Origin of the sequence: Kribbella sp. NBC_01505 (assembly GCF_045040285.1) — a bacterium.
Taxonomy (GTDB): domain Bacteria; phylum Actinomycetota; class Actinomycetes; order Propionibacteriales; family Kribbellaceae; genus Kribbella.
The window spans coordinates 4,599,622-5,514,084 of record NZ_CP109425.1 but is presented as its reverse complement, the minus strand read 5'-3'; the positions used below and the strand labels follow the sequence as shown (position 1 = coordinate 5,514,084).

853 protein-coding genes, 1 tRNA gene, 7 pseudogenes and 2 riboswitches (1 of these 863 only partly in view) are annotated in these 914,463 nt (G+C 67.3%); of the genes and pseudogenes, 358 read left to right on the top strand and 503 right to left on the bottom strand.

Going from position 1 to position 914,463, the window contains the following annotated elements:
* The 3 genes from OG474_RS26080 to mtrA form a co-directional block, all read right to left on the bottom strand.
* Positions 1–1,525 carry the 5' portion of an LpqB family beta-propeller domain-containing protein gene (locus OG474_RS26080; protein ID WP_405056193.1) on the bottom strand. 257 nt of this gene lie to the left of the window's left edge, so only the first 1,525 of its 1,782 coding nucleotides appear in the window; its start codon is at positions 1,523–1,525; its stop codon lies beyond the left edge, outside the window.
* Positions 1,522–3,204 carry an MtrAB system histidine kinase MtrB gene (gene mtrB, locus OG474_RS26075; protein WP_405056192.1) on the bottom strand — a complete coding sequence of 561 codons (1,683 nt, stop codon included), beginning with the start codon at positions 3,202–3,204 and terminating at the stop codon, positions 1,522–1,524. Before mtrB ends, OG474_RS26080 begins: the two co-directional genes overlap by 4 nt.
* 89 nt (positions 3,205–3,293) lie before the next feature.
* Positions 3,294–3,971, bottom strand: coding sequence for an MtrAB system response regulator MtrA (gene mtrA / locus OG474_RS26070; protein ID WP_141859693.1), 678 nt, complete (start codon positions 3,969–3,971; stop codon positions 3,294–3,296).
* Between the two features lie 222 nt (positions 3,972–4,193).
* Here mtrA and OG474_RS26065 point away from each other — a divergent pair, with 222 nt between their 5' ends.
* The 5 genes from OG474_RS26065 to OG474_RS26045 are packed head-to-tail and all read left to right on the top strand — an operon-like array spanning position 4,194 to position 9,247.
* On the top strand, positions 4,194–5,210 hold the full coding sequence (locus OG474_RS26065) for a hypothetical protein (RefSeq protein WP_405056191.1): 1,017 nt from the start codon (positions 4,194–4,196) through the stop codon (positions 5,208–5,210).
* Complete coding sequence (locus tag OG474_RS26060; RefSeq protein WP_405056190.1) at positions 5,207–5,839, top strand: DUF4129 domain-containing protein; 633 nt, start codon at positions 5,207–5,209, stop codon at positions 5,837–5,839. Before OG474_RS26065 ends, OG474_RS26060 begins: the two co-directional genes overlap by 4 nt.
* The gene (locus tag OG474_RS26055; protein ID WP_405056189.1) at positions 5,839–6,987 is read left to right on the top strand and encodes a DUF4350 domain-containing protein; all 1,149 of its coding nucleotides are present in this window, start codon (positions 5,839–5,841) and stop codon (positions 6,985–6,987) included. Before OG474_RS26060 ends, OG474_RS26055 begins: the two co-directional genes overlap by 1 nt.
* Complete coding sequence (locus OG474_RS26050; RefSeq protein ID WP_405056188.1) at positions 6,984–7,955, top strand: AAA family ATPase; 972 nt, start codon at positions 6,984–6,986, stop codon at positions 7,953–7,955. The genes OG474_RS26055 and OG474_RS26050 overlap by 4 nt, the downstream gene beginning before the upstream one ends.
* Positions 7,955–9,247, top strand: coding sequence for a DUF58 domain-containing protein (locus OG474_RS26045; RefSeq protein ID WP_405056187.1), 1,293 nt, complete (start codon positions 7,955–7,957; stop codon positions 9,245–9,247). The genes OG474_RS26050 and OG474_RS26045 overlap by 1 nt, the downstream gene beginning before the upstream one ends.
* Before the next feature lie 262 nt (positions 9,248–9,509).
* Here OG474_RS26045 and OG474_RS26040 read toward each other — a convergent pair whose 3' ends face one another.
* From OG474_RS26040 to OG474_RS26030, 3 genes are read right to left on the bottom strand one after another with little or no spacing between them, the layout of a single operon-like run.
* Positions 9,510–10,178, bottom strand: coding sequence for an aminoglycoside phosphotransferase family protein (locus OG474_RS26040; RefSeq protein ID WP_405056186.1), 669 nt, complete (start codon positions 10,176–10,178; stop codon positions 9,510–9,512).
* Entirely contained in the window at positions 10,179–10,979 is an 801-nt protein-coding gene (locus OG474_RS26035) for a VOC family protein (protein ID WP_405056185.1), read from the bottom strand.
* The gene (locus tag OG474_RS26030; protein WP_405056184.1) at positions 10,979–11,311 is read right to left on the bottom strand and encodes an ArsR/SmtB family transcription factor; all 333 of its coding nucleotides are present in this window, start codon (positions 11,309–11,311) and stop codon (positions 10,979–10,981) included. The genes OG474_RS26035 and OG474_RS26030 overlap by 1 nt, the downstream gene beginning before the upstream one ends.
* 73 nt (positions 11,312–11,384) lie before the next feature.
* Here OG474_RS26030 and OG474_RS26025 point away from each other — a divergent pair, with 73 nt between their 5' ends.
* Positions 11,385–11,636 (top strand): amphi-Trp domain-containing protein, encoded by a 252-nt coding sequence (locus tag OG474_RS26025; RefSeq protein WP_405056183.1) that lies wholly within the window; start codon positions 11,385–11,387, stop codon positions 11,634–11,636.
* Between the two features lie 18 nt (positions 11,637–11,654).
* Here the strand turns inward: OG474_RS26025 and OG474_RS26020 are convergent, their stop codons facing one another.
* Genes OG474_RS26020 through OG474_RS26000 form a run of 5 tightly spaced genes read right to left on the bottom strand, consistent with a single transcriptional unit; the run spans position 11,655 to position 17,224 of the window.
* Positions 11,655–12,590 (bottom strand): ABC transporter ATP-binding protein, encoded by a 936-nt coding sequence (locus tag OG474_RS26020; protein WP_405056182.1) that lies wholly within the window; start codon positions 12,588–12,590, stop codon positions 11,655–11,657.
* Positions 12,584–13,534: an ABC transporter ATP-binding protein gene (locus tag OG474_RS26015; protein ID WP_405056181.1), complete on the bottom strand. Its 951-nt coding sequence runs from the start codon at positions 13,532–13,534 to the stop codon at positions 12,584–12,586. Before OG474_RS26015 ends, OG474_RS26020 begins: the two co-directional genes overlap by 7 nt.
* The gene (locus tag OG474_RS26010; protein ID WP_405056180.1) at positions 13,534–14,418 is read right to left on the bottom strand and encodes an ABC transporter permease; all 885 of its coding nucleotides are present in this window, start codon (positions 14,416–14,418) and stop codon (positions 13,534–13,536) included. The genes OG474_RS26015 and OG474_RS26010 overlap by 1 nt, the downstream gene beginning before the upstream one ends.
* Entirely contained in the window at positions 14,415–15,434 is a 1,020-nt protein-coding gene (locus OG474_RS26005) for an ABC transporter permease (protein WP_405056179.1), read from the bottom strand. The genes OG474_RS26010 and OG474_RS26005 overlap by 4 nt, the downstream gene beginning before the upstream one ends.
* A complete protein-coding gene (locus tag OG474_RS26000) occupies positions 15,431–17,224 on the bottom strand; it encodes an ABC transporter substrate-binding protein (RefSeq protein WP_405064615.1) in 1,794 nt (597 codons plus the stop codon). The genes OG474_RS26005 and OG474_RS26000 overlap by 4 nt, the downstream gene beginning before the upstream one ends.
* 163 nt (positions 17,225–17,387) lie before the next feature.
* On the opposite strand from OG474_RS26000, the gene OG474_RS25995 reads away from it, so the two are divergent.
* From OG474_RS25995 to OG474_RS25980, 4 genes are all read left to right on the top strand, one after another.
* On the top strand, positions 17,388–17,981 hold the full coding sequence (locus OG474_RS25995; RefSeq protein ID WP_405056178.1) for a TetR/AcrR family transcriptional regulator: 594 nt from the start codon (positions 17,388–17,390) through the stop codon (positions 17,979–17,981).
* On the top strand, positions 17,981–18,880 hold the full coding sequence (locus OG474_RS25990; RefSeq protein WP_405056177.1) for an ATP-binding cassette domain-containing protein: 900 nt from the start codon (positions 17,981–17,983) through the stop codon (positions 18,878–18,880). Before OG474_RS25995 ends, OG474_RS25990 begins: the two co-directional genes overlap by 1 nt.
* Positions 18,877–20,466: an ABC transporter permease gene (locus OG474_RS25985; protein WP_405056176.1), complete on the top strand. Its 1,590-nt coding sequence runs from the start codon at positions 18,877–18,879 to the stop codon at positions 20,464–20,466. Before OG474_RS25990 ends, OG474_RS25985 begins: the two co-directional genes overlap by 4 nt.
* Positions 20,467–21,255: 789 nt before the next feature.
* Entirely contained in the window at positions 21,256–21,972 is a 717-nt protein-coding gene (locus OG474_RS25980; RefSeq protein ID WP_405056175.1) for a DUF899 family protein, read from the top strand.
* Here OG474_RS25980 and OG474_RS25975 read toward each other — a convergent pair.
* Both OG474_RS25975 and OG474_RS25970 read right to left on the bottom strand, forming a co-directional pair.
* The gene (locus OG474_RS25975; RefSeq protein WP_405056174.1) at positions 21,969–22,736 is read right to left on the bottom strand and encodes a DUF1206 domain-containing protein; all 768 of its coding nucleotides are present in this window, start codon (positions 22,734–22,736) and stop codon (positions 21,969–21,971) included. The two genes, OG474_RS25980 and OG474_RS25975, sit on opposite strands and share 4 nt — an antisense overlap.
* A gap of 51 nt (positions 22,737–22,787) precedes the next feature.
* Entirely contained in the window at positions 22,788–23,777 is a 990-nt protein-coding gene (locus OG474_RS25970; protein ID WP_405056173.1) for a stage II sporulation protein M, read from the bottom strand.
* A gap of 82 nt (positions 23,778–23,859) precedes the next feature.
* Here OG474_RS25970 and OG474_RS25965 point away from each other — a divergent pair, with 82 nt between their 5' ends.
* The 3 genes from OG474_RS25965 to OG474_RS25955 all read left to right on the top strand — a co-directional run bounded on the left by OG474_RS25965 (position 23,860) and on the right by OG474_RS25955 (position 26,326).
* Positions 23,860–24,822: an RDD family protein gene (locus OG474_RS25965; RefSeq protein WP_405056172.1), complete on the top strand. Its 963-nt coding sequence runs from the start codon at positions 23,860–23,862 to the stop codon at positions 24,820–24,822.
* Between the two features lie 77 nt (positions 24,823–24,899).
* Positions 24,900–25,649 carry a methyltransferase domain-containing protein gene (locus OG474_RS25960; RefSeq protein WP_405056171.1) on the top strand — a complete coding sequence of 250 codons (750 nt, stop codon included), beginning with the start codon at positions 24,900–24,902 and terminating at the stop codon, positions 25,647–25,649.
* A 56-nt stretch (positions 25,650–25,705) separates the two neighbouring features.
* Positions 25,706–26,326: a hypothetical protein gene (locus OG474_RS25955; RefSeq protein ID WP_405056170.1), complete on the top strand. Its 621-nt coding sequence runs from the start codon at positions 25,706–25,708 to the stop codon at positions 26,324–26,326.
* Positions 26,327–26,381: 55 nt separating this feature from the next.
* On the opposite strand, the gene ahcY is transcribed toward OG474_RS25955, so the two are convergent.
* On the bottom strand, positions 26,382–27,818 hold the full coding sequence (gene ahcY, locus OG474_RS25950) for an adenosylhomocysteinase (RefSeq protein ID WP_405056169.1): 1,437 nt from the start codon (positions 27,816–27,818) through the stop codon (positions 26,382–26,384).
* A gap of 122 nt (positions 27,819–27,940) precedes the next feature.
* Here ahcY and OG474_RS25945 point away from each other — a divergent pair, with 122 nt between their 5' ends.
* The gene (locus OG474_RS25945; RefSeq protein WP_355461807.1) at positions 27,941–28,300 is read left to right on the top strand and encodes a MerR family transcriptional regulator; all 360 of its coding nucleotides are present in this window, start codon (positions 27,941–27,943) and stop codon (positions 28,298–28,300) included.
* On the opposite strand, the gene OG474_RS25940 is transcribed toward OG474_RS25945, so the two are convergent.
* From OG474_RS25940 to OG474_RS25900, 9 genes are all read right to left on the bottom strand, one after another.
* Positions 28,297–29,256 (bottom strand): cation diffusion facilitator family transporter, encoded by a 960-nt coding sequence (locus OG474_RS25940; RefSeq protein WP_405056168.1) that lies wholly within the window; start codon positions 29,254–29,256, stop codon positions 28,297–28,299. The two genes, OG474_RS25945 and OG474_RS25940, sit on opposite strands and share 4 nt — an antisense overlap.
* A 30-nt stretch (positions 29,257–29,286) precedes the next feature.
* Positions 29,287–30,456: a mannose-6-phosphate isomerase, class I gene (manA, locus tag OG474_RS25935; RefSeq protein ID WP_405056167.1), complete on the bottom strand. Its 1,170-nt coding sequence runs from the start codon at positions 30,454–30,456 to the stop codon at positions 29,287–29,289.
* Entirely contained in the window at positions 30,450–31,526 is a 1,077-nt protein-coding gene (locus tag OG474_RS25930; RefSeq protein WP_405056166.1) for an SIS domain-containing protein, read from the bottom strand. The genes manA and OG474_RS25930 overlap by 7 nt, the downstream gene beginning before the upstream one ends.
* Positions 31,523–31,729, bottom strand: coding sequence for a Trm112 family protein (locus OG474_RS25925; RefSeq protein WP_132174184.1), 207 nt, complete (start codon positions 31,727–31,729; stop codon positions 31,523–31,525). The genes OG474_RS25930 and OG474_RS25925 overlap by 4 nt, the downstream gene beginning before the upstream one ends.
* Positions 31,729–33,102 carry a phosphomannomutase/phosphoglucomutase gene (locus OG474_RS25920; protein ID WP_405056165.1) on the bottom strand — a complete coding sequence of 458 codons (1,374 nt, stop codon included), beginning with the start codon at positions 33,100–33,102 and terminating at the stop codon, positions 31,729–31,731. Before OG474_RS25920 ends, OG474_RS25925 begins: the two co-directional genes overlap by 1 nt.
* 37 nt (positions 33,103–33,139) lie before the next feature.
* A complete protein-coding gene (locus OG474_RS25915) occupies positions 33,140–33,559 on the bottom strand; it encodes a hypothetical protein (protein ID WP_405056164.1) in 420 nt (139 codons plus the stop codon).
* Positions 33,541–34,284 (bottom strand): ThuA domain-containing protein, encoded by a 744-nt coding sequence (locus OG474_RS25910; RefSeq protein ID WP_405056163.1) that lies wholly within the window; start codon positions 34,282–34,284, stop codon positions 33,541–33,543. Before OG474_RS25910 ends, OG474_RS25915 begins: the two co-directional genes overlap by 19 nt.
* On the bottom strand, positions 34,277–35,365 hold the full coding sequence (locus tag OG474_RS25905) for a Gfo/Idh/MocA family protein (RefSeq protein WP_405056162.1): 1,089 nt from the start codon (positions 35,363–35,365) through the stop codon (positions 34,277–34,279). The genes OG474_RS25910 and OG474_RS25905 overlap by 8 nt, the downstream gene beginning before the upstream one ends.
* Positions 35,366–35,471: 106 nt before the next feature.
* Positions 35,472–35,918 carry a metallopeptidase family protein gene (locus OG474_RS25900; RefSeq protein WP_405056161.1) on the bottom strand — a complete coding sequence of 149 codons (447 nt, stop codon included), beginning with the start codon at positions 35,916–35,918 and terminating at the stop codon, positions 35,472–35,474.
* A gap of 31 nt (positions 35,919–35,949) precedes the next feature.
* Here OG474_RS25900 and OG474_RS25895 point away from each other — a divergent pair, with 31 nt between their 5' ends.
* The gene (locus OG474_RS25895) at positions 35,950–36,321 is read left to right on the top strand and encodes a DUF3499 domain-containing protein (RefSeq protein ID WP_405056160.1); all 372 of its coding nucleotides are present in this window, start codon (positions 35,950–35,952) and stop codon (positions 36,319–36,321) included.
* Positions 36,322–36,329: 8 nt separating this feature from the next.
* On the opposite strand, the gene OG474_RS25890 is transcribed toward OG474_RS25895, so the two are convergent.
* From OG474_RS25890 to OG474_RS25875, 4 genes are all read right to left on the bottom strand, one after another.
* Complete coding sequence (locus tag OG474_RS25890) at positions 36,330–37,805, bottom strand: DUF5719 family protein (RefSeq protein WP_405056159.1); 1,476 nt, start codon at positions 37,803–37,805, stop codon at positions 36,330–36,332.
* Positions 37,802–40,714 carry a glycosyltransferase gene (locus OG474_RS25885; RefSeq protein ID WP_405056158.1) on the bottom strand — a complete coding sequence of 971 codons (2,913 nt, stop codon included), beginning with the start codon at positions 40,712–40,714 and terminating at the stop codon, positions 37,802–37,804. Before OG474_RS25885 ends, OG474_RS25890 begins: the two co-directional genes overlap by 4 nt.
* 189 nt (positions 40,715–40,903) lie before the next feature.
* On the bottom strand, positions 40,904–41,155 hold the full coding sequence (locus OG474_RS25880) for a WhiB family transcriptional regulator (protein WP_203589828.1): 252 nt from the start codon (positions 41,153–41,155) through the stop codon (positions 40,904–40,906).
* 357 nt (positions 41,156–41,512) lie between these two features.
* On the bottom strand, positions 41,513–42,733 hold the full coding sequence (locus tag OG474_RS25875) for a hypothetical protein (protein WP_405056157.1): 1,221 nt from the start codon (positions 42,731–42,733) through the stop codon (positions 41,513–41,515).
* Between the two features lie 114 nt (positions 42,734–42,847).
* On the opposite strand from OG474_RS25875, the gene cofD reads away from it, so the two are divergent.
* The 3 genes from cofD to OG474_RS25860 all read left to right on the top strand — a co-directional run bounded on the left by cofD (position 42,848) and on the right by OG474_RS25860 (position 45,603).
* The gene (cofD, locus tag OG474_RS25870; RefSeq protein WP_405056156.1) at positions 42,848–43,825 is read left to right on the top strand and encodes a 2-phospho-L-lactate transferase; all 978 of its coding nucleotides are present in this window, start codon (positions 42,848–42,850) and stop codon (positions 43,823–43,825) included.
* A complete protein-coding gene (locus OG474_RS25865) occupies positions 43,822–44,796 on the top strand; it encodes a coenzyme F420-0:L-glutamate ligase (protein ID WP_405056155.1) in 975 nt (324 codons plus the stop codon). Before cofD ends, OG474_RS25865 begins: the two co-directional genes overlap by 4 nt.
* A 126-nt stretch (positions 44,797–44,922) precedes the next feature.
* Positions 44,923–45,603 (top strand): DUF3105 domain-containing protein, encoded by a 681-nt coding sequence (locus OG474_RS25860; protein ID WP_405056154.1) that lies wholly within the window; start codon positions 44,923–44,925, stop codon positions 45,601–45,603.
* 56 nt (positions 45,604–45,659) lie between these two features.
* Here the strand turns inward: OG474_RS25860 and OG474_RS25855 are convergent, their stop codons facing one another.
* The 5 genes from OG474_RS25855 to OG474_RS25835 form a co-directional block, all read right to left on the bottom strand.
* Complete coding sequence (locus tag OG474_RS25855; RefSeq protein ID WP_405056153.1) at positions 45,660–46,895, bottom strand: hypothetical protein; 1,236 nt, start codon at positions 46,893–46,895, stop codon at positions 45,660–45,662.
* A gap of 87 nt (positions 46,896–46,982) precedes the next feature.
* Entirely contained in the window at positions 46,983–48,050 is a 1,068-nt protein-coding gene (locus OG474_RS25850) for an NAD(+)/NADH kinase (protein ID WP_405056152.1), read from the bottom strand.
* 1,529 nt (positions 48,051–49,579) lie between these two features.
* Positions 49,580–49,867 (bottom strand): DUF2470 domain-containing protein, encoded by a 288-nt coding sequence (locus OG474_RS25845; RefSeq protein ID WP_405056151.1) that lies wholly within the window; start codon positions 49,865–49,867, stop codon positions 49,580–49,582.
* Positions 49,864–53,073, bottom strand: coding sequence for an HtaA domain-containing protein (locus OG474_RS25840; RefSeq protein ID WP_405056150.1), 3,210 nt, complete (start codon positions 53,071–53,073; stop codon positions 49,864–49,866). The genes OG474_RS25845 and OG474_RS25840 overlap by 4 nt, the downstream gene beginning before the upstream one ends.
* Positions 53,070–53,804, bottom strand: a complete 735-nt coding sequence (locus OG474_RS25835; RefSeq protein WP_405056149.1) for a hypothetical protein — start codon at positions 53,802–53,804, stop codon at positions 53,070–53,072. Before OG474_RS25835 ends, OG474_RS25840 begins: the two co-directional genes overlap by 4 nt.
* Positions 53,805–53,895: 91 nt before the next feature.
* On the opposite strand from OG474_RS25835, the gene OG474_RS25830 reads away from it, so the two are divergent.
* Genes OG474_RS25830 through OG474_RS25815 form a run of 4 tightly spaced genes read left to right on the top strand, consistent with a single transcriptional unit; the run spans position 53,896 to position 57,558 of the window.
* Positions 53,896–54,582, top strand: a complete 687-nt coding sequence (locus OG474_RS25830; protein ID WP_405056148.1) for a heme oxygenase (biliverdin-producing) — start codon at positions 53,896–53,898, stop codon at positions 54,580–54,582.
* On the top strand, positions 54,579–55,724 hold the full coding sequence (locus OG474_RS25825) for a hemin ABC transporter substrate-binding protein (RefSeq protein ID WP_405056147.1): 1,146 nt from the start codon (positions 54,579–54,581) through the stop codon (positions 55,722–55,724). The genes OG474_RS25830 and OG474_RS25825 overlap by 4 nt, the downstream gene beginning before the upstream one ends.
* Positions 55,721–56,758 (top strand): FecCD family ABC transporter permease, encoded by a 1,038-nt coding sequence (locus tag OG474_RS25820; RefSeq protein ID WP_405056146.1) that lies wholly within the window; start codon positions 55,721–55,723, stop codon positions 56,756–56,758. Before OG474_RS25825 ends, OG474_RS25820 begins: the two co-directional genes overlap by 4 nt.
* Positions 56,759–56,796: 38 nt before the next feature.
* Positions 56,797–57,558: a heme ABC transporter ATP-binding protein gene (locus tag OG474_RS25815; protein WP_405064614.1), complete on the top strand. Its 762-nt coding sequence runs from the start codon at positions 56,797–56,799 to the stop codon at positions 57,556–57,558.
* Here the strand turns inward: OG474_RS25815 and OG474_RS25810 are convergent.
* The 4 genes from OG474_RS25810 to OG474_RS25795 form a co-directional block, all read right to left on the bottom strand.
* Positions 57,479–58,591, bottom strand: a complete 1,113-nt coding sequence (locus OG474_RS25810; RefSeq protein ID WP_405056145.1) for a hemolysin family protein — start codon at positions 58,589–58,591, stop codon at positions 57,479–57,481. The two genes, OG474_RS25815 and OG474_RS25810, sit on opposite strands and share 80 nt — an antisense overlap.
* Positions 58,588–59,925: a hemolysin family protein gene (locus OG474_RS25805; protein WP_405056144.1), complete on the bottom strand. Its 1,338-nt coding sequence runs from the start codon at positions 59,923–59,925 to the stop codon at positions 58,588–58,590. Before OG474_RS25805 ends, OG474_RS25810 begins: the two co-directional genes overlap by 4 nt.
* An 86-nt stretch (positions 59,926–60,011) precedes the next feature.
* Positions 60,012–60,956 carry a siderophore-interacting protein gene (locus tag OG474_RS25800; RefSeq protein WP_405056143.1) on the bottom strand — a complete coding sequence of 315 codons (945 nt, stop codon included), beginning with the start codon at positions 60,954–60,956 and terminating at the stop codon, positions 60,012–60,014.
* Positions 60,957–60,966: 10 nt separating this feature from the next.
* A complete protein-coding gene (locus tag OG474_RS25795) occupies positions 60,967–61,185 on the bottom strand; it encodes a twin-arginine translocase TatA/TatE family subunit (RefSeq protein ID WP_405056142.1) in 219 nt (72 codons plus the stop codon).
* A gap of 66 nt (positions 61,186–61,251) precedes the next feature.
* Here OG474_RS25795 and OG474_RS25790 point away from each other — a divergent pair, with 66 nt between their 5' ends.
* Together OG474_RS25790 and OG474_RS25785 are read left to right on the top strand one after the other, a co-directional pair.
* Positions 61,252–61,932: a TIGR03089 family protein gene (locus OG474_RS25790; protein ID WP_405056141.1), complete on the top strand. Its 681-nt coding sequence runs from the start codon at positions 61,252–61,254 to the stop codon at positions 61,930–61,932.
* A 4-nt stretch (positions 61,933–61,936) separates the two neighbouring features.
* Positions 61,937–62,716: an SDR family NAD(P)-dependent oxidoreductase gene (locus OG474_RS25785; protein ID WP_405056140.1), complete on the top strand. Its 780-nt coding sequence runs from the start codon at positions 61,937–61,939 to the stop codon at positions 62,714–62,716.
* On the opposite strand, the gene OG474_RS25780 is transcribed toward OG474_RS25785, so the two are convergent.
* The 5 genes from OG474_RS25780 to OG474_RS25760 all read right to left on the bottom strand — a co-directional run bounded on the left by OG474_RS25780 (position 62,713) and on the right by OG474_RS25760 (position 68,222).
* A complete protein-coding gene (locus tag OG474_RS25780; RefSeq protein WP_405056139.1) occupies positions 62,713–63,057 on the bottom strand; it encodes a hypothetical protein in 345 nt (114 codons plus the stop codon). The two genes, OG474_RS25785 and OG474_RS25780, sit on opposite strands and share 4 nt — an antisense overlap.
* Positions 63,058–63,100: 43 nt before the next feature.
* The gene (galE, locus tag OG474_RS25775) at positions 63,101–64,057 is read right to left on the bottom strand and encodes a UDP-glucose 4-epimerase GalE (protein WP_405056138.1); all 957 of its coding nucleotides are present in this window, start codon (positions 64,055–64,057) and stop codon (positions 63,101–63,103) included.
* 457 nt (positions 64,058–64,514) lie between these two features.
* Entirely contained in the window at positions 64,515–65,135 is a 621-nt protein-coding gene (locus OG474_RS25770; RefSeq protein ID WP_405056137.1) for a class I SAM-dependent methyltransferase, read from the bottom strand.
* Positions 65,136–65,192: 57 nt separating this feature from the next.
* Positions 65,193–67,283, bottom strand: a complete 2,091-nt coding sequence (locus OG474_RS25765) for a spermidine synthase (protein ID WP_405056136.1) — start codon at positions 67,281–67,283, stop codon at positions 65,193–65,195.
* Positions 67,284–67,367: 84 nt separating this feature from the next.
* A complete protein-coding gene (locus tag OG474_RS25760; protein WP_405056135.1) occupies positions 67,368–68,222 on the bottom strand; it encodes a serine protease in 855 nt (284 codons plus the stop codon).
* Between the two features lie 294 nt (positions 68,223–68,516).
* Here OG474_RS25760 and OG474_RS25755 point away from each other — a divergent pair, with 294 nt between their 5' ends.
* Positions 68,517–69,983 (top strand): LCP family protein, encoded by a 1,467-nt coding sequence (locus OG474_RS25755; protein WP_405056134.1) that lies wholly within the window; start codon positions 68,517–68,519, stop codon positions 69,981–69,983.
* Positions 69,984–69,989: 6 nt separating this feature from the next.
* On the top strand, positions 69,990–70,994 hold the full coding sequence (locus OG474_RS25750; RefSeq protein ID WP_405056133.1) for a glycosyltransferase family 2 protein: 1,005 nt from the start codon (positions 69,990–69,992) through the stop codon (positions 70,992–70,994).
* Between the two features lie 95 nt (positions 70,995–71,089).
* On the opposite strand, the gene OG474_RS25745 is transcribed toward OG474_RS25750, so the two are convergent.
* On the bottom strand, positions 71,090–71,791 hold the full coding sequence (locus tag OG474_RS25745) for a tyrosine-protein phosphatase (RefSeq protein ID WP_405056132.1): 702 nt from the start codon (positions 71,789–71,791) through the stop codon (positions 71,090–71,092).
* Positions 71,792–71,811: 20 nt separating this feature from the next.
* Between OG474_RS25745 and OG474_RS25740 the strand changes: the two genes are divergently transcribed.
* On the top strand, positions 71,812–72,567 hold the full coding sequence (locus tag OG474_RS25740) for a S1 family peptidase (RefSeq protein ID WP_405056131.1): 756 nt from the start codon (positions 71,812–71,814) through the stop codon (positions 72,565–72,567).
* Here the strand turns inward: OG474_RS25740 and OG474_RS25735 are convergent.
* Genes OG474_RS25735 through OG474_RS25725 form a run of 3 tightly spaced genes read right to left on the bottom strand, consistent with a single transcriptional unit; the run spans position 72,564 to position 74,218 of the window.
* Entirely contained in the window at positions 72,564–73,211 is a 648-nt protein-coding gene (locus tag OG474_RS25735; protein ID WP_405056130.1) for a hypothetical protein, read from the bottom strand. The two genes, OG474_RS25740 and OG474_RS25735, sit on opposite strands and share 4 nt — an antisense overlap.
* An 18-nt stretch (positions 73,212–73,229) precedes the next feature.
* Positions 73,230–73,541: an AzlD domain-containing protein gene (locus OG474_RS25730; protein ID WP_405056129.1), complete on the bottom strand. Its 312-nt coding sequence runs from the start codon at positions 73,539–73,541 to the stop codon at positions 73,230–73,232.
* The gene (locus tag OG474_RS25725) at positions 73,538–74,218 is read right to left on the bottom strand and encodes an AzlC family ABC transporter permease (RefSeq protein WP_405056128.1); all 681 of its coding nucleotides are present in this window, start codon (positions 74,216–74,218) and stop codon (positions 73,538–73,540) included. Before OG474_RS25725 ends, OG474_RS25730 begins: the two co-directional genes overlap by 4 nt.
* Positions 74,219–74,272: 54 nt before the next feature.
* Here OG474_RS25725 and OG474_RS25720 point away from each other — a divergent pair, with 54 nt between their 5' ends.
* Positions 74,273–74,842: a helix-turn-helix domain-containing protein gene (locus tag OG474_RS25720; RefSeq protein WP_405056127.1), complete on the top strand. Its 570-nt coding sequence runs from the start codon at positions 74,273–74,275 to the stop codon at positions 74,840–74,842.
* Positions 74,843–74,884: 42 nt separating this feature from the next.
* Here the strand turns inward: OG474_RS25720 and OG474_RS25715 are convergent, their stop codons facing one another.
* Complete coding sequence (locus OG474_RS25715) at positions 74,885–75,715, bottom strand: SAM-dependent methyltransferase (RefSeq protein ID WP_405056126.1); 831 nt, start codon at positions 75,713–75,715, stop codon at positions 74,885–74,887.
* 210 nt (positions 75,716–75,925) lie between these two features.
* Between OG474_RS25715 and OG474_RS25710 the strand changes: the two genes are divergently transcribed.
* Positions 75,926–76,762, top strand: a complete 837-nt coding sequence (locus tag OG474_RS25710; RefSeq protein WP_405064613.1) for a helix-turn-helix domain-containing protein — start codon at positions 75,926–75,928, stop codon at positions 76,760–76,762.
* Here the strand turns inward: OG474_RS25710 and OG474_RS25705 are convergent.
* Positions 76,759–77,247: a winged helix-turn-helix transcriptional regulator gene (locus OG474_RS25705; protein ID WP_405056125.1), complete on the bottom strand. Its 489-nt coding sequence runs from the start codon at positions 77,245–77,247 to the stop codon at positions 76,759–76,761. The two genes, OG474_RS25710 and OG474_RS25705, sit on opposite strands and share 4 nt — an antisense overlap.
* Positions 77,248–77,320: 73 nt before the next feature.
* Here OG474_RS25705 and OG474_RS25700 point away from each other — a divergent pair.
* Positions 77,321–77,692, top strand: a pseudogene (locus tag OG474_RS25700) (GNAT family N-acetyltransferase); the annotation flags it as partial.
* A gap of 81 nt (positions 77,693–77,773) precedes the next feature.
* Here the strand turns inward: OG474_RS25700 and OG474_RS25695 are convergent.
* From OG474_RS25695 to OG474_RS25665, 7 genes are all read right to left on the bottom strand, one after another.
* The gene (locus tag OG474_RS25695; protein ID WP_405056124.1) at positions 77,774–78,883 is read right to left on the bottom strand and encodes an epoxide hydrolase family protein; all 1,110 of its coding nucleotides are present in this window, start codon (positions 78,881–78,883) and stop codon (positions 77,774–77,776) included.
* Between the two features lie 89 nt (positions 78,884–78,972).
* Entirely contained in the window at positions 78,973–79,146 is a 174-nt protein-coding gene (locus tag OG474_RS25690; RefSeq protein ID WP_405056123.1) for a hypothetical protein, read from the bottom strand.
* Positions 79,147–79,883: 737 nt separating this feature from the next.
* Positions 79,884–80,078 (bottom strand): ferredoxin, encoded by a 195-nt coding sequence (locus OG474_RS25685; protein WP_405056122.1) that lies wholly within the window; start codon positions 80,076–80,078, stop codon positions 79,884–79,886.
* A 21-nt stretch (positions 80,079–80,099) separates the two neighbouring features.
* On the bottom strand, positions 80,100–81,311 hold the full coding sequence (locus OG474_RS25680) for a cytochrome P450 (protein WP_405056121.1): 1,212 nt from the start codon (positions 81,309–81,311) through the stop codon (positions 80,100–80,102).
* A 112-nt stretch (positions 81,312–81,423) separates the two neighbouring features.
* Positions 81,424–82,653 carry an NAD(P)/FAD-dependent oxidoreductase gene (locus OG474_RS25675; protein ID WP_405056120.1) on the bottom strand — a complete coding sequence of 410 codons (1,230 nt, stop codon included), beginning with the start codon at positions 82,651–82,653 and terminating at the stop codon, positions 81,424–81,426.
* Positions 82,654–82,726: 73 nt separating this feature from the next.
* The gene (locus OG474_RS25670) at positions 82,727–83,374 is read right to left on the bottom strand and encodes a TetR/AcrR family transcriptional regulator (RefSeq protein ID WP_405056119.1); all 648 of its coding nucleotides are present in this window, start codon (positions 83,372–83,374) and stop codon (positions 82,727–82,729) included.
* Complete coding sequence (locus OG474_RS25665) at positions 83,374–84,564, bottom strand: cytochrome P450 (protein WP_405056118.1); 1,191 nt, start codon at positions 84,562–84,564, stop codon at positions 83,374–83,376. The genes OG474_RS25670 and OG474_RS25665 overlap by 1 nt, the downstream gene beginning before the upstream one ends.
* Before the next feature lie 127 nt (positions 84,565–84,691).
* Between OG474_RS25665 and OG474_RS25660 the strand changes: the two genes are divergently transcribed.
* Positions 84,692–86,131, top strand: a complete 1,440-nt coding sequence (locus tag OG474_RS25660) for an MFS transporter (RefSeq protein ID WP_405056117.1) — start codon at positions 84,692–84,694, stop codon at positions 86,129–86,131.
* Positions 86,132–86,461: 330 nt separating this feature from the next.
* On the opposite strand, the gene OG474_RS25655 is transcribed toward OG474_RS25660, so the two are convergent.
* The gene (locus OG474_RS25655; RefSeq protein ID WP_405056116.1) at positions 86,462–87,046 is read right to left on the bottom strand and encodes a dienelactone hydrolase family protein; all 585 of its coding nucleotides are present in this window, start codon (positions 87,044–87,046) and stop codon (positions 86,462–86,464) included.
* A 57-nt stretch (positions 87,047–87,103) separates the two neighbouring features.
* Between OG474_RS25655 and OG474_RS25650 the strand changes: the two genes are divergently transcribed.
* The 3 genes from OG474_RS25650 to OG474_RS25640 are packed head-to-tail and all read left to right on the top strand — an operon-like array spanning position 87,104 to position 89,103.
* Positions 87,104–87,679: an ArsR/SmtB family transcription factor gene (locus OG474_RS25650; RefSeq protein WP_405056115.1), complete on the top strand. Its 576-nt coding sequence runs from the start codon at positions 87,104–87,106 to the stop codon at positions 87,677–87,679.
* Positions 87,680–87,688: 9 nt separating this feature from the next.
* Complete coding sequence (locus OG474_RS25645) at positions 87,689–88,609, top strand: aldo/keto reductase family oxidoreductase (protein ID WP_405056114.1); 921 nt, start codon at positions 87,689–87,691, stop codon at positions 88,607–88,609.
* Positions 88,610–88,629: 20 nt separating this feature from the next.
* Positions 88,630–89,103 (top strand): hypothetical protein, encoded by a 474-nt coding sequence (locus tag OG474_RS25640; RefSeq protein ID WP_405056113.1) that lies wholly within the window; start codon positions 88,630–88,632, stop codon positions 89,101–89,103.
* On the opposite strand, the gene OG474_RS25635 is transcribed toward OG474_RS25640, so the two are convergent.
* Complete coding sequence (locus OG474_RS25635; RefSeq protein WP_405056112.1) at positions 89,054–89,611, bottom strand: hypothetical protein; 558 nt, start codon at positions 89,609–89,611, stop codon at positions 89,054–89,056. The two genes, OG474_RS25640 and OG474_RS25635, sit on opposite strands and share 50 nt — an antisense overlap.
* Positions 89,612–89,916: 305 nt before the next feature.
* Here OG474_RS25635 and OG474_RS25630 point away from each other — a divergent pair, with 305 nt between their 5' ends.
* Positions 89,917–90,288, top strand: coding sequence for an MmpS family transport accessory protein (locus OG474_RS25630; protein ID WP_405056111.1), 372 nt, complete (start codon positions 89,917–89,919; stop codon positions 90,286–90,288).
* A gap of 95 nt (positions 90,289–90,383) precedes the next feature.
* Here OG474_RS25630 and OG474_RS25625 read toward each other — a convergent pair whose 3' ends face one another.
* Genes OG474_RS25625 through OG474_RS25615 form a run of 3 tightly spaced genes read right to left on the bottom strand, consistent with a single transcriptional unit; the run spans position 90,384 to position 91,694 of the window.
* Positions 90,384–90,974 carry a TIGR03086 family metal-binding protein gene (locus OG474_RS25625; RefSeq protein WP_405056110.1) on the bottom strand — a complete coding sequence of 197 codons (591 nt, stop codon included), beginning with the start codon at positions 90,972–90,974 and terminating at the stop codon, positions 90,384–90,386.
* Complete coding sequence (locus tag OG474_RS25620) at positions 90,974–91,393, bottom strand: SRPBCC domain-containing protein (protein WP_405056109.1); 420 nt, start codon at positions 91,391–91,393, stop codon at positions 90,974–90,976. The genes OG474_RS25625 and OG474_RS25620 overlap by 1 nt, the downstream gene beginning before the upstream one ends.
* Positions 91,386–91,694, bottom strand: coding sequence for an ArsR/SmtB family transcription factor (locus tag OG474_RS25615; protein ID WP_405056108.1), 309 nt, complete (start codon positions 91,692–91,694; stop codon positions 91,386–91,388). The genes OG474_RS25620 and OG474_RS25615 overlap by 8 nt, the downstream gene beginning before the upstream one ends.
* Before the next feature lie 205 nt (positions 91,695–91,899).
* On the opposite strand from OG474_RS25615, the gene OG474_RS25610 reads away from it, so the two are divergent.
* On the top strand, positions 91,900–92,271 hold the full coding sequence (locus OG474_RS25610; protein WP_405056107.1) for an MmpS family transport accessory protein: 372 nt from the start codon (positions 91,900–91,902) through the stop codon (positions 92,269–92,271).
* Positions 92,272–92,329: 58 nt separating this feature from the next.
* Here the strand turns inward: OG474_RS25610 and OG474_RS25605 are convergent, their stop codons facing one another.
* Complete coding sequence (locus tag OG474_RS25605; protein WP_405056106.1) at positions 92,330–92,791, bottom strand: MarR family winged helix-turn-helix transcriptional regulator; 462 nt, start codon at positions 92,789–92,791, stop codon at positions 92,330–92,332.
* 56 nt (positions 92,792–92,847) lie between these two features.
* Between OG474_RS25605 and OG474_RS25600 the strand changes: the two genes are divergently transcribed.
* Genes OG474_RS25600 through OG474_RS25590 form a run of 3 tightly spaced genes read left to right on the top strand, consistent with a single transcriptional unit; the run spans position 92,848 to position 95,116 of the window.
* Positions 92,848–93,771 carry a glutamate-cysteine ligase family protein gene (locus tag OG474_RS25600; protein ID WP_405056105.1) on the top strand — a complete coding sequence of 308 codons (924 nt, stop codon included), beginning with the start codon at positions 92,848–92,850 and terminating at the stop codon, positions 93,769–93,771.
* Positions 93,768–94,727 carry a hypothetical protein gene (locus OG474_RS25595; protein WP_405056104.1) on the top strand — a complete coding sequence of 320 codons (960 nt, stop codon included), beginning with the start codon at positions 93,768–93,770 and terminating at the stop codon, positions 94,725–94,727. Before OG474_RS25600 ends, OG474_RS25595 begins: the two co-directional genes overlap by 4 nt.
* Positions 94,724–95,116 carry an MAPEG family protein gene (locus OG474_RS25590; RefSeq protein WP_405056103.1) on the top strand — a complete coding sequence of 131 codons (393 nt, stop codon included), beginning with the start codon at positions 94,724–94,726 and terminating at the stop codon, positions 95,114–95,116. The genes OG474_RS25595 and OG474_RS25590 overlap by 4 nt, the downstream gene beginning before the upstream one ends.
* 1,006 nt (positions 95,117–96,122) lie before the next feature.
* Here OG474_RS25590 and OG474_RS25585 read toward each other — a convergent pair.
* The 6 genes from OG474_RS25585 to pcaH are packed head-to-tail and all read right to left on the bottom strand — an operon-like array spanning position 96,123 to position 100,881.
* The gene (locus OG474_RS25585) at positions 96,123–97,304 is read right to left on the bottom strand and encodes a 4-hydroxybenzoate 3-monooxygenase (RefSeq protein ID WP_405056102.1); all 1,182 of its coding nucleotides are present in this window, start codon (positions 97,302–97,304) and stop codon (positions 96,123–96,125) included.
* Entirely contained in the window at positions 97,297–97,674 is a 378-nt protein-coding gene (pcaC, locus tag OG474_RS25580; RefSeq protein ID WP_405056101.1) for a 4-carboxymuconolactone decarboxylase, read from the bottom strand. Before pcaC ends, OG474_RS25585 begins: the two co-directional genes overlap by 8 nt.
* Positions 97,671–98,435: an alpha/beta fold hydrolase gene (locus OG474_RS25575; RefSeq protein ID WP_405056100.1), complete on the bottom strand. Its 765-nt coding sequence runs from the start codon at positions 98,433–98,435 to the stop codon at positions 97,671–97,673. Before OG474_RS25575 ends, pcaC begins: the two co-directional genes overlap by 4 nt.
* The gene (locus OG474_RS25570) at positions 98,428–99,600 is read right to left on the bottom strand and encodes a lyase family protein (RefSeq protein ID WP_405056099.1); all 1,173 of its coding nucleotides are present in this window, start codon (positions 99,598–99,600) and stop codon (positions 98,428–98,430) included. Before OG474_RS25570 ends, OG474_RS25575 begins: the two co-directional genes overlap by 8 nt.
* Complete coding sequence (gene pcaG / locus OG474_RS25565) at positions 99,597–100,139, bottom strand: protocatechuate 3,4-dioxygenase subunit alpha (protein WP_405056098.1); 543 nt, start codon at positions 100,137–100,139, stop codon at positions 99,597–99,599. Before pcaG ends, OG474_RS25570 begins: the two co-directional genes overlap by 4 nt.
* The gene (gene pcaH / locus OG474_RS25560) at positions 100,132–100,881 is read right to left on the bottom strand and encodes a protocatechuate 3,4-dioxygenase subunit beta (RefSeq protein ID WP_405056097.1); all 750 of its coding nucleotides are present in this window, start codon (positions 100,879–100,881) and stop codon (positions 100,132–100,134) included. Before pcaH ends, pcaG begins: the two co-directional genes overlap by 8 nt.
* 69 nt (positions 100,882–100,950) lie before the next feature.
* Between pcaH and OG474_RS25555 the strand changes: the two genes are divergently transcribed.
* Positions 100,951–101,709 (top strand): IclR family transcriptional regulator, encoded by a 759-nt coding sequence (locus OG474_RS25555; protein WP_405056096.1) that lies wholly within the window; start codon positions 100,951–100,953, stop codon positions 101,707–101,709.
* On the opposite strand, the gene OG474_RS25550 is transcribed toward OG474_RS25555, so the two are convergent.
* Positions 101,710–103,173: a benzaldehyde dehydrogenase gene (locus tag OG474_RS25550; protein WP_405056095.1), complete on the bottom strand. Its 1,464-nt coding sequence runs from the start codon at positions 103,171–103,173 to the stop codon at positions 101,710–101,712.
* Between the two features lie 68 nt (positions 103,174–103,241).
* Positions 103,242–104,159, bottom strand: coding sequence for a LysR family transcriptional regulator (locus OG474_RS25545; RefSeq protein WP_405056094.1), 918 nt, complete (start codon positions 104,157–104,159; stop codon positions 103,242–103,244).
* Positions 104,160–104,213: 54 nt separating this feature from the next.
* Here OG474_RS25545 and OG474_RS25540 point away from each other — a divergent pair, with 54 nt between their 5' ends.
* The 9 genes from OG474_RS25540 (at position 104,214) to OG474_RS25500 (ending at position 115,849) form a co-directional block, all read left to right on the top strand.
* On the top strand, positions 104,214–105,161 hold the full coding sequence (locus OG474_RS25540) for a DMT family transporter (RefSeq protein ID WP_405056093.1): 948 nt from the start codon (positions 104,214–104,216) through the stop codon (positions 105,159–105,161).
* Positions 105,158–106,252, top strand: a complete 1,095-nt coding sequence (locus tag OG474_RS25535) for a hypothetical protein (RefSeq protein ID WP_405056092.1) — start codon at positions 105,158–105,160, stop codon at positions 106,250–106,252. Before OG474_RS25540 ends, OG474_RS25535 begins: the two co-directional genes overlap by 4 nt.
* Before the next feature lie 49 nt (positions 106,253–106,301).
* Positions 106,302–107,396, top strand: coding sequence for a hypothetical protein (locus OG474_RS25530; RefSeq protein ID WP_405056091.1), 1,095 nt, complete (start codon positions 106,302–106,304; stop codon positions 107,394–107,396).
* Between the two features lie 44 nt (positions 107,397–107,440).
* Entirely contained in the window at positions 107,441–107,920 is a 480-nt protein-coding gene (locus OG474_RS25525) for a pyridoxamine 5'-phosphate oxidase (protein WP_405056090.1), read from the top strand.
* Positions 107,917–108,564, top strand: coding sequence for a DsbA family protein (locus tag OG474_RS25520; RefSeq protein WP_405056089.1), 648 nt, complete (start codon positions 107,917–107,919; stop codon positions 108,562–108,564). Before OG474_RS25525 ends, OG474_RS25520 begins: the two co-directional genes overlap by 4 nt.
* On the top strand, positions 108,561–109,265 hold the full coding sequence (locus OG474_RS25515) for an MBL fold metallo-hydrolase (RefSeq protein WP_405056088.1): 705 nt from the start codon (positions 108,561–108,563) through the stop codon (positions 109,263–109,265). The genes OG474_RS25520 and OG474_RS25515 overlap by 4 nt, the downstream gene beginning before the upstream one ends.
* A 939-nt stretch (positions 109,266–110,204) precedes the next feature.
* Positions 110,205–111,077: a bile acid:sodium symporter family protein gene (locus OG474_RS25510; protein ID WP_405056087.1), complete on the top strand. Its 873-nt coding sequence runs from the start codon at positions 110,205–110,207 to the stop codon at positions 111,075–111,077.
* 141 nt (positions 111,078–111,218) lie between these two features.
* Positions 111,219–115,262: an RICIN domain-containing protein gene (locus tag OG474_RS25505; RefSeq protein WP_405056086.1), complete on the top strand. Its 4,044-nt coding sequence runs from the start codon at positions 111,219–111,221 to the stop codon at positions 115,260–115,262.
* A 20-nt stretch (positions 115,263–115,282) separates the two neighbouring features.
* Positions 115,283–115,849 (top strand): hypothetical protein, encoded by a 567-nt coding sequence (locus tag OG474_RS25500; RefSeq protein WP_405056085.1) that lies wholly within the window; start codon positions 115,283–115,285, stop codon positions 115,847–115,849.
* A gap of 9 nt (positions 115,850–115,858) precedes the next feature.
* Here the strand turns inward: OG474_RS25500 and OG474_RS25495 are convergent, their stop codons facing one another.
* The gene (locus OG474_RS25495; RefSeq protein ID WP_405056084.1) at positions 115,859–116,704 is read right to left on the bottom strand and encodes a GNAT family N-acetyltransferase; all 846 of its coding nucleotides are present in this window, start codon (positions 116,702–116,704) and stop codon (positions 115,859–115,861) included.
* A gap of 77 nt (positions 116,705–116,781) precedes the next feature.
* On the opposite strand from OG474_RS25495, the gene OG474_RS25490 reads away from it, so the two are divergent.
* Positions 116,782–117,729 carry an RNA polymerase sigma factor gene (locus tag OG474_RS25490; RefSeq protein WP_405056083.1) on the top strand — a complete coding sequence of 316 codons (948 nt, stop codon included), beginning with the start codon at positions 116,782–116,784 and terminating at the stop codon, positions 117,727–117,729.
* 9 nt (positions 117,730–117,738) lie between these two features.
* Here the strand turns inward: OG474_RS25490 and OG474_RS25485 are convergent, their stop codons facing one another.
* Both OG474_RS25485 and OG474_RS25480 read right to left on the bottom strand, forming a co-directional pair.
* Positions 117,739–118,080, bottom strand: a complete 342-nt coding sequence (locus OG474_RS25485; protein ID WP_405056082.1) for a MerR family transcriptional regulator — start codon at positions 118,078–118,080, stop codon at positions 117,739–117,741.
* A 536-nt stretch (positions 118,081–118,616) separates the two neighbouring features.
* Positions 118,617–119,228, bottom strand: coding sequence for a TetR/AcrR family transcriptional regulator (locus OG474_RS25480; RefSeq protein ID WP_405056081.1), 612 nt, complete (start codon positions 119,226–119,228; stop codon positions 118,617–118,619).
* Between the two features lie 47 nt (positions 119,229–119,275).
* Between OG474_RS25480 and OG474_RS25475 the strand changes: the two genes are divergently transcribed.
* Together OG474_RS25475 and OG474_RS25470 are read left to right on the top strand one after the other, a co-directional pair.
* Positions 119,276–120,718, top strand: coding sequence for an MFS transporter (locus tag OG474_RS25475; RefSeq protein ID WP_405056080.1), 1,443 nt, complete (start codon positions 119,276–119,278; stop codon positions 120,716–120,718).
* A complete protein-coding gene (locus OG474_RS25470) occupies positions 120,715–121,848 on the top strand; it encodes an SGNH/GDSL hydrolase family protein (RefSeq protein WP_405056079.1) in 1,134 nt (377 codons plus the stop codon). The genes OG474_RS25475 and OG474_RS25470 overlap by 4 nt, the downstream gene beginning before the upstream one ends.
* Before the next feature lie 71 nt (positions 121,849–121,919).
* Here the strand turns inward: OG474_RS25470 and OG474_RS25465 are convergent, their stop codons facing one another.
* Together OG474_RS25465 and OG474_RS25460 are read right to left on the bottom strand one after the other, a co-directional pair.
* A complete protein-coding gene (locus OG474_RS25465) occupies positions 121,920–122,765 on the bottom strand; it encodes a VC0807 family protein (RefSeq protein WP_405056078.1) in 846 nt (281 codons plus the stop codon).
* Positions 122,758–123,807 (bottom strand): FAD-dependent oxidoreductase, encoded by a 1,050-nt coding sequence (locus OG474_RS25460; RefSeq protein WP_405056077.1) that lies wholly within the window; start codon positions 123,805–123,807, stop codon positions 122,758–122,760. The genes OG474_RS25465 and OG474_RS25460 overlap by 8 nt, the downstream gene beginning before the upstream one ends.
* 73 nt (positions 123,808–123,880) lie before the next feature.
* Between OG474_RS25460 and OG474_RS25455 the strand changes: the two genes are divergently transcribed.
* Complete coding sequence (locus OG474_RS25455) at positions 123,881–124,354, top strand: MarR family winged helix-turn-helix transcriptional regulator (protein WP_405056076.1); 474 nt, start codon at positions 123,881–123,883, stop codon at positions 124,352–124,354.
* Here OG474_RS25455 and OG474_RS25450 read toward each other — a convergent pair.
* Both OG474_RS25450 and OG474_RS25445 read right to left on the bottom strand, forming a co-directional pair.
* Positions 124,335–125,207: a hypothetical protein gene (locus tag OG474_RS25450; RefSeq protein WP_405056075.1), complete on the bottom strand. Its 873-nt coding sequence runs from the start codon at positions 125,205–125,207 to the stop codon at positions 124,335–124,337. The genes OG474_RS25455 and OG474_RS25450 overlap by 20 nt on opposite strands.
* Positions 125,207–125,620: a hypothetical protein gene (locus OG474_RS25445; RefSeq protein WP_405056074.1), complete on the bottom strand. Its 414-nt coding sequence runs from the start codon at positions 125,618–125,620 to the stop codon at positions 125,207–125,209. The genes OG474_RS25450 and OG474_RS25445 overlap by 1 nt, the downstream gene beginning before the upstream one ends.
* Positions 125,621–125,754: 134 nt before the next feature.
* Here OG474_RS25445 and OG474_RS25440 point away from each other — a divergent pair, with 134 nt between their 5' ends.
* Positions 125,755–126,729, top strand: a complete 975-nt coding sequence (locus OG474_RS25440; RefSeq protein ID WP_405056073.1) for an ArsR/SmtB family transcription factor — start codon at positions 125,755–125,757, stop codon at positions 126,727–126,729.
* Here the strand turns inward: OG474_RS25440 and OG474_RS25435 are convergent.
* Positions 126,719–127,057: a DUF2809 domain-containing protein gene (locus OG474_RS25435; protein ID WP_405056072.1), complete on the bottom strand. Its 339-nt coding sequence runs from the start codon at positions 127,055–127,057 to the stop codon at positions 126,719–126,721. The genes OG474_RS25440 and OG474_RS25435 overlap by 11 nt on opposite strands.
* 20 nt (positions 127,058–127,077) lie before the next feature.
* Positions 127,078–127,407 carry a hypothetical protein gene (locus tag OG474_RS25430; protein WP_405056071.1) on the bottom strand — a complete coding sequence of 110 codons (330 nt, stop codon included), beginning with the start codon at positions 127,405–127,407 and terminating at the stop codon, positions 127,078–127,080.
* 195 nt (positions 127,408–127,602) lie between these two features.
* Between OG474_RS25430 and OG474_RS25425 the strand changes: the two genes are divergently transcribed.
* Positions 127,603–127,770 (top strand): hypothetical protein, encoded by a 168-nt coding sequence (locus OG474_RS25425; protein WP_405056070.1) that lies wholly within the window; start codon positions 127,603–127,605, stop codon positions 127,768–127,770.
* On the opposite strand, the gene OG474_RS25420 is transcribed toward OG474_RS25425, so the two are convergent.
* Positions 127,767–127,916, bottom strand: a complete 150-nt coding sequence (locus OG474_RS25420) for a hypothetical protein (protein ID WP_405064687.1) — start codon at positions 127,914–127,916, stop codon at positions 127,767–127,769. The two genes, OG474_RS25425 and OG474_RS25420, sit on opposite strands and share 4 nt — an antisense overlap.
* Before the next feature lie 573 nt (positions 127,917–128,489).
* Between OG474_RS25420 and OG474_RS25415 the strand changes: the two genes are divergently transcribed.
* From OG474_RS25415 to OG474_RS25405, 3 genes are all read left to right on the top strand, one after another.
* Positions 128,490–129,587, top strand: a complete 1,098-nt coding sequence (locus tag OG474_RS25415) for a winged helix-turn-helix domain-containing protein (protein ID WP_405056069.1) — start codon at positions 128,490–128,492, stop codon at positions 129,585–129,587.
* Positions 129,588–129,834: 247 nt separating this feature from the next.
* Positions 129,835–130,167, top strand: coding sequence for a sigma factor-like helix-turn-helix DNA-binding protein (locus OG474_RS25410; RefSeq protein WP_405056068.1), 333 nt, complete (start codon positions 129,835–129,837; stop codon positions 130,165–130,167).
* A 49-nt stretch (positions 130,168–130,216) separates the two neighbouring features.
* Positions 130,217–132,664 carry a tetratricopeptide repeat protein gene (locus OG474_RS25405; RefSeq protein ID WP_405056067.1) on the top strand — a complete coding sequence of 816 codons (2,448 nt, stop codon included), beginning with the start codon at positions 130,217–130,219 and terminating at the stop codon, positions 132,662–132,664.
* A gap of 166 nt (positions 132,665–132,830) precedes the next feature.
* Here OG474_RS25405 and OG474_RS25400 read toward each other — a convergent pair whose 3' ends face one another.
* Entirely contained in the window at positions 132,831–133,586 is a 756-nt protein-coding gene (locus tag OG474_RS25400) for a tyrosine-type recombinase/integrase (protein ID WP_405056066.1), read from the bottom strand.
* Between the two features lie 1,108 nt (positions 133,587–134,694).
* Here OG474_RS25400 and OG474_RS25395 point away from each other — a divergent pair.
* Together OG474_RS25395 and OG474_RS25390 are read left to right on the top strand one after the other, a co-directional pair.
* A complete protein-coding gene (locus OG474_RS25395) occupies positions 134,695–135,354 on the top strand; it encodes a reverse transcriptase domain-containing protein (RefSeq protein ID WP_405056065.1) in 660 nt (219 codons plus the stop codon).
* Positions 135,355–135,495: 141 nt separating this feature from the next.
* A pseudogene (locus OG474_RS25390) lies at positions 135,496–136,336 on the top strand (IS1634 family transposase); the annotation flags it as partial.
* 208 nt (positions 136,337–136,544) lie between these two features.
* On the opposite strand, the gene OG474_RS25385 reads toward OG474_RS25390, so the two are convergent.
* Entirely contained in the window at positions 136,545–136,769 is a 225-nt protein-coding gene (locus OG474_RS25385) for a hypothetical protein (protein WP_405056064.1), read from the bottom strand.
* A 12-nt stretch (positions 136,770–136,781) separates the two neighbouring features.
* Positions 136,782–143,285, bottom strand: coding sequence for a DUF6531 domain-containing protein (locus OG474_RS25380; protein WP_405056063.1), 6,504 nt, complete (start codon positions 143,283–143,285; stop codon positions 136,782–136,784).
* A gap of 886 nt (positions 143,286–144,171) precedes the next feature.
* On the opposite strand from OG474_RS25380, the gene OG474_RS25375 reads away from it, so the two are divergent.
* From OG474_RS25375 to OG474_RS25360, 4 genes are all read left to right on the top strand, one after another.
* Positions 144,172–144,768, top strand: a complete 597-nt coding sequence (locus OG474_RS25375) for a hypothetical protein (RefSeq protein ID WP_405056062.1) — start codon at positions 144,172–144,174, stop codon at positions 144,766–144,768.
* Positions 144,769–144,925: 157 nt separating this feature from the next.
* Positions 144,926–145,999: an IS630 family transposase gene (locus OG474_RS25370; RefSeq protein ID WP_405056061.1), complete on the top strand. Its 1,074-nt coding sequence runs from the start codon at positions 144,926–144,928 to the stop codon at positions 145,997–145,999.
* Positions 146,000–146,086: 87 nt separating this feature from the next.
* Positions 146,087–146,956, top strand: a complete 870-nt coding sequence (locus tag OG474_RS25365) for a tyrosine-type recombinase/integrase (RefSeq protein WP_405056060.1) — start codon at positions 146,087–146,089, stop codon at positions 146,954–146,956.
* Positions 146,944–147,411, top strand: a complete 468-nt coding sequence (locus OG474_RS25360) for a tyrosine-type recombinase/integrase (RefSeq protein WP_405056059.1) — start codon at positions 146,944–146,946, stop codon at positions 147,409–147,411. The genes OG474_RS25365 and OG474_RS25360 overlap by 13 nt, the downstream gene beginning before the upstream one ends.
* Before the next feature lie 15 nt (positions 147,412–147,426).
* Here the strand turns inward: OG474_RS25360 and OG474_RS25355 are convergent, their stop codons facing one another.
* Positions 147,427–148,590 (bottom strand): acyl-CoA dehydrogenase family protein, encoded by a 1,164-nt coding sequence (locus OG474_RS25355; protein WP_405056058.1) that lies wholly within the window; start codon positions 148,588–148,590, stop codon positions 147,427–147,429.
* A 135-nt stretch (positions 148,591–148,725) separates the two neighbouring features.
* Here OG474_RS25355 and OG474_RS25350 point away from each other — a divergent pair, with 135 nt between their 5' ends.
* Positions 148,726–150,063 (top strand): UDP-glucose dehydrogenase family protein, encoded by a 1,338-nt coding sequence (locus tag OG474_RS25350; RefSeq protein WP_405056057.1) that lies wholly within the window; start codon positions 148,726–148,728, stop codon positions 150,061–150,063.
* A 133-nt stretch (positions 150,064–150,196) separates the two neighbouring features.
* Here OG474_RS25350 and OG474_RS25345 read toward each other — a convergent pair whose 3' ends face one another.
* The 3 genes from OG474_RS25345 to OG474_RS25335 all read right to left on the bottom strand — a co-directional run bounded on the left by OG474_RS25345 (position 150,197) and on the right by OG474_RS25335 (position 153,173).
* Complete coding sequence (locus OG474_RS25345) at positions 150,197–151,414, bottom strand: MFS transporter (RefSeq protein ID WP_405056056.1); 1,218 nt, start codon at positions 151,412–151,414, stop codon at positions 150,197–150,199.
* A 75-nt stretch (positions 151,415–151,489) separates the two neighbouring features.
* Positions 151,490–151,975 carry a 5-(carboxyamino)imidazole ribonucleotide mutase gene (gene purE / locus OG474_RS25340; RefSeq protein WP_405064612.1) on the bottom strand — a complete coding sequence of 162 codons (486 nt, stop codon included), beginning with the start codon at positions 151,973–151,975 and terminating at the stop codon, positions 151,490–151,492.
* A 25-nt stretch (positions 151,976–152,000) separates the two neighbouring features.
* Entirely contained in the window at positions 152,001–153,173 is a 1,173-nt protein-coding gene (locus OG474_RS25335) for a 5-(carboxyamino)imidazole ribonucleotide synthase (RefSeq protein WP_405056055.1), read from the bottom strand.
* A gap of 143 nt (positions 153,174–153,316) precedes the next feature.
* Between OG474_RS25335 and OG474_RS25330 the strand changes: the two genes are divergently transcribed.
* Entirely contained in the window at positions 153,317–153,874 is a 558-nt protein-coding gene (locus OG474_RS25330; protein WP_405056054.1) for a GtrA family protein, read from the top strand.
* Between the two features lie 111 nt (positions 153,875–153,985).
* Complete coding sequence (locus tag OG474_RS25325; RefSeq protein ID WP_405056053.1) at positions 153,986–156,001, top strand: endo-beta-N-acetylglucosaminidase; 2,016 nt, start codon at positions 153,986–153,988, stop codon at positions 155,999–156,001.
* Here the strand turns inward: OG474_RS25325 and OG474_RS25320 are convergent.
* A complete protein-coding gene (locus OG474_RS25320; RefSeq protein ID WP_405056052.1) occupies positions 155,991–157,427 on the bottom strand; it encodes an MFS transporter in 1,437 nt (478 codons plus the stop codon). The two genes, OG474_RS25325 and OG474_RS25320, sit on opposite strands and share 11 nt — an antisense overlap.
* Before the next feature lie 151 nt (positions 157,428–157,578).
* Entirely contained in the window at positions 157,579–158,181 is a 603-nt protein-coding gene (locus tag OG474_RS25315) for a PH domain-containing protein (protein WP_405056051.1), read from the bottom strand.
* Between the two features lie 109 nt (positions 158,182–158,290).
* Between OG474_RS25315 and OG474_RS25310 the strand changes: the two genes are divergently transcribed.
* A complete protein-coding gene (locus OG474_RS25310) occupies positions 158,291–159,685 on the top strand; it encodes an OFA family MFS transporter (RefSeq protein WP_405056050.1) in 1,395 nt (464 codons plus the stop codon).
* Between the two features lie 100 nt (positions 159,686–159,785).
* Here OG474_RS25310 and OG474_RS25305 read toward each other — a convergent pair whose 3' ends face one another.
* From OG474_RS25305 to OG474_RS25295, 3 genes are all read right to left on the bottom strand, one after another.
* Entirely contained in the window at positions 159,786–160,583 is a 798-nt protein-coding gene (locus OG474_RS25305) for a biotin--[acetyl-CoA-carboxylase] ligase (RefSeq protein WP_405056049.1), read from the bottom strand.
* Complete coding sequence (locus tag OG474_RS25300) at positions 160,583–163,210, bottom strand: phosphoenolpyruvate carboxylase (RefSeq protein ID WP_405056048.1); 2,628 nt, start codon at positions 163,208–163,210, stop codon at positions 160,583–160,585. The genes OG474_RS25305 and OG474_RS25300 overlap by 1 nt, the downstream gene beginning before the upstream one ends.
* Positions 163,211–163,310: 100 nt before the next feature.
* Positions 163,311–163,937 carry a TetR/AcrR family transcriptional regulator gene (locus tag OG474_RS25295; RefSeq protein WP_405056047.1) on the bottom strand — a complete coding sequence of 209 codons (627 nt, stop codon included), beginning with the start codon at positions 163,935–163,937 and terminating at the stop codon, positions 163,311–163,313.
* Between the two features lie 71 nt (positions 163,938–164,008).
* On the opposite strand from OG474_RS25295, the gene OG474_RS25290 reads away from it, so the two are divergent.
* The 4 genes from OG474_RS25290 (at position 164,009) to OG474_RS25275 (ending at position 166,758) form a co-directional block, all read left to right on the top strand.
* Positions 164,009–164,479, top strand: a complete 471-nt coding sequence (locus OG474_RS25290) for an SCP2 sterol-binding domain-containing protein (protein ID WP_405056046.1) — start codon at positions 164,009–164,011, stop codon at positions 164,477–164,479.
* A 170-nt stretch (positions 164,480–164,649) separates the two neighbouring features.
* Entirely contained in the window at positions 164,650–166,227 is a 1,578-nt protein-coding gene (locus OG474_RS25285; RefSeq protein WP_405056045.1) for an acyl-CoA carboxylase subunit beta, read from the top strand.
* Between the two features lie 11 nt (positions 166,228–166,238).
* Positions 166,239–166,433 (top strand): acyl-CoA carboxylase subunit epsilon, encoded by a 195-nt coding sequence (locus OG474_RS25280; RefSeq protein ID WP_405056044.1) that lies wholly within the window; start codon positions 166,239–166,241, stop codon positions 166,431–166,433.
* 82 nt (positions 166,434–166,515) lie between these two features.
* The gene (locus OG474_RS25275; RefSeq protein WP_405056043.1) at positions 166,516–166,758 is read left to right on the top strand and encodes a hypothetical protein; all 243 of its coding nucleotides are present in this window, start codon (positions 166,516–166,518) and stop codon (positions 166,756–166,758) included.
* Here the strand turns inward: OG474_RS25275 and OG474_RS25270 are convergent.
* The 4 genes from OG474_RS25270 to OG474_RS25255 are packed head-to-tail and all read right to left on the bottom strand — an operon-like array spanning position 166,755 to position 171,445.
* Entirely contained in the window at positions 166,755–167,945 is a 1,191-nt protein-coding gene (locus OG474_RS25270) for a Maf family nucleotide pyrophosphatase (RefSeq protein WP_405056042.1), read from the bottom strand. The genes OG474_RS25275 and OG474_RS25270 overlap by 4 nt on opposite strands.
* Positions 167,942–169,627 (bottom strand): DUF885 domain-containing protein, encoded by a 1,686-nt coding sequence (locus tag OG474_RS25265; protein ID WP_405056041.1) that lies wholly within the window; start codon positions 169,625–169,627, stop codon positions 167,942–167,944. Before OG474_RS25265 ends, OG474_RS25270 begins: the two co-directional genes overlap by 4 nt.
* Before the next feature lie 47 nt (positions 169,628–169,674).
* Positions 169,675–170,004 carry an MmcQ/YjbR family DNA-binding protein gene (locus OG474_RS25260; RefSeq protein ID WP_405056040.1) on the bottom strand — a complete coding sequence of 110 codons (330 nt, stop codon included), beginning with the start codon at positions 170,002–170,004 and terminating at the stop codon, positions 169,675–169,677.
* A 16-nt stretch (positions 170,005–170,020) separates the two neighbouring features.
* On the bottom strand, positions 170,021–171,445 hold the full coding sequence (locus tag OG474_RS25255; RefSeq protein ID WP_405056039.1) for a DHA2 family efflux MFS transporter permease subunit: 1,425 nt from the start codon (positions 171,443–171,445) through the stop codon (positions 170,021–170,023).
* Between the two features lie 222 nt (positions 171,446–171,667).
* Between OG474_RS25255 and OG474_RS25250 the strand changes: the two genes are divergently transcribed.
* Both OG474_RS25250 and OG474_RS25245 read left to right on the top strand, forming a co-directional pair.
* Positions 171,668–173,269, top strand: a complete 1,602-nt coding sequence (locus OG474_RS25250; RefSeq protein WP_405056038.1) for a hypothetical protein — start codon at positions 171,668–171,670, stop codon at positions 173,267–173,269.
* Positions 173,270–173,333: 64 nt separating this feature from the next.
* On the top strand, positions 173,334–173,882 hold the full coding sequence (locus OG474_RS25245; RefSeq protein WP_405056037.1) for a TetR/AcrR family transcriptional regulator: 549 nt from the start codon (positions 173,334–173,336) through the stop codon (positions 173,880–173,882).
* A 4-nt stretch (positions 173,883–173,886) separates the two neighbouring features.
* Here OG474_RS25245 and OG474_RS25240 read toward each other — a convergent pair whose 3' ends face one another.
* The 7 genes from OG474_RS25240 to OG474_RS25210 form a co-directional block, all read right to left on the bottom strand.
* Positions 173,887–174,435 carry a hypothetical protein gene (locus OG474_RS25240; protein WP_405056036.1) on the bottom strand — a complete coding sequence of 183 codons (549 nt, stop codon included), beginning with the start codon at positions 174,433–174,435 and terminating at the stop codon, positions 173,887–173,889.
* Positions 174,432–175,763, bottom strand: coding sequence for a DUF58 domain-containing protein (locus OG474_RS25235; RefSeq protein WP_405056035.1), 1,332 nt, complete (start codon positions 175,761–175,763; stop codon positions 174,432–174,434). Before OG474_RS25235 ends, OG474_RS25240 begins: the two co-directional genes overlap by 4 nt.
* Before the next feature lie 19 nt (positions 175,764–175,782).
* Positions 175,783–176,805 carry an AAA family ATPase gene (locus OG474_RS25230; protein WP_405056034.1) on the bottom strand — a complete coding sequence of 341 codons (1,023 nt, stop codon included), beginning with the start codon at positions 176,803–176,805 and terminating at the stop codon, positions 175,783–175,785.
* Positions 176,806–176,811: 6 nt separating this feature from the next.
* Positions 176,812–177,396: a hypothetical protein gene (locus tag OG474_RS25225; RefSeq protein WP_405056033.1), complete on the bottom strand. Its 585-nt coding sequence runs from the start codon at positions 177,394–177,396 to the stop codon at positions 176,812–176,814.
* A complete protein-coding gene (locus OG474_RS25220) occupies positions 177,393–178,169 on the bottom strand; it encodes a DUF4129 domain-containing protein (protein ID WP_405056032.1) in 777 nt (258 codons plus the stop codon). The genes OG474_RS25225 and OG474_RS25220 overlap by 4 nt, the downstream gene beginning before the upstream one ends.
* 351 nt (positions 178,170–178,520) lie before the next feature.
* Positions 178,521–179,936 (bottom strand): proprotein convertase P-domain-containing protein, encoded by a 1,416-nt coding sequence (locus OG474_RS25215; protein WP_405056031.1) that lies wholly within the window; start codon positions 179,934–179,936, stop codon positions 178,521–178,523.
* Between the two features lie 104 nt (positions 179,937–180,040).
* Entirely contained in the window at positions 180,041–180,955 is a 915-nt protein-coding gene (locus OG474_RS25210; protein WP_405056030.1) for an XRE family transcriptional regulator, read from the bottom strand.
* Between the two features lie 169 nt (positions 180,956–181,124).
* Here OG474_RS25210 and OG474_RS25205 point away from each other — a divergent pair, with 169 nt between their 5' ends.
* Entirely contained in the window at positions 181,125–182,204 is a 1,080-nt protein-coding gene (locus tag OG474_RS25205; protein WP_405056029.1) for a CobW family GTP-binding protein, read from the top strand.
* Here the strand turns inward: OG474_RS25205 and OG474_RS25200 are convergent.
* From OG474_RS25200 to OG474_RS25185, 4 genes are all read right to left on the bottom strand, one after another.
* Positions 182,193–182,876 (bottom strand): maleylpyruvate isomerase N-terminal domain-containing protein, encoded by a 684-nt coding sequence (locus tag OG474_RS25200; RefSeq protein ID WP_405056028.1) that lies wholly within the window; start codon positions 182,874–182,876, stop codon positions 182,193–182,195. The genes OG474_RS25205 and OG474_RS25200 overlap by 12 nt on opposite strands.
* A gap of 57 nt (positions 182,877–182,933) precedes the next feature.
* On the bottom strand, positions 182,934–183,686 hold the full coding sequence (locus OG474_RS25195) for an HpcH/HpaI aldolase/citrate lyase family protein (protein ID WP_405056027.1): 753 nt from the start codon (positions 183,684–183,686) through the stop codon (positions 182,934–182,936).
* A 10-nt stretch (positions 183,687–183,696) separates the two neighbouring features.
* Entirely contained in the window at positions 183,697–185,226 is a 1,530-nt protein-coding gene (locus OG474_RS25190; RefSeq protein WP_405056026.1) for an acyl-CoA carboxylase subunit beta, read from the bottom strand.
* Positions 185,227–185,349: 123 nt separating this feature from the next.
* A complete protein-coding gene (locus OG474_RS25185) occupies positions 185,350–186,513 on the bottom strand; it encodes an acyl-CoA dehydrogenase family protein (RefSeq protein WP_405056025.1) in 1,164 nt (387 codons plus the stop codon).
* Positions 186,514–186,581: 68 nt separating this feature from the next.
* Here OG474_RS25185 and OG474_RS25180 point away from each other — a divergent pair, with 68 nt between their 5' ends.
* Positions 186,582–186,986, top strand: coding sequence for a MerR family DNA-binding transcriptional regulator (locus tag OG474_RS25180; protein WP_405056024.1), 405 nt, complete (start codon positions 186,582–186,584; stop codon positions 186,984–186,986).
* 913 nt (positions 186,987–187,899) lie between these two features.
* Here the strand turns inward: OG474_RS25180 and OG474_RS25175 are convergent.
* Both OG474_RS25175 and OG474_RS25170 read right to left on the bottom strand, forming a co-directional pair.
* On the bottom strand, positions 187,900–188,040 hold the full coding sequence (locus OG474_RS25175) for a hypothetical protein (RefSeq protein WP_405056023.1): 141 nt from the start codon (positions 188,038–188,040) through the stop codon (positions 187,900–187,902).
* Positions 188,041–188,207: 167 nt separating this feature from the next.
* A complete protein-coding gene (locus tag OG474_RS25170; RefSeq protein ID WP_405056022.1) occupies positions 188,208–188,675 on the bottom strand; it encodes a MarR family winged helix-turn-helix transcriptional regulator in 468 nt (155 codons plus the stop codon).
* A gap of 80 nt (positions 188,676–188,755) precedes the next feature.
* On the opposite strand from OG474_RS25170, the gene wrbA reads away from it, so the two are divergent.
* Together wrbA and OG474_RS25160 are read left to right on the top strand one after the other, a co-directional pair.
* Positions 188,756–189,436: an NAD(P)H:quinone oxidoreductase gene (gene wrbA / locus OG474_RS25165; protein WP_405056020.1), complete on the top strand. Its 681-nt coding sequence runs from the start codon at positions 188,756–188,758 to the stop codon at positions 189,434–189,436.
* Positions 189,437–189,465: 29 nt separating this feature from the next.
* A complete protein-coding gene (locus OG474_RS25160; protein ID WP_405056019.1) occupies positions 189,466–190,881 on the top strand; it encodes an MFS transporter in 1,416 nt (471 codons plus the stop codon).
* Between the two features lie 37 nt (positions 190,882–190,918).
* Here the strand turns inward: OG474_RS25160 and OG474_RS25155 are convergent, their stop codons facing one another.
* The 6 genes from OG474_RS25155 to OG474_RS25130 form a co-directional block, all read right to left on the bottom strand.
* Positions 190,919–191,602, bottom strand: a complete 684-nt coding sequence (locus OG474_RS25155) for a sirohydrochlorin chelatase (protein ID WP_405056018.1) — start codon at positions 191,600–191,602, stop codon at positions 190,919–190,921.
* A 112-nt stretch (positions 191,603–191,714) separates the two neighbouring features.
* Complete coding sequence (locus OG474_RS25150; protein ID WP_405056017.1) at positions 191,715–192,848, bottom strand: uroporphyrinogen-III synthase; 1,134 nt, start codon at positions 192,846–192,848, stop codon at positions 191,715–191,717.
* Positions 192,838–193,185, bottom strand: coding sequence for a nitrite reductase small subunit NirD (gene nirD, locus OG474_RS25145; protein WP_405056016.1), 348 nt, complete (start codon positions 193,183–193,185; stop codon positions 192,838–192,840). Before nirD ends, OG474_RS25150 begins: the two co-directional genes overlap by 11 nt.
* Positions 193,182–197,072: a nitrite reductase large subunit NirB gene (gene nirB, locus OG474_RS25140; RefSeq protein ID WP_405056015.1), complete on the bottom strand. Its 3,891-nt coding sequence runs from the start codon at positions 197,070–197,072 to the stop codon at positions 193,182–193,184. The genes nirD and nirB overlap by 4 nt, the downstream gene beginning before the upstream one ends.
* Complete coding sequence (locus OG474_RS25135) at positions 197,069–199,159, bottom strand: molybdopterin oxidoreductase family protein (protein ID WP_405056014.1); 2,091 nt, start codon at positions 199,157–199,159, stop codon at positions 197,069–197,071. The genes nirB and OG474_RS25135 overlap by 4 nt, the downstream gene beginning before the upstream one ends.
* A complete protein-coding gene (locus tag OG474_RS25130; RefSeq protein WP_405056013.1) occupies positions 199,156–200,523 on the bottom strand; it encodes an MFS transporter in 1,368 nt (455 codons plus the stop codon). Before OG474_RS25130 ends, OG474_RS25135 begins: the two co-directional genes overlap by 4 nt.
* 171 nt (positions 200,524–200,694) lie before the next feature.
* Between OG474_RS25130 and OG474_RS25125 the strand changes: the two genes are divergently transcribed.
* Together OG474_RS25125 and OG474_RS25120 are read left to right on the top strand one after the other, a co-directional pair.
* Entirely contained in the window at positions 200,695–202,839 is a 2,145-nt protein-coding gene (locus OG474_RS25125) for an MMPL family transporter (protein ID WP_405056012.1), read from the top strand.
* 96 nt (positions 202,840–202,935) lie between these two features.
* Positions 202,936–203,367, top strand: a complete 432-nt coding sequence (locus OG474_RS25120; protein WP_405056011.1) for a YdeI/OmpD-associated family protein — start codon at positions 202,936–202,938, stop codon at positions 203,365–203,367.
* Here OG474_RS25120 and OG474_RS25115 read toward each other — a convergent pair.
* Positions 203,364–203,834 carry a polyketide cyclase gene (locus OG474_RS25115; protein ID WP_405056010.1) on the bottom strand — a complete coding sequence of 157 codons (471 nt, stop codon included), beginning with the start codon at positions 203,832–203,834 and terminating at the stop codon, positions 203,364–203,366. The two genes, OG474_RS25120 and OG474_RS25115, sit on opposite strands and share 4 nt — an antisense overlap.
* Positions 203,831–206,551, bottom strand: coding sequence for a glycosyltransferase (locus OG474_RS25110; protein WP_405056009.1), 2,721 nt, complete (start codon positions 206,549–206,551; stop codon positions 203,831–203,833). Before OG474_RS25110 ends, OG474_RS25115 begins: the two co-directional genes overlap by 4 nt.
* 269 nt (positions 206,552–206,820) lie before the next feature.
* Between OG474_RS25110 and OG474_RS25105 the strand changes: the two genes are divergently transcribed.
* Entirely contained in the window at positions 206,821–208,257 is a 1,437-nt protein-coding gene (locus tag OG474_RS25105) for an Nramp family divalent metal transporter (RefSeq protein WP_405056008.1), read from the top strand.
* Here OG474_RS25105 and OG474_RS25100 read toward each other — a convergent pair.
* The 3 genes from OG474_RS25100 to OG474_RS25090 are packed head-to-tail and all read right to left on the bottom strand — an operon-like array spanning position 208,186 to position 213,896.
* Positions 208,186–210,588: an NB-ARC domain-containing protein gene (locus tag OG474_RS25100; RefSeq protein ID WP_405056007.1), complete on the bottom strand. Its 2,403-nt coding sequence runs from the start codon at positions 210,586–210,588 to the stop codon at positions 208,186–208,188. The genes OG474_RS25105 and OG474_RS25100 overlap by 72 nt on opposite strands.
* A 58-nt stretch (positions 210,589–210,646) precedes the next feature.
* On the bottom strand, positions 210,647–212,980 hold the full coding sequence (locus tag OG474_RS25095; RefSeq protein ID WP_405056006.1) for an NB-ARC domain-containing protein: 2,334 nt from the start codon (positions 212,978–212,980) through the stop codon (positions 210,647–210,649).
* Positions 212,973–213,896 (bottom strand): SMP-30/gluconolactonase/LRE family protein, encoded by a 924-nt coding sequence (locus OG474_RS25090; RefSeq protein ID WP_405056005.1) that lies wholly within the window; start codon positions 213,894–213,896, stop codon positions 212,973–212,975. Before OG474_RS25090 ends, OG474_RS25095 begins: the two co-directional genes overlap by 8 nt.
* A gap of 245 nt (positions 213,897–214,141) precedes the next feature.
* Between OG474_RS25090 and OG474_RS25085 the strand changes: the two genes are divergently transcribed.
* Entirely contained in the window at positions 214,142–215,905 is a 1,764-nt protein-coding gene (locus OG474_RS25085; protein WP_405064611.1) for an acetyl/propionyl/methylcrotonyl-CoA carboxylase subunit alpha, read from the top strand.
* On the opposite strand, the gene OG474_RS25080 is transcribed toward OG474_RS25085, so the two are convergent.
* Complete coding sequence (locus tag OG474_RS25080; RefSeq protein ID WP_405056004.1) at positions 215,906–216,292, bottom strand: hypothetical protein; 387 nt, start codon at positions 216,290–216,292, stop codon at positions 215,906–215,908.
* A 1,019-nt stretch (positions 216,293–217,311) separates the two neighbouring features.
* On the opposite strand from OG474_RS25080, the gene OG474_RS25075 reads away from it, so the two are divergent.
* Positions 217,312–218,661: a serine hydrolase domain-containing protein gene (locus OG474_RS25075; RefSeq protein WP_405056003.1), complete on the top strand. Its 1,350-nt coding sequence runs from the start codon at positions 217,312–217,314 to the stop codon at positions 218,659–218,661.
* 129 nt (positions 218,662–218,790) lie between these two features.
* On the top strand, positions 218,791–219,669 hold the full coding sequence (locus OG474_RS25070) for a peptidylprolyl isomerase (protein ID WP_405056002.1): 879 nt from the start codon (positions 218,791–218,793) through the stop codon (positions 219,667–219,669).
* 62 nt (positions 219,670–219,731) lie between these two features.
* Here OG474_RS25070 and OG474_RS25065 read toward each other — a convergent pair whose 3' ends face one another.
* From OG474_RS25065 to OG474_RS25055, 3 genes are all read right to left on the bottom strand, one after another.
* On the bottom strand, positions 219,732–220,883 hold the full coding sequence (locus OG474_RS25065; protein WP_405056001.1) for a glycoside hydrolase family 76 protein: 1,152 nt from the start codon (positions 220,881–220,883) through the stop codon (positions 219,732–219,734).
* A 93-nt stretch (positions 220,884–220,976) separates the two neighbouring features.
* On the bottom strand, positions 220,977–222,197 hold the full coding sequence (locus OG474_RS25060) for a SpoIID/LytB domain-containing protein (RefSeq protein WP_405056000.1): 1,221 nt from the start codon (positions 222,195–222,197) through the stop codon (positions 220,977–220,979).
* On the bottom strand, positions 222,194–223,750 hold the full coding sequence (locus OG474_RS25055; RefSeq protein WP_405055999.1) for an N-acetylmuramoyl-L-alanine amidase: 1,557 nt from the start codon (positions 223,748–223,750) through the stop codon (positions 222,194–222,196). Before OG474_RS25055 ends, OG474_RS25060 begins: the two co-directional genes overlap by 4 nt.
* A gap of 163 nt (positions 223,751–223,913) precedes the next feature.
* On the opposite strand from OG474_RS25055, the gene OG474_RS25050 reads away from it, so the two are divergent.
* The gene (locus tag OG474_RS25050; RefSeq protein ID WP_405055998.1) at positions 223,914–224,753 is read left to right on the top strand and encodes a hypothetical protein; all 840 of its coding nucleotides are present in this window, start codon (positions 223,914–223,916) and stop codon (positions 224,751–224,753) included.
* A gap of 121 nt (positions 224,754–224,874) precedes the next feature.
* Here OG474_RS25050 and OG474_RS25045 read toward each other — a convergent pair whose 3' ends face one another.
* From OG474_RS25045 to OG474_RS25035, 3 genes are all read right to left on the bottom strand, one after another.
* The gene (locus tag OG474_RS25045) at positions 224,875–225,057 is read right to left on the bottom strand and encodes a hypothetical protein (RefSeq protein ID WP_405055997.1); all 183 of its coding nucleotides are present in this window, start codon (positions 225,055–225,057) and stop codon (positions 224,875–224,877) included.
* Positions 225,058–225,135: 78 nt separating this feature from the next.
* Positions 225,136–229,230 carry a S8 family serine peptidase gene (locus OG474_RS25040; protein ID WP_405055996.1) on the bottom strand — a complete coding sequence of 1,365 codons (4,095 nt, stop codon included), beginning with the start codon at positions 229,228–229,230 and terminating at the stop codon, positions 225,136–225,138.
* Positions 229,231–229,478: 248 nt separating this feature from the next.
* Positions 229,479–230,858: an NAD(P)H-quinone dehydrogenase gene (locus tag OG474_RS25035; RefSeq protein WP_405055995.1), complete on the bottom strand. Its 1,380-nt coding sequence runs from the start codon at positions 230,856–230,858 to the stop codon at positions 229,479–229,481.
* A 31-nt stretch (positions 230,859–230,889) separates the two neighbouring features.
* On the opposite strand from OG474_RS25035, the gene OG474_RS25030 reads away from it, so the two are divergent.
* Positions 230,890–231,351, top strand: a complete 462-nt coding sequence (locus OG474_RS25030; RefSeq protein WP_405055994.1) for a gamma-glutamylcyclotransferase — start codon at positions 230,890–230,892, stop codon at positions 231,349–231,351.
* Between the two features lie 125 nt (positions 231,352–231,476).
* Entirely contained in the window at positions 231,477–233,105 is a 1,629-nt protein-coding gene (locus tag OG474_RS25025) for a phospho-sugar mutase (RefSeq protein WP_405055993.1), read from the top strand.
* 10 nt (positions 233,106–233,115) lie between these two features.
* Here the strand turns inward: OG474_RS25025 and OG474_RS25020 are convergent, their stop codons facing one another.
* The 4 genes from OG474_RS25020 to OG474_RS25005 form a co-directional block, all read right to left on the bottom strand.
* Entirely contained in the window at positions 233,116–233,562 is a 447-nt protein-coding gene (locus OG474_RS25020) for a hypothetical protein (RefSeq protein WP_405055992.1), read from the bottom strand.
* A gap of 214 nt (positions 233,563–233,776) precedes the next feature.
* The gene (locus OG474_RS25015; RefSeq protein ID WP_405055991.1) at positions 233,777–234,655 is read right to left on the bottom strand and encodes a neutral zinc metallopeptidase; all 879 of its coding nucleotides are present in this window, start codon (positions 234,653–234,655) and stop codon (positions 233,777–233,779) included.
* 124 nt (positions 234,656–234,779) lie between these two features.
* On the bottom strand, positions 234,780–235,676 hold the full coding sequence (locus OG474_RS25010) for an alpha/beta hydrolase (protein WP_405055990.1): 897 nt from the start codon (positions 235,674–235,676) through the stop codon (positions 234,780–234,782).
* A 5-nt stretch (positions 235,677–235,681) separates the two neighbouring features.
* On the bottom strand, positions 235,682–236,242 hold the full coding sequence (locus OG474_RS25005; protein ID WP_405055989.1) for a PH domain-containing protein: 561 nt from the start codon (positions 236,240–236,242) through the stop codon (positions 235,682–235,684).
* Positions 236,243–236,448: 206 nt separating this feature from the next.
* Between OG474_RS25005 and deoC the strand changes: the two genes are divergently transcribed.
* Genes deoC through OG474_RS24990 form a run of 3 tightly spaced genes read left to right on the top strand, consistent with a single transcriptional unit; the run spans position 236,449 to position 239,711 of the window.
* The gene (deoC, locus tag OG474_RS25000; RefSeq protein ID WP_405055988.1) at positions 236,449–237,405 is read left to right on the top strand and encodes a deoxyribose-phosphate aldolase; all 957 of its coding nucleotides are present in this window, start codon (positions 236,449–236,451) and stop codon (positions 237,403–237,405) included.
* Positions 237,406–237,409: 4 nt separating this feature from the next.
* Positions 237,410–238,846: an aldehyde dehydrogenase family protein gene (locus tag OG474_RS24995; RefSeq protein ID WP_405055987.1), complete on the top strand. Its 1,437-nt coding sequence runs from the start codon at positions 237,410–237,412 to the stop codon at positions 238,844–238,846.
* The gene (locus OG474_RS24990; RefSeq protein WP_405055986.1) at positions 238,836–239,711 is read left to right on the top strand and encodes an aldehyde dehydrogenase family protein; all 876 of its coding nucleotides are present in this window, start codon (positions 238,836–238,838) and stop codon (positions 239,709–239,711) included. Before OG474_RS24995 ends, OG474_RS24990 begins: the two co-directional genes overlap by 11 nt.
* 4 nt (positions 239,712–239,715) lie before the next feature.
* On the opposite strand, the gene OG474_RS24985 is transcribed toward OG474_RS24990, so the two are convergent.
* The 3 genes from OG474_RS24985 to OG474_RS24975 form a co-directional block, all read right to left on the bottom strand.
* Positions 239,716–240,240 carry an RICIN domain-containing protein gene (locus OG474_RS24985; protein ID WP_405055985.1) on the bottom strand — a complete coding sequence of 175 codons (525 nt, stop codon included), beginning with the start codon at positions 240,238–240,240 and terminating at the stop codon, positions 239,716–239,718.
* A 474-nt stretch (positions 240,241–240,714) separates the two neighbouring features.
* A complete protein-coding gene (locus OG474_RS24980; protein WP_405055984.1) occupies positions 240,715–241,335 on the bottom strand; it encodes a hypothetical protein in 621 nt (206 codons plus the stop codon).
* A 44-nt stretch (positions 241,336–241,379) separates the two neighbouring features.
* Positions 241,380–242,396: a serine/threonine-protein kinase gene (locus tag OG474_RS24975; protein WP_405055983.1), complete on the bottom strand. Its 1,017-nt coding sequence runs from the start codon at positions 242,394–242,396 to the stop codon at positions 241,380–241,382.
* Between the two features lie 58 nt (positions 242,397–242,454).
* Between OG474_RS24975 and OG474_RS24970 the strand changes: the two genes are divergently transcribed.
* Entirely contained in the window at positions 242,455–242,991 is a 537-nt protein-coding gene (locus OG474_RS24970) for an RNA polymerase sigma factor (RefSeq protein WP_405055982.1), read from the top strand.
* A gap of 5 nt (positions 242,992–242,996) precedes the next feature.
* Here the strand turns inward: OG474_RS24970 and OG474_RS24965 are convergent, their stop codons facing one another.
* Genes OG474_RS24965 through OG474_RS24950 form a run of 4 tightly spaced genes read right to left on the bottom strand, consistent with a single transcriptional unit; the run spans position 242,997 to position 248,328 of the window.
* Positions 242,997–244,346, bottom strand: a complete 1,350-nt coding sequence (locus OG474_RS24965; RefSeq protein WP_405055981.1) for a peptidase S37 — start codon at positions 244,344–244,346, stop codon at positions 242,997–242,999.
* 56 nt (positions 244,347–244,402) lie between these two features.
* Entirely contained in the window at positions 244,403–246,844 is a 2,442-nt protein-coding gene (gene pepN, locus OG474_RS24960; RefSeq protein WP_405055980.1) for an aminopeptidase N, read from the bottom strand.
* Positions 246,845–246,854: 10 nt separating this feature from the next.
* Positions 246,855–247,220 (bottom strand): hypothetical protein, encoded by a 366-nt coding sequence (locus OG474_RS24955; protein ID WP_405055979.1) that lies wholly within the window; start codon positions 247,218–247,220, stop codon positions 246,855–246,857.
* Positions 247,221–247,230: 10 nt separating this feature from the next.
* Positions 247,231–248,328 (bottom strand): FAD-dependent oxidoreductase, encoded by a 1,098-nt coding sequence (locus tag OG474_RS24950; RefSeq protein WP_405055978.1) that lies wholly within the window; start codon positions 248,326–248,328, stop codon positions 247,231–247,233.
* Positions 248,329–248,397: 69 nt separating this feature from the next.
* Between OG474_RS24950 and OG474_RS24945 the strand changes: the two genes are divergently transcribed.
* Positions 248,398–249,096, top strand: a complete 699-nt coding sequence (locus OG474_RS24945) for a TetR/AcrR family transcriptional regulator (RefSeq protein WP_405055977.1) — start codon at positions 248,398–248,400, stop codon at positions 249,094–249,096.
* Here OG474_RS24945 and OG474_RS24940 read toward each other — a convergent pair.
* On the bottom strand, positions 249,090–249,965 hold the full coding sequence (locus tag OG474_RS24940) for a LysR family transcriptional regulator (RefSeq protein ID WP_405055976.1): 876 nt from the start codon (positions 249,963–249,965) through the stop codon (positions 249,090–249,092). The genes OG474_RS24945 and OG474_RS24940 overlap by 7 nt on opposite strands.
* Positions 249,966–250,053: 88 nt before the next feature.
* On the opposite strand from OG474_RS24940, the gene OG474_RS24935 reads away from it, so the two are divergent.
* Both OG474_RS24935 and OG474_RS24930 read left to right on the top strand, forming a co-directional pair.
* On the top strand, positions 250,054–250,791 hold the full coding sequence (locus OG474_RS24935; RefSeq protein WP_405064610.1) for a sulfite exporter TauE/SafE family protein: 738 nt from the start codon (positions 250,054–250,056) through the stop codon (positions 250,789–250,791).
* Positions 250,788–251,051 (top strand): hypothetical protein, encoded by a 264-nt coding sequence (locus OG474_RS24930; RefSeq protein WP_405055975.1) that lies wholly within the window; start codon positions 250,788–250,790, stop codon positions 251,049–251,051. Before OG474_RS24935 ends, OG474_RS24930 begins: the two co-directional genes overlap by 4 nt.
* On the opposite strand, the gene OG474_RS24925 is transcribed toward OG474_RS24930, so the two are convergent.
* From OG474_RS24925 to OG474_RS24900, 6 genes are all read right to left on the bottom strand, one after another.
* Positions 251,039–251,506 carry a YkvA family protein gene (locus OG474_RS24925; RefSeq protein WP_405055974.1) on the bottom strand — a complete coding sequence of 156 codons (468 nt, stop codon included), beginning with the start codon at positions 251,504–251,506 and terminating at the stop codon, positions 251,039–251,041. The two genes, OG474_RS24930 and OG474_RS24925, sit on opposite strands and share 13 nt — an antisense overlap.
* A 1,051-nt stretch (positions 251,507–252,557) precedes the next feature.
* Positions 252,558–253,277, bottom strand: coding sequence for a S1C family serine protease (locus tag OG474_RS24920; protein ID WP_405055973.1), 720 nt, complete (start codon positions 253,275–253,277; stop codon positions 252,558–252,560).
* Positions 253,278–253,544: 267 nt separating this feature from the next.
* Complete coding sequence (locus OG474_RS24915) at positions 253,545–254,483, bottom strand: VWA domain-containing protein (protein WP_405055972.1); 939 nt, start codon at positions 254,481–254,483, stop codon at positions 253,545–253,547.
* Positions 254,480–255,502, bottom strand: a complete 1,023-nt coding sequence (locus OG474_RS24910; RefSeq protein WP_405055971.1) for a DUF58 domain-containing protein — start codon at positions 255,500–255,502, stop codon at positions 254,480–254,482. The genes OG474_RS24915 and OG474_RS24910 overlap by 4 nt, the downstream gene beginning before the upstream one ends.
* On the bottom strand, positions 255,502–256,533 hold the full coding sequence (locus tag OG474_RS24905) for an AAA family ATPase (RefSeq protein ID WP_405055970.1): 1,032 nt from the start codon (positions 256,531–256,533) through the stop codon (positions 255,502–255,504). Before OG474_RS24905 ends, OG474_RS24910 begins: the two co-directional genes overlap by 1 nt.
* On the bottom strand, positions 256,530–256,937 hold the full coding sequence (locus tag OG474_RS24900; RefSeq protein ID WP_405055969.1) for a hypothetical protein: 408 nt from the start codon (positions 256,935–256,937) through the stop codon (positions 256,530–256,532). Before OG474_RS24900 ends, OG474_RS24905 begins: the two co-directional genes overlap by 4 nt.
* Positions 256,938–257,062: 125 nt before the next feature.
* Between OG474_RS24900 and OG474_RS24895 the strand changes: the two genes are divergently transcribed.
* Both OG474_RS24895 and OG474_RS24890 read left to right on the top strand, forming a co-directional pair.
* On the top strand, positions 257,063–257,758 hold the full coding sequence (locus OG474_RS24895; protein ID WP_405055968.1) for a response regulator transcription factor: 696 nt from the start codon (positions 257,063–257,065) through the stop codon (positions 257,756–257,758).
* Positions 257,755–259,011, top strand: coding sequence for a sensor histidine kinase (locus tag OG474_RS24890; RefSeq protein WP_405055967.1), 1,257 nt, complete (start codon positions 257,755–257,757; stop codon positions 259,009–259,011). Before OG474_RS24895 ends, OG474_RS24890 begins: the two co-directional genes overlap by 4 nt.
* A gap of 125 nt (positions 259,012–259,136) precedes the next feature.
* Here OG474_RS24890 and OG474_RS24885 read toward each other — a convergent pair whose 3' ends face one another.
* The 8 genes and pseudogenes from OG474_RS24885 to OG474_RS24850 form a co-directional block, all read right to left on the bottom strand.
* A complete protein-coding gene (locus OG474_RS24885) occupies positions 259,137–259,559 on the bottom strand; it encodes a DUF3592 domain-containing protein (protein WP_405055966.1) in 423 nt (140 codons plus the stop codon).
* A 20-nt stretch (positions 259,560–259,579) separates the two neighbouring features.
* The gene (locus tag OG474_RS24880; RefSeq protein ID WP_405064609.1) at positions 259,580–259,993 is read right to left on the bottom strand and encodes a DUF3592 domain-containing protein; all 414 of its coding nucleotides are present in this window, start codon (positions 259,991–259,993) and stop codon (positions 259,580–259,582) included.
* Positions 259,994–260,066: 73 nt separating this feature from the next.
* Positions 260,067–260,441: pseudogene (locus tag OG474_RS24875) on the bottom strand (DUF3592 domain-containing protein); the annotation flags it as partial.
* 87 nt (positions 260,442–260,528) lie between these two features.
* Positions 260,529–261,968, bottom strand: a complete 1,440-nt coding sequence (locus tag OG474_RS24870; RefSeq protein WP_405055965.1) for an FGGY family carbohydrate kinase — start codon at positions 261,966–261,968, stop codon at positions 260,529–260,531.
* A gap of 136 nt (positions 261,969–262,104) precedes the next feature.
* Complete coding sequence (locus OG474_RS24865; protein ID WP_405055964.1) at positions 262,105–263,571, bottom strand: mannitol dehydrogenase family protein; 1,467 nt, start codon at positions 263,569–263,571, stop codon at positions 262,105–262,107.
* Positions 263,568–264,413, bottom strand: a complete 846-nt coding sequence (locus tag OG474_RS24860; protein ID WP_405055963.1) for a carbohydrate ABC transporter permease — start codon at positions 264,411–264,413, stop codon at positions 263,568–263,570. Before OG474_RS24860 ends, OG474_RS24865 begins: the two co-directional genes overlap by 4 nt.
* Positions 264,410–265,360 carry a carbohydrate ABC transporter permease gene (locus tag OG474_RS24855; protein WP_405055962.1) on the bottom strand — a complete coding sequence of 317 codons (951 nt, stop codon included), beginning with the start codon at positions 265,358–265,360 and terminating at the stop codon, positions 264,410–264,412. The genes OG474_RS24860 and OG474_RS24855 overlap by 4 nt, the downstream gene beginning before the upstream one ends.
* 12 nt (positions 265,361–265,372) lie before the next feature.
* Positions 265,373–266,752 (bottom strand): ABC transporter substrate-binding protein, encoded by a 1,380-nt coding sequence (locus OG474_RS24850; protein ID WP_405055961.1) that lies wholly within the window; start codon positions 266,750–266,752, stop codon positions 265,373–265,375.
* 151 nt (positions 266,753–266,903) lie between these two features.
* On the opposite strand from OG474_RS24850, the gene OG474_RS24845 reads away from it, so the two are divergent.
* From OG474_RS24845 to OG474_RS24825, 5 genes are all read left to right on the top strand, one after another.
* Positions 266,904–267,857 carry a sugar-binding transcriptional regulator gene (locus OG474_RS24845; RefSeq protein WP_405055960.1) on the top strand — a complete coding sequence of 318 codons (954 nt, stop codon included), beginning with the start codon at positions 266,904–266,906 and terminating at the stop codon, positions 267,855–267,857.
* A 14-nt stretch (positions 267,858–267,871) separates the two neighbouring features.
* Positions 267,872–268,651 (top strand): phosphotransferase, encoded by a 780-nt coding sequence (locus tag OG474_RS24840; RefSeq protein WP_405055959.1) that lies wholly within the window; start codon positions 267,872–267,874, stop codon positions 268,649–268,651.
* Positions 268,652–268,881: 230 nt separating this feature from the next.
* A complete protein-coding gene (locus OG474_RS24835) occupies positions 268,882–269,487 on the top strand; it encodes a uridine kinase (RefSeq protein WP_405055958.1) in 606 nt (201 codons plus the stop codon).
* A 144-nt stretch (positions 269,488–269,631) separates the two neighbouring features.
* Entirely contained in the window at positions 269,632–270,252 is a 621-nt protein-coding gene (locus tag OG474_RS24830; protein WP_405055957.1) for a hypothetical protein, read from the top strand.
* Positions 270,253–270,498: 246 nt separating this feature from the next.
* Positions 270,499–270,729, top strand: a complete 231-nt coding sequence (locus OG474_RS24825) for a hypothetical protein (protein ID WP_405055956.1) — start codon at positions 270,499–270,501, stop codon at positions 270,727–270,729.
* On the opposite strand, the gene OG474_RS24820 is transcribed toward OG474_RS24825, so the two are convergent.
* The 13 genes from OG474_RS24820 to OG474_RS24760 all read right to left on the bottom strand — a co-directional run bounded on the left by OG474_RS24820 (position 270,677) and on the right by OG474_RS24760 (position 281,495).
* Positions 270,677–273,493 carry a BTAD domain-containing putative transcriptional regulator gene (locus OG474_RS24820; RefSeq protein ID WP_405055955.1) on the bottom strand — a complete coding sequence of 939 codons (2,817 nt, stop codon included), beginning with the start codon at positions 273,491–273,493 and terminating at the stop codon, positions 270,677–270,679. The two genes, OG474_RS24825 and OG474_RS24820, sit on opposite strands and share 53 nt — an antisense overlap.
* Before the next feature lie 12 nt (positions 273,494–273,505).
* The gene (locus tag OG474_RS24815; RefSeq protein ID WP_405055954.1) at positions 273,506–273,940 is read right to left on the bottom strand and encodes a pilus assembly protein TadG-related protein; all 435 of its coding nucleotides are present in this window, start codon (positions 273,938–273,940) and stop codon (positions 273,506–273,508) included.
* Positions 273,937–274,377, bottom strand: a complete 441-nt coding sequence (locus tag OG474_RS24810; protein ID WP_405055953.1) for a TadE/TadG family type IV pilus assembly protein — start codon at positions 274,375–274,377, stop codon at positions 273,937–273,939. The genes OG474_RS24815 and OG474_RS24810 overlap by 4 nt, the downstream gene beginning before the upstream one ends.
* On the bottom strand, positions 274,364–274,750 hold the full coding sequence (locus OG474_RS24805; protein WP_405055952.1) for a TadE/TadG family type IV pilus assembly protein: 387 nt from the start codon (positions 274,748–274,750) through the stop codon (positions 274,364–274,366). The genes OG474_RS24810 and OG474_RS24805 overlap by 14 nt, the downstream gene beginning before the upstream one ends.
* A gap of 22 nt (positions 274,751–274,772) precedes the next feature.
* A complete protein-coding gene (locus OG474_RS24800) occupies positions 274,773–274,979 on the bottom strand; it encodes a Flp family type IVb pilin (RefSeq protein WP_405055951.1) in 207 nt (68 codons plus the stop codon).
* 23 nt (positions 274,980–275,002) lie between these two features.
* Complete coding sequence (locus OG474_RS24795) at positions 275,003–275,920, bottom strand: type II secretion system F family protein (RefSeq protein WP_405055950.1); 918 nt, start codon at positions 275,918–275,920, stop codon at positions 275,003–275,005.
* Positions 275,917–276,798 carry a type II secretion system F family protein gene (locus tag OG474_RS24790; RefSeq protein ID WP_405055949.1) on the bottom strand — a complete coding sequence of 294 codons (882 nt, stop codon included), beginning with the start codon at positions 276,796–276,798 and terminating at the stop codon, positions 275,917–275,919. The genes OG474_RS24795 and OG474_RS24790 overlap by 4 nt, the downstream gene beginning before the upstream one ends.
* Positions 276,795–278,102, bottom strand: coding sequence for a CpaF family protein (locus OG474_RS24785; protein WP_405055948.1), 1,308 nt, complete (start codon positions 278,100–278,102; stop codon positions 276,795–276,797). The genes OG474_RS24790 and OG474_RS24785 overlap by 4 nt, the downstream gene beginning before the upstream one ends.
* Positions 278,102–278,896: a hypothetical protein gene (locus tag OG474_RS24780; RefSeq protein ID WP_405055947.1), complete on the bottom strand. Its 795-nt coding sequence runs from the start codon at positions 278,894–278,896 to the stop codon at positions 278,102–278,104. Before OG474_RS24780 ends, OG474_RS24785 begins: the two co-directional genes overlap by 1 nt.
* Positions 278,896–279,618: a hypothetical protein gene (locus tag OG474_RS24775; RefSeq protein WP_405055946.1), complete on the bottom strand. Its 723-nt coding sequence runs from the start codon at positions 279,616–279,618 to the stop codon at positions 278,896–278,898. The genes OG474_RS24780 and OG474_RS24775 overlap by 1 nt, the downstream gene beginning before the upstream one ends.
* A 290-nt stretch (positions 279,619–279,908) precedes the next feature.
* A complete protein-coding gene (locus OG474_RS24770) occupies positions 279,909–280,355 on the bottom strand; it encodes a hypothetical protein (RefSeq protein ID WP_405055945.1) in 447 nt (148 codons plus the stop codon).
* Between the two features lie 31 nt (positions 280,356–280,386).
* Positions 280,387–280,998, bottom strand: coding sequence for a hypothetical protein (locus OG474_RS24765; protein ID WP_405055944.1), 612 nt, complete (start codon positions 280,996–280,998; stop codon positions 280,387–280,389).
* A gap of 38 nt (positions 280,999–281,036) precedes the next feature.
* A complete protein-coding gene (locus tag OG474_RS24760; RefSeq protein WP_405055943.1) occupies positions 281,037–281,495 on the bottom strand; it encodes a hypothetical protein in 459 nt (152 codons plus the stop codon).
* A 96-nt stretch (positions 281,496–281,591) separates the two neighbouring features.
* Here OG474_RS24760 and OG474_RS24755 point away from each other — a divergent pair, with 96 nt between their 5' ends.
* Positions 281,592–283,226 carry an IS1634 family transposase gene (locus OG474_RS24755; protein ID WP_405055942.1) on the top strand — a complete coding sequence of 545 codons (1,635 nt, stop codon included), beginning with the start codon at positions 281,592–281,594 and terminating at the stop codon, positions 283,224–283,226.
* Positions 283,227–283,399: 173 nt separating this feature from the next.
* Here OG474_RS24755 and OG474_RS24750 read toward each other — a convergent pair whose 3' ends face one another.
* From OG474_RS24750 to OG474_RS24725, 6 genes are all read right to left on the bottom strand, one after another.
* Positions 283,400–283,834 (bottom strand): hypothetical protein, encoded by a 435-nt coding sequence (locus OG474_RS24750; protein WP_405055941.1) that lies wholly within the window; start codon positions 283,832–283,834, stop codon positions 283,400–283,402.
* Positions 283,835–283,842: 8 nt separating this feature from the next.
* Complete coding sequence (locus tag OG474_RS24745) at positions 283,843–284,337, bottom strand: SMI1/KNR4 family protein (RefSeq protein WP_405055940.1); 495 nt, start codon at positions 284,335–284,337, stop codon at positions 283,843–283,845.
* Between the two features lie 36 nt (positions 284,338–284,373).
* The gene (locus tag OG474_RS24740) at positions 284,374–285,024 is read right to left on the bottom strand and encodes an SUKH-4 family immunity protein (RefSeq protein ID WP_405055939.1); all 651 of its coding nucleotides are present in this window, start codon (positions 285,022–285,024) and stop codon (positions 284,374–284,376) included.
* 137 nt (positions 285,025–285,161) lie between these two features.
* Positions 285,162–285,596 carry a hypothetical protein gene (locus OG474_RS24735; RefSeq protein ID WP_405055938.1) on the bottom strand — a complete coding sequence of 145 codons (435 nt, stop codon included), beginning with the start codon at positions 285,594–285,596 and terminating at the stop codon, positions 285,162–285,164.
* A gap of 66 nt (positions 285,597–285,662) precedes the next feature.
* Positions 285,663–285,809: a hypothetical protein gene (locus tag OG474_RS24730; RefSeq protein WP_405055937.1), complete on the bottom strand. Its 147-nt coding sequence runs from the start codon at positions 285,807–285,809 to the stop codon at positions 285,663–285,665.
* 201 nt (positions 285,810–286,010) lie between these two features.
* The gene (locus tag OG474_RS24725) at positions 286,011–286,478 is read right to left on the bottom strand and encodes a hypothetical protein (RefSeq protein ID WP_405055936.1); all 468 of its coding nucleotides are present in this window, start codon (positions 286,476–286,478) and stop codon (positions 286,011–286,013) included.
* A gap of 193 nt (positions 286,479–286,671) precedes the next feature.
* Between OG474_RS24725 and OG474_RS24720 the strand changes: the two genes are divergently transcribed.
* Both OG474_RS24720 and OG474_RS24715 read left to right on the top strand, forming a co-directional pair.
* Positions 286,672–287,613 carry a hypothetical protein gene (locus OG474_RS24720; RefSeq protein WP_405055935.1) on the top strand — a complete coding sequence of 314 codons (942 nt, stop codon included), beginning with the start codon at positions 286,672–286,674 and terminating at the stop codon, positions 287,611–287,613.
* A 200-nt stretch (positions 287,614–287,813) separates the two neighbouring features.
* On the top strand, positions 287,814–288,083 hold the full coding sequence (locus OG474_RS24715) for a hypothetical protein (RefSeq protein ID WP_405055934.1): 270 nt from the start codon (positions 287,814–287,816) through the stop codon (positions 288,081–288,083).
* Between the two features lie 79 nt (positions 288,084–288,162).
* Here OG474_RS24715 and OG474_RS24710 read toward each other — a convergent pair whose 3' ends face one another.
* The 10 genes from OG474_RS24710 to OG474_RS24665 all read right to left on the bottom strand — a co-directional run bounded on the left by OG474_RS24710 (position 288,163) and on the right by OG474_RS24665 (position 299,910).
* Complete coding sequence (locus OG474_RS24710) at positions 288,163–292,695, bottom strand: FtsK/SpoIIIE domain-containing protein (protein WP_405055933.1); 4,533 nt, start codon at positions 292,693–292,695, stop codon at positions 288,163–288,165.
* 645 nt (positions 292,696–293,340) lie between these two features.
* Positions 293,341–293,796, bottom strand: a complete 456-nt coding sequence (locus OG474_RS24705) for a hypothetical protein (RefSeq protein ID WP_405055932.1) — start codon at positions 293,794–293,796, stop codon at positions 293,341–293,343.
* A gap of 5 nt (positions 293,797–293,801) precedes the next feature.
* Positions 293,802–294,317 (bottom strand): hypothetical protein, encoded by a 516-nt coding sequence (locus tag OG474_RS24700; protein WP_405055931.1) that lies wholly within the window; start codon positions 294,315–294,317, stop codon positions 293,802–293,804.
* Between the two features lie 75 nt (positions 294,318–294,392).
* Positions 294,393–295,010, bottom strand: a complete 618-nt coding sequence (locus OG474_RS24695) for a hypothetical protein (RefSeq protein ID WP_405055930.1) — start codon at positions 295,008–295,010, stop codon at positions 294,393–294,395.
* Positions 295,011–295,018: 8 nt separating this feature from the next.
* The gene (locus OG474_RS24690) at positions 295,019–297,181 is read right to left on the bottom strand and encodes a DUF6571 family protein (RefSeq protein ID WP_405055929.1); all 2,163 of its coding nucleotides are present in this window, start codon (positions 297,179–297,181) and stop codon (positions 295,019–295,021) included.
* A 28-nt stretch (positions 297,182–297,209) separates the two neighbouring features.
* On the bottom strand, positions 297,210–297,500 hold the full coding sequence (locus tag OG474_RS24685) for a hypothetical protein (protein ID WP_405055928.1): 291 nt from the start codon (positions 297,498–297,500) through the stop codon (positions 297,210–297,212).
* Positions 297,501–297,622: 122 nt separating this feature from the next.
* Positions 297,623–297,940, bottom strand: coding sequence for a hypothetical protein (locus tag OG474_RS24680; RefSeq protein WP_405055927.1), 318 nt, complete (start codon positions 297,938–297,940; stop codon positions 297,623–297,625).
* On the bottom strand, positions 297,937–298,212 hold the full coding sequence (locus OG474_RS24675; RefSeq protein WP_405055926.1) for a hypothetical protein: 276 nt from the start codon (positions 298,210–298,212) through the stop codon (positions 297,937–297,939). Before OG474_RS24675 ends, OG474_RS24680 begins: the two co-directional genes overlap by 4 nt.
* Complete coding sequence (locus OG474_RS24670) at positions 298,202–299,602, bottom strand: C2 family cysteine protease (protein WP_405055925.1); 1,401 nt, start codon at positions 299,600–299,602, stop codon at positions 298,202–298,204. The genes OG474_RS24675 and OG474_RS24670 overlap by 11 nt, the downstream gene beginning before the upstream one ends.
* Positions 299,599–299,910, bottom strand: coding sequence for a hypothetical protein (locus OG474_RS24665; RefSeq protein WP_405055924.1), 312 nt, complete (start codon positions 299,908–299,910; stop codon positions 299,599–299,601). The genes OG474_RS24670 and OG474_RS24665 overlap by 4 nt, the downstream gene beginning before the upstream one ends.
* Positions 299,911–300,104: 194 nt before the next feature.
* Here OG474_RS24665 and OG474_RS24660 point away from each other — a divergent pair, with 194 nt between their 5' ends.
* Together OG474_RS24660 and OG474_RS24655 are read left to right on the top strand one after the other, a co-directional pair.
* Entirely contained in the window at positions 300,105–300,419 is a 315-nt protein-coding gene (locus tag OG474_RS24660) for a hypothetical protein (RefSeq protein ID WP_405055922.1), read from the top strand.
* Positions 300,419–302,377 carry a hypothetical protein gene (locus OG474_RS24655; protein WP_405055921.1) on the top strand — a complete coding sequence of 653 codons (1,959 nt, stop codon included), beginning with the start codon at positions 300,419–300,421 and terminating at the stop codon, positions 302,375–302,377. The genes OG474_RS24660 and OG474_RS24655 overlap by 1 nt, the downstream gene beginning before the upstream one ends.
* 8 nt (positions 302,378–302,385) lie before the next feature.
* Here the strand turns inward: OG474_RS24655 and OG474_RS24650 are convergent, their stop codons facing one another.
* From OG474_RS24650 to OG474_RS24560, 19 genes are all read right to left on the bottom strand, one after another.
* Positions 302,386–302,868, bottom strand: coding sequence for a hypothetical protein (locus tag OG474_RS24650; protein WP_405055920.1), 483 nt, complete (start codon positions 302,866–302,868; stop codon positions 302,386–302,388).
* 58 nt (positions 302,869–302,926) lie between these two features.
* Positions 302,927–303,379 (bottom strand): hypothetical protein, encoded by a 453-nt coding sequence (locus OG474_RS24645; protein ID WP_405055919.1) that lies wholly within the window; start codon positions 303,377–303,379, stop codon positions 302,927–302,929.
* An 86-nt stretch (positions 303,380–303,465) separates the two neighbouring features.
* Entirely contained in the window at positions 303,466–303,951 is a 486-nt protein-coding gene (locus OG474_RS24640) for a hypothetical protein (RefSeq protein WP_405055918.1), read from the bottom strand.
* A gap of 86 nt (positions 303,952–304,037) precedes the next feature.
* Positions 304,038–304,403, bottom strand: a complete 366-nt coding sequence (locus OG474_RS24635) for a hypothetical protein (protein ID WP_405055917.1) — start codon at positions 304,401–304,403, stop codon at positions 304,038–304,040.
* A complete protein-coding gene (locus tag OG474_RS24630; RefSeq protein WP_405055916.1) occupies positions 304,400–304,645 on the bottom strand; it encodes a hypothetical protein in 246 nt (81 codons plus the stop codon). The genes OG474_RS24635 and OG474_RS24630 overlap by 4 nt, the downstream gene beginning before the upstream one ends.
* Before the next feature lie 2 nt (positions 304,646–304,647).
* On the bottom strand, positions 304,648–306,144 hold the full coding sequence (locus tag OG474_RS24625; RefSeq protein ID WP_405055915.1) for a C2 family cysteine protease: 1,497 nt from the start codon (positions 306,142–306,144) through the stop codon (positions 304,648–304,650).
* Between the two features lie 7 nt (positions 306,145–306,151).
* Positions 306,152–306,457, bottom strand: a complete 306-nt coding sequence (locus OG474_RS24620; RefSeq protein ID WP_405055914.1) for a hypothetical protein — start codon at positions 306,455–306,457, stop codon at positions 306,152–306,154.
* 59 nt (positions 306,458–306,516) lie between these two features.
* Positions 306,517–307,146, bottom strand: coding sequence for a hypothetical protein (locus OG474_RS24615; protein WP_405055913.1), 630 nt, complete (start codon positions 307,144–307,146; stop codon positions 306,517–306,519).
* 167 nt (positions 307,147–307,313) lie between these two features.
* Complete coding sequence (locus OG474_RS24610; RefSeq protein ID WP_405055912.1) at positions 307,314–308,309, bottom strand: hypothetical protein; 996 nt, start codon at positions 308,307–308,309, stop codon at positions 307,314–307,316.
* Positions 308,303–308,914, bottom strand: coding sequence for a hypothetical protein (locus OG474_RS24605; RefSeq protein ID WP_405055911.1), 612 nt, complete (start codon positions 308,912–308,914; stop codon positions 308,303–308,305). The genes OG474_RS24610 and OG474_RS24605 overlap by 7 nt, the downstream gene beginning before the upstream one ends.
* A gap of 279 nt (positions 308,915–309,193) precedes the next feature.
* The gene (locus tag OG474_RS24600) at positions 309,194–310,150 is read right to left on the bottom strand and encodes a hypothetical protein (RefSeq protein ID WP_405055910.1); all 957 of its coding nucleotides are present in this window, start codon (positions 310,148–310,150) and stop codon (positions 309,194–309,196) included.
* A complete protein-coding gene (locus tag OG474_RS24595; RefSeq protein WP_405055909.1) occupies positions 310,144–310,776 on the bottom strand; it encodes a hypothetical protein in 633 nt (210 codons plus the stop codon). Before OG474_RS24595 ends, OG474_RS24600 begins: the two co-directional genes overlap by 7 nt.
* Before the next feature lie 160 nt (positions 310,777–310,936).
* Positions 310,937–311,572 (bottom strand): hypothetical protein, encoded by a 636-nt coding sequence (locus OG474_RS24590; protein ID WP_405055908.1) that lies wholly within the window; start codon positions 311,570–311,572, stop codon positions 310,937–310,939.
* A gap of 111 nt (positions 311,573–311,683) precedes the next feature.
* Positions 311,684–312,964 (bottom strand): thymidine phosphorylase, encoded by a 1,281-nt coding sequence (locus OG474_RS24585; RefSeq protein ID WP_405055907.1) that lies wholly within the window; start codon positions 312,962–312,964, stop codon positions 311,684–311,686.
* Positions 312,961–313,359, bottom strand: a complete 399-nt coding sequence (locus OG474_RS24580) for a cytidine deaminase (protein ID WP_405055906.1) — start codon at positions 313,357–313,359, stop codon at positions 312,961–312,963. The genes OG474_RS24585 and OG474_RS24580 overlap by 4 nt, the downstream gene beginning before the upstream one ends.
* A 4-nt stretch (positions 313,360–313,363) precedes the next feature.
* Complete coding sequence (locus OG474_RS24575; protein WP_405055905.1) at positions 313,364–314,626, bottom strand: ABC transporter permease; 1,263 nt, start codon at positions 314,624–314,626, stop codon at positions 313,364–313,366.
* Positions 314,623–315,735, bottom strand: a complete 1,113-nt coding sequence (locus OG474_RS24570; protein ID WP_405055904.1) for an ABC transporter permease — start codon at positions 315,733–315,735, stop codon at positions 314,623–314,625. Before OG474_RS24570 ends, OG474_RS24575 begins: the two co-directional genes overlap by 4 nt.
* Positions 315,735–317,264 (bottom strand): ABC transporter ATP-binding protein, encoded by a 1,530-nt coding sequence (locus OG474_RS24565; RefSeq protein WP_405055903.1) that lies wholly within the window; start codon positions 317,262–317,264, stop codon positions 315,735–315,737. Before OG474_RS24565 ends, OG474_RS24570 begins: the two co-directional genes overlap by 1 nt.
* Before the next feature lie 97 nt (positions 317,265–317,361).
* Positions 317,362–318,420, bottom strand: a complete 1,059-nt coding sequence (locus OG474_RS24560; RefSeq protein ID WP_405055902.1) for a BMP family protein — start codon at positions 318,418–318,420, stop codon at positions 317,362–317,364.
* A 234-nt stretch (positions 318,421–318,654) separates the two neighbouring features.
* Between OG474_RS24560 and OG474_RS24555 the strand changes: the two genes are divergently transcribed.
* A complete protein-coding gene (locus OG474_RS24555; RefSeq protein ID WP_405055901.1) occupies positions 318,655–319,842 on the top strand; it encodes an amidohydrolase in 1,188 nt (395 codons plus the stop codon).
* A 53-nt stretch (positions 319,843–319,895) separates the two neighbouring features.
* Here the strand turns inward: OG474_RS24555 and OG474_RS24550 are convergent, their stop codons facing one another.
* From OG474_RS24550 to OG474_RS24535, 4 genes are all read right to left on the bottom strand, one after another.
* A complete protein-coding gene (locus tag OG474_RS24550) occupies positions 319,896–320,915 on the bottom strand; it encodes a hypothetical protein (protein WP_405055900.1) in 1,020 nt (339 codons plus the stop codon).
* A gap of 79 nt (positions 320,916–320,994) precedes the next feature.
* The gene (locus OG474_RS24545) at positions 320,995–321,645 is read right to left on the bottom strand and encodes a hypothetical protein (RefSeq protein ID WP_405055899.1); all 651 of its coding nucleotides are present in this window, start codon (positions 321,643–321,645) and stop codon (positions 320,995–320,997) included.
* Between the two features lie 119 nt (positions 321,646–321,764).
* Entirely contained in the window at positions 321,765–322,778 is a 1,014-nt protein-coding gene (locus OG474_RS24540; RefSeq protein WP_405055898.1) for a hypothetical protein, read from the bottom strand.
* 78 nt (positions 322,779–322,856) lie between these two features.
* Complete coding sequence (locus OG474_RS24535; RefSeq protein ID WP_405055897.1) at positions 322,857–323,486, bottom strand: hypothetical protein; 630 nt, start codon at positions 323,484–323,486, stop codon at positions 322,857–322,859.
* A 150-nt stretch (positions 323,487–323,636) separates the two neighbouring features.
* Here OG474_RS24535 and OG474_RS24530 point away from each other — a divergent pair, with 150 nt between their 5' ends.
* The gene (locus OG474_RS24530) at positions 323,637–324,140 is read left to right on the top strand and encodes a hypothetical protein (RefSeq protein ID WP_405055896.1); all 504 of its coding nucleotides are present in this window, start codon (positions 323,637–323,639) and stop codon (positions 324,138–324,140) included.
* A 115-nt stretch (positions 324,141–324,255) separates the two neighbouring features.
* Entirely contained in the window at positions 324,256–324,570 is a 315-nt protein-coding gene (locus OG474_RS24525) for a hypothetical protein (RefSeq protein ID WP_405055895.1), read from the top strand.
* 19 nt (positions 324,571–324,589) lie between these two features.
* Here OG474_RS24525 and OG474_RS24520 read toward each other — a convergent pair whose 3' ends face one another.
* The 4 genes from OG474_RS24520 to OG474_RS24505 are packed head-to-tail and all read right to left on the bottom strand — an operon-like array spanning position 324,590 to position 327,216.
* A complete protein-coding gene (locus tag OG474_RS24520) occupies positions 324,590–325,375 on the bottom strand; it encodes a hypothetical protein (RefSeq protein ID WP_405055894.1) in 786 nt (261 codons plus the stop codon).
* Positions 325,372–325,839 (bottom strand): hypothetical protein, encoded by a 468-nt coding sequence (locus tag OG474_RS24515; protein WP_405055893.1) that lies wholly within the window; start codon positions 325,837–325,839, stop codon positions 325,372–325,374. Before OG474_RS24515 ends, OG474_RS24520 begins: the two co-directional genes overlap by 4 nt.
* On the bottom strand, positions 325,836–326,198 hold the full coding sequence (locus tag OG474_RS24510; RefSeq protein WP_405055892.1) for a hypothetical protein: 363 nt from the start codon (positions 326,196–326,198) through the stop codon (positions 325,836–325,838). The genes OG474_RS24515 and OG474_RS24510 overlap by 4 nt, the downstream gene beginning before the upstream one ends.
* A 28-nt stretch (positions 326,199–326,226) precedes the next feature.
* A complete protein-coding gene (locus OG474_RS24505) occupies positions 326,227–327,216 on the bottom strand; it encodes a hypothetical protein (protein WP_405055891.1) in 990 nt (329 codons plus the stop codon).
* Between the two features lie 64 nt (positions 327,217–327,280).
* Between OG474_RS24505 and OG474_RS24500 the strand changes: the two genes are divergently transcribed.
* Together OG474_RS24500 and OG474_RS24495 are read left to right on the top strand one after the other, a co-directional pair.
* On the top strand, positions 327,281–327,565 hold the full coding sequence (locus OG474_RS24500) for a hypothetical protein (RefSeq protein ID WP_405055890.1): 285 nt from the start codon (positions 327,281–327,283) through the stop codon (positions 327,563–327,565).
* Positions 327,562–327,942 carry a PIN domain-containing protein gene (locus OG474_RS24495; RefSeq protein ID WP_405055889.1) on the top strand — a complete coding sequence of 127 codons (381 nt, stop codon included), beginning with the start codon at positions 327,562–327,564 and terminating at the stop codon, positions 327,940–327,942. The genes OG474_RS24500 and OG474_RS24495 overlap by 4 nt, the downstream gene beginning before the upstream one ends.
* A 49-nt stretch (positions 327,943–327,991) precedes the next feature.
* Here the strand turns inward: OG474_RS24495 and OG474_RS24490 are convergent, their stop codons facing one another.
* Entirely contained in the window at positions 327,992–329,572 is a 1,581-nt protein-coding gene (locus OG474_RS24490; protein WP_405055888.1) for a methylmalonyl-CoA mutase, read from the bottom strand.
* Between the two features lie 119 nt (positions 329,573–329,691).
* Here OG474_RS24490 and OG474_RS24485 point away from each other — a divergent pair, with 119 nt between their 5' ends.
* Both OG474_RS24485 and OG474_RS24480 read left to right on the top strand, forming a co-directional pair.
* The gene (locus OG474_RS24485; protein ID WP_405055887.1) at positions 329,692–329,922 is read left to right on the top strand and encodes an AbrB/MazE/SpoVT family DNA-binding domain-containing protein; all 231 of its coding nucleotides are present in this window, start codon (positions 329,692–329,694) and stop codon (positions 329,920–329,922) included.
* Entirely contained in the window at positions 329,909–330,349 is a 441-nt protein-coding gene (locus tag OG474_RS24480) for a type II toxin-antitoxin system VapC family toxin (protein WP_405055886.1), read from the top strand. The genes OG474_RS24485 and OG474_RS24480 overlap by 14 nt, the downstream gene beginning before the upstream one ends.
* An 11-nt stretch (positions 330,350–330,360) precedes the next feature.
* Here the strand turns inward: OG474_RS24480 and OG474_RS24475 are convergent, their stop codons facing one another.
* Genes OG474_RS24475 through OG474_RS24460 form a run of 4 tightly spaced genes read right to left on the bottom strand, consistent with a single transcriptional unit; the run spans position 330,361 to position 334,535 of the window.
* Entirely contained in the window at positions 330,361–330,795 is a 435-nt protein-coding gene (locus OG474_RS24475) for a type II toxin-antitoxin system VapC family toxin (protein ID WP_405055885.1), read from the bottom strand.
* Positions 330,796–331,089, bottom strand: a complete 294-nt coding sequence (locus tag OG474_RS24470; RefSeq protein ID WP_405055884.1) for a toxin-antitoxin system HicB family antitoxin — start codon at positions 331,087–331,089, stop codon at positions 330,796–330,798.
* 60 nt (positions 331,090–331,149) lie between these two features.
* The gene (locus tag OG474_RS24465) at positions 331,150–331,623 is read right to left on the bottom strand and encodes a hypothetical protein (protein ID WP_405055883.1); all 474 of its coding nucleotides are present in this window, start codon (positions 331,621–331,623) and stop codon (positions 331,150–331,152) included.
* Positions 331,611–334,535, bottom strand: a complete 2,925-nt coding sequence (locus tag OG474_RS24460) for a hypothetical protein (protein WP_405055882.1) — start codon at positions 334,533–334,535, stop codon at positions 331,611–331,613. The genes OG474_RS24465 and OG474_RS24460 overlap by 13 nt, the downstream gene beginning before the upstream one ends.
* A 300-nt stretch (positions 334,536–334,835) precedes the next feature.
* Here OG474_RS24460 and OG474_RS24455 point away from each other — a divergent pair, with 300 nt between their 5' ends.
* Both OG474_RS24455 and OG474_RS24450 read left to right on the top strand, forming a co-directional pair.
* Positions 334,836–335,960 (top strand): glycosyltransferase family 4 protein, encoded by a 1,125-nt coding sequence (locus OG474_RS24455; protein ID WP_405055881.1) that lies wholly within the window; start codon positions 334,836–334,838, stop codon positions 335,958–335,960.
* On the top strand, positions 335,957–337,186 hold the full coding sequence (locus OG474_RS24450) for a glycosyltransferase (protein WP_405055880.1): 1,230 nt from the start codon (positions 335,957–335,959) through the stop codon (positions 337,184–337,186). Before OG474_RS24455 ends, OG474_RS24450 begins: the two co-directional genes overlap by 4 nt.
* Positions 337,187–337,298: 112 nt before the next feature.
* On the opposite strand, the gene OG474_RS24445 is transcribed toward OG474_RS24450, so the two are convergent.
* Entirely contained in the window at positions 337,299–338,114 is an 816-nt protein-coding gene (locus tag OG474_RS24445; RefSeq protein ID WP_405055879.1) for a hydrolase, read from the bottom strand.
* Positions 338,115–338,439: 325 nt separating this feature from the next.
* Here OG474_RS24445 and sdhC point away from each other — a divergent pair, with 325 nt between their 5' ends.
* Genes sdhC through OG474_RS24425 form a run of 4 tightly spaced genes read left to right on the top strand, consistent with a single transcriptional unit; the run spans position 338,440 to position 341,691 of the window.
* Complete coding sequence (sdhC, locus tag OG474_RS24440; protein WP_380106187.1) at positions 338,440–338,772, top strand: succinate dehydrogenase, cytochrome b556 subunit; 333 nt, start codon at positions 338,440–338,442, stop codon at positions 338,770–338,772.
* Between the two features lie 4 nt (positions 338,773–338,776).
* Positions 338,777–339,232 carry a succinate dehydrogenase hydrophobic membrane anchor subunit gene (locus tag OG474_RS24435; RefSeq protein ID WP_132173142.1) on the top strand — a complete coding sequence of 152 codons (456 nt, stop codon included), beginning with the start codon at positions 338,777–338,779 and terminating at the stop codon, positions 339,230–339,232.
* A gap of 12 nt (positions 339,233–339,244) precedes the next feature.
* Positions 339,245–340,987: a succinate dehydrogenase flavoprotein subunit gene (gene sdhA / locus OG474_RS24430; RefSeq protein ID WP_405055878.1), complete on the top strand. Its 1,743-nt coding sequence runs from the start codon at positions 339,245–339,247 to the stop codon at positions 340,985–340,987.
* Positions 340,987–341,691 (top strand): succinate dehydrogenase iron-sulfur subunit, encoded by a 705-nt coding sequence (locus tag OG474_RS24425; RefSeq protein WP_405055877.1) that lies wholly within the window; start codon positions 340,987–340,989, stop codon positions 341,689–341,691. Before sdhA ends, OG474_RS24425 begins: the two co-directional genes overlap by 1 nt.
* A 244-nt stretch (positions 341,692–341,935) precedes the next feature.
* Here the strand turns inward: OG474_RS24425 and OG474_RS24420 are convergent, their stop codons facing one another.
* On the bottom strand, positions 341,936–342,973 hold the full coding sequence (locus OG474_RS24420) for a hypothetical protein (RefSeq protein WP_405055876.1): 1,038 nt from the start codon (positions 342,971–342,973) through the stop codon (positions 341,936–341,938).
* Positions 342,974–343,084: 111 nt separating this feature from the next.
* Here OG474_RS24420 and OG474_RS24415 point away from each other — a divergent pair, with 111 nt between their 5' ends.
* On the top strand, positions 343,085–343,576 hold the full coding sequence (locus OG474_RS24415) for an RNA polymerase sigma factor (protein ID WP_405055875.1): 492 nt from the start codon (positions 343,085–343,087) through the stop codon (positions 343,574–343,576).
* Positions 343,569–344,795, top strand: a complete 1,227-nt coding sequence (locus OG474_RS24410; protein ID WP_405055874.1) for a hypothetical protein — start codon at positions 343,569–343,571, stop codon at positions 344,793–344,795. The genes OG474_RS24415 and OG474_RS24410 overlap by 8 nt, the downstream gene beginning before the upstream one ends.
* Here OG474_RS24410 and OG474_RS24405 read toward each other — a convergent pair.
* The 6 genes from OG474_RS24405 to OG474_RS24380 are packed head-to-tail and all read right to left on the bottom strand — an operon-like array spanning position 344,792 to position 358,611.
* Positions 344,792–346,711, bottom strand: coding sequence for an SWIM zinc finger family protein (locus OG474_RS24405; protein ID WP_405055873.1), 1,920 nt, complete (start codon positions 346,709–346,711; stop codon positions 344,792–344,794). The genes OG474_RS24410 and OG474_RS24405 overlap by 4 nt on opposite strands.
* Positions 346,708–347,916: a VWA domain-containing protein gene (locus tag OG474_RS24400; RefSeq protein WP_405055872.1), complete on the bottom strand. Its 1,209-nt coding sequence runs from the start codon at positions 347,914–347,916 to the stop codon at positions 346,708–346,710. Before OG474_RS24400 ends, OG474_RS24405 begins: the two co-directional genes overlap by 4 nt.
* Positions 347,913–350,324, bottom strand: coding sequence for a DUF5682 family protein (locus tag OG474_RS24395; RefSeq protein WP_405055871.1), 2,412 nt, complete (start codon positions 350,322–350,324; stop codon positions 347,913–347,915). Before OG474_RS24395 ends, OG474_RS24400 begins: the two co-directional genes overlap by 4 nt.
* Before the next feature lie 10 nt (positions 350,325–350,334).
* Positions 350,335–351,429: an AAA family ATPase gene (locus tag OG474_RS24390; RefSeq protein ID WP_405055870.1), complete on the bottom strand. Its 1,095-nt coding sequence runs from the start codon at positions 351,427–351,429 to the stop codon at positions 350,335–350,337.
* Positions 351,429–355,013 carry a DUF4132 domain-containing protein gene (locus OG474_RS24385; RefSeq protein WP_405055869.1) on the bottom strand — a complete coding sequence of 1,195 codons (3,585 nt, stop codon included), beginning with the start codon at positions 355,011–355,013 and terminating at the stop codon, positions 351,429–351,431. Before OG474_RS24385 ends, OG474_RS24390 begins: the two co-directional genes overlap by 1 nt.
* A gap of 28 nt (positions 355,014–355,041) precedes the next feature.
* The gene (locus OG474_RS24380; RefSeq protein WP_405055868.1) at positions 355,042–358,611 is read right to left on the bottom strand and encodes a DUF4132 domain-containing protein; all 3,570 of its coding nucleotides are present in this window, start codon (positions 358,609–358,611) and stop codon (positions 355,042–355,044) included.
* Positions 358,612–358,994: 383 nt separating this feature from the next.
* Between OG474_RS24380 and OG474_RS24375 the strand changes: the two genes are divergently transcribed.
* Entirely contained in the window at positions 358,995–359,297 is a 303-nt protein-coding gene (locus OG474_RS24375) for a hypothetical protein (protein WP_405055867.1), read from the top strand.
* Here the strand turns inward: OG474_RS24375 and OG474_RS24370 are convergent.
* The 11 genes from OG474_RS24370 to OG474_RS24320 form a co-directional block, all read right to left on the bottom strand.
* Entirely contained in the window at positions 359,294–360,121 is an 828-nt protein-coding gene (locus tag OG474_RS24370; RefSeq protein ID WP_405055866.1) for a M55 family metallopeptidase, read from the bottom strand. The two genes, OG474_RS24375 and OG474_RS24370, sit on opposite strands and share 4 nt — an antisense overlap.
* The gene (locus OG474_RS24365) at positions 360,118–360,339 is read right to left on the bottom strand and encodes an SCO4848 family membrane protein (protein ID WP_405055865.1); all 222 of its coding nucleotides are present in this window, start codon (positions 360,337–360,339) and stop codon (positions 360,118–360,120) included. Before OG474_RS24365 ends, OG474_RS24370 begins: the two co-directional genes overlap by 4 nt.
* A 22-nt stretch (positions 360,340–360,361) precedes the next feature.
* A complete protein-coding gene (locus OG474_RS24360) occupies positions 360,362–363,118 on the bottom strand; it encodes an AAA family ATPase (RefSeq protein ID WP_405055864.1) in 2,757 nt (918 codons plus the stop codon).
* A 235-nt stretch (positions 363,119–363,353) separates the two neighbouring features.
* Positions 363,354–364,874, bottom strand: a complete 1,521-nt coding sequence (locus OG474_RS24355; protein WP_405055863.1) for an amino acid permease — start codon at positions 364,872–364,874, stop codon at positions 363,354–363,356.
* An 86-nt stretch (positions 364,875–364,960) separates the two neighbouring features.
* Positions 364,961–365,680, bottom strand: coding sequence for a FadR/GntR family transcriptional regulator (locus OG474_RS24350; protein WP_405055862.1), 720 nt, complete (start codon positions 365,678–365,680; stop codon positions 364,961–364,963).
* A 175-nt stretch (positions 365,681–365,855) separates the two neighbouring features.
* Entirely contained in the window at positions 365,856–366,635 is a 780-nt protein-coding gene (locus OG474_RS24345) for a 3-oxoacyl-ACP reductase (protein ID WP_405055861.1), read from the bottom strand.
* Positions 366,636–367,970, bottom strand: coding sequence for an aldehyde dehydrogenase family protein (locus OG474_RS24340; protein WP_405055860.1), 1,335 nt, complete (start codon positions 367,968–367,970; stop codon positions 366,636–366,638). It abuts the gene before it with no gap.
* On the bottom strand, positions 367,967–368,686 hold the full coding sequence (locus OG474_RS24335) for a gamma-glutamyl-gamma-aminobutyrate hydrolase family protein (protein ID WP_405055859.1): 720 nt from the start codon (positions 368,684–368,686) through the stop codon (positions 367,967–367,969). The genes OG474_RS24340 and OG474_RS24335 overlap by 4 nt, the downstream gene beginning before the upstream one ends.
* The gene (locus OG474_RS24330) at positions 368,667–370,022 is read right to left on the bottom strand and encodes a glutamine synthetase family protein (RefSeq protein WP_405055858.1); all 1,356 of its coding nucleotides are present in this window, start codon (positions 370,020–370,022) and stop codon (positions 368,667–368,669) included. Before OG474_RS24330 ends, OG474_RS24335 begins: the two co-directional genes overlap by 20 nt.
* Before the next feature lie 60 nt (positions 370,023–370,082).
* Positions 370,083–370,835 carry a BPL-N domain-containing protein gene (locus tag OG474_RS24325; RefSeq protein ID WP_405055857.1) on the bottom strand — a complete coding sequence of 251 codons (753 nt, stop codon included), beginning with the start codon at positions 370,833–370,835 and terminating at the stop codon, positions 370,083–370,085.
* Between the two features lie 78 nt (positions 370,836–370,913).
* The gene (locus OG474_RS24320; RefSeq protein WP_405055856.1) at positions 370,914–371,330 is read right to left on the bottom strand and encodes a hypothetical protein; all 417 of its coding nucleotides are present in this window, start codon (positions 371,328–371,330) and stop codon (positions 370,914–370,916) included.
* Positions 371,331–372,280: 950 nt separating this feature from the next.
* Between OG474_RS24320 and OG474_RS24315 the strand changes: the two genes are divergently transcribed.
* Positions 372,281–373,222, top strand: coding sequence for a zinc metalloprotease (locus OG474_RS24315; protein ID WP_405055855.1), 942 nt, complete (start codon positions 372,281–372,283; stop codon positions 373,220–373,222).
* 55 nt (positions 373,223–373,277) lie between these two features.
* Complete coding sequence (locus tag OG474_RS24310; RefSeq protein ID WP_405055854.1) at positions 373,278–374,381, top strand: D-alanyl-D-alanine carboxypeptidase family protein; 1,104 nt, start codon at positions 373,278–373,280, stop codon at positions 374,379–374,381.
* Positions 374,382–374,430: 49 nt separating this feature from the next.
* On the opposite strand, the gene OG474_RS24305 is transcribed toward OG474_RS24310, so the two are convergent.
* From OG474_RS24305 to trpS, 3 genes are read right to left on the bottom strand one after another with little or no spacing between them, the layout of a single operon-like run.
* Complete coding sequence (locus tag OG474_RS24305) at positions 374,431–375,501, bottom strand: YihY/virulence factor BrkB family protein (RefSeq protein WP_405055853.1); 1,071 nt, start codon at positions 375,499–375,501, stop codon at positions 374,431–374,433.
* Positions 375,502–375,530: 29 nt separating this feature from the next.
* Positions 375,531–376,043: a 2'-5' RNA ligase family protein gene (locus OG474_RS24300; protein WP_405055852.1), complete on the bottom strand. Its 513-nt coding sequence runs from the start codon at positions 376,041–376,043 to the stop codon at positions 375,531–375,533.
* Positions 376,043–377,092, bottom strand: a complete 1,050-nt coding sequence (gene trpS, locus OG474_RS24295) for a tryptophan--tRNA ligase (protein ID WP_405055851.1) — start codon at positions 377,090–377,092, stop codon at positions 376,043–376,045. The genes OG474_RS24300 and trpS overlap by 1 nt, the downstream gene beginning before the upstream one ends.
* A 71-nt stretch (positions 377,093–377,163) precedes the next feature.
* Here trpS and OG474_RS24290 point away from each other — a divergent pair, with 71 nt between their 5' ends.
* Complete coding sequence (locus OG474_RS24290) at positions 377,164–377,715, top strand: alpha/beta hydrolase (RefSeq protein ID WP_405055850.1); 552 nt, start codon at positions 377,164–377,166, stop codon at positions 377,713–377,715.
* On the opposite strand, the gene OG474_RS24285 is transcribed toward OG474_RS24290, so the two are convergent.
* The 7 genes from OG474_RS24285 to OG474_RS24255 all read right to left on the bottom strand — a co-directional run bounded on the left by OG474_RS24285 (position 377,712) and on the right by OG474_RS24255 (position 384,662).
* Positions 377,712–378,743, bottom strand: a complete 1,032-nt coding sequence (locus tag OG474_RS24285) for an iron-siderophore ABC transporter substrate-binding protein (RefSeq protein WP_405055849.1) — start codon at positions 378,741–378,743, stop codon at positions 377,712–377,714. The genes OG474_RS24290 and OG474_RS24285 overlap by 4 nt on opposite strands.
* A 46-nt stretch (positions 378,744–378,789) precedes the next feature.
* Positions 378,790–379,617, bottom strand: a complete 828-nt coding sequence (locus OG474_RS24280; protein ID WP_405055848.1) for a carbohydrate ABC transporter permease — start codon at positions 379,615–379,617, stop codon at positions 378,790–378,792.
* 4 nt (positions 379,618–379,621) lie between these two features.
* On the bottom strand, positions 379,622–380,455 hold the full coding sequence (locus OG474_RS24275; protein ID WP_405055847.1) for a carbohydrate ABC transporter permease: 834 nt from the start codon (positions 380,453–380,455) through the stop codon (positions 379,622–379,624).
* Between the two features lie 82 nt (positions 380,456–380,537).
* Positions 380,538–381,425 carry a carbohydrate ABC transporter permease gene (locus OG474_RS24270; protein WP_405055846.1) on the bottom strand — a complete coding sequence of 296 codons (888 nt, stop codon included), beginning with the start codon at positions 381,423–381,425 and terminating at the stop codon, positions 380,538–380,540.
* Positions 381,422–382,420 carry a carbohydrate ABC transporter permease gene (locus OG474_RS24265; RefSeq protein WP_405055845.1) on the bottom strand — a complete coding sequence of 333 codons (999 nt, stop codon included), beginning with the start codon at positions 382,418–382,420 and terminating at the stop codon, positions 381,422–381,424. The genes OG474_RS24270 and OG474_RS24265 overlap by 4 nt, the downstream gene beginning before the upstream one ends.
* A gap of 2 nt (positions 382,421–382,422) precedes the next feature.
* Positions 382,423–383,838, bottom strand: coding sequence for an N-acetylglucosamine/diacetylchitobiose ABC transporter substrate-binding protein (ngcE, locus tag OG474_RS24260; protein ID WP_405055844.1), 1,416 nt, complete (start codon positions 383,836–383,838; stop codon positions 382,423–382,425).
* Between the two features lie 23 nt (positions 383,839–383,861).
* Positions 383,862–384,662 (bottom strand): sugar isomerase domain-containing protein, encoded by an 801-nt coding sequence (locus tag OG474_RS24255; protein ID WP_405055843.1) that lies wholly within the window; start codon positions 384,660–384,662, stop codon positions 383,862–383,864.
* A 207-nt stretch (positions 384,663–384,869) separates the two neighbouring features.
* On the opposite strand from OG474_RS24255, the gene OG474_RS24250 reads away from it, so the two are divergent.
* The 4 genes from OG474_RS24250 (at position 384,870) to OG474_RS24235 (ending at position 389,382) form a co-directional block, all read left to right on the top strand.
* Complete coding sequence (locus OG474_RS24250) at positions 384,870–385,907, top strand: N-acetylglucosamine kinase (RefSeq protein ID WP_405055842.1); 1,038 nt, start codon at positions 384,870–384,872, stop codon at positions 385,905–385,907.
* A gap of 245 nt (positions 385,908–386,152) precedes the next feature.
* Entirely contained in the window at positions 386,153–386,686 is a 534-nt protein-coding gene (locus OG474_RS24245; protein ID WP_405055841.1) for a dienelactone hydrolase family protein, read from the top strand.
* An 849-nt stretch (positions 386,687–387,535) separates the two neighbouring features.
* Positions 387,536–388,123: an ArsR/SmtB family transcription factor gene (locus tag OG474_RS24240; RefSeq protein ID WP_405055840.1), complete on the top strand. Its 588-nt coding sequence runs from the start codon at positions 387,536–387,538 to the stop codon at positions 388,121–388,123.
* Positions 388,120–389,382: an MFS transporter gene (locus tag OG474_RS24235; RefSeq protein WP_405055839.1), complete on the top strand. Its 1,263-nt coding sequence runs from the start codon at positions 388,120–388,122 to the stop codon at positions 389,380–389,382. The genes OG474_RS24240 and OG474_RS24235 overlap by 4 nt, the downstream gene beginning before the upstream one ends.
* Here the strand turns inward: OG474_RS24235 and OG474_RS24230 are convergent.
* The gene (locus tag OG474_RS24230) at positions 389,324–390,652 is read right to left on the bottom strand and encodes a hemolysin family protein (RefSeq protein ID WP_405055838.1); all 1,329 of its coding nucleotides are present in this window, start codon (positions 390,650–390,652) and stop codon (positions 389,324–389,326) included. The two genes, OG474_RS24235 and OG474_RS24230, sit on opposite strands and share 59 nt — an antisense overlap.
* 332 nt (positions 390,653–390,984) lie before the next feature.
* Between OG474_RS24230 and galT the strand changes: the two genes are divergently transcribed.
* The 3 genes from galT (at position 390,985) to OG474_RS24215 (ending at position 394,073) form a co-directional block, all read left to right on the top strand.
* Positions 390,985–392,034 (top strand): galactose-1-phosphate uridylyltransferase, encoded by a 1,050-nt coding sequence (gene galT / locus OG474_RS24225; protein WP_405055837.1) that lies wholly within the window; start codon positions 390,985–390,987, stop codon positions 392,032–392,034.
* On the top strand, positions 392,031–393,161 hold the full coding sequence (galK, locus tag OG474_RS24220) for a galactokinase (protein WP_405055836.1): 1,131 nt from the start codon (positions 392,031–392,033) through the stop codon (positions 393,159–393,161). Before galT ends, galK begins: the two co-directional genes overlap by 4 nt.
* Positions 393,162–393,275: 114 nt before the next feature.
* Complete coding sequence (locus tag OG474_RS24215) at positions 393,276–394,073, top strand: M23 family metallopeptidase (protein ID WP_405055835.1); 798 nt, start codon at positions 393,276–393,278, stop codon at positions 394,071–394,073.
* Positions 394,074–395,645: 1,572 nt separating this feature from the next.
* On the opposite strand, the gene OG474_RS24210 is transcribed toward OG474_RS24215, so the two are convergent.
* Positions 395,646–396,458 (bottom strand): DeoR/GlpR family DNA-binding transcription regulator, encoded by an 813-nt coding sequence (locus tag OG474_RS24210; protein WP_405055834.1) that lies wholly within the window; start codon positions 396,456–396,458, stop codon positions 395,646–395,648.
* 78 nt (positions 396,459–396,536) lie between these two features.
* Between OG474_RS24210 and OG474_RS24205 the strand changes: the two genes are divergently transcribed.
* The 6 genes from OG474_RS24205 (at position 396,537) to OG474_RS24180 (ending at position 402,912) form a co-directional block, all read left to right on the top strand.
* The gene (locus OG474_RS24205; RefSeq protein WP_405055833.1) at positions 396,537–397,667 is read left to right on the top strand and encodes a GNAT family N-acetyltransferase; all 1,131 of its coding nucleotides are present in this window, start codon (positions 396,537–396,539) and stop codon (positions 397,665–397,667) included.
* A gap of 91 nt (positions 397,668–397,758) precedes the next feature.
* Positions 397,759–398,418, top strand: a complete 660-nt coding sequence (locus OG474_RS24200; protein WP_405055832.1) for a GNAT family N-acetyltransferase — start codon at positions 397,759–397,761, stop codon at positions 398,416–398,418.
* A gap of 85 nt (positions 398,419–398,503) precedes the next feature.
* Positions 398,504–399,301 (top strand): CAP domain-containing protein, encoded by a 798-nt coding sequence (locus OG474_RS24195; RefSeq protein ID WP_405055831.1) that lies wholly within the window; start codon positions 398,504–398,506, stop codon positions 399,299–399,301.
* Positions 399,302–399,482: 181 nt separating this feature from the next.
* The gene (locus OG474_RS24190) at positions 399,483–400,445 is read left to right on the top strand and encodes a CAP domain-containing protein (RefSeq protein ID WP_405055830.1); all 963 of its coding nucleotides are present in this window, start codon (positions 399,483–399,485) and stop codon (positions 400,443–400,445) included.
* Positions 400,446–400,656: 211 nt separating this feature from the next.
* On the top strand, positions 400,657–402,342 hold the full coding sequence (locus tag OG474_RS24185; protein WP_405055829.1) for a hypothetical protein: 1,686 nt from the start codon (positions 400,657–400,659) through the stop codon (positions 402,340–402,342).
* A gap of 303 nt (positions 402,343–402,645) precedes the next feature.
* Positions 402,646–402,912: a hypothetical protein gene (locus OG474_RS24180; RefSeq protein ID WP_405055828.1), complete on the top strand. Its 267-nt coding sequence runs from the start codon at positions 402,646–402,648 to the stop codon at positions 402,910–402,912.
* Here OG474_RS24180 and OG474_RS24175 read toward each other — a convergent pair.
* Complete coding sequence (locus tag OG474_RS24175; protein ID WP_405055827.1) at positions 402,909–403,856, bottom strand: GlxA family transcriptional regulator; 948 nt, start codon at positions 403,854–403,856, stop codon at positions 402,909–402,911. The two genes, OG474_RS24180 and OG474_RS24175, sit on opposite strands and share 4 nt — an antisense overlap.
* A gap of 71 nt (positions 403,857–403,927) precedes the next feature.
* Between OG474_RS24175 and OG474_RS24170 the strand changes: the two genes are divergently transcribed.
* A complete protein-coding gene (locus OG474_RS24170) occupies positions 403,928–404,674 on the top strand; it encodes an MBL fold metallo-hydrolase (RefSeq protein WP_405055826.1) in 747 nt (248 codons plus the stop codon).
* On the opposite strand, the gene OG474_RS24165 is transcribed toward OG474_RS24170, so the two are convergent.
* Together OG474_RS24165 and OG474_RS24160 are read right to left on the bottom strand one after the other, a co-directional pair.
* Positions 404,671–405,867 carry a M1 family metallopeptidase gene (locus tag OG474_RS24165; protein ID WP_405055825.1) on the bottom strand — a complete coding sequence of 399 codons (1,197 nt, stop codon included), beginning with the start codon at positions 405,865–405,867 and terminating at the stop codon, positions 404,671–404,673. The genes OG474_RS24170 and OG474_RS24165 overlap by 4 nt on opposite strands.
* Positions 405,868–405,923: 56 nt before the next feature.
* On the bottom strand, positions 405,924–406,784 hold the full coding sequence (locus tag OG474_RS24160) for an MOSC domain-containing protein (RefSeq protein ID WP_405055824.1): 861 nt from the start codon (positions 406,782–406,784) through the stop codon (positions 405,924–405,926).
* Positions 406,785–406,858: 74 nt separating this feature from the next.
* Here OG474_RS24160 and OG474_RS24155 point away from each other — a divergent pair, with 74 nt between their 5' ends.
* Positions 406,859–407,347 (top strand): helix-turn-helix domain-containing protein, encoded by a 489-nt coding sequence (locus OG474_RS24155; RefSeq protein WP_405055823.1) that lies wholly within the window; start codon positions 406,859–406,861, stop codon positions 407,345–407,347.
* Here OG474_RS24155 and OG474_RS24150 read toward each other — a convergent pair.
* From OG474_RS24150 to OG474_RS24140, 3 genes are all read right to left on the bottom strand, one after another.
* Complete coding sequence (locus OG474_RS24150) at positions 407,316–413,102, bottom strand: hypothetical protein (RefSeq protein ID WP_405055822.1); 5,787 nt, start codon at positions 413,100–413,102, stop codon at positions 407,316–407,318. The two genes, OG474_RS24155 and OG474_RS24150, sit on opposite strands and share 32 nt — an antisense overlap.
* A gap of 86 nt (positions 413,103–413,188) precedes the next feature.
* Positions 413,189–413,995 carry a spermidine synthase gene (locus OG474_RS24145; protein WP_405055821.1) on the bottom strand — a complete coding sequence of 269 codons (807 nt, stop codon included), beginning with the start codon at positions 413,993–413,995 and terminating at the stop codon, positions 413,189–413,191.
* 16 nt (positions 413,996–414,011) lie between these two features.
* A complete protein-coding gene (locus tag OG474_RS24140) occupies positions 414,012–415,148 on the bottom strand; it encodes a glycerophosphodiester phosphodiesterase (protein WP_405055820.1) in 1,137 nt (378 codons plus the stop codon).
* A gap of 325 nt (positions 415,149–415,473) precedes the next feature.
* Between OG474_RS24140 and OG474_RS24135 the strand changes: the two genes are divergently transcribed.
* Entirely contained in the window at positions 415,474–416,463 is a 990-nt protein-coding gene (locus tag OG474_RS24135) for a malate dehydrogenase (protein ID WP_405055819.1), read from the top strand.
* Positions 416,464–416,586: 123 nt separating this feature from the next.
* On the opposite strand, the gene OG474_RS24130 is transcribed toward OG474_RS24135, so the two are convergent.
* The 8 genes from OG474_RS24130 to OG474_RS24095 all read right to left on the bottom strand — a co-directional run bounded on the left by OG474_RS24130 (position 416,587) and on the right by OG474_RS24095 (position 439,069).
* The gene (locus OG474_RS24130) at positions 416,587–419,865 is read right to left on the bottom strand and encodes a S8 family serine peptidase (RefSeq protein WP_405055818.1); all 3,279 of its coding nucleotides are present in this window, start codon (positions 419,863–419,865) and stop codon (positions 416,587–416,589) included.
* Between the two features lie 246 nt (positions 419,866–420,111).
* The gene (locus tag OG474_RS24125) at positions 420,112–423,372 is read right to left on the bottom strand and encodes a S8 family serine peptidase (RefSeq protein WP_405055817.1); all 3,261 of its coding nucleotides are present in this window, start codon (positions 423,370–423,372) and stop codon (positions 420,112–420,114) included.
* A gap of 122 nt (positions 423,373–423,494) precedes the next feature.
* Positions 423,495–426,800: a S8 family serine peptidase gene (locus tag OG474_RS24120; protein ID WP_405055816.1), complete on the bottom strand. Its 3,306-nt coding sequence runs from the start codon at positions 426,798–426,800 to the stop codon at positions 423,495–423,497.
* A gap of 174 nt (positions 426,801–426,974) precedes the next feature.
* Complete coding sequence (locus OG474_RS24115) at positions 426,975–430,322, bottom strand: S8 family serine peptidase (RefSeq protein ID WP_405055815.1); 3,348 nt, start codon at positions 430,320–430,322, stop codon at positions 426,975–426,977.
* 196 nt (positions 430,323–430,518) lie between these two features.
* A complete protein-coding gene (locus OG474_RS24110; protein ID WP_405055814.1) occupies positions 430,519–433,776 on the bottom strand; it encodes a S8 family serine peptidase in 3,258 nt (1,085 codons plus the stop codon).
* Positions 433,777–433,943: 167 nt separating this feature from the next.
* Complete coding sequence (locus OG474_RS24105) at positions 433,944–437,282, bottom strand: S8 family peptidase (RefSeq protein WP_405055813.1); 3,339 nt, start codon at positions 437,280–437,282, stop codon at positions 433,944–433,946.
* A 156-nt stretch (positions 437,283–437,438) separates the two neighbouring features.
* On the bottom strand, positions 437,439–438,149 hold the full coding sequence (locus tag OG474_RS24100; RefSeq protein ID WP_405055812.1) for a transporter substrate-binding domain-containing protein: 711 nt from the start codon (positions 438,147–438,149) through the stop codon (positions 437,439–437,441).
* A 53-nt stretch (positions 438,150–438,202) separates the two neighbouring features.
* Complete coding sequence (locus OG474_RS24095) at positions 438,203–439,069, bottom strand: LysR family transcriptional regulator (protein WP_405055811.1); 867 nt, start codon at positions 439,067–439,069, stop codon at positions 438,203–438,205.
* 130 nt (positions 439,070–439,199) lie between these two features.
* On the opposite strand from OG474_RS24095, the gene OG474_RS24090 reads away from it, so the two are divergent.
* Positions 439,200–440,108: an SDR family oxidoreductase gene (locus OG474_RS24090; RefSeq protein WP_405055810.1), complete on the top strand. Its 909-nt coding sequence runs from the start codon at positions 439,200–439,202 to the stop codon at positions 440,106–440,108.
* Here OG474_RS24090 and OG474_RS24085 read toward each other — a convergent pair.
* A complete protein-coding gene (locus OG474_RS24085) occupies positions 440,083–441,345 on the bottom strand; it encodes a hypothetical protein (RefSeq protein ID WP_405055809.1) in 1,263 nt (420 codons plus the stop codon). The two genes, OG474_RS24090 and OG474_RS24085, sit on opposite strands and share 26 nt — an antisense overlap.
* Before the next feature lie 143 nt (positions 441,346–441,488).
* Here OG474_RS24085 and OG474_RS24080 point away from each other — a divergent pair, with 143 nt between their 5' ends.
* Positions 441,489–442,763, top strand: a complete 1,275-nt coding sequence (locus OG474_RS24080) for a glycoside hydrolase family 18 protein (protein ID WP_405055808.1) — start codon at positions 441,489–441,491, stop codon at positions 442,761–442,763.
* Positions 442,764–443,426, top strand: coding sequence for a phosphotransferase (locus OG474_RS24075; protein ID WP_405055807.1), 663 nt, complete (start codon positions 442,764–442,766; stop codon positions 443,424–443,426).
* 4 nt (positions 443,427–443,430) lie between these two features.
* Here the strand turns inward: OG474_RS24075 and OG474_RS24070 are convergent, their stop codons facing one another.
* Together OG474_RS24070 and OG474_RS24065 are read right to left on the bottom strand one after the other, a co-directional pair.
* Positions 443,431–444,444 (bottom strand): hypothetical protein, encoded by a 1,014-nt coding sequence (locus OG474_RS24070; protein WP_405055806.1) that lies wholly within the window; start codon positions 444,442–444,444, stop codon positions 443,431–443,433.
* Between the two features lie 129 nt (positions 444,445–444,573).
* Positions 444,574–445,218 (bottom strand): TetR/AcrR family transcriptional regulator, encoded by a 645-nt coding sequence (locus OG474_RS24065; RefSeq protein ID WP_405055805.1) that lies wholly within the window; start codon positions 445,216–445,218, stop codon positions 444,574–444,576.
* Positions 445,219–445,295: 77 nt separating this feature from the next.
* On the opposite strand from OG474_RS24065, the gene OG474_RS24060 reads away from it, so the two are divergent.
* Positions 445,296–445,727, top strand: a complete 432-nt coding sequence (locus tag OG474_RS24060) for a VOC family protein (RefSeq protein ID WP_405055804.1) — start codon at positions 445,296–445,298, stop codon at positions 445,725–445,727.
* Positions 445,728–445,768: 41 nt separating this feature from the next.
* Here the strand turns inward: OG474_RS24060 and OG474_RS24055 are convergent, their stop codons facing one another.
* Positions 445,769–446,371 carry a hypothetical protein gene (locus tag OG474_RS24055; RefSeq protein ID WP_405055803.1) on the bottom strand — a complete coding sequence of 201 codons (603 nt, stop codon included), beginning with the start codon at positions 446,369–446,371 and terminating at the stop codon, positions 445,769–445,771.
* 559 nt (positions 446,372–446,930) lie between these two features.
* Between OG474_RS24055 and OG474_RS24050 the strand changes: the two genes are divergently transcribed.
* Positions 446,931–447,506 carry an HD family hydrolase gene (locus tag OG474_RS24050; protein ID WP_405055802.1) on the top strand — a complete coding sequence of 192 codons (576 nt, stop codon included), beginning with the start codon at positions 446,931–446,933 and terminating at the stop codon, positions 447,504–447,506.
* Positions 447,507–447,528: 22 nt separating this feature from the next.
* Here the strand turns inward: OG474_RS24050 and OG474_RS24045 are convergent, their stop codons facing one another.
* Positions 447,529–447,834 carry a pirin-like C-terminal cupin domain-containing protein gene (locus OG474_RS24045; protein WP_405055801.1) on the bottom strand — a complete coding sequence of 102 codons (306 nt, stop codon included), beginning with the start codon at positions 447,832–447,834 and terminating at the stop codon, positions 447,529–447,531.
* Positions 447,835–448,070: 236 nt separating this feature from the next.
* Here OG474_RS24045 and OG474_RS24040 point away from each other — a divergent pair, with 236 nt between their 5' ends.
* Entirely contained in the window at positions 448,071–449,636 is a 1,566-nt protein-coding gene (locus tag OG474_RS24040) for an ABC-F family ATP-binding cassette domain-containing protein (protein ID WP_405055800.1), read from the top strand.
* 19 nt (positions 449,637–449,655) lie between these two features.
* Here OG474_RS24040 and OG474_RS24035 read toward each other — a convergent pair whose 3' ends face one another.
* Positions 449,656–450,192, bottom strand: coding sequence for an RICIN domain-containing protein (locus OG474_RS24035; protein ID WP_405055799.1), 537 nt, complete (start codon positions 450,190–450,192; stop codon positions 449,656–449,658).
* Between the two features lie 141 nt (positions 450,193–450,333).
* On the opposite strand from OG474_RS24035, the gene OG474_RS24030 reads away from it, so the two are divergent.
* Positions 450,334–451,194, top strand: coding sequence for a bifunctional methylenetetrahydrofolate dehydrogenase/methenyltetrahydrofolate cyclohydrolase (locus OG474_RS24030; protein WP_405055798.1), 861 nt, complete (start codon positions 450,334–450,336; stop codon positions 451,192–451,194).
* 7 nt (positions 451,195–451,201) lie between these two features.
* A complete protein-coding gene (locus tag OG474_RS24025; RefSeq protein WP_405055797.1) occupies positions 451,202–451,474 on the top strand; it encodes a DUF3017 domain-containing protein in 273 nt (90 codons plus the stop codon).
* A 13-nt stretch (positions 451,475–451,487) separates the two neighbouring features.
* Here the strand turns inward: OG474_RS24025 and OG474_RS24020 are convergent, their stop codons facing one another.
* Positions 451,488–452,411 carry an alpha/beta hydrolase family protein gene (locus OG474_RS24020; RefSeq protein WP_405055796.1) on the bottom strand — a complete coding sequence of 308 codons (924 nt, stop codon included), beginning with the start codon at positions 452,409–452,411 and terminating at the stop codon, positions 451,488–451,490.
* 631 nt (positions 452,412–453,042) lie between these two features.
* Here OG474_RS24020 and OG474_RS24015 point away from each other — a divergent pair.
* A complete protein-coding gene (locus OG474_RS24015) occupies positions 453,043–453,723 on the top strand; it encodes a hypothetical protein (RefSeq protein WP_405055795.1) in 681 nt (226 codons plus the stop codon).
* Positions 453,724–453,784: 61 nt separating this feature from the next.
* Here the strand turns inward: OG474_RS24015 and OG474_RS24010 are convergent, their stop codons facing one another.
* Positions 453,785–454,081: a chorismate mutase gene (locus OG474_RS24010; RefSeq protein WP_405055794.1), complete on the bottom strand. Its 297-nt coding sequence runs from the start codon at positions 454,079–454,081 to the stop codon at positions 453,785–453,787.
* A gap of 103 nt (positions 454,082–454,184) precedes the next feature.
* On the opposite strand from OG474_RS24010, the gene OG474_RS24005 reads away from it, so the two are divergent.
* Positions 454,185–455,030, top strand: coding sequence for a transglutaminase-like domain-containing protein (locus OG474_RS24005; protein WP_405055793.1), 846 nt, complete (start codon positions 454,185–454,187; stop codon positions 455,028–455,030).
* On the opposite strand, the gene OG474_RS24000 is transcribed toward OG474_RS24005, so the two are convergent.
* From OG474_RS24000 to OG474_RS23970, 7 genes are all read right to left on the bottom strand, one after another.
* Positions 455,020–455,487, bottom strand: a complete 468-nt coding sequence (locus tag OG474_RS24000) for an HIT family protein (RefSeq protein WP_405055792.1) — start codon at positions 455,485–455,487, stop codon at positions 455,020–455,022. The genes OG474_RS24005 and OG474_RS24000 overlap by 11 nt on opposite strands.
* On the bottom strand, positions 455,477–455,824 hold the full coding sequence (locus OG474_RS23995; RefSeq protein WP_405064608.1) for an RNHCP domain-containing protein: 348 nt from the start codon (positions 455,822–455,824) through the stop codon (positions 455,477–455,479). The genes OG474_RS24000 and OG474_RS23995 overlap by 11 nt, the downstream gene beginning before the upstream one ends.
* 414 nt (positions 455,825–456,238) lie before the next feature.
* Positions 456,239–456,781, bottom strand: coding sequence for a DUF1707 domain-containing protein (locus OG474_RS23990; protein ID WP_405055791.1), 543 nt, complete (start codon positions 456,779–456,781; stop codon positions 456,239–456,241).
* 26 nt (positions 456,782–456,807) lie between these two features.
* On the bottom strand, positions 456,808–457,197 hold the full coding sequence (locus tag OG474_RS23985; RefSeq protein ID WP_405055790.1) for a hypothetical protein: 390 nt from the start codon (positions 457,195–457,197) through the stop codon (positions 456,808–456,810).
* Positions 457,198–458,632: 1,435 nt separating this feature from the next.
* Positions 458,633–460,192: a bifunctional phosphoribosylaminoimidazolecarboxamide formyltransferase/IMP cyclohydrolase gene (gene purH / locus OG474_RS23980; RefSeq protein WP_405055789.1), complete on the bottom strand. Its 1,560-nt coding sequence runs from the start codon at positions 460,190–460,192 to the stop codon at positions 458,633–458,635.
* Positions 460,189–460,836 (bottom strand): phosphoribosylglycinamide formyltransferase, encoded by a 648-nt coding sequence (gene purN / locus OG474_RS23975; protein WP_405055788.1) that lies wholly within the window; start codon positions 460,834–460,836, stop codon positions 460,189–460,191. Before purN ends, purH begins: the two co-directional genes overlap by 4 nt.
* A gap of 10 nt (positions 460,837–460,846) precedes the next feature.
* Positions 460,847–462,097 (bottom strand): DUF6350 family protein, encoded by a 1,251-nt coding sequence (locus OG474_RS23970; protein WP_405055787.1) that lies wholly within the window; start codon positions 462,095–462,097, stop codon positions 460,847–460,849.
* Positions 462,098–462,271: 174 nt separating this feature from the next.
* Between OG474_RS23970 and OG474_RS23965 the strand changes: the two genes are divergently transcribed.
* A complete protein-coding gene (locus OG474_RS23965) occupies positions 462,272–463,609 on the top strand; it encodes a hypothetical protein (protein WP_405055786.1) in 1,338 nt (445 codons plus the stop codon).
* On the opposite strand, the gene OG474_RS23960 is transcribed toward OG474_RS23965, so the two are convergent.
* From OG474_RS23960 to sucC, 3 genes are all read right to left on the bottom strand, one after another.
* Positions 463,600–464,187 carry a hypothetical protein gene (locus tag OG474_RS23960; RefSeq protein ID WP_405055785.1) on the bottom strand — a complete coding sequence of 196 codons (588 nt, stop codon included), beginning with the start codon at positions 464,185–464,187 and terminating at the stop codon, positions 463,600–463,602. The genes OG474_RS23965 and OG474_RS23960 overlap by 10 nt on opposite strands.
* Before the next feature lie 70 nt (positions 464,188–464,257).
* Positions 464,258–465,148, bottom strand: a complete 891-nt coding sequence (gene sucD, locus OG474_RS23955; RefSeq protein WP_405055784.1) for a succinate--CoA ligase subunit alpha — start codon at positions 465,146–465,148, stop codon at positions 464,258–464,260.
* A gap of 12 nt (positions 465,149–465,160) precedes the next feature.
* The gene (sucC, locus tag OG474_RS23950) at positions 465,161–466,336 is read right to left on the bottom strand and encodes an ADP-forming succinate--CoA ligase subunit beta (protein ID WP_405055783.1); all 1,176 of its coding nucleotides are present in this window, start codon (positions 466,334–466,336) and stop codon (positions 465,161–465,163) included.
* A gap of 196 nt (positions 466,337–466,532) precedes the next feature.
* Between sucC and OG474_RS23945 the strand changes: the two genes are divergently transcribed.
* Both OG474_RS23945 and OG474_RS23940 read left to right on the top strand, forming a co-directional pair.
* Positions 466,533–468,167, top strand: coding sequence for a glycoside hydrolase family 13 protein (locus OG474_RS23945; RefSeq protein WP_405055782.1), 1,635 nt, complete (start codon positions 466,533–466,535; stop codon positions 468,165–468,167).
* 96 nt (positions 468,168–468,263) lie between these two features.
* On the top strand, positions 468,264–468,740 hold the full coding sequence (locus tag OG474_RS23940; RefSeq protein ID WP_405055781.1) for a hypothetical protein: 477 nt from the start codon (positions 468,264–468,266) through the stop codon (positions 468,738–468,740).
* 58 nt (positions 468,741–468,798) lie between these two features.
* On the opposite strand, the gene OG474_RS23935 is transcribed toward OG474_RS23940, so the two are convergent.
* The 4 genes from OG474_RS23935 to OG474_RS23920 all read right to left on the bottom strand — a co-directional run bounded on the left by OG474_RS23935 (position 468,799) and on the right by OG474_RS23920 (position 472,692).
* Positions 468,799–469,677: a carbohydrate ABC transporter permease gene (locus tag OG474_RS23935; RefSeq protein WP_405055780.1), complete on the bottom strand. Its 879-nt coding sequence runs from the start codon at positions 469,675–469,677 to the stop codon at positions 468,799–468,801.
* Entirely contained in the window at positions 469,674–470,657 is a 984-nt protein-coding gene (locus OG474_RS23930; RefSeq protein ID WP_405055779.1) for a carbohydrate ABC transporter permease, read from the bottom strand. Before OG474_RS23930 ends, OG474_RS23935 begins: the two co-directional genes overlap by 4 nt.
* Before the next feature lie 93 nt (positions 470,658–470,750).
* The gene (locus OG474_RS23925; protein ID WP_405055778.1) at positions 470,751–472,073 is read right to left on the bottom strand and encodes an ABC transporter substrate-binding protein; all 1,323 of its coding nucleotides are present in this window, start codon (positions 472,071–472,073) and stop codon (positions 470,751–470,753) included.
* Between the two features lie 199 nt (positions 472,074–472,272).
* Complete coding sequence (locus OG474_RS23920) at positions 472,273–472,692, bottom strand: cobalamin B12-binding domain-containing protein (protein ID WP_132409647.1); 420 nt, start codon at positions 472,690–472,692, stop codon at positions 472,273–472,275.
* 166 nt (positions 472,693–472,858) lie between these two features.
* Between OG474_RS23920 and OG474_RS23915 the strand changes: the two genes are divergently transcribed.
* The 3 genes from OG474_RS23915 (at position 472,859) to OG474_RS23905 (ending at position 476,163) form a co-directional block, all read left to right on the top strand.
* Positions 472,859–473,710, top strand: coding sequence for an esterase/lipase family protein (locus OG474_RS23915; protein WP_405055777.1), 852 nt, complete (start codon positions 472,859–472,861; stop codon positions 473,708–473,710).
* A gap of 219 nt (positions 473,711–473,929) precedes the next feature.
* Entirely contained in the window at positions 473,930–474,811 is an 882-nt protein-coding gene (locus tag OG474_RS23910) for a M23 family metallopeptidase (RefSeq protein WP_405055776.1), read from the top strand.
* A 68-nt stretch (positions 474,812–474,879) separates the two neighbouring features.
* Positions 474,880–476,163, top strand: coding sequence for a lanthionine synthetase LanC family protein (locus tag OG474_RS23905; protein ID WP_405055775.1), 1,284 nt, complete (start codon positions 474,880–474,882; stop codon positions 476,161–476,163).
* 1,228 nt (positions 476,164–477,391) lie between these two features.
* On the opposite strand, the gene OG474_RS23900 is transcribed toward OG474_RS23905, so the two are convergent.
* Entirely contained in the window at positions 477,392–478,171 is a 780-nt protein-coding gene (locus tag OG474_RS23900) for a hypothetical protein (RefSeq protein ID WP_405055774.1), read from the bottom strand.
* A 29-nt stretch (positions 478,172–478,200) separates the two neighbouring features.
* On the opposite strand from OG474_RS23900, the gene OG474_RS23895 reads away from it, so the two are divergent.
* The gene (locus tag OG474_RS23895) at positions 478,201–479,193 is read left to right on the top strand and encodes an alpha/beta hydrolase family protein (RefSeq protein ID WP_405055773.1); all 993 of its coding nucleotides are present in this window, start codon (positions 478,201–478,203) and stop codon (positions 479,191–479,193) included.
* A 34-nt stretch (positions 479,194–479,227) separates the two neighbouring features.
* Here OG474_RS23895 and OG474_RS23890 read toward each other — a convergent pair whose 3' ends face one another.
* The 3 genes from OG474_RS23890 to OG474_RS23880 all read right to left on the bottom strand — a co-directional run bounded on the left by OG474_RS23890 (position 479,228) and on the right by OG474_RS23880 (position 482,635).
* On the bottom strand, positions 479,228–479,791 hold the full coding sequence (locus OG474_RS23890) for a hypothetical protein (protein ID WP_405055772.1): 564 nt from the start codon (positions 479,789–479,791) through the stop codon (positions 479,228–479,230).
* Positions 479,792–479,878: 87 nt separating this feature from the next.
* Positions 479,879–482,206, bottom strand: a complete 2,328-nt coding sequence (pcrA, locus tag OG474_RS23885) for a DNA helicase PcrA (RefSeq protein ID WP_405055771.1) — start codon at positions 482,204–482,206, stop codon at positions 479,879–479,881.
* A gap of 51 nt (positions 482,207–482,257) precedes the next feature.
* Positions 482,258–482,635, bottom strand: coding sequence for a hypothetical protein (locus tag OG474_RS23880; RefSeq protein WP_405055770.1), 378 nt, complete (start codon positions 482,633–482,635; stop codon positions 482,258–482,260).
* 98 nt (positions 482,636–482,733) lie between these two features.
* On the opposite strand from OG474_RS23880, the gene OG474_RS23875 reads away from it, so the two are divergent.
* Together OG474_RS23875 and OG474_RS23870 are read left to right on the top strand one after the other, a co-directional pair.
* Entirely contained in the window at positions 482,734–483,330 is a 597-nt protein-coding gene (locus OG474_RS23875) for a ClpP family protease (RefSeq protein ID WP_405055769.1), read from the top strand.
* Positions 483,327–483,935 carry a ClpP family protease gene (locus OG474_RS23870; protein WP_405055768.1) on the top strand — a complete coding sequence of 203 codons (609 nt, stop codon included), beginning with the start codon at positions 483,327–483,329 and terminating at the stop codon, positions 483,933–483,935. Before OG474_RS23875 ends, OG474_RS23870 begins: the two co-directional genes overlap by 4 nt.
* On the opposite strand, the gene OG474_RS23865 is transcribed toward OG474_RS23870, so the two are convergent.
* Positions 483,932–484,894 (bottom strand): serine hydrolase domain-containing protein, encoded by a 963-nt coding sequence (locus OG474_RS23865; RefSeq protein WP_405055767.1) that lies wholly within the window; start codon positions 484,892–484,894, stop codon positions 483,932–483,934. The genes OG474_RS23870 and OG474_RS23865 overlap by 4 nt on opposite strands.
* Before the next feature lie 39 nt (positions 484,895–484,933).
* On the opposite strand from OG474_RS23865, the gene OG474_RS23860 reads away from it, so the two are divergent.
* On the top strand, positions 484,934–485,659 hold the full coding sequence (locus tag OG474_RS23860; protein WP_405055766.1) for a PIG-L deacetylase family protein: 726 nt from the start codon (positions 484,934–484,936) through the stop codon (positions 485,657–485,659).
* A gap of 41 nt (positions 485,660–485,700) precedes the next feature.
* Complete coding sequence (locus OG474_RS23855) at positions 485,701–486,426, top strand: alpha/beta fold hydrolase (RefSeq protein ID WP_405055765.1); 726 nt, start codon at positions 485,701–485,703, stop codon at positions 486,424–486,426.
* Here the strand turns inward: OG474_RS23855 and OG474_RS23850 are convergent.
* The 3 genes from OG474_RS23850 to rpmF all read right to left on the bottom strand — a co-directional run bounded on the left by OG474_RS23850 (position 486,423) and on the right by rpmF (position 488,550).
* Positions 486,423–486,905 (bottom strand): hypothetical protein, encoded by a 483-nt coding sequence (locus tag OG474_RS23850; RefSeq protein WP_405055764.1) that lies wholly within the window; start codon positions 486,903–486,905, stop codon positions 486,423–486,425. The genes OG474_RS23855 and OG474_RS23850 overlap by 4 nt on opposite strands.
* Before the next feature lie 55 nt (positions 486,906–486,960).
* A complete protein-coding gene (locus tag OG474_RS23845) occupies positions 486,961–488,286 on the bottom strand; it encodes an aminopeptidase C (RefSeq protein ID WP_405055763.1) in 1,326 nt (441 codons plus the stop codon).
* A 102-nt stretch (positions 488,287–488,388) separates the two neighbouring features.
* Entirely contained in the window at positions 488,389–488,550 is a 162-nt protein-coding gene (rpmF, locus tag OG474_RS23840) for a 50S ribosomal protein L32 (RefSeq protein ID WP_405055762.1), read from the bottom strand.
* 50 nt (positions 488,551–488,600) lie between these two features.
* Between rpmF and rpsR the strand changes: the two genes are divergently transcribed.
* A complete protein-coding gene (gene rpsR / locus OG474_RS23835; RefSeq protein ID WP_405055761.1) occupies positions 488,601–488,843 on the top strand; it encodes a 30S ribosomal protein S18 in 243 nt (80 codons plus the stop codon).
* Here the strand turns inward: rpsR and OG474_RS23830 are convergent.
* Positions 488,814–490,049, bottom strand: coding sequence for an MFS transporter (locus OG474_RS23830; RefSeq protein WP_405055760.1), 1,236 nt, complete (start codon positions 490,047–490,049; stop codon positions 488,814–488,816). The genes rpsR and OG474_RS23830 overlap by 30 nt on opposite strands.
* A gap of 191 nt (positions 490,050–490,240) precedes the next feature.
* Between OG474_RS23830 and OG474_RS23825 the strand changes: the two genes are divergently transcribed.
* The 3 genes from OG474_RS23825 to OG474_RS23815 all read left to right on the top strand — a co-directional run bounded on the left by OG474_RS23825 (position 490,241) and on the right by OG474_RS23815 (position 494,206).
* On the top strand, positions 490,241–491,599 hold the full coding sequence (locus tag OG474_RS23825; protein WP_405055759.1) for a phenylacetate--CoA ligase family protein: 1,359 nt from the start codon (positions 490,241–490,243) through the stop codon (positions 491,597–491,599).
* Between the two features lie 148 nt (positions 491,600–491,747).
* Positions 491,748–492,974: an L-tyrosine/L-tryptophan isonitrile synthase family protein gene (locus OG474_RS23820; RefSeq protein WP_405055758.1), complete on the top strand. Its 1,227-nt coding sequence runs from the start codon at positions 491,748–491,750 to the stop codon at positions 492,972–492,974.
* A complete protein-coding gene (locus OG474_RS23815; RefSeq protein ID WP_405055757.1) occupies positions 492,971–494,206 on the top strand; it encodes an MFS transporter in 1,236 nt (411 codons plus the stop codon). Before OG474_RS23820 ends, OG474_RS23815 begins: the two co-directional genes overlap by 4 nt.
* On the opposite strand, the gene OG474_RS23810 is transcribed toward OG474_RS23815, so the two are convergent.
* Both OG474_RS23810 and OG474_RS23805 read right to left on the bottom strand, forming a co-directional pair.
* Positions 494,172–494,813, bottom strand: coding sequence for a response regulator transcription factor (locus OG474_RS23810; RefSeq protein WP_355461239.1), 642 nt, complete (start codon positions 494,811–494,813; stop codon positions 494,172–494,174). The genes OG474_RS23815 and OG474_RS23810 overlap by 35 nt on opposite strands.
* Positions 494,810–496,300: a PspC domain-containing protein gene (locus OG474_RS23805; protein ID WP_405055756.1), complete on the bottom strand. Its 1,491-nt coding sequence runs from the start codon at positions 496,298–496,300 to the stop codon at positions 494,810–494,812. Before OG474_RS23805 ends, OG474_RS23810 begins: the two co-directional genes overlap by 4 nt.
* A 183-nt stretch (positions 496,301–496,483) precedes the next feature.
* Between OG474_RS23805 and OG474_RS23800 the strand changes: the two genes are divergently transcribed.
* From OG474_RS23800 to OG474_RS23760, 9 genes are all read left to right on the top strand, one after another.
* Positions 496,484–497,770 carry a PspC domain-containing protein gene (locus tag OG474_RS23800; RefSeq protein WP_405055755.1) on the top strand — a complete coding sequence of 429 codons (1,287 nt, stop codon included), beginning with the start codon at positions 496,484–496,486 and terminating at the stop codon, positions 497,768–497,770.
* The gene (locus OG474_RS23795; RefSeq protein ID WP_132172970.1) at positions 497,767–497,946 is read left to right on the top strand and encodes a hypothetical protein; all 180 of its coding nucleotides are present in this window, start codon (positions 497,767–497,769) and stop codon (positions 497,944–497,946) included. Before OG474_RS23800 ends, OG474_RS23795 begins: the two co-directional genes overlap by 4 nt.
* 112 nt (positions 497,947–498,058) lie before the next feature.
* Positions 498,059–498,259 (top strand): cold-shock protein, encoded by a 201-nt coding sequence (locus OG474_RS23790; protein WP_132410129.1) that lies wholly within the window; start codon positions 498,059–498,061, stop codon positions 498,257–498,259.
* A 65-nt stretch (positions 498,260–498,324) separates the two neighbouring features.
* Positions 498,325–499,476, top strand: a complete 1,152-nt coding sequence (locus OG474_RS23785; RefSeq protein ID WP_405055754.1) for an L-histidine N(alpha)-methyltransferase — start codon at positions 498,325–498,327, stop codon at positions 499,474–499,476.
* A gap of 6 nt (positions 499,477–499,482) precedes the next feature.
* Positions 499,483–500,061 (top strand): hypothetical protein, encoded by a 579-nt coding sequence (locus OG474_RS23780; protein WP_405055753.1) that lies wholly within the window; start codon positions 499,483–499,485, stop codon positions 500,059–500,061.
* A gap of 127 nt (positions 500,062–500,188) precedes the next feature.
* Positions 500,189–502,204 carry a hypothetical protein gene (locus OG474_RS23775; protein ID WP_405055752.1) on the top strand — a complete coding sequence of 672 codons (2,016 nt, stop codon included), beginning with the start codon at positions 500,189–500,191 and terminating at the stop codon, positions 502,202–502,204.
* Positions 502,205–502,270: 66 nt separating this feature from the next.
* Positions 502,271–503,527, top strand: a complete 1,257-nt coding sequence (locus tag OG474_RS23770; protein ID WP_405055751.1) for an extracellular solute-binding protein — start codon at positions 502,271–502,273, stop codon at positions 503,525–503,527.
* Entirely contained in the window at positions 503,524–504,456 is a 933-nt protein-coding gene (locus tag OG474_RS23765; protein ID WP_405055750.1) for a carbohydrate ABC transporter permease, read from the top strand. The genes OG474_RS23770 and OG474_RS23765 overlap by 4 nt, the downstream gene beginning before the upstream one ends.
* On the top strand, positions 504,456–505,334 hold the full coding sequence (locus tag OG474_RS23760) for a carbohydrate ABC transporter permease (RefSeq protein WP_405055749.1): 879 nt from the start codon (positions 504,456–504,458) through the stop codon (positions 505,332–505,334). Before OG474_RS23765 ends, OG474_RS23760 begins: the two co-directional genes overlap by 1 nt.
* A 120-nt stretch (positions 505,335–505,454) precedes the next feature.
* Here OG474_RS23760 and OG474_RS23755 read toward each other — a convergent pair.
* The 3 genes and pseudogenes from OG474_RS23755 to OG474_RS23745 all read right to left on the bottom strand — a co-directional run bounded on the left by OG474_RS23755 (position 505,455) and on the right by OG474_RS23745 (position 508,365).
* Positions 505,455–506,313, bottom strand: a pseudogene (locus tag OG474_RS23755) (serine hydrolase domain-containing protein).
* 796 nt (positions 506,314–507,109) lie between these two features.
* The gene (locus tag OG474_RS23750) at positions 507,110–507,532 is read right to left on the bottom strand and encodes a nucleoside deaminase (RefSeq protein ID WP_405055748.1); all 423 of its coding nucleotides are present in this window, start codon (positions 507,530–507,532) and stop codon (positions 507,110–507,112) included.
* Positions 507,529–508,365 carry a TIGR03619 family F420-dependent LLM class oxidoreductase gene (locus OG474_RS23745; protein WP_405055747.1) on the bottom strand — a complete coding sequence of 279 codons (837 nt, stop codon included), beginning with the start codon at positions 508,363–508,365 and terminating at the stop codon, positions 507,529–507,531. The genes OG474_RS23750 and OG474_RS23745 overlap by 4 nt, the downstream gene beginning before the upstream one ends.
* Positions 508,366–508,458: 93 nt before the next feature.
* Between OG474_RS23745 and OG474_RS23740 the strand changes: the two genes are divergently transcribed.
* Positions 508,459–508,908 (top strand): Lrp/AsnC family transcriptional regulator, encoded by a 450-nt coding sequence (locus tag OG474_RS23740; protein ID WP_405055746.1) that lies wholly within the window; start codon positions 508,459–508,461, stop codon positions 508,906–508,908.
* Here OG474_RS23740 and OG474_RS23735 read toward each other — a convergent pair.
* Positions 508,901–509,866: an LLM class flavin-dependent oxidoreductase gene (locus tag OG474_RS23735; RefSeq protein WP_405055745.1), complete on the bottom strand. Its 966-nt coding sequence runs from the start codon at positions 509,864–509,866 to the stop codon at positions 508,901–508,903. The genes OG474_RS23740 and OG474_RS23735 overlap by 8 nt on opposite strands.
* A gap of 117 nt (positions 509,867–509,983) precedes the next feature.
* Here OG474_RS23735 and OG474_RS23730 point away from each other — a divergent pair, with 117 nt between their 5' ends.
* From OG474_RS23730 to OG474_RS23720, 3 genes are all read left to right on the top strand, one after another.
* A complete protein-coding gene (locus OG474_RS23730; RefSeq protein WP_405055744.1) occupies positions 509,984–511,102 on the top strand; it encodes a mandelate racemase/muconate lactonizing enzyme family protein in 1,119 nt (372 codons plus the stop codon).
* 8 nt (positions 511,103–511,110) lie between these two features.
* The gene (locus OG474_RS23725; protein WP_405055743.1) at positions 511,111–512,067 is read left to right on the top strand and encodes a dihydrodipicolinate synthase family protein; all 957 of its coding nucleotides are present in this window, start codon (positions 511,111–511,113) and stop codon (positions 512,065–512,067) included.
* 160 nt (positions 512,068–512,227) lie between these two features.
* A complete protein-coding gene (locus OG474_RS23720; RefSeq protein ID WP_405055742.1) occupies positions 512,228–513,451 on the top strand; it encodes a hypothetical protein in 1,224 nt (407 codons plus the stop codon).
* A gap of 59 nt (positions 513,452–513,510) precedes the next feature.
* Here OG474_RS23720 and OG474_RS23715 read toward each other — a convergent pair whose 3' ends face one another.
* On the bottom strand, positions 513,511–514,503 hold the full coding sequence (locus OG474_RS23715; protein WP_405055741.1) for an alcohol dehydrogenase catalytic domain-containing protein: 993 nt from the start codon (positions 514,501–514,503) through the stop codon (positions 513,511–513,513).
* 27 nt (positions 514,504–514,530) lie between these two features.
* Here OG474_RS23715 and OG474_RS23710 point away from each other — a divergent pair, with 27 nt between their 5' ends.
* Positions 514,531–515,046 (top strand): restriction endonuclease, encoded by a 516-nt coding sequence (locus OG474_RS23710; protein WP_405055740.1) that lies wholly within the window; start codon positions 514,531–514,533, stop codon positions 515,044–515,046.
* 19 nt (positions 515,047–515,065) lie between these two features.
* On the opposite strand, the gene OG474_RS23705 is transcribed toward OG474_RS23710, so the two are convergent.
* The 6 genes from OG474_RS23705 to OG474_RS23680 form a co-directional block, all read right to left on the bottom strand.
* Positions 515,066–515,446, bottom strand: a complete 381-nt coding sequence (locus tag OG474_RS23705) for a VOC family protein (RefSeq protein WP_405055739.1) — start codon at positions 515,444–515,446, stop codon at positions 515,066–515,068.
* Between the two features lie 46 nt (positions 515,447–515,492).
* Complete coding sequence (locus tag OG474_RS23700) at positions 515,493–515,768, bottom strand: ubiquitin-like small modifier protein 1 (protein WP_405055738.1); 276 nt, start codon at positions 515,766–515,768, stop codon at positions 515,493–515,495.
* Positions 515,765–517,027 (bottom strand): threonine synthase, encoded by a 1,263-nt coding sequence (thrC, locus tag OG474_RS23695; protein ID WP_405055737.1) that lies wholly within the window; start codon positions 517,025–517,027, stop codon positions 515,765–515,767. Before thrC ends, OG474_RS23700 begins: the two co-directional genes overlap by 4 nt.
* A gap of 13 nt (positions 517,028–517,040) precedes the next feature.
* A riboswitch (SAM riboswitch) is annotated at positions 517,041–517,184 on the bottom strand.
* Positions 517,185–517,248: 64 nt separating this feature from the next.
* A complete protein-coding gene (locus tag OG474_RS23690; protein ID WP_405055736.1) occupies positions 517,249–518,472 on the bottom strand; it encodes a cation:proton antiporter in 1,224 nt (407 codons plus the stop codon).
* Positions 518,473–518,491: 19 nt separating this feature from the next.
* On the bottom strand, positions 518,492–519,430 hold the full coding sequence (locus OG474_RS23685; protein ID WP_405055735.1) for a DNA-3-methyladenine glycosylase family protein: 939 nt from the start codon (positions 519,428–519,430) through the stop codon (positions 518,492–518,494).
* 38 nt (positions 519,431–519,468) lie between these two features.
* Positions 519,469–520,632 (bottom strand): Fic family protein, encoded by a 1,164-nt coding sequence (locus OG474_RS23680; RefSeq protein ID WP_405055734.1) that lies wholly within the window; start codon positions 520,630–520,632, stop codon positions 519,469–519,471.
* A 115-nt stretch (positions 520,633–520,747) separates the two neighbouring features.
* On the opposite strand from OG474_RS23680, the gene OG474_RS23675 reads away from it, so the two are divergent.
* Positions 520,748–521,215: a hypothetical protein gene (locus OG474_RS23675; protein ID WP_405055733.1), complete on the top strand. Its 468-nt coding sequence runs from the start codon at positions 520,748–520,750 to the stop codon at positions 521,213–521,215.
* On the opposite strand, the gene otsB is transcribed toward OG474_RS23675, so the two are convergent.
* The 3 genes from otsB to OG474_RS23660 are packed head-to-tail and all read right to left on the bottom strand — an operon-like array spanning position 521,181 to position 522,945.
* Complete coding sequence (otsB, locus tag OG474_RS23670; protein ID WP_405055732.1) at positions 521,181–522,014, bottom strand: trehalose-phosphatase; 834 nt, start codon at positions 522,012–522,014, stop codon at positions 521,181–521,183. The genes OG474_RS23675 and otsB overlap by 35 nt on opposite strands.
* Positions 522,011–522,634, bottom strand: a complete 624-nt coding sequence (locus OG474_RS23665) for a LytR C-terminal domain-containing protein (protein WP_405055731.1) — start codon at positions 522,632–522,634, stop codon at positions 522,011–522,013. The genes otsB and OG474_RS23665 overlap by 4 nt, the downstream gene beginning before the upstream one ends.
* A 2-nt stretch (positions 522,635–522,636) precedes the next feature.
* Positions 522,637–522,945, bottom strand: coding sequence for a DUF3263 domain-containing protein (locus tag OG474_RS23660; protein ID WP_405055730.1), 309 nt, complete (start codon positions 522,943–522,945; stop codon positions 522,637–522,639).
* Positions 522,946–523,181: 236 nt separating this feature from the next.
* Between OG474_RS23660 and OG474_RS23655 the strand changes: the two genes are divergently transcribed.
* The 6 genes from OG474_RS23655 to OG474_RS23630 all read left to right on the top strand — a co-directional run bounded on the left by OG474_RS23655 (position 523,182) and on the right by OG474_RS23630 (position 530,394).
* Positions 523,182–524,585, top strand: coding sequence for an amidase (locus OG474_RS23655; RefSeq protein WP_405055729.1), 1,404 nt, complete (start codon positions 523,182–523,184; stop codon positions 524,583–524,585).
* Positions 524,576–525,574 carry a Gfo/Idh/MocA family protein gene (locus OG474_RS23650; protein WP_405055728.1) on the top strand — a complete coding sequence of 333 codons (999 nt, stop codon included), beginning with the start codon at positions 524,576–524,578 and terminating at the stop codon, positions 525,572–525,574. The genes OG474_RS23655 and OG474_RS23650 overlap by 10 nt, the downstream gene beginning before the upstream one ends.
* 8 nt (positions 525,575–525,582) lie before the next feature.
* Entirely contained in the window at positions 525,583–526,980 is a 1,398-nt protein-coding gene (locus OG474_RS23645) for a trehalose-6-phosphate synthase (protein ID WP_405055727.1), read from the top strand.
* A complete protein-coding gene (locus OG474_RS23640) occupies positions 526,967–528,391 on the top strand; it encodes an FGGY family carbohydrate kinase (protein ID WP_405055726.1) in 1,425 nt (474 codons plus the stop codon). Before OG474_RS23645 ends, OG474_RS23640 begins: the two co-directional genes overlap by 14 nt.
* Before the next feature lie 8 nt (positions 528,392–528,399).
* Entirely contained in the window at positions 528,400–528,717 is a 318-nt protein-coding gene (locus OG474_RS23635; protein ID WP_405055725.1) for a hypothetical protein, read from the top strand.
* Positions 528,718–528,828: 111 nt separating this feature from the next.
* A complete protein-coding gene (locus OG474_RS23630; protein ID WP_405055724.1) occupies positions 528,829–530,394 on the top strand; it encodes an alpha/beta hydrolase in 1,566 nt (521 codons plus the stop codon).
* Here the strand turns inward: OG474_RS23630 and OG474_RS23625 are convergent, their stop codons facing one another.
* From OG474_RS23625 to OG474_RS23605, 5 genes are all read right to left on the bottom strand, one after another.
* Positions 530,395–530,637, bottom strand: coding sequence for a hypothetical protein (locus OG474_RS23625; RefSeq protein ID WP_405055723.1), 243 nt, complete (start codon positions 530,635–530,637; stop codon positions 530,395–530,397).
* Positions 530,634–531,251 carry a nucleotidyltransferase domain-containing protein gene (locus tag OG474_RS23620; protein ID WP_405055722.1) on the bottom strand — a complete coding sequence of 206 codons (618 nt, stop codon included), beginning with the start codon at positions 531,249–531,251 and terminating at the stop codon, positions 530,634–530,636. The genes OG474_RS23625 and OG474_RS23620 overlap by 4 nt, the downstream gene beginning before the upstream one ends.
* A 120-nt stretch (positions 531,252–531,371) precedes the next feature.
* Positions 531,372–531,944, bottom strand: a complete 573-nt coding sequence (locus OG474_RS23615) for a DUF1990 family protein (protein WP_405055721.1) — start codon at positions 531,942–531,944, stop codon at positions 531,372–531,374.
* A 4-nt stretch (positions 531,945–531,948) separates the two neighbouring features.
* Entirely contained in the window at positions 531,949–532,959 is a 1,011-nt protein-coding gene (locus OG474_RS23610; RefSeq protein ID WP_405055720.1) for an LCP family protein, read from the bottom strand.
* Between the two features lie 82 nt (positions 532,960–533,041).
* Positions 533,042–533,926: a helix-turn-helix domain-containing protein gene (locus OG474_RS23605; RefSeq protein ID WP_405055719.1), complete on the bottom strand. Its 885-nt coding sequence runs from the start codon at positions 533,924–533,926 to the stop codon at positions 533,042–533,044.
* Here OG474_RS23605 and OG474_RS23600 point away from each other — a divergent pair.
* The gene (locus tag OG474_RS23600) at positions 533,917–534,696 is read left to right on the top strand and encodes a phytanoyl-CoA dioxygenase family protein (RefSeq protein ID WP_405055718.1); all 780 of its coding nucleotides are present in this window, start codon (positions 533,917–533,919) and stop codon (positions 534,694–534,696) included. The genes OG474_RS23605 and OG474_RS23600 overlap by 10 nt on opposite strands.
* Positions 534,697–534,790: 94 nt before the next feature.
* The gene (locus tag OG474_RS23595; RefSeq protein WP_405055717.1) at positions 534,791–535,084 is read left to right on the top strand and encodes an HU family DNA-binding protein; all 294 of its coding nucleotides are present in this window, start codon (positions 534,791–534,793) and stop codon (positions 535,082–535,084) included.
* Positions 535,085–535,090: 6 nt separating this feature from the next.
* Here the strand turns inward: OG474_RS23595 and OG474_RS23590 are convergent, their stop codons facing one another.
* Positions 535,091–536,092 carry an SMP-30/gluconolactonase/LRE family protein gene (locus OG474_RS23590; protein ID WP_405055716.1) on the bottom strand — a complete coding sequence of 334 codons (1,002 nt, stop codon included), beginning with the start codon at positions 536,090–536,092 and terminating at the stop codon, positions 535,091–535,093.
* A 128-nt stretch (positions 536,093–536,220) separates the two neighbouring features.
* On the opposite strand from OG474_RS23590, the gene OG474_RS23585 reads away from it, so the two are divergent.
* From OG474_RS23585 to OG474_RS23575, 3 genes are read left to right on the top strand one after another with little or no spacing between them, the layout of a single operon-like run.
* Entirely contained in the window at positions 536,221–538,167 is a 1,947-nt protein-coding gene (locus tag OG474_RS23585) for a M13 family metallopeptidase (protein ID WP_405055715.1), read from the top strand.
* Positions 538,164–539,018 (top strand): helix-turn-helix domain-containing protein, encoded by an 855-nt coding sequence (locus tag OG474_RS23580; RefSeq protein WP_405055714.1) that lies wholly within the window; start codon positions 538,164–538,166, stop codon positions 539,016–539,018. Before OG474_RS23585 ends, OG474_RS23580 begins: the two co-directional genes overlap by 4 nt.
* A 10-nt stretch (positions 539,019–539,028) precedes the next feature.
* Positions 539,029–539,724: an SDR family NAD(P)-dependent oxidoreductase gene (locus OG474_RS23575; RefSeq protein WP_405055713.1), complete on the top strand. Its 696-nt coding sequence runs from the start codon at positions 539,029–539,031 to the stop codon at positions 539,722–539,724.
* Between the two features lie 8 nt (positions 539,725–539,732).
* On the opposite strand, the gene OG474_RS23570 is transcribed toward OG474_RS23575, so the two are convergent.
* Positions 539,733–541,181, bottom strand: a complete 1,449-nt coding sequence (locus tag OG474_RS23570; RefSeq protein WP_405055712.1) for an aminopeptidase P family protein — start codon at positions 541,179–541,181, stop codon at positions 539,733–539,735.
* A 691-nt stretch (positions 541,182–541,872) separates the two neighbouring features.
* Here OG474_RS23570 and OG474_RS23565 point away from each other — a divergent pair.
* The 7 genes from OG474_RS23565 (at position 541,873) to OG474_RS23535 (ending at position 547,009) form a co-directional block, all read left to right on the top strand.
* Entirely contained in the window at positions 541,873–542,481 is a 609-nt protein-coding gene (locus tag OG474_RS23565; protein WP_405055711.1) for a histidine phosphatase family protein, read from the top strand.
* 1 nt (position 542,482) lies between these two features.
* The gene (locus OG474_RS23560) at positions 542,483–543,172 is read left to right on the top strand and encodes a uracil-DNA glycosylase (RefSeq protein ID WP_405055710.1); all 690 of its coding nucleotides are present in this window, start codon (positions 542,483–542,485) and stop codon (positions 543,170–543,172) included.
* 36 nt (positions 543,173–543,208) lie between these two features.
* A complete protein-coding gene (locus OG474_RS23555) occupies positions 543,209–544,075 on the top strand; it encodes a cyclase family protein (RefSeq protein ID WP_405055709.1) in 867 nt (288 codons plus the stop codon).
* A 13-nt stretch (positions 544,076–544,088) separates the two neighbouring features.
* A complete protein-coding gene (locus OG474_RS23550; RefSeq protein WP_405055708.1) occupies positions 544,089–544,265 on the top strand; it encodes a hypothetical protein in 177 nt (58 codons plus the stop codon).
* A 96-nt stretch (positions 544,266–544,361) separates the two neighbouring features.
* Positions 544,362–545,063 (top strand): DUF969 domain-containing protein, encoded by a 702-nt coding sequence (locus OG474_RS23545; RefSeq protein ID WP_405055707.1) that lies wholly within the window; start codon positions 544,362–544,364, stop codon positions 545,061–545,063.
* Complete coding sequence (locus tag OG474_RS23540; RefSeq protein WP_405055706.1) at positions 545,060–546,031, top strand: DUF979 domain-containing protein; 972 nt, start codon at positions 545,060–545,062, stop codon at positions 546,029–546,031. The genes OG474_RS23545 and OG474_RS23540 overlap by 4 nt, the downstream gene beginning before the upstream one ends.
* Positions 546,032–546,043: 12 nt before the next feature.
* Positions 546,044–547,009 (top strand): DUF2891 family protein, encoded by a 966-nt coding sequence (locus OG474_RS23535; RefSeq protein ID WP_405055705.1) that lies wholly within the window; start codon positions 546,044–546,046, stop codon positions 547,007–547,009.
* Here the strand turns inward: OG474_RS23535 and OG474_RS23530 are convergent.
* The gene (locus OG474_RS23530; protein ID WP_405055704.1) at positions 546,957–548,744 is read right to left on the bottom strand and encodes an ABC transporter ATP-binding protein; all 1,788 of its coding nucleotides are present in this window, start codon (positions 548,742–548,744) and stop codon (positions 546,957–546,959) included. The two genes, OG474_RS23535 and OG474_RS23530, sit on opposite strands and share 53 nt — an antisense overlap.
* Positions 548,741–550,345 carry an ABC transporter transmembrane domain-containing protein gene (locus OG474_RS23525; RefSeq protein WP_405064607.1) on the bottom strand — a complete coding sequence of 535 codons (1,605 nt, stop codon included), beginning with the start codon at positions 550,343–550,345 and terminating at the stop codon, positions 548,741–548,743. The genes OG474_RS23530 and OG474_RS23525 overlap by 4 nt, the downstream gene beginning before the upstream one ends.
* 207 nt (positions 550,346–550,552) lie before the next feature.
* On the opposite strand from OG474_RS23525, the gene OG474_RS23520 reads away from it, so the two are divergent.
* The 6 genes from OG474_RS23520 to OG474_RS23495 are packed head-to-tail and all read left to right on the top strand — an operon-like array spanning position 550,553 to position 557,198.
* Positions 550,553–551,743, top strand: coding sequence for an ROK family transcriptional regulator (locus OG474_RS23520; protein WP_405055703.1), 1,191 nt, complete (start codon positions 550,553–550,555; stop codon positions 551,741–551,743).
* A gap of 11 nt (positions 551,744–551,754) precedes the next feature.
* Positions 551,755–553,083, top strand: coding sequence for an ABC transporter substrate-binding protein (locus tag OG474_RS23515; protein WP_405055702.1), 1,329 nt, complete (start codon positions 551,755–551,757; stop codon positions 553,081–553,083).
* On the top strand, positions 553,083–554,030 hold the full coding sequence (locus OG474_RS23510; RefSeq protein ID WP_405055701.1) for a carbohydrate ABC transporter permease: 948 nt from the start codon (positions 553,083–553,085) through the stop codon (positions 554,028–554,030). The genes OG474_RS23515 and OG474_RS23510 overlap by 1 nt, the downstream gene beginning before the upstream one ends.
* An 11-nt stretch (positions 554,031–554,041) precedes the next feature.
* Complete coding sequence (locus tag OG474_RS23505) at positions 554,042–554,944, top strand: carbohydrate ABC transporter permease (protein WP_405064524.1); 903 nt, start codon at positions 554,042–554,044, stop codon at positions 554,942–554,944.
* On the top strand, positions 554,941–556,197 hold the full coding sequence (locus tag OG474_RS23500; protein ID WP_405064523.1) for a 6-phospho-beta-glucosidase: 1,257 nt from the start codon (positions 554,941–554,943) through the stop codon (positions 556,195–556,197). The genes OG474_RS23505 and OG474_RS23500 overlap by 4 nt, the downstream gene beginning before the upstream one ends.
* Complete coding sequence (locus OG474_RS23495) at positions 556,194–557,198, top strand: N-acetylglucosamine kinase (protein WP_405064522.1); 1,005 nt, start codon at positions 556,194–556,196, stop codon at positions 557,196–557,198. Before OG474_RS23500 ends, OG474_RS23495 begins: the two co-directional genes overlap by 4 nt.
* A 57-nt stretch (positions 557,199–557,255) precedes the next feature.
* Here OG474_RS23495 and OG474_RS23490 read toward each other — a convergent pair whose 3' ends face one another.
* The gene (locus OG474_RS23490; protein WP_405064521.1) at positions 557,256–558,119 is read right to left on the bottom strand and encodes a hypothetical protein; all 864 of its coding nucleotides are present in this window, start codon (positions 558,117–558,119) and stop codon (positions 557,256–557,258) included.
* Between the two features lie 256 nt (positions 558,120–558,375).
* Here OG474_RS23490 and OG474_RS23485 point away from each other — a divergent pair, with 256 nt between their 5' ends.
* Positions 558,376–558,909, top strand: a complete 534-nt coding sequence (locus OG474_RS23485) for a hypothetical protein (RefSeq protein ID WP_405064520.1) — start codon at positions 558,376–558,378, stop codon at positions 558,907–558,909.
* 66 nt (positions 558,910–558,975) lie between these two features.
* Here the strand turns inward: OG474_RS23485 and OG474_RS23480 are convergent, their stop codons facing one another.
* Positions 558,976–559,806 (bottom strand): mechanosensitive ion channel family protein, encoded by an 831-nt coding sequence (locus tag OG474_RS23480; protein ID WP_405064519.1) that lies wholly within the window; start codon positions 559,804–559,806, stop codon positions 558,976–558,978.
* Between the two features lie 126 nt (positions 559,807–559,932).
* Between OG474_RS23480 and OG474_RS23475 the strand changes: the two genes are divergently transcribed.
* A complete protein-coding gene (locus OG474_RS23475) occupies positions 559,933–560,391 on the top strand; it encodes a GNAT family N-acetyltransferase (protein ID WP_405064518.1) in 459 nt (152 codons plus the stop codon).
* Here OG474_RS23475 and OG474_RS23470 read toward each other — a convergent pair.
* From OG474_RS23470 to OG474_RS23450, 5 genes are all read right to left on the bottom strand, one after another.
* Complete coding sequence (locus tag OG474_RS23470) at positions 560,384–561,100, bottom strand: neutral zinc metallopeptidase (RefSeq protein ID WP_405064517.1); 717 nt, start codon at positions 561,098–561,100, stop codon at positions 560,384–560,386. The two genes, OG474_RS23475 and OG474_RS23470, sit on opposite strands and share 8 nt — an antisense overlap.
* 104 nt (positions 561,101–561,204) lie before the next feature.
* Complete coding sequence (locus OG474_RS23465) at positions 561,205–562,128, bottom strand: neutral zinc metallopeptidase (protein ID WP_405064516.1); 924 nt, start codon at positions 562,126–562,128, stop codon at positions 561,205–561,207.
* Positions 562,128–563,024, bottom strand: coding sequence for a neutral zinc metallopeptidase (locus OG474_RS23460; protein WP_405064515.1), 897 nt, complete (start codon positions 563,022–563,024; stop codon positions 562,128–562,130). The genes OG474_RS23465 and OG474_RS23460 overlap by 1 nt, the downstream gene beginning before the upstream one ends.
* A complete protein-coding gene (locus tag OG474_RS23455) occupies positions 563,024–564,328 on the bottom strand; it encodes a neutral zinc metallopeptidase (RefSeq protein WP_405064514.1) in 1,305 nt (434 codons plus the stop codon). Before OG474_RS23455 ends, OG474_RS23460 begins: the two co-directional genes overlap by 1 nt.
* 28 nt (positions 564,329–564,356) lie before the next feature.
* Complete coding sequence (locus tag OG474_RS23450) at positions 564,357–565,559, bottom strand: neutral zinc metallopeptidase (RefSeq protein WP_405064513.1); 1,203 nt, start codon at positions 565,557–565,559, stop codon at positions 564,357–564,359.
* 248 nt (positions 565,560–565,807) lie between these two features.
* Between OG474_RS23450 and OG474_RS23445 the strand changes: the two genes are divergently transcribed.
* Positions 565,808–566,230, top strand: a complete 423-nt coding sequence (locus tag OG474_RS23445; RefSeq protein ID WP_405064512.1) for a hypothetical protein — start codon at positions 565,808–565,810, stop codon at positions 566,228–566,230.
* A 112-nt stretch (positions 566,231–566,342) separates the two neighbouring features.
* On the opposite strand, the gene OG474_RS23440 is transcribed toward OG474_RS23445, so the two are convergent.
* Positions 566,343–566,789: a class E sortase gene (locus tag OG474_RS23440; RefSeq protein WP_405064511.1), complete on the bottom strand. Its 447-nt coding sequence runs from the start codon at positions 566,787–566,789 to the stop codon at positions 566,343–566,345.
* Between the two features lie 4 nt (positions 566,790–566,793).
* On the opposite strand from OG474_RS23440, the gene OG474_RS23435 reads away from it, so the two are divergent.
* On the top strand, positions 566,794–567,051 hold the full coding sequence (locus OG474_RS23435) for a hypothetical protein (RefSeq protein WP_405064510.1): 258 nt from the start codon (positions 566,794–566,796) through the stop codon (positions 567,049–567,051).
* Positions 567,052–567,127: 76 nt separating this feature from the next.
* Here the strand turns inward: OG474_RS23435 and OG474_RS23430 are convergent, their stop codons facing one another.
* From OG474_RS23430 to OG474_RS23380, 11 genes are all read right to left on the bottom strand, one after another.
* On the bottom strand, positions 567,128–567,694 hold the full coding sequence (locus OG474_RS23430) for a peptidase inhibitor family I36 protein (RefSeq protein ID WP_405064509.1): 567 nt from the start codon (positions 567,692–567,694) through the stop codon (positions 567,128–567,130).
* A gap of 119 nt (positions 567,695–567,813) precedes the next feature.
* The gene (locus OG474_RS23425; RefSeq protein WP_405064508.1) at positions 567,814–568,323 is read right to left on the bottom strand and encodes a molybdenum cofactor biosysynthesis protein; all 510 of its coding nucleotides are present in this window, start codon (positions 568,321–568,323) and stop codon (positions 567,814–567,816) included.
* Complete coding sequence (locus OG474_RS23420; protein ID WP_405064507.1) at positions 568,320–569,099, bottom strand: phosphotransferase; 780 nt, start codon at positions 569,097–569,099, stop codon at positions 568,320–568,322. The genes OG474_RS23425 and OG474_RS23420 overlap by 4 nt, the downstream gene beginning before the upstream one ends.
* Positions 569,063–570,061: a LacI family DNA-binding transcriptional regulator gene (locus OG474_RS23415; RefSeq protein WP_405064506.1), complete on the bottom strand. Its 999-nt coding sequence runs from the start codon at positions 570,059–570,061 to the stop codon at positions 569,063–569,065. The genes OG474_RS23420 and OG474_RS23415 overlap by 37 nt, the downstream gene beginning before the upstream one ends.
* 55 nt (positions 570,062–570,116) lie before the next feature.
* Positions 570,117–570,992 (bottom strand): carbohydrate ABC transporter permease, encoded by an 876-nt coding sequence (locus tag OG474_RS23410; protein WP_405064505.1) that lies wholly within the window; start codon positions 570,990–570,992, stop codon positions 570,117–570,119.
* Positions 570,989–571,906, bottom strand: a complete 918-nt coding sequence (locus tag OG474_RS23405) for an ABC transporter permease (RefSeq protein WP_405064504.1) — start codon at positions 571,904–571,906, stop codon at positions 570,989–570,991. The genes OG474_RS23410 and OG474_RS23405 overlap by 4 nt, the downstream gene beginning before the upstream one ends.
* Positions 571,903–573,522, bottom strand: a complete 1,620-nt coding sequence (locus OG474_RS23400) for a sugar ABC transporter substrate-binding protein (protein WP_405064503.1) — start codon at positions 573,520–573,522, stop codon at positions 571,903–571,905. The genes OG474_RS23405 and OG474_RS23400 overlap by 4 nt, the downstream gene beginning before the upstream one ends.
* Positions 573,523–573,688: 166 nt before the next feature.
* Positions 573,689–574,534, bottom strand: coding sequence for a DUF11 domain-containing protein (locus tag OG474_RS23395; RefSeq protein ID WP_405064502.1), 846 nt, complete (start codon positions 574,532–574,534; stop codon positions 573,689–573,691).
* A 109-nt stretch (positions 574,535–574,643) separates the two neighbouring features.
* Complete coding sequence (locus OG474_RS23390; RefSeq protein ID WP_405064501.1) at positions 574,644–575,195, bottom strand: RNA polymerase sigma factor; 552 nt, start codon at positions 575,193–575,195, stop codon at positions 574,644–574,646.
* 275 nt (positions 575,196–575,470) lie between these two features.
* Positions 575,471–576,211 (bottom strand): TrmH family RNA methyltransferase, encoded by a 741-nt coding sequence (locus OG474_RS23385; RefSeq protein WP_405064500.1) that lies wholly within the window; start codon positions 576,209–576,211, stop codon positions 575,471–575,473.
* 9 nt (positions 576,212–576,220) lie between these two features.
* Entirely contained in the window at positions 576,221–576,514 is a 294-nt protein-coding gene (locus OG474_RS23380) for a DUF4287 domain-containing protein (protein WP_405064499.1), read from the bottom strand.
* A gap of 124 nt (positions 576,515–576,638) precedes the next feature.
* On the opposite strand from OG474_RS23380, the gene OG474_RS23375 reads away from it, so the two are divergent.
* The gene (locus OG474_RS23375; protein WP_405064498.1) at positions 576,639–577,805 is read left to right on the top strand and encodes an MFS transporter; all 1,167 of its coding nucleotides are present in this window, start codon (positions 576,639–576,641) and stop codon (positions 577,803–577,805) included.
* 19 nt (positions 577,806–577,824) lie between these two features.
* Positions 577,825–577,900 (top strand) — tRNA-Thr (locus OG474_RS23370).
* Between the two features lie 219 nt (positions 577,901–578,119).
* Here the strand turns inward: OG474_RS23370 and OG474_RS23365 are convergent.
* Positions 578,120–578,587 (bottom strand): hypothetical protein, encoded by a 468-nt coding sequence (locus tag OG474_RS23365; protein ID WP_405064497.1) that lies wholly within the window; start codon positions 578,585–578,587, stop codon positions 578,120–578,122.
* A 226-nt stretch (positions 578,588–578,813) separates the two neighbouring features.
* On the opposite strand from OG474_RS23365, the gene OG474_RS23360 reads away from it, so the two are divergent.
* Positions 578,814–579,095, top strand: coding sequence for a type II toxin-antitoxin system Phd/YefM family antitoxin (locus tag OG474_RS23360; protein WP_405064496.1), 282 nt, complete (start codon positions 578,814–578,816; stop codon positions 579,093–579,095).
* On the top strand, positions 579,092–579,343 hold the full coding sequence (locus tag OG474_RS23355; RefSeq protein ID WP_405064495.1) for a type II toxin-antitoxin system RelE/ParE family toxin: 252 nt from the start codon (positions 579,092–579,094) through the stop codon (positions 579,341–579,343). The genes OG474_RS23360 and OG474_RS23355 overlap by 4 nt, the downstream gene beginning before the upstream one ends.
* Before the next feature lie 109 nt (positions 579,344–579,452).
* Here the strand turns inward: OG474_RS23355 and OG474_RS23350 are convergent, their stop codons facing one another.
* The 3 genes from OG474_RS23350 to OG474_RS23340 form a co-directional block, all read right to left on the bottom strand.
* Positions 579,453–580,034 carry a hypothetical protein gene (locus OG474_RS23350; RefSeq protein WP_405064494.1) on the bottom strand — a complete coding sequence of 194 codons (582 nt, stop codon included), beginning with the start codon at positions 580,032–580,034 and terminating at the stop codon, positions 579,453–579,455.
* A gap of 163 nt (positions 580,035–580,197) precedes the next feature.
* On the bottom strand, positions 580,198–580,605 hold the full coding sequence (locus OG474_RS23345) for a hypothetical protein (RefSeq protein WP_405064493.1): 408 nt from the start codon (positions 580,603–580,605) through the stop codon (positions 580,198–580,200).
* A gap of 27 nt (positions 580,606–580,632) precedes the next feature.
* Complete coding sequence (locus tag OG474_RS23340; protein WP_405064492.1) at positions 580,633–581,274, bottom strand: hypothetical protein; 642 nt, start codon at positions 581,272–581,274, stop codon at positions 580,633–580,635.
* A gap of 219 nt (positions 581,275–581,493) precedes the next feature.
* Here OG474_RS23340 and OG474_RS23335 point away from each other — a divergent pair, with 219 nt between their 5' ends.
* From OG474_RS23335 to OG474_RS23325, 3 genes are read left to right on the top strand one after another with little or no spacing between them, the layout of a single operon-like run.
* Positions 581,494–582,201 carry a class E sortase gene (locus tag OG474_RS23335; protein ID WP_405064491.1) on the top strand — a complete coding sequence of 236 codons (708 nt, stop codon included), beginning with the start codon at positions 581,494–581,496 and terminating at the stop codon, positions 582,199–582,201.
* Positions 582,202–582,219: 18 nt separating this feature from the next.
* Positions 582,220–582,879, top strand: coding sequence for a ferritin-like domain-containing protein (locus OG474_RS23330; RefSeq protein ID WP_405059597.1), 660 nt, complete (start codon positions 582,220–582,222; stop codon positions 582,877–582,879).
* A gap of 12 nt (positions 582,880–582,891) precedes the next feature.
* Positions 582,892–583,521 carry a ferritin-like domain-containing protein gene (locus OG474_RS23325; protein ID WP_405059598.1) on the top strand — a complete coding sequence of 210 codons (630 nt, stop codon included), beginning with the start codon at positions 582,892–582,894 and terminating at the stop codon, positions 583,519–583,521.
* A gap of 47 nt (positions 583,522–583,568) precedes the next feature.
* On the opposite strand, the gene OG474_RS23320 is transcribed toward OG474_RS23325, so the two are convergent.
* Together OG474_RS23320 and OG474_RS23315 are read right to left on the bottom strand one after the other, a co-directional pair.
* Entirely contained in the window at positions 583,569–584,300 is a 732-nt protein-coding gene (locus tag OG474_RS23320; protein ID WP_405064490.1) for a GAF and ANTAR domain-containing protein, read from the bottom strand.
* Positions 584,301–584,348: 48 nt separating this feature from the next.
* On the bottom strand, positions 584,349–585,077 hold the full coding sequence (locus tag OG474_RS23315; protein WP_405064489.1) for a GAF and ANTAR domain-containing protein: 729 nt from the start codon (positions 585,075–585,077) through the stop codon (positions 584,349–584,351).
* Between the two features lie 353 nt (positions 585,078–585,430).
* Here OG474_RS23315 and OG474_RS23310 point away from each other — a divergent pair, with 353 nt between their 5' ends.
* Positions 585,431–586,504, top strand: a complete 1,074-nt coding sequence (locus tag OG474_RS23310; protein WP_405064488.1) for a fatty acid desaturase family protein — start codon at positions 585,431–585,433, stop codon at positions 586,502–586,504.
* A 189-nt stretch (positions 586,505–586,693) separates the two neighbouring features.
* Here the strand turns inward: OG474_RS23310 and OG474_RS23305 are convergent, their stop codons facing one another.
* Positions 586,694–587,431, bottom strand: coding sequence for a GAF and ANTAR domain-containing protein (locus tag OG474_RS23305; protein WP_405064487.1), 738 nt, complete (start codon positions 587,429–587,431; stop codon positions 586,694–586,696).
* 79 nt (positions 587,432–587,510) lie between these two features.
* Between OG474_RS23305 and OG474_RS23300 the strand changes: the two genes are divergently transcribed.
* Together OG474_RS23300 and OG474_RS23295 are read left to right on the top strand one after the other, a co-directional pair.
* Entirely contained in the window at positions 587,511–587,705 is a 195-nt protein-coding gene (locus OG474_RS23300) for an ANTAR domain-containing protein (RefSeq protein WP_405064486.1), read from the top strand.
* A 48-nt stretch (positions 587,706–587,753) separates the two neighbouring features.
* Positions 587,754–588,452, top strand: coding sequence for a hypothetical protein (locus tag OG474_RS23295; protein WP_405064485.1), 699 nt, complete (start codon positions 587,754–587,756; stop codon positions 588,450–588,452).
* A gap of 27 nt (positions 588,453–588,479) precedes the next feature.
* Here OG474_RS23295 and OG474_RS23290 read toward each other — a convergent pair whose 3' ends face one another.
* The gene (locus OG474_RS23290; protein ID WP_405064484.1) at positions 588,480–589,079 is read right to left on the bottom strand and encodes a TetR/AcrR family transcriptional regulator; all 600 of its coding nucleotides are present in this window, start codon (positions 589,077–589,079) and stop codon (positions 588,480–588,482) included.
* A 109-nt stretch (positions 589,080–589,188) separates the two neighbouring features.
* Here OG474_RS23290 and OG474_RS23285 point away from each other — a divergent pair, with 109 nt between their 5' ends.
* From OG474_RS23285 to OG474_RS23275, 3 genes are read left to right on the top strand one after another with little or no spacing between them, the layout of a single operon-like run.
* Positions 589,189–590,616, top strand: a complete 1,428-nt coding sequence (locus OG474_RS23285) for an FAD-dependent monooxygenase (protein ID WP_405064483.1) — start codon at positions 589,189–589,191, stop codon at positions 590,614–590,616.
* Positions 590,617–590,628: 12 nt separating this feature from the next.
* Complete coding sequence (locus OG474_RS23280; protein ID WP_405064482.1) at positions 590,629–591,876, top strand: amidohydrolase family protein; 1,248 nt, start codon at positions 590,629–590,631, stop codon at positions 591,874–591,876.
* A 2-nt stretch (positions 591,877–591,878) separates the two neighbouring features.
* A complete protein-coding gene (locus OG474_RS23275; RefSeq protein WP_405064481.1) occupies positions 591,879–592,637 on the top strand; it encodes an antibiotic biosynthesis monooxygenase in 759 nt (252 codons plus the stop codon).
* Between the two features lie 5 nt (positions 592,638–592,642).
* On the opposite strand, the gene OG474_RS23270 is transcribed toward OG474_RS23275, so the two are convergent.
* Complete coding sequence (locus OG474_RS23270) at positions 592,643–593,251, bottom strand: TetR/AcrR family transcriptional regulator (protein WP_405064480.1); 609 nt, start codon at positions 593,249–593,251, stop codon at positions 592,643–592,645.
* Positions 593,252–593,365: 114 nt separating this feature from the next.
* Between OG474_RS23270 and OG474_RS23265 the strand changes: the two genes are divergently transcribed.
* Genes OG474_RS23265 through OG474_RS23255 form a run of 3 tightly spaced genes read left to right on the top strand, consistent with a single transcriptional unit; the run spans position 593,366 to position 596,288 of the window.
* Positions 593,366–594,574 carry an MFS transporter gene (locus OG474_RS23265; RefSeq protein ID WP_405064479.1) on the top strand — a complete coding sequence of 403 codons (1,209 nt, stop codon included), beginning with the start codon at positions 593,366–593,368 and terminating at the stop codon, positions 594,572–594,574.
* Positions 594,571–595,359, top strand: a complete 789-nt coding sequence (locus tag OG474_RS23260) for a cyclase family protein (protein ID WP_405064478.1) — start codon at positions 594,571–594,573, stop codon at positions 595,357–595,359. The genes OG474_RS23265 and OG474_RS23260 overlap by 4 nt, the downstream gene beginning before the upstream one ends.
* Positions 595,356–596,288: a fumarylacetoacetate hydrolase family protein gene (locus OG474_RS23255; protein WP_405064477.1), complete on the top strand. Its 933-nt coding sequence runs from the start codon at positions 595,356–595,358 to the stop codon at positions 596,286–596,288. The genes OG474_RS23260 and OG474_RS23255 overlap by 4 nt, the downstream gene beginning before the upstream one ends.
* A 171-nt stretch (positions 596,289–596,459) precedes the next feature.
* On the opposite strand, the gene OG474_RS23250 is transcribed toward OG474_RS23255, so the two are convergent.
* Positions 596,460–597,035, bottom strand: coding sequence for a TetR/AcrR family transcriptional regulator (locus OG474_RS23250; protein WP_405064476.1), 576 nt, complete (start codon positions 597,033–597,035; stop codon positions 596,460–596,462).
* A gap of 53 nt (positions 597,036–597,088) precedes the next feature.
* Between OG474_RS23250 and OG474_RS23245 the strand changes: the two genes are divergently transcribed.
* Complete coding sequence (locus tag OG474_RS23245; RefSeq protein WP_405064475.1) at positions 597,089–597,421, top strand: EthD domain-containing protein; 333 nt, start codon at positions 597,089–597,091, stop codon at positions 597,419–597,421.
* Here the strand turns inward: OG474_RS23245 and OG474_RS23240 are convergent.
* Positions 597,418–597,885 (bottom strand): cupin domain-containing protein, encoded by a 468-nt coding sequence (locus OG474_RS23240; RefSeq protein WP_405064474.1) that lies wholly within the window; start codon positions 597,883–597,885, stop codon positions 597,418–597,420. The two genes, OG474_RS23245 and OG474_RS23240, sit on opposite strands and share 4 nt — an antisense overlap.
* Positions 597,886–598,010: 125 nt before the next feature.
* Between OG474_RS23240 and OG474_RS23235 the strand changes: the two genes are divergently transcribed.
* Entirely contained in the window at positions 598,011–598,967 is a 957-nt protein-coding gene (locus OG474_RS23235; protein ID WP_405064473.1) for an AraC family transcriptional regulator, read from the top strand.
* Here the strand turns inward: OG474_RS23235 and OG474_RS23230 are convergent, their stop codons facing one another.
* Positions 598,968–599,330: a nuclear transport factor 2 family protein gene (locus tag OG474_RS23230; protein WP_405064472.1), complete on the bottom strand. Its 363-nt coding sequence runs from the start codon at positions 599,328–599,330 to the stop codon at positions 598,968–598,970.
* A 116-nt stretch (positions 599,331–599,446) separates the two neighbouring features.
* Here OG474_RS23230 and OG474_RS23225 point away from each other — a divergent pair, with 116 nt between their 5' ends.
* A complete protein-coding gene (locus OG474_RS23225; RefSeq protein ID WP_405064471.1) occupies positions 599,447–600,256 on the top strand; it encodes a helix-turn-helix transcriptional regulator in 810 nt (269 codons plus the stop codon).
* A gap of 5 nt (positions 600,257–600,261) precedes the next feature.
* On the opposite strand, the gene OG474_RS23220 is transcribed toward OG474_RS23225, so the two are convergent.
* Positions 600,262–601,065 (bottom strand): SDR family NAD(P)-dependent oxidoreductase, encoded by an 804-nt coding sequence (locus OG474_RS23220; RefSeq protein WP_405064470.1) that lies wholly within the window; start codon positions 601,063–601,065, stop codon positions 600,262–600,264.
* A complete protein-coding gene (locus OG474_RS23215) occupies positions 601,062–601,529 on the bottom strand; it encodes a nuclear transport factor 2 family protein (protein ID WP_405064469.1) in 468 nt (155 codons plus the stop codon). The genes OG474_RS23220 and OG474_RS23215 overlap by 4 nt, the downstream gene beginning before the upstream one ends.
* A gap of 114 nt (positions 601,530–601,643) precedes the next feature.
* On the opposite strand from OG474_RS23215, the gene OG474_RS23210 reads away from it, so the two are divergent.
* Positions 601,644–603,059 (top strand): aldehyde dehydrogenase family protein, encoded by a 1,416-nt coding sequence (locus tag OG474_RS23210; RefSeq protein ID WP_405064468.1) that lies wholly within the window; start codon positions 601,644–601,646, stop codon positions 603,057–603,059.
* 12 nt (positions 603,060–603,071) lie between these two features.
* On the opposite strand, the gene OG474_RS23205 is transcribed toward OG474_RS23210, so the two are convergent.
* Both OG474_RS23205 and OG474_RS23200 read right to left on the bottom strand, forming a co-directional pair.
* Positions 603,072–603,896: an SDR family NAD(P)-dependent oxidoreductase gene (locus tag OG474_RS23205; protein WP_405064467.1), complete on the bottom strand. Its 825-nt coding sequence runs from the start codon at positions 603,894–603,896 to the stop codon at positions 603,072–603,074.
* Positions 603,897–603,985: 89 nt separating this feature from the next.
* Entirely contained in the window at positions 603,986–604,393 is a 408-nt protein-coding gene (locus OG474_RS23200) for a hypothetical protein (RefSeq protein WP_405064466.1), read from the bottom strand.
* Positions 604,394–604,497: 104 nt separating this feature from the next.
* On the opposite strand from OG474_RS23200, the gene OG474_RS23195 reads away from it, so the two are divergent.
* The 4 genes from OG474_RS23195 (at position 604,498) to OG474_RS23180 (ending at position 607,534) form a co-directional block, all read left to right on the top strand.
* Entirely contained in the window at positions 604,498–605,616 is a 1,119-nt protein-coding gene (locus OG474_RS23195; RefSeq protein ID WP_405064465.1) for an FAD-dependent monooxygenase, read from the top strand.
* Positions 605,609–606,385 carry an alpha/beta fold hydrolase gene (locus OG474_RS23190; protein WP_405064464.1) on the top strand — a complete coding sequence of 259 codons (777 nt, stop codon included), beginning with the start codon at positions 605,609–605,611 and terminating at the stop codon, positions 606,383–606,385. Before OG474_RS23195 ends, OG474_RS23190 begins: the two co-directional genes overlap by 8 nt.
* A 17-nt stretch (positions 606,386–606,402) precedes the next feature.
* Positions 606,403–607,101 carry a GntR family transcriptional regulator gene (locus OG474_RS23185; RefSeq protein WP_405064463.1) on the top strand — a complete coding sequence of 233 codons (699 nt, stop codon included), beginning with the start codon at positions 606,403–606,405 and terminating at the stop codon, positions 607,099–607,101.
* Between the two features lie 133 nt (positions 607,102–607,234).
* Positions 607,235–607,534 carry a hypothetical protein gene (locus tag OG474_RS23180; protein WP_405064462.1) on the top strand — a complete coding sequence of 100 codons (300 nt, stop codon included), beginning with the start codon at positions 607,235–607,237 and terminating at the stop codon, positions 607,532–607,534.
* On the opposite strand, the gene OG474_RS23175 is transcribed toward OG474_RS23180, so the two are convergent.
* The gene (locus tag OG474_RS23175) at positions 607,503–608,192 is read right to left on the bottom strand and encodes a TetR/AcrR family transcriptional regulator (protein WP_405064461.1); all 690 of its coding nucleotides are present in this window, start codon (positions 608,190–608,192) and stop codon (positions 607,503–607,505) included. The genes OG474_RS23180 and OG474_RS23175 overlap by 32 nt on opposite strands.
* A 183-nt stretch (positions 608,193–608,375) precedes the next feature.
* Between OG474_RS23175 and OG474_RS23170 the strand changes: the two genes are divergently transcribed.
* Complete coding sequence (locus OG474_RS23170) at positions 608,376–608,585, top strand: three-helix bundle dimerization domain-containing protein (protein ID WP_405059619.1); 210 nt, start codon at positions 608,376–608,378, stop codon at positions 608,583–608,585.
* A gap of 24 nt (positions 608,586–608,609) precedes the next feature.
* Complete coding sequence (locus OG474_RS23165) at positions 608,610–609,464, top strand: haloalkane dehalogenase (protein WP_405064460.1); 855 nt, start codon at positions 608,610–608,612, stop codon at positions 609,462–609,464.
* Between the two features lie 53 nt (positions 609,465–609,517).
* Here OG474_RS23165 and OG474_RS23160 read toward each other — a convergent pair whose 3' ends face one another.
* The 6 genes from OG474_RS23160 to OG474_RS23135 all read right to left on the bottom strand — a co-directional run bounded on the left by OG474_RS23160 (position 609,518) and on the right by OG474_RS23135 (position 614,080).
* Positions 609,518–609,751 carry a hypothetical protein gene (locus tag OG474_RS23160; protein ID WP_405064459.1) on the bottom strand — a complete coding sequence of 78 codons (234 nt, stop codon included), beginning with the start codon at positions 609,749–609,751 and terminating at the stop codon, positions 609,518–609,520.
* Between the two features lie 115 nt (positions 609,752–609,866).
* Positions 609,867–610,883 (bottom strand): DUF4241 domain-containing protein, encoded by a 1,017-nt coding sequence (locus OG474_RS23155; protein ID WP_405064458.1) that lies wholly within the window; start codon positions 610,881–610,883, stop codon positions 609,867–609,869.
* 32 nt (positions 610,884–610,915) lie between these two features.
* Positions 610,916–611,497, bottom strand: a complete 582-nt coding sequence (locus OG474_RS23150) for a TetR/AcrR family transcriptional regulator (protein WP_405064457.1) — start codon at positions 611,495–611,497, stop codon at positions 610,916–610,918.
* Positions 611,498–611,561: 64 nt separating this feature from the next.
* On the bottom strand, positions 611,562–612,458 hold the full coding sequence (locus OG474_RS23145; RefSeq protein WP_405064456.1) for an alpha/beta hydrolase: 897 nt from the start codon (positions 612,456–612,458) through the stop codon (positions 611,562–611,564).
* Positions 612,459–612,553: 95 nt separating this feature from the next.
* The gene (locus OG474_RS23140; RefSeq protein WP_405064455.1) at positions 612,554–613,015 is read right to left on the bottom strand and encodes a cupin domain-containing protein; all 462 of its coding nucleotides are present in this window, start codon (positions 613,013–613,015) and stop codon (positions 612,554–612,556) included.
* Positions 613,016–613,111: 96 nt separating this feature from the next.
* On the bottom strand, positions 613,112–614,080 hold the full coding sequence (locus OG474_RS23135) for an SDR family NAD(P)-dependent oxidoreductase (protein WP_405064454.1): 969 nt from the start codon (positions 614,078–614,080) through the stop codon (positions 613,112–613,114).
* 63 nt (positions 614,081–614,143) lie between these two features.
* On the opposite strand from OG474_RS23135, the gene OG474_RS23130 reads away from it, so the two are divergent.
* The gene (locus OG474_RS23130; RefSeq protein ID WP_405064453.1) at positions 614,144–614,686 is read left to right on the top strand and encodes a TetR/AcrR family transcriptional regulator; all 543 of its coding nucleotides are present in this window, start codon (positions 614,144–614,146) and stop codon (positions 614,684–614,686) included.
* Between the two features lie 33 nt (positions 614,687–614,719).
* On the opposite strand, the gene OG474_RS23125 is transcribed toward OG474_RS23130, so the two are convergent.
* Positions 614,720–615,439, bottom strand: a complete 720-nt coding sequence (locus tag OG474_RS23125) for an alpha/beta hydrolase (protein ID WP_405064452.1) — start codon at positions 615,437–615,439, stop codon at positions 614,720–614,722.
* 136 nt (positions 615,440–615,575) lie between these two features.
* Here OG474_RS23125 and OG474_RS23120 point away from each other — a divergent pair, with 136 nt between their 5' ends.
* The gene (locus tag OG474_RS23120) at positions 615,576–616,025 is read left to right on the top strand and encodes a MarR family winged helix-turn-helix transcriptional regulator (RefSeq protein ID WP_405064451.1); all 450 of its coding nucleotides are present in this window, start codon (positions 615,576–615,578) and stop codon (positions 616,023–616,025) included.
* Between the two features lie 133 nt (positions 616,026–616,158).
* Here the strand turns inward: OG474_RS23120 and OG474_RS23115 are convergent, their stop codons facing one another.
* On the bottom strand, positions 616,159–616,638 hold the full coding sequence (locus OG474_RS23115) for a MarR family winged helix-turn-helix transcriptional regulator (RefSeq protein WP_405064450.1): 480 nt from the start codon (positions 616,636–616,638) through the stop codon (positions 616,159–616,161).
* Positions 616,639–616,727: 89 nt separating this feature from the next.
* Between OG474_RS23115 and OG474_RS23110 the strand changes: the two genes are divergently transcribed.
* The 3 genes from OG474_RS23110 to OG474_RS23100 are packed head-to-tail and all read left to right on the top strand — an operon-like array spanning position 616,728 to position 619,062.
* Positions 616,728–617,666, top strand: a complete 939-nt coding sequence (locus tag OG474_RS23110) for an alpha/beta fold hydrolase (RefSeq protein WP_405064449.1) — start codon at positions 616,728–616,730, stop codon at positions 617,664–617,666.
* A gap of 53 nt (positions 617,667–617,719) precedes the next feature.
* Positions 617,720–618,559, top strand: coding sequence for an MBL fold metallo-hydrolase (locus OG474_RS23105; RefSeq protein ID WP_405064448.1), 840 nt, complete (start codon positions 617,720–617,722; stop codon positions 618,557–618,559).
* A complete protein-coding gene (locus tag OG474_RS23100) occupies positions 618,556–619,062 on the top strand; it encodes a CGNR zinc finger domain-containing protein (RefSeq protein ID WP_405064447.1) in 507 nt (168 codons plus the stop codon). Before OG474_RS23105 ends, OG474_RS23100 begins: the two co-directional genes overlap by 4 nt.
* Before the next feature lie 21 nt (positions 619,063–619,083).
* Here the strand turns inward: OG474_RS23100 and OG474_RS23095 are convergent, their stop codons facing one another.
* The gene (locus tag OG474_RS23095) at positions 619,084–620,157 is read right to left on the bottom strand and encodes a saccharopine dehydrogenase NADP-binding domain-containing protein (protein ID WP_405064446.1); all 1,074 of its coding nucleotides are present in this window, start codon (positions 620,155–620,157) and stop codon (positions 619,084–619,086) included.
* Positions 620,158–620,236: 79 nt separating this feature from the next.
* Here OG474_RS23095 and OG474_RS23090 point away from each other — a divergent pair, with 79 nt between their 5' ends.
* The gene (locus OG474_RS23090) at positions 620,237–620,800 is read left to right on the top strand and encodes a TetR/AcrR family transcriptional regulator (protein ID WP_405064445.1); all 564 of its coding nucleotides are present in this window, start codon (positions 620,237–620,239) and stop codon (positions 620,798–620,800) included.
* Positions 620,801–620,897: 97 nt separating this feature from the next.
* Here the strand turns inward: OG474_RS23090 and OG474_RS23085 are convergent, their stop codons facing one another.
* The 3 genes from OG474_RS23085 to OG474_RS23075 form a co-directional block, all read right to left on the bottom strand.
* Positions 620,898–621,029 (bottom strand): hypothetical protein, encoded by a 132-nt coding sequence (locus OG474_RS23085; protein WP_405064444.1) that lies wholly within the window; start codon positions 621,027–621,029, stop codon positions 620,898–620,900.
* Between the two features lie 149 nt (positions 621,030–621,178).
* Positions 621,179–621,931: a hypothetical protein gene (locus tag OG474_RS23080; protein ID WP_405064443.1), complete on the bottom strand. Its 753-nt coding sequence runs from the start codon at positions 621,929–621,931 to the stop codon at positions 621,179–621,181.
* Between the two features lie 85 nt (positions 621,932–622,016).
* Positions 622,017–622,886, bottom strand: a complete 870-nt coding sequence (locus OG474_RS23075) for a metallophosphoesterase family protein (RefSeq protein WP_405064442.1) — start codon at positions 622,884–622,886, stop codon at positions 622,017–622,019.
* 245 nt (positions 622,887–623,131) lie between these two features.
* On the opposite strand from OG474_RS23075, the gene OG474_RS23070 reads away from it, so the two are divergent.
* The gene (locus OG474_RS23070; protein ID WP_405064441.1) at positions 623,132–624,742 is read left to right on the top strand and encodes a glycosyl hydrolase family 28 protein; all 1,611 of its coding nucleotides are present in this window, start codon (positions 623,132–623,134) and stop codon (positions 624,740–624,742) included.
* Here OG474_RS23070 and OG474_RS23065 read toward each other — a convergent pair.
* From OG474_RS23065 to OG474_RS23025, 9 genes are all read right to left on the bottom strand, one after another.
* Entirely contained in the window at positions 624,732–625,730 is a 999-nt protein-coding gene (locus tag OG474_RS23065) for an alpha/beta hydrolase family protein (protein WP_405064440.1), read from the bottom strand. The genes OG474_RS23070 and OG474_RS23065 overlap by 11 nt on opposite strands.
* A gap of 64 nt (positions 625,731–625,794) precedes the next feature.
* A complete protein-coding gene (locus OG474_RS23060; protein WP_405064439.1) occupies positions 625,795–627,303 on the bottom strand; it encodes a glycosyl hydrolase family 28-related protein in 1,509 nt (502 codons plus the stop codon).
* Positions 627,300–628,181, bottom strand: a complete 882-nt coding sequence (locus OG474_RS23055) for a 2-hydroxy-3-oxopropionate reductase (RefSeq protein WP_405064438.1) — start codon at positions 628,179–628,181, stop codon at positions 627,300–627,302. The genes OG474_RS23060 and OG474_RS23055 overlap by 4 nt, the downstream gene beginning before the upstream one ends.
* Entirely contained in the window at positions 628,178–628,822 is a 645-nt protein-coding gene (locus tag OG474_RS23050; protein WP_405064437.1) for a bifunctional 4-hydroxy-2-oxoglutarate aldolase/2-dehydro-3-deoxy-phosphogluconate aldolase, read from the bottom strand. Before OG474_RS23050 ends, OG474_RS23055 begins: the two co-directional genes overlap by 4 nt.
* Positions 628,819–629,952, bottom strand: coding sequence for a hypothetical protein (locus OG474_RS23045; protein ID WP_405064436.1), 1,134 nt, complete (start codon positions 629,950–629,952; stop codon positions 628,819–628,821). The genes OG474_RS23050 and OG474_RS23045 overlap by 4 nt, the downstream gene beginning before the upstream one ends.
* Positions 629,952–631,172: an enolase C-terminal domain-like protein gene (locus tag OG474_RS23040; protein WP_405064435.1), complete on the bottom strand. Its 1,221-nt coding sequence runs from the start codon at positions 631,170–631,172 to the stop codon at positions 629,952–629,954. Before OG474_RS23040 ends, OG474_RS23045 begins: the two co-directional genes overlap by 1 nt.
* Positions 631,173–631,179: 7 nt before the next feature.
* Positions 631,180–632,052, bottom strand: a complete 873-nt coding sequence (locus OG474_RS23035; RefSeq protein ID WP_405064434.1) for a carbohydrate ABC transporter permease — start codon at positions 632,050–632,052, stop codon at positions 631,180–631,182.
* Positions 632,049–632,888, bottom strand: a complete 840-nt coding sequence (locus OG474_RS23030) for a carbohydrate ABC transporter permease (protein ID WP_405064433.1) — start codon at positions 632,886–632,888, stop codon at positions 632,049–632,051. The genes OG474_RS23035 and OG474_RS23030 overlap by 4 nt, the downstream gene beginning before the upstream one ends.
* 62 nt (positions 632,889–632,950) lie before the next feature.
* On the bottom strand, positions 632,951–634,270 hold the full coding sequence (locus OG474_RS23025) for an ABC transporter substrate-binding protein (RefSeq protein ID WP_405064432.1): 1,320 nt from the start codon (positions 634,268–634,270) through the stop codon (positions 632,951–632,953).
* Positions 634,271–634,451: 181 nt separating this feature from the next.
* Here OG474_RS23025 and OG474_RS23020 point away from each other — a divergent pair, with 181 nt between their 5' ends.
* Together OG474_RS23020 and OG474_RS23015 are read left to right on the top strand one after the other, a co-directional pair.
* Positions 634,452–635,240: an NAD-dependent epimerase/dehydratase family protein gene (locus OG474_RS23020; RefSeq protein ID WP_405064431.1), complete on the top strand. Its 789-nt coding sequence runs from the start codon at positions 634,452–634,454 to the stop codon at positions 635,238–635,240.
* Positions 635,237–636,013, top strand: a complete 777-nt coding sequence (locus tag OG474_RS23015) for an IclR family transcriptional regulator (RefSeq protein WP_405064430.1) — start codon at positions 635,237–635,239, stop codon at positions 636,011–636,013. Before OG474_RS23020 ends, OG474_RS23015 begins: the two co-directional genes overlap by 4 nt.
* Before the next feature lie 219 nt (positions 636,014–636,232).
* Here OG474_RS23015 and OG474_RS23010 read toward each other — a convergent pair whose 3' ends face one another.
* The 10 genes from OG474_RS23010 to OG474_RS22965 all read right to left on the bottom strand — a co-directional run bounded on the left by OG474_RS23010 (position 636,233) and on the right by OG474_RS22965 (position 644,568).
* The gene (locus OG474_RS23010; RefSeq protein WP_405064429.1) at positions 636,233–637,528 is read right to left on the bottom strand and encodes an MFS transporter; all 1,296 of its coding nucleotides are present in this window, start codon (positions 637,526–637,528) and stop codon (positions 636,233–636,235) included.
* Positions 637,518–638,909 carry a sulfatase-like hydrolase/transferase gene (locus OG474_RS23005; RefSeq protein ID WP_405064428.1) on the bottom strand — a complete coding sequence of 464 codons (1,392 nt, stop codon included), beginning with the start codon at positions 638,907–638,909 and terminating at the stop codon, positions 637,518–637,520. The genes OG474_RS23010 and OG474_RS23005 overlap by 11 nt, the downstream gene beginning before the upstream one ends.
* Positions 638,910–638,996: 87 nt before the next feature.
* Positions 638,997–639,875 carry a LysR substrate-binding domain-containing protein gene (locus OG474_RS23000; protein ID WP_405064427.1) on the bottom strand — a complete coding sequence of 293 codons (879 nt, stop codon included), beginning with the start codon at positions 639,873–639,875 and terminating at the stop codon, positions 638,997–638,999.
* A 24-nt stretch (positions 639,876–639,899) separates the two neighbouring features.
* Entirely contained in the window at positions 639,900–641,096 is a 1,197-nt protein-coding gene (locus OG474_RS22995) for a putative glycoside hydrolase (protein ID WP_405064426.1), read from the bottom strand.
* A 216-nt stretch (positions 641,097–641,312) separates the two neighbouring features.
* Positions 641,313–642,122, bottom strand: a complete 810-nt coding sequence (locus tag OG474_RS22990) for a hypothetical protein (RefSeq protein ID WP_405064425.1) — start codon at positions 642,120–642,122, stop codon at positions 641,313–641,315.
* On the bottom strand, positions 642,119–642,619 hold the full coding sequence (locus tag OG474_RS22985) for a SigE family RNA polymerase sigma factor (protein ID WP_405064424.1): 501 nt from the start codon (positions 642,617–642,619) through the stop codon (positions 642,119–642,121). Before OG474_RS22985 ends, OG474_RS22990 begins: the two co-directional genes overlap by 4 nt.
* A gap of 70 nt (positions 642,620–642,689) precedes the next feature.
* Complete coding sequence (locus OG474_RS22980) at positions 642,690–643,076, bottom strand: hypothetical protein (RefSeq protein ID WP_405064423.1); 387 nt, start codon at positions 643,074–643,076, stop codon at positions 642,690–642,692.
* A 10-nt stretch (positions 643,077–643,086) separates the two neighbouring features.
* Positions 643,087–643,380 (bottom strand): DUF1330 domain-containing protein, encoded by a 294-nt coding sequence (locus OG474_RS22975; RefSeq protein ID WP_405064422.1) that lies wholly within the window; start codon positions 643,378–643,380, stop codon positions 643,087–643,089.
* A 45-nt stretch (positions 643,381–643,425) separates the two neighbouring features.
* On the bottom strand, positions 643,426–643,896 hold the full coding sequence (locus OG474_RS22970) for a nitroreductase family deazaflavin-dependent oxidoreductase (protein WP_405064421.1): 471 nt from the start codon (positions 643,894–643,896) through the stop codon (positions 643,426–643,428).
* Between the two features lie 9 nt (positions 643,897–643,905).
* Entirely contained in the window at positions 643,906–644,568 is a 663-nt protein-coding gene (locus tag OG474_RS22965; RefSeq protein WP_405064420.1) for a nitroreductase family protein, read from the bottom strand.
* A 67-nt stretch (positions 644,569–644,635) separates the two neighbouring features.
* Here OG474_RS22965 and OG474_RS22960 point away from each other — a divergent pair, with 67 nt between their 5' ends.
* Together OG474_RS22960 and OG474_RS22955 are read left to right on the top strand one after the other, a co-directional pair.
* Positions 644,636–645,013 (top strand): winged helix-turn-helix transcriptional regulator, encoded by a 378-nt coding sequence (locus OG474_RS22960; protein ID WP_405064419.1) that lies wholly within the window; start codon positions 644,636–644,638, stop codon positions 645,011–645,013.
* A 99-nt stretch (positions 645,014–645,112) separates the two neighbouring features.
* Positions 645,113–646,531 (top strand): MDR family MFS transporter, encoded by a 1,419-nt coding sequence (locus tag OG474_RS22955; protein ID WP_405064418.1) that lies wholly within the window; start codon positions 645,113–645,115, stop codon positions 646,529–646,531.
* Between the two features lie 6 nt (positions 646,532–646,537).
* Here OG474_RS22955 and OG474_RS22950 read toward each other — a convergent pair whose 3' ends face one another.
* The 6 genes from OG474_RS22950 to OG474_RS22925 all read right to left on the bottom strand — a co-directional run bounded on the left by OG474_RS22950 (position 646,538) and on the right by OG474_RS22925 (position 655,274).
* Entirely contained in the window at positions 646,538–647,350 is an 813-nt protein-coding gene (locus tag OG474_RS22950) for a hypothetical protein (RefSeq protein ID WP_405064417.1), read from the bottom strand.
* Positions 647,347–648,018, bottom strand: a complete 672-nt coding sequence (locus OG474_RS22945) for a hypothetical protein (RefSeq protein WP_405064416.1) — start codon at positions 648,016–648,018, stop codon at positions 647,347–647,349. The genes OG474_RS22950 and OG474_RS22945 overlap by 4 nt, the downstream gene beginning before the upstream one ends.
* Positions 648,019–648,109: 91 nt before the next feature.
* Positions 648,110–648,376, bottom strand: a complete 267-nt coding sequence (locus OG474_RS22940; protein ID WP_405064415.1) for a hypothetical protein — start codon at positions 648,374–648,376, stop codon at positions 648,110–648,112.
* Positions 648,377–648,713: 337 nt separating this feature from the next.
* Entirely contained in the window at positions 648,714–650,276 is a 1,563-nt protein-coding gene (locus tag OG474_RS22935; protein ID WP_405064414.1) for an OmpL47-type beta-barrel domain-containing protein, read from the bottom strand.
* 9 nt (positions 650,277–650,285) lie between these two features.
* The gene (locus OG474_RS22930) at positions 650,286–654,266 is read right to left on the bottom strand and encodes a ThuA domain-containing protein (RefSeq protein ID WP_405064413.1); all 3,981 of its coding nucleotides are present in this window, start codon (positions 654,264–654,266) and stop codon (positions 650,286–650,288) included.
* A gap of 9 nt (positions 654,267–654,275) precedes the next feature.
* Positions 654,276–655,274, bottom strand: a complete 999-nt coding sequence (locus OG474_RS22925; protein WP_405064412.1) for a multicopper oxidase domain-containing protein — start codon at positions 655,272–655,274, stop codon at positions 654,276–654,278.
* 479 nt (positions 655,275–655,753) lie between these two features.
* On the opposite strand from OG474_RS22925, the gene OG474_RS22920 reads away from it, so the two are divergent.
* The 4 genes from OG474_RS22920 (at position 655,754) to OG474_RS22905 (ending at position 658,703) form a co-directional block, all read left to right on the top strand.
* Positions 655,754–656,638 carry a hypothetical protein gene (locus OG474_RS22920; protein ID WP_405064411.1) on the top strand — a complete coding sequence of 295 codons (885 nt, stop codon included), beginning with the start codon at positions 655,754–655,756 and terminating at the stop codon, positions 656,636–656,638.
* Positions 656,635–657,237, top strand: coding sequence for an AAA family ATPase (locus tag OG474_RS22915; protein WP_405064410.1), 603 nt, complete (start codon positions 656,635–656,637; stop codon positions 657,235–657,237). The genes OG474_RS22920 and OG474_RS22915 overlap by 4 nt, the downstream gene beginning before the upstream one ends.
* Positions 657,238–657,414: 177 nt before the next feature.
* Positions 657,415–658,326 carry a hypothetical protein gene (locus OG474_RS22910; RefSeq protein WP_405064409.1) on the top strand — a complete coding sequence of 304 codons (912 nt, stop codon included), beginning with the start codon at positions 657,415–657,417 and terminating at the stop codon, positions 658,324–658,326.
* Entirely contained in the window at positions 658,326–658,703 is a 378-nt protein-coding gene (locus tag OG474_RS22905) for an ASCH domain-containing protein (protein ID WP_405064408.1), read from the top strand. Before OG474_RS22910 ends, OG474_RS22905 begins: the two co-directional genes overlap by 1 nt.
* On the opposite strand, the gene OG474_RS22900 is transcribed toward OG474_RS22905, so the two are convergent.
* Positions 658,700–660,034 carry a M1 family metallopeptidase gene (locus tag OG474_RS22900; protein ID WP_405064407.1) on the bottom strand — a complete coding sequence of 445 codons (1,335 nt, stop codon included), beginning with the start codon at positions 660,032–660,034 and terminating at the stop codon, positions 658,700–658,702. The genes OG474_RS22905 and OG474_RS22900 overlap by 4 nt on opposite strands.
* Before the next feature lie 154 nt (positions 660,035–660,188).
* On the opposite strand from OG474_RS22900, the gene OG474_RS22895 reads away from it, so the two are divergent.
* The 3 genes from OG474_RS22895 to OG474_RS22885 all read left to right on the top strand — a co-directional run bounded on the left by OG474_RS22895 (position 660,189) and on the right by OG474_RS22885 (position 662,946).
* A complete protein-coding gene (locus tag OG474_RS22895) occupies positions 660,189–661,121 on the top strand; it encodes a glutamate ABC transporter substrate-binding protein (RefSeq protein WP_405064406.1) in 933 nt (310 codons plus the stop codon).
* 39 nt (positions 661,122–661,160) lie between these two features.
* Positions 661,161–661,805, top strand: coding sequence for a nitroreductase family protein (locus OG474_RS22890; protein ID WP_405064405.1), 645 nt, complete (start codon positions 661,161–661,163; stop codon positions 661,803–661,805).
* Positions 661,806–661,908: 103 nt separating this feature from the next.
* Positions 661,909–662,946 carry a hypothetical protein gene (locus tag OG474_RS22885; RefSeq protein WP_405064404.1) on the top strand — a complete coding sequence of 346 codons (1,038 nt, stop codon included), beginning with the start codon at positions 661,909–661,911 and terminating at the stop codon, positions 662,944–662,946.
* 53 nt (positions 662,947–662,999) lie between these two features.
* Here OG474_RS22885 and OG474_RS22880 read toward each other — a convergent pair whose 3' ends face one another.
* Positions 663,000–663,827, bottom strand: coding sequence for a family 16 glycosylhydrolase (locus OG474_RS22880; protein ID WP_405064403.1), 828 nt, complete (start codon positions 663,825–663,827; stop codon positions 663,000–663,002).
* A gap of 179 nt (positions 663,828–664,006) precedes the next feature.
* Between OG474_RS22880 and OG474_RS22875 the strand changes: the two genes are divergently transcribed.
* From OG474_RS22875 to OG474_RS22860, 4 genes are all read left to right on the top strand, one after another.
* Entirely contained in the window at positions 664,007–664,864 is an 858-nt protein-coding gene (locus tag OG474_RS22875; RefSeq protein ID WP_405064402.1) for a family 16 glycosylhydrolase, read from the top strand.
* Between the two features lie 25 nt (positions 664,865–664,889).
* Positions 664,890–665,651: a GntR family transcriptional regulator gene (locus OG474_RS22870; RefSeq protein WP_405064401.1), complete on the top strand. Its 762-nt coding sequence runs from the start codon at positions 664,890–664,892 to the stop codon at positions 665,649–665,651.
* Between the two features lie 86 nt (positions 665,652–665,737).
* Positions 665,738–666,427: an HNH endonuclease family protein gene (locus OG474_RS22865; protein WP_405064400.1), complete on the top strand. Its 690-nt coding sequence runs from the start codon at positions 665,738–665,740 to the stop codon at positions 666,425–666,427.
* 79 nt (positions 666,428–666,506) lie between these two features.
* Positions 666,507–668,654, top strand: coding sequence for a discoidin domain-containing protein (locus OG474_RS22860; protein ID WP_405064399.1), 2,148 nt, complete (start codon positions 666,507–666,509; stop codon positions 668,652–668,654).
* On the opposite strand, the gene OG474_RS22855 is transcribed toward OG474_RS22860, so the two are convergent.
* Entirely contained in the window at positions 668,626–669,543 is a 918-nt protein-coding gene (locus tag OG474_RS22855; RefSeq protein ID WP_405064398.1) for a helix-turn-helix domain-containing protein, read from the bottom strand. The genes OG474_RS22860 and OG474_RS22855 overlap by 29 nt on opposite strands.
* A 64-nt stretch (positions 669,544–669,607) precedes the next feature.
* Between OG474_RS22855 and OG474_RS22850 the strand changes: the two genes are divergently transcribed.
* Genes OG474_RS22850 through OG474_RS22830 form a run of 5 tightly spaced genes read left to right on the top strand, consistent with a single transcriptional unit; the run spans position 669,608 to position 674,874 of the window.
* Positions 669,608–670,942 carry a glycoside hydrolase family 36 protein gene (locus tag OG474_RS22850; RefSeq protein ID WP_405064397.1) on the top strand — a complete coding sequence of 445 codons (1,335 nt, stop codon included), beginning with the start codon at positions 669,608–669,610 and terminating at the stop codon, positions 670,940–670,942.
* The gene (locus tag OG474_RS22845) at positions 670,935–671,846 is read left to right on the top strand and encodes a carbohydrate ABC transporter permease (RefSeq protein WP_405064396.1); all 912 of its coding nucleotides are present in this window, start codon (positions 670,935–670,937) and stop codon (positions 671,844–671,846) included. Before OG474_RS22850 ends, OG474_RS22845 begins: the two co-directional genes overlap by 8 nt.
* A 10-nt stretch (positions 671,847–671,856) precedes the next feature.
* A complete protein-coding gene (locus OG474_RS22840) occupies positions 671,857–672,669 on the top strand; it encodes a carbohydrate ABC transporter permease (RefSeq protein ID WP_405064395.1) in 813 nt (270 codons plus the stop codon).
* 10 nt (positions 672,670–672,679) lie between these two features.
* Positions 672,680–673,957: an ABC transporter substrate-binding protein gene (locus OG474_RS22835; RefSeq protein ID WP_405064394.1), complete on the top strand. Its 1,278-nt coding sequence runs from the start codon at positions 672,680–672,682 to the stop codon at positions 673,955–673,957.
* Positions 673,954–674,874 carry a phytanoyl-CoA dioxygenase family protein gene (locus tag OG474_RS22830; protein ID WP_405064393.1) on the top strand — a complete coding sequence of 307 codons (921 nt, stop codon included), beginning with the start codon at positions 673,954–673,956 and terminating at the stop codon, positions 674,872–674,874. Before OG474_RS22835 ends, OG474_RS22830 begins: the two co-directional genes overlap by 4 nt.
* Here the strand turns inward: OG474_RS22830 and OG474_RS22825 are convergent.
* The gene (locus OG474_RS22825) at positions 674,862–675,278 is read right to left on the bottom strand and encodes a hypothetical protein (protein WP_405064392.1); all 417 of its coding nucleotides are present in this window, start codon (positions 675,276–675,278) and stop codon (positions 674,862–674,864) included. The genes OG474_RS22830 and OG474_RS22825 overlap by 13 nt on opposite strands.
* Before the next feature lie 1,083 nt (positions 675,279–676,361).
* Here OG474_RS22825 and OG474_RS22820 point away from each other — a divergent pair.
* Positions 676,362–677,369 (top strand): alpha/beta hydrolase, encoded by a 1,008-nt coding sequence (locus tag OG474_RS22820; protein ID WP_405064391.1) that lies wholly within the window; start codon positions 676,362–676,364, stop codon positions 677,367–677,369.
* Positions 677,370–677,377: 8 nt separating this feature from the next.
* Here OG474_RS22820 and OG474_RS22815 read toward each other — a convergent pair whose 3' ends face one another.
* Both OG474_RS22815 and OG474_RS22810 read right to left on the bottom strand, forming a co-directional pair.
* The gene (locus OG474_RS22815; protein ID WP_405064390.1) at positions 677,378–678,106 is read right to left on the bottom strand and encodes a hypothetical protein; all 729 of its coding nucleotides are present in this window, start codon (positions 678,104–678,106) and stop codon (positions 677,378–677,380) included.
* A gap of 57 nt (positions 678,107–678,163) precedes the next feature.
* Complete coding sequence (locus OG474_RS22810; protein WP_405064389.1) at positions 678,164–679,036, bottom strand: NAD(P)-dependent oxidoreductase; 873 nt, start codon at positions 679,034–679,036, stop codon at positions 678,164–678,166.
* A 74-nt stretch (positions 679,037–679,110) separates the two neighbouring features.
* Between OG474_RS22810 and OG474_RS22805 the strand changes: the two genes are divergently transcribed.
* Entirely contained in the window at positions 679,111–679,671 is a 561-nt protein-coding gene (locus OG474_RS22805) for a TetR/AcrR family transcriptional regulator (protein WP_405064388.1), read from the top strand.
* Here the strand turns inward: OG474_RS22805 and OG474_RS22800 are convergent.
* Complete coding sequence (locus OG474_RS22800; protein ID WP_405064387.1) at positions 679,661–680,821, bottom strand: FAD-dependent monooxygenase; 1,161 nt, start codon at positions 680,819–680,821, stop codon at positions 679,661–679,663. The two genes, OG474_RS22805 and OG474_RS22800, sit on opposite strands and share 11 nt — an antisense overlap.
* A 108-nt stretch (positions 680,822–680,929) precedes the next feature.
* Complete coding sequence (locus OG474_RS22795) at positions 680,930–681,400, bottom strand: hypothetical protein (RefSeq protein ID WP_405064386.1); 471 nt, start codon at positions 681,398–681,400, stop codon at positions 680,930–680,932.
* 90 nt (positions 681,401–681,490) lie between these two features.
* Here OG474_RS22795 and OG474_RS22790 point away from each other — a divergent pair, with 90 nt between their 5' ends.
* A complete protein-coding gene (locus OG474_RS22790) occupies positions 681,491–681,991 on the top strand; it encodes a hypothetical protein (RefSeq protein WP_405064385.1) in 501 nt (166 codons plus the stop codon).
* Positions 681,988–682,503: a hypothetical protein gene (locus OG474_RS22785; RefSeq protein WP_405064384.1), complete on the top strand. Its 516-nt coding sequence runs from the start codon at positions 681,988–681,990 to the stop codon at positions 682,501–682,503. Before OG474_RS22790 ends, OG474_RS22785 begins: the two co-directional genes overlap by 4 nt.
* Here OG474_RS22785 and OG474_RS22780 read toward each other — a convergent pair.
* Both OG474_RS22780 and OG474_RS22775 read right to left on the bottom strand, forming a co-directional pair.
* The gene (locus OG474_RS22780) at positions 682,465–683,013 is read right to left on the bottom strand and encodes a hypothetical protein (protein ID WP_405064383.1); all 549 of its coding nucleotides are present in this window, start codon (positions 683,011–683,013) and stop codon (positions 682,465–682,467) included. The genes OG474_RS22785 and OG474_RS22780 overlap by 39 nt on opposite strands.
* Before the next feature lie 18 nt (positions 683,014–683,031).
* Entirely contained in the window at positions 683,032–683,400 is a 369-nt protein-coding gene (locus tag OG474_RS22775; RefSeq protein ID WP_405064382.1) for a hypothetical protein, read from the bottom strand.
* A gap of 160 nt (positions 683,401–683,560) precedes the next feature.
* Here OG474_RS22775 and OG474_RS22770 point away from each other — a divergent pair, with 160 nt between their 5' ends.
* Genes OG474_RS22770 through OG474_RS22755 form a run of 4 tightly spaced genes read left to right on the top strand, consistent with a single transcriptional unit; the run spans position 683,561 to position 691,501 of the window.
* Positions 683,561–685,303, top strand: a complete 1,743-nt coding sequence (locus OG474_RS22770; protein WP_405064381.1) for a sensor histidine kinase — start codon at positions 683,561–683,563, stop codon at positions 685,301–685,303.
* Positions 685,294–685,947, top strand: a complete 654-nt coding sequence (locus tag OG474_RS22765) for a response regulator (protein ID WP_405064380.1) — start codon at positions 685,294–685,296, stop codon at positions 685,945–685,947. The genes OG474_RS22770 and OG474_RS22765 overlap by 10 nt, the downstream gene beginning before the upstream one ends.
* On the top strand, positions 685,947–690,614 hold the full coding sequence (locus OG474_RS22760; RefSeq protein ID WP_405064379.1) for a hypothetical protein: 4,668 nt from the start codon (positions 685,947–685,949) through the stop codon (positions 690,612–690,614). The genes OG474_RS22765 and OG474_RS22760 overlap by 1 nt, the downstream gene beginning before the upstream one ends.
* The gene (locus OG474_RS22755) at positions 690,611–691,501 is read left to right on the top strand and encodes a prenyltransferase/squalene oxidase repeat-containing protein (protein WP_405064378.1); all 891 of its coding nucleotides are present in this window, start codon (positions 690,611–690,613) and stop codon (positions 691,499–691,501) included. Before OG474_RS22760 ends, OG474_RS22755 begins: the two co-directional genes overlap by 4 nt.
* Positions 691,502–691,873: 372 nt before the next feature.
* Here the strand turns inward: OG474_RS22755 and OG474_RS22750 are convergent, their stop codons facing one another.
* The 7 genes from OG474_RS22750 to mmsA all read right to left on the bottom strand — a co-directional run bounded on the left by OG474_RS22750 (position 691,874) and on the right by mmsA (position 699,841).
* Positions 691,874–692,185: a hypothetical protein gene (locus OG474_RS22750; protein WP_405064377.1), complete on the bottom strand. Its 312-nt coding sequence runs from the start codon at positions 692,183–692,185 to the stop codon at positions 691,874–691,876.
* A 436-nt stretch (positions 692,186–692,621) separates the two neighbouring features.
* A complete protein-coding gene (locus tag OG474_RS22745) occupies positions 692,622–693,152 on the bottom strand; it encodes a hypothetical protein (protein ID WP_405064376.1) in 531 nt (176 codons plus the stop codon).
* Positions 693,153–693,343: 191 nt separating this feature from the next.
* The gene (locus OG474_RS22740; RefSeq protein ID WP_405064375.1) at positions 693,344–694,462 is read right to left on the bottom strand and encodes an alpha/beta hydrolase family protein; all 1,119 of its coding nucleotides are present in this window, start codon (positions 694,460–694,462) and stop codon (positions 693,344–693,346) included.
* A gap of 46 nt (positions 694,463–694,508) precedes the next feature.
* Entirely contained in the window at positions 694,509–695,705 is a 1,197-nt protein-coding gene (locus tag OG474_RS22735) for an alpha/beta hydrolase-fold protein (RefSeq protein ID WP_405064374.1), read from the bottom strand.
* A 120-nt stretch (positions 695,706–695,825) separates the two neighbouring features.
* Positions 695,826–696,935: a substrate-binding domain-containing protein gene (locus OG474_RS22730; RefSeq protein ID WP_405064373.1), complete on the bottom strand. Its 1,110-nt coding sequence runs from the start codon at positions 696,933–696,935 to the stop codon at positions 695,826–695,828.
* A gap of 57 nt (positions 696,936–696,992) precedes the next feature.
* Positions 696,993–698,291: a multiple monosaccharide ABC transporter permease gene (gene mmsB / locus OG474_RS22725; RefSeq protein WP_405064372.1), complete on the bottom strand. Its 1,299-nt coding sequence runs from the start codon at positions 698,289–698,291 to the stop codon at positions 696,993–696,995.
* Positions 698,291–699,841 (bottom strand): multiple monosaccharide ABC transporter ATP-binding protein, encoded by a 1,551-nt coding sequence (gene mmsA / locus OG474_RS22720; protein ID WP_405064371.1) that lies wholly within the window; start codon positions 699,839–699,841, stop codon positions 698,291–698,293. The genes mmsB and mmsA overlap by 1 nt, the downstream gene beginning before the upstream one ends.
* 120 nt (positions 699,842–699,961) lie before the next feature.
* Here mmsA and OG474_RS22715 point away from each other — a divergent pair, with 120 nt between their 5' ends.
* Together OG474_RS22715 and OG474_RS22710 are read left to right on the top strand one after the other, a co-directional pair.
* Complete coding sequence (locus OG474_RS22715) at positions 699,962–701,200, top strand: ROK family protein (protein WP_405064370.1); 1,239 nt, start codon at positions 699,962–699,964, stop codon at positions 701,198–701,200.
* A gap of 188 nt (positions 701,201–701,388) precedes the next feature.
* Positions 701,389–702,270 (top strand): BTAD domain-containing putative transcriptional regulator, encoded by an 882-nt coding sequence (locus OG474_RS22710; protein WP_405064369.1) that lies wholly within the window; start codon positions 701,389–701,391, stop codon positions 702,268–702,270.
* A gap of 1 nt (position 702,271) precedes the next feature.
* On the opposite strand, the gene OG474_RS22705 is transcribed toward OG474_RS22710, so the two are convergent.
* A complete protein-coding gene (locus tag OG474_RS22705) occupies positions 702,272–702,532 on the bottom strand; it encodes a hypothetical protein (protein ID WP_405064368.1) in 261 nt (86 codons plus the stop codon).
* A gap of 371 nt (positions 702,533–702,903) precedes the next feature.
* Between OG474_RS22705 and OG474_RS22700 the strand changes: the two genes are divergently transcribed.
* A complete protein-coding gene (locus OG474_RS22700; RefSeq protein WP_405064367.1) occupies positions 702,904–703,440 on the top strand; it encodes a hypothetical protein in 537 nt (178 codons plus the stop codon).
* 59 nt (positions 703,441–703,499) lie between these two features.
* On the opposite strand, the gene OG474_RS22695 is transcribed toward OG474_RS22700, so the two are convergent.
* The 4 genes and pseudogenes from OG474_RS22695 to OG474_RS22680 all read right to left on the bottom strand — a co-directional run bounded on the left by OG474_RS22695 (position 703,500) and on the right by OG474_RS22680 (position 707,795).
* Complete coding sequence (locus tag OG474_RS22695) at positions 703,500–705,545, bottom strand: ATP-binding protein (protein ID WP_405064606.1); 2,046 nt, start codon at positions 705,543–705,545, stop codon at positions 703,500–703,502.
* A 72-nt stretch (positions 705,546–705,617) separates the two neighbouring features.
* A pseudogene (locus OG474_RS22690) lies at positions 705,618–706,307 on the bottom strand (BTAD domain-containing putative transcriptional regulator); the annotation flags it as partial.
* A gap of 107 nt (positions 706,308–706,414) precedes the next feature.
* Complete coding sequence (locus OG474_RS22685; RefSeq protein WP_405064366.1) at positions 706,415–706,858, bottom strand: hypothetical protein; 444 nt, start codon at positions 706,856–706,858, stop codon at positions 706,415–706,417.
* A 49-nt stretch (positions 706,859–706,907) separates the two neighbouring features.
* Positions 706,908–707,795: a hypothetical protein gene (locus OG474_RS22680; protein ID WP_405064365.1), complete on the bottom strand. Its 888-nt coding sequence runs from the start codon at positions 707,793–707,795 to the stop codon at positions 706,908–706,910.
* A gap of 299 nt (positions 707,796–708,094) precedes the next feature.
* Between OG474_RS22680 and OG474_RS22675 the strand changes: the two genes are divergently transcribed.
* Positions 708,095–709,042, top strand: coding sequence for a bacteriocin fulvocin C-related protein (locus tag OG474_RS22675; protein WP_405064364.1), 948 nt, complete (start codon positions 708,095–708,097; stop codon positions 709,040–709,042).
* Between the two features lie 77 nt (positions 709,043–709,119).
* On the opposite strand, the gene OG474_RS22670 is transcribed toward OG474_RS22675, so the two are convergent.
* The 5 genes from OG474_RS22670 to OG474_RS22650 all read right to left on the bottom strand — a co-directional run bounded on the left by OG474_RS22670 (position 709,120) and on the right by OG474_RS22650 (position 714,382).
* Positions 709,120–709,536: a hypothetical protein gene (locus OG474_RS22670; protein ID WP_405064363.1), complete on the bottom strand. Its 417-nt coding sequence runs from the start codon at positions 709,534–709,536 to the stop codon at positions 709,120–709,122.
* Between the two features lie 26 nt (positions 709,537–709,562).
* Positions 709,563–709,919 (bottom strand): hypothetical protein, encoded by a 357-nt coding sequence (locus OG474_RS22665; protein ID WP_405064362.1) that lies wholly within the window; start codon positions 709,917–709,919, stop codon positions 709,563–709,565.
* A gap of 74 nt (positions 709,920–709,993) precedes the next feature.
* Positions 709,994–712,768: a BTAD domain-containing putative transcriptional regulator gene (locus OG474_RS22660; RefSeq protein WP_405064361.1), complete on the bottom strand. Its 2,775-nt coding sequence runs from the start codon at positions 712,766–712,768 to the stop codon at positions 709,994–709,996.
* A 187-nt stretch (positions 712,769–712,955) separates the two neighbouring features.
* Positions 712,956–713,876 (bottom strand): hypothetical protein, encoded by a 921-nt coding sequence (locus OG474_RS22655; RefSeq protein ID WP_405064360.1) that lies wholly within the window; start codon positions 713,874–713,876, stop codon positions 712,956–712,958.
* Between the two features lie 131 nt (positions 713,877–714,007).
* Positions 714,008–714,382, bottom strand: a complete 375-nt coding sequence (locus tag OG474_RS22650) for a hypothetical protein (RefSeq protein ID WP_405064359.1) — start codon at positions 714,380–714,382, stop codon at positions 714,008–714,010.
* 250 nt (positions 714,383–714,632) lie between these two features.
* Here OG474_RS22650 and OG474_RS22645 point away from each other — a divergent pair, with 250 nt between their 5' ends.
* From OG474_RS22645 to OG474_RS22635, 3 genes are all read left to right on the top strand, one after another.
* Complete coding sequence (locus tag OG474_RS22645; protein WP_405064358.1) at positions 714,633–717,392, top strand: BTAD domain-containing putative transcriptional regulator; 2,760 nt, start codon at positions 714,633–714,635, stop codon at positions 717,390–717,392.
* 202 nt (positions 717,393–717,594) lie between these two features.
* On the top strand, positions 717,595–718,689 hold the full coding sequence (locus OG474_RS22640; RefSeq protein ID WP_405064357.1) for a hypothetical protein: 1,095 nt from the start codon (positions 717,595–717,597) through the stop codon (positions 718,687–718,689).
* Positions 718,686–719,807, top strand: a complete 1,122-nt coding sequence (locus tag OG474_RS22635) for a hypothetical protein (RefSeq protein WP_405064356.1) — start codon at positions 718,686–718,688, stop codon at positions 719,805–719,807. Before OG474_RS22640 ends, OG474_RS22635 begins: the two co-directional genes overlap by 4 nt.
* Before the next feature lie 8 nt (positions 719,808–719,815).
* Here OG474_RS22635 and OG474_RS22630 read toward each other — a convergent pair whose 3' ends face one another.
* A complete protein-coding gene (locus OG474_RS22630; protein WP_405064355.1) occupies positions 719,816–720,418 on the bottom strand; it encodes a DUF642 domain-containing protein in 603 nt (200 codons plus the stop codon).
* A gap of 235 nt (positions 720,419–720,653) precedes the next feature.
* A complete protein-coding gene (locus tag OG474_RS22625; RefSeq protein WP_405064354.1) occupies positions 720,654–721,583 on the bottom strand; it encodes a hypothetical protein in 930 nt (309 codons plus the stop codon).
* Positions 721,584–721,940: 357 nt separating this feature from the next.
* Here OG474_RS22625 and OG474_RS22620 point away from each other — a divergent pair.
* Positions 721,941–723,576 (top strand): annotated as a pseudogene (locus OG474_RS22620) (IS1634 family transposase).
* A 163-nt stretch (positions 723,577–723,739) separates the two neighbouring features.
* On the opposite strand, the gene OG474_RS22615 reads toward OG474_RS22620, so the two are convergent.
* The 6 genes from OG474_RS22615 to OG474_RS22590 form a co-directional block, all read right to left on the bottom strand.
* Entirely contained in the window at positions 723,740–724,030 is a 291-nt protein-coding gene (locus tag OG474_RS22615; protein WP_405064353.1) for a hypothetical protein, read from the bottom strand.
* Positions 724,031–724,341: 311 nt separating this feature from the next.
* Positions 724,342–724,686: a hypothetical protein gene (locus OG474_RS22610; RefSeq protein WP_405064352.1), complete on the bottom strand. Its 345-nt coding sequence runs from the start codon at positions 724,684–724,686 to the stop codon at positions 724,342–724,344.
* A 15-nt stretch (positions 724,687–724,701) separates the two neighbouring features.
* Positions 724,702–726,378 (bottom strand): hypothetical protein, encoded by a 1,677-nt coding sequence (locus OG474_RS22605; protein WP_405064351.1) that lies wholly within the window; start codon positions 726,376–726,378, stop codon positions 724,702–724,704.
* On the bottom strand, positions 726,362–728,929 hold the full coding sequence (locus OG474_RS22600) for an ATP-binding protein (protein ID WP_405064350.1): 2,568 nt from the start codon (positions 728,927–728,929) through the stop codon (positions 726,362–726,364). The genes OG474_RS22605 and OG474_RS22600 overlap by 17 nt, the downstream gene beginning before the upstream one ends.
* A 101-nt stretch (positions 728,930–729,030) precedes the next feature.
* Entirely contained in the window at positions 729,031–730,854 is a 1,824-nt protein-coding gene (locus OG474_RS22595; RefSeq protein WP_405064349.1) for a hypothetical protein, read from the bottom strand.
* Positions 730,847–731,470, bottom strand: a complete 624-nt coding sequence (locus OG474_RS22590) for a hypothetical protein (RefSeq protein WP_405064348.1) — start codon at positions 731,468–731,470, stop codon at positions 730,847–730,849. The genes OG474_RS22595 and OG474_RS22590 overlap by 8 nt, the downstream gene beginning before the upstream one ends.
* 193 nt (positions 731,471–731,663) lie before the next feature.
* On the opposite strand from OG474_RS22590, the gene OG474_RS22585 reads away from it, so the two are divergent.
* On the top strand, positions 731,664–732,692 hold the full coding sequence (locus OG474_RS22585; protein ID WP_405064347.1) for an NAD-dependent epimerase/dehydratase family protein: 1,029 nt from the start codon (positions 731,664–731,666) through the stop codon (positions 732,690–732,692).
* On the opposite strand, the gene OG474_RS22580 is transcribed toward OG474_RS22585, so the two are convergent.
* On the bottom strand, positions 732,678–733,991 hold the full coding sequence (locus tag OG474_RS22580) for a hypothetical protein (protein ID WP_405064346.1): 1,314 nt from the start codon (positions 733,989–733,991) through the stop codon (positions 732,678–732,680). The two genes, OG474_RS22585 and OG474_RS22580, sit on opposite strands and share 15 nt — an antisense overlap.
* 340 nt (positions 733,992–734,331) lie before the next feature.
* Here OG474_RS22580 and OG474_RS22575 point away from each other — a divergent pair, with 340 nt between their 5' ends.
* From OG474_RS22575 to OG474_RS22555, 5 genes are all read left to right on the top strand, one after another.
* The gene (locus OG474_RS22575; protein WP_405064345.1) at positions 734,332–734,793 is read left to right on the top strand and encodes a hypothetical protein; all 462 of its coding nucleotides are present in this window, start codon (positions 734,332–734,334) and stop codon (positions 734,791–734,793) included.
* Positions 734,794–734,999: 206 nt separating this feature from the next.
* Positions 735,000–735,269, top strand: a complete 270-nt coding sequence (gene tgmA / locus OG474_RS22570; RefSeq protein ID WP_405064344.1) for a putative ATP-grasp-modified RiPP — start codon at positions 735,000–735,002, stop codon at positions 735,267–735,269.
* A complete protein-coding gene (gene tgmB, locus OG474_RS22565) occupies positions 735,269–736,246 on the top strand; it encodes an ATP-grasp ribosomal peptide maturase (protein ID WP_405064343.1) in 978 nt (325 codons plus the stop codon). Before tgmA ends, tgmB begins: the two co-directional genes overlap by 1 nt.
* Positions 736,177–737,424 (top strand): ATP-grasp peptide maturase system methyltransferase, encoded by a 1,248-nt coding sequence (gene tgmC, locus OG474_RS22560; RefSeq protein ID WP_405064342.1) that lies wholly within the window; start codon positions 736,177–736,179, stop codon positions 737,422–737,424. Before tgmB ends, tgmC begins: the two co-directional genes overlap by 70 nt.
* Positions 737,425–737,541: 117 nt before the next feature.
* Positions 737,542–738,084, top strand: coding sequence for a GNAT family N-acetyltransferase (locus tag OG474_RS22555; protein ID WP_405064341.1), 543 nt, complete (start codon positions 737,542–737,544; stop codon positions 738,082–738,084).
* On the opposite strand, the pseudogene OG474_RS22550 reads toward OG474_RS22555, so the two are convergent.
* Positions 738,081–739,716 (bottom strand): annotated as a pseudogene (locus OG474_RS22550) (IS1634 family transposase). The gene OG474_RS22555 and the pseudogene OG474_RS22550 overlap by 4 nt on opposite strands.
* Before the next feature lie 96 nt (positions 739,717–739,812).
* Here OG474_RS22550 and OG474_RS22545 point away from each other — a divergent pair.
* Positions 739,813–739,962 (top strand): hypothetical protein, encoded by a 150-nt coding sequence (locus OG474_RS22545; RefSeq protein ID WP_405064340.1) that lies wholly within the window; start codon positions 739,813–739,815, stop codon positions 739,960–739,962.
* A gap of 69 nt (positions 739,963–740,031) precedes the next feature.
* Here the strand turns inward: OG474_RS22545 and OG474_RS22540 are convergent, their stop codons facing one another.
* The 3 genes from OG474_RS22540 to OG474_RS22530 form a co-directional block, all read right to left on the bottom strand.
* Positions 740,032–743,352, bottom strand: coding sequence for a type ISP restriction/modification enzyme (locus OG474_RS22540; RefSeq protein WP_405064339.1), 3,321 nt, complete (start codon positions 743,350–743,352; stop codon positions 740,032–740,034).
* 499 nt (positions 743,353–743,851) lie between these two features.
* Positions 743,852–744,331, bottom strand: a complete 480-nt coding sequence (locus tag OG474_RS22535) for a hypothetical protein (RefSeq protein WP_405064338.1) — start codon at positions 744,329–744,331, stop codon at positions 743,852–743,854.
* A gap of 601 nt (positions 744,332–744,932) precedes the next feature.
* Positions 744,933–745,514: a TetR/AcrR family transcriptional regulator gene (locus tag OG474_RS22530; protein WP_405064337.1), complete on the bottom strand. Its 582-nt coding sequence runs from the start codon at positions 745,512–745,514 to the stop codon at positions 744,933–744,935.
* A 75-nt stretch (positions 745,515–745,589) separates the two neighbouring features.
* On the opposite strand from OG474_RS22530, the gene OG474_RS22525 reads away from it, so the two are divergent.
* Positions 745,590–746,258 carry an alpha/beta fold hydrolase gene (locus OG474_RS22525; RefSeq protein WP_405064336.1) on the top strand — a complete coding sequence of 223 codons (669 nt, stop codon included), beginning with the start codon at positions 745,590–745,592 and terminating at the stop codon, positions 746,256–746,258.
* On the top strand, positions 746,255–746,566 hold the full coding sequence (locus tag OG474_RS22520) for a hypothetical protein (protein WP_405064335.1): 312 nt from the start codon (positions 746,255–746,257) through the stop codon (positions 746,564–746,566). Before OG474_RS22525 ends, OG474_RS22520 begins: the two co-directional genes overlap by 4 nt.
* 27 nt (positions 746,567–746,593) lie before the next feature.
* Here the strand turns inward: OG474_RS22520 and OG474_RS22515 are convergent, their stop codons facing one another.
* Positions 746,594–748,867 carry a hypothetical protein gene (locus OG474_RS22515; RefSeq protein WP_405064334.1) on the bottom strand — a complete coding sequence of 758 codons (2,274 nt, stop codon included), beginning with the start codon at positions 748,865–748,867 and terminating at the stop codon, positions 746,594–746,596.
* A 161-nt stretch (positions 748,868–749,028) separates the two neighbouring features.
* Between OG474_RS22515 and OG474_RS22510 the strand changes: the two genes are divergently transcribed.
* On the top strand, positions 749,029–749,766 hold the full coding sequence (locus tag OG474_RS22510) for a hypothetical protein (protein ID WP_405064333.1): 738 nt from the start codon (positions 749,029–749,031) through the stop codon (positions 749,764–749,766).
* Positions 749,767–749,769: 3 nt separating this feature from the next.
* Here OG474_RS22510 and OG474_RS22505 read toward each other — a convergent pair whose 3' ends face one another.
* From OG474_RS22505 to OG474_RS22495, 3 genes are read right to left on the bottom strand one after another with little or no spacing between them, the layout of a single operon-like run.
* Entirely contained in the window at positions 749,770–750,729 is a 960-nt protein-coding gene (locus tag OG474_RS22505; protein ID WP_405064332.1) for an isopenicillin N synthase family dioxygenase, read from the bottom strand.
* Complete coding sequence (locus OG474_RS22500; protein WP_405064331.1) at positions 750,726–751,172, bottom strand: nucleoside deaminase; 447 nt, start codon at positions 751,170–751,172, stop codon at positions 750,726–750,728. The genes OG474_RS22505 and OG474_RS22500 overlap by 4 nt, the downstream gene beginning before the upstream one ends.
* The gene (locus OG474_RS22495; protein WP_405064330.1) at positions 751,169–752,569 is read right to left on the bottom strand and encodes a purine-cytosine permease family protein; all 1,401 of its coding nucleotides are present in this window, start codon (positions 752,567–752,569) and stop codon (positions 751,169–751,171) included. The genes OG474_RS22500 and OG474_RS22495 overlap by 4 nt, the downstream gene beginning before the upstream one ends.
* A gap of 138 nt (positions 752,570–752,707) precedes the next feature.
* On the opposite strand from OG474_RS22495, the gene OG474_RS22490 reads away from it, so the two are divergent.
* Complete coding sequence (locus OG474_RS22490; protein WP_405064329.1) at positions 752,708–753,799, top strand: MFS transporter; 1,092 nt, start codon at positions 752,708–752,710, stop codon at positions 753,797–753,799.
* Here the strand turns inward: OG474_RS22490 and OG474_RS22485 are convergent.
* Positions 753,768–754,349 carry a TetR/AcrR family transcriptional regulator gene (locus OG474_RS22485; RefSeq protein WP_405064328.1) on the bottom strand — a complete coding sequence of 194 codons (582 nt, stop codon included), beginning with the start codon at positions 754,347–754,349 and terminating at the stop codon, positions 753,768–753,770. The two genes, OG474_RS22490 and OG474_RS22485, sit on opposite strands and share 32 nt — an antisense overlap.
* A gap of 80 nt (positions 754,350–754,429) precedes the next feature.
* Between OG474_RS22485 and OG474_RS22480 the strand changes: the two genes are divergently transcribed.
* From OG474_RS22480 to OG474_RS22465, 4 genes are all read left to right on the top strand, one after another.
* On the top strand, positions 754,430–755,563 hold the full coding sequence (locus tag OG474_RS22480) for a serine hydrolase domain-containing protein (protein ID WP_405064327.1): 1,134 nt from the start codon (positions 754,430–754,432) through the stop codon (positions 755,561–755,563).
* Between the two features lie 40 nt (positions 755,564–755,603).
* Positions 755,604–756,482, top strand: coding sequence for an alpha/beta fold hydrolase (locus OG474_RS22475; RefSeq protein WP_405064326.1), 879 nt, complete (start codon positions 755,604–755,606; stop codon positions 756,480–756,482).
* A gap of 103 nt (positions 756,483–756,585) precedes the next feature.
* A complete protein-coding gene (locus tag OG474_RS22470) occupies positions 756,586–756,882 on the top strand; it encodes a hypothetical protein (RefSeq protein WP_405064696.1) in 297 nt (98 codons plus the stop codon).
* The gene (locus tag OG474_RS22465; protein ID WP_405064325.1) at positions 756,803–757,087 is read left to right on the top strand and encodes an enoyl-CoA hydratase-related protein; all 285 of its coding nucleotides are present in this window, start codon (positions 756,803–756,805) and stop codon (positions 757,085–757,087) included. Before OG474_RS22470 ends, OG474_RS22465 begins: the two co-directional genes overlap by 80 nt.
* 174 nt (positions 757,088–757,261) lie before the next feature.
* On the opposite strand, the gene OG474_RS22460 is transcribed toward OG474_RS22465, so the two are convergent.
* Entirely contained in the window at positions 757,262–758,665 is a 1,404-nt protein-coding gene (locus tag OG474_RS22460) for an MFS transporter (RefSeq protein WP_405064324.1), read from the bottom strand.
* 70 nt (positions 758,666–758,735) lie between these two features.
* On the opposite strand from OG474_RS22460, the gene OG474_RS22455 reads away from it, so the two are divergent.
* Entirely contained in the window at positions 758,736–759,344 is a 609-nt protein-coding gene (locus OG474_RS22455) for a TetR/AcrR family transcriptional regulator (RefSeq protein ID WP_405064323.1), read from the top strand.
* 82 nt (positions 759,345–759,426) lie between these two features.
* Here OG474_RS22455 and OG474_RS22450 read toward each other — a convergent pair whose 3' ends face one another.
* From OG474_RS22450 to OG474_RS22415, 8 genes are all read right to left on the bottom strand, one after another.
* Positions 759,427–759,903, bottom strand: coding sequence for a DUF3039 domain-containing protein (locus OG474_RS22450; protein WP_405064322.1), 477 nt, complete (start codon positions 759,901–759,903; stop codon positions 759,427–759,429).
* 421 nt (positions 759,904–760,324) lie between these two features.
* Positions 760,325–760,723 (bottom strand): excisionase family DNA-binding protein, encoded by a 399-nt coding sequence (locus tag OG474_RS22445; protein ID WP_405064321.1) that lies wholly within the window; start codon positions 760,721–760,723, stop codon positions 760,325–760,327.
* A gap of 136 nt (positions 760,724–760,859) precedes the next feature.
* A complete protein-coding gene (locus OG474_RS22440) occupies positions 760,860–761,675 on the bottom strand; it encodes a bifunctional allantoicase/(S)-ureidoglycine aminohydrolase (protein ID WP_405064320.1) in 816 nt (271 codons plus the stop codon).
* Positions 761,672–763,006: an allantoinase AllB gene (gene allB, locus OG474_RS22435; RefSeq protein ID WP_405064319.1), complete on the bottom strand. Its 1,335-nt coding sequence runs from the start codon at positions 763,004–763,006 to the stop codon at positions 761,672–761,674. Before allB ends, OG474_RS22440 begins: the two co-directional genes overlap by 4 nt.
* Positions 763,003–764,085 (bottom strand): glycerate kinase, encoded by a 1,083-nt coding sequence (locus tag OG474_RS22430; RefSeq protein WP_405064318.1) that lies wholly within the window; start codon positions 764,083–764,085, stop codon positions 763,003–763,005. Before OG474_RS22430 ends, allB begins: the two co-directional genes overlap by 4 nt.
* Positions 764,085–765,854, bottom strand: coding sequence for a glyoxylate carboligase (gene gcl / locus OG474_RS22425; protein WP_405064317.1), 1,770 nt, complete (start codon positions 765,852–765,854; stop codon positions 764,085–764,087). The genes OG474_RS22430 and gcl overlap by 1 nt, the downstream gene beginning before the upstream one ends.
* Positions 765,854–766,753, bottom strand: a complete 900-nt coding sequence (locus OG474_RS22420; RefSeq protein ID WP_405064316.1) for a 2-hydroxy-3-oxopropionate reductase — start codon at positions 766,751–766,753, stop codon at positions 765,854–765,856. The genes gcl and OG474_RS22420 overlap by 1 nt, the downstream gene beginning before the upstream one ends.
* 23 nt (positions 766,754–766,776) lie before the next feature.
* The gene (locus OG474_RS22415) at positions 766,777–767,577 is read right to left on the bottom strand and encodes a hydroxypyruvate isomerase family protein (RefSeq protein ID WP_405064315.1); all 801 of its coding nucleotides are present in this window, start codon (positions 767,575–767,577) and stop codon (positions 766,777–766,779) included.
* 178 nt (positions 767,578–767,755) lie between these two features.
* Between OG474_RS22415 and OG474_RS22410 the strand changes: the two genes are divergently transcribed.
* From OG474_RS22410 to OG474_RS22385, 6 genes are all read left to right on the top strand, one after another.
* Positions 767,756–769,288 (top strand): PucR family transcriptional regulator, encoded by a 1,533-nt coding sequence (locus OG474_RS22410; protein ID WP_405064314.1) that lies wholly within the window; start codon positions 767,756–767,758, stop codon positions 769,286–769,288.
* A gap of 120 nt (positions 769,289–769,408) precedes the next feature.
* A complete protein-coding gene (gene uraD, locus OG474_RS22405) occupies positions 769,409–771,319 on the top strand; it encodes a 2-oxo-4-hydroxy-4-carboxy-5-ureidoimidazoline decarboxylase (protein ID WP_405064313.1) in 1,911 nt (636 codons plus the stop codon).
* Positions 771,316–772,737, top strand: a complete 1,422-nt coding sequence (locus tag OG474_RS22400; protein WP_405064312.1) for a xanthine dehydrogenase small subunit — start codon at positions 771,316–771,318, stop codon at positions 772,735–772,737. The genes uraD (OG474_RS22405) and OG474_RS22400 overlap by 4 nt, the downstream gene beginning before the upstream one ends.
* Positions 772,734–775,073, top strand: coding sequence for a xanthine dehydrogenase molybdopterin binding subunit (gene xdhB, locus OG474_RS22395; protein WP_405064311.1), 2,340 nt, complete (start codon positions 772,734–772,736; stop codon positions 775,071–775,073). The genes OG474_RS22400 and xdhB overlap by 4 nt, the downstream gene beginning before the upstream one ends.
* A complete protein-coding gene (gene xdhC / locus OG474_RS22390; RefSeq protein ID WP_405064310.1) occupies positions 775,061–775,897 on the top strand; it encodes a xanthine dehydrogenase accessory protein XdhC in 837 nt (278 codons plus the stop codon). Before xdhB ends, xdhC begins: the two co-directional genes overlap by 13 nt.
* A complete protein-coding gene (locus tag OG474_RS22385) occupies positions 775,894–777,174 on the top strand; it encodes a guanine deaminase (RefSeq protein ID WP_405064309.1) in 1,281 nt (426 codons plus the stop codon). The genes xdhC and OG474_RS22385 overlap by 4 nt, the downstream gene beginning before the upstream one ends.
* Before the next feature lie 1,146 nt (positions 777,175–778,320).
* Here the strand turns inward: OG474_RS22385 and OG474_RS22380 are convergent.
* From OG474_RS22380 to OG474_RS22350, 7 genes are read right to left on the bottom strand one after another with little or no spacing between them, the layout of a single operon-like run.
* Positions 778,321–779,691, bottom strand: coding sequence for an 8-oxoguanine deaminase (locus OG474_RS22380; RefSeq protein ID WP_405064308.1), 1,371 nt, complete (start codon positions 779,689–779,691; stop codon positions 778,321–778,323).
* Entirely contained in the window at positions 779,664–780,569 is a 906-nt protein-coding gene (gene pucL, locus OG474_RS22375; RefSeq protein WP_405064307.1) for a factor-independent urate hydroxylase, read from the bottom strand. The genes OG474_RS22380 and pucL overlap by 28 nt, the downstream gene beginning before the upstream one ends.
* A 4-nt stretch (positions 780,570–780,573) precedes the next feature.
* Positions 780,574–780,879 carry a hydroxyisourate hydrolase gene (uraH, locus tag OG474_RS22370; protein WP_405064306.1) on the bottom strand — a complete coding sequence of 102 codons (306 nt, stop codon included), beginning with the start codon at positions 780,877–780,879 and terminating at the stop codon, positions 780,574–780,576.
* On the bottom strand, positions 780,876–781,445 hold the full coding sequence (gene uraD, locus OG474_RS22365) for a 2-oxo-4-hydroxy-4-carboxy-5-ureidoimidazoline decarboxylase (protein WP_405064305.1): 570 nt from the start codon (positions 781,443–781,445) through the stop codon (positions 780,876–780,878). The genes uraH and uraD (OG474_RS22365) overlap by 4 nt, the downstream gene beginning before the upstream one ends.
* A gap of 49 nt (positions 781,446–781,494) precedes the next feature.
* Positions 781,495–781,854 carry a helix-turn-helix domain-containing protein gene (locus tag OG474_RS22360; protein ID WP_405064304.1) on the bottom strand — a complete coding sequence of 120 codons (360 nt, stop codon included), beginning with the start codon at positions 781,852–781,854 and terminating at the stop codon, positions 781,495–781,497.
* Positions 781,847–782,086, bottom strand: coding sequence for a thiamine-binding protein (locus OG474_RS22355; RefSeq protein WP_405064303.1), 240 nt, complete (start codon positions 782,084–782,086; stop codon positions 781,847–781,849). Before OG474_RS22355 ends, OG474_RS22360 begins: the two co-directional genes overlap by 8 nt.
* Positions 782,087–782,095: 9 nt before the next feature.
* On the bottom strand, positions 782,096–783,268 hold the full coding sequence (locus OG474_RS22350; protein ID WP_405064302.1) for a DUF6986 family protein: 1,173 nt from the start codon (positions 783,266–783,268) through the stop codon (positions 782,096–782,098).
* A 130-nt stretch (positions 783,269–783,398) separates the two neighbouring features.
* Between OG474_RS22350 and OG474_RS22345 the strand changes: the two genes are divergently transcribed.
* The 4 genes from OG474_RS22345 (at position 783,399) to OG474_RS22330 (ending at position 785,913) form a co-directional block, all read left to right on the top strand.
* Positions 783,399–784,160, top strand: a complete 762-nt coding sequence (locus OG474_RS22345; protein ID WP_405064301.1) for an IclR family transcriptional regulator — start codon at positions 783,399–783,401, stop codon at positions 784,158–784,160.
* Positions 784,161–784,255: 95 nt separating this feature from the next.
* Positions 784,256–785,092 carry a class I SAM-dependent methyltransferase gene (locus OG474_RS22340; protein WP_405064300.1) on the top strand — a complete coding sequence of 279 codons (837 nt, stop codon included), beginning with the start codon at positions 784,256–784,258 and terminating at the stop codon, positions 785,090–785,092.
* Between the two features lie 73 nt (positions 785,093–785,165).
* A complete protein-coding gene (locus tag OG474_RS22335) occupies positions 785,166–785,720 on the top strand; it encodes a GNAT family N-acetyltransferase (protein ID WP_405064299.1) in 555 nt (184 codons plus the stop codon).
* Between the two features lie 10 nt (positions 785,721–785,730).
* The gene (locus tag OG474_RS22330) at positions 785,731–785,913 is read left to right on the top strand and encodes a hypothetical protein (protein ID WP_405064298.1); all 183 of its coding nucleotides are present in this window, start codon (positions 785,731–785,733) and stop codon (positions 785,911–785,913) included.
* Between the two features lie 105 nt (positions 785,914–786,018).
* On the opposite strand, the gene OG474_RS22325 is transcribed toward OG474_RS22330, so the two are convergent.
* The gene (locus OG474_RS22325) at positions 786,019–787,686 is read right to left on the bottom strand and encodes a DUF222 domain-containing protein (RefSeq protein ID WP_405064297.1); all 1,668 of its coding nucleotides are present in this window, start codon (positions 787,684–787,686) and stop codon (positions 786,019–786,021) included.
* A gap of 1,339 nt (positions 787,687–789,025) precedes the next feature.
* On the bottom strand, positions 789,026–791,176 hold the full coding sequence (locus tag OG474_RS22320; RefSeq protein WP_405064296.1) for an MMPL family transporter: 2,151 nt from the start codon (positions 791,174–791,176) through the stop codon (positions 789,026–789,028).
* Positions 791,177–791,257: 81 nt separating this feature from the next.
* Between OG474_RS22320 and OG474_RS22315 the strand changes: the two genes are divergently transcribed.
* Positions 791,258–791,575: a PadR family transcriptional regulator gene (locus OG474_RS22315; RefSeq protein ID WP_405064295.1), complete on the top strand. Its 318-nt coding sequence runs from the start codon at positions 791,258–791,260 to the stop codon at positions 791,573–791,575.
* Here OG474_RS22315 and OG474_RS22310 read toward each other — a convergent pair.
* Positions 791,572–792,222 (bottom strand): permease prefix domain 1-containing protein, encoded by a 651-nt coding sequence (locus OG474_RS22310; protein WP_405064294.1) that lies wholly within the window; start codon positions 792,220–792,222, stop codon positions 791,572–791,574. The two genes, OG474_RS22315 and OG474_RS22310, sit on opposite strands and share 4 nt — an antisense overlap.
* Before the next feature lie 62 nt (positions 792,223–792,284).
* Entirely contained in the window at positions 792,285–793,646 is a 1,362-nt protein-coding gene (locus OG474_RS22305; RefSeq protein ID WP_405064605.1) for a gluconate:H+ symporter, read from the bottom strand.
* Positions 793,647–794,025: 379 nt separating this feature from the next.
* On the opposite strand from OG474_RS22305, the gene OG474_RS22300 reads away from it, so the two are divergent.
* Positions 794,026–795,501 (top strand): carboxylesterase/lipase family protein, encoded by a 1,476-nt coding sequence (locus OG474_RS22300; protein ID WP_405064293.1) that lies wholly within the window; start codon positions 794,026–794,028, stop codon positions 795,499–795,501.
* On the opposite strand, the gene OG474_RS22295 is transcribed toward OG474_RS22300, so the two are convergent.
* On the bottom strand, positions 795,473–798,262 hold the full coding sequence (locus tag OG474_RS22295; protein WP_405064292.1) for a BTAD domain-containing putative transcriptional regulator: 2,790 nt from the start codon (positions 798,260–798,262) through the stop codon (positions 795,473–795,475). The two genes, OG474_RS22300 and OG474_RS22295, sit on opposite strands and share 29 nt — an antisense overlap.
* 408 nt (positions 798,263–798,670) lie before the next feature.
* Between OG474_RS22295 and OG474_RS22290 the strand changes: the two genes are divergently transcribed.
* The 6 genes from OG474_RS22290 to OG474_RS22265 all read left to right on the top strand — a co-directional run bounded on the left by OG474_RS22290 (position 798,671) and on the right by OG474_RS22265 (position 802,483).
* Complete coding sequence (locus OG474_RS22290) at positions 798,671–798,946, top strand: alpha/beta fold hydrolase (protein ID WP_405064291.1); 276 nt, start codon at positions 798,671–798,673, stop codon at positions 798,944–798,946.
* A 131-nt stretch (positions 798,947–799,077) separates the two neighbouring features.
* Positions 799,078–799,572, top strand: a complete 495-nt coding sequence (locus OG474_RS22285; protein WP_405064290.1) for a SigE family RNA polymerase sigma factor — start codon at positions 799,078–799,080, stop codon at positions 799,570–799,572.
* Between the two features lie 20 nt (positions 799,573–799,592).
* Positions 799,593–800,357, top strand: a complete 765-nt coding sequence (locus tag OG474_RS22280; RefSeq protein WP_405064289.1) for a hypothetical protein — start codon at positions 799,593–799,595, stop codon at positions 800,355–800,357.
* On the top strand, positions 800,354–801,430 hold the full coding sequence (locus OG474_RS22275; protein WP_405064288.1) for a hypothetical protein: 1,077 nt from the start codon (positions 800,354–800,356) through the stop codon (positions 801,428–801,430). Before OG474_RS22280 ends, OG474_RS22275 begins: the two co-directional genes overlap by 4 nt.
* Positions 801,431–801,513: 83 nt before the next feature.
* Positions 801,514–801,687, top strand: coding sequence for a CsbD family protein (locus OG474_RS22270; RefSeq protein ID WP_405064287.1), 174 nt, complete (start codon positions 801,514–801,516; stop codon positions 801,685–801,687).
* Between the two features lie 292 nt (positions 801,688–801,979).
* Positions 801,980–802,483, top strand: coding sequence for a sigma-70 family RNA polymerase sigma factor (locus OG474_RS22265; RefSeq protein WP_405064286.1), 504 nt, complete (start codon positions 801,980–801,982; stop codon positions 802,481–802,483).
* Positions 802,484–802,548: 65 nt separating this feature from the next.
* Here OG474_RS22265 and OG474_RS22260 read toward each other — a convergent pair whose 3' ends face one another.
* Together OG474_RS22260 and OG474_RS22255 are read right to left on the bottom strand one after the other, a co-directional pair.
* Positions 802,549–804,117 (bottom strand): molybdopterin-dependent oxidoreductase, encoded by a 1,569-nt coding sequence (locus OG474_RS22260; protein WP_405064285.1) that lies wholly within the window; start codon positions 804,115–804,117, stop codon positions 802,549–802,551.
* 286 nt (positions 804,118–804,403) lie between these two features.
* Positions 804,404–805,285 (bottom strand): LysR family transcriptional regulator, encoded by an 882-nt coding sequence (locus OG474_RS22255; RefSeq protein ID WP_405064284.1) that lies wholly within the window; start codon positions 805,283–805,285, stop codon positions 804,404–804,406.
* 83 nt (positions 805,286–805,368) lie between these two features.
* Between OG474_RS22255 and OG474_RS22250 the strand changes: the two genes are divergently transcribed.
* Positions 805,369–806,256, top strand: a complete 888-nt coding sequence (locus tag OG474_RS22250; protein WP_405064283.1) for an MBL fold metallo-hydrolase — start codon at positions 805,369–805,371, stop codon at positions 806,254–806,256.
* Here the strand turns inward: OG474_RS22250 and OG474_RS22245 are convergent.
* A complete protein-coding gene (locus tag OG474_RS22245; protein WP_405064282.1) occupies positions 806,253–807,932 on the bottom strand; it encodes a right-handed parallel beta-helix repeat-containing protein in 1,680 nt (559 codons plus the stop codon). The two genes, OG474_RS22250 and OG474_RS22245, sit on opposite strands and share 4 nt — an antisense overlap.
* A gap of 293 nt (positions 807,933–808,225) precedes the next feature.
* Between OG474_RS22245 and OG474_RS22240 the strand changes: the two genes are divergently transcribed.
* From OG474_RS22240 to OG474_RS22230, 3 genes are all read left to right on the top strand, one after another.
* A complete protein-coding gene (locus tag OG474_RS22240) occupies positions 808,226–810,424 on the top strand; it encodes a right-handed parallel beta-helix repeat-containing protein (protein ID WP_405064281.1) in 2,199 nt (732 codons plus the stop codon).
* A 72-nt stretch (positions 810,425–810,496) separates the two neighbouring features.
* Complete coding sequence (locus OG474_RS22235) at positions 810,497–811,726, top strand: MFS transporter (protein ID WP_405064280.1); 1,230 nt, start codon at positions 810,497–810,499, stop codon at positions 811,724–811,726.
* A 253-nt stretch (positions 811,727–811,979) separates the two neighbouring features.
* The gene (locus OG474_RS22230; RefSeq protein ID WP_405064279.1) at positions 811,980–813,197 is read left to right on the top strand and encodes a hypothetical protein; all 1,218 of its coding nucleotides are present in this window, start codon (positions 811,980–811,982) and stop codon (positions 813,195–813,197) included.
* A 1,260-nt stretch (positions 813,198–814,457) separates the two neighbouring features.
* On the opposite strand, the gene OG474_RS22225 is transcribed toward OG474_RS22230, so the two are convergent.
* Together OG474_RS22225 and OG474_RS22220 are read right to left on the bottom strand one after the other, a co-directional pair.
* Positions 814,458–815,573 (bottom strand): acyl-CoA dehydrogenase family protein, encoded by a 1,116-nt coding sequence (locus OG474_RS22225; RefSeq protein WP_405064278.1) that lies wholly within the window; start codon positions 815,571–815,573, stop codon positions 814,458–814,460.
* Between the two features lies 1 nt (position 815,574).
* Positions 815,575–816,642: an acyl-CoA dehydrogenase family protein gene (locus OG474_RS22220; RefSeq protein ID WP_405064277.1), complete on the bottom strand. Its 1,068-nt coding sequence runs from the start codon at positions 816,640–816,642 to the stop codon at positions 815,575–815,577.
* A 336-nt stretch (positions 816,643–816,978) separates the two neighbouring features.
* Here OG474_RS22220 and OG474_RS22215 point away from each other — a divergent pair, with 336 nt between their 5' ends.
* Genes OG474_RS22215 through OG474_RS22170 form a run of 10 tightly spaced genes read left to right on the top strand, consistent with a single transcriptional unit; the run spans position 816,979 to position 826,439 of the window.
* Entirely contained in the window at positions 816,979–818,133 is a 1,155-nt protein-coding gene (locus OG474_RS22215; RefSeq protein WP_405064276.1) for a hypothetical protein, read from the top strand.
* A gap of 31 nt (positions 818,134–818,164) precedes the next feature.
* Positions 818,165–818,350: a hypothetical protein gene (locus tag OG474_RS22210; protein WP_405064275.1), complete on the top strand. Its 186-nt coding sequence runs from the start codon at positions 818,165–818,167 to the stop codon at positions 818,348–818,350.
* Between the two features lies 1 nt (position 818,351).
* A complete protein-coding gene (locus OG474_RS22205) occupies positions 818,352–819,206 on the top strand; it encodes a RimK family alpha-L-glutamate ligase (protein ID WP_405064274.1) in 855 nt (284 codons plus the stop codon).
* Positions 819,203–820,258, top strand: a complete 1,056-nt coding sequence (gene argC / locus OG474_RS22200; RefSeq protein WP_405064273.1) for an N-acetyl-gamma-glutamyl-phosphate reductase — start codon at positions 819,203–819,205, stop codon at positions 820,256–820,258. Before OG474_RS22205 ends, argC begins: the two co-directional genes overlap by 4 nt.
* Positions 820,255–821,046, top strand: a complete 792-nt coding sequence (locus tag OG474_RS22195) for a hypothetical protein (RefSeq protein WP_405064272.1) — start codon at positions 820,255–820,257, stop codon at positions 821,044–821,046. The genes argC and OG474_RS22195 overlap by 4 nt, the downstream gene beginning before the upstream one ends.
* A 2-nt stretch (positions 821,047–821,048) precedes the next feature.
* Complete coding sequence (locus OG474_RS22190; RefSeq protein WP_405064271.1) at positions 821,049–821,612, top strand: glutamine amidotransferase-related protein; 564 nt, start codon at positions 821,049–821,051, stop codon at positions 821,610–821,612.
* Between the two features lie 34 nt (positions 821,613–821,646).
* Positions 821,647–822,756: a Glu/Leu/Phe/Val dehydrogenase dimerization domain-containing protein gene (locus tag OG474_RS22185; RefSeq protein ID WP_405064270.1), complete on the top strand. Its 1,110-nt coding sequence runs from the start codon at positions 821,647–821,649 to the stop codon at positions 822,754–822,756.
* Positions 822,753–824,291, top strand: a complete 1,539-nt coding sequence (locus OG474_RS22180) for an AMP-binding protein (protein ID WP_405064269.1) — start codon at positions 822,753–822,755, stop codon at positions 824,289–824,291. The genes OG474_RS22185 and OG474_RS22180 overlap by 4 nt, the downstream gene beginning before the upstream one ends.
* A complete protein-coding gene (locus OG474_RS22175; protein WP_405064268.1) occupies positions 824,288–825,532 on the top strand; it encodes a pyridoxal phosphate-dependent aminotransferase in 1,245 nt (414 codons plus the stop codon). The genes OG474_RS22180 and OG474_RS22175 overlap by 4 nt, the downstream gene beginning before the upstream one ends.
* Positions 825,507–826,439, top strand: coding sequence for a hypothetical protein (locus OG474_RS22170; RefSeq protein WP_405064267.1), 933 nt, complete (start codon positions 825,507–825,509; stop codon positions 826,437–826,439). The genes OG474_RS22175 and OG474_RS22170 overlap by 26 nt, the downstream gene beginning before the upstream one ends.
* Here the strand turns inward: OG474_RS22170 and OG474_RS22165 are convergent.
* The gene (locus OG474_RS22165; RefSeq protein WP_405064266.1) at positions 826,382–826,795 is read right to left on the bottom strand and encodes a MerR family transcriptional regulator; all 414 of its coding nucleotides are present in this window, start codon (positions 826,793–826,795) and stop codon (positions 826,382–826,384) included. The genes OG474_RS22170 and OG474_RS22165 overlap by 58 nt on opposite strands.
* 67 nt (positions 826,796–826,862) lie before the next feature.
* Between OG474_RS22165 and OG474_RS22160 the strand changes: the two genes are divergently transcribed.
* On the top strand, positions 826,863–828,065 hold the full coding sequence (locus OG474_RS22160; RefSeq protein WP_405064265.1) for an MFS transporter: 1,203 nt from the start codon (positions 826,863–826,865) through the stop codon (positions 828,063–828,065).
* Between the two features lie 72 nt (positions 828,066–828,137).
* Here the strand turns inward: OG474_RS22160 and OG474_RS22155 are convergent, their stop codons facing one another.
* The 3 genes from OG474_RS22155 to OG474_RS22145 form a co-directional block, all read right to left on the bottom strand.
* Entirely contained in the window at positions 828,138–828,812 is a 675-nt protein-coding gene (locus OG474_RS22155; protein ID WP_405064264.1) for a response regulator transcription factor, read from the bottom strand.
* Positions 828,813–829,102: 290 nt separating this feature from the next.
* Positions 829,103–829,870: an SDR family NAD(P)-dependent oxidoreductase gene (locus tag OG474_RS22150; RefSeq protein WP_405064263.1), complete on the bottom strand. Its 768-nt coding sequence runs from the start codon at positions 829,868–829,870 to the stop codon at positions 829,103–829,105.
* Positions 829,863–830,480, bottom strand: a complete 618-nt coding sequence (locus OG474_RS22145) for a ScbR family autoregulator-binding transcription factor (protein ID WP_405064262.1) — start codon at positions 830,478–830,480, stop codon at positions 829,863–829,865. Before OG474_RS22145 ends, OG474_RS22150 begins: the two co-directional genes overlap by 8 nt.
* A gap of 136 nt (positions 830,481–830,616) precedes the next feature.
* Here OG474_RS22145 and OG474_RS22140 point away from each other — a divergent pair, with 136 nt between their 5' ends.
* Entirely contained in the window at positions 830,617–831,540 is a 924-nt protein-coding gene (locus OG474_RS22140) for a ScbA/BarX family gamma-butyrolactone biosynthesis protein (RefSeq protein WP_405064261.1), read from the top strand.
* Positions 831,541–832,274: 734 nt separating this feature from the next.
* Here the strand turns inward: OG474_RS22140 and OG474_RS22135 are convergent.
* From OG474_RS22135 to OG474_RS22110, 6 genes are all read right to left on the bottom strand, one after another.
* The gene (locus tag OG474_RS22135; RefSeq protein ID WP_405064260.1) at positions 832,275–833,837 is read right to left on the bottom strand and encodes an allophanate hydrolase; all 1,563 of its coding nucleotides are present in this window, start codon (positions 833,835–833,837) and stop codon (positions 832,275–832,277) included.
* Positions 833,834–835,756 (bottom strand): 5-oxoprolinase/urea amidolyase family protein, encoded by a 1,923-nt coding sequence (locus tag OG474_RS22130; protein WP_405064259.1) that lies wholly within the window; start codon positions 835,754–835,756, stop codon positions 833,834–833,836. Before OG474_RS22130 ends, OG474_RS22135 begins: the two co-directional genes overlap by 4 nt.
* 2 nt (positions 835,757–835,758) lie before the next feature.
* Entirely contained in the window at positions 835,759–836,358 is a 600-nt protein-coding gene (locus OG474_RS22125) for an urea amidolyase associated protein UAAP2 (protein ID WP_405064258.1), read from the bottom strand.
* Positions 836,355–836,939, bottom strand: a complete 585-nt coding sequence (locus tag OG474_RS22120; protein ID WP_405064257.1) for a DUF1989 domain-containing protein — start codon at positions 836,937–836,939, stop codon at positions 836,355–836,357. Before OG474_RS22120 ends, OG474_RS22125 begins: the two co-directional genes overlap by 4 nt.
* On the bottom strand, positions 836,936–838,456 hold the full coding sequence (locus OG474_RS22115; protein ID WP_405064256.1) for an amino acid permease: 1,521 nt from the start codon (positions 838,454–838,456) through the stop codon (positions 836,936–836,938). Before OG474_RS22115 ends, OG474_RS22120 begins: the two co-directional genes overlap by 4 nt.
* A gap of 52 nt (positions 838,457–838,508) precedes the next feature.
* Positions 838,509–838,612: riboswitch (guanidine-I (ykkC/yxkD leader) on the bottom strand.
* Positions 838,613–838,715: 103 nt separating this feature from the next.
* Positions 838,716–840,170, bottom strand: a complete 1,455-nt coding sequence (locus OG474_RS22110; RefSeq protein ID WP_405064255.1) for a tannase/feruloyl esterase family alpha/beta hydrolase — start codon at positions 840,168–840,170, stop codon at positions 838,716–838,718.
* 51 nt (positions 840,171–840,221) lie between these two features.
* Between OG474_RS22110 and OG474_RS22105 the strand changes: the two genes are divergently transcribed.
* Positions 840,222–841,067, top strand: a complete 846-nt coding sequence (locus OG474_RS22105) for a helix-turn-helix transcriptional regulator (protein WP_405064254.1) — start codon at positions 840,222–840,224, stop codon at positions 841,065–841,067.
* On the opposite strand, the gene OG474_RS22100 is transcribed toward OG474_RS22105, so the two are convergent.
* Genes OG474_RS22100 through OG474_RS22090 form a run of 3 tightly spaced genes read right to left on the bottom strand, consistent with a single transcriptional unit; the run spans position 841,068 to position 844,938 of the window.
* Positions 841,068–841,892 carry a hypothetical protein gene (locus OG474_RS22100; protein ID WP_405064253.1) on the bottom strand — a complete coding sequence of 275 codons (825 nt, stop codon included), beginning with the start codon at positions 841,890–841,892 and terminating at the stop codon, positions 841,068–841,070.
* Entirely contained in the window at positions 841,889–843,709 is a 1,821-nt protein-coding gene (locus OG474_RS22095) for an AMP-dependent synthetase/ligase (protein WP_405064252.1), read from the bottom strand. Before OG474_RS22095 ends, OG474_RS22100 begins: the two co-directional genes overlap by 4 nt.
* A 20-nt stretch (positions 843,710–843,729) precedes the next feature.
* Positions 843,730–844,938 carry an alpha/beta fold hydrolase gene (locus OG474_RS22090; RefSeq protein WP_405064251.1) on the bottom strand — a complete coding sequence of 403 codons (1,209 nt, stop codon included), beginning with the start codon at positions 844,936–844,938 and terminating at the stop codon, positions 843,730–843,732.
* A 149-nt stretch (positions 844,939–845,087) separates the two neighbouring features.
* Here OG474_RS22090 and OG474_RS22085 point away from each other — a divergent pair, with 149 nt between their 5' ends.
* Together OG474_RS22085 and OG474_RS22080 are read left to right on the top strand one after the other, a co-directional pair.
* Positions 845,088–845,717: a TetR/AcrR family transcriptional regulator gene (locus OG474_RS22085; protein WP_405064250.1), complete on the top strand. Its 630-nt coding sequence runs from the start codon at positions 845,088–845,090 to the stop codon at positions 845,715–845,717.
* A gap of 878 nt (positions 845,718–846,595) precedes the next feature.
* The gene (locus OG474_RS22080; protein ID WP_405064249.1) at positions 846,596–847,132 is read left to right on the top strand and encodes a DUF664 domain-containing protein; all 537 of its coding nucleotides are present in this window, start codon (positions 846,596–846,598) and stop codon (positions 847,130–847,132) included.
* A 9-nt stretch (positions 847,133–847,141) separates the two neighbouring features.
* Here OG474_RS22080 and OG474_RS22075 read toward each other — a convergent pair whose 3' ends face one another.
* From OG474_RS22075 to OG474_RS22040, 8 genes are all read right to left on the bottom strand, one after another.
* Positions 847,142–848,095, bottom strand: coding sequence for a ferritin-like domain-containing protein (locus OG474_RS22075; protein ID WP_405064248.1), 954 nt, complete (start codon positions 848,093–848,095; stop codon positions 847,142–847,144).
* 907 nt (positions 848,096–849,002) lie between these two features.
* Positions 849,003–850,013: a hypothetical protein gene (locus tag OG474_RS22070; protein WP_405064247.1), complete on the bottom strand. Its 1,011-nt coding sequence runs from the start codon at positions 850,011–850,013 to the stop codon at positions 849,003–849,005.
* Between the two features lie 50 nt (positions 850,014–850,063).
* Positions 850,064–850,684 (bottom strand): class I SAM-dependent methyltransferase, encoded by a 621-nt coding sequence (locus OG474_RS22065; RefSeq protein ID WP_405064246.1) that lies wholly within the window; start codon positions 850,682–850,684, stop codon positions 850,064–850,066.
* Positions 850,685–850,693: 9 nt separating this feature from the next.
* Positions 850,694–852,019, bottom strand: coding sequence for an MFS transporter (locus tag OG474_RS22060; RefSeq protein ID WP_405064245.1), 1,326 nt, complete (start codon positions 852,017–852,019; stop codon positions 850,694–850,696).
* 176 nt (positions 852,020–852,195) lie between these two features.
* A complete protein-coding gene (locus tag OG474_RS22055; RefSeq protein ID WP_405064244.1) occupies positions 852,196–852,576 on the bottom strand; it encodes a hypothetical protein in 381 nt (126 codons plus the stop codon).
* 44 nt (positions 852,577–852,620) lie between these two features.
* Complete coding sequence (locus tag OG474_RS22050) at positions 852,621–852,962, bottom strand: hypothetical protein (protein ID WP_405064243.1); 342 nt, start codon at positions 852,960–852,962, stop codon at positions 852,621–852,623.
* The gene (locus OG474_RS22045; protein WP_405064242.1) at positions 852,959–853,408 is read right to left on the bottom strand and encodes a VOC family protein; all 450 of its coding nucleotides are present in this window, start codon (positions 853,406–853,408) and stop codon (positions 852,959–852,961) included. Before OG474_RS22045 ends, OG474_RS22050 begins: the two co-directional genes overlap by 4 nt.
* 10 nt (positions 853,409–853,418) lie before the next feature.
* On the bottom strand, positions 853,419–853,643 hold the full coding sequence (locus OG474_RS22040) for a hypothetical protein (RefSeq protein ID WP_405064241.1): 225 nt from the start codon (positions 853,641–853,643) through the stop codon (positions 853,419–853,421).
* 101 nt (positions 853,644–853,744) lie between these two features.
* Between OG474_RS22040 and OG474_RS22035 the strand changes: the two genes are divergently transcribed.
* Positions 853,745–855,466, top strand: a complete 1,722-nt coding sequence (locus OG474_RS22035; RefSeq protein WP_405064240.1) for a BCCT family transporter — start codon at positions 853,745–853,747, stop codon at positions 855,464–855,466.
* On the opposite strand, the gene OG474_RS22030 is transcribed toward OG474_RS22035, so the two are convergent.
* Positions 855,453–856,133 (bottom strand): TetR/AcrR family transcriptional regulator, encoded by a 681-nt coding sequence (locus OG474_RS22030; protein WP_405064239.1) that lies wholly within the window; start codon positions 856,131–856,133, stop codon positions 855,453–855,455. The genes OG474_RS22035 and OG474_RS22030 overlap by 14 nt on opposite strands.
* 107 nt (positions 856,134–856,240) lie before the next feature.
* On the opposite strand from OG474_RS22030, the gene OG474_RS22025 reads away from it, so the two are divergent.
* The 3 genes from OG474_RS22025 (at position 856,241) to OG474_RS22015 (ending at position 860,039) form a co-directional block, all read left to right on the top strand.
* Entirely contained in the window at positions 856,241–857,017 is a 777-nt protein-coding gene (locus OG474_RS22025; RefSeq protein WP_405064238.1) for an alpha/beta fold hydrolase, read from the top strand.
* Between the two features lie 110 nt (positions 857,018–857,127).
* A complete protein-coding gene (locus OG474_RS22020) occupies positions 857,128–857,496 on the top strand; it encodes a hypothetical protein (RefSeq protein ID WP_405064237.1) in 369 nt (122 codons plus the stop codon).
* Between the two features lie 332 nt (positions 857,497–857,828).
* Positions 857,829–860,039, top strand: a complete 2,211-nt coding sequence (locus OG474_RS22015) for a carbohydrate-binding protein (protein ID WP_405064236.1) — start codon at positions 857,829–857,831, stop codon at positions 860,037–860,039.
* Positions 860,040–860,088: 49 nt separating this feature from the next.
* Here OG474_RS22015 and OG474_RS22010 read toward each other — a convergent pair whose 3' ends face one another.
* The 7 genes from OG474_RS22010 to OG474_RS21980 form a co-directional block, all read right to left on the bottom strand.
* The gene (locus OG474_RS22010; RefSeq protein ID WP_405064235.1) at positions 860,089–860,874 is read right to left on the bottom strand and encodes an NPP1 family protein; all 786 of its coding nucleotides are present in this window, start codon (positions 860,872–860,874) and stop codon (positions 860,089–860,091) included.
* Between the two features lie 94 nt (positions 860,875–860,968).
* Positions 860,969–861,778 carry an NPP1 family protein gene (locus OG474_RS22005; protein ID WP_405064234.1) on the bottom strand — a complete coding sequence of 270 codons (810 nt, stop codon included), beginning with the start codon at positions 861,776–861,778 and terminating at the stop codon, positions 860,969–860,971.
* Positions 861,779–861,863: 85 nt separating this feature from the next.
* On the bottom strand, positions 861,864–864,290 hold the full coding sequence (locus tag OG474_RS22000) for a carbohydrate-binding protein (RefSeq protein WP_405064233.1): 2,427 nt from the start codon (positions 864,288–864,290) through the stop codon (positions 861,864–861,866).
* An 82-nt stretch (positions 864,291–864,372) separates the two neighbouring features.
* Positions 864,373–865,248, bottom strand: coding sequence for a carbohydrate ABC transporter permease (locus tag OG474_RS21995; RefSeq protein WP_405064232.1), 876 nt, complete (start codon positions 865,246–865,248; stop codon positions 864,373–864,375).
* Complete coding sequence (locus tag OG474_RS21990) at positions 865,245–866,132, bottom strand: carbohydrate ABC transporter permease (RefSeq protein WP_405064231.1); 888 nt, start codon at positions 866,130–866,132, stop codon at positions 865,245–865,247. Before OG474_RS21990 ends, OG474_RS21995 begins: the two co-directional genes overlap by 4 nt.
* A gap of 3 nt (positions 866,133–866,135) precedes the next feature.
* On the bottom strand, positions 866,136–867,485 hold the full coding sequence (locus OG474_RS21985; RefSeq protein ID WP_405064230.1) for an ABC transporter substrate-binding protein: 1,350 nt from the start codon (positions 867,483–867,485) through the stop codon (positions 866,136–866,138).
* Entirely contained in the window at positions 867,482–869,065 is a 1,584-nt protein-coding gene (locus tag OG474_RS21980) for a glycoside hydrolase family 13 protein (protein WP_405064229.1), read from the bottom strand. The genes OG474_RS21985 and OG474_RS21980 overlap by 4 nt, the downstream gene beginning before the upstream one ends.
* Positions 869,066–869,160: 95 nt before the next feature.
* Between OG474_RS21980 and OG474_RS21975 the strand changes: the two genes are divergently transcribed.
* Entirely contained in the window at positions 869,161–870,180 is a 1,020-nt protein-coding gene (locus tag OG474_RS21975; protein ID WP_405064228.1) for a LacI family DNA-binding transcriptional regulator, read from the top strand.
* 955 nt (positions 870,181–871,135) lie between these two features.
* Here the strand turns inward: OG474_RS21975 and OG474_RS21970 are convergent.
* The gene (locus OG474_RS21970) at positions 871,136–872,419 is read right to left on the bottom strand and encodes an ABC transporter ATP-binding protein (protein ID WP_405064227.1); all 1,284 of its coding nucleotides are present in this window, start codon (positions 872,417–872,419) and stop codon (positions 871,136–871,138) included.
* 137 nt (positions 872,420–872,556) lie between these two features.
* Complete coding sequence (locus tag OG474_RS21965; RefSeq protein WP_405064226.1) at positions 872,557–873,459, bottom strand: GTP-binding protein LepA; 903 nt, start codon at positions 873,457–873,459, stop codon at positions 872,557–872,559.
* A 446-nt stretch (positions 873,460–873,905) separates the two neighbouring features.
* Between OG474_RS21965 and OG474_RS21960 the strand changes: the two genes are divergently transcribed.
* Entirely contained in the window at positions 873,906–875,357 is a 1,452-nt protein-coding gene (locus tag OG474_RS21960) for a flavin monoamine oxidase family protein (RefSeq protein ID WP_405064225.1), read from the top strand.
* A 1-nt stretch (position 875,358) separates the two neighbouring features.
* On the opposite strand, the gene OG474_RS21955 is transcribed toward OG474_RS21960, so the two are convergent.
* On the bottom strand, positions 875,359–876,531 hold the full coding sequence (locus OG474_RS21955) for an aminoglycoside phosphotransferase family protein (protein ID WP_405064224.1): 1,173 nt from the start codon (positions 876,529–876,531) through the stop codon (positions 875,359–875,361).
* 289 nt (positions 876,532–876,820) lie between these two features.
* Between OG474_RS21955 and OG474_RS21950 the strand changes: the two genes are divergently transcribed.
* Together OG474_RS21950 and OG474_RS21945 are read left to right on the top strand one after the other, a co-directional pair.
* Positions 876,821–879,781, top strand: coding sequence for a PQQ-dependent sugar dehydrogenase (locus tag OG474_RS21950; protein WP_405064223.1), 2,961 nt, complete (start codon positions 876,821–876,823; stop codon positions 879,779–879,781).
* Positions 879,782–879,888: 107 nt separating this feature from the next.
* Positions 879,889–881,196, top strand: a complete 1,308-nt coding sequence (locus OG474_RS21945; protein ID WP_405064222.1) for an esterase-like activity of phytase family protein — start codon at positions 879,889–879,891, stop codon at positions 881,194–881,196.
* A 15-nt stretch (positions 881,197–881,211) separates the two neighbouring features.
* Here OG474_RS21945 and OG474_RS21940 read toward each other — a convergent pair whose 3' ends face one another.
* Both OG474_RS21940 and OG474_RS21935 read right to left on the bottom strand, forming a co-directional pair.
* Positions 881,212–881,574 carry a cupin domain-containing protein gene (locus tag OG474_RS21940; RefSeq protein ID WP_405064221.1) on the bottom strand — a complete coding sequence of 121 codons (363 nt, stop codon included), beginning with the start codon at positions 881,572–881,574 and terminating at the stop codon, positions 881,212–881,214.
* A gap of 173 nt (positions 881,575–881,747) precedes the next feature.
* On the bottom strand, positions 881,748–882,269 hold the full coding sequence (locus OG474_RS21935) for a gamma carbonic anhydrase family protein (protein ID WP_405064220.1): 522 nt from the start codon (positions 882,267–882,269) through the stop codon (positions 881,748–881,750).
* A 90-nt stretch (positions 882,270–882,359) separates the two neighbouring features.
* On the opposite strand from OG474_RS21935, the gene OG474_RS21930 reads away from it, so the two are divergent.
* Positions 882,360–883,949: a sensor histidine kinase gene (locus OG474_RS21930; RefSeq protein WP_405064219.1), complete on the top strand. Its 1,590-nt coding sequence runs from the start codon at positions 882,360–882,362 to the stop codon at positions 883,947–883,949.
* 14 nt (positions 883,950–883,963) lie between these two features.
* Positions 883,964–884,623 carry a response regulator gene (locus OG474_RS21925; RefSeq protein WP_405064218.1) on the top strand — a complete coding sequence of 220 codons (660 nt, stop codon included), beginning with the start codon at positions 883,964–883,966 and terminating at the stop codon, positions 884,621–884,623.
* A gap of 36 nt (positions 884,624–884,659) precedes the next feature.
* Here the strand turns inward: OG474_RS21925 and OG474_RS21920 are convergent, their stop codons facing one another.
* Positions 884,660–885,472 (bottom strand): ABC transporter permease, encoded by an 813-nt coding sequence (locus OG474_RS21920; protein WP_405064217.1) that lies wholly within the window; start codon positions 885,470–885,472, stop codon positions 884,660–884,662.
* A gap of 5 nt (positions 885,473–885,477) precedes the next feature.
* Positions 885,478–886,431, bottom strand: a complete 954-nt coding sequence (locus tag OG474_RS21915) for an ABC transporter ATP-binding protein (protein WP_405064216.1) — start codon at positions 886,429–886,431, stop codon at positions 885,478–885,480.
* A gap of 170 nt (positions 886,432–886,601) precedes the next feature.
* Here OG474_RS21915 and OG474_RS21910 point away from each other — a divergent pair, with 170 nt between their 5' ends.
* Together OG474_RS21910 and OG474_RS21905 are read left to right on the top strand one after the other, a co-directional pair.
* Positions 886,602–887,054, top strand: a complete 453-nt coding sequence (locus tag OG474_RS21910) for an EVE domain-containing protein (protein ID WP_405064215.1) — start codon at positions 886,602–886,604, stop codon at positions 887,052–887,054.
* A 28-nt stretch (positions 887,055–887,082) separates the two neighbouring features.
* Positions 887,083–887,250 carry a hypothetical protein gene (locus tag OG474_RS21905; protein WP_405064214.1) on the top strand — a complete coding sequence of 56 codons (168 nt, stop codon included), beginning with the start codon at positions 887,083–887,085 and terminating at the stop codon, positions 887,248–887,250.
* A 49-nt stretch (positions 887,251–887,299) separates the two neighbouring features.
* Here the strand turns inward: OG474_RS21905 and OG474_RS21900 are convergent, their stop codons facing one another.
* The gene (locus tag OG474_RS21900) at positions 887,300–887,650 is read right to left on the bottom strand and encodes a hypothetical protein (RefSeq protein WP_405064213.1); all 351 of its coding nucleotides are present in this window, start codon (positions 887,648–887,650) and stop codon (positions 887,300–887,302) included.
* A 145-nt stretch (positions 887,651–887,795) separates the two neighbouring features.
* Between OG474_RS21900 and OG474_RS21895 the strand changes: the two genes are divergently transcribed.
* Entirely contained in the window at positions 887,796–889,082 is a 1,287-nt protein-coding gene (locus OG474_RS21895) for a winged helix-turn-helix domain-containing protein (protein ID WP_405064212.1), read from the top strand.
* 219 nt (positions 889,083–889,301) lie between these two features.
* On the opposite strand, the gene OG474_RS21890 is transcribed toward OG474_RS21895, so the two are convergent.
* From OG474_RS21890 to OG474_RS21875, 4 genes are read right to left on the bottom strand one after another with little or no spacing between them, the layout of a single operon-like run.
* Positions 889,302–890,531 carry an MFS transporter gene (locus tag OG474_RS21890; RefSeq protein ID WP_405064211.1) on the bottom strand — a complete coding sequence of 410 codons (1,230 nt, stop codon included), beginning with the start codon at positions 890,529–890,531 and terminating at the stop codon, positions 889,302–889,304.
* Entirely contained in the window at positions 890,528–891,892 is a 1,365-nt protein-coding gene (locus OG474_RS21885; protein ID WP_405064210.1) for a GH1 family beta-glucosidase, read from the bottom strand. Before OG474_RS21885 ends, OG474_RS21890 begins: the two co-directional genes overlap by 4 nt.
* A complete protein-coding gene (locus OG474_RS21880; protein WP_405064209.1) occupies positions 891,882–892,493 on the bottom strand; it encodes a YbjQ family protein in 612 nt (203 codons plus the stop codon). The genes OG474_RS21885 and OG474_RS21880 overlap by 11 nt, the downstream gene beginning before the upstream one ends.
* Before the next feature lie 15 nt (positions 892,494–892,508).
* Positions 892,509–895,619, bottom strand: coding sequence for a penicillin acylase family protein (locus OG474_RS21875; protein WP_405064208.1), 3,111 nt, complete (start codon positions 895,617–895,619; stop codon positions 892,509–892,511).
* 182 nt (positions 895,620–895,801) lie between these two features.
* Between OG474_RS21875 and OG474_RS21870 the strand changes: the two genes are divergently transcribed.
* Positions 895,802–896,890 (top strand): aminotransferase class V-fold PLP-dependent enzyme, encoded by a 1,089-nt coding sequence (locus tag OG474_RS21870; RefSeq protein WP_405064207.1) that lies wholly within the window; start codon positions 895,802–895,804, stop codon positions 896,888–896,890.
* 45 nt (positions 896,891–896,935) lie between these two features.
* Here OG474_RS21870 and OG474_RS21865 read toward each other — a convergent pair whose 3' ends face one another.
* A complete protein-coding gene (locus tag OG474_RS21865) occupies positions 896,936–899,254 on the bottom strand; it encodes a DEAD/DEAH box helicase (RefSeq protein WP_405064206.1) in 2,319 nt (772 codons plus the stop codon).
* A 348-nt stretch (positions 899,255–899,602) separates the two neighbouring features.
* Between OG474_RS21865 and soxR the strand changes: the two genes are divergently transcribed.
* Positions 899,603–900,076, top strand: coding sequence for a redox-sensitive transcriptional activator SoxR (gene soxR, locus OG474_RS21860; protein ID WP_405064205.1), 474 nt, complete (start codon positions 899,603–899,605; stop codon positions 900,074–900,076).
* On the opposite strand, the gene OG474_RS21855 is transcribed toward soxR, so the two are convergent.
* The gene (locus tag OG474_RS21855) at positions 900,077–900,601 is read right to left on the bottom strand and encodes a hypothetical protein (RefSeq protein WP_405064204.1); all 525 of its coding nucleotides are present in this window, start codon (positions 900,599–900,601) and stop codon (positions 900,077–900,079) included. It abuts the gene before it with no gap.
* A gap of 233 nt (positions 900,602–900,834) precedes the next feature.
* Here OG474_RS21855 and snpA point away from each other — a divergent pair, with 233 nt between their 5' ends.
* From snpA to OG474_RS21835, 4 genes are all read left to right on the top strand, one after another.
* On the top strand, positions 900,835–901,497 hold the full coding sequence (snpA, locus tag OG474_RS21850; RefSeq protein WP_405064203.1) for a snapalysin: 663 nt from the start codon (positions 900,835–900,837) through the stop codon (positions 901,495–901,497).
* 73 nt (positions 901,498–901,570) lie between these two features.
* Complete coding sequence (locus tag OG474_RS21845; RefSeq protein ID WP_405064202.1) at positions 901,571–902,179, top strand: nitroreductase family protein; 609 nt, start codon at positions 901,571–901,573, stop codon at positions 902,177–902,179.
* A gap of 685 nt (positions 902,180–902,864) precedes the next feature.
* On the top strand, positions 902,865–903,383 hold the full coding sequence (locus tag OG474_RS21840; RefSeq protein ID WP_405064201.1) for a hypothetical protein: 519 nt from the start codon (positions 902,865–902,867) through the stop codon (positions 903,381–903,383).
* Between the two features lies 1 nt (position 903,384).
* On the top strand, positions 903,385–903,900 hold the full coding sequence (locus OG474_RS21835; protein ID WP_405064200.1) for a hypothetical protein: 516 nt from the start codon (positions 903,385–903,387) through the stop codon (positions 903,898–903,900).
* Here OG474_RS21835 and OG474_RS21830 read toward each other — a convergent pair.
* Complete coding sequence (locus tag OG474_RS21830; RefSeq protein ID WP_405064199.1) at positions 903,897–904,916, bottom strand: LacI family DNA-binding transcriptional regulator; 1,020 nt, start codon at positions 904,914–904,916, stop codon at positions 903,897–903,899. The genes OG474_RS21835 and OG474_RS21830 overlap by 4 nt on opposite strands.
* A 300-nt stretch (positions 904,917–905,216) precedes the next feature.
* On the opposite strand from OG474_RS21830, the gene OG474_RS21825 reads away from it, so the two are divergent.
* A complete protein-coding gene (locus tag OG474_RS21825; protein ID WP_391542196.1) occupies positions 905,217–906,296 on the top strand; it encodes an ABC transporter ATP-binding protein in 1,080 nt (359 codons plus the stop codon).
* A 78-nt stretch (positions 906,297–906,374) separates the two neighbouring features.
* Positions 906,375–907,019: a DUF402 domain-containing protein gene (locus tag OG474_RS21820; protein ID WP_405064198.1), complete on the top strand. Its 645-nt coding sequence runs from the start codon at positions 906,375–906,377 to the stop codon at positions 907,017–907,019.
* A gap of 519 nt (positions 907,020–907,538) precedes the next feature.
* Here the strand turns inward: OG474_RS21820 and OG474_RS21815 are convergent.
* Together OG474_RS21815 and OG474_RS21810 are read right to left on the bottom strand one after the other, a co-directional pair.
* Positions 907,539–908,522 (bottom strand): ABC transporter permease subunit, encoded by a 984-nt coding sequence (locus OG474_RS21815; protein ID WP_405064197.1) that lies wholly within the window; start codon positions 908,520–908,522, stop codon positions 907,539–907,541.
* Complete coding sequence (locus tag OG474_RS21810) at positions 908,519–909,442, bottom strand: ATP-binding cassette domain-containing protein (RefSeq protein ID WP_405064196.1); 924 nt, start codon at positions 909,440–909,442, stop codon at positions 908,519–908,521. The genes OG474_RS21815 and OG474_RS21810 overlap by 4 nt, the downstream gene beginning before the upstream one ends.
* A 151-nt stretch (positions 909,443–909,593) precedes the next feature.
* Here OG474_RS21810 and OG474_RS21805 point away from each other — a divergent pair, with 151 nt between their 5' ends.
* The 6 genes from OG474_RS21805 to OG474_RS21780 all read left to right on the top strand — a co-directional run bounded on the left by OG474_RS21805 (position 909,594) and on the right by OG474_RS21780 (position 914,310).
* A complete protein-coding gene (locus OG474_RS21805; RefSeq protein ID WP_405064195.1) occupies positions 909,594–910,064 on the top strand; it encodes a DUF1348 family protein in 471 nt (156 codons plus the stop codon).
* A gap of 115 nt (positions 910,065–910,179) precedes the next feature.
* A complete protein-coding gene (locus OG474_RS21800; protein ID WP_405064194.1) occupies positions 910,180–910,500 on the top strand; it encodes a metal-sensitive transcriptional regulator in 321 nt (106 codons plus the stop codon).
* 23 nt (positions 910,501–910,523) lie between these two features.
* On the top strand, positions 910,524–910,742 hold the full coding sequence (locus tag OG474_RS21795) for a heavy-metal-associated domain-containing protein (protein WP_405064193.1): 219 nt from the start codon (positions 910,524–910,526) through the stop codon (positions 910,740–910,742).
* Entirely contained in the window at positions 910,739–911,710 is a 972-nt protein-coding gene (locus OG474_RS21790; RefSeq protein ID WP_405064192.1) for a hypothetical protein, read from the top strand. Before OG474_RS21795 ends, OG474_RS21790 begins: the two co-directional genes overlap by 4 nt.
* Positions 911,711–911,726: 16 nt before the next feature.
* Positions 911,727–913,937 (top strand): heavy metal translocating P-type ATPase, encoded by a 2,211-nt coding sequence (locus OG474_RS21785; RefSeq protein WP_405064191.1) that lies wholly within the window; start codon positions 911,727–911,729, stop codon positions 913,935–913,937.
* Between the two features lie 97 nt (positions 913,938–914,034).
* Positions 914,035–914,310 (top strand): helix-turn-helix domain-containing protein, encoded by a 276-nt coding sequence (locus OG474_RS21780; RefSeq protein ID WP_405064190.1) that lies wholly within the window; start codon positions 914,035–914,037, stop codon positions 914,308–914,310.
* Positions 914,311–914,463 lie beyond the last annotated feature (153 nt).

The window sequence follows — 914,463 nt, the reverse complement described above, 5'->3', positions numbered from 1 at the left end:
GAACGCCCTTCTTGGACCAGGCCGCGTCGGTGATCGCGGTGAGTGGGACGTGCAGGTCACGCAGCTCGTCGAGCTTCAGACCCTTGCCGTCCGCGGTGGGCTGGATGGTGGCGGTCTGAACCGTGTTCTGGTGCGTCTTGGCAGACTTCAGCACCAGGAGCGCGCGGACGCCGTCCGGCGCCATCCGCAGCACCTGCGGTACGTCGCCGTGGAAGTTGACCGGCACCGTCTGGACCACGCCGTCGCCGGTGCGCACCCGGAGCCGCGGGACCGCGCTGTCGGCCCGGTCCAGGATCCACAGGTTGTCCAGGTTGTCGTAGCTCGGCCGCAGCACCCGGCCCTCGACGGGGATCCGCTTCGGCTCCTCCTGCTTCTTCTTCTCACCGGGATCGACCTTCGCGTAGACGACGACCCGCTTGCCGTTCTCCGTGGTGACGATCGCTCCGGAGTCGCCCCGCAGATTCACGGCGAACGACTTGGCGTCGTACCCGTAGAGCCAGCTCGAGTTGAGCTCGCGGGCCGCTTGCTCGGAGGCACCGTCCAGCCCTTCGACGCGTTGCACCTTGCCGCTCAGCAGGCCGTACAGGATCGTGGACGCGGCCGTCGTCGCGGCCGGATCGAACTGGCTGACCGCGGAGAACTGGATCACGCCCGGGTTGTCCGGCAGCAGCGGTGCGCCGTTGACGGTGATCTTGACCTTCAGACTGATCTGGTTCAGCGTCCAGACGATCTGAGCCGCGAGCTTGAGCCGGTCGGCCTCCACCAGCTGCCCGGGCACGTCGTTGAGCGCCACGGTCGCCTCACCGAGCTCGACCGGGACGGACACCTGGATGGCGGTGCCCGGAGGCGCGATCGAGACGACGCCGTTGCCGAGCCGCTTCGTCGGGCCTCTCAGCAGCTCCTGGATCAGCTTGGTCGCTGCCTGTCCGGCGGACAGGTTGTTCAGCGGCAGGTAGACCGGGTCCGGGACCAGGGTGTCGCGATCGCGGGAGAAGAAGTACAGGTCGCGCGAGGTCAGCTTGGTCGCCACCTGGTTGCTGCCCAGCAGCACGCCCGGGGGCACCGAGTCGACCCGCCACTGGCCGTTCACCTTGAGCATCTTGAAGGTGAAGCCGAGCTTCTCCTTCTGCTTGGCCGGCAGCCACTCGCCACGGTCGTCGATGCCGGCGATCCGCGTCGCGGTCAGCACGAAGGTGGCGTCGTCACCCTTCACCAGATCGTCGCCCTGGTCGTAGACGGTGGTCCCGGACTCGGGCTTCCACTTCGCCGCGGCCTGCGGAGTCAAGTACAGCCGGGCCTTCTCGAAGCCTTTCCGGGAGTCCGACATCGCCTCGAGGAACCCGTCCACGATCACATCCGCCTTGGCACCCTCACGCGGCGGCTTCGCCTCGACACCGACGCCACCGGGGTCCAGAGCCAGGCCCTCCCGGTTGCTGTTGCGGATCGTGCCCTTGGTCGGCACGGTCGCGCATCCGGTCACCAGCAGCATCCCCGCCAGCAACACCACCAGCAGACGACGCCTCACAGCTCCTCACCACCCGTCAGCTTCTGGTACGGCGCTCCGACGTCGACGAGCGACTTCTCCGTGATGACCCGTACGGCGTCGGCCGGGCGGGCCGGAAGCGGTGAGCCGGCCAGTGACACGTCGGGGCGCCGCGGCAGGGTGAGCCGGAAGTACGCACCCTCACCGGGTGAACCCCAGGCGTCCAGTCGGCCGCCGTGCAGCCGGGCGTCCTCCAGTGCGATCGACAGACCCAGCCCTGTGCCGCCAGTGGTCCGGGCCCGGGCTGGATCGGCCCGCCAGAACCGGCTGAACACCATCTCGGCCTCATCCGTGCGGAAGCCGACACCATGGTCCCGGACGGCGACCGCGGCCGCGTCGTCGTCGTACGCGGTGCTGATCAGGAGCGGCAGGCCCTCGCTGTGCTCGATCGCGTTACCAATCAGGTTGCGCAGGATGCGCTCGATCCTGCGGGCGTCCACCTGGGCGCGGCACTGCTCCGGCATCGCCAGCTGCACCTCGCAGCCCTTGCGTTCCAGCAGGGTCTCGAAGTTCTCCAGGACGCGGTGCACGATGTCCCGCAGGTCCACGTCCTCCAGATCCAGGGCGGCCGCGCCGGCGTCGAACCTGCTGATCTCCAGCAGGTCCGCGAGCAGCTCCTCGAACCGGTTGAGCTCGTTCTGCAACAGCTCGACCGAACGGCGGCTCATCGGATCGAACTGGTCGCGCGTCTCGTGCAGGAGGTCAGCGGCCATCCGGACCGTGGTCAGCGGCGTCCGCAGCTCGTGCGAGACGTCGGAGACGAAGCGGCGCTGCAGACGGGACAGGTCCTCGAGCCGGCGGATCTGTCGCTGCAGGTTGCTCGCCATCTTGTTGAACGAGACCGCCAGCCGGGCCAGGTCGTCGGTACCGCGGACCTGCATCCGCTCCTCGAGCTTGCCGGCCGCGAGCCGCTCAGCGATCCGCCGTGCCATCCGGACCGGCGTGACCACCTGGCGAGTGACCAGCCAGGCCACCGCACCGAGCAGAACGACCAGCAGCAGTCCGGCAGTGACCAGTGCCTGCTGCACGACGTTCAGCGTCTCCTGCTGCGCGGTGAGCGGGAAGAGGAAGTACACGGCGTACCGGTCGCCGGTGCTGGTGACCCGCAACTGCGAGCCGATGACCAGACCCGGTGCGCTGGTGTTGTCCTTGTACTTGATCACTGTGTAGGTGTCGTAGAGCTTGGCCTCGCTGACGTTGACCGACGAGACCAGTGCCTGCGGCAGTGAGTCGCTGTCGACCAGTCCGGTGTAGCGGATCGCGTTCGAGCCGCTGTTGCCGATCGGCACCAGCAGCACGTCGTACAGACCCGGGCGGTTGGTGCCGAGGACCAGCTCGGACAGCCGCTGGTTGATCGTGGTCGGGTCGGCCGCGTTCAGCGTGGAGGTCAGCGACGTCAGCTGCGCGACCGCCTCGGCCTGCGCACTGTCGCGCCGGGACTCCAGCACGCCGTCGGTGACCTGGCTCATCATCACCCAGCCGACCAGGAGCAGCACGACGGTCGACATCAGCAGGGTGCCGGTGACGATCCGGGCCTGGATGGAACGCCGCCAGATGTCCGGCCAGTACTTCGGGTGCGTCCGCCAGAGCGGCTGTGGGTAGGCATGCCACTCAGCCGCGGCGGATGTCGGCTCCAGCTCGGTACCGCGCGGCTCGGCCACCTCCTGCTCGGGCGGGGCCGACTGATCCGGCCCCGCCGGCGCGGCGGGGTCGGAGACAGCCTGCGACTCTTGGTCGCGTCCGTACTCGATCAGTCCGCACCGGCCTTGTATCCGACACCGCGGACCGTCACGACGATCTCCGGGTGCTCAGGGTCCTTCTCGATCTTGGAGCGCAGCCGCTGGACGTGCACGTTGACCAGCCGGGTGTCGGCCGCGTGCCGGTAGCCCCAGACCTGCTCCAGCAGCACCTCGCGGGTGAACACCTGCCAGGGCTTGGAGGCGAGGCAGACCAGCAGGTCGAACTCCAGCGGGGTCAGCTGGATGGTCTCCCCGGCCCGCTTCACCGAGTGCCCGGCGACGTCGATGGTCAGGTCGCCGATGGTCAGCGACTCCGGCCCCGGCTCGTCCATCCGGCGCAGGCGGGCCCGGATCCGGGCCACCAGCTCCTTCGGCTTGAACGGCTTGACCACGTAGTCGTCGGCCCCGGACTCCAGGCCGAGCACCACGTCGACGGTGTCGCTCTTGGCGGTCAGCATCACGATCGGCACGCCGGACTCGGCCCGGATCGCCCGGCAGACGTCGATCCCGTCCATCCCGGGCAGCATCAGGTCGAGCAGCAGCAGGTCCGGCTTGAACTCCCGGAACGCTGGTACCGCTTTGTCACCGGTCGCGCACAAATAGGTGTCGTACCCCTCGTTGCGCAGCACAATGCTGAGCATCTCCGACAACGCTGTGTCGTCGTCGACGATGAGAATGCGGCCCCGCATTGTCCGGTTACCATCTGCCACGCGCTGCTCCTTGCCGTCCGACTCGTCGTGCGCCCGGTGCATGCCGTCCGTACGCACTACGGATAGTGTCCCATTCCCTGGGTAGTGCACACGCCGGATCGCCGATTGACCCCGGTTTGGGCTGTGATCATGGTGCACAGCCCGACCGCGCGACAACTCGGGGTGCATCCACAGGGCAGCACAGGGCGAGGGGAGGCGGACGTGAGCGACGACATCAGGCTGCACGAGGACGCTGCGGCCGAGCCGCTGCGCCCGTGGCTGCCGGCCGACCTGCTCGACAACGCGGCCCGGACCATCTCGGACAACAAGACCATCATGCTGGGCCTCCCGGTGCTCGCCGCGATCGCCCTGCTGGCCGTCCAGGCCGCGCTGACCGAGGTCGCCGTACCGGGTGGGATCAGTGGGTTCTTCGGTGCGGAGGATCCGTTCGAGCAGGCCGGTGGGGCCTTACTTCTCACGTACGGCGTTCAGCTGGTTCTGTTCGCTGTCGTCTCCAGCACTCTGGCCGGCATCATCGCGCTGGCCGCGGTGCGCAGCCAGCTGGGTCACCGGGTCAGTGCACGTGGGCTGCTCCGGCTGGTCCGGCCTGCACTGCCGGCGCTGTCCGCTGTGGGGCTGCTGCAGTCGCTGTCCTTCCTGGTGCTGATCGGAGGCTGGCTGCTGGCCGTGTTCGGGATCGGTGCGGGCGCGGAGTCCGCGATCTCAGGTGCTGTGGCCGGTGCGGTCGCCGTAGTGCTGATGCTGCTCGGCGGTCTGCTGGTGCTGATCTTCGGTATCCGGTTGGTGCTGGCCGGGACAGTGGTGCTGATGGAAGGCAAGCACGCGCCGGACATCGGGCTGTACATCCCGGCCCGGGTGGGCATCTGGGGTGCACTGCGGCGGTCCTGGCAGCTGGTGCGCGGCAAGTTCTGGCGGGTGTTCGGCATCCTGATCTTCGCGAGCGTGGTGGTCAACATCGTCAGCTACGCCCTCCAGTTCGGAGTCACGACTCTGGTGATCACGGTCGGCTCCTGGGCCGACTCCAGCGAGAGCACTGGTGGCACTGTGATCGCCATCGTGGTCGGAGCGGCAGCCGGTATCGCGACGGTGCTGACTCTGATCGCCAGTCTGGCCTTCATGTCCGCCGTGCAGGCTCTTGTCTACCTGGATCTGCGGATCCGGCGTGAGGGCCTCGACCTGTGGATGCGTCCGTCCCTGCGCCCGGGAGGTGCCGCGTGATCTTCGCCGAACCGCCGGTCGACGTACTGCGCGACCAGGCCGCCCGCGAGGCCGCGGAGGAGCTGTCGAAGTCCGCCTACCGGCAGTCGGGTGGCTCTCTGATCGAGCGAGCCCTCGGCAAGCTCGTCGACTGGATCTCCGATCTGCTGGGCGGCGTCACCGGCTCCTCCCCCAACGGCCATGCCGGACTGGCCATGCTGGCCGCACTGATTGCCCTGATCATCGTTGTGGTGCTGTGGCGAGCCGGAGTGCTCCGGACCAGCAAGCGCGGCAAGCAGCAGCAGTCCGTCTTCGACACCTCGCGGCCGCGGACCGCTGCGGAGTACCGGGCGCAGGCTGAGAAGGAGGCCGCGACCGGCGACTTCACCCTTGCGGTCCGCAGCCGGTTCCGGGCCTGCGTGGCCGAGCTGGTCGAGCGGACTGTCCTGGACGATCGCGCCGGGCGGACGGCGTACGAGGTGGTCGCGGATGCTGGGCGCGCGGCGCCGACACTGCGCGACGTGCTACAGCCGGCCGCACTGGCCTTCACCGAGGTTGTCTATGGCAACCGTCCGGGCAACCCGACCCGGTACGCCGTGGTCGTGGCTGCCGACGATGCCGCTCGAGTCGCTCGCATCAAGGTGGCTTGATGAGCACGAGTGTGCCGGTTGGGCGGGGTGCTGCGGAGAGCTGGCGTGCGCTGCGGAAGCCGCTGCTGATCACGGGCATCGTCGTACTGGTGTCGCTGGTCGTGCTGATCTTCAGCACTGCGAGTACGTCGGGTCCGTTCAGCCCGGACTCGACTGAGCGGGACGGCGCCCGGGCGTTGTCTAACCTGCTGAAGAACCATGGCGTGAATGTGCAGGGGACGGAGGTCCTCTCCACTGCTGCGCAGTCCGGTGCGGGCAAGGCGCTGCTGATCGGGCCGAACGGTTCGCTGGATCGCGCCGACTGGCAGCGGATCGCGGACGCCGGCTGGAGTCACCTGATCCTGATCCGCCCCAGTCCCCGTGAGCTGGAGGTGCTGGCGCCGGGGGTCAAGAGCACCGGCCAGGTGCTCGTCTCGGACAGCCGAGAGCCCGACTGCGACCTGCCGGCCGCAGTGAAGGCCGGGACCGTGACAGCCGGCGGTACGTCGTACTCCGCGCCGCAGGGTGCAACGACCTGCTACGGCGACGGAATCAACCACACCGTGATCAGGATCGAGACCGGCGGCCGGACTGTCGATGTGATCGGCACGTCGCGGTCCTTCACCAACAGCGAGCTTGCGGACGACGGCAACGCCGCACTGGCGCTCAACCTGATCGGCACGCACCAGAGCCTGACCTGGTACCTGCCGCAGTGGGAAAGCAGCGGTGCGGACGACGAGGGTGGTGACGGACCGCCCCTGGTCCCGCCGGATGTCCGCTACATCGGTTGGGCGCTGGCCTTCGCCGTACTGGTGGTTGCGATCTGGCGGGGGCGCCGGCTCGGGCCTGTCGTGGTGGAGCGGTTGCCGGTGATCGTGCATGCCGCGGAGACCACTGAGGGACGTGCGCGGCTGTATCGCCGGTCGCGGGCTCGTGACCGTGCTGCGGCGGCGCTGCGGGAGTCGGCACTCGCCCAACTACACAAGGCGCACGGCATCCCGCGTCGGGCCGAGCCGGGCGCAGTGGTCGCCACGCTGGCCGCCCGGACCGGGTGGGATCCGAACACGCTGTACGAAACGCTCTACGGCATGCCACCGCTCGACGACGCCGCTCTGTTGAACTTGTCCGACGCACTAGACGTACTCATGCAGGAGGTACGACACCCGTGACCACTACTGAGGTCAGCGCCGACCAGGCCAGGCAGGCGCTGGTCGCACTGCGGACCGAGATCGGCAAGGCGGTCGTCGGGCAGGAGACGGCGGTCACCGCGCTGGTGCTGGCGCTGCTCTGCCGTGGCCACGTGCTGCTGGAAGGCGTGCCTGGTACGGCGAAGACGCTGATGGTGCGGGCACTGTCGATGGCGATGCGGCTGGACACCAAGCGGGTGCAGTTCACCCCGGACCTGATGCCGGGTGACGTGACCGGGTCGCTGGTGTACGACGCGAAGACGAGTGAGTTCGAGTTCCGGCCCGGCCCGGTGTTCACCAACATCATGCTGGCGGACGAGATCAACCGGACGCCTCCGAAGACGCAGGCCGCGTTGCTGGAGGCGATGGAGGAGCGGCAGGTCACCGTCGACGGTGTCTCGCGGAAGCTGCCGGTGCCGTTCGTGGTCGCGGCGACGCAGAACCCGATCGAGTATGAGGGAACGTATCCGCTGCCGGAGGCGCAGTTGGACCGGTTCCTGCTGAAGGTGACGCTGGACATGCCGCCGCGCGACGCCGAGATCGCCGTACTGGCTCGGCATGCGCAGGGGTTCGACCCGCGTGACCTCGAGGCGGCCGGACTGAAGCCGGTGGCTGGTCCTGAGGACCTGCTGGCCGGACAGAACGCCGTACGGCGAGTGGCTGTGCGGGAGGACGTGCTGGCGTATGTCGTCGACCTGTGCCGCGCGACCCGGCAGTCGCCGTCGTTGCAGCTCGGTGTGTCGCCGCGTGGCGCTACTGCGCTGCTGCACGTCTCGCGGGCGTGGGCCTGGCTGTCTGGTCGGGACTACGTGATTCCGGATGACGTGAAGGCCATGGCGCGTCCTTGCCTGCGGCACCGAGTGCAGGTGCGGCCGGAGGCTGAGCTCGAAGGCGTCAGCGCGGACGCGGTGCTGGAGAGCGTCCTCGCGACCGTGCCCGTGCCACGCTGATGGTTCTCACAGGCAGGGCCGGGCTGCTGGCTGGTCTCGGGGTGGTGTTCGTCGCCCTGGTGATGCCGAGCTGGTCTGGCGTCGGTGTGGTGATGGCTGTGGTCTTTCTGGTGTGCCTGGTGGACCTGTTGCTGGCTGGGTCGCCGCGGCGGCTGCAGCTCAGTCGCGAGGGCGATACCGCCGTACGGCTTGGTGAGCCGGCTGCTGTTCAGCTACTGGTGACCAATCCGGGTCGGCGGGTCCGCGGGCTGCTGCGGGATGCCTGGCCGCCGTCGGCCGGCGTACTGGATCCTCCGCACAAGCTCGACCTGCCATCTGGTGAGCGGCGGCGGCTGACGACGCATCTGGTGCCGACACGACGTGGAGACCGCCATGCGGATCGAGTGACGGTCCGGTCGATCGGTCCGCTCGGTTTTGCCGGTAGGCAGAGCGGCCATCACGTGGCGTGGACTGTGCGCGCGCTACCGCCGTTCAACAGCCGCAAGCACCTGCCGTCGCGGTTGGCGCGCCTGCGTGAGCTGGATGGGCGCACTGCGTTGCTGGTGCGTGGGCAGGGCACCGAGTTCGACTCCCTGCGGGACTACGTGCCTGGTGATGACGTGCGCAGCATCGACTGGCGAGCCACCGCCCGCCGCGGCACCGTCGTACTGCGGACATGGCGGCCCGAACGCGATCGCCAGGTAGCCATCGTCATCGACTCCGGCCGCATGTCGGCCGGCCGCGTGGGTGACGCGCCTCGCCTCGACCACGCGATGGACGCGGCCCTGCTGCTCGCCGCACTCGCCACTCGCGCAGGTGACCGAGTCTCCTTGCTGGCCTGCGATTCCGCCGTACGAGCCGACGTACGACGCCCTGCGCCTGAAGACGTCCTCCCCTCCTTCGTGAACGCCCTGGCCAACGTGGACGCCGAGCTGGTGCAGACCGACTTCCGAGTCGTCGTCTCCCAGGTCCTGGAGCGCCTAGGCCAACGCTCCCTGGTAGTCCTCCTCACCGGCCTGGACCCCGCCGTCATCGAGGAGTCGCTCCTACCCGTCATCGGCCCGCTCCTGAAGCGTCACACCATCGTCCTGGCCTCAGTAGCCGACCCCCGCCTGACAGAGCTCGAATCCACCCGCACCGACCTCATCGAGGTCTACAACGCCGCCTCCGCCGCCCGAACCCGCCTCGACCGAGACCGCGTCACCGCAGTCCTCACCCGAGCCGGCGTCACCGTAGTAGACGAAAACCCAGACCAAATAGCCCCCGCCCTGGCCGACACCTACCTAGCCCTCAAAAAAGCCGGCCGCCTGTAGTCCTCCCGCCGTAAGAAACCCTTTACAGCAACACAGCAGTAGAGGATTCCCCACACCACCGACAGAGCCACCCCCCCATGCAGTCTTCTGGGCTAACGTCCGAAGGACCGGAGGGGCCCGTCTCCGGATCGTCGGACGTTGTGAAGCAGCGATCGCTAACGTCCGAAGGACCGGAGGGGCCTGTCTCCGGATCGTCGGACGTTGTGTGGTGGGCTGGATCGCGGCGCATCGGTAGGCAGCTGGCCGGGCTTCAGCGCGCGGGTCAGCGGAGGTGCGCGGTGAAGGTGTTGCGGTGGGTGGTGGTGAAGTCGTGTTCGCGGCGGGACCAGGCGATGCGGTCGGCGCGTTGGGTGGGGGTGACTGGGGCGGAGGTTTCGGTCCAGAAGCGGGTGTTGCGGGATTGGCGTTCGAGGATGGCGTCGACCAGGGCCTCGCGTTGGGGTGGGGTTGCGGCGTAGGCGTCGGCCAGGACTCGGACTTGGGCGGCTTGGCGGGCCGGGTCGTTGTGTTTGGAGGCTATGCACCAGGTCCAGGCTGCGTAGCCGAGGTCTTCGAGGGGGCTGCCGGGTTCGGCGGTGTCGAAGTCGATCAGGGCGACCGGGAGGTTGTCGCGGAAGACGGTGTTGTTGGGGCCTGGGTCGTGGTGGCAGATGACTCGGGTGGGGGTGATGCGGGTGGCGTCGTGGAAGGCACGGAGGAGTACGCCGAAGGCTGCGAGCTGCTCGTCCTGCCAGCGCTGGAAGGGGCCCACCTCCCCTTCTAGGTAGGAGAGGATGTCGCGACCTTCGGTGTCCTGGCCCAGATAGCGGGGTGCGCCGGTGAAGCCGCGGGCTTCGAGTAGGCGGAGCAGATCGGGGGTCCCAGGGGACGCGGGGCGTCGTACGGTGTCACCGATCCGTACGACGCCTGGGGTGATGCGGCCGGGCTGCATCTACTGGGTGGGGCGGGCCTGGGCGAAGGTCCAGTGGTGGCCTTCGAGGTCTTCGGTCTCGTAGCGGCGGTAGCCGTGCTGGTGGATCTCGCTGAGGATCTTGGCGCCGGACTGCTGGCTGTGGGCGAAGTGGGCGTCCAGGTCGTCGACGTAGATCCAGGTGCTGTGGTCGTGCTGGGGTGGGCGGCTGTCGGTACGGCGGAAGAGCAGGAGGCTGCGGTCGCCCACGTTCAGCTCGACCCAGCCCGGAGTGGTGCCTTCGGCGGGGATGCTGGTCCAGGAGTCGAGGCCGAAGAAGGTGTGCAGCCAGCGAGCGGCAGCGGCCGGGTCTTCGTAGTACAGGGCGACTGCGAGGCGGTCGAGCTCGCGGGGCGTGCTGGGCGCGGTGGCGCGGCGGGCGATCCACTGCGGGACCCAGTTGATGACGTTCGTCCAGAAGTAGAAGGCCTTCTCGCCACCAGCCACGAGAGCCTGTACGACGGTGACCCGCGTGCTGTCACCGAGGGCGGCGAAGGTGATGCGGGTTTCGGTGTCGTCGACGGAGCTGCGGTAGGCGAAGAGCGAGCCTGGCTCCCAGTCGGTGATCCGGCCGAGCTCCAGAACGTCATCGGGCAGCGAGTACACCTCGAGAAGGCGGCCGCCGACACCTGGCTCGATCTGCATGGCCGTGGCGCGGGCAGCGTCGAAGAAGTTGATCGGGCCGCGAACCCACCACAGATCGATCTCTTCGGTGAAGATCTGGAAGGCGGTCGCCGGGTCGACCGGGACCTCGACGGTGGCTGTCGCTGATGGTGCGGTCATCACAACTCCTTCTTCTCGACATGACGTTTGAAGGCGCCCAGCTGGTCGCGCCAATGCGCCTGGACCTGGTCCAGCCAGGCCTGTACGGCGACCACGGGCTCGGGGTTGAGGCGGAAGAGCCGGACCCGGGCATCGTCAGGAACGCGCTCGTCGGCAACCAGGCCGGCCTCGAGCAGGATCCGCAGATGCCGGCTCATCGCCGGCGACGACGAACCGGTCGCGACGGCCAACTGACCGGCCCGCCGCGGACCTTCGCCGAGCAGCTGGACCACCTGCCGCCGGGTCGGATCGGCGAGCACTTCGAAGAACCGGTCGACCTGATCTTCCACCATGCCGCAATAGTTCTACTATCTGTTAACTATTGTCAACCGCTCGAAGAACCCCGGACACGGTTGGATGGACCCCATGAGTGAGAGAGATGTCGAGAAGGACTACACGGTCGCCGAGTTCGCCGCCAAGCTCCGCCGGCTGGCCGATGCCCTGGAGGCGGGCAAGCCGTTCCGGATCCAGATCGCCGGAGAGCGCTTCACCGTCCCGAAGAACGCCGCGATCAGCGTCGAGCACGAGCGCTCCGAGGACGAGGAAGAGGTCGAGTTCCAGCTGAAGTGGAGCCTCGCCGACGCCGACGAGGAGCCCGAGGACGACGACGAGGTGTGAGGTACGGCGTCGTACCGGTCAGCTGATCGAGTTGACCGGTACGACGTGGCACGCGACCTGCGCATCGCTAGCAGCCGGCAGAACAGGCAACGAGACCGAGCGGCAGGCGTCGACACCGTTGCCAGCGGCCACCAATTGGCAGCGCGGGTGAAAGCGGCAGCCGGAGGGGATGTGTGTCGGGTCCGGCGGCTCACCGGTCAGGATGATGCGCTCGGGGGATTCGGGCAGGACCGACAGCAGGGCTTGCGTGTAGGGGTGCTGCGGGTTCGTGAGCACGTCCTCGGTGCGGCCGGACTCGACGATCCGGCCGAGGTACATGACCGCGACCCGGTCGGCGATGTTCCAGGCCAGTCCCAGGTCGTGGGTGACGACCAGCGCACCGAGACCCAGGTCGTCCCGCAGCCGGAGCAGTAGCGCGAGAATCTCGCCGCGGATCGAGGCGTCCAGGGAGGCGACCGGTTCGTCGGCGATCAGGATCTTCGGGTCCAAAGCGAGTGCACCGGCGATCACCACCCGCTGGCGTTGGCCACCGGACAGCTCATGCGGGTAGCGCTGGAAGAACCGCTCCGGCGGCCGCAGCCCCGCGCGGGCGAGCGCCGAAGTGACGACCGCCTCCTCATCAGGCAGCTTGTGGATCCGCGGGCCCTCGGCAACAGCTTCATAGACGGTATGGCGTGGATTCAGCGACCCCGTCGGATCCTGCAGCACGAGCTGGACCTGACGGCGGAAGGCGCGTAACGCCCGACCGGAGTAGTTCAGCGGCCGGCCGTCGTACGAAATAGTGCCGGACAGCGGCCGCTCGAGGCCGAGGAAAGTCCGGGCGAGCGTGGTCTTGCCGCAGCCGGATTCCCCTACCAGGGCGACGATCTCGCCCGCGCCGACCGAGAGGTTCACCCCGTCGACAGCGCGCGCACCGCCACCGAACTCCACCGCCACGTTCGTTGCCTCTAGCATGTTTCCTCCACCAGCACACAGGCCGCGTGACGATCAGGTCCGGCTGGGTGGAGCTCGACCGGAGTGGTCGAACACGAGTCCAACGCGACTGGGCAGCGGGGATGAAACGCACATCCACCGGGCAGATCCGAAGGATCAGGCGGGTCGCCGGCCAGGCCGCGCGGCGCCAGCCGGGAGGCCGGATCGCCGACAGTTGGGAAGGCAGCGGAGAGGGCTTTGCTGTAAGGGTGCTGGAAAGCCGAGTCGGACGGACCGGTCTCCACGAGACGGCCGGCGTACATGACAGCCAACCGGTCGCAGACGTCCGCCAGGACGGACAGGTCGTGCGAGATCATCAGCAGTGAGATCCCATGCGATGCGATCAGCTGGCGGATCAGCGTCAGCACCTGCGCCTGCACCATCAGGTCCAGCGCGGTCGTCGGCTCGTCCGCGATGATCAGCTGCGGCGAACACGCCAAAGCCATCGCAATCATCACTCGTTGCCGTTGGCCACCGCTCAGCTCATGCGGATAGCTCCGCGCCCGCCAGGCCGGCAATCCGACCTGCTCCAGGAGCTCCGCCACTCGCGAGCGAGCTTCGGCCGCCGACGCCAGCCGATGCACCAGCAACGGCTCGGCGATCTGCTCGCCAATCCGCCGTACCGGGTTGAGGCCGTGCTGTGCGCCCTGGAAGACGATCGACGCGGACGACCACCGGACCGCACGCAGCCGGCCCCACTTCATCGCCACGACATCCTCGCCGCCCAGCAGGATCCGCCCCTCCAGCTGGGCCGTCCGTGGCAACAATCGCAGCAAGGACAGCGCGATCGTCGACTTCCCGGACCCTGACTCCCCCGCCAGCCCGACAGCCTCGCCTACCGCCACCGACAACGACACATCCCGTACGGCGTGTACGTCGCCGCCGGCCAACCGGTAGGTCACCGACAACCCATCGAGTTCCAGCATCACGCCGCCCGGGTTCGGAGTCGCGGATTGAGCACAGTCTCCAAAGCTCTTCCACACAAGGTGAAAGCCATCACCACGATCACGATGCAGAGGCCCGGGATGAGGATGTACCACCAGGCGCCGGCGGTCGCCGCACCCCAGTCGTACGAACCGCGCAGCATCGTGCCCCACGAGGTCTTGTTCGCGCTCACCCCGAGGAACGCCAGCGTGGACTCGGTAACAATCGCGCTCGCCACCTCCAGCGTCGTACTTGCCAACAGCAACGGTGCGACGCTCGGCAGCACGTGGCGGGTGGTGATGTGCCAGTGGCCGGCGCCGAGGGCGAGTGAGCGTTCGATGTACGGGCGGGCCTCGACCGCGAGCGTCTGCGCCCGGATCAGCCGAGCCGTCGACGGCCACGACGTCACTCCGATCGCGATCACGATGGTCGCCGTACTGCCGCCGAGAATCGCAGCCAGCACCAACGCGGTGACCAGCGACGGCAACACCAGGAACCAGTCGGTCACCCGCAGCACGATCGCGCCGGCCCAGCCGCGGAAGTGGCCGGCCGCAATCCCCAGCACGGTCCCGATCACCATGCTCAGCAGGGCTGCGAGGAATCCGATCAGTAACGAGGTCCGCGAACCCCACCAGATCATCAGCAGCACCGAGCGCCCGGACTCATCGGTCCCGAGCGGGTAGTCCACGCTCGGCGGCGCCATCTTCGCGCCAGTACCTGACACCACATTGGTGACGCCCGCGTCGATGAACAGCGGCGCGATCAAGGCCAGTATGACCGCCACCACTAGTACGACGAGACCAATCATTCCGGCCTTGTGCGCGCGGAAGTCCCGCCAAAAACGTTCCACCGAACGCTGCCGCCGTACCCAAGTAACACTACTCATACTGACCTCACCCGCGGATCGAGCACGTGATAAATCACGTCAGCCATGGTGTTCATCAGAATCACCGAAACCGTGATCAGCAGGAACGTCCCCTGCATCAGCGTGAAGTCCGGCACCCGGATCGCTTGATAGAACAGCTGCCCGAGCCCCGGCCAGCTGAAGATCGCCTCGACCGTCACCGCGCCCCCGACCACGAACCCGATCCGCATGAATACCAACGTGACCGTCGGCAGCAACGCGTTCGGTACGGCGTGCCGCCGCCGGATGTCGTCGTCCTTCAGCCCCTTGGCCCGGGCGGTCGTGATGTAGTCCTGCTCGACCTCGTCCAGCACCGACGACCGCATCACCAGCAGGTACTGGGCATAGACCACGGCAACCAACGTCAGACACGGCAACACCATGTGCTGGGCGACATCGAGCACGTAGCCGAACCCGTCCGGCGCATCGACGCTCGAGATCCCTCGCGTCGGGAACAACCCCGGGATCGGACCGATGCCTGCGGCAAACACCATCAGCAGCAACAGCCCGAGCCAGAACGTCGGCACCGACCACAACACCAACGACACCGCGGTGGAGAACCGGTCGAACCGCGAACCCGGCTTCCACCCGGCCCGCGCACCCTGCCAGATCCCGAGACTGACCGCCATCACCAGCGCGGTCCCGGTGAGCAGCAGCGTCGGCCCGATCCGCTCACCGATCAGATCGAGCACCGGCCGCTTGTACTCGTACGACGTCCCGAGGTCGAACCGCAGCGTCTGCCCGACGAAGTGCAGGAACTGCTCGGGAATCGACTTGTCCAGCCCCAGCCGGGCGCGCTCCAGATCAAGCTGCTCCGGCGTCATGTTCCGCCCCTGCGCCAGCGCTCGGACCGGGTCGCCCGGCAGCATCCGGAACAGGAAGAACGTCGCCACGACCACCATCGCGATGCTCAGCAGTGCCCCGCCGATCTTGGTCGCCGCGTACCGCAGCAACCCATGACGCGCCGGGGCAGCCTCAACCTCTGCGACAACTGTCATTCGCGCTCGTCAGCAGCACCTTGACGCCGCCGCGCCAGCACGAACCCACCAAGAGCCAGTACGACGACCGCTCCCGCGATGCCCGCGATGAGCCCGGTGTTGGAGCCGCTGCCGGATTCCGCCGAACCGCTCTTCGTCACCGCCTCGACGGTGTAGAACGGCCAGTAGCCGCTGCCGCCGTACAGGATGCCCTTGTCCTCGGGGATCGGCGTGATGGAGGCGATCCGGTCCTTGCGGTAGCCCTCGAGGTCGTTCGGGTAGTAGAGCGCGATCACCGGCGCGTCGACGTACAGGCGCTCTTCCATCTTCTTGATCAGCTCGGCGCGCTTGGGCCGGTCGAGTTCCTTCTGCTGCTGCTTGTAGAGATCCTCGTACTGCGGGTCGCAGTAGAACGACTCGGTGCCGCCGCCCTGGCCGGAGGCGGTCGGCCGCCGGCTGCACAGGTGGGTGCCGAGCACCTCTTCCGGATCCGGGTTGACCGACCAGCCGCTGATCGCGATGTCGAACAGCGCCGTCACCCCGGTCTCCTCGGTGAACTTGCTGGAGTCGAGGCGGCGCGGGGTCAGCTGGATCCCGAGCTCCTTGAACCAGCCGGCCAGGTACTCCGCGAGCTTCTCCTCGCTCGGCGCATCGGTGTGGATGCTGAACCGGAACTGCAGTTTCCGCGAACCGTCCGGCATCGTCCGGATGCCGTCGGCACCCTTCTTGTAGCCGGCGTCGTCGAGGATCTGGTTGGCCTTGGAGGCGTCGTACGTGATCTTCTCCGCACCCGTGGCTTCCCAGAAGAAGCTCTTGTACAGCGGCGGCACGACCGAGCCGTCGGCGACCCGAGCGAGCCCGCTCTGGGTCTCGTCGACGAGCTTCTGCTTGTCGATCGCGTAGTGCAGCGCCTGCCGCACCCGCGGGTCCTTCAACGCCGGGTGCCCGTCACCGATCGGCTTGTTGTCGCTGGTGGTCGCGCCGTGGTTGATCTGCAGGTACGTCGCGCGCCGGCCCTCGGCGTTCCACTGGACGATGTTGCTGTCGCTCTTCAGCGACTCGAAGTCCGGCGGCGAGAGGCGGCCGATCAGGTCGATGTCGCCCTTCTTCAGCCCGACGATCGAGGCGGCCGGGTTGTCGTAGAAGATCATCTGCAGCTCGTCGATCTTCGGCGCACCCCGCCAGTAGTCCGGGTTGGGCGCGAGCCGGACGAACTGGTCCTTCTTGTACTCGACCACGCGGTACGGACCGCTGCCGACGATCGGGACCTGGTCGTTCTCGTACTTCGCGATGTCCGGGACCTTCTCCCAGATGTGCTTGGGCACGATCGCGACCGGGATGTCGAGCATCGACGCCTGCGGCGCCTTCAGCTTGATGGTCAGGTCCTGCCCGCTGGCGGTGACACTGGCGAAGTTCTCGACCGCCGGCCCGTTACCGGCCTTGGCCGCGTCGTCGGTCATCATCTTGTTGAACGTCCAGGCCGCGTCGTCCGCGGTGATCGGCCGACCGTCGGACCACTTCGCCGTACGGATCTTGAAGGTCCACGTCAGCCCGTCCGGCGACGTCGTCCAGGACTCGGCCAGGTCCGGGCTGGGCTGCAGGGTCTTGGAGTCCGGCACGGTCAGGAACGCGTACATCAGGCGCTGCAACGAGCCCGACACCAGCCGGACCGCCAGGAACGGGTTCATCGAGTCGACCGCCTGAGTGACTCCGATCTTGACCACCTTCCGCGGCGGGTCGGCGGCATACGCCGTCCCCGGCAGGCTCAACAACGCGATCGCCGCGAGCACCGCGAGACATTTCCTGATCATCCCCACGCCCTCTGCCCTCAGTGGTGTTTGGGAAGACACCACACCAGCAAGCGCTGTCCTGGTCAATGAAGTACGAACCTTTGTCACACATACGTCATCAACTTTCGGCTTGACTACACACTTGTGTAGTGCTCTACTCGATCGTGTAGCCAAGGAGGACGGAATGAAGGACGATCTGACCGCGCGGGCCCGGATCCGGGACGCGGCGATCAAGCTGTTCACCGAGCGCGGGATCGAGGGCGCCTCGATCCGCGACATCGCCACCGAGGCCGGGGTCTCGTCGGGCCTGGTCCGGCACCACTTCGGGTCGAAGGAGGCGCTCCGCGACGCCTGCGACGAGTACGCCCTCGGCCGGATGTTCGAGCTCGGCCGCGAGCTCGTCGACGAGCAGGGCCTGGAGAACGTCAGCGTCGCGACGGTCCAACCGGTCGCGTTCCCGCTGCAGACGTACCTGGTCCGCTCGATGATGGACGGCTCGTCGACCGCCTCCGCGATGTTCCTGCAGACGGTCGAGTACGGCGAGCAATGGGCCAAGACGCACGGGGTCGTCACCGACGACTTCCGGGCCTGGTCCGCGGTGATCACGGCGATGAAGCTCGGCGTCTACGTGCTCCGCGAGCAGCTCGAGCTCGCCCTCGGCGAGGACCTCGCCTCCCCCTCCGGCTATTCCCGGCTGAACCGGGCGTTCGTCGACATTTTTTCCCAGCCTCTGCTCACCCCCGAGCAAGCGGCCAACCTGAGAAAGGGCAACCACTGATGTCCGCTGCGGCGATCCACACCGAAGGCCTGGTCAAGACCTTCGGGCGCACCCGCGCACTGGACGGCCTCGACCTGACCGTCCGCACCGGAGAGGTGCACGGCTTCCTCGGCCCGAACGGCGCCGGCAAGACCACCACGATCCGCATCCTGCTCGGCATGACCCGCCGTACCGACGGAACCGCACGCCTGCTCGGCGGCGACCCGTGGTCGGACGCGACCGCGCTGCATCGACGGCTCGCCTATGTGCCCGGCGATGTGACGCTGTGGCCGAACCTGTCCGGCGGCGAAGCGATCGACTTGCTCGGCCGGATGCGCGGCGGTCTCGACAAGGAACGCAAGGCCGAGCTGCTGGAGCGCTTCGATCTGGACCCGCGGAAGAAGGCCCGCACGTACTCGAAGGGCAACCGGCAGAAGGTCGCCCTGGTCGCCGCGTTCGCCTCGGATGTCGAGCTCCTCCTCCTCGACGAGCCCACCTCGGGGTTGGACCCGCTGATGGAGGAGGTCTTCCGCGAGGTCGTGCAGGAGATCAGCGCGGGCGAAGGAAAGACCGTGCTGCTCTCCAGCCACATCCTGTCCGAGGTCGAGGCGCTGTGTGAACGCGTCACGATCATCCGGGCCGGCCGCGCAGTCGAGAGCGGAACGTTGTCCGGCCTGCGGCATCTGACCCGGACCTCCATCACCGCCGAGCTGGCCGGGCCTCCGAACGGTCTGGCCGCGTTGACCAGCGTACACGACCTGCGCGTCGAGGACGGGCTGGTGCGATTCGACGTCGACACCGAGGAGATCAACGCCGTACTGCGTCAGCTCGTCGATGTCGGTGTGCACAGCCTGGTCAGCCAGCCGCCGACGCTGGAGGAGCTCTTCCTGCGCCTGTACGAACCGGAGGCGGCCCGATGACGACACTGACTGGTACCGGTGGATTGATCCGGTTGATCCTGCGCCGCGATCGCGTCGTGTTGCCGCTCTGGATCCTTGCCCTGGCAGTGATCCCGATGAGTTTCGTCAGCACGTACGGCGAGCTGTTCCCGACCGCCGAAGCACGCCGCAGCTACGCGAACAACGCCGGATTCATCACCCTGTACGGCGAACTGTCCGGGAGCAGCCTCGGTGAGTTCGTCACGTGGCGGCTCGGGTTCGTGCCCTTGATGGTCGGCCTGATCACCCTCCTGACGGTGATCCGACACACCCGGGTCGAGGAGGAGACCGGCCGTTCCGAGCTGCTCGGTTCCAGCGTGGTCGGCCGCCACGCCGGTCTCGCCGCCGCGCTGATCACGACCTGCGGTGCGGTCCTCCTGGTCGGCGTACTGGTTGCCCTGGGCATGCACAGCCAGGACCAGCCCTGGGCCGGCTCGGCCGCCCTCGGACTCGAATTCGCGGGTACCGGCTGGCTGTTCGCCGCGATCGGCGCGATTGCCGCCCAGCTGACGGCGAGCGCCGGCACCGCCCGCGGGATCGCGATCGCGGCCCTCGGGGCATCGTTCGTCCTGCGTGCCGCCGGGGACACCAGCGCCCACACCGACGGCCCGTTGGCCTGGCTCACCTGGCTGTCCCCGGTCGGCTGGGCCCAGCGCATCCACCCGTACGGCGCCAACCGCTGGTGGCTCGGTGGATTGGTGCTCGCGGCAACCGTCGTACTGATCCTGATCGCGGTCCGGCTCGCCGTACGGCGTGATGTCGGCTCCGGGCTGCTCCCCGCCCGGCTCGGTCCCGCCGAAGGCACGATCGGATCGCCGTGGGGCCTGGCCTGGCGACTGCACCGCGGACTGCTCACCGCGTGGACCTCGGCGTTTCTCTTGCTGGGCTTGCTGTTCGGCGGCGTGGCCGAGGGGGTCGGCGACATGATGCGCGACGATCCGAAGATCCAGGAGATGTTCCAGCGGATGGGTGGTGCAGCCGGGCTGATCGACTCGTTCCTGGTCGGCGTCATGACCATCACCGGACTGATCGCGTCGGCGTACGCGGTCCAGGCGACCCTGCGCTTGCGTGCCGAGGAGATCAGCGGTCGCGCCGAACCAGTCCTCGCAACCGCAACCAGCCGCCTGCAATGGGCCGCGAGCCACCTGGTCTTCAGCCTGCTCGGCCCAGCCATCGCCCTCTTCGCCTCCGGCGCAGCCGCCGGACTCGCCTACGGCATGGCAGTCAACGACGTCGGCACCCAACTCCCCCGCCTGATCGCCGCCGCCCTCATCCAACTCCCAGCCGTCTGGCTCCTCGCCGCCCTGACCCTGACCATCTTCGGCCTCATTCCCCGAGCCTCCCAAGCAGCCTGGGCCGGCCCCACCATCTGCCTCCTCATCGGCCTCGTCGGCGCCGGCGTCAAAATCGCCCCCTGGCTCACCGACATCTCCCCCTTCACCCATCTCCCCCACCTCCCCGGCGGCCCCACCCCTCTGGCTCCGGTGGTCGTCCTCCTCCTGATCACCGCCGTCCTAGCAGCCACCGGCCTAACCACCCTCCGCCACCGAGACCTCCCCACCACCTAACCCCCGCCGCGCCCGGTACGACGGCACGCGGCGACCTCATGGGGCTGCTCCGCCGCAGGTATGGGTGGTACCGAGTCGGAACGGCTGTACGGCGTGGTGCTGCACGGTGACGTCAGTCGCGCCGGCCACAACCCGGGGGTGCGCCCACCCGGTGGGGGCCGTGGACAGGTAATACCTTGTTCACGCCCACCGGCTCCTGTTCAAGCCCCCTGCATCCGCTCCGAAACCTGCAACCGACGGCACCGCGGGAACCGGCCTGTGTTCTCGGACCGCAACCGCAACCCGTCAGCCGTGGACAACGGGAACGCGGGAACCGGCCTCGCCAGCCACCGCGGCGGCCCGCCATGCTGTCTTTCAGATCGGCCGGTCGCGGCGAGCAACCACAGCGCACGTCCCCGACCGAGTCCTTTCGCCTGCACCCCGTCTCGCGGCGGATCTGTGCCACTGACCAACTCACTCCGGCGAGGGTTTCCGGGCGGCGGTTGAGCGTGGCGAGGTGGACCCGGCGGAGGTTGGTCAGTGGTGGCGGTCCGCGGAGCCAGGGCAGCGGGGCGTCGTTTCAGGTGGCCGCGCAGGTGCAGGCGCAGGGTGCCCCGCTATCCGGTGGATTTTGGGGCCCCGGCGACGAAAATCCACCGGCTAACGAACGCGGGCAAGCGAAAGCGCGCAGGGAGGTCGGGGCAGCTGCTGGTGGCCTGCGCTCTTGAACCGCAACCAAAGCCCGGCGGGGGTGGGGTGTCAAGGATGGGGTACTGGCTTCGACGTTCCTTGTGAGTGAGAGGAGACGTGATGAGTGACTTGTTGCCGCCGGTGAGTGACCGGGCGGGGTTTCAGGGTGAGTTGGACGAGTTGCGGGTTCGGGAGAAGGCGCACAGTCGGGAGGCTGATGCGATCGCGGCTGCGCGCCGGCGGTTGCCGATGGTTGAGGTGGATGCCGGGATCACGGTGACCGGGGCCGAGGGTCCGGTGACGCTGCTCGAGACGTTCGAGGGGCGGAAGCAGCTGATCGCGTACTACTACATGTGGCACGACGGGCATCCGGCCGCCGAGCAGTGTCCGGGGTGCACGTGGTGCAACGGGGCGGTGGGTGAGCTGTCCTACCTGCATTCGCGCGACATCACGTACGCCGTGTTCTGCCAGGGCCCGTACGACGAGAGCCGCCGGTACCGGGACTTCATGGGCTGGACGATGCCGTGGTACTCGTCGATCGACTCCCGCGACAAACTGCTGGAAGGCAGGAACCTCGGGCAGATGTACCTGGTCTGCTACCTGCGCGACGGCGACCGCGTCTTCGAGACGTACTGGACGACGTTGCGTGGTGTCGAGGTGATGGACAACGGCTACCACCTGATGGACCTCACCGTGTACGGGCGCCAAGAGGGCCACGAGGACTCACCGGCCGGCTGGCCGCAGGAGTGGGCGAAGGCCGAACACATCCTGAAGGCCGACGGCCGTCCGATCGCCCAGTGGTCACGCATCGAAGCCGGGCGACCGGACAAGCTCTAGACCCGAGCGTTCCGGGACCAGACGAAGCAGTAGGCACCGAAGGCCGCGATGCCGAGTGCGAGCACGGTCAGCAGGATCGACCCGAAGGGTTGTTCCTTGATCGTGTGCAACGCGGCGTCGAGACCGCCGGCCTTGTCCGGTTCGTAGCTGATCGCGGCCCAGCCGAAGAGCACGCCGACCACCACGAACGCGACACCCTTGGCTGCGTAGCCGATGCGACCGAGCAGGATGGTCGTGTCGGAGACGCCGCCGACCAGGTCCTCGGTGAACTTCTTGGTGTACGCCTTGTGCAGTTGGCGAATGCCGATCGCGACCACGGCCAGGCCCAGCACGACGATCAGCACTCGACCGAGTCCGTGTTCCATCACGCGCGCCGACAGCGTCTTCTGCTGGTTGGTGCTCGAACTACCGGAGCCGATCGCGACCCTCACCGCGCTGACGCCGAGGACCAGGTAGACGACGGCACGACCTGCCGACGACAACCGCTTCTTGGTGTCGAGGTCGCCGTACGCGAGGTCGATGACTTTCCAGAGGACCAGTGCGAACAGACCGATCGCGACGATCCAGAGCAGGACGCCACCGAATGGCTTACCGGCCAGCTCCTGCAACGCGCCTTGCTGGGATGCCTCCTGCGACGACTGGCCCCACGCCAGCTGGAGTGCGATCCATGCGATCAGCAGGTGCACGACGCCGTACGCGATCAGGCCGACCGTGACGGCGACGCCGTACCACTTGCTGTGTCTGACTTCCTGGGCGGATCTCATTGTGATCCAGTGCCCAGCGACAAACGACGACCGGGGCGGGGAAGGCATATGTCAAGTGGCGATCGGTGCAACTGCATCGGCCTCTTCGACGTCACCGGTCTCGCCTGCGCGAGCGGCGCGGCGGCCGAGGATAAAGACGTACAGGAAGAAGGCGGTCTCGGCCAGGATGCCGATGCTGATCCGCACCGGTGCGGGCAGGAACGGCGTCACGAACGCTTCGATCACGCCGGTCACCAACAGGATCGCGGCGATCCCGATCGCCATCCCCATGGTGGCGCGGCCGGTCTGGGCGAGCGCCTGCATGCGCGTCCGCGCGCCCGGGACGATCCACGACCAGCCAAGACGCAGACCGGCCGCGGAGGCTATGAAGACCGCGGTCAGTTCGAGCAGGCCGTGCGGAGTGATCAGGCTGAAGAACAGGCCGCCCTTGTCGTGGCCGATCATCAGACCGGCGCTGACACCCAGGTTGAGCGCGTTCTCCCAGAGGATGAAGATCGACGGGATCAACAGAATGCCCAGTGCGAGTACGGCGGCGCTCAGCGTGGCGTTGTTGATCCAGACATGCAGGGCGAAGTCCTGGGCCGGGTTCTCGGAGTAGTACGACTCGAAGTCGTGGTCGACCAGCTGCTGGATCTGAGCCGGTGCGGCGATCGAGTCGATCACCTCAGGGTGCGCCAGGATCCGCCACGCCGACCAGGCCGCCACCATGTAGAAGAGCAGGCCGATGGTCAGCCACCAGCGCCTGGTGACGTAGAGCGCGGCCGGGAAGCTCACCAGGAAGTATCTGGAGATGTCGCGCCAGACCGGAGCCTGCGCGCCGGTAACAGCACCTCTGGCATCAGCGATCAGCCCGGAGAGCCGTCCGATCGACACCGGGTCCGCACCGGCCGCTCTGAGCGCGGAGAGATGCGTGCCGACGCGCTGATACAGCGTGACGAGCTCCTCCGCCTCAGCACCGGTCAATCGCCGCTGCCGACGAGTCAGGTAAGCCAAGCGGTCCCACTGCGGCTGATGCACCGAAACGAACGCCTCGACGTCCACAACACACACCTCCTCCCCGGAATGGCTCCTTGCGCTGGCAGACTAGCCCGACTGAGTGTCTATGGAGGAGGGGGGCGGCAGAGTGTCTCAACTGGTCACTGGGGAAGCGGTCGTCCTCCAGGTGCGGATCGCGCGGATGCCGACGCGAGCACTGGCCTGTGCGATCGACGTGATCATCCAGGGGATCGTGCTGAGCGGCGTCATCGGGCTGATGTTCGGTTTCCTGTTCAGCGGGCAGTCGAGTGAGGCACTGGCCGCTGCGCTGGTGACGATCGTCGTACTGCTCGTTGTGGTCGGCTACCGACTGGTGATGGAGACGCTCACTCGTGGGCGGACGGTCGGCAAGATGATCCTCGGGCTCAAGGTCGTCCGCGACGACGGCTCGTCGATCCGGTTCCGGCATGCGCTGGTGCGGACGCTGATGTGGTTCTTCGTCGATTTCGCGCCGTGGTTCGCGGCCAGCCCGGGCATCGTAGCCAGCCTGATGAACAAGCAGGGCAAGCGAATCGGCGACATGGTCGCGGGCACCGTGGTGATCCGCGAACGCCACCAGTCGATGGCCTCCCCGCCGCTCTTCGTCCCCGCACACCTCGTGGCCTGGGCGCAGTCGCTCGAGCTCTCACAACTCCCCGATGAGCTCGCGAACACCGCCCGCGACTACCTGGCCCGCTTCACCGAGCTCCAGCCCGCCGCCCGCGCCGCTCTCGGCGAAACGCTCGCCCATCGCATCGCCCAACTCACTGCGCCCGCACCGCCGAGCCCGATGATCGCCCCGGCGTTCCTCTCCGCGGTCCTGGCCGAGCGCCGTCGCCGCGAGCTCATCCGCCTCGCCGTGAAGCGCCCCGCGACCACCGGCCCGTTTGCCCCCGCGGTCAACCAGTACGCCGTACCGGCCGGTCCCTTCATCCCACCCAGCCCGTACGGCGTTCTGCCGCCGGCGCCCGTACCGACCTTCGCCCCGCCTCCGCCGGCGCACGAAACCACGCCGGCCACCCACAACGCCCAGGGCTGGGCCACCCCAGGCAGCAACCAGTCCGGCTGGTAATCAGTTTTCGGCCGCCCAACGCCGAATAGCTCCCGTCCAACGCCCAGAGCCCGCGAAGCGTGGGTAGTGTTGCGACCATGTCGCATTTGGTGGAGTGGGATGCATGGTCGGCGCGGTGGGATGCCCAGCAGGCGGGCTACCTGCCGGATCGGGAGCAGCAGTTCGCGTTGATGCTGACGGTGGTGGAGCGGGTCGTCGGTCCCCCGGGGCGGTTCGTGGACCTCGCCTGTGGGCCCGGTGCGATCTCGGCCCGGGCGCTCGCGCGGTTCCCCGCGGCCGAGGTGATCGGGGTCGATCTGGATCCGTTCCTGCTGGAGATGGCGCGGCAGACGGTCGCCGGAGCGCGGTTCGCGGCAGCGGATCTGCGCGAGCCCGGCTGGGACGACGTACTGGGTGATGGCCCGGTCGACGCGGTGTGTTCGGCGACCGCCTTGCACTATCTCGCCCCCAGCGACCTGGCCGAGGTGGCGCAGGTGCTGGCCCGCCGGATCCGGCCGGGTGGCGTGTTCCTGAACGCCGACACGATGCGGCTCGGTCCGAGCGAGGTGCCGCAGCTGGATGCAATCGCCGTTCAGTTGCGTGATGAGATCTGGAACGCGTCGCACGCGTCCGGGATCGAGGACTGGCAGGCCTGGTGGACCGCGGCCGGCGAGGAGCCCGCATTCGCCGAGCTGCTCGCGCAACGTGCCCAGCTCGTCATCAACCGGCCGAAGCAGCGCGAGATCACCCTGACCGACACCCTCGAGTCCTTCCGCAAGGCCGGGTTCGCCGAGGTCGCCGTACTGGGTCAGGTAGCCGACAAGCACCTCTTCGCCGCCATCCGCTGAGGCAACTTGCTGCCAGCCGGTCAGAGGCCGGTACGGCGGCCTCTAGCGTCGACGGCATGAGTCTGAGCATGAGAGTCTTCGCCGTCCAGCTGGACATGCTGCACGACGCCGTCGGCTCGCGGGACGAGAAGCTGGTCCAAAGGATCAGCCGGTACTCCGCCGAGGCGTGGTCCTCCGAGGACGACTACTGGAGCGACGAGATCGCCGACGGAGCACCGACCAGCAGCGCGGCGCTGCGCGCCGTGATCGACGGCGGACCGTTCGACGAGCACTACGGCCACCGCTACCGATGGGCGTACCAGAACATCTGCGAGTTCCTGTTCGCCGATTACGGCATGAGCGACGAGTACTTCAGCGGATTCCGCAGCGGCTGGCTCGAGGACGTCGGCAAGGGTCTCGAGCAGCTCGGCATCACCACGGCCCAACTGAGCAATCTCGTCTACCTGGGGAGTCCGGCGCTCCTGCCCGGTTCTGAGGGCCTGCAGTCCGGCGAGTGGGACAACGCCACCTGCCGGGCCGGGCTCGATCAATGGCATGCCTCCACGCCGGAGCAGCGTGCCGCGCTCCACCCCGAGGTCCTCGGCGCGGTCGTGAACTGTGTGGGCTGGATGGCCGAGGTGGTAGCCCTCAGCGACCAACTGTCGGAGGAGTACGGCGTCGCCGCCTTCTTCGGCTGAAGGCGGCACAGCGGAAGGGCCGCACCAATCGGTGCGGCCCTTCGCTGTGGGGGGATCAGTAGCGGTAGTGCTCAGCCTTGTACGGGCCTTCGACCGGTACGCCGAGGTAGGACGACTGCTCCTTGGTGAGCTCGGTGAGCTTCACGCCGAGCGCCTCCAGGTGCAGGCGGGCGACCATCTCGTCGAGGTGCTTGGGGAGCACGTAGACCTCGGTCGGGTAGTCGGCCGTGCGGACGAAGAGCTCGATCTGCGCGAGCACCTGGTTGGTGAAGGAGTTCGACATCACGAACGACGGGTGCCCGGTGGCGTTGCCCAGGTTCAGCAGCCGGCCCTCGGACAGGATGATGATCGTGTGACCGTCCGGGAAGCGGAACTCGTCGACCTGCGGCTTGATGTTGATCCGCTCGATGCCGGCGGTCTTGTACAGGCCGGCCATGTCGATCTCGTTGTCGAAGTGACCGATGTTGCCGACGATCGCCTGGTGCTTCATCTGCGCCATGTGGTCGGCGGTGATGACGTCCTTGTTACCGGTCGTGGTGACGAAGATGTCGACGATCCCGACCACCTCGTCGAGCGTGGTGACCTGGTAGCCGTCCATCGCGGCCTGCAGCGCGCAGATCGGGTCGATCTCGGTGACGATGACGCGGGCGCCCTGGCCGCGCAGCGACTCCGCACAGCCCTTGCCGACGTCGCCGTACCCGGCGACGAGTGCGACCTTGCCGCCGATCAGGACGTCGGTGGCGCGGTTGATGCCGTCGATCAGCGAGTGCCGGCAGCCGTACTTGTTGTCGAACTTCGACTTGGTGACCGAGTCGTTGACGTTGATCGCCGGGAAGAGCAGCGCGCCGGCCTTGTGCATCTCGTAGAGCCGGTGCACGCCGGTGGTGGTCTCCTCGGTGACCCCCTTGATGCCCTGGCCGATACCGGTCCACAGCTGACCGTCCTCGGCCAGCGTGCGGGTCAGCACGGTCAGGACGACGGCGTACTCCTCGGAGTCCGCGGTCGACGGGTCCGGGACGACGCCGGCCTTCTCGAACTCGGTGCCCTTGTGGACGAGCATGGTGGCGTCGCCACCGTCGTCGAGGATCATGTTCGGACCCTCGGCGCCCGGCCAGCGCAGCGCCTGCTCGGTGCACCACCAGTACTCCTCCAGCGTCTCGCCCTTCCAGGCGAAGACGGGGACACCGGCGGGGTTGTCGACCGTGCCCTCGGGCCCGACGACGACGGCCGCGGCAGCGTGGTCCTGGGTGGAGAAGATGTTGCAGGAGACCCAGCGAACCTCGGCACCGAGGACGGTCAGCGTCTCGATCAGCACCGCGGTCTGGATCGTCATGTGCAGCGAACCCATGATCCGCGCACCGGCCAGCGGCTTGCTCTCGCCGTACTGGGCACGCATCGCCATCAGACCGGGCATCTCGTGCTCGGCCAGCCGGATCTCCTTGCGGCCGAACTCGGCCAGCCCGAGGTCCGCCACCTTGTAGTCGAACGTCATCCTGCTCCCCTGAATACCTAGGTAAGTGCTGCCTGACTTCCCTGCCTGAGCCTAGAGGGCCCAGCACCGGGGTTTGATCCGTTCACGGGCGTTTTTGACACCGAAATGTCAAGATTGGCGTTATGCGCATCACCGAAGCCGCCAAACGCCTGGGCACGACCCCCCGGATGCTGCGCTATCGGGAGGCCCTCGGCCTGCTCCCGCACTCCCGTTCGGGCCAGACCGCCCAGCGTCAGTACGACGACCGCGACCTCGCTGCCGTCCAGCTGGCCCTCGACCTCGAGCGCCGGTACGACGTCACGCCGGCCGCCCTGGCCTTCGCCCTCCGAGCCCTCGCGGAACCGTCGGTAGCCGCCGACCTCCGCAACCTCGGCTACCGCACCGGCCGCCTCACCACCCCACCGACCCAGTCCCAGATCGACCGGGAGCGGGCCCTCCAATGGCTGGGCCGCTCCGGCGTCCTGCCACCCAGACCGCGCTAGTGCGAGGGCGCTTCCGGTACGGCGGGGCGCTCGTCAGGGGTGTAGTTCTCGTGGAAGATGTCAGGCTCCAGGTAGATGTGGACCGACATCGGCTCGGCGGCGCGGATGGCGCGCTCGGCGGCGTTGATGGTTTCGGCGACCGCCGCGCTGTCGGCGGTCGAGTCGACGCCGAGCTTGGCGGCGACGAGGATCTCCTCGGGGCCGAGGTGCAGGGTCTTGATGTGGATCAGGCGCTGGACACCCGGGGTGCTCTCGATCGCGTCGACGATCTTCTGCTGCGCCTCGCGGGTCGCGGACTCGCCGAGCAGCAGCGACTTCATCTCGATCGCCAGGAAGATCGCGACGCAGACCAGCAGCGCGCCGATCGCCATCGACCCGAGGCCGTCGAAGACACCGTTGCCGGTGATCAGGGTCAGCACGACGCCGATCAGCGCGAGCACCAGACCGGTGAGCGCGGCGAAGTCCTCGAGCAGGATGACCGGCAGCTCGGGCGAGCGGGCCTGGCGGATGAACTTGGGCCACGAGATGTGCCCACGGATCTTGTTCGCCTCGACGATCGCCGTCCGGAACGACAGCGACTCCATCACGATCGCGGCCACCAGGACGGCGACCGGCACCCACTTCCAGTGGTCGATGCCGTGCGGGTCGTGGATCTTGTGCCAGCCCTCGTAGAGCGCGAACAACCCACCGACGCTGAACAGCACGATCGCGACGATGAACGAGTAGACGTACCGCTCGCGTCCGAACCCGAACTGGTGCAGCTCGTCGGCCTCGCGCTTGGCCCGCTTGCTACCGACCAGCAGCAGCACCTGGTTGCCGGCATCGGCGAGCGAGTGGATCGCCTCGGCCAGCATCGAGGCCGACTGGGTCAGCCCCCAGGCAGCGAACTTGGTGATCGCGATCCCCGTGTTCGCCAGCAGGGCCGCGACCACGGCCTTGTTTCCGCCACCAGCCATGGTTGTTCAGGTCCTCCTGGTAAATAAGGATCAAGGCACAGTTATTGGCACCAGCACGACGAACGCCGTGCCGGAACCACGCAGGTTACAGGGTCCCTCGGGTCCAGCCGCGAACGCGGACTGTCCGGCGGACAACGTCACACCGTCATAGGTGCCCCCGGCACCGACTTCGACCGTTCCGTCCACACAGCAGACGATTCGCGGCCCGGACCCGGTGACCGTTTGTTCACCGCCGTCGAGATCGACCCGCCGGACGGCGAAGTACTCGCACCCGGTCTCGTAGACACCGTCGGTTGCGGTGAACACCGGGTTGTCCAGGGGCTCGAAGTCGACGACCGACACGAGCTCCGGCACATCGACGTACTTGCTCGTCAATCCACCGCGCAGCACGTTGTCCGAGTTCGCCATCACCTCGAAGCCGAGCCCGTGCAGATACGCATGCACGTTGCCGGCCGGCAGGTAGACAGCCTCGAACCGCTCCAGCCGCACGCGGTTCAGGAGCAGCGCCGCCAGCACACCTGGGTCGTCGGGGAAGTCCGCACACAACTTCGCCAGCGTCTCGACCTCGAGCTTGTACGTCGAACCGTCGTACTGCGCGCAGGCCTCGCCCAGCGCGGACACCAGCGGCCGGATCGAATCCCGGTCGTTGCTCATGAAGTCCGTGAAGGCTTCCTGCAGCTTGCCGTTGCGCAGTTGCTCGGTCAGCCCATCAAGGCCCACCGGCGACAGCGCCTCCAGCAACGCAACGGTCGCCGGCAACGGCCGGAAGCCGACCAGCGCGTCGAACGGCTCGAGCGCAATCAGGATCTCCGGCTTCGGCCAGGCGTCCTTGTAGTTCCGGTCCGGGGCGTTCCGCGGAATGCCGGCAGCCTCGTCCCGCGCATACCCGTCGATCGCCTGCTCCCGCGAAGGGTGCGCCTGGATCGACAACGGCTGCCCGGCCGCCAACAGCTTGGCCAGGAACGGGAAGCGGCCCTCGAACTCCTCGGCCGTCTTCACACCCAGTACGTCGGATGCGCCGGCCGCGACCACGTCGTACAGGGTGTCGCCGGACGGGAGCACGGACGGCGCCGACTCGTGCGCGCCCATCCACATCTCCGCCTGGGGCTTGCCGTCCGACTCGACGCCGAGCAACTGTGCCAGAGCGGTCGTCGATCCCCACGCGTAGTCGCGGATGGTGTTCTGCAGCCGAACTACCACGCCGGGTCCTCCGAGGGGATACCTGGCTCGGCCGGTGCGTCATCAACCGCAGTGCCGTAGCGGCCAAGGCCAATGCCCAGGTACGCCGCGGCATACCGGCCGTGCTGGGTCAAAGCGGCGTACCGGGCGATGTCCGTCCCGTCGGCCTGCTTCACCACGTGCACGCGCACCTCGTGGCGCTCGGCCTTGAGCGCCAGCTTGTTGCGGGTCTCGATGACCGAGTCATCGGCCAGACCGTCGTCCAGAATGATCAGTGCGGGTCGCAGCTCGTCGCCCTGGTCGAACGGGTCGGCGAACAGGTCACGCGGCGGCTGGTTGAGCACCGGCAACAGGTGACCGGCATCTGCGGCCAGCGCGGGTCGGCCACTGGCCAGCCGCAGCGCCTCGACCACACGGCGCGCAGCACGCGCAGCCAGCACCGAGCCACCCCACACCAGCGGCAGAGAGTCGGCCAGAACCAGCGCGAACTCCTTGCCCGGGTTGGACGACACGTCGTTGTTCGGCGAGCAGGCAATCGCTACGTCGTCGAGCATGGCGGCGACGGACTTGCCGTCCACGACCGGCCCGAGCTCCATCTGGTGCAGCCCCTGCAGTACGGCGACCGCAGCGGCCAGCTGGTCATCGGACTGCGACGGCAGCCGGATCGTATGGCGCAGACCGGCCGATGCGATCGCAACCGGCGAGTCCTCCGGGCTGGCGACCATCAGACCGCACCCGCGACGCGCAGCCTCGGCAGCGGCCGACACCGCGTCGTTGTCCTCGGACTGTCCACCCAGCACGATCACCAGGTCGAGCGGACCGGCCCACCCCGGCAGACCCGGACCGGGCCACGCCACGAACGGCACCGGGCAGACCGGCTCCAGGACCGCACGGACCAGCCGCGCGTCCCGACCGGCAGCGACAATGGCGCGCGGCCGGAAGCCGTCGGAGTCCAGCGAGGACAGTACGTCGTCCGCCGCCTCCAGCTCGGCCCGCACGCGCGCACCAGCCATGGCCAGCCGCCGCAGCAAGTGATCGGTCGCCTGCAGTGCGGCCGGGTCATCCAGACGATTGTCGTCGAAGGCTGTCATGCCTGGTCCGCGGTCTCCTCGGTGCGGGTGTCCCGTGCCTCGTCGATCAGCAGCACCGGGATGTCGTCACGCACCGGGTAGGCCAGCGCGCAGCCCGTGTTGGTGCAGACCAGCTCGTTCGCCTCGTCGTCCACCCGGAACTCCGAGCGGCACTTCGGGCAGACCAGGATGCTCAGCAGGTCCGGGTCCAGATTGACTGCCATCAGTTCTTCCCCTTGATCAGAGCCAGCACTTCGTCACGGACGCGTTCCATCGTGGGGCGGTCCGCCGCTTCCACGTTCAGCCGCAGCAGCGGCTCCGTGTTCGAGACACGGACGTTGAACCACCACTGTGGCGCGGACACGGTCAGACCGTCCAGGTGGTCGACGCTGATGTCGGCCTGGCCGCCGTACGTGTCCTCGATCGCGGCGACTATGGCAGCCGCGTCGTCCACCTTGTTGTTCAGCTCGCCGGAGGCGACATAGCGCTCGTAGACGGCGAACAGCTCACTGGCCGGCTTGTCCTGCTCACCCAGCGCGGCCAGCACGTGCAGTGCGGCCAGCATGCCGGTGTCGGCCCGCCAGAAGTCCCGGAAGTAGTAGTGCGCCGAGTGCTCGCCGCCGAACACGGCGTCGGTCTCGGCCATCTTCTCCTTGATGTTGGAGTGCCCGACCCGCGTCCGCACCGGCACACCGCCGTGCTCGGTGACCAGCTCCGGCACCGCCTTGGAGGTGATCAGGTTGTAGAGGATCGTCGCGCCGGGATTCTTGGCCAGCTCCCGGACCGCGACCGCGCCGGTGATCGCGCTCGGCGAGACCGGGTCGCCCTTCTCGTCGATCACGAAGCAGCGGTCCGCGTCCCCGTCGAAGGCCAGCCCGAGGTCGGCCCCGATCTCGCGGACCTTCGCCTGCAGGTCGACCAGGTTCTTCGGGTCGAGCGGGTTCGCCTCGTGGTTCGGGAAGCTGCCGTCCAGCTCGAAGTACATCGGGACGATCTCGACCGGGCCGGTGGCGAAGACGGCCGGCACGGTGTGCCCGCCCATCCCGTTGCCGGCGTCGACGATCACCTTGAGCGGCCGGATCCTGGTCAGGTCGACCAGGTCGTGCAGATGATCGGCGTACGCGGTGAGCAGGTCCTTCTCGCGGATCTTGCCCGGAACGGCGGTGCTCGCCGGCCCGTCGACGAGCGCCTTCGCGACCAGGTCTGCGATGTCGCGCAGCCCGGAGTCCGCACCGACCGGCGCGGCACCGGCACGGCACATCTTGATGCCGTTGTACTGCGCCGGGTTGTGGCTCGCGGTGAACATCGCGCCGGGCAGGTTCAGCCGGCCGGAAGCGAAGTACAGCTGGTCGGTCGAGGCGAGCCCGATGTTGATCACGTCGGCCCCGGTGCCGGCCACGCCCTCGGCGAACGCAGCCGCGAGCGCCGGGCTGGACGGCCGCATGTCGTACCCGACCACGACCGCACCGGAACCCGCGAGCACATCCAGGACCTCGACGAACGCCGCCCCGGTCGCCCGGGCCACCGACTCGTCGAACTGGTCCGGGACGACCCCGCGAACGTCGTACGCCTTGAAGATCGCCGCAACGTCAACCATGCGTGGACCCTATCCGGCCCAACGTCAAAGCTGTATTTCAGCCCTCACCGAGCCATTCCGTCAGCTCCCGCACCGGGTTGTAGATCGCCACCACCTGCCGCCCGCCCTGTACGCCGTACTTGCGAGCCAGCTCCAGCGCCTCGTCCCGGGACGAGGACCGGGTGATCAGGTCGAGGTAGCACAGCTGGGTCGCCGGGTTGATCCAAGCGCCGAACTGGATGACCTCGCCGTCGAACAGGTCCTGGTGCTCCTGAACGAAGGCCAGGATCGAGCCGGCCAGGTCCTCCAGCGGGAGGATCCTGGTCAGCTCGGGGTACCGCGGGAAGTGCCAACTGTCGTGCACCGGAGTGATCGAGAGCCGGGTGATGTCGGCGGTGACGCCACCGGTGGCGCGGGTGGCCGCGGCCAGCCGGTGGGTGAAGCCGGGCAGCTGTGCCTTCAGCTGCGCTCGTACCAACCGGTCTCGCCGCGGTGATGCACCTCGGGCAGCTGGCGGGGACTCGTGGGGGCTGCCCAGCCGACTGCGTTGGCGATGACTTGCTGGACGTCGGACTGGTGGTAGGTGGGGAACTCCTGGTCGCCGGGGCGGAAGTAGAAGACCCGGCCCTGGCCGCGGCGGTAGGTGCAGCCGGAGCGGAAGACCTCGCCGCCGGAGAACGAGCTGATGAAGACCAGTTCGTCGGGCTGCGGGATGTCGAACAGCTCGCCGTACATCTCCTCGCGGTCGATGATCAACGGGTGCGGGATGCCGCGCGCGATCGGGTGGCCGGGGGCGACCGTCCAGATCAGCTCGCGGTCGTTCTCGGCGCGCCAGTCGAGCGAGCAGGTGGTGCCCATCAGCTTGACGAAGATCTTGCTGAAGTGCGCGGAGTGCAGTGCGATCAGGCCCATCCCGGACAGCACATGCTTCTGCACCCGGTCGACCACCGCGTCGTCGACCTGGTCGTGCGCGGCGTGCCCCCACCAGGTGAGTACGTCGGTCTCCGCCAGCACCTCCTCGGTCAGACCGTGCTCGTCCTGCTGCAGCCACGCCGTACGGACAACGACGTCCTGGCCGAGCTTGTCCCGCAGCGCCGACGCGATCGTCTCGTGCATCGTGTCCGGGTAGAGCTTGCGGACTGTCTCGTCGCGGCTCTCGTGGACGTTCTCGCCCCAGACCGTGACGCGGATCGGATCAGTCATGGAGTACAACCTCTCGTCCTGCCTTCGCCGAGGCGTAGCAAGCGTCGATGACCTCGGTCCGGAGGAGCGCCTCCGAGCCGTTCTGACCTTCCCAGTCGCCACTGCGGACGATCCGGACGAACTCCCGCACCACTGCGCGGTGTCCGAGCCCCGGACCGGTCGCGGGTCGCACCTCGGCCGGGATACCGGCGACGTCGGTGTAGATCCGCAGCGTGTCCTCGTTCGTGTAGTTCTGGACGTCGATCTTCGCGCCGCCCTCGGTGCCGAACAGCTCGATGCCGAAGTTGTCCCCCGGCGCCCGGTAGGTCGCCCAGCTGGTCTCCAGCTGCAGGGCGCCGCCACCTTCGAGTCGCAGGTACGCCGTCGCCAGGTCCTCGACCTCGAACTTCGAACCGAGCGTGTCGACGACCGGTCGCTCCGTACTGTGCACGCTGCCCCGGCCGCGCGGGCCGAGCTCGGCGAACGTGTTCGCCGACACCGTGGTCACCTGCGGCTCGCCCAGCAGGTGCAGCGCCATATCGAGGATGTGGACGCCCAGGTCGATCAGCGGACCGCCACCGGACAGCTCGCGGTTGGTGAACCAGCCGCCCATGCCCGGGATGCCGTTGCGGCGCATCCAGTGCGCCTTGGCGTAGTAGATGCGGCCGAGCTGGCCCTCGTCGATCTGGTGCTTGAGCGCTGCGACGTCACCGCGCTCACGGTGGTTGAAGACGACCTTGAGCACCCGACCGGCCTTCTTCGAGGCCGCGACCATCGCGGTACCCTCGGCCACCGTCCTGGACAGCGGCTTCTCCGACAGCACGTGCAGGCCCTTCTCCAGCGCGGCGAGCGCGATCGGGGCGTGCAGCTGCGTCGGCGTACCGATGCTGACCGCGTCCAGGCCTTCCGTCTGGAGCAGGTCCTCCCATTTCTCATACAGGTGCGGTACGCCGTGCTTCTCGCCCAGACTGGTCAGGATGTCCTTCTCCAGCCCGGCCAGCGCGATCACCTCGACATCCGGCAGCTCGGAGAACGCCTCCAGTGCGGTGCGTCCTGCAAACCCCAGCCCGACTACTCCGACACGCAGCTTTTGATCGTTCACAGCAACGATCCTCCCCGGCAATCCTGGTCACGCCAAGGTGCTTTCCACACTACGGAACAAGATCGAACACATTCCCACCGAGTGTCGCAGCGTAGGAAGGGGTGATTCAGTCCTCGTCGGCGTCGAACTCCGGGTCGATCTGCTCCGGCGACAGCGCCAGTACGTCGGCCAGCTCGAGCACCAGCGCGGATCGGACCAGCCAGGCCAGCCCGGCCGCGGACCGCTCGGCCCGCAGCTCGATCGGTCGCCGGAAGACCACGATCCGGTACGGCTCGTGCGACGTACCGCCGGTCGCGTGGGTGAGCGGGATCTCGGTGGCGTCGAGCTCGAGGTTCGGCACGTCCTCGATCGCGAACTCGACCCGGGCGACCACCTGCGGAAGCCGCTTCTCGAGCCGCGTCACCTCGATCGCGACCACCTCGTCGAACTGGGCAGCGGCCGAGCGCTGCAGCGGCAGACCACGCGGCGCGAAGGAGCTCGGCCGGCTGATCGGTCCGAGCATGCCGCGGCCATGGCGGTCGATGTGCCTGCGATGACGGCGAGCCTCGGTCACGCGCTCAGCCTAGTGGGGGTAACGTCTTGACGTGAGCATCGCCAGGATCTGTTCGCGCGCCGCCTGTCATCAACCGGCCGTTTCGACGCTCACCTACGTCTACGCCGACTCGACCTGTGTCATCGGTCCACTCGCGACGTACGCCGAACCGCACTGTTACGACCTCTGCGCCGACCACGCCGACCGTCTGACCGCTCCGAACGGCTGGGAAGTCATCCGGCTCGCTCCGGACCCGGCCGCGGCCGGACCGTCGACGGACGACCTGGAGGCGCTGGCCAACGCGGTCCGTGAGGCTGCGCGGCCGCTGCCCAGGCGTGAGCCGGGTGCAGACGTCCCGGGCGCGCCGGTCGAGGTGACCCGCCGCGGTCACCTGCGGATGCTGCGTGACCCCGACGGCAACTAACTAGCTGACTAGCGCAGCGCCGACCGGACGTCGGGCTGCGCGCCCAGCTGGGCCCGGAACACCAGTGAGGTGTTCAGCGGCCAGGCAGCCACCTGCGGCGTGTCGTCACTCTTGGCTGCGGGCATCAGCGTGACTCCGGCGACTACTGTCCCGCGCGTCTGCTCAACCGTCAGATACGTCGGACCGGCCGCGGCCTTCATGGGGATCTGAGTCGTCGCACCAGCGACCACGTCCACCGTGCGACTCGCCAGCGACTTGCCCGCCGCGTCCCGCAGGTCGACCTTCACACTCGACGCCTTGCCCGGCGCGGTCAACTGCAGGACAGCCGGCTGCTTATGGGCAGGCAGCACCAGGTACGCCGGTCCGGTCAGCGGCTCGCCCGCGCTCATCGACGCGAAGTCCGAACCACCCTTGTCGGTCATCCGCAACGACGCGACCACCGGCTGGTCCGACGCCAGGCTGATCCCACTCGCGTCGCCATGCAGCACAGCCTCGAGTTTGATCGAGCTGACCGCGCCCGCGGGCAGCCGAACCGTCTCGAGGCCGGCCGGCTTGAACGGACCGTTCGGCCCGTTCACCGTCAGGCTGATCGTCGCCTGCAGGTCGGTCGGGTTCGCCAGCACCAGCGTGCGCAGGCCGGTGCCGGGCGCTGCGCCCGGCACGGAAACCTTGGTCGCCGGTGCGGGCGCGGGAGCGATCCAGTCCACCCCTGCCGGAGTCTTGTTGGCCTTGCTCGCGTAGTCCCGCAGCGCCGGAGCCACCCGGCCACCGGTCGACTCCACATGCAGAGCCAGATCCTTCTGGCTGCGGGCGGCCTGCTCGAGGAACAGCTCGTACGTCGACCGGGCCGGGATCACCAGTCCGCGCGCGGACGGCACATCCAGCCGGCCTTTGTTCGAGTAGATGGTCACGTTCACCGCGGCGTTGACGCTGTCCAGGTTCGTCAGCGTGAGCACATCCCGGCGATCGGCCGCCGTCGAGGCACCGACGAACCAGAAGTCCGAACCAGGCAGCTGGCACGGCGCACTGGCCATTCCGGCGTTCACACCGGTGGTGGCGACCGTCGTGCTGGTCCCCACCGCACCGGCCGCAAGCGGACCGGTGCCACGAATCGACAGAGTCTGGGGCTTGCTGGTCGCCGTACTGGATCCGATCTTGCCGCGGACCAACAGCGAACCGACCGGATCAGCAGTGGACGCCAACGGGATGATCGACAGCGGGCTCTCGTCGCCGCTAGCGGTCGGCGTGCCTTCCGGCAGGGCCGGCGCCACGCCGTTCACCACGGCGGTCTGCTTGTCACCGGTCAGCGCCGGACAGGCCAGCGCGGTCCGGTTGACCACAGTGCGGGCCGGAGTCTGCGATGCGGCCTCCGGACCCACCTTCGGCTGCTTCGGGTGCGTGACGACCCCCAGTCCACCGACCACGGCCATCGCCAGCACACAGGCGCCGAGCCGGATGCGCGGATCCGACAGCATGCTGCTCATCGGTCCCTCCTAGCGTGGGTGCCCTGCGGTACGGCGACCGTCCGGCGGACTGTCGGCAAGCAGAAGATCAGAGCGATGATCCACGCGATCAGACCGAGGATGCGCCACAGGGTGTGCGTGACCTCGCTCAGCGGGGACTTGCCGGCACCAGCCGACCGGTCCACCAGCCAGGAGGCATCGCCTTCGTTCGCACTGGCTCGTGTGAGTCCTGGCAACGAGTCGAGCGTCGACTGCAGAGTCGCGTCTACCGGCGCCGGTAGATAGACATAGTCAACGGCCAGCGCGGCCAGCTGACGTCCTTCTTCACCGGAGCCGCCACCGCCCAGCGTCGACAGCACATCGGTGATCGGCTTGATCTGCTCCGGCTTCGGCGCAGCCTCGACCGAACCCATCCGCGGTCCGCCGTCCTTGACGAGCGAATACCGCATCGGGCTGCCGGCGACCTTCCGCACAACCAGGATCGAGTCGTTCGTCGGGGGGCCCTGTGCCGACACCAAGTAGGCCGGGAGGTCCTGAACCGGGCCACGCCACAGCGGACCGTCCGAACCGCGCACCAGCCAGAAGCCACCGGTCACGATCGTCGTCACCAGCGCAATGCCGAGCACTGCCTGGATGACAATCTCACTGGTCTTGCCGACCGAGTCCCACGCCACTGTGACCGCAACAACCCAGCCTGCGGTCATCAGGAACATCAGCGGACCACTGCCGCCACCCAATCGGCTTGCGACGAGTGTCCCGACCAGTCCGGCCAGAGTCGCGAACCAACCGAGCAGTTCGTAGCGCTGCCGCGACTCACGCAGCAGACTGACCAGAGCCACCAAGATCAGCGGTACGGCGAACCACCACGGCGTCGGACCGCCGATCGGCGTACCGGTCAGCAGATGCGGCAGGCTGTCGCCCGGCCCGATCGCAGTGGTCGGCTGACCACCCGCCTCCTGCCCAAGCAGCGACGGATGCAGCACCAGCTGGATCGTCCACGGCAGAACAAGAACGAGACCGAGCACGACCGAGAAGACCATCTGACGGCCCTGTCGACGCCAGCCCAGGCCCAGAACACCACCGACCACCAGAGTGACCGCGACCAGTAGGCCGAGCGCCGGAGTGAACGCGAACAGGATCGCCTGGCAGATACCGGCGAACCAAGCGGCCCGCCAACTGCCCTGGATGATGACACGACGTCGCCGCGCCACGGTGTGGACAGCAGCACCGAGCAGGGGCAGCACGATCGCTGCCACCACGGTCCCGAGCCGGCCCTGCGTGATCGCGCCGTTCGTGAAGACTGCGAGCCCGTACGCCGATGCGCCCCAGGCGCGGGCACCACGGTTGACGATGAATGCCCGCAGCAACGCCCACGCGGCCAGCGCCGACAGTGGGATCGCACCGAGCAGCAGAACGTTCACTGCGCCCGATGGCCCGAACATGACGGTGGAGAAGGCCCAGAACTGTGCCAGCCAAGCAGGCGGCGTCACACCCTCTGGTGCGGACGCTGCGGCATGCCAGAGTGCAGCAAGGTTCTCGTGCGCGGGCAGCAGCAGGTTGGAGCGCAGCACACCGCTGCCGATCAGACTGCGACCCGCGATGAACGTCCCGAGTGCCAGCACGACCCAAGCGACCAGGAACGGACGCCGCATCAACTGCCGGCGCCAGCGAGGCTGGTCGACAGCTACGCGAGCCGTGGACTTCGCACGGCGCGCAGTGGTGACGACCTGCTCTTCCGGCTCGTCCGCCCAGGCTTCACGGATCCGCTCGGAGATGGTGCTGGTGGTCTCCTCCAGGTTGTGCCGCAAAGCGTGCACCGACCGGGAGAACAAACCCTTGATCTCGTCGTACGGGACGCGGTCCAGATTGCGGCGGTCCTTGCGGGCCTGCGTCCAGCCACCGGCCAGCAGCGTGCCGAGCAGTGCTGTCCACTCGTCGACCGCACCGGATGGCGTCTTGCCGATCAGGAACCAGGCCGAGCGCATGATCGTGCCGAGCAGGAACCTGAGGATCAGCAGCGGCAACAGCTTGCCAGGAGCATTCGCCAGGACGGTGTAGTACGCGTGGGCGCGGTCCAGTTGATAGGCGTGCCGACGGGTGCCCGCCAGCGCGCGCTCACCGGTCGCGGCGGCCTGCGCGTGGTAGACGACCGCATCCGGCGCCACGGCGACCTGGAAGCCGGCCCGGCTCGCGCGCCAGCCGAAGTCGATGTCGTCGCGGAACATCGGCAGCCGCGGGTCGAAACCCTTCAGCGACTCCCAGACATCGCGACGGACGAGCATGCCGGCCGAGCTCACCGCCAGCACGTTGCGCGGCTGGTCGTGCTGGCCCTGGTCGAGCTCGCCGTTCTCGATACCGGTGTCGCGGCGTCCGCCGAGCGACGTGGTGACGCCGACCTCGAGCAGGTCCCGGTCCCGCGGCCAGAGCCGGAGCTTCGGGCCCCAGATACCGACCTCCGGGGCGATGGTGGCCTGGAGCAACAACTTCTCCAGCGCCTTCGGGGCGGGTGCGCAGTCGTCGTGGAGCAGCCAGAGCCACTCGACCACCGGCATGTGCGCGTCGTCGCCGTACGGCCCGTACGGCGACGGGATCGGCGCGAACCCGACCGTCTCGACGCCACGGGCGACCGCCGTACCGAATCCGGTGCGGGCGGAGACGCTGACCACGGGCTCGACGCCGGGCATCGACGCGAGCAGCTCGGCGGTCTCGTCGGTGGAGCCGGTGTCGACCGCGATCAGGCGGTCGGGGCGTGGGTTCAGTGCCCACAGCGCCTCGGACAGTCGCGGCAGCCAGGCGGCACCTTCGTGCCCGACCACCACCGCGGTCACGACATGGCGGACCCGCGGGCGACCCATCGGGTCGTCGATGTGATCGGTGGGGAAGTCGACAGAGTCGAAGAACTCCCAGCCGGCCGGAGCTTCTTGTTCCATGCGGAGCTGTGACACCTCAGTGGTTACGGACGGTCTGGGTCACCATACAGCCGCTGGGGTAGCGGCCTGAAAAGCCAACTCCAAAGCCGTCGAACACTCGCCGGAACGCCGCGGGCCCCGGTGACAGGTGGTCCCCCGGGGCCTCGCGGAAAGTTCGTGTGAGGTTGTGTAGTTGCGGGCTTCAGCCGCTCAGACGGCCTTCTTCTTCAGCTTGCGGCGCTCCCGCTCCGACAGACCGCCCCAAATTCCGAAGCGCTCGTCGTTGTGGAGTGCGTACTCCAGGCACTCACCGCGGACGTCACACCCGAGGCAGACCTTCTTCGCCTCGCGGGTGGAACCGCCCTTCTCCGGGAAGAAAGCCTCTGGATCGGTCTGGGCACACAGTGCCCGTTCCTGCCAGTTCGGCTCCTCCTCGATCGCCTCACCGTCGACAATCGCCAGTAGCTCTGTCACGGTACGACCTCCTCGACCCTGTTCGTTCCCCTGTACATGTGAGTTTGCGGTTCACATGCCTGACCTCGACCGTCCTGCACTCAGCGACGGTCCCCGATACCGAGTGTCAACGAACGACACGGTTGAAATTACATTCCTGCAATGCACGAAAGTCAAGCCGTGGTCTGCTATTGGCATCATCCGCAACATGGCTGCAAAACAACGAGAGGCCTGTGTACACAGGCCTCTCGTGTTCATGTGCTACGTGCTGAAACTCGATGAAGTTGTTTTGTCAACAGAGTCTGGTAAGGGCTTGCACCCTGGGACTGCACGAAATAACGCAGCCAGCACAGCGATCCTGAAAGATCAGGACGGCTGCGACCACCAGCCCTGCTGGCCCTGCTGCTGACCCTGGTCGTCCTTGTCGGTCTCCGAAACTCGCGGCTCGACGCGGGTTTCGTCGGCTACCGGCTCGGCGGCCGGCGGCTGCTCGGCAGCTGCCGGCTCAGCGGCCGGAGCGTCCTCAGCGGGCCAGGACTGCTCACCGGACTGCCAGGTCGGCTGGCCCTCCGGCTGCGCCTGCTGCTGCTCGGCCTGACCGGACGGCCACTCCTGCTGCGGGTAGTCCTGACCGGACCACTGCTGCTGGCTGCCATCGTTCCACTGGGAAGCCTGGGGCTGCTGCTCCCACTGGTTGCCCTGAGCTTCCTGGCCACTCCACTGCTGCTGCTGGCCTTCCGAGCTCCACTGCTGGGTCGGCTCGGTGCCCGGCTGCGCACCGGCGGACCAGGCCTGCTCGGCCGGCTGCTGCGGGGTCTCGGCGTCGCCGGCAGACCAGGTCGGCTGCTGCTGCTCGCCCTGGTTCCAGCTCTGCTCCTGCGGCCACTGCTGCTCGCCCTGAGCAGCCCCGTAACCGGCTACAGCACCGCCCGCGGCACCAGCGGCCGCACCTGCACCGGCTGCTGCGCCATAACCGCCGTACTGGCCGCCCTGCTGCTGGCCCTGCTCGAACTGGCCCTGCTGCGGGTACTGACCGGGCTGACCGTACTGGCCGCCCTGCTGCCCGAACTGCTGCGGCTGCTGCTGCCCGTACTGGTTCCCGTACTGACCCTGCGGGGCGAACTGGCCCGGCTTCGGCGCACGCACCGTCGCGGGCAGACCCTGGAAGGTGGTGAAGATGTAGTACCCGACGACGCCGTACAGGGCGAGGCTCCCGAGCGACCACAGGAAGTTGACGACTGTCAGGCCGCCGGAGACGTCGGCCCCGAAGACGGCGAAGGCCGCGATCAGTCCGATCAGCACGGCCACCCCGGTGATCGCGAGAGCGGCGGTGGTGACGAGCCGGGCGTTCGTCGTACGCTCACCCGCTTCGTTGACCAGCCATACCGATCCGGCCAGGCTGAGCAGTAGCACCAGGCCGCTGACTTCGGTCGGCGCGAGACGACCTTGCGCGCGCAGGGCGTTGGTCGTGAAGGTGCTGTCGCCGACGAACAGCAGGATCAGGACCGCCAGCACGGACAGGGCGGCAAAGGCGAGCAGGATGTACGCGACCGGCTCTCTGAGCTTCTTGGTTGCGTCGGTGACCACGAGGGCTCCTCGGGATGTTGGGGGCCGTACAACTGAGCTGTGCGGATGTTCGGACCCACCGCAGCATAGTCGTGCGGTGGCTCGGCGCATTGACGACTCGTGCAGACTCTTCCCATGCGATTGACAGTGCTGGCCGGCGGCGTCGGTGGATCCACCTTCATCCGCGGGCTGTTGAAGGCCCGCCCGGACGCCGAGATCACCGTGGTGGGGAACACCGCCGACGACATCACTCTGTTCGGGCTGCGCGTCTGCCCGGACCTGGACACCGTGATGTACACGCTCGGCGACGGCATCTCGAAGGAACGTGGTTGGGGTCGTGAGGACGAGACCTGGGTGATCAAGGAGGAGCTCGCCGAGTACGGCGTGGAGCCCACCTGGTTCGGGCTGGGCGACCGGGACGTGGCCACCCACCTGGTCCGGACCCAGATGCTGGACGCCGGCTACGGCCTGTCCGCGGTCACCGAAGCACTCTGCCAGCGGTGGAAGCTGCCGGTCCGGCTGCTGCCGATGAGCGACGACCGGGTCGAGACGCACGTGGTGGTCGACGACCCGGACCAGCCGGGCAAGCGCAAGGCCATCCACTTCCAGGAGTACTGGGTGCGCTGGCACGCCGAGATCACCGCGCACCAGATCGTTGCCGTCGGACAGGACAAGGCCAAGCCCGCCCCCGGCGTGCTGGAGGCGATCGCGGACTGCGACGTGCTGCTGATCCCGCCGTCGAACCCGGTCGTCTCGGTCGGCACCATCCTCGGCGTACCGGGGATCCGGGAGGCCGTCCGGGAGACCGCCGCCCCGGTGATCGGGCTGTCGCCGATCATCGGCACCGGTCCGGTCCGTGGGATGGCCGACAAGGTGCTGGCCGCGGTCGGCGTCGCCTCGACCGCCTCCGCCGTCGCCCGGTTCTACGGCTCGCGGACGACGGGCGGCGTACTGGACGGCTGGCTGATCGACACCTCGGACTCCATCCAGGCGGATTCGATCGCCGGAGCCGGAATTCACGTGCAGGCGGTGCCGTTGTGGATGACGGACGAGTCCACCACCGCCGCGATGGCTGATGCGGCACTGCACCTCGCGGAGGCCGTACGGCGATGAGGAAACACCTGGAAGTCTTCCCGGTGACCGGACTACCCGAGGTGGCGGCCGGAGACGATCTGCCCGCCCTGATCGGTGAGGCGGCGGACCTGCGCGACGGGGACGTCGTCTCGGTCACCTCGAAGATCGTCAGCAAGGCAGAGGGCCGCGTGACATTCGGCACGCGGCAGGAGGCAATCGACTCCGAGCTGGTGCGGGTCGTGGCGCAGCGCGGCGAGACTCGGATCGTTCAGACCCGGCACGGCCTGGTGATGGCCGCTGCGGGCACGGACACCTCCAACACAGCACCTGGCACCGTTCTGCTGCTACCTGTGGACCCAGACGCGTCTGCGCAGGGACTGCGGGACGCTCTGAAGGCCCGGTACGACGTGAACGTCGGAGTGGTCGTCACTGACACGCTCGGGCGGCCATGGCGCAACGGACAGACCGATCTGGCGATCGGGGCGGCCGGAGTGCGCGTCGTGGAGGACCTGCGCGGTACGACGGACAGCCACGGCAATGTGCTCGCAGTGACCGAGCCGGCGCTGGCCGACGAGATCGCGAGCGCCAGTGAGCTCGTGAAGGGCAAGGCGGACGGCGTGCCGGTCGCGGTCCTGCGCGGGCTCGCGGACGTCGTGCTGCCGGTCGGAGAGCACGGTCCGGGCGCTCGGGCACTGGTGCGGGACGCTGAGCTGGACATGTTCAGTCTGGGGACCCGCGAGGCCGCGCGTGCCGCCGTACTGGAGCGTGTGGCGCCTGCTGAGCCGCGTGAGGTGGATCCGGCGCTGTGGGACGGGCTGCTGGACTCGTTTGAGGGCATCCACCTGCAGGTGCTCGACAGCACGATCACGGTCTTCGGTGACGAGCCCGTGACGGTCGGTGTGATCGCCGAGCGGCTGGCGGTGCTGTTGCACGCAGAGGGATACGGAGTGAGCGTGCGATCGGGGCCGGGGAGTGAGGCGACGGTCACGTTCGGCTCACGGTCCAGGTAGTTTTCTAGGCAACTTCTTAGGTGCTTCTCGTACACTGCATCCGCACGGCGGCGCCGATGGCCGCCCGGATCCGGGAAGACCAACACTGTGGGTAAAGCGTCGTCGCAGAAGCAGTCACGCCGCGAGATGATCGAAAAGATGCAGCGCGACCAGGCCAAGTCCGACCGGAACCGGACTGTGCTGATCGTGGTCGCCTCGATCGTCGTCGGTCTGGCCATCATCGCCTACCCGGCGATCAAGCTGATCCAGGACTCGCGGACCAAGGACCAGGCCGTGACCGAGTTCGGCGTCGCCGCCGGCGCGGCATCGTGTGACACGCCGACCGATGACAAGGCCGGCGGCACCCAGGACCACAAGCCGGACGGCACGGTCATCATGTATGACCAGTCGCCGCCCTCCTCGGGCCCGCACTACGCGACCTGGGCGCCGTTCGGGAAGAAGTTCTACACCGTCGCCGACCGCCCGCCGGTCTCGAACCTGGTGCACAACCTGGAGCACGGCTACACGCTGCTCTGGTATCGGGACACCCTCCCGAAGGAGCAGATCGACCAGATCGAGCAGATCTCCAAGGGCAAGCTGCCGGACAGCTCCCTCGGCAAGTTCATCGCGGCCCCGTTCAAGGCCGACGAGGGCAAGCCCTGGCCGGACGGCAAGAACCTCGTCTTCGCGCACTGGTCCGGTAACAAGGAGGGCACGACCGAGGCCCTCGCCCACCGCCAGTTCTGCGGCTCCGTCAGCGGCGAGGCCCTGAAGAACTTCATGACGAAGTACCCAGCCCAGGACGCCCAAGAGCCCAACGGCGGCTGAGCTCCCGCGCTTCCGACAGCCGGGCCTGGTGCACTCGCACCGGCCCGGCTGTTGTTTTACCCCTGTCTGATCTGGGGCTCGCCGCCGCCTTCGCGGACGTCGTCGATGATCCGGTTGACCCTGGTCTTGTCCTCGCGGATGCGCAGACCCCACAGGGTCCGGAGCGGATGCGCCTCGGCGTACTCGTCGAGTTGCTTCTCCATCTTGCGGATCAGGTCGTCCAGCGCCGCGTCCCGCCAGCGGAACGGGACGATCGACTGCTGCTCGTTCCTGATGATGCAGCTGACCAGGTCTTCGTCCAGCGCCAGGTTCTTGGCCATCTTGGCCCGCTGCTCCCGCGCCTCACGCTGCGCGAGCTGCTCGATGGCGCCGGCAGCCGCGACCTGATGCCCGCCGAGCTCGGTCAGGTAGATGGTCTCGGCGTTGACCACCTGTTGGGCCCGGTTGAACGCCCTGTTCCACAGCTGCTCCCGGCGTTCCTCGTCCGCGAAGTCCAGACCGACCAGCGCCGCACCGCCGACCAGCATCGCGAAGATGCCGGCCTCGGCCCCGGCCCAGGCGAGTGCCTCGCCCCGCGTCGCGGTGCCGTACTGCTTGACCAGGCTCTTGACCCCTTCGACCGCATCCAGCGACATCTCCAGCACGAGATCGGCGGAGCCCTTGACGTAGAGGTCCTCACCGGCGAACTCGAACGGGAGCCGACCGGTGAGCTTCACGAACGCCAGCGAGACCTTCTTGCCCTTCTCCATGTCGTGCGTGATCTTGATCGGCGCGAACTCGGCGCGCACGCTCGTCCCCGCGACCCCGGTCGGACCGCTGATCTCGAGCGACGGCGTGACGCCGCTGGGCGACCCTTCGAGACTTCCCTTCAGCTTCACGTCGCTCGCGAACTTCCGCTCGAGCTCGGCCTTCGCCAGGCTCATGCCGGCGCCCTTGGGGCTGCTCGACGTGGCCGGGCCGCTGACCGTCACGCCGGTGTCGCCCTCGCCTCCGCGCGCCCCGAACTCGCCCTTGAACGCCACGCTGCCCTTGACGTCGAGCCCCGGCGGAACCTTTGTCTCGAGGAACGGGAAGGTGTGGGTCATATCGATCACCCGGAATTTCCCGGCAAGGCCTGCGAAGTACGACGACATCGCGTCGTTCCCGGCCGTCTGCTGCCCGTGCAGGGCCGCCGCCTGGTGTGGTGGCAGGTCAGGAGCCGCCGTGGGCGCCTCAGTCGCAGGCTCGCGCATGCTCTGCAACTGCTCACTGCGCTGTGGCGGCTGCCTCGAGACCTGCTCGCGTTCGTCCACACCACGAGTCTCGGCCGCCCAGGACCGCCCGAACACCGTCGTCAGCGCGGCCTTCCGGTCCCTCTCCGCTGCCCTGTCGGGAAGCCCCTATCGGGCCGGAGACTCCGCCGGGGGTAGCCGGAGGTGCGCGAGATCCGGCGGCACCGGGGAATCCGAGGGCAGGAAGAACGCATCCGACTCCCCGTCGATCCCGGTCGCGGGCGCGTCGGTCAGCCGGAACCGGTCGCGCAGCCGCCCGTAGAAGTCAGTCGGCCGCAACCGCACCAGCCGCAACGGCCTCGCGGATCCGTACACCCCGATCCAGTCACCCGGATCCAGTACGCCGCGCAACTGCCCGTCGATGCTCACGGCGGCCTGCCCCGAATGCGGCAGCACCCGCAACGCGATCGGCTCGTCCGGCGCGGCGATCACACTCCGGTTGAACGTCATGTGCGGCGCCACCGGCGTGAACACGATCGCGTTCGTGTTCGGCGACAGAATCGGCCCACCAGCCGCGAAGCTGTACGCCGTCGACCCGGTCGGCGTCGCCACGATCACCGCGTCCGCCGAGTACGACGCCAGCAACCGCCCCGCCACGTACACCCCGAGCGCCACCTGGTGATCGCGCGCGAGCTTCTCCAGTACGACGTCGTTCAGCGCCGTCACGTCCAGCGCGAGCCCCCAGCCGTTCCCTTCCGTACTCTCCGGCCGAACCGCCGGCGGCGGCAACGTCGGCCCGTGCCCGTACCGCAGCAGCGACTCGATCCCCTCCGGAATCTCCAGCGCCCGCGACGCCCGCATCGTCAGCGTCATCCGCTCCTCGATCGTCGCGCCGCCATGGTGCACCGCCTCGAGCGCCGCCTCCACGTCCTTGCACGCGACCTCGGTCAGGAACCCGACCTTCCCCAGATCCACCCCGAGCACCGCCGCATTGTTCTTCGCCGCGATCCGCGCACCCCGCAGAAACGTCCCGTCCCCACCCAGCGTCACGACCAGATCCGGCTCCCCCGCATGATGCAGCTCGGCCATCCCACCCCGCCGACCCTCATGGTCCTTCCACACGTCGATATCGGTACACCCGATCCCGTGCTTGTCGGCCCACGCCCGCACCGTCCCCGCCGTACGGACAGCCATCTCCCGCCCCTGGTGAACCACAAGCCCGATCCGCTCAACCACGCCGCATCCTCCTAGCCACCGATCCCCCCACCGTATCCGCCCCTCCCCCCACCCACGCGAACAACAGCCGACTATGCGGACCGTGCTCCCGGACATCGACTTCCGCCAGTACCCTCCCCACCCTCAACGCCCAAGCACACACCCACACAGCGACCTGACTGGCAACAGCACAGTGCCTTCACTCGCGAACACCATCGGCACAGCCACTGATCCTCGCGGCAACCACCACGACGCCTCACGCACCAAACCTCCCAACCGTCGCCAGCAACCGCAGCCCGTCAGCCCCAAGCAACGGGGAACCGCGGTCACCAACCGCACCATCCCGCCCAGCCGGGGACCGCCCCAGCCACCCATCTTTCAGTTCATCGGCCGCAACGACGACCAGCCGCCGACGCCGTCGCCCGTGCCCACCCAAACCGCAGGTCGCGCCCCACATCGCGCCTTTGCGGGGCTGGAGTGCCCCGATTCGCGCCGCACCGGACAGGCCGGACACGCACCCGGTGGCTGGCCGCCGCCGCGGCCGATTTGCTGAAGTGCTAGGTGGGCGTGGTCTGTGGTTGAGGGGGATGGCGAGGTCGGTGACCACAGTTTCGGCTGCTTGAGCTTCCGGGCTTCGGTTGCGGTCCCGGAAAACGAGGGGATCTCCCCGCAAGTTGCTGGTTCTCCCCTCAAATTTTGAGCAGAGAAGGGCCAACTTGAACGGATATCCCACCAAATTTCCGCAGGCCAGGCAGCCGAGGCAGACGACCCCAACCGCCGTGCTCAACCACGGCGGCGAGTCAGCTGACAGGCCTCCTCATCGTCGGGAGCAACCACCGCGACGGGCCAGCTACCAAGCCTCCTCACCGTCGGGAACAACCACCGCAACGGGCCAGCTACCAAGCCTCCTCACCGTCGGGAACAACCACCGCAACGGGCCAGCTACCAAGCCTCCTCACCGTCGGGAACAACCACCGCAACGGGCCAGCTACCAAGCCTCCTCACCGTCGGGAACAACCACCGCAACGGGCCAGCTACCAAGCCTCCTCACCGTCGGGAACAACCACCGCAACGGGCCAGCTACCAAGCCTCCTCACCGTCGGGAACAACCACCGCAACGGGCCAGCTACCAAGCCTCCTGATCGTCGGGAGCAACCACAACCCGTCAGCCCCAAGCAACGGGCACGCGGTCACCGGCCTCGCCATCCGGCCCAGCCACAGACCCGCCCAGCCACCCGTCTCAGCAAACCGGCCGCAGCGGCGACCAACCACCGCATACCTCACCGGCCGAATCCGCGCGGCGGGATCGGACGAGCACATTCAGGAAGGAGGGGTTCCTGGCCAGACAAAGCCCTCAACCACCGCGACCGATCACCCGTCGCGATCCCGCTCCCCAAACCGGTTCGGGGAGAGTCTCCTCCCCCCGGAGAGCGGACCGGGGAGCATTCACCCCCCGAATCGGCCCCAAATCCTCCCCAAACCAGTTTGGGGAGGACGCCGCCCGCCAAATCGCAACAGGCTCCCAGCGGCAGCAGATCCCCGCAAACCGGTCAGTGGGGGTGTTGGGCGGCTTTTTGGTGCATTCGGGCGAACTCGGTGCGGAACTGAGGGCGGTCGATGATGGGTTCGGACCAGGGGACGCGGACTTCTACCGGTTGGCCGGCTACCTGGGCGGTGAAGATGGCGGCGGCGGGGTCCAGGGCGGTTAGTTCGACGGTGGTGGCGTCGGGGGTTTTGCCGAGGGTCTGGACGATCTCCAGGGAGTGGGCGCCGTGGTCGGCGTTCATGTGTTCGAGGACGGCCGCGACGATGTCCGGGGTGAAGGGGTGCGCGCTCATGCCTTCTTCCTTCGGGTGGAGATGGTGATCAGGACGCCCGCCAGCAGCAGTACGGCGCCGCCGATCGGCAACCAGATACCGGCACCACCGGTGTTGGCGAGCGACCCGGTCGGCTTCGTCGGGGTGTCGGTCACCGGCAGCGTCGGAGTCGCACTAGGGGTCGCGGTGGGCGTCGCACTAGGAGTCGGAGTAGGCGTGACGGCGGAGGAGACCGAGAAGTTCGCAGTGGCGGTCAGACCGGACGGGCCGGTCAGCGTCAGCACGTGCTTGCCGACGGCGAAGTCGTTCGGTACGCGCCATGCGAACCGCACCTTGCCGTCCGCGTCCGCCACCTGCTCCCCCAACGGCGTACCCGCAGCGGCGTGAACCGTTGCGGCCTGCACCGTTGCCGACCCAAGAGTCGCGGCCGCGAAGTCCAACGGCACCCGTACGTCGAACGCCCGGTTCGCCGTCGACCGATGGTCCGCGCGCAGGTACAGCACGCAGCCCTTCGGCGCCTTCGAGCAATCGGTCAACTCGTCCTTCGACGTGACCGTCACCGTCGTCCGCGCGGTCAGATCAGCACCGATCCGTACGACGACGTTCTCGGAACCGGCGTACGGGAAGTTCGTGATCCACGCGGACTCGCCGCTCTTGCCGGTCATGTCGGCGCCACCGATCGCGGGCGATGCGGTCTGCCCGGGGCCGTTGTCGACCGCCGTCATCACATAGAAGCCACTCGGCGCGGCAGCCGTGTTCTCCTTGCTGTTGCGCAACCCGGAGACCTTGACCGCGACCTGCGCGCCGGCACTCAGCACAAGCTTGCCTCCGGCAACCGATAGCGGCTTGCTGTTCGCCGAGCTGACCGTGATCGTCTGACCGCTCCCGTTGCTGAAGCTGAACTCCGGCGCACCCGTCGCGGTGTCGACCGCAGCCGACACCCGCAACCCCGCCGGGAACCCAGTGCCTTCAGCAACCAGCTCGGCACCCTGCTTGACCGGCTCCGGCGTCACCGTGACCTTCGGCTCGGCCGCGGTCACGGTGAGCGTCGCGGCCGCCGACGCGGTCGACCCAGCAGCGTTGCTGAACACCGCCCGGAACCGAGAACCGTTGTCCGCAACCTGTACGGCGTCCACCTTCAGCGAGCTCGTCACTGCGGACGGCGACGCGATGGGAGCCCAGGTCTTCCCCTGATCAGCACTGCGCTCCCATTGCACGGTCGGCGTCGGCGTACCAGTCGCCGTCGCACTGAAGACGACGTAGGTACCGGCAACCACAGTCGCCGCGCGAGGCTGAGTGGTCACCACCGGCAGCACCGGCTGCGGCCCCGCGTTCTTGAAGGTGATCGCGCGGAACACGTCCTGCGTCCGGTCGCCACGCAGGTCGATCACCTCGTTGTCCGAGGCAAGCGGTGAGTTGAAGCTCGCGAGGTAACAAGCGACCGCCTTGCAATCGACCTTCACGCCTTCGTTGGTGAACGTCACCGCCGTCCGCACGGTGGTCTCGAACGTCCCCGCCGCTGTGGTGACAACCCGCTGCGCACCCGAGAACGGCGAGGGGTTCGACGAGCCCGACGTACCTTGCGGCGTCTGCGCGACATACAGCGCGCGGTTCGGCGCGTAGCCCGCGCCCTTCACGCTGACGATCTGCCCGTCATCAAGATCGGTAGGCGGCTGAACAGTCAGCACAGCGGTCCCACCGCCGAACACCACCGGCTTGAGCAGTTCCTGCGGCGCGTTCGGCGCGGCCCCACCAGCGGCGTACGTCGCTATGCCATAGGTACCGGACGCGGTAGCAGCCGGCTTGACGTTGAGCGTCGCCTCGAAAGTGCCGTCCGGGTTCAGCGTCACGAACGCCGGATCCGCTCCCGGCCGCGAAGCATCGGGCAGCGCCCACTTCTGATCGAGCACCCGGCGCGCACCGGCCGGTGCACCCTCGGACGGCCGCCAGGTCTTGTCGAAGCTGCCGAACACGACGTACACACCGGCAGGTTTGCCGGGCGTCACCGGCGGCCGCGTCGACGGGTTCGACGCCGGGTCGAAGCCGCTACCGCGCACGGTCGCGACCACACCGGCCGGCGGAACGGTACCGAGCGGCTTCCCGTCCGGTCCCAGTACGTCGATCTTCGGCTGCCAGGTCGGCGCGGTGGTCAACCGCACCGCGAAGCTGACCGGGTCGAGCGCCGTACCGGCCGCGTAGAAGCCGGCGAAGGCGGGTACGCCGGCTTCGGTCAGCGTCGCCGGAGCGCCGACGACCGTGGCGACGCCGTCCTTGATCTCGACCGGCTTGCTCGCGAAGTCGAGCGAAGCGAGTTCGACATCGTCGTACGTCGTCGGCCGGCCGGTCTCCAGGCTCTTGCTGACCACGTCCGCGATGATCTTGCCGGTGCTGCCGTTGAGTGCGATCCGCAGGTCCTTGGCGGTCACCTCGAGCAGCGGATTGCCCGCCTGCATCTCGTGGCCCTTGAAGTACACGCCGCCCTCGAACCCGATCTTCTCCGCGGTCCCGGTGCCATTGGCGAACCGGAAAGAGCCGTCGGTACTACGCGTCGCGGGCGCGGTCATCGCGATCGAACCGTGCGCGATCGGACCCTCGACGTACGAGCGGAACGACGCCTTCAGACCCCAGTCGAGCGAGCCGACCGGCGGCGGCGGAGTCGTCGGCGGGGTGTCCCCCGCGAACGTCACCTTGACGCCGAGCTCGTGCGCCGCGTTGACCGCGCCACCGCCCGGGTAGGTGTAGACGCCGTAGTTGCGCGGGTTCTCCGCGACCTTCTTCGTCTTCACGGTGAGCTCGAAGGTGCCGTCCGGGTTCAGCAACACCATCCGCGGCTTCTGCGCCGGGAAGTCGGTCGAGACCTGGTCGTACGACGGCTGCGGGACGGCCCACTTGGTATCGAGCAGGGTCCGCGTGGACGCGTCGGCACCCGTCGACGGTTGCCAGTTGTCCGCGAACGATCCGAAGACGACGTACACGCCGGCGGGCTGGCCGGGGGTCACCGGCACCCGGGTCGAGATGTTCGCGGCCGGGTCGAACCCGGATCCCTTCACCACCAGGTCTTCACCGGGCGTGATGTCGCTGGTCTTCGACACCTCGATCCTCGGCGTAAAGGTAGGTGCCGGAACCGGGGTCGGGGCGTCCTCGGCCACTGCCGGGTTCAGACCGATGCTGGAAGCGGCGACCGCCGCCAAACTCGCGAAGAGTGCGAAGCCGAGGCGGCGGCTCATGCCGGGGTCTCCTTCTTGGTGGTCTTGCGGCGGGTGGCGATGACCAGCGCTGCACCGCCGGCCAGCAGGACGACCGCGGCGATGGCGAAGCCGATGGCCAGGCCACCCGTGTTGGCCAGTACGCCGGTCGGCTTGTCCTTACCGCCGGTGGTCTTCGAGCCAGTGCTCGGCGCAGTGGTCGGTTGATTGGAGCTCGACGGCGTGGTCGACGGCTGACCGCCACCACCGGAGAAGGTGACCGGAATCAGTACGTCGGCGCTGCGATCCGCCGTCCGGGTGTGGTCCGCCCGCGTACCGATCACGCACCCCAGCGGAGCGACCTTCTTGTCCAGGCAGTTGGTGAACTGATCCTTGGCCTTCACGGTCAGCTGCACGTCGAACGACCCCTTGCCACCCGACTGCGTGAACGGCTTCGCGAGCCCCTCGCCGTACGACGGCGGGTTCGACGAGATCCACACCGACGAGCCGGACTCGCCCTTCATGTCCACGCCACCCAGGCAAGGAGAAGGTAGTTGTCCGGGGCCTTTGTTCACGCAGAACGCGACGTAGATCCCCTTGTTCAGGTCGAATCCACTGCCCTTGACCGTCACCTTGGTCCCGGCCGGGTCGAGCCCGGTCGTGACGGAGGCGGTCACCGTCTGCCCCTGCGGCCCGGACGCTGCCTGAGCGGCCAGAGGCGTCCCCAGCGCCAGCACCACTCCGGCCAGCAACAACACCACCCAGGTCTTCACGCGCCTGCTCCTCCCCAGCTGCACCACCAGGACAAAAGTAGTGCAGGTTAGCCTCACCTAACATGCCTTTGGTTAGGCTAACCTAACACTCGTGACCCTACAATCGGGCCCGTCGGCCACCGCTCAGCCGCCGTTCTCGCAGCGCCTCCGGGAACGGAGCATGCGCATGCACCGAGACGCCGAGGGGAGCAGTTACCTCGCAGCCCTCACCAAGGGCCACCTGGATCTTCCGGCGTACGCCGCCCTGGTCGCTCAGCACGCGGCGATCTACCGGGCCCTCGAAGACCTCGCGGACCAGTTCAGCAGCCACCCCGTGGCCGGCGCGTTCGTCTTCCCGGACCTGCACCGCCGGGCCGCACTCGAGGCCGACCTGGCGTATCTGCACACCCGTGGGGTGCCGATCCCGGAGCCGACGGTAGCCACTCGGCTCTACGCGGAACGACTCGCCGAGCTGGCCGGATGGCCAGGTGGTTTCATCGCCCACCACTACGTCCGCTACCTCGGTGACCTGTCGGGCGGCCAGGCGATCGGCCGGCTGATCGCGACCGAGTACGGCCTGAACCCCGGCGGCGACGGTGTCCGGTTCTACGTCTTCGACAACGTGAAGCCGAAGCCGTTCAAGGACGCGTACCGCGAGCTGCTCGACCAGCTTCCGCTCGACGAGGAGGAGCAGGAGCAGGTCCTGGAAGAGGTCCTGCTCGCCTACCGCTACAACGTCGATGTGCTCAAATCCCTTGCTGAGCAGGTCCTTCCGCGCTACCCCCAGGTCGCCTCGTGACGCTCGACCGGTCCCGTTTCTCCCGTACGGCGGTCCTCGTCGTACTGCTGCTGCTCGTCGCCGTCGGGTGCGCCGGACCGGCCACCTCGAACGTCGCCGCCGAGCAGCCGGCGACCGCTGATGCCTGCCGCCCACCGGTGAAGGGTTTCGCGGTCACCGCCGACGCCGACGGCAAGCCGTTGCCCAAGGCCACCAAAGCTCCGGCGACCGGCACTGACCCGCACACGCTGACCGGGCCGTCGACCGCGACTCTGACCGACCACGCGATCCATCCGGTCGCAGCGTCCGCGGCGCCGAAGCTGCCGGTCGACGTGAAGTCGTGCGACGGCAAGCAGGTGCAGGTCAAGGACGTCAGCCGGATCATCCCGGTCGACCTCTACGGCACCCTGGCCGAGATCGTCTTCAGCCTCGGACTCGGCGACAAGGTCGTCGGGCGAGACACCTCGACCGGCTTCCCGGAGGCGGCCAAGCTGCCGAAGGTCACGCCGAGCGCGCACGATCTGAACGCCGAGGCGATCCTCTCGCTGGACCCGACGGTCGTGCTGACCGACAAGAGCATCGGGCCGCCCGAGGTGATCGAGCAGCTGCGCGCATCCGGCGTACCGGTGATCTTCTTCTCCGACGCCCGGACCATGGACGGGATGCCGAGCCAGATCCGCGCGGTCGCGGCCGCCCTCGGCGTACCGGAGCGGGGCGAGGAGTTGGTCAAGCGGACCGAGACCGAGATCGCCTCGTCACTCGCGCTGGCTCCTGCGAGCGGGAAGCCGTTGCGGATGACGTTCCTCTACATCCGCGGTACGGCGGGCGTGTATCTGATGAGCGGCCCTGGTTCCGGGGCGGACGCGATGATCGAGGCGATCGGCGGGATCGACACCGGCACCGACATCGGGCTGGACAAGTCGTTCGTCCCGTTGACCAGTGAGGCGCTGATCCGGGCGCAACCCGAGGTGATCATCGTGATGACCGAGGGACTGAAGTCGGTGAAGGGTGTCGACGGGCTGCTCAAACTGCCCGGGCTCGGCCAGACGCCGGCCGGCCAGCAGCGCCGCATCATCGACATGAACGACACCGAACTGCTCGGCTTCGGGCCGCGGACCGGCCGGACCGTCGCCGCGCTCGCCAAGGCGGTCTACACGCCTTGAGTCGTTTGCGCTCGGTAGGCCTGCTGGGCTTTCTGACCGTTGCACTGGTGGTGCTGGTGATCGTGGCCGCGGGGATCGGGCAGCTCCGGATCCCGCCGGCCGAGATCATCGGCTCCATCATGCATCGGCTGGGGCTGGATCTCGGGCCGATGCCCCACCATCCCCAGGGTGACAACGCGCTGTGGAAGGTCCGCTTCCCCCGGGTGGCGCTCGCCGTACTGGTCGGGGCCTCGCTGGCGACCGCCGGTGCGTTGATGCAGGGCGTCTTCGGCAACCCGCTGGCCGAGCCGTCGGTGGTCGGCGTCTCCTCCGGTGCTGCTGTCGGCGCCAGCCTGGTGATCGTCACCGGCGTCACGTTTCTCGGCAACTGGACGATCGCGGCGGCAGCCTTTGCAACAGGCCTCGGTACGACGTTGCTCGTGCACTCGTTGTCGCGGGCGAGCGGGCGGACCGAGGTGGTCACGTTGGTGCTGACCGGGATCGCGGTCAACTCGCTGGCGTTCACGCTGATCGCGTTCGCGACGTTCATCGCCAACACGAGCGCTCGGGAGCAGCTGGTCTTCTGGCAGCTCGGCAGTCTGAACGGCGCGACCTGGCCGGCGGTGACCGCGGTCCTGCCGTTCACCGTGCTGGGTCTGCTCGCATCCGTCGTACTGGCTCGGCGGCTGGATCTGTTGTCGCTGGGTGACCGTTCGGCCGGCCACCTAGGGGTAGATGTCGAGCGCCTGCGGCTGACCGTGATCGTGGTGGTCGCGCTGCTGGTCGGGGCGAGCGTGGCGTTCTCCGGGATCATCGGCTTCGTCGGGCTCGTGGTGCCGCACCTGATCCGGATGGTCGCCGGGCCCGGGCACCGACTGCTGCTCCCGGCCAGCGCGCTGGGCGGCGCCGTACTGGTGATCGTGGCGGATCTGCTGGCCCGAACGTTGATACGTAACGCTGATCTGCCAATCGGCATGATCACCTCACTCGTCGGCGCACCGTTCTTCTTCTGGCTGCTCCGCCGGACCCGCACCCGCCAAGGAGGCTGGGGATGAGGCGGCGGCTACCTTCCCGCCTGGCCACCGGTACGACGATCGCCGAGGCCCGCGAGGTCTCCCTGTCGCTGGGTGGCAGCCTGATCCTCGACGGAGTCAGCTTGTCCGTCCGGACCGGTGAGGTGCTGGCCCTGGTCGGCCCCAACGGCGCAGGCAAATCCACCCTGCTCGGCGTCCTCAGCGGCGACCACGCCCCCGATCACGGCGAGGTCTTCCTCGGCGGCGAACCGTTGAGCCACTGGTCGCCGGTCGAGACCGCCATGCGCCGGTCGGTCATGTTGCAGCAGGCAACGATCTCCTTCCCGTTCAGCGTCGCCGATATCGTCGCCATGGGCCGCGCGCCCTGGTACGGCACCGAGCGCGCGGACGACGACGAACGCGCCGTACGGACGGCTTTGGAGACGGCCGACATCGCAGCCTTCACTGATCGGGTCTTCAGCTCGCTGTCCGGTGGCGAGCGAGCTCGGGTCTCACTCGCCCGAACGCTCGCACAGGAAGCCCAACTGCTCTTCCTGGACGAACCGACGGCCGCGCTGGACCTCCACCACCAAGAAGCCGTGCTGCAGCTGGCTCGAGAGTCCGCAGCCGGAGGCGACGCGGTTGTGGTTGTCGTGCATGACCTCAACCTCGCCGCCGGCTACGCGGATCGAGTCGCCGTACTGTCGCGCGGCAAGGTTGTTGCCGACGGCAACCCCGCGGAGGTGCTGACCGCCGAACTGCTTACTGAGGTGTATCGGCACCCAGTGGAGGTGTGGCCGCATCCGGAGAGCGGCACTCCGGTGATCTTGCCGCGGCGCTGACGATCGGATCGGTCTCGTCGTCGAACTCGCCGATGACCTGTTCCAGCAGGTCTTCGAGGGCCACGACCCCCAGCGGTTCGGTCCCGGTACAGACGACTGCCAGCTGCGAGCGCTGGTCGCGCATAGTGCGGATCGCCGTGGCGACCGGCGTCCCCGGAGCGAGGTTCAGCGGCGCAGTCATCAGTTCGGCGGCACGGAGCGTCGTACCGCCGCCAGTGGTAGCGCGGGCCGCGTCGCGGACGTGCACGATCCCGCAGATCGTCGTACCGCTCATGACGGCGAGACGCGACCGACCCTCGCGACGACTGGTCAGCTCGACGTCACGGGCCGAGGCAGTGGACGGAACGGTCGCGAGGCGGTCCATCGGGACCATCACCTGGGCGATCGTGATGTTCTGCAGGGCGAGCATCGCGGTCAGGAGATCGTGTTCGGGCGCCTCGAGGGTGCCGTGCTCGCGGGACGACTCGATCAGCAGCCGGAGCTCGTCGGGGCCGTGGGCGCTGGCCAGTTCGTTCTGCGGGGTCACGCCGACGAGGCGGACGCACAGGTTGGCGATCCAGTTCAGCGCGAGCAGGAGCGGGCGCACGGCGTACGTGAAACCGCGGAACGGCAGCGCCAGCGCCTGCGCGGCGCGTTCGGGGTTGCTGATCGCCCACGACTTCGGCGCCATCTCACCGAGCAGGACATGCAGCAGGCCGATCCCACCGACCGCGATGATCAGCGCGATCACGTGCCCAACGCCCTCGGGGATGTGGACGAGCTCGAACAGCGGATGCAGCAGATGCGCGACCGCCGGCTCACTGAGCGAGCCCAGCCCCAGCGTGCACAAGGTGATCCCGAGCTGCGCCCCGGCCAGCATCAGCGACAACTCACTGATCCCACCGATCGCGGCCCGCGCCGACCGGCTTCCGGCCGCCGCGGCCTCCTCGAGCCGATGCCGCTTGGACGCGACGAGCGCGAACTCGGCCGCCACGAAGAACCCGTTCAGTGCCAGCAGACCGACCGAGATGATCAGAGCGAGCGTCGTACTCATGCGATCCGCTCCATCACCACGAGGCCGGGCACCCGACGTTCAAGCGTCTGTACGACGAGTTTGACGAACTCCGCGGGTATGGGCCGGCCCTCGTGGTCGAGCCGGTGCGGAAGCTCGAGGACTACCTCGTCACCGACCAGCGGAATCCGGCCGAGCCGGGCCATCACCAGCCCGGAGACGGTCTCGTAGTCGTCGTCCTCGGGCAGCGCGATCCCGGTCGCCTCCTCGACCTCGTCGAGCCGCCACCGCGCGGGCAAGACCCAGGAACCGTCACCACCTTGCACGGGTGACGTTTCCGGCAGATCGTCCTCGTCCCGGATCGCGCCGACGAGCTCCTCGGCGATGTCCTCCAACGAGACGATGCCCGCGAAACCGCCGTACTCGTCGACCACGATCGCCAACTGGCGATGCGCCGTCCGGAGGCGTTCGAGGACGACGGGAAGGGGCAGCGTGGACGGTACGACGACCGGCGGTGATGCGAGGGAGCCGACAGTGACGTGGCCGCGGTCGGCCGGTTCGACCTCGACGACATCGCCGATCGCGATCACCCCGACCACCTCGTCCACCGACCCCGCGATCACGGGAAACCGGCTGTGCCCGGTGTCCTGCAGCTCGACCACCTTCGTCAGCGGATCGTCCTCGTGCACCGTGACCACATCCACCCGCGGCACCATCGCCTCGTCGGCGATCCGGCCGCGGAAGTCGAGACCGCGATCCAGCAGGCGCATGGTGTCCTCGTCCAGGAGCCCTTGCTCGTACGACGTGACGATGATCCGGTCCAGCTCCTGCGCGGTCGCGCCCTGCGGCAGCTCCTCGACCGGCTCGATCCCGACCCGGCGGAGGATCCGGTTCGACGCGGCGTCGAAGACGCGGATGATCGGGCCGGCGATCGTCAGGTACATCAGCGTCGACCGCGACAGCCTGAGTGCGATCGCCTCGGCCTTCGCGATCGCCAAGTTCTTCGGGGCCAACTCCCCCAGCACCATCTGGATCACCGTCGCCAGCAACAGCGCGAGGATCACCGACACCGTCACTCGGACCGCCTCCGGCACCCCCGCCGACCCGAGCACCCCCTCGAGCCCTTCGCCCAGATACGGCTCAGCGAAATACCCCGCCAGCAACGCGGTCACCGTGATCCCGACCTGCGACCCCGACAGCACGAACGACAACCGGGAAGTCACCTTCAGCGCCCGAACGGCGGCCGCGTCGCCCCCATCGGCCAAGGTCCGCAGCCGGCTCCGATCCACGGCGACGTACGCGAACTCCTGCGACACGAAGTAGCCGGTGGCAACAGTCAGCACCAGGATCAGGCCCAACCCGGCCAAAATCAGCATGCCCCGACCCTAGGCGATGGCCGAGCCGATCCCAGCAGCGACGCCAAGGACACTACGTAGATGCCTACTACATGGTCCCGGCACGCTCAGGACCCGGCTGCATCCTCCCGCACAGACCGATACCTCGTGTCGTTACCGACGCTTCCCGCGAACTCCAGCGCCTGCAGGACGGCTGGGTCGGTGGCGTCCAGGCCGTCCTCCGCCGCCTTCAGGTACCACTTCATCTGTTCGGCGTCGCGGCGTTCGGCGGGCTCGCCGGCGATCCAGTAGGCGACGGTGTGGAGATCGTCGCGCGGGATGGCGAGGTTGTCGGTGAGGTGGCGGCGGAGCGACCGGACGACGCCGGCCTCGGCGGCCAGCCAGGCCTGGGTCCGACCGGCGGGCAGGTTGAAGGCGCGGACTGCTTTCTCCAATCCGCTGTCGGGGCCGGTGTTCGGCGGCCCGATGATCCAGTTGACGTCGCCCGGGACCAACACCTGCTCATCAACGGACTCGGCCTGCAGAAAGACCGTGCTGGGAGCGTCGAGGGACTCCCGGATGGCGGCGATCGCGGGCAGCGACGCCGAGTCGCCGATCAGCAGATGATGGTCGACGTCCCCGGCATGGAATTCGCGGCGGGTGCCGAACAGGACCGCGGTGTTTCCCGGCCGAGTCTCATACAACCAGGCCATCGCAGGACCCGAGCCGTGGACGGCAACATCGAACGCGAGCTCACGCGTCGCAGGGTCAAAGCTGCGGACAGTGAAGGCGCGCATCAGCGGCGCCGGGCGATCTTCCGGCCAGACCGGAGCACCGCCCGGGCCCAGCTTCGGCATCCGGACGTCGCCGACCCCGTCCGGTGGGATCACGAGCTTGAACGCGTCGGCCGGACGGACGGTCGCATACCCCGCCAGTCCGTCGCCCTGGACGACGACGCGGCGGAAGTGTGGGGTCAGCTCCTCGATCCGCCGGACTCGCACCGGGCAGACCACCCGCGAGTCCCCCGATCGGGTCAGTCGTCTGATCTCACCGCGGATCGTCGGTTTACTCACTTAGCCAAGGCTAACCTGACTTCTGCGGAGTCTCCACGGGAGGCGTGGCTGGTGCCGCCTGCACGGCGGGAGCATCGTCCTCGCCGTTCTGGACCTTCTTGAACTCTTTCATCGCCTGGGCCGCGCTGCGGGTGAGCTCGGGGATCTTCTTCGCACCGAAGAGGAGGAAGACGACGATGAAGATGACGACCCATTCGCCGCCCTCTGGCAGCATCAACAGCGGAACCATGACCAGCCTTCTTTCCAGTAGTCCCCTCCCAAAGTACGTCGGTGCGCGAACCGTAGGGTGGGCCATATGTCACAGGTTCTGCCCGAGGTTTTCGCCGCCGCGGTCCGGCGGGACGGTTCGAGTCCGCTCCTGACCTATTACGACGACGAGACGGGTGAACGGATCGAGCTCAGCGCGCTGACGACAGCGAACTGGGTGGCCAAGACCGCCAACCTGCTCGTCGACGAGTACGACCTGGAGGCCGGCGAGACCGTCGCGATCGGACTCCCGCCGCATTGGCTCGGCGTGGTCTGGGCGCTCGCGACCTGGTCGGCCGGAGCCGCGCTCACCTCGAAGACCGGCACCCTCGCGATCACCGGCCCCGACTTCGCGGTCCACGGCGAGCGGGAGACGATCGCTTCCGCACTCCTCCCCCTCGGTGGGCGATTCCGCGAGCCGCTACCGGAAGGCATCCAGGACTATGGCGCCGAGGTCTACAACCACCCCGACGTGTTCGTGCCGTTCGACGCCCCGGCCGCCGACTCCCCGGCGTACGACGAACTCACGCATGCCGACCTGATCAGTACGGCGGAGCCGATCACGGACCGGATTCTGACCACGCGGGACCTGACCACCCAGGGCGGACTTAGGGTCTTGATCGGGGTCATCACGGGTGGCGGCTCGATCGTGCTGTGCCGCAATCTGGACCCCACGAAGCTCGACCGCCGGGTGGCGGACGAGAAGGTCGACCAAGTCCTGGAGGACTGAAAGAGTGCAGCGATTCGAGGGGCGCGTCGCGCTCGTGACGGCAGGCGCGCAGGGGATCGGCGCAGCGGTGGTACGGCGAATCGCGGCCGAGGGTGGTTCGGTGGTCATCACCGATCTCCAGGAGGACAAGATCGCCGAACTCGCGGCCGAGCTCGGCGACCGGGCCGTCGGCGTGCGGACCGATGTGACGAGCCGGGCGGACGTCGATGCCGCGGTGGCGACGGCGATCGAGCGGTTCGGCCGGCTGGATGTAGTGGTCAACAACGCCGGCGGCTGCATCGTCACCTCGGTGCCCGAGGACACGACCGACGAGGACTGGCATCGCCAGCTCGACCTGACGCTGGTCGGCGCCTCGCGCTGCATCCAGGCGGCGCTACCGCATCTGGTGAAGACCCGCGGCAACGTGGTGACCATCAGCTCCGTCAACGGAATCGCCGCCTTCGGCAACATCGAGTACTCGGCGGCCAAGGCCGGTCAGATCGCGATGACGGTGAACTACGCCTCCCGGTACGGCGATCTCGGCGTCCGCTTCAATGTAGTTGCCCCCGGCACCATTCGGACGCCGAACTGGGACAACCAGCAGGAGACGCTGGAGCGGTTCGCGAAGATGTACCCGCTGGGTCGCGTCGGCGAATCCGAGGACATCGCGGCCGCGGTCGCCTTCCTCGCCTCGGACGACGCCTCCTGGATCACCGGGCACACTCTGCCGGTCGAGGGCGGCGTGATGACCGGCCCGGGCATGGTCAACCTCAGCACCTCCGGGCACGCCAAGAAGGAGTACTAGAAGGCGCTGGCCACGCGCAGCGGCACCCCGGACACGGCGACCCCGAACCACAACCCGCGGCCGATCAAGCACGCGCCGCGGTGGCGTCGTACCGCTTGCAGGATGAACGAGCCCACGACGAGAACGCCCAGTACGCCGAGCAGCGCCGTACCGAAGACGGTCCAGCCGCCGATGAGCGAGCCGACGCCGAGCGCGATCCAGGCGAGGCCGCCGATGAAGGACGCGGGGCTGTACGCCATCCCCCGCGTCCGCCACGGCTGCCGTACGTCGTGGCCGCAGGGGCAGGTCGCCGGCTCGTCCCGGCGCAGGTACGCCGGGAGATCGCCGGGCGCATCAGCCATGGCGGGACTGTAGCTGTGGCGAGGCTCAGCGGTTGGCCGAGGCTCAGCGGTTGGCCGGCCAGGCCTTCCAGGCCGAGGCGAACATCTCGTCGACCGTGTGCGTGTTCTTCCAGCCGAGGTCGCGCGCGGCGAGCTCGCCCTGCGCGACGACGCGTGACGGGTCGCCCGGACGGCGCGGACCCTCGGTCGGCGTGAAGTCGATCCCGGTGACCCGGCGGGCGGCATCCATGATCTGGAGGACCGACGTACCGGTCCCGCTCCCCAGGTTGTAGACGGGCTCCAGCGCCGTACCGGCATCGAGGGCCCGCGCGGCGGCGACGTGGGCGCGGGCGAGGTCAGCCACGTCCACGTAGTCCTTGACCGAGGTGCCGTCCGGGGTCGGGTGGTCGGTGCCGTAGATCTGCGGCACCTTCCCCTGCGAGAGCAGGTTGCAGACGATCGGGAACAGGTTGTACGGACTCGCGTCGTACACGGTCGGGTCGCCGGAGCCGACGACGTTGAAGTACCGCAGCGAGGTGTGCTTCAGCTCGACGGCCTTGGCCTGGTCGCGCAGCAACCACTCCCCGATCAGCTTCGTCTCCCCGTACGGCGACTCCGGCGCGGGCGCGGTCTCCTCGGTCACCGTCTCGACCTTCGGCGTGCCGTACACGCCGGCGCTGGACGAGAACACGATGTTATGCACGCCGGTGTCGTTCATCGCTTCCAGCAACGACACCATCGCCGTGACGTTCTGCGTATAGGTGTGCAACGGCCGGTCCACCGACACCCCGGCATACTTGAAACCGGCCAGATGCACGACCCCGCTCACGCCGTCCAGCGCGCCCCGGACCGCGTCTCCGTCGAGCAGGTTCGCCTGCACGAACGGCACGCCGGCCGGGACGAACTCCGCCTTCCCGCTCGACAGGTCATCGACCACCACCACATCGATGCCATCAGCAAGGAACGCCCGCACCACGTGCGCCCCGATGTACCCAGCCCCACCACTCACAAGCCATGTCATACAACGATCTTCGCACCTGCTCCCCAACCTCCATCCGAAACGGGCCGATCCCGTACCAGCTCGGTTGGTACGGCGGGGGTGGCTGAGGGGCGCTGGCCCGCGGCCGGGTTAGTAGGTGCCGGATACTCGGCGCGAGGGTGTTCCTCGCCTTCCGCAGCCGCGCCCACTGACCCCACGGGTTGCCCACTCGACGTACCAAGGGGCAACCCCCCACACCGGAAGGCAACCCCCACCTCCCGGAAGGCAACCCCCACTTCAAGGGATGCCCACCGAGTTGGGGGGTTGCCCACTCGACGCACCAAGGGGCAACCCCCCACACCGGAAGGCAACCCCCACCTCCCGGAAGGCAACCCCCCACCTCAAGGGATGCCCACCGAGTTGGGGGGTTGCCCACTCGACGCACCAAGGGGCAACCCCCTGCAGCGGTGGGCAACACCCCGGAGGAGGGGATGCCTGCTCAGGTGGGGGAATGGGGGCGGGTGAGGGTGGCTAGCCAGAAGTGGGGGAGGTTGGTCCAGTTGATGGGGGCGGGGGCCACGTCGGCGGCGGATGCGGGGAAGTTTTTGAGGACCTCGTACGTGCGGCCGTCGGAGAGCTGCCGGGTTTGGTAGGTGTCGCCTTCGGCGGTGGTGCGGGTGATTGGGGAGCTGCTGCCTGCTACGTAGCGGTTGTCGGTGAGGATGACGAGGTCGGCGCGTTCGAGCAGGCTTTGGACGAATCGTTGGACGTCGGCTCGGGGGACGTGGGACCAGAAGAAGCCGGCGAAGATCGCGTCGAAGTCGCCCGGGATCGACGGCAGGTCGAAGGCGTCTGCCACGGCGAACTGCACCGGGTTCGCGTAGGAGCGGGTGCGCGCGACGGCGAGCGTCGATTCGTTCACGTCGGTGGCGAGCACCGAGCGGGCCGACGTGGCGAGGGCTGTTGTCCAGTAGCCCGTTCCGCAGGCGATCTCGAGCACCGAGCGGCCCGCAACGAGCGACGGCAGGAGGCCTCGCAACGTGGCGAGGTCCTCCTGCCGTTCAGGCTTCTCGTAGATCTTGTCGTACTCAGCCGCACGTTCGCGGTAGTAGTCCTTCATGGTCGCTCCTTCGCTCCGGCAGGAGGTCCGAGCGACCCAGACATCAGAACCTAGCAGCTAGGTCCCGATGACTGCCTTCGATTTCGGCCGGAGCAGGAACGCCCCGAGATACAGCACCGCGGCGATGATCAGCAGACCGTGGAAGCCGATGATGAGCGCCGCGTACTCGAGGCAGCCACCGAGCATCGCGCCCAGCAGGTTGGCCCCGAACGACGCCGTACCGTCCTCGGTGTCGGTGAAGCGCTTGGCGAAGATGACGTTCGCGGCGAAGATCGGCGTGAAGGCGATGATCACCGCGACCAGCGCGCGCAGGCCGACCGGCATCGAGAGCAGCCAGTTGTCGGGGAAGATCCAGGACAGCACCAGCCCGCCGAACAGGATGGCGAACATCACCTTGGTGGGTGGAGTCCGGAACCGTCTGGTGACTTCGACCGCGGCCAGCACCGCCACGAGCACTCCGGCGAAGACGATCGCGTTGACGACCCACGTCGTACCGAAGAGCAGCGCGAAGCCGGTGATGCTCTTGGTCTCCAGCAACATGAAGCCCGCGCCCAGCAAGAAGAGGTCCGTGTAGGGACGCATCCGCTTGTACGACGACCCGCCGCCGGCGATGCCGACGCCGACCAGGCCCGCGACCAGGATCAGTCCGAGGGTGATCAGGTACAGCGACGGGATGCGGTCGGTGAACAGGTACAGGAACGGGCGGTTGTCGGTGGCCGGCGGCGGCGTGATCGCCGTGGCGCCGGCCCACTCGCCCTGGCAGGTCTGGTCGTTGGCGGTGAGGCCGACGGTGACGACGGCCTGCTGCAGCGAGTCGCCGACCTTGTCGACGCAGGGCTTGTGACCGAAGGCCTTCTCAGCGGTCAGAGCGAGCCGATCGATCAGCCAGCCCTCGCGGTAGTAGTTGTACATCGCGAACGCGCCACCCGGGTTCAGGTGATCACGCGCGGACTCGAACGCCTGCTGGGTGAACAGGTAGCTCTCGAGCCGCAGCGAGCTCGCGCCGTTGACCAGCGTCAGCGAGTCCGGCAGCGCGAGCAGGATCAGGTCGTACTTCTTGTCGCTGCGGGACAGGAACGCGCGCCCGTCGTCGATGTGCGACGACACCCGCGGGTCCTGGTACGGACGGTCCGGGTGCAGCGCCTTGCCGATGTCGCGGATCCGCGGGTCGATCTCGACCGCGTCCACGTGGGTCGCGCCCTTCTTGAGCGCGATCGCGACGTCCGATCCCGAACCCGCTCCGATGATCAGAACGTTCTTCGGCGCCTTACCGGCGTTCGCCCGCGCATAGGGCAGCCCGTACTGCGGCTCCCACTGCAACCGCGCGTCCGCCGGGATCGCCTGCTGGTGCGGTACGCCGTTCACGGTGATCGTCAGCAGCGGCACACCCTCGAAGGTGTCCTTGGCCGTCTGCACCTTGTAATACGGCGACCAGCTGTTCTCCGACTTGGTCGACTCGTTGAACAGCACACCGACCATGACGAGCAACGGCGCCAACACCAACGCAGCACTCAGTACGGCGGCCACCAGCGGCTGCGCAGCGACGCCGCGCGCCCGCGGAATCATCAGCCCGGCGAACATCACCGTGACGATGAGACCCCACCAGATCGGCGGAGCACCAAGGAAGGACAGTGCGGTGAAGCTGACGATCCCGATCAGCGAACCGACCAGATCGAACCGGTACGCCGTCAGTCGCGGCAGCTCGCCGAAGCAGCGGCCGACGAGCTCCGCCGGACCGGCGAGCACGACCGCGGCGGCGATGAAGACGATCGGCAGGATCACCCAGACCGGCGGTCCCGTCGTACTGAGGCTGGTGAAGTAGATGACGCTCGACGACGAACCGCGGTCGACGGTGACGGGTTTCCACGCGATCACCAGGACCAGCAGGCCGAGCATCAACGGCGAGTAGTACGGCAGCCGTTTGGCCCGCCCCGAGCGCAAGATGCCGATCCCGATTCCGAGGAAGGAACCGAGCAGCACGAAGTTGGAGAAGTAGCTGAGATGGACGACGTTCGAGCCGGTCCAGCGGATCAGCGCGAGCTCGGTGAAGAGCATCAGCGCGCTGGCCGCCACCAGCCGGGTCCGGACCCCGAAGGGGCTCGGCCAGTTCGTCGTCGTCACGGGTTCCGTGGAGGAGTCGACTGCCATGTGGCGCGACGTTACCCGAATCACAGTGTCGTACGTCACCCGATACCCGCCTCTGGTGGCCGGACCACCAGAGGCGGGTGCAGGTCACGGCTTCTGGAGGAGGCAGCCGGCCTTGTTCAGGTCGATGGTGCGGGTGGCCGAGAGGCAGGTGTAGAACCACCAGGTCTGCTGGCCGTACGCCGCGCCCTGGTCGACCGTGATGTTGCCTGCTCCGTCGACCTCGCACGGGTTGTTCATCGTGCAGCGGCCGCCGTCCTCGTTGCCGGTGTTGTTGACGCCGATGACCTCACCGGTGGAGGTGCTGACGATCGGCGAACCCGACGTACCGCCGATGGTCTCGCAGCCCGGCTGGCGGTACTTGATCGAGCTCTTCATCACCCAGCCGGCTTCGCGCAGCTCGGGGATGGTGGCCTGGACCGAGCACTTGTAGATGCGCTTCCAGTAGCCGGACACGACCGCCATACCGGCGCCGTTGGCGGGCGCGGACTGGGCCAGCGTCAGGGCCGGAACACCCAGCCGGGACTGGATCGCCGCGTAGGTCTCGGTGAGCCGGTACAGCGTGACGTCGGTCTTGGTCATCGTCGAGTACAGGACGCGGTTGGCCCGGACCGTACCGGCGTTGCTCGAGCTCGGCTTCAGCAGCGTGAACGACCGCGTGGACGAGCGGTCGACGAGCACCTGGCCGGGGCTGGGCATGCCACCTTCGTAGCAGTGACCGTTGGTGAGGATCAGCGCCGGATCGGTGGAGACCGACGACGCGAACCGGACCAGCGATCCGGAGCAGTTACTGAGAGCTGCGATCCCGGTGAAGTCGCCACCGGGAGCGCGAACCGCGGCCGGGGCAGGCGCTGGGGTAGGTGCGGCCTGCGCAGCGCTGAGACCGGTCAGGGTGATGGCCGTGGCCGCAGCGACGGCAAAAAGGGGACGGAACAGTTTCATGGGGGGCGGTTCCTCACTGTCGATTTGGGCAGCACCAGGTAAACCGATCTCAACCGCCGAACACCATCACAACCGTGTGAATCCGCCTGATCACAGGGTGTACGCAGGGGTTTTCCTGCATTGGGTGTGATCGATGGCTCCGCGCACACCCATCGTGTGCGGGCTGCTACTCTTCGTTTTCGGACCCGCTCCGGCTCGAACCATCGCGTCCTCCGGCACGTCGTACCAACTGACCGCCAGGACGACACGGTACGGTCGGCAACAGCCCGCCCGAGCCGAGAACGGAAGGACCTCATGCCGCAGGAGAAAGCAGACCTGCGCAACCTCAGCGAGCCGGTGCGGTTCAAGCGGGCCCTGGCATTGCTGTTGATGACCCTGGTGCTGCCGGGGTCGGCGCAGATCGTGGCAGGCAGCAAACGTGCTGGGCGCTGGGCCTGGCGGATCGTCGCGGGCCTGCTCGCGATCATCATCTTCATCGTTGTCCTGGCGCTGATCTGGCGCGCCGGAGCGATCAACCTGATGGCCCGGCCGGGCACCCTGCGGATCGTCCAGATCCTGCTGATCCTGCTGGCCGTCGGCTGGGCCGCGTTGTTCGTCGACGCCTACCGGATCGCCCAGCCGATGACGCTGGAGCGCAACCACCGGCTCGCGGCCAGCGTCCTGGACGCCGTGCTGGTGTTCGTGGTGGCCGGTGCGCTGATCTGGGCCTCCACGTTCGTGAACACGCAGCGCGACTTCGTCGCCAGCGTCTTCGGCAACGGGCACAAGTCCGACGCCGAGCACGGCCGCTACAACGTGCTGCTGATGGGCGGCGACTCCGGCGCGGACCGGATCGGCACCCGGCCGGACAGCATGACGGTCGCCAGCATCGACGCCGACACCGGCCGCACGGTCCTGATCGGCCTGCCGCGCAACCTGGCCAAGGTCCCGTTCCCCGCCGGTACGCCGATGGCCAAGCAGTTCCCGAACGGTTTCGAGTGGAACAAGTGCGGGTCCGAATGTCTGCTGAACGCGGTCTATACCTACGCGGCCGGTCACAAGAACCTGTTCCCCGGCGACCCGAACCCGGGTGAGACCGCGACCACCCAGGCCGTCTCCGCGGTTACCGGGCTGAAGATCAACTACTACGTCCTGATCGACCTGGCCGGCTTCCGCGACCTGCTGAACGCGGTCGGCGGGATCACCCTGGACATCGGCAAGCGGGTCCCGATCGGCGGCGGCACCTCGCCGATCAAGGGCTACATCGAGGCCGGCAAGAACCAGCACCTCGACGGGTACCACGCGCTCTGGTTCGCCCGCTCGCGCGCCGAGTCCTCGGACTACGAGCGGATGACTCGGCAGAAGTGCGTGATGTCTGCGATGCTGAACCAGTTGTCGCCGCAGACCGTCCTGACCAAGTTCCAGGGCATCGCGTCGGCCAGCAAACAAGTGGTCAAGACGAGCATCCCGGCCGGCGAGCTGGGCACCTTCACCGACCTCGCGCTGGACGCGAAGAAGCTGCCGGTGTCAAGCTTCTCCGCGGTCCCACCCCTGATCCACACCGGCAACCCCGACTTCGCCCTGATCCGGACGAAGGTGGCCCAGGCGATCGAGAAGTCGGAAGCGCTGGACAAGGCCGCCTCCTCGGGCGACGGTAAGAGCAGCGATACTCCCAAGACCACGACCACCAAGAAGCCGAGTACGCCGGCGAAGAAGCCGACGACCTCACCGACCAAACCCGCCAACGACGTCGACGACGTCGCTTCGATCTGTAAGGCCTGACCTGATATGCCGTTGTCCCACTGGCCGCCCGTGTCCGTCGTGATGCCCGTGCTGAACGAGGAACGCCACCTCGAAGAGGCTGTCGGGCGTGTGCTCGACCAGAACTACCCCGGTGAGCTGGAGGTCGTCCTGGCCATCGGTCCGAGCAAGGACCGGACCCAGGAGATCGCCGACAAGCTCGCCGATCGCGACGGCCGGATCAGCATCATCGCGAACCCGACCGGCAAGACGCCGGCCGCGCTGAACGCCGGGATCGCCCACGCGCGGCACGACATCCTGGTCCGGGTCGACGGCCACGGCGCCCTCGCCGACGGGTACATCACCCGCGCGGTCGAGGTCCTGGACGAGAGCGGTGCGGACAACGTCGGCGGCGTGATGGCGGCCGAGGGCCGGACCCCGACCGAGATGGCGGTCGCCTGCGCGTACCGCTCCCGGCTCGGGCTGGGCGCGTCGACGTTCCACCAGGGCGGCAAGGCCGGTCCCGCGGACACCGTGTACCTGGGAGTCTTCCGGCGTACGGCGCTGGAGCGGGTCGGTGGCTTCGACGAGACCATGCACCGCGCCCAGGACTGGGAGCTGAACTACCGGATCCGCAAGACCGGCGGACTGATCTGGTTCAGCCCGGACCTGTCGGTCACCTACCGGCCGCGGTCCTCGCTGTCCGCGGTGGCCAAGCAGTTCTTCCACACCGGCCAGTGGCGCCGCGAGGTGATCCGCCGGCACCCCGAGACCGCGAGCAAGCGCTACCTCGCGCCGCCGGTCGCCGTGATCGGCATCGCGCTCGGCACGATCCTCGGCATCATCGGCCTGATCACCGGCAACGCCTGGCTCGACCTGGGTTTCCTCGCCCCGCTCGGCTACGGCCTGCTGCTCCTGTTCGGCTCAGCCGTCGAGGGCCGCTACCTGCCCTGGAAGGCACTGGCTCAGATGCCGTTGATCTGCGCCACCATGCACATGTCCTGGGGCCTCGGCTTCATCGTCGGCCTCCGCGAACATCCCCGCACCGTTTAGGCCCGCACCGTCTGACCCCGAGCCGCTCCTTCCCTCCCCCTCCCCGCTCGCGCCATCGGATGGGTGGACCCACGAGATGGCGGTCGGCGGGGCGGTTAGCCGAGGAGGCGGTGGCGGAGGTGGATGAGGTCTTCGGTGGTGAGGCCGCCGTGGCGCAGGTAGGCCTCGGGGCCGCCGTAGACCTCGTCGACGTGGGCCAGGATCGCTACCAGCGACTCGGCGCGGGTGTCGCGGAACTCGATCATCTCCGGGTGCTTCGACCGGTCCGGCTCCGCGGCCAACTGCTCCTCCAGCCAAGGCGCCAACCGGGACTGGGTGAGGAAGTAGTCGGCGATGATCTCGTCGCGCGGCACGCCGGCGATGCTCAACGCGAGCGCGACGACCATCCCGGTCCGGTCCTTGCCGCCGTGACAGTGCACGACGACCGCGCCTTCGGGCTCGTCCGCGATCGCCTTCACCGCGGCCGCGAACAACGCCGGCCGCTGGTCGAGCATCCAGATGCAGGCCGCGACGATCGTCGGCTGCCCGTGGTCGGGGTCGGCCGGATCCGCCAGCCGCTGCCGAACCGCGATCGGCGTACCCGTGAACGGCGTCGGAGCATCCCGCACCTCGCCGTCAGTTCGCAGATCCAGGATCCGGCTCACCTCGGAACGCCGTACCGCCTCGACCCCCTCGGGCGTCAGATACTGCAAACTCTCGGAACGGACCAGTACGCCGTACCGGATAGTGCGACCGTCTGCGGTAGGCAGCCCACCGACGTCGCGGACATTGCGGCAACCGGGCCAGTTGAGATCCATTGAGCCATTATCGTGCGGACATGCGACGCCAACTCCTCCTTGCCGCGGCGTTCCTCACCGTGGCCGCCAATCTGTCCGCACCGAGCGCCAACGCAGTCATCGGCGGTACGACGGTCGAGCCGCCACCGTGGATGGTCGCGGTCTCGAGTCCCGGGATGCTGCTGCGACCGTCCGGCCAGTTCTGCGGCGGCATCCTGGTCCGCCCGGACAAGGTGGTGACGGCCGCACACTGCGCCAACCTGTTCAAGCTCACCCCCGGCCTGCTCCGCGGCACCTTCGGCCGCGCCGACCTGCACGGCAAGGACGGCGAAACCGTGTCGGTGAAGAAGATCTGGGTGCATCCCGGGTTCAAGGAAACGAAGTTCATGGGCGACACGGTCGAGCACAACGACGTCGCCGTCCTCACCTTGAGCCGTGCGGTGAACCGCACCACGCTCCCGGTGATCGACGCCGGGTCGACCTATCCGGCCGGCGCACCCGCCGGCATCTTCGGCTGGGGGACGACGTCCGAGAGCGACGACTCCAACGCCGTACTGCGCAAGGCCGTCGTACCGATCGTGGCGGACTCGACCTGTACGACGGCGTACGGCAGCTCGTTCGACGCCGGCATGGTCTGCGCGGGGACGACCGAGGCGGACACGTGTGAGTACGACAGTGGCGGCCCGTTGATCCTGGACGGCAAGCTCGCCGGACTCACCTCCTGGGCCCACGGCTGCGCCCGCGCAGGCTTCCCCGGCGTCTACACCCGGCTGTCCGCCTTCAGCTTGCCGCTCTAGCGGTCGTGCGGTCGGTCGGGGTTGGGTCCCGGCTGGTACGGCGGTGGCGCCGGGAAGGTCTGGTGCGTGGGCGGCGCGGGGCTGCCGGGCGGGGGCGCGTAGCCGGGGACGCGGCCGACCGGCTTCGGGCGACGGCGGACGATGCCGATCGTGAGCAGGACCGCGCCGAGGGCACCGAAGACGACCACCGAGCCGATCGCGCCGAAGATCGACACGATGAACGCGACGACCGAGCTCCGCGGACCGACGGCGTACGTCGCGCTGGTCTCCTTGTCGGTGCAGGTGACCAGGTAGTCGCCGGCCGGGACCGGGTTCTCCGAGCGGGCAACGACGTACCAGCTGTCGCCGTTGACGGTGATCTGCTCGGTGCCGTGCGGCTGCACGATCGGGATGTCGCCGGCCTGCGCGTCCTTGACCCGGCAGGGCACCTCCAGCACCGGGATCGACGAGTAGACCGTCAGTCCCTTCTCCTCCAGCGTCACCTGCGTGCTGCTGTCACCGATCGGTTGCGGCGAGGCCGGCGCGGTCGTGATGATCCGCACGACGAAGAACGCCGTGAGCGCCAGGCCGACCGCGAAACATCCGATCGCTATCCAGATCAGAGTCCGTTTCGGCGCAGCGGAGGGGGCGGATGAGCTGCTCATGACGTCACGTTAACGCGTTTAAGGGACACCGAGGAGCCTTAGCCCAGCTGCGGTCGCGGCGGCGGCCACGACGATCAGGACGAACGGCGCCTTGCGCCAGGCGAGGACGCCACCGACCAGCACGCCTGCCGGCCGAGCGATCCCAGCGGGGCCGGTGCCATCGGTGAGGGCGGCGGTGGCGACCAGCGCGGTCAGCAGCACGATCGCGGCGGCTGCGAGCAGACCCTGAACCCGTTCGGGGATCTCGAACCGGCTGCGCAGCGCAGGTCCGGCGAACCGCAGCGCGAAGGTGCCGATGGCAAGGATCGCGATCGCTGGAAGCAGATTCACCGGGCCGGCTCCAAGGCTGGGACACGGTAGAACAGGAGACCGACCAAGGCGAAGAGCACCGGAAGACCGGCCGGCAGGAACGGCGTGCTGGCCAACGCGACGACCGCTCCGACCAAGGCCGCCGTACGGGTCGAGCGATCGCGTAAGGCCGGCAGGACCAGTGCAAGCAGGACCGCGGGGAAGGCCGCATCGAGGCCGAAGACATCGGTGTCGGTGATCACCGAACCGACCGCGGAACCGAGGAGGGTGCCGAGGTTCCAGCAGATGAAGATGCCGATCCCACAGGCCCAGTACGCCGCTCTGCGCTGCCGCGGGTCGTCCTGGCCGATGGCGAAGGCGACGTTCTCGTCCGTCATCAGGTGGCTGCCGGGCCAGCGCCGCCAGCCCGATCCGATCTCGTCGCCGACCGCCAGGCCGAACGCGACGTGCCGGGTGTTCACGAGCACCCCGGCGATCATCGCCGCGATCGGGCTGCCGCCGGCCACCACGATCCCGACGAACAGGAACTGCGACGCCCCGGCGAACACCACGATCGACAACAGCACCGGCACCCACCACGACAGACCGCCTCCGACAATGATCGCGCCGTACGAGAGACCGACGACGCCGTCGGCCAGGCAGACCAGGGCGATGTCGCGGGCCAGTCGCGGGTTGAGTGTTCGCCAGATCGAACGCATGGACATTATGATGAACACGACACCACCCGTTCGTCAATTCGAACGACTGGACCGATGGAGCGAACACGGATGGACAACAAGGCACCACTGGATGTGATCGCGGCCTCCCTGCGCCGGCACCGGGCCCGGGCGGGGTTGTCGCTGAGCGAGGTCGCCAAGCGGGCCGGCGTCGCGAAGTCGACGCTCTCCCAGCTGGAGTCGGCCAGCGGCAACCCGAGCGTCGAGACGTTGTGGGCGCTGGCGGTCGCGCTCGACACGCCGTTCGCGGCGCTGCTCGATCCGCCGCGGCCGAAGGTCCAGGTCATCCGGGCGGGCGAGGGGCCGGTGATCTACTCGGAGAACGTCGAGTACAGCGCGACCCTGGTCGCGTCGAGCCCGCCGTACGCGCGCCGCGACATCTACCGGATCGAGGTCACGCCGGGCCCCGGCCGCCGCTCCGAGCCGCACATGCCGGGCGTTGTCGAGCACGTCATCCTCGGCTCCGGCCGCGCCCTGGTCGGGCCCGCCGACGAGCCGATCGAGCTACACCCCGGCGACTACGTCGCCTACCCCGGAGACCTCCCCCACATCTTCAAAAGCCTCGAGGCTCACACCATCGCCACCCTGATCTCCGAGCACGTGTAAGCGCCCGGGACCACGCGGCCCGGGCGCTCGACGTACAGGTGGTCAGAGCTTGCGGCCGACGGCGCCGACGATGCACTCCTCGACCTGGTTCAGCGGCTTGAGCCGCGGGCCGTCCGGCCACCAGTCGTCGCAGAGCACCAGGCCCGGGGCGACCAGCTCCTGGCCGGGGAAGAACTCCATCAGTTCCGCGCGGGTGCGGAACCTGCCGCTGCCCATCGGGCTGTGGATGAACTTGTCCTCCATCTTCTGGGCGACCGCGGTGTGCTCCGGAGTCTCCGGGTCGTAGAAGTGCGAGATCACCGTGTACGACCCGGGCACCACCGCGTCGACGTACTTCTGCATGATCTGCCCACCTTCGCTGCCGATGTAGTGGTGCAGCGTGCCGGCGTGAATCACGGCGATCGGCTGGCTGAAGTCGAGGAAGTTACGCACCTCGGGCTTGCTCAGCAGCTCGTCCGGCTCGAAGATGTCGGCGCTGACGAACAGCGTGTTCTCGTTCTCCTCGAGCAGCGCGCGGCCGTGCGCGAGCACCACCGGGTCGTTGTCGGTGTAGAGCACCTTGGCCTCGGGCTGGATCCGCTGCACGACCTGGTGGGTGTTCTCGGCGGTCGGCAGACCGGATCCGCAGTCCAGATACTGCGTGATCCCCGCCTGGCCCGCCAGGAACCGGCACGAGCGGATCAGGAAGTTCCGGTTCGACCAGGCCAGGTCCTGGGCCTGCGGCGCGGCGGCCTGGACCCCACGCAGTACCTCGCGGTCGACCTCGAAGTTGTCCTTACCTCCCAAGAAGGCGTCGTACACCCGGGCGATACTGGCCCGAGTGGTGTCCACTCCGACCGGAACCGAACTGGGAGCCTTGCTGGAGTCGGGCATACGAACCTCATTACTGTCTGTCGGCCTGTATCGGTTGATTTAGGTTGTGGTGAGACTCTACTGACAGTAGGCCCCGGTGAACACGTCGTGCACGCGGGTCGGGGTGGACGTCGTTACATTCGGTTGTGAAATGATCCCGGAGCACCTGAGAACTGGGGAGGGCGAGGCGTGACGGAACCGGCGTACGGCGGGCCTACCGCCCTGCGCATCATGCTTGGCGCGCACCTGCGCCGGCTGCGCGAGGACGCGGGGATCTCCCGCACCGACGCCGGCTGGGCCATCCGTGGCTCGGAGTCGAAGATCAGCCGGCTCGAGCTCGGCCGGGTCGGCTTCAAGGTGCGCGACGTCGAGGACCTGCTCGCGCTGTACAAGCTCGAGGACGACGTCGAGCGGGACCGGCTGCTGACGCTGGCCCGGGAGGCGAACAACCCCGGCTGGTGGCAGCGGTACGACGACCTGACGCCGAACTGGGTCCACACCTACATCGGCCTCGAGATGGCCGCGGACCTGATCCGTACCTTCGAGCTCCAGTTCATCCCCGGCCTGCTGCAGACCCCCGAGTACGCACGCGCGGTGATCTCGCTGGGCCGGCTCGAGGAGCCGCTGCCGCGCGCCGAGCAGGATCGCCTGATCGCCCTGCGGATGCGCCGCCAGGAGGTGCTGACGCAGCAGCGACCTGCCCGGCTCTGGGCGGTCATCGACGAAGCCGTGCTACGCCGGCCGATCGGGAGCAAGGCGATCCTGCGCAACCAGCTCGAGTTCCTGCTCGATCAGTCGCGGCGGCACAACGTGACGCTGCAGATCATCCCGTTCAGCAAGGGCGGCTACACCGCAACCGGTGGCGCGTTCACGCTGCTGCGGTTCAACGACGCCGACCTGCCGGACATCGTCTACATCGAGCATCTGACCAGCGCGGTCTACCTGGACAAGCGCGAGGACCTTGACGCGTACGTCGTCACGATGGACGCACTGTCCATCGCCGCCGCGCAGCCGCGAGACACCGACCGCCTGCTCCGCGCCGCGATCGAGGCTCTGGACTCAGCCTAGCTGGCCAGCTCCCGCGGGATGGCGCCTGGACCAGGGCGGATCGCGACCTGGCGTGGCTCCGGCTCGTGCCCGACCTCGCATCGCAGTACGACGCTCACGTGCTCACCGCAGTCGCGATGGCGCGGCTCGATCGGGGCACCGCCTTCCGTGGCGAGGTACTGATCGCCCCACTGGATCATCGCGACCAGGACCGGATAGAGATCGAGCCCGGCCTGGGTCAGCCGGTATTCGTACCGCTCGCGCTGCCCGGGTTCGCGGTACGGGTGCCGGCGCAGCACCCCGCGCTCGATCAGCGCGGCGAGCCGATCGGTCAACACCTGCCGGGGAATGCCTGCCCGGGTCCGGATGTCCTCGAACCGGCGCACGCCGACGAACAGCTCACGCAGGACATGGAAGGTCCACTTGTCGCCGAGGATCTCCATCGTCCGGGAGATCGTGCAGTTCTCCGTCGAGAAGGCCATCGCCTCCGGTACCCGGGTGGTCATACCTCGAGGATAAGTCTGCTTGACAGACTTAGCCAAGTGCAGTCAGGCTGAATCCGTGAATCAGACTCAGCCAATGACCCTCCGCCGGGGCGACGAGGCCGACCTGGACGGGCTCGGGCGGATGCTCGGCGGCCTGTCCGACCTCAGTCGCTGGTTCCGGTTCCAGACCGCGATCGGCAGCCCGCCACGGTCCGCGCTACTGCTGCGGATGCTCAGGCCGGCGGGAGCCGCGTGGGTGGCGAGCCGTGGCGATCAGCTCGTCGGCCACGCGATGTGGGCCTGGGCGACCGGCCTCCCCGACACGGCCGAGCTGGCCGCCGTGATCGCCGACGACGAGCAGGGCCGCGGTCTCGGCGTACACATGCTCGCCGTCGCCGCCGCGGACGCGATCGCGACCGGCGCCACGCACTTCCTCTTCGTGGTGAGTGCGACCAACGACACGAGTCTTCGGATGGTCAGACGTCGATGGCCCGACGCGGTAGCCGAGCGCGACGGCTCACTGATGACCTTCGTGGCGCCGGCCCGGCTACCGGACCAGCCGAAAGAACCGGCGGATGTCGTCCACGAGCAGGTCCGGCACCTCAAGCGACGCGAAATGCCCACCCCGCGCGAACTCCGACCAGTGCACAACCCGGTGCCGACGCTCTAACACCTGCCGCATCGCGGGATCGGTCGGGAAGACGGCAACTCCGGTCGGTACGTCGGACCGCGCGTGCTGATCGCCGCCTTCGTAGTACAGGTTGGCGGAGGTCGCGCTGGTGTTGGTGAACCAGTAGATGGAGACGTCGAACAAGAGATGGTCGAGATCAACAGCGTTGTGGGGCAGGGCTTTCGCTGGGTCGGTCCACTCCCAGAACTTCTCGAGGATCCAGGCGAGTTGCCCGACCGGTGAATCACTCAACGCGGCCGACACGGTCTGCGGCCGGGTGCTCTGGAGGTCGGCGTACCCCGTGCCGACCGCGCGCAGGCGATCTGCGGCCTTGAGCCGCTCGCGCTCTACCGAGCTCAGCTGATCGTCGGGCCGAACGTCCGGATAGGCGAGACCGCCATTGATGTGTACGCCGATCACGTGGTCCGGATCGGTTGCCCCGAGCAACGGTGAGACGACGGAGCCGGTGTCGCCACCCTGAGCGCCGTACCGGTCGTAGCCGAGCTGCCGCATCAACTCGGCCCAGCCTTTCGCGATCCTCAGGTGATCCCAGCCGGACTCGAGCGGTACCGAGAATCCGTGACCGGGGACCGATGGCGCGACGACGTGGAAGGCGTCGCGCGGATCGCCGCCGTACGCGGCGGGGTCGGTCAGGGGGCCGAGGACGGGGAGGAACTCCGCGACCGAACCAGGCCAACCGTGGGTGAGCACGAGCGGCAACGCATCGGGCTGAGGCGATCGCACATGCAGGAAGTGAATGTCCTGCTCATCGATCCGCGTCACGAACTGCGGGTACGCGTTCAGCCGCGCTTCCCAGACCCGCCAGTCGAACTCGATCCACTGCTCGACCACCCACCGCAGATACTCGACCGGCACCCCACGTTCCCACCCCTCCCCCGGCAGCTGCCTCGCCCACCGAGTCGCCCGAAGCCGCACCCGCAGCCCCTCGACCTCCGCCTCCGGCACCGCGACCCTGAACTCCCGCATCCCCCAAACCTAAGCGTCGGTAGCGACATGAGGTAGTCCCCCGCGAAGGCTCGCCGTCAGCGCCCGCTCCATCCGGAGAGGCCACCTCCTCATGTCGTCAGCCACACCTCCCCGACCGCCGCGACGAGCACGTCGGGCGCGGCGGCGGTGTCGTAGGCGCGGTCGCTGAGGGATGCGGAGACGACGGCCACTGTTATCCGGTGGATTTTCGTCGCTGAGTACCCCAAATCCACCGGATAGCGCGAGTCCCGAACCTCAGCCACAGCCTGTCTGGCCCAGGCGACGGGATCGCGGTCGCCGGCCTCGCGATCTGGGTCAGCCCTCCGCTCTGCTCGCTGTGGGTTTCAGTCGGCTGGCCTTGGCGGTCGGGCGGGGTGCAGACCGAAAGGACTCGGCCGGGGACGTGGGTTTGTGGTTGCTCGCCGCGACCGGCCGATCTGAAAGACAGCATGGCCGGCCGCCGCAGTGGCTGGCCCGGATGGCGAGGCCGGTTCCCGCGTTCCCGTTGCCCTCGGTTGCCGGGCTTCGGTTGCGGTCCGGGAAAGAGGCCGGTTACCGCGTTCACCTTGCTTGGGGTTGCCGGGTTGTGGTGGGGCGCGAAAAGTAGCCACCAGCTGAGGGCTTGAACAGGAACCGGTGGGTCGGCACAGGTCATTACTTGTTCAAGCCCAGCGTGCGCCCTCCACACCCCCCGGAACTGGCCGGCCGAGACCCGCGCCCGCGGTAGCCGGTGGCTTTTCGTCGCCGGTCCACAAAATCCACCGGATAACGCAAGCGGCACCGGCTGGGTCGCCCGGGAGCAGGCCTCGGGACGCTGGCCCGCTCGTTCGCGGACCGCCCCCACTCACCAACCTCGGTAGCGCCGGCGTTCACACGCTCAACCGCCGCTCGAAAACACTCGCCGGAGGGGGTTGGTGAGTGGCGCAGATCCGCGCGCGTTGACGTCCGAGGGACCGGAGGGCGGGGCCTCCCGGTCCTTCGGACGTTAGCGATGGGTGGGTCAGTCTTCTACGACTATGGCCAGGGCTGGGCAGACGGCGGCGGCCTGGTGGACGTCGGCGGCTAGGGAAGCGGGTGGGTTCTCGGTGAGGAGGACGACGATGCCGTCCTCGTCACGTTGGTCGAAGACGTCCATGGCGGCGGTGACGCATTGCCCGGAGGCGACGCATTTGTCCTGGTCGACAATGATCTTCATGAGGTTGGCTTCTTTCTCGGATTACCAGGTGACGGGGAGGGAGTAGACGCCGTACACGCCGCCGTCGTGCTTGAACGGGATGTCGTCCAGCTCGACGGCCCGGCGCAGGGTCGGGATCCGGCGGTAGAGGGTGCCGTAGACGACCTGCAGCTCCATCCGCGCCAATGGTTGCCCTAGGCACTGATGTACGCCGAAGCCGAAGGCGATGTGGCGGCGGGCGTCCCGGGTGACGTCGAGGATGTCGGGGTCCGGGAACATGTCCGGGTCCCGGTTGGCGATGTCGTTGGGGAAGATGACTCCTTCGCCGGCCTTCAGGATCTGCCCGTCGAACTCGATGTCCTCCAGGATCGCGCGGCGACGGCCCTGGTGGGTGATCGTCAGGTAGCGCAGCAGTTCCTCGACCGCGGAGGAGATCAGCTTCGGATCGTCGGTGTCGCGGAGGCGAGCGAGCTGGTCGGGGTGCTCGAGGAGTGCGAGGGTGCCGAGGGCAATCATGTTCGCGGTCGTCTCGTGCCCGGCGATCAGCAGCAGGACGCCGATCCCGGCCGCGTCCTTGCGGGTCAGTTCACCGGCCTTGACCCGCTCGGCCAACCCCGACAGGAGATCGTCCTTCGGGTTCTCGATCTTGTCGCCCATCAGCTCGTTCAGGTAGCCGCCGATGTTGCCGCGTGCCTTGGTCCGTTCCTCGATCGAGGCGCTGGTGCGCAGCAGGATGCTGCTGTTCTTCTGGAAGAAGTCGTGGTCCTCGTACGGGACGCCGAGCAGCTGGCAGATCACCAGCGACGGGATCGGCAGCGCGAAGGCCTGGACCAGGTCGACCGGCTTCGGTCCGGCCAGCAGCTCGTCGATCAGGTCGTCGACGATCTTCTGCACCTGCGGGCGCATCGCCTCGACCCGCTTGATCATGAACGGCGCGGTCACCATCCGGCGCATTCGCGCGTGATCGGGATCGTCCATCAGGATGAAGCCGATGCCGGTGTCGTCGTCCTGCCGCGGCAGGATCCGGTTGCCGGCCGGATAGCCCGGCTTGTAGATGTCCGAGCTGATCCGCGGATCGCCGATCAGCCGGCGCTGGTCGTCGTACCGGGTGACCATCCAGGCGGTCTGGCCGAAGACATCCACCTTCGCCAGCGGTGCTTCCTCCTGCAGGTAGCGCAGCTGCGGCGGCGGATCGAACGGGCATCCGGAGGCACGGGCCATCGGATACTCCGGAGCTTGATGAGTTGCTGTCATCGCGTTCCCCTTCCCCAGGTGAGGATTGGTCGTGTCTGGTGGTTCCGCGCCGTAGCGAGCATGTGCTCGGTGCGGTGCATCGGCGCGCTGGAGGGGAGGCCTCGATGTGGTTTCATCGTGGCCTTTCCTCCAGTGCGGCGAGGTGCCGTGCCGAGTGCAGCGCAGTAGGCGGGGAACCACCAGACACGGCCTGCCCGTGCACCAGGTGTTCCCGGTGCAGGCGGGTCTGTTTGGGCATGTTCCAGCCGAGTACGGCGACGGTGCGGCCGTCCCGGCGGTAATGGGTGACGAACCGGCGGTCGCCGATCGCGCCCTCGGCCACGGTCACTTCGGCATCGGCCGACGGGATCCCGTGGACCTGGATCTTGGTGGCGAACTGGTCGGTCCAGAAGTACGGGATCGGTGTGTAGGAACGACTTTCGCCGAGAATGTTCGCCGCGACACAGGCGGCCTGCTCGGTGGCGTTGGTCCGATTCTCCAAGCGGAGCAAGGCATCCAGCCCGTCATGCCGCCAGCGTGCGACATCACCGGCGGCGTAGATTCCGTCAGCCGCTCGGCACTGCGAGTCGCACACCACGCCGTTGTCGAGCGTGAGACCGCTGTCCGCGAGCCACTCGGTAGCCGGAGTCGCGCCAAGGGCTACGACGACCACGTCACCCGGAAGTACTTCGCCGTCCGCGAGCTCGACGCCGGTCACCCGGCCGTCGACTCCGGTCAGCCCGGCAACCGCCGTACCGAGTTTGAGCTCGACGCCCTCGGCCGTGTGGAGCTCGGCCAGCAGACCGGCGACCACCGGACCGAATTGGCTGGCCAGCGGCGCCGCCTGCGGGCCGGCCATCGTGACCGGGAGCCCCAGTTTGCGTGCGGTGGCTGCGATCTCGGCACCCAGTACGCCGTCGCCCACCACGACCATGCGGGACGCACCGGCCAGGTCGACGCGCAGGGCGGCCGCGTCGTCCAGGGTCCGCAGCACGTGCACGCCGGCCAGATCGGGCTGATTGGGTAGTACCCGCGGGCGCAGTCCGGTCGCGAGCACGATCGAGTCGGCGGACAGCTGCCGACCTGACGCGGTGTGCACGGTACGGCGTTCCACGTCGAGCGCGACTGCGGCATCGCCGAGCACGAAGTCGGCTCCCAGCGCGGTAAGCATCGCCTCCGGGCGCAGGCTGGTCCGGTCCGCCTCCCAGATCCCGGACAGGTACTGCTTGGACAGCGGCGGCCGATCATACGGAAGGTGAGTCTCGGCACCGAGCACCGTGATCGGGTCCTGATAACCCTGCCTACGCAGGGCTTCCAGCGTGGACAGTCCCGCCGCGGAAGCCCCAACAATCAGAACACTCATCCTCGTCCTCGCTTCGCTGCGGGCGCGAATGAGCGAAGCTCGCTGTACTTTCTGGCGCCCTCGCTTCGCTCGGTCACCGTGTCACCGGTGCAGTCCAGAGCCCGACGATGCCGTCGATCAGACCGGTCGCCATGTCATGCCAACTGGTCCGCGCGGTCGCTCGCCCCTCGGCCAGGTCGCGCTCGTGATCCGCGATCATCTGGACGATCAGAATGCGCGCCATCGCGCCGCGTTCCATCCGCACCGGCATCGACTGCGCCCCGATGCACGCGTTCAGCGCATCGATGATCTCCAGCATCGACGGCGGAATCAGGACCTCGTTGAGGACCTCTTCACGCAACGCGGGATCGGTCATCAGCTGGGCGTTGAACCGAGCCATCCAGGTCGGCACGCCCATCGACGCGAGGTAGTCGGTCGACGGGCGAACCAGGCACTCGACCCAAACCCGCAGCTGGCGACTCCCCTGGGCCGCCGCGACCATCTCGGCCCGGCGCTCCTCGACAACGGCCGAGTGCCGGCGCAGGATGGCCCGGATCAGATCGGTCTTGGTGCCGAAGTGGTAGCCGACCGCGGTGTTGTTGCCCTGCCCGGCCGCCTCGCTGATCTGCCGGTTGGACACCTCGTGGATCCCGCGCTCGGCGAACATCCGCTCGGCCGTGTCCAGGATCAGCTCGCGGGTCGCCGTCGTCCGGTCGGGTCGAGCCGCCTTCGCCATCATCATCACCAGACCACCGGGACCTTCTGCAGACCGCCGACCAGCAGACCCTCGACCGGCGGCAATTCTCCGACCGGTACGGCGAGGGCCAGCGTCGGAAGGCGGCGCAGCAGAACCTCGAGCACGACCTGCAGCTCGGTCCGAGCCAGCGACTGGCCGACGCACGAGTGCGGTCCGACACCGAACGAGATGTGGAGGTTCGGGCTGCGCGACAGATCCAGCTCGGCCGCGTCGGTGAACACGGACTCATCGCGATTCGCCGAACCGAGGCTGAGGATCGCCGTCGTACCGGCCGCCACGGTGCCGCCCGGCAGCTCGACCTCCTCGTCGACGTACCGGGTCAGGCCGAAGCCGGCGTTCGCGTCGAACCGCAGGGTCTCCTCGACCGCGGTGCGGACCAGCTCGGGGTCGGCGAGCAACTGCTCCCAGTGCGATCGGTCGGCGAGCAGCATCGCCATCATCTTGCCGATCATGTTCGTCGTCGTCTCGTGCCCGGCGATCAGCAGACCCTTGCCGGTGGCAACGAGTGCGTCGTTGCCCAGGTACTCACCGGCGGCGTCGGCGCGGGTGATCAGGTCGCTGAGCAGGTCGTCGCCGGGGGCGCCGCGCTTCACCTCGACGTGACCGGCCATGTATTCGGTGAACTCCGCCTGGGCGGCGTCGACCTCGGCCTGGCTGTAGCGGCTGACGCTCAGGAAGGTGTCGGACCAGTGCGAGAACCGGTCGCGGTCCTCGTTCGGCACGCCGAGCAGGTCGCAGATCACCCAGACCGGGAGCGGGAAACCGAAGCTCGCGCGCAGGTCGGCCGGTTGGCCATGCGCGACCATCTCGTCGACGAGCTGCTCGGCCATCGCCTCGATCCGCGGCCGCAGGACGGCCATCTTCTTCGCGGTGAACCACTTGGTGAGCATCCGCCGCCAGCGCTGGTGACCTTCACCGAGCCGCGGGACCGCCGACTCCTGCTGGTCCAGCATCGAGACCCGGGCCGCGCCCTCCTCGCTCGAGGTCCGCGCGAAGCGAGGGTCTGACATCAACTGCCGAATGTCGTCGTACCGGGTGAGCAAGGTCGCTTGGTCCCCGCTGGGGAGCCGGACATGAGCCACCGGGCATTGCTGCCGCAGCTCCGCCCACTCCTCCGGCGGTTCGATGGCCGCAATCGGCGCCAATGGATAGTCGATCGCGTCACGTTCGGTCACGAGACATCACCTCCGCGTTGATCTCCTTCCACCTTGCCTCGCGATCTTGTTTAAGTCAACTGCCTGACTTAACCTTTGGTTGCAGAAACCAACTATTTACCGTCCCCCTCCCTTCGGAGGCATCCCGATGTCCGCTGTCCCCGCGGCTCCCCCGGTGCGCGCCGGCGCCGTCGTACCGGTCCTGGCCTCGGCCGGCATCACGGTCGCGCTCATGCAGACCCTGGTCATCCCGGTCATCCCCGAACTGCCGCGGCTGCTGCACGCGTCGGCCGGATCGACCGCCTGGGCGATCACCGCCACCCTGCTCGCGGCCGCGGTCGCGACCCCGATCATGGGACGGCTCGGCGACATGTACGGCAAGCGCCGGATGCTGCTGATCAGCGTCGGCATCCTGATCGCCGGTTCGATCGTCGCGGCGCTCAGCAGTTCGCTGATCCCGCTCGTCGTCGGCCGCGCCCTGCAGGGCTTCGCGGCCGGCGTGATCCCCCTCGGGATCAGCATCATGCGCGACGAACTACCAGCAGAACGACTCGGTACGGCGACCGCCCAGATGAGCGCGTCCCTCGGGGTCGGCGGGGCGCTCGGGTTGCCCGCCGCCGCCCTGCTGGCCGAGAACATCAGCTGGCACGCACTGTTCTGGGTGTCGGCCGGGCTCGGCGTGATCATCTTCGGGCTGGTTCTGCGGTTCGTCCCCGAGTCCGCGGTGCGCTCGGGCGGCCGCTTCGACGTACTGGGTGGTGTCGGGCTGTCGATCGGCCTGGTTTCGTTGCTCTTGGCAATCTCCCAGGGCGGCGACTGGGGCTGGGCGAGCGCTCCGACGCTCGGGCTGTTCGCGCTCGCGGTCGTCGCGATCCTCGTGTGGGGCTGGTGGGAACGCCGTACCAGCGAGCCGTTGGTCGATCTGCGGACGACCGCGCGACCCCAGGTATTGCTGACGAATCTGGCCTCGATGGTCTTCGGATTCGCCATGTTCGCGATGTCGCTGGTGGTGCCGCAACTACTACAGATGCCGAAGGCAACCGGTTTCGGGCTCGGTCAGTCGATGCTCGCGTCCGGCCTGGTGATGGGCCCGTCCGGCCTGGTCATGCTGGTCACCGCTCCCCTGTCCGCGAAACTCTCCGCGGCCCGCGGACCCAAGATCACCCTGATGCTCGGCGCGGTGGTGGTTGCCGCCGGCTACGGCGTCGGCAGCGTGCTGATGAGCGAGGTCTGGCAGATCGTGCTGGTGTCGCTCCTGATCGGCGCGGGCATCGGTCTCGCGTACGGCGCGATGCCCGCCCTCATCATGTCCGCCGTCCCCGTCTCGGAGACCGCCGCCGCCAACAGCTTCAACACCCTGATGCGCTCCATCGGCACCTCGGTCTCCAGCGCGGTAGCCGGCGTCATCCTCGCCCAACTCACCATCAACCTGGGCACCTACACCCTGCCCTCGCAGAACGGCTTCCGCCTCGTCCTCATCATCGGGGCCGCCGCAGCCCTGGTCGCCCTGGCCATCGCCGCAAGCATCCCCACCCGCGCGACCACCACCAAGCCCGCCACCCCCACCCCCGTCCAGGCCACCGCCTAAACCACCGCACACTCCCCCACCCGAGCGGGCAACCCCCCAACCCACCAGGCAACCACCCCTTAACCCCGGCAACCCCTCACCCGGACGGCTATCCCTTCGATTGGGGGGTTGCCCACTCAACGTCCCGATGGGCAACCCCCCCAATGGAGGGGGCAACGCCTGAGGTGGGGGGTTGCCGCGCGAAGTGGGGGGTTGCCGCGCGAAGTGGGGGGGTTGCCGCGCGAAGTGGGGGTTGCCCACTGGACTGGGGGGTTGCCCGTTGGAAATCCGAGTGGGCAACCCCTTGGACGAAGGGTTAACCCACCGGGTGGGGGGGTTGTGGCGGTGGGGTCAGGGGAGGTTGGCGAGGAAGGTGAGGGTTCGGGTCACCAGGAGTTTGGCGGCTTCCTCGTCGTAGTCCGACAGGGAGGAGTCGGCAAAGAGGTGGGACTTGCCGGGGTAGAGGAAAAGCTCGGCGTCGGCGGGGTTCGCGGCCACCAGGGCCTGGGCCGACGCCAGGTCGCCGTCCTCCTCGGCGAACCAGGGATCCTCGTCCATGCCGTGGATCTGGACCGGCACCCCGGCCGGCCAGGTCTCGCTGAACTCGCTGACCGGCAGACATGAGGAGTAGAACAACCCGCCGCGCGCACCGGCGCGAGTCTGGGTGAGCTCCTGCGCGGGCATCACACCCAGCGAAAAGCCTGCGTAGACGACGTTTTCCGGCAGGTCCTGCGCGTAGGCGACACCCGCCTCGGACAGCTTGCCGAAGCCGATGCTCTTCGCGTACGCCATCCCGTCGTCGAGGTTGTCGAAGGTGTTGCCGTCGTAGACGTCGGGCAGGTGCACCGTGTGCCCGGCCTGGCGAAGCTCTTCGGCGAAGGCCTTCACCCCGTCGGTGAGCCCCTGCGCGTGGTGGTAAAGGACGACCTCGGTCATGATTCGCTCCAATGATCCAAATATCTCGAACAATCCACGATGCTAGTATGTTCGATCGTGACAGGCAACAGTCAAACGCCGGACTACGAGCTCGCGGAGACCATCGAGCTCACCACCGCCGAGCAGGTGCGGGCGATCGCCGACCCCCTCCGTACGACGATCCTCGGCCTCCTGCACGAGCGCGCCGCGACCGTCACCGAGCTGGCCACCGCGGTCAAACGACCCAAGAGCACGGTCGCCCATCATGTGAAGGTGCTGACCGACGCCGGCATCCTGCGCGTCGTCCGGACCCGGAAGGTGCGCGCGATCGAGGAGCGCTTCTACGGCCGCGCCGCCCGGGCGTTCTACGTCGGGCTCGGCCGCCAGGGCGGCAACCTGGGCGAGGACTTCAACGATTTCGAGGTCGCCGCCGAGGAGTCCAGGACCGCGTACGACGACGGCCAGCTCCGCTCATTCATCCGGCACGCCCGGATCCCCGAGGAGCGCGCCGCCGAGTTCTGGCACGGCGTCCACGACCTGATCCTGTCGTTCGACAAACTCCCGCGCTCCGGCGACACGACGTACGGATTCACCGTCGGCCTCTACCCGATCACCGACTACCCGACCCTGCCACCGGCGCCGGATGAGGTCTAGGGTCGGACTGTGACAACGATTGACATGAACGGGACCACGGCCTCGCAGGTAGTCCTCGGGCTGATGCGGATCAAGGACAAGACCGACGAGGAGATCCGCACTCTCGTCGGGACCGCGCGCGACGCCGGTGTGACGATGTTCGACCACGCCGACATCTACGGCGGTCCGCACGGCTGCGAGCAGCGGTACGGCGAGGCGCAGCCGGTCGCGGAGTCCGAGCGGGACCAGGTCCTCATCCAGTCGAAGGTCGGGATCCGGTCCGGGTTCTTCGACTCGTCGCGCGAGCACATCCTGTCGAGCGTCGAGCAGTCGTTGACCGCCTTGCGGACCGGCTACCTCGACGTACTGCTGATCCACCGTCCCGACACGTTGGTCGAGCCGGACGAGGTCGCGGCCGCGTTCGACGAGCTGCACACCAGCGGCAAGGTTCGTGCGTTCGGCGTCTCCAACCACACGCCCGGCCAGATCGAGCTGCTGAAGAAGTCGGTCCGGCAGCCGCTCGTCGCCAACCAGGTCCAGTTCAGCATCACGAACGCCGCTCTGGTCGCGCAGGGCCTGGCCGCGAACATCATGGGGTTGGAGCAGTCGGCCGATCGCGATCTCGGCATCCTCGACTACAGCCGGCTGCACGACATAACGATCCAGACCTGGGGCTCCGTCCAGTCGCCAGCGAACAGCGGCGTCTTCATCGGCGACCGCACGAACTACCCCGCGCTGAACGACGCCCTCGACGAGCTGGCGAGCGCCCACAACACTTCCCCGGACGCGATCGCCATCGCCTGGCTGGCTCGGCACCCCGCGAACATGCAGATCGTCATCGGCACCACGACACCGAGCCGAGTCCAGGACGCCGCCGCCGGCGCCGCGATCCGGCTCAGCCGCGAAGAGTGGTACCGCCTCTACACCGCCGCCGGGAACACTCTGCCCTAGCAGCGTGAGATCCTCGGCGGATGACCGTACGACGTACCGCCAGGCTGCTGCTGATCAGCGGCGCCCTGGCCGGGGTGATCGGCCTGATCGGCGCGATCGTGACCGACTCGACGACCAAGCTGAGCTATCAGGTCATGGTCCTCGAGCCGTCCACGTCCGGGCGGTTGCCGGCCTGTAAGCCGACGGTGATCGTCGTCGATCGGACCACCGGCAACGAGCTTCCGTGTTCAGGTACGCCGGAGGGCGGCTTCACGGCCTCCGAACGCCAGGAGGTCCTGAAGCTCTCGACGTCGATGGCGGCCGACGGATTCGACGCGGTGGACGAGTTCAAACTCAGCGAACTCGCCACCACGATCGGTCTCCGTCACGACGATCCGACGAGCAGCGCCACCTGGGCCTTCGCAACGCTCGGCATCCTCGGCGCGGCCGCCTTGGTGTCCGGGATCACACTGCGGATTGTCGAGACCGTGCGCGGTAGAACCCCGCGACGTTGAGCGCGACGCACCACACGGCGACCATCACCAGGAACGGCAGTACGTCCGAACCACCGAACTCGCCCTTCCACCACAACTGAGCCGACCCGTACGGCGTCAGTCCCTGCGCGCCAGGTGCAGCAGCGTGCAGTACGCCGTACACGCCGAGCGGCGGCACGATCGTGAGGATCGACGCGATCACCCCGCGGCCGATCAGCATGCCGAATCCGGTGCCGAGCGACTGAGCCACCAGCTGGGTGACGAAGGCGCCAACAATGATCACCGGCGCGTGCTTCCACGGATCACTCGCGGTCGACGGCACCAACGAGGCAACAAGAATCGACGCCACCAACCCAAGCGCCGCCAAGCCCACCGCGTACCCGAACGCGACCTTGAACAGCGACCGCTCCCGCCGAGCCCCGGCCACCGCACCGATGAACGGCGCCCCGATCGAGATCAAGCTCTGCGCAACCCCTGAGGTCGTCGCGAAAGTCCGCTCCGCACTCACCGTCCCGAGCTGAATCCCCACCGCCCCCAGCACTCCGACCAACCCCGTAACACCGGCTATGACGCGATAAGCCCGCATCGTGAACCCCCAGCCCTAGTCGATGCCCAAATTGTCCCAGCCCAAGGGGTCGCACCCGAAGAACCCTTCAGGTCGGCGACTGGGTAATCCCGTTGCCCCAGGCACTTTTCTGGACCACTTGATCCTGGATGAGCGCGCGGGGGTAGACCACTCGGCAACAGATCGATTACTCCGGAACCAGAGTGGATCCGCCGACCCGAGGGGGCCGTCACACCCGCCGACAAGGTCCCTGACCCGAAGGAATCCACATGAACGTCAGCATCAAGCACTCGATCGTCGCGGTCGCCGGAATCATCACTCTCGGCATCAGTGGCTGCAGCGCGGCGGCCGCCACCGAACACACGGTCGTCTACAAGATCAGCGGCACCTCGAAGAAGGCCGATCTGACCTACACGACCGACGGTTCGACGACGACCGAGCAGTCGACCGGCACCGCCGTACCGTGGACGAAGACCCTGAAGATCAAGACGGATCTGCCGGTCTACCAGGTCTCCGCCCAGAACAGCATCGATCAGAAAGGCACCCTGACCTGCGTGATCGAGGTCGACGGCAAGCAGGTCAAAACGGCCACCGCCAAGGGCGAAGCCGCCATCGCCGCCTGCGACTACACGCAGAGCTGAAACCCGCACCACCAGAGGGGGGCTGTCGGCAACGGACACGTTGCCGACAGTCGAATCACCAGTCCTCCACCCAGCGGACTCACCTGCAAACAACTTCAGGTCAGGCGACCCACGAAGCAGAGGAACTGCGTCTGCACATCGGCCCCCTCCGGCGGAGTGATCTTCGGCCCGAAGGCCCACGGCTGCCGAAGCATCTCGTCCAGCGGTTTGAACCGTTCGAAGACGTACTCCACCAGCTCCGGATCAAGACGCTCATCCCCGCCTGTCGCCCGAGCGACGTCCCAGGTGTGAATCAGCACGTCCTCCGGCAATGTGTCCACGAGCTCTGCGAACGGCTGCGGCCCGGCGAAGGTCGGCAATTCGACCTGCCGGCAGGTGGGATCGTCGATCGCCGCAACCAACCCCGCCGCGATCGACCGGAAGGCGGCCGGCAGATCTGCGCCGGGCTCAGTCTCCGGCAACTCCCCCATCGGCGCGACCTGCACGCCGTACAACGACTCGGGCTCGGTCTGCCGCACGGTCGCGAGCATCCGGCGAGCCTCGTTGATCACGTGCACCGTGACGTCCCGAACAGTCCATTTCGGGCAAGGGCTTTGCGTCTGCCACTGGTCTCTCCGTACGGCGTCCACTCGCGCAGCGAACCCGTCGGTCGCCCTGCCGAACCGCTCGGCAGCGTCGGACATCATCACGAGACCTCTTGGTCAGTTGAGAGATCAGCGGCAACCTCGGCGAGCTTCGGCAGTACGGCGTCGCGCCAGCCCGGGCCCATCCGCTCGAAGGCGTTGCGGTGCTGGGGATTGTCGAGATCGAAACCGGAGTGCTCGAGGAAGAGGCGCGTACCGCGACCTTCGGCGGCCAGCCGCCAGTCGAGAGTCCAGTCACCGTTGAAGGTGTAGGTCAGCCGGGCCGGCGGGTCGACATGCGTGACCTCGCAGGCGATCTCGCCCCACTTGGGCATCTGCAGATGGAAGTGGTGGCCGACGACCGGCGCGATATCTCCCGGCGCCCACCAGCGGCCGAGCAGTTCAGGCTCGGTCAGCACCCGCCAGACCTGCTCCGGCGCCGCCGCCACGAATTGATCCACCACAATGGCTGTGTCACTCATCCAAGTCCTCCGCGATCTCAGCCAGCGCCCGCAGCCGCGGCCGCCAGTACTGCTCGAACGGATGCAGCCAGGCGTTGACCTCCGCCAGCGGCGCGCCCTGCAGCGAGTAGTGCCGCTCGCGCCCTTCGGCCCGATCCCGCACCAACTCCGCATCCCGCAACACCTTCAGGTGTTCGGCGACCGCCGGCCGGCTCAGCTCGAACTGCGCGGCCAGGTCCCCCGCGGTCCGCGGCCCGTCGACCAGCAACTCCAGCAGCCGCCGCCGTACCGGGTGGGCCAGCGCCGCGAACGCATCCGTCATACCCCGGAGAATATGTCGGGATCTTCCGACATGTCAACCATTCCCGACATATCTCTGGTCCACACCGCGTCCGCCCCACGGCTCCACAACCAACCGCACAACTGGACCACTCCACAACGGAGTGGTAACTCCGGTGAAGACCGGGAGCCGTTGCACATAAGGGATCGTCCGAGGTTCGACAATCCCCTGCCGTAGAGGAATCTCCATGAAGCTCACCACGAAGCACGTGACCGTAGCCGTCGCCGGCATCCTTGCCGTCGGCATCAGTGGCTGCAGCGCGGCGGCCGCCACCGAACACACGGTCGTCTACAAGATCAGCGGTACGTCGAAGAAGGCCGATCTGACCTACACGACCGACGGTTCGACGACGACCGAGCAGTCGACCGGCACGGCCGTACCGTGGACGAAGACCCTGAAGATCAAGACGGATCTGCCGGTCTACCAGGTCTCCGCCCAGAACAGCATCGATCAGAAAGGCACCCTGACCTGCGTGATCGAGGTCGACGGCAAGCAGGTCAAAACGGCCACCGCCAAGGGCGAAGCCGCCATCGCCGCCTGCGACTACACGCAGAGCTGAAACCCGCACCACCAGAGGGGGGCTGTCGACAACGGACACGTTGCCGACAGTCGAAGCATCACTCCTCCGCCCAGCGGTCCAGTACGTCGGCCACGCGCGACAGGACGTCGCGGGCGACGGCGTACTCGTCGGGGCCGAATTCTTCGGCGAAGCGTTCTTCCAGGTCGAAGAGGCGCTTGTAGCCGACGGCCGCGACCTGCAGGCCGAACTCGGTGTAGGTGACCAGCTTGGCGCGGCCATCCTGCGGATCGGGCCGCATCTCGAGGATGCCCAGGGCAACCATCTCCCGCACCAGCTCGCCCATCGACTGCCGCGTCATCCCGGAACGGGTGGCCATGTCCGCCGAGCGGGAGCCCTCCAATCGCAGGGTCGCGAAGATCGCGTTGTGGGCCTGCTTGATCTTCGGATACCCGCGCTCGTGCATCTCGCGAACCATGTCGACCTGGAGCGCGCGATTGGCGCGGTCGACCAGGGCGATGAACGGCTTGCGTCCGAGTCGGGGTACTTCAGCGCTTGACACTCGTAAGGATTCCTTCCATTATTTCGACAGGAATCCTTACAGTATCAGGAGTGGTCATGAATCCGAAGGAACTGCACCCGCTGGTGGCGGAGCTGTTCGCCCGCGGCCGGCGGCGAAGTGTCCGGGTTGCCGTCGAGCAGGAGTTCCTGGTCGCCGACGCCACCACCGGCGCCGCCGTACCGATCGAGCGCGTCCGCCGCGCGACCGAGGGCTCCGCAGCGGCGCCGTACGTCGGATTCGAGCCGGGCGGCCAGCTCGAACTGAGCCTGCCGTGCACCCTCGACCCGGCCGGCGAGCTCCGCACGCTGGTCGACGACCTCACGCACCGCCTCACGGCGGCCCGCCTCAGCACCTACGCGCTCCCGGTCGACCCGCGCCCCGAGCACGAGGTGCCGCTGCAACTGACCAGCCCCCGGTACGTCGCGATGCACCGGCACTTCGATTCGATCGGACCGGCCGGTCGCCGGATGATGCGCCGGACCGCGTCCACCCAGATCTGCCTCGACTGGTGGCCCGGGCAGGCCGGAGCCGAGCAATGGCGGGTCCTCAACCTCGCCGGCCCGTACCTCGCCGCGACCTTCGCCCGAAGCTCCGGCCCGCACGGCCGGCTCACCACGTGGCTCGAGGCCGACCCCGCGCGGACCGGTTTCGACGATCGGCTGCTCAGCGGCGACGATCCGGTCGCGGCGTACACCGCCTTCGCCGCCGGCGCGACGGTCTTCACGAGCGGCGGCCCGGCCGAGCACCTCACCACGATGTTCCCGCCGGTTCGCCCGCGATCGACGTACCTGGAGGTCCGCTTCCTCGACGCGCAAGAACCAGCCACCGTCGGCCGCGTCATCGACGCATTCACAAGCCTGATGTACGACGACGCCCACCGCCGCCACGTATTGCGCTCTCTCGAACCGGGTCGGGCGCAGCTCGCTGCCCAGTGGCGAGCCTCGGCCGCCGGGGAACTCGATCTGGAGCTGGTCGCATGAACGCCATCCTGTTCGTCACCGATCCGCTGGTCGGCCTGCAGCCCGAGGTCGACGCGACGATCGGGCTGATGGCCGCGTCGCAGGACCTCGAGCACGAGGTCTGGTGCTGTCAGCCGGAGGAGCTCGCCGTCATCGACGGTCGCCTGCGGGCGCGCGCCCATCGAATCCGCCTCCGGCCGCGACGCCCTGGTAGCGATCACCGGTGGATCGTCGACCCCAGCTGGTACGACGAACTCGGCAGCGGACTGGTCGACGTCGGCGACTTCGCCGCGGTGCACCTCCGCATCGATCCGCCGGTCGACGACCGCTACCTGCACGCGACGTACCTGCTCGACCTGGCCGGCACCCGCGTCATCAACCGGCCGGACGGCATCCGCGCCGTACACGAGAAGCTGATCGCTCTGCGCTTCCCCGAACTGTGCCCAGCAACCTACGTCGGTACGTCGGTCGCCGCGCTCCGCGAGTTCGTCGCGCGGACCGGGACGGCGGTCGTGAAACCGGTCGACGGATTCGCCGGGCTCGACGTCTGGCTGGTCCACGACGATCACGCGGCGACCTCGCTGCTGGAGTCGGCCACCCACGGCGGCCGGCGGCAGGTGATCGCCCAGGAGTACCTGCCGGCCGTTGCGCATGGCAACAAACGGCTCTTCCTGCTCGACGGCGAGATCATCGGCGCAGTCCTCCGCCGACCTGAGGCCGGCGACTTCCGGATCGGCCCGCCCGTCTCCGTCGCCCCGATCGATGCCGCCGACGAGGCAATCGCCACCGCCCTCCGCCCGATCCTCGTCCGGCACGGCCTCACCATCGCGGGCGCCGACGTGATCGGCGGCCGGCTGATCGAAGTGAACGTCACCTGCCCCGGCGGCATGCACAAAACCGATGCCCTCCTCGGCACCACCCTCAGCCACTCGATCGTCCAGCACCTCACCCACACGCGCAAAGGAGTCCTCACATGAGCACCATCACCGTTGTCTGCATGGCCCTGCTCGGCATGCTGCTCTTCCTGCTCGGCGCCAACGTCACCCGCCAGCGAGCCATCCGCGGCAGCGGCAACCAGGCCCCGACCGACCCGGCAGATCCACTACTGATCGCCATCCGAGCTCACGGCAACTCAGCCGAATACATCCCCACCATGCTCGCCCTGCTCCTGGTCTGCTCAGCCCTGTCCGACAGCTGGCTGGTCGACGCCCTCGCGATCGCCGCCCTCATCGTCCGCACAGCCCACGCCGTCAGCATGCTCACCGCCAATTCCCTAGCCAGCCACGGCCCCCTCCGCTACCTAGGCGCCCTAGGCACCTATGTAGTAGGCCTAGCCATCAGCATCACCGCCCTAGCCACCCTCTGACCACCACGAAGAACAGCAGGTCGTAGACGGATCGCACTCGCATAAGCCCAGCCCAGCCGCGCAACCGCGTACGAACCCGACTACCTGCAGTCGCTCGTGCCAGAACGCCTAACGTCCGAACGATCGCAGTACCTGGTCTTCGTATCTTCGGACGTTAACCCCAGCGACTGCAGGTTTGCCCGGTTCACGGGGATCTGCTGCCGCTGGATGACAGTAGAACCCCGCAAAGCTGCATCCACGAAGCATTTCGCCCTGTTGGACGGCGGCCGGGCCGTCGCGCGCTACGAATCGCTGGCGGGACTCGGTTCTGCTCGTCTTTGTGGAGTCTCGTGGTCGCTGGGCGCCTATTTGGTTCCACAAAGACGCGATACGCCCGCCTCCGGCGGCCACTGAACCTTCGGGTGCGGCAGATCTGTGGCTGAGGGGGATGGCGAGGCCAGTGACCGCGGCTCTTCGTCGTCTACGGCTGACGGGCTATGGCTGAGCTACACAAAGGGGCCGCGATGACAGTGACCGTTGCCTGAGGTGAACAGCGCACGACCGCCCTGGCGGACATCGGTGGCCAGTGAAGAACCACCGCGGCGGGTCAGCTATCAGGCCTCCTCGCGACCGGCCGCAACCGTAGCCCGCCAACCACAAGCAACCAGAACCCGGTCACCGGCCTCGCCATCCCCCTCAACCGAAGACCACCCCAGCCACCCGTCTCAGTAAATCCGGCCGCAGCGGCGACCAGCCACCGCCGACGCCCCCGGCCGAATCCGAGCGAACGGACGGGACGAGCACATTCAGGAAGGCGGGGTTCCTGCCCAGACAAAGCCCCCAACCCACCACGACCCAACACCGCCAGCAACCTCGCAACCCAACCACCCCTCCCAACCGGCCGCAACGGCGAACAACCACGAACCGACCCCACCGGCCGCATCCCAGCGCACCCCCGCCGTACCGGCCAACCCCGCACCACAACGTCCGAAAAAACCGCCAACCACGTACTACGAACCTTCGGACGTTAGCTTTTGGGCCAGCCGGTGTAGGACTCGGCGAGGAGGGTGGAGCCGGCGATTGACGTGGTGATGGTGGTCAGTTCGCCCAGTTGGCGGCGGAGGTCGAAGTCGTTGGCACCGGGAATGGTGTGGAGCATGCTGGTCATCCAATAGGAGAAGTGCTGGGCCTTCCAAACGCGGGTCAGCGCGCGCGGTCCGTATTCGCCGAGAACGTCTTTGCCAGCAAGAGCGCGTTCCAGAACTTCGGCCAGGACACGAACGTCAGCCAGCGCGAGATTGAGGCCCTTGGCTCCGGTAGGTGGGACCGTGTGGGCGGCATCGCCGGCCAGCAGCAGGCGGCCGTAGCGCATCGGTTCGGCGACGAAACTGCGGAAGCGAAGGACCGTCTTACTGGTAATCGGCCCCTCGTTAAGACTCAGACCGTCCGGCCCGGCAACGCGGGCCTGCAGTTCGGACCAGATCCGGTCGTCGGACCAAGCGTCAGTGTCTTCGTCGGGGTCGCACTGGAAGTACATCCGCTGCAGCGTGTCCGTCCGCTGGCTGATCAACGCGAACCCGCGCGCTGAATGCGTGTAGATCAACTCCGGCGCACTCTTCGGCGCCTCGGTCAGAATCCCGAACCAGGCGAAGGGATACTCACGAACATAGTGCTTCCGCAGCTCCGCCGGCACCTCCATCCGGCACATCGAATGCGAACCATCCGCACCCACCAGATAGTCGCACCGCACCTCCTGCGCACTCCCGTCGGCCGCAGTGAACAAGATGCCGGGCAGATCCGACGTCACATCGACAACCCGCGTATCACCGACCCCGAACCGAACATCGCCACCATCGCGATCGCGAGCATCAGCCAAGTCGATGAACACATCGGTCTGCGGATACAACCAGGACGCGGCCCCCACGAGCCCCTTGAAGTCGATCCGATGACTCTCACCGCCGTACCGGAGCACGATGCCGTCATGCGCGATCCCCTCCCGCCGGACGCGGTCGGACACCCCGGTCTCGACGAGCAGCCGGACGCTGTCCTCCTCGAGGATCCCGGCGCGGACCGTGTTCTCGATCTCCAAGCGGGTACGACGATCAACCACGACCGAATCGATCCCGGCCAGCGCCAACAGGTGCGAAAGCATCAGCCCCGCAGGCCCACCGCCGACGATCCCGACCTGGGTCCGCGTCAGTTCAGTCATCAGAATCCTTCAGGACTTCCTGCGTGATCGCGAACGCATGATTCGCGGCGGGCACCCCGCAGTACACGGCTGACTGCAGCAGCACCTCGGTGATCTCCTCGTCACTCAGCCCGTTCCGGCGCGCGGCCCGCAGGTGCATCGGAAGCTCAGTCCAATGCCCACCAGCGATCAGCGCGGTGATCGTGATCGCGCTGCGCATCCGGCGATCCAGTCCGGGCCGTGTCCAGATCGAACCCCATGCATAGCGGGTGATCAGTTCCTGGAAGTCCGCGGTGAGCGCGGTCTTGCCGGCCTCGGCGCGGTCGACGTGCTCGGCCCCCAGCACCTCACGACGGACCTGCATCCCGGCGTCGTACGTCGGATCGCTCATCGCCCACCTCGCTGGAAGAATTCGGTCAGGACACCAGCCACCGCGGCCGGCTCCTCGGCCGGCGGCAGATGCGCACTACCTTCGAACACGTACGTCGTTGCCCCCAGCAATCGCTCTGCCGAGTCCCGAGCCAGCTCAGGCGGTACGACGCGATCGTGGCGACCGGATGCCACCAGCACGGGCACGGTCGCGGAACCCAACCGATCCCGCACGTCGAACCGGGCCAGCGCCTCACACGTCGCGGCGTACGACCGGGCATCGGCCTCGGTGAGGCTGTCGAGCAACCGCGCGGTCGTCCGGGGATCGCGATCAGTGAAACCGGGGTGGAACCATCGTTCGATCGATCCCGCGATCACCGCGGAGGTCGAGGCCGTCCGGACCAAGTCGGCGCGTTGATACCAAGGACCGGGTTCGCCGATCTTGGCCGCTGCAGCGAGAGTGGCGATGGCGCCAAACGGTCCGGGGTCGACCGCGAGCGCGAACCCGACCGCGCCTGCCACGGACACCCCGGCGTACCAGGCTCTATCGGTGCTCAGGTCGGTGGCAATCTTGCGGAGGTCGTCGGCGAGGTCCACGAGGTCGAACCCGGTCGCCGGTGCGGTGCGGCCGTGGCCGGGCAGATCCCAACCGACGACGCGGAACGACGGTGTCAGATGCGGGACACACGCACCCCAGAGCGCCTCGACCGAGGTCCCCAACGACGGCCCGATGATCAGCAGCTCGCCGGAGCCGCCGAAGTCGGTGCAGGTCAGCTCAACCACGATCCCACCTCGCCAGCACCTGATCGACAAACGCAGTCGCCGACCCCAGATAGTCCGCCGGATCGGTCCCCGTCCCACGCTCGGCCAACAGCTCGGCGGCAGCAGTCTGAGCCCGCCGAGACATCGCCGCGGCGTCGACCTCCAGCCCACCGACGAGGTCGGCCGTCTGGGACAGCGCGGTCACCGTGAGGGTCAAAACCCGAGTAAATGCAGGCCATTCCGCATGCCAGGCGCCATCGGGACGCTCATCAACCGCGAGCGCGCTGCAGGTGTGCAGGTGGCCGACCAGCGGCGGCACCTGCAACGCAGCGCTCCGAACCAGCACGCTGAGCACCGGGTTCGCCTTGTGCGGCATCGTTGACGACGTCCCCTTCCCCGCGGACCGCCCTTCCCGAACCTCGCCGACCTCTGGACGCCCCAAGAACAAGACGTTCCCCGCGATGACTCCGACCGCCGCACACGCCTCGCCCAACACATCGGCGACACGGGTGATCGGCGTACGGCGGGTGTGCCACGGCAGCACCGACCGCAACCCGAGCTCGGCAGCGAACGCATCGACCACCGCATCCGGGGCGTCGGTCAGCGTGCCCAGCAGCGACCGGGTCCCAGCAGCTCCCCCAGCCTGCGCTGGCAGGTCAGGCCGGCAGTCGCGGATCGCATCCCGCGCATCCAGCACACCGACCAACCACTGCGCAGCCTTCAAACCAAAAGTGATCGGTACGGCGTACTGGGTCAGCGTGCGACCGGCCATCAGCGACTCTCGATGGGTGCGGGCGAGTTCGGCCAGCGCGGCAGCGGTCAGCGTCAGATAGGTGTCGGCGCGGCCGAGTGCGTCCTTGGCCAGCAGCATCAACGCGGAGTCGAGCACGTCCTGGCTGGTCAGCCCGCGGTGGACGTGTCGCCCCGCGTCCTCGCCGACGGCCGCGCGCAGAATGCGAACGAGCTCGACGACCGGGCTGCCGGCGCTCTCGATCGTCTCGGGAGCTGGCAGTGGAACCCCCTCGGCGATGGCCGCGGTGAGGGCCTTCAAGTGTGCATCGGTGGCGTGGCCGCTCGAGACCAAGGCTGCGAGCCAGGCGCGCTCGACCTCCAGCAACGCGAGCCAGAGCCCGTCGTCACCGAGACCGACGGCGCGATGCCGACCTGGTTCGAGCAGGTCGCTCACTGGTGCCTCGGGTAGGTGAGGAAGATCGACTGGTTGTCGCCTTGCAGATGCAGGTCGAGGCGGAGCGATCCGTCGTCGGCGCGGGTCGCGATCATCGCGGCTCGTTCGGCTGGGTCGAGGGTCGCCAGCAGGCGATCCGATTCCAGCGCTGGGTGGTCCGGCAGGTAGATCCGGGTGAACAGCCGGTCGAGCAGCCCGCGCGCGAACACGGTCACCGCGAAGAACGGCGCGCCGCCGTCGACCGAGCCGGGCTCGACCGTGGAGAACCAGTACTCCCCGGCCCCGTCCGTGCTGCTGCGGCCCCAGCCGGTGAAGACGCCGTTACGCAACAACGATCCGGGAACGGACGGCACCACCCCGGCCGCGTCGGCCTGGCGGATCTCGAGCAGCGCGTCCGGAACCGGTACGCCGGCGCCGTCGTACACGATGCCGTGCAACCGGATGCCGGTCCCGAGCGGCGTCAGTTGCCGATCGCCGTCGTACGGGAGGGCGTAGTGGAAGAACGGGCCGACGGTTTGGCCGGGGGTGCGCTCAGGCATGGTTCTCGTCCTCCAGCGGAGTGGCGTGGGACCCCGTCAGGACGATGTCCCAGCGGTAGCCCAGCAGCCACTCGTGCTGGGAGAGGTCGTGCTCGTACGTCGCAACGAGGCGTTCGCGCGCGGCCAGGTCGGTGATCGACTGGTAGATCGGGTCCAGCCCGAACAGCGGATCGCCGGGGAAGTACATCTGGGTGACCAGCCGCTGGGTGAAGTCGGTGCCGAACAGCGAGAAGTGGACATGCGCCGGCCGCCAGGCGTTCCGATGGTTCCGCCACGGGTACGGGCCGGGTTTGATGGTGGTGAACGAATAGTTGCCGTCGGCATCGGTCAGGCAGCGTCCGACACCGGTGAAGTTCGGATCGATCGGCGCCGGGTGCTGGTCGCGCTGATGGATGTAGCGGCCGGAGGCGTTCGCCTGCCAGATCTCGACCAGCTGATGCCGGACCGGGCGGCCGTCGCCGTCGAGCACGCGACCGGTGAGCAGGATCCGCTCCCCCAGCGGCTCGCCGCCGGCCTGGATGGTCAGGTCCGACTCGAGCGGATCGATGTCGTGCTCGCCGAAGACCGGAGCGAGTAGCTCTGCGCCCTCCGGGTCGGCCTGCCGCAGGTCCTTGGTCGGGAACCGCAGCAACGAGCTCCGGTACGGCGCGAATCCGAGCACCGGATCCGCGCGGCCGGCCGGGGCGGCGGCGATCTCGGCGGAGATCTGCTCCTGGGTCGGCAACGCAGCGGTCTCGTTCATCCGCTCATCGTCGCCATCAGGGCCCGCACGTGCCACTATGGCCTTCCGCTGAGTGGAAGGACTATCGAGATGGCGGGCCGAGTTTCCACCCCGGGCGCGACGGTGGTGTCCCGCGCGCTCAGTCTGCTGTTCGCGTTCGACGAGCAGCACCGACGTCTGACGCTGTCCGAGCTCGCCGCCCGCGCCGACCTGCCCCTGCCCACCGCGCATCGCCTGATCGGCGAGATGGTCACCGGCGGCGCGCTCAGCCGGCAGTCCGACGGCCAGTACGTCGTCGCCCGCAAACTGTGGACGGTCGGCCTGCTCGCACCGCTGCCGAGCGGCCTGCGCGAGACCGCCGGCCCGTTCCTCAACGACATCCACGCGGCGACCCGCGCAACCGTCCACCTGGCGATCCGCGAGGGGATCCGGACGCTCTACCTGGAGCGGCTCACCGGCCGGATGTCGGTGCCGGTGGTCAGCACGGTGGGTTCCTACCTGCCGCTACATTCCACCGGGGTCGGCAAGGTGCTGCTGGCGCACGCGCCGGTCGCCATCCAGGAGGAGGCGATGACGCAGCTCACCCGCTTCACCCCGCACACGATCACGCATCCGGGGCGGCTGGAGAAGCAACTGGTCGAGATCCGCGAGCGCGGCTATGCAACCACGACCGAGGAGATGACCCTCGGCGCCTGCTCAGTCGCCGTACCGATCCGACCGCTCGGCCCGGACGGTCCGGTGGTCGCCGCGGTGGGCCTCGTCGTACCGAACCTCCGCTCGCATCGGGCCGCCCTGCTGGCCGCGCTCCAGGTCGCGGCGCAGGGCATCGGCCGGAGCATCACTGCCTGACTAGAGCGGGTACGTCGGTGGGGTCCCGCGCATCGTGATCCAGCGGGTCTCGGTGAACGCTTCGATGTTGGCCGTCGTACCGCCGAAGCGCGAACCGGTCCCCGAGGCGCGGACCCCGCCGAACGGCGCGTTCGCCTCGTCACTCACGGTCTGGTCGTTGATGTGCACGATCCCGGTCGGGATCTGCTCGGCGACCGCGAGCCCGCGCATCACGTCCTTGGTGACGATGCCGAGCGACAGCCCGTAGTCACTCGCCCCGGCCAGCCGGATGGCATCTTCGACCGACGCGACCTTGGTCACCGGCGCGACCGGACCGAAGATCTCTTCGCTGAACGCCGGTGCGTCAACCGGTACGTCGGCCAGCACGGTCGGCCGGTAGAACAGCTCCTCATAGGTGCCACCAGCAACAAGCTTCGCGCCCGCGGCCGTGGATGCGCCCACCAGGCCGTGGATCTTGTCCCGCTGCCCGGCGTCGATCACGGGGCCGAGGGCAACTTCCTCCAGCGCGGGGTTTCCGACCGTCAACGATTCGGCCTTGGCAACAAGGGCTTCCACGAAGTCGTCGTACACGGCAGCTGCCACGAGCTGACGACCGGTCGTCATACAGATCTGGCCCTGATGGAAGAACGAACCCCAGGTGGCCAGGTTGACGGCCGCTTCGATGTCCGCGTCGTCGAGGATGAGGAGCGCGGAGTTGCCGCCGAGCTCGAGGTGCGCGCGCTTGAGGTGCTCACCCGCCAGCGCGCCGATCCGGCGACCGACGCCGGTGGAGCCGGTGAACGAGATGACGCGGACGTTCGGATCGGTCACCAGTGCCTGTCCGACGTCCGCGCCACCCGGAAGCATCTGCAGTACGCCGGGAGGTAGTCCCGCCTCCTCGAAGATGCGCGCCATCAACACGCCACCGGTCACCGCGGTCCGTGGGTCCGGCTTCAGGATCACCGCGTTGCCGAGGGCAAGGGCCGGGGCCACCGAGCGGATCCCGAGGATGATCGGCACGTTGAACGGCGAGATCACCGCGACCACTCCGGCCGGCATCCGACGTGCCATCGAGAGCCGCGCCTCCTCCGACGACAACACCTCGCCGAGCGGATGCCCGGGCAGCCCGGCCGCCTGGTAGCACTCCTCGGCGGCGATGTGCAGCGAGAAGCCGACAATCCCCGGAGTCGCACCGACCTCGCGGGTGTTCCAGCTGGCGATCTCCTCGGCGTGCTGCTGCCACAGATCACCGGCCCGGCGCATCACCGCTGCGCGGGCCGGATGCGGAAGCGCCGCCCACGCTCGCTGGGCTTCGGCCGCGGCCCGCCCGGCTTCGGTGACATCCTCGACACCGGCCCGGCCCATCCGGCCGAGTTCAGCGCCGGTCGCGGGCTCGACGACGGCGTACTGACCGGCCTGACCCGGCTGCCAGCTCCCCGCCTTGAAGACGTGGCCCGACCAGTCAGCGGTGTCCAGAAGCGTCATGTCGCCCCTCCTCGTTGGTGGCGTCACCGTAGGAGGGGTCGGAAGGGCCTACAACCCTCAGCTTCCACTCAGTGAGACTCTGCGGTCATTTCCTTTCGAGCGCTGTCGCGGAGGGCTGCGGCTACAGCGTCGACCGGTGGAGTGCGGGCGCGGCGGGTGAGCAGGTAGACGGCGCGGCCGACGTCGGCTTCGGCAGGTCGCCGTACGACGACGCCCGGGGTGCCGTGGCGGAGCACCAGATCGGGGAGCAGAGCCGCGGCGCCCGTCGTACGGACGAGCTCGAGCAGGATGAGGAAGTCGTCGGAGCTGTAGCGCAGGTCCGGTTCGAAACCGCCGTACTCGCGGCACACGCGGACCTGCATCTCGCGGTGGCCGGTGCCGGGCTGACAGGCCGCCCACGCGATGTCGGCGAGGCGCGAGATCTGCACGCGGGCCTTCACTTCCGGGTGGCCCTCCGGCAGTACGACGCGGATGTGCTCGCGCAGCAAGGGCTCTCGCTGCAGATCGGCGTGCACCGGTCGCGGCTGACCGTCGTACTCATCGCCAACCACCAGGTCGAGCTGCTGCAGCCGCAGCGCCGGAACGGCTTGCTCGACCTCGCCCTCGGTCGCTTCGACCCGGATATTCGGGTGCGTCTGGGCCAACGCCCGTACGGCGGGGGCGACGATCCGCAGGAAGGCCGATTGGAAGGATGCGATCCGGACGACGCCGGCCACTCGGCCCGCCGCGACGGATGCGAGCTCGGCCTCGGCCGCCTCGACTCCCTCCAGCAGGGTCGCGGCATGGCGGACCAGGACGTGGCCGGCCGCGGTCAGTCGGACGTTCCGGCCGATCCGCTCGAGCAACGGCGTACCGGCTTCGCGTTCGAGCACGGACAGCTGCTGGGAGACCGCGCTGGGCGTGTAGCCGAGCGCGCGGGCGGCGCCGTGCACGGTGCCGCGGTCGTGGACCTCGCGGAGCAGCCGGAGGCGGTGGAGGTCGAGCATCTGTTCAGAATAGCTACACGATCATGTCCAACAAGCTGTGATAGACGTGAACAGTTGAACGCCCGGATCATCGTTCTCGTGGGCGCCCTCTTCTGTCTCCTTTCCGCCGCCGCTTTCGGGGCGATGGCCATGTTCGGCAAACTCTCGTACGACGAAGGTGTGTCGGTCGACGCACTTCTGCTGGTCAGGTTCGGGCTGGCCGGGTTGGTTCTGATGGCGATCGCGCTGGCCCGGGGAGTCTTCCGCGGCATCCCGCGGCGCGCGGTGCTGACCAGCCTCGGCATGGGCGTCTTCGGGTACGCCGCTCAGGCCGGGCTGTACTTCTCCGCGCTGACCCGGATCGACGCGTCGCTGGTCGCGTTGCTGCTGTACCTCTACCCGATCCTGGTGATGGCCGGCGCGATCTTGCTCGGCCGCGAGCGTGCATCCCGCCGCCGGGTCTGGGCGCTCGGGATGGCGCTGGCCGGGATCGTCCTCGTCCTCAGTGGCGCCTCGTCCGGCCGCTTCAACCTGACCGGTGCGCTGCTGGCGATCAGCGCGGCCGTGGTCTACACGTGTTACATCCTCGTCGGCGATCGCACGACGGCCGCCGTACCGCCGCTCGCTCTCGCGGCATTGGTCTGCATCGGTGCCTTTGGAACGTTCCTGGTCGCAGCTCTCGTCCGCGGGGCCGACGGCCCGCTCGCGGAGCTCGGCAACATCCAACCAACCGGTTGGTTATGGCTCGCCACGCTGTCGCTGGTCAGCACGGTCGCCGCGATCCTGCTCTTCTTCGCCGGCATGGCCCGCGTCGGCCCGTCGGTGGCCTCGATCCTGTCCATCCTCGAGCCGGTCGTCACGGTCGTCTCCGCCGCGATTGTCTTCGGTGAACACCTCGGCCCACTGCAGGTCCTCGGCGGCGCGGTCGTGCTGTCCGCCGTACTGATCGTCCAGTGGCCGACCCGCACCGTCACGGAAACCCAGGTGCGGCCGACCCCACAGCCAGAGATCATGCTCACGTGACCCACCTGACCGACCTCGACTTCTTCGCCGGCATGGCGATCACCGGCACCGTGCTCGGCGTCGATGCCACCAGCAACTTGTCCACCGTGCAGGAGGTGCTCGGCGACCATCATTTCTTCGAGCAGCCCTGGGAGGACGGATCGACCTGGGAGTACGCGTACTGCGGCTACGGCTTGGTCGAATTCGGGTGGGGACGTAAGCGCGGCAGCGACGAGTGGATCTGCCAGTACTCCGGTACGCAGAACCACCGGATGATCAGAGCTACCCGCCGGCGTGCACGCCGGACCGTGGGACTGCAACTGCGCGAGCGGTACGGCCGCTTCCGGCCGGTGCTGAACATCGAGGTCCTCCGGGGCGTCGTGGAAGACCACGGATACAGCCTGGACAGTACGCCGGAATGGCCGGGAGCCGACTTCTCGGAGTTCTGGGTACCGGGGGTCTCGACCACCATGACCGTCGCGATGTCCGATCCGGACTGGGGGCCGCCGGGGACAGTGGCCAAGATGCTCGGCGGACCGCACTCCGAGCAGCACCTCAACCACAAGGCACGAGTAGCCCTCGACGGCGAGAAGAAGCAGTTCGATGCCTACGGCAAAGAATTGCGGAAGCTGACCGACGCGCAACGCGCGGAATGGCTGGACGAACACCAGCCGGCCGCAGGCCCGGACCGCGATCTGTGGTGGTCCTTCCTACGGAGCCGTTTCGTATCCGCCGAGAACGACCAGGCACCCTGGACCGAGCTGAAATACGCGCTGGACCGCGAAGCCGCCGTACGAGGTATCGACACACCCGACCGCGCCGCGCTGAAACTTCTCTACTGGGCCGGAAATGCCGAACTGCCCGAGCCCCCGACACTCGACGAAGCGATCACCCAGTGGCTGGCCACAACCCCCACCCTCGAAGAGGGCCAGCGACTGGCCGCCGCCACCACCCTGACGCCCGACGAGATGCGCCTGTCCCGGCGGTTGCGCTACCAGGCCCACGAGCTGCGTGACCATCTGCCCGCGATCACAGACTCCAACCTCGCCAACGCCCTGAAATCCTGGACCGAGCTCGGCCCGCAACTGCTGCGCTATCCCTACTTCGGTTAGCCGCGGCCGACGTCCCGCATTCAACCCCCTCTTCGGAGACCATACCTACGTGACTCATCTGACCGACCTCGACTTCTTCGCCGGATTGGCGATCACCGGCACCGTCCTCGGTGTCGATGCCACCAGTGACCTGGCCACCGTCCAAGAGGTCCTCGGCCACGACGACTTCTACGACCAGCCCTGGGAGGACGGGTCGACCTGGGAGTACGCGAACACCGACTACGGACTCGTCGACTTCGGCTGGAGCCGCGAGCGCGGCAGTGACCAGTGGATCTGTAGCTACGCCGGTACCCAGAACCACCGGTTGACCAAGGCAAACCGCCGGAGGGCACGCCGGATCGCTGGGCTGAGACTGCGCAACCGGTACGGCCGGTTCCGGCAGGTGCTGAACATCGAGGACCTTCGGGCCGTGGTGGAAGGCCACGGCTTCAGCCTGGACAGTGCGCCGCAGTGGCCAGGAGCCGACTTCTCGCTGTACTGGGTGCCAGGGGTCTCGACCACCATGAACGTAGCGATGTCCGACCCGGCATATGGACCGCCGGGGACGGTGGCCAAGATGCTCGGCGGACCGCACTCTGAGCAGCACCTCAATCACAAGGCACGAGTAACCTTCGACGGCGAGAAGAAGCAGTTCAATGCCTACGGCAAGGAATTGCTGAAACTCACCGACGGCCAGCGCGCGGAATGGCTGGACGAACACCAGCCGGCAGCAGGCCCTGACCGTGATCTGTGGTGGTCCTTCCTGCGGAGCCCGCACACGTACCGCGACACCGAGCAACCACCCTGGACCGAGCTCACCTACGCCCTCGACCGCGACGCCGCCGTACGAGGTATCGACACCCCCGACCGCGCCGCCCTGAAACTGCTCTACTGGACTGGAAACGCCGAACTGCCCGAGCGCCCGACAGTGGATGAAGCGATCACCCAGTGGCTGGCCACGACCCCCACGCTCGAGGAGGGACAGCGGCTCGCCGCAGCGACGAAGCTGACGCCCGACGAGCTTCGCCTGTCGCGGCGACTGCGCTACCAGGCCCACGAACTGCGTGAACACCTGCCCGCAATCACAGACTCCGACCTCGCAGACGGCTTGAAGGCCCGGATCGAGCTCGGCCCGACGCTTCTGCGGTATCCGTACTTCGGCTAGACCGGCTCTTGAAGAAGCGGACCGTGGTCCGTTAAGGTCTTGGTATGGATATCAGGACAGGGCTGGAGCGCATCAAGGCGCTTGGGCGCCAGGACTCATGGCTCGCCGTACTCGTGACGCAGCGTCGCTCTGGGGAGCCGGCTGCTTCGGTGGTTAACGCTGGCGTGGTGGACCATCCGGTGACGGGTGAGCCGGTGGTCGCGCTTGTTGCGCGGGGGCGGACTGCGAAGTTGGCTCACCTTCGGCGGACGCCGCGGGCGACGCTGGTGTTCCGGGCGGGATGGGACTGGACGGGCGTGACCGGGTCGGTCCAGCTGGCCGGGCCCGATGACGAGCTGCCGGAACTGGACGCGGAGGCGCTGCGCCAACTGCTTCGCGACATCTACCATGCGGCGGGCGGCGAGCATCCGGATCTGGAGGAGTACGACCGGGCGATGGCGGAAGATCGCCGTACGGCGGTGTTGATCACTCCGGAGAGTTTCAGCAGCAACCCGGCGGGTGCTGACCACGTGGACAGCGAGTGAGCACCATCAAGGTTTGGTCGGATCTGCTGTGTCCGTTTGCTCATGTGGCTATCCATCGGCTCCGGGTGGCGCGGGAGCGGCTCGGTGTGGACGTCCAGTTGGACCATCACACGTTCGCGCTTGAGCTGTTCAACGGACCGCATCCGCGACCTGGTACGGACAGTGAGGCAGTCGGGCTTGGCCAGTTGGAGCCCGAGGCCGGCTTCCGGCTTTGGTCGCAGCCGGACTGGGCTTATCCATCGACGGTGCTGCTCGCGGCCGAGGCGGTCCATGCGGCTAAGGAGCAGGGACTGCGGGAGTCCGAAGAGCTGGATCATGCACTGCGGCGGGCGTTCTGGCTGGGCTCTCGGTCGATCGGTCATCGACAGGTGATCCTCGACGTGGCCAGTGAGGTCGGAATCGACAGCACCGGGTTGGCCGCTGCGCTGGATGACGGGCGGGCTCGGTCCACGATGATGGCTGACCATGCGGTCGCCGTGACCGACGCCGTACAGGGCAGTCCGCAGTTCTTCCTGCCGGATGGTTCTTCGGTGCACAACCCGGGGATCACGGTTCGCTGGGAGGGGCCGTTCGCCGAGGGGTATCCGATTGCTCAGAACACCGACCCGGAATGGGCCGAGCGGATTCTCAAGCAGGCCGCATGATTCGGCTCGAACGGCTGGTTGTCGGCTACCTCGATACCAACTGCTGGCTGATCGCTCCTGACCTGCCTGGCCGGCAGCCAGCGTTGATCATCGACCCCGGTGACGACCCGGACTACCTGGCCGCGGCGGCCGCGCCGTACGACGTCATCGGGCTTCTGATCACGCACGCCCACGCCGACCACGTGCTGGCACTGACGGCCCTCGCCGAATCCCTGCACGCCCCGATCATCGGCCACCCGGCGGAACGCGAAGTCTGGGCGGCCGAACTCGACCACCTGGATCGCCACGGCTACCTAGACGCTGGCACAGCCACCGCCGACCTGGTCGCCAACGGCCAAGCCCCGCGGCCCACCCCCGGCATCCCACTCTGGAACGGCCACCAGAACCAGGAGATCGCCACCCCCACCACCCTGAACCTGGGTTCGCTGCAGGTGGACGTCATCCCCACCCCAGGCCACTCCCCTGGCAGCCTCACCGTCCACATCCCCGGCCACCTCTTCACCGGCGACACCCTCTTCCCCGGCGGCCCCGGCCTCACCAGCCCGGAGTACCCGCTGACCGACTTCGCCGCCATCATGACGTCGGTCCGCCACCTCCTCAGCTACCCCGAGGACACCGTCATCCACCCCGGCCACGGCCCCGACACCACCATCGCCACCGAACGCCCCCACGTAGAGACCTGGCAATCCCGAGGCTGGTAAACCCGCGCGCGTCCACGCTGCCAGCTGTCGAGGGTGTGGAGACCGGGTGGTGGGCTTGAACAAGGTATGACCTGTCCAAGCCCACCACGTCCTGTTCAAACCCCCGGCTGTTGGCTCGGCCGGCGGCGTGGGCGGCGGTGGGCGCCGCTGCGGCCGGTATTACTGAGGCGGGTGGCTGAGCGGTTCTACGGTTGCGGGGGATGGCGAGGCCGGTGACCGAGGTGGCACGTGGCCTGGGGCGGACGGGCTCTGGCTGAGGCGGGTGGAGTGCCGTCGGCGGTCGAGGTGCAGGTTGCTGGTGGTTCCGCTGTTGTTCAGGTCGCTGGAGTCCGTCGCTGGGCGGGCGGTTGGTCTCGCGCCACCAGTGGTGGCGTGAGACACCTTGTGACGGCTGGAGACCTGTTGCCATAGGTCTCCAGCCCCCGCTTCTTGTCTCCGGCCGCCAGTAGTGGCGCGGGCCAGTGGGACTGGGGAGTTCTACCGGTCGTTTTCGGGAGGTCGGGCTCCCCAGTCCGCCATCACTGCCCCGGCGAGTGGCCTGATCGTCGACGGAAACCACAGCCCGTCAGCCCAAGGCAGCGGGCAACCGCGGTCACCAACCGAACCACCCCGCCCAGCCGAAGACCACCCCCGCCACCCGTCTCAGTCAGACCGGCCGCAGCGGCGACCAGCCACCGCCTACCTCACCGGCCGGATTCGAGCGGCCGGATGGGACGAGCACCTTCGGGGAGGCGGGGTAACTGGCCAGCCAAAGTGCCCAGCCACCGCGACCCTCCCCGAACCGGCTTGGGCAAGAGCACCCGCCAAATCACAACAGGCACCCAGCGACAGTAGATCCCCGCAGAGACGAGCTTTCGCTCTGGACGGGGAGGGCGGGGGGTAGGACTCTGGTCACCCACGCCTCGGGCCTACGACGGGATATCCGCCTTGTCTGACTCTGTGCTTACCTCGGTTCTGCTTCCGGTCGCGCTGGCGATCATCATGTTCGGGCTCGGGCTGAGTCTGACGACCGGGGACTTCGCGCGGGTCGCGCGGATGCCCAAGGCGGTGTTGGTTGCGCTTGGCACCCAGGTTGTCCTGTTGCCGGTGATCTGTTTCGGGCTGGTCGAGCTGTTCGGGCTGGCGCCGGCGCTGGCGGTCGGGATGATGTTGCTGGTGGCATCACCGGGCGGTACGACGGCCAACCTGTTCAGCCACCTCGCCGGTGGCGATGTCGCGCTGAACGTGACGCTGACCGCGGTGAACTCGGTGCTCGCGGTGATCACGCTGCCGATCGTGGTGAACCTGTCGGTGGCGCACTTCATGGGTGACTCCGGGCAGCTGGGTCTGCAGCCGGCGAAGATGCTCCAGGTGTTCGCGATCGTGCTCGTCCCGGTCGCGATCGGCATGCTGGTCCGCAACCGCAAGCCCGACTTCGCCGGCCGGATGGAACGCCCGGTGAAGCTCGGCTCGGCGATCGTCCTGGCGCTGGTCATCTTCGCCGCGATCTACACCGAGCGCGACAACTTCCTCGACTACCTCGCCGCGGTCGGCCTGATCGCCGTACTGCTCAACGTGATCAGCCTCGCCGTCGGGTACGTCGTCCCGCGCGCCGCCCGGCTCGGTGAGCGGCAGTCGATCGCGTGCTCGATGGAGATCGGCATCCACAACGCCACCCTGGCCCTCACCATCGCGCTGAGCCCCTCACTCCTGAACAACAGCGAGATGTCCATCCCGGTCGCCGTCTACGGCATCGTGATGTTCTTCCCGACCGCCGCCGTCGCCTACTACCTCAGCCGCCGTACGGCGCGCGTCACCGCGGCGAGCAGCTAGCGTTTCGGCCGCCTCGGCAAGAAGTGGACAACTTCCGGAACTGGCCAATCCCTGACGCACAGAAGCCGTCGCACGCCAACGAGGAACATGACAGGGTCGTTCTCGTCCGGCGGATAACTCTGACGTGAGGGTGGTGGGGGAATGCGTCGGCGACGCTTGACCTTGGGCGCAGTGCTGATCGCGGTGGCGGCCCTGTTGGTTTCGGTTCCTACTGATGCTCAACCGGCTGTGGCGGCACCGGCCGCGCAGATGATGGATCCGGAGCTGGCCTCACCGGAGGCGCGAGCGATGGCTACCGCGTTGCGGACCGGCGAGCGCGTCGAGCTGACCGACCAGCGCACCGAGACCGGACAGGTCTACGCGAACCCGGACGGCACCAAGACCATGGAGCAGCACAGCCAGCCGGTCCGGGTCCGCAAAGGTCGCGACTGGGTCGCTCCGGACCCCACGCTGAAGGTCGAGGCCGATGGGTCGATCCGTCCGGTCGCGACCATCTCGCCACTTGTCCTGTCCGGTGGCGGCGATCAGAACCTGGTGGCCATCGGCAAGCCCGGGGAGCAGATCCGGCTGGGCTGGCCCGCCACGCTTCCGAAGCCCGAGCTGAGCGGGAACATCGCGACGTACCCCTCGGTGTTCCCTGGCGTGGACCTGCAGATCACTGCTGAGGTGGACCGGTTCTCGCAGCTGCTCGTCGTGCACAACCGGGAGGCCGCGGCCAACCCGGCCCTTGCCACGTTGAGTTTTCCGGTCAGTGCGGACGGTCTGACCCTGCGCGTCAATCCGGATGGCACGACCTCGGGAACCGACAAGACCGGCAAGCTTGTCTACACGGCTGACCGACCGGCCATGTGGGACGCGTCGAGTGTGGAGAAGCCACGGTTCGCCAAGCTGGCCATCCGGCACGAGGGTGGCCGGTTCGTCATCACGCCGGACCGCAAACTGCTCACTGACCCGGCCGCGACGTACCCGCTGTCCATCGACCCGTCCATCTCCGGTACGTCGGTCAACTGGCTGCATGTGAACGACGAATCGACTCAGGCCGACGGCTGGACCTACGACCGCACGAACGGCGGCGCCAAGGTCGGACCGCGCTACGGCGAACCGGACAACGTCTACCGGTCGATGTTCCTGATCCGGACCGTCAGCGGCGCCCAGGCGATCGCCGGGAGCACGATCCTGAGCGCGCAGTTCCGGATCACGCTGGACTGGAGCTCGTCCGGAACGGCCAAGCCGGTCGGGCTGTGGAACCTCACCGACCTGGACACCGCGAACAAGAACCTGCACTGGGCCACCACCACGACGTACTGGAAGACGCTGCTGGACACCCAGTCGGGTGCGGCGTGGCCGGCGGAGAAGACGCTGCCGATGGAGTTCGGCGCCCTCGACGCAGCCAGCCCGCTGCGGACCTTTGTGCAGAGCGTGGCCAACTCGCGGAAGCCGACCCTGTCGCTCGGACTGCGGTCACCCAACGAGGGCACCAGCACGGAAGCGCAGTACCACTGGAAGAAGTTCATCCCCAGCTCGGCGGTACTCGCGGTGAAGTACAACACCGCACCGAAGATGCCGAAGGGGCTCAGCCTGACTCGACCGCGTCCGTGCGGTACGGCGGCGGCGCCGACGCCGGTGCTCACCGCGCAACCGCAGTGGGCCTCGGTCGCGGACGACCCGGACCTCGGCGACAACGTCACAACCACCTTGCAGATCAAGGATCCGGCCGGTGCGGTCGTTCATGAGAGTGCTGTTGGACCGACTGTCAGCGGCGCGGCCTTCGCCTGGCCGGAAACGCCGGTGGGCAAGCTGAGCAACGGTGTCGTCTACAGCTACACCGCGTTCACGAAGGACGCGGCGAACGCGACCAGCCCGACCACGCCGGCCTGCTACTTCGTGATCGATACATCGGTGCCCGCCGTACCGCGGATCGAGTCGACGGACTTCCCGGATGCCGGTGATCCGGTGACCGAGGCGCGCAAGGTCGGGAAGGTGACGTTCAGGCCTGGCGCCAGCGAGACCGACCTGGACGAGTATGTGTACGGCTTCCAGGCCGATGCGCTGGTCAGCCGGATCAAGGCGGATCCGGATGGATCCGCGACGATCCCGATCACTGTGCACCCGGATCCGGTGACCGGCGTACCGAGCTCGCGGCTGTATGTGCGGGCGGTGGACCGGGCCGGCAACAGCAGCGGCATCCGCGAGGCGTGGGAGCTGACCGCGAAGTCGCCGACCGGACCGGCTCCGTCGGTGCGTGGCGACAGCAACGGCGATGGTCGCGCCGATGTCACTGCGGTGCTGGACCACGGCTTCGGCCGGACAGGGATCTGGAACGTCGTTTCGGCTGGATCAACGTTCTACTCCGGCACGATGGCGTGGGACACCGGTGAAGGTACTGGCTTCTCGCTGGCAAAGGTGAAGCCGGTGCAGGGTGACTTCGACGGTGACGGGCGGACCGACATGGCCGTGTTCCGTTCCGGTGCTGGTGGCCGCATGTGGTTGTACAAGCTGCCTTCGGACGGGAACGAGTACCAGAACCCACCGGCGGTCTGGACGACCGAGACCGCCACCTGGCAGCTCAACACCGCGCGTGTGGTGTCGGGTGATGTGGACGGCGACGGCAAGGACGACATCGTCGTACAGAACGCCGGTACGGGCGACAACTGGCAGGCGCAGGTCTTCCGGGCCGCCGACGACTTCGCCGTACCGGTGAACTGGGGCGCGGCCGCGGCCGGGAACACCTGGTCGCGGAGTGCGCCGCTGATCGTCGACATCGACAAGGACGGCAAGGCCGACCTGCTCAGCGTACGCAACCTGACCGACTGCCGGACCTCAGTCGACTACTACCGATCCACGGGTACGGCGTTCGCGGCGGCGACGACGATCTACGACTCCGGCGCGGCTGGGTTCTGCTGGGACAAGAGCCGGTTCACCGTGGCAGACCCGGACGGCAACGGCCGGGACGACGTGGTGGCGTTGACGGAGAACTCCTCGACCGACGGCACCGTGGTCGTGTTCAGGTCCGACGGGACGACGCTGACCAAGTCGGACTGGCGCCGGGTGACTGGGCTGGAGCTGGCCAAGATGACTCTGGTCAGTGGCGACTACGACGGCGACAAGCTCGACGACATCGGGCTGCTGTACGCGGCGGGCGACGGTGATCGGGAGGTGTACACGCTGCACTCCACGGGGACGTCGTTCAACGACAAGGTGAAGACGTGGTCGGGTGCGGTCGGTGCGGTGACCGGCCCGAAGTTCGACATCGAGCACCGGCAGTACGAGCTGGTCAACAAGAACAGTGGCAAGTGCCTGAACGTCGACGGCAGCAGCGTTGCCGACAATGCCCTGTTCATCCAGTACACCTGCATCGGGAACAGATCGAACGAGCGGTTCCGGTTGATGCCGATCGCCGGCACCGACCAGTACAGCATCCGCCCGGTACACACCGCGGTCGACGCCGGGCCGGTCAAGTGCCTGAGCGCTGCAGGCGGCAGCTCGCAGGACGACACGAACGCCGTACAGTCCACTTGCGGTGGCGGTCTCGGTGAGCCGCGCGCGTGGGAGCAGGTGACCTTCGACTACGTCGACGGCAGCGCCTACGAAACGGTCGTGCACCTGCGATTCGCACACAGCAACAAGTGTCTCGATGTCGCGACAGCCTCACTGGACAATGGCGCGCTGATCCAGCAGCAGGAGTGTGGCCAGTCGACGAGTGAGCAGTGGATCCTGCGGCCGGCCTTCAACGCCCAGCAGCTGGGCGGCACCGGTACGACGCGCTACCGGGTCGACACCGCAGTCAGTACGACGACTGTCCTCGAAGTACCGAAGTGTGTGACCACCGCGAGCACCCAGCTCAAGATGGGCACCTGGTCCACCGCCAGCGTCTGCCAGAAGTGGAACCTGAAGAGCCTCGGCGACGACATGTACAAGCTGATCGACACGAACTCCAAGCAGGCACTCGAGATCAAGGGCTGCTCGAAGTTGCCCAGAGCAACCATGATCATCTTCCCGGACAACACGTCCGAGTGCGAGAAGTGGCGGATCGAGCCCACACCTGGCGGTACCTACAGCGTCATCTCGGTCAGCTCCGGGCTGTCCCTCGACGTGGCCAACGGCAGCTCCGCCGCCGGCGCCGAGGTGATCAGCTGGTTCTACCACGGCGGGAAGGGCCAACGCTGGGCTTTCAAACCCCTGTAACGGTCGCGTAGGGTCGGGCGGTGAGGATCTTCAACCGCCCGACCGACCCGACCGAGGCCGTCCTGCGTCGGCTCGCGAAACGCCTGCGCTGGTTCCGGCCGTCGCTCGCCGATGCGCCCACGCCGAGCGAGCAGCTCGCCCACCTTGCGCAGCACAAGCTGTGCCCGGCCATCGACAAGGGCGATCCAGCTCCGCTGGTCACCGCGTTCGCGATCGTCGAAGAAGCCCTGGCCAGTGCCGAGCTCACCGAGGCGACCGATGGCGCGCTCATCGACCTGATCGAAGTGGTGAGCAACTGGACCTCCTGGCCGGAAACGCCACCCGAGGTAGTCGCAGCGATCGACGCAGCCATCGGACCGGCGACCCGCGAGCGTCGGGACCGCGTCCACCGCCAAGCCGCGGTGGTCACCGACTGGCTCCGTGCCGGTGATACTGCCGACCGCGAAGCCCCGGCGACCTACCAGGCGGTCAAGAACGCCGATCTCCGCTTCCTCGTCCGGTCGAACAAGCAGTACATCGACGAGACCCTGGCCGTCGACACCGCTGACCGCTTGCGGCACGAGATGGCCACCGGCCAGGGAATGTAACGACGCCGTTCAGGCCTTGGGGTTCTTCCAGTTCCAGTTGGTGCGGTCGTAGAGGGGCTCCAGGCCGGCCCTGATCAGGTTGTTCAGTGACGGGTTGGACTCGCCGGGCGAGGGCTTGCCCGCCTCGGCGACCAGCCAGCGGCAGCCGGCCGCGACCGCGGCGGCGATCCGGGCCTCGAGGACGGCGGACTGGCCGCCCCGGTTCCGGTGGGTCGACGCGGTCGCACCGGTGTTCAGGGATCCGACCTCGCCGTCGACGAACAGGTTGCCTCCGGCCACGATCTGGTCTCCGTCCCAGGCGGCGAACGTCTGGAAACCTGGGTGATTCAGCGATCCGGTGAGCATCTGCGCGAGGGCGCCGTCGGACGGCATCCCGAAGCTGGTCAGGATGACCCGCGCCCACTCCTTCGCGTCGGCCGCCTCGACCTGGGCGATCCGCAGGTCGGTCTTCGCGGCCGTGCTCGGGAGGCCTTCGACCGATGCCCCGAGTTTGACGATCTGACCGCCGGCGACTAGTCCGTGCCGATCCGCGATGGCCTGCCAGTCCTCCGGCAGCACCGAGGGCGCGAGCTGCAGCGTCGCCCCGGCAACCCCGGCGGCGCCGTACAGATCGAGGATCTGACCGACGAGCTCATCCGTGACTGGGGTCTCGTGGCCGAATCCGAGGGCCTTGCTCCAGTACCCGGTGGGGTCGTTGCGCATGGCAAGCACGACGCCGCCGCCGACGCGCCGGGTGGTGATGCCGAGCTCGGCTCGGGCCGCCTCCGGAGCCCCGTCCTCGTAGGCAAACATGAACTCGGCTTCACTTTTCTCGGCCAGAGCGACCAGCTGAGCGGTGTTGGTGGGGGTAGTCATGCGAACATGATGCGGTCACCTGCCGGACAGTTCGATCCGTTCACGAGAAGTTTCACGACCGTCTGTAGCCTGCAAAGGTGGCCAGTTCCCTCCTGCTCGAGTCGGCGACGGACGCCGAGCTGGTGCGGGCCGCGCAGCGGGGTGAGATCGGACAGCTCGGCCTGCTGCTGACCCGGCACCGCGCGGGCATGCGCGCCGTGGCGGTGGCGATCCACGGTCATCGACCGGCCGCCGAGGACGCCGTACAGGAGGCTTGCCTGCTGGCGTTGCGCCGGATCGGTCAGGTTCGCGACCCGGCGGCCGTCGGCGCCTGGCTGCGGATGCTGGTCCGGAACGTCTGCCGGATGCAGCTCCGCCGCATCTCCGCGATACCGGTGAGCGACCCGGCTGTCCTGATGCCGTACGACGCGGAGCCGGATCCGGCGCGGATCATCGACGGCCATGCCAACCGGGACTGGATCTGGACCGCGATCGGCCAGCTGACGCCCACCCTGCAACTGCCCGTCCTGCTGCGGTATTTCACCGAAGTCACCGGCTACGAAGCGATCGCCCGGCTCTGCGGCGTACCGATCGGGACGATTCGCAGCCGCCTGAACCAGGCGCGGACCAAGCTGTCCGAGGCCTTGCTCGCCACGGCCGCCGAAGTGCACGACGACATCCGCGGCCTGACCGCGCAGCGTCGGCAGGAGGCCTTGGAGGTTCTGCGGGCGCCCTATTCAGGCGCAATGGCGGCGACGCTGGCGGAATTCTGGTCGCCGACCGTGGAGACCTTCTGGCCGACCGGCCTCCACACCGTCGGCTACGACCACATGGTCGGCGCGATGGACCGCGACCTCACGGCCGGCGTCCGCCACGAGCTGGTCAGCGTCGTGGCAGGCCACAGCCACATCATCTGGGAGGACCGTCTGGTGAACCCACCGGACAACCCCGACCACTGCCCGCCGTCCGCCCTCTGGGTCCTCCAACTCGACGGCGACCGAGTCGGCACCCTCCGCCTGCACCACCAGCCCCGCCCGCCTGAGTAGTCCGGAACGTCAGGACTCTTTACCCCGCTCTTCGTTGATCCGCAGAGCCTCGGCCAGCTGGTCTTCGAGAATGATGATCCGGCACGCCGCCTCGAGCGCGGTGCCCCCGTCGACGAGCTCGCGGGCGCGGGCCGCCAGGCGGAGTTGGTACCGGGAGTAGCGGCGGTGGCCGCCGTCGGAGCGTTGCGGCGTGATCAGCTTCGCCTCGTCGAGACTGCGCAGAAATCCCGGCGTGGTGCCGAGCATCTCCGCGGCCCGGCCCATGGTGAAGGCGGGATAGTCGTCATCGTCGAAGTGGGCAGGGCCCTGGGCTGAGCTCATCACGGTCTCCGTGTTCAGGTCTGAGTGCATCGCACCTCCATGTCGATGGGCCCCGGTGCGGATGCACCGGGGCCCAGGGGTTGTGGATTGTCACCATCTACCGGCGGTCAAGCCGGCCCTAACTGTCCGCAGAGCGCCACGTGAAGGCCGCTCCTGCGGGGATCGCTGAATGCGTAACCGAAGACCACCTTCTTCCGATGGAACTACGGCACCCGCCCGGCGAAGTACTGGCACTGGCGGGCGATCCGACGGTGTAATCCCCTTCCCTTCTCTTGCGACAACTACTACGGCACTTACTCGCATCTTCCATCCGTCACGCCGGGAACCCATTTCAACCACTGGCTCACCAACACTGATCGGATCCTGGCGCGAAACCCGAGCCCTTCCACTGATCGGCCCGGCGGAGTCCGCCGTCGTCCTTGCCTTACGAAAAGCTCGTCACAACGTCTTGGACAGATCGGTAGCTGTCCACCTCAGCTTCGTTGTTCTTCTCTGTCAACACGAGGAACATTACCCACACTGATCGCGAATGTCTACCTCCGTCGCGATAGATTTTCTCCGGCGTGTCAGACACCATCGCGCAGGGCTTCATCCAGCCGACGCAGACGGTCCCGATGAGCGTCAGCCACGGTGTCGATGGGCTGGCCGGCCAGCCGATCGCGAGCCGTCTGCACCAGTACTGCGGCGTACCCGGCGATGAAGAAGGCGGCGAGCAGGCTCACGTCACCGGGGTAGGCCGGTTGGCGCTCGAGCTCCTCAGTGAGGGCCTGCTGGAGCGTCGAGCCGATCTCCCGGGCGCGGTTGGCCAGGCTCGGAGACCCCGCGACGGTCTCGAAGAACGAGCCCGCTCCGTCGGCGAGCCCGGACAGCGGGTGGCGGTCGTCGGCAAGGCCTACGACAAGGTCGCACAGCAGAGCCAGTACGTCGTCGCCCGGCCCGCGCTCGCGCAGCGCCGTACGGAGGAGGTCTTCCGCTTCGGCCTGGCGGTCGAAGAACAGGTCTTCCTTGCGGGGGAAGTGCTTGAAGACCGTGACGCTCGAGACGCCGGCCTCCCGGGCGACGTCGGCGACCGTCACCGCATCGAATCCCCGCTCGACGAACAACCCCGACGCGACCCCCGCGATCTTCGCCCGCGTCTGCGGTCCACCCCTGACTCCGGTCCTCGGCACAACGATCATCTCCTCATGGGTTGTGTCACTAAGCTTAGTGAGTTAACTTAGTGACCATGATCATCGCACATTCTCCCGGATCCCTGCGGCAGGCGTGGGTCGCCCTGGCCGGGCTGTCCGCAGTCTTCCTCTTCGAGATGCTCGACAACTCGATCCTCAACGTCGCCCTCCCCACCATCGGCCGCGAACTGCACGCGTCGACCACCCAGCTGCAATGGGTCACCGGCGGGTACGGCGTCGTGTTCGGTGGGCTGATGCTCGTCTTCGGAGCGCTCGCCGACCGCTCCGGCCGCCGCCGGATGATGCTGATCGGGCTCGTCCTGCTCGCCGTCGCGAGCCTCGCGACCGCCTTCGTCACCACCGCGAACCAGCTCATCGCGGTCCGGATGGCGATGGGAGTCGCCGCCGCGATGACCACGCCCGGCTCGATGGCGCTGGCCTTCCGGCTGTTCAGCGAGGACGGCCTGCGGGTCCGCGCCTTCAACCTGATCTCGACCGTCGGCATGGTCGGACTCGCGGTCGGCCCGACAGCGGGCGGCTTCGTGCTGTCCTTCGCACCCTGGCAGGTCCTGCTGCTGATCAACGTCCCGATCGCCGTCCTCGCGTTCATCGGCATCCGGACCGGTATCGCCACCGACGACCCGGCCGAGCTGCACCGTGACCCGGTCGACGTCAGCGGCGCCGTACTGGGCACCGCCACCATCATGCTCGCGCTCGTCGCGCCGACCTTCTTCGTCGAGCAGGGCACCGCGGCCTGGCAGCCCTGGGTCACCACCGGCGCGGCCGTCGTGGCCGCTGTCCTCTTCGTCGTTCGGCAGCGGACCGCGAAGTTCCCGATGCTCGACCTCAAGCTCGTCGCCCGCCCCCTGGTTTCCAGCGGCCTGGCCTACAAGGGCGCCTCCGGACTCGCGGTCGCCGGCCTCGGCTACATGGTCACGCTCCAACTCCAGCTGGACTGGGGCTGGTCCCCCGCGCTGACCGCGATCGGCATGCTGCCGCAGGTCGCCGTACTGCTGCTCGGCGGTGTGCTCGTCTCCCCGTTCGTGAAGCGCGTCGGGCTCGAGAACTCGGCCTGGATGAGCTCGGCGATGGTCGTGTTCGGCCTCGCGGTCTACGCGTCGCTGGGTCGCCTCGGCTACGGCTGGATCGCGCTCTCGCTCGTCCTGGTCTCCGCCGGGATGCGCGTGGTCGGCGTCGTCGCCGGTACGAACGTCATGCGCGGCCTGCCCGAGAACCGCTCCACGATCGGCGCCGCCCTCGTCGACACCTCCTCACAGGTCACGACCGGCGTCGGTATCGCGGCGACCGGCACGATCCTCGCCGCGATGTTCACCGGCAGCATCGCCACCGCTCACTGGACAGCAGACCAGACCTCGCAGTTCGAGGCCGCGATCATGGTCGCCGGCTTCAGCCTGACCGCCGCGGCCGGTGCGTTGGTCACCTGGGCCTTCCTCCGCACGCGAAACGCCGCTCGGGTCGCAGAGGTGGTCGCAGCATGACCTCGGTCTCCTTCCCCAGCAACCTCGTCCGGATCGAGTTCCCCAGCGGCCTTGTCCGGATCGAGGGTGCCCAGGACCTCGAGCGGACGGCCGCCGGCATCCGGCCGCGTCGTCTGCCTGCCTGGACCCGCCGGTACGACGCGGGCCTCGAACTCGCGGTGTCCATGGCGGCCGGTGTCCGGCTCCGGCTGCGCACCGCAGCTCGCGAGATCGCGCTCGGCGTCCACGTCCGGGTGATGGCCGGGTCGCCGGCGTCTTTTGACCTTGTGCTCGACGGGTCGGTGCTGGCCCGGGAGACCGCGGTCCACGGCGACACCTTCGTGGTTCCTTCGTCGACGCTGATCCCGGGTGCTGCGGAGACCATCCGGTTCACCGGTCTGCCGGCCGGGGAGAAGACGCTCGAGATCTGGTTGCCCCACACGGCCGTTGTCGAACTGCGCACGATCAGCGCCTCCGACGTGTTCTTGCCGCCGGAACCGGCGGGCTCACCGCGCTGGATCCACTACGGTTCCTCGATCAGTCACGGAATGCAGGCACCGGCCCCGACCCTGACCTGGCCCGCGATCGCCGCGTTGCGGACCGGGACCTCGCTGGTCGATCTCGGGTTCGCGGGGAACGCCATGCTGGATCCGGACGTCGCCCGTACCATCGCCGAAATCCCCGCCGACCTGATCACCCTGAAGATCGGTGCCAACCTCGTCATCACGGCGGCGATGCTCGAACGCACCTTCGTCCCCGCGGTCCACAACTTCCTGGACCTCATCCGCGCCGGTCACCCGACCACGCCGATCGCCCTGATCTCCCCGATCTCCTTACCAGCCTTGGAAACCCAGCCGGGCCCCGCCCGGATCGACCCCACCACCGGCTCGATCCGAGGCTCCGCCGTACCCGGCGCACTGAGCATGACCCGAGTTCGCGAGCTGCTCGCGGGCATCACCGCCGTACGGGCCGATCCTGCGCTTCGCCTGGTCGACGGTCGCGAACTCCTCGGCCCGTCCGACGTCGATTTGCTTGCCGACGGCATCCATCCCGACGCCGCCGGTCACCTACTGATCGGCGACCGCGCCACCAAACTCCTCCTCGGCGGCGGGCCAGTTCCCGGGGGTGTGGAGGGTGGACGGTGGGCTTGAACAAGTAATGACGTGTTCAAGCCCACCAGCACCTGTCCAAGCCCTCAGGTTGTGGTTGCGGGCGTCCACCGCTACTTCGGTACGGCGGCTTCGGCGTCCAGGAGGCGTTCGGCGCGCGGTACGGCGAGAGCGCGGGAGGCGACGAACCAGACCAGCAGGAGGACGATCAACGGCGTCTGGGAAGTCAGCGAGGTCTGCGTGATGTCGTCGGCCGGTTGGCTGTAGATGATCACGACCCGCAGGACGGCGTCGGCCAGGAACACCACCCCGAGCCCGAACGTCATCGCCCGATACAGCCCGCGGAACTCGCGGGACCGGGTCCAGACGCGCTCGAAGGCCTCGGCCCGCTCCGGATCTCCCTTGGCCGCAACGGGTTTCAGGACCGAGCGCATCATCGGCCGATCCGTCCAGGTGGTCGCCAGCGCGAAGATCCCACCGACGGCGAGGTACAGCGAGGTCCTGGCCAGCACGAAGCGGGCATCACCACTGATCGAGGTCACCACGATGCTGACCAGCACCTCGATCAGCACCAGGACCGCGAACGCGTCGATGCGCCGTCCCTCAGCTCGGAGACGGTTCCGCACGAGGTCCGCGACGACGATCACGCCGGCCACCATGGCACCGGCCACCATGCTTGCCGTCGTACCGGCGCCGGCAAGATGACTACCGACGATCGCGGCGACTGGCAGCAGTCCGGCGATCAGTGCGAGCCGCCAGCGGAACTCACCGGACTCGATCCGGCCACCGATCGCCTTGCCGCTCAGGAGCGCACCACCGATGGACAGCCGGAGCGCGGCCGACAATCCGGTCGGCGCGAGCGCGATCAGGATCAGCGTGGGCAGCAGCAGGTCGACCGCCAGGTTCGCGATCGTCGTCGAGATCCAGATGACCTTCTGACGCTTGGTCGGTTCAGGCATGGGGTGCCACCTTCGGGCCGTAGTTCGCGGATCGTCGCAGGGCCTCGCCGGCCATGGCCCGCATCTGTTCGTGGTACTGCGCAACGGCCTGGTCGATCGGGCCGCCGGATCGCACCGCACGGACCAGCAGCGCCGCGTCGGCGAAGGCCGTGTTCGCACCTTCACCACCGGCCGGCGACATCGCATGGATCGCGTCACCGAGAAAAGCGACCGGTACGCCGGTGGGCGTGGGAAGCGGCGGGACCTCCGGCATCGCCCGCAGCGGCGTGGCGAAACAGTCGTCTGCGGTTGTCTCACGCAGTACGGCGGTCGCGCGCGGATCCCAGTCGGCGGTCCGATTCCGAGCGAAGTCCAGCAGGTCAGCACGCGCGGTGGGCAGCTCACTGGTGGGGCCGATCAACACCCACATCACGTACGGCGCGGGGGCGTGCGGAGCGTCGTACGCGCAGAGAGCCAGCGTGGTGTCGGTGTCGACGACTCCGCAGAACCGGCTCCGCAGGATCACCGGCGCCAGCCAGCCGCGGTTCGCCTCGGTGATCGCCGTACGGCCGAAGATCGCGGACGACCCCAGCGGTTGTGGATCGTGGCCGGGGATCAGCTCCTGGCGCAATGCCGAGCCGACGCCGTCGGCGACGACGATCAGGTCGGCGGGACCGACCTGATTGATCGATTCGATCCGTCGGTCGAAGGTAATCCGATCGGCCACCCGGTCCGCCAGCAGGCTGCGCATCCTGGTCCGGTCGATCGCACCCGGCGGGCCCGGCGTCTCGTAGCGCGCGAGCAGGTCGAGCGTCGACGAGTACAGGTAGACCGCGGCGTCCGGCTGGCGATGCAAGAGTCGCTCGTACGCCGCGAACTGCTCGTCGTTCAGGCAGGTGCGCAGGGCGTCGTGCCCGCTCGGGTTGATGTTGATCCGATAGCCCTGCCGCTCGTCCCGGATTTTGTTCTGCGCCTCCAGCACCTCGACGTCCCAGCCCGCGGCGTGCAGTGCGTTGGCTACGCACAAACCGCCCAGGCCCGCGCCGACCACGACGACTCGCATCACGCTCACCATTCTCTTAGTTCGTAGATCTCTTATTTTCTAAGATACCCAGACTCTAAGATAGAATGCGGTCATGGCGCAAGAAGATCCGCCCGGGCCACCGCCCGGCTCCCTGCTGGGCCGCGAGTTCGCGACGGCGATCGTGGTGTTCCACGAGGCCGTCGGGCGGTTGCTCGGGCTCAGCTCCGTCGAGCGCAAATGCCTCGACGTCCTCGACCGGCTGGGGCCGGTCACCGCCGGAGCGATCGCCGAGCACACCGGGCTGACCACCGGCGCGGTCACCGGCCTCGCCGACCGGCTCGAGAAGGCCGGCTACGCCCGCCGGACCAGAGACCCCCACGACCGGCGCAAAGTGCTGATCGAGCTCGTCCCCAACGAACGCCGGGCAGAGCTGACGGCCGCCGCCTTCGGCCCCTTCGGAGCCGAGATGGCCGAGGCCGCCGCCAAGTACACCCCGGCCGAGCTTGCCGTCATCTCCGACTGGGTCGCAGCCACGACCGACATCCTGGTCAACAACACCCGCCGCATCACCCAGCTGAAGGTGTGACTGCCTTGTGGGCAAGGGATTCGATCGCTGGGGTCAGTTCGTCCAGTTGGGGCTTTAGGCGGCGGACCGTGCTGGCTTCGAGCGCTAGTGCGCGGTCGAGCTGGTAGCGGGTCCAGCCCGCTGCCGTGGTGCAGTCGTGCCAGGCGGCGGCTAGGTCGGACTCCTGCGCGGTCGGGACATAGGGGCGAGCATCCGGTCGACCGAAGGCGACTCCGAAGGTGCGGATGTCGGCGGTCTTGTCGGTGGAGGTGAAGCCTTTCCCTTGCAGACAAGCCAGGACCGGTACGGCGAACCGCGCCGGCATCGCGTCGGCGTACACAGGTCGCAACGCCATCCGCAGTTGATTCCCGAGGTCGTAGTACCGGCTCTGAACGTCCATTGCGTCCGGACCGCGGCGAGCGTTCGCTTCCTGCGTGCAGCGGTCGACCGCATCCGAGAACTTCTGACTGGTACTGCGAATCGCCGGCGGCTCGGCAGGCAGCTCCCGACCGAACCCGCGGCGGCGCGCTTCCGCAGCGCTCGTCGCACCGAAGCTGCTCGTGCTGACCCGCAGGTCGTCGAAGGTGCCGCTCCGCTGCCGGCCCGCCGCCTGCTGCAGTTCGGGGTAGCCGGCCTCGGCCAGGCAGTGATCCCGATCCACCCGTACGGCGGCCGCGATCGCATCCAGCAGGTCGCCCCGGAAAACGTCGTACGGCTGGCTGGGCGCCTGCACCGTCGGGGTCGGTACGACGACTGCCGCGGGCGGAGGCGGCGACGCCATACAGGCTGAAACCAGGCAGGCCAGGACCAGTAGGAGCCAGAGCCGGCTACGGCTGCTCCAGGAGCAGCCGTAGCCGTTGTCGGATGCGCTCATCAGCAGCGGCTGTGGCCGTTGTTGCGGTTCTGCTTGCCGACCGTGCGGAGGTCGCCCTTCCAGCCGATCGGCGCGGTGAAGGTGACGAACCAGCCGCCGGTGCCGGTGATGTCCCAGATCTTGACCGCGCACTCGGTGTCCCGGTTCCAGAACGAGCCGGCCGTGTCCATCAGCCTGGTCGACGATTGGACGCCGTTGGCGCGGTCCCAGTAGTAGTCGTCGCTGTGGTCCATGTCGGCGTTCCAGAACTGCCGTCCGTAGTTGCCGAAGGAGTAGTCGTAGTAGAAGCAGATCTCCCCGCTGTTGCAGTCGACGTTGCCGTCACCTCTGTCGGCGTTGGCCGGCACGGTGGTGAGCGCGGCGGCACCCCCGGCAAGGGCGAGCACCGCGGCAAGACGTGGCAGAAGTTTCACGGGTGGTTCCTCCAGTATGTCGGCGATTCGGGGCGGAGGCGGGATCGCCTCGACACACGGAAACGTAGAAGCGCGGCCCGGTAGTGCGGTACAACTTCGGGTGGGGCCGAATTGTTTGCGCAGCTGGGGGAGCGATGTGGCGCATCCATCTGAGTACGGACGACATCCGGCGGATCCGGATCGCACCGGACATCGATCCGCTGTGGGAGCTCGTACACAGCATCCAGTTGCTCGACAACGGCGGCCCGGTGATCTTCGGTCCATGGCGGCGGCGCGTGCGGCTGGCCGGGCTGGCCCGCTGGAGCATGCTGCGGCACCTGTCGCCACCGATGGGCTACTTCGCCGACTTCCTCACCCCGGCAACCGGGACGACCGATCTCCGGGCCGGGATCGAGGAGGTGCTCCGGACTCCGCGTTCGAGCCTGCGCAGCGACCTCGTCACGCTGCATGAGCAGTGCCCGCGCCCGACCGACTGGGCGCGTGACCTTGCGGCCGGCGACCAGCACACGCTGCGGGCGCTCGGCAGCAACCTGATCCAGTTCCACGAAGCGCACCTGAAGCCTTCGTGGGCGGAGATCCGCGGTCAGGTCACCGAAGAGCTCAACCGGGTACGCCGTCTGCTGTGCGACGAGGGAGTCGACGCCCTGCTCGCATCACTCGGCGGCCACGTGCACTGGGAACCGCCCGCACTGGTCCTGCGCAACAAGCAGACCGAGCGGGACCTGTACGTCGACGGTCGCGGCATCATCATCCAGCCGTCGTTCTTCGCGCTCGGCGACACATCCATCCTGGACGTCCCCGGCGAACCGTTCGTCCTCGCCTACCCGATCCGGCATCGGCTCGGCTGGTGGGACACCCGGACCGAGGGCACCCGGCTCGACGCCGTACTGGGCAAGACGCGGGCCGAAGTCCTGTACTGCCTCGCGAACGGCGACCGCACCACCACCGAGCTGGCGCGGGCCCTCGACCTCTCGTCAGCCACCGCCAGCGAGCAGACCAAGGCCCTCCGCGAAGCCGGCCTGATCACCAGCCAGCGCAATGGCAAGAGCGTCCGGCACGCACTCTCCCCCACCGGCTCCACCCTGCTCGGTGTGACGGTCACGCCCTAGGGCGGACGATCACCACGCCCAGAGCGGCGCCGACGACGTACCAGAAGAGGTCTGGTGCGTTGAAGGCCGAGCCGAGCACCAGATGGGCCAGACCGCTGCGTGCGGACAGCTCTGCGGGGATGCTGGTGAGCTGGAAGAACTCCACTGCCCAGCTGAAGGCCGTGGCCGCCAGAGCCGCACGCAGCGGGCGCAGCCAGAAGGACAGCAGCGCGTAGATCAACGTGGCGTAGAGCGCGACCCCGACGTACTTGGCGAAGTCACCACCGGTGAACGCCCGCACGCCGAGACCCAGCGCGAGTACGACGGGCACCGCGAGCCAAGGTCTCACGCGGGGAGCTTACGGGGGGATCAGAACCCCGAAGCAGCCAGCAGCTCCCGGACCTCCGGAGTGGATGCCGTCACGGTCAGCAGACAACTGCCCGACCAGCAGCGGCGCGCAGCCACATCCACCAGATGCGGCAGCACCTCGTGCCCCACCGGACCGAGCCCACCCTCGATCGCCAGCTCCACGCCACGCGACCGCCCGTCGCACGCATCCACCAGTAACTCGCGGACCGCGGCCGACACCTCCGCGGTCAACTCACCCGCAACCACAATCCGGACCAGAGCCCCGTCCCGCTCGAGACGCACCCCCAGATCATCCGCTTGCCCACACGTCTCATGTTCCAGAACCGTCATCGACCCCTCCGCTTCCTCACAAGTCGACTCCCGGTACCCGATCCGCCGAGGTTCAATCAGGCTGTTGCTCCCGGTTTGGCCTGGGTACCGGCGCGATGGGAAACATCCGGAGGCCCTGTAACGAACGCTTGAACTCCACCGATGTTCCCAGCAAGAACGCATCCGAAAGGTGTCGGGACCCCCTTGCTAGCAAAAATGAACACCTACCGGCCCACCGCCGAAGACTCCCCCGGCCACGACTTCGTCGAAGGCCCCAGCGACGGCCTGCTCTACTGCACCCGCTGCCCGATGGTCGCCTATGACCTGGCCGACGCCGCCACCGAGCCCGAGTGCCCCCTCCCCCTGGAGTCCTGGTCCGCCTAGACCAGGCCCTTGAGCAACTGGCGGGCCATGACGATGCGTTGGACCTGGTTGATGCCTTCGTAGATCTGGGTGATCTTGGCGGTGTACGAGAGGCCAGATCGGCTTCGCTGGCCGATCTGGCCTCTGACCTGCGGTTTGCTCAGCATCACCGCTCACCTCTGATCGACGTTTGCCGACGGTCCACGGAGCTGATACGGAGCACGGCTGCCGTCTCGGCGCACGCTCGGCACCTCGCGCTTCCCCCTCCACCGAGGCCAATGTGATCACTGAAAGTCATCGACATCGGCGAAGGAATCTTTTCAGGCTCTCGTCATAACGCCGCCCGGACGAACTTTCTCGCGTGCGGGTTACGATCCTCCAGAGTCAGCAACTTCTTCAAGAACCGACTCTAGTTCACTGAGCTCTACGCCCCCTGACTCCTGCGCGCCGCGCTGGGAGCGTGAGTCGCAGGAATGAGCCACCGTCGTGGCGCCCTGCCCGCTTGCGGTTGGTGCGGTGATCTTCACCTGCCTCGGTACGGAACGAACCCCGTCCCGTGCTAGGAGCGTCCGTCAGCCGCTGACAGCCAACTCGAGCCGGCACAGCACCGATCGTGGTGTGCCGACTTCACAGTTGCCGGCACAGGCGATGGCCCGCCATCACCCACCGCCGGGGCAGGCCGCTTCCGTCGAGGCGGCCAGCCACAAGTAACTTGGGCCATTCTGCGGCGTTGGACCGGCGTGACTGATGACATTATCGACTCCTACTGCTTTGGCTTCGACGTCGTATTGGGCGACGAACCCGAGTACCGCGCTCACGACGCCTCGCTCCTTCCGGAAGCCGGCCTATGCATCCGGGATTCTCTGGGTACTCAGACACGAACGAACGATGACCCAACCGCGACAGCAGTCGGCTTGGCTACTCGGCTACTCGCCGAGCACTTGCCCGATGTGCTTTACCGCTGCACTGCTGAGAGGACGGCACATAACGTGCCGACGAAAGTGCGGATCAGGCTCTGGTTTGCCGACCAGTCGAGGGATGAGCCAGCGGTGATGGTCGAGGCCAGTCGACGCCAGCTCGCAGAGGCTCAGGTCGGCGCTGCCCTGACCAGGCTGCAAGAAGCAGAGGGGCTGGTCGAGTTGATGGCGTCTCAATGGCGGAGTTCGGTCGCAGCGCTGGCGTTGTCCTTCGACGATCGCGCGGCCTATTGCCAGAGGATGGGAAGCGATCGTTGGACTGCGACGGATATTGAGCAGTACTCGGCTGCGCGCCAAGACATGCAAGCCTTGGAGACCGCGGCACGAACCTCAGAGGTGCGCCCGGTCAAGCCGTACACTGGGCTCGCTGCCGAGGACGACCACGAGGGCCTGGTGATTGGTCCGATCGGGGTATGGGTCTCTCCAGACGGCATCATGCATCTTGAGAGCTCAGGTGAGGTCGAGTTGTCCCAGGCCAGCCTCGCCGCCGTTGGACGCGCACTATCAGGTACGACCTCCCCGGTGACTGGCCGGCTTCTCGTACTCGAATACCCCGACGACGTCGAGGACACCGACGTCCGGTCGCTGATCGCCAGCTTGAAGCTGAACAAAGACTTCCGCATCACGACGGCTGAGGAGACCACCGAAGACACCCTGCCGGCTGGCGCGGTGGACGTCGCAGATCCCGTCGCTGCTGGACTCCTATCGGCCTTGCGCGGCAACGCGGAGGGCCTGAGCACGAGCTATCTGGCTCGCGCGGTGCGCAAGAGCCCCGACACGGCGCGACGACACCTGCGCCGCCTTCTTAGCGCCGGCGTAGTTCGGCGCGTCGGTCACGGCCGATACGCAATTGTTCACTAGTGATTCATCCATCGGGGGCGCCGATGGGCCACCAGCCGATGCCATTCGTGGGCAAGACCAATAAAGGCGGCCGCCGACCTGCGCGCCAAAGGGATGATGGCCGTCGCGATCCGCACGCTCGGCGAGCCGGAGGAGGCCGCGGACGCGCTCGACGAGGCGTTCATCTCGGCCCTCCGGCGGGCCGACTCGCTCCGCATCGACACCAAGGGTCTCCACCTGGCTGCACCGGCTCGTCGTGAATGCCTGCTTGGACAGGATCCGCCGCCAGCAGATCCGGGTCGCCGACCCGCTGCCCGAGGGCGAGCGCCACGCAGCCGAGGTCCGCGAGCGTCGGCTCGAAGTACTCAACGCGCTGACGCAGATCAGCGAGCACCAGCGGGCCGCGCTCGTTCTCGTCGTCCTGGAGGGCTACTCGATCGAGGAAGCCGCCGCCATCCTTGGCGTCGCACCCGGCACGGTCAGGAGCCGAGCCGCCCGCGGCCGCGGCAGGCTGCTGCCGCTACTACGGCACTGGCAAACAACCAGCGCAGGTTCGGAGCAGTCCGGCGAAGCAGACGACGGCGGACGACCTCTCCAATAACCAAAGGCGGCAACTCATTCTCGCCCCACGGTTACGCCACACTGGTGCCATGAGGGAGTGGTTGCGGGCCTCGCTCGCTTGGCTATTGGGCTGGCTGCTGGTGCTGGTCGGTTGCGGTGCGTTGGCCGTCATCTGGTTCAGCGCTGACCCAGTGGATAGCGCTCAGGTCATCGGCACGGTCGTCGCGCTGGTGGCATTGGTGTCTGGCGGGTGCGCCGTGTTGTGGAAATGGTCCAGGGCCGGTGTCGTGGAGCGGCGATCAGTCGTGGCGCGGCTCGCGCCGGAACTGCGAAGGCCTGGGCGGCTGCGCAGGCTTGGTGAGGTCGAGCTGACCTATCTGGGGGTGCGTGTCCCGCGTCACAGCCAGAGTGACTCGATCGCCCAGCTGTCCTATGCCTCGCGTTGGGTCCTGGACCCGCAGTTGCGCGCCGCTTTGTCCGAGTGCCGGTTTGTGCTCGTGCACGGTCCCTCAGCCGCTGGTAAGTCGCGCTCGACCGCCGAGACGGCCCGAGCCTTGTACCGTGACCGCCCGGTGCTGGTGCCGCCGGTCCGGAAGGACTCATTGACTGAACTCCTGACCGCGAAGGTCGTCACTGCAGGAACAGTCGTCTGGCTCGACGACATGGACCGCCACATCGGTGTCGGTGTCGATGCCGGTGTCGTACGGTCGTTGCTCACGGTAGATCGCGTCATCGTCGTGGCAACGATCCGCGCGGCCGCCTACGAGGCCCTGAAACCGAAAGACGAACTGAAGCCGCCCGGCAGCGACGTGATCGAATTGGCGAAAGAAGACCATTGCGCCCTGGTCGCGTTCACTACCTGGGACGAGGCTGACCGGGAACAGGCTGCCCAGCAGTACATCGGGCACCCCGACGTGGTCGACGCCCTCAGCAACGGTATGGGTCTCGGTGAGTACCTCGTCGCCGGACCCGAACTCGTCGAGCGGGTAGAGACCGGCGACCCGCCCGCCTCCGGAATCGCAGTCGTCGCTGCCGCCACGGACTGGTACCGAGCGGGAATGACCCGTCCCGCGCCCGTCGATCTTGTCCGGAAGCTCTATCCGCTGTATCTGCCTCCCGATGACGCATCGCTCCTGGAACGCTTCCAGGAGGCCTTGCGGTGGGCGTGTACACCCGTGTCGGGGGCGCGACTGCTGACGAACCTGACCGACGGCAGCGGGTTAGCCGTTCACGACTACTACCTGGATCATGTGTGGAAGCACTCCATGAAGGCGGTCCCATCGCGGGCCTGGGACGTGATCGCTGACGAGTTGGCCGACGCGCCGATAGACCTTACTGGGCTTGCGGTCATGCTGCACGAGAGCGGTGACCCGCTCAAAGCAGAGCGTCTATTTCGCGTGGCCGCCGATGCTGGGATCTCCGGCGCGATGTACAACCTCGGGATCGGGCTGGTTGAGCGGGGTGAGCTGGTCGAGGCGGAACGCTGGTTCCGCGTGGCCGCCGACGCCGGGTTCCCCGCCGCGATGTACAACCTCGGGATCTTGCTGGCCGGTCGCGGTGAGCTGGTCGAGACGGAACGCTGGTTCCGCGCGGCCGCCAGCGCAGGGTTCCCCGACGCGATGTACAGCCTCGGGTTCGTACTGGACGGTCGTGGTGAGTCGGTCGAGGCCGAACGCTGGTTCCGCGCGGCCGCCGACGCCGGCTTCACAGGCGCGATGTTCAGCGTCGGGCTAATGCTGGATGGTCGTGGTGAGCTGGACGAAGCAGAACGCTGGTACCGTGCGGCCGCCGACGCCGGGTCCCCCGCCGCGATGAACAACCTCGGGATCTTGCTGGTTGGGCGGGGTGAGCTGGTCGAAGCAGAACGCTGGTACCGCGTGGCCGCCGACGCCGGGTCCCCCGCCGCGATGTACAGCCTCGGCGTCTTGCTGGCCGAGCAGGGTGACCTGGCCGAAGCAGAACGCTGGTACCGCGAGCCAGCCGACGCTGGCGATCCCGACGCGATGAGCAACCTCGGGCTCCTGCTGGAGCAGCGGGGTGAGCTGGTCGAAGCGGAACGCTGGTTCCGCTCGGCCAGCGCCGCCGGGTCACCCTCCGCGATGTATAGCCTCGGGCTCCTGCTGGAGCAGCGGGGTGAGCTGGTCGAAGCGGAACGCTGGTTCCGCTCGGCCAGCGCCGCCGGGTTCCCCGACGCGATGAACAGCCTCGGGGTCATGCTGGCTAAGAGGGGTGAGCTGGTCGAGGCGGAACGCTGGTCCCGCGCCGCCGCCGACGCAGGGTTCCCCGACGCGATGTACAGCCTCGGGATCCTCCTGACCGAGCGAGGTGATCTGGTCGAAGCCGAACGGTGGTACCGCGCCGCCGCTGACGCAGGGTCCCTCGCCGCGATGAACAACCTCGGGCTCCTCCTGGAGCACCGGGGTGAGCTGGTCGAAGCGGAACGCTGGTTGCGCGAGGCCGCGGATGCCGGGCTCCTCGCCGCGATGAACAACCTCGAAGGCTTGTTGCACAGACCAGGCAGCAGCTCCGATGCCTGACAGGGGGCAATGCCGGACAGATCACCTGTCCGGGCACTCGAACAGACGCCGGTCGACCAGACCCTTCGGCGGCCACCGGGGCTTCCACCGCGCGGTCACGGATGTCCTTTCGCCAGCGCTCGCCCCCGCCGCGAGCGTCGCGGACGGCGTACAGCACGATGAAGGATCACCCGAAGGTCTGCAATCCGGAGTGGTCACCGAGGCGGCCGGTGATGCTCTGCCGGCGCAGCATCCGGGTGATGTCGTGACGGTCGACCCGGTGCCCGGCTGCGTCGACTATCAGGGCCGGGCTCCCGGTTCCGGTCCACGGTGGCCGGATGGTGACGTACAGGTCCAGTAGCTCGGCGAAGTCGGTCTCGAGCGGTACCCGGACCTGCGCGCCGCCTTTACGGGTAATGACCAGCCAGGTACGGCGGCCCTCGTCCTGGCGGTCGGCGTCGTCGGCCGAGCACAGTTCGGAGACCCGCAGAGCGCCGGTGAACAACAGCCCGACGGCCAGAGCATCACGCACGTCGGCCGCGGCCGCGAGGATTGCCGTGATGGCTTCAGCCTGAAGGACGCGGGCCAATGTTGCCTTGCGGCCGCGGCGGACCTTCGGGCGGTGATCATCGTCGGGGATTGGGGAGACCACCGGGAAACCCCAGCCCGCGGCGTACCGGTAGAGGCTGGACAAGGCCGACAGCCGCCGGGCGATCGACGACTCAGCAGCGCCGGCATCCTCCTGACGGGTAAGCCACATCGTCAGCTCACCGAGGTGAAGGTCCAGAGCGAACCGTTCACGGCCTAGCTCGCGCCAGGCCGAGTCCGCCCACAGCAGCAGATCGTCGGCGTACGCGATGCGCGTCTGCGCGGTCGCCCGGCGGGTCCCGCCCAGCCACAGCACCGCCAGCGCGGTCTCCTCAAGCGTCAGCGCCTCGACCAAAAGGTCGTACCGGTCAACCGGTACGACTTACCGGTCCGCGCCGATCGGCCGGCGGGCACCCAGGACCCGGCGTACTGCGGTCTCCGTCGCCGCGTCTGGGCAGGGCTGCTCGGCTGCTGGTCGCTCCGAGAGGCTTCTGGATGCCAGTTCGAGCGCGTCAGCGTGCTGATGGTCCACAACAGAAAGGCTCGATCACTTAATAGGGATTATGCGTCTCCAGTTTGATGGTGGCTGTCTCGTCGCTGCACGGCCTTAGCGAAAGACAAAGACACCCCGCGCACAAAGGGGCCGCCGGGTCGACCAGCCGATGACATCAGTAGCCGATGCTGGGCGCCATTTCGTGCGCTACCTGCAGGCGCTCGATGGGACTGTTCGTCTCTTGGGCTCGATGTGGGTTCCTCACAGGCCCATTTGTGGGCCGTTAGCTGAGTCCTGCGAGGAATGCTCCAATGCCTGCGACCGGCTCGATCGTCGCTTCCCAGGTCGTCTGTAGTCCGCGAGCGGACGAGTCTGGAGCAGCGCGTCGTGTAGCCGTTGGTGGCCGCCGGGCGGCTTCCACAGGCTGGATGGAGTATGGGCGCCTGGTAGTTCCACGGCTTGGACTCGGGGGAAGTTTGCGGACAGATCGCTGAGGCACTCAGCTGCCATCTGTTGTAGTGCTCGTCTGCTTCCGGTTGCGACGATCACCGTCGCGGTCAGCGTGTGGATGGCGAGCGTTCTGGCCTGGTCGACGGATAGGACGCCATCGCAGAGGGGGATGCCTACCCACCCTCCGCCTGCCAACCGGCTGATCCGCTCGATGGCGAAGGCGTCCAATGGGTCGTTGACCAGTACAGGCGTTGCTTCTACTGCGAGCAGATCGGATTGCTGGAAAGACGTTCCGAGCCACACCGCCACCAGCCGTGGGCAGGGCCCCGGACCGCCCGACCGGCAGCACCAGCGCTACTCCTTGCGGCTTCAACGCCAACAGGACCTGCTTGAGCCGGATGAATAGAAATGTTCCAGCCCGGTTCTGAGGGGAGGGCGGCGCAGCAATGCGCCGTCCTTACCCGACTCATCAGCCCACTGCTGATGAATATCGCTTTGCACGGGATGGAGACCGCTGCTGGTGTTCGGTACAAACCCTGGCGGTCAACGCGAGGGTGCCCAGCACCGGGCACGCCGGTGCTGGGTCAGGTATGCCGACGACCTGGTGGCGCTTTGCCACTCACGGCAACAAGCCGAGCAGGTCAAGGAACGCCTTGCCACGTGGCTGGCACCCCGAGGGCTGGCGTTCAACGAGGACAAGACGCAGATCGTGCACTTGTCCGAGGGGTTCGACTTCCTCGGGTTCACCGTCCGCCACTACCGCAACCCGGGAAAACTGCTGATCACGCCGTCGAAAGCCGCGGTCAAACGGTTCCGTGCACGTCTGCGCGCCGAGGTGCGCAGTCTTCACGGCACGCCCGCGGCGGCGGTGATCAGCAGACTCAACCCGATCCTGCGGGGGTGGCCGCGTACTACCGAACGGCTGTGTCCAAGAAGGTCTTCAACGACATCGACTCCTCCCTGTGGTGGACGATGTTCAAGTAGGGCAGACGCCAACACAACACGAAGACCGGCCAGTGGATCGTGGACCGCTATTTCGGGCAGTTCAATTCGACCAGACAAGACCGCTGGATCTTCGGCGACCGGGAGACCGGCGCCTACCTGCGGAAACTGTTGTGGACGCCGATCCGTCGCCACAGGATGGTCAAGGCCGACGCGTCGCCAGACGACCCGGCCCTGACCGAGTACTGGCAACAGCGACGACGGCGCCGCCGGCCACCGGACACGCCAGCACCACTGCCCCGTCACCCTCGACGCCCCTAGGGACTTGCTTGAGCCGGATGCGGTGAAATCCGCACGTCCGGTTCTGAGGGGCCCCGGCCCGGCAACGGTCCGGGGCTACCCGACGACCAAGACCATGCTCCCGGTCATCAGTCCTTCATGGCCGTCCACCAGCTCACCGCTGTCACCATCATCGCTGACGCGGGGATGATCTCTGATGCCAACCAGCACGCGATCGACCACGCCGGACTGTCGTTCATCTTCGCCACGTTGATCCCCGAAATGCCTTACGTGGTGAAGAAGGGGCGCACAACCCACCCTGGTGAAGACTTCCCTGACGGGCACGTGTTCACCCAGCCCTGGCCCGCCACGCAGGCGCAGAAGGCCGCGGGACGTCGGGACAAGGTCAGCTACTACCAGTACCTGGCTGACCGGCCACGGCGGGCGCTGCGCGGCATCGACCAACAAAGTCGCCAAGGCCGAAGGCGCTGTCGCGGGCAAGGTCGCGGTGAAGCGCAACCGGTTCATCAAGCTCACCGGCACGAAGAAGTCGATCAACCGCGACCTCGAGACCAAGGCCCGCAGCCTGGCCGGCCTGAAGGGCTACACCACCAACATCAACAACCCGACCGCGGACTTCGTGATCGGCGCCTACCACCAGCTGTGGCGCGTCGAGGAAAGCTTCCGGATGTCCAAGCACGACCTCCGGGCGACCGATCTACCACCACAAAAGCGAATCCATCGATGCCCACCTCACGATCGTGTTCGCCGCCCTGGACATCACCCGATTCATCGAGGACCGGAACGGCTGGTCGATCAAGAAGTTCATCCGCACCGCACGCCGCTACCACACCGTCCGAATCCGCGCCGGCCAGCACATCCTCACCGCCGAAGACCCACTGCCCACCGACCTACGCGACGCCCTCGCCCAGATCACCTGACCGAACAGTGCGCACTAAATTGATAAGACTCAGGTACCCGCAGGTCAGCGCGTTCCAGCCCCTGGAAATCTGTTCAAGTGACCCAACTCAGGACAGATGCCGCCACTGACCCCATTCGGCTTGACGCCGCGGCGCAACATCGCCAACGGCCCAACCGGGGGGCAGACTGGCCGGCACAGGCAGGACGCCGGTGCCGACCAGTCCGGGGTCAGTCCAGTGAGTAGTAGACAGTTGCTATCAGATCGGTGTCGCCATCAATGTCGATCTCTGGCCGAATCACAATATCTTTAATACCGTCATCCGTCAGACCGTCGATCTCCTCCAGATACCCAGCCAGGCTGCGAAGCAGGGCGGTTATCGCCAATGCCGGTTCCGCCTCATCCACCTTCCTGCTGAGCGAGAAATGAAGGCACGAATACTTGTCAACAGACATAGCTTATTCCAATCAGGCGGAGACTGGTCCACCGGTGACGAGGTTGATCATGACCCAGGCAATCACAATAGTGACACCGAGAGCGATAGCCACCCATTTCGCGATGCGCCTGCCATATTTGAGCACCCAGTTCCTGACCCGATTTAAAACCCTCTTCGTGAAGCCCTTCCTTTTCTTCTTCGGCGCAGTCTTCTTGTTATTTGCCCGCTTCTGCTTATTGCGATCGCCAGCATACTTCTCCTGCTTTACGATCTTCTTCCTGGCGCGCCTGTAGTCTTCGTCAACGAACGGCTTGCCCTGCTTATGGTTGGTCCACGCGCGCCATTCGGCCTCAGTCAACCCACTCGGTCGCCCGCTTCCGTGCCGGTCGTCCGGATCCATCTTGCCGGACAGGTCGGCGCGGTTGACGCTGTCGGAGGGGTAGGCGTAGGCGTTCGGATTGCCCCCAACTACCGGGTCGACCGACGTAAACAGGCCCGATGTGGGGTTGTAAAGCCGGACGCCCATTAGGGTCAGGCCGGCTCCGCTCACGGCCCGTTGATGAGCTCCGAGCCAGCCATAGTCGAGAAGTCCTGTCCTACTGCCTGCGACTGGGGCATTGCCGTATTCGTCGAAGTTGCTCCAACCCGCGATCGATGCTGCTTGTCCGCCAGGAGGCAGTCCGACCGTTGTGACAACGTCACCATGCGGGTTCGCCAGGGTCAGATTTGCAATGCCAGATTGGTCGACCGTGAGCGTTAGGGCGTCACCGACCATCTCCGCGTAGCGCTGGGTGGACGCATCTTGAGTAACCCACGTTGGATTGTCAGAGCCGTCAGTGTAATGACGGATTGTCTGAGTGCTCGATTCCGCAGTGATCGCTGTCTCCACTGACCGACGGTCGAGTGCGTCCAACTCGAACGTTGTCGTGGTACCGCCTTGAGTGATGCTGCGTGCCAGATCATCGTCATAGTAGTTGAGGCCAATGTCTCCGGTCGCCGAGTTCGGAGCATCTGAGGCCGGGATTTTGACCGTGCGACCGAGTTGGTCGTATGTATACGATCCAGAGCCGTTGGCACCGGAAACGGGGCGGTCGGCCGTATCGAAGACTCGGGCGATTGTCGATGCCCCATCCGTCGTGCACGAACCATCCGGACTTGTCCCGGCGGTCGACTTGCTCTGACGATTGTCGTTGCGGTCGAAGCTATAGGTGCGAGTCGTGCACGGGACCTGCGCTGGGTCCGTCATGTCAGCTCCCGAACTGGGAGCGGTCCGGTCGTTGACCTGCGTCAGGCGACTGGCGTTGTCGTACGTGTAGCGCCGATCGTAAGGTAGCGCACCACCGGTTGGGCTGGTAAACGCAACTCCATCAGGCGTCCACTCGTGAGTGATACGGCCAGTTACGTCATTCTCGACCGACCAAGAGAGCCAGTCCGCCGTCTGTGTTGTTGTCGACCCGTCGCCGTTCTGAGTCGTGACCGGGCCGGCGTAGCGTCGCCCGGTGGATTCCCCGCTGGCATCGGTGTCGTCGTACTGCCAAACGCCGCCTGGCAGCTTCTGCATCGCCAGCGACCCGTCAGATTCGTACGCGCCTTGGGAGGTCCAGGTCGATCCCCCGGTCATGACGTCGACCCGGGTTACCAAGCCGCGGCGCTCCATCTTTCCATCGGCGTCGACGCCGTCGTAGGTGTAGGTTGTCGAGCCGTTGGCATCGGTCGCCCTCGCAACGTAACCCGCCGCGTCATAGGTCGTGACGGCAGCGCCCTCACCCGACGGCTGATATGAGACCTCCCGTGCCCAGGCATCTCGCCCCGTTGTCACGCTGCTCGAGATCGACCCATCCGCCTTGTATGCGGTCTCTGTCGCTGGTTCACCTGTCGCGGCGTCGTACCTCGTGATCTTCATGGTGTTCGGCGTGGAGGAAGCAAGGCCGGTCACAGCAGTTCCGGTGGATTCGGCGCGACCATCGGCAAGATACGTGGTCGTGGTCGTTCTCTTGACCGCACCAGACACCTCTTCGACGACGGTCGGCGCCAGGAGATAGCTGTACGCCTTCGTCGTTGTCGCGGGGAGGGTCGGCGTCGGTCCCGAGGCGGACGTCGGCTGCGCGGCCGGATAGGTCTTGCAGACCTGACCGGCCCATTCCGGCCGCAGACCACACTCCGGGGTCCCGCTCTGAGCGCCGCTCGAGTAGTAGGCGGTCTTTGTCGTCCCAGCGTCCGTACCGCTGGAGGCCGGCTGTCTGGTTTCGATCACCCGGCCATCACCGTCGTACCGCGTCAACTTCACAATGTCACTGGAACTGTTGACGCCATCGAGGTCGACGTCGTTGATGGACTTCCCTATTCTCCCTTGAGCCCACCCATCGGCGTCTCCTGCGACCGGCGCGGAGTAGTCGGTCAGCGTCCGGCCAGTGATCTCGATGTCGGCCTTGGTCCCTGGGTCCTGCGCGTAGGACGTCTCCGACGTAGCGAGCCGGTAAGGCAACGAAGTACTGGGATTCAGTCCGCCGTTGGGAGCTCCCTGGTCGAACGTCGTCCGAGTGTGCGGGCGAACCCAAGCGACGCTGCCGTCCTTGAGCGCAGCAAATCGCGCCGGCCCGTAGAAGTCGGTCACCAATGTTCCGGCTGGAGTCATCACAGCGTCGCCGCCTGCGTTCTTGATCTCCGAGTTGTAGACCGTCGTGGACGCAAGCTGATCTGCTGTCGCTCCGGGAGTGAGGTTGCCGTCGATAATCAACCGCAGAGCACGCTCGTCGAGCTCACGAACTGTATTGCCCTGGTCATTGTAATCGATGGAAGTGTATTGCCAATCGCCTGCGCCGTACTTCGCGGAGTTAACCGTGTACCCAGCAGCGTTGGCGTAGTGCAACTCTGCGTACTGCCAGTCCTCCGCCGTCGGCGCGCCTGCAAGCGGGCGGTCCGGGCTGAAGACCGCAAAGCCCCTTGCCGGGACGGACCGCTGGTTCCAACGGGCTACTGAGGCAATGCTCATATCGGGCAGGCCGCTGCCAGACAACGGTACGTCGTAAACGTACTTGCCCAGAACAGCGACGCCTCCGCTCGGATCGCCTGCAGGGCGCTCACGCTTGACTGTGTCGAGTTTCAGGCGGCCGTCCACACTCAAGTAATCGAACTGGTAGGGGATCTCCCCTGCCGGCTTGATTGTGGACAAGACCCCGGCAGCGTTATAGCCGTATTCAGTCGACAAGCCCGATCGCGGATCGGTGATTTTCGCCAGTTGAGCGTTGGCGTCATAGGCGTAGGTCGCGACGACGAACGATTCGACGTCTGCACCGCCGGCCTTTGCCGGGTTGTATGTGTCCAGCCATACTTTACTGAGTCGAACCTGTCCTGGTTTCGGAGTCGTGTACTCGAAGCGTAAGGCGCGACAGCCCGCCTTCATCCCGCCCAGTGGAGCCGATGCAGAATAGGTCCCACACGTCACTCCCTCTGGCACAGGCGCCAAGATGCGCGCAATGCGGCCACCATCCCCGTAGGCGTACGTCGTCTCAGACGCCGATCCCACCTCGGCGACAGCGGTAGGCCGAAACACCGTTTCTCCGGCCGCAGTCGGGAGCGAACTGGGCGACCAGGTCGTGACGGTGCCGTCCTCCTCTGTGTAGGACACCACAGTGGCGGCACCAGAACCGCTCACGCTGAGACTCGAGGTTGTCTGTGCTGTTGCCTCGTCGAGGGCGACCCACTTGCCGACCTCGAAGATCGCAGAGGTGCGACGCTTTCCTGAAGGTCCTTCGAAGACCTGCGCAGCGCCTTCCTCGTCCTGTAGAACCAGGGTTCCGTCGAGGCGTGTGGAGTCGATGAGTCGCATGCCTGCGGCACCGACGTCGGCTCCGTCGAACTCTGCGACCCAGCCTGGTCCGAAGACCCCGGTGACCTGATTTCCCGGCGATTCGTACGTTGTGTGCGATCGCGAGATCGTCATATCCCCGAGATAGCCCGGCACGGAGACATCTGTGGATGACGTATTGAATTCTCCTGTCCACAAAGCGACCTGACCCGGCCCCGCGTCGGCGACTGGGAAGCCGCTGCCGAAGGCATGCGGAAGCCGCTGGACGGTTGTCCCCGGGGCCTGCGACCAAGTGCACTGCTCAGCGGTGCCGTACAGGAAGCAGACCTGGACGTCGAGCTTCACAGGAACCCGCGGGTTCAGCGGAGTGGCCTCGATGGTCGCGGTGTCGGGATTGAAGTCCAGGTTAACGTCGGACTCGGCATTCATCGTGTCCCACAGTGTGTCGACCGTGACCCCGCCAGCACCATTGTCAGTGACCGGAACCTCGGTCGAGTCGTTCCAACCGACCAAGTCGTCCGAACCGCCATATCCGGAGACGCGCCATTTCACCTTGGCCTTGACCGATGATGCGGTTCCCTTTGGCGGACCTGCGGCGGTGATGTGGATGTCGTCAGCGGCCGTGATCCGGGGGCTCGCGGACGGTGACGTGAGTGTCGTACCGCCCCAGCCGAGCTTATAGGTCACGCCAGCCGACAGCTTGCCCGCCGGGGTCTCGGCCTGGGTCACGATCGTGTGCAGGCCAGCCTGGTTCTTCGGGAAGATCACGTCCCACTTCGCGACCGCCGAGTCGCTCGACGGGGTGATCTTGATCTGTCCCTCGGCGCCACCGACCGGGTTCGCGGACGGGCGCTTGCCGTCGATGACGACGCGCAGATGGCCGGGGGCGTTGTACCCGTTACCGGTCGCGGTGAGCGTGCACTTCACGTCCGCCGTCGGAGCCGTGTCCTGCCACGTGTTGTTGCCGTACGGAGCCGGGCATGAAACCACGGGAGAGGCAGGCGTCGTCGCTCCGGTGCGCAGACGCTGGTTGTAGCTCACCCACGGACCGTCCAGGCGGCCGTCGTTCGCCTTCGCCCGGATGTAGAGCAGCGTGTTATCCGGAAGGTCGGTCGAAGGGCGGCAACCCGCCGTCGTGGCGGAGGCGTAGATTGACGACGTACAGGTCCCCTTGACGCTGAGGGTGGAGCCCGAACCGGTGTAGAACTCGAAAATGTACTTCAGCGTATTCCCGTCCGGATCGGTCGCCTTTGTGCGCACCCACGGACGCAAGGTCGACGAATACAACGCTGAAGAAGTCTCACCCGGAGCCGCATATGCGACTGCCTCGGACGGTTCCGCTGTCGCCGGAGCGTTCGGTGGACGGTTCCACGTGAACGATACCGACGGATCGGTCTCCGACTCCATCGACCTGAACCGCTTGTACGCCGTCGCATCCGACTCATCGGCCGCCTCCAATACAGCACCGACCGTCCCCGCCGGAGTCGTCGACCAGTACCGCGCCAGAGCCGTCATCGGGATGCTGATGCGGCCCGCCGCGCAACCCGAAAAACCCTTCGCAGCACTCACAGACCCCGACAACGTCGGTGAAATCTCGGGCTGTTTCTTCCACGTGGTGTCCGGCGATGCTGGAGCCGCGCCATACAGATTCACGACCGTCGGCGTACAGGTCGTCGCGGCGTCTTGATACAACGAGAAGGCCGCCGAAACTATGTCTTTCGACCGGAACGGCGCCGTACCGAAGTTGAAGAAGGCCCTGTTCTGATGGGTCCCGTTCCGCCCAACCTGCAACTGCGTCAATGACGACAGATCTGTCTCCACGCTCGTCTGCACGAACGTATCGAATGCCGGCGAAGCCGTGCCAGCCACGTATGTCGGGTCTACTGTGACTGGGAAGGCACGACCGGGGTCCATGAACCACTCCGCGTTCGGAGCGACCACAAGCGTCGCCTTACCCGGAGCGACCTGCTCCACCGACACATTCACGACCGTCTTGTTGACCGGCTCACCCGTGACCGGGTCCTTCGCGGCGTCCCACATGTAGGCCACCGGGATCCGTGACCTTACGACGTTCTTCGCGTCGACGAACTCGACCACGCCCGACTTCGCTGCACGGGCCGTGAGCCCCTTCGTCCGCAGCGGAAAGCGCCAGACCGGAGCCGACTCCGGCCGCGTCTTCACGACAAAGTCGGCCTCGAATCCGTTGCGTCGCGCATCGAGCGCCAGATCAACGCCCGGCTGCACCTCGCCGTACGTCGCCTTCGTCCCGTCGACCGAAGGTTCCGGCAGTCGGAACGGCGCCAGCCACTCCATCAACCCGCCGTTGGCCGAAGCAGCCGACGCGAACACCCCACCCGGCCCCGCCGTGCGCTTGCCCAGCCTCAGTCCAAGCTTGTGTCCCTTAGGGGCAACTGTCCCGTCCGTGGCCTTGGCGAGATCCAGATCGACAGATCGCCACTGCCCGGACGAATTCCTGAACCGCACCGGCGCCATATGCGCCTCGGTTGTCATCGTGCCGTCCGGGTTCGCCCAGGTTGTCGCGGTCTCCGACCGCATGGATTCGACCTCGATCCTGGTGCCCTGCGATCTGGCCGTCACCATCGCCGAAACGGGGTCCGGACGCGAAGTTACCTTGGCCACCTCAAGTACACGAACCTCAGCGTATGCCGGCAAGTTCACATGCAGAGCCACAAGTATCGAGGCAAACGCTACGACCAGTGCCACCACCCGTGGGAACCACTGCACACGAGCGCGTTGAGAGCGATCTAAGACGTACACGACACACCTCACCTCATGCCGGCCAAGGGACAGTCTCGACGACGGGACATTCGTCGAGAGTGGCCAGCAGCCGCTGCATCGTCCTCTCACACCGCGCCGTTACAGGATTTGCATCAAGCTGCAGTGCATGTTGTCAACATCACACGCACGTGCCGGCCGGGTGAGGGCTGTTGCGGCTGGCAATTATCGATACCGCCGGCGCCATCAGCGACGCGCTGGGGCTGCCGCTGCGAGCGGAAGAGGCTCCATGAACTTCAAGGATCAAGACTCGGGCGAGCCACGATGAACGGTCCGTGTGCAACCGAGCAATGACGTCCAGTCACGAAGCCGGCGCAGGGCGAGTGGCAGGTCTCGATGGAAGGCCACGGGGTCCGTTGGGGCTGCATCTTCTTGGTAGCAGGCTTCCCAGAGGTTGTGCCTCCGCGGCGAGTCGGCGGACGGGCGGGTGCACTTCGTATCGGCCTCGAACTCCGCTGATCACTGGCCGTTTACTGACCACTTTGAGTGGCAAGCATTGGTCCACGATGAGAATCAACGACAACTATCAACCATAGTTTCCGCAGGTCATGGTCATGTTCAGACCACTTTGGCAGGTGTTGAGATGTCTGGCGGGGCAAAGCGGTGGTTGGGGGTTCGAGTCCTTCGCTGGCTCTCAGATCAAGCAACCTCAGCTCTTTGCTGCGACGCTGCGTCCGGGAAGCCTCTGGTTCATCGGTGTAACGAGCGCTGATGCATCACCGACACCACGGACCCGAACTCGCCAACCGGTGGACGGCGGTCTCCGAAGGGGGGCGACGGCCGAGAACTGTCGGTGACGGCACCTATGTTCTCCGTTATGAGATCTTCTTCGAGCCGGGGACGATACCGCGCGGGCTGTGGTCTGGCCGGTTGCTCATCAGGGTCCGACCCGCGGTCGTCGAAGCTGGAGGCCGAAATCTTCAACCTGCTCGACTTCATGATCGGTGGAGGCGCGCAAGACGTTCGGTTCCCGTGGGACGGGCGGCTTCGGATCGACATGCTCTTCGAGCTGCCGTCCAGGTTCCGGCTGGCGGTCGAGTACGACGGAGCATATTGGCACCAGGGCAAAGAGTCTTCCGACATCGCAAAAGCAGAACGCCTGGTCGACAGTGGGTTTGTCCACGCCGTCGTCCGCCTCCGAGAGAGCCCGCTGCCGACATTGTCGAGCCTGGATGTCGCCGTACCGCCGAACGCAAGCAGTCGAACCGTGGCGCAGCTCGCGCTCCTTCACATGCTTCACACGTTCACCGGTCCACTGGCCTATCGGGAGTACGAGATTCGAGCCTTCCTTGAAACGGCGCCTGAGCCGCCTCCGCGGTCAGCCATTGTGTGCCGCCGATGCCTCAAGACAGGAATCCCAGCTCGTGCACGTCACAACCAGAGACTGTTCACGGAACGGGCAGCCCAGTGGTGACGAGATGAGGCATCAGGGGCACCTACGCGGCGATAGATCTCCACGGTCCGGATGCCTTTGGTGACTCTGCCAGCCGGACAGACCAGACCGGCTAGTGTCGCGTGTCATTAATTAGGTGACGGTTGGGGTTGGGGTTGGGGTTGGGTGAGAATGGGGTATGCCGAACCGTCCTGCTGCTGCGCTGGTGCTTCGTGAGGGTGATCGGGAGCGGTTGGTGTCGTTGACTCGGTCGACGTCGGTGCGGGCTGGGTTGGCTGTGCGGGCGCGGGTGGTTTTGCTGGCTGCTGAGGGGGTCGCGAACACGGCGATTGCGGAGCAGGTGGGGTTGTCTCGTCCGAAGGTGATCGGGTGGCGGCAGCGTTACGAGCGCAGTGGTATGGCGGGTTTGGATGATGCGGATCGGTCGGGCCGGCCGCGGCTGATCGATCACAAGATGATCGTGGCCGAGACGTTGAAGCCGCCGCCGAAGAAGCTGGGTGTGACGCATTGGTCGTCTCGGTTGCTGGCCGAGCGGCTGAAGATCGGCAACGCGACAGTGGCCCGGGCCTGGCGTGCCTATGGGGTGCAGCCGTGGCGTAGTGAGACGTTCAAGTTCTCCACCGATCCCGAACTGGTTGCCAAGGTCACCGATGTGGTCGGGTTGTATCTGGCGCCGCCGGACAACGCGATCGTGTTGTGTGTCGACGAGAAGTCCCAGATTCAGGCGTTGGACCGGACCCAGCCGATGCTGCCGATGCAGCCAGGCCTGGCCGAGCGCCGCACCCATGACTACGTCCGGCACGGCACCAGCACCCTGTTCGCGGCACTGGAAATCGCCACCGGAACGGTGACCGCGGCCTGCAAACCCAGGCACCGCCACCAAGAGTTCCTGGCCTTTCTCAAACAGGTCGCCCGCGCCTATCCCGACACCGACCTGCATCTGGTGATGGATAACTACGCCGCCCACAAGCGCCCCGAGATCAAGGCATGGCTGGCAGCCAACCCACGGATCCACACGCACTTCACACCAACGTCTGGATCGTGGCTCAACCTGGTCGAGGTCTGGTTCGGCATCATCGAACGCCAAGCCATCCGCCGCGGCACCTTCAGATCCGTCCGCGACCTCAACGCCAAAATCCGCACCTTCGTCGACGGCTGGAACGACCGCTGCCACCCCTTCGTCTGGACCAAAACACCCGACCAGATCCTCAAGAAGGCCAACCGTCACCAAACTTCAGAAACGGTCCACTAGCACCTGAACACGTCATCGGTGTCGCTCAGTCAAAAGCGCTGATGGCCAACCGTTGAGCTCCTCCAGATCCCTTGAGTTGGAGGTTCGATGGCGTACGTAAAGGATCAGTGGACGCGGCCTGTTAAGCAGGCTGATGGGACAGTTGTGCGGGAGCGGAACGAGAAGCGGTGGGGGAAAGGAAAGCGCTGGCTCGCCGTGTGGATCGGGCCGGAGGGGAAGGAGGTTTCGGCGGCGTTCGATACGAAAACCGTGGCCAGTCGCCATGGGTCGGCGATGGAGACGGATCGGGAGCGCGGGGAGTATGTCGATCCGCGGGCCGGGAAGGTGCGACTGGAAGAGGTAGGGACGGCATGGTTGAGGTCGCGTTCGGTCGATCCGTCCAGCGACATCCAGTACGAGTCGAAATGGCGGCTGCATGTCGAGCCAAGGTTCGGGAAGCGATCGGTCGGAACCATACGGCCGTCAGAGATCGCCGAGTGGGTCCGGGCGCTGACTGAGCAGTTCGGCACGTCCACAGCGCGGACCGCGTTCCTGGTCCTGTTCGGGTGTCTCGAACTGGCGGTCGAAGACGGGACGCTCAAGCGAAACCCGGCGCGGTCCAAGACCGTGAAGAGGCCGCCGGTGCCCGATTCGGAGATCCTCGTCTGGCCGGAGGAGACGGTGGACGCGATCGTGGCGGCGCACCCGCCGCAGTTTCGGCTGGTTCCGATCGTCGGCGGCGGCGCTGGACTGAGGCAGGGAGAGATCTTCGGGCTCTCAGTGGAAGACTTCGACTACGAGGCGAAGGTCATCTGGGTACGGCGCCAGGTCAAGAAGCTCGGCAAGGACTTCGTGTTCGCGGCACCGAAGAACGATCGAGTCCGGAGTGTCCCCATGTCGGACGAGGTCGCCGAGTTCACTAGAGCCCACATCGAGGAGTTCGGCGCTACGGAGGTAACGCTCCCGTGGGAAAACTGACCGGCGACCCGCGGACGGTCCGGCTCATCTTCACCTGGAACGACGGGAAGCAGATCCGTGCTCGCAACTACGACGAGCAGATCTGGAAGCCCGCCCTGTGCACGGCTGGCGTCATCCCGCCGCCGACGCGAGACGCTCGAGGGCGCCGGCACTTCGTGACCGACAGGCGAACTGGCCTGCACGCTCTTCGGCACCACTACGCGAGCGTCTCGCTGAACGACGGCGTCAACATCAAGGAGCTAGCGATCTACCTCGGCCACCGCGACTCCGGCTTCACACTACGCATCTACACCCATCTTCTGCCGTCGTCTCACGACAGAGCACGCCAGGCCATGGATCGCCGGATGGCGCGCATGCGTCGGCGGCTGACGGAGCAGTCACGGAGCAGGGTCTCGCCAGCCCGTGATTATCCGCTGGACGCCGATCTTCCCGACCATGGCCCGAACCTCGCCTGACCTGCGGAAACGTCCTCAGACAAGCCCCTTGAGCAACTGGCGGGCCATGACGATGCGCTGGACCTGGTTGGTGCCTTCGTAGATCTGGGTGATCTTGGCGTCGCGCATCATGCGTTCGACGGGGTAGTCGTGGGTGTAGCCGTAGCCGCCGAGGAGTTGGACGGCGTCGGTGGTGACGGCCATGGCCACGTCGGAGGCGAAGCACTTGGCGGCGGCGCCGAAGTAGGTCAGGTTGGCGTCACCGCGCTCGGACTTGGCGGCGGCCGCGTACGTGAGCTGGCGGGCGGCCTCGATCTTCATGCCCATGTCGGCGAGCATGAACTGCAGGCCCTGGAACTCGGCGATCGCCTTGCCGAACTGCTTGCGCTCCTGGACGTAGCCGAGGGCGTAGTCGAGGGCACCCTGGGCGATGCCGAGGGCCTGGGCGGCGATCGTCACGCGGGTGTGGTCGAGGGTGGCCATCGCGGTGCCGAAGCCGGTGCCGGGGTCGCCGATCAGGCGGTCGACGGGGATCCGGACGTTGTCGAGGTAGACCTCGCGGGTCGGGGAGCCCTTGATGCCGAGCTTCTTCTCCGGGGCGCCGAACGAGACGCCGTCGTCGGACTTCTCCACGACGAACGCCGAGATGCCCTTGGAGCGGGCGTCGGGGTCGGTGACCGCGAAGACGGTGTAGTACTCACTGACGCCGGCGTTGGTGATCCAGCGCTTCACGCCGTTCAGCACGTAGTGGTCGCCGTCGAGCACCGCGCGCGTCTTCATCGACGCGGCGTCCGAACCGGCCTCGGGCTCGGACAGGCAGTAGGAGAACATCGCGTCACCGGCGGCCACCGGCGGCAGGTAGGCCTGCTTGACCGCGTCCGAACCGGACAGCAGCAGCGGCAGCGAACCGAGCTTGTTGACGGCCGGGATCAGCGAGGTCGAGGCGCAGGCCCGGGCGACCTCCTCGATCACGATCACCGTCGCGAGTGCGTCCGCCCCGGCGCCGCCGTACTGCTCGGGGATGTGCGGGGCGTGGAAGTCCGAGGCCTTCAGCGCGTCGTACGACGCCTTCGGGAACTCGGCCAGCTCGTCCACGTCACCGGCATGCGGGGCCACCTTGGCGTCGCAGACGTCGCGGACGGCCTCCCGGATCGCCTCGTGCTCCTCGGACAACGCGTACAGGTCGAATGAGTTACTCACGAGTCACATGGTACGACGAATGCCGCCGTACCGGGAGTTGCCGAATGCGCGAAGTGACGAACAGCGCACGGTCCGGAACCCCGTTGGCCATGAGCCGGTCACCGGGCGATAACCGCGGTCGGTAGAGTCCCCGGCATGAGTGAAGCGACCTCCCGCCCGCTGCGGATCGCCGTGATCGGCACCAACTACCTCGGCGCGAACACCGCGGCCGGGATGGCCGAGTTCGGCTTCGACGTCGTCGGGGTCGAGATCGACGAGCACCGGCTGAAGCTGCTGAACGACGGCAAGGCTCCGTTGTACGAGCCCGGCCTGGACCCGCTGCTGAAGAAGCACGTCGACTCCGGCCGGCTCCGGTTCACCAAGGACTACACCGAGATCGGCGACTGGGCCGACGTGTACTTCGTCTGCGTCGGCACCCCGCAGCTCGAGGGCAGCGAGGCCGCCGACCTGTCCCAGGTGCACTCGGTGGTCTCGATGCTCGCGCCGCTGCTGACGAAGCCGACGCTGGTGGTCGGGCGTTCCACCGTCCCGGTCGGCACGTCGAAGGTCGTCGAAGCGCGGTTCCACGCCGAGGCCCCGGCCGGGACGGGGGTGGAGATCGCCTGGCAGCCGGAGTTCCTCCGCGAGGCGCACGGCGTCGACGACACGCTGCACCCGGATCGACTGGTGTTCGGCGTACAGACCTCAGCGGCGGAAGAGCGGCTGCGCGAGGTCTTCGCGACACCGATCAGCGAGGGTACGCCGGTGGTCGTGTGCAACCTGCCGACCGCCGAGCTGGTCAAGGGCGGCGCGAACGCGTTCCTGGCCACGAAGATCTCGTTCATCAACGCGCTGGCCGAGATGGCCGACGCGACCGGCGCGGACGTCACCCAGCTGGCCGACGCGCTCGGCTACGACAAGCGGATCGGCCGCGGCATGCTGAACGCCGGCCCCGGGTACGGCGGTGGCTGCCTGCCGAAGGACCTGCGCGCGTTCATGCACCGGGCCGGTGAGCTCGGCGTCGAAGAGGTCATCACGCTGCTCCGCGAGGTCGACGACATCAACCAGCGGCGCCGCGCCAGCCTGGTCGACCTGGTCCACGAGGTCCTCGGCGGCGTCTGGATCGGCAAGAACGTGACCGTCCTCGGAGCCGCCTTCAAGGCCGGTACGGACGACGTCCGCGACTCGCCGGCGCTCGACGTGGCCGGCCGGATCTCGCTGCACGGCGCCACGGTCACCGTCTACGACCCGGAAGCGATGGAGAACGCCCGCAAGGTCCGCCCGACCCTGCGCTACGCCTCCACAGCCGCCGAGGCCTGCGTCGGAGCCCACGCCGTACTGCACCTGACCGAGTGGCCCGAGTTCCGCGAGCTCGACCCAGCCGCCCTCCGCGGTGCCGTCGAGTCCCCCGTGGTCGTCGACGCCCGCCTCCTCCTCGACGCCCCCACCTGGCGCGCCGCCGGCTGGACCTACCGGGCCCCCGGCAAGCCCTGACCCACCCACCGCCAGACCACCGCGCCGACTGCCTGTGCCACGGGGTGGGTTCACCCGGGACGTTGTGGGTTTTGCACTCGCATGCGGGTCCAGAATCCACAAGCTGATGGGGTAACCCATCAGATGGGGGCGGTCAGGAGACGGTGGCGGTGCGGATTACTCGGCGGGAGAGGGCTACGGCGCCGATGAGGGCTACGGCGATGCCGATGCCCAGGCAGACGCCGGTGATGCCGACCGGCTGGTCGGAGATCCAGCCGAGGAGCGGGTTCATGATGACCAGGGCGAGGCTCTGGCAGAGGACGATGACGGACTGCAGGCGGGACTGGTAGTTCCGCTCGACCGAGTTCATCAGCAGCGGCAGGACGTGACCGGTGAAGGCGCCGACGCCGATTCCGCTGATGATGGCGGCCGCGATGGTGAGCGGGATCGAGTCGACCATCGACAGCCCGATGTACCCGATCGCGGCGCAGAACAGGCCGAGCATCGCGACCACACCCGGCCGCTGGAACGCACCCTTCACCAGGATCCGCACCGAGACCACGCCGACCCCGAGACTGCGGGTGGCGATCACCAGGCCGGCGGTCTTCGCGTCCCACTCGTGGTGACGAGCGAGCAGCGGCAGGACCAGCGAGTCCATCGGCATCAGCAGACCGGCCGCGAGCGTCATGGTGATCAGCAGCGCCCTGGTCAGCGGCTTGCCGAAGGCGATCCGCAGCCCCTCGGCGATCGACTTGAAGATGCCCGCCTGACTCGGCGGGGCCGCGGCGGTCGAGGTCCGCAGCACGAGCAGTACGACGATCATGATCGCGAAGGTGATCGCGTCGAACGCGGCGGCCGCGGTCAGCCCGGACCACGTGACGAGGATGCCGCCGACCGCCGTACCGGTGACTGCGAACACGACCCCGGTGACCTGGAAGCTGGCCAGCGCCCGCGGGACCTGCTGCGGCGGGACGAGCAGGCGCGGCATCGCGCGTGACGACGGCAGGAAGAACGCGTCGATCACGCCGACCACGAGCGCCAGGCAGACGAGCAGCCAGACCGGCTCCTCGACCGCGAGAGTCGCCGGAACCAACGCGGCGGTGACGACGAACATCGCCGTACAGCTGATCAACAGGACGCGCGGTGCACCGAAGCGGTCGCCGACCGCACCCCCGACCAGGAGCAGCGCAGCGCGCGGTGCGGCGGCGAGCAGCAGGATCAGGCCCGCAACGCTGCCGCCGTGCTTGCTGGCCGACCAGCCGATCGCGAAAGTGATCGTCAGGTCACCGAGCAGCGACACGGCAGCACCGAACAACCAGATCCAGTAACGGACCGGTATGCGCTGCGTATCCGAATCAGCGGGCGGAGTCACGATCGACGACCTTAGACGACAATTGGGTGGGATCTGACGACTACCCCACGAAGCCGGTGAAAAACCGGCTACGGGTCACGATTTACGCAGCTCTGTCGCCCCATCACGCACAGTAGCGCCCTTCGCGCGGGCCAGCTCGGCCAGCGACTCCTGGAAAGCGATCATCCTGTCCCGCAGCTTCTCGTCCGAAGCGGCCAGGATCCGTACGGCGAGGAGCCCCGCGTTCTTGGCGTTGCCGATCGAGACCGTGGCGACCGGAACGCCCGCCGGCATCTGCACGATCGACAGCAGCGAGTCCATCCCGTCGAGGTACTTCAGCGGCACCGGCACCCCGATCACCGGCAGCGGCGTCACCGACGCCAGCATCCCCGGCAGGTGCGCGGCCCCGCCGGCGCCGGCGATCAGCACCTTGAGACCCCGCTCGTGCGCTGACCGTCCGTAGTCGATCATTTCGGCCGGCATCCGGTGCGCGGAGATCACATCTGCCTCAAAGGGCACGTCGAACTCGACACACACCTCAGCAGCCGCCTTCATCGTCGGCCAGTCCGAATCCGACCCCATCACAATCCCAATCACAGCGCAGTCCCTACTCGTCGATCGTGCCGGTCAGATAAGCCGCCGCGTGCCGCGCCCGCTCCCGCGTCTCTTCCAGATCGGAGCCGTACGCCGTGACGTGGCCGACCTTGCGACCCGGCTGCACCGACTTCCCGTAGAAGTGAACCTTCAGCCCCGGGTCGCGCGCCATACAGTGCAGCAGCCCGCGGTGCATGTCCTCGACATCGCCGCCGAGCACGTTGACCATCACCGTGTACGGCGCTCGCGCGGCCGGCGAGCCGAGCGGCAGATCGAGCACCGCGCGGAGGTGGTTCTCGAACTGCGAGGTGACCGCGCCGTCGATCGACCAGTGGCCGGTGTTGTGCGGCCGCATCGCGAGCTCGTTGACGAGCAGCCGCCCGTCGCGCGCCTCGAACATCTCGACCGCGAGGATGCCGACCACGCCGAGCTCACCGGCGATCCGCAGCGCGGTCTGCTGCGCCTGCGCAGCCTTCTCCGGCGCCAAGCCCGGCGCCGGTGCCGTGACCTCGACGCAGATCCCGTCGCGCTGAACGGATTCGACGATCGGATACGCGACCGCCTGCCCGTGCGGCGAGCGGGCCACGATCGCCGACAGCTCGCGGACGAAGTCGACCTTCTCCTCGGCCAGGATCGGTACGCCGCTGCCGAACGCGACCGCGATATCGGCGTCGTCCGGCCCGTCGACGAACCAGACGCCCTTGCCGTCGTACCCGCCGCGGGTGGTCTTCAGGATGATCGGGAACCCACCGACCCGCTTGGCGAAGTCGGCCACCTCGGCGACCGACGAGACCACCTGGTGTGCCGGCGACGGCGCGTCGAAGGTGTCCAGCCGGCTCCGCATCACCGCTTTGTCCTGCGCGTGCACGAGCGCGTCCGGCCCCGGGAAAACCTTTACGTTCTCGGCCTCGAGCGCGCGGAGCAGATCGGTCGGCACGTGCTCGTGGTCGAAGGTGACCACGTCGCACCCGGCCGCGAACCGCCGTACCGTCTCGGGGTCGCGGTAGTCGCCGACCGGCGCGTCCGCCACCGCCTGCGCGGCCGAAACAGTGGGTCCCTCCGCGAGGACGCGGAGCTGAACACCGAGCGCGATCGCGGTCTCCTGCGTCATCCGGGCCAGCTGCCCGCCGCCGACCATGCCGACCACAGGAGTGCCGACCGGCAGTTCATCTCGGGAAAACTTCACGAACGCGAGCCTAATCTCCAGATATCAGCAGGCGTACGGCGGCCACCTGGGCACGCGGACGATTTCTGCCCGGGACCGGTCGCCCGGTACCGTGGAGAGGCCCCCCGCTGTTGCGGCTTGATCACAGAAAGTGCCGGAGACCGTTGAAGCTCGTCACCAAGTTGTACCGCCAGGTCGAGCACCTGGTGCACGAAGTGGCCAAGTTCGGTCTGGTCGGCCTGCTCGGTCTGGTCGTCGACCTCCCGATCTACAACTGGCTGGTCTTCGACAACCCGCTGGTGCTCGCCGACTCCGGTGAGGGCATGCTGCACCACAAGCCGCTGACCGCGAAGCTGATCTCCACCACGGTCGCCACCCTCGCGACGTACTTCGGCAACCGGTACTGGACGTGGCGGCACCGCGAGCGCACCGGCCTGCACCGTGAGTACGTGCTGTTCTTCGTGCTCAACGGCATCGGCCTGCTGATCGCCGCCGGCTGCCTGGCCTTCTCCCGCTACGTCCTGGACATGCACTCCTGGCTGTCCGACAACATCGCGGCCAACTTCGTCGGCCTGGGCCTCGGCACGCTCTTCCGCTTCTGGTCCTACCGCAAGTTCGTCTTCCGCGAAGAGATCGTCCTGGACGAGATCGAGCACCCGCACACCCCGGTGACCACCGCCGACGTGGAGTCCGACACGGGAGAGTTACCGGTCGTCCGCTGACGGACGCCGCACCCCTGGAGCTCGGCGAAACCTGTCGCCGAGCTCTTTTCGTTCGGCTACTAAACCGGTATATCTAAACCGGTCTAGTAATCGTGAGGCGAGAGGTGGGGCATGACCGATCTGTCACGCAGGACGTTCATCACCGTGGCCGGAGCCGGCCTGGCGGTGGCACTGGGGAACGCGGGACCGGCCGAGGCCGCCGCCGGCGCGGCCGGACCGGGCGGCATTCCGCCGGGCCCCTCGACGTACGGGTGGAACGCTCCGGACCTGCTGGAGTTCGATCCGGCCACCCATCCGTGGGCCCGGCACCTGCGCTGCCCGATCCCGGTCGCGCCGCGGATCGCGCCGTACGCGCCGACGCAGGCGCACCCGCGGCTGGATCCCGAGGTTCGGCTGTCGATGCTGAGCCACGACGACGCGGGCTCGGCCTACGAGGGCCGCAACCAGCCGATCGGGCTCGAGGGCCACGTCTACACGCACCGGTTCTGGCCGTACATCGACATCTGGGGCACCTGGCACGGTCAGGTGCTGCCGTCGGTGCCGGACGAGGTCGTCCGGGATCCGAACGCACCCGGCCGGTACTACGGCGTCGTCGACCTGCCGAACCCGGGCTGGACCGAGGCCGCGCACAAGAACGGCGCCCGGGCGATCGGCGGCTGGTTCTGGCCGCGTACCCAGGCGAACTTCGACGCGTTCCTCGAACAGCGCCCCGACGGCTCGTTCCCGGTCGCCGACAAGCTGATCGAGCTGCGGAAGTACTTCGGCTTCGACGGCCTGTTCATCAACCAGGAAGCCACCATCACCGCCGCGCAGGCGGACAAGCTGCGCAAGCTGTTCCTGTACCTCAAGCGGACCGATCCGGACTTCTATCTGCAGTACTACGACGCGGTGCTACCCGATGGCACGCTCGACTACCAGAACGAGCTCAACGCGCAGAACGTCGGCTGGCTGAGCGGCGGCGTCGACTCGATCTTCCTCAACTACGACTGGCCGCGCGTCGATCCGGACCTGAGCGGTAGCGCTCGGACCGCGACCGAGGCCGGCTTCGATCCGCGCACGGTCGTCTTCGCCGGGGCCGAGCACCAGATGGGCGGCTTCAACCCGCGCGAGATGTTCACCGACCTGACGCCGCCGCCGACCTCGTGGGCGCTGTTCGTCGAGAACCAGATCTGGGCGACCGCCGCCGGTCAGGGCGTGACCGCGACACCGGCCGGGCGAGCGACGTACCGGGACCTCGAGCAGCGCTTCTGGTCCGGCCCGACCGGCAACCCGTCGACGTCCGGGCGACTCGAGCCACGCACACCGCCGTACCGGACCGATGTGCTGAACTACAAGCGCTGGGACGGGGTCGCACACGCGATCGTCGAACGCTCCCCGTACGGCGCGTTGCCGATCGCGACCAGCTTCCAGATCGGGGTCGGCAGCACGTTCTTCCTTGCTGGCAAGAAGGTTCGGGACACCGGCTGGGACAACCAGGGGTGTGCCGATCGCGCGCTGACCTGGCAGTACTGGGCGAACGGACTGACGGTCAGCCTCGACGAGAGCACGGCGTACGAGGGTGCGCACAGTCTGGCCGTGTCCGGGAGCGGATCGATTCATCTGTTCAAGACCGACCTCACGCAGCACGGCGCGACCGCCGTACAGGTGATGGCGTCCGGCCTGTCCAAGCTGCGGATCGGCGTGACGTGGCGCAGCGCTCCGGACAAGATCGCGTGGACCAGGCTGCTCCCGGTTGGGCAGTGCGAGGGCTGGACCGAGTTCCTTGGTTCCTTTGGCCCGCGCGCGAACCGGATCGCCCGGATCTCCTTGTGGAGCGAGGGTTCCGGGCACCTCGGCAAGGTCGTTCTCGCCGACGCTCGCGATCTGCGGGACCGGCCGGGGAAGGTCCGGAACTTCGCGGTCCACGACGAAGGGGCCCAGAATCTCAGCTTCAGCTGGTCGGCACAGAAGGATGCCGTTGCCTACGACATCCTTCAGCACACCCGGTCCGGGCCCTACTGGCTCGGCCGGGTGAGCCGGGACGTGTTCTTCGCGGAGTCGGTCGACCTGACCCGCGGCCGGACGTTCGCCGTCGTACCGATCGCAGCGACGTCCAACCGCGGGCAGGAGACCACCGTCAGCCTGTGACGGTGGTCAACTCCTGCTGTACGTCGCTCGGCCGGGGCCGGATCAGGGCGATCGCCAGCGCGGTCGCCACGAGCATGGCGATCCCCGAGGCGAGGAACACTGCGGCATACCCCTCGGTGAAGGCGGTCGCTTGGGTAGTCTCCCGGGCGGCCGCCTGGTCGTAAATCACCGTGAACACCGCCAGTCCGATCGAGCCGCCGATGTGGAAGGTCGAGTTGATCGCAGCCGAGGCCACCCCGGCCTCCTCAGGCGCGATCCCACTCAGGGCCAGGTTCTGCAGGGGAACGAACAGGAACGACAGTCCGATACCGAGCAGTCCGAGAGCGGGCAGGATCTGGCCGGCATAGCTCCCGTCCGGAGTGATGCCGGTCAGGTAGAAGAGGCCCATTGCCGACAGCAACGGGCCGGCGATCATCAGCGGGCGCGGGCCGAACGCGTTCAGCGCCCTGGTCACGAACGGCGTCGAGACCATGACCACCGCGGTCATGGTCAGGTTCGCGAGACCGGAGACGAGCGGGCTCATCCCCATCACGAGCTGGAAGTGGAACGTCAGGTACAGCATCGAGCCGATCAGCACCGCGCCGACCACGGCCTGGATCAGGAACGCGCCACCCCGGACCGCGTCCAGGACCACGCGCGGCGGCAGCAGCGGCGCCGTACCGCGGGCCTGCAGCCAGGCGAAGGCCACCAGAAGAAGGATGCCAAGGGCAAGGAACCCGACCGTGTCAGCGGAACCCCAGCCGTGCTCGGCGAGCGTGAAGCCGTAGACCAGCGACCCGAGCCCCAGGGTGACCGTCAGCGTTCCGGCCAGGTCGTACCGGTGTTCACCGTCGGTCCGGCTCTCGCGCAGCAACAAGGCTCCGCCAATCAGACCGACGGCAACGAATCCGAGGTTGACCAGCAAACACCAGCGCCAGCTGGCGAACTCGGTCAGCACGCCGCCGAGGAACAGCCCCAGCGCGGCCCCGGTTCCAGCGACGGTGCCGAAGATGGCGAACGCCAAGTTGCGTTCGCGGCCGTGCTGGAAGAGCACCGTGACCATCGCCAGCGCGGCAGGCGCCAGCAGGGCGGCGAACGCACCCTGGACGCCACGAGCCATGATCAGCTCGGCCCCGCTGTCAGCGAGTCCGCCCCAGGCCGAGGCAGCGCCGAAACCGACCATCCCGACCATGAACGCCCGCTTGCGCCCCCAGTAGTCGGCTATCCGGCCACCCAGGAGAAGCAGCGAGCCGAAGGCAAGGGCATAGGCCGTGACGACCCACTGACGTTGGCTGTCACTCAAGCCCAGGTCGTTCTGTGCCTGGGGCAACGCGATCGTGATGATGGTGGCGTCGAGGACGACGACCAGCTCGGTCAGGGCCAGGATCGCCAGCGCCCACCAGCGGGCCGAAGCTCCGCGAGCCGCAGCGAACAAGGGTCCAGACATGAAGAAACCTCCAGGGGCTTCGAATCGAAGACTCTGAAGGTTTCCAGCCTCGGACCGGGCGCTCGGACTACGCGCACCAACCGCTCAGCACTGTGGCTGACAGTTCGCTCAGTTTACCATCGCCGGAAGCGCCGGGCGGCCGAATCGTTATCTACTGGCCGGAGCTGAAGAGGGTTTGGCCGTCCTCCGGGTCGTCCGGATCCGCCTTGCGGCGCATGTGTTCCGGCGGCTGCTCGTCGTCGAGAATGCCGTCGCCGGGCTTGCCTTCGGGGCCGCCGAAGAGCAGGTCGGACATCTGCAGGTGGACATGCTCGACATGCGGTACGTCGGGAAGCACGACCTGGCCGCGTTCACCGGCGGACTCGATGTTGAGCGTGCCGCAGCCGAGGATGCGGTCCATCAGCCCGTGCTCGTAGGAGACGTCGTTGATCCGCATCAGCGGGATGTCGCGGCCGGTGCGGGTCAGGATGCCGTGCCGGGTGATCAGCCGGCGGTTCGTCAGCGTGTACATCGAGAAGAACCAGTTCAGGAACGGCTTGACCGCGAAGGCCGCGAGCACGACCACGCCGACCGCCAGGATCGCGATCCGGGCGGGGGTCTGCATTCCGCCGGCCGGAACGATCGCGGCCAGGAAGCCACCACCTCCGGCCACCACGAGCAGCAGGAACACCGGGAAGATCAGTGCCTTCCAGTGCGTCCGGGTGCTGACGACGACGTACTCGTCCTCGCCCAACAGTTTCGCCGAGATCGCCATACCCCCAGTCTCACAGCTCACGGGGGCGGTTGTCCCGCCCCGACACGATCGGGCAAAGGAGGTAATACAACTCTTCACAGAATGCATACAGGTCGAGCAGGATGCGACCATGGGTATCTTGTCGATTCTCGACCGGGAGAACACGGTCGCTCCCCCGGGATACAGCCGCTGGCTGATCCCACCGGCCGCACTCGCCGTCCACCTCTGTATCGGGCAGGCCTACGCCACCAGCGTCTACAAGACGTCGCTGGTGAAGCATTTCGACGCCAGCCTGACGTCGGTGGGCGTGGTGTTCAGCATCGCGATCGTGATGCTGGGCCTGTCCGCCGCCATCGGCGGCACCTGGGTCGAGCGCAGCGGTCCGCGCAAGGCGATGTTCGTGTCGGCCTGTTTCTGGGCGACCGGCTTCCTGGTCGGTGCCCTGGGCATCGGAACCGGGCAGCTCTGGCTGCTCTACCTCGGGTACGGCGTGATCGGCGGCATCGGACTGGGCATCGGCTACATCTCGCCGGTCTCGACGCTGATCAAGTGGTTCCCGGACCGGCCGGGCCTGGCCACCGGTCTGGCCATCATGGGCTTCGGTGGCGGCGCGCTCGTCGCCAGCCCGCTGTCGCGCCAGCTGCTCAGCCTCTACGACTCCGGCTACAACCCGAACGACAGCAAGTCGCTCGCCAACGGCAGCTCGCTGGTCGCCCTGTTCGTGACGCTGGGCATCGCCTACTTCCTGATCATGATGTTCGGGGTCTTCAACATCCGCGTTCCCGCCGAAGGCTGGAAGCCGGACGGGTTCGACCCGGCCACGGTCAAGAAGAAGGCGCTCGTCACCACCCACTCGGTGTCGGCCGCGAACGCGATCAAGACGCCGCAGTTCTGGTGCCTGTGGGTCGTCCTGCTCTGCAACGTGACCGCCGGCATCGGCATCCTCGAGCAGGCCAGCCCGATGATCCAGGACTTCTTCCGGGGCGCCGACGGCAAGTCGACGGTCGCGGTGGCCGCCGCCGCGGGCTTCGTCGGTCTGCTGTCGATCTTCAACATGGCCGGCCGGTTCGCCTGGTCGACCACGTCGGACGTCATCGGCCGCAAGCCGATCTACGCCATCTACCTCGGTGTCGGCATCGTCGCCTACTTCCTGCTGGCGACCATCGGGCACAACAGCACGGCGATCTTCGTGCTGCTGGCCGCGGTCATCCTGTCCTTCTACGGCGGTGGCTTCGCCACGGTCCCGGCGTACCTGCGGGATCTCTTCGGCACCTACCAGGTCGGCGCGATCCACGGCCGGCTGCTGACCGCGTGGTCGGTGGCGGGCGTGGCGGGGCCGCTCATCGTGAACGGCTTCCTCGACCGTGAGGGCAAGCCGGGCACGCTGACCGCCGAGGCCTACCGGCCGGCGCTGTTCACCATGGTCGGTGTCCTGGCCGTCGGCTTCATCGCCAACCTGCTGATCCGGCCGGTCGCGGCGAAGTTCCACGAGAAGTCCGAATCCAGCGTGGAGGCAGCGAAATGAACCAGACCCCGCGCTTGGTGATCTCCTGGCTGCTCGTCGCCGTACTGCTCGGCTACGGCATCGTCCAGACCCTGATCACCGCGGCCAAGCTCTTCACCAGCTAGCTCGTTCTGAGGTGAGTGACATCCCCGGCGGCGAGCAACCGCTCCCCGTCGGGGGTGTCCACGATCAGACGGCCGTCATCGGCCAGATCGCGCGCAGTACCTTCCAGGAACGTCCCGTCCGGTAGCTCGACCCGGACCGCGCGACCGAGCGTCGCCGACAGCTCCCTGTACTCCGGGAGCAGCCCACTGGGGTCATCCAGCCAGCTCGTGTAGCGGGTCTCGAGTTCACGCAGTACTGCGGCTGCCACGGTGACTCGATCGGTGGTCGCGGCGTTCTCCAACGCCAACGAGGTCGCGGCGGGATGCGGCTTCTCCGACTCGCGCAGCGTTACGTTCAGCCCCATGCCGACCACAACGGCCGGACCGTCGATCCGCTCGAGCAGAATGCCGGCCAGCTTGCGGTCCTCGACCAGTACGTCGTTCGGCCACTTCACCTCGGCCGGAACCTGCGCCACCTGTCGCACCGCCGCAGCCACCGCCAGCGGCACCAGGAGACCGAGCCACGGCCACAGCGCCGGGTCCACCGCGGTCGGCCGCAGTAGGGCCGACATCAGCACCGCAGAGCGCGGCGGCGTCGTCCAGGTGCGTCCGAGCCGACCACGTCCGGCGGACTGGTACTCAGTCAGCACCACGAGGCCCTCAGCAGCACCATCAGCCGCGGCTTTGGCCACGTCTGCGTTGGTCGACGGAGTGTCGGCCAGTACGTCGATCTTCGTCCACAGCGAGCCGGGACGCACCAGCCGCCCACTCAGAAACCGTGCGTTGAGTGGCGGCCGTTCCAGGTCGTCGAACATCAGCCGGTGTTCTGCAGGCCGGCGGCAACACCCGAGACGGTCAGCAGCAACAGCCGCCGGGTCCGGACGATCTGCGCCTCGCTGAGCGTGTCATCGGTGCGCAGCGTCCGCAGCGCCCGCAACTGCAGGTAGCTGAGCGCGTCGACGTACGGGTTCCGCAGCTCGACCGCACGGCCCAGCACGCGGCGTCCGGCGAGCAGACGCTCCTGCTTGAGCACCTTGAGCACCCACTCGGTGGTCAGGGCGTGCTCGTCGAGCATCAGCTGGGTCAGATCGGCCCGGTCGCCCAGCTCCAGGTAGCGGCTGAGGATGCGGCGGTCCGTCTTGGCCAGCGACATCTCGGCGTTCTCCAGCATCACCTGGAAGAGCGGCCAGTTCTGGTTCGCGTCCTGCAGCAGAGCGACGTCGCCGACCGCGGCCAGCGCCGAGCCGAGGCCGTACCAGCCCGGTGCGTTCACTCGGGCCTGCGACCACGCGAACACCCACGGGATCGCCCGCAGGTCCTCGAGTGACGACACTGCGACGCCACGACGGGCCGGGCGCGAACCGAGTGGCAGCTGACCGAGCTCCTCCAGCGGAGTCACCCGGCCGAACCACTCCGCGAACCCATCCGCCTTCACAAGCCGGTGGTACGCCGTACGGGCAGCCTCGTCGAGGGTCTTCTCCGTGACGGCGAACCGCTCTGCGGCCACCACCGCCCGCTCCTCGATCGCCGGGGTGGAGGCGAGCAGCGTTGCCGCGGTCACCTGCTCGATGTGCCGCTGCGCGATCGGTGCGTTGCCATAGCGAGCCGGAATGGCCTCACCCTGCTCGGTGAGCTTGAACCGGCCAGCCACCGAGCCAGGGGCCTGGGCCAGCACCGCACGGTTCGCCGGGCCGCCGCCACGGCCCAGTGCGCCGCCGCGGCCGTGGAACAGGGTCAGCCGGATCGCATTGCGCTGGGCCCACGCGGTGATCCGCGCCTGGGCGTCGTACAGGGCGAGGGTCGCCGAGACCGGGCCGACGTCCTTGGCGGAGTCGGAGTACCCGAGCATGACCTCGAAGCGGCGGTCGTTCGCCGTGAGGCGGTGCCGGACCCGGGTGAGCTGGATGGCGTTGTCGAGGACCTCTACCGAGTTCTGCAGATCCTCACCGGTCTCGAACAGCGGTACGACGTCCAGCTCGATCGGACGGCCGTCCAGCGCAGCGTCGGCCAGCTCGTAGACAGCTGCCAGGTCACCGGCGTTCCGCGTGAACGAAACGACGTACCGGCGGCAGGCCTCGGGACCGAAGCGCTGCTGGATCTGTCCGATGACTCGCAGCGTCGCCAGCACCTCTTCGGTCTGGTCGGAGAGCTCGCCACCGCCGAGCACCTCTTCGAGAGCCTTGGCGTGCACCGACGAGTGCTGACGGACCTCCAGCTCGGCCAGGTGGAAGCCGAACGAGTTCACCTGCCAGATGAGCTGCTGCAGATCGCCGTACGCCTGGCGGGGTGCGCCTGCGCTCACCAGCGAGTCCTGCAGCACCTTGAGCTCGTGCAGGAAGTCAGCGGCGCGCGGGTAGCCGAAGTCGGCGTCACGGGACCGCGTAGCGGCCAGACGGCGAGCTGCGAGCAGCAGGAGCTGCCGGTGCGGCTCGGACGGTGACCGGGACTCGATGTCCACGATCAGCTCGGGGTTGACCGCGCGGGCGTCCTCCAGGATCCGCCGTACCGGCGCGGAGGGCGGAGTGGTCGCCGCGTCCAGCGTGAGCGCGCGGCCGAGCTGGTCGGTCGCCTGCTCGAGCGCCCGCAGGACGTGGTCGGCCTGGATCTGCATGGCCTCGCGAGTGATCGCGGCGGTCACGTTCGGGTTGCCGTCGCGGTCGCCGCCGATCCAGGAACCGAGGCGGACGAACGGCGCCACCACCGGCTGCCGCAGACCGGCGGCTTCACCGGCCAGCGCGTCGTCCAGCCGCCGGTAGACAGTGCCGACCACGTTGAAGAGCGTCTCCTCGAACACGGCCATCGCCGAGCGGACCTCGTCCAGCGGCGAGGGGCGGCTCTCGCGGAGCTGCGCGGTCCGCCACAGGATGTCGACCTGCTCGACCAGGCGGCGCCGGTTCTCGCCCAGCTCGCTGTCGCCGGCCCGCGGGTCGTGCCGCTCCTCGAGCAGCCCGGAGATCCGCCGGATCGTCGCCAGGATCGCCCGGCGGCGAGCCTCCGTCGGGTGCGCGGTCAGCACCGGGCGGAACTCCAGCCCGGTCAGCAACGCCCGCGCCTGCTGCTCACCGCTGTCGCGGGTGATCTGCTCGACCGCCTGGGCAAGCTCCGAGGTGACCAGCGCGTTGTCGTCGCGGTCACGCTCGCGCAGGACGCGCGCGCGATGCAGCTCTTCGCTCAGGTTCGTCAGGTGGAAGTAGCAGCTGAACGCGCGGGCGACGTCCTCGGCCCGCTCGTGCGGCCAGGAGGCCACGAGCTGCTCGGCCGCCGCGCCGTCGCCGGCGATGGTGAGCTCACGCAGCCGCTCGACATCATTCAGCAGCGGCTGACCGGCGTACTCGACGAGCACTTTGCCCAGGATCTCACCCAGCAGACGAACGTCGGCCCGAAGCTCTTCGGGCACCTCGAACCGCGCGCGGGTACGGGTCTCACTACCGGTCTCGGTCACGTTCGCCCACCCTAGCGGGCGCACCCAGCCCTCGCCTCGCCAAGTCCGCCAACTGGATGCCTATCGTGACCGTTTCTGACGCTACTTAACAGTAGGTCACCTAGACGTTGCCGAAACCGCCTCCGACGACTTGCGAGACGACCTTGGCCAGTTGGGCGGGCGTGCGGTCGGTGCCGTCGACCACGAGCATCCGGGCGGAGGACTCGGTCATGCTCGCGAGGAGCTCGGCCAGTACGGCGAGGTTGGCGTCCGGGTCGGTGACTCCGGGCAAGGACTTCACCAGGGTCAGGCGGAGACCCTCGACCAAGAAGGCCCGGGCGGCGCGGACGCGGTCGGCCACCACGGGGGCGGCGCCGTACTGGGCTCCGAAGACGATGCGCCAGGACTGCGGATTCTCCGCGGCCGTGGTGAGGAAGGCGGTCAGGCCGTCGAGCACGTGCTCCTCGGGCGTGCCGACGGTCGGGTCGGCCGGCAGCGCGGCGACGATCGAGACAACCAGGTGCTGCTCCTCGCGAGCCAGCAGTGCGAGCAGTAGCTCGTCGCGATTCGCGAAGGAGTCGTAGACGACCGGTTTGGTGACACCGGCGGCCTCCGCGACCGACTGCATCGTCGTGCCGGCGAACCCCTTCGCGGAGAAGACCTCGAGGGCCGCGTCCAGCAGCATCGGCCGCCGTCGTTCCGGCCCGAGATGCGCCGCCCGCCGGCGTTTGTCGGAGGGCTCGACCACTTGACAAAGCTATCAGATCACGCGAGATTCCTACGGTCCGGTAGGAACTGCCACGCGGGGGTGGTGATCGGGTGACCGATCGAGGGAGTGCCGGTTGGCTCGAGGCTGACGGGCTCGCGGGTATGGACGCGGGCGAGCTGGCCAGGCTGGTCGACCGGACATCGGAGCGGGAGCTTCGGCATCGACTCATCGGGGGAGTGCGAGAGGTCGCGTTGCGCGAGATCTTTCGGCGGATGCCGGAGTACCTCCGGCCTGCCCGCGCGGCCGGTTTCGACGCTGTCGTTGCCTGGCACATCACGGGGGCGGGCGGTGTCGAGGACTCCGACGCCTTCTGGATCCGCGTCAGCGACGGCCGCTGCGAGGTCCTCGACGGCACCCCCGAGGCCGACATCTCGATCCGCACCGACCCCGCCACCCTCCTCCGCGTGGTCACCGGCAACGAGGACCCGGTCAACGCCGTCCTCAAACAACGCCTCTCCGTCCGAGGCGACCTAGCCCTGGCCGCCCGCCTCACCAAAATCTTCGCCGTAGGCCCCCTCTAACGTCCGAAGAACCCGCAGACGTGGTCTCCGCATCAGCGGACGTTACGTATGCCTCATCGCCAACGTCCGATGAACCCGTAGGCGTGGTCTCCGGATCTTCGGACGTTGTGGAGCGTGCTGCGGCCGAAGTCACAGGCAGGCGGGTCTACTGGCGCGTAGGCTGCGCTGTCATGGGAGAGACGGTGAACATCCACACCACCGCCGGCAAGATCGCGGACCTCGAGCAGCGGCTCGACGACGCGGTGCATGCCGGGTCGGAGCGCGCGGTGGAGAAGCAGCACGCCCGGGGCAAGAAGACGGCCCGGGAGCGGATCGCACTGCTGCTCGACGAGGGCTCGTTCGCCGAGCTGGACGAGTTCGCCCGGCACCGCTCGACCAGCTTCGGGCTCGAGGCCAACCGCCCGTACGGCGACGGCGTGGTGACCGGCTACGGCACCATCGACGGCCGTCAGGTCTGCGTGTTCGCCCAGGACTTCACGGTCTTCGGCGGCAGCCTCGGTGAGGTCTTCGGCGAGAAGATCGTCAAGGTGATGGACCTGGCGATGAAGATCGGCTGCCCGCTGATCGGCATCAACGACTCCGGCGGCGCCCGGATCCAGGAGGGCGTGGTCAGCCTCGGCCTGTACGGCGAGATCTTCCGCCGCAACGTCCGGGCCTCCGGCGTGATCCCGCAGATCTCGCTCATCATGGGCCCGTGCGCGGGCGGCGCGGTCTACTCCCCCGCGGTCACCGACTTCACCGTGATGGTCGACGAGTCGTCGTACATGTTCATCACCGGCCCGGACGTGATCAAGACCGTCACCGGCGAGGACGTCACGCAGGAGGAGCTCGGCGGCGCCCGGACGCACAACACCAAGTCCGGCAACGCGCACTACCTCGGCAGCGACGAGGAGGACGCGATCGAGTGGGTGAAGTCACTCGTCAGCCATCTCCCGCAGAACAACCTCGAGGACCCGCCGGTCTACGACGCCCCGGCCGACCTCGAACCCAACGACATCGACCTCGCGCTCGACACCCTGATCCCGGACTCGCCGAACCAGCCGTACGACATGCACACGGTGATCGAGTCGGTCGTCGACGACGGCGACTTCCTCGAGGTGCAGACGCTCTTCGCGCCGAACCTGATCGTCGGCTTCGGCCGCGTCGAGGGCCGCCCGGTCGGCGTCGTCGCGAACCAGCCGATGCAGTTCGCCGGCACCCTCGACATCGACGCCTCCGAGAAGGCGGCCCGCTTCGTCCGCACCTGCGACGCGTTCAACCTGCCGATCCTGACCTTCGTCGACGTCCCCGGCTTCCTGCCCGGCACCGACCAGGAGTGGAACGGCATCATCCGCCGCGGCGCCAAGCTGATCTACGCGTACGCCGAGGCGACCGTCCCGATGATCACCGTGATCACCCGCAAGGCCTACGGCGGCGCGTACGACGTGATGGGCTCCAAGCACCTCGGCGCCGACATCAACCTCGCCTGGCCGACCGCGCAGATCGCCGTGATGGGTGCGCAGGGCGCGGTCAACATCCTCCACCGCCGCGAGCTCGCCGGCGCCGAGGACCCCGAGGCCCGCCGCCAGGAGCTCATCCTCGACTACGAGGACAAGCTCGCCAACCCGTACGTCGCCGCCGAGCGCGGCTACATCGACGCGGTCGTCAAGCCGAGCGAGACCCGCGCCGAGATCGTCCGCGGCCTCCGCCTGCTCCGCACCAAGCGCGACACCCTCCCGCCCAAGAAGCACGGCAACATCCCGCTCTGATCGGAGACCTGATGAACCTGCAGATCCTGAAGGGCGACCCCACCCCCGAGGAACTGGCCGCCCTGGTAGCAGTCCTCGCCGCCCGCCCCAGCACCCCCGCCGCCCCCGACACCCAGCACGCCGGCAACTGGGCGACGTACTGGCGCAACGCCCGCCAGCCCTTCCACCCCGGCCCCGGCCAATGGCGAGCCAGCGCCCACCCGTGAACCCGGATCGTCGCGTATGACCCTTCACGGCGCTTAGCTTGGCGTGGAGAACATACAAACGATTGTTGGGAGAACTTTCGCGATGAAGAAGATCCTGTCGCTCGGCATGCTTGCGTCCACGACGTTGGCGACCGCGTTTCTCGCGGCGGCACCCGCAACAGCCACGCCCGCCGACACCGGCGCCTATGTCGGCCACTACACGACCGGCCGTGACTGTGTCACCGACGGCGCCTGGTACGTCAAGCACACCAGCGGAGCCACCCGGTACGCCTGCCCGGCATCGCAGATGGGCGGCAACGACCTCTGGTTGTACTTCTCCTCCTAGTTCCGCCTGAAGCGGAGCAGGGGGTAGAGCGGGGCTACGCCTGGGGGGCGGATCGGGCCTGGGAAGGTGGTGGCTCCGTCGAGGGTCAGGCCGTGCTCGGCGGCTCGGGCCACGAGGTGGGTGAGCGAGTCTTGGGCGCGGGTTTTGTTGGGGTCGCGGCCTTCGGCTACGCGGGTGGCGTCGTTCTTCTCGGTGGTGGTGAGGAAGACGCCGCCGGGGCGGAGGACGCGGGCGACCTCGGCCAGGATCGGGATGCTGTCGTCGAGCAGGTGCAGGAGCCAGATCGCGACCACCGCGTCGGTACGGCGGTCCGCGACCGGGAGGCGGGTCGCGTCGGCGGCTGCGACGTGGCCGGGCAGCCGGACCTTGGCGTGCTGCAGCATCGCCGTGGAGAGGTCGAAGCCGTGCACAAGGTTGCCTAGCGCAACAAGCTCGGCGCCGACGCTGCCGGTGCCGACGGCCAGCTCGAGCACGCGGCTCGGTCCCTCGGGCAGCAACGACTGGACGGCCTCGGCAGCGACTTGCGCGCGCTCCACGCCACCGCGGGTGTCGTCGTACTTGGCGGCCTCGGACTCGTCGTATTCAAGGCGATTCTTGGCCGGCGCCCACAGCGACGGCCAGGCGATCCCGACCTGGGCGAGCATGGTGCGCAGCAACGGCAGCGAGAGGCCGACGACGTTGTGGTAGTCACCCTCGATGCCGGTGACGAACGGCCCGCCGATGCCGTCGACGGTGAACGACCCGGCGACCACGAGCGGTTCGCCGGTGGCGACGTACGCGTCGATCTCCTCGTCGGTCAGGTCGGCGAAGAAGACCTTGGTGGAGGCCAGCTCGCGCAGCTCCTGCTTGGAGTTGGTGTCGAACAGGCAGTGCCCGGTGTGCAGTACGCCGGTCTTCCCGCGCATCGACCGCAGGCGCTCGCGCGCGACCTCCGGCGTACCGGGTTTGCCGTAGGCGACGCCGTCGATCTCCAGCACCGAGTCGCAACCGAGCACGGTCGCGTGGTCGTCGAGCTCGGCCACCACCGCCCGCGCCTTCAGGACGGCGAGCAGCCGGGCCAACTCCCCCGGACTCTCGGCGGTGATGTTGTCCTCGTCGACACCGGAGACGATCACCTCCGGCTCGACGCCGGCGTTCCGCAGCGTCTGCAGACGCGCCGGCGACTGCGAGGCGAGCACGAACCTCACAGCTTCGCCAGCGCCCGGCGCAGCGGGTCGAGACCGATCGACCCGAGATTCAGCGCGTCGGAGTGGAACTGCCGCAGGTCGAACGCGGAACCCTTGCGCTGCTTGGCCTCTTCGCGCGCCTGCAGCCAGAACCGCTCGCCCACCTTGTACGACGGCGCCTGCCCCGGCCAGCCGAGGTAGCGGTTCAGCTCGGACTTCAGGAACTCGCTCTCCAGCCCGCTGTGCTCCTGCAGGAACTCGAACCCGATGTCGGCGTTCCAGCGCTCACCCGGACGCCAGCCGAACGGGTTGTCGCGCGGGACCTCCAGCTCGAGGTGCATGCCGATGTCAACGATCACGCGTGCGGCCCGGAAGCCCTGTGCGTCCAGCATGCCGAAGCGGGCACCCGGGTCATCCAGGTAGCCGAGCTCCTCCATCAGGCGCTCGGCATACAGCGCCCAGCCCTCGCCGTGGCCGGAGACCCAGCAGGCGATCCGCTGCCAACGGTTCAGCAGGTCGGTGCGCAGGATCGTCTGCGCGACCTGGAGGTGATGGCCGGGAACGCCTTCGTGGTAGACGGTCGTGACCTCACGCCAGCCTGCGAACTCCTCGACGCCGCCTGGCACGGCCCACCACATCCGGCCCGGCCGGCTGGTCAGGTCCTCGCTCGGCTGGGTGTAGTAGATCGCCCCGTCCGAGGTCGGGGCGATCATGCACTCCAGGGTGCGGATCGACTCCGGGATGTCGAAGTGCTTGCCGGCCAGCTCGGCGACTGCCTTGTCCGACAGCTCCTGCATCCAGTCCCGGAAGGCTTCCTTGCCGTGGATCTTGCGGGCCGGGTCGGCGTCGAGCAGCGCGGCGGTCGCCTGGATGTTCCGGTCGCCGCCGTTCAGGTCCGCGGCGATCTTGGCCATCTCGCCCTCGATCCGGGCCAGCTCCGCCCAGCCCCAGGCGTAGGTCTCGTCGAGATCGACGGTGGCGCCGAGGAAGTTGCGTGAGGCGAGCTGGTAGACCTCGCGGCCACAGGCGTCCCGCTCCGAAGCCTGCGGAGCCACCTCGGAGGTCAGCCAGGAGCCGAACTCCGCGAACGCCTTCCGGGCCGCCTCCGCGGCCGCCGTCACGCTCGGCTTGACCGCGCTCTCCGGCGCCCGGTGCGCCAGGCCGCCGAAGAAGTCGTCACCGGCCGGGTCGGTCCAGGTCGCGATCTTGCCGGCGATGTCGAGCACCTGCCGCCGCGCCGAGACCCTGCCCTGGGCAGCCTGGTCGAGCAGCGTCTCGCGATACCCGTCGAGCGCCGTACCGACGAGGTTGAGCCGGATCGCGACCCGCTCCCAGTCGTCGTTGCTCGTGGTCGGCATCAGGTCGAAGACCTGTCGCAGGTTCGCCGGGACCGACGAGATCGCGTTCAGCTGGTGCTGCGGCACGCCGGCCTCGTACGTCTCCCGCTCGAGGCCGAGGCGCTCGACGAACGCGTCCTTGGCGACCTCCTCGCGCGGACTCGCCGGCTCGATGGCGGCGGCCTGCGCCAGCGTCCGCCGGGTCAGCTCGAGGACTGCGTCGAATCCGGCCGGCGCATAGTCCGGCAGCTCGTGGTCGTGGCCCTCGACACCGAGGAACGTCGCCTCGGTCGGGTTGAGGACGATGTACTCCTCGAGGTAGCTCTCGGAGAGCTTGTCGATCGGGCTGTCGGTCGCATCGGTCACCTGCCTGACCCTACCTCGGGCCAGGCCCCCGATCCCGTCGATTTCGCTCAGCCCGGATGGAGTTCCGGTGGGGCCACCTGGCGCCAGGAATCCAGCAGGATGTCGCGCAGCTCGCCGTCGTCCTCGAGCGCGGCGAGGCGGGCCCGGACCCAGTTCGAACCCGCTTCGTGCCGTGGCACCCAGAACTTGTCCGGCTCGGCCAGGATCAGCTCGTCGCGCTCCAGCTGGGGGCACCGCACCGCGAACGACGTCTGGTCGTCCGGCACCGTCACGAACATCCGCCCGGACACGTCGAACGTCGGGTGCCCCCACCGCTTCTTCTCTCGGGTCTCCGGGAGAGACAGCGCGATCCGTCGTACGTCGTCAGCGTCCACCACGCCGACCACCTTAGAGTCAGGCTCCGACAGTCTTGCGGCGACCGGGGAGCAGGAGGGCGGCGACCGCGCCGACCGCGACCACGGCGGCTCCCGTCCAGACCGCCGGGACCAGGCCGTCGACGTACCGATCCGGAGTGTCGTAGGCGCCGGCCGAGGCGAAGACCGAGACCAGTACGGCGATGCCCATCGCCACGCCGATCTCGCGGATCGTGCTGTTCGCGCCGGAGGCGACCCCGCGGTCCCGGTCCGTCATCTCACCCATCACCACGCTCGCCAGCGGGGCGAACGTGAGCCCCATCCCGATCCCGGCCAGGGCGAACGGGACGAGGAGTTCGCCGAACGTGACGCCGGCGGTGGTGACCAACGCCATCCAGCCGAGCGCGATCACCAGCAGCACCTGGCCGGTCGCGACCAGGACCCGCGGCCCGACCCGGTCGACGATCGCCCCGGCGATCGGCGCGACCACCATCGGCGCCATCGTCCACGGCATCGTGCGGATCCCGGACTCGAGCGGGCTGTAGCCCTGCACGATCTGGAAGAACTGCGCCAGCAGGAACACCGAGCCGAAGACTCCGAGCGAGAACGTGAACCAGACGATGTTCACCACGCTGAACGAGCGGATCTTGTACAACCGCAGCGGCAGCATCGGCGCGGCCACCCGCCCTTCCCAACCGACGAACGCGACCAGCAGCACCACTCCGGCGATCAACGAGCCCAGCACCCCACCGGACGTCCAGCCGTCGTCGGCGCCGTGCACCACACCCCAGACGATCGCCAGTACGCCGACGCCCGACAGCGCGAGTCCGAGCAGATCCAGGCGCTGGCGAACGCCGTACGACTCGGGCAGGACCCGGGCCACCAGGACGATGGCGACGACGCCGATCGGCACGTTCAGCAAGAAGATCCACTGCCAGTTGAGTCCCTCGACCACGGCTCCCCCGACGACCGGGCCGACCGCGACGCCCAGCCCGGAGATCCCGCCCCAGATGCCGATGGCGGCGCTGCGTTGCCGCTCGGGCACCGCGCCGGCGAGCAGGGTCAGCGCCAACGGCATGACCGCGGCACCGCCGACACCCTGGATCGCGCGAGCGCCGATCAGCATCCACGGCTCGGTCGCGAACGCACATGCAGCCGACGCGAGCGTGAACAGCGCGATGCCGGCGAGGAAGAGCCGGCGGCGGCCGAGGCGGTCCCCGAGCGCGGCCGCGGTCAGCAGCAGCGCGGCGAAGGACAGCGTGTACGCGTTGATGAACCACTGCAGGTCGGACAGGGACGCGCCGAGCTCGGTCTTGATCACCGGCAGCGCGTTCGTCACGACCAGGTTGTCCAGCGTGACCATGAAGGTCGGGATCCCGACCGCGGTCAGCACCGCGGCCAGTCCACGGCTCCGGCCCGGCCCCGCGGCGACCGGTACCTGCTCGTTGAGAGCGGTCGACGTCATCTTCAACTCCTAGTTGTAATTCACTGATAACAAGCTCGATCACCAAAGTATGCATCCACTGATAACTTGTCAACCCGCCCGTTCGCGGGCTTCGAGTTCCATGGGGCGGGAATTTGTTCCGAATGTTCTGGTAAGCGCTTGCCAGTCTCCCGGGTGGACCGCATGATGGCCTCCTGATTCCGCCATCAGACAGTTCTGGTTCCGCCAAGAGATAGGTGCTCGATGACGAACCTCTTCACCCGTCGCAGCGTGCTCGGAGCCGGAGGAGCAGCGGTCGGAGCGGCCGCACTCGGCTCGCTCGGCCTCAGCCAGGCCGCCGCTGCCCCCGCCGGCAAGCTGTGGCAGTCCGACCGGGTCCGCTACGACTCGAAGTACCGGCTGGTCTACTCCGCCGACTCCGAGGGGAACCGGATCCCCGACTTCAGCCACGCCGGCTACAAGAACGGTGACTGCCCGGTCCCGCACGTCCGGACGGTGAAGACCGTCCAGCCGATCGACGGGGACAACACCGCGCACCTGCAGGCCGCGATCGACGAGGTCGGCCGACGCACCCCGGACCGGAACGGCGTCCGCGGCGCGCTACTGCTTGCCCCGGGCAACTACCCGGTCGCGGGCACGCTCCGGGTGAACCGCGCAGGCGTCGTACTGCGAGGTTCCGGCGACGGGGCCGATCCGGCGCGGAACACGGTGATCCTGGCGACCGGCAACACCCCGGTGGCGCGCGACGTCGTCGTACTGGGTGGGGCCGTCGCCACCAACTGGAGCGGCGAGGTCGCGGGCACCCGGACCGACATCACGAGCGACTGGGTGCAGGTCGGGTCGCGGTCGTTCGAGGTGGCCGACGCGAGTGCATTGAAGCGTGGCGACAACATCATCCTGATCCACCCGTGCACCGAGGCGTGGCTGGCCGCGGTCGACCACGGCGGTACGGCGGCCGACGCCGGCTGGACGGTCGACAGCCAGCCGATCACGTACAACCGCTTCATCCGTTCGATCCGCGGCAACACCGTGACGGTCGACGTACCGATCTTCGAGCACCTGCGGCGCGCTCGATCGCAGTCCTACCTGTACGTCTGGGACCGCGCCGGCCTGGTGACCGGCGTGGGTGTGGAGAGTCTGCGGATCGACATCCAGTTCGCGGGTGATCCGGATGTCGACGAGGCGCATGCCTGGGTCGCCGTGAAGGTCCGCCAGGCCGAGGACGCCTGGGTTCGGGACAGCACCTTCCTGCACTTCGCGAAGGCCGGCGTCGAGACCACGGAGGCCACGCGCGTCACCGTCCGGAACTGCCGGGCGCTGGATCCGGCGTCGGTCGTCACAGGCGGGCTCCGCTACAACTTCAACTGCGAGTCGTTCTCGCAGCAGGTGCTGTTCGTGGACTGCTATGCCAGCAAGGCCCGCCATGCGTTCATCTCGAACGGCGCGAGCAGCGCGTCCGGCATCGTCTTCCTGCGCGGTACGTCGGAGGGCGCGCTCGCCTCGAGTGAGGGCCACCGCCGGTGGAGCCAGGGCCTGCTGTGGGACAACCACCGCGACATCGCGCCGAAGGTCGATCTGACGCTGGGGATCTACAACCGCGGCGACTACGGCACCGGGCACGGCTGGGCGACCTCACACTCGGTCGGCTGGAACTGCGAAACCGGGACCGCCAAACTGGTCGTCCAGAAGCCACCGACGGCGCAGAACTACGCGATCGGCTGCAGCGGCGTGATCACCGGCGATGGTCCGTTCACCCAGCCCGCCGGCTACATCGAGGGCGCGAACCGGTCCGGCCTCGTGCCGCAGTCGCTCTACCAGGCGCAGTACCTGGACCGGCACCGTTGAGATCATGTATGCATCGACTGATAACATGTGCGGTGAGTGATCGCGTGGACTGACGGAGGACCGGATGACGAAGGTACGACTGACCGCCGCCGAGCGCGGTGAAGAGGTGCTGCACGCCGCCGTGCTGGCCTTCGCCGCCTCGGGCTACCAGGGCACCAAGACGGACGAGATCGCGCGCCTCGCGGGCGTCTCCCAGCCCTACGTCATCCGGTTGTTCGGCACCAAGCAAGAGCTCTTCCTGGCCTCGGTCCGGTATGTCTGCGGCCGGATCGAGGAGGTCTTCCGCGAGGCGGCCGCCGAGTCGCCCGACCTGGCCAGCCTCGCCCGCGGCTACGAGCGGCTGTCGCAGGAACGCGAGCTGCTGCTCGTCCTCCTGCAGGGCTTCTCCGCGAGCGCCAACCCTGCCATCGGCGACTGCACCCGCGCGGGCTTCGGCAGCATCTACCGCCTGGTCCGCGAGCTCACCGGCGCCAGCCCTGTTGAGGCCCGCGAGTTCCTCAGCACCGGCATGCTGCTGACCATCCTGTCCGCCATGGAGGTGCTCGGGCCCGACGCCCGCCCCGCCGAGTGGGCCGTCGAGCTCAAAGCGACCTTCACCGTCGGCACGGATTAAGTCGTCAGTCGCGGCCGAGGCGTTGGCCGGCGGCGAACCACACGGTGACGGTGGCCAGCACGAGCGCACCAACCGTGACCAGCAACGAACCCGGCACCTCCGCGCCGCGCACCAACGCAGCCGCTATCGCGATCACCGGCACCACGAGCACCGCGATGGCTCCGGGCAGCACCCATCGCCGGAGCGCCCGCCGCTCAACCCGCACGTACGACGGTAGTTGCGCGGCGAACGCGGTCGCCAGGTGCATGACCACCGCCGCGATCGCCGTCAGCACGAGCTCCCAGCCGATCTCCGCGGGAGCTCGCACCATCCACCCGATCGTCACCACCAGCAGGAACAGCACCCCTCCCAGCGAATCCGGCAGCACGACAGTGACCGCCAGCAACGGAATGGCCAGCATCGGAACCAGATCCAGCTGATCCCAAACGCCCAGCCCTGGCACGACGATCGCCACCGCACCGGCGACCGCGATCACCGACCGAGCCACCAGCACCCCGCGCCCGGTGTCCCGCAACTGCGCCAACCACAGGGTCAACTTGTCGGCTGTGGTCATGAGCGCATCCTTGGGGCGGAGGCTAGGCGAGCGGCGTCGCGGAGGACCTCGTCGAGGGTGCCGGAGCCGCGCCAGGGGACGGTGGGAACGCCGAGGTCGCCGAGGCGGTCGAGCTCGCGACGGCGTTCAAGCAGTCGGAGCCGCCAGGCCAACGGCCAGGCCCGTTTGTCGTGTTCGTCGGCGTCGATCAGCGACGCGATGTCCGGTGGCAAGGTGTCGACGGCGATGACTGTGCAGCCGGAGTGCACCAGCGTGACGACGTACCCGAGAACCATCTGGCGAAGCAGCGGGCTCAGCACGAGGACGAGACTGTCGGATCTGATCCGGTTCCGCTGGGCCAGCTGATCCTGGTCGGGTTGACGCCCGCGCCGATCGGCGTGCACGAGCGCGTCGAGGATGCGCCGCAGGTGGCCGCGACCGCTTCCCGAGCGAACCCCGCGCACCAGATTCCCGGTGTCGACCAGGCGGACCCGGTCGCCGTGCCGCAGGTAGTGCTCGGCGATCGAGGCGGCTGCTCGCACCCCGGTGTCGAGGCTGCTGGACCGGCCGTCGATTCCTTCGCTGATCCCGATCTCGCCGCCGGTGTCGAGCAGGATCACCACCTCGGTATCGCGATCCGACCAGGTCGAGGTCACATGGAGCTCACGGGTCCGCGCCGAGACCGACCAGTTGATCCGCCGCAGCCGGTCGCCGGTCCGGAACGGTCGCACGCCGGCCAGCTCCGTCCCCTCACCCGGCCGCCGCGATCGATGCAGCCCGACCAGCCCAGCCGGCCGCGGCATCGCATCCACCGCCTCGAACCCTTCCCGCAACGGCAACGTCGTCACCGACGACGCTCCCGCGGACGCCACCTGGACCCGGTAAGCGCCCAGCACCGAGGTGGCCACCACGGTCGGCCGCTCCAAGGCCCGCATCCCCCACCGCTTCGACCGAACCCCAACCTCCAACGTCACGCTGTCCGGTACGTCGTCGGCTTCGCCTGCGACCGCCGGCCGGACCGGCTCGGCGACCGCTGCCTGGCGAGGTGAGTACTCGAACCACCTGGACCGCGGCAACGCCGCAACGATCAGATCGATGTCCGGGTCCACCGTCCCCGGAACGCGCAGCCGGTACGTCGTCGCCTGGCCCTCGAACAGCACATCCGCATCAAGCTCGGTGTGCACCTCGGGCTCCGCACGTGGCCGGAAGAACCGGCCCCACACCGCGACGAACGCCAACGGCAACCCGAGCACCGCAGCATCAGGCCGCCGCGCCAGCACAGCGACGACCAGCAGCACCGCCGCGACCACGACCACGCGGATGTGCGCGTGCGTCGGCTGCCACCTCATAGCCCGGCTCCCGCTCGTCTCAACGACCAGCGCCGGCGACGGTCGGCGGCGTCGGCACCGCACCGAGCACGGACCGAACCACCGTCGCCCCCGTCACGTCATGCAGCCACAACTCCGGCCGAACCGTGATCCGGTGCGCCAACGCCGGCACCGCAACAGCCTTCACATCCTCCGGTACGACGTAGTCGCGGCCCTTGATCACCGCATACGCCCGCGCAGTCAGCAGCAGGGCCAGGGACCCACGTGGTGACGCACCGACCAGCACCTGCGAGTCACGTCGAGTGGCAGCGGCCAGGTCGACGCAGTACTGCCCGACCGTGTCGTCGACCGTCACCGTCTCGACCGCTTGCTGAGCTGCGAGCAGACCGGCCGCATCGGTGACCGCTTCGACCTTCTGATCCTCGGTCCGGCGGCTCATCCGGCGACGCAGCACCTCCCACTCCTCAGCGGCGGTCGGGTAGCCGAAACCGATCCGCAGCATGAAGCGGTCGAGCTGGGCCTCGGGCAGTGGATACGTGCCCTCGTACTCCACCGGGTTCGCCGTGGCGAGCACGTGGAACGGGACCGGCAGCGGGAAGGTCTGGCCCTCGACCGTCACCTGGTGCTCCTGCATCGACTCCAGCAGCGCGGCCTGCGTCTTCGGTGGTGTCCGGTTGATCTCGTCGGCCAGCAGCAGGCCGGTGAAGATCGGGCCGGGCCGGAAGACGAACTCCGAATTCTTCTGGTCGTACACGAACGCACCGGTCACGTCCGACGGCAGCAGGTCCGGTGTGAACTGCACCCGCCGGAACTCCAGCCCGAGCGCCTGCGCGAACGATCGCGCCGCCAGCGTCTTGGCCAGCCCCGGGTAGTCCTCGAGCAACACATGGCCGCCGGCCAGGATCCCCGCGAGTACAAGCTCGAGGGCTTCGCCCTTACCGACGACCGCCTGGCCGACCCGCTCCAGCACCCGCCGGCTCAGGTCGGAGACCTCCGCCGGTGCCAGCCCTTGCCCCACGCTCGGGGAGCTGACATCGACGGGTCGGGTATCGGAGTCGGTCACGGTTCCTCACAGGTTCTCGATGGTCTGGATCGCGGCCTCGATCTCGCCGATGGTCGCGATCCGCTTGTCGTCCGAGGTGATCAGGTCCCACACTTGCGCGCCGACGAAGTCCCGGGCGCGCTCCGGCTCCAGGTCGAGGTCGATCCCGTGCCGGTGCACGAGCCGGTCGGCAGTCAGCTCCAGCAGCAGCGGCTGGATCCGGCGGGAGAACGTGTGCGAGCCCTCACCGGACCGCCGCTCGCGGGTCGACTCCTGCAGCCAGGTCGCGATGAACTGGGTCCGGTTGTCGTCGCTCTTGGCCCGCGAGGCCGCGAGCTCCTGGTCGTGCCGGGCCGGCCAGTTGGTCTCCAGCAACTGCGGCGCGAGCTGTCGCAACGCCACCGACCCGAAGCCGACCGCGAGCGCGGTCGCGACAAACCACAGCGGCCGCGGCGCCATCCCGGCCGCGCCGAACGCGCCGACCAGCAACAAGCTCGCCACGACCGTGAACCCGACGTGCTGCAACAGCAACTTGCTCGGCCGCAACGACCGCACCTTCGGCTTCTCGCCGGTCCGCTCGTCCTCCAACGGCGTCCATCGGTACGACGTCATCCGGCCACCTCGTCGTTCGGGGAAGCCGCGACGCCGGCGCCGACCCGCGCGTCGGCCTGTTCGGCGGCCCGTTCGGCGGCTTTGGCCGCGGCCAGGTCATCGCGCAGCCGGAGCAGCGCGGCCCGAGCCTCAGCCCGGGAGTCCTCGGTGGAACCGTGAGTCGAGTAGCGGGCTTCGCGGTACAACGCGCCGAGCCGGATCAGATGGGGCTCGGAGATCCCGCCCACTCCGAGCACCCGCACGGTGAACTCGGCCGGCGTCTCGGACGCCTCCCGCGCGACCCCCGCCGAGGCGGCTGCCTGCTCGAGCGCGACCCAGCACGCGATCACCGCATCGGTCGCACGACCGGAGTCGATCGCGGCCAGCCCGGTGTCGACCGCCTCTGCGAGCTTCTCGGCCGCCACCCGCTCCCAGTCCGGATCGGACTCCGTGACGGATGGCAGCTGAACGCGTCGGATGAGCCGGTAGATCAGCAACCCGAGGAACACCACCAGAGCCGCCAGCGCCAGCCAGAACAGCGTCTGGAAGAGCCCGGCGAGCCAGCCCGGCGTCTTCCGCTCCTGCGGCGGCGCACCCGGTCGCTGCGAGAACGACGGCGGCGTCGAATTCGGCGGGGTGCGGGTCACGATCGGCGCCGACTTCGGCGCCAACGTGCTCTCGCTGACCGGCCGCACCGATCCACCCGCCGAAGCCAGCACGACGAACCCGGCGCCGGCGATCCCGAGGATCAGCACGACGACCAGCGCCCAGCTCCCGCGGCGGTGCGTCAACATGCGGGCAGGTTAGCCGATGAAAAGCGCTTACCCAGCCCGATTTCCCCTTGATGCAATCAAATTCCACGCACTCTGCGTGAAGAATGCGCAGAGAGTGCGTACTGGGTGCGCAACGAGTTCCGTCAACCCCCTGACAGCAACCGGCCACCGGCCTCCCCCCTCGCACCCAAAGGTGGGCCGGCTTCTCTTTGTGCACGAGATCCCACTTTGTGCACCCACCAACCGTTTTCGCGAGCCTCGCGTGGTTGGTGGGTGCACAAGGATGAACGGAGTGCCCAAAGAGCGGCGGGGTTGTTGGAAAACGGAGGGCTGCTCTTTGGGCGCGCGGTGAGCGATCGGTGGGTGGGACTGTTAGAGGGTGATCGACCAGTTGGTGAGGGTGCCGGTGTCGCCGGGACCGTTGTCGCCGACGCGCAGGGTCCAGGTGCCGGTGGCGGTCTCGTCGGCCGCGACGTCGTACGTCTTGGTGGCCGGGAGCGGGTGGCAGCTGAAGCCGCCGCTGCGCTGCAGGTAGTACCAGCGGCCGCTGGGCGAGACGAGGCTGATGTTGAGGTCCTCGAGGCAGGTGTGGTTGCCCTCGACCTTCACCTTGACCGGGCTCTTGGTCCGGCCGGTCGCGGTCGACTTGACCGTGCTGACCGCCGTCTGGAAGTCGCGGATCGGATAGTCGGTGGAGTTGGCGAAGGTCCGCTCACCCGGCTCCGGGTCCGGGTCGCCGGGGTCACCGGTGCCGGTCAGCAGCGTCAGGTTCCACTTGGCGAGCGCCTCGGAGACCGGCTGGAAGATCGAGTTGTCCGTGTCGCCCTGCTGACACGTCGAGTTCCCACCGGAGTGCAGACCGACGGCCTTGTCGCCGCGCAGCCAGCCACCACCGGAGTCACCACCCTCGGAACAGGCCGACGTCAGCGTCAGCCCCTCGACCACCGTGCTGCCGTAGTCGATGGTCTGGTTGACCGCGCTGACCGTGCCGCACTCCCAGTTCGGTGCGGTGTTGCCGGAGTGGCAGACCGTGTCACCGACGATCGCCTCGGCCGCACCGGTCACGGTGACCGCGGGCGACCCGTAGGTGTTGACGTTCGGCGAGATCGTCCAGCCGGCCTCGGTGACCGCGACGACCCCCATGTCACCTTCGCGAGCGTTCACACTGCGGGAACCACCGACATTCGACGTACCGAGCTTGTTGCTCTGACCACTCGCGCCGTACGCCGCCTGGTTCGCGTCGTTGGTGCAGTGGCCCGCGGTCACGAAGTGTTTGTTGCCTTGGGCATCAGTTGCCGGGAAGCCGACGGAGCACGGACTCTCACCACCCGGCCACCACCCGTCACCCGGGTTGACCTCGCCGGCCTGCTGGTGGAACGTCGTCGCCACGGACTCCACCCGTACGCCGTCCAGTCCGGAGAAGGCAGCGCTGCCTCCGCGCGCCTTGACCACGACCTGGTTCGTCACCGGGTCGATTCCCCAGCTCCGCAGGTTGTCCTGGTTGCGCGCGATCTGGTCGACCTTGGCGAGCAGCCCATCCAGCTGCTGCTGCGTACGGGTGACGGTCTTGGGCGTCGCACCGGCCGCGCGGGCCTGCGCAGCGGCGGTGTCGCTGGTCACGGCGACCACCAGGCGGCCGTTCTCGATCCAGCGACCGGCCTGCCCGGCTCCGGTCGGGAGCTGGGCCGAGACCTGGTGTGGTTCGGGCACTGCGGCGTTGGACTGGCCCGGTAGGGCGATCAGGCTGCCACTCAGCAGCAGGATCGCGGGGACGGCTCTGGTTCGCATGGTGCACTCCTCCAGTTGGGACGGTGCACCGAACCTAGGAGCGTGACGAGCAGGTGAAAATCGGCAGAACGCCTTTCACAGTTAAGTCTCCGGGCTTTAACAGTTCACTCCCGGCCGAACACCGGGAGATTGTGCTGACCCCATTCCCACCTGAATCCGTGCCGACCAGGCCCGAAGTTCAGTACGACGTCGTGCACCTCTGACGCGACCTCGACAAGCCGGCTCTGCTCCACACCGTCGTCGAGCTGCGAGAACGCCGTACAGGTCGCAGGAAGGACGTCCGGATCGAAGCAGATCTCCAGCACGAACTCACGCACCGGCAGCCGGAACTTGCGCTCGTAGTTCGTGGCCGGCGGATAGGGCGCGACGTTCACCAGCTCATGCTCGGTGATCACCGTCTCGCCCTTGCGGAGTGGGTGATCGAACAGCAGCTCCGCAACGAGCAGTCCGTCCTCAGGACGCCGTACCGTCCGTCCGAGCGAGCAATGCCGCAGCGGCCAGATATCCGGGAGCGGCCGGTCATGCTCGTCCAGATGCATGATCACGACCCACCTGTCGGGCCCATCCGCCTCCGCACGCAGCACCTGCCGCGAGTGGTACGAACGCTCGCCACCGTCCGCACCGATGAACACCCTGTCGTGCTGACTGATCCGAGTCAGCCGTTCGTCCCAGCGGATGTCCACTTCACTCACCGCTGCTTCAACAGCACCAGGCCGCGGCCAGTACGCCGCTACGTCGGGCCGATCAGGCACAGTGCTCAGCCAGCGACCACGTGGGCGCGGTGGGCCGAGTGACGCGGACAGAGTGCCGGCGGGGACCTCCAGAACCTCCTCCAGCAGCACAACCGCCGCGAGAGAGTCCCGGCGCTCGGGTCGCGACCGGCCCGACTGCCAGTAGCTCAAGGTGGCCATGCTGACCGAGACACCCTGCACCAACAGCCGCTCGCGGATCCGCTCCAGGCCGAGTCCACGCGCCTGGATGGCCGCGCGCAGGACCTCGGCAAACTCGCGCTCGCCCATGCTCGCGACCTTAGGCACGACCGGCCGCGCTGACCAGAGCGTGGAACGTTAACTGTTAACAGCGTGGCCGGCGCGATTCCGCGGCAAGGCGGGAAATTTCCCGTGCTGACGGGAAAGTCGGCCTACCCCAGCTCTGGACTGATGAAAACCGTTTTCATATACTCGCTGCATGACCGCCCACGCGAAGACCCCTCTGTCCCTGCTGGTCGGGCTGTCCACGACGCTCCGGCAGCCCGTTCTCGACGCGATGCTGGACGCGACCACAGTGGCCGTGGTGGTCGATCAGGACGACCTCGCCGGCCGCGGCGTACTGAACTGGCGCGTGCTCGACGCAGCCGGTCCGATCGACGCCGGTGAGTTCACCGTCGGCGACGACTGCGGCGCCTGCCAGCTGATCGAGTCCCTGATGCCCCTCCTGGAGACGCTGGCCGCACGCGAGCACTGGAACCACATCGTCCTGTCCGCTCCTCCTGCGATGGAGGCACGACCACTGGCGTCAACGCTGGTCGCACTGCTGCCGGAAATCACCGTCGACACGATCACCTGCGTGGTCGACGCCGTACTGCTGGTGGAACAACTGTCCGGCGACGAACTGCTCGACGAACGCGGTCTGGCACTCGGCCTGCCGGACAGGCGCAACGTGGCCGAGTTGACCGCTCGCCAGATCGAGTACGCCGATGTCTGCGTGCTGGCCAACGCGCACCGCAGCAAGGCTCCGGAGCGGCTGCACAATCTGCTGCTGCACCTGAACCCGCGAACCACAGTGGTCGCGGCGGACCCAGGCGGCGTACCGGACGGGCCGGTTGCACGGACCGGGCTGTTCAACTTCGCAGCGGCCGAGGCGTGGGCCGGTGACCTGGCTGCGTCCGATCGGGTACAGCCGAGCGGTGAGGGCGTGACGACGGTGCTCTGGCGGTCTACGCGACCGCTGCACCCAGCGCGGTTGAACGAAGCACTTGAGGACATCGTCGACAACGTCGTACGGAGCAGAGGCGTGGTGTGGTTGGCGAACCGGCCTACGCAGCGCGTGCGCTGGGAGTCTGCGGGCTACAGCGCTTCGCTCGGCACACTGGGCGAGTGGTCGGACACTGAGCACCTGGCTGAGTGCACAGTGGTCGCCACTGGGATGGGGCTCGACCCGGCTCGACTGCAGTCGATCCTGGACGCGTGTCTGCTCACCGAGTCAGAGCTGGCCAGTCTGGACTGGAAGGAGCTCGACGACCCGTTCGCTGGAGTGCTACCCCAGTAGCGGCAGCCGATCGGCGTACTGGCCGAGCATGTCGAGGTCTGCGTCGTCGAGTGCGAGCCGACCAGTCCCCTTCAGGACGTACGTCGTGGTGTCCCACTCGATCACGTCCCACGCCTCTGGTCCGAACAGGCCGTCTAGCGTGCGTGCAGTCAGGCGCAGGGCCTCCGGGTCGGGCTCTGGCGCGTCTGGGAGGTTGAGCGTCAGGTCGAGGTGGTGAACGGTCGCCTCCAACACCAGCGTGGCAACGAAGTCCCGCACCTCCAGGACATGCCCCTGCGTCTCGACACGGCCCTCAGCAAGCGCAGCAGCCCGTACGGCGGCCTCCGACACCTCACGCCAGTGCTGCACCAGCACCCCGGGCTTCCGGTACGCCGCTGCGACGCCGCGCACGAATCCCGTGTCCTCGTCCGAACCCGGTGGGAAGTCACGCCAGTAGCTGACGAAGTCCCGGTCCGCATCGGCTGCGGCTGGGCTCGCGAGAGCGATCAGGGCGCGCTGCGCGTCGTACAGGAGATGCACCAGCAGCGGACCGACCGGCATCCCTGAGCATCTGGTCTCGCGGGCGAAGTCAGCAGTTGTCAGGCCCTGCACGGTCTCGGTGATCCGCCCATAGGCTCGCTCCAGCGTGCCCGCCACGCCCCGCGGCAAAGCACCTCGCTCCGGTGCTCTCATCCGGCCTCCTCGGTGTCGCTCCTTCCGACGTCAACCGCAGGAGGCCGCCGTGTGTTCCTAGCCCCGGGCAATCCGGAGGTGCTCGACTGCGGCGGCCTCCAGGTGGCTGAGGTCGGAGGAGACCGTGGCGAAGGTGAAGCCCTGGTCCAGCCGCCGCCTGGCGTTCTCACCATCGGGCGTGTGCATGCCGACGGCCAGTCCGGCTTCGGTCGCGGTCTTGATGATCACTGCGATCGCCTCCTCGAGCCGACCGGCGGTCTCGGGGTCGCCCGGGTAGCGGGCACCGAGAGACAACGCGAGGTCGGACGGACCGACGTACAGGCCGTCCAGTCCGGGCGTAGCGCAGATCTCGGCGACGTTCTCCAAGGCCTCCGCGGTCTCGATCATCGCGATGACCACAGTGAGCTTGTTGTTCTCGGCCGAGACCGGATGCACCCGCAGCTCGGCGCGCATCGGCCCGAAGGAGCGCCGGCCCAACGGCGGGTACTTCACCGCACGCACCGCACGCGCGACGTCTTCGGCCGTGTCGATCAGCGGGATGATCACCCCGATCGCCCCGGCATCGAGCGCCCGCCCGATCGGCGTCGGGTCGTTGGCCTCCACCCGGACCAGCCCCGCGGCCCCACGCCCGGCATCGATCGCCAGCAGCCCGTGCACCATGCCCTCGTAGCCGAACAGACCGTGCTGCGCGTCCAGCACCACGTAGTCATAGTCCAGCCGAGCGATCCGCTCCGTAGCGGGCGGCGCATCCAGCGTCACCCAGTACCCGACCAGTTGCTCACGATTCCGAAGACGCTCTGCGAAGGTCACGCCGTACAGCTTAGACAGGCGGTACGCCGTGTCGCTTGGTGGAGAAGTGGCGGTCTTTGGACTGGGCGGCGGCGAGGCGGGCGATCAGGTCGTTGCGGAGGTCCTCCGGCTCGACGATCGCGTCGATCACCAGGTCGGCGGCCAGGCGCAGGATGTCGATGTCGGTCTCGTACTCCTCGCGGAGCTTGGAGACGTACTCGACGCGCTCGGTGTCGTCGGTGATCTCCTGGATCTTGTTGTAGTACACGGCGTTGATCGCCGCCTCCGGACCCATCACCGCGATCTTCGCGGTCGGCAGCGCGATACACGCGTCCGGCGAGAACCCCGGACCGCACATCGCGTACAGACCGGCGCCGTACGCCTTGCGCACGATCACCGAGACGGTCGGGACGGTCGCCTCCGACACCGCGGTGATCATCTTCGCGCCGTGCCGGATGATGCCGGCCCGCTCGACCTCGCTGCCGATCATGAAGCCCGGTACGTCGCACAGGTAGATCAGCGGGATGTTGAACGCGTCGCAGAGCCAGATGAACCGGGCCGCCTTGTCGGCCGAGTCGACGAACAGCACGCCGCCCTTGACCGCCGGCTGGTTCGCGACGAACCCGACGACCTGACCCTCGAGCAGCCCGAACCCGACGACCAGCTCCGGCGCGTACGCGGGCTTGATCTCGAAGAACGTGTCCGCGTCGATGATCGCGTCGATCACGTCGTGGATGTCGAACCCGACGCTCTCCTCCACCGGCACCAGGTCGCGGGTGAAATCACGGCCCGCGGGCGAGGCGTCGTACGACGGGGGCCTGACCCGCCACGAACTGGGGAGGTAGGAGAAGTACTGCTTGGCGAGCTCGATCGCCTCGGTGTCGTCGGACGCGAGCAGGTCACCGCAGCCGGAGACGCTGGTGTGCATCCGGGCGCCGCCCATCTCCTCCAGCGTCACCTTCTCGCCGACGACCATCTCGGCCATCCGCGGTGAACCCAGGTACATCGAGGCGTTGCCGTCGACCATGATCACGAGATCGCAGAAGGCCGGGATGTACGCGCCACCGGCCGCCGACGGACCGAACAGGCAGCAGATCTGCGGCACCTTGCCGGACAGCGCGACCTGGTTGTGGAAGATCCGGCCCGCGCCGCGACGGCCCGGGAACAGCTGCACCTGGTCGGTGATCCGGGCGCCGGCCGAGTCGATCAGCCAGAAGATCGGCAGCTCGTCGCGCAGCGCGACCTCGGTGATCCGGACGATCTTCTCGACCGTCCGGGCACCCCACGACCCCGCCTTGACGGTCGGGTCGTTCGCGACGATCAACGCCGGCCGGCCGTCGACCAGTGCGCGGCCGGTGACCACGCCGTCGGCCGGCAGGCCGGGGTTCAGCGCGTTCGCCAGCTGCGCCTCCTCGACGAAGCTGCCCTCGTCGACGAGCAGGGCGATCCGGTCGCGGACGTAGAGCTTGTTCTGCGAGTCGAGCTTGGCCTTCGCCTTCTCCGGCGGTGCCAGCGTCGCCTCGCGGGCGACCTTGAACTCTGTCCAGTGATCCCGGGTCATTGGGCCTCCTGACCTGGACTGAGGAGTGAAGGGAGCGAAGTGACTGGAGCGACGAGGGAAGGGCTGGAGTTGAAGCCCAATGACCGCCGCGCGGAGCGTGGCATCAGCAGAGTCATTGGGCCATCATTCCACTGGGAGGCCGAGGCCTCGGGCGATCAGCATCCGCTGCACTTCCGACGTACCTTCGCCGATCTCGAGGATCTTGGCGTCACGGTAGAAGCGGGTGACCGGGTACTCCTCCATGAAGCCGTAGCCGCCGAAGACCTGGGTCGCGATCCGCGTCGCGGTCACGGCGGACTCGCTCGCGTACAGCTTCGCGACCGAGGCGGCCTGCTTGAACTCCTGCACCGAAGCCCCGGCGTCCTTCAACGCGGCCGCCCGGTAGACGAGCAGCTCGGCCGCGTCCGCCATCACCTTCAGGTCGGCGATCTGGAACGCGACCCCCTGCTTCCGGCCGATCGGACCCCCGAACGTCTGCCGCTCACCGGCGTACTGGACGGACATGTCCAGACAGGCGCGGATGCAGCCGAGCGCGACCGCGGCGATGGCCACCCGGCCGTCGTCCAGCGTCGCGAGGAACTGCCCGAAGCCCTTACCGCGCTCACCCAGCAGGTTCGCCTCCGGCACCCGGACGCCGGTCAGCGCCAGCGGGTGGGTGTCGCTCGCGTGCCAGCCGAGCTTGTCGTACGCCGGTTCCGCGACGAATCCCGGCGTACCGGTCGGGACGATGATCGTGGAGATCTCCGGCTTGCCGTTCTCCCGGGTCCCCGTCCGCGCGCTCACCGTCACGCACGAGGTGATCGAGGAGCCCGAGTTCGTGATGAACTGCTTCGAGCCGTCGATCACCCACTCGCCGTTCTCGAGGACCGCCCGCGTGCGAGTCGCACCGGCGTCCGACCCCGCGTCCGCCTCGGTCAGCCCGAACCCGGCCAGCCGCTCCCCCGCGACCAGCGCCGGCAGCCACTCCTGCTTCTGCTCCTCGGTCCCGAACGTCAGGATCGGGTTGATCCCGAGCCCGACCCCCGCCTCGAGCGTGATCCCCATCGACTGGTCGACCCGGGAGATCTCCTCGATCGCCACACACAGGCTGGTGAAGTCGCCACCAGAACCGCCGTACTCCTCCGGAGCGGTCAGCCCGAACAGCCCGAGCTTGCCCATCTTCTGCACGACCTCCACCGGGAAGTAGTGCTTGCGATCCCACTCCGCCGCGTACGGCGCGATCTCCGCCTCCGCGAAGTCGCGCACACTGCGCCGGAACTCGCGGTGCTCCTCGGACAGCTCGAACATGCCAACTCCCTCTGTGCTTGACGCTTACGTAAACGTAAAGCACAGTGGGCCAGGTGCACAATATCCAGGTGCCTGCCGACACATGGACGATCGCCGAACTCGCCGCCGAGTACGCCGTCACTCTGCGCACGATCCGCTTCTACGAGGACCGGGGCCTCCTCACCCCCGAGCGCCGCGGCACCGTCCGCGTCTACCACCCCCGCGACCGAGTCCGCCTGGGCCTCATCCTCCGCGGCAAACGCCTGGGCTTCTCCCTCGACGAGATCGCCACCATCGTCGACATGTACGACGCCGAACCCGGCGAAGAAGGCCAGCTCGAATACCTCCTGGCCCAGATCACCACCCGCCGGGCCGACCTGGAACAACGCCGCCAAGACCTGGAACAAACCCTCGCCGACCTAGCCGAAGTAGAAGCCCGCTGCCAAGCCGACCTAAAAGCCCTCCGCACCCGCCAGGGTCTACCGACGGCCTGATAGTGATCGGCGCGACCGAACGCGCACGCGACCGCCGCCGCTGAGTGGAAAGACGTCGTCACCCGGGCACCGCTCTGACCGATTATCGGGCGTAGGCCCTTCCCGCGCCGGTTCACGGATGATTCCTGCCGGTATTTGGCAGTAGAACTCCGTGGATCTGTGGCTGGTCGGGGTTTGTGGGTGTTTGCGGGGATCTACTGCCGGTGAGAGGCAGCAGACCCCCGCAAAGCGGTTCGCGTACCCCCGATTCGCGCCGCACCGGACAGGCCGGACACGTAGCCGGTGGTTGGCCGCCGCGGCGGCCGATTTGCTGAAGCGCTAGGCGGGCGTGGTCTGTGGCTGAGGGGGATGGACAGGCCGGTGACCGCGTGCCCGTTGCTTGAGCTTCCGGGCTTCGGTTGCGGTCCCGGAAAACGAGGGGATCTCCCCGCAAGTTGCTGGTTCTCCCCTCAAATTTTGAGCAGAGAAGGGTCAACTTGAACGGATATCCAGCCAAATTTCCGCAGGCCAGGCAGGCGAGGCAGGCGACCCGAACCGCAGTGGCCAACCACTGCGGCGGGTCACCTGACAGGCCTCCTCATCGTCGGGAGCAACCACCGCCCGGAAGCTCACGCAACCGCAACCGCGGTCACCGACCGCACCATCCCCCTCAGCCGAAGACCACCCCAGCCACCCGTCTCAGTAAAACCGGCCGCAGCGGCGACCAGCCACCGCCCACGCCACCGGCCGAATCCGAGCGGCCGGACGGGACGAGCACATCCGGGAAGGAGGGGTTCCTGCCCAGGCAAAGCCCTCAGCCACCGCGGCCGATCACCCGCCGCGATCCCGCTCCCCAAAAGCGGCTCAGGCAAGAGCAGCCCGCCAAATCGCACCAAGCTCCCACCGCCGAAATGTTCCACCTAGCGCGCGGGACTCATCTAAGGCTGAGCATCCCGGCTTGCTCGGCGGTGGCGCGGTCGGTGTCGAAGGCTTCGAGGTGTACGGCGAGGTGCTCCGAGGCCTCGGCGTGGAGGCGGCGGATCACCCATGGGTCGCCGGGAGAGGCGAAGGTCAAGATGGCATCGGTGCGGGAGCTGTAGAGGTTCCGCGCGGAGTAGTCGGCCGCCAGCAGGCGAGCCTCCGGGGCCGGCGGATCATCGGCTTGCGGAACTGTCGGCGCGCCGTACCGGTCGACCCACCCGAAGCGCTCCGGGTTGTAGTGCGACCGGCCGTACGCCGCTCCTATTCGACGTCCGGGCGGCCGCGTGGGTGGCGGGCGCGTCTGGTGTCGACATTGGCGGTCAGGGTCCTGAGGATGCCGGGTAGGCCTGCCACCGTTTCGGCGGGCAGGCCGGTCACGGTTTCCTCCGCCAGATCGCACCACAACCGCTTGACCTGGTCGGCTAGCGCCTTGCCGCTGTCGGTGAGTTCGACGATGCTGGCGCGCTTGTCGGAGGGCGCGGGCTTGCGGCGGATGTGACCCGACGCTTCGAGCTTTCGGGTCATGAGCGTGACGCTGGGCGGCTCGCAGCCGAGCGCCTCGCTGAGCTGGGCCTGGATCATCGGACCCGTCCGGGCGAGTTCGAGCAGAAGCGCCTCTTGGCCGGGATGCAGGCCGAGCGGAGCCAGCAACGCCGCGGCCCGGGCCCGGTGGCGCAGGCTCAGCAGGCGGATGGCCTGGTTGACAGCGTCGGCGTGCTCGAAGTCCACGGAGCTCTCCTTGACAAAATTGGTTATGCGCATAACGTTATCCGCATAACCAATTCTACACAGCATCCAGGGAGCCGGACATGACCGTGAAGGTCGCAGTCATCTACTACAGCGCGACAGGCACTGTGCACGCACTCGCGCAGGCCGTCGCCGAAGGCGCCACCTCGGCGGGCGCCGAGGTACGGCTGCGGAGGGTCGCCGAGTTGGCGCCTGACAGTGCGATTGCCGAGAACCCGCAGTGGCAGCGGCACACCGCCGCTGCCACTGCGATCGGCCTGGCCTCGATTGACGACCTGGCGTGGGCCGACGCGTTCGCGTTCGGAACGCCGACCCGGTTCGGCGCGCCGGCCGCGCAGCTCAAGCAGTTCATCGACCAGACAGGCGGGCTGTGGCGGGAAGGCAAACTGGCCGACAAGCCGGTGACGGCCTTTACCTCGGCGTTCAACCGGCACGGCGGCAGCGAGGCCACGATCTTGTCGCTGGGCAACGTCTTCTACCACTGGGGCGCGCTGATCGTCCCACCCGGATACACCGATCCGGCCGTGTACGCCGCCGGCGGCAACCCCTACGGGACGTCATTCGTGACCGGCCCGACCGGAGACGGCCCGGACGGCCCGGCGCTGGAGGCGGCCAGGTACCAGGGACGGCGACTGGCCCAGATCACCATCCGGCTGCGGGCCGGCAGCCGGATCACCGGTGTCGCCGCGGGCGTTGACAACGCCCACAGCACCCGGTCCCCAAAAGCCTCGCAGACCGCGTGAGCGCGCGGCCGGTTCGCAAGGAGGACGCCATGCCAAGCGCCGACACCGCCAGGCTGCACACCGGGCCTGCCTGGTTGGTCCTGTCGTTGGCATGTGCCTGCCAGTTCATGGTGATCCTGGACGCGGCCATCGTCAACGTCGCCCTGCCCACGGTCCAGCGGGACCTCGGCTTTTCATCCACCGGCCTGGCCTGGGTGGTGAACGGTTACCTACTGACCTTTGCCGGTTTCATGCTGCTGGGTGGCCGCGCCGCCGACCTCTTCGGACATCGGCGGATGCTGGTCGCTGGGCTGTTCTTGTTCTCCGCTTCGAGTCTGATTGCCGGCCTGGCGACCGCTCCTGAGGTCCTGGTGGCGGCCCGCGTCGCGCAGGGCATCGGAGCCGCCATGATGGCCCCGGCGACACTTGCCGTGATCAACACCTGCTTCACCGGCGAACACGAGCGTGTCCGGGCGTTCGGCGCCTGGTCTGCCGCAGGCGGTGTGGGCGGGATGGCCGGCGCGGTCGCGGGCGGCGCCCTCACAACCGGTCTGTCATGGCGGTGGGTTTTCCTGATCAACGTACCGATCGGCGCAGTGCTGATCACAGTAGCCCTGATGTCGCTGGCAGCCACCCGAACCAGGCGGCGGGAATCGCTCGACCTCCTTGGCGCGGTCACGGGGACGGTGGGACTGGCCGCGCTGATCTTCGGGGTCGTGCAAAGCGCCGATCATGGCTGGGTGTCCGTGCAGGTCGTCGGGCCGGCCTTGGCAGGTCTGCTCCTGCTCGTTCTTTTCACCGTGGTGGAGGCGCGTTTCGCCGCCCAGCCCATGATGCCGCTGCGGCTGTTCAGGATCCGGGGAGTAGCCGTCGGCAACGTCATGCTGCTGCTGTTCGGAGGCATCACCATCGCGATGTGGTACTTCACTTCACTGTTCCTGCAGGACGTTCTCGGCTATAGCGCGCTCCGCACCGGCCTCGGGCAGACACCCGCAGCGGTGACGTTCATGGCGATCGCGCGATTGTCCGCCGCTCTGCTGCCGCGAACCGGTGTACGCCCGCTGGTGCTGGCCGGCTGCGGCTGTTTCCTGACCGGTTTCGGCTGGCTCTCCCAGGCCCACGCCGACAGCGGCTACGTCACCAGCGTGCTCGGGCCAACGCTGCTCATCGCGGTCGGCATCGGGCTGACCTTCCCGACCCTCATGGCCGCGGCTACCGCCGACGTTCCCGAGAGCGACGCGGGGATCATCGGCGGCCTGGCCGGCACCGCCAGTCAGGTAGGCGCGTCGGTTGGCCTGGCTGTGCTCGCGACGGCCGCCAGCACCAGAGCCGCGAGGGCAGCCGCCGGGAGTTCGCCCGCCGGCGCCCTCGCCGCCGGCTACGACCTGGTCTTCCTCGTGGCGGGCGGACTCGGCCTGGCCATCGCGGTGGTCAGCGCGCTGCTACCGCGACCCCAGCGCGGCTGAGTGCTGCGGCTGACACTTCTTGCCGATTAAGCGGCGGCTAGACGGTGGCGTGGGTTCGGCGGAGGGCGGCTTCGTAGCGGGTTAGGGCGAGGCGGGCCAGGCGGGGATCTGCGCCTAAGGGAGCGGTGACTCGGTGGGGGCCGGCCTGTTTGTGGAGGCGGTCGGCGAAGGCGCCGGGGGCTAGGAGGTAGGTGGCTATGGCTAGGCGGCCGGGGGTGGTGGCCAGGGCTGCGGGGAGGCGGCGGCCTCGGCCGGAGAGGTAGGCGACTGTTACGGGGCGGTGGATGCGGGCTTGGAGGAGGGTGGCGGTGCGTTCGCAGTCGGTTTGGGCTCGGGGGTCGGTGGAGCCGGCGGCGGCGAGGATTACGTGGTCGGTGCGGGAGAGGTCGCCTAGGCGGTCTTCGAGGATGTCGGCGATGAGGGGGTGCGGGCCCAGGGCTGGGGCAGCGGTCAGGCCGGGGTGGCGCGCTACTTGGCGAGCTATGTCTACGTGGACGTGGTAGCCGCTGGAGAGGAGCAACGGGACCAGCACTGCGTCGGTGGTGTCGGTCATGACTCGGTCCACGAGGCCTGGCATGGCTGGTACGTCGACGTCCACGAACCCCAGCGACATCGGGAGCTCAGGACGCAGCTGCGCCATCTGCCGGACGATGTCGTGCACGACACGGATACCCCGAGGATCCGCAGTCCCGTGCGCCACTGCGATCAGGTCTGCGGTCATGAGGCCCCCTTTCTGGACTGAGGAGCGGAGGGAGCGCAGCGACTGGAGTGACGAGGGAAGAAAGGGAACCAGGCCTCAGGACCCGCCGCGCGGAGCGTGGCATTCAATAGAGTCATGACGGCACCGCCGCTGTTTCGACGGCCAGGCGGTAGCCACGTCGTACGACGGTTCGCACCAGCTCCGGTCGGCCCACTGCAGTGCGCAGGCGGTTGACCGTGACCTCAACCGCGTGCACGTCCTCAGCACCCGGCAGTACGGCGAGCAGGTCGGGGCGCGAGACCACATCACCACCAGCTGCCACCAGCGCGGCCAACACCGCACGGGGTCCCGGTCCGAGCGGCAGCACGATCCCATCCAGTACGGCGGCGCCGCCGCGGATCACGAGTTGGCCGAACTCGGTCTCGATGGAGCGAGCGTTGTCGTCCGTGAGCCGGTCCGTGACGATGCGGATCAGAGCGCCCAGGCGGAACCGGTCCGGCACCAGTGGTTCGAGACCCAGGTTGTTGAACGGTCCAGCCGTGATGGGACCAACACAGGCATTCAGCACCCGCCCAGTCCGCAGTGCCGCGACCAGAGCGTCGTACTGGCCGTTCAACGCGGCCGCATCCAGCATCGCCTGCGCACCGGGCGCCGACGTGTGGACCACAGCATCGACTGCACCTGTGCAGACCTGTCCAATCACGCGCTCGACCATCGCCGGATCCGGCGCGGGCCCCCACCGATAAACCTCGAGCCCACGCACCGACGCACCAGCTCCACGCAGCGCGTCCATCAGCGACGGGTCCGACAGCCCGTGCAGCTGTACGACGATCTTGCGCCCACTGACGCCCTGCGCCCGCAACCACTCGACTACCTCGGCCGTGGTCTCGGACCGCGCCGACCAATGCTCGACCAATCCGGCGGCCCGGATCGCTCCCCGCGCCTTCGGGCCGCGCGCCAGAATCCGCGCCTGCTCCAACGTCACCAACAGATCCGCAGCGAGCCCAGCGGTATCCGCCGCCTCGATCCACCCGCGGAAACCGACCGCAGTGGTCACCACCACGTCATCCGGCGGATTCGCGATCACCCGACGGGTCGCCTCGATCAGAGCGTGGTCATCGGCGACCGGGACGATCTGCAGCGTCGGTGCGTGCAGCACCTTCGCGCCCCGGCGTTCGAACGACGCGATCAGGTCGTCTGCCCGCCGGTGCGCGGTTACTGCGATCGTGCAGCCGCTGAGCGGACCTGGCCTGCTGTTAGCCGTCACCGTTCTCCCCCACCCGAACCGTCCCGTCGACGATCTCGACCGGGTAGACCGGCAGCGACACCGCCGGGTCGTCCAGACACTCGCCGGTGCGCAGATCGAAGACCTGCTTGAACATCGGCGACGCCACCGTCGGTACGTCGCCCCTGCTGCCGACGATCCCGCGCGACATCACGTTGGCCCCGCTGAACGGGTCCTGGTTGCCGATGGCGAACACCGTCCCGTCGTGCAGCCGGAACAGCGCGATCTGCACCTCCCCGGCCAGTGCGGCGACACCACGCTCAGGCATCAGTACGTCGTACCGGCAGAGCACCGTCGATTCCAGAGCCGTCAGACTCATCGCCGTACCTCCAATCGGGGACCGGCGAGCAGCACCGGCTCCAGCTGTCCCCGCTCGGCCGGTGTGGCCGGGCGAGGCTGGTTGCGCTCGACCACGTAGCGCAGGTCGGCGTCCGGTTGATCCGGTGCGTTCACGAACGACACGAACCGGGCCAGCTTCGCCGGGTCGTCCAGAGTGGCCCGCCACTCGTCGACGTACGAATCGACGTGTGAGGCCATCGCAGCGTCCAGATCGGCAGCGATACCAAGGCTGTCGTTCAGTACGACGTCGCGCACATGCTCGAGGCCGCCTTCGATCTCACGGATCCACACCGACGTCCGCTGCAACCGGTCCCCCGTCCGCACGTAGTACATGAGGAAGCGGTCGATCGCCTGTACCAGCTCGTCATCCGACAGGTCGGACGCGAGCAGCTCGGCGTGCCGGGGCGTCATGCCGCCGTTGCCACCGACGTACAGGTTCCAGCCCTGCTCTGTCGCGATGATGCCGACGTCCTTGCCGCGCGCCTCGGCGCACTCCCGTGCACACCCGGATACCCCGAGCTTGAGCTTGTGCGGCGACCGCAGCCCGCGGTAGCGCAGTTCCAGCGCAATGGCCATGCCGACCGAGTCCTGCACGCCGTACCGGCACCAGGTGGATCCGACACACGACTTCACCGTCCGCAGCGCCTTGCCGTACGCATGGCCCGATTCGAAGCCCGCATCGACCAGCCGCTTCCAGATAGCCGGCAGCTGCTCGATCCGTGCGCCGAACAGGTCGACTCGCTGCCCACCGGTGATCTTGGTGTACAGACCGAAGTCCCGCGCGACCTCACCGATGGTGATCAGTCCCTCTGGCGTGATCTCGCCACCAGGGACGCGTGGGACGACGGAGTACGTGCCGTCCTTCTGCATGTTCGCCATGACGTGGTCATTCGTGTCCTGCAGCGCTGCCCGGTCGCGGTCGAGCACATGGCCGGCTGGGTCCACACTGGCCAGGACCGAAGCCACTACCGGCTTGCAGATGTCACAGCCGCGCCCGACACCGTGACGCTCGACAATCTCGCTGAACGTGCGCAGACCGGTCACCCGGACCACATCGAACAGCTCAGCGCGCGACAATGCGAAGTGCTCGCACAGCGCCTTGCTGACCTCGACACCGGCCTTGGCCAGCTCGCTGTTCACCAGGGTCTTGACGATCGGCAGACACGAGCCACAGCTCGTCCCAGCCCTGGTGCGGCCGCACACCGACTTCACATCGCCGCAGCCATCGTCCCGCACCGTGCACCGGATCGTCCCAGCAGACACGTTGTTGCACGAGCAGACCGGTGCGTCGTCCGGCAGCTCCAACTGAGCCGGTACGGCGCCCTCGGGCAGCAGGAAGCTGGCCGGATCAGCACCCAGCTCCCGGCCGACCATGGGCCGCAACCCCGAGTACGCCGAGGCGTCGCCGACCAGAATGCCGCCCAGCAACGTGCGAGCGTCGTCCGACAGCACCAGCTTCTTGTACACACCGGCCACCGGATCGGCGTACACGATGTCCAACGCGCCCTCGGTAGTGCCGAACGCGTCCCCGAAGCTGGCCACATCGACCCCGAGCAGCTTCAGCTTGGTCGACGTGTCGGCCCCAGGGAATGTCGCCGAGCCGCCCAGCAGGCGGTCCGCGACGATCTCGGCCATAGTGTTGCCCGGGGCAACCAACCCCCAGACGCGGCCCTCGATACAGGCGACCTCGCCGATCGCCCAGACGCCGGACACCGACGTCCGGCAGCCCTCGTCAACCACGACTCCGCCGCGCTCACCGATCTCCAGACCGGCAGCGCGCGCCAGCTCGTCCCGCGGCCGCACACCGGTCGCAAAGACGACCACATCGGCCGGCAGGTCCGGCCCCTCGGCCACCGCCATCGCCCGCGCCGCCCCCTGCGGCGTGAGCTTCACCCGAGTCGTCGCCGACGCTGTCTGCACGGAGACGTCCAGCCCTCGGATCAGCCGCGCAAGCGCCGACCCACCGCCTTCGTCAACCTGCAAAGGCATCAGCCGCGGCGCGAACTCGACCACCGTCGTCGCCGCACCGAGCGCCCGCAGCGCACCGGCGGCCTCTAGCCCCAGCAGGCCACCACCAACGACCACACCGGTGACCTGGTCCCGCTCACTCTTCAGACGCTCGACATAGACCCGCAGCGCGGCCACATCGTCGATGGTGCGGTACACAAAGCAGCCCTGTGCGTCGCTGTTCTTCACCGGCGGCACAAACGCCGATGAGCCGGTCGCCAACACCAGTTCGTCGTACGCGATCAATTCACCGCGCGCAGTCGTCACCGTCTTGTCAGCAACGTCGATGGCGGTCACCTGCACGCCCTTGCGCAGTACGACGGCCGGGTCCTCCCAGAGCGACGGATCGCCCAGCGCGAGGTCCTGTGGGTCACGTCCGGAGAAGTAGCTCGTCAGAGCGACCCGGTCGTACGGCAGACGCGGCTCCTCGGCCAGCACGGTGATGCGCCACCGGATGTCGGTGTCCCGCGCCCGCAGCGCCTCCACCAGCCGGTGCGCGACCATGCCGCCACCCACCACCACAACGTGCCGGGCCTTGCTCAGCTCTGTCATCGTCGCCCTCCTGGCCGGAACTGGTTTGGTCTCGCCACGGCGGAACCGGTCAAGCAGGTCACCGACGGCACCGGTGCAACTACCGCACCCAGTGGTCGCCCGTGTGGTGGCGGCGATGCCGGCGACACTGTCGGCACCTCCACGCCAGGCCGCTTCGATCGCAGCCCTAGTCACTCCGTTGCACCGACAAACGGCCACTGCCTTCCGAGCCGGTACGGCGGGCTCCGTGAGCAGCCCCTCCGCCACTACCGGCGTACCGCGGTCAGCCAGCAGCACCAGCTCCGCAGCAACCTCCGGCGCACCCACTGCGACCGCCGACCGCACCACGCCATCCCGCAGTACGGCGCGCACCGACCGACCGCCGTCATCGAGCCGAACCTCTTCGCCGGGCTCACTCTGATCCCCCAGCACGAGCACATCGAGCCCACCGGCAGTCAGCCGCACCACGTCGACTCCCAGCGGCACCGGGACCCCACCGGTCAGCCCCGCAGCCAGACTCTCCGCCTGTGCCCACGCCGAACCGACAGTCCCAGTGCGGCGGCCATCGATCTCCGCGCAGTCGCCAATCGCGTGCACTCGCGAGTCATCCGGACTAGTGAGCGTCTGGTCGACCACGATCCCGGCCCGGACCGTCAGCCCGGCAGCCAGCTCAGTCCGCGGTTTCACTCCGCACGCAACCACCAGCAGCTCGCCGAACACCGGCTGGCCGTTATGCAACCGCACTGCCCGGAAGGCGCCGTTCCGCAGCTCCAAACCGTCCAGCTCTGCGCCGAGCAACACCTCGACGCCCAACTGCCGGACTGCCCGGGTCACTCGCCGCGCAGCAGCACGGTGAATCACGTTGTCCAGCAGGTCTTCACCGTCGTGCACCAACGTCACCGCGACCCCGCGCTCGCGCAGCGCACAGGCAGTCTCCACACCCAGCACTCCGCCGCCGAGCACGACCACTCGCCGTACGAGACCGGCCGCATCGACCAGCGACCGCGCATCGCCAGCAGTCCGCAGCACCTGGACCCCAGCCGCAGGCTCTACCGGCATGACCGGCGCAGCTCCGGTCGCAAACACCAGCCGGTCGTACGGCCACTCAACGCCAGCGGAGTCCGTCACCACTCGCCGCGTCCGGTCCACCGCGACCGCAGTCGCCACCGACTCGCTACCCAGCACCAGACCAGCCCGGCCGGCGACGTACTCGGTCAGCCGACTCCGGTTGTACGACGCCTCGTCGCCCAGCACAGTCACGTCGTACGACGGCAGTAGCGCCTCGAGCCGTCGTCCGGCCATCCCACCGCCGATGATGACCACCTTCACGCGGACACCCCCGCCACCGGGAGCGCAGCCGCGCTCAGCGAGACCGCACAGGCCTTGAACTCCGGCATCCGCGACACCGGGTCGAGTACGTCGTTGGTCAGCTCGTTCACCGCGCCCGCACCGCCGTAGTGGAACGGTACGAAGACCGTGTCCGGCCGTACGTCGGTCGTCACCCGCGCCGCGAGCACCATCGATCCACGGGCAGTCTGCAACCGCACCGGCCGACCATCGGCGATCCCCAGCTGCGCAGCGACGCGCGGGTGGATCTCCGCGAACACCTCTGGTTCCGCCTCGGCCAACTCCGGCACGCGCCGCGTCTGCGCACCACTCTGGTAGTGCTGCAGCAAACGCCCAGTCACCAGGTACATCGGCGCTGCGCCGTTCAGATCGTCAGCCACCGGACGGTGGTCGACCGCAACGACATGCGCCCGGCCATCCGGCGTACCGAAGCGGTCTGCGAACAGTCGCGGCGTTCCGGGGTGATCCACCGCAGGCACCGGCCAGAACAGCTCCTCGTTGTCCAGGCGCTCCCAGGTGATCCCGGAGTAGTCCGCCTTGCCACCTGCGCTGGCCAGCCGTAGCTCCTCGAACACCTCCTCCGGATCGGTCGAGAACGCCGCCGTACACCCAAGGCGTGCTGCCAGGCCGGCGAAGACATGCAGGTCGCTGCGCACCTCACCAGGTGGTGCAACAGCTGCCCGGCGCCTCAGTACCCGGCCTTCGAGGGACGTCATCGTGCCGTCCTCCTCAGCCCACTGCGTGACCGGGAAGACCACGTCCGCCAGCAGAGCAGTCTCAGACGGTACGACGTCTGCCACGACCAGCAAGTCCAGCGCAGCAAGGCGTTCGCGCACTGATGCGAGGTTCGGAGCGGACACCAGCAGATTGCTCCCGTGGACGAGCATCGCGCGCGGGCCGCCCGCCGTACCAAGGGAGTTGATCAGCTCGACCGCGCTCTTTCCCGGCCCCGGCAGGTCAGCCGGGTCCACGCCCCACACCGCGGCGACATGGGCGCGGGCGGCCGGATCCGCGATGCTGCGGTAGCCGGGAAGCTGGTCAGCTTTCTGACCGTGCTCACGACCGCCCTGCCCGTTTCCCTGCCCGGTGATGCAGCCATAGCCGCTACCGAGGCGCCCCGGCAGTCCGAGCGCCAGTGCAAGGTTGATGCAGGCAGTCACGGTGTCAGTGCCTTTGCTGTGCTGCTCTGCACCACGCCCGGTCAAGATGAACGCTCCGGCACCACCGTGGACCGGAGCAGCGGCCGCCAACACCCGGGCGGCCTGTCTGATCGTTGCCGCCGGTACGCCGGTCACTCGCTCCGCACGCTCGGGCCACCACGATGCTGTGGATCGGTAGAGCGCATCCGCGTCGTCTACCCGCTCTGCCAGGTAGCTGCTGTCCGCAAGCCCTTCCTGCAGCACCACATGCGTGAGAGCCAGCACCAGCGCCAGATCGGTACCAGGAGTCGCCTGCAGGTGCAGCGCGCCCGGCAGGGCCGCAGTTGCCGAACGACGTGGGTCAACGACCAGCAGTCCCCCAGCAGACGGTAGGTGTGCGACCGCAGGCGGCATGGTGTCGGCGATGTTGCTCCCCACCAGCAGTACGGCGTCCGCGCCGTCCAGATCCGCCAAGGGAAACGGCAGACCGCGGTCGATGCCGAAGGCCCGATTCGTGGCCGCTGCGGCGGACGACATACAGAATCGGCCGTTGTAGTCGACGTTCGCCGTCCGCAAGGCCACTCGGGCGAACTTGCCTAGTGCATAAGCCTTCTCGTTGGTCAGTCCGCCACCACCGAAGACCGCCACCACATCATGACCGTGTGAAGCCTGCAGCGACCGGATGCGGTCGGCAACAAAGTCCAGAGCGAAGTCCCAGCTCACCGGGACCAGCTCACCCGCCGCGTCCCGCACCAGTGGCGTGGTCAACCGGTCCGGCACAGTCAGTACCTCTGCGGCCGTCCAGCCCTTCCGGCACAGCCCACCCGCACCGCGCGGCCGCACCTCCACCGCACCCGGCCGGTCGACCGGGTGCAGCGTGGTGGCGCACTGCAGGGCGCAGTACGGGCAGTGGGTAGGGACTGCAGTCACACGCGTTCCTGGCTGAGCGGGCCACCCGGACGCAGGTAGCAGTAGTACGTGACGGCCAGACAGACCACATAGAACCCGCAGAACACGTAGAGCGCCGGAATCAGCGAGCCATAGCTACTCGTCGACATCGCGAACCCACGCGGTACCAGGAAGCCGCCGTACGCGCCGATCGCCGAAGCGATGCCGATGCAGGCCGCCGCCTCACGCCGTGCGCGCCCCGGATCGCCCGGCGTGGTCAACCGGAACACCGCAGGGATCATCCGGTACGTCGACCCGTTCGCGGCACCGCTTGCGACGAACAGGAACAGGAAGCTGACCAGGAACCCGGTGAAGCTGCCCGCGTTCAGCGCGACGATCGCGGCCAGAATGCCCAGCCCCATCACGACGAACGCGAACACCGTCACCTTGGCGCCACCGATCAGGTCGGCCAGCTTGCCGCCGAACGGCCGCGCGATCGAGCCGACCAGCGCTCCGAGGAACGCGATGTGAGCCACGGTGATCGACGGGAAGGTCGTCTTGATCAGCAGCGGGAACGCCGCCGAGAAGCCGATGAACGAGCCGAAGGTGCCGATGTAGAGGAACGAGATGATCCACGTGTGCGGGCGCTTGGCCGCGGTGATCGACGCCCGGAACGACGAGGTCGCGACGGACAGGTTCGACATCACCCGCCAGGCCAGGAAGGCCGCGAGCAGGATGAACGGCAGCCAAAGCAAGCCGGCCCGGTTCAGCGTCAGGCCGGCGCCGATCGTGATCGCCACCGGCACCAGGAGCTGGACGACCGCGACTCCGAGGTTGCCGCCGGCCGCGTTGATGCCGAGCGCGAAGCCCTTCTCCTTCTCCGGGTAGAAGAACGAGATGTTGGTCATGCTGCTCGCGAAGTTGCCGCCACCGACGCCCGCGGTCGCCGCGACCAGTGCCATCAGCCAGAACGGCGTCTCCGGCCGGCTGATGAAGAACGCCAGCCCGCCGGTCGGGATCAGCAACAGCAGCGCGGAGACGATCGTCCAGTTCCGGCCGCCGAATCGCGGTACGGCGAAGGTGTAGGGCAGCCGGAGCGTCGCGCCGACCAGGCTCGGCAGGGCGACCAGCCAGAACAACTGGTCGGTGCTGTAGCCGAACCCGGCCTTCGGCATCGACACCACGACGATGCTCCACAGCTGCCAGACCGAGAAGCCGAGGAACTCGGCGAAGATCGACGGCCACAGGTTGCGCCGGGCCACCGCGCGCCCCTTGGACGCCCAGAACGTCGCGTCCTCCGGATCCCACACGTCGATCCAGCGTCCGCGCCGTGGCGACTCGACCGTGCCCACTGTGCCGGCTTGGTCGCTGGGAGCAACGACCTCCGGTCCTGCCTCGAGCGTCATCGTGCGTCTCCTGTCGTCCGACCTCACTGATTAGGCCAGGACGCTATGACCGGGGTGTTTCCACGTGGTCATCTCGTTGTTACGCCGCCGAAACGGCTCCCGCACACCTGTCGCTGACTGGTGAGAGAAGCCCGGTACTGTGCCAGCTATCCAAGGGGCGGAGGGGGAACCGTGAAGAACAGACGGTGGGCGTGGCGGGGCGTGATCGCCGCGGTGCTGATCGGGTGGCTGGTGCTGGGGGCGATCGGCGGGCCCACGATCGGGAAGCTCAGCGAGGTCCAGGAGAACGACAACGCCAACTTCCTCCCGAAGCAGGCCGAATCCACGCTGGTCGCGAACGAGTCGGCCAAGTTCGTCGACTCCAAGGCACTCCCGTACTTCGTCCTGGTCGAACGCGACTCCGGGATCACGCCGGCTGATCTGACCGCGGCCCGGGGCTTCCTCGCGAAGGTGCCGACGCTGGATCTCGGCGGCGGGAAGAAGCTCGGCGACTATCTGGCCGCGCCCGCGCAGACCGTCGTACCGTCGGCCGACAAGAAGGCACTGCTGCTGACCGTCGAGCTGGACGGGGAGCGGGCGGACGAGGTGGTCACGGAGGGCGAGACCGTTCTGTTCGCGGCCGCCGACACGATGCGTGACGAGATCAAGCAGAATCTCACTCCGAGTGGCCTTCAGGTCTACGTGACCGGGCCCGGCGGGGTGTTCGCCGACTTCATCGTCGCGTTCAGCGGGATCGACGGCATCCTGCTCGGAGTCGCGCTCGCGGTCGTGTTCTTGATCCTGCTCATCGTCTACCGCAGCCCGATCCTGCCGATCGCCGTACTGCTGACCGCGGTCTTCGGGCTCGCGCTGGCCGCCTCGATCGTGTACCCGCTGGCCAAGAACGGCGTACTGGAGCTGAACGGGCAGAGTCAGGGCATCCTGTTCATCCTGGTGGTCGGTGCGGCGACGGACTACTCGCTGCTGCTGGTCTCGCGGTACAAGGAAGAACTGCACGACTACACCAGCAAGTACGACGCGATGCGGATCGCCTGGCGTGCTTCGATCGAGCCGATCGCGGCCAGCGCCGCCACGGTCATCCTCGGGCTGCTGTGTCTGCTGCTGTCTCAGCTCGGGAGCACGAAGGGGCTCGGGCCGGTCGGGGCGATCGGCATCGCCGGTGCGCTGATCGCGTCGATGACGTTCCTGCCGGCGATCCTGCTGGCCTTCGGACGACGGATCTTCTGGCCGTCCGTGCCGCGGGTCGACCACGTGCACGCCCGCGATCAGGTTGGCGGGCGGCGGCTCTGGGGTCGCGTGTCCGGGCTGGTCGGGCGGCATCCGCGCCGGGTCTGGGTGATCAGCGCGCTGGCGCTGCTCGCCTGCGGGGCGTTCCTGCCGACGTTCAAGGCGAGCGGGATCTCGCAGGAGGACCTGTTCCTGAACAAGGTCGAGTCCGTCACCGGGACCACGGAGCTGGGCAAACACTTCGACGCGGGCGCCGGTACGCCGGTCCAGATCCTCACCCCGGCCGATCGGGCCGACGAGGTGGTGCAGATCGCGACCAAGGTGGACGGGGTCGGTGCCGCCTCGGCCTCGCTGGCTCCCGGCGTACCGCCGAAGGTTGTCGACGGCAAGGTTCTGGTCCAGGCGACGCTCAAGGTCAAGGCGGATTCGCCCGCGGCGACCAAGGTGGTCGAGCATCTGCGGACCGAGCTCGACAAGGTCGGCCCCCACGTCCTGGTCGGTGGCAACACCGCGATCAACCTCGACGTCCTCGATGCCAGCCGGCGCGACCTGCGGGTGATCATCCCGACCATCCTCGCGGTCATCTTCCTGGTCCTGATGCTGCTGCTCCGCTCGGTCCTGGCCGCGGTCCTGCTGGTCGTCGCCAACGTGATCTCGTTCGCCGCCACCCTCGGCGTCAGCGCGATCGCCTTCAACCACATCTTCGGTTTCCCGGGCGCCGACCCCGCGATCCCGCTCTACGGCTTCGTCTTCCTGGTTGCCCTAGGCATCGACTACTCGATCTTCCTGATGACCCGGGTCCGCGAGGAATCCACCGAACAGGGCACCCGCCCCGGCATCCTCACCGGCCTCGCCGTCACCGGCGGCGTGATCACCTCGGCCGGCGTCGTCCTGGCCGCCACCTTCTCCGCCCTCGCCGTCCTTCCCATCCTCTTCCTGGTCCAAACAGCCTTCCTCGTCGCCTTCGGCGTCCTCCTCGACACCACCATCGTCCGCTCCCTCCTGGTCCCCTCCCTGGCCCACGACCTCGGCCCCCGGATCTGGTGGCCCAGCGCCCTCTCCCGCAAGCAGGTCGGTAAGGACACGTAGTAGTCGCTCGCAGCGGTCCAGGATGGTCCAGCTCAGGCGCGGCGGAGGCCGAGGCGCGGACTACTAGATGTCGTTGCCGACCTCTAGCCTCGGGGGATGGAGACGTTCGAGGGTGTCATCGAGGTGGGCGACGGGGGCGGGGCCTGGGTCGAGGTTCCGGACGAGGTGCTGGCCGGGCTGGGCGGGGGTGGCCGGATTCCGGTGCTGGCGACGTTCGACGGGGTGGAGTACCGCGGGTCGATCGCGTCGATGGGCGGTTGCATGGCGCTCGGCGTACTGAAAGGCATCCGGACCGAGCTGGGCAAAGGGGGCGGTGACACCGTTGCGATCACGGTTGAGCGAGACTCCGCTGAGCGCACCATCGACGTACCGGAGGACTTCGCCGCCGCGCTCGCCGAGGCCGGCCTGCGCGCGGCCTTCGACAAGCTGAGTTACAGCCACCGCCGCGAACACGTCAACGCCGTCCTCGACGCGAAGAAGCCGGAGACCCGCGCCCGGCGCATCGCCAAAGCCATCGAGATGCTTTAGCGCTGTTCGACGGTGCGGGCGAGGATGCCCAGGGTGGCGCGGAGGCCGGCTTCCGGGATGATCGGGAAGTTGACGCGGCCGCGGTAGCGGTCCTCGATCTGGCTCCAGTCGTAGTACGTGGTGACCAGGGTGCCGGAGTCGGTGGGCTCCAGGCGGTAGCCGTACAGGTGCTTGATGGGCGGCTGGATGGTGCCGGAAATGGTCCACTCCAGCTCGGCGTCCTCGACGAAGCGGGTGATGATCACCGTGACGTCGTACTTGCCCATCGGTAGGTCGTTCAGCGACTCGCGGTCCATGTGCACCACGAACTCGTCGCCGACCGCCCCGACAGGCTGCCCGTCCGCGGACTGCAGCATGCCGGAGCTGTCGATGGCGACGTGACCACGCGGTTCCCGCAGTACAGCGAAGATCTCCGCCGGTGTCGCGGAGATCTCACGCTGGACTTCGAACCGCTCGTCGTTGGTCACCCCTGGAGGATGTCAGACCGCGGATTCTTCTCCCGGAAGACCGTCCAGTTCGTGACGTCCAGCTCGGGCGCCTCGGGCAGGAGCTCGCGGACCACCGTGGCTCCGGGCTCATAGGCAGCATCAGGGAGGCTGCCCAGCACGTCGGCGTAGACGGATCGGACCACCTCGGCCTGGGCCGCCCACGAGAAACGGTGCTGCAGTTGCGGGTCGCCCTTGATGCGATCGGCGATCCGGTCCCGATCGGCGAGCACCGCCCGAACCGCCTGGACGAAGCCGTCGACGTCGCCGGCCTTGTACACCGCGCCCAGATCCAGCTCGTTGACCAGGTCGGCCTGCGCCGAGGTGTCACTGGTGATGATCGGGATCCCGGCCGCGATGTACTCGCAGAACTTGTTGGTCACCGCGATGTCGTGGTTCGGCGCGTGCAGCAGCGGGCTGACACCGATCGTGGCGCTCTTGACGTAGAGCGGCACAAGCTCCGCTTCGACGAACGGCAGGATATGCAGGCGGTCTTCCACGCCGAGCTCTTCCGCACGGACCCGCAGCTCGGTGGTGAAGGTGTTGATCCGCGCGACGACCGCGACATGGGCGTCGGGCAGCTGCGGCAGCGCCTCGACGAGCGTAGCGACGCCACGGGCGCGGTGAACGCCACCCAGATACACCAGCAGGGGCACGTCGTCGGCCAGCTGCAACTGCTCCCGCAGCCCCGTGAGCTCAGCGTCGTCCGGCGGCTCGATCGGCGCGTTCAGCACGACGTCCGGCAACGCGGCCAGCTTGTGGTCACGCTGCAGCCAGTGCGCCAGTGGGTCGGACACCGTGATGATGCGGTCGACGTCACCCAGGAACTCACTCTCGAGATCGCTGTACGCCGCGACCCGGCGCGGGGGCACGTTCGGCACGCCCGGCACGTATTCGTGGGCGTCGTAGATGATCTTGACGGTTCGCCCGTCCAGAGCCGCCCGATGGGCCGCACGCGCCGCGATACCGAGCATGTAGACGTCATGCACATGGATGACCTCCATCTGCATGCGGTCGAGGATCGGGCCCAGCGTCAGCTCCTGGTCGACGACCTCGGGCAGCATCGTCCGCCAGCGTCCGGTCGGCATGGACCGGTGGAAGGCGATCCATCGCGCGCGCCGCTTCGCGGCCTCGGGGGCAGTGTTCCGCTTGGTCCGGTGAACCAGGTACGCACGGGCATCCAGTACGGCGCTGTGCAGCCGCAGCGAGCGCCAGCGCACCGCGCGCCGCAAGCGGTCCACGCGAGAGCGTTTCGTGGAGCCGGTCCGCCCGGCGTCACGAACATCCCGGCCACGGTCGCCGCGCAGCTCGCGGGTCGCATACTGCCAGCGACCCTTGGCCAGCGTGTACTCCTGCTCGGTGCTGAACCAGGGCTTCAGGTTGTTCATCCGCTTGCGCCACCCGGTCAGGGTCGCCTTCCCCGGAACCCCCGGAACGATCACCTGCACCTTGCCCAGCGTGCGGGAACCCCGCAGGTGGCGCCCGGCGATACCGAGGCACGTGACGTCGAGATCCCACTTCGCCACCGTCTGCGCGTACTTCAGCACGCGCGAGTCGATGATGATCTCGTTGCCCGCCATCATCACGACCTTGCGCTTCACCCACGGCGGCTTCCAGTCCGTCGGCACCCCGGTCGGCTGCTCGACGAGCGCCTTCAGCACCTCGCCCGAGCGACGGCCGTCGTGCACCTCCTCGACGAAGACCGGCCCGCGCGCGGCGATCTCGCGGGCGCGCTCCGGCTCCGCGATCAGGCCGAGCAGGACATCCTCGAGCGTGTCCGGAGTCGCCTGGACGATCGGCAGCTCGAGCCCGGTCGCGTCCGTGACGCGATCGCGGACGTCCTTGGAGACGTACGAGACCACGATCCGGCCGGCGGCCATCGCCTCACACGCGGCGACCCCGTAGTTCCCGATCCGGAACTGGTCGATCACGATGTCGGCGTCGCCGTACACAGCCGGCATGTCCGCCGGGTCGACGCCCTGCACGCGGCGGTAGGTGATCACGCCGCGGCGGTCCAGCTCGGTCATGATCGGGTCGATCAGGTCGGACCCCTTGATCACGGCCTTGCTCGGCGCGTGCGCCACGACCGGCCGCTTGCGCGCGAGCACCGGAGCGTCGCTGCGCCAGACGTCGGTCTCGACGACCACCGGGCACCAGGTCGCCTGGGGCACGTAGTCCAGCAGGTCGGGCGTGGAGACGAAGACCGGACCCGGGTACGACGTGAACAGCTCGACGGCGCGAGTGGACTTCCGCTCGAGAATCTCGACGGTCGCGTCCTCCATGTCGGGGAACGGCGACCACGACTCGGACTCGGCGTGCCGGCTCGGGATCCGCACGTCGGTGCCGTGCGCGAGGAGGCCGACCTGCACGCCCTTGCTGAGCAGGTGCTGGAGGTCACCGCCCGCGTCCGGACCGTGCAGCACGCCGAAGAACGGCCGCGCCGCCTCCATCAGAACATGGGTGTAGTTCTGGACGGCGTAGTTGTAGAAGTCCAGCTGCCAGCGCCGATGGCGGCGGTAAGTGCTCGCTGACACGCTGTAGTCAAGCGGGTAGTCGAGGACACCGTTGAGGAAGGCGAACGCGGTCACCTTCGTCGTCGGCGACTGCTTCTCGAGCGCCCGGGCCCACCGAGTGCCCTGCCCCGCGAAGTTGACCGGCCCGATCAGGAGCCGGTTGGGCGCGTCGAGCCGCGCCGGCATTCCCGTAACAGGATCTTGCATAACGCTTTCGGAGCCCGGCTGGTCGTCCAGGCCCTCATCTGTCTTTCGAACCACGGTGTCGTCTTCCGCCCCTCACGGCAGCGCTCGGCCAGGTATTGGGAACGAATACCCTGCGCCGATCGTAGATGAATCCCCTCGAAAGGGGTAAACGGTCCAGACCATATGATCCGTTGCACGTGTCCGGAAAGTGGTCTTCGTCACTCCGTGCCCGCTAACCTCCCGGAAACAGTCGATGTGAGGAGCCCGGGATGGCTGACAGCACGGCGACGGATCACGGCACGTTCGCGCTGCCGACGAAGAATCTACCCGCTCCACAGGTCAGGGACCTACCGGAGCCCCCCACCCAGACCTGGAAGATCGTCGGGCCGGGGATGGTCGGGGCGGGCGTGGGGCTGGCCTCGGGCGAATTCATCCTCTGGCCGTACATCTCCAGTCAGGTCGGCCTGGTCTTCCTCTGGGGCGCCCTGGTCGGTGTGGTGATCCAGTGGTTCCTGAACATGGAGATCGAGCGGTACACGCTGGCCACTGGTGAGACAGCGTTGACCGGCTTCAACCGCTTCGGCAAGCACTGGGGCCTGTTCTTCGCGGTCATGACGTACTTCGCGAACATGTGGCCCGGCTGGGCGACCAGCTCGGCCTCGATGCTGACCTACCTGTTCGGCGGCGGCGATCCCCGCTGGATCGCGATCGGGATCCTGCTCACGATCGGGCTGATCCTGACCTTCGCCCCGGTCGTCTACGTGATGCTCGAACGGCTGATCTTCGTCAAGATCCTGGCCGTCGGACTCCTCGTCGTACTGGCGCTGATCTTCGCGATCCGGGCCAAGACCTACGACGCCCTCGGCCACGCCGTCACGCACCCGCAGTTCCCGGTCGAGACGCTCGGCTTCGCGCTGATGATGGGTGCGATCGCGTACGCCGGGGCGGGTGGCGGGCAGAACCTCGTCCAGAGCAACTGGATCCGGGACAAGGGCTTCGGCCAGGGGCTGCACGTGCCGCGACTGACCTCACCGGTGACCGGCGAGACCGAGGCCGACCCGACCGCCAACGGCTACGTCTTCACCCCGGACGACGCCAACCTGGCCCGCTGGAAACGCTGGTGGAAGTTCGCCAACATCGAGCAGGCCGCGACCTTCGTCGCGATCACCGTGCTGACCATCGCGTTCACCTCGATGCTCGCGCACGCGACGCTCTTCGGCGACAGCAACGTCAAGAACAACATCGGCTTCCTCAAGATCGAGGGCACCACCCTGCAGACCGCGGTCGGCGGCTGGTTCGGCTACCTGTTCTGGGCGATCGGCGCGTTCTCCCTGTTCGCCGCCGCGGCCGGCATCGTCGACTACACGTCCCGCCTGACCGCCGACATGATCAAGGCCCGCTACCTGCGGACCTCCACCGTCACCGAGTCCAAGCTGTACTTCGGCCTCGTCTGGGGACTGGTTGCCTTCGGCATCATCGTCCTGCTGGCCGGCCTCACCCAGCCGCTGGTCCTGCTCGTCATCTCCGCCTGCACCGCCGGCACGATGATGTTCGTCTACTCCGGCCTGCTCTGGTGGATGAACTCCCGCGCCCTCCCCAAGGCGATCCGGATCACCCCCGTCCGCACCGCCGTCCTAGCCTTCTCCTTCCTCGCCTTCGGCTTCCTGGCCGTCTTCACCGTCATCGACCAGCTCAAGAAGCTCTAGAACCTCAGCAGCCTGCGGCAACCCGTAGCGCCGGTAGAGCTCCAACGCCACCAGCCACTGCTCCCGAGCGGGCTCGGCCTCGCCGAGCCCGCTCAACGCCATACCGAGCGAGTGCCGGATCCGCGCCTCGAACTCGGCACTGGTGTCCCCGACGAGTGACAGTGCCTCCTCGAGGTGGACGCGTGCCGTGTCGTAGGACTCCAGTTCGACCTCGGTCGCGCCGAGAAGCTCCAAGCAATCCGCGTACACGAACTTGCCAGTGTTCTCCCGAACGTCGTCCAGCACTCTTCGAAGCAAGTCCCGCGCCTTCCCGGCGCGACCGCAACCGCGGTAGGACCGAACGATGACTTCCACCAGCGACAGGAGGTCCCAGAGCTGCGTCCGCCGGTACAGGGCCTCCGCCAACTCGAACTCGCGGTCCTGCTCCGCCCACTCCCCTCGCCGTCCGGCAAGCACTCCGAGGTTCGCCCGCGCTTCGCCCTCGGCGGCTTCGTCACCGGCGCTCAAGGCAAGCTCCAGGCCGACTTGGCCCCGCGCAAGACTCTCGTCGAACCGATGGGCCCGTTCGAGCATCTGGCTGAGAGCGAGCAAGCTGTACAGCTGCTGCCGTGCCTGGCCCTGGACCACGGAGCCTTCGACCGACGCCGTCATGTGGAGGATGGCCGACTCGAAGTCGGACCGGTTGTGGTAGTGGCATGCCAGGTGGTAGCTCATGGCGAGGAAAGCTTGCGGAGGCACACAAGTGGGGTCGTCGCGCATCGCCGTCACCGCCAGCACTCCCATCCGCACTCCGTCGGTCTCCCGTCGACGACTCCTCCAGTACGTGGCCATGGGAACGGCGATCCGGACGATCGAGGCGTAACCGGACCGGGGCCCGGCCGCCAACCGCTGAGCCGCGGCAAGGATCTCGTCCGCCTCGGCATCGAGCCAGTCCAGTACTTGCGGCTTCTCGAGCTCTTCGGCCTCGCTGAACCAGCCTTCGTCGACCCACTCGCGCGAGAGCTGCCCGAGCCCGTAGAAGCTGCGCAGACGCCAGACCATCGCCACGTAGAGCGCTATCACCCGGTCGTGCGCCGCTGCACGCTCCGCGGGGCTGGTTCGCCCTTCCGCCAGTTCCTGGGCATACGCGCGCACCAGGTCGTGGAACTGGTAGCGGCGCGGCGCCGAAGAGTCCAGCAGATGCAGATCGACCAGGTGCTCGAGCAGTGTCTCGACCTCCGCCTCCGGGCGGTCGACCAAGCGGGCGGCGACCTTGAGATCCAGGTCCTCTCCCTGGTGCAGACCGAGGAGCCCGAAGACCTCGGCCGCGGCGGCATCCTGCGCCGACGTTCCGGTCAGCGACAACGCGATGGACGCCCGTACGCCGGACTCCGTGCCACCGAGCACATCCAGGCGAGCCGTCTCGTCGCTCAGTCGCCGGGCCAGGTCGGCGACGGTCCAGCTCGATTCGGCCGCGAGCCGGGTCCCGGCGATTCTGAGGGCCAATGGCAACGATCCGCACAGGGCGACCACTTCCAGCGCTGCCTGCGGATCGTCCCCGATCCGGTCCCGGCCGGCGGCTGAGGTCAGCAAGGCCAATGCCTCGTCCTGCGGCAGGACCGCGAGGGTGAGCGGCTGCGCGCCCGGCAGGCCGACCATGGCACGCCGACTGGTGACGATGACGGCACAGCTCGACGTACCGGGGAGCAGCGGCATGACCTGTTCGACGCTGACCGCATTGTCCAGTACGACCAGCAGCTTCCGCGTTGCGCAGGCCGTCCGGAACAGCCCAGCAGCCTCGTCGACGGACGCAGGCGGCTGCTGGAGCACGAAGCCGAGTTGCCGAAGCAGCGCGCTCAGCGCCTCCAACGGTGCCATCGGTTCCCCGACCCCGAAGCCACGGAGATTCAGGTAGAGCACGCCGTCGGCGAACCGGCCCGCGACCTCGCGCGCGACGCGAACGGCCAGGGCGGTCTTACCCACGCCACCCATGCCGGCGAGGGCCGAGATGACGACCACTCCAGGTTCCCGTCCACCACCAGTGAGGAGGCCGGACACAGCCGCGATCTGATCGACGCGACCGACAAAGTCCGCCACCTCGGCAGGGAGCATGTCACCGCCGGAGTTCGCCTTGGGCCGGACGGCCGCCGCCTTCAGCTCGGCGCGCTCTTCGCTGGTCAGCTGAAGCCCCTGAGCCAGCAGATCGACCGTCTGCGCCCACGGAAAGCGACGGCGACCGGCCTCCAGTGTCTTGATCGCCTCGACACTGACTCCCGAGGCTGCAGCCAGTCGCTCCTGCGAAAGACCCGCGGCCTTGCGGAAGGTTCGTAGTACTGGGCCGAAGTCAGGCATCGAACGTCACCAATCTGCGAATGTCATCTGCTCGGGGGGAGGGAGTACCGGACCAAACTCAGCTATCGAACCCCAACAATGCCTGTACCTCGGCAGCCTGGGGCAGGCCGTAGCGCCGGTAGAGCTCCAATGCCAGCAGCCACTGCTCGCGGGCGGGCTCGGGCTCGCCGAGGCCGGTCAACGCCGTACCAAGGGAGTGGCGGATGCGGGCTTCCAGTTCGCCGTTGGTGGTGGGGACGAGGGTCAGGGCGTCGGTCAGAGACTGCCGGGCTGCTTCGTACGACGCCAGTTGGAGTTCGGCTGTGGCGAGGTGGTGGAGGTGTTCGGCGGTGGCGGCTCTGTTGGTGGAGGCTTTGAGTTCGGGGAGGTGGGTTCGGAGCCAGATTCGGGCGGCTTCGGGGCGGCCGGAGCGGAGGTAGCTTTCGCCGATGGTGGGGAAGAGGATGTCCAGGAACCTCGGGCCGCCCCGACGGACCAGGGCAACGGCCAAGGCGAACGACTCGTCCTGTTCGGGGAAGTGACCGAGGCGGCCCGCCAGGAGGCCCAGAAGGAGATGCGAGCCGCCTTCGATGGTGGGGTCGGAGACGCTTCTGGCCAGGTCGAGGGCGGTTCGGGCCAGCGGAACCGCCTCGGCCAGTCGGTCCATGCGCTCCAGGCAGCGAGCCAGCTCCAGAAGGCTCAGGCTGCGGTGTGCTTGGTAGCCTCGCTCCGCATCCAGGTCGATCGCGATTCTCAGATGGGCTGCGGCGGTCTCGTAGTCGGCTCTGGCCAGGTAGTGCACGCCCAGGTGGTGCCTGATCGCTGCTGTTGCCTGCGGCGGAGCGCAGGTCGGGTCTTCACTGAGCGCAGCCAGGGCGAGCTCATCCAGTTGCGTACCCTCGATCCGGCGACGGCGGGTGGCCCAGAACAGCAGGAGGCCGCCTGCGAGCCGGACGACGGCGGTGCGTTCGGGACACGGATCAGCCATCGAACGGCGAGCCGCCGCGAGCAGCTCATCGGCCTCGACGTCCAGCCAGGACATGACCTCGTCGTACTCGAGGCCCTCGGTCCCACGAAGCCACTGCTCGTCGAACCAGTCCTCCGGCTGCACGCGGAAGCCGAACTGCGTCCGGGCCTGCCAGGCCATCGCGACGTAGAGATCGAGCACCCGCCGGTGCGCCGCCGTACGGTCGTCGGGGGCCAGCTCGCGGGCGTAGTCACGGACCAGGTCGTGGAACTGGTAACGGCGCGGACCTACCGACTCCAGCAGGTGCAGGTCGACCAGATTCTCCAGCAACGGCTCGACGTCCGCCTCGGGACGATCGACCAGCCGCGCGGCGACCTTCAGGTCCAGCTCGACGCCTTCGTGCAGACCGAGCGGGCCGAAGAATTCGGTCGCGCCTGCTGACGTACCGGCCAGGGACAGCCCGATCGAAGCCCGTACGCCGTGCTCCGCGTCACCGAGCTCGTCCAGCCGGGCCGTCTCGTCGGCGAGCAGGCGCGCCAGGTCGGCGATGGTCCAGGCCGGCTCGGCCGCCAGCCGGGTACCGGCGATTCTGATTGCTAATGGCAACGACCCGCAGAGCTCCACCACCGCACGCGCAGCCGGCGGATCAGCAGCGATCCGCTCTCGACCGGCCACGGAGGTCAGCAAGGACAACGCTTCGTCCTCCGGCAGTACGTCGAGCGTCAGCGGCTGCGCGCCCGGTAGCCCGACAAGTGCACGACGGCTGGTGACGATCACCGCACAGTTCGCCGTACCGGGAAGCAGCGGCTGAACCTGCTCGACCGTTGCCGCGTTGTCCAGCACGACGAGCAGCCTGCGCGTGGCACAAGCCGTCCGGAACAACCCGGCCGCCTCGTCGACCGACCCCGGTGGTCGCTGCCGCACGAACCCGAGCTGCCGAAGCAACGCGCTCAACGCCTCCAGCGGCGTCATCGGTTCACCAACGCCGAAGCCGCGCAGATTCACGTACAGCACGCCGTCGGCGAACCGGCCCGCCAGCTCCCGTGCGACGCGGACAGCCAGCGCGGTCTTACCTACACCACCCATCCCGGCAATCGCCGAGATGACCACCACTCCAGGCGCCTGCCCGCCGCCGGTCAGCAGGGTGGACACCGTGGCGATCTGCTCGGCACGACCCACGAAGTCCGCCACCTCGGCAGGCAGCCGCTCCGGGCCGGTGCCTACCGGAGGTCGCGCGGCCGCAGCCTTCAGCTCGGACCGCTCGTCGGCATCAAGCCCCAGACCGTCGCTCAGGAGGTCGACGGTCTGCACCCACGGATACCGGCGACGCCCCGCCTCCAACGTCTTGATCGCCTCGACGCTGACCCCCGACTCCTTGGCCAGCCGTTCCTGCGAGAACCCGGCGGCCTTGCGGAACTTCCGCAGTACTGGACCGAACTCAGACATCTAGGTCGTACGGCTGGGCGGTGCCGTTGACCGTGGTGAAGAGGGAGTAGACGGAGGTGGTGGCGGTGATGAAGAGGCGGTTCCGCTTGGCGCCGCCGAAGGTCAGGTTGGAGACGATCTCGGGGACCAGCAGCTTGCCGAGCAGCGTGCCGTCCGGGTGATAGACGTGTACGCCGTCCGCGGCCGACGCCCAGACCCGGCCGGTCGTGTCGATCCGGATCCCGTCGAAGGCGCCGTTCCCGCACTCGGCGAAGACCTCGCCACCGCTGATCCGGTCGCCCTCGACCCGGAAGACGCGCATGTGCGCCCGCTCGGTGTCGGTGATGTAGAGCAGCGACTCGTCCGGCGAGAAGGCCAGCCCGTTCGGCCCGTCGAAGTCGTCCGCGACCCGGGTCAGCACGCCGTCCGCGACCCGATAGACATGGCAGCCGTTCGTCTCGATCTCGCCGGCGTGCCCCTCGTAGTCGCTGGAGATCCCGTACGACGGATCCGTGAACCAGACAGAGCCGTCACGCTTGACCACGACATCGTTCGGGCTGTTCAACCGGTGACCTTCGTGGCCGTCGGCGAGCACGGTGATCCGGCCGCTGTGCTCGGTCCGGGTCACGCGCCGGTTGCCGTGCTCACAGCTGACGAGACGACCCTCCTGGTCGAGGGTGTGACCGTTCGTGTTCCCGGCCGGGGTCCGGAAGGCGGAGACCTGGTACGACGTCTCGTCCCAGCGCAGGATCCGGTCGTTCGGGATGTCGCTCCAGAGCAGGTAGCGCCCGGCCGGCGAGTAGACCGGCCCCTCGACCCACCGACCCCCGGTCCACAGCCGCTCCAGGTGGTGGTCGCCGCGGATCCCGCCGAACCGGTCGTCGAACCTCTCCCACTCCGCCGGAACGGTTCCCGCCAACGGTTCGAGAATGGTCATCCGCACACGCTCCCAGGTCGAGGCTTCCGCGGAAGCCTATGCGCACCGCGGACCGCCAGCACTGACCAACCTAGGCGCGACACGCCCGGCCACGCTCAGCGCGGCCGCGATCCGGACCGCCGCACGACATTGATCAGTGGCTCAGGTCCGCCGACTGTGATCAACACCCCGCCCCGTGTCCACGGTTTGGACTCTAGAGTGGGCCCAGGCTTGGAAGGAGTCGTGCTGTGTCTGAGAGCAAGCAGATCACCAAGGTTCTGGTCGCCAACCGGGGCGAGATCGCGGTCCGGGTCGTCCGGGCGGCGGCCGACGCCGGGCTGGGCAGCGTCGCCGTGTACGCCGACCAGGACCGGGACGCGTTGTTCGTCCGGCTGGCCGACGAGGCGTACGCGCTGGACGGCTCGACCCCGGCCGACTCCTACCTGAACATCGCCAAGATCCTGGATCTCGCGGCCCGCTCCGGCGCGGACGCGGTGCACCCGGGGTACGGCTTCCTGGCCGAGAACGCCGAGTTCGCGCAGGCCGTCCTGGACGCCGGGCTGATCTGGATCGGCCCGCCGCCGTCGGCGATCGACTCGCTCGGCGACAAGGTCAAGGCCCGGCACATCGCCGAGAAGGTCGGCGCCCCGCAGGTCCCCGGTACGCCGAACCCGGTGGCCGACGCGGCCGAGGTGGTCGCGTTCGCCGAGGAGTTCGGCCTGCCGATCGCGATCAAGGCGGCGTACGGCGGGGGTGGCCGCGGCATGAAGGTCGCCCGCAACCTCGAGGAGGTCCCGGAGCTGTTCGAGTCCGCGACCCGCGAGGCGGTCAGCGCGTTCGGCCGCGGCGAGTGCTTCGTCGAGCGGTACCTGGACAAGCCGCGGCACGTCGAGACCCAGTGCCTGGCCGATGCCCACGGCAACGTCGTGGTCGTCTCCACCCGGGACTGCTCGCTGCAGCGCCGCTACCAGAAGCTGGTCGAGGAGGCGCCCGCGCCGTTCCTCACCCCTGAGCAGCTGGAGACGCTCTACAAGTCCTCCAAGGCGATCCTGCGCGAGGCCGGGTACGTCGGCGCCGGGACCTGCGAGTTCCTGGTCGGCCAGGACGGCCTGATCTCGTTCCTCGAGGTGAACACGCGGCTGCAGGTCGAGCACCCGGTCTCCGAGGAGGTCACCGGGCTGGATCTGGTCCGCGAGATGTTCCGGATCGCCAACGGCGAAGAGCTCGGGTACGACGACCCCGAGGTGAGTGGACACTCGATCGAGTTCCGGATCAACGCCGAGGACGGCGGCCGCGGCTTCCTGCCCGCACCCGGCACCCTGACCAAGTGGAAGCCCCCGAGCGGTCCGGGCGTCCGGATCGACGGTGGGTACGACGAGGGCGAGACCGTGCCCGGCGCGTTCGACTCGCTGGTCGCCAAGCTGATCGTCACCGGCCGCGACCGCACCCAGGCGCTCGAGCGGTCCCGCCGTGCGCTGCGCGAGTTCGTCGTCGAGGGCATGCCGACCGTGGTCCCGTTCCACGCAACGGTCGTGTCCGACCCGGCGTTCGTCGGCGCGGACGGGTTCAAGGTGCACACCCGCTGGATCGAGACCGAGTTCGACAACCAGCTCACGCCGTACGACGGTCCGACCGCCGAGGCGCCGGAGGCCGCGGACCGGGAGAAGGTCGTGGTCGAGGTCGGAGGCAAGCGACTCGAGGTCGCACTGCCGGCCGGGTTCGGGATCTCCGCCGGTGGCGGCGCGGCAGGTGGCGCGGGCGCGAAGAAGAAGCCCGCTCGCCGGTCCGGTGGCTCGGGCAAGGCGGCCGCGTCCGGCGACTCGCTGACCTCGCCGATGCAGGGCACGATCGTGAAGCTGGCCGTCGAGGAAGGCGCGACGGTCGCCGAGGGCGACCTGATCGTCGTACTGGAAGCCATGAAGATGGAGCAGCCGCTGAACGCGCACAAGGCCGGCACCGTGACCGGCCTGTCCGCAGAGGTCGGCGCCACCGTCTCGGCCGGCGCCGTCCTCTGCGAGATCAAGGACTGACTAGTACGTCAGGGTGCCCTTGACCAGGTAGTTGCCGTTGCCGGTGATGGGCGAGAGCAGAACGATGAAGCACTCGCCCTTCTCGACGCCGGTGGCCAGCGTGTGGCTCGGCTTCGCCTTGGTGAAGTTCTGGACGTCGCCGAGGTCCGCGCCCTCGCACCGCTCGACGAAGACCTTGGTGTTCTTCTCCAGGGTGGTCAGGTTCAGCTTGATGTCGCCGCCGGTGGCGACGTAGGTGCCACCGGTGGACCAGGCCTTGCTGTTGACCGTCACGAGGTGCTGGTAGGGCTGCGTCGTCTGAGCCTTCAGAGGCGCGGCCTGCGCCGCGAGCGGGAACGCCGCCAACGCCGCCACACCCAGAGCCGCACCGATCATTCGAACCTTCATCTGTGGAGTCCCCTCTTCGTTTACATACCGAGTATCTAGATACCCAGTATGCACACCAGAGGGTCACCCACAAGGCCGCTCGGTGAAAGATGTCGGGGCAATCGGCGCTCCTTTGCCGGGCGGCCGGCTGGCTCGTGTCATTTGAGGGGATCTCCGTTCAAGTGGGCCCTTCTCTGGTCAAATATTGAGGGGAGAACCAGCAAGTTGAGGGGAGATCCCCTCGTTTCCAGACAGCAAGGGCCGTCCGGTTCGTTAGCCGGTATTTTCCATCTAGCGACGAAAACTCACCGGCTGGCGTCACCTCAGCAACCCCAGCCATAGCCCGGAAGCCCAAGCAACCGAAACCGTGGTCACTGACCTCGCCATCCCCCTCAGCCACACACCTGCCCCGCCACCCGTCTCTGTCAATCGGCCGCCGCGGCGACCAACCACCGTGTACGTGTCCGGCCTGTCCGGTGCGGCGCGAATCGGGGGCACACCAACCACCTTTGTGGGGATCTACTGCCACCCAGAGACAGCAGATCCCCGCAAAGGTGCATCCGCTCACTGATTGGAACATTCTGGTCGCTGCTGGGCGCACATTTGTTTCCACACAGGCGGTTTCGCCCACCTCCGGCCGCCAGTGAGGCGTCCAGTGCGCCGAGTCTGGGACGGAGGTCGATGGTGCGATTGGCGACCGAAGCCACCTTGTCTGCGACCGACGGGCTCTGACTGAGTTACCTGAAGGGCCGCGACAACAGCGACCGTTTGCCGGATGTTGGCGTGACCGTAGGTCAGTGACGAACCACCGCGACGGGTCAGCCCTCCAGACCCCTCACCACCGGCCGCAACCACAGCCCGTCAGCCCCGACATCGTGAACCCGATCGCCGGCCGCGCCATCCCCCTCAACCCAACCCGCCCTGGGTCACCCCCATCTCACCTTCTCGACTTGAACAATGTGCAGGAAACTCTTGAACGATGTTCAGGTTCCGGGTTAGTGTTCCTTGAACGTTGTTCAAGTCGAGGAAAGGTGAGGACGATGGAGCTGCAGGAATTTGTCACCGCGAAGGCCGCCGAGCTGGGCGTGCCGGGCGCAGCGGTCGGCGTACTGGTCGACGGCCAGGAGGTGTTCGCCGGTCACGGCGTGACGCGGGCCGGCGGCACCGAGGCGGTGGATGCGGACACGCTCTTCCACATCGCGTCGGTCTCGAAGACCTTCACCGCGACCGCGCTGATGCGGCTCGTCGCCGATGGCAAGGTCGAGCTCGAAGCGCCGGTACGTCGCTATGTCCCGGATCTGCAACTGGCCGACGCGGACGCGGCGGAGCGGATCACCGTCCTGAACCTGCTCAACCACACCGCAGGCCTGGACTGGAACCTCGTCGGCAACTTCGACCCGACACTGGCCGGGTTCGTGGCGAAGCTGGCCGAGCTGCCGCAGATCGCCGAGCCGGGCGCACGGGCGTCGTACAGTCAGGCCGGTTTCAACCTGGTCGGCCGGATCATCGAGAACGTGACCGGCCTGGGCTACGAGCAGGCGATGGCCGAGCTGCTGTTCGAACCGCTCGGGCTGACCAACACGGTGTTCGACATCGACGACGTACTGATTCGCAAGTTCGCGGTCGGGCACAATCCGGATACCGACGGGGTCCTGCGCCCCGCCGTACCGTGGAAGGCCTGGCGGGCTGGGGATCGCGGCAACAATCCTGGTGGCGGAGTGGTGTCGACCGTCAGCGACTTGTTGCGCTGGGCAAGATTCCAGCTCGGCGACGGATCGGGACCGCTTCCCGCGCACGTGTTGCACAGCATGCGCGACGAGACCATCGCCCTGCGGGCCAGCTCGCTCGGTGACGGGTTCGGGATCGCGTGGTTCCGCAAGACCATCAACGACGTGCTCACGATCGGGCACGGCGGATCCGGGAACGGACAGTACGCCGAGCTCCTCGTCGTACCGGCTCGTGGTTTCGCCGTCGTCACCCTGAGCAACTCCGGCCCCGAGGGCTATCAGCTCAACCAGGCCGTTCTGCGCTGGGCGCTCGAGCACTACCTCGGCCTGGTCGAGGAAGAGCCGGAGCCGCTGCCGTACGACGACGCCCGGGCGCGGGAGATGGCCGGCCGCTACCAGAACGACGCGATGAACGTCGATATCGTTGCCGATGGCACCGGAATCACCCTCGCGGTCGAGATCAAGCCCGAGCTCCGCGCCGCCACCGACGCCGAGATCCCGCCGGACCTCCCAGCCGCTCCGCTCGCGCTGCTGCCCGACGACGAGTTCGTCCTGACCGGGGGCGGCCTGGCCGGCCAGCGCGGCTACTTCACTCGCGGTGACGACGGCCGCATCACCGGCGGTGACCTGGCCGGCCGCCTGTTCGCGAGAACTAGTAGGTGACTGTTCGCCAGAACTGCGGGGTGACTTGTTCGCGGACCTCGAAAGGGTCACGGTTCCGGTGGATTAACAGACAGTTCTCAGGTTGACGCTGTAAGTTCCCTCCAGACATCACGGTGAGGGAGGGTTTGCATGTCCAAGAGGACCCACGAGCAGCAGCTCGCGGCGCGGAAGGCCCAACGGCAAGCCGAGCGGCAGGCTGAGCGCGCCCGGCAACGGCGGAACATGGCCGTCACGGTCACCGCCGTGGTCGCGGTCGTCGCCGTTCTGGTCGGAGTCTTCGTGTTCTTCGGCCCCAAGGGTGAAGACACGCCGGTCGCCGGCTCGGACACCCCGTCGGTCCCGCCGTCGGACGCGCCCGCCGGTCCGGACAACAAGCCGAAGACGATCCCGACCGCACTGGCCGCCGCGCCGAAGCGGGCCACGCCGCTGCCCGCCGAGGTGAACTGCACCTATAAGAAGGGCGCGGAACCGGCCAGCAAGAAGGTCAACCCGCCGGCCGACGGCAAGATCAAGGCGTCCGGTACGTCGAAGGTCAGCCTGAACACGTCCGTCGGCGACCTCCAGGTCACCCTGGACAGCGCGCTCGCCCCGTGCACGGTGAAGAACTTCCTGAGCCTCGTCGGCCAGAAGTACTTCGACAACACCACGTGCCACCGGCTCACCGTCGGCGAGGGCCTCCAGGTCCTGCAGTGCGGCGACCCGAGCGGCAGCGGCAGCGGTGGCCCTGGCTACAGCTTCGCCGACGAGGTCTACCCGACCCTGAAGTACGGGCGCGGCATCCTCGCCATGGCCAACTCGGGCCCGAACACCAACGGCAGCCAGTTCTTCATCGTCTACGGCGACGCCTCCGGTCTCGGCCCGCAGTACACCGCCTTCGGCACCCTCGACGAGGCCAGCCTCAAGCTCGTCGACAAGGTCGCCCAAGCCGGCGTCACGCCCCAGAACGGCCCGACCGACGGCGCCCCCGTCACCCCGGTCAAGATCACCACGGCTACCGCCGCAGCCTGACCTCAACGAGACCGCCGCCGAGGGTGTCCCTCGGCGGCGGTCTCGTTTCAGGCTAGAAGGTTTCAGGCTAGGAGGTGGTAGCGGGAGCGGGGCCAGGCCAGCAGGGCGTGGACCTGGGTGATCCCGGACTGCTGGAGGAGCTCCACCGAGCCTTCGCGGAACTTGTAGAGGTTGGTGGCGGGGTCGCGGGTGGTGTTCCAGTTGTCGTCGGCGTAGGCCTGCATCGCTTTCCGGTAGCGGGGGTCGTGGGACACCGAGTCCAGGATCAGCAGGTTCTTGAACCAGATCGAGTTGAACGCGGCGCCGTTCTTGGCGAGGATCTCGCGGGTGTTGTAGAAGGCGAGCGACGCGTTCGCGACCGACTTGGCGTCGCGCAGGTAGCGGTGGTCACCGGTCGCCTTGTAGAGCAGCACACCGGCCCCGAGCATCACGCCCTGGTTGTAGCTCCATTGCGTCTTCTCGACATTGCCGGCCAGATCGATGTGATCCCAGTAGAGACCGTTCGGGGCGAGCATGCAGTCCTGCGCCCACTGGTACATCCGCTTCGCCCACGTGAGGTACGACCGGTCCCGCGTCAACAGGTAGAGGTGCGCACCCAGCTCCGCACCCGGCCCGTTCGAGACCGTGTTCCGGTCCTGGCTCCACGGGGCTTGGGTCCAGTAGACGCCACCCGCACACGGATGCGCCGGGTCGGTGTCCCAACCGTGCACGACCAGGGCGAAGATCTCCTTGGCCCGGGCGAGCGACGTACGGTCGCCGGTGCGCTGGTAGTTCTGGATCAGGTGCAGGCCGATCCACTCGTTGTCGTCGTAGAACTTGTCGCCGCCACCGCCCAACGGCGCGCGCACGTAGGAGTCGTACCCCTTCGGCGTCGTCGTCGAGTTCCAGTACGCCGAGTAGGCGTCGATCCGGCGTTCCGCCTCTGCGGCCGCTTTGTGGCCGGATCCCGGGATGCCGGCGATGTCCTCGGCCGCGATCGCGGCCTGCGAGTACGGCCAGACGTACGAGTACGGGTTGGTCTGGTGGTTCGGGTACTCCTCGAGCAGCAGTCCGTGCTCAGTCCCGAAGTACTTGGTGATCGCGTCGTACGACGCCTTTGCGCGGCCCGCGTTGCTCGTCACGGCACTGGCCGCGGAGAGCTGCAGTGAGCCCACGACCGCGACCGCCACCAGGCCGGCCACGATCCGAGTTGATATACCCAATTTCCTGCGCATCGACCGGCTCCTCTGTGGGCGGTGACGGATGACATCGATGTCATGTTCTAACCGTCGCATTTCTAGTCGGCACAGGGAGAGCTCGTCAATGCCTCAGCGGCCGACCGGCCCAACCGGCAGAGTTGGCATATCAAGTGCAGCCACCGGGAACGCGATCCACGCGGACTTCAGATGCAGCCGTCCGCGCAACTGATCGGCGCTGAGTTCCGCACGCCCTTTCGACCCGACCGCTTCGATCCGCGCCGCCCGGCCACCGGCCGGCCCGACCCCGGTCCGGCGAATCACGCGCAGCGTCCGAATCGACCCGACGTCGAACGCTGCCTGGACGTCGGCCGTCTTCCGCGTCACCGTCCAGGTGACATTCGGGTTCCCGTTGCCCGGATAGGCGTCCCAGGGATCCACCTTCATCACCTGGTACGGAACCTTCCCGGCCGCGGTCGCCCCGCCGTTCGCCGAGGAGAACTCGGCGATGATCGGCTGACCCTTGTACAGCCGCACCTGGCCGGCGGTCGCCGTGACCGCGGCGTTGGTTGCCTTCTTCTCGTCGTCGTAGCCGCCGTAGACCTGGCAGGCGATCGTGTCGCACAGGTCGTAGGCCCGCTTCGCACTCCGGCTGCGATGGAAGACCGAGTAGGTGCGCGCGGCAACCGCCTGCGCCTGCAGAGCGGCCGGACGCCAGCTGGACAAGGCTTCCCGCGGTACGACGCCGCGCAGGTAGTGCTCGAGCGAGACGACGTTCACCGTGTCGAGGTGCTTGCCCGAAGCATCGATCGCGCGCAGCCCACCGCGATACCGCCGTACCGCACCTGACGGCAGGATGAGGCTCGTCACCGCGGCGCCCTCGAACTGGGTCATCGAGGTGAACGTCTTCCAGAGCGTCCACTTGCCGGTCTTGGTGTTGAACGAGCTGACCTTGGTGCCGTGCTCGCCGTACGGATCGATCGACCACTGGTTGCGCGTCGATGCCTTGGGCAACGCGTAGAGCTTGTTCCTGACCAGATCCCGGACCCGCAGGTTGTTGACCGCGGCAACCCGTACGCCGTCGGTCGTGTCTGCGCTGATCCGGACCCGGATTGCACCGGTCGCCTTCCCGGTTGTCGTCCCCGGGTAGTAGAAATCGAGAATCTGCTTGGCCGACTTCCCCGCGATCGCCGCGCCCTGCGCGCCGTACTGCGACATCCCGCGCCCGTGGCCGAACCCGCGACCACTGATCGACGTCTCCGCGACGGCCGTGGGATCGAACTCCCGCGCCTCGGCGGTCGCACTGATCAGGGTGGATGCGAGGACAACGGTGGCAATCAATCGCTTCTTCATGAGGCACTCCGGTATTGGATGACGACCGTGCGGTTGCGCTTGCTGTAGGTGAGCCAGCCGCGCTGGAATGTCTGCCGCGACCCGCCCTTCACCTGCTGGACATCGGTTGTCGGCAAGCCGATCCGGGACCGTTCGGCGCCGATGGCAACGTATTTGCGATAGAAAACACCGGTCACCGGACGCACGCCGTACGGCTTGGCCCAGTAGAAGCCGCCGTCGCGGAACGACTGCACCCGCGTGCCCCGCACGCGCCCGTTGTGCACTTCGGAGGTCGGCAGCCCGAGCCCACGGATGTCGTAGCCCATCCGGCGGTAGCGCTGCCGGAAGACGCCGGTGGTCGAATGCGTGCCGCTGGCCCGCGAGTAGAACACGTCGCGCGCGTTGAAGAACGTCGCCCAACCCGTCCGGGTCCGGTGTTCGCCCCAGAACGGCTGCCCGAGCGCCTTGAACCCGCCGACCGACGAGGCGAACTGGTAGATCGGCGTCGAGTATCCGCGCCCCGTCAACGCCAGGACGCGTTGCCGCAGCCACCCGAGTTTCGCGTAGAGCTGTTGCCCAGGGCATGCAGTCGCCTTGGTGTCGCGGTGCCCGGAGATGGTCGCGATCCGGTGCTTGGCCAGCACGGTGTCCACGGTCGGCGACCGGTAGTTGGCGTCGAGCTTCCACGCGATCAGCTGAGCCGTTGCCTCGAGCATCGGTGCCGGCGGCGCGACCTTGTCGAAGTTGCCGATCAGCGAGACGCCGAACGAGTTCGCGTTGAACTTCTCCGTGTGCGCGCCGAGGACCGGCAGCTGCGTACCGCCGTACCGGCCCTCGAAGGCCCGGCCGAAGCGGTCGACGAGGAAGTTGTAGCCGATGTCGCACCAGCCGCGGGTCTTCACGTGGTAGGCGTACGTCGCGCGCAGCATCGCGGGGACCTGCGCCTTGGTGTAGTTGTTGCGGTCTGCGGTGTGATGGACGAATGCGGCCAGCACAGTGGTCGTGTACTTCGGCCGCGAGCAGCCCTTGTTGAGGCTCCGCAGCCGCTCGTCGGCACCCCAGCGCCGGCGGCTCCACACGTTCGGCATCGGGTACGGCGTACGGGTCGCGGCCGGTTCAATGCCTTGTGGCGCAGGCGATTCGGCGTTGTCGGTGGAGAGTGCGCCGGGTTGGATCAAGGCGACCTTCGCCCCGGCGATCGTCGTACCGGCGGCATCGGTTGCGCTGGCCTGGATACCGGTCGCATCACCGACCCACAGTGGTTCGGTGCCGGGGTTGCCTTCCGGAGTGTCCGGGCCGTGGCCGTCCTCGATATGCAGGGCCTGCCAGTCGGTCCACTGGTCGCCCTGCTTGACCCGGACCTTGGCTTGGACGTTCTGCACACCAGTCGGCCAGGTGACGCCGACCATCGCGAACGGCGTGGTCTCGGCGGCCACCGACGGCCCGGTGATCGCGATCTCCTGGTACGTCGCCGCGGTCGGATCGGTTGCTGTTTGATCGCGCGGCACGGCGTGCGTAGCGACCAGCGAGAGGCCGGTCGCGGTCAGTGTGATGAGTCGGAGGGTCTTGCGCATCGAACTGCCTTCCGGCGGGGGCACTGCGGTCGCTGGGCGGCGGTAATCGATTATGCGCGCTGAGTGACGGCCATCCGGGGATTGTGGTCACCCTGCGTGGCGTGCCGCGCTTGCGATGTTCGGTAGGCTCACCGTAAAGCCCCCATTTTTGAAGAGGCCCGACATGACGTTCATCCTGATCATCGCGGTGGTGGTGATCGCGGTGCTGGCATACCGCTCGTACCGTCGGACCCAGCTGCAGTCCCGCAAGCAGCACGAGATCACCGCCGGCGAACTCGACTCGGTCAAGCGCACCGCCGACGAGGACATCACCCGCTTCGGCGAGGAGCTGCAGGACCTCGACCTCGACATGGTCGGCAAGGACCTCGGCGACGGCGCCCGGCAGGACTACCAGCGCGCCCTCGACTCCTACGAGTCGGCCAAGCAGGCCGTCGAGCAGGTCACCGAGGCCGAGCAGATCAAGCACGTCATCGAGATCCTCGAGGACGGCCGGTACGCGGCAGCGTGCGTCCGCGCCCGGGTCAACGGCGAGCCCCTCCCGCAGCGGCGCCCGTCGTGCTTCTTCAACCCCCAGCACGGCCCCTCGGTCGAGGACGTCCAGTGGGCGCCGCCCGGCGGCGCCCCGCGTGAGGTTCCCGCCTGCGCCGCCGACGCCGAGCGCGTCCGCGCCGGCGCCGAGCCCGACGTCCGCAAGGTCATGGTCGGCCCGCAGCGCGTCCCGTACTGGGAAGCCGGCCCGGCCTACTCGCCGTACGCCCAAGGCATGTTCGGCGCCATGGGCGGCGTGATGACCGGCATGTTCCTCGGCACCATGCTCGGCGGCATGTTCGCCGGCGGCGGCTACGGCGACTTCGCCGGTGGCGACATGGGCGGAGACATGGGCGGCGGCGACATGGGCGGCGGCGACGGCGGAGGCATGGAAGGCCTCGGCGGCGGCGACGGCGGCGGCGACTCCGGCGGCTGGGACTTCGGCGGCGGCGACTTCGGCGGCGGCGACTTCTGACCCACCCAAAGGCCCCGGCACCCTCCAAGGGCTGCCGGGGCCTTCGCCTGTCCCCGCTCCGGATCTGCGCCACTGTCCAACCTGTTCCTGAGCCAGTCCGGGCAGGTGCGCTGAGCGTGGATCACGCGAGCTGCGCAGTGTTGGACAGTGCTGGCGGTCCGCCCCGGACGGATACGGCTGGCTGGGCCGCGGCCTTGGTTCGGGTGGCGGCGGTGGCGGGGGTGTCGGTGGCTGCTATCAGGCTTCCGGTGACAGCTATGGCGGCGGCCGCGAGGATCGCCAACCGCTTCCCTGTCTTCTGCATTGCTTGCTCCAAGCTCGGTCAGGCAGGTTCCTGACCGAGCTTGGAGCAGCGGCGTTTCAGTGCTGCTTCACCGTTGTGTCACCGGGTGATCTTGATCGGGACCGACAGGGCCGAGGGGGCCGTGGTTGGGCCTAGTAGGAGCTCGCCGGTGTAGGTCTGGCCGGGGGTCATGGGCTTGTTGTAATTGACGTGCAGGGTTACCGGGGTGCCGGCGGGGACCGGGCCGGTGGGGAGGCCTGAGACTGTCAGGTCGTTTCCTTGGACTGCGTTGACGTTGAAGGTGAAGGTCGGGGTGCCGGCGACCGCGAAGCCGTGGACCCAGATCTGGTAGTTGCCGTCGGGCGGGCTGACCAGGTCGACCGACTCGTTCGCCGTACCGCCGGCGGAGGAGGCGACGATCTCGGATGCGGAGAAGACGCCGTCGTTGTTGGCGTCGCGGACCACGTAGAGGTCGAGGTCGTTGCCGGCCATCGCGGTGCTGACGCTCAAGCGGGATGCGTGGTTCAGCGTGATGTTCCGCTTGAAGCTCGACGCCGACGGATCGTCCGCGTTGTCCTGGTGAGCCGTCTCGCTCGTCGTACTCGGCTGGCTGAGACCGAAGGCGGAAGCCTTCAGACCGTCCAGCGCGACGCTCGACTCGAACTTCACGTCGAACCCACCGGTGTCACCGGTCGCGTTCTGTGCAACGGATGACGGTGCGACCGACGCACTGCCGACGTCCATCTTGAACGGCGCATCGAACTTGTCGCCCTCCCAGCCGACCTGGTGCAGCGCGAACGCCTGCAGGCCTTCCTGCGCCGGCGCGGTCACCACATCAGCCGGTCCACCGGTTGCGGTGTCGAAGCGCCAAGCACCTGCTCGCACATTGGTGTTCGGACTCTTCCCGACCGTGTTCAGCGTGTACGGCGCGCCCCAGACCGAATCGGGCACCACCTGGAAGTGGTTCTCGGATCTGCCCATGATCAACGTGTCCAGGTCGGTCGCCGGGCCGGCGTCCTTCCAGGTCGTGTTGACGAGGAACTTCGTCCCCTCGGCCGGTACCTTCGGTACGTCGAGGTAGAAGAACCGCCAGTCACCGGATTCAGCTCGCCAGGTCCAGTCGTTCGCACCGAACACCGAACCGTTGTTGTACGTGTAGTTCTGCTGGGCCCGGGCGACGTCCTCACCACCGAAGGTGGTTGCCCCGGTCAACTTCCCGGACGCGTCCTGCGCCGCCTTCGCCGCGACCGCGACGGAGACCGGCACGACCATCGAGTCCGAACCACGGTTCAGTACGACGGCGCCGGAGTACATCCCGTACGGCGTCTTGGCCGGAATCTTGATCGACGCGGTGAACGAACCGGTCGTGTACCGCGGCGTGGTGATCCACTTCCAGTCGCTGTTCTTGTACCAGTCGATCGAGATCTTGAAGTGGGTCACCGGAATCGACGCGTTCTTCGCCGAGTGCTGCAGCCCGAGGAACAGGCCGTCAGCCATCCGCGACGCCGGGTCGCGGACCAGCGACTGCAGCGCGTTCGCACCGGCGCGGTGGTACATGAACCGGCCGTACTCGCCCTGCTGCATCTCCGACTTCGCGAAGTCCAGGTCCAGGAAGCCGTCGATGTTGGAGCTGGTCGTCTTGTCGGTGTGGTTGACGACGCCGTTGTGGTCCTTGTCGGTCCACAGCTTGCCGTCGTGGTTGACGTCGGTCCAGTTGTAGGTCAGCAGCCGCCAGCCCTGGTCCTCGGTCAGGTTCTTGTCACCGTCGAACTCGTCCCGCGGATACTCGACCTTGATCAGCATCAGGTCCGCATCCTTGTGCTGTTTGACCTTCTTGGTCAGGTCCAGCAGATAGTCCGGAGCGTTGAAGTTCCCCGTACTCTCCTGCTTCAGATCCTTGCTGGTGAAGGAGAACGTGTCGTTCGCCGTCCGGACGAGCTGCCGGTCGCTGACCTGCCAGACGCCCGGGCCCTTGACATCGAACTTCTGCGAATCCGTTCCACCCGGTGCGATCACGTTCGCGAACGCCGGGTACTCGGTACCGCGGTAGTCGCCGACCCGCCATTCGGACGGGCTGACGACGGCCCGGTAGCCGGCGGCGCTCGCCACGGCCTTGCCCGCGTCGATCGAACCCGACCCTTGCACGTTGGCGTCGTACCCGAGATCCTTGGCCGACGTCTTCAGGATGTCCTTGGCCGTCGTGTAGAAGCCGGCCGGCAGGTTCTTGCCGTGCGCCTTCTCGTAGGCCTGGTAGATCAGCGCGGTCGCACCGGCCGCGACCGGAGTCGACCGGCTGGTGCCACCCCAGGTGGTCCACGCGTCGCGTCCGTCGAGGATCGTGTTCAGCGTCGCGTCACCGGGCGCATAGGCGCCGTCGGCAACTACATCGACACCGTTGGCGGCGTTCGACTGGAAGCCGCGGTTCGACCACTCGACGACGTCGTTGTCCATGATCTGCTTGGTGCGCACGATCGAGTCCCAGCCCGTCGCACCGAACTGGGTCGACGCACCGACCGCGATACCGGCCGTCGGCGACGAACCCGTCGTACCGAAGCCTGGCGCACCGTTGCCGGTCGAGAACAGCGGGGTCGTCTTCGAGCCTTCGTGGATCACGTCGGCTTCCTGGCTGGCCGCGTCCCAGCCGTCGTTGTCGACGGTCGACTGCCCGTAGGAGTTCGACGTGACGTCGACGCCCTGGCGGGTGGACAGCAGGTACCCGAACTGGGTGGAGAAGTCGAAGCCGAGGTAGATGTCGCCGAACGGCGCCAGCTTGGCGTGCGGCGCGCCACCGAGGACGGCACCGGCGTACTTGCCACCGGGGATGTCCTTGAAGGTCGGCGCCTTCCCGTTGATGACGGCCTGGCCGACGATGTTCGACGCGGTCAGCGTGCCGTGGCCCTCGATCTGCGGATCGAAGTCACCGGTCCAGGCGAGCAGGTCACCCGATCCGTACGACGTGTCGTGGACCCCGAACGCGTCCTGCCCACCGGGGACCTCGGTCTTGCCGTCGGAGATGAAGTAGAGCAGGCCACCGGACAGGTCCGTGTAGCCGTCGCCGTTCATGTCCCGGTACGCCGCGGGCGAGGCCTTGGTGACCGGCTTCTCGTCGGCGAACGAGTGATCGTCGTCGAGGTCGACGTAGACCGTGTCGTAGACGCCGGCGGTGTGCGGGTCGGTGACCAGGTAGGCCGGGCGCTCGCCGTACAGCTGCAGCAGGTAGTCGTCCGGGTGGCTGCCGACCTTGACCTTGCCGGACTTGCTCCAGGACGCCGGGAAGTCATAGGCATGCTGCGCGGTACCGGCCGGGGCGCTGAAGTTGCGCGACGGTCCGGTCTTGGTCGCGAAGTCGACCGAGCAGGTCTTCCCAGCGACCGCGCAGGTAGCGGCCGTGGTCTTGGTGTACCAGGACAGGCCGTCGTCGACCTGCGTCGGCGCGGACAACCACTGCAGGGTGCCGTACGGGTCGAAGGCCTTCGGCCAGCCGTTCCAGCCCGCCTTGGTCCCGGTCTGGCCGGTCCAGGTCTGCCAGGTGTTCAGCAGGTCCGGGTGGCCGAAGTCGGTGCCACCGTCCAGTACGCCGACAGTCACGCCCTGACCGGTGATGCCCGCGTTCCAGGCGCCGGTGAAGTCGTGGGTCCTGGCGTCGTTCAGGTTCTGCTTGCGCAGCTTCTCGAAGTTCGAGCCGTGCGGCGCGGGCGCCCGGTCGTACGGCACCTCGCTGGTCTGCAGCTTGGCCCGCGCGGCCTGCTTCTCGGCCTGCGTCGGTGCCTTGTGCAGCTCCGGGTCCGGGTCGTTCAGCGGCTGCCCGGTCTTCCCGAGCTCCACCGGCCGCACCGACACCACGCCCTTGGCTGCGGCCAGCTTCGGCAGCGCCTGGACCGGGATCGACCCGAGCACCATCCCGTTGTCGCCCGCCCCGGCGACCCGGGCATTGTCCAGCACGGCCTTCGCCGCCGCCGGATCGCCCTGCACGGTCGCGAACACCGCGACCGGCGCGGTCTCACCCTTCTTGACCCTCGCCTCGAGCTTCGGATCCAGCTTCGCCAGCAACGCGTCCGCCGCGGTTTTCACCTGCAACGGCCCTGACGGCGGCGAGCCCGCCCTGGTCTCAGCTCGAACCGGCGCCGTCACCGACGCCAGTACGAGTGTGGTCAGGGCAACGAACGCAGCACTGCGCGACACACGTCGTCTCATGCTTCCCCTCCGGACATGGGCGGCCCACCCCCGCGGACCCCAATTGATCAACCGGAGCGTAAATCCGTCGGCGGCCCTCGCGACAGCGATCGGGGACGCTGATTTTTCTCACGCCCAGTGAGGGGTAACCATCAGTCACCGATGCAAATCACCGCAGACCACGCCTGAGCCGAAATCTCCCGGAATTCCGCCGAGAACGACCATCACCCTGCGTCACCGGAGTGAACGCAGGTTTACCCCTGACTTTGTCAGCTCCGCAGATGCAGCCTGCGGGCGGCTTCGGCGATCGAGCCGGTGACCGAGGGATAGACGGTGAAGGACGCCGCCACCTGGTCGACCGTGAGGCGGGCGGCGACAGCCAGGGCGATCGGGTGGATGAGCTCGGACGCGCGCGGAGCGACCACCACTCCGCCGACGATGATGCCGGTGTTCGGCAGGCAGAAGAGCTTCACGAAACCGTCCCGGACGCCCTGCATCTTGGCGCGGGCGTTGTCGGAGAGCGGGACCTTGACGACCATGGCGGTGCTGCCGCCGGCGTCGAGGGCGGCCTGGGTGAGGCCGACGGTGGCGATCTCGGGGGCGGTGAAGACGTTGGCCGAGACCTGGGACTGGTCCAGCGGGGCGACGGCGTCGCCGAGGGCGTGGGCCATTGCGATCCGGCCCTGCATGGCGGCCACGGAGGCCAGCATCAGTACGCCGGTGCAGTCGCCGGCCGCGTAGACGCCGCGCGCCGTCGTACGGGAAACGCGGTCGACCTGGATGAAGCCGCCGTCGGTCAGCGACACGCCCGACTCGATCAAGCCCATTTCGTCGGTATTCGGCAGCGAACCGACCGCGAGGAGGGCGTGTGAACCCTCGGCCGTCCGGCCGTCGGTCAGGGTGACGACGACACCGTCGCCGACGCGCTTGACCGACTCGGCGCGGGACTTGCTCAGCACGGTCAGCCCGCGCCGCTTGAACACGTCCTCCAGTACGGCGGCCGCGTCGGCGTCCTCGCCGGGGAGCACCCGATCACGGGACGAGACCAGGACCACGTCGCTGCCGAGGGCGTCGTACGCGCTGGCGAACTCGGCACCGGTGACACCGGAACCGACGACGATCAGCCGCTCGGGCAGGTGGTCGAGCTCGTAGACCTGCTCCCAGGTCAGGATCCGCTCGCCGTCGGGCTCAGAGCCCTTCAGCACGCGAGGCCTTGCACCAGTGGCGATCAGGATCACGTCGGCGTCGAGCCGCTCGTCGCCGACGACCACCGTCTCCGGCCCGTCGAGGCGGCCGCGGCCCTTGATGATGCGGATCTTGTCCGAGTCGAGCCGCCGCTCGATACCCTCGGACTGCGATGCCGCGAGCGCCTTGACCCGCCGGTTGACCACGCCCAGATCGACCCGGACGGAGTTCGCCGGGTCGTCGTCGCCGTCGTCGACCCGCAGACCGAGCTCGCCGGCCTCCTCCACCTCCGTCATCACCTCGGCGGTGGCGATCAGCGTCTTGCTCGGAACGCAGTCGGTCAGGACCGCGGAACCGCCGATCCCGTCGGAATCGACGACCGTCACCTCCGCCCCTAGTTGGGCGGCTGCACTAGCCGCTTCGTACCCGCCTGGACCGCCACCGATGATCACAACTCGCGCCACAAGAGGCCATTGTTCCGTATCCTGATTTCTCGTGACCCTGTACGCCGCGTTTGCGTCGAATCTTGACCCGAACCTGATGGCCGAGCGCTGTCCGTACTCGCCGCTGCGCGGGACCGGCTGGCTGACCGGCTGGCGCCTGACCTTCGGTGGTGAGGAGCTCGGCTGGGAGGGCTCGATGGCCACCGTCGTCGAGGACGCCTCCGACCCGGCCCACCAGGTTTTCGTCGCCCTCTACGACATCCACCCCAAGGACATCGAGCGCCTGGACGAGTGGGAGTGGATCGATCAGGGCGTCTACCGGAAGATCCAGGTCCGGGTGCAGACCCTGGACGGCGAGCAGCTGGCCTGGATGTACGTCCTGAACGCCTACGAGGGCGGCCTCCCCTCGGCCCGGTACGTCGGCATCCTCGCCGAAGCCGCCGAAGCGGCCGGCGCCCCCGACGACTACGTCGCCGAGCTCCGCTCCCGCCCCTGCCAGTCCTCCGGCCACTGATTTCGCAACGTCCGAAGATCCGGAGACCACGTCTGTGGTTCCTTCGGACGTTAGCGGGTAGCTGAAATAACGTCCGACGATCCGGAGACCCTGTCTGCGAGTCCTTCGGACGTTAATGTGCGGGGGTGACTGATGAGCTGCGGGCGGCCGCTGAGGCTTGGTTGAGTGAGGACCCGGACCCGGATACGCGGGCTGAGCTGCGACAACTCCTGGATGCGGGCGACACCGTGGAGCTGGCGGATCGGTTCGCCGGGACGTTGGAGTTCGGTACGGCGGGGTTGCGGGGTGCCGTCGGCGCCGGGCCGAACCGGATGAACCGGGTCGTGGTGATCCGGGCGGCGGCCGGACTCGCGGCGTACCTGAAGGCGAACGGGCTGACCGACGGGCCGGTGCTGATCGGGTACGACGCTCGCCACAAGTCGGATGTGTTCGCCCAGGACACGGCCGCCGTGATCCGCGGGGCCGGACTGGATGCCGTTCTGCTCGACCGGCACACGCCGACGCCGGTGATCGCGTTCGGGATCCGGCATCTGAAGGCCGTGGCCGGCGTGGTCGTGACGGCCTCGCACAACCCGCCCCAGGACAACGGCTACAAGGTGTACCTCGGCGACGGCTCGCAGATCGTGCCGCCCGCGGACATCGAGATCGCGGCTGCCATCGCCGCGGTCGGCCCGCTGGAGTCGGTCCCGCGCGGCGACGACTGGCAGACCACCGGCGACGAGCTCCTGAACGCCTATCTGGACCGCATTGCCGAGCTGGTCCCAGCCGAGGCTCCGAGAGAGCTGAACGTGGCTTACACGCCGCTGCACGGCGTCGGCCGGATCCTGGCCGAGGACGCGGCCGCGCGCGCCGGGTTCGCCGTACCGTCGGTGGTCGCGGCGCAGGCGGATCCGGACCCTGACTTCCCCACGGTGAACTTCCCCAACCCCGAGGAGCCGGGAGCAATCGACCTGGCCCTGGAGCTGGCCCGCGAGATCGGCGCCGACATCGCGGTGGCGAACGACCCGGATGCGGACCGCTGTGCGGTCGCCGTACCGGGGCCTGAGGGCTGGCGGATGCTTCGGGGCGACGAGTTGGGCGCGCTGCTCGGCGAGTTCCTCCTGAGTAACAGGCCGGACGGCGTCGCGGCATGCTCGATCGTCTCGTCGTCGCTGCTCGGCAAGATCGCCGCCGCGTACGACGTCCGGTACGTCGAGACGCTGACCGGCTTCAAGTGGATCGGCCGGGTGCCGGAGCTGGTCTTCGGCTACGAGGAGGCACTCGGCTACTGCGTCGACCCGGCTGCCGTAAAGGACAAGGACGGCGTCTCGACGCTGGTCCGGGTGCTGGAGATGGCCGCTCGGGCGAAGGCCGAGGGGCGGACGCTGCTCGATCTGCTCGACGATCTGGCCAACAAGTACGGTCTGCACGCGACCGACCAGTTGTCGTTCCGGGTCGAGGATCTCAGCCTGATCCAGACTGCGATGGCGAATCTGCGGGCCACTCCCCCGACGACGCTCGGCACGCACAGCGTCGTACAGGTCGATGATCTGGCCGAGGGGTCGGAGGCTCTGCCGCCGACGGACGGCCTTCGGTACTCGTTGTCCGAAGGCGCGCGCGTCGTCGTTCGTCCGTCCGGCACCGAGCCGAAGCTCAAGTGCTACCTCGAGGTGGTCATCCCCGTGCAGAACGGGGATGTCACCACGGCGAGAGGCTCAGCAGCCGAGGATCTCGCCGGAATCAAACAAGCACTCTCCACAGCCCTGGGGCTGTGAAGCAGATCTCTCAGTGCGCCGCCGCGGCTTCGGCCTGCTCGGCGCGCAGGGAGGCCTGCAGCGACGAGTGCAGGATGCGCAGGGTGCTCGTCGACTGCATCAGCGCGTCCCGCTCGTCCGGGTTCCGGCCGGCCAGGCTGGTGATGTCGTTGATGGCCGCGTCGATCCGGCTGATCCGGTCGGCGACCGAACCCTCCTGGCTGCTGGCCCGGCGGATCGCGTCGGACGTGACCGTCCACACGTCCTCTTTGTCGTTGGTACGTCGCGACATGTCGACCATCTGGCTCAGTGCGGCCAGATCGCTGGTGACCTGCGTCCGCTCCGCCGGCGTGGTGATCCCGGCGGTCGCCTGGCGGAGCCGGGTGACGTGCCCGGACAGCTCCGACCAACTGCTTCTACCGCTCTGGATCTTGTCCAGCACCTTCGCGTACTCGGTGTTGAACTCGTCGTAGTTCACTGTCCTTGACTCCTGCCGTTCGACCGTTCGACTACAGAACTGTAGGGCGTGCGGATTCGAAACAAGTAACCACACGATCGCAGATCGTGTGGTTGTCGCCAAAACGCAACAGCCGCCTAGTGGAGTGTCGTGGTGAAAGCTCGAGTGCTGGCGACACTCCACTGATACGGCAACGCGTAGCAGGCGGCTGAGTTACGTGCGGATCGGGAGTTGCTCAGGACACGCGGGACGGCGCGGATTCGAAGGTGTTGCACCGGGCCGAGCTGGTCGTCGCGCTGGTCGCGAAGAAGCCGTGCTCGGACCACCAGCCGTGGTTCGCGAACGAGCCGTGGTCGCGGGGGTAACCCTTCTGGTCACCGGAGTGCGTCACCAGCCAGCGCCACTCGTTGTAGAGCGCGCCGGTCATCGGGTAGAAGCGGCGGTTCGCGCCGATGTAGGCCGAGCCCAGGCAGGACGCCTGCAGCTCCCGACGGCGGCTCTCCTCCAGCTTGGCGCTGTTGGTCTTCATCGCCCGCTGCCGCCACCAGGAGGCATCCATGATGCCGGTCTGCTCCTGGATGTGGTGGCCGTACTCGTGCGCCAGGGTGTTGGTCGCGTAGACCCGCGCGTACGTCGAGTTCTGCTTCCACAGGCTGATGATGACGTTCGCCGGGAAGTAGATGTTGTTCTCGCAGTAGAACGCGCGGGACAGCGTGACCACGCCGCATCGCGTGTTCGCCGTGCGGCCCGTGGTGATGTGCAGCTTCGGTGCCGCCGTGGACTTCGCGCCGGAGGCCTTCAGGATCGGCTTCCAAGCGGCGTACAGGCACTTGTAGAGCTGGTTGCTGTACTGCGTGACGCCGGCCACCGTCCGCATCGAGACGTTGACCTCCTTGCAGCGCGATGCCGGGATCGCGCCGGTCTTGTAGAGCTTGTTGTAGCGCACGATCTGCAGCGCCGACGGACCGGTGTAGCCGACCTTCGCGACGGGCGCGGCGTGCACATCCGGCGCCGCCTCGGCCGCCTGGGCATTGGCCGGAACAACAACCGCGAGACCGGTCAGTACGGCGATGCCGGCCAGGCCGCGTCGGGTGATGCGGGAGAGGTTGACCATGAGCTCCACTCTCGAAATTCAGGGACTGTCGAGGTTCATCCTCGGCTGGCCGGAAGTGCATCCGCCGGCCGGGACACGGACTCCGACGTCATCGGTTCGATCTCAGTAGATCGTCGCGATTTCGTCAGTTCCGGAGCTGTCCCCCGAGGAAGGCCAACTGGGCCGGCAGCATCCGCCGCCAATATCCCTGCGTGTGCGCACCGGCCTGTTGCGCACCGGCCGCTCGCAGCTCGGTCCGCAACTCCGCGGCCGCTTCTGCGAACGGATCGTCGCGACCGCAATCGATGCGCACGGCAACATCTTGCAGACCGACCCGCCGCCCGAACAGCTGATTGCTCACGAAGTCCTCGCGACCGTCAAAGGCGCCGGGAGCAACATCTTCGTAGTCGCGCCACACCGCCGGGCTGAGCGCCCCGACCGCCACCGCTCGACTGCCCGGGCGGACCCGCCGCTGCCAGACGTGCAGCGCGGCGTACAACAGAGCGCCGTACCCGCCCATCGACCAGCCGAGCACGCCGTACCGGGCGGTGTCGAGACCGCGATTCGCCAGCAGGGGAAGGAATTCCTGGTCGAGCATGAACCCGGGATCCTCGTCCGTCACCCGGCGATGCCAGTAGGTGTCCGGTCCGCCATCCACCGTGGCCAGCGCGAACGGCGGTGCACCAGCCCGTACGGCGGCAGTCAGGTACCGGTCGATCCCGAGATCCCGAACCGCCGACGTGTGATCACCACCACGTCCGTGGAGCACGAGCACCACCGGAAGCTGATCGGACAACTGATAACCGTCGGGACAGATGATCGAGTAGCCAACAGATGTCTTTCGCCCGAACGAGTCGAACGTGCCCGACAGCACAGGCCCAGCCGGTACGTCGGGAATCACGCCATCCGGACCGGTCAGTCCGAGCACGTCGTGGACGCGGGCCCGTCCGGGAATGACACCGGTCTCCAGCCCCACGATTGCCGCCGTACCGACGACGCCCGCGGCCACGCCCGTGCGGAGAAGCGTGCGGCGCGAGAGCACTGGCGTCAGCGGAGCAGCGCGGCCACGATGGCGATGACAGCCAGTACGCCGATGGCCGTCAGCTCGGGCCGCGCCCAGTTGGTCTTGACCTCGCCGCCGTCGACCGCGCCGTACTGGTCCATGTGCGCCTCGATCCGGCCGACGACCACGTCTGCCCGGGACACTGAGCTGTCCGCCTTGAGCTTGCGGCCGCCGACGCGCTGCTTGCGCAGGTCGCGCATGACGAGCTGCACACCGGGAGCGCGGAAGCGGCCGGCGTCGGTGTGCACCCGGAGGATGTCGGCGACATCGGCGCCACTGACCTGGTTCCACGGGATCACGCGGTCGCGCAGGTGGTTACGCAGCACGATGGCCTGGGGGCTGAGAGTGACCGCGGGCCGGATCAGGCCGCAGTACGCGAGCACCATCAGGATGGCGATCAAACTGCCGACCAGGATCCCGGTGGCGGTCCGCCATTCGAGCACGATGTCCAGCAGCCCGACCGCCCCGATGACGATCACGATGATCCCGGAGATCCGGTTGGACGCGGACAGGTATTGCTCGGTCTCGGCCTCGTTCGACTTCACCCGCACAACGTAACCGGTCGGCTGGATCAGCACAGTGCCTCGGGTAGGTGCATTGGTGCCTCTAGCGGCGTTCCAGTCGTTCGCTGGCAAGGCGGAGGAGGAGAGCGATGCGGAGCATCTCGCGACGACGACAACGCAGCCAGCGGGCGTCTGGGGCGTCGCTAGAGGTGCCGAATGCACCTACCCGAGGCACTATGCTGGCTTGGGTGACCACTACCGACACAGGCGTCGACAGTCTGGCCGACGTGACCTCGTCCGAGGACCGGCTGCGCCGGTTCCTGCTCGGTCTGCCGGGCGTCGACCAGGTCGGTGCCGAGGCCCGGGCCGCGACGCTCAGCACGCGGTCGATCAAGACCACGGCCAAGGCGTACGCGCTGGACCTGGCGATCCAGATGATCGACCTGACCACGCTGGAAGGCTCGGACACCCCGGGCAAGGTGCGCGCCCTGTGCGCCAAGGCCAAGCGGCCGGACCCGGCCGACCAGACCGCGCCCCAGGTGGCCGCGGTCTGTGTCTACCCGGACCTGGTGGCGACGGCGAAGTTCGAGCTGCGCGGCACCGGCATCAACGTGGCGAGCGTGGCAACCGCCTTCCCCAGTGGGCGTTCGAGCCTGGCGATCAAGATCCAGGACACCAAGGACGCGGTCGCGGCCGGCGCCGACGAGGTCGACATGGTCATCGACCGGGGCGCCTTCCTGTCCGGGCGCTACGGCCTGGTCTTCGACGAGATCGCCGCCATCCGCGAGGCCGCGGGTGACGCGCACCTGAAGGTGATCCTGGAGACCGGCGAGCTGGTCACCTACGACAACGTGCGGCGCGCGTCCTGGCTGGCGATGCTGGCCGGGGCCGACTTCATCAAGACCTCCACCGGCAAGGTCTCACCGGCGGCGACACTGCCGGTGACCCTGGTGATGCTGGAGGCGGTCCGCGACTACCACGAGTCGACCGGCCTGCACATCGGCGTCAAACCGGCCGGTGGCATCCGGACCGCGAAGGACGCGATCAAGTACCTGGTCACGGTCAACGAGACCGCCGGACCGGACTGGCTGGACCCAGAGCTGTTCCGCTTCGGCGCCTCCAGCCTGCTGAACGACCTGCTGATGCAACGCACCAAGCTGGCCACCGGTCACTACCCGGGCCCCGACTACTTCACGCTGGACTGAGGGCATGAGCAGATTCGAGTACGCACCGGCCCCGGAATCGCGGGCCATCGTCGACATCAAGTCGTCGTACGGGCTGTTCGTCAACGGCGCCTTCGTCGAGGCGACGGACGGCAAGCCGTTCAAGACCGTCAGCCCGGCCTCGGAAGAGGTCTTGGCGGAGGTCAGTGAGGCCGGACCGGCCGACGTCGACAAGGCGGTTCGCGCCGCCCGGAAGGCGTTCGAGAAGGTCTGGGGGCCGATGGCCGGCCGGGACCGGGCGAAGTACCTGTACCGGATCGCGCGGCTGATCCAGGAGCGCGCGCGGGAGCTCGCCGTACTGGAGTCGCTCGACAACGGGAAGCCGATCCGCGAGTCGCGCGACGTCGACATCCCGTTGGTGGCCGCGCACTTCTTCTACTACGCCGGCTGGGCCGACAAGCTCGAGTACGCCGGTGCCGGTGCGGACCCGCAGCCGTGGGGTGTGGCCGGTCAGGTCATCCCGTGGAACTTCCCGCTGCTCATGCTGGCCTGGAAGATCGCTCCCGCGTTGGCGGCGGGCAACACCGTCGTACTGAAGCCGGCCGAGACGACCCCGCTGACCGCGCTCGCCTTCGCGGAGATCTGCCAGCAGGCGGATCTGCCGCCGGGTGTGGTCAACATCGTCACCGGCGCCGGCCGGACGGGTCAGGCGCTGGTCGAGCATCCGGATGTGAACAAGGTCGCCTTCACCGGTTCGACCGCGGTCGGCCGCGCGATCGCGAAGTCCGTCGCGGGCACCGACAAGGCGGTCACGCTGGAGCTCGGCGGCAAGGCGGCGAACATCGTCTTCGAGGACGCGCCGATCGACCAGACCATCGAAGGCATCGTCAACGGCATCTTCTTCAACCAGGGCCACGTCTGCTGCGCGGGTTCGCGGCTGCTCGTCCAGGAGAGCGTGTACGACGAGGTGCTGGCGCGACTGAAGCGGCGGATGAGTTCGCTGCGGGTCGGCGATCCGCTGGACAAGAACACCGACATCGGCGCGATCAACTCGGCGGCCCAACTGGCGAAGATCCGCGAGCTGTCGCAGATCGGCGAGGACGAAGGCTCCGAGCGCTGGTCGCCCGAGTGCGAGCTGCCGACGCAGGGCTTCTGGTTCCCGCCGACCGTGTTCACCGGGGTCTCGCAGGCGCACCGGATCGCCCGCGAGGAGATCTTCGGGCCGGTGCTGTCGGTGCTCACCTTCCGCACTCCGCAAGAGGCCGTCGAGAAGGCGAACAACACGCCGTTCGGGCTGTCTGCGGGGATCTGGACCGAGAAGGGTTCCCGGATCCTCTGGATGGCCAACCAACTGCGCGCCGGCGTGGTCTGGGCCAACACGTTCAACCGATTCGACCCGACCTCGCCGTTCGGCGGCTACAAGGAGTCGGGCTACGGTCGCGAGGGCGGCCGTCACGGCCTGGAGGCTTACCTTGCCCACTAAAGACACTGGTCGCCTCGAGGTACGCAAGACGTACAAGCTCTACATCGGTGGCGCCTTCCCGCGCAGCGAGTCCGGCCGCGCGTACGCCGTCAACAACGCCAAGGGCAAGTTCCTGGCGAACGCGTCGCAGGCCTCCCGCAAGGACGCCCGGGACGCGGTTGTCGCCGCCCGCAAGGCGTTCGGCGGCTGGTCCGGCAAAACGGCGTACAACCGCGGTCAGGTCCTCTACCGGATCGCCGAGGTGATGGAGGGGCGGCACGAGCAGTTCAGCTCCGAGGTCGCCGCGTCCGAAGGCCTGTCCATCTCCAAGGCCCGCGCTGTCGTGGACGCTTCGATCGACCGCTGGGTCTGGTACGCCGGCTGGGCCGACAAGCTCGCCCAGGTCGTCGGCTCCAGCAACCCGGTGGCCGGCCCGTACTTCGACTTCTCGTTGCCCGAGGCAACTGGCGTGGTCGCGGTACTGGCTCCCCAGGACTCCAGCCTGCTCGGCCTGACCTCGGTGATCGCCCCCGCGATCGTCTCCGGCAACACGGTCGTCGCAGTCTCGTCGTACGAGCGTCCGCTGCCGGCCGTCACCCTCGGCGAGGTGATGGCGACCTCCGACCTCCCCGGCGGCGTGGTCAACCTCCTGACCGGCTCAGCCTCCGAGATCGGCCCTTGGCTCGCCTCCCACATGGACGTCAACGCCATCGACCTCTGCGGCGTCGCGGATGCGGACGAAGCCCGCGACCTGGAAGCCGCAGCCGCCGAAAACCTCAAGCGAGTACGCCGCCCCGCCGCCGAAGACTGGACCGAGTCCCCCGGCCTGTCGCGCATGACGCAGTACCTCGAACTGAAAACCGTCTGGCACCCCATCGGCGTCTGACTTCTTACAACTGGGCGACGTAGAACACCTGCGTGTCGAGGCTGTGATCGATCTGTTGAACGAAGCCGACGCCGTCGGCGGAGCTACTGGATGCGAGCGTCGCCACCAGACCTGAGCGTCGGTTCACCAGCACGAAGAAGTCCGGCTGATCCCGGTCGCGGTCGAAGAACCACAGTTGGCTCGTCGAGCCATCACAGTTCTGCGACCGTAGCCGGGCCCCCATTGCGGTGGAGTGACCCTCGACTCCGATGCAGCCACCCCACCAACTCTTGTCCACGATCCTGAAGGACCCGTCCCGGTCCAAGGACGGCACGACGGTGAACTTCTGATTCATCGCCCCCGAATACGCCCGCTGGAACACCGCGGCCGGATCGGGCGCACCCAGCGATCCGACGGTCATCACCTTGCCGCTGTGCACGACCATCAGCGCGTAAACCGGCTCCTCATCAGCTGCCTGCGCGGGCGCCTGCAACAACGCTCCGCTGAGCACCAGCGCCACGGCCCCCGCCACCATTCGCCGTACGAACATCCCCATCTCCTCATTTCGACCAACACTGTCTGCCAGCTGTACGGCGGGTTCGGGCAGGATGGATCGCTCAGCTCCGGGTCGAGGGGCCTACCGAAGCCCAGACCGCACGGCTGGGCAGTCCGGCGACTGATGGGGATGGTGCTGCCAGCCAGGAAACGTGGGTTTGAACAGCACGTGGTGGGCTCGAACAGGTCATTTCTTGTTCAAGCCCACGGAGCGAGCTGCGCACCCCCGCCAGTTGGTCAACGACAGGCCTCGTCACCGCCCACCACGACCGCAAGCACACACCTCGTGGGTTGCCCACTGAGCTGGGGTTGCCCCCTGGGCTGGGGGATTGCCCACTGCACCGGGGGGTTGCCCACTGCGCTGGGGGGGTTGCCCACTGCACTGGGGGGTTGCCCACTGGAAATACGAGTGGGCAACCCCCTAACTCGAGGGTTATCCACTCAGGTGGGGGGTTGTGGCCGGGGCGGGTTAGCGGATTGTGGTTCGGGTTAGGGCGGGATTGGGGTCGGGGTAGCAGGTGACTGGGGAGTTGAGGGTGACGAACTTCCACTTGATCTTGGCGGTGAGGGTTAGGCCGGGGTCGTCGTAGGAGGTGCCTTTGAGGCGGGTTTCTACGACCGCGCCGCGGCGGCCGGCCTTGAGGCGGACGGTGAGGGTGGGGAGTTGGTAGGCGGCGCCGCCGGGGATGGGGCCGGCGACGGTGATGATCGCGGTGCGACCGTCGAGGCGGACCGATGGGGTCGAGTTCAGGCCGGAGCCGCCGGAGAGGGTTGCGCTGATGTACTTCGTGTTGGCGGGGATGGGGACGCGCAGCGAGAGGTCCCGCACCTCTTTGAGCTTGAAGCCTTTGACCTCGCCGGGAAGCTGGCCGGGCTTGAGGTCGACGGTGATGGAGAAGCGCTGGTTCGGTTTGACGGTCTCAGGGGCCTTCGCGTCGACGCCCTGGCGCAGCGACAGCAGGTGCTTGCCGAACTTGGTGTCGGCCCGGCACGCATAGCTCGCGGCAGGTTGAGCACTGGCCGCGGGGACTCCGAAGATCATCGGAAGGACGGCGGCACCGAGGACAAGAAAACTGCGGCGAGTAGCCATATGACTACCCTAAGCAGTCAATCGACCGCTTGAGGACCCCTATCTCACTGGCCGAACAGGTACCAGCCACCGGCCCCGGCCGCGACGAACACCACCGGCAGGGCCGCCACGAACCACGGCCAGACGCGGCGGCGACGCCGTACCGGCGGGTTTGTCGCGACCGTGGTCGACACCTCCTCGTCGGTGATGCTGGTCCGCTCCTGGGCGCGCAGTGGCGCCTCCTGCTCCAACCGGTACGCCTCGGCCTCGAACCGCTCGGCGAGCGCCTCGGCCCGGTCCCAGCGGTCGGCCGGGTTGTAGGCCAGCGCCCGCGCGAAGATGTCGTCCAGCTCACCGACCGCGTCGTGCAGCACCGGCTGCAGAGTCCCGGGCAGTTGCGCCGGGTCGCGGTTGAGCACATCAGGGATCGACGCCACGGCGTACGGCGGACGTCCGGTCAGCAGGGCATAGGTCACCGCGCCGATCGCGTAGATGTCCGCGCGCTCGTCGAACCCACCATCGCCGCGCCCCTGCTCAGGCGCCATGTACGACGGTGTGCCGACCGCCTGGGTCAGTCCGGAGGCCTCGGCCGCGCGCTTGGCCAGCCCGAGATCCGCCAGCACGACCCGGTGCGTCCCAACGCCGGACTCGATGCCGACGTTCTCGCGGAGCAACAGATTCGCCGGGGTGACATCGCGGTGCACGACACCCTCGTTGTGCAGCGCGGCGACCGCCCGGGCGAGGTCCGCACCCCACCACAACGCGTCCACCGGATCCAGCGTCCCCTGCCGCAGCAGGTCGCCGAGCGTGCCACCGCCGACGTAGTCCATGACGAAGTACGGGCGACCGTCCGGCAGCTTGCCCAGATCGAAGACCCGAACCACCCGGTCGCTCGCGATCCGGCGCATCAGTCGCGCCTCGGACAGGAAGCGTTCCCGCACATCGGCGCGCGACGCCCAGTTGTCGGCGAGGACCTTGACCGCGACCTCCACGTCGAGGTCATCGTCGTACCCCCGCCAGACCGTCGCGAACGCGCCCGCGCCGATCTGGTCCTGCAGCCGGTACCGTCCGATGACATCCATCGCGAGCTATTGTCGTCCACGTCCGGTTCGACCGGCGACCAACACTCTCTGGGGGCCCATGAACGAGGAGCTCGACGGTCTCGCGGCGCGCGCCCTCGCGGACGAGGCAGTGATGCCCGAGCTGCTGCACGCGATCCGGCCGCTGGTGCAGCGGCGGGTGGCCAAGTTCCTCCCGTACCGCGAGGACGCCGAAGAGGCCGTCCAGGACACCCTGCTCCAAGTGGTGAACAAGCTGCACACCTTCAAGGGCACCGGCAGCTTCGCCGGCTGGGTGACGATCGTGGCCACCAACCAGGCCCGCCAGACCTACCGTTCACTCAAGCGCCGGGCCGTCGAGCAGACCTCCGAGTACCTGCCGGAGGCCGTCGATCCGCGGACCACCTCGGTCATCGCCGGTTCGCGCCTCGATCTGCTGGAGGCGCTCGAGCACCTCGAGTCCAGCCACCCGCAGCTCGTGCAGCCGCTGGTCCTGCGTGACCTCGGCGCCCTCACGTACGCCGAGATCGCGGACGAACTCGACGTACCGCTCGGCACCGTGAAGGCTCGCATCCACCAGGCCCGCAAGGCTGTGGCGGAACGCCTTACTGTGCGCTGATTCTCTTACTGTGCGCTGATTCCGGCCCAGGCGCGCACTAGCGCGGTCGCTTCGGCGCGTTCGGCCGTGGGCAGCTTGGCGATGTCCGCGCCGTGGTTTCCGTTCGGGACCACGAACCAATGGCAGTCCTTCGTGCCAGGACCCGCGATGAACGGCTCCGCACCCCACGGGTCGTTCTCGCCGTACACGAAGAGGATCCGCTCGGCGGAGGCCTTCACCCAGTGGTCGATGTCGAGCATCGCGTTCGCATCGTGCTTCGGCTCGATCGCATCCGGTACCGCAGCCGGCGCGGAACCGGCCTCGGGATAGCGCAGCAGGCCCTTGAGCCACGTGGTGCCGGTCGTGGCATCGGGCCAGTTGAGCTGGCCGGCGGCTTGGTAGTAGTACGCCAGGTACGGCGCGATCCCTTGGTCCGAGTACGTCGACCAGTCGACGGTGTCACCGATAAAGGTGAACAACTGCTGGTCGGTCGCCGTTCGGCCCGGGATCTGCGCGCAGTTCGCCTGGGTGCGGTACTGCCAGAACAGGAAGGGCGTGTCGAGGGCCGCGGCCTCGAGGACGCGATCCGCCGAGCCGTAGCTCTGGTCGTATTTGTCGCCGCGCGCGACGAGCTTCGCGAGCAGCGCCGACCGGTGGTAGAGCGCGTTGCGCTGCAGCGTTCGGAGCGCTTCGTTGCAGGCCGGATCGTTGCCGGCGTGCTGGACGAAGTCGACGTACGAGTCCTGCTCGTTCACGGTGTCCTGCGGTGCGACGTACGCGATCGTCGCGTCGACGTCGGTCGAGTAGAAGCGGCGGTGATAGACCGAGGTCATCCCGCCTTTGCTCGCGCCTGTCGAGAGCCATTTGCCGCCGTACAAGGCTTTGAAGGCCAGGACGATCCGGTGATGGTCGGTGGCGGCCTGCCAGATGTCGAGCTTGGTCCAGTCCTTGCTCGCCGGCGTCGCCTTGGTGGAAAAACTCTGTTCGAAGAAGCGCTGCTCGACATCCAGCTGGTTGCCGGTCACCAGGCTGGTCGGCTCCGAGGCATACGCGCCGGCCGTCCCGGCGTACCCGGAGGTCGCCAGGACCATCGGACTGTCGAATCCGCGATGCCACAGGGTGATCCGCTGCTCGAAGCGTTCGCCGCTGCTCTGGTGGTGCTCTGCCTGATGGTGATCTGTCGGCTGGGAGTACCAAAGCACGAAGAACGGCCGGCCGTTCATCAGCCGGCCGCTCTCGATCCGTAGCCCGGCGATGGTCTCGAGCTTGGCCCGAACCGCGCTCACCGAGTCTGTTGCGACCGCCTCCGCCGCGACCGCCGGGGCGGCCGGGAGAGCGAGGAACCCGAGCACCAGGAGCAGGCGGAACCAACGCATACAGTGACTCCTTGACCCGAAGACGACACTCTGCGTGATCAGCCTAACTCTCGCTGTCAACCGTGCCGGCGGCGAACCTCCACGGCGAGGCGCAGGTCGTCGAGGTAGTTGGCGACCGCCCGCCGGATCCCCGACGTCACGCTCGCGTCGCCGCTCAACGCCTCGGCCGGACCGATCAGGTCAGCGTCGACCGCGTACTTCGGCGCGATCCGGTTCGCCGTCAGCATCAGCACCATCCCCGCCCGGATGTCAGCCGTCCCAGCGATCTCGGTGAAGAACCGCTGCACGTACGGCGCGGTGATCGTGGCCTGGCCCGGATGCCAGAAGCCCTCGGAAATGGCCAACAGCTCGCGGACGCCGATCTCCGGGTCGGTCATGATCCGGCTCCAAGCCGCTTCCTTGCCGGCCGCCGAGGCCGCCCGGCATCGCGCCGCCTCGACCGCGCCCTCGGAGGATTGATCCCGAGCGTGCTCGGCATCAATCTCCGGCTCGTCGGCTGCATCCAGCCGCACCAGCCTGAGCAGGATCGCCCAACGCAGGTCCTGGCCGATGACCAACCCGGCCGGCACGCGCGTCGCGGTCAACCAGTCCTGCAGCAGCTCCGCGTCGTTCGTCGTCGCCACGAAACCGCGGACCGTCGCGAGCTGCAGACTGCTGCCTGGCTGAGCGGTCGCCAGCTTGGCCTCGAGTGCACCGGCGACCACCCCACGAGACTCGTCGTACGGCAGGACGCGACCGAGCAAACGGTCGAGCAGCCAGCGGACGAGTGACTCGACCGCCACATCGCTGTCCTCGGCCCCGATGGTCGCAGCGAACAGCGCGAGTGCCTGGCGCGGATCGAGGTCGCCGTCCCTCGTCGCGTCCCGAACCGCGTTCCAGATCACGGCGCGCGTCGTACCGTCGGCGATCTTCGGCAGCACGGCAGGCAGGTTGGCCAGGGTGGTCTCGTCCAGCCGGACCTTCACCCAGGTGTCGTCCTGCGCGTCCGGCACGATCACCGCGAGCTCGTTGCTCAGGGCAACCTCAACCGTGTCCTGGTCCAGCACCAGCTCGACGATCGTCGGCGCACCGGCCGCGTCGTACCCACCGACCGTCAGCGTGTGCGGGCGGCGGGACTCGTCCGGGCTCTGCCGATGCAGCACGACGCCGGTCGCGGTGCGCTCGGCGGAGAGCGTGTCCAGACCGGAGGTGCGCAGCCACTGCTCGGACCAGTTCGCGAGGCCGCTCGCGCCGGCGTCGGTCAGCTTCGCGATGAACTCGGCCAGGTCGGCGTTGCCATACTCGTGCGCTGCCAGGTGCGCGTTGACACCCTTCAGGAAGACGTCGTCGCCGAGGTACCTCGCCAGCTGCTTGAGCACGGCGGCACCCTTGGCGTACGAGATGCCGTCGAAGTCATCGAGCGACTGGCGTGCATCCTTCAGACTGTCCGGCGCGACCGGGTGCGTCGAGCTGCTCTGGTCGGTCTGCATCCCCCACCACTTGCGGACAAAGGCGAAGTCCGTCCAGTTGCCCTTGTACGCCGTCGCTTCCTCGGCCACGCGGTGAGCCATGTACTCGGCGAACGACTCGTTCAGCCACATGTCGTTCCACCACTTCATGGTGACCAGGTCACCGAACCACATGTGCGCCATCTCGTGCACCAGCACGCGGGAGCGCGTACTGCGCTCGGCCTCGGTCGCCTGCGACCGGTACAGGAAGTCGTCGGAGACCGTGACGCAGCCCGGATTCTCCATCGCGCCGAGGTTGAAGTCCGGCACGAAGACCTGCCAGTACTCGCCGAACATGTACCGCTGGGCGAACATCCGGTGGTAGGCATCGAGCGAGTCCCGCGTGGTCCGGAACAGGTCCTCCGCATCCGCCTCGAGTGACTCCTTCAGCGACTGCCGACAGGCCAGCCCGAGCGGGATCCCATCGTACTCGCTGCGGATCAGGTGGAACGGCCCGGCCGCGATCGCGACGAAGTACGTCGAGAGTGGCTTGGTCTCGGCCAGCGCCCACTCCCCCGGACCGACCTGCGTGGCGGCGCCGTTGCCGAGCACCACCCACTCCTCGGGGCACTTCACCGTCACCGTGTACGGCGCTTTGAGGTCGGGCTGGTCGAAACAGGGGTAGTACCGCGGCGCGGACTCCAGCGACGACATGCCATAGGTGTAGACGCGTCCGTCAGCCGCATCGACCGACCGGACCAGGCCCTCACCGTCGACCGAGTACTTCTGCACGGTGTGGATGACGAGCTCGTTGTCGGCCTGCAGACCGGTCAGCGGGAAGCGACCGTCATCCAGCAGCGTCGCGTCGAGCGCCTGCCCGTTGAGCTCGACCGAGAGCAGCCGCTCCGGTTTCACGTCCACCCAGCTCGTCTCACCGACCGCCGTGAACGTGATCCGGCTCGTCACCTCGAAGGTGTCGCCGGGATCGGTCAGGTCGAACGCAACCAGGTAGGACCCAACCGTCAGGTCCGCCGCCCGCTGCCGGGCTTCTTCCACTGTCAGAGCACGCATGTGTCGAACGCTATCCGACTGACCGGGCAACAAGTTGCGCCAGAGCTCGGACCTCAGCGTCAGGTGTCTCGGCGATGATCCGCTGAACCACCTCCACGTCCTCCGGCTGAGCGACCGTACTCAGCACATTCAGCGCACTCAGGTGGTCGAAGCCCGCGCGGAAATCCTCCCCCGCCTCGACCGGCGGCCCGTCGAGAATGCGCAGAGCGACCTGCCGAGTCTCCTCCGCGAGCTCGCCCAGTGGGTTGCCACCACTTAACTGCGTGTACGCCGCCGCTACCTGGTACATGTTCAGCGCTCGGCAGACCATCGCGATATTGCTGCTGTGCAGCAGCGCACTGTAGGCCTGCAAGGGAATGGCTTCGGCCGCGTCCATGGTCTTCACGCTAGCCGACCGATTCGCCTTGGAAGAACCGCACGACCTTCTGCGCGGCATCCGGCCCACTCAGCAGCTCCGCGGCCTTGGCCGACATCTTCGCGGTCCGCGCGGCACGGGCCAGCATGACCGGCTCATACTCCGCGAGCGCGGACTCCACATCATCTGGACGCGAGGAAATCGCCTTGGCCAGGTCGGCCGCATCCAGCATGGCCAGATTGGCCCCCTCGCCGACCGGCGGCAGCAGGTGGGCCGCATCACCGAGCAGGGTGACACCCGGTCGGTGCGACCAGGCGAAATCGATCGGCAGGACACTGAGTGGCCGCACCGCGAACGGTGCATCGCAGGCCGCCAGCAGCCGTTGGAACTGCGGCGCCCAACCGTCGATCAGTCCGGCGACCGTCGCCGTGTCGGGGTCTTCGTCGAGTATGTCCGGCAGGGAGATCCCGACATCGATCGAACCGTCGCCTTTACGCTGGGCAGCCAACAGCCGCTCCGGACCGAACACCCAGTAGTTACCTCGCCCCACCATGGCGGCGAGCTCCGGATGCGTGCGGTCGGCGTCGGCGATGGAACTCTGGACCAAGGTGTTCCCGGCATACTCCGGCCGGACGTCGGACAGCAGCGAGCGGACCCGGGAATTGGCTCCGTCGGCACCGACAAGCAGCTCGCACTCGACGGTCGTGCCGTCGGCGAACGTGACAGTCCACCCGTTGTCGTGTGGTTTCGCGTGACTGAAGACCTGCCCCCAGCGGACCGTTCCGGCCGGCAGCGAATCGAGCAGCAGATCGCGCAGGTCGCCGCGATCGATCTCCGGCCTGGCCATCGGGGCGTCGTCCGCGGTGTCCTCCTGGAACAGCAGCGTGCCGGTGTGATCGAGGACCCGCTGATCCTGGCCCTCGCGGCGGGCGAACCGGAGGAACTGCTGCTCGAGCCCGGCCTCGCGCAGCGCCGCCTGCCCGGTGTCCTCGTGGAGATCGAGCGAGCTGCCCTGCACCCGGGCCTCCCGCGAGACGTCCCGCTCATACACAACGGCCTCGAATCCGTGGACGTGCAGGACCCGGGCCAGCGTGAGACCACCCGGGCCGCCGCCGATGATCGCGATCATCAGAACCTCCTTCGATACGATGTATCAATTTATACACCGTATCAGTCGGTACGGTGTAATCTGCAACTCGTGACCGATCTGATCTGGGAACGAGCCGAGCCGCCCGAGCGGCGCGTGCCGGGCAGATTGAGCCGGGTGGCGATCGTGCGGACCGCGCTGACGCTGGCCGATGCCGACGGCCTGGAGGCGGTGTCCCTGCGGAACGTCGCCGGCGCGCTCGACGTCGGTCCGATGCGGCTCTACCGCTACGTCGACACCAAGGACGAGCTGCTCGATCTCCTGGTAGACGCCGTGTATGGCGAGATTCCGCCGGCGACCGGGTCCACGTGGGCCGATGTCCTGCGGTCGATCGCGCATGGAACGCGAGGGGCGGCACTGCGGCACCCGTGGTTCGCCGAGCTACTGGGAGGCCGTCCCCAGTTCGGTCCGGCGGCGCTCGCGCACACCGAAGCCTCATTGACGGCTTTGCGGACCACCGGGCTCGAGGATGTCGACCTCCTGATGGGCTCGCTCGGATCGCTCAGCTCCTACGTGATCGGCGCCGTCCGCAAGGAGACCACCGAGCACCGGGCCGAGCAGGCCAGCGGTCTGAACCAACGGGAGTTCCAGCAGCTGACCGGCCCCTATCTGGTCCGCATGTTCGCCACCGGCCACTACCCCAGCCTGGAGCGGAGCGTCCGCGAGGCCAGCCACCTGACTCCGTCCGAGTCGTTCGACCTGGGCCTCCAACTCCTCGTGGACGGAGTCGCGCACCGCCTTGGTCAGTGACCTGCTGCCAGGCGTAGGTGTTCGGCGAGTAGTTGCGTTCCCTGGGAGGCATTGGATGCGTAGCAGAGCAGGTGGGCGCGGATCGACCAGGCGTCCTCGAGCGGGCAGATGTCGATTGAGGTGATTGCGTCGACGGCCCGGCGCGGGACGATCGCCAGCCCGGCGCCGGCGGTGGCCAGGATGATCACGGTATGGAGGGTCGGCACGAGCGTCCGATAACGCGGTACGGGGGCGTGCGGGCCGAGGCGCTCTTCCATCCACAGCGTCAGCGGCGAGACCCGGTCCAACGCAACCAGCGGGTGCTCGGCGACCTCGGCGTACGCGATCGAGGCGCGCCCGGAGAGGACCCCGCCAGCCTGGCCGATCACCACGAGCGAGTCATCGGCAAGTGGTTCGGTCCGGAGCGGGGTCGGTTCGTCGTCGAGGATCACGCCGAGATCGGCCTCCCCGGCGGCGAGGATCTTGACGCTCCGGACGGTACGGCGTTCCTTCACGTTGACGTCGTACTCCGGATGGTCGCGCAGGAAGGTGGCGAGCGCGGCCGGCACGAGCTGGTGCATCGCCGATCCGCCGGCCACCAGGCGAACGGGCTCGGTCCCGGAGACGGCGTACGACGCGACGGCGCTGTCCAGGCGGGTGGTCTCGGCGAGCACCTCGCGCGCGTGCCGGGCCAGCGTGGCACCGGCGGGAGTCAGCCGGACGCCTCGGCGCTCGCGGATCAGAAGCGGTACGCCGGCCTGCGCTTCGAGCGCTCTGACCCGCGCACTGGCCGAAGGCAGGCTGAGGTGCATCGCGCGAGCGCCGCCGGTGATCGAGCCTTCCACAGCGACGTGCGTGAAGAGGCGGAGGTCGTCCAGGTCGTACCGCATAAGATCAGCCTACGCCTCAGCCTTAGGCTGGCTACGGGGATCGCGCATTGTGGAGTGCCGGTCCAGGCCTGATCCTCGAAGAGTGCTGATGATCCTGCTGGCCGGTGTCGCCGCCGGCGCCCTGAACGCCGTGGGCGGTGGCGGGAGTTTCGTCGCGCTGTCCGCCTTGGTGGCGGGAGGCATGCCGCCGGTGATGGCCAACGCGACCTCGACGGTCGCGCTGCTCCCGGGCAACGCGACGAGCGCCTGGGTGTATCGGCGGCAGGTGGCCGTGTTCGAGCACGTGTCGACGCTGCGGCTGACGTTGGCCAGCGTGCTGGGCGGGGCACTCGGCGCGGGGCTGCTGCTTTGGTTGCCGTCGGCATCTTTCGATCTGGCGCTGCCGTGGCTGCTGGCCTTCGCCACGTTGATCCTCGCGTTCGGCAAGCGGCTGAACCGCGCGATCAACCTCGGCGCCCCGGGGCCGGCGGTGATCCTGGCCGGGCAGTTTCTGCTGTCGATCTACGGTGGCTATTTCGGTGGTGCGGTCGGCGTGATGATGCTGGCTTTCTGGACCGCCACCACGTCACTCGATACCGCGCGCGGTACGCCGTTGCGCGTGATTCAGGTCGGCGCAGTGTTCCTGACCGCCGCGGTGATCTTCATCTTCGCTGCCGACGTGCTGGTCCAACCGCAGCGTCTGATCGCCATGCTGTGTGGTGCGATCATCGGCGGCTATGTGGGCGCGCATGCGGTTCGGCGTCTTCCGCACCCCGTCCTGCGCACGCTGGTTCTTTCCACTGCTGTCGCCATGACAGTTCTCTTCTTTGTGCGAGCTTTCGGATGAACAAGGCGCAGCTGGCGATGGCCTACCAGGCGTGCGAAGTCTCCGAGCTCGCGCGCTCGGCGGCCGAGCTGGACGACCCGGCTGCCGCCTTGGCCCAGGCCGAGTTGGTGCTGTCCGCGGCCCACGAACTCGTGACCGCCGCTATCAGGCTGGCTTGTCCGACAACCGACGTACCGACGGATCCGTTGCAGCTGTTCGCCTACCAGCACCCGGATGAGGCAGCCGGGGATCTGGCGGACTGGCTGGGTCAGTCTCGCTGACCGACCTGCTTGCGTTCGTGGTTGATGTAGAGGCCGGCGGCGGTTGAAACGCTGGTCAGCAACCAGACGAGCACGCCGGCGTCATCCGTGACGCCGATGATCGGCAACAGGTCCGGCAGGATGTCGAACGGCGACACCAGGTAGATCACCGCGAGCACCCACAACGTCATCCGCCGCTTCGGCAACTCGCCGTACGCACCCGACCGCGCCGCCCGGATCAACCGCGGCAACGCCCGCGCCCGCTCGATCACATCCCCCACCGGCACCGGCTCGCCCTGCGCGATCTTCCGCGCCCGAACCTTCCGCCGCCGTACAACCCCGAACGCCGAAACCCCGGCCCCGATCACGATCAGCGCGATCCCCACCACCGACGCGGGCAACCCGATGACGTCCCCGTCCCGAAACACCAGGGAACCAACGCCGATCAAAGCCAGCAGGCCACCGAAATACACCATCCACCCACTGTAGAGCTCCCCCAGCCGACCCGAGGCCGTTACGCGAACCCCCACCGACCCGCCACTTTGTGCGGTCTGGTGAACCGCCCCCACTGACCAACCTCCGCCCCGCCCGCCTCTCCACGCTCAACCGCCGCCCGAAAATCCTCACCGGAGTGAGTTGGTCAGTGCCGCAGGTCCGCTGCCAACCAGCTCAGTCACCGCCCTGGCCTGCCGCTCCTTTGCCGACCGTCCATGGTGGTCGAGGCGAGGCACAGACCGAAACCCCCTCGCCCGGTGACGCGGGCTCATGGCTACTCGCCGCTCCCGGCCGCCCTGGACAGCACGGCCGGCTGCATCGGTGCCTGGGGTGGACGGCGAGGCCGGTGACCAAGGTTCCCGTTGCCTACGGCTGACGAGCTTCGGTTGCACCCGCGGCGGCCGATCGGGCTGCTCTGCTGGTTCGTGCGTTATCCGGTGGATTTTCGTCGCCGAGTACCCCAAATCCACCGGATAGCGCAGATCCCGCACCTCAGCCACAGCCCGTCGGCCCTGGACGACGGGATCGCGGTCGCCGGCCTCGCCATCCCCCTCAGCCATCCGCTCTGCTCGCCGCGCTGTGTTGTCGGCTGGCCTTGGCGGTCAGGCGGGGTACAGACCGAAAGGGACTCGGCCGGGCACGTCGGTTTGTGGTTGCTCGCCGCGACCGACCGATCTGAAAGACAGCATGGCGGGCCGCCGCGGTGGCTGAGCTGGATGGCGAGGCCACTTCCCGCGTTCCGTTGTCTACGGTTGACGGGCTTCGGTTGCGGTCCGAGAAGGGACGCCGGCGATCAGCTCTCCGTTGCCTGGGGTGAAGGGCTTCGGTCGCAGTCCGGCGATCAGCTCTCCGTTGCCTGCGGCTGACGGGCTTCGGTTGGGCGGTTGGCCCACCCACAATGCCGTGGGTCAGCCCATCAAACGGGGAACCGTCGGGCAGCGTCTCCTGGGTTACCCCACAAGCTCGTGGGGGAACCCATGAGATGGGGTTGGTGAAACGGCGTGCTTGGAAGTGAGACAGTGTTTTAGTGGGTTAGTCGATCAGGGATTTGACGATGGTGGTCATGCGGTCCACGGGGATGGCGAAGCCGATGCCGATGCTGCCGGAGCGGGAGCTGCCCAGGGTGGCGATGGCGGTGTTGACGCCTACTACTTGGCCGGCGGCGTTGACGAGGGGGCCGCCGGAGTTGCCGGGGTTGATGGCGGCGTCTGTCTGGATGGCGGTCTGGCGGGTGTTGTTGTCGCCGAAACGGGCTTGGCGGTCTACGGCGCTGACGATGCCGGCGGTGACGGTTCCTTCGAGGCCTAGTGGTGAACCGACGGCCAGCACCGGGTCGCCGACATGGAGCTGTGCGGACCGGCCGAGCGTGAGCGCGCGCAGGCCCTCGGCGTCGGCGGTCGCGACCTGGAGGACGGCGAGGTCGTTGTTGGCGTCGACTCCGAGGACGTCGGCGTCGACCTGGCGGCCGTTCGACAGGACCAGGGATACATCGCTCGCTCCTTCCACGACGTGGGCGTTGGTGACTACGTGCCCTTGCGCGTCGATCGCGAACCCGGAGCCGGTCGCCCGGCCCGCCCGCACCGACACCACCCCCGGCAGCACGCTCGCCGCGGCTGCCGAGATCGACCCTTGCGCCGCACCACCCGCAGGAGCCGCGGCCTGCGGCAACTCCACCGGCCCGGAGCCCGGCGTACCGTCCCAGCCGCCGGTGACCGCACCTGCCACACCACCGGCAACCAGCGAGAGCGCCAAAGTCCCCAGTACGACGCCAACTCCGCGCCTGCGGGGTGGAGCCGCCACCCCGGCCTGAGGTGCCGTCGCCAGTGGAGAGGGGGGAGCCAATGGCGGAGCGGAGGCCGGGGTGACGGTGAATGGGAGGGCGGGCGGAGGCAAGAAGGCGGGCGGAACCACGCCGGGCTGGACACCACCCGTCGACTCAGTGGCAGGAGGAGGCGGGCCGGGGACGTAGTCCGGGCCACGGAACGGGTTTCCTAGGTGTGGAGGCATGTTGGGCTCCTACTACGGGAGACGGGAGAACCAGAGGAGAGAGGCCAGTGCGGCCAGGAGCGCGGCGGCCAGGGCGATGCCGGCGACGAGGTTGGTGATCTCGCGGGGCTCGGTGGTCCAGCCGATGGAGGACTGCAGGTCGGAGTAGACGTCGCGCAACTGCTGGTCGTTTTCGGCTGCGTAGAACGAGCCGTTGGTCGACTCGGCCAGCGTCTCCAGCGCCCGCGAGTCGGCCGGAACCGGGATCTCCCGACCATCCAGATTGACCGTGCCCTCCGGCGTGCCGTAGGCGATCGTCGACACCGGAACACCAGCCTGTACGGCGGCCTGCGCGGCCTCGTCGACCGGGCTGCCCGAGGTGTTTCCACCGTCGGAGAGCAGTACGATCCGGCTCGGCGGCGGATCATCCGGGTCGATCGTCCGGACCGCTTGCAAGCTGGTCAGTACGGCGTCCCCGATCGCGGTGCTGTCCTGCAACTGCAAACCGTTGATCGCGTCGACCGCGGCCTGGTGATTGGTGCTTGGAGCCGCCGCCACCGTGGCTGTCCGGGCGAACGCGACCAGCCCGACGTTGAACTGCTCCGGCAGATTCTGGACGAACTCGACCGCGGCCTGTTTCGCGACCTCGAACCGGTTCGGCGCGACGTCGGTCGCGGCCATCGAGTTCGACACGTCCATCGCGACCACCACCGTGGCTCGCTCCCGCGGTACGCGGATGTCGGCCACCGGGCGGGCGATCGCGATCGTCAGCACGGTCAGTGCGGCGAGGAAGGCCGCGGCCGGCGCGTGCCGGCGCCAGCCGGGCCGATTGGGAGCGACCTTCTCCAGCATCGGCAGGGTCGCGAACCGGACGGCGTACTTGCTGCGTCGGCGCTGGGCGATCAGGTAGGCCGCGACCAGTGCCACGACCAGCACCAGCAGCCAGAGCCACAGAGGTTGCTCGAATCTCATCGGATACCGGTCCTCGAAGTCGGGTGCCGGCGGACACTGGCCCGGCGGCGAGCGGTGGCGAAGGCGGCGACGTCGCGGACCCAGTCGTTGTCGGTCCGCAACACCAGATGCGCGGCACCGGCACCACGAATCGCGCTGGTGGTCCGCTCCCGGTGCGCGGCCATCGCTTCGGCGTACCGGCGGCGTAGTTTCTTGTTGCTGGTCTGTACTTCGCGGCGTCGTCCGGTCTCGGGATCGACCAGCGTCAGCAGGCCGACCTCCGGCAACTCGAGTTCGCGCGGGTCGAGCACCTCGATCGCGAGCACCTCGTGCCGTGCGGAGAGCCGGCGCAACGCATCGGCCCAGCCGAGCGCTCCCTCCCCGGGAACAGCGTGGCGCCCGGCGGCAGCTCGGCCGATGGATCCGCCCGCGACGATCTGCGCCGCGAACGGGTCGTCGTGGAAGTCGGAGACGACCACGCGCAGGCCGGGTCGTGGATGTTCACGGTTCATCCGTGCGATCGCGCGGGCGAGGTCGGTCTGCGGATACTCGCCAGGTGTTGCCCTGGGCAACGACAGGAGCGTGCGCAGCGACCGCCGGAGCTGGACCCCGCCACCCGCCGCCGGCAGCCGGCGCACCTCGTCGCCGATCGCGACCCGGATGCCGAGCCGGTTGCCGGGACCGCTGGCCAGCAGACCAAGCGCCCCGATGATCGCGATCGCCAGGTCACGCTTCTCGCTGAGCGCCGTACCGAAGTCCATGCTGGCGGATGCGTCCAGCAGCGCCCAGGTTTCCAGCTCGCGCTCGGACAGCGGCGCCCGGACGTGCGGGTCGAGCGAACGGGCGGTCACGTTCCAGTCCATCCGGCGGACGTCGTCCTGCCCGGCTTGGTACGGCCGCGCCTCGTTCGGCTCACTGCCCGGCCCGCTGCGCAGCCCGATGATCTCACCGTGCAGAAACCCTTCCAGCTTCCGCTTCACCGTCAGCTCGAGCGCCCGCAATGCACGCTCACGACCGGCCAGCAGATCAGGGCCACTCATCAGGCGGCCGAGTGCTGGGGGACGGCGGCGGTGTCGTTGTCGGACGGTACGACGTGCGGCTGCTCGATGGTGTGCAGAATCCGCGCGATGATCGAGCGCGGGTCAACTCCATCCGCCAGCGCGTCGAACGTCAGCACCAGCCGATGCGACATCACGTCGAGCGCGACGTCGTACACGTCGGCCGGCAGCACGTAGTCGCGACCGCGCAGCAACGCCAGCGCCCGACCCGCCGCCACCAGACCGAGCGTGGCCCGCGGGCTCGCCCCGAACTCCAGTACGCCGGCCAGATCCGCCAGCCCGTACTGCTGCGGAGCCCGAGTCGCATGCACCAGGCGAACGACGTACTCGGCCACTGCGTTGTGGACGAACACCTCTTCCGTTGCCAGCTGCAACTGATGGACCTGCTCCGGAGTCAGTACGCCGTTCGCGTGCGGACGGTGCGCGCTCATCCGCTGGAGAATCGTCAGCTCCTCGAGCGGGCTCGGGTAGTCGACGGTGATCTTCAGCAGGAATCGGTCCCGCTGGGCCTCCGGAAGCGCGTAAACGCCGTCGGACTCGATCGGGTTCTGGGTGGCGAGCACCAGGAACGGATCCGGCAGCCGGTAGCTGGTGCCACCGATGCTGACCTGTTGCTCGGCCATTGCCTCCAGCAACGCCGACTGCACCTTGGCCGGGGCCCGGTTGATCTCGTCGGCGAGAACCAGGTTGGCGAAGATCGGGCCGAGTTCGGTGTCGAACCCTTCGGTGGACGGCCGCCAGATCCGGGTGCCCATGATGTCGCCCGGGACCAGGTCGGGGGTGAACTGCAGCCGGGAGAACCGGCCGCCGATCACCTCGGCCAGGGTGCGGACCGCGAGGGTCTTGGCGACCCCGGGCACTCCTTCGAGCAGACAGTGGCCGCGGGCAAGCAACCCCACCAGCATCCGCTCGACCAGGTGGTCCTGACCGACGACGACCCGCTTCACCTCGAACAACGCGTGCTCGAGGGCGGCGGCCGTCACGCCAGGTCGCGCGACGTGGGTCTCACTCATGCGTTGCCGGCCGGGTTCTGCTCAGGCTGCGACGGCTGGCTCTGCTCAGGCTGCGCGGGCTGCGACGGCTGTGCGGGCTGGGTCTGCTGCGGCTGCGAAGGCCGGGACTGGCTGCCGTCCTTGTCCGGGCAGTCGCCGCGATGCCTACCGTCACCCTGCTTCGGAGTCGTGCTCGGCGGCGTGCTCTGCTCCGGCGTGCCGGCACTCGGCGCGCCGGCACTCGGCGCGCTCGGGCTCGGAGTGGCCGCGGTTCCCTGGTTGAAGGTCACGCCGTCGTCGAAGGTCACGTACCCCTCGCCGGGCGCCGGGTCGTCGCCGCCCGCCGCGTACGCGATCCCACCGACCCCGAGGGCCGCCACCGCGACCGCCGCACCGAGGACGAGACGCTTGCCTGGCATGTTCATCGAAGCTCCTTCGGTTGGATTGGTCCCCACCTCATCAAGAAGCCCCGAAAACGACCGGAAAGAAGAACGAAAGTCCACCGAAAGCGCTGAGCGGCGGACTCGGCCGACCCCGCTACCTTGGTCTGGTGCGACTACTGGTGGTGGAGGACGAGGAAGGCCTGGTCAGCGCTCTGCGCTCGGGACTCGGCCGGGCCGGCTATGCCGTGGACTCGGCGCTGACCGGGGCCGAGGCGGTGGAGAAGCTGGCGACGACGGCGTACGACCTGGCGATCCTGGACATCACGCTGCCGGACACGAGCGGGCTCGACCTGTGCCGCGCGGTCCGTCGCGGTGAGATCGAGGTCGCCTCAGGGCGTGAGCTGCGGGTGCTGATGCTGACCGCGCGCGCCTCGCTGGCCGATCGGGTCCGCGGTCTGGACGAGGGTGCCGACGACTACCTGACCAAGCCGTTCGCCCTGGTCGAGCTGCTGGCCCGCATCCGTGCACTCCTGCGCCGCGACGTGACCAACGGCAGCACCCAACTCCACGTCGGCGATCTCGTACTCGACTCCGCCCGCCACCTCGCCACGCGGAACGGTCGCGAGCTCGCGCTGACCCTGAAGGAGTTCGGCGTACTGCGGTATCTGATGTCGAGGCCCGGTCACGTGGTGTCGGCCGAGGAACTGCTGGAACATGTCTGGGACGAGAATGCGGATCCGTTCACCCAGAGCGTCCGGGTGACGGTCGGGACGTTGCGTCGCAAGCTCACCCAGGACGGGGAAGAAGCAGTGCTGGAGACGGTGATCGGCCGGGGTTACCGGCTCCGAGGTGAAGAGACATGAAGATTCCCCTGTGGGCCCAGACGATCCGCTTCCGGCTGACGCTGACGTACTCCGCGGTGCTGATCGCCTTGTCCGCGCTGATGCTCGGCGGGGTCTACTTCGCGCTCCGCGCCTACCTGGATCCGAAGCCGCTGAACCCGATCACGGTCAACAAGACCTACCACGACCGCGAGGGCAAGCTGAGGATCAAGGACGGCTACTACATCGAGGCCGCGGAGCTCTCCAGCGTGCAGTCCGCGGTCGACTACCAGACGTTGGAGTCCCTGCGGACCTACTCGGCGGCCGGGATGGGCGCGTTGTTCCTCGTGAGCCTCGGGACCGGCTGGTGGTTGTCCGGGCGGGCCCTCCGGCCGGTACGGCGGATCACCGAGACCGCACGCGAGATCTCCTCGACCGACCTCTCCCGGCGGATCGCGCTCGAAGGCCCGCAGGACGAGCTGCGGAACCTGGGCGACACCGTGGACGACATGCTCGAACGGCTCGAGTCCGCGTTCGTGGCGCAGCGGCAGCTCGTCGACGACGCTTCCCACGAACTCCGCAATCCGCTGGCGGTCATCCAGGCGAACGTCGACGCCGTACTGGCGCATGACGACACCCCGTCCGAGGAGCGCGCGCAGGCGACCGCGATGGTGAGTCGCGCGATCCAGCGGATGACCCGGCTCGTCGAGGACCTGCTCGCGTCCGCCCGCCGGTCGTCCCCGGCGTTCGTGGACGCAGACGTCGACCTGGCCACGATCACCAGCGAGGCGGCCGAGGAGTACGAGCTGCTCACCGCCGATCGCGAGCTCCACGTCGTACGGCGGCTGTCGCCCGGCCCGGTCATCGCCGGGGACGCGTCGGCGCTGCGGCGGGCGGTCGACAACCTGCTCTCGAACGCCGTCCGCCTCGCGCGCGGCGGCAGTGAGCTGACTCTCGCCATCGGCAGTCAGAACGGCTGGGCGTGGATCGCCGTCCGCGACGAGGGACCCGGCATTGCCGAGGACGACGCGGACCGCGTCTTCGACCGCTTCTTCCGCGCCGGCGGCACCCGGCAGCCACCCGCAACCGTCCCGTCGACCGGCCAACGCCGCGCGGGCCTCGGTCTCGCGATCGTCCGGCAGATCGCCGAATCCCACGGCGGAACGGTCGCCCTGCACTCCGAGCTGGGAGTCGGCAGCACGTTCATCATCTGGCTCCCGGACCGCTCACTGACCGACGACGTCCGCCGTACTCCCGCGCCGCCCGGCGAGGATCCGCTCGGCCCGCGGATCTGACCCTTTCGGCTGCGGTCGAAGGGGTTCTGGGAGTCGGCGCGGATGGTGCACGCTCGCCGGCAGCGCAGCCCAACACTGGTGGACCGAAGGCGCGACCGTCCGTCACGACACCTGGGGCCGACAAACTACTGACGGCGGAAGCGGTTGATCAGGTCGAAGCGGACTTCCACAAGGCCGATGACGATCAGGCCGACCGCGAAACCGCCGTACGCGAGGAGCGGGAAGGTGTAGGCGAGGCTGTAGTCGGCGGCCTGCATGCGATGCGGGTTCTCGCGGTCATAACGGACGTCGATGGTCTCGCCGACCTCGGCGGAGTGGAAGTTGGAGGTCTTGTCGGTGACCGGCCGGCCGTCGCGGGTGAGGTAGTTGACCTTGATCCAGGTGTGGCGGCGCGTGTGTTCCGTGTCCACGACCGTCGCGGTGACGACCTCGCCCCGGTGCTGCAACCAGTACAGGTCGGCGACCTGCACGAATCCCGCCGCCCCGAACCCGACGGCCGCCACCATCCACCCGATCACCCGCGGATGGAACCGCCACTTCCGCGGCACACCCGGCTGCCTCAGACCGCCTACGATGACCGACCGCCGAGTGGCCGGATGACGATTCCGCGAAGGCGGCTGGTGATGTTGAAGCGGACGTCCAAGAGGGCGAAAAGGACCACCAAGGCTCCGGCGCCGCCGTACATGAGCAGGGTGAAGGTGTAGGAGAGGGTCCAGTCGGCGGCCTGCATGCGGTCGGGTTTCTCGCGGTCGTAGCGGATCTCGATCGTCTTACCGACCTCGGCATGGTGGTAGTTCGAGGTCTTCGCCGCCACCGCCTGGCCGCCGCGCGGGACGTAGGTGACCTTGATCGTGTCTCTGCCCTTGGGGTGCACCTCCACGCTCACCACCCTCGCGGTGACCACTTCGCCGCGGTGCCGCAGCCAGTACAGGTCGGAGAGCTGCATGAGCCCCACCACCAAAAAGACAAGCGCCACCACCATTGTCACGATGACTCGGGCGTTGATGCGCGGTCTGCGTTGCTCTGTCACGCCCCTACGATGACCGATCCCGGGGTCATTCCCTGAAGTGCCAGACGCCGGCAACGGCGAACCCGATGAACACCAAGCTGAAGGCGACGGCGGGGAATCCGTACCCGAGACCCCAACTGGCCGCCTGCATGCGCTCTGGTTCCTCACGGTCGTAGATCACCTGGATCTGTTGTCCGACCCGGTGGTCCTCGTCGAAGTTCGACGTCTCCGACCGCACGGTCCGGCCGGCCTTCGTCACATACTCGATCTCGAGGTGCACCGTCTTGCTTCCATACCTGTCCACGACCGTGCCGGTGACCACCTCGCCACGATGCCGCAGCCAGTACAGGTCGGAGATCTGCGCCCACCCGATGCCGACGAAAACGAGCGACGCCACCAGCAGCGCCACTCCCTCGTAGGTGAGCGCCCACCGCCGCCGTGACCTCGGCCGACGGCTGCCCGGGTGGTCTCCTGTGTTTCATGGGGGTACGACGTAGCCGACGCCCGATCAGCTCCCGTTGTACGGCGTGGAGAGCAGGGGGCGGGTGCTGTTGAGGACCTGGGCGTAGTTGGCGCGGATCTGGGCGGCGTCGACCGAGAGGGCCGGTTCGGGTTTGCCGAGTGGGACCGGCCAGGTCGGGAGGGAACCGGTGAGTGCCCAGGCGGCTTGGCGGGCAGCACCGAGGGCGACGTACTCGGCTGGCTCGGGAAGGACAACCTCGGCACCCAGCAAAGCAGGAGCAAGAGCCTGTACGGCGCGGGACTTGGCGCCGCCGCCGAGCAGCAGCAGGCGGTTGACGGGGATGCCTTGAGCGCGGAGGGCGTCGACCGCATCGGCCAGGCCGCAGAGCAGGCCCTCGACCGCGGCGCGCGCCATGGTGGCGGGCTGAGCGGTCGCCCGAGTCAGGCCGTAAACCAGACCGGTCGAGTGCGGGAGGTCCGGCGTGCGTTCGCCATCCAGGAAGGGCAGCAGGACGAGACCCTGACTCCCCGGTGACGACAGCACGGCCTCGTCGAACTCAGGCAGCGTCATCCCGAGCAGCTGCGCGGTCGCCGACATGACCCGGGCCGCGTTCAGAGTGCAGACGAGCGGAAGGTACTCCCCGGTCGCGTCCGCGAAGCCGGCCACGAAACCACTCGCGTCGGCGGTCGGGTGCGCGGACCGGGCGAACGCCGTACCGCTGGTTCCGAGCGAGATCGCGACATCACCGACCTGCAGGTCGAGACCGAGCGCGGCCGCCGCGTTGTCCCCGGTCCCAGCGGCTAGCGCCGCGCCGGACGCCGTACGGCCGACAATCTCCGCCGGACCGGCGACGCGGGGAAGCTTGAGCGACCGACCGAAGGCACGCTCGACCAGATCGGACCGATAGCTGTTCGTGGCAGGCGACCACCAACCGGTCCCGGACGCGTCGCCACGGTCCGTGGTGATCCCGTCGATGCCACTCCGATCAGCGGCCAGCTGGTGAGTCATCCAGTCGTGCGGCAGTACGACGGCCGCCGCCCGCGCGACCGCATCCCGGCGTACCGGGTCAGCCGCGGCGGTGTCGCGGATCCAGCGCAGCTTGGTGACGGTGAAGGACGGCACCGGCATCGACCCGACTGCCTCGGCCCACGCCTCCGGACCACCGAGCTCCGTGATCAGCTCGGCGGTCGCATCCGCGGAGCTTGTGTCGTTCCACAGCACCGCCGGGTGGACGACCTCGCCGGCCTCGTCCAGCAGCACCATGCCGTGCTGCTGACCCCCGATGGCGATCGCCTCGACCCCGTCGAGCAGTCCGTCGGACGCGATCTCCCACGCCTTCCACCACTCCTGCGGATCGACCTGAGTCCCGTCCGGATGCGGCGCCCGGCCCTCCCGCAGGACGGCCCCGGTCTCGGCATCGCACACGACCACCTTGGTCGCCTGGGTGGAACAGTCCACCCCGGCTACCAGTCTCGGCTCAGGCATTCGGACTCCCTTATCGCTGGACGGGCGGACCGCCCCCACTGACTAACCTCTGTCGAGCCGGCCGCCGCACGCTCAGCTGAGCCTACGAAAGGGCCTTCGGAAGGAGTTGGTGAGTGGTGGCGGTCCGGGCTCCACCCTAAAGCGCCTCGAGCGTTGCCCGCGCGCCGATCTCGTGGAGTGACTTCAAGGCCGCCGTGTAGGTCGTCACGAACCGCTCGTCCGAGGCGAGATCCCCGAACAGATCCGGGTCCGAGATGAACGCCAGCGGATCGGACCGGTTGTGTTGCGCGCGCTCGACCAGCTTGTCGCGCAGCCGGTCGACCACCTCGATCGACTCACCCTGCTCATCCGTGCCCTCGGCGTACCGGGCCCAGGACGCGACGACGAGCGCGGAGCGTTTGATCTCTCGACCGGCCGCGAGCTGCTCCCGGATCACCGGCACCAGCCACTTCGGGATCCGGTCCGAGCTCTCCGCACACAGCCGCGCGAGCGTGTCCTTGACCTCCGGATTCGCGAACCGCTCGATCAGCTGATGCCGGTAGCGATCCAGGTCGACCCCGGGCACCGGCGGCAGCGTCGGCGTACCCTCCTCGGTCATGTAACCGAGCAGGAAGTCGATGAACAGCTTGTCCTGGCACACCTCGTGCGCATACCGGTAGCCGGACAGATACCCGAGGTAGCAAAGGGCCTGATGCGAGGCGTTCAGCAGCCGCAGCTTCATCAGCTCGTACGGCTCGACGTCGTCGACGATCTGAACGCCGACCTCCTCGTACGGCGGCCGCTCGCCCCCGAACTCGTCCTCGAGCACCCACTGGGTGAACGGCTCACACACCACCGGCCAGCCGTCCTCGATCCCAAAGGCCTCGGACAACGCCGAGCGATCACCGTCAGTGGTGACCGGAGTGATCCGGTCCACCATGCAGTTCGGGAACCGCACCTCGTTCTCCAGGTGGTCGGCGAGAGCGGGGTCCTTCAGCCGGGCGAAGGCGGCGAGCATCTTGCGCGCCACATGCCCGTTGCCCGGGATGTTGTCGCAGGACATCACCGTGAACGGCGGGATCCCGGCCGCCCGTCGCCGGGCCAGCGCCTCGACCACGAACCCGAACGCGCTCCCCGGCGTCGCACCCGGTTCGAGATCGGCGGCCAGCCCGGCGTCGGACGTGTCCAGCTCCCCCGTCACCTGGTTCACGTGGTAGCCACCCTCGGTGATCGTCAGCGAGACGATCCGCGTGGACGGATCCACCAGACGATCCAGTACGACGTTGGCGTCGTCCGGCGCGAACAGGTAGTCCACGATCGAGCCGATCACGCGCGGCTCGAGCGTCCCGTCCGGATGCTTGATCACCAGCGTGTACAGGTGATCCTGCGCCGACAGGACGTCGTACATGCGCTTGTCCTGGGGCAGGACGCCGACGCCGACGATGCCCCAGTCGAGCGCCTTGCCCTCGTTCATCAACGAGTCGAGGTACATCGCCTGGTGGGCCCGGTGGAAGCCACCGACCCCGAAGTGCACGATTCCCGGCGTCACCGCCGTCCGGTCATAAGCCGGTACGGCGATGTCGTTGCCGAGGGCACTCAACGCGGCAGTGTTCAGGTGGGTCACTTGACCGCCCCCAGCGACAGGCCCTGGACGAGCTTGTCCTGGGCCGCGAAGCCGGCGATCAGCACGGGCAACGAGACCACGATCGAAGCGGCACACACCTTGGCGAGGAACAATCCTTGGCTGGTCACGAACCCAGTCAAGAACACCGGCGCCGTCTGCGCCACCGTCCCGGTCAGAACCCGGGCGAACAGCAGCTCGTTCCAGCTGAAGATGAAGCAGATCAGCGCGACCGAGGCGATCCCCGGTGTCACCACCGGTGCGACCACGGATCGCAAAGTCCTACTGAGCGAGGCCCCGTCCACGGACGCGGCTTCGAGGATCTCGACCGGGACCTCGGACAGGAAGCTGCGCAGCATCCAGACCGCGATCGGCAGGTTCATCGAGGTGTAGAGAATGATCAGCAGCCAGATGTTGTCGAGGAACCCGACCGACTGCGCGAACAGGTAGATCGGCAGCAGCCCGGCCACCACCGGCAGCATCTTCGTGGACAGGAAGAAGAACAGCACGTCCGTCCACTTGCGCACCGGCCGGATCGACAGCGCGTACGCCGCCGGGAACGCCAGCAGGATCACGAAGGCCGTGGACAGCACACTCGCGGTCAGCGAGTTCGCCAGCGACGGCCAGGGGCCGGTGTCGAAGAACGCCTTGTACCCGTCGATCGTCAGCGGCGCCGCGACGTCCGGCGGGTTCTTGGCCGCGTTCTCCTCGGAGTGGAAGGACGTCAGCAGCATCCACAGCACCGGCATCACGAACAGGAGCCCGACGACCCATGCGAGCCCGCTGAGCGCCCAGCCACCACCACGACGCTGATGCCCTTTGACCATCGTGACTCCGCCGCTCATTTGCCCGGCTCCTCTCGGAACAGCGTGGACACGGACCGCAGCGCGAAGGTCGCGATCGCGATCGTGCCGATCACCACGATGACGCCGGCGGCCGAGGCGCGTCCGTAGTCGTGAGCGGTGTAGAAGGTCTGATAGATCGTGTACGGCAGGTTCGACGTACCGAGACCGCCCGACGTGATCGTGAAGACCGCGTCGAAGTTCTGTACGACGTAGATCGAGCCGAGCAGCGCGGAGAGCTCCAGGTACTGGCGAAGATGCGGCAGGGTCATGTAGCGGAAGATCTCCCACTGGTTCGCACCGTCGATCCCGGCCGCCTCGATCACGTCCAGCGGACGGCTCTGCAGCCCAGCCAGCAGGATCAGCATCATGAACGGCGTCCACTGCCAGACCAGCGCGAAGATGATCGACCACAACGGCTGGTTGCTGATCCAGTCCGGCTGCGGCGCGTTCTCCCCGAAGATCCACTTCAGCACCCCGTTGAACAGCCCGTACGTCGGGTTGTACAGCGCGTGCTTCCACAGCAGCGCGGCCGCCACCGGTACGACGAGGAACGGCGTGATCATCATCGTCCGGACCGCGCCCCGGCCGCGGAACTTGCGATCCAGCAGCAGCGCGATCCCCAGCCCCAGCAGCAGACTGATCAGTACGACGCCCGCCGTGAGCAGGATCGTCACCCAGATCGCGTGCCGGGTGTTCGCGTCGGTGAGGACGCGGCGGAAGTTGTCGATCCCGGCGAAGCCACGCTCGTCGGGGTAGTAGGCGTTCCAGTCCATGAAGGACGTGATCAGCGTGACCACGAACGGCAGCTGGGTCACGACGATCATGAAGACCAGCGCCGGCAGCAGCGGCGCCCGCCGCGCCCAGTCGCCGGTCTTGCGCATGAACGACCCGGACTGAGCGCCCGAGTGCTTCGGTTTCGCCGGCGCGGACTTTGTGTCAACAGACATGGTTCACTCCCCTCACTTCGCCGCGCGCGAGCGATACCGCTCGGCGACGTCGTCGGCGAGCACTTGCCCGCGTTTCAGCGCTTCGTCCACACTCATCCGCCCGGCGATCGCCGAGCTCACGTCCTGGCTGACCTGGGTGCCGAGATCCGGGAACTCCGGGATGTCGATGAACTGGATCCCGATCGCCGGCCGCGGCTGCGTGCCCGGGTTCTTCGGATCGGCGGTTTCGATGGCCGCCTTGGTCGGGGCCGCGAAGGCCTCGGCCTCCTTCAGATACTCCGGGTTTTCGTACGTCGAGGCCCGCTTACCGGCCGGGACGCGGGACCAGCCGAGCTTCTCGCCGACGAGCTGCTCGTACTCCTTGCTGGAGGCCCACGAGATGAACTTCCAGGCGTTGTCCTGCTTCTTGCTGGCCTGCTGGATGCTCCACGACCACGCGTACAGCCAGCCCGAGCTGTCGGTCTCCTTCACCGGGGCCGGGGCGTAGCCGATCTTCCCCTTCACGGGCGAGTTCGGTGCCTCGAGCGATCCGGCCGCCGAGGTCGCGTCGTACCACATCGCGACGTTGCCCTGGATCAGGTTGTTCAGGCACTCGGTGAAGCCGGCCTGCGGTGCGCCCGCCTCGCCGTGGTTGCGAACCAGATCGACGTAGAACTTGGTCGCCGCGGTGAACTGCGGTGAGTTGACCTGCGCCTGCCAGTCCTGGGTGAACCAGGTGCCGCCGAAGGTGTTCACCACCGTGGTGAGCGGCGCGAAGATCTGGCCCCAGCCGGGCTGGCCGCGCAGACAGATCCCGCGCATGTTCGGCTGGGCCTTGTCCACCTTGGCCGCGATGTCGGCGACCTCGTCCCAGGTCGGCTTGGCGGGCATCGTGACGCCCTTCGCCTCCAGCACGTCCTTGCGGTACATCAGGAACGACGACTCACCGTAGAAGGGTTCGCCGTACACCTTGCCGTCCTCGCCGGACAGCGACTCGGTCATCGGCTTCAGGATGTCGTCCTGGTCGAACGACGGGTCCTTCGCGATGTGGTCGGACAAGGGCGCGATCCACTTGCTCTTGGCGTAGATCGGGATCTCGAAGTTGCTCAGGGTCGCGGCGTCGTACTGACCGGCCTGGCTGGAGAACTCCTGGCTGATCTTGTCCCGGACGTCGTTCTCCGGCAGCACGGTGAAGTTCACCTTGATGCCGGTCTGCTTGGTGAAGTTGTCGGCTGTCAGCTGTTGCAGATCGACCATCTGCGGGTTGTTCACCATCAGCACGTTGATGCTGTCGGCGCCGCCACCGCCGGCGCCACCGCCCCAGCCGGCACAGCCAGTGACCGCACTCACCAGAAGTGCGACACCGACCGCCCTGACACCGACTGCTCGTTGACGTTTTCCCTGTCTCGGCACGAGCCACTCCCTCACCGCTCATTTGAGCAAGCTTCCGCTCACTGCCACGAGTGAAACGGAATCGGGGTTGACCTGTCAAGAGTCTGTGCAACACTGGTGCACAGCTGCGCTCATATGAGCGACTGGCTGTGACACGGTTGGGGGAGGCGGCATGGAGCCCATCGCGGGCGGTCCGGCACAGCTCGTGCTGACGGCGTCGATCGCGCGGCGGTACTACGTCGACGGCCGCTCGAAGGTGGAGATCGCCGACGAGTTCCGGCTCAGCCGGTTCAAGGTCGCGCGGCTGCTCGACCAGGCGCGCGCCAGCGGGCTGGTGCGGATCGAGATCAGCCATCCGGGTGACGTCGACCTCGACCTGTCCGCCCGCCTCCAGGAGACCTATGGGCTGCGGCGCGCGATCGTCGTGGACACCCCCGAGGTCGATCCGGCCGCGTTACGCCGCCAGCTCGGCAAGGCCGCCGCCGAACTGCTGACCGAGATCGTCACCGCGGACGACGTACTGGGCCTGGCCTGGGCGCGTGCGGTCACGGCGATGACCGACCAGCTCAGGTCACTCGCCGCCGTCCCGGTTGTCCAGCTCACCGGGGCCCTCACCCGGCCGGACGTCGAGGCGAATTCGGTCGAGCTCGTCCGGCACACCGCACGGTTGTCCGGTGGACCGGCGTACCTGTTCTATGCCCCACTCGTCGTACCGGATGCGACCACTGCGCGCGCCTTGCGGCAGCAGCCCGAGGTCGCCGAGGCGATCGGCCATTTCGACGCGGTCACCAAAGCCGTGGTGGGGTTGGGCTCCTGGGCCCCCGGTCAGTCGACGCTGTACGACGCCATGGACTCGGACGCGTGTGAGCAGTTGCAGAAGCGTGGCGTGGTCGCGGACATCTCCGGGGTGTTCGTCGACGCCAAGGGCGCTCCGGTGCAGAGCAAGGTGACCGATCGGGTGATCGCGATCAACGCCGAGCAGATGAACGCGATCGACGAGGTGATCGCGATTCCGTACGGCCTCGCAAAGGTCGAGGCGGTCCGAGCCGCCGTCCGCAGCGGGCTGGTGAACGGGATCGTTACCCACAGTCCCCTCGCACGCGCCTTGCTGGACGAGGTCCGCTAGCCCACCATTGGCGAGTGGAAACCCCCTTACTCGGTGGCACGGCGAACCGGGGACTGGTCGTCCGGGTCCGCGACACCGTCCGACGGCCGCTCCGGGTGAGCAGTACGGCGACTCACGCCGTACTGCGGCATCTGGAGGAGGTGGGATTCGCCGGGGCACCGCGGTTCCTGGATATCGATGACCAGGGGCGGGAGGTGCTCACGTATGTGCCGGGCGAGACGGTCACACCGCCGTACCCGGACTGGTCGATGACCGAGGCCGCGCTGGACAGCGTGGCGGTGCTGCTGCGTTCGTACCACGAGGCAGTCGCTGGGTTTACGGCTGCGGACTACGACTGGGCTGAGCCGGTGCCAGCGGCGTACGTGGACGGGACGGTCAGCCACAACGATCCGAACCTGGACAACATCGTGTTCCAGGACGGGGTTGCTGTCGCCCTGATCGACTTCGACCTGGCCGGCCCGGGGTCAGCGCTGTGGGACGTGGCCGCGGCGATCCGCCTGTGGGCGCCACTGCGGCCGGAGGACGACATCCACGACGTACGGCGTGGTCGCGCGCTCAGTCGGTTGCGTCGCTTCGCGGACACCTACGGGCTGGACGAGGCTGAGCGCGCTCGGCTCGTCGCGGCAACGGCCGACAACCACGTCTGGTGTATGGACTACGTCCGCCGCGGCTCCGAGACCGGGCACCCCTGGTTCCACGAACGCTGGACCACCGGCGAATCCGACCTGACCACCCGCACCGACGCATGGTTCACTCGCCACGCTCAGGCGCTACGAGAGGCTTTGCTGCGCTAGCTTGCCCCTCGTAGTACTGCTCCTGCATCCGCCGCACGTAGAGCGCGGCTCCTAGCTTGAGCTTCGGCACGCCTGGTTATCGGTGGGGCGGCGCCCCCCGTTACGCCGTACGGACAGGACGTATAGATGTGCGTACACCGGATGGTGAGCGTGGGCGGGGCGAGCGGTAAGGCTGACACGGGCACACCTCCTGTCGTTCGTGCTGTCGGTCGTGGCGGAGAATGGGGCGGGTGAGTGCGCGTGTGGTGTTGCTGGCCGGGCCGTCGGGGGCCGGGAAATCGCGGTTGGCGGAGCTGACCGGGCTACCGGTCGTCCGGCTGGACGACTTCTACCGGGACGGGGACGACGAGGCGATGCCGCGGTCGCCGCTCGGGATCGTCGACTGGGACGACCCGGCATCCTGGGACGGCGATCGGGCCGTTGCCGCGCTCGAACAGCTGTGCGCGACCGGCCAGGCGGACATGCCGATCTACGAGATCTCCGCCGACGGGACTGTCGGGCACCGGGAGTTCAGCACCGAGGGCTCGCCGCTGATCATTGCCGAGGGCATCTTCGCCGACCAGATCACCGGTGAACTCAGAGATCGCGGCCTGCTCGCGGTCGCGATCTGCGTCCGGCATCACCGACTCGTCACGTTCGCCCGCCGCTTCCAGCGCGACCTGCGCGAGCACCGCAAGCCACCGTTGACCCTGCTCCGCCGCGGTCTCCTGCTCCTCCGCGACGACCCCCAGGTAGTCCGCCGCTGCGTCGAGGCCGGCTGCGAACCGATGACCCCGAAGGCCGCCCTCCGCCGGATCACCGCCCTCGTTGCCGGAGCCCCACGCCATCACAATTGAGGTCCCGCGACCCGGTCCCCGCTCAGCCCCGCGCCGCGGACGCAATTGTGATGGCCTGTAGGTCCGCAGGCGTTCGGCCGCTGTTCACCTTTGCCTGCTCGGATGGGGCCCGTGAACCGCTCGGCTCCTGGTATAGCCGTCGTCGTGACCGCCCTGCTGCTCGCTGTGACCGGCTGCGGCACTGACGCGGGCGCAGCCGTGCGCCCAGCCGACGCCCCCGCACCCACCCCCAGCAAGGCCGTCGACCAAACCGCCAAGAGCGCACTCGCCGGCCTGATCGTGCTGCCGCGCGGCTTCATCGCCGACCCGAAGAACACCACGGGCCCCTTCAGCACCGAGACCTACCTCGCGAACTACTCCGCCGAGCCCGCGCTCGACCGCGCCCTCCTGCTGAATTCCGGCTTCGTCGAGGGCTACCGCGCCACCCGGCTCAGCCCGGACAAGAAGCAGCGCTACACGATCCAGCTCTTCAAGGCCGCCACCCCCGCCAAAGCAAAGGTCCTCCAAGAAGGCCTCTGGCGCCAGGAACCCCGCACCCACCCCTTCCCTGTCACCGGTGCCCTCACCAACGCACACGCCGCCTACGACGCCGGCACCGAAAAGACCGAAGCCACAGCCGAAGCCAGCTTCCTGTCCGGCTCCCTGGTAGCCCTCCTCACCATCCGCGAGTCCGCCCCACTAGGCACCACCATCCGCCCCAACACCACCCTGATCTCCACCCTCACGCCCCAACAACAATCCCGCCTAACCACCACCTCCAGCTAGCCCCCTCCGTCGCGTGCACGCGGCTTGCTGAACCTGGATCGAGTGGGGCGCGATCCCGCCGGGCAGCGCAGGCCGGTGGTCGACGCGCTGGCGTGGTCACGAGCGCTAACGTCCGATAATCCGGAGACCAGGCCTGCGGGTCCTTCGGACGTACGGACCGAGCTCGCTGCGAACCGGCGACTTCCGAGGTGGCGTGTGGGCTACCTGGGGTGGGCTTTGGGGGTAGTTCGGCTCAGCAGCGGGCCGTTGGCGAGGCTCCGGTGGTGGGGCTTCGCCTTCGGCCTGCTCGGCATCGCCGCGATGGGGCTGCATTTCAGCGGCATCGGGCTCGGGCTGGGCGTCGGCGGGATGGAATGCGTGACCGCCTACGGCATCCCGATCTGGCTCGGGCTGGCCGGGCTGCGGCTGTTCCTGACCGAGCCGGTCAGGACACCCGTCGCGCCCGGCTCGCACCGGTCGGTAGTAGTTCGTCGATGAGCGCTTCGGTCTCGGGGCTGAGGACGAGGTTGTGCTTGAGCACGCCCTCGCCCAGCGCCTCGACAACCTTCTCCGCCGCGGCAACCCCGCCGTACCGGTACTCGGCCCGGAGCAGGTCCTGCCACATCAAATCGGAGTTGGATGCCAACCGGAGCCCGGCCCGAGCGGCGCTGACGGCACCTGCCGGGTCGTCGTCGCCGAGCGTCAGCTGGGACAACCGGTGCGCGGTGTCGACCACGAGGTCGGGCACCACGCGCTCCAGGTGCACCCGCGCGATCCACGAGTAGCCGCCACGTGGCCGACCACTCAGGAACGGCCCGCGCACCAGGTGCAGGCTCCGCCGCAGCAGCTCGCGCTCGTCCCGGAGCGTCTGCGCGCTGCGACTGCGCCGTACCAGCTCGCAGAAGCAGTCCCAGTCGACCGCGACCTCAGGCCCGAGGTAGAGCCGCCCGTTCACGTCCTGGCGCAGGTGGTGCCCACCCTGCGAGTCCGTACCCAGCCACTGCCGGACCCGCTCGACGGTCGCGTCCCGAACATCGGACGTGACGCCACGCGGCCAGACCGACGCGGCCAGCACGCTGGGGTGCACGCCGCCGGGGTGCAGGGCGACGAACGTGACGATCTCTGTTGCCAACGGCAACCGCTCGGCCTCGAACGCGTACGGGCTGCGGACCTCGACCGTGCCGAGGACACCGACCCGGACGCTGGCGGTGACCCAGTTCGAGTCGTCGCCGGTGCTGCCGGTCGGCGGAATCCGGACGCGGCTACCACCCGACGGAAGCTGGGTCGACGTACGCGCGGCCGCGAGCAGCTCGGTGACCAGCTCGACGGTCGGTTCGGTCAGCCGGCTGGCCGACAGGACGAGATCGAGCGACGGGATCAGCAAGGTCCCCGATTCGTCGACCTGCAGCTGCCAGCGGGCACCGGTCACATCGCCCGCGACCATCAGGCCGAACCCGGCCCGCGGCTGCGCAGCCAGTACGGCGAGGCGCCGCGCGGTGTCGTCGTCCGGCGGTGCACCCAGTACGACGTACTGCGGGGAAGCGTCGGACGACCGCGTGACCCGGCCGCTGAGCACCTCGGACTCCATGCCGCCCTGCTCGAAATCGGGCAGCACCATGTCGATGTCGGGAACCACCCGGAGCCGGCCCTCGAGGACCTCGCCCACCGAATCCGGCAGCCCGGACGTCGTCACCCGGAGCTGATCGCCCCACGGGTTCGTCGCCAGCTGCACCGCGACCGAGGTCGCGACCTCGCGAGCGACAACCGAGTCGCCGCGAACACTCAGCGCGCCACCAGCTGCCTCGAGGTCGACCAGCACATCACGCTCGTGGTAGTCGCGACCGAGACAGACCAAGGCCGGGTACGGCGCGGGCCCGGCCGCGTCGGCAGCAATGTCGGACCGCTCCAACCGCCACCGGCGACCGTCGTCCAACGCCTGCCAAGGAGCCGGAGCGTCCATGCGCGGCGGCGCCAGCAGCAGCTCGATGGCGTAGTCATCGACCGCCGCAGCGAACAGCGGGGGCAGCGGGACGCCGACAGCGTCGCACTGGCCGACCAGTCCGCGCAGCGCCCGGTCCAGAGCTTCGGCTCGCGCCGGGTCGGCGCCGACCCGCAATGCGACCTCGGCTGCCGTAGCGGCCGGCTCGGGGTCACGGCCCCGCCGCCGATAGCGCTCCGTGAGGAGCAGAGCGAGCAGACCGGCCGCGACCAGGCCGCCACCGAGCAGATCGTTCGGAAGCCGCCAACGCGAGTCCTGCTGCTGCCCCTGATCACCTGGCTGGTGCTCACCGCCGCCTGTCGGCGACTGGTGGACGTCACCAGCGCCGTCACCGCCACCACCGCCACCACCGGCCTGGTGGATGTCCGGGGTGTTCGTTGTGGGCTTGGGCGTGGCGGCATGGTGCGTGTCGGTCGTCTGCTTGGGCGGCGCCTGGACATGCTCGGTCGGCTGCCGCTCTACTCCGCTGGCGTCCTCCGGCATGATCAGCGTCCAGCCCGGCTGGATCAGCCGGGCGAGGTGCAGGTGCTGGCCGTCAGGCTGCGTCCGCTCCTTGTTGAGCTCGTAGATCTCCTTGTAGCGCCGGCCGTCGCCCAGGTGTTTGTCCGCGATGTCCCAGAGGCTGTCGTGATGGTGCCCGTGCGGGGCCTTCACGACGTAGACCTTCTTCCCCGCCAGGGGGTCCTTGCTCGCTGTGCTCGCCGTGCTCTGCGGGGTGAATTGCTTCACGTCGATGTGCTCGTCGGCGGCCTGCTTCTCGACCTGGGTCGTCGCGGAGATGGAGACGGACGACTTCGGCTCGATCGGACCGCCGACGGCCCCGGTCACGGCGGCCGCCTGGCCGGCGGCGATACCGGTCAGCAGCAACGCACCGACCAGCACCCGCGCCAGGCGCTGGCTTCCACCGCCGAGCGGGATCGACCTGGGTACGCCGCGACCGCGGACCGCGCTGGCGAACTCGGCGACCACGCAACTGCTGAAGTGCAGCCACGCGAGCCAGACGACCCCGCGCAGCACGGTCAGCACCGCGTCGATGCCGATCGGGGCGGTCAGGTCCTCACGGGACGGCCAGCCGTGCGGGAACGGCGGCGGGCCGGTCAGCGTGATGAGCGCGACCGGCACCCCGATCAGCAGCAGCAGCAGCGCGAGGGCAGCCAGAATCGCCATCGGAGTGGAACGGCGCTCCGGCGGTGCGTCCTTGATGAACCGGCCTGGATCCGGGGCCTCCGTGAATCGCCCGGGTCCCGGTCGCTGGGTCGTCATGCTCGTCTTCTCCTACCCGATCCCGATCTGGGGCACCGCGGTGGCCTGACCGCGGATCGTGAATGTGTTGATGCCGATCAGCGACAGGATCGCGGTGTCCACCGTCGACTGCGCCGACGCGGTCACCTCGTTGCCGTTCACCGACACCGAGATGTCCGTGTAGCCGCGCTCGGCGAGGAAGCCGCTGCCCACGGCGCTGGCCTGAGCCGGGTCGACCTGGACCACTCCGGTCGAGCGCAGGTACGGGATGTCGATCGCGTTCGCCGCCGAGCGGGCCGCCTGCTCGGTGTCGTCGGTCAGCTGGCTGCGCTTGTTCAGCGCCAGGCCGCCGTCGATCACGATGCCCGCGCCGACCATCAGGACGGTCGCGAAACCGAGCATGAAGATCGTCGCCGAGCCGCGCTGGCTCCGGCGCCGCGAGCGGAACCACTGGCCGAGCCGGATCATCCCGTCCTCCGGTAGGTGTCGATCGGTGCCGAGCTGCTGATCGTCACGGTCTTCGAACCGGGCAGACCGATCAGCCCCAGGCCGTCGTACGAGACCTCACAGCTGATCGTGACAGTCAGCATGCCGCCGGGCGCGAAGTTGCCGCTCAGCGCCGGGCCGGAGCAGGCTCCGACATCCTGCAGCGAGGACGCCGTGATGTCCTGCATGGCCGCCACGGCGCTGGCCTCGTCGCGTTCGAGCGTCGCCGCCCGTACGGCGTCCCGCGTCGTGGCCTCGATGTCGCCGCGGACCGCGACGTACCGGCCGCCGGCGACGACCAGCATCATGAACGCGAGCATCAGCGGCGCGAGCAGGACGATCTCGACCGCCATCGAACCCCGCTCGCCGCGCCGCCCGGGCCGGATTCCCCGGCCGCGACGTGGCTCAGTTGTCGGCACGGAACTCCTCCAGCGGTCCCTGGACCACCTGGGTCACGGTCGGCGGATCGACGAAGGGCGTGATCTTCTGCGCGTGACCGGTCACCACGACCCGCACCTCCTGGGTGCCGACCGGGCTGACGACGATCTGCACGTCCTCGAGAATGCCCTTGCCGATCTTGTTGGTGTACTCGATCCCCGCGGTCTCGGCCTTCCCCGCGTCCAGCGTCGTCCGGGCCACCCGGGCCGTCTCCCGGGCCGCCGCGGAGGCGGCCTGGTTGCCGAGGTAGATCAGCGAGAACTGGATCGTCACGAAGATCGCCAGCATCAGAATGGGCATGTAGAGAACGAGCTCGACGCTGCTCGCGCCGCGCTCGTTCCGCTTCTTCCTCATCCAGGCGGGGATCTTCATCGGATCAGGGAGTGAGTTGGTTGGCTTTGTCGGTCAGCTTCTTCAGGATGATCGCGCCGACGGCGATCGCGATCCCGATCAGCAGCGCCGAGATCAGCACCCACTCGACGGCGGACGCGCCGTCTTCGCTGCGTCGGGCACGCTGGATCCGGCCCTGCATCAGGACCTTGAGCAGGACGATTGCCTGGGTGGTGGGGTCGAACATAGTCATCTCTCCTCGGTGCGGTACGCGCGTCACAGCCCGACCACACGGGCTACAGCTGGATAGGTCAGGAACAGCAGAAAACCCACGCAAAGCAGCATCTGTGCCATCAGCATGGACTGGGACCGTGCCTGAGCACGACCTTCGGTGTCGGCGAGTTCCCGACGACGCATCGATACTGCTCGGGCCACCAGGGAGTCGCGCACCTTCGCGCCGTCCTCGGCGACCAGAGCCAGCGCGGCGGACAGATCGCGCAACTCGTCGATCGAGACCTCCTCGCCCAGCTCGCCGAGCGCCGCCCACGGGGTGACGCCCTGCAGCCGAGCGGTCTCGAGGGTGTCACGGATCCGGACGAACGCCCAGCCGTCGCTGATCCCGGAGGCCGACGACAACGCCTCCGGTACGCCGCGGCCGCCGGCCAGGTTCATCGCGACCAGGTCCAGGAACGAGCTGACCACGTGGCGGAAGTCACGCCGGCGATCGGCCGCCACCGCCCGCAACTGAATCGTCGGCAACAGCGCACCGACCAGTGCCCCGACGATCGCGAGCCAGATCGGAACGATGCCCGGCAGGCTGCCGGTCACGACGCTGAGCGGCAGCAGCACGAAGAACGGCACCACGAAGCCGACCAGCGCACCCACCAGGCTGGTCGCCAGGTGGGTCTCCAGCGAACGGCCGGAGATGCCCAGGTCGGCCCGGACCGAGGTCGGCAACTGGATGCCTCGGGCATCTAGTGCGCGCCGCAGCCCGGAGCCGAGCCGCCGCATCCGCAGCGACTCCTCCTGGTGCCGGCGGTCCGCCGTCAGGCTCACCTCACGGCGATAGCGCCGCCGATCCGCGTCCAGTTGCAGCAGCCCCGCCGTACCGGTCGCGGTCGAACTTCCGACGTACCGGATCAGGATCAGGATTCCGGCGCCGACCATGGCACCGGCAAGCATCACCAGCGTCATCGGGCCCCCCGCTCCGGCACCCGGTCACGGGCGTGCAGGAAGCGCTCGGGCACCTCGAAGCTGGACAGCCGACGCAGCCAGAAGAAGCCCGCGGCGAACAGTCCGAGAATGACCAGCAGCACGAGCTGCCCGATCGGGGTCGAGTAGGGCGCGACGTACTTCTTGTTGAACAGGGCCAGACCGAGCACGAACACCACGGTGACGAACATGACGATCTGGACGCTGCGCCTGGTACTACGACGTCCGGCGTTGACCCGCTGACGCATGTCGAGGGCGGCACGGGCCGACTCCGACAGCGACGTGAGCACCTCACGCAGGCCAGGACCGCGCAGCCTGGAGTTCAGGATCAGGCTCGCGACGATGAGGTCGACACTGGAGTCGTTCATCTCGTCGGCGAAGCGCTGGAGAGCCTGCGGAAGGGGGACACGCACCCTGAGACGGTCCGCGAGCGCGGTCAGTTCCTTCGAGATCGCGGGCGAGGCGGCGTACGCCGTCGCCGGGATCGCCTGTTCGAGGCCGACCGCACCGGCCACGGTGTCCCGCAAGGACTCGGTCCAGCCGGCCAGTCCCTCCAGCCGGCTGATCGCCTTCGCCTCCGCGCCGGCCCCGCCGAACAGCGCGGGCCAGACGAAGACGAGGACCGCCGTTGCCACGGACGCGACCGGCCAACGGGTGAGCAACAGGATCAGCAGCCCGACTCCGGCGGCTATCGGGACCCGGATACCGGCCTTCCGCAGCGCGTCCATCAGCGCCGACGGCGGCTTCATCTCCTCGTCGTCCTCGCGCGGGATGAGCGACACCACGAGCAGCAGGATCCCGCCGCCGATCACCGCACCGAGCAGGATGATCAGCAGCAGAGTCGCAGACGGCGTGCTCATGACGCCCACCCGGCGGGCGCCGTACCGCGGTAGCCGACCGCTTGCAGCTCGGGCAGGCAGCTGATCGGCGCGGCCGGCAGGACCACCCCGTCCGGCCCGGCCTTGAAGATCTCGCTGGACAGCACCCGCCCGTCGACACCGTTCACCTCGCGGACCGAGGTGATGACGCGGCGCAGCTCGCCACCGGTCGCGAACTCGTTGCGGCGTTCGACGAACACCACGAAGTCGATCGCGCCCGCGATCAGCATCATGGTCGCGTCGGCGGGCAACCGCTCGGCGGACTGGATGGCGTACGTACAGATGCGGTTGAAGACCTCCAGCGAGGAGTTCGCGTGGATCGTCGACAGCGAACCGTCGTTGCCCTGGCTCATCGCGTTCAGCATGGTGACGATCTCGTCGCCGAGCACCTCACCGACGATGACCCGGCTCGGGTTCATGCGGAGGCTCCGGCGAACCAGGTCGGCCATGATGATCGCGCCCTGGCCTTCCGAGTTCGGCAGGCGCTCTTCCATCGACAACACGTTGGGGTGCAGGTCCTCGAACTCGCCGAGGCCGAGCTCCAGCGCGCGCTCGACGGTGATCAGGCGCTCCTCCGGCGGGATCTCGTTGGCGAGCGCCCGCAGCAAAGTGGTCTTTCCGGCGTTGGTCGCGCCGGCGATCATGATGTTCTTCCGGGCCGACACCGCGGCGGACAGGAACGACGCCAGGTCCGGCGACATCGTGCCGTACTTGACCAGCATGTCCAGGCTCACCCGGGACAGCCGGGCGCGCCGGATCGACAACGACGGCCGCGCGCAGACACCCATCAGGGCCGACAGGCGGCTGCCGTCCGGGAGCCGCAGGTCGAGCTGCGGGTTGGCCGAGTCGAAGGGACGGCTGGCGAGTCCCGAGTACGCCGCCAGAGTCTGGATCAGCTCGACCAGCTCGTCGTCGGACTCGGCGACCGGCTGACCGATCTCCTCGTGACCATCCGCGAACCCGACGAAGACACGGTCGCAACCGTTGATGTCGACGTTCTCCACCATCGGGTCGTCGAGCAGCGGCTGCAGCCGGCCGACACCGAACAGCGCGGCATGGATGCCGTCCGCGAGATCCTGTTCCTCGAGGGCGCTCGGTGGCGTGCGGCCGGACGCGATCTCACCGCGGGCATGCGTTTCGAGCACGCGGCCGACCACGGCCCGGGCGAACTGCCGCTCGTCCTCCGCGCTCATCTGCGGCAGGCCGTTGGCGGAATCCTCCCGACGCTGCCGGGCCAGAACCTCGGCCACCTCTTCGCGCAAACGTCGTACCAGCGACTGATCCATCAGGCGACCCCCCAGCTCTCGGTGGCCTTGGCGTTCTGCATTGCGAGCTTGCGCAGGCGTTCGGCGAGCTCGGCAGCCGAACGCAGCAGGAGCGACGACCTGGCCTTGCGGCCGTCGCCGGTCCGGATCGCCTCCGCGGCCTTCTCGTCCTCGGCCAGGATGCCGAGCACGGCGGCAGGCAGGCGGGCGCGGTCGAGGATCCCCTGGACCTCACCGACCACGTGCGTGTCCCGGTACGACGCGACCAGCGCGACGCCGACGGGCACCGCTTCGAACGTGCCGAGTTGGAGGACCTCGGAGAACCCGCGAATCCGCTCCCGCAGGTGCGACAGGCCTTCGACTGTGGGTCGTGCGATCAGCAGCAGCGCGTCCGCGTTCTGGAGCACCGGGACCGTGGCGGAACCGGGCATCAACCGGCCGCAGTCCGCGATCACGTCGCGGCCGGGCACGCTACGGAACTGCCGAGCGAGGTGCTGCCACGCCGGACCGAGACCCTGAACCTGACTCGGCGACGCAACTCCGACCAGCACCTCAAGACCGCCGCTGAGCATCTGCACGTGGTCACTGAGCTGAACCTCGGTGCTCCCCCGGCGAACCGCGGCACCAAGCGAAAGCAACCCACGCTCAGGATCAAGCGGTACGCCGGCTTGGTCGCGGTACCGCAGCGCGATGTCGCCGCCGGCGGGATCGAGGTCGGCGAGGATCGGGTCACCCGGCCACGCACCTGCCAGCGCGACCGCGGAAGTCGTGACACCGGGCGACCCCTTGGCCGCCGCCATGACGAACAGTCCCATTACTTCTGCCCCAACGAAGTGCCCCGCTTCAGCACCGCGGCCGCGATCCGGTTGTTGCCTGAGGCATCAGTAATCGCCTTGGCCAACTCCTGGTCCACCAGCACCGTGGCGGTCTGCGCACCCGTCGACTTGTCGCCCAGCGCCGAACTCGTCGCCGTCAGCTTGGGCACGTCGAGAACCGTTCCGCTGCCGAGCGACACCGGCCCCTGCGCGCCGACGCCGATCTTGACCAACTCGACCAGGTCACCGGATCCCAGCCCACCGGCCGGAATCCGGCCGGCGACCAGCACGATGCCGACCTCGGCCTTCCCCTCGGCGATCGGCGCAGCGCTGGTGTATTGGCCCTTGATGAGCAACTGCCCCTTCACCAGGTTGACCGACGCATATTGCTTCAGCACAAGGCCGATATCGCCGACCGGGATCGCCTGCAGGTTGTCACCCGCGACCCGCGTCTCCACGAGGTCGTCCTTGCTGATCTGCTCGCCGACCCCGACATCCCGGCCGATCTGGAGCACGGCCTGACGCTCGTCCATCCGGATCGCCAGCACGCCGGCGACCAGTGCGCCGCCGACGATCAGCAACGCGGCCAACGCCGCAATCGCCGGCCGTCGCCGCTTGTTGTTGTTCGGGAGCCTGCCCCCGGGTTTACGGGTCGTTCCGACCCCGCGCTCGGCACGTTGCCGTTGCCGGTCGACTGTTTCGCTACCGGTGCTGGTGGACATCTGCCCCGCTCCTCGAAATCCGCAGGGCAATTCTGTACCGGTCCGGCGCAGTTCGCCCTCGCCTGGCGTCCGTCAGACAGTACCGTCCGCGCGGGGTCAGATCACACCAACCCCCGCAGTAGCCCACGGTCCACCGCAACCCGCGGACCACAACCACGACCTGCCCTGTCGAACTCTTCACTTTATCCCACGAACAGCAATACCCCGATCACAACCAGTGATCAATCCCAACGCAACAACCACATCAGCCCGTCGTACCCACAACCAACCCCCGACGAACCCACATCCCACTACTTGCACCTTCCTGCAGCGAGCATCTCGTCGAAACGGTCCAGCCACTCCTCAGCACCCGCCCTCGCCGCGAGCGCCCTCTCGACCAGAGCAGGCGAGTAGCTCTTGTACGGCCCAAGTCTGGCTACGTCTTCGGCAGTTGCAGGACCAACGACCTCGCCGTAAATGTCCTGCACGGACAACTCCCCACCAAGCCCAACCGGAACCAGGTACCTCGGCACCTCGATCCCTACGTCGGGCGTCCGCCTACCGACGATCTCCCAACGCCCGTCGCGAACCGCCTGATCCATCGTTTGCACCAAGAACACCGGCGCACCAAGCTCAACAGAGTCGAGCCGGCCAACCTCCCACCGCCCGACCTCGAACGTGGCAAGCAGAAACACAGGACCCGGCACCTCGATCGCCTGCCCCAGAACCCACTGCCCGAGGCCATCCGGGACAGCCATCAGATCCCCCTTACAGATCACAGACATCCCTTCACTCCGTCTCCGAGCAAGCGAGCCTCCGCAGCGCCACCACCATGCGCTCCACGACGGCGACGCGAGTCCGGTATTCGCCGATCAAACCCGGATCTTCCTCAGCTGATGGCTCCAGCTCTTCGAGCGAGGCCCTCAACAACCCGATGCCCGATACACAGGAATCAAGGTCCGGAATCACACTGGCCCTCATGTGACCTCCCCGGACCCGGGTCGCATACCCCGCGATGTACGAGTCGAACTCAAAGAGACAAAAGCCCCAGTCCTGAAACTCCCCCGTCCGGGGACGGTCCGGATAGCACCCCGCCATGAAGTCATCGAAGGCGGCCTCGAACCTCAACCGATCAGTCATGCCCACCGTATGTTCCGGCCAGGCAGTACTGAAGATAATCGTCCTGTTCGCCTCGGCAAGCGAACAGCCCGTGATCTCGATCAACGCCTTGATGCAATCAACAGGACTGAACCCCGCAGCTCGCATCGTCGCAATGGATGGATCAACATCTCCACCCATCAGAACCTCCGCAGAAACTTCAGCAATCAAATCCCTAAATATTTCCGGATTGACCACGTCAAACCTCTCAGCGAATCGTTGCAGTGCAACCGCCGCATACACCCCCCACCGCGCGACACCAAGTGCTGGCAGGTCCTCCGTCAGGTTTCGCTATGGCGACTGATCTCCGGGTCATCGCCACCGTAGAGCATGAGTTCGTCACGCGCTGGACCAGATCGCGGAATCCTTCTCCACCACCACCCGGGATCAGGCTGCTTTCTTCTGTCAACGCGTTGCAACACGCGGGAAGAATCTGGCTCAGTGTATGACGAGAACCGATGATCGACCTCGACTACGGCCGACTCGATTCGTGCGCGGAGGTCTTCATCCAAGTCGGATAAACCAACTCCCAGAAAATCGCGCAGGTAGAGCGCGGCAATGAAGTCGTGAGCACCCCAGACCGACCTGTCAGAGCTTGGCAAAGACATATCAGACTCGATCTTCGCGACATGGACCATCCACGCCTTGAGGAGCTCGACCAGATCAAGACTCCGCCCCTCAGCGACCTCAACCGTCACCGCGCGCAGCCTCACCGCATCTTCCGGCCTGACTTCGGTCACTCCTTCTCGGTTCGTCGGGGCGCAGCGCGCTGACCTGCGGTGATGGCCAGCCGGGGAGGTGGTCTGAGGCACTAATTAGTGTTCTAGGCTCGGGTTGTGGCGTGGGTGCGGCGGGTGCGAACGGCCTCGGGAGCGACGGCTGTGCAGGTCGCTGAGTATGTGGATGGGCGTCGGCGGATCGTGGCGCATGTGGGTTCGGCGCATACCGAGGCTGAGTTGGGTCTGCTGCTTGAGCGGGCTCGTGGGCTGCTGGGTGATGCTGGTCAAGGTGAGCTCGAGCTGGGGCTGGAGGCGACGCAGAAGAAGGCGCGGCTGGTCGCTCCTGCTGTGGACGCGGGGTTGTTCGCCGGGCCGGTCCGAGGTGTTGAACAGCCGCGGGTGTCTGCCCCGCAGGTGGTCGCGACGTCGTCGCGGCTGCTGTTCGACGTGCTCGCGGAGGTCTATCGCGCGCTGGGGTTCGCCGCGGTCGGGGACGAGACGTTTCGTGATCTGGTGATCGCCCGCATCGTCGAGCCGACCTCGATCCTGGACACCGGTCGTGTCCTGATCGATCTGGGGTGCAAACCGGCCAGCGAGAAGACGATGCGCCGCACCCTGATACGGGCTCAGCAGCGCGATTACCGCGAGCAGATCGCGACCGCGTGTTTTGAGCACGTGCTGGCCAGCGGCGATGTGTCGCTGTGCCTCTACGACGTCACCACGCTGTATTTCGAGGCCGAGAAGGAAGACGACCTGCGCAAGGTCGGCTACTCCAAGGAACGCCGCGTCGATCCCCAGGTCGTGGTCGGTCTGCTGGTCGACAGGCACGGCTTCCCGCTCGAGATCGGCTGCTTTGAAGGCAACAAGGCCGAGACCACCACGATCGTGCCGATCATCAAAGCCTTCCAAGACCGCCACAACCTGGCCGACATGGTCGTGGTCGCCGACGCAGGCATGCTGTCAGCCAGCAACCTGCGTCAACTGGATGAGGCGAACCTGAGGTTCATCGTCGGCTCCCGCGTGACCAAGGCACCAGCCGATCTGGAGTCCCACTTCCGCTGGCACGGCGACGCGTTCACCGACGGGCAAGTCGTCGACACGATCACCCCGCGCACCGGGCACAAGGTCGAGAACAACCCCAAGCTCAAAGCCGAACCGGTCTGGGATCCCGAACAGCATCCCGGGTCGTGGCGGGCGGTCTGGGCCTACTCGACCAAACGGGCAGTGCGCGACAACAAAACTCTCACTCTGCAAGAGAACCGGGCCAAAGACGTAGTCGCCGGGGACAAGACCGCCAAGGCTCCGCGGTTCGTCAAAACCAGCAACGGGTCACGCAGCCTGGACGAGGTCTCACTCGCGCGGGCGCGGCGCCTGGTCGGGCTGAAAGGCTACGTCACCAATATCACCGCCGGCGTCATGCCCGCACGCGAGGTCATCGCCAGCTACCACGAGCTATGGCACGTCGAGCAGTCCTTCCGGATGTCCAAGACCGATCTGCGCGCCCGGCCGATGTTCCACCACACCAAGGACGCGATCGAGGCCCACCTCACCATCGTGTTCACCGCCCTCGCGGTCAGCCGCGAGATCCAAAACCGCACCGGACTCGCGATCCGCAACGTCATCCGACAACTCCGGCCACTGCGCTCAGCCACCATCGCGATCAACGCCACCGAGCAGACCATCCCACCCGCCATCCCCACTGACAAGCAGACGATCCTCGACTCGATGAACCGGCCCCAACTCAGGCACTAACCCAAATGACCGAAGTCAGGAGCTCGACCAGATCAAGACTCCGCCCCTCAGCGACCTCAACCGTCACCGCGCGCAGCCTCACCGCATCTTCCGGCAAAACGCGGCGATCAAACCACTCCTCAAGTGAGGCCATGCAGAACCTCCCACCTAACCCGCCGCACCTCGAGCGAATCTCATTCTCCGCTCAGCTCAAGGAAAGCCCTCACCTCGGTCATTCCTGTTGCCCATTCGGAGATACGATTCCCGTCCTCATCGACCACACAACGCGGACCCACGGACCTCCATGGCTCCTCGGGATCGAAGGCATCGTCCAACTGTTCCAGAAAGAGTATGGAGTTGTGAACCCAGACCTCTTCTCCGCTGCGATAGAGCGGCCAACACATCAAATAATTGCTGTACTCCGGGTCGGTGATCGAGGACATCAGACACGAGGTCCCGCGCTCATCGCTCACCAGTGCGCGCAGTTCACGCTGCCAACTACGGCGATAGTCACTGACGCTCCAGAAGTTCAAACTCATCCGAAAGGTCTCGGAAAACTCACCAACGACAATCCGACCGACCGCCTCGACGGACGAACTGTCAATCACCTCGATCGCGAATCCGCGCACCCCCGGGTTCACCCCTCGGATCGCCAGTTCGCAACGGCACGCTGACATCGCGCAAGGGCGAAGGACCCGAAGTTCTCGCCGAGCCGGTCCGCACTACCACGATGCGCACTTCCCGGATCCCAGACCAGGACGGGGTACTCACCATCCCCGTCGGACTCCGCGGAATCGAGGACAATCAACCCGCCCATCCCATCAAACATCACAACAATCAACTCCGAGGGCAGACCGTACTGACCGCGCGCATCAAGCGTCTCCGCAACGGACCCCAGCAGGCTCGATCCCATCGCAGCCGTCTGATACACGCCCAGGAACTCCTGACCGGCAATGTCCCAGGTCCCGAACTCCTCGATGAGACGCCGGTACGACGGCGGAAACCCCACACCCATATCCTGCTCAGCCGCCGCGATCATGCCTGCGCCACAACCATCGGCATGACTGGCGATGTCCTCGTTGCCACGAAGCAACTCCACCAACCGCCGACCGTCTTCAACAGCTTGCGTCATCCGCCCTCCGACCAGCTCACGAGGCTTGCAGGAACCCTACGAGACGTCGAGGATCACCTCCGACCAGAACGAATCGTCCGGAGAAATTGCCTCTGGATCCCGTCCTACAAAATTCTCATAGACCATTCGAGACAGCTCCAGGCCTGCCCCACGCCGATCCAGAATCGCCGCACGTTCCGACTCGTCCTTCGCAGCCCGCCACGCTGCGACCTCAGCCTGCCCGGCCGCAACCTCCTGCTCGGCGAGCACACCCACAAGTCGGTGCCACCTCCAAGCACAATCCACGAAGATTGAGAGACCTGAATTAACAAGCTCTGCTTCTCGAGCTTCGAGATGTGCGAGCTGAGGGTGAGTCGGAGCGTCCGTCGACATGGTAAAGACAGAGCCAAGACCCGCCACAGCACCAAGGACCGCGGACCCGAAGCTTCCGATCCGATAGAAAGGCATAGCTGTATTCCCCAAGTCCGGTGCCAGCCCATCTTGAAATTCTCCGACAACTCCCATCAGCTCATCGGTTCGTTTCCCAGGCAGTCCATAGAGCCGGACAGCCTCTCTGCCGCCTACAGGAATATCCCAGCTGGTCAGCGCGATCGGGGGAGCCACTGTAGACGACTCCCCCTCTATCAGCTCATCAAGGTCAGCAGAGAGGATCCTCAGGATCTCTGCACGCGCCTCAGCAAGGTTCAACTCTTCTCCATAATCAACTCATGCTGATCACCGATCAGCCTCACGCCATTGAATACTTCCGGACCAACCACGCCAAGCCCTCCCCATGAATCTGCCCCGCCCCGACGCGACAGCAGCGCGCACGGTCGAGGTGGATCTCATTCCCCGCTTAACTCAAGGAAAGCCCTCACTTCAGCTATTTCTGTTGCCCATTCGGAGATACGAATTCCGTCCTCATTGACCACACAACGCGGACCCACGGATTTCCATGGCTCCTCGGGGTCGAAGGCATCATCCAACTCTTCGGGGAAGATCATGGAGTTCTGAACCCACACCTCTTCTCCACTGCGAAAGAGCGGCCAACACATCAAAAAATTGCTGTTTTCCGGGTCGGTGATCGAGGACATCAGGCACGAGGTCCCGTGCTCATCGTCCACAAGCGCTCGCAGTCCACGCCGCCAACTACGGCGATAGTCGCTGACGCTCCAGAATCTCAAACTCATCCGGAAGGTCTCAGAAAATTCACCAACCGTGATTCGACCGACCGCCTCGATGGACGAGCTATCGATCACCTCGATCGCGAATCCGCTCACTCCGGCGACCCCGTCCCCCGTCGTACCCCAACGCGCCCACACACCACGAATCCCCGCTGAACCTCATCAGAAACGTCCAACTTCAAGAAGCTCCCCTCGTGCCACCCGGAAGAACCCGTCCACTTCCCCCACCTCCACCGCAACGGCCACCGTCAGCCCGTCGTACCCAGAAGCAACCTTCATCGCCAGCACGTCCCTGAAGACAACGTCCACAACTCCTCATACCCCGCACCCGGCCATCCCCGAAGCACCATCGTCCGATGCGACTTCGTGTACGACCACAACTGAAACCGACACCCGAACCGAAGCGGCAACGGCTCCCAAAGCACCCCATCACCCGTCCGCAAGACCGCCTCCTCGCTTCCTACGAGCCCACCCCACGAATCCAGTCCGTCTGCACCTTCCTGAAGCGCATCAGGACGGACTGCTCCCCGCAAGCATCTCGTCGAAACGGTCCAGCCACTCTTCAGCGCCCGCCCTCGCCGCGAGCGCCCACTCGACCAGAGCAGGCGAGTAGCTCTTGTACGGCGCCAGGCTGGCTACATCTTCGGCGGTTGCAGGGCCAACGATCTCGCCGTACAGATCCTGCACGAACAGCTCCCCACCAAGGCCGACCGGAACCAGATACCTCGGCACCTCGATCCCTACGTCGGGAACACGGTTACCGACGATCTCCCAACGCCCGTCGCGAACCGCCTGATCCATCGTCTGCACCAAGAACACCAGCGCACCAAGCTCGATCGAGTCGAGCTGACGCGCGTCCCATCGCCCGACCTCGAACGTGGCAAGCAGGAAGACACCGCCCATGACTTCGATCGCCTGCCCCAATACACGCTGCCCCTGGCCACCGGGTACGGCGATCAGATCACCCTTGCCGATCAACAGACATCCCTCCAGTGGCGAACGGCCAGTTCACCTTCCCTGTAAACAAACCAGCCTCCGGACGAGGACCTGAGCAGGCCACGGGGAGCTTAGTGACTTCTGGTGAGCGAGGGCAGACTGCGCGCGACATTTGCAGCTTGTTGCAGTGGGGCTGGGCGGTGGCGCTGGACCAGGGGCGTGGTCGAATGAAGGTATGGCCGATGGGATTGAGGGACGGCTGGTGGCTGGGGCTGCGGCTCGGGCTGGGCAGCGGGGTGCTCAGGAGGCTGTTGGGCGGTTGCAGCGGCGGGTGGACGGGTTGTATGCGGAGACTCGACACTTCGCGGCGCGGCTGGCGGAGCTGGATGAGCGGCTGGAGCGGTTGGAGGCCAAGTCGCGGTCGTGGTTCGGGCAGTTGTTGTCGCGTGATCTGGACGAGCGGCTGGAGCTGCTGCGGCTCGAGGCGGACGAGGCCGAGGACCGGTACGACGAGGCTCGGACAAACTTCGAGGCGGCCCGGAACGAGCTCGACCAGGCCCGGGAGCGACAGTCGGAGTTGGCCGCCGGTGTTGCCGACTACGACGCCGCGCTGCAGGACAAGGAAGAACGGCTGACGACCGCCGGCGATCCCCGGGCCACACGGCTCGCCGAGATCGCGACCGAGCTGGAGCGACAGGCCGCCGTACTGCAAGAAGCAGATGATCTACTCACCAGCGTCGGGTGGTCCGGCCGGGCGCTGGACACGCTCGAGCACCTGGTCGGGCGTACGAAGAAGGCCGCCCTGAACGACCTGGTCGGCGGCGGCATGCTGGCCGGCAAGGCGAAGTACGACGAGATGGATGCGCTCAGCAACGCCGCAGCGTACGCCGAGCAGTGCCTGGGAAAGCTCAAGGACGAACTACTTGTGTACGGCGAGCGCCAGTCACTGCAGACCGGCGAGCCACTGGATTCCAGGGCGAGGTTCCTGGACGTCTGGCTGGACTCCTCCGGCCATGACGTGCGGAGCCTGCTGCAGGTGCTCGAGGCCCAGCACCGCCTGCCCCGGACCCGCAGCCTGCTGCAACAGGTCGACGCCGATCTGCGTGACCGCCGGGCCACCATCAGCACCACCATCGACCAGCTCATCGCAGAACGCCGCCACCTCCTGGCGGAGTGATCCGGAGCGTTGCAGCAACGTGCAGCGCGGTTGCGGGACTCACTCAATGGATGCAAGGGTGCAATTTGATGCCCTGACGAGGGAACGCAAACGGATGTTGTGCGTCTGAACCAGGGTGGGGCGCGAGATTGGCCCTCCAGACCGTTACGTTGTAGCCATCAGGGTGCTTGGTGGCACCACCAGGAGATTGGGGAGTTCCGATGTCGGGAGACATGGTCGGCGGTAGCCTGCCGGAGATGGAAGCTTTGAAGAAGAAGCTTTCCGAGTTCCAGACCCAGCTGAGCCAGCTGAAGACCGCGTCCACGGGTGTGGTCACCAGCACGACTTGGAAGGGCAAGTACGCCGACGACTTCCGCACCGCCTGGGGCGCGTGCGAGAAGAACATCGGCAACATCGAGACCGACCTGACCAACGCCTCGACCGCGGTCGAGAAGAACCGTCAGGCCATTCAGACCGCCACCGGCGGCTGATCCAGCCACACCAAAAACCGGCCGGCCCCATTGGGGTCCGGCCGGTTTTTTGATGTCAGAGGCAAGGAACCGCCGGAGCCTACCCCGCCGACTTGGCCACCTGGATGGGTTCCCACTGGCCGCCGACGACGTACAGGGCCCGGCCGGGAGGCGCCCCGCCGGCCATGCCGCGGGGCAGGTTGATGCCGAAGATCTCCGCGTCGTCGTACTTCTGCGGGTTCAGCACGACCCCCGCGCGGGACTTCTTCATCGAGGCGGCCGGACCGCGGTACATGGATGTCAGGTCGCCGGCCGTGCCCGCACCGATGACGAGGTTGCCGGTGTCGCGGACCGCCCCGACCCGGGCGTCGATCAGCTCCGACATCGGGCCGTCCATGCCGAGCAGTTCGAGGTCGTCGACCACGATCGCGAACGGCGTGGTCAGCCCGTCCAGCACGGTCTTCACCTGCTCGATGTCCGCGTCAGCGCCGTACACACCGGCGATCCCCGGTCGACCGGTCAGATCGCGCAGCGGGCTGCGCCGGGGTGTGATCGCCACGACCTGCCAGCCGCGCTCGGTGACCGAGTTGATCATCGTCAGCAGCGTCGTACTGCGCCCGGACCGCGCCGGCCCGACGACCAGCAGCCCCGGGCCGTGCTCGAATGCGTCGAACGCCCGTACGCCGAGGTTGTCGCCACCGACACCGACCAGTACTTCGGTCGGCCGCAGCGGCTGCGGGCCGAGTTCCAGGGCCGCGGCCACGTCGATGGAGGCCGGCAGCGCGTCCACCCGGAACGGCTGCTGCCGATACGGAATCTCGGACTTCGGCGTCGCCGCCGCGCCGATCCGGTGCAGAGCGGCCACCTGCGCCGTACCGTCGTCGTCCGGGTCCAGCAACGCGACCTGGGTCTCCAGCAGGCCGGAGGCGCGGAAGCCGCGGCCGGGCGGGAACTTCTCCGGCACCTCCTTGGTCGGCATGCCGATCATCAGGAAGTCGGACGGGTCGGTCATCCGGAGCATCAGCCGGTCTTCCATCAAGGTGGAGATCCGGCCGACCAGAGCGGTCCGGTCCGCGGTCATCACGACCTTGACACCCGCACCGGCGCCCTCCTGCAGGATCTGCATCCAGGCGTCGATCAGCCGACCGCCGTCGACCGACTCGAAGGCCGCGACGAACCCCTCCCAGCGGTCCAGCAGTACGACGAGGTAGGGCATCCGCTCGTCGTCCGGAGCGGCCCGGCGCTGCTCGGAGACGTCGGCGAAGCCCTTCGAGGCCAGCTCCTGCTGGCGGCTGCCGATGATGCCTTGCAACCGCGCGGTGAGCCGGGTCAGCCGGTCGGCCTGCTCACGCGAGACGACCGCGCCGGTGTGCGGCAGGCTGATGATCGGAAGCAACGCGTTGTTGCCGCAGTCGACGCCGTACAGGTGGATGTCCTTCGGCTCGACCGTGCGCCCGATCGACCCGGCGATGGCCCGCAGCGCCGCTGAGCGCCCGCTGCGGGGCGCGCCGATGATCGCCAGGTGCCCGGCGGACTCCAGGTCGTACGTCGCCACCTGACGGGCCTGCTGACTCGGTACGTCGGCCAGCCCGAACGGGATCGGCGGCAAAGCGCCGTCCCGGTCCGCCTTCGCCGTCTCCAGGTCGTCGAGCGTGACGATGCCGTCCAGCGGCGGCAGCCACGGGCTCGGCGGCGTCTTGACACCGGCCACCTCCGCTGCGCCCTGCAGGGCCTTCACGAGCGTCGCGAGGTCGGTCGGCACCATTACGTCGTCCTCGGCCTCCTCGACCTGGAAGACGGCCGGGCGGCCGAGGTCGCGCCAGCTGATCGGCCGCACGCCGACGGTCGCCGCGACCAGCCCAGGCGGACGGCCACCGACCCGGGACGTCTGGAAGGGGATCAGCGACGAGTGCCCGAGCCGGGCGTAACCGCGGCCTGGCGTGCCCTTGGAGATGTACGCCGCCTCGGGCGCCTCGATCACGTCCGAGCTGTCGCCGGCGTCGGTGACCCGCAAGGCGATCCGCAGGTTGGTGTTCGCCTTGATGTCGTTGGTGACCACACCGGCCGGGCGCTGGGTGGCCAGGATCAGGTGAACGCCGAGGGACCGGCCGCGCCGGGCGATGTCGACGATGCCGGTGACGAAGTCCGGCAGTTCGGAGACCATCGCGGCGAACTCGTCGATCACGATCAGCAGCCGCGGCATCCGCTCGTCGGCCGGGCCCATCCGCTCGAGGTACTCCTCGATGTCCTTGGCATTGGCGCGTTTGAGCTGGTGCTCGCGGCGATGCAGCTCGGCGGCGAGCGAGGCGAGGGCCCGCGTGGTCAAGTGGCCGTCGAGGTCGGTGACCATCCCGACCGTGTGCGGCAGGTGGTTGCAGTCCTTGAACGCCGCGCCGCCCTTGTAGTCGACCAGCACGAACGTCATCTCGTCCGGTCTGTTGCCGACGGCAAGCGATCCGATGATCGACTGGAGCAGCTCCGACTTACCGGCACCCGTCGTACCGGCGACCAGACCGTGCGGACCGTCCCGCACGATGTCGATGCCGAACGGGCCTTCCGCGCCCTCACCGATGATCGCGTGGGTGGTCCGGCCGCCGCCCAGGGCCCAGCCTTGGGCAAGCAGGTCCGGTGACGGGGTCTCCATCCCCAGGACCGTGAGCAGGCGACTCGCGGCCGGGATCGAGGTCGCGTCGTCACCGCCGGAGACGTCCTGGATCGGGGCCAGCGACCGGGCCAGCCGATCCAGCCACTGCGGGGTGACCATGTCCGGCCGGATGCCGTCGATGGTCGGTGCGCCCGTCTGCCGCAGCCGCCACCACTGGCCGTGCGGCGCGATGACGGCGTTCGCCTCGTCCGGCAGTTGCCGTTCGTCGCTGTCCAGACAGATGAACCGGACCCCGACCGACGGCCCGTCGTTGAGCAGCCCGACCACGCCGGGCAGCAGCCGCAGCCGCCGCGCGCCGTCCATGATCACCACGATCTGCTCGGCGAACAGGGCCGGCTGGGCCACTGGAGAGCTCGCGTTCAGCGCCTTCCGGCGCGCCTCGACCAGCCGCGCCAGCTCGTTGATCCGCCGTACCGTCGTCTCGTTGTCGTTGCCGAACAACCCGAGGAAGCCGTCGTCCTCGGTACCGCGGACATGCGGAAGCCAGCGCATCCATTGCCACGTCGAAGCCGATTCGGGCGGGCACAGGACGCTCAGCCGGAGCGTGCGGGGGCTGTGCAGGGCGGCGAGCTGGCCGGCCAGCCAGGCGCCGATCTGCTGTGCCGAACCGCCCGCACCGGCCACACCGAGCACACCGACCCCGACCAAGGGAAGAGTTGCCGGTACGTCGGGCGCGGTCCAGGTCCGCTTGCGCATGTGACTGTCGAGCGCCTGGTCCTCGACCATCACCTCGCTGGGGAGGTCGGCGATACCGACCCGCAGTTCCAGCCAGTCGGGGTCGGTCGGGCGACGCTCCCAGAGCCGGGCGCGGGGACCGGTGGCGAACAGCAGCACCGCTGCCGGGTCCGGCAGGTCGCGGCGTCGTGCGTTGCGTTCGGCAACGAGTGCCCGGCGGGCGTCGCGCTCGACCCGGGCCTTGCGCTCCTGGTACCTGGCGAGCTGCACGCGGTAGCCGGTCTTGCCCTCTTTCCGGCTCTGCAGGTACTGGCCGATGTACATCAGCGGCGAGAGCAGACCGAACAGCAGCATGCCTGGCTGCTTGAGGATCAGCGCGAGGGTCACGCTACCGACCAGCGGCAGCAACATCACGAGCAGCGGAAAAGTAGGCTTCTGCCCCTTCTCGGGCTCGGTCGGCAGCGCGAACTCGGTCATCCGAGGCGGCGGCAGCAGCCGCGGCGGGCGGTTGAAGTCGAGCATGCCGCCAGCCGGGTTGGGCGACAGCGAGGCGTCCGGCGGCTCGATGGCGGCCAGCGCGAGCAGGACGGGGCCGACCGTCAGCAGCGCATCTGGCTGCCACACGGTCCCGGCCCAGAGGCTGCTGGCTCCGAGGTCCCGACGGTCCAGCTCGATCAGTGCCGGCGGCTGCCCGGGCTCCAGGACGTACGTCGTCTCCTCGTCACCGGTCTCGTCCGGGATCACCACCGGCCCGGCCATCGGATCGACCGGTCGCTCCAGGACACTCCACTCGCCGAGCTGCTCCGGGCGGATCGTCACCTCACCGGACACGGAAACATTCAGCGTCGCCACCAGCGGTGGGATCGCCGAGCTCGTGAGACGCACGCCGGAATCGGGCGAGCTGCCTAGCGTGTAGGTCCCCATCCCGAGCCGGTGCACCGATCCCGCACCGGGCCCACTGACGACCCGCAACTCGACAACTCCGAGCGGCTCGGACGGCACACAGCCCCGCGAGTCCCCGATGCTGAGCAGAGTCCCCTCGCGCAACGGCGAAGCAGCCAGCTCCAGCCGCGGATCCACGGGCTCCCCGTCCACGAACACCGGCGGCATCAGATCCCCAGCCGGCGCCGGGTCATGCAGGTTGACCACATTCCCCGGCAGCGAAGTCTCCCGCCCCACCGCCGCCACCAACCGAGGCACCAACGCCCCCACAGTCAGCCCAGGCTCCGCATCGACCAGCACGTCGACGCTCTTCCCAGCCGCCGGATCAACCACCGTCAGCACAAACCGCATGCGTCCCAATCCCTAGAATCGGCCAGCCCGTCCCACCGATCCTGCCACGCCCCCCGGTGCACCGCCCCTACGACCTCGGCGCCGGCAGCTTCCCACTCTTCGGAAGACCCAGCTGCACAACCGTCTGACGGATCAACGCAACAGCGTCCTGTACCGCGTCGCGACCCTCGACCCGGGGGTAGATACTGACAAAGTAGTGCCAGTCCCCACGGATCAAATGCGCCTGCGCCGCGTCGTCGTCAGCGTTCTTACCCGCAGTCGCGAACCCCATCCCCTCATCCCCGGGGAACACAAAACCCAGACCCCGCGCGGCCAACCGAGAGGGGACTTCAGAGTCCCACCGCCGATCGACACCCAACCGCACAACCGTCACCTTGAGGGCGTCGAGCGATGCATCCTTCGTCCTGACTTCGGTCATTTGGGTCAGTGCCTGAGCCCGACATCCGGTGACAGCAGGTCGCCGCGCGGCTGCCCGTGCGCTCGGCGAGTGCGCGCTCCCTCCCTGGGGTAGGGCAAGGATTAGGACTGGTAGGGGTCTCAACTGGGCACGGTCGCGGGTGCTGGGGAGCAAAACCGCCCGATTCAGGGGGCCAGGACTCCCCGAACCGGTTTAGGGACAGCGATCGGGGCCGACCCGGACGCTCCCTAAACCGCTTTGGGGAGCACAACCAACCGATTCCGGTTCACTACCCTCCCCAAACCAGACACGTGTGCCGGCACAAGAGCGGTATCCGATCTCGTCAGTGCAGAACTCGCCCGCTCGGACAGGCATCGTCGCAGGTCAGTGCCGTGCGGTGCTTTCAGTCCGGCGAGGCTGACCGAAGTCAGTTCGTGTTTTGCACTGCAGGCGGCCTCGTTCAGCTTCGAGCCGTCCGGGTTCGTCCCACCACCCAGATCCTGACTCGAGCCAGCCAGCGAAAAGTCCGCCGTACCCAGCGCCTTCACGATGCTGTCCTGTGACACGAACCCACAAACGACCTTGCCCAACACACTTGCCATCGGCAACGGCATGGTGTCCTTCACCTGATCCGACTGGCAGCCCACCACCAGAAGCAATGCGGCGGCGCCAACAGCCCACCGCACGCCACGCGACTGCCTCATGACCGTTAGGAGGCCTTCGGCCGCGGCAGCTTGCCGGTCGCGGGAAGATTCAACTGGCCGACCGTCTGCCGCACGAGCGCAACAGCATCGTCCACCGGGTTACGCCAATCGAGCTTGTTCTTGATGATGACGATATAAACCCAGTCTCCACGAACCAGCCTCGCGACCGCGGCCCGTCCGTTCCGCCCCGCGTCCGCATAGCCCTGCCCCTCGGCGGCCGGAAAGATGAACGCAGCCTTCCCGGACGCGACCGTGGTCGCAACATCGTTGCACTCCCGCGGGTCGACATCGACCCGCCTCACACTGACCTTGAGCGCGTCTCCCGTTTCCTTGGTGCTGAAAGAACAACCGGCCAGATTGAACCGTGACCCGTCCTCGTTCTTGACCCCACCACTCAGATCGATCTTCGCCCCGCCCGCCGAGAACTTCGACGTACCCAGCACCTTCGTTCCACTGTCCTTGGACACGAACCCACACACATCCCCCGCCGCCCGCGTCGGCAGTAGAGACGCATCCTTCACGTCGTCAGGCTGACAGCCGGTCAACAAGACCAGCCCCGCAACAGCCAGTACGCCGTGCGCGCGCAACTGCCCCTCCTACGAACTGGGGGTCGCGGTGGGGCGCGGGAGCTTGCCGGTCTTGGGGAGGTTCAACTGGGTGACGGTCTGACGGATCAACGCCACCGCGTCCTGCACAGCATCGCGGCCCTTGACGTGCGGATGGATACTCACGAAGTAGTGCCAGTCCCCAACGATCAGATGCGCCTGCGCCGCGTCGTCATCGGCGTTCTTGCCTGCCGTGGCGAAGCCCAGGCCTTCGTCGGTCGGGAAGACGAAGTCCAAGCCTCCCGCGGCCAGCTTCGACGGAACGACCGCGTCCCAGCGGTCGGCGGCGTTGAGCAGCCGCACCGAGATCTTGAGTGCCTCGAGAGGCGCATCCTTGGTGAAGGCGCTGCAGCCGGCTTGACTGAGTTTCGAGCCGTCCGGGTTCTTACTGCCACGCAGATCCGGCATGGATCCGTTCAACGAGAAGTCCGACGTACCCAGCGCGGTGACAAAGCTCTCCTGCGAGGCGAACCCGCACACCACCTTGCCCGTCACACTTGCCGTCGGCAACGGAGAGGTGTTTTTCGAGTCGTCCGGCTGACAGCCGGTCAAGACCAGACAACTCACCAACAGACCTGCCACGTACCGCGGTATCCTGCGCGACGTCATGTCCGCCATCATCCACCAAACAACGGGAACTCGTCGCGGTAGGTGTCCACGATGGTGCCCTGGATCCATTCGTTCGGCGCTTGCCCGTTGCGGTCTGCCCAGTCGACATACGCCTTGTTCTCGAAGTCGAACTGCGGCGGAACCAGCGGCTTGCCGTCCGGCCCCTTCATGAACGCGTCCGGCGGCGGCGGAACGAACTTGTCCGGTGCGCTCGGCGTGTTCGCCTGCTGGTAGAACTTGGGGTCGAAATAGCCCGCCGCGGCCAGACTGTTCATCGCGAGCTTTCGCAGGCTGTCCTGGCCGTCACCAGCCGCGGAGTTGTAGATGTCCTTGGCGTCCTGCTTCGGCCCCTCCTTGAGCTTGTCCAGTGCCGCGTCCTTCGCCTGGTCGAGGATCAGTCCGGTCCACTCGCCCGTCGGCGACGGGATGATCGGCAGCTTCAGCGCCACGCCGAGAGCCTTGGAGATGGCCTCGGCCCGCTTCTTCTGGAACTCCTGGTCGTTCTTGTCCCCCTCGTAGCCGGCGGTGAAGACCAGACCGAGAGTATTGGCCAGGTTGTTGGCGGCGGCGTTCAGGATCGGCGACTTCTCGCCGTCCTTGATCATGTTCACCGCCGCGTTCGGGTCCTTCTTGAGCGCCTCGGCGAGCGCATGGCTGAACATCAACTGACCGGCCGCCAGCACGCCGGTGGAGACGATGGTGAGGTTCTTCGGATCCTCGCCGACGACACCGAGCAGCTTGCCCATCAGCTTGGGGTCCATCGCCGCACCGAAGGGGCCGCCCGGCGGGAACAGGCCTCCTGCCTCAGCGGTCCAACTGCCACCGAGCGGATCGCCGGAGGGGGTTTCCGGGCCGCCCACCCGGATCAGATCAGGACTGTAGCTGGCGATGATGTTGGCGAGGCTGTCGCGCATGTCGGAGCCGGGTTTCCAGCCCTGGTGGGAGTTCAGGCCCAAGGCCCACCAGTCGCCGTCTTTCTTGCCCTGACCCGCCTTCTGGCCGAGGAGCACGAAGGTCTGGCTGGCGATGACGGCGGAGATCCGGCCATTCTCGGACCGGTCCCGCCAGTTCGTGGTGGCCGCCTGCAGGGCGTTGCCGAGGCCGTCGCCGTTGTCGTACTTCCAGGTGCGGTCCTGGAGGAGGTACTTCATCCGGTCGTTGACCTGGAACTTCTTGCCGTCGATCTCGATCTCGGTCGTCTTGGCGCCCGGGTTGCCGACGTCGAAGAAGTTCTGGGAGGCCTGCGGGTTGTGGCCCAGGGCCTCCATGATGTTCGCCATCGGGTCGGGCATGATGCCGCCGTCGGGCATGTAGACGCCGCCGAAGGAGTGGTTCGGCGGGTAGTAGCTGCGGGGCTCCCAGACGGGGCCGTCCTTGCCGTGCTCGCGCTCGTAGTCGTAGACGGTGTTGCTGACCGTGCCGAGGAAGTCGGTCGAGTACTGGCCGTACCGGAGCAGCAGGGTGAGTGCGGAGGCCTGGCCGTACTTGACCTGGTCGCCGTCACCGGGGTTGGTGCCACCTTCGGTGATCGCCGCGGCGTACTTCTTCGCGTAGTCCGCCGGCAGCGCGAGGTCACCGGTGTTGCGCGTCGCCGTACCGAGCGTTGTCCCCATGCCGGAGACCAGCGCCTGGTAGTTGACCTTCCACTTCTCGAAGTCCGCCGCGCTGGTGGAGGTCTGGTTGCGCATCATGTTGTCGCGCTCGCGGGAGACCTTGAGCAGGTAGTCCGACATCTCGGTCGGCGACATGTTCTTGGCGAAACCGGCCGCGAAGTACGGGTCGTTCTGGTACTTCGTGATCTGCGCGATCAGGTCCGGATCGAGCTTGCCGTCCGACTCCTTCAGCTTCTTGGCCGCCGCTTCACCGTCGGCCTGCGCCTGGCCCGGCGGCACGTTCGAGATCAGCGCCTCATCGATCTCGACCGTCGACTGCGCACCCTGAGTCTGCGCCTCGATCTGCTGGGCCAGCGCGAGCCGACGCCGCAGCCCGGGAATCTGGTCGTTGATCCAGGACGCCGACTGAGTGATCTTCGTCGTACCGGTCGCCGTACCCCACACGTGCGAACTGGCCGACTTGATGCTGCCCGCCGCGTCGGTATACGACTTCGAGGCCTCACTGAGCTTGCCGATCAGGTCGGCCATCGCCGCCAGACCGATGCCGGACATCACCATCGCCGGGTCCCCCGTCCGCTTGCCGTGATCACATGTTCCGCCAGTGGATCTGCCAGGCGTCCGGCTCGACCTTGTCCGGTTCCTTGTTGTACAAGGTCTCGAGCTCGGTCACGCAAGCGTCCGCGCCGCCCTTGGCGCTGGTCGCGTTGCCGTTCAGATCGGTCGAGAACGCCGCCGACGTACCGCCGGTCCAGGCGCCGCCGGTGAAGGCCTTCTTCGCCCCGTCCAGCGCGGTCGACACCGTCGTCGCGTGTCCCTTCACGGTCCCCAGGGCCTGCCCCACCGCGGACTTGTACGGATTCGGTACTTCGCCAGCCATCGCTCTGTCCTTCCGAACGAACTCGTCCTTCGGATCGTAGTGCGCGACCGGGCCATTAACTCAGCGTGACGACCCGGTGATCCTGTCCTGAGACGCGCGCCGGGCCGATCCGGATCCCTCCGTCAGCCGACCTTCACCCACGCGTAGTCGTGGTCGCCGAACTCCACCGCGGACACGCTCACCGTCCGCCCGAACGCCGTGCCCTGCTCGCCGACCTTCAGCGTGAGCTGCACCGAGTCCATGCCGGTCTTCTGCACCGACAGCATGGCGCGATCCGGGTCCTTGAGCACGCCTCCGACGCCGATCCCGACACCGTCGCCGAAGGAACCGACCGTGCCCTGGGAGATCCGCGTCGAGCCGTCGGTCGGGGCGGTGAAGTCCTTGCCGCCACAGCCGGTGACGAGCACGACCAGAGCGAGTACGACGCTGAGGCGCTTCATGCGGTCGCCCCGGTCGTAACGGCGATCCTGGCGACATCGAGGCCGAACTCAGGCTTGATCTCGAGGAGAGCCAGCTGCCATTCGCCGTACCGGGCGCTGGTCCCGACCTCGACCGTCAAGTCGCTCGACTCCTCGCCGGTACGGCGGTCGCGCAGCGACAGCATGGCGCGATCCGGATCCACCAGCACACCGCCGAGCCCGATCAGCAGGTCACCCAGGGTCGCCCGGGTCCCCTGGGGCACGGTCACCTCGGTCACTGTGTCATCTGACATCGACTGCCTCCACCTTCGTTCCGTACTTGCGTAGCTCGTCGATGTGGACCCGGGTCACGCCTTCGCCGCTGCCCCACGGATTCTGCAGCAACACGTAGTCGCCGTCGGTGCCGATCACCGTATACGCGTGCGGGCCGTACAGCGGTTTCGGCTTCATGTCGTTCATGCCCGGGTTGTCCTTCGGGCTCTTGGTGCTGAAGGTGACGGCCTTGCCCTCGTCGAGCTTGGCCTGGATGTCGCCGGTCGAGCCGACATCGTCCGCGTCGGTGCGCTCGCTGTCCTTGCCGGTGAACTCTTCCATCCAGTCACCGGGCCAGCGGCCCTCGATGTTCGCGTACCCGCCCCGCCACTGGGCAGCCGCCTTCTCGACGATGACCGCCCACATCTCCGGGGACGTACCGTCCGGCCGATCGCCGAACCCGGTGATCGGCGTACCGTCCGCTTTGCGCAGCACTTCCGGCTGTACGACGATCTGCACCGGCTTGCCGTCCTCGTAGAACGTGACGGTGTAGCTGCCGTTCGCGTTGGCGGTGACCATCTTCTCCAGCAGGCCCGGGTTCTGCTTGGCCAGCGCAGCCAGCGTGGCCTGCAGACCGCAGTCGCCGATGGCGAGCTGGTCGACATCGGTCATGTCCGCGCCGCCGGCCTCGCCCTCGCCCTGGGCGAACAGCGTGCCGGTGATCGGGTCCCACTTGTAGCCGCCCGCGTTGGCGCCGGTGTCCTTGAGACTCGGGCGGAAGTAGTCGCCTGCCCACTCGGAGACGCGGCACATCCGCTGGATGACGGGCAGCGAGACCTTGGAGCCGAAGAGGTTCAGCAGGTCGCGCTCCCCCTTCTCGTCCAGGCCGCCGTCGAGGGCACCGCCGTCCTTCATCCTGTCCAGGAAGGCTTTGAGCTCGTCGTCGCTGAGTTCGCCGAGGACCGCTTCGAGTTCGGCCGGGGTGAGGCCGTTGAGCTTGTCCATCACCTTCTTGATGTCGTCGCCCGACAACAGCATCCAGTCGTCCAGTACGCCGCGCATCTCCTTGAGGGCGGCATCGACCTTCGCCTTGTCCACCGGACCCATGTCGTTGAACCAGGTCTGCGGATCCGGCGCCGGTTTCCCTTCCTGGGCAGCCTTCATCATCGCCTCGAACCGGGTGACGCGGCGGGTGTATCCCTGCGATGACTCCCGGGTGTCCGCGGCCAGACCGCGTAGCTCCCCCGATGCTCCGGACCCGAACGGCATCGTCTCGCGCAGCAACGGTCCCGGGCTTCCACCGGCCTCCGTGCCCTGGTGGATCAGATCCCTGACCCGCGTCCGCAGCCCGTCGGACGCCGTACCGACGTCCTCCAACGCCTTCACCAGCAGGCGAACCCGCGCCGGCGTGATCGACACATATCCCGTCACCGCGGACCCTGCTCCTTCTCTTTCTCCTTGCTGCGCTGCTCCCCGGCCTGCTCGTCGAGCGCGTTGGCGTCCCGCTCGAACTGCAGCGCCGCGTCCATGATCGTGTTCGCGGCGTCCTTGACGCTGCTGTGCCAGCCGCTCAGCGAGGCAGTGAACTCGACCGCCACCGGCCCCTCCCAGGTCTCCTTGGTATGCAGGTCCATGGAGCCTTTCAACAGATCCGCCACCTTCGGCGCCTCCTTGCGAAGATCACCCGCGATCTCGCGCAGCCGAACAGCCTTCTTCTCCAGATCCGCGGGCGTCGTCACGCGCCGATCCTCGCAGATCTTCAGGGCCATCCTCTCGTGCGAGGACAGACCAAAATTGCACCAACCTGCAAGTCTTCCATCGAGGTTCACGCCCGTTGACGCAGTAGATTTGTACGTTCACAGAACGTAGATGCCCGCGGGACCGACTCCTGGGGGACGGGGAGCAGTAAATGGTCTTGCCGAACGATCCGGTTGTGCCAGAACCGATGGTCGCCAACCCAGAGCGCGCCGAGCTCACCAGGCTGCGCGCTGCCGTCGTCGCTGTCCGGGAAGGCATCGCGACCGCGCTGGACACCACCGCAACCAAGATGTCCGACGGTAAGACGTGGACGGGCCCGACCGCCGCCAAGCACTGGGCGGCCGAGGTGACCGGCCGCAAGAAGAACCTCGGCCCCTGGGTGGACGCCGTCGTGTCCCAGATCGACGCACAGCTGCGAACGCTCCCGGACAAGGTGACCACCAGCGAAGCCAGGGTCTTCCACAACGACCAGCGAACCCGAGGGTACTGATGAAACGGCCCGATTCCGGCGGCGGCAACAGCTCCGACATCTCCGCGATCACCGTCGGCTCCCTCGCCACGATGATCACCGACCTGGAGAACCGCTCGAAAACCCTGCAGTCGTTGACCTCTCTGAAGCGCCGCACCGGTGAGTACGGCATCGGTATGTCGGAGTTCCAGAAGATCATGGACGTCGGCCGCTGGATCGACAGCGAACTGCCGATGCTCCGCCGTCGGCTCAGCCTGGCCCGGGCCCTCGAGTCCCAGGCCTCCCCCGGCAAGCCGGTCAGCCTGAACGAACCGATCCGCCTGCCGACCGAGGCCGAACTGACCCGGATGCGCGACCTGGCGAAGAAACTCAAGGAAAGCACCAAATCCGGGCCCGAGAACGCCAAGCTCTACCACGAAGCCGCCCTCACCCTGGCTTCGATGAAGGACCCGGACCTCATCGCGGCCTTCTTCGAAGAACTCGGCCCGCAGTCGATCGAGTTGCTGGTGGCAACCATGTCCGGCAGCGGAAGCAAGACCACCCGTGAGGACGTCAAGGCGTTCAGCACCGCCCTCGGCACAGCGTTCAAGGACACCGACCCGTCACAGGGTCTCCGCGACGTGATGAACATGTTCGCCAACCCCCCGAAGAAGGACGGCGTTCTCCTCACGCCGGCCGCCTGGGGCCGGCTCGCGCTGCTCCAGGACGGCGACTTCGACCCCACCTGGCTGGCCCAAGTCGTCCGCGCCAACGGCCTGGACGCCTTCGCCAGCAAGAACCGCGGCGGCATCCGCAGCTTCACCGGTGGCACCTTGACGGGCACCGACCTACCAGCGGACATCCTCGCCCTCGCCTTCGGCGCCCTCAAGAACAACCCCGAAGCCGCCCGCTCGGCCATCACCTCCATGGGCCCGATGTCCGAAACCGTCAAACTCATCTACAGCTACGCCGGCGCCGTCGGCACCGGCGAATCAGTAGCCCAGAACTTCGGCCTGGCCATCGAGGCCGGCACCGGCTCGACCACCGAGAAGTCCGGCGCCCACTCCGGAGCCGCCGCCAAGTTCGCCTTCGACTTCATCCTCGCCACCGGCCAGTACAAGCAAGTCCCCTACGCCATAAAACCCACCCTAGGCCGCCTAGCCGCCTCCTACACCCACGAACTCCTAACCGGCGGGCGGGCCGACGACGGCCGCGGCCTGTCCTCAGGTTTCGGGAAGCCGGCCAACTACGACGACCTGCCCGGCGTGACTCCGGCGTTCTACCTCAACCTTGAGGATACGTTCCGATTCCTGCATGGCTTCGCCGACAGCGACGACCTGTCCGACCCCTTCGACGAAGCCATGGGAAATCTGTACAACACGGTGATCAAGACCGCCGCCCAACGCGACCGCGACGCCATCAGGGCCGGCCACCAGGACCCACATCAGTTTCAGCGATCGATGGCCGCCTTCGGCAGCCTCGGCGGCCTGCAGTACGAAGCCATGAAGGACGTTCGTGGCAGCATGGACGCATTCGACAAGAAAGTCCGCGAAACCATCTCCAAGGTCGTCACGTTGGGCATGGGCAAAGTACCTACGCCTAGTGGTTTTGCCGGCAAGTGGGTGTGGAAGGGAATCACCAAGGCCGCGGGCGCCGGTTTAAAGGACTTCGTCAAGGGCGATAAGACGCGGGTTGAGATTCTGCAGGAGAAGGATCTCCAACTGACCCTCTCGATGAAGTATCAGACGGCTGCCATTCTCGTCGACGCCGGCTACCCGCACAACGAGATACCTGCGAAGATCCGCGGTGCCGACGGCAAGCTTCTAAGCGTCGATCAGATCATGAAGGACGAGACCACCTTGCGAGCGTTCTACGAGTGGAGCGACTCGAACAACAAGCCGCCGTACAACATGGACGACAAGGTCGATCTGGGCGAAGGAAGCTTCCTGGGCGGGACGAAGACCGGCGAAGGCTATGGCTCGACGATCACGTGGAAGTGAGCGCACCGTCACGCCTCAAGGCAGGCCGTCTCGCCCCGCAGCGCGAAGGTCGGCGTAGCTCCGCCGGTGAAAACGAAGGTCAAGGTCAACTTGTTGTCGTCCTTGCCGGCAAAAACAGCCTCGCGTCGCGTGAGGTCTTCTTTGTCCGGCTGTGTGACGAGGTCGTAGCGCTTGCCGTCAATTCGCCCACGCAGGGAGATGAAAGCGAGGTCGAAGGTGGTATCGAGACTGGCACCCGGCTCGAACGGGAACGAACCCGCAAAGACGCGTTTGACCTTTCCGTCGCCACACGGAACATCCTTCGACGCGTCCTCGGTAATGGTCGGCTTGACCCCGTCGACCCCGCTGTAGTCCGCCGCTGCGTCAAGCTGCTGTGTGCCCTCTTGCTGGAGTTGAGGACCGAGCTCGGAGATCGTCGGGCCAGAACTGCACCCCGTCAGCCCCGCTACAGCCAGCAGCACAATCCCCGTCAGCAACGAACGCTTCGCCATGCACCGGTTCTACCAGAAAGGCAGACCACAACCCCGCCCACGCCGCGCGCCGCAACAGTCAACGATCGAGGCAGGCAGTCTCACCCTGCAAGGCAAAGGCCGGCTCCGCGCCACCGGTGAACACAAACCTCAAGGTCACCTTGTAGCGGTCCTGACCGGCGAACACGGCCTCCCGCCGCGCGGTGTCGTCGGCGTCCGGCCGCGTGGTCAGGTCATAGCGATTCTGATCGAGTCGCCCGCGCAGAGCGGTGAAAGCGAAATCGAAGGTCTGGTCGATATCTGGATTGGGCCTGAACAGAAAGGATCCCGCGAAGACCCGCTTCACCTTCCCGTCACCACAGGACACATCCTTCGAAGCGTCCTCGGTGATCGTCGGCTGCACACCGTCGGCGCCATTGAAGTCCGCCGCCGCCGTCAACTGAGCCTTCCCCTCCTGCTGCAGCTCAGCACCAAGCTCCGACACCTTCGGTCCCGAACTGCACCCCGTCAGCCCGACACCGGCCAGCAGCACAATCCCCGTCAGCAACCAACGCTTTGCCATGCGTCGGTTCTACCAGTTGCGCGGCTCGAGAGGCTGCTCTGCCGGCGCGGACGGTGTCACGCGTTGAGGCAGGCGGTTTCGCCGTGGAGGGCGAAGGTGGGGGTCTTGCCGGCGGTGAAGACGAAGGTGAGAGTCACCTTGTAGTCGTCTTTGCCGGTGAAGGTGAATTTACGTCCGACGAGGTCGTCGTTGTCGTAGCCCTGGTGGAAGTCGTAGCCGTAGCGTTCGGTGTCGATAGCTGCCCATACGGCCGAGAATCCGAAGTCGAAGGTGTTGTCCAGGTCGGAGTGCGGCTCGAAGGGGAACGACCCGGCGAAGACCCGCTTCACCTTGGCGTCACCGCACGGTATGTCCTTGGACGCGTCCTCCGTGACGGTTGGAACCGTCCCATCGACGGCCGAGGTGTCCGCCACCTCGGTCAACAACATGTTGCCCTCGCGCTGCAGCTCGGCGCCCAGCTCACCGACATCAGGTCCCCACGAACATCCTCCAAGGCCGACGGCGCCCAGCATGAGGGCTATCGGCAACCAACGCTGTGCCATCGACCAACCTTTCCTTGCGGTACGGCGGTGCTCAGGGTTTGAGGCAGTCGGTTTCGGCACGGATCGTGAGGATCGTGAACCCGGGGTCAGGCTTTTACTAGCTGCACGCGGCCGGCGCAGATTTCAACGACGCTGTACTTCGCGCCCTTGACCGTGATGGTGGTGCCGACCGAGACGTCTGCGGCGGTGGATTCGCCGGGGTCGGTGCCGAGGAGCGAGATGCCGACGGTGGGCGGAGTTCTGTCCAGGTGCGATTCGGTGACGACCGCTCGGCCGCCGCCGGGCAACGGACCCGGTCCGCTCTGCAGGATGTGCGTACTTCCGGGGGTGTCCTTGCCGACGCATTGCTGGACCGGTGGGGTGGGGTCGGCCTTCTTGTCGTCCCCGTCGCCGCACGCCGTCAGCGTGGCGAGCAGGACTCCGGTGATGGCCAGGCCGGTCGCGGCTTTCACACGAGCTCCTTCAGTTCGAGGTACGGGCGAGGCGGGGTGGAGATGCTACTGACCGTCCATCGCTTGCCGCCGATCTCGCACTCGTCGCCGGGCCCAAGGTCGTACCCGGCCACCCACTCACCATCGCTGTGCACGGTGAGCCGCGCCGTACCAGGCCCGATGTCGGAGAGGCCGACGAGCAACTCCCGGTCGCCGTCGGCGATCCGGTACGGGACTCCTTGACGGATCCGCCAGGTCTCCATCGTCACTTCCCCTCGATCTGCAAGGACTGGGCGTTGTCGAACATGTCCTCGAACTCGTCCTGCGTCACCGTCACGGTCGCCGAGTCCGGACCCCACGGGTTGCCCAGGACGATCTTGCCGTCCTTGATCTCCTTGACGAAGTAGACGTGCCGGGTGACGTACGCGTCCTTCTGTTCCTTGCTCCAGTTGTCCGGTACGCCGTCCGTGTTGTCGTTCGACGCCACGATGACCGGGTGACCGCCGTCGTACGCCTCCTTGACATCGTCGTAGTCCGTGTCGATGTCCTCGGCATCTTTACCGGTGACGTACGGCGGGGCCTTGTCGGTGTAGTCCCATTCCAGGGCGCCGTAGCTGCCCTGCTCGGTGCGGTCGTACCGGGAGTCGCCCTCGTGGTCGTCGGGCGCACCGCCGGAGTCGCCCTCGTAAGCGATCGCAAACGCCTTCTCGTAGTACGCCGCCCAGGTGGATCCGTCGCCGTGCGCGCCGACCGGACTGCCGTTCTCGTCCAGCGGCAGCTCGCGGTTCATCGTCACCCAGCGCTGGTTGCCGTCCCCGTCCCAGACCCGGACCGAAATGGTGCCGTTCGGGTTCTCCCGGATCCCGTTACGGATGAAGTCGGGGTCGCGCTGCGCCGTCGCGGTCAGCGAGGCGATGTACCAGCAGTCGCCGAGCTGCCCCTGGTAGATGTCCTCACCGAGCGGCTTGTCCGTGAACAGCGGATCCGACGGCAGACCGTAGTGCATGTCGTTGGTGCTCTTGCCGGTCTGCGCGTTGAACTTGTCCAGGTAGACGTCGGTCGACTCGAAGCCGGGCTGGAGCCAGGGAAAGGCGGTCAGCAGCTTGTCCTGGTTGTGGGGCGCGGCCTTGGACAGCAGCGTGCTGGCGAAGTCGACGCGTTCCCCGACCGGCAGGCCGTTGTCCTTGAGCCAGAGGAAGCCACTGTCCTCCTCGGCGTTCGCCATCTGGTCCCGCAGCGAAGCCAGCTGCTCCGGCGTCGCGGCGTTCAGGAACATGTCCAGCTCGGCGCTGGTCAGACCTTTCAGCTTGCCGGCCACATCGCGCAGGTCGTCACGGTTGCCGTTCGAGCCGGTGTCCTTGTCCTGCATGTCCTGCAACGCCTTGAGAGCGTCGCTGACCTTCTTCGGGTCCGGCGGCGGCTCGTCGGAGAAGGCCAGCGACGGGTCGACCGTGCCCTGGCACTTGTCCATCAGCTCGGAGCACTTCTCCAGATGGTTCGCCCGGCGTTCGATGCTGCCGGCCATGTCGGAGAGCGGTCCGGCCAGATTCCCCGGCGGCGCGAAGGTGATACCGAAGACCCCGCCCAGCTTGACCGCGGCGAGCTTGCCGCTCTGGGTGACAGGCTTGCCGTTGAGCTGGCTCTCAGCGTCCTCCAGCACCTTCTTGACGTCCGCGTGCAACCGCGTCGACGACCCGGACACCTTGCGCAGATCACCGGCAAGCGTCCGGACGCGCGGCAGATCGAAACCCTGATAGCTCATGATTACCTCACTTGGGCGCCGCGGCGGCTTCGGTTTCGAGCCGCTCGGCTTCCTTCAGCCACTCCGCGGCAGTGGCGACCAGATCGGTGGCCAGCCCGCGTACTGCCTTCTGATCTTCGAGCAACTGCTGGGTCGAGTCCGCGGCATACGGTCCAGACCAGACGTCCTTACCGGTAGCGGTCGTCACCGGCAGGTCAAGATGCGTCCCCAACGGACCCGCCAACGTCTTCGCCCGCCCCGCGGCCTCACGCAGCGCAGTAGCTCGCTTCTTCATCGACTCCGGGCTCTCAGCACCAGGCTCATCCGGTCGCACAAGCATCTCCTCCTAGCTCGCGTAGACCATAGCCGCCTAGAAGGCCGCCGGACCCCGGCTCAGCATTTCTCGCCCTTCACGTTGTACTCCGTGACCTTCCACTGGCCACCAACACGTCCGAGCACAACAACGATCTTGATCCGCGGAAACTTCTTGGTACCCGGCCCGACGTATGTCGTGCCGTTGGCCCTGACCAAAACTTGCTTCGATTGATCGAAGCAGGTGGTGAGCGCCCCGATCGCGCCGATGACCTGAACCGTTGTGGTCAGGGTGACCTGCCCCCCGGCAACGACCTTCTTAGCCTTCTGATCCGCCAGGGCACCGCGAAGGGTGGTCAGCGCCGCACCAACCGCGTACTTCTTCAGCGTCGGATCCTCGACATTGGTGGCGGACGACTTGTTCGCGGCCCGCTCGAAGTTGTCGTACGCCGCAAATACATCGTCGGAGTTGGCGGGCGGATTCAGGTGATTCAGAATCACCGTCAGCCCGCCGTACTTCTGCGTGCTGGTGGTCGGAAGCGCGCTCGGCGTAGGAGCAGTTGGGGTACTCGAAGGCGTGGAGCTTGACGTCGTGGGCTTCGGCGCCGGGGTTGGGAGATCGGTTGACTTGTCGTCCTTACCGCCGCAGGCAGCAACCGTGCAGACCAACGCAGTCGCCAGCAGCACGGACCAGACGCGAGACCTCGTCATCACCTTTATCCCCTGAGTTTCTACCGACGGAACCAGCACTCGCACGCTAGCGGATCGGACGATCACCGCGAGTGCGAGCTGACAGCGCACGATGCCGGCGCTTCGAGAAAGGTGCGCGAGGCAACCAATCGGCGATCTCTTCAACACGGTCGACCGTCTTGAAGAGATCAGCGGTTGTAGGTTCCGACTTCGCTCACGCGGATCGGAGTCACCGCGGGAGGTACTTCCGGTTGGTCGATGGGCCCTTGGAGGACGCCGTTCGCCAACCATTCGCCGGTCCATTGGGATTGCGTCGTGACCGGTGTACCGGCGGCGTCCGTGCTGGCATGGGTGAAGGTGATGGTGCAACCGTCGGTGGCATCCCGCGTATAGGGGACGCCTGGCCCCTTGCAGTTGGCAGACTCGCCTCCGGGCGCGCTGACCGTCATTCCGTCGAGCTTCACGTTGACTCGAGCCGACGTGGGAGTGCCGATGGTTTCGGCGGTAGCTTCGACGTACAGGTCCTCGCGTCGATCGGTCAGCCAGACCCATGTGTCCAGGTTGACGATCGTGCCGTTGGTTCCGGTCGTCTTCGGATTCCAGTCGATCGTCGGCGTAGGCAGCGTCATCTCCGCGATCGCAGCGTCGCGCAGCACCTCCGGCGGGACCGGTGGCACCGGCACGGGTTGACCAGCCGGAATGAACATCGACGGATGCGCCTTGAAATAGGTGTTGACGAGCTCGAAGAAGTCCTTGATCGGGCCGTCATAATTGCCGGAGTTGCAGGTGCCACTCCACCATCGACCAGTGGTGTCATCCTTGTACTTCTCATACCCGGCATCGGGTGTCATTTCCGAGCCCGTGTGGCTATTCCACCACTCCATTCCCTTACCGGCATACTTACCCGTACCTGTGGTGAACTCGTAGTTGTCCTTACCTGTCCGCCCCGGCTCCATCCAGCAGGGAGACGGTACAGAAACCCTCCTGGACACCTCGTGCCCTGGAGAACCACCCTTCAACGCCGTACCAGTCACCGTGATCGTGACCGTGCCGCCCTTGGTGGTGGGCGTACTCGGCGGAGGATCTTGTTCGCCGAAGCCCGCATAGGCAGTCGACGACGTCGCGATGGCGAGAGAGACCGTCACGGTCGCCGCGAACAGGTATCTCGCAGGTTTGATCAGCATGGTGTGCTCTCCAACCTGTAATCGGTGATGCGCCAGCCACCGCCACTAGACGAGGCAATAGCGGCGATCGCCAGCCTGGGCTTCTTCTTCACAACGTCATTGCCGAAGTGGGTCCCGTTCGAATGGATCCCGTAGCTCTTCGACTGATCAAAACAACCGCCGATCAGGACAGCGCCGGCGCCGGCCCGCTCCACCGCAGCCGTCACAGTCAGCGTGCCGCCCAATCGATCGCCGTCTTTGGTCTGATTCTTGAGCACGTCCTTCACGTACGCGACGACCGTCGGCCCGGCGACGGTGTCCAGCGTCGGATCAAGCGTGTCTGTACCCAAGGTGCTGCGAAAGGCCTGCTGGAACAACTTGTAGGCCTTCAGCGCCTGCCGGGCATTCGCATCCACCTTCGCCGGTTGATTAAAAACCAGCGTCAAATCCCGGTACTTCGTGACAACCTGCGTCGGCTCCGCTGTCGGAGTCGGGGCCGACGGTGTGGTGGAGGGCGTTGAGCTCGAAGTGGTTGGCTCTGGGGTGAGGGTCGGGAGGTCGCTGGACTTGTCGTCTTTGCCGCCGCAGGCGGCTAGTGAGCACACCAGCGCGGTCGAGAGCAGCACGGACCAGACGCGAGACCTCGTCATCACTTTTATCCCCTGAGCTTTGTAGACGAACCAGCACGCGCACACTAACGGATCAGACGACAACTGCGAGTGCGCGGTTCCCGCGATGGGTGGCTCGGGAGCCAACGCCATTCCTCACCTGTACCAGGTAATCACGCTGAGTGGTCGCCTGGTCCGCAGTTGCAGCTTCCTGCAAGTGATCCGCGTCTCGCCGACGCAGTGGAGGCAGGCCTCGCGGGCGCCGTTAGGCGCCTTCGGGCGGTGACATGCCACTGATCAGCGTTGGCCGATGGCTTGAATCTCCAGGACACGGACCGGGGTGGTTGTCGCGGGCGGGGCTAGTTGCTCGGGGGTGGGCTCGGGATCGGGATGGCCGGTGCCGAACCAGGTGGTTTGCCAGTTGGTGGTGATGGTGACGGGGGTTGAGGCGCTGGCCTTGTGGAAGGTGAGGGAGCAGTCGGTGCTGGCTCCGGCCTTATAGGGAACGCCGGCACCTTTGCACTGGACGCCGTCGGAGTTCGGGGCGGAGATGTTCATACCGTCCATCGTCGCGTCCACCCGGGCGCGGACTTCGCCGGCCATGGTGTTGACCGCGGCCTCGACGTAGAGGTCGGTCGGGTAGTTGTCCAGCCAGAACCACGTGTCCAGGTTGACGATCGAGGCGGCGTCACCGGCGCGCTTCGGGTTCCAGTTCACGGTCGGGTTAGGGATGGTCATCGCGTCGAAGGCGACGTTGCGCAGGATCTGCACCGGGACCGGCGGGATCGGTGGTGTCTCGCCGGGGTGGACGTAGACGGCCTTGTGGTCGGCGAACCATTTGTCGGTGAAGTCGAAGAACTCGTCCAGGTCGCCGTCGAAGCTCGCCGACGAGCACATCCCGCCGTACCAGTGGCCCTCGGTGTCGTCCTTGTACTGCTCGTAGCCGGGGTTGGGCTTGAACGGGTTACCGTCCTTGTCCCGTCCCAGCGGTCCGCCACCCTTGATGTAGTCGTAGTACTCCTTGCCGGTCATGCTCTGGATGTAGGTGCAGGGCACTGGCACGGAGACGCTCGAACGGCCGGGCTGACCGGCGGAGCCGCCGACGACGCCCGTGCCGGTGACCGTGATGCTGATCATGTTGCCCGACGTACCTGGTGTGGCTCCGCCTTTGTCGGCGAAGGCCGGCAGAGCGGTGGCGACGCCCAGCGAGGCGGTCGCCACCAGACCGATCGCGGTCAACCGAAGAGTCAGCATTTTTCTCTCACGACGTTGTACTCCGTCAACTTCCACGAGCCGCTGATGTTCGCGACGATGGCAGTGATCTTGATCCGCGGGAACGCCTTGGTCCCCGGGCCGACGAAGCTGGTGCCATTGGCACGCACCAGCACCGACTTCGACTGGTCATAACAGGATGACAGCCCAGCCACCGTGGCATTCACCTTGACCACCTTGACGGTCTCGGCGATCACACCGCTGGTCTTGACGCCCTGCTTCTTCTGGTCGGCCAGCCAGCCGCGAGCGGTCGTCAGGGCCTGCCCGCTACTGACCTTCGCCACCAGCGGGTCCTCGACGTTGCTGGCCGCGGTCTTGTGGGTCGCTCGCTCATAGTCGTCGTACGCCGCCAGCGCAGCCTCGGCGTCCGCAGACGCGCCCGGGTGGTCCAGGGTCAGTGTGAGCGTCCCGTACTTCTGCGTACTCTTCGTCGGCTTCGCCGTCGGGGTGGGCTTGGCCGACGTCCCGCCGCTGGTCGGCGTGGAGGTGGGCTGAGGCGTGGACTCGCCGAGAGACGGCAGGTCGCTCGCCTTGTCCTTCCCGCCACAGGCCGCCAGCGACACGGCCAGGGCGACAGAAACCACCGTCACCGTCAACGGTCGAATCAAGGCAGCCTCCAGCGCGGTCCGATCACCTCTGCAGCTTCAAACTACCGCTTCAGAGGCTCAACCTGCATCAACAGGTGCCCACAGGAGAGCGAGGCGAACCGCCAGTACGGCGTCGCCCGGGGTACGGATCAGTATGCGACCGCAGTCGCTGTCCGGCTGGTCAGCAGGTGCCATCCCCGAAGGAATAGTCGGTGATCTTCCAGAGGCCCATGCCTCTGGACAGGGTCATTCGCACCGGGATCTTGGGCTGTTTCTTCACGGTGGGGTCTACGAAGGTGGTGCCGTCGCGGCGGATGGTGAGCAGTTGCCTCTGGTCGAAGCAGCCGTTCACTGCGGCGATGGCGGAGCCGCCTTGGGCCGTGGTCACGTTGACGGTGAGGGTCCCGCCGCCGTGTTGCTTGGCCTTCTTGTCGGCCGCCAGTACGCCGTTCCAGAAGGTGATCACCCGCGGGTCGGCGATTTCAGCCATCTCGGGCGGTTGCGGCTGACCGCTGAGCATGACGGCGGCGTACTGATGCATCTCCTGAAAGAGCCGGACAGGGGTCGCGAGCTTCGGATCCATCTTTGCCGGGCGATTGAGCACCAGCGTGAGATCGCCGTACTTCTCGGACGCGTGTGCCGGTATCGCCTTCGGCCCGCTCGGGGTCGTTGGTGTGGGTGTCGGCGTCGGGGAGGCCGACTTCGTCGGCTCGGGGGTGGGGACGTCGCTGGTTTTGGTGTCCTTGCCGCCGCAGGCGGCGAGCGAGCACAGCAACGCGGTCGAGAGCAGTACCGACCAGACGCGAGACCCCGTCATGAAACCTATCCCCTGAGCTTGTCGATGAACCGGCAGCATCACTCAATCACACTGTGTGGCTGAATGGGCCGGGATTGCACCTTCCTGCAAGGGGCCTACAGCAACTGAATCTCAGCCGATCCGGTCGATCACCAAAGGCCCGGCCTCGTACGAGGCTGACACCTCAACCGCATCCGTCAGCGACTCCAGCGCGCGGGCGAACCGCGCCGAGTCATCCGCGTGCAAGGTCAGCAACGGCTGACCCTCCGTCACCTTGTCCCCCGGCTTGGCGTGCAGCTCGACACCGGCAACCGCCGACACCGGGTCCTCCTTGCGAGCCCGTCCGGCGCCGAGGCGCCAAGCGGCAACGCCCACGGCCAGCGCGTCGAGCTTGGACAGTACGCCGGACGCCGGGGCCGGTACGACGTGTTGCTCCGGAGCGACCGGCAGCTCGGCAGACGGGTCGCCGCCCTGGGCCGAAATCATCGCCCGCCACGCGTCCATCGCCGTACCGTCGCGCAGCTTCTCGGCCGGGTCGACGTCGGTCACCCCGGCAGCCGCCAGCATCTCGACGGCGAGCGCGATCGTGAGCTCGACGACATCCGCGGGACCGCCGCCGGCCAGCACCTCGACCGATTCGCGGACCTCGAGCGCGTTGCCTGCCGTCAGACCGAGCGGCACCGACATGTCGGTGATCAAGGCAACGGTCTTCACGCCGGCGTCGGTGCCGAGGGCAACCATGGTCTCGGCGAGTTCGCGAGCATCCGCGAGATCCTTCATGAAGGCGCCGGAGCCGACCTTCACGTCGAGGACCAACGCTCCGGTGCCCTCGGCAATCTTCTTGCTCATGATCGAGCTGGCGATCAGCGGGATCGCCTCGACGGTACCGGTGACGTCGCGGAGGGCGTAGAGCTTCTTGTCGGCGGGAGCGAGGCCGTCACCGGCCGCGCAGATCACCGCGCCGACGTCCTCGAGCTGGCGCAGCATCTCGTCGTTCGACAAGGCCGCCCGCCAGCCGGGGATCGACTCGAGCTTGTCCAGGGTGCCGCCGGTGTGGCCGAGGCCGCGACCGGAAAGCTGCGGTACGGCGACGCCGCAGGCCGCGACCAAAGGTGCCAACGGCAACGTGATCTTGTCGCCCACGCCACCGGTCGAGTGCTTGTCAGCCGTCGGCCGGGACAGCTTCGCGAAGTCCATCCGCTCACCGGAGGCGATCATCGCGGCGGTCCAGCGGGCGATCTCGCGGCGGTTCATCCCGTTCAGCAGGATCGCCATCGCCAGCGAGGACATCTGCTCATCGGCGACCGCACCCCGCGTATAGGCGTCGATCACCCAGTCGATCTGACCGTCGCTCAGCTCGCCACGGTCGCGCTTGGTGCGGATGACATCGACGGCGTCGAAGCTCTCGGTCACTTGTTCTTCTCCAACTCCTCGGGCCCGAAGGCATCGGGCAAAAGCTCGCCCAGCGGCCGGATGCCGGTATGTGTCTCCAGCAACAGTTCCGGGCCGCCGTGCTCGTACAGAAGCTGACGGCACCGCCCGCAGGGCAGCAAAACCGCTCCTTGACCGTTCACACAGGAGAAGGCGACCAGCCGCCCACCGCCGGTGATCAGCAACTCGGAGACCAACCCGCACTCGGCGCACAGACTGAGCCCGTACGACGCATTCTCCACATTGCAGCCGACCACCACCCGGCCGTCGTCCACCAACGCGGCGGCGCCGACCGGGAAGCCGGAGTACGGCGCGTACGCCCGGCCCATCGCCTCTACAGCGGCAGACCGCAGCCCGTCCCAGTCGACGCTCGGCACAGCCTTATCCCGCCTGACCACGTCTGTATCTGGCACCGTCAGCCGCCGGCATCCGGAGCCGCTGCGCCGCCAGGCCCAAAACCAGGATCGTCGTCACGTACGGCGTCATCCGCGTGAAGTCAGCCGGTACGGCGTCGGTCGTGAAGAACCAGACTGCGAACCCGATCGCGATCACCAGCGAGGTGGTCGCGGCGATCCGCAGGCCCCGACGGAACTGCAGAACCGCAACGCCCAGCAGAATGACGGTGACGATGATCAGCAACGCGTGCACCGCCTCACCACCGGCGCGGAGCTGAAGAGCATCGGTGTAGCCGAACAGAACCGAACCGACCACCAGACCGACCGGACGCCAGTTCCCGAAGATCATGGCGGCCAGACCGATGTAGCCGCGGCCGCCCGTCTGCCCATTCTGGTAAAGCCCGGACGACACCAGCACAAGGAACGCGCCGGCGATTCCTGCGATACCACCCGACACGAGTACTGCCATGAACTTGTAGCGGTAGACGTTGATACCGAGCGTCTCGGCGGCCGTCGGACTCTCTCCGCAGGACCGCAGCCGGAGGCCAAAGGCCGTGCGCCACAGCAGCAAGGCGCTGCCGACCACGAGAAGAACGGCCAGCACCGTCAGAGTCGAAACCGAAGTGGTCACCGCCGCGATGACGGAGGCCGCATCGGAGATCAGCAGCCAGTGCTTGTCCTGCAGCGTCGTCATCGCGTCCGAGAGACCGGGGATCGTGATCGTCAGCGGTGCGTCCAAGGGCGGCGACTGCGTCGGGCCGGCCCCCTTCAGGTTCGAGAACCAGGTTTCGGCGAGGAAGGACGCGGCACCGATCGCGATGATGTTGATGGCCACGCCGGAGACGATGTGGTCGACGCCGAAGGTCACTGTTGCCAAGGCGTGCAACGCAGCACCGATCATGCCGAAGACCATCGCGCCGATGACACCGGCCCACGGTCCGTACCAGAAGCCGAAGTAACCGGCTCCGATCGTGCCGAGGATCATCATCCCCTCGAGGCCGATGTTGACCACGCCGGCCCGCTCGGACCACAGACCGGCGAGTGCCGCCAGAGCGATCGGTACGGCGGCGTTGACGGTCTCGCGCAGGGTTCCGGCCGAGTCCACCTCGTGGGCTCCGGTGAGGACGCGGACCAGCGACAGCAGGACGAAACCCGCGAGCACCCAGACCCAGAGGCCGATCCGTCGCCGTGGAGCCTGAGCACCGGACGGGGTTCCGGCGGACCGGAGCTCTTCGGGAGCCATCGTCATCGGGTCGCCTCCGAGGTCGCCACGGCCGGGGCCGGGGTATTGAGTTCAGCCGCCACCCGACGCTGCTCGAGCGCCGTTCGGTACCTGCGGACGACTTCGTACGCGATCACCACGGACAACACGATGACGCCCTGGGTGATCGACACGATGTCGTTCGACACGCCGGCCTTGATCTCGAGCAGGCTGCTCTGCTCGGTCAGGTAGGAGAAGAGCAACGCACCGAAGGCAATGCCGATCGGGTGGTTGCGGCCGAGCAGCGCGACGGCGATTCCGGCGAAACCGATACCGGTCTGGAAGGTCGAGCCGTAGTTGTGTGAGTTACCGAACAGCAGCGGCAGACCGATCAGACCGGCGATGGCGCCCGAGATCAGCATCGACACGACGACCATCCGGCGTACGTCGATGCCGCTGGCAACGGCCGCGCTGGCCGACGTACCGGTCGCGCGTAGTTGGAAACCGAACCGCGACCGGTTCAGCAGCACGGCGTACGCGACACCACCGATGACCGCCAGCAGCGCCAGGCCGAGCAGCTCGTTGGGGGCCGAGGGCAAGATTCGGATGCCGGACACCCAGCTGTCCTGCGGGATGTCCTTGGTGGACAGATTGTTGCCGGTAACCACACCGACCTTGCGCAGCAGGTACGCGGTCAGTGACAGGGCAATGGCGTTGAGCATGATCGTCGAGATCACTTCGCTGACTCCGCGAGTGACCTTCAGGAGGCCGGCGATCCCGGCCCAGGCGGCACCGACCACCATCGCGAGCACGATCGACACCACGACGTTGATCGGACCCGGCAGCCAGCCCTGCGCAGCGAACGCGGCAGCGGCGAAAACCGCCGTCCGGTACTGCCCCTCCACGCCGATGTTGAACAGATTCATCCGGAAACCGATCGCGGCCGCGAGACCGGACAGGTACAGGATCGAGGCATTGTTCAGGATGTTGACGATGTTGCGGTCGGCCGGCACCGTGAAGATCGTGGTGAGGAAGCCGGAGACCGGGTTTCCGGCCACCAGCAGGATCACGCAGGTGATCAAGAGGGCGGCAACGACGGCCAGCACCGGTGCAGCCAGCGCCAGCCCGATCCGGCGCAGGTTCAGCAGGTTACCCATCAGTCCTCGTTTCCAGCGCCGGTCATCGCGGACCCCAGCTGTTCCGGCGTCACCGTGTCGGGGTCGAACTCGCCGACCAGCCTGCCGCGCAGGATCACCTGGATCTGGTCCGACAGACCGATCAATTCATCGAGGTCGGCGGAGATCAGCAAGACGGCCAGCCCGTTCCGGCGGGCTGCGCGGAGGTGGTCCCAGATGGCGGCCTGGGCACCGACGTCGACGCCACGAGTCGGGTGCGACGCGATCAGCAGCACCGGATCGCCGCTCATCTCCCGGCCGACGATGAACTTCTGCTGATTTCCGCCTGACAGCGCCCTGGCGGTCGTGTCGACGGACGGCGTCCGGACGTCGTACTCCGCGACGATGCGCTCGCTGTCCTTACGCGCCCCTGTCTTGTTGATCCAGGGACCTCGCACGCTCGGCGGGCGGGTCTGATGACCCAGGATCCGGTTCTCCCACAGCGGAAAGTCGAGCAACAGCCCGTGCCGATGCCGGTCTTCCGGGATGTAGCCGATCCCCGCCTCACGGCGAGCGGCCGTACTCCAGCTGGTGATATCGACGTCGCCGAGCCGCACTCGCCCAGAGGTGGCCGGGCGCATTCCCATGATGAGCTCGACGAGTTCGGTCTGGCCGTTGCCCTCGACACCGGCGATCCCCAGGACCTCACCGCGGTGAATGCGCAGTGAGACGTCGTCCAGCAGGGCTCTCGATCCGGTGCCGCTCAGTGTCACGTGGTCGACGACGAGCTGGACGGTGTCGGTGACCGTCGACTCCTCGGTACTCGGTGACGGCAGCTCGGCCCCCACCATCAGCTCCGCCAACTGACGTGCTGTCACCTGATCGGGCTGCACCGCGGCGACCGTCGTACCTCGTCGCATCACCGTGATGTCGTCGGCGACGGACAAGACTTCGTCCAGCTTGTGCGAAATGAAGAGCAAGGTATATCCCTGCGCCTTGAGCTCGCGCAGATTGCCGAACAGGGCGTCGACCTCCTGCGGCACCAGGACCGCCGTCGGCTCATCGAGGATGATGATCTTCGCGCCCCGGTAGAGCACCTTCAGGATCTCGATCCGCTGCCGCTCGCCAACGCCGAGGTCCTCGACCAGGTCGTCAGGGGACAATCCGAACCCGTACGTGTCCGACAGTTCCTGGATCTTGGTCCGCGCCCGGTCACCGATACCGAACAGCTTCTCGGCGCCGAGAACGACGTTCTCCAGCACCGTCAGGTTGTCGGCCAGCATGAAGTGCTGGAAGACCATGCCCACGCCGTGCCCGATGGCGTCGGCCGGTGCGTGCAGGACCAACTGCTCACCGTTCAGCTCGATCGTGCCCTCGTCCGGCCGCTGCACGCCGTACAGGATCTTCATCAGGGTCGACTTGCCCGCGCCGTTCTCGCCGACCAGGGCGTGAACCGTTCCCTGCCGGACATCGAGATCGACGTCGCGATTGGCGACCACGCCGGGGAAGCTCTTTCCGATCCCCCGGAGCCGGACCGCCAACGTATCGGTCTTGGTGCTGATGTCACACACTCCCTGGTCACTGGCAACCCCGTTGTCGCCTGGAACGAGCCTCGGGCCCGGACGAGAACGCTACCGCGTCACCGGCCGAGCCCGAGGGAATCCGTCGTCAGAGCTTCGAGGGAGCCTTCAGCTCGCCCGAGATGAGCTTCGCCTTGTACTCGTCGAGCTTCGGCGCGACGTCCTTCAGGAAGTCGCCGCTGGTGGCGTAGCCGACACCGTCACGCTTGAGGTCGTAGTTGTCGTTGCCGGCCTTGGCGGTGCCGTCCTTGAAGGCCTTCACAAAGTCGAAGACCGCGACGTCGACGCGCTTCAGCGACGAGGTCAGGATGTGCTTCTGCTGCTCCGGGGTCGCAGTCAGGTACTGGTCGGAGTCCACACCGATCGCCCAGATACCGTCCGGCTTGGTGGCGACGACGTCGAAAAGACCACCGCCGGACTTGCCGGACGCGTGGAAGACGACGTCCGAACCAGCGTCGTACAAAGCGGTGGCCGCGGTCTTGCCACCCGCGGTGTTGTTGAACGCGTTTCCGTCCGGCTTGTCGGACAGGAACTTGACGTCGACCTTGATGGCCGGGTCGACTGCCGCCACGCCCGCCTTGTAGCCGGCCTCGAACGGATCGATGATCGGACCCGGCACACCGCCGATGAAGCCAACCTTCTTGGTCTTCGTCTTGAGTGCCGCAGCGGCGCCGACGAGGAAAGCGCCCTGCTCCGCCGCGAAGACCAGGTTGGTCACGTTCGGCGCCGGCAGGAAGCCGTCGACGACCGCGAACTTCACGTTCGGGTACTCCTTGGCGACCTTGACAGTCGGCGCGCTGTAGACGTTGCCGATGGCCAGAATCGGGTTGTAGCCCGCGTCAGCCAGGGTGCGAAGCCGCTCTTCCTGAGCGGACGCCGGCTCGTCAGGGGCCGCCTCGGCCTCTTCACAGGTGGCGTCCAGATCGCCGATGGCCTTCTTCACACCCGCGGCAGCCAGGTCGTTGAACGACAGGTCACCCCGGCCACCGATGTCGTACGCGAGGCCAATCTTCGGGCCCTTCCCCGACTTGTCAGCGCACAGCTCGTCACCGCCGCCGGCCGCGCCCGGGGTCTCCTTCTTCGCGCAGCCCGTGACGATGAGTGCCACCGTGACGGCTACAGCCGCCAGCTTGGTCGTGTGCCGCAAGATGCCTCCTCGATCGTTGATCGCCCCGTACAGGCGTTCGCAGCGACACGATAGACCGGGATTATTTCGCCAGCCACTGACGATGAGCAGGAAGGATGCTCGTTACTCAATCGTAGTTCCCATGTGACGCTCTGACAGAGAGTGATCGCGGCGGGTTAAACAGTGGGTGACACGGACCTGTCCGGGGCCTGACCAGTGCGTCGACTGGTCGGGCGCGGATGCGAGGATTGTGGGATGACGACTTCGCACAGCCTGCTGCTTGCCGACGTGAAGGCCCGCGTCGACGAGGTCCGGGAAGAGGCGATCGCGGTGCGCCGTGACCTGCACGCTCACCCCGAACTGGGCTGGCACGAGGTCCGTACGACGGATCTGCTGGTACGGCGCCTGACGGCGGCCGGACTGTCTCCCCAGGTGCTCCCGACGGGGACCGGTCTGATCTGCGACATCGGCTCTGGCGACACCTGTATCGCTCTCCGGGCGGATATCGACGCGCTGCCGGTTCCGGACGCTGTTGACGCACCGTGGCGATCGACTGTCGAGGGCGCTGCGCACGCGTGCGGCCACGACGTACACACTGCTGCGCTGCTCGGCGCCGGGCTGGTGCTGGCCAAGATGGCTCAGGAGGGCGTGCTCCGACACCGCGTGCGGCTGATCTTCCAGCCGGCCGAGGAGGTCATGCCAGGCGGTGCACTCGGTGTAATCGCCGCAGGCGGGCTGGACGGCGTACGACGGATCTACGGGCTCCATTGCGACCCGCGGCTCCAGGTGGGGCAGGTGGGCCTCCGTGTGGGCGCTCTGACCGCTGCTGCGGACCGCATCCTCGTCAGGCTCTCCGGCAAGGGCGGCCACACCTCTCGGCCGCATCTGACCAGTGATCTCGTCTATGCGCTGTCCACCGTCGTCACCGAGCTCCCGGCTGCGCTGTCCCGCCGGGTAGACCCGCGGGCGGGAATGTCGCTCGTGTGGGGCCGCATCACCGCCGGCTCCGCCGCCAACGCGATCCCGTCCCGTGGCGAGGCCGAAGGCACGCTGCGCTGCCTGGACGCCAATGCCTGGCGCACGGCTGCCGATCTGGTTCCCATCCTCGCCGACCAGATCGCAGCGCCGTACGGCGTGGAGGTCAGCACCGAGGTCACCCACGGCGTCCCGCCGGTGGTCAACGATGCGGGCGCGATCGACGTATTGCGTCAGGCGGTCGAGGAGACGCTTGGCGCTGGAGCGGTCGCACCCACCGACCAGAGCCTCGGGGGCGAGGACTTCGCCTGGTACCTCGAGCATGTGCCGGGCGCAATGGCCCGGCTTGGGGTTCGTCCGGTCGGCGTGGACGCCGCTGCGGACCTGCACACACCGGGCTTCAACCCGGACGAATCCGCCGTCGCCCTCGGCACCACGATCCTCACCGCCGCCGCACTCCTGGACTGAACGCAACCGGCCGGCCGCTCGAGTGGAGCAACCGGCCGGCTTCGATCGTCTGACTAGCGGTTCTGGACCTGAATCTCGGTCACCGGCACGTTGATGGTGGTCGAGCGGGCGAGCGTCGCGGTGCCTTCGTGCGCTCCGGCACTGTCCACGCCCTGCCAGTTGGCGGTCCAGTTGACAGTTGCGGTGACCGGCCAGCCGGCGTTCGCCTGGTTGAAGGTCACGATGCACGCGTTGTCGTCCGACTTGCCCTGACCGAAGCTGTACTTGGCCCGGGGGACAGAGCAACTGTTGGAACCGGCCACCGACGAGATGTCGACGTCACCGGTCGTGGCCTCCAGAGTCATGTTCACCGGGGTCCCGGGAACGGAGGCTGTCAGCCGGAGTACGCCGTCGTCGGCCAGCGACTCGTCCGGGTTCGTGACCCAGAACCAGTTCGGCAGGTTGACGACGGCCGCGCCACCCGCGTTCGCGGCCTTCGGGTTGCGGTCCAGCGTGGGTGCGACGATCTGCTTCTGCGCCTCGTCCCACAGCACGTCCGCGAGATTCTCGACGGCGATCAGCGGCTCGGGGACCTCTCCGGGCAGGAACGCACGAAAGGACATGCCGATCCTTTGGCCCATGAAGGTGCCGCCGAGAGTGGTGTAGCCCTCATCCAACGCGTTCAGGCCGTCTGCACATTCGACCCAGTACCACCGATAGGCCTTACCAGCCTTCGACTCTGCGTTCACCCGAATGATCTCGTCATTGGACGGACGCGAGAGGTTGCCCGCCCCGGCATGGCCCTGCAGTGGGTTCTCTGCGACGTACTTCGCAAACGCCTCCGGAGAACTGATGTCGGTGCTTTCGTAGTCGAAAGCTCTTGCCTGCTTCCACCAGCATCTGGCGGGGACCGAAATCGTCCGCGATCCTGTCTGGACGATCTTTCCCGAGTCGCTGGTGACGTTCACCATGACCGAGACCTTGAACCCCTTGCCGCCGTACGTCGGATCGTCGCCGATGTTCGCGCTGGCCAGTGGAGCCGTTATGGCGCCAAGAGCCAGCGCCAGAATGGTGATCGGGACCACTCGCTTCATGAAATCGCTCCCCTAGCAGACGGTCGACGCACTCATGATAGTGGGACGCGAGCCCGTGCGGTTCATGACGCAAGCAGGCTCACTTGCACTGCACCTGGGTGAACCTGACGGTCTTGACGACCCAGATGGTTCCGCCGGCCTTCTCGAACGTGCTGTCCACCGAGAAGTACGGAACGGGATTTTCCGCCGCTTTACCCTTGACGTCGACGTCGATCGTCGTGTTGTCCATGCACGACCGCATGGTCGCGGTCGTCCCTTTGACCTGGACGCCCGGAATGTTGACGTACAGCTCCCCGATCGTGTGCTGCTTGTTGGACCTGAGTTGCTCAACCGCGGCCTTGACCCCGCTGATCGCTTGTCCGGTCGCGACCTTGCTTATCGCACTCAAGTCCACCTCGACCTTGTTGTACGCCGCCAAGCGCAGTGCGAGGTACCGCAGGAACACGTCAGCCACGGCCTTCTGATCGGGCGTACTCGTCACGATCTTCCCGGCGTGCACACCCGTCGACGACGGCGGACCCACGGACGGTGAAACCGGGCCGGTCGTGATCGGCGTGTCCGCGACAGTCGGAGCCGTCGAAACCGGCACCGTGCCGCTGCTGCTGTCGCTGGTCGAGTCACCCCCGCCGGGTGTCAGAGTCGGCAGGCCACTCGGCTTTTCCTTCGCGCAGGCTGCGAGTGAGACCACCAACAACAAGGTTGCGGCGACAACAGTTGGGCGACGAGCCATCGGTACAACCTCCAGGTCAACATGAGTCGCCCCACGCTAGCGTGGGGCGAGACCAGGATCGCGGAGGCGTCCGCCGAGCGGGTGCTCTACTGAAGCACCGGCGGTCGCCGGGTTAGAGGTCAGCGGTTCTGGATCTGGATCTCAGTCACGGGGACGTTGGTGGTGGTGGAGTGGAAGACCTCGGGGAGTGGCTCTCCGCTGCCGTCGCTTCCGGTCCACCGGCCGGACCAGGAGATGGTGGCGGTGACCGGCCAGCCTGCGTTCGAGCGGTCGAAGGTGATCGTGCACCCTCCGGCGTCCGACTTGCCTGCGCTGAAGGCCTGCTTGGCCTGGTCGACGCTGCAGGAGTTGGAGCCGGCCGGCGAGGTGAAGTCGACCCCGCTGCTCGCGGCGTTCAGTCGCACGGTGGTGTTGCCCGCGGTCGCGACCAACTCGATCTTGCCGTCGTCGGCGAGCGAGGCGGCCGCGTTGGTCACCCAGAACATTGTCGGAACGTTGACCACCGTCGCGCCACCTTGGGCCCCGACCTTGGGGTTCCGGTCGATGGTCGGGTTGGTCAGCCCCTGCTCAGCAGCCGCCCAGAGCGCGTCGGCGAGATCCTTCGGAGCGACGTACGGCTCAGGCTCCTGACCCTGCAGGAAGGCGGCATAGCTAACGCCGATCTCCGTACCCATGTAGGTGCCGCCGGACTTGGTGTAGCCCTCCTTGACGCCGCTGGCACCGGGCTTGCACTGAAGCTGGTACCAGCGGTAGTTCGCGCCACCGGCGGACGCCTCGGTGACACGCTTGACCTCGTTGGCGTCCGGCATCGACAGCCGGCCCGCCGCGGCGTGACCGGTCAGATACGGGATCGACTCGTCGTAGAACTTCTGGAAGCCGGCCGGCGTGGTCGCGTCGTTACCGCCGATGTCCGGGTTGTAGAGCCGCCACCAGCAGGTCGGCGCGACCGACAGCGACGAGCCACCGCTCTTGCCGACCTTGCCCGCGTCGGCGCCCGACACCGTGACGTGGACCGAGACCTTGTAGCCACCGCCGTCGGACTGCTCGAGCCCGCCCTCGGCGTGGGCTGGGACGACGAAGGCGGCGGTAGAGGCAAGCCCCAGTACCGCGCTGGTCGCGATCGTGCGCATCATCGGTCTACTCCCTGATCGACTCCGGCGTCCCTACCTTATCGAGACCTCAGGTCAGACGTTCTATGACGGGATCCGGTTTCACCGGCAGGGCACGTTGCCCTTGAAAGTGATCGCGCTCACAAGCCAGACCTTGCCGCCGGCCAGCTGGACGGTGCTCTTGATGTTGTAGAAGGGCTTCGGCGCGCTCGTCGGTTTGCCCTTGGCATCCACGTCGACGGTGGTGTTGTCCATACAAGAAGTCACCGTTGCCGTGCTACCGGAGATGGCGATCTTGGAGATGTCTATCCAGACCTCGCCGACCGAGTGCTGCTTGCGGTTCTTCAGCCCGGCGACGTCGCCCTTCACCTGGGTCAGCGCAGCCCCGGTCGAGGACTTGGCCAGCGCGTCCAGGTCCACCGCGACCTTGTTGTACGCCGTCAGCCGGACTGTGATGTACCGGACGAACACCTCGGCCACAGCGGCCTCAGCCGGGGTCTTGGTGCTGATCTTCCGCTTGTGGACCGCGATCGAGTCAGGCAGCGTGTTCGCGGACGAACTCGGAGTCGACGGCGCGCTCGGCGTACCGGTCGTCGAGGTCGGAGCGCTGGAGCTCTCGTTGTCACCTGGAGTGAGGGTGGGCAGGCCGCTGGGCTTGTCCTTTCCTCCGCAGGCTGCGAGGGAAACGAGCAGCATCAGGGCGACTGCGGCAGCAGGCAGGCGACGAGCCATCAGGCCATCCTCCAGATCGACACGGGACGATTCACGCTATCGCTTGAGCAGGCCGTGGTCCGGCTGGACACCACGTCGGGCGATCTCGTCAGCTATGGCAGGTTGCGGACAGCACGATTTGTGGTTGGGTGATTACTGGATGCTGTCGGCATGACTGGATACCTGATGCGTACCTGTCGCGTAGCCATGGCCGCAGCTCTGTTCGCTGTTGGTCTGACTTCCTCCGCCTCCGCATCCCCCGCCCCAGGTGAGCTGGGCTCAGCAGCCAACCAGCCCCAGCCGGGCTACGTGCGCGTCGAGATCACCGACGCGGCGAGCCGTCCGCCCGCGATGAAGGTGATGGGTGAGTGCACCGCGCCGGGACTCTGCGGCGTGATCTACAACCCCAACTACGACGGCATTCCGTTCGGCATCATCCACAGCTGGGGCGAGGAGTACTCCGCGATCCTCCAGAAGGGCCAGCGCTCCAAGATCTACTGGGCCGACACCGACGGCTTCTACGTCGGCGCCGGCGCCTGCGGCCGCTGGGGCGTCTGGACCCCCACCGAGACCGGCGGCTACTGGCGCGACTACTTCTACAACGGCCCCCAGAAGGTCAAGGTCTTCGACTACATCTACGACCACCACGTAACCGCTTGGAACCGCCCGTGCTGACAGCGGACGCCCGCCACTGAGCAACCTGCGGTCAGGCGTCGGCGCCCCGCCTGACCGCAGGCGGTCCGCGCGTCCGCTCCGCCGTAGGCCCCCGTGCACGATCTAAGATCAAGAGGTGGCGGATGATCCGGTGGTTCTGCGGGCACAGGCGGTCAAGTTGCGGAAGGCGGCCAAAGATTTACGGGCCAAGGCCGGCGCGCTGGACGACGACCTGGTCAAGCTGCAGACGCAGTACCCGCTGCCCAGCGACACCTTGTGGGCAGGCCCACATGCGAAGACGTTCGCCGACGCGCTGACCTCGGCCAAGACCACGGTCGGCTCGGCGAAAACCTCGATCGAGAGCTACGCCGCCGCCTGCGAAGCCGAAGCCACCAAACGAGACACCCGCGCCAAAGCCGCCGAAGCCGCCGAAGCCGCCGCGAAGAGGTAGCCTGCTTCGCTCCCGAAGCTCAGGCGGTCAATGACTGCTCGACCAGGGCCACCAGTTTTCGCCAGAGCAGCATCGACGGATACGACATGAACCGGGCCTTCGTCCCCTCGCCCCGGGCGAGGGCGAAGTGGCCGGCTCGGCCTGCGCTGATCATCACCAATCCCGAATTGAGATTGGAGCCGGCGAGGGTCCAGAGGAACCAGGGCTGGGACCAGACGTACTTGAGATGAGCGTCGGCGTCGGCGGGCGGCGGTATGGCATCGTCATCCGCGCGCTGGATCAGTAGGTCTTGCTCGATCTGCTCGGGGTTCGTCGCGAGGCTCCAGGCGGGGGCGATGCCGACCCAGGAGGCGATGGCTATAGGGACGTAGCCTGCCGGAACGAAGTCGAGGCGAACGAAAGCCGAGGCGGTCAGGATGTCTTCGCCGTGCGGCACCTCGGGCAGCGACGCAGGGGACGCGGAGGCGAGCAGAACCGCTTGACCGTTGGCGATGTAGGCCTCGAAGGTCAGCGTCGCGCGGCCACGGGACGACTCGATCCGGATCTGGGCAGCCGGCTTGGTCAGAATCGTCTTGACCAACTGCCCTTGCTCCGTCAGCTTGCCCTTGTCGGTCGCCAGGCCGGCCTCGAGGAGTTCCTTCAGACCGATGGTGACCTTCCGGGACCGTTCCACCAGGATGTTCAGCGCCTGACGAGGCAGGACGGGACCGAGGGACTCGTAAGGCTGACTGGCGGAGATCCGGGAGAGATCCTCGACTTCTTCGCCAATGCCCTGCATGTAGGGGTCGAGCCTTGGCAACGTCATGCGGAGACCTCCGCCCCCGGTAGACGCAGGACATCGACCGAGTACTCGAAAGCTTGCTGCACTGTGGTCAGATCGGAGATCAGACAACTCGCGGTGATGACCATGTACAGCCCCTGATGAAGCAGCAGCCACTGAGTCACTGCGATCGCGTTCGCATCGCTGCGGTAGGCGAACGTCAGACGACGCCCGACCACTCCGTCCGGTGCCAGATGCAGGTCGTAGGCCAGGACGTGGGGATCGTCGGAGGTCAGCTTCGCGGCGACGATCGCGTCGGTACCGAGCTTCCTGATGTCGACCTCCGAGCCGATCTCGGCAATCAGGACGGTGATATTGGGGCGGTACGGGTACCCGTCGGGGACCGGAATAGCGATCGCCAGCGACAGCCCGTCGTACTGGAGTTGTTCCCAGCCGTTCGGCAGACCGAGGGCAAAACCCGTCTCGGGATCGGTGACCCACTCGCTCACGAACGTCCTCCCCGGCCGAACTTCGGCCACTGGCTGACTTCGAGGACGCTTCTGCCACCGTCCACCCAGTTCTTGTACCAACCCGGCAGCAGCACTCGGGGCAACCAGAAGAAGCTCAGCAGCATGATGACGAAACACACCAGACCGAGAAGGATCAGCAACGTACCCGGAATCGCAAAACCTGAATCCATCAACGGGTTCCCGACGGCCGCGAAGAGTGCTGAGAGGCCTAGCCAGGCGACGCCGAAGGACAGGTACGGCTTGGGCCACATCGTGACAATGATTGGCTTGCCATACCCCGCGTAGGCACTGAGTCCGGCCAGAAACAGCAGCAACCCGGATACCGCGACGGGCCACATCAATGCCACCTCATGCTCGTTGGATGAATTAGCCGAACAAGGAGTTCCAGATCTTCTTCGCTCCCTGTTTGAGTACGGTACCGGCCGCCTTGCCGACTTTCGAGCCGACGAAAGCCCCAACCGCTCCGCCAACGATGCCTCCTATCACTGTGCCCACGCCGGGGAAGATGGCGGTTCCGATCGACGCGCCCCAGGTCGCCCCGAGCATACCGAGACCGACCGCGCCAGTGCCTTCGGTCGCCAGGCTGTATCCGGTACTGGCTACACGCTGACCTGTGCTCCACTCCGGGTGATATTTCTGATCGTGTTCCCATTGGCTCGCGCCTACGTCGTACAAAGTCAGTGCGGTACCGACGACGAACAGTCCCTTGCTGCTGTACCGCGCCCACGTCGGTGGACGGCCGAAATTCTCGGGTGACAAGCTGCGGCCGGGCTGTTGGAAACCAGGCCCCATACTCTCATTGGCGATTCTGGAGATGTTCGGGTCAGCGCTTCCACCCTGCGGAACGTGAAAGCCGGACGGTAAGCGGACGTACGGGTCACCGAGGATGACGTCATCGACGGTGTCCAGCCACACCGGCGGCGTGCCGGGCTTGGGGACTATGATTTCCCACTTGCGATAGCGGTCCAGCAAGGCGCCGGCGGTGCCGAGGACGAAGGCGCCGAACTCGTCCGAGCGGGCCGTCTTGTCGATGTTCTCGCCGACTGTCTTGCTGCCGTCCCAGCCGAGTTTGCTGAAGTCGGGGAGCCAGTAGCCGAGGGTGGCCAGGTCCTTCAGGGGTTTGGAGTCGTCGACGAACTTGATGGCGATGTCCTTGGCCCAGCCCGAGATACGGGCGAGCTCCTCCACCGCGGGGGTGACCTTGCCGGTCACGTTCGGCGGGTCGGGCACCAGGTCGCTGACGGTACCGATGACGCCCTGGACCGCCTTGGCCTCCAGGTTCAGGTTGCCCGAGGAGGCCAGAGTGGCGGCGGACAGCGCCAGTACGCCGTCGGCGTCAATTCCGGAGAACCCCACGCTCAGAACCCTAGGCCAAGAACGGTCTAATGCACACGCGGTGGGATACGAGTAGGATTTGGGTATGACTGACAAGGAGAAGTTGTCGGTGACCGTCGACCACGACGTGGTCGAGGCTGCTCGGGCCGCCGTCTCCGCAGGACGGTCCGGCAGCGTCAGTGCATGGGTCAACAATGCCCTCCACCGTCAGCTCGCGCATGAGCGCCGGCTCCAGGCGCTTGACCGATTCATCGCGGAGTACGAGGCCGAGAACGGCGTGATCACGGACGAGGACATCGCCGAAGCGGAGCGCTCCGTCCGGGCGGGCGCGATCGTCGTCCGAGGCAAGCGTTCCCATGGGGCGGCATGAGCCTCATTCTCGACGCCGGCGCCTTTGTGGCCGCCGAACGCGGCAACAAGCAGGTTCTCGCCCTCGTCAAAGCCGAACTGCTCGCCGGTCGCACGCCGGTCACGCACGGCGGCGTCATCGGGCAGGTCTGGCGCGGCGGATCCGGACGCCAGGTTCCACTCGCCCGTCTCCTCGAGGCAGTTCAGGTAGAACCGTTGGACGAAGAACTCGGCCGGCGCGCGGGAGCCTTGCTGCGACTGACCGGCGGTCGCGACGTGATCGACGCCGCTGTCGTCCTGCTGGCTCGTGACGGCGATCTGATTTTCACCTCCGACCCCGACGATCTCGCGGCGTTGGCGGCGGAGGCGGACCTCCACGTCGAGCTGTCCGTAGTCTGACCGGGGTCAAGGGACTGTCGCCGCGAAGCGGTGTCCTTTGCGGGTGTCGTCAGAAGGTGTCGGCGGGGACGTAGACGCCCCAGACTTCGCGGAGGGTGTTGCAGACCTCGCCTACGGTGGCTCGGGCTTTGAGGGCTCGTTTCATGGGGTAGAGGCAGTTGTCGGTGCCTTCGGCGGCTTTTTTGAGGTCGGCGAGGGCTTCGTCGACCTCGGTCTGGTCGCGTTCGGCGCGGAGGGTGGCCAGGCGGGCTACTTGCTGGGCCTCGATGGCGGGGTCGACGCGGAGGGGTTCGTACGGTTCCTCGTCGGTGATCTTGAACTTGTTCATGCCGACGACCACGCGCTCGACGGCGTCGATCTCGAGAGAGATCCGGTACGCCGACTGCTCGATCTCCTGTTTCTGGAAACCCTTCTCGATCGCTGCCACCGCGCCGCCGTACTCCTCGACCTGGTTCATCAGCTCGACGGCTTCAGCCTCGACCTTGTCGGTGAGGGCCTCGACGACGTAGGAGCCGGCGAACGGGTCGACGGTCGCTGTGATGTCGGTTTCGTAGGCGAGGACCTGCTGGGTGCGGAGCGCCAGGCGGGCCGCCTTCTCGGTCGGCAGCGCGATCGCTTCGTCATAGGAGTTGGTGTGCAGCGACTGCGTTCCACCCAGTACGGCGGCCAGCCCCTGCACGGCTACCCGGACCAGGTTCACTTCCGGCTGCTGTGCGGTCAGCTGCACGCCGGCCGTCTGGGTGTGGAACCGGAGCATCTGCGACTTCGGGTTCAACGCGGCGAACTCGTCGCGCATCACCCGCGCCCAGATCCGGCGCGCGGCGCGGAACTTCGCGACCTCTTCGAGCAGCGTGGTCCGCGCCACGAAGAAGAACGACAGCCGCGGGGCGAACGTGTCCACGTCGAGCCCGGCGGCGACCGCCGTACGGACGTATTCGATGCCGTCCGCCAGCGTGAACGCGATCTCCTGCGCGGGCGTCGCCCCGGCCTCGGCCATGTGGTAGCCGGAGATCGAGATCGTGTTCCAGCGCGGCAGCTCGGTCTGGCAGTAGGCGAAGATGTCGCTGATCAGCCGCAGCGACTCCTTCGGCGGGTAGATGTAGGTCCCGCGGGCGATGTATTCCTTCAGTACGTCGTTCTGGATCGTGCCGGTGAGCTGTTCACCGGCGACGCCCTGCTCCTCGGCGACGAGTTGGTACAGCAGCAACAGCACCGAGCCCGGCGCGTTGATCGTCATCGAGGTGGAGACCTGGTCCAGCGGAATCCGGTCGAACAGCACCCGCATGTCGTCGATCGAGTCGATCGCCACCCCGACCTTGCCGACCTCGCCGGACGCGATCGTGGCGTCGGAGTCGTAGCCCATCTGGGTCGGCAGGTCGAACGCGACCGACAGGCCCATGGTGCCGGCGTCGATCAGCTGGTGGTACCGCTGGTTCGACTCCGCGGCCGTCCCGAAGCCGGCGTACTGGCGCATCGTCCACGGCCGCTGGGTGTACATCGTCGGGTACACACCCCGGGTGAACGGGAACTTCCCCGGCTCCCCCAGCTTCGCCGCCGGGTCGAACCCGTCCAGCGTGCCCGCGTCGTACACCGGCGCGAACTCGAACCCGGACTCACTGCGATGACTCATCTCCCCACCGTAGGCGCAACCACCCCGTCACTGGTATGCACAAACCAGGTGAGATCCAGCACCCCTGGAGCGGAGGGAGTAGGATTCCTACCAGTTGGATTCCTACTCAGGAGGTGTTGATGAAGCTCAGAGCCAAAGGCCAGGTGACCATTCCCACCGACGTCCGCGAGCACCTCGGCCTCCATGAAGGGGATGAGGTCGAGTTCGTCATCCGCGGCAACGTGGTTCAGCTGATCCGGGCCCCGCAACGCCGTTCCCACGGGCGGCAGGTCGCGAGCCGGCTGCGCGGTCGCGGCTCCAGCGGGATGAGCACCGACGAGATCATGGGCCTGCTGCGTGGCGAAGACTGAGCTCAGCGTCGTCCCTCGGCCGACCACGCTCGTCGATGCCAACGTGCTCCTCGACCTGACCACGAACGACCCGCAGTGGGCCGACTGGTCGGAGGACGCCCTCGCCCAGGCGGCCGACGACGGGCCCTTGGTCATCAACGCGATCGTGTACGCCGAAGTGTCGGTGGACTTCGCGTCGATCGAGGAGCTGGACGAGACCCTCGACGAGAGCGGTATCCGCCGAGAACCGCTCCCGTTCGAGGCCGGTTTCCTGGCGGGCAAGGCGTATGTCGCCTACCGCCGGCGCGGCGGCTCCCGCGGGTCCCCACTCGCCGACTTCTACATCGGCGCTCACGCCGCGGTGGCCGGCTACCGGCTCCTGACCCGCGACACCGCCCGTTACAGCACCTACTTCCCCTCAGTCCAACTGCTCACGCCAGCCGACTGACCACGGTTAGATCAAAGCACCAGAAAGCCGAGCTTGCCGGCTACTCCCGCCTGCGCTGAGTCGCGGCTCGCGAATCCGCAGGTCTCCGGGGACGACAGCGGCAGTGCGGCCAACTCGGCTACCGCCAGGTGCAATGCGTCCAAAGACCTGATCGCATGCTCGCGAACGATCTCGATCGCCCGCGCCTCGACCGCCACGGCGTCCGGGCGGAGCAGGGTCACGGGACCCTCAACCGCCGTGTCGGCCTCGAAAGCCGCCAGCAAGTCGTCGACATTCGCACGACCGCCACGCGCGGCACGCGTCAGAGCGCTGGTGACCTCGACCAGCGTCCAGGTGGACGTCACCAGCGCGTCCTCGCCGACCAGCAGGTCATTGGCCGCCGTGTGCCCGTCTTCGTCCGGCAGGTAAGCGCGCACCAGCACGGACGAGTCGACATAGATGATCATTCAGCGGCCATCTTCCAGAATTTCGTCGACAACCTGTCCCAATCCTCGGGCTGAATCGAGAGCTGCTCGCCGTTCCGCCGGAGACAGCGTCCGACGTGGCGCATGCGGTTCGGCCAGCACCCCCATCTGATGAGCCTTGGCTCGCAGACGTCGCCGTACCGACGCGGAGTCTTCCTCGATCAGGTGATCGAGGAGCTCGGTCGCCAGCGTGTTGACCGACCGGCCCTGTTCCTGGGCACGAGCCGTCAGCCTGGCATGCAGGTCATCGGGTACACGCAGCAGCAGTTGTCTCATGAGTCGATGATAGCAATTCATTCCATATGGTGCTATCACCTCATCCGCAGGGTCTCCTGGTCAGGTCTTGAGGTGGAAGGTGGCGTGGGTCCAGGGGGTTCGGGGGCCGGAGGCGGTGTGGTGCAGGGTGGTGGTTTCGGCCGGGGCCACGGTGAGGACGACGGAGCCAGTGGCCTGTACGGCGTTGGTCGCGTCAAGCAGCTGCCAGGTCAGGGTGGCGGCGTTGAGGTAGTTGGGCGAGGTGTTCTTCGCGTTCGCCTGCAGGGTGAGGCCGTCCGGCGTCGTGGTGAAGCGGATGTCCGTCAGCCGGACCGGGCCGGTGGTTACGTCCGGGACCAGACGGCCGGGGTCGGCCACTGGGCTCTTCGGCGCGACCCGGCCCGGCGACGGCGGCGGAGCGAGACCTGGTGTGACCGGCCCGATCACCGGTCCGGAGGTCGGGCCGGCCTGCGGACCCGCTGCCCCGGAACATCCGGAGCAGCTGATCAGCAGGAACCCGGCCACAACCGCCGTACGCCGGACTAGTGAACCCACAGGTCTCCGATTGTGGGCACGACGCGCCCGGACCGATAGACCCCTCGGGAACTCGTCATCGTGGCTTCGTACCAGTCCTTCCGGCTCAGGATCGGACCGAGATCGGCGAGCCGCAGGCGCAGCGTGGCCGGGGTGTTCAGGGCCAGCGTGCCCTGTGCCTGCACGATCGCCTGGTTGCCGACCCGCACGATCCAGTCGTCCTTCAGCCCGACGAACAGGCCCTGACTGGACAGGAACTCGGTGATCCCGACCGGCTTGCCCCGCGAGTACCCACCGGTCACCGTGAGCTGCGTCTGCCGCCCCGCCGAATCCGGCCCGAACAACCCGAGACCGCTGATATCGGCGCGCTCGTCGTACGCGACCAGCTCCACTTCCGGACCACTGCCCTGCCAATAACCGTTGCCAGCAGCAACCGACGGCTTCACCTTCCACAGGTCGACCGGGAGTCCGGTAGCCGGCGTCGATGCCTTGCCGGCCGCGTCGGCCATGGCCAGGAACCTGTACGGCGTGCTGCCGAGCGTCGGCGTCAGATCGAACTGGACCTGGCCGAGCGCGAAGTTGCCCGGCGAACCGTCGTCCTCCTGAGTCGCCTGGACCGCCAGTCGTGGCGTGGTTCCCCGCGCGACCAAAGTGTCGCCGGTGTAGACGAGAGTGAGCTTCTCCTTCGTGATGACGAACGGCTTGCTGCTCGAACTCGGCAGATACCCCGCATCACCCGGGAACGTCGCGCCTGCCAAGGGTGTTCCGGCGGGCTGGTTGACGACGATCGACGATGCCGCCGCTCCACTCGCATCCGTCGTACCGGAGGCGGTTTGGGTGCCGAGGCTGAAGTCGATCGCCTTGCCGGTCATCGGCGTACCGCTGAGACCATCGGTCAGTACGGCGCTCACCGTCGCCGGATCGGAGTAGTCGGCATTGGTCGCACCGGTGTAGGCGAGAGCGGTCGGACGGCGTTCCACCGTGTAGAAGCTCCGGATCGCGTCCGCGCTGTGTTTGCCCAGCCGCTCGACCGACGTGACGAGGCGGTACTCCCCCGGATCCAACGTGATCGCCGGGTTCGCCGTCGCCGTGCCGGTCGCGTCGGAGACCGCGGTCACCTCCATCACGCCCGTCGGAGAAGCCATCCGGAAGGTGACCTGAGCACCCGCGATCGGCGCCAGACCGTCGTCCGCATCGCGAACGGTCGCCGCGAACCCAGCCCCTTCGCCCCACGGTTGCGACAGATCACCGGTGTAGGTGACGACGGTCTGATGCAGCATGACGCGCAGCTTCAACGGACTGGTCGAGCTGATCCCGGCGGCCGTCGTACTGCGTCCGACCACGTTCACGTCGATCGTCGTCTCGGACGCGTCGGCGGCAGCGGTCACGGTGATGTTGGCCGTGCCGCCCGCACCGGCCGCGAGCGTCTTCCGCTCGGTAGTCGCCGACCAGCCGGCCGGCAACCCCTCGACGGTGAAGTCGAAGGTGTCGGTCGCTTCGCCCGTGTTCATCACCGTGAAGGACACCGGCGATGCTTCGGTCGGTACGACGTCCACCCGCCGCGGTGCCGCCTTCGTGTCGGTGGAGTCCACCAGTACGCCGGGACCCCGGACATCGAAGTACGCGCGAATCGTGGACCCGCTGCAGCCGATCGCCCGGACCGCGACGTTCGACGCCGTACCGTCTCGCCAGGACCTGTTCATGGTGCGCTGCGGAGTCCTTGTGTCACACGGATCCCAGGCGTCGGTGTCCGCGCCTGGGTAACAGGTGCCCCCGCTGCAGCCGCCCGTGGTCGTTCCGTCCGGCCGCATGATCTCGATCGGCCGGGTCGCGTCGTTGGTGGTTTCGTACATCGCGTCGTCGGAGCGCCAGATCGCCAGTCCGCTGTCGTGGACCGCCTGCTCGTAGCTGTTCGGTGTCTGCTGCCGGTTCTCCACGACGAAGTAGTCCTCGGTGCCCTTCGACGGGTCGTAGATGATGCTGTACGGCTGGTTGCCGGTGGCAGCGTTCGCGATGTCGTAGTAGCCGTCCTGGACGATCACGTTCGGCGTACCCCAGCCGAAGTGCGCCTTCTCCCAACCGTTCGGGCCGAACAGCGAGGAGTCCGGCGCGCCACACGTCGGTCCGGACAGCGCCCACGCGCCGACGCCGAATCCGTACAGATCACGCATGTGGGTCGTCTGGTGGCCGACCTCGTGAATCAGCGTCATCAGGTTCGTCAGGGTGGTGTTGAAGCTGACCGCGTGCCTGGCCAGGTTCTTCCCGTCGTAGCTGGCCGTTTCGGATCCAACGGTCGCGGCACAGTTGTCGCCGTTCGTCTCATCGGCCGGGGTGTTCGGGTCGTCGGCGATCGGGCGGCCGGTCCGGACGGTCGCGACGGTCAGCTCGAGGTCGTCGACCGTACCGTCGTTGTTGCTGTCGAAGCTCGCGAAGTTCACCGACGCGTTGAGCAGGTCGAAGACCTTGTGCCCCTCCTGGGCGCCGCTCAGCGCGGCCCACGACGCGAAGGTGCCGACGTTGATGACCGCCACTCCGTCATTCGCGGTGCCATAGCTTTCCGCGCCTGCCGTCAGCAGCAGATCGCCACCGGACATCGTCCGATACCAGTCGGCCACGCTGGGGAATCCGCCGAAGAAGCGGGTCGAAGCCCAGGCCTCGTTCGCTCCGGCGGTGTCCGGTACGTCGCTGAAGCGGATCAGCACCACCAGCAGCGGCCGGTCGCGCTGACCGCCGAGGGGGCTGTAGACCTGATCGTTGGTGCCCCACGAGGTGTTGTGAAAACTCCCCGGATGCGAGAAGTCCGGCGGTGGCGACGGGTACGGCGGCAGCGCGTGCGCCGCACCGGACTGCAGCAGTCCCCAACCCAGCAACCCCAGTAGGCCGAGCAGCAGCGCCCGGACCCCATGACGTCGTACAGACCTGAAAACCCCCATGACGAAATTCCCCCTGTGTCGATGGCATCCCTTGACCTCAGGCCCCCAGCACATCGATCGCTTGCCAGTGGACCGCTCCGGCCGCCGGCTGTCCAGATGACAGCGGGCCGGCTCCGCCAGGTCTGCCCGAAGATGCATGCCCCAGGCTCAAGTGCCCCTGAAGTTCAGGGCCGGTTTCCCGCCGGGCCGCCGCCGGTCACTCACTGGCCATCCCCCGGCCCCGGACCTGTCGACAGGGCATCCACAACCCGTCACGGACACGTCGCCGAGGGTTCATGCGCGGTGGGGAACCTCCGAAGTGTGCGAATCGTGATGGTTGCCGAGACCTTCCTGCCGCAGATCAATGGCGTGGCGAACACGGCTCGCCACGTCGCCGACCGGCTCCGCGCCCGCGGGCACGAGCTGCTCATCATCGCGCCCGGTCCGGGCCCGGACAGCTACGGCGACGTCCAGGTGATCCGGGCGCGCAGCTTCCGGACCCCGGGCTACAAAGAGTTCCCGGTCGGACTGCCGGATCCGTCGATCGAGCGGGCGATGGCCGAGTTCAAGCCCGACCTCGTGCACCTGGCCTCGCCGTTCATCATCGGCGCCTACGGGCTGCGCGCCGCGCGCCGGCTCGGACTGCCGACGGTCGCGATCTTCCAGACCGACATCGCCGGTTTCGCCCGGCAGTACCCCTGGTTCGCCGCCGCGGACCGCGGGATCTGGCGCTGGGTACGGCGGACGCACTCAAGGGCCGACCGCACCCTCGCACCTTCCACCGCGTCGGTGAACGCGCTGGTGCAGGGCGGCGTACCGCGCGTCTATCACTGGGGCCGCGGCGTGAACCTCGACCTGTTCGACCCGCGGCACCGCGACGAGAGTTGGCGCCGCGAGATCTCGCCGGACGGCAAGCCGATCGTCGGGTACGTCGGCCGCCTGGCCGCGGAGAAGAAGGTACGACGCCTTGCGGAGCTGAGCGATCTGGACTGTCAGGTCGTCATCGTCGGCGACGGACCGGACCGCGCCTCCCTGGAGCATGCGTTGCCGCAGGCAACCTTCCTCGGGATGCGTCGAGGTGCTGACCTGGCCTCGATCTTCGCCGGGCTGGACGTGTTCGTGCACACCGGTGAGCACGAGACCTTCTGCCAGACAATCCAGGAGGCGCAGGCCTCCGGCGTCGCCACGGTCGGCCCGGCCGCCGGTGGTCCGCTGGACCTGATCCACCCGGGCGTCAACGGTCTGCTCTTCGAGCCGGGCCAGTCCGGTTCGCTGCGCAGCGCCGTACAGACTCTGCTGGATCACCCGGAAGCCCGCAGCCGGATGGCGGCCAGCGGTCTCCAGCGCGTCCAGTCCCGAACCTGGCCGGCGGTCGTCGACGATCTGGTCGACCGCCACTACGCCCAGGTCCTGCGCGAAGCCGCCGCCGTACGGCGGGTCGCGTGAACGGCCTCCGGATAGCCCAGCTGGCGAACTTCGTCGGACCGACCTCAGGCGGGATGCGAACCGCGATCGAGCACATCGGTCAGGGGTACGTCGACGCGGGCGCGGACCGGATCGTCATCACCCCGGGCGAGCGGGACGCGATCGTCGAGACCGAGTTCGGCACGGTCGTCCGGGTGAAGGCGCCGAAGGTGAGCGGCGGCTACCGGCTGATCACCACGCCCTGGAACGTGATCGACGTACTGAAGAAGTTCCAGCCGACCACGGTCGAGATCTCCGACAAGTCGACCCTGCTGCCGGTCGCGCGCTGGGCCCGCAAGAACGACGTCGGCACCGTCCTGTTCAGTCACGAGCGCCTGGACGCGATGCTCGCCCTCGGCGCCGCGCGGCCCGGCCAGCTCGGCGGTCACGACGTACTGCGCCCAGGCCGGATGCTCGGCGAGGTCACCACCTACACCAGCCGCTGGACCGGCGAGAGCGTCCAGCGGCGCGCCGAAGGCGTGAAGGCCAGCCAGCTGCATGTGGTCGCCACGGTGGCCGCGCTCTACAAGATCCTCAGCCGCACGTACGACGCGGTCGTGGTGACGTCCCGGTACGCCGCGGCCGAGTTCGACGACGTGACCACGCCACTGGTGCGGATTCCGCTCGGCGTCGACCTGGAGACGTTCCACCCGTCACTCGGTCGGCCGGCCGATGACGGCGTACTGAAGCTCGTGCACGCCGGTCGGCTGTCCCGCGAGAAGAGCCCGCACCTGGCGGTCGCTACGGCGGCCGAGCTGCACCGGCGCGGGGTGAAGCTGCAGATGGATGTCTACGGCACCGGTCCGCACCTCGACGAGCTGCTGGAGATCGCGGGCTCGGCGCCGATCACCTTCCACGGGTACGTCGATGGTCGTCACAAACTGGCCACGCACCTGGCCGAGGCGGATATCGCCCTCTCGGTCTGCCCAGGCGAGACGTTCGGCCTCGCCGTACTGGAGGCTCTGGCCGCCGGCACGCCGGTGGTCACCGCGAACACCGGCGGCGCTCGCGAGCTGGTCGACGAGACCTGCGGCCGTTGGGGCCAAGCCAACCCGGCCGCGCTGGCGGACGCCGTACTGCAGCTGGGGCAGGTCCCCAATCGCCGAGCCGCCGCCCGCCGCCGGGCCGAGCTCTACGACTGGGACACCTGCATCCGCCACATGCTCGCCCTCCACACCCGCCTCGCCCAATCCCGCCTCGCCGCCTGACCCACAACGTCCGAAGGACCAGCGAGCGTGGTCTCCGGATCTTCGGACGTTACGTGGGCGCTACTCATAACGTCCGATGGACCAGCGAGCGTGGTCTCCGGATCTTCGGACGTTAGGTGAGGTGGTCGTAGTCGCCGCGGGTCCAGGCGGCGTGGCGATCGGCAGAACGCCGTACGACGGCCTTGGCGTCGACCGGGATGATCGAGCCGAAGTTGTTGTAGAGCCGGTCGAACTCGTACGGGTCGAGTGCGCGCGTGACCCGGTCGACGACCGCTCCGGACAGCGGGATGCGGTTCGGGTAGCTGCGCATGAAGCTCACCGAGGTGCGGTCCGGGTTGGCGAAGATCGTGTCGCCGGACAGGATCACACCCTTGCCCTCGGCACCATCCGCCCAGTGCACGACCGCGCTGCCGGGGAAATGACCGCCAGGCTGGAGAACGGTCACTCCGGGCAACGGGCTGAGTACGCCGGTCCAAGGCCGGATCACCGGGTCCTGCCGGGCCACCCACTGGGCATCCGGCTCCGACACGTAGACCGGGACATCGCCCAGCCGGTGGCTCCACTCGACCTGGACGCCGTACATGTGCGGGTGGCTGGCAACGATCGCGACCACCTCACCGAGCTCTCGGAGCCGGGCGACCGCGTCGTCGTCCACATAGCCGATCGGGTCCCACAGCAGGTTGCCCTCGGCGGTCGTCACCAGCATCGACTGCTGCCCGATCCCCACCGGCGGCTTCGACGTGACGCCGTACAGGCCTGGCTCGACCGGCTCGATGACCACCTCGGTCCCGCCTGCGGCCAGCTCCTCGAGCGTCGTCCAGTGCTGGCCGTCGGCCGGCACCCACTGCCGCTCGTCGGCACAGATCGCGCAGACCTCCACCTGTTCGGAGTGCTCGACCGCACAGGTTGCACAGATCCAGAAACTCACCGTGATCTCCCCTCCATCAGCTTGTGATCCGGACTCTCGGCGTTCAAGCCCAGTTGAAGTCAAGAACACGACAGGGTCACCGGTCGAGGGCCACTGGAGACCTGGTTGCCGGGGCCAATTGAGGGCGGCCTACGACACGCGGGAGAGCGATGTCACACCTGTCAGGACAAAAGCGCCGCGGCAGCAGGACTACCATCGAACCCGGCCGGGTTTCGCCGGGCCGAGCCGATCGCGGCAGCCGCACCGGCTCTCTTTTCCGAGATCCGATCGGAGGATCGGTTTGCCCAGCAAACCAGCCGGCACGCTCTACCGTGGCCGGGAGGGCATGTGGTCATGGGTCGCGCACCGGATCACCGGCGTGGGAATCTTCTTCTTCCTGCTCGTGCATGTGCTCGACACAGCTCTGGTCCGGGTGTCGCCGGAGGCCTACAACGAGGTCATCGGCACCTACAAGAACCCGATCGTCGGCCTCATGGAGGTCGGACTGGTCGGAGCCATCCTGTTCCACGCGTTCAACGGCATCCGGCTGATCCTGGTCGACTTCTGGGCCAAGGGCCCGCGGAACCAGCGCAAGCTGATGATCGGCGTCGGCGTGATCTGGGTCGTCCTCTTCGTGCCGTTCGTGATCCGGCACCTGACGCACGTCTTCGGAGGCTGACGAGATGAGCGACATCGCGGCTCCGCGGTCGAGCACCCGTTCCCGTTCGCTGAAGGGCGGCGGCCGGAACCGATCGGGCCAGACCAACTTCGAGCTCTACAGCTGGCTGTTCATGCGGCTGTCCGGGCTCGCACTGGTCGTCCTGGTCCTCGGCCACCTGTTCGTGAACCTGATGCTCGGCGGCGGGATCACCGCCCTCGACTTCGCCTTCGTGGCCGGCAAGTGGGCCAACCCGCTCTGGCAGGTCTGGGACCTGCTGATGCTGTGGCTGGCGATGCTGCACGGCACCAACGGGATGCGCACGATCATCAACGACTACGCCGAGAAGGACCAGACGCGGTTCTGGCTGAAGGCACTGCTGATCACGGCCTCGATCGTGGTCGTCGTCCTCGGCACCCTGGTCATCTTCACCTTCGATCCCTGCCTCGACCCCAGCAGCACGCTGTCGGTCTGCAAGTAAGGACAGCTCTCAATGCAGCGGCATCAGTACGACGTCGTCATCGTCGGCGCCGGTGGAGCCGGGATGCGCGCGGCCCTGGAGTCCAGCAAGCGGACCCGGACCGCCGTACTCACCAAGCTCTACCCGACCCGGTCGCACACCGGCGCGGCCCAGGGCGGCATGTGCGCCGCGCTGGCCAACGTCGAGGAGGACAACTGGGAGTGGCACACCTTCGACACGGTCAAGGGTGGTGACTTCCTGGTCGACCAGGACGCGGCCGAGGTGATGTGCCGCGAGGCCGTCGACGCGGTCCTCGACCTGGAGAAGATGGGCCTGCCGTTCAACCGGACCGCCGAGGGCAAGATCGACCAGCGGTTCTTCGGCGGCCACACCCGCAACCACGGCGAGGCCGTCGTACGGCGTTCCTGCTTCGCCGCGGACCGGACCGGTCACATGATCCTGCAGACGCTCTACCAGCAGTGCATCAAGCAGAACGTCGAGTTCTTCAACGAGTTCTACGTTCTCGACCTGCTGATGGTCGGCGGGCGCGCGACCGGCGTGGTCGCCTACGAGCTGGCCACCGGTGAGCTGCACATCTTCAGCGCCAAGTCGATCGTGTTCGCCTCCGGCGGGTTCGGCAAGGTCTTCCGGACCACGTCCAACGCGCACACCCTGACCGGCGACGGCATGGGCATCGTCTGGCGCAAGGGCCTGCCGCTGGAGGACATGGAGTTCTTCCAGTTCCACCCGACCGGTCTGGCCGGCCTCGGCGTACTGCTGTCGGAGGCTGCCCGCGGTGAGGGCGGCATCCTGCGCAACTCGGACAACGAACGCTTCATGGAGCGCTACGCGCCGACCGTGAAGGACCTGGCGCCCCGCGACATGGTGGCCCGCGCGATGGCCAACGAGGTCCGCGAAGGCCGCGGCTGCGGTCCGGACAAGGCGTACGTGATGCTCGACCTGACCCACCTCGAGCCCGCGCACATCGACGCCAAGCTGCCCGACATCACCGAGTTCGCCCGCACCTACCTGGGCGTCGAGCCGTACACCGAGCAGATCCCGGTCTTCCCGACCGCGCACTACGCGATGGGCGGCATCCCGACCAACATCAAGGGCGAGGCGCTGGCCAACAACGACGACGTGATCCCCGGCCTGTACGCCGCGGGTGAGGTCGCCTGCGTCTCCGTGCACGGCGCGAACCGCCTCGGCACGAACTCGCTGCTCGACATCAACGTCTTCGGCCGGCGGGCCGGCATCGCCGCCGCCGAGTACGCCGCGACCGCCGTTTTCGAGGAGCTTCCGGAGGCCCCGGAGACCTTCGTGGTCGACCTGATCGAGGGCATGCGGAACGCCGAAGGCACCGAGCGGGTGGCGGCGATCCGGACCGATCTGCAGGCCACCATGGACATCAACGCGCAGGTCTACCGGACCGAGGGCTCGCTGAAGCAGGCGCTCACCGATATCGAGGGCCTGAAGCAACGATTCGCCCAGGTATCGGTGCAGGACAAGGGCAAACGGTTCAACACCGACCTGCTGGAGGCCGTCGAGCTGGGCTTCCTGCTCGACCTGGCCGAGGTCCTGGTCGTCTCCGCACTGGCCCGCAAGGAGTCCCGCGGCGGTCACTTCCGCGAGGACTACGACAAGCGCGACGACGTGAACTTCATGCGGCACACGATGGCCTACCGGTCCGTGGACGACGAAGGCAACGTCAACATCCGGCTGGACTACAAGCCGGTCGTCCAGACTCGCTACAAGCCGATGGAGCGGAAGTACTGATGGACGTCAAGGTCAAGATCCTTCGGTACAACCCCGAGGTGCTCGACGAGTCCGAGTGGAAGACCTACTCGGTCACTCTGCTGCCCGGCGACCGGGTCCTGGACGCGCTGCACAAGATCAAGTGGGAGCAGGACGGCACCCTGACCTTCCGCCGCTCCTGCGCGCACGGCGTCTGCGGTTCGGACGCGATGCGGATCAACGGCCGCAACCGGCTGGCCTGCAAGACGCTGATCAAGGACCTGAACCCGGACAAGGAGATCACCGTCGAGCCCATCAAGGGCCTGCCGGTGCTCAAGGACCTGGTCGTCGACATGGAGCCGTTCTTCGACGCGTACCGCTCGATCATGCCGTTCCTGGTCACCAGCGGCCACGAGCCGACCCGCGAGCGGATCCAGTCCCAGGCCGACCGGGAACGCTTCGACGACACCACGAAGTGCATCCTCTGCGCCGCGTGTACCACGTCCTGCCCGGTCTTCTGGTCCGACGGCCAGTACTTCGGCCCCCAGGCCATCGTCGGCGCGCACCGCTTCATCTTCGACAGCCGCGACGAAGGCACCGAACAGCGCCTCGAGATCCTGAACGACAAGGAAGGCGTCTGGCGCTGCCGGACCACCTTCAACTGCACCGACGCCTGCCCCCGCGGCATCGAGGTCACCAAGGCCATCCAGGAAGTCAAGCGAGCCCTGATCTTCCGCCGCGTCTGACCACGCCTTTCCCCCAGCCTCTGCCCACCCCCCGGGCAGAGGCTGTCCCCTTTCCCCCGCCCCTCCCACCCCGCGCCCAATGGTGGGTCGGCCGCTCTTTGTGCACGGGATCCAGCTTTGGGCACCCACCAACCACTTCCCCGCCCCGAAAATGACTGGTGGGTTCTCAAAGATGCGGCTTGTGCACAAGGGTGCGGTGGCTGCTCTTTGGGCGCGAGGGCGGGGAGTGGGCGAGTTGGAGGGGTCAGGCGAGGTGGTGGGTTTGGGCTAGGTGGAGGAGGGCGGCGCCGGCGGCTTGCATGGGTTGGTGGTGGACGTAGTCGTTGATCGTGTCGGCGGTGAAGGGTTGGGGGGTCAGGACGCGGCCTTCGTCGTTCGCGTCGACCAGGCCGGCGAACAGTTGGTCGAAGAGGGGTGCGTCGATCGACAGGACGGTCAGTAGGTCGGTCGCGAAGGTGAGTGGGTCGACTCCGAGGCCGACGCAGTACGCGCGGACCGATCCATCGTCCAGCCCCGCGGACAGACGTGCCGCGAACGGCCACTCGTCGTACTCGATCGGTACGTTCTCGCTGCCGTAGTCCTCCGACTCGCCGAGGAGCTCTTCGGCCAGCTCGCGAACGACGTTTCGCCAGAGCGAGAAGTCGTGTCGCTCGTTCCACGGGGCGTCCGCGCTCGGCTGGAAGATGCCGACGGGCACGACCTGGTAGAGGCCGCCGGCGTGTCCGACCTTCGCCGGATCGCGCCAGTGCAGAAAGAACGTGGACTGCCCGGTACGGCGATCCGCGCGGATGGTGAGCGTGCTGATCGCGACGTTCGTCGGCCGGTTCGACACATCCCACGGATCGCCGATGGCAGCTCGGAGGCCTCCCGCTTGGGCCGCATACTCATGAGCTGCGGCTTCTCCGGTATTGATGCTGTCGAAGTACGTGCCGCGGCCAAAGCGCAGTACGGGATGTGCTCCAGCCAGGTCCGCCGACAGCAACCGATAGGTCGGCCGGTCCTCGAACACAGCCGGTGGCGCCAATTCCCGCATCGCCTCCGCGTACGACGCGAAACCGGGCGGCAGGGATTCCAGGCCAACACCTGTCACTCCGGTGAAGACCGCACCGGGGTCGAACTCGAGGCCGACCGACGTCAGCGGGATCGGCTCGGCGGGGATCCAGGACGCCGGCGCGAGCAACGGCGTACCGGCCACGCGACGCTCCACCGGATACCCATCAGCCGCCTCGACGGCCAGCCGATACCGGTTCTCGACGAGCTGACGCCGTACCTCGAGCCACATGGGGTGAATGCTCTCATTGCGGGCCGACTGTGATCTGGGCCACATTCGGCAACCTGGTCCTACCCGCTGGGAGTCGTGCGGGCAGAGGCTAGGAGCTGACTGGGGGTCGCGATGGAAAGCCTGCGTGAGGTGTACGACGGCTGCTACCGCCGCCTGGTCGGTCAGCTCTACGGCCTGTGCGGCAACCTGACCGAAGCCGAGGACGCCGTCCAGGAAGCCTTCGTCCGGGCGATCGAGAAACCACACCGATTCGCCCAGGTCGACAACCCCGAAGCCTGGCTCCGGATGGTCGCCGTGAACATCGCCCGCAGCCGCTTCCGCCGTACCAGCACCTTTCACCGCATCATCAGCCGGACCGGCCCGCCTCCGGACTCCGTCCCCGGCCTGTCGCCCGACCATGTCGCCCTCGTCGAGGCCCTCCGCCGCCTCCCCTGGGACCAACGCGAAGCCATCACCCTGCACCACATCGTCGACCTCCCGGTCCGCGAGATCGCCGCCCAACTAGGCATCCCCGAGGGAACCGTGAAAGCCCGCCTCGCCCGCGGCCGAGCCCGCCTGGCACCCCTGATGCAGGTCTTCACCGAGGAGGTGGACCATGTCTGACCTCAAGGACCTCGCCTTCACCGTCCAGCAATCTGTGGACGTCCCGCCCTTCGAATCCCTCACCCGCCGAGCCACCCACCGTCGCAACCGCCGCCGGGTCTCCGTCGCGGCTACCGTCTCCGCGGTCGTGGCCGCCGTGCTGATCGTCGGAACGCTTTCGGGCGGAAGCTCCCGGACACTTCCGATCGCGCCGCAGCCGACTGTGTCGATGTCGGATCGCGACGGCGAGGTGCTGGTCAACAACCCCAACTCCAACGTGGAGTCCTTCGCGGCGACCGACAGCACCCACTGGGCCGCGGCCTGGGTGCGCTGTCCGAACAACGACTGCGCGAGCGCGGCTGTGCTGAGCTCGAACGGCAGGAAGGCGTACACCCCAGTGCGCTCGGGCAGCTGGGCGACTTTGGTGGCAGACAAGGAGCCGATCGCGGTCTACGGCCCCAATGTGCCTGCGCCCGTAGGGGACGATGACCCGCCCGGCGACGGCTTGCTGGTACGCCTTACCGACCAGGGGCCGGTGCGGACCGCCTTGCGTTATCTGCCGCCGACTCGAACCTGGGAGGAGGGTGAGCTGGTCACCGACAAGGTCATGCCAGGTGTGCTCGTCGTTCTCAACCTGAAGAAGTCGACCTTGCGGCGGTTGGACCTTCCCGGCTCTGCTGATGGATCAACGGCGTCGCGGTCGCCGATTCAGGACAGCACCGGACGATGGTGGTTCCTCGGCGGCCGCGGGCCGGACAGGATGCTCTGGACCGATGACCGCGGGAAGTCTTGGCACCACGAAGTACTCGACCCGAACCATGCAGGCACTTGGCTCGCGGTCAGCGGGAACGGCCGGACCGTTGTGGCGACGTCCACGTCGGCGATGACCGGCGACAACTGGCTGCAACGACTTGAGATGCTGAAGGTCTCGACGGATGCCGGAGCGAGCTGGCGCACGGTCTCCGGTCTCCCGTACGCCATCGACGGCAACGCGGCCGCACTGGACGACGGCACCGTGCTCCTGCCCGGCCAGCAGCTCGACGAGCATCGCACCTCGCTGTACACCATCTCCGGAGGCCAGGTTCGAGCGAAGGATTCCGGGCCACAGTTCCTGGACGGCTTCGCAGGTGGGCCGGGCCTCTTGTACGGCGTCGTGGCCGCCCAGCCGGCGGGAGCGATGGATCAGGTGGCGCTCAGCACGGATCGCGGGAAGAGCTGGGACTACCTGGAACCGCGTTAGGCGCTCAGTAGTTGGGCGAGTTGCATCGCCACGTAGAACGACCGTAAGAGGGCTGTGGCGGGTGGGGCTTCGGCTTCGGCGGGGAAGGTTGTGAAGCCGATGGCTCGGAGGGCTTGGTGGCGGCGGGCTAGTTCGGTGGTGAAGGCGCCGGCGGAGGTGGCTCCGGTGCCTCGTTCGGCTTGGCGGAGTAGCCAATGGCGTAGGTCCAGGAGGGGGCGTGGGGGTGCGGGGGCGGGGTTGGGTGGCTCGGGGATGGGTGGAGTGGAGCGGAGGTTGTCGGCGGGGGCGAAGTGGAGGGGGACGACTGCGCTGCCGGGTGGGGCGGTGGGGTGGAGGAGGCTCAGGGGCTCGGCGATTGGGCCGTTGGGGGTTCGGGTGAGTCTGGCGACGATGCGGGTGCCAGGCTCGGGTGGGGCCAGGGATTCGAGGTGGGCGATTGCTTGCCGGGTCTCGGCGGCGTAGCGAATGCGTAGTGGAAGCATGTGGCCTTCGGCGTCGGCGACTGGCCAGTCGAGGTACTGCTGGGGCTCATTGAAGTAGGGCGTGCCGAAGTCGGAGGGTGCGAGCACGAGCCAGGGACGCGCCGGACCGTCCTGGTCCAGCAGACTGGTCGGCTCCGGTACGGCGAGATCGGCCCAGCTCGTCAGCACCGGGATCGCGGCCGCCAGCTCGGCGCCTGACAGGTCTTCGGACATGGCATGCGTGCTGTCCACGCCGGACAGTCGGCCGTTCGCAGTGATGCGGGCGTTGGTCAGCCGGACCCGCGCACCAGTCGCCTCGGCCGGACTCCCGAGGCCGCTCCAAGGTCCGGGCATGCTGTAGCGCCCGCGCGGATCGAACAGAACACCGGCCGGTCGCGTATCCGTCCAGGTCACAAACTCCTGGGCGTCCACGGACCACAGCACCATCGTCAGTCCGGCGTACCCAGATGCGGTCCGCCACGGCACCGCACCGACGCCGATGAGCTCTTGCCGTCCAGCCACATCGAACCGCCCGCGCGCAGTCCCGACCAGGCGCGGCACATCACCGATCGACGCCAGCGCGGTCACCAGCGCGTACGTCGTTGCGAGCTGCTCCAACAGGCGTTCCTCGTCAGCCTGCGCCGACCGTGCCAGAGCCCACTCGATCTGCCCGGTCATCCCGCGGAGCATGCCGGCGAGGCGGTAGTACTCCGCGCCTTGGGCCGAGACGGTCAGCGTTTCGTACCGTTGCCGCAGCGACTCCGACAGATGCGCGACGCCGAGGCCGACCGTGTCACCCACCAACTGTTCGACGGCCGCACGAACTGCCGTCCGCCGATCCACGGCTCCTGGCGCAGGCCCAGCAGCTTCGCGGCGCCGTACGGGCTCGAGGTCGATCCCGTTCGCGCGCTGATACGCCAGTACGACGGCCACCTGGTACCGCTCGGCGTTCGGCAGCTTGACGTCGGGAACGAGCCCCGCGATCCCACCGCCCATCGAGTGGAAGGTCACCCGCGGACTCGTCAGCGAGAGCAGCAGATGCCGGCCGTGCTCGACCCGAAAACCCTCGTCGCCGAGATCCTCGACGTACTCCCGGGCCCAGCGATAGACCGCCGTCCCCGCGAAACCCCTCAGTTCTCCAGGGGCCAAGGGCAACAAATCTGCGCCAGGCACCGCTTCGTCGACACCAGTCTCGGCGCCGATCCAGAGACCGGCGGCGAGGATGTGCTGGCAGACCGTCCCGCTCGGGCACGTGCAGGTCGCCGTAGCCGGCCCGGCCGCGCCGAACCCGACCGTCTCCACCCCAACCTTGACCGTCAGCAGTTCAGGGCCTTCGGCAACAATCTCCGGACTGACCCGCTCGAGATCCTTCCGCGCCCGGCGGAGCAACCCGCGGGACGCGAGCGCGGCCCAGGCATCATCGTCGTACCTCTGCAGGACGTCGCGGATCGTCATCCGGTCACCTCGACCAGCCACGAGGCCAGCTGCCCCGGCGTCAGCGCGGCGATCTCCATCCCCTCGTCGGCCAGTTGCCCGGCCATGACCTTGTCGTACGCCGGTGCCGCCTCCCCGTCGAGTGCTGCCAGCCCGAGCAGCTTCACCCGAGCTGCGGCCAGCTCGCGGACCGCACGGATCAGGTTGGAAGGCGGGCCGCCCTCGCAGAAGTCGGTGACTAGGACGAGGACGGTACGCAACGGGTTCTCGACGAGCTGGGCGCAGTAGCGGACGGCTTGCGCGATGTCGGTGCCGCCACCGAGCTGGACCCGCATCAGGATGTCGACCGGATCGTCGGCGTGCTCCGACAGATCGACGACCGAGGTGTCGAAGACGACCAGCCGGATCCGGAACGCCGGCAGCCCGGACAGGATGCCGGCCATCACCGCGCTGTGGATCACGGAACCGACCATGCTGCCGCTCTGGTCGACGCACACGATGATGTCCCACGGCAGTCGACGGGCGTTGCGCTGGAAGAACAGCACCTCGGCGAGGACGAGCCGTTGTCCTTCCGGATCGTAGTTCCGCAGGTTGCGCCGGATGGTCCCGCGCGGGTCGAAGTTGGCGGCGATCGCGAGCGGCGAGTGCCGGTGCTGGTTCAGCCGGCCGGCCATCGCAGCGCGCACCTCCATCTCCAAGCGGCGGCGCAGCTCGTCGATCACCTGCTGGATGATCCGCCGAGCCACAGCCAGGGTCTCCTCCCCCATGTGGCCCTTCAGCGCGAGCAACGTCTTCAGCAGGCCGATGTCGGGTTCGAGCCGCTCCAACAGCTCTGGATCCGTGACGAGCTCAGTCAGCCCGTAGCGGTCGAGGGCGTGCCGCTCGACGATCTCCACGGTCTCCCGCGGGAACAGCTCGCGCACCTCGGACAGCCACGTGACCAACGCCGGTGCCGACGGGCCACTCCCGCCTGACCCCAGCCCCGACATACCGCCACCAGCTCCTCCGGCGCCTCCTCCAGCCCCACCGCCGCCAGCGCCAGGGCCGCCCGCACCCTGGCCGTTCCCACCGGGCTCGCGGACGCCGCGACCGCCGTACTCCCGGCCATAGAGGTAGTCGAGCGCAGCCTCCATCCGCGCCTGCTCGCTCCCGGCGGGAGCCTCGCCCAGTTGGCCCTTCGCGTAGCGCCCCAACACCAGCCGCCACCGCTCCAGCTCCGCACTCACGACGCCTCACCGCCCCACGCCGCGAGACCGTCACGAGCGAGCAATGTTAGTGCCTGCTCTGAGACAGCCAGATGCCGATCGACTTCCTCAGCAGTCGCACCGCCGGTCGTCAGCGGCCCGAATTCCGTCAGCCCCTTCAGCGTCGCCACGACCTTCGCCACCCGATCCGTCTCAACCGGTGTCAGGTCCGCGAACGCCAGCCTCAGCTCGGGCAGATGCCGCACGAACGTCGCCCGATCCCACTCCGTCAGCCGCCGATCCAGCTCAGCCAGCAGCCGCTCCTCCTGCCAGGCCGCCTCCCGCGCAGTCAGCAGCACACCGGCCAGAAACGCGACTCCGTCCTCCGCAGGCATGCCTCCGGCCAAGTGACCAGTCACCCGACCGACCACCTCAGCAGCCCCGGCCCGGCCGGCAGAGTACGCGATCCCGGTCGCCGCACCGCGCACGAACACCATGCCGTGCCCGGCCGAAACGTGGTCGATGAGCTCCCAGAAGAGGCCGGCGTCCAGCCCGTGGCCGGTCCCGGAGACCACCAGATCGCGCAGCCGAACCAGCGCCTCCGCAGTCGGCTTGGCCTCACCGTTCAGCTGGCGCCCCAAATACAGCGCTCGCTCGTACGTCGTTCGCACCAGCGCGACCAGGTCATCCCCGAGCGAGCGCGCCTCGAGCGGCTCGAGCGCCTCCCAGAGCAACGCCAACTGCGTCACCGTCGTGGCCACCCCGGGGAACGAGGCGTCCGCCCCGACCCGCTCCCGGACCAGCTCCAGCGTCTCGCCTACCTGCTCGTGGAGGCCGAGCACACAGGCCTGGATGAGCAGCGCGGCCGCCTTCGGCGCACCAAGATTCGTCGTACGGCGGGTGGCCAGCAGCTCGGCGAATCGGGTGGCGACCGCGGTCGGCACGGTCGATCCGTAGACCGATGCCTCGACCAACGCGCCTTCGACCACCGGCGACCAGGCGTAGTCCCATTTCTCGTGCAGCCTGCCCAGGCCGGAGCCGTGCACGAAGTTGGGTCCCGCGGTCCGGATCGCCACTGATGAGCCGAGCAACGTCAGACCGTGCAGCAGCCGCGAGGTCTCGCGGTGCGCCGCGCTCCGGTAGAGGTCGAGCGAGACGCTCTGCCGACCGGGCTCATCGATCCGCAACCGTTGACCTCGGAGCCGTCGCCGGGCGTCCTCAACGAGCGGTGTCAGGCCGGCGCCGGGTGGCAGCTCACCCATCGCGTCGCCGGTCAACGTCAACCGGCAGGCGGCCTTGATCAGGAGCCCTTCGATCTCGATATCGCCTTTGACGAAACAGCTCTGCACCGCGTCCAGCAAGTCGCTGCGCAGCGGCGCCGGCCGCTCCCGCAAGGTCGCGAGCCGCACCGCCTGCTCGAACGCCGCAGCAACGGAAGGCAGCGGCAACGGGATCTGATGGCGGTCCCGCAGCTCGGAACTGATGTCCAGCAACGCGGTCAGCGTCGCGGCGACCCGCGGATGCTGATCGGTCGGCGGATCGATGAGGTTCTGCCAGAGGCGTTGATGCCAGGCGGGCGATGTCATCCCCGCGCCATACCCATTCAGCCGCTCGAGCCGCTCGAACGTGTACCGAATGAGCGCGGAGTCCCCGGTCACACCCTTGACGTCAATGACCGGCCGCTCCACGGCACCGGCGAGCAGCTCCGGCAGGACTACCCCGTGAAAGCCACCGACCACCACGAGCACCGGCCCATCGGACGGGCCACGGGCCGCTAGCGCCTCGCGAATCTGCCACGCCATCTCGGCTTCCCGCAGCGTCGTCCCGTCGGCGGCGAGCTCGGTCTCGCTCTGGTCCGCGCGCGCCAGCAGACAGTACGCCGCCATCCGTGCAATCTGCTCGGCCGGATCCATTACCCCGGCATCCGACTCGAAGAGCAGCTCCCAGAGATCCTCGTCATCGCTACAACCCAGGCGCTTCGCCAAGAGCTCCAGACTTCGGCTGTGCCGGAAGTGCCGCTCGTCGAGCAGGGACAGACCTTCCGAGCGTTCCCCCGGCTTCCCGTCCTCCACCAACTGCTGCTCGGAGAGATCGAGGTCGATGAACCGGCTCGGGATGCCTGCAGCCGCTGCCTCGCGCAGCGCCACGAGCTCCGGCGAGTAGTCGCAGAACGGGAAATACGCCGCCCAGCGATCGGCTCCGCGCGAGGCATAGCTGTAGACCGCCAACGGCATCCGCGCCTTCTCGTGCGTCAGCAGCGGGATCAACGGCGTGAACGCGCGCGGTCCCTCCACCAGTACGGCGCTGGGCCGCCGGTCGCGCATCAACCGCCGTACAAGCAGTGCGCAGGCAGGGCTGTGATGCCGCACGGGCACGACGATCAGCTCGTCGCGCACCAGGGTCGCGGCGAGCTCACGCACCTCCTCGGTGGTCAACGTGGGGCTGGGCATCCTGGTGTCCTCAGCGTTCGAGCTCGTGCCGGGTCGTGTGGAACTGACGCCAGGACGGACTCGCCTGGGCCCGCTGCTTCACGACGATGTCGAAGTAGTGCCGAAGCTTCTTGCCGTCGTCGGGGTTGTCCTTGAGCACCGTGCCGATCAGTTGCCGGGCGATATGCTCCCCACCGATCTCCCCAGTCCCGAAGTACTGCGCGTCCAGACCGGCCGCGAACCCGACCGCGACCGCCTCGGCCGACGACAGCACCGCGCTCGGCCGCTCGATCACCGTGCCCTCGGTGGTCACGCCGTCGCGCAGGTCGTGGAACGCCGTGACCAGCAGAGTCACAACATCATCGGTCAGCCGAGCCTCGACACTCGCCTGCTCCAGCAGGGCTGCGGTCTGCTGTTTGATCAGCGCCTCCTCCAGCCGCCGGTCCGCGATCGGCCGGACGGTCTCGAAATTGAACCGTCGCTTCAGTGCGCTCGACATCTCGTGCACGCCGCGGTCGCGCAGGTTCGCGGTGGCGAGGACGTTGAACCCGCGCTCGGCGAAGACGGTCGACTCGGAACCCGCCAGCTCCGGCACGTGGATCACCTTGTCGGACAGCAGGCCGATCAGGACGTCCTGGATCTCCGGCTGGACGCGGGTCACCTCCTCGAACCGGCACACCTTGCCCAGCTCGACGGCCTGATACATCGGCCCCTTCACCAGCGCTCGTTGGCTCGGCCCCTCGGCGAGCAGCAGCGCGTAGTTCCACGAGTAGGTGATCTGGTCCTCAGTGGTCCCGGACGTGCCCTGAACTGTGCAGGTCGAGTCACCACCGATCGCTGCCGCGAACAACTCGGACAGCATCGACTTCGCCGTACCGGGCTCTCCCACAAGTAGCAGACCGCGGTTGCTCATCAGCGTGACCACGCAGCGGTCCACCAAGGCGTCGTCACCGTAGAACTTCTGCCGGACATCGAGCGCCGGGTCGCCGAGCACGAACCGCCGGACCGCGCGCGGCGACAGCTGCCAGCCGGACGGCCGCGGCCCGTCGTCCGCCGCAGTCAGCCGGGCCAGCTCACCGGCGTACACCACCTCGGCGGGCTCGCGCAGAATCGTTGCCTTGTGCATCAGTACTCCGACTTCTTTTCCCAGTCCGGATCGAACCCGGAGCCGTCCGCTGCCATCAACCGGACATCGTTGTACGCCTCGGACAGCAGCACGGCCGGTACGTCGCCCAGCCGCAGCAGCACGCCACCGCCGTACCGATCGTCGGTCACCCGAACCACGTGGAGGTCGCGCAAGGCCACCGGACGGTTCTCCTCCGGCACGAAGTTGCCGGTGAAGTTGACGACGATCGTCAGCCCGATGGACGCGAACCGCTTCTCATACTCGTAGAACCAGCCCGCGTCCTGCGGTGTGCCGCGCTGATATCCCAGCTTCCCGGTCCGGCCGCGCAGGGTGAACGCCTCTACGATGTGCCCCTCGAAGTCACCGATCCGCTGATCGTCCGCACGCTCCGGCGGCAGCCGGAAGACGCCCTTCCCGAACTGCTGGAACAGCGGCACCACCTCGTAATCGGCGAAGTGCCGCTGCCAACTCTGTACGACGTCCTCCGCCAGCAACGTGTCATGCGCGAGCCGGACCACCGCATCGTCCGCGAGCTCCACCGGGTCGTCATCGGCATCGGTCAGGGTGCCGTCCTCGAGTGGCCGGAACACGATCTTGTCGTCAGCGATCCAGGCCAGCCGCTGCAGCAACCGACGCATGATGGGGTGCCCGTTCAGATACCGCTGCCAGTCGGCAGCAGGCCAGGTCCGCTCGGTGCACAGGGCCTCATACAGGCGGTTGCTCTGCAACTCCACCACGGACTTCAGCTCACGCTTCGCCGCTGTCAGCGTCTTCTTCGCAGCTTTGACGGCGTCCTCGTCGTCCGACTGCCGCGCGGCCGGCAGCGCCTTGATCGTCTTGCCCTCGGGCGAAATCAGGCTGATGGTCAAATCCGGCTGCAACTCCGCGATGAACACGCGATCGCCGTACGAGAGCTCGATCCGCCCCTCGTCGTCGAACCCGGCCACCGGAACGCTCCGGTCGGCCAACTCGTCGACGGTCCACCCGTTCCGCTCCGCCAAGGCCGTCGCCTGCCGCGTCGCCTCGTCCTGGAACGCCTTCGTCCGGAACCGGGACCCGATCGACAGCATCAACTGGATCGCACTCGGATGGTCGATCCACGCCAGCATCCCGATCAACGCCTTGCCCTGCGACGCCCGAGTCCCGAACCACTGCTTCAAATACCGCCCCACCGGCGCAGCCGCACCGGCCCCCGCGCAAGCCGCGACGATGGCCAAGATCCCCTTGGACGAAGCCGCCGACCCCGCCAGCTGAGCGCTCGTCGAAGTCAACAGCCGCCCCGCGATATCCGCCTGGCTCAACCCGAACAACGGATCGTCGCCGTAGTGCTGCGGATGAAGCGAATGCCACCGGTAGCGGTTCGCCGCCTCCTGCTCGGCCCGTCGCATTGCCTCGTCGGCGGAAATCACCGCAACGTCCTGCGCCAACCACGCCTCCAGCAGATACTGCCCAAGCACCTCTCGCTCGTCCGGCACCAACAGCCCGCAGTACTTGCGCAGCATCACGTTGGGCTCCGACGACTTGGTCTTGACCGCCTGCACCGCAAGCCACTGCAGCACGGACCGCGGCACCTCGTCACCACTGTCCGACCAATGCACAACCGGCACGAGCTCCCAGTTCAGCCAGGCAAGATCTTTCGGCAACCCCTTGGCCAGCCCAGTCTCAGCCTGCCGGGCAAGCACCTCCCGGTCGAGATACTCCTCGATCGGCCGCCCCAGCGACTCCAGCGCGTCAAGCAACGCACCCTTGACGAGGTCGTTCTTCTCCCTACCGACCGCAGCCTCCAACGCCGGCACCGCAGCCTGGAACTCCAACCGCTGCAACCACTGCGCAGCGACCATCCGAACCTCGGCCTTCCCGGTGCTCAAGGCACCAACGGCAAACTCCTCGAACCCATCGACCTTCGCCAGCACATCCTGCGCCGGCCGTCGCTGCGCCTTGCGCGACCCCACCGCCAGCTCCATCAGAGCTTCGACCGCCACCTTCGGCAAGACCGGCAGGGTTGCCAGGGCGCGAAAGACCCCGTCATCGTCCTCAGGCCAGTCACCGCTCCGCTGCAGCATCTCGAGGAGATGCGGCAACACCGTCTGAATGAATGGCGCAACCGCCTCGTCGGGCCAGTCGCGACCGAGGACAGCGCGATAGCGCGCCGTGTACCGCTCGAGAACCGCGGTGCGCCCGTCCAGGCCGGCGGCGTCCAGCAATGCCGCAAGTTCCGGCAAGGTCGGATGCCCCGTCTCGTGGAAGAACCGGCTGTAGAGATTCACTGTGTCCGCGGTGAGCGCCGTCTTGTAGCCCCCTTCCACCAGCAGATCGAGCGCGGCGTAGATGGCAGTCGTCAGCACTGGGCCGAGTGCTGCGACCTGCGGGCCGAGCACGTACCGCGCCCAGACGTGCGGCCTTTGGACCAGCGGCCGCCCGGGAGCCAGATAGCCGGTCTCCAAGGTCTCGAGCAGGCGCCGAAGATCCGCCTCCACCAGCTTCCGCTCGCCGTACATGTTCTGATGGTCCGGCGGCGGCGTGGCGAAGAGCATCTCCAGCCGGCCTCGGAGTTCGTCGGTGAGCGGTACCCGGAGATCGATCGACGGTAGCGACTGGGCGTCCACGAGACCGGCAGGGTCGTCCGGCGGCGCCCAGAGGGTCGCCAGGTCACGGACGTTCGCCGACCGGTCCCCCGCGGCACGCTCGAGTGCCCACTGGCGCAATGTCCTGTCTTCCGTGGCCCAGAGCAACTTCAACGCCTGAAGCCGCTGCTCCGATGTGCCACGCTCAGCCAGCTTGCGGATTTCGTAGGTGACACCGGGGACGTCCAGCAACGGCTTGGCGGAGTCGCGGGCCGCCACGCTGGAGGAGACCGCCGCACCCGCAATCTCCGGCGCGAAGGGCGCCAATGTCCTCGGCGGCAGCGGCCGGGGCGACCGCAACATGCGCAGCATCGATCGCTGGCCGCCGACCTTGTCGATCTCGATGGCTGCCCGCAGGGCCGCGGTGTGGCGGCGGACGGCATCCTCGTAGCCGCTCATCGCGCGAACAGCCGTCACCCGATGGTCCGGGAACTCGCCCGGGGCGTTGAGCGGTGTCCGGACCGCCGCCACCAGCACCGATGCCGGATCGAGGCCGCCGGCCGTGAGGACGCGCTCGAGCCAGGGGTGGTCGATACCGGCAACGATGTGTGTCGCCGAGATCCAGTGGCCGTAGAACACGTTCCCGAGGTGGAGGAGGAGCGCCTCCGGCCAGATCGGCCGCCCCACGAGATCAGGCGGTGTGTGCTCCGGCGTACCCGCCAGTGCGGCTGTCAGCAGATTCGCCCAGCGAAGTACAACCTCGTCGGGCATCTCCGGCAGCAGACCGGCGAACACGACGAGGGCATCGCGTGCCGGCGAGTTATCGACGTAGTGGCCGACAACGGCGAGGTGCAGCGCGGCCTGGTACGACGCGACGTCCTGCAGAACCGACGTCGAGCCGCCGGTCAACACGTGCTCGGCCAATGCCTGTTGCAACTGGGCGTCGCCACCAGCCACCGGCCCCATCGCCGTGTACAACGCGTTCGCGGCCCCCGCTGGAACCTGTGCGCTTTCTGTCATTGCATCCCACCCCAGGTGTGCGGCTCGCTCAGCGGCCGGTCTTTGTTTGCCAGTTCGGGTCGAAGCCGGTGCCGTCGGCGGCTAAATGGCGGAGGTCGTTGTAGGCCTCGGCGAGGAGCACCGGTGGTACGTCGGCCAGGCGGAGCGCGGCCGAGCGGTTGGTCGTTGAGCGGATGGCCAGCTCGGTCAGGGCCACGGTGTTGTTCTCTTCGGGCAGGGTGTTGCCGGTGAAGTTGAGCTCCACGGTGAGGCCGAGGGAGAGCAGGCGTTTCTCGTAGGAGTAGAACCAGGCACCGTCACCGGTCTCGCCTCGGGTGTAGCCGAGCTTCGTGGCGCGGCCGCGGAGGGCGAAGGCTTCGACGAGATGACCTTCGAAGTCGCGGAGTGCTTTGTCGCCCGCCTGCTCGGCGGGCAGCTTGAAGCGGCCGCGGCCGAACTGCACGAAGAGCGGAACGACCTCGTAGTCGGCGAAGTGCTGCTGCCAGCTGCTCACCACGTCGTCGGGGAGCAGCGTGTCGTGGGCGAGAGTGATCACCGAGTCAGGGGCGAGCTTGACCGGGTTGTCGTCGGCATCGGTCAACGAGCCGTCATCCAGTGGGCGGAACACCGTCGTACCATCGGCCAACCAGGCCAGGCGCTGGACGAGCCGGCGGAGAATCGGGTGTTCGTTGAGATACAGCTGCCAATCGGCGGCTGTCCACGTTCGCCCGGTGCACAACGCCTCGTACAGGCGGTTGGTCTGCGCCTGCACGATCGTCTTGAGCTCGCGCTTCGCGGCCGAGAACGCCTTCTTGGCGGACTGCACCTCGGCCTCGTCATCGGATTGTCGAGGAGCCGGAAGCGCCTTGATGCGCTTGCCTTCCGGGTCGGTGAGCCCGACGGTCAAGTCGGTCTGCAGCTCCGCCACAAAGGCCCGGCTGCCGAACGACAACTCCAGTCGCCCGTCCTCGTCGAAGCCGGCATACGGAACCGTCCGGTCGGCGAGCTCGTCGAGGGTCCAGCCCTTCCGCTCCGCCAGCGCGGCGGCCTGCTGGACCGCCTCCTCCTGGATCCCCTTGGTGCGGAACCGCGAAGCCACCGCCAACATCACCTGTGTGGCACTCGGATGCTCCGTCCAAGCCAGCATCACCACCAACGCCTTGCACTGCGCGGCGCGCGTCCCGTACCACTCCTTCAGGTACGGCGCTGTGATCGCCCCGACCGCCTCCCCCGAACACGCGGCCACGACCGCGAGCAACCCCTTCGACGCGATCGCCGACCCAGCCGGCTGCCGAAGGAAGTCCGGCAGGAGGCGCTCGATCATCTCGTCCCGCGACAAGCCGGCCAGCGCATAGCCAGAGATGTCGATCGGCTGGCCGGTCACGTAGTTCTGCGGTTGGCTGTTCAGGTAGTTATGCCACCAGCCCGCGTCCTGCGCGGCCAGTTGCCAGGCCTCTTGCTGGCTGATCGGCTTGGTGTCCTGGGCGATCCAGGCCGTCAGCAGGTATCGACCGAGCTCGTTGCGTTCGCCCGGCACGAACAAACCGGCGTACGTGCGGAGCAGAGCACCGGGCTCGGGAGATTTCGCCTTCACTGCTTGGTTGACCAGCCACTGCAGCACGGGCAGCGGCACGACGTCACCCGTGTCGGCCCAGTGGACGGTAGGCAGCGAGTCCCACGTCAACCACTGGATGTCCTTGTGCACGCCCTTCGCCACTGCACGATTTGCCTCGTGCAGCAAGGCATCGCGGTCAACGTACTTCTCCACCGGCCGGCCGAACGCCTGCAAGGCATCGAGGAACGCGGCCTTGGCCAGGTCGTTCTTCTCCTTGGTCAGCGCGGCCTCCAGCGCCGGCACCGCCTGCGGATAGGCCAGCCGCTGCAACCACTCCGCCGCTACCGCGCGCACGCCGGCCTGGCTGTTGCCCAACGCGTCGACGATCCGCTCTCCGATGCCAGGCACATTCGCGAGCAGGTCCTGCGATTCCCGACGGTATGTCTTCTGCTGGCGCAACCCCAGCCGAGCGAGCGCGTCGACACCCTCGGGCGGCATCTCCGGCAACGACTCGAGCGCATGGAAGATGGCGTCGTCGTCGCTGTACCAGGTCTCCGACGACTCGAGCAGAGCGAGATATTCGGTCAAGGCATAGCTGGCGAACGGTGCGATCGCCTCGACCGGCCAGGTGTCCCGCAACCCGAAATAGCTCGCTCGGTCCCATCTCGTCACCAGCCTGCGCCCGTCGACGCCGACGGCGTCGAGTAGCTGCGCGATCTCCAGCGGCTCCGGCCGTCCGGTCGCTTGGTAGCAACGCTGGTAGAGCCACATCGCTTCGTTGGACAGGCCTCCGGACGGATGCAGGAGGTTGGTGCGCGCCAGTAGCACGGTCGTCACGACCGGCCCGATCGAGACAACGTGATCGTGCAGGACCCGGCGGACCCACCACTCATCCAGCCGGGCGCCTTCGGGCCGGATGCCGAAGACCACGCCGGATTCGAGGGTGTCGAGGACCGGTTGCAGCTCGTCGTCAGTCATCGTGAGGCGACGGCCGCGGTCCTCGAAGGATGCACCCTCGGCGCAGATCAGGCGTAGCTCCTCGCGCAGCTCCGGTGTCATCCGGACCCGGAGGCTCACCGGCGCGGGCACCTCGTCGGAGTCGTCGTCCGACGCGGTCTCGTTGGCCTCCCAGACAGCGGCGAGTGCGCGCACACTGGCGGCGCGATCCGCAGCCGCGCGCTCACTGGCCCAGCGCTGCTGATCCAGGTCATTAGTTGCCCAGAGCACCTTCAGGATCCGGATGCGCTGGGCCGGCTTCGCGCTGTCGACCTGACTCCGGAGTTGATCGGCGACGCCCTCGACCACCAGCAAGGGCTCGGCGGCGATCCGCACCTTCTCAGCCGATGACAACGCGATCCGCGCGATCTCCGGCGCGAAGGCGACGAGCGTATCGGCGGACAACGGCAGCAGCATGTCGAGCACCATCTGCTGCTCGTCCGGTGTGTCCAGCACAAGGGATGCTCTGACCACGTCGGTATGACGGCGGACGGCGTCGTCGTAGCCGCGGAGCGCCCGAACGACCCTGCAGCGATCCGGCAGATATGGAGCCGGGGAGCTCAGGTGGCCACGGAACGCCCAGACCATGAGCTGTGCGGGATCAAGCCGCCACGCGACAAGCAACTGCTCCAACTGGAGATGGTCCAGCCCGACAACGAGCCCCTCGTCGGGCTCCGGCCAGAGAGCGGCGAGCTGGACCAGCAGCGCGTCGATGCCGTGGTTCGGATCGAACTGCACGGCCAATCCGTACTCCGGCATGGTGGAGAGGACCGCGCCCAGCAACGAGATCCAGCGGTGCACGACGTCGTACGGCAGGCGGTCCAGGCCGACGACGAACCTGGTCAGCGCCACCAGCTCCGGGTGCATGTGCGGCGCATACTTGTCGATGAGCCCGAAGCCGACCAGCGTGTTGAACTCGCCCATCGGCATCTCGGACGGCGTCGACCCGGTCAGCACATGGTCGGCGAGCCCGCGCCAGATGGCCCGGTCCTTCTCGTTCCCCACCAGGTCGAACGCAGACCGGAGCGCCTGCTCCAGATCCCCCGGAACAGTCGTTGTCTCGGCCATTCCCACCACCCCCAGATCGTCGAGACCCGAAGCTATCCAAGGCCTCCGACAGTTTTCGACAGACCAGGAGCATCTCGATTCAAAGGGTCATCACCCGCCGCCGCCCCAACCGCACGAACGACAGCAGGTAGGTCCAACTCGCCGCAGCCCGCGGTCACCTCAGCCACACGGGCAAGCACCCCTCACCAACCACCCACTGTCCCTCGTGCCACACCACCGCAATTCCCCAACGCACGAGCCCCCGACCACCGGCAGGCCGGAGCGGACCTGGCCGGGCCGTGCCGTGCCGGGCGGGACGGCGCGGCGCGGGGCGAGGTGGGGGCGGTTCGGGGGTGCGGGGCGGTTTGCTGGTGCCGGGGGTGGGGGGACGCATACTGGCGGGCATGGAATGGGATCGGGAGACGCACGGGCGGTTGTTGGCTGTGGCTTATGCGGTGGGGTTCGGGGCTTGGCTGGTTGGGGTGTTGTGGATTCTCTACAGCCAGTTCGCCGCTGGGTCGGTCGGGCAGATGGTGGTGGGGATCGTGCTGTTCGCGATCGGTCAGGGGCTGATCACGATCGTGGCGTTCACGCTGCGGAGGAACTTTCAGACGAGCAGGGCTGCTTCGTCGTTCTCGCAGGCCTGGCAGCGGCTGAGCATGGGCCTCGAGCTGGGGCCCGCCGTACGACTTCTGCTTGGGCGTTAGCAGTACGGCGGGTTGGAGGTGACCGCTGTCGCCACCCGCAGGAAGAGGTTGAAGAGGCGGTAGAGCTGGAGCATGTCGGCCGTGACCGTCACGGTGCGGTCGTCGCGGCGGGTGACGCCGGGGATCGCGGTGAGGTGCGAGGCGACCGAGGCGGACTGCCAGCGGACAGCGAGGGTGCGGACCTCCGCCCCATCCGCAACAGTAGGAAGGGATCGGAGAGCATCAGCAGCTCCGGCTTCGATAGCCGTGCGGGCTTCCACAACCGGGACGAGCTGAGCGGCGAAGCGGTCCTTGGCGTATTTCACCGGGACTGTGTGGATGCCGGCGTTCCACGCGGCGGCTTCGGCGCAGGCGGTTTCGTCGCCGGTCAGCAGCACGAGCGGGACGCCGTACGCCGTGGCTGTCGCTTCGAAGAGGCCGATCTCGCCGGTGACCTGGTCGTCGAGCCAGATGTCCTCGATCTCGTGGCCCATGAAGCTGTGGCTGAGGACGCCGAGCACGCCGGCGCGGGCATGGAAACCGACGCACAGCACGGCGTCGTACGACGAACTCAGGCCTTCGATCATGCCCATCGGCTTCGGGCGGCCCTTGATCAGGACGGCGCGCGGATCCAGCAGGTCCGGCAGGAGGTTGCGCATCGGCCCGTGCGCGTCGTTGACCAGGACGGAGGTCGCGCCGGCGGCGTAGGCACCACGGATGGCGGCGTTCACGTCCTCGGTCATCATCACCCGGCCGCGCTCGTAGTCACGGCCGGGCGGCTGGACGTCCTCGGCATCGACCAGGCCGGTGATGCCTTCCATGTCCGCGCTGATGTAGACCTTCACGACGACGAGACCTTGGCCGCCTTGTAGGCGCGAACTCCCCAGGTGCCGAGGACGGCCGCGATCACCAGGTTCACCACGATCAGGATCGTGTGCGCGACGTAGTACCCGGTCGGGCGGTCCTCCGTGTCGACCAGTGCCTTGATGAAGCGCAGGTAGGTGACGACGTTCCAGACCGCGATGCCGAGCAGGACCAGGGCATGCTTGCGTTCGAGTTTCACCCAGCCATTGTGCCCGCAGCCGTCAGGAGCCGGGGCGGTCCACCATGCGTAGCAGCTGCGTGCGATTCGCCACTCCGAAGCGCCGGTAGAGCCGGGTCAGCTGGGACTCGACTGCCTTGACCGACAGGTAGAGCGCCGCGGCGATCTCGCGGTTCGTCGAACCGTCCCGCACCATCGCAACGATCTGCTGCTCGTTGTCGGTCAGCTCGGACGGCTGGCGGCTCCGGCTCGGGACGTCGAGGCGGGCCAGCTCGGTCTCGGCCACCTCACGCCAGGCCGGAGCGCCATACGCTTCGAACTGCTCGATCGCGTCCAGGAACGCCGTCCGCGCGACCGAACGGCGCCGGGCCTGCCGCGCGACCCGGCCGCGAGTCAGCTCGCAGCGGGCCAGATCGAGCGGGTACACGCGGTCGCCCGCAGCGCTGATGGTCTTCTCCAGCAGCTCGAGCGCGGCGGCCGGATCGCCCTGCTTGGCGATCAGCAGCGCCTCCGAACGGGCCAGACCGACCTTCACCACCGAGCGGTCGAGCGTATCCGCGCGGGTCCGGATCTCGGCGATCAACGCGGCCGCGTCATCGAGCCGGCCGGCTGCGACGAGCGCCTCGGCGTAGTCGGCGTGCCACGGAATGATCGCGGGGTCGAACGGCATCGCTGCCTCGCCCGAATCCGCGATCGCGTCGAAGGCCTCGACCGCACGCTGCGGGTCACCGGTCAGCACCCCGACCACGCCCTGTACGGCGAGCGCCGGGCCCATCCACTCGTCGTTGCCGACCAGCCGGACACCCTCCAACGCGGCATCCGCGAGCTGGCGCGCCATAGCCGCCGTACCGCCGGCCCACTCGGCGCGGCTGGCGACGACGAGACCGACCTCGGCCTCCTCGCCGATGTCCTGCATCAACTGGTAGCACTCGTGGCCGGCGCTCAAAGCCTCCGGACCACGGCCGCTGCGCTCGTAGATCGCGGTCGCCGAGATCAGCACCGAGGCCAGCCAGCGCATCGCGCCACCGTCCCGGACCTCCTCGACGAGCGAACCGATCGAGCTGATCGCCTCATCCGTCTGGCCGCGGAACAGCCGACTCATCGCAGCCATCTGCCGAGCGTTCACGACCGCCTTGGTCAGCGGCAGATCGCGCGCCAGCTCGGCCGCCTGCGCCAGCAGCGCATCGGCGCTCTCCTCCGCGTCGCGGGACATCAGCACCGAGCTCGTCGCGCTCAACGCGTCGACCAACGCCTCGGTGTCGCCGGATGCCCGGGAGAGCTCCTCGGCCACCCGAGCATGCTCCTGTGCTTCATCCAGGCGGCGGTCGAAGTACGCGCTGTTGCTGAGCCCGATCCGGACCCGAGCCTCGAGCCGCGCGTCGCCCCGGGCAGCCTCGAACGCGTCGGCCAGCAGGCCGGCCCGGCACTCCCGATCCGGCCAAGCAGCGTCGACCTGCAGCAGCAACGCCGGCACCTTGGTCTCCGGAAGCGTCGCAGCCTGTACGGCGAGGCGCGCCATCTCAGCGGATTCCGCCAAATGTCCGGCGGCTGCGGCATCGTCAGCAGCTCTGGTGAGGCGACGGGCGCGCTCATCCGGCAGGCTGCCCGGCGTCCGCTCGGCAGCAAGCCGCCAGAGTGTCGCGGCCGCTCCGGGCGCACCACGGCCAGCGGCGACTGCAGCTGCCTCTTCGATGGCGACCGCGAGCTCAGCATCCGCCTCCTGGGTAGCCAGAGCGCGGTGGGTAGCGTTCTCGACCGGTTCGTCGACGACTGCGGCGAGCTGAGCGTGTGCCTGACGGCGTGCGGCTGACGTCGCCTCGGCGTACACGTACTCACGCAGGAGCGGGTGGGCGAACCGCAGGCGCTCCGACGCGATGTCGATCAGGCCCAGGGCCTCCGCCTCGGCAAGCTCGGTCTCGATCGGACGGGCGAGCGACTGCGCGAGCTGTGTGGTCGTGGGACGCGGAGACGACGCCGCGTGCAGCAGCAGCTCGTGCGCACCGAGGCTCAGATCAGACAGGCGGTCGCCGAGCAGTGTCTTGAGCCGACTCGACACCGGCAGCGGGTCATTGGGCGAAACACCCTGCGGATGCCGCAGCACCGCCCGGCCAAGCTCCAGCGCCATGAACGGGTTGCCCGCACTCGCTGTGAAGATGCGACGCGCCGTACGGACCGGAAGTGGGCTGGACAGGCGCTGCCGCAGCAGACCCAGCACATCAGGCTCGGTCAGCGGGGGCACTTCCAGCTGCAGCACCGGCTCCGGGCACGCCTCAGCCATCACCGGGAGGTCACCGTCAGCCACCTGCTCGGTGGCCAGCATGTGCACCCCCTCGGACAGCCGCCGGGCACAGAAGGTAAGCACTTCGAGACTGGACGGGTCGACCCACTGGATGTCGTCCACCACGAGCAGGACCGGGCCGTTGGCCGCCAGGCGACGCAGCACGTGCAGCACCGCGAGGCGGACCGCGAGCTCGTCACGGACCGTGTCCGGAGCGCTCGCCTTGAGCAAAGCAACCTCAAGCGGCTGGCGGAGGTGGTCCGGCAGCACCTGCCAGGCCAGCTCCAGCTGATTCGAGAGCAGATCGAGGAGAGTGACGTACGGCAGGCCGGCTTCGCTCTGGGAGGGAGCCGCGCTCAGGACCCGGCAACCGGCCTTGGTCCGGTCCGCGACCAGGGCCCGGCCCATCGCCGACTTGCCGATACCGGTCGGACCGTAGAGCAGCACACTTCCGCTGGTCTCGAGTTGCTTCTTGGCACGCTCGACCAGCCCACTGCGTCCGACCAGCTCGTCGTCAGTCATCCGATCACATAACTCCTCGAAGGCCTGGATATTTGGTTGGGTGGCCCTCGCCCAAGTATCACAGCTGACGACCGCCCGACACGGCGAGTGTCAGATGAGGAAACCGTCTCGACACCATCCTGTCACCCGAACCTGGTGTCTCAGAGCGGTCGGGACGGCACGATCGTGCCGGGGCACCAGATGGCGCCCCGGCAAAACCTGAAACGTTCAGGAAAGGACCACTCGATCGAGTGGTCTACAGGTCGAGATCGCGCTCGATGGCCGCCAGCTCCGCCTCGGTGCCCTGGACCTTCGGGCCGGTGAACCAGTGGCGGGCGGAGACGAACCAGTACGTCGTGGCGAAGCCGAGGACGACCAGGACCGCGATCGGGGTGTAGTTGAAGGTGCTGCCGGTGACCGGGCTGACCTGGGGCAGCATGAACAGGATCGTGATGAAGACCACCCAGACGATGGCGATGACGCCGATCGGGCGGCTCCACCGGCCCAGCGACCACGGGCCCGGCTTGAAGTTCTTGCCCTGGACCAGCCGGAGCAGGGTCGGCAGCACGTAGGCGATGTAGAGGCCGATGACCGCGATCGACGTGACCGCGGCGTACGCGGTGGCGTTCCAGAGGTAGGGCAGACCGAGCAGGAAGGCGCCGCCGGCGGCCAGCCAGATCGCGTTGGTAGGCGTCCGGGTCTTCTGGTTGATCTTGTGCCACAGCGACGAGCCGGGCAGCGCGTTGTCGCGGGAGAAGGCGTAGATCATCCGGGAGTTGGCCGTCACCGACGACATCCCGCAGAAGAGCTGGGCGCCGATCACCACGAGCAGCAGGATCTTGCCCATCGTCGCGCCGACCGCGTCGATGAAGATCTGCGCGGGCGGTACGCCGGTATCGCTGCCGAGGGCGCCGTCGTAGCTCTGGATCGCGAACGTGAGACCGATCAGCAGCACCCAGCCGGCGCCGAGCGAGACCAGGATCGACATCACGATGCCGCGCGGACCCGAGCGAGCCGCGTCATGCGTCTCCTCGGTCATGTGCGCGGAGGCGTCGTACCCGGTGAAGGTGTACTGCGCGAGCAGCAGACCGAGCAGGCCGACGTAGAAGGTCGAGCCCCAGCCGGTGTTGTTGACGAAGTGACCGAAGACGAAGCCGGCCGACTGGTGGTTGTCGGGAAGGACGACGAGCGCGCCGACGATGAACAGCACGCCGACGATGTGCCACCAGACGCTGATGTCGTTCAGCCGGGCGACCAGCTTCACGCCGAGCGAGTTCAGCAGCGCGTGCACCAGCAGGATGATCCCGAACAGCAGAATCGTGTGGCCGGGCGTCGCACTGAAGCCGAACTGCAGGTCGAGGAAGGCGTTCAGGAAGAAGGCCGCACCGAAGTCGATGCCGGCCGTCACCGCGACCTGGCCGAGGAAGTTGAACCAGCCGGTGAACCAGGCCCAGGCCGGGCCGTTCGACGGCGCGAGCTTGGCGGCCCAGTAGTACAGGCCGCCGGCGGTCGGGTAGCTCGAGCAGACCTCGGCCATCGCGAGCCCGACGAACAACGTCATCAGGCCGACGAACGGCCAGCCCCAGACGATCATCGCCGGTCCGCCGGTGTTCATCCCGAACCCGTACAGGGTCAGGCAGCCGGACAGGATCGAGATGATCGTGAACGACACCGCGAAGTTCGAGAAGCCGGACATCGTCCGGGACAGCTCCTGGGCATACCCGAGCTGATGCAGACGTTGCTCGTCGTCGGTCATCGGGGTCTTGTCATGGCTCACAGAAAGTCCTCCTCGAACACGTCGGGCAGGTAACTGCACGAGAGGCGCTCTCAATGGTCTAGCGGGAGACCATTGGTGTCAATGGATCAGGCGAGGAAGCCGCGCAGCAGGACCGCCGTACCGGAGAGGTGTTCGCGCATGGCGGCGCGCGCGGCGGACGCGTCACCGGCCAGGATCGCGTCGACGATGACCTGGTGCTGGTCGTTGGAGTGCTCGAGATTGCGTTCCAGCAAAGGGATTGCGTCGAGCAACTCGTTCAGCCGCATCCGCACGTCGGCGGTGGCGGAGGTCAGCGAGGCGGAGCCGGTGACCTCGGCGATCGCGAGATGCAGGCGGGAGTCGAAGCGGCGGTAGTCGGTGAGTTTCGCCGCCTTGGAGTCGGCGAGACACTGGCGGAGATGCTCCTCCTCGGCGGCCGTGAGGGTGCGGTTGGCCGCGACTTCGGCCGCGCCGGTCTCCAAGGCGATCCGCAGGATCAGGGCGTCGTCGAGGCCGTCGCCCAACTCGCGCGCGATCCGTTTGGCCTGGGTACGGCGAGGTTTCGGCAACCGCTCGTTGACGAACGTACCGCCGTACCGGCCGCGGCGGGACTCGACGTACCCGGCCTCCGTGAGGGCATGGATGGCCTCCCGGAGGGTGACCCGGCTGACGTTCAGCCGGGTCGCGAGGTCCCGCTCGGCCGGCAGCCGGTCGCCCGGCCGGACCACGCCCAGCTTGATTGCCTGCAGCAACCGCTCGACCGTCTCCTCGAACGGGTTCCCGGTCCGCACCGGCCGGAACACGGCATCGTCTGCTGGGGCAACCATGTTGGCAGCTTAGAGGGTGGCTAATGCTTCCGCGCCGTAGCGAGCAGGTGCTCGGTGCGGTGCATCGGCGTGCGGGGGCGAAGTGTTCGATGCGGAGCATCTAGCGCTTTGCCCACGTGCGGCGAGGTGCCGTGCCGGGTGCCGCGCAGTAGGCGGGGAAGCATTAGCCACCCTCTTAGAGCGGGGTGACGTAGGCGCCGGAGATGCCGCCGTCGACGAGGAACGTGTTGGCGGTGATGAACGACGAGTCGTCGCTGGCCAGGAACGCGACCGCCGCGGCGATCTCGTCCGGCTCACCGAAGCGGCCCATCGGAACGTGCACCAGCCGGCGCTGTGCCCGATCCGGGTCCTTCGCGAACAGCTCGGTCAGCAGCGGCGTGTTCACCGGCCCCGGGCAGAGCGCGTTGACCCGGATCCCCTCGCGGGCGAACTCGACGCCGAGCTCCCGGCTCATCGCGAGCACGCCGCCCTTCGAGGCGGAGTACGAGATCTGCGAGGTGGCCGCGCCCATCACGGCGACGAACGACGCGGTGTTGATGATCGAACCCTTGCCCTGGCGCCGCATGTACGGGATCGCCGCCTTGCAGCACAGGTAGACCGAGGTCAGGTTGACCTCCTGCACCCGGCGCCACGCCTCCAGGCCGGTGTCCAGGATCGAGTTGTCGTCGGGCGGCGAGATCCCCGCGTTGTTGAACGCGATGTCCACACCGCCGTAGGTGTCGAACGCCTGCTGGAACAGGTTGTCGACGGCAACCGCATCGGTGACGTCGGTGGCCACGAACAGCCCGCCGACCTTGTCCGCGGCGGCCTTCCCGGCGACCGGGTCGACATCGCCGATCACGACCTTGGCGCCTTCCGCCGCGAACCGGCGTACCGTCGCCAGACCGATCCCGCTCGCGCCGCCGGTCACCACCGCGACGCGCCCCTCGAGGCGGCTCGCCTTGACGTCAGTCATTCAGTCCTCCGTGCTGATGAAGATGTTCTTGGTTTCGGTGAACGCGGCCAGCGCGTCCGGACCGAGCTCGCGGCCGAGCCCGGACTGCTTGTAGCCGCCGAACGGCGTCGAGTACCGCACCGACGAGTTCGAGTTGACCGACAGGTTGCCGGCCTCGACACCCCTGCTGACCCGCAGCGCGCGGCCGACGTCCCGCGTCCAGATCGAGCCGGACAGGCCGTACTCGGAGTCGTTGGCGATCCGGAGCGCGTCCGCCTCGTCCTCGAACGGGATCACACTGACGACCGGGCCGAAGATCTCGTCGCGTACGTCGTGATCGAGCACGGTCGGCGGGAACCAGTAGCCGGGGCCCTGAGGCGCCGTACCTTGGAAGGCCGGGTTCTCGACGTACGACGCGACGCGGTCGAGCTGCGTCCGCGAGATGAGCGGTCCCATCTCGGTGGCCGGATCGGCCGGGTCACCGACCTTGAACGCCTTCACGGCTGGTTCGAGCAGCTCCAGGAAGCGGTCGTGGACCTTGCGCTCGACCAGGATCCGCGAGCGTGCGCAGCAGTCCTGGCCGGCGTTGTCGAACACCCCGTACGGCGCCTGGGCCGCGGCCTTCTCGAGATCCGCGTCGGCGAAGATCACGTTCGCGGACTTGCCTCCGAGCTCGAGCGTCACCCGCTTCACCTGGTCCGCGCAACCGGCCATGATCTGCTTGCCGACCTTCGTGGAGCCGGTGAAGACGACCTTCCGTACGGCGGGGTGCGTGACGAACCGTTGTCCGACGACCGTTCCGGCGCCCGGGATCACCTGGAACACGTCCGCCGGGAGACCGGCTTCCAGAGCGAGCTCGCCGAGGCGGATCGCGGTCAGCGGGGTGAGCTCAGCGGGTTTGAGCACGACAGTGTTGCCTGCGGCAAGGGCCGGGGCGAAACCCCAGCCGGCGATCGGCATCGGGAAGTTCCACGGCACGATCACGCCGACGACGCCGAGTGGTTCCTGGAAGGTGATATCGATGCCCCCGGCAACAGGGATCTGTTGGCCGAGCAGGCGTTCCGGGGCGGCCGAATAGTAGGTGAGGACGTCACGGACGTTGCCGGCTTCCCAACGGGCGTTGCCGATGGTGTGGCCGGCGTTCTCAACCTCTAGCGCAGCAAGGTGTTCGAGGTCGGCGTCGACCGCGTCGGCGAACCTGCGGAGAAGTCGCCCACGGTCGGCGGGAGTGACGGCTCGCCAGGTCTCGAAAGCCTTTGCTGCTCTGGCGATCGCGGCATCGGTCTGCTCTTCCGAGGCAAGCTCGATGCTGCGGACAACCTTCTCGGTGGCCGGGTTGATCACGTCGTACGTCATGACTGGTGTCTCCTGGATGCGTCGATCAGCGCGGTGAACAAGCGCAGATCCTCGGGATTCTCCTCCGGGTGCCACTGCACACCGAGCGCGAACTCGTGCCCGTCGACCTCGGCCGCCTCGACCGTCCCGTCCTCGGCCCGGGCAGTGACCTTCAGACTCGGGGCGACGAGGTCGAGCGCCTGGTGGTGGTAGCAGTGCACACTGCTGCGGTCGCCCAGCAGGCGAGCCGTCAGGCTGCCCGGCTCGACCTTCACATCGGTCCGGCCGAAGACCGCGGGTGACGGTCGGTGCAGGTCGTGTGCGACGACGTCCGGCAGGTGCTGGTTCAGCGTGCCGCCGAGCGCGACGTTCAGCATCTGGAGGCCACGGCAGATCGCGAGCAGCGGTAGCTCGCGCTCGAGCGCCGCGCGGATCAGGATCGTCTCGTGCGTGTCCCGGCCCGGCCTGGTGTCTGTCGTCTCGGGATGCGGCGCTGCGTCGTACGAGGCAGGATCCACATCGCAGCCGCCGGCGATGATCAGTCCGTCGAGAATGTCGAGGACCGTCGGGTCGGTGCCTACCGGCGGAAGCAGCAGCGGTACGCCGCCCGCGTTCGCGACCGCATCGAGGTAGACCCGGGGCAGGAGCGCGGCGTCGCGCTGCCAGACGCCCCAGATCGTCGGCTCCAGGTACGTCGTGATGCCGATCCGGGGCTTGTCAGAGGCGCTCGAAGCCACGGATCCGCTCCCAGTCGGTGACGGCGGCGTCGTAGGCGTCGAGCTCGACCCGTGCGGCGTTCGTGTAGTGGTCGACCATCTCGTCGCCGAATGCCTCGCGGGCGATCCGTGAGCCGGTGAACAGCGCAGCGGCCTCCCTGAGGGTCGACGGCACGTGCTCCTTGTCGGACTCGTAGGCGTTGCCCTCGAGCAGTGGCTCGAGCTCCAGGTCGTTCTCGATGCCGTGCAGGCCGGCCGCGATGATCGCTGCGACCGCGAGATACGGGTTCACGTCGCCGCCGGCCAGACGGTTCTCGACGCGGAGCGATTCACCGTGCCCGACCACGCGCAGCGAACAGGTGCGGTTGTCGAGGCCCCACGCGACCGCGGTCGGCGCGAAGCTCCCGGCCACGAATCGCTTGTAGGAGTTGATGTTCGGCGCGAGCAGATAGGTGAACTCCGACAGGCAGGCGAGCTGACCGGCGATGAAGCGCTCCATCAGCTCGGAGAAGCCATACTCCTTGTCACCAGCCAGTACGGCGTCGCCGTCGGTCGACCGGAAGCTCACATGAATGTGGCAGGAGTTGCCCTCGCGCTCGTCGTACTTCGCCATGAAGGTCAGGCTCTTGCCGTGCTGGGCGGAGATCTCCTTCGCCCCGGTCTTGTAGATCGAGTGGTTGTCACACGTGGTCAGGGCGTCGTCGTACCGGAAGACGATCTCGTGCTGCCCGAAGTTGCACTCACCCTTGGCCGACTCGACGTACAGGCCGGCGCCGGTCATCCCGTTGCGGATCGCGCGGAGCAGCGGCTCGACCCTGCTGGTGCCGAGGAGTGAGTAGTCGACGTTGTACTGATTGCCCGGGGTCAGGCCTTGGTAGCGCTTGTCCCAGGCGGCCTCGAACGTGTCGTCGAAGACGATGAATTCCAGCTCGGTGCCGACGTACGCCTGCATGCCGCGTGCTGCCAGCCGCTCCAGCTGCTTGCGGAGGACCTGGCGCGGCGAGGCGACCACCGGCTGGCCATCCAGCCACTGCACGTCGCACAACACCATCGCGGTCCCCTCCAACCAGGGGACGAGCCGGAGCGTGTCCAGGTCGGGAGCCATCATCAGGTCGCCGTAGCCACTCGCCCAGGACGACATCGCGTAGCCGTCGACCGTGTTCATGTCGACGTCGACCGCCAGCAGGTAGTTGCACCCCTCGGTCCCGTGCCGGAGGACCTCCTCCACGAAGTACCGAGCGCCGCACCGCTTCCCCTGCAGCCGCCCCTGCATGTCGGTGATCGCCACCAGAACGGTGTCCACATGGCCCTGTGCCACCAGATCACGCAGCTCCTGCACACCCAGCTGACCGGTCACGGCGGCTCCTCAGTCCAATGGTCTACCGACGATCCATTGACTCAAGTGCCGGAGCAGATGTCAATGCAGGGTGGCCGTGATCAGGTCGATGCCGAGATCGAACTTCACGCCGTCGGGATTCGTCAGCCCGGCGTCGTCGTACCAGCTCTGGTCCGCTTCGGGGTGCGGGCCGACGACCCCGACCCGACCTTCGCCGTACGGCGCGGTGAGGGCGGCGACCGTTTTGTTGTCGTAGCGGGCGATCACGGTTGTGCCCGGTTTCACGTCCGTGAACGCCGCTCCATCCTGGAAGAAGACGTGGCGCGGTTTGTCGCGCCAGGTCAGCGCGATCACTGTGTCCGCCTCGCCGCTCACGGTAGCGCCGGGCGTGTCGATGTAACCGTCGATCGTGGCCGGGACCAGATCGAATCCGTACACCGATCCCTCGATGTCACCGCTCCCCGCCAGATACGCGCCCATGCAGATGCCGAGGAACCGTCCGCCACCGCGCACCCAGTCGCGAATCGCATCCGCCGTGTCCCGGATGTCGTCCCACGCCGCCGGAATGTCCTGGCCGCCGCCCGGCTGCACGTAGAGCGCGGCCCCCGCCAACACCTCCGGAGTGACTCGCACCTTCTCCTGCGGCCCGACGTACACGATCTCCAACGACTTGTCCGCGGCCCGCACCAACGCAGCCGCCGACTCCGACAGCTCCGGCCCCGAAGCCACCCCGCGATAAATCAGCGCCTTCCGCACCGCCGGCTTCCGCCACCCACACCCCGCAGCCACCGCCACCACAGCAGCCACCACCGAAAACCGCCGTCGACTAATCACCCCTCCAACGTAGTAAACGGAGCAAGCGAAGCCCCCGCTCCGACCCACCGCTCCCGCGCAACCGCCTCCGCTCCCGGCTCAGCCTGCAGCACGATCCGAATCGATCCGCTCGGCACCGGCCGCCTGCTGGACGGCATACAGGAAGTCGGCTGGTGGGCGGTACTCGTGGGCTGTGATGTAGTGCAGGATCAGGGTCGGGGCCGCGTAGACCGCCCCATCCGGTCCCGCGACGTGCACCTCCGCGTGACCGAGCAGAAGTGAGCTGCCGTCGGGTGCTGGGAACTCGATCGGCGACTCCTCGGCGCAGAACTCGCAGTTGTGCCAGCCGCGGTAGACGTTCTGCTCGTCCATCGCCAGCTGAGCCAGCCCGTCCACCACCTCGGGCGCCACCGACCCGCTCGCGAACGCCTGCCCGCGCCCCAGCCATCCGACATTCACCATCGGACGCTCAGCCTCGCCGTACTCGTACGTCGAAAGATCCGGAAAGTACGTCACGACCCCGATCGTAGATCCGCCAACCGTCCCGCCCGACGCAGCAACGACGCTTTGCGGGGATCTGCTGTCGCTGGGTGACAGTGGCTCCCCGCAAAGTTGGTTGGTGTGGCCCCGATTCGCGCCGTACCGGACAGGCCGGACACGCACGCGGTGGCTGGTCGCCGCGCCGGCCGATTTGCTGAAGCGCTAGGCGGGCGTCGCCGGTGGCTGAGGGGGATGGCGAGGCCGGCGACCGCGTGCCCGTCGCCTGAGCTTCCGGGCTTCGGTTGCGGTCCCGGAAAACGAGGGGATCTCCCCGCAAGTTGCTGGTTCTCCGCTCATATTTTGAGCAGAGAAGGGTCAACTTGAACGGATATCCACCCAAATTTCCGCACGCCAGGCAGGCGAGGCAGACGACCCCAACCGCAGTGGTCGACCGCGGCGGCGGGTCAGCTGACATGCCTCCTCATCGCTGGCCGCAACCACAGCCCGTCAGCCACAAGCTACGGGCAACCTCGGTCACCGACCGCACCATCCCGCCCAGCCGAAGACCGCCCCAGCCACACCGCTTCAGGTAATACCGGCCGCAGCGGCGACCAACCACCGCTTACGCCACCGGCCGAATCCGAGCGGCGGGACGGGACGAGCACATTCGGGAAGGCGGGGTTCCTGTCCAGACAAAGCCCTCAACCACCGCGGCCGATCACCTGCCGCGATCCCGCTCCCCAAACCGGCTTGGCGAACAACCGCCGCCAAATCGCAACAGGCACCCCGCAGCAGCAGATCCCCGCAATGGCGAGCTTCCGCTCACGTGCGATGCGGCCGGGGCGGTGCCAGCCGTAGCTGGTCGTAGGCGTGGTGGTGCCTTGGCACTGGTCTGACAGGAAACGGCTAGGTGGTTCGCGGGGTGGTGCGGAAAATCGGGGCACTCGGCCGCACCGCCCAAGCGGCCCATCTCTGGAGGACGCTTTATGCGATCTTTCATCTCCCGCCCCCGTGCCTTCGCCGTGCTGCTGGCCGGTGGGGCGCTCGCTTTCAGTCCACTTGGCGGTACGGCGACCGCGCAGCTGCCGGTCGATCACACCGCGAACCCCTGTCTGACGCCGGCCGATGGGCCTGCCGCTCGTGGTGGGTTCGGAGCTGACCACCGGGACCTGTCCGCGGCTGAGCAGAAGTCGATCGAGGCGAAGACGGCCGAGCTGCTGAAGGCCAAGCAGGCCCGCGGGCTGGCGCCGAAGGCCGGCAAGCTGGCTGCGGCCAACGTGCCGGTCTACTTCCATGTCATGCGCAGCAGCAGCGGCGCCGGTGATGTCACCGCGACGCAGATCAACCAGCAGATCACCGAGCTGAACCAGAACTTCGCCGGCGGCGAGTCCGGCGAGGCCGCGAACACCGGGTTCACGTTCACGCTGGCCGGGACCGACCGGTTCAACAACGACACCTGGCACACCGACGGCCAGAGCACGACGTACCGGGCGCAGACCCGTAAGGGCGGCAAGAACGCGCTCAACATCTGGCTGCTCGACTTCAGCTACCTGGGGATCGCGACGTTCCCGTGGGACTACTCGAGCAACCCGAACATCGACGGCATCCGGGTGCAGTACAGCTCGCTGCCGGGCGGTTCGTCGACGAACTTCAACCTCGGCAAGACCGCGACGCACGAGGCCGGGCACTGGTTCGGGCTCTACCACACGTTCCAGGGCGGCTGCACGAGCACGAACGACTCGGTCAGCGACACGCCGGCGCAGAGCAGCTCCTCGAGCGGCTGCCCGACCGGCCGGAACTCCTGCTCGCTGCCGGGCGTGGACCCGATCCACAACTACATGGACTACTCCTACGACTCCTGCTACAACCAGTTCACCCCGGGGCAGAGCACCCGGATCAGCAACATGTGGACCGCGTACCGGGCCTGACCGGAACCTGCAGCCGACGTGACGGTTGCCCTTTCGGGCGTCTAGGCTGCCGAGGATGCGTTTGCTTCTGACGGCCTGCGCGACCACCGCACTGGTGGTCGCGCAGCCGCTGACAGCGACCGCCGCCGGGCAAGGACCGGTGGGCGGCGCGCTGATGACGACGAAGCCGACGGTGGTCGCCGCTGGCGCGACGCCGCCGGCCGTGCAGGCGTCCGCGTACGTCGTCGCCGACATCGACACCGGTCAGGTGCTGATCGCGAAGGCGCCGCACGCGAAGTTGCGGCCGGCCAGCACGCTCAAGACGCTGACCGCGCTGGTGCTGCTGCCGCGGCTGAAGAAGTCCGACCAGGTGGTCGGGACGGACGCCGACGCGAACATCATCGGCAGCAAGGTCGGCGTGTCACCCGGCCTGCGGTACACGGTCGACCTGCTCTTCGAAGGCATGTTCCTGGCCTCGGGGAACGACGCCGTACATGCTCTCTGCGAGCACGATGACGGCGGTACGGCGGGCACCATCCAGCGGATGAATGCCAAGGCCAAGGAGATCGGCGCGCTCGACACGCACGTGACGGACCCGACCGGGCTCGACACCGACGGGCAGTTCTCCAGCGCGTACGACCTCGCGCTGTTCGCCCAGGCCGGTCTCGCGCGACCGGATTTCGCCAAGTACGCGTCGACGAAGTTCACGAACTTCCCGATGACCAGCAAGGGCACCTACCAGGTCGCGAACCAGAACAAACTGCTCTTCAAGTACGACGGCGCCCTCGGAGTGAAGACCGGCTACACCACGCTGGCCCGGAACACGTTCATCGGAGCGGCCCGGCGGAACGGCCACACCCTGGTCGTGACGATGATGAACGCCCCGCACGGAGTCACCGAGGACGCGAGCAACCTGCTGACCTGGAGCTTCCAGAACTACGACAAGCTCAGCCCGGTCGGCACGCTCATCAAGCCCGTCGCTCCCCCGAAGGAAGCCAGCGGCTCAGCGGACGGCCAGCCCCAGGCGGCCGGGCCGATCGAGCCCGAGCGGCGCGCGGTGCAGGCGCCCATCCACACGGTGAACTCGTTCTTCGTGAGCATCCCGGTCTGGTTCTGGGCCGCGCCCCCGGTGCTGCTGCTAGGCCTGTTCCTGCGGCGACCGCGCCGACGCCGCCACTAACGTCCGAAAACACGCCGACCACGTACGGCGTTTCTTCGGACGCTGAGGTTCAGCGGCGTACGGAGCGGGCGGCCTTCGCCAGTTGTACGGCGATGGTGGTGGCAGCGATGCCCAGTACGGCGCCTGCTGTGACCGCGACTGTGTCGGCCCGCTTCTGCGGAATGGGGACGACCTTGTAGCGCTTGCCGGGTGGGCCCAGCAGCAGGGGCTCCTCGACGGACATGCCTGCGGGGAGCGGCGCCTCAGCGATCCGGAGGCGAGCGGTGTCGTCGGCCTCGCGCGCCATCTTGTCGAGGGTGGCTTCCTTGGTCCAGGCGGCGATCAGCATGATGACGCGGGTCATCAGGTAGATCCACACGAGCAGCGCGAGCGGCAGCGCCAGAGCGCCGTACGCCGCGTTGGAACCGAGCACGTGGGTCACGTACGTGTTGCCGAGCTTCTGCGCCAGGTAGAAGACGATGCCACCGGCAACTGCTGCGATCAGCATCACCTTGCGCGGCAGGATGATTCGCGGCAGCGCGGTCTGCAGGTAGAGGAAGAGCAGCGCGCCCGCGGCGATTCCCAGGATGATGCTGATCAGGCCGAGGCCCCAGTTCGCGAACCAGGTGCCGTCCAGGTCGGCCGCGGCGACGATGCGCTTCGAGAGACCGCTGAGCACCGACGACGCACCGGTGCCGACGGCACCGATCACGCCGAGGCCGATCAGGGCGCCGAGGTCGGCGAGCTTGAGCTTGATCGCGTTACCAGGCTGGTCGTCGAGCTCGTGCATGGACCGGATCGAGGCGCGCAGCGAGTCGATCCAGCCGAGCCCGGTGAACAGCAGCGAGATCCCGGAGATCAGCCCGATGGTGCCCGCGTTGGCGATCAGCGCCTCGATGTCGATCTTGTCGCCGATCCCCGGCAGGTTCGTCTTCAGGGCGTCCTTCAGCCCCTTGACCGCGTCCGGACCGAGCAGCGGACCGGTGACGGCCGCGGCCAGCACGATCAGCGGGAACAACGACAGGAAGCCGAAGAAACTCGTTGCCCCGGCCAACCGGTTGCCCCGGCGATCGCCGTACCGCTGCCACGCACGCCAGATCTGGGTCCGGGCGAACCGGGCCCGGACAGCCTTGATGTTCATGATGCTCCAGTACCCAGGGAACGGGAGTCTCAGCCTGCCAGGGGGAACGAGCGTTGCGGCCGCCACACGCCGTCCGCGCCGTGTTCGTAGCGGTCGAACGCCGGTACGTCGAAGGCGCAGTCGTACTCGGACAGCGTGGCGTACGCGCGGTCGAGCGCCTCCTTGTCGAGGTCGTGGGCGACCGTCACGTGCGGGTGGTACGGGAAGCGCAGATCCACCGCCAGCGGGCCCGACCGGACCTGCGACTGCAGCACCTCGCACGACGAGATGCCCTCGGCGAGCGGCACGAAGACCACCGGCGAGATCGGCCGGAAGGTCGCCGTACCGCGGAGCCGGATCCGGAAGCTCGGGAACCGGGCGGCCACCGCGAGCAGGTGCTCGTCGATCGCCGCCAGCGCGTCGTCGGCGATCTCGGTCGGCGGCAGCAGCGTCACGTGGGTCGGGATCGAGGCGGCCATCGGGTCGCCGAACTCGGCCCGGTGCTTCTGCAGCTCGGAGCCGAACGGTTCCGCGATCGGGATCGCGACCCCGATGGTCGCCACTACTGACCCACCGACGGAACGAAGCCGAGCTTGTCGTAGACGCGGGTGAGTGTCCGCGAGGTGACCTCCCGCGCGCGCTCGGCGCCGGCGGCCAGGATCGCGTCCAGCTGCGCCTTGTCATCCAGGTAGGCCAGCGTCTTCTCGCGGAACGGCGTCACGAACTCGACCACGACCTCGGCCAGGTCCTTCTTGAAGTCGCCGTAGCCGCGACCGGAGTACTCGTCCTCGAGCTCGCTGATCTTCTTGCCGGTCAGCGCCGAGTAGATGGTCAGCAGGTTGGCGACGCCGGCCTTGTTCTCCGGGTCGAAGATCACGTCGCGGCCGGAGTCGGTGACCGCGGAGCGGATCTTCTTCGCGCTCACCTTGGGGTCGTCCAGCAGGTCGATGATGCCGGCCGGCGACGAGCTGGACTTGCTCATCTTCGCGGTCGGGTCCTGCAGGTCGGAGATCTTCGCGGTCTCCTTGACGATGTACGGCTCGGGGATTCGGAACGTCTTGCCGAAGCGGTGGTTGAACCGCTGCGCCAGGTCGCGGGTCAGCTCCAGGTGCTGGCGCTGATCCTCACCGACCGGAACCCGGTCGGCCTGGTAGATCAGGATGTCCGCGGCCTGCAGGATCGGGTACGTGAACAAGCCGACGGTCGCCCGCTCGGCACCGCCCTTGGCGGACTTGTCCTTGAACTGCGTCATCCGGCTGGCCTCGCCGAACCCGGTGATGCAGCCCAGCACCCAACCGAGCTGAGCGTGCTCGGGCACGTGCGACTGGACGAACAACGTCGACCGCTCCGGATCGATGCCCGCGGCCAGCAACTGCGCGACCGAACGCCGGGTCCGCTCCCGGAGCGCCTTCGGCTCGTACTCCACCGTGATCGCATGCAGATCGACGACGCAGTAGAACGCCTCGTGGTCGTCCTGCAGCGCCACCCACTGCCGCACCGCGCCGAGGTAGTTGCCGAAGTGGAACGAGTCCGCCGTCGGCTGGATCCCGGACAGCACCCGCGGGCGCCGCTCGGTTCCGGCTGCGGAGGGGTCAGGAGCAGCGAGGGACATGCCCCCGATTCTGCCAGCGTCCCGGTCCTCGTTCACACCGGGTCACCCTGGAAGGTCATACAGTCCAGGTTATGACTTCACGCGCCGCAGTCATTGTCCCCGGCGGCCAGAACGGCCCGAGCGCACCGCTACCCATGTACGCCGCTGATGCCGCCGAGCGCCGCGGTGCACGGATCCACCAGATCTGGTGGGAGGAGCCTGACCGCCCACCGACCCTGGCCGACGACGAGCGCGGCCCCTGGGTTCTCCCGCAAGTGGAACGCGCCTTGGCAGCCACGGAAGGTGACACTTTGCTCATCGGCCGGTCCTTGGGCAGCTACGCCAGCCCTCTGGTCGCCGACCGGGATCTCCCGGCAGTCTGGCTGAGTCCGATCCTGCCGAGTCCGTGGGTTCTGGACGGGTTGCGCCGGGCCACAGCGCCGTTCCTGATCGTCGGCGGGACGGCGGACGCCTTCTGGGACTCCGCCGTCGCACACGAGCTCACGCCGTACGTGCTGGAGGTGCCAGGGGCCGGCCACGGGATGTATGTCCCGGGCCGGCTCGCGGCGTCGGCCACCGTGCTGGGTCAGGTGGCGACGGCCGTGGAGGACTTCCTGGACGAGGTTGTCTGGCCCTCGCCTTAGGCGTTGGTGGCCGGGTTGCCGTCGACGGCGGCGGAGAGCTTCGGGACGAGCTTCTCGAGGACGATCGGCAGGCTCAGGACCGAGACGAAGCTGGTGGCGCCGTACAGCTCGTCGTCGTAGTTCTCCTCGATGAAGATGTCGCGCCCCTCGGTGCGAACCTTGAGGTTCTTGATCAGCGGGTCGGCCTTCAGCTTCGCGGTGCCGTCCTTGGACGGGAACCAGACCAGCGCCTGCTGGTCGAGCAGCGAGATGTTCTCGGCGCTGATGTTGGCGCCGAACTTCTCGCCGATCAGCTTGTCCATGGCGGGCGGCAGCACGAAGCCGAGGTCGGTGAGGACCTTCGAGCGCGGGTCCTGCGGGCCGTAGACGAAATAGCCCTCGTACGGCGACGCCATCAGACCGGTCTTGCCCTTGAACTCGGGGTGCGCGGCGCGGGCTTCCTCGAACTTCTTCTCGACCCCCGCGACCAGCTCGTCAGCCGCCTTCGGCTTGCCGACCGCCTGCCCGACCGTCTTCGTGACGGTCTGCCAGGTGACGCTGTAGTCCGCGCCACCGTCGGCGGGCTGGGCCACGGTCGGCGCGATCGCCTCGAGCTTCTTGTAGTCGGCGGCCGTGATCCCGGAGTACAGACCGATGATCAGGTCCGGCGCCAGCGAAGCGACCTTCTCGAACTGGATGCCGTCCTTGTCGCTCAGCACCGTCGGGAGCGCGCCGCTGCCCAGCTTGGCCTTGGCCCACGGGAACAGCGCGCCCGGCTTGTCGCCGAACCATTCGGTGGTCCCGACCGGTACGACGCCGAGCGCGAGCAGGGCGTCCTGTTCGACCAGGCCGACCGCGACGACGCGCTTCGGCGCCTCCTTGATGACGGCGTCGCCCCACTTGTTCTTGATCGTGACGGGGAACGCACCGGCCTCCGTGCCGCCCTGGGACTGCCCGGTGACCGGAGCGTCCTTGGTCTCGGCGCCACAGGCGGTCAGGGCCAGCAGGGGGACGACGAGCAGCGCAAGCGGCCGCAGGAGGTGACGCATCGAGGGACCTCACAGGGAGTGAACGTTTAGGTTGCCCTAACCTAACCTATTCACGCTCGGTGACAACCGCTGACTGCGGAACCGCACCAGTGAGGCCGGCCTGGACCTGGCGGTGGAAGATCAGGTAGACGACCACGACCGGGACCACGGCGATGGTCAGGGCCGCGAAGAGCGCGCCGCCGTCGTTCTCGTAGCGCTCGCTGTCGAACAGGGCCGCGATGCCCTGGGCCAGCACCGGCTTCTCCGGTGCCAGGAAGGACGGCAGGACGAACTGGTTCCACTGGCCCAGGGCGTTGAAGATGCCGACGCTGATCAGGCCGGGCTTGGCCATCGGCAGCATCACGCGGAAGAACGTGGTGGCATGCCCGGCGCCATCGACCAGCGCGGCCTCGGCGACCGCGGTCGGCAGGGTCCGGAAGTACGCGTGCAGGAAGAACACGGTGAACGGCAGCGAGTACGCGATGTAGACCAGGACCAGACCCCGGTACGTCGAGATCATCCCGAAGTCCTCGACGACGAAGAACAGCGGCACGATCGTGAGGAACGTCGGGAACAGCATCCCGGCCGCGAACAGCCAGTAGATGAAGCGGTTGCCGGGGAACTCGTAGCGGGCCAGCACGTAGGCCACCATCGAGCCGAACAGCATCGTGCCGAGGACGCCGAGGACGACCACCACGATGCTGTTGCCCACGTAGTCGCCGACGCCCTTCTCCCAGGCCTTGGCGAAGTCGTCCCCGATGCCACCGGCGCCCTTCAGCCAGGCGACCAGCCACCACACCAGCGGTACGGCGATCAGGACGGTCCAACCGGTCAGCACCGTGTGGGAGAAGACGTTCACCGGACTGGACGAACGGTCCCTTGTGTTCACAGCCATTGCCTCAGTATTCGATCCGCTCGCGGCGCGTGGCCCGGAGCATGACGGCGGCGACGACCAGAGTCAGGAGGAACAGCACCACACCCATCGCCGAGGCGTAGCCGGACCGGCCGAACTTGAAGCCCAGGTCCGCGATCTGCAGCGGCACCACCTGGGTCGCGTTCTCGGGGCCACCCGGACCGGCGGTCATCACCGCGACCAGCGCGTAGACGTCCAGGGCCAGGATCGCCAGGTAGGCCCAGGCGATCCGGATGGTGTCGCGCAGCAGCGGCAGCGTGATCCGGAAGAACGCCGTGGACGGGGTCGCGCCGTCGATGGTCGCGGCGTCGAAGATGTCCTTCGGGATGCGGGACACGGCCGCGTCGAACATCACCAGGTAGAACCCGACGCTGCCCCAGATCAGCACCCACATCACGCAGTACAAGGCGACCTTGGGATTGGCCAGGCCGTTGCGGGTCGAGGCGAAGACCTCCGACCAGATCACCGCGACGACGGGAACCGACAGCACCTGCGGCAGGAAGAACACCGGCTTGTAGAAGCGGTTGCCGCGGACACCGACCTTCAGCAGGTAGGCGAACAGCAGCGCCAGGAAGATCACGATCACCGGGACCAGGATCAGCAGGCTGAGGTTGTGACCGAGCGCGGTCCGGAACGTCACGTCGCGCACCAGCGTCTTGAAGTTCTTCAGACCGATGAAGTCGAACTTTCCGGAGTCGCCGGTCCAGTTCGTCAACGAATAGAAGAAGGCCTGCCCGACAGGCACGATCACGAAGATCAGGTACAACGCCACCGGGATCGCGAGGAAACCCGCGACGAAGCGGTAACTGCCGTGCCGCATCTTCCTCCTAGGTCAGACAAGTCGATGGGGCATCCTCCGCTCGAGGATGCCCCATCGACTCACGCCAGAGGTTCAGCTTCGCCTATTTCACGCCGCCGGCGGTAACCGAGACCTGCAATTGACGCTGGAAGATGATGTAGACAACCAGAACCGGAGCGACCGTGATCACAACGGCTGCGAACAACGCACCGAAGTCCACCGCATAACCGGCCTGCGACGCGAACGACGCCATGCCCTGCGAGAGAACGAAGTTCTCCGGCTGGGGGTTCAGGGCCACCGGGAGCAGGTACTGGTTCCACAACCCCAGGAAGTTGAAGATGGCGACCGACGCCATCCCCGGCCGGGCCATCGGCAGCATCACCGAGAAGAACGTGCGCCACTCGCCGGCGCCGTCCATCTGTGCCGCCTCGTAGATCTCGCCCGGCAACTGCTTGAAGAAGCTGTGCAGGAAGAAGACGGTGAACGGCAGCGCGAACGCGACATACGTGATGATCAACCCTGGCCGCGTGTTCAGCAGCGCGAGGTTCTTCAGCACGAAGAACAGCGGCACGATCGCCAGGAAGACCGGGAAGGTCAGACCGGCCAGCATCGAGTAGTAGATCAGCCGGTTGCCGGGGAACGTGAACCTGGCCAGCACGTAGGCGCACATGGCGCCCAGGACCATCACCAGCACCAGCGCGGAACCGACGACGATCACCGTGTTGACGAAGTAACGGCCGATCCCGGCCGTCGTCCAGGCGTTGACGTAGTTCTCGAAGTGCAGCTTGCCCGGCAGCGACAGCGGGTTGCCCAGGACCTCCGGCGTCGACTTGAACGAGGAGAGCACCGTCCACACCAGCGGCAGGATCACCAGCAGCGACCACAGGATCAGCGCGATGTGGGCGCCCGTCGCGACGCCCCGGCCTTCCTTGGTCCCCTTGTCGGGGACACGGGCCGAAAGGCCGGCCCGTTCGGCGGTGGTTGTCGTCATCGGCTTACCTTTACTTTCCGCTGGTCACGTCCGCCGGTCAGGGCGTTCACCGTGAAGACCAGGAGCGCGAACAGCATCGTCACCGCGGCCAGGACCACGCCCATCGCCGTCGAGTAACCGAACTGGTTCTTACTGAAGGCCGTGGTGAACAACTGCTGGGGCATGACCAGGGTCGAGTTCTGCGGCCCACCGCCCGGGTTCAGCGCCTGCATGTAGACGAAGGCGTCGAGCGCGGCGATCCCGAGGTAGACGTAGGCCGTCTGCACGTTGTCGCGAATCAGCGGCACGGTCAGCGAGATCGCAGTCCGGAACCGGCCGGCACCGTCGATCCGGGCCGCCTCGAACACCGACGGGTCGATGCCCCGGATGGCGGCGATGAACAGCACCATATAGAAACCGACGCCGCCCCAGATCATCACGAACATCGAGGCCGGCATCGCCGTCCGGGCGTCACCGAGCCACGCGTAGTTCTCGAACCCGTGCAGCCCGATCTTGGACAGCACCGCGTCCAGGATGCCCGAGCTCGGGGTGAACACCTGCGCCCAGATCAGGCCGATCACGATCGCCGGGATCACGTACGGGAAGAACGAGATGATCCGGTAGAAGCCCGCGTAGCGCAGGCCCCGGACGGTCCCGGTCCCCGATCCGCCGATCGTCACCAACGTGGCCAGGGTCAGCGACAGCACGATGGTCACGATCGGTACGACGATCGCGAGCAGCACGTTGTTGCGGACGGCCTTCATGAAGATGTCGTCGTGGAACAGCTTCACGTAGTTGTCGAGGCCGACGAAGTTCATGTCCGGGGTGAAGCCCGACCAGTCGGTCAGCGAGTAGTACAGCGCCTGCACGAAGGGCCAGACCACGAAGACCACGAAGACCGCGAGCGGCAGGCCGAGGAACACGACCATGAAGCTGACCCGGTCGAACGTCAACGGCCGGCGACGCCGGACGATGGACCGCTTGGGTCCACCGTCCGGCACGGCCTCTTGCGTCATGGTCACTTGGTGACCGGGATCTTCTTGACGGAGCTGTCGTTGCGCACCTTGTCCGTGATCTCCTGCAGGCCCTTGGTCAGCTTGGCCGCGTCGATCTGACCGGACAGGAACGAGTTCCAGACGACGAGCTGGTCGGTGTTCATGCCGTACAGACCGAAGACCTGGTAGTCGAAGATGTTGGTGCCGGCGGCATCCAGCATCGCGGTCTGCGACTGCAGCGCGGTCGAACCGAAGCCGTCCGCGGGAACCAGGCCCTTCACGATGGTCGGCGCGAACCGCGTCTTGGAGAAGTTGGTCGCCGCGTCCTTGGACAGCATGGCCCGGAGCAGCTCCTTGCCACCGGCAACATTCTTGCCCTTGAGCGGGACGATGAACGGCTCGCCGGCCGCGCTGCGCAGCGCCTCGTACGGCAGCTTCGGGCTCTCGGTGAGCGTCGGCTCCGGGACACCCTTCATGTTGAAGCCGGCCTTGGTGGCCTTCTTCATCTCGTTCTCGATCCACGAGCCCGACGGGTAGAGGATGGCCTGCTGGTCGTTGCTCCACTTCGCCTGCGCGGCGGTGAACTGGGTACCGGCGCCACCGGGCACGAAGTACCCGTTCTTGACCATGGTCTCGAGGGCCTTGAAGATGCCCTGGAACTGCGGCATCGACCAGCAGTTCTCCTTGAGGTTCTCCAGCGCCAGCCGGACCTCGTCGCCACCCTCCTTGATGGCGCCGTCGACGGCCATCGTGTGGTAGTAGGTCGAGGCTTCCTTGCCCCAGACGAACAGGTACTTGCCCTTGGCCTTCGCCTTCGCGCCGAGATCGAGCAGACCGTCGTAGGTCTTCGGCGGCTCCCAGCCGTTCTCCTTGAACAGGCTGTCGGAGTACCAGAGGCCGTAGAGGGTGAGGACGTAGTTCATCGCGACGAACTTGCCGTCGAACGTACCGGGGAGCTTGGCGCCCGGGTACAGGGTGTCGGCGATCTTCGTGCCCTCGTAGTTCTTGGCCTCGAAGACGTCGTCCAGCGGTGCCAGCTGCTCCAGGATCGTGTTGAAGCCGATCTGGTTCGCACCGGAGTTGTCGATCAGGTCCGGCGGGTTGCCGCCGACGAAGCGCGGCTGCAGCTGCTGGGCGATCTGCGTGGACGGGGAGACCTTGAACGTCGAGCCCGCCTGCTTCTTCTGCGCGATGTCGGCCGCGAACGACACGTAGTCGTAGCCGTACCCGCCGTTGAAGATCACCGCGTCGATGGTGGCCTTCTCGGCCATCCCGAACGGGTTGTCCGCGGTCTTGTCGCCGCCACCAGTGCTGGTGTTGTCGTTGCCACCACCGGCGGCACATGCGGCCAGCAGCGTGCTGCCGCCAGTGGCCAGCAGGGTGCCGACCGCCGCGCGCTGCAGGAACAGCCGCCGCGACAGGGGGTTGGGAGTGGTCATGGGTCCCGCCTTCCGAGTGTGTTTCAGGCAGTACGCCGGATCCGGCCGGCGTACTGTGCTTCGAGGGCGTTGTTGTGCTCGTCGCCGCCCGGGATATTTGCCGACAGGTAGACCGGAGGGGTCTCGCCTGCCGCGGTGAGCCGGCGCAGAGTTTCTGCTACCAGCATCTGCGCAATCAGCGCCGCCGTGATGGAGGACACGGCACAGACCTTGCCACCCCCGGGCAGGTCCAGCACGGAGTCGCCGTACGGAGCATGGTTGTCCAGTACGACATCCGCGAAGTCGATGAGTTTCTTGCCGGACGGGTGGCGCGAGTCCACCCCGGCGGTGTGCTGCAGCGAGGTGATCGCGATCAGCGGGTGGCCGTGCTCCTTGACCACGCTCGCGAGCTCGACGATCGAGCCGTTGACGCCCGAGTTGGAGGCGATCACGAACAGGTCGCCCTCGCGGGCCGCCGACAGTTCGTAGAGCTTGCGGGAGTACGACGGGTCGCGCTCCAGCTCGGCGCTGCGCAGCAGCTCGGCCGGCTCGCCGCCGAGCAGGACGAGGTCCCGCAGCGCGATCCGGTTGCTGGCGATCAGTCCGCCGGCGCGGCCCGCGATCTCCATCGCGAGGGCCTCGGAGTGACCGGACCCGAAGGCCTGGATGACGCCGTTCGCCCGCAGCGAGGTGGCGAAGAGGTCGGCCGCCTGCTGGATCGGGCCGTCGATCTGCGCGGTCACGGCGGCGAGGATCGGGTTCAGTGCGTGAACAAAGTTCTGCGCGCTGACGCCGGTGTTCTCCCCTGGCCCGCCCTGCTCACTGCTGGCCATCTTCGGCCCCACCCCTCGCTTCTTGTCACGCCGCGACACGCTGCAGTGATCTTTTCATGCCGACAACTGCGCAAGTTTGCGGTTTGCTGGACAGAACTTTTCTCAAGTGGCAGCTAAAGTCAAGGCTCATCTCGCTACGACCCCCAGATCGGGACCGTTGTGTGACCTTGTCCACAGATGTCCATTAGGTCCTCTTTCAAGCAGTTTGGAGCATTGCGTATGTCGGTAGAACGCCCGCTGCCGGAACCTGCGGACTCAGTGGTCCTGACCCCAGCACCGACCTTGGTCCTCGGCGGTGATCTCGGCGGCACCTCCACCCGGATCGTGATCGCCGACTCTGAGGGCAACGTAGTCGGCCGAGGGGCCGCCGCCGGTGGAAACCCGACGAGCCATCCGACAACTGCCGCGGCCAACTTCGGTCAGGCTCTTCACACCGCTCTGACCGGCCTCGATCCGGCCCGCGTCGAGGCTGCCGTGATCGGCGCGGCGGGTGGCTCGGCCCTCGCCATACCGGAGGTGAAGGCCCAGTTCGACGCAGCCTGGTCCGGCGCCGGACTGTCCGGCGAGGCCGAGTTCATCGGCGATCTGGAGGTCGCTTTCGCCTCCGGTACGCCGGAACCTGACGGACACGTGCTGATTTCGGGCACGGGAAGCAACGCCGGACTGGTTCGGGACCACCGACTGGTCCGGACCGCGGGCGGCCACGGCTGGCTGCTCGGCGACGAGGGCTCCGGCTTCTGGCTCGGCCGCGAAGCCGTACGCAGCGTGCTGCTCGCCTTCGATCTGGAGGAGCCGCTCGGCCTGCTCGAGGAATCAGTACTGAAGTCTTTGCTGCCGGACCACGATTCAGCGGTTTTCGCACAGCGTGACGGCTACGAAATCGTGCGTAACGACGTGATTCGCGTGGTGAACAACCGTCCACCGGTGCTGATGGCCGAATTGGCCCGCACGGTGGTCTCGACGTACGAGGAAGGCGACAAGACCGCGCAGGGCCTGGTGAAACGCGCAGCCGAATTGCTCATAGAAACCGTCGGCCGGATCAGGACAACGAAGGACACGACCCCGTTGATCCTCGCCGGCAGTGTCGCCGGTGAACAATCTCCGGTCGGTCGCCTGCTCCGGGAGGCCTTTCACGAGCAGTTCGCCGGCGAGATCCTGACCGCCCGGGACGGCGTCAGCGGCGCCACCTGGCTCGCCCTCGGCACGCTCGACCCGGCGCTCGCGACAGAGGCGATTCACAGCCGGTTGGTCAGTTAGGGGGTGTCTCGTGGTTCCGCGCCGTAGCGAGCAGGTGCTCGGTGCGGTGCATCGGCGTGCGGGGGCGAGGTGTTCGATGCGGAGCATCTAGCGCTTTGCACACGTGCGGCGAGGTGCCGTGCCGAGTGCCGCGCAGTAGGCGGGGAACCACGAGACACCCCCTTGGGGACGAACTGCCGAGCCGAAAGGGTCGGTTTCGACGTATCGCCTACTAAGGCTGAGACCTCCTTCTTAGTGTGAGTGAGATGTTCGAGACCGACCTGCGGCTTCAGTGTGGGCGCGCGCTGCGTGTGTACGACAGCGCGCCCTGCGACGATGCCCGGCTTCCGGTCGTGACGCTGGGTGTTCCGACCGACACGCTGTACGAGGCCGGTGAGTGGCTGGGCATCCGCTGGATCTCCTGCGACCTCCCCTCGACGACCGCCGCCGATCTCGCCGCGGTTGTCGACGCGGCCGGTGTCGACGGTTTCGCACTGATGGGCCACGGCGAGGGCGGCGCACTCGCCCTCCGCACCGCCGCCCTCCTCGGCGACCGAGTCGAAGCCGTGGTCACCTTCGGCTGCACCCTGCCCGCGGAATTCATCCTGATCGCGATCCAGACGACCCCGGTCCTGCTCTGCCACGGCCTGGCCGACCGCATCTCCCCTGCCACCAACAGCCGCTGGCTCGCCGGCCGCCTCGCCCTCCCCACCCTCGACCTCCACCTAGGCCTGGACCACACCACGATCCTCACCCAGTCCGAGCCCGCCCTCGAGTGGATCCGAGACCACACCGGCTAGTCCCCCTCGCACCCAAAGATGCGCCTCGCGCCCAAAGAGCAGCCCGCCCACCTTTGGGCGCCCACCGCAACTTTGTGCACCCACCCCAACTTTGGGAACCCACCAACCACTCCGAGCCCGCGGAAGTGGTTGGTGCGTACCCAAAGACGCGCCTCGCACCCAAAGAACAGCCGACCCACCTTTGTGCACCCACCCCAACTCTGTGCACCCACCCCAACCTTGGGAACCCACCAACCACTCCGAGCCCGCGGAAGTGGTTGGTGCGTACCCAAAGACGCGCCTCGCACCCAAAGAACAGCCGACCCACCTTTGTGCACCCACCCCAACTCTGTGCACCCACCCCAACCTTGGGAACCCACCAACCACTCCGAGCCCGCCGGAACGGTCGGTGCGTGCACAAAGACGCGCCTCGCACCCAAAGAACAGCCGACCCACCTTTGTGCACCCACCGCAACTTTGGGCACCCACCGCGACTTTGGGCACCCACCGCGACTTTGGGCACCCACCGCGACTTTGGGCACCCACCGCAACCTTGGGAACCCACCAACCACTCCGAGCCCGCCGGAACGGTCGGTGCGTACCCAAAGACGCGCCTCGCGCCCAAAGAGCAGGCGGCCCACCTTTGGGCGCCGACGGCGACTTTGGGCGCCCACCGCGTCTTTGGGAACCCACCGACCACTCTGCGGCCGCGAAAGTGGTTGGTGGGTGCACAAAGTTGGACCGCGTGCACAAAGAGCAGGCGGCCCACCATTGGGCGCGGGGCGAGGTGAGGCGGGGCGAGGGCGGGCGTTGGGAGGGGATTCCAAGCAATGACTTGACATCGGGATCGGTACGGCGGATATTCCAAGCATGTCTTTGGAGAAGCGGACGCGGTTGCTGGATGATCCGTTGGCGATTCGCGCGATGGCGCATCCCGTGCGGCTGGATCTGCAGAACCTGCTGGGGCGGGAGGGGCCGATGACGGCGGCCGATGCGGCGCGGCGGCTGGGGATCAGTCAGGCGCTGGCTTCGCATCATCTGCGGCAGTTGGCGAAGTACGACTTCGTCGAACCGGCGCCGGGGAAGGACAACCGTGAGCGGCCCTGGCGGTTGGTGTCGACTTCGCAGTCGTGGCGGGACGCGGCCCGGACTCCCGAGGGCGCGGCGGCGGCCGACGTACTGGAGCAGTTGCTGGCTGAGCGGGCGTTGGAGTCGCTGGCCCGTTGGCAGCAGCAGCGCGCCGACGAGGCCCCGGTCTGGCGGGACCACTCCGGGATCGGGCAGAGCGGCATCTACCTGACCGGCGCCGAGCTCACCGAGCTGGTGCAGCAGATCGACGTACTGATCCAGAGGTACGTCGACGAGCGGCCGATCGACGACAAGAGCACTCGCCCGGCCGGCAGCCGGCACGTCTCCATCACGCAGATCGTCACGATCACACCCGAGGAGCCGGAATGAAGGACCTGTGGGGCGTCCTCGCGCGGCAGCGCGACTACCGGCTGGTGCTCAGCGCCGGCCTGATCTCTCTCACCGGCGACTGGCTGCTCCGCACCGGCCTCGCCTTCCAGATCTACGTGCTGACCGGCTCGACGCTGGCATCCGGCGGTCTACTACTGGCGTCGTTCGCCCCGACCGTCCTGCTCGGTTCACTGGCCGGCGTCTTCGTCGACCGCTGGGACCAGCGCACCACGATGATCGTGACGAACGTGCTGAACGCGGCCGTTCTCCTTCCCCTGCTCGCAGTCCGCGGTGCGGGCACCATCTGGATCGTGTACGGCGTAGTGCTCGCCCAAGCATGTTTGCAGCAGTTCTTCCAGCCGGCCGAGCAGTCGCTCATCCCGGTCCTGGTGGACTCGAAGCAACTCGTCACGGCGAACGCGCTGAACAGCCAGATCCGCGACCTCGCCCGGTTGATCGGTGCCGCGATCGGCGGCGTACTGACCGCTGCCGGCGGCCTGACCCTGCTGGCGATCGCCGATGCGGCGACCTTCCTGCTCGCGGTCGCGCTGCTGTCCGCAGTACGGCATCGGACCGAGCGGATCCGCGCTGTCGTCGAGGCTGCGGGCGGCGCCGTACGACGGCTGAAGGCGGAATGGACCGAGGGATTGAAGCTGTGTGTCAGCGGCTCGGGGATGCGACTGCTGTTCGTGTTCTGTCTGGTGACCGGGCTCGGCGAGGGCATCATGAGCACCCTGTTCGCGCCGTTCGTCTCCACCGAGCTCGGCGGTGACGGCAAGGCCTACGGACTGATCGTGTCGTCACAGGCGATCGGCGGGATCGTCGGCGGACTGGTCGCCGCCGCCGTCGGCTCACGGTTGCCCGCGGCAACCATGTGGGGCGTCGGCGCACTCCTCTTCGGGCTGATCGACCTGGCGATGTTCTGCTCGCCGCTGGTCTCGGACAGCCTGATCCCGGCGTTCGTCTGCATGATCCTGGTCGGCCTGCCCGGCGCCTTCACTGTCGCCGGCATGATGACGACCTTGCAGCGTCTCACCACCGACGGCACCCGCGGCCGCGTCTTCGGCGCCATCGGGGCCGCCGAAGGTGCCACTGTCCTGCTCGGCATCGCCGCCGCCGGCCTACTCGGCGAGGTCGTCGGCATCATCCCGATCCTGATCTTCCAGGGCCTCGGCTACGTCGTCGGCGGCGCGGTGATCGTTATTCGGCGGCGGGCACTGGAGCCTCGTCCGGGATCGCCGGCTCCCCTGCCTGCCTGACGCGGTGCACGCGAACGCGGGCGACCCGGCGGCCGTCCATCTCGGTGACGGTCAGCGTGTGGTGGTCGACCTGGGCCTCCTCACCGACCGCGGGGACCTTGCCGAGCTGGGCGGCGAGGAATCCGCCGACCGTCTCGTAGGGGCCGTCGGGCAGTTCCAGACCGGTCTCGTCCGCGAAGTCGTCCAGGTTCAGCAGGCCGTCGACCTCCATGTCGCCGCTGCGGAACCGCGTCGTCTCGCCCGACTCCTCGTCGTACTCGTCCTTGATGTCGCCGATCAGCTCCTCGACGAGATCCTCCAGCGTCACGATCCCCGCCGTACCGCCGTACTCGTCGAGGACGATCGCGAGGTGGGTGCTGCGGCGGCGCATCTCGGTCAGCGTCGGCAGCAGCTTCGCGGTGTCCGGCAGCATCAGCACCTCGCGGGCGAGGTCACCGACCCGCACCGACCGCGACGCGACCGCCGGGTCGAACAGGTCCCGCACGTGCACGAAGCCGACGATGTCGTCGGCCGAACCGTTCATCACCGGGTAGCGCGAGTGCGGCCGCTCGGCGGCGAACTTGACCGCCTTGTACGCCGGCATCTCCGCGTCCACGAAGTCGACCTCGGTCCGGGGCAGCATCAGCTCGCGCAGCTGCCGGCTGCCCGCCTCGAACACGTCGTCGACGATCCGTCGCTCCTCCTCGCCGAGCGACTCGTGCGCGGAGATGACATCGCGCAGCTCCTCGTCCGACATCACCTCACGGTTCGCGTTCGGGTCACCGCCGAGGGCGCGGACCACCAGGTCGGTGGACCTCGAGAGCAGCCAGATCACCGGGCGGGCGCCGGAGGCGATCCGGTCCACCAGCGGGGCGAGGCCGAGCGCGAACGTCTCGGCCCGCTGCAACGCGAGCCGCTTGGCCGCGAGCTCACCGATCACGATCGAGACATAGGAGATCAGGACGGTGATGAGTACCAGGGCGACCGTCCCGGCCACTCCCTCGGGCAGACCGAGGTCCTGCAGGTGCGGTGCGAGGGCGTCGGCCAGGGTCGCGCCACCGAAGGCGGCGGACAGGAAGCCCATCAGCGTGACGCCGATCTGCACGGCGGACAGGAACCGGTTCGGATTGGCGGCGACCTTGGCCACGATCTCGCCGCGGCGGCCGCGGTGCGCGAGGGCCTTCACCTGCGACTCGCGCAGGGAGACCAGGGCCATCTCGGCGGCGGCGAACACCCCGCCGATCAGCACGAAAACCAGGATCAGGACGATATTGAGAAGCGTTTCGTTCATGTCAGGGAGTTCCTAAAGCCCTCTCGTCGTATGTCGAGAGGGCGGGCGTTGGGCGTCTTCGTCCATAGAGTCAGGGTAGGGCATCTCCCCTCGCCCCCTGCGTGCTGCGCGGCACTCGGCGGCGCATCTCGCTGCACTGGAGCAAAGGCCATGATGCAACCAGATCGCCGCCTTCACTCCAGCACACCGAGATACACCACCGAGCACCTGCTCGCGACTGCAGGGGACGAGGGGACACGCCCCGCGGCGACAGGTCCACCGGTGCATGTTCGACTTTGTTGGTTTACGATGATTCCTGGCCGTCCGTGTGCAGCGGCCGGGAAGGTCACACGATGAAGACACCGCGTGGTGTGCGCCGGACGGACACCCACCTGTCCGACGGACGAGAGCTGATCTACTACGACCCGGCCGACACGCCGGCCCGGGTTCCGCTCGAGGACACCCGTGGCCTGCCTGCACCGCAGCCCCAGGTCGATCTGCGGACCGACCCGCTGACCGGTGACGTGATCACCTACGCGACGCACCGCAACACCCGGACGTACCTACCGCCGGCCGACCAGTGCCCGCTCTGCGCCAGCAAGCCTGGCAACCCGACCGAGATCCCGGACCACGACTACAACGTGGCCGTGTTCGAGAACCGGTTCCCGTCCTTCGCCGGCCCCGGCCGGACCGAGGTGCTCTGCTTCACCAGCGACCACAACAGCTCGTTCACTCAGCTCTCCCAGGGCCAGGCCCGGCTCGTCGTGGACGCCTGGGCCGACCGGAACGCCGACCTCAGCGCGCGCGACGACATCGAGTACGTCTTCCCGTTCGAGAACCGCGGCCGCGAGATCGGCGTCACGCTCAGCCACCCGCACGGCCAGATCTACGGCTACCCGTTCCTGCCGCCGCGGATCCGGACCCTGATGGCGCAGGCCCGCAAGCACCAGGAAGTTGCCGGTAGCAACCTGTTCGCCGACGTCCTGGCCGCCGAGCGGAAGGAGGGCACCCGGGTCGTCGCCGAGAACGGCAACTGGACCGCCTTCGTCCCCGAGGCCGCCCGCTGGCCGGTCGAGGTGCACCTCTACCCGCACCGCCAGGTGGCCGGCATCGACGACCTCTCGATCGGCGAGCGCGACGACTTCGCCCAGCTCTACCTCGATGTCCTGAACCGCTTCGACAGCCTGTACGGCGATCCGCTGCCCTACATCGCCGCGTGGCACCAGGCGCCGGTCCGGATCGACCGCGAGCTCGGATACCTTCACCTGGAGGTGCTGTCCATCCGGCGGGCGGCCGACAAGATCAAGTACCTGGCCGGCTCGGAGTCCGGGATGGGCGCGTTCATCAGCGACACCCGCCCGGAAGACGTCGCCGAGACCCTGCGGAAGGTGTCCTACGCGTGAGCACTTTTGAGAGAATCTTTGGTATGACGCCGGACGGTTCCTGGCGTGCTCCGGGCCGGGTGAACCTGATCGGCGAGCACACGGACTACAACGACGGCGTCGTCCTGCCGATCGCGTTGCCCGTGGAGATCGTGGTACACGCATCGGCACGGGACGACGGCCGGATCGCGGTGTCGTCCGCGGGGCACGACGCCGTGATCGAGTTCGCACTCGACGAGCTGGCACCGAAGACGGTCGGCGACTGGGCGGCGTACCCGGCTGGTGCGGCCTGGATCCTGCGCGAGTCCGGCTACCCGATCGGTGGCGCGAACCTGCTCTTCGAATCCGACCTCCCCTCCGGCGCCGGTCTCTCCTCATCCGCCGCGCTGCTCTGCGCAACCTCCCTTGCCTTGCTGGGTTTGGTTGACGTCGAGGTTGACCCAGCTGAGGTCGCGCGGCTCGCCCAGCGCGCGGAGAACCAGTACGTCGGTGCGCCGGTCGGGCTGATGGACCAGACCGCGTCGATGTGCTGCACGGCCGGTCACGCGCTGGCCTTCGACATCCGCTCGGGGTCGCTGGACCAGATCCCGTTCGACCCTGAGGCTGACGGTTTGACCTTGCTGGTGGTCGATGTGAAGGCACCGCACCGGCACGCCGATGGTGAGTACGCCGCTCGGCGGAAGAGCTGCGAGCAGGCGGCCGCTGACCTCGGCGTACCGGCTCTGCGTTCTGTTTCCTTTGATGAGCTGGATGGTGCGCTGGCACGGCTGGACGACGAGGTGGACCGCCGCCGGGTGCGGCACGTGGTCACCGAGATCAAGCGGACCGAGGACGCGATCGCGTTGATGAAGGCCGGCCGGTTGCGCGATGTCGGGCCGCTGTTCACCGCATCCCATGTGTCGCTTCGGGACGACTTCGAGGTGACCGTTCCGGAGCTCGACGTCGCCGTCGACACGGCGCTGGCCGCGGGAGCGATCGGGGCTCGGATGACCGGTGGCGGATTCGGCGGTTGCATCATCGCGTTGACAGCAACGGATTCCGCGGACGCCGTACTGGCCGCTATTGAGAAGGCCTTTGCTGAGAAGGGTTTCACGGCCCCGAGTGCACTCGCCGCGACGCCGTCGAACGGTGCGTCACGAATCAACTGATTGACCTCTTGCCCGTTCGGGTCGATTCCGGCCCGAACGCTGGGCAGCCCTCGCCCTCCGGCGTACTTTCCCGTTAAGGGGAAAGAACTACAGGGGGAAGTGGGGTGTGCGGCGATGGCTCAGCCTTTGCCTGCCGGAAAACTCAAAGTAGGAACCGGTTGGCGTTATTCCAAAGGCGGTAAGCATGCCGCCTTCGACTATCCGGTGCCGATCGGTACGCCGGTCTTCGCGGTTCAGGACGGTGTCGTTCTGGCGTGCAACGACGGGGTGTCGAACAAACCGCAGCCCGGGGTGCACGGCGCGGATTCGAACTGGGTACTGCTGGGAATCAGGCATGGCGGCCAGAAGGCCTGCGTGCTGTACCAGCACCTGTCGCCGAAGTTGCTGGTGGCGAAAGGCCAGCAGGTCAAGGCCGGCGACCAGCTCGCGAAGTCAGGTTCATCCGGCAACGCGACCGGCCCGCACCTGCACATGGCGGCAATGTGGGGACACCGCACAGCCGCCGGCCGCTACGACTACCTGACGCACATCGGCCCGACCGAGAAAGCACCGAAGGGCACCGCGGCGAACGAGATCTGCATCTTCCCGCCGGACCAGGTCTGCACCGGCAAAGCACCGGATGCCGATCCGTGGGCCTCGGGTGATGTGTTCCTCGACAAGCTGAGCTTCGGCGTCAAGAACTCCGACAGCGTCAAACGCCTGCAATACACGCTGAACCACATCAAACTGGTCCACGGCAAAACCCTGGCCATGAACGGCCACTACGACATCGACACCAAGAACGAAGCCACCAAGTGGCAGATCCAGATCGACAAATGCAAGCCGGGCACACCTGCCGCCGACGGGAACATCGGGCCGAAGCAGGCAGCGAAGATGTTCGGGCCGCAGTACAACCTTCGCGCTCACTCCTAGAGCTAAGCGGACCGCCACCACTGTCCAATTCGGTAGAACCCGTGTGGTTCACGCTCAGCCTGTCTACCTGGGTTGACAGAATCTCGGGTTGGACAGTGTTGGCGGTCCGCTTGGTTGCGTGCGCGAGGCTTTGGGTCGTTGGCTTGGCCGGCGTCCCTGTGGAGACACCGATCGCGTGCGGTGGCGATCTTCACGCCTGAGCCCCGAGGCCAACCTCAGTCGTGGAGTGCTCGGCAACCGGCTCACCGACCACGCTATGCATCCGGGGCGGCTCCAAGCACCCAGCGGGTGGGGGGCGCGGACAGCGCGTGGGGGGCTTGAACAAGTTATGACCTGTCCAAGCCCACCACTTCCTGTTCAAACCCCCAGGTTGTGGCCTCGGCCGGGAGCGCGCAGCGGCGGGAGGGCCAGGGGTCGGGGGGATCTGCGGGGATCTACTGCCTCTGGGTGGCAGTAGATCCACGCAAAGCGGTCCAACGTGCCCCCGATTCGCGCCGCACCGGACAGGCCGGACACGTACCCGGTGGCTGGTCGCCGCGGCGGCCGATTTGCTGAAGCGCTCGGCGGGCGTCGCCTGTGGCTGAGGGGGATGGTGCGGTTGGTGACCGGGGTTTCGGTTGTCTGGGCTTCCGGGCTCCGGTTGCGGCGCAACAAACGAGGGGATCTCCCCGCAAGTTGCTGGTTCTCCCCCCGTTTTTTGACCAGAGAAGGGTCAACCTGAACAGATATCCAGCGAAATTTCCGCAGGCCGACAGACACCCCGAACCGCAATGCTCGACCCCGGCGGCGGGTCAGCTGACAGGCCTCCTCGTCGTCGAGAGCAACCACAGCCCGTCAGCCACAAGCAACGGGCAACCGCGGTCACCGACCTCGCCATCCGGCCCAGCCACAGACCACCCCAGCCACCCGCCTCTGTAAAACCGGCCGCAGCGGCGACCAGCCACCGCAGACCGTGCCCGGCCGAATCCGAGCGGGCGGATGGGACGAGCACCTTCGGGGAGGCGGGGCTCCTGGCCTGCCCAAGACCTCAACCACCGCGACCGATCACCCGCCGCGACACCACTCCCCAAACCGGTTCAGGCAACATCAGACGCCAAACCGCAACAGGCACAGAGCGGCAGTAATCCTCCGCAGATCGGGCCAGAACCGCCGCTTAACAGAGGAACTGGAGGTACGGCGACCACTTCGGTGCCGTCCACGCTCGGCAGACCCCCACTTGTTCGTGCTGACCGACGCGAGCACCGCCGACCTCAACCACCGAGGCGACATCCGCGACCGCCCCCTCCACTCAACCACCTGTCCGCTAGCAGCGGGCACGCGACGAAGGAGCGGGCTCGGCGGCGGCCGCGAACGAACAGTCGCCGGAACTGCACTCAACGGGAAGCGGCGGCAGCCGCGTGAAAGGGCGGCGGGGCGCACAGGCGGAAGCATGCGACGAAGGAGCGCGCGTGCCCGGAGCGAGGGGCTTCAGTCCGCCGGTTCCTCGGCTCCTCGCGCGCGCCAATCCACTCAGCACGGGTCCAGCAAGCCGCGGGCACGCGACGCAGGAGCGGGCGTGGTCGGGGCGAGGGGTTACTGGGTGATGACCAGTTCGCAGCCGGTGTCTCGCATGGCTTTGCGGGCGGCTGTGGTGAGGCCGGCGTCGGTGACTATGACGTCGAGGTCGGCCCAGGTGGCGAAGGTGCTGAGGCCTACGGTGCCCCACTTGGTGTGGTCGGCTACTACTACGACCTCGCGGCTCGCGGCGATGAAGGAGCGGTTGGTCTCGGCTTCCATCAGGTTCGGCGTACTGAGGCCGTGTTCGGCGTCGACGCCGTGGGCGCCGAGGAACAGCAGGTCGAGGTGCAGGGAGCCGAGGGCGGCGGTCGCGATCGGGCCGACCAGGGCGTCGGAGGGGGTGCGGATGCCGCCGATCAGTACGACGGTGCGGTCGGAGCGGGAGTTGCCGTGGAAGACGTCGGCGATCCGGGCCGAGTTCGTGACGACGGTGAGGTTCTCGACGCGGAGGAGCTGCCGGGCCAGCGCGTACGTCGTCGTACCGGCGCCGATGCCGATCGCGCTGTCGGGCTGGACGCGGCCGGCGGCCTCGGCGGCGATCGCCTGCTTGGCGGCGGACTCCTGGGTCAGCTTGGCGTCGAAGCCGGGCTCGTGGGCGCTGCGCAGGCCGACCGAGGTCGCGCCGCCGTGCACCTTGTGCAGCAGGCCGCTGGAGTCCAGCGCGTCGAGATCGCGCCGGATCGTCATGTCCGACACGCCGAAGCGCTCGACCAGCTCCGCCACGGTGATCGCGCCGCGACTGTTGACCTCGGCAACGATTGTGGCCTGTCGCTGCGCGGCCAGCTGTCCACCCCGGCCGCGTGGCGGCTCCGCTCCGGCTGCATTCACAAGCCAAGACTAAGGGCAGATCGTGGCGCTGTCAGGAAATGGCGTTGCCGCGGCGGACCGGCCTTGGCACCCTGAAGCATGCGATTTCCCGAGGACGTGCCGGAACTGAGCGACGACCTGGTCACCTTGCGCGCTCACCGGCCTGCCGACGCCGACGACGTGTACGAGCTCTGCCAGGACCCCGAGATGCAGCGCTGGACGATCATCCCGGTGCCGTATTCGCGCGAGGACGCGGTCGGCTTCCTGACCGAGATCGTGCCCAGCGGGTGGCAGACGGAGCACGGCGGGCAGCACTGGGCGATCGAGGTGGACGGGCGGTTCAGCGGCTCGGTCAGCCTGCACGGCGGCGAGGGTGGCGTCGGCGAGATCGGCTTCTCGGTCGGTCCGTGGGTGCGCGGCCGCGGGGTGATGACGCGGGCGGCGAAGCTCGCGATCCGGCACGCGTTCGACAATCTCGGCTGGCAGCGGGTGATCTGGCGGGCGTTCGTCGGCAACTGGGCCTCGCGCCGGGTCGCCTGGAAGGCCGGGTTCCGCGGCCTCGTCGTCGTACCGGGTGGTGGCATGGCGCGTGGCGTCCGGTACGACGAATGGATCGCGACCGTCGGCCGCGACGACGAGCTGGAGCCGCAGGGCAACTGGTGGAAGGTGCCGGAGTTCGACGGTGGCACGTTCCGGATGCGCGGGTTCCGGCCGACCGACGCGCAGCGGGTGATGGAGGCCTGCAACGACGAGCGGACCCAGCACTGGCTGGCCGGCCTGCCGTCGCCGTACGAGCTGCACCACGCGGAAGGCTTCATCGAGAGCCGGAAGGAAGCCCTGGCCTCCGGTGAAGGAACGGCGTGGGTGATCGCCGACGCGGTCACCGACGAGCTGATCGGCAACATCAGCATCTTCGCCATGCACGGCCGGATGAACAGCAGGCCCGGCACGATCGGGTACTGGATGCATCCCGAAGGCCGGGGCAAGAAGGTGATGACGAACGCCGTGCGGCTGGCCATCGGGCACGCCTTCACACCGATCGAGGAGGGCGGTCTCGGGCGCCGCCGGCTGACGCTGCAGGCCGCGGTCGGGAACACTGCGTCCGCGCATGTTGCCGAGGCCAACGGCTTCACCAAGATCGGCATCGGGCGCGCCGCGGCACCCGGTCGCGAGGGCCGCTGGGACGACGACTACATCTTCGATCTGCTCCCCGGTGATCCCCGTCCGTGACCCCGGTCCGTGAGCGCCGCGAGACGGCGAGTTGGTGACATCCGACACCGTTCCCCTCGCCGTCTCGGCATTCGACTGGTTGAATCGACTGGTGAGAGATCGTGAGGAGCTCGTCCGCCGCTGGCAGGCCGGGTGGTCCGTCTCGAGGGGCTGGACGACGGTTGAGGACGACCACGACGGGATATTGACTGTTCGCGCCGGTGAGGAGAACCGCGCGATGGAGTACGTCGTACTGGACGCGGACGACAAACCGGAGCGGGTCGAGCGAGCCGCCGAGCTGGCGCTGGCTGCCCCCGGCGGTCGTGGGGCGGGCTACATCACGCTGGCCACCGATGACAAGGAGGCCCGGATCGAGCAGCTCGAGGATCTCGGCATGGAGGTGCAGCGCGACCAGGACTGGCTGATGACGATCCAGTTGTCGGAGCAGCCTGCCCTCAAACTGCACGAGCGGTATGCGCTGCACACCGAGATCGAGGACGACCTGATCATCACCCGTGCAACGTTGCATGGCGGCGTCGTGTCGAGCGGCCGGATGGCGGTCGTCGGCCCGGACGCGGTCGCGGACCGGATCGAGACCGACCCGGCACACCGGCGTCGCGGTCTGGGCAGCGCGGTGATGGCATCGCTGGTCGAGACGGCCGCGGCCCAGGGCGCCAAGCGCGGCATCCTGATCGCGTCGATCGACGGCCTGCGTCTCTACCGCAGTCTGGGCTGGAAGGTCATCGCGGACGTGGTGACCGCGCGCTGCTGATTGCCGACCAGTAATTGTCAGACATGTGTAAAGGCGGACTCCGGATGGGAGTCAGCCTGGACGCGGTTGGGCAAGGCTGCTCACCATGACGAACCCTGAACGGTCGCCGCGCTTCCGTGTGGCCGGTCCGATGCTCGCTGCCGTCGCCGCCTTGGCCGTGCTGACAGGAATCGGGTGGTTCGTTCTCCGGGACCTGGGCGGGCAGGGCGATCAGAAGGTCACCGGGCAGGAACAGCCGTTGACGGCAGTGAGCGCCACGCCGACCGATGACGCGTCGGCCGACCCGACTCCGGTTCGCCCGACAAGCCCGTCGGTCACACCACGCCGTACGACGCCTGCTCCGACCCCGACGAAGTCCGTCACCAAGACGCCGACGCCGACCCGATCCAGTACGGCGCCGAGCCGGGAAGGCACGCACAAGCCGACCGCCGCACCGAGTCACACCGCGACGCCGAAGGCCTCGAAGCCGACGAAGACCAGCAGCGGTTCGGGCAGCCCGGAAGCTCAGGTCCTCGCGTTGACCAACGCCGAGCGGGCGAAGGTCGGCTGTGGCGCACTGCGGACGAACAGCGCGTTGGCGAAGGCGGCCGAGGCCCATGCGTCGGACATGGTGGCCAAGCACTACTTCGCGCACAACAGCCAGGACGGGCGTACGCCGTTCACGCGGATGAAGGCGGCCGGATTCAAGGGCGGAGCGATGGCCGAGAACATCGCTGTCGGTTACACCAGTCCGGCGGCCGTGGTGAAGGGCTGGATGAACAGCGCCGGGCATCGGGCCAACATCCTGAACTGCAGCTACACGATGCTCGGCGTCGGCTACGACTCCGGTCAGGTGAAACCCGAATGGGGCAAGGGTTCCTGGGTCCAGGACTTCGGTGGCTGACGGCAATCTTCCGGCCGGGTGCCGGGCAACCTTCAGGAAGCGTTAAGTCGAGTCGCGAAACTGTAACGGTGACCCGTCGTATCGGTTAAGGTCGCTGTTCGGTGACCAGGGGGGACCTGGAAGGACCGCGGGGAACGAAGCAGTACTCGCAACGACGCACACGAAGAGGATTCGCCCACTCATGACGGATGCGCCAACCCCCCGGCGGCACCGCGGTACCCGACGCGCCCAGAAGACCAAACGTGGCCTGATCGGCCCGATCGCGAGCGCGTTGTCGGTGCTGGTCGCCATCGGCCCGGTGATCTATCTGATGTCGCGCGACAACTCGACGGTCAACGACGCGACCAAGGTGCTGAACGTCTCCGAGGACACCCGGGACAACTCCGGTGGTTCCCTCGTCGACGGCGCGCACACCGGACCGCTGAAGACCATCACCAAAACCCTGCCGAACGGCAAGGTCACCACGGCTGTGATCGGCACCGGCGCGGACGGTACGTCGACGACCTCGACACCGGGTACGCCGGGAGTCACCCCGAGTGGATCACCGGCGAGCACGCTGACGACGCCGACCGCGCCGACCACCGGCGTGACCACGGTCATCGTCACCCCGGGCGGAACGAAGACGATCGACGGCAAGCCGGCCACACCGGGCAAGCCGACCCGACCGACTCCGACCAAGACCGAGACGAGCAAGCCGCCGAGCAACACCCCGGAGCCACCGCCCTCCAACGACGGCGGTGGCACCAACGCGCAGGAGCGCGAGGTGTTCGAGCTGACCAACAAGGCCCGCCAGGACAACGGCTGCGGACCGCTGCGGCTGGACAGCTCCCTCGTCGAGGCCGCCGGCAAGCACGCTTCCGACATGGTCCGTCGGCACTACATGGCCCACACCAACCCGGACGATCAGGACCCGGGCGACCGGATGCGGGCCGCCGGCTACAACGGCAGCAGCTGGGGCGAGAACATCGCCGCCGGCCAAGCCACCGCGCAGCAAGTGGTCGACGGCTGGATGAACAGCGACAAAGGTCACCGCGAGAACATCCTGAACTGCAAGTTCAACCTGCTGGGTGTCGGCTACGACCCCGGCCGTGTGAAGTCCAACTACGGCCCCGGCAGCTGGGTGCAGAACTTCGGCCGCAGCTAGGCCGCCGGCCGCCGTACCGGGTTGTCATTGTGTCGAAGGCACCGACAGTGGCGCAGACGTTGTTCGAATGCCACAACGTCCGGCCGATTTCCGGCCGGTCACCGCGGGTAGATCCGTCCTTGTCGAAGTGTCCGGTCCGCGTTGCGGGATCGGACCAGACGGTTGATGAGGCACGTCTTGGGGGCGAGACAGTGAAGGGAACAACGACATAATGTCGTCCGATTCCGGCAGTGGCCGGCAGAAACCACGCAGGAAGGCGACCCGCGCCCGGGGCACCCGGCCGGCCACGCCCGAGCCGGCGCCGGCACCGCCCGAGCCACCCCGCTACGCACCGCGCGACGGCGAGTCCCCGTTCTGGGCCAACGCCCAGCCGCGGACCGACAGCCAGGCCTGGGCCGACACCCAAGCCCACCTCGAGGCCCGCAACCGCACCGACTCGACCCCGCAGTACGCACCGCGGCCGGCGGCTGGGAGCACACCACTCAGCACGAACTCGTCCGACACCGCGAGCTCACGTGGCTGGGTCACCCAGCCCGCTGCCCCCACCCCCGCCCCCACTCCGGCACCCCGTCGTACCCGCCAGTCGACGCCCGCCGAAGACCTCGCCGGCCTAGGCGCCTGGGCCACCCCAGCCCCCGAGCGCCCCGCCACACCCCCCGAGCCAACCCCAGCCGCCCGCTACGACGCCACGCCGACCCGGTACGACGCAACCTCGGCCAGCCGGTACGACGCCGCCCCGTCCAGCCCGTACGAGTCGACCTCGGCCGCACCCACCTCGGCCACTTCGAGCGAGTCCACTCGGGTTGCGGGGGCTTTCACGGCTGACCTGTCCAGCCGGTACGGCTCCGCGGCGGGTTCGGTTGAGGCGACGCCGAGCGCGTCGAGTGAGTTCGAATCGACGCGGGTGACGCCTGATCCGACGTACACGCAACCGCCGGTGACTGCGGTCGCGGACAGCCGCACCGCGCGCGGTAGCACCGAGCTCTCCGGCCCGCGCACCGCCGCAGTCCGCGAGACCGCCGAGCGAGCCCGCGCAAGCAGGGCACCACGGCAGGCGGCGGACAGTACGGCGGTCGACGCCGACGGCCGACCGGTCTCCCGGGTCGCACGTGGCGAGGGCGGAAGACGCCGCCCGTTCATCGCGGTGGCAGCCGTGCTCCTCGTCATCACCCCGATCTCCTGGATCCTCCTGCACCAACCCCAGACCGAAGAGGCCGACGCGTCCCTGCCGGTCCGAGACGACTCCTACGCAACCCCGACCATCAAGCCGGTCGACTCCCCCACCACCCCACCCAAGTCCCCCCTCACACCCCCGCCGGGCACCCCCACCGCAACACCAACGGGCACCCCGACAACGTCGACGACCCCCACCACTCCCCCAACCGGCGCCCCCACGACGGCCCCCACAACCAGCGCCTCCACCACCCCGTCGGTCCCCACCACCGACCCCGACCCCACCAGCCCCCCAACCGGCAAACCCACGAACACTCCGCCGCCTCCACCTCCGCCGCCCCCGAAAGCCGACGGAGACATGACGGGTGACGAGATCCAGCTGTTCAACCGAATCGACAGCGCGCGCAAGAAGAAGGGGTGCGCTCCGCTTGAGCAGGACGCCCCGGTGACCCACGGCGCACGCGACGACGCAGCGAGCCGGAGCAAGTCGGGCAAGGTCAACGCGAGCGGCCCCTCGATGTCCGCGGCCGGGGGCGACAACTGGTCGTCGGACCAAGCGTTCGACGAAATGATGACGCAGAGCAAGGGGACGATCCTGGACTGCAGCCTGACGACCCTCGGCGTCGGCCGCAAGACCTACAAGCGATGCCCCGCGATCGACCTCTTCGGCCTCTGCACCGCCGAGCGGATCACCCGAGTCAGCTGGGTCGCCGACTTCAACTAGCCCCGGCGCTCGCAGCTACCCGGTGGAGCCAGGCGCCGGGCACGCTGAACTCGACGTACCGAACGACGGGTAGTGGTTGGGCTCGGGTGGCGGGTGGGAGCGTGGGTGCGCGGCGGGTGGGGGCGGTTGGCGGACCACTACCCGTTCGTTGGTACGCGACCGGAGCGACGCGATGGGCGTCGGGCGCGGCGATGGGCGTCGGGCGCGGCGAGCGATTGCGCACGTGTGGGGTACGTGGTCGGGGTCGCGGGTGTTCGGGGGTGGTTGGTGGGACGATGGGGGGAGGCTAGGGCGGGAGGGTGCATGTTCTGGGAACGTGAACGTGGGGACCTGGAGCCGGAGCGGCCGGCGTTGTTCGGGATTCCGCCGGATGCGCTGGCGGACGAGCGGCCTGATCGGCGGCCGGAGGAGGCCAAGCGGATGGGGCTGAGCCGGCATACCGAGGAGGGGGCGGTGTTGTCGTTCGCCTCGGGGCTGGATCGGGGGAAGCCCGGGCACCGGTTGATGGCCTGGATCCTGCTGGTGACGTTCGCGGCGCCGGCGCTCTACATCCTGTTCTGGCTGCTCTAAGCGGGAGCGGGCGCGAAGTCCTGGCGGTGGCGTTGGGGGGTCGTGCCGAGGACGGCGTGGAAGTGGTGCCGGAGGGCGGCGCTGCTGCCGAAGCCGCTGGCCGTAGCTACTCGTTCAACGGGGTGGTCGGTGGTCTCCAGCAGCAGCCGGGCGCGGTCGAGGCGTTGCTGGAGGAGCCACGCCTGGCCTGAGCTTCCGGTGCGGGCCCGGAACTGCCGAGTGAAGGTACGCCGGGAAAGCGCGACCGCGGCCGCCCACTCGTCCAGCGAGACCGGCTGATCGAGCCGCGCCCGCGCCCAGACCATCGCCTTCTCGATCACGTCATCCCCAGGATCCGGCGGCACCGGCACCGGGATGTACTGCGCCTGCGAACCACTCCGGTGCGGCGCGATCACGATGCTCCGGGCCAGCTCCTCCGCCGCCTCCACGCCGTACTGGGTCCGCACCAGATGCAGGCAGCAGTCGAGCGAGGCCGCCGTACCGGCTGAGGTCATCACGTCGCCGAGGTCCGACCAGAGCACATCAGCCCGTACGGCGAGTTCCGGGTGCCGCGACTGCAGCTCCTCGGCCCATCGCCAGTGCGTCACGACCTCTCGTCCGTCCGCGATTCCGCTCGCTGCGACCAGGTACGCGCCGATGCACAGCCCGAGCACGACGGCTCCCCGGGCATGAGCCGCACGGATCGCGGCCAGTAGAACGTCGGACGGCGAGCGGTACGGATCCCAGGTCGGCAGGATCACCACGTCGGCCGTCTCCATCGCCGACAGCCCGTGTTCGACCGTGATCCCGAAGCCCGCGTTCGTCCGCAATGACCCCGGCTCCTCGGCGCAGACGCGCACGTCGTACCGGCCGTCCGCGCCCCAGGGATCCCCGAGGACCAGGCACGGCACGGACAGGTGGAACGGGCTCATCCCGTCGAAGGCGAGGACGGCGACAGTACGCATGGCCCGATCTTAAGGAACTATGGCTCCCGGGCCAATGGTGAGCGGCCACCGATCGCAGCAGGATCGAGGACATGAAGATCACGCACATCGGTGGACCGACCGCATTGTTCACGTACGGCGGCCTGACGTTCCTGACCGACCCCGCCTTCGACCCGCCGCGCGAGTACCGGATGCCAGGCGGCCGAGTGATGACCAAGCTGATCGGCCCGGCGATCCCGGCCGCCGACCTCGGCCCGGTCGACGTCGTACTGCTGTCGCACGACGAGCACTGGGACAACCTCGACGAGTCCGGCCGCGCGCTGCTGCCGTCGATCCCGACCGTCCTGTCGACGCCCGGCGCGGGCACTCGGATCCCCGGCGTGCAGGGTCTGGCGGAGTGGGAGTCGGTCGAGCTGGACGGCGTCACGGTGACCGCCGTACCGGCGCTGCACGGTCCGGAGGGCGCGGACGCCGTACTGGGCGTCGTCACCGGCTTCATCCTGCAGCGCCCCGACCTGCCGACCGTCTACGTGTCCGGCGACAACGCCTCGGTCGGCCTGGTCAAGCAGATCGCCGACCGCTTCGCGCCGATCGGGCTCGCGGTCCTGTTCGCCGGCGGCGCGCGCACCGTCCTGCTCGACGGCGCCAACCTCACCCTGACCTCCGCCGAAGCCGTCGAGGCCGCCCACGTGCTCGCCCCGGCGACCATCATCCCCGTCCACACCGAAGGCTGGGCCCACTTCACCGAAGGCCCAGAGACCGTGACCGAGGCCTTCACCCAAGCGGGCCTAAAAGACCGCCTCCAGCTCCTGACACACGGAGTAGCAACCGAGGTCTAAGCAATCCCGTGGGTTTGCCAGAAGGGGATTAGGTCGGTGGTGCTGGCGGCTTGGGCGGCGGTCATGAAGTCGGCTGGGGCTACTACCCCGTGCCAATGGGCTTTCGCGTAGGTCGCCAGTAGGCGGTCCATCGCGGGCGTACCGATCAGGCGTTCCAGGTCGTGCAGCATGCAGGAGCCGTAGGTGTAGACGAACGTCCCGTACGACGTGCTGTGCGCGCCCCAGTAGCCCATGTCGCGAGTGATTGCTACTGGCAACGTTCCGGGCCAGCAGCCGGGTCGGTGGTTGCCTTCGAAGACGTCGGTCGCGTACGTCGCGAAAGCCTCGTCCAGCCAGGGATCGGCGTACTCGTTGTTGCCGACGATGCCGTACCACCACTGGTGCGCGACCTCGTGGACGACCGGGCTCTGCGGTGAGATCAGCAGGACGAAACCCGGATACTCCATCCCGCTGAAGCTGGTCCACCGGTCGTTCAGGACGAGGTCGATCTCGTGATCGGGGTACGCGCCGAACCGGCGACCGAACTCATCGATCGAGGCCGCTGCGTCGGAACGAGCCGAGTCGACCGCGGCCGCCGTGACGGTCGGAGTAGCCCAGGTCCGGATGGTGACACCACCAGGCGAGACACTAGAACCGCTTCGGAACGGGCCCGCCGCCCAGGCGAAATCCCTTGCCTGCTTGGCGATCGCGAGCCCATCGGTCGTGACTCCGGTCGACGGTACGGCGAGGTTGCCGGTATGCGTGAGCCGGACGGCGAAGTCGGCCGCGACCGTGTAGAAGCTCTCCCCGATGCCCATGTCGCGCTCGAGATGCCAGCCGGCCGCGTCCCGAACCGCCAGTACCGGAAGCGCGTTCCCGAAGAAGCTGAACTCGCCCGAACGCCCGAACCGGTCCTCGCGATCCGGCGCGGTCAGCTTCACGTCGAAGCTGATCGACGCCCGCTTCCCCGGCGCCAGCGGCTCCCGCAACGGGAACTTGACCGTGGTGCAATCAGGCAAGGCGACCCCACCCGTGACCACGACCGCGCCGCATCCGTCCGAGTTGCCCCACAACCGCAGATAGACCTCCGGCAACGCTTCCGCCGCGGTATTCGTGAAGCTGACCGTCTCCCGCCCCGACCAGGTCCGCCCATCCGGCGTACCGGTCAGGGACACCTCGTACGACGGCACGCCCGGCGTCGATGGCGTTGCCACCAGCAACGAGATAGGGGCTAACAGCAACAACAGGAGCCGGTGCACAGCTCCGGAGGCTACCGGGCGGCGGGCGCCGGATCGGTCCCGGCCGGGATCCAGTCGTGTACCAAAATCTCATCACCGACAGCGACCGTCCCGCCGGTCAGCACGGCCGCCTTCATGCCGAAGCTGACCCCACCCCCGTACGCCGGTTCGCGCCGATAGGAAGCGAGTGTCCGGGTCGGCTCGGGCCCGCTCTTCCGGCCGGTCGCCTGGTCGACCGTCGGCACCGCGCAGCGGATCGCCCGCGCGGAGTACCCGATCTCGACCGCGCCGATCGACATCCGCAGCACCCGGTCCTCGGTGTGCGGCTCCGGCCAGCCGGACACGACGACGTTCGGCCGGAAGCGGTTCATCGGGATCGGCTCGCCGCCACGCTCGACCATCCGCTCGTTCAGCCCGTCGAGCGACGACAGCGACGTGATCATCAGCGCGTGCGCGTCACCGAACCCGGTCTCGCCGGAGTGCACACCCCAGCCCGGCCGCTCGTGCTCCGGAGTCACCCGGACCAGCTCCACCGGTCGCCCGAGCTGCTCCGAGAACCACTCGTCCACCGCCGGATCCTGAGCCACCGCCTGCCCGAACCACGTCTTGAACAGGCTGACATCCCGCCGCTTCCCGTCATACCGGATCGGTACGGCGAGGTCCGGGGCGCCCGGCGCGGTCAGCCGAATCACGTCCCCGGCGAGCGACGCGCTCAGCGCAGCCATCGCGGGCAGCGTGCGCTGGCTCTGGAACGCCCCATCAGCGGCGTCGACCAGCATGAAATTGCGGTCGCCGATCACCCCACGCGGCCCGATCTCGGCCTGCTCGACCGGCACGGCGGACAGACCTTTGACCGGGTAGTAGACGAGAGCGGCCACACGCGCGACTGACATGACTCCATCCTACGGCCTGAGTCACTTGAATTGTTTGTTCATGTTGACTTATGTTTGATCACGAGGAGGTTGCCATGCAGCTGGAAGCGTTCGCCACCGCTCTGCAGCGTGTCCGTCAGGATGCCGGTCTCACCTATCGCGAGCTGGCCGATCACGCCCACTACTCGCACGCTCACCTGGTCCGCGCGACCAGTGGGAAGCAGCTGCCGAGCTGGCAGGTGACCGTCGCGTTCCTGGCCGGCTGCGACGTACCGACGGAGTTGCTGCCGGTCTGGCGGCGGCACTGGGAGGCGGCCGCACGCAACCCGCAGGACGTCGGTGCGCTGCTCCGGGCAGCCGCCACCCCACAGGACCTCGGCGCGGCGCTCACTGCCCTCACCGCACCACGATCACTCCGGTCACTAGAGCGCCTCACCGGCATCCCGCGCGCCACCCTGCAGAGCTGGCTGCGCGGCGGCCGCGTCCCGCGACCGGATCGGCTCGATCAGTTCATCCTGGCGCTCGGTGCCAGCCGCACCGAGCGCCTCGCCTTCAGTGACTGCGTCGACCGGATCGCCGGCTGACGACGATCAGTACGGCCCCGGCGGCCAACAGGATCAGCGCCATAGCCACCACGCCAAACCCGAACGGACTACCGGTGTCCGGAAGCTCGCCGCTTGGCTTGGGCTTCGGTCCAGGCGTCGGATTGGGGACCGGCTGAGTGACGGTCGTCGTCACTGAGCTCGTGTTGTCCTTCGGATCCGGATCGGGCGTCACCGAAGTCGCGGCCGCTGTATTCGTCACCGACTTGTCTCCGTACTTCGGATCCACCACGACATCGAACACGACCACCGCCGTCTTGCCGGGGTCGATCCGCTCGATGTCACAGGTGAGCAGCTGGCCAGTGGCCTTGCACCTGGCCGGTGTAGACCGCAGCCGCAATCCATCCGCCAGCTCATCCGTGATGGTCACCTTGAGCGCCGCCGACGGACCGGCATTGTGTACGGCGATCCGGTACCGCAAGGTTCCACCGGTGACCACCGTCGGGCTGGACGCCGTCTTGTAGACCTCGAGGTTGGCCGATCGACCCGGCCGGCCACTGACCTTCGCCTCGTTGTTCGGGCTGATCGGATCAGGCGTCGCCGACCCGACCCGCGCCACGTTCTCCAGCTCTCCACTGAACCCCGGTACGACGGTCGCCGTGATCGTGACGGTGATCGTCGCACCGACCGCGAGCGACGCCGTACTGCACTGAACCGTCCCAGCCTCCGGGGCATCCGGCGCACCCGGTGCGGTCGGCGGCAGCACGACGCACGGACCGTTCGCCGCGACCTTGGTCAGACCGCGCGGCAGCTCGTCGGTGATCACGACCTTCTGCGCATCGGACGGACCGTTGTTCTTCACAGTCAGCGTGTAGGTCACCGGCCCACCAGCGACCGGGTTGGCCGGAGCCATCGTCTTGGTGATCGCCAGATCCGCCTTGGCAGCCACCGGCGAGACGCTCGTACCGGTGTTGTTGTCCTTGTCCGGATCCGGTGTCGGCGAGGTGGCCGTCGCGGTGTTGGTCAGCGTCGCGCCGTCATACCCGGCCGCCAGCTTGACCTGGATCGAGAGGATCACCTGCCCGATCGGTACGTCGCCCAGCGCGCAGCGGACGGTCGATCCGTCGACCTGGCACGGTGTACTGGCCGACACCACTGTCAGTCCGGCTGGGACTGTGTCGGTCACGACCACCGAACGCGCGACCGACGGGCCGGTGTTGGTGACCACGACCGCATAGCCGAAGGTACTGCCCGGGGTGACCGTCTCCGGCTCGGAGTGCTTGGCCACCTGGACATCCGCGCTGGTACCGACCGGGATCGTGACGGTCGAACTGTTGTTGCCGTCCTCGGGATCGGGCACCGGCGACGTCACGGTCGCGGTGTTCGCGATCGTCGTACCGGTGTAGCTGGAGTCGAGAGCAGCGGTGATGACGACCGTCACCGATCCACCGGCGACGAGGGTGCCGAGCGCACAATCGATCTTCGGCCCGGCGACCTTGCACTCGGGGTCGACCTTGACCAAGGTCAGACCGGTCGGCAGCGTGTCGGTCAAGGCCACGGCCGTCGCATCGGACGGGCCGTGATTGACGACGGTGAGGCGATAGGTGACGCCACCACCGGCGGTCGCCGACTTGTCGTCGCTGGTCTTGATCACCTCGAGGTCAGCCGCCTGATCGACCTTCGTGGTGATCGTGCTCGTGTTGTCCGCCGGGTCCGGGTCAGGCGTCGTACTGGTGACACTCGCCGCATTGGTGATCGGCGCGGTCTGCCCCGAATCGACCTTCACCCGGATCTGTACGACCGCGTCAGCGCCCGGGCCCATCGCCCCGAGCGTGCAGCTGACCGCCGTCGTACAGTCGCCGTCCGCACTGGTTGCCTCCAGCACCGACAGACCAGCCGGAAGCGTGTCGGTCACCACGACAGCCAGGGCAGTCGACGGGCCGGCATTGTGCACCGTCAGGGTGTAGAGACCTTGGCCTCCGGCAACCAACGGCGAGGGCGTCACGGACTTGGTGATCGACAGGTTGGCCGAAGCCGTGACCGCAGTGTCGGCCGTGCCGCGGTTGTTGGAGTCGTTCGGATCCGGCGTCTGCGAGCTGACGGTCGCGGCGTTCGTCAACTTGCCCGGCGCAACGGCCGCGTCGACCTTGACCACCACGGTCACCACCAGCTCGGCACCCGGCTTCAACCGACCGGCTGGGCAGATGACCACCGGCTCGGAGACCGTCGGATCCTGCAGGCAGTCGCCGGCCGAGCTCGATCCGCGCACGTACGTCGTCCCCGCGGGCAACGTGTCGGTGACCACGGCACCAATCGCGTCGGACGGTCCGGCATTGCGCACGGTCAGCGTGTAGGTCAGCTCGTTGCCTGCAACAACAGTCGCCGGAGCGGACTTCGTGATCGAGAGATCCGCCTGCGCCTGCACTGTCGTCGTACTGGTCGCCGTGTTGTCGGAGTCGGTCGGATCCTCTGGCGTCTTGGCGCCGGCCGAGGCCGTGTTGGTCAGCGCACCCGGCACGGTGGCCGGAGCGACCGTCCCGGTGACGGTGACCACGAAGCTGGCCCCTGCCGCCAGCGTGGCCAGCTCGCAGGTGACCCGGCCGTCGCTGACCTCGCAGGTCGCGCCACCGGTTGTCGAGGCGCTCACGCCGGTCACCGCGTCCGGTACGTCGTCGTCCAGACTGATGCCCTGGGCATCGGACGGACCGGCGTTCGCAACGGTCAGCTTGTAGGTGATCGCCGCGCCGGCAACCACCGGATCGGGGCTGACGGACTTGGTCAGGGTGATGTTCGCCTGCGCACCGGTGAGCAGCGTGTACGTCGCAGTGTTGTTGTCTGCAACGGGATCCGGGGTCGGTGACGCCACCTTGGCCGTGTTGGCGAGTTCGTTCGGCGGGGTGCCGGACGGGACATTCGCAACCACGGTCACGATGATCTTGTCGCCCGGGGCAACTGTTCCCACCGCGCACGCCACGGTGCCATCAGTCTCGTCACACGAACCCTGCGAGGTTTTAGCCGAGGCATACGTCAGGGGCGCCGGGACCGGATCAGACACCGTCACCGACTGCGCAGCGGACGGACCGTTGTTGGTGATCGTCAGCGTGTAGGTGACGGGCCGGCCAGCCTGGACCGGCGCGGGTTGCGCGGTCTTCGTGATCGCCAGGTCCGCGTTCGCGCTCAGGTTGTCCGTCGTACGGCCGGTGTTGTTGGTCTTGTCCGGATCGGGTGTCGCCGACGTAGCCGTCGCGGTGTTGACCAACGTGCCGGTGGCAGTCGCGGACACCGTCGCGGTGACGGTGATCGTCGCGGTCGAACCGGCCCCGAGATCGCCCAGTGCGCAGCGAACCTGACCGGACGACACCGTGCACGAGCCCGCCGTCGAATCGGCGGTCGCCTCGCTCAACGCGGCCGCGAGATCATCGGCCAACTGCACCGCGCGAGCGTCGGACGGACCGTCGTTGTGCACGGTGATCTGATAGCTGACCGACTTGCCCGGGACCACCGGACTCGTGACCGTCTGCTTGCCAACCACCAGGTCGGCCTTCGGATCGCCGGGCGTGATCGTCGCCGTACCGGTGTTGTTGGAGGGGTCCGGGTCCGGCGTCGCACTGGAGACCGCGGCGCTGTTTGCCAGCGGACCACCCTGGTACGCCGAGTCCAGGGTCGCGGTCACCTCGACCACCAAGGTGGCGTTCCCGGCCAGGCTGTCGACGAGGCAGGTGATCTCTTGACCGGCTGCCGAACACCCAGCGGGGGCCGGCGCCTGGGCATCGATGACCGTGAGGCCGGCCGGGAGCGAGTCCGCGATCCGGACCTGCTTCGCCTCGGACGGGCCATTGTTCCGGATGGTCAGGGTGTACTTGACCTTCTCACCGGCCGCCGGGTTCGTCGGAACGACCTGCTTCAGCAGCGACAGATCGGCGACGCGGGTCACCGGGGTGGTCACCGACGCCGTGTTGTTCGCGGGGTTCGGATCGGAGGTCGAGGTGGTGGCCGTGGCCACGTTCGTCAGCCCGGTCGCCGTACTCGCGGCCGGAACCCGGACCACGACGGTGATCGAGACACTCGCACCGGAGGCGATGTCGCCGAGTGCACAGTCGACCGTGCCGGTACACGTGCCCTGAGCAGCCTTGGCCGACACCAACGTGACCCCGTCGGGAAGGGTGTCGGCGACCGCGACCTCCTTCGCCGTACTCGGACCGTTGTTCTTGGCAACGATCGTGTAGGTCAGCTCGGAGCCGGCCGGCACGGGATCCGGCGTACCGGTCTTGGTGAGCTGCAGGTCGGCCGATTCCGCGACCGGCGTCCGGACCTCATCCGCGCGATAGGTGTAAGGCTTGTTGAGGGTCTCGGCGGTGTAGTCGAGGTAGCCGGTGTTCACGACCGTGGTCCCCGCGGAGGCGGCGTCGAGGGTGACGCGGAAGCGGACCGTCGTGCTCTGGTTCTTCTTCAACCGGCCGCCGGTGGTGGCGTTCGCACCCGTGCCGACCCGGAAGCGCACGGTTCGCGAGGCCTCGTCGTACTCGGCCTGATCGTCTCCGGCCGGATCCGTCTTGGTGCCGGACCCGGCGCCCGCGGCCACCGCGAGCGAACCAGCGACGTACGTCGTGTTCGGCGGGAGCACGTCGCGAGCCACAGCCTTCAAAGCGTCGTCGTCACCGGAGTTGCCGTAGCTGAGCGTGTACTCGAGGGTGTCGCCGACCTTCGCCGGGTCGTTGCCGGCCAGGTTGCGGACAGTCTTGGTGCCCTTGATCGCCGGGGCGTAGAGGTCGATCTGGGTGGTGAGCGCGGCCGGGTAGTAGAAGTCGCCCGTGCTGGCGAAGGTCAGCTCAGCACTGGTCGCGCTGTTGGCCAGGATGCCGGCGCCGTCGACCACCTTCGCGTCCAGGCCGAGGTTGTTCAGCGCGGCCGGTTTGCGATCGGTCAGGTTCTTGCCGCCCTCGGTGACCCGGCTGCCGAAGAAGTTCGCCGACGGGCTCTGCGCGTCCGCGAGCCGGGTGCCGTTCACCGCGAAGTAGTCGCCGGTGATTCCGGCGTCGCCTTCGTACGTGACGCTGCCGAAGACCGCGTTCACCGGGCCGCTCGGCGGGGCCAGGAAGCCCGAGATGCCGGTCTTGATCACGTCGCCGGTGGTCACCCGCGCGTAGCCGTTGAAGACGGTCAGGTCGCGCAGTGGCTCGTCCGCGTCCTCGTAGGCGATCACGAGGCTCCAACCGGCGTACCGGTCAACGCCGGTGCCTGCGGCAACATCTGCACCCCAGTACTCGCCGCTGCCGGCCTTCTGGACCACCTCGGTGACATCCAGGTACGACGAGTAGTCCTGGGTCGCTGCGCTCAGGTAGTCGGTCCGCCCGGCGGTCATCGTTTCGTAGGCCGTTGCCCCCGGCACCTTGAGCTTGAGCGTCTTGCCGTCGCCACTGCTCGCCGTACCGCCGGTCCCCGCAGCGCGGCTCGATCCCCAGAACAGACCGGCGTACAGGACCTTCGCGCCGTCCGGCACGCTGACCGTTGCCGCAGACGACGACTTGGTCCCGGCGTCCGCGTCCGCGTCGAGCAGGCGCATCGTCCATTCGTTGTTCGAGGCCCCTGAACTGCTGCCGGCCAGCGCCGACCGGCAGCCGGCGATCGCGGTGTCGCAGGTCTCCAGCGCGTTGCCGGTGATCCGGATCGCGCCGTTCGCCTGCACCCCGAAGACCTTGCCGAAGGCCCGGATCGTCTCGGCCTGCGCAGTTGCCGTAGGCACCAGACTGAAACCGGCGACGAGCAGCAGAGCGATCCCCAGGCGTAGCCGACCCATCCCAGAACCCCGTTCGTAGGTGGCGGGCGGACGCCGTCATCTACATATCACAGTCCGTAGCCTGTCAGCTACTAGCCGTGCCGGGATCAGGGGCGAAATGTGCCCGGCGGAGCGGCGGGCGGGGTGAAGCCATCGCTGTCGGTCAGCGCGGCCGCCTTGCCGGCAAGCTCCGCGAGCGGCGTCACGTCGTACGGCGGCTGCGCCCGGCGGCCGACGTCGGTCAGGTCGGGAACGGGCTTGCTGGAGGCGACCAGGATGACGTTGCCGAACCCCTTGCCGCGGAGCACCTTGCGCTCCGCCAGCACCACGCCGTCACCGACGACGGCCCGCACGGTGGCCGCCGTACGGCGGATGAAGGGCAGGCCGGCCGATCCGTCGATCAGGTTCGCGATCAGCAGGCCGGTCGGGCGCAGGACGCGGGCGCAGTCGGCGAAGAACTCGGTGGTGACCAGATTCGCCGGGACGGCCTCACGCTCGAACGCGTCCAGGATCAGCACGTCCATCGAGTCGTCGTACAGCTCGGTGATCCCGGCCCGGCCGGTGGCGCCGCGGACCTTGATCCCGGAGCGCTTCGGCAGCGGCAGCGTCTCCCGGACGAACTCGGTCAGGTCCTCGTCCGGCTCGAGCACGATCTGCCGGGACCGCGGCCGGGTGGTCGCGACGTACCGCGGCAGGCTGAGCGCGGCACCCCCGATATGAGTCACCGCGATCGGCTGCCGACGGGGCGTCGTCGCGTCGAGCACGTCCGCGATCCGGCGCATGTATTCGAAGGAGAGGTGGGTGGGATCCGCGAGGTCGACCTGCGACTGCAGCGACCCGTCGACACTCAGCACAAAGGTGCCGTCGGCCGCTGCCTCTACCGTCGCTGTCCCCGAGCCGACCTTGCGTTCCACCCACCCATCTTGTCAGCTAGCGCGATTCCTTCTCCTGGGCCACCGCGACATCGGTGTTGTCGGTGAAGAGACCGTCGATGCCGGTCGCCCGGTACGCCGCGATCTCGCCGAAGAGGTTGCCCGAATCCGAAGGCACCGCGTCGCTGTCGAAGTTCGCCGGGAGGAAGTTGTTCTCGACCCGGAAGGTGTACGGGTGCACGACCAGGCCGGCCCGGTGCGCGTCGGCGACCAGGGTGGTCGGCTTGCCGAGCTTGCCGTCAGCGGTGAACGGGATGATCTGCTCCTTGTACGGACCGAGGCCGGCCGCGTACTTCGCCACGTCCTTCAGACCCTTCGCCGAGGTGATGTCGGCGTACGTGCGCTTGTCGCCGGCGACCGTGAAGTCGTACGGCTGCCCCACGGCGTCGGTCAGCTGGACCAGCGGGACGCGGAGCTGCTTGTGCAGGGCGATCAGGTTCGAGACCTCGAAGGACTGCACGAACACCTTGGCGTCCGGACGGTTCAGGCCGTTGCGGTTCAGCGTCTTCACCAGCTCGGGCTCGAGCGCGAGACCCTGCTGCCGGAAGTACGTCGGGTGCTTGGTCTCGGGGTAGATGCCGACCGGGCGGCCGAGCTCCTTGGAGAGCCGCTTGGTCAGATCGATGACCTCCTGGAAGGTCGGGATCTGGTACCGGTCGTTGAACACGGTGTTGTGCTGCCGGATCGCCGGGATGCGCTCCTCGGCGCGCAGCGTCTTCAGCTCCTTGAGGGTGAAGTCCTCGGTGAACCAGCCGGTCAGCTTGACGCCGTCCAGCACCTTGGTCTTCTTACGGTTCGCGAACTCGGGGTGCTTGGCGACATCCGTCGTACCGCCGATCTCCGGCTCGTGCCGGGTGACCAGCACGTGGTCCTTGGTCGAGACCAGGTCGGGCTCGATGTAGTCGGCGCCCATCCGGGCGGCCAGCTCGTACGACGCCAGCGTGTGCTCGGGCCGATACCCGGAGGCACCGCGGTGGCCGACGATGACGAAGTCGTCGCGGTGCTGGTACGCGGAGCCGGCGGCCTGAGCCTGGTCGCCGTTCTGCTGCTGGGTGGCGTGCTGCACAGCTTGCGGGGCCAGCAGCGTGGCACCGACCGCGAGGGCCGAGACGGCCGCGGGGAGGAACCGCTTCATGCACTTACTCCTTACAAGTCAGGGACTGCCCTGAACCTTCGGGCACACCGGCGTCCACCCGCAAGACACCAGGTGACTCCCCGATGAACGATCCCACCCAAAGCCGCCCGGGCCGGGCGCCTTGAGCACCGTTCAACCATTTGCGGGGACGGATTGTGGTTGATGGGTGCACAAGGCGCACGGGGAACGGGGTGGTGGGTGCGAGCGCGGGGGCCGTGGGGAGGGTGTGGTCGGGGTGTGAGCAAGTCGGTGGTGACCCAGGGTTGGGCAGGACTTCGGATGTTGCTAGCGTCCGAAGCACAAGAATGCATAGATTGGAGCTGTCGTGAGCATTACACCGGTAAAGGTGGCCGTCACCGGAGCCGCCGGGAACATCGGCTACAGCCTGCTGTTCCGGATCGCGAGCGGTGCCCTGCTCGGCCCGGACACCCCGGTGGAGCTGCGGCTGCTCGAGATCACCCCGGCGCTGAAGGCGGTCGAGGGTGTCGTCATGGAGCTCGAGGACTCCGCCTTCCCGACGCTGGCCGGGGTCGAGATCGGCGACGACCCGAACGTCATCTTCGACGGCGCCAACGTCGCGCTGCTGGTCGGCGCCCGGCCGCGGACCAAGGGCATGGAGCGCGGTGACCTGCTCGAGGCCAACGGCGCGATCTTCACCGGCCAGGGCAAGGCGCTGAACGACCACGCCGCCGACGACATCCGGATCACCGTCACCGGCAACCCGGCCAACACCAACGCGCTGATCGCCAAGAGCAACGCGCCGGACATCCCCGCGGAGCGCTTCTCGGCGCTGACCCGTCTGGACCACAACCGGGCGATCGCTCAGCTGACGAAGAAGACCGGCGTACCGGTCTCGGAGATCAAGAAGCTGACGATCTGGGGCAATCACTCCTCGACCCAGTACCCGGACGTCTTCCACGCCGAGCTCGCCGGTAAGAACGCGCTCGACGTGATCGACACCGAGTGGCTGGAGAGCTACCTCATCCCGACCACGCAGAAGCGCGGCGCCGCCATCATCGAGGCCCGCGGCGCTTCCTCGGCCGCCTCCGCCGCGGCCGCCACCATCGACCACACCCGCGACTGGCTGCGCGGCTCCGCCGACGGCGACTGGCTCTCCATGGCCGTCGTCTCCGACGGCTCCTACGGCGTCCCGGAAGGCCTGATCTCCTCCTTCCCGGTCACCACCAAGGACGGCAACTGGGAGATCGTCCAGGGCCTCGAGATCAACGACTTCTCCCGCGCCCGCATCGACGCCTCCACCGCCGAACTCGCCGAAGAACGCGACGCCGTACAGGCCCTCAACCTCCTCGGCTGAAGGCACAGCTCGTCTTTGTGCACCCACCAACCGTTTTTCGGCCCCTCGGATGGTCGGTAGCTACCCAAAGATGAAGCCCGCGCACAAAGGTGCGCGGGCTTCTCTTTGGGCGAAAGGGGACGGTTACTTCAGGCGGTAGGTGTTATGGACGGTTTGGGTGGTGTTGTTGCCGGCTCGGTCGGTGACCGAGGCGCGCAGCGAGATGCCGGTGCCGGCGGGGGTGTCGAAGGTGGCGGTGAAGCCCTTGGCGGTACGGCGTACTTTCGCCGCCTTCCAGGTGGCTCCGTCGTCACCGGAGACCTCGACCGTCAGCGTCTTCACCTGGCTCGGCTTCAGGCCGTCGACGAGCACCGGCAGCGCCGTCACCTTGGTGCGGGTGGCGAGGTTGTGGTCGTCGACCTTCGGCTGGAAGCGGACGGTGCTGATGGGTAGAGCGGTCTCCTTGGTGGTTGGCGCTGAGGTGAAGGTGGCGGTCAGTTCTACGCGAGAGGCGAAGCCCGTGCCGGACTGGGTGCTGCTCGTGACCAGCTTGTACGGCGCTTCACCGGCGGGCAGGTTGTCGACGTCGAGGTAACCGAAGGAATCCCCGCTTGCCACCTGCTCGCCGTCGCGGTAGAGGGTGACCTTCGCCGAGTCGGCGACGGCGTGGCCGATATGACCGGCGGCATCACCGTGGTTGCCGATCAACAGGACCATCCGCGCGCCGGTTCGCGCCGCGTGGAAGAGACGCGGACCGAAGGCCGCCGCGTTCCAGCGCTCCTCGTAGGTCCGCCCGGCGCGATACACCTCAGGCAGCACGCTGTCCTGGCCCCACGAGGCGTCGTCGGCGTCGACTGCCCCCGTCCAGCCCTCGGACAGCTCGTCATAGTGGTACCGCACCGTCCGCCCCACATCGAACCTGATCCCCGGAGCGGGAAGGTCGGTCCCCGGGATCTGCGGCCAGGCGGAGCGCCAGATGGCGGTCCCGGAGGTCGGATTGACCGTCGGGTTCACCACCGCCAGGTCCCGCGCCCGCACCACGCGCTGATACCCGGTCGGGAACACCCCAGGCATGGTCTTCGCCAACTGATACACGTACGGGGTGTTCCAGAAGAGACCGTCCTCATTCTCCTTCGCCCACTGCGACGTCAACCAGCCGGTCAGCTGCGCAGCCGGCAGCGCCGGCCCGGTGCCGAGTGTGTAGAGGGCACCGCGGCGAAACACTGTCCGGTAGGAGGCGAATCCCGACCCGCCGCCGGTAGCTGGTCGGCGGGTGTACCCGCCGACCGTTTCGATCGGCGACGCCTCGGCTTCGGGCAAGGTGTGGGTCACCGGCCGGGCCTTCCGCGCATCGAGCACCACCGTCCGGTCCGACGTGAGCTTGACGCTCGGAGCGACCATCTCGTAGATCGCCCAGTCGTCCGCGGCACGCTCGTCCTCGAGGAAGTGCTCGACGACGTACTCTCCCTTCGGCAGCTTCACCTTCAGTGTGCCGTCGGTGGCGCGCAGGTTCGACTCAGGGTGATCGACGTCGATGATGTTCACGGGGAAGTCGGACGGCTCGCCCGCCGGGTTGATCGTCCGCACCGTCAGCGTGTAGCTCTCCGGCTCCTTCTCGGCAGTGATCGGTACGACGATCTCCGGGCCGGCGCCGGTCGCGGTGATCCGGCCGGAGTAGACGCTGTCCGAGCCATCGTGCTTGGTGTTCGACGTGACCTGGACCGAAGCAGTGCCGCCGGCAGGCACCGTGACCGTCCGGGCGCTGAGCTGCAACGCGCTGTCCGGGGCCGGCGTACCATCCTTGGCCGCGAATGAGGCAGTCAGCGCCAGCGTGACAGCCGCCGCACCGAGGTTGCGGAAGGTCAGCGGCTTCACCACCGGCTCGTCATCGGTGTGCGGGTACGCAGCCAGTCCGAACGACAGACTCGCCGTCTCGGCGATCACGTTCTGCTTGATCGCCGCGGCAACGTCGATCCGCCCGGCGCCCTGCTGCATCACGCTCTGATCGGCGGCCACCTTGGCCGAGCCCATCAGCGTGCTCTTCAGTTCACCTGCCTGCCAGGCAGGGTGCTCCTGGGACAGCAACGCCGCCGCGCCCGCGGTGTGCGGAGTCGCCATCGAGGTTCCGCTGAGGTCCAGGTACTGATCCCCGACCGGTGTTCCGATTCTCGAGTCCTTCGCCTTTGCGGCAACGATGCCGAGACCTGGCGCCGTGACATCGGGCTTCAGCGCGCTGTCACCACTGCGTGGGCCGACGCTGGAGAAGAGGGCGAACTCGTTCTGCTTGTCGACCGCACCCACCGTCAGCGCCGCGTCCGCGGAGCCCGGCGACTCGATCGTCCGGTCGGCGGGTCCACTGTTGCCGGCAGCAATCACGAACAACGCGCCGGTCTCCGCGGTCAGGCGGTTGACCGCTTCTTCCAGCGGATCGATGTCCGGGGTGTCGGTGCCACCCAGGCTGACATTGACGACGTTCGCCTTGATGTCCTTGGCAGCCCATTCCATCGCGGCCACGATGCCCGAGTCGGTGCAGAACCCGGTGCCGTCGCAGACCTTGCCGTCGTACAGTTTCGCGTCCGGCGCAACCCCTTTGTACTTGCCGCCCGAGGCAGCGCCGGTGCCGGCGATCGTCGACGCGACATGGGTGCCGTGCCCGGAGAAGTCACCGTCCTGCTCCGCGGTGAAGTTCTTCGAGCCCGCCACCTGGGTCGCCAGGTCCGGATGCGACTTGTCGATCCCGGTGTCGAGTACGGCGACCGACACGCCCTTGCCGGTGTAGCCGGCCTGCCACGCAGCCGGTCCGCCGATCTGCGGTACCGACTGGTCCAGCGTCACTTTGCGCTTGCCGTCCAGCCAGATCCTGCTGAACCCATCCGCCGATCGTGCGGCCGCCTTGCCCAGGAAGGCGCTCGCGTTCTTCTTGTCCACAGCCATCGACGCACCGTTGATCGACGGCAACTGCCGGGTCACCGTCACACCAGCCGGTGCGGCGTGGTTGGCCTTGCGCGCGTACGTCGCGAGCACCGGGATCACCGTGGTCGACGCATCGTCGTACCCGGCCCGGATCAAACCGGCCACATCGAACAGCCGCTGATCCAGTCGCCCGTCACCCACCGCCTTCGTGACATCGGACGGGATCACATACGAGTGGTCCTTGGCCCGGAAGGCCTGGAAGGCGATGTGCTCGCGGCCGGCGCCACGCTCGATGGACTGCTTCGTCGGGTCGCCGCCGTGCAGGACAACCCGGTCACCGGTGATCAAGGTGACCTGGATGTCCTTGCCAGTGGATGCTGTTTTCCCAGCAGGCACTGGGTTCCCGGCGAGTGGGGCCGCATCGGCGGCCGGTCCACCCACTCCGGTCAGGGCGAGGCCCGCGATCGCCAGCAGGGCGATCGCGGGCCGTTTTCTCGAACTATGAGCCATGGAAGGCCCTCCCCAGATCTCGGTCGGAGTTACAGACCCGAGACGGATCGGCCAGGATCCGGGGTTGCGTTGCTCAGCAGATTCGACAGGCGCCGAAGGGACGGCGTCAAGGACAGCACGTGGTCATCCATAGAGGCCTGTCCGCACGCCTGGGCCGACCATGACGGGTCCGCGACCGGGCACCACCTGCTGTCGTTCGTGGTGCTGAGGAGCCGCCGCCGAGGGATCTCGGCGGCGGCTGACTGGCTACTTCAGGTGGTAGGCGGAGGTGGTGGATTGGTCGGTGGTGTTGCCGGCTCGGTCGACGAGATGGGCTCGGAGGGAGATCGAGGAGCCGGCGGGGGTGATGAACGTTGCCAGGTAGCCGGCGGAGGTCTGGCGAACCTTGGCGGTGGTCCAGGTGGCGCCGTTGTCGCCGGAGACCTCGACCTTGAGGGATTTAAGGTGTTTGGCGGGGCCGTCGACCACGACCGGCAGCGTCGTCACCTTGGTGCGGGTGGCGAGGTTGTGGTCGTCGACCTTCGGCTGGAAGCGGACGGTGCTGATCGGCAGGCTGGTCCAGTCCGTGGTCGCGGCCGAGGTGAAGGTCGCGGTCACGTCGACCTTCGTCGCGAACGGCGAGATCGACTGGGTGCCGGTGGTGACGAGCTTGTACGCCGTCTTCGCCGCCGGCTGGCCGCTCGCTGCGACCCGCCCGAAGCTGTCCGAGGTCGCGACCTGTTGGCCGTCCCGGGTGAGGACGCTGCTCGCCGAGTCGGTCACGATGAACCCGCCGGCGCCACTGGCGTCGCCGTAGTTGCCGAGGGAGACGCCAACGATGTCCTGGTAGCGCGTCGTGCCGCCCTTGGGACCGAAGGCCGCGCCGTTCCGCACCTCGTGATAGGTCCGGCCGGCCTTGTAGTTCGTCAACGGGCTCTCCAGCGCCCAGCGCTGAATGTGCTCGTCCTCGGCCCGTCCTTCCGTCTTCGCTGTCCATCCGGCCGCCGCGTCGACGTAGTACCGGATGGTCCGCGGAGAGTCGAGATGGATGACCCGCGCACCGGTCCAGCCGACACCCTTCAGGGTCGGGAACATCATGGCGAGCGCCGGCCGGTCGGTAGTGGTCGCGTTCACCTGGGCGTCGACGACGGCAAGGTCCTTCGCCCGGACAGTCCGGTTGAACCCGGTGGCGAACTCGCCCGGCTGCCGCGTCGCGAGTGCGTACAGGTACGGCGTGTTCGTGAAGAACTTGTCCGCGCCCGGAACACCCCACTGCGACGACACGTGCCCGACCATCTCGTCCTCGGACAGCTTCGGACCGGCGCTGTAGGTGTACACCTCACCGTTGCCGAAACCGCTGATCTCCGTGCTGTAGCTCGCGTTCAGGCCGGGCTTCATCCGGTCGAACCCGATGGCTGAGGTCGCCTGCTCGGCATCAGGCTTCGGCGCGTTCGTCTTGACCTGCTTGGCCTTGCGAGCATCGAGTACGACGGTCTGGTCGGCGTCCATCCGCACCTGCGGGTCGATCAGCTCGAAGAAGATCCAGTCCTCCTCGCCCCGCTCGAACTCCGAGAACTGGTTGACCAGGTACTCGCCCTTCGGCAGGTTGATCTTGGCCACACCGTTCGCGTCCGGGTCGTACGACTCGGCCTCACCCGTGTCGACGTTGTAGACGTGGATCGGGTACGTGAACTCGGACGGCTTGCCGTTGTTCGAGATCGTCTGCACGGTCAGCGTGTGCGACTCGACCTGCTTGTCGACACCGACCGGTACGACGATCGTCTGGCCGCCGCCCGTGGCCGTGATACGGCCGGAGTACAGGCCATCGGGCCCGGTGTGCTTGGTGTTCGAGGTGACCTGCACGGCAGCGGTCCCGCCGGCCGGCACCGTCACCGTGTCGGTGCTCAACGCCAGCGCACCGGCCGGTGCCGCCGCGCCGGCCGCGTCGGTGAACGTCGGAGCCAGGTTCAGCGTGACAGCCGAGTCGCCGAGGTTGCGGAAGGTCAGCGGCTTCACGACCGGCTCGTCGTCGGTGTGCGGGTACGCCGCCATCCCGAACGACACGCTGCCCTCGGAAGCGACCACGCTCTGCTTGATCGCCGTGGTCAGGTCGATCCGCCCGGCACCCTGCTGGAACGCGGTCTGATCCGCGGCCACCTTGGCCGAGCCCATCAGCGTGCTCTTCAGCTCACCCGCCTTCCACGACGGGTGCTCCTGCGCCAGCAGCGCCGCGGCACCAGCAGTATGAGGCGTTGCCATCGACGTACCGGACAGCGTCAGGTACTGCTCGCCGACCGGGTCACCGATCACCGCGTTCCGCGCCTTGGCCGCGACGATGTCGACGCCAGGTGCCGTCACGTCGGGCTTCACCGCGCTGTCGCCGACCCGCGGGCCGACGCTGGAGAAGTAGGCCAGGCCGTCCTGCTTGTCGACCGCGCCCACGGTCAGCGCGGCTTCGGCGCTCCCGGGCGACTCGACACTGCCGGCACCATCAAGACCACTGTTGCCAGCAGCAACGACAAAGAGCGCGCCGGTCTCCGCGGTCAGCCGGTTGACGGCCTCCTCGATCGGGTCGATCTCCGGCGTATCCGTGCCACCAAGGCTGAAGTTGACGACCTTGGCCTTGACCTCCTTGGTGGCCCACTCCATCCCGGCCAGCATGTCGGACTCGTAGCAGCCCTCCTCGACGCAGACCTTGCCGTCGTAGAGCTTCGCGTCCGGCGCCACGCCCTTGTACTTCCCGCCCGACGCGGCGCCCGTTCCGGCGATCGTCGAGGCGACATGCGTCCCGTGACCGACCACGTCCTCGGCCGACTCGGTGGTGAAGTTCTTCTCCCCGGCGACCTGCGTGGCCAGATCCGGATGCGTCGCGTCGATCCCGGTGTCCAGTACGGCGACGGATACGCCCTTACCGGTATATCCCGCCGCCCACGCGACCGGTCCGCCGATCTGTGGCACCGACTGGTCGAGCGTCACCTTGCGCTTGCCGTCCAGCCAGATCTTGCCGGAGGCGGCGGCCAGGAACGCACCCGCCTTGGACTTCTCGACCTCGATCGCCGCACCGTTGATCGACGACAACTGTCGCGTGACCTTGGCACCAGCCGGTACGACGCGCTTCGCCTTCGCCTGGTACGCCGCCAGCACGGGGATCACCTTGGACGACGCGTCGTCGTACCCGGCCTTGATCAACCCGGTCACGTCGAACAACCGACGGTCGAGCCGGCCCGCACCGACCTCCCGGACGGCGTCGGCCGGGATCACGTACGAGTGATCCTTGGTGCGCCGCATCTCGAAGCCCATGCCCGCACGGCCGGGCCCGGCCTCGACGGACTGCTTGGCCGGATCACCACCGTGCAGGGTGACCCGGTCACCGGTGATCAGCGTGACCTGCACGTCTTTTCCATCGGGCGACGGCGCAGCTTTCTTCGCGGCTGGTGCAGCCACTGCCTGCCCGCTCAAACCGGTCAGCAAAAGACCCGCGACCGCCAGTACGGCGATCGCGGGTCTCGTTCTCGAACTTGGAACCACGACGGGTCCTCCCCAGGTTCTGGTTGGCTCTGCGCATCCGAAACGCAACCGACCGCACCTGAGGTTGCCCGCACCCGACTATTCGATTCTCACCGAATCCGGCTGAGGTCCGGCTCGGGCCACTAGCGCAGCGGGTAGGCGTTGATGGTCGTCTGCTCGGTCACGCGCCCGTCCGCATCGACGACCTTCGTCTTCAGCGACACGGCTTTCGCGTCCTTCGGTGTCGGGAACACCGCGTCGTACTTGCCGTCCCCGGTCTTCGCGACCTTGGCCGGCTGCCATGTTCTGCCGTCGTCACCGGACACCTGGACCTCGATCGACGCGACCTTCGGCGGCGGCAGCGGGTCACCGCCCATCGGCCGCGCAGTAGCCAGGAAGACCGGCAGCAGTGTCACCGGCGTCCGGTCGGCGACATTGTGGATGTCGACCTTCGGCCGGTAGCCGATACCGAGCATCGGGACCGGAGTCTCTTCGGCGGTTGCCGCCGAGGAGAACGTCCACCGCAGGTCCGTCCGGGTACTCAGCCCCGACACCGATTCGCGCGTCTGACTGGTCTCCATCGTGTATTCCGCCTTCTCCGCGGGCAGGTTGATCCCGATCGCGTAGCCGAACAGGGACCTCTCGGCGATCAGCTTCCCGTCGCGGTAGAGCTTGCTCGACTCGGTATCCGTGCGCGTCCAACCCCGGCTCCCGTCGGCATCCATCACATTGAAGGCAAAGAGGTACAGCGCGTCGCCGGCCCGGAAGGGCCCACTGGGTGCAGTACCGAGCACCGCGGCGTTGAACCGTTCCCGATACGTCCGGCCCGCCTTGTAGGTCCGGTTCGGCGAGTCGATCCAGGTGTAGTAGTCGGACGGAAAACCTGCCGGGTCCTCGTTCGGGTCGGTCGGCTCGATGACCTGGGTACTCCACTGGGCGTGCTCGGTCTCGACCATGACCGTGGTTGTGGCCGGCTGGTCGTAGCGCAGCGCGGGGAACCCCATGACAAAGGGTCCCGGGAACCGTAGGTTGACAGATTTCCAGGTCGTCCGGTCGCCGACGGCGTTGACCTGCTGTTTCAGGACGGCCAGGTCCTCGGCCTTCAGATTGCGGACGAACCCGGTCGGAAAGCGACCGTACGCCTGGTGCGCCTGGGCATACAGGTACGGCGAGTTGTCGAACTGGCCGGCGGCGTTCTTGCGGGCCCATTGGGTCGTGATCATGCTACTCACCTCCGTGCCCGGAACCTCGGGGCCGAGGTGCAGTGAGTAGAAACTGTCGAGGTCGGGGAGTTGCGCGATCGCCTCGAACCGCAGGTACGGCCCCAGGGTCCGGGTGAATCCCATCACCGCGACCGCCAGTGCCGCATCGGCCTTGGGCACGGTGATCTGGATCTTCTTCGCCTTCCGGGCGTCGATCACCACCGTCGTGTCCTTGGCCAGCGGGAGGCTCGGCTGGGCGGTCCAGTAGTTGGATCCCGCCGCGGTCAGCCGGTTGTCCAGGATCTGCTCGCCCTTGTGCAACCGCAGCTTCACCTCCGACTCACCGGTGCCGTACGGGCGGAACTCGTCTTCGGCAATGCTGTAGATGAAGCCCCGCGGTGCGGCCGGCTTGCCGTCGGGGCCGATCCCGCGCAGCGTCAGGGTGTAACGCTCGGTCTCCCGGTCGACGCCGATCGCGGTGGTCACCGAGACGCCGTCGCCACCGGTCGCGGTCACCCGGCCCGAGTAGAAGCCGACGGCTCCAGCGTGCTTGGTGTTCGAGGTCGCCTGGACGGAGGCTTTGCCACCGGCCGGCACGGTCACGGTGTTCGCGCTCAGAGTCAATGCGCCCGCCGGAGCCGGGCTTCCGTCCGGGGCCTTGAGTTCGGCGGCGAGGTTCAGAGTGACAGGCTGGTCGCCCAGATTCCGGTACGTGAGCTCCTTGGTCACCGGCTGGTCGTCGTCGTGCGGCCAGGGCGCCGTACCGAAGGACAGGTGCCCCGCGTCGTTGACCACGGTCTGCTTGATCGCCTTGGCCACGTCGACCCGGCCGGCTCCTTGCTGGAAAGACGTCTGGCCACCGTCCGGTTTCGCGGACCCCATCAGCGCGCCCTTCAGCTCCCTCGCCTTCCAGCCCGGGTGTTGCTGCACCAGCAACGCGGCGGCACCCACTGTGTGCGGGGTGGCCATCGACGTACCGGAGAGCGACAGGTACCGATCACCGACCGGTACGCCGATGACCGCGTCCTTCGCCTTCGCCGCCACGATGTCCGCACCCGGCGCGGTGAGATCCGGCTTGACCGCGCCGTCACCCACCCGCGGTCCCCGGCTGGAGAACTCGGAGAGCGTGTCGTCGAACTTGGAGACCGAGCCGACAGTCAGCGCCGCATCGGCGCTGCCCGGCGAACCGACGGTCCGGTCGGTCGGACCGCTGTTGCCGGCCGAGATCACGAACAGCGTCCCGGTCTCAGCGGTCAGCCGGTTCACGGCCGCTTCCAGCGGATCGATCTCGGGAGTGTCGTCGCCGCCGAGACTGAGGTTGACGACAGCCGCCTTGACCTCGGTCGCGGCCCACTCCATCCCGGCCAGGATCGCCGAGTCCGGACATCCGGACTCCTGACAGACCTTGCCGTCGTAGAGCTGGGCGTCGGGGGCGACGCCCTTGTACTTTCCGTCCGAGGCAGCGCCGGTGCCTGCGATCGTGGAAGCGACGTGGGTACCGTGACCGACCTTGTCTCCGGCGGCTTCGCCGGTGAAGTTCTTCGCGCCGGCGACCTGGGTCGCCAGATCGGGGTGCGAGGTGTCGATCCCGGTATCCAGTACGGCGACCTTGACGCCCTTGCCGGTGTACCCCGCCTGCCAGGCCTCCGGAGCGCCGATCCTGGGCACGGAAACATCCAGCGACGGCTTGCGTTTGCCGTCGAGCCAGACCTTGGCGACACCCGCTGCGCGCAGTCCCGCCACGAAGTTCCCGGACCTGGGAACCGTGACCGCCGCGCCGTTCACGATCGGCAGCTGCCGGGTCACCTCGGCGACGGGGAGAGCCGCGCGCTTCTGCGCCTTGCCCGCATACGTGACGATCACCGGAGTGCCCTTGACCGACTTGTCGTCGTACCCGGCCTCGATCAGACCCTTGACGTCGAACAGCCGCTGATCCAGCCGGCCGCTCGCCAGCTCGGGCTGCATGTCGGACGGAACGACGTACAGGCCCTTCTTGGTGCGGTAACTGGTGAAGGCGATGTGGCTGCGGCCCGGCCCGGCTTGGATACTCGACTTCCCGGCGCCGGCGTCGGACACCGTGACGCGGTCTCCGGTGACCAGGGTGACCTGATGGATCTGTGGCCGCTCGGGCGCGGGCTTCGGCGGAGTTCGAGCAGGCAGAGCGACGGCCGGCAGACCGAGCGTCAGAGTGGCGATCGAGGCGACGAGGGCGATGCCGACGCGTCTTGGTCGGGCGGTGGATTGCACGATGCGTTCTCCCTTTCGGTGGACCTCTGTGCCTCCCTGAACGCCCCGGGTCCCCCGAAAAGTTAACGGCAGGAGCTGCCGTGGCAGGTTCCTGCCCGGATGCGGCAGGGCGCCGCGACCGAGGTGGTCGCGACGCCCTGCCTACTCAGTGTGCGGATCAGCGCAGGGACTGTGTCACTTCAACGGATAGGCCCCGATCGTGGTCTGATCGGTAATGTTGCCCTGGGCATCTACTACGTGGGCCTTCAGGGAGATCGTCCTGGCACCCTTCGGGGTGGCGAAGATCGCCTTGTAGGACCCGCGACCGGCCGGCGCGACAGCCGCCTTGTGCCAGGTCTTGCCGTCGTCGCCGGACACCTGGAGCTCGACCTTCTTGACGGCCGGCAGTGCGCTGTCGGGCTGGGCGAGCAGGTTGAACGGCAGCACGGTCACCGGCTGACGGTCGGCGACGTTGTACTTGTCGACCTTCGGCTGGTAGCCCACGCCGACCATCGGCAGCGGCGTCTCCTTGGCGGTCGCCGCCGAGGAGAACGTCCAGCTCAGGTCGGTCCTGGTGCTGAACGCCGCGTAGGTCTCCCGCGTCATCGACGTCTGGAAGGTGTACTTCGCCTTCTCCGGGGACAGGCCGGTGACTTCGGCCTCACCGAAGTACGTCGATTCGGCAATCACCTTGCCGTCGCGCAGCAGCTTGCTCCACTGGGTGTCCGCCCGGGTGGCGCCCAGGTTCCCTCCTGCGTCCCGCAGGCCGTAGGCGAACACCGCCAGGTCGTTCTCCGCCCGGACGGCGAGCGCCGGTGCCGGCGTGAAGGCCGCGGCGTTGAACCGCTCCTGGTACTTCTTGCCGGCCCGGTACTGCGTCTCCGGCCCCGTGAGCCTGGTAATGGTCTCCGGGAACGGGTTCTCCGGGTCCGGGTTCGGCACGGTCTCGCTCATCTCGGTGGTCCAGGTGGCCGGCTGTGCGTCGGCCAGCAGCTTGGTCGAGGCCGGCTGGTCGTAGTCCAGGATGATCGACCAGCCACCCTCCGCTCCGAACACGACCCGCTCGACCGAGCGGTCACTGGCCGCATTGATCTGCTGGGTGACCTCGGCGAGATCCTTCGCCTTCACGTCCCGGACGAATCCGGTCGGGAAGACTCCGGGCATGGTGTTGCTCTGGGCGTACAGGAACGGCGAGTTGGTCATCCGCCCGTCCGCACCCGGCTTGCCCCACTGCGACGCGACGAAGCCGGTCAGCTGCGCCGGCGGCAGCGCCGGACCGATCTGTCCGGTGAAGATCTGGTCGAAGTCGAACAGCAGCACCGACGACCCGAGCCCGCCTTCCTGACCGGCCGGGGTCCGCTGGTAGCCGAGCGAACCGACCGCGAGCTTGGCGTCGGGGTTCGGCACCGTCACCTTGACCTGCTTGGCGACCCGCGCGTCGAGGTCGATGGCGGAATCCTTGGTGAGCTTCACCTCGGGCTGCACAACACTGTAGAAGGCGCCCTTCTCCGGGTCGTTCGGATCCGGGATGAACGTGCCGCTCTCGAAGTGGTAGCCACCCTTCGGCAGCCGAACGGTGACCTCGTCCGCCGTCGACTCGAAGAAGGTGAACAGGTCGCTGTCGAGACCGTAGGCGAGCACGAACGGCGGCAGCGGCTTGCCGTCCGGACCGGTCGTCCGGATCTTCAGCGAATAGCTCTCGAGCTCCTTGTTGACACCGATGCCGGTGACGACCGAAGCGTCACCGGCGGTCGCGGTGACCACGCCGGAGTAGGCGCCGTCCGGGCCGGTGTGCTTGGTGTTCGAGGTCGCCTGCACCGATGCGGTGCCACCAGCCGGGACCGTGACGGTGTTCGCGCTCAGCTGCAGCGCACCCGCCGGGGCCGCGTTGCCGGCCGCGTCGTTCAGCGTCGCCGCCAGGTTCAGCGTGACGGCCTGGTCGCCCAGGTTGCGGTAGGTCAGCGTCTTGGTGACCGGCTCGTCGTCGTTGTGCGGCCAGACGGCCGTCCCGAACGACAGGTTGCCCGGCTCGCTGATCACGGTCTGCTTGATGCCCTTGGCCACATCGATCCGGCCGGCACCCTGCTGGAACGTCGTCTGGCCGGTGGCTCGCTTCGCGGATCCGGTGATCGCCGACTTCAGCTCGGGCGCCTTCCAGTTCGGGTGCTCCTGCGCCAGGATCGCGGCCGCGCCGACGGTGTGCGGCGTCGCCATCGACGTACCACTCAGGCTCAGGTACTTGTCACCGACCGGCGTACCGATCTGGGCGTCCTTCGAGCGAGCGGCGACGATGTCGACGCCGGGCGCCGTGACGTCCGGCTTGAGCGCGCCGTCACCGATGCGCGGGCCGATGCTGGAGAAGTCGGCCAACTGGTCCTGCTTGTCGACCGCGCCGACAGTCAGCGCCGCGTCCGCGCTGCCCGGCGACTCGATGCTCGAGGCACCCGGACCACTGTTGCCAGCGGCAATCACAAACAGCGTGCCGGTCTCCGCCGTGAGGCGGTTGACCGCCTCCTCGAGCGGGTCGACCTCCGGGGTGTCCGAACCACCGATGCTGAAGTTGACGACCGACGCCTTGATCTCCTTGGCGGCCCACTCCATCCCGGCCAGCAGGTCGGACTCGTAGCAGCCGCCCTGCACGCAGACCTTGCCGTCGTACAACTTGGCATCCGGTGCCACGCCCTTGTACTTCCCATCCGACGCCGCACCGGTCCCGGCGATCGTCGACGCGACGTGCGTGCCGTGTCCCACCTGATCGCCGTCGGGATCGGTGGTGAAGTTCTTCGCCCCGGCCACCTGGGTCGCCAGGTCCGGGTGCGTCGCGTCGATGCCCGTGTCCAGTACGGCGACCTTGATGCCCTTACCGGTGTAGCCGGCCTTCCACGCCTCCGGCGCACCGATCTGCGGAACCGACTTGTCCAGCGTGAGCTCGCGCTGGCCGTCGAGCCAGATCTTCTCGATGGCGGTCGCCGACCGGGCACCGCTGGCGCCGGCCAGGAAGCTGGCGGCCTTGCCCTTGTCGATGCTGAGCGCCGCGCCGTTGACGACCGGCAGCTGGCGGGTCACCGTCGCTCCCGGTGCGGCGGCGCGGGTCTTCGCGTTGCCCGCGTAGGTGACGATCACGGGGATCGACTTGGTCGACTTGTCGTCGTACTTCGCCTTGATCAGACCCGTCACGTCGAACAGCCGCCGGTCCAGGCGACCGTTCGCGATCTGCCGCTGGACGTCGGACGGTACGACGTACAGGTGTCCCTTCACGCGGTAGCTGCTGAAGGTGACGCCGTGCCGGTCCGAGCCACGCTCGACGGTGAGCTTGCTGTCGCCGTGAACGGTGACGCGGTCGCCGGTCACCAGGGTGACCTGGACGGCGGACTGCTCGGCCTTCTTCGCTGCTGCCTTCGCAGTGATCGAGGTCGGTCTGATCTGAGCTGCTGAAGCCTGGGCCAGGCCCGACAGGCCGATCCCCAGGGCTGCGATCGAGGCGACGGCGGCAACGCCGATCCGCCTCGATCGTGGTGTAGCAGCATTCTTCGCTGCGGGCACGATGAGTCCCTCCCATTTCGGTTGTCCTCACGTTGGCTCGCCAACCACCTCACAGTGCGAAGTCGGTGAGCCACTCACCGTTAGATGTCCGGGCAAGGACAAACGGTTGCAGGAACCCGCTGCCTTGGCAGGAACCTGCAACCGTAGTGACCGTTCGTTTACCCTCCGTGTATCGATCGAGCAGGTGATGCTGCCCTCAGCGCAACCGGTACGCCCCGATCGTGGTCAGGTCGGTGGTGTTGCCCGCCGTGTCGACCACGTGCGCCTTCAGCGAGATCGACCTGGCCCCCTTCGGCGTCGCGAAGATCGCCCGGTACGACGCCTTGCCCGACGACGCGACGGTCGCCCGGTGCCAGGTCTTGCCGTCGTCACCGGAGACCTGGAGCTCGACCTTCTTGATGACGGGCAGAGTGTCCTCGTCCTGCGCCTCGAGCTGGATCGGCAGCACGGTCACCGGCCGACGGTCGGCGACGTTGAACCTGTCGACCTTCGGCCGGTAGCTCACGCCGATCATCGGCAGCAACGCGTCGTCGGCGCTCGCCTCCGACCAGAAGGTCCAGTTCAGCTCGGTCCTCGTACTGAACGCGCTGTAGGACTGCCGCGTCATCGACGACTGGAACGTGTACTTCGCCCGGCCCGCGGGCAGATCCGTCGCCCAGGCGTCCCCGAACAGGGTGGACTCGGCGATCACCTCGCCGTCGCGCAACAGCCTGCTCGACTCGCTGTCCGTCGACGAGACGCCCTTGTTGCCATCGGCGTCCATCAGGCTGTAGGCGACCACCCCCAACTCGTTGCCGAAGCGACCGGCGTACGCCGGTCCTGGAACGAAGACCGCAGCGTTGAACCGCTCCTGGTACTTCTGACCGGCCTGGTACGTGCGCCGCGGTCCTCTCACCAACGAGTCCTTGACCGACGACGCAGGATCCGGCGCCAGCTCGGCGACCTGGGTCTCCCAGGCATTCGGACCGGCCTCGAGGAACACCTTGGTCGAGGACGGCTGATCGAACGTCAGCATGCCCGCCCAGGCAACCCCGGTCCTGAAGTAGACGACGCGCTCGACCTGGCGGTCACTGCTCGCGTTGATCTCCTGGGTCACCTCGGCGAGCTCCGCGGCCCGCACGACGCGGGTGAAACCAGTCGGGAAGACACCCGGCATGCTGTTGTTGGTCGCGTACAGGTACGGCGAGTTGTGGAAGTCCCCGTCCGCACCGCGTCGCGCCCACTGTCCGCCCACGAATCCGGTCAGCTCCGCCACCGGCAGCGCGGGCCCGATCTGGCCGGTCAGGAGGTCGACGCCGTCGGCGAATGTCACCGACGATTTCAGCCCGGCCGCGGCACCGGCGGGAGTCCGCTGGTAGCCGGCCGTGCCGGTCACCAGCGTCGCACCGGCCTGAGGAACGGTCACCTGAATCGGCTTGGCGACCCGGGTATCGAGATCCACGTCGGTGTCCGCGTCGAGTTTCAGGGACGGCTGCACGACGTCGTAGTGAACACCGCCGGACGAGTCCTCGATGAACTGTTGCGCCTCCAGGTTGTACTCGCCCTCGGGCAGCCGGACCGTGAGCTCGTCCTTCGCCGACGAGTAGGCCTGGAAGAAGTCGGTGTCCAGCCCGTACACAACAGCCCGCGCCGGCAGCGGCTTGCCGTCCGGACCGGTCGAGCGAACCGTCAGGTTGTAGCTCTCGACCTCTTTGTCGATGCCGATCCCGGTGACCACCGAGGCATCCCCCACCGTGGCGGTGACCCGGCCGGAGTACCCGCCGTCCGGCCCGTTGTGCTTGGTGTTCGAGATCACCTGAACCGACGCGGTCCCACCGGCCGGAACCGTGACGGTGCTCGCGCTCAGCTGCAGCGCGTCGACCGGCGCGGCGTTCCCCGCCGGGTCGGTCAAGGTGCCGGCGAGGTTCAGCGTGACCGGCTGGTCGCCCAGGTTGCGGTACGTCAGCGTCCTGGTCACCGGCGCATCGTCGTCGTGCGGCCAGACCGCCGTACCGAACGACAGGTTGCCCGGGTCGCTCACCACGGTCTGCTTGATGCCCTTGGCCACGTCGATCCGGCCCGCACCCTGCTGGTACGTCGACTGTCCGGGCGCCGGCCTGGCCGAACCCATGATCGCGGCCTTCAACTCGGGCGCCCGCCAGCCCGGATGTTCCTGCGCCAGAATCGCGACCGCACCGACCGTGTGCGGCGTGGCCATCGACGTACCGGACATCGACGCGTACTTGTCGCCCACCGGCGTACCCATGTATCCGTTCTTGGAACGAGCCGCGACGATGTCGACCCCGGGCGCGGTCACGTCCGGCTTGATCGCACTGTCGCCGAGCCGCGGGCCGACGCTGGAGAAGTCGGCGAGCTGGTCCTGCTTGTCGACCGCGCCGACAGTCAGCGCCGCGTCGGCACTACCGGGCGAGTCGATGCTCCGGCCCTGCGGCCCACTGTTGCCTGCAGCAACGACAAACAGCGTCCCGGTCTCGGCGGTCAGCCGGTTCACCGCCTCTTCGAGCGGGTCGAGCTCCGGGGTGTCGGTGTCGCCGAGGCTGATGTTGGCGACCGTCGCCTTGACCTCACGCGCGGCCCATTCCATGCCGGCCACGATGCTCGAGTCGAAGCACTCGATCACTCCGCAGACCTTGCCGTCGTACAGCCTCGCGTCCGGGGCGACGCCCTGGTACTTGCCGCCCGAGGCAGCGCCCGTCCCGGCGATGGTCGAGGCGACGTGCGTGCCGTGCCCGACGAGGTCACCGTCCGGCTCGGACGTGAAGTTCTTGTGGCCCGCGACCTGCGGAGCAAGGTCCGGATGCGTCGCATCGACCCCGGAGTCCAGTACGGCGACTTTGACGCCCTTACCGGTGAATCCGGCCTTCCACGCCTCCGGCGCACCGATCTGCGGGACCGACTGGTCCAGCAGGAGCTGGCGCTTGCCGTCCAGCCAGATCTTCTCGATGGCGGTCGCCGAACGCGCACTGATCGCGCCCTTGAGGAAGGTGGCCGCCTTGCTCTTGTCGATGCTCAGCGCGGCACCGCTGACGGCCGGCAACTGCCGGGTCACGGTCGCTCCGGGCGCCGCGGCTCGTGTCTTGGCCTTGCTTCCATAGCTGACGATCACCGGGATCGACTTGGTCGACTTGTCGTCGTACCCGGCCTTGATCAGCCCGGTCACGTCGAACAGCCGCCGGTCCAGCCGGTTGCCCGCGAACTGCTCCTGGATGTCGGACGGAACGACGTACAGGTGTCCCTTCACGTCATAGCTGCTGAAGGCGATCCCGCGCCGCCCGGCCCCGGGCTCGATGGTCGTCCCACCATCGCCGGAGACAGTGACCCGGTCACCGGTCAACAGAGTCACGCTGACACCCGGCTGCCCGGCCTTGCGAGCCATGGTCTCCGGTCTGGTCCGAGCTGCCGATGCCTGGGTCAGGCCGGACATGCCGATCCCCAGGGCGGCGATCGAGGCCACGGCGGCAACACCGATACGCCTCGATCGTGGAGTGCGATCTCCATGAGATGCGGGCACGATGAGTCCCTCCCCATTTTCGGTGGACCACACCCTGCCAAGCGCCTGCGCGGACGCCCTGAGGTGGCAGGAACCTGCCGTCAGAGTGGCCGCGCGGTGACGCCCCTTCATCAGCCCAACGGATAGGCCCCGATCGTGGAATCCTCGGTGACGTTCCCGGCGGCGTCGACGATTCGCGCCTTCAGTGACACCGACGCCCCGACCGGCGTCGCGAACGCCGCCCGGTAGGTCCCGCGCCCGGTCCGCTGGACGCGTGCCTTGACCCACGTCTTGCCCTCGTCGCCGGACACCTGGATCTCGACACTCTGGATTCCCGGCAACGTCCCGCCGTACTGCACGTCGAGAGCCATCGGCAGCACCGTCACCGGCGTCCGGTCGGCCACGTTGTGGATATCGACCTTCGGCCGATACCGGATGCCCAGCATCGGCAACTGCTCCGCTGCAGCGGTCGCCGCCGAGGTGAAGGTCCACCGCCGGTCGATCCTGGTACTGAAGGTCGCGACCGACGCGCGCGTCTGGCTGGTCTCCAGGACGTAGGTCGCCTTCTCGGGCGAAAGGCTCTCCGCAACGATCTCCTGGGGAGACCCGACGGCAATCTCCTTGCCATCGCGCAGCAACCGGGCAGAGCCTTCGTCGTAGCCGGTGTATCCCTTGTTGCCGTCGGCATCCATCAGGTTCGACGGCGAGAGGACGATCAGATCGCGCTCCCGCCGGGCGAGCCCGACGCCGGTGGTGAACGCGGCGGCGTTGATCCGTTGCCGGTAGGACGCACCCGCGCGGTAACCGCGCGCCGGCGACGACAGGTAGGTGATCCCTGGCGCCGACGGATCATCGGTGTCCATCTCTTCCAGGGTGACGTCCCACAGCGCGGGCTCGGCATCGAGTACCAGGCGGATCGACCGGGCTTGGTCGTACTCGATCCGACCGCCGAACCTCCAGATCATCCCCTTCGCTGTTCCGTACGGGGCGAAGGTGACACTGCGACCGCCGGCCGCGTTGATCTGCTGGTCGACGACGGCCATCTCGTTGTCCCGGAGCACCCGCCGAAGACCGGTCGCGAAACCACCTGCGGTCACGTCGAACTGACCGTAGACGTACGGCGTGTTCCGGAACGACTTGTCGGCACCGGGGTCGGCCCACTCCGACGTGATGTAGCCGGTCATCAGGTCCGGCTCGACGGACTGCCCGATCTGGCCGGTGTACACCTTTTCCAAGCTGGGGTGACCACTGATCAGCGTCAGCTCGCCGCCGTCCGACGGCAGCCGCCGGACGAACCCGACGGTCGCGGAGACCATGGCCGCGCCGGGCTTCGTTGCGGTGACGCTGACCTTCTTCGCGACCCGGGCATCGAACACCGTCGTGGTGTCACCGGTCAGCAGCAGCCGGGGCTGCACCAGGGTGTAGCTCGTACCGAGCGCTTCCGGATCGACCGGGTTGGGGATGAACTGGAAGGTGTCGACGACGTACTCGCCTTTCGGCAGGCGGTACGTGGTCCCGTCGGGTGCATCGAAGAATCCCTTGCTGTCACCGGTTGCAAGGTTGTGGACGGAACCAGCTTCGAGGACGCTGGGTTTGCCGTCCGGACCGATGGCGCGCAGCGTGAAGTTGTAGTGCTCGTCCTCCTTCTCCACCGCGATACCGGAGGTGACGACGACATCGGCGGCCGTGGCGGTGACGTGGCCGGTGTAGGCGCCGTTCGGGCCGTCGTGCCGGGTGTTGGTCGTGACCTGGACTGCCGCGGTCCCGCCGGCCGGCACGGTGACGGACTGCGCGCTCAGACGCACCGATCCGGTCGGCGCGGCTTGACCGTTCGGTGCATTCAGGGTTGCGGCCAGCGCCAAGGTGACCGGTTGGTCGCCCGAGTTGCGGTAGGTCAGCGTCTTGGTGACCGGCTCGTCGTCGTCATGCGGGAACTGCACGACACCGAACGACAGGCTGCTGGGCTCGGTCACGACGTTCTGCTTGATCGCCTTGGCGACGTCGATCCGGCCGGCGCCTTGCTCGAACGGGCTCTGTCCGACGGCTGCCTTGGCCGACGTCATCAAGGCGCCCTTCAGTTGACCGGCGTTCCAGTCAGGGTGCTCCTGGGCCAGGAGCGCCGCCGCACCGGCGACGTGGGGAGTCGCCATCGAGGTGCCGTCGAGCTGCAGATACCGGTCGCCGACCGGCGTACCGATGTGGGCGTCCTTCGCCTTGGCTGCGACGATACCGACGCCCGGTGCGGTCACATCGGGCTTGAGGCCGCCGTCACCGACGCGCGGTCCACGGCTGGAGAATTCGGCCGGCTTGTCCTGCTTGTCGACGGCGCCCACCGTCAACGCGGCATCGGCGCTGCCGGGCGAGCCGACGGTGGCCGCGCCAGGCCCTTCGTTGCCAGCGGCAACTACGAACAGCGTTCCGGTCGCTGCGCTCAACCGATCGACGGCCGCTTCCAGCGGATCCGTTCCCGGGAGATCCGTACCGCTGATGCTGAGGTTGACGACCTTGGCCTTGACCTCGGTCGCAGCCCATTCCATCCCGGCCAGGATCGAAGACGTCGAACACGAGCCGTCGCCGTCGCACACCTTGCCGTCGTACAGCTTCGCGTTCGGCGCGACCCCGCGGTACTTCCCGGCCGACGCGGCCGCCGTACCAGCGATCGTGGAGGCGACGTGCGTGCCGTGACCGTTGTGGTCGCCGTCCGCGTCGTCGGTGAAGTTCTTCGCAAGCATGACCTGCGTCGCCAGGTCCGGGTGCGAGGTGTCGATGCCACTGTCAAGTACGGCGACCGGCACGCCCTTACCGGTGTAGCCGGCGGCCCAGGCCGCGGGGGCTCCGATCTGCGGCACCGACTGGTCAAGGCTGACTTTCCGCTTGCTGTCCAGCCAGACCTTCTCGACACCGGCGGCCGACCGGTTCGCGGTCACGTCGGCGAGGAAGCGGCCGGTCTGCGCCTTGTCGATCCGCAGCGCCGTACCGTTGACGACCGGCAGCCGGCGGGTAACGGTCGCGCCGGACATCCCCAATTGCTGCTTGGCGTTGCCGGCCGAGATGACGATCACCGGGATCGACTCGCTCGATGCGTCACCGTATCCGTTCTTGAGCAGCTCGGTGACGTCGAACAGCTGCGAATCCAGCCGCCCACTCGCGATGTACTTCCCCACATCGGACGGGAACACAGTGATCTGGCCCTGCACACTGCGGGTGGTGAACCTGATCCCCTTGCGCCCCGGCCCGGGCTCGACCGATACCTGAGGCTTCGGACCACCGGACAAAGTGACCCGGTCTCCGGTGATCAAGGTGACCTGGTCGAACTGTCGCGCGGCGACCGGTGCCGGCGGCTGGGCACGCGGCTGGGGTTGGGCCTCGGCCTGAGCCTGGGCCGGTGTTTGGAGCAGGCCGGGCAGGGCCAGCGCCAAGGCCGCGATCGAGACCGCGGCGAGGCGGCTCGATCGTGCGGTGGATCTCACGATGGTTCCTCCGATTCGGTTGTCCTCGACCTGTCAATGTCGCGAACAACCGAACCGGGTCCCGAGGGATTCAGCGCTGTGTCACTTCAACGGGCAGGCACCGATCGCGGTCAGGTCGATGGCCCAGGGAGAGCAGAGCTGCTCAGCGGTTGTCGATCAGGCCGGGGGCGCTACCTGTGCGTCGCCTTGGCCGGCGGCTTCCAGGGAGGTGGCGATGAAGCCGGAAGCCTTGAGGTCCTCGACGAGGGCGTGCAGGTAGGCGACGGTCTCCGGCAGACGGCTCTTGGTGGTGCCGACGGCCTGCTGGATCTGCATGAACCGCTCCTCGATCAGTCGCGTCTCCGGATGGGCGGCGACGAACGTCGTGGTCGGCTGCCGGATTCCGGCGCCCGCTTCCAGCCCCTCGGCGAGGAAGACGTCCACCCCCTCTTCGCCCTGAACCACGGTCGCGTGCTGCAAGGTGCGGGCCAGATAGAGGTCGTACGCCGAGCCCTTCTTCACGCCGATCCGCACCCCCGGCCGGTCGACCTCGTCGACAGTGCTCAGCGCGGAGTCCGCCGGTACGGCGAAGACGCCTTCGATCACCACGTACGGCGCGGTGAACGCGACCTCGCCGGCCCGGGCCGGGTCGATGGCGAGGAAGCAGAGGTCCGCCTGGCCGGTGGTCATCGCCTCGAACGACTTGCGCGCCGCGTCGAAGCAGACGAGCTCGAGCGGTACGTCGAGGCGCCGGGCGAGCTCGCGAGCGATGTCGACGGTCACCCCGCCCGGCTCGTCGGGCGTCCCCTTGGCCAGGACTGGGTTGCCGAGGTTGATCGACGCCCGCAGTACGCCGGTCGGAGCCAGGTCATCACGCACATTCGTCATACCGGCGACCCTAGCGAGGTGGCAAGCCCGGGACCGACGACTGCGGGATCTCGTCAGTCGTCGCGGCGGAGCAGCGTCTCCGCGTGCTTGCGGAAGGCGGTGACGAGGCGACGGCGATCGCCGGAGCGGGTGGCCAGGACGACGTGCGCCGGCTCGACGCCGACCATCGGGATTCGGACCAGGTCAGGCCGCGTCCGAGCACTGAAGCCGGGCACGATCGCCACGGCCTGGCCGGCGGCGATCAGCTCCAGCTTGTCCTCGATGGTCTCGATCGGCGGGCCGTCTGGTGCCGGCCGGCCGTCGGGGCGCGGATCGATCCGCCAGAAGGCGTTCCACTCGGGCTCTGGGAAGCGTGGCAACGGTTCGTCGGCGATGTCGTCCAGCGTCACCGATTCGCGGTCGGCCAGCCGGTGGTCGAGCGGGACGAGCAGCATCCGCGGTTCGTCGTACAGGAGGGTGACGTGCAGTTGATCGGTCGCGAACGGCAGCCTGGCGACGACCGCGTCGACCCGGTGATCGAGAAGGGCCGCGCGCGGCTCGTTCCACTCCAGGTGGATCGTTTGTACGTCGGCCTCCGGGTGCAGGCGGCGCAACTCGCGGGTGGCCGGGGTGACGATCAGGCTGGTCGCGTAGCCGATGGTGATCCGGCTCGGCTCGGCGGCGGCCCGGGTGCTCGCGGCGGCCTCGGTCGCCGCATTCAGCAACGCTTCGGCGCGCGGCAGGAACACCGCGCCGGCCTCGGTCAGCTGACTGCCGCGAGGTGTCCGGTCCAGCAGTCGAGCACCTAGTAGTTGCTCAAGGCCACGAATCTGCCGGCTGAGTGAGGGCTGCGTGACGTGCAGCTCGGCGGCCGCCCGGCCGAAGTGGCCGTGGGCGGCCACGACGGTGAAGTAGCGGACCAACCGCAGATCGAGGTCCATGCGTCCAGTGTAGGCCTGGCCTGCGGTGATGCCTGAAACGTATTGCGTCATACGAAACAAGCCTTGGATTCGGCGGCCTCGGCGAGCCAACGATGGACAGTGTTCCACCCAGTCTTTCGAGGAGTTTCCGATGCGTGTTTTCGTCACTGGCGCGACCGGCTTCGTCGGGTCCGCCGTGGTTACTGATTTGATCGACGCAGGACACCAGGTCGTCGGCCTGGCGCGTTCCGCGGATGGTGCGGCCGCGGTCGCAGCCGCCGGGGCCGAGGTCCAGCGCGGCTCGTTGGCTGACCTTGAGGTCCTGCAGACCGCTGCCGCTACGGCTGATGCGGTTATCCACACCGCCTTCGTCCACGACTTCGCCAACTGGGCAGGCGCGGTCGCCACCGACCAGGCCGCGATCACCGCGATCGGGGACGCGCTCGCCGGCTCCGATCGACCGTTCGTGGTCACGTCCGCGACCGGGCTGGTCCGCGGTGACGGCATCGCATTGGAGAGCAGCCCGGCCAATCCCGACGTACCGACTGCTCTGCGGTTTGGATCGGAAGGCATTGCACTGGCGTACGCCGACCAGGGTGTTCGGGTCTCGGTCCTGCGCCTCTCCCCCTCGGTCCACGGCGAGGGCGACCCGAACTTCATCGCCGGCCTCATCGCGACCGCCCGACAGCACGGCACCTCCGCGTACGTCGCCGACGGCGCGAACTGCTGGGCCGCCGTCCACCGGAGCGACGCCGCCCGCCTCTACCGCGCGGCCCTCAACGCCCCAGCCGGATCCCGCCTGCACGCCGTCGGCGAGGAGGCCGTCCCCTTCCGCGAAATCGCCGAGGTCATCGGGCGCCAGCTCGCCGTACCCGTCGTCTCCATCACCCCCGACCAAGCCCCCGACCACTTCGGCTGGCTAGCCGGCTTCGCCGTCCACGACGTCCGAGCCTCAAGCCAAGCCACCCAACAACTCCTCAACTGGCACCCCACCGGCCCCGGCCTCATCCCCGACCTAGAAAAAGGCCACTACTTCACGAGTGGTAGCGCAGGCTCTTGATGGTGGCTTGGGCGGTTGGGGTCAGGTCGCGGTCGATGCGGGTGTTTTCGGCGGGGCGGAGGAGGACGGTCGGGGTGGTGTGGCCTGGGGCGATACGGATTGTGCGGATTGCTTCGGTACGGCGGTGAGTTGGCGGGTGGTCGGCGTCGAGGCGGGCGTTGTGGAGGCGACTGACCAGGACGCGGCGGCGTAGCTCGTTCTCTGGCAGGTCGGCGGCGGTTCGGCGGAGTAGGTCCAGCGGGTCGTGGCCGGCGCCGAAGTGTTTGGAGCGTTCCAGGACCCGGAAGCCGGTGTCGGCGAGGAGGACGCGTTCGAGGGCGCGGGCTGCTGCGTCGGCCCCGGCGATCGAGGCGACCCGTTGGTCGGCGGCGTAGACGCGTTGCAGCCGGCCGGCGAGGTCGAGGCGGGTCAGAAGCCTTCGGTAGCTGCGGATCGGTGGGCCGAAGACAGCGTTCACGAACTTCGTCACGTAGTAGTGCTGGATCTGGTCCTCGCTGCTGCCGACTGCGACCAGCTCCATGCCGGAGCTGTAGCTGTCATAGCGAACCTGGTCACGGTCGTCGGCGGTGAGGTACTTGCTGAGATCGTCGAGGATCCGATCCGCGGCCCGGACGACTCGGTCGTGCGGGCCGCGTTTGTCGTCGTACATCGTGTGGGCGATTGCGGCGACTCGCTCCTGCGGGCCGAGGAATTCCCAAGCAGGTAAGCCGATTTTGAGTACCCGGCGATAGCGCCAGCCGATCCGGTCGATGCTGACGGCCGGTTCGGTGGTGATCATGACGTGCTGCAGCTTCGGCGTACCAGTGGCGGTCGCAGTCCGATCGAGTACGTCGTACAGGAGCGGAGCCTGCTCGCGGGAGACGGACTGGGCATCCGGTGGCAGGTGGTGCAGGCGCGGCCGGAAGATCGCTGTCAGGGTGAAGACGACGCCGGCTAGCGGGATGCTCCACCAGAGCGGCCGGTAGAAGGCCAGCAACGCCAGGCCACCGAGCAGACCAGGCGCTGGCACCATCAGGACGGGCAACGCCAGCGCAAACGCTCGTTTGGAGCGCTTGGGTTTGCGCGTTGCCGACACGCCTGCTTCCAGTTCGGTGCGCCAGGCCGGCTCGGGCAGCTGCTCGACCGGCGCCGGATCGGCGTTCCATCCGCAGGCCGGGCACCATACGACGTACCGCGCATCCACAGGTACCGCCCGGCGGCACTGCGGGCACCGTTGTTCCACCAACTCGCTCGCCACACCTGCAGGATGCCCCTGGAGAGGGCCGCTCGGCGCAGCCTGGCAGCAACTGGCCGCTCGGGTTTGGCAGGGACGTTGTGTAAATCGATGGAGCCGCCCTACTGTGACGGCATCTGTCCCTTGACCGCCCGACAGGGAGTTACATGAAGCGCCGAAGTATTGGACTGTTGGTGGCCTCGGCCGCCGTGCTGGCGGCCGGAACGACCGCCGTACCGGCCGAAGCTCATGGCAGCAGTCAGCGTGTGGTGGGCTATTACACGCAGTGGAGCGGGTACGACCGGAACTTCCTGGTCAGTGACCTGGTGAAGAACGGGGCGGCCGCCCGGCTGACCCACATCAACTACGCGTTCGGGTTCCTCGACGAGCAGGGCAACTGCTACAGCAGCGACCCGAACGCCGACTACCAGCGGGCGTTCACCGCCGCGCAGAGCGTCAGCGGTAAGGCCGATGCGCCGGACCAGGCGCTCAAGGGCAACCTGAACCAGCTCAAGCAGTTGAAGGCGAAGTACCCGAAGCTGCGGATCAGCATCTCGCTCGGCGGCTGGACCGGCTCGAAGTACTTCTCGAACGCGGCACTGCCGGCCACCCGGGCCGCCAGCGTGAAGTCCTGCACCGACCTGTGGATCAAGGGCAACATCCCCGGTCTGCCGGCCGGTGCCGCGAAGGGCATCTTCGACGGGATCGACCTGGACTGGGAATGGCCGTCCAGCGAAGGCAACCCGGGCAACGTGATCCGGCCCGAGGACAAGCAGAACTTCACCGGTCTGGTGCACGAGTACCGCAAGCAGCTCGACCAGTTGTCGTGGCCGTTCAAGGGCCGCTACAACCTGACCGCATTCCTCCCGGCGGACCCGGCTCAGGTCGACCGGGGGTTCGAGGTCAGGAAGATCTTCAAGGACCTGACCTTCGGGACCCTGCAGGGCTACGACTACCACGGCGCCTGGGACCCGCAGACCAACCAGCAGTCCTCGGTCGACGGGCCGAAGGGTGACCCGACGGCGGCCGAGTTCAGCTCGCAGGTCACGGTCGACGCCTACCTGACCCGCGGTGCGCCGCGGAGCAAGGTCGTGCTGGGGGTTCCGTTCTACTCCCGCGGCTGGACCGGCGTGACGAACGCGAACAACGGCCTGTTCCAGAACGCCACCGGCCCCGCGCCGGCGACGTACGAGGCCGGCTACGAGGACTACCGGATCCTGAAGACGAAGCTCTCTTCGTTCACGGTCCACCGTGACACCAAGGCCGGCTTCGCCTGGCTCTTCGACGGGACCACGTTCTGGACCTGGGACGACCCGACCGAGATGAAGCGCAAGGCGCAGTACATCTCGCAGCGCAACCTCGGCGGCGCGATGATCTGGTCGCTCGACGGTGACACATCAAATGGGGAGCTCATCTCGGCGTTGCACCGTAATCTTCGCTGAGTGGATCTTCAGAAACTGATGGATCGGTTCGGCGCTTCCGGCGCCGAACCGATCCTCGCCGGTATGTCGGGGGCGACTGTCGTTCGGCTCGACCGGGCCGGTGAACGCCTGTACTACAAGACGGGCGAAGGCCCGATCGCCACCGCGATCAGCGACGAGGCGGATCGGATGGAATGGCTGAGCTCCACCGGATTCCCCTGCCCGAGGGTCGTTGACCGAGGCAACAATTGGCTGCTGACCGCCGAGCTGCCCGGCCGGGACGTCTCCGACGACTGGGCGGAGGCCGATCGGCCGGCCGTGATCACCGCGCTCGCGGAGGGCCTGCGTCAGCTGGATTCCTTGCCCGGCTGCCCCTTCACATCGCCGTTCCCGGGCGCGGGCGATGCCGTGACCCATGGCGACTACTGCGCGCCGAACGTCTTCGTCGACCCCGAGACCCTGAGGTTCTGTGGCGTCCTCGACGTCGGCCGCCTCGGCACCGGCGACCGGTACCTCGACCTCGCGCTGATGGTGAAGAGCCTGACCGGCCGCAACCCCCAGTACGGCGGACTACCGGCGGCCCGCGCGTTTGTCGCGGCCTACGGCGGCGACTACGACGACCCGCGGATCCAGTCCTACATCGACCTGGACAACTCCGGCGCCTTCGATCCGAACACCGCCTAGGCGATCAGGCGCAGTCCCAGCGCACCGGTGTCTGCCGGTCGCGGGCGAAATCGGTGCCGTAGACCTTCACCGTTTCGGTCAGAACGGTCGCCGCACCGCCGTTGACCGTCGGGTCCTCCAAGGGCAGTAGCTGCTTCACTCCGGTATCGAGGTCGACCACGCCGAGATCGTGCCGGGTTCCCAGCAGCACCAGGATTCTGATCGAGTTGATCGTGACGTCGTGAACCGGGCCGGTACCGGCCACGGGCATCTCGTCGTACGAGGGATATCCGAGGAAGACTGTCGGGCGCCCGGCCACCAGACCCGCCGCCACGGACCGCTCGCCGACGACGGCTTGGCCCGAACTGCCCAGCGAACCGACTCGCTGGACATAGCCGGACGAGGTCCAGCGGACGAAAATCTCGTCCTGCAACTGCCCGTTCGGAACGTCCCAGCGAGAGGCTGTCCCGACGACCGTGCCGTCCGAGCCGATGTCGGCCGCCTTGAAGTTGTTGTAGCCGTTCTGGGTCTCCAGGACCCGAACCTTGCCGTCCACCGACCAGGCCACCGCGCGGGTGTTCCAACCGTCCGCGTCGTAGGCGGTCCCGGCGATCACCCCCGAACTGTTGATGGCCTCCGCGGTCGCGCCGGCAAACCCGGCGGGTGTCGGCAACGCCGTACGGACTCCGTTCCGCAACCGCCAGCCTTGCCACCCGTCGCCTGCCGGCGCATTGCCGATGACGTCGCCGTTGTAGCTCACCCCGGTCGGAACGGACGCGCCGAGCGGACCCAGATCGGAGGCCTTGCCGGCGCTCCAGCGCACCAGGCTGTACCGGCCGTTGGCTCCTTGGGAGCGGCCGACCTGAAAGTAGTTGTCCGGGTCACCTGCGTCGACGGTGGTATTGACCGACCCCGGCAACGTCGGCAGCAGAGCCCGGACGCAGTCCGGCGCGGGCACAGCGACCGAGCCATCCGTCGCCAGGACGGTCGTCGTCAGCACGCCGACGACCAACAGGGACAGCACGGACCTGGGACGCATGGGACTTCCTCCTGCTGCAGACACTGGATCGCCCACATATTCACAGCTCCGCGGGGCCATCACCGCGGGGCTCAGAGAGGTGCCCGGTACCTCCGCCTGCTGAGGGGAGCCGATTGGTCCAACCCAGTTCTATCCGGACGGCTGAGCGATGAGCAGGTCGTGCAGGGAGTTGGCGAGCCAAGTCTCGTAGTGGTCCCAGGTCCAGCCGCGTTGGTTGACCAGGCGGTCGGGCAGGTCGGAGCCGTTGATCGACCAGAAGATGTCGGTCGCTGTCTCCAGGTCGACGCGCAGACCGAACCGGTCCTGGAGATGACCGGCGATCGCGCGGCTGCCGAACTCGAGCTCCTTGTCCAAGGTGCCTAGGTACTCGGCCAGGTCCTTGTCGCCACCGGCCGCCTGTGCGCGAGCCATCCGGACGAGGGAGTTGGTCCGTTCGGCTATCTGCCGGGCGACCGAGGCATACAGCGTCAGGCACTCGCGCGGATCGGTCGCGGCCCGGATCGCCTGGTACACCGGCCGATCGTTCAGCGGGATCGGCTCATCGTCGCCGGCCAGCGCGACGTCGTACACGGCCTTCAGTACGGCGGGTTTGCCGCCGATCACGTTGTAGACGGTCTGCACGCTGACCTCGGCCGCGCCGGCGATCGCGGCGAGCGTCGTACCGAGGTAGCCGCGATCGAGGAAGAGCTGCTCGGCGGCGGCCAGGACGCGACTGCGGGCGAGCGCGGTCTGCTCGCTGCGGAGCGTGCTCGAGTAGCGGCGTTTCTCCGGCACCGGCGAACCTCCTTGACAATTCAGTGGATCGAGCTTCAAACTAATTGCACGTGGTTCAATCATAGGGGGAGACAGGGATGCGGGCAGCACTGGACGGGATCTTCGGGGTCAAGCTTCCGGTGAGCGACCTCGCCGCCGCGCGCGGCTGGTACGAGCGGGTCTTCGAGCTCACGCCGATGTACGAGTTCCCGGACGAGGGCGGGGTCGTCCGGGGAGTCGCCTACCAGGCCGCCGGGCTGGGGAACTCGGGGCTCGCGCTGCGCGAACGGCCTGATGTCGCCGGGCTGTCCGGGTTCGACCCGGTGTCGTTCGGGATCAAGGACAAGGCCGCGGCCGACGCGTGGGGCGCGCACCTGACCGAGCTCGGGATCGAGCATCAGATCCTGCTCGCCACCATCGGGTGGATCGTCATCTTCCATGACCCGGACGGTCTGGAGATCCACCTGTACAGCCGGGAGAAGCACGGCGAAGACATGTCGAGTACGCCGGGCCGCGGTCAGGCTGTCTGAGGTTGCGGGGTCCGCCGGATCGTGGGGAGCGGCGGACCCCCTCACCTGGGTGGGCCGGTGAAGATCGGCAGCAGGACAGGCACCCAGATCGCGTGCAGGGTGAGTACGGCGGCCACCCAGAGCACGACCGGGGTGAGCGCGCGGACCCACCAGGGCACCCAGACGACCAGGCAGCCCATCACGAACAACGCCAACGCGCCGATCAGGCCGGGCACGGCCGACGCGTACATCTGCGGATCGTGCGGCCAGCAACTACCGCCGTACCGGCACGGGCTTTCCTCGAGGTCGGCCGGCAGAATGTTGAAGAACGCCGCTGCGATCAGCACCCCGACGAGCGCGATCAGACCGCTCACCGCTTGGACGACAGCCGGGCCGACCGGCCCCTTCGCCGTCCAGAACGACCGACCGGCACGCCGTGGCGTACCGGTGCAGACGATCATGGCCACCACGATGACGGCGAACATGACGTACCAGGTCGTATCTCTCGCCTGCCCCGGTCGGACCGACTGATCGGTGACGTCGACGTCCGGCAAGTAGGTGTTCAAGCCCAGGCTCACATAGCCGAAACCCAGCAGCACAACGGCCGCCAGCATCGCGAAGAAGATCTCGACCCACCGCCGGTTCCGCTCCGCGATCGTCGTCACCGCCGAAGGCTATGCCCTCCCGCAGTTCAGTTGGTGCCGCCTACGGCAGTTCGACCTGCGTCCCGCCGTCCGCGGTCACCTGCACCGTCCAGGTAGACAGAGGTGGACGACCTGCGTCGATCCATCGGGCGTGTGCTTGTTCAGCCTCATTCCAAAGGTCCCGGGGGCCGATCATCAACAAGGATCCGGCCTGCACCTGCGCCCATGACCCATCTGGGGCACTGAGGTTGACGGTGTCGCCTTGGCTCCACCACCACACATCAGGACGCTGACGCCAGAAGTACATACGGAACTCTTCGTCATCGAATACCGTAGGCAGCAGGTCCGTGTCCCTGGACTCCATCAGCTCATGACTTGCACAGTCAGCTGAACGTTCACAGCCTGTGGGTGCTGTTTCTCGCACGGCCCGATCTACTGAAACGGGACCAGAAACTCCGACTGACGACGGGGCAGCGCGTTGAGGAAGCTCTCGCCATAGGGTTCGACCGCGAGACGAGGGACGAGTTGATTAACTTGCGGTACGCCGTGCAACTCGCTGGCCGCTGACGAAGGGACAATCGTGGCAGACGACACGACAGATCAGGACGCTTCTGGCACCATCGCCTTCGCTTACGAGATGGGCGTCCTGAAGCGCCTCCGCCGATCCGGTTGGTGGCATGCCGGCGTCCGCGACCCCGAATCGGTTTCCGAGCACAGTCTTCGGGTGGCCCAGCTCGCTGCGCTGATCGCCGCGGAAGAGGGCGGCGACCCTGCGCGTGCTGCCTACATGGGCATGTGGCACGACTCCCAAGAGACCCGGATCGGCGACATCCCCCACAGCGCACGGCCCTACGTCGAGGTGGCCTCGAACGAGCGCATCACCGAAGACCAGATCGCCACGCTGCCCGACAACGCCGCCAAGAGCATCCGCGAGGCAGTAGCCGAGTACGAGGGCCAAGACAGTCTCGAAGCCCGCTGCGCCAAGGATGCCGACCGACTCGAATGTCTCATGCAGGCCGTCGAGTACCGCGAGTCCGGCTACACCCGAGTCGATGGTTGGATCGAATCCTCCCGCTCCAAGATCAAGACCGACTTCGGTCAACGCCTCGCCGAGGCCGCTCTAACGGTCTCGCCGCTCGCCTGGCGCAACCGGTAGCACTTGCCCCAAAGGGCCTATGTCAGTTGGACTGGTGTAGCTCTGTGCCGAGGCCGTGGACGGCCGGGATCGAGCCGAGTTTGCCGGCCTGGAAGTCCTCGAACGCCTGCACCACCTCGGCGCGGGTGTTCATCACGAACGGCCCGGCCATCGCGATCGGCTCGCGAATCGGACGGCCGCCGATGACCAGTACGTCGAGGTTCGGCTCGGCCTGCGGCTGGTTCTGGGCGGCCGCCGTACGGATCGTGTCGCCCGGACCGAAGACGGCCAGTTGGCCCTTGCGGAACGGACGACGCTCGGCGCCGTCCGTGCCTTGGCCGGCCAGCACGCGGTCTCCTCCTGGCTGGATAGTTCAAGAATAAACCATCTACCGGAACCCTGACAACTCAGCTGACATTCCCGCGGCGTCTTGCTACGGTCGTCGACATGCAATATCTCTACTTCCTCTGACAGCCCGGACCCCGCGGCGCCCGATCGGGCCCTGCCGCGGTTCTCGCGTTCCGCTGTCCATTCACGACCCTGAACCAGGGCAGAGCTCTGTCCGGGTTTCGCTTCGGAGGAAGCATGACCATCGCCATATCTACTCGCGCCCGAGCACATCTGGCCGCGGCCGGCCTGACGATCGCCCGAGGCGGTCACACCGTTCTGAACGGCGTCGATCTGACCGTCTCGGCCGGTGACCGGCTCGGTGTCGTCGGCGAGAACGGTCGCGGCAAGACCACACTGCTCCAGATCCTGGCCGGACGACTCGTCCCCGACGCGGGCGAGGTACGTCGTACCGGTGGGATCGGGATCGCCGACCAGGAGATGCCGGTCGGCGACGACCGGACTGTCGGCGACCTCATCGACGTCGAACTGACCGACGTACGGGCTGCTTTGGCTGCGTTCGACGCGGCGACGGTTGCCCTTGCTGAACAGGCAGTTGGCGCGGACGACCGCTACGCCGAGGCGCTTGCCGTTGCTGAAGCCTTGGACGCCTGGGATGCCGATCGGCGGGTCGACATCGCACTCGCTGCGTTGAGCGCGATCGATGATCGGAGCCGGGTGTTGTCGACGTTGTCGGTCGGGCAGCGGTACCGGATCCGGCTGGCTTGCCTGCTCGGCGCCGGTCACGAACTACTGCTGCTCGACGAACCAACCAACCATTTGGATACGGAGGGTCTTGCCTATCTGACCGCTGAGTTGCGGGCGCATCCGGGCGGGGTGGTGCTGGTCAGCCACGACCGGGCGCTGCTGTCGGATGTCGCCACGGCGATTCTCGATCTGGATCCGACGAGCGATGGATTGCCACGCACGTACGGCGATGGCTATCGCGGCTATCAGGAAGGTCGTTCGGCCGAACGGGACCGTTGGGAGGAGGAGTACCGCACGCAGGTGGCCGAGCGGCAGCGGCTGGCCGACGACCTGTCGACGGCACAGAACCGACTGTCTACCGGCTGGCGTCCCCCCAAGGGCACCGGACGGCACGCTCGGGCAACACGTGCACCTGGACTGGTCCGGGCGGTTCATCGTCGACAGGAGGATCTCGATGCGCATGTGATCGAGATTCCGCGGCCGCCGATTCGATTCCGGATGCCGTCGCTGGGGTCCCGGCGGGGCGCGACTCTGGTCCAAGCCACGGACATCGGCGTACCCGGTCGGCTGGCACCGGTCGCGCCGGTTCTGCTGCAGTCGGGTGACCGGCTACTCGTGACCGGTCCGAACGGCTCGGGCAAGTCGACCCTGCTGTCGATCCTCGCTGGCCAGTCGGCTCCGAACGTCCGGATCGGATGGCTTCGCCAGGAGTCTTCCGCGCCAAGTGACCGACCTGCATACGAGGTGTACCACGCAGCGGTCGGTCACCTGACTGACCCGGTTTCGCTCAGTGAGCTTGGCCTGCTGGGTTCCCGGGAGTCGTCGCGGCCGGTTGGTGAACTGTCGATCGGCCAGCAGCGCCGACTCGATCTGGCCATCCTGCTCGCGGCACGGCCCCACGTCGTACTGCTGGATGAGCCGACCAACCACCTGTCCATCGCCCTCGTCGACGAACTCACGTCAGCATTGCGGACCACGCCGGCTGCGGTCGTCGTCGCCACCCACGACCGGCAGTTGCTCCGCGACCTGACCGACTGGCCCGAACTACGCCTCTGAAGGCGTTAGGCAGCGGCTATCAGTACCACCGCTGATAGCCGCTGCCGTTGTCGGCGAGCAGATAGGCCGACCCCTGCGCATTGCTGTCCAGGAGCACGGTGCCGTTGGAGCCGAGGTGCTGGATCGCGCCGCTCTGGTACCGAATCCAGCCCTGGTAGATCCCGCTATTGCACGGGTTGCTGTAGACCCCGCCGTTGGCGCCGTCGAGACAGTTGTTGGTGGACCTGTTCACCAGCTGCCAGGTTGCGACTCCACTGACATCACCCATGTACTGCCACTGCCAGGTCTGGTCGTTGTCGAGCCGGCAGGGCACCCCGCCGGTGCCGATGGCCCGGCCGGGCCGCTCCTCCAGGCACCGACCGGTCGCCTCGTTCCGGAGATAGCCCCAGTCGGCCGCCGCCGCCTTCTGCGTCGGCTTCACCAACGGCTGCCCCGGAATCAGGGTCGCCTTGCCCGCCACGGGCGCCGGCGCCGGCGCGGCCGAGGCCGCCACCGGCCCCGCGAGCGCCGCCACTCCTACGACGACCGCCATCGCGAGTTTCGCCTTGATGCGCATCGAGATCCCCTCACATGAATGTCGATATCTTCGATATCTCGAAGATCTTTCTCGATAACCGTAGATAACTCGACGCCGCCGGACCACCGTTTCCAGCAGGCTGGAAGGCGTTCGCTATCCGGCATGGCAGACTCTTGCCTCGTGACCGCGCAGATTCTGGATGGCAAGGCGACGGCGGCGGCGATCAAGGACGAACTGAAGGTCCGGGTCGCGAAGCTGGCGGAGCAAGGAGTGGTTCCCGGCCTGGGAACGATCCTGGTCGGCGACGACCCGGGCAGCCGGGCCTACGTCGCCGGGAAGCACCGCGACTGCGCCGCGGTCGGGATCGCTTCGATCCAGGTCGAACTGCCGGTCACCACGACGCAGGAAGAGATCGCGGCCGAGGTCCAGAAGCTCAACGACGACCCGGCCTGCACCGGCTTCATCGTCCAGCTCCCGCTGCCCAAGCACGTCGACACCAACACGATCCTCGGGCTGATCGACCCGCTCAAGGACGCCGACGGCCTGCACCCGGTCAGCCTCGGCAAGCTCGTCCTCGGCCAGGACGGCCCGCTCCCCTGCACCCCGAAGGGCTGCGTCGAGCTGCTCCGCCGGTACGACGTACCGATCGCGGGCGCGCACGTGGTTGTCGTCGGCCGGGGCGTCACTGCCGGTCGCCCGATGGGCCTGCTCTTCACGCGACGCTCCGAGAACGCCACCGTCACCCAGTGCCACACCGGCACCACCGACCTGGCCGCCGTCGTCCGCACCGGCGACATCGTGATCGCCGCTGCCGGATCGGCCGGCCTGATCACCGCAGACATGGTCAAGCCCGGCGCGGTCCTCCTCGACGTCGGCACCAGCCGCAGCGCCGAAGGCAAGATCGTCGGCGACATCGGCCCGGCCGCGCGCGACCAGGCCGCCTGGATCGCCCCGATGCCCGGCGGCATCGGCCCGATGACCCGGGCCATGCTCCTCACCAACGTCGTCGAGGCCGCCGAGGCCGCTCCGAAGCGAGCGTGACGTGCTGATGGCGGGCGAAGCTCAGCGCCGTACCACCGAATGGCCGCTGGCCCTGTCCCTGCTGGTTGGGGCCACCGGCCTCGTCATCCTCACGTTCTACAACTGGCGCAACGGCATCCTGACCTTCGCCGCCGCGCCCGGCCTGGCAGCCCTCCTCCGAGTCACCCTCTCCGACCGCGCCGCGGGCCTGCTGCACGTCCGCGGCCGGATGTTCGACACGGCGTTCCTGTTCCTGGCCGCCGTGGCCATCGCCACCCTCGGTCTGATCGTCCCCGCCTGATCTTCTCGACCGCCTAGCAGTGCAGGGTTCGGTCGAAGAACGACCGGACGCTGTTGCGGATCCAGGGCACCGAGCGGGCCGGCGTGATCGTGCCGATCTGTTTGGCGCGGGCTTCCGCGGTCATCAGGCCCGCCTGCTGGCATTGCGGGATCATCGTGCCGAGGTCGGTGAACACCCAATGGTTGGCGTTCGTGAGTTCGGTACGGCGTACTGGGCCTCCGTGACTGAGCACAGCCGACCAGGAACTGTCGAAGCGCGCGTCGCGGTAGCCGTCGGTGCCGGTCAGCTGGAGCGGCCGGTCGGTGCCGTGCTCGGCGATCGGGAAGAGCTCGTTGGGGTCGCCGGGATTGAACGGCAGGTAGTCCAGGTAGCCCTCGAGGTTGATCGCCGACTTGAGGACAGGGTTCTCGTAGAGCGCCTGAGCCGCGGTGGCGCCACCGGCTGAGTGACCGTAGATGCCGACCCGGCGCAGGTCGAGCGGCAGATCGATGGTCTTCAACTGCGAGAGCACGAAGGTGATGTCGGCCAGCCGGGTCGAGATCATCAACCGCAACAACACCGGATCGGTCGGCGCGGTCGGCGGCACCTCGATCGTCCGCAGCTTGCCGGTCGCGAGCTCGACCTCAGAGGTCTCGCCGGGGTGATCGATGGTGATCACGATGTAGCCGTGACTGGCGAGCTCCTCGGCAGTGCCGGTGCCGAGGGTCCTCGGGTCGATACCGCCCGGCGAGTAGAGGATGACGGGACGACGTCCCGGCAGAGCAGGCGCATCGACGTATGAATGGGTGAGAGTGGCCGCCCAGTTGACCCCTGACGTGGGCAGCGAGTGCAGGAACGGCGCGTCGAACTGATTGAAGGTCCCGGCCGCCTGGGGTGTCATCTGCGGCGCGACCGAATACCCGCGCGTCGTCAGCGCCGGGTAGAAGACGCTGATCATCACATCCCGATCGGGAGCCCCGTTCCAAGGATCAGTCCTCCCCTTCTGCGTGAGCTGGATTGTTCGAACGCCGAGCCGGTGCGGCCCGGTAGGAGCCGGCAACCGCAAAGTGAGATCGGCCGAGGTGGCATGCGCAAGATTCGCCACCGGCAAGGTGGCCGCCAAGCTGGACAGGGCGAGAAAACTCCGTCGGGTCCACATCCCCCAATCTTCCCAGCCCCGCACCCCTCAAAGATCCCCCCGACAGCAACCTGCCACGGCGTTGCTCAACGGAAGTTGACGAGATTAGTACTTTTGGGTTCTAGAACTCGAAGGTTCTAATCTTCCGTGCAAGGTGGCAGAAGATCGAGCGTGGTGAGCTGGCCCGGTCCGAGCTCAGCAGGATCCGGAAGTATGTCGAGGCGCTGGGCGGGCGGCTCGAGATTGTTGCCAGCTTCGGGGATGAGCGGCTCTTGCTCAGCTGAAGCGGCGCGGGCTGATCATTTTCGTTCGGCTATGCGTTCGTGGTGGTGGATGACCTCGGCGATGATGAAGTTGAGGAACTTTTCGCCCGCGAGACCTCTTCCTGCCATCATCGGTCCATTGCGATCGACCGTGAACTACTGTTGGCGCTCGGAGTAGTGGGGGGCTTGTGAAGAACAACCTTGTCGATGCGCTGTGGTGGGTCATAGCGAGGCTCGTTCTGATCCGATGGGTCATCGCCAGATTCAGTCCGCGGGCCGCGATGGAGATCGGGTCGCAGATGCAGAAGAGGTACCGCCTCGCTGCTGCGGACAAGTTCTACTCACTTGCGATCCGGTACGGCGACCAACACAGGTCCCTGTCCGCGCGACAAATTCTGGTGGACGTGTTGAGTACGGGAAGCGCGATCCATCAGGATCGCGCCGAGTCCCTTTTGCTGGAATTGCTCGACGATGACGAGTCCGACACGACCGCTTGGGCGCTGTACGCACTCGGCCGCCTGGAGCGGAGTCGCGGCAACTCAGCCTCGGCGATCGCATATTTTGAGCGAACCCACCAGTGGCCGGGCAGCTACGGCAACAAAATGTCGAAGAACGCTCTTCAATCTATCCGCGACAGAGAAAAGAACGCGGCAAAACCGAGGCGCAAACCAGCATCGCGCCGCACAGCAGCCTCATCCGCCGCTTTCGCAATGGTTTTCCCCGACCGTCACGCCGGCGCGCGGATCGCGGCTGACCGCGGGTTGGTGGAGGCACTGCTCATCAAGGAGGGCCGCCCCGACCTGGTTGGGGTGGAGTACTTCGGCGCACCGACGCAGGATGGCTACAAGATCACCTTCGGCATTTACTGATCGCCGTCGGTTCACAATGTAATGCTGGCGACCCACGGGATCTCTGCTGAGCTGACACCGATCATTTTCGTTCGGCTATGCGTTCGTGGTGGTGGATGACCTCGGCGATGATGAAGTTGAGGAACTTCTCGGCGAAGACCGGGTCCAGGCCGGCGTCGACGGCGAGGGCGCGGAGGCGGGTGATCTGGCGTTCCTCGCGGGTCTTGTCGGCCGGGGGGAGGCTGCTGCGGGCCTTGAGTTCGCCTACCTGCTGGGTGCACTTGAAGCGCTCGGCGAGCAGGTGCACGAGGGCGGCGTCGATGTTGTCGATCGTGCCGCGCAGGCGGGTGAGTTCGGTCAGGGCATCTGGATCGGTCACGGCTCTACTTTGACCTATGGTTCGGCGCCGGGCCGCTTCCGGTTGTCCGTCGAGGCACGATAAATGCCTGAAATGTCGACAGAAATCCAGGCAGGATCGGTCCATGACCACTCTGGACCGGTTCGCGCGGCATTCCGCTTTCTCCGATCCCGGCCGGCACGCGCAACTGCTGCGTGAGCCGGCCGGGATGGAGGAGATCTGCGCGATCGTCAACAACCTTGTGCTGCACTATCGCGCCGAGGCGCACCTGCTGCGCGACGAGCGTCGCGGTGAGATCAACGCGCGCTGGATCTCGGCCATCCTGGATCTCGATCAGGCCCGGCACCCCGGCCCGCTGCTGGCTCCACGGCCGCCGGGCGATCGGGTCGCGGGATGCTGCCGGGACCATGCCCTGCTCGCGGTCGCCGCTCTTCGCGAGCGAGGAACGCCGGCTCGCAGCCGCGTAGGCTTCACCTTCGCCCCGGACTTCTGCGGTGATCACGTCGTCGCTGAATGGTGGAACGGCGTCCGGTGGCAGCGGTTCGATCCTGAGCTCCGGCCGGGGACGCGTTCGTTCGACGTCCGCGATCTGCCGACCGGCGACGGTGCGCCGTTCGAGACCGCCGCGGAGGTCTGGACGGGCTATCGTGCCGGCCGTCTCGATCCCACCCGGTACGGCGTCGCTCCGGGATCGGAGTTCTCCGGTCCAACGTTCATCCGGATGTACGTCGTGATGGAAGTTCTGCACCGCTACGGTCACGAGGCGCTGCTGTGGGACGTGGTCGACACCGGGATCACGGATCCCGATGCCGACGCGATCGCCCGGCTGCTGCTGGCTGCCGACGCGGGCGACTCGGAGGCGGAGGATCAGCTGGAGCGACAGTTCGAGACGAGGCTCCGGCCGGGATCGACGGTCACCCAGCTATCGCCGTACGGGGATCCACCGGTCACCGTCGACCTCACCCGCTGAGCTCCCCGAAACGCTCGGCGGCCGTGGCGGCGAACCGCTCGACCTCTCCACGATCCGGCTCCTTGCCCGACAGCAGCATCGCCGCCTGGAGCTGCTCCGACCGGGCACCGCCGTACTCGGCGACCGTCGCACTGGTCACCGGCTGTACGACGATATGCAGGTGCTTACGGCCGTCGTCCCTGTGCGCCCACGAACTCACGTACGTCTGCTCGGGATCCAGGATCGAATCCACGACCTGCGCGGTACGTCGTACCAGCGAGCCGAACTCGTCGGCCGCCTCAACCGTCAACTCAGCAACGGCAATCACGTGGTCGCGGGGACTCAGCACCAGCGTGCCCAGGTTCATCGAACCGACCACGTGGTTCACGACCCAGTGCGGCGTCTCGTGGATGAGTCCGCCCGGCACCTGCAGACGTCCGGAGACGACATCGCAGCCGAGACAACCTTCAACGTCCATGGGTACTCCGATTCTTGCGGATGGGTTCGGGGAGGAGGGTGAGGAGCTGGTCGAGGTCGTCGGGTTGGCGGGAATCCTGCGCTACCCGGTTGCGATGGCGGGCACCACAGGTCAGGCATTCGTGGACGAGCATGTATCCCTTGGCAGGATGATGTTCCACCATGACAGGGCGCATGAGCGCGCGGCACGAGTTTGCCCGGTCCCCGGGGACGAGGTCCACGTGGAGCGAGTACAGGCACTGCGGGCAGTGGTTGCGGTAGCTGCCATTGGTCAGGGGCGTCACCGGCGCCGCGCAATAGGCACAGGTGAACCCGGTGTTCTCGGTCGATCTGCTGATGGTGCTGCTCCTCGCGAGTCGAAGTTGCTTGACTCGGAGGTGCAGGGTTCCGTGTGCTCTCGTCCTTGCAGGCAGGGAATCTCAGGCTTGAACTGGGGAGGGACGCGATTCACCGCCCACCTCTGGAGCGGGCGATTACTTCCGGTTCCTACTTCATCAGGGCTTGTTCCATCCCTGAATCCGGACCACTGCCGGGGTTGTGTTCTTTGTCCCGGCCACTGTCACGCAGGTTCCCCCACGTGCCACCGGTAGGTGTCATCCAGTCTCACTGACGTCGGCGTCGTCCCCTGTCAGACAGCGTCAGCCGCAGTACGGCGATAAGGGCGCACGTCACCTCCCGGGCAGCTCGGCGGCCTCAGGTGAGGCACCGGCTCAACGTACGAGGGCCGGCGGTCGGAGGCAACGGAGTTTCGCTCAGCGGCGGGAATGGCGGATCTTCAGCCGGCCGAAGCCGATGGCGCCGGAGATCCGGATCGTCGGGCCGCCGGCTTGCGGGTGCCGCGAGGGCTTGTAGCGGGTCTCTTTCCAGCCGGCCTGGAGGCCGTCGTACTCGACGATCGCGTTCCGGGGCACGGTGATCCTGGCTTGGCCGGTGCCGAGCTGGAGCTCGATGTCGACGACCGGGTCCTCGATGATCGCCCGGGAGAGATCGAGCCGCACCGAGCCGAAGGCGGACTCGACCTTGAGGTTCCGCGGGACCCGCCAGGCACCGCTCCGTTTGATCCGCCCACTCGCGGCACCGATCGTGGCGGTGGTCGGCGGCGCGAGCGCCGGGAGCGTGGCCAGGGTGGTCGCGAGTTCGTCATGGGTCTTGAGGACGAGTGCCTGGTGCAGGCGTTCGTCGAAATCCTCGCGGGTCAGGTGCCCCTCGGCGTACGCATCCTGCAGACGCTGTACGGCGGCATCGCGGTCGGCCTCGGTGATAGGTGCCGATGGATCGTGCGGCTGAGCGGTCACCGATTCACTCTACTGCCGGACTTGGGCTAGGGGACGTAGACGAGTTGGGGGTTGAAGCGGAAGAAGGTTTTGGGGTCTTCGAAGACTTGGAGTTCCAGGACGAGGTCGCTGCGGCCTTCTTCGGCGGTCCAGAGGTCGACGAGGCAGTTCCAGCGGTTCTCGTGCCACCACATGGCGATCGAGGTGTCCCAGGTTGCTTCCGGGAGTGGGATCAGGGTGACCGGTCCGTACGCCGCGACGTTCTCGCGGCAGGACGTCGACGTGTCTTCGGGGAGCGGATCGACGTTGTCGATGCCCTGGCCGATGCAGGCGTCGCCGCGGATGAGCGAGTCGACGATCGCACCGAGGGTTCCTCGCCACGCATGCGGTACGGCGGTCTCGCCTTCCTCCCGGACAGCCACCACCTCATCAACCATCCAGAAAGGGTAATGCGCCTTTGCAGGTCCTACCGCTCTCGCAGCCACCACAGTTGACGGATGACTACTGCCGCTGGGTGCCTGTTGCGATTTGGCGGCTGTTGCTCTCCAGACCGGTTTGGGGAGCGGTATCGCGGCAGGTGATCGGCCGCGGTGGCTGAGGGCTTTGTCTGGACAGGAACCCCTCCTCCCCGAAGGTGCTCGTCCCATCCCGCCGCTCGGATTCGGCCGATGGCGTACACGGTGGCTGGTCGCCGCTGCGGCCGGATTTACTGAGACGGGTGGCTGGGCGGGTCTGTGGCTGGGCCGGATGGCGAGGCCGGTGACCGAGGTTCCCCGTCGCCTGTGGCTGACGGGCTGTGGTTGCTCCCGACGAGCAGGAGGCCTGTCAGGTGACTCGCCGCCGCGGTTGACCACTGCGGTTCGGGTCGCCTGCCTGCCTGCCTGCCTGCCTGCCTGCCTGGCTGGCTGGCCCGCGGAAATTTGGCTGGATATCCGTTCAAGTTGACCCTTCTCTGCTCAAAATTTGAGGGGAGAACGGTCAACTTGCGGGGAGATCCCCTCATTTTCCGGGACCGCAACCCAAGCCCGGAAGCTCAAACAACCGGGCACGCGGTCACCGGCCTCGCCATCCCCCTCAGCCACAGACCACGCCCGCTTAGCGCTTCAGTAAATCGGCCGCCGCGGCGGCCAGCCACCGTGTGCGTGTCCGGCCTGTCCGGTGCGGCGCGATTCGGGGGCACAGCTCTCTTTGCGGGGAGCCACTGCCTCCCAGCGGCAGTAGATCCCCGCAAACACCCACAAACCCCGACCAGCCGCAGGTTCACGGGGTTCTACTGCCAAATACCGGCAGCAATCATCGGTGAACCGGCCCAGCCCTGGCCGAGGTGGTCGGCGTCCGAAGACCACGACGAACGCTGCCTGAGGCCAGGTGGATGCTCTCGGGCCACCACCAATGGCGCGAGACACCTTGTGGTTCCTGGAGACCTGTTGCCAGAGGTCTCCGGCCCCAGCTTCATGTCTGCGGCCCCAACTTCATGTCTGCGGCCGCCAGTGATGGCGAGGGGCCAGCAGCACTGGGGGAGGTTCTTCGCGTCGGGCTCCGGGGGACGGCTCCCCAGCCCGACAGTTGCCACCCTCGCGAGAGGCGCCACTGCGCAACCTCGCCGCGGCCACAAGCAGGGGGCGTGAACACCCGGCGGTGGGCGTGAACAGGTCATACCTAGTTCAAGGCCACCAGAACTTGTTCAAGCCCCCGGATGGTGACTCCGGATCGGACGCCGCGGCGACCAGCCACCGCATACGCAACCGGCCTGCCCGGTACGGCGCAAATCGGGGACACCAACCCCGCTTTGCGGGGGCCTACTGCCGCTGGGTGGCAGTAGGTCACCACAAAGGCGCGATGAGCCCACACACCCGCGTTGCGGGCGGCGTGCTAGTGGAAGAAGTGGCGGGTGTTGGTGAAGTACATGGTGAGGCCGGCCTTGGTGGCGGCTTCGATGGCGGCGTCGTCGCGGATGGAGCCGCCGGGCTGGACTACTGCTTTGACGCCGCCTTCGATGAGGACCTCTAGGCCGTCGGGGAACGGGAAGAAGGCGTCGGAGGCGGCGACGGAGCCGACTGCGCGGTCGCCGGCTCGGGAGACGGCCAGGCGGCAGGAGTCGACGCGGTTGACCTGGCCCATGCCGACGCCGACCGAGGCGCCGTCGGCGGCCAGGAGGATGGCGTTGGACTTGACCGCGCGGCACGCCTTCCAGGCGAACGCGAGGTCGGCCAGGAGTTCAGGTGAAGCTGGTGAACCGGCCGCCAGCGTCCAGGCGGAGGGGTCGTCGCCGGGAGCCTGGAAGCGGTCGGTGTGCTGCAGGAGCAGGCCGCCGCTGATCGGGCGCATCTCGACGGTTTCGGAGCCGGAGACCGCGGGGGCCACCAGCAGGCGGATGTTCTTCTTGGCCTGGAGGACCTCGACGGCGCCGTCTTCGAAGGCCGGGGCGACAAGGACCTCGGTGAAGATCTCCGCGACCTGCTTGGCGAGCTCGACGGTGACCGGGCGGTTGGTGGCGATGACGCCGCCGTACGCCGAGACCGGGTCGCACTCGTGCGCCCGGCGGTGTGCCTCGGCGATGTCCGCGCCGACCGCGATACCGCAGGGGTTGGCGTGCTTGATGATCGCGACGGCCGGTTCGGCGAAGTCATACGCCGTACGGCGGGCCGCGTCGGAGTCGACGTAGTTGTTGTACGACATCTCCTTGCCGTGCAACTGCCCGGCGGCAGCCAGTCCGCCGCGGCCGTTCACGTACAGGGCGGCCGGCTGGTGCGGGTTCTCGCCGTACCGGAGCACTGCCTTCTTGTCCCAGGCCGAGCCGACCCAGGCCGGGAAGCCCGAGCCTTCGCTGGAGTCGGTGAGCACGCTGCTCATCCAGGAGGCGACCGCGACGTCGTACTCGGCGGTGTGGATGAAGGCCGCGGCGGCCAGCTTCTTGCGCTCCTCGAGCGAGAAGCCGCCCTCGTCGAGCACGGTGTAGAGCTGGTCGTACTGCGCCGGCGACGTCAGTACGGCGACGTTCGCGTGGTTCTTGGCGGCACCGCGAACCATCGACGGGCCGCCGATGTCGATCTGCTCGACGCACTCGTCGACCGAGGCGCCGGAGGCGACCGTCTGGGTGAACGGGTACAGGTTGCTGACCAGGAGGTCGAAGGGCTCGACCCGCATCTCGGCCAGCTGCTCGACGTGGTCGGCCTTCCGGACGTCGGCCAGCAGGCCGGCGTGGACCTTCGGGTGCAGCGTCTTCACGCGCCCGTCGAGGCACTCCGGGAACCCGGTCAGCTCCTCGACCTTGGTCACCGGCACCCCGGCCGCGGCGATCCGCGCCGCGGTGGAACCGGTCGACACCAGCTGGACACCGGCGGTGTGCAGCGCGGTGGCGAGCTCCTCCAGACCGGTCTTGTCGTAGACGCTGATCAGCGCCCGGCGGATCGGCCTGCGGTCGGTGCTCACTTCAGTCGAACCTTTCGTCCGGTGATGGTCCAGCCCTGACGAACCAGTCGGCCGACCCACTCGACCAGTTGGCGGCGTTCGACCTCCTTGATCCGCTCGGTGAGGGTTTCCTCGGTGTCGTCGTCCTCGACCGGTACGACGACCTGCCCGATGATCGGGCCGGTGTCGACGCCGCCGTCGACGAAGAACAGGGTGGCGCCGGCGACCTTGACGCCGTACGCGAGCGCGTCCCGCGGCCCGTGAATCCCGGGGAACGCGGGCAGCAGCGCGTTGTGGGTGTTGATGTAGCGGTCGCCGAACGCGGCCAGGAAGTCGTCCCCGACCAGCTTCAGGAACCCGGCCGACACGATCAGATCCGGCTTGTACTGCGACACCGACGCGGTCAACGCCTTGTCCCAGTCGGCCCGCTCGGCGTGGTCCTTGACCTTGTGCACGAACGTCGGCACCCCGGCGGCCTCGGCCCGCTCCAGGCCCACGGTCCCGTCACGGTCGGCACCGACGGCAACCACCTGGGCGCCGTACGCCGGATCGGCGGCAGCGTCGAGGAGGGCCTGCAGGTTCGACCCGGAGCCGGACACGAGCACGACGAGCCGGGCTAGCCCAAAAGAAGGCACAGTTGGGGTGGGGGCAACCGGGTCTGTCACGCCGGGAAGCCTATCGCTCGGGTTCAGGCTCCGGTTCAGCCGGTCGGCGGGCAGCCACCACGGCCGCGGTGATCGCGGCCCCGATCGCCATCCCCGCCGTCAGTACGCCGGCCGCCGGCAGCGCGGCCGGGATCCCGACCGCCGCCATCCGCCCTGGCCCGGCCGAACCACCGGACAGCGCCATCAGTACGTAGAAGGCCACTCCGGCGAGTACTGCCGCGATTCCGCCGCGTAGCGCGAACGCATCCCAGCCGAGCGCATCAGCGTGCTGCTCCGCGCGCCCACGCCGTACGACGATCAGTCCGGCCACCGCACCGGCGCCCAGCGGCACCAGAGCCGTCAGCACGAGTAGATAGGTCGGAGTGGAGCCGTCAGCCGGTACGGCGGCGAGCAGCGGGAGCGCGGGCAGATTTCCGACGTCCACGCCGGTCGGAGCGATCGTCGTCCCCGTGCCGAGCTGGAAACCGGGCCCGGCCAGGAAGGAGACGCCGTACAGGATCATGTTCGGCACCAGCATCAGGCAGAGCGCGAACAGCACGATCGACCCGATCACTCCGGCATCGAGCAGCTCCAGCATCGCGGTGACGCGGGAGAAGTGGATCGCGAGCAGTACGCCGTACAGGACCGAGGCGACCGCGATCACGGTCAGCACAGCAGCTGCAGCAGCCGGTACGGCGTCGCGCAGGCCAGGCGGGGTCGCATCGGCGATGTCCGCGGCCGCACCGGACTCGACCAGCACTCCGACTGTTCCGGCGACCACAGCGAGTGAGGTGGTCCCCAGGAAGGCGGAGAGCGGTGAGACGTGCAGTGCGCCGTCAGCCGTGAGCAGGGCCACGATCAGACCGCCCAGACCGTAGACACCGGCGTACACAGCGGACAGGAGGATCAGATCCTTGGTCTGGTCGGCCCCACTGCTGCGGGCGGCGGACTTGCCGCCGCGGTAGAGGCACCAGGCGAAGAAGAGGGTCAGACCGAGCGGTGCGATCGAGATGGTGCCCGCTCCGAGCGTCACACCGGCCTTGTGCGCGACCAGCCAGGCGGAGGCACCAGCCCGGATCGCACCGGAGGCGCCACCGAAGGTCGCGGCGAGCCAGCCGATCACGGCGACCGCCGTACAGGTGAGCAGACCGGTGAGCAGGCATGCTCCCGCCGACAGCACCGCGGACACGATTACCGGCTTGGTCGGTACGGCGTCCACTGGGCCGGGCGGAGGGGCAGAATCGCCGCCGGGGGCGCCCGGGCGGCTGAGCATGTCGGTCATCTGACTCCCATGGTCGCTCCGCTGCTGGACACGGCTGCACCAGACACGCCGGATATGGGAGACTTCAGCGCGCTTGCTTACGCAGGGTCTCCGGCCTGGTGTCCGGGGTAGCTGAGTGTGGGCGAACAGGGTCCACCCAGTACTGTCGGGTGGAATCACTCAGGAGGTCGAGCTTTGGCCGGTTCCCACCGCGCACAACGTGGCGGCGGTCGCGCCGCTGCCCGGGAAGCACGCCGGGAGAAGGCGCGTAAGCGGAACCAGACGATCGCCGCCGGTGTGGCGGTGGTGGTTCTGGTCGGTGGCGGCGGTATCGCCGCGTTGAACGCCTTCGGTGGCGACGACTCCTCCGGCGACCCCAAGAAGAGCGGTAAGGGCCCGGGCGACGACAAGTCGAGCGACTCCAAGGTGCTCGCCGACGACAAGGGCCTCCTGGACGCGGAGGGCGCGAAGGCGCTCGGCCGCGGCACATGGACGGTCAGCTCGACCGCCGACGGCAGTGGCGCCGGTGACCACGACTACGTGTGCCAGTCGCAGCGGTTCGCCGACCCGTCCGGACTGCGGACGTGGGTGCGCAAGTTCACCAACCCGGCCACCGCGGACTCCGCGGTCCAGTACGTCGAGGTGTCGAACGACGCGGCCGCCGCGGAGAAGTCGTACAACACGATCGTCGGATGGTTCAGCCAGTGCGCCGCCGAGAAGCGGATCCGGCTGAACACCAGCTACACGCTCAGCGGAATGGGCGACAAGGGCTGGATCGTGGTCTTCGGGCAGGCGGTCGGCGCCAAGACGCGGTACCGGACCATCTCGGTCACGCTGGCCGGCCAGGCCACGCTGGTGGTCGAGCACGACACCAACGCCACCGCTCCGCCGAAGCCGGACACCGTCCTGGGCGCGACCGGCACGGCCCTGCAGAAGATCTGCCCGCAGACCGGCGGCTGCGGCTCCGGCACTCCCGCTGCCAAGGGCAGCCTGCTGCCGACAGCCGAGCCGGCCGGCTTCATGGCCCCGGCCGAGCTGCCGATCATCGCGGCCGTCGACAAGCCGTGGGTCAGCACCCCCGGCAAGGTCGGCAACACCACCCAGTGCGAGCAGACCGACCCGAAGAAGGCCAAGGCGACCAAGTACGCCACCCAGACCTACCTCGCGCCCGGCGCCAAGGTCCCGACCGAGTTCGGCCTCGACGACACCGTCGCCCAGTTCACGACCCCGGCCGCGGCGGCCTCGTACGTCGGCCAGGTCCGCAAGAACGTCGACGGCTGCCAGAAGAAGGTCTCCACCGCCAAGGTCACCTCCTCCGGCACCCTCGCCAGCGGCGGCATCCAGGGCGAGGCCTGGGAAGCCTCCTTCGACACCGGCGACGGCAAGAAGGCCAAGTTCCGCATCGGCGTCGCCGCCTCCGGCAACCACGCCGTCTACCTGCTCTACCCGGTCCTCCCCGACCTCGACATCTCCGACGCCGCCTTCCTCGACACCCTCCGCCGAGCCACCGAACGCTCCGCCACCTACAAGTAGGTCACCTCTCGCAGGTCCCGGAACACCACTGCCCCGCCCCGGGCCGGCTGATCACACTCCGGTCCGTGCAGATCGAGTCCCTGCACGGACGGAAACACGAAGTCCGGACCTACGACGGCCGGATCCAGATGCAGTTCGACGCGCAGTCCGCTGCCCGCAGGAGCGTCGTACAGCTGTCTCGGCGACGAGGGCCGGATTCCGGCCAGCTCCTGCCGGAATCCGACTTCGTCGGACCAGACCTCAACGACTCCGCGATCCGAGAGCGCCGCGGCGGCGGCCAGCAGCCACCACTCCGGCGTCAGCAACGAGTCGTAGTACCCGTCGGCCGACAGGTCCTGCGGGCACAGCGTCGTGATCGTGAAGCTGCGGTCGTCGAGGATGTCGAGCGTGCTGTGCAGTGTGTGTGTAGCAAAGGCAACCGCGGCGGCCGGATGCAAGGCATGACCAGCCACGGCTTCCAGCACGTTGGTGGGGAATCTCGGGCTGTCGAAGCCCACCCGGAAGTACATTCCGGGGCGCTTGCGGACAGCCTCGTCGTACTCCAGGATCACGAGGTCACCTACGTTGTACTTCTCCACACCGAATTTTACCCCGCCGGACACGCGAAAGCCCCGGAAGACAAAGGCTTCCGGGGCTTTGCGCGGTGTACTACTTACTGAGGTTCTGCATGATGGCGCGCATCAGATTGGCGGTCTCGGTCGGGGTCTTGCCGACCTTGACGCCGACGGCCTCGAGGGCCTCCTGCTTCGCGGCGGCCGTGCCGGAGGAGCCGGAGACGATGGCGCCGGCGTGGCCCATCGTCTTGCCCTCGGGAGCGGTGAAGCCGGCGACGTAGCCGACGACCGGCTTGGTGACGTTCTCCTTGATGAAGGCGGCGGCACGCTCTTCGGCGTCACCACCGATCTCGCCGATCATCACGATCGCGTCGGTGTCCGGGTCGTCCTGGAACGCCTGCAGGGCGTCGATGTGCGTCGTACCGACGATCGGGTCGCCGCCGATGCCGATCGCGGTGGAGAAGCCGAAGTCGCTCAGCTCGTACATCATCTGGTAGGTCAGCGTGCCCGACTTGGACACCAGACCGATCCGGCCGGCGCCGGCGATGCTCGCCGGGATGATGCCGGCGTTGGACTCACCCGGGGTGATGATGCCCGGGCAGTTCGGGCCGATGATCCGGGTGGTGCCCGAGGCCTGCGCGGCGGCGAAGAACGCGGCGGTGTCGTGCACCGGCACGCCCTCGGTGATCACCACGACCAGCGGCACCTCGGCCGCGACGGCCTCCAGTACGGCGTCCTTGGTGAACTTCGGCGGCACGAAGATGACCGAGACGTTGGCCCCGGTCTCCTTGACGGCATCCGCGACGGTGCCGAACACGGCGACCGACGTACCGTCGAAGTCGACGTTCGTGCCCGCCTTGCGCGGGTTCACGCCACCGACGATGTTCGTGCCGGACGCCAGCATCCGCGTGGTGTGCTTGGTGCCTTCCGAGCCGGTCATGCCCTGGACGATGACCTTGCTGTCCTTGGTCAGGAAGATAGACATTTCAGCGATCCCTTACTTCGCAGCCAGCTCGGCGGCACGCTTGGCGGCGCCGTCCATCGTGTCGACCCGCTCCAGACCGGCGAGACCCGCCTCGTCGAGAATGCGGCGGCCCTCCTCGGCATTGTTGCCGTCCAGCCGGACGACCAGCGGCTTGCTGACGGCCTCGCCGCGGGCGGCGAGCAGCTCGAAGGCCTGCACGATCCCGTTCGCGACCGCGTCACAGGCGGTGATGCCACCGAAGACGTTGACGAACACGCTCTTCACCTGGGCGTCGGAGATGATGATCTCCAGCCCGTTCGCCATCACCTCGGCGGACGCGCCGCCACCGATGTCGAGGAAGTTCGCCGGCTTGACGCCACCGAACTCCTCACCGGCGTAGGCAACGACATCGAGCGTCGACATGACCAGACCGGCGCCGTTACCGATGATGCCGACGGAACCGTCGAGCTTCACGTAGTTGAGGCCCTTGGCCTTGGCCGCGGCCTCCAGCGGGTCGGCGGCAGAAACGTCCGCGAACGCTGCGTATTCAGGGTGTCGGAAATCGGCGTTCTCGTCCAAGGAGACCTTGCCGTCGAGTGCCTCGACGCGGCCGTCCTTGAGCTTGACCAGCGGGTTGACCTCGACCAGCGTCGCGTCCTCGGCCAGGAAGACCTCGTACAGCTTGACGATCTCCGGCGCGACCGCGTCGATGATGTCGGCCGGGTAGCCGGCCTCGGTCGCGATCTCGGTGGCCTTGGCCAGGTCGACCCCGGTGGCCGGGTCGATCGAGATCTTGGCGACCGCGTCGGGGTTCGTGTGCGCGACCTCTTCGATCTCCATGCCGCCGGCGGCGGAGGCGATGCAGAGGTAGTTGCGGTTGGCGCGGTCGATCAGGAAGGAGAAGTAGTACTCCTCCGCGATCGCCGCCGCCGGGACGATGTTCAGGATCTTGACGACGTGACCCTTGATGTCGAGCCCGAGGATCTCGCGGGCGCGCTCCTCGGCCTCGTCCGGGTTGGCGGCCAGCTTGACGCCGCCGGCCTTACCGCGGCCACCGGTCAGCACCTGGGCCTTCACGACCACCGTGCCGCCACCGAGCTTCTCGGCCGCCGCGCGGGCTTCCTCGGGCGTGGTGACGACTTCACCCACCGTCGTCCCTACACCGTGCTTGGCGAAGACAGTCTTCGCCTGGTATTCCATCAAGTCCACGACTGTGGTCCCTCTCTCGCCTGTTCGAGTCCCGCGTTGTCCAAGTCAGGCGCGGCAGGCTGCGGTGCAGAGGGCACGGTCGCCGGCGCGTTCCGTCGGGCTGAGACTAGCCACCTCAGGACCCGGAGCGACAGCCGGGGTACACGCTGAGACGACCGTCACAGATGTTGTGGACCCACGTGCGAGGGTGGTTCCCATGACAGAACAAGCGACCAGACCAGCTGACGACTGGTGGCGTAGTGCCGTCGTCTACCAGGTTTACCCTCGGTCGTTCGCGGATGCGGACGGTGACGGAACAGGCGACGTGAACGGGATCCGCGCCCGGCTCCCCTACCTGGCCGAGCTCGGCGTGGACGCCATCTGGATCAGCCCCTGGTACCCGTCCCCACTGCTCGACGGCGGGTACGACGTCTCCGACTACCGCGACATCAACCCCGAGTTCGGCACGCTGGCCGACGCGGACGCGCTGATCGCCGAGGCGCACGCCCTCGGGCTGCGGATCCTGATCGACCTGGTCCCGAACCACTGCTCCTGGGAGCACCCGTGGTTCAAGGCGGCACTCGCGGCCGGCAAGGGCTCGCCCGAGCGGGAGCTGTTCTGGTTCCGCGACGGTGTCGACGGCCGCCCGCCGACCAACTGGCCGGCCACCTTCGGCGGTGGCGCCTGGCAACAGATCGACGATGGCCAGTGGTATTTGCACATGTTCGACATCTCCCAGCCGGACTGGAACTGGGACCACCCGAAGGTGATCGAGGAGTTCGACTCGATCCTGCGGTTCTGGTTCGACCGGGGCATCGACGGCTTCCGGATCGACGTGGCCGATTCGATGGCCAAGGACGCGACACTGCCCGACGTACCGCTGAAGGACGGTCGGCCGACGCAGGACAAGTACGTCGGCAACCCGTTCTACGACCAGCCTGGCGTGCATGCGATCCACCAGCGCTGGCGGGCGATCGCCGACGAGTACGCCGGTACGCCGCAAGGCCCGCGTGTGTTCGTGGCGGAGGCGTGGCTGTCGCCGCCGGAGCGGCTCGCGAAGTACGTGCGGTCGAACGAGCTGCACTCCGCGTTCAACTTCGACGCCCTGCGGGCAGCGTGGGACGCGAAGGACCTGCGTGAGGTGATCGACCGGTCGACCGGCAGCCTCTGGGCAGTCGGTGCGCCTGCGACCTGGGTGCTGAGCAACCACGACACCATCCGGCACCGCACTCGGTACGGCCGCGCTCTGAGCGACGCACTGGCGGGCGCAGGCGTCGTACCGACCGATCTGGCGCTCGGCCTGCGCCGGGCGCGCGCTGCGGCGCTGCTGGAGCTCGCACTGCCTGGTGGCGCGTACATCTACCAGGGTGACGAGCTCGGACTACCTGAGGTCGAGGACCTGCCCGAAGAAGTACTGGACGACCCAGTCTGGGAGCGGTCCGGTCACACGAGCCGCGGCCGGGACGGTTGCCGCGTACCAATCCCGTGGTCCGGCACAGAGCCGCCGTACGGGTTCGGACCGGGTGAAGGACAGCCATGGCTCCCCCAACCAGCCGACTGGGCCCCACTGACCGCTACGGCGCAGACAGATGACCCGGACAGCCACCTCACCCTCTACAAGGCCGCACTGCGGATCCGACGCGACCACTCCGACCTGGGCGAAGGCCGCCTCACCTGGGACGAGGATGCCCCCGCCGACGTCCTGTCCTTCACCCGCGGCACCTTCCGCTGCATCACCAACCTCGGTACCGTGCCGACCCCCTTGCCGCCGCACGACGAACTGTTGCTCACCAGCGCGGCCGTGGCCGACGGACAGTTGCCACCGGACACAACCGCCTGGCTGACCGTCTAAGCCAAGTCACCACGCCGGCCGTCGTAGAGAACTGCAACCGGCCTACCCCTGCCAGGAGTCACCTCTCCAAACCGACGCTTACCGAGAGGAACCCTGATGACTGCTCGATTCCGCAAGCCCTTCGCCGCGTTGCTCGCGACCGGAACCGTAGCCGGCGGCCTCGTGGCCGGGGCGACCTTCGCGGCCGCCGCGGAGAATCCGCAGTGGTACCACACGAACTGCCCCGCGCCCTTCTACTCCGACGGCACCTCCAGGTTCTGGACGACGGTGCCCTGTAACAACTACCGCGGATTCGCGGACATCAAATGGGCCAACGGAGCGCACGAATACGTGACGGTCGGGAACGCTCACAAGGTCATGCGAGCCTCCGAAGGTAGTACGTTCAGCCAACTCGGCAACGGCGTCGCCAAGAACGATCCGAGCGGGGACGGCATCCACACCTGGAAGGTCTCCTACGCAGCCAACGGCCGCGTGAGGAACCTGACGCTGCGAGTGCTCGGCACCACAGGTCTCATCTACTGCAACTACGGCGACGGCTACGCGTGGCGCGGATGGACCACGGTCAACTGCTGAGCTGGAACCGCGGAAGGCCGGAACCCCAGCAGGGTTCCGGCCTTCGGTGCGGCGAGAACTACTTGACGCCGCCTGCGGTCAGGCCGGCGACGATGCGGCGCTGGAAGATCAGTACGGCGATCACCAGCGGAATGGTGACGACCACACCGGCCGCCATCTGACTGCCGAACGGTTGGTCGCGCCCCGACGTACCGGTGAAGCCGGCGATCAGGACGTTCGCGGTCGAGATGTCCTTGCGGTTCACCATGCTGACCGCGATCAGGAACTCGTTCCAGGCCGCGATGAAGGTGATGATCGCGGTCGTGAACACGCCGGGCGCGGCCAGCGGGATGATCACCTTGCGGAACGCCTGGGCCGGCGTACAGCCGTCGACCATCGCCGCCTGCTCCAGTTCGCGCGGCATCTGACGGAAGAACGCCGTCAGGTTCCACACGGCCAGTGGCAGGGCGAACGACAGGCTGGGCACGATCATCGCCTGGTAGGTGTTGATCCACTCGATGTCGCTGAACAGCTTCTTCAGCGGGATCACCAGCGAGATCCCGGGGAACATCGAGGTGGTGATGATGATCGCCAGCACGAGGTTCTTGAACTTGAAGTCGAGCCGGGCCAGCGTGTAGGCCGCGACCATGCCGACGACCAGCGTCAGGATCGTCACGGTGCCGGCCACGATCAGGCTGTTCAGCAGCGCCCGGCCGAAGCCCGTGCCGGGCTGGAACACATCGGTGAAGTTGTCGACCGACCACCGCTTCGGGATGATCGAGTTGTCGAACTGGTCACTCGGCCGGCGCAGCGCCGACACGACCATCCAGTAGAACGGCACCAGGCAGTACAGGACGATCAGCCCGACGCCGATCAGTGGCAGCCACCGCCGGTACCAGGGCGCCTCGGCCGCTTTGACGTCGATGATCTTCGGAGCCTTCTCAGCGACCGCCATCACGCACCACCCTTCCCGCGGGACTTCTTCGGCTTGTTCACGCGGGCCTCACCGATCACGTCGGCGCCGAGCAGCTTCACGAACACGTAGGCGACCACCACGATGTAGATGAACAGCAGCGTCGCGTACGCCGCCGCCGGCCCGTACCGCGTCTGGTTCGCCTCGAGGAACGCCAGGATCGACAGCGTCTCCACCGACTCCTTGTTCGGCCCGACCAGTACGTACGGCAGGTCGAAGATGCGGAGCGTGTCGAGGATGCGGAACAGCACTGCCACCAGCAGTGCCGGCTTCACCAACGGCAGCGTGATCCGGGTGAAGGTCTTCCAGGGACTCGCCCCGTCGACCTTCGCGGCCTCGTAGACCTCGTCCGGAATCGTCTGCAGGCCGGCCAGCACCAGCAGCCCGATGAACGGCGCCGTCTTCCAGGTGTCCGCGATGATCACCGACAGCACCGACTGCCAGCCCTCGGTGGACCACAGGATCTGGGTGCCGAGGACGGTGTTCGCGATGCCGTCGGCCTGGAAGATCCACTTCCACAGCAAGGCGGACACCACGGTCGGGATCGCCCACGGGATCAGGATGCTCGCCCGGACGATCGCCCGGCCCTTGAACGCCTTGTGCATCACCATGGCCATCAGGACGCCGAGCAGTGTCTCGAGAACCACACAGGTGACGGTGAAGAACGTGGTGTTGTAGAACGCGTTCCAGAACCGGTCGCCGGTCGCTCCGGTGAAGATCGCGGCGAAGTTGTCGAGGCCCACGAACTGCGAGCCCTCGATGACGAAGCCGTCGTCGCCGATCCCGCCGCTGGTGTACAGCGACTCCCGCAGCGCGGAGATGATCGGGTAGCCGATGACCAGCAGCAGCACGATCAGGGTCGGTGACAGCAACAGTGCGGCCAGTTTGCCGGTGCCCTCGTTGAACGACGTACGCCGGACCTTCTTGCCCGGCGGCGGTCCGACGACCGAGGCGGATTCACTCACCTCATGCCTCCTTCTCTCTCCGCCCACATCCGTGGGCGGTGACAACACGAGGCCGGTACGCAGCCTTCACTGCGCACCGGCCTCGCGTTCGGATCACTGCGTGATGAGTGAGCTCAACTTGGTCTGCAGGTCCGTCAGAGCCTGCTTCGGCGGTGTGCCGTTCGGCTTCAGCGCGTCGTACGCCGCGACCTGGATCGCGGTCGTCACATCGCCGTACTTGACCACCTGGGGCCGCGACTTCGCGGAGCTGATCGAGGCCTTCAGCGGGGCCAGGTACGGGAACTGCTTGTTGAGCGCCGGGTCGTCGTACAGGGAGGCCCAGGTCGGCGCCTGCGAGGTCTTCTCGACGTTCGCCTTCTGGCGCTCTTCGCTCGACATGAACTTGATGAAGTCGGCCGCGGTCGCCTTGTTCGGGGTGAACTCGGAGATCGCGTAGTTGTGACCGCCGAGCGTCGAGGTGCCCGGACCGCTCAGACCGGTCAGCGGCGCGACGCCGAACTTGCCGGCGATCTTCGACGAACCGTCGGTCTTGTTCGCCAGCGCGTACACGTACGGCCAGTTGCGCAGGAAGAGCAGGTTGCCTTCCTGGAACGCGCGCCGGCTCGGCTCCTCCTGGTAGGTGATGGCGGCCTTCGGAATGAAGCCCGTCTTGAAGCCCTCGACCAGCGCGGTCAGACCGGCCAGCGCCTCCGGGGTGTCCACGTTCGGCTTGCCGTCGTCACCGACGACGACTCCACCGGCACCGTTGACGGCCTCGGAGAAGTTCACCGTCAGGCCTTCGTACTTCTCGAACTGGCCCGCGTAGCAGTTGATGGCCTTGCCCTCCGGCAGCGCCTTCACCTTCGCGCAGGCGGCGACCATCTCCGGCCAGGTCTTCGGCACCTCGACACCGGCCTTGTCCAGCAGGTCCTTGCGGTAGTAGAGCAAACCACCGTCGGACGTCACCGGTACGGCGTACAGCTTGTCGCGGTACTTGCCGGTCGCAACCGTCGACGGCAGCAGCTTGCCCAGGTCCGGGAACTGGGCCTCGGGCAGCTGGGTGATCCAGCGGTTCGCCGCGAACTCGGCGGTCCAGACGACGTCCAGGTTCAGCACGCTGAACTCGGTCGACTTGATCTGGGCGTTCGAGATCATCTGCGCGCGCTGCTGGTCGGCCGACTCGGGCAGTTCGGTGACCGTGACCTGCTCGTCCGGGTGCTGCGCGTTCCACGCCTTGACCTGGTTCCCGAGGTTTCCGGACGTGTCCTTGCCGGTGGCGAACTTGATCGGTCCGCGGCCCTCGAGCGCGCCCCCGGCCGAACTCTTGTTCCCGCTGGTGCCGTCGTCTCCGCCGCCACACGCCGCCGTGAACAACACCAGGCTGCTCACCACGGCCAGAGCGACCGCCTTGCGGGTATGTGATCGTTCAAACCTCATCGTTACCTGCCCTCTCCCGATGGGAATTCATCGTCCCTGCGCAGGCGACCGACAGGCCCCCACCGCACTGTCACGCCGCCCATCCGGACAGTAACCGTTCCGGATGTACCGCATGGCTGTATGCGACCGCGATTCGGGAGAGTGCACAACCAGGTGTTTCTTAACGATTCGGTATTACTGAACAGTAACCCGGGGGAAGTTAAGCCGGTGAGGCGGAGGCGTCGCCCACGTGGCCGCGGACCCACTCGACGATCTCGGTGGTGGTCGCGCCGGGAGTGAAGATCTTGTGCACGCCGAGCTCGGCCAGCGGCTGCAGGTCGGCGTCCGGGATGATGCCGCCGCCGAAGACCACGATGTCGTCGGCCTCGCGCTCGGTGAGTAGCTCGCGGACCCGCTTGAACAGGGTCATGTGCGCCCCGGAGAGCACCGACAGACCGATCGCGTCGGCGTCCTCGGCGATCGCGGTCTCGACGATCTGCTCCGGCGTCTGGTGCAGCCCGGTGTAGATGACCTCCATCCCGGCGTCCCGCAGCGCGCGGGCGACGACCTTCGCGCCACGGTCGTGACCGTCCAGGCCGGGCTTGGCGACGACGACACGCAGGGTCGAGGTGGAGGGCATGCTGGGGCGCCTTTCAGTACTGGAGCGCTGCGTTGCGTCCAGATTCGCAGGCTATCTCACGGATGAGACACGGAACCGTGTGTTCCCCGACACGGTTGCGGGGAACCGGTTACCGTGGAAAGAGATCGGACCACCGGGGGGTCTGGTTTGCTGTGAGGAGCCGCAGATGACTTCTTGGCAGGACGAAGTGCGAGGCGCGCTGGACGGACTCCGGTACGGCGCGCGCTCGGCGATCACCCCGCGGGTACTGCAGGGCGCGGCCGTCGAGATCGGCTGGATGACCACGCACCTGGCGATGTATCCGCTCGGCCTGCTCGGCGGCTCCGGTTCGAGCGCCCAGCGGCTGTCCCTGACCGGCCTGACCCCGGCCCAGCGCAGTCTGCTGGTCAACGACGTCCGCGCCGCCGGTACGCCGATCCTGCTGGCGCACGGGATCATCGACAACCACACGATCTTCGCGCTGATGCGTCGACAGCTCGCACGGCGCGGATTCAGCAGCATCCACACCTTCTCGTACTCACCGCTGACGCTGGACGTACGCCGTACTGCGGAGCGGATGGGTGCCGAGATCGAGGCGATCTGCGAGTCGTCGGGGTCGGACCAGATCCATGTCGTCGGGCACAGCCTCGGCGGGCTGATCGCTCGGTACTACATCCAGAAGCTCGGCGGTCACGAGCGCGTGCACACCTGCGTGACACTGGGGACGCCGCACCAGGGGACGGTCGCGGCCCGCCTGCTGCCGTGGCCGCTCGTGAAGCAGCTCCGGCCGGAGAGCGATCTGATGGAAGAGCTCGCGGAGCCGGCCCCCGGCGTACCGACTCGGTTCGTGGCCTTCTACAGCGACGTCGACCAGCTGATCGTGCCGCAGCGGCGTGCCCGGCTCCAGCATCCCGACCTGACCGCGCGCAACATCCGGGTCCGCGGTGTCGGTCATCTGTCGCTGCCGTTCCACGGAGAAACAGTTCACGAGATCACCGGAGTCCTAGCGCATCTGGACGATCAACCGCAAACTGCCTGATCAGGCAGTCAATCGGCGCTCAAACGGCTGATGCACGTGCAGCCGCTCATGCAAAAGTTTCGTGAAGGTAGCGCCGAAAAAGGGGTGGCAGGGTTTGTCGGCTCGTGACTCTTCCGTTATCGTGCTCAAGTCCTCACCGGGAATAAACGCCTGGTGGAGACAAAGGTTGCAGAGCCAAGTACCACCCCAACCCCTCCCCTGTGACCGGAAGGCCACGTTGTGTCCCAGCACCGTGCCGCGGGCAACCGCGTCACGCCCGGCAACGATGCGCGCAAGACCGGCGCAAGTCGTCACAGCGCCAAACATCGTGTTGCCAGGCGTAACACCCCGAGCAGTACCCAGATCGTCGGATTGACCGCGGCTCTCGCTGCGGCGGCCGGAGCCGTAGGCTTCAGCCACAGCGCCCTGTCGTCCCCCACGCAGGCCAACACAGCGGTGAACCTTGCCGCGGCCAGCCTCGACAACGGCAGCCTGTCCGGCATCACCACTGCCCGCATCCAGGCACGTCAGCTCGCCACGCGCGACTCCTCCCGGGTCGCCCTGGCCAGCCAGGACACGAACAAGAAGCAGACCGCCGCGGCCGCGCTGGCCAAGGCCCGCGCCGCGAAGCTGAGCGCCACGAACAGCCTCACCGCCAAGCGCGCCACCGCGCTCGCCCAGGCCAAGGCGGCCGAGGAGAAGAAGCAGCGTGAGTCCGCGAACCGCTGCGAGATGATGATTTCCGGCTACCACATCACCGCGACCTTCGGTCAGGGTGGCAGCCGCTGGGCCCGCCAGCACACCGGCACCGACTTCGCCGCCCCGACCGGCACCCAGATCCGCGCCGTGATGCGCGGCGTGGTGATCTTCGCCGACTGGGCCGGCCCCTACGGCCGTCAGGTCCAGGTCCGGCACGCCGACGGCACCGTCACCTGGTACAACCACATGTCGAAGTTCAGCGTTTCGGTCGGCGAGACCGTGATGGCCGGCGACCAGGTCGGCGCGGTCGGTTCGACCGGTAACGTCACCGGCCCGCACCTGCACTTCGAAGTGCGTCCCGACGGCGGCGACCCGATCGACCCGATGCCGTGGCTCCGCAGCCACTGCGGCCTGAACCCGTAATTGGGCTGAGGCTGAACGCACCGCGGTACTAGGATCCCCGGCATGCGCCCAGCTGCCGGAGCCAACCCATGAAGTACGGCGAGCTCGCCGAGGCAGCCTGGACCTGGGTACTCGACCAGGTGCAGTGGGACGACGACGGCCCCTGGATTCCGGAGCACGTCGGCGCCGAGAAGCCGACCGAGTTCATCCAGGGCAGCCACAGTGGGGTCGGCGGGCTGGCTTACGCCCTCGCCGAGATCAAACTCACCCGCCCCTGGACGACCGCCGAGCGTGAACTCGCCGCCGGCATCGCCGAGCGGGTCCGGACCTCGATCCCCACCGACTCCTCGATCTCCTTCTTCGACGGCCTGGTCAGCGCGATCGGCGTCCTCACCGCACTCGGTGAACCCGGCGCCGAGGCCGCGGTCGACCGCGCGCTCGAGATCGCCACCCCGACCGGCTGGCAGGAGAGCTTCCTCGACGATCCGGAAACCTACGAACCGGGCGCGGTCTGCAACGACCTCACCCTCGGCACCGGCGGCGTACTGCTCGGCGCACTGTGGGCTCTCCGCCACGGCATCCCGGCTCGCCCTCTCGCGGACCGCGCGATTGACCTCCTCCTCGCCGAGAAGGAGGAGACACCGGCCGGCCTGAACTGGCTGTTCATCCCACGCCGCTACCTGCGCAAGCCGCCGCCACTCCAGATGCCCAACTTCTCACACGGCCTGGCCGGCATCGCCGCCGTACTGACCCTCGCCGGAGCCGAGCTCGACCGCCCCGACCTGCTCGAAGCCGGTCGCCTCGGCGCCGAACACCTGGTCACCCTCGGCATCATCGACGCCCAAGGCTTCCGTCTCCCCCGCGTCATCCCCTGGGCCGAACGCCACGGCGACGAGTACACCTACAACTGGTGCCACGGCCCCGCAGGCACCGCCCTACTCTTCGACGCCCTCGAGTACGCCGGTATCGACGCGATCGCCGGCGTCTCCCCAGCTACCTGGCGCGAGCGCCTCCTCGACGCCGTCCGCAACTCCGGCATCCCCAACCGCCTCCACCCCGGCTTCTGGGACAACGACGGCCGCTGCTGCGGCACCGCCGGCGCAGCCGACGCCTTCCTCACCGCCTACCACCGCACCACCAACCCCGCCGACCTCGCCTTCGCCACCCACCTCGCCGACACCCTCGTCACCCGCGCCGGCACATCGCCGTACTGGCGCTTCCTGGAACACACCAACGAAGACCCCCTCCTCCCCCCAGGCATCGGCTGGATGCAAGGCGCCGCCGGCATCGCCACCGTCCTCTACCGCCTAGAAGCCCCCACCACAGTCCCCCGAATGGACACCTGGTGGTCCCTCCCCCACCCCACCCCCTGATCGCGCGGACTATCGCACTATCCGGTGGATTGTGGGTGCCCCGCGACGAAAATCCACCGGCTAACGAAACCAGGCAGGCGATACCGCGCTATTCGGTGGATTGTGGGTGTCCTGTGCCTGTTGCGATATCGCCGCAGGTGATCGGTCGCGGTGGCTGAGGACTTTGGCCGGCCAGGAACTCCGCCTCCCCGAATGTGCTCGTCCCATCCGACCGCTCGGATTCGGCCGGCGATGTGCGCGGTGGCTGGTCGCCGCTGCGGCCGGTTTTACTGATGCGGGTGGCTGGTGCGGTCTTCGGCTGAGGGGGATGGTGCGGTCGGTGACCGCGGTTGGGGTTGCCCTGTGGCTGGCGGGCTGTGGCTTCCGCCGCCGATCAGGAGGCCTGTCAGGTGATTCGCCGCCGTGGTTGTCCACTGCGGTTCGGGTCGGCTGCCAGCGTGTGAAATTTCACTGGCTATCCGTTCAAATGGGCCCTTCTCTGCTCAAATATTGAGGGGAGAACCAGCAACTTGCGGGGAGATCCCCTCGTTTTTCCGGGACCGCAACCGAAGCCCGGAAGCTCAGGCAACCGCAACGGTGGTCGCCGGCCTCGCCATCCCCCTCAGCCACAGGCGACGCCCGCCTAGCGCTTCAGTAAATCGGCCGCCGCGGCGACCAGCCACCGGCTACGTGTCCGGCCTGTCCGGTGCGGCGCGAATCGGGGGCACACCAACCACCTCTGCGGGGATCTGCTGCCACCCAGCGACAGCAGCTCCCCGCAAACACGCACAAACCCCGCCCAGCCACAGGTCCACGGAGACCTACTGCCAAATACCGGCAGCAATCATCCGTGAACCCGCACCAACCCCGACCAGCCACCGGATTGCAGTCACCAACGCCACGCCGATTCTGCAACAGCCTCCCCATGACCAGAATCCACCGGATAACGCACCGGGGCGGGTCACCTACCAAAGCCTCCTGATCGTCGGCGGAACCACAGCCCGTCAGCCAAAGGCAACGAGGAACCGTGGTCACCGACCGAACCATCCCGCCCAACCGAAACCCACCCAAGCCACACCGCTTCAGCCAAACCGGCCGCAGCGACGACCAGCCACCGCCTGCCCCGCCGGCCGCATCCCAGCGACCGGACGGGACGAGCACCTTCGGGAAGGCGGGGTTCCTGGCCAGCCGAAGTGCCCAGTGCCTCGGTGGAGCCGCCGATCGGGGCGGTCGGGGAGGCGATCGGGACCTAGCGGAGTGGGGGGAGCCAGCCTTGGTAGAGGGGTTCTGTGGGGAGTTGGCTGGTGAGGGTGGTCCAGGTTTTCTGCCAGTGGAGCCGGGTATCGGCGGGGGGCCATGGGGTGGGGCGGAGCTCGGGTGGGATGAGGGGGTCGGGGCGGAGGGCTTGTTCGAGGGCTTCGGCCAGGCGGAGTTGCTGGACAAGCGGGTCGCTGGTGGAGTCAAGGTGGTCGATGGTTTTGCGGAGGGTGGCGTAGACCTTGAGGATCGGGGCTTTCGGCCAGAGCAGCTCAGCGATGGCCTGGGGATCGGTCACGCCTCGTACGTCGAGCTCCGTGGCAGTCGCCCGGACCAGGTGACCGGAGTCGTCGATCAGGTCGCTGAGGTCGTGCGGGCTGACGTAGAGGCTGGTGGAGACAAGCGCGGCACCAGCCTCGGTGAGGGTACGGCGGAGTGCGTCGCGAACCGCGCGGTCGGACTCGGGTGCACTGACAGCGAGCAGATGCCAGTGACCGTCCCACGGGGCTAGGCCTTGGTCTTGGGCCAGGGCCAAGCGGACGGCCAGCCGGTCCCGGTCGAGGCGTAGACGTCCGGTCTCGGTGACAGACGCCGTACCGGATCGTCCGCGGCCGGATTGGACGACCTCGCCTGCCGCTATCAGGCGGCGCAGTGCGAGCCGCAGGGGCTGGTCGGCAACCCCGGCCGCGTTGGCCGTGTCGTAGACCAGCTCCAACGCGACACCTCCGTTGCTCGGGAGGAACGCGTCGATGACGGTCCGCGGAGAGATCATGACTTGAATCTATCAAATACACTACGAACGTGCACAGATTGAGATATCTCCTAGCGCTCGTCGCGGTCGTGCTGGTGCTTGTGGGAGTGGCCCTGGTCGGCAACGACTACCGCTACCGCAAGCAGTCCGTGGCGATCCCAGTGGCGGGAGGCCTGCTGGAGGGCGTGCTGACGCTTCCGCCGGACAGTGAGCCGCGTGGTCTGGTGGTGATCGTGCACGGGGACGGGCCGGTGGATGCGACGCATGACGGGCTCTACCTGCCGTGGTTCGAGGCGGCGGCCGATGCCGGCTACGCGACCGTCTCCTGGAGCAAGGCAGGAATCGGTGGCTCCAGCGGCAACTGGTTGCGACAGAGCATGGCTGACCGTGCGACCGAGGTCTCCACAGTGATCGATTGGGCCCGGACGGAGACCGGTGCCGAGAAGGTCGTGTTGTGGGGTGTCAGCCAGGCAGGTTGGGTGCTTCCGGCGGTGGCTGTCGCTCGTGACGACATCGACGGGATCGTGGCGGTCAGCCCGGCCATCAACTGGCTGCGCCAGGGCCGCTTCAACCTGCTCGCCAAGCTCGACCACGAGGAGGCCGACCCAGACGAACGCGCCCGCGCCATCGAGGTCAGCGACCAGACCCGCGCACTGCTCACCCAGGACACGGACTACACCGCATACCGCGCCAAAACCATCGACCCCGAGCCAATGACCTCAGACCGCTGGGAGTTCGTGAAACGCAATCACACCGCCGACGCGACCAACGACCTCACCGCACTGGCCGCGAAGCACGTGCCCGTGCTGCTGCTCCTCGGCGAGCAGGACCGCAACGTCGACATCGCCGAAACCGCCACGACGTACCAGCGTTTGCTCGGCACCAACGTCACCGTCAAACGGTTCGATGCCACCCACTCGATGGCGAAGCCAGCAGTCGAAGACTCAGAACCGCTCGGCCTTGTCACCGCAATCCTCTGGCCGCGCGCCCTCTTCGCCGCAGGCGTCCTGGACAACCACCGAGCCTTCCTCCAAACCCGATGAACCCGACAAACCCGATAGCCGTGTCGGCTGAAGGTCAGCGACGCCAGACTTCGGCGGTGGTGAGGAAGGCTGAGGAGCCGGGCTTCTGCGGAGAGCCGTCGACCTGGACGAACCCAGGGACGGACGCGCCGCCGATGGAGACGGTGGCGGAGCGGACGGGCGCAATCACCAGGCTGAGGCTGTGGTTGCCGTCCGCGAGCTGGAAGTTGTCGGTGGCGAAGAGGCGGCGGTCGAGGACGCCGCCCATCTCGATCTGGATGTCGGCGGCCTTGGCGCTCAGGCCGTCGGCGAGGTTCATCGAGACCTGGACCAGGTCGCGCTCGATCGCGGGCTCGTGCCACGGCAGGCCCTGCACCTCGAGGAACGACCGGACGAAGTAGCGCTCGAGCCAGGCGGCCAGGTCGACGTCCTCCGAGACCACCCGGACGATCCCGTCGAACCACAGCACGACGGCCGTCCCGGCACCGCGGATCGACCAGTCCACCATCCAGATCGACGCGTACGCCGTCACCTTGCCGGCCTCGTCGAACAGCCGCAGCCCAGGGTTGGCCCCCGCCAGGATGATCCGGCGGTTACTCGCTGCAACGGGCTTGGGCATCAGGTGGGCGCTTCCGGAGGTGGGCCGAAGATTCTCGATTGTCTCAATCTCCGGCCCAGATACAAGCTGATTGTGGAACTTCTTGTCTCAGATCTTTTCTACCGGGGCATAGCGCAGGAGCAGGCGTTTTACCCCTTCGGAGCCGAAATCGATGTCGGCCTGGGCCTGCTGGCCCTCGCCGCGGACGACCACGACGGTGCCCATTCCGAAGCTGTCGTGGACCACCCGGTCGCCCGGATTGAGGTTGATGACGGGCTTGTCGGTGGAGCTCCGTCGCGACGTTTCGTAGCGGCTCGGGATGCCGCCGCCGCTGCCACCGGACGACGTACCGGAGCCGGACCAGCGGGTGATCGCGGACTCGTCCCGGCGCCAGTCGAGCAGCTCGGACGGGATCTCCTCGAGGAAGCGGGACGGCGGGTTGTGCTGCGGGGCGCCGAACGCCGACCGCACCGCGGCCCGCGAGATCGCCAGCCGCTGCCGGGCCCGGGTGATGCCGACATACGCGAGCCGGCGCTCCTCCTCGAGCTCCTTCAGGTCGGTCAGCGATCGCGAGTGCGGGAAGACGCCGTCCTCCATCCCGGTCAGGAACACGACCGGGAACTCCAGCCCCTTCGCGGTGTGCAGCGTCATCAGCGTGACCACGCCGCCGTCGTCGGCCGCGTCCGGGATCTGGTCGGCGTCGGCAACCAGCGCGACCCGCTCCAGGAACGCCTGCAGATCGGCCGGCTCACCGGCCGCGGTCCGCTCCTCGACGAACTCCCGGGCCACCGAGATGAACTCGTCCAGGTTCTCCAGCCGGGTCTCGTCCTGCGGATCCGGCGACTTCTGCAACGTCTCGTAGTACCCCGAGCGGTGCAGCGCGCTGTCCAGGATGTCGTCCGGCGGCGCCCCTGAGTCGACCATCGCGGTCAGGTCGTCGAGGATGTCCACAAATCCCTGGACGGCGTTCGCCGAGCGCGATGCCATCGCCGGAGCGTCCTGGGCCCGGCGCATCGCCTCCGCGAACGAGATCCGGTCCCGCTGGGCGAGCGCCTCGATCGCGGCCTCGGCCCGCTCGCCGATCCCGCGCTTCGGCTCGTTCATGATCCGGCGCAGCGAGACGGTGTCGGCCGGATTCACCAGCACGCGCAGGTACGCAAGCGCGTCGCGGACCTCCTTGCGCTCGTAGAACCGGACGCCACCGACCACCTTGTACGGATGGCCGGTCCGGATGAAGACCTCTTCGAAGACGCGCGACTGGGCGTTGGTCCGGTAGAAGACCGCCACGTCCGACGGCTTGACCTTGTCCGCGTCCGCGAGCCGGTCGATCTCGTCCGCGACGAACTGGGCCTCGTCGTGCTCGTTGTCCGCGACGTAGACCGCGATCTGCTCGCCCTGCCCCTGGTCGGACCAGAGGTTCTTCGCCATCCGGCCCTCGTTGCGGCTGATCACCGCGTTCGCCGCGGTCAGGATGGTCTGGGTGGAGCGGTAGTTCTGCTCGAGCAGAATCGTCTCGGCGCCGGCGAAGTCCTCCTCGAAGGCGAGGATGTTGCGGATCGTCGCTCCACGGAACGCATAGATCGACTGGTCGGAGTCGCCCACGACCATCAGCTCGGCCGGCGGTACGGTCGGCTGGCTCGCGCCCGGCGCGTCCTCACCGCACAGCTCGCGGATCAGCGTGTACTGCGCGTGGTTGGTGTCCTGGTACTCGTCGACCATCACGTGACGGAAGCGGCGCCGGTAGTACTCACGGACCTCCGGGAAGGCCTGCAGCAGGTTGACCGTGGTCATCAGCAGGTCGTCGAAGTCCAGCGCGTTCGCCTGGGCAAGCCGCTCCTGGTAGACCCGGTAGCACTCGGCGTACGTCTCCTCGAGATGGTTCTCGGTCTTCGCCGCCGCCGTCTCGTGATCGACCAGCTCGTTCTTCTGGGTGCTGATCCAGTTCAGCACCGCGCGCGGGTTGTACCGCTTGACGTCCAGGTCGAGCTCGCGGCAGACCAGCGTCATCAGCCGGCGGGAGTCGGTGGCGTCGTAGATCGAGAACGTCGGGTTGATCCCGAACTTCTTGATGTCCCGGCGCAGGATCCGCACACACGACGAGTGGAACGTCGACACCCACATCAGCTTCGCCCGCGGACCGACCAGGTCGACGACCCGCTCCCGCATCTCGGCCGCGGCCTTGTTGGTGAACGTGATCGCGAGGATCGAGCCGGGATGCGCGTCCCGGGCGCCCAGCAGATACGCGATCCGCCGGGTCAGCACGCGGGTCTTGCCCGACCCCGCACCGGCCACCACGAGCAGCGGTTTACCCGCGTGCACGACAGCAGCCCGCTGCTGCGGGTTGAGCCCGTCCAGCAGCGCGTCAGGATCGGCCCGGTGCTTCTTCGGCTCCTCGAGCGGCACCGGCAGTTCGTCAGGCGAGAAGAGCGTAGTCATCACCGAACACCATAGGCGCACCCGCCGACAGTTACCGAAAACCGGTTCGAATCAGGACAGCTGACGGGTGAGTTGCAGTTCTACCGGTACGGCGGAGCCCAGCCAGTGCATCTTGGCGGTGTGGTCGTTGCAGGAGCCGATGCGAAGACCGGGCACGCCCTCGATCTGGCCCTCGTAGTCCTTGGCTGCCAGCAGTGCGACGACGTCGGAGAGCTCCGGACCGTCCAGCCACTCGATCCGGGCGAAGTCCGGGCGGGCCTGCCACATGTCTACCCAGGCAGCCGGGTCCTCGGCGAAGAGCGTCGTACGGAGGATCATCGAGACCGCTCCGAGCAGAGTGGCGGCCGGAGTGGCCGTCCGCTCCAGGAGGCTGCGTTCGGAGTCGGACAAGTCGTCCGCGATCAGGATGGCGGTATCGCTCAGATTCACAGTGGAGGAGCCTGCCACAGCATCTTGTCGGCTCTCAGCAGACTTGCCGTCAGCAGAAAAACTGGGGTACGCCGGTGTTGCGAGCCCACAGTGGACACATGCCTGAAGAGACGAAACCACCGCTGTTCAATCCGTCCGCCCGGCAGCGGCTGCTCGACCGCCGCATCGTCGTACTGGACGGTGTGCTCGACGACGACAACGGAACGCTGCTGGCCACCCAGATCCTGACGCTGGCCGCCGACGACCCCGACCGCGACATCGCCCTGTGGATCCACTCACCCGGTGGGTCGGTGCCGTCGATGCTGGCGATCCGGGACGTGATGCGGCTGGTGCCGTGCGACGTGTCCACGCTGGCGATCGGACTGGCCTGCAGTGCCGGTCAGTTCCTGCTGTCCGCCGGTACGGCGGGGAAGCGCTATGCACTGCAGAACGCCCGGATCCTGATGCACCAGGGCTCGGCCGGCATCGGCGGCTCCGCGGTGGAGATCGAGATCCAGGCCAACGACCTGCGGCAGCTGCGCAATACCTTCCTGTCGGCCATCGCCGAGGACACCGGTCAGTCCTTCGAGACCGTCCACGAGGATTCGCTGCACGACCACTGGTACACGGCGGACGAGGCCCGCGAGTACGGCTTCATCGACCACATCGTCTCGTCGTTCGACCAGGTGATGCCCGAAGAGAAGGCAGCAGCATGAGCTCCTACATGATTCCGAACGTCATTGCCCAGAGTCCGCGCGGGGAGCGGGTCTTGGACGTCTACTCGCATCTGCTGTCCGAGCGGATCATCTACCTCGGTACGGCGATCGACTCCGGCGTGGCCAACGCGCTGATCGCGCAGTTGCTGCATCTGGAGTACGAAAGCAACGGGCGGGAGATCAACCTCTACATCAACTGCGAGGGCGGCGACACGACGGCCGCACTGGCGATCTACGACACCATGCGGCTCATCTCCGCGCCGGTGGCGACCTTCTGCGTCGGACAGGCGATTGCTGCCGGTGCGGTCCTGCTGGCGGCCGGTGCGCCCGGTCGGCGTTCGGTACTGCCGCATGCGCGCGTCGTACTGCACCAGCCGGCGGCAAGCGGTCGGGGCACCATTCCCGACCTGATCCTGCAGGCGGACGAGGTGGTCCGGGTCCGCGCACAGGTCGAGTCGATCCTGGCGGAGCACACCGGTCAGTCGATCGAGCAGCTGCGGCACGACACCGACCGCGACCACGTACTGACGGCCGAAGGCGCCCGTGAGTACGGGATCGTCGACCGCGTCGTCCAGGAGCGGGAGGTCGTACCAGTGCTGGCCTAACCCGCCGCAGCGAGGATGCGGTCGGCCACTGCGGCGTGGTGGGCCTGCTCAGCAGGCCCACGGCCGACCTGGTCTGTCAGATAGGCGTAGGCGAGCTGCCGGTCCGGATCCGCCCAGCCGACACAGCAGTTGCTGCCGTTGTGCCCGAACGTCCGCGGACTGCTGAGCTGACCGAACGCGGGGTCACTGGTCGGCGCAACCACCGCTGCGACCGACTCCGGTCGCAGCACGCGGCCCGCCGTACCGATGCCGTTGTTCAGCAGCATCTGGTAGAGCGCAGCGAGGTCTCGCGCGGTTGCCGACACACCTTCACCCGGTACGACGGCCTCCCGGGTACTGCGGCGGTTCACGAACCGATTGCCGTTGACCGGGACATGCTTGCCCCACAACTGTGGCGGCAGGCCCAGGTGTGTGTCGGTCACCGCGAGTGGACGGAGTACTGCCTCCTGCAGCACCACCTGGATCGGATGCCTAGTGATCCGCTGGACCAGCTCGGCCAGGATGAAGCCGAAGGCGAGCGAGCTGATCGGGTAGCGCAGCGGCGCCTCCTCGATCCGGCGCAGTGACTTCGCCCAGTCAGTCATCGCCCGTACGTCGGACCGCTGCGAGCCGCCCGTGGCCGCACCGGACCGGTAGCGCAGCACATCGCGGACCGTGATGCCGTCCTTGCCCTCCCCCACGAACGCCGGCCAGTACGCCGCCACCTCGTCGTCCAGATGCAGTACGCCGGACTCCACGAGCTGGTGCACGAGGATCGCGACGTACGGTTCGCTGGCGGCGAAGAGCCAGAACAGAGCGTCCGGTTCGCACCCGAAGGACTGGTCGACGACGACCCGCCCGTCCCGGATCACGCACAGCTGAGCCACACCGCGACGCGTCTGCACCTGCTCGATCGCCGTGCGCAACCGAGCAGCGTCCAGACCGACCTCCCGCGGTTCGCACTCGCCACCGAACTCCACAAGTCCACTGTGCCGGGTGGGGCAAGTAAGGTCGATCACGTGAGCGTCCCAGCAGCCAGGCCCCGTCCCGACACCGAGATCGAGCGTGTGCTCGCGGTAGTCGCCCACCCCGACGACATCGACTTCGCCGCCTCCGGCACGGTCTCCGCCTGGACCAAGGCGGGGATCGAGGTGCACTACTGCATCGTCACCGACGGCCAGGAGGGTGGATTCGAGCCGGACCGGGACCGCTCCGAGATCCCAGCGGTTCGCCGCGCTGAGCAGACCGCTGCCGCCGGCCACGCCGGTGTCCAGGACGTGCACTTCCTCGGCTACCACGACGGAGCCGTCGAGCCGACCGCTGAGCTGGTCCGCGACATCGTCCGGGTGATCCGCCAGGTGCGACCGCAGCGCCTCATCACCTCCTCCCCCGAGCGCAACTGGCAGCGTCTCCAGGTGTCGCACCCTGACCACCTGGCCACCGGTGAAGCCACGGTCCGCGCGTTCTACCCGGCTGTGGGCAACCCCTACGCGTTCCCCGAGCTCACCGAGGAGCCATGGGAGCTGGACGAGCTCTGGCTGGTCGAACACCCCGAGGTCAACCACTACGTCGACATCACCGACACCATCGACCAGAAGATCTCCGCACTGCTCTCGCACACGAGCCAGCACCGCGACCCTGACGCCCTGGCCGCCCGCATGCGTCAGCTGTCCCAGCAGCGCGCCACTCTGGCCGGCTTCCCCGCCAACCACTACGCAGAGCAGTTCACCGTCATCCGCCTCTAATCCGGTTGCGGCCCGACGCTCGCACCGGTGATCGTGCGGACATGACAATCTCGTACGACGTAGTGGGCGACGGACCGCCCATCCTGCTGGTCCACGCCGGCGTGGCCGACCGCCGCATGTGGCGCCAGCAGGTCCCCGAGCTCGCCCGCACCCACCAGGTCATCACCCCGGACCTCCGTGGGTACGGCGAGACCCCGGTCGCCCCCAAGTACTCCGACGCCGGTGACATCCTCGACCTGCTGGACCACCTCAACCTCAGCCAGGTGCACGCGGTAGGCGCGTCGTACGGCGGCTACGTCGTACAGCAAGCAGCTAGCCGCCGACCGGAGCTGTTCACCCGCCTGGTCCTCCTCTGCGCCCCGACCGACAACGTGCAACCCGACGACGGCATCCGCGCGGTCTGGGCCGAAGAGAACAACCTGCTGGAGGCAGGCGACATCGAAGGCGCCGCAGCACTCACCGTCCAGCACTTCATCGGCCCCGAAGCCGACGACTCCGCCCGCACCCTCCTGCACCACATGCAGAAACGCGCCTACGAACTGCAGCTCCCCGCAGGCGACGTGGACAACGAGGAGTACCCCGTCACCCCCGAAACCCTCACCATGCCCGTCCGCCTCGTCACCGGCGCCCACGACTTCCAGATCTTCGCAGACTCAGCGACCCACCTGCAGGACCGCCTCCCGAACCCAGAACGCATCGACCTGCCCTGGGCAGGCCACCTCCCCACCCTGGAACGCCCCACCGAGGCACTGCAGCTGATTCTCTAGCTACCGCTGGCAATACTGCGCTGACGCAGGTACTCCAGCCAGGCGGCCAGTTCTGCCGGCGGGGTCGACAGGTGGCGGATGCGGATAGCTCGTTTGTGAGCGCTCGGGTGGGGCGTGATTTTCACCTGCTTGGCAATGCCTGAGCCGACCACCGTCACCGCGGCGATCTCGTTCCAAGCGAGCGTGCGCGCGGCCAGGCCGACACCAGAGGGAGTGACGACGAGGTCGGCGCGTCCGGTCAGAACCTGGAAGCCGCCCACGATGCCGCTGACGAGCCCGACCACGCTGAGGATGCTGAAGAACGTCAGGATCAAGCGCAGCCTCTGGAAGTCAGCAGAGCTCCAGAAGTTCAACAAGATCAGGCTAGTGACCACGACCGGAAGCAGCTCCGTCAAGGCACCCCATCGCCACGCACGGAACGCCACGTGTCCTTGCACTGCCAGCTGGTCGTCCCAGCGGATGTGTTCTGCCTGGTTCACAACCGTCCGACGCGCGGCAGCCGGGAATGGTTGCAGCGCGTCGGAGGGGTGGCGGCTAGTCGGCGAGGGCGCCCATGGGGTCCCAGGCGGGGAGGACGATCGGCTCGTCGGAGAGGCGGGCCTGGAGGTCGGCGGGGAGGGCCGAACGGCGGACGGCGATCTCGAAGACGTGTTCGCCGTACCAGGAGTCGTTCATGGTCCAGAAGCCGCTGTCGGCCTTCTCGTCGCCCCAGCTGTTCTCCACGCGCCAGCGACGGGGCTCGCCGTCGACGACGTCGACGCCGGTGAAGAGCATGGCGTGGGTCATCAGGGTCTCGTGGTGCAGGAGACGCTCGGCCTTGTCCAGGGTGAAGGTGGTGTCGTAGACGGAGCCGAAGTCGTAGAGGTTGGCGTCCCAGATGCCGAGCTCGCCGTTCATCTGCTTGCCGACGTCGCAGCCGAACCAGACCGGCTCGCCGCCGACGATCGCGTCCTGGGTGAGCTTCTTCATCAGGTCGATCTCGACGTTCAGGTAGACGACCGGCGGGGCGTCGATGACGTTGCCGAGGTAGTCGACGGTGAAGGTCTTGCCGACCGGGCTGGACTCGCGCGGGTCGTGCACCAGGCAGACGTAGTCGTCGACCGGGACCTGCACGTACGCCGCGGCGAACTCGGCCGGGGTGGTCCAGCCGTCGCGGTGGAAGGCCTTGTCGCTGTCCTTCCACTGCCACAGGAACTTCTGCGGCGGCGTCCCGAGGTGGATGCTCAGCGCGCGGTGGATGGTGGTGAGGAGCTCGCGCTTGCGCTCACGCTGCGCCTCGGTGTCGCCACCGAGCGCACGCAGGTCGCGGGCGCCCTGGCGGAGCAGCTTGCGGAGCGTGTCGTTCAGCTGGCCGGTCGCGGACGAGCTCTCGGTCTCGGGCATCGCGGACTTCGGCACCAGGCCGTGCTTGCGGACCAGCGCGACGAACATGTTCCACTGGCCGCCGTCACCGATCGGGTCGGACAGCAGGTGCGCCACCGTCCGGTCGTCGACGTCGCGGCCGGCGGTCTCGATGATCGCCTCGAGGAAGAAGTTCGAGCGCTCGAACTTGTCCCAGAAGAGCAGGTAGTTCTGCGAGAACTCGAAGTCCTTCACCCCGAGCTTCTCGGCGGCGCCGACGCGCAGCAGGTTCAGCCCGGCGAACAGCCAGCACCGGCCGCTCTTCTTCTGGTTCGTGACCTTCCAGTCGTCCAGCAGGTTCGACACCGAGTGGTCGATGGAGGTGACGACCTGCCGGTCGAGGGCGATGGCGTTCACCGGCGTCTGCGTGACGGCGTTCTGCATCACCCGGTACTGCGGGTTCGCTGCGAACTCCTTCTCGAAGAGCGCCAGTTGTTCGGTGGTGAGATTCCGCTCCATAACCATCGACGGTATCTCAGCCGCCAAGGCCGAAGCGCCCCTGACGGGGTGGCGAATCTGTGCCCTGTCCACAACTCGCCACCCGCTCCACGAAGGGCTGTCTCATTCGATGAGACCCCGCTGGTAGGCGCGGACCAGCCGGCGCGGCACCCGCATCGGTTTCCCGTTCACCACGATCGGCACCAGGTCGACCGGCGCGGCCTTCCACTGCGCCCGCCGGCTGCGGGTGTTGGACCTGGACATCTTGCGTTTCGGAACGGCCATGGCGCTATGCTAAATGAAAACGACATTCAATACCAAAGGAGCGAACGGCGATGGCTCGACGACCACCGGTGACCGGCAACCGCAAGCCCAAGCAGAACCCGCTGGACCGCGACGGCATCACGTTCATCGACTACAAGGACACGGCACTGCTGCGGAAGTTCATCTCCGACCGCGGCAAGATCCGCTCCCGCCGGGTGACCGGACTGTCGGTGCAGCAGCAGAAGCAGGTCGCCCGCGCGATCAAGAACGCCCGCGAGATGGCGCTACTGCCCTATACCTCCGCCAACCGCTGACCCACCCGTCACCTCGGCGACAGCTGACCGTCGCTCGACCAGGCTGACCGAGATGGCGGCCAGTCCGCCGACCAGGGCGAACGCGTAGAAGCCCCACGGGAACGCCAGCCCGGCCGACAGCAGTGCACCGCCGAGGATCGGGCCGGCGATCGCACCGAGCCGGCCGACACCCGCCGTCCACCCCAGCGAGGTCGCACGGTTCGCGGCCGGGAACATGCGGCCGACATACGCGTACACCAGCACCTGTGCGGCAAAGACAAAGACACCGGCCAGCAGTACGACGACGTACAGGATCACACTGGGGAGTCGGATGCTCAGGAGCGCCAGTGTGATCGTCGCACCGGCGAACCAGCCGAGTGTGACCGGACGCAGCGCCACCTTGTCGGCAATCCGCCCGGCCACGAGCAGTCCGGCGATCGCACCGAGATTGAGCACCAGCAGCAAGCTGAGCGCCGCACCGAGCGGATAGCCGGCCTCACGCATGATCTGCGGCAGCCAGGTGTTCAGACCGTAGACAAGCAGCAACCCCATGAACGACGTCACCCAGAACGCCAGTGTGGAACGCCGGAACTCCGGACGGAGCAAGGACTTCACCGGCTCGAGTCCTTGAGCCGCATCCCGGGTAAACGACGGCGACTCCGGCAGGTACTTCCACATCAGCGGCAACAACACCAGCGCGGGAGCCGCACCGATCACGAACATCGCCCGCCAGCCCAGCGACGGGATCACCAGGATCCCAAGCAGTGCGGTGATCACAGCGCCGACGTGGTACCCGGTCATCACCAGCGTGGTCGGGCCGCCGTTCCGCCCCTTCGGCGAGTACTCCGTCACCAGAGTGATTGCTGTCGGCAAGCATCCGCCGAGTCCGAGCCCGGCTAGGAAGCGCAGTACGCCGAAGGTGCCCGCGCTCGGAGCGAACGCGCAGAGCAGGGTGAAGAACGAGAAACCGGCGACAGCCACCAGCAACGACCGCCGGCGGCCGATCACGTCGGTCACCGTCCCGATCGTCAGCGCGCCGATCGTCATACCGGCCAGACCGGCCGTCGACACCGCGGCCGCGACCGACGGCGTGTAGCCCCACACCTTGTCGCTGAGCAGGACCGGCGTGATCGTGCCCAGCACCACCAGATCGAAGCCGTCCAGCAGGACGGCACTCCAGCACAGCGGTCGCACCCAGCCGCCGCGTCCCATCGGAATGGTTGACATCGGACCTCCGCTCCACCGGACGGGCGGATCCCGGCACGGCTTCCCAGAAAGGTCCCGGTACGGCGCTCCGCGCGCCAGCTCGCCTTCCGCTGGGTGAAAGCGTAGGACCTTTTGCAGCCTGTTCGAAACGTTTGAACCCTGCACCGCCCCGACAGAGGGTTGAGGCCAGTCCGCTGAGCACGGGGGTGCGAATGTCTGTCACGCAGGACCAGGAGCTACTGCGCCGGATCAGCCCGGAGCTGCTCGGCAGCGCACTGCGGTTCCCGGCGCTCTATCGCGTCTATCAGGAGTCGTACGCCGAGAGGCCACCGGCCGAGGCACTCCGCGAACGTCAGACGGCTCGCCTGTCCCGGCTCCTGCGGGAGGTGCTGACCGACGTACCGGCTCTGCGTGCGCATGGGCTCGACCGGTCGACCGAACCCTTCCAGCTGCTGGCCGCACTGCCGACCATGAGCAAGGCGGACATCGTGGCGGACCTGGCTGCCCACGTCTCCGATCGCCTCCAACCGACCGCGTGCGTTGCTGTCACCACCTCCGGCACGACCGGAGTGCCGCTGCGGATCATTCACACCCACGAGCACCTGATTCAGTCCGGTGCAGCCGAGCTGGCCCGCCAGTTACGCTACGGACTGCCGTTCGACCGCAAGACCCTGCAGCCGTTCAAGCTCGGTGGAGCCGCCTGGACGGAGTACACGGTCGTGAACACCGGATTCACCCGGGTAGCCGAATTCGGCTTCCTCACCGATGCGACCGCGACGGAGCGGGCTGATGTCGCCCGGCGCTGTGTGGCGTTCGGTCCTGATGCGGTCTTCAGCCATCCCAGCCGGATCGCTGACCTCGTGGACCTGTTGCGCGACGGCGGCGTCGCATCGCTGCCGGTGCGTGTCGTGCGGACGTTCGGTGAGACCCTCACCCCGCCGGTCCGGACACTGATCGAGGCGTTCTTCGAGACGACAGTACGCGACCAGTACGCCCTCAACGAGGTCAGCACGGTCGCTGCCGAGTGCACCTCCGGACGGATGCACATCGATGCGGACCGCCTGTGGGTCGAACTCCTGGCACCCGACGGATCCCCTGCTCCGGCCGGAATGCCTGGCGAGGTGACGGTGACGAACTTCTTCAACACTGCCATGCCCTTCGTCCGCTACCGCACCGGAGACATCGCCGCCTGGTCCACAGACTCCTGTGACTGCGGCGACCCCGCACCGGTCCTCGGGCTGATCGCAGGTCGCGACCCCGGCCGCATCACTTTTCCAGACGGTACGGCGATCGACGCGCTGCGGGTCGTCCGCGCCCTCGAGCACGCACCGCTCAGCAAGGTGCAGGTCGTCCAGAACGAAACCGGCTTGGTAGTCCTCGCAGTACCGCTGCCGGCCGAACGCCGTATCGACTGGCAGTCCGACACGGCAGCCAAGGTCCACGCAGTGGTCGGGGACAGGCTGCAGGTGACAGTCCGCGAGGCGGCGGACTCCGACTTTCGGCGCAGTGGAAACCGTGAGAAGACACCTGCCTTCGTCTCACTGCTAGCGCCCTCGAACGGCCGACGGTGAATGCCGACGGCGGCCCGTTGCCCAACCACACCGTGAAGGAGGAAAGACATGGACAAGCTCGACCTGATCGAGAGCATCGAGGACGTCGTGCGCTTCGGCGACGTCAACGTCTGATCGAACGCAAGGCGAGGGACGGCGGGCCGGGGCGATGACTACTGTCCTGACCCGCCTACCCGCACCGATCGGTGCGGCACCGTCCTTGGCTCGGACCCCACTCCACGAGCTGGACCTGCCACCGCAGCGTCGCCTCGCTCTCGACCATGCCACTCTGCGACGGCTGACCACGACTCTGACCGGCTCGGCCACTGAGGCCGCCGTACGACTGGCCGCCCGGACCCCTGCCGACCCGGTCGACGCCCTGATCCACCTGCTCACTCGGAACCGTTTCCTCAAGGGATCCCGCAGCAACGCACCAGTCGAATCAGCCAGGCACCTGATCCGGCGCTTCGTCCAGCAGGGTGAGCCGGTCCCCGTCCTCCTGCGAGGCTTTCCGTTCAAACACCACGACAACCGTCTCAAGGCGGAAGGGCCGGCTCCGGACCTGGCCGAGACCGCAGCGTTCACCCGGCTGACCGAACTCGCGAGCGCGTACCGGCACGGCTATCCGCCAGGTCTCCACATCACCGTGCTGACCGACGGCGGCTACTACCGCCCGCGGCCGACTGCAGACCTCACGACGTACCAGCGACAGCTCGAGGCCCCGCAGGACGTAGTACTGGTGGCTCAGGCTGACGCGCTCCAAGCTGCGGCGCCGGATGCATGGGCGGAGCGCGGCGCCCTGCTTGCCGGCCTGCTGCCGGATCTGACTGCGCTGGCCGGAACTCATGACCCCATCGAGACCACTAGCCGGTTCAGACGGTCCGGCCTGGTCCCGGCCGACGGCGTACCGGCGTTTGACGCGCTCTTTCGTTCGCTGACCTACTCCGTCCCGGTTCCTGGGATTCCAGACGCCCAGTGGAGTGCCACGGTGCTCGGAGAGGTCCATCGCACCGACGCGCCGGGCAGTCTGGGCGAGGCGCGCCGAGCAGTGCTTCGGCAGGCACGACAGGACGCACTGCACTACACGGCGGTCGCGACGGCGGACCACCGGCTCGGCCTGTTCGCAGCGCTACCTCAGTTGCGACTCGCGAGCGGAGCGCCTCGTCCGGGAACCTTTGGCTTCAGCTACCTGGGTGGATCACTACTTCCATGGCACGGCAGCGGGTACGTCGACGAGCGGCTCCGCGTCGGGGTCGACTTCGCCGTCACCCTCCGTGCGGCGGGCTACGTCGCAGTCGGCCCAGCTGCCCAGCCCTACCTGTACGCCGCTCCAGCGATCTCCGAGCGTCTTGCCGATCCTGCTGCCCGCCTCGAGCTGCGACTGAAGTCGCGATGACCGCGGCCTTCCGGGCGTTCTGGCTGGCAGACACCACCAACCAGCTCGGTACGGCGATTCGGACCACGTCGCTCCCGCTGGTCGGCGTCACCGTGCTGGCGCTGTCTCCCTGGCAGATGGGTGTACTGACCGCAGCGGCGACCACCGCGTTCCTCCTCCTCGGCCTACCGGCCGGAGCACTCGTCGACCGCTGGCCTCGCCGCCGCCTGATGCTGATCGCGAACCTGACCAGAACATTGCTGCTGGCAACGATCCCGATCACCGGCTGGCTCGGTCTCCTCAGCTTCGGCCAGCTCGTCGGTACGGCGCTCCTGATCGGAGCCATGACCGTCCTGTACGACGTCGCCGGGCCTGCTGTGGTCCAGAGCGTCGTACCGCCGCAGCGCCTGACCGAGTCGAACGGTCGACTGCAGACGACCCAGGCCGGTGCCCGGCTCGCGGGACCGCCGCTGGCCGGAGTGGTCACCCAGTGGACCGATGCCGCCAGCACAACCGGCTTGTCCGCCGTCGGATACCTGCTGTCAGCACTGCTACTGCGGCGAGTGCCTGAAGCTCCTCGACCAGACCGCTCCGACCAGCACAGTTCGTTGCGAGCAGACGTGTTGGCAGGTCTCCGGTACACATTCGGGCACTCTGCGATCCGGGCGATCGCAGCGTGCGGAGCGGCGTACAACCTGTTCCTGAATCTCGGATTCGCCGTTCAGGTGTTGTTTCTCGCGGACCAACTGCGCCTTCCGGCCGCTTCGATCGGTCTGCTGCTCTCGGCGAGCGCTGCCGGGCAGGTGCTCGGTGCGGCCACCGCAGCCGCGTGGGGGCGGCAGTTCGGCGAGGTGCGGGCCCTTATCGTCGTACTGTGCCTGGCGCAGCCCTTCGCTCTGCTGCTACCGCTCGGCTGGCCTGCGTTCGCCACCGGCACGTTCGTGACCGGCTACGGAGTCGCGGTCTACAACGTGCTGCAGCTGAGCTACCGGCAACACGTCTGCCCGCCGGAGCTGTTCGGCCGGATGGCTGCGTCTACACGGGTGCTCACCTGGGGCGCGATACCACTCGGTGCGTTGGCCGGCGGCGGACTCGGTGAGTGGATCGGAGTCCGCGCAACGCTGTGGGTGGCTGCGATTGGAGGACTGCTGGCGCCAGCCTGCCTGTTGGCGTCGCCACTGCGGCGGATCCGCACTCTGACGGATCCGCCGGCGTCGGTCAGACCAGGCGGCGGTCGGTGGCCCAGCGGGTGAGCTCGTGCCGGTTGGAGAGCTGGAGCTTGCGCAGTACGGACGAGACGTGGGTCTCCACGGTCTTGACCGAGATGAACAGCTCGCGGGCCACCTCCTTGTAGGCGTAACCGCGGGCGATCAGCCGCAGCACCTCGCGCTCGCGCTGCGAGAGCCGGTCCAGGTCCTCGTCCACCGAGGCGATGTCGATCGCCCCGGAGAACGCGTCCAGCACGAAGCCGGCCAGCCGCGGCGAGAACACCGCGTCACCCTCAGCGACCCGGTTGATCGCGTCGACCAGCTCGGTCCCGCTGATGTTCTTGGTGACGTAGCCGCGGGCACCGGCCCGGATCACGCCGATCACGTCCTCGGCGGCGTCCGACACCGACAGCGCCAGGAACTTCACCTCGGGGTGCCGCTGGTGCACCTGCTTCATCACCTCGGTGCCACCGCCCCCTGGCAGGTGCACGTCGAGCAGTACGACGTCCGGCTCGGCCGCGACGATCGCCTTCACGGCGGAGTCGACGTCGTTGCCCTCCCCGACGATGTCGACCGACGCACCGATCTCACTGCGCACCCCGGCCCGGAACATGTCGTGGTCATCGATGACGACAACGCGCCTGCTGCTCATCTGTCCATCTCCAGTCGCACTTCGGTCCCTGTCTCCGGATCGGAGCGCACTGTCGCGCGTCCGCCGTGCCGTTCCATTCTGCCCATCACACTGTGCCGCAACCCGAGCCGGTCGTCCGGTACGCCGTCCACGTCGAAGCCCTGACCGCGGTCCCGGACGAACATCTCCGCCCGGTCGCCGTCCACCTCGACGAACACGTCGATCTTGGCCGCACCGGAGTGCTTGGCCGCATTCACCATCGACTCCCGCGCTGCCCGCACCATCGCAGACATTGCCTCGGTCAGCTCGCAGTCCCCGACAGTCACCACCTCGATGGGCACGCCATGGGAGTCCTCGACCTCCGCGGCGGCCCGCTTGGCGGCGCTGGCCAGCGTCTGGTCGGTCTTGTCGTCCTCTTCGTACAGCCAGGACCGCAGCTCACGCTCCTGGGAGCGGGCGAGCGTGGTCACCGCACGCGGGTCGTTGGCCTGCTTCTGGATCAGGGCGAGCGTCTGCAGCACCGAGTCATGGAGGTGCGCGGCCATATCGGCGCGCTCCTGGGACCGGATGCGCTCAGCACGCTCGGAGTTCAGGTCTCTGGTCAGCCGCTGCACCCACGGTCCGGCAATGACTCCGAGACCGACGACTGCGAGCAACAGAGCGATCAGTACGTCGCCCACCTGCGACAGCCGGCCGTTCTGCACCAGGAAGACGGCAACCGCCGTACCGCACAGGATCAGGCCGACGGCGAGCCGGATCAGCGACTTCGCACCGCCCTTGCCGAGCAGTACGCCGAGAACCGGGACGCGCACGCCCTTGGTCCACTCCGCCTTCTGCCCCTCGTCGGCCTGCCGCCAGATCAGCGCCAGACCGGTCCCCGCGAACACCAGCGGCCAGAACATCTTCCCGGCGATACCGATGCCTGCGACCTGCAGCAAGAGCAGTGCGGCGGCTCCGACGACCACCAGCGCGGTCACCTGCCCGCGGTTCTTCTCGCGCTTCTGCGCCTTCGCAGCGGCCACCGGAGGCAGCGGCTCGTCCGAACGCAGCCCGCTCCGGGTGTGCGCGGCCAGACCGGGCGCGGCCGGGGCAACCGGCGTACCCAGCGGCATCAGGAACCACAGCGCGGCATAGATCAGTACGCCCATCCCGCCGAAGACCGTGGCGGCGATCAGTACCAGCCGGACCAGAGTGTCCGAAATACCGAGGTGATCCGCCACGCCACCGGCCACACCGGCCACGACTCGCCCGTCGGTACGCCGATAGGCCCGGCGTACTGGAGGTAGCTCGTTCGGCCGGCTCTGACTGGGTCCCGGCTCCGGAGGTGGCGGAGCGGTGGCACCGGCGGCGGCCTGTCGGGCGGCGTAGGCGGCGTACGGGCCCTGGTACTGCTTCGGGCCCTCCGGACCCCAGCCTTTGTACCGCCACTGCTGCTCCTGGGCAGGCGCAGCCTCGGGTGGGGCCTCGGAGGTCCCACCCGTCGGCGCGGCGGAGGCTGGCTGACTCATCACCACGATCGTCACATGCCGACCGGGCCGACACCAGCAGGCTTGTCCCGGGCAGGCTCCTCAACAGGCCGCCCCGGCGGGTCAGGGTCGCCTCGGGGGAAACCCCGACCGGCCGCCCATCCGGGGGAGGTCAGGGGGCATCCCCGATGCCGTCCGGGCGGCCGAGGCGTCAGTATCGGTGTCATGGAGCAGAACTCGAGCGGACCCGGAGGGTTCGACCGCAGCCGCCTGCAGAACGTGCAGAACTGGCAACGCAGCCGGTCGGACCGGATGGTCGCCGGGGTGTGCGGCGGGATCGGCCGGGCGGTGGGCATCGACCCGGTGCTGATCCGCGTGGTGATGGCGGTGCTCATCATCAGCGGGCCCGGTGTCATCTTCTACATCGCCGCCTGGCTGCTGATGCCGGACGAGCGCAGCGACCGCTCCGCCGCGCAGGGCCTGCTCGGGGACCGCGTCCGCGCGGACCACCCGTGGCTGGGCCCGATCGTGGTCGGTGTGGCCGTGTTCATCGCCATCGCCACGATGTCGTCGTTCAACTTCGGCCGCTTCGTCCCCGGACCACTCATCGTGCTCGCGATCATCGGAGTGGTCGCCTACCACCGCAAGGGCGGCCGCCGCCAGAGCTGTACCGGGCAGAAGAGCCGGTCTGGCAGCTGGACGCACGGACAGCCCGGCTGGACTCAGACCCAGGGTCAGCGGACTCCCCAAGACACCCCCGCGGCCGCCCCGACCGCTCCTGCTGCGAGCGAGCGGCCGCAGGACCGCGTCAGCGAGCCGGTCCAGCCAGTCTGGACCGAAGCCGACCCACTCGGCCTGTACGTCGACGAGCCGCCGAGCGCACCTCCCGCCACGACCCGTACGCCGGAGCCACCGGCCAAGGGTGTCCGCGGCGTCAAGTCGATCGTCGTACTGCTCACGGGTGCTGCCATCGGCATCGCTGCGCTGGCCGGCGTCGGCACCTCCACCATGCTGATCCTCGGAGTGGTGGTCCTGGGCGCAGGCATGCTGCTGGGCGGTTTCGTCGGCCGGACGGCCGGACTGCTGCCGCTGGGCCTGCTGCTCGCGGCCGGTGCGGTGGCGAGCAACCTGTTCCCCAGTGTCCCGCGCAACTTCGCCGACGTGAACTACGTCGCGCCGGCCGGACAAGTCATCGACGCGACGAGTTCGACGTACAACTTCGACGCCGGGACTGTGCACCTGGACCTGACCAAGGCCACGTTCGCGCCCGGGGCCAAGGTCAACGTCCACGGGCGCGCCGGTGACGTGGTGGTGAAGCTGCCGCAGAACGTGGACGTCGAGGGACAGCTGAACGCGGAGCTGGGTGAGGTGGTCGGGCTGGACACCAAGCAGAGCGGCCATGATGCACAGTTGACGGTGAAGAACTTCGGAGTCGACCAGAAGGCCGGACCGGAGCAGGTGGTCCTGGACCTGGACCTCAAGCTCGGAACGATCAGAGTGGAGCGGGGATGAGCAAGCCGAAACCGGATGTGGCCGGCATCATCGCCGGAACCGTGCTGACCGGTGGCGCGACGATCTGGATGCTGAACGACCACGGTGTGCTGCAGACCAAGGACCTCGGCCTCACCGGCGCCCTGCTGCTACTCGTCGCGGGCATCATCGGTCTGGCCGCCTCACACCGCGGCTGATGCGGAAGGCAACGAGGGGTGGGCTAGTCTGAGATCCGCTCATCGGCGTTCCGGTGGGCCAGCTACCCGAGGGGCCCGGGTACATCGGGCCCCGTTGTCACAGGAGTTTCCGATGGTGCGCGGCACCGTGAAGTGGTTCAACGCCGACAAGGGCTACGGCTTCCTCGCCGTGGACGGCCAGGACGATGTCTTCGTCCACTGGAGCAAGATCGTCTCCGACGGCTACAAGACCCTCGAGGACGGCCAGCCCGTCGACTTCCAGATCATCGACGGACCGAAGGGCCGCGAGGCAGAGGCCGTCACCCCGGTCTGATTCGGACTGCGCCTGTCGGCGGCAACCGGTAACCTGACCACCTCACCGTGGGAGGGGTCCGAGACGTGACAGAGCCGGTACACGTGGTCCGGAGGCTGGAGCAGGCGCTGGCCGACGACGACTTCGCGTGGACGTTCGTGCTGGTCGGAGAGGACCAGACCGACAAGCTCGCCACCCTGACCGGTGATCTGCGTGGTCCGGTCTCGGAGACCGGCGACGGCAAGCAGATCACCTCCGGCTTCTCGTACTGGGGGATCGGCCCGACGATCGCCTGGGCGAACGCGACCAACGACCCGTTCTACCTGGTGATGAAGGCCGGCAGCGAGTCCTTCCAGCGGCACTGGCGCAAGGTCAGACCCCATGTGGACAAGGGCGGCTTCCACTTCGTCAGCCTCGGCATCGGGACCGGTGTGAAGGACCGGACGATCCTGGAGGACCTGCGCCGGCGCAATCCGGACATGTTCTACGTCCCGGTCGACATGAGCTCGGAGATGCTCCGGCTCGGCGCCCAGGAGTCGGTCCGCAGCGGCCACTTCCCGATCACCCAGGTGCTCCCGGTCCAGATCGACTTCTCGATCCGGGACAACATGTCCGAGCTGGCCCAGATGCTCAACCGGCTGGTCGGCGACGAGCCGCTGCTCTACAGCCTGACCGGCAACACGCTGGCCAACTTCGACGACGACGAGGACCTGCTGCAGTTGCTCACCGACGCGCTGCGGCCGCAGGACCGGCTGCTGCTGGAGGTGGCCACCACGATCCAGCTGGACGACCAGACCGCCAAGGCGGCCGCTGACGAGTACCACCAGACCAGAGCCTTCGCGGAGTTCGTCACCAGCGCACTGCGCTACAACACCGACCTGAAGATCGACAACGAGCAGGTCAAGTTCGTCGGCGAGATCGAGGACGACGACGCGCTGCTGGTGAAGGTGCTCTGGCAGAACGACACCCAGGAGCCGATCCGGATGGGACTGCCGGACCACACCGAGGTGGTGCTGCCGATCGGCGACACCATCCGCCTCTACACGACCCGGAAGTACTCCACCGCCCGGCTCAAGCGGCTCACCACCGCCTGCAAGCTGACGCCGGTGGAGGCGATCCAGTCCCAGTTCCGCTACATGCGCCGGCCGAACCCGTTCGGCCTCGAGCTGCTGCTGCTCGCCCCCGAATCCTCCGGCGAGCGCGGCCACACCCTGGCCGACGACATCTGGGCGCGCTGAGGCTCAATGAAAGGCTGGGCCGCCTACCGCCGTACGGTCGTCACGTCCGTCAGCTACGGCTTGCTCGGCTTGGCCTTCGTGCTGGGCGTGATCTGGTTCTTCTGGCCGGACAACTCCCGCTGGGAGCCCGCGGTGAACTCGCTGACCCTGGTCGCGGGCCTCACCGGCATCTTCGTCGAACGCCTGACGGCCGAGGCAGAGCGCCGTACCGAGGTGATCCGTGCGGTCACCGACGAGCTGCAGGAGAACACCCGCCTGCTGAACGACGCCCGCTTCTCCCCGGAGGCACCCACAACCCGACAGATCTACCCGCGGCTGGTGGTGTCGGCGGTCGACGCGGCGCTGGTCTCCGGCGCGCTCGGTCTGCACCGCGACGCCGAGCTGGTCGGCCAACTGCACCGCTGGCGCGACACCGTGCACCTCTTCAACCGCCGGCTCGACCTCACCGAGATCAGCACCTTCTCCGCGACCACCTCGGTTGAGGACCTGGGCGCCTTCCATCGGTCCCTGCATCGCAAGAACAGCTTCTTCACCAGCACACGCGATCAGCTGGCGGCCCTGGTCGCGCGGATGCCCCCGCTCTAACGGGCACGCCCGAAACCCTGCTCACGCCTGCCACAAGCGGCAATTCATGCCCACGGGTTGACTTAGTCATGCCTTCGGCGCTTACTTTCGGACAGGACCGTAAATACGGCACCCCCGGAGGAATCCCTTGCGCCCATTCCGCCCGCTCCTCGCCCTGACCCTCGCCACCGCGCTCGCTGTCACACCAGCGGTGCCCGCCACGGCCACCGACCCGCCGATCCATGCGGAGGCGGTGTCCCTCGGCGTACCGCTGTCCGACGTCCTGTTGATCGGCGGCACCGTCGCGCCCGGTCCAGGCGGCAAGACCGCGATCTGGAACGTCTCCACCGGCGGCCCGGCGTACCTGAACGCCATCGACCCGGTCACCGGCCACAGCCTGCTCTCCACGCCACTCCCCGGCGCCGAAGGCAGCTACGCGGTCGCTGCGACCCCGACCGGCACGATCTACGTCGGCACGTACAACAACGGCCACCTGTACCGGCTGCGGCCGGGTGCCACCACCGTCGAGGACCTCGGCCGCCCGATCGCGAGCGAGACCTTCGTCTGGCGGATCACCACCGACGAGCAGGGCAACGTGTACGGCGGCACCTACCCGAACGGGAAGGTCTTCCGGTACGACGACCAGACCGGCGCCGTCCGCGACTACGGCCGGGTGCTCGCGACCCAGACGTACGTGAAGAGCATCGGCTACGCGAACGGCAAGGTCTACACAGGCTCACTGCCCGACGCCCGCTTCACCGAGCTCGACACCACGACCGGCGCCATCACCGAGCTGCCCCCGCCACCCAACCTCGGCGACCCGAAGGGCAAGTCGGTCTACGACCTGAACGTCCGCGGCGGCCGCGTCTACGTCCGCGTCGGTACGGCGTTCCCCGGGCCGATGTACGTGTGGGACATCGCATCCCGGGCCTGGGTGGACGAGGTCCAGACCGCGCACGGCCTCGATATCTCCCCGCTCGATCCTGAGGGCAAGCTCTACTTCATCCAGGCCGGCGAACTGAAGAAGTACGACCCGGCCACCAAATCGCTGACCGGGACCGGCCTCACCTTCACCGGCCGGATCCAGAACGCGCGCGCGATCGGGTACGCCGACCTCGGACTGCCGGACTATCCGGGGACGAGCGTGGTCGGCACCCTGTGGCGTGGCGAGGAGTTCCGCTACAACCCGCAGACCGGCAAGTCGGAGATCTTCCAGACCCAGGTCCGGCGCGAGCCGATCGAGATCCTGTCCGTCTCCGGCGGCGCGAAGAGCGTCTACACCGGCGGCTATCTCAACGGCGGCATCTCGGCGACCGATCCGAAGACCGGCGCGACCACGTTCAACCGCTTCTCGCAGACCGAGGCCACCCTCGAGGCGACCGACGGTCGCGTCTGGGTCGGCACCTATCCGGAGGCCCGGCTCTACTCCTACGATCCGCGCCTGACCTGGAACAGTCCCGAGTACTCCCCCGGCCCGCCCGGCACTCCGGAGAACCCCAAGCTCGCGGTGAACCTGAAGCCCGAGGTACAGATGCGGGCCCGCGCGTTGGTCGAGGTGAACGGCCAGATCGCGGTCGGCACAGTGCCCGACGGCGACCGGCTCGGCGGCGCGCTCGCCTTCTACGATCCACGGTCCGGTGCGACCACGACGTACCGGAATGTCGTTCAGGACGAGAGCGTGTTCGGTCTGACCGCTCGTCAAGGAATCGTCTACGGCGGTACGTCGATCACCGGCGGACTGGGCACGACCAAGCCGACCCGCGAGTCCGGGACGGTGTTCGCGTGGGACGTCGCGACCAAGCGGAAGCTATGGGAAACGGTGCCCGTGGCCAAGGCTCCGTCGGTGTCGGGGGTGACGTTCGGGCCGGACGGAACGCTGTGGGGTGTGGCGAACAAAACCGTGTTCGCGATGGACCCGCGATATGGGACAGTTCTGAGGTCCTACGTCCTGGGGACGACCTCCCAGACCGGAGACATCGTCGCGACCAAGGACGGGGTGTACGTCAGCATCGACCTGAACAAGATCTACCGGATCGCACCCGGCGACCGGGCGAAGCCGAAGCTGTATCTCGAGCACCCGCACAAGCGGATCGCCGTACAGGGTGGTCAGCGGCTGGTCTTCAGCAACGGGCCCGAACTGTTCCGAGTCGATATCAGACGTTGACAGCAGAAATTCCTTCCCATTACTTTCGGTCCTGACCGTTATTGGGTCACTATCCAGGGGGTTGTGATGAAATCCACCGTTCGCCGTATCGCGGCGCCGCTCACCGCACTCGTCCTTGCCGCCGCTCTCAGCTCCTGCGGCGGCGGCTCCGACGAGGCCGGCAAGAAGAAGACCGTCACCCTCTGGATGTATCCGGTGATCGCCGACCAGGCCGCCAGTACGGCGTACTGGTCGAAGGTCGAGACCGACTTCGAGGCCGCGAACTCGGGGATCGACCTCAAGATCGAGCAGCAGCCGTGGGACAAGCGCGACGAGAAGCTCGCCACCGCCTTCGCCGGGAAGAAGGGGCCGGACACCGTGCTGCTGATCCCGGACCAGATCCCGCAGTACGTGAAGAGCGGTTCGCTGGAGCCGGTCGGTGACGTGGTCGAGGCCGACAAGGCCAAGTTCCTGCCGAACGCGATCCCCGGCCTGACGGTCGAGGGCAAGGTCTACGGCGTCCCGATCTACCACACCGTCACCACGACGATCTACAACAAGACCGTGCTGACCAAGGCCGGGATCAGCAAGCCGCCGGCCACCTGGGACGAGATCAAGGCGGCCGCGCCGAAGCTGAAGGCGGCCGGGTTCTCCACGCTCGACTACTCGGGCTCGCCCGAGGCCACGCTGAACCTGAACTTCTACCCGTTGCTCTGGCAGGCCGGCGGCAAGGTGTTCGCCGACGACGGCAAGTCCGTCACCTTCAACCAGGCCCCTGGCCTCGAGGCGCTGACCTTCCTGAAGACCCTGTGGGACGAGGGCGCGGTGCCGAAGAGCGCGCTGACCAACGGCAACGCGATCGACGACCAGCCGATCGGCAAGGGCCAGGTCGCGATGGCGTTCACCGCCACACCGGCCAACGCGGCCAGCGCCGCCAAGGCCTGGGGCGCCACCAACGTCGAGGTCGGCGCACCGCTGACCGGAGCCAAGCAGGTCGGCTACGGCATCCCCGGCGGCCTGTCGCTGAACGGCGCCTCGGAGAACCTGGCCGAGACGAAGAAGTTCCTCTCGTTCATGACCCAGCCGCCGCAGCTCGAGGCCCTGAGCAAGGCGACCGGCTACTTCACCCCGCGCACCGACGCCAAGGTGGAGGTCACCGATCCGCTGACGCTGAAGTTCGGCCCGGCTCTGCAGTACACCTACCCCGGTGAGCCCAACCCGGCCGCCCGCCAGATCATGTCGCTGCTGAGCGTCGAGATCCAGGCCGTGCTGACCGGCAAGAAGGCTCCCCAGCAGGCCCTCGACGACGCAGCCAAGCAGGCCAACGGCCTTCTGACGCGATGACCCAGGTCGGCGCCGACCGCAGCTCCCGCGTCCGCCGGCCCCGACCCGCGCCGCTCAGGGGGCGGCACGGTCCGCGGCGGCGGGCGTGGGTCGGGCTGGTGTTCGTGGCGCCGATGCTGGCCCTGTTCCTGGCCTTCCGGTTCCTGCCCACCCTCGGCGCCGTCTGGCTGTCGCTGACCGACTACAAGATCAGCGGCCGCTGGGAATTCATTGCCTTCGACAACTACACGCGGCTGCTCGGCGACGACCTGTTCCACCAGAGTCTGCTGGTCACGCTGACCTACACGGTGATCTTCGTTCCGTTGACCGTGCTGCTTTCCCTCGGTACGGCGTTGCTGCTGCAGCAGGTGGTCTGGCAGCGCGGGTTCTTCCGGGGCGTGTTCTTCCTGCCGTACGTGACCAGCATCGTGCTGGCCGCCGTCATCTGGAAGTGGATCTACGACGCCCAGGACGGACTGCTCAACGCCGTACTGGGGCTGGTCTCGATCGGCCCGATCGACTTCCTCGGGTCGGACCACTCCGTACTGGCGTCGATCGCGGTCACGTCGGCCTGGAAGGGGTTCGGCTACTCGATGCTGATCCTGCTCGCCGGTCTGCAGGCGGTGCCTAAGTCGTACCTCGAGGCCGCGATGATCGACGGCGCCTCGGCCTGGCAGCGGTTCCGCTACATCGTGCTGCCACAACTGCGGCCGGTGCTGTTCTTCGTGCTCGTGATCGAGACGATCAGCGCGTTCCAGGTCTTCGACGCGATGTACGTGATGACGGGCGGCGGTCCGGTCCGGGCCAGCTACTCGCTCGTCTACTTCCTCTACGACAGCGGTTTCAAGTTCTTCGACTTCGGCTACGCGAGCGCGATCGGCATCATGCTCTTCTTCATCGTGCTGGTCATCTCGCTCGTCCAACGCCGGCTCGTCGGGAGGGACGACTGATGGTGAACCTCCTCGACCGCCCCCCAGTTCGCCGTACGGCGTCCTCGTCGGCACGCCGCCGTACCGGGCGACCGGCGGCCCGCCTGACGCTGCCGACCCTGCTCGCGTTGACCGCGATCATCACCGTGCTGCCGTTCGTCGCGATGGTGCTCGTCGCCTTCGCACCGCCGAGCGGACAGACCTTCCCGGACGCCTTCTACCCGTCCCGCTGGACCTTCGACAACTTCTCGCGGGTCCTCTCCAGCTCCGACATCCCGCGCTGGACGGTCAACTCACTGCTCTACTCACTCGTGTCGGTCGTCTTCGTCCTGCTCTTCGCCGCGATGGCCGGCTATGCGTTCGCGAAGAAGCGCTTCCCCGGTCGCGAGCTGATGTTCTGGGCCTTCCTCGCCACCCTGATGGTCCCCTTCCAGGCCACGCTGATCCCGTCGTACATCCTGGTCTCGCGCCTCGACTGGGTCGACAGCTACTGGGGCCTGATCATCCCGACCCTGGCCAACTCCCAAGCCGTCTTCCTCCTCCGCCAGTTCATCGGCCAGCTCCCCGACGAACTCTTCGAAGCCGCCGAGATCGACGGGGCGCCGGAGTGGAAGATCTTCACGATGATTGTGATGCCACTCATCCGCCCCGCCCTTGCCACCCTGGGAATCTTCGTCTTCCTCTGGCACTGGAACGACTTCCTCTGGCCCCTCGTCATCGGCCAGTCCGGCAACATGCAAACCCTGACCGTAGGCCTGGCCACCCTCCAGACCCAGTCAGTCCCCATCAACCAGATCATGGCCGGCGCCACCATCACAGTCGTCCCCAGCCTCCTGGTCTTCGGGCTGTTGCAGAGATACCTGACCGACAGCATCACCATGTCCGGCCTGAAGGGGTGACACCGGCTTAACCCGGCTAACGTCCGAACGATCGCAGTACGTCGTCGGCGTGTTGTTCGGACGTTAACCGCCGCCCGCCTCCGGCGGCCACTGGCGAAGGTCGAGGCGCGGCCGCGTGGGTCACGGGTGGCCCCCTCCACTGATGATCGCCGAGAGCAGGCCACGCACCGCCGGCACCCGAGGGTTGCGTCGACCGAAGTAGACGGCGTTGGTGAGCAGTACACCAACGTCTCCGGTGTGCGGCGCGAGGCAGATCGTGGTGCCGGTGAATCCGTCGTGGCGGACCAGGCGACCGTCTCGGGAGACCCACCAGCCGAGCGCGCGGTAGCGGTCGTCGGCCCATTCCGCGACCGGCGTCTGCGAGAGCCGCAGGAAGTCGGGCGCGAGCCGCAACGAGGGATCGTCGCCCACGACGAGACCGGCGTACCGGCTCAGGTCGCCCAAGGTACTGAAGGCCCCGGCGTGGCCGGCGACCCCACCGAGCCACCGGGCATTCTCGTCGTGAACGACGCCGCGCAGTCGGCCGACCTCGCCGCCTATGTGCTCCGTTGGGAGCGATCCGCCCTGAGGGGACGCCCGCGTCGAGCGGTTTGAAGTGAGTGCCTCCGAGCCCCAGCGAACCCCACCACTCGCGCGCGACGACTTGGTCGAACGGCTCGCCGACGACGCTCTCGACCAGCCAGCCGAGCACGATGTATCCCCGGTTGAGGTACTGAGCCGGTACGGACGGACGGTCCACCGGCTCGGCCGAGAGCACCCCGGTGCGGATCGCTCCCGGCTCCTCGCCGTACTGCGAGAGCCACGTGGACGCCGGTAGCTGCGTCCGGTGAAGCAGGAGGTCGGCCAGGGTGTGCTCGGCCCACCCCGGGTGGACGTTGGGGAAGAAGCGTGAGACCGGGTCCTGGAGTCGCACCGACCCGTCAGCGACCAGCCGTCCCATCACTCCCCAGGTCGCGACGACCTTGGTGAGGGAGGCGATGTCGTAGACCGTGTCTCGGTCGGGGCTGCGGAGCCGGCCTCGTCGTCGAGCGTGCCGCCAAACAGCTCGACGGTTTCCCCGCCCGTCCGGAGCATTGCGGCGTAGCCGGGCGTCACGCGGTCGGTGACCAGCGCCTCAAGAGCGACCCGCAGTTGCTGAATGTCCGGTCGGCTCACGGGGTCGCCGCCACTGTGGCCGGAAAGAGCGCACCGACATGCCGCGAATAGCGCACTTCCATGGAACCTGAAACCTCCCACTGCTGTCGGGCTACCCAGAGTCGAACTCAAGGACGTCGCCCCGGGCGGGCGAGATTATCAGGCAGGGGCGGCTGAACAGTTACTCCTTGAGCAGCTGAAGTCCGAGCGGCGTCATCATCTCGCCGATTGCTGTGCGGACCTCACCCGGCACGCATATCTCCCGGTAGGCGTCGGTAAGGACATGTAGAGGTGAGGCCGTTGAGCGGGCCGACGGTGCCGGCGGGGCGTGGGGCGGCACTACTACATGTCGTTCGCGACACGTAGCCGGTCAGAGATCCGAAGAACTCGAGCGCAGGCTGTGCCTTAGTGGAGGAGTCTCCCGAAGGTGCTGAGATTCGCCGGATCTTCACCTTCCAAGGCCAGGTGAACCGCCGGCACTGATCAACTGTCGGTCGCGTCGCTCCCCGCGCCTGAGTACATCCAACACATGCCAGTTGGTCAGTGCCACAGGTCCGCCCCGATGCCGACATCCGACCCACCGCCCGGCTCCCCCTCCCAGACCAGTTCAGCAGGCCGCGCGCGTGCGCGGAGCGAGGGTGTTAGTTGTAGTAGCCGTCGATGGGGACGCGGGCTTCGTCGAACAGCGACGGGCCGGATTGCGGGACGGCGGGGAAGCTGCCACCGGTCTTCAGCCCGTTGAGCTGGTCGCCGGAGAGGGCGTAGACGACGTTGCCGAGGCCGGAACGGGCTAGGGCGCCGGTGCACATTTCGCAGGGTTGGCAGCTGGTGTACATGGTGGTGGCTGCGGCTACGTCGGCGGGGAGTTCTTGGGCGGCCCAGACGGCTAGCTTCAGTTCGGGGTGGTGGCTGATGTTGGATTCGGTGATGCTCGTGTTCTGGGCTTCGGCCAGGACGGTGCCGTCGGGGCCGACCAGGAGGGAGCCGAAGGGTGGGTTGCCGGCCTCGCGGGCGGCTGCGGCCAGGGCGATGGCTTGGCGGAGGAAGGTTTCGGGCGAGGTCATGTGAGCTCCTGTCGAAGGGTGGCCAAGGCTTGCCAGGCGGTTTCGGGGTGTTCGGTTTCGGCGGGGTCGCCTTGGAACGGATCCAGTACGACGCTTGTCGCGCCGAGCTCACGCAGTACGTCGAGATCGGCGACCACCTGCTCGAGTGAGCCTTCGCCCGCGACCCGTGTCTCCTCGGCCAGCGGCTCATCGGTGAGCCGGAGCAGGATCCGCGGTGCGAACGCAGGCACCGGTCGACCCTCGGCCGCAGCGATCTCCGCGAGCCGATCAGTTGCCGTGCGCAACCAGTCGATCCGTTCCCGGAGCGGGTGCCAGGCATCGCCGAGCAGCACGGTACGCCGCAGCGCCGCCGTACTGCGGCCGCCGACCCACAAAGGAATGCGCCCGGCGCCGTAATCATCAGAGTCAGCCCAGGCCGCACGCAACGACGTCAGCAGCTCGTCCGTTGCGCGACCACGCCGCGCATGCTCGGCGCCGAGCGCCTCGAACTCCTGCCGGGCCCAACCGGCACCAACCCCGAGCACCAACCGACCACCACTCAGCTGGTCGAGGTTGGCCGCCATCCGCGCGACGAGCAGCGGGTGCCGGTAGCCCGCGATCAGCACCGTCGTACCGAGCCGCACGCGCGACGTGATCCCCGCGAGCCAGCTCAATGTGGTGAACGGTTCGTAGAACGGCGCCGGGTACTGCTCGGCAACATCCGGCGTGATCACCACATGGTCGGACACCATCAGCAGGTCGTACCCGAGCCCCTCGACGACCTGCGCCCACTCGCGCAGCCGTGCCGGATTCGTACCGGGCCCGAAATTCGGGACGTTCACGCCGATTTCCACGCCGCCAGGCTATCCAGGCAGGGGTCACACCTTGAAGAGATTTCTCCCGGCAAAACCTGCCTCGCGCCGGGAATTCGCCGGTAGATTCACCTCATGACCGAGACTCTCGATCCGATCGACTGGGCGGTGCTGACCGAGCTCCAGGCGGACGCCCGGCTGTCGCTCAGCGAGCTGGGCCGCCGCGTCAACCTGAGCGCCTCGGCAACCACCGAGCGGGTACGCCGACTGGAGTCGCTGGGCGTCATCACCGGCTACCGCGCGGACGTCGACCTGGCGAAGGTCGGCTACCCCGTGCTCGCCGTCGTACGGCTGAAGTATCCCGGCAACAAGCACGAGCCCCTCAAGCGGCTGCTCGCCGAGCGCGGCGAGTTCCTCGAGTGCCTGCGCACCACCGGCGACGACTGCTACACCCTCAAGGTCGCCGCCACCTCGATGCCGCACCTCGAAGAACTCGTCAACGAGCTGACCGAGTTCGGCAGCACAACCACCAACCTCGTCTACTCCCAGACCCAGCCCTACCGCGGCCCGAGCAGACCTAGTTGAGCTCTCCGAAGGCTTCGATCGCGCGCAGGGCGTCCGTCTGAGACATGCCGGGCGGCTGGATCCGGAGAATGATGCCGTCGGCACCCATCTCCTCGTAGTGGGCGATCCGCTCGGCGCATTCGGCCGAGGATCCGATGACGCTGCGGTCGACGATGTCATCCCAGCCTTGGGTGTAGCGGCTCGCGTCGGCCGAGGTCCGCTTCCACCCGGTGTAGGCGTCGTACAGGTCGCGCAGCGGCTCCTCCAACGCCTTCCGGGCGTCCTGCGAGGTTGGGGCGGCGTAGCCCTCCCGGCACAGAATGACCTCGGCGCCGAGCGTGCCTTCGCCGCGCGGATACCCCTGGTACTCCGCGATCTTCGCCGGCAGATCGGAGTCCAGCTCGTTGAACGACGTCGTCCACCCATCACACGTCCGGGCGGTCCGCTCCAGTACGGCGGACACTCGGCCACCGTTCCACAGTCGGGGCCGCGGCGACTGCACCGGGCGCGGCGACAGGTAGGCGTCCTGGATGCTCGTGAACCGACCCTCGTACGTCACCGAATCCGACGTCCACAGCTTCGTGACGATCTCGAGGCACTCCTCGAACCGCGCGACCCGCTCGCGCTGCATCACGCCGTACAGGGCGAACTCCTCCGGGCGGTACCCGAGCACGAAGCCGGCCGTGACCCGGCCACCGGAGAGCACGTCCAGATGCGCGAGGGTTTCAGCCAGTACGACGGGCTGGTACAGCGGTGCGACAATGCCCGCGGTGGCGATCCCGATCGTCGACGTGTGGGCGGCCAGCCAGGTCATAGAGGTGAGGATCTCGTGGTACCCGGGCCGGTGCAGATGCCGCTCTCCCAGCACCACCCACTCGAATCCGGCCTGCTCGGCCAGCCGCGCCTGCTCGACCGCGTCGGCCAGTTGCGGCCGCTCGCCGTCGGTGCCGTACAGATTGAGATACAGACCCAGCCGCATCGGGGAGCCACCTTCCGTTGACAGAGAGCACTCGGGGTATTTACGGTCTTGACCGTAAGTCCTTTTGCGTCGGAATGCGACCCCTAACCGCCTGAAGGTGTCCCTAAGGAGCCGACCTTGACTGTTCTATCGCATCCGGTCGGCGTTCCTGCCGGCACCGGATCGGCGCCGATCAGCGCGATCCGGACCCGTGTGGTGAGCGCGCCGTACCGTCGGCCGTTCCAGATCAGCAGTGGCGTCAGTACGGATCTGATCAGCCTGGTGGTGGAGATCCATACGTCCGACGGCGCGGTCGGGATCGGCGAGACCTCACCCATGACCGCGTACACCGGGGAGACCCTGGCCGGTGTCACCGCCGCGATCGAGGAGCACCTCGCCCCGGCTCTGATCGGCCGTGACCCGCTGGACCGGGCCGGTGCGCATGTGGTGATGGACGCGGTCCTGCGCGGCCAGCACGTGGCCAAGTCCGGCCTCGACATCGCCCTGTACGACCTGGCCGGCCGTCTGAGCGGCTGGCCGGTGCATGCGCTGCTCGGCGGCAGTATCCGTAGCCGGGTGCAGACCGCCTGGGTGGTGGGCCTCGGCACGCTCGACGAGATGGCTGCGGAGGCCGCTGAGTACTCCGCCCGTGGCTTCCAGCATCTGAAGCTCAAAGGCGGCCATGACCCGGCCAAGGACCTCGAGCTGATCCGTGCGGTCCGCGCAGTGATCCCAGCCGACACAGAGGTGTGTCTGGACGCCAACGAGGGGTACGACGCGACTACCGCGCTGCCGTACCTCGCCAAGATGACTGCGGCCGGTCTGAACCTGCTGGAGCAACCACTGCCCCGCTGGGACCTGGCGGGGATGGTGCGGTTGCGAGAGCGGCTCGACGTCCGGCTGATGGCCGACGAGAGCATGCACTCGCTCCACGATGCACTGGAGATCGTACGGCGCGGCGCGGCCGACGTACTGAACATCAAGATCCTCAAGGTCGGCGGACTGCACCGGGCGCTGCAGATCGCCAATCTGGCCGAGGCTGCGGGGCTGGCGGTGAAGGTAGGCTCGATGCCGGAGCTGGGCGTCGCCACGCTGGCCGCAGTCCACCTGGCGGCCGCCGTACCGGGTGCAACTGTCCCGGCCGACCTGGTCGGCCCGCTGCTGGTCGAGGAGGACCCGCTCGCTCCGAGTGTGTTTGCCGACTGCAAGGGCTGGATCGACGTACCCACCCGACCCGGCCTCGGCCACGACGTCTGAGAGGTCTCATGCATCCCCTCGTCGAACAACTCCGCGGCACAGTGCTCCCTGCGGTCTTCACTCCGATGGACAGCACCGGAGTCATCGCGTACGACGCTCTGTCCGCGTACGCGGGTGCTATCGCGGGCCAGGACATCGGCGGGATCGCGGTCTGGGCCCACACCGGCCGCGGGCTCTACCTGAGCGCAGCAGATCGGGCAAAGGTGCTGGAGACGTGGCGGCAGGCGACTGCGGCTCCGATCGTGGCCGGAGTCGGCGTACCGCGGTCAGAGTCCCCGCAGAGCCTGCGGGACGCCGCAGACCTGACTGTGGCAATGGCTCTGCAGGCTGCCGACGCCGGAGCGGATGCAGTGATGGTCTATCCGCTGGCTGGCCTGGCCGAGCTGCCGGACGGGCATGCGCAGGCCGTGAAGCTGCATGAGCGAGTGGCTGTGGAGAGTGGCCTGCCACTGGTCGGTTTCTACCTGCACGGCGAGGCCGGCGGCTACCCGTACCCGCCAGAGCTCATCCGGGACCTTCTGAGCCTCGATGCGATGCTCGGGGTCAAGACGGCGACGCTGGACCGAGCCATCGGGACTCAGGACGCAATCTGGGCCGGGCGGGACACCGGCAAGCTGCTGATCACGGGTGAGGACCGCATGTACGGTCCGTCATTCATGTGGGGCGCAGATACGGCCCTGGTCGGTATCGCGTCCGCACAGGTCGAGCTGTCGGTCGCCGTACTGCGAGCTTGGCAGGCAGGCGAACACAGCGCTTTCCTGACCGCATCCGACCGGCTGGATCGCTTCGCCGCGGCGACGTTCTACGCACCCATCGAGGGCTACGTGCAGCGGATGATCTGGGCAGCCGTCTGGGAGGGTCTGCTCCCCGAGGAGGCGGCGCACGACCCCTACGGCCCGGCCCTGCCCAGCACCGAGCGTGAGCTGGTGATCAGGACGCTGGAGGCACTGCAGCTCGACAAGTGAGGTGGCGCGCTCCCTCCATCGCTCCACCCGCACCTCGTCCGCTGCGCGACCACGGTCACCTTGCGGTAATTATGGTCTTGACCGAAACTAAAAGACTCTGCTTCGATCGTCAAGTGTTCGGCCCACCCTGCATTACAGTGCGTGGCATGGGGGTGTCCTGATGGCAGTCGTGGTCGGCGTTGTCGGGCCGGAGGACGTCGTGCAGCGGGTGATCGCGACCGGTCCGCCGAGCGGTGCGACCCTGCTCCCGCTCTCCTACCGGCACGAGACCGAGACGGTCGAGCTGGTCGAGCAGTCCCAGGAGAAGGTCGACGCGCTGCTCTTCACCGGCATCGTCCCGTACACGATCGCCACCGAGGCCGGAGCCGTCGACCGCCCTGCCATGTATGTCTCGTACGACGGCGCCACGCTCCTGCGCGCCCTCGTCGAGCTGCTGCGGCTCGGGCACAACGTCACCCAGTTCTCGATCGACACGCTCCGGCGCAGCGAGGTGCTGGAGACCCTGATCGAGGCCAAGCTGCCGACCGACCAGATCCAGGTGCTGCCGTACCGTCCCGGCCTGACCTCGGACGACATCGTCACCTTCCACCGCACTGCGCGCGACAAGCACGACACGAAGATCGCGATCAGCTGCCTGGGTTCGGCGTTCCACCTGCTCGAGAACGAGATGCCCTCGGTCCGCCTGGTCCCGTCGCGCTACTCGATCCGCTCCACCCTGCAGGCCCTCGTCCTCACCACCAGCGGCCAGCATGTCGGCGACGCCCAGGTCGCGCTCGGCATCGTCGATCTCCCCGAGCCCGACGACGCCCTGGCCGGCGACCTGATCACGCTTGGCGGCAGCCTCGCCCTGCTCCCCGACGGCCGGTACCTCGTCGTCACCACCCGCGGCCTGCTTGAGCAGGCGACCGAACAGTTCACCCGGATGCCGCTCCTCGATCACCTGGCCGCGCGGCACAGCACGGCGTACGTCGGATTCGGTATCGGCCGCACCGCCGCGGAAGCAGAAGCCCTGGCCCGCCGCGCGGTCGGCCGGGCCGGCTCGATCGGCACTGTGGCCGGCGTCGTCTCGATGTCCGACGACGTCGAGATCGTCATCGAACCCTCCGGCGACCAACCCGCCATCCCCCGCGGCACCGAAAGCCTCCCCCTGCTGGCCCGTCGAGTCGGCCTCAACCCGGCCACCCTCGCCCGCATGCGCGAGCTCACCGCCAAGAACCCCGACGGCCTGACCACCCAAGACGTAGCCGACCACCTGGCAGTCCAACTCCGCACCGCCAGACGCGTGTTGAAGCGCCTAGAACGAGCCGGCCTGGCCGACCCGATCGCCACCCAACAACACGGCCGAACCGGCCGGCCCCCCACCATCTACGCCATCCGCCTCTAGCCCCTTCTTCCCTCCCGTCCCCCCGGCGCTGCCATCTCATGGGTTCGGGTGGCGACGGGTCAGGGGGTGATGATGGTGACGCCGGCGGGGGTGCCGGTGCTGAGGGCGGCCAGGGCGGCGGGGGTTTCGTCGAGGGTGATGGTGCGGGCGATGAGGGCTGCGGGGTTGAGGTTGCCTTGGGCAACTTGGGCGAGCATCTCGGGGTAGGCGTGGGCGGGCATGCCGTGACTGCCTAGCCACTGGAGTTCCTGGCCGATCAGGCGACCGACATCGAGCTGTACGCCGTCGGGCAGCAACCCGATCTGCACGTGCCGACCGCGCGGCCGGAGCACCCGCAACGCCTGCTGGACAAGGTCGTTCGAGCCCAACGCATCGAACGTGACATGCGCACCGACATCACCCACCTCCGCGGTCGTCTCTACTGCGCCGTACTGGCGGGCCAACTCCAGCGCGGCCGGGTTCGTGTCGACCGCGATCACGTGCGCACCGACCGCGGCAGCGATCATCACCGCTGACAACCCGACCCCGCCACAGCCGAAGACGACCACGGTCTCGCCGGCCTGGACCTTCCCGACCTGCCGGACCGCCCGGTACGACGTCGCAAACCGGCAGCCGAGCCCAGCCGCCGTACCGAAGTCGAGCTCGTCGGGCAGCCGCACCAGATTCACCTGCGCATACGGAATCGCGACGTACTCCGCGAACGACCCCCAGTAGTTGAACCCCGGCTGCAACTGATTCGGACACACCTGCTGATTGCCCGCCAAGCATTCGGAGCACGATCCACACGCGCAGATGAACGGCGTGGTCACCCGATCCCCGACCTGCCACCCCTCGACCCCAGCACCCACCGCCGCAACAGTCCCGGCCAACTCATGCCCAGGCACATGCGGCAGCACGATGTCCGAGTCATGCCCCATCCACCCGTGCCAATCACTCCGGCACAACCCGGTTGCCTCGACCTTCAGCACCACGGAACCCGCCATCACCTCCGGCTCCGCAACCTCCCGCACCTCAGGCACAACGCCGTACTCCGAAATCACCACAGCGCGCATAACCATCCCCATCGCTAGGATCCAGCAGTGACACCTGAGCCGCTGTGGCAGCAGTATGAACGATCCGTCCACAAGGTACTGGCCGAGTTCGATCCCGCCGCGACCGTCTTGCACGATCGACAGCTGGACGGTCGATTGAGCGGCGCGAAACGACAGGTTGATATCTGGGCGTCGGGCTCGGTGGCCGGCGCGACGGTCACCATCGCCATCGAGTGCAAGCGTTACCGGCGCGCCGTTGGCATCGGCACGGTCGACGAGTTCGCCGGCAAGTTGCAGGACCTCGACGTCGATCGCGGCATCCTCTACTCGTACTCAGGGTTCACGCAGGCCGCGGCCAACCGAGCCGCGAACTCGTGGCCACCGAAGATCCAAGCAGTCGAGCTCGAGCCGCCTGTTCTCCCGAGCGGTCAGTTGTCGGAGGCTGCCGAGCGTGCTGCTCCAGGAGAACCGGCGTTCATGGATCACTACGCCGCGCTGCCAGCGGAGCTCACCTCCGAGCGCATCATCCGATTCCTCGTGCACGGCGAGTGGATCGGCAGTTGATCAGACGAACGCGATCGGCTCAACCTACGCAGAACTCGTTGCCCTCCGGGTCGAGCATCACGACGTGACCTAGCTCGGAGCCGTAGAGCTCCTCGCGCACCTGAGTCGCGCCCAGCTCCACCAGGGCCGCGGCCTTGGTGCGCATCTGCTCGGCGGACGCGGCATCGCGCTCGCCGGGACCGGCAACCCGGATGTCGATGTGCAGCCGGTTCTTCGCGGTCTTCGGCTCGGGCACCCGGAGGAAGCCGATCGCCGGCAGCTCGTCGTCAGGATCGATGATCGACGTGTTGTCGGGACTGTCGAAGCCGGGCTCGATCACGTAGCCGAGCGCCGCGGCCCAGAATCTCGCCAAGGAGGCTGGGTCCGCGGCGTCGCGGCCGATCGTCCATTTCGTCGCCATACCGGCGACGGTAGTACCTGTTCCGGACGTTCTACCGCCGGAATGCTCAGCCGCCGGCCACGGCCGGGATGATCGAGACCTGGCCGCCGTCCTTGATCGCGGTCTGCAGCCCCTCGGCGAAGCGGACGTCGTCGTCGTCGACGTACACGTTCACGAAGCGGCGCAGCTCACCGGACTCGTCCAGCACGCGGGACTTGAGCCCCGGGTACGACGCGTCGAGCGAGTCGAGCACCTCGGTGAGGGTCGCGCCCTCGGCGGACACCTCGGAGACGCCCTGGGTGTAGGGCCGGAGGATGGTCGGGACGCGGACACTCACACTCACTGCAGGCCTGCCTTCACGAAGGCGTCGTACGACGCGGGGATGGTCACCTTCGGGCCGACCCGGTCGGCCACCGCGTCGAGCGTCTTGAGCCCGTCGCCGGAGTTGATGATCACCGTCTCCGCGTCGGGGTCGATCTGACCGGTCTCGATCAGCTTCTTCAGCGTCGCGACGGTCACCCCACCGGCGGTCTCGGTGAAGATGCCCTCGGTGCGGGCGAGCAACTGGATGCCGTCGACAACTTCCTCGTCGGAGACGTCCTCGATGACACCACCGGTACGGCGGGCGACGTCCAGCACGTACGGTCCGTCGGCCGGGTTTCCGATGGCGAGCGACTTCGCGATCGTGTCCGGCTTGACCGGCTTCACCACGTCGTGACCGTCGCGGAACGCCTGCGCCACCGGGGAGCAACCGGTCGCCTGCGCGCCGTAGATCTTGTAGTCGGTGGCGTCGACCAGCCCGAGCTTGCCGAGCTCGGTGAAGCCCTTGTCGATCTTGGTCAGCTGCGAACCGGACGCGACCGGGATCACCACCTGCTGCGGGATCCGCCAGCCGAGCTGCTCGGCGATCTCGAAGGCGAGCGTCTTGGAGCCCTCGGAGTAGTACGGGCGGACGTTGACGTTGACGAACGCCCAGCCCTCTTCCTCACCGGCGATCTCGGAGGCCAGCTTGTTCACGTCGTCGTAGTTGCCGTCCACGGCCACCAGCGTCCCGCCGTACACAGCGGTGGTGATGATCTTGGGGCGCTCGAGGTCCTTCGGGATGAAGACGACCGAGCGGATGCCGGCCCGGGCGGCGGCCGCGGCGACGGCGTTGGCCAGGTTGCCGGTGGAGGGGCAGGCGAAGACCTTCATGTCCAGCTCGCGGGTGGCGCTGAGCGCGGTCGCGACGACCCGGTCCTTGAAGGAGTGGGTCGGGTTGCCGGAGTCGTCCTTCACCCAGAGCTTGCGCAGCCCCAGCTCGCGGGCGAGGTTCTGCGCGTCGATGAGCCGGGTGTAGCCGGGCTCGGTGTTCGGGAAGCTGGCCACGTCGACCGGGACGGGCAGCAGCGGCTGGTAGCGCCAGATGTTCTTCGGGCCGGCCTCGATCTGCTCCCGCGTGATGGTCGGAAACTCGTAACCGACCTCGAGAGGACCGAAGCACTCCATACAGGCGTAGAACGGGCCGAGCGGCGACTTCGCCCCACAGGCGCGACAGCTCAGGTGCGTTCCGTTGCCGAAGGCACCTTCACGGATGGTGTGGGCGGCGGTGGCCAGGCTCATGGCTGAGGTTCCCCTCTCATCTTCCCCGCGAACACCGGATCTCGATGGCGGGACGGATTTGGCACCGTTCCACCGTGAGTGGCCCCGGGTGGGGTCTCGACGGGGAGGGTTGCCGGGACTTCAACGGGCCGTTTCCCTCAGTCCCTCTGGATGAGCTGCCCCGAGGTTACCCAATCGGGTCCGGATCGCGCCCTCCGACTTCCAGCATGCGAGACGGCGTCTCATATTCGCCGTTCGAGGAATCTCATCACCGGGGTGGCCGCGACCCCGTGCAGGACGACGCTCAGGACCACCGTGAAGCCGAGGGTCGCCCACAGCCAGGGCAGCTCGGACCGGAAATGCATCCCGACCGCCGCGAGGTAGTAGATCGAGGACACGCCCCGCACGCCGAACGCCGCTGTCGCCCACGCCTCGGTCCGGCTCAGCCCGCTCCTGATGAGCGACAGCCGACCCAGAACCGGCCGTACGACGACCACCAGCAGTACGCCGATCAACACCCCGCTCCAGGTAAGCGGCTTGAGCAGCCCAGCGGTCACGGCGACGCCGAGAAGGAGCAGCACGCTCCAGGTCAGAATGTGTTCGAGCTCACCGATGAAGTCGTGCAGCTCGTTGTGGAAGTCGTGACTGCGTTCGGCGGCGCGGAGGGTGAGCGCGGCCACGAAGACCGCGATGAATCCGTACCCGTGCGCCACCTCGGTCAGGCCGTAGACACCCAGCGTCATCGCAAGCGCCAGCACGGGCTCGCGGGCATCCGCCAGCCGGAGACTTGCCGCCCGCGCCGAGAAAGTCATCCGGCCGAGCAGCCAACCCGCCCCGAAGCCGACGGCAACCCCGATGACCGTCTTGCCGACGACATCCCAAGCGATCCACTCCACCGGCGAAAAGTTCTTGGTCACAAGGAAAACCGCGAGGTAGACGAGCGGAGCGGCCAATCCGTCGTTCAGACCCGCCTCAGAAGTCAGAGCGAACCGTACGTCGTCCTCCTCGTCCAGCTCGGCGTCCTCGCCGGTACTCGGCCCGCCCACCTGCACATCCGACGCGAGCACGGGGTCGGTGGGCGCCAGTACGGCCGCGATCAGCAGTGCGGTCGCCGGTGCGAGGCCCAGCAACCAGCCCACTCCGGTCAGTGCCGCGACACCGGCCGGCATTGCGATGAACAGCAGCCGCCACGTCGCGCCCCAGTGCAAGAGGCTGATCGGCCGGTCGATGGCGAGGCCTACACCCATCAGCGCGATGATCACCGTCAGCTCGGCCAGATGTTTGGTGATCTCCGGCTCGGCGATCGGACTGAGGTGCGTCCGGTCCACCACCAGCCCGAGCAACATTCCGCCGCCGAGGAACGCGATCGGCGCGGAGACGGCGTACCGGGAGAGCAGCCGGGGCAGCACGGCACCCATCAGCAGGGCGAGCCCCGCGACCAGGTAGAGCCCGTCCCCGTCGATCACAGAACGCCAGTGCCCCTGGCTACCTCAGACGATGCGTCGCACCAGGAGTATGTGTCGGCAGCGACTTGCGCGGCCCGAACCGCGGGTGGCCGATGCCGGCCATCTCGAGCAACCGCTGCACCCGGAACCGGTGACCGCGATAGGGCTCGATCAGCTCGGCGCAGCCGTCGTCGTCCAGCTCCTCACCGATCAGCGCGAACGAGACGTTGCGGGACACGTGATAGTCCGCGAACGAGAACGCATCCGCGTCACCATGCGCCCGCTGCCGCACCTCGGCCGCCGTCCACACCCCGACCCCGGGCAACGACCGCAACCGCCGCTCGATCTCGGCCGAGTCGGTCAGCTCCAACGTCCGCTCCAGCGCCTTCGCCCGAGTCGCAGCCGTCACGACCACCCGCGACCGCCGGCCCTCGACGCCAGCCCGCAACCACTGCCACGACGGAATCAACCGCCACTCCTCCGGCGCCGGCGGCACCTTCATCGCCCGCCCCTCCGGCCCACCCGGGCCTGGCGCAGCCTCGCCGTACTCACCCAGCAGCAACCGCCAAGCCCGGAACGCTTCCTTGCCTGTCACCACCTGCTCGATCCCCGCCGCCGCCATCGCCTCGAACACCGCCCGACTCCGCGGCACCCGCACATGCGGGAACCGATGCGCGGCGTCCACCAACGCGCGATGCTCAGGCAGCGGCTCGAACCCGTCCCAACTGTCGGCCTCCCCCAACAACTCGGGCACCCCGTCCAGCGCCCACTCCGCCCCCGGCCCCCAAGCCTCTGCCTCAACCTCGTCGCCACGCGGCGTCAATCGCAGCAACACCGGCCCCTCAGGCGTCCGCGTCGCTCGCCAAACAGTCCGCCGCCCAGCGTCGTACACATAAGCCGGATCCCCCGGCCCCTTCCGCAACCCACCGATGACCGAGTGCGGATCCACCACCCGCCCCGCCCGCCAGACCCGCACCATCGAACCCACCATCACAGTCTCACCCAACCCACCGACAACTACCGAACAGCAACCGGCACGGCGGCCAGACGCTCGCGCATCCAGGGATACGGGTCGACCAGCGACTCCCGAGTCGACAGCATCTGCTGCACGAGCTCCGCGAGGCGGTCGCCCATGACGTAGTGCCGCCCCTTGGTTTCACCGACCGGACGCAGCAGGCCGAGGTCCGTGAGCTTCGCGAAGTCGCGGCTCGCCGTCCGCTCCTCGATCTCGGCCCGGCGAACGTACGTCGACCGCCGGATCCGGAAGCCGAGCGATGCGTCGAACAGTTCGTCGGCCACTCGTTCTTCCAACCCGTGCAGGCTGATCAGATCGTCGAACGCCACCCACAGCTTGCCCGCCTCGTCGTACCGACGCTGGACGGTCTGCGCCTGGATGTGGTGCGCTCGAAGATTGAACTGCACCCAGAGCGCAGCGGAACGCTCCGGGCGCCAACCGCCTTCGCCGGTCGCGGCGAGCACCCGGTAGTAGTCCTGGGTGTTGCCACCCAGCCACTCCTCGATGCTGGAGAACGCCGGCTCCGCGATACCACCGAGGGACAGCACCAGCGTCTGCAGCGCTCGCGCCATCCGCCCGTTGCCATCGCGGAACGGGTGGATCATGACGAGGTTCAGATGCGCCATCGCCGCACGGACCAGCGGATCCGCCTCGGAATCGGCCTGCTGCCCGGACATCAGCTCCGCGACAAGTCCCGGCACTTGATCGGCCGGTGGACCCTCGTAGACATTCTCGCCCGTGGTCTCGTCCTGCACGTAGATAGCGCCCTGCCGGTAGCTGCCCGGGCTCTTCGCCAGATCGTGACTGAGCATCATGAAGTGCATGCCGCGCACGGCGGACGCATCCAGCCGGAAGTCCGCGTCCTTCGCCATCGCCAGCACATATCCGAGCGCCTGCCGATACCCGCGAATCTCAGCGAAGGTCTGCTCGTCGGCGCTCATCGCCTCCTCGTCGTCCAGCGCGGCCGCGGCGTCGTCGAGCCGGACGTCGTACCCCTCGATGCTGTTCGAGCCCTGGATCGCCCGCGCCAGCATGCTTCGGCGCAGCCCACCGTCCCAGCGCCGCGGCATCCGGAGGATGTCGGCGAGCTCGGTCCGGTAGGCGTGGATCTGCGCGAGGACCCGCTGGTCGTCGGGGCCGAGCTCAGGTGCCTGGAAGAGTGCCATGTCCGCGATGCCGCCCTCAATGTCCCAATGTCTTTATTCTTGGGACACTCTACCGCAATGTCCCAAGAATCGCGACATCGAGACATTGCGCGGCCGAAGGCTGATACTGGGGCGTATGACCGGGTGGCAGTGGGTGAAGTTGGTGGGGAACTTTGTGAACCTGTCGACGCTGGCCGGGTTCGTGGTGGCGGGGATCGGGCGCGCGAAGGTGAGCCGGGGGCCGCGGGGGTTGTTCTTCGCGAACGGGTACCGGTTGGGGTTTCCGGTGGCGGGCGCGTTCACGATCGGGAACGTGGTGCTGAGCAAGCACGACGTGAGCTACTTCGGCAGCGAGCTGCTGGTGAAGCACGAGGAGCGGCACTCGTGGCAGTACTTCTGCCTGCTGGGGTTGCCGATGCTGCCCCTGTACGTCGTCGGCGTCATCGTCTCGTGGTTGCTGACCGGGTGTCCGGCGTCGCGGAACCCGTTCGAGCGGATGGCCAGTCTGAAAGACGGTGGGTACGTCGAGCACCCGGTGCAGCCGATCGGACGGACGGTGACGCAGGCAGTCAGCGCGCTGCGATCGCGTCCGAAAGGGCCGTGAGGACGGTCACCACACCGGTGGGGTCGTCGACCACGATGTCGGCGGCTTCGATCAGCTCGGTCGCCCCAGAGGACCGAGTGGCGAGCAGTACGGCGCTCAGCCCGGTCCTGCGCTGTTCTTCGATGGCTCGGAAGGCGGCCAGGTCACCTAGGTCGTCACCGGCGTAGAGGACGGACCGTGCACCGGTGGACTCAAGGAGACGGCGCAGCGCGACGCCCTTGTCGATTCCGGGCGGACGGAGCTCCAGGACCAGGTTCCCAGGCTCCAGACGGAGCTCGGTCGCATCCGCCAGCTCGGTGAGCGGCGTACGGAGTCGATCGAAGGCTCCGGCCGGATCGGTCAGCCGGCGGGTGTGGACGGCCAGCGAGCTCTCTTTGTCCTCCACGAAGGCGTCTGGCACGCCTGCGACGCTCAGCAGCTCAGGCAGCCGCTCGCGCGCCACAGCGACCCCGGCCGGGACCGGGTCGCTGGTGATCTTGCCGGTGGACGCTTCCCACTGCTCCAGGCCGTAGTGACCCAGTACGACGAGGCTGCCGAGACCGGGGTGTCCAGTAACGCCGGTCAGCTCCGTGGCGACCAGTGCGGGGCGGCCGGTGACGATGGCAACCTGACGGACTGAGCGGGCCAGCCGGGCCAGTGCGTCGAGCGCGCCGTCGGCGGGCCGGGCGCGGGCCGGGTCCTCGACGAGCGGGGACAGGGTGCCGTCGAAATCGGAGGCGATCACAGCACTGGCCGGATCGGCGACGATCGCCTGCCATCCGGCGTGGCCGAGATCGGTCTGGATGACCGGCGTACTCATCCGGTGTAGTCCGAGGTCAGGATCACGGTCAGGCGATCCATCTTCATGTTGTCCAGAGCCGGCTTCGTCCGGGCGACCCCGAGGTCGCGGGCCAGCTGGTTGGCCGCCTGGACCATGCTCGGCGGGTAGTAAACCGTGCTTTCGACGACTTTGCCGTGCCAGTTGTCCACACCGGAGACAGTCCAGCCGGCTTGCCGTGCCCGCCCGGCCACCTGGTCGGCCAGGCCCTTGCGCGCGGTGTTGTTGTACACCTCGGCGGCCGGCCGCTCAGCGGTCGGAATAGTCGTCGGGTTGGTGACCGGCGCGCTCGGCTCAGTCGAAGGCCCGGTTGAAGGCACCGTCGTAGGAGCCGTCGTGGGAGCAGTAGTCGGCGCAGTAGTGGGAGCCGTGGTCGGCGCTGTGGTCGGTTTGCGGGGCGGCACGCTGGCCACGATCGTCGACGGTCCACCGGACGGCTTGGCCGACGGCTTCGGCGTACTCGTGCCCTTCGGCTCGTCCGCGCTGCTCTCGTGCCCGCGCGTCCCGAACAGCACCAGCAGTCCGCCGACGACGGCGACGACGGCGATCACAGCGACCAGGGACGAGAGCACTTGACCCTTGTCGCCCGTGGGTCGGGACATCGTCAGACCTCGATACCCAGTCGACGTGCGGAGCGGGCGCGCTGGCGGGCGGCGCGCAGCCGGCGCAGGCGCTTCACCAGCAGCGGGTCGTGCGCGAGGGCCTCGGACTTGTCGATCAGCGCGTTCAGGACCTGGTAGTACCGGGTCGCCGACATCTGGAACTGGTCGCGGATCGCCTGCTCCTTGGCCCCGGCGTACTTCCACCAGTGGCGCTCGAAAGCGAGGATCTGTCCGTCACGCTCGGAAAGCCCGGCAACCACTGGCGACGCGGCTTCGGCGGGCTCGGAAGAGCTGGCGTTGGCGCTGTCCATCTGCTGCTGACTCCTGTGCGGTCGGTGATCGTCCGTCCGCGCTCCACTGTACGTGCCGAACAACAGCAATGTCATTCACCATGGGCCTCGTGGCGGGCGTGGCTTGAGTGATTGCGGTGTCCAGGTGCGTGCCTGGGCGACGCAAGCGCCAAGTCATGTCCGTCACGAGGCCCTTGAACGACACGGAGCGTGTCGTGCGGGCGGCCGGGCAGGGGTAACTCTGGCAGGATCAGAGGGTGAGCTCAACTGTTTCCAGCCAAGCGCTGGTGGAAGAGCTGCAGGCCAGGAGCCGTGAGGTGGACCCGCTGGTCAACGCCATCTGCACGCCCAACCCCGCCGCTCTCACTGACGCCGCTCAGCTCGACACGGAGCGTGACCAAGGTCGCGTCCGTGGACCGCTGCACGGAGTCCCCGTCCTGGTGAAGGACAACATCGACACCGCCGGCCTGGCGACCACCGCCGGGTCACTGGCGCTCGCCGAGCAACCACCGCCCCCGCAGGACGCGCTCGTGATCCAGCGACTACGCGCGGCAGGCTGTGTGATCCTCGGCAAGACCAATCTGAGCGAGTGGGCGAACTTCCGCGGCTCCGCGTCCTGCTCCGGCTGGAGCGGGTACGGCGGCCTGACGCGGAACCCGTATGCGCTGAACCGGTCCCCCGGCGGCTCGTCCAGCGGTTCCGGGGTCGCAGTGGCGGCGGGGCTGGCCGATTTCGCCATCGGCACCGAAACCAACGGTTCGATCGTCTGTCCGGCCGCTCTGAGCGGCATTGTCGGTCTGAAGCCCACAGTGGGTCTCATCCCGCAGCAGGGCATCGTCCCGATCTCGCACTCGCAGGACACCGCCGGTCCGATGACCAGGACGGTCATGCAGTCCGCAGCCCTGCTCAACGTGCTCACCGGCGGCGGGACCGACTACACCGAGCACTGTCGCGGTGACGACCTCAGCGACGTGCGCATCGGCGTACCGCGTGGTCCGCTCTGGGGCTACTCGCTCGGTCTGGACCAGGTGACCGAGCAGGCCCTGGAGATCCTGAGTCGCTGCGGCGCCACTCTGGTCGACCACCTCTCGCTTCCGACCCCAGGTGGTGATCAGGACCAGCTCCACGTCCTGGCGCACGAGATGAAGGTCGACATGGCGGCGTACCTGGCCACTCGCGCTCCGGGCGGTCCCAAGACGCTGGACGACCTCATCGCCTACAACCGGGCGCATGCGGACGTGGAGCTGCAGTGGTTCGGCCAGGAGCTGTTCGAGCGGGCCGCAGCCACCGAGGGGCTGGACTCGGCCGTCTACGTCTCCGCCCGGCTCAGTGCGCTGAACGCAGGCCGCGACGGCATCGACAACCTGCTGAGGGACAACCAGCTCGACGCTCTGGTCAGCCCGTCGTACTCGCCGGCCTGGAGCATCGACCTGGTGAACGGTGACAACGTGCTGGGCGGCTCGTCCTCACATGCCGCACTGGCGGGCTATCCGCTGCTCTCGGTGCCCTCCGGGCTGGTCTCCGGGCTACCGGTCGGCATCACGTTCAGCGGGACCGGCGGGAGTGACGCCACGCTCATTCGCTTGGCTCACGCCTTCGAAACCGCCAGAATCAAGGCAGATGGACCGTTCCCGACACCGGAGTTCGCACAGTGGGTGTAGATCGTGTCAGATGGGGCATCGTTGCTACTGGCAACATCTCCACGTCGTTCACGCGTGACCTGAAGCTGCTGGACGACGCGGTCGCGACCGCTGTCGCCTCGCGCTCCCAGGACAGTGCCGACAGGTTCGCCGCCGAGCACGGCATCGAGCACGCGTACGACGACTACCGCAGGCTGATCGAGTCCGGCACCGTCGACGTGATCTACATCGGCACTCCGCATCCACAGCACTACGCGATCGCCCGGACTGCGTTGCAGGCCGGGATCGCGGTGCTGTGTGAGAAGCCGGTGACCCTGACAGCGCCACAGGCCCGCGATCTGATCGCGGTCGCCACCGAACACAACACACTGTTCGCCGAAGCGATGTGGATGCGCACCAATCCGGTCATCCAGGCCCTGTTCGCCGATCTGGCGACCGGAGTGATCGGTGAGCCCCAGCAGGTCGTGGCTGACTTCGCCTTCCACAAGCCATCGCTGCCCGCACGCCTGCTGGACCCGGCGCTGGGTGGCGGCTCGCTGATGGACGGCGGCATCTACCCCATGACGTTCGCCTACATGGCGCTGGGCCGCCCTGCCGAGGTGAAGGCGGTGGCGTCCCTCAACGAGGACAACATCGACCTGAACGTCGCCATGGCCTGGCGCTACGACTCCGGCGCGGTGGCTGCCCTCACCTGCGGTCTGAAGTCGCAGAACCCGTGGGTCGCGTCTGTCAGCGGCCCGGACGGCAGTCTGCAGGTGCCACACCGCTTCCATCACCCCGAGTACTACGTCCGCCACACAGCCGCTGGGGCCGAGCGGATCGACGTACCGGCGCATGGGCTTGGGTACCACTATGAGGCCGCCGACGTGATGCGTGCGCTGCGGGACGGACAGATCGAGGTGCCGTCACTACCGCATGCCGGGACTCTCGAGATCCTTGAGCTGCTCGACGAGACGCGGAACCAGATCGGGGTCCGTTACCCCGGTGACGACGACGACCTGACTGGATGAACAACACCATGCCCGACGGACGAAGTTCCTTCGTAGTGGTGGCCAACCGGCTGCCTGTCGACCGAATCGAGATGCCCGACGGCAGTACGGCGTGGCGCCGCAGCCCAGGCGGTCTGGTGACCGCGCTGCACCCGGTGATGCAGGCCCACGAAGGCGCGTGGATCGGCTGGACGGGCAGTGCCGACGAGAAGGTGGACCCGTTCGACAACGACGGGATGCATCTGGTCCCGGTGATGCTCACGGCCGAGGATGTGGAGCTCTACTACGAGGGCTTCTCGAATGCGACGCTCTGGCCGCTCTACCACGATGTGATCGTCGCACCGGAGTTCCACCGCGAGTGGTGGGAGTCCTACGTCGCTGTGAACCGCCGGTTCGCCGAGGCGGCCGCAGAGGCCGCCGACGACGGCGCTGACGTCTGGGTGCACGACTACCAGCTGCAGCTGGTGCCCGCGATGCTGCGGAGGTTGCGTCCGGACGTCCGGATCGGGTTCTTCCTGCACATCCCGTTCCCGCCCACCGAGCTGTTCGCCCAGATGCCATGGCGCCGGCAGATCCTCGACGGGCTGATGGGCGCGGACCTGGTCGGTTTCCAGCGTCCTGGTGCCGCCTCCAACTTCGCCCGGCTCGCCCGCAACCGGATGGGCCTGCGGACCCGTGGCGACCGCATCCACCTGCCGGACGACCGGGTGGTCCGCGCCAAGGCGTTCCCGATCTCGATCGACGTCGGCGAGCTGGAGGAGCTGGCCCGCAAGCCGGAGACCGAGCAGCGTGCCCGGGAGATCCGCGACGAGGTCGGCAACCCGGCGCACATCCTGCTCGGGGTCGACCGGCTCGACTACACCAAGGGCATCCGCCAGCGCATGCGCGCTTTTGGTGAGCTCCTGGACGAGCAGCGGGTCTCTGTCGACGATGCGGTCTTCGTGCAGGTCGCGACGCCGTCCCGCGAGCGCGTGGAGCAGTATCGCATGCTGCGCGACGAGATCGAGCTCCTGGTCGGCCGGATCAACGGTGAGCACGGCCGGATCGGCACACCGGCCATCAACTACCTGCACACGTCGTACTCGCGGACCGAGATGGCAGCGCTGTTCCGGGCCGCCGATGTCGCCGTGGTGACCCCGCTGCGCGACGGCATGAACCTGGTGGCCAAGGAGTACGTCGCGACCCGGTACGACGACACCGGCGCCCTGGTGCTGAGTGAGTTCGCCGGTGCGGCCGACGAGTTCCGCCAGGCCTTCCTGGTGAACCCGCACGACATCAACGGCATGAAGGACACCATCGTCGACGCCATGAACACCGACGACCGCCAGCTCGGCCGCCGGATGAAGGCGATGCGCAAACACCTCGCAGCACACGACGTGAACCTATGGGCCGCGAACTTCCTCAAGGCCCTCCATGACGAGGACTGAAGGCCGGCTCCTCGCACTCGACCTCGGTACGTCGTCCGCCCGCGCACTGGTCCTGTCCGCGGCGGACGCGTCCCCGGTCCCGGGCGCACTGGCCCGGCACAAGATCAGTCCGACGTACGGCGCGGACGGGTCCGCGGTTCTGGACCTGCACGAGTATGTCGAGGGTCTGCTGGGCTGCCTGGACGAGCTCGAGCAGAACGGTCACCTCGAAGACATCCAGGCGATCGTTGTGTCCACGCAGTGGCACTCGATCGTCGCTCTGGATACTCAGGGCAGCGCTCTGACTCCAGTGATCAGCTGGGCAGACACGCGCTCCATCGACCTGGATCTGGGGTCGTCGTTCGACGAGAAGGCGTTCCACGCGCGCACCGGCAGTTGGCTGCACCGGCTCTACTGGCCGCGCCGCATCCCTTGGCTGCTGAGTGAAACGAGCCCTGCAAGCTTCGCAGGCCTTCCCGACCTCGTGATCGAGCGACTGACCGGTGAGCGCGTCACGTCGGTCTCTGTTGCTTCCGGCACCGGCACACTCAACCTAGCCACCGGTGAGTACGACGAAGAGGCCCTGGAGATCGCCGGTGTGAAGGCCGACCGCCTGCCGCCGATCGTCCCGACCGGGTGGACCGGTCGCCTCTCGGACGAGTACGCACGGCGCTGGCCCGGACTGGTCGGCGTACCGGTGCATCCGCCGACTGGTGATGGCGCAGCGTCGAATGTCGGCACCGGTGCGTACGACCAGACCACAGCTGCCGTCACAGTCGGTACGTCGGCCGCGGTGCGGGTCGTGCACCCGATCGACAACGCGCCCGAACTGCCGTGGGACCTCTGGCGGTATCGGGTCGACGACAAGCACGCAGTGACCGGTATGGCGTTCTCCGCCGCCGGAAACATGCATGCGTGGCTCACCAACGTGCTGCGGCTCGAACACGATGAACCGACCACCGTGGAGATCGGTGCGGCCCAGGTGATCGCCGTACCGTTCCAAGCCGGCACTCGGCCGCCTGCCACCGTCCCAGGTGGCTCCGGAGTCTACTTCGGGCTGTCCTTCGACGACACCGCCGAAACGCTGCTGGCTGCTTCCCTGCAAGGGATTTCGCTGGAGATCGATCGAGGACTGCGCATGTTGGATGCGCTGTTCGGTCACGAACTGTCCGTCGTCCTCGGCGGCGGCGGTATCGACGCCTCAGCCTGGTGGCGGCGCTGTCTCACCGCCACCTTCGCCCGCCCCACCGACGTCTGTGCCGAGCCTGAGGTCGGCGCCCGCGGTGCCGCCGCAGTAGCCCTCGATCTTTCGCCTCAGCCCGGTGGCGAACACCTCGATCCCGCCCCCGACGACGTCACCCGCGTCGCCGCGCTCCGCCCCCGCTACGAGTCCCTCCGAGCCCTGGCCGTCCAGGCCGCAGGCGCCTTGTGAGCAGCGAGGTGGATCGACTTCTCGCCGCCGATCCGGTCGAGCTGGCAGCCAAGTCTTTCGTGGTGATCTACACCTGGGGTCAGCTCGGAGCGACGATCCCCCGGCAGAAGATCATGAATTGGCTGGTCCAGGAGTTCGGCAAACCGCGTTGGAACGACCGGGTCGCCCTGGACTCGTACAACGCGGTCCTCTTCGAGCTCGTCCTGATCTATGAGCAGGCAAGGATCGCCATCCGTCGGACCGACGGTTCGGTGACGCTCCTCCCCCGTGGCGTGCGCCTGCGCGGCGCCCCCGACCCGGTCTCCGCGCTCCGCGAACTGCTCTGAGCAGACCGTTCGCCCTTTCGTGCAGACCGTCCGGCACGAAGCGGACAGGCCCTGCATGTGTCCGTGCACGCCGTTAGATTGGCGGGTCACAACGCTCAAGGGGGTACTTCGATGCGTTTCCGCCTTCCCATCGTTCTCGCAGCGACACTCGCACTGGTCGCGCCGGCCGCACCAGCAGTCGCAGCCCCGTCCGGACATCCGCCGAGCCCACTCGTCTTCGGCGCCTGCCCGGCCGACATCGCCCAGCCCTTCCCCGCCCTGACCTGCGCCACCTTGCAGGTGCCGATCGACTACAAGCGCCCGTACGGCGCGACTCTGCCGCTGCTCGTGACCAAACATGCCGCGAAGGACCCGTCCAAGCGGCTGGGTGCTCTCCTGGTGAACCCGGGCGGCCCGAGCGGCGCCGGCGCGGCGTACGCCGGATCACTCACCCGCCCCGACGGCACCGGCTTCACCCGGCTGCAGCCCGCCGTACTGGATGCGTATGACGTGATCGGGTTCGACCCACGCGGTGTGGCGCACAGTGCGCCGATCAGCTGCGCGGAGCCGACGTACTTCCCGACTCCGCAACCCGATGCGGAGTCGCCGGCCAGCCGTAACGCGCTGTGGAACCTCTGGAGCGGCTACGCCGATGGTTGCGGCGAGAAAGTCGGCGCACTGCTGCCTCACCTCGGCACCGACAACGTCGCTCGGGACATGGACCGGATCCGCGGCGCACTGGGCGAGCAGAAGCTCAACTACGTCGGATTCTCCTACGGCACCTACCTGGGCTCGGTGTACACCGCCCTCTTCCCGCAGCGGGTCGGCCGGATGATCCTGGACGGCAACATCGATCCGACACCGGCGGACGTCTGGTACCAGAGCGGACTGGCTCAGGCGGAGTCGTTCCAGAAGCGGTTCGACAGCTACCTCGGCTGGGTGGCCAAGTACGACGCGGTCTTTCACCTCGGGAGCACCGGCAACGAGGTCCGTGCGCACTGGGACAAGACCCTGGCGGACTTCCGCACCACACCGCACGGTGTCGTCGGCAGTCACGAACTGATCGCCACCGCTGCCGTCGTGATGTACTCGGAGTCGGCCTGGATCGCTTTCACCCGAACACTCAGCACCTACGTGGTCGGCGGTGACGACAGCGCACTGGTCGACTTCGCCGCGCCGGACACCAGCGCGGAGGGCGAGCAGTCCACCGCGCTCTTCAACGCAGTGATCTGCGTCGACTCGTTCTGGCCGGTGAGCAAGGCTCGCTACGAGCGGGACGCTGCCCGGCTCGCGAAGGTCTCGCAGTTCGCGTGGGACAACATCTGGCTCAACGGCAGCGCCTGCCGGGACTGGCCCGTGCCGAACCACACCCCGGTTCACGTCTCCGGCAAGGGTCTGCCCGGCATCCTGATGTTCAACACGATCGGCGACCCGGCCACGCCGTACGCCGGTGCCCTGAAGCTGCACAAGGTGTTGCGGAGCTCGGTCCTGGTGACTGAGCGGGACTCCGGCAAGCACTGCGTCTTCAGCAACTCGCGCGCGCTGGTGAACACAGCAGCGAACGACATCGGCACGAAGTACCTGCTCACCGGCGAACTGCCGGCGGGTGACACGTCGATCCCCGGTCACGCCCTGCCCGTACCGACTCCGGCTGCACTGAAGGCATCTATTGACAAGGCGTCGCTTCTGGAGCGCTGATCAATCCTGCGCAAGGAGTTTCGCCGCGCCATCGACGAGATACCCGAGCGGGGTGCAACAAGCCGCGTCGGCTGCTGCGATGCCAGCCAGGACTGCGAGAGCTGCTGCGACGTGCTCGGTGGCCAGGCCGCTCTCGACGTCGCCGACGACCTCGGCGACGTCGAGGAATTCGCGGGCCTGGTTCAGGCGAACTCGAGCTTGTGCACGGTTGCAGTCCTGGGTTCGGCTCTTCTGTGGGGTCACTCGTCCATCACGTCCCTGCTGACCTCAGTTCGGAGCCGACGGAAGTCGGAACCGTAGACAGTGATGCAGTCGCGGAGCCACTTGTTCACCATGGGGTCGCCGGCTCGGAGATGATTCGCCAGTTCATCGGCGCTGATCGCGTAGGTCTGCAGGTAGTTGCCGGTCCAACCGCGGACGCGCTCTCCGAGGGCGGCGATCTCATCGGCGAGTCCTTCGGACTCTTCGGCAGATCCGTGCACAACAAGTAGGTCGATGTCGCTGTCGAGGTCGCCATCGCCGCGTGCCGCCGAGCCGAAGACGCTGGCGTGAATCACCGGCTCTTCCCAGTGCTCGATCGCGTCCTTCAGACGCGAGATCAGCCGGCCCCTCAGCATGGAGAGTTCGAGTACCGCCGCGGCGGCGAGATGCTCGCGGTTCAGCACGTACTGAAGAACCGGTCCGATGCGCGTCGCTGTGACGAGGCCCGTCTCAGCCAGTCGCGTCAGGACCCTTCGCGTTCCGGACTCGCTGCCGACCTCAGCGAGCTGATGAACTCGCCGACCCGTCAATGGCTGGCTCGTTCGAGCGAGCACCGCCAGCACCGGACCGTCCAGGGTGGGGATTACGGTACTCATCGGCCGCGACAGGTCCACGTCGCCTCCTGACACTTAACTGGGGACTCGCACACTATAGTACCGGAGTCCGCACTATAGTGTGATCATCCCCAGTATGGTACGGACGCGTTCGGCGCGTCGCTAGTGGAGCGACGACCGGGTGGCGAGGAGCCGGAGTGCGTTGGCGTAACGCTTAGCCGCTAGGCCCTGGAGCGTGCGCGTGGCCGGTCCGCCCAGCCGGGCGAACCAGGCCGCCGCACGGCTGTAGGCAGTCACGGTGAAGTAGATGCCGTCGGACTCCCGGGTCACGACGAAGGACTCCTCGCCGGACTCCGGGTGTCCCTGCAGCGTCCCGTAGGCGAACCCGACCCGGTCCGGCTCGTCGACGATCCACACCACCCGGCACGGAATCGCCAGCCCTACCAGCCCGATCGGTACGGCGGTCCGCAACCAGCCGAGCACCATGCCGGGCCCGAGCCGCCCCAGCGCGTTCACTCCGATCGCTGCCGGACTGTCCGCGGTGAACGGCAGTCCGGCGAGCCTGTGCATCCGCCAACCCAGTAACGCCTCGCCTGCCCGCCGGAACACTTCGTCCCCTTCGCCGAGCCGGGCCCGGTGCTCCAGCCGGTGGTAACCGGGCGGAGTCTTGTCGAACCGGGTGGAACCGACCACGTCGTACGTGAAGTGCAGTTGGGGCAGGTCGTCGAGCCGCATCAGGTCAGCTGCTCTTCAGACCGCTGGTGTTGTCGTTCTTGAGTGCCTTGAACAACGCCTGTGCCTGGGACTCGTTCCAAGCGACACCGAGGCTGCCGTCCTTGAGCCGCACACTGTCGTCACCGATCGGCACCGTCAGCGTGACCCCGTCCTTGCCCGAGATCGCCCGCATGCCACGCACGAACCGGATGAAGTCGAACAGGCTCATGTCCTGGTCCACGGTCAGCGCGTCCACGCCCTTGGTCGCGACGTTGTAGTACCGGACCGGGTTCAGGAACGTCGACGGCGAGCCGGCCTTCTTCGCGACCGCGCCGACCATCTGCCGCTGCCGCTCGACGCGGCCGAAGTCGTTCTTGCCGTCCGCGTGCCGCGAGCGCACGTACCCAAGGGCCTTCACGCCGTCCAGATCCTGGCAGCCGGCCTTCAGATCGATGTGCGCCTCCGCGTCCTTCATTGCCTTCGGCAAGCACATGTTGATCCCGCCGACACTGTCGATGATCGACGCGAAGCCACCGAAGCCGACCTCGACGTAGTGGTCGATGCGCAGACCGGTCCGGTTCTCCAGCGTCCGGATCAGCAACGACGGCTGCCCCTTGCCGGCACTGAAGGCGGTGTTCACCTTCTGCTTGTTGGTGAAGCCGGGGATGTCGACCACGGTGTCCCGCGGGACGCTGATCAGCACGGTCGGGCCAGATTCCGGGACGTGCATGATCATGATCGAGTCGGTCCGCGGACCGGTGTCCTTGCCGGTGTGCAGCCGTGCCCGCTCGGCCCGGCTCAAACCTGACCGAGCGTCCGAGCCGACCATCAGATAGGTCGTTCCGGGCGTGTCCGTCGGCCGTTTGCCGGTCGGGAAGGCCTCGACCTTGTCGATCCGGCTCCACGCGTAGAGCGGGACGGTGACGAGCATCAGCACGAACGCCAGGATCAGCAGGCCGATGGTCCTCACGAACCAGTTCTTCCGCTTCTTCGGGCGGCCCGCGAATCGCGGGTCCATGGGCTGCGGTTGACTCATGCCTGAACGCTATCGGTGCCGAGCCCCGCAGACGTCACTCCAGTGAACGAATCTAGCGGTCTGAAAGTCGATACCGCCTCCTTCAGAAGGAGGAAATCGGCCCCGGAAACGAACCAGACCGCCGGAACGCGCGCGGTGACTCCCCGGTACGCGCTGTGAACAGCCTGCTGAAGTACGCCGGGTCCTCATACCCGACCCGCCGCGCCACAGCCGCCACCGACAGCTCCTCCTCCGCGAGCAGCGCCTTCGCCGTACTCAGCCTGGTCCGCAGCACGAGCTCCTGCGGTGTCACCCCGGCCTCACGTCGGACTGCCTCGCGTAGCTCTTTCACTGTGAGTCCCAGCTCCGCGGCATAGTCCTGAACGGAGGCGACCACACAGGCAAGCCCGGCGAGCCGCTCAGCCACTCCGTCGCCAGTTGCTGGCGCAGCCGCCCCCAAGACGTCATACAACGCACCTGCAGTCTGTACGGCGTTGTGCGCGGAAGCGACTCGCAGCAGCCGGCTGAATGCCCGGTCGACCGGCCTGGAATCGGCGTACCGGCTCACTGGTCGGCGCTGGTCCAGATGGCCGAGTGCAGCGAGCCCCGCGGTCGCCGTACCGCCGAAAAGCACCCAGGACTGCCGCCATCGGGTGGCGGGCCGGTAGCCGTGCAGTACGCCGGGGTAGAGCCAGAGCATTGCCGGTGCTTGCACGTCAAACAGCTGGCGGTCCGCGCCGTGCAGAAGCTGCCCGCTGCCCTCCTTGACCCACACCAACGCGTGACACCCCAGCGCACGCTCCGGCGCTGGTCGGACCGCGTTGACCTGCTCGCCTACGCCGAGGCAGAAGAGTCCAAGTTGTTGCTCGGCAGGCCCAGGAGTGAGGTAAGTAGCCCAGTTCGGCATGGCACAAGAGTCCAAGAAGTACTCCTCGGTGTCCATTCCGATCGACTGGCCCAGCAGGTGGAATTGTCGATGTGCTGACATCCAATGGGTATGTGCTGGACGAACGACGGCTCAGCGAACTGGCCGCCGTACCGGATCTGGAGCGGACCGACCTGCCGGTGCTGCGGGAGCGGTTGCAGCGAGACGGGTATCTGCTGCTCCGCGGGCTCCTGGATCCGCAGGACGTGCTGGACTTCCGGGAGTACTACTTCAACCTGACCGGCACGGCCACCGACAGAGCGTCGTACCGACAGGCGCTGTTCGAGCAGATCGTGCCTGGACCTGAGTACGCGGCCTTCTGTGCGCGGCTGAAGGGGTGGTTCGAGTGGTTCCTGGGCGGAGAGCCGTTCCTGCACCGGCGGAAGATCATCCGGCAGACCGCTCCGGGCGAGAACGGCATCGGGACAGCCACCCAGGCTCACTACGACCTGCTCTACCTGCGCGGCGGTAGCGACCAGGTGCTGTCCGCGTGGATCCCGCTGGGCGACTGCCCGGTCAGCCGGGGCGGTCTGACCTATCTGGAGCGCAGCCACCACCGAGTGCTCGCCGAGGAGGCAGCAGGCACCCTGAAGCGGCCCGCAGCCTCGATCACTGCCGACCTGCCCGCTCTGGCCGAGCAGTACGACGCCAACTGGCTGGTGACCGACTACGCGGCCGGCGACGTGGTCATCCATACCGCCCACACCGTCCACGCGGCGCTGGACAACGTCTCGGACGTGATGCGGCTCTCAACGGACATCCGCTACCAGCGGGCCGAGGACCCCATCGACACCCGCTGGCAAGCGCACTGGAATGACCGCGACGGCTTGTAATTCGACCGATATCCGGACTTCTTCTCGCTAACGACAATCATTTCGGTTAAGGTTCCGGACGAACCTGAATCAGTCGAGTCGTGTGAGGAGAACCGTGAACCGCAACGAGTTGGTCGCCGGGGTGGCGGACAAGGCGGGCATTCCGCGCAACCAGGCCGAGCGGGTCCTCGACGCGCTCGGTGACGTGGTCACCGAGGCCGTGCACAAGGGCGACAAGGTCTCCCTGACCGGCCTCCTGAGCATCGAGCGGGTCCTGCGCGCACCGCGCACCGGCCGCAACCCGCAGACCGGTGAGCCGCTGTCGATCCCGGCCGGCTACTCCGTCCGGCTGTCCTGCGGGAGCCGTCTGAAGGCTGCCGCGCGCGGCAACCTCCGGACGATCTCCTGACCTGCCTTACTTCAAGAACCTGATCGGGTCGCACTCCCCGTCGTCGGCCGAGTGCTTCACCTTCGCCGGCACCGCGGTCACCCAGTACGGCGTGGTCGCGGTCGGCGGAGTGCTGAACCTGGCGTTCGGAAGGTAGAGCCGGTCCCCGAAGGCCGCTGCCGTGGTCGGTACGTCGAAGTCGGTGCTGGTGATCTCGCGCAGCACCGAGCCCTTCGTCCCGGCCGCGTCCAGACCGACCACGGCGATCTTGTTCAGCCGGTTCTGGACGACGTACAGGGTCTTGCCGCTCAGCAGCAGGCCGTCACCGTTCGTCATCAGTGCGCCGCCGAGATCGATCTTGCGGGCCACACCGGTACGCGGGCCGACACGGAGCAGGAAGCCGGTCGACGACTGGACCATGATCAGCGCGCGGCCGTCCGGCGTCAGCGAGATGCCGTTGGCGTTGTTGCCGGGCAGGTGCTGGTAGTCGCCGCTGAGCGGGATGGTCTCGGCCTTCGCCGGCAGCTTGCCGTTCCGGCCGAGCGGAACCTTGTAGAAGACCGGCTGCTGCGAGTCGGTGAACCAGGCCGCGTCCTTGCTCAGGATGACGTCGTTCACGAAGGTCGGCGTGGCCGTGGTGAAGGTGTAGCTCGCGAGCACCCGGCCGCTCCGGGTGTCGATCACGCGGCCGTTTCCGCCGGCCGCACCGGCCACGAACAGGCGGCCCTTGGCGTCGATCTTCATCCCGAGCGAGCCGGTACCGGGTCCGGCGCTGAGCACCTTCCCGGTCCCGCTCCGCAGGTCGGCGGCGTAGATGTCGCCGTTCGCACGGGAGCCGAAGTAGGCCGTGCCGCGGGCGATCGCGATGCCCTCGGGCTGGAAGCCGGCCGGGAGCTCGATCCGGTCCGGGAAACTGGTGGGCTGATGCACGGGCTGGGGTGTCGCGGAGGCGGCCGGCGCGCTGGCCAGGCCGAAGAGCAGAGCGGGCACGCCGGCGAGTAGTGCCAGCCGGCGAACGAGGTGTGACATGGGCGGGTCCTCCTGATTCAGGGGTCTCGCTCAGGACAACGGGATCGGCCTGTGGAAAGTTCAGAATCGGTCCTGGGCAACGGGTATGTTCACTGTCAGCAACTCGACACGAGAACTTTGGGGCAGGGATGACAGCAGACATCGAGAGCTCGAGTCCGGCGCGGCCGCAGGACGACCTCTACCAGTACGTGAACGCCGGCTGGCTGGCCGCGAACGATATTCCGGCCGACAAGGCCATCTACGGTGCCTTCCACGCGCTGTGGGACACCGCGGAGCAGGATGTCCGCGCGATCGTGGAGAAAACCGTCGCCGCTGATCATCCCGAGGGCAGCGAGCCGCGGAAGATCGCCGACCTCTACAGCAGCTTCCTGGACGAGGAGACCATCGAGCGGCTGGGCGCGGAGCCGATCGCCGGCCAGCTCGCGCTCGCCGACGGCGTCACCGACACCGCCGAGCTGGTCGAGGTCCTGGGCAAGCTCGAGCTGGAGGGTGTCTCGGGCGTCTTCCGCGTCTGGGTCGACTCGGACGCCAAGAAGTCCGACCAGTACGTCGTGTACGTGATGCAGGGCGGCCTGAGCCTGCCCGACGAGTCGTACTACCGCGAGGACAGCTTCGCCGAGAAGCGGACGGCGTTCGTCGCCCACGTCGCCCGGATGCTCGAGCTGGCCGGCCGGCCCGACCCGGCCGGGGCCGCGGAGCGGATCCTGGAGCTGGAGACGCGGCTGGCCGCGCACCACTGGGACCGGGTGAAGGACCGCGACGTCACCCAGACCTACAACAAGCTCGACCGGGCCGGGCTGGAGAAGCTCACCTCCGGTCTCGACTGGTCCGGCTGGCTGGCCGGGGCCGGCGTGCCGGAGAGCGCCTTCGAGCAGGTCGTCGTGCGCGAGCCCGACTTCCTGACCGCGGCCGCTGCCGCTCTGCAGGAGATCGACCTGGCACAGTGGAAGGAGTGGCTGGGCTGGCAGATCGTGCACTCGGCCGCGCCCCTGCTCAGCAAGGCCTTCGTCGAGGAGAACTTCGCCTTCTACGGCAAGACCCTGACCGGTGCGCCGGAGCTGCGCGACCGGTGGAAGCGTGGGCTCGGCACGGTCGAGTCGGCGCTCGGTGAGGCGCTCGGCCAGCTGTATGTCTCCGAGCACTTCCCGCCGGCCGCCAAGTCCCGCATGGTCGAACTCGTCGCGAATCTGGTCGAGGCCTACCGCCAGCGGATCGAAGCGCTGGACTGGATGGGTCCGGAGACCCGCCGCCGGGCGCTCGACAAGCTGGGCACCTTCGTGCCGAAGATCGGCTACCCGGACAAGTGGAAGGACTACAGCGCCCTCGAGATCGACCCGTCCGACCTGTTCGGCAACCTGCGCCGATCGGTGGCGGTCGAGACGGCGCGCGAGCTGGCCAAGCTCGGGACTCCGGTGGACCGCGACGAGTGGAAGATGACGCCGCAGACCGTCAACGCCTACTACAACCCGCGGCAGAACGAGATCGTCTTCCCGGCCGGGATCCTGCAGCCGCCGTTCTTCGACCTCGACGCCGACGACGCGACCAACTACGGCGCGATCGGCGCGGTGATCGGGCACGAGATCGGCCACGGCTTCGACGACCAGGGCTCGCGCTACGACGCCGACGGCAACCTGAACGACTGGTGGACCGACGAGGACCGGGCCGCCTTCGAGCAGCGCACCGACAAGCTCGTCGCGCAGTACGACGCACTCTCGCCGGCCGAGACCCCGGGCCAGTTCGTCAACGGCAAGCTCACCCTCGGCGAGAACATCGGCGACCTCGGTGGCCTGTCCATCGCCTACGCCGCCTACCGGCTCTCGCTCGACGGCGCCGAGCCGCCGGTGATCGACGGCAAGTCGGGGGCGGAGCGGTTCTTCGCGGCCTGGGCCTACGCCTGGGCGACCAAGACCCGTCCCGAGGAGGCCGCTCGCCGGCTGACGATCGACCCGCACTCGCCGCCGGAGTTCCGCTGCAACGCAGTCGTGCGGAACATCGACGCTTTCCACGACACCTTCGACACGGCGGACGGCGACGCCTTGTGGCTGGCGCCCGAAGACCGGGTGCGCATCTGGTGACAGCCGATCCAGGTCCTCTCGGGCGGAATCTGCGCGCCTGGCGCGAGCGGGTTCGGCCCGAGGAGGTCGGGCTGCCGGGGACTGCTCGGCGGCGGACTCCCGGTCTGCGCCGGGAGGAGCTGGCCACGCTCGCCGGCGTCTCCCCGGAGTACGTCGTACGGCTGGAGCAGGGCCGGACGCGGCATCCCTCACCGCAGGTGGTGTCGGCTATGGCCCGAGCGCTGGGGTTGTCGCCGTTCGAGCTCGATCACCTGTATCGGTTGGCCGGGCTGTCGACACCCGAGAGTGGGCTGATGCCGCGGCACATCACCCCTGGTGTGCGGCGGCTGGTGGATCGGCTGGGCGACTCCGTGCCGATCGCGGTCTGCACGTCCTCCTGGGAGACCGTGTACTGGAATCCCTTGTGGGCGGCGCTTCTCGGTGATCCGGCGGCCGCCTCGAGCGGGCGGGAGCGGAACTTCGCCTGGCGGCACTTCACCGGGCTGCTGACCGGGATGTCGCTTCCACCCGACACACTGGCCGAGTTCGAGCACGACCTCGCCTGCGACCTCCGCCGTACCGTCGATCGGTATCCGGGTGAGACCGACCTGGCGGCGATGTGCCAGGAGCTGCGCGAGCGGTTCGACGGGTTCGCGAGGTCCTGGGACAGCGGCGACGTGCCGAGGCACCGGACGATCCGCAAGATCATCGAGCACGACGAGCTCGGCAGCATCGCCGTCGACAGCGACATCCTCACCGCTCCCGACAGCGAGCTGTATGTCACCGTGCTGACCGCGGAGCCCGGGTCCGAGGACGCCTCCCGGCTCAGCCTGGTACTGACGCTGTCTGGATGGAGTTCCGTTCCGGGTTGATCGTGGAGACATGACGATCACTCTCATCACCGGGGCCAACAAGGGCCTCGGACTCGAAACCGCCCGCCAACTCGTTGCCCTCGGCCACACCGTGTACGCCGGTGCCCGCGACCCCGAGCGCGGCCAGGCCGCCGCCGACCAGGTCGGCGCCACCTTCATCCAGCTCGACGTCACCGACCAGGCCTCGGTCGAGGCGGCCGCCAAGACCATCCAGCAGGCCGAGGGCCGGCTCGACGTACTGGTCAACAACGCCGGTATCCAGGGCGGGATGCCGTCCCCGGCCGAGCTCACCGCCGACCGCCTCCAGCAGGTGTACGACGTCAACGTGTTCGGACTCGTCCGCGTCACGCAGGCGTTCCTACCGTTGCTCGAGGCATCGGATTCGCCGGTGATCGTGAACATCGGCAGCTCGCTCGGCTCCAGCACGATCGTCACCGACCCGGCGCACATGGAGTCGAAGCTGACCCTGCTCGACTACGCCTCCTCGAAGGCCGCCGTCATCATGCTCACCCTCCAGTACGCGAAGGCGTTGCCCGGCGTACGGATCAACGTCGTCGAACCAGGCTTCACCGCCACCGACCTGAACGCCCACCGCGGCCACCAGACCGTCGAAGAAGGCACCGAAATCATCGTGAAAATGGCGACGGTCGGGCCCGAAGGCCCGACCGGCACGTACCAGGACCGCAACGGCACGTTGCCCTGGTAGGTCGTTCGTTACGAAGACATCCAGTTCTGGAGGCCTTCGACGGTGCGGGGCATGGCGTCGGAGAGGTTCTCGGCGCCGGTTTCGGTCATCAGGATGTCGTCCTCGATCCGGATGCCGATCCCGCGGAGGTCCTCGGGGACGGTGAGGTCGTCGGCCTGGAAATACAGACCAGGCTCGACGGTGAGGACCTCGCCGGTCCGCAGGTTGCCCTGGCGGTAGTTCTCCAGGCGGGCCGACGCACAGTCGTGGACGTCGAGACCGAGCATGTGGCTGGTGCCGTGCAGCGTGTAGCGCTGGTGCAGGTTGTTCTCCGGGTCGAGAGCCTCTTCGACCGAGGTCGGCAGCAGCTCCATCGCGTCGAGGCCGCGCACGATGACCTCCATCGCGGCGCGGTGACCGGACTGGAACGGCAGCCCCGGCTTGAGGGCCGCGATGCCGGCATTCTGCGCGTCGAGGACGAGCTGGTAGAGATCCCGCTGGCGCGGCGTGAACTCGCCGCTCACCGGCAGCGTCCGGGTGATGTCGGCGGTGTAGAGCTGACGGTTCTCGACGCCCATGTCGAGCAGCATCAGCGTGCCGTCGACGACCGGGCCGTCGTTCTCGATCCAGTGCAGCGTGGTCGCGTGCGGACCGGCCGCGGCGATCGAGGTGTAGCCGACGTCGTTCCCCTCGGCGCGGGCCCGGCGCCAGAAGGTGCCTTCGATCCAGCGCTCGCCGTACTGACGGACTCGGTCCATCTCGGCCAGCACGTCGGAGAAGCCGCGGTGCGTGATCGCGACGGCGTCCCGCAACTGCTCGATCTCCCACGGGTCCTTCACCAGCCGCAGCTCGGAGAGCGTCGTGGCCAGCTCCAGATCCCGGTCAGCGTCCGTCCGGGCACCGGTCAGCAGGTCGGCGATCGAGTAGTCCTCCGAGCGCCGTACCCGCGTCGGCACGTCGCCCTTGAGCGCGTCACCGAGCTGGTCAAGGTGCCGGGTCTCGAGCCCGAACGCGCCGGCGGTCTCGGCCAGGGACGGGCGGCGACCTGCCCACAGCTCGCCGTAGCTACGGTCGCGCCAGAACTCCGAGCCCTGGCTGCGCTCCGAGCGCGGGCGGAAGTACAGCACCGCGTCGTGACCGCTCGTCCCGTTCGGCTCGAGCACCAGCACGGCGTCCGACGTCTGGTCGCCGGCGAGCCACACGTAGTCGGTGTGCGGCCGGAACACGTAGTCGGTGTCGTTGGACCGGACCTTGTACGTACCGGCCGGGATCACCAGCCGCTCGCCCGGGAACGCCTGCGACAACGCGTCCCGCCGCTTCGCCGTCCAAGCACCGGCGTCGCTCAGCGGTACGTCGAGCCGCTCGGAGTCGGCCCATCCCGAATTCATGAACGCGCTGAGTTTCGCGCTCGGAACGGAATCGTGCGACGCGGTCTTCGGCGCGGCGTCGCCGGTCGTGGCTGCGGTGTTCTCGGTCATCGTCGACCAGTCCTCGTTTCGGCGCAGGGGCCCGATCTCAGCCCCGGGTGTGCAGTTCGTCACCGCGGGTCAAACCGCTGTCCAGCAGCGCTTCCGCGGGGATCCGAGCCGATGCGCGTATCGCATCCCGCCCGTCCCCGAAGCCTACGCTCGACCCGCACCTCCGCGCCTCCGCAGAGTCGAACACCCCACCCCCGACCACCCCTGCCAGTGGCCCCCGTCACCCCACCCACCCCGCGCCCAAAGACACGCACGCCCACCCTTGTGCACGGACCACCATCTTTGGGCACCCACCAACCACTTTCCCGCGCCCGAAATGGTCGGTGGCTTCCCAAAGACGCCGTACCCGCACAAAGGTGGGCCGGCTGCTCTTTGGGTAGCTGCCAGTCGCCCGGCAGCGCCTTGAGCACCCACCGACCACGTTCGCGGCCGAGAAGTGGTTGGTGGGTGCTCAAAGGGGGCGTTCGTACGGGGCGGGCGGGCGGCCGGGGAATCAGCGGCGGGTGGTCGATCGCGGGTGCGGGACATGGCGAGCCCGGGACGGGGGCGGCACCAATCGTCCGTCGGGCGTGCAAAGGCCTCGCAAGCTCATACCTTGCGAGGCCTTGACCTTTGTAGCTGGGGGGACTGGACCGGGGGTTGACCGACACGCGAACGGTGGGCGACATCACAGGGTCGTACGATCCGCGGCATGACTCGGTTGATGTGTTTGCGGCACGGTGAGGCGGAGAGCAATGTGGCGCGGACTATGGCGCCGGCGTTGACGACGCCGTTGACCGAGCGAGGGCGGGAGCAGGCGGCGGCTGCTGGGGAGCTGCTGCGTGAGGTGGGGGCGGTGCGGGTGTACAGCAGCACGGTTGCGCGTGCGGTGGAGACGGCGACGATCGTGGCGCGCGTGATCGGCGTACCGCTGGAGGTGGTGCAGCTCAAGGGGTTGGACGAGGTGACGATCGGGCCGGATGCGGATCCCAAGGCGGTGACCACGTTGGAGGGTGCTGGGGCCGCGTTGCGGGCTTGGGTGGTGGAGCGGGAGCTCGGGGCGGCTTTTCCGGGCGGCGGTGAGGACGGGGAGACCGTCGTACGGCGGACCACCGATGCGCTGCGGTCTATCGCCGCGGACCACCCGGGCGAGACTGTGATCGTGGTTGGGCACGTGGCGAGTCTGACGACCGGGTTGAGTGTCTTGTGTGGGCTGCGGGACGAGGTTTGGAACCGGCCGTTGCCGCATGCGGTGCCGTTCGCGGTGGAGGGTGGCGAGGTGTGGGGGTGCCGCGATTGGCCGGGAGGGTTCGCGGGCTGACATGCTGTGGCGGGTGAGCCCGAAGACCTTGACGGATTTGGTGGCGCCCGACTGGGCGGTGGCGTTGGCTCCGGTTGAGGAGACCGTCAGCCAGCTGGGAGAGTTTCTCCGCGCGGAGATCGCGGCCGGGCGGCCGTATCTGCCGGCTGGGGAGAACGTGCTGCGGGCTTTCAAGAGTCCGTTGGAGCAGGTGAAGGTGCTGGTCGTCGGCCAGGACCCGTACCCGACACCAGGACACCCAGTGGGGTTGAGCTTCTCGGTGGCTCCCGACGTGCGGCCGATCCCCCGGAGCCTCCAGAACATCTACCGCGAGCTGATGGCGGACGTCGGCGTACCAGCACCGTCGAACGGCGACCTGACCCCGTGGACCGAGCAAGGCGTATTGCTGCTCAACAGGGTCCTCACCGTGCAGCCCGGCAATTCCGGTTCGCATCGGGGCAAGGGCTGGGAGTCGGTCACCGAGCAGGCGATCCACGCGCTGGTGGATCGTGGCGGCCCGCTCGTCGCGATCCTGTGGGGACGCGACGCGCAGACCCTCAAACCAATGCTCAAAAGCATCCCGTACGTCGAGAGCGCGCACCCGAGCCCGATGTCGGCGGACCGGGGCTTCTTCGGATCCAAGCCGTTCAGCCGGGTCAACGCGCTGCTCGCCGAGCAGGGCGCCACTCCGATCGACTGGCGCCTGCCGTAGAGAACGCCTGAAGGACCGGCGCCTACAGTCCTGACCATGGAGCTGCCGACGAACTGGGGCCGTTGGGGTGCCGACGATGAGCTGGGCACGCTGAACCTGATTACCGACGAGGTCCGTGAGCGCGCGGCGCGTGAGGTGCGGCTCGGCCGGTCGGTCTCGCTGGCCGTGCCGATCCAGCCGGCGCCGATCGCCGGCGGACCGTTCCCACCGCGGACCGCTGAGGAGTCGCCGGTCCAGCAGCTGATGGCGTTCACGGGCAGCCCGGCGATCGCGTACGCCGACTCGATGCTGGTGACCAATCACCACACGCTGTCCACGCATCTCGACGCGCTGTCCCACATCCCAGTGGACGGCGAGGTGTATCCGGGCCGGCCGGCGAACGCGGCCGTCACACCGTTCGGCGTGGTGAAGGGCTCGACCACCGCTTTCGCCGCCGGCATCGTGACCCGCGGCGTCCTGATCGACCTCGGCATCGACGGGCCGGTCCCCGCCGACCGCGCGATCAGCGCCGCCGACCTGGAGACCGCCGAGCAGCGGCACGGCGTCCGGGTCGAATCCGGCGACGCGCTCGTCGTCCGCTTCGACTGGGTCAAGACCCGGTACCGCGGCAACCCGATGCCCGGGATGAGCCTCGACGCGGCGAACTGGATGCACGAGCGCGGAGTCTCGGTGTACGCCGGTGATCTCGCCGACAAGTATCCGCCGGAGCAGCCCGGTCGCCCGTCGGCCATGCACGGCGTAGCCCTTCCACGCCTGGGGATGCCGCTCGTCGACGGTATCGACGCCGACGAGCTGGCTGCCCTCTGCGCCGAGCTCGACCGCTACACGTTCCTCTTCGTCGCGGCCCCACCCCGCATCCACGGCCTCACGGGTGTCCCGGTCAACCCGGTCGCGATCTTCTGAGACTCTGAGGTGCATGACGCGCTACGCGATCGATGCACCGACCCTGCTCCACCTGGTCGAGGCCCAACTCGCCGTCGACCCTGGCCATCAGCTCGTTGCTCCGAGTTCGATCCGGTCGGAGGCGCTCACCCGGCTCCTGCAGGACGTCCGGGAGGGACGCCGTACCGAATCGCACCCCTGGAAAACCTGACAAGCTAACTTGTTCGAATGATCTATTGCAGGATCGTTCAACAATCTCCTATGGTGACGGGAATCGCATCCAGCGGGTCCGTCCCTGGGAGGAACCATGTGGGTTCTGCTCGCCATCGCGGTGGTGGTCGTCGGTTTCGCGCTCCGGCTGAACTCGATGCTGGTCGTCACCGCCGCCGGCATCGTGGCCGGTCTGATCGGCGGCCTGTCGCCGGTCAAGATCCTGAACGCTTTCGGCGACGGCTTCGCCGGTAGCCGGTCCGTCACCGTCTTCATCGTCACGCTGCCCGTGATCGGGCTGATCGAGCGCTACGGGCTGCAGCATCAGGCCCGCAAGCTGATCGGCAAGCTCGCGTTCGCCACCACCGGCCGGCTGCTGGCCCTCTACCTGCTGATCCGGCAGGGCACGGCAGCGCTCGGTCTGACCAGCATCGGCGGTCCCGCGCAGGCGGTGCGGCCGCTGATCCACCCGATGGCGGCCGGTGCCGCCGAACGCCGCTACGGCAAGTTGCCGGAGAAGCTCCAGGAGAAGATCAAGGGCTTCGCCGCCAGCGCGGACACGGTCGGGCTGTTCTTCGGCGAGGACATCTTCGTCGCGATCGGCTCGATCCTGCTGATCACCGGCTTCGTCGACGCGACGTACGGGCTGCACCTGGAGGCGATCGACATCGCGATCTGGGCCATCCCGACCGGTATCTGCGCGCTCCTGATCCACGGCGCCCGATTGCTCTACCTCGATCGCCAACTGGACGCACTGGCGCGCGACGCCAGGGCCGAAGCCAAGGAGGCGGCCAAGTGATCAAGGTCGAGTGGTTCTACTGGCTCTGCGGGATCTTCTTCGTACTGATCGCGCTGCAGGTCCTCAACGACCGCACCAACCCCAAGCGGATCGGCAGTGCCGCGTTCTGGGGCATCCTCGGGCTCTCGTTCGGCTATGGCACCTTCGTGGTGAACAAGACCGCGCCCTCCTGGATTCTGGGCATCGCTGTCATCGGTCTGGCCGTGCTGGCGGGTTCTGGCTTCCCTGGCAAGGGTGCGGAGCGTACGACGACGCAGCCCGAGCGAGCGAAGTTCGCCGACAAGTTCGGCAACAAGCTGTTCCTGCCCGCGCTGGTCATCCCTGTGGTGGCTGCGCTGTTCGGCGCCTGGCTGGCCAAGGTGAAGCTCGGCGACGGCAAGCTGTTGCTGCAGTCCGGCTCGGCCACGATCATCGGGCTCGGCATCGCATCCCTGCTGGCGCTGGCGGTTGGCGTCGTGCTACTCCGCCCACCCTCCCCCGCCGTACCGCTGCATGAGGGTCGTCGTCTGCTCGAGCACATCGGCTGGGCGGCCATCCTGCCGCAGATGCTGGCCACACTGGGCCTGCTGTTCAACACATCCGGTGTGGGCAAGGCAGTCGGCCGCGTCACTGACCACCTGATCCCCAAAGGCTCGCTAATCGCCGCAGTCGTCTTGTACTGCATCGGCATGGCGATCTTCACGATCATCATGGGCAACGCGTTCGCAGCGTTCCCAGTGATGACCGCCGCGGTCGGCTGGCCGTTGCTGGTGCAGCAGTTCAACGGTGAGCCGGCAGTGGTGTTCGCGATCGGCATGCTGGCCGGCTTCTGCGGCACGCTCTGCACACCGATGGCAGCCAACTTCAACATCGTTCCAGCGGCCCTACTGGAGATGAAGGATCAGTACGGACCGATCAAGGCCCAGATCCCGACCGCGATCCCCTTGCTGGGCTGCAACATCGCCATCATGTACTTCTTCGCCTTTTAGGAGAGAACACCCATGAAGTACGCCGCTGCCTGGTCCGCGATCGCTTGTGAGGTGCTCGAGACGCCGTACCCGTACGGCGCCGCGCACGCCTCACGTGGTCCGGAGGACGTGGATGTGACGCCGCAGAAGCTGCACCCGGTGTTCCATGGCTCCTACGACTGGCACTCCAGTGCGCACATGCAGTGGTCACTCGTCCGGTTGCTCGCACTGGCGCCGGACGAGGCAGGGGCCCGGCCCATCGAGCTGCTGGACCAGCGGCTGACCACAGCAGCGATCGCGACCGAGGCGGCGTACCTGCGGGAGCGTCCGTCGTACGAGCGTCCGTACGGCTGGGCGTGGGCGGCGATGCTGGTCGCCGCCACCCGCACCACGAAGTGGGCCGAGGCAACCAAGCCGCTGGGCGATGTCATCGCCGACCTGGTGCTGGACTGGCTGCCGCGCCAGGCCTACCCGGTCCGGCACGGCACTCACCTCAACACCGCCTTCGCCCTCTCACTGCTCAGCGAGGCGTACGACGAACTCGGCCGGCGCGACGTGGTCGACGCAGTGCACGCTCGCGCGGTCGAATGGTTCGGCAGCGACACCGCCTACGACACCCGCTTCGAACCGTCCGGCACGGACTTCCTGTCACCAGCGCTGTCCGAGGCCGAGCTGATGCGCCGAGTCCTGCCCGCAAAGGAGTTCGCGGACTGGCTCGCCGAATTCCTCCCTGGCCTTGGCAACGACAACCACCAGCACCTGCTGGAGGTTCCGGTCACCGACGACTCCGGCGACGGACAGCTCGCACACCTGGCCGGTCTGGCGCTGTCACGCGCCTGGCAGCTCCGCACGATCGCACCAAGCCTGCCGGAGGTCTCTGACGCACTGAAGGCCGGCGCCGACCGCCAGATCGACGCCGTCCTCCCGACTGTCACCGACGGCGACTTCATGTCGACGCATTGGCTGGTGTCGTTCGCCCTCCTGGCTCACCAGGCTTGAAACCCGTCCAGCTGCGCCACAACAACGCATAGCGGCCACCTGCAGCCAGCAGTGCGTCGTGTGAACCGGACTCGACCACTCGCCCCTGGTCGAGCACGATGATCCGGTCCGCTTGCTGTGCCTGCGTGAGCCGGTGCGCCACGATCAGCGTCGTCCGGCCCTCGGTCGCAGCCACCGACGCACGCTCAAGCTCACGTGCACCAGCACTACCGGCCTCAGCCGTCGCCTCATCCAGTACGGCGACTGGCGGATCAGCCAGCACCAACCGGGCGAACGCGAGCTGCTGCGACTGAGCACCAGTCAGCTGATGCCCTTCCTCACCCACGACGGTCGCCAGCCCGTCCGGCAACGCACGCACCCAGGCCAGCGCACCAACGCGTTCCAGCGCGGCCTCAACCTCAGCGTCCGTAGCGTCGAGACGAGCAAGCCGTACGTCGTCCGCCAGCGACCCGGAGAACACGTGGACCTCCTGGCTGAGCAGGGCGACCTGTGAGCGGGTGCGGTCCTCACCAAGCGACTGCACGTCCACACCGCCCAGCTTCACTACACCGGCCGTCGGCGTGAGCACTCCGGCCGCCAGCGCGGCCAGTGTGGTCTTCCCAGCACCACTCGCTCCCACCAGCGCGACTCGCTCCCCCGGCTCGAGTCGCAGCGACACAGCGTCGACCACGAGCGGGCCGTCGTACGCGTGCCCGATGTCGAGCAACTCCAACGACGCATCCGCCGGACCGGGACCGGGCGGCGGCGCAGAGATCTGCTCCATCTCCAGTACGCCGGCCAACCGGGCCAGGCCCGCAGCCGCGGTCTGCGCTTCGTCGAACAGCATCAGCACCGCACCGATCGGGTTGAACAGCCGGTGGAAGTACAGCGCCGCGGCCGTCACCGCACCGATGGTCACCAGGTCGCCGCGCACCAGGAAGAACCCGGCGACCAGGATCGCGGTCAACCCGGTGAACTCCGCGTGGTTGATCCGCGACGAGAAGAAGCTGAAGATCTTGAACACCTTGATCGACAGGTCCCGGGCAGTCGCGGACGTGGTGTCGATCTTCGCCAGCTGCACGTCCTCGAGCCGGTAGGCCCGCACGGTCGCGCTGCCGCGCAGCGACGCGATGATCGCCTCGGACCGCTCGCCCATCGCGATGCGCTCCTGCCGGTAGAACGGCGCCGACCGCGGCAGGTACCACCGCAGAGCCAGCACATACATCGGTACGGCGAGCAGTCCGGCCAGCCCGAGTCGCCAGTCCAGCGCGAATAGGCCGCCGGTGGTCAGGATGATGGTCAGCGCCGCCCCCAGCAGGGTCGGGCCGATGTCGGTCAGAGCGGTCGCGACCGTGGCCACGTCGTCACCGACCCGGGACAGCAGGTCACCCGTGCGCACCTTGTCCAGCACAGGTGCCGGCAGCTGCAGCGCCCGGTCCAGGACCTTCTCCCGGATCCGCGCCAGCACTGTCTCGCCCACCCGCGCGACGAGCATGATGCCCAGCGCCGTAAGCAGACCAGCAACGACAGCGGCGCCCCCGATCAGCAGCACCACCTTCACGATCGCAGAGTTGTTCGCGCCACTCGACGAGACGTCGTCGACGAGCGCACCGAGCGCCCAGGGCGCGACCAGGCCGGCCGCACTTCCACCGGTGATCACTACGGCCGCGATGATCGACAGACCAGGCAGCTTGCGGATCTCACTCCACAACAGCGCCCACGTCGCACGCGGGCCGGCAATGGGTAGCAAGTTCATCGGAGCACCGCCTCTTGGTACGCCGCGTCCGATTCGGCGAGCTCAGCATGGATTCCCTCGGTCACCACGACCCCGTCGGCCACCACCAGCACGCGGTCCATCTTGCCGAGCAGGGCCGGGCTACTGGTCAGCACGAGCGTGGTCAGGCCGGAGCGGACCTCAGCCAGTCCTTCCGCGAGGAGCTCCTCGGTGACGGCGTCTACCGCCGTACTGGGGTCGTGTAAGACAAGCAGTGGTGGTTCGGCAAGCAGTGCGCGAGCCAGACCGAGACGCTGACGCTGGCCACCGGACAGTGCTTGGCCACGGTCAGCCAACGGCCGGTCCAGCTCGGAGATCAGGTCAGCGGCCCCGGCTGCGGTCATCACTCGCTCCAAGGACGGTGACTCGACCAGCAGGTTGCTGCGCAGCGTGCCTTCGAACAGGTCAGTGTCGTGCTGCTCCAGCAGCACGGTGTTGCGCAGCGCGTCGATGTCCAGCTCGTCGATCGGCGTGCCACCAACACGCACCACCCCGGCATGCTCCGAGGTACGGCCGCCCACAACCGTCAGCAGCGCGTCCGCGTCGCGTGGGTCGTAGCAGAGCACCCCGACGGACTCCCCGGAACGCAAGGTCAGATCGACGTTCGACAACGTCTTGTAGGACACAGCCTCCAGAGCCAGCAAAGGCTTCGCCGGGTCGACCATGGTCGCCGCACCGGTCGCTACGAGGGGAGGTGAGGACAGGACCGACGCGACGCGGCCGGCGGATGCGCGGGCGGTCGCCAGCACCTGGCTGGCATAGCCGAGCGTGCCGACCGGCTCCGCGATGAACTGCGCCAGGCCGACGACAGCAATCAGCTCACCGATACTGATCCGCCCGCTCAGCGCGAACCAGCCGGAGACACCGGCCACGGCCGCGAGCAGCAGCCCGCTCAGCGCCGTACTGACGCCATCCTGAAGACCAGCTGTGGTCACCGCGCGCAGTGTGGCCCGCAGGGTCGTCTGGCTGGACTGGCGATACCGAGCGGCCGCGTTGTGCTGGGCGCCGATCCCGCGCAGCGTCCGCAGCCCGCCCACCAGGTCAGTGGCCAGTGCGGTCGTCTGAGCGACCGCCTCCTGCTGAGTCGACGTACGACGCGTCAGCAGTGGCGACAGGGCCTGAATCCCCAGCACCAGCAGCGGTACGCCGATCAGTACGCCGATCCCGAGCGGTACGTCGACCAGTAGCAACGACACCGAGGCCACCAGCAGCGCAGTGGATGCCGCAGCGCCGATCGAAACGGCCCGCATCACCAGTGCGGTCTTCTCTGCATCGGATGTCGCGATCGACAGCAGCTCTCCGGAGCGCAGCCCGGTCCGCTGTCCCCGTGGGTCCAGCACGCGCCGGGCGATCTCCAGCCGCAGCTCATGTGTCTCCCACTCGATCGCACGCACCACCTGCCGCGCACCGAGCTTCCAAGCGTTCGACAACACGGCGAACAGCGCCAGCAGCATCACCACGCACCAGATCAGCGGCTGCACGTCGCCAGTCGCCACTGCCTTGTCGACGAAGATGCCGATCGTCACAGGGACGGCTGCCTCGGTCGCTTGATGTAACGACAAAAGCAGGACACCACGGACCATCCGCCACCGGTGTCGCCGTACCGCTCGCCTCAGTAATTCACCCGTCGACATATTAGGTAACCCTAACTGGTTCCGGAGTGATTGACAGCGACGACCGATCACCGTACGGTCTCGCGATAATAGGAAACTTTCCTAACAGTTGACTTGATTGCGTCCCACGCAGCGAGCCGACACCACGAGACCGGCGGAGGGAGGCAGGGTTATCCCATGGCGACAACACCTGGAACACCCCGGCTGCTCCGCGCGATGAACGACCGGGCCGCTCTGGACCTGCTGCTCTCCCAAGGGCCGCTGTCCCGGACGACGCTGGGGCACCTGACCGGCCTGTCCAAGCCGACCGCATCCCAGCTGCTCGCGCGGCTGGAAGCGGCCAACCTCGTCCGGGCCAGCGGGACCACCGCCGGCCGGCCCGGCCCGAACGCCCAGCTGTACGAGATCAACGGCACCGCGGCGTACGTCGCGGGCCTGGACGTCACCCCGACCCGGATCCGCTCGGCGGTCGCCGACCTGACCGGCAAGGTGGTCGGCAGCTACGAGCTGCCCACCCCGGGCCGCAGCGCCAAGGGCACGGTGGAGCGGGTGATCAAGGCGATCGAGGGTGCGGCCGGTGAGGCCGGTCTGCACCGCGAGAACCTGCACCGCGTCTCGATCGGCACCCCTGGTGGTTTCGACCCGACGACCGGCCGGCTGCGTTACGCGACCCACCTGCCCGGCTGGCACGCCCCGCACCTGCTCGACGAGCTGGCCGCGGCGATCGCCGTACCGCTGGAGGTCGAGAACGACGTCAACCTGGCCGCGGTCGCCGAGCGCCAGGTCGGGCACGCCAAGGACAGCGAGAACTTCGTCCTGCTGTGGGGCGAGGAGGGCATCGGTGCGGCGATAGTGGTCAACGGCCGCCTGCACCGTGGTGCCACCGGCGGTGCCGGTGAGGTCGCCTTCCTGCCGCTGCCCGGTACGCCGCTGGTCCGCAACGTCGGCCGCAACAACGCCGGCGGTTTCCAGGAACTGGCCGGTGGCGAACCCGTCCTGGCCCTCGCCCGCGCGAACGGCATCAAGGCCCGTACGCCGGAAGCCGCGATCTCGGCCGCCCTGGCGACCCCAGGAGCCGGTGACGCGGTGCTGTCCGAATTCGCCCACCGTCTCGCGGTCGGACTGGCGGCGATCGTCTCCGTCGTCGACCCCGAACTGATCGTCCTCGCCGGTGGCGTCATCACCGCCGGCGGCGAACGCCTGCGTGGCCTGGTCCAGGACGAGCTGGCCGACCTCGCTGTCCCAAGGCCGCGGTTGCTGATGACCGCGATCCATCTCGACCCCGTGCTGTCGGGTGCCCTGCAGTCCGCACTGAGCACCACCCGCGACGAGATCTTCGACACCGCTAGCTCTCCACCCATTTCCTAGGAGTCAAACGGATGCATCGCCTGTCTAGTGCCCTGATCGGCACCGCTGCGGTGGCACTTCTCGCCACCGCCTGCACCGGTACGTCGGAAGCCCCGAAGGCCAACGACGACGCCACCAAGGACGTGAACATCACGTTCTGGCACGGCTGGAGCGCCCCCAGCGAAGTGGCCGCGATCGACGCCAACATCAAGGCGTTCGAGGCGAAGCATCCGAACATCCATGTGAAAGCCGTCGGCAACATCGCCGACGACAAGATCAAGCAGGCCCTGCGCGCGGGCGGCCCGAACTCCCCCGACGTGGTGTCGTCGTTCACCACCGACAACGTCGGGACGTTCTGCGCCTCCAACGTGTTCTCGGACCTGAAACCGTTCCTGGAGAAGTCCGCGGTCGACCTGGACAAGACCTTCCCGAAGGCGCTGCAGGACTACACGCAGTTCCAGGGCAAGCGCTGCACACTGCCGCTGCTGAACGACGCCTACGGCCTGTACTACAACAAGGACGCGTTCAAGGCCGCCGGGATCACCGCGCCGCCGAAGACGCTGTCGGAGTTCGACGCGGCCGCGAAGAAGCTGACCAAGGTCAAGGGCGACTCGTACTCCCAGCTCGGCTTCATGCCGAACTTCCACGGCTTCGAGTCCACCACCACGCACTTCGCCGCGCAGTGGAACCCGACGTACTTCACGCCCGAGGGCAAGTCGAACCTGGCCGCCGACCCGGCGTTCGGCAAGATGCTGACCTGGCAGTCCGGTCTGGTCAAGGAGCTCGGTGGCTTCGCCAAGCTGGAGAAGTACCGCGCGACCTTCGGCGACGAGTTCGGCGCCAAGAACCCGTTCCACACCGGCCAGGTCGCGATGTCGATCGACGGTGAGTGGCGGCTCGGGATGGCCAAGGAGGCCGGGGTCAAGTTCGACATCGGCGTCGCGCCGTTCCCGGTGCCGGACGACCAGGCCGACAGCTACGGCAAGGGCTACCTGTCCGGCACCATCATCGGGATCGCGAGCACCAGCCAGAAGCAGAACGCGGCCTGGGAGCTGGTCAAGTACATGACCACCGACACCGACGCCGTGGTCAACTTCGCCAACGCCATCCACAACGTGCCGTCGACGCTGGACGCGCTGAAGTCGCCGAACCTGAAGGCCGACGAGAACTTCAAGGTCTTCCTGGAGATCGCCCAGCACCCGAAGAGCAGCACCACGCCGGCCAGCCCGAACGGCGGCGCCTACCAGCTCACCCTGCAGGACTTCGGCTTCGCCTTCGAGGCCGGTAAGCAGACCGATCTGGCCGCTGGTCTCACCAAGACCGACGCCCAGATCGACAAGGACCTCGCGCAGGCCAAGTGATGACGACCATTCCCTTGGGGCTCCGGCAGCTGCGACGCAAGGAACGGCTGCGCAACCTGGCCTTCCTGTCCCCGTGGCTGATCGGGGTCAGCGTCTTCTTCCTCTACCCGTTGATCTCGACCGTCTACTTCAGCTTCATGAAGTACGACGGGTTCACGCCGCCGGTGTTCACCGGCCTGAAGAACTGGACGTACGTCTTCACCGACTACCCGTTCTTCTGGCCGGCCCTGCGCAACACGCTCTGGCTGGTGATCGTCATGGTCACCCTGCGGGTCGTGTTCGGTCTCGGTATCGGCCTGCTGATCACCAAGGTCAAGACGGGTGCCGGGATCTTCCGGACCCTGTTCTACCTGCCCTACCTGGCACCGCCGGTGGCCGCGACGATGGCGTTCGCGTTCCTGCTCAACCCGGGCACCGGGCCGGTGAACAACATCCTGGCCAAGCTCGGGCTGCCGCAGCCGGGCTGGTTCAACGACCCGGCGTGGTCGAAACCGGCGCTGACCCTGCTCGCGATCTGGGGGATCGGCGATCTGATGGTCATCTTCATGACCTCGCTGCTCGACGTACCCAAGGAGCAGTACGAGGCCGCGGCGCTGGACGGCGCCGGGGCGTGGAAGCGGTTCGTCCACGTCACGCTGCCGACCATCCAGCCGATCGTGCTGTTCGCCGTGATCACCGGGGTGATCCAGACGATGCAGTACTACACACAGCCGTTGATCGCCGGAAAAGTCGCGAGCGGGGTAATTGGTGGCTCTGGGCAACAGTTCGAGCCGGGCTATCCGGACAAGTCCACGCTGACCCTGCCGCAACTGATCTACAACCTCGGTTTCCAGCGGTTCGACACCGGCGGGGCGAGCGTCATCGCCCTGGTCCTGTTCGTACTGGCCATGATCTTCACGGCGTTCCTGATGCGCCGCGGCAGTGGCTTCCTGGCCACGGACGACTAGGAGACTGCTGAATGAGCACCCTGACCACACCCCGCGTGGAGGCCCCCGCCCCCACCTTCGACATCGGCAAGGCGAGCCGCGAGGCCCGCCGGACCAGGTTCCTGCACTGGGTCGCCGTGCACGCACTGGCGATCGCGGCCGCGTTGTTCTTCGTGCTGCCGTTCGTGTTCGTCTTCCTGACGGCACTGATGAGCGACCAGCAGGCGCTGACCCGCAACCTCTGGCCGGAGAGCTGGCACTGGGAGAACCTCCGCACCGTGTGGGAGACCCCGGGCTTCCTGACCTGGTGGAAGAACACCCTCATGTACGCCGTCCTGGGCACGGTACTGACCTTGGTGTCGAGCATCCCGGTCGCGTATGCCCTGGCCAGGTTCAAGTTCCGCGGCCGCAACTTCGCGATGATGCTGGTGATCTCCACGATGATGCTGCCGCCACAGGTCATCATCGTGCCGATGTACCTGTTCTGGGCCAAGCAGCTGCACCTGTCCGGGACGCTGTGGCCGTTGATCATCCCGCTGGCGTTCACGGACGCGTTCTCGATCTTCTTGCTGCGCCAGTTCCTGCTGACGATTCCCAAGGAGTACCTGGACGCGGCCAAGGTCGACGGCTGCGGCGACTTCAAGACGCTGATCCGGGTCGTGCTGCCGATGACCAAGCCGGCCATCGCGGCGGTCGCGCTGTTCCAGTTCTTCTACTGCTGGAACGACTACTTCGGCCCGCAGATCTACGCCAGTGAGAACCCGGCCGCCTGGACCCTCAGCTACGGCCTGGAGTCCTTCAAGGGCGCCCATCACACCAACTGGAACCTCACCATGGCCGCCACCTTGCTGGTGATGGCTCCGGTGATCATCTTGTTCTTCTTCGCGCAGAAAGCCTTCATCGAAGGCGTCACACTCACAGGGGTCAAAGGTTGAAACTCACAGTCGTAGGCGGCGGATCCACCTACACTCCCGAACTCGTCGACGGTTTCGCCCGGCTGCGTGACACGCTACCGGTGACCGAGCTGGTCCTGGTCGACCCGGCCGAGGACCGCCTGGAACTCGTCGGCGGGCTGGCCAAGCGGATCTTCGCGAAACAAGGTCACCCCGGTCGCGTCGTCACCACCACCGACATAGACGCCGGGATCGACGGCGCGGACGCCGTACTGCTGCAGCTGCGGGTCGGCGGGCAGGCGGCTCGTCAGCAGGACGAGACCTGGCCGCTGGAGTGCGGTTGTGTCGGTCAGGAGACGACCGGCGCCGGCGGACTCGCCAAGGCCCTGCGGACGGTTCCCGTGGTGCTCGACATCGCCGAGCGGGTACGGCGTACCAACCCGAACGCGTGGATCATCGACTTCACCAACCCCGTGGGGATCGTGACCCGAGCGCTGCTGTCGCACGGCCACAAGGCAGTCGGCCTGTGCAACGTGGCGATCGGGTTCCAGCGGCGGTTCGCGAAGCTGCTGGGAGTCACACCGGGTGAGGTGCAGCTGGACCACGTCGGGCTGAACCACCTCACCTGGGAGCGGGCGGTCCGCGTCAACGGCGAGGACATGCTGCCGAAGCTGCTTGAGGGTCACGTGGCCGAGCTGGCCGACGACCTGCACCTTCCGGCCGAGTTGCTACTGCAGCTGGGTGTCGTACCGTCGTATTACCTGCGCTACTTCTACCAGCACGACGAGGTGGTCCAGGAGCTGCTGAACAAGCCGTCGCGCGCTGCGGAGGTGGCTGCGTTGGAAACACAGTTGCTGGAGATGTACGCCGACCCACAGCTCGACGAGAAGCCCGCACTGCTCGAGAAGCGCGGCGGTGCGTACTACTCCGAGGCCGCAGTGGACCTGGCGTCCTCACTGCTCAACGACACCGGTGACACCCAGGTGGTGAACACGCTGAACGACGGCACGTTCTCCTTCCTGGCCGACGACGCAGTCATCGAGGTGCCGGCCACCGTCGGTGCGGATGGCGCGATGCCGGTCGCCGTGGCCCCGCTGGAACCCCTGTACGCCGGTCTGGTGGCGCACGTGACGGCGTACGAGGATCTGGCCCTGCAGGCAGCCATCAAGGGTGGGCGGGAGCGCGTCTTCGAGGCGCTGCTCGCACACCCGCTGGTCGGACAGATCTCGCTGGCGGACCAGCTGACCGACAAGCTGCTCGCTCACAACAAGCAGCATCTGCCGTGGGCCCGATGAGCGCCTTGGTGCCGGGGGGCGTACTCGCCTTCGACGCCGGCAACAGCAAGACCGATGTCGCACTGGTGTCGGCCGACGGCCGCGTGCTCGGGACAGCACGCGGAGGCGGCTTCGAGCCACACGTCATCGGTGCACACGCAGCCGTGGCCGGTCTGGAGCCCCTGGTGCGAGCTGCAGCCGCAGCGGCCGGTCTGCCCCTCAACGACCGGCCTCTGGTGCAGCAGATCTCCGCATGCCTCGCCAATGCCGACCTCCCGATCGAGGAGGAGCGGCTGAGCGCGGCCTTCGAGAGCTTCGGCTGGGCCGAGTCGGTCTACGTCACCAACGACACCTTCGCGCTCCTGCGCTCCGGTGTGGACGAGCCGCGCGGCGTAGCCGTCGTCTGCGGGGCCGGCATCAACTGCGCCGGTCTCCTCCCCGACGGCCGCACCGCCCGCTTCCCAGCGGTCGGCAGAATCTCCGGTGACTGGGGAGGCGGCCAGCAGCTGGCCGACGAGGCCTTCTCAGCCGCCGCCCGCGCCGACGACGGCCGCGGTCCCGCCACTGCCCTGGCAACCGCCCTCCCCGCGCACTACGGCGTACCGTCCGTCTCCGCACTCATCGAGGCTCTCCACCTCGGCGACATCCCCTACAACCGCCGCCTGGAAGCAGGCCCAGTCCTCTTCCAGGTAGCCGCCGCCGGCGACCCCATCGCCCGCGAGGTCGTCTACCACCAGGCCGAAGAGATCGTCACCATGGCCGTAGTAGCCATGCGCCGCCTCGACCTCCTGGACGAGCCGACCGACGTAATCCTCGGCGGCGGCGTCCTGACCGCCGGCCACTCGCTCCTCATGGAGACAGTCATCCGCCTACTCACCGCCGCCGCCCCCAAAGCAGTAGCCCGAGTAATCGACGTACCCCCCGTAGTAGGCGCAGCCCTGCTAGGCCTCGACCACACCAACGCACCCCCCGAGGCCCATCTGACCCTCAGGTCCGCCTACGCAACCTCCCCAGCCGCCTAACCGCCCCCAGGCGGTCAGGCCCGGACCCCGTGCCGGACCTGACCGCCTGTTCCTTTGCTACGGCGTTGCGCAGACGGCGTAGGCGGTGATGGACCAGTTGCCGGCGGTGCCGTCCTGGTCTTCCCAGGCATCTACTCGGACAGAGGTGAGGGCGGGGTTGGGGGCTACGTCGTCGAGGTAGACCTGGCCTTGTGCGCCGGTGATCTCGTGGCCGGTGCCGACGACCTTCTTGCCGGCGGGGCAGGTGGCAGTGACGGACTTGTAGTTGGTGGAGTCGGAAACCGAGGTCGCGCTGACGCGCTGGAGGCCGGGGAGGGGTGCACCGCAGCGCGCGACGGCCATGGCGTACCAGGTCTCGGTGAGGCCGCCTTGTGGCTCGAAGACGTTGACGGTGACGGTCTTCAGGTCGGCGCTCGGGATGACGTCGTCCAGAACCAGCGGGCTGTTGGTGTTCGACGAGCCGTTGCCGGCGCCGCTGGTGGTGACGGCGCCGGTCGGGCAGGCGACGGTCACCGTCTTCGACGGCGAGGAGTCCGTGGGCGAGAACTGGACTGCTGTCGGCCGGTACGGCGTGGTCGCGCAGATCGCGAAGCCGGTCACACTCCACGCGTCGGCAGTGCCATCCGCGTCCTCGACCGCCGCCGCCGTACCGTGCTCGCGCTCGATGTTGGTGTACATGGTCAGGCTGGTCTGCCCGCGCCCACCGACCACCTCGGCGCCGACGCCAGTGACGTGGGTGTCGGGCCCCAGCGGGCAGAAGGCACCGGCCTGTTGGGACGTGTCCGAGGTGGGGCCGGTTGTCTGGCTGACCAGGGTCAGGTCCGGTACGGCGGCCTGTGCCGCGAGGGACTGGGTCGAGACGAGCGCGGTAGCGAGCAGGGCGGCGGCGGAGAGGGCGGCCAGCGTTCTGGGCAGAGTCATGCGGTCCAGGGTCGGGGAGTGACCGGACAAGCACTATCTATTGCAGGCTGCTGGAATTCCCGCTGCGGTTCTGGTTGAACGGTGGCTAACGTCCGACGATCCGGAGACTGAGTCTGCGGTTCCTTCGGACGTTGTGGAAGAGCGGTGGCTAACGTCCGACGATCCGGAGACTGGGTCTGCGGGTTCTTCGGACGTTAGGGGGTGGTTGGCCTCGGCTGATTGAACTGCGTTTGGGTAAGGGTGTAATTATGATTACATGAGTACACAGACTGAGATCGAGAAGGTGCGCGGCTGGGTCACCGGCCGGCTGCCGAAGGAGTGGTTCGAGGGCGAGCCGGAGCTGACCATCGACCGGGACGAGATCCTGATCGTCGGCCGCCTCGCCGCGCCCGAGCAGAGCGGCGACGTGAGCGCCGCCGAACGGTCCGCCGCCGAAGAGGGCCGGATCAAGCAGTACCGCGAGGACACCCGGGAGCGCCGGATCGAGATCGCCCGCGAGCTCGAGCACGCCACCCGGCGCAAGGTCGCGTGGGGCGTCGACTGCGGTGAGACCCGCAAGGTCTTCACCTCGCTGTCCGCGCCGGTGATGACGCGACTGCGGCAGCCGGAGCGCCAGGTGCTCGACACCCTCGTCGACGCCGGGGTGGCGCGCTCCCGCAGCGACGCGCTCGGCTGGTGCGTGAAGCTCGTCTCGCAGCACGCGGACACCTGGCTGGCGGACCTCCGCGAAGCCCTCACCAAGGTCGAGGACGTCCGCAGCGCGGGTCCCGACGCCAAGGAAGCCAAGTAGTCAGCAGGGCAACGGGCGGCAACCCGGTGATCGGATTGCCGCCCGCCTCGACCCTTCAGCAGTAGGTCAGTGCTGACCGCCGCCCTGCCAGTTGCCGTTCTGCGGCGGCATCCCGTTGGAGTAGCCGCCGTTCTGCGGCGCCCCGTGCGCCGCCGGGTACTGCTCCGCCGGATACTGCTGCTCGGCCGGCGGCGCCTGGTACTGCGGTGCGCTCATCCCGTTCGAAGGAGCAGCCGGCTTCTGGATGTTGTCGCGGGAGAACAGGTTGCTGAGCGCACGTCCAGCCATCTCCCGGCCACCGAGTCCGAAAGCAAGGCCGAGAGCGAGCGCCGCACCGGCGAGCACGATCAGCAGCGTGTTACCGGTCAGCTGGACCGCGATCCCCAGCTGCGTGAGCGCGGCGAAGGCGGCGTACACGAGGATCGCGTACTTGCCGACCTTGGCCAGGGTGTCGTTGCCGGTCGCACCGCGGATGATCGCGGCCAGGAAGTTGGCGAACAGCGCGGCCAGGCAGATGATCACGATCGCGGCGAAGATCCGCGGGATGTAGCCGAGCATCGTACTCATGAAGTTCGAGATCTCCGGTACGCCGAGCGCGGAGGCGAACATCGTGAAGCTGATCAGGAACACGAACCAGAACACGACCTGCCCCAGTACCGCTGAAGCGGTCAGCCCCGTGCCGGACCGCTGCAGGACCCCGGAGACCCCGGCCCGCTCCATCCACTGGTCGAACCCGACCTTGCCGAGCAGCTTTCCGACCAGCTTGCCGAGCACTTTGGCAACGAAGTACCCGATCACCAGAATGACCAGGCCGCCGAGCAGGTTCGGAATGAACCCGAGCAGCTTGCTGAACGCGTCCTCGAACGGCCCAGTGAAGTCGATCGCTAACGGACTCATCGGATTTCCTTCCGATTGATGCGGTGGTGTCTGGTACCACCCGTTCCCTTAGTTGCTCAGAGCAAACGGTTGTAACGGCTCTGTAATCATGAACAACTAAGAAGTGTCTTTGCATAAACTGTCCGGGTGACCGCCGACCTGATCATCCGCCGTGCGGGTGAAACCGATGTCCACGCCATCGTCGCGATGCTCGCCGATGACCCTCTCGGTACCGGCCGCGAGTCACTCGACGACCTGACGCCGTACGAGCAGGCCTTCGCCGCGATCGATGCCGACCCCAACCAACTCCTGGTCGTTGCCGAACGCAATGACGAGGTCATCGGCACGCTGCAGCTGACGTTCATCCCCGGGCTGTCCCGCCGCGGTTCGCTCCGCGCGCTCGTCGAAGCCGTCCGCGTCGCCGCTCCCGCCCGCGGCTCAGGCCTCGGTACGACGCTCATCCGCTGGGCGATCGAGGAATCCCGCAACCGTGGCGCCGTCCTGGTCCAGCTGACCTCCGACAAGACCCGCACCGACGCCCACCGCTTCTACACCAACCTGGGCTTCGAGAACTCCCACGAAGGCTTCAAGCTCAAGCTCACTTGATCTGAGCCGCCGGCGCACTCCAGGTATTGCACCCCGCCGGACCCTTCCCCTGGAACCCACGCTTCAGCCAAAGCCGAAAGTTGCCCGAGGCCCGGCTACTGCCCGTCCCGATGTGCCCGTAGTTGGATCGAACGACGCCACCCATGTGCACCGAGTTCTGATTGGCCCCCAGGAAGGCCGCCGCGAAGCAGTGCGCCTGCATCTCGTTCCGCTCCGTCACGAGCTCCTGGGCGGCCGCGCCGACAGCCTCGTCATAACGCTTGCCATAGGCATCGGGCATCCTGGTCAACCACTGCAGATGATGTCCGTACTCGTGCGCCATCAGGAACTGCACCGAAGCGCCGAATCCCTCCACCGCATAGCCCGGCCAATTGAAGTAGATCCCGTTCTCGGAACCGCAGTAGAAGGCACCGGTGTCCTTCTCCATTTCCCCACACTGCGAGGACGTCGGGCCCGTCGGAGCGGCGTACACGGCCTTCGGCGGCGAGAAGTCGAAACCCGCCCGCGTGACCACCGGCTCCCACGCCTTGTTCAAGCACGCAATGAAGGCCGTCGCGTACCGGACCATCGCCCGCTCCGACGTCTCCCGATCCGTAGGCAGCACACACTTCGTCACCGCCACCCGCCCAGCACCGTAGAACTCGTTACGCAGCAACCCATCCGCCGCCGGCGGCAACTTCACCTTGTACGACGAGGGCGTCCGAGCCACCGTAGTAACCACCGGCCGCGGCTCCACGGCAGGCTTCACCACAGGCGCCGTACACCCTCCACACACCAGAGCCCCCACAACCAGGAACACTGCCCTCGTCCGCATCATTCGACCTCGTGTGGTGGGGCTGTGAAGGTGTTGCAGACGCTCGGGGAGGCGTTGTAGAGGCCGGCGAGGGTCCAGTAGCTCTGGCTGGAGCCGGAACCGTGGTCACGGATGACGGGGGTGTAGAGCTCATCGCCTTGATGTTTGGCGACGTACTCCTGCTCCAGCCAGTTCGTGCCGAACAGGTTGAAGGACGCACGGTTCGCGCCGAGGAAGGCGCCGCCGAGGCAGTTGGCCTGGAGCTCGAGCCGGCGTTCGTCCTCGAGCTGGACGGCCTTCGTCCGCTTCTTCCGGTGACCGAGCTCGTAGGAGTCGAGGATGCCCGCGAGGTTCTGCAGGTGGTGGCCGTACTCGTGGGCGAACGTGTCCCGGAAGTACGCCTCGTCGCGGATCGGGAAGTCCCCGATGTACTCCGGCCAGTTGATACAGATCTTGTCGTCGATGTAGAACGCTCCGGCGCGCTTCGGTGGGTCTTCGCACGCCCGCGGCGTCGCGGCCGGCTTGCGCGAGTCGTAGACCTCGACCAGCGCGACCGGCCGGAACTTGAGCTTCGCCGCGATGACCACCGGCTTCCACGCCCGGTCCAGGCACTTGACCATCACCCGCGCGTACGACAGCAGCTCGGCCTTGGTGAGCGGTGACCTGTCCGGCAGCGCACACGGAACCGCTGGGACCCGGCCCTGCGAGTACAGCCGGTTCGCCACGATCACCTTCGGCCGGGTCGCCTCAACAGTGAACGTAGGTATCGGCGTCGGCGTGACGTACGGAACCGTCGGCCTCGGGGTGGGTGTCGGTGTGGGTGTCACTGTCGGCGTCGGTGTAGGCGCAGGCACCACCGCCGACACGTCGGTGTGCGTCGTCGCAACCCCCGCCACCGCGGCCACCGCGATCGCCAGTACGGCGACCCCGGCCGTCTTCAGCATCAACTGACCCGTTTCGGGGCGGCCTTGAAGGTATTGCAGGAAGCAGGAGCGGTCGAGGTGAAAGCCTGCGTCGTCCAGTAGGCATGCGACTTGTACGACCCGTGGTCGCGGATCTTCAGCGTGTTGTTCTCATCCCCCACATGGCGAACGATGAACTTCCAGATCCGCAGACGTTCTCCGGACAGCTTGAAGCTCGACCGGTTGGCACCGAGAAACGCAGCCCCCAGGCAGCTCGCCTGGAGTTCGAGCCGGCGTTCGTTCTCCAGCTGGACTGCCTTCGACTTCTTCCACCAGTTGGCGTCGTACGTCGTCAGGATCCCGGTCGACTGCTGCACGTGGTGGCCGTACTCGTGGGCGATCAGCTGCTGGAAATCGACCAGATTCCACACCGGTTCGTCAGGGTTGCTGAACTCCGGCCACTCGAAGCAGATCATGCCTTTTCGGTAGAAAGCATCCATGTTCTTCAGCGGCTTGTCGCATTCCGGTGACGCCGCCGGCTTCTTCAGGTCGTACGCCTGCACGGTCTTGATCGGATAGAAGGTCGCCTGCTGCCCGACGAGCGGAGCCCACGCCTTGTCCATGCACGCGACCATCACCCGCGCATACGCCAGCAACTCCGCCTTCGTCTGCGGCGGCTTCCCCGGCAACACACACCGAACCGCCGGCACCTTCCCTGCGACGTACAACTTGTTCGACCCAGCCAAACCTTCCAGCGACAGGTCGATCGTGCTGGACGGCGACGCGGTCGGCTTCCGCGGAGTCACCACCGGAGTCGGACTGATCGACGTACGGACAACCTGCACCGCCGCCACCGACGACTCACCCCGCGTCGTCGCAACCCCCGCCACCCCGGCAACCACCACGGCCAGTACGCCGAACCCGGCCGCCTTGAGCATCAACTGACTCGTTTGGCCGAGGCCGTGAACGTGTTGCAGGAGGAAGGGCTGGCAGACGTGAACGCCGGACCTTCCCAGAACCACTGGTTGGCGCGGGAGCCGTGGTCGCGCTCCTTCTTCGGGTTGTACTCGTCGCCGGTGTGCTTGGTCTGGTACTCCCAGATCGTGAGCCGGTTGCCGGTCAACGCGAAGGAGGCCTTGTTCGACCCGAGGAACGCCGCACCGAAGCAACTCGCCTGCAGCTCGGTCCGGCGGCTCCATTCGAGCTTCTTGACGGCGTCCTTCTCGAAGCCCTCCTCCGACCAGGCGGCGGTGAGCATCTCGGTCATCTGCTGGACGTGGTGACCGTACTCGTGGGCCATCGTGCTCATCATCCACAGTCGAGCCTCGAGCGGAGCCTGCTTGTAGCGCTTGAGGTCGTCCTCCCAGTCGATGGCGATCGTCTCGTCGGCCGGGCAGTAGTACGACACGTCCGAGTCACCGGTGCAGGACGACGCCGGGATCTTCTTGCTCTTCAGCACGACCTTGGGCGAGCGGAACGTGTACTTCGACTTCTTGATCAACGGCGCCCAGACGTCGTCGAGGCACGGCACCATCGCCTGGTAGTACTCGAGGATCGCCGACTGCGAGTTCGGCTTGATCGACGGCTCCTTGCAGTTCACCGACGCGAGCTTGCCGGCCTTGTAGATCTCGTTCTTCTGCAGGCGCACGAGATTCGGCACCGGCGCCTCGGTCACCGTGACTGTCGGGTCCGGGAGGGTCGGGACCGGGGCGGGGGTCCGGTGCACGGACGGCCGCGAGAGCGGGTTGTCAACGGAGCTGTCGTAGCTGCTGATCGCTTTGAAGCACGCAACACCAACCGACGCGGTGACAATCAGCGTCAACGCGGCGAGACCCGCGATCACAGCCCGCGAGTACTGCTTCGGCGGGGCCGGCGGCGGGCCGACCTGCGTGTACTGCGCTCCGGCGCGCGAGTACGGCCGGTTCCAGCCGACGCGACGAGCACCACCAGTACGGCGGGTGCCGATCAGCGGGTTCGTCGGCGCACCGGGGAGTGGCGCGGCCGGAGGGCCGCTGTAGACCGAGACGGCATCAGGGTCGGCCGGGAGCGGACGGGCCTTGCGGCGCAGCGCCGACTCACCTGGGTCCGACAGGGCGCGTGCCTTGCCCAGGCCGATCGGCTGTGACCGGTTGGGCTTGGCCTGCGGGAGGCTGTCCCCCTCGGTGAGCTCGTCAGCTTTAGGGAGAAAATGACCGGTCCCAGGCGGCGTGTTCGTGCCGCCGTCGGGCTGTTCGTCAGGCATTGCTCGTCCCCATCGCTCGTGACATGACTCAACCGACCTGGGCGGCTGGCGCTCCAAAAGTGTTGCAGGTGCCCGGATCGGTCTTGGCGTAGCCCTGGCCCATCCACGTGGCGTGGCTCTTGAGCGACCCGTGGTCGCGCGGCTCCTTCTTGTTGTTCTCGTCCCCGGTGTGGGTCACCAGGTAGGTCCACTGCTGCCCCAGCGGTCCCTGGATCGGGAAGCTCGCCTTGGCCGCGCCGACGAACACCGCGGCGAAGCAGTTGGCCTGCAGCGCCTGCCGCCGGTCCTGCTCCAGCTCACCGGCCTTGTTCTTGGCCACGTCGTGCACGTTGTCCGAGGACTCGAGGATCCCGGTCAGGCTCTGCACGTGGACGCCGTACACGAAGGCGATCGACTGGAGCATGTTGATCCGGGTCGCCGCCTTGTTCTTCGCGTAGTCGTCGACGAGGCCCTGCCACGGCATCGTGACGCTGCCGCCCTGCTCGTCCGCGCAGTACGACGCGACCTTCTCCTGGATCCCGCAGGCCGTCTCGTTGCCGTCGTCGAAGATGATCAGCCGCGGCGAGTTGAACTCGAACCCGGCCTTGGTGACGACCGGCTTCCAGGCGTTGTCGAGGCACTTGATCATCGCCTCGTAGTAGGAGAACACGTCCTCCCGCGAGTTCGGCCGGTACGACGGCTCCTTGCAGCTGACCGCGGCCAGCTTCCCCGTGGTGTAGATCGGGTTCTTGCCCAGTACGTCGGCGTCCGGGGTGACCTTCCGGGTCGGCTTCTCGGTGCCCTTCACCGACGGCGTGACCAGCGGATTAGCGAGCAGTCCGTCACTCTTCGTGAGCAGCATCGCACCGCCGTACACAACACCGCCGATGACCACCAGCACGCCGGCGACGACGGCCGCGATCAGTCCCTTGGACCGCTTCTTGTTCGGGTCGAACGGGATCGGGTCCGGGTGGTAGACAGCCCGGTACGCCGCGGCCGCGGCCGGGTCCTGGCCCGGAGTGGTCCCCAACCGCGAACCCGACAGCCCGGGACCGTCCAGCCGCGATCCACGCAGCTGCGGCGCGGCGTCGTCCTCAGCCTTGCGCAGCCGTGGCGTCGGCGCTGACAGCGGCGCGGATCCGCGCTCCGCGGCCTTGTCCTGGGCGCCACTGTCTCCCGCACCGCCCGGCAGGAAGTGTCCAACTTTGGGCCCTGATGTCGGGTCAGGATTGGGCCCCGGCTGATCAGCCATTTCTCTCTTCTCTCCCCAGTACCGCGTCCCCGATCCGCCCCCAGACCGGCGCATGATCCTAAACCTGAAACGCCTCCGAAGCCCACTCCGTTGCATCTTTTGACATTCACTAAAAGTTACTGCCGGTAAGTTCAGGCGTGAATCCCGGCCGCCCGTAGGCTGGGGGTCATGAGCGAGCGGAGCGAGTTCATCATCAAGTACAGCGTGATTTGTGCCTCATTCGCGCCCGGAGCGAAGCGAGGACGTGAATGAGCTGGGCTGTGTATGCGGTGCGAGGACCAGGAGGCGTACGGCGCCTCGAGGACATGCCGGACGGCTACGAGCCACCGACGGTGGGGATGGCGACCGACGTGATCGACGTGGTCCGCGAGGTGGTGCCGGACGTGGACGCGAGCAAGCCGTCCTGGCTGACCCTGCGCAGCGACGAGTACGACGTCGAGATGACGATCGGCAAGGGCGTCCAGGTCCGCGACATCACCTTCTACCTGAACGACGGTCCGCGCTCGATCCCGATCGTGATGGAGATCAGCCGCCGGCTCGGCGTCACGCCGTACGACACCGAATCCGGCGACTTCCTCACCGAGGAGTCCCGCCCGCCGGTCCCGCCGCCGCTCACCGACGACGAGATCCGCGCCAACAAACCCAAGTGGTGGAAGTTCGGCCGCAAGTAGCGGACCGCCCCCACTCACCAATTGCTTCGGGAACACACGATCCACGCTCAGGGCGCCTGACCAATGCAGGCCACCGCGAGGTTGGTGAGTGGCGCAGGTCCGCCCTCGGCGCCTAGGCCGGGCGGGTCGCGACCAGGCGGGCGATCTTGTTGATGCGGTGTTCGGGGTTGCCGAGTGCGTCGCGCCAGTAGTTGCCGGCGGCATTGTCCTCGGGGGTCGCGCAGGTGGAGATCGTGAGCATCGCCTGCGTTGCCTCCACTCCGGGACGACCCGGTACGGCGGCGTTCTGGGCGGCCTTCTCGGCGGGCTTGCGGAACGAGATAGTCATCGTCTGCGAGACCACGTAGTCGTAGACGGTCCCACCCGCGGTGAACAGGATGTGCGTGCCGTTCACCAGCTCCGGCACCCGTTCCAGCGGCCGACCGTGCGACACCCGATGCCCGGTGATGATGAAGTTCCCGATCTCCCCGACTCCGACCCCACCCGCCGGACCACGCGGGCTGGCAGCGACACCACGGTTCTGAATCGTCGTACCAGGCCGGTCATCCGCTGTACCCATATACGTGACCACCTGGAGCCCACGCACCCCGATCGCCGGAATGCTCATCGTCACCGGCCCCGAAACAGGCGGCCGCCGGGTCGGCGTCGGAGTTGGTGTCGGCGTAGGTGAGGGCGTCACAGAGGGAGTCGCAGACGTAGAGGGAGCAGGCGCCGGAGCCGGTACGTCGGCCCGCGGCGCGCTGCCGCTCACGTCGGAGCACCCGGCCAACACCACGAGCACCATCACCACAACCCCAGCGAGCCTCACCCGACGAAAGTAGGCCGACCGACCGAAAACCCTCCGAAAGCTCAGTCCAGCAGCTCATCGCGACTGTAGAGGGCTCCTGTCGGGCAGGGTTACGTACTGCAGGCCCGGACGTACCAGATCGGTGTCCAGTCGTAGTCCACTGAGATGTCGTACGCCATGGAGCCCGCGTAGTAGCCAGTCTTGGTGTAGAAATCAGCGATCGTGCCGGCCGTCTGATTGTTGATGAAGGATCCGCGCCCGGTCCAACCCGGAAGGCTGTAACGAGAGTTGCACGCATACAAGTCGACCTTCGTGCCGGTGTAGCTGGGGCCTCGGTAAAGGCAAAGGTGGCCGTAAGCGCAGTATGCGTTCGGGGCGAATTCGTTGTCCGAAAAATTGCGCGGGTGTTGCTCGCCGGGGAGCGCGATCGTCATGGTGGCGCCGTCGAACTGGATCTGATTCGGTGCCGTCTGCGTGCCTCCGGTGCGAGCGATGGTCCGGTCGACCTCGGCCTGCAGCCACCTGGCCTGGCCGTCGCTGAGGCCGGCGGCTATCGCCTGCGCTGTGAACGGTGCTGACGGCGGTGGGGCCGGGGCCGCCACGGCTGATCCGGCAGTCGAAACGCTCAGCACCGCGATCAGAAATGAAATGATGCCAACGACTCGGGACGATCTCATGATGCCTCCCTTGTTCTAGTGAGCGGACGGGATGGCGTACGTCCGTTGCACGGTAGACCGAGAGTGGTGACATGATTTCGCGCTGTCATGATGCTGCCAGAGTCGGTCCGGCTGCCGGCTCAGTCCAGCAGGTCGAACACAGCCGGCCCGAGCCGCAGCCGGCCGGACGTCAACGGCGTGGTCCGTACGCCGCCGTGCCCGCGCGACGCCTTCATCGCGCCGTCCCCGATCACCGCGTTCATCCACGCACACGGATTCGCCGGCCGATAAGCCTGGAACTCCACCGCCCCGAACCCCGAATCGAGCGAGAACCGCTGCCCAGCAACGCCTCGTCCCGCCGCGAGTGTGTCGACCGGATAGCCGCGCAGGACGATGTTGCGGCGAAGCACCGTTGGATCCGGCCGCGGGTCGAAGACCTCCAGCGACGCCTCATCCAGCACAGTGATCGCGGCGTTACGGTGCGCTGTCTGCCCGAAGTAGCGGTCCCCGACGATGCCGAGCCCAGCCCGAATCTCCACCTCCGCCTGCCCCACCGGCGACGGATCCGGCCGCGGCCCGTCCTGCGGCCGCCCCTCGAACGCATGCACAGGCGACACCACGAGCGCGACGATCTCCACCGGCGTACTCATCCCCAGGTCAGTGGGTCCAGCAGCCGGTAGAAGTCGAGCCGCCGCCGATCCGGCTCGGTCAGCCCGTACGACGTCAGGAACGGAGTCGGGTCGACCGACCACACGTCGTACAGCTGGATCGTGGTCAGCGCCAGGTCGGCGTACCGATCGGCGATCCCCAACCGGCCCACGTCGATGAACCCGGTGACGCGCAACGTCAGCGGGTCGAAGAAGACGTTCGGCAGGCACGCATCCCCATGACAGACAGCCAGTTCGGTCACCGACTCCACATAGGTGCTCTCAGCAACGACCTGCGCCAGCAACGATTCCGGTGCAACCGCACGCCACTCGTCGGTCAGGAAGTCCGCGTTCACCGCACCCCGCCGTACGACGTCCTGCGCGGAAGCGACCACCGACGCGAGCGGGCGCTCGAACGGGCAGTCGGGCAACGCGTGTAGCTCCCGCAGCGTCCGCCCGAGGGTCTCCATCGCACCGAGCCAGCCCCACGACGGCAGGTCGATCCCGGCCACCCCAGGCACCGCGCTCGTCAGCAGACACGCGCCGTCCTCCGACACCAGCCAGTCGACCACCGTCGCGCTCGGCATCCCGGTCCCGGCCAGCCACGCGATCCGATCGCGCTCAGCCTCGAGCTCAGGCACCCCAGAGGGCGCGCAGCACTTGGCGAACACCGAACCCCGCCGATACACCGACGTGTCGGACTCACCGCCCGTGACCGGCTCCCAACCATCCCCCGCAGGCTTCATGAGCGTGACGACTCCCGCACGATCAGCTGCCACGGGAAGTCGAACACCTCCCCCGGCGTCCCCTCTCGATCGGTCAGCCGACCGACCATGATCCGCGCCAGCGCCTCGTTGAACCCAACCGGTCCAACGGTCGACAGCGACGGATCCAGATGCTCCCCCTCGGGCGTGTTCCCGACCCCGACCACAGCGAGATCCCGCGGTACGTCGATCCGCAACCGATGCGCGGCCCGTACGACGGCGATCGCGGCGAAGTCCGTCGTACAGTAGACGGCCGACGGGCGATCCGGCTTGCTGAGCAAGGTCATCGCGGCCCGGTAGGCACCTTCGGGGTGCCGCTCGAACACCTCGACATCGTCATCCAGAACCGGTTTCCCGGCCGCCTTCAGCGTGTTCAGGTACGCGTCGAACCGCGGAAACCCGGTGGTCCGTGAGGTCAGCGCCCCAACTCGTTCATGCCCCGCCAGCAGATGCTCGACCGCGAGATGACACCGCGGCTCGGCGCCCGACCGGATCACGTCGAACCCGCGCGGCTCCAGCGTCTCGCTGAACGCGACGATCTGCACGCCCTGCGCCGCGAAGGCCTCGAGCTCGGCGATCTCCTCGGGCTCCGAGCTCACGCCGTCGATGAAGATCACGTCGGGTGTCCGGTTCGACAGGACCGCCCGCCAGTCGCCGTCCGCCACGATCAGCGCGGTCTTGTGCAACGGGCGGACCGCTGCACTGACCGTCTCGGCCACTGCCTGTGACCATGGGTCCGCCAGCACGTTCAGCGACAGCAGGACCAGGTCGGACTTCCCGGTCCGGATCGCTCGGGCCGCGTCGTTCCGGCGGTACCCGAGCCGGCTGGCCACCTCCCGCACCCGGTCCGCGGTGGAGTCCTTGATGGTGTGAGTGCGATGTCGCCCGGACAGCACGTAGGAGACGGTCGCGACCGAGACCCCTGCCTCCTTCGCGACCATCCGCAGTGTTGGCCGGTCGGCCGCCGGAGTCGACATACCGATGATTCTCGCAGACTCAACCGATACCTTCCCCGCCCCGCCACCCCGATCTCTAGCCTTTTACGGCACCCGTTATAACGCCCTTGGTGAAATGCCGCTGCAAGAACGGGTAGACCATCGCGATCGGCACCAGCGCGACCACCACGACCGCCATCTGCAGCGACTGCGGTTGCGGCAGCGGTTCCACGCCGAGCTGGTCCGCCGACAGCGACTTCCCCTGCAGCACGTAGGTCCGCAGAATCACCTGGACCGGCCACTTCGAGGTGTCGTTCAGGTAGAGCAGCGCATTGAAGAAGGCATTCCAGAAGCCGACCGCGTAGAACAGCCCGACCACCGCGATCACCGCCTTCGACAGCGGCATCACGATCTTCCGCAGGATCATGAAGTCACTCGCGCCGTCGATCCGCGCGCTCTCCAGCAGCTCGCCCGGCACGTTCATGAAGAAGGTGCGCAGGACAACGAAGTTGAACGCGCCCAACGCTCCCGGCAGGATCAGCGACCACAGGCTGTCCAGCAGCCCGAGCTGCTTCACCACCAGGAACATCGGGATGATCCCCGGCGCGAACAACAACGTGAACAGCACCATCAGCAACACCGGCCGCCCGAACAGCACCGGCCGCGAGGTCGCGTAGGCCAGCGCAATCGTCACCGCGAGCGCGATCGCCGTACCGACCAGGGTGACGAAGACGCTGACCAGGATCGCGCGGCCCATCAGCCCGCCACTGAACAACGTCTCGTACGCCTTCACCGTCGGATGCGACGGCCACAACACGTACCCGCCGGCCTTGATGATGTCCTGATCACTCGCCAGCGATGTCGAGACGACGACCAGGATCGGTACGACGATCGCCAGCGCGAACCCGCCCAGGACGACCGCCTTGATCGCCTGGTAGGCGGGTGACGGATTCTCCTTCCAGATGGGCCTCATGAGCCACCCCTCCGCTGGAAGATTCCGGGCTCACCGAGCCGATGGGCGAGCGAGTTCGCGCCCCACAGCAGCAACGCGCCGACCACGCCCTTGGCCAGCCCAGCCGCGGCTCCGCTACTCCAGTCGCCGCCGACCACGCCCGCGTAGTACGTGAAGGTGTCCAGTACTTCGGCCGCGCCGGGACCGACCGAGTCGCGCTGGAGGATGAATTGCTCGAACCCGACGCTCAGGATGTCGCCGATCCGCAGGATCAGCAGCAGCACGATGACGGTTCGCAGCGACGGCAAGGTGATGTGCCACAGCCGCCGCCAGCGCCCGGCGCCGTCCGCGGCCGCCGCCTCGTAGAGCGCGACGTCGACCGTGGTGAGCGCGGCCAGGAAGATGATCATCGCCCAGCCCGCGTCCTTCCAGACCAGCTGCGCGACCACGAGCAGCGGGAAGGTGTCGGGGTTCGTCATGAACGGGATCGGGTCCAGCCCGGCCTGCCGGAGCAGGTTGTTCACGAACCCCGCGCCACCCAACGACTGCTGGAACAGTGTCACCACCAGCACCCACGACAAGAAGTGCGGCAAGTAAGCGATCGTCTGGAACCAACGCCGTACCCGGTTGCTGACCAGCGAGTCCACGATCAGCGCCAGCCCGATCGGGATCGGGAAGAACAGCAGCAGCTGCACACCGGCCAGGATCAACGTGTTCCGCAGCGCGTCCCAGAAGTCCGGGTTGGCGTACAGATTGAAGAAGTTCTGTACGCCGTTCCACTTGCTGTGCATGATGCCCAGATACGGCTGGAAGTCCTGGAAGGCAACGACATTGCCGAGCACCGGGAGGTAGAAGAACACCAGCAGGAAGACGACGCCCGGGACCATCAGCAGCACCATCTGCCAGTCCCGGCGCCAGCGTTCGGCGAACCTCACGAGACCGGCACGCTCGCCGGCAGAACGGCGGCGAACTCGCCCCGCATCTTGTCACCGCCACCGGACTTCCAGCGCTTCAGCGCCTCGTCGTACGCGTCGATCTTCTGCCGGCCGGTGACGATGTCCACGATCGTGTCGCGGAACGCGGCGGTCAGCTTCGGGCCGACCTTGCTGCTGGTGTCGGAGTACGTGCCCGCGGTCGGGTTCCGCATCGCGAACTGCAGCAGCTTCTGCTCGGTCGCGTAGATCTTCTTGGTGTCGTCCGGGAAGGCCGGGTTGAAGATCACGCTCTCCGGCGAGGTCATGATCGTCAGCGCGCTGACCAGACCGGGCCCCTGCTGGGTGCCGGCCTTGGTCAGCACCGGGTTCCCCTGCCCGTCCAGCTGGTACTGCTGCCCCTGGACGCCGAAGTTCTTCTGCAGGTACTCCTTGGTCCCGAACGGCGCCGACAGGTAGTCCATCAGCGCGAGCAGCTCGCGGATCCGGCCCTCGTCGGTCTTCTTGAACGGCGTGAACCCGACCGTGCCGTAACCCATGTCGTAGACCGGTTTCGCCTTGCCGTCATGGCCGAACGGGATCAGCGTGTCGATGAACAGCGACGGGTCGAGCGCCCGGAAGTCGGCGGTCGCCCGCGGTCCGACCGTGACCTGCGCGGCGATCTGACCGTTCACGGTCTTCGGGGTCGCGTCCGCCAGGTTGAGGTCCGGGTAGAAGACCTTCGCCGCCCAGAGCTTGGCGGCGTACTCGACAGCGGCTCGGTAGTTGTCGGTCTCGTAGAGGTGCGTCAGCGAGCGATCGGCGTTGACCCGCCAGCCGTTCGGAGCGCCGAACCACTCGCCGAACATGTGCAGCATGTTGATGATCGACGGTTCGAGCGCGTAGTTCGTGCCGTTGCTGAGCTCCTTGCACTTGGCAAAGAACTCGTCGGCGCTGGTGCTCTGCAGACCGCCGACCTTCTCCCAGGTGCGCGGATTGCCCATCATCACCTGGCCGAACGGCGTCGACGGGATCGGTGCGCCCCAGATCTTCCCGTTTACCACCGCGGTCCGCCAGGACGCCGGCTTCAGCGCGGCCAGGTTCGGATACTCCAGCACCGCATCGCCCGACAGGTACGTCGTGAGGTCCTGGAACTTCGCCTCGAGCATCGGACCGATGTTCGGGATGCCCTGGTTCGGCGGCAGCCACATCAGATCCGGCAGCGAGTCGCTGGCCAGCAGCGTCGCGAACTTCTCCGGGTAGCCCGGGTCGGTGCCGATGGTGAGCTTGAGTTCGGCGCCGAGCGCCTGGTTCAGCGACTGCCACATCGCGTTGCTGCCCATCGGCGGCGGAGGCGTCGCGAACGTCTCGGTCAGCGCGGTGACCGCGTTCTTCAGCGGCGGCGCCTTCACACTCGCGGCCGCGTTCGCCGGGAACCGCAGGAACCCGGGCTCGAGCCCCGACTCGGCCCCGGGCAGATCGGGCTGCAGCCCCGCGAAGGGCTTGTACGTCGGCAGTTTCAGCTCGCCGGAGGCCTTCGCCCCGCCACCCGCCGTACCGCCATCACCACAGCCGGCGAGCGTGGACCCTGCCACAACCGCCGCACCGGAGACCTGCAGAAATCGTCGCCGACTGATCATTGCTGCTCCAAGCCACAGTAGAGTGCTCAGTAACGAGCACTTAAACGTTAACCCGGACCGTAAACGACGACGCCCCGGGCTGGCAAGGGACAAAGCGCAGTGCCTGATAAACAGAGCGGCGGCCGCGGGGAAGATCCCCACGACCGCCGGTCAGGTAGTGCTCAGATCAGCAGCGCACCATCAGGCCGAGCAGCGCACTGCAGGTCCGGCTGGCCTTGTCGTTGGCCGCGGCCGGATCGTTCGGCGAACTGGCGGTCCGCTGCGCGGTAGCGACGAACGACCCCGTGGCCAGCAGGCCGACGGACGCCGTGAACGTCTTCGTCGTGGTGGCCCCACTGGCCAGCGAAGCGACTGCACAGTTCAGGTTGCGGGTGGTTCCGACCCGCGTGCACCCGTTCGTTCCGACGTACGTCAGACCCGACGGGTACGCCGCGGCGACGTTGATCCCGGTCGCGTCGGCCGGGCCGTTGTTCTTCACCGAGACGGTGTAGGTGATGCGGGATCCCGACACCGAGCCGGTCAGCCCCACCGCGACGTCGGCCGCTTGGGCCGGCGCACTCCCGATCACCATGTCCGGACCGGACGTGATGTCGAACGAGTAGTTGTCCCCGACCAGCTGGGTCCGCAGGATCCACGGGCCGACGACCGGGTTGTCGATCACCTTCAGTGTGTAGGTGACCTCGCGCGACGCACCGGCCGGAAGGTCACCGAACGACGCCCGGACGTGGCCGTCGTACTCGTAGCAGTTGCCGGTGCAGGACACCAGCGTGACCCGGTCGAGGAGGATGGAATCCTTGGAGTACAGGGCTCCCTTCGCCCCCTCGAGCGTGAAGTCGGCCTTGTTGAACAGCGTCTGATGGACTGTGAACACAGTCCCCGGCTGCAGCTGGGTCTGGCTGGCCGTGACCGTACTGGTCGGCGGATCCTCAGCCATCGCTGTCGCCGGAGCGATCAGAGTTGCGCCGGCGACGATCGTCACCAGCGCAGCACGAAACAGATTCGTGGCGCGCACGGTATTCCCCCCACTATTCGACTGAACTTCCCCCATCGCCGGTGAACGACGATGGAGAAGAGTATGGTGCCCCCGGCTACTACGCACAACTACTCGAAACCAGCGTTTGTTACGGCATGCATGCTGGTTCGCGTAGATGGCTCAGGAGTGCCGCCAGTCGCCGTTGCGCCCTGTGTGTCCGGCTCTTCACCGTGCCGAGCGGCAGGTCCAGCCGGGCCGCGATCTCGGTCTGCGTGCACCCTTCGAAGTACGCCAGTTGCAGTACGTGACGCTCGTCCGCGGGCAGCTCCTCCAACGCCTGCCGCACCTGCCACACCTGCCAGGCCGTGTCGAACGACGGGCCCTCGGTGACCAGCACCGTCTCCCCGACCCACGTGTTGGCGTCCAACGACACCTGCCCCGCCGTACGACGGGCGCGTCGGTACACGTCGATCGCCGCGCGTCGGGTGATCGCGTACAACCAAGGCTGCAGCTCACGCGACGGATCGAACCGGCTCGCGCCCTGCCAGGCCTGCAGAAACGCCCGCTGTACGGCGTCCGCCGCCAGCTCGCGATCACCGAGCAGACTGAGCGCGGTCGCGAACATCGGCCCGGAGTACCGGCGGTACAGCTCGGTCAGCACGCTCTCGTCGCCGGACTGGAACCGCTCCCCCACATTCACAAGGTCCTCCTGAGTCGGGTTCTTTGGCTCAGTTCGTTTCTACTGACCGAACCTGTCCCGACTCATCGGTACCGATTGCCCATCTTTAGGGCTCAGTACCTACTTCCGCCTCGATCGCTGCCTCGAGGTCAGGGGGCACTTCCGCCCAGACTGCCGCCTGGGCGAGCACGTCCGCGACCCACGGCTCCAGCTCGGGCTCAGACACGCGTTCTCCTTGATCTCATCCACCCACTCGTCGGCCAGTACGCCGCCGACGCGGGCCGTGGTTCAGCGGTTCAGCGGTTGGTGACCTCGAAGGCGACGACCGCCGCGGCGACCGCGACATTCAGCGACTCGACGCCGGCGTGCAACGGGATCTGCAGATCCGAGTCGGTGCTGACCGTGATGCCGTTGGTCTCGCCACCGAGGACGTAGACCGCGCGCGGTGCGAGCTCGGTCCGGAACAACGAATCCCGCGTCCGGGCCGACAGTCCGTAGACGTGATAGCCCGCCGTACGGAGGGTGTCGACCGCCGTCTTCGCGGTCGACGTGTTCACGATCGGGGCCTGGAACGCGATCCCGGCCGAGGCCTTGATCACGAGCGGCCCGACATGCGGCGTACCGGCCCGCGGCAGGATCACCCCGTCGAAGCCGGCACCGGTCGCGGTCCGCAGGATCATGCCGACGTTGCCCGGATTCGTGACGCCGTCGAGCAGGAAGACGTTCGTCGGCCGCTTACCGCGCTCGCGGACGAACTCATCGAGCGGTGTCATCCGGGGCGCGTTCACATCCGCGACCACGCCCTGATCGTGCTTCCCGTTCCCGGCCAGCCACTTCACCCGGCTCGCGGTCGCCCGCTCCACCGGCGTACCCGACTGATCGGCTGCCCGCAGGATCTCCTGCAGGGATCCACCGGTGGCGTTGTCCGCCACCACCACCTTCGCCACCGACAACGTCGGATCGGCCAAGGCCTCGAGCACCGGCTTCCGCCCGTAGATCGTGATCCACTTGTCCCGCGGCGACTTCTTCGACTCCACCCGCCTAACTTACTGGAGTGGGTTCGTGGCCTTGCCATCCAGCCAGAGAGTGTCCGACGGATCGCTGTGCGTCCCCTTGCTCCCGACGTGCTTGGCGGAGATGCCCGGCCCGTTCTTGATCACGTGCACCAGCGCCATCGCGTGCCCGCGGCCGAGGTCGTAATCCGCCTTCAGCCAGTCGCAGATCACACCGGCCTTCACGTCCTTGGCGTCGTACCCCTTGCCCTTCGCCTGCTCGACCAGGACCCGCGGGGTCAGCCCGGTCTTCTCCTCGATCTTGTCCAAGTACGCCTGGAACGACATGTCGCGCCTGCCTTCGTATCGGGGTTGCTTCTGCCTGTGCGTCGACCGGGCCGTGGGAGATTCGACATCCGATCCGCAGAATTCCGGCGTACAGTTCCGGAAACTTTTGTGGGAGGAGCTGGACATGAGTCGCTGGTCAGCCATCGTCGGCTATTCACTGGTCGGCGCCGCGACCCAACTCGTCTGGCTCAACTTCGCCGGCGTCACCACCGTCGCCGCCACCCACTACGCCGTCTCCGAGACCGCCATCGGCTGGCTCGCCCAGGTCTTCCCCCTCCTGTACGTCGTCCTGTCCATCCCCTGCGGTCTGCTCCTCGACCGCTGGTTCCGCCCGGCGCTCCTGGCCGGCGCCGTCCTGACCGCCATCGGTGCCCTGGTTCGCCTCGGCGGCGACCACTTCGGCTGGCTCCTCGCCGGCCAACTCATCGCCTCGGTGGCCCAGCCCCTGGTCCTCAACGCCGTCACCGGCATCACCGGCCGCTACCTCTCCGAGAAGGACCGCCCCACCGGCATCGCCCTCGGAACCGCCAGCATCTTCGCCGGCATGGTCCTGGCCTTCCTGCTCTCGGCCGTCTTCTCCACCGCCAACTCCCTGCACACCATGCTGCTCGTCACCGCCGCCTTCTGCGTCCTCGCGACAGCGTTCCTGGCCGCCGCCCTCCGCACCCCGGGCCCCCATGCACTGGCGGCGCCCGCCGTACCGCAAGCAATCTTCGCCGCCCTCCGCACAGCCTGGGCCGACCCCTTGATCCGACGCCTCTGCGTCCTCGCGGTCTTCCCCTTCGGCGTCTTCGTTGCCCTAAGCACCTTCGCCCAACCGCTACTGGAACCCGCCGGCGTAACCAGCACCACAGCCAGCGTCATCCTTCTGCTCAACGTCATAGCCGGAGTGATCGGCAGCGCCCTCATCCCCATCTGGGCCGCCCGCCACCACGCCGAATCCCCCTACCTGGTTACCGCGCTGTCCGTGACCGCCCTCTGCTGCGCCCTCCTGGCTTTCCTCCCCAACACCCCAGTAGCCCTGATCACCATCACGCTGATCGGCCTACTCCTCCTCCCCGCCCTCCCCATCGTCCTAGAACTAGTAGAACGCCGTTCCGGCGACTCCGAAGGCACCGCCGCCGGCCTGATCTGGCTCTCCGGCAACGCCGGCGGCCTCCTGGCCGCCACCGCCGTAGGCCTCCTCGTCAACCACCCCCGCTACGCCTTCCTCCTCCTGGCCGCCCTCCCGTTGATCGCCCTCCCCGGCGCCCACACCCTCCGCCACCGCCTCACCCCCACCACCCGCTAAACTGTCCCCGCACCAACCCGCCGACGTGGCGCAACTGGCAGCGCACCGCTCTTGTAAAGCGGTGGTTAGGGGTTCGAGTCCCCTCGTCGGCTCCAAAAAGACCATCCCCGCGTGCTACGCAGTCGCTCCTTCGTCGCGCCCACTATGCGCGCACCCGCCCGCCCCTTAGCTCTCCCCACGGGACTACGCCCGGACCTGCGGGCTATCGCCCGCGCGCGACTCCTCGTGGCCGGAGTCGCCTTGCCCACAACCGTAATCACGCCGACCGCGTCCCTCCGTCGGCTGCCCGCCGCATCGATACCGCGCGATCGACCTCAGCCTTGCTCTTTCGGGTAGAGCAGCGGCTGCATCTCAGCCAGCATCGCACCCAACTCGGCTGCTCCCTGGCGAACTCGGGCGCTGCCGTCGCGGGAGAGAGCCTCACAGATCTCCACCGCTTGGTCCCGCTCTCTGGCGAACACCATGAATACAGTGCTGGCAGCCTCGTAGATATACGAACCGTGTTGAAAGTCCCCCGTCGCCAATGCCTCAGCCACAATCGCGACGCCCGCGTTGTCATGCCGCCGGAGCAACGCCTCCGCGGTCACGAGGGTGACAAACGTGTTACCGACATCGAGCACCAGTCGAAGCAGCGGATCCCGCGATTCCGGCGCCTGCGCGAAACTTGCCAGGGCGCGTCCGGCGTCTGCCCGATCCCGGTAGTCCGCACTGGCCGCAAGCTCAACCAGCGCAGCGACAACCGCGCGCCTCCGGGCCTGATTCACCTCAGCATCGTTCCACACCCGCGCAGTAGAATTTCGGCCTTCGGCTAGCTCCGGCAGGGGCACGAGACTTCAGGTCGGCCCTTGAGCCAGACGGTCTTTGTCGTCCATCCGCGCCAAGCCGGTCACAGGTGCCGGGCTCAACCTTCGTCACCCGAGCCGCTCCGCCTGGACCAACGGGCCCACCCTTCTCCGAACCATCGGGAAAGTACGTAATTTGCAGACTTCTGCTGATATGGTGGTAGGCATGTCGAAGTACACGATGACTGAGGCCAATCGCCGACCGTCCCGGCTGATCAATGAGGCGCGGTACGGCCACGAGCCAGTGCTGATCACCGACCACGGAGAGACTGCCGCTGCGCTCATCTCGCCGGCTGCGCTGGCACGGTTCCAGATGCTCGAAGAGGCTGCCGACCAAGCGATGATCGACGAGATCAAGGCCAGCGGCCCGAAGTGGATTCCTGCCACCGAAGGCTTCGCCATGATGGCGGAAATCCTGGCTGAGGCTGAAGCGACCCAGGAGCGGTGACCGAACCACCTCTCGTCTTTGAGCTCGGGTTCATCGAGGGATATCGCGCGCCGGCCGCAGACGATCCTGAGGGCGCCCGGAGAGTACTGGCCGCCGTCAAGGGCCTCGTGAAGGACCCGTCGCCAGCCGCCAGCAGGCACTGGGGCGACAGCCTGATCTACCGTCTTCACGTTGGCGACTACCGCGTGATGTACGAAGTGGACGACGTCGTCCGCGTCTGGTCGATCGGCCGGCTCCCCACGAGGTGATCTCAAGCTTCGCCAACACCTTCACACGCGCCGCTCCACGGTGCGTCGGCAGCCAGCACCACGCCAGACCCGGGATCCTTCCGGATCAGCGTTCAGCCGGGCGGCGGTGTCATATTCCGGCGGCGACGTACGCCGTGCAGGTGGCGGGCTTGCCCGTGGTGATCAGGTTCGGGTCGATGACGACCTGCCCGGACGGTGGCACCAGGTCAGGGTAGTCCGTGCCACCACCATTCACCTTGCCGTCCGTGCCCTTGCAGATGACGCCGATGCGCGGAGATTGCAGCAGCTGGTCCATGGGGTTCTTGATCGTGAACTTCGCAGGTTGGGTACCGACCGCCTGGAGCTGGTTCGCGACATTGAACGACTCGACCTGAGAGGCGCTCTTGAGGATCGCGCCGCTCTCGTCCAGCAGATTGAAGTTGACCGTGACCGTCTGACCGCCATGGTCGGACATGTTCTTAACCAGCGCGGTCACCCAGACATACTCGCCGGACTGCCCGAATCCAGACTCGACAATCTGACCGAGGCCGGCCTTCTTCTCCGTCGTCGGAGTGCTGGCGCTCTGCGGTGCACTCGTGTCGACGGACTGCTTCTCCGACCCGCACGCGGTCAGAACGAGCGAGACGGCAAGCGCCGCCGCGAGCGGGAGCAGACCCGCGTGCCTACGGCGTGCCCGAATGCGCTCGATCACTGTGGGACCAGTCTCTCCGGCGAAAGTTGCTGCTCGAGTGCCGCGCAGATCTCGCGGGGGTGACAAAGCGTAGTCGCCGACCGGTTCACCGTGAGGCACAGTCGGCCACAGCTCACGCCACGAAGAGCAGGAGCAGTAACTAGGGGTCAGCCAAGGGCTGTGTTCAGTTCAGGAACGTCCAGTCCAGGGAGACGTAGAGAGAGCTTGCGACGACGACGATCACGAGGAAGGAGAGTTGGGCGATTCCCGACCGTCGGTCACGAGCCCGTACCTTCGCCTGTTCGGCCTTCGGCAGACGGCGGAACTGCTTGCCTTTCATCTGATGGATGTCGAACATCAGCGACGGATCGCCGAGCGTCACGGCCAGAATCAAGACCGACAACAGCGCCGCACCGTAAAAGACGCTGTCCAGACTCGTCCCAGCTACCAGAGCCCGAACGAAGAAAGTGACGGTCGCCAGCAGTACGGCGCCGAGCACCGCTGCACCGTCTACCCGGTTGCCGCGCGACTTCACCACGGCCAGGCAGACATACACCGCCCAGGTCACCGCGAAGGCGATGAAAGGGAGCACCAGCACCTCCGGAAGTGGCAAGTATTACTACGAGTACGAGTCATCGCTTTCGAGATACGCCAGGACCTCGTTCAGCCTGGCGTCGTCCGGAACGCGGGCGAGCCTCGGTTTGGCGTCCTCCAGGATCCAGCGCTTCACGTCCGTCGTGACATCGATCGTGCTGGACCACCCCAAGGTCAGATTGGTACCGATCAACTCAGGCGCCCACCACTGACACAGTTCGAGCGCGTGCAGGTCCGCAGGTCCTGGTGGCTGCGCATTCCACACCTCGAACCAATGTGTCAGCGGTACGGGTGCCGTCGCCAGGAAGCTCAGTACTTCGTGCGCTTGCGGGCGACGCGGATGCGTACCGAGCGTCTCGGCCCACCAAGCCCGGCACACGTCCAGCATCGCGTCACGCTCGACATCGGGCCAGGTCTCCCAACAGCCTGCCTCGGCGATCCGAGCGGCGATCAACTCCTCGTCAACGTGCAACTCGTCGTAGACGAGCAGCGCCATGATCCGAGGCGTGAGCTTCCGATACAGACCGGTGAAGTCACCCCAATGGTCGGGAACCTCGGCGGCAACCGGAGCAATCAAGTCCGCGGGAATCCGGCCGAGCGGTCCCGACAACGCCACCGCGTCCGCCTCGGCGTAGCAATGCCCGCAGTAGTCATCTCTGACATCCACCGCCACCCCCGCCAACACGTCCCCTAGCCGTGCCAATGCTCTGTCCAGCCCGCTCACGTACTCCCCGCCCTCTCCGACAACGCCACCCCCCGCGATCATCGCCCCCAGGTCCCCATCCCGCCACCGATATCCGCGACAACCTGCCGCATCACCTATCCATGCGGCGAGAGGCTCCGAATGCCTCAGGGTGAAACACCCCGTGAGGAGATGGTCGGCAGCATGAAGAACTGGAAGCCGGTCTATCGGTGGCTGGCAGCAAGTACGGCGTTCGCCGCGCTCGTCGCGGTCGGGGTAGTCGTCTTCGGCCCCGGCAGCGAGGACCCGGCGACCGATGCTTCGGGCGGTGTCTCGAAGTCCTCGCCGACAGCGAGCTCTGCTCCGGCTGCCCCCGAACCGGACGCGTTGGTGGATCGGATGCTGGACCAGCTCCGCAACGGCGAGGCTGTGGAGCCTCAGTTCGCGGCGGGCGAAGGCAATCCGGCCGCCGGTGTACCGATCGAGGCGATCAAGGCCAAGCCGGGCGAGCAGTTACGGCTCGGCCGCCTGATGATCCCTCGGCTCAAGCTGGACGACGAGCTGAACAACGGCGTCGACGAAGCAGCCCTCGTGCACGGTGTGGGTCACTGGCCCGGTACGCCGTTGCCGGGCAGCGCGGGCAACTCCGTGATCAGCGGGCATCGCAGTACCAACGAGAAGCCGTTCCTCTACCTGGACCGGCTTCGCCCCGGTGACCCGATCACGGTCGTGGCCGGGACCAGAAGCACGACCTACAAGGTCTTCAAGACCACCATCGTGCCGCAGGACGACTACGTGAAATTCGTCCTGAAGCAACCCGACAAGACCGGCGACAAGGTACTCACCTTGTTCGCCTGCAACCCCATCACCGCCCACTACCAGCGCATCGTCGTCCAGGCGCGCGCGGGATAGTGAGCACTGAGGAGAGTCATGGGTATCAAGGCAATTTTCGGGGGCCGTCCGGTCCTCGAGTTCGCCGACGAGCACAGCCGTCGCAACTTCTTGCGCAACGCCGCTCTGATCGGCGTCGGAGCAACCTACGTCGCAACGAACCTGGGTGATCCGATCGCCTTCGGCAACGCCGATCGCACCGCTACCAGTTCGGCGGCCAAGAGTGACCTCGACATCCTGAACTACGCGCTGACCCTGGAATACCTGGAGTCCGCGTTCTACACCGCAGGTCTGAAAGCCAAGCTGCTCAAGGGCCGCGAGCTCGAACTCGTCGACCCGATCCAGCAACACGAAGCGAACCACGTCACCGCGGTCCGCACCACGATCAAGGACCTCGGCGGTACGCCGGTCGCCGCGCCGAAGGTGAAATTCCCCGACGGCACCTTCGCCAGCCGGGCCTCGTTCCTGAAAACCGCAGGCGTCTTCGAAGAGCTCGGCGTGAAGGCCTACCACGGCCAGGTCCCGCTGGTGAAGGACGTCGCCATCCTCGCCGCGGCCGCGTCGATCGCCGGCGTCGAGTCCCGGCACGCCGCCATCATCGCCCAGATCACCGGCGGGAACCCGTTCCCGGCGCCGATCGAAGCCCACCTCGGGATGGCGCCGGTGCTCAAGGCCGCGATGCCGTTCCTCGCGAAGTAAGGAGCAGCAGAGATGACCGACACCATTCGTGACCTGATCCACGGCAACTCCTCACACGTCGAAGCCGGCGCCGCCATCGGCGCCCTCAACCACGGCTTCCACCTGGCCGCGGCCAAAGACTTCACCAGCGACATCGAGGTACTGAACTACGCACTGACGCTGGAATACCTCGAAGCCGAGTTCTATCGCCAAGGAAACAAAGCGAACCTGGTCACCGGCAAAGACAAGCAGTACCTGATGCAGATCGGCGCCGACGAGGCCTCACACGTCGCGACAATCACCGCCACCATCCAAAAACTCGGCGGTACACCGGTCGGCGCACCCGCCGTCGACTTCGGCGGCGCGTTCGACTCGCGCAAGAGCTACCTCACCACAGCGCATGTCTTCGAGAACAAAGGCGTCGGCGCCTACCTCGGCGCGGCCGGATTCGTAAAGGACAAGATGATCCTCCAAGCCGCCGCCGGCATCTTCGGCGTCGAAGCCCGCCACGCCGCCGTAGTCGGCAACCTGCTCGGCCTGAAAGCCGAAGGCGGAGTCTACCAAGGCTCCACCGAGACCGGGATCGCCAAGAACGACGTCCTGAAGGCCGTCGCACCCTTCCTGCAGGACCCGTCCAAGGTAGTTGCCGCCATCACCTACTGACCCCAGCGGCCCGGTCTTCCCACGGGGAAGACCGGGCTCCGTCCTGACTACCTTCTGTCGGCGCCGGCGACTTCGGAAGCGGTGAGGGTCCCGTCGATGACGGCACCGGCAACGGCACCGAGCTGCAGGCGATTGCGGCGGGCATAAGCTCGCATCAGCACGAAAGCTTCATCGACACCGATGCCGGCCCGTTCGGACAAGACTCCCTTGGCCTGCTCGAGCAGGATGCGACTGTTCAACGCCGATTGGAGTTGCTCGGCCAACAACTCGCTGCGGCGTACGGTGCGTTCTTGGAGCAACCCGACGGTGGCGATGTCGCACAACGCTTGGCCGAGGTCGACATCGGAGTCGCTGAGGGTGGCCCGGTCGGTGCAGAACAAGTTCAGGACTCCGATGACCTGACCTCGCAACCGCAGCGGAAGCGCGTGGGTGGAACGGTACCCGGCGGCGATCGTCGCGGCCCGGAACCGTGGCCAGCGTTCCTCGACCTCCTGAAGGTCGATGTTCACCATCTGGATGCCGGTCGAGTAGCAGTCCAGGCACGGGCCTTCGTCGTTCTGCAGGACGAACAACTCGAGCAGGTTGGCTTCTTCGGTAGTGGAGGCCATCACATGCAGAACGCTGCGTGGGTCGGCCAGGATCAGCCCGGCCGCCTCAGCTTGCAGAAGCTCGACGCTGGCTTCACACAGCGTGTGGAGAAGGTCGATGACGTCGAAGTCGTCGACGAGGGTGTCCGCGAGTTCGACGAACACCTGCGCGAGGCGCTGCTCCCTGCTCATTCGGTGCCGCCTTTCCGGGCCGGATCATGCCGTCTGCGTCGGGGATTCTTATTCATGATGGTCGTCCTCGGGATGGAAGGTCACCCGTCGGGCGACCACGTCTTCGGAAAGTTCCAGCAGTGGGCGTCTGTCGGCATAGGCGCGAGCCCGCAGGAGCAGCAGCGCCTCGCCGATGCCGACCGAGGCCTGAACGGTGACGATTCCCGTGGCCTGGTGGATCGCCCGGTGGGAGTCGGCGGCATCGGCAAGCTGCGGATGCAGTCCGCCCGGCGCCGCGTCGTACTGCAGATCAAGCAGGATCGTTGCCGCGGCAGCCGCATGATCCAGGGCCTCTGCCAGTTGCAGGCTGTCCAGCGGACCAGGGGTGTCGCGGTACAGGTCCATCACGCCGAGCCGGATGGCACCGACTTGGAGGGGAAACGCGAAGACGGCCGCGATCCCGGATCCGGCTGCCTCCGGCGCGAAGCCGGGCCAACACCCCGTGGCGCGGGCAAGATCGTCTTCCAGGACCGGGCGCCGGTCGTGGAACGCCGTCAGGCAGGGGCCTTCACCGAGAGTCTGCTGGAGGTTTTCCATCACCGCGGCCGGTCCGTCGGTCGCGGCGAGAGTGCCACCGTGGCCTTCCGGTGTCATCAGCGCCACTCCGGCACCGGTGACCGGCACCGATCTGGTCACCGACGCACACAACCGGCCCCAGACAGTGTCAGGCCGGGGCGGATCCGGCTGATCGAAGGCCAACACCTCGAGGAGGATCTGCCGTACCCGCAGCGATGCCACTCCCGCACGTCCGTCCTCGGCCGGTACTCGCGCGCCGTGAGCGGCGGCCCGTGATCACACGGCCCTGACGTCGCGTCCCCCACGGTGCCCGCTGGATCGTAGGTTGACACCTCGCCACGCTGACGACGGACGGCTGAGTGTGCGCCGTACGGGCGTCGACCAGGCGCGCGGGTTGACAGGGTGGGTTCCGGGGTACCGGTAGGTCGTCATTGTGAGTAGCGGGCTTCCTCCCCAGCGGGCGCCCGCCGCGGAACTGAATGTCCCCGGTCCCCGGACAGCATCGCGCCGTCTTGCAGGTGACCCCATCCAGCCGCGCTTCCGGCCGAGTCCGGCCCTCACGATTCGAGATTCCGATGACATCGAACGCTGCTCTTCTGAACCGTCCCGGCAAGTCGGCCACAGGCAGTGACTTCGCTCCACTGCTTCGCGAGATCAAGGCCGCCGGCCTCTTGGAACGCCGTACCGGCGCCTACGCGATGTCGATCATCGTGAACCTGCTGTGCCTGGCCGCGGTCGTCGCCGGGCTGATCCTGCTCGGCAACTCGTGGCTCACGCTCCTGCTTGCTGTACCGGCGGCGGTCTTCACCACCCGAGCGGCCTTCTTCGGCCATGACGCCGGCCATCAGCAGATCGGCCGTTCCCGCCGCCTGCACGACTCCATCGGCCGGCTCCACGCCAACCTGCTGCTCGGGATGAGCTACGGATGGTGGAACGACAAGCACAACCGCCACCACGCCAATCCCAACCACACCGACAAGGACCCCGACGTCGCCGCCGGAGTACTGATCTGGACCCTTGATCAGGCCGCAGGACGCACGGGACTCCACGCCTGGCTCACCCGCCATCAGGCCGGAATCTTCTTCCCCCTGCTGACGCTCGAAGGCTTCGCGCTCAAGGTCTCCGGCATCACCTACCTCCTCGCCCGGCGCCCGCGCCGCAAAGCCGTGCTCGAACTCAGCCTGATCGCGACCCATTTCGCCCTGTACTTCGGCGGGCTCCTGATGGTCGTCCCGCTTCCGAAGGCGATCGCTTTCGCGGCCCTGCACCAAGCACTCTTCGGGCTCCACCTCGGCAGCGTGTTCGCGCCCAACCACAAGGGCATGGAAATGCCCAGCGCCGACACCCACTGGGGTCATCTCGAGAAGCAGGTGCGTACCTCGCGCAACGTCAACGGGCATCCGGTCACCGACTGGATGATGGGTGGCCTGAACTACCAGATCGAACACCACCTCTTCCCCAACATGCCTCGCTCCAACCTGCGCCACGCCCAAGCCGCGGTCCGCGCCTACTGTCACCACGCCGGAATCCCGTACCTGTCCACTGGCATCATCGACTCCTACGCCCAAGGCCTTCGTCACATGCACGAGGTCGGCGCCCAGCTACGCCAGGCGTCCGCGCTGCCGGCGGATGCGAAGCGCGCCTCATGAACGCCCGCCGCGATCCCGCGGCTGCCGCACCTGACGACCTCACCGATGAGGAACATCGCCGCCACGACACATAGAACCTGCCGCAATGGGCACAGACCGAACTCAAGGACGGATGGTGTCTCGAGACGCCATCCATCCCAGGTCTCGGCGTTCAACCAACAGCGCCGGGGCTGACCCATTCACACTCGCTCAGCGGTTGCTCGTGGTCAGCGCGGAGGCCGCCAAGGTGCCGTCGATGACTGCAGCAGCCACGACACCAAGCTGCAACTGGTTGCGCCGGGCATGCGTACGGAGCAGAGTGAACGCGTCGGCGACGCCGATACCGGCGCGCTCGGACAGAACGCCCTTGGCCTGCTCGATCAGGATCCGGCTGTTCAGTGCGGATTGGAGCTGCTCCGCCAAGAGCTCGCTCCGGCGCACCGTGCGTTCCTGCAGCAGACCGACGGTAGCGATGTCGCAGAGCGCCTGGCCAAGTTCTACGTCAGCATCACTCAGAGTAGAACGGTCGGTACAGAACAAATTCAGTACGCCGATCACCTGGCCCCGAAGCCGCAACGGGAGCGCATGGGTCGAATCGTAGCCGAGGGCAACGGTCGCGGCCCTGAACCGCGGCCACCGCTCGGCCACCTCGTTCAGGTCGATGTTGACCATCTGCTGACCGGTGGCGTAGCAGTCCAGGCAGGGACCTTCGTCGTTCTGGAGCACGAACAACTCCAGCAGGTTCGCCTTCTCGGTGGTCGAAGCCATCACCTGCAGCCGACTGCGCGGGTCGGCCAGGAGCAGGCCGGCCGCATCGGCCTGCAACAGCTCGACACTGCGCTCACACAAAGTGTGCAGGAGGTCGATGACGTCGAAGTCGTCGGCCAGAGTGTCCGCGAGCGCGACGAACACCCGACTCAAGCGCTGTTCTCGACTGGTCTCATTCATCGTGATCGTCCTCAGGCCGGTAGGTAGCGGCGCCATTGCGTCGCCTGCGCGACCGGGGTCTGGGGAAGCGCATCGCGACATGGGTTCGGACCTGGTGCGGGTCCGGATGGGTGCCGAGACGAGCGGCGTGATCGGCCAGGCCCAAGGCACCCTGATGAAACGATTCGCCCTGACCGCGGATCAGGCCTTCGCGGTACTGCAACGGTATTCCCAGGACAACAACATCAAACTTGTCGACGTTGCCGCGCGGTACGCCGCGACTCGGCCGTCGTGAGCCACCGCTCGACGATGCCTTGGACCGCGGTGTGCCAAGGTGTCGGGTATGGGTAGCGAACAGGCAGGGCCGGCGCATCCGGGTGAGCCGCGGTTGCCGGCTGCCGTTGGCGTGCTGGTGGCGATCGTGCTGTACGCCGTACTACCGAGCACGCTCCAGATCGGTCCGCGGTTCGTCGTACCCGGACTGGAGTTGCTGCTGTTCATCCCGCTGGTGCTGGCGAATCCCCGCCGGATGAGTAGGGAGAACCGTCTCCTCCGACAGCTGTCGATCGCCTTGCTGCTGCTGATCGCCTTGTCGAACACGGCCGCGCTCGTGCTGCTCATCCGGTCCCTGGTCAACGGGGAGGCAACAGCCGGCGGTCAACTGCTGGCAGCCGCCGGACAGGTATGGCTCACCAACGTGCTGGTTTTCGCCCTGGCGTACTGGGAGCTCGACCGAGGCGGACCGGTGACACGCTTCCGGGTGGCCAGGCCCGGACTTCCTGACGCCGACTTCCGGTTCCCACAGGACGAGGACCACGACACCATCAGCGAGGTGGCCCGGCGATCATCCGCCAAGTCCGGCTGGGTACCAGGTTTCATCGACTACCTGTACGTGTCGGTCACCAATTCCTCGGCCTTCAGCCCCACCGACACGATGCCACTGACCGCCCGCGCCAAGATGTTGATGGCAGTCGAATCCGTCTCGGCCCTCATGCTGTCGATCCTGGTGGTCTCCTTCGCCATCGGCCTCCTCGGCCCCTGAGTGCGTTGTCGCGGAAAGCCGGCAGGACTAACGGACAGACCCCAGGCCGGAGAGGCCTTCGACAAGCTGGGCGGCGGAGGCGCCGTCGACGAGGTGTTGGGTGACGATCAGGCCGGGCAGCATCGTCAGCAGTACGGCGCCCACCGCGTCGGGGTCGGCGTCCGGTGCGAGTCGGCCGTCGTCGCGCCAGCGCTGCGCGAGCTGGGTGAGATGGACGCGGACGCCGGCGTAGAAGTCATGGGTCCGCGTCCGCACCTCGGGCCGGCGGAGCGCCTCGGCCCAGGCGTACACGGCGATCTTGGAGAGGTCGTAGTCCTCGGCTTTGTTGCGCTTGGCAACATAATCGACCAGCGCTCCGACGACCTCGGCCAGGGACGGGGCCGGATCCTGGGCGAGCAGACCCGCGAGCAGGTCCCCGATCCGCCGGAGTGACTCCTCTGCGGTCGAGTCCACCAGTTCGCTCTTGCTGCGGAAGTACCGGTACACGGCGCTGGAGGACATGCCGGTGGCGGCGATGATGTCGTCCATCGACGTGGCGTGAAAGCCGTCACGGGTGAAGCACTGCCAGGCACTGACGAGCACGTGCTGGCGACGCTGTTCCCACAGTTCCGTGCTGAGACGCGGCATACGAATCATCCTAACTCAAAGCGAAACGATCGTTGGCGTTAAGCCACCGGGCGTGCTACGTTCGGATTGTAAACGAAAACGAGCGTTTCGGTTTGAGTCAGGAGGAATCATGACCTCGACAGCAGCGGTTCCGACCCGGACGGACGTCCTCATCGTCGGCGCCGGCCCGGCCGGCTTGGCGCTGGCAGCGAGCCTGCGTCAGCTCGGCGTCGACCATGTGCTGATCGACCGCACCACGTCCATTCAGCCTGGTAGCAAGGCGGCCGCCGTCCAGCCGCGAACCCTGGAGTACCTCGACCGCATCGGAGTCGCCGACACCTTGGTGAAGGTGGGTGTTCGCAGTCCCGGATTCTCTTTGCACGACTGCGAGAAGACCCTGCTCCGGGCTTCATTCACCGATCTGGACACCCCCTTCCCCTACGTGCTGCTGGTGTCGCAGCAGACGACGGAAGAGTGTCTGCTCGACCGGCTGCTGGACCTCGGTGGCGCGGTCCACCGCGACCACCGGTTCATCGACTTCACCGACGACTTCCCCGGTGTCAGCGCGACGGTCGCCGGACCGGACGGCGTACTGCGCGCGATCTCGGCGCGTTATCTCGTGGGCTGCGACGGCGTCCGCAGTGACGTCCGGGCAGCCGCCGGCGTCGAGTTCCCCGGTACGGCGCGTGAGTCGCGGTTCACGATTGCCGACATCAGACTCTCCACCGTGGCCGAGGAACTGATCGCCCAGGACACGACGTTCTTTCTCTCCGGCGCCGGCATGCTGCTGTTCTCGCCCTTGGCCGACGGGCAGTACCGCGTGGTCAGCCCGGCGCCGCCGGGGATGAGCGAGCCGACGCTGCACGACGTACAGAAGCTGCTGACCGAGCGCGGGCCACTTTCCGGACAGGCCACAGTGACCGAGGTGATCCGGGCATCGACGTACCGCGTCCAGGAGCGAGTGGCCGAGAGCTTCCGCAAGGGCCCGGTCTTCCTGGCGGGGGATGCCGCGCATACCCACAGCCCGGCCGGCGCGCAAGGTATGAACACCGGCATCCAGGACGCGGGCAACCTGGCCTGGAAGCTGCACACCGTACTGAATGGTGCCGCAGGCAACGATCTGCTGGACAGCTACCACACCGAACGGCATCCGATCGCCACCGAGATGGTGGCTTTCACCGCAACGTTCGCCAAGATCGCCTCCGTGCGCGATCTGCGCGGCGCGCGGCTGCGCAACGACGTACTGGCCGCGGCGGCCGGAACGCTGGGCGTCACCGACTGGATCGCCGCCAAGCTGTCCGAACTCGACGTCACCTATGCGCAGGGTCCCGCCGGCCGGCTGCGCATCGGTGACCGCGTCCCGCCCACCGTCGTCCCTGGCAGTGATCTGCAGTGGACGCTCGCCACGCCGGACACCCAAGAGATTCAGGGATTCCCCGCGGACGTGACCATCCGGCACATCCCCGCTCTCGACACTGCCCTGCTCGTGCGACCGGACGGCTATCTGGCCGCCAGCGGCGCACCGACCGACCTTCTCACTCGCCTTCCGATCGCCTAGGAGATGCCGCCCATGACCACCACACCCACCATCATCCGCAACGTCGCCGTCTTCGACGGTGTCCACCTTCAGCAGCGAGCAGACGTCCTGATCGACGGTCCCACGATCGCCGCCGTCGGCCCCGATCTCGCCGTACCGGCCGGAGCCACCGTCATCGACGGCCTCGGCTACACGCTGCTGCCGGGCCTGATCGACGCCCACACGCACACCATGAGCACCGCGCAACTCCATCAGGCGCTGGTCTTCGGGGTCACCACCGAGCTCGACATGGGCGGCGTCCCCGAACACTCGCGCGCACTCCGCGCCGCGGCTCAGGCTCGGTCCGACCTCGCCGACTTCCGGATCGCCACCACCGGCGCCACCGCACCCGGCGGCCACCCGAGCCAGTTGGTCGAGCTGGGCTTCATGCCCCCGTTCCCCACGGTCGCCGGACCGGAGGATGCCGAGCGGTTCGTGGCCGACCGGATCGCGGACGGCGCCGACCACCTCAAGATCTTCATCGAGGACGGTACGGCGGCCGGCCACCCGATGCCGTTGCTCGCACCGGAGACGATCAAGGCGCTGGTGGCCGCCGCGCACGACCGCGGTCTGAAAGCCATCGCGCACACGATGACTCGCTCCGCGACCTGGACGGCAGTCAATGCCGGTGTCGACGGCCTCGCCCACGCTCCCGCAGACGGCCCTTCCGACCAGGCGCTGATCGATGCGGTCGCCGATGCCGGACTGTTCGTCGTACCGACCTTGGCGACGCTCGCCGGGATGAGCAAGCACCCGGTCGAGTTCCGGCTCGCCGCCGACCCGCGGCTGCGCCCGTACGCCGATCCGCAGTGGCTGGAGGATCTCAAGAACCTGCCGGAGGATCCGGCCCAGCGGATGGGGCCGATGGCGATGGACGTCCGGCACGCGGCCGACTTCGCGATCCGGGTGTTCCGGGCCGGCGTACCGCTGGTCGCGGGAACCGATGGCACCGGCGGCGCCGGACACCCGACCACCCACGGCATCAGCCTGCACGGCGAACTGACCCTGATGGTCGAGGCGGGACTGTCACCTGCCGAGGCGCTGATCACCGCCACCTCCGCGGCCGCCGACGCGTTCGGTCTGGCCGACCGCGGCCGCATCGCACCGGGACTGCGCGCCGACCTGCTGCTGGCCACCGGCGCACCGAACGCCGAGATCACCAGCCTCTACAGCATCACCAAGATCTGGAAGCAGGGCGTACTCGTCGACCGCACCGCCACCTTCTCCGACAGCGAGGACTGATCATGACCACGATTCCCCCGTACGCCGGGATCCACCACCTGCAGATCCCGGTCAGCGATCTGGACCGCAGTATCGACTGGTACGGCAAGGTCCTCGGCGCCCGTCGCCGCGGCAACGTCGACCACAAGCCCAGCGACGGCCCCCTGTTCGCCGTCGGACTCGAGGTCCCCGGTCTCGGAGTCGGCTTCGAGCTTCGCCTCAACCCGACGGCCGCGGCCGGAATGGCCGGCTGTGGGCCGCTGGCCATCGCCGTCGAAGACCCTGCCGACCTCGACGCCTGGGTCGAGCACCTCGACGCGCTCGGCGTCGAGCACTCACCGGTCCTGATCGGCATCATCGGCTGGGTCCTGGTCGTGCCTGACCCGGACGGAATCAAGCTCCGCATCTACACCAACGCCAATCACAACCTCGAGCGCAGCCAGATCCAGTACCACTCCCCCTGGCTCGAGAACGGCCCGTTCGGGCGCAGCGGTACGACGGCGGCCGTCGGCCGGATCAGCGCCGTACCGGGGTCGGCCGACGAGCTGGAGTCCCTGCTCATCTCGCTGGGCGCGGTCGCCCGCAAGGAACCGGGCAACCTGGCGTACCACGTGCATCGGACCGCCGACGACCCCAACGAATTCGTCATCTACGAAGAGTGGTCCGATCCGGCAGCGATCGAGAAGCGCGAGGAGGCGCCCGGATTCGCCGCCTTCCTGGAGAAGGCCGGTCCGCTGATCGCCGGCGAACCCCACGTCACATCGCTGGTCCGCCAGGACTGAGCTCCTCAGCCGTGGCGTAGCGCCGCGATGATGTAGGAGCGAAGCAGGTCGTGCTTCTGCTCCAGGTAGGCCTTGTCCGTCAGATTGGCAACGCGGTCCTCGGAGGCGCTCTGGGTCAGGGCGCCTACCGAGAACAGGTAGCCCCACTGGTAGAACCCGTCCGGCTTGCCGGGCAGCGCCTCGCGCAGCGCATCGATGAACTCACGGGCCATCGGGTCGAACAACACCTTGAGCACCGGTCGGTCCTGGTTCGACGGGTCGCCGGCTTCGCGGAGTACCAACTTGGCGAACCAGGCGTCTTCCGGATCGTGATGCAGGGCAAGCACCGGATCGACGAACGCCCGGACGATCTGCTCGACGGCGTCGTCGGCCTGCAGATCGGGGATCGCGTGCAACTGGGCCAGCCGCTGCTCGTTGACGTACTGGCGGCGCTCGAAGATCGCGACGAACAGCCCCAGCTTCGACGTGAAGTGATAAACGACCAGCGACAACGGTACGTCGGCCTCGGCCGCGATCCGCCGCATCGTCGTGCCGTGGTACCCGTCCTGCGCGAACACCTTCTCGGCGGCGCGCAGGATCGTCATGCGCTTACCGCCCTCGGCCGTCTCCGTCATCTCCCCACCGTACTGCACGTACGTACAGTTTGGGTCTTGCCGAGGATACTGAACGTACGTACAGTCGGGATCCTTGGGGCCGTAACACGGGGTTCACCGAAGGGACTGGTCCGGATGAGAGATTCCGGGAAATGGGTGGTGCTGGGCGGCGCGTTCGTGGCCTACATGTTCGACGCCCTGGAGATTCTGCTGCTGTCGTTCGCGCTCCCGGACATCCGCACGGAGTTCGGGCTGACCAAAGCTGAAGGCGGTCTGCTCGCGACCGCCACGCTGCTCGGTATCGGCGTGAGCAGCCTGACCGTCGGCTGGCTGGCCGACAACTACGGCCGCAAGCGGGCACTGATGTACTCGCTGGCGGTCTTCGGAGTCTTCACCGCGACGCTCGCCCTGGTGCCGAACTTCACGGTGTTCCTGATCCTCCGTTTCGTCGCCGGACTCGGTCTCGGTGGCGTCTGGGGCGTGGTGTCCACGTACGTCGTCGAGACCTGGCCGCCCGCTCAGCGCGGCCGAGCCGCGGCGTTCGTACTGAGCTCGTTCCCCGCCGGCGGCGCCATCGCAGCGGTCGTCGCCGGGGCCCTGCTGCCCGACTGGCGACTGCTGTTCTTCCTGGCTGGAGCGGGTGTCATCGTGCCGATGCTGATCATCGGCTTCTTCTTCAAGGAATCGGCCGAGTGGGCCGCGCAGAAGAGCACACCCGTGCGAGTCACCGAGATCTTCGCGCCCGACCTCCGCCGCAAGACCTTGCTCGGTACGGCGGTCGCGTCGCTGGCCCTGTTCGGCTGGTGGGGCGCGTCGACCTGGTTGCCGACGTACCTGCACTCCGACCGCGGCATCTCGACCGCGACCGTCGCACTGTTCATGACAGTCCTCAACCTCGGCATGTTCGTTGGCTACAACGTGTTCGGGTTGATCGCCGACCGGATCGGCCGCAAGTACGCGCTGGTCCTGTCGTTGCTGGGAGTCGGCGTGACCTTGCCCCTGTACGTCGTCGCAGCAGACCGTACGGCGTTGTTGTGGCTCGGCCCGCTGTTCGCGTTCTTCGCCGCCTTCAGTGGCATCTTCGGCGCCTACCTCGGTGAGCTCTACCCGACCCGGGTCCGCGCCACCGGCGCCGGCTTCTGCTTCAACGTCGGCCGCGGCGTCTCCGCCTTCGCCCCGTTCCTGCTGGGCGCGCTGGCCACCGGAGCCGGGCTCGGCACCGGACTCCTCTTGTGCGCAGGCATCTTCCTGATCGGCGCGCTCGTGATGACGGCACTCCCCAACCTGGGCGGCTCCGCACGAATCGCCACCCACCCGGCGCTCGAGACCGAGGCAGCCTCATGACCACGTTCATCGACATCTCCGTACCGCTGATGTCCGGGATCGCCTCCGACCCGCCTGGTAACAGGCCGGAGATCGAATACATCAACCACCAGGACAGCGCGGCCGAGATGCTGACGCACTTTCCTGGCGCCGGCCTCGATGTCCTGCCCGACGGTGAGGGCTGGGCGATCGAGCGGATCCACCTGACCACCCACACCGGCACCCACGTGGACGCGCCGTACCACTACGCGTCGACGATGGACAACGGTCAGCGCGCGATCACCATCGACGAGGTCCCGCTCGAGTGGTTCTTCCAGCCCGGCGTGAAGCTTGATTTCCGCGAACTGCCCGACGGCTACGTGGTCACACCGGACGACATCGACCTGGAGCTCAAGCGGATCGGGCACACCCTCAGCCCACTCGAGATCGTGGTGGTCAATACCGCCGCGGGCGTCCGGTACGGCGCGGACGACTATCTGGCGCGCGGTTGCGGGATGGGCCGGGACGCCACGATTCACCTGCTGGAGCAGGGGGTTCGGGTCACCGGCACGGACGCGTGGAGCTGGGACGCGCCGTTCGTGCACACGGCCCGCAAGTACGCCGAGACCGGCGACGGCTCGCTGATCTGGGAAGGTCACAAGGCCGGTCGCGAGATCGGCTACTGCCACATCGAGAAACTGCACAACCTCGAAGCCCTGCCCGCCACCGGCTTCAAGATCTCCTGCTTCCCCCACAAGATCCACGCCGCGTCCGCGGGCTGGACCCGAGCAGTGGCCATCATCGACGACCCCGAGGAGAACTCGTGAAATTCGCAGCGCTGCAACTGGACGGGCAGTACCGCCAAGCCCTCGTCCACGACGACCGGCTGCATCCGCTGCCCGCCGGCACCGACCTGTACGACGTACTGGCTGCCAAGCCGAGTGAGCAGGAAGTGCTGACTCGGTGTGCAGCGCCCGTCGTACTGGATGAGCAGACGCTGCTGCCGCCGATCAAGGCATCGTCGATCCGCGACTTCATGATCTTCGAGCAGCACGTCGAGGGTTCGTTCCAAGGGATCCGCGAGCCGGCCGTCGTACCCGAGTGGTACGACATCCCGACCTTCTACTTCACCAACCCCTACAGCCTGATCGGCCCGCGTCAGCCGGTCCCGCTGCCGCCCGGCTGCAACCTGTTCGACTTCGAGCTGGAGGTCGCTGCGATCATCGGCACCGAAGGCCGCAACCTCCCGGTCGAAGAGGCCGGGAAGCACATCGCCGGCTACAGCATCTTCAACGACTGGTCGGCTCGCGACATCCAGATCCACGAGATGCGCATCGGTCTCGGGCCGGCCAAGGGCAAGGACACCGCCTCCACCCTCGGCCCCTACCTGGTCACGCCGGACGAGCTCGAGCCTTACCGGCAAGGCGATCGCTTCGATCTCGCCCTGTCGGTCTCGATCAACGGCACCCCGATGGGCAAGGACTCACTCGCCAACGCCGCCTGGTCCTTCCCCGAGATGATCGCCTACGCCAGCCGCGGAACCGTCGTACGACCAGGTGACATCCTCGGCTCCGGCACCTGCGGAAGCGGTTGCCTGGTTGAGTTGTGGGGCCGCAACGGCGGCGAGCGGGTCCCTCCGCCGCTCACCATCGGCGACACCGTCACCATCGAGGTCCAAGGCCTCGGCACCCTCGAGAACACCGTCGCCCCCGGCGACCCGATCCACCCCGTCCCCAAGGCCCGCCGCCGCACCTGAGTCAGGACCCCGCACTAACGTCCGAAGGACCGGAGAGCCCCGTCTCCGAAATCTTCGGACGTTACGGGTGGTGCTGCGCTAACGTCCGAGGGACCGGAGAGCCCCGTCTCCGGATCTTCGGACGTTAGGGGTTTGACTGCGCCCAGGACTACGGCTCGACTTTCACTCCAGCTACTGGACCGTCTTCAGGGAGTTGATCAGGCGGGTGTTCGCCTGTGCCGGGGTCATCCCCCAGTTCCACTCGGTCTTGTGCAACCGCAGGGAAACGAGTCCGTGCCAGACGGTCCACAACAGGAGAGCTGCCGAGAAGGGGTCGTCGGCGTCGACGGCCCCGGCCAGTTCGACGATGCGATTCTGCAGCCGTGGACCGTGCTCGGCGCGGGTCTCGGGGAGGGGGTCGGCGCTCTCGAAGAGCAGCTGGTAGGCGCCTGGGTGGCTCAAACCCCAGTCCACGTAGGCCTGACCGGCCACCTCCAGTGCATCCGAGTCCGACGGGCGATCATCGAGTGCACGTTCGATCGACTCGACCATGTCGGCGTACTCCGCGTCGAGCACCGCCGAACGCAGGTCCGCCTCCGAGGGGAAGTGCCAGTACACGGCCGACGGCGCGACGTCGCAGGCCCTGGCGATCGAGCGCAGCGATGGTACGGCGACTGCCTGCGGCTCGGCGAGCAACTCGATCGCTTTCTGGAGCAGGACGGCGCGCAGATCACGGGACTCCTGTTTGGGCACCACCCTATTGAACACCTGTTCATGATAATCTGCTCTCCTGAACACCCGTTCAGGAGAGGACGAAGAGCGTGCACACCTTGCTGACCGTGATCCGGAAGAAGCCTGAGATCGGGACCGCCGAGTTCCGGCGTTTCATGAAGGACGACTACGGTCCGACGTACCAGGCACTCCCCCAGACCAGGGCCTACATCCAGTACTTCCTGTCCGACCTCGCGACCGATGACGCCGAGGATCCGATCGACGCGATCGTGCAGATCAGCTTCGACTCGGTCGAGCAGATGCACGAGGCCCTGCAGTCCGAGAGCTATCAGAAGGCCCACGACCTGCGGGCGGCGTACATGCGCGAGACCTCGGTCGGTATCCACTCCGCGGTGGTCGAGGAGATCAACCAGCTGGTCTAGCGATCCCAGCCCATCATGACGACGGCGATGACGGCGTCCTCGGTGTGCAGGTTGCGCCAGTTGTGCGGCGTACCTTGCTGGGCGAACGCCTGGCCGGCCGACAGCTCGGTCGAGGTCCCGTCCTCCATCTCGAGGACGATCCGTCCGGACAGCACGATGCCGACGTCAAGAGTGTTTGTGCTGTGGAACTCCGCGGGTGGCTGCGTGCCGGGGGCCTCGGGGGGAACGGTGACGGTCCAGAACCGCACCCCGGCGGCCGCCGGGAACAGCGGCGACTCCACCGAGCTGTCCGGGGCGGGACCGAACAGCACACCGTCGGCCTCCCAGAGGCGAGCGAGGCCACGGCCGTCCGGGACCCGATCGACCGGCACGAAACGCTCCTTGCCGATCGTCGACAGGCCCGCCGCGGTCTCGCTGGTGTCGACCACGCGATAGCCGTCCTGTGGTGCTGCTGATTCAGTCATGCCGTAGCTCCTTGATGAGTTCCGAGGATCAGGAAGATCCTCATACCTCTAGGTAACTGCGGCTGACCGAGATCATCCATGGGACATCGTCGAGGATGCCTTTGTGATCGTCTACCGTGGAAGGCATGGACGTTCTGAGTGATGTGCTGGAACGCGCCGGAGCCGGCACGGCCACGATCCGGCAGTTGATCCGGCAGCCACCATGGGCGATGGCCTTTGCCGACGCCCCGACCCTCACGGTGGTGGCTGCCCTCGGCGGCCAGGTCTCGATCCGGATCGACGAGGCCGACGGATCGCCCTACCGGCTCGAGGCAGGAGACATCGCCCTGATCAGCGGGACCAGCCGCTACACGATCGGCGACAGCCCTTCGACACAACCCGAAGTCGTGTTCCAGCAGGGCAAGCCGTACTCCCTGGAGACCGGCGAGGAAGCGACAGTCGGGCCCAATCTCCCCGCCCGCACCTGCGGCGACGGCGGTCTGCCGGGCGCAACGACGATGCTGTGGAGTGCTTACCAGCTCCGCGACGGCCTCAGCGACCGCCTCCTCGAGATGCTCCCGCCGGTGGCGATCGTCCCGTCCGGCCCGCGGACCCGAGCGGTGCTGGACCTCCTCACCACCGAGACCGGCTCCGACGAGCCCGGGCAGGATGCCATCCTCGCCCGGCTGCTCGATCTGGTCCTGGTGGTTTCACTGCGGGCCTGGTGGGCCAAGCCGGATGCGACACCACCCGCCTGGTACCGAGCGCTGGCCGACACGTCCATCGGCGAGGCGCTCCGCCTGCTCCACGAAGATCCGGCGTACCGGTGGACGGTCTCGAACCTCGCCGACAAGGTCGGCCTCTCCCGTGCCGCCTTCGCCGCCCGCTTCAGCAAACTGGTCGGCGAACCCCCGCTCACCTACCTCACCGGCTGGCGGATGACACTGGGCGCGGACCTCCTGCGCGACACCGACTCGACCATCGCCACCATCGCGCACGAGGTCGGGTATCACGACACCTTCGCCTTCAGCGTCGCCTTCAAACGCACGTACGGCGTGAGCCCGTCGGCCTGGCGCCGCGAGAACACGGCGCAAGCCGGCTGATCAGCTCTCTACCTGGTTGTTCCACATGCGGAACATGCTGCACTTGCCGCGACCGTCGAGGGTGACGGTCCAGAGATTGGCGAAGGTTCCGAGCTCGGTGTAGGTCCCGGTGCCTTCGATCGCCGCGGTGTCGCCGTTGATCGCGAGGAGCGCCCACTCGAACTCCCAGCCGCCCTGCTGCCAGTCCTCGCGCGCCATCCAGCCCTCAACGATCGCGGGCCGACCGATCCAGTCGGTTGCGTACGGCAACTCGTGATACTCGGCATTCGCTGTGAACAGTGCCGCGATGTCTTTGTCCGCACCACTTCGCCAGGCCGCGACATAGCTCTCGACCCATTTCGTCACCTGCTGTTCAGAGATCACACCTCAAGCATGCCGATGCTGCGGCCCGAGAGACAGGGCGGGTCTTCCAGGGTGCAGTGCTCCTAGGAACGGTCAGACCACTGCTGACGACGCGGATCCCGGCGTACGCTCGTGGAGTGACCGAACTGGGTGACTTTCTGCGGCTGCGGCGCGCTCAGCTGAGCCCTGAGGACGTCGGGCTCCCGAACTCCGGAGCTCGCCGGGTCGAGGGGTTGCGCCGTGAAGAGGTTGCTGTGCTGGCCGGCGTCAGCGCCGACTACTACACCCGGCTGGAGCAAGGCAGGGAACGACGACCGTCCGGCCAGGTGATGAGTGCTATCGCCCGGGCGCTGCGTCTCAGCGCGGATGCCCGTCTGCACGCGTACCGGATGGCCGGCATCGTTCCGGAGTCCGACGACGCGCAGTCCGACGAGGTGGACCCGGCGCTGCTGGAGCTGGTCGCGGGTTTCTCGACGGCCGTTGCCTATGTCATCAATCGCCGGATGCAGGTGCTCGCGTCGAACGACCTGGCCAACGCGCTGCTGTCCCGGTTCGCGGACCCACGCAACATGCTCCACACCTTGTTCCACGACCCGGTCGCCCGCGAGCTCTTCGCCGACTGGGAAGCCGTCGCGAGGGACGCGGTCGAGGCGCTCCGGCTGGCAGCGGACGAGGACCCGGCGGTCCGGGCGCTGGTCGACGAACTGATTGCCAGCAGCAAGGACTTCGCCGGCCTCTGGCGCGAGCACGGCGTCAGCAGCCTGGGCGCCAAGTCGAAGACCTTCAACCACCCTGACGTCGGCCAGCTGACCCTCACCTACCAGACCTTCACCGTTCAGAGCGCGCCCGGCCAGTACCTGCTGGTCGGAACTGCCGCAGCAGGCTCCCCCGACGAGGACTCGCTGGCCCTGCTCGGATCCCTGTACGCCGATGCTGCCGCGCACTGAACCGATCAGACCGAGTGACTGTACGGGCCGTCGATCGCCGTCCAACCGCCGTCGACGACGAGCACGCTCGCGGTGACATAGCTCGCCGCGTCCGAGGCGAGGTACACGATCGCGCCGGCGAGCTCCTCGGGCCGGGCCCAGCGACCGAGGGTGGTGTGCGACGCATAGGCGGCGTACCGCTCGGCGTCGGAGCGGAGCGGAAGGGTCATCCCGGTCTCCGTCACACCCGGCGCGACGGCGTTGACCCGAACGCCGTACGGGCTGAGTTCCGCCGCGGCCGCGCGCAGCAGCTGGTTGAGGCCCGCCTTGGATGCCGCGTAGAGGCCCTGCCCCGGCTCGGTGACCAGTGAACGGATGGACGACGTACCGATGATCGAGCCACGTCCTCGCGCCGTCATCGGCTTGCCGAAGGCGCGCACGATGTCGAAGGCGGCGCGGATGTTGACGGCGAAGATCTGGTCGAACTCGGCGTCGGTGTAGTCGAGGAGCGGCCGCCGGACATTGGTTGCCGGGGTGAAGACGACGATGTCGAGATCGGTCAGCTCTTCGGCGGTCGCCCGGACGGCAGCACGATCCAGCAGGTCCAGCTCGCACACCTCGCCGTCGATGGCGGCCGCGGTGTCCTCCGCCGCCGCACCGTCACGGTCGGCGCAGACGACGTGCGCTCCTTGGGCGGCGAGCCCGTGGGCAGCTGCGCGGCCGATCCCGCCACCGGCACCGATGACCAGGGCCTTCCTGCCAGTCAGGTCGAACATCCGCGCGTAGTCCGTCCACGGCGGGCGGGCGTAGCCGGTGGCCAAATCGCTCATGACTCGTTCTCCTGCGGCGAGAACATCGCGTGTGCCATCTGGTCCGGGCCGCCGATGGTCTCGCTCACGACGAGGGGATTGGAGTAGTCGCGCCAGTAGACGACCTGACGATCCTTGATCGTGACGATCGACAGGTACTTCTGGTGGTAGGGGCGCCCGGTGACGACTCCCTTGCCGTGGCTCTCGTACTCGAGGATCAGTACGTCGGGATCGGTCGTCCGGTAGATCTTCTCGTTGCTCATCCGGTCGAGCGAGATGATGTCGCCGTACCCGCGCCACGCGTCGATCATCGTCTGCCGTCCCCGGATCGAGGGCGGCGTACCCGGTGGCGCGTAGATGAACTCCATCAGGATGTCCTCGGCGAACAGGTCGAAGTACCGATCGCCGTCGACGAGCCCCGCCAGGGATTCCTCGACCAGTCGCAGGAACGGGGCCAGTGCCTCGAATTCCGAATAATCCACCATGCACTGATCATTCGCGCCGCCGGCCGGACCGTGGAAGGGTGCTTCTGCCTAGGAGCGTCACACCCAGGTACAGCCACCCTTCTTCAGCTGCGGCCACGGTTCCACAGTGGAAGCATGACTTCTCCTTTCACGATGACCATCGGCGGCACCGCCGTCGACGGCAACGCCTTCTTTCCGGTCGTCAACCCGGCCAACGGTGCGGTCGTCGCCGATGCGCCGAACTGCTCGCCACAGCAGCTCGACGCAGCCGTCGCCACGGCACGCAACGCCTTGCCGGCATGGTCTGCTCGCCCCGTCGCGGAACGGCAGAAGGTACTGATCGCGATGGCGGATGCCGTCGACGCCAACACCGAAGTGCTCGCCGGGCTGATCACCGCCGAACAGGGCAAGCCCATCGACGTGGCCCGGACCGAGGTCTTCGGACTCGGCTACTGGCTGCGGGAGACCGCCGCTCTGGAGCTGCCCGAAACTGTCAACCAGGACGACACCGAGCGCCTCTCCATCACGCGCCGGGTCCCCCTGGGCGTGGTCGCCGCGATCACCCCCTGGAACTACCCGCTCGGCCAGGCGTCCTTCAAGGTCGGCCCGGCGATGCTGGCCGGGAACACGGTCGTCCTGAAGCCATCGCCCGCCGCGCCGCTGGCGAATCTCAAGCTGGGCGAGATCCTGCGGGACGTCGTACCGGCCGGTGTCCTGAACGTCATCAGCGGAGACGACAGCCTGGGCGCACAGGTCACCGCACATCCTGGCTTCGACAAGATCAGCTTCACCGGGTCGACCCGCACCGGCAAGCTGGTGATGGCAGCCGCCGCGCAGTCCCTCAGCCGGATCACCCTCGAACTCGGCGGCAACGACCCGGCCATCGTGCTGCCTGACGTGGACATCGAGGAGACGGCGGAGAAGCTCTTCTGGGCAGCCTTCAGCAACTCCGGCCAGATCTGCCTTGCGGCCAAGCGGATCTACATCCACGCGGACATCTACGACGAACTGGCCGGCAAGCTCACTACCTACGCACGGAGCGTCGAGGTCGGCGATCCGACCGAGGAGGGCGTCCAGCTCGGCCCGGTCTCCAACCGGCGGCAGTACGACACCGTCGTCGGTCTGCTCGAGGACTGCGAGCGCAACGGCTACAGCTTCCTGACCGGCGGCCTGCCCGACGCATCCTCTGGGTTCTTCATTCAGCCGACCCTCGTGGACAACCCGCCGGAGGACTCCCGCATCGTCCAGGAGGAGCAATTCGGCCCGGTCCTGCCCTTGCTCAGGTACGACGACCTCGACGACGCGATCGCCCGTGCCAACGCGAGCCAGTACGGACTTGGCGCATCCGTGTGGTCCGCCGATCCGGACGTCGGCTTCGCGGTGGCTCAGCGGATCCAGTCCGGCACCGTCTGGGTCAACGAGATCATGCACCTCAGCCCGCTCGTCGGATTCGGCGGCCTGAAGCAGTCCGGCATCGGAACCGAGAGCGGCCTGGCCGGTCTGCTCGAGTTCACCGAGTCCCAGACTCTGACCGTCAAGCGCTCGGCATGACAGCGATGGCCGTCAGAACATCGGGACGGCGTGGAAGTCGTCGGGCAGGTCCGTGACACGCAGGATCCGGACCGGGGTCTGCCGCGCGGCAAGCTCGGCGACCTCGTCCAGGTTGTCGTTCAGATCGAGGTAGGCACCGGACAGTACGTCGTACCGGCCGCTCGCGAGGTCGGCGATCATCCGGGCTGCGTCGTCCGGGCGATCCGGGAAGCGGTCCCTGGGCACGAGCCCGCGCTCGATCATGCCCTCCACCGAGGGGTTGGGGATGCCGCCCGGGTGCAGGCTGAACGCGGTCACCCCGGTTCCCTGAGTCTCGACGGCGATCGCCTCGCTCAACCGGATGACCGCGGTCTTGGACACGACATAACTCGAGCTGCCCGGGACAACCGCCGTACCGGCTCGGCTTGCCACCGTGATGATCCGGCCGCGACCGGCCGCGAGCATCGACGGCAGCACCGCATGCGCGAACAGGAACGGCCCGTAGACATTGCTCAACAGCGTGTCCCGCCAATCCGACGGGTCGCTGTCGGCGACCGTGGCCATCCCCTCAGCCGCGCCGGCATTGTTCACCAACGTCGTGACCGGCCCGAGCGCCTCATTCGCCGTGGCGACGGCCTCTTCCACATGCACCGGATCCGTCACGTCCCCGACGACCGCCTCGACCCGGACGCCGCTGCGGCGCAACCCGTCCGCCACCTCATCCAGGACCTCCTTACGCCGCCCGGTCACCAGCACGGCCGCACCACGTGCCCCGAATTCGGCCGCGATCGCCCGGCCGATCACACCGGTAGCGCCGGTCACCAACGCAACCTCGGAACCCAACTCCGCACTCGCCACGCTCTCGCTCCTTCTACTCTCGGCCCCCACTTCGAGCGTACTCCAAAGCAAAACGAGCGTTCTCATTTACGATCCGGGACCGACCGCGCTCAGACATAGTTCGTCTCGCCGCGGCCGTTCGTCTCGGCAGGTAAGGACGTCGGGCTCGGCGACGGTTCGCTGATCAGTTCGACGATGTAGTGGGTCACGGGCGCGTCGCCAAGGTTGCGGATGCGGTGCGGGGTCAGCGGACCGCCGGAGCCCACGGTCTTGAAGACGACGTACCCCGGCTCCGCCTGCTGGCGCAGTGGCCAGCCTTCGTCGCCCAGTTGTTGCGCCTCGGCCAGCCCGGCGTCGGGCCAGAGGATGACGTGGTCGTGGTGGTGCTGATGGAAGTCGTACATACCCCCGTTCGCCGCCAGGGTCATCGACCAGACCCGAACCCGGTCGTTCTCGAAGATCAGGGTGTCTCCCGGCGCACTCGGGTACTGCGCGGTGGTCTCGTCGGCATCGCTCATGGTGAACCTCTTCCGGCCCGGTCGGCTGTTCCCAGGAAAGCCAAATTCTGCAATATTGGATGCAATCTCACCATGATGATGTGCACTTGGGAAGGTGGAGCACAGTGGACGTGCTGATCTGCGGTGCCGGTGCAGCCGGCCTGTCCCTCGCTCAGTTGCTCGGCTCCCAGGGTCATCGCGTCACCCTGGTCGAGTCCGCACCCACCGTCCGCAATGGCGGCCTGGCCATCGACGTACGCGCCGGTGCCCTTGAGGTCGCCGCGCGGATGGGGATCTTGGAGACCCTCCAGCGCGCCCGGATCCAGATGATCCTGGGCACCGCCTTCGTCGACGCCGGAGATCGTGTCCTCGGCACCATGACGCCCGAGCTCGTCGCCGGCGAGTTCTACGAGGAGGGCGAGAACGACATCGAGGTCTCGCGGAGAGTGCTGAACGAAGCGCTTCTCGCGGCCATCGACCTGCCGACCGTGGAACTGCGCTACGAGACCACGGTGACCGCAGTCGCCGAGGACACCGACGGTGTCGACGTGACCTTGAGCGACGGAACGGTCCGGCGCGTCGATCTCGTCGTCGGCGCGGACGGGCTGCATTCGACGGTACGGCGGCTGACGTTCGGCCCCGAGGCACAGTTCGTGCACCACCTCGGCATCTACGTCGCATTGTTCGAAGTGCCCACCACGCTGGCGCCCGAGCTCGGTGGCCGGATGTACAACGCTCCCGGACGGATGTGTTCGGTGCTGAACTACGGCGACCGCGCCGTGGCGATGGCGCTGTTCCGCTCACCGTTCCTCGACCACGACTACCGCGACATCGCTCGGCAGCGGGAGATCGTTCGCGAGGCCTACCGCGAGGAGACCGGCTGGCGGATACCGGCGGTCGTTGCGGCGCTCGACGTACCGGAGTTCTACTTCGACGCCGTGAGCCAGGTGAAGCTGCCGACGTGGTCGCGAGGCCGCGTCGTACTGATCGGCGACGCAGCACACTGCAGCGCGCTGCTGTCCGGCATGGGTACGTCGCTGGCGATGCTCGGCGCCGCGACGCTGGCCGACGAACTGGCCGTCGACGGCGACCTCGCGTCGGCGTTCTCCCGTTACCAGCAACGGATGTCGCCGGTCGTCACACGGGCGCAGGCGAGCGTCGACGCCAACGCGGAGATCATGGTGCCCGCTAGCCAGCAGGCGATCGACCGCCGGCATCGGCTGGCGCGGGCCGTCGATGCCTGAGGTGGCGTCCGGCCCCTTCACGATCGCCTACGTCGAGTCGGGCACTGGCGAACCACTCGTCATGTGCCATGGGAACGAGGCCGACCACCGCCAGTACGACGGCCTGCGTCCACTGCTCGCACCGGATATCCACGCCTTGTCCTACGACCAGCGCGATAGCGGCGACACCACCGGATTCACCGGCGACTACACGATGGCCGATCTGGGGCAGGACTGCATCGCGTTCATCGAGGCGCTCGGACTGGACAGCGCCCATGTGGTCGGGACGTCGTTCGGCGGCATGATCGCGATGCATGCCGCAATCGCGCGGCCGGAACGGGTCCGCAGTCTGGTGCTGATCTCCACGTCACCGGCTATGGCTCTGTTCAGCAGGGAGATGCTGGGGCTGGCCGAGCGCACTCCGGAAGAACGACGGGCATTCATGGCCGAGGCGATCCTCAGCCCAGCGGCCGACCCCCAGTTGCGCACCGAAATCGCCGAGCTGCTCACCGGCCGATCGCCCGAGCAGTCGACCCGCCGACTCGCCGCAATGACAACCCACGACTGCCGCGACCTGCTCCCTACGATCACTGCGCCCACACTGGTGCTGCACGGCTCCGACGATCCGGTGATCCCGGCCGCGACAGGCGCGCGGATCGCCGAGCTCATCCCCGGCGCCACCTTGCAGGTACTCGACGGACTACGGCACGGCCTCACCTTCGAGAACCGAGCGGACACCGCGCAACTGATCGGCGACTTCGTACTCCGCTCCTCCGGTGTGCAGCAATGATCTGGAACGATGAGGCCATGACTGCGGACCCGGACGGCGGCGATCTCGCGAAGAGCGACGAGATCCTGCTCGCCCTGCAACGCGGCATCCTGCTCGGCGATCGCCCGGTCGGATCCTGGCTGCGTCACGCAGCGCTGGCCGAGGAGTTCGGCACCAGCCGCACCCCGGTCCGCGAAGCACTCCGCGTCCTGCACGCCCAAGGCATCGTCAGCATCGTCAAGAACCGCGGTGCCCGGGTGAACGGGCACTCCAGCCACGACATCCGCGAACTCGGCGAGGTGCGCTCCGTCCTCGAAGGCTTCGCCGCCGGCCTGGCCGCGCAACGCATCACCGACGACCAGGTCAAACGCATGGAAGCCGCCTGGCGCGACTTCGACCTGGACCCCGGCACCGATGACCGCGCCCGCCGCTGGGCCGAGTCCAACAACGCCTTCCACTCGGTCATCGTCGAAGCCTCCGGCAACCGCCAGCTGTCCCTCAGCATCCAGGACATCCACGGCCGCCTGCCCGCCAACAGTGCCTATGCCGCCTACGCCGGCAGCACCCAGCTCCTCCGCCGCAACCTGGCCGAACACGCCGCCGTAGCCAACGCGGTCGTCAACGGCGACCCTGACGCCGCCCGCGACCTGATGACCAGCCACATCCTCTCCTCCGTCGACGCCACCATCCGCTGGGCCGAGGAACAACACCTCCTCCGCCGGCAAGACACCGCCTGACCGGTGCATCGTCCATCGGACCGCGGCTCCTGCCCGGCCACTGAACCCACAAAGGTCGCCAGGGTTCGGGGGCGGACCGCCGGCACTCACCAACTCTGCTCGGCTCGGGGCGGTCACGCTCAGGATCACCTGCATGAGTGGCCGCGCGGGAGGTTGGACAGTGGTGCGGATCCGCGGAGTGCTTTTCATTGTCGGTGGATTCGTCACGTCGGGGCAGTTGATGGCTGCTCGATGGACCCGTACGGCGTTTCGCCGGTCCAGCGATCCCGTCGTACGTCGACTTGATGCCGAGGCGATCGTCGCTGCGGCGGCACACGAGTATCCGGAGTGGCTGCGGCCGTTGCGGTTTGCGCGATTCCTGCTCACCACGGTCGGGCTGTTGCTGGTGATCGTCGTACTGGCTACTCCTGCGGCCGCCGCACACTTCCGCTGAGCAGCGTGGCCTGCAGGCCGTCGATGATGGCTTGCAGGCCGAACCGGAAGGGGTCTTGCTCGCTCGCCGGAGCCGCGCTGGACAGTTGGCGAACGCGTAGCCGCGGAAACTCCTGCGCGACGGCGTTGACTTCATCGACGGCCGCCTGGAACGCCTCGTGCTCGTCAACGCCGGTACGCCGTAGCCGGGCCTGCCACGCTCGCTCGGACGCGTCGCCTTGTGCGGCCCCGAGGACGAACATCAACACCGTCGCTGCGACCTGGTCGGCCTGCTCGGGGGTGAATCCGGCCTCCTCGTAGATGCCGAGGCTGTGATCGTCGACGCGCGCTTTGCCCGGGCCGTAGATCACGTGGGTGCTCATCGTGGTGACCAGCCAGAAGTGATTCGTCAGCATCAGCCGAATGCTGCTCGCCAGCTCGACGACGGCCGCTTGCCAGCCGAGCCGCCCGGGCGATGGCAGGTCGACTTCGTTCCAGGCGTAGTCGCCGGCCAGAACGAGCAGTTCATCCTTGTTGCGGACATGCCAGTACAGCGCGGACGGAGCGACACCCAGCCCGATAGCCAGACGTCGCAGATTCAGTCCTGCGACGCCATCGGCGTCCAGGATCTGCACCGCAGCCGTCACGATCTGCTCGAGTGACAGCTTGTCGTGCGGCATGCGACAGAGCCTACTTACCCCACGCGGACCCAGGGGCAGGTCAAGCGTCCCGGCTCGGCGCGGCGCAGGACTTCACGGGTGACCGGCGGAAGAGCTCGGCAGCCGCTGAGGAGGTTGGGCGCGCCAAACGAACACTCGGTGAACAGCCTTGCGTCACGGCGCTTTCCACGTTCATCTGGACAGATGAACCGCTCTGATGAAGACCGCGCGATAGCCGAAGCAGCCGAGCGACTCACCAAGAAGTTCTCTGGCCTCTCCCCAGACACCATAGAACGCGCCGTCGCCGACAGCCGACTCGAGTTCGACGGCAACCCGATCCGCGATTTCGTTCCGTTGTTCGTAGAGCGCGCCGCGAAGCATCGCCTTCGGACCTTGACAAGCACCGGCGCGTAGGCGGCTCGACAGCGGCTGGTCCCGATGCCAACGATCGACGTACTCGACAGCTGGATTCACTATGACGACATCGGCTCGGGTCAGGTTGTCGTCTTCCTCCACGGCAACCCCACCTCGTCATACCTGTGGCGCAACATCCTCGAGCCGGTCTCGAAGCACGGCTGGCGTTGTCTCGCCGCGGACCTGATCGGCATGGGCAAGTCGGGCAGGCCCGACATCGACTACCGGCTTGCTGATCACGCGGCGTATCTCGACGCTTTCATCGAGGCGCTCGAAATCGACAGGTTCACGCTGGTCGGTCATGACTGGGGAGCGGTACTCGCGCTGGACCTGGCGCGACGCCGACCTGACCAGGTCCGTGCAGTCGCGTTCCTGGAAGGACATCTCCACCCGATCGCTCACTGGGAAGACTTCGACGAGGACAGCCGTGACCTGTTCCAGCGCCTCAGGAGCCCGGAGCTCGCCGAACCGCTCATCCTGGAACAGAACTTCTTCATCGAGAAAGTACTTCCCTCAGGTGTTCTTCGCACCCTGACCACCGAGGAACTGGACGCCTATCGTGCACCTTTCCTCGACCCGCTCGACCGACGGACGATGCTCGCCTGGCCACGCGAGATCCCTGTCAATGGCGAACCTGCCGACGTCACCGACGTCGTCATCGCCAACCAGGCCGTCATCGCAGACCCAACCGTCCCCAAGCTCCTCATCCACGCCACCCCCGGCGCCGTCATCGGCCCCACCGAGGTCGACTGGTGCCGAACCCACGGCCGAAACCTGACGATCGTCGACGTCGGCGCCGGCACCCACTTCCTTCCCGAGGACCGACCCCTCCAAATCGCCACCGCCTTGGCCGATTGGCTGCAGGTTGGCCAGACCTGACTGCTGCGTCGACCAAACCGGACGCGAGCCGCCTCGCCGCGGCCGCTGCGCAGCTACAGCGGCTGATCGAGGTCTGACCGCTTGACGACCACCTTGCACATTCTGCTTGGCATCTCGGCCACTCCGACGCCGGCGATCGCCGGGGGGCAGATCAGGCTCGAGCCGGGCAACCGGTACGACGGATTCGTGCTGCTGAACGAGGTCGGCGGCCGCCGCACGCCCGATCCGCTGCAGTACGCCGTACCGACCGCCGCGGACAAGCTCATCACCGCCGGCGGGGTGCACATCCTTGAGGATTCTGAGATGGCTCGGCCTGATCGGCGTACTGTCCATGGCCGCTGGGACTACGGCGACGAGCAGACGAAGGTGTACCGCACGGAGCCGATGCGGCCGATCGGCTGGTTAGTGAAGTACCAGGAAGTCGACGACGAGTGCGGCGATCGTGCCGTCGTCGGCCACTCCCCAGTAGCATGGGTAGGCGCCGTCGCCGTACCCACTTGTCACCATGACGGCATCGTTCGCGTCGCCAGTGAGGCTGAACACCGTGCCCGCTGCATCAAGAAGCAGCAAGGACTGCTCCTGAAACAACTCCTCGACCTGTTGGGCCTCGCAACTCACGAGCGTCGCGAGATCGAGGATCGCCACGTTGCCGGCGTCCACTCCGATGACGTTCGACTCCCCGGGCTCCTCGGCGGGGTGCCAACTGACCGCCGGCGCCTCGGAGATGAGCAGTCGCAGTGCGACGTTCGTACTGGCGGCTCTGGAGACCTCGACCCGGTAGATACCGGCGCGCAGCCGACGAGCCAGTGGCGCCAGGTCGAATGCGCCGTAGCCGAAGTCTCGGACGGTCAGTACCCCTGATCCGCAGGTCACCTCACCGAGGTGGATGACCTCGAGCGAGACCGTTTCGCCAAGCAGGGCGACCTGGCGCCCGTGGGCGAAGAGACCTGCCACATCGAGCTCCAGGTCTGCGGGCAGGGCAGCGTCCAAGCTCGCTGAGCTCAGCAGGGCCTCCGCCTCGGCGGGGTCGACCAGCGGCACTCCTGGTGGATCGAGGAAGCCGAGAAGCCGGCTGATCTTCCACTGCTCGTTGTCGCGCACAAGGCGGTATGCGTAGTAGGTCGGCATCGAACCGTCGCCCATGACCGAGCGCACTGTCGCGCGATCAGTCTCGACCTTCACCTCGGTGATGGTCTCCAGCGAGGGATCGTGCGCTGGACGCCCGCTGAGCATGTTCTCCTCGCCGGTACTGGCTCCGGGCGTGAAATGAGCGTCGACGAGCACCGCCTGTTCACCTCTCCACGCATCGACCGCGTGGTCGGAGCCCAAGGAGCTCGGCGGCTTGCCGGCCCGCTCCCAAGCCGCATGGAAGTCAGCTACGAAGGCCTCTACCCGCGCACGCACATCATCCCGGTTCACGGCCCTGACGGTACCGGCCGCCGGACGCACCGTCAGGGCCGAAGCCCAGCGATGAAGATGTCCGCCAGGCGGCGCGCACCCTGAGTCCAATTTCTGACCTGCGGGAGTTGCTGTGCCAGGAGCGCGCCGAACAGAACAACGTCGGCCTTGCTGATCTCCGCCCGGATCGTGCCGTCGTCGCGGCCCTGACTGATCAGCGAGTCCAGGATGCGGTGCACCTCGGCCATCAGCGCTTTCGTCGCGGGATCGGTCAGCGGCTGACCACTGTGCATCGGCAGAACGAGCTCCCTGCCGTGCCTGATGGTCTGGTAGAGGAAGGCGCGGATGGCGTCGAGCGGGGGCCGGTCGTCAGCGGCGGCTGAACGCGCGGAGTCCAGCACCATCTCGGCGGATCGGTGTGCCAGGGCTCCGAGCAGCGCATCGCGCGACGGGAAGTGGCGATAGACCGTCCCGACGCCGACGCCGGCGTCCGCCGCGATCGTCGCCATAGGTACGGCGGCGCCCTCACGCCGGACGGCGATGATCGCGGCGGTCAGGACGCGGTCACGGTTGTCGAGTGCATCGCGCCGCGGCCCGCGCCGACGTCCGGCGGCCTTCGAAACTGGCTCACTCACGTCGCCATGATCGCAGACCACGGCGCTGCCGACTCTCCGGCGGCTGCGCCACAGTTGCCCCGGGCTACTCGGCTCCCCACTGCGCCTTGGTAAAGGCAGCAGCGGAGTCGAGCGCCGCGGCACCCTCGTCGAGAAGTGCGGCAAACCCTTGGAAAACGTGCGGCACCTCCGGCCACACCTGCAGCTGCACCAGTACGTCGTGCGCGGCCGCGCGGGCCGCGAGTCGGACGGCGTCGTCGAGGAGAATCTCGTGCGAACCGGCCTGGATGAGCAGCGGCGGCAGACCGGTGAGGTCGGCGAAGACGGGGCTCACCGTCCCGGCAGCAGCATCCCCGCCTGCCACATAGTCGCCGGCGCGACGGCGAAGGCCGTCCGGGGTCAGGGCGGGGTCGACCTCAACCTTGGTCTTCATGCTGTCGCCGGACAAAGTGAGGTCGACCCACGGCGAGAAGACCGCTGCCGATGACGGCTGCGGCAAGCCGGCCTCCTTGAGCGCGACCAGTGTCGCGACCACCAGACCACCTCCCGCCGACTCGCCTACGAAGGCGACCTTGGAGTTCGGTACGCCGCTGTCGAGCAGCGCCTGATACGCGGCGACCGCGTCCGTGACCGCTGCGGGATACCGATGCTCGGGAGCGAGCCGGTAGTCGACGGTGATCGCACGCGCCCCGACCCGGCGAGCGACGTCGGCCGCCAACCCGACCGAGTCCGGCGCTGACCCGAGGGCGTATCCACCGCCGTGGAAGTACAGCACGACCACTGAGGGATCGTTGCCCGGAGTCTCGACCGTGATCACCGGAACCCCGCCGAGCTCGCCCGGCGTCGTGACGATGTCGTCGGGCAGTGGCACCGAGGAGATCATCTCGTGAAAGATCACGCGCTGCTCGTCGACGTCTCCCCCGATGTCGAACTCGCCGTGCCGCAAGATCTGGTCGAGCTGCTCGCGCTGCTCGCGACTCATCGGACCGTCTCCTTCTGGTTGCCGATGTTCGACACTTGGCTGTTGCGGTTCATGGTCATGAAGGTCCCTTTGGGTGGCAGGAGATGGCCCGAAGGTCAGCGTGGTGGCCCGACGATGACGTTGCCGTACTTCGTGGCAATCGCCGCATCGGGCTTCACCTCGTGACCAGGCGGTCGCGGTGTGGACTTGTCCCAGCCGGTTTCACGGAACATCCCTTCGATACCGGCCGGGGTGTTGATCATCAGCAGGTCGGCCTTCTTGGAGGTGATCCGGTAGGCATGCGGCACCTGCTTGGGCAGGAACACCACTCCCCCCTCGGCCAGTTCGTACTCCTCGTCGTCACACCAGACCAGCGCGGTCCCCTTGATCAGCAAGAAGATCTCGTCCTCGTTGGTGTGCTGGTGGTACGGCGGCGCCTCGCCCTCCTGGACGTCGAAGCGGCCCATCATCAGCTGGCCGTTCGTGGCCAGCCCGTCGAGCAACACCGCCAGGGTGCCACCGCCGAGCCATTCGAGTTGTTGCTGCTGTTGCGGCTGCGCCAGGTAGGCCATGCTCATTGCCGGCTCCAATCAACCATAGACGGACGATATCGTCCGTTTAGTCTGGTGGTCAGACTACCTGCCGCCGGACACGGTAACCACCGAAAGCTGAGGTCAGCCGCGGAGCAGGTCGGCCGAGACGGCCCAGAGGCGTTCGGCCGCGGCGGGATCGAGCGCCCATTCCTTGACGCCATGCGGGTGCTGCGCCAGGTCGGCGTCGTTCGGCACCGCGTAGGCCTCTTGTGAATCGTCGAGGTAGTGGCCGCCGGAGTGAGCGAACTCGGGGGCGACGGCCGCGACGATGCTGGTGGCGGCACCCTGCTCGACCGTCTTGTAGGTGAAGACCCCAGCGGCCTCGGCCGCGTCGAGCGACGCCTTCTGTCGTGTTGTGAAGTTGCGCTGCAGTCCCGTCGCGACACCACCGGGGTTGACCGCATTGGCGACGATGCCGTCGGACGCCCAACGGCGGGTCGCCTCGACGGCGAAGAGCGAGTTCGCCGTCTTCGACTGGGCGTAGGCGATCTGCGGGTCGTAGTCGCGACGCTCGAAGTGGAGGTCGTCGAAGTCGACACCGGAACGCATGTGCGCCGTCGAACTGACCGACACCACCCGTGCGCCGTCACGGTCGGCCGCTCCCAGGGCCAGGGCGTCGTGAAGGCCGGTGGCCAGGGCGAAGTGACCGAGATGGTTGGTCGCGAATTGCAGCTCCCAGCCCTCGCGCGTTCGTTCGAGGCCACTGGTGACCACGCCCGCGTTGTTGATCAGCAGGTGAAGTGGGCCGCTCCACGTGTCGACGAACTGTGCGACGGTGGTCCGGTAGGCGAGGTCGACCCGGGCCACCCGGGGCCGTAGCCCTCCCGTCGACTTCTCGATCGCGTCGGCGACAGCTTCACCTGCCATCACGTTCCGGACGGCGAGGACCACCTCCGCCCCGGCAGCGGCCAGCACTCGAGCCGTCTCGATTCCGAGTCCGGAGGATGCTCCCGTCACGACCGCGCGGACGCCGGTGAGATCAGCGCCGCGCAGTACGTCATCCGCCGTACTGGCGGCAGTGAAGGGCGTGGAGATGGCGGGTTGGCTCATATCTTCGACTATACGCAATAGACTGAACTTGTATAGTCTGACTATCGCTCGTATGCTCGCCTCATGACCAGTCCCGACACCGATCGCCGCGGCATGGTCCTGGACTCCGCGATGGCCACGTTCGCGCGATTCGGCTACCGGAAGACCTCGATGGACGAGGTCGCGCGGGCGGCGCGCATCTCCCGGCCCGGGCTCTACTTCCTCTTCTCCTCGAAGGAGACTCTCTTTCGTGCCGCGGTCACCCAGGCGCTGGAGCGGGACATCGCAGCGGTCGAGCACGTCCTGGCCGACACTGGCCGTCCCCTTCCGGAGCGCCTCGTCGAAGCGTTCGACCAGTGGGCGGGCCGCTACACCGGCCCACTGGCTCGCGAGGTCACGGCCGTCATCGAGGACAACCCCGACCTGCTCGGACAGATCGTGGAAACGGCGCCGCGACGTTTCGAGGAGCTGATCACGGATGCGATCGCCGTCGACTCGGAGCAAGAGGCGGCCTCCGCTGTCGCCCGGACGATGATCAGCACGTCGATCGGCCTCAAGCATCAGGCCGAATCGCGGGCGTTCTACCTCGAACGACTGAAGGTCGCTGTCGATCTGCTGGTGCACTGACAAGCTCGGCTTCCTCCCACCGGGAGCGGCAGATCAGGCGAGCTTGAGTAGCAGATCGCTGAGCTCGGCCGGCATCGTGATCATGCAGTCGTGACCGGTGGGCAGCTCCCAGACCTGTGCCGGATCGCCGTTGGGCTGGAACGGGGCGACCGGCCGCCGGGTCGGCGGGGCGCCGACAGCGCAGTGGATGTGAGTACGAGGAATCGCGGTCGTGGCAGGGTTGTCCAACCGGACCGGTTGCTGGAGACAGCCGATCGGGTCGTCGGAAAGGATCGTGCGCAGCCAGGCCTGATCCTCGGGGTCGGTGACACCGAACAAGCCGGCAGGCGGAGGCATCTCGGGTAGCGGCGGAATGCGCCACGGGGCGTCGGTCCCGGCGGCCTGGTCGATCAGGAATTGAGCCGTCGGGATGATGTCGACCACGGATTCGCCGTTCTCGGGCACCATGGCATCCAGATAGACCAGGTGCTTGATCCGCTCCGGGATCTCATTGATCACAGAGGTGACGACGAGCCCCGCATAGCTGTGACCGACCAGCACCACGTCGGTGAGGTCCTCGTCGGAGATCAGCCGTACGACGTCCGCGACGTGGGTGTCGAGGCCAACATCCGGGCCGAGCAGATGAATCTTGTCGCCATGGCCGGTGAGCGATGGAGCGAAGACGCGGTGCCCCGCTGCGGTCAGCAGCGGAACCACGCGCTTCCAGCTCTCGCCGCTGTGCCATGAGCCGTGCACGAGTACATACGTGGACATATCTGATCCTTTACTGCCAGCAGCCGACCTGCACGGTCGGCGAACATGGCATTCCATGGCGGTGGATGTCTAATCGTTGAAAGCCTACAACGATTATTCAAACGCAACCATTGCAGAGGAGGGTATGATCGGACGCATGGCATCGACGACGCGCACAGCGCTCCGGTCCGGGCTGGGCGCACTCCTCGCCGGCCGAGGCGCGGTGGCCGGCGCCCGCCTTCGCAGCGCCCTCGCCGTACGAGGCCTCACCCTGCGATCGGTCTTCACGCTGACGCAATTGGCCGATGGGCCGGTCAACCAGCAGGCATTGATCGACCTCCTCGGCGTCGACCCGAGCGCACTGGTCGCGGTGCTCAATGAGCTGGAAGGGCTGCACCTCCTCACCCGGCAGCGTGACGCCGCGGACCGTCGGCGGCACATCGTCACGATCACCCCCAAGGGCACCAAGACGCTGGCGCAGGTCGACGCGATCCTGGCCGGCACGGACGACGACCTCTTCGCGGCCCTGACTCCCGGCGAACGAGCCCAGCTCGAGCGACTGCTGGAGAAGGTCGCCGATACCGAACTCTGCGGCGAGAATTACTGATCGCACACTGCGCGATCGGCGTCACCGGAAGTGCGCTGCCGAGACCTGATTGAAGTGGATGAGCAGGTCGGGGGTGGGATACCCAGCGCCGATATCGCGGGTACCTTCGTCCCTGAACCCGGCAGCAGCTTGCCTAGATCGACTCACCTAGATCTTGCGCGATCCAGCCCGGTGTATCCAGACGCAGGGAGTCTCCGCCAACCAGCGCCGACAACTGCGTCTCGAGTTCGGTGAGCCGGTCGGTGCCGATCTGCCGCCCCCAGCGATCGCGCAATTCGTCGAAGATCGCCTCGGCTTCAGCCAGCAGACCGAACCCTTCCGGCGTCACGTGCAGCCGTTTGCGGCGGGCATCCGCAGGATCCACGTCGCGGGCTATGTAGCCACGCTCCTGCAGTACGGCGATCGTCTTTGCCGCCGCCTGCTTCGAGACCGCCATCCGACGGCCGAGCTCGGAGGCGTTGTCGGCACCAGCCGCAATCGCGCGGATCGCGAAATCGTGGACGGGACGGACATCGGCATGCCCGCGGGCAGCCAATTCAGCGTGTGCCGCATCCACCAGACTGCGAAAACCTCCGAGCAACAGCAAAGCGAGATCGGCACCGGAGCGAGACATGCCTCAAGGCTAACGGTGCCGAGCTAGACAAACGACAACCTGGTTGTCTACTGTGAATGGACAACCAGATTGTCTAATGAGGAGCAGTCATGACCGAGATCGCAGCGCCGCCTGAGATCACCCATCGGTACGTCGACGTCAACGGAACCCGGCTCCACTTCGTCGAGGCCGGAAGCACCGGGTCTCCGATCCTCCTGGTGCATGGCTTCCCTGAGACTTGGTGGGCGTTCCGCAAGCTCATCCCCCTACTGGCGGCCGACCACCGCGTGTTCGCGGTGGACCTGCGCGGTTTCGGCGACTCGAGCAACGAGACGGGCCCGTATGACAGCGCGACCTCCGCCGAGGACCTGCATCAGCTCGTCGAGCACCTCAACGTCGGTCCGGTGCACCTCGCGGCACAAGACATCAGCGGGATGGTCGCCTTTCGGCTCGCCGCCACCCACCCGCAAGACGTCCGCAGCTTCACCGCGATCGAGACGGGACTGCCGGGATTCGGCATGGAAAGACTGGCCGACGTCACCCGCGGGGGCGCCTGGTACATCGGGACGCTCACCACTCCAGGCATCCCGGAGACGCTCCTGACTGGTCGCGAACACGAATTCCTGACCCCGTTCGCCGGCCCGCCCATGACGGTGACCCCTGGAGCGATCACCGAGGCGGACCTCACCGAGTACGCCCGGACCTACTCCCGGCCCGGCGGATTCCGCGGCGCGACCGGCCTCTACCGGTCAATGCTGCAAGACGGCGAAGACATCACCGCCATGGCCGCCGCGAACCCGCTCAAGATGCCGGTACTCACGGTCGGCGCCGGAGGCGGTGATTTCACCAGAACCACCTTCGCCCAAGTCGCGGCCGGCGCGCTTCACTCCGCCTCCCTCGAAGGCGTCGGCCACTACGCAGCCCAGGAGGCCCCTCGTGAACTGGCCACCGCCGTCCTCGACTTCCTCCGCGACATCGACGTCGCGCAGACTTCCGGCATTCAACGTCATCGGAAACTCTTGCTGGTAGCGGAAGCACGACTAGCGTGAAATAGGTAAACGGCGTATGGTTATTTCACCAGGTTCGGCCCAGGAGGATACCCATGAGCTTGTCCTACGAAGTGCATGTCAGTCCGAGCGCCCTGCGCGCCGGGGAGCAGCGGATGCCGAACGGCGACCGGCTCTACTGGAACCCGCTCTCCACCACGTTGATCTTCGGTGCGTATGACGCGGTTCTGGTGGATCCACCGTTCCTCACCGATCAGATCCAGCAGGTCGGCGACTGGATCGAGCAATCAGGCAAGAACCTGATCGCGATCTATTCGACGCACGGGCACGGCGATCACTGGTTCGGAGCCGGTGAGCTGGTCAAGCGATTCCCGGGCGCCAAGGTCTATGCCACGCCCGGAACGATCGAGATCATGCACCAGCAGGCCACGGTCGGGCGCGAAAAGCTGTGGGACGTGATCTTCCCCGGTCAGATCCCGGCGAGCCCGGTGCTGGCCGAGCCGGCGCCGGCCGAAGGAATCGCGCTGGAGGGTGAACTGCTGCAGGTGATCGAGACCGGGCACACCGACACCGATCAGACGACAGTGCTGCACGTGCCGTCGATCGGGCTGGTCGTGGCGGGAGACGTTGCCTACAACGGAATTCACCAGTACATCGTCGAAGGTGTGGACGGCGGGTTCGAGGCGTGGATCGAGGCCATCGACCGGGTCGCCGAGCTGAAACCGACCGCAGTGATCGCCGGCCACAAGAACCGGGAGCTGCCCGACAGCCCGATCATCCTGGATCAGACCAAGCAGTATCTTCAGGATGTGATCACGTTCCGCGCCGAGGCGCCGTCCGCCCAGGACTTCTACGATCGGATGATCGAGCGGCATCCGGACCGGCTCAACCCGAGCCCTTTGTGGTACGGCGCACTGGCACTGTTCACCCGATGACTTCGTCCAGTCGCTACGACCTCGAAGCCGCACCGGGCAACCTAGGCCTGGCTCAGGAGCTGATCAACACAGTGGGCATCGGGAAACACAGCGACCTCCTCAGTGATCCTGAGGCAGCCGGTACCTGGACGACCACGCCGTTGACCGACGCCGACCTCGAACTGCTGCGGGCCTTCCGGACCGACCTCCAGCGACTGGTGTCACGCTCCGAGCATCCAACCCAGCAATGGGCCACGGACCTGACTCTAGGATTCGGGCCCGATGCCGCGGTCGAGCTGACACCTCCCCCGGACGGGGCCTCCGCGCTGATCTCGAGAACACTCGCCGGCATCTACGAGGCACAACTTCTCGACACCTGGCGGCGACTGAAGTCGTGCCGCAATCCGGACTGCCGAGCGGCCTTCTACGACCGCTCCAAGAACAATTCACGCGTTTGGCACTCGCTCACCACCTGCGGCAACCCGGCCAACCTCCGAGCTCACCGAGCCCGAGCCCGCAGCTAGCGCACCACGCTCGTACGACTTCTATCCGCGCTCTTCCAGGATGAACACGCCACCGGCTGCGACGGCCAGGTCGGGCCCGAAGGCTGTGACCGGAGTATGGGCGCCGGGCTTGGCCTCACCACGGGCCAACGCCAGAGCGGCTTCGGTGATGACGGCACAGGTGTAGTCCATGGCGTCGTCACACCGCAGCCAGCCCGCGCGCGTCGTACCGCCCGGCCAATTGACAACCGCATGCCCCCAGGAGTGCGTCCGAGCCCGAGGCGCTGCCTTCGTCGTGACCGCGGCCAGCCGTCGGACCGCGAACCGGCGGAGGACGGGGATGGTCAGGAGTAGACCCATCAGCGGGAGAAGGTGCCGGACGACACCGCCAGGCAGCAATGCATTGGCGGACACCACGGCGGGGGCATTGCTGGCTTGCTGAGCCGCCAAGAGATCACCGGTCGGCGCCAGGACGGTGGAGGCGGTCTCACCGTCAGGGAGTTTTAGATGCCGCGCCTCGGAGGCGAGCCGAGCCTTGACGAGCTGGCCGCCCTTGTATTGAAGACCTCCGGTGGTCAGGCCGCTCACGATCGACTCAGCCAGCGCGGTGCCGAGTAGGCCGGCTTCCATCGCGAACGACGCGATCGCATCCACCCGAACGTCACCAGGCGTTGGCTGGCCTTCGACAAGTTTGGCCACCACGGCCTGCGTGGCGAGTACGCCGAAACCGGCGCCGGTCACCAAGGTACTGCCGTTGTCGACCGCCTCGTCGTTCAGCTCGAGCATCCGGGAAATGGCGACCAGGTCGTTGGCCAGATCGACGTAGTGGCCGCCGGGCAGACAGGACCGCGCGAACGTGGTGGCGGTCTCGGCGTAGCCGCCGATCGTGTTCACCACGACAGCAGGCCGCCGCTCGCGGATCGCCCGCGCTGCACCCGCCGTCGAGGTCTCGACGACGAGCTGCGGGTCGTCGATCCCCCACTCGCTCGCGGCGGCTCGCAGGCGGTCGGCGTTCCGGCCGACGAGAACGGGCGTTCGGCCGGCGGCGACCAGCCGGGCACCGATCGCCCTGCCGGTGCGCCCGGTCGCGCCGAGCAGCCAGATCTCTGTGGACATGAGAAGCCTCCGATAAGTGATGGCACTGAGTGCTTTCACTTACGATAGCACTCAGTGCCATCACTGGTAGGCTGGCGGTATGGCGCGATGGGATCCGGATGCGGAAGGCCGGCTGCGGGCGGCCGCACTCGAGCTCTTTCACCAGCACGGCTTCGAGAATGTGACCGCGGCCCAGATCGCCGAGCAGGCCGGGCTCGCCCGGCGCTCGTTCTTCCGCTACTTCCCGGACAAGCGCGAGGTGCTCTTCGCGGGCTCGGAGCAGCTCCCGGGGGCGATCGCTGACGCCTTCGCAGCGGTCGCACCTGACGTCGCACCGTGGCCCACGGCGCTGGCGGCCCTGGAAACGGTAGGCGCCCTCCTGGTGGAGCACGCCACCGACTCGGTAGCCCGGCGGGACATCATCCAGGCCAGCCCGGAGCTCCAGGAGCGCGAGCGCACCAAATCAAACGCCATAGCGACCGCCATTCAGGCAGCGCTGGAGCAACGCGCCGTACCGGCGACTGACGCGATCCTGCTTGCTCAGATCGGGACGGCCGTCTTCCAGCAGGCCTTCACCTGCTGGGTCGACCAAACCGGACAGCAGCCGATCGAGAGCTGCCTGGCCGCGGCCGCCGAACAGCTACAGCGACTGGTCCGGATCTGACCCCTCCGGCCATGGCACATTGTGCGACGCCTCTCCGGAGTGGAGGGGTTACGCAAGTCATTGGGGCGGAACTGTGAAGGCGCTTCACATACTGCGCCTACAGCAACCGCGAGGGCACCGGTGCGATCTGGTGCACGAAGCGCAGCGCTGACGGCAACCCGTGGTACCTGGCCCGCGACACGTCCTCCGGCGTCGTCGGCTGGATCTGGGCGGGCAACGTCTCCAGCACAAGCGGCACGATCAACAACTGCTGACGAGACCGACCAGAGGGCTCACCACAGACCGTTCCTGGTGAGCCCTCGAGCGGCCCCGCCGCTTCAGCGGGGCTTGGTGGCGCTCCAGAGGTAGCGCTCAAGGCCGCCTGAGCCGGATCGGACGTCATATTCCGGCGGCGACGTACGCCGTGCAGGTGGTGGGCTTGCCCGTGGTGATCAGGTTCGGGTCGATCACGACCTGCCCGGACGGTGGCACCAGGTCGGGGTAGTCCGTGCCACCACCGTTCACCTTGCCGTCCGTGCCCTTGCAGATGACGCCGATGCGCGGAGATTGCAGCGGCTGGTCCGTGGGGTTCTTGATCGTGAACTTCGCATGCCACAAGGTGTCGACGTACTGGTCCTTCGTGATGCTGCCGGCCTTGAAGCTGCCGAGGTCGGTCTTGGACTCCGGGAAGGCACCCTCTTCCTTCACCAGCAGCGTCGGCTGCACCGAAGCAACCTTGTCCTTCAGACCGACATCGACTTGGGTACCGACCGCCTGGAGCTGGTTCGCGACATTGAACGACTCGACCTGGGAGGCGCTCTTGAGGATCGCGCCGCTCTTGTCCAGCAGATTGAAGTTGACCGTGACCGTCTGCCCACCGTGGTCGGACATGTTCTTGACCAGCGCGGTCACCCAGACATACTGGCCGGACTGCCCGAATCCAGACTCGACAATCTGACCGAGGCCGGCCTTCTTCTCCGTCGTCGGAGTACTTGCGCTCTGCGGCGCACTCGTGTCGACGGACTGCTTCTCCGACCCGCACGCGGTCAGAGCGAGCGAGACGGCAAGCGCCGCCGCGAGCGGGAGCAGACCCGCGTACCTACGGCGTGCCCGAATGCGTTCGATCATCAGACGGCCAACGAACTCGCTCACAACGGGACCCGTCTCTCCGGCGAAGGTTGCTGCTCAGGTGCCGCGAGGATGTCACGGCGTTACCCAAGGTAGTGACTCGACGGGTTCATTCCTGCACATGAACACCTGCTACTGGGTCATAGACGTAGACCTCTTTGCCGGTGTCTGGGGTGCGGGCATGGAGAGTGTGGAACATGGGGTCGGACGGGCCGCCGAGGTCGATGACTGACGCGCAAGCGCCGAGGACTCCGCGGGCGAGGGCAGGCGGTGCGGTGAGGTCCATTCGAGTGATCACGCCGGGGGTCGCCCAGACAGGCGTCTGACCTAGCCTTCCGCTGAGCTGGTGGTGCAGATGGCCGCACAGTACGGCGTGGACGTCGGTGCCCGCGAGCGCCTGACCCAGCTCGTCGGGTTGCTGCAGAACCGCCGACCGCATGAAGACGACGGCATCCAAGGACACCGGCGGGTGGTGGAGTACGACGATCGAGCCGGACGGGGCGGGGGTCGCCAACTCGGTGGTCAGCCAGTTCAGTTGGTTGCGGCCCAACTCCCCGTGCGGTGAGCCGGGAACGAGGCTGTCCAGCGTGATCACGCGGAGGCCGTTGACCTCGCTCACCGCGGCGATGACGTCGTCCAGCTCGGCCGATCGACCGATCGCTGAGCCGTCCGGCCCAAGGTGTCCGCAGCCGAGGGCGGCGGTGAAGCCGTCGCGGCGGTCGTGGTTGCCCGTGCTGTAGATGTGCGGGATCCCGCGCGCGCCGGCGAACTCACCGACCAGATCACGGACCACGGCGCATCCTTCCTCGGAGCCGTCGTCGGCAATGTCCCCACTGACGACCACCAGGTCCAACTGCGGGACTCGCCGGAGGTCGCGCAGGAGCCCACGCAGCGCAGTGACGCCATCAACACCGTCCTCGTCCGGACCGGTGCGGCTGACATGGGTATCGGACAGATGCAGAACACGGTGACGACGCATGACACAACTCCTCGACATCGTTGCCCTAGGCACCCAGGCGGTCGATGCCCGACGCGTCACTCCCCGGTGGTCGCCCACCCTCGCCAGTCGTGTGCACCGAGCCTACCGGCTCACTGGCCACCTCACGGGTGGCCAGTTCCGGTCACATTTGTTCACATATATGAATCCTATTCACATTCATAGCTATGCTGGCTTACCTTCGGGCGGGAGAGGCCATCTCGAGTCTTCCGTTCGAAGGAGCCGTTATGTCGCCACCTGCTCTGACCCGCTTGCTGGTCTGCGCGCTCGCAGTCCTCCTGCTCGGGCCGCTGACCGTCCTGTCGCCCTTGCCGGCGCACGCCGCCCCGGCACCTCTGCAGATCTATCCCGTGCAGTCCATCTATCCCGCCTCGCCCGACTACCGCCTGACGGTGAACGGTCAGAACGTTCCGGTCAGCGACTACCCGGGGTACGACATCGCACAGTTCGCGATGGGGGCCGGCGAGGCGACCATCACGGTGACGAAGGTGAACAACACCGCGATCGGGTCGTACTTCATCAGCCCGGCGAAGCTGAATCTGAGCGGCTCGGTGAGTGGGGCGGCGATGACCTTCACCGTCACGCGCGACGAGTACCTGATCGTCAAACTCGATGGTCGGCCGAACCTGGTGATCGCGATCGACCCGCTCGAGACGAACCGCCCGGCCGACAGCGGCACAGGGATCTTCAACGTCCGCAACGCGCCGTACAACGCGCAGCCGGGCAGCGGTTACAGCACTGCCGCCTTCCAGACCGCGCTCAACGACGCGTCTGCCTGGGGCGGTGCGAACGGCCGGCAAGGCGTCGTTTACGTACCTGCCGGCGTTTGGACCCTTGGCACGATCTACCTCCGCAGCAACCTTGCGCTCTACCTCGCGCCGGGTGCCGTTCTGCGATACACCGGTGAGCGGTCCCAGTACGACGTGCACTGGCGCAAGAACTCGCAGAGCCGCGACATCACCTGGTTCCTGTCGACCCGGTACTCGTCGACCAACATCTCGATCTACGGCCGCGGCGTGATCGACGGCAACGGCCAGGCCTCGCTCGCCCCGAGCAACCTGGGCGTGAACCTGCTGACCCCGGTCTACACGACCCACTTCCGGGTCGACGGGATCACCTTCCGCGAATCCAGCAGTTGGGCGGTCATGCCGATCCGCTCGGAGGACGTGGGATTCACGAATGTGAAGATCTTCAACCGGTTCGACATGGGCGAGAACGACGGGATCGACGTGATGGAGTCGCGGCAGGTCCGGGTCACCAACGCGATCGGGATCGGCCTGGACGATCCCTTCAGCACCAAGACCTGGGCCGAGACCACCGATATCACCAAGAACATCCCGGGCGCCTCGCGACCGTTGGACGACGTGGTCTTCGACGACCTGGTCAGCTGGACGTACTGCTACGGCCTGAAGGTCGGCCAGGGCGTTCTGCAGAACCAGTCCAACGTGACGTTCCGGAACGCGGTTGTGCATGACGCCGCGGTGGGGATCGGCGTTCACCACAAGTACGGAACCGGGACCGCGAGCTCGATCACGTTCGACACCATCGACATCGAGCGGCTCTCGTTCAGCAACGACAACAACCGGACCTGGCTGGCCCTGTGGACCGGCACCGGCCCGGAAGGGACCGGCCCGATCAGCGGTGTCCGGATCGCGAACGTCCGGGTCCGCGACGCCGGCACGACGGCCGCCCGGATCAACGGGCTGCCCGGAGCCCAGATCACCGGTGTTCAGTTGCACCGGGTCCTGATGCCCGGTTCGTCGTCGTACGCGACCACACTCGCCCAGATGCGGATCACCAACGTGTCCGAGAACGGCCCGATCACCATCACCCAGTAGTACTGATACAGCCGGCGAAGCAGTTGCGTAGCCAAGTAAGGATGACGGCCAGCGCTTCGGGGTCGAGCGTGGTGCCGTCGGCGTTGTACTCGTTGCCAGCAGATGCGGCGACCTGCGGTGGAGTGCGAGGGTCGTGTTTGAGGACGTGATTGGCGCGCGGAGGGAAGGCGAAGGTGACGTTCGTACTTCCGGCTGCTGCCGCCTGGAGGGGATCGCCGTCGGCGTGCAGGTCGACTTGTACGTCGTTGCCGCCGATCAGGACAAGCGTCGGGATCTCCACCTGCGGCAGCCGGTCGGTGGCGCTCTCCGACCACAGCTCGCGCGCGAGTGGGAGGTTCGCCGGCACTTCAAAGCTCATCAGCACCTGCCGCACACTGTCCGGCAGCCGCGGATCGGGATCCATCGGCCGACCGGCCGTGTACCGATCGGCGGCTGCGCGGACCAGCGGGAGCAATTCGGCACCGTCGGGGATCTGCGCAGCCTGCAGGGCGAGCTGCGACATCAGGACGTCGCGGATCGGTCGCCCGGGTGGCGCCGCCAGAACGATACCGACGAACGGGATCGGCTGGACGCTGGTGGCATAACGCAGTACTTGCAGGGTTCCTTCGCTGTTGCCTAGGCCAACGATCCGCGACGGATCGACGGACGGCTCGGCAGCAAAGGCTCGCGTCGCCGCCGACAACTCGTCGACGTGCGACTGCATGCTCAGCTTGCCGACGAGCTGGGCGACGTTGTCCATGACGTGTGGACCCGAGGCTCGTTTGTCGTAGCGCATCGAGGCGATCCCGGCATCGGCGAACGCCTCCGCCAGCAACCGCGCCGATCCGTTGGTCCCGGGCAGCAACGGCGAGCACCAGTCCCGATCCGTCGGCCCGCTGCCTGCCACCATCACCACCCCCGCGAACGGCCCGTCCCCCGCGGGCCGCACCACGGTCCCCTCCATCCGAATCCCGTCCAGCTCCCACGCGACCACAGCCGACTCGCTCACGACTCCTCCTCCACTCGTCCGTCGGTCCCACAGTAGAGCCGTACCGGACAGGCGCCTCGACGGGTCAGCGCGCGCCGTACTCGACTTTCGGCTCCTCGACGTGGGGAGTGAGCGGGATGCCCAGGGCGGCGAAGGTACACAGCGGGGTGCCTTCGACGACGACGTCGCGGAGCAGGATGTTGCTGAGGGCACCGTCGGCGTTGCCGGCGGCAACGAGGGGTGGCATGCGGCCGGCGTCGCGGACGGTGATGCGTTCGATTCGTACGCCGGAAACCGGTCCGATGCCGAGGCCGCGTTCACGAGTGTGAATGAGTAGCCAACTCTGATTGCCGCGCTCGTGGTCCAGCGACTCGATGTCGATGTCCTCGTAGACGAGGTCGGTGCAGGGCGCGCTGCCGTAGCAGGGATCGATGGCGATCGCGCGGGTTGCGTTGTAGACGTAGCCCCGCCGGTAGGTGATGTCGTGCTGCCGCGAGTAGTGCCCGTTCCCCACCTTGAACGCGGCGCAGTGTGTCCAGGCGACGACATCCTCGAACAGAACGCGTTCGACCGGCCGGCGGGGGTGCGGCCAGCTGAGCGCGATGTTGGCGTCCTCGGCCCAGGCCTTGGTCGAGTACGGATCGTCCTCGCAGATCGCGATCATGTGCCGGACCACCACATCCTGGCACTCGTTCACATCCAGGACATCGTTCTCATACTGGCGTTGCGTCTGGAATCCCTTGTAGTTGGTGATCTGTACGTCGGAGCACCGGCTCGGCAGGAACGCCCAGGAGCCGGAGTCGCGACCGATCACGCCGTCGACCCGCAGCCCTCGGGTACCGACGGGGACGAACAGGTGATTCAGATAGCGGCTGTCCTTGCGCATCCGTGCGCCTTGACCGTCGATGGTTCCGCGTCCATACACGCGAATGTCGACAGATCCCGGTTCGGTCGACAGCAGCCAGGTGCCATCCATGTCCAGGCTGTCGTGCCGGAACTTGGTGGAATAGTCAGCCGGGTCCGCCGTTGCCCGGAGCACTGACCCGCCGGCCAAGTAGAGCTGCACCCGCGACCGCAGCACGACGCTGCCGATCGAGAACACACCGGCCGAGATGTGGACAACGCCCCCACCGGCGTCGTACGCCGCATCGATCGCGCCTTGAATCGCGCCGGTCGCCAGGGTCGTGCCGGTCGGATCGGCGCCGAAGTCCTCGACCACGTTGAAGATTCGGGGTCCTTGCACAGATGGCGGATCGACCTCGACCGGGTCGGCGGCGATGACGAGCTCGGCGAGACCATCGATCTTCACGATCAGGTACCGGCTCTGATCGAGTGTGAAGGTCAACCGGTTCTCTGATACCTCCACCGGGATCTCGAAGGCGAGCGGGCTGACCGATGCGACCTCGATCCGTCGACGGGTACTCACCTCCACGGTCACCGTGCCGTCGAACGAGAAGTGGGCATAGTGATACTCCACTCCCCCTCCGGGCTCCGGCGCGAAGGCGGTCACCGGCACGTTCTGCCCTTCGACGCGCACCGCGAAATCGACTGAGATCGGGTAGATCGTGGGCAGCGGGTAGGTCTGAACGCTCATCGGTGCCGGCCCGACAGTTGCTCGACACCAAGGATCAGGGCGGAGTGGTCGAGATCGCCGTAGCCCTGAGCGCGGGCCGCAGCCATCAACTGCGCCACGACAGCACCGAGCGGAATCACGACGCCGGCCTGCCTGGCGGAGTCGAGAACGATCCCGAGATCTTTGTGGTGCAGGTCGATCCGGAATCCTGGCTGCAGCTCGTGGCGAATCATTCCAGCGGCCTTGCGATCGAGGATCCGGTTGCCCGCCAACCCACCGGCGAGCACCTCGACCGCCGGTTCCAGGTCCACCTGGTACGCGTCCAGGAAGGTCAACGCCTCTGCGACCAGTTCGATGGTGCCGGCCACGATCAGCTGATTGGCGGCCTTCACCAGCTGCCCGGAGCCGGGTGGACCCACGTGCACCACGGTGGTGCCCAACGCGGCGAGCACCGGCCGGGCCGCCTCGACATCCGCAGCCGCACCCCCGACCATGATCGACAGCTTCCCGTCGACGGCGCCTTGCTCGCCGCCGCTCACAGGTGCGTCCAAAGCCCGTACGCCGACATCGGCCGCGGCCGCGGCGACGTTGCGAGCGGTGGCCGGGGCGACCGAACTCATGTCGATCAACAGCGCGCCGGTCCGGGCGTTGGCGAGGACGCCATCGTTGCCTAGGACAACCTTCTCGACGTCCGGGGAGTCCGGCAGCATGGTGATGATCACGTCGGCATCGACGACGGCTTCGGCGATCGACGCCGCCGCCGTACCGCCCGCTGCGACCAGCCGCTCCGCCTTGGCCGGGCTACGGTTGTGACCACGGACGACGTACCCGGCCTCGACCAGGTTGACGGCCATCGGCAGGCCCATGATGCCGAGGCCGACGAAACCGATCCGAGTCATTGTTCTCTCCAGGTGTCGACAGAGCGGATGGCGCGAGCGGCACGCTCGGCCAGTGCGGCCAGATCGCCGCCCGGGAGCAACGCATCCCTGGTCAGGTCACGACTGAGACCGACGACCGCGGCCCCCGCTGCGAGGTAGGCGCCTGCCTCGTCGACGAGGACCCCGCCGGTCGGCACCAGCGGGATATCGGGCAAGGGACCGACAAGCTCGGCGAGATAGCCGATGCCTCCCACCGGACCGATCGGGGACACCTTCACCGCCTGGACGCCGTACCGCCAGGCCCGGACGATCTCGTTCGGTGTCAGCGCGCCGGGGACGAACGGTACGCCGAGCTCGTGCGCGGCCTCGATCACGTCTGGGTCAGTGACCTGGCTGACCAGGAACGACGCACCGGCATCGACCGCCTGGCGAACCTGTTCGGCCGTCCGGACGGTCCCGGCACCGATCAGTACGTCGGCCGGTAGCACCTTCTTCGCATGCCTGATCGCGTCCAACGCCCCGGCCGAGGTGAGCGTGAACTCGACGGCCGGGATTCCGGCATCGACCAGGATCAGGGACACCTCGACGAACCGTCCGGCGTCCGGTGCCCGGAGCACGGCGATTGCCGGCCGGCCCTTCATCGCCTCGCGTAACTGCATCATCGCCGCACCTTCCCCGTCACGTCCTCGATCGCCATTCGCAGGGCCGCCAACCGTCGGTCCGACGCCAGGCCTGCGTGATACAGATGGAGTTCCTCGGCGCCGGCGGCAACCAGCCCCCGCCAGTACCGTGCCAGCTCTTCCGGATCGGCAGGCGCCGGTGGAAGGACATTCACATAGGCGGACACGTCCACCCCCAAGGCACGCATCGCACCCACTCGTTGCGCTGCGACCTCATCGAGTTCCCACGCCGGCACGACGTACGAGTTCACGCCTTTGTCCGCGACAGTCACCGCAGCGGCCGGTCCGGTCGACCAGGCATCGGCGACCGCGTGCATCGCGATCCCGACCGCACCCGCCGACCGTGCCTCGGCCAGCACAGCCTCCCGCAACAGGCGCGTTGCCTCGGACCTGATCTGCAGGACGACATCCAGGTGAGGGCCTAGCACCTTGGCCGGCGATGACCCGCCGGACCGGATGCGCGCGGCCAGTTCCGCCGGATCCACGTCGGCTTGTGCGAGCGACGTCGTACAGGCGTCGCAGAAGCAGATCGACAGGAGTGCGCATTCGTCCTCGGTCCAGTCGGCTCCCGCGGTCTTCTCGTGGTGGCCGAGATGGTTGACACCCATCGGCCCGCAGGCCTCGAGTACGACATCGGTGACGCCGGACTGACGGACCACCTCACCCACGAGCCTGCGTGAATAGTCGCGCACCGCCGGAACGCTGGGGCACAGTGCGTACGGATACACATCGCCGAAAGCATTTCGCACACATGCCCACGGATTCGCCAGACCCACTGCTGTGCTGTGCGTCAGCACCACCCACGCGCGCACCGGCAGCCCGACCAGGCGTAGCTCACCGGCTGCCCGGGTGAAGGACCGCTCACCGGCCCACGGTGATGCATCAGCCGGAATCAATTCGCCCCAGGCATCGGCCCGCACAGGCATGTAAAGCGCCGCCGATCTGGCATCCACCACCCGGTGCCGCGGATGCCGCGGAGTCGCGGCCCGGACCGAGTGGTACGCCGCGGCCAGTACCACCGCGTCGATACCGAGCTCCGCGAACCGCTCCGCCGCGCGCGGATCGCCGTTGAGGTCCCACGGGTAAGCGTAGGCAGCGGTCCGAACCCCCATCAGAACCTCGGCAAGGTCGGGTCGTACCCAGGATCGATCTGCCGCATGTACGCCGTGTCGTCCCGGGTCGTCCGGCCGGATTCGACGTACCGCTGATGCCGTTCGGCGAGCTTGTCCTGATCGAGCTCGACCCCGAGGCCGGGCGCGGCCGAGACCCGCAGCGCACCTCCGACGAACTCGAACGGCGTCGTGATCACGTCGTCCGCCCGGTTCCACGGATAGTGGGTGTCGCAGGCATAGGCCAGGTTCGGCGTCGCCGCCGCGACCTGTGTCATCGCGGCCAGCGAGATTCCCAGATGTGAATTCGAATGCATCGACATCCCCAGCCCGAAGGTGTCGCAGATCGCGCCCAGCTCGCGGGTATGCCGCAGACCACCCCAGTAGTGATGGTCGGACAGCACGATCTGGACGGCGTCCAGCCGGACCGCTTCCGGCACGGTCTCGGGACTGATCACGCACATGTTGGTTGCCAACGGCATCGAAGCCTGGGCGGCCACCTCGGCCATCGCCGCCGTGGTCAGGGCAGGATCCTCGAGGTACTCCAGAACTCCGCCGAGTCGCTCCGCGACCGCGATCGACGTCTCCACGGACCAGGCGCCGTTCGGATCGATCCGCAGCGGCATCCCGGGGAAAGCATCGGCGAGCGCCCGGACCGCGGCGATCTCCTGCTCCGGCGCGAACACTCCACCCTTGAGCTTGAGGGATCCGAACCCATGCAACTGCACCATCCGCTGCGCCTGGGCGACCAGCCCGGCAGGCTCCAGCGCCGGACCCCATTCGTCCGCCGCGCCGCCGGGATGCCCGGCCCACTTGTAGAAGAGATAGGCACTGTAGGGAACCCACGATCGCACCGCACCGCCCAGCAGATCGGTCACCGGGACGCCAAGAAGCTTGCCCTGGGCATCGAGACAGGCCACCTCGACGATCGAGAAGACACTGCGTTTCTGCACCGGGGTGACATCGGGGCCGAGGATCGAGAACACGATCGACTCGATCATCGAGGTCTCGAACACACTCCGCCCGATGATCGCCGGGCGGACCTTCGCCAACCGGTCGAGCACGTCCCGTTCCCCCGACCCCTCGCCGAGGCCGAAGACATCGCCGTCCACCACCAGCTGGACAATGGTTCGCAGCGCGAGCGGTTCATGGACACCGCTGGAGTTGAGCAGTGGCGGATCGGCGAACGCGATCGGCGTCACCACCAGGTCGGTGATCTTCATATCTGTGTCAGCCCTTCGTCGCGCCGGAGGTGATTCCGCGGATCATCGACTTCTGCATCAGGAGATAGACAACGAGGCTCGGCAGCAACGCGATCAGCGCGCCGGCCAGCAGGACGCCCGGCCCGACGTCGCCGTCCGACCGCAGGAAGGCGAGCGCCACCGTGAGGGTGTAGTCGCCGGGCTCGTTCGCGGCGATCAGCGGCAGCAGGTACTGGTTCCAGATCATCATGAACCCGAAGATCGTGATCACGCCGAGCACCGGCCGGCACAACGGCAGCACGATCGTCCACAGCATCCGGATCTCACCGACCCCGTCGATCCGGGCCGCCTCCTCGATCTCGGCCGGGATCTCCTTCATGAACTCGGCCATCACCAGGATCGAGAAGCCCCAGATCGCCACCGGCAGGATGACGCCGAACACGCTGCCTTTCAGGCTGATCCCGAACAGCGGCAGATTCCCGAGCACCTGCGCGAGCGGGATCGCTATCACCTCTTCCGGCAGCATCATCGTCAGCAGGAACAGCATCAGCACGACGAGCTGCCCGCGGAACCGCTGCCGCGCCAGCGCGTAGGCCGCGAGGACGGACAACGTCACCTGGAGCAGCAACCCGCCGCCCACGATGACGAGCGAGTTCAGGAAGTAGCCCCACACACCCTTCTCGCCGGCGATCTTGAAGCCGAGCAGCGTCGGGTGGGTCGGATACAGGCTGACCTGGGTGGAGTCGGTCGTCTCGTTGAAGGCGCCGGAGATGATGGTCAGGAACGGTGCCGCAAAGACGAACAGCACCACTCCGCAGAGAACGATGCGCAGGAGCATCGCGCCGCCGAACTTCGGCGACCATCCCAAGGCGGTGTCGAAGCGCGTGCTCTGTTCACTCATCCGGCCTCCCTCCGTCGGGTCACGATGCGCACGGCGACCGTGAGGAACAAGGTGACGAACAACAGCACCATCGAAGCCGCGGAGGCGACCCCGAGATCGTTGCGCTCGAAGCCGAGTGAGTACACGCGCGTCATCCAGACCTCCGTCGAGCCGGCCGGACCACCGCCGGTCAGCACATACACCTCGGTGAAGATCCGCAGTCCTCTGATCGTCGCCAGCGTCAGTACGACGGTCAGCGCCGGCCGCAGCCCCGGCAGCACGATGTAGCGCAGCCGCTGCCAGCGGTTCACGCCGTCGACGGCGGCCGCTTCGTACAAGGTCCGGTCGATCCCGGCCAGTCCGGCCAGGATGATCACCATGTCGTACGGAGCACCGGACCAGATCCCGACCGCCATCACCGAGGCGAGCGCCGAGTTCGGATCGCTGAGGAAGCCGAACGGTCCGAGCCCGAGGAACCCGAGTACCTCGTTGGCGAAACCGGTGCTGGTCGGGAAGTACAGGATCCGCCAGACCTCACCGATCACCGCGACCGCGGTGACGACGGGCAGGAAGACCGCCGTACGGAGGATCCAGAGCGAGCGGGCCTGTCCCTCGAGGAGCAGCGCGAGACCGAAGCCGACCACCAGGGCACCGACGGTCTGGCCGACACCCAGCAGCACGGTATGACCGAGCGCATCGCGGAAGCGTTCGTCAGTGAGAACGGTGACATAGTTCTGAAGGCCGACCCATTCGTCGCCGAGGAACGGCTGGACCTTGTACAGGCTCATCCGGATGCCTTCCAGCATCGGGATGAACTTGAACATCGCCGCGAACAGCAGCGCCGGAGCCAGGAACATCCAGGGCAGCCATGCTGATCCACGCAGCCTCCCCGGACGCCTGACCGGGACTGTGGACGACGTCACTCGGCGAGATCCTGCGACTTGAGTTCGGCGGTGATCGCGGTGTCGAGCGACGTCAGGCCGGCGGCCAGATCACTGGTACAGCTCGACATCATCCGGTTGATGCCCTCACCCAGAGCCTGCCGGATCGGCTGGAAGTTGATCGCCCACACGAAGGACTTCGAGTCCTTGGTGTACTCGTCCTGAACCAGCGTCCAGCGCGGGTCCTTGCGGACGGCGCCGGCATCCAGCGTCTTGTTCACCGGAATCCGGACCACGGGCTGATCCGTCGTCGTGGCCGCCATCCCGATCTGCTGCGCCTCGGGCGAGATCAGGAACTCCGCGAGCGCCTTCTGCTGATCGGCCTTCTTCGAACCGGCACCGAAGTAGATGTTCTCGCCCTCGGCGAGGGTCGTCGTACCGGCCGGGCCCTTCGGCATCGGCACCACCTCGTACTTGTCCTTGCCGAGCTGCTTGTCGTAACCGTTGAAGGTGTACGGGCCGGTCAGGTAGATCCCCGCCTTGCCCTCACCGAAGAACGGGGTCTCGGCGGTGGTCAGGTTCAGGGATCCCGGCACCACGTTGCCGGGCGTACAGAACTGCGTCCGGATCCACTCCAGTGCGGTCTTGGTCTGCGGGGTGTTGATCACCGACTTGTACTGCTTGTCGCCGGTCTTCTCGACGATGTCACCACCGGCCTGCCAGATGTACGACGCCGACCACCAGCCGATGTAGCCCTTCTTGCTCGACCCGGGAACGACCATTCCGTACGTGTCGGCTTTTCCGTTGCCGTCCGGATCCTTGGTGGCGAACGCGTTCGCCAGGGCCGCGAGCTCCTCCCAGTTCTTCGGCTGGGGCAGACCGAGCTTCTTGCGCCAGTCCGAGCGGATCAAGGTGGCGAAGGACTGCCGGGAGAACGGCACCCCGTACGTCGCGCCGTCGAGACCCTGGTTCTGAGCCCAGGTCTCGTCGGTGATCTGGTCCGCGCCGGCCAGGGTGCCCTTGTCGATCTTGGTCAGGTAGCCCTGCGACTGGTAGGCACCGAGCAGGCCGGCGTCGTTGATCATCACGTCCGGCAGGTCCTTCGACGAGGCGCGGGCCTGCAGTTGGGTGTCGAACTCGATCACGCCTTTGTAGTCGACCTGGATGCCGGTCTTCTTCGTGAAGGCGGCCATGATCTGCTCGTACGTCTTGGCCGGATCTGGTGCACTGCGCGACCAGACCTCCAACGGCCCGCTGTCGGCGCTCTTGCTGTCGGCACCACCGCAGGCATTCAGCGCGCTGACCGCGACCAGCGCGGACAGCGCCGCGACCACCCCTCGTACCGGTGAAATCCTCATGTCGGCCCATCTCCTCAGAGCAAAGCATTCACATATATGAATGCCATACATACTGGCGGAACATTTTGAAACGTATTAGCTTGTTCCGGTACCTGTCAACGGTCCGCCGGATGGAACTCTGCGCCCGATCTGTCCAGATTCGGCCAGCCGGAAGGACCCGCCCTAGGGAAAGGGAAGCCTCGTGCTGCTCGCGATCACCGGTGCGGCCGGCCTGGTCGGCGGTCTGATCCGCTCCCGGCTCCTGCAGGCCGGTCACACCCTTCGACTCACCGACATCGCCCGGATCGACGACCTGGCAACGGGCGAGGAGTTCCTCGCGGCCTCGGTCACGAATCTCGACGCCATGACGGAGGCGTTCAGAGATGTGGATCTCGTCGTACATCTGGCCGGCCATTCCGCCGAGCGGCCCTGGGAGCAGATCCTCGAAACCAACATCCACGGCGGATACGTCGTCCTGGAAGCAGCCCACCGCGCAGGCGTCCGGAACGTCCTCCTCGGCAGCTCACTGCACGCCACCGGCTATGTCGCGGCCGCCGATGCGGCCGCCGCGCCGGTACTCCTCCCCCGGCCCGACACCTACTACGGCGTCGGCAAGGTCGCCCTCGAAGCGCTCGGCAGTGTGTACGCCGATCGCCACGGGATGAGCGTGGTCTCGGCCCGGATCTGCACCGCCGCCGAGACGATCGGCACCGGTGGCCGCACCTTGTCCACCTGGTTGTCGCCCGACGACCTGGTCCGGCTGATCGAGGCCGTCGGTGCTCTGGAAGATCCCGGGCACCATGTCGTCTGGGCTGTTTCGGACAACACCCGGGGCTGGTTCGAGCTCACCGCGGGCAAATTGATCGGTTTTTATCCCCGGGAAGACGCTGAACGGCAGATCGGCGAAAAAACCGACGTACGGTCGGATCCTTCGGCCGTCCTGGCCGGAGTTTTCGTCGATGCCGAGCATCCGCTGGGAGGAACCTGGTGACCACCGAAGAAATCCGGCTGGTGAAGTCGGCCGAGCGAAGTCTGCGCATCCTCGAGGTGCTCGGCGCGGCGCGCGGGCCGATGTCCGTCACCGAGCTGCACAAACGGACCGGCTACCCGCGGTCGAGCCTGCACCAGTTGCTGCACACGATGATCGCGATGAGCTGGATCGAGACCACCAACGAAGGCGCCATGGTCGGCATCGGGTCCCGGGCACTTCTGGTCGGGACGGCGTACCTGGACCGCGATCCGGCGCTGCCGCACGCCATTCGCACTCTTGAACAGATTCGCTCCTCCACCGGCTATACCGCCCACTACGCGCGGCTCGAAGGTGCGAACGTCATCTACTTGGCGACCCGTGAGTCCACGGCACCGCATCGGGCCACCAGCCGGGTCGGCCGCCAGCTACCTGCCCATGCGACAGCGCTCGGCAAGAGCCTGCTCGCCGAGTTGACCGCCGCCGAGGTTTCCTTCGACCTGCCGCCTGACCCGTTGCCGCCGATGACCGCACACACCGTCTCCCGGCATGCCGAGCTGATGCGGGAGCTGGAATCCACGCGGCAACGCGGGTACGCGGTGGAGCGCGAGCAGAACACCCTCGGCCTCGGCTGCATCGCCGTACCGGTCTCCTACCGCATCCCGGCCACGGATGCGATCAGCTGCTCGATCCCGCTGGCACGCTTCACCGAAGAGGAGATCCAGGACGTCTCCACCATCATCAAGGACCACGTCCAGCAACTCACGATCAAACTCCGCACAGAAGGCATCCGCTGACCAGGAGTCCGCCGAGCAGGCTGTGGTGGCACCGATCGGCTGAGCCCGCGTACGCTCGATCGCCGGTCTCGAAAGCCGTCCTGCCTACGAATTGCCGTGCCATCGTGTCTGTCTCTCCTCGACCGGCAAGACCATCTCGCCCGCCGGTTCAGTCAGCTGCCGGCCGGCGCGCTCCCCTAGACCGATGCGCGCGAGACCTTGCCCGATCCGCTCGGCTGCTCAGGGTGCTTCTGCTGGGCGGGAAGGTTGGGCGAGGTCGTGCTCGAGCGATTCCAGGCTGCGCCGACGGGTCTCCGGGATCTTCAGTAGGAGGCCGATGATGAGGCCGGCGGTCATGATCGCGGCCAGGGTCAGCGTCATGTTCTGCCATCCCAGCGCGGCGAGCAGTGGCGGGAAGGCCAGTACGGCGATGAAGCCGCCGGCCTTGCCGCTGGCGGAAGACAGGCTTTGGGCGGTGCCGCGGACGAGAGTCGGGAACGGTTCGACCGACAGCGCGAACAGAGCCATGGCGAGGATCTGCAGCGGAAGGGCGGAGACGCAGATCATCACGAACATCGCGATGGCGTTGCCGCCGCTGATCGCCGCGAGTACGAAGGTGAGAGCGGTGGGGATGGCCCAGCACCACAAGATGATGCGGCGCCGGCCGATGCGGTCGAGGTAGTAGACGCCGATGAGTGCGGCCAGGGTGTTGACGAGGTTGACGATGGTGCTCAGCCCGAGCGAGACAGTCACGCCGGACAGGCCGATCTCGCGCAGGAACGTAGGGGTGTAGAGGTTGTAGCCGGCGCCGCGAATGGTGACCAGGAACCAGAACAGGCAGGAGAACGCGAGCGCGGCCCGGATACCGGGTGAGAAGAGGATCGACCAGGTCTGGCGCGGTACGGCGGTCGCGGCCGGGGTGGTGTGGTGAGCCTTGACCCACCGGGTGCTTTCGGGAACCCGTTGGCGAAGGACCATCACGATCGCAGCGATCACGATCGCGCTGGCCAGCATCCACCGCCACGAGTCGGCACCCAGCAACGCGTACATGCCTAGTCCGATCAGACCGGAGCAGGTTGCGCCGGCGAACCAGAACACCTGCATCAGCCCGGTCATCGAGCCACGGGTGTGTCGCGGGGCGGACTCGGCGATCAGCGTGGTGCTGACCGGGAGGTCGGCACCGATTCCGAGGCCGACGATCGCGCGACCGGCAATGAGCATCAGGGGCGTGACCGCCAGCGCCGACACGAGTGAGCCGACCACGAACAGGGCCAGCACGAACCCGAAGGCACCGGCTCGGCCGATGTGGTCGGTGAGCCAGCCGAAGACGAGGGCGCCGACGACCATCCCGGCGAACGCGGTCGCGGCGACCCAACCGACCTGGCCGGGCGACAAATGCAGGTCAGCTTTGATGAACAGCAGTGCACCGGAGATGATCACCAGGTCGTAGCCGTCGAGGAACGCACCGAGTAGCGCCACGACGATCGTGTAGCTGGGACCGGACCGTCGCTGGGTCGCGGTGGTATCAGTTGTCATGAATGGATCTCCGATCGGTTTCTACATCTTCGAACCATGCCGCGAGTTCGGCTTCCATCCGCGCCGTACGGCCGGGATGCTCGGCGGCCAGGTCGTGCTGTTCGCCGGGGTCGGTGGTCAGGTCGAACAACAGTGATTGCATCGGTGGACAGTCGACGGGCAGGCCGGGCACCGGGACCCTCGACAGGCCTGCGGCCCGGCTTGGGTCTTGTTTGACCTCGGCGTCGAGGAGCAGCTCGGCGGCAGGCAGGCTCATGGCCTCGGCCAACGCCGGTCTCAGCAGCTTCCACCGGCCGTCGCGCATCGCGGCGTTGCAGTGTCCCAACGGGTGTAGCCGGTTCCACTGCCAGAACCGCACCGGTGCCGACTCCTGCTCGTGACCAGCCAGCACTTGGCTCACGTCGATCCCATCGAGGGCAACGTCGGCGGGGTGCTTGCTGCCCGCAACCGCGGTCAGAGTGGGAAGCCAGTCGGTGAAATGCACGAACGCGTCGCTGGTGGCGCCGACGGGCAGTGCGTCGGGCCAGCTGACGATCATCGGCACCCGGATCCCGCCCTCGTGGACGAGTTCCTTCGCGCCGGCCAGACCGCCGTTGTAACGCATGGTGGAAGCGGCACCCTCCCCGCCGAGCTGAGGGCCGTTGTCGCTGGAGAACAACACCATGGTGTTGTCAGCCAGGCCGAGATGGGCGAGTTCGTCGCGGATCGCGGCCACCCCGCGGTCCATTTGGTGGATCATCGCGTAGATCGTGGCCACCGCGCGGCTGCGCCCTGGTACGGCGAACTCCTGGATGAGCGACTCTGGTGCCTGGAACGGGAAGTGCGGGGCGTTGTAGGCGACGTGCAGGAAGAACGGCTCGCTGCGGTGACGGCGTACGAAGTCGATGGCTTCGGTCGTGATGACATCGGTGAGATGCCGGCCGTCGGCCTGACAAACAGCGCCGCCGCGTTCCAGGCGCCAGTTCCAGTAGTCCTGCCAGCCGCCGCAAAAGCCGGTGAACTCCTGAAACCCTCGAGCGGTGGGGTGGTACCGCGCATCGAAGGCGCCGTTGTGCCACTTGCCGACCAGCCCGGTGCGGTACCCGGCTGCGGCCAGGGTCTCCGGCAATGTCCGTTCGCGGAGCGCCAACCGGTCGAGACCGCGAGCCTCGAGAGTGTCGATCGCCCCGGTGCGGTGCGGATATCTCCCGGTCAGCAACGCGGCCCTGGCCGGTGCGCAGACCGGCGATGCGGAGTAGTGCTGGGTCAGGGTCAGCCCGTCGTCACACAGCTGGTCCAGAGCGGTGGTGCGGGACGCGCCGCCGTTGAACCGGCCGAAGTCGCCATAGCCCATGTCATCGGCCAGGATCAACACGATGTTGGGGCCGCGCGGTGCTGTCATGACCGGAACACTAGGAACCACTGGCAGCTACAGCCACCACCTGCACATTCTGATGCGATAGGCCCAGGCTATTGATGCCGTAGGCATCTATTCGGGTAGGCACTCCAGAAAGCTGTCGATGGCGGGATTGTGCTGGTGCCAGCGACGGTAGGCCACATGTAAGGGTGCGCAGAGGTCATCAGCACGCAGCGGCACCACGACCACCCCGCTGCGGTGCAATGACGCGTTGGACATGGCGGTGACGCAGACGCCGACCCCGGCGGCGACCAAGGCGAGCTGGCCTTGCAGGCTGTCGGCCAGTCCCTCGACCGCGGGGGTGAATCCATGGAGATGGCAGGCGTCGGTGATCAGATCGTGAAAGGCCGGCCCGAAGTGCCGTGGCCAGCTGACGAAGGTTTCTTCCGCCAGCTCAGCCAGGGCCACCTCGGCGCGGGCGGCCAGCCGATGATCTTGTGGCAGGTAGACCAGGAACGGCTCGTCGAACAGCTTCCGGGTGACGATTGCCCGGTCGCCGGACACTTGGCGCAGTACGGCGATGTCCAATGTGCCCGCCAGCAGACCGCGTTCCTGCGACGTGCTGTCACTGAAGTGCCGCAGTTCCACGAGCAGCTTGGCATTGCGCGCACGTAACCGGCGGATGATCGTCGGTAGCGGTCCGTTCAGGCCCGCGCCGAGGGCGCCCACGACCAACCGACCCACATTGCCCGCGGTGAGGTCACGGACAGCGCCGCTGGTGCGATCAGCCTCGGCGAGGGTGCGATGTGCCCCGGCCAGCAACGTCTCGCCCGCCTCGGTCAGGTTGACCTGCCTGCTCGTGCGATACACCAGGGTGGTCCCGAGTTCGGCCTCCAACTGCTGCAACTGCCCACTGAGCGAAGGCTGCGTGATGCCCAGCCGGGCCGCCGCCCGGCCGAAATGCAGCTCCTCGGCCAGCACCACGAACGACCGCAGTTGCCGCAGATCCACAGCCACCTCCTACCTAGGCGTTGGTCAATGCCACTGTATGGACGCCGACTGGACATCGCTCAGATCGACCCGCACGCTGGCATGCTCGAACTCGCGGGTGAACACGTACCCGTGTTGCACGGCCGCACCCAACGGTGGCCCCAGCGGATTACGCAGTACCGGAAAGTCTGCGAACGCGCCCTCGTTGTAGGAGAAGTTCTTTCTGGCGTAGTGAAAGTAGGAGTTGGGGCCGGCGGCGCACAGGAACGACGCCAACGAGAAGGTGATGTTGTCCTTCCAGGACGCCGGAGGATCGCTCGGCGGGCTGACCGTCCCAGAACTCCACCATCCGCAGAACGCCACCATCTTGCCTTGCCCGTCGACGTTTCGCGCGAGGTTGAGGTCACCCTTCATGGAGCCCGGCGACGCCGAATCAAGGATGCCGAAATGCTCGAGCATGGCCCCGTCGGTGATCCCCAGGCAGCCTCCGGTGCCGTTCCAGTCGGGAACTGTCGGCATGTACCGCAGCCCGTTGTACAAGACGGTCTTGGCCGCACCCAGCGTGCGGCGCAGCTGAGCCACCATGTCGCGCTGACCCTGTACGACGGCATCCGCTTTCGCCTGGCCGAACAGGGCAACCAGCTCACTCTTCTGAACGTTGTACCGGGCGATCGCATCGATGAAGGCACCGTCATAGCCCACCTGAGCCACCTGGCCGACCACCTGATCGACCCACCACGCGCGAAGATCAGCATTGGATGTGTCATAGGCGTAGATGGTGCTGGGATGATCTGGCACCGGGTCCCACGGTGTGTCGTCGGACATCTTCAACGTCCAAGCCAGATCGAAGCCGCTGCTCATCAGGGACGCGTAGTAGTCACGCCAGACGATGGCCGCGTTCCAGTAGTACAAGATCTTGATCGACGAGCTCCGAGCTCTGATCTGCGCGTAGCCCGCCGCACAGCCCTCCTCGGCATTGCCGTGGGTGTGGTGGCCTTGCGCCTTCTCCAGCGTGACGACCGGATAAGTGCTGACGATGTGATCGACGTCCGCCGCGGAGAAGTCGGTCGGTTTGGACAGGTGGCCGTACAACGGCACGGTCGCCCAGTGTGCGCTGGTGTCGAGAAGGGCTGTGGACGGCAGGGGCGCCGCCTGCGCCGTCCTGGGAAGCAGGACACCACCTGCCGACATCGCCAGCACCCCGGCTGCCCCAGCCTTGAGGATCGTACGACGATCAGTCATGAATCTCTCCCATCCAGCGGAGTACGCCGCTCTCGGTGGCGCACAGGTCGTTATCCGGGAAGGCTAGGGAGAAGATGTGACCCGCGATACGGCACAGATCCTCTTGTTCGATAGTCCCCGGCTATCGATCGGAGAGTTCGGCCAGGTAGGTGTCGGCGAGGCCTTCGAGTTTGCTGTCCTGCCGGCCGAGTGCCCAGAAGCGGCCGTCGTGGATGGTCATCTGGGCGTCTCCGATGTGCTCGGGTCGGGCGTTGGGGGTGTGTACGGCGGTTGGGCCGGTTGGACGTCAGGGATGAACAGCTTGGCTGCCGCCGCGTTGAGGTCTGGGGAGACGTGCTTCTGCCAGAGCGGATCGAGGGCGACGGTCCGGAGCTGGGCCAGGCTGAGCGGGGGTTCGGCCCTTGTGCCCGGGCCTTTCCAGGTCGCGGCGTTGTCGGACCTGACGGTCAGCAGCCACCCCTCCTTGTCCATCAGCCGGGCCTCGTAGCGCTTGTACTTGTCCGGCCCGGTGTCCTTGAACAGGACCAGCCGCTTGCCGTCCGCCAGCTTCTCCGTCGTACAGACAGCGTTGTCGCCGAGGCAGTCGAGTGACGTGTCCTTCCAGGCCAGGTCCATCGAGAGATTGGACGGGCCGCCGCGATCGGTGTAGACGGCACGCGCCCAGAGCAGGTCGGGACTCGCCAGCGGGCCCTGGTTTCCGCCGCGGACGTTCTTGAGTATGGCGCCCTTCGGCAGGTGGTCGATCACGATCTGCCACGCTGCTTGCGGGGTGATCGGCTCCAGTGTGGACGGCACCGAGGGACCGACGTACGCCGATTCCGTAGGTCCGCGCAAGCTGCCGACGCTGAGGGCAACGCCGACGACCGCGGCAACGGCGGTCGCGGAGAGCAGAGCCTGGCCGATACGGCGTCGGCGGGTGAAGCGGCGTCCGGTGGCGCGGCCACCGGCGATCAAGCGGTCGATGTCGACGGTCGTGTCGTCGACGCCGGCGTGCAGCCGGTCCTTGAGTTCGGTTTCGAAGTTCATCGCGGGCCTCCTGTCAGTTCGCTGAGGTCGCTCCCGAGGTGCTCGCGCAACCGCGACAGCGCGCGCATGCTGCGGTTGCGGACGGCCCCGGGGCTGGCCTTGACGAGGACTGCGGTCTCTTCGACGCTGAGGTCGTGCCAATAACGCAGTACGACGACTGCGCGGTCCTCGCGGCTCAACTCCGCGAGCGCGGCGAACAAGGTCAGCCGCAGTGAGATGTCGGCGTCCGGAGCGACCGGCTCGCGGTGCGGCTCGCCGACGTGCTCCAGCCGCGTCTTGTGGCGGGCATCCAGGTAGCTGCGGATCATCACCGTCCGCGAATAAGCCACCAGGTTGTCGGCCCGCCGCGCCTTCGACCAGGCGCTGTACAGCTTGCCCAGCGTGATCTGCGCCAGGTCCTCGGCGGCGTACCGCTCACCCGTGAGCAGGTACGCCATCCGGAACAACTGCGTCCCGCGGTGTGCCACGAACTCGACGTACCCGTCCGGCTCGCCCATGCTCCTCCTCCCGACCGTAACCGCTGTCGAAGAGGTAAGACCTGGCCAGGCCGGATTTTGTTTCAGCGAATCACTCAGTTTCTTCCGAGAGCATGTCTGGTTCGAGCCTTCGGTACACCCACCACTCATCGGGTGCGGCCACGCGGACGATCTCCATCGGCAGGTACTCCGCCTCAAAATGGACATCGAACGATGCATCGAAGTCGGAGATCACGTAGGTCTCAACTTCGGACACGATCTCGCGCTCGTACTCTGTCGGCACAAGGTCGTAGACAAACCGCGCCCGGATGACCGGACCTTCGGGTCGTACAACGACGGCCCGCAACGAAGGCGTCACCATGTCCCACAAGGCGCGCTGGAACGAGAGCAGGATCCCTGCACGAACAGACATCAGTTCGGCCGTGCCGGCACGCTGTGGACAGCACCAACGGCGCAATATCCCGATAGCCGTCTGCATTCTGGTTTTCTCAGTCGGTGCCTTCGACGATGCGGAAGTCGCGCTCGACAGCGTCGGAGAGGGCGACCAACGCCTCCTGGTACGCCGCACTCTCGCGCGCCGCGACGGCCTGCTCGAAGCTGTCGAACTCGACCAGGATGGTGCGCTCCGCGATTCCGCCGTCGTACGCGACAACCCGACCGCCCCGAATGAGGGTCTGGCCGCCGAAGGCCTGGACGGCCTCACGGGCCAGCTCGTTGTAAGCAGCCAACTTCTCAGGGTCCGAAACGGTGCGGTAGACGCTGACCCAGTAGCCCTTGGGCATGCAACCTCCAGTGGTGGGATGAACGACGAGCACGAGGCTACGTTGCTAGGCGGTCGGTTCCAGGAAGAACACCGGGATCGTGCGGTCCGTGCGCGCGGCGTACCGGGCGTAGTTCGGCCAGGTAGTGAGCATGTGCTCCCAGACGACCTCACGCTCCTCGCCGGTGATCTCCCGCGCTGTCGCTTCGTGCTGCTCGGCGCCGATCGCCACGGTCACCCGGTCGGCGGCGCGCACGTTGACCACCCAGACGGGTGCCTTCGGGCCGCCGAAGTTGGAGCCGGCGATGAGGTGCCCGTCGCGGTAGGGCACGCAGAGCAGCGGGGTGGAGTGTGGCACGCCGGACTTGCGGCCGACGACGGTGAGCATCAGGTTCGGAAGCCCGGCGATCCGCAGGATCGACCAGTGCCCGCGGGTGATCCGCTGGATCAGCTTGTCCAGCCAGGTGATCTGCGGCAGGAGCTTCGGCATCCAGGCCAGCGAACCGATCTTGACCGCCAGCGGTGTCAGCACGCCCATACAACCAGCCTAGCCCGACCGTAGATCCGAGCCTCGGTGCTGGTACCGGCCGTAGAAGACGTTCTGGTGCTGGGGCCGACGGCCGGGATGCTGCCGATCCTCCGCCGCGTAACCCACCGACATCAGGAGCGCGATGGCGAGATCCTCGCGGTCGTCGATCCCGATCACCTTCTTCACCTGTCCTTCGTTCCAGCCGTTCATCGGCGAGGTCGCCAGTCCGAGGCTGGTCGCCGCGAGCATCACGAACGACGCCGCGATCATCGCGTCCTTGACCGCGTACTCGCGCAACAGGCCGGCCGCCTCCAGGCCCTGCTGGAACTCGACGGAGGCCACTTCGAAGGTCGCGGAGAATTCGTCACTCCACGCGGAGTTGTCGCGAGCCTGTCGATGAATGTCGCTCTGATCTGCCTGCCAGGCATTCGCGTCCGCCACGAACACCAGCATCACTGGCGCTTCCCGTGGTTGCGGCTGTCCGCCGGTCGCGCCGGCCAGCCCGTCGAGACCCGCCCGGTCGGACACCACGACGACGGAACGGTCCTGAAGATTCCAGCTGCTGGGTGCCTCGACGGCCAGCATCAGCAGTTCCTCGAGCAGGCCGGAAGGCACCGGGTCCGGCCGGTAGTGGCGCACGGTCCGGCGGTGGCGAATCGCTTCGGCGACGGTAAGAGTCATGTCACTCACTATTGGTGTGCCAGTCTCTATTTGGAAGTAGGCACCTTTTAGTGCGTTAGTATCGATCATGACGCTTGTCGAATCCTCCGGCCTTCCGGCCGACGCCTTCTCGGCGAAATGCCCGACCCGCCAGGTGCTCGACCACATTGCGAACAAGTGGACGGTGCTGATCGTCGACTGTCTGGCCGCGGGGCCTCTCCGCTACAACCAGGTACGGCGGCGGATCGACGGGATCTCACAGAAGATGCTGACCCAGACGTTGCAGGGTCTTGCCGCCGACGGGTTCGTGCATCGCACCCAGTACGCAACGGTTCCGCCGCGGGTCGAGTACGAACTGACCGAACTGGGACAGAGCCTTCGCGAACCGATCTCGGCAATCCGGGAATGGACCGAGAAGCACATCAACGAGGTCGAACGCGCCCGCGCGGGTCTGGGCAGCGCATAGACCCGCGCACTCATCGCGCTTGACTTCAGGTTGACCTGAACTTGAAGAGTGGGAGGCCGGTCAAGGAGGCAGCGCGTCTCCCCGAAGGCAGGAGGCCCCATGTCGGCAGACAGCGCACCCGCGAACGCCGCTCTTCCGGAGCAGTCCCGGCGCAGCAATGTCCCGCTGGCATCCGCCGGCCTCGCGCTCGGCATGCTGCTGTCCGTCCTTGACCAGACGGTCGTGGTCATCGCACTGCCGGACATCGCGGCCGACCTCGGCGGGCGTTCCTCCTTCGGCTGGGTCATCACCGCGTATGTCCTCGCATCCACCGCCACCGGCACTCTGTACGGACGGCTCAGTGACCGGTACGGACGCCGCCCGCTGTTCATCACCGCCGTACTCCTGTTCGTGATCGCATCCTCGCTGTGCGGCCTGGCCCAGAACATGCCGCAACTGATCGCCGCCCGAACTCTTCAGGGCATCGGCGCGGGCGCACTCTTCGTCATCCCTGCCGTCGCTCTCTCCGAGCTGTACCCGAAACATCTGCGCGGGCGGGTGCAAGGGCTCAGCGGAGCGGTCTTCGCGCTCGCGAGCGTCGGCGGCCCGTTGGCGGGCGGCGTGATCACGGACACGATCGGCTGGCGCTGGATCTTCTACCTCAACGTCCCGCTGGGCATCATCGCGATCATCCTGTGCGCTGCCGCACTGCGTCTTCCGAGATCCGCCGCGGGCGAGCGGATCGATCTCGTGGGTTGCGTGCTGCTGGTCGGTGGCGTGGTGAGTCTGCTCCTGGTCACCGATTGGGGCGGTCGGGAGTATGCCTGGTCCTCCGGAACGATCCTTGGCCTGATCGCCGCATGCGTCGTCCTGCTGGGCCTGTTCGTGGGCTGGGAGCACAGGTCCCGCAACCCCCTCCTGCCGTTGCGTCTGTTCACCAACCCCGCACTGCGGCTGGTCCTGCCCGCGACGGCCATCCTCGGCATGCTGCTCTTCGGCTCCTTGGTGTACCTGCCGACCTTCTTGCAGACGGCGTACGGCATGAGCGCCACCGAAGCGGGACTCGCCCTCAATCCCTACTTCATCCCGTTCATCGCGGTCTCGGCCGTCGCCGGTGGCAAGGCCGGTGCCAGCGGCCGGTTCAAGCCCTATCTCGGCGTCGGTGCCGTGGTGCTGGTCGCGGCCTTCCTGCTACTGGGCACGATCGACCTGAACAGCCCCTATCCCCTCGTCGCGGTGGCGATGCTCGTCCTCGGCGTCGGATTCGGGCTGATGATGCAGAATCTCGTGGTCGTGTCGCAGAACTCCGCCGACCCGTCGGACCTCGCCGCCACCACGTCGGCCAATCTCTCCGTCCGCGGTCTCGGCATGGCGATGGGTGTCGCGCTCTTCGGCAATCTGCTGAGCCGGGAGGTCGGCAACGCACCGATGACGCCGGAAGCGACCGCGGCGGCCATCCCGGCGGTCTTCAGCTGGGGCGTACCCGTGGCGGTCCTGCTCGCGGTCCTGATCGCCCTCCTGCCCCTCAAGAGGGCTTGAGTCCGGCTACGGCGAGAAGATCGGTACTGGGCGCGTGCCCAGGTTCCGGACCGAGGTGGTCAGGAGGTGGTTGCCTCGGGCATCGATGATGCAGCGGGCCGGGTCCTTGGTGCCGCTTGCGACGGCGAAGACCCGGACCTCGAGATCCTCGACCAGAGCTCCTGGCACCTGGTCGAGGTAGCGGGCGGCTGCCAGTTGGCACTCGGAGTCGGAGGCGCGGCGCGTGCTGCCGGTGGCGACATACTCTCCGCTGTGCAAGTCGGAGCAGGGCACGTTCTTCGTGACCCGTCGGTCGACGCAGCGTCGCCAGGACGCGCTGGTCGAGCCCTGGAGAGCGTCGCGCGCTGAATCACTGACCTCCCGACCGGCATCGACCGAGCACCGGCCCGCAGGTGACTGTGCGGCCTTGGCGACCACGACATCCAGGCCGGCCTGGCCGCCGAGGAAATCGATGACGGCGGCCAGGTCGCACGATGCTGCCTGCGGAATCTCCTCGTACTGGTGCGGCTCGCGGCAGTCGACCGCCGTACCGCCTGAGGTCCAACAGGCAGGCGCCGAGGACACCGGCGTGCTTGAAGGAGCCGGCGGCGGAGTGCTCGACGGACCGACGGTCACCGTCGGGGACTCGGCCGTGCCTGGATCGTTGGGGATGACCCAGCGCACGAAGCTCACGAGCAGCACGACCAGGCCGACGATCTCACCGATCATCACGAGCGTCTTGAGGACCGGGTGCTCGTTGAGGCGATCAAGATGCCGGAACACCGTCCCGGTCCGGTTGCCCGGAGGCGGCTGCACCTCCGGGCTGTCCGGATCGGTCAAGACAGGACCATGTTCATCAGAACCGCCTCGACGGTGCCGCTGCTGCCGCACGCCGCGGTGTCCTTCAGCGAAACGACGATCTTCAGTGCGTTGACCTTCGGCACCGCCAGGTCGAAGGTGGCGATCTGGTTGAGCTTCACTTCCTTCTGGTCCCGGTACTGGCCGTTGCTGTCGACCCTGACCGTCAGCACCAGGTCGGAGCTCTCCGACGAGTTGCTCTGACCGAACTCCATCTTCAGCCGGCCGAAGTTGTTCGCCAGTCGCAGCTCCAGCGTCTTCTCGTACCCGCACCCCGGAAGGGTGCCGCCGATGCCTGTTGCCTGTTTGCGATCGGCCACGTCGTACCGGCCGTCCTTCCAGCCATCGGGATACTTGAAGATGTTGCTCAGCACCAACGGCCGTCCGGCGACGTCCGCGGCGAGCGCGACCGGCGTCGCCGAATCGGTCGGTTCGGTCGAGTCGTCGCCCGCCGGCGTCGTCGGCGGTGTTGGCGGCGTCTCGGTCGGTGTTTCGGTCGGTGACGGCGCCTGCACGGTCGTCGTCACGGTGACGGTGGCCGTCGGCTGGCCACTGCCTTCAGTTGCTCCCCCGCATCCGGCAGCCGCAAGCAGCGCTCCGGACAACAGACCCACCACGACAGTTCGGTTCCCACCCCTGGTTCCCCACATCTGCGGGATGCTACGCAGCTACTGTGTGTGAGTCTATGGGTCAATCATTTGAACCCAGAGTAGTCACCGATCCGTGATCAGAGCTCCTGAGTCAGCCCTTCTTGACGGTGGTCCAACAGCGGACGATGGCTGCCGCCGACGCCTCGATGTCGGCGGTGGTGGTCGCGGCGTCGCACACGCTGATCCGCATTGCGTTGTTGCCGTGCCATCTGGTGCCGCCTACCCAGCAAGTGCGGTCTTCCTGAACCGCTGCGATGACAGCATCCGTCGTCAGATCGTCGTCGAAGTGGACCAGGACCTGATTCAGCGCCGGTGGGACGAGGAGCCGTGCCCCGGCCGCGCCAAGTAGCTCGGCCATCTCCTCAGCGTGCCTACTGAGCTGATCGACGAGCGCAGCTATGCCATCGCGGCCGCAGCTGCTCAACAACGCCCAGGTCTCGACACCACGCGCGCGCTGCGACATCTGCAAGCCGAGGTGCGCCGTGGCGCGCTCCGCGTCAGTACTGAGATACGCCGCGTTGAAGGCCCTGCACGGCCCCGAAGTAGGCCACCGCCCGCCTGGCCGCCTCCTGCACCAGACGGGATTTGTCCAACTGCTCCTTGTGTTCCACTCCCGAAGACATGTCAGCAGTCTCACCGACCGTTCCCCGAAAACAAGTACCAATCCGTCCGAACTGGCCCGCACCGGAAGCTGTCTAATGCAAGTCCTGGCGTACGGCGTGGAGGCGCTTCGAGGTGGCCTTGACGATGGTGAAGGTGCCGGTCAGTTCAGCTGAGACGTTGCCGGCGTTGTCGGTGGCTCGGACCTTGACGGTGTGTTTGCCCACCGCGGTGATCGGTACCGGCGTCGTGTACGCCGTCCACGCGCCGCTGTCCACGGCGTACTCGATCGACTTGATGCCGCCGGCGTCGGTGGCAGTGGCGTTGAGGGTGGCGCGATCGACGTACTCCCAGCGGGCGTTCTGATTCCCGGTCAGCCAGCCGGACACCGTTGGTGGCGTGCTGTCGCCAGTCGACGGTACGACGGTGAACGTCGTGGTGCCGACGGCGGAAACGTTGCCGGCGGCATCGGTTGCCCGGTAGGCCACTGTGTGCGCGCCGTTCGTGGCCACCTCGATCGGCACCGTGTACGCCGTCCACGCGCCACCGTCGGACTGGTACTCCACCGAGGCCACGCCGGAACCGGCGTCGGTGGCGGTCACCGTCACCGTCGCCTTGCCGACATAGTTGCCGTTGGCATCCTGAGTGCCGGACACAGCTGCGGTCACCACCGGCGGCACAGAGTCCTGCTTGACCACCGTGAAGTGCGCCATCCCTTCAGGTGAGACATTGCCGGCCTGGTCGGTGGCCCGGTAATGCAGCATGTGCATCCCCGGAGTATTTACATCCACAGGTCCCTGGTACGCCGTCCACGTGCCACCGTCGAGCTGGTACTCGACCGTCTTCACGCCGGAACCGGCGTCGGTCGCGGTCACGGTCACCCGCGCGGTGTCGAGGTAGTTGCCGTCAGCATCTTGTTCACCGGTGACCGCAGCGGTCACTGTCGGCGGAGTGGTGTCGTCCGGCCGATCGACTACCCTGAACCCCACCGATCCGACCGGCGACACATTGCCGTCATGATCGGTGGCCCGGTACTGCACCGTGTGATCGCCAATCGCGCTGACTACGACGGGAGCGGCGTACGGCTTGAATCCGGTGTCGTCCAGCTCGTACTCGACCGACGCGACCCCGGACTGAGCATCCGCGGCGGTCACTGTGACAGTGGCCTGGCCGAGGTAGTGGCCGTCTGCGTTCTGCTGCCCGGAGACGGCAGCGGTGACGGTCGGCGGGGTGGTGTCCTCGCCGTCGTCGGTGACGATGAACTCGCCGACCATCGTGCTGTGCCCCGGGATCGCGCAGAAGTACCGATACTTCCCCGGTGTGAGGGTCACCTCTAGCGAGTGCCGGCCGTTGGTCTCGTCGTCCGGGTACGCGAGGACGTTCACGTCGGCGTCGTGGTTGTAGCCCGGCGTCGAACGGTCGAACGTCAGCGTGTGCGACATATCGGTGGTGTTGCCGGTGGCCTCGCTGTTCTCGAACACGATCGTGGTCAGGCCGGCGACCGCCTGGGTCGGCGCCGTGGTGTAGCCGGTGACGCTGTTGCCCGCGGTCCAGGTCAGCACCTGGTCGACGGCGGGTTCCACCGATGCCAGTGCGGATATCGATTGGGGCACCAGCATCACCAGCACCGCGGTGAGCCCGGCTATGAGTCGTCGCATCGCAGTCTCCTAGAGGGTCCGCAGCCGGATGTTGCGGAACTCCATCAGGTCGCTGTTGCCGTGGTTCTGCAGCCCGATGTAGCCCTCGACAAACTGCCGCAGCTCGGTGGGCGGGTCGCCTGCTCGCGACGACTGCAGTCCCGGGGCGTTGTCGAACTCGTTGATCACCACACCGTTGCGGATGATCGTGTAGTGCTGCCCGACGGCCTTGATCTCGTACTCGTTCCACTGCGCCTTCGGAGTCGGCCGGGCCGCGGCCAGGTCGACCGGGTCGAAGTTGTACACCGACCCGGTTTTCTGCGGCTCGCCCGAATCACCGTCGTACAGCTGGATCTCGTGGCCGCAGAAGATCGCCACCCAGGCCTGTGAGGTGCGGGCCGAGCCGACGGTGCCGCAACTGCCGAGCGGTCGCTGGTCGAGCGGCGTCCGCGGATCCGGGAACCGGACGAAGACGCCACTGTTCGCGCGAACGGCATCCGGTGCGACATCGCGGAACTGCACCTTCAACGAGAAGTCGCCGAACGGCTTCTTCGCGAACCAGAGCATGCCGAGCCCGCCGGTCGGTTTCAGCGACCCGTCCGGCTGGACGGCGAACTCACCCGAAGGTGCCTGCGCCCAGTCGTAGAACGACTCGTTCGTCCCGTCGAACAGTGGCTCGTAGCCGGTGACCCCGGGCTTGCCGATATTCGATGCCCGGGCGACAGCGATCAGACTGTCCCGCTCGGCGACGGTGATGATCCCGCGCGACCGCAGATCCTTGGTGGCCAACTGGACATGGCTGACGAACAAGGCGTGGGTGGCCCACGTGCTCTCGTCGTCGATCAGGTCGTCGGCCCGGCAGCCACCGCCCGCGTTGCGGTTCGGCACTGTCGTCGCGGTGTCCCCGATGGTCACCTGAGCACCCTGGTCCGGCATCACACAGCCGGCGTTGATCGCTGTCGTCGCGACCGCCGTCGTACCGTCGGCGTAAGTGACGGTCAGCTTCGCCGTGCGCAGCCCGGGGCTGGTGAAGGTGTGCCGCGGGTTGGCCTCGGTCGAGGTGGCGCCGTCGCCGAACGACCAGGCGTACGACACCCCACCGGCCTTGGTGCCGTTGAACGCGTAGGTCAGCGGCTTGTTCTGCACCGCGACCCCGGAAGCCTGCGGCAGCGGCGTCGGCGGACCACCCTTGTAGCTGACCTTCACCAGCTTCTGGTTCGGGTGCAGGGTGAAGAATCCGCCGCCGTAGTCGAGCACGTAGAGCGCACCATCCGGTCCGAACCTGGAGTCCATCCAGCTCTGCACCTGGGTAGCACCGTTGCCCCCGGGCACGATCTGCTGGAACGTCTCGCCGAATGCCGGCGGCTGCGCCGTCGAGACGCCGGCCGGGTCGACCGTCACCGCGACCCGGCGTTCCGGGGTCGAGTTGTCACCGATGAACCACTTGTCGTCCCAGTACTTCGGCCAGGCCACACCGCTCTTCGTGTTCACACGGTCGTAGTGGTAGGTCGGCCCGGACATCACGGCCTGCCCGCCACCACCGCGGAAGTACGGCTGGGTGTAGGTCGCGTCCGCGTCCTTGTACGTCGGGATCGAGCTCCCCGGGCGCTTCGGGAACACGGGGCCGCCGCCGCCCGGTGAGTACCAGATCATGTTGTCCTTCACCGGCGGCAGCTCGGTCAGCCCGGTGTTGCGCGGCGAGGTGTTCAGCGGGTTGTCGCAGTCGTACCAACCGGTCAGCACCGTCGCGTCCGTGTTGCTGCGGTTGCGGTACGGCTGCCGGTTGCCCATGCAGTACGGCCAGCCGTGGTTGCCGGCCTCGGTGATGATCGTCGCGGTCTCGTACTTCGCCGGCCCGAGCTCCGGGTCCGGCGTACCGGCGTCCGGCCCGACCCAGGCCGCGGTCAGCCAGTCGGTCTCCGGGTCGATCGCGAGCCGGGAGATGTTCCGCACGCCCATCACGTAGATCTCGGGCCGAGCCTTCGCCGTACCGGGCGCGAAGAGGTTTCCGGTCGGGATCGTGTAGGTGCCGTCGGCCTCCGGGTGGATCCGGATGATCTTCCCGTTCAGGTCGTTGGTGTTGCCTGCGGTACGACGTGCGTCCTGGAAGGAGAGTCCGCCGAATTCCTCGGTCCAGTTGTTGCCGGAGTAGCCACCAGAGCCGCCGGAGGAGTTGCTGTCGCCGGAACCGACGTACAGGTTGCCCTTGGAGTCGAACGCCATCCCGCCACCGGCGTGGCAGCAGCTGTGTTGCTGGACCTCCCACTGCAGCAGATCCTTGCGGGCGGCCAGATCGACGGTCTGGCTGCTGGCGTTGTAGGTCAGCCGCGAGACCGTCCGCTTGCCGGTCTGCCGCACCCGGTCGACGGTGTCGTGCGGCATCCAGTAGACGTAGAACCAGCCGTTCTCGGCGAACTTCGGATCGAGCACGATGCCGAGCAGGCCCTCTTCGTTCTTGACGAGCTCGTCACCGGAGCCGCGATTGCCCATCACCGGCAGCGTGGCCAGCAGCTTCGCCTTCTTGGTGACGGGATCCCACTGGTGGATGGTTCCGCAGCCGAGGCCGACGTTCGGGTTCTCCCAGTCGACCACCGGGCCGCTCGGGCAGGCAGCCTTGCCGACGTAGAAGACCTTGCCGGTCGGCGCGATCGTCATCCCGTGCGGCTCGCCGATCTGGTCGAGCTGGCCGGTCTGGTTGGGCAGGGTCAGCCGCTCGACCGTGTAGTTGGAGGAGATCGTCGCCTGGCAGTCAGCGCGAACCATTCCGGTGGTCCACTTCAGCGCGCCGAGCAGATGCTTGCGGAACGCGGCCTCGCCATAGCTGCCGTCGGTGCCACCCATGCCGGTGTAGAAGGACCGGCCGCCGCCGTAGTCGCGGCACCAGGAGATCGGGTGGAAGGCGCCGTTGGCGCCGGGGCCAGGGGTGTAGTGCCGCTCCTCGACCTGGGCGACGGTGTGCACGGTGCCGACCGGGTTGGTCGCCCAGTTGCGCCACTTGTCGGTCCGGGTCAGGTTCAGCGGCAGGCCGGCGTTCGCCGGGTGCTGTCGGTCCAGCAGGTCGACCACCGCGCGCTGCGGGGTCGGCTCCGGCGGCGGCTGCGAATCACCGGTGTAGAAGAGCAGGTCGGCGAGCTGCACCAGGGAGTCGCCGCTGTTCGCGGTGATGTTCAGTCGATAGTGCGCGTACGACGTCGGGTTCGCGATCACGAACGCCCGCCGCTGGAACCGCTCGGGGAAGACCTCGTTGCTGCGAGTGTCCAGGTCGGTCCAGGTGCTGCCGTCGTTCGAGCCCTGCAGGGTCCAGTTCTTGGGGTCCCGTCCGGCGGAGTCGTTCGCCGAGGTGAGCGAGTACCTGGTGATCGCGGTCGGCTCGGTCAGCTTCATCGCGACCCAGCCGGTCGGCGTGAAGGCCAGCCACTTGGTGTTCGGGTTCGCGTCGGTCAGCTTCTCCTTGGTCTCGTTCGGCGGGTTCTCCGCGCTGGCCGTCACCGCCGACACCGGCCGTGGCGCCGGCAACTGGGCGCCGACCGGGCGCGCGCCGATCAGGCCGCTGAACCAGTCGGAGTCCGGCTGGAACTTCGACGCGTCGGCGATGCCGAGGTAGCCGTTACCGGCCTTGATGTAGTTCTGCAGCGCGGTCTCCTGCTCCCGGCTGAGCGCGACGCCCTGCGCGGACAAGAACACCACCGCCCGGTACGTCGCCAACTTGGCCGGCGTGAAGACGGCCGGATCCGAGCTGACATGCACTGTCATCCCGTTGGCCTGCCCGAGCCCGGCGATCGCGTCGGTCGCTCGCTCCACCGGATCCAGCTGGTCGTCGGGCTCGCCGCGGAACACCAGCACGTTCACCGCCACATCGCTGGCGGCAGTCGCGGCGACCTTTACCGTAGGTGCCGCCGGTGCCGCGTACGCCGCCGGCGGGGTGCTGCCGGATTGGGCCAGCACGGTGCCGAACGCCAGCGCCGCCGTGACCAGAACGGCAGCGCTACGCCGCCGATGGGTGAGCCTCATCGTTCCCCCTCAGCCGTGATGCATGGAGTGGTCGGACTGGGACGCGGCCATGTGGTGCTGGTGGAAGCGGTCGATCGCCGCTTGCGCGCCAGCTGGCATACCCCCGTCGGGATTACGCACCAGGAACAGGCCGACCATCCCCTGGTCGACGTGCATCTGCACGTGGCAGTGGTACATCCACACGCCCGGCCCGACGCCTTCGCCTGCGAGCACCTGGAAGCCGAACGAACTGCCCGGGTCGAGGTTCTTGTTGTCGATCACCGGGCTCGGGTCGTTCGCACCGGTCAGCATGCCGGTGCGGGTGTCGGCCCAGCGGTGCGCATGCAGGTGGAACGTGTGCGGCAGGTTGCCGTGCCCGACGCAGACGAACTCGACCCGCTCCCCCTGCCGGGCCTCGAACATCGGCGTTTCCGGCGCCTTCTTGTTGTTGATCAGCATCTCGTTGAACACGACCGTGTACTGCCGGTCCGGGATCAGGTCGCCGCGGCGGCGGACGATCAGACCGCCGTACAGGCCCTTCTGGATCCCGACCGTGCCGTGGTCGTTGCCCATCGCGTGATCGTGGTAGTGCCAGTAGCCGGCACTGCCGGGCATGAACCGATTGCCACCGATGTCAGCCTGCTTGCGGGTGCGCCAGACGTACGTGCGGGTCTCCCCGGGCGCGTTGAACGAGGCGTTCAGCGGGCTGCCGTCGGAGTTCACGTCGTAGTCGACGCCGTGTGGGTGGATCGACAGCCGCTGGTCGGTGTTGTTGACCAACTCGACCTCGAGGGTCTCCCCTTCGTAGATCTCCAGCAGCGGTCCGGGAATAGTCGCCTCCCCAGGCGCCAGCCCGTAGCCGAACGACCCACCAGGCAGCGGCTCGGCGTACAGGGTGATCTGGCGGACCGCGGCGGTGCTCTCAGGGGCGGCGGCCACACCGGTCAACACCGCACCGCCGGCAACGGCGGCAGGGGCAACCAGCATCGAGCGGCGGGACAACCGCGGGTTTTGGGCGTGCTCGGCCATCAAGGGACTCCGTTCGGGCGGGAACGCGTGTCTCCAGGTCCAGCAATGTGCTCAACTGTTTGTTGCTGAGGCATCACACTATGGAGTCATCGAAGAAAAGTTAAGACCCAGCCCCATGTTTTTGTCGTTCGTTGTCAGATCCGACGTCAGGAAAGACCATCCCCCGCGCGCTACGCAGTCACTCCTTCGTCGCTCCCGCTACGCGCGCACCCGCCCACCCCAAGTCCCCTCCGGACTACCGCCCGGCCCCACGGGCTACCGCCGTCAACCAACTACTCATGGCCGGCGTCGCCTCGCCCGCAATCGCCATCAGGCCGACCGTCCGCCGCCACCCAGGAAAGCGATTGCAGATCGAGCCGGCCCAGCCTCGGTCAGCACGCCTCGCGACTCACAACAGCAGCGCTCGGCACGCTCGAACTTGGCATCTCAACGCCAGATAGAGACTGGGCTTTTTATGGGCATCATGTTTCACTGATGGCATGCCCACAAAAAGCCCAGCTGGACCCGAGGTTGAGCTCGCTGTCCGCGCCCTGCTGCGTCGCGGCCTTCCGGTGACGCCTGGGAATGCCGCTGCGCCGCTGTTGGGACTGCGCGGGGTTGCTGCGCGGTCCATCGATGCGAGTGAGGACGCGAGCCGGACAGCAGCGCTCAACGGCGTACTGCGCGGTCTACTGGCACACTTCCCGAGCGCTCGCTACGCCATGCCCGCCCGAGCGCTGTTCGGTCTGCCGCCCGCAGCAAAAGGCCTCAATCTGACGTCGCGGCGTGAGCTGGCCGCCGAGCTGGCTGGACACGAGGTGCATCACTTTCGCAAGCGGGTCGAGCCGAAATTGATCGAGATCGTTGCTGCCGAACTACTCGCCGATGCCGACCGGTTCACCCGCCCGACCCTCATCGCACCTCGTCTCACGGGTCCTGCTCGCCGTGAGGTGATCGTGCCCGATCCGTTCGCGTGGGAGGTCGCCGAGCACGAGGTGCACCTGGCTCGGCTGTGGGCGTCGATCTATGCGGCGCGCGCCGCGCTTCTCACCGTCGATCGCCTGATCAGCCTGGAGGCCGGCCATTCCGAGATCGGCCGTGCCTCGGTGACCGCGGCCTGGCGGTGGGCCACCGCGCATGCCGAGGCAATCATCTACACGTCGGGATTCGCCACCGACCTTTCGCCTGACGATTTGGTCGCGCTGGCCGGCTGGACCCCGGCACTGACCGCAGAACAGGCTGAGCGGCTTTTGGCGGCGGCGCAGGGCGGACAAGCGAGCCGAGAACAGTTCGTCGCTGACCTGCACGACGAAACAGAACTCAGCACAGCCTGGAAGCGCGGCTTTCAGTTGCCACCCACCGACATGGAAGGACCTTTTGCGTGACCACCAACCCTGATCTGGCGACGGCACTGGCAAAGGTGGCCGACGCTGAACCGCGCCGTTACGTCATCACCGGTGGCCCGTCATCGGGCAAGGACGATCTGCTGGAGGCAGTCCACGCCGCCGGGATCCCTTGCATGATTCAGGAGCCGGGCCGCGAGATCTACCGGAAACACCGCGAGCGACTCGGACGCCACCTACAGAAGGAAGATCGGCGCGAGTATTCACTTGAAGTCCTCGAAGCCTTCATCGCCGAATACGAGGCCCATTCGCATGGCATCCGCTTCTACAATCGCGGCATCCCGGACGGCTACGGCTGGGAAGGGTTCTTCGGCCTGCGCCCCACCGACGAGCTGGAGAAAGCGACCCAGGCATATCGTTACGACGCCATTTTCGTGCTGGATCCTCTCGACCGATTCGAGGATGCAGACGACGTCGTGTGGGCCAAAGACCGTGAGATCCGCCGAGTACACGAGCTGATCGTCCAGGGCTACTACGACGCCGGGTACGAGCCGGTCTTCGTGGCAGCCGACTCTGCGATCGCGCGGCTCGACTTCATCTGCTCCAACCTCCGCCTCCCCCGCCCCAGCCGAGGAGTATGACCGATGGTGACTCCCCCCGAGACGTCGCTGCTGCTGTCACCGAACAGCGTGCTGGCCAACTCTCTGCTGCGATCGATCGACCTGCTCCGACCACGAGTACTGGCCAACCGTCCCGCTCGGATCGAATTCGTCGTCGGCACCCAGATCAATGGAGCTCCGCATCTGGGAACGAATCTGGTGCAGACGTCGGCGTTCCTGTTGGCACAGCTCGCCCGGCGGGAGTTCTCGATCGACACCACCGTGCGCTTCGGTGCCCTGGACAATGCCCCGTACGACCTCGTTCTCGACCCCGAGACGCACACCGCCTACCAGCAGACCTATTTCCATGCTCTGGGCAAGGATCAGATCGGAGAGCTGATCGACACCTACTATCGGGCGTTCTTCGACTCTGTTTCTGAGGCCACTGACACGGTCTACGCTGTCGAGACCTACACCGATCAGCAGGCAACACCAGCGTTCCGGGCAGAGTTCCTGCGGTCACTGGAACACCTTGAGGACATCCGATGGTGGCTGGCTCCCTCGCACGGAACAGTCCATGTCCGAATCCCGTGTCCGCAGTGTGGCTGGGCGCAGAAGCGGGCAGACCGAACAAAACTTGCCCGGCTCGACGAGGACGGAGCCACCTTCACCGCGGTGTGCCTCGACCACGGAGCCTACGAGGCACACGTCGACCCCGAGGATGACGAGCCGTACCTCGACCTCGCCACCCTCTACCGCAATCTGGTCAAGGAGCGCGCTGGCGGCCGCAATGAATCGACGCTGCAGGTGATGATGAAGGGTGGGGACTGGGCCTTTGGCTGCCAGCTCGTCGACGGCGCCCTTGGGGCCCTTCGAACTCCTGCGCGGCAGATGCCGATCAGGGTGTTCACGCCACAGGTCCTGGCGCCGACAGGTGCGAAGCTGTCCAAGTCGCTCCTGCGTGAGCACGGTCGCGGTGTTCTTCCCGCCGATGTCGAACCCTGGATGCTCGACACTACCGCCTGGCCCGGGACCATCGACAACTACGTCGATGCGCTGGTATGGCGGAAGTCCTTGGAGACCCAAAGCACTTCTTCCGATCTTTCACTGTCAAGGAGCTGGGCCGGCTGATGACCGAACGCCCTACCGAACCATCCATCCGCGCGCACGAAATGGGCATCTACAAGCGGTACTTCGATCTCATCGCGAGCGGGCGTAAGACCACCGAGATCCGGGTCAACGACTCCAGCCGCAAGAACATCAAGACAGGCTCCCTGATCCGGTTTCGCTGCCAGGGCGAGGAAATACTGACGCGCGTCACCCGGGTGGCCCGGTACACCGACTTCGACGCGATGTTCGACTCGGAATCCGTCGCTTCGGTGAATCCGCTCGCCACCCGGGAGGAGCAGCTCGCGAATATTCGCCAGATCTACCCGCCGGAACGGGAAGCGCTCGGCGTGGTCGCCATCGGTATCGAGCTGGTCGAGCCTCCCGGAACGTCGGGTTAGTACATCTGGTGGGAGGTCCAGAAGGGGGCTAGGTCCTTTGGGGTTGCGGCTTCGGCGGCGGACTTGAAGTCGGTGGGGGTTGAGACGCCGTACCAGTGGGTGCTGGCGTAGGTCCTCATCAACCTTTCCATGGCGGGGGTGCCGATGAAGCGTTCTAGGTCGTGGAGCATGCAGGAGCCGTAGGAGTAGACGAAGCGGCTCCAGCCGGGGCCGTACTGTTTCCAGAAGGGCATGTCGTTGGTGATGCGGGCCTCGAGCTCGCCGGGCCAGCAGTCCGGCTGCGGGTCACCCCAATGCAGGTACGACGCGTACGTCGCGAAGGACTCGTCCAGCCACGGATCGGCGTACTCGTTGTTGCCGACGATGCCGTACCACCACTGGTGAGCCAGTTCGTGCACGACCGGGCCCTCCTCGTCGGGCGGTGCGATCAGCAGCACGAACCCGGGGTACTCCATCCCGCTGAAGGAGCCCCACTGGTCGTTCAGCACCAGGTCGACCTCGCCGTACGGATATTTCCCGAAGCGCCGGCTGAAGTCGTCGATCGCCGCGACGCCCTTCGTCCGGGCATCGGCGACCGCGGCCGGCGTCACCGTCCCGGTCCACCAGGTGCGCACCTTCGTCCCACCCGGCGAGGTCACCACGGACTGCTGGAACGGTCCGGCCGCGAACGCGAAGTCCCTGACCTGCTTGGCCACACTCGTCGTCGTGACCGTGTTTCCCTTGCGGACAGTCGAGCTCACACCGGTCGCCGGGATCTGCAGCGCTGCAGGGTGCTTCAGCCGTACGGCGAAGTCGGCGGCCAGCGTGTAGTAGCTCTCCCCCACCCCGAGATCCGGTTCGAGGTGCCAGCCGGCCTGGTCATGCACCGCCAGCACCGGCAACGCATTGCCGAAGAAGCTGTGCGCACCCACCCGCCCGAACCGCTCCAGCCGATCCGGAGCGGTCATCACCACATCGAACGCCACCATCCAACGCTCGCCCGGAGCAACTGCCTTCGCCAGCTTGACGTTCAGCGCAGTGCAATTGACCGTCAGGGCCCCCGCGCTACCACCCTCGAACCGGCTCAGCTTCACCGGCGACTCGCATCCGTCCCAGGAATTCCCCCAGAGCCGCAGATAGATCTCGGTCAGCGGCTTACCGGTGGTGTTCGCAAAAGCGATCCGTTCGCGCCCGCGCCAGCTCCGCCCGGTCGCGTCACCGGTCAGCTCGACGTCGTACTTCGCCTGCCCCGGTCCGCGAAGCACGGTTGGCTTGTCCACGATCGCCGTTGCGTAGCTCGGCGCGATCGGCAGCAAGAGGCAAGCAAGCAGGAGAACAACAATGCGGCGCACGGCGACCCCCAAATTTGTGGAGCCCCAACGCTAGTGGCCCACGGGGGCACCAATGACAGCTTGCGGTCAACGCCTGTCCACTTTCCTCCCACACCGGCACTCTTCAATCAACCACGAAGAGTCCGAACGTCAGTACCTGAAGGGGAATGCCACCATGAGAATGCGTCACCTCGTCGCCGGTCTCGGCGTCGCGGCGCTCGCGCTGACTGCGACTGCCTGCGGTAAAGAAGAGCCCGCGGCCTCAGGCGGAGGCGGCGGCGACAAGCCCGCCGCGTCCGACTCCTGCGGCACGCTGCACAAGTTCACCACCGCGTCCGCCGTCGACATCGCCGGCAGCCCGGCCTTCACCAAGGCCAAGACCCGCGGCAGCCTGATCGTCGGCGTCAAGGCCGATCAGCCGAACCTCGGCTACAAGGACGCCGACGGCAAGCGCTGCGGCTTCGACATCGAGGTCGCCCGCATGGTCTCGGCCGGTCTCGGCCTCGACCCGGACAAGATCCAGTACAAGGAGATCCCGTCCGCGAACCGCGAGACGGCGATCGCCGGTGGCGAGATCGACTACTACGTCGGTACCTACTCGATCACCGACAAGCGCAAGACCCAGGTCTCCTTCGCCGGCCCCTACTTCATCGCCGGACAAGACCTCCTGGTCCGCAAGGACGACACCTCCCTCGACGGCGGCAAGACCGCACTCAAGGGCAAGAAGGTCTGCTCCGCGACCGGATCCACCCCGATCCAGCGGGTCAAGGACGAGCAGCTCACCGAGGCCAGCAACATCTCCGAGTACAAAACCTACTCCGAGTGCGTCTCCCAGCTGCTCGACAACAAGACCGACGCCGTCACCACCGACGACGCCATCCTCAAGGGCTACGCCGCCACCGCACCCGACCAGCTCCGGGTCGTCGGCAAGCCGTTCAGCACCGAGAAGTACGGCATCGGCCTGCCCAAGGACGACAAGGCCCTGCGCGACCAGGTGAACACCGTCCTGGAGAAGTCCGCCACCGACGGCACCTGGAAGGCCATCTACGACGAGACGCTCGGCAAGTCCGGCTCCCCGGGCACCCCGCCGCCGCTCGAGAAGTACTGATCCCCCTACCCGGCCACCCCCAACCCTTAGGGTGGCCGGGTGGAATTCAGCGAGGTGGTTCGTCGTCGTCGGATGATTCGGCAGTTCGCCGACAGGGAGTTGCCGGCGGAGGTGGTGGACCGGATCGTCGCCAGCGCGCTGCGGGCACCGTCGGCGGGATTCGCGCAGGGCTGGGGATTCCTGGTGCTGCAGGACGCGGCGGACCGTGAGCGGTTCTGGCCGTTCGTGCCCAACCAGGCCGCGTACACCCCCGCGATGAAGAACGCGCCGCTGGTGGTGGTCCCGTTGGCCCACAAGGCGAGCTACCTGGACCGGTACGCCGAGCCGGACAAGAACTGGCAGGATCAGGCCGAGGCGAAGTGGCCGGCGCCGTACTGGTTCATCGACACCGGTATGGCGGCGATGCTGATGCTGCTGTCAGCGGTGGACGAGGGGCTCGGCGCGTTCTTCTTCTGGCTCATGCCCAAGTCAAGCGAGGACGAGCCCGACCCGGATGTTGCCGAGCACGTGCAACGATTCCGCGAGGAGTTCGGGATCCCGGACGACTATCACCCAATCGGTGCGATCGCGATCGGCTACCGAGCCGACGACGTCAAGCCCCAGAACCCGACGGTGGCTGAGCGACGGCGCGACGTCAATTCCGTCGTTCATCGCGGCCAATGGGGTACGCCGATGTACGGGTGACCGATCCGTTTGCAACAACGTGCAACAGGACACCGCACTGCCCTCGTCGTGACTAGAGTAACGATTCCGTCGTCGAAGAGGGTGGGGACCAATGGAACTTTCGGTGCGTAGATCTGTGCCGCTGCTTGCCGGCCTGGTTGTGGGCCTGGCCGCGACTGTGCTGCAGTTGCCGGCTTCGGCTGCGGTGCAGCCGCACAAGGCGGCCGCTTGTAGCTGGGTGGTGAACGAGCTCCCGCTGCCGGCCGGGTTCAGTGCCGGGTACGTGCACGACAGCGACCGCGACAACTCGTTCGCCGGCTACGGCATCGACGCCGAGGGCAAGACGCGTCCGCTGGTGTGGCACGACGGCGCCGTGACCGTGCTCAGCGCCCCGGGCGGCGTGGAGGCGGTCGCGGAGGACGTGAACAGCCGCGGCGACGTGGTCGGCGTGACCGAAGGCGGGGACACACCGGCACACGCGATCCTGTGGCGCGGTGGCAGGGTCATCGAACTGCCGGTGCTGCCCGGCGGGGTCTACGCCGTACCGACCGCGATGAACAACGCCGGGCTGATCGTCGGCTATGCAGGTGACGGAGACACCAGCCATGCCGTTGCCTGGTCGACGAGCTCCCCGCGAGCCATCCGGGATCTCGGCGAGATGGCCGGCTCGGCCGTCCTCACCGACGTCAACGAGCAGGGCACCGTCGTCGGGTGGACCGAGACGGTCGACGGCACCTTCAGCCAGCAGGCCATCGTGGGCTCGGTTCGCAAGGGACTCACGACGCTGCCCGGCACCGAGCCCGGCACCAACTCGATGGCACGCGCCGCGGCGGGCCGTTACATCGCCGGGGTCGCCGTACTCGCTGGTGGATCCGAAGACCTGGGAAGCGCGGTCAGGTGGGACCCGAGCGGGCCGCACGCCCTGCCGGGTGTCCAGACCGACGCCCAGGCAGTGAACGATCACGGGACAGTGGTCGGTGCCGAGGGCAACCTCGGTGCAGTGATCTGGGTCGACGGCCAAGCGCAAGCGCTCCCCGCGCTCCCCGGTGCCGCCCCGTTCCACACCGCTGCCATCGCGGTCACCAACAACAACACCGCCGCCGGCGTCAGCTCAGACCCCGAGGGTCATTCCCGACCCGTGACCTGGTCGTGCATCTCGTAACACCCGCAAACTGCTGACGGCCGGCCACCCCTGATGGTCGGCCGTCAGTGCGGCTACTTGTAGACGCGTGCGTAGTCGATGAGCAGTGTCGCGGGGAACTTGGTTGCCGCGGTGGGGTTGCCCGGCCATGGTCCGCCGACGGCCAGGTTGAAGAGGAGGTAGAAGGGGCGTTCGAAGACCCACTTCTTGCCTTCGGGCAGCTTGTCGGGAGTCATCTCGAAGAAGGTCTTGCCGTCGACCTGCCACTGGATCCGCTGCGGGCTCTTCTGCACCGCGAACACGTGGAAGTCGTCGCTCAGATCGGCCGGGAGGTTGATCTCGCCCTGGATGCCGGCGTCGTCGAAGTAGCCGGGGCCGTGGACCGTGCCGTAGACCGTCCTGGTCTCGTTTCCGACCCACTCCATCACGTCGATCTCGCCGCCGTTCGGCCACTGCTCCGCGCCGGAGCCGAGCATCCAGAAGGCGGGCCACAGGCCGACGCCGGCGGGAACCTTCATCCGCACCTCGGCGCGCCCGTTCTGCATCGAGACCTTGTCCTCGCTGGTGATCCGGCCCGAGGTGTACGCGCAGTTCTTGCCGTTCCAGCATGGCAGTTCCGCGTCGGGATCGGCATGCTCGGCGGTGATCGCGAGGTGTCCCGCACCATCCCGGGCCAGGTTGTCCTTGGTGTAGTACTGCAGTTCCTCGTTCCCCCAGCCGTCGAACTCCTTGTTGCCAGTGGCAACGTTCCAGGACTTCTCGTCGACCGGGCCCGAGCCGTCGAACTCGTCCGACCAGACCAGACCGGACGGTGTCGCCGTCGGCTCCGGCTCGTCGCCGGTGTCCGTACAGGCGCTCAGCGCGGCGAGCAGGACAACGGCCAGCAACGCCGTGGCTTTCATGACAGCACCTCATCTTTTGACCACTTATTTACCAGCACGGTTATGGCCAGTGTCGACTGCGATGGCGAGGGTTGTCAAACCTGCCACGAGCGATCAGGAAGAGATTTCAGTGCGTCATTGACCACTTCTTGTCCAGTATGCGATGGTCCTCGGCATCCTGACCCGATATCGGAGGTGCCATGAGACGAACCCGCCTGGTGGCCGCGCTGCTCGCGGTTGCCGTCGTTTCACCCGCCCTGACCACCGCGCCGGCCGGCGCCTACGAGAAGCCCGACGCGCAGCGAGCCCTGGCCATCACCTGGCAGGACGAGTTCAACGATCCGGCCGGAACCAAGCCCAGCGCGAGCAGGTGGAACTACGAAGTCGGCGGCGAGCCGAACTGGGGCAACGAGGAGTGGCAGTACTACACCAACCGCAAGCAGAACGTCTCCACCGACGGCGCCGGCCATCTTGTCATCCAGGCCCGCAAGGAGAAACTGGCCGGGATGGAGAACTGCCAGTACGGCACCTGCGACATCACCTCCGGGCGGATCACCACCAAGGACAAGTTCGACCAGGCCTACGGCCGGTACGAGGCCCGGATCAAGATTCCGGACGGCGCGGGCCTGTGGCCGGCGTTCTGGATGATGGGCAACGACATCGACACCGCCGACTGGCCGAACAACGGCGAGATCGACATCATGGAGATCATCGGTAGCGAGCCGTCGACCCTCTACGGCACCGTGCACGGCCCCGGGTACCACTCGGAGAACGGGCCGGGCGGCCAGACGTCAGCGCCCGCAGGCCAGAAGTGGGCCGATGCCTTCCACACCTACCGGGTGGACTGGGCGCCGAACGAGATCAAGTGGCTGGTGGACGGCCGCGAGTACCTCCGGATCACCCCGGCCAACATTCCCGCGGGCAAGAAGTGGGTCTTCGACCACCCCTTCTACCTGTTGCTGAACCTCGCCGTCGGCGGTGTCTGGCCGGGCCCGCCCAATTCCTCGACCAAGTTCCCCGCGAAGATGCTGGTCGACTACGTTCGCGTCTACAGCTAACAGCAGCACCTCGGGAGGGAGAGTAGTGACAGCCAGTCTGCGAAAGCGTGACAGCGCTCGCGAACACCTGATCGGCCTGATCGAAGCCAGGGCGATCGGGCAGGCGATCCCGTCCGAGCGCCAGCTGTCCGCCGAGCTCGGCATCTCCCGTCCCACCCTGCGCTCAGTGGTCGACGAACTCGTCCGCGACGGCTGGCTGGTCCGCCAGCACGGCCGTGGCATGTTCGTCGGCTCCCCCAAGATCGCGCAGGAGATCGTCGGCGGCCCCTCCCGCACCGGAGGGGCCGCCTATCCCCCGGCCCCCGGCACCTGGACCAGCCGCATCCTCAGCCACTCCGTCATCCCCGCCGGGATGGCGATCGGCAGCCGGCTACGAATCGAGCCGGGCACCGCCGTACTGCGCATTGCCCGCCAACGTCTCGTCGACGGCGAACCGATGTCCCTCGAGACCATCCACGTCCTCGACGAACTCGTCCCCGCCCTCGACGTCACCGCCCTCGAGGAAGGCTCCTTCTACGCCCTCCTCCGCGACCGGTACGACGTGATCCCGACCGACGCCGAACAAACCCACGAAGCCGCGGCCGCCGACGCCACCGAAGCCGCACTCCTCGGCCTGACCGAAGGCGCACCCATCCTCACCCTCGACCGCCTGACCCGCGACCAGCACGGCCGACTCTTCGAGTACACGCACGCGTCGTACCGAGGAGACCGCTACCGCGTCACCTCCCACCTAACCCTGACCGACGCCGCCCAACACACCGAACTAGCCCCCAGGCCCCGCACCTAGCCCTCCTTCTGCCCAACGGCCGACAGTGTTGGATCACCCGGCGATCCTCGGAGGTGCGGGCGGCGTGAGCGGGTACTGTCCGGCCGGTGACTCGCCGCTTGTTCGCTGTTGTTTGTCTGGTTCCTGCTGTACTCGCGGGATGCACCTTGGCCGAGGCGGATCCGGGGGCGACGCCCAGTACGCCGAGCGCTTCGCCCGGGACAGGGAAGGCGATTACGGCCGCGCTGGGAAAGGTGCGCGTGCTGGGAGAGCGTCGCGAGGTGGCCGGGTATCGGCGGGATCAGTTCGGCCGCGCATGGACGGACGACCATGCCGGCGTCGGCGGTCACAACGGGTGCGATACCCGGAACGACGTACTCGCGGCACAGTTGAAGGCGCCGACGTACCGCGGTAAGTCCCGGTGCGTCGTGATCGCCGGCACCCTGGTCGTCGACCCGTACACCGGCAAGCAGCTCGAGTTCCGCAAGGCGGCCGCGTCCGAGATTCAGATCGACCACATCTATCCGCTGTCGCGCGCCTGGGACATGGGCGCCGCTAGCTGGCCGAAGCAGCGCCGCGTCGACTTCGCCAACGACGAGGCCATGAACCTGATCGCCGTCGACGGACCGGCCAACGCATCGAAAGGTGACTCCGGCCCCGGCGAGTGGTTGCCGATCAACCGCAACTACCGCTGCACGTACGCGCTGCGCTACCTGCAGGTCGCCAGCAAGTGGTCCTTGCCCATCACCACCGCCGACCGGGATTCCGTCAAGGCCATCACCCGCCTCTGCCCCTAGCGAGCCACAGCCGGATCCTGCAGGAAGTCAGCAATCTTGGCGATGTCGGCTGTTCGCGTCGCGTCGTTAGGTTGCAGTCATGTTCAGACTCAGCGCCGTCATCGCCCTGGCGACCACCCTGCTGACCGCCTCGCTCGCCGTACCAACTCAAGCGGCTGCCGCGCCCATTCCGGTGCAGGTACTCAGCCTCACCGACCTGCACGGCTACCTGTCCGAGACCGAGAACCTGACCATCGCCGGCCCGGCCGGCACCCTCCCCGTCGGCGGCGCGGCGTACCTGAAGGCGCATCTCGACAAGCTGCGTGCCGGGAAGCTGAACAGCTTCCTGATCGGGTCCGGTGACCAGTTCAGCGGCTGGCCGGACTACACGCAGGGGTTCGCGAACGAGCCGACGATCGAGGTCCTGAACGAGTTCGGGCTCGATTTCGATGTCGCCGGAAACCACGAGTTCGATCGCGAGCTGCCGTTCCTGCAGCGGATGATGTCGGGGGCCTGCTACGGCAAGGCGGGCTTCGACACCTGCTTCACCGACTCCCGCGGCCGCGCGTTCCACGGCACCGACTACTCGTACCACGCGGCCAACATCGTCGCCGCCAAAACGCAGCGGCCGGTGCTCCCGCCGTACTGGATCGCACGCACAGGGACGGCGCGCATCGGGTTCATCGGACTCGGATTCCCCGGTACGCCGACCGAGACGTTGTCGATCGCACAGTCGGGGCTGGTGTTCCAGGGGCTGGTCGACGCTGCCAACCGCGCGGCGGCCGAGCTCAAGTCGCAGGGTGTGAACGCGATCGTGGTCAGCATGCACGAAGGCGGCCAGCAGGGCGGACTGTTCAACGACTGCAAGAACCCGGTCGGCCCGATCTTCGACGCCGCCCGGACGATGTCTCCCGACATCGACGTGATCCTCGGCGGGCACTGGCACACCGCGTTCAACTGCATGATTCCGGATCCGAACGGCGTACCGCGGCCGGTGCTCGAGGCCTCCAATCACGGGCGGGTGCTCGGCGAGGTCAACCTGTCGCTCGATCCCGCGAATGGCGAGGTGATCCGCTCGGCGACGACCGCCACGAATCACGCGGTCACCAAGGACCTCACGCCTGACCCGGCGGTCCAGAAGATCGTGAAGTACTGGATGGACAAGTGGGCAGTCCGGCAGCGGCAGCCGCTGGCCAAGCTCGATCGCGATCTCGACTTCTCCAGGACCGCCGAGAGCCGGACCGGAAATCTGGTCGCGGACCTCTACCAATCGGAGGGCCGCGCGGACTTCGCGTTGGTGCCGGCCGACCTGGGTGTCGATGTGATCGCGGCCGGTCTCAAGGCCGGGACGGTCTCCTTCGGCGATGCCTGGCCGGTGGCCGGGATCTCGCCGATCACGACTCTGGCACTCAAGGGATCGGCCATCGAGCAGATCCTCGAACAGCAGTGGATTCCGTCGGCGTACGGGTGCTCGCGGTTGTCCTCGCTCGCGGTCTCCGATCAGGTTCGCTACTCCTACGATCTCGGCAAGCCAGTGGGTGGCCGCATCGACCCGACGAAGGTGCTGATCCGCGGTAAGCGACTGGAGCTCGGCAGGACGTACCGGGTGGCGACCAGCGCGGCGATGCCGTTGCACGGCGCGGAGTACGGCTATCCGGGGTTCCAGCAGTACACGCAGCTGACCCGGGCGCCGCGCATGGGCCAGGAAGTGTTCCTGAACTATCTGCGGACTAAGCACTCGATCAAGGCGCCCGCAGTTGGCCGAGTGACGGCGATCCCGGGCACGCCCGCTCCGGTGGACGGACCGTTCGGACCGCTGAATCTGCTGCCCCAGAAGGAGATGCAGGCCACGGCGACCAGCCAGGGATCGGCAACCAACAATCCTGCGGCGGCGCTCGACGGCAGCTGTACGACGATGTGGCATTCCAACTGGAGCCCGCACGCGCCGCTGCCGCAGTACATCACTCTCGATCTCGGCCAGAGCCGTTCGATCGAGGCACTCGTCTACACCCCGCGCCAGGACATCTCCCCGAACGGCCGCATCTCCCGGTACGACGTACAGATAAGTGCTGACGGCAACAACTTCCAATCGGTGGCCACCGGCAACTGGGACGACACCGTGCAGGCGAAGATCGCCCGCTTCCAAGCCGGTACGGCGGCACGCTACGTCCGGCTGATCGGCCTCGCAGGCGGCGCGGACTATGCGGCGGCGACCGAACTCAATATTGCTCTGGCTCCGGGCTCCTGACCTTCTCGCGGTACTTCGTCGGCGGCAGGCCGAAGCGCTGACCGAACTGCCGACTGAAGTAGTGCGGTGACTCGAACCCAACCGCACGAGCAATCTGTACGACGGACATGTCGGTCGCGCCGAGTAACTCGGAGGCACGCTGGAGCCGGAGCCCGACGACGACGTTCATGATCGAGTCGCCCACCTGGTCCTTGAACAGGTGGGCGAGTCTCGAGACCGACACCTGCGCGAGGGCGGCAAGATTGGCCAGCGTGTACGGGCGGGCGGGGTCGGAGGTGACCGCGTCCAGCACCAGTTGCACTCGCGAGTCGAGGTGGCGAGTGTCTCGACGCAGGCTGCTGGTGGCGACCAGCAGCACCTCTTCGATGCCGTTCATCGTCAACTGGACGGCGAGGTTCTTCTCCAGCAGGTGCAGCTCGGTGTCGCCGGTGGGTGACAGGCCGGCGAGTTGGGCGTCGCGATGCAGGCGGGCGAACGCGGACACCAGGCGGTCGGTCTCCGACGGTCTGGTCAGCCGGACGTAGGACAGGCCAGGCATTGCCTGCGGCAACGACCACCAGGCGTGCCATTCGCGGCGCGGCTGGAAGTGCGCCCACCACGTCTCCCAGTAGGTGCCGACGGTCCCGTAGTCGTGCTCGGTGCCGGGGCTGACGAGCACGAGGTCGCCGTGGCGGAGCGTCAGCTTGTCGCCGGCGATCTGGAAGTGACCGGTACCGCCGGCGGTATAGAGCAGGTACCAGCTGCCGACGCCGGCCGGCCGAACCACGCGATAGTCGCCGCCACTGTGGAAGTGGCCGGTCACCAGTTTGCTCGGCGGCGGGATCTCGCTGTAGAGCTCGATCAGCACCTGGGTAGCAAGATCGTGCTCGAAGTCAGCAGGCTCTGTCATGGTGTCTCCCTCCTGCGGATCCCTAGATTACTCACACAGCAGCAAGATCCTGTACCCCAAAGAAGTGAGGATCCCCGTGGGTTTCGTCCCCGTCACCGAGCTCGCCCACGACGCCGGCACTCGTGTCTTCGAACACGGCTGGCAGTCCTGGAGCCCCAGCGGTTGGTACCCGCTGGACGCGCGACCGCCGCGCCCGACCGCCCCCAATCACCACGTGATGGCCTACCGGCCCGGCGTCACCGCGGAGGGTTTCCAAGGCGAGGGTCTGCTGGCTGTTACGACCGGCAACGAGGTGACCGTGTTCGCTGCCTCGTCACCGGATCAGGTGCCGTCGATCCGCTGTGAGGTGCGAGGCGGCGTCGTGATGGTGTCTGCCGACGGTGACGTGCAGGTCAGCTCGGGCGAGTACGCGAACGCGAATCAGGCCTTGGCCGACTGGGCCGATGGATTCGCGCGCGGATCCGTCGAGCACGCCGTCCGGGTGTTCGGGCCGTCGTGGTGCAGTTGGTACGCCTACTGGGGCAAGGTCACCGAGCGCGACGTGATGACCGAGGTCCGGCAGTTCGACGAACAGGATCTCAGCGTCGACCTCGTGCTGCTCGACGAGGGCTACCAAGCAGAGATCGGCGACTGGCTGACCCCTCGCGAGGACTTCGGCTCGACCGTCCGGCTGGCTTCCGACATCCGCTCCAGCGGCCGACGAGCAGGTATCTGGGTCGCGCCCTTCCTCGTCGGCAGCAAGAGCGAGACCGCCCGCCGGCACCCCGAGTGGCTCGTCCCGGGCATCACCGCCGGCACCAATTGGGGCCAAGAGCAACTAGTACTCGACGTCACCCACCCGGGCGCGGCCCAACACCTTAGCGACGTCTTCACCGAACTGTGCCGCCAGGGCTACGACCACTTCAAACTCGACTTCCTGTACGCCGGCGCCATCGAAGGCGACCGTCACGAGCAGCTCGACGGCATCGCCGCCTACCGCACCGGCCTGCGCCTCCTCCGGGAAGCGGTCGGCCCGAATCGCATCCTGCACGGCTGCGGCGCCCCGATCCTGCCCAGCCTCGGTCTGGTGGACTGCATGCGGATCTCCCCGGACACCGACCCGCTGGTCGACCCGCCATCCGGCGACATCTCCCAACCCGGCCAGCGCGGCGCCCGTTCCACCTCGATCGCTCGCGAGTTCCTGCACGGCCGCTGGTGGGCCAACGATTCCGACTGCCTGATCGTGCGACCCGACGTACAGGCTCGTGAGGCGTGGGCCGCGCACATCGAGAACGCGCCCGGGCTACGGATGTCCAGCGATCCGATCGGCGACCTCGACCGGTGGGGCCTCGCCCGCACCCGGGAGTTGCTCACGCCCAGCTCGCCCCGGCCGCATCCGTTGCGGAATCCCGATGCTTAGGCCCGCGCCCCGACGCACCCGTCGCATCCAGCGGCAGCGACAGACGCTGGCCGGCTACGCGCTGCTCGCGCCGAGCATGGTCGGTGTCCTCGGCTTCCTGCTCGCGCCGGTGCTGATCGTGATCGTGCTCAGTCTCTTCGACTGGAAGTTGCTCTCCACCCCCGAGTTCATCGGCCTCGCCAACTACCGCGAGTTACTCGGCGACGCCGACGTCCGGCACTCCTTCCTCGTCACCCTGTACTACGTCCTGATCTGCGTGCCCGGCACCACCATCCTGTCGCTGCTTTTGGCGCTGCTGGTCAACCGCAAGCTCCGCGGCATGAGGTACTTCCGCGCACTCCTGGTGATCCCGTGGATGGCAACGCCGGTCGCGATGGGCCTGGTCTGGACGTGGATCTTCGATCCCGGCCGCGGTGCCCTGAACCAGTTCCTCGGCCTCTTCGGCCTCGACGGCCCGGCCTGGCTGTCGTCGCCCCTGCTGGCGATGCCGAGTGTCGCGGCCGTGCACATCTGGCAGTTCGCCGGCTACAACATGCTGTTCTTCCTGGCCGGGTTGCAGAACATCCCGGCATCGTTGCGCGAGGCATCGTCCCTGGACGGCGCGTCGCCGGTCGCACACTTCTTCGCCGTCACCCTGCCGTTGCTCCGGCCAACCATGCTGTTCGTGCTGATCACCAACGTGATCGGCTCCTTCCAGGCCTTCGACACGATCTTCGTGATGACCGAAGGCGGCCCCGGCGACAGCACCGAGGTGGCGACGTACCTGATCTACGACGAGGCGTTCCGCAAGTTCGACTTCGGCTACGCCTCGACGATCTCCGTGGGTCTGTTCGTGGTGATCCTGGTCGTCACGATCTCCCAGTTCGTCTACTTCGAGCGTCGCACGACGTACGACTTCTCCTGAGGTGGTGCCGATGTCGAGATACCGGATCCTGCCGTACGGCGTACTGATGGCCGGCTGCGTGTTCGCGATCTTCCCCTACTACCTCGCCCTCCTGACGGCATTCAAGGGCCCTGGGCAACTATTTGGTACGGCGCCTTGGGAGCCCGGGCTGCCACCGAGTACGGCGGCCTTCGACCGGCTGTTCGGATCGGGGTTCGGCGGGTACCTGGTCAACACGGTCGCGGTCACCGTGGGCATCACGGTCGGCCAGCTGGTGTTCGCCGTACTGGCTGCTTATGCCTTCGCACGCTTGTCGTTCCCCGGCCGCGACACCCTGTTCTGGGTCTATTTGTCGACCTTGATGGTTCCGCCGGTGGTGACGATGATCCCGCTCTACCTGATGATGCAGAAGCTCGGGCTGGTGGACACCTGGGCCGGGCTGATCCTGCCGACGATGTTCGGTACGCCGTACGCGATCTTCCTGTTACGCCAGTTCTTCCGGACCATCCCGGCGGATCTGGAGGACGCCGCCCGGATCGACGGCGCCGGGCGGGTGCGGACGCTGCTCTCGATCGTCCTGCCGCTGTCCAAGCCGATCCTGGTCACCGTCACCACGCTGGCCGTGGTCGCCAACTGGAACAGCTTCCTGTGGCCGCTGATCATCACCAGCAGCGAGGACAAGCGACTGCTCTCGGTCGGAATCGCCTTGTTCAAGAGCGAGATCGGCGTGGACTACAACGCGGTGATGGCCGGCAGCCTGATCGCGCTGGCGCCGCTGCTGGTGCTGTTCATCTTCTTCCAGCGCTTCATTGTTCGCTCGGTCGCCGTCACCGGGCTCAAGTAGGAGGCTCACCATGTCCCATCCCCTGTCACGACGGACCCTTCTGTTAGGCGCTGCCGGTCTGGCCGGTCTGACCGCCTGCGGCTCTTCGACCGACAAGGCAAGCAGCGGCGGTAAGACCGAGCTCGTCTATCGGCTGTGGGACGAGCAGCAGGAGGTCGGCTACAAGGCGGTCTTCGCCGCGTTCACCGCCGAGAATCCCAACATCACTGTCCGGATGGAGGTGCTGCCGTGGGATCAGTACTGGACCAAGCTCACCACTGAACTGGCCGGTGGCAAGGCGCCGGACGTCTTCTGGCTGACGGTCGAGAACTTCCCCGATCTGGCCGGCAAGGGCGTGCTCGCCCCTCTCGACGACCTGATCGCCAAGGCCGGGCTCAAGCTCGACTCGTACCACCCGAACGTCGTCCAGTCGTACAAGTTCGAGGACAAGCAGCTCGGTCTGCCGAAGGACCTCGGCGTGGTCGGCCTGCTCTACAACAAGACGCTGGTGGCCAAGGCCGGGATCACCATGCCCGATCAACTCACCTGGGCTCCCGACGGCTCGGGCAGCTTCCTGGAGATCGCCCGCAAGCTGACCGTCGGCGACAAGCAGTGGGGGTTCTGCTCCTGGAACCACAGCCAGACCCAGTGGCTGAACTGGATCGCGTCCAACGGCGGCAAGGCGATGGACAAGCCGTACGGCAGCTTCGACTTCGCCGGGCCGAAGTCGGTCGAGGCACTGCAATGGGCGCGCGACCTGATCTTCAAGTGGGGCGTCTCCCCCGACGGCACCCGGACGAACCCACCCACCGGGCAGGCCACCGAGATGTTCTACCGCGGCGAGGTGGCGATGTTCCCGGCCAACAACGCGCTGCTGCCGTTCGCGTTGCCCGAGGTGAAGTTCCCGATCGGCGTCGCCGCCCTGCCGGCCGGACCGTCCGGACGCACGGTGGTGATCAACGGGCTGGCCGAAGTGATGTTCGCCAGGACGAAGCACCCCGAGGAGGCCGGCAAGCTGATCGCGTTCCTCGGTTCGGAGAAGGCGCAGAAGCTGATGGGCGACGCGGGGTACGTCATCCCGGCTCTCAACGGTGCGAGCGCGGGCTACACGGCGTACTGGAAGAAGAAGGGCATCGACGTGCAGCCGTTCGTCGACTCCGCCGCCGGCAGCACGGTGAACATGCCGATCGCCGAGGGCTGGACCGCGAAGGTTGCCGAGATCAACAAGGCGATGAACGACGTCTACCTGGACAAGACCGACGTGGCCGGCGTCGCCGCCACCCTGGACAAGATCGGGAACAAGAAATGAAAGAGCTGCTCGACTCGACTCCCGTCGCCGATGACTCGTCGGTACTACGCGAGCGCCTGGCCGGCGAGGGGTATCTGTTCTTTCGCGGGCTGCTGCCGGCGGGGGTGATCAATGACGTCCGCGGGCAGATCGCCCAGATTCTCGCTGACAGCCACTGGCTGGCGCCCGAGTCGTCGCCCGATGACCTGCTCGCCTCGGGTCGCGCGGTGGAAGAGGGGTCGGCGGGATTCTTCGGTGCTTACACCGCGATCCAGAGCACGGAGGCGTTTCACGCGCTGGCGGTGCGGCCGGAGTTGCTGACGCTGGCGGAGCGGTTGCTCGGAGAGCCTGCCTTTGCGCATCCGGCGCATATCTGCCGGATCGCGCCGCCGTCGCCGGGGGCGAGTCCGACGCCGATCCATCAGGACTACAGGTTCATCCAGGGGTGCGTCGATACGTTGACGACCTGGTTGCCCTTGAGCGCCGCTCCCCCGGAGATCGGTGGGCTTCGGGTGTTCGCCGGGTCGCCGCGGCTCGGCGTACTGCCGGTGAAGGCATCCGACGGACCGGGCATGATGCGGGCCGAGGCCGATGAGGATCATCCCGAGTGGCGGACCACGACGTACCAACCAGGTGACGTGCTGCTGTTCAGCAGCCTGACCGTGCACGGCGCGATGCCGAACAAGACCAACCAGCTGCGGCTGTCGGCCGACTTCAGATACCAGGCAATCAGCTCGCCGATGGCGGTCGACGCCCTCGGAACGGGCAAGCCGCACTACCACCCGGACGTGCCCGACTTCCCCACCCTGACCCGAGGCTGGACCTCAACAATCAGCACCGAAGTCCCGCCCGGCGTCACCTACGTCGACCGCTTCGATCCGCGCCTGGACGACGTACCGACCCCACCCTCCCGCTTCGCCTACAGTCAGGCCGGGTAGAGAATCGGCTGGACCTTGGCGAGCATCTCGCGCAGTTCGGCGGCTCCCTCACGAACGAGCGCGCCGGCGTCGAGGGCGAGAGCATCACAGGCCTCCATCGCCTGCTCCCGCTCCGACGCGTACACCATGAAGACCGTCCCGGCGGCTTGTTCGATGTAGTGGCTGTACTGATCATCCGCCGAAGCCAACGCCTGAGCCACAATCGCGAACCCCACCAGGTCCTTCCGCCGAAGCAACGCCTCTGCGGTCACCAAGGTGACAAAGGTGTCGCGGCGATCAAGTACCCGTCGAACCAGCGGCTCCCGCGCCTCAGGCAGCTCGGCGAAGCTCGCCAACGCACGGCCCGCGTCTGCCCGATCGCGATAGTCGTCGCTGCCCGCAAGCTCAACCAACGCAGCAACCACCGCCCGCCTCCGCCGCTGATCCACACCCCCATCGTTTCACGAGCCAACCGCCAAGGCCGGTGAGTTAAGGCGGTTCGGGCTGTTTCAACGCTAACGTCCGAAGTTCCGCAGTACGTGGTTGGCGGTTTTTTCGGACGTTGTGCTGCGGGGGTTAGCCGGTACGGCGGGGGTGCGCTCGGATGCGGCCGGTGGGGTCGGTTCGTGGTTGCTCGCCGCTGCGGCCGGCTGGCAGGGGTGAGTGGTTGGGTTGCGAGGTTGCTGCCGGTGTTCGGTCGCGGTGGGCTGGGGGCTTTGTCTGGGCAGGAACCCCTCCTCCCCGAATGTGCTCGTCCCGTCCCGCCGCTCGGATTCGGCCGGAGGCGTCCGCGGTGGCTGGTCGCCGCTGCGGCCGGATCTACTGAGACGGGTCGCTGAGGTGGGCTACGGCTGAGGGGGATGGTGCGGTCGGCGATGACGTGCACGTTGTCTCGGGCTGACGGGCTATGGTTGCGGCCGGTAGCGAGGAGGCCTGATAGCTGACCCGCCGCGGTGGTTCTTCACTGGCCACCGATGTCCGCCAGGGCGGTCGCTCGCTGTTCACCTCAGGCAACGGCCACTGTCATCGCCGCCCCTTTGTGTAGCTCAGCCGTAGCCCGTCAGCCGTAGACGACGAAGAGCCCCGGTCACCGGCCGCACCATCCCCCTCAGCCACAGACTCGCCGTACTGGGCGCTTCAGTGGCCGCCGGAGGCGGGCGAATCGCGTCTTTGTGGAACCCCAGGGGCGCCCAGTGACCACGAGACTCCACAAAGACGAGCAGAACCGAGTTCCGCCAGCGGTTCGTAGCGCGCGGTGGCCCGGCCGCCGTCCAGCAAGGCGAAATGCTTCGTGGATGCAGCTTTGCGGGGTTCTGCTGTCATCCAGCGGCAGCAGATCCCCGTGAACCGGGCAAACCTGCAGTCGCTGCGGTTAACGTCCGAAGATACGAAGACCAGGTACTGCGGTCGTTCGGACGTTAGGCGGGTGGACTCGTGTTCCCAGCGGCGGGGCTGGGGTGCTGGGATACTGGGGGTGCTCCTGCTGCCCGCCCCGAGAGGTGTTGAAGGTGCCTAGATCTGTTGTGCGAAGTGCGGTTGTCACGTTCGTGCTTGCTCTGCTTGCGTTGTGGCCGCTTGCTCCGGCGGCTGCGGTTGAGGTTCGGCCTGCTGAGACGGTGCAGGCCAGGGCTCGGGGCGCGGAGGTTGTTGCGGTCGCGCCGGTTGCTGATCGGCTGGTGGATCTGTCTGTGCGCTCGTCGGCGCTCGGAGGGCGGACGGTGAAGGTGCGGCTGCTGACGCCGGACGGGTGGAATCCCAATGACCGGCGGCAGCATTGGCCGACGTTCTGGTTGCTGCATGGGTGCTGCGGCGACTACACGTCCTGGTCCGGGACCGACATCGCGAAGATCGACAGTCTCCGCAAGGTCCTGGTGGTCATGCCGGAGGCTGGTTGGAACGGCTGGTACAGCGACTGGTGGAACCACGGCGCGGGCGGCGACCCCGCCTGGGAGACCTTCCACACCACCGAGCTCCGGCAGCTGCTCGAGCGGGACTGGGGAGCCGGTTCGAAGCGGGTCGTCGCCGGCCTGTCGATGGGCGGTCAGGGATCACTCCTGTACGCCGCTCGCCACCCCGGCATGTTCCGCGCGGTCGCGTCGTACTCCGGCTCGGCGCATCCGCTGCTGAACGACGAGTCGGTGCAACGGATCATGGGCTTCTTCGCCGGCCAAGGCAACGACCCGCTCCGCGTCTGGGGCGATCCGGTCGCGCAACGCGGCATCTGGGCTGCGCACGACCCCTACTACCTGGCCAAGCGCCTGAAGTCCATGCCGGTCTATCTGTCCTGCGGTGACGGTACGGCGGGCCCATTCGATCCGCCCGGCAAGACCGATGCGTTGGAGGCCGACTTCAACCGCCAGAACCACGCCCTAGCCACCGCCCTCCAGCAGGCCGGCGCCCGACACCTGATCACCGACTTCTACGGCCCCGGAACCCACGGCTGGTCCTACTGGCAACGCGAACTCCACGACTCCCTACCCATGCTCCTCAAAGCCCTCGACCTGCCCCGCGGCTGATCGAAGAATCAGAACTGGCCCCACCTGACGTGGGTCGCGCCGACTCGGCTTTCGTAGTGGATCTGGTAGCCGTGGCGATGGGCCCACTCGCGCGCGGCCGTGGCCAGTTCGTCGGAGCCTGAGTTCAGGTAGTGGGTGGCCACGGTGCGATCGCCGTACGCCTTGAGGATCTCGATCATCCGGCTGATGGACGGGCGGCCCAGTTTGACCGCCAGGAAGATCAACTGGCGCAGCCCGCGATGCGCGAGCAGGACTCGGACCAGCGCGGGCTCGTAGATTCGTAGAGGAATCTCTTGCAGCGCGTCGTAGGCCCGTCGGCCCGCTTGACGTTCGAGCCATCCGCCCCAGGCGCTAAGCAGCCTGGCGCCCTTCAGGACCAGCTCCTCGGCTCGCCGCAGGTCGGCCATCTCGGCCGGCACCAGACCGAGCTTGTTGGTCAGGTGCTCGTCGGCGCCGTACTCCCGCAGCCGCTCGATGCTCTCCTGGCTCTCGTAGTAGTAGGCCAGATGCAGCGGAGTGTTCTTCTCCCGATCCCGCAAGCCGGGGGCGAGGCCGTTGGCCACCAACCGGGGCAGGTTCTCCGGACGCGTCCAGTCCGCAGCCGCCCGCTCCGCCTCCTGCAATTCGAGCCGCTTCTGATAGCGGTGCTGGCTGATGAGGCTGAGCATCACGCCGACGGCGATCGCAGCCACAGCCAGTACGCCGGTAACGCCCATCGCGCTGATTGCTGGGATCACCCACCAATTCTGCCGAACCCACCAGCTCACCGCAGCGGGATGGCAGCTTGGTGCCGGTCATCGCGCGGCGGTGCGCCGTTCGATCGATCGGACCACGGCGACCATGTCCGAGTCGTCGAGGCCGAGCGCCAGCGTCTCGCCGTACAGGGTGTGACAGACATCGAGCAGCGGTACGGCGACGCCGGTGGCGCGCGCTTGTTCGGCGATCAGGCGGTTGTTCTCCAGCACGTTCGCGATCGACGCCTGTACGTCGAAGTCGCCGGTGACGAGTTTGCGCACCTTCACGCGGGACACGCTGCTCGCCATCGGACCGGCGTCGAGCACTTCGGCGAACTGGTCGAGGGCGAGGCCGTGTTCGGCGGCGAAGTGGGTGGCTTCGGCGAGGCCGGTGACCATCGTGATCAGGAAGATGTTCACCGCGAGCTTGGTCAGCAGGCCGTTCGGCACCAGGCCGCAGTCGAACGTCTGGTGGCAGACCGGGCCGAGCAGCGCGCGGACCTGCGCCACGGCCGCGGGCTCGCCGGCCAGCATCGCGACCAGCTCGCCGGCCTCGGCGGGCTTGCGCGAACCGGAAACCGGCGCCTCGACGTAGCTGCCGCCGGCGGCGCGGATCGCGGCCTCGAGTCCACGTGAGTACTCGGGCGACGTCGTACCCATGTGCACGATCGTCCGGCCCGCGACCGCTGAAAAGGCCTCGGTGCCGCGGCCGAGGACGGCATCGATCGCCGGGCCGTCGGCCAGCATCACCAGCACGGCCTCGGCCTGCCGGAGGACCTCGATCGGAGACTCCGCGACCTTCGCGCCCGCCGCGCGGACCGGGTCGCAGCGGTCGGGCGAGCGGTTCCAGACGATCAGCTCCGCGCCGGCCCGGGCCAGGTTGAGTGCCATCGGCTGACCCATCACGCCGAGACCGAGGAACCCGATACCCATCGACGACTCCGTTCTATGACGACTGTCATAAGACGGTACTATGACAGCTGTCATATGACCAAAGGAGTTCCCGAATGAACCGGACTCCGCGCGAGCGGATGGTCTACAGCGCGGCCCAGCTGGTGCGGGCACGCGGCCCGGCCGGTATCGGCGTACGCGAGATCATCGAGCACGCCGGTGCGCCGCGTGGCTCGTTCCAGCACTACTTCCCCGGCGGCAAGGACCAGCTGGTCGGCGAGGCGGTGCTGTGGGCGGGCGACTTCGCCGCGCAGTGGGTCGCCCACTACCCGGAGACCACCAGCGGCCCGACGCCGAGCGGCCTGTTCGCGCACATGGTCAAGCCGTGGCAGGACGAGTTCGCCAAGCGGGGCTACGAGCGCGGCTGCCCGGTGATGGCATCCGTCGCCGACCTAGGCGGGACGGACGCCCCTCAGGTCCAGGCCGCGCTCGACCGCTGGGAGCAGGCCGTCACCGACGAACTGGTCCGGATGGGCATGTCAGCCGCCCGCTCCCGCCGCCTCGCGGTCCTGATGATCAGCACCCTCGAAGGCGCCATCATGTTCGCGCGCCTCCGCCAAGACCTGACCCCGCTCACCACAGCCGTCGACACCCTCTCTCCAGCGCTCAACCCCTAGCGGCCAACACCGGCGCCCGCCAGTTGGTCACCACGCCGAGCGTGCCGATAGTCATGGCCGGCGGCAGCGCCCGGTAGGCGGCGTTGCGCAGACCCACGAGGGCTCCATTGGTCAGCCGCTGACCCATTGCGCCCGACAGCCGGGCCAGGTTCGCAATCCGCCGAGCGCGTGGTCGGCGGGCCCGGTCGTACGCGGCCAGTGCGTCGGTGATCGAAGTGGTCCGAGCAAGCTCAGCAGCCAGTACGACGGCATCCTCCATCGCCTGTCCCGCACCCTGCCCGAGCGTGGGCAGCATGGCATGCGCGGCGTCGCCCAGCAGCACAACCTTGCCGCGGACGAACGACGCCGGATGGGTGGCCAACTGGTAGATGTCGTCGGGGCGAATCGCCTCCGGATCGGTAGCCGCAAGCAGCTCGGGGATCGGGTCATGCCAGTCCCCGACAAGTGCCCGGACGGCCGCGAGCTGGTCGTCGTGGCGAGTGCCAGGCGGTGCATTGACCGCGAGGTACCAATACGCTCGCCCGTCGACCATCGGGCCCATCCCGAATTCCATTCCGGGCCCCCAACTGAACCCCAGAACATCCGACCCCGTCCACGGTTCCGCGGTCACCGCGCGCCAGACCGTCGACCCGCCGTACGACGGCGCTGGGACCTCCGGCCAGAGCAGATTGCGGACAGTACTGCGGATCCCGTCGGCAGCGACGACCAGGTCGGCGACGATCTCACCTTCGCCGCCGGAGTCGGCGTACCGGACTGTGCCATCCGCGACCCCGACCACCGTCGCATCAGTCCGAACCACCTCGCTCGGCAGCGCTTCAAGCAAAATGCGATGCAACTCCGCCCGATGCATTCCGACCGTCCCGACGCGCACCGCCGCAGCTCCGGTCGCTCTAACGAGCCATTGACCGTCCCACCGTCGAATGGCGGGCGGCTGCAAGACGCTCATCTGCCGGATGCGTTCCCCCACACCCAGCTGATTCAGGCAGCTCAGCCCGTTCTCCATGATCGTCAGCCCGGCGCCGACCTCCCGGATCTGCGGCGCCCGCTCCAGAACCGTGACCGCCCAGCCCGTCCGCCGCAACGCCAACGCAGCAGCCAGCCCGCCGATTCCCCCACCCACAACAACCGCGGACCGCCCGTCCAGCATCATTGCCCCCAGCAACTTTCAGTCGTGTCCCCCAACACTGGCACAATCACCGCCCAGCAAACTCCCGGACCGGCACCATCTGCCCGATCGTGAGGCCCAAGCGGCCCAGGGCTAGTTCAGCGCCGCGAGGATGATGACGAGCAGGCACAGGGCGACGATGCCGCCGACCAGACCGAGCAGGAAGCCGAGGCCCTTCCGCTTCACCTTGGTGTGGCCGATGCTGCCGGCGGACGAGAACTGGTGGTACGGCGACGCGTAGAACACCGGGACCGCTTGGCCGGGCTGCACGGTGAAGTCGAGCGCGGCCTTGCCGAAGGTCATCATCCACTGGGAGTGGATCTCGACGTGCATCGGTCCGGCGAAGACCGGGATGTCGTTCCGGCCGTACTTGACCGGAACGAGGTAGCCGTTCAGATGTACCTTCGGCGGGATCAGGCTGTTCGTCATCACGCTGCCCTGGATGGTCAGCTGCAGTAACCCCGTCGGAGCCTGCGGTTGGGACTGCGGCGCCTGGAATTGCTGCGCCTGAAACTGCTGCGACGGATCCGGCTGGAACTGCGGCGGCTGCTGCGGGTAGCTCATGCGGCCCAACCATAGAGCGTCATTCACCTTGTCTGCTTCCCTGGCCCGTCAGCGGGTACCGGAAGCGGACAACTCGAGGAGGCGTCAGGGGTGGCCGAACTGGAAACGACGAACTGGTCGACGGAATGGGAGACGCGAGGCGCGGTGGTGTTGCCGCAACGCCGGCGACCCTTGTGGTGGCGAGCGGCTCTGGCCCTGTTCCTCGTCGCCAACTCAAGCCTTCAGCTCATCGACAACCTGCGTGACGACGAATCCATCATCCTCACCGTCCTGATAGGTATCGGACTCCCTTTCCTGGCCTGGTTCCTCGGCTACACGATCTGGCAGCTGATCACCCGCCGCCCACTGCTCCGCATCGATCACGCCGGCGTCCACTACGGAACAAGCAGCCGCATGCGAATCCCCTGGGACCGCGTCGACACGATCAGCGACCCCATCGGCAAGTGGCTCTTCGCCTACGTCAACGTGCGCCCGTACGACGAGAAGCCGCGCCGCCTGCCCATCTCCCACATCTACGTCGACGACCTCCGCCCCTTCGCCATCTGGTTGCGAGCCAGGCTGGAGGAAGAACGAAGGAGCGCCGGCCGATGAACCACGACTGGTCCCGTCGGCTGGATTCCGGCGAAACGATCGAGGTCCCGGTCCGCCGTGGTCCGCGGGTCTTCTACCCGGGCGGTCTTGTCCTGTTCGCCGCCGGGGGGATCTACCTGGCCATCTCGAGCGGCCACGATCCGCTGACAGGCTTTGCCCGGGTCGCCTTGATGCTGTGCGCGGGGGCCGTCGGCAGCTTCGCAGCCCGCGCACTTGGCCTGTACTACGGGATCGTCACCGGCCGATCGAAACTCACGATCACTCAGCAAGGGATCACCCGCGGCGATCACCACCTCGCCTGGACGAACATCCAGGACATCACCCTCCGCCCCACCCCTCCTGTACTGCGCTCCCTCGGCATCCGCACGGCCTTCGTGCGCATCCAGGCGTACCAACGGCTCCGGCACATCGACATCACCCGTGAACACGTCAAGGACCTCGAAGTCTTCACCGTCTGGCTACAGCGCACCCGGTCACTGGCCGAGGAGAGCGACAGCCACAGCGATCGCTAGGGCGAGGTCGAAGCCGGCGCAGAAGGCGGCGTACGAGCGCGTCACGACGGTGCCGGCGTGGTGGTAGGCGAGGTCCCAGGCGGCGTGGGCGAGTAGGCCGACGATGACGATCAGCGCCGCGGCGGTCGGAGCGCCGGTGGCAGCGGCGATGGCCAGTACGGCGAACCCGGCGGCTGCGACGACTTGGAGCTGGTTGTGGCGGTGGTTCCAGGCTCGGCGGCGCTGACCTGCCATCAGGATGATCAGCTGGGCGATTCCGAGGGCGCCGAGTGACACCCACTCGTTGCCGAGGAGGTCACCCAGCGCGATCAGCGGAAGGGTCCCGGCGAATCCCCACCAGGCGGCGGCTGGATGGCCGACGGCCGCGGCGACGAGGTAGATCGCCGCGCACATCATCAGTGCGGACGGGATTCCGCCGTCGGCACCGATGATGACGGCGGCGACGATCCCGATGACGGCCGGCACAGCCGAGTGCAACAACACGGTTCGATTGGCGGTGACAGTAGGCATGGTTACTCCTCTTGAGAATCAGACGCGGTGCGGCGTTTGCTGGCCGACGAGGTAGGCGGCGGTCCCCAGGAGAACGCCGGTCGGCAGCCAGGCGGCCGGTGCCGTGACGATTCCCGCTGCCGCTGTGACGATCAGTAGCGGCCGCGCGGCCGAAGAACCGGTTGCCGCGAGCACCGTTGCGACCGCGGCCAGGATCAGCACCCCGATCGTGAGGACCGAGCCCGCGGTGACGAGCGTCAGCAGACCGGTGGGGACGTCGCCGGCGTCGATGCCGAAGATGTTGATCACTCCGGCGAAGTCGAGGCCGGCCAGTGGAATCGGGATGGCGCTGGCCACTCCGAGTGCTGCCAGGGCGGCTGCGACGAGTCGTTGGGACGAGCTGTTCATGGTGTTGCTCCGTTCCGGTTGGCGGTGTCTCCAAGCCTGCTCAAGGAGTCCGTGCCGCGGCAGGGTGCGAGCCGGAGTCTGCGATGGCGGCTAGCCGCCATACCGGTTCGGTGGACAGCCGGTATGGCGCAATCCGGTGCCGGGCAGGCATCCTCAAGCGGTGTCTTCTCCACCAACCGTGATCCGGACCGCCGCCTGGGCCGTCCTGGCCTTCGCGACCGGAGTCGGGGTGGTTGGCCTGATCGCGCGGAGCCGGCAGGAAGACGGGGCCGAGGCGGCCATGTCCGCCGTACTCGCGGTCACGGTCGGCTGGGCCTACATCGGCAGCGGCCTGGTGGCGTCCCGGTACGGCAGGACCCGGATCGGCATGCTGCTGGTCTTCATCGGCTTCGCCTGGTTCGCGACGTACCTTGCCTACAGCAACGACAGCTTCTGGTTCACGCTCGGAACCGCGCTGGAGGACATCTACCTGATCGGCGTGATGTACCTGATCCTCGTCTTCCCCCGCGGCAGCCTGAGCGGTCGCGCCGACCGCGTGCTGATGGCGGCCACCGTCGTACTCGGAACCGTCGTCGAGCTGGCCTGGCTGGTCCTGGCCGACTCCGGCGAACTCGTCTGCGATGGCTGTCCGGAGAACGTGCTGCAGATCGTCCGCGACGACGACTGGGCCCGCCGGATCCTCGAGTTCCAGCGGAGCGCCGCGCTGGCCGCCAGTCTGCTCGCCGCCGCCGTCATCGTCCGGCGCATCCGCCGCGCCTCGTCACCCCAGCGACGAGCCCTCGCCCCCGTCCTCTGGACCGGCGGCGCGCTCTGCGCGGCTCTGGGCGTGACCATCGTCAACGACGTCACGGGCGAGCCACTGGGACCGGCCCCGAACTTCATGCGCGGCCTGGTCTTCGCCGCCGTACCGGTCGCGATCCTCGCGTCGCTCCTGCAGCAACGACTCGCCCGCGGTGCCGTCGCGCAACTGATGGTCGAGCTGGACGCCGGAGTCGACCTGCGGACAGCGCTCAGCCAGGCACTCGGTGATCCCAGCCTGACGCTGGGCTACTGGCGACCGGCCACGCGGACCTACGTCGACGCGGCGGGACAGCCGTTCGACCCGGTGGCCGACGATCCCGGTCAGGCAACCACGGCGGTACGGCGGCATGGGCAACCCGTCGCGATCCTCCGGCACGACGTCTCGCTCCAGGACGATCGCGACCTGATCGATTCGGCCTGCGCGGCGGCAGGGATGGCGTTGGAGAACGAGCGCCTGCGAGCCGACCTCGAGGCCCGCCTCACCGAACTGCGCGCCTCCCGGGAACGGCTCGTCCGCGCGACCGAGTCCGAACGCACCCGGATCGAACGCGACCTGCACGACGGCGCCCAACAACGACTGGTCGCGGTCGCGATGGCGATCGCGTCGGCCGAGTCCGACCTCAACCGCGATCCGGCCGCGGCCGGGACAGCACTCGACGACGCCCGCAACGGACTGATCCGCGCGATGGACGAACTACGCACTCTCAGCCAAGGCATCCGGCCCGCTGTCCTGGTCGAACGTGGCCTCGGCCCCGCCCTCACGGACCTGGCGAACCGGTCGACCGTGCCCGCCACGGTCGACCTCCGGCTGAGCGCCGCCGTACCGGCCGAGATCGAGACCGCGGCCTATTTCGTCGCCAGCGAGGCGATCACCAACACGGCCAAGCATGCCCGCGCCGGCAAATTGACCCTCACCGCCGAGACGCACGGCGATATTCTGCGCCTGCACGTGGTCGACGACGGCTGCGGCGGCGCCGACCTGCGGCACGGCAGCGGCCTGCGTGGTCTCACCGATAGGGTCGAAGCATTCGGAGGAACCTTGAGCATTCACAGCCCGTCCGGCGCCGGGACGTCCCTCACGGTGGAGCTGCCATGCGGATAGTCGTCGCCGACGACGCCGTCATCCTGCGCGAGGGCCTGGGCAAGCTCCTCCAGGGCGCGGGCTTCGAGATCGCCGGACTGGCAGCGGACGCCACCGAGCTTCTCGCACTGGTCGAGAGCACCCAGCCCGACGTCGCGATCATCGACATCCGGATGCCACCGACCTTCACCGACGAAGGGCTGCAGGCGGCCCGCACCATCCGGACGACCCACCCACAGGTCGGCATCCTGATCCTGTCCCAGCACGTGCAACCTTCCTACGCTGTCGAGCTCCTGTCCGACAGCACCGAAGGCGTCGGCTACCTGCTCAAGGATCGCGTCGCCAAGCTCGACGAACTCGCCACCAGCATCCGTACCGTGGCGAACGGCGGCTCGGTCCTCGACCCGACCGTCGTCACCCAGCTGCTCGCCCACCGCCGCCGGACCGACGACCCCCTCGACCGGCTCACTCCCCGTGAGCACGAAGTCCTCGCTCTGATGGCCCAGGGCCTCACCAACAGAGGGATCGCCGACCGCCTGTTCATCAGCGAGAACACCGTCGAGAAACACGTCGGCAGCATCTTCGCGACCCTCCACGTCCCCACCACGACCGACGACCACCGCCGCGTCCTCGCCGTCATCACCTACCTCGACGGCCGAAGCTGATGCCTGTTCACCGGCCCTTCCTCACGGTGCGGGGTGCGGCTGAGCACAATCTGCGTGATGTCGATGTCGCCTTCGGGCCGGGGCTGACCGCAGTCGTCGGCGTTTCCGGGTCGGGTAAGTCGTCGTTGGCGTTCGACGTCGTCTACAGCGAGGCTCGACGTCGGTTCGTGGAGTCGTTGGGTCTCGGCGGAAACGGTGCGCGGGTGCCCGCTGCGCGCGTCCGAAGCATTGCGGGTCTGGGGCCAGCAGTCGCTGTCGCCCAGAACGTTCTCAACCGGAACCCAGCCTCGACGGTGGCGACGTCGGTCGGCCTGCATCCCTTCCTGCGGATCCTGTACTCACGGTTCGCCGAGGTCGAGTGTCCGCAGTGCCTGATCCCGGTTCGGGCCGTCTCCGCCGAGGAGCGCCTCGCTACCGCCCTGGATCTGCTGGCGCACCAAGACACGGTGGATGTCGACGTTGCCATCGTTCGCGGGCTTCCGGGGAGCCATGCGCGCATGCTTGCCGGTGTGCAGTTCCACCAGGTCTTCGTCGACGGACGCCCCTGGACAGCAAGCCTCCGCCTCGATCCGAAGCTGCCGCACGATGTCGTGGTTCGAGTGGCCACCCTTCAGCGCGGCCTGTCGGCGGCCGAGGTCCGGGCCGCTCTCGAGCAGGCCGACGCGTTGGGCAGGCCCGAGGTGTTGCTCGCTGGTACGCCGGTACTCCGCGCCCCGATCTGCCCGCAGTGCGGCACCTGGGTCCGCCCTCTCGAACCGTCGGCCTTCCGTGGCGACACCGACACCTCGTCGCACCGCATCGCCGGCCTCACGCTCCCCGATCTGCTGGGCCGATCGGTGAGCGACGTACTCGAGTTCGTCCAGCAACTCTCTCAAGCCCAACGCATTCAAGACGAGCTGGTACGACGCCTGCGCCCTCTGCAGGAACTGGGTCTCGGCTACCTCGCTCTCGATCGGTCGATGCCGTCCCTGTCACGTGGTGAGGCGCAACGCACCCGGCTCGCGGTCGTGCTCTCCGGGCGGCTTGAAGATCTCCTGCACGTCCTCGACGAGCCGACCATCGGCTTGCACCACAGCGATCTCCAGCGGCTGATGGACGCCATCGTCTCCCTGCCCGGTCCGGTGCTGATGGTCGAGCACGACGCGCTGGCCGTCGCCATGGCCGACGACGTCGTGGAGATTGGGCCCGCTGGCGGCAGCGCTGGCGGACGACTGGTGTTTCAAGGCCCGCCCGCAGAGCTGTGGCGGGCAGACACCGCATCGGGCCGCAGCTTCTCGGCCAGCACCCGTCCGCAGCGCTCGCGTCGCCCAGCAGGTGACAGCCGGATCCGCCTGACCGGAGCGAACCTGCGCAATCTCCGCGACGTCGACTGCGACATCCCGCTCGGATCGCTGACGGTCATCACAGGCCCATCCGGAGCCGGCAAGACCACCTTGAGCCACGAGGTACTGCTGGCCTCCCTGCGCGAGCGTCAGCCAGTCGGGTGTACGACGTTCGATGCCCCGGCGATGCGAGCTCGCGCAGTCGACCAGGCCCCGCTGGGTAACAACCCGCGCTCCAACCCGGCGACGTACACCAAGGTCTTCGACGGGATCCGCGACATCTTCGCGAGTGAGACCGGGCGGTCCGCCTCGGAGTTCACCTTCAACCGGGCAGAGGGTGCCTGTGCGGAGTGTGAGGGGATGGGGTCGGTGGCGATCGGCATGAGCTACCTGGCGCCGATCTGGGTTCCCTGCGAGGCCTGTGACGGGCAGCGCTTCCGGTCCGACGTCCTCGAAGCGACCTGGCGAGGCCGCTCGATCGCCGACGTACTGGCGTTGAGCATCGACGAGGCCGAAGCGCTGTTCGCCGAACACCCGTCGGTGCAACGCATCCTGGGTTCCTTGCAAGAGGTTGGGCTGGGCTATCTGACGCTCGGGCAGCCGTCTCCGAGCCTGTCCGGTGGGGAAGCGCAACGGGTACGGCTGGCCCGCGAGGTCGCCAAGGCCCGGGCCGGCGATCTGGTGCTGCTCGACGAACCCACGACCGGTCTGCACCCTGGCGACCTCGATCGGTTGCTCGCGGTGCTCGATCGGCTGACGGACAACGGCTGCACGGTCGTCGTGGTCGAGCACCAGCCCGAGGTGATCGCTGCCGCTGACTGGCGCATCGACCTTGGCCCGGGCGGCGGCCCCGAAGGCGGACGTCTGCAGCATTCCGGTCCGCCTGTGGCCGAGGCACCGCGTCAGATCCGGCCACGCGCAAAGCCGCGCAGCAAGCGGCGGTCCAGCGACGCCATCCAGGTCCGTGGTGCTCGCGCTCACAACCTGCAGGGAATCGACGTCGACTTCGCCAAGAACCGATTCACCGTCGTGACCGGCGTATCGGGTTCGGGCAAGTCGTCCTTGGTCCATGACGTCGTGGAAGCCGAGGCGAACCGGCGGTTGCTGGAGTGCCTATCGGTCTACGAGCGCCAGTCGGTTCGCGAAGGCCCGGAGGCTCCGGTCGACGCGCTGACCGGGCTCGGTCCCACGATGAGCATCGACGCGTCCGGGCTGGTCTTCGACGCACGCGGCCCGGGCTTCTACGTCTGGGATGCGGACCGCGTGACCGTCGGCCGATCCAGCGATCTCGAGCGTCTGCTCGCGATAATCATTGCCCGAGCTGGCGTCCGCACCTGCCTCGTCTGCAACCACGACACGGTACGCCGTACCTCGCCCAAAGCCGATTCCCCGTGGAACTGCAGCTCCTGCGGCGCCAGCGCAGTACCGATCGAGCCACGTCATCTGCTGGGTTCACCGCTGTCGGCTTGTCCGCAGTGCCTGGGGCTCGGGGTCGAGCGCGAGTTCGACTTCACCAAGCTGATCGTCAACCCAGATGCGCCCATCGTGGACGGCGTCTTCGGTGGCAGCTTGGCCTGGTTCCGCGCAACTGGGGGCCTTGAGCCACCAATGCGGGCGTTGGCCGAGCACTACAAGTTCGACCTCGACAACACTCCCTGGGCGCAGCTGAGCAAGCAGGTCCAGCACGCCGTCCTGTACGGCGACGCGGTGGCCCCGGCCGGGAACGATATCCGCCAGGGCGATTCGTGGGCCGGCTTGAACCAGTGGGCCGCGAATGACCTTGGCAGCAAGGATTCGACCGTGTTTCCATGCCGGGAATGCGGAGGCAGTCGGCTGCGGCCGCCGTACCTTTCGATTCGCGTCCAAGGGCGCGCGCGGGACGAGCTCTTCGCAGCGTCGCTCGTCGACCTGGAAACCGTTCTGGCCTCGATGCCCGCGCCTGACGATCAACAAGCAGCCGATGCCCTCACCACCGCGCTGCACCGGCTCGGCTTCCTCCGCGCCATCGGCCTCGGCTATCTCCAGCTGAACCGATCGACGTGGACCCTGTCTGCCGGTGAAGCCCAACGAATCAAGCTCGCGTCGGTGCTCGGCGCCGGGCTGGTCGGCATGACGGTCTTGCTCGACGAGCCCTCCAGGGGCCTGCATCCCTCCGAGGTGACCACGCTGGCCCGAACGCTGACCGAACTGCGGGCCGCCGGCAACACCGTCATTGCTGTCGAGCACGACCCGACGCTGATCCGCGCGGCCGACGACATCATCGAGATCGGCCCCGGTGCCGGCCAAGCGGGTGGGCGCGTGGTCCCACTGGACAGCCCAGAGTCGGTGACGCTCGTCGTTCCAACTCTGCGCCGCGGCCGTCGGGTGCCGACCGGTTGGATGCAGGTCACCGGAGCGCGGGAGAACAACCTCGATGGGATAGACGTCCGCATCCCCCTCGGCGTACTCGTCGGGGTCTGTGGGGTATCGGGTTCGGGCAAGTCCTCGCTCGTCGTCGACACCATCGCGCTCGGCCTGAACCGGCCGAAGACGAACATCCCCGGCCGCGGCGTGGTTCGCGTCGAGCCCGGCGCCCACGACACCATCTCCGGCGCGCCCGCGCGCACAGTGGTGGCCGACCAGTCCCGCGCCGAGATCACCTCACCGGGGATGTACCTCGGACTGATCGGTGCCCTCCGCAAGGAGTTTGCCGCGAGCGAGGAGGCCGTCGAGCAGGGCCTCACGATCAAGGACCTCGCCTACCGCTGCGATGCCTGCAAGGGCAAAGGGGTGTGGCAGCAGGACATGGCGTTCCTGCCGACGGTGTCCCAGACCTGCGAGGCCTGTGGCGGATCCGGCTATCGACACGAGGCCGCTGCCCTGCACGAGCGCGGCCGGAACCTGGCCGACCTCGAAGCCCTGACCATCGCCGAACTCGTCGAGGAGTGGGGAGACATCGACCTGGTACGCCGAGTCGGTGGCGCCGCAATCACGCTCGGGCTCGGTTACCTCGTCGTACGGCAACCGGGCTGGAGTCTCTCGGGTGGTGAGGCCCAGCGGCTCAAGCTGGCCAAGGAATTCGCCCGATCGACAAAGTCAACTGCCCTTTATGTGTTGGACGAACCCACCGTCGGACTGCAGGCCACGGATGTCGCGGTACTCGTCCAGACCCTCGACACACTCGTTGCCGCTGGCAATAGCCTGCTGGTTGTCGAGCACGACCCGGCCTTCCTCGCGGCCTGCGACTGGGTGATCGAACTCGGCCCTGGCGCAGGCCCTGACGGCGGCCGGATCGTCTTCGAGGGCACGCCGGAAGCGCTGACCGGCACAGCCACCGCGCCCTACGTTGCCGAGGTGCTGCGATGACCATCACCACCCTGCTCCTCGGAGACCCGTCCCCGTCACTGCGCTGGCGTGCCGCCCGCGAACTCGACGGTGCCCCCGACGATGACGCGGAGGTGATCGCCTGGCGTGCCGAGATCGACCGCAGCCCCGAGATCGCCGTACTGGTGAAGCGCCTGGAAGCAGCCGACACGCAGCCGTCGACCGCGGGCTACCTCCTCTGCCAACTGGCCCACCTCGGCTACCGCGGCCCTGCGACCAAGGCCGCGGTCGAGAAGCTCTTCGCCCTCCAGCAGCCAGACGGCTCGTGGTCTACGCCCGGCCCGATCGAAGGCGCGCGCTTCATCACCATGCACACCGTCGTACCCCTGCGCGGAATCGCCGCCGCCGGCTTCGCCACTGATCCACGCGCCGAGCGCGCCTACGAATGGCTCCTCAGCGTCCGCCTCCCAGACGGTTCCTGGCCCTCCGGCCCCAAGTCCGACCCCAGCCCACCGGAGAAGCCCTACCGCCGCCTACCCAACGGACTCGGCTGCCGCTCCGCCACCACCGGCGCCGCCGCCTGCCTGGCCCTACACCCCGAGCACCACCACTCCGCCCCAGCCCAAGCCGCCGTCAACCACCTCTTGGCCCGCGGCTCCCACGACACCTCAACCCTCGGCTGGGAAACCTCCCGCCTCCTAGGCCTAGAACCGGCCAAAGGCCAAGTCACCTTCTACGTAACCCCCGACCCAGCCTTCCACCTGGACCTAGCCTCCCGCTGCGGCATCTCCCCCCACACCCTCACCACCCACCTAGAGCACCTCCGCGGCCCCTACGGCCTCTGGCAACACCCCACCCACCCACAACTAACCGGCTGGCTCTCCCTCAACCTCGAGTCCAGCCTCCGCCGCCTCCACGACAGCGACTAACGCAGGACAACCTGCGCCCGCGGTCCGGCCGGTTTGTGATCCCGCCGGTGAGGCAGGCCCGCCACGGTCGCTACCAGCACAGTCCGAGCCATTTAACGTGCCCCGCACGGCTTTCTGCCAGGTGGACTGACGGACCGGGCGGACTGGCGGGACTGGGGAGCCGTCCCCCTCCGAAAACGCATGTAGAACTCCCCAGCGCCGCGCCACCACTGACGGCCGGAGACACCAAGCGGAGGCCGGAGACCTATGGCAACAGGTCTCCGGCAACCACAAGGTGTCTCACGCCACCACTGACGGCGCGAGACCGACCATCTGCCCTGCGATTGGACTCCACAGTCGAGGCGGGGCTGCATGTGGTGGTGCGACGAGTGGTCAGCGGGGAGTGACCTCGAAGACGGTTGTGTTGCCTTTTACGGAGCGGACTTGGACGGTGTAGCCGCCGATTGCCACGGCCTTGCCGCCTAGGCGCGCGGTTGCTGCGGCCTCGCCTACGTAGATCCGGACGCCGTTCTTGACCTGTTCGGGCGTGAACATCTGACCGTCGGCGCCGCAGGTGAACGAGCCTCCGACGATCGAGCTGCCGTCGATCAGGCTCATGTTGATGTTGTCGCGCGTGAAGGTGCCGACGCACTTCGCCGGCGCCGGCTTCACCGTCGGCTTCGGCTTGGGCTTCGAGGGGGTCACCGTGGGCGTCGTCGGCGCGGGGGTAGGAGTGGGAGTCGGCGTCGCACTCGGCTGTGGTGCTGACGTGGTGCCGGAACCCGATCCACACGCGCCCAAAGCAAAACAAAGCACGACAAGGGCCACTCCCGCGCAGTGACGCCTGAGCTGATTCATGTGGATCAGTTTGCTCGAATGGCGCATTCCTTCCGCGGTCGTGACCCATTGTTGCCAGAACTATGGGAGTAGGCGTTGGCGGCGGTAGGTGGTGGGGTTTACGCCGTAGTTGGCGGACCTGGTGTCGCGACGTCGACGATCAGACTGCTCGGGGGCTGGCTCGACTACTCACGGCCCGAAGCCTCACCGCCCACGCCCTTGGCCTCCTTATCCCAGAATCGACCGGCAACGCCTACCGCCTCCAACTAGCCGAACTTGAGGTAGCGGCTCCTACCACGCTGCCCTAGCTTGACTCGGCGGGCTCGGACAGTTCCTGGATGCGGCGGCGCATCTTCTTCGGCCCGTACCACTGGGCGAGCATCAGCGGCAGGTACCCGGCGACGAACAGCAGCCGCCACGGCGATCCGGATCCCCCGACCACACCGACGACAGTGCTGACCATCGCCAGTGTGAAACCGATGATCACCAGCGGCCGGCACTTGATCATCATGCCCAACTGATGCTCAGCCAGCCGCAGAGTCGCCGCGCGAACCTCCGGATCGGTCGGCACTTGTCCGCGTCCCAACGCCCGGTGGGCAGCACTCTCGACGCCCACCGGGATGTCGCCGACCGCGCGGCGTTCGCTGCGGAACCTCCGCCTGAGCGCAAAGGTCAGCATGGCCCCGAACACCAGGCTGAATCCGACGTAGAACAGCACCTTGACCTCGAGGTGCGAGCTGTCGAAAAGCGTGGTGACCAGCATCGGCAGCAGGCAGAGCAGCGTGGAGCACAGGAACAGAACCCAAGTAGGCAGAGAGACCAGGCGTTCGCGCATCGCAGCATCCTGCCGCATCACGAAGCCCCACCAACAGATCCTGAACCTCTTCTGCTGCTTCTGGCAGACGCGCCCTCCCCGGGACGAAACCCGGGGGCCTGAACAAGAACCGGTGGGCGTGAACAAGGTATGACCTGTGCACAGCCCCGACCCGGTACGCACACCCACAACTTCCGCCCCGCGCGTGTCGCCTACTGGCGGTGCAGTTCGGGGTAGGCGGGGTCGGTGCCGTTGAGGAGGGCGGTGGCGGGGCGGTGGTTGAGGTGGTGGTTGAAGAAGTCGTGGATGACGGCTCGGGTCAGCTGGTCGGTACGGTCGCCGTCGAGGGGAACCGCTGGATCCACGGGCAGGTTGAACCGCTTGCCCAGGACCGGGAAGTCGGTGAAGGACAGATGACCGGTGCCCTCGGCAACGAACCACCGGCGCCACCCGGTGAGTAGCGGCCAGGCCCGGTCCCAGGAGCTGTCTATGCCGCCGCGGGCATGGGCGGGCGTGCCGAGCATCAGGAACGGGCGGTCCATACCCTCGCCCGGCGGCGCCGTGAAGAAGGTGCCGTCCAGGTTGATTCCGGCATCGATCCGCCGATCGGCTCGCATCGCGTCGAACGCAGTGTTCCCGCCGATCGAATGCCCCGCCATACCGATCCTGGTCCGGTCGATCCAGCGGGCGCCCGGCCAAACGGGTCTGCGGCCTGTCAGTTGATCAAGGACAAAGCTCACATCCCGAACCCGAACCGGCGGCACCTGACCAGGCGAGGCGGTTTCGCAGGCAACACAGGAGGCGAACCGTCCACCGGGAAGGTCCAGCCCGGCCGACTCATACGGATGATCGATCCCAGCCACGATGTAGCCGAGGCTGGCAAGGTCCTGCGCGACACTCGTCATGGTCGCCACCGGCAGCGTGAAACCAGGAGACAACACGACCAACGGATAACCCCGAAGCGTCGGCAGAACCGGAGCATGAGCCCGATCGGCCCCGCGAACACCGGCGACAGCAGTCGGATCGAGTGGCACCTTGTGGAACTCCAACAACGCCCGAGACTCAGCAACGCTGAGGTACTGCTTCCCCCTCCCGTACGGCGCCACAGTCGGATACCAAAGGGAAACCAGCAGCTCACGAGGCCCGGCCGCCGGCACCCATGGATCAGCCCGGCTCCGGTCAATCAGATGCACCTTCTCGAAGCCGACCGGGTACACCCCCGACGGGGCCGGAAGCGTAGCCGTCGGAGCAGCAGCATGCGCCTGAACCGGTACGACAAGGACAGCGAACGCGATCGCCAAAGCGACCAGTGACTTCCAGGGACGTTTCATGCCCTCGACCGTACGAAGCCAGATCAGCCGCCGATACTGTCTTTAGTCAACGACCCAGTACGGCGATCAGTCCGTCGGCGAAGGTCCGTCGCCAGTTGACGTAGTCGTGGCCGCCGCGATATTCGGCGTACGTCACGTCGTACCCCTGCTCCAGAAGGGTGTCGCGCAGCTTGCGATTCGCCTCGACCTGTGACGGCGCACCGCCAGGACCGGGCAGCGTCTCCTGGTCACCGACATCGAGGTAGAAGCGCACCGACTTGCGCGGTTGCGCGGCGTACTCACGAGTCATCCACTCGCTCTGCCCCTTCTCGGGCGCCGGCCACCAGAAGCTTCCCGACTGCGAGATCACCGCCCCGAAGGACTCGGGCGCCCGAAGACCGATGAACGCCGCAGTCAGCCCGCCGAGGGACGCGCCGGTGACGACACACTGGGACGGGTCATCGCTGACTCCCCAGCGACGCCGTGCCCAGGGCAGTAGTTCGCCGGTGACGAAGTCGAGGATCGGTTCGGTCGGAGTCAGCTCATCGGTACGCCGATCAGCGCGGCCGCCGACGAACAAGGCCACCAGCGGCGGAATCTTGCCCTCGGCAATCAAGTTGTCCAGCGTCGTCGGCATCCGCAGCAAAGTCTTCCCGAGGTAGCCGTCGAAGATCACCAGCAACGGCAGAGCGTCAGTATTGACATCCGGCGGCAGGTACACCGACACGCAACGCGTCTCGTCCAGGGCCTTGCTCGGCACCAGCTCGTCGGTCACCGTCCCCTGCGGCACATCCTCCCGAGGGATCGACCACGACTCGTCCGGCGCGGCAGGCATCTCGAGCAGGGAAGCCCAGCAGTCGTAGTCGGTGCTGTCGTGCGGATCGCGCGGAAAATGAACGATCTGCTGGTTGAGAGGATCGACGTGGGTCTGACCGCTACCGCTGTCCTTGAGCGGTACGTCGTCGGCTCCGTCGTGGCACAGGAAGTAGATCGTGCGCAGGTCCAGCGGTAGGCGGACCGAGCCGTACCAGAGGTCGGTCTCCGCGAAGCGCTCCAGCGGAATGTTCACGCCCCAAGCCACGTTCGTCGACTCGGCCGATCCACGCCAGACGAAGGTGACCAGCGCCGTACCCTCATCCGGCTCCTCGATGAACGGCGTACCGCTCGCGGCCACCTCACGCCAGAAGTTGTCGAGCGCCACCGCCCCGACGTCGTCGTACTCGGCCAGCAGCCGACCGATCCGCGGACTGGTGCTGATCACCATGGATTCCCCCTCAGGAAAGTCACCCTGCCTAAGTCTCCACAACGACGCGGCCGCCGCAACTCCTCGAAGCGAGGGGTTGCGACGGCCGCGGGGGTCACCAGGCGCCGTGGGCGTCTACAACTACTTGGTGAGCGGAGCCAGCTTCGGGTCGTTGGCGTAGGCCTCGGCTGCGTTGGCCTTGGTCACGATGACCGGCGGCAGCAGGAAGGACGGGACGACCTTGGAGCCGTTGTTGTAGGTCTTGGTGTCGTTGACCTGCGGGGTACCACCGGTCTGCAGGGCCTTGACCATGTTGATGGACTCGGTCACCAGCTTGCGGGTGTCCTTGTTGATCGTGGAGTACTGCTCGCCGGCCATGATCGACTTGACCGACTCGACCTCGGAGTCCTGACCGGTGACGACCGGGATCGGCTTGCCGGCACCCTTGATCGAGGTGATGATGGCGCGGGCCAGGGTGTCGTTCGGGGACAGTACGCCGTCCAGCGTCTTGCTACCGGTGTACGTCGAGGTCAGCAGCGAGTCCATCCGCTGCTGGGCGCCCTCGGCCTTCCAGCCCTGGATCGCGGTCTGCTTGACGTCCTTCTGGCCGGAGCCGACGACGACCTCACCCTTGTCGATCAGGGGCTTGAGGACGTCCATCGCACCGTTGAAGAAGACCCCGGCGTTGTTGTCGTCCGGCGAGCCGGAGAACAGCTCGATGGTCCACGGGCCGGTCGCCTTCTTGGCCTTCATGCCGTCCAGCAGGGCCTGGCCCTGCAGCTGGCCGACCTTGAAGTTGTCGAACGCGATGTAGTAGTCGAGGTCGGGAGTGTTGGTGATGAGCCGGTCGTAGGCGATGACGACCGCACCGGACTCCTTGGCCTGCTTCACCTGGGTCGACAGCTGCGCGGCGTCGGTCGCGCCGATGATGATGACCTTCGCGCCCTTGGTGACCATGGACGAGATCTGGCCCTGCTGGTCGGCGACGGTCGTCGACGCGCCGGCGTACTGGACGTCGGACTTGAAGCCCGCTTCCTTGAGGCCGTTGGTGAACAGGTCGCCCGCGAGCACCCAGTTCTCCGAAGTCTTCGACGGCAGCGCGACCCCGATCAGGGAGTCTGCGGCGAAGCCCTTGGCCGGAGCGTCGCCGGTCTTGCCCTCGCCCTCACGGTTGTTGCCGCAGGCAGCGGCCGTGAGTGCGAGTGCGGCTACGGCACCGACCGCGACCGCCTTCTTGATGAGCTTGTACATCGTGAATACCTTTCTAGTGCTGCCGCCAGACACGAGTTCAGCGGAAGTTCGGAAACCTCAGCCGGCGGCCGGGGTCTTGTCGCTCTGACGCGGCGCCTCCACCAGGGGCGCCGGTACCGACGGAGCGTCGCGACGGAGCGGCCGCATGATCGAGTCGACGATCGAGAACCGACCCTGACTCTTGTTGTAGACGTCGATCGCGACGGCGAGCAGCAGCACCAGGCCCTTGATCATCTGCACCAGGTCGACGCCGACGCCCATCAGCTGCAGGCCGTTGTTGAGCAACGCCATCACCAGGCCACCGACGATCGAGCCGCTGACGGTGCCGAGACCACCCGAGACCGCGGCGCCACCGATGAAGACGGCGGCGATCGCGTCGAGCTCCCAGCTCAGACCGTCCTGCGGGCCGGAGGCCGCGGACCGGGCCACGAAGATCATTCCGGCCAGCGCGGCCAGGACCCCCATGTTGCACATGACGAAGAAGTTGACCCGCTGCAGCTTCACACCGGACAGCTCCGCGGCGCGGGCGTTGCCGCCGACCGCGTAGATGCGCCGCCCGGAGACCGTGTTGCGGGTGTAGAAGGAGTAGATCAGCACCAGGACGATCAGGATGATGCCCGAGATCGGCAGGCTGGTGCCGACCCGGCCACCGGCGAACCGCAGGGTGGCGAAGACGATGGCGCCCACCATCACGGCCAGCCGCAGACCGGAGATCCAGATCGGTGCGGGCTCGGCGCCCATCTCCTTGCGGGTCCGCCGGGCCTGCCACTCCCGCCAGGCCACGGCCAGACACCCGAGCAGGCCGAGCAGCAGCGTCAGGTTGTTGTACCCGGTGGCGGGCCCGACCTCGGGCAGATACCCCGCACCGATGTAGCGGAAGCCTTCCGGGACCGGAACGGTGTCGGCGTTGCCGATGAACTGGTTGCCACCGCGGAACAGCAGCATGCCGGCCAGCGTCACGATGAACGCCGGGACGCCGATATAGGCGACCCAGAACCCTTGCCAGGCACCGATGAGCGCGCCGACCACCAGGCCCAGCACGATCCCGAGCGGCCACGGGATGCCGAAGTGCGCGATCGACTTGGCGACCACGATCCCGACGAACGCGGCCACCGACCCCACCGACAGATCGATGTGTCCGGCAACGATCACCATCAGCATCCCGATCGCGAGGATCAGGATGTAGGAGTACTGGCTGACGACCGCGATCAGGTTGCCCGATGTCAGCGTGAGGCCGTCGGTCAGCACCTCGAACAGCAGGACGATCGCCACCAGGGTGAAGATCATGCCGAACTGGCGGCCGACAGTGGTGGTTCCTCCGAAGAGGTTCTTCTTGAGGTCTTGGAGTCCGCTCATCACGCCGTCTTCTTCGTAGTGGTCATCTGCTTCATCAGACGTTCGGGGTCGGCCTCCGCGCGCACGACCTCACCGGTGATTGTGCCCTCGAACACGGTGTAGATCCGGTCACACAGGCCGATCAGCTCCGGCAGTTCCGAGGAGATCACGACAACGCCCTTGCCCTCCTCGGCCAGCTTGTGGATGATCCCGTAGATCTCGAACTTGGCCCCGACGTCGATCCCGCGGGTCGGCTCGTCGAGGATCAGCAGGTCCGGGTCGCTGAACATCCACTTGGCCAGCACGACCTTCTGCTGGTTGCCGCCGGACAGCTTCGAGACACCCTCGTCGACCGACGGCGTCTTGATCCGGAGCTCCTGGCGGTACGACTCGGCGGCCTGGTGCTCGGCCACCTCGTCGATGACACCGTGATGCGCGACCTTGGCCGGCTTGGCCGCCACGATCGAGGTCTTGATGTCGTCGAGCAGGTTGAGGCCGATCGCCTTGCGGTCCTCGCTGACGTAGGCCAGGCCGTTCTCGATGGCCTCCGACACCGTCCGCAGCCGGATCTCGCGGCCGTCCTTGAAGACCTGGCCGCCCAGCCAGGTGCCGTAGGAGCGACCGAACAGGCTCATCGCCAGCTCGGTCCGCCCGGCACCCATCAGGCCGGCGAATCCGACCACCTCACCGCGCCGTACGGTGAAGTTGGCGTGCTTGGTCACCAGCCGGTCGGTGATCGGGTGCCGCACGGTCCAGTCGCGGACCTCGAAGAAGACCTCGCCGATGTTCGGCGTGTAGTCGGGGAAGCGGCTGCTCATGTCGCGGCCGACCATCCCGCGCACGATCCGGTCCTCGTTCACCCCGTCGTCCTTGACGTTCAGGGTCTCGATCGTCTTGCCGTCGCGCAGGATCGTGATCGAGTCGGCGACCGCCTCGATCTCGTTCAGCTTGTGCGAGATGATGATCGAGGTGATCCCCTGCGTCTTGAACTCGCGCAGCAGGTCCAGCAGCTTCTGCGAGTCGGACTCGTTCAGCGCGGCGGTCGGCTCGTCGAGGATCAGCAGCTTGACGTCCTTCGCGAACGCCTTGGCGATCTCGATCAGCTGCTGCTTGCCGACGCCGATGTCCTTGATGAGCGTGTCCGGGTCCTCGTTGAGGCCGACGAGCTTCATCAGCTCCAGCGCGCGGCGCTGAGCGGTCTTCCAGTCGATGGCCAGGCCGGTGCGCGGCTCGTTGCCCAGGAAGATGTTCTCGGTGATCGACATCCCCGGGATCAGCGCGAGCTCCTGGTGGATGATCACGATCCCGGCGTTCTCGCTGGCCCGGATGTCCGCGAACCGGGCCTCCTCACCGCGGTAACGGATCTCACCGCTGTAGTCACCGTACGGATACACGCCGCTGAGAACCTTCATCAGCGTCGACTTGCCGGCGCCGTTCTCGCCGCAGATGGCGTGGATCTCCGCCTCGCGGACGACGAGGTTCACGTCCGCCAGCGCCTTCACACCGGGGAACGTCTTGGTGATCGAGCGCATTTCGAGCAGAACCGGAGCGTCCCGGTCTGGCATTGGCATCACTGGTCTCCGCAAATCCTCGCGATTACTGCCTGTGGCCAGGACTGTAAATCCAATTGATTTACTTAGTCAACGGTCTGAGGGAGACTGGCGTCGATCAGTGATCTGGAGGGTCAACGGGTGCGCCAAGCAGGTACGAATCTCCCCAAGGTCGGCCGCTACAACCAAGCGGTCGTGCTGGAGCGGATCCAGCGTGCCGACGGCGTCACCCGGCAGGAGATCGCCCAGCACACGGGCCTAACCCCACAATCGGTTTCCGGCATCGTCAGGCGTTTGATTGACGAAGGCATCGTCCGCGAGGACGGCGCCAGCCGCGAGTACAGCTCCGGCAAGCCCCGGACCATCCTGCGGATCAACGCCGACGCGGGCCGCGCCATCGGCCTGCACCTCGATCCGGTCGAACTCAGCTGCGTCGTCGTCGATCTGCTCGGTCAGCCTCTCGTCACTCAGCGTGTTCCCACCCCGGCCGGCGCGGACCCGACGGAGGTCATCGCGGCGATGGCGAGCCTGGTCCAGGACGTCATCGAGGTCGCCGACGTCTCCCCCGACCTCATCCTCGGGCTCGGTCTCGCGAGCCCGGGACCGCTCGACCAGAAGGACGGCGTGGTCGTCTCTCCGGCCCAGCTGTCGCACTGGGGCCGGGTCCCGATCACCAAGCTGCTGAGCGAGGCCACCGGTCTGCCGGTCACCCTCGACAACGACGCCTCGGCCGCCGCGGTCGGCGAGCGCTGGGCCGGGTCCGGCCGCGGCGTCCCGAACTTCGCCTACTTCTTCTTCGGTACCGGCATCGGCGGCGGCCTGGTCCTCAATCAGCAGGTCTACCGGGGCGGCTCGGGCAACGCCGGCGAGTTCGGCCACATGTCCGTCGTACAGGACGGCCTTCCGTGCTCCTGCGGCAACCGAGGCTGCCTGGAAACCGTCGCCCGCCCCGCCGCGATCGTCGCCGAGACGCACCGCCGCCTGCAGGCCGGAAGCGCGAGCTCCCTGGCCAAACGGTTCAACGTCCACCCCACGTCGGTCGACATCCGCGCGATCGACGCCGCCGCGATCGCCGGCGACCCGCTGGCCGCCGGCGTACTGGCTCAAGCGGCCGACTACGTCGCCACCGCGGTCGTCAACGTCGTCAACATCATCGACGTCGATCTCGTCATCCTCGGCGGCCACGGCAGCCGCGACATCGGCCAGCGCTACACCGACGCCGCCGCCCGCGCCGTTGCAGCCCGCGTCATGGCCAGAACCATCCGCCCCGTCGAGGTAGTCCTCTCCCCCCTGGGCGCCGACGCCGCCGTAGTCGGCGGCGCAGCCCTCGTCCTGCACCGCGCCTACTCCCCTCAGCTGTCAGAACTCCTCTCCGACTGACCTCAAGCGCCAGGCCTCGTCTCGACCTCCTGGCTGGCCTTCGTCATGAAGCAATTCGCCATGACCCCGCGGACCAAATAGCACCAAATGTCCTAATCATGACAGCGAGGCTCTCCAGGAGAGGCGAAATCTAAACTGACGGTCACTAACTCAGGACAGTGAGTAAGAATTCTTTTCACTTTCCATTGATGAGCGTGATCGATTGGCGGATCCGGATGTTCCAGACATGTAGAGGCCCCCAAGCCGCCCTGCAGTTCGCTGTCCTCGGCGATATCGAGGTGTATCAGGGCAACCGCTCGATCGACATCGGCCACCCACAGCAGCGGCGAGTCCTGCTCGCCTTGCTTGCCGACGCCAACAAAATCGTCTCGGCCGACCAAGCCGTTGAACGCGCCTGGGGCGAGCACCCGCCGTCCCGCGCACGCCACGCGCTCTACAGCTACGTTTCCCGCCTACGCAGGCTGTTGGCCGTCGGCGACGTCCCCATCAATCAGTCCCGCGGCGGCTACCGGATCGACGTCGACCCCACCACGATCGACATGTTCCGCTTCCAGCGCCTGATCGAGGACGCGAAGGTTGCCACCGACAACCGACGCGCTCTGTACCTTGCAGAACAGGCATTGCGGCTCTGGCGAAGCGAGGCCTTCCGCGACCTGGACACACCTTGGTCCAACGAACTACGCGAGGCCCTCGCAGCACAACACCTCGCAGCACACCTGCTCCGCAACGACCTGGCACTAAGCCAAGGCCTGCATCACGAATTGCTCGCCGAACTCCAGCTCGCCGCGGATCAACACCCTCTCGACGAGCGACTGGCCGGCCAACTAATCCTCGCCCTCTACCGATGCGGGCGTAGAGCCGACGCCTTGGACCACTGCCAGGAACTACGTCGACAACTCGACGAGCAACTAGACATCGACCCCGGACCCGAACTACTCGAGCTACAGCAACAAATCCTGCTCGACGATCGCGCCCTTCAGCGCACAACCCTCGGAAGCTCCGAAGCCGGCCGCCCCTGCCAGCACCCGGCAACATCGCCACGACCACGACGATGTTGCCGGGAGGCATGAACTACTTCCAGGCGACGTACAAGTCCCAGTCGAACGTGCTCTCCTGGCAGTCGAACGTCCACCACTTGTCAGCGTTCAGCCCCGCCCGCCCAACAGCCAAACACTCCTCGAGCGAGTTGAAGTCGTCGTAGAACGACATCCCCTGCACCACAACCGGCCCCGAAGCCACACTACCGACAGCACTAGCAGCCGGCGCCGTGAAAGCAACAGCACCCAACGCAATACCCACAGTCGCCGCAGCAACCTTGAATTTGTTGAACATCCCCGAGTTCCTCTCCAGAGTTCCAGGTCATCGCTTGACCCGAATTACCACCACCCTGTCCCCCCACCCCTGCGGAAACCCTGCGGAAACCCGCAAAAACATTTCAATAAGAACCCGGGACCGGCCCGACCCAGGCTCTACGCTGCCAGAAGTGTGGCTACTCGCCAGCCTCCGAATCGCCCTACTCGTAGCGGGCACCTTGATGCTGCCCTCCGCCACCACCCGATTGCTCGTACAGGCCGACGACGGCAGCGGCTAGCCGAAGACTCATAGATAATTCCGCTGCCCGGGTTGACAAGGTATCGAACCCGCCTTCATAGTTCATACATCCCGACACGCAAGGTATTGGGTATCTGAAGTGGGGGAACCTCATGATCATCATCACGCTCGGCCCTGAGCGGACGCTCGAAGCAGGGGAGGACGACCTTGGCCGCGATCGGGTGGGCTACAGCCCGACCATGAGCCCTGGCGCGCTGTACGACGCCAACCACGGCACGTGGCATCTGGGCGAACGAGCCAGCCGTGAGAGCTACGCCCTGGTCACCTTCGACCGCACTGTCGTGCAGGCTATCGGCATCAACCACATCGAGCCGGTGGCAGGAACGTATGCAGGCAGGGAAACCTCCAGGCGCTCAGTCATCCACGGCGACATCCTGACCGACGGCCATCCAGTCCACGACCGGTACGTCGGCCAGCCCTCTCCGATCCCTCCGCAGCGCAACCCGGTCGGCTACTTCGACGCACCCGAAGACCACACCCAATGCCTGTGCGGCTGCGGTGAACCGACACCGGCCGGCAAGGACTTCATCCCCGGACACGACCAGACGGCGCTACATGATCGAGTGCGGCAGGTCGGGACGGTCAAGGAGTTCATCGAGTGGTTCGACAATCTGCGCAAGCCATTCTGATCGGCCCAATCCCCGGCGGCTGAGGTACGGCTGTGAGCCCACTGGTCTCGGTCCTCGGGTCATTGGCCCCGGGGCGCAAGACCAGTGGGCGCATCGGTCCGATCAGTACTGGACGACAACTTGGCACGCACGGCGGTTCCATCCGGGTGGCCGAGGTCGTCAAAGATCGCTGCAGCCCGCCGCCAGGTGGCGGCTGCGGCCTTCCGATCCTGGACCGCGTAGTACGCGTCACCCAGATCGTTGAGGGTGTGTGCTTGGTGAAACCGCGCGCCGAACTTGATCTGAAGATCCAGGGCTTGGAGGTAGCAGGCGACGGCGAACTGGCAATGTCCGAGGTGACGGAGGATATAGCCGAGACTGTTCAGAACAGCTGCGGCGTGGAGGCTGCGGTCGTCCTGCCGCTGGTGGTGCCGCCGTACCTCGAGGATGGCGGTGAATGCTTCCCGGTACCTGCCTTGGATCGCAAGGAACCAGGCGACGTCGTTGAGAGCCGCGAGTCTCTCCTCTTCGTGACCGGCGAGCTGGAAGGATTCGTGCGCGAGTTGCGCGTGCTTGAGCGCCCCGGCATCGTCTCGCTGAAAGCTCATGATGTGGGAGAGCTCGCGGTAAACGGATGCCTTACCAGCTGGGTCGTCGATCTCGTCGTAGAGCTGCCAGGACGCGTCAAGTTGCTGTTCGGCCTCGATGACGCGACCGATTCCGCGGAGAGCGAGAGCGAGTCCATGCCGGGCCTGGGCCTGTGCTCGACGATCGTCCAGGTGGATTGCGGCCGTGAGTCCAGCCTGTGCGGTGACGGCCAAGTCTGGCCAATGCCCTTGCCATACAAGAAACGTTGACACCGCCTGAGTCAGGAGAACGACCGCAGTGTGGCGTTCAGCGTCTGCCATTTGGCTCAGCACCTGTGGCAACGCACCCCGTTCGGCGGCAAGGAAGCCCAGCGCGGCGCTGTCGTCGATGATCGATTCCAGTGTGAGGTCGCCGTGAACGGGAAAGACCTCGGTCTGCCGGCTCGATGGACGAATTAGTCGGGCTGCCTGGATTGTGCTGTTGAGGTACCAGTCGAGAATCCGATGGCCTGCCGCGAGGCGTTGGTGCTCGGAATCGTGCTCGTAGGCAAGGTCGACGGCATAGACGCGGATGAGGTCGTGGAATCGGAGTCGGTCACGAGATTCCGGGACAAGGAGGTTGGCACGGACCAGCTCCAGGATCAGCGTGCTGACATCCGGCCGCGGCAAGGCCGTAAGAGTTGCGGCGGCCGAACTTGTCATGGTCTGGCCGGGGTGCAGGCTCAGAAGCCGGAACAATCGTGCTGCTTCAGGAGTGAGGGTGCGGTAGGACCAGGAGAAGACTGATCGCAGGTCGCTTGCTGGGTCGTCCTCGGAGAGTGCATCGAGTCTGCCGCGGGCCTCGTGGAGTTCCTCCGCGAGAGCTTCGAGGCGCAGGTTGCTCCGGAGGACCGCGCGTGCGGCGACGATGGCCAGCGCGAGTGGGAATCCTGAGCACCTGGCGATGATCTCGCCAGTCGCGTCCGGCTCTCTGGTGACCCGCTCCGCACCGATGCGTGCCTCGAGCAGTTGCCGTGCCTCGCTCGGCGTGAGTAGATCCACGGTGATCAACGTCGCGGCCTCCGACACGACCAGGCTGAACAGCTGATTCCGACTGGTGACCAGAGCCAGACATCCTGCCGAGCCCGGCAGCAATGGGCGGACCTGGTTGGCGTCGCGAGCATTGTCCAGGATCACCAGCACGCGCTTCCCGGCCAGCAGAGATCGATACAGACCCGCTCGGGAATCTGGATCACTGGGCATCCGCTCGACCGGAGTACCTAACGCTTCGAGGAAGCCGTGGAGTACGTCGGCCGAATCCGTCACCTGCCCGGCCGGATCGAAGCCGCGCAGGTTTACGTACAGCTGCCCGTCGGGAAAGCGATGAGAAACGCGGTGCGCCCAGTGCACCGCCAGGGATGTCTTGCCGATCCCGGCGGCACCTGCGATAGCCGAAATGACAGCCACCTCGGGCAGCACGGCATCGTCGGCCGGGAGCAGCGCGTCAAGCCGGTCCAGCGCGTCCGCCCGGCCAACGAAGTCGCTGATCGCCGCCGGCAACTGGTGCGGCACCTGCGCCGATGCTGTACGGCGGCTGCCCGCTCCGGCGGTGGTACGCCTGAGCAACTGCGCGTGTACGTCCTGAAGCTCCGGACCGGGATCGACTCCGAGTGCATCAGCGAGTTCCCCACGGAGCGCGTCGTAGCGCTCAAGGGCCTCGGCGGACCGCCCCACGTGGTCGAGGACGAGGAGCAGCCGAGCCAGCAGAGGTTCCCGCAGCGGGTACTGATCGGCCAACTGCTGCAGTCGGGACAGCTGGTCCGCGGCGTCTCCGGAGGCAAGAGCCAGCTCCACACGACGCTCGACCGCCTCCAGGTACCGCTCGACCAAAACAGGTCGCTCGAACCGATCAAGCCACGGGGACCCGAGATCAGCGAACGGCTCGCCTCGCCACAAGCCGAGCGCTTCGTCGATCTGTTGCGCGTCAGCCGCCCGCAGGTCCTGCAACAACCGACCGAACCGGACCGCGTCGACAGCGTCAGGATCGATCCCCAACCGGTAGCCCGCGGGCTCGGTCTCGATCGACGCCGGGCCAAGAGCCGTTCGGAGCCTGGAAACCAGGGTATGCAAACTGCTGCGCGGGTCTCGCGGAAGTTTGGAATCGCTCCACGCTGCCGCCACCAGCCGCTCCACGGTCACGACCTGTCCCGCGGACAAAGCCAAGACGGCCATCACGATGCGGGGGCGAGGACTCAGAACCACTCGGAGATCGGCGCTGCTCACTTCCAACGGTCCAAGGCAACTCACCACCAGCCGACCCATCTCGCCAGTGTGCCAGCCGACCCAGGTCGCCGAGCAGCCGACGAGTGTCGTAGGTCTGCTTACATACCGCTAGGAGGCGCCCAATTGACGCCTCCTAGCGGTACGAGTCAGCAGCTGGAGACCCACATATGTGAACTGATCTGATTGTTGACCACTTCGCCGGCCCCGCTGCCGCCTCCCCGAGTGAAGCGCTGGTTCCTCAGATCCGGCCAGTAGTCTCCCCTGCTGAGGCATGCATAGGCGCCGCGTCGACCAGCGTCGTGATAGAAGTTCACGGCCCAGGAGAAGCCCCTGTTCTGGACCGAGCTCGCCTTGTCGTTCATGTCGTGCGCAACGCCGTTCCAGTCTGTGCAGTTCGTCCAGTTGTCGTCGTTGCCCACCCAGCGGCAGTGGTACACCTCACCGGCATTGATGTTGAGCCAGGCATAGACGTTGCCGTCGGGCGGTGGTGCGGTCACAGCTGCTGAAGCCGGGGCTGCGCTCAGGATCGCCCCGGTCAGAGCGACGGCGACAACGGCCGCCGCGGTTGCTGTCTTCTGCATGAATCGCATCTACTTTCTCCTGCTTCTTTGGTGGTTGACCGTGGCGTCTTCGTCGCGGTCAGGACTCGGACAGCACTCGCGCCTTGGGTAGCGCGCGGCGCTGCAGGTCGGCTCGCGCCGACAGCACGCCCCGGTGCTGTTCGCGCAGCCCAGCGTCATACGTGGTGTCGAGCTCACGAGCCAGCGCACCGAGGCCGGTTTCGACTGCGCATCGAGCCTCCGCACCCGCCCTGCGGACCTCGGCGATGGATGAAAGCTCGCTGGCATGTGCTTCCTCCGGCGAGACGAACCGATATCCCCGATCCCGCATACACAGCGACCACGCTGGTATCGCTGCCTGGAATCGCGCATTGCCAACGACCAGCCCGTACCGGTGCCCTATGAGGTTCTCAACCAGCTTCGTCGACGCATACCAAGCCGGCAGATCGCCGTACAGCTCGCGCTGTGCCTCGGACTGGCAGCCCGTGTCGCTGTGCTGGACGACCTGGCCGCCGGGCAGCGTCGCCATCAGCCCGGTCGGTTCCGTTCCATTGAGCGCGGTCGCGGCGGCTTGCTGCTCGTCCGTCGGAAGCGACCCGAAGTACCGCTGATTCGGATCTTCCTTCTCCATGATCTGCCGGCGCAGCGCCGTCCCGTAGCCGTGCTTGTCAGCCCACCTGATGTCATCCACGACATAGCTGAAGTGGAACGGCACGGGATCAACGACGCGAGGCACGATCGAGTACCGGAATCCGGCTCGCTCCATGCAGCGCTGGATCAGAACGTCCTCGGCCCGCTCCAGTACGGCGACCTGTTCAGCTGAAACCGGTTCCACAGACTGACTGGGGCCCGCACCACCGGGCTGTGCCCGCACAACGACCGCGCTCACGACAACGACGAGGCTGACCGCCACTCCTGCCAACCTTCTGCGCCCCGACGCCGACCGCCGCTGGATCGTGTTCGCCATCTCGTCTCCCCTGTCTCGCGATACTCGATGAGACGAGACTGTGGGAGGGCGCTTCCAAAACGCTTACAAACGGCTGACTCCAGCTTTCAGCCTGTTCTGACCGGTTCATGCCAAGGGGACCCTGGCCTGTTCGCTTCATCCATAGTGATGCGTGGACGACAGGAACGGGTGCCTCCGGTCTTGAGGTTCGGCCTCGTTCGCGAATCCGCCCCGATCGCGAGAGTTCACTCAGGAGGAGAACTATGTCCGGTGCTCGTTGGGTCCTGGCCTTCGACAGTTCGTGTTGTACCTGCCGGAAGATGTCCGAGGTCGTCACCGGCGTCTGCAGCGGGCGTCTCGAGGTCGCACCACTGCTTCGAGACGAGGTCCTCGGCTGGCGAAGGCAAGCGCTGGGCTCCGAGCCACGCGACGTACCGACGCTGATCCGAGTCGACGCCAACGGCCAGGCCCAGGCCTGGACAGGCCCGCGGATGCTCGGCCGGCTTGTCCGGGTCCTCGGCCTTCGCGACGGCCTACTAGTACTCCGCGCGCTGGGCGTTGCAACCCGGCCGACAGACTCGACCCTGCCGATCGTCGAACCCGGCCAGCAGCCGGCCCCGGCGTCCCTCGGCCGAAAGGACTTTCTCAAAGTCGCCGTGGGTACGGCAGTAGCCGCGTCGGTCGTCATCGGTGGCCGCACCCCGAAGGCCTTCGCCACTCCCGCCGACCAGCAGATCGAGGCCTGGATGGCGCGAAACGCCTCCAACCTGCCGACGGCGTACCGCGAAGTCGTTGCACTACCGGACGGCTACCGACACGCGATCTACGCCCGTACGCCGGTCGCCGTGCGCCGCCGTTGGTGGGCAGACCAACTGACCCAGTACCGCTCCGGCCTATCGGCGCCCACCCCCGAGCAGGCCGCAGCCCTGGACCGAGCCAAGGCCTACCTGAACCGCACAGACGCCCTCACCCGAAAGGCCGACCCCGAGATCGATGCCCTCGGCAAAGATTTCGACAACGCCTTCGGCCCCGACACCGCCGGCCCTCTCCTCAACCAGCTGGGCCCGCTCCCCGAGACAACCCCAGCCCCATCGAGCGGTGCCGTCATCCTGGTCGATCCGTACACCTGCGAGTGCTCGAAAGTGAGCCCCTACTGCTCCGCCCCCAAACCGACCTGTCGGGACCGAAAGGGCCCGCCCGCTTGCCAAGTGATCGTCGGCGACTGCGGAAAGTTCTGGAACTACGACTGCGACGGCGTCTGCGGCTAGCACCACACCTCATCGACCCGAGCCACGTGCTGCCCCGTGCTCGTGCACAGGGCAGCACGGTGGGACCGGATCAGGAGTCAGCCGCCGAACGGCTTTGTCGTCCTGGCATCCAGGTGCCCTGAGGCGTTCTCATGCTCGACGATGAGCACCAAGTCCTTGCCTGCGAGACGGAAGTTGCCTCGCTCGCACTCCGGTTGTCCGTCGGTAGCGTTGGTGTCAAAGACCCATGCGTAATACTCGTTGGAGCGTGCGTCCTTAATAGCGGCGTACGAGGTAGCTCCGGGCACCGAGTTGTACGTGCGGACGCAGACCTTGTCGATCGTCGTACCGTCGATGTTCCGGGCATAGCTGCCCAGCGCCTTCCACTTTCCATCCAGCGTGGCGGGCGCTTCGACATAAACCTCAGCAGCCGCCGCGGCCGGCCCGGCCGAGACAACAAGCAAAGCAGTCACAACAGCGGCTGGCACCGCGATACGACGTGTGGTTCTCACCATGGAATCTCCTCATCCCCAGCGGGAGATCACGCGCTGGCGCAACCCAGATAGTCGAGAAAGACGCTTGCCATCCAGTCAACGTCGTCGCCGGTGCTGATGCTCTTGAGCGGGACCCACCCCTCGGTATTGTTCTTCCAGTACTGGGTCACGGGTGTAGCGCCGCCCGTCGAGCCTCCCGGACCCTTCACGGCGTCTCCCCCATTTGCGTACCAGTCCGCCGACACGAGGTTGGGGAGTTCGTAGATGCCCCGATGCGTGGAGGCCTTACCGGTGACGCGGTACTTCAGCCCGTGCTCACATCCCGCAGCGTTGGCCACGCTAGAGGTCATGAGCAGGCTTCCACCGATGATGACGGCCCCGACCGCGGCCATGAGTTTGCGCATTTTGTCCTCCCGAGAAGAGCTGATGTTGTGCACAGCCTCACGGGTTCACCTTTGGAGAACCTTTGGCGCTCGGGCTAGCGCTTCGTGTGGAGGTCTCTGAGTTCGGCGCGGAGGAGCTCTGCTCGTGGGTGTTCGAGCTCGTCGAAGATCCGGAGGGCTTCGGTCTTGGCGGCGCGGGCGGCGCCGAAATCGCCTACGTCGGAATGCACCTCGCCCAACGAGTGCAGAGCGGCCGCCAGGTAGTACTTGTCGCCGATGCGGCGTGACAGCCGCGCCGCGGCGCGGTACGAGTGCGCGGCCTCGTCGTGGCGGCGGCCTTGGTGGCTGAGGTAGCCGAGCGTGTCATGGGCGCCTGCCTGGGACTTGACGTCGCCGAGTTCCTCGGCGATCTGCAGGGCCTGTCGCGCGTAGATGGCGGCGTCGTCCAACCGACCGAGCCTTGCGAGGTACCAACTGATCGATCCGAGTGCGCGATGCTGCCCTCTTCGCGATCCTTGCGCCGCATAGAGGGCAAGAGAATTGCGTGCGTAAGCGAGCGCCGGCGCGAACTGCTGCCGCTGAGCCGAGACGAATCCCCCGAGTCCGAGCGCGTAGGCCAACCGAAGGCGGTCACCAGTCGCCCGGGTGAATTCAAGCGCGCGGCGGAGGTGTTGCCGAGCCTCGGCGTGCTGGCCGGCCAGGGCAGAGAAGTAGGCGATGCCGCGGTGGACCAACCCGAGCGCGGCTGGGTCGCCGAGCGCTTCGGCCGATGCCAGACCGACCTGTTCGACCGCGATCGCATCGCGCCAGCGTCCTTGACGACCGAGATACCTGGCGGCCAGGTCTGCCAACTGCCAGCACTCGGCCCAGCGCCCGGCTGCCTTGGACGTGTCGACCAACCTGAGGATGACGGTGAGCTCCGCGGCGTACCAGGCGAGTGCCTCGTGAACGTCTGCGAAGTCCGCGAGTTCCACACCTGGGCTGGGCTCGCCGAGCGAGAACTCGTCCCGATCCGGATTGAGGTGGCCGACCGCGCGGTACGCCATGTGGATGTAGTAGTCGATGACGCGTCGTTGCGCGGCTTCGCGGTCGGCCCGGGATTCCCCCGCCATGACCACCTCGCAGGCATAGGCGCGGAGCAGGTCGTGATGGGAGTACCGGTCACGGGCGGGACTGTCGAGCAGCGTTGCCTGGCAGAGCCGACGCAACAGCCGAGCCACTTCCTTCGGAGGCTCACCGATCAGACTTGCTGCCGCCGCAAGGGAGATCTCCGGTCCGGGATGCAGGCCGAGCAGCCGGAACAGGCGCCGCTCGGCGGGATCCTGCGCGGCGTACGACCAGGAAAGGACCGTCCGCACCGAGGTCATCGGGTCCGCGGTATCGAGCTGGTCGAGCCGGTTGCTGTCGTCGACGAGATGGTCGGCCAAGCTCGCCAGTGACAGGTCCGGCGTATGCGCCGCCTCTGCGGCCAGAACCGCCAGCGCCAGCGGAAGAAAGTTGCATTGCCCGGCCAACGTGGCCACCGCGACAGCCTCGGCGGCGACCCGGTCCGGACCGATCCGGTAGGACAACAACGCCTTGGCCTCAGCCGGGCTGAGGAGGTCCAGCTTCATCGAGTGGGCACCCAACTCCGCAACCAACCCGGTCAGCAGATTGCGGCTGGTGACCAGGACCGCGCAGCCTGGAGTCGCGGGGATCAGCGGCCGCACCTGATCGACATCCCGGGCGTTGTCGAGAACGATCAGCAACCGTCGCCCGGCAGTGATGCTGCGGAACAACGCGGACTGGGCCTCCAGGCCCTGAGGAACTCGATCCGGGTGAGTCCCGAGAGCGTCCAAGCACGCTCGAAGCGCGTCAGCCGGCGCCGTCGGCGTACAGGTCGGGTCGAAGCCTCGCAGGTCCACGAACAGTTGGCCGTCCGGAAACTGATCCGCGACTCGGTGCGCCCAGTGCAGGGCCAGCGTCGTCTTGCCGATCCCAGCAGTGCCCGCGACCGCGCAGATCACGCCCGCTGATGAGCCACCGCCGAAGAGCAACCCGTCAAGGGTTTTCAGCTCGACGTCCCTGCCGACGAAATTCCGGGTGGTCGACGGCAGTTGCCGCGGCACGGCCTGGCGTTGACGGGTTTGGGGTTGCGACCGATTCGCTAGCCCCGGCTCGCGGCGGAGGACGGCCAGGTGAAGTGCCTGCACCTCGTCACTCGGCTCCTCACCAAGTTCGGCGACCAGCCGCTCGCGTAACTCGACGTACTGCTGGAGTGCCTCGGTACGTCGCCCAGCCTGCGCCAGCGCGCGAATCAGATAGCCGGCCAGCGACTCGGACAAAGGAAAGTCGCCGACAACCCGAGCAAGGTCATCCGCCAACCCGGCGAGCTCCCCCGAACAATCCACCTGCTCCGCGAGCAGCAGCCACGCCGACAGACGGGCATTCAACAGCTCGGCGCGGTACTCCGCTATCCAGCAATTATCCATACCTGCGAGCGGAATGCCACGCCACAACGCAGTTGCCTCTTCCAGCTCAGCGGTCGTGGCTCGACCTGCCTTGGCCTCGCTCAGTACCCGCAGGAAACGCAGCGCGTCGATGTCCTCCTCTTGTGCTTCGAGTACGTAACCACCGCCACGCCGTACGATCCCGATGCCGATCGGATGTAGTGCGTTTCGGAGCAGGCTGAGATACGGATACAGGGTGGCGGCCGGTTTCTTGGGCGGCCGCAGGCCCCACACCCGGTCCGCGATCACTGCGGTGGGTACGACGCATCCAGGCGCCACCGCAAGAGCAGCGAGAACCATGCGCGGCTTCGCAGAGCCGACATCGATCTCCACGCCGTCAGCCCATACCTCGACGGCCCCGAGCAGACGAATCTCTGCCACCCCGAAACCTCCCCCGGAAACAGCGGGTACCCACCTGACGATGAGTACCCATCCGCAACCCTCTGCAGCGCAGCCGACCATGCGGTCAACATCGTGCAACGACGCCGCCGATGTGTCTACGCGCCGGTCGAGTCGGTCCGCGGCTGGGTGAGAAGGTGGAGAACAGTCCGGGGTAGTTCCAGTCGGGTCAGTCGTTCGCTTCGGCCGCGAGGGCCTCGGCGCGTTCGAGCATGTGCCTTTCGGCTTTCAGCGATGCTTCGTACTTGTCTCGGTGAACATCAATGGACGCCATCTGCAGCCCTCGCTCGATCGCGAACGAGATGTCCCGCCATCTACTTGTCCGGGTGCATCCGACATCGGCGACCGCGATCAGCTTCTCCGGCTCGGCCAGGCGCTTGCCGAGCGCCTCGTCGATCGGCCCGTCGAGCTTGGCGTACTTGTACCCGCGTGCGCGCATGCACGACGACCACTGCTCCGACGCCGCGACGGTGCGGGGGTCATGCAGAGCAGCTAGGCGCAACTCCTCGGCATTTTCCGGACCGAGTGCGTTGGGGTCGCCGCCCACCTTCTTGGCGGCCTCTCCACGGCACCCACCCGACGGTACCGGGCTGCCCGCGCTGTCTCGAGGAACTTCCTGCCCCTGGGAGAACTCTCCCTGAAGGACGCCGAGAACCGGTTGCTCATCTTCATCGGTGAAAATCGCCCATGGCTTGGTCACCGGCTCGCCAGGTGCGGCGTGGTACCCGTACTTCTTCGCCTGCTCCAGAGGCAGGGTCCCGAATCGACCGGCCCACAGAGCGAACTCCGGGCCGAGCGCTTCCGGGTCATCCTCGACGCGCGTCAGCGTCGTACCGAAACGCTTCGCGCACACCTCGACGAGTTTGTTGTAGGCAAGGTGGAGCCGGTCACGCTCCTTGGCCGACAGAGTCAGGTCGTCGTAAGGCAACGTGGACTGCCACGTGACCGCCGGCAGTGGATTCGGCAGCGACACCTGTGAAGGCTCGATCAGGTCGGACTTGCCATCGCTCGGGTCGCCGGCACAGGCCGTCACGACGAGCGTCGCACACACCATCGCGGCCATCGCGGCCCACCAGTTCTTTGTCAGCATCTGTCATCCACCCCGGCAGCCTCTGTTCACTCATTCGGCGAGCAACGATGTTCCTGCGGCTCCAGGTATTGCCTGGCACCACCACAAGCGGTGCAGGCAACACCCAGGCCGCGCAGTTGGCTAGTGCCGCGTCACGCCCGTCCGCTCTTCCACGGCCCGTAGTTGTCCGCGCCGCCGTCGACCTGGCGCCCTGCGCGGACGGTGACCTGCGCACCCTCAGCGGGGTCCCCCGTGGTCCTGGTGTCACACGTGCCGTTACCGCCGTTGTGCTGAGAGGTCGTGTGGATGGCCCCTCCGTTGACGTAGTACTGCGCGTAGACCGAGAAGGTGTCCCCGAGTTGATCGCAGAGCATGATCTTGTCGCCGTAGGAGACGAACTTCGCGGTGGCACCGGTTGTCGACGACACGCCGCTGTCGGTGCCCGCCATGGCGGCGGCCGGCGCCAGCGCACCGGCCGCGGTCACGACCGTCGCAATCGCAATGCCTACTCGAATGGGAGCTCGCATCTGACTCTCCTTCTGCTCGGTCAGTGAGCCGGCAGACCCGGCATTCACTGAATGTCGGAGGATCGAAACACGGGCGCCTTCGGAAAACCTTCGGAGAATCTTCGGCGTTCTGCCGCCAGGCAGCACCGGTCCCAAATACCGGTCAGGCCCGTTGGCCCGTTGGCCCGAGTACGGTTGACGTCTGCCGCCGCCCCGCGAGCTGGGACCGTGGCTGATCGGGTTGCTGGTGGCTCACGGGGGAGGGCTGATAGTGGCGGAGATTCGTCTGCTGGGGCCGGTCGGCCTATGGGTCGGCGAGGTGGCGGCCGATGTTGGCGCGGCGAAGCAGCGGCTGGTGCTCGCGGCGCTGGCGACCGAACCAGGGCAGGAGGTGCCGGTCGATGTGCTCGTCGATCGGGTTTGGGGCGAGCAGCTGCCGAAGCGGCCGGCTGACGCCTTGTATCACTACCTGAGCCTGCTTCGAGGCGCGCTTGGTCCGGCAGGATTCGCGATCGCGCGGCGCAGCGGCGGCTACCTGCTCGATGCACCGGAAGCCGCCGTCGACGCGCTCCGATTCCGGCGTCAGATCATCACCTTCGAGGAGTCTGATCCCGTGGCAGCCGTTGCGGCGCTGCGCTCGGCGTTGGCACTGTGGCGTGGGATGCCGCTGGCAGGTCTGGACAGCAGTTGGGCGACCTCGTATCGCAACGGCCTGATGGACGACCGGCTGTCGGCCTGGTTGCAGCTCGCCGAACGGACGGACTGTTCCGGAGGACTGGCCGGCCTGGCCGACGAACTCGTCCGGGTCGCTGACGAGTACCCGCTGTCCGAGCCGCTGGCCGGCTTCCTGATCCGGGCGTTGGTCCAGGCCGGCCGACGAGCCGAAGCACTACACCTGTACGCCGAGCTCAGGGACCGGCTGATTCGCGAACTCGGCGAGGAGCCGAACGACGAGCTCCAGGAATTGCATCTGAGCATTCTTCGGCGGGAGCGAAAGCCCACCGCTCCATCCGCAAACTTCGACGTGGTCGTACCGCGTCAGATTCCGGCCGTCACCCAGGCACTCGTTGGACGGTCGGCCGAGATCCGGGCATTGGACGAGTCGCTCGATACCGCCGTACCGGCTGTCGCGATCTCAGTCATTGTCGGTACGGGCGGGATCGGCAAGACGACGCTCGCGCTGCACTGGGCACACCGCGTCAAGGATCGCTACCCCGCCGGTCAGATCTTCCTCAACCTGCACGGGTTCGACCCGGCCGGCGAGCCGACCGCACCCGCCGAAGCGCTCCGAGCGTGTCTCGAGGCGATCGGCGTCCGGCCGCAGGAGGTACCGGCCGGACTCGAAGCGCGGGTTGCAATGTTCCGCAGTATGACCGCCGAGCGACGCCTCCTCGTCGTTCTCGACAACGCCCGTGACGCCGGCCAGGTCCGCCCACTCATTCCGACCGCACCTGGATGCGCCGTCGTCGTCACCAGCCGGAACCAGCTGGCCGGCGTGGTCGCCGAGTTCGGTGCGCGTCCGGTCCTGTTGGATCTGCTGAGTGCGGCCGACGCCGAGAAGCTGCTCAGCGAGCGGATGGGCGCCCGCCAAGCCCCCGCGGAGCCAGCGGCGGTTGCGGACTTGGCACGGCACTGTTCCGGTCTTCCGCTCGCGTTGTCCGTGCTGGCGGCACACGCTGCGCTGCTGCCGAAGCTGCCACTCGGCGAACTTGCGCGTCAACTGACCGACGGCGAGTCTCGTCTGGACCGGTTCGAGACCGCGGATCCGATGACGTCCGTGCGGGCAGTCCCCTCCTGGTCCCGCGACGTACTGGACCCGGAGGCGCGACGGTTGTTCCGCCTGCTCGGCCTGCATCCCGGCCCAGACATCTCCGGGCCGGCGGCAGCGAGCCTCGCGGGGACCGATCGCGTGACCATCGAGCAGGCATTACACAGGCTGTGCCAGGCGAGTTTGCTCGCAGAGCACGTCGCCGACCGATTCGCCTGCCACGATCTGCTCCGCATCTTCGCCGCGGAGACGGTGTGCGCCGAGGAATCCGCAGCGGACCGGGACGCGGCGGTACGGCGGCTCCTCGATCATTACCTCCATACGGCGTACCGGGCCGTGGGACTGCTCAACCCGGCCCGTGACGAGTTCGATCTCGGGCAACCGCACAGCGGCGCACAGCCCGAAGACCTCGCCGACGTGGACACCGCGCTCGCCTGGTTCACCGATGAGCTGCCGGTGATCCGGTCGGTCATCGAGCTGGCGTCCGGTACCGGGAACCACACCGACACCTGGCGGCTCGCGGATCTCGCCGCCCGCTTCCTCGGCCGGACGGGACGCTACGAAGATGCCATCGCCGTCGAACAGGTCGGGCTGGTCGCCGCGCAACGAGTCGGCGACCCCGCGACCCTCGCGATGACCTACCGCGGTCTCGGCTACTTCCACATGCGGACAGGTCAGTTGGACGAAGCCCGGCAGCACATTCGCCGTTCGCTTAATCTCTACCGCTCGAGCAGCGATCGAATCGGGCTGGCGATGACCCTGGAGATCGCGGGGGTCGTGATGGACCAGCGCGGAAGGTATCGCTCAGCGATCAGCTATTTCGAGAACGCGGTCAGGATCTACGCCGGCCAGGGGAACCGGATCGGCCAGCTGCGCGGTCTAGGTTCTATCGGCTGGAACCGAGCTCAGCTCGGCGAACTCGACGCAGCGGCCGCAACCGCCACGGAGGCCCTTGCCCTGGCCAGCGACCTCGGCGACCTCAAGTCCGTCGCCGCAAGCCACCAGGTCCTCGGCTACGTGAGCAACCGCGAGCAGAACCACGAGGAGGCAGTCCGCTCATACCAGCAAGCCGTGCAGCTCTATCGCCGCATCGGCGACAAGTTCTACGCCGCCACAACCCTCCAGTCGATCGGCGACATCCAAGCCGACGCAGGCAACACCAATGCCGCCCGGACAGCCTGGACCGATGCCCTGGAAATCTTCGACGAGCTCGACCATCCCCAAGCCGAGAGACTCCGCGCCCAACTCGCCACCCACCGCTGAGAAGGCGTGCGATCTAGTGCCTCGGCAAGAAACGTTGGGGTTGTCATCGTGTCGGGTCGACCTGGCCGGGGCTGGTTCCCGATCGCGAATCCAAGGTCCGCCGACCCGATTACCTACCCAACGTTGCTTGACGAGGCGCTAGCCACAACGACGTACCTCAGGCCATCATTGTCGGGCACTGCCCGGCTACGGAGAGAGACTGATGGGTGACGCAGACGTTCGCTCCGACTCGGACGACGACCCCGGAGACGGCTGGGAAGCGGACGAGGCGGCGTACGACACGGACTGGCCGGAACTGGAAGACGAGGGCATTGCAGGCGATCATTGGATCGCTCAACCGAGGATCGAGATCACGATCGGCTGGCTGGTCGGTCTGGTCGCGTACTCGCTCGGGTTCCTCCTCGCGATCGTCTCGCTGACGCTGCCCTGGACGTTCGTCTATCCGCGGCCCGGTCAACAGGTCGTGCCGGGCATGCCCGAGACACCTTTCCTCACCAGGATCAGCAACTACGAGCCCGCTTCGGTGGTGACCGTTCTCGTGGTGATCGGGTTCGCCCTGGTTGTCGCTGCATGCTTCGGCACGGTCGGTCTGGCCAATCGGGCACTGCGCGTTTTGACCCCGGTCGCCGGCATCTTCATCGCGTGGTTCGTCGGTGTCCTGTACGTCGTCGTACTGCGCTCGGTGAATTACGGCTACTCACGTGAGTTCGGGCAGTCGGTCCAATTCGATCGCAACATCTACACAACTGAGCCGAGTACTGGCCTTGCCCTGTGCTGCCTGGGGATCCTGATGATGGCCGCCGGCTCGGTGGTGGCTGTCCGACCGCAGTCGCACCACCAGCCTGCGGTCGCGTCGGCGCAACTGCATCGCGTTGGATATCTGTGCGCCGGAATCGCCCTCGTCATGCTGGTCAGCTCGTTGTCCGAGCCCTGGCTGCGGCATCCATCAGACCCGATGTCCGTCGACCCGGTATGGGGTGGACCGCCACGGCTCGATTCGTGGCTGGCGGCGTTCCGGTTCACGACGATCGCTGCGCTGATCTTCCTGACCGTCCTGATGCTGTCGAAGTCGGTACGGATCCGGAGATGGCTGACCGGGGCCGGGCTGGTCACTTGCACGGTGACGGCAACGATCCTGTTGGCCGGCCGGCTGCTCGCCTGGTTCCCGGATGTCGAGGTCGAGGTTCGCCCCACCTACTACCTGGCGATCGGCGCCGCGGTCCTGCTGACGGTAGCGTTCCTCGACTCAGCTCTTGGTGATGTCGTCAGCCGTCTGAGAGAGGACGCACCAGCATGATGATGTCGAAGAAGCCCCAGCCGAAACTCCTACGGGACGCGGCGGCCAGGACCAAGGCATCAGCCGCGGAGCAGACTCCAGCGACTGGCAAGCGCCGCATCCTGAGCGGCAAGAACTGGTTCGTGGTGGCTGTGGTCACCACGGTCATCGGCGTGGCGATTCCAGCCGTCTTCCCAAGGACGCTCGATTCGGTCCGAGATCTGTGGAGCGACGAGCCGATCACGGTCGAGTCGGCCGATGCGAGCACGCTGATGACCAGTGTGCCCATTCTGGCAACTCCCGGCACGATGCCAACGACCGATGACCTCACCAAGATCGAGGACATTGCCCGCCAGGCCGGAGGTCTGCCTGCCGGCGTCTCCGGGCAACGACTGACCCTCGAGAATCACCGCTCGACCAAGATTCTGGTGACTGGAATCCGCCCAGTCATCGAGAAGCACGTAGAACCCTTCGCCGGCACCTTCGTGAAATTCTTCAGCCAGGGTAGTTCCCAGACAACGGTTCTCGACCTCAATCTCGACGCCCCACAAGCGCAGCCGACCGGCCGAACCGACTCCGGCGATCCCACCAGCGAACCGTTCTTCGCCAGCCGCAACATCACGCTCGAGCCCGGCGAGGTACATCCGATGCACCTTCGCACCGTCACCCAACGATGCGATTGCACCTGGCGCCTGCAGGTCATCTACCGCTATCACGACAAGGACCGCACCGTACTCGTCCCCGCCCCGGACAAGCCGCCCTTCCGAATGACGGCGTACGCCGCCCGCTACCAAGCCGTCTACCACGTCGACCCAGTGGGTGTTCATCCCGTCGACCCCAAGAACTACTGCGCCGACCAAGTAGTCTGCCGCACCACACGCCCCTCCTGCGGCACAGTCCGCACAGCCACCGTCAGAGCAGTAGTACGCATCGAAAAAGGCCCGCCGATCTGCAAGGAAGCCCTACGAATCACCAACCGCTACTACAACGACGCTTCACTTGAGAAGCAAGGCAGCGGCGGCTTCGCAAACATCGAAGGCTGGACCTGCGGCTCCTCAACAATCGCCACCCAAAACGAAACCGGCCACCTCGGCTCATGCGGCCGAGGATCCACAACCGTCACCATGGACGCGACGTAGCCGCGCCTTCAGTGAATTCGGTTGACCGCTGCTGCTCCGGACGGGCAGAGAATCAGCAGGCAGCTCTCCACCTTGACGTCGTCGACGACAGCACCCCACGCGGAGCCCGTCGTACCGGCGAACTGCAGAACCGCGGTCGGCGACAGCACGTTCGTGAAGTAGAAGCTGCGATAGACCCAGCCCATGTTGCTGTTGTTCTTCCCAGCGATGCTGAAGGTAAAGGCGTCAACCTCCTGCCCGTTGACCGTGACCTTGCCGCTCTTCACCGTCGGCGGCCCTTCCGGGTTCCCGGCCACGGCAAAGGTGACCTTGTACGTCGTCAGAAGTTGCGCAGGCAGAGTACGAGCAACCGCACCGTCATTGGACCCATTGAGGTCAAGCGACTGCCGACCTTCAGCATCGGTCCAGTCGGTCGTCAGATCAACGCTCCCCGACGTCACCGTCCACCCATCAAACTGCTGTCCAGCAACGTAGTCATGGAACTCAACCGTCAACCGCGGATTCTCAAATCCGTTCGCAAAGCCCGACGTGGCCGCAGCCGGCCACGCACTAGCACCAACAAGCAAAGTAGACAGCGCGACAACCAACGCCATACGACGAAATTTCCACATAGCAAAGCCCTCCCCAGGCAGCAGACTCCGTCTCCCGTCACCGTCCCCGGTGCCCACCAAGAACCGTACGTGCCAATCCCCCGCCCGGCACTCCCCCAGCCCCAACCCCCCGACGCAATGCAGCTCCTTGCCCCTACCCCCGCGTGCTAAGCATGGTCACCGTCGTCTACCGCCCGGGGTGCCTCCCGCCAGGGCGTCGCGTCAACCTACCTGCGCCCTATCCGGCTGAACCGACTCAGCCCTGTACCGGCTGCGGCACGCGCTCCAGCGGATACAGCTTCTGCCAGAGTCGAACCAGGAACTGCTGGTCGTTCCCCTCATCCTCATACCCCGATGCGACGCTGAGTGCATGCGGATGCAATCCTCTGTGGTCGCCTTCAAGTAGTTGGACCAACTCTGATTTGAAAGTCGTCAGCTGCTCGTCATCAGGAGCAGCGATGGCCACACGGCGTATCAGGTAGTGGTAGTTGTTGAATCGCACTTCCGGGTGGACGTACTTCTCCATGAAGTTCAGGACGGTGGTGAACGGAAGAGCCATCGGGTCCAGCCAGTAGCGGTCGGCGACCTCCCGTCGGGGATCCTGCAGAACGTGCCGCTCCGGCTCGGGAGTCAGCGTGCAGATCTGGTGGCCGCCCGTCTCCGTCTGCGAGTTCGGCACGAACCGCACAATGAAGTACCCGTTCTCGAAACTGGGAATCTGCTCGACAGACGGCTTGGCGAACTCGTTCGTATCCTCCCCAGTCAACCGCGCCCAGGTCAGCCTCCGCCGCACCTCCCGGGCGTCCAGCCAGTCACCAGCCAAGGCGAATCCCGAACAGGCATCGTGACCCGTTGAACCGAGCAGGTCGGCGATCGGGATCCTCACAGCATCAGGAATTCTGCCGCCAACAGCCGGCGTGTGGAGCCCGCGGCGCCCTTCCGGGTGCTCCACGACAGCCATGAACGCCGCCACGAAAGCAGTCGCGTCATGAACCCTCGTCGCCTCCGCGCCGCAGACGTGTTGCCGGTGATGCTTGAACCCGTCGAAGCCCATCATCCGCATCCGGAAGTGCACCTGCGCCGGATCCTCGCAGTAAGCAACCCGCCGTCGCTGGAGCGTGTCATCGCCGAAAGCCGCGTGCCGCTTGTGCGAGTGCCCAAGACCTAAGTCGATCGACGCGTACACGCGCTGCACCTGCGGATCACACTTCGACACTGGCTCCAACCACGGTCGCCGCTCCTTGAATGCGGCGACATACTCGACCGCACCCTGCAGCTCACGCTCCCTCTGGTCATTCATTAACTAACGTCCTTCCACGCCTCTTTGGTCAGGAACCGGGCGACTCAACGAATGCGAACGCGAGGTTCATGCGGTACGGCGCAATTAACCGACAGGCCGCGGAGCAGGCTCATCTGGATACAGCTCTTGCCACCTGACTTCGGTCACTCCTTCTCGGTTCGTCGGGGCGCAGCGCGCTGACCTGCGGTGATGGCCAGCCGGGGAGGTGGTTTGAGGCACTAATTAGTGTTCTAGGCTCGGGTTGTGGCGTGGGTGCGGCGGGTGCGAACGGCCTCGGGAGCGACGGCTGTGCAGGTCGCTGAGTATGTGGATGGGCGTCGGCGGATCGTGGCGCATGTGGGTTCGGCGCATACCGAGGCTGAGTTGGGTCTGCTGCTTGAGCGGGCTCGTGGGCTGCTGGGTGATGCTGGTCAAGGCGTGCTCGAGCTGGGGCTGGAGGCGACGCAGAAGAAGGCGCGGCTGGTCGCTCCTGCTGTGGACGCGGGGTTGTTCGCCGGGCCGGTCCGAGGTGTTGAACAGGAGCGGGTGTCTGCCCCGCAGGTGGTCGCGACGTCGTCGCGGCTGCTGTTCGACGTGCTCGCGGAGGTCTATCGCGCGCTGGGGTTCGTCGCGGTCGGGGACGAGACGTTTCGTGATCTGGTGATCGCCCGCATCGTCGAGCCGACCTCGATCCTGGACACCGGTCGTGTCCTGATCGATCTGGGGTGCAAACCGGCCAGCGAGAAGACGATGCGCCGCACCCTGATACGGGCTCAGCAGCGCGATTACCGCGAGCAGATCGCGACCGCGTGTTTTGAGCACGTGCTGGCCAGCGGCGATGTGTCGCTGTGCCTCTACGACGTCACCACGCTGTATTTCGAGGCCGAGAAGGAAGACGACCTGCGCAAGGTCGGCTACTCCAAGGAACGCCGCGTCGATCCCCAGGTCGTGGTCGGTCTGCTGGTCGACAGGCACGGCTTCCCGCTCGAGATCGGCTGCTTTGAAGGCAACAAGGCCGAGACCACCACGATCGTGCCGATCATCAAAGCCTTCCAAGACCGCCACAACCTGGCCGACATGGTCGTGGTCGCCGACGCAGGCATGCTGTCAGCCAGCAACCTGCGTCAACTGGATGAGGCGAACCTGAGGTTCATCGTCGGCTCCCGCGTGACCAAAGGCACCAGCCGATCTGGAGTCCCACTTCCGCTGGCACGGGACTGCGTTCACCGACGGGCAAGTCGTCGACACGATCACCCCGCGCACCGGGCACAAGGTCGAGAACAACCCCAAGCTCAAAGCCGAACCGGTCTGGGATCCCGAACAGCATCCCGGGTCGTGGCGGGCGGTCTGGGCCTACTCGACCAAACGGGCAGTGCGCGACAACAAAACTCTCACTCTGCAAGAGAACCGGGCCAAAGACGTAGTCGCCGGGGACAAGACCGCCAAGGCTCCGCGGTTCGTCAAAACCAGCAACGGGTCACGCAGCCTGGACGAGGTCTCACTCGCGCGGGCGCGGCGCCTGGTCGGGCTGAAAGGCTACGTCACCAATATCACCGCCGGCGTCATGCCCGCACGCGAGGTCATCGCCAGCTACCACGAGCTATGGCACGTCGAGCAGTCCTTCCGGATGTCCAAGACCGATCTGCGCGCCCGGCCGATGTTCCACCACACCAAGGACGCGATCGAGGCCCACCTCACCATCGTGTTCACCGCCCTCGCGGTCAGCCGCGAGATCCAAAACCGCACCGGACTCGCGATCCGCAACGTCATCCGACAACTCCGGCCACTGCGCTCAGCCACCATCGCGATCAACGCCACCGAGCAGACCATCCCACCCGCCATCCCCACTGACAAGCAGACGATCCTCGACTCGATGAACCGGCCCCAACTCAGGCACTAACCCAAATGACCGAAGTCAGGTTGAATGCGGCGACATACTCGACCGCACCCTGCAGCTCACGCTCCCTCTGGTCATTCATTAACTAACGTCCTTCCACGCCTCTTTGGTCAGGAACCGGGCGACTCAACGAATGCGAACGCGAGGTTCATGCGGTACGGCGCAATTAACCGACAGGCCGCGGAGCAGGCTCATCTGGATACAGCTCTTGCCACAGCCAGTCCAGGAACTCCTCGTCGGTACTCCAGTCGTCATACTCTGCTGCTGCCTCGATCGCGCCTGGTCGCAGACCTGCACGTTCACCCTGGACCAGGCGGGTCAGTTCCGCCTTGAAGACCGCCATCTTCTCCCCGCCTCGCCCAGCCCTCGCCCACTCAACCAGCTCATCGAAGTTGTCATTTCGAGCTTCGGGATGGTAGTAGGTCTGAATAACTGCAAGGAAGGTCGCAAATGGCACGGAGCGATCATCCAGCCAATATGACCTCGCCATAGACGACACCCCCTTCCATCACTTTAAAATATGAGAGAAATCACCGACTGCCAGGTCCACTCCGGCACAGGTTCAGCGGGATACAGTTCGCGCTACAACCGGGCTAGGAACTCGTCATCGTTCCACCGGTCGCAACCCGCCGCGAGGTCGAGCATCCGCAGATGAAGCCCTCACGATTCCCTCCGGAAGCGTGATCAACTCTTCCTTGAATGTTCGCAACTCTGACACTCGACCGCCAATATCGAGGCAAGCTACGAAACGACCCAAGGGCTGGCAGATCAGTCTGACTCGGCCGCGGTGGACGTCGGTGCTAGTTCACTTGGATAAAGCTCATTCCACAGCCATCGGAGAAACTCATCATCGGTATCCCAGTCGTCGTACTCCGCTGCGGTAAAAATCGCCATCGGATGAAGCCCCTCTCGGTCACCTTTTAGCAACCTGACGAGTTCGTTCTTGAAGGTCGCCATGCCGGCATCATCTGGATCTGCCAGTCTCGCCCTGGCAACCAGACTCTCATAGTTATCATTGTGAACTTCTGGACCGTAGTACGTTTGCAGATACCTCAAAAATGTACCGAACGGAACTGATTCATCATCGAGCCAGTACCTGTCGATAAGTGACATTTCTAATTCTTCCTTCTATCGGTCGACTGATGGCGGTTCAACGAACAAGGTGTTGATCTCGTAATTTTTCCCATTTGAGTGAAAAGCAATTACCACGTACCCGCCCTCGAATGTCTCGATAGGCCTCACCCTTGGCTCAGGTAAGCCACTGAGGTCGTCGCCACGCGCACGTGCTTCCGCCCATTCTTTGCGAGCCTTTGCTCCCTCTCGACCGCCTTCGAGTTCGTAGCCGGAGCAGTATTTGTGGCCGTCATCGCCGAGAAGCTCGGCAATCGGCACTCTTATCGCAACTGGACGGTCGGTCTTCGACTCCACAGACGTGGCGAGCGCCGCCTGGACGTCTGGGAGCTTGACCGCCGCAGCGAAGGCAGATACGAACGCTTCCGCATCGTGAATCCGCGTAGCCTGCAGGCCGCAGCGATGCAGTCGAGTCGGATCCAAACCGTCGACTCCTGCCTCGCGCTTGGCGACGTCGGTTTGCGCCGGGTCATTGAGATAGGCGACACGGTCGGCGTACATCTGGTCGGTACCCATCGGACCGTGGCGAATATGGGCATGGCCTGTGCCTTGATCGATGGCGGCGAAGATTCTTTGCACCGCCGGCGAGGCATCCTTGGCTGGTTCGAGCCAAGGGCGCGCTTCCATGTTCTTAGCAATGTATTCGCCCGCGCCTTGGTACTCGAGTAGGAGCCGGATATCGGGGTCAAGCGACTCGAGCACCTCGGGATCAAGGTCCTTTGCGGATTCAGGCAGCGGTCCCGGTGGGAGATTGGCCTCGGCCGTATCCCAGTGCTTGTCATGCTCGGCTACACGCTCTGCGATGCCGCTGCTGGGAAGTTCTGTGGGAATGTTCTGATCGATGGCCTCGGGCACATCGGCGGCCAAGGTCTCGCTAGGTGGGTTCCCAAGGTCTGTGCCCGGCTTCGAGTCATCCGTCCGAGTTGGTGTCTCTGTCGTCAGCGCCTCTGGCATGCCGTCCTCAGCGACGGGTTCCAGGACATCGCCCGAGCCGGCAAGGTCTGTCCCTTCCCGTGCCTCTGGCCCATCAGCGACTGCGACTACGTCCGCCGCCTCGATGTCTGCCGACAGATCATCCTTCGCGTCGCTAGCGGCGGCATGCTCATCGACGCTGACGTCGGGCTGCTCCAGTGGCGCACGGTCGTCGACCTCAACGGTCCGGACCGCTGCCTGATCGTCAGGAGTGACTCCGTTCTGAACGTCATCGCCCAGCTCAGTCTGGTCGTCGGTTCCCCTGCCGAGGCGGGTAAATACCGGGTGCTCGAGCATCTTTGCGCGCAAGTCCGCGGGCAGGCGATCAGCGGCAGCCGGGAGGGCCAATGTCGGGTCATCGGATGGCTGTGTCGTCTCCGACGATGCATCGCGTAGGCTTCGCTGGTCGACGGAGTCTGCCCCATCACGAACAGGCCGGGTCGAGGGTTCATCCGGCCGATCTACCTGAGCCTCATCCGGCCGCGAGGCAGGCGCGTCCTTACTTGACTCGGCCGAAGGCGTGGAGTTTTCCTCGACAGGTCGATCCCCGCGATCGGCAGTTTCCTGCGGCTTGGGGTCCTCGATGTCCGGCTGGCGATCGACTGCGTCCGGGATGGACCGCTCGGCCGAGGAGTCAGGTCCGGGAGTCTGGCCGGAGGTATCTTCCGGTTCGATGGGTTCTGGCCTACGTGGTCGGTCCATCGAGCTGCTCCCCCTCTTCTTCCAGCATCCGGAAGAGGCGACGATGCCATTGCCCAGGAACATTCAGCTCACGGGCGGCGGCGATCAGCTGCGCATACGGCTCAGCCTCCGCAGACAAAGTGGCAGCAGCGCGAAGGAGCGTCCCGTCACCGAGCAACAATGTCGGCGAAACCTTCGCTTGTTGCACCTTCAAGAAGGTCATGATCTGCTCCTCGAGCGTGGATCCCCACAGCTTCGCTCCCCGCACCTCCCACTCCGCCGTCAACGGGTGCGGAACATCAAGCGGTCCCGGGCAGTTCAGCAAGGCGTCGGCCACGTCCGCGAACCTAAACGCTCCGGCCTGCCACTCGACTTCAGTGGTCGCACAGCTGAGCTCTCGTCTCCACACAACGCCAATGACGACCTCGGCCAAATGGTCGGCGAGCTGCGTCGGTACGACGTGATGCTCGATCGCCGACGCCCGTCCGAAAACGGCTGTACCCACAGCCTCGGCGATCGCACGCGCCACCACCGCCGGCGCGACACCCGCAAACACCCAGGGCGATTGCGGCAGAGGCTTGGGGACAGCAGCCAAATGGGCCACCGTCAGCAACTCGACCCACAAGACGAATTGCTGATTCTGCTCAAGGAACTGAGCAACATCAGCGCTCTCGCGAACTGTAGGAAGCTGGTCCCGACGACCAGCAGCCTTGACTGTCGGCGGCGTATCGGCCCGTCGCTCGCGTGGTCCTCCGTGCGGAATGCGAACCCGGACCGGCCGGTCCATGCCGTCTGTGAAGACGGCGGCCTGACCGGGTGGGAGTGAGACGACGGCTCGGGATTGAGGCTCGTCAAGATTCATCGTGGCGCCGACGGTCTGACGATCATCAGCAGCAGGCAGCCGGTGCAGGATCTTGAGTGCGGAGTTCTTGACTACATCGGGGATGACCTTGCTGGGGATCTGTTCTGCAACGACGATGCCTTCGCCATACGCCCGGATCTCGGCAAGCAGCCCGGCAAACATCTCGACTGCATGACTAGTGGTGCCATCGGTACTTGCCTTGAGCAAGCGGTGGGCCTCTTCGACGACGGTCACGTGGCGCAGGTTCGAGGACGGTCCGCGGCGCACGCGGAGGTGCTCGATCAGCCGGATCAGGACGACGCCCATACAGAACGCCTTGTCCTGGTCGTCACCAACATCTTCAAGCTCGAGTACGACGTTGCGGCCCAGCAAATCAGCAACATCGAGCGGGTATCCCCCACCGAGAAACCGCCCAGGCGTCCCAAGAAGCAATGAGTTCAGACGGACATCCACGAACCCACGGACATCCGCCGCAAGCTCAGTGCCATACCCAATGTCATCGACAACCGCCCGCGCTGTCGTCTGCAGGTCAGCCAGCGACGGATACTCGCTCCCGCCCCGGCTCAACGCGAGATCCCAGCCGTACGACGCATAGCACCGGCTCAGCGCCTGGCCGAGCACCTGCGGGAACGGTTCGTGCGCCTCGAAGGCGGCCAAGAACAGCGCACGAACGAGATCTAGGTGCGTCTGCAGCGGGAAGCCGGCTTCCGGCTCCAGCGGGTTCAAACTCAGCGGTACGGCGTCAGGGTCGCCGAGGCGAATGACTGCGACGCTCGAGTCCGAGCCCAGTCGACCGGCCATCGCCGCATACTCGGCTTTCGCAGGCTCGATCACCAGCCACGGTATGGATGCGGCAGTCAGACCCTCCAGCAGGTGCCGAATCGTTTGCGACTTGCCGGAGCCAGTGGCGCCGGCGACGAACGCATGCCGGTTCAACGTCTCCTGCGAAACCGTCATCGCCCCGACCGCCCGCCCCGAGGCGTCGATGACGTCACCAAGCGGGATGCCGTCCGCCGGCGTCTCCGGCGTCAGGTCGAAGCGCACCTGTTCGACCACACGGACACCGGCGATCTCACGCACCGGGGGCCGCACAATCGCAGCCAGCAGCTCACCCGTCGCCGCAAAGCCAGTCACCTCGGCACCAATCACAGACTGAGCAGCCAAGGAGTACGGCGTGGCATGCAAGTCGGCCACCCCCACGAGGGTCTGCGCGACCATCCTCGCAGCGGCCTCAGAAGCCCCACCCGCAAGGACCTGAACCGACCACAGACCACCCTGCGCGGCGGAGAAATCGCGGTACCGAGCCCGATTCCGCTCAAGCTCAAGCGCGCCCCGACCTGAGCCCTTCTCCCGATCCAGCTCGATCGTCATCTGCAGATGAAGGTCCTCAAGCAACTCCCCGCGGTCCTCCACCCCGATCGGGACAGCCCTGACCAACCAGGCAAAGGCCGGCAACGCCTCAGCCAGATCCTCCAACATCCCGGCCGATTCGACCTCGGCTTCAGGCAGCGCGGTCAGTACGTCGTGCCGCCCGTTCACCGCCAACCAGTGCGGAAACTCGACTGGGTCCGCAGCGACCGCCCGCGCACCCACCGGGTAGGACACCGCGCCATCCACAGGCTCGATTCCCACCCGGACCTCGATCGGCCCGCCGGCCACCGTGCGAGTCCAGCAACAACTGAACGGCCGCCCTGCCGATGCCTCCAGCATCAGCGCAGGCAACAACCCGCGCCGAAGCGCGGTGAGCCGTTGCGCCGTGCCCGTGTCCGGCCCACCAGCCAACGGCACCTCGGTAATGCGCCACTGCGGAATCACGAGGCGCCCAACCGCGGATCGCAATCACCAAGCCGCGGACTCGCCGGATCAAGCGGATCCACCATCACGAAAGCAGTCGGCGACAAGCCCTGCAAAACCGTCGGCTCCATCGAATACTCGTACGTGCGCTGATACCCAACCGACGTACTTTCCGTCGATCCACTCGACTCCGAACTAGAGATCGCCTCGGACCACGACGTTCCTCCGGTGGTAGACGACGAGTACTGCTCGCCAGCGGTCTTGGATCCAGACCGGTGCCGCCGACTAAACAGCAGCCCGAACGTCGCCTGCCGACTGTCCGAAGTCTGTACGCCGACCGAATCGCTCGTCGACGCACTATTGCCACGCGTAGTGCTGTCGGACGTCGAGGTGGACGTGTTCGTCCCATGCGAATAGGTGAACTGGCTCGCCACCAACCGGTGCTGCCGACCAATGAAGTTCGCAGCCTGCTCGGCCTCTTTCGCGTTCCCGAGCCGCATGAACAGCACCGCGTCTCCACCGCCGAGAAGCTCCACCGCACTGTCACGCAAATGCGCGAACAGCAGCACGAGCCGAAGCCCGTTACGCCGGCAGATACTGTCGAACCTCTCAAGCTCTGGCCGCGCAAAGGCATCCGCACCAGCGATCACGACGATGCGCTCGCCCAGCCCCGACAGCTGCCCACGCTGGATCCGGACCATCGTGATCTGGAACATCAGGTGCCGCAGCAACGAGGCAGACAGCTCTGATTCACGAGCCGACAGCTCGAACACCCGCAACGAAACCTCGTCGCCATCCCAACCGTCCATCGGCACATCACCGGTGACAGCTGACAACCGCTGCACACCAGCAGCCAGCCGGAACAACCGAGCCTCTGCCGTACGCCGGGCAGACTCGCTCAGCAGGTCGGCCAGCTTCATGTACTCCGAACGCGTCAGCTCACCGCGCTGATCCGGCGTCAACTGCCGCAGCAACACCTGGAAAGCCAAGTGCAGCCGAGTGAACGTGACCGGACCATCTACCAAGCACTCAACAACCTGCTGCACCAGGGCCGCATCAACACCGCGCGACTCGTTCTGCTCAGGCTCGGCTCCGCGCAGTCCCTCAGCGATCACCACGCCCATCTCTTCCGGGTTCAGACCGGTCAGAGGATTCAACGCCCGCGCTTCATCCGGTACGACGGCCGACCGGATCGGTGCGCCGTATTCGCCGGCCATGCGGCGCAGCGGATCGACCACTGCATCCTGAGTGAGGTCCAGCACCACGAGTCGCCCGCCTGCACCCATCAACGAGCTTCCCATCGCCAGCAACGCAGCACGCCAGCCGGCCGCGGTCCCGCCGTACAGGTCGACGCGCTCCTTGGTCACCGGACCGACAGGCACCCACGGACGCACGGCACTGACCTGCAGCGCCTTCGTCTTCTCCCGCTCGCCCAGATCCTGCTGCCAAACCTCCACGTCGCGCTCGAAACCAGCCATCGTGGTGACGCAGTCGGCCAGCCACCGCTGGTGCTCCTTAACTGCCGCCCGCCGCAACATCTCCGGCCGCCCCCATCGCAACCATCCGAGACCGACAGCTACCGCGGCGGGCACGACAGCCAGCCAGGGATTCACGACAACGCCGACGACACCCGTAGCGACGACTGTCCCGGTCATCGCCCAGATCAGTACGGGACTAACCCGCGCTGCAGAAGCACGCTTAGTCTCCAACGTCGCGAGCGCCGACGGCGGCGGTACGGCGGGCAGCGGTGGCTCTTGCTGCTCAACGACCACAACCTCTTGCCCGCGGTACTCCCAGCCCCACTGCTCGGCCTCACGAGTCGCAACCATCGGCTCAGCCATGCGACGCACCATTCAGCCGCTCCAGCACCACACCACGCGCCAGGTCAGCAAGGACCGCCTCGGCCTCAGCCACAGTCGCCGAGGCACGGCTGACCGTGGCATCCCACTCCGTGTCGTCAGCGACGGTGAACCGCCGACGACATCCAGCACAATGCGTCGCCGACGTATCGGACCACGACGCACAGTACGAGCAACGGCGAGCTTGGAGCATTCGCTCAGCTGTAGAAAGCCTTCGACGCTCCAACAACGCCCGTTGCCAACGAGCCTGTGCCTGCGGCAAGTACTCAACCAGCTGCTGATCGCTGAAACTCATCCCCCGGCTGGCCAGAACCGCCGCGGTCAATCTCGCGACGGCATCCCGGTGGGCCGCCGTCGCCTTCCCGATCGGCCCCACAGTCACCAGCAGCGGAAACCAGCCAAGCGTCTGCAACCGCAGCGCCGCCCGACCGCGATTCCACCGCACCGACATGCTCGAGCTGTCATCAGGATCCGCCACCCAGCCAGTCGGCCGCAGCGCAGTCTCGAACAGCGCCCGCTGAGGGCCATCCAGTGCCGCATGAGGTAGCAGCAAGTGGGTGTGCTGGCGGCGTCCGACCCCGGCACCCTTGACAGCCACTACACCCTCCCATTCACCGGCGGTCACCCCAGCGGACCACCCCAACATCACTCTAGTTACTGAACGTGCCCACCGCACCACAGGTCCCGCGCCCCTCATCAGGTTTGGACTACCGAGAGCTGCGCTTGAGTCGTCGACATACTGCAACCGAACGTGTCGCCATATGTCGGTCTGACCCGGCAGACTCGTCACCATGCGACTCCTCATCCTCGGTGGCAGCTGGTTCCTCGGCCGAACAGTCGTCTCCGACGCATTGGCTCGCGGATGGGAGGTGACCGCCTTCTCCCGCGGCAAGAGTGGCCAACCGCCGGCCGGAGCCACCCACGTCGTAGGTGACCGCCGCAACGACGCCGATCTCCACCGCCTGGCTGAGCACGGCCCCTGGGATGCCCTGATCGACACAAGCGCCTACGAACCCGTCGATGTCGCACAGGTGACAGACGCCCTGGCTGATCTGGTCGAGCAATACGTACTCATCTCAACGGTCAGCGCCTACCCCGATTGGCCAGCCAGCCCAGTCGATGAGTCCTCGCCGCTCTGGCCATCCTCACCGACCTATACCGAGCAATCACCCGAACTGGCGCACCTGACCGTCGGCGGTCAATACGGCACCCTCAAGGCAGGCTGTGAAGCTGCCGCAACGGAGGGCGCGAAGCGCAGCCTCATCGTTCGGCCTGGCGTCATCTTGGGCCCCGGCGAGTACGTCGGTCGCGGCCTAAAGCTGCTGGACCGAGCAGCCCGCGGTGGACGCTGGCTGCTCCCAGCCCCCGCTGACCAGCCCATCCAACCAATCGATGTCCGCGACGTATCGACGTTCCTGCTGGACTCGATCGAGGCGAAGCGCGACGGCGTATTCAACCTGGTTGCTCCTATTGGACACGCGACATATGGCGAGCTCATCGACACATGCCTAGAGCTGACTGGGCGTCGTACTGAGCCGGTCTGCGCCGACCCGCAGTGGCTGGAGGAACACGGCGTCGATCAATGGACCGAGATCCCGCTGTGGCGAACTCCCGCCGGCACCTGGCAGGTCGACGGCCAGCGAGCCGCGGAGGCCGGTCTTCGATGCCGACCTCTTCGCGAGACGCTGCGGGACTTCAAGTCCGCCCTTGATCGGGATGGCCTCATCGACCACCCCCGCCAGGCCGATCACGGCATGTCACCCGAACACGAGGCCGAGCTTTTGGCCGCGTGGGATGCCGACCAGTCAGGCGCTCGGTAAAGCCAGTCGGGAGGCTGCCTCGGAGTTGAAGACCTCGATCTGGTCTCTTAGCTCGACGGCCTGCTGGGTATCGCGCCAGTCGCGACCGATCAGCCTGTGCGCCAGCTGGTCCATCCGGCCAGTGATTCCTTGACGTCGATGCGGCGCCGGAATCGTCCAAACGCTGTTGAGAGCGTCAACGCTGGCATCTAGCCGTCCCGCTACGAGTTCGGCAGTAGCAAGGTCGACTTGCGCCCTCGCCGGTTCCAACCCACCGAGCGGATCCTCTGGGGCGAGGCTGATCGCGTCACTGATCCGCGTCACTGCGGATTCGCCGTGGCCGACTGTCAGGAGCGCCGTACCAGCACATGCCGCGTGACGGCTCGGCCCCCAGCCGAACTCTCCGCCGGTAGCGCCGTACAACTCGTTGTGCCGCGCCTGTTCCATCTCGACATCGGCCAGGCGCAAAGACTCCTTCACCTGATCAGGCCGACCCAACTCGGCCCAAGCCCGTGCTTCGATAGCTCGCAGCCTGGCCGTTGATACACCGGCCGGCGCGTCGTCCACACTGCTCGCAATCAGGTCGATCGCGCGTCGACTCTGTCCACGCCAGTTAGCGATCAGCGCCTGCGTCCCTCGCGACCATGCCTCGAGGTCGGCGTCGCCGATCAACTCGGCGTAGGTCCGAGCCGAGCGGGCTTGCTCCTCGGCGGCATCCCATCGAGCCAAGTCGAACGCGACGACCGCAAGCAGTCCACAAGCCTGGCCTGCAACCTGGTACAGCTCACTTGTCTGAGCCGGTCGTCTGGTCTTGTCGAGCAGTAGGTACGCGACATTGCGAATATGCCGAGCTTCCGTCAGCAGCTGCAACGGAGGTTTGGTTTGGTAACCGCGGGCGAGTTCCAGGACTGACTCTTGGAGCTCCGAAATGTCGTCCGAGTCAACGGTGCCGGCGATTCGGGCTGAGTGCTCAAAACTCTCGTGGGCGGCCATGACTGCCGCTGCCTCCAACGATTCGACGTCAACGGATAGGCCGGGCGCGGCCGTTCCGCTGTGACGCTCGAACTCGGAGAAATCGTGCGGCGAGCCAAGCAAAACCTCGAAACGGTGACCCCAGAACGCTTCGGCTACACGCTGCGCGACCGCTCTCGCTTGAGCGACATCGCCTCGCATCCACCGCGCCAACTGACGCGGCGACAGCGTCGCCGACTCCTTCATCTGCTGCGCCCGAGCTTCGTACGCTCGGCAGGTCTCTTCGATCGTCCATGGACCCTCGTGGACGATCTTTTCCAGCAGCGTTCTGTACTGCGCCGTAGCCACGCCTTCACGGTACGTCAGACAAGCAGCCGGAAACCCGGACTCGTGCGTCGATGGCAGCCAAACGTCCGACAGATGGCAGCCAGAAGTCAGGTCTCGATCTCTGGCGTCTGGGCGCCCAAAGCGTCGTTCCAAGTCGAATGGCAGTCAGATGGCAGCCAAGCGTCCGGTGTAGTTCATAGTGCCGTCCTGTCACACAGCGTCAAGCTACTCACCTACCGAGTCCACTTCTAGCAGCGACGGGGTGACTGACAGTGATTTTGCGCATGTGGCTCCTCCTCCTGGGAACCGCCGTACTCACCGTCCTCATGGTTCGCGACATCGCGAAGGACGTGCGAGACAGATGACCACGGTTGGGCGCCAAGCTCCGGCGGCGGCAGGACGAAGCTCGCCAGGCGAGGTCGACTACACGCGGCCGCTCCTCCTCGGCTACGTCCTGAAGCACCTCCTCATGACGGACGGCGAGCTGGCCGACATCAAAGACCACCTCGAGGAGTTCGCCAAGGTCGAGGGCTTCGCGATGGGCACGATCTACACCGAGGAAACCGAGACGACCCCGGCCGCCTTCGAAGCCCTGATCGAGGCAGTCAACCGCTACGAAGTGACCACAGTCGTGATCCCCAGCCGACTGCACTTCTCAGCCCTGGCCATCACCCACAACGTCAAAGACGCCTTCGAGCGAGCGACCGGCGCTCGAGTCGTCATTGCAAGTTCGATCGCAGGACCTGGCGGACTCGATGGAGCGCCATGGTTGTCCTCACGTGCAGCTGATCGCCGGGCACCCACCGATGTCCGTCACCGCTGACCTGCGACCGAGCCTTCCCCTCCCCTGTGGAGGGCTCGGTCGTGGATCCCACCTGCAGGCTGACGCGGGGCGTGAGACGAGTCCGCCCCGTGCCAGCCGATCCAGACCTCCAAGGCGCGGCACAAGTGCCCTGGAGCACTACGACGCTAAGTATCGGCATGGATGTTTAGCGATGCTGACTAAGAGTCTCTTGAGGAGTGATGTTGATGAGCGAAAGTGCAGTCAGGCCGTGGGGCCTCAGTCGAGCCAGCGACTTCGTGGACACGGAGCCGCTGGGTTACATCACGGTCGAGATCGATCCGGCAACTCAGCTGGGCAAGTTCCGGGACTCGAGTGGCGGGGTAGTTGACCCGATGCTCGCCTCGCCCAAGCACGGTTCCGGCACTACCACCAACCCGCGAACGGCCACCGGCCAGGACGGTGGCGGCGGTCCGGCTCCCGACAGCGACAACGGATACGACGGCGATCGCGACTGATGGCTTCAACCCACATACGTCAGCCGGTCGTCCTAGTCGCCACTGGGACCGACGATGTCACGGCAGATGCAGTCATCGCTGAATTGCATCGGCGTGGACGATGCGAGGTCGCCCGGGTCAATCCGGGCGACATGCCGCATGGCGTCGGCATGTCAGCCTTTCTCGACCCCGAGTCCGGCCGGTGGATCGGGCCGCTCACTACACCCAGCAGACAATTCGACCTCGCTGACGTGACGTCGGTGTACTGGCGGCGCCCGACGCCCGGCGATTTCCCAGGACTCGACGAAGAGGCAGCCGAGTTCGCCAAAGTGCAGGCACGCGAAGGCTTCGGCGGGGTGCTCTCCAGCCTGCCGAACGCCCGCTACGTGAATCACCCACACCGCAACTGGGCCGCAGAATACAAACCGGGTCAGCTCAGTGTGGCCGCCGAGCTCGGCTTCACGGTGCCACCGACGCTCATCACTTCCGACCCAGCCGCGGCGCGGACATTCGCCGAGAAACATGCCCCGATCATTTACAAGCCGCTTCGGCTCACCGCGATTACGCGCGACGGACGACCGCAAGCCATCTGGACGCGGCGCGTTGAGCCTGACGAACTCGATGGCTCAATTGCCGGCACCGCCCATCTGTTCCAAGCTGAAGTTGTCGGCAAGGTCGCCGATCTGCGAGTCACGGTGGTTGGAGACGAGGTGTTCTGTGTCCGGATCGATTCATCAATCAGCCGGCTCGACTGGCGCTCGGACTACGACACCTTGGCCTACGAGGTAGTCGAACCACCACCTGGCATCACCGGGCGAATGCGTAACTACCTCCGCCGCTTCGGTCTTCTCTTCGGATGCTTCGACTTCGCCCTCGATGAGCAGAACGTGCCGTACTTTCTGGAGTGCAACCCCAACGGGCAGTGGGCTTGGATGGAGCCATCCACCGGGCTGCCAATGGCGGCAGCATTCGCGAACGCGCTGGAAGGAAACCTGTGACACCCGATCAACCCACCAGGCACGCGACGGAGCTGCGCAAGAAACTCGCCGCGGACCTGACCAAGGCTGGCAATTTGCGCTCAAAAGAGTGGCGCGCAGCTGTCGAAAGCGTGCCGCGAGAGGAGTTCATTCCGGACTTCTTCGCGAAGGTCGATCGGACCGACGGCCCGACTCTGTGGGACCCGATCTCAGCACAGCGGTCCGGCGACGAACGCTGGCTCAAACTGGCCTACGAAGACATCTCGCATGTAACCCAGCTGGATGGCAAGACAACCGCCACTGATGTCACCGAGGCGGTCGACGGCAACCCGACGTCGTCGTCCACCATGCCGAGTCTCGTGCTCCGGATGTGGGAAGACCTCGAGGTGGCAGACGGAAACCGAGTGCTGGAGATCGGCACAGGTACGGGGTACTCCGCCGCGCTGGGTTGCTACCGGCTCGGAGAAGAAAACATCACGTCAGTCGAGGTCGATCCTGAGGTAGCGGCCCGAGCAGGTCGAGCTCTCGGCCGCGCCGGCTACCACCCTCATCTCATAGTCGGCGACGGTGAGACGGGAGCACCGAACACAGCGCCCTACGACCGCATCATCGCGACATGCGCGTTTCGCTACATCCCCCAAGCGTGGCTTGACCAATCCAGGCCGGGCACGATCATCCTGGTCACTCTTTCCGGCTGGCTCGGAGGCACAGGTCTCGTCAAGCTAACCGTCACGGGCGACGGTACGGCTGAAGGTCAGTTCTTACCTGGATACGTCAGCTTCATGCCGGCGAGGGCCCACAACCCCGAGCCAGCGATCATCCCGAAGATGTCCGCTGAGTCGGCGTCTCGGACAACGTCACTCGGGCCGGAGGTGTTGACGACATATGGGCCCGCACAGCTCGTCGCACAACTCGCGGTTCCCGAAGCACAGCACATCAGCTTCGGTCCCGGCAGCGACCTGCCCGAGCACATCCTCGTCCAGCCGGACGACTCGTACGCCGCGCTTTCGGCAACCGCGAGTGGCTGGATCGTCAGGCAAGGTGGTCCAGCGCGCCTCTGGGATGAGGTGGAAACAGCGATCACGGACTGGCGTCAGGCCGCCGAACCAGGCATCGAGTCCTTCCGCGTGACCGTCGCGTCGGACGAGCAGCGCGTCCATATTCCTGGCGGAATGAGTTCGGCGCTCCCCAGAAAGTAGTGGCACGCGAGCGACGCTACCTAGTTTGAACTGGCACTTGATTCACAAGGCTCAACTAGCCGTTATTGCGTCAGGCCAAGGCCGATCAGACCAAGCAGGACTCAACGCGGAGACAACATGAAACTGCACTTGACTCGCCACGCGGGGCCCGAGACGCTCTTGCTCGTTCCGCAACTGAAGGTGCTCTATGCGGACGCATACTCCGAGCCGCCCTACGACCTGTCGAGCGAAGACATCGAGCAGTTCGAGATCCGAATCGCCAAGCACGCCGACCAAGCAGGCTTCACCCTGGTCACTGGCGTGCTCGACGACCAACTCATCGGGTTCACCTACGGATTCACCTTCCCGCCCGGCCGATGGTGGACCGGCGTTACGACCGATCCACCTCCCGACAACATCGCAGACGGCCCGATCTTCGCGGTGATCGAGCTCGGCATACGTAACGACTCCCGCGGTCACGGCTACTCCCGCCGCCTCGTCGATACTCTCCTGTCCGACCGACCAGAGGCGTTCGCCAGCCTCATCTCGCGCCCGGGTGCACAGGCGCATGCGATGTACCAACGCTGGGGCTGGCAGAAGGTTGGCAACACCCAGACCTATCCACACTGGCCAATTGAGGACATCAACATCCTCCGGCCTGACTTCGGTCATTTGGGTTAGTGCCTGAGTTGGGGCCGGTTCATCGAGTCGAGGATCGTCTGCTTGTCAGTGGGGATGGCGGGTGGGATGGTCTGCTCGGTGGCGTTGATCGCGATGGTGGCTGAGCGCAGTGGCCGGAGTTGTCGGATGACGTTGCGGATCGCGAGTCCGGTGCGGTTTTGGATCTCGCGGCTGACCGCGAGGGCGGTGAACACGATGGTGAGGTGGGCCTCGATCGCGTCCTTGGTGTGGTGGAACATCGGCCGGGCGCGCAGATCGGTCTTGGACATCCGGAAGGACTGCTCGACGTGCCATAGCTCGTGGTAGCTGGCGATGACCTCGCGTGCGGGCATGACGCCGGCGGTGATATTGGTGACGTAGCCTTTCAGCCCGACCAGGCGCCGCGCCCGCGCGAGTGAGACCTCGTCCAGGCTGCGTGACCCGTTGCTGGTTTTGACGAACCGCGGAGCCTTGGCGGTCTTGTCCCCGGCGACTACGTCTTTGGCCCGGTTCTCTTGCAGAGTGAGAGTTTTGTTGTCGCGCACTGCCCGTTTGGTCGAGTAGGCCCAGACCGCCCGCCACGACCCGGGATGCTGTTCGGGATCCCAGACCGGTTCGGCTTTGAGCTTGGGGTTGTTCTCGACCTTGTGCCCGGTGCGCGGGGTGATCGTGTCGACGACTTGCCCGTCGGTGAACGCAGTCCCGTGCCAGCGGAAGTGGGACTCCAGATCGGCTGGTGCCTTTGGTCACGCGGGAGCCGACGATGAACCTCAGGTTCGCCTCATCCAGTTGACGCAGGTTGCTGGCTGACAGCATGCCTGCGTCGGCGACCACGACCATGTCGGCCAGGTTGTGGCGGTCTTGGAAGGCTTTGATGATCGGCACGATCGTGGTGGTCTCGGCCTTGTTGCCTTCAAAGCAGCCGATCTCGAGCGGGAAGCCGTGCCTGTCGACCAGCAGACCGACCACGACCTGGGGATCGACGCGGCGTTCCTTGGAGTAGCCGACCTTGCGCAGGTCGTCTTCCTTCTCGGCCTCGAAATACAGCGTGGTGACGTCGTAGAGGCACAGCGACACATCGCCGCTGGCCAGCACGTGCTCAAAACACGCGGTCGCGATCTGCTCGCGGTAATCGCGCTGCTGAGCCCGTATCAGGGTGCGGCGCATCGTCTTCTCGCTGGCCGGTTTGCACCCCAGATCGATCAGGACACGACCGGTGTCCAGGATCGAGGTCGGCTCGACGATGCGGGCGATCACCAGATCACGAAACGTCTCGTCCCCGACCGCGACGAACCCCAGCGCGCGATAGACCTCCGCGAGCACGTCGAACAGCAGCCGCGACGACGTCGCGACCACCTGCGGGGCAGACACCCGCTCCTGTTCAACACCTCGGACCGGCCCGGCGAACAACCCCGCGTCCACAGCAGGAGCGACCAGCCGCGCCTTCTTCTGCGTCGCCTCCAGCCCCAGCTCGAGCACGCCTTGACCAGCATCACCCAGCAGCCCACGAGCCCGCTCAAGCAGCAGACCCAACTCAGCCTCGGTATGCGCCGAACCCACATGCGCCACGATCCGCCGACGCCCATCCACATACTCAGCGACCTGCACAGCCGTCGCTCCCGAGGCCGTTCGCACCCGCCGCACCCACGCCACAACCCGAGCCTAGAACACTAATTAGTGCCTCAAACCACCTCCCCGGCTGGCCATCACCGCAGGTCAGCGCGCTGCGCCCCGACGAACCGAGAAGGAGTGACCGAAGTCAGGGCGTTCGCCAGCCTCATCTCGCGCCCGGGTGCACAGGCGCATGCGATGTACCAACGCTGGGGCTGGCAGAAGGTTGGCAACACCCAGACCTATCCACACTGGCCAATTGAGGACATCAACATCCTCCGGCTGTAGAGCACATGCCAAATCTGCCTGGCTGCTGGCAAGACCAAACCGTAAGTACGGCGACGTCGAACTGTGCCTTCAGAACAGTCGGTCGGGGTCAGCGATTGAAAGTCGTCGCGCCGACTCCGGTATCGGAAGCACGGAGGCAGCGGTCAAGTCCTGGTTCGTGATCAACCTCCCGGACAGGATGCGTTCCAGCAGATCCGCCTGGCGCGGCTCAAGGGCCACGCAACCCTCAATCACGGCGACAAGGGAACGCAGCTCCTCAGTCATCTCAAGCGTCCACCGGTCCGCGACAATTGTGTCCAAGGCAGACCCACCACGCCGTCCGGCCGGCGTCCTCTTTCGATAGTCGAACCAATGCTTGATAACCCGCATACCCGAGACCTCGTAGTTCCAGGCTGCCTCACTGACAGGTCCGATGCGCCCGAGTCCAACTTGCAGAAACCCACCATCCAAGATGAGTTCGATCGTGTCGGGCATCCGCTCTGCTGAACCAGGGATCGGTACGAGCACTGCGGGTCGCCGAGCCAAGTGCGCGTCTTGCGCTACTGTCGGCACAGCTTTTTCGAAGCACTCGAAGTAGGTGTGCAGCCAGATAACCTCGCGACCGATCTCGACGGCCTCTCGCCATAACTCCGGATCCCAGGTCACCGGAACCCGAGGCGTGCCCTGCTGCAGCTGGTCACGAAAGCGGTCCGTGTAGTCAGAGTGTGCTATGGCAGATGCCACGTACGCCATGACATCTGCATCGGAGACCGTTACAGCCAAAATCTTCCGAAGCAGCTTTGCCAGCCCGGGGGCAATGTTCGTCACCGCGGCGGTCGCATCGCAGTACAGAGGATGTACTCGGCCACCTCGACCTTTATAGAAGTCCACATCTGGCACATGCCGACTGAAGACAACCGCTGGCCCACCGGTGATCGGATTATTGGTCTGAGTCACCAAATAGACCTGCTGTTCGCTATGCGAGCTCCACAGGGCCAGCCGCGGAAAATCGATGACGCGCTCGTCAGAGATGAGGTACTGCCGATCAAAGCTCCGGTACCCGACGGGAGACAAACTGGGAGTAGGCGACTTCTCGTTGCGCAGAGACAGGCGATGCTTGTCGCTTAAGTGAGACCGCAGAACTTTGTCTATCGTCCTGTCTCGTGTCTCTTTGAGAAGCTTCCGCTTCTCGTTCGCCGACGCCAGCACGAAGGTACGCCATCGCTCGCGTAGAACGTCCGCACTGGGCGAATGTACCCAGGCTCTGTTCGTCGTGAATCCCAAGGAACCTACCGGGAAGAGATCCCCAACCTCCGGGCACCTAGCCCACGAGTCTTCCTTTATTGGCCGAAGTGGCGCGGTCCAGTCTTCTGTGCAACTGCTCCACCCGTCGCTGGACGAGCCCAGGCCTGCCAGCGCTGCGAACTTGACCGCCTGTGTTCCCTCAACAGACGTGTGCAAAATAGTGGCAGGTATGGACGGATTCGCGGGCGCCTTTCGTACGAAGATTCCGATGCACACCGGGTGGGGAACCCCCGGAAAGACGCGGGTGTGAATGCTTGAGCGATGACCTTCAGGTGAAAGATCAACGATCCAGCCCCGATCTGCCTGCCGCCGCAGGTAGCGACGCATTCCTGCGAATGCCGGGCCGTCCAGATAGGCCTGGGTCGTGATAAACGCAACTACTCCAGCCGACGAATCCGGCGTCGACTCGAACGCCTTCCACAGCGCCCACCGCCAGAAGTAGATAGCGAGGTCATGCAGCTTGTGCTCGTGCTTCCCATTGCTCGCCTCACGGAAGTCATCCAACAATGCAGTCCCCCTGCGGTCCGCCTGAAGTACCCATTTCCCGTAGTTCTTCGCACGTGCGCGATAAGGAGGATTACCAAGGACGACCATTACCTGTTCCTCGGCCTTCACCTTGTTCGCCGCTCGGCGTGAATCTGCAAGCGGCGCGTACAGCCGCGCTCGGATTGGCAGTGGCACCTTGTCTGGATCGTCCAGCGTGTCCGCAACATAGAGCCGAAAGTCTTCGCCCTTCGCTTCGGCGTTGTGGGTATCCAAAGCCCGGTCCAGCTTCAGCTCCGCGACCGCGTATGGTCCGATCTGGCGCTCGAACCCGATCAACCGATTGAGCAGCGCCCTCAGCGATGCTGGGACGTCACCGCCCTCATCGGCAGTCGCCTCGGCGACTCGATCGAGCACGCTCTGCAAGAAAGTCCCGGTGCCCATGGCTGGATCTAGTACGACGACGGCCGGGTTCGAGAGGCCAGCATTCAGGCCGAGCTCAGTCTGCAGGACCTCGTCCACGAAACGCGCCATGAAGTCGGCGATCGGAGTCGGTGTGTAGTAGGCACCGGTCTGCTTCCGGAGCGCCGGATCGTATGCTTGGAGGAATTCCTCATAGAGCCAGTGGTAAGAGCCAGCCGAAGGCCACCGACTCCAGTCGGCTGCCCCGATGACTCGCCGCATGGTCTGTAGTGCCACGCTGCGTTCCTCAACGCTAAGTCCACGATCTGGGCGGGCAGTGAGAATTGATAGAGCGCGGCCGACCAGCAGGTGGCGCTTTGCCAAACGTTCACCAATGTCCGGGATCTCGAGCCCCTCGAAGATCACTCCCTCCCGCCTCGCAAGGAGGAGCCCGAAGGTAATCGTCTGCGCATAGGCGTCGACAAACTCGTCGTCGGTGAGGTCTGGGAACAGCCACTCTTGCCAGTCGGCGAGATGCTCGGTGAATAACGGCTTCGAATCGCCCTTCCTCTCCCTGTGAACAGACGAGCTCACCTCCTCGCGGAGAAAAGAACACAAGCCGGCTGAGATCTTGATTAACGTCCGTAGATCTCGTGGCGCTGCCGGCTCCCAGAGCAGGAAGGTGCTCATCAGGGACGCGAATCCACTGTCGCGCGCCCGCAGCTTGGATCCAGCCCGAGCCAAGTCCCCATCAAGGACAATCGGATGGCCGATGGGTTGCCCGTAGTGATAGACCGCCCATGTGGAACCGTCGGTGTACATGACGTTCGGCAAGGCCTTGAAGCGTTCCCACTGAGACCGATCGCGCGACTTTCCCCATCGAGCCCCGCCCGGCACCCCCACGCCCGGTGCTTTTAGCTCAACAACTCCGATGCGGGCCCCTGCCACGTCTACAGCTAGATCTGGCCGGATCCCCAACGAACGTTCAGCAGCCTCGCTGTGAACCAGCGCCTCTAAACCGAGCAGGCGCGCAACGTCAAGCAGGAGTGCTTCTACCGCGGAGGTGAGATTGGCCTCCGACTGCCCAACGCCTGCACGCAACTTCGGCGCAACAAGCGAGCCGAACCTCGATACGGCCTCATCGAAGCGCTGCCCGAAATCCTCAACCGGATCGGCGTTAGCCCGCGCTCCACCAAGATCTCGTTCGTCAGTACGCGCCACCAGACCTCCTTGCGGACTACCAGCAGAAACCTGGTTGCTCCTCTCGCCGCAAGACATCTGTCGGATGTGTTGTCCCCACTACACTCCGTTGCATCAGGATGGGCGACACAATCTGAATCTGCAAGATCGGGACCCTGAGACCACGCCAGAGACTCAAGCCAAATCAGTGAATGGCACTCCCTAGAGATCAGTGTCACGGCCGGTGGGCCTGGCTCCCCGACATCGCTGACGCGGTAGTCACAGCAATCGCGAGCGGACTCGCACTGTCGAACGATCTACGGTCTTGACGAATGAATGCCCGTGTAGCCGGGCTCGCGTTGCGCCGGATTGGCGGCTGTCTCGGTTGCAGCCACCGCCGTCGCCGCATGCCTGGCTCTACATCCGCGAGCCGATTAGGACTACGACTGAATGAGGCCGGCTCCTCTATCCGAAGCCGGCCTCTGATCCCGGCTGGCCGGGAAGGGACTGTTGACGGATTGGTCCTAACTTTCGGAGGGTGTCAGGCGGCGCCGGACGGAACGCCTGTCAGCTGCGCCGGTATGCTGGAAGAGCCTGCCAGCGCGACTAGCGCATCGTCCAGCAGCCGGCGGATGGACGCATTCAAGCCGGTGCACTCGCTGTCGATAGCTCCGGCCTTCTTCTGAATACCATCCGCGAGCTTCTTGACCTTGGTGAGCCTGCCCAACTGCCCGAGTGCTTCCTCGATCTTCTCCTCGGCGGTGGCTACTTCGCTGGTTCCAGTCCGCGAGGTGGCGGTGAGCGCGACCGTGCGGATGAGCAGTACGACAGTGCGCAGCAGTTCAGGATCGTCACTGGTCGGATCAAACGCCAGGACGAGGCGCCGTGGCCCGAGCACGCGGATCGACTGGCCGTCGTTCTGGTCCGGCGTACGGACGATGCCGATCGCAGCGACCGCATCGCGGTTCCGCTCGGCCTCGTCGAAGTACTCTCCCCAACCAATGCGCCGCGAGTCAGTCATCTCGAGCACGACGTGAACACAGCCAGCCACTTTGAGGACGCCGTCGCCCTTCTTGCAGCGCGGTAAGTGACCATGCAGTACGCACGGGCAGCCGGACAGCTAGCGGCAGGAGCCTGTTCGTTCGACCTCTGGAGCGCAGGCACGCCGCCTCGGATTTTGCAGCAGCTTCTGCAAGATCTCGCGGTTTCCCATCAGTGAACCGGCAGTCTCCGACTCACATCCAGGCTCAGCTCGAACACGGCGCGCACATCAAGACGGCCCCTCGAGCGGCCCGTCCGGACGTCATATCTGCACGCGCCTCCCCAGCACTCTCAAGCCGCCCTCCACTGCCTGGAGTGCTCTCAACACTATGTGTCAGCGTGTTCCTGCGGCCACAATTCGCTGCTGCAGCAAGATGCAACTTGCCCTGCGGCTGAATTGGCGGATGGTGTCGAGGCGCTTCTTGACGAAGGCTCCAACGAACCCCACGAGGCATCCGCTGGCACGCCAGCCCCGGGGTGGTTGGGCGCGGGCGATAGCCCGCGAGGAACTGAGGGTGGGCGGGTGCGCGCGTAGCGGGAGTGACGAAGGAGCGACTGCGTAGCACGCGGGGATGGTGGCGTCAGAGGTCTAGGGCTAGGTGGAGTTGGCGGGTCCACCAGGTGAGTTGGTCAGCCGAGGTGGAGGTGGTTAGGCCGGCGCTTCGGCGGAAGGCGGGGCCGTAGAGGGATTCGGTGGCCATTGCCTGGTGTAGGGCGGCTACGGCTAGGCGGGTGTCGGTTAGGGATGCGGTCGCGGGGCGGAGTTGGTGTAGGGCGTCGACTACTGGGTCCAGCATTCCGCTGCCGGTGTCTCGCCAGCCGGCGGCGTGGAGGGCGATGGCTAGTTCGCCGTAGCCCTGGTTGTAGACGTCGGCGAAGGCTTGGACTAGGGCGTGGAGGTCGGCGCTGTCCTCGAGCCATGAGGCGATGGCGGTTTGGAGGGCTGTGCGCAGTTGGCGGCCGCCGTGGCGGAGGAGTTCTTGTAGGAGGTTGTCGCGGTTTTGGAAGTGGTGCGTGACGCCGGTGTCGGTCATGCCTACTCGGGCGGCTACGGCGCGGACCTGTACGGCGGGGGCGCCTCCTTCGGCGAGGAGGGCGGCGGCTGCGTTGAGGATGAGGAGGCGTGCCTCCTCGGGGGGCCTGCGGATTCGCGGTGGCGTCACAGCGCCGAATGTACCTTGACGCATCAAGGTAGGAGGCAATAGGTTCCTTACCTTGAGTGGTCAAGGTAAGGAGGAATGATGGCTGAAGTCGTCCTCGACCGAGGAGACGTGCGACTTAGCGGTACGGCGGTTGGTGCAGGCCCAACGGTCTTGTTGCTTCATGCCGGTGGTGAGGAGCGGGGTGTGTGGGCGCCGATCGCGGCGGCGCTTGATCGGCGTGGGCTGCGGACGGTGGCGTTCGATTTGCGCGGCCACGGGGAGAGCGAAGGAGCTGCCAAGACGCTCGAGGAGATCGCGGAGGACGTGACCGCGATGATCCGGCAGGAGAAGGCAGCCATGGTGGTGGGCGCCTCGCTTGGTGGACTGGCGGCAGTACGCGCTCTCTCCGAGAACAAAGTAGAGGGCGTTGCCGGGTTGGTGCTGGTTGATGTTTTGCCGCATCTCGATCCAGAGCACGCTCGCGGCTGGCTCGACGAGCAAGGCCTTCTTGAGGAGAACCCCGAACTCATCGCGGACATCTTCGAGCACCGCGAGGAACTGCAGAACTCCAAGCTCCAGCTACCGATTCTGCTGGTCCGGGCTGGTCCAGCCTCGCCGGTGAGAGACGCCGACGTGGACCGATTCCGCGCCGACCATCCGACGCTGATGGTCGCGCAAGTGAAAGAAGCGAGCCACTTGATCGCCCGCGATACCCCAGCACAACTCGCCCGCATCATCGGTGACTGGACGGAGACCCAAACATGACCCGCCTCATCAAGTACGCCGGCATTGCCGCGCTCGTCATAGGCAGCATCTGGTTCGTGGTCTCCTGCGGTACGACGCTGTCCGGCGACATGTGCGGTTCACAGGGCATGGAGCCCGGCGACGTCTGCGTCGACCAGAGCGGAAACAAAGAGACCTACGACGAGAAGGTCGCGGCCAAGGAACGCGCGCCGGAGCACATGAAGTCCGCCGGCGCGATCTTCGTGGTGGGCCTGGCGATGAGCGTCCTCAGCGAACTTCTCCCGGTCCTCGCCGAGCGAAAGCGCCTACGCCAAAACCCTGAGGCCTAACGCCCTGCGGCCTAAACACCCTGGCGCCTAAACACCCCGGGCTGTCAGATAAGCGGCCGCGAAGGTCTGCCGATCGGCCTCGTCGAGTCGGCCCGCGATGTTGCGCCAGGCGGAGGAGAGCGCCCAACTGTCGAGAGGGATGCGGGCGACCGCGGCACCGGCTTCGGCGAGCAGGCCGCGGGAGGCGGCGATGGTGGCGACGTTGAGGAAGGCTCGTTCGCGGCCGCTGTAGATGTCCTTGCCGATGGTTTCCGCAACCGCCAGCCCTGCAGCGAGATCTGCGATCGCCACCTCGGCGACGGCCGACCGGGATCCGCCGACCAGCCACAACAGTTCCAAACCGGCTTCCGCGTACCCGTGCTCAAGCGCGGCCAACCCTGCCATCCTGAGCGCAGCATCGCGGTACCGCGGCGGCAGCGTCAACGCAGCCTCCACAACGCGATCGGCCATACCCGCACCAGCCAGCGTCGTACACAGATTGATGACGATGTCGCGTCGATGCACGGCAACAGGCTGGCTGTATCGCCGCGCAGCCTGCTCGGTCGCGATGCCGGTAGCCATCGCCAGCGCAGCGGTGAGATGCCCACCAACACCCGAAGCCATCACCAGCGCATGACACGGCTCAGTAATCGCTAGCGCCTCATCGATCCGCCCCTGCGCGGCCGCAGCACAAGCGATGTGCCGCATGAACGCGTACGTCGGACCATTGAGCTGATCACGGATCAGCGGCAGATCCGGCGGCCGGTAAACGCGCGCCGCGTCGATCACGCCCCGCTCAACCTGCCCCGCCACCGCGGCCAGCTCAGCCAGCGCGAACGCAGGCACCACATCCCCATGGTCAGCGACCTCTGCGGCCAAAGCCTCCGCTCGAGCAAGCAGACCCGCGGCCGGAACCCGACCGGCTCGAACGAGGCCGCGGCCGATCACCACCAGCGTGTAGAGCTGGTCCCGCAAAGGAACGTGCTCATCCAGCAACGCCAACGCATCCGACAGGTCGCCTCGGGCCGCGGTTGCGGCAAGCACCGCTGCCGTCTGATGCCGCCGACCCTCTTCACTGTCGATCCCCGCCACCAGAGCAAGCGCCGTACGCGGGTGCCCCTGAATAGCGGCCGCTCGCGCAGCCTTCCGCCGTACGGCGCCCTTGTCCCACTCCCGCGCGAACTCGACGGCGGCCAGGGCGTGCGCCAGTTCCCCATGGGCTCCCGCCGCACGTGCACCCGGTACGACGTCGTACGCCGGAGGGGGATTCTCGAAGTCGTACCGCATACAGATCGCCGGGTCGGTGAGCATCGCGAGCGCAATGTCCCGATCGCCCTGCCCAGCAACCGCTTCAGCCAACTCGAGCGCGCTCACCGTATCCGGCTCGAGGTCGTCCACCAGTTCCATTGCCTCCGGCACCATTCCACGCCGGGCCATCACAACGGCAAACTTTCGCAAGACCTCGGTACGCCGCCCGCTCGCCTCCGCGAGCGCAAGCGCGGAACCAATGTCCTCGACCCGCGCCGCAAGCTCACCGACATACCGGCCGAGGGACCAGTCGGAAAAGAGGTCCGCGAACCGCATCGCCCCCGGCAGCGGCGCTGCTGCACGAGCGGCAGACAGCCGGGCATAGTGCCGGCGCCGCGGACCCGAGATCCGGGCGATGACCTCGAACGCCTGGTCGAAGTCACCACGCCGAGACAGCGCCACGGCCAGCTCCGTCCGCGCGATGTCCGCCTTTTCGATGCCCACGGCATCCATCTCGACCGTTGCCAGCGGCACCGTCAACGCCTCATCGACCAGCCCACCGGCAAGCAGCACCGCAACCCGCGCCGGATCTCCAGCCACCTGCTCAGCAAGAGCTCGCGCGACCTCGGGATCTCCCGAGAGCCGGGCCTCTTCCGCGCTCACCGCGGCGAACGCGCGATCCCGCCGTACTGCAGGAAGGCTCTCAAGGACGGCATGAGCCTGCCGCACGCCGCCACATCGAGCCAGCTCGACCGCACACCGCTCCTGCAGATGGAGCGCCAGGCCCGGCTCCACATTGGCCGCGATCTCCTGGACCACCCCAGCCGCCGATGCAGCTACCGCAGCACGCGTCACGGCAATGGCCGCGAGTCCCCGAGGCACCACACGCTCCACCGATGCAGCCTTCTGGCCAGCACGCAGGAGCAGTTCCAGGCGGCGCTCGGCCGAGTCAGACACTGCGGCCAACGACAGCAGGATCCGCACGGCCACTGCAGGATCCGGGACGCGCTCGACAAACGCATCCGCCGCAGCGGCGTGACCCGCGGCCGCCCACTGCGCAGGAGTCCCGAACATAGCGCCCAGTCTCCCCGGCACCGCACTCGACGCAAGTCAATGGCCGAAACCTGCCACTTCCTGCAACGTCTGTACGGCGCCGGCGCGGGGCGATCTGCACTGCGTGAGCAGTATCCTCAGTGCCGTTCGCAAGACCTCAACAGCTCCGGGGAGAATAGATCGTGACGTCACGAGCGGCATGGTTGCCGTTGGCAATTCTGGCGAGTGCAGCGCTGCTGACAGGCTGCGGCGAGGAAAAGCCGCCGCCGGCCATCGAGTTCGGCGCGGCGAAACCGGCCGGCGACCAGATCGGCCTCAAGCCGCAGTCCGGTACCGCGGTGGCGCTCTCCGAGTGGCCCGACGCCTGCAAGCTGGTGACCGACCCCGAGATCACCGCGATCCTTCCGCAGGCCAAGGACTTCGAGCGGACGCCGGTCAAGGTCACGATCACCAACTTCAATCCGCTGAAGGCAGCAGATCCCAGTACGGTCGGCGACGTGCCGCGCGGCGGATGCGAGTTCGAGTTCGCCCTCCCCGCCGGCAAGGACAAGAGCGCTCGCAACAGCAGCTTCACCGTCACCGTGACGGCGGTCGCCGATCCCGCACTGGTGGCGGCGCGCTACGCGGAGGACAAGAAGAAGGAAGCCGGCGACGACAACGAGTTCAAGGACCTGGCCGCCGCCTGGGGCACCAAGGGCTGCTACTCGTACGGCGGCGCCCTGAACAGAACTGCGGAGTGCTACCAGGGCCCGTACCTGTTCGAGGTCACCGGCTCGAGCTCGGCCGGGGGCCTGGGGCCAAACCCTGGCAAGAAGGCCACCCTCAACGAGACCACCGCCGCTGAGAAGCAGCGCTACGAGAACTGGATCAACAAGGTCCTGACACCGGTCGTCCAGACCGTCGGCGCCCGGATGTCCTGAGGTCTACCCGACGGTGATGGCGTCGAGGCGTTCCTTGATGAACGCCGCTGAGGTGACCGGCTCCAGGCCGGTCACCTTGCCGATCGGTGGCTGCTGCGGAGTGACGACCGCGTCGTGGTTGGCCTCGTAGAAATAGATCAGCGAGACCAGATCCTCTTCGGGTGCGTGCGGCTGTGGCGGCAGCACGCGGTGCCGTCCGGATGGCCAGCGCCGTCCACTCCAGTGTTCCAGCAGGTCACCGATATTGACCGTGAGCACGCCCGGCTCCCAAGGTGCGTCCTCCCAACCACCTGACTCGGAATACACCTGCAGGCCGCCCGCGCCCGGCTCGCGGTCCAGCACGGTCACAGTGCCGAAGTCGGTGTGCGGACCGATGCGGAACTGTCCCGGCTCGGGCTCACCCACCACGCTCACCGGCGGATAGCGGTTGATGTTCATCGTCCACGTGGGGTGATCGGCCAACGTGGCGAACGGGTTGCTCGGCAATCCCAGCGCGTGCGCGAACAGCGCCAGCAGATCATCGGATAGTTGCCGCATCACCGCGGTGTATTCGTCCACAAGCGCTTGCAGGGAAGGAACTTCGGCCGGCCACACGTTCGGTGCGAACCAGAGCCGGTCCACCTCCGCATCCCCGGTCGCCGTCTCCGCGCCCAGGCTGTAGCTCTCCTTGAGATCCGGCGGGGACTGGGTGCCCTCGGCAAGCGCATTGGCTTCCGCGCCCGGACCGAGCCAGCCGTGTCCACCCACCGGCACCGAATAGCGCGCCTTGACGTCGGTCGGCAGCGCGAAGAACTCGCGGCTGGCCGCCCGCACCCGCGCAGCCAGTCCGGTGTCAACGCCATGCCCCGTGACGAGGATGAAGCCGGCCTGCTGCAGTCCCGCGTCGACTTCCGCCGCAACTGCATCGGCCTGGGCACCGCCGGCGTACCAGCGGGAGATGTCGATGGTGGTGATCGCGCTCATTCGGAGACCCCGATATCTTCGTTCCACAGTGCCGGATTCGCGGCAATGAACTCGGTCATCATCGTCACACAGCGCGGATCGTCGAGCAGTGTGACGGTCACGCCGTGCTCGGCCAGCCAGTCCTGACCGCCGTCGAAGGTTCGGTTCTCGCCGATGACCACCGCACCGATACCGAACTGCCGGATCAACCCGCTGCAGTACCAGCACGGCGCCAGCGTCGTCACCATCACCGTGGACCGATAGTCACGTTGACGGCCCGCGTTGCGGAAGGCATCCGTCTCACCGTGTACGGACGGGTCGTCGTTCTGCACGCGACGGTTGTGACCACTCCCCAGCAGCACGCCGTCCGAGCTGAACAGCGCCGCCCCGATCGGAATCCCGCCCTCAGCCAAGCCATTGCGGGCCTCTAAAACGGCTACCTCGAGCATCTCCGAAGGCGTCATACCGCAACGATCTCACTGTTGATCCTGGACCGGCACAACAGCAGGTAGCCGCCGCCGGCGAGCAGGAATCCGACGAAGAAAGTGACGTCACCGAGCCCGGGCACGGCCTTCGTAACGATGCCGGTGAACTTCTCCTGGTTGGAGAACAGCACCACCGATCCGACGAGACCGATCAGGAACGACAGCAGGCCGCCCCAGTTCGCGTAGGACCGGTCGTACAGGAAGTGGGCGATCGACTGCCCTCGCCGCAGATACTGATCGGCGAGCACCACGCCCAGCCAGGGCCCAACCCAGTAGGCGATGATCAGCAGGAAGGCTTCGTAGCTGGTGGCCGCGTCCGGCAGCGCCCACCACGCGACCAGGAAGCCGGCCGCACCGAAGAACACCGTGACCAGCGCACGGGCGATGTGCCCGGGCAGCTTCACGCCGATCGTCACGAAGGCCATCGCGCCGGAATAGATGTTGATCGAGTTGGCGGCGATCGCCCCGATCGCGATGGCCAGCAGCGTGGCCTTGGCGATCGGCGAGGACAGCTCGCCGGTGAAGGCTTGCGTGGGGTTGTCGGAGAGGGCCGGCCCGATGGTCACCGATGCGGCGCCGACCATCTCCAGCACCGTGCACGACAGGAACAGACCTGCTGCAGCGAACAGTCCAGTACGGCGGCCTGACACCGTCGATGGCAGATAGCGCGTGTAGTCCGCGGCGTACGGCGTCCAACCCGCGGCGTACCCGAACGCCGTACCGACCGTCAGCAGAAACCCGCCGAGCGAACCGTTGCCGACCACCGGGTCCAGCGCGGGCGCGCCAAGCTGCGACTTCATCAGGATCGCGACCGAGGCGACGGCGAAGATCACCGCCAGGACCGGAAACGCGTACTTCTCGAAGGCCTGCACCAGGTTGTGGCCGAAGAACGCGAACGCCGTCTGGGTCAGCACGATGATGATCAGACCCAGCAACGGACCGATGCCGAACAGTGCGGCCAGCGCATACGCGCCGCTTACGCTGTTCGTCGCGAACCAGCCCACGCCCGCGGTGATCGACATCAGTACGGCGGGCAGCGCGTTCCCCTTGAACCCGAAAGCCAGCCGGCCCGACACCATCTGCGGAACCCCGTGCCGCGGGCCCCGCGCCGACAGGAAGTAGTGGGCCAGCGCACCCAGCCCCGTGCCGAGCGCCACCCCGGCAACCGCCTGCCAGAAGCTCATCCCGTAAACCGCTACGGCCAGAACGCCGACAAAGATCGTCGCGAACTCGAGATTCGGCGACATCCAGGTCCAGAACAGCTGGCTGGGCTTGCCGTGCCTGTCCTCCTCGGCAATCACCTCGCTGCCGCCGGGCTCGACCGCGAACGTGCGATCCCGGTACGTGCCGTCGGTCGTCGGTTCAGCCGCTGCCATCCGAAGATTGTGGCCCGCCCCGATCACCCGGGCAACGGATTCCTGGCAGACCTTGATGACCTGGAGGTCTATGAATAGATAAGACCGATCGGTATCATCTCACGCATGGCTGTTCCGGTGAAGCGATTGTGAGTAGCGGTGCTGTGCGGATATCTCGCGTTCGGCGCCGCCTTGCAGGCGTTGCCGACCTACGTGCCGACCCGGTACGGCGGAGGCGCCTTGGCGAGCGGGACGGCAGTCGGGATCGCCTTCCTGGCCACGGCTTGCACCCGGCCGTTCGCGGGCTGGCTGGCCGACGGCGGCTGGTCGCGCCCCGTCGTACTGGCAGGCGCCGCACTGACCGCCATCGGCGCCGTCGGGCAGCTGGCCGCACCGAATCTGCCGACCCTGCTCGTCGCGCGGCTGATCATGGGCGCGGGCGAGGCGGCATTGTTCTCGGCGGCCTTGCCGTGGGTGCTGGCCGGGACGCGGGTTGCCCAGCGCGGGCGGCTCGCGGGCTGGTTCGGACTGTCGATGTGGGGCGGCCTGGCGGGCGGGCCGTTGATCGCGGCCCTGACCGGGGACCTGGTGTGGTGGACGATGGCCGGACTGGCCGGTACCTCGATGATCCTCGTGCTGACTACCCGCCCGAGCTCTGGCCACGTCGAGCCACTGGTACCGATCCGCGAGCTGGCACCCTCCGGCATCCCGTTGCCAGGAGCAATCATCGGGCTCGCGGCGTACTGCTACGGCACCATCGCGGCCCTCCTGGTCCTACACCTGCGCGCGGAGGAGCTCCGGGTCGACGGTTATGCACTCACAGTCTTCGCGGGCACGTTTCTGATCGTCCGATTCGCGGGCAGCCCGTTGGTCGATCGATACGGCGGGCGCGTGGTGGCGGCGGCGACCGTCGGGATCGAGATGGTTGCACTGACGGGGATCGCGGCGGCTCGGAGCGCGACCGGAGCGCTGGCGTTCACCGCGTTGGCCGGGCTCGGGTTGGCACTCATCTATCCGGCCTGCATCTCGATGACGCTCGACCGGGTCCGTGGAATGCGTCCGGGAGTGTCGATGGGCGTGATGACGTCGTTCTGGGATCTCGGAGTGATGGCAGCGGGACCTGTCGGTGGACTGATCGCCGAGCAGCTCGGATTCCCGACTGCGTTCGTCGTGGCCGCGGGTGCGGCCGCGGCGTCGTTGCTCCTCTGCCTGGCGTTCCTCAGGCCGCGTCGAGCAGTGTCTCCACGATGACCCGCGCCTCCGCACCCAGGCCGGGATTCCGATCGACCGCACTGATGATGGTCGCGCCTTCCAGTACGACGACCAACTGGCGAGCTGTCAGCTCGGGGTCGCGGGCGCCGGCCTCGGCCAGCAGCCGGCCGAACAGGTCGCGATAGAAGGCGAGATGCTCCCGGGCGAGCCGCTGGGGAGCGCCGTCCCGGCCGCGATCCTCGGTGGCCGCGTTCATCATCGCGCACCCGCGGAACCCGGCTTCGGCGTACCAGGTCGCGACGAGGTCGAAGACCGCCAGGATGCGGTCGCGGCCGGTGTCGGCCCGTTCGACCGCCTGCTCGTGCCAGGCGCGAACGCGCGAGGTGCGGTCCGTCAGCACCGCCTCGACCAGGCCGTCCTTGGAACCGAAGTTCCGGTAGATCGTGAGCTTGGACGCACCGGCCGCCTCGGCGACCTCATTGATGCCGACGGCATGGATCCCGCGCCGGCTGAACACGTCCGACGCCGCCGCCAGAATGCGCGCCCTGGTCGCCTCGGGGTCCAGCCGATCGCCAGCTTTGACCGGCATCGTCACCACCTCCGGCATTCATAGTACCGATCGGGATCATCTACTGGCGCTAGATAAGACCGATCGGTACTATCTTATCCATGACCAACGGATGGACGGCACCAGGATTCGACCGCGTGGCCGCGGAGTTCGAGCGGAACTTCACCGACCGGGGCGAGCTCGGCGCGGGGTTCGCGGCGTACCGGGACGGCGAGCTCGTGGTGGACCTGTGGGGCGGGCTCGCGGATCGCGAAGCCGGGCGGGCGTGGGACCGCGACAGCGTGCAGCTGATCTTCTCCGGTACCAAAGGGCTCGCGGCGGCCTGTGTCCTGCTGCTGGTGCAGCGCGGCCAACTGTCGCTCGACGATCCCCTCAGCCGCTACTGGCCCGAGTTCCGCGCCGGGGAGATCACGGTCGCCGAAGCGCTGTCCCATCAGGCCCGCCTGGCCTGGGTCGACGCCGGGTACGGCGATCTGCTCGACCATGACGTGATGGCGGCGCACCTCGCCGTACAGGCTCCTTCGACGGACCCGCGGGCCGCTTTCATGTACCACGCCATCACGTGGGGCTGGCTGGTCGACGAACTGATCCGCCGGGTCGACGGGCGCAGCGCGGGCCAGTTCTTCGCCGCCGAGTTCGCGGCTCCGCTCGACCTGGAGGTATGGATCGGCCTGCCGGAAGAACTGCACGGGCGCGCGACGACGATGGTCGCCCCGGACGGCGTACTGGTGGACGTTCCCGAGACCGATTCCTTGCTGCGACCCAATCCGCTCTGGGTGCCGGGCGCGGAGAAGATCTGGAACAGCCCCGAGTACCGCGGCGCCGGCCTGGCCGCGGTCGGCGGCTTCGCGACCGCTCGCGGCATGGCGCGGTTCTACTCCGCGCTCCTGAGCGGCAGCGTCCTGACGACCGAGACGGTCGAACTCGGTCAACGGGAGATCCGGCGCGGCATCGAGCCGACCTGGGGATCCGAGATCGCGTACGGCGCCGGCTTCGAACTCCGGGTCGCCGGCGCTCATCTCGGCCCTCCGGCCGACACCTTCGGCCACGGCGGCGCCGGCGGCTCCCGGCACGGCGCCTGGCCGACCCACGGGATCGCCTTCTCCTACCTGATGAACGAGGTCCGCGCCCAGCCCGACGAACGCGCCCTCTCCCTCCTCGCCGCATTGGAAAGCGCCACAACGTCCGAAGATCCGGAGACCACGCCTGCGGGTCTTTCGGACGTTACGGGGTGAGGGGCGGGCCTGACCCCGGCGGGTTGCGATGATCGCGGATGTGACCGACGACGTGCTCGACGAGGACCTGATCCGCCCTGACGGCAGAACGATCGCCTGGACCCGGACCGGAACCGGAACTCCGTTGCTACGACTGCCCGGTACGCCGGGTTCGCGCTGGAGCATCCGGGCCGATCGGAGCCCCTGGACCGAGCGCGGCCTGCAGGTGATCACGACCGAGCGTCCCGGCTTCGGCAGATCGAGCCGTCTGCCCGGCCGGGGGTTTCGCGAGCACTCCGACGACCTCGCCGCGATCCTGGACCACCTCGGGCTGGAGCGAGTCCACGTCACCGGAGGCAGTGGCGGCGGTCCACATGTGCTCGCCTTCGCCGCACATCACCCCGACCGGGTCGTCGCAGCCACCATCACGGTCGGATTCCCGCCGCTGGAAGAGTCCGAGTACGACGAGATGATCCCGCTCAACGCGGCCAGCTTCCGCGCTGCCCGCGACGGTGACGAGGCCGCCATCCGGCGGAACCTGGCCGGGCCTTTCGAGGCCATGCGGTCCGTTCCGTTGTCCGGGCTGGATGCCGCGATGACGACGGCACCGGCGTCCGATCTCGCCATCATGAGCGACCCGCTCTGGCGAGCGGCCCAGACCACGGCGATCGAGAACGCCTTCGCACCAGGCATCGACGGCTGGGTGGACGAGACCCTCGCCCTGGGCGGCGCCTGGACCGACATCGACCTGACCGCGATCACCACCAGCCTGACCTGGTGGCACGGCGCCGCCGACCGGAACTGCCCGTTCCCCGCCGCCCAGCGCCTGATCAACAAGTTGCCCACCGCAACCTTGCGCGAGTTCGGCGACGCCGGCCACTTCGAACCGTACCGCCGCGAGCCGGAGATCCTCGACGAACTCCTGCACCGCACCAGCTAAGACGATGACGGTTGACTCTCAGCCCGGCCCCCTGTTCTCCCTTGGGCTCAAGCATGCGCTAGGCCGTTGATGGCGCGACGTATCGGCCGATCCCGGCAACGAGGTGATCATCTTCGGCGGCACGGGCGACTCCTGGATCGCCGGCGTCGACCCGGACTCGCTCGCCACGATGAACGCCGTACCGGACCTCCCGGCCGGGCAGGCCTACCAGACCCTGTACGCCGACGGGCTCGCGATGATCCGGGACCTGGTCCTCTCCGTCGAGGTGCCGACGATCGGCGTGATCAACGGCCCCGGACCGCGGAAGGAGACCGACACTGATGTGCGACATCACCTTGTGCGCCGACCATGCGACGATCTCGGACGGCAACTTCGCCATCGGCCACGCGCCACCTGGTGACGGCATGCACCTAGTCCTCCAAGAAGCACTCGGCACCAAACGCGCCCGCTACTACCTTCTGACCGGTACGCCGATCGACGCCGTACCCGCTCTAGAACTCGGATCCGGCCTCGCCCACGTCGCCTTCGGTGCCCGCCTCGGACTCGGGATCCACCCAGACAGCACCGGGGATGCCGGGCCGCCCTCCGAAGGACAGGACGTATAGCTCTACCGACCGCGATCATCACGCTCACCGTCGACGGCCCGAGGATCCAGCAGACGTATACGTCCTGTTGCTCGGACGATCCGTCGGGAACGACATGTGGTGGTCGAGCTGCGGACGGCGGCTCACGCCTGCGGACGGGCGGCCGGATCGATTGGTGGGTACTACTACGTGTGCTTACCGACAGCGGGCGATCCGATAGACGGCGAGGGCGGCGACGCACAGGAAGCCGGCGGCTCCGAGGCTTGCGACGTTCAGGCCGTGTACGGCGTCGGAGCGGGCTGCGACTGTCCCGGCCACGGTGCTGAGCAGCGCCGTACCGAGTGAGGCGCCGACCTGTTGCGAGGTCATCACCATGGCACCGGCCACCGCGGTGTCAGGGCCGGCACCGAGAGTTGCCGTGCTGTTCGCGGTGACCAGCACCCATCCGGTACCTAGGCCGATCAGCAGGAACACCGGCAGAACGTGGAGCCAGTAGCTGCTGTCGGCGTTGAGGAATCCGAGCAGGCCCAGGCCAGCGGCAATGGTCAGCAAACCCGGGCAGATGAGCGCGCGCACCGAGGCTTTGGCGAGCAGCGGGCTCACCGCGCGCACACCGAGCATCAGGCCGACCGTGAGCGGCAGAAAGGCGAGGCCGGCGCGTACGGGGGTGAAGTGCTGGATGTTCTGCAGGTAGAAGGTCAAGAAGAACAATGCGGCGAACATGCCGATCGCGAGGCTGAAAACCGCCAGATACGAACCACCCCGCCGGCGGTCGAGCACGACGCGCAGCGGTAGCAGCGGTGACTTGACGCGCGATTGAACGGCGATAAAAGCGACCAGGAGGAGCACACCGCCTGCCAGCGGAAGGAAGGTTGCCGGAGCATCCCAACCGTGTGGTTGCGCCTGGGCGAATCCAAGGGTCACGGCCATCAGCCCCGCAGTCGCCAGGACCGCACCGCCGACATCCACTCGACCACCATCAGGACGCGGGGCCGGCCGTACGGCGTACAGGACGCCGGCTGCTGCCAGGGCGGCGACCGGGAGGTTGACGAACATGCACCACCGCCAGTCCAGGTAGTCGGTGAGCACTCCACCGATCAGGACGCCCAGGCCGGACGAACTGCCCATCGCGGTGCCGTAGATACCGAACGCCTTCCCGCGTTCGGCCGGCAGCGGGAAGGAAGTGGCCAGGGTGCCCAGAACGGCCGGCGTCAGCAGCGCCGCGAAGACGCCTTGAAGGGCGCGACCGCTGAGCAGCATCGCTGGACCTGTCGCGGCACCGCCCAACGCCGAGGCTGCGGCGAAGCCGGTCAAGGCGATCAGAAGGGCGCGGCGCCGCCCGAGCAGATCGCCCAGGCGCCCGCCCAGCAACAGGAAACCGCCGTACCCGAGGGCGAAGAGCGTGATCACCCATTGGCGGGTCGGATCGGCGAGCTCGAGATCACGCTGCACGGACGGAAGGGCGATGTTCACGATCGTGAGGTCGATGCCGACCATCAATTGCGCGGTGGCAACGGCGCCCAGCGCCCACCAGCGACGCGAGTTGCCGGGGGCGGCCAGTGTCGGCAGCGAGCCGCTGGCGGACTTGTCTTGGCTCATCTGAAATCCTTAAGTGGACAGCTGTAGTGCTACGACTGTAGGGCAACGCTTGTTGCAATACAATGTCGCCATGGACGCGAGCACGCCGGCCCGGAGCCGGAACCGCCGGGGCCAGGGCGAACTGCTGCGGCGCGACATCATCGATGCCGCGCTACGGATGCTGAACGAGCTCGGCGACGACGAAGGTCTGTCGATGCGCGCGATCGCCCGGGAAGTCGGGATCGCCGCGACCTCGGCGTACATCCACTTCGCGGACCGGGACGAGCTGGTGTTCGCCGCGCTCGAGCAGTGCACCACCGACCTGATCCGCGACCTCGACCAGGCGGAGGCGAAGGGCGGCGACGACCCGGTCGAGCGGCTACGAGCGCGGCTGGTGTTCCTCGGGACATGGGTGAGCGAGTACGGCGGCCTCTACAAGGTCCTGCACGAGAGCACCTTGAACCGGCGGATGCACCTGGTCTTCAAGCAGCAACTCGCCGACCGGGCGACCGCCGCCGTACAAGCCTGCATGGACGCCGGCCGTGCACCGACCGACGACGCCGCCGCCATCGCCCTCGACCTCCGCGCGGCCATCCACGGCGCCGTCTCCATCCGCCTCAACGAACCCGACGCCGACCTACCACCCCTCCAAGACCAGATCGACCGCTTCCTCCAGAAGCTCGTCGGGGTGCACAGCTGAGCTCCACGGACGCCACCGACGAGATCTGGAACCGCGCGGCACATCGCGTTCCCGGCCCCAGAGCGATGTCGTTGTCGCCGGGCTAACCGGGCAGGGCCGCGAATCGCGTCGAGCACTCCGCACATTTCGGCTTCGCCTCGTGATCCTGCATCGGCACGAAGTAAATGCCACACATCGCCCGCACAGCACGACCTTCGATCGTATTGCCCGCTAGATGTTTGGTGTGCACGTAGTGGCTGGTCCTTCCAGGCTCTGGGTCCTCCAGCTCGTTGGCGTCGACGAGCGCGCTGAGTTTGGCGACACGCGCGGTCCAGGCGCCAGGCTCGGCGATATTGGAGTAGGTGTCCTTGTAACGATCCCAGCCCTGCACCGGCGGACTGAGCGCGACGAGCACCCTCGTAGTGAGCTGCCAGATCAGTTCACTACCCACGAACCCCTGTGCGGCCATGATCTCAAGAGCGATCTCATCGGCTTCATAACCGTCATCACGTACTACGCCGACAGTCAGATCGATCTCAGCAATCTTCTTCTCTGTGCTGACCGGATGATGTACCTCCATCCGGTGACTGGCGCCCGCATGGACCACCCGCAGAGCTTCCAGGACCCGGCGCTGAACCTCGAGCTCCCACTCGGTCAGCAGGCGTGCCGCCGTTTCCCGCTTGAGCAGGCGCTGATCCTCTTCGGTCGGCAGCCACCGAGCGACGTCTCCAGAAGCCGGACCCGAGTCGAGCTCGCAATCGCTCCCACAAAGTTGTCATCGGCCGGGTCCGCACCGAACGAGCCCACGGCCTTGGCGATGATCGGGTGTGGCAGTTCGCTGAGCGGATGAAGCTCGTCGTACCGACCCTCGGCCAGGTGGCGCTGATGGCAAGGGGCAAGCCAGCCACTTGTCAGGTCGTGTTCGAGCGCGCGGAGGGTCGGACGGGCGCGGCGGTTGTGCACGCGCCCAATCCTGGCGAACTGATCGCCGACACGCCCAATCAGAGCAAGTCGGCGATCTCATCGATCGCGCCGGAGGCCGTCTTGCGTTGGTGTGCGAAACGCTCGGCGAGCTCACGGCGGTCGGCATCACGCTGCACTTCGAAGGCGGCAAGATCGCGCATACGGATGCGTCGGTCGCGACCGACGCGATGCGATGCGATCTCTCCACTGTCGAGCAGCTTGTACAGGTGCGTACGGCTCATACCCAGTTGCTCGGCCGCTTTGTTCGGAGTGACTGATTCGGAGCCGCTGCTGACGACCAGAGCGTCATCTTCGCGAGCGAAGTGACTCAGGCTCAAGAGAGCGGCTCGAAGCTCCGGCCCAGCGCTCGACGCCGCGAACTGCTCAAGGGCGTCCAACTGCTCAGCAGGGATCTTCGCGGTCTCGAAGGTCTTCACAGCAGTCCCCCAGCGGTCTTCAGATGAACCATCTGTCATAGATGTCACAGATGACTCTACAGGTAGTTCTGGAGCCATCCAACTGATCACTCGAATCGTGCCGGAATGGTCTTCCGCTGGAAGTTCGAGCAGTTGGTCAGAGGGTGAGGCTTGGGTGGCGGTTCACGTCTTTGTAGAGGAGGTAGCGGAAGGGGCCGGGGCCGCCGGCGTAGCAGGCTTGGGGGCAGAAGGAGCGGAGCCAGAGGAAGTCGCCGGCCTGGACTTCTACCCAGTCCTTGTTGAGCAGGTAGACGGCTTTGCCTTCGAGGATGTAGAGGCCGTGCTCCATGACGTGGGTCTCGGGGAACGGTATGACGCCGCCGGGTTCGAAGCTGACGATGTTGACGTGCATGTCGTGGCGGACGTCGTCGGGGTCGGCGAAGCGTTGGGTTTTCCAGGCGCCGTTGGTGCCGGGCATGGCGATGCCTTCGACGTCGGCCTCGTTGGTGACGAAGGCATCCGGTACGTCGATGCCGTCGATCCGCTCGTAGGCCTTGCGGATCAGGTGGAAGGTACAGGTCGCGTCACTCACGTTGCGGACCGTCCAGTCGAGGACCGGAGGCAGGTAGGCGTAGCCGCCCGGCGTCAACGAATGTTCGACCCCGTCGACCGTCAGCGTGATGTTGCCGTCGACAACGAAGAGGACAGCCTCGGCGGCCGGGTCCGTGTCGGGTGTGTTGCTGCCGCCGCCGGGTGCGACCTCGACGATGTACTGCGAGAAGGTCTCGGCGAAGCCGGAGAGCGGGCGCGCGATCACCCACAGGCGGGTGTCGTCCCAGAACGGGAGCCGACTGGTGACGATGTCGCGCATGGTGCCGCCGGGCAGGACGGCGTACGCCTCGGTGAAGACCGCACGGTCCGTGGTGAGGTCGGTCTGCGCGGGCAGGCCGCCCTTCGGGGCGTAGTAGTTCATCGGTCTCCTCGAGTCAGCAGGCGGCCATGGGGTTCGGAATCGATCGGTACGCCGCGGAGCCAGGTGCCGCGGACGACGCCGGACAGGGTGCGTCCGTCGTACGGCGTGATCGCGTTCTTGTGGTGCAGTCGACGAGCATCGACCACGAAGGTCTCATCGGGCGCGAAGACGCAGAGGTCGGCATCGGCGCCGACCTCGATCCGGCCTTTCTTCAGCAGGCCGGTCTGTACGGCGGGGGCCGTGGCCATCCAACCGACGACCTCGGCCAGGGTGAATCCGCGCCGGCGTGCCTCGGTCCAGACGGCCGGGAGACCGAGTTGGAGCGACGCGATCCCGCCCCACGCCGTACCGAAGTCGCCGGTGTCGAGGTGCTTGAGGTCGATCGTCGACGGCGAGTGATCGGAGACGACGAGATCGATGATCCCCGCGCGCAGCCCCGCCCACAACAGATCCCGGTTCGCCGCCTCGCGGATCGGCGGGCAGCACTTGTACTGCGTGGCGCCGTCCGGAATCTCCTCGGCAGCAAAGGTCAGGTAGTGCGGGCAGGTCTCCGCGGTGATCCGCACGCCGTCGGCCTTCGCGGCCGCGATCAGCGGCAGCACCTCCGCACTGGAGACGTGCAGGATGTGAACCCGGCAACCGGTCCGCCGCGCAAGATCGATGACCTCGGCAACGGCTTGGTTCTCGGCGGCGCGCGGCCGCGAGTTCAGGAAGTCCTGGTATGACGCGCCGCGCGGCGGCGGAGCGTGATCGATGCTGTGGGCATCTTCCGCATGCACGATCAGCAACCCGTCGAACGCCGCGAGCTCGACCATCGCCGCTTCCAGCTGAGCGGTGTCGAGCGGCGGAAACTCATCCACCCCTGAGTGCAGCAAGAAGCATTTGAACCCAAAGACCCCGGCCTGATGCAGCGGCCGAAGCTGAGCCAGATTGCCCGGAATCGCACCACCCCAGAAGCCGACATCGACAAACGCCTGCGGCGCTGCGGTCTCGCGCTTCAACGTCAGTGCCGGTACGTCGCAGGTCGGCGGCAGGCTGTTGAGCGGCATGTCGACAATCGTGGTCACGCCACCAGCGGCCGCGGCCCGGGTCGCGGAGGTGAACCCCTCCCACGCCGTCCGCCCCGGATCGTTCACGTGAACATGCGAGTCGACCAGCCCCGGCAACAGCACCTCGTCGTCCGCGAGCCGAACCTCGTCAGCGGCCACGAGCTCCGCGTCGTACGGGGCGATGGCAACGATCCGGCCGTCGCGGATCCCGATCGCACCCGCCTGCTCCCCCGCGGCCCGCACCACCCGCCGAGCCCGGACCACCAGATCCAATCCAGTCACGCGCTGCCCTCCCGAGTTCCAGCCATCGTAAGGTGCTCGCTCGCGATCCGCTCGGCAAGTTTCTCCAGCAGCGGAATCGGTTCGGCGATACACCGGGCCACGTCCGGCTCAAGATCAGTGAGCGCGTACGCCGCTCGCACGCCGACCGCGGCGAGCCGCTCCGGCGGCAGTTTGTTCACCCCGCACACCGCCACCACCGGTACGCCGGAGGCCGCGGCGGCAACTCCGGCGACCGCCTTCCCGTGCAGAGTCTGCTCGTCGAGCGCGCCTTCGCCGGTGATCACCAGGTCCGCACCCACAATCAGCGAGCGGAAGCGGACCAGTTCCAGGACCAGCTCGATCCCGGGCCGCAGCTCGGCACCCAGCAGCGCGAGCGCCGCGAAGCCGACCCCGCCCGCGGCTCCGGCACCTGGCGTCTCCCGCAGGTCCCGCCCAGTCAGCGCGGCCACTCGGTCCGCCCACTCCGCCAGCCTGGCGTCCAGATCCGCCACCTGCGACGGTGACGCACCCTTCTGCGGCCCGTAGACGGCGGCCGCACCACGGGGTCCGGTCAACGGGTTGTCGACGTCGCAGGCCACCACCAAATGCACACCGTCCAGCCGGGCCCGCAGCACATCGGCGTCGAGGCTGAGGCTGCCGGTGAGAGCGTGGACCAGTCCCCTGCCCCCGTCAGTCGATGCACTGCCGCCGATGCCGACGATCACTCGACTGCAGCCGGCGTCGACAGCCGCACCGATCAGTTCACCGACGCCAAACGAGGACGCCGTCATGGGAGCGAGCACACCCGGCAGCCGGACCAGACCGCAGACATCCGCGAGCTCCACGACCGCAGTGTCGCCAAGACGTGCATACCCCGACCGGACCGGCAGCCCAGTGGGCCCGGACGCGACCACCGGCACCAGGGCGTAGCCGGCAGCGACAGCCGCGGCCAGCGTCCCGTCACCACCATCAGCCACCGGTACGGCGACCACGGTCGCGTCAGGGTGCACTCGTCGTACCCCAACGCGAACCGCCGCCGCCACCTCGGCGCTCGTCAACGAACCCTTGAACTTGTCCGAGGCAACGACCACCCGCACCATCAGTCGAGCAGCGCAAGGGCGGTCGGCGCGTCAGCCGGGTTGATCGCCAGGTCCTCGAACTCGATGATGTTGTCGATCTCGACGCCCATCGACACATTGGTGATGCGTTCCAGGATGACCTCGACGACGATCGGGACCTGGTGCTCGACCATCAGCTTCTTGGCCTGCTCCAACGCAGGAAGAATGCCGTCCGGTTCGACCACCCGCAACGCCTTGCAACCAAGGCCTTCGGCGACCTTCAAGTGGTCGACGCCGTAGCCCTGCAGCTCCGGGCTGTTGATGTTCTCGAACGAGAGCTGCACGCAGTAGTCCATGTCGAAGCCGCGTTGCGCCTGCCGGATCAACCCCAGGTAGGAGTTGTTCACCACGACATGGATGTACGGGATGTTGAACTGCGCCCCGACCGCCAGCTCCTCGATCAGGAACTGGAAGTCGTAGTCACCGGAGAGTGCAACCACCGTGGCAGCTGGATCCGCGACCGCGACACCGAGTGCGGCCGGGACGGTCCAACCGAGCGGCCCGGCCTGGCCGGCGTTGATCCAGTGCCGCGGCCGATACACGTGCAGCATCTGCGCCGCCTGGATCTGCGACAGTCCTATCGTTGATACGTAACGTGTGTCCGGGCCGAACGCACGGTTCATTTCCTCGTACACCCGCTGCGGCTTGATCGGTACCGCGTCGAAGTGGGTTCGCCGCTGCAACGTCGTACGACGCTCCCGGCACTCCGCCGCCCACGCCGTACGGTCAGGCAACCGGTCAGCCCACTCCCGGGCAACCTCGACCAGAACCTCCAAGGCCAGCCGCGCGTCCGACACGACGCCGTAGTCAGGCGCGAACACCCGGCCGATCTGCGTCGGCTCGATATCCACATGGATGAACGTCCGGCCGGCGGTGTAGACATCGATCCCACCCGTGTGCCGATTCGCCCACCTGTTCCCGATTCCCAGGACGACGTCCGCCGCGAGCATGGTCGCGTTGCCATACCGGTGCGACGTCTGCAGCCCGACCATCCCAGCGCTCAACGGATGGTCGTCCCCGATCGCACCCCACCCCATCAACGTCGGTACGACGGGAATCCCAGTCAGCTCGGCGAATTCGACCAGCAGCTCGGCCGCATCCGCATTGATGATCCCGCCACCGGCAACGATCAGCGGGTGTTCACCAGCGGCCAGCATCGTCAGCACCTTCTCGGCCTGAGCACGAGTGGCGGCCGGACGCGCGAGCGGCAAGGGTTCGTACGTCTCGATATCGAACTCGATCTCCGCCAGCTGGACATCGATCGGCAGATCGACCAGCACCGGACCAGGACGCCCGGATCGCATCACCTGGAACGCTTTCTGGAACGTCCCCGGCACCTGCGCGGCCTCCATCACCGTGACCGCCCACTTGGCCACCGGCGCCGCGATCGCCGAGATGTCGACCGCTTGGAAGTCCTCCTTGTGCAGCTTGGCCACCGGCGCCTGCCCGGTGATGCACAGGATCGGGATCGAGTCCGCCGACGCCGAATACAGCCCGGTGATCATGTCCGTTCCGGCCGGTCCCGACGTACCGATGCAGACACCGATATTGCCGGCCTCAGCCCGCGTGTATCCCTCCGCCATGTGCGACGCGGCCTCGACATGCCGGGCCAGCATATGCCGGATCCCGCCATGGGCACGAAGAGCGCTGTAGAACGGATTGATCGCGGCCCCCGGCAACCCGAACGCCTGCGTCGATCCCTCTTTCTCCAGGATCAAGACCGCCGCATCAACCGCACGCATGCGTGCCATCAGCTGACCAGCCTATTCAAAGACTCGAGCCCGGACAGCCGCTCCACGCCACGCAGCAGCGCGGAGTGGTCGAGCCCACCGTCACCATTCACCCGCGCCGACGCGACGAGCTGCGCGACCAACGACCCCAGCGGTACGACGACGCCCGCCTCCCGAGCGGCCGCCGTGACGATGCCCATGTCCTTGTGGTGCAGGTCGATCCGGAACCCAGGCTCGAAAGACCGCGACAGCATGTTCGCCTTCTTCTGCTGAAGGACAGCCGACCCAGCAAGTCCACCACCGAGGACCTCAAGGGCAGCGGCCGTGTCCACGCCGTACGCCTCGAGAAAGACAACAGCCTCCGCGACAGCTTGGATGTTCGCGGCAACAATCAGCTGGTTGGCCGCCTTGACCGTCTGGCCCGAGCCACTCGGTCCGACATGCACAACGGTCTTGCCCACCACATCGAACAACGGCCGAGCCTCGGCGAAGTCGTCCGCCGAGCCACCGACCATGATCGACAGTACGGCGTTCTTCGCGCCCGCCTCGCCGCCGGAGACCGGTGCATCGAGCAACCGGAACCCGAGCGCGCGGGCCTGCGAGGCGAGCTGCTGCGTGATGTCGGGACGGATACTGGAGAAGTCGATGATCAGCGTGCCGGTCTCGGCCTGCTGGAAGACGCCGTACTCACCGTCCAGCACGTCCTGGACATCCGGCGAGTCCGGCACCATCACGCAGATCACGTCGGCGCCCTTGACCGCGTCACCGATCGAGGTCGCGGCGCGACCGCCGGCCGCGATCAACTCGGCGGCCCGCTCCGGGCTGCGATCCAGCCCGGCCACGGTGTGACCGGCCTGCGCAAGGTGTACAGCCATCGGGTTGCCCATGATCCCGAGGCCGATGAAGGCGATATTCGTCATGCGGTTCGTCTCCTATGAGAAAGTCAGCGGCGCTCGAACGGCAGCCAGCCGAAGCATTCGTCGGTACTGGTGGACGGCTTGTACTCGAGCCCGACCCACCCGGAATAGCCGTTGGTCTCCAATAAAGTCAGCTGCTGATCGAGCGGCAGGGATCCAGAACCGGGCTCACCCCGCCCCGGTGCGTCCGCGATCTGCACATGCGCGATCCGCGCGGTGTGCTCGGCGATCACCCGCTCGACGTCATCCCCGTTGATCGCGAGGTGGTAGAGATCAGCAAGCAGACCAACATTCGGTACGTCGACGCGGTCGATCACGGCCAGCGCGTCAGCGGCCGTCTTGAGCGGGTACCGATCAGCCCCGCTGACCGGCTCGACCAGCACAGTCGCGCCGATCCGAGCGGCCGCCCGCGCAGCGAGAGCCAGGTTCTCGACCGCGAGCTCATCCTGCTCAGCGGCCGCAGCGTCATCCACCCGGTTGCCGTAGAGCGCGTTGAACCCGCCAGTGCCGAGCCGCTCACCGATGCCGACCGTGACGTCGACGTTGTCGCGGAACTCACCGGCCCGCTTCGGCCAGGACACCAGCCCGCGATCGCCGCCCGGCATGTCACCGGCGAAGAAGTTCAGCCCGGTCAGCTGCACACCGGCATCGCTGATCGCGCTGACGAACGCGTCCACCTGCCGATCCGGCGGTACCGCCTCGACGAACGGCCACCAGAACTCGACCGCCCCGAAACCGGCCCGCTTGGCCGCCGCCGGTCGCTCCAGCAGGGGCAGCTCGGTGAAGAGCAACGAGCAGTTCACCGTGTGGCGCAAGTGATGGCCCATACTCACTCCAGTTTTCCGTATCGCGGAAGCTAAATTCTGTTCTGCGAAATGACCATAGGTTGGCGAAAGACCGGGCGTCAAGCACTCACCCGGCCTCCCGCGGACACGGGTGCGCGTTGTACGTTCCTCTAAAGGCAGAGCTGCAAGCCTGAACAGGCACAACCTCAGGAGGTACGGCGTGCTGCTGTCGGAGTTACTGGATGCGCCGGAGCTCGGACTGCGGTTGGTGCACGCCGCCGGCCGCGCACTCGAGCGGCCGGTCGGGCGCCTGGTGACGACGGATCTACTCGACCCCGGCCGCTACCTGAACGGCGGCGAGGTGGTGCTGACCGGCCTGGTCTGGCGGCGCCGACCGCTCGACAGCGAGCTCTTCGTGGCCTCGATGGCCGCCCGCGGGGCCACCACGATTCTCGCCGGACGGGCGCAACTGGGCGATGTACCCGCCGACTTGCTCGACGCCTGTCAGCGGCACGAGGTCACCTTGATCGAGGTGCCGATCGAGATCGCCTTCGCCGACATCACCGAGTACGTCGCCGCTGCCGGGTCGGCGGAGACCGGAGCGCGGCTGTCCGCGAGCCTGGTCCGTCAGCGGCAACTGTTGTCGTCGATCGCGGCCGGCCGCAGCCTGGACGAGCTCGCGGCCCGGATCTCCGCCGAGATCGGTCACGACTGCCGCGTCCTCACCCCGACCGGGCGGCACGTCGTACCGGGTCCCGGCGAGCTGCCGATCGAGGTCCTCGACGCGATCACGCATCGGTTCCTGACCGCCGATCGAACTCCGGCGCTCGCGGTCGCGGGCGAGACGTCGTACAGCCTGTTCCCGGTGGGTTCTGGCCTCGGCAACCGGCTGACCGCGTGGGTGCTGGTGATCGACGGCGACCACACCACCTGGTCGCGCGATCATGTCGAAGCGGTGCACGAACTTTGCGCGATCGGCGCCCTGGATCGGGCCAGACGGGACGAAGGCCGGCGCGCGCTCAGGCCTCTCGTGGCGGATGCGCTGGCCCTGGTCGAGTCCGGCGCACCCCACGCGGAAGTCGCCGCGCGGCTCAGGCAGGCGGGTGCGTACTCAGGCCGGCCCCTGGTCGTCGCGGTCGGCGAGCTGCGCGACGACGGCCCGAGCGAGGTCGCGCTCAGCCTGTTCGAGGACGTGGCGCTGACCGTCGGGCCAGCCGTCGTCGCACCTGCGAGAGACGGGCTACTGGTCGGGTTTCTGCCGGCCGCACCAGGCCTGCCGGAGCAGCTGCGGCGTGCGTTCGGCCGCCTCGCGCCCGGCCTGCATCGGGCCCGGCTCGCGGTCGGTGTGAGCGGGGAAACGGCGGTTGACGCGCTCGCCGGCGGGCTCGAGGAGGCCCGCTTCGCGCAGCGCGCCGCCGCGGGCAGCCGGGCGCCGGTCTCGGTCGTCACCTCGGACGAGGTCGCCTCGCACGTGCTCCTGCTCTCGACGCTGCCGGACGACGTCCGCCGTACCTACACCCAGCGCGTCCTCGGCCCGGTCCTCGAGCAGGACCGCCGTACCAACGCCGACCTGCTCACGACCCTGCAGGCCTTCCTCGGCTGCGACGGTTCCTGGACCCGTACGGCGGACCTCCTGCACCTGCATGTCAACACCGTTCGGTACCGGATCGAACGCGTGGAGCAACTGACCGGTCGCGATCTGTCGACGCTCGAGAACCGGGTTGACGTCTTTCTGGCCCTGAAGTCACTCTGATTGGTGGATCCTCCAAAGAGCGGGGTTCCCCGCCAGTCATCTTCGGAGGTTCCTTGGGTGCAATCCGGGCCGCTCCGGGCCGATGCTGGCGTGCAGGTCAAACCTGAGGAGCGATGTCCGATGAAGGCAGCCCGCACCAGCCGCCACCCTGTCGACCAGGTACTGCCTCCCGGCAAACTCGCCGTGTACGGCGCCCAGCACGTGCTCGCGTTCTACGCGGGGGCCGTGATCGTGCCGATCCTGCTGGCCGGCTCGATCGGGCTCAGCACCGAGCAGCTGATCCACCTGATCAACGCCGATCTCTTCACCTGCGGGATCGCCTCGATCATCCAGTCGGTCGGCTTCTGGAAGGTCGGCGTCAAGCTGCCGCTGCTCCAGGGCGTCACCTTCACGGCCGTCTCGCCGATGATCGCGATCGGGCTGGCCGCGGGCGGCGGCACCAACGGCCTGCTGGTCATCTACGGCGCCGTCCTGGTCGCCGGCCTGGCCACCTTCTTCATCGCGCCGTTCTTCAGCCGGTTGATCCGGTTCTTCCCGCCGGTGGTGACCGGCTCGGTGATCACGATCATCGGTCTCGCGTTGCTGCCGGTCGCCGCTGGGGATGCCGTCGGTGGCGCAGGCCCGACCGCCGCGCCGATGAGCGGCAAGAACATGGCCTACGCGCTCGGCACGCTCGCCCTGATCGTGCTCATCCAGCGGGTCTTCAAGGGCTTCATGGCAACCATCGCCGTACTGGCCGGCCTCGTCATCGGGACCCTGGTCGCCTGGGCCTTCGGCGACGCGCACTTCGGCGCGGTCAGCGACGCCGCCTGGGTCGGGGTCACGCAGCCGTTCTACTTCGGCTGGCCCAAGTTCTCGGTGGCGGCCATCATCTCGATGGTCGTGGTCATGCTGATCACCGCGGTCGAGACGACCGGCGACGTCTTCGCCACCGGCGAGATCGTCGAGAAGCGGATCACCCGCGACGACATCGCCAAGGCGCTCCGGGCCGACGGCCTGGCCACCACGATCGGCGGCATCTTCAACTCGTTCCCCTACACCTGCTTCGCCGAGAACGTCGGTCTGGTCCGGCTCACCCGGGTCCGCAGCCGATGGGTGGTCGCGGCGGCCGGCGGGATCATGATCCTGCTCGGCCTGCTGCCGAAGGCCGGCGCGATCGTTGCCGGTATCCCCCATCCGGTGCTCGGCGGCGCCGCGCTGGCGATGTTCGCGACCGTCGCGGTGGTCGGCTTCCAGACACTGGCGAAGGTCGACTTCAACGACCACCGCAACGTGGTGATCGTCGCGACCAGCGTCGGCCTGGCCATGTACGTCACCGCGCAGCCGCAGGTCGCGCAGGCGGTCCCGGACTGGGCCGAGATCATCTTCGGCAGCGGCATCACGCTCGGCAGCCTGACCGCGATCTTCCTGAACGTCCTGTTTCACCATGTAGGCAAGGACTTCGGGCCCGCGGTGGCCGGCCAGCCCGGCGACTCGATCCGGCTGGACCAGGTGAACAAGATGACCCAGTCGGAGTTCGTGGACACGTTTGGCGACCTCTTCCAAGGCCCGCGCTGGGCAGTCGAGCGAGCCTGGGAACTACGCCCGTACGCCGACACGCACGCGCTCCGCCGGTCTTTCCAGGAGGCGCTGTTCTCGGGCTCGCGGGATGAGCAGCGGGAGCTGATCGAGGCCTACCCGCAGCTCGGTTCGCAGTTCGTCGCGGACGGTCTGAGCGGTCCGGCGTCCCTGCGCGACCAGTCCGACAAGGGCCTGACGTTCCTGGCCGGCCCGGACCAGGACGAGCTGTCCTCGATCACGGAAGCGTACCGAGAGCGGTTCGGTTTCCCGCTGGTGATCAGCGTTCGGGACGCGGAGTCGTACGCTCGAATCCTCGAGCAGGGCCGTGAACGGCTCGGCAACTGCGAGAACCAGGAGCACGCCGCCGCGCTGCTCGAGATCGCGAAGATCGCCGGCTACCGGTTCGACGACTACGTCTCCGAGGCCAACCCGATTCACAGTGCCCGATCCCGTTGGAGCAGCAATCGATGACCACTCCTACCTTGACAGTGAACGGCGAGCGGACCGCGATCGGCGCCGTACCGGTCCACACCTCCGTGCTCGACTGGCTGCGCGACCGCGGCCTGACGGGCGCCAAGGAGGGCTGCGCGGAGGGCGAGTGTGGCGCGTGCTCGGTGCTGGTCGCCCGGCCGGGCACCGGCACTCCGACCGAGTGGACGGCGGTGAACGCTTGCCTGCTGCCGATCGCCGGTCTGGACGGTCAGGAGGTGGTCACCTCCGAGGGGCTCGGGACTCCGGCCGCCCTGCACCCGGTGCAGGAGGAGATGGCGGTCCGCGGCGGTTCGCAATGCGGCTTCTGTACGCCGGGTTTCGTGTGCAGCATGGCCGCTGAGTACTACCGTCCATCGCGGGCGGCCTGTGCGGGCGATCATGAGCATGGGGAGAACGGCTTCGACCTGCACTCGTTGAGCGGCAACCTCTGCCGCTGTACCGGGTACCGGCCGATCCGTGATGCTGCTTATGCGCTGGGCGATCCGGCTGCGAACGACGTACTGGCTGCACGTCTCAGTACTCCCCCGCCTGCGGCCGCTGTGACCGGGATGGTGAGTGGGGAGGGCGAGTTCGTCCGCCCGGCGTCGCTCGGGGATGCGTTGGCGTTGTTGGGCGAGCGGGAAGATGCGGTGGTCGTTGCCGGGTCTACCGATCTCGGTGTGCAGGTGAACATCTTCGGCTCGCGTCCACGGCTGACGATCGCGATCGATCGGCTGGAGGAGCTGCGCGAGTTCAGCGTCGGATCCGCCGAGGTTCGGTTGGGTGCGGCGCTGACGCTGACTGAGATCGAGCGGCGGTTGGCTGGGCGCGTGCCGCTGCTGTCCGAGGTGTTCCCGCAGTTCGCGTCGCGGCTGATCCGCAACGGCGCGACGATCGGCGGAAACCTGGGAACCGGTTCTCCCATTGGCGATACGCCGCCTGCACTGCTCGCGCTGGATGCGTCCCTGGTGCTCGCATCCAGTCGTGGTGAGCGGGTTGTTCCGCTGGCCGAGTACTTCACCGGCTACCGCGAGACCGTGAAGGCTGGCGATGAGCTGATCAAGACGATCGTGATTCCGTTGCCGTTGGCACCGATGATCGCGTTCCAGAAGATCGCCAAGCGGCGCTTCGACGACATCTCCAGTGTGGCGATCGGGTACGCCGTTGACGTGCGCGACGGGGTGGTAGCTTCCGCTCGGATCGGCCTTGGCGGCGTGGCCGCGACACCGCTTCGGGCCCGCGATACCGAGGCCGAGTTGATCGGTCAGCCGTGGACCGAGGAGACGGTCCGGCGGGCGGCGGCGGTGATGGCGGCCGAGGGTACGCCGATGGACGATCACCGCGCGAGTTCGTCGTACCGGGCGGCGATGCTCGGGCAGTCGTTGCTGCGCTTCTACTTTGGAGGGCTGACAGCATGAGCTTGTTGTCTGAACGGCCAGCTGCGGCTGTCGTTGGGGTGCCGATGCCGCATGAGAGTGCTGCGCTTCATGTGACTGGGAATGCCTTGTATACGGACGATCTGGTGCAGCGGACGCACGCCGTACTGCACGCTTGGCCGGTGCAGTCGCCGCATGCGCATGCGCGGATCACGGCACTGCGGGTGAAGCCGGCGTACGACGTTCCTGGTGTGGTGCGCGTGTTGACGGCGGACGACGTACCGGGGGTGAACGACGCCGGGATCAAGCATGACGAGCCGTTGTTCCCGGCCGAGGTGATGTTCCACGGGCACGCGATCTGCTGGGTGCTGGCGGAGTCGCTGGAGGCTGCGCGGCTCGGTGCGTTGGCGGTGGAGGTCGAGTACGACCCGCTGCCGTCGTTGGTGAACGTCCGCGAGGCGATCGAGGCAGGCAGTTTCCAGGGCATCGGGCGGCACCTGGAGCGTGGCGATGTCTCGGATGCATTGGCTGGTGCGGCACATGTTTTCAAGGGTGAATTCGAGTTTGCGGGGCAGGAGCATTTCTACCTGGAGACGCATGCGGCGTTGGCTCTGGTGGACGAGTACGGACAGATCTTCGTTCAGTCGAGTACGCAGCACCCGTCGGAGACGCAGGAGATCGTTGCGCATGTGCTCGGGCTGTCCAGTCACTCGGTGACTGTGCAGTGCCTGCGGATGGGCGGCGCTTTCGGCGGTAAGGAGATGCAGCCGCACGGGTTCGCGGCGATTGCGGCGCTGGGCGCGACGCTGACTGGGCGGCCGGTGCGGTTGCGGCTGAACCGCACGCAGGACATGACGATGTCGGGGAAGCGGCACGGGTTCCACAGCGCGTGGACGGTCGGGTTCTCCGCCGACGGCAAGCTGGTGGCGCTGGATGCGACGCTGACCGCGGACGGCGGCTGGAGCCTGGACCTGTCTGAACCTGTACTGGCCCGGGCGATGTGCCACATCGACAACGCCTACCAGATCCCGCACCTGCGGGTGGACGGCCAGATCGCGAAGACCAACAAGACCTCGCAGACAGCCTTCCGCGGCTTCGGCGGGCCGCAGGGGATGCTCGTGATCGAGGACATCCTCGGTCGCTGCGCACCCCTCCTCGGGTACGACGCTCTGGAGCTTCGCCGGCGGAATTTCTACCAGCCCGGCGACTCGACGCCGTACGCGCAACCGGTGCGGCACGCGGACCGGCTGGAGTCCTGCTGGAGTCAGGTGCTGTCGAGTGGCGAGGTGGCCGACCGGCAGGCTGAGCTCGCGGCCTTCAACGCCTCGCACGAGCATGTGAAGCGCGGCCTGGCTATGACGCCGGTCAAGTTTGGGATCTCGTTCAACCTGACGGCGTTCAACCAAGCTGGTGCATTGGTCCATGTGTACAAAGATGGATCAGTATTGATCAATCACGGTGGCACCGAGATGGGTCAAGGTCTGCACACCAAGATGATGCAGGTCGCCGCGACCGCGCTCGGGGTTCCGCTGGCCAGGGTCCGTCTCGCCCCGACTCGCACCGACAAGGTGCCGAATACGTCTGCCACCGCGGCATCGGCCGGCGCCGATCTGAACGGTGCCGCGATAAAGAACGCGTGCGAGCAGATCCGGGAGCGGCTGGCCGTGGTTGCCGGTGGGCGACTCGGCATCAGCCCGTCGGACGTGCGGTTCGCCGACGGCGTCGTACGGGGGCTGGCTGGGGACGGTCTGCCGTGGGAGGAGCTGGTCGCGGCGTCGTACATGCAGCGCGTCCAACTGTGGGCGGCCGGGTTCTACCGGACCGAGGGCCTGCACTGGGATGCGAACGCGATGCGTGGCGAGCCGTTCAAGTACTTCGCGTACGGCGTTGCCGCGTCGGAGGTGGAGGTCGACGGGTTCACAGGGTCGTATCGGCTGCGCCGGGTCGACATCGTGCATGACGTCGGGGACAGCCTGAGTCCGTTGATCGACATCGGGCAGATCGAGGGTGGGTTCGTTCAGGGCGCGGGCTGGTTGACGCTTGAGGACCTGCGCTGGGACGAGAGCACTGGGCCGCGTCGCGGCAGGTTGGCGACACAGGCCGCGAGCACTTACAAGCTGCCGAGCTTCTCCGAGATGCCTGAGGTCTTCAACGTCCACCTGCTGGAGAAGGCGCATGAGGACGGCGTTGTCTACGGCTCCAAGGCTGTCGGGGAGCCGCCGCTGATGCTGGCCTTCTCGGTCCGCGAGGCGTTGCGGCACGCAGCCGCCGCCTTCGGCCCGGCCGGTACGAGCGTGGACCTGCCGTCGCCTGCTACTCCTGAAGCCGTCTATTGGGCGCTGGCGCGGGCTCGTGGAGGTGTCTCGTGGAGTGGGTGAAGGCGATCCAGACCTTGCGGGCCGGGCGCCGGGCCGGGGTGCTCGTCACGGTGACCGCGGTCCGCGGACATGCGCCGCGCGAGGCCGGCGCGAAGATGGTCGTTGCTCTCGACAACGTTTGGGCGACCGTCGGCGGCGGGAATCTGGAGGCGCTCGCCATCGAGCGAGCGCGAGAGATGATCAGCGGCGATCTGCGGACGCCGGAATCGCTCACCGCTGCGCTGTCGGACAAAGCGCCGTACCAGCATGGAGTGCAGTGTTGTGGGGGTGAGGTGACCTTGTTGCTGGAGCCGTTGCCGGTGGTGCCGTCCGTGGCGATCTTCGGGGTCGGGCATGTCGGGCTCGAGCTGGCGCGGATCCTCGCGCGGCACGACATCGAGCTGCATCTGGTCGACTCGCGGTCTTCACAATTGACTGCCGACCGGCTGGCCGTGCTGGACGACGCGATCGCTTCGGTGCACGTGCACAACGTGCCGGTCCTGCCCGAGCTGGTCGTCGGCGAACTGCCGCCGGGTACGCACGCGGTGATCATGACCCACGACCACGCGGAAGACGCGGCGCTGTGTGACGCCGCGATCCGCAACGAGCAGCTGGCCACGATCGGCCTGATCGGCTCCCGGGCCAAGTGGGCCCGCTTCCAGCGCAAGCTCGCCGAGGACGGCAACTCCGCCGCGTCGATCGCGCGCATCACCACCCCGATCGGGGTGGCCGGCATCACCGGCAAGGAGCCGGCCGTCATCGCAGTCAGCGTCGCGGCGTGGCTGCTCGAACTGTTCATCGCCGAGCGTCGCCCTGCGCCGGCTCATCGTGAGGCGAACGCATGACGATCTTCCGTGGCACCTTCATCGACATCCCGGAGAACCCGTTCACCGGTGGTGTCCTGCGCGTCGACACCGACGCCGGGCTGCTCGTCGAGGACGGAGTGATCGTTGCCCGCGGCCCCTTCCTGGACATCCGCCGGGCGCACCCGGCCGAGCCGGTGGTCGATCTGACGGGTGGCGTCGTACTGCCCGGGTTCGTCGACTCGCACGTGCACTTCCCGCAGATCCGCGCGGTCGGCGGTCTCGGACTGCCGCTGCTCGAGTGGCTGGACAAGTACGCGCTGCCCGAGGAAGCCCGGATGGCTGACGCCGCGTACGCGACCGGGGTGGCGCGCGAGTTCGTGCGCGGGCTGGCCGCGGCCGGTACGACGTCTGCACTGGTCTTCGGGGCGCACTACTCCGACGCGATGGACGCCCTGTTCGGCGCCGCCTCCGAGGTCGGGCTCCGGATCACCAGCGGACTCGTGCTGAGCGATCGGTTGCTGCGACCCGATCTGCTGACCACTCCGGTCCGCGCGTACGCCGAATCCCTCGCGCTCGCGAACCGCTGGCACGGGACCGGTCGCAACCGGTACGCCGTGACGCCGCGGTTCTCACTGTCGTGCACCGACGAACTGCTCGCCACCTGCCACGAGCTGATGGAAGCGATCCCCGGCGCCCTCTTCACCTCGCACGTGAACGAGAACAAGGCCGAGATCGCCACGGTGGCTGACCTGTTCGGCGGCAGCGACTACGTGACGACGTACGACCGGCACAGCCTGATCGACCGCCGTACCGTGCTTGCCCACAACGTCCACCCGACCGACGTCGAGCTCAAACTCCTCGGAGTCAGCGGCGCCAGCGTCGCGCACTGCCCAACCAGCAACGCGGCCCTCGGCAGCGGCCTGTTCCCCCTGCACCGCCACCTCCAGTACGGCGTCCGCGTCGCCCTCGGCTCGGACGTCGGAGCCGGCGCCGGCTTCTCGCTCCTCAAGGAAGGCCTGCAGGCCTACTTCTGCCAGCAACTCCTAGCCGACGAAGGCCGCCCCCTGACCGGCACCCACCTCCTCTACCTCTCCACCACCGCCGGAGCCGAAGCCCTCAACCTCCCCCAAGTAGGCCACCTCAGCCCCGGCCAAGCCTTCGACGCCCAACTCATCCGCCCCGCCCAAGGCTCCCCTCTCGCCATCGGCATCAGCCACGCCGAAGGCTACGAAGAGGCAGTAGCCCGCATCTTCACCCTAGGCACCACCACCGACGTACAAGCCGTCTGGATCAACGGCGACCTCCTAACCCCCTGAGCCCCCGCCCCTTGAGCACGGCTCAACCACTTCCCCCGCCGAGAAACGGTCGACCCGTGCTCAAGGCCGACGCCCGTGGATGAGGTCAGACCGCACCGCGCCACCGATGGCGCCAGCAGGCGAGCGAACCTGCACCACCGTCCAACCCCGACCCGCCCCCTCGGCCCCCGCCCCGCCGAGCGTGAACCGCGCAACCCACCGCAAGTTAGCGGGTGCTGCGGTCCGCCCGGACCGCTACGCCATCACAAGCGAGCGCGGCAGACGCGGTTGAGCGCTGGACGAAGGCGCCGCGCGCAGTTGTGATGGGCCGGCGATCCGCCCGGCCACCGCAGCGCCAGGTCGCCGCTGGGCGGACGTGCGCCACTGATCAACCATCCGATCGGACTCGCTGCCCGGGGTGCTGAGCGTGGGAGGGGTGGGGCGGGCGAGGTTGGTCAGTGGGGGCGGTTCGCCCGAGCGCGCCGTTGGCGTCGCGCGAGCCGCCGGACCTCCATCACCGTCCAACCTCCCACCCAGCCCCTCGAACGACCCCGCTGAGCGTGAACCACATCCGCCGACGCAAGTTACTGGGTGATGGCGGTCCGCCAACTCAATCGCGCGGGCGGACGTGCGCCACTGATCAACCTTCCGATCGGGCTCGCCGGCCGGAGTGCTGAGCGTGGAGCGGGCGGCTGGGCGAGGTTGGTCAGTGGGGGCGGTCCGCCGGTCGACTGCAACCAGGCCTGCGTGTTCGCGACCTGGCCGCGCACCCGGACCGCTACGCCATCACAAGCGAGCGCCGCAGACGCAGTTGAGCGGTGGACGGGGGTACCGCGCGCAGTTGTGATGGGCTAGCGGTCCGCCTCCGGCCCCAGACACTCGCACACCGGCTTCGGTCGCGGGTGCACACCGGCTCCGGTCGCGGTGCACGATGGCTTCGGTCGCGGTGCACGGGCGAATCACGCCGACTGTGACAACCCGGTCGCCAGAAAACGATTACCAGCAACACGATCCTCCCACTCGACCGTCCAGTCCCCACACTCGCACGGTGGCTTCGGTCGACGGAGGCACGGTGGCTTCGGTCGACGGAGGCACGGTGGCTTCGGTCGACGGAGGCACGGTGGCTTCGATCGCGGGGGCTCGGTGGCCGGCTGGGTTGGTGTGGGACTAGGTGAGGGAATTTTGGGTGGTTTTGACTTTGGTGGCTAGGGCTTGGGGGTCGAGGGTTTGGAGGGTGTTTTGTTCTACTACTGGGCGGCCGTTGACCAGGAGGAGGGTTAGGGGCGGGGGTGTGGCTAGGACCAGGGCGGCTATGGGGTCGGGGATCCCGGCGTGTTGGAGGGTGTTGAGGTTCCAGAGGGCCAGGTCGGCTAGTTTGCCGGGTTCAAGGGAGCCGATTTCGCTAGCTCTGCCTAGGAGTTGGGCGCCGCCTAGGGTGGCCATTTCCAGGGTGTCTCGGACGGTTAGGGACTGGGGGCCGTTGCGGGCTCGGGCTAGGAGGAGGGCGTGGCGGAGCTCTTCGACCAGGCTGCCGGCTTCGTTGCTGGCGGCACCGTCGACGCCTAGGCCGACTGGTACGCCGGCTGCGCGGAGGTCCGCCGTACGGGCGATGCCGGCGCCGAGGCGGGCGTTGGAGCTGGGGCAGTGGGCGACGCCTGTGCGGGTCGTGCCTAGCTGTTTGATCTCGGCGTCGTCGAAGTGGATGCCGTGTGCGAACCACACGTCGTCCCCCGTCCAGCCGAGGCCGGCGGCGTACTCGAGCGGCGTGCACCCGTGCGTCTCCTGGCACCACGCCGTCTCGTCCGTGGTCTCCGCGAGGTGGGTGTGCAACCGGACGCCCTTGCGACGAGCGAGTACGGCGGACTCCCGCATCAGCTCACCGCTGACGCTGAACGGCGAGCAGGGCGCGACTGCGATCTGCAGCATCGAACCGGGCGACGGATCGTGCCACCGGTCGATCGCGGCCGAGGTCGCGGCCAGGATGTCGTCGAGGTCCTCGACGACCGAATCCGGCGGTAGGCCGCCATCCTTCTGGCCGCGGTCCATCGAGCCCCGCGCCGGATGGAACCGCAATCCCACGGAAGCCGCAGCGGCGATCTCGACCGCGAGGAGATCACCCGCACCACGCGGGAAGACATAGTGATGATCGGCGGCTGTCGTGCAACCGGTCAGCGCGAGTTGCGCCAGCGCGCCCTGCGCGGCGACGTACACGGACTCTTCGGTGATCCTCGACCAGACCGGATAGAGCGTCTGCAACCAGCCGAACAACGTGTCGTCCACGGCAAGACCGCGAGTGACCCATTGATACAGGTGCTGGTGCGTGTTGATGAATCCCGGCGTGACGAGGCAACCCGACCCGTCGATCAACCGCGCGCCGTCGTACGACGGTGCCGATCCAGGGCCGACAGCAACGATCTGATTGCCCTCGACAACCACATGCCCGACGAACTCACGCCGGGCCGGATCGAGGGTCGCCACGTGAGCGCCCTCGATCACCAACGCAGCCATGGTCAGCAGAAGCCCGGTACGGCGTGCCACGCGCTCCCGGCGTCGCTCGCGTCGTCCCGGATCACGGTCGCCTCGATCAGGCCGTACGGGCGGTCCGCGGCGATGAAGACTTCACCGGGGTTCTCGACCTCGAACGGGCTGAGGTCGACCAGGAAGTGGTGCTTGTTCGGCGCGGAGAACTTGATCTCCGCGACCTCCGGGTGCTCGCTCAGCACGGCTTCGCCCATGCCGTACAAGGTCTGCTGCAACGCGAGACTGTGGATCGTCGCGAACTTCTCGAGCAGCAACTGCTTGATCCCGTCGTACGACTTGTCCCAGTCGACTTCAGTGTGGTCGTAGCGCCAGCGCGCCACCAGCGAGGTCGCCAGCAGGCGGTCGTTGGTCTCCGGCAGCGTCGTGTACTTGTCCTTCAGGAACCCATGGAACTCGGACCCGGTCGACTTCAGCACCACGAGATCACTGATGCCGGAGACAACAAACGTCTTCCGATCCGCACCGCGACCCTCGACGTTGACGATCGTGTTCCGTACGCCGCTCCCGGAGCGCACGAACGCATGCTCGTGCTCCTGGCCGTCGACCGTGATCCGCTCCCACGGGTACTCCTCGACCTCGATCCGCGCACCCTCAGCGGCCGGCGAGGCGTCCAGGAAATGCGATCCGAGCGTCAGCGCGTAGTCCTCGATCGCGCCGACCCCCTTCTCTTTGGCGAATGAGAAGGCGGTGTTCTTCTGGGTGTCGGTCGGCAGTACGTCGCTCTGCTCGCCAGAGGTGTGCGCCGCCGCGAAGTTGCCGCGGAGCGCGGTCGAGACGTTCAGGTCGCGGATCTGGTGCCGGGGTGTGTCGCGGTAGATGCGCACCACGCGACTCTCGGCTTTGCCGTACTGGTTGGCTCCCAGGCGGATGGCCATGCGGTCAGCTCCCTCGGTAGGTGGAAAACGCGAACGGGCTGAGCAGCAACGGGACGTGATAGTGCCGCTCATCGGCGACCGTGAAGGTCACAGAGACCTCCGGAAAGAAGCTCTGTTCGTTGTACGCCGCGACGTCGAACCAGAGCCGGTAGGTGCCGCGAGCAAGCGTCGGCGCCAGTTCGGCGATCCGGCCGTCAGCATCCGTCACACCGGACGCCAGCTCGACATCGTCCCGATAAAGCCGCACCGGTACGCCGGTCGCCGGCCGCCCGAGCGCGGTATCAAGCACATGTGTCGAAAGACTGCTCATGCCTCCTCCTCGCTGCGCTCGGCTCCGTCATGAGCAAAGCTCGCTGCACCTTTGGTTCGCTCGCTCCGCTCACTCACGATCACCAACTTGTTCAACCGGAGCAACGCGATCTTCCGCAGCTCCTCGTGGACTACGACGGCCTCAACAGCGTCGTCATGCGTGAGGCGGTCCTGCAGGCTGCTCAGCATCTGTGCGGCGGTCAAACCCGTTGCACAGATCAAAAAGACCCGTCCGAACCGGTCTTCGTATTCACGGTTGCCTTCGGCAAGCGCCGCACGGACCTCCGGATCGTCACCGACGCCGGACTGCTCCTTGCGGGACCAGGCTGCCTCGGTACCCGCACCCTGCGGCCGGTCGCCGATCCGCGGGTGCGCTTGGAGAGCACGATCGACCTCGTTGTCGTCGAGCTCGCGCGCCAGCTGGTCCGCGACCGCGGTCAGGGCGGGGCGATCGCCGTACGGGCGCTTGGCCAGGATTCCTTCGACCCAGCGTGGTACGTCACAACAGCTCACCAGCTCCGACCGCAGCCGGTCGGCGGGCGCTGCATTGAACTCCACCAGATCCATGGCCAGAGCCTGCCATCCCACGCGACCCACCGTCAACAGTTTGTTGAATTTAGCGGGCGCGATTCAGATAGTTGTAGACGGTGAAGCGGGTGACGCCGAGCGCCTCGGCCACGATCTCGGCCGATTTGCGGTACTCGAACGCGCCACGCGCCTCCAGCAACAGCACAGCCTGCTGCTTGTCCGTACGCGACAACTCGCTCAGCGGACCGCCGAGCTCACCGGCAACCTCCGCCAGCAGACCCTGCACGCCGTCGACCGGCTTGGGGGTCAGCCGAACCGCGACCACCGGTTTCCCCTTCCACAGCAGGGGAATGTCGTCCTCGTGAGCCTCATCGGGTGCGACGAGTTCAGCGTTCAGCCGCTCGATCAGTGGGCCGATCGCCTCGACGAGCGGGTGCTGCTCAGGCATCGCGTCGTACCTGCAATGTCACCTGGCTCGCCCCTCCGGCGAAGGCCGCCTGGAGCACCTGCTGCAGCGCGGACAGCACCTCCTGCTGCTCGCCACTGACCTGCGTCCCCAACGGACCGAACTCGCACTCCAGCCCAGCCTCCTCCGCAGCCCGGAGCGCCTCGGTCACGTGCGCGGGTGGCGATCCCTCGACATCGAAGGGCTCGGTGGTGAACTCGGCAACCAATCGCATGGTGCGAGGTTATGGTCGGCGAGCCAGTTTGGCGAGCTCCGCCAGGTCGAAATCGATCTCACCGGAATCGATCGCGCCACAATCAAGGCCGCGCAAGACGAAACCGGCGAGGGCGACCGCGGTCGCCGGCTCGTCGAGGTAGCCGGACTCGCCGCGGCCCAGGTAGGCGCTCAATCTGGTCGCGGCCTGGTCGAAACCCTCGCGATAGAAGAGGTACGTCGCCAGGAAGCGGGTCGGCAGCTGCGCGGGATGCATGTCCCAGCCCTGATAGATGCCGCGGGCAAGTGAACGCCGTACCAGTCGGAAGTGCAGTTGCCAGGCAGCGTGAGCGCCGGCGCCGACCGGGAGCACATTGGTCGAACCGTCCGACACGAAGACGCCGGTACCGGCCGCGGCCAACTGCATCACATCCTTGGCGTGGTCGGCGACCGGATGCTCCATGCTCTGGTACGCCGCTGCGATGCCCAGGGAGGCGCTGTAGTCATACGTCCCGTAATGCAGCCCGGTGACGCGACGCCCGCCGGCCTTGAGCATCCGAGCGATCAACGCGGTCCCATCGGCACCGAGAATCGCCTGCGGCGTCTCGACCTGGATCTCGAACTTCAGCTCCGGTATCCCGTAGGTATCTTCCAGCGTCTCCAGCAGATAGACGAACGCCTCGACCTGCCCGACCGACGTCACCTTCGGCAGCGTGACCACGAACCCCTCGCGCACCCCGCCTTCCCGGACGAACAGATCCAGCGTCCGGATCGCCCGCCGCCGGGTCGGCGCCTCGAGCGACTTCACCCGCAACCCGTAGTACGGCGTCCCGGAGACAACCTGAGCCGCCGCGACAGTTGCTGCATCCTCCTCCGAATCGGGCCGATTCCCGTACCCGTCCTCGAAGTCGATCCGCAGATCCTCGATCGGCTCCCGCTCGAGCTTGGCCGACATCCGGTCGAGAACCGCCCCCGCCAACTCCGCCGGCAACTCCAGTACGTCGGCCAACTCGTGGCCGGCGACCGCCGCCCGCGCCTGTGCACCCCAGTCGGCGACCGTGCGATCGTCGTACCGGTCGGCCGGCACATAGACCGTGTGCACGGGCTGCCGGACCCCGCGATCCCCCGGATAGTCGGCGGCAAGGGCCGCGTCGGCAGCCCCCAACCGCCGGTCCAGCTCAGCACCAAGCTCTTCCAGCCCCATGGACTCGCCTCCTCTGGTTTCCGTATAGCGGAGACTAATATCTACTGTGCGGAAGCAATACCGTGCGATCCTCCAAGATCCACACTAGGCTTCCGCCATCCGGCAGCGTCTGTCAGGAAGGGCGGCAGTAATGGTTGAGACCGGCGGTAAGGCTCGCACCGGCAGCGTGCAGTCGATCGAGCGGGCGTTCGGCCTGCTCGAGACGATGGCCGACGCCGGCGGGATGATGGGGCTGTCCCAGCTGGCCACGGCCTCCGGCTTGCCGCTGCCGACGATCCACCGGCTGGTTCGGACCCTGGTCGATCTCGGCTACGTGCGTCAAGAGCCGTCGAGGCAGTACATCCTCGGCCCCAAGCTGATCCGCCTCGGCGAGAGCTCGTCGCACATGCTCAGCGTGTTCGCCCGGCCGCACCTCGCCCGCCTGGTCGACGAGCTCGGCGAGTCGGCCAACATGGCCATGCTCGACGGCGACCAGATCGTCTACCTCGCCCAGGTCCCGTCGCGGCACTCGATGCGCATGTTCACCGAAGTAGGCAGGCGCGTTCTCCCGCACTGCACCGCGGTCGGCAAGGCGATCCTCGCGGGCTACCCCGAAACGGCCGTCCGCGAACTGCTGGCCCGGACCGGCATGCCGAAGCACACCGAGAACACGATCAGCACCCCCGACGCGTTCGCCACCCAACTCCACGAGGCGGCGCAGTCCGGGTACGCGACTGACGAGGGCGAACAGGAGCTCGGCGTACGCTGCGTGGCTGTTGCTGTCCCCGACGCGCCCAGCCCGCTGGCCATCTCGGTCTCCGGCCCCGCGCCGCGGATGACCGAAGACCTGGTCGCCCGCGCGGTCCCGCTCCTCACCGAAGCCGCCGAAGCCTTGTCGAAGGACCTCCGCTGAGCTTGGGTTGCGCGACCGGCGATGCGGATCGCGGCCTCTTTGCCATTTGAGCAAACTTTCGTGCGTTTCGCGCATGCTCGACTTACCGTCGAACCATGGAGCACAACACTCACAACGCAGGCCAAAACGGGCACGGGCACGGTGGCGAAGCGGAGATTCTCGACCTCGACGCCGAGGTCCTGGCCGAGCACACCGCCTCGATCATCGAGTGGCTGCCGACCGAGACGGCGCCGCAGCAGATCGTCGACCTGGGATGCGGAACCGGCACCGGCACCTTCGCGCTGCTCACCCGCTTTCCCGACGCACACGTCACCGCCGTCGACTCATCCTCCGAACACCTGCACCGCTTCCAGGAGAAGGCTGCCGACCGCGGCCTGACCGACCGGGTGCGCACCATCCAGGCCGATCTCGACGCGACCTGGCCAGACCTCGGCAAGCCTGCCCTCGTCTGGGCCTCGGCCTCACTGCATCACATGGCCGACCCGGAAAGCACGCTACGCAAGGTGTACGACGTTCTCGCGCCGGGCGGACTGTTCGCCGTCGTCGAGCTCGCCGGCTTCCCACGGTTCCTCCCCGACGATGCGCACGACGGCCTGGAGAAACGCCTGCACGCCGCGAGCGACCGCCGTACCGCCGAACACCTGCCGCACCGCGGCGCCGACTGGGGCATCCTGCTGACCGCCGCCGGCTTCACCCTCGACAGCGAGCGCACCATCACCGTCGACATCCCGCCCGGCCGATCCGAATTGGTCGGCCGCTATGCCCTCAGTGGCCTGACTCGCCTCCGCAACTCGGTCGCCGACGTACTCGGCGCCGATGACCTCACCGCGCTGGACCAGCTCCTCGACGCAAACAGCCCGCACAGCATCCTGCTCCGCGACGATCTCGCCGTACGGACCGAACGCACTGTCTGGGCAGCCCGCCGAAACTGACCGACAATGCGGAGGTAAAGCGTCCGGAATCCCTGCCATCCTGAGCGACAGACGACGAAGCGAGGGACAGCAGATGGTGGTCAAAGCACTCGGTCCGGACACGTGGGACGCGTTCGCAGCGATGGTGGAGCGGCACAACGGCGTCTTCGGCGGCTGTTGGTGCACGTATTTCCAGACCATGAACTCCGAGAAGGAGCGGACCTACGAGGCGAACCGGTCCCTCAAGCAACGACTGGTCGAGGAGGGGCGCGCACATGCGGCGCTCGTGTTCGACGGCGACGAGGCGGTCGCGTGGTGCGAGTACGGGAGTCCTGAGGAGCTGCCGAACATCTACCACCGCAAGCAGTACGACGCCGAGCTCGACCTGCTCCCCGACTACCGGATCACCTGCATCTTCGTGGACAAGCGCTACCGCCGTACCGGCCTGTCGAAGGTCGTGCTCCAAGGCGCCCTCGACCTGATGTCCGCGGCCGGCGGCGGCATCGTCGAGGGCTACCCGCACGACCCCGGCGGCAAGAAAAAGTCCGTCCTCTACAACGGCACCCGGACCATGTTCGAGCAGGCAGGCTTCGAGTTCATCCGCGCCAAAGGCATCGGCAACTGCGTCATGCGCCGCGTCGTTCGCTGACGGTGATGATGTGAGGTTCAGCCCGACATACGTGCTGCCGTCGTACGTGCTGCCGTCGTACGTGCCACCGTGGTTGCGGGCCTCCGGCCATGCGATGCGCGGCCAACTCCGAGGCTGCGGCGCCCGGGCCGGCACAATGCAGCCCGCGGCCAACTCGCGGTTCCTGGCCCGGGGTCGTGTGGCGCAGGTCTGATCCGGCGCTGTGGTTGGTGATCCACGAGCGCAGGCTGCCGCTTCGAGCCCGGTGGCGGTGCCTGTGCCGGTTGTCGGTGCCGCGAGCCAGCAGGAGTCCGGGTGGTTATGGTCCGGCTGCTGGGGCGTCGTCGGCGCCCCAGGGATCGACGTAGCCGGGCGATCCTGCGAGGAGCCGTTCGCGGAAAGCTTCACGGGCAGCGACAACCGCGGGGTCGGGCACAGCACTGGCCGCGGGGAGCCGGGTCGGCCGCTCGTATACCGGGTAGCTCCCGGCATCGCCCCAGGAGAAACGAGCCCCGCTGACATCGCCCGCATCGGCCCGAGCCGTGCTGGCGCTGGCCGTGCTGGCACTGGCCTCGTCGGCGTGAGCCCCGCTGTCACCGTCCACGCCCGGGCCTGCCCTGCCGGTACTGGGCCGGCCGCCACTGTCCCCGCCGGCGTTGGCGCCGGCATTGGCGCTGGTGTCGGGGGCAGGGGTGACCCACGCAGCCATGGCAGCAAGGTCAGCACGGGTGGGTGGGGGCGGGTCGGCCCAGCTCGGCCGGGTGACGTGAACGACACCACCATTGATGGTGATGGCCCATTGGTTCTTGTGGACCGCGCGGTGATGGGCAGCACACACCAGGGCGAGGTTGTGCAGGCTGGTGGGTCCGCCGTCGGCCCAGTGGATCACGTGATGGGCATGACACATCCACGGCGGCGCTTTACAGATCACGCAGCCTTTGTCGCGTTTGTTCAACACCCGTCGCATGTACCGGTTCACGAACCGTTGTTCGGTGCCGACATCCAGCGGCTGCGAATCCCCACCCAGCACAATCGGCAAGATCGCGGCATCACACGCCAGCAGACGAACCGCACCCGCCGACAAGTTCCCGCCGAACGCCAACTCACCCATCCCACCCGATCCACCCGTGGCGCCGGTTCCCCCCGGTCCACCGGTCGCTCTCGTGGATCCGGCCGCACCGTTGAAGGCGTCTGGAATGTCGGCGAGAGCGTTCTTGAGGTCCTCGAAGTCGATCGTGACGGTCAGATGCGGAACACCGGGGTAGTCGCGGTTGCCTGCCGCAGCATCCGAGATGACCGCCAACGCGTCAGCTTGGCGCTCTTGCAGGGACCGCGGGTCACGTTCACCGTCGATCGTCTTGTGCGGCTCGGACAGGGTGTGGATCTGGGTCTTGATCTGTTCACCGGTGGCGCCGGGCAGGAACCCGGAGATCTTCACCCCGCCCTCGACGTCCCGCAACCGCAGTGACCGCTTCGCGTGGGCTTCGTCTTCGGCAGGCTCCGGACCGTCGGTGTCCAAGCGGGCAAGGACGTCGCGGCCGAACCTGGCGAGTTCGCGCGCGTTGGTCAGCTGGGCGGCCTGGACCATTTCCCGTTCGGCGACATCGAGGACGTCGACCGGCACCATCGAGGGCGCCTTCTCCAACGTGAACACGATGACCTTCGCTAGATCAGGTGCCAGGGTCGCCGGTTCCGACGGGTCCGCGGGATCAGGCAACGCGTCCGCCACTGCAGAGTACTTGGGCAGGGCGGACGCGAAGGCGAGGTCTTTGCGGACATCGGCGGAGATGAGCCGGTAGCGCTGGGCGAGGAGTTCGGTGGTGTCGCGGGCGCCGAGGTCTTGGGCCGTGCCCATTTCGTCGAGGCGTCCCATGACTTGCAGTTTCAGGGTGTCGACCAGGGCAGCGGTAGCCATCAGGGTGTCGAGAGTCGACAGCAGTTCGCTGCCGCTCTGCGTATACACCGGTGGCATCGCCAAGATCTCCATACCTGAAAGCATAGACATGGCCACCGACAGTTTTCGAGCCGAGAATGCCCTTATTTGTAAGGGATGTGTGGGCTATTGGTGTGGGCTGGTTGCCCCCGAAATTGCCCACACCCTGGCCGCGGCTCGGTCCGGTGTCGGTGCTGGCCTTAGTCGGTGGATTTTCGTCGCCGGGAGGCTGTTGCAGAATCGGCGTGGCTTTGATGACTGCAATCCGGTGGCTGGGCGGGGTTGGTGCGGGTTTGCGGGGAGCTGCTGCCGCTGAGTGACTGTAGAACCCCGCAAAGAGAGCTGTGGCCCCGATTCGCGCCGCACCGGACAGGCCGGACACGTAGCCGGTGGCTGGTCGCCGCGGCGGCCGATTTACTGAAGCGCTAGGCGGGCGTCGCCTGGGGCTGAGGGGGATGGCGAGGCCGGTGACCGCGTGCCCGTCGCTTGAGCTTCTGGGCTATGGCTGGGGTCGGCGGGGTTGTGGTAGTCGGTAAGTTTCGGTCGCTATATAAGAAAAAGTGCCGGCTAACGAACCCGGCTTCCCGATCTGCCCACCAGCAACCCACCGCGGCGGATCACCTACCCGACCTCCTCACCGCCAGCCCAGCCACAGCCCGCCAACCACAAGCGACGGGAACCGCGGTCGCCGACCGCACCATCCCCCTCAGCCGAAGACCACCCCAGCCACACTGCTTCAGTAAATCCGGCCGCAGCGGCGACCAGCCACCGCGTACGCCGCCGGCCGAATCCGAGCGGACGGACGGGACGAGCACCTTCGGGACGGCGGGGTTCCTGGCCAGGCAAAGCCCTCAGCCCACCGCGACCGACCACCTGCCGCGATCTCGCTCCCCGAACCGGTTTGGGGAGCAACAGCCGTCAAAACGCAACAGGCACCGGGGCACCCAAAATCCACCGGATAGCGCAAGGTCTCGCACCTCAGCCATAGCCCGTCGACCCCAGGCGACGGGAACCTCGGTCGCCGGCCTCACCATCCCCCTCAACCATCTACTCTGCTCGCCGTGCGCTTCAGTCGACCGCCTCCGGCGGCCGGTTTGGGGTACAGACCGAAAGGGACTCGACCGGGGACGTTGCGCTGTGGCTGCTCGCCGCGACCGGTCGATCTGAAAGACAGCATGGCGGGTCGCCGCGGTGGCTGGGGTGGTTGGCGAGGTCGGCGGCCAGAAGTGAGCGTTCCTTGGGGCTGACGGGTTTGGTTGCGGTCCAGAAAGGATGGCCGGTGACCGCACTGTCCGTTGTCTGGGGTCGACAGTTGTGGTTGCCGTTCGGGAAGGGGCACCGAGCGGCAACTGAACTGACCGTCACCGCTCACCTGGTGACCATTAGCTTCCGACTAGTCCTTCTCCAGCGCGATCTTCGGGAGCACGCGATCGAGGCCGCGGGGCAGCCACCAGGCCCGGTCACCGAAGAGCCGGAGGACGGCGGGGACGATGACACAACGGATCAACAGCGCGTCGAGCAGTACGGCGGTCGCCAGACCGAGGCCGAACTGCTGCAGCATCCGGTCCGGGCTGAGCAGGAACGCGGCGAACACCACGATCATGATCGCGGCCGCTGCCGTGATCACACTGCCGGTCGCCGCCAGGCCCTCCCGAACCGCAGCTTGGGAGTCCTTGGTACGACGCCATTCCTCGTGGATCCGGGAGACCAGGAACACCTCGTAGTCCATCGACAGCCCGAACACGATGGCGAAGATCATCACCGGTACGAACGCCTCGATCGGACCAGGCTGCACCCCGAACCACCCCTGCTGGAACACGAGCGTGATGACTCCGAGCGAGGCACCGATACTGAGCAGGTTGAGTAGCGCCGCCTTCAGCGGGATCAGGATCGACCGGAACACCGCCGTCAGCAACAGCGCCGACAGCCCGACCACCACCAGCACGAAGATCGGCAGCCGGTTACTGACCGCCGTCGCAAAGTCGTCGGAGGCCGCGGTCGAGCCACCGATCAGGTACGTCGCTCTGGTCTGCGACTCCAGCGCCGGCAAGGTCGTCTCGCGCAGGTGCTGCACCAGGTCACTGGTCGCGGCATCCTGCGGCCCCGAGGTCGGGAACGCGAGGACGGTCGCGATCTTGCCGTCGGGTGTCAGTTGCGGCGGAGTCACCGCGGCGATCCCCGGATCAGCAGCCAGCGTCTGTCCGAGCGCGTCGGCCGCGGCCTGGTTCCCCTCTGAGACGACCACCAACGGGCCGTTGAAGCCCGCCCCGAAGCCGTCGGCCAGCAGGTCGTAGGCCTTCCGGCTGGTCTTGGCGGGGTCATCCGTGCTCGCATCGGCGAACCCCAGCCGCATGTCCAACGCCGGCAGGGACAAGGCCACCAACGCGGCCGCTCCCAGCACCAGCGGCACCCACGGTCCGCGCTGCACGCCGGCAGCCAGCCTCCGCCAGCCGTCACCCGGCGTACGGCGCTGTTTCGCGGCATGCTTACGGACGCTCCGCTCGATCCGCTTCCCGAACAACGTCAGCAGAGCCGGCAGCAGGCTCACCGCGGCCAGCATCGTCACCAGCACGGTGAGCGTCACACCGAGGGCGATGCCTTGCAGCGTGCCGAGCCCCAGCGCAAGCAGGCCGAGCAACGCGATCACCACGGTGCACCCGGCGAACATCACCGAGCGCCCGGCAGTGTCCAGCGCGCGAGTCGAAGCGGTGGCCCGATCGACACCGTCCTTCAGCAGTTCATGCCGATAGCGGGAGAAGATCAGCAACGCATAGTCGATCCCGACACCGAGCCCGACCAGGATCATCACCGGCGCCGTGTAGCTCGGCACCGGGAAGAAGTGCGACGCCAGCACCAGTAGACCGAGTGTGCTGCCGACCGCGAACACGGCGGTCAGCAACGGAATGCTTGCTGCGAGCAACGATCCGAACAGCAGCACCAGGATCACCAGCGCGGCCAGCATCCCGGCTCCCTCGGAGACGCCGCCGTAACTCTCCGACGCGCTCCGGGCCAGATCGCCGCCGGCCTCCACCTGCAGCCCCGGGCCGGCGATGGCTTGCGCCCGCTGGATGATCGTCCGCACGTCCGCCCCCGGCATGTCCGAGGCCGCGACGTCCAGGCTCACGGTCGAGTACGCCGTACGCCCGTCCTGCGAGACAGATCCGGGCGCGGTGAAGGGGTCGGCCACCGAAGCGACGTGCGGGAGGTCGCCGATACCGGCCAGCATCGAGGCGATCCGGGACTTGTCCGCGGCCAGGCCGCCATCGGCGCGCAGCACGAGCTGCACCGAGCCCGTCTCCCCCTTGGGCTGATGCGCGGTGAGGAGATCACCGACCCGTTGGGAATCGGTCCCCGGGAGCGAGCCGCCGTTGTCGTAACTCGCGCCGACCACGGTCGCCGCCGCGGTGATCGCAGTCAGCGCGAGCACCCAGAACGCGAGGGCGAATCCGGCGTTCCGCATCGACCAGCCGGACACCCGGTGCAGCAGTCCGGAGCGGCCGCCCACCTTCTCGGGCGGGCGTCGTACGGGGGTGTCCACGGCCATCTCGGTCTCCTCAGATCCTTATATGTAGATCGACTACATGTCGTCTCTCGACATTAAGGCATGGATGAGTAGACTGTCTACATGAAGGCGGATACTCTGCGTGGGCACCTGGACCCGATGATCCTGGCGGTCGTCAAGGCCAAGCCGCTGCACGGCTACGCGATCATGGAGGCGCTCCTGGAGCGCAGCGGCGGCGAGCTCGACCTGCCGACCGGGACCCTCTACCCCGCGCTGCGCCGGCTGGAGGCGGCCGGTTATCTGGCCGGCGAATGGAGCACGGTCGGCGGGCGGAAGCGCCGGACCTACCAGCTCACCGCCGACGGCCGGCGGATGCTTTCGGCCGGCAAGCAGGAATGGGCCGTCTTCCGGACCGTCGTCGAAGGAGTCCTAGGACACTAGGACGTGCGCGCCAGGCGGAGGCACCGGCCGGCCTGGAGGCTGACAAGAAGCAGCGGCAGAACGACGAGCCCGGCAACGACGCCCACCGCCGATACGTCGAGCGCGCCCGGGCCCAGCGACACCATGGCGACACTGACCGCACCGACAACGGCCGCGCTCACCAGCGCGAACTGCGCGGTCACTCGGCTGACGTGATCCCGCACCAGCGGGAAGCGCTGCCCGACACCGGTCGCGACTACTGCCAGGACCGCGCCGGCAATCGACAACGAGCCCAGGGTCTGCACGACCGACTGCAGAAGATGGTTCAGCGCGCTCGGCGGGTCCGGCTCGTTGTTCCAGCTCCAGAGCCCTTCGAGCCAGACGATCGGCTGCGCGATCAGCACCAGGAACAGCAACATCGCGGTCCGCCGGCTCTGACTGACCGCGAGCTCGGCCCGGTAGCCCGGAACCACCTCGGACAGCTCGCCGAAGTCGGCGACCGCCTCGCGCTCTGCCTGCTCACGGTCCAACCCGTCGGCCTCGAACGCCTCCGTCGCATCGGCCAGGTGGTCCCGCGCCTCGGCGAGCAGGTCCGCCTTGTGACGCCGCGGGCCCGCGAGCGAATGGCGCAACGCGGTCAGGTACTCGTCGACCGGCGTACTGGGCATGGCTACGAGTATGGGTGATAGCGGGCCGGAACACACCCGCTATCTCCCTGAATCTTCCCTGGTCAGAGGAAGGTGGACAGGAGGAGCGTCATCCCCAGGCCCATGACGGAGATGACTGTTTCCATCAGGGACCAGGTTTTGATGGTCTCGCCGACGGTCATGCCGAAGTACTCCTTGACCAGCCAGAAGCCGGCGTCGTTGACGTGCGAGAAGAACAGCGAGCCGGCGCCGATCGCGAGCACGATCAGGGCGACATGGGTTGCATTCTCGCCGGCCGCCAGCGGTGCGACGATGCCTGCGGCGGTCACGGTGGCGACGGTTGCGGAGCCGGTCGCCAGGCGGATCAGGACGGCTACGATCCAGCCGAGCAGGAGTGCCGACAGGTTCGCGGCGATCGCGATCTTGGCGATCGCGGTGCCGGTGCCGCCGTCGACGAGCACCTGCTTGAATCCACCGCCGGCGCCGACGATGAGCATCACGCCCGAGATCGGGAGCAGGCTGTCCCCGATCTTCCGGCCGAGCACCGGCACACTGAAACCGACCGACGTGCCGAACGTGACCATTGCCAGCAGTACGGCGAGCAGCAGCGCCGTCACGGGATCACCGATGAACTGCAGGACCGGGTAGATCGCGTTGTCCTTGCTCATCCAGATGTCCGACGCGGCCTTCAGCAACATCAGTACGACGGGGGCCAGCACCGTCACGATCGTCACCGCGAACGACGGCGTCTTCTTCCGCTCGCTGTCGCCCGACGCGCTGGTCACCTCGAGCGCCGTACCGGCCGCGCCGATCGGAACCCAGCGCGCCGCCAGCCTGCCGAACAAGGGGCCTGCGACAACAACCGTCGGGATCGCGACGAGCAGACCCAGCGCGAGCGTGATCCCGACGTTCCCACCCAGTACGCCGATCGCCGCCAGCGGACCCGGATGCGGCGGCACGAACCCGTGCAGCACGGACAGCCCGGCCAGCGCCGGGATACCCAGCAACATCGCCTTCACGCCAGAGCGCCGTACCGCCAGCACCACCACCGGAATCAGCAACACCAGCCCGATCTCGAAGAACATCGGAATCCCGATGATCCCCGCGACCAGCGCCATCTTCCACGGCAGCCCACCGGCCCGGCCGCGCAGCAAGGTGTCCACCACCTGATCCGCGCCACCCGAGTCGGCCAGCAACTTTCCGACCATCGCCCCGAGCGCGATCAGCACGCCGACGTACCCGAGAACACTCCCGACCCCGGCCTCATAGGACTTGGTCACCGCCCCGGCCCCGATCCCAGAAGCCAGCCCGACGAACAACGCGCCGATGGTCAGCGCCAGGAACGCATGCACCTTCACCGCCACGATCAGGCCAACGATCACCCCGATCCCCACCGCCGCCACCACCAGCACGCGCGTGTCATGGCCGTTCCACGGCGCATGCACATCCCCAGCAGCCGCCACTACCTCAGCCCCGAACACCACATCCGCCTCCAGTCGACCGCGCAGCCATGACACACCGTGGTGTATCCACCACTCGCAGTCTTACACCACTCGAGCCGTCTCAGGCCGCGTAGGCCTTGCTGCTCTTTGGGCACTCCGCTCGTCTTTGGGAACCCACCAACCACTTGGAGCCCAAGAAATTGACTGGTGGGTGCACAAAGATCGAGCTCGCGTACAAAGAGAAGGCGACCCACCTTGGGGTACGAGGGTGATCGCGGTTAGCGTCGGAAAACACGCCGACCGCGCCCTCCGCTTCTTCGGACGTTAGCGGGCCACCGAACTCCAGCACGCGCCCGCTCGCGGTGCGCTAAATGGATTGCCGATGGCGAAAGGCGCTGGGATCGTCGGCCGGGTGGAGACACTGGAGATCGGTACGACGGGCGGCGTGCTGCGCGGGGTCCGGGAGGCGGGTTGTGCGGTCTTCCGGGGCATCCGGTATGCCGAGCCGCCCGTCGGCGCACTTCGGTTCGCCGAACCGCATCCGGTCGACCCGTGGGACGGCGTACGGGATGCGACCACGTTTGGACCGCCACCACCGCAGTCCGGGCTGTTGGGGGCGTCGCAGGAAGACGCTGGTGACGACTGGTTGACGCTCAACCTTTGGACGCCGGAGAGTTCCGGGCTGCCGGTGATGGTGTGGATCCCGGGCGGTGCGTACATGGGTGGCGACGCGAGCCTCCCGGAGTTCGATGGCGCGCGGCTGGCGGCGAGTGGCGTGGTGGTCGTGACGCTCAACTACCGCCTCGGCATCGAGGGCTTCGCGCAGCTTGAGGGGGCTCCGGCCAATCGGGGGTTGCTCGATCAGGTCGCGGCGCTGCATTGGGTGCGCAAGAACATCCGCGCGTTCGGCGGTGATCCGGACCGGGTCACGATCTTCGGGCAGTCGGCGGGCGGTGGGTCGGTTGCCGCGCTCCTTGCCATGCCGCGCGCGGTCGGTCTCTTCCAGCGCGCGATCGTGCAGAGCATGCCGGGGACCTACTTCTCCCCCGAACTGGCCGCCGACGTGGCTGCCGCCTGCGCCGCTGAGCTGGACGTACCGCCGACACTGGCCGGTTTCTCGACGGTCGAACCAGCCTTCCTGCCGCTGGTCGGCGATGCGGTCTCCGACCAAGCGATCCAACACCGAGCGCGCTGGGGGCAGATCGCTCACCGGCCGATCCCGTTCGCTCCGGTGGTCGATGGCGACGTCCTGCCGACGACGCCATGGGAGGCCCTCGCGAACGGCGCCACCATTCCGCTCCTCGTCGGGCACACCCGCGACGAACACCGGTTGTTCAGCCTGATCGACGGCGTACTCGGCGAGGTCACTACCGAGCAGACCGAGACCGCACTGCAGATGCTTGCTCCTGGCCCCTATCGGGAGGCATTCCCCACCGCCTCGGACGAGGAACTGTACGAACTCGTCAACCAGGACTGGCTGTTCCGGATGCCGAGTCTGCACCTCGCCGACGCGCAGCTCGCCGGCGGCGGTCAAGCCCATCTCTACGAACTCACCTGGAACGGCGAGCTCGGCGCCACCCACGGCCTCGACATCCCACTCATCTTCGGCAACCTCACCACCGGCGGCCCAGCCACCCTGATCGGCTCCCCGACCCCCGAAGTCCAGGCCCTCTCCGACCAGATGCAGTCGGCGTGGGTCGCCTTCGCCACCAACGGCAACCCCAACTGGCCGCCGTACGACGGGAGCCGCACTCAGGTCTTCGATACGCCCTCAACAATCGCCGCCTACCCCGAACAGGCTTCACGACAGCTCTGGCAGCACCACACCTTCAGCCCGCTTCCGCTCCTCGCGCCGTAACAGCCTCACCGTCTTCAAGGCTGGCGAGGATCTCGATCAGCTCCGCTCGGCGGATCTCGGTGAGCGGGTCTCCCACCAGGCCGGCGAGGATCTCGAGGCCCTGTCGGCAGGTGCTGCGGGCCTGGTCGGCCTGGCCCAGGGTGTGCTGCGCCTTGGCCAGATGACCCAGCACCTCCGACTTGAGCAATTGCTGGTGGAACTCGTTGCAGAGCGCGAGTGACCGCTGATAGGCGTCGACAGCGTCGTCCTGGTGGCCGAGCTCGGCATGGGCCACTCCGAGGTTGTCCCAGGCATAGGACTCCAGGATCCGGTTCGTGCCACCGGAGAGGTTCAGAGCGTCCTGAGCAGCAGTCATCGCGGCCTCGTACTGGCCGAGGCTGAGGTACGACACCGCGAGATTGTTGAGCTTCCTCGCCTCTGTCGGATCTCCGCCGCTGTGGCGAGTGAGCTGGATGCCGCGCAACAGGAGTTCGACGGCCTCCGCGTGACGGCCGGTCCGTTCGTATTCGCAGGACAGGGATTCGAGCGTGTCCGCGTGACCGCGCTCCGAAGCAGTCTGTTCGAAGAGCACGACCGCCCGCTCCAGGTGGGCAATTGCCGCAGCCGATAGGCCGAGCTCGCAACTGGTGGTGCCGACGTCGCGTTCCGAGATCGCGATCGACACCACGTCTTCGGTACGGCGTGCGCAGCTCAGGCCGAGTTCTTGCACCCGCAGCAGGTCGACGTAGGCGCGGCGGTAGTGGAAGGCCATCGCCATCAGGTGGCTCAGCTCGTGGCCGATCCGGTCGAGGCCGCGCTCGCCTGCCAGCTGTACGGCGGCGAGCGTGGTCTCGCGCATGGTGTCGAACCAGTCCAGCGCCTGGCGATCGTTGGCGAACTCCAGCGGGACGACGCCGTCAGCGGCGGCTTCGATCTCCATCAGCGGCGCCGCGCGGCCGAGTGCGGCCCGTGCGTTGGCGGCCGAGTGGAGGTAGAAGCTCAGCTGCCGCCGGAGCGCGGCGTCGCGCTCGGCTGCGGAGTCGGTGGTTCGACCGAGTTCGATCGCGTACATGCGGACCAGGTCGTGCTGTTCGTAGCGGTCCGGATGCGGTTGCTGGAGCAGGTTCGCCTCGACCAGCTGGTCCAGGAGCTGTCGTGCGGTGGCCGAGGCCACGCCGGCGAGCGCGGCCGCCGCGCCCACGCCGACTCCGGGCCCCGGACTGTCGCCCAGCAGCCGGAACATCCGTGCCGTCGGCGGATCGAGGGCTTGGTAGGACCACGAGAACATCGCCCGTACGTCGGTCGCCGCGTCCTCGCCGTCGAAGGCCGCCAGGCGGTCCCGTCCCTCGACAAGTTCGTTGACCAGGGCAACCAAGGGGAAGGTGGGCCGGCCGGCGGCACGGGCGGCCACGATCGCCAGGGCCAACGGCAACCGCGCACACAGGTCGACGATCGTCTCGACCGCCTGGGGATCGGCCAGCACCCGATCGCGGCCGATGCGGTTGACCAGCAAGGTCCGGGCGTCGTGGGATGCCAGCGGCTCGAGCTTCACCGGATGGGCGCCGAGGCCGCTGAGCCGGCCGCGGCTGGTGACGACGACGAAACAGGTGGTGGATGCCGGGAGCAACGGCCGGACCTGCTCCGCGTCGCGGGCGTTGTCGAGGATGATGAGCACCCGTTTGCCGGCCAGTTGGCTCCGGTAGAGCCTGATCTGCGCGTCGAGGTCCATCGGCACCCGCTCGCCCGGGCCCTGCAGGCCTTCCAGTAGCGCGCGCACAGCGTTCTCGGGTGCCAGCGGTGATCCCGACGGGTCGAAGCCGCGGAGATTCAGGTAGAGCTGGCCGTCGACGAACTGGTCGGCCACCTGATGCGCCCAGTGGACGGCCAACGCCGTCTTGCCTACCCCTGCCATTCCGGAGACGACGGCAGCCGTAGTCCCGGCGGCGCGGTCGGTCAGCTGCTGGTCGAGTTGAGCAAGCTCATCCGTGCGCCCGGTGAAGGCCGCGATGGTGATCGGCAGCTGGGCGGGCCGCCACCTCGGCGGGGCGACGGTTGCTGGACCACCGGCCAGGATCTCCTGGTGCAACCGCTGCAACGGCGTACCGGGCTCGACGCCGAGCTCGTCGGCCAGCCGCCGCCTGACCTGCTGGTACTGAGCTAGCGCGTCAACCTGCCGGCCACTGAGATGCAGTGCCCGGATGAGCTGGCCGGCGAGCCGCTCGTGCAAGGGATGTTCGGCGACCCGCTGCGACAACTCGGCCGCCATCGCCGGGTGCCCGCCTGTTGCCAGCCGGAGATCGTCACGATCCAGCTCCGCGGCCAGGCGTTCTTCGTCCAGCGTCGCGCGGAGCTGGTTCAGCCACTCGTTGTCGAGCGTGGCGAACGCTTCGCCACGCCACTGCGCGAGTGCGTCCTCCAGCAGCGGGAGCCGTTCCGCCGGGTCGGCGATCTCACGAGCCTCCGCGACCCCGCGGCGGAACCGATGCAGATCCACCACCGAGGGATCCGCGGCCAGCGCGTAGCCTGCCGAGCTGCTCTCAATCGTCGGACCGCCGCCGGCCGCGAGGGCCGTGCGCAGGCGGGAGACGTAGCTGTAGAGCGACTCCTTCGCCCGCTTGGGCGGCCGGTCGCCCCAGATCCGCTCGATCAGCCGCTCGACGGGCAGCGATCGTCCCGTCTCCACGAGCAGAACCGCGAGCACAGCCCGCTGGCGCGCCGTACCCAACTCGACGAGGACGCCGCCGACCCGCGCCTCGACCGCACCCAGCACCCCGAACTCCACGACCGCAGCTCTCCCTCCCGGAGACAGGAGTCAACAACGGACACGAGCTCGGCGCAACCGGGGCGCTACCAGCGGTGCAGGTGGGGGCGGAAGTCGGCGAAGGAGTCGTCGAGGAAGTAGGGGACGGTCAGGGGTCTTGGCTCCCAGTACGACGCTGTGGTGGTGCCGAAGAGCATGCTGCCCAGCGTGAACTGACTGACCTGTACGCCCGCTCCACCGGAGACCGAGAGCGCCCTCTGGTACCAGTACTACCTGCACGGCGACCGCGGCGTACTCGGCCTCCAGACCTACCGGCGAGAGTTCGCCGAGCTGCTGTGGCGGCAGTGGTCACCGCGATGGGAGTTCACTGGAGCCGAATTCGGAGCCACGGCTCCGTCGTTCGAGAACCCGGACTTCGTCGACGTGGTCGTGCACTCCTACCGACACCGCTACGGCCTGGTCGACGGCGACCCGGCCTACGCCGCCACCCAGCAACTCATCGCGGCTCAGCCGACAATCGACGTACCCACCATCATCGTCGACCCCCTGTACGACGGCCTCGGCCCCTCGGTCCCGATCGAGGAGCACCGCAAGCACTTCACCAACCTGGTCGACCACCGGCTCGTCCCCACCGGCCACAACCCGCCCCAGGAAGACCCGGCCACCTTCGCGAACGCCGTACTGGCGCTGCGTCAGCCCTCGTAAACGAGAGTCAGCACTCCCTGTGCGGCTTCAGTCGCGTGCCCCGCGAACGCGACACCTTCGCCGGGCAGACTTGTGACCTGATGGCAGGTTCAGTGCGTTGGTAGGGATGTGACGGCGACAAGAGGTGGGCGATGAGCTCGACCGAGGCTGATTTCGAGGCGTTCGCGCGGGCGAACACACATCAGCTGTACCGGACGGCGTGGTTGCTGACGGCGGATTCGTACCACGCGGACGACTTGGTGCAGGAGACCCTCGGGAAGCTGTTCGGGGTGTGGGGGCGAGTCCGGCGGATGGAGAAGCCGGCTGCTTACGCGCAGACCGTGCTGACCCGGACCTTCATCTCGCAACGACGTCGGCGGAGCTGGCACGAGCAGCCGACGGACGCCGTACCGGAGCGGTCTGCCGAAGGGGACGACCCCGAGTTGCGGCTCCTGTTGCTCCAAGCGCTGGACGGACTGCCCGCGCTGGATCGAGCGGTGCTTGTACTGCGGTTCTTCGAAGATCGCAGTGTCGAACAAGTGGCACGTGATCTCGGCAAGAGCGCCGGAGCGATCAAGAACCGGACGGCTCGGGCGCTGGTCCGGGTACGGGCGGTTCTTGGCGACGAGGCGGTCATCGCACTGTGAACAGGCAGGAGAAGGATCCCGTGAAGACAACCGACGACCAGCTACAGCATTTGATGCGGCAGGCCACCGAGACACTTGAGCCCCGCCGACCCGACCTGGTCGAGCGCGGGATGCAGAGAGGCGTCGTACGGCGTCGGCGCCGACGGGTGCTGAGTGTCGTGGCGGGCGCGGCAGCGGTCGCGATGACAGTGACAGGGGTGGCGCTCGTCCAGGCGCAGCTGGGGCCCCAGGCAGATCAGCTGCCAGTGGCCGGACCCAGCACGCCGAAACCGAAACCGAAACCCAAACCGGATCCGGAGGCTGAGGCTTGGGCGACACCCGCTCCGCCGCCGCCGGCCAGCCCCGCCGAGACGCTCACGACGCTGAAGGGCCTGGTCCCCGGGCTCCCGACCTCCGGCGGAAAGACCTGGGGTGACGACTTCATCGGCGCCGGCCTGTTCGTCGTCGACGACCTCGGGAAGGCGTGGCTCGAGATGGGCATCGAGACGGTCAAGTACGACCCCAACTGCGCCGACGTGCCGTCGACCCAGAACTGCAAGGTCCAGCCGGACGGCACCTTCCTCCGGACGTACTCGAGCTCTGACCGCGGCATCCACTACAACGCCGTGGTCCTCGAGTACCCGGACCGGCGCGCGATCAGCCTGACCAGCACGAACGGCCTCGGCCTGGAAGGGCCGGCGACGCGCGCTGAGCCGCCGTTGTCCATCGCCCAGCTCGTCGAGATGGCCTACAGCAACAGCTGGAGCTTCCCGGCCGCCAACTACGGAAAGAACCTGAACCGATGATTCTTCGCAAGACCCTCCTGACCGCGGCCCTGTCCGGTGTCCTGATCGCATCGGCGCTGACCGCCCAGGCCGCGCCGGTCTGGACCGAGACCCCCACGAAGTCGAAGCCGTCGACGCTGGACGACATCGACGCGAAGGGCAGTGAGACGTGGGCGGTCGGCACCGATCTGCTCGCCTCGTTCGACGACACCCGGCCACTCGCGTTCCGCTGGAACGGGACGCGCTGGATCGAGACCCCGCAGCCGATGCGCACGAACTCGACGCTCAACAGTGTGGCCGTGGCCGGACCCAAGGAGGTCTGGGCGGTCGGCGAGGACCGCGCCGTACCGGAGAAGACCAAGCCGCTGGCGATGCGCTGGAACGGTACGGCGTGGAAGGTCGTACCGGGGCCGTCCGTGCCGACGGGATCGTTCAGCGCCGTGACGATCGCCCCGGACGGAACGCCGTGGATCTCCGGCTGGGCCGATATCGGTGGGAGCGAGCATGCCGTCGTCTACCGGTACGCCAAGGGCGCATGGCAGCCGCTGACCGCTGGGTTGGAAGATTCCGTCAACGGCAACACCTTGACGGTTCTCTCCGCCACCAACGCCTGGCTGGGACTGAACGGCGGGATGGCGCATTTCGACGGCAAGACGTGGACGCTGGACGCCGACGTACCGACTGATGGTTCGCAGATCCCCACCGGTCTCGTGGCTTCCGGGCCGAAGGACATCTGGGCCTCCGGTGTCGCGCACACGTCCAAGGGTGAGCGGCCGCTGATCCTGCACTACGACGGCACGGCCTGGAAGCAGATCCCGACTCCGGAGCTGTCTTCGCAGCTGTACGACATCACCGTCTTCAACAACCAGCCGATCGCGGTCGGCGAGAAGTTCACGACCGCTGACCACATCATCACCGCGCACCCGTTCGTCCTCGCGCTTCAGGACGGCCAGTTCGTCGAGACCACCGGACCGAACGTCAAGGACGGCACCCTCACCGGCGCCGAGGCGGCCGGCAGCCGCCTCTGGACCGTAGGTTTCCGGGGTGGGCCCACCGTCGATCCCACCGCGTTGGCCGCCCGGTCCGGACGGTGAGGTTCGCCACAGGTCAGTGACCGTGACGTTGGCGGGGTTCGGGGTGTCCTTTCTCTGACAACCGCGCTTCGAAAGGGACGACGATGAGCTTCGTGGACAAGGCCAAGAACGCCGCCGAGGACCTGGCCGGTAAGGCCAAGGAGGCGGTCGGCAAGGTGACCGGCGACGAGAACCTCGAGGCCGAGGGCAAGGTCGACCAGTCGACGGCCGATCTGAAGGACGCCGGCGAGAAGGTCAAGGACGCCTTCAAACACTGACAGTGCAGTAAGCACTGACCGTGCAGTAAGCACTGAGCACAGCAGGACCGATTGACCAAGAGGGTGCGCCGTCACGGCGCACCCTCTTTCGTCACTTCAATCTTGTCGTGTTAATATTAACCAGGTAATGTTCAGTTCTGGAAACGTTCCCCGGATCGCGCTCAACCTTGTTGGTCGGCTGAGGCGTCTGGATACGCGATCTACGTAGTTTTCGCCGACGCGGCCGGCACGTTGCCGACGGCATCGTCGACTCCCTACACCTTCCGCACCAACTGACGCCCCCGAGGTTGCTATGAACACGAAGACGCACCGGACGGCAGTCATGGAGCACTGCCTGGCCGAGCAGGACAGCCTGCGCCGCTATGTCTCCAGCCTGATCGGGCAGGACAGTCATACGGTCGACGACGTCGTCCAGGAGACGCTGCTGCGAGCTTGGCAGTCGGCCGATCGGATCGACTACTGGCGACGGCCGGTGCGGATGTGGATGTTCCGAGTGGCACGCAACCTCGTGGTCGACAACCACCGCAAGCAAAGCCGCGTCGCACCGGCCGGTCTGACAGTCGTCGACTGGGACCGCCCGTCGACCGAGCCCGACCCGGCCGACGAGGTCGCCGACCGGGGACTCGTGGTCAAACTCTTGCGCGGTCTGTCACCCGCACACCAGCAGGTGCTGGCGATGCTGCATCTTCAGGGCCTCGTCGGCTGGGAGGTCGCCGCGGTCCTCGGCGTACCGGTCGGCACGGTCAAATCCCGCTCCCACCACGCCATCCGCCAACTCCGCGACATCGCCTGCTGAACCACCCCTAACGTCCGAAAGAGTCGCCGGCCACGTACTCCGTTCCTTCGGACGTTAGCGCGGGATCAGGCGTCTACGGTGAAGACGACGTCGTGGAGACCGGAGGAGCCGTTCGGGCGGGGTGCGGCCAGGTCGCTGGTTTGGAGTTGGCCTTCGCCGTCGGTGGCGCGGACGGTGAGCCGGTGCATGCCGGGGGTGGCGTTCCACTGGAAGGTCCATTGCCGCCAGGTGTCGATGTTGGCCTCGGCGGCGAGCTTCGCAGGCTGCCATTCGCCCTCGTCGACCCGCACCTCGACCTTCTTCACCCCGCGACGCTGCGCCCACGCGACGCCGGCGGCAACCGCGGGGCCGGCCTTCAGAGTCGCGAAGCCCTTGGGAACCTCTACTCGTGAGGCAGTCTTGATCGGAGCCTCGGCAGCCCAGCCGCGGTCGGTCCAGTAGGCACTGAAGTCCTGGAACCGGGTGACCTCGAAGTCGACCAACCACTTGGTCGCCGAGACGTAGCCGTACAGGCCCGGGACGACCATGCGGACCGGGAAGCCGTGCTCGAACGGCAGCGGCTCACCGTTCATCGCGACGGCGAGGATGGCGTCGCGACCATCGGTCAGCGCGGCCAACGGCGTACCGATGGTGAGGCCGTCGACGCTCGTCGACTTCACCGCGTCAGCTCCGCCCCGGACGCCCGCCTCGGCCAGCAGGTCGGCGATCGGAACGCCGATCCAGCGGGCGTTCCCGACGTACGGGCCGCCGACCTCGTTCGAGACGCAGGTCAGGGTGATGTCTCGCTCGATCAGGCGGCGATCGACGAGGTCCGCGAGCGACAGCCGCAGCTCCTTGTCGACCATGCCGTGGATCCGCAGCTCCCACTTGTCGGGGTCGATCCGCGGCACCTCCAGCAGGGTGTCGACCCGGTAGAACTTCGGGTTCGGGGTGACGAAGTTACTGATCCCCGGTACGTCGACCTGCACTCCAGCCGGCACAGCCGGGGCTCGGTCCGCGGGAACCGGCACCCGGAACTTGTCCCGCAGTGCCGCCCCGGCGCGGACCGGCAGCACCTTCGTCGCGGACCAACCGGCCGCACCGGCAACCGCCAGCGCGGAGACCGTCACCAGGAACCGCCGCCGATCGAATCCCTCCGGCTGCTCCTTCTCACGAGGCGTGGGCGACTCCAAAAGCTTCTTGGACTCGAACGCTCGCGTCACCAGGTACATCGCCAGGACGGCGATGAGCAGGGTGCCGACGGCCGGCAGCAGCCGATCCGCGAATCCGGAGGCGGCTGACCGGTAGAAGACCGAGAACGCGAAACCGACCAGGCCCAGCCCTGCCGCAATCCCGACGGCGATCCGCTGCCGCCCGCGACCGCCCTGACCGGCCTTCCACCCCGCGATCCCGCCGATCACGAGCAGCACCACGCAGATCGAGATCCGCAGGATCGTCTTGTCGCTGGTCCCCAGCTCGCGAACCGCCCAGTCCTTCACCGGACCAGGCGTGATGTTGATGACCCGGGCCCCGACCGCGTCCACCGGCCACGGCCCGCCGGTGATCGCCGCGACCAGATAGCCGATCGCCAGTGCGGCACCCGCCGCGACAGCTCCGCCGAGCAAGCCGGCCAGTCGTACCGATCTCGTCGTCATGCCCTGCGTTCGGAGCCGACGGTGATCCGGATGGTTCGAAACTCACACCCATCCGCTGCCCGGACCGCGCCGAATTAGTAGCCGGGAGCAACAATTGCTCCGTCGCCGGCTTCATCGTTCGAGTCCTGACCCGCCATCCGGACCCGAGGGCGATTCATTTCCTCGAAGGAGAAGCGCATGTACCACTCCAGCCTGAACATCGTGATCGGCCTGTACGTCGAGATCAGCTCGCGCTGCAGCGGCCACGGCCACTGGGGCCACGGCCTGCTCGGCCTGTTCAACTGATTCAGTCCTCCACGGCGCCTTCCCCGGATCCATTCGGGGAGGGCGCCGTACTGCGGTACGCAGCCACCGCGAGCTCGACGAAGTCGGGGAGCAGCGGGTTGGTGCCGGACCAGGCCGCGACAACCGGGCTCGGTGGCAGGTCGGTCACCGGTACGACGACCAGCTCGTCGGACAGCTGGTGGCCGAGTGGGGCGAGTCCGATGGTGCCGTTCCAGAGGACGGCCTGCAGGCACTCCTGGACGGCTCGAACCACCGGCCCCTCGCGGGGTTCGCCGCCGTTCCAGAAGGACTGCCAGAGCGCGTCGGTTCCAGACGGGAACTGGAACCAGGGGCGATCGGCCAGCTCGGCCAGCGTCAGGTGGTCCCGCTTCGCCAGGGGGTCGTCGGCACGCAGTACGGCGCCCAGGGGGTCGGTGCGGAGTTCGTGGAGGTGCAGGCCGGTCCGGTCGAACGGCGCGCGGGTGATGGCGATGTCGACCAGCCCGGCGCGGAGGCCGCAGGTCGGGTCGGTGAGATCAGCTTCGCGGATCTGGATCGTGACGTTCGGGTGCCGGCTGCGGTAACTGTCAGCGAGCCGGGCGATGCCCGGATCGGTGCTGTCGGCAAGGATTCCGACGGTGAGGGTGGCTGCCGCGGCGACGCGGGTCCGGAGCTGATCGGACTGCTCCAGAAGGTTGCGGGCCTCGACCAGCAGGATCGCGCCGGCCGCGGTCAGCGAGACCCCCGCGGCCGAGCGGTGCAGGAGCGTCGTACCGAGGTCGGCCTCCAGTTGGCGGATCGCCCGGCTGAGCGGCGGCTGGCTCATGTGCAGGCGGCGCGCGGCCCGGCCGAAGTGCAGCTCCTCGGCGACCGCCACGAAGTAGCGCAGCGTTCGCAGGTCCATGACCAGGGATGATACCCACCGGGTATCGGGACTGCGGAAGAAAGTCTTGGACCGGCCCGAGCGGACCGAGCAACGATGGCGGCATGGCTGACTACCCCTTCCCCGATCCGATCATCGACACCTCCGCCGCTCACGAGGTCGCGCGGGACCTGGTCGTGATCCCGAACCAGAATGTCGACCTGGTCCCGAATATCGGCGTCATCGGCGGCTCCCAGGCGGTCCTGGTCGTCGATACCGGGCTCGGTCCGCGCAACGCCGAGAAGGTGCTCAGGTTCGCCACCGAGTACGCCGCCGGCCGGCGGCTGTACCTGACCACGACCCACTTCCACCCGGAACACGCTTTCGGCGCTCAGACCTTCGCCGGCGAGGCGACGTACCTGGTGAATTCCGCCCAGGCGACCGACCTGTCTTCCCAGTGGGACAGCACCATGGCGATGTTCACGCAGCTCGCTCCGGCGGTGGCTCGCGAGCTGGATGGCGCCGAGCGGCCGACGCCCGAGGTGGTCTACTCCGACGCCCACGAGCTCGACCTCGGCGGCCGGGTGGTTCAGCTGCGACCGACCGGGCGGGCGCACAGCAACGGCGACCAGCTCATCGTCGTACCGGACTCGTCGGCCGTGTTCACCGGCGACCTTGTCGAGACCGGCCAGTTCGCCATCTTCCCGTGGTTCCCGCCGCACGAGACGGACGTTTCCGGCATTCACTGGATCAAGGTCATGGAGGATCTGGCGGCATCGAGCCCGGCGATCGTCGTACCGGGTCATGGAGGTGGTGGCGATACCGAGCTGCTCGTCGACGTCCGCGACTATCTGACCGAGCTTCGCGACGAGACCTGGGTACGGCGGGACTCGGCGATGCCGGTGGAGACGATCGCCGAGGAGGTTCGGGCGCTGATGATCGAGCGGCACCCGGACTGGCGGCTCCCCGAGTGGATCGAGCGCGGCGTCGGCTGCCTGTGCTCGGAGTACTAGCCTTCGAGGCTGATCTCGGAGCAGGCGGTGAACTCGAACCTCGGTTCTCCCTCGGTGTGATTGTTGCGGATGGCAAGGTTCCGGACGCTCTTCGCCGCCACCAGGATGTTTCCGCCCTCGAAGGTGTTGTCCTCGATCCGGATGTTCTCGTGGACGGGCGCGGACTCGTCGACGACCGAGTTCTCCGGGTGGATCAGGATCACCGGATGATCCCGGGACGGCCGCCGGAACGTGTTGCGGCGGATGGTGAGGTCGCGGACGGGGCCCGATTCGTACCAGCCGGAGGCGTCGTCCGAGACGAGGATCGAGGCCATGTCCAGGCCGTCGAAGACGTTGTCCTCGATCACCGACGGACGACGGGTGGTCAGCAGGATCCCGCGGGTGGGGATGTTCCGGAAGGTATTCCCGGCGATGTGCACCGACGGCGTGTAGGTGGTGTTCTCGACGGCGAACGCGCCGGGGTCTGCGGCAACCTCGGCGGGGACATCCCGATCGAGTACGACGCTCATCGTCGTCAGCTGATGTGAGTCGCGGCCGGTCGGCCCGGTCACTGCGGTCACGATCGCTTGGCCGACCGCTGTCAGGGTCGACCGGTTCGCGATCTCGAGCTCGTCGCCGACGTGGAACTGCGGGAAGCCGGCCGTCTCGTTGTGGGCATAGCGGAGGTGCAGGGTCCGGCCGTCGACCTCGGTGACCGGGAGATAGGTGCCGTGGATGTTGATCGCGTCGTCGTGCGCACCGTCGAAGGTGTTCCCGACGATCGTGATCGTTCCCTTGATGCCCGACATCTGCACGAAGTCCGCGAACGCCGCCGCGATCCGCCCGGAGGCCCGGTCGGCGACGAATTCATTGCCCTGCACGACGATGTCTTCGCTGAACTGGCCGAGGATGCCGAACCCGTGCAGGTAGCGCGCCTTCAGGTCGGTCACCGCGACGCTCTTCGACTGCCAGATGAATCCGGCCGCCGTGTCCCGCGTGACCTCGCGCAGCGAATAGACCATTCCTCGCCCGTCGGGCGTTGCTTCGTCGCCGTAGTCGATCCTTAGCCGCCGTTCGCCGAGATCGGTCACCGACACGACCCCCTCGAACAACCAGGCCGGCCGTCGGCTCGCCAGGCCCGCCACGGGATCGAAGACCTGCTGCCCGACCCCGAGCTCGTCCGACGAATACCGCCAGTACGGCGCGCCGTCGTACGGGCTGGGCTCGGTCAGGAAGGACAGGCGGCCGCCCTCGACGACGTACGGACTGCCGGCGGGGACCGTCAGGATGCGGTAGCCGGGTCCGGTTTCGATGACGGTCAGGTCGATGATCCGTGGGGCCGCCTGGTCGAACTCGAAGTTCGTCAGCGTCACCCGGCTCGAGCCGATCACCGCGAACAGCCCCAACTGTCCGTGCAGCTGGAACCGCGATCCCTGCCCGTCGATGGTCAGGTCGTCGATCCCCTCGACGTACATCGCGAACCGCTTGAACCGCACCGCCGGATCGGCACCCGCTGTGTTCGACAGGTAGAGCTCGTGAGCAACCGCCCGATCCGGGTAGAACCGATAGTCCCCCGTCGGAAACACCAACCGCTTCGGCCCCGCGACCCCCTCCGCAGCAGCAATCGCCGCCGCCACAGCCGCCGTACTGTCGGCAACCCCCGACCGATCCGCCCCGAACTCCGTCACATCAAGCACGCCTGATCGTACATCGTATAGGAACGCCTCCCCTCTCCCCCAAAGAGCAGCCAACCCACCCTTGGGCAGGAACCGCGTCTTTGTGCACCCACCAACCATCCAGAGCCCGCGGAAACGGTTGGTGGGTTCCCGCACAAAGAGCAGCCCGCCCACCTTTGGGGGCGTTGTGGGGTGGGGTGGCAGGTTGCGGACAGTGAGCGGTCGTGTCATCTCGAGGTCATGGGGATTTCAGTGGGCTGGGGGACGGTGGCCGTCCCCCCTGCGGCTATCGCCCCCAACCGCGAAGGAATCCGATGAAGAGACAACATGTGGCCGGCGTGGCAATCGCCGGGCTGCTCGTACTTGGCCTGCCCCCGACCCTCGCCAGTTCTGCCGACGCAGCCGGCCGGACGCTGACGGTCGCGAAGTCGGGAGGGCAGTACAGCACGATCCAGGCGGCGGCCGACGCGTCGCAGCCGGGTGACACGATCCTGATCTCGGCCGGTACCTATCAGGAGGCGCTGAAGCCGAAGAGCGGCGCGTCCGGTCAGGAGATCGTCTACCAGGCTGCCCCCGGCGCGCGCGTCGTACTGGATGGCAACAAGACGCTCAAGTCCGGCAACGGTCTGCTCAACCTCGACGGGAAGTCGTGGCTGAAGTTCGACGGGATCGTGGTGACGAAGTCGCCGACACACGGTGTCTACGGCAACGAATCCAGCCACATCACCTTCAGCAAGTGTGAGGTGTCGTCGTCGTCCAACGGCGGGATGGTGTTCCTGAACGGGAGCGACTACGTCGTCGACGGCTGCGACATCCACAACAACAACGACAAGGGCACGAGCGCGTCCAACGAGGCGCTGTCGATCGGCTACAGCACCCGCTTCGACATCCGGAACAACCGCGTGCACGACAACGGCGAAGAAGGCATCGACGCCAAGTACAGCGACAACGCGGCCGGGGTGATCCGGAACAACCTCGTCTACAACAACCGCGGGCCGAACATCTACGTCGACTCGGCGTCCGGGGTCGAGGTGAACGGCAACACGACGTACGGCGCGAAGGAGTCGTCGAAGGCCGGCATCGCGGTCGCCGTCGAGGAGCTGTCGGAGTCGCAGAAGGCCCAGAACATCAAGATCGTGAACAACATCTCCTACCAGAACGCCGGTGGCGGTATCTCGTTCTGGAAGGAGAGCGGCGGCACGATCTCAGGGATCTCGATCATCAACAACACGATCGCGAACAACCCCAAGCCGGGGCTCGTCGGTGTCTCCGAGGTGAGCGGCTCGGGCAACGTCGTACGGAACACGATCTTCGCCGGGAACGCGACCGGGATCGGCGGACCGTTCAGCTCCGACCACAACCTGACCAGCGACCCGGGATTCGTTGACCCGGGCAACGGCGACTTCCACCTCCGGGAAGGCTCGGCGGCGATCGATGCCGGTAGCGCGACCGGCGCTCCGGGCTCCGACCGGGACGGCGTGGTCCGCCCGCAGGGCAACGGCTACGACGTCGGTGCCTACGAAGGCGCTGGTGGCGGCGGCCCGACCGACCCGCCGCCGACCGGCGACTGGGACCCGCGGCAGCCCGGCCCGAACGATCTGTTCACCGCATCCGACGGTTCGGTCAACTACTTCCGTACGCCGATCGGCGGCAGCCCGCGGCTCGACCCGAACTCGACCGCGATCGTGAACAGTATCGGCAGCAACACCCCGAAGCTGAACGGTCCGGACTGGCAGATCACCGTCTACACGGCCAGCAACTCCGACCCGCTCTACCACCCGGAGTTCAGCGAGAACTGGGGTTGCTCGGTCGGCGACGGCATCCACATCCCCGACTACGGGACACGTGAACTCCCCGGCGCCGACGACGAAGGTGACGCGTGGATCGTCGTCTACAACAAGGACGACAAGACCGTGAAGTCGATCTGGGGCGCCAGCAAGGACGGCGGCAGCTGGAACGGCTCCTGCGGCGGCACCTGGCCGGCCGCCGGCGGAGGCGGTGCCGAATCGAAGACCACCGGAGTCGGGAACGGAGCCGAAGTACAGGCTGGTGCCGGCTTCATCCTGAACAGCGAGATCGGCACCGGTGCGATCGAGCACGCGTTGGCCTTCACCTCCAGGACGACCTGCGGCAACTTCCGCAAGCCGGCCGGCAAGTCCGACGGCAGCACCGGCGGCGCCTCCTGCGTCCCGATGGGCGCCCGCCTCCAGCTCGACCCGTCCGTCAACTGCGCCGGCCTGTCCGGAGCCTCGACCGGTGAGAAGATGATCTGCGTCGCCATGCAGAAGTACGGCGGCTACGTCCTCGACAGCGGCGGCCCCGGCCCGATCAGCGGGATCGGCGTCGCCGGTGATGACCTGACCGACCCGAACCGGGCGCCCTGGCAGAAGCCCGGCAACGGCATGCGTTCCGGCGGCATCCTCAAGCAGGTAGGCCTCGACGGCACCAGCGCGTCCCTGAGCCACATCCCCTGGAGCAAGCTCCGAGTCCTGGCCACCTGGAACGGCCAGTAACAACTCAGTAGTCAGGGGCGACACCCGCGGCCGATACTCAAGGCTCAGCAGAGCCAAGAGGAAGGCAGGCGGGTGTCGCTCCGGCGCAACAGGCCGTTCGCCTTCTTCTGGTCCGCGCAGCTTCTCTCGAACGCCGGGACTCAGGTCAGCGAACTCGCGATCCCGCTGATCGCCGTACTGACTCTGTCCGCCGGACCTACGGCCATGGGTGTGCTGACTGCGCTCGAGTCCCTGCCGAGCCTGCTGCTCGCGCTCTTCCTTGGTGTGTACGTCGATCGCCTCCGGCGCGGCCGACTGTTGTTCTGGTCCAACATCGGCCAGGGCGTACTGATCGGAACCGTGCCCCTCGCCGCCGCCTTCGGACTGCTCACGATGGCGCAGCTCTACGTGGTGACGTTTGCCGTCGGCACCCTTGCGCTCGCGTACGGGCTGGCCCACACCGCCTACGTCCCCGTCCTCGTCACTGATCGACGCCAGTTGACCGCCGCGAACAGCAGCATCGCCCTCACCGACTCCGTCACCGCGGTCGCCGGTCCGGGACTGGGCGGCGTACTGGTTCAGTTGCTCACGGCACCTATTGCGATCGCCGTCGACGCGGCGTCCTTCCTGGTAGCCGCGGCGCTCCAGGCCGCCGGGCGAGGGCCCGATCCCTTACCCGCCACGGAGAAGGCTCGCTTCGGCGTCTCCGTGCGCGTCGGTTTCGAGGCCTTCCGCCATCAGCCAGGCATCGTCGCCATCACCCTCGGCAAAGGCAGCTTCGACTTCTTCCACTGGGGCGCCCTCGCCCTCTACGTCCTGTACGCCGTTCGCGAGCTCGGACTGTCCCCCGCCGCCATCGGTGCCATCGCGGTGATCGGTTCCCTCGGCCCACTCCTGGCCGGCCTGACCACGACCCCCATCACGCGCCGCTTCAACCCCGCCTGGACCGCCGTCATCGCCGCCACCCTCCAAGGCGCCGGACTCCTCATCCCCTTCGCCCACGGCCCCGACCTCCTGGTGATCGCCACCATCGGCCTGGGACAGTTTCTCCTCGGCCTAGGCGTGGTCCACCTGATCATCATCCGCGCCACCATGCTCCAGCACACCGTAGAACCCGGCCTCCTAGGCCGCGTCGGCTCCGTCATCCGCCTGATCGAATGGGGCACCGGCCCCATCGGCGGCCTCACCGGCGGCTTCCTGGGCGCCGCGATCGGCCTCCGCCCAGCCCTCATCCTCCTCACCGCCGGCACCCTCACCGCCATCCCCTGGATCGCCGTCGCAGCCACCCGCGGCCACCTCAACACCCCGCACGACTGGACATAGACACCTACGTACACCCCCGTCCATGCCGACGACTCCCGACCGGAGTCGCCGATCCGCCGGACACCTCCTGTCCTTCGGGTACCCGGTCGTCTCTGCCACTTCCTGCAACTTCTGGACGATCGCGTCCACGCACCCGGATCAGGCGTCATTGTGGTGGCGTCACCAGCACAATCAGCGACTTCAGTGAGGACCCAACATGCGAAGAGCTCGCTTTGCCCTGCCCGTCTTGGGCTCGACAGCGCTTCTCCTGGGCATGACCGGCGTTCAAGCCACCGCCCATCCGGCACCCGCCGAGACCCCGGCCCCATCGGCACTCCCGCAGCTCCTGACCCCCGCCGAGGAGGTCCCGGTGCTCGCCGCGGCGGACGAGGCCGAGAAGGTCGCCGCGAAGTACCCGAACTCCTCGGCGGGCGCGCACTGGGACTCCACAGCGAAGATCCTGTACATCAACCTCGTGCAGCCCAAGGCGAAACAAGCCGATCACCGCGCCGAACTACAGAGCGCGATCAGCCTGACGTCCGCCAAGCTCGGCGTGACGACGAAGTACCGCACGGTTCCGCTGTCCCTGGACCAGCAGAACGCGTTCGTCGACAGGTTCCTGAAGGAGCGCGCCCAGTGGGGCGGCAAAGCCGCAGTCGACAACGTCGTGACCGCCTCGGTCGACGAACTCACCGGCCGGATCCAAGCGACCGCGCTGATCAGCGCCGAGCAGTTGCAGACCGCCGCTCGCAAGTACTTCGGCAACGCGGTCGACATCCACACCGGCGGAGTGCCCCAGGCCCAGGGCCGGTACGAAGACAGCCCGCTGTTCTTCGCCGGCACACCGTTGTGGAAAGCAGGCCCAGGCTCGCATGATGTCGGCACTGCCGACTGCACCGCAGGGTTCAACTGGCGTCGCCACTCGGACGGGGACTCGTACGTCAGCACCGCGGCCCACTGTGTGGCCTCCGGTGAGAATCTCTACGGGCCGAACGAGAGCCAGCGGCTCGGCTACGTCGGCACCCGGTATCTCAACAACTACGAGTACGTCGACTTCGCGTTCGTCAACGTCACCCGGGCCGGCACGACTCCGGCCGGCCGGGTCTGGGTCGGTCCCGCCGACACCGGCGTCTTCCGCAACATCACGTCGGTCGACGCCGGAACAGTGACCGGTACGACGGTCTGCTCGAGCGGTGCCTTCACCGGGCTCATCTGCGGGAAGATCAACAACCGGAACACCGCCGCGGCCGTCAACGGGATCACCATTGAACGGCTTACCTGCGTCACCGGCTCGCAGCTGACGCAACGAGGCGACTCGGGCGCGCCCTGGGTGTCGACTCCTGACGCCGGAAGCGCACGCGCGTGGGGACAACACGTCGGCACTGCCTACTGCGACAACAGCGGCGACAACAAGGTGGACATGGTGTTCAGCACCGTGAAGAACATCGCTGCGCGCGTGGGCGCCACGCTGATCGTGTTCGGGGCCGAGTGACCGGCCGGGGTTGGGGCGGACCCCGGCCGGTCCGCTGGGGCGGTTAGTGGGTGCTCAAGGCCACGCGGCCGCTTCGCTTTGAGCACCCATCAACCACCTTGGCCCCGCTGGAATGGTTGAGCGGTGCTCAAGGCCGCGCGGTGGGTTTGCTTTGAGCACGTATCAACCACTTTTGGGCCGGCCGGGTGACTGATTCGTGCTCAACGTCGTACCGGGGCTGGCGGGGGTTGCGTCGTGCTCTTCGCCGATCCGAAACGGCCGGGCCCGAACACGCGGCGGTTGCTCGCCGCTGCGGCCGATTGACAGTGAAGCGCGTGGCTGAGCGGGTCTCTGGCTGAGGGGGATGGCGAGGCCGGTGACCGCGGTTCTGGTTGCTTGAGCTTCCGGGCTATGGCTGGGCTGGGCGAGGGGACGGTAGTCGGCACCTTTGGGCCGCTATCCCGAGAAAAGTACCGACCAGCGCACCCGACACACCTGGTACACGGGTGAGCCGGGAACTCGGTTCGCCGGAGCTTCCCGCGGCCTGTTCGGTTCCCATCGCGCGAAGACGAGAAGCCGAGACTGGCAGGGGCTGGGAAGGCGGGGTTGGGGAGCGTTGTCGGTCGTTTTCGGGGGTGCTCCGCTCCCCAGCCCGACAATCACCGCCGCCGCGATTGGCGCCACCCTGCAATCAGCGCCCGAGTGTAAGAAGCGTGCCGCCGGACTTCGATTTCCACCGCCACACTCGACGTCCCAGCAGGACCTCGTACGGCGGGCCCTCGTACGACGGGGTTCACTCGCGGCCGGGGTCATCTCAGCCAGCTGACCTGGCGGCAGCAACCACCGCGACGGGTCAGCTACCAAGCCTCCTGATCGTCGGCGGCAACCACAGCCCGTCAGCCACAGACAACGTCGAACCGCGGTCGCCGACCGAACCATCCCGCCCAGCCCCAGACCACCCCAGCCACACCGCTTCAGTAAACCGGCCGCAGCGGCGACCAGCCACCGCCTACCTCGCCGGCCGAATCCGAGCGTCCGGACGGGACGAGCACCTTCAGGAGCGCGGGGTTCCTGACCAGCCGAAGTGCCCAGCCACCGCGCACGCCGTACTGGTTGACCGCCTCGAAACGGGAGATCCACAAATGCCTACTAGCTAACGTCCGAAAATCCGGAGACGGGCCTCTCCGGTCGTTCGGACGTTACGACAGCGCGGCGTCTAACGTCCGAACGATCGGAGACGGGCCCCTCCGGTTCTTCGGACGTTAGGGAGGGGGTGGCTGGTTAGTTGGGGAGGTGGGGGGAGGGGCGGTAGGTGGCGGGGGTTTGGGTTAGGTTTTCGGCTAGTTGTTCGCGGAGGCGGTTGGTGGCGAACGCGCCGACGACGTTCATCTGGGCGTCTCGGTAGTGGCGTTCTACTTCGTGGCCGGTGGTTACGCCGGTGGCGCCGTGGATCTGGACGGCTCGTTGGGTGATCTCGACGGCCAGTTCGGTGGCGTAGACCTTCAGCATGCCGATGAGCTCTTTGGCGGAGTGGCCGGCGACGCGTTCGGTGGCGGCACGGATCGCCAGGATGCGGGCGGCGTCCAGCTGGGCGCGGGAGTCGGCGAGTTGGGCTTGGATGCCTTCCATGTGGGCCAAGGGGCGGCCGAAGGAGACGCGTTGTCGAGCGTGCCGGACTGAGGCGGCCAGGGCCGACTCGGCGGTGGCTATGGCGGCGATGGAGACCAGGAGCCAGCCCCAGGTCATGCCTTCGGCGAGTTCGGTGAAGGGGACGGGGATGACGTTGGCTTCGTCGACGTGGGCGTCGGTGTAGACGATGCCGCCCCAGGGCATGCCGCGGAGGCCCATGTGCGGGATGTCGTAGCGGCGCACCCCGGGTTGGTCGAGCTCGACGAAGGCCAGGCACCACTCGGGGCCGTCGTCGACGACCTCCCGGCGGGCGAGCGTTACGGCCAGGTCGGCGCGCGGGGCGTTGGTGATGCGGGACTTCTCGCCGCTGATCGTGAACCCGTCGCCGGTACGACGTACCAGCGTTTGATAGGTGGATGCGTCACTCCCGGCCGCCGTCTCGACGATCGCGAACGCGGCGAGCCGCTCGCCGGTGACGAGGGAGCGGACCAGGTCGTGGTGCTTCTCGTTGCCGTAGGTGCGCAGCAGGTTCCCGCACAGCAAGGCCGAGACGGTCGCGGTCCAGTAGGTTCCGGAGCAGGCGCGGGCGAGCGCTTCCATGGCCGCGACCTGCTCGGCCGCATCGCCTCCGGTGCCGCCGAGATGCGGCGGGTGGAAGACACCGAAGTAGCCGCTGGCAACGAGTTCCTGCCAGTTCTCGGTGGGAATGGTGCCGGTGGCATCGACCTTGGCGGCCCGGCCGGCAATGCCGTCGTACGTGATGGTCATGTCAGTCCTTCAGCATGGAGGCGGCGATCACGGGGCGCAGGACTTCCGAACCGCCGCCGGACGAGACGAAGAAGCGGGCATCGCGGTACGCGCGGTCGACCAGCAACCCCTCGTCCGCAGCTGCTGGGCCGGCCAGCTCGGCCGCGGCCTCGGTGACTGCACGGACGGCCGAGGCGGTGAACAACCGCGCCGCTGCCGCGTCCTCGTAGACGGTGGGCAAGGAAGCGTCCAACCCAGCCGCCACCTGCGAGATCAGCCCCGCGACGAGTTCGTTCTGAATCGCCAGATCGGCCAAGGCGAAGCGCGCCGACTGCGAATGACCGACCGGCGCACCGAAAACCTCCCGGGTGCTGAGCACACTCAGCGAATCGCTGGCGAGCGCCCGCAGGATCCCGAGCCAAGCGGCGCTGACGAAGACCCAGTCGAGCGCGGCAAGCAGCGGCTCGAGCTCCGCGGCCGCAGTACCAACCCCACCCAGTACGGCGGTCGCGGGCACCCGGCAGTCGTCCAGCACAACCCGTCCCCACGGGCAGCTGCGCAGCGCCGCCGGAGTCGACTCCTCAACCCGCAGTCCCGGAGTATCCGCGTCGATCAGGAACGCCGTCCGCGACCCCGTGCTGTGCTCGGCGATCACCAGGAAGTGATGCGCTTTGGGGCCTAAGGCAACCAGATCCAACGAACCCGACAGCAGCCAGTCGTCCGCAGCAGCTTTAACCGTCACCGCAGCAGCGCCACCAGCGGTCTGCAGCAGTGACAGCCCGCCGAGCCATTCACCGGCCGCAATCGGCGGCAGGTACCGCTCGAGCTGGGCCGCAGTCCCGAAAGCCCGCAGCGGCACCGTCACCAGCACCGCATGCGTAGCAACAGCAAGCGCCAGGCCGGGATCCTGCGAACCCTCCCCCACAGCCGTCAGCAACGCACACGTCTGTACGGCGGACAGCCCGCCACCGAACGTGCCCGGAACCGTCAATGCCTTGAACAGCGTCTCGTCCCACTCGCGGTGCCGATCGCGAGCGGCTGCCGTCGGACGAGCGAGGTGGCCGGCCAACTGCCGAACCTGCTCAATCACCGGCGCAGCATCCTCACTACTTTCACCAGGGAATTTCACTTTGAACCCCTTTCCATTGGTGTACTCGGGATGACCTCGAAGACCGTAGTCGTGAATTTCCAGCAGACCCGGAACCATCACAGAAAACCACCGCTCGGCAGATTTCGACACCGGCCCACTTCTGCGCTCACAAGGCTCCACAATCCTTGACACAGACCTGCTTGCCCCGTCCCTCCCGCCGCCCGCAAGGTTGTGAACAGCTCGCGAAGCCGCCCCGCTCTCTCGAACGAAAGCCGGGGCTGCCCCGCGGCCGGAAGACCGCCATCCGCAGCAACGGAACCGAGGAGCACACACGCGATGGAACCAGCAGTAAGCACCGACGACGGGCAGGAAATCCGGCCCCGATTGTCCGACGCCACGTTGCGGGATTCGGCCCATATGGCCGGTGTCGAATTCGGCCCGCAGGACGCCGCGGTCATCGCCGGCCTGCTGGTGCGGACCGGGATCGAACTGGTCGAGGTCGGCATGATCTCGGGCCCCAACAGCAAGGACGCCGACCTGATCGCGGCCACCCACGAGGCGATCGGCCCCGAGCGCAGCATGTCGCTCGTGGTGGTCCGGGACCGCCAGCAGGTCGCGACCGCCCTGGACGAGGCGCAGCGGCTCGGCGTCCACCACATCATGTACTCGATCCCGACCTCCGAGCAGCACGCGATGCTCAAGCTCGGATCGGCCAGCCCGCGCTTCCTCGAGGCGCTGGCGAAGTCCGCGATCACGCAGGCCAAGGACCGTGGTTTCCACGTCACATTCAGCGGCGAGGACGGCGCCCGGACACCCAAGGAGCGCTTGGTTCCTTATGTGACAGCGGGATTCGCGGTCGGCGCCGACCGCTTCCGGGTGGCCGAGACCGTCGCCTACCTGTCGCCGTGGCAGATGCAGGACCAGATCGCGAGCCTGACCGAGATCGACGGCTCCGAGATCGAGATCCACTCGCACAACATGCTGGGGATGGCCGTGGCGAACTCGCTCGCCGCGGTCCGCGCCGGCGCGCAGTGGATCTCCGCGACCGTCGGCGGGATCGGCGAGCGCGGCGGCAACGCACCCTTGGCCGAGCTGCTGATGGCACTGCGCATCGTGCACGGCGACCACCGCTTCGACCTGTCACACCTGACCGAGCTGTCCCGGGTCGCGCTGCGCGGCGCCGGCCTCGGTACGGCGTTCCAGTCCGGGCCGACGTCCCCGCACGCCTTCGCGTACGAATTGCCGGGTCAACTCACCAACCCGGAAGCGTACGAAACAGTTCCAGCGGAATTGGTCGGCAATTCCCGCGAACTACTGGTCCGCACCCGATTGACTCCCGCATTGGTCAAATGGGCACTCAATGATTCCGGCCTGACAGTCAATGTCGACGAATTCACGCCGTGGCTCGTCGAACGGCAGGAAGAAACCGGCCGGCACCTGCTCGACCGCGACGGCATTCGCAAGGCCGCCGTCGACTTCCAGGCAATCTAAACCAACCCCTTCCAAACGACGGAGTTCACAAATGTCCACCGCCACCCTTTCCGGTGTCTGCCCCGAGTGTGAGACCGACCTGACCGTTCCCGCGCTCGTCCAGGGCGAGACCTTCTCCTGCCCCGAGTGCATGCTGACCCTGCGCGTCGAGGCCATCGACGACGGCCAGCTCCGGCTGTCGATGGTCGAGGTGCAGTTGCGCGACTGGGGTCAGTGAGATGCCCACGAAGTCCATCGCGATCGTTGCGGACCGGATCGCCTGGGAGGAGCGGCAACTGATCCAGGCCGGTCCTGAGCTGGACCTATCCGTCGAGTGGATCAACGACGAGTCGCTCTGCCTAGGCAACCCGGATGCCTCGGCGCTGGCCGGCTTCGACGCCGTCCTGCTGCGCAGCCGCAGCTACACCCGGGGTGGCCTGATCGCCACCCTGGCCGAGGAGTCCGGCACCCGGGTGATCAACTCGGCCCACGCCATCAACCTGTGCGAGAACAAAGCCGTCCTCCGGACCGCGCTCAGAACCGCGGGAGTCCCGGTCCCGGACTTCCGGATGGTGTTCTCCCGCTCAGACTTCGCCAAGGCCCTCACCGAGTTCGACCTCCCGGTCGTCTTCAAGCCCGTGTACGGCGGGATGGGCAAGCGGGTCACGTTGATCCGCGACTCCGATCTCGCCAACTCGGTCTACGACTACGTCGAGGATCTCGGCCACGCGTTCGAGCAGGCCTGCCTGGTCGAACCGTTCCTGGCCGGCGGCGCCTCGGTGCGCTGTCTGGTCGTCGGCAACGAACTGGTCGGAGTCGCCGAGTTCAGCACCGGTGGCGAGGACTGGCGCAACAACGCCGCCCTCGGCAACACCAGTCACGCCGCAGCGGACGACCCGTACGTCGCCAAGATCGTCAGCAGCGTCGTCGACGTCCTCGGCCCCGGCATCTACGGCGTCGATCTCTTTCGTACGCCGAAGGGCTACGTGGTGAACGAGGTCAACCACGCACCGGGCTTCCGAGGCGTGGCCACCGCCACCGGCGTCAACGTGGCAGTGGCCATCGGCAACTACCTCGAGGAGGTTCTCGCATGATCCGGGCCGGAATAGTCGGTGCCTCCGGGCTGGCCGGCGGCGACCTGATCCGACTGATCGTCCAGCATCCCGAGCTGGAACTCACGTTCCTCGGCGGATCATCCGCGATAGGCCGCCGTCCGGCCGAGCTCCACCCCGGGCTGCGGATGGACCTAGGCCTCACGGTCCAACCAGTCACCGAGGACATCGCGGGCCAGGTCGACGTACTGTTCCTGGCGACACCCGCCCCGGTGTCGTCGGATCTGGCGAATCTGCTGGCTGACAAGGGTCCCACGATCATCGACCTCAGCGGCGCCTTCCGCATCCGCACGCCAGAACTGCACGACCGCTGGTATCCGAAGGTCAACCGCAGCACCGAGCTCGCCGACCGCTTCGTGTACGGCGTCCCCGAACTGATCGCCGACCAGCTCCCGCAGGCAAGCCTGATCTCGCTCCCAGGCTGCTACGCCACGTCCATCACGCTGGCCCTGGCCCCGCTCACCCTTGAGCTCGGCCTGGACCTCAAGACGGTCGTCATCGACGGTAAGAGCGGATCCAGCGGCGGTGGTCTGTCGATGCGCAAGACAGACCTCCATCCGCTCCGCAACGGCGCGATCGCCCCGTACTCCCCCACCGGCCACCGCCATGCCGGTGAGGTCCGGGACTTCTTCGAGCGCGCCAAGCCCGGAACCATCGGTTCGCTGTCGATGTCGGCGTACGGCGTCTCGCACGTCCGCGGGTTGATGACCAGCAGCTACGTCTTCACCGACACCGAGGTCAACCAACGGGACCTGCACCGGGCGTACACCCGCTTCTACAAGGGCAAGCAGTTCGTCCGGGTCCGCCGGCACAACGAAACGCTGATCCCGGTCCCGGATCCGCAAGCAGTGCTGGGTTCCAACTACTGCGACGTGACCGTCTTGTACGACGAGGAAGCCAAGCGAATCGTAGCGCTCGCAGCGCTCGACAACCTGGTCAAGGGTGCGGCCGGACAAGCGATCCAGGCCGCCAACCTGCGGTTCGAACTGCCCGAGGAGTCGGGCCTGACCATGCAGCCGGTGATGCCCGCATGAACCCGATCGTCATCAAACTCGGCGGCAGCTGCCTGGACGACCTCGCCGGCCCGTGGTGGAACGACTTGGCGGTGCACGCGGCGGAGCAACCCGTCGTACTGGTGCATGGCTGGTCCAAGCCACTCAAGCAGCTCAGCTCGCGCTACACCGACCCGTCCGCGATCCTGCGCGACCGGTACGGCAACCAGAGTCGCTGGACCACCACCGAGGTGATCGAGGACATCAAGACGGTCAGCACGGTGATGGCCGACGACGTCGCCACCCGGCTGGAGTATCGCGGCATCACACTCGAGCGGAAGCTCGGCAGCGACGGTCTCGTGTACGCCGGACCTGGCGAGCGCTGGTGGTGGCAGGGCAAGCAGTTGGTGGAGCTGGAGAACCTGGTCGGCCCGATCACCAAGGTCGAGCCGACCGTCCTCAAGAACCTCCGCCCCGGCCATGTCTACCTGGTGACTCCGTTGGCCAGGAACGAGGCCGGGCAAGAGGTCAACACCGATGCCGACCGCGCGGCCGCGGCCATCGCGGGCGCGATCGGGGCCACCAACCTCGTCCTCGTCACCGACGTCGCGCATCTGCTGATCGACGATCAACCGGTCTCCCGGATCGATGCCGACGCGGCCGCAGCCTTCCGCGACAAGGGTGCGACCGGGGGCATGCGGAAGAAGCTGCGCGCCGCCGGCGAGGCCTTGGAGCAAGGCGTGGCCGAGGTCGTCATCGGCAGCGCTCCGGTCTCCGACCTGCTGGCCGGCCGGACCGGAACCGTGATCACGAGAGCGAAGGAGCAATGACCGTGGCGCAACCCCGCGTACTGGTCGTCAACAACAAGACCCTGTCCCTGCCCCAGCTCCGCAAGCGGTTCGAGGATTTCGGCGCGGCGACCGACGTCGTCTCGAGCACCGAAGTACCGGCGAAGCTGAACGGCAGCCACCAGGCGATCGTGCTGAGCGGTACGAAGGTTCGCGCCTACGACACCGAGTACTACAAGCCGCTGATCGATCTGGTCATGACGTCGGATGTCCCGGTCTTCGGGATATGCGGCGGCATGCAGATCATCGCTGTCTCCCAGGGCGCGGAGCTGGCCGAGGGTGAGCAGCGGGTCGGCGGTCACGACGCCGAGGTCGACAAGGACGAGGCGCTGTTCACCTTCGTGAAGCCGACCGTCACGGTCTTCCACCGGCACACCCTCTACCTGCAGGCCGCGCCGGTCGGCTTCCGGTCGATCGGCCGCTCCGACCATGCACCCGTCGAGTTCCTGCGCTCCGACGACGGCCGGATCTTCGGATCCCAGGCCCACCTGGAGTTCCGCGACGACGGCCGCGAGATCCTCCGCGGCTTCGCCCAAAGCTTTCTCTAAATCAGACGCTGTCTCTAGACCCGAAGGACACGGCATGACTGAGCACGACAAGCCCGCCCTCACCGTGCACCTGAACGGCGCCGGTGGCGACCTCAAGGGCTGGGTGGTCATCGACTCCCTGTACGACGGCCTCGCGATGGGCGGCACCCGGATGACCACCGGTGTCACCGAGGAAGAGGTCGCCGGGCTGGCCCGCGACATGACCCACAAGTTCACCCTGGCCGGGTTGCCGATCGGTGGCGCGAAGGCCGGCGTCGTCTCCGACGGCACCGACCGGGAAACGACGTTCAAGACCTTCGGCCGGACCGTGAAACCGTTGCTGCACGGGGGAATCCACCTCGGTATCGACATGGGCGTGACCCCGGCCGACCGGGCGATCTTCTTCGAGGAGGCAAAGTACGATCCGCGCTACCGCCTCGGCGCTCCGGACATGCCGATCGACTGGCGCACGTACTACGAGCCGCTGATCGACTGCACCGGCCACGGGGTCGGCGTCGGCGCGATCACCGCGCTCGAGGCGAGTGGCCGCAGGGAAGCCCGGGTCGTCGTACAGGGGTTCGGTGCCGTCGGCCGGGCCGTTGCTCAGTTCCTTGAGCAGCGCGGTCACGTGGTGGTTGGCGTCGCCGACATCGACGGCACGATCAGCGCGGACCGGCTCCCGGTCGACAAGCTCATCGCGATCACCGACGAGTTCGGTCGCATCGACCGGACGAAACTGCCGGACGGCGTGGTTCAGTCGAACGGTCCGGATGCGTGGCTGGATGTCGATGCGGATCTGCTGATCCTCGCGGCGCAGAAGCGTGCACTGAACGACGAGAACGTGCACCGGCTGCGCGCCGAACTCGTTGTCGAGGGCGCCAATATCGCCTCCACCCCGGTAGCGCAGGAGAAGGCTCGCGCGGCGGGCGCCGTACTGGTGCCGGGCGTGATCGCCAACATCGGGGGCGCAGGCTCGGCCGCGCTGGCCGTCACCCGCGTGGTCCCGTTCGACCTCGGGGCCGAGGCTCGCAAGGCCTGGGTCTTCGACTGGATCGGCAATCGCGTGAAGCTGAACACCGAGGCCCTGCTGGAGATTGCCAAGGCCGGTGCGGGCGACCCGCTGCCCGAGCTTCTCGCCGTACGGCGTGCGGAGCGTGGCCGATGACAGCCGAGTACCGGCGCCGCGGCTGGTGGCGGGACGACACCTTCCTCGACGATCTGCGCAAGCAGGCGCGGGAACGGCCTCGCAAACTGGCCATCGCCGGACGCCGGCTCGAAGAGGCGCGTACCGACACCCTGGACTACTCGGAGCTGTCTACGCTGACGGATCGGTTCGCAGGAGCCCTTCTACAGCTGGGGGTTGAGCGCGGCGAGACCGTGGCGGTGCAGCTGCCGAACCGGTGGGAGATCGTGCCGCTGATGTTCGCGACCATGGCAGTCGGCGCGGTCATTGTCCCGATCGCCCCTGAGTGCCAAGGTGACGAGCTACATCATCGGTTGGCGCTCACCGAGGCCAAGCTGTTCATCACCACAGCCGCGGTAGACGACTTGCCGGTCGAGAAGCTGTTCGTGATCGACAGCCCCGAATTCCACCACCACTTCGTCCACACGCACTGGGAAGACACCGCCGATCTGAAGGGTCGTCAACTGCGACCGGACGAGCCGTTCGTGGTGCTCTTCACCTCCGGTACGACGGGGTTCTCCAAGGGCGTTGTCCACAGTCAGAACACGGTGCATTCCGGCGTACGCGGCTATGTGGATGCGTTCATGCTCAGCGACGACCTGGTCGTCGCCAACACCACCCCACTCGTGCACTACTCGGGCTTCGGTCAGGGCGTGCTCGCGAGTGTGTTGCTCGGCGGGACGGTCGCCTTCCAGGACGGTCCCGACAAAGCCGGCCTGCTGGACCTCGTGGAGCGCTATCGCGCCACGCTTCTGTACGGTCCCCCTCCAACCCTCAGCGGTGTTGCACGGGTCCAGCAGGCCGATCCCCACGACGTCTCGAGCCTGCAGCACACGGTCACCGGTGCCGCGCCGGTACTCCAGGGGCTCGTCGACGAGATGCGGTCGACCTTCGGGTCGCGGACCTATTCGGTCTGGGGCATGTCGGAGTTCGGGCCGATCACGATCAGCCGGCTCGATTACGACCAGGACTGGGCCGCGCACAGCCACGGCCGGCCGATCGACTCGATGGAGATCCGCGTCGACCTCTGCCACGACCCGTCGAAGCGTGCACCGGTCGGCCGGTTGCGGGTCCGTGGCGCCTCGCAGGCGTTGGGGTACTTCAAGCAGCAGGACGTGTTCGACGCCGAGGTGAACGAGGAGGGCTGGTTCGACACCGGCGACGTGGCTCGTGAGGACGGTCGCGGCGGGATCCGGATCCTCGGCCGGGCCAGGGACACCATCGTCCGCGACGGCATCGTCGTACCGATGGCCGAGCTGGAAGCCGTCATCTCCCAGCACCCGAAGGTCACCGAGGCCGCACTCGTCGGTACGACGGGTCAGGTCGACGACCTGATCCTCGCGGTGGCGGTTGCGCGAGAAGGCAGCAGGCCAACCCTGCAAGAGATCCAGGCGCATCTGCGCTCTGCCGGTCAGGACGAGCGGTTCTACCCCGAACGGCTTGAACTGATTGATGTTCTGCCGAAGACGCTCACTGGCAAGGTGCGCAAGGTCGAGCTCCGAAAGCTCTACGCATGACGGTGACCATGTCCGCGACCTTGGCCGCCGACGAGGAGTTCGAACGTCGGCGGCTGGCCGGGGAGCAGGTGTTGTTCCTGGCCACCGGTGAGATCGGGCTGCCGGTTCTGCCGGAGTTGCGTGAACACCTGATCGCTGCGTCCGGACGGAACGCCTATGGTCCCGTTGCCGGATCCGCTGACGTCAGGTTGGCCGCTGCAGGCTACTGGAACCGCCGTGGCCTGCCGACCGATCCGGCCGATGTGGTCTGCGGTCCCGGGACGAAGCCGCTGCTGTTCGCGCTGATGCTGGCAGTCGGTGGCGACGTCGTCGTACCGGTTCCGACCTGGGTGAGCTACGCGGCGCAGGCTCAGCTCGCCGGTCTGCGGTCGATCCCGGTACGCACGCGCCCCGGAGAAGGCGGCGTACCGGATCCAACTGAGTTGCGTGCGCAGGTTCTACAAGCCCGCAAGGCCGGCGGTGATCCGCGCAGTGTCGTGGTGACGCTGCCGGACAACCCGACCGGCACGATCGCCAAGCCGGAGACGGTTCGCGAGCTCGCCGAGGTGGCGCGCGAACTCGACCTGGTGATCATCTCCGACGAGATCTACTGCGATCTCGCCTATGCACCGGTCGTCTCGCCCGCGATCTACGCACCGGAGCGGACCGTCGTCACCACCGGCCTCACCAAGAACCTGGCCGTCGGCGGCTGGCGGCTCGGCATCGCCCGACTGCCAACCCCTGAACTCCGCACTCGCTTGATCGGCATCGCCAGCCAGATCTGGTCGAGTACGGCGGCCCCCGTCCAGGCGGCGGCTGCGTACGCCTTGGCCGAACCACCCGAGGTGATCAACCGAGTAGCCGCTTCACGTCGGTTGCACGAACGCGTCGTACGGCGAGTGGCCGAAGTCTTCACCGCAGTGGGCGCAAACCTCGCGCCGGTGCAAGCCACCTGCTACCTCTACCCCGACTTCGAGCCCCTACAGCTCGGCATCAACGGCAACGAACTCACCGAGCTGCTCAGCAAGAAGTACGGCGTCGCCCTGCTACCTGGCACCGCCTTCGGCGAACCCCAGCACTCACTAAGGATTCGGGCCGCCACCAGCCGCCTGTACGGCGAGACCGATGCCGAGCGGTTAGCCGCACTGCACGCACCGGACCCACTCACGCTGCCCTGGATCAGCGCGTCCATCGACCGACTGACCGAAGTACTGACCGACCTAACCAAGGAGAGCAATGTCCACCGTCATCTTCGAAGTTGAGTACCGCGGCCGGCGCTACGCGGGAGTGGGGCTGCCGACCGATGCGCCGGTCACGTTGTTCCCGGTCGCCGAGGACCAGCTGCGGAACGCCGTACTGGCTGGTGGCGGCACGCAGGCGCTGCTGGACTCGCTGACGTCCGGAACCGACACCGTCACGATCGCCGCGGACGACCCTGAGATCCACTTTCTGCCGCCACTCCTCCCGGCCTCGAACAACTCGCTCGTCACCGGGTTCATGGGCACGCACCGCTCGAAGTTCCCGGCGCCGCCCGCGCCGGACGAGGAGTTCAAGGCGCCGAACTGGCTGATCAAGGGCTTCGGTTCCTGGCTGGAGACCAACGGCCGGCCGCTGACCGTGCCGTCCACGTCGATCGAGCTGCTCGAGGAGCCCGAGGTCGGGCTGGTCTTCGTCAACGACGAGGACGGCAACCCGCACTACGCCGGCTACACGTTCGGCAACGACCTGAACGACATCGGGCTGCATCTGCAGAACCCGTGGGGGTGGACGCCGTACGCGAAACTCTGTGACACCTCGCTGACGCCGTGGCTGTTCCTCGGCGAACCCCCGACCAGCGTCACCGGGCAGATCATCATCGAGCGCGAGGGCGAGGTGGCCTGGAAGGGCGACTTCTCCGCCGGCGCCGACTCGATCTTCCAACGCGTCCCCGACATGGTCGACAACCTCTTCGGGTACGCCGGGATGCGTCGCCCCGGGCTGGTGAACTACCTGCTCCTCGGCTCGGACAAGGCCAGCTGGCACGCGGGCTACCGGATCGCCGACGGCGACCGGATCATCTTCGACATCGCCAGTCACGGCGTCGTGCTGGCGAACGACGTCGTGTACGCCGGTCAGGCGGTGACGACGGCCTCGGCCGACTTCGGGGTCTGGGGGGCGGCCTCTGCCTGAGCCTCCCGCACCGCAACCAGGTACTCGGAGATGGCGTCGCGGTTGCGCTCGAGGAAGCGGATGCGCTCGGACATCCGGTCCCGTTCGCCTTCGAGGAGCGCGACCGTCTCCTCGGTGGGCGCGGAGATCCGGATCGCCCGTGGGGTGTCCATACACGGCAGGACCTCCCGGATGACCCGGGTCGGCAGACCGGCGTCCAGCAGGCCGCGGATCTGGATCACCTTGTCCACGCAGGACTCGGCGTAGTCCCGGTATCCGTTGGCGGACCGCTTCGAGCCGATCAGGCCCTGCTCCTCGTAGTAGCGCAACAGCCGCCGGGAGGTCCCGGTCCGCTCCGCCAGAGTTCCGATCCGCATGTGGTGCACCTCACATGTCCGATGACCTTGACCTGCACATCAATGAGAAGGTTTGAGTATATCTCCCATGGCTGCTTCCCAGACTGAGATCTCCACACCGCCCCTCGGAGGCGGGAACAAACTGCCCTGGTCACCCCTGCTGGCGCTGAGCACCGCGGCGTTCGTCGGCATCCTGACCGAGGCCCTGCCCGCCGGCGTACTGCCCGAGATGGCCCGCGACCTGTCGGTCAGCGAGTCCGCGGCAGGCCAGTCGCTGACGATCTACGCGATCGCGACCGGCATCTCGGCGATCCCGTTGTCGGTGGCCACCGCCACCTGGAACCGCAAGAAACTGCTGCTGCTCGCGGTGGCGATGATCGGCATCGCGAACATCGTCACGGCGATCTCTTCCAGCTACGTGCTGACCATGGGCTTCCGCCTGCTGGCCGGTATCGCGGCGGCCGCGGTCTGGGCCGAGCTGGTCGGCTACGCGCGCCGCTTGGCGCCACCGCATCTGCAAGGCCGAGCCATCTCGATCACCATGGCCGGCGTCCCCCTCGCGCTCGCACTGGGCATCCCGGTCGGCACGTTCCTCGGCAACCTCTTCGGGTGGCGACTCACCTTCGGCATCGTGGCCGCGCTCTCCGTCCTGCTGCTCGGCTGGATGGGTCTGTCGGTACCGTCCACACCTGGCCAGGCGGTCGGTCAGCGCGAGCCGATCTTCCAGGCGCTCAAGCTTCCGGGCGTCATCGCCGTACTGTTCACGGTCGCGGCCTGGGTGCTGGCTCACAACATCCTCTACACCTACATCTCGACCTTCCTCGACGAGTACCACATGGGCGGCCGGCGCGACGTCGTACTGCTGGTCTTCGGCATCGCCTCTGTCGTCAGCATCGTGGTCACCGGCGCGCTGGTCGACCGCAAGCTGCGCGGTCTCACCATCGGCTCGGCGGCCATGTTCGTCCTCGCGGCGGCGATGCTGGCGGTCGGTGCCAGCAGTGACCTCGTGGTCTACGCCGCCATGATCATCTGGGGCCTCAGCTGGGGTGGCGTGACCACGCTGCTGCAGACGGCCGTCACCGATGCGGGTGGTGACCGGGGCCAGGCTCTGCTGGTGACCACCTGGAACTCGTTCATGGCCGGCGGCGGCGCGGTCGGCGGCATCCTGCTCGCGATCCTCGGCCCGACATCGTTCCCCTGGGGCGTGCTCGTGCTCGTCATCCCCGTGCTGCTGGTGGCTGTCCTCGCCCGCAAGCACGGCTTCCCAAGCCGGCGACCAAACGCAGCCTGATCGCCGAAGAGGCCGTGTCCGTCGCGAGGGTCTTCCTCGGGCGGACACGGCACCTCTCCCAAAGAATCAAACTCAGCCTCTACCGATCCGATAGCCGACTCCGCGAACCGTGATGATCCAGGAACTGGCCCCGAGCTTGGCGCGCAAGCTCCGCACATGGGTGTCGATCGTGCGGCTCGAGTCGGCCCAGCTCGTCTCCCAGACACTGGCCATCAACTGTTTGCGTGAGACAGCCTCGTCAGGATGTGAGGCCAGCTTGTGCAGCAGCTCGAACTCCTTGCCGGTCAACCGCACCGGCTCACCGCGCAACCGCGCTTCATGCGCTTGAACATCAAGGCTCAACGAGCCCAGCGTCATCACCCGGCCCGGCTGACGGCACGGCAACGTCCGCCGCAGTACCGCCTCGATCCGGGCCAGCATCTCCCGCGGACCACAGCGTGCATCCACGCAGTCGTCCGCACCGGCCTGCAGGGCGAGGATCCGATCCGTCTCCGTCCCACCAGAGGAGACCGTGATGATCGGTTTGTCACCAGCACCCCGGATCGACCGGCACACCTCGAGCCCGTCGATATCGGGCAGATCCAAGTCCAGCAAGACGAAATCCGAACTCCGGTGCGCCCGCAACGCCTTGGCGCCGGTGTCCACACTGCTGATGGCATAGCCCTGCCTCCGCAGGTCCTGCCGTCTGGTTTCGATCTCCGCGGAGATCCCTTCGACCACGAGAACGCGCACTGTCCCCTGTGCCACTGCTCACCTCACATGCCTCTCGATACGAGACCTCACCGGCAGCGTCCCCCCAGGACACTAAAATGATAGTGATCTTTTTTTTATCGTCAACGAAAGATAGTCACCAGGTGGGCAAAGAGGGGATGAAGGGCTGTGCCTCGGCAAGGGGCGTTGGTGCCTTTAGCTGTGGTCCAGTCGTTCCCTGGCAAGGCGGAGGAGGAGTGCGATGCGGAGCATCTCGCGACGACGACAACGCCGCCAGGGGGCGTCTGGGGCGCAGCTAAAGGTGCCGAACGCTCCTTGGCGAGGTACTAGATCGCGCTGGATCCGCCGTCGACGGGGATCGCTCCGCCGGTGACGAACGAGGCCTGATCGCTGAGCAGCCAGGCCGCCGCCCGGGCCACCTCGACCGGGTCCGCCATCCGCTTCTGGATCTGCCGGGCGACCGACCCCTCCTCCAGCGGTGGGAAGACGCGGATCGCGTTCTCCATCAGCTCGGTCCGGGTGGTGCCGACGATCAGCGCGTTGATCCGGATGCCGTGTGTCCCATATTCAGCCGCGGCCGCCCGGGTCAGCCCCAGTACGGCGTGCTTGGAGGCGACGTACGCCGCGCCCGCGCCGGTGGCGAACTCGCCCGCGGTGCTGGAGGTGTTCACGACCGAGCCACCCGACTCCATCATCACGGGCAGCTGGTGCTTGAGGCAGTTCCACGTCCCGCGGACATTGACGTCCATGGTCCGCTCGAAGTCCGCGTCGTCGGTCTCGTGCACGAGCGTCCCGATGGTCCCCCAGCCCGCGTTGTTGAAGGCACCATTCAGTCCGCCGAACGCGCTCACCGCGGTCGCGACGGCCCGCTCGACCGCATCGGTATCGGTCACGTCTCCCGGCGCCAGCTCAACCCGGCCGCCGGCCGCCCGGATCTCCGTGGCGATCTCCTCGAGCTTGTCCTTGCGACGAGCCATCAGTACGACGGCCGCCCCCTCCGCCGCGAACAATCGCGCGGCAGCGGCACCGATGCCGCTCGAGGCCCCGGTGATCATGACCGTCTTTCCAGCCAGCATGCCCATTGCCTCACTCACGCCCGATCCCCTTGAGTCCGTTGAACTGATCCGACACTCCGAGGGCCGGAAGCAGGCAGCGCCAGATCTCCTCGACCCGATCCACCAGGTCCTCGTGCGCGGTCTCGACGTACGAGTGCATCTGCGCGCCCGTACAGGCGTTGACGATCATCCGGGCGATCGACTGGATGTCGACCTCGGGCTTCAGTTCACCGCTGTCGACCGCGGACTGCAGGTCGGCCGCCATGATGCTGGTCCACTGCTGATGCGAGTTCTCGCCCGCCGGCATGAAGCGGTCCTGCTCCCAGACCAGCCGCGCCCCCGCCCGCAGGATCGGGTTCTCAGCGAGCTGCTGCGCCCACGTCCGGGTCACGTCGATCGCTCGCTGCAGGCCGTGCGAGGACTCCGGCGGTACGACGAAGTCGGGCTGGCCGGCCACGATCGCCCGCGCGAGCTCCTCCTTGGAGCGGAAATGGAAGTACACCCCACCCAGCGTCACCCCGGCTCGATCGGCGATCTTCATGACGCTGGCACCGGAGAAGCCGTTCTCCGCGAACACCTCGGCAGCAGCCTGCAGCACCGCCGCCCGCGTCCGCTCGGCCCGCGCCTGTTTCACCACCCGTGGAGCCATGACGACACCTCTTTCCTGGCAATCTGACCCGAATCGCTTCACGAAAAGAACAACTTTATTTAATTTATACGTGGACACTGGGGTGGAACCACCTCCCATGTCCCATACCTGTCGTCCCGCAGGGGGGAAACCTGTCATGACCGTGAGCCCGACCGCCATAGCTCCACCCGCCACCGCCGCCATCCAAACGCTTGTCCGCAAGGACAAATCGGACGAAGCGCTCGTGACGGACTGGCGCGAACTCCCCGACCTCGTCCAAGAGGTCACCACATCCTGGCCGCAGAGTCACGCCTTCTACACAGAGGGCGACCATTACACGCCATTGCTGTTCACCGAAAGCCTGCGGCAAGCACTTGCTTTACTCAGCCACCGGGTCCACGCGATTCCTTTAGGACACCGCCTCGGCTGGGAACAGATCAGTTCCTGGATTCTTCCGACCGCGCTGGACGTCCAGAGCAGCGCGAAGAAGGTGACTCTCCTGGTGAGTCACCCGAGCGTCACCCGACGCAGGATGGGTTCGGTCTACCTGATCTCCCGCATCGACGCAGTCAGCGCCGGCCGCCGGATCGGCGGCGCCGAAGTGCGCTACAGCGCCCATCCCCCGGCGATCTACAACCGCCTCCGCGGCCCCTACTCCTCCGCCAAGGACGCCTTCAGCAAGGCTATCCAACTCACGCCACCGGTAGCACCCGCCCTAGTAGGCCGCAGCAACCCCGGCAACGTCGTACTGACTCCACTGGACCAACCCCTGACCTGGCAGCTGCGCGTCGACACCACCCACAGCGTCCTCTTCGACCATCCCCACGACCACGTCCCCGGCATGGTCCTCCTGGAAGCCGCCGCCCAAGCAGCCCAAGCCACCCAACCAACCCCGGTAGCCACCACCCACTTCGACACCCACTTCCACCGCTACGTCGAATTCGACCACCCCTGCACCGTCACCGCCTCACCATCCACGAACGGCGTAGTACAAGTCACCGTCACCCAATCCAGCACCCCCGTCTTCACCTCCGCCGTAACCACCACCCCCTGGCCCACCGAGCCGCAGGTTCACGGATGATTGCTGCCAGCATTTGGTAGTAGGACTCCGTAAACCTGTCGCCGGTCGGGCTAGCACGTGTTTGCGGGGATCCGCTGCCTCTGAGCGGCAGTAGGTCCCCGCAGAGGCGTGATGTGCGGGCATGCCTGCCGGTTCACGGAGTTCTACTGTCACTGAGCGGCAGTAGGCATCCGTGAATCTCGCAACCGGCACCTTCCAGACGACCTCAACTCCCTGACCGCATCCGAACCGGGCCGAAGCTCGCCTTTGTGGAGTGCTACTGCCACCCAGCGGCAGCAGGACTCCACAAAGAGGCGATGGCGGGCACCGGAACGGGGTTGGTGCGCGTCCCGGCCGCCTGAGCTTCCGGGCTTCGGTTGCGGTCCCGGAAAACGAGCGGATCTCCCCGCAAGTTGCTGGTTCTCCCCTCAAATTTTGAGCAGAGAAGGGTCAACTTGAACGGATATCCAGCCAAATTTCCGCGGGCCAGGCAGGCGAGGCAGGCGACCCCAACCGCCGTGCTCAACCACGGCGGCGAGTCAGCTGACAAGCCTCCTTGTCGTCGGGAGCAACCACAGCCCGTCAGCCACAGGCGACGGGGAACCTCGGTCACCGGCCTCGCCATCCGGCCCAGCCACAGACCAGCCCAGCCACCCGTCTCAGGTGATACCGGCCGCAGCGGCGACCAGCCACCGCCCACCCCACCGGCCGAATCCGAGCGGCCGGATGGGACGAGCACATTCAGGAAGGCGGGGCTACTGGGTTGACTGAGTGGATAAGTAGGCGCGCCAACCGCCGTACGGCGTGATGTCTTGCGCTGGGTCGATCGCGTCGGCGGTGCAGAGGAAGCCTAGGAGGCGGCGGCCGTCGGAGAGGGTGAGGGGGCCGATGGCCAGTGGAGGCTGGATTGTGGTGGCGAAGCCGCCTAGTTGGCTCGCAGGGAGCGCCCAGACCTCGACCTCCAGTTCCGCGCCTGAGGTGGCTGGCGTCACGCCGGGGCGGGGGCCGTCGACGAGATACATGCGGTACGTCGGTGCGGTCCGGGTCGACTCGACGAGCCGGGCACCGCGTCGTACCAGCTCGTGGTTGAGGGGCTGGCCGGTGAGGTGTGCGCCGGCGACTGCTAGGAGGACCTCGTCGGTCCATTGGGCAGCTAGGTCGATCAGCATGTAGTCGTGGCCGGCCGGGGCGATCAGCTGAACACCGAAGGGCAAACCGTCAGCACAATCGGGACCAGGAAAAGCGACAGCGCACAAGTCGAGCAGGTTAACCATGTTGGTAAAGCGCCCCAGCCGACTGTTCGCACCGATCGGATCAGCAGCGACCTCCGCGAGCGTCGGATGGTTGGGTGCCACCGGCAACAACAACGCATCAACACCGTTCCACAACTCCGAACTCGCCCGAGCAAGCGAGGCCAGCCGGTCGAACCCGGCGAAGGCTGCCGACGCCCTCAACGCCTCGCCGCCGCGGACGATCGTCCGGACGCTCGGATCAACCTCAGGCACATCATCCAGCTTGTCCCCGAACGCCAACCACCGCTCGGCCAGCCAAGGCCCGGAATACAACAAGTCAGCCGCCTCAAGCAGCGGCCGCACATCAACCCGGACCACCTCCCCGAGCCGATGCGCCCCGGCCAACATCTCCTGCCAAGCCTTCTCATACGCCGGATCCAGATCCAGATCGACATCCGGTACGCCGATCACCGGACCACCCGATCGACCGGGCCGACCATGCGGCAGCGACTCGAACCGCCGCGACCACGCATCATCCGGATCGAACGCGACCATCACCTCAAAGGCCCGGCGAGCCGTCTCCACCGTCCGCGCCATCACCGTCACACAATCGAGCGATCGACAAGCCGGCACAACCCCACGAGCCGACACCAGACCCCGCGAAGGCTTGATCCCGACCAGCCGATTGAACGCGGCCGGCACCCGACCACTCCCCGCGGTATCCGTCCCCAGCGCGAAGTCCACCTGACCGGTCGCGACCGCCACCGCACTCCCCGAGCTCGATCCCCCCGAGATGTGGTCCACCGAGAAGACCGAGTGGCACGCCCCGTACGGCGAGCGCGTGCCAACGAGCCCCGTCGCGTACTGATCGAGGTTCGTCTTCCCCAGCGGTACGGCGCCCGCGGAGATCAGGCGGTCGACCACGAACGCGCTGGTCAACGCCGGCTCAACCGTTCGCGGATCACCAGCCGTCGTCGGAACACCAGCCAAATCGATGTTGTCCTTGAGTGCCATCGTCAACCCGCGCAACGGTCCGGCCTGCGGCTCGATCGCGGCCACTCGGGTGATCCATTCGGCGTTGCTCATGCTCCCCACCTCGCCCGTTCCGCATCGAACGCCGCCCGGCGCCGTGCCCTCAGAGTTGCGATGTCCACCGGCGCCTCGCGCTCGATCCGCCGTACGTCGGCAATCGAGAACGTGGATGGCGCGACCTTGAGATCCGCCCGTCCAGCCGCGATCTCGGCCCGCTCATGCGCCAACTGTTCCACGCTCACCGGCGTGAATCTGATCTTGTCGAACTGCCGCAGCAACCACGGCCGCTCGTCACCAAGCCGCCAGACCGGCACAGTCCGCCCAACCAACTGGTAACCGCCAGGACCCTCCATGCCATATACGCACAGATAGATCCCACCGATCCCGACCGCGTTCTGCGGCGTCCAAGTCCGGGCCGGGTTGTACTTCGTCGTCACCAGCCGGTGCCGCGGATCGATCGGAACCGCAACCGGCGCACCAAGGTAGACATCGCCCAGTCCGACCACCAGGTACGTCGCCTGCTGGACGATCTCGAACACCTCGTCCCGCTCGTCCAGATCGTTGACCCGCCGGATGAACTCCACGTTGTCCGGACACCACGGCGCATCCGGCCGGACCGAGGTCGCATACCGACGCATCGCCTCATGCGCCTCCGGATGATCGAACGCGATCGGCAACGTCACCTCACGAGCAGGCAGTACGACGGTCTCCGGGTCGGCGAGCCCAAACGTCAACTGCACAAGGTGTTTGGCCAACTCGAACGGACCAAGCCGCGAGGTGTCCAAGGCAACCAACAGTGATCGCACACCTTCCACGATCTCCGTCACGCCATCAGGTCGCTGCGCTCGCAACGCCTGGGCAAGCAGATGGATCCACACCCGGACAGTCAGATCGAGCTCGGCCGACCCAGCCTCCACCAGCAGATGCCGTTCACCAGCACACCGAATCGTGTACCGATCGGTCTCATGCAGTACGTCAGGACGCCCCGCCGTACCGGCGATAGTGGCAGCAGGCAACGACTCCTGTCGCAGGTCGGCCAGCCACCGCCGCCTCTCCTCGATCGCCGCCGTCGCCACCTCGATTGCCACCGGCAACAACTGCACCCGGTCCCCTGCCCGCAACTGACCGAGCATCCACCGATCGGCCTCGATCACCACCGCCGGTACGACGAAACCGCCCAGCGACGGCCCGTCCTTCCCAACAATGACCGGGGTATCGCCGGAGAGCATGATCCCGCCCACCGGATACGCCGAGTCGTGCACGTTCGACGGATGCAGCCCAGCCTCACCACCGTCGCTCCGCGCCCACCCAGGCAGCGGACCGGCCAGCCGCACGCCCGTCCGATCGGACCGATGATCGACAACCCACTCGGTCCCGAAAAACGAGTCCACCCCGTCGGCAGTCAAGTGATCCGGCGCACCATGCGGTCCCGGGATCACCCGCAACTGCCAGCTGTCCGTGATGACCGGCAGCTCAACGCTCACCGGGCTCAGCAGATTCTCGCGCCGCCCCAACGGCAACTCGTCACCAGCCGCGAGCGACCGCCCGTCCTGACCGCCGAACCCACCCAGCACAAAAGTGGACCGACTACCCAGCACCACCGGTACGTCGATCCCGCCCTCGATCGCGAGATACCCGCGCATCCCCTCGAGCGGACCGAGATCCAGCACAGCTCCGGCCGGCAGCATGACCACCAGCCCCGGCCGCAGCGGCCACCCGTCGATCGTCGCCTGCCGCGCCGCACCGCCGACGCAGACCAACCGATCCTCGTCACAGGTCAGCACAGGCCCGGTCTGTACACACTCCAGCCCCGCCACACTCGACGGATTGCCAACCGCGGCATTCACCAAAGCAAAGGTGAGCTCATCAGCCGCACCCGACGGCGGTACGCCGACATCCCACAGCCCCGGGCGACCGGCCAGATCCTGCACGGTCGTCTGCAGGCCAGGGCTGATCACAGTGACCACAGCCATCGTCACCACCAACCCAGGAGCTGCACCGGCGTCGGGTTCCAGCCGTTGCAGGGGTTGTTGATCTGCGGGCAGTTGCTGATCAGTACCAGGATGTCCCGGCTCGCCGTCACCTCGACGTACCGGCCGGGAGCGGACAGCCCGTCGTCGAACTTCAGATCACCGGACGGCGTGACAGGAACGTTCATGAAGAAGTTGATGTTGTGGGTGAGTTGCCGCTGCCCGATCCCGGCATGGGCGCCGAGCGTGAGGAAGGTCTGCCGGCAGGCGTGCTGGTGCCGGGTGTGCAGGCCGTACCGGATGACGTTGCTCTCCTGCGAGCAGGCACCACCGACCGTGTCGTGCCGCCCGCAGGTGTCGTCGGTGATGACCGCCAACTCGTCGCGCCGAGTCGAGAGCAACCGCGATCCGGTCGTCAGGTAGACGGCGCCCTGTTCACGAATCGTGTCGAACGCCGAGTAGCGGTTGTCGATGTCATGCGCGTCGTAGAACAACGTGTCCACGGCCTGATTTCCCTGCAGGTCGACGATCCGCAGCCGACCGCCCGCCGGGACGGTCAGCAGTGCGCCCTCGCCCGCTTCCACCACCTGGTCCAAGGCGTTCATCGGACCAACTCCAACGCACGAAGGGCTTCCGGCCGCAGCTCAGGATCGCCCGGCTCCGCAGTCCCAATCTGTACGCCGACGCCGCCGGCAGGTCCCGTCGACAGCGGATGCGGTGTGGTCTGGATGAACACCAGCAGGTCCTGGTCGGCGCGCAAGGTCACGCTGTCATCAACGCTCGCGTGGCCCGGAACGTATGTGAGCGCGGCCCCCGAGGAGATCCCGACCTTCGAGAAGAAGTTGATGCAGCCATGAAGATCGGCCGCACCAAGACCGTGTTTCGCCAGCTCCAACAGGAGCAGCGGGCTCGGGATGAACCCGGTCAGGCAGTCATGCCAGTCGAGCGTCGAGGCAGTCACCGTGGCCAGGGCCAGACCGCGATCGGACATCAGCACCAGTCCGGCATGGATCCGGGCCGACATCTGCGACTTCAAGGTGTCCGGGATGTTCAGTCGATCGAGGCGGTCGCCGCCGACGATCAGCACCGAGGCGTTGGCGTCGGCAGCCAATGCGGTCAACGTCAGCGCGCGCCCGGCCCGGATCGGGAACGACCAGGCAGCGTCACCAGGGATCTCGTGCTTCATGCGGCCACCTCGGCAAGGTAGGCCTGCCGCTGGGAACGATAGGCGATCAGGCCGCCGATCCCCACGATCGCGAGCGTGAGCAACGGAAGATAGTGCAGGTACCAGCCCTCGCCCGCCGGGTCGTAGACCTCCGCGCGCGGCCAGCCCAGGTTGATCGCCATCGCGAGTCCGTAGCTGACGGCAACGATATTGATCACCAGACCGAACCGTCCGAGCGAGAACAACGGCCGCCCGTTCTCATCGGTGCCGCCGGGCAGTCCGTTGCCGGTGAGGCGCCGTACCAGCATGGGTGTGGTGACCATCAGGTAGGCGATGTAGAGCAGCATGATGCAGACGCTGGCCAGGCCGAGGAACAGACCGGCGTTGCCCACATTGACCACCAGGCAGACCGCAGCGAGCACGCCCGGTACGACGGTCGCCGCGACCGGGGTGCCCGTCCGCGGCGAGACGCGGCGGAGCCAGGCCGATGCGGGCAGCACGTTGTCCCGGGCCATCGAGAAGATCATCCGTGCGGCCGCGGTCTGAATCGCCAACGTACACACGCAGACCGCGAGCGCGACGTCAAGAAGCAGGAGCTTGCCGGCGGTGGTTCCGAGCCTGCTGGTCAGCACGTACGGCAGGCCTTGGGTGGCAAGGTTGCCGTCGGTCACCGACGGCGCGGCCATCAGCGCGGCGATGATCAGGAACGCGCCACCGACTCCGGAGGCGACCACCGCGCGGATGATCGTCCGCGGGGTGGTCGCGCGCGGTTTGTGCGTCTCCTCCGCCAGCTCGCCCGCGCTGTCGAAACCGACCAGCACGTACGCCGCCATCAACGCCGAGATCAGCAACGGAACGACGTACCCGGTGGTGTTGTCGAGGTTGGTCGTGTGCAGAACGACGGACGGACCGCGCTCGGCCTTGCTGGTCAGCAGGACGACGATCAGGACCACACCGACGAGCTCCAGGGTGACGCCGATCGAGTTCACCACTGCCATGATGCGGACGCTGGTCGCGTTCAGGATGGTGGTCGCGACGAGCAGGATGCAGCCGAGTACGACGGCGTTCGTGGCGCCGTCCTTGGAGGCCAGCGCGGGATCGGTGCCGACCAGCTGGAACCCTGACCAGACCGCGGGCAGCACGACCTGCAGTGCGATCGCCGCGGCCGCCAGCGTGATCGTCTGCGCGATCACCATCGTCCAGCCCGCGAACCATCCGATGACCGCGCCACCGAGCCGCCGGGCCCACTGGTAGATGGCGCCGGACAGCGGGTAGCGGGCGGCGAGTTCGGCGAAGCACAACGCGACCATCAGTTGACCGGCCAGGACAGCGGGCCAGGTCCAGAAGAACGCCGTACCGCCGAAGCTGAAGCCGAGCCCGAAGAGCTGGAAGACCGTGGTCAGGATCGAGACAAATGAGAAGCCGGCCGCGAACGACGCATAGCTGCCGACGCGACGGGACAGTTGTTGCGCGTAACCGAACCCGCTGAGGTCCGTCGCGCCGGGCTCGATGGTGGTTGTGTCAGGAGCAGCTGACATTCCGGCCTCCGTTGGTTGGCCCGGAATGCGACGGCAGCCCGGGGCCTCTGCGGCCTCCCGGGCTTTTGTCCCGCCGTGGAACGGTGCACGGAATGCACCGTCTCCCCTCTCGGACCAGACCCACCGGATGGTGGCGGAACCCTAGGGGCGCCCCGCCGTTCCGGCGGGTCTGTTCCAGTTCAGGACCCAACGGTTTCAGGAACACTCTTCAGTTGTTGCGTCCAGGTAAACGCCTGCTCTCACCAAAACTCAGTTCTCACTAACTGTTGAGATCTGCGAGGGTCCTGGGAGCTTTACCCTGCTCGACCCACTTCACGAGCGCGCCCAGCGGGTCGGTCGGCGCCGGGCCGCCACCGCAGTGGCCGGCACCGGGGACGAGGAAGAGCCGGTAGAAGTTGTCGACTCGGCTCATCGACTGCTCGACGCGGTTGCGGTAGTCGACAGTGCCTTGGGCCGGGATCAGGCTGTCCGCGAGGCCGTGCCACGAGAGCAACTTGCCGCCGGAGCGCCGGAAGCCGGACAGATCAGGGTTGTCGCTGCCGATCACCTGGTTGTACTGCGCCTGCGACTGCCGGAACAGCTTGTAGAACTGGGCATACGTGAGCTTGCTGGTGTCGTAGGCCGGGTCGAGCTTGAGGAAGTTGCGCACCCAGCTGTCCGGTACGACGAACGGAACGGCGTACGGCGGGTGGTCCTGCGTGACGGCCAGCCCGTTGAACGGCGTACCGCGGGTGAGTCCGTACCAGAGGCCGCGGGGCCCGTCCCAGATCTTCCGGACGACCCGAGCGTCGGCGGCGGTGATCTTCACGGTCTTGCCTTCACACAACACGGTCTTGCCGATCAGACGCTCCGGCGCCCAGTGGCAGTTCACCGGATCCTGGATGACGCCGTCCCGGCCACACGCCTGTACGGCGGCCTTGTTGAACTCCTCGAGCTCACAGTTGGTCGGGTAGGTGTGCTCCTGGTTCATCACCACGGCCGGCCAGATCGCGGCCACCGTCCAGCGGTCCCAGTTGATCGCGGGTGAGGCAGCGAGGACGCCGTCGAAGTCATCAGGGTGCTGCTGCGCCTCGATGTACCCCTGGCGGCCGCCGGTCGAGCAGCCGTTCCAGTACGAGTACGACGCCGCGCGGCCGTAGTACTGGTTGGTGACCGCCTTGCCGACCTCGGCGAGATCGTGCAGCGAGCGCGAAGCGAAGTTCTTCAGCAGGCCCTGGTCGACCTTGCCGTTCTTGAGCGCCCACGAGTCCGCGGTGAACGGCGACCCGGTGACACCGGCATCGGTCGAGGCGACGGCGTACCCGGCCTTGACCGCGTTCGCCCACGGCGCGCCAAACTCCCCCGCCGCGTAGCCGCTGCCGCCGAGCGCCTGGAAGCGCCCGTTCCAGCCGCCCTTGGGCAGCCAGACCGCGGTCTTCACGTGATCCCCGGCGCCCGGATGGCTGAGTTGGACAGTGACCTCGCAGTACGCCGGTACGTCGGCGACCGGATCGTTCGGGAACGGCGGATTGGGCGGGAAGGTGACCGTGCCACCGGGCCGGTCAACGGCCGTCACGGCGTCGATGTGGGCGCCCTGCGGAGCCTTGACGGACAGGTTCGAACAGGCGCTGGGCTCAGCCGCTGAACTGCTCGGCAGCGGGACGAGCACCGCGAGTGGGACGATCGCCGCGAGTGGGACGATCGCCGCCGCCACCAGGGTCAGAAGTCGTTTCATGATCCCTACCGAACCAACAACGCGCAGAGGCAACCAGGGATACTTTGTCCTGTGATCCAGGGCACAGGACTGAACCGGGCGATGCTCGCCGACTTCCTGCGGACCCGTCGGGCGCAGCTGCAGCCGGAGGACGTCGGGCTGCCGCGGGCGCGGCGCCGCCGGTCGGACGGCCTGCGCCGCGAGGAGGTCGCCGAGCTGGCCGGGGTCTCGGCCGACTACTACAGCCGGATCGAGCAGCAGCGCGGGCCGCGGCCGTCGGAGCCGGTTCTGAACGCGCTCGCCGACGGCCTGCAGCTGACCGATGACGAGCGCAACCACCTCTTCCGGCTGGCCGGCTATCCCAATCCACCGCGGCACCTGCACGACCGAGCGGCCCAGCATCTGCTGCGGGTCATGCAGCGGCTGGAGAACACGCCTGCCCAGATCTGCAGCCATCTGGGCGAGACGCTTCGGCAGAACGAGCTCTCGGTCGCTGTCTTTGGCGATCACTCCGCGTTCGAGGGGATACAGCGGTACTGGGCGTATCGCTGGTTCATGACTCCGGCGGAGCGGGAGCTTTACGAGCCGCGGGACCACCACCGGATCTCGCGGGCGATCGTCGCGGAGGTGCTGGCCACCCACGCCACCTCGGATCCGCAGGCAGCCGTCCTGGTCGACACCTTGCTCGCCCAGAGCCCCGAGTTCGCCGAGGTCTGGGCCGAGCATCCGGTGTTCGAGCAGGACTGGCCGCGGTTACACCTGAACCATCCGTCGGCCGGTGCGCTGGAACTCAACAGCGACTACGTCGTCGACGCCGACCGCTCGCAGTTCCTCGCCATCTTCACCGCCGACCCCGGCAGCGCGGACGAGGAGAAACTGCGACAGCTGGCCAAGCCTCTCGACGACTTTGTCTGGTAGTTAGAGACCGGTTGCTTTGGCGTTGCGCTCGAAATTGGACCAGATGGCCGAGGTGCAGTTGGCGCAGGACGGGCCGAAGAACTCACCGCGGGCCTGCTGGTCGCCGAGCAGCCAATAACGGAACCAGGCCGTGATCGCGCCGCGGAAACCCCCACCGTCCGGGCTCACCACGAAGTGATCGGCGCCCTTCAGCTCGGCGTAGATCGCGGGCACGTGACTGCTCTGCGTGTAGCGGTCGTGCACTCCGGACGGCCAGACGATCAGATCCGCCGAGCCCGCGAAGTACAGCGCCGGACCATGCAGCTTCGCGGGGTCGTTGAACGGCCCACCCTCGAGCGGCGCCACGGTGTCCACGCGCGGATCCGCACCCGCGCCGACGGCTGCGCCACCACCGAGCGAGTGACCGGTCGCGCCGACATGCTCGAGGTCGACCTTGCCCGCGAACACGCTCCCCGCCGTACCGTTCTGTGCGGTCAGCCAGTCGAGCCCCTTCAGCATCGGGTCACCGGAGCCGGACTGCCCCTCGCCCGCAGCCACGATGAAGCCGTGCGAAGCGAAATGATCGAACAGTGGCTGGTACGTCGAAACCGTGCCGAGCGCCCCGTTGCTCCACAGGATCACCGGGTGCTTGGCGCATCCGAGCGTCCCCAGCTGAGCCGGCCGAATGATCGTGGTGCCCTGCCCATTCGATGCCGACGTCACGGCGTACGGGCCGGGCGCTGCCCAGTTCTTGTTCACCGACGGGCAGCCGGCGGCCTGGGCAACTGGCGTCAGGTTGACGACCAGAGCGGCGGCCGTGACGACGATCGCGAGCAGACGTTTCACTGAGACTCCTTGGAGGCGTAGAGAGTGTTCAGCGAGTGGGCGTATTTGTCCCGCACCACCGAGCGCTTGAGCTTCAGCGTAGGTGTCAGTTCGCCGGAATCTGTGCCCCAAAGGGACTCCAACAGTGTCCAGCGTTTCACCTGTTCGACCCGCGAGAGCCGCTCGTTGCCAGCCTTGACCGCCTGCTCGATCTCAGCCCGTACGGCGGGATGCGCGGCGGCCTCGGCCGGAGTGGTCACCGCGATCTTGCGTCCCGCGCACCACTGACTCCAGCCGGGATCGAGGGCGATCAGGGCCACCAGGTACGGGCGGTTGTCGCCGTGCACGTAGACCGATCCGATCAGCTCGGAGGCTGACGACAACGCCTGCTCGACGTTCGCGGCCGAGATGTTCTTGCCGGCCGCGTTGATGATGAGCTCCTTCTTACGGCCCACGATCGACAAGTAGCCGTCGGCATCGATCTGGCCGAGGTCGCCGGTGTGCAGCCAGCCATCGATGAAGGTGTCGGCCGTAGCGTCCGGCCGGTTCAGGTAGCCGGGCGAGATGATCCGGCCGCGCGCCAGCAGTTCACCGTCGTCGGCCAGGCGCAGTTCGACCCCGGGCAACGCGCGACCAACCGTGCCGAGCCGTGGTTCGCGCAGCGAGTTGAGGGTCAGTACTGCGGAGGTCTCGGTCATCCCGTACGCCTCCACGATCGTGACGCCGAGGCCGCGGAAGAGCATCAGCACCTCCTTCGCGATCGGTGCCGCGCCGCTCACGGCGACGACCAGCTCGTTCAGCCCGAGCGCGAGCCGGATCCGGCGGTAGACGAGCCGCTCGAACAGCGCGTGCTGGAACCGCAGGCCCGGGCCGGCCCCCGTGCCGACCCGGGCCTGGCCAGACCGGCGGGCGATCGCGATCGCCTTCCGGAGCAGCGCCCGCCGTACTGCGGACTGTTCGGTGACGGTTCGCTCGGTGATTGCCCCGAGCAACTTCTCCCAGACCCGCGGGACCGCGAGGAAGATGTGCGGCTGGATGGCCGGCAGCTCGTCGGCGAGGGTGCGGAGGTCGCGCACGTACGTGACTGTCGAGATGAGCGCCGTACCGAGGTAGTGGGTGATCATCCGCTCGGCTAGATGGGCCAGCGGGAGGTAGGAGACCTGCGTGCGGCCGGGCTCGGGGAGCTCGCCTAGATCCTCGGTGACGCGGGTGAGAATTCCTTGCAGGACTGTGCAGATCCCGGCATGGGTGACGATCGTGCCCTTCGGCGGACCCGTCGTACCGGAGGTGTAGATGATCGTTGCCGGATCGTCCGATTGCACCTTCGCCGTTGCTTCCTGGACCTCGCCGATCCGCTCCGGCAACGACGCTGCCGCGGCGGCGGTGAGGACTTCGAAGGACAGTACGCCGACCGGCGCCGGGCCGGGGCCGATCACGATGAGCGTCCGCAGCTCCGGCAGGCTGTCCTTGATCGCCAGCCAGGTGGGCAGAAACTCCATGCCCACGATGCAGACCTTGCATGCCGAGTCGGCTGCCACATAGGCGAGCTGCTCGGCGGCCAGGGTGTTGTAGTACGACGAGGGGGTCGCGCCGGCCAGCATGGCGCCGACATCGGCCAGGACGTGCTCGGCCCGGTTCACCAGTTGCAGGCCGACCACGTCACCGGGTTCGATCCCCAGGTCGAGCAGGACGAGGGCGATCGCCTGGGCCTCACGTTCGTACTCGGCCCAGGTCAACCGCCGTTCGCCGTCGACGATCGCCATCACGTCACCGTGCTCGGCCGCGTTACTTGCCACAAGATCTGGCACAGTCAGGTCGAGGACTGTGTCGTGATTCATCGCGCCGCCTTGGTGTTTTGTCAGCAGGACGTTGTCGCGGGGCGGTTCTGGAAGCGGGCACCCAGCCAGTTCAGTGCATTCGTTCCCCACAGGGAGACCGTGACGACGTGTCCGCCGCCGGGAATCACGTGCCACTCGAGGTTGGTGCCGGCTGCGCAGTAGCGGTTCTTCAGAGCGACAGCACCGGCGTACGGGATGAGCTCGTCGGCGGTGCCGTGGTAGAGATAGACCGGCGCGGACGGCTTGACGTTGCCGAGCTTGTTCTCGTTGAGCCGCTGCTGCCAGCGCGGGTCCTTGATCACGTTGGGGACCGTGGTGAAGTCGTTGAGCTTGCGGCCCGGCGCGAGCAGCGCGATCTCGGCGACACAGGCCTGCTTGATCTTCGCGAACAGCTCCTTGCCCTGCGCGGTGAGCACGTTGTCCAGCGGAACATCCGGGTACGCCGTCGCGAGGCCTGCTGCGGCAGCGGCCACCAGGCCGAATCCGATGCCACCGTCGTTGCTCGCGGCAACCAGGTCGAGATCAGCCGGTACGCCGCCGGTCGCCGTACCGACGACTTTCAGGTCTGGCGCATAGGTCCCGGCCTGCTCGGCCGCTGCGGCTGCCGCCTGACCACCCTGGGAGTAGCCGAAGACGCCGATCGGGGCTGCCTTGTCGAGCCCGGCGGCCGGGAGGCGGGTCGCGGCGCGGGCGACATCCAGGAGGGCGCGGCCCTCGGATTTGGCGGTCGCGTAGGTGTGGGTTCCCGGCGTACCGAGTCCTTCGTAGTCGGTCAGTGCGACGGCCCAACCCTGGCCGATGGCTTGGGCGATGAACGCGACCTCGACCTCGGTACCGGTTCGGATCTGGTACGACGGCGCGCACTGATCACCCATGCCTTGTGTGCCCATCGCGTAGGCCACGACCGGGCGTTTCCCCGGTCCCGTCCAGGCGGTGAGCGGGGTGATCACCGTGCCGGACACGGCGTTCGGCGTACCGGTGGCTGATGTCGAGCGGTAGAGGACCTGATCCGCGCGGGTCGGGACGGGGAACAGCCGGAGGATGTCGACGTACAGGTCCACCTTCCGGGTCCTGAGGACATCCCCGGCAGCGACGTTCGGCAGCGGGGACGGCGCGGTGTAGAAGGGGTCGTTCTGCGGGGTCGGCGGGCGCGGGTCGGCCGAGGCCGGCGCGACGCCCGCGAAGGAGAGGCCGGCGACGGCCAGCCCGATGACGAGTCTTCGGATCACGGTGGGTACCTCCGGGGCGGGAGAGTGGTAATGAGGATTACCCGAATATAGGGCGCGGGTTAGGCTGTGACAATGCCCTGATCGCTGGTTTGTTCGGTTCGTTCGGTTCGTTCGGTTCGTCGGTCGGTTCGTTCGTTCGGAGGTTTCTGGTGGCGTCGACTGAGCGCAGCTATGGCGGCGTGCCGCTGGCTCGGCGCCGGGAGGACCGCCGGGCACGGCTGATGGCGGCGGGGGTCGACCTGTTCACGTCGACCGGGTACCAGCAGACGAAGATCACCGAGCTGTGCGCGGCGGCCGGGATGTCGACCCGGGGCTTCTACCAGGAGTTCGAGACCAAGGAAGCGCTGCTTCTCGAGCTGTACGTCCGGACGAACCAACTCGCGCACGACCACGTCAGCCAGACCCTGACCACTCTGGAGACAACCGATCCGGCCGCGCGGATCGACGTACTGATCGACGTCTATCTGGCCGCCGTCACCTCGGATCCGCGACTCGCTCGCCTGAACTATGTCGAGGCGGTCGGGGTCAGCCCGGCGGTCGAGGCCCTGCATGTGGAGTGGGTCGGTCGCTGGAGTTCACTGATCGAGCGTGAGGCGGACCGGATGGCGGAGGCCGGCCTGGCCCCGCGGCGGGACTTCCGGCTGACCGCGATCATGATCGTCGGCGCTATCACCGGCCTGCTCCGCGAGTGGCAGACACACGCTGCGCGCTACCCGACGACGGAGATCGCGGCCGAGGCGAAGGCGCTGATCCTGAGCTCGATCACGCGCGGCGCCTGAAGGTCGGTACGGCAGGGTGTAGACGCTGCCGTCCGACAGACCGAGCGTCCAGCACGAACGACAGCAGGTGGTCGCGTCCCACCAGCCCGCCACGCGTTCGCGCACCACGGCATCCCCCGATGAACTCCACACCTGCCGCCCTCCGTGCCTCCCCGACCACCCAGCCACCCGTCGCGGCCCCCGCCGTACCACTCACACCCGCAGCAGAATCGCACCAAAGGTGGGTCGGCTTCTCTTTGTGCACGAACGCCCACTTTGGGAACCCACCAGTCATCTGCGCCCCCTCAGAATGGTTGATGGGCTCCCAAAGTTGCAGAGTGCGCCCAAAGGTGCGCCGGCTTCTCTTTGTGCACGAACGCCCACTTTGGGAACCCACCAATCATCCGCGCCCCCTCAGAATGGTTGATGGGCTCCCAAAGCTGCAGAGTGCACCCAAAGGTGGGCCGGCTGCTCTTTGTGCACGCGATCTGCTTTGAGCACCCATCGACCCGATTTCGGCTGCCAGAGTGGTTGAGCGGTGCTCAAAGGCGGCGGTCCGTCCCCCGCGGGCGGAGGGGTGGCGGCGGATGGGACCGCGCGGCTCGGGGCGGGAGCGCGGGGCGGAGCGCGGGGCGGAGCGCGGGGCGGAGCTGCTCGGGGCGGAGCGCGGGGCGGGGCCTGCTCGGGGCGGGGCTGCTCGGGGCGCGGGGCGGGGCGGGGCGGATGAGGTTGTGCTGTTGTTCGTGCGGCTGGGGGGCTGAGCTGGTTGGATCGGCCTAGGGACAGGAGGTGTGTGGTTGGTGGGTCCCCGGGTTGCGGCTGGTGAGCGTGGCGGGCTGGGGTCTTGGGGATATACGTCCTGTGCTTCGGAGGGTCAGCGTCGGTTCTTAGGAGGGGTTATGGAGTGGCGGGACTTGCCGTTGGTTGAGTGTCTTCGTGGGGGTGAGGCGGAGATGCTGCAGTTCGCGGTGGATCGGGTTCGACGGCAGTTCGCTTGGAAGACGGGTGGGCTGACGGCGGAGCAACTGCGGCGGCAGCATCCGCCATCGACTATGACCTTGGCTGGGCTCGTCAAGCACATGTCGTTCGTGGAGGCCGGGTTCACCGCACGCGCGGCTGGGCGGGCGATCGAGGCGCCGTGGGACGTTCGGGATTGGGTCGCGAACGACAACTGGGGCTGGGAATCCGCGGTCACCGACGATCCGCAGGAGTTGTATGCGCTGTGGTACGGGAGCGTCGAGCGCTCGCGGGCGACCTGGGTCGAGCTGTCCGCGGACGGCGGGCTCGACGTGGAGATCGACGAGGGCGACCCCGACTGGATCACCAGTCGGCGCCGGATCCTCATCGACCTCCTCGAGGAATACCTCAAGCACACCGGGCATGCCGACGTACTGCGGGAAGCTGTCGACGGTCTGCGCGGCAACGATCCCGAATGAGGTGGTGACTCAGTTGGCGCGGCTGGTGTTGATCTCGCCGTTCACGCCGGCCGGGAAGAAGCCACCCTTGCTGACCTTCTTCGGGTTCAGGTAGACCACGTTCAGGACCTGGTCGGCGCCCCGGCTGAACGCGATACCGTTCGCGTCCGTCGGCACGATGTTCGTCCGGCCCCGGTACGTCGTACCTTGGTCGACGTCCGTCTTGCCGTCCAGGCTGTCGCGGGCGTTGGAGATCGCGACCGACGGTGCTTCGAGACCGCGGGATACGAGCGTGGTGCGGATGTTGGCCGCGTGGTACGCCTCGACCGCGAGGATGCCGGCGGCGGCCTCAAGGTAGGTCTTGTTGGTGATGAGCGGGGCCGCACCCTTGTACGCCGTGACGCCGACGTCCTCGAACACGTACGCCGCCAGCAGGAAGTTGTTCTCGTTGGCATAGGCATCGAACTTCTGCCCCGGCTTGATCAGCTTCGCGGCGGTCGCGGCCGCGGTGAAGGCGGCGTCGATGTCGATCGACGGTCGCGCGACGGCCGCCTTGCCCAGTGCCTTGCGCAGGAACCGGACGTGCGCGAGTTCGTCGGCCGCGATCTCCTCGGCGTACGAGCGCACGACCTTCGACTGGAATCGCACCTTCCGACCGCCGCGTACGCCGCCCAGCTTGCCCTTGCCGTGAACGTCAACCGCAGACAGTCCGTAACCACGGACCGCGCGCAGGTAGAACTCGGCCTCCAGATACTCCAGGTTCAGCGCGAAGTTCAGCACCGCGCCATCGCTGGGCTTACCGGTAGCGGCGTCGGCGGTCGCTTCGGCGGTTTCCGGGTTCAGGATCCCGCCGGCGAGCAGACCACCACCCGCCAACCCCGCCCCGGCGCCGACCACTCCCGCGGCCCGCAGAAACTTCCGACGATCCACGTTGCTCTCGGCACTGCGCTCGATCGCGTTCCGGATGAACAGCTTGTCGAACATGCTCGTCTCCGTCAGTGAGATTCCGGCGAGCCGAGCGGCCCACCGGCCATGACGAACCATCGGGCGAAAATCAGGCCCATCCCCCACTCTTCGGAGCCACCTCCCCACCGGATAGGTCCGAACACCCGCCACACGTGGTCAGCGCGTTCTCGGACGTTGCGGAGTCTGGTGCCGGGGGTTTGGCCGGTACGGCGGGGGCGCGCTCGAATGCGGCCGGCGACGCACACGGTGGCTAATCGCCACTGCGGCCGGCCGACAGAGGACGAGTGACGGGTTCGCTGGGATGCGGCCGGCGACGTGCGTGGTGGCTGCTCGGCGCTGCGACCGACTGGCAAAGGCAGGGCGGCGGAGTGTGCCCAGATACGGCCGGCAGGGTACGCGGGGGTTGCTCGCCACTGCGGCCGGCCGACAGAGGACGAGTGGCGGGGGTGGTCTTTGAACTGAGGGGATGGTGCGGTCGGCGATCGCGTTCACGTTGTCTGGGGCTGACGGGTTGTGGTTGCTGCCGGTGGTGAGGGGGTCTGTTGGGTGACCCGTCGCGACGGTGAACTACTCGACCTGCGATGCCCACCCAACACAACGGTCACTGTCAACGCGGCCCGTTCATGTACGCCAGCCATAGCCCGTCGGCCGGAGGCGGCGAAGATCCTCGGTAGCCGGCCTCGCCAGCCCCCTCAGCCACAGGCTTGCCGCGCCCGAAGGTTCGGTGGCCGCCGGAGGCGGGCGAATCGCGCCTTTGTGGAACCAAATGGGCACCCAGCGGCCGCGACGTTCCACAAAGCGAGCGGATGCAGCTCTGCGGGGAACCGGGGAAACCTGCAGTCGCTCCGGTTAACGTCCGAAGATACGCAGACCAGGTACTGCGATCGTTCGGACGTTAGCTAGTCGGCCTTGCGGAGCGGAGGGTTTAGTAGGTTTGGTAGTAGATTAGTTGGCCGGATTCACCGGGGGCGGCGCCTTCGCTGGGGATGAAGAGGGTCATTACTAAGGCGTTCTGGCCGTTGGGGGCTTTGAGGGCGGTGACGCTGGGGTTGGCGAACGCTGTGCTGCCGCCGTTGGTGCGGATCGTGGTGCGGTCGGCGTTGCCGGTCTGGTAGTCGTAGACGAAGGTCCGCCAGGAACCGAAGTCACCCTTCGTGTACTGGCCTTCGATCAGGCCGAAGTTGTAGCCGCGGAAGGTGGCTTTGTCGCGGTCGCCGATGTTGCCGCCGACGCCCCAGTGCAGTAGGGCGTTGTCGAAGTTCGGCTGGGCTGCGGTGGTCCAGGAGTTGAAGTTCGTCAGGGTGCCGCGTTGCTGGCGGTCGCGGTCACAGTTCCACCAGTAGTGGCCGCCGATGTCGATCGTCGAGTGGTCGATATCCGGTGACAGCGTGACGCTGTAGATGTTCGGCGTACCCTCCGCGCAGGACGACAGCCGGCGCGGTGCGTCGAAGGCTCGATTCACCTTGCCTGCCAGCAGATCTGCGCGGTTGGTGAAGTACCGGAAGGCCAGGTGGTTGTTGCCACCACCGGCCTGCTCCTGCTCCCACGCGAGCACGAACCCGCCGTTCGACGCCTGCACGATCGTTGGTTGCGAGGCCGGCCCGGTGTTGCTGCCGGCGAGCTCACGCACCCAGTGCCAGTTGAGCAGGTCGGTCGAGGTCGCCAGGTTCACCCGGAAATGGCCGTCGCCGGCCAGGTGGTGCGAGACGGCGAGATAGCCGCCGGTCGTGTCCTGGATGATCTTCACCGTGTCCATCACATGACCGGCATCGTCCTTGGTGTTGTACCGCTTCCCGGTCGCGCCGGAAACGTTCTCGACGATCCCGCGCAACTCGGCCCGGGCCGGATCGGACGCGGCGGTGGTGGTCGCAGCGGCCGAACCGGCGGTCAACGTGGCGAGTGTGACAACAAGCAGAACAGCAAGAGCTCTGGGCATGGGCGGCATCCCTCGCAGTCAGTTGTTCAAGGCCCCCCAGGCTAGCGAGGTCAGCGCCTCGCTGCCCAGATCAGCGTGTGCCCGCCGTCGCCCTCCGCGGCAAACTCCGCCCGCTCGACCACCAGCCCCGCCGCCTCGATCCACGCCCGGGTCGTGGCTGTGTCCGCGTGACTCCACCACATCGGTACGTCGCCGCCCAGCCAGTTCTCCTCTGCGCCGGTCCATGCGCCGACGCCGACCGTGGCCACGAACACGCCGCCCGGGCGCAGCCAATTGCCGATCCGCTGCAGCAGCGCCTCCTGCTCGTCCAACGGGATGTGGATCAGCGAATAGAACGACACGATCGCGTCGAACGAATCCGCGGGCAGCTCGAGCGTGGTCGCATCCGCCTGCAGGAACGTCGCCGCCGGAACCCGCTCGCGGGCGCGCTCGACCTGCACCCCGCTGATGTCCACGCCGGTGACGTGATGCCCGGCCTCGGCAAGCACCTTCACCACCGGCACCCCGGAGCCACAGCCGAGGTCGAGAATCCGGCTCCCGGCTGACAATCCCGTCAGGAGTTCGGCAAGCCAGTCCCCGTACTTCGTGTCCCCGTCAAATGCCTCGTCGTACCGAGCCGACAGCGCGTCGTACCCCCGCCGTACCAGCTCCTTGGCTTCTGCGTTGTCCATGCTCCGAGGCTAGGCATCACGGCCGCCTACCGCGATTGGTTTTCGGGAGCGGTGGAGGGTGACGGCGGAGAGGAGGCAGACGGCGGCGGGAACGAGGAGGGCTTTGGTGGGGCTGGTGAGGGTTGCGGCGCCGGTGGCCGCGGCGAGGGTGAGGGTTTCGACGGTCATCCGGGTGGTACTGAAGAGGGCCGCACCGGCGCCGCCTCGGTGGGACGGGACGTGCTTGAGGGCTTGGCCGTCGGGCACACCCTCGGTGAGTCCTAGGCAGATGCCTAGCAGGGCGGCGCCGATGAAGAGGGCCAGCGGTACGTCGGTCAACTGGAGCACGACGGCGGTGGCGGTGCAGACGACCAGCGCGGTGATGACCAGCGGTGATGACCAGCGGCGGGCGATTCGTGAGGCCAGTAAGGGAAGGACGGTCGAGGGGATGGTGAGGAGGCTGAGGAGCAGGCCGACTTGACCGGCGCCCAGATGCGCTCCTAGCTGGGGCAGGACGGTGAGGCCGACGACGAGGACTCCCATGAAGGCGCCTGTCGCCAGGGCATAGGCCCGGTACGCCGGGATGCGCAGCAGGTCGAGTGGAATCGCGGGATCCGGCGTACGGCGTTCCACTCGGACCAGCCACGCGAATCCAGCGGCTGTGATGAGCAGCAACCCGACCGTCGCCCAGACCGGCAGGGCGAATCCGAAGGCGGTCACGGCCGCCGCGATGGTGAAGCCGAAGATGACCGCACCGGCGAGGTCGAAGTCCTTCGGCAGGTCGCGGGTCCGAAGGCTCGGTAGGCCGATGGACATCAGGACTGCGATGGCCGCGACGCCCGCCGGTACGACGAAGACCAGCGGCCAGCCGCCGATCGCCATCAGGCCCTGCGCGGCGAAGGGGCCGAGTGCGAGACTCGTGCCTAGTACGGCGCCTAGGTAGCCGTAGATCCGGTGCCGATCCTCTGGCGGGTAGACGGCCAGCACCATCGCCGAACCACCGGCCGCGCACATGGCGGCGCCGATGCCGGCTAGCACTCGCAGAGCGACCAGCGTGCCGAGGTCCGGCGCCAGCGCGGACAGCACACCGGCGACGGCGACCACGATGTTGCCTAGAGCAAAGAACTTCGTGCGCGAGGTGCGGTCGGCCAGAACTCCGGCCAGCAACAGCGCGGCGGCGAAAAGACCGTTGTAGCCGACAACGATCCAGGGGCCGAGGGCATCGACCCCTGGCAGGTCGGCGGTCGCCGCGGGGACAACAGCGGTCGACCCGGTGATGGCCAATGGGAAGACGGCAGTGGAGATGAGGTCGGCGACGAGGACGCGCCGACGATGACGAACAGACAGATAGAACACGGGATGCGCTCCGGAGTCAGCAGATTCCGAGCGCCACGAGGGCGCTCCTGACGAATGGCCAGGAGCGACGGCTCTAGGGGTTATGCGCCGTCACTCTCAGCGACGGCGCACCGTGTCTGTCTTGGGCACGCACCGAGAGTAGCAACGGAGCGCGGAGTTCGGCACGGCCTTTTCGGCTACCAGAGCGAACCGGTGGCGTCCCAGTGACCTTGCGAACGGTCGTCCGTGAACGGCACCAGCCACTCGGTCGGCACGGTCAACGTCTGCACCCGCGGCAGCACGATCGGCGTACCGTCCGGGGTTCGCAGGTTGCCGATGATCTCGTAGGTGCCCTCCGGCAACCCGAGCTCCTGGCACTGCTCCGCAGTCAGCGTGACCGCCGTGGTCGGGCTCAGCACCGACCGAACCCCCTCGGCGGCCGACTCCTCCAGCCCCGTCACAGTGAGCGGAAAAGTCGCTCCCCGCAGCGCGCCAAAAGTCAGCCGCTGGTCCCCTTCCAGCACATGCGGGACCTCGACCAGATACGTCGTACCGACCTCGACCTCACCCCAGAGCACCCCTCCAGGCTCCGCGCTCCACCCCCAATTTGTCCAGCAAGAGATCAGCAGTCGAGCTGGAACAGGAGGAGGGTGCTACCGCTCGAGTCGGTCCAGAGGTGTGCCAGCAGGCCGATGTCGGCGCCAGGCGGCGGATATCCGTCGTCGGAGATGTAGTGCGGCTTCCAGGTGCCCGCCGACTTGAACCGATGCACGACCTCCCCGTCGAACAGAACGAGGGGAGTGCCCGGATCAGCCTGAAGCACCTGCTCGACCTCGGCGGCGGTGAGCCACTCGTCGTTCGCCTCCGTATAGACGTGCTCGGTGCCGACGACCAGCTCATCACCGTGGAGCTTGTTCGGGCGATAGCTCAGCTCCGGAGCGGCCACCAGTAAGTGCTTGATCACGCCTGGAGATTACTCGCGGCCGGGGAGGCGGGTGGTGATTTCTTGGAGGATCCAGGTGTTGTTGTCGGGGTCGGGAAGGTGGCTCGGGTGCTGTAGGTGGTGCGAGCGGGGTCCAGGCCGGGGGTGAAGCCTTCGGTGGTTCGGTGGAAGTAGTCGGTGACCTCGACGCCGGCGGCGATGAGGGCTTCGCGGGCGGTGACGATGTCGGCGACGACCAGGTAGGCGGTGGCGGAGCCGGGGGCGGCGGGGGTGAAACCTTCGGGGCCGAACTGGACGGAGGTCGCCGAGCCGGGCGGAGTGATTTGTACGACGCCGGGCGGGGTGACGTCGAGGCGCCAGCCGAGGCGGACGTAGAAGTCGCGGGAACGGTCGACGTCCGAGACCGGAATGATCAGGACCTCGATCCGCTGGTCGAAGTCACCGAGTTCGGAGGTGTTGGTAGGCATGGGCCTACCGTCAGGCCGCTGCCGGGGTGTTCGCACCAGGGAAAGTCACTGGAGCGCGGTGCGCAGTTGCCTGCGTCACCCGGCGGCCCTCCGCCTCAGCGGTCAGTGCCTCGAGCAACGACGACTTCCCGACCCCACCCCGTGCCGCATCGACCATCCCCCGCAGTACGGCGAGCTCCCGCTCCCACCGCTCCAACCTGATCGAAGCGGGACCGCGCGGTGTGGCCGCGGCCACGATAGTTGCGTTTTGCCACGATCTCGGGAAGGGTCGAGAGGCACGTTTGTCCGATTCCTAGTGAAAAGTGGAGGCGCGCCGAAGCGAGGCGTGAATCAGCTGTGGCGATCGATTTCGACAGCCAGCAAGTAGAACCTGACCACGCAACCGAGCATCCTGCGCTCGCGGCACCACCACCGCCCGGTAGCCGAAGTACCGGTTCCGGGCTCGACCGGATCGTGTTCGGCGTCACGGCGGTGATCGCACTCGCCTTCGTGGCTTGGGGATTCGCCAGTGCGACCAGCCTCGGTACGGCGTCCGGCTCGGCCCTGACCTGGGTCGAGACCAACACGGGCTGGCTGTTCGTGCTGCTCGCCTCGGGGTTCGTCGTCTACGTGTTGTGGCTGGCGGCCGGCCGGTACGGGCGGATTCCGCTCGGGGCGGACGACGAGGAGCCCGAGTTCAAGACCGTGTCCTGGGTGGCGATGATGTTCAGCGCCGGGATGGGGATCGGGCTGATGTTCTACGGCGTGAGTGAGCCGTTGTCGCACTTCATGAAGCCGCCGCCGGGCACGGTGGAGGGTGGATCCGACGCGGCGCTGCAGACGGCGATGGCCACGACGTTGTTCCATTGGACGTTGCACCCGTGGGCGATCTACGCCGTCGTCGGCATAGCGATTGCCTATGGCACCTTTCGGCGCGGGCGTTCGCAGCTGATCAGCGCGGCCTTCGCACCGCTGCTCGGGAAGCGGACCGAGGGACCGATCGGCAAGGTGATCGACAGTCTGGCGATCTTCGCCACACTGTTCGGGTCGGCGGCCTCGCTCGGGCTCGGCGCGCTGCAGATCGGGTCCGGTGTGCGGATCCTCGGCTGGCTCGACAAGACCGGGAACGCCGTGCTGGTCGGAGTGATCGCCGTACTGACCGCGGCCTTCGTCGCGTCGGCGGTGTCCGGTGTTGCCAAGGGCATCCAATGGCTGTCGAACATCAACATGGTGCTCGCGGTGGTGCTGGCAGCGTTCGTCTTCGTCGTCGGACCGACCGTACTGATCCTCAACCTGGTGCCGACCGCGATCGGTGACTACCTGCGCGACCTCGCCGACATGGCGGCGCGGACCGAGGCCAGCGGCGGCGACGCGATGGCGACCTGGTTGTCCAGCTGGACGGTCTTCTACTGGGCGTGGTGGATCTCATGGACGCCGTTCGTCGGCATGTTCATCGCGCGGATCAGCCGTGGCCGGACTATCCGGCAGTTCGTCACCGGCGTACTGCTGGTGCCGTCGATGGTCAGCCTGGTCTGGTTCTGCGTCTTCGGCGGCGCCGCGATCGACACCCAGCGGCACGGCGTCGACATCGCCGGCCAGTCGACCACCGAAGGTCAGCTCTTCGGTCTGCTCGACCATTACCCGCTGGCGTCCGTGACCACGATCCTGGTCGTCGTACTGGTGGCGATCTTCTTCGTCTCCGGCGCCGACGCGGCCTCGATCGTGATGGGCACACTGTCGCAGCGGGGAGCGATCGAGCCTCGTAAGGCGGTGGTCATCTTCTGGGGTGTCCTCACCGGCGCCGTCGCCGCGGTCATGCTGCTCGTCGGCGGCGGTGGCGCGAAGGCCCTGCAGGGACTGCAGAATCTCACCATCGTCGCGGCGCTACCCTTCGCGATCGTGATGGTCGGCCTGGCGGTTGCGCTCGCCAAGGATCTCCGGACCGACCCACTGATGCTGCGCAAGGCGATGGGCAGCGAGGCGATGGAGGCAGCCGTCATCGAAGGCGTCACCACCCACGGCGACGACTTCTCCCTGGTGGTCACCGGCAACGGCGAGGAGCCGGTCAAGAAGGAGTGACGGCACCGACAAGCCTGAGCGCGTACGTCGCGTAGGTGGTCTTCAGGTCCTCGATCGACCGATCCCGGCCCATCCAGGTCTGGACCTCGGCCGCGAAACCGGCGGCCGAGTCGTCGATGTGCCCGGGCGGGCGATACCAGACCGCGAGCCGGATCCCGAAGCCGGCGATCGCGGCGATCGCGGTCCACGGATCGTCGCAGTCGAAGGCGCTGAGGTCGTTGCCGCGGTCGATGACGGCCCGCATCAGGTCGATCGCCTCCTTGCGGCTGGCGGCGACATGGCGCAAAGCACTCTCGGTGAGCATGCCGAAGTCGTTGTGCGCGATCGTCGCGAACAGCGGATACGTCGTGTGGAACTCGACGTTCGCGTGCACGAGCGCGCTCAGCTGCGACGCCGGATCCGGCCCGGCCTCCAGCAGCCCGGCGCGCATCCGGTCCCGGATCTCCTCGTTGGCGAGGAACACCAGCTCGCTGAACAGATCCGCCTTCGAGGCGTACTTCGCATACAGCGAGCTCGGCTGCACGCCGAGATGCGCGGTCAGGTCCCGGACCGAGACGCCGTGATACCCGCGGGCGGCGAACAGCTCGACCGCGGCCTCCAGCAGCCGGCCCTTCGCACCGTCCGCGGCCAGCCGCGGCGGCAGCACTACGGGCAATCCTGAGGGCATCTCACCTTCCTTAGAACGTTCGATCCATAAGCTAGCAGAATTTGCGCTTGACACCAGCGTGATGGATGCTCAGAGTAATGTAACGAGCGTTCCACTGGAGGGGTTGGATGCGCACATCGACAGGTATCTGGTGGGAGAGCACCGGCGCGGGGGCGCCGGTGCTCCTGATCAACGGATTGGGGTCAGCATCGACATCATGGTTCCGCTTGCTCCCGGGGCTCGACGGCTACCGGGTGATCACGTTCGACAACCGCGGTGTGGGGCGTACCGGGTGTTCCCCGGAACCGTTCGGCCTGCCCACGATGGCGACCGACGCGGTCGCCGTCCTCGACGCGGCGAACGTCGACCGGGCGCACATTCTCGGCCTTAGCATGGGCGGCCTGATCGCCCAGGAGCTCGCCCTCAGTCACCCCGGCCGAGCCAGCTCATTGATGCTGGCCAGCACCCACGCCGGCGTACCGCACCTGACTGTCGCGGCCTCCGCAGTCGCCACCATCGCCAACCTGCCACCCGAACAGCGCAGTCAGGCGCTGACACCGATCCTGTACGTCGACGACACCCCCGCGGCCGAGATCGACCGCGACATCGAGGTCGCCAGCGTCATCCCGACCACCTCCGAAGGCATGCGCAGTCAGCTCCTCGCAGCCTCGCCGTGGGACCGCCACGACGAACTCCACCAGCTGGATCTGCCGACTCTCATCCTCCACGGCCGAAACGACCGACTGGTCCCGCTATCAGCCGGCGAAGCCTTGGCCGCAGCCATCCCGCACGCCGAACTGGTCGTCATCGACAACGCCGGCCACCGCATCTTCACCGACCAAACCCTCCTCGCCACCCAAGCCGTCACCACCTTCCTCCAAAAAGCCGCCCAGCTCATCAGGTAGATGGTTAGGTGATGACGTGTCCGAGCCGATTCACCCCGTCTACCTGGAGAACGGCGTCCTGCCGCGATAAATCGGTACGGCGATGCGGGGGAATCTGCCACGATCATCGGATGGGTGCACTGGATGCGGTGGCCGGCAGGGTCACCGGCGGTGCCACTGTGGCGTTTCGGCCCAGTGGTTCATCGATGGTCCCGCTGATCCGCAGCCGGCAAGAGGTCGTCGTCACGCCGGTCGACCCGACCCAACTGGAGGTCGGGGACATCGTCCTCGCCCGCGTCGCCGGAACCGTCTACCTGCACCTGGTGTCAGCCGTGGATCCCACCAAGAACCGGGTCCAGATCAGCAACAACCGCGGCCGCATCAACGGGTGGACCAGCCACGACCGCGTCTTCGGCATCTGCCTGTCGGTCGACGGCATCACCCGCCCGAGAGCTGCCGCCAAGAAGCTTGGCGAATCTGCGCAACAACAGGACGTATAGGTCCACTGCATCGCCCGGCCACGCTCGCCGTCGCCGAGCAGGTACGGCGACCGGCGTACACCTCCTGTCCTTCGGAGGATCGGCCCGCCCGCAACGGTGGTGTGAGCTGTCGTCGGACGGGTGGGTGGTTCGCGCCATCAGTGGTGGCGTGAGACACCTTGTGACTGCTGGAGACCTGCTGCCATAGGTCTCCGCCCACCGGTTCCTGTCTCCGGCCACCAGTGGTGGCGCGACGCCAGGGGAGTTCCGGAACCGGCGAGGGGGTGTGCATGCGCATTCCGGCGCGTAGGGTTCGCGGCTAGTAAGCGCTTTCCGGGATGCTGGGAGGATTTGTGAGGCGAACTGTTGGGGTGGCTGTCACGGTGGCGGCGTTGGGGGCCGGGCTGCTGGGGGCCGGGGTGCCGGCTCAGGCTGGGCGACCCGATCGTGGGGCGGTGGTGACGGGGACGTACTCGAGTGGGTCGGCGCAGACCTGGCAGCCGTTGCCATCGGCGTTTGTCGGGAACGATCGGGGTACGACGCCGGACGCGACCGTGGTGATCGACCCGAGCACGTTGCGGCAGAAGTACAGCGGGGTTGGGTTCTCGCTCGACGAGACCAGCGTGTCGAACCTGTGGAAGCTCACGCCGGCCGAGCGGGACCGGGCGATCCGGCTGCTCGTCGACCCGAAGAACGGCGCCGGGCTGGACAGGTTCCGGTTGACGATCGGCAGTCCGGACCTGATCGAGCACCTGCCGTTCTGGTCGTACGACGAACTGCCGGCCGGGGTGACCGAGGACTTCGGGCTCAAGTACTTCTCGATCAAGCGGGACCTCGACACGCATATCGTCGACACGGTCAAGCTGATCCAGCGCTACAACCCGAAGGCGACGTTCTTCGCCTCCGCGTGGAGTGCGCCGGCGTGGATGAAGACCAACAACCGGTTCACCGGTGAGGTCGCACTCAAGCCCGGCAGCACCACGTCGTACTACCAGGTGGGCAAGCTCCGCGACGACTGCATCGACGTCTTCGCGCGCTACTACGTGAAGTACATCCAGGCCTTCGCCAAGCACGGCATCAACGTCGACGCGCTCACGCTGCTCAATGAGCCGGGCATCGATGTCGTCTACCCGGCGATGGACATCAGCGTCGAGCAGCAGCAGAAGCTCGCGGTGGCGATCAAGAACGAGGTACGGCGGGCCGGCCTGTCGACCCAGCTCTACGTGCACGACTTCAACTTCTGGGACTGGCGCGACCCGAACAGCACCGCGACCAAGAACTACTACCGGATCTTCAACGACCCGAAGACGAAGGCCGCTTCGGACGCGATCGCGTTCCACCCGTACTGGGGCGACCCGACGGTGATGCGGGACGCGTACGAGCAGACCGGCAAGCCGGTGCACATGACCGAGACCAGCGACCTGAACCCGGCCACGATCCTGAACTACTTCCGGCTGGACGCGTCGTCGTACGTCATGTGGGCGCAAACCACAGACCAGGACGGCGGCACGCTGCACTGGACGCCGGCCCGGGACAACAACATCGACTGGGCCGAGGTCGGTCGGACGACGAAGTGGCCGAACCGCTTGGTCAAGGTCGACACCACCGCCCGCACCTTCACGGTCCGCGACGAGCTCTACGCGATGGGCCAGTTCGCCAAGTACCTCGGCCCCGAGCACACCCGCGTCGAGTCCGGTACGACGACCAACGGGATCAGCAACGTGGTCTACAAGGACCGCGGTGACAACTTCGTGGCGATCGTCGGAAACTCCAACACCACGTCCAGCCAGGTCCGCGTCGCGATGGCCGGAAAGACCTTCACCGTAACGGTTCCGGCCAACTCGTTCGCGACCTACCGCTGGCACGGAGATGTCCCGTCCCAGCACGGCAACCACGCTCCGGTGCTGAACGACGTACCGGATGTCGTTGCTGATCAGTACGGCGCCGCGCAGGTGCAGCTCGCTGCGAGGGACCGGGATCGGGACAAGCTCGCGTACTACGCGACCGAGCTGCCGGCCGGGGTCAGCCTGGACGCGCAGACCGGTCTGCTCACGCTCCGCCCGACCGTCGCCGGCGTTCAGACCGTGAAGGTCCGTGTCACCGATGGCGCTGCCAAGGACGAGACGACGATCAAGATCACCGTCACGCCGCACGGTACGCCGGTCGGCCAGAACATCGAGGCGGAGTCGTACGTCGCGCAGAGCGGCTGGACCGACGGCGGCGCGAACTTCGTCGAGTCCAACCCATCAGCCAGTGGTGGCAAGAACATCGGCTGGACCGACACCGGCAAGTGGCTGCAGTACCGCGTCGATCTGAAGAAGGCGGCCACCTACAACCTCGAGCTGCGCGTGGCCAACGGCACCGGCGCGGTTGCCCCGGACGCGATCTCGATCCGGGACGCGTCAGGCGCCGTACTGACGAAGGTCTCGGTACCGGCTACTGGCGGCTGGGCGACGTACCAGTCGGTCAGCACTCAGGTGACGCTGCCGGCCGGCGAGCAGAACATCACTGTCTTCTGCGAGAGCGGTGGCTTCAACCTGGACTACTTGAAGCTCACCGAATGAGACGGAGGTGGGAAGGGGCCGGCGGGGCTCCTTCCCACCTCACCTCAGGTCAGGCCCAGGGATCGAACGGGATCCCGCTCGGCTTGGAGGCGTTCAGGAGGTTGCGGAAGCGATCGTCCTTGTCGGTGATCTTGATGGTGGCCGAACCGAAGTTGGCGTTCATCAACGTGGTGCGCAGAGCCGTGCTCGGCCAGCCGTCGTAGCCGACCAGCGGCGGGTAACGCCAGTTGTGGTAGTGGTTCTCCGGCGGTTCGTCGTTGCTGTTGGCGAGCCGGTAGAAGTGCGTGCTGGCGCCGTCTTTGTGGTAGACGACCTTCGGGTGCGTGCCCTCGAAGCGGACCTGTGAACGTGGGTAGGTCACTTGGCTCGCGTGCTGTGTCGTGGTCACGAACTCGACCTGGTTGGACGCCTGGTTGATCCAGGAGATGACGTGTTCGAAGTCGTGCCGGTGACCGCCGAGGCCGCTGCCGGCCACGGCCTGGTCCTTCTCGAAGTAGCCGGCGTAGACAACGGCACACCAGCCGTTGTTGCACTTCGAGCGTGAGTAGGTCTGGGAGTTGTCGAGGTCGGACTGGTCACGGCAGCTGCCGTTGACCGCGCCGGTCGTGTTGAGGCCCGGGTTCAAGGTGCCGTCGGCACCGATCGCCGGTACCTGGTAGCAACCGTCGCCGTCGTAGTCGAAGGCGGGCGAGAAGGACTGCTCGTAACCGTTCGCGTTCTGCGGGAGGCTCGGCGGCGGCGCTGCGTACGCGGCAACGGTCGTCGCCACCAGCAGGGTCGCGGTACCGATCGCCACACCGATCAACCGTCGGCGAGCGCGGGAATGATCTGTCATCGTCACTCCTTCGGGGCGGAAGAACAACGTTCCCGACGATGACAGACCAGCCGCTTGTCCGTACATACTTCACCAGCGAAAAAATGAGGAAACTTCAGGCATACGGGTCGAACGGGATTCCACTCGGTTTGGACACGTTGAGCAGGTAACGGAACCGGTCGTCCTTGTCGGTGATCTTGATGGTGGCCGACCCGAAGTCGGCATTCATCAAGGTGTCGCGCAGACCGGTGCTCGGCCAGCCGTCCCAGCCGACGATCGGCGGGAAACGCCAGGTGTGGTAGTGATTCTCCGGCGGTTCGTCGGCGCCGTTGGCGAGCCGGAAGAAGTGCGTCCCCGGGCCGTCCTTGTGGAAGACGACCTTCGGGTGACTACCGTCGAAACGGACCTGCGAGCGCGGGTAGGTGATCTGGCTCGCGTGCTGCGTCGTGGTCACGAACTCGACCTGGTTCGACGCTTGATTCACCCACGAGATCACGTGCTCGAAGTCGTGCCGGTGACCGCCGAGACCACTGCCGTCGACGGCCTGATCCTTCTCGAAGTAGCTGGCATACATGACCGCACACCAACCGTTGTTGCACTTCGAGCGTGAGTAGGTCTGCGAGTTGTCGAGGTCGGACTGGTCGTGGCAGTTGCCGTTCACGGCGCCGGTCGTATTCAGACCGGGGTTGAGCGTTCCGGTCGGGCTGATCGCCGCGACCGGATAACAACCGTCGCCGTCGTAGTCGTAGGCGGGCGAGAAGGACTGCTCGTAACCTCCCGCGTTCTGCGGCAGGGTCGGAAGCTGGTCGGCGTAGGCCGTGGCCGCGGTGCTCACCAGAAGCGTCGCGGTCGCGATCAGTACGCCGAGAGTCCGGCGCCGACGGGTGGATTGTGGAGTTGGGGCGGGCGGAAGCGGATCTGTCATGGTCGCTCCTTCAGGCGGATGACAACGCTGTCGAACCGTGACAGATCCACCCCGCTCTGGTAAATACTTCACACGATAAAGTTTTCTAGAAACCCGAGTTCCCCGCACCCCGGTCGAGCGTGAAGCCGGCGGTGTTGCTCAGGCCGCCCGAAGCCGCACCGCTGACCGTGACGTAGGTGAACGTGCCGCTGCCGGCAACCTGCAGATCGATGCCGTACGTACCGGTGTTCTGCACCTTGACGTGATCGAAGGTGATGTTGCTGACCGTCTTCTGCCAGCTCATCAAGATGCCTTGATAGGTGCTGTCGATGATGTCGACGTCCTTGATCAGGATCGGTGCCGTGATCTCACGGGCCTCGGCGTAGATCCACAGTCCGCCCTGGCTGCTGTTCCAGTCGGTGTTGAAGCCGCCGGCCCGGGTGATCGTGTTGCGCTGGACAACCGTCGTACCGGCGAAGGGTTGCGCCGAGTGCCAGGTGCTCAAGGTGATCCCGGATGCCGTGTAGACCGTGTCGGACAACAGGTTGTCCTCGATCCGGTTGTTCGCGCCGCCGTAGATCGCGGCAGTGTTGGCCAGCGTCGGTAGCGCTGCGGTGTTGAAGGTGAACGCGCAGTCGGAGACCGCGCTGTTGAAGGACCACATCGCCATCGCGTCGTCGCCGGTGTTGCGGAACACGCTCTGGTCGACCCGGGTGTTGCGGACCGGGCTTCCGTCACCGCTGAAGGTGTTCAGGTTGAGTCCGTCGGCGAACATGTCGCGGACCCGGACCCCGACGATGTAGAGACCGTTGGTCCCGCTGTTGGCCCAGAGGCCGGTCTTCGAGTGTTCGATCCAGACGTTGTGTACCAACGATCCTGTACCGAAGTTGCCTTCGATCGCCGAGTCCGTCGTGACCTGACCATCGGGGTCGCGGTAGCGGACGTCGCCCGCGAAGGTGAAGTCGGCCAGCTGCACGTTGCTGCCGGTGGCGAAGAGTCCACCGCGCCCGGCAGTGCCGCGGATGGTCGAGTACCACATGCCCGCGCCCCGGATGGTGACGTTGTCGACGTTCACCCGCGCGGTGAGGTCGAAGGTGCCGGCCGGAATCCACAGCGTCTTGCCGGCCGACTTCGCCGCGCTGATCGCCGAGTTGAACGCGGCCGTGTCATCCCCGCCACCCGACACCGCGCCGTACGCCGTGAGCTCGACCGAGTTCGCCGGGATCGTGTACGCCGGAGCGACAACCTCGGTGTCGATCAGATCGATCGTGATCGGGGTGGACGTGTCGTTCTGCAGTCGCAGGACAGTTCCCGCCGGGTACGACGGCAACGTCGTACGGGCTTCGTCGTAGAACCGGTGTCCGCCACCGAGTCCCGGGTCGTTCGGGAACGGGTAGCTGCCGTAGACCCAGCTGTACGCCGACGTCAGCGACAGGTCCTTGACCTTCGAGCCGCCGGTGTAGATCCCCAGCGGAGCGGTGATCCCGGTACCGCCTGCGTTGTCCGGAATCGAGTAGCGGACGACGAGCGAGTTGGTCGGCTTGGTCAGAGTGAAGTCGACGTACTTGCGGGCATTGTCGAGCCGGACCGCGCGCCGACCGGAGGACTCGGAGGCGACCGTGCGATAGGTGCGGTCGGGACCGATCGCAACCCCGTTCGTACTGGCGTTCTCCGCTTCGTACGAGGTGTACGCAACCGTGGCACCGCGGGCGGCCAAGCTCGCCGATCCGGCGACCGCCAGGTCGTCGAGCTCAACGTTGCCGCTGTCACCGCTGTCGTACTGGTAGCCGATCAGGTTGAGGCCCGCGCGCAGGGTGAGCGACTGCTGAACCGTTGCCCAACCGCTGGTCGCAGGCAGCGAAAGCCGGCCGGCCTTGATGCCGTTCGCGTAGGTGCTGAGGGTCTTCGTGCTGCCAGTGGAGTTGTTGTAGCGAAGGGTTGCCGTGGCCGCGCCTGCTGCGGTCACGTTGACGGTACGGATAGCACGAGCGCCCATCGCGGTGAAGCCGGTGACGTAGCCGGTCCCGGCGTACCCGGCGATCGAGGTCGCGGCGGAGGTGCCGCCGGAGAGGAAGGCATTCTCGAGGGCAGGCCCGCCCGACGGCGGCGGCTCGGTTGCTTCGGTGATCGTGACGTTGTCCAGATTGACGTTGCCGGAGTCGGCGGTGTCGAAGCGGTAGGAGATGCTGTTGCTACCGGCAACCAGAGTGACTGCTTCGGAGGTGGTTCCCCAGGTATCCCAGTTCGCCGTCGCGGGGAGGGTGATTTGGCGCAGTCGGATACCTGCGACGTACAGCGAGAGGGTTTTCGCGGTGCCGGTGCCGTTTGCGTAGCGCAGGGTCAGGGTGGCGGGGCCGGCGCTTGCTGAGACAGTGGTGGTGACGGCCGCGGTGCCTTTGTTTCCGTCGGTGAAGCCGCCGATGAAGCCTGTGCCCGAGTAGCCGGGGTGGTCGGTTTCGACGGCGGCGCCGCCGGAGCGGGTGCCGTTCTCCAGTTCGTAGGTGACGGGTGCCGCAGCGGCGGGAATCGCCAACAGGGTAAGGAAGAAAGTGAGGACGGATAGCAGTGTGAGTCGAGATCGGGACATGGCGGTGCCCTTCTGAGAGGGATGACTACTAGCCCTTCACGGCGCCTGTCAGAGCGCCGGTCTTGAGGAAGAAGCGTTGGAAGACCGCGAACAGCACCACCGGGATCACCGTGGAGATCGCCAGCGCGGCCAGGAACACGTCGAGTTCGACGAACCGTTGCAGCGCGGGCAGCCGGACCGACAGCGGTTGCAGATCGGGATCCGGGAGGACGAGCATCGGCCAGAGGAAGTCCTTCCAGGCGGCGATAATCGCGAACACCGAGACCACCCCGAGGATCGGGCGGGACATCGGTAGCACCACCGACCAGAACAGCCGGAACGGGCCGGCGCCGTCGACCCGCGCCGCCTCGAACACCTCACGCGGCAGGTTGTCGAAGAAGCGCTGGACCAGCAGGATGTTGAAGGCGTTCGCCCCGGCCGGCAGCCAGACCGCCCAGAACGAGTTGATCAACGAGACCTTCAGCAACGGCGGATCGACGATCGTCAGATAGAGCGGCACCAGCAGCACCACCGACGGGACGAACAGCGTCGCCAGCACGACACCCGTGATCACCCTCCCGTACCGCGGCCGCAGTACAGACAGGGCAAAGCCTGCTGTCGTTGCCACCAGCAACTGCACCAGCCAGGAGCCGGCGGCGAGCGCGACCGTGTTCAGGAAGTACTTGTCCACCTCGACGCGGCTCCAGGCCGTCGCGAGGTTGGCCCAATCCACGCCGTGCGGCCACAGCGCGAGCGGCGACCGCAGCGTGTCCTGCGTCGGCGTGATCGCCGCCTTCGCCAGCCACAGCATCGGACCGAGCCCGATCACGAACAACAACACCAGCAGTACGGCGTGCAACCCGCGGGTCGTCCGCCGGATGCCCGGCCGATGCCACTCACTGGGTGACAGGATCCCGCGGCTCATACCTTGCTCCAACCACGCGTCAGCCGGAAGTACACCGCGGACAGCAAACCCAGTACGACGGCCAGCATGATGCTCAACGCGGTCGCCATCCCGTACTGCCCGCCCAGACTGTTCGCGAACGCGTAGTCGTAGATCAGCAGGAGCAGGGTGGTGGTCGAGTTCGCCGGGCCGCCGCCGGTGAAGAGGAACGGCTCCAGGAACACCTGCGCCGTACCGACGATCTGCAGGATGAACGTGATCAGCAAGATGCCGCGCAACTGCGGCAACGTGACGTGCCAGACCTTCCGCCAGATCGACGCGCGGTCGAGCTCGGCGGCCTCGTAAAGATCCGTCGAGACCCCGGTGAGCGCCGCCAGGTAGATGATCACCGTTCCACCCGCTGCCGCCCAGGTAGCCTCCAGAACCAGGGACGGCATCACGATCGCCGAGTCCTGCAACCAAGCCACCGGCCCGATCCCGACCACCCCGAGGATCGTGTTGAACACTCCGGTTGGTCCGGCGTCGTAGAAGAATTTCCACAGCAGTACGGCGACCACCGGCGGAATGACCACCGGCAGATAGGCGAGCGCGCTGTACAACCCCTTGAACCGCCGGACCTCGCTCATCAGCACCGCGGCGAGCAGCGGCACCGGATAGCCGAAGAGCAGGGCGAGGAACGCGAAGTACAGGGTGTTCTTGATCGCCGTCCAGAGCAGCGGATCAGCCAGGACATCCCGGAAGTTCTGCAGCCCGACGAAGGTGGACGGCGTGACCAGGTTCGTCTCCTGGAAACTCATCACCACGGCGCGCCCGATCGGGATCCAGGAGAAGATTCCGAAGACGAGCAGCAGTGGCAGCAGGAACACGAGTGTGCTCAGCCCACCGCCCCGGATACGAGAGGCCATGGGTCAGTTCCGGTCCAGCAGGGCCTGGGCCTCGGCGTCGGCGTTCTTCAGCAGCTTGGCGATGTCCGCGTCCTTGTTGGTCAGCACCGACTGCACCACCGGGTCGAGCAGCTTGTAGACCTCCTGCGTCGACCGCACCGGCTCGGCCACCAACTGCTGGTCGAACATCTTGTCCGTGTACGGCTTGAACTGCTCCAGCGGCACGTTCACGTACGACTTCACCCAGCCGAGAGACTCGTCGTACGTCGCCTTGTCGAACACCGGCAGTTGCGGAGCGCCGACCGGCTGCTTCGAGGCTGCGGTGGTCTTCGCGTCCAGCGCGGCGGCGTCCTTGTTGGTCAGCTTGTTCAGGTAGAAAAAGTCGATCCACTTCACCGCAGCTGCTTTCACAGCCTCGTTGGCTTTCGCGCTGACCGTCGCCAGCGTCCCACCCCCGAGCACACCAGCCTCCGGCTTCCCAGCCAGCGGGAGCACGGTGACGCCGTACTCGGCCGGCTTCAGCGCGTTCTGGGTGACCAGCGAACCGTAGTTGCCGCCGCCAGAGACGTACATGCCCACTTGGCCGGAGGCGAACGCCTGGTTGATGCCGCCCCAGTCGTAGAGGAAGTTCGAGCCCATGCTGTTGTCGGTCCAGCGCAGGTCCTTCAGCCACTGCAGCACCGAGGCCAGCTCCGGCGTGTCCAGCTCCGCGGTCGCCTTGGCACCCTCGAGCTTCTCGGTGCGACCGCCGTACGCGTAGTCGAGCGTGGTGAGGATCCAGCCGCCGGTGTTGTCCGTGGTCAGCTGCGCATAGCCGGCCTTGCCGGTCTTCTCGGCGATCTGCTTGGCAGCCGCCCGTACTTCGTCCCACGTGGTCGGCGGCTTGTCCGGATCGAGCCCGGCCTGCTTGAACAGCGCCCGGTTGTAGTGCAGAGCCTGCCCGTACGCCGCGATCGGGACGGCCCACATCTTGCCGTCCTCGGCCTTCCCTGCCTTGGCCACGTTCTCGTTGAACTTGCTTGCGTACGGCAAGCTCGAGACCAGGCCGCTGATATCGGCGATCTGCTTGCGTTCAATCAGCCCGCGACCGTCGGTGAAGGGCACCGTGAACACGTCGGGCAGCGTGCCACCGGCGAGCTGCGCGGTGAACGTCGTCGCCGTCCAGTTGTACTCCTGCGGGGCGATGTCGATCCCCGGGTTCGCCTTCTCGAACTGGGCGACGCGCTCGTCGAAGGCCGCGATCGCCCCCTTGTCGAGACCAGGATCCCGGGCAACCTTGAGCGTCACCGGACCGTCCGCCTCAGGTTCGGGAGTCGAGCTGGAGCAGGCGGTCAGACCGGCCGCCAGCGCCAGAACCACTGCAATGGTCTTCATGGTCGTTCTCCTTGCAGCCGCACCCACGCGGCGGTGTCGGTGGGCAGATCGCCCGTCAGGGGAGCGCTGGCGAGCAGCACGGTGGAGCCGGCCGGCAACGGTCGGGAGGCGCCGAAGTTCACCAGGCAGAGCACGTCGCCACGGGTGAAGGCGAGCAGATCCTGCCCGTCCAGCGGATGCCAGGCGAAGGACTCGTCCAGGTCCTTGCGCGCGGCAAGCATCGAGCGGTAGAGCGAGAGCATCGAGTCCGGGTCTGCGGATTGGGCCTCGACCGACCGCGAACCCCAGTCCGCCGGTTGCGGCAACCACGGGCCGAAGCCGTGCGAGTTGAACCCGAAGCTCGAACCGATAGTTGTCCACGGCAAAGGAACTCGGCAACCATCGCGGCCGGGGTCAGTGCCTTCGGAGCGATAGAAGATCGGATCCTGCAAGGCCGCGGTCGGCAGGTCCTCCACCTCAGGCAGCCCGAGTTCGTCGCCTTGGTAGACATACAGCGAGCCCGGCAGTGCACCCGTGAGCAACGCCGCGGCCCGGGCCCGGCGGTTGCCGAGAGCAAGATCAGTCGGTACGCCGAAACGCTTTGCGTCGAAGGCGAATGAGGTGTCCGCACGGCCATATCGGGTGACCGGCCGTGTCACATCGTGGTTCGACAGCACCCACGTGGCCGGTGCATCGACCGGCGCGTGCGCGGCGAGCGTCGTACGGATGGAGTCGCGGAGCGCGGAGGCGTCCCACGGTCGGCCCATCAGGTCGAAGTTGAACGCGGTATGCAGTTCGTCGCTGCGCAGGTACCGGGCGAACCGCTCCGGATCCGCGAGCCAGATCTCACCGACGAGCATCCGTGGCGGATCGTAGGAGTCGGCGACCGCGCGCCAGCCGGTGTAGATCTCGTGCAGTCCGTCCCGGTCGACGAACGGGTGGTCCGACGTCTCGCCCAGGTCGGGGAAGGTCGGATCCTTGACCGGCATCGTCGCGCTGTCGATCCGGACCCCGGCCACTCCACGGTCGAACCAGAAGCGCAGCACCTCTTCGTGCTCGCGCCGTACGTCGGGATGGTTCCAGTTCAGGTCGGGTTGTTCGGGGGTGAACAGGTGCAGGTACCACTCGCCCGGCGTACCGTCCGGGTTCTTGGTCCGGGTCCAGGTCTCGCCGGAGAAGCTGGAGATCCAGTTCGTCGGGAGCTCCTCGCCGGAGCGGAACCAGAACCGCTCGCGCTCCGGCGAACCGGGCCCGGCGGCGAGCGCGGCCTTGAACCACTCGTGCTCGCTGGAGACGTGGTTCGGCACGATGTCGACGATCGTGCGAATGCCCAGGGCGGTGGCGTCCGCGATCAGCTGCTCGGCCTCCTCGACGGTTCCGAACGCCGGATCGATCGTGCGGTAGTCGGCCACGTCGTACCCGCCGTCGGCCAGCGGGGACAGGTACCACGGGGTGAACCAGAGGGCGTCGACGCCGAGCTCACGCAGGTATTTCAGGCGTGATCGGACGCCGGCCAGGTCTCCGGTCCCGTCGCCGTTGCCGTCCGCGAAACTGCGCGGGTAGACCTGGTAGATCACCGCGTCCCGCCACCACTGGTCCATCCGGATTCTCCTTCGTTCGTGGTAGGTTTAGCGCTCCACCTTCATCGGAAGGTAATCTCCGGGAAACGAAACTGTCAACAGTTCGAGGAGGCTGCGTGCGGGTCACGCTGAAGGACATCGCGGACGAGGCCGGCGTGAGCATGATGACGGTCTCGAACGTCGTGAACGGCAAACGGGCCCGCGTCTCGGCGGAGACGATCGAGCGGATCGAACGCATCGTCGCGGCCCGCGGTTACGTCCCGAGCGCGTCGGCGCGCAGCCTGGCCGCGAAGTCGTCGCGGATGATCGGTCTACTGGTCCCGGCCGCCGACGAGGACAGCCTGATGATCAGCCCGCACAACGTCGCGATCCTCGGCCAGATCGAGCGTCAGCTACGCAAGAGCGGTTATCACTTGCTACTTCGCGGGATCGCTCAGCCGAGCGAGGTCGGCGAAGCGCTGAAGTCGTGGAGCCTCGATGGTGCTGTGCTGCTCGGCTTTCTCGACGAAGACGTCGACCGACTGACACCAGGTGCCGTAGGCAACGTTTCGCTGCTTGCCGTCGACAGCTACTCGGACAATCCGCTCACTACCGGCGTCCGCTCCGACGACCACACCGGCGCCCTACTCGCCGCCCGGCACCTGATCGGCCTCGGCCACCGCGAGATCGTCTTCGCCGGCCCAGCCTTCAGCGGCGCCGGCGTCGTCCACCAGCGGCACGCCGGCTTCCGGGCCGCGTTCACCGAGGCCGGACTGACCTGGACCGAACGCGTGATCACGGTGGAAACAACAACCCACGCCACCGGCCGCGACCTCGGCCACCGCATCCCCACCGAGCATCCCGAAGCCACAGCCGTCTTCGCGACCGCCGACATCCTCGCCATCGGCATCATGGAAGGCCTCGCCGACACCGGTCACGCCGTACCAGAGCAACTCTCGGTCATCGGCTTCGACAACCTGGACCTCAGCGAGTACGTCACCCCAAAACTCACCACAGTCGCCCAAGACATCCCCCAAAAAGCCGCCCTGGCCGTAGAACGCCTCCTCGCCACCATCGAGAACCACCAACCCCCCGACTCCCCCATCACCCTCAACGTCCAACTAATCGAACGCGCCTCCACCGGCCCCGCCCGCTAGCCGCCTTGTCCGCTCGCGCGGTCTGCGGGGATCTACTGCGGCTGGGTGCCTGTTGCGATTTGGCGGCTGTTGCTCTCCAGACCGGTTTGGGGAGCGGTATCGCGGCAGGGTGATCGGTCGCGGTGGCTGAGGGCTTTGTCTGGACAGGAACCCCGCCTTCCCGGATGTGCTCGTCCCGTCCGGCCGCTCGGATTCGGCCGGCGAGGTCCGCGGTGGCTGGTCGCCGCTGCGGCCGGTTTTACTGAGACGGGTGGCTGGGGTGGTCTTCGGCTGGGCCGGATGGTGCGGTTGGTGACCGGGTTTCCGTTGCCTGTGGCTGACGGGCTCTGGCTGAGCAGGCTGCTGAGGAGGCCTGTTCGCTGACCGGTCGCTGTGGTTGCTCCCGACGATCCGGAGGCCAGTCAGCTGACCCGCCGCCGCGGTTGACCACTACGGTTCGGGTCGCCTGCCTCGCCTGCCTGGCCCGCGGAAATTTGGCGGGATATCCGTTCAAATAGGCCCTTCTCTGCTCAAAATATGAGGGGAGAACCAGCAACTTGCAGGGAGATCCCCTCATTTTCTGAACCGCAACCGAAGCCCGGAAGCTCAGATGACCGGCACGCGGTCGCCGGCCTCGCCATCCCCCTCAGCCACCGGCGACGCCCGCCTAGCACTTCAGCAAATCGGCCGCCGCGGCGACCAGCCACCGACCACGTGTCCGGCCTGTCCGGTGCGGCGCGAATCGGGGGCCACCAACCACCTTTGCGGGGACCTGCTGCCGCTGAGAGACAGCAAATCCCCGCAAACCCGCATCATCGAGCGATTTGCCCGCCTTTGTGGAGCATTCGGGCCGCTGGGCGCACATTTATTACCACAAAGGCGATTCCGCCCGCCTCAGACGGGCGTCGCAGGCGGGCAAGCGCCTTGTACGTCGGCGGCGGCATCCGAGGGCTCGACCAGCAGACCGGGCGGAGTGTTAGCGGGCTACTCGGTCTATGCGTTGGCCGTGGCGGTCGAAGAGGTAGACGCGGGTCATGTCTACGGCGAAGGCGACTTGGTCGCCGGGTACGTGGGGGGTGCTGGTGTGGAGCTCGACTACCAGGTCGGCGCGGCGGTGGGTGGGGGCTGAGGTTTCGGGGATGGCGGCGCGGGTCAGTTCGCGGCGGTGCAGGATGCCGGAGCGTTTGGTGGCTCGGGCTGCGCGGCGCCAGAAGGAGCGGCGGGAGTGGGCGGTGAGGCGTTCGGGTTTGCTGCGGCCGATCAGGTCGGGGTTGACCATGTCGATGCCGGTCTCGACGTACGCGATCCACTGGTGGCCGTGGTATTCGAGCGTGCGCAGCTTCCCCGCCAGCCGGTTGACCGGGGATTCGCCGTCGAGCGTGAGGGCGTCGCTGCGGACGCCGATCACGATCTCCTCACCACCCCGACGGAGCAACAGCGTCGTACGGCGATCGTCCGGGTCGAGGTGGAGCGCCTGGCCGCCGCCCAGCACCAGGCTGACCCGGCCGCCCTCGGCGCGGACCGAGCTGGAGAGCAGGTTGATCCGCGGGGTGCCGAGGAAGCCGGCCACGAAGGCGGTGGCCGGGTCGTCGAAGACCTCGGCCGGTGTACCGACGTCCTCGAGACGGCCGTCTCGCATGACGGCGATCCGGTCGGCCAGCGTGAGCGCCTCGACCTGGTCGTGGGTGACGTAGACGGTCGTGATGCCGAGGTCGCGGGTCATCGCGCCGATCTCCTGGCGGAGCTCGGTGCGCATCGCGGCGTCCAGATTCGACAGCGGTTCGTCCATCAGGAAGGCCGAGGGCTGCCGGACGATCGCGCGCCCGATCGCGACCCGCTGCCGCTGCCCGCCGGACAGCGTCTGCGGCAAGCGATCCAGCGTCTGCTGGATTCCCAGTACGCCGGCCAACTGGCGCGCCTTCTCGCTGGCTTCCTCGGGTTTTTCGCCGGCCATCTGCAGCGGGAAGGTGATGTTCCCGCGGACCGTCTTGTTCGGGTAGAGGGCGCCGTTCTGGAAGACCATCGCCACGCCGCGAGCTCCTGGCGCCATCCAGTTCGCGTGCTGCTCGCCGAAGTACAGGTCCCCGGCGGTGATCTGCTCCAGGCCGGCCATCATCCGCAGCACCGTCGACTTGCCGCAGCCCGACGGCCCGAGCAGGACCATGAACTCCCCGTCGGCGACGTTCAGCGAGAATTTGCTGACAGCAAGATGTTCCCCGTCGTACGACTTCGTGATCGAGTCGAGGCGGATCGAACTCATCGAGCGAACTCCCAGAGGGGGCGGGAACTTAACGGGGGCCTAACCTATAGCTGAGCCTCCACCCACTGTCCAGGGCAAAGCAAGCGATTCACCGGGACCACTCCGCTACGCAACGGAGTCGGAACGGTCCGTGCCGGTCAGCTCCGCCGGTAGAGCCGGAAAGCGCTCCGGAACGAGTCGACGACGTACGTGGGCAGGCGCAGGCCTTGTTTCTGGGCCCAGAGCAGCTCGAGCTCGACCTGGCCGACCTGCTGCGCATACTTCTGGATGCCGATGTCGCCCTCGGCGGTGATGCCCAGGTCCTCCATCACGCCACCGAACTCCGCGCGCTGCCGCTTGTTGTAAGCGCCGACGACCTCGAAGGACTGCTTGCGCAGCAGCCGGGTCAGCCACTTCTGCCAGGGGGCCATCTCGTCCCACAGGCCGCGGGCCGCGATCTTGTAGTACGCGAAGTGGCCCGGCTCCTGGCGGCGGATCGGCGCGATGATCGTCGACGCGACCGCCTTCTCGTCGAGATCCAGCAGGCCCTTGTGGAGCAGGTTGTAGGCCAGGATCGCGGACTTCTCGGTGGCGACGCCGGTCAGGTAGTAGAGCATCCGGCTGATGTCCTGGATCACCGGCAGGTGCGCGAGCGCGCCGAGGAACCGCAGCTGGAAGGAGATCTTGTCGACGTTCGGGGCCGAGACCGGCAGGCCGGCCAAGGTCTGCAACCGGTCCAGCAGCAGGCCGTGGTGGATCTCCTGCGGCGACCAGACGTCGGCGTAGAAGAGCTTGTCGACCGGCGGCGGATCCGGGAGCAGCAGATTCAGCTCCAGGACGTTGCGCTCGACCTCGAGCTCGACGCGCGTCATATACGCCAGCACGCCACCGAACCTGCTGGCCAACAGGTCTGGTCGTTTCATGCTGAAATCGGCGCTGTCCAACGGGATCGGCGGGTGGTCCTCACCGAGCCGCTCGACGTGCTCGAACAACCGCGCCTCGACGGTCTCCGCCTTGCGCGGCCGGCTGAACCGGACGCGTGATGTCTCCGCGGCGGTCATCGGGTGTCCCCTTGCCAGCCACAACGTACGTTGTCCCGGCCTCTCACCACGACGGATCCCCACCCCTTCGGGCCACAGCAACTGGTCGGTCGACGATTTGTCTCGTCCAGGCTAACCGCGCCCGGACCAGGATCGGCCACCCTTTCGGAGAAACCTCGTGTGGCCTTGACCTCATGAGGCGGCGCCGGACTCCGCGAAGAGCAGCCACCTTCAGGGTACCGGCTTCCATGGACAGATTGCCGTGCTGCCCACCACAGAACGAGTCGCTTCACGCCCATCCTTCGGCGCCGACGGGTGCCCGGATGGCCGCCCACTCGGGCCAGATCATTGAGGGCGGCCGTGCCGATGACTGTGCGTAGTACCTCGTCACGCCCGTACGCCGGGATCCAGTCCACTGCCGACCGACGTACAGCTCGCTGACCGATGAGCAAGCGGAGGAAGGCATTATGGCGATCGATCGGCGAACACTCCTCAAGGTGGCAGGGCTTCAGGCAGCAGCGGCCGTGCCGTTGGCCGGGATGGCGGCGGGGGCAGCTCAGGCCGGGGCACCCCGCAAGCGGGTGGTGGTGCTGGGGGCCGGGTTGGCGGGGCTCAGTTCGGCGTACACGTTGATGAAGTCCGGGTACGACGTGACGGTGCTGGAGGCAACGGAACGGCCGGGCGGCCGGGTGCTGACCGTCCGGGACGGGTTCCACAAGGGTGGGCACGCGGAGATGGGTGCGACGCGGATCTTCGAGACGCACGAATACACCAACCGCTACGTCCAGCACTTCGGACTCGAACTGGCGCCGTACGACGCCGGTCAGCGGGCGTTCTTCGTCGAGGGCAAGCGTTTCATGGCGCCGCCGGCCGGTACGCCGTGGCCGATCGCGGGGATGACGGAGGCCGAGCGGGCCGACCCGTTCTCGTTCTTCCCGAAGTACATCCTGTCCGGGTTCGACCAGCTGGGTGATGTGCATGCGGCGGGCTGGCCGGGAGCGTTCCCGTCGACAGCGGCACTGGATCGACAGACCTTCGCGCAGTACATGCGTAGCCAGGGCGCGTCAAAGGCGTGGACGGAGTGGTTCTTCGCGCAGGAAGGACACCTCGGGCGGATCAACGCGCTCACGGTGTTCGCCGAAGAACACGTTGCCTCGGGCAACACTGTGACGAGCATCGTGGGCGGCAACGACAAGTTGCCGAAGGCATTCGCCAAGGCGCTCGGGAGCCGGGTCAAGTACCGCAGCGAGGTGGTGCGGATCGCGGCTCGACCGCACGGGGTGACGGTGAACTACGTCGATCGCTGGGGACGCCATCAGATAGAGGCAGACCGGGTCGTATGTGCGATGCCGTTCGTCCCATTGCGCCGGGTGGACCTGTCCGGATGTTTCTCACCGGCGAAGATGGCCGCGATCCACCGACTCAAGTACGTCGCCGCGGCCCGCTGCTACTTCCAGACCAAGTCGCGCTTCTGGCAACCCACGCTGGGCGGACTGAACCTGGTCGGCACGGACACCTCGGTGGGCCGGATCTGGAACACCAGCTCCCAGCAGGCGGATCCGAAGCTGGGCATGATCCACAGCTACATGCTGGACACGGATGCCCTCGACTTCGCCAAGCGCGGTCCTTCCTCGCGGGTCGCGCACATGCGTGGCGAATTCGAGAAGCTCTTGCCCGGGTTCAAGGGTCAGGAACTGGTCGCGCGGACCAAGGTCTGGCAGGAGGACCGCTGGATCGGCGGCGTCACCGGCATGGTCGACCCCGGTGACCTGACCTGGATGTACCCGGCGATGCGGCGGCCCGAGAACCGCATCCACTTCGCCGGTGAACACACCTCGCTCTGGATCGCCTGGATGAACGGCGCCCTGGAGTCCGCCGACCGCGTCGCCACCGAGATCCTCGAGGCCGACCGTGGCTGACCTACCTGATCAACGCGCTGCGCACTCCGGTGGTCGGATCGTCTTCGTGGTAGACGCGTTCGCTCGGCTCGATGTTGTCGAGGAACTTCTGGTACAGCACGGAGCCGTGCAGGGAAGCGAGCACCTGCATCGGCGCGAGGGCGCGTAGCGGCTGGCTGTCTGGCAGGTGGCGCTGCCAGGCAGCGGCCCAGACGGTCGCGGCGTGGTCGCGCTTCTCCGGTGGCAGCCAGTCGTAGAGCCGGCGCAGGTCGGTCGCCGGATGGCCGATGAAGCTGTCCGCCCAGTCGACGATCATCCGGGTCGTGCCGTCCGAACGCCAGTTGCCGGGGTGGAAGTCGCCGTGCACCAAGGTGATCGGCAGACCGGATTCATCCAGCTCCGCAACGATTCCCGGGAGGGCGTCGACGAGTTCACGGGCTTGGGCGTTCTCGGTGGCGGACAGTCGTGCTCCGACCTCACCGGCCAGCATCTGGGTCAGCTGCCCGGCCAATTCGTTCGGCAGCAGCCTCGGCGTACCGAGATCGTCTGTGGACAAGGAAGCCTGGACGGCGACCCAGCGCGTGAGGACGTTCTCGACGGTCGCCGCATCGGGTTCCCAGCAGTCGATCCCGGGCGCGTGCGCGAGGAGTGACCAGCGCCGATCCAGGTCGACGCCAAGAACTGCCGGCCCGAGCTGGGCATCGTGCTGCTGCACGCGCTGGATGATGTCTGCGTCGACGCTGCAGAACGGGCTCGTCGCCTTCGCCCAGGCGCCCCGGAGCCGGATCAAGCATGAGAGATTCCACGTCTTCACCTGCGCCCAGTCCGACGTACCGAGGATCTCGCTCGCCCACGAGATCATCCGCCGCGGCCCGTCCACCTCAGCCCAGCTTGCGCGGTGCGGTTCCGGCCGGTTCAAGTCCTTCGACCATTCGTTCTCGGCCGGATCCAGTACGCCGGGAGTCGGCTCGCCGTCAGCTTGAACGTGATAAACCACCCGCCCACCACGCCCCACCTCGGCCTCATCCGCATGCAGCAACCGCAGCACCACGGTCCGAACCCCCAGCACGTCGTCCAGCTGCGCGGTCGCGTCCTCGATCTCGGCCCACCAGACCCGATCCGCCTCGAACGCCGGCAACGTCCCGACGTACCGATCCCCCACGGTCACCACCGCGACCACACTCTTGGTCTCCACGCCCTCAGTCTCCGCACCCACTCGACAACCTGCCAACCGACTTTCCAGTACGGCGGGTCGGGGTGGATCGGTTCGGTGGGGGCAGGGTTCGGGGGGCGGTTGGGGACGAATGTCAAACGGGCACTTGCGGAGGGCGGACCTGAAGCCGCATCCTGGCCAAGCTCACGGGGGCGTGGGGATCAAGGGTGAGCTGGGGGATTTTTTCATGCGTTTTTCCGTCCAAAGGGAAAATGGACTGTCGTTCCGGCGAGTGCTGGCTGTGATCTGTGTGTCACTGTTGGTGCCGCTGGTGGCGACAGGGTCGGCGCGTGCCGTGGGCGCGCCGAGTGGGTTCAGCGAGCAGACCGTGTTCAGCGGGTTGACCAACCCGACGAACGTGGCGTTCTCGCCCGACGGCCGGGTGTTCGTGGCCGAGAAGAGTGGGCTGGTCAAGGTCTTCGCCTCGCTCGACGACCCGACGCCCAGCGTGTACGCCGATCTGCGGACCGAGGTCTACAACTTCTGGGACCGTGGTCTGCTCGGGCTCGCGCTGCATCCGAACTTCCCGGCCGATCCGCGGATCTATGTGCTGTACACGCACGACGCGGTGATCGGCGGCCAGGCGCCCAAGTGGGGTACGGCGAATGTCAGTGACGACCCGTGTCCGACGCCGCCCGGCCCGACGAGCGACGGTTGCATGGCGAGTGCCCGGCTGGCGGTGCTCACGCAATCCGGATCGACCGTGTCCGAGCAGGTGCTGATCGAGGACTGGTGTCAGGTCTTCCCGAGCCACTCCATCGGCACGATCGAGTTCGGTCCGGACGGCATGCTGTACGCCGGCGGCGGTGACGGCGCGAGCTTCACCTTCACCGACTACGGCCAGGACGGCGATCCCAACTCGGATGCGACCCCAAGCAACGCCTGTGGCGACGGGACCGCGCCGGTCGGCGCCACCCTGACCTCGCCGACCGCCGAGGGCGGTGCGCTGCGATCCCAGGACCTGCGCACGCCCGGGGACCCGACGACGCTGGACGGCTCGATCATCCGGCTCGACCCCGACACCGGCCAGGCCGCGCCCGGCAACCCGCTCGCGTCCAGCACCGATCCGAACGCCCGCCGGATCATCGCCCAGGGTCTGCGCAACCCGATGCGATTCACCTTCCGGCCCGGGACCAGCGAGCTGTGGGCCGGTGACGTCGGCTACGCGACCTGGGAGGAGATCAACCGGATCACCGTCCCGACCGAAGGCGTCAAGAACTTCGGCTGGCCCTGTAACGAAGGCACCCGGATCTCGACCGCCTTCCAAGCGGCGGACCTGAACGTCTGCAAGAGTCTGTGGGCCGCCGGCTCGACGGCGGCCTCCGGGCCGTACTACACCTACCGGCACACGGCCCACGTCACGCCGGACGAGACCTGCTCGGTCGGCAGCTCGTCGATCTCCGGGCTGGCGTTCTATGCCGGCGGCAACTACCCCGCCGAGTACGACGGCGCGCTGTTCTTCGCCGACTACAGCCGACGTTGCGCGTGGGCGATGCTCAAGGGGAGCAACGGCCTCCCGGACCCGACGCACATCGTGCAATTCACCTCCGGGTACGGCGCGACCCGGCTGCTCACCGGTCCCGGCGGCGACCTGTTCGCCGTCGACTACGACAACGGCGCGATCAAGCGTTACGTCTACGACGCCACGAACAACCCGCCGACCGCGGTGATCCAAGCGGACAAGACCAGTGGCAATGCGCCACTGCAGGTCAACTTCGACGGACGCGCATCCAGCGACGCCGACAACGATCCACTCACCTATGCCTGGGACCTCGACGGCGACGGCCAGTACGACGATTCCACCGCGGCGACCGTGCAGCGTACCTACTCGACCGGTCCGGTGACTGTGCGACTGCGGGTCAGCGACGGCAAGGGCGGTACGGCGACGACGTCGACCCAGATCAATGTCGGCAACACGGCACCGACCGCATCGATCACGTCACCAGGCCCGGCCGTCACCTGGAAGGTCGGAGAGACGATCTCGTTCTCGGGATCGGCGACCGATGCGGAGCAGGGCGCCTTGCCCGGTTCCGCGCTCACCTGGGCGCTGATCATGCATCACTGTCCGAGTGATTGCCATGTGCACCAAATCACCTCGATGACCGGGGCGAGCGGCTCGTTCGCCGCGCCTGATCACGAGTACCCGTCGTACCTGGAACTGAAGCTGACCGCGAAGGACGCCGGCGGGCTGACGGATGTGAAGAGTGTCCGGCTGGACCCGAAGACGACCAAGCTCAGCTTCGCGACCCAGCCGAACGGGCTGCAGGTCACCTACCTGGACAAGACGCTGAAGGCACCCGCGACCGCGGAGACGATCACTGGGTCGACTGGGTCGGTTTCGACCGAGCCGGTGCAGCTGATCGGGACGAACATGTACAAGTTCGCGTCGTGGTCCGATGGCGGTGCGCGGAACCACAACTTCGTCGCGCCGGACAGCGCTTCGACGTACACGGCGACGTACGTGCCGAAACGGAACCTGGCTCTGAATCAACCAGTGACGACCTCGAGTGTCTACAGCAATCGGCCCGGATCACTCGCGGTGGACGGCGATGCGGCCACGTTCTGGTCGAGCGCGCGCAGCGATCCGCAGTGGTTGCGGATCGACCTCGGACGGGCGCAGGTCGTGAACCGGGTGCTGCTCAGCTGGCTGTCGACGTCGTACGCGAAGTCGTACCAGATCCAGACGCTGGAGAGCGGTCGGACGTGGCGGACGGTGTACTCGACCACCACCGGCGACGGCTTCATCGACAGCCTCGGCTTCACGTCGACCAAGGCCAGGTACATCCAGATCAACATCACCGCACGCGGCGTCCCCAACAGCTACAACGGTCTGTGGGAGATGGGCGTCTACACCGACGAGGGCGACGTCACCGGCATCGCCGGGAAGTGCGTCGACGTCGCGGGCTCGCAGACCGCCGACGGCACTGCAACCCAGCTGTACACCTGCAACGGCACCGACGCCCAGCGCTGGCTGGTCCTGGACAACGGCACCATGCGATCCACGCTCGGCAAGTGCCTGGACGCCCGCAGCACAGCGGCCAAGAGCCCGGCAGTCCTCTGGACCTGCGACAACAGCCCCGGCCAGAAATGGACCCCACGAGCCGACGGCACCCTCCTGAACGTCCGATCCGGCCTCTGCCTCGAACCAGCCGACGGCCTGAACACCGACCGCACCAAACTCGTCATCAACGCCTGCAACGCCTTGGCGACCCAGAAGTTCGTGATGCCGTAGGCGCTGCATCGCCAACGTCCGAAGGATCCGTACACCTGGTCTGCGGTTCTTTCGGACGTTGCGAGACGTACAACCGGTGTTCACCGGTGGGGACGAGGGTCTCGGTCATGGTGAGTCGGATCGCTCTGGTGGGGACCGCGGCCTTGGCCGCGATGGCGTTGGTGGCGGGCGGGGCCCAGGCTCATGAGCGGCCGCCGGTACAGGCGAAGGTCGTGGGTACGGCGACGTTGCCGGATCTCGGGCTTGGAGCGTTCTCGAACTCGTTGATCCGGCACTCGGTCGGGAACGACCGGCAGATCGACCTCGGTGGGATCGGCAGCGACATCTACCCGACCGACCGGCCCGGTGAGTTCTGGACGGTCACCGACCGCGGGCCGAACGGCCAGATCAAGGTCGACGGCAGCAACCGTCGTACGTTCCCGGTGCCCGGGTTCGACCCGGCGATCGTGAAGGTCCGGGCCGACGGCAGCAAGCTTCGGGTGCTGTCGGCGATTCCGATCACCACCCGCCACGGCGACCCGGTCACCGGGCTCTCCAACCAGGAGAGCCGCGACGAACTGCCTTACACGTACGACGCCTCGACCCGCCTGACCGTGAACCCGAACGGACTCGACACCGAAGGCCTGGTCCGCGCCCACGACGGCACGTTCTGGCTGGTCGACGAGTACAGCCCGTCCCTGGTGCACGTCTCCGCTCGCGGCCGGGTGCTCGCGCGGTACGTGCCGAAGGGCCTGAAGCTGACCGGGGCCGACTACCCGGTGATCGAGTCTCTGCCCGCGATCTTCCTTACCCGCAAGATCAACCGCGGCTTCGAGGGCCTCGCCCAGCTGCCCGGTGGCGACCTGGTCCTGGCACTGCAGAGCCCGCTGCTGAACCCGAGCAAGAAGATCGGCGAGGCGTCCCGCACGACCCGTCTGGTCCGCTTCTCCCCGCACCGCGGCAAGGTCACCGCCGAGTACGTCTACCGCTTCGACCCGGTCGGCGTCGTCGACCCCGGCGAGGACGACACCACCGAGCTGAAGATCTCCTCGGTGATCGCGGTCGGCCGCGAGACCCTGCTCGTCCAGGAGCGCACGGACAACGCCGCTCGCCTGCACCGCGTCGTACTGCGTGACTGCGACAACATCCTCGGTACGGCGTGGGACGACACCGCGACCACACCGTCGCTGGAAGCTCTCGCCGACCCCGCCGCGGCCGGCGTACCGGTCCTGCCCAAGAAGCTCTTCCTCGACCTGAACATCGTCGCCGGTGCCCCGAAGAAGATCGAAGGCGTCGCCCTCACCTCCAAGCACACCCTCGTCGTCATCAACGACAACGACTTCGGCATGACCGACGGCCCCGCCGCCTTCGATGCCGCAGGCAACCTCATCGACAGCAACATCGAAACCAAGCTCGTCACCATCCGGCTCCCCTGAGGACCGAGGTCCGGACTACTCCAGCCAGGTGGTTTCGAAGGTGGGGTTGGCGTGGATGTGCAGTGCCTCGTAGCCGCCGGGGCCGGTGCGGAACTTGTGCGGGGTCTCAGCCGGTACGACGAGGATCTGGCCGGCGTGCGCGACGAGCTGCTGGTCTGCGACGGTGAAGGTGGCCGAACCGCGCCGGATGATGAAGGTCTCGGCGTACGGATGCAGGTGCAGGCGGGGGCCGACACCTTCCTTGGTGGTGGATTCGAGAATCAGTGACACACCGGCACCGCCTGGTAGCTCGGTGTAGTTTTCTTCCCAGCCGTCCCCATCGTCCCGGCCGTCGGCGCGATCGATGACGAAGGCTCCGGTGTTCGCGATCTCGGTCACAATGACCCCTCCCTCGGTTGGATCCCCGTCACCGTAGCCTCGCCCGAGGTTCTTTCACGACGCTTTCAATCTGGTTGCCTGGGTACCGGAACTCTGTCGGGTTGAGCAGACAGCCCACGGCGGGGGCCTCGAGGCGGGGCGTTGGCGCGACGCGTCTCGAGGCCCCCTGCCGATCAATCCACCAGTTCTACTGTCTCCGCGTGCCGGCGGGCAAGGTCGTGGTAGACGGCGGCGTTGTGATCGACGAAAAGCTTGGCCGTCCCGGCCAGCGGGACGATCTTCTTCGCCGGGCTCCCCATCGCCACCGATTCCGGCGGGACCACCGCTCCCGGCGTGACGGTCGCCCCGGCCGCGATCAGCGTGCGCGCCCCGACGACCGCGCCGTCCAGGACGATCGCGCCGTTCCCGATCAGCGCCTGCTCGCCGATCGTGCAGTCGTGCACGAGGCACAGGTGCCCGACCGTCGCGTTGGGCCCGACCTCACAGCCGGTGTGGCCGGCGTGGATCACGGTGTTGTCCTGGATGTTCGCCCCGGCCCGGATCGTGATCGTGGCCAGGTCGGCGCGGATCACCACGCCGTACCAGATCGACGCCCCGGCCTCGACCACCACATCCCCCACCAGCGTCGCGGTGGGTGCGATCCAGGCGTCCGGGTGCACCGTCGGACTCTTACCTTCGAACGAGAACATCGGCATAGCGCGACCTTACGTGGCCTGTCGACCGGCGGCCGGATCACTGCCGATCGGCAGTAGGCGCGTCCTGGTACGGATCGGTATCGTCGGCCTGTGAGACTGCAGATCGCCAGGTGGGTCGACACCGCGGCGGGGCGTGCCGCGCGCGACGTCACGCTGTGGCTGGTGCTGCTGACACCCAGCGTGGTCTGGGCGGTCGACGGCAGGCTCGCCGTGCTGAACTGGTGGGAGCTGCTCGGCCCTCCGATCGCACTGGCCGCGGTGGTGCTGATGAATCGGCGGTTCCCACTCGTCTCCTTCGCGCTGTCCGTCGCGCTGACCGTGCTCGACCCGCTCAGCCCGGTCGACCGGTACACCTTCGCCGTGGTCGTGGTCAGCTACCTGCTCGCGGTGCGGGCGCCGAGCACTCGCCCAGTGCTGGTTGCGATGGCCATCATCGTGCTCGCTGCGATGCTCGGCGGGTTCGTACTGCATTTCCGGGAGGCCGCGTGGGTGTGGGGCTACACCGCGGTGGCTCTACCAGTCGTCAGTCTCGTCCCCTGGCTCGTCGGCAGGTACCGCCGCCAGCAGCACGACCTGGCCTTCGGCGGGTGGGCCCGGGCGGAGGAGATGGAGCAAGCGCAACAGGCGGATCTACGACAGGCCAGGCTGCGCGAACGGGCCAGGATCGCGCACGACATGCACGACTCGCTCGGCCACGAGCTCAGCCTGCTCACCCTGCGGGCAGGCGAACTGGAGCTCTCGTCCGACCTGGCCGAGCATCACCGCGACGCCGTTGGCGGGTTACGCATGGCAGCCGGTACGGCGACCGAGCGGCTGCGCGAGATCATCGGCGTACTGCGTGACGACTCGGAGCCCGCGCCGAGTGAGCCGGCACAGGACAGTGTCGGGAACCTTGTCGAGCGCGCGCGATCGTCCGGACTGAGGGTTCGGCTGGAGACCGAGGGCGAGGCCGCCGAACTGCCACCGATGGCGGACCGTGCGGCCTACCGGGTCGTCCAGGAGTCGCTGACCAACGCCGCGAAGCATGCGCCGGGCGCGGCGGTCACCGTCCGGCTGACGTACCAGCGAGCGGAGACCGTCGTGACTGTCACGAACAAGCTGCCACCGAAGCCGGTCACCGGCGTGAGCACCGGCAACCTCGGCCTGGTCGGCCTGCAGGAACGAGTCCGGCTCGCCGGGGGAACATTCGAAGCCGGCCCGCGCGGCGGGATCTTCACCACCGTCGCGCGCCTTCCCCACGCGGCAGGGGTCGCCGACCGGACCGCGACCGGCGCGGAGAGTCCGGCCGCCACCTTGTCGATGGCCGCCAGGCAGCGCGACCGCGCCCAGCGACGCGCGCGGCGTGGCTTCCTGCTGGCGTTCGCCGTCCCTGCGGCCTTCGGGCTGTTCATGCTGCTGGCCGCGACCGGGATCGTCTACCAGACCTATTCCTCGGTGCTGAGCCCCGAGGACTACGCGCGCGTGCAGATCGGCCTTCCTGAGGCCGAAGTCCGCCCGTACTTGCCTGTGCACAGCTACAGCGACCTTCCCGAACAACTGCGCCGGCTGCCCGCCCCTGCGGGTGCTCGGTGCGAGTACTACGTACCGGATGCCGACCTGCTCGCAACCGCGGCCCCGATCTACCGACTGTGCTTCTCCGGCGGCCGTTTGGTCGCCAAGGACGAGCTGACCCGTCCCTAGGACAAGGAGCGACAGTGATTCGAGTGATCCTGGCCGACGACGAGGCGATGGTTCGTGCCGGTATCAAGGGCATCCTGACCAGCGATCCCGGCATCGAGGTGGTCGCCGAGGCCGGTGATGGTCGCGAAGCCGTCGAGCTGGTCATCGCGCACCGGCCGGACGTGGCGGTCCTGGACATCCGGATGCCGGGTGTGGGCGGACTGGCTGCGGCGGCCGGCATCTGCGAGCGCGTGCCGGAGACCGCCGTGGTCATGCTGACGACGTTCTCGGAGGACAGCTACATCGCCGAGGCGCTGCGCGTCGGCGCGAGTGGATTCCTGCTGAAGTCCGGCGACCCCCGCGAGCTGGTCGCCGGCGTCCGCGCGGTCGCCGAAGGTGCGGCGTACCTGTCACCGAAGATCGCGGCGCGGGTCATCGCGAACCTCGGTGGGGACAAGATGTCCCGCATCACCACCGCCATCGACCGCATCAGCGCCTTGACCGGCCGCGAGCGCGAGGTACTGACACTTCTCGGTGCCGGACAGTCCAACGGGGAGATCGCCCGTGAGCTCTTCCTGGTCGAAGGCACGGTGAAGAGTTACGTGAGCACGATCCTCAACCGCCTCGGCGTCCGCAACCGTGTCCAAGCGGCTGTCCTCGCCTACGAAGCGGGCCTCATCGACAGCGCCCCCTGACAGCGTACGGTCCGCTGTCAGGGGCCTCAGGGTGCTTCAGGCGTCGCGCTTGCGGAGCATGAAGTAGCCGCCGGCCAGCGACAACAGACTCCAGCCCAGCACGATCAACCCACCGACCGCGCGTGGGTAGACGGCATCGCTGCTCCCATGCATGAGGTTCGCTCCCGCGTCACCCGGAAGGTAGGCCGCGACGGTCTCCAGCCCGATCGCGGGCATCATCAACGGCAGGATCAGCAGCACCACGAAGATGATCGCGATGGTTGCCGCGGCACTGCGTACCGCGGTCGCCAGGCCGAGCGCGAAGAGACCGATCATCGGCAGGTACAGCGTCACGCCGACCACGACGTTATAGGCGTCGTCGGTACTGAAGCTGTCACCGAAATCACCGAGGCCGACCACAGCGATGCCCAGCCCCGTACTGCCGAAGACAAACCCGAGCAGGACCAGCAGCGGCACCAGGACCGCCACCTTGGACAGCAGCATCCTGACCCGGTTCGGCGTCCACTGCAGGGTGTTGCGGATGCTGCCCGACTGATACTCCGCGGTCATCATCAGCACCGAGAGAATGACTACGCCCCACTGCACCAGGTATGCCATCACCTCACCGGTGACGAACGGCGCCGAACTGGTGAACGCGTTGGGGTTGCCCTCCGCATGCTGTGACCTGGTCGAGATCGCGGCGATCGCCACGCCTCCGAGCAGCAGCGCGGTGGCCGCGGCCAGCGTCCACCAGGTCGAGGCGACCGAGCGGAGTTTCGTCCATTCCGAGCGCATGGCGCCGAAGAACCCACCCCCGGCAGCCGGCGGCAGATCGAGCCGTGGCGGCACCACCGAGATCGAGATCGTCATACCTTTCACACCTGCGCTTTCTGGTGGTTCGCGGTCGCTCGCAGCGAGTTCGACTCGCCGTACTCGACGCTGCCGGCGGTGAGTTCCATATAGGTCTGCTCCAGCGAGGCGCCCAGCGGGTTGAGCTCGTGCACTCTGATTCCCAGCTCGAAGCAGAGGTCGCCGATTCGCTCGGGCGGCACACCACGGATGCCGAGCTCGAACGGGTTGTCGCGCTGGATCGCGACCGAGTCACCCGCCAGTCGCCCGGCCAGCGCCTCGATACCGCGCGGGTCCGGGCTGCGCAGCCTGACCGACTGCCCGGACGCGTTCGCCATCAGCTCGGCCATCGGGGCGTAGGCGATCAGTTCGCCCTTGCCGATGATGACCAACTGGTCGGCGATCAGCTGCATCTCACTCATCAGATGGCTCGAGATGAACACCGTCCGGCCGTCGTCGGCCAGCGACCGCACGAGATCCCGGATCCAGCGGACACCGTCCGGGTCGAGCCCGTTGACCGGCTCATCGAAGATGAGGACCTCCGGGTCACCGAGCAGCGCGCCGGCGATGCCGAGCCGCTGCCCCATGCCCAGTGAGAACGAGCCGGACCGCTTGCGTGCCACCTCGGTGAGGCCGACCACCCCGAGAATCTGGTCGACCCTCGAGACCGGGATACCGTGGGTGTGCGCCTCGGCGAGCAGGTGGTTCCGCGCCGATCGGCTCGGATGCACGGCCTTGGCCTCCAGCAGTGCGCCGACCTTGCGCAGCGGATGGCTGAGCGAACTGTACGGCGTGCCGTCGATCAGCGCCGAACCCTCACTCGGGGCGTCGAGCCCGAGAATCATTCGCATCGTGGTCGACTTGCCGGCCCCGTTCGGGCCGAGAAAGCCAGTGACCTTTCCGGGTGCGATCTCCAGCGTGAGGCCGTTGACAGCGGTCCTCTCCCCGTACCGTTTCGTCAAGCCTCGCAGGGTAATCATGGTCCCTCACCGTCTTCCGTTTCGCTTGCGGAAAACGCTACGGACGCGGGGCCCCGTCCACAGCCCGCGATCGACCCCTACCTGACCCTGCCGATCGGCAGGGTCGGTCCGGTCTCGATCGGCGAGATATATGACGTAACATGTCACCTATTCAGGGCGAGGCTGGATTCATGACCACGATCGAGAGAGCCTGGCTGGCGGTTGTCTCCGCCGACCACACGCGCCGTGCAGTCGCCGGCGGCTTCGTCCAGCTCAACCACGGCAAACGCCCCGGCGTCGCCCGTCTGCACCGCGGCGACGGCTTCGTCATCTACTCCCCCACCGACCTGTACGGCGACAAGACGCCGCTGCGCGCGTTCACCGCGCTCGGAATCGTGGCCGACGACGAGCCCTACCAGGCTGCTCCGATGTCCATGGGCGCTCGGGGGACCGTCGAGCCGTGGCGTCGTACCGTCGCCTTCGCCGACGTCACCCCGGTGCCCCTCACCGACATCACCGGCGAGCTCCAACTCACCGCACAACCGAACTGGGGCTATCAGTTACGCCGAGGCCTGGTACCGCTGCAGCCCGACGATTTCGCCGTACTGCAAGCAGCGATGTCCCAGGTAGGCTTGGGGAACTGAATCAGTCGACGTGAACCAGGGGTGGGACATGAACAACAAGACCGCAGCAGTTCGAGCCGGCGTCGGCGCCGGACTCCTTGCTGTACTGACGGTGGCCGCGGTGCTCGCGCCAACGGCCGCGATCGCAGGCAACGGCGACAAGAAGGTCGAGATCATCAAGGCAGCCGGCGACAAGAAAGTAGAAGTGATCAAGTAGCCGGCCCCGACCCCGCGGCCGCCGGCATCGAACGGCGGCCGCGGACGATTCACATCTTTACTTGGGGACTGACGCAGACGACCTCGGCACCCCACATCTGGTGACCGGCGCAGGCGATCGTGGCCGCTCCGTGACCCCCGGTCCGCTCGTTGTTGCCGCCGGGCGGCGTCCAGTGCGACTCGAGCCTCGTCCGGCCGTTGTACAGCGCGGCCCAGATCCAGTCCGGCCCCCACGCACGGGCGTGCCAGCCTTGGCCGTCCCGCTCGATGCAGACCGTGTAGCCGCTCTTGCTGTTGCAGAGCTGGTAGTTCGGTACGGCGGCCCCCGCGGGCAGCGTGGCCACCAGCGTTCCGGTCATGACGGTGGCGACGCCCAGCAGTGCACCGATGCTCTTCCGCATATGTCCTCCTTCGTCGACTTTTCCTTTCGGCTCGGCCGACGCTAGAAGGGCGACGGGCTGCGGTGAACCCCGTCGATCAGTGTCGAAAGAGCGCGTCAACCACAGCCGAAGACATCCGTGCCGGTGGAGCAGGTTAAGTTCAGGTATGGCTGTTCTGAAGCTGATCGGGGACGACGTGCCGGTTGCTGCGGCTCGGCGGGTGGCGTTGGGGGCGCAGGGGTTTGCGGGTGGGCGGCCGGGTGGGCGGATCGACGTACGGCGGATGCGTGGGGCGATCGGGGCGGCCGGTGTGCTGCAGGTTGATGCGGTGAATGTTTTGACGCGGGCGCATTACCTGCCGTTGTTCTCGCGGTTGGGGGATTATTCGCGCGACCGGCTGGATCAGCTGAGCTGGGCGCCACCGCGGGAGCTGTTCGAGTTCTTCTGGGCGCACAAGGCGGCTTTGCTGCCGGTGGAGTATTTTCCGTTGCTGCGGCATCGGATGCGGGCGGCCGAGCAGCAGGACTGGGCGGCTGAGCTCGCGCCTGAGATCACGGCGCCTTGGGCGGTGGTGATCGGTATGCGGCGGCTGCAGGCTGAGCGGCCCGGGTTCGTCGAGCGGGTGCTGGCGACGATCGCCGAGCGCGGTCCGTTGACGGCTGGCGAGCTCAGTCCGGACGATGTACGACGAAAGCGCAGCGACCCCGATCCGGATCCGGGAACCGGCAAGATGTGGAACTGGCAGGACGCGAAGATCGCGGTCGAGTACCTTTTCTGCGCCGGTCTGGTGAGTATCGCGGGCCGGCGGAACTTCGAGCGGCTCTACGACCTGACCGAGCGGGTGCTGCCGGCCGCCGTACTGGCTGCACCGGAGCCTGCGGACCCGCAGCGCGAGCTGGTGCGGATCGCCGCGCGCGGCGTCGGCATCGGCACCGCCGCCGACCTGTGCGGATCCCGCGGCCACTACAAGTTGCCCACGGCAACCGCTCGCCGGATCATCGGCGAGCTCGTCGAATCCGGCGAACTGATCCCGACCCAGGTCGAGGGTGTCCCGAAGCAGAGCTACCGCTGGCACCAGGCCGAGGATCGCCCGGTCGATGCCCGCGCCCTGCTCTCACCGTTCGATCCCCTGATCTGGAACCGCGACCGCACCCACCACTACTTCGACTTCTTCTACCGGATCAGCATCTACACCCCAGCCGCCGAACGCATCCACGGCTACTACGTCCTCCCCTTCCTCCTCGGGGACAGTCTGGTAGCCCGCATCGACCTCAAAGCCGACCGCTCCACCTCCACCCTCGTCGTCCCCACCATCACCCCCGAACCCAACGCCTCCGACCTCACCGAGTCGCTGGCCGCAGAGCTCCGCCTGATGGCCGACTGGCTAGGCCTCACCAACCTCCACATCACCGCCACCAGCCCCCTCACCCGCTCGGTGGCCACCGCTCTCTGACAACCGCGGCCGACCACTTCGACGGTTATCCGTTCAAATGCCCAGCGGCCGGTCGCCGGGTCGGCCAGTTGGGATGCGGCCGCCTCAGCAACCGAGCGGGAGCTCGCCTTTGCGGGGCGCTACTGCCTCCCAGCGACAGCGGCGCCCCGCAAAGCGACCGCGATCGGGCGAGCTGGCGTCGACAGCACGCCGAGCTTTGTGCTGCGGGGGCTTTGGACGTCAGGGGACTGAGCGGACCTTGGTGACCAGGAGGCCGGCGGCTGCGGTGACCAGGGCGGAGAGGAGGTAGAGCACGGGGTAGCCGCCTAGGTGTTTGACGATGGGGGCGGCGATGAGGGGAGCCAGGACTTGGGGGAGGGAGTTGGCGATGTTGATGACGCCTAGGTCCTTGGCGCGGTTCTGGACGTTCGGGAGGACCTCGGTGATCAGGGCGAAGTCGACGGACAGGTAGACGCCGAAGCCGATGCCGAGGACGATCGCGCCGAGGATGGCACCCGGCCAGGTCGGCCAGAGGGCGAGGATCACGCCGGCGACCGCCATCACCAGGCCGGAGCCGATCACGAAGATCTTGCGGCGGCCGATGCGGTCCGACCAGCTGCCGAAGGCGATCGCGGTGGTCAGGGTGCAGACGCTGTAGATCGCGGTCAGGATCAGTACGGCGGTGGTCGCGTCCGGGACGCCGACCTCGTCCTGCAGGTAGTAGAACAGGTACAGCAGGCCGATCGAGTTCCCGACGTTGAACAGGAACCGCGTCAACCAGGCCCAACCGAAGTCCGGAAACCGCCGCGGACTGATCCAGAAACCCCGCAGGTACTCGCGCAGCACGAATCGCGGTGGTTGGACGGCGAGCGGCGCGTCCCGACCGCGCAGCACATACGGTACGACGGACAGCACGAGGAAGACCGCACAGGCGACGTACCCGAAAGCGATGCCACCGGCGACCGTCACCAGCGCGGTCCCGACGAGCGCGCCGGGGACCTGGGCGACGGCGACCCAGCCTCCGACGACGCCGCGTTGGTCAACCGGCACTCGGTCTGGGACCGTCGCGGTCTGCGCAGCCAGTACGGCGTTGCCGAACAACTGCACGAGGCACCAACCGACCAGCATCAGCGCCACGCCTTGCGCGCCGGCCAGGATCAACAGCCCGACGGCCGCACCGAGTGCGCCGCCGAGCGTCCAGGGTGTCCGGCGGCCGAACCGCGAGGTCGTCCGGTCCGAGACCGCACCGAAGACCGGCGCCGCGACCACCGAGACCGCCGCACCGATGCCGGTGACCAGTCCGAAGACGAACTCTTTGTTGCTAGGCGCAACAGCCTCGGACTGCTTGGCGAGGAGCACCTGGATCGGGCCGAACCAGGCGGCGAACACGCCGACGTTCGCCAGCACCACAGTGGCGGCCCAGCCTGGCCGAACCCGTACGGTGGGTTCGACCAGGGGGTCGACGGTCATCCGCGATTCTTCACGATCAGATCGCGATACCACTGGTACGACGCCTTGGGCGTCCGCTCGAGCGTCTCGAAGTCGACGTGCACGAGCCCGAACCGCTGCGAGTATCCGGCAGCCCACTCGAAGTTGTCCATCAGCGACCACTGGAAGTACCCGCGAACGTCGACACCGTCATCGATTGCCGATCGCAACGACCGCAGATACCCATCCAGGTAAGCGATCCGGCGCTGGTCGTCGACCACACCGTCGACCGGTACGTCGTTGATCGCGCACCCGTTCTCGGTGATGTAGATCGGTGGCAGCCGATCGCCGTACCGGTCCTTGAAAGTACGTAGGACCTCGCCGAACGCGTCGGGCACGATCGGCCAGCCGAAGTCGGTCCGCTCGTACCCTTCGGTCGCCCGCGGCTCGAACGGCAGCCCCGCGGGTAGCGGGATGCCGTCGGTCGCGCCGGTGTCCGCGTTGCCGGTCGCGGCGCCGACGGTCACCGGCGCGTAGTGGTTGATCCCGAACCAGTCGAGCGGCGTCGAGATGATCTTCAGGTCGTCCTCGACCGGCCCCGGCATCGCGGCCTCGTACCCGGACGGGTACTTCCCGAGCAGGACCGGGTCGGCGAACAACCAGTTGATCAGGTTGTCGTACATCCCGGCGGCCTCGACGTCCTCGGCGCTCTCACTGGCCGGCCACGTCGGCGCGTGATTGCTGGCGATGCCGATGTTGACCGCACCGCCCGCGCGCAAAGCCTGTACGGCGCGGCCGTGCGCGAGCAGCTGATGATGTGCGACCGGCAACGCGTCGAACATCAACTCCTTGCCCGGGGCATGCGCACCGAGCGAGTAGCCCATCAGCGTGAGCACCATCGGCTCGTTGATCGTGATCCACATCGGGACCCGATCCGCGAAATGCCCGGCCAGCACCGACGCGTAGTCGGCGAACCGCTCGGTGATGTCCCGCGACAACCAGCCGCCGGCATCCTCCAGCGGCTGCGGCGTGTCCCAGTGGAACAGCGTCGGCGCCGGCTGGATCCCGGCGCCGAGCAGCGTGTCGATCAGCCGGTCGTAGAAGTCCAGACCGGCCGCGTTCCCCGGCCCGGTCCCGTCCGGCTGGATCCGCGACCAGGAGAACGAGAACCGGTAGGTGTCGATTCCGAGCTCACGCATCAGCGCGACGTCCTCGGCGTACCGGTGGTAGTGGTCGCAGGCGACCGCCCCGGTCTCGCCGTTCAGGATCTTGCCGGGCTCGGCGCAGAACGTGTCCCAGGTCGAGGGACCGCGGCCGCCTTCGGCCACAGCCCCTTCGATCTGGTACGCCGAGGTCGAGACACCCCAGCGGAATCCGGGCGGGAAGTTGAGCTCAGCTGTCACTCACATCGTCCTCATCTGGAGTGGTGTCGATCGGTTCGACCTTGTGGACGATCACCGCGGTCCCGTAGGCGGCGACCTCGCTCATCGTCTGGGCGATCTCGTTGCAGTCGAACCGCATCGCGAGGATCGCGTTGGCGCCCATCTGCTGCGCCATCTGGCACATCCGCATCACGGCGACGTGCCGCGACTCGGCCAGCATCTGGGTGTACTCCGGCACCTCACCGCCGCCGAGCGACCGGAAGCTGGCGGTGAAGTTCGACCCGAAGTCGCGACTCCGCACGGTCAGCCCGAAGACCTCACCGAACACGGTGTCCGCGACGTACCCGGGCAGGTCGTTCATGGTCGAGACCAGCACCGGGTACGGCGAACCCTGCGGCACGACGCGCGGAGCGTTCTGCGGCGCCGGCGGGTAGTTGCCCGGCGCCTGCCCGTACCCCGGACCAGGCCCTCCCGGACCCGGCTGGCCGTAGCCCTGCGGCGGCGGCCCCTGCTGGTACCCGGGCGGCGGCGGCTGGTAGCCGGGAGGCGGTCCCTGCTGGTAACCAGGCTGCTGCTGCGGGGGGTAGGGCTGGTTGGGGTTCGGAGGATAGTTCTGCGTCATGCACTCATCCTGACATCACTGCCGAAACACTCTGAGTTCATACACCGAATATCCGTACGACGTCGCCCGCTGAGTGCCCGTGATCTTCACGTACCGGGCCTGGGTGGCCGGGAACCGCACCACGTCCTCCCCGCCGTTCCCGGTCGTCGTCGCGTACACCTGTCTCCAGGTGGACCCGTCGGTCGACACCTCGACCCGATAGCCCTTCGCGTACGCCGCCTCCCAGTTCAGCACCACCCGGCCGACCTGCTGGGTGCTGCCGAGGTCGACCGACAGCCACTGCGGATCCGACCAGTCACTGGCCCACCGCGTGTCCAGCTTCCCGTCGACCGCGTTCAGCGGCGGTGAGTTGTAGATCCCGGTCTCGTGGCTGCTCGCCGTCGCCGTCTTGCCCTGGGCAACGTTGCTCACGTCGTCACCGCGGTGCGCCGGGAACTCGACCACCTGCTGGTACGTCGGCCGGTTGACCCACGCCATCCGGTCCTGGGTGATCCCGCCCATCGGGTTGTGCGCGATCTGGTCGGCGCAGAACTGGTCACCCGCCGTACAGTCCGCTGACGCCGGGTAGGTCGTCGCCGCCGGCACCTTGGTGGCCGCCAGCAAGGAGTCGGTGAGCACCGAACGACAGGCCGCCAGTGCTCCGCTCCCGCAGTACGTCACCGGCTGTGCCGCCTTGACCGGGTCGCCGAGCACCTTGCGGAGGTCGCGCTGGACGAACCCCCACCAGCCGCTCTGGAACGCCGACCCCTGCGCACTCGGGCGCTCGTCGATCTTCAGGTTCGCGACCAGAGCGCCGTACAGGTCGGGACCGAGGTCCTTGAACTGCGCGGGGACGAGGATCGGCCACCAGGCGTCGAGGATCCGGATCGCTTCGGCATGGTCGTAGGTCTTCGACGACGCGTTCGGCGTCTTGCGATGGCTGCCCGCGTCCTTCCAGGCCGTCAGCTTGGCGACCGCGTCCGCGACAGCCGGGTCGGTGATCGGCGCGCTCTTCAGCACGCGGAGCAGATACGGCAGCACGTAGTCGGCGCGCAGATCGACGGTCGCCGCGCTCTCCATCGCCTCGACCAGCTTGCCGCGGGTGAACTTCCCACCGCTGTCGATGACCGACTTGATCCGGTCGTCGAGCGGCTGGTTGCGGTAGATGCCGTTGTAGCCCCATTGGCTGTCGGAGGCCGAGAAGCCGGGCGCCTGTTTGTTGTTCCAGCTGGTCAGGTAGTCCTGGTTGACCACCTGCGGATGCTCGGCCGGCGGCGTGTACGTCGCCCGGTTCGTGGCCGAGTTCCAGCCCTTCCACTCGTACGTGCTCCAGGTCGGCAGGTTCGGATCGGCACCGGCCGCGCGGACCGGGTTGTCACCGGAGTTGAAGTACGCGATCGACGACTTGTCGGTGTAGAACCAGTTGAAGGTGTAGCCGATCTTCTCGGCCGCCTTCTTGAAGTCGGCCGCCGACTTCATCTTCTCCGGGTCGTTGAACAGCATGAACCCGAGCGCCGAGCCCGCGTCGTTGCCGTAGGTCGACCGGTTCTTGGTGAACAGCACCGGTTTGCCCGCCACCGTGCCGCGGTGCGTGACGATGCCGAACTTGGTGCGCAGGGCAACCAACGTGTACGACCCGGCCGGCTCGGAGGAGCCAAGACTCGAGTACCACGCGTTGTTCCGCTCGAGCCGCTCGATCGGCGTGCACTCGCCCCGGAAGACGTAGTACGTCGAGTTCTTCGTCGGTGTACTGCCGTTCGGCTCGCAGAGCGGGACTGCGAAGGTGTCGGTGATGTCCTGGCCCGCGGATGTCGCGCTCCAGGAGTAGTCCTGGCCGCGGCCGATCAGCGTATAGAAGTTGAGTCCGGAGAAGGCGATCCCGCGAGTACTGACGCCAGGGCCTTGAAGCTCTTGGCGCAGCAGGAGTTGCGGTGCGAAGTAGCCGGTCTGCGGGCCGTAGACCGCGACCGGGTTGCCGCTCTCGGTGTGCGCACCGGAGACCAGCAGCGCATTCGACATTGCCTTCTTCCCGTAGCCCTCGGGGAAGACGCCGCCGTCGAAGATGCCCTGGAGGCTGTCGGCTCCCTTGACCTTGGGCGCGGGTTTGGGTGCCGCCTTCTTGTTGACGGTCTGGTTGATGACCTCGGGCTCCGGCGTGACCGAGCCACGATCGGGCATCGCCCGGCCGGCCGGGTTCGGACCGGTGGTTCCGTACGGGAAGGACGTGCCGTCGTGCACCGTCGTACTGGCTTCGGGGTCGTTCTGCGAACGGAACGACTCCCAGACTTTGGTGCCCTGGGCAACGCCGTACTTCGCCTGAGCCTCCAGCAGGGCAAGGGCGGAGTTGACCTCCGCACCGCCGCCGGTGCCGAAGATGCCGGCCACCACGGCCGCGGTGGCGACCACGTCGGTCACCTTCCACGGACTCGTCGGCCACTGCAGACCGAGCGCCACGTATTCACCGGGGTACGCGATGCCGATCGTGTTGATGTAGTGGTTGACCCCGTCGACCCAGGCCTGGATGTCCTGCTGCATCTTCACGCCGTCGGCGCCGTACAGCTCGTCGGCGTCGTCGTACTGGCGCTGCAGGTCGGCCTCCGTGTACGGCGCCGTCCGCCAGAACTCCTGCTCGAACGCCCGGTTCGAGGCCGCGCCACCGGCGAACGGCGTCAACTGGCCGCGGCCGAGGTGCCGGAAGACATCCATCACGAACAAGCGGTCCTGCGCACCGGAGAACCCGGCACCGAACATCGTGCCCAGGCGGGTGGTGCCGGTGATGTGCGGGATCCCGCGCGACTTGTCCCGGACGATCGTGACGTCCGAACGCGGCTGGATCGTGCTCGCCACGTCGCCGGGCTTCACTCCGAACGAGGCGTCGTCGTAGTACGGCGCGAGGCCGTCGTCCTGGATGCCTTGCGAGTTCCAGACCAGGTCCTGATAAGGCTTCACGGTGTCGCTGAAGTGCGGCGGTCTGATCCCCAAAGCCTTGAAACCAAGGAGATCCGTGAAGGTGGCGTTGCCGTTCTGGCCGGGTGGCAGGATGTCGCGGCACTGGTCGGCGCAATAGTCCACCGGTGCGGCCGCGGGAGCCGCTTGCGGGCTCGCCTGGGTGGTGGGGACGGGGAGCGCGGCGAGTGTGGCTGTCACAGCTAGGACAGCGATCGCTGTCCGAAGGGTGCGGGTCCTGACTGCGGGGCGGGGCACGGAATCCTCCCTTGGTCGAAGAAAATGAGAATGACTCACTAGTAGCTTCGGGTCAAGACTTCGATCATTCTCCCGGGGTCAGCACTGTTCAAGTACTGACAGTGACCACTATGGTGTCCAGCACCATGAGCATTCATGACCGATATCGGTTGAGTGCGGTGATCAACGCCAGGGGCACCTACACCCCGCTGGGGGTGTCACGGAGTTCCGACGGGGTGGCGGAGGCCGTCGCACAGGCATTGCCCGAGTTCTTCGTGATGGCCGAACTCGGTGACCGGGCGAGTGAGACGATCGCCCAGGTCACCGGCGCCCAGGCCGGCGCCGTCGCGCACTGCACCGCGGCCAGCCTCACGCTGGCCGTGGCCGCGACCATGACCGGCGTCGACCCGCGCCGGATCGCCTCGTTGCCGGACGCAACGGACATGCACAACCGGGTCGTGCTGCCGGCGTGCCACGTGATCGATTACGGACACTCGAACCTGCAGGGCATCCGGCTGGCCGGTGCCCAGGTCGACCTGGCCGGGGACGAAACCCGTTGCAGCATTGAAGATCTGGAGGCCGAGCTCGACGGCCCCGACGTTTGTTGCCTCGTCCTCGTATCGTCCCGGCTGACCGACTGCCCGCAGATCGACCTGGTGGCGGCGATCCGCGCCGCCCACCGCCGCGGCGTACCGGCGATCATCGACGGCGCCGCGCAGTTCCCGCGGGTGGCCGACCTGATCGCCACCGGCGCCGACCTGGTGCTGGTCAGCGGGCAGAAGTACCTCGCGTCGCCGACGGCAGGGCTGATCGCTGGGACCTGGCCGTTGATCCAGGCGGTCCGGGCGCAGGAGAAGGGCATCGGGCGCGGGATGAAGCCGACCAAGGAGGCGATCGTCGGGGTCATCGCCGCGCTGGAGGAATGGCAGGCCCGGGACCGGATGAAGTGGGAGGCGGACGAGCTGGCGAAGGTCACCGCGTTCGCCGAGGCCGCGGCCCGGATCCCCGGTGTCACGGCGGACGTCGTACCGGACCCGACCGGGCTGCAGGTGTCGCGGGCGGTCCTCACGGTGCCGAACGCGCACGACCTCGCCACGCAGCTCGAGGCCGGCTGTCCGTCGATCTATGTGATGACGGAGCGCCTGCCCGACGACCAGTTGATGCTCGAGCTCGTCCCGCTCACCAAGGACGAGGTCGCCACCATCCTCGCGAGGCTCTGGTCGCTGCTGACATAGCGAAGCCCCGAACTCCTCTGCAGGAGCCCGGGGCTTCGCTTAGTTTCAGTGCTGGTACGACTTACGCGGGCCGCTCTCGCGACGCGGGCCGCTGCTGTCCCGACGCGGGCCACTGTTGCTGCGACGCGGGCCACTGCTGCTGCCGCCGAAGCGACGACCGCCACCGCCACCGCGCTGCGGCTTGGGGGCGGGCAGACGCACCGGGTGGCCGGACGGCGTCTTGCCACCGGTCAGCTCGGTGACGAGCTCGTCGCCCGGACGGGCGCGGACCGGCTCGGCCTCGACACCGGCGGTCTCGGCCATCCGGATCATGCCCCGACGCTGGTGCGGCAGGAGCAGGGTGACGACCGCACCCTTGCCACCGGCGCGCGCCGTACGACCGGCGCGGTGCAGGTAGTCCTTGTGCTCGGCCGGCGGGTCGGCCTGGACGACCAGGCCGACGTCGTCGACGTGGATACCGCGCGCGGCGACATCCGTTGCCACCAGCACCGGAACCGAACCGTCCTTGAACTGGTCCAGGGTGCGGTTACGCGCGCCCTGGGTCAGGCCACCGTGCAGCGCCGCGGCCATCACGCCACGGTCGCGCAGCTGGGTGGCGACGCGGTCGGCGCCCAGCTTGGTGCGGACGAAGACGATGGTGCGGCCGTCGCGGCTGGCCAGCTCGGCCGTCAGCGACTGCTTGTGACCCGGCTCGATGACGAGCAGGTGGTGCTCCATCCCGGAGACCGTGGCCTGGCCGGACTCGGTCGAGTGCGTGACCGGGTCCTTCAGGTAGGTCTTGACGATCTTGTCGACGTCGTTGTCCAGCGTCGCCGAGAACAGCAGCCGCTGTCCTTCCTTCGGCGTCATGTCCAGCAGCGTGGTGACAGCCGGCATGAAGCCCATGTCGCACATGTGGTCGGCCTCGTCGAGGATCGCGACCTCGACCGCGCCCAGGTCGGCAGCGCCCTGCTCACACAGGTCGATCAGCCGGCCGGGGGTGGCGATCAGCAGGTCGACGCCGCGGCGCAGCGACTCGATCTGCTTCGGGTAGGGCAGGCCACCGGCGATGAGCTTGAGCGAGACACCCATCACGTGGGCGAGCGGCTCGAGCGCGTCGTGCACCTGCATCGCGAGCTCGCGGGTCGGGACCAGGATCATCCCGCGCGGGCGGCGCGACTCGGTGTGGCCGCCGGCCAGCCGCATCAGCGTCGGCAGGCCGAAGCTCAGGGTCTTGCCGGAGCCGGTCTGGCCACGGCCGAGAACGTCCTTGCCGGCCAGCGCGTCCGGGATGGTCGCGGACTGGATCGGGAACGGCGCGCTGATGCCGTCGCGGGCCAGCCGCTGCACGAGCTTCGGGTCCAGGCCCAGCGCCGCGAACTGGTTGTCCTCGGCAACGGTGACCGGCTGCTCCGGTGCGTTGTCCTTGCGCCGGGTGTCCTCGGCTGCGTTGCCTTGATAGGCGGGCCGTTCACGATTCACGTAGGGCTTGTCCTCACCGCGGTTGAAGAACGAGGGGCGCTCGTCACGCTGCTGGTACGACGGCTTGTCGTCCCGGCGCTGGTACGACGAACGATCGTCGCGCTGCTGGTACTGCGGGCGGTCGCCACCACGAGCGCGGTCGTCACGCTGCTGGTAGGTCGGCCGGTCATCACGCTTCTGGTACGCCGGACGCTCGTCCCGCGACTGGTACGACGGCTTGTCGTCCCGACGCTGGTAGGAAGGGCGCTCGTCGCGCTGCTGGTACTGCGGGCGGTCGCCACCACGAGCGCGGTCATCACGCTGCTGGTAGGTCGGCCGGTCATCACGCTTCTGGTACGCCGGACGCTCATCGCGCTTCTGGTAGGCAGGCTTGTCGTCGCGACGCTGGTACGACGGGCGCTCGTCACGCGACTGGTACTGCGGGCGGTCGCCACCACGAGCGCGGTCATCACGCTGCTGGTAGGTCGGCCGGTCATCACGCTTCTGGTACGCCGGACGCTCATCGCGCTTCTGGTAGGCAGGCTTGTCGTCCCGCTGCTGGTACGCGGGGCGCTCGTCGCGCTGCTGGTACGCCGGACGCTCGTCGCGCTGCTGGTAGGCAGGCTTGTCGTCACGGCGCTGGTACGACGGGCGGTCGTCGCGGCGGGGCTGCGTGCTCCGGTCGGAGCGGTAACCCTTGGCCGGGGGACGACGGTCGTCGCCGCGGGAGTCGTCGCGCTGCCCACGGTCGGAGTACTGCGAGGGGCCGCCACGACGCTCCGGGCGGTCGTCACGAGCTACCGGCGGAGTCGATGCAGGGGTCTGCCCCATGCGCTCGCCGTACGACTGGTTCTGGAATTTCTTGTGCCGCGGCTTCTTGGAGCCCGCGTTGTCATCAGAGCTAACAGGGTGGTGCTGAGTCACAATCTCTCTCTCGAAAATCGCGGACGACACCCCGAGTGGCCCGCACGCAGAGGCCGGGCAGCTTTTGAGCTGACCGGTCTGAGGAACAGGCAGGAGATAGGCATCGACCTGCGGGTGCTATCGCGTTGCACCCTCGGCGCCGGACTTTCAGCGGGTGCTGAAACCGACGGGTCGGAGCGCCTGGAAAGAACTCTGGTGACGCGACTCGCGCACCGACACCTGACAAGTGTACAGGAATCAGCCCCTGGGTCTGACCATGATGCCGATCACCAGACCAGTGATCCAACTGGTTGCGGGTTGCAGTTCAAGTGAGCTTGAGTTCTTGGAGTGCGGTTCTAGGGTGGCGGTATGGCGGAGGAGAACGTCCCGAGCAAGGACCACTGGCTGTCCATCGGGGAGATCGCGCATCGGTCCGGGGTCGCGGCGTCGGCGTTGAGATTCTACGAGGACCAGGGCCTGATCGGTTCCCGGCGGACGGCCGGCAACCAGCGGCAGTACCAGCGCAGCACGCTCCGGCGGATCGCCTTCGTGCAGGCCGCCCAGCGGGTCGGTCTGGCGCTCGCCGAGATCCGCGAGGCCCTCGATTCCCTCCCTGAGGACCGCACGCCGACCCGTTCGGACTGGAGCCGCCTGTCGAAGGGCTGGCGGACGCGGCTCGACGAACGGATCACCGAGCTCGAGCGCCTCCGCGACGACCTCGACGGCTGCATCGGCTGCGGCTGCCTCAGCCTGCAGCGCTGCAACCTCTACAACAAGTCCGACCGCCTCGCCGAGCGCGGCCCCGGCGCCCGCATCCTCAACGTCGGCATCCCGGGCGAGTAATCACTGGTGCGCCCCACCCCGGTAGGAACGGGCCCTGCGGTACGGGCGTTTGAGCCGCGGCCGGATGAAGAACACGTACGTCGGCGGCGCGGCGACGATCAGTCCGACCACACCGACCTTCCACCCGTAGAACCACGGGTGCTGCGGCCGCTGATCCGCGGGGATGGCGGCAACCACCCTGTCGACGTACCCCTGGATCGACTCCCGGTCGGACGCGTCCAGGCCGTCGGCCCCCAACTCCTTGGCCATCTGCACCAGCCGCTCGCTCTGCGCCTCGGTGAAGCCCGGCAGCGTCGCGCGTCCGCCACCGAACCCACACGTCAACTGACCACCGCCGGTGACGTTGAAGGCGACCTTGTTGTTGCCGCACTCGTCCCCAGGATGCTTGAAGCCGACCTTGTACGTGTAGCTGTCGGCGTACTCGCTGACGAACCCCACGAAGGCCATGGTGATGCCACCGCCGAACCATGCCATCACCGCGAGCACGGCCACGAGCAGTAGCAGGAACTTCCCCAGCATCCGCATGAAATCAGCGTAGGACTGGTGGTCCGGGCCCGGTCCCGAACGGATCCAGGGCTGGTCCAGGGTCATAGGCGGGCGGTTATGGATGGCATAGAACCGGTGGTGGGTTTCGCGGGTTAACCCCCGAGTTCTTCCCGAACGGGTGCGGAAAAACGGTGAGCGGGGCAGGCTCCGGCATGTAGCGAACAGTAGCCCGCTGGTCGCTTTCCGCCACTGATCCGGAGTGAGGCCCTCCCATGTCGCATCGCCGTATCCTGTCCTGTCTCGCGGGGCTCGCCGCCGCCGCACTCGCCGTACCGGCCTTCGCCGCCGCTCCGGCCACCCCGTCCAACGTGTCGACCGAGGCCACCCGCGCCGCGTACATCGGTTCGCCACAGGACGAGGCCGCCACCAAGGCGTTCTACGACGCGGTCATGAAGTCCGCGCTCGCCAAGCAGGCCAAGGCCAAGGCCTCCGGCCAGAAGCTCGACGCCGTCACCGTCACGTACGCCGTCGACGCCCCGACCTTCGCCGGCCAGATCAGCCGCAGTACGCAGATCTGGAACTCGTCGGTCAGCAACGTGCAGCTCGTCGAGGGCAGCAACTACGACTTCTACTACACCGAGGGCAACGATTCCCGCGGTTCGTACGCGTCCACCGACGGCCACGGCAGCGGCTACGTCTTCATCGACTACGCCCAGGCCCAGCAGTACGACTCCACCCGGATCACCGCCCACGAGACCGGCCACGTGCTCGGCCTCCCGGACCACTACTCCGGACCGTGCACCGAACTGATGTCCGGCGGTGGCCCCGGCCCGTCCTGCACCAACCCCAACCCGGACGCCAACGAGCGCTCCCGCGTCAACTCCCTGTGGGCCAACGGCAAGGCTGACACCACCGCCTTCACGATCGCCCGCTGACTCACACCAATTTCTCCGGCTCGACCTTCCCGGCAGGGGGTAGGTCGGGCCGGAGTGCTTTACCGTGCAGGTTGTGGATTTTTCTGAGGTAGTCCGGCGGCGCCGGATGGTCCGATCGTTCACCGACGAGCCGGTCGCGGCCGACGTCGTACGACGGATTCTTGATACTGCTCGGCGCGGTCCGAGCGCGGGTTACAGCCAGGGCGTCGAATTCGTGGTGATCACCGATCCTGCGAAGCGTGCTGTGATCGCGGCGACCGGCGACGAGATGTTCGAGCAGCTCCAGCAGCCCAACTTCGCCGCGCAGGCTCAGGTCCATGTCGTCATCTGCGTCAGCCCCGCGATCTACACCGGCCGCTACCAGGAATCCGACAAGCAGGAACTCGTCAGCGACACCTCCCAGGACGACCTCTGGAAGGTCCCCTACTGGTACACCGACGCCGGCGCCGCCCTCTCCCTGCTCCTCCTGGCCACAGTCAACGAGGGCATCGCCGCCGCCTTCATCGGCGGCGTCGACCACGACCTGATCCGCAACCTGGTCGGCATGCCCACGTCGTACATCCCGGTCGGCATCGCCCTCCTCGGCCACGAGGCCCCCGACGCCAACCAGTACGGCGACGTAGCCGCCCGCCCCCGCAAACGCCGTACCTATAACGAGGTCGTCCACCACAACACCTGGTAACCCTCCCGTTCCGTACCGGCGTCGTGCCCAAAGGTGGGCCCGCTGCTCTTTGTGCACGAAGCTCAACTTTGGGAAGCCACCAACCATCTGAACGGGCTCCACGTGGTTGGTGGGTACCCAAAGATGCGACGCGTGCACAAAGACGCGGTGCGTGCACAAAGGTGGGTGGGCTGCTCTTTGTGCACGAAGCTCAACTTTGGGAAGCCACCAACCATCTGAACGGGCTCCACGTGGCTGGTGGGCACCCAAAGACGCGACGCGTGCACAAAGACACGGCCAGTGCACAAAGGTGGGTCGGCTGCTCTTTGGGCGCGGGTGGGCACCTTGTGCACCCACCAACCATCTGAACGGGCTCCACGTGGTCGGTGGGTACCCAAAGACGCGACGCGTGCACAAAGACGCGGCCAGTGCACAAAGGTGGGTCGGCTGCTCTTTGGGCACGGATGGGCACTTTGGGAAGCCACCAACCACTTCGAGGGGCTGTGCGTGATCGGTGGGTACCCAAAGTCGAGCTTCGTGCACAAAGACACGGCGATCCACCTTTGGGCGGGTTGGGCGGGCGGGAGGGGAGGCGGGGTTGGAGCGGGCGGGGTTGGGGCGGGGTTGGAGCGGGTGGGATTGGGGCGGGGTAACGAAGTGGGTTGGGTGGGGGCGGGGTGACGCGGAGCGGCCGTAGGGTGGGTGGATGCGTCGATGGGTGGGGATTTCTGTCGCGGCGACCCTGGGGGTGGGGACGCTGACGGGGTGCGGTGTACCGGCCGGTGGCGTCTTCGCGATGACGGCGGACGGGACTGCCGTCGTACAGATGTGTGAGGGGCAGATCGACGGCGCCACGCTGTATCTGCCGGATCCGCACGTGCCCGAGGGCGAGGAACCGCACGACGAGACGATCGGCAAGTGGGTCTCCGACCCGGCCGCCTCCGGATTCTCGCAGTTCAGCCTGGCCAAGGGCGGGAACGGGTGGACGTTGAACGGCCGGCTGAAGCCGCGCGACCCGAAGAAGCGCTACACGATCTACGGCTGGTCCTACGACAACCAATGGTCGGCCGCCCACCTCGACTTCAGCCAGGAGGAGCTGGCGAAGCTGAAGCCGAACGAGTTGATCAGCCTCCCGACCGACCTCCCGGAAGAGGACGTCGAGGTACCGAACCGGGTCTGGACCTTGGCGGACTTCAAAGCCAAGGCCTGCCAGGTCTACAACTGATATGCGTCGCTGGGTCGGGATCTCGGTCGCGGCGGCCCTGGGGGTGGGGACGCTGACGAGCTGCGGCGTGCCGGACGGTGGGGTCTTCGGAGTACTCGGCGACGGGACCGCCGTCGTACAGATGTGTACGGGGCATATCGACGGCGCCGAACTGTTCCTCGCGGATCTCAGTGACGATCCGCACGACGAGCAGATCGGCCGATGGACGGCGGATCCGGAGGTCTCGGGGTTTTCGCAGTTCAGCTTGAAGGACGGCGGGAACGGGTGGACGTTGAACGGTCGGCTGCGGCCGCGCGATCCGGGGAAGCGGTACACGCTCAAGGGCTGGACGGCTGATGCGAGTTGGTCGACGACCTGGCTGCAGTTCAGTCAGCACGAGCTGACGAAGCTGAAGCCGGGTGAGCTGGCGGGTCCGCCCACCGACTGGCCGGAGGACGAGAACGCGCCGGAACCGCCTAACCGGGTGTGGACGTTGACGGACTTCAAAGCCAAGGCCTGCGAGGCGTACGGCTACTAGCGGGCCGGGCCGGTCGTGTTGCGGACGACCAACTCGGGGCGGAAGAGGAACTCCGTCTTCGGGGTGGCATGGCCGCGGACTTCTTCGAGCAGGGACTGTACGGCGGCCAGCGCCATCGACTGGACCGGTTGGCGGATGGTCGTCATCGGCGGATCGGTGAACTCCATCATCGGAGCATCGTCGTACCCGACGACCGACAGGTCGCTGGGGACGGTGAGGCCGCGTTGGCGGGCGGCGCGGATGACGCCGAGGGCCATCATGTCGGAGCCGCAGATGATGGCGCTGACGCCGGCGTCGAGCAGCGGCTGGGCGGCGGCCTGACCGCCTTCGACACCGAACATGCTCAGCGAGACGAACGGCTCCAGGTCCTCGTCGGTGACGCCGAGCTGGGCCTTCATCGAGGTCCGGAACCCGGCGAGTTTGCGCTGGACGACGATGAACCGCTCCGGGCCGGACGCGAAGCCGATCCGACGGTGGCCGAGGGCAACCAAATGCGTGACCGCGAGCTCCATCGCCGCGTTGTCGTCCGAGGAGACGAACGGCGCCTGGACCTCGGGCAGCCAGCCGTTCACGAAGACCACCGGCAGGTGCCGTTCGACCAGCGACTGGTAGCGCTCGTGATCCGCGCCGGTGTCCGCGTGCAGGCCGGACACGAAGATGATTCCGGAGACACCGCGCTCGAGCAGCATCTCGACGTACTCCTCCTCCGTGGCGCCGGAAGGAGATTGTGTGCAGAGCACCGGCGTGAAGCCGCGCTGGGACAACGCGGACTCGATCACCTGGGCGAACGCGGGGAAGATCGGGTTGATCAGCTCCGGCATCACGAGCCCGATCAGGCCGGCCGAACGCCGCCGCAGCCGGGTCGGACGTTCGAATCCCAGTACGTCGAGTGCCGTCAGTACCGACTGTTTCGTGTCCTCAGCGACCCCCGGTTTGCCGTTCAGCACCCTCGAGACCGTCGCCTCACTGACCCCCGCCTTGGCCGCGATATCCGCGAGCCTTGCTCTCGTACTCATTCCTCCGCCTCGCTTCGCTCAGCTCCGGAATGAGTAAAACCCGCTGTACTTTCGGTTCGCTCGCTCCGCTCGCTCACTGCGGCACCATACAGACCCCTCGTTGACATTGCAGCAAGAAGTTGCAAGAAGTTGCAGGCTGAGAGTGTTCATAGGTGTCCACTGGGTGAACAGAATGGACAGGTCACACCCTGCATCCCTTGTCAGGAGGAGCGGGGGAGGCGAGGATAAGCGCACCCCCGCCCGGGGGCCTTTACTCGGATCGTCCGGCACGTTCCTGCCGGTGAAGGGATGTACCCAGTCATGGCTACTGTGTCTTTCAAGGCCGCCACCCGGATCTACCCCGGTGGTGACACCCCCGCCGTCGACAAGCTCAACCTCGAGATCGAGGACGGCGAGTTCATGGTTCTCGTCGGCCCGTCCGGATGTGGCAAGTCCACCTCCCTGCGGATGCTGGCCGGCCTCGAAGAGGTCAACGAAGGCTCGATCTACATCGGCGACCGCGACGTCACGCACCGTCCGCCGAAAGAGCGCGACATCGCGATGGTGTTCCAGAACTACGCCCTCTACCCGCACATGTCGGTCGCGGACAACATGGGCTTCGCGCTGAAGATGCAGGGTGTCTCCAAGGAGGACCGCGCCAAGCGCGTCCTGGAGGCCGCCAAGCTGCTGGGCCTCGAGGAGTACCTGGACCGCAAGCCGAAGGCGCTGTCCGGTGGTCAGCGTCAGCGCGTCGCGATGGGTCGCGCCATCGTGCGTAACCCGCAGGTCTTCCTGATGGACGAGCCGCTGTCGAACCTCGACGCCAAGCTCCGGGTCCAGACCCGCACCCAGATCGCCGAGCTGCAGCAGCGCCTCGGCGTCACGACCGTCTACGTCACCCACGACCAGGTCGAGGCCATGACGATGGGCGACCGCGTCGCCGTACTGAAGGACGGTCTGCTCCAGCAGGTCGACACCCCGCTGAACCTGTACGACAACCCGAAGAACCTCTTCGTGGCCGGCTTCATCGGCTCCCCCGCGATGAACCTGCTCAAGGGCGACCTGGTCGAGGGCGGCGTCAAGCTGGGCGACTACACGATCCCGGTCGCGCGCGACATCCTGGCCAAGGCCGGTAGCGACAAGACCGTCTCGATCGGCGTCCGCCCGGAGGCCTTCAAGGTCTCCGACAACGGCCTGCCGGTGAAGGTCGCCGTCATCGAGGAGCTCGGCGCCGACGCCTTCCTCTACGGCACCGCCGAGCACGACGGCAACCACCAGCAGATCGTGGCCAAGATCGGCGCTCGCATGAACGTCGAGAAGGGCTCGCTGATCCACCTCGAGGCGCAGACCGACAAGCTGCACCTCTTCTCCTCCTCCACGGAAGAGCGCCTCACCGCCTGATCTGCACAGCACTGACACGAAGGCCCCGGAGTTTCGACTCCGGGGCCTTTCTGTTGTTCGCGGTCCTAGCATGGCCCGATGACTTTCGCTCCTGGCCGATCGATCGCCCGCCGTGACATCCACCGCAACGGAATGATCGCCGCGGTACAGACCACGCGGGTCGTGCGCGACGACGCGGAGGCGCTGCTCACCTGGATCGCCCCCGGATCGGACTGCATGCTGCGCGGCACCCGCGACGGCGAGCTGATCCGCAAGACATCGCTCGCGGAGCGGGACGAGACGCCTTCCATGCTCTGGCCGCGCCCCTGGGAAGGCCGGCACGCCCTCATCCGCACCGGGCCCGACGCCGACCATTCGGTCTGGTGGTTCTTCGACCTGGAGATGCGCTTCGAAGGCTGGTACGTGAACCTGGAGTCCCCGGTACGCCGCTGGTCGGCCGGAATCGACATCCTCGATCACGCACTGGACATCGTGGTCGAGCCCGACCGCACCTGGTCCCTGAAGGACGAAGACGAACTGGCCGAGCGCATCGGCCACCCCGCCTACTGGACCGCAGCCGAAGCAGCCCACTTCCGCACCACCGCCCACCGAATCACCACCGCCATCGAAGCCGCCCACTTCCCCTTCAACGGCCACTACACAGACTTCCGCCCCGACCCGTCCTGGGCCCCAGCCGACCTACCCCCGTATTGGGACACCGAGGTCAGAGACTTCTCGATCTAACACCGTTTGTCGAGGTTCACGGGGATCTACTGTCTCTGGGGGTGCCTGTTGCGATTTGGCGGATGCTGTTCCCCGAACCGGTTTGGGGAGCGATGGCGCGGCAGGTGATCGGTCGCGGGGGCTGGGCACCTCGGTTGGCCAGTAGCCCCGCCTCCCCGAAGGTGCTCGGCCCGTCCGGCCGCTCGGATTCGGCCGGCGGCGTACGCGGTGGCTGGTCGTCTGCCGGCCTGCGGAATTTGGCTGGTTATCCGTTGAGGTTGGCCCTTCTCTGCTCATATTTTGAGGGGAGAACCGGCAACTTGCGGGGAGATCCCCTCGTTTCTGCACCGCAACCGAAGCCCGGAAGCTCAAGCAGCGGACACGCGGTCGCCGACCTCGCCAACCACCTCAACCACAGGCGCGGCCAACCACCCTGTCGTTCAAACGGCCTCAGCGCGACCAACCACCGCGTGCGTCGCCGGCCGCATCCGAGTGCACCCCGCCCCAAACCCGGGGTGGACGGGGCGCATGCGGATTGCGTTAGTTGACGTCTCGGCGTTGGAAGATGACGCCGGCCAGGAGGACGGCTACCAGGGTGAGGATGCCCAGGTACCAGGCGCCGTGTTCGAAGGTGAGGGTCTTCTCGATGGTTTCGCAGACGTAGTTGCCGTCGTTGGTCTGGACCTTGCAGTTGTTCAGGTAGTAGGTGGTGTCGTGGAGGACGAAGGCGTCGAAGTTCTTGCCCAGGAGCCAGGGTTGGGCCGACTGCAGGAAGCTCCCGAAGACGGCTTCTACCAGGACGATGTAGCCCATCACGACGCCGATCGCTGCCGCGGTGTGGCGGAGGATCAGGCCGACTACGGAGCCTAGGACGGCGCCCATGGCGGTCGTGACGACCACGCGGACCGCCGTACCGATGACGTCACTCCAGTCGGTGCCTGCGGTTGAGCCGAGTTGGGCGGTGATCAGGTACGTACCCAGGGTCACCACGCCGGTGATCACCACCGCGACTGGGACGAACCAGAGCCCGGCGGCCGCGATCTTGCTGCCGTAGACGCGCATCCGGCGCGGTTCGAAGGTCAACCAGTTGCCGATGGCCCCTGAACTGAACTCGGCCGCGACGAAGCTCGCGCCGATCAGGAAGCCGGCGAAGAGCAGGAAGTACGACGAGCCCTGCAACAGGTTCGGGATCAGCTCCGCGAACTTCGCCTGCGGCTTGCCGTAGTCCTCGGCCTTGGGTTCCGGGTAGGCGCAGACCTCTTCCATCTTGGCGCCCGGGTTGGCGTTCTGGTCCCAGCCCTTGCGGCACTCGGCCTCGTTCTCGACGTGGTGCTCGGCCCACTCCTTGTGCGAGCTCTCGAACTGCACCTGGGACTGCCGCTGCTCGGCCTCCGACAGCGGCCGGGCCTCGCGCCACGTCACGAACAGCAGGAACGCCGTGATCAGTACGACGCCTGCCACGCCGATCATGGTGATCCGGCGCGCCGTCAGCCGGCGCAGTTCCACTCCGGTCAGGCGGATCACGCCAGCCCCTCCCCTGCGGTCAGCTCCAGGAACACCGACTCCAGGTCGGCCCGGATCGGGACCAGTTCGTTCACGTACAACTGCTGGTCGGCGAGCCGCTTCGTCAGCTCGGCCGGGTGTTCGACACCGTCCACCAGCAGATAGTTGCCATCGGCCCGTACGGCGAGCCCGGCCGCGGTGAGCACCCGCGTGGCCGCCTCCCGGTCGTCGACACCGACCTTGACGGTGGTCGTCGTACCGCCGCCGATCACCTCGGCGACGGTGCCGGAGGCAAGCAACCGGCCGTGGCCGATGATCGAGACGGTGTCCGCGACCTGCTCCACCTCGGCCAGGATGTGGCTGCTCACCAGGACCGTCTTGCCCTGGTCGCCGAGCCCGCGCATGGTCTCGCGGATCTCCCGGATACCGGCCGGGTCGAGGCCGTTGGTCGGCTCGTCGAAGATCAGCAGGTCGGGGTCCTTGAGCAGCGTGGCCGCGATGGCCAGCCGCTGCTTCATCCCGAGCGAGTAGCCCTTGAACCGGTCCTTGCCGCGCTCGGCCAGCGAGGTCTGCTCGAGCACCTCGGTGACGCGCTGCTTCGGGGCCCCGATGGCCGCGGCGAGCAGCTCCAGGTTCTTGCGGCCGGTGAACGCCGGGAAGAACTTCGGGGACTCGACGATCGCACCGACCCGCCCGACCACCTCGGGAAGGCGGGCCGGTACCGGCCGGTCGAAGACCGTCATGGTGCCGGCGTCGGCCCGGATCAGGCCGAGCAGCATCCGGATCGAGGTGGTCTTCCCGGATCCGTTGGGACCGAGGAAGCCGTGCACACCCCCGACCGGGACATCCAGGTCGAGTCCTTGCACCGCCACTACTGTCCGGCCGCGCCGGGTCCGGTACGTCTTGCGCAGACCGCGCGTACTGATCGCCAGGTCAGGCATGCCACCCCTCTCACGTTGTCCCCCGGTGTGAGGGGACGAACATCCTTGCAGAGGAAGACTCCACTGACGGCTGTTTGGTTGATCGATCGCCACTTGTTGCAATCTGCTGCAATATTGAATGGATACAGTCGACCATCAGAGGAGCCTCGTCGTGAGCACCCGACCCCCGTTGCCACCGTTCACCGCGGAGACCGCCGTACAGAAGGTCCGCGCCGCGGAGAACGCCTGGAACAACCAGAATCCGGAGGCGGTCTCGCTCGCCTACACCCCGGACACGTACTGGCGGAACCGGGACACCTTCGTCTCCGGTCGCGAGGAGGTCGTTGCCTTCCTCACCCAGAAGTGGGCGCGCGAGCTGGACTACCGGCTGATCAAGGAGCTGTGGGCCTTCACCGACGACCGGATCGCGGTCCGGTTCGTCTACGAGTGCCGGAACACCGACGGGCAGTGGTTCCGCTCGCACGGCAACGAGAACTGGGAGTTCGACGAGAACGGCCTGATGCGGGTACGCCGGGCGAGCATCAACGACCAACTGATCTCGGAGTCCGATCGTCTGTTCCGCTGGGACGCCCCGGGGCCCCGTCCGGACGACCACCCGGGGCTCACCGATCTGGGGCTGTGACCTAATACCCCCGCGAGGTATCCGAGCAGACTTGCATTGGATACCTCTAGGGGGTACTTTTTTGTCTGTCGACATACCCCATAGGGGTAGCAGGGTGCGAGGAAGAGGATCCGCCATGACCACTGAGCAGACCGATGCTGGGACCACTGAACACGTCCACGGCTACACGTCGGAGAAGTCCAGCCACCTCAAGCGGTTGCGGCGGATCGAGGGCCAGATCCGCGGTCTGCAGCGGATGGTCGAGGAGGACAAGTACTGCATCGACATCCTGACCCAGGTGTCGGCGGCCACGAAGGCGCTGCAGTCGTTCTCGCTCGAGCTGCTCGACGAGCACCTGTCGCACTGCGTGGTCGAGGCCGCACAGAAGGGCGGCGCGGAGGCGGAGGAGAAGGTCCGCGAGGCCTCCGACGCGATCGCCCGCCTGGTTCGTAGCTAATACACCTTTTCGAGGAGATCGATATGACCACCACGACCTACTCCGTCAACGGGATGACCTGCGGGCACTGCACGTCCGCCGTCACCGAGGAGCTCACCAAGCTGGACGGCGTCACCGAGGTGACGATCGACCTGAACGCCGGTGGCACGTCGGCCGTGCACGTGACGAGTTCCGCCGTACTCGACGAGACCGCCGTCCGCGAGGCCGTCGACGAGGCGGGCTACGAACTGGCCGCGTCGTGACCAGGGCCGTCGCGCTCCGGCTCGGCGCGTTCGCCGGTGCGCTCGCGCTCGCCTTCGCGGCGGCGTTCGCGATCGGTTCGGCCGTCGACCCGATCGCGGCGGCCGAACCGCCCGCCCAGTCCGGCGGTATGGCGGACATGGGCGGAGCGACCCACGGAGCCGGGCACAGCGAGTCCGGCGGGCAGTTGCCCGGGCTCGCGGTGTCCGACGCCGGCTACACCTTCGCGCCGGAGTCGACGTTCTTCACCGCGAACTCCAAGACCCTGCTGCGGTTCACGATCAAGGGCCCGGACGGCAAGCCGGTCACCGGCTACACCCCGACCCACGAGAAGGATCTGCACCTGATCGTCGTACGGCGGGATCTGTCCGGGTTTCATCACGTGCACCCGACGCGCGATGCCGGTGGCACGTGGTCGATTCCGTTCACGTTCACTGCCGGAGGCACTTGGCGCCTGTACGCCGACTTCCAGCCGGCCGGGCTCGATCGCACGCTGACGCTCGGGACCGACGTGAACGTGTCCGGGCTGTACATCCCGGTCCCACTGAACGATCCGGCCAGTAGCTACAGCGTGCACGCGTACGACGTGACGCTGTCGGGGACGCCGGTTGCGGGGAAGGAATCCGAGCTGACGTTCAAGGTCAGCAGCGGCGGGAAGCCGGTCACCGACTTGCAGCCGTACTTGGGCGCCTTCGGACACCTGGTGTCGTTGCGCAGCGGGGATCTCGCCTACCTGCACAACCATCCGACGCAGCATGCCGCGGTGGGGATGAACGGCGGGCCGGAGATCAAGTTCGGCACCACCTTCCCGACGGCCGGGACCTACCGGCTGTTCCTGGACTTCCAGCACGCGGGCGCGGTCCACACGGCCGAGTTCACTGTGCAGGTCGGTGGCGACGGCAAGGCGATCGTTCCGCCGACTGTGTTGCCGAACGACCCGTCACATGAAGAAACCCCGCACGGTCACTGAGAGGAGAGCAGCAACCATGAGCCAATCCGTTGAACTTGTCATCGGTGGGATGACCTGCGCCTCCTGTGCGATGCGGGTCGAGAAGAAACTGAACCGGATGGACGGCGTCACGGCGACCGTCAACTACGCCACCGAGAAGGCCAAGGTGACGTATCCGGAAGGCATCACGCCGGACGATCTGGTCGCGACCGTCGAGAAGACCGGTTACACCGCAACGCTTCCGACACTTGAGGTTGCCGACGCGGTCGAGGTCGACGAGCTGCGGCCGTTGCGTGAACGACTGATCGTGAGCGCCGTACTGGCGGTGCCGGTGATTGCCTTCGGCATGATTCCGGCGCTGCAGTTCAACTTCTGGCAGTGGGCGTCGCTGACGCTCGCGTTCCCGGTGGTGACGTGGGCGGCCTGGCCGTTCCACAAGGCCACCTGGACGAACCTGCGGCACGGCGCCGCGACGATGGACACGCTGATCTCGGTCGGCGTGGTGAGCGCCTTCGGCTGGTCGCTGTACGCGCTGTTCCTCGGCTCGGCCGGTGCGCCCGGGATGAAGATGCCGTTCACGCTGATCCCGTCGCGGGGCGGCGGCGCCGAGGAGATCTACCTCGAGGTCGCGGCCGGCGTGACCACGTTCATCCTGGCCGGACGATACTTCGAGGCCCGGGCCAAGCGTCGTTCCGGTGCCGCGCTGCGTGCGCTGCTGGAGCTCGGCGCGAAGGACGTTGCGGTACTGCGAGATGGCGTCGAGACCCGGATTCCGGCGGAGCAGCTGAAGGTCGGCGACGAGTTCGTCGTCCGGCCGGGCGAGAAGATCGCCACGGACGGCGTGGTCGTCACCGGGAGCAGCGCGGTCGACGCGTCGATGCTGACCGGCGAGTCGGTGCCGGTCGAGGTCGGTTCGGGTAATGCCGTCGTGGGTGCGACCGTGAACGCGGGCGGTCGGCTCGTGGTCCGGGCGAGCCGGGTCGGCGGGGATACCCAGTTGGCGCAGATGGCGCGGCTGGTCGAGGACGCGCAGAACGGGAAGGCCGCCGTACAACGGCTTGCCGACCAGGTGTCCGGGGTGTTCGTGCCGGTCGTGATCGGGTTGGCGCTGGCCACGCTGGGCTTCTGGCTGGGCAACGGTTCGCCGGTCGAGGTCGCGTTTACCGCGGCGGTCGCCGTACTGATCATTGCCTGCCCTTGTGCGCTCGGACTGGCCACGCCGACCGCGCTGCTGGTTGGGACGGGGCGGGGCGCGCAGCTGGGCATTCTGATCAAGGGCCCCGAGGTGCTCGAATCCACCCGTCGGGTCGACACGGTCGTGCTCGACAAGACCGGCACCGTCACCACCGGTCGGATGGAGCTGGTCGACGTACTGCTGGCTCCTGATCAGGACCGCAGCGAGGTGCTGCGGTTGGCCGGAGCGCTGGAGCACTCCAGCGAGCACCCGATCGCCCAGGCCGTGGCACGCGCCGCGTTGGCGGCCGGCAAGCTGCCGGATGTCGAGGACTTCGGCAACGTCGCCGGGCTGGGCGTCCAAGGCATCGTCGACGGCCACGCCGTCCTCGTCGGCCGCACGCAGTTGTTGGAGGAGTGGAGCCAGCACCTGCCCGCAGACCTGGCCCACGCCAAAGAACACGCCGAAGCCGAAGGCAGTACGGCGGTCGCGGTCGGCTGGGACGGCCAGGCCCGCGCGGTGCTCGTCGTTGCCGACACCGTCAAGCCCACGTCAGTCCAGGCCATCAAGGACCTGAAGGCGCTGGGCCTGCGCCCGGTCCTGCTCACCGGCGACAACGAAGCCGTGGCGCAGAAGGTCGCGGCGGAGGTCGGGATCTCCGAGGTGATCGCCGAGGTCCTCCCTGCCGGCAAGGTCGACGCCATCAAGCAGTTGCAGGCCGAGGGTCGGGTCGTCGCCATGGTCGGCGACGGCGTCAACGACGCCGCCGCCCTCGCCCAAGCCGACCTGGGCCTGAGCATGGGCACTGGCACCGACGTAGCCATCGAAGCCAGCGACCTCACGCTGGTGCGTGGCGACCTACGAGCGGCGGCGGACGCCATCCGCCTCTCCCGCAGCACCCTCCGCACCATCCGCGGCAACCTCTTCTGGGCCTTCGCCTACAACGTAGCCGCCCTCCCCCTAGCCGCCGCCGGCCTCCTGAACCCCATGCTCGCCGGCGCCGCCATGGCCCTCAGCTCAGTCTTCGTAGTAACCAACAGCCTCCGCCTCCGAAGGTTCCGCGCCCTGAGCTGAGATCCTTGTGTGATCGTACGGCCACATATGATCGGGTTGTCGTACGACAACATCCGCTAAAGTTGCAGTACGACCACATATGCAAGTTGGGGGCGCCATGAAGATCCATACGGTGAGCAACCTCGGTGCCGCCGTACGCGAGGCACGGCGGCAGCACGGCATGACCCAGCAAGACCTCGCCCGGCGCGCGGGCGTTTCCCGCGAGTGGCTCATCAGACTCGAGCAGGGCCATCCCCGCCTCGAGTTGCAGTTGGTTCTGAACACGCTCGCGGCCGCCGGGCTCGCACTCGAAATCAGCGATGACGATCCGGCGGTCGACGACCCGACAGAGGCCGCCTGGACGCAAGTCTTCAGCGGGCAGTCGCCGGGCTAACGTCCGAAAGATCGAAGGGCGTGGTCTCCGGATCGTCGGACGTTACGTGGTGTGGGAGGGCACACTTCGGGGGTGCACCCATCTGACGGTGGGTGTGAACAGGTTGTGCCTTGTTCACGCCCACCAGTTCTTGTTCACGCCCCCGGGATGTGC

Bases quoted from the DNA above. Each gene is read 5' to 3' on its own strand.
- mtrA (WP_141859693.1), bottom strand. From the start codon at position 3,971: ATGCGGGGCCGCATTCTCATCGTCGACGACGACACAGCGTTGTCGGAG.
- OG474_RS26055 (WP_405056189.1), top strand. From the start codon at position 5,839: ATGAGCACGAGTGTGCCGGTTGGGCGGGGTGCTGCGGAGAGCTGGCGT.
- OG474_RS26045 (WP_405056187.1), top strand. From the start codon at position 7,955: ATGGTTCTCACAGGCAGGGCCGGGCTGCTGGCTGGTCTCGGGGTGGTG.
- OG474_RS26040 (WP_405056186.1), bottom strand. From the start codon at position 10,178: ATGCAGCCCGGCCGCATCACCCCAGGCGTCGTACGGATCGGTGACACC.
- OG474_RS26035 (WP_405056185.1), bottom strand. From the start codon at position 10,979: ATGACCGCACCATCAGCGACAGCCACCGTCGAGGTCCCGGTCGACCCG.
- OG474_RS26030 (WP_405056184.1), bottom strand. From the start codon at position 11,311: ATGGTGGAAGATCAGGTCGACCGGTTCTTCGAAGTGCTCGCCGATCCG.
- OG474_RS26025 (WP_405056183.1), top strand. From the start codon at position 11,385: ATGAGTGAGAGAGATGTCGAGAAGGACTACACGGTCGCCGAGTTCGCC.
- OG474_RS26020 (WP_405056182.1), bottom strand. From the start codon at position 12,590: ATGCTAGAGGCAACGAACGTGGCGGTGGAGTTCGGTGGCGGTGCGCGC.
- OG474_RS26015 (WP_405056181.1), bottom strand. From the start codon at position 13,534: ATGCTGGAACTCGATGGGTTGTCGGTGACCTACCGGTTGGCCGGCGGC.
- OG474_RS26010 (WP_405056180.1), bottom strand. From the start codon at position 14,418: ATGAGTAGTGTTACTTGGGTACGGCGGCAGCGTTCGGTGGAACGTTTT.
- OG474_RS26005 (WP_405056179.1), bottom strand. From the start codon at position 15,434: ATGACAGTTGTCGCAGAGGTTGAGGCTGCCCCGGCGCGTCATGGGTTG.
- OG474_RS26000 (WP_405064615.1), bottom strand. From the start codon at position 17,224: ATGATCAGGAAATGTCTCGCGGTGCTCGCGGCGATCGCGTTGTTGAGC.
- OG474_RS25995 (WP_405056178.1), top strand. From the start codon at position 17,388: ATGAAGGACGATCTGACCGCGCGGGCCCGGATCCGGGACGCGGCGATC.
- OG474_RS25990 (WP_405056177.1), top strand. From the start codon at position 17,981: ATGTCCGCTGCGGCGATCCACACCGAAGGCCTGGTCAAGACCTTCGGG.
- OG474_RS25985 (WP_405056176.1), top strand. From the start codon at position 18,877: ATGACGACACTGACTGGTACCGGTGGATTGATCCGGTTGATCCTGCGC.
- OG474_RS25980 (WP_405056175.1), top strand. From the start codon at position 21,256: ATGAGTGACTTGTTGCCGCCGGTGAGTGACCGGGCGGGGTTTCAGGGT.
- OG474_RS25975 (WP_405056174.1), bottom strand. From the start codon at position 22,736: ATGAGATCCGCCCAGGAAGTCAGACACAGCAAGTGGTACGGCGTCGCC.
- OG474_RS25960 (WP_405056171.1), top strand. From the start codon at position 24,900: ATGTCGCATTTGGTGGAGTGGGATGCATGGTCGGCGCGGTGGGATGCC.
- OG474_RS25955 (WP_405056170.1), top strand. From the start codon at position 25,706: ATGAGTCTGAGCATGAGAGTCTTCGCCGTCCAGCTGGACATGCTGCAC.
- ahcY (WP_405056169.1), bottom strand. From the start codon at position 27,818: ATGACGTTCGACTACAAGGTGGCGGACCTCGGGCTGGCCGAGTTCGGC.
- OG474_RS25945 (WP_355461807.1), top strand. From the start codon at position 27,941: ATGCGCATCACCGAAGCCGCCAAACGCCTGGGCACGACCCCCCGGATG.
- OG474_RS25940 (WP_405056168.1), bottom strand. From the start codon at position 29,256: ATGGCTGGTGGCGGAAACAAGGCCGTGGTCGCGGCCCTGCTGGCGAAC.
- OG474_RS25930 (WP_405056166.1), bottom strand. From the start codon at position 31,526: ATGACAGCCTTCGACGACAATCGTCTGGATGACCCGGCCGCACTGCAG.
- OG474_RS25925 (WP_132174184.1), bottom strand. From the start codon at position 31,729: ATGGCAGTCAATCTGGACCCGGACCTGCTGAGCATCCTGGTCTGCCCG.
- OG474_RS25920 (WP_405056165.1), bottom strand. From the start codon at position 33,102: ATGGTTGACGTTGCGGCGATCTTCAAGGCGTACGACGTTCGCGGGGTC.
- OG474_RS25910 (WP_405056163.1), bottom strand. From the start codon at position 34,284: ATGACTGATCCGATCCGCGTCACGGTCTGGGGCGAGAACGTCCACGAG.
- OG474_RS25890 (WP_405056159.1), bottom strand. From the start codon at position 37,805: ATGAGCAGCATGCTGTCGGATCCGCGCATCCGGCTCGGCGCCTGTGTG.
- OG474_RS25885 (WP_405056158.1), bottom strand. From the start codon at position 40,714: ATGGAACAAGAAGCTCCGGCCGGCTGGGAGTTCTTCGACTCTGTCGAC.
- cofD (WP_405056156.1), top strand. From the start codon at position 42,848: ATGCGATTGACAGTGCTGGCCGGCGGCGTCGGTGGATCCACCTTCATC.
- OG474_RS25865 (WP_405056155.1), top strand. From the start codon at position 43,822: ATGAGGAAACACCTGGAAGTCTTCCCGGTGACCGGACTACCCGAGGTG.
- OG474_RS25860 (WP_405056154.1), top strand. From the start codon at position 44,923: ATGATCGAAAAGATGCAGCGCGACCAGGCCAAGTCCGACCGGAACCGG.
- OG474_RS25845 (WP_405056151.1), bottom strand. From the start codon at position 49,867: ATGAGCGCGCACCCCTTCACCCCGGACATCGTCGCGGCCGTCCTCGAA.
- OG474_RS25840 (WP_405056150.1), bottom strand. From the start codon at position 53,073: ATGAGCCGCCGCCTCGGCTTCGCACTCTTCGCGAGTTTGGCGGCGGTC.
- OG474_RS25810 (WP_405056145.1), bottom strand. From the start codon at position 58,591: ATGAGTACGACGCTCGCTCTGATCATCTCGGTCGGTCTGCTGGCACTG.
- OG474_RS25805 (WP_405056144.1), bottom strand. From the start codon at position 59,925: ATGCTGATTTTGGCCGGGTTGGGCCTGATCCTGGTGCTGACTGTTGCC.
- OG474_RS25795 (WP_405056142.1), bottom strand. From the start codon at position 61,185: ATGGTTCCGCTGTTGATGCTGCCAGAGGGCGGCGAATGGGTCGTCATC.
- OG474_RS25790 (WP_405056141.1), top strand. From the start codon at position 61,252: ATGTCACAGGTTCTGCCCGAGGTTTTCGCCGCCGCGGTCCGGCGGGAC.
- OG474_RS25780 (WP_405056139.1), bottom strand. From the start codon at position 63,057: ATGGCTGATGCGCCCGGCGATCTCCCGGCGTACCTGCGCCGGGACGAG.
- galE (WP_405056138.1), bottom strand. From the start codon at position 64,057: ATGACATGGCTTGTGAGTGGTGGGGCTGGGTACATCGGGGCGCACGTG.
- OG474_RS25770 (WP_405056137.1), bottom strand. From the start codon at position 65,135: ATGAAGGACTACTACCGCGAACGTGCGGCTGAGTACGACAAGATCTAC.
- OG474_RS25765 (WP_405056136.1), bottom strand. From the start codon at position 67,283: ATGGCAGTCGACTCCTCCACGGAACCCGTGACGACGACGAACTGGCCG.
- OG474_RS25760 (WP_405056135.1), bottom strand. From the start codon at position 68,222: ATGAAACTGTTCCGTCCCCTTTTTGCCGTCGCTGCGGCCACGGCCATC.
- OG474_RS25755 (WP_405056134.1), top strand. From the start codon at position 68,517: ATGCCGCAGGAGAAAGCAGACCTGCGCAACCTCAGCGAGCCGGTGCGG.
- OG474_RS25750 (WP_405056133.1), top strand. From the start codon at position 69,990: ATGCCGTTGTCCCACTGGCCGCCCGTGTCCGTCGTGATGCCCGTGCTG.
- OG474_RS25745 (WP_405056132.1), bottom strand. From the start codon at position 71,791: ATGGATCTCAACTGGCCCGGTTGCCGCAATGTCCGCGACGTCGGTGGG.
- OG474_RS25740 (WP_405056131.1), top strand. From the start codon at position 71,812: ATGCGACGCCAACTCCTCCTTGCCGCGGCGTTCCTCACCGTGGCCGCC.
- OG474_RS25735 (WP_405056130.1), bottom strand. From the start codon at position 73,211: ATGAGCAGCTCATCCGCCCCCTCCGCTGCGCCGAAACGGACTCTGATC.
- OG474_RS25725 (WP_405056128.1), bottom strand. From the start codon at position 74,218: ATGCGTTCGATCTGGCGAACACTCAACCCGCGACTGGCCCGCGACATC.
- OG474_RS25720 (WP_405056127.1), top strand. From the start codon at position 74,273: ATGGAGCGAACACGGATGGACAACAAGGCACCACTGGATGTGATCGCG.
- OG474_RS25715 (WP_405056126.1), bottom strand. From the start codon at position 75,715: ATGCCCGACTCCAGCAAGGCTCCCAGTTCGGTTCCGGTCGGAGTGGAC.
- OG474_RS25710 (WP_405064613.1), top strand. From the start codon at position 75,926: ATGCTTGGCGCGCACCTGCGCCGGCTGCGCGAGGACGCGGGGATCTCC.
- OG474_RS25705 (WP_405056125.1), bottom strand. From the start codon at position 77,247: ATGACCACCCGGGTACCGGAGGCGATGGCCTTCTCGACGGAGAACTGC.
- OG474_RS25695 (WP_405056124.1), bottom strand. From the start codon at position 78,883: ATGCGGGAGTTCAGGGTCGCGGTGCCGGAGGCGGAGGTCGAGGGGCTG.
- OG474_RS25685 (WP_405056122.1), bottom strand. From the start codon at position 80,078: ATGAAGATCATTGTCGACCAGGACAAATGCGTCGCCTCCGGGCAATGC.
- OG474_RS25680 (WP_405056121.1), bottom strand. From the start codon at position 81,311: ATGACAGCAACTCATCAAGCTCCGGAGTATCCGATGGCCCGTGCCTCC.
- OG474_RS25675 (WP_405056120.1), bottom strand. From the start codon at position 82,653: ATGAGTGTTCTGATTGTTGGGGCTTCCGCGGCGGGACTGTCCACGCTG.
- OG474_RS25670 (WP_405056119.1), bottom strand. From the start codon at position 83,374: ATGATGATGGCGAAGGCGGCTCGACCCGACCGGACGACGGCGACCCGC.
- OG474_RS25660 (WP_405056117.1), top strand. From the start codon at position 84,692: ATGTCCGCTGTCCCCGCGGCTCCCCCGGTGCGCGCCGGCGCCGTCGTA.
- OG474_RS25655 (WP_405056116.1), bottom strand. From the start codon at position 87,046: ATGACCGAGGTCGTCCTTTACCACCACGCGCAGGGGCTCACCGACGGG.
- OG474_RS25640 (WP_405056113.1), top strand. From the start codon at position 88,630: ATGACCGTACGACGTACCGCCAGGCTGCTGCTGATCAGCGGCGCCCTG.
- OG474_RS25630 (WP_405056111.1), top strand. From the start codon at position 89,917: ATGAACGTCAGCATCAAGCACTCGATCGTCGCGGTCGCCGGAATCATC.
- OG474_RS25625 (WP_405056110.1), bottom strand. From the start codon at position 90,974: ATGATGTCCGACGCTGCCGAGCGGTTCGGCAGGGCGACCGACGGGTTC.
- OG474_RS25620 (WP_405056109.1), bottom strand. From the start codon at position 91,393: ATGAGTGACACAGCCATTGTGGTGGATCAATTCGTGGCGGCGGCGCCG.
- OG474_RS25615 (WP_405056108.1), bottom strand. From the start codon at position 91,694: ATGACGGATGCGTTCGCGGCGCTGGCCCACCCGGTACGGCGGCGGCTG.
- OG474_RS25610 (WP_405056107.1), top strand. From the start codon at position 91,900: ATGAAGCTCACCACGAAGCACGTGACCGTAGCCGTCGCCGGCATCCTT.
- OG474_RS25600 (WP_405056105.1), top strand. From the start codon at position 92,848: ATGAATCCGAAGGAACTGCACCCGCTGGTGGCGGAGCTGTTCGCCCGC.
- OG474_RS25595 (WP_405056104.1), top strand. From the start codon at position 93,768: ATGAACGCCATCCTGTTCGTCACCGATCCGCTGGTCGGCCTGCAGCCC.
- OG474_RS25590 (WP_405056103.1), top strand. From the start codon at position 94,724: ATGAGCACCATCACCGTTGTCTGCATGGCCCTGCTCGGCATGCTGCTC.
- OG474_RS25585 (WP_405056102.1), bottom strand. From the start codon at position 97,304: ATGACTGAACTGACGCGGACCCAGGTCGGGATCGTCGGCGGTGGGCCT.
- pcaC (WP_405056101.1), bottom strand. From the start codon at position 97,674: ATGAGCGATCCGACGTACGACGCCGGGATGCAGGTCCGTCGTGAGGTG.
- pcaG (WP_405056098.1), bottom strand. From the start codon at position 100,139: ATGCCTGAGCGCACCCCCGGCCAAACCGTCGGCCCGTTCTTCCACTAC.
- pcaH (WP_405056097.1), bottom strand. From the start codon at position 100,881: ATGAACGAGACCGCTGCGTTGCCGACCCAGGAGCAGATCTCCGCCGAG.
- OG474_RS25555 (WP_405056096.1), top strand. From the start codon at position 100,951: ATGGCGGGCCGAGTTTCCACCCCGGGCGCGACGGTGGTGTCCCGCGCG.
- OG474_RS25550 (WP_405056095.1), bottom strand. From the start codon at position 103,173: ATGACGCTTCTGGACACCGCTGACTGGTCGGGCCACGTCTTCAAGGCG.
- OG474_RS25545 (WP_405056094.1), bottom strand. From the start codon at position 104,159: ATGCTCGACCTCCACCGCCTCCGGCTGCTCCGCGAGGTCCACGACCGC.
- OG474_RS25525 (WP_405056090.1), top strand. From the start codon at position 107,441: ATGGATATCAGGACAGGGCTGGAGCGCATCAAGGCGCTTGGGCGCCAG.
- OG474_RS25515 (WP_405056088.1), top strand. From the start codon at position 108,561: ATGATTCGGCTCGAACGGCTGGTTGTCGGCTACCTCGATACCAACTGC.
- OG474_RS25505 (WP_405056086.1), top strand. From the start codon at position 111,219: ATGCGTCGGCGACGCTTGACCTTGGGCGCAGTGCTGATCGCGGTGGCG.
- OG474_RS25495 (WP_405056084.1), bottom strand. From the start codon at position 116,704: ATGACTACCCCCACCAACACCGCTCAGCTGGTCGCTCTGGCCGAGAAA.
- OG474_RS25485 (WP_405056082.1), bottom strand. From the start codon at position 118,080: ATGCACTCAGACCTGAACACGGAGACCGTGATGAGCTCAGCCCAGGGC.
- OG474_RS25480 (WP_405056081.1), bottom strand. From the start codon at position 119,228: ATGATCGTTGTGCCGAGGACCGGAGTCAGGGGTGGACCGCAGACGCGG.
- OG474_RS25475 (WP_405056080.1), top strand. From the start codon at position 119,276: ATGATCATCGCACATTCTCCCGGATCCCTGCGGCAGGCGTGGGTCGCC.
- OG474_RS25470 (WP_405056079.1), top strand. From the start codon at position 120,715: ATGACCTCGGTCTCCTTCCCCAGCAACCTCGTCCGGATCGAGTTCCCC.
- OG474_RS25465 (WP_405056078.1), bottom strand. From the start codon at position 122,765: ATGCCTGAACCGACCAAGCGTCAGAAGGTCATCTGGATCTCGACGACG.
- OG474_RS25460 (WP_405056077.1), bottom strand. From the start codon at position 123,807: ATGCGAGTCGTCGTGGTCGGCGCGGGCCTGGGCGGTTTGTGCGTAGCC.
- OG474_RS25455 (WP_405056076.1), top strand. From the start codon at position 123,881: ATGGCGCAAGAAGATCCGCCCGGGCCACCGCCCGGCTCCCTGCTGGGC.
- OG474_RS25450 (WP_405056075.1), bottom strand. From the start codon at position 125,207: ATGAGCGCATCCGACAACGGCTACGGCTGCTCCTGGAGCAGCCGTAGC.
- OG474_RS25440 (WP_405056073.1), top strand. From the start codon at position 125,755: ATGTGGCGCATCCATCTGAGTACGGACGACATCCGGCGGATCCGGATC.
- OG474_RS25430 (WP_405056071.1), bottom strand. From the start codon at position 127,407: ATGACGGTTCTGGAACATGAGACGTGTGGGCAAGCGGATGATCTGGGG.
- OG474_RS25425 (WP_405056070.1), top strand. From the start codon at position 127,603: ATGAACACCTACCGGCCCACCGCCGAAGACTCCCCCGGCCACGACTTC.
- OG474_RS25420 (WP_405064687.1), bottom strand. From the start codon at position 127,916: ATGCTGAGCAAACCGCAGGTCAGAGGCCAGATCGGCCAGCGAAGCCGA.
- OG474_RS25405 (WP_405056067.1), top strand. From the start codon at position 130,217: ATGAGGGAGTGGTTGCGGGCCTCGCTCGCTTGGCTATTGGGCTGGCTG.
- OG474_RS25385 (WP_405056064.1), bottom strand. From the start codon at position 136,769: ATGTCTGTTGACAAGTATTCGTGCCTTCATTTCTCGCTCAGCAGGAAG.
- OG474_RS25375 (WP_405056062.1), top strand. From the start codon at position 144,172: ATGAGATCTTCTTCGAGCCGGGGACGATACCGCGCGGGCTGTGGTCTG.
- OG474_RS25370 (WP_405056061.1), top strand. From the start codon at position 144,926: ATGCCGAACCGTCCTGCTGCTGCGCTGGTGCTTCGTGAGGGTGATCGG.
- OG474_RS25365 (WP_405056060.1), top strand. From the start codon at position 146,087: ATGGCGTACGTAAAGGATCAGTGGACGCGGCCTGTTAAGCAGGCTGAT.
- OG474_RS25350 (WP_405056057.1), top strand. From the start codon at position 148,726: ATGAGTGAAGCGACCTCCCGCCCGCTGCGGATCGCCGTGATCGGCACC.
- purE (WP_405064612.1), bottom strand. From the start codon at position 151,975: ATGGGGTCGGATTCGGACTGGCCGACGATGAAGGCGGCTGCTGAGGTG.
- OG474_RS25325 (WP_405056053.1), top strand. From the start codon at position 153,986: ATGACCGATCTGTCACGCAGGACGTTCATCACCGTGGCCGGAGCCGGC.
- OG474_RS25320 (WP_405056052.1), bottom strand. From the start codon at position 157,427: ATGTCTGGACCCTTGTTCGCTGCGGCTCGCGGAGCTTCGGCCCGCTGG.
- OG474_RS25315 (WP_405056051.1), bottom strand. From the start codon at position 158,181: ATGGCGATCTCGGCGAAACTGTTGGGCGAGGACGAGTACGTCGTCGTC.
- OG474_RS25310 (WP_405056050.1), top strand. From the start codon at position 158,291: ATGGGTATCTTGTCGATTCTCGACCGGGAGAACACGGTCGCTCCCCCG.
- OG474_RS25305 (WP_405056049.1), bottom strand. From the start codon at position 160,583: ATGTTCGACGACCTGGAACGGCCGCCACTCAACGCACGGTTTCTGAGT.
- OG474_RS25285 (WP_405056045.1), top strand. From the start codon at position 164,650: ATGGGAGAGACGGTGAACATCCACACCACCGCCGGCAAGATCGCGGAC.
- OG474_RS25280 (WP_405056044.1), top strand. From the start codon at position 166,239: ATGAACCTGCAGATCCTGAAGGGCGACCCCACCCCCGAGGAACTGGCC.
- OG474_RS25275 (WP_405056043.1), top strand. From the start codon at position 166,516: ATGAAGAAGATCCTGTCGCTCGGCATGCTTGCGTCCACGACGTTGGCG.
- OG474_RS25255 (WP_405056039.1), bottom strand. From the start codon at position 171,445: ATGACGTCGACCGCTCTCAACGAGCAGGTACCGGTCGCCGCGGGGCCG.
- OG474_RS25250 (WP_405056038.1), top strand. From the start codon at position 171,668: ATGACGAACCTCTTCACCCGTCGCAGCGTGCTCGGAGCCGGAGGAGCA.
- OG474_RS25245 (WP_405056037.1), top strand. From the start codon at position 173,334: ATGACGAAGGTACGACTGACCGCCGCCGAGCGCGGTGAAGAGGTGCTG.
- OG474_RS25240 (WP_405056036.1), bottom strand. From the start codon at position 174,435: ATGACCACAGCCGACAAGTTGACCCTGTGGTTGGCGCAGTTGCGGGAC.
- OG474_RS25235 (WP_405056035.1), bottom strand. From the start codon at position 175,763: ATGAGGTGGCAGCCGACGCACGCGCACATCCGCGTGGTCGTGGTCGCG.
- OG474_RS25225 (WP_405056033.1), bottom strand. From the start codon at position 177,396: ATGACGTCGTACCGATGGACGCCGTTGGAGGACGAGCGGACCGGCGAG.
- OG474_RS25220 (WP_405056032.1), bottom strand. From the start codon at position 178,169: ATGTTGACGCACCGCCGCGGGAGCTGGGCGCTGGTCGTCGTGCTGATC.
- OG474_RS25215 (WP_405056031.1), bottom strand. From the start codon at position 179,936: ATGCGAACCAGAGCCGTCCCCGCGATCCTGCTGCTGAGTGGCAGCCTG.
- OG474_RS25210 (WP_405056030.1), bottom strand. From the start codon at position 180,955: ATGGGCGAGCGCGAGTTTGCCGAGGTCCTGCGCGCGGCCATCCAGGCG.
- OG474_RS25205 (WP_405056029.1), top strand. From the start codon at position 181,125: ATGACCGCCCACGCGAAGACCCCTCTGTCCCTGCTGGTCGGGCTGTCC.
- OG474_RS25200 (WP_405056028.1), bottom strand. From the start codon at position 182,876: ATGAGAGCACCGGAGCGAGGTGCTTTGCCGCGGGGCGTGGCGGGCACG.
- OG474_RS25190 (WP_405056026.1), bottom strand. From the start codon at position 185,226: ATGACCCGGGATCACTGGACAGAGTTCAAGGTCGCCCGCGAGGCGACG.
- OG474_RS25185 (WP_405056025.1), bottom strand. From the start codon at position 186,513: ATGTTCGAGCTGTCCGAGGAGCACCGCGAGTTCCGGCGCAGTGTGCGC.
- wrbA (WP_405056020.1), top strand. From the start codon at position 188,756: ATGACCGTGAAGGTCGCAGTCATCTACTACAGCGCGACAGGCACTGTG.
- OG474_RS25160 (WP_405056019.1), top strand. From the start codon at position 189,466: ATGCCAAGCGCCGACACCGCCAGGCTGCACACCGGGCCTGCCTGGTTG.
- OG474_RS25155 (WP_405056018.1), bottom strand. From the start codon at position 191,602: ATGACCGCAGACCTGATCGCAGTGGCGCACGGGACTGCGGATCCTCGG.
- nirD (WP_405056016.1), bottom strand. From the start codon at position 193,185: ATGAGTCTGACGGCTCTGGAATCGACGGTGCTCTGCCGGTACGACGTA.
- OG474_RS25130 (WP_405056013.1), bottom strand. From the start codon at position 200,523: ATGACGCTCGAGGCAGGACCGGAGGTCGTTGCTCCCAGCGACCAAGCC.
- OG474_RS25120 (WP_405056011.1), top strand. From the start codon at position 202,936: ATGGAGACGTTCGAGGGTGTCATCGAGGTGGGCGACGGGGGCGGGGCC.
- OG474_RS25110 (WP_405056009.1), bottom strand. From the start codon at position 206,551: ATGCCGGCGCGGCTCGACGCGCCCAACCGGCTCCTGATCGGGCCGGTC.
- OG474_RS25105 (WP_405056008.1), top strand. From the start codon at position 206,821: ATGGCTGACAGCACGGCGACGGATCACGGCACGTTCGCGCTGCCGACG.
- OG474_RS25100 (WP_405056007.1), bottom strand. From the start codon at position 210,588: ATGCCTGACTTCGGCCCAGTACTACGAACCTTCCGCAAGGCCGCGGGT.
- OG474_RS25095 (WP_405056006.1), bottom strand. From the start codon at position 212,980: ATGTCTGAGTTCGGTCCAGTACTGCGGAAGTTCCGCAAGGCCGCCGGG.
- OG474_RS25090 (WP_405056005.1), bottom strand. From the start codon at position 213,896: ATGACCATTCTCGAACCGTTGGCGGGAACCGTTCCGGCGGAGTGGGAG.
- OG474_RS25080 (WP_405056004.1), bottom strand. From the start codon at position 216,292: ATGAAGGTTCGAATGATCGGTGCGGCTCTGGGTGTGGCGGCGTTGGCG.
- OG474_RS25075 (WP_405056003.1), top strand. From the start codon at position 217,312: ATGGAGCTGCAGGAATTTGTCACCGCGAAGGCCGCCGAGCTGGGCGTG.
- OG474_RS25070 (WP_405056002.1), top strand. From the start codon at position 218,791: ATGTCCAAGAGGACCCACGAGCAGCAGCTCGCGGCGCGGAAGGCCCAA.
- OG474_RS25065 (WP_405056001.1), bottom strand. From the start codon at position 220,883: ATGCGCAGGAAATTGGGTATATCAACTCGGATCGTGGCCGGCCTGGTG.
- OG474_RS25060 (WP_405056000.1), bottom strand. From the start codon at position 222,197: ATGAAGAAGCGATTGATTGCCACCGTTGTCCTCGCATCCACCCTGATC.
- OG474_RS25055 (WP_405055999.1), bottom strand. From the start codon at position 223,750: ATGCGCAAGACCCTCCGACTCATCACACTGACCGCGACCGGCCTCTCG.
- OG474_RS25050 (WP_405055998.1), top strand. From the start codon at position 223,914: ATGACGTTCATCCTGATCATCGCGGTGGTGGTGATCGCGGTGCTGGCA.
- OG474_RS25045 (WP_405055997.1), bottom strand. From the start codon at position 225,057: ATGCAGAAGACAGGGAAGCGGTTGGCGATCCTCGCGGCCGCCGCCATA.
- OG474_RS25040 (WP_405055996.1), bottom strand. From the start codon at position 229,230: ATGAGACGACGTGTGTCGCGCAGTGCTGCGTTCGTTGCCCTGACCACA.
- OG474_RS25015 (WP_405055991.1), bottom strand. From the start codon at position 234,655: ATGGTCAACCTCTCCCGCATCACCCGACGCGGCCTGGCCGGCATCGCC.
- OG474_RS24995 (WP_405055987.1), top strand. From the start codon at position 237,410: ATGAGCAGATTCGAGTACGCACCGGCCCCGGAATCGCGGGCCATCGTC.
- OG474_RS24985 (WP_405055985.1), bottom strand. From the start codon at position 240,240: ATGTTCGTACGGCGAATGGTGGCGGGGGCCGTGGCGCTGGTGCTCAGC.
- OG474_RS24980 (WP_405055984.1), bottom strand. From the start codon at position 241,335: ATGGCTACTCGCCGCAGTTTTCTTGTCCTCGGTGCCGCCGTCCTTCCG.
- OG474_RS24975 (WP_405055983.1), bottom strand. From the start codon at position 242,396: ATGGATGTCATCGGACGGTACCGGCTGCAGGACCAGATCGGCGCGGGC.
- OG474_RS24970 (WP_405055982.1), top strand. From the start codon at position 242,455: ATGAACGAGGAGCTCGACGGTCTCGCGGCGCGCGCCCTCGCGGACGAG.
- OG474_RS24965 (WP_405055981.1), bottom strand. From the start codon at position 244,346: ATGCGTTGGTTCCGCCTGCTCCTGGTGCTCGGGTTCCTCGCTCTCCCG.
- pepN (WP_405055980.1), bottom strand. From the start codon at position 246,844: ATGCGTGCTCTGACAGTGGAAGAAGCCCGGCAGCGGGCGGCGGACCTG.
- OG474_RS24955 (WP_405055979.1), bottom strand. From the start codon at position 247,220: ATGGACGCGGCCGAAGCCATTCCCTTGCAGGCCTACAGTGCGCTGCTG.
- OG474_RS24950 (WP_405055978.1), bottom strand. From the start codon at position 248,328: ATGATCGCGATCATCGGCGGCGGCCCGGGTGGTCTCACGCTGGCCCGG.
- OG474_RS24940 (WP_405055976.1), bottom strand. From the start codon at position 249,965: ATGCGGTACGACCTGGACGACCTCCGCCTCTTCACGCACGTCGCTGTG.
- OG474_RS24935 (WP_405064610.1), top strand. From the start codon at position 250,054: ATGATCCTGCTGGCCGGTGTCGCCGCCGGCGCCCTGAACGCCGTGGGC.
- OG474_RS24930 (WP_405055975.1), top strand. From the start codon at position 250,788: ATGAACAAGGCGCAGCTGGCGATGGCCTACCAGGCGTGCGAAGTCTCC.
- OG474_RS24925 (WP_405055974.1), bottom strand. From the start codon at position 251,506: ATGGTGTATTTCGGTGGCCTGCTGGCTTTGATCGGCGTTGGTTCCCTG.
- OG474_RS24915 (WP_405055972.1), bottom strand. From the start codon at position 254,483: ATGAGATTCGAGCAACCTCTGTGGCTCTGGCTGCTGGTGCTGGTCGTG.
- OG474_RS24910 (WP_405055971.1), bottom strand. From the start codon at position 255,502: ATGAGTGGCCCTGATCTGCTGGCCGGTCGTGAGCGTGCATTGCGGGCG.
- OG474_RS24905 (WP_405055970.1), bottom strand. From the start codon at position 256,533: ATGAGTGAGACCCACGTCGCGCGACCTGGCGTGACGGCCGCCGCCCTC.
- OG474_RS24900 (WP_405055969.1), bottom strand. From the start codon at position 256,937: ATGAACATGCCAGGCAAGCGTCTCGTCCTCGGTGCGGCGGTCGCGGTG.
- OG474_RS24890 (WP_405055967.1), top strand. From the start codon at position 257,755: ATGAAGATTCCCCTGTGGGCCCAGACGATCCGCTTCCGGCTGACGCTG.
- OG474_RS24880 (WP_405064609.1), bottom strand. From the start codon at position 259,993: ATGGTGGTGGCGCTTGTCTTTTTGGTGGTGGGGCTCATGCAGCTCTCC.
- OG474_RS24870 (WP_405055965.1), bottom strand. From the start codon at position 261,968: ATGCCTGAGCCGAGACTGGTAGCCGGGGTGGACTGTTCCACCCAGGCG.
- OG474_RS24860 (WP_405055963.1), bottom strand. From the start codon at position 264,413: ATGAGCGGCGGAGTCACGATGGTCAAAGGGCATCAGCGTCGTGGTGGT.
- OG474_RS24855 (WP_405055962.1), bottom strand. From the start codon at position 265,360: ATGTCTGTTGACACAAAGTCCGCGCCGGCGAAACCGAAGCACTCGGGC.
- OG474_RS24845 (WP_405055960.1), top strand. From the start codon at position 266,904: ATGGAGCCCATCGCGGGCGGTCCGGCACAGCTCGTGCTGACGGCGTCG.
- OG474_RS24820 (WP_405055955.1), bottom strand. From the start codon at position 273,493: ATGACGACCCAGCGACCGGGACCCGGGCGATTCACGGAGGCCCCGGAT.
- OG474_RS24815 (WP_405055954.1), bottom strand. From the start codon at position 273,940: ATGATCCGGCTCGGCCAGTGGTTCCGCTCGCGGCGCCGGAGCCAGCGC.
- OG474_RS24805 (WP_405055952.1), bottom strand. From the start codon at position 274,750: ATGAGGAAGAAGCGGAACGAGCGCGGCGCGAGCAGCGTCGAGCTCGTT.
- OG474_RS24800 (WP_405055951.1), bottom strand. From the start codon at position 274,979: ATGACTATGTTCGACCCCACCACCCAGGCAATCGTCCTGCTCAAGGTC.
- OG474_RS24795 (WP_405055950.1), bottom strand. From the start codon at position 275,920: ATGACGCTGGTGATGCTTGCCGGTGCCATGGTCGGCGCCGGAATCCTG.
- OG474_RS24790 (WP_405055949.1), bottom strand. From the start codon at position 276,798: ATGAGCACGCCGTCTGCGACTCTGCTGCTGATCATCCTGCTCGGTGCG.
- OG474_RS24785 (WP_405055948.1), bottom strand. From the start codon at position 278,102: ATGGATCAGTCGCTGGTACGACGTTTGCGCGAAGAGGTGGCCGAGGTT.
- OG474_RS24780 (WP_405055947.1), bottom strand. From the start codon at position 278,896: ATGGGACTGTTCGTCATGGCGGCGGCCAAGGGGTCGCCCGGTGTCACG.
- OG474_RS24775 (WP_405055946.1), bottom strand. From the start codon at position 279,618: ATGTCCACCAGCACCGGTAGCGAAACAGTCGACCGGCAACGGCAACGT.
- OG474_RS24770 (WP_405055945.1), bottom strand. From the start codon at position 280,355: ATGGCTGTCCCGGATGGCCTCGGGCAGTGGGTTCTGGGGCAGGCGATC.
- OG474_RS24745 (WP_405055940.1), bottom strand. From the start codon at position 284,337: ATGACGCAAGCTGTTGAAGACGGTCGGCGGTTGGTGGAGTTGCTTCGT.
- OG474_RS24720 (WP_405055935.1), top strand. From the start codon at position 286,672: ATGGCCGATGGGATTGAGGGACGGCTGGTGGCTGGGGCTGCGGCTCGG.
- OG474_RS24715 (WP_405055934.1), top strand. From the start codon at position 287,814: ATGTCGGGAGACATGGTCGGCGGTAGCCTGCCGGAGATGGAAGCTTTG.
- OG474_RS24710 (WP_405055933.1), bottom strand. From the start codon at position 292,695: ATGCGGTTTGTGCTGACGGTGGTTGATCCGGCGGCTGGGAAGAGCGTC.
- OG474_RS24705 (WP_405055932.1), bottom strand. From the start codon at position 293,796: ATGAGGCAGTCGCGTGGCGTGCGGTGGGCTGTTGGCGCCGCCGCATTG.
- OG474_RS24695 (WP_405055930.1), bottom strand. From the start codon at position 295,010: ATGACGTCGCGCAGGATACCGCGGTACGTGGCAGGTCTGTTGGTGAGT.
- OG474_RS24690 (WP_405055929.1), bottom strand. From the start codon at position 297,181: ATGGTGATGTCCGGCATCGGTCTGGCGGCGATGGCCGACCTGATCGGC.
- OG474_RS24685 (WP_405055928.1), bottom strand. From the start codon at position 297,500: ATGGCTGGCGAAGTACCGAATCCGTACAAGTCCGCGGTGGGGCAGGCC.
- OG474_RS24680 (WP_405055927.1), bottom strand. From the start codon at position 297,940: ATGAAGCGCCTCAGCGTCGTACTCGCTCTGGTCGTGCTCGTCACCGGC.
- OG474_RS24675 (WP_405055926.1), bottom strand. From the start codon at position 298,212: ATGTCAGATGACACAGTGACCGAGGTGACCGTGCCCCAGGGGACCCGG.
- OG474_RS24655 (WP_405055921.1), top strand. From the start codon at position 300,419: ATGAAACGGCCCGATTCCGGCGGCGGCAACAGCTCCGACATCTCCGCG.
- OG474_RS24650 (WP_405055920.1), bottom strand. From the start codon at position 302,868: ATGGCGAAGCGTTCGTTGCTGACGGGGATTGTGCTGCTGGCTGTAGCG.
- OG474_RS24640 (WP_405055918.1), bottom strand. From the start codon at position 303,951: ATGGCACAGCGTTGGTTGCCGATAGCCCTCATGCTGGGCGCCGTCGGC.
- OG474_RS24630 (WP_405055916.1), bottom strand. From the start codon at position 304,645: ATGGAGACCTGGCGGATCCGTCAAGGAGTCCCGTACCGGATCGCCGAC.
- OG474_RS24625 (WP_405055915.1), bottom strand. From the start codon at position 306,144: ATGAGCTATCAGGGTTTCGATCTGCCGCGCGTCCGGACGCTTGCCGGT.
- OG474_RS24615 (WP_405055913.1), bottom strand. From the start codon at position 307,146: ATGACGAGGTCTCGCGTCTGGTCCGTGCTGCTGGCGACTGCGTTGGTC.
- OG474_RS24610 (WP_405055912.1), bottom strand. From the start codon at position 308,309: ATGCTGATCAAACCTGCGAGATACCTGTTCGCGGCGACCGTGACGGTC.
- OG474_RS24600 (WP_405055910.1), bottom strand. From the start codon at position 310,150: ATGCTGACTCTTCGGTTGACCGCGATCGGTCTGGTGGCGACCGCCTCG.
- OG474_RS24590 (WP_405055908.1), bottom strand. From the start codon at position 311,572: ATGACGGGGTCTCGCGTCTGGTCGGTACTGCTCTCGACCGCGTTGCTG.
- OG474_RS24575 (WP_405055905.1), bottom strand. From the start codon at position 314,626: ATGACGATGGCTCCCGAAGAGCTCCGGTCCGCCGGAACCCCGTCCGGT.
- OG474_RS24570 (WP_405055904.1), bottom strand. From the start codon at position 315,735: ATGGGTAACCTGCTGAACCTGCGCCGGATCGGGCTGGCGCTGGCTGCA.
- OG474_RS24555 (WP_405055901.1), top strand. From the start codon at position 318,655: ATGACGACTTCGCACAGCCTGCTGCTTGCCGACGTGAAGGCCCGCGTC.
- OG474_RS24550 (WP_405055900.1), bottom strand. From the start codon at position 320,915: ATGAAGCGAGTGGTCCCGATCACCATTCTGGCGCTGGCTCTTGGCGCC.
- OG474_RS24545 (WP_405055899.1), bottom strand. From the start codon at position 321,645: ATGGCTCGTCGCCCAACTGTTGTCGCCGCAACCTTGTTGTTGGTGGTC.
- OG474_RS24540 (WP_405055898.1), bottom strand. From the start codon at position 322,778: ATGATGCGCACGATCGCGACCAGCGCGGTACTGGGGCTTGCCTCTACC.
- OG474_RS24535 (WP_405055897.1), bottom strand. From the start codon at position 323,486: ATGGCTCGTCGCCTGCCTGCTGCCGCAGTCGCCCTGATGCTGCTCGTT.
- OG474_RS24530 (WP_405055896.1), top strand. From the start codon at position 323,637: ATGACTGGATACCTGATGCGTACCTGTCGCGTAGCCATGGCCGCAGCT.
- OG474_RS24520 (WP_405055894.1), bottom strand. From the start codon at position 325,375: ATGACGTTGCCAAGGCTCGACCCCTACATGCAGGGCATTGGCGAAGAA.
- OG474_RS24510 (WP_405055892.1), bottom strand. From the start codon at position 326,198: ATGTGGCCCGTCGCGGTATCCGGGTTGCTGCTGTTTCTGGCCGGACTC.
- OG474_RS24500 (WP_405055890.1), top strand. From the start codon at position 327,281: ATGACTGACAAGGAGAAGTTGTCGGTGACCGTCGACCACGACGTGGTC.
- OG474_RS24495 (WP_405055889.1), top strand. From the start codon at position 327,562: ATGAGCCTCATTCTCGACGCCGGCGCCTTTGTGGCCGCCGAACGCGGC.
- OG474_RS24490 (WP_405055888.1), bottom strand. From the start codon at position 329,572: ATGAGTCATCGCAGTGAGTCCGGGTTCGAGTTCGCGCCGGTGTACGAC.
- OG474_RS24485 (WP_405055887.1), top strand. From the start codon at position 329,692: ATGAAGCTCAGAGCCAAAGGCCAGGTGACCATTCCCACCGACGTCCGC.
- OG474_RS24475 (WP_405055885.1), bottom strand. From the start codon at position 330,795: ATGATCATCTATGTCGACTCGTCCGTGCTGGTGCGCGCTTACCTGCCG.
- OG474_RS24470 (WP_405055884.1), bottom strand. From the start codon at position 331,089: ATGAGACAACTGCTGCTGCGTGTACCCGATGACCTGCATGCCAGGCTG.
- OG474_RS24460 (WP_405055882.1), bottom strand. From the start codon at position 334,535: ATGGGGGTTTTCAGGTCTGTACGACGTCATGGGGTCCGGGCGCTGCTG.
- sdhC (WP_380106187.1), top strand. From the start codon at position 338,440: ATGTGGTCATGGGTCGCGCACCGGATCACCGGCGTGGGAATCTTCTTC.
- OG474_RS24435 (WP_132173142.1), top strand. From the start codon at position 338,777: ATGAGCGACATCGCGGCTCCGCGGTCGAGCACCCGTTCCCGTTCGCTG.
- sdhA (WP_405055878.1), top strand. From the start codon at position 339,245: ATGCAGCGGCATCAGTACGACGTCGTCATCGTCGGCGCCGGTGGAGCC.
- OG474_RS24425 (WP_405055877.1), top strand. From the start codon at position 340,987: ATGGACGTCAAGGTCAAGATCCTTCGGTACAACCCCGAGGTGCTCGAC.
- OG474_RS24420 (WP_405055876.1), bottom strand. From the start codon at position 342,973: ATGTGGCTCGAGGTACGGCGTCAGCTCGTCGAGAACCGGTATCGGCTG.
- OG474_RS24415 (WP_405055875.1), top strand. From the start codon at position 343,085: ATGGAAAGCCTGCGTGAGGTGTACGACGGCTGCTACCGCCGCCTGGTC.
- OG474_RS24410 (WP_405055874.1), top strand. From the start codon at position 343,569: ATGTCTGACCTCAAGGACCTCGCCTTCACCGTCCAGCAATCTGTGGAC.
- OG474_RS24405 (WP_405055873.1), bottom strand. From the start codon at position 346,711: ATGACGATCCGCGACGTCCTGCAGAGGTACGACGATGATGCCTGGGCC.
- OG474_RS24395 (WP_405055871.1), bottom strand. From the start codon at position 350,324: ATGCCCAGCCCCACGTTGACCACCGAGGAGGTGCGTGAGCTCGCCGCG.
- OG474_RS24390 (WP_405055870.1), bottom strand. From the start codon at position 351,429: ATGCACAAGGCAACGATTCTGCGCGAGCCCGCCGAGGTGGTGTACGCC.
- OG474_RS24385 (WP_405055869.1), bottom strand. From the start codon at position 355,013: ATGACAGAAAGCGCACAGGTTCCAGCGGGGGCCGCGAACGCGTTGTAC.
- OG474_RS24380 (WP_405055868.1), bottom strand. From the start codon at position 358,611: ATGGCCGAGACAACGACTGTTCCGGGGGATCTGGAGCAGGCGCTCCGG.
- OG474_RS24375 (WP_405055867.1), top strand. From the start codon at position 358,995: ATGGAATGGGATCGGGAGACGCACGGGCGGTTGTTGGCTGTGGCTTAT.
- OG474_RS24360 (WP_405055864.1), bottom strand. From the start codon at position 363,118: ATGACTGACGACGAGCTGGTCGGACGCAGTGGGCTGGTCGAGCGTGCC.
- OG474_RS24350 (WP_405055862.1), bottom strand. From the start codon at position 365,680: ATGGTTGCCCCAGCAGACGATGCCGTGTTCCGGCCGGTGCGGACCGGG.
- OG474_RS24345 (WP_405055861.1), bottom strand. From the start codon at position 366,635: ATGACTGACGTCAAGGCGAGCCGCCTCGAGGGGCGCGTCGCGGTGGTG.
- OG474_RS24340 (WP_405055860.1), bottom strand. From the start codon at position 367,970: ATGACGTACGACGTGATCAACCCGGCCACCGAGAAGGTTGTCCGCAGC.
- OG474_RS24315 (WP_405055855.1), top strand. From the start codon at position 372,281: ATGCGATCTTTCATCTCCCGCCCCCGTGCCTTCGCCGTGCTGCTGGCC.
- OG474_RS24310 (WP_405055854.1), top strand. From the start codon at position 373,278: ATGCGTTTGCTTCTGACGGCCTGCGCGACCACCGCACTGGTGGTCGCG.
- OG474_RS24305 (WP_405055853.1), bottom strand. From the start codon at position 375,501: ATGAACATCAAGGCTGTCCGGGCCCGGTTCGCCCGGACCCAGATCTGG.
- trpS (WP_405055851.1), bottom strand. From the start codon at position 377,092: ATGTCCCTCGCTGCTCCTGACCCCTCCGCAGCCGGAACCGAGCGGCGC.
- OG474_RS24290 (WP_405055850.1), top strand. From the start codon at position 377,164: ATGACTTCACGCGCCGCAGTCATTGTCCCCGGCGGCCAGAACGGCCCG.
- OG474_RS24285 (WP_405055849.1), bottom strand. From the start codon at position 378,743: ATGCGTCACCTCCTGCGGCCGCTTGCGCTGCTCGTCGTCCCCCTGCTG.
- OG474_RS24280 (WP_405055848.1), bottom strand. From the start codon at position 379,617: ATGGCTGTGAACACAAGGGACCGTTCGTCCAGTCCGGTGAACGTCTTC.
- OG474_RS24275 (WP_405055847.1), bottom strand. From the start codon at position 380,455: ATGCGGCACGGCAGTTACCGCTTCGTCGCGGGTTTCCTCGCGATCCCG.
- OG474_RS24270 (WP_405055846.1), bottom strand. From the start codon at position 381,425: ATGACGACAACCACCGCCGAACGGGCCGGCCTTTCGGCCCGTGTCCCC.
- OG474_RS24265 (WP_405055845.1), bottom strand. From the start codon at position 382,420: ATGACGCAAGAGGCCGTGCCGGACGGTGGACCCAAGCGGTCCATCGTC.
- ngcE (WP_405055844.1), bottom strand. From the start codon at position 383,838: ATGACCACTCCCAACCCCCTGTCGCGGCGGCTGTTCCTGCAGCGCGCG.
- OG474_RS24250 (WP_405055842.1), top strand. From the start codon at position 384,870: ATGTCGGTAGAACGCCCGCTGCCGGAACCTGCGGACTCAGTGGTCCTG.
- OG474_RS24245 (WP_405055841.1), top strand. From the start codon at position 386,153: ATGTTCGAGACCGACCTGCGGCTTCAGTGTGGGCGCGCGCTGCGTGTG.
- OG474_RS24240 (WP_405055840.1), top strand. From the start codon at position 387,536: ATGTCTTTGGAGAAGCGGACGCGGTTGCTGGATGATCCGTTGGCGATT.
- OG474_RS24235 (WP_405055839.1), top strand. From the start codon at position 388,120: ATGAAGGACCTGTGGGGCGTCCTCGCGCGGCAGCGCGACTACCGGCTG.
- OG474_RS24230 (WP_405055838.1), bottom strand. From the start codon at position 390,652: ATGAACGAAACGCTTCTCAATATCGTCCTGATCCTGGTTTTCGTGCTG.
- galT (WP_405055837.1), top strand. From the start codon at position 390,985: ATGAAGACACCGCGTGGTGTGCGCCGGACGGACACCCACCTGTCCGAC.
- OG474_RS24215 (WP_405055835.1), top strand. From the start codon at position 393,276: ATGGCTCAGCCTTTGCCTGCCGGAAAACTCAAAGTAGGAACCGGTTGG.
- OG474_RS24205 (WP_405055833.1), top strand. From the start codon at position 396,537: ATGCGATTTCCCGAGGACGTGCCGGAACTGAGCGACGACCTGGTCACC.
- OG474_RS24195 (WP_405055831.1), top strand. From the start codon at position 398,504: ATGACGAACCCTGAACGGTCGCCGCGCTTCCGTGTGGCCGGTCCGATG.
- OG474_RS24190 (WP_405055830.1), top strand. From the start codon at position 399,483: ATGACGGATGCGCCAACCCCCCGGCGGCACCGCGGTACCCGACGCGCC.
- OG474_RS24185 (WP_405055829.1), top strand. From the start codon at position 400,657: ATGTCGTCCGATTCCGGCAGTGGCCGGCAGAAACCACGCAGGAAGGCG.
- OG474_RS24180 (WP_405055828.1), top strand. From the start codon at position 402,646: ATGTTCTGGGAACGTGAACGTGGGGACCTGGAGCCGGAGCGGCCGGCG.
- OG474_RS24175 (WP_405055827.1), bottom strand. From the start codon at position 403,856: ATGCGTACTGTCGCCGTCCTCGCCTTCGACGGGATGAGCCCGTTCCAC.
- OG474_RS24170 (WP_405055826.1), top strand. From the start codon at position 403,928: ATGAAGATCACGCACATCGGTGGACCGACCGCATTGTTCACGTACGGC.
- OG474_RS24160 (WP_405055824.1), bottom strand. From the start codon at position 406,784: ATGTCAGTCGCGCGTGTGGCCGCTCTCGTCTACTACCCGGTCAAAGGT.
- OG474_RS24155 (WP_405055823.1), top strand. From the start codon at position 406,859: ATGCAGCTGGAAGCGTTCGCCACCGCTCTGCAGCGTGTCCGTCAGGAT.
- OG474_RS24150 (WP_405055822.1), bottom strand. From the start codon at position 413,102: ATGGGTCGGCTACGCCTGGGGATCGCTCTGCTGCTCGTCGCCGGTTTC.
- OG474_RS24140 (WP_405055820.1), bottom strand. From the start codon at position 415,148: ATGAAGCGGTTCCTCCCCGCGGCCGTCTCGGCCCTCGCGGTCGGTGCC.
- OG474_RS24130 (WP_405055818.1), bottom strand. From the start codon at position 419,865: ATGGCTCATAGTTCGAGAAAACGGCCCGCGATCGCCCTGCTGGCGATC.
- OG474_RS24100 (WP_405055812.1), bottom strand. From the start codon at position 438,149: ATGACGAATGTGCGTGATGACCTGGCTCCGACCGGCGTACTGCGGGCG.
- OG474_RS24095 (WP_405055811.1), bottom strand. From the start codon at position 439,069: ATGGACCTCGATCTGCGGTTGGTCCGCTACTTCACCGTCGTGGCCGCC.
- OG474_RS24090 (WP_405055810.1), top strand. From the start codon at position 439,200: ATGCGTGTTTTCGTCACTGGCGCGACCGGCTTCGTCGGGTCCGCCGTG.
- OG474_RS24080 (WP_405055808.1), top strand. From the start codon at position 441,489: ATGAAGCGCCGAAGTATTGGACTGTTGGTGGCCTCGGCCGCCGTGCTG.
- OG474_RS24070 (WP_405055806.1), bottom strand. From the start codon at position 444,444: ATGCGTCCCAGGTCCGTGCTGTCCCTGTTGGTCGTCGGCGTGCTGACG.
- OG474_RS24060 (WP_405055804.1), top strand. From the start codon at position 445,296: ATGCGGGCAGCACTGGACGGGATCTTCGGGGTCAAGCTTCCGGTGAGC.
- OG474_RS24040 (WP_405055800.1), top strand. From the start codon at position 448,071: ATGACCATCGCCATATCTACTCGCGCCCGAGCACATCTGGCCGCGGCC.
- OG474_RS24035 (WP_405055799.1), bottom strand. From the start codon at position 450,192: ATGCGCATCAAGGCGAAACTCGCGATGGCGGTCGTCGTAGGAGTGGCG.
- OG474_RS24025 (WP_405055797.1), top strand. From the start codon at position 451,202: ATGGCGGGCGAAGCTCAGCGCCGTACCACCGAATGGCCGCTGGCCCTG.
- OG474_RS24020 (WP_405055796.1), bottom strand. From the start codon at position 452,411: ATGATCAGCGTCTTCTACCCGGCGCTGACGACGCGCGGGTATTCGGTC.
- OG474_RS24005 (WP_405055793.1), top strand. From the start codon at position 454,185: ATGACCACTCTGGACCGGTTCGCGCGGCATTCCGCTTTCTCCGATCCC.
- OG474_RS24000 (WP_405055792.1), bottom strand. From the start codon at position 455,487: ATGGACGTTGAAGGTTGTCTCGGCTGCGATGTCGTCTCCGGACGTCTG.
- OG474_RS23985 (WP_405055790.1), bottom strand. From the start codon at position 457,197: ATGGTTGATGAGGTGGTGGCTGTCCGGGAGGAAGGCGAGACCGCCGTA.
- OG474_RS23970 (WP_405055787.1), bottom strand. From the start codon at position 462,097: ATGACCGACATGCTCAGCCGCCCGGGCGCCCCCGGCGGCGATTCTGCC.
- sucD (WP_405055784.1), bottom strand. From the start codon at position 465,148: ATGTCTATCTTCCTGACCAAGGACAGCAAGGTCATCGTCCAGGGCATG.
- OG474_RS23945 (WP_405055782.1), top strand. From the start codon at position 466,533: ATGACAGAACAAGCGACCAGACCAGCTGACGACTGGTGGCGTAGTGCC.
- OG474_RS23940 (WP_405055781.1), top strand. From the start codon at position 468,264: ATGACTGCTCGATTCCGCAAGCCCTTCGCCGCGTTGCTCGCGACCGGA.
- OG474_RS23925 (WP_405055778.1), bottom strand. From the start codon at position 472,073: ATGAGGTTTGAACGATCACATACCCGCAAGGCGGTCGCTCTGGCCGTG.
- OG474_RS23920 (WP_132409647.1), bottom strand. From the start codon at position 472,692: ATGCCCTCCACCTCGACCCTGCGTGTCGTCGTCGCCAAGCCCGGCCTG.
- OG474_RS23915 (WP_405055777.1), top strand. From the start codon at position 472,859: ATGACTTCTTGGCAGGACGAAGTGCGAGGCGCGCTGGACGGACTCCGG.
- OG474_RS23905 (WP_405055775.1), top strand. From the start codon at position 474,880: ATGAAGTACGGCGAGCTCGCCGAGGCAGCCTGGACCTGGGTACTCGAC.
- OG474_RS23900 (WP_405055774.1), bottom strand. From the start codon at position 478,171: ATGATCTCTCCGCGGACCGTCATCGACGCGTTCCTCCCGAGCAACGGA.
- OG474_RS23890 (WP_405055772.1), bottom strand. From the start codon at position 479,791: ATGCCCAAGCCCGTTGCAGCGAGTAACCGCCGGATCATCCTGGCGGGG.
- pcrA (WP_405055771.1), bottom strand. From the start codon at position 482,206: ATGACTACGCTCTTCTCGCCTGACGAACTGCCGGTGCCGCTCGAGGAG.
- OG474_RS23875 (WP_405055769.1), top strand. From the start codon at position 482,734: ATGCCTGAAGAGACGAAACCACCGCTGTTCAATCCGTCCGCCCGGCAG.
- OG474_RS23870 (WP_405055768.1), top strand. From the start codon at position 483,327: ATGAGCTCCTACATGATTCCGAACGTCATTGCCCAGAGTCCGCGCGGG.
- OG474_RS23855 (WP_405055765.1), top strand. From the start codon at position 485,701: ATGACAATCTCGTACGACGTAGTGGGCGACGGACCGCCCATCCTGCTG.
- OG474_RS23845 (WP_405055763.1), bottom strand. From the start codon at position 488,286: ATGGAGCGGAATCTCACCACCGAACAACTGGCGCTCTTCGAGAAGGAG.
- rpmF (WP_405055762.1), bottom strand. From the start codon at position 488,550: ATGGCCGTTCCGAAACGCAAGATGTCCAGGTCCAACACCCGCAGCCGG.
- rpsR (WP_405055761.1), top strand. From the start codon at position 488,601: ATGGCTCGACGACCACCGGTGACCGGCAACCGCAAGCCCAAGCAGAAC.
- OG474_RS23830 (WP_405055760.1), bottom strand. From the start codon at position 490,049: ATGTCAACCATTCCGATGGGACGCGGCGGCTGGGTGCGACCGCTGTGC.
- OG474_RS23825 (WP_405055759.1), top strand. From the start codon at position 490,241: ATGTCTGTCACGCAGGACCAGGAGCTACTGCGCCGGATCAGCCCGGAG.
- OG474_RS23820 (WP_405055758.1), top strand. From the start codon at position 491,748: ATGACTACTGTCCTGACCCGCCTACCCGCACCGATCGGTGCGGCACCG.
- OG474_RS23815 (WP_405055757.1), top strand. From the start codon at position 492,971: ATGACCGCGGCCTTCCGGGCGTTCTGGCTGGCAGACACCACCAACCAG.
- OG474_RS23810 (WP_355461239.1), bottom strand. From the start codon at position 494,813: ATGAGCAGCAGGCGCGTTGTCGTCATCGATGACCACGACATGTTCCGG.
- OG474_RS23805 (WP_405055756.1), bottom strand. From the start codon at position 496,300: ATGAGTCAGCCAGCCTCCGCCGCGCCGACGGGTGGGACCTCCGAGGCC.
- OG474_RS23800 (WP_405055755.1), top strand. From the start codon at position 496,484: ATGGAGCAGAACTCGAGCGGACCCGGAGGGTTCGACCGCAGCCGCCTG.
- OG474_RS23795 (WP_132172970.1), top strand. From the start codon at position 497,767: ATGAGCAAGCCGAAACCGGATGTGGCCGGCATCATCGCCGGAACCGTG.
- OG474_RS23790 (WP_132410129.1), top strand. From the start codon at position 498,059: ATGGTGCGCGGCACCGTGAAGTGGTTCAACGCCGACAAGGGCTACGGC.
- OG474_RS23780 (WP_405055753.1), top strand. From the start codon at position 499,483: ATGAAAGGCTGGGCCGCCTACCGCCGTACGGTCGTCACGTCCGTCAGC.
- OG474_RS23770 (WP_405055751.1), top strand. From the start codon at position 502,271: ATGAAATCCACCGTTCGCCGTATCGCGGCGCCGCTCACCGCACTCGTC.
- OG474_RS23765 (WP_405055750.1), top strand. From the start codon at position 503,524: ATGACCCAGGTCGGCGCCGACCGCAGCTCCCGCGTCCGCCGGCCCCGA.
- OG474_RS23760 (WP_405055749.1), top strand. From the start codon at position 504,456: ATGGTGAACCTCCTCGACCGCCCCCCAGTTCGCCGTACGGCGTCCTCG.
- OG474_RS23750 (WP_405055748.1), bottom strand. From the start codon at position 507,532: ATGACCTCGCCCGAAACCTTCCTCCGCCAAGCCATCGCCCTGGCCGCA.
- OG474_RS23740 (WP_405055746.1), top strand. From the start codon at position 508,459: ATGACCGAGACTCTCGATCCGATCGACTGGGCGGTGCTGACCGAGCTC.
- OG474_RS23735 (WP_405055745.1), bottom strand. From the start codon at position 509,866: ATGCGGCTGGGTCTGTATCTCAATCTGTACGGCACCGACGGCGAGCGG.
- OG474_RS23725 (WP_405055743.1), top strand. From the start codon at position 511,111: ATGCATCCCCTCGTCGAACAACTCCGCGGCACAGTGCTCCCTGCGGTC.
- OG474_RS23720 (WP_405055742.1), top strand. From the start codon at position 512,228: ATGGCAGTCGTGGTCGGCGTTGTCGGGCCGGAGGACGTCGTGCAGCGG.
- OG474_RS23715 (WP_405055741.1), bottom strand. From the start codon at position 514,503: ATGCGCGCTGTGGTGATTTCGGAGTACGGCGTTGTGCCTGAGGTGCGG.
- OG474_RS23705 (WP_405055739.1), bottom strand. From the start codon at position 515,446: ATGGCGACGAAATGGACGATCGGCCGCGACGCCGCGGACCCAGCCTCC.
- thrC (WP_405055737.1), bottom strand. From the start codon at position 517,027: ATGAGCCTGGCCACCGCCGCCCACACCATCCGTGAAGGTGCCTTCGGC.
- OG474_RS23685 (WP_405055735.1), bottom strand. From the start codon at position 519,430: ATGGTGCGGGTCTGGCGGGCGGGGCGGGTGGTGGATCCGCACTCGGTC.
- OG474_RS23680 (WP_405055734.1), bottom strand. From the start codon at position 520,632: ATGGCACTCTTCCAGGCACCTGAGCTCGGCCCCGACGACCAGCGGGTC.
- OG474_RS23675 (WP_405055733.1), top strand. From the start codon at position 520,748: ATGACCGGGTGGCAGTGGGTGAAGTTGGTGGGGAACTTTGTGAACCTG.
- otsB (WP_405055732.1), bottom strand. From the start codon at position 522,014: ATGAGTACGCCGGTCATCCAGACCGATCTCGGCCACGCCGGATGGCAG.
- OG474_RS23665 (WP_405055731.1), bottom strand. From the start codon at position 522,634: ATGTCCCGACCCACGGGCGACAAGGGTCAAGTGCTCTCGTCCCTGGTC.
- OG474_RS23660 (WP_405055730.1), bottom strand. From the start codon at position 522,945: ATGGACAGCGCCAACGCCAGCTCTTCCGAGCCCGCCGAAGCCGCGTCG.
- OG474_RS23645 (WP_405055727.1), top strand. From the start codon at position 525,583: ATGCCCGACGGACGAAGTTCCTTCGTAGTGGTGGCCAACCGGCTGCCT.
- OG474_RS23640 (WP_405055726.1), top strand. From the start codon at position 526,967: ATGACGAGGACTGAAGGCCGGCTCCTCGCACTCGACCTCGGTACGTCG.
- OG474_RS23630 (WP_405055724.1), top strand. From the start codon at position 528,829: ATGCGTTTCCGCCTTCCCATCGTTCTCGCAGCGACACTCGCACTGGTC.
- OG474_RS23620 (WP_405055722.1), bottom strand. From the start codon at position 531,251: ATGAGTACCGTAATCCCCACCCTGGACGGTCCGGTGCTGGCGGTGCTC.
- OG474_RS23615 (WP_405055721.1), bottom strand. From the start codon at position 531,944: ATGCGGCTCGACGACCTGCCCCAACTGCACTTCACGTACGACGTGGTC.
- OG474_RS23610 (WP_405055720.1), bottom strand. From the start codon at position 532,959: ATGAGTCAACCGCAGCCCATGGACCCGCGATTCGCGGGCCGCCCGAAG.
- OG474_RS23605 (WP_405055719.1), bottom strand. From the start codon at position 533,926: ATGTCAGCACATCGACAATTCCACCTGCTGGGCCAGTCGATCGGAATG.
- OG474_RS23590 (WP_405055716.1), bottom strand. From the start codon at position 536,092: ATGTCACACCTCGTTCGCCGGCTGGCACTACTCGCCGGCGTGCCCGCT.
- OG474_RS23585 (WP_405055715.1), top strand. From the start codon at position 536,221: ATGACAGCAGACATCGAGAGCTCGAGTCCGGCGCGGCCGCAGGACGAC.
- OG474_RS23575 (WP_405055713.1), top strand. From the start codon at position 539,029: ATGACGATCACTCTCATCACCGGGGCCAACAAGGGCCTCGGACTCGAA.
- OG474_RS23570 (WP_405055712.1), bottom strand. From the start codon at position 541,181: ATGACCGAGAACACCGCAGCCACGACCGGCGACGCCGCGCCGAAGACC.
- OG474_RS23565 (WP_405055711.1), top strand. From the start codon at position 541,873: ATGACTCGGTTGATGTGTTTGCGGCACGGTGAGGCGGAGAGCAATGTG.
- OG474_RS23560 (WP_405055710.1), top strand. From the start codon at position 542,483: ATGCTGTGGCGGGTGAGCCCGAAGACCTTGACGGATTTGGTGGCGCCC.
- OG474_RS23555 (WP_405055709.1), top strand. From the start codon at position 543,209: ATGGAGCTGCCGACGAACTGGGGCCGTTGGGGTGCCGACGATGAGCTG.
- OG474_RS23550 (WP_405055708.1), top strand. From the start codon at position 544,089: ATGACGCGCTACGCGATCGATGCACCGACCCTGCTCCACCTGGTCGAG.
- OG474_RS23545 (WP_405055707.1), top strand. From the start codon at position 544,362: ATGTGGGTTCTGCTCGCCATCGCGGTGGTGGTCGTCGGTTTCGCGCTC.
- OG474_RS23535 (WP_405055705.1), top strand. From the start codon at position 546,044: ATGAAGTACGCCGCTGCCTGGTCCGCGATCGCTTGTGAGGTGCTCGAG.
- OG474_RS23530 (WP_405055704.1), bottom strand. From the start codon at position 548,744: ATGAACTTGCTACCCATTGCCGGCCCGCGTGCGACGTGGGCGCTGTTG.
- OG474_RS23525 (WP_405064607.1), bottom strand. From the start codon at position 550,345: ATGGTCCGTGGTGTCCTGCTTTTGTCGTTACATCAAGCGACCGAGGCA.
- OG474_RS23520 (WP_405055703.1), top strand. From the start codon at position 550,553: ATGGCGACAACACCTGGAACACCCCGGCTGCTCCGCGCGATGAACGAC.
- OG474_RS23515 (WP_405055702.1), top strand. From the start codon at position 551,755: ATGCATCGCCTGTCTAGTGCCCTGATCGGCACCGCTGCGGTGGCACTT.
- OG474_RS23510 (WP_405055701.1), top strand. From the start codon at position 553,083: ATGACGACCATTCCCTTGGGGCTCCGGCAGCTGCGACGCAAGGAACGG.
- OG474_RS23505 (WP_405064524.1), top strand. From the start codon at position 554,042: ATGAGCACCCTGACCACACCCCGCGTGGAGGCCCCCGCCCCCACCTTC.
- OG474_RS23495 (WP_405064522.1), top strand. From the start codon at position 556,194: ATGAGCGCCTTGGTGCCGGGGGGCGTACTCGCCTTCGACGCCGGCAAC.
- OG474_RS23490 (WP_405064521.1), bottom strand. From the start codon at position 558,119: ATGACTCTGCCCAGAACGCTGGCCGCCCTCTCCGCCGCCGCCCTGCTC.
- OG474_RS23485 (WP_405064520.1), top strand. From the start codon at position 558,376: ATGAGTACACAGACTGAGATCGAGAAGGTGCGCGGCTGGGTCACCGGC.
- OG474_RS23480 (WP_405064519.1), bottom strand. From the start codon at position 559,806: ATGAGTCCGTTAGCGATCGACTTCACTGGGCCGTTCGAGGACGCGTTC.
- OG474_RS23465 (WP_405064516.1), bottom strand. From the start codon at position 562,128: ATGCTGAAGACGGCCGGGGTCGCCGTACTGGCGATCGCGGTGGCCGCG.
- OG474_RS23460 (WP_405064515.1), bottom strand. From the start codon at position 563,024: ATGCTCAAGGCGGCCGGGTTCGGCGTACTGGCCGTGGTGGTTGCCGGG.
- OG474_RS23455 (WP_405064514.1), bottom strand. From the start codon at position 564,328: ATGCCTGACGAACAGCCCGACGGCGGCACGAACACGCCGCCTGGGACC.
- OG474_RS23450 (WP_405064513.1), bottom strand. From the start codon at position 565,559: ATGGCTGATCAGCCGGGGCCCAATCCTGACCCGACATCAGGGCCCAAA.
- OG474_RS23445 (WP_405064512.1), top strand. From the start codon at position 565,808: ATGAGCTGGGCTGTGTATGCGGTGCGAGGACCAGGAGGCGTACGGCGC.
- OG474_RS23440 (WP_405064511.1), bottom strand. From the start codon at position 566,789: ATGGGTACAGCGGATGACCGGCCTGGTACGACGATTCAGAACCGTGGT.
- OG474_RS23430 (WP_405064509.1), bottom strand. From the start codon at position 567,694: ATGAGATCGTCCCGAGTCGTTGGCATCATTTCATTTCTGATCGCGGTG.
- OG474_RS23425 (WP_405064508.1), bottom strand. From the start codon at position 568,323: ATGAGTACGCCGGTGGAGATCGTCGCGCTCGTGGTGTCGCCTGTGCAT.
- OG474_RS23415 (WP_405064506.1), bottom strand. From the start codon at position 570,061: ATGTCGACTCCGGCGGCCGACCGGCCAACACTGCGGATGGTCGCGAAG.
- OG474_RS23410 (WP_405064505.1), bottom strand. From the start codon at position 570,992: ATGAGGCCCATCTGGAAGGAGAATCCGTCACCCGCCTACCAGGCGATC.
- OG474_RS23400 (WP_405064503.1), bottom strand. From the start codon at position 573,522: ATGATCAGTCGGCGACGATTTCTGCAGGTCTCCGGTGCGGCGGTTGTG.
- OG474_RS23380 (WP_405064499.1), bottom strand. From the start codon at position 576,514: ATGTCGTTCCAGGCGTACTTGGACAAGATCGAGGAGAAGACCGGGCTG.
- OG474_RS23375 (WP_405064498.1), top strand. From the start codon at position 576,639: ATGAGTCGCTGGTCAGCCATCGTCGGCTATTCACTGGTCGGCGCCGCG.
- OG474_RS23360 (WP_405064496.1), top strand. From the start codon at position 578,814: ATGTCGAAGTACACGATGACTGAGGCCAATCGCCGACCGTCCCGGCTG.
- OG474_RS23335 (WP_405064491.1), top strand. From the start codon at position 581,494: ATGAAGAACTGGAAGCCGGTCTATCGGTGGCTGGCAGCAAGTACGGCG.
- OG474_RS23330 (WP_405059597.1), top strand. From the start codon at position 582,220: ATGGGTATCAAGGCAATTTTCGGGGGCCGTCCGGTCCTCGAGTTCGCC.
- OG474_RS23325 (WP_405059598.1), top strand. From the start codon at position 582,892: ATGACCGACACCATTCGTGACCTGATCCACGGCAACTCCTCACACGTC.
- OG474_RS23320 (WP_405064490.1), bottom strand. From the start codon at position 584,300: ATGAGCAGGGAGCAGCGCCTCGCGCAGGTGTTCGTCGAACTCGCGGAC.
- OG474_RS23310 (WP_405064488.1), top strand. From the start codon at position 585,431: ATGACATCGAACGCTGCTCTTCTGAACCGTCCCGGCAAGTCGGCCACA.
- OG474_RS23305 (WP_405064487.1), bottom strand. From the start codon at position 587,431: ATGAATGAGACCAGTCGAGAACAGCGCTTGAGTCGGGTGTTCGTCGCG.
- OG474_RS23300 (WP_405064486.1), top strand. From the start codon at position 587,511: ATGGGTTCGGACCTGGTGCGGGTCCGGATGGGTGCCGAGACGAGCGGC.
- OG474_RS23295 (WP_405064485.1), top strand. From the start codon at position 587,754: ATGGGTAGCGAACAGGCAGGGCCGGCGCATCCGGGTGAGCCGCGGTTG.
- OG474_RS23290 (WP_405064484.1), bottom strand. From the start codon at position 589,079: ATGCCGCGTCTCAGCACGGAACTGTGGGAACAGCGTCGCCAGCACGTG.
- OG474_RS23285 (WP_405064483.1), top strand. From the start codon at position 589,189: ATGACCTCGACAGCAGCGGTTCCGACCCGGACGGACGTCCTCATCGTC.
- OG474_RS23280 (WP_405064482.1), top strand. From the start codon at position 590,629: ATGACCACCACACCCACCATCATCCGCAACGTCGCCGTCTTCGACGGT.
- OG474_RS23275 (WP_405064481.1), top strand. From the start codon at position 591,879: ATGACCACGATTCCCCCGTACGCCGGGATCCACCACCTGCAGATCCCG.
- OG474_RS23270 (WP_405064480.1), bottom strand. From the start codon at position 593,251: ATGACGGAGACGGCCGAGGGCGGTAAGCGCATGACGATCCTGCGCGCC.
- OG474_RS23265 (WP_405064479.1), top strand. From the start codon at position 593,366: ATGAGAGATTCCGGGAAATGGGTGGTGCTGGGCGGCGCGTTCGTGGCC.
- OG474_RS23260 (WP_405064478.1), top strand. From the start codon at position 594,571: ATGACCACGTTCATCGACATCTCCGTACCGCTGATGTCCGGGATCGCC.
- OG474_RS23240 (WP_405064474.1), bottom strand. From the start codon at position 597,885: ATGACTGAATCAGCAGCACCACAGGACGGCTATCGCGTGGTCGACACC.
- OG474_RS23235 (WP_405064473.1), top strand. From the start codon at position 598,011: ATGGACGTTCTGAGTGATGTGCTGGAACGCGCCGGAGCCGGCACGGCC.
- OG474_RS23220 (WP_405064470.1), bottom strand. From the start codon at position 601,065: ATGAGCGATTTGGCCACCGGCTACGCCCGCCCGCCGTGGACGGACTAC.
- OG474_RS23215 (WP_405064469.1), bottom strand. From the start codon at position 601,529: ATGGTGGATTATTCGGAATTCGAGGCACTGGCCCCGTTCCTGCGACTG.
- OG474_RS23210 (WP_405064468.1), top strand. From the start codon at position 601,644: ATGACTTCTCCTTTCACGATGACCATCGGCGGCACCGCCGTCGACGGC.
- OG474_RS23200 (WP_405064466.1), bottom strand. From the start codon at position 604,393: ATGAGCGATGCCGACGAGACCACCGCGCAGTACCCGAGTGCGCCGGGA.
- OG474_RS23190 (WP_405064464.1), top strand. From the start codon at position 605,609: ATGCCTGAGGTGGCGTCCGGCCCCTTCACGATCGCCTACGTCGAGTCG.
- OG474_RS23185 (WP_405064463.1), top strand. From the start codon at position 606,403: ATGACTGCGGACCCGGACGGCGGCGATCTCGCGAAGAGCGACGAGATC.
- OG474_RS23180 (WP_405064462.1), top strand. From the start codon at position 607,235: ATGAGTGGCCGCGCGGGAGGTTGGACAGTGGTGCGGATCCGCGGAGTG.
- OG474_RS23175 (WP_405064461.1), bottom strand. From the start codon at position 608,192: ATGCCGCACGACAAGCTGTCACTCGAGCAGATCGTGACGGCTGCGGTG.
- OG474_RS23170 (WP_405059619.1), top strand. From the start codon at position 608,376: ATGAACCGCTCTGATGAAGACCGCGCGATAGCCGAAGCAGCCGAGCGA.
- OG474_RS23165 (WP_405064460.1), top strand. From the start codon at position 608,610: ATGCCAACGATCGACGTACTCGACAGCTGGATTCACTATGACGACATC.
- OG474_RS23160 (WP_405064459.1), bottom strand. From the start codon at position 609,751: ATGTGCACCCCGCCGGCGGTGATGAGCTTGTCCGCGGCGGTCGGTACG.
- OG474_RS23145 (WP_405064456.1), bottom strand. From the start codon at position 612,458: ATGAGTCGCGAGCAGCGCGAGCAGCTCGACCAGATCTTGCGGCACGGC.
- OG474_RS23140 (WP_405064455.1), bottom strand. From the start codon at position 613,015: ATGAGCATGGCCTACCTGGCGCAGCCGCAACAGCAGCAACAACTCGAA.
- OG474_RS23135 (WP_405064454.1), bottom strand. From the start codon at position 614,080: ATGAGCCAACCCGCCATCTCCACGCCCTTCACTGCCGCCAGTACGGCG.
- OG474_RS23130 (WP_405064453.1), top strand. From the start codon at position 614,144: ATGACCAGTCCCGACACCGATCGCCGCGGCATGGTCCTGGACTCCGCG.
- OG474_RS23125 (WP_405064452.1), bottom strand. From the start codon at position 615,439: ATGTCCACGTATGTACTCGTGCACGGCTCATGGCACAGCGGCGAGAGC.
- OG474_RS23120 (WP_405064451.1), top strand. From the start codon at position 615,576: ATGGCATCGACGACGCGCACAGCGCTCCGGTCCGGGCTGGGCGCACTC.
- OG474_RS23115 (WP_405064450.1), bottom strand. From the start codon at position 616,638: ATGTCTCGCTCCGGTGCCGATCTCGCTTTGCTGTTGCTCGGAGGTTTT.
- OG474_RS23110 (WP_405064449.1), top strand. From the start codon at position 616,728: ATGACCGAGATCGCAGCGCCGCCTGAGATCACCCATCGGTACGTCGAC.
- OG474_RS23105 (WP_405064448.1), top strand. From the start codon at position 617,720: ATGAGCTTGTCCTACGAAGTGCATGTCAGTCCGAGCGCCCTGCGCGCC.
- OG474_RS23100 (WP_405064447.1), top strand. From the start codon at position 618,556: ATGACTTCGTCCAGTCGCTACGACCTCGAAGCCGCACCGGGCAACCTA.
- OG474_RS23095 (WP_405064446.1), bottom strand. From the start codon at position 620,157: ATGTCCACAGAGATCTGGCTGCTCGGCGCGACCGGGCGCACCGGCAGG.
- OG474_RS23090 (WP_405064445.1), top strand. From the start codon at position 620,237: ATGGCGCGATGGGATCCGGATGCGGAAGGCCGGCTGCGGGCGGCCGCA.
- OG474_RS23075 (WP_405064442.1), bottom strand. From the start codon at position 622,886: ATGCGTCGTCACCGTGTTCTGCATCTGTCCGATACCCATGTCAGCCGC.
- OG474_RS23070 (WP_405064441.1), top strand. From the start codon at position 623,132: ATGTCGCCACCTGCTCTGACCCGCTTGCTGGTCTGCGCGCTCGCAGTC.
- OG474_RS23060 (WP_405064439.1), bottom strand. From the start codon at position 627,303: ATGAGCGTTCAGACCTACCCGCTGCCCACGATCTACCCGATCTCAGTC.
- OG474_RS23055 (WP_405064438.1), bottom strand. From the start codon at position 628,181: ATGACTCGGATCGGTTTCGTCGGCCTCGGCATCATGGGCCTGCCGATG.
- OG474_RS23050 (WP_405064437.1), bottom strand. From the start codon at position 628,822: ATGATGCAGTTACGCGAGGCGATGAAGGGCCGGCCGGCAATCGCCGTG.
- OG474_RS23045 (WP_405064436.1), bottom strand. From the start codon at position 629,952: ATGGGGGTTCGGACCGCTGCCTACGCTTACCCGTGGGACCTCAACGGC.
- OG474_RS23040 (WP_405064435.1), bottom strand. From the start codon at position 631,172: ATGAAGATCACCGACCTGGTGGTGACGCCGATCGCGTTCGCCGATCCG.
- OG474_RS23035 (WP_405064434.1), bottom strand. From the start codon at position 632,052: ATGAGTGAACAGAGCACGCGCTTCGACACCGCCTTGGGATGGTCGCCG.
- OG474_RS23030 (WP_405064433.1), bottom strand. From the start codon at position 632,888: ATGTTCCTGGCTCCGGCGCTGCTGTTCGCGGCGATGTTCAAGTTCATC.
- OG474_RS23025 (WP_405064432.1), bottom strand. From the start codon at position 634,270: ATGAGGATTTCACCGGTACGAGGGGTGGTCGCGGCGCTGTCCGCGCTG.
- OG474_RS23010 (WP_405064429.1), bottom strand. From the start codon at position 637,528: ATGACAACTGATACCACCGCGACCCAGCGACGGTCCGGTCCCAGCTAC.
- OG474_RS23005 (WP_405064428.1), bottom strand. From the start codon at position 638,909: ATGACAGCACCGCGCGGCCCCAACATCGTGTTGATCCTGGCCGATGAC.
- OG474_RS22995 (WP_405064426.1), bottom strand. From the start codon at position 641,096: ATGACTGATCGTCGTACGATCCTCAAGGCTGGGGCAGCCGGGGTGCTG.
- OG474_RS22990 (WP_405064425.1), bottom strand. From the start codon at position 642,122: ATGAACTTCGAAACCGAACTCAAGGACCGGCTGCACGCCGGCGTCGAC.
- OG474_RS22985 (WP_405064424.1), bottom strand. From the start codon at position 642,619: ATGGGCGAGCCGGACGGGTACGTCGAGTTCGTGGCACACCGCGGGACG.
- OG474_RS22980 (WP_405064423.1), bottom strand. From the start codon at position 643,076: ATGCAGACGGCTATCGGGATATTGCGCCGTTGGTGCTGTCCACAGCGT.
- OG474_RS22975 (WP_405064422.1), bottom strand. From the start codon at position 643,380: ATGCCCAAGGGCTACTGGGTCAGCGTCTACCGCACCGTTTCGGACCCT.
- OG474_RS22970 (WP_405064421.1), bottom strand. From the start codon at position 643,896: ATGGGCGTGCTGACACCGCTGGCGGTCAAGATCGGTTCGCTGGCCTGG.
- OG474_RS22965 (WP_405064420.1), bottom strand. From the start codon at position 644,568: ATGACTCTTACCGTCGCCGAAGCGATTCGCCACCGCCGGACCGTGCGC.
- OG474_RS22960 (WP_405064419.1), top strand. From the start codon at position 644,636: ATGACGCTTGTCGAATCCTCCGGCCTTCCGGCCGACGCCTTCTCGGCG.
- OG474_RS22955 (WP_405064418.1), top strand. From the start codon at position 645,113: ATGTCGGCAGACAGCGCACCCGCGAACGCCGCTCTTCCGGAGCAGTCC.
- OG474_RS22945 (WP_405064416.1), bottom strand. From the start codon at position 648,018: ATGTGGGGAACCAGGGGTGGGAACCGAACTGTCGTGGTGGGTCTGTTG.
- OG474_RS22940 (WP_405064415.1), bottom strand. From the start codon at position 648,376: ATGGCCGAGCTACTTGGCGCGGCCGGGGCACGGCTCCTCGTCCCACCG.
- OG474_RS22935 (WP_405064414.1), bottom strand. From the start codon at position 650,276: ATGCGACGACTCATAGCCGGGCTCACCGCGGTGCTGGTGATGCTGGTG.
- OG474_RS22930 (WP_405064413.1), bottom strand. From the start codon at position 654,266: ATGAGGCTCACCCATCGGCGGCGTAGCGCTGCCGTTCTGGTCACGGCG.
- OG474_RS22925 (WP_405064412.1), bottom strand. From the start codon at position 655,274: ATGGCCGAGCACGCCCAAAACCCGCGGTTGTCCCGCCGCTCGATGCTG.
- OG474_RS22920 (WP_405064411.1), top strand. From the start codon at position 655,754: ATGCCCACAAAAAGCCCAGCTGGACCCGAGGTTGAGCTCGCTGTCCGC.
- OG474_RS22905 (WP_405064408.1), top strand. From the start codon at position 658,326: ATGACCGAACGCCCTACCGAACCATCCATCCGCGCGCACGAAATGGGC.
- OG474_RS22895 (WP_405064406.1), top strand. From the start codon at position 660,189: ATGAGAATGCGTCACCTCGTCGCCGGTCTCGGCGTCGCGGCGCTCGCG.
- OG474_RS22880 (WP_405064403.1), bottom strand. From the start codon at position 663,827: ATGAAAGCCACGGCGTTGCTGGCCGTTGTCCTGCTCGCCGCGCTGAGC.
- OG474_RS22875 (WP_405064402.1), top strand. From the start codon at position 664,007: ATGAGACGAACCCGCCTGGTGGCCGCGCTGCTCGCGGTTGCCGTCGTT.
- OG474_RS22860 (WP_405064399.1), top strand. From the start codon at position 666,507: ATGTTCAGACTCAGCGCCGTCATCGCCCTGGCGACCACCCTGCTGACC.
- OG474_RS22855 (WP_405064398.1), bottom strand. From the start codon at position 669,543: ATGACAGAGCCTGCTGACTTCGAGCACGATCTTGCTACCCAGGTGCTG.
- OG474_RS22845 (WP_405064396.1), top strand. From the start codon at position 670,935: ATGCTTAGGCCCGCGCCCCGACGCACCCGTCGCATCCAGCGGCAGCGA.
- OG474_RS22840 (WP_405064395.1), top strand. From the start codon at position 671,857: ATGTCGAGATACCGGATCCTGCCGTACGGCGTACTGATGGCCGGCTGC.
- OG474_RS22835 (WP_405064394.1), top strand. From the start codon at position 672,680: ATGTCCCATCCCCTGTCACGACGGACCCTTCTGTTAGGCGCTGCCGGT.
- OG474_RS22830 (WP_405064393.1), top strand. From the start codon at position 673,954: ATGAAAGAGCTGCTCGACTCGACTCCCGTCGCCGATGACTCGTCGGTA.
- OG474_RS22810 (WP_405064389.1), bottom strand. From the start codon at position 679,036: ATGGGTATCGGGTTCCTCGGTCTCGGCGTGATGGGTCAGCCGATGGCA.
- OG474_RS22805 (WP_405064388.1), top strand. From the start codon at position 679,111: ATGAACCGGACTCCGCGCGAGCGGATGGTCTACAGCGCGGCCCAGCTG.
- OG474_RS22800 (WP_405064387.1), bottom strand. From the start codon at position 680,821: ATGATGCTGGACGGGCGGTCCGCGGTTGTTGTGGGTGGGGGAATCGGC.
- OG474_RS22795 (WP_405064386.1), bottom strand. From the start codon at position 681,400: ATGAGCTACCCGCAGCAGCCGCCGCAGTTCCAGCCGGATCCGTCGCAG.
- OG474_RS22785 (WP_405064384.1), top strand. From the start codon at position 681,988: ATGAACCACGACTGGTCCCGTCGGCTGGATTCCGGCGAAACGATCGAG.
- OG474_RS22780 (WP_405064383.1), bottom strand. From the start codon at position 683,013: ATGCCTACTGTCACCGCCAATCGAACCGTGTTGTTGCACTCGGCTGTG.
- OG474_RS22775 (WP_405064382.1), bottom strand. From the start codon at position 683,400: ATGAACAGCTCGTCCCAACGACTCGTCGCAGCCGCCCTGGCAGCACTC.
- OG474_RS22765 (WP_405064380.1), top strand. From the start codon at position 685,294: ATGCGGATAGTCGTCGCCGACGACGCCGTCATCCTGCGCGAGGGCCTG.
- OG474_RS22760 (WP_405064379.1), top strand. From the start codon at position 685,947: ATGCCTGTTCACCGGCCCTTCCTCACGGTGCGGGGTGCGGCTGAGCAC.
- OG474_RS22755 (WP_405064378.1), top strand. From the start codon at position 690,611: ATGACCATCACCACCCTGCTCCTCGGAGACCCGTCCCCGTCACTGCGC.
- OG474_RS22745 (WP_405064376.1), bottom strand. From the start codon at position 693,152: ATGCGCGAACGCCTGGTCTCTCTGCCTACTTGGGTTCTGTTCCTGTGC.
- OG474_RS22740 (WP_405064375.1), bottom strand. From the start codon at position 694,462: ATGAAACGTCCCTGGAAGTCACTGGTCGCTTTGGCGATCGCGTTCGCT.
- OG474_RS22735 (WP_405064374.1), bottom strand. From the start codon at position 695,705: ATGGTGATCAGCACCAGTCCGCGGATCGGTCGGCTGCTGGCCGAGTAC.
- OG474_RS22730 (WP_405064373.1), bottom strand. From the start codon at position 696,935: ATGTACAAGCTCATCAAGAAGGCGGTCGCGGTCGGTGCCGTAGCCGCA.
- mmsB (WP_405064372.1), bottom strand. From the start codon at position 698,291: ATGAGCGGACTCCAAGACCTCAAGAAGAACCTCTTCGGAGGAACCACC.
- mmsA (WP_405064371.1), bottom strand. From the start codon at position 699,841: ATGCCAATGCCAGACCGGGACGCTCCGGTTCTGCTCGAAATGCGCTCG.
- OG474_RS22710 (WP_405064369.1), top strand. From the start codon at position 701,389: ATGAGCGTGATCGATTGGCGGATCCGGATGTTCCAGACATGTAGAGGC.
- OG474_RS22705 (WP_405064368.1), bottom strand. From the start codon at position 702,532: ATGTTCAACAAATTCAAGGTTGCTGCGGCGACTGTGGGTATTGCGTTG.
- OG474_RS22700 (WP_405064367.1), top strand. From the start codon at position 702,904: ATGATCATCATCACGCTCGGCCCTGAGCGGACGCTCGAAGCAGGGGAG.
- OG474_RS22685 (WP_405064366.1), bottom strand. From the start codon at position 706,858: ATGCGATTCATGCAGAAGACAGCAACCGCGGCGGCCGTTGTCGCCGTC.
- OG474_RS22680 (WP_405064365.1), bottom strand. From the start codon at position 707,795: ATGGCGAACACGATCCAGCGGCGGTCGGCGTCGGGGCGCAGAAGGTTG.
- OG474_RS22675 (WP_405064364.1), top strand. From the start codon at position 708,095: ATGTCCGAGGTCGTCACCGGCGTCTGCAGCGGGCGTCTCGAGGTCGCA.
- OG474_RS22670 (WP_405064363.1), bottom strand. From the start codon at position 709,536: ATGGTGAGAACCACACGTCGTATCGCGGTGCCAGCCGCTGTTGTGACT.
- OG474_RS22665 (WP_405064362.1), bottom strand. From the start codon at position 709,919: ATGCGCAAACTCATGGCCGCGGTCGGGGCCGTCATCATCGGTGGAAGC.
- OG474_RS22655 (WP_405064360.1), bottom strand. From the start codon at position 713,876: ATGCTGACAAAGAACTGGTGGGCCGCGATGGCCGCGATGGTGTGTGCG.
- OG474_RS22650 (WP_405064359.1), bottom strand. From the start codon at position 714,382: ATGCGAGCTCCCATTCGAGTAGGCATTGCGATTGCGACGGTCGTGACC.
- OG474_RS22640 (WP_405064357.1), top strand. From the start codon at position 717,595: ATGGGTGACGCAGACGTTCGCTCCGACTCGGACGACGACCCCGGAGAC.
- OG474_RS22635 (WP_405064356.1), top strand. From the start codon at position 718,686: ATGATGATGTCGAAGAAGCCCCAGCCGAAACTCCTACGGGACGCGGCG.
- OG474_RS22630 (WP_405064355.1), bottom strand. From the start codon at position 720,418: ATGTGGAAATTTCGTCGTATGGCGTTGGTTGTCGCGCTGTCTACTTTG.
- OG474_RS22610 (WP_405064352.1), bottom strand. From the start codon at position 724,686: ATGTCACTTATCGACAGGTACTGGCTCGATGATGAATCAGTTCCGTTC.
- OG474_RS22605 (WP_405064351.1), bottom strand. From the start codon at position 726,378: ATGGACCGACCACGTAGGCCAGAACCCATCGAACCGGAAGATACCTCC.
- OG474_RS22600 (WP_405064350.1), bottom strand. From the start codon at position 728,929: ATGCTGGAGGCATCGGCAGGGCGGCCGTTCAGTTGTTGCTGGACTCGC.
- OG474_RS22595 (WP_405064349.1), bottom strand. From the start codon at position 730,854: ATGGCTGAGCCGATGGTTGCGACTCGTGAGGCCGAGCAGTGGGGCTGG.
- OG474_RS22585 (WP_405064347.1), top strand. From the start codon at position 731,664: ATGCGACTCCTCATCCTCGGTGGCAGCTGGTTCCTCGGCCGAACAGTC.
- OG474_RS22575 (WP_405064345.1), top strand. From the start codon at position 734,332: ATGACCACGGTTGGGCGCCAAGCTCCGGCGGCGGCAGGACGAAGCTCG.
- tgmA (WP_405064344.1), top strand. From the start codon at position 735,000: ATGAGCGAAAGTGCAGTCAGGCCGTGGGGCCTCAGTCGAGCCAGCGAC.
- tgmB (WP_405064343.1), top strand. From the start codon at position 735,269: ATGGCTTCAACCCACATACGTCAGCCGGTCGTCCTAGTCGCCACTGGG.
- OG474_RS22555 (WP_405064341.1), top strand. From the start codon at position 737,542: ATGAAACTGCACTTGACTCGCCACGCGGGGCCCGAGACGCTCTTGCTC.
- OG474_RS22535 (WP_405064338.1), bottom strand. From the start codon at position 744,331: ATGACTGACTCGCGGCGCATTGGTTGGGGAGAGTACTTCGACGAGGCC.
- OG474_RS22525 (WP_405064336.1), top strand. From the start codon at position 745,590: ATGATGGCTGAAGTCGTCCTCGACCGAGGAGACGTGCGACTTAGCGGT.
- OG474_RS22520 (WP_405064335.1), top strand. From the start codon at position 746,255: ATGACCCGCCTCATCAAGTACGCCGGCATTGCCGCGCTCGTCATAGGC.
- OG474_RS22515 (WP_405064334.1), bottom strand. From the start codon at position 748,867: ATGTTCGGGACTCCTGCGCAGTGGGCGGCCGCGGGTCACGCCGCTGCG.
- OG474_RS22505 (WP_405064332.1), bottom strand. From the start codon at position 750,729: ATGAGCGCGATCACCACCATCGACATCTCCCGCTGGTACGCCGGCGGT.
- OG474_RS22500 (WP_405064331.1), bottom strand. From the start codon at position 751,172: ATGACGCCTTCGGAGATGCTCGAGGTAGCCGTTTTAGAGGCCCGCAAT.
- OG474_RS22495 (WP_405064330.1), bottom strand. From the start codon at position 752,569: ATGGCAGCGGCTGAACCGACGACCGACGGCACGTACCGGGATCGCACG.
- OG474_RS22485 (WP_405064328.1), bottom strand. From the start codon at position 754,349: ATGCCGGTCAAAGCTGGCGATCGGCTGGACCCCGAGGCGACCAGGGCG.
- OG474_RS22480 (WP_405064327.1), top strand. From the start codon at position 754,430: ATGACCAACGGATGGACGGCACCAGGATTCGACCGCGTGGCCGCGGAG.
- OG474_RS22465 (WP_405064325.1), top strand. From the start codon at position 756,803: ATGTGCGACATCACCTTGTGCGCCGACCATGCGACGATCTCGGACGGC.
- OG474_RS22460 (WP_405064324.1), bottom strand. From the start codon at position 758,665: ATGAGCCAAGACAAGTCCGCCAGCGGCTCGCTGCCGACACTGGCCGCC.
- OG474_RS22455 (WP_405064323.1), top strand. From the start codon at position 758,736: ATGGACGCGAGCACGCCGGCCCGGAGCCGGAACCGCCGGGGCCAGGGC.
- OG474_RS22450 (WP_405064322.1), bottom strand. From the start codon at position 759,903: ATGGAGGTACATCATCCGGTCAGCACAGAGAAGAAGATTGCTGAGATC.
- OG474_RS22440 (WP_405064320.1), bottom strand. From the start codon at position 761,675: ATGAACTACTACGCCCCGAAGGGCGGCCTGCCCGCGCAGACCGACCTC.
- OG474_RS22430 (WP_405064318.1), bottom strand. From the start codon at position 764,085: ATGGTGCGGGTGGTCGTTGCCTCGGACAAGTTCAAGGGTTCGTTGACG.
- gcl (WP_405064317.1), bottom strand. From the start codon at position 765,854: ATGGCACGCATGCGTGCGGTTGATGCGGCGGTCTTGATCCTGGAGAAA.
- OG474_RS22420 (WP_405064316.1), bottom strand. From the start codon at position 766,753: ATGACGAATATCGCCTTCATCGGCCTCGGGATCATGGGCAACCCGATG.
- OG474_RS22415 (WP_405064315.1), bottom strand. From the start codon at position 767,577: ATGGGCCATCACTTGCGCCACACGGTGAACTGCTCGTTGCTCTTCACC.
- uraD (WP_405064313.1), top strand. From the start codon at position 769,409: ATGAAGGCAGCCCGCACCAGCCGCCACCCTGTCGACCAGGTACTGCCT.
- OG474_RS22400 (WP_405064312.1), top strand. From the start codon at position 771,316: ATGACCACTCCTACCTTGACAGTGAACGGCGAGCGGACCGCGATCGGC.
- xdhB (WP_405064311.1), top strand. From the start codon at position 772,734: ATGAGCTTGTTGTCTGAACGGCCAGCTGCGGCTGTCGTTGGGGTGCCG.
- OG474_RS22385 (WP_405064309.1), top strand. From the start codon at position 775,894: ATGACGATCTTCCGTGGCACCTTCATCGACATCCCGGAGAACCCGTTC.
- pucL (WP_405064307.1), bottom strand. From the start codon at position 780,569: ATGGCCATCCGCCTGGGAGCCAACCAGTACGGCAAAGCCGAGAGTCGC.
- uraH (WP_405064306.1), bottom strand. From the start codon at position 780,879: ATGAGCAGTCTTTCGACACATGTGCTTGATACCGCGCTCGGGCGGCCG.
- uraD (WP_405064305.1), bottom strand. From the start codon at position 781,445: ATGGATCTGGTGGAGTTCAATGCAGCGCCCGCCGACCGGCTGCGGTCG.
- OG474_RS22360 (WP_405064304.1), bottom strand. From the start codon at position 781,854: ATGCCTGAGCAGCACCCGCTCGTCGAGGCGATCGGCCCACTGATCGAG.
- OG474_RS22355 (WP_405064303.1), bottom strand. From the start codon at position 782,086: ATGCGATTGGTTGCCGAGTTCACCACCGAGCCCTTCGATGTCGAGGGA.
- OG474_RS22350 (WP_405064302.1), bottom strand. From the start codon at position 783,268: ATGGGGCTGGAAGAGCTTGGTGCTGAGCTGGACCGGCGGTTGGGGGCT.
- OG474_RS22345 (WP_405064301.1), top strand. From the start codon at position 783,399: ATGGTTGAGACCGGCGGTAAGGCTCGCACCGGCAGCGTGCAGTCGATC.
- OG474_RS22340 (WP_405064300.1), top strand. From the start codon at position 784,256: ATGGAGCACAACACTCACAACGCAGGCCAAAACGGGCACGGGCACGGT.
- OG474_RS22335 (WP_405064299.1), top strand. From the start codon at position 785,166: ATGGTGGTCAAAGCACTCGGTCCGGACACGTGGGACGCGTTCGCAGCG.
- OG474_RS22325 (WP_405064297.1), bottom strand. From the start codon at position 787,686: ATGGAGATCTTGGCGATGCCACCGGTGTATACGCAGAGCGGCAGCGAA.
- OG474_RS22320 (WP_405064296.1), bottom strand. From the start codon at position 791,176: ATGGCCGTGGACACCCCCGTACGACGCCCGCCCGAGAAGGTGGGCGGC.
- OG474_RS22315 (WP_405064295.1), top strand. From the start codon at position 791,258: ATGAAGGCGGATACTCTGCGTGGGCACCTGGACCCGATGATCCTGGCG.
- OG474_RS22310 (WP_405064294.1), bottom strand. From the start codon at position 792,222: ATGCCCAGTACGCCGGTCGACGAGTACCTGACCGCGTTGCGCCATTCG.
- OG474_RS22300 (WP_405064293.1), top strand. From the start codon at position 794,026: ATGGCGAAAGGCGCTGGGATCGTCGGCCGGGTGGAGACACTGGAGATC.
- OG474_RS22285 (WP_405064290.1), top strand. From the start codon at position 799,078: ATGAGCTCGACCGAGGCTGATTTCGAGGCGTTCGCGCGGGCGAACACA.
- OG474_RS22275 (WP_405064288.1), top strand. From the start codon at position 800,354: ATGATTCTTCGCAAGACCCTCCTGACCGCGGCCCTGTCCGGTGTCCTG.
- OG474_RS22270 (WP_405064287.1), top strand. From the start codon at position 801,514: ATGAGCTTCGTGGACAAGGCCAAGAACGCCGCCGAGGACCTGGCCGGT.
- OG474_RS22265 (WP_405064286.1), top strand. From the start codon at position 801,980: ATGAACACGAAGACGCACCGGACGGCAGTCATGGAGCACTGCCTGGCC.
- OG474_RS22260 (WP_405064285.1), bottom strand. From the start codon at position 804,117: ATGACGACGAGATCGGTACGACTGGCCGGCTTGCTCGGCGGAGCTGTC.
- OG474_RS22255 (WP_405064284.1), bottom strand. From the start codon at position 805,285: ATGGACCTGCGAACGCTGCGCTACTTCGTGGCGGTCGCCGAGGAGCTG.
- OG474_RS22250 (WP_405064283.1), top strand. From the start codon at position 805,369: ATGGCTGACTACCCCTTCCCCGATCCGATCATCGACACCTCCGCCGCT.
- OG474_RS22240 (WP_405064281.1), top strand. From the start codon at position 808,226: ATGAAGAGACAACATGTGGCCGGCGTGGCAATCGCCGGGCTGCTCGTA.
- OG474_RS22230 (WP_405064279.1), top strand. From the start codon at position 811,980: ATGACCGGCGTTCAAGCCACCGCCCATCCGGCACCCGCCGAGACCCCG.
- OG474_RS22225 (WP_405064278.1), bottom strand. From the start codon at position 815,573: ATGACCATCACGTACGACGGCATTGCCGGCCGGGCCGCCAAGGTCGAT.
- OG474_RS22215 (WP_405064276.1), top strand. From the start codon at position 816,979: ATGGAACCAGCAGTAAGCACCGACGACGGGCAGGAAATCCGGCCCCGA.
- OG474_RS22210 (WP_405064275.1), top strand. From the start codon at position 818,165: ATGTCCACCGCCACCCTTTCCGGTGTCTGCCCCGAGTGTGAGACCGAC.
- OG474_RS22205 (WP_405064274.1), top strand. From the start codon at position 818,352: ATGCCCACGAAGTCCATCGCGATCGTTGCGGACCGGATCGCCTGGGAG.
- argC (WP_405064273.1), top strand. From the start codon at position 819,203: ATGATCCGGGCCGGAATAGTCGGTGCCTCCGGGCTGGCCGGCGGCGAC.
- OG474_RS22195 (WP_405064272.1), top strand. From the start codon at position 820,255: ATGAACCCGATCGTCATCAAACTCGGCGGCAGCTGCCTGGACGACCTC.
- OG474_RS22185 (WP_405064270.1), top strand. From the start codon at position 821,647: ATGACTGAGCACGACAAGCCCGCCCTCACCGTGCACCTGAACGGCGCC.
- OG474_RS22180 (WP_405064269.1), top strand. From the start codon at position 822,753: ATGACAGCCGAGTACCGGCGCCGCGGCTGGTGGCGGGACGACACCTTC.
- OG474_RS22175 (WP_405064268.1), top strand. From the start codon at position 824,288: ATGACGGTGACCATGTCCGCGACCTTGGCCGCCGACGAGGAGTTCGAA.
- OG474_RS22170 (WP_405064267.1), top strand. From the start codon at position 825,507: ATGTCCACCGTCATCTTCGAAGTTGAGTACCGCGGCCGGCGCTACGCG.
- OG474_RS22165 (WP_405064266.1), bottom strand. From the start codon at position 826,795: ATGCGGATCGGAACTCTGGCGGAGCGGACCGGGACCTCCCGGCGGCTG.
- OG474_RS22160 (WP_405064265.1), top strand. From the start codon at position 826,863: ATGGCTGCTTCCCAGACTGAGATCTCCACACCGCCCCTCGGAGGCGGG.
- OG474_RS22145 (WP_405064262.1), bottom strand. From the start codon at position 830,480: ATGGCTCCACGGGTGGTGAAACAGGCGCGGGCCGAGCGGACGCGGGCG.
- OG474_RS22140 (WP_405064261.1), top strand. From the start codon at position 830,617: ATGACCGTGAGCCCGACCGCCATAGCTCCACCCGCCACCGCCGCCATC.
- OG474_RS22135 (WP_405064260.1), bottom strand. From the start codon at position 833,837: ATGAGCAACGCCGAATGGATCACCCGAGTGGCCGCGATCGAGCCGCAG.
- OG474_RS22130 (WP_405064259.1), bottom strand. From the start codon at position 835,756: ATGGCTGTGGTCACTGTGATCAGCCCTGGCCTGCAGACGACCGTGCAG.
- OG474_RS22125 (WP_405064258.1), bottom strand. From the start codon at position 836,358: ATGAACGCCTTGGACCAGGTGGTGGAAGCGGGCGAGGGCGCACTGCTG.
- OG474_RS22120 (WP_405064257.1), bottom strand. From the start codon at position 836,939: ATGAAGCACGAGATCCCTGGTGACGCTGCCTGGTCGTTCCCGATCCGG.
- OG474_RS22115 (WP_405064256.1), bottom strand. From the start codon at position 838,456: ATGTCAGCTGCTCCTGACACAACCACCATCGAGCCCGGCGCGACGGAC.
- OG474_RS22110 (WP_405064255.1), bottom strand. From the start codon at position 840,170: ATGAAACGACTTCTGACCCTGGTGGCGGCGGCGATCGTCCCACTCGCG.
- OG474_RS22095 (WP_405064252.1), bottom strand. From the start codon at position 843,709: ATGAATCACGACACAGTCCTCGACCTGACTGTGCCAGATCTTGTGGCA.
- OG474_RS22080 (WP_405064249.1), top strand. From the start codon at position 846,596: ATGGAGTGGCGGGACTTGCCGTTGGTTGAGTGTCTTCGTGGGGGTGAG.
- OG474_RS22075 (WP_405064248.1), bottom strand. From the start codon at position 848,095: ATGTTCGACAAGCTGTTCATCCGGAACGCGATCGAGCGCAGTGCCGAG.
- OG474_RS22070 (WP_405064247.1), bottom strand. From the start codon at position 850,013: ATGCCCAGAGCTCTTGCTGTTCTGCTTGTTGTCACACTCGCCACGTTG.
- OG474_RS22065 (WP_405064246.1), bottom strand. From the start codon at position 850,684: ATGGACAACGCAGAAGCCAAGGAGCTGGTACGGCGGGGGTACGACGCG.
- OG474_RS22045 (WP_405064242.1), bottom strand. From the start codon at position 853,408: ATGCCTACCAACACCTCCGAACTCGGTGACTTCGACCAGCGGATCGAG.
- OG474_RS22030 (WP_405064239.1), bottom strand. From the start codon at position 856,133: ATGCCCTCAGGATTGCCCGTAGTGCTGCCGCCGCGGCTGGCCGCGGAC.
- OG474_RS22025 (WP_405064238.1), top strand. From the start codon at position 856,241: ATGCGCACATCGACAGGTATCTGGTGGGAGAGCACCGGCGCGGGGGCG.
- OG474_RS22020 (WP_405064237.1), top strand. From the start codon at position 857,128: ATGGGTGCACTGGATGCGGTGGCCGGCAGGGTCACCGGCGGTGCCACT.
- OG474_RS22010 (WP_405064235.1), bottom strand. From the start codon at position 860,874: ATGACAGATCATTCCCGCGCTCGCCGACGGTTGATCGGTGTGGCGATC.
- OG474_RS22005 (WP_405064234.1), bottom strand. From the start codon at position 861,778: ATGACAGATCCGCTTCCGCCCGCCCCAACTCCACAATCCACCCGTCGG.
- OG474_RS21995 (WP_405064232.1), bottom strand. From the start codon at position 865,248: ATGAGCCGCGGGATCCTGTCACCCAGTGAGTGGCATCGGCCGGGCATC.
- OG474_RS21990 (WP_405064231.1), bottom strand. From the start codon at position 866,132: ATGGCCTCTCGTATCCGGGGCGGTGGGCTGAGCACACTCGTGTTCCTG.
- OG474_RS21985 (WP_405064230.1), bottom strand. From the start codon at position 867,485: ATGAAGACCATTGCAGTGGTTCTGGCGCTGGCGGCCGGTCTGACCGCC.
- OG474_RS21980 (WP_405064229.1), bottom strand. From the start codon at position 869,065: ATGGACCAGTGGTGGCGGGACGCGGTGATCTACCAGGTCTACCCGCGC.
- OG474_RS21970 (WP_405064227.1), bottom strand. From the start codon at position 872,419: ATGAGTTCGATCCGCCTCGACTCGATCACGAAGTCGTACGACGGGGAA.
- OG474_RS21965 (WP_405064226.1), bottom strand. From the start codon at position 873,459: ATGACCGCCGCGGAGACATCACGCGTCCGGTTCAGCCGGCCGCGCAAG.
- OG474_RS21960 (WP_405064225.1), top strand. From the start codon at position 873,906: ATGGCGATCGATCGGCGAACACTCCTCAAGGTGGCAGGGCTTCAGGCA.
- OG474_RS21945 (WP_405064222.1), top strand. From the start codon at position 879,889: ATGGTGAGTCGGATCGCTCTGGTGGGGACCGCGGCCTTGGCCGCGATG.
- OG474_RS21935 (WP_405064220.1), bottom strand. From the start codon at position 882,269: ATGCCGATGTTCTCGTTCGAAGGTAAGAGTCCGACGGTGCACCCGGAC.
- OG474_RS21920 (WP_405064217.1), bottom strand. From the start codon at position 885,472: ATGACGATCTCGATCTCGGTGGTGCCGCCACGGCTCGATCTGCCGCCG.
- OG474_RS21915 (WP_405064216.1), bottom strand. From the start codon at position 886,431: ATGATTACCCTGCGAGGCTTGACGAAACGGTACGGGGAGAGGACCGCT.
- OG474_RS21910 (WP_405064215.1), top strand. From the start codon at position 886,602: ATGACCACGATCGAGAGAGCCTGGCTGGCGGTTGTCTCCGCCGACCAC.
- OG474_RS21905 (WP_405064214.1), top strand. From the start codon at position 887,083: ATGAACAACAAGACCGCAGCAGTTCGAGCCGGCGTCGGCGCCGGACTC.
- OG474_RS21900 (WP_405064213.1), bottom strand. From the start codon at position 887,650: ATGCGGAAGAGCATCGGTGCACTGCTGGGCGTCGCCACCGTCATGACC.
- OG474_RS21895 (WP_405064212.1), top strand. From the start codon at position 887,796: ATGGCTGTTCTGAAGCTGATCGGGGACGACGTGCCGGTTGCTGCGGCT.
- OG474_RS21890 (WP_405064211.1), bottom strand. From the start codon at position 890,531: ATGACCGTCGACCCCCTGGTCGAACCCACCGTACGGGTTCGGCCAGGC.
- OG474_RS21880 (WP_405064209.1), bottom strand. From the start codon at position 892,493: ATGACGCAGAACTATCCTCCGAACCCCAACCAGCCCTACCCCCCGCAG.
- OG474_RS21870 (WP_405064207.1), top strand. From the start codon at position 895,802: ATGAGCATTCATGACCGATATCGGTTGAGTGCGGTGATCAACGCCAGG.
- soxR (WP_405064205.1), top strand. From the start codon at position 899,603: ATGGCGGAGGAGAACGTCCCGAGCAAGGACCACTGGCTGTCCATCGGG.
- OG474_RS21855 (WP_405064204.1), bottom strand. From the start codon at position 900,601: ATGCGGATGCTGGGGAAGTTCCTGCTACTGCTCGTGGCCGTGCTCGCG.
- snpA (WP_405064203.1), top strand. From the start codon at position 900,835: ATGTCGCATCGCCGTATCCTGTCCTGTCTCGCGGGGCTCGCCGCCGCC.
- OG474_RS21840 (WP_405064201.1), top strand. From the start codon at position 902,865: ATGCGTCGATGGGTGGGGATTTCTGTCGCGGCGACCCTGGGGGTGGGG.
- OG474_RS21835 (WP_405064200.1), top strand. From the start codon at position 903,385: ATGCGTCGCTGGGTCGGGATCTCGGTCGCGGCGGCCCTGGGGGTGGGG.
- OG474_RS21830 (WP_405064199.1), bottom strand. From the start codon at position 904,916: ATGAGTACGAGAGCAAGGCTCGCGGATATCGCGGCCAAGGCGGGGGTC.
- OG474_RS21825 (WP_391542196.1), top strand. From the start codon at position 905,217: ATGGCTACTGTGTCTTTCAAGGCCGCCACCCGGATCTACCCCGGTGGT.
- OG474_RS21820 (WP_405064198.1), top strand. From the start codon at position 906,375: ATGACTTTCGCTCCTGGCCGATCGATCGCCCGCCGTGACATCCACCGC.
- OG474_RS21810 (WP_405064196.1), bottom strand. From the start codon at position 909,442: ATGCCTGACCTGGCGATCAGTACGCGCGGTCTGCGCAAGACGTACCGG.
- OG474_RS21800 (WP_405064194.1), top strand. From the start codon at position 910,180: ATGACCACTGAGCAGACCGATGCTGGGACCACTGAACACGTCCACGGC.
- OG474_RS21795 (WP_405064193.1), top strand. From the start codon at position 910,524: ATGACCACCACGACCTACTCCGTCAACGGGATGACCTGCGGGCACTGC.
- OG474_RS21785 (WP_405064191.1), top strand. From the start codon at position 911,727: ATGAGCCAATCCGTTGAACTTGTCATCGGTGGGATGACCTGCGCCTCC.
- OG474_RS21780 (WP_405064190.1), top strand. From the start codon at position 914,035: ATGAAGATCCATACGGTGAGCAACCTCGGTGCCGCCGTACGCGAGGCA.